At 43.8% G+C, this 922,746-nt stretch carries 755 protein-coding genes, 36 tRNA genes, 1 other RNA gene, 1 pseudogene and 1 riboswitch (2 of these 794 cut by a window edge); of the genes and pseudogenes, 453 read left to right on the top strand and 340 right to left on the bottom strand.

Translation table 11 applies throughout. From position 1 onward, the window contains the following. From flgG to flgL, 6 genes are all read left to right on the top strand, one after another. Nucleotides 1-73 carry the final stretch of a flagellar basal-body rod protein FlgG gene (gene flgG / locus ACYTPF_RS04980; RefSeq protein WP_015066437.1) on the top strand. Its footprint begins 716 nt before the window's first position, so the window shows 73 of its 789 coding nt (coding positions 717-789); its start codon lies off the left edge, out of view; the stop codon is at nucleotides 71-73. Between the two features lie 11 nt (nucleotides 74-84). Further along, nucleotides 85-765 carry a flagellar basal body L-ring protein FlgH gene (gene flgH, locus ACYTPF_RS04975; protein ID WP_179982631.1) on the top strand — a complete coding sequence of 227 codons (681 nt, stop codon included), beginning with the start codon at nucleotides 85-87 and terminating at the stop codon, nucleotides 763-765. 20 nt (nucleotides 766-785) lie between these two features. Further along, complete coding sequence (locus ACYTPF_RS04970; RefSeq protein WP_179982632.1) at nucleotides 786-1,898, top strand: flagellar basal body P-ring protein FlgI; 1,113 nt, start codon at nucleotides 786-788, stop codon at nucleotides 1,896-1,898. Between the two features lie 64 nt (nucleotides 1,899-1,962). Then, entirely contained in the window at nucleotides 1,963-2,913 is a 951-nt protein-coding gene (flgJ, locus tag ACYTPF_RS04965) for a flagellar assembly peptidoglycan hydrolase FlgJ (RefSeq protein ID WP_461851396.1), read from the top strand. Nucleotides 2,914-2,941: 28 nt separating this feature from the next. Continuing rightward, the gene (gene flgK, locus ACYTPF_RS04960) at nucleotides 2,942-4,984 is read left to right on the top strand and encodes a flagellar hook-associated protein FlgK (RefSeq protein ID WP_461851395.1); all 2,043 of its coding nucleotides are present in this window, start codon (nucleotides 2,942-2,944) and stop codon (nucleotides 4,982-4,984) included. Nucleotides 4,985-4,991: 7 nt separating this feature from the next. Continuing rightward, on the top strand, nucleotides 4,992-6,215 hold the full coding sequence (gene flgL / locus ACYTPF_RS04955) for a flagellar hook-associated protein FlgL (protein WP_269915943.1): 1,224 nt from the start codon (nucleotides 4,992-4,994) through the stop codon (nucleotides 6,213-6,215). A 6-nt stretch (nucleotides 6,216-6,221) separates the two neighbouring features. On the opposite strand, the gene ACYTPF_RS04950 is transcribed toward flgL, so the two are convergent. After that, a complete protein-coding gene (locus ACYTPF_RS04950; protein WP_461851394.1) occupies nucleotides 6,222-7,196 on the bottom strand; it encodes a hypothetical protein in 975 nt (324 codons plus the stop codon). A gap of 239 nt (nucleotides 7,197-7,435) precedes the next feature. Between ACYTPF_RS04950 and ACYTPF_RS04945 the strand changes: the two genes are divergently transcribed. The 15 genes from ACYTPF_RS04945 (at nucleotide 7,436) to pseI (ending at nucleotide 22,922) form a co-directional block, all read left to right on the top strand. Then, nucleotides 7,436-8,281, top strand: a complete 846-nt coding sequence (locus tag ACYTPF_RS04945; protein ID WP_461851393.1) for a flagellin N-terminal helical domain-containing protein — start codon at nucleotides 7,436-7,438, stop codon at nucleotides 8,279-8,281. Nucleotides 8,282-8,986: 705 nt separating this feature from the next. Beyond that, complete coding sequence (locus tag ACYTPF_RS04940) at nucleotides 8,987-9,835, top strand: flagellin N-terminal helical domain-containing protein (RefSeq protein ID WP_118490019.1); 849 nt, start codon at nucleotides 8,987-8,989, stop codon at nucleotides 9,833-9,835. A 762-nt stretch (nucleotides 9,836-10,597) separates the two neighbouring features. After that, nucleotides 10,598-11,437 carry a flagellin N-terminal helical domain-containing protein gene (locus ACYTPF_RS04935; RefSeq protein WP_269915947.1) on the top strand — a complete coding sequence of 280 codons (840 nt, stop codon included), beginning with the start codon at nucleotides 10,598-10,600 and terminating at the stop codon, nucleotides 11,435-11,437. An 88-nt stretch (nucleotides 11,438-11,525) separates the two neighbouring features. Further along, entirely contained in the window at nucleotides 11,526-12,026 is a 501-nt protein-coding gene (locus tag ACYTPF_RS04930; RefSeq protein WP_461851392.1) for a flagellar protein FlaG, read from the top strand. A gap of 11 nt (nucleotides 12,027-12,037) precedes the next feature. Continuing rightward, nucleotides 12,038-13,468 carry a flagellar filament capping protein FliD gene (fliD, locus tag ACYTPF_RS04925; RefSeq protein ID WP_179982640.1) on the top strand — a complete coding sequence of 477 codons (1,431 nt, stop codon included), beginning with the start codon at nucleotides 12,038-12,040 and terminating at the stop codon, nucleotides 13,466-13,468. 21 nt (nucleotides 13,469-13,489) lie between these two features. Then, the gene (fliS, locus tag ACYTPF_RS04920; RefSeq protein ID WP_269915949.1) at nucleotides 13,490-13,918 is read left to right on the top strand and encodes a flagellar export chaperone FliS; all 429 of its coding nucleotides are present in this window, start codon (nucleotides 13,490-13,492) and stop codon (nucleotides 13,916-13,918) included. After that, complete coding sequence (locus ACYTPF_RS04915) at nucleotides 13,915-14,232, top strand: hypothetical protein (RefSeq protein WP_461851391.1); 318 nt, start codon at nucleotides 13,915-13,917, stop codon at nucleotides 14,230-14,232. The genes fliS and ACYTPF_RS04915 overlap by 4 nt, the downstream gene beginning before the upstream one ends. Then, entirely contained in the window at nucleotides 14,232-17,594 is a 3,363-nt protein-coding gene (locus ACYTPF_RS04910) for a motility associated factor glycosyltransferase family protein (protein WP_461851390.1), read from the top strand. The genes ACYTPF_RS04915 and ACYTPF_RS04910 overlap by 1 nt, the downstream gene beginning before the upstream one ends. A gap of 78 nt (nucleotides 17,595-17,672) precedes the next feature. Further along, nucleotides 17,673-18,368: a pseudaminic acid cytidylyltransferase gene (gene pseF / locus ACYTPF_RS04905; protein WP_461851389.1), complete on the top strand. Its 696-nt coding sequence runs from the start codon at nucleotides 17,673-17,675 to the stop codon at nucleotides 18,366-18,368. A gap of 2 nt (nucleotides 18,369-18,370) precedes the next feature. After that, a complete protein-coding gene (pseG, locus tag ACYTPF_RS04900; protein ID WP_461851388.1) occupies nucleotides 18,371-19,492 on the top strand; it encodes a UDP-2,4-diacetamido-2,4,6-trideoxy-beta-L-altropyranose hydrolase in 1,122 nt (373 codons plus the stop codon). A 12-nt stretch (nucleotides 19,493-19,504) separates the two neighbouring features. Continuing rightward, nucleotides 19,505-20,146, top strand: a complete 642-nt coding sequence (locus ACYTPF_RS04895; protein WP_136780740.1) for an acetyltransferase — start codon at nucleotides 19,505-19,507, stop codon at nucleotides 20,144-20,146. Beyond that, nucleotides 20,146-20,736 (top strand): hypothetical protein, encoded by a 591-nt coding sequence (locus tag ACYTPF_RS04890; RefSeq protein ID WP_461851387.1) that lies wholly within the window; start codon nucleotides 20,146-20,148, stop codon nucleotides 20,734-20,736. Before ACYTPF_RS04895 ends, ACYTPF_RS04890 begins: the two co-directional genes overlap by 1 nt. 1 nt (nucleotide 20,737) lies before the next feature. Beyond that, a complete protein-coding gene (locus ACYTPF_RS04885) occupies nucleotides 20,738-21,676 on the top strand; it encodes a ketoacyl-ACP synthase III (protein WP_461851386.1) in 939 nt (312 codons plus the stop codon). Then, a complete protein-coding gene (locus ACYTPF_RS04880; protein WP_161569370.1) occupies nucleotides 21,666-21,893 on the top strand; it encodes an acyl carrier protein in 228 nt (75 codons plus the stop codon). The genes ACYTPF_RS04885 and ACYTPF_RS04880 overlap by 11 nt, the downstream gene beginning before the upstream one ends. Nucleotides 21,894-21,896: 3 nt before the next feature. Continuing rightward, nucleotides 21,897-22,922 carry a pseudaminic acid synthase gene (pseI, locus tag ACYTPF_RS04875; RefSeq protein WP_461851385.1) on the top strand — a complete coding sequence of 342 codons (1,026 nt, stop codon included), beginning with the start codon at nucleotides 21,897-21,899 and terminating at the stop codon, nucleotides 22,920-22,922. On the opposite strand, the gene pseC is transcribed toward pseI, so the two are convergent. Then, nucleotides 22,903-24,072 (bottom strand): UDP-4-amino-4,6-dideoxy-N-acetyl-beta-L-altrosamine transaminase, encoded by a 1,170-nt coding sequence (pseC, locus tag ACYTPF_RS04870; RefSeq protein WP_461851384.1) that lies wholly within the window; start codon nucleotides 24,070-24,072, stop codon nucleotides 22,903-22,905. The genes pseI and pseC overlap by 20 nt on opposite strands. Beyond that, a complete protein-coding gene (gene pseB, locus ACYTPF_RS04865) occupies nucleotides 24,069-25,070 on the bottom strand; it encodes a UDP-N-acetylglucosamine 4,6-dehydratase (inverting) (protein WP_461851383.1) in 1,002 nt (333 codons plus the stop codon). The genes pseC and pseB overlap by 4 nt, the downstream gene beginning before the upstream one ends. A gap of 281 nt (nucleotides 25,071-25,351) precedes the next feature. Here pseB and ACYTPF_RS04860 point away from each other — a divergent pair, with 281 nt between their 5' ends. The 4 genes from ACYTPF_RS04860 (at nucleotide 25,352) to ACYTPF_RS04845 (ending at nucleotide 30,406) form a co-directional block, all read left to right on the top strand. Continuing rightward, nucleotides 25,352-26,149 carry a flagellin gene (locus ACYTPF_RS04860; RefSeq protein WP_461851382.1) on the top strand — a complete coding sequence of 266 codons (798 nt, stop codon included), beginning with the start codon at nucleotides 25,352-25,354 and terminating at the stop codon, nucleotides 26,147-26,149. 163 nt (nucleotides 26,150-26,312) lie between these two features. Then, on the top strand, nucleotides 26,313-27,776 hold the full coding sequence (locus ACYTPF_RS04855; RefSeq protein ID WP_461851381.1) for a sigma-54 dependent transcriptional regulator: 1,464 nt from the start codon (nucleotides 26,313-26,315) through the stop codon (nucleotides 27,774-27,776). Nucleotides 27,777-27,912: 136 nt separating this feature from the next. Continuing rightward, entirely contained in the window at nucleotides 27,913-29,052 is a 1,140-nt protein-coding gene (locus ACYTPF_RS04850; RefSeq protein WP_461851380.1) for a sensor histidine kinase, read from the top strand. A 16-nt stretch (nucleotides 29,053-29,068) separates the two neighbouring features. Further along, nucleotides 29,069-30,406 (top strand): sigma-54-dependent transcriptional regulator, encoded by a 1,338-nt coding sequence (locus tag ACYTPF_RS04845; protein ID WP_461851379.1) that lies wholly within the window; start codon nucleotides 29,069-29,071, stop codon nucleotides 30,404-30,406. Nucleotides 30,407-30,438: 32 nt separating this feature from the next. Here the strand turns inward: ACYTPF_RS04845 and ACYTPF_RS04840 are convergent, their stop codons facing one another. After that, on the bottom strand, nucleotides 30,439-30,591 hold the full coding sequence (locus ACYTPF_RS04840) for a hypothetical protein (protein ID WP_461851378.1): 153 nt from the start codon (nucleotides 30,589-30,591) through the stop codon (nucleotides 30,439-30,441). Nucleotides 30,592-30,647: 56 nt separating this feature from the next. Here ACYTPF_RS04840 and fliE point away from each other — a divergent pair, with 56 nt between their 5' ends. The 34 genes from fliE (at nucleotide 30,648) to ACYTPF_RS04670 (ending at nucleotide 65,420) form a co-directional block, all read left to right on the top strand. Then, complete coding sequence (fliE, locus tag ACYTPF_RS04835; protein ID WP_179982657.1) at nucleotides 30,648-30,983, top strand: flagellar hook-basal body complex protein FliE; 336 nt, start codon at nucleotides 30,648-30,650, stop codon at nucleotides 30,981-30,983. A gap of 12 nt (nucleotides 30,984-30,995) precedes the next feature. Beyond that, nucleotides 30,996-32,690, top strand: coding sequence for a flagellar basal-body MS-ring/collar protein FliF (fliF, locus tag ACYTPF_RS04830; protein ID WP_461851377.1), 1,695 nt, complete (start codon nucleotides 30,996-30,998; stop codon nucleotides 32,688-32,690). 12 nt (nucleotides 32,691-32,702) lie between these two features. Continuing rightward, complete coding sequence (gene fliG, locus ACYTPF_RS04825) at nucleotides 32,703-33,743, top strand: flagellar motor switch protein FliG (RefSeq protein WP_025254367.1); 1,041 nt, start codon at nucleotides 32,703-32,705, stop codon at nucleotides 33,741-33,743. A gap of 103 nt (nucleotides 33,744-33,846) precedes the next feature. Beyond that, nucleotides 33,847-34,629, top strand: coding sequence for a flagellar assembly protein FliH (gene fliH, locus ACYTPF_RS04820; protein WP_179982659.1), 783 nt, complete (start codon nucleotides 33,847-33,849; stop codon nucleotides 34,627-34,629). Next, nucleotides 34,622-35,956 (top strand): flagellar protein export ATPase FliI, encoded by a 1,335-nt coding sequence (gene fliI / locus ACYTPF_RS04815; RefSeq protein ID WP_461851376.1) that lies wholly within the window; start codon nucleotides 34,622-34,624, stop codon nucleotides 35,954-35,956. The genes fliH and fliI overlap by 8 nt, the downstream gene beginning before the upstream one ends. A 72-nt stretch (nucleotides 35,957-36,028) precedes the next feature. Next, on the top strand, nucleotides 36,029-36,475 hold the full coding sequence (gene fliJ / locus ACYTPF_RS04810; protein ID WP_461851375.1) for a flagellar export protein FliJ: 447 nt from the start codon (nucleotides 36,029-36,031) through the stop codon (nucleotides 36,473-36,475). A gap of 350 nt (nucleotides 36,476-36,825) precedes the next feature. Beyond that, nucleotides 36,826-39,075, top strand: coding sequence for a flagellar hook-length control protein FliK (locus ACYTPF_RS04805; RefSeq protein WP_461851374.1), 2,250 nt, complete (start codon nucleotides 36,826-36,828; stop codon nucleotides 39,073-39,075). Between the two features lie 227 nt (nucleotides 39,076-39,302). Beyond that, nucleotides 39,303-39,842: a flagellar basal body-associated protein FliL gene (gene fliL, locus ACYTPF_RS04800; RefSeq protein ID WP_461851373.1), complete on the top strand. Its 540-nt coding sequence runs from the start codon at nucleotides 39,303-39,305 to the stop codon at nucleotides 39,840-39,842. Between the two features lie 27 nt (nucleotides 39,843-39,869). Beyond that, nucleotides 39,870-40,928 (top strand): flagellar motor switch protein FliM, encoded by a 1,059-nt coding sequence (gene fliM, locus ACYTPF_RS04795; RefSeq protein ID WP_179982662.1) that lies wholly within the window; start codon nucleotides 39,870-39,872, stop codon nucleotides 40,926-40,928. Between the two features lie 17 nt (nucleotides 40,929-40,945). Further along, nucleotides 40,946-41,353: a flagellar motor switch protein FliN gene (gene fliN, locus ACYTPF_RS04790; protein WP_014948639.1), complete on the top strand. Its 408-nt coding sequence runs from the start codon at nucleotides 40,946-40,948 to the stop codon at nucleotides 41,351-41,353. A 28-nt stretch (nucleotides 41,354-41,381) separates the two neighbouring features. After that, nucleotides 41,382-41,831: a flagellar biosynthetic protein FliO gene (gene fliO / locus ACYTPF_RS04785; protein WP_461851372.1), complete on the top strand. Its 450-nt coding sequence runs from the start codon at nucleotides 41,382-41,384 to the stop codon at nucleotides 41,829-41,831. Then, nucleotides 41,824-42,579, top strand: a complete 756-nt coding sequence (gene fliP / locus ACYTPF_RS04780) for a flagellar type III secretion system pore protein FliP (RefSeq protein WP_179982664.1) — start codon at nucleotides 41,824-41,826, stop codon at nucleotides 42,577-42,579. The genes fliO and fliP overlap by 8 nt, the downstream gene beginning before the upstream one ends. 8 nt (nucleotides 42,580-42,587) lie before the next feature. Then, nucleotides 42,588-42,857: a flagellar biosynthesis protein FliQ gene (fliQ, locus tag ACYTPF_RS04775; protein ID WP_012517675.1), complete on the top strand. Its 270-nt coding sequence runs from the start codon at nucleotides 42,588-42,590 to the stop codon at nucleotides 42,855-42,857. A gap of 12 nt (nucleotides 42,858-42,869) precedes the next feature. After that, nucleotides 42,870-43,649: a flagellar biosynthetic protein FliR gene (gene fliR / locus ACYTPF_RS04770; protein WP_179982665.1), complete on the top strand. Its 780-nt coding sequence runs from the start codon at nucleotides 42,870-42,872 to the stop codon at nucleotides 43,647-43,649. Nucleotides 43,650-43,655: 6 nt separating this feature from the next. Beyond that, a complete protein-coding gene (gene flhB, locus ACYTPF_RS04765; protein ID WP_179982666.1) occupies nucleotides 43,656-44,780 on the top strand; it encodes a flagellar biosynthesis protein FlhB in 1,125 nt (374 codons plus the stop codon). A 166-nt stretch (nucleotides 44,781-44,946) separates the two neighbouring features. Then, nucleotides 44,947-47,046, top strand: a complete 2,100-nt coding sequence (flhA, locus tag ACYTPF_RS04760) for a flagellar biosynthesis protein FlhA (RefSeq protein ID WP_179982667.1) — start codon at nucleotides 44,947-44,949, stop codon at nucleotides 47,044-47,046. Nucleotides 47,047-47,075: 29 nt separating this feature from the next. Beyond that, nucleotides 47,076-48,485, top strand: a complete 1,410-nt coding sequence (flhF, locus tag ACYTPF_RS04755) for a flagellar biosynthesis protein FlhF (RefSeq protein ID WP_461851371.1) — start codon at nucleotides 47,076-47,078, stop codon at nucleotides 48,483-48,485. A gap of 5 nt (nucleotides 48,486-48,490) precedes the next feature. Continuing rightward, on the top strand, nucleotides 48,491-49,357 hold the full coding sequence (locus tag ACYTPF_RS04750) for a MinD/ParA family protein (protein ID WP_118489983.1): 867 nt from the start codon (nucleotides 48,491-48,493) through the stop codon (nucleotides 49,355-49,357). Next, on the top strand, nucleotides 49,354-50,085 hold the full coding sequence (locus ACYTPF_RS04745; RefSeq protein WP_118489982.1) for an RNA polymerase sigma factor FliA: 732 nt from the start codon (nucleotides 49,354-49,356) through the stop codon (nucleotides 50,083-50,085). Before ACYTPF_RS04750 ends, ACYTPF_RS04745 begins: the two co-directional genes overlap by 4 nt. Nucleotides 50,086-50,121: 36 nt before the next feature. After that, nucleotides 50,122-50,505, top strand: a complete 384-nt coding sequence (cheY, locus tag ACYTPF_RS04740) for a chemotaxis response regulator CheY (protein ID WP_025254383.1) — start codon at nucleotides 50,122-50,124, stop codon at nucleotides 50,503-50,505. Nucleotides 50,506-50,539: 34 nt separating this feature from the next. Next, nucleotides 50,540-51,295: a protein phosphatase CheZ gene (locus tag ACYTPF_RS04735; protein WP_269915977.1), complete on the top strand. Its 756-nt coding sequence runs from the start codon at nucleotides 50,540-50,542 to the stop codon at nucleotides 51,293-51,295. 12 nt (nucleotides 51,296-51,307) lie between these two features. Next, complete coding sequence (locus ACYTPF_RS04730) at nucleotides 51,308-53,581, top strand: chemotaxis protein CheA (protein ID WP_461851370.1); 2,274 nt, start codon at nucleotides 51,308-51,310, stop codon at nucleotides 53,579-53,581. Between the two features lie 28 nt (nucleotides 53,582-53,609). Continuing rightward, entirely contained in the window at nucleotides 53,610-54,740 is a 1,131-nt protein-coding gene (locus ACYTPF_RS04725) for a protein-glutamate methylesterase/protein-glutamine glutaminase (RefSeq protein WP_179982671.1), read from the top strand. A 28-nt stretch (nucleotides 54,741-54,768) separates the two neighbouring features. Then, entirely contained in the window at nucleotides 54,769-55,533 is a 765-nt protein-coding gene (locus tag ACYTPF_RS04720; protein WP_179982672.1) for a ParA family protein, read from the top strand. A 7-nt stretch (nucleotides 55,534-55,540) separates the two neighbouring features. Further along, a complete protein-coding gene (locus ACYTPF_RS04715; protein WP_179982673.1) occupies nucleotides 55,541-56,344 on the top strand; it encodes a chemotaxis protein CheW in 804 nt (267 codons plus the stop codon). A 17-nt stretch (nucleotides 56,345-56,361) separates the two neighbouring features. Then, nucleotides 56,362-56,853, top strand: coding sequence for a chemotaxis protein CheW (locus ACYTPF_RS04710; protein WP_136780770.1), 492 nt, complete (start codon nucleotides 56,362-56,364; stop codon nucleotides 56,851-56,853). Nucleotides 56,854-56,912: 59 nt separating this feature from the next. Further along, nucleotides 56,913-57,347, top strand: coding sequence for a DUF2802 domain-containing protein (locus tag ACYTPF_RS04705; RefSeq protein ID WP_461851369.1), 435 nt, complete (start codon nucleotides 56,913-56,915; stop codon nucleotides 57,345-57,347). A gap of 121 nt (nucleotides 57,348-57,468) precedes the next feature. Continuing rightward, nucleotides 57,469-58,407 (top strand): homoserine O-succinyltransferase MetA, encoded by a 939-nt coding sequence (gene metA, locus ACYTPF_RS04700; RefSeq protein ID WP_461851368.1) that lies wholly within the window; start codon nucleotides 57,469-57,471, stop codon nucleotides 58,405-58,407. Between the two features lie 3 nt (nucleotides 58,408-58,410). Continuing rightward, nucleotides 58,411-59,478, top strand: coding sequence for a homocysteine S-methyltransferase family protein (locus tag ACYTPF_RS04695; RefSeq protein WP_461851367.1), 1,068 nt, complete (start codon nucleotides 58,411-58,413; stop codon nucleotides 59,476-59,478). Nucleotides 59,479-59,487: 9 nt separating this feature from the next. Next, on the top strand, nucleotides 59,488-62,112 hold the full coding sequence (gene metH, locus ACYTPF_RS04690) for a methionine synthase (protein ID WP_461851366.1): 2,625 nt from the start codon (nucleotides 59,488-59,490) through the stop codon (nucleotides 62,110-62,112). Between the two features lie 23 nt (nucleotides 62,113-62,135). Next, on the top strand, nucleotides 62,136-62,726 hold the full coding sequence (locus ACYTPF_RS04685; RefSeq protein WP_461851365.1) for a DUF938 domain-containing protein: 591 nt from the start codon (nucleotides 62,136-62,138) through the stop codon (nucleotides 62,724-62,726). Between the two features lie 79 nt (nucleotides 62,727-62,805). Further along, the gene (gene ppnP, locus ACYTPF_RS04680) at nucleotides 62,806-63,090 is read left to right on the top strand and encodes a pyrimidine/purine nucleoside phosphorylase (protein ID WP_014948660.1); all 285 of its coding nucleotides are present in this window, start codon (nucleotides 62,806-62,808) and stop codon (nucleotides 63,088-63,090) included. A 90-nt stretch (nucleotides 63,091-63,180) separates the two neighbouring features. Next, a complete protein-coding gene (locus tag ACYTPF_RS04675; RefSeq protein ID WP_461851364.1) occupies nucleotides 63,181-64,404 on the top strand; it encodes a YjgN family protein in 1,224 nt (407 codons plus the stop codon). Between the two features lie 5 nt (nucleotides 64,405-64,409). Next, nucleotides 64,410-65,420: a M48 family metallopeptidase gene (locus ACYTPF_RS04670; protein WP_461851363.1), complete on the top strand. Its 1,011-nt coding sequence runs from the start codon at nucleotides 64,410-64,412 to the stop codon at nucleotides 65,418-65,420. Nucleotide 65,421: 1 nt separating this feature from the next. Here the strand turns inward: ACYTPF_RS04670 and ACYTPF_RS04665 are convergent, their stop codons facing one another. Both ACYTPF_RS04665 and ACYTPF_RS04660 read right to left on the bottom strand, forming a co-directional pair. Continuing rightward, nucleotides 65,422-66,318: a LysR family transcriptional regulator gene (locus ACYTPF_RS04665; protein ID WP_461851362.1), complete on the bottom strand. Its 897-nt coding sequence runs from the start codon at nucleotides 66,316-66,318 to the stop codon at nucleotides 65,422-65,424. A gap of 16 nt (nucleotides 66,319-66,334) precedes the next feature. Next, nucleotides 66,335-67,303: a hydrogen peroxide-inducible genes activator gene (locus ACYTPF_RS04660; protein ID WP_179982680.1), complete on the bottom strand. Its 969-nt coding sequence runs from the start codon at nucleotides 67,301-67,303 to the stop codon at nucleotides 66,335-66,337. 159 nt (nucleotides 67,304-67,462) lie between these two features. Between ACYTPF_RS04660 and ACYTPF_RS04655 the strand changes: the two genes are divergently transcribed. From ACYTPF_RS04655 to betI, 4 genes are all read left to right on the top strand, one after another. Beyond that, nucleotides 67,463-68,116, top strand: coding sequence for a carbonic anhydrase (locus ACYTPF_RS04655; RefSeq protein ID WP_179982681.1), 654 nt, complete (start codon nucleotides 67,463-67,465; stop codon nucleotides 68,114-68,116). A gap of 11 nt (nucleotides 68,117-68,127) precedes the next feature. Continuing rightward, nucleotides 68,128-69,762, top strand: a complete 1,635-nt coding sequence (locus tag ACYTPF_RS04650; protein ID WP_179982682.1) for a SulP family inorganic anion transporter — start codon at nucleotides 68,128-68,130, stop codon at nucleotides 69,760-69,762. A gap of 256 nt (nucleotides 69,763-70,018) precedes the next feature. Further along, nucleotides 70,019-72,442 (top strand): TonB-dependent receptor domain-containing protein, encoded by a 2,424-nt coding sequence (locus tag ACYTPF_RS04645; protein ID WP_461851361.1) that lies wholly within the window; start codon nucleotides 70,019-70,021, stop codon nucleotides 72,440-72,442. 73 nt (nucleotides 72,443-72,515) lie between these two features. Next, nucleotides 72,516-73,091 (top strand): transcriptional regulator BetI, encoded by a 576-nt coding sequence (gene betI, locus ACYTPF_RS04640; protein ID WP_269475055.1) that lies wholly within the window; start codon nucleotides 72,516-72,518, stop codon nucleotides 73,089-73,091. 192 nt (nucleotides 73,092-73,283) lie between these two features. Here betI and ACYTPF_RS04635 read toward each other — a convergent pair whose 3' ends face one another. Then, a complete protein-coding gene (locus tag ACYTPF_RS04635) occupies nucleotides 73,284-75,356 on the bottom strand; it encodes a M13 family metallopeptidase (RefSeq protein ID WP_461851540.1) in 2,073 nt (690 codons plus the stop codon). After that, a complete protein-coding gene (locus ACYTPF_RS04630; protein WP_461851360.1) occupies nucleotides 75,346-76,635 on the bottom strand; it encodes a GNAT family N-acetyltransferase in 1,290 nt (429 codons plus the stop codon). Before ACYTPF_RS04630 ends, ACYTPF_RS04635 begins: the two co-directional genes overlap by 11 nt. Before the next feature lie 119 nt (nucleotides 76,636-76,754). Between ACYTPF_RS04630 and ACYTPF_RS04625 the strand changes: the two genes are divergently transcribed. The 9 genes from ACYTPF_RS04625 to ACYTPF_RS04585 all read left to right on the top strand — a co-directional run bounded on the left by ACYTPF_RS04625 (nucleotide 76,755) and on the right by ACYTPF_RS04585 (nucleotide 84,644). Further along, nucleotides 76,755-77,204, top strand: coding sequence for a regulatory protein RecX (locus ACYTPF_RS04625; RefSeq protein WP_461851359.1), 450 nt, complete (start codon nucleotides 76,755-76,757; stop codon nucleotides 77,202-77,204). A gap of 300 nt (nucleotides 77,205-77,504) precedes the next feature. Then, nucleotides 77,505-80,102, top strand: a complete 2,598-nt coding sequence (alaS, locus tag ACYTPF_RS04620) for an alanine--tRNA ligase (protein ID WP_461851358.1) — start codon at nucleotides 77,505-77,507, stop codon at nucleotides 80,100-80,102. Between the two features lie 134 nt (nucleotides 80,103-80,236). After that, entirely contained in the window at nucleotides 80,237-80,428 is a 192-nt protein-coding gene (csrA, locus tag ACYTPF_RS04615) for a carbon storage regulator CsrA (RefSeq protein WP_032094439.1), read from the top strand. A 365-nt stretch (nucleotides 80,429-80,793) separates the two neighbouring features. Further along, nucleotides 80,794-80,885, top strand: a tRNA-Ser gene (locus ACYTPF_RS04610). 37 nt (nucleotides 80,886-80,922) lie between these two features. After that, nucleotides 80,923-80,999: transfer RNA gene (locus ACYTPF_RS04605), tRNA-Arg, on the top strand. Nucleotides 81,000-81,052: 53 nt separating this feature from the next. Further along, nucleotides 81,053-81,129: transfer RNA gene (locus tag ACYTPF_RS04600), tRNA-Arg, on the top strand. Between the two features lie 260 nt (nucleotides 81,130-81,389). Then, nucleotides 81,390-81,677 (top strand): OadG family protein, encoded by a 288-nt coding sequence (locus ACYTPF_RS04595; RefSeq protein ID WP_179982687.1) that lies wholly within the window; start codon nucleotides 81,390-81,392, stop codon nucleotides 81,675-81,677. Between the two features lie 18 nt (nucleotides 81,678-81,695). After that, a complete protein-coding gene (gene oadA, locus ACYTPF_RS04590) occupies nucleotides 81,696-83,510 on the top strand; it encodes a sodium-extruding oxaloacetate decarboxylase subunit alpha (protein ID WP_461851357.1) in 1,815 nt (604 codons plus the stop codon). 3 nt (nucleotides 83,511-83,513) lie between these two features. Further along, nucleotides 83,514-84,644, top strand: a complete 1,131-nt coding sequence (locus tag ACYTPF_RS04585) for a sodium ion-translocating decarboxylase subunit beta (RefSeq protein WP_014948675.1) — start codon at nucleotides 83,514-83,516, stop codon at nucleotides 84,642-84,644. Nucleotides 84,645-84,695: 51 nt separating this feature from the next. Here ACYTPF_RS04585 and ACYTPF_RS04580 read toward each other — a convergent pair whose 3' ends face one another. The 6 genes from ACYTPF_RS04580 to pspF are packed head-to-tail and all read right to left on the bottom strand — an operon-like array spanning nucleotide 84,696 to nucleotide 91,217. After that, nucleotides 84,696-85,499: an ATP-binding cassette domain-containing protein gene (locus ACYTPF_RS04580; RefSeq protein WP_118489956.1), complete on the bottom strand. Its 804-nt coding sequence runs from the start codon at nucleotides 85,497-85,499 to the stop codon at nucleotides 84,696-84,698. Then, nucleotides 85,499-86,494 (bottom strand): peptide ABC transporter ATP-binding protein, encoded by a 996-nt coding sequence (locus ACYTPF_RS04575; RefSeq protein WP_179982689.1) that lies wholly within the window; start codon nucleotides 86,492-86,494, stop codon nucleotides 85,499-85,501. The genes ACYTPF_RS04580 and ACYTPF_RS04575 overlap by 1 nt, the downstream gene beginning before the upstream one ends. A gap of 1 nt (nucleotide 86,495) precedes the next feature. Beyond that, complete coding sequence (locus ACYTPF_RS04570) at nucleotides 86,496-87,389, bottom strand: ABC transporter permease subunit (RefSeq protein ID WP_179982690.1); 894 nt, start codon at nucleotides 87,387-87,389, stop codon at nucleotides 86,496-86,498. Then, a complete protein-coding gene (locus ACYTPF_RS04565; RefSeq protein WP_179982691.1) occupies nucleotides 87,376-88,407 on the bottom strand; it encodes an ABC transporter permease in 1,032 nt (343 codons plus the stop codon). Before ACYTPF_RS04565 ends, ACYTPF_RS04570 begins: the two co-directional genes overlap by 14 nt. Then, on the bottom strand, nucleotides 88,404-90,092 hold the full coding sequence (locus ACYTPF_RS04560; protein WP_461851356.1) for an ABC transporter substrate-binding protein: 1,689 nt from the start codon (nucleotides 90,090-90,092) through the stop codon (nucleotides 88,404-88,406). Before ACYTPF_RS04560 ends, ACYTPF_RS04565 begins: the two co-directional genes overlap by 4 nt. A 3-nt stretch (nucleotides 90,093-90,095) precedes the next feature. Continuing rightward, nucleotides 90,096-91,217, bottom strand: coding sequence for a phage shock protein operon transcriptional activator (pspF, locus tag ACYTPF_RS04555; RefSeq protein WP_461851355.1), 1,122 nt, complete (start codon nucleotides 91,215-91,217; stop codon nucleotides 90,096-90,098). A gap of 221 nt (nucleotides 91,218-91,438) precedes the next feature. On the opposite strand from pspF, the gene pspA reads away from it, so the two are divergent. The 7 genes from pspA to maiA all read left to right on the top strand — a co-directional run bounded on the left by pspA (nucleotide 91,439) and on the right by maiA (nucleotide 97,847). Next, nucleotides 91,439-92,122: a phage shock protein PspA gene (gene pspA, locus ACYTPF_RS04550; protein WP_461851354.1), complete on the top strand. Its 684-nt coding sequence runs from the start codon at nucleotides 91,439-91,441 to the stop codon at nucleotides 92,120-92,122. Nucleotides 92,123-92,197: 75 nt separating this feature from the next. Continuing rightward, nucleotides 92,198-92,437 (top strand): envelope stress response membrane protein PspB, encoded by a 240-nt coding sequence (gene pspB, locus ACYTPF_RS04545; protein WP_039222985.1) that lies wholly within the window; start codon nucleotides 92,198-92,200, stop codon nucleotides 92,435-92,437. After that, nucleotides 92,434-92,880 (top strand): envelope stress response membrane protein PspC, encoded by a 447-nt coding sequence (gene pspC, locus ACYTPF_RS04540; protein ID WP_461851353.1) that lies wholly within the window; start codon nucleotides 92,434-92,436, stop codon nucleotides 92,878-92,880. The genes pspB and pspC overlap by 4 nt, the downstream gene beginning before the upstream one ends. A 202-nt stretch (nucleotides 92,881-93,082) precedes the next feature. Next, nucleotides 93,083-93,883, top strand: coding sequence for a phenylalanine 4-monooxygenase (gene phhA, locus ACYTPF_RS04535; RefSeq protein WP_461851352.1), 801 nt, complete (start codon nucleotides 93,083-93,085; stop codon nucleotides 93,881-93,883). A gap of 213 nt (nucleotides 93,884-94,096) precedes the next feature. Then, complete coding sequence (tyrR, locus tag ACYTPF_RS04530) at nucleotides 94,097-95,653, top strand: transcriptional regulator TyrR (protein WP_179982697.1); 1,557 nt, start codon at nucleotides 94,097-94,099, stop codon at nucleotides 95,651-95,653. A gap of 352 nt (nucleotides 95,654-96,005) precedes the next feature. Next, nucleotides 96,006-97,016 (top strand): fumarylacetoacetate hydrolase family protein, encoded by a 1,011-nt coding sequence (locus ACYTPF_RS04525; protein ID WP_461851351.1) that lies wholly within the window; start codon nucleotides 96,006-96,008, stop codon nucleotides 97,014-97,016. 177 nt (nucleotides 97,017-97,193) lie between these two features. Next, on the top strand, nucleotides 97,194-97,847 hold the full coding sequence (gene maiA, locus ACYTPF_RS04520) for a maleylacetoacetate isomerase (protein ID WP_461851350.1): 654 nt from the start codon (nucleotides 97,194-97,196) through the stop codon (nucleotides 97,845-97,847). Nucleotides 97,848-97,904: 57 nt separating this feature from the next. Here the strand turns inward: maiA and ACYTPF_RS04515 are convergent, their stop codons facing one another. After that, complete coding sequence (locus tag ACYTPF_RS04515; protein WP_014948689.1) at nucleotides 97,905-98,372, bottom strand: Lrp/AsnC family transcriptional regulator; 468 nt, start codon at nucleotides 98,370-98,372, stop codon at nucleotides 97,905-97,907. A gap of 319 nt (nucleotides 98,373-98,691) precedes the next feature. Here ACYTPF_RS04515 and ACYTPF_RS04510 point away from each other — a divergent pair, with 319 nt between their 5' ends. After that, nucleotides 98,692-99,750, top strand: coding sequence for a Glu/Leu/Phe/Val dehydrogenase (locus tag ACYTPF_RS04510; RefSeq protein WP_179982699.1), 1,059 nt, complete (start codon nucleotides 98,692-98,694; stop codon nucleotides 99,748-99,750). 86 nt (nucleotides 99,751-99,836) lie between these two features. Continuing rightward, nucleotides 99,837-99,933: signal recognition particle sRNA small type (ffs, locus tag ACYTPF_RS04505), an RNA gene on the top strand. A 15-nt stretch (nucleotides 99,934-99,948) separates the two neighbouring features. On the opposite strand, the gene ACYTPF_RS04500 is transcribed toward ffs, so the two are convergent. Next, nucleotides 99,949-100,254 (bottom strand): late competence development ComFB family protein, encoded by a 306-nt coding sequence (locus ACYTPF_RS04500; protein WP_179982700.1) that lies wholly within the window; start codon nucleotides 100,252-100,254, stop codon nucleotides 99,949-99,951. 323 nt (nucleotides 100,255-100,577) lie between these two features. Between ACYTPF_RS04500 and ACYTPF_RS04495 the strand changes: the two genes are divergently transcribed. The 8 genes from ACYTPF_RS04495 to ACYTPF_RS04460 all read left to right on the top strand — a co-directional run bounded on the left by ACYTPF_RS04495 (nucleotide 100,578) and on the right by ACYTPF_RS04460 (nucleotide 111,336). Further along, nucleotides 100,578-101,669, top strand: coding sequence for a tryptophan 2,3-dioxygenase family protein (locus ACYTPF_RS04495; protein ID WP_461851349.1), 1,092 nt, complete (start codon nucleotides 100,578-100,580; stop codon nucleotides 101,667-101,669). 500 nt (nucleotides 101,670-102,169) lie between these two features. Then, a complete protein-coding gene (locus ACYTPF_RS04490) occupies nucleotides 102,170-104,986 on the top strand; it encodes a TonB-dependent receptor plug domain-containing protein (protein WP_461851348.1) in 2,817 nt (938 codons plus the stop codon). A gap of 1,406 nt (nucleotides 104,987-106,392) precedes the next feature. Beyond that, nucleotides 106,393-107,154, top strand: a complete 762-nt coding sequence (locus tag ACYTPF_RS04485; RefSeq protein WP_179982703.1) for a DUF3450 domain-containing protein — start codon at nucleotides 106,393-106,395, stop codon at nucleotides 107,152-107,154. Between the two features lie 6 nt (nucleotides 107,155-107,160). Then, nucleotides 107,161-108,519: a MotA/TolQ/ExbB proton channel family protein gene (locus ACYTPF_RS04480; RefSeq protein WP_461851347.1), complete on the top strand. Its 1,359-nt coding sequence runs from the start codon at nucleotides 107,161-107,163 to the stop codon at nucleotides 108,517-108,519. 1 nt (nucleotide 108,520) lies between these two features. Continuing rightward, complete coding sequence (locus ACYTPF_RS04475; protein ID WP_012517736.1) at nucleotides 108,521-109,045, top strand: MotA/TolQ/ExbB proton channel family protein; 525 nt, start codon at nucleotides 108,521-108,523, stop codon at nucleotides 109,043-109,045. An 11-nt stretch (nucleotides 109,046-109,056) separates the two neighbouring features. Next, nucleotides 109,057-109,455 (top strand): ExbD/TolR family protein, encoded by a 399-nt coding sequence (locus ACYTPF_RS04470; RefSeq protein WP_039222950.1) that lies wholly within the window; start codon nucleotides 109,057-109,059, stop codon nucleotides 109,453-109,455. Nucleotide 109,456: 1 nt separating this feature from the next. Continuing rightward, nucleotides 109,457-110,068, top strand: a complete 612-nt coding sequence (locus ACYTPF_RS04465; RefSeq protein WP_118489932.1) for an energy transducer TonB — start codon at nucleotides 109,457-109,459, stop codon at nucleotides 110,066-110,068. A gap of 2 nt (nucleotides 110,069-110,070) precedes the next feature. After that, nucleotides 110,071-111,336, top strand: a complete 1,266-nt coding sequence (locus tag ACYTPF_RS04460) for a tetratricopeptide repeat protein (protein ID WP_179982705.1) — start codon at nucleotides 110,071-110,073, stop codon at nucleotides 111,334-111,336. 179 nt (nucleotides 111,337-111,515) lie between these two features. Here ACYTPF_RS04460 and ACYTPF_RS04455 read toward each other — a convergent pair whose 3' ends face one another. Continuing rightward, on the bottom strand, nucleotides 111,516-113,780 hold the full coding sequence (locus ACYTPF_RS04455) for a GNAT family N-acetyltransferase (protein WP_461851346.1): 2,265 nt from the start codon (nucleotides 113,778-113,780) through the stop codon (nucleotides 111,516-111,518). Between the two features lie 59 nt (nucleotides 113,781-113,839). On the opposite strand from ACYTPF_RS04455, the gene ACYTPF_RS04450 reads away from it, so the two are divergent. The 10 genes from ACYTPF_RS04450 (at nucleotide 113,840) to ACYTPF_RS04405 (ending at nucleotide 121,767) form a co-directional block, all read left to right on the top strand. Further along, on the top strand, nucleotides 113,840-114,265 hold the full coding sequence (locus ACYTPF_RS04450) for an acyl-CoA thioesterase (protein WP_025254437.1): 426 nt from the start codon (nucleotides 113,840-113,842) through the stop codon (nucleotides 114,263-114,265). Between the two features lie 129 nt (nucleotides 114,266-114,394). Further along, nucleotides 114,395-114,498: riboswitch (TPP riboswitch) on the top strand. Nucleotides 114,499-114,553: 55 nt separating this feature from the next. After that, on the top strand, nucleotides 114,554-116,644 hold the full coding sequence (locus tag ACYTPF_RS04445) for a TonB-dependent receptor (protein WP_461851345.1): 2,091 nt from the start codon (nucleotides 114,554-114,556) through the stop codon (nucleotides 116,642-116,644). Between the two features lie 15 nt (nucleotides 116,645-116,659). Beyond that, complete coding sequence (locus tag ACYTPF_RS04440; protein ID WP_461851344.1) at nucleotides 116,660-116,923, top strand: YkoF family thiamine/hydroxymethylpyrimidine-binding protein; 264 nt, start codon at nucleotides 116,660-116,662, stop codon at nucleotides 116,921-116,923. Then, nucleotides 116,923-117,567: a nicotinamide riboside transporter PnuC gene (gene pnuC / locus ACYTPF_RS04435; protein ID WP_461851343.1), complete on the top strand. Its 645-nt coding sequence runs from the start codon at nucleotides 116,923-116,925 to the stop codon at nucleotides 117,565-117,567. Before ACYTPF_RS04440 ends, pnuC begins: the two co-directional genes overlap by 1 nt. Continuing rightward, a complete protein-coding gene (locus ACYTPF_RS04430) occupies nucleotides 117,533-118,393 on the top strand; it encodes a phosphotransferase (protein ID WP_461851342.1) in 861 nt (286 codons plus the stop codon). The genes pnuC and ACYTPF_RS04430 overlap by 35 nt, the downstream gene beginning before the upstream one ends. Before the next feature lie 187 nt (nucleotides 118,394-118,580). Continuing rightward, nucleotides 118,581-118,657: transfer RNA gene (locus ACYTPF_RS04425), tRNA-Trp, on the top strand. A gap of 343 nt (nucleotides 118,658-119,000) precedes the next feature. Then, nucleotides 119,001-119,669 carry an alanine acetyltransferase gene (locus ACYTPF_RS04420; protein ID WP_461851341.1) on the top strand — a complete coding sequence of 223 codons (669 nt, stop codon included), beginning with the start codon at nucleotides 119,001-119,003 and terminating at the stop codon, nucleotides 119,667-119,669. A gap of 9 nt (nucleotides 119,670-119,678) precedes the next feature. Further along, the gene (gene rimI / locus ACYTPF_RS04415) at nucleotides 119,679-120,179 is read left to right on the top strand and encodes a ribosomal protein S18-alanine N-acetyltransferase (RefSeq protein ID WP_461851340.1); all 501 of its coding nucleotides are present in this window, start codon (nucleotides 119,679-119,681) and stop codon (nucleotides 120,177-120,179) included. Nucleotides 120,180-120,312: 133 nt separating this feature from the next. After that, the gene (locus tag ACYTPF_RS04410; protein WP_179982712.1) at nucleotides 120,313-120,609 is read left to right on the top strand and encodes a 2OG-Fe(II) oxygenase; all 297 of its coding nucleotides are present in this window, start codon (nucleotides 120,313-120,315) and stop codon (nucleotides 120,607-120,609) included. Between the two features lie 228 nt (nucleotides 120,610-120,837). Then, nucleotides 120,838-121,767, top strand: a complete 930-nt coding sequence (locus ACYTPF_RS04405; protein ID WP_461851339.1) for a DMT family transporter — start codon at nucleotides 120,838-120,840, stop codon at nucleotides 121,765-121,767. Between the two features lie 7 nt (nucleotides 121,768-121,774). Here the strand turns inward: ACYTPF_RS04405 and ACYTPF_RS04400 are convergent, their stop codons facing one another. Next, nucleotides 121,775-122,671 (bottom strand): LysR family transcriptional regulator, encoded by an 897-nt coding sequence (locus tag ACYTPF_RS04400; protein WP_461851338.1) that lies wholly within the window; start codon nucleotides 122,669-122,671, stop codon nucleotides 121,775-121,777. Between the two features lie 192 nt (nucleotides 122,672-122,863). Between ACYTPF_RS04400 and ACYTPF_RS04395 the strand changes: the two genes are divergently transcribed. From ACYTPF_RS04395 to ACYTPF_RS04380, 4 genes are read left to right on the top strand one after another with little or no spacing between them, the layout of a single operon-like run. Further along, nucleotides 122,864-124,063, top strand: coding sequence for an MFS transporter (locus tag ACYTPF_RS04395; protein WP_461851337.1), 1,200 nt, complete (start codon nucleotides 122,864-122,866; stop codon nucleotides 124,061-124,063). Nucleotides 124,064-124,073: 10 nt separating this feature from the next. Continuing rightward, complete coding sequence (locus ACYTPF_RS04390) at nucleotides 124,074-124,982, top strand: TIGR03571 family LLM class oxidoreductase (RefSeq protein ID WP_461851336.1); 909 nt, start codon at nucleotides 124,074-124,076, stop codon at nucleotides 124,980-124,982. A gap of 21 nt (nucleotides 124,983-125,003) precedes the next feature. Beyond that, nucleotides 125,004-125,840, top strand: coding sequence for a 2,5-didehydrogluconate reductase DkgB (dkgB, locus tag ACYTPF_RS04385; RefSeq protein ID WP_461851335.1), 837 nt, complete (start codon nucleotides 125,004-125,006; stop codon nucleotides 125,838-125,840). A 30-nt stretch (nucleotides 125,841-125,870) separates the two neighbouring features. After that, nucleotides 125,871-126,806 carry an alcohol dehydrogenase catalytic domain-containing protein gene (locus ACYTPF_RS04380; protein WP_461851334.1) on the top strand — a complete coding sequence of 312 codons (936 nt, stop codon included), beginning with the start codon at nucleotides 125,871-125,873 and terminating at the stop codon, nucleotides 126,804-126,806. On the opposite strand, the gene ACYTPF_RS04375 is transcribed toward ACYTPF_RS04380, so the two are convergent. The 8 genes from ACYTPF_RS04375 to ACYTPF_RS04340 all read right to left on the bottom strand — a co-directional run bounded on the left by ACYTPF_RS04375 (nucleotide 126,801) and on the right by ACYTPF_RS04340 (nucleotide 139,142). Then, on the bottom strand, nucleotides 126,801-128,558 hold the full coding sequence (locus ACYTPF_RS04375; RefSeq protein ID WP_461851333.1) for a diguanylate cyclase: 1,758 nt from the start codon (nucleotides 128,556-128,558) through the stop codon (nucleotides 126,801-126,803). The two genes, ACYTPF_RS04380 and ACYTPF_RS04375, sit on opposite strands and share 6 nt — an antisense overlap. A 162-nt stretch (nucleotides 128,559-128,720) precedes the next feature. Continuing rightward, complete coding sequence (locus ACYTPF_RS04370; RefSeq protein ID WP_461851332.1) at nucleotides 128,721-129,752, bottom strand: DUF2955 domain-containing protein; 1,032 nt, start codon at nucleotides 129,750-129,752, stop codon at nucleotides 128,721-128,723. A gap of 30 nt (nucleotides 129,753-129,782) precedes the next feature. Further along, on the bottom strand, nucleotides 129,783-130,856 hold the full coding sequence (locus tag ACYTPF_RS04365; RefSeq protein WP_461851331.1) for an HlyD family secretion protein: 1,074 nt from the start codon (nucleotides 130,854-130,856) through the stop codon (nucleotides 129,783-129,785). Further along, nucleotides 130,853-131,308 (bottom strand): MarR family winged helix-turn-helix transcriptional regulator, encoded by a 456-nt coding sequence (locus ACYTPF_RS04360; RefSeq protein ID WP_461851330.1) that lies wholly within the window; start codon nucleotides 131,306-131,308, stop codon nucleotides 130,853-130,855. Before ACYTPF_RS04360 ends, ACYTPF_RS04365 begins: the two co-directional genes overlap by 4 nt. Nucleotides 131,309-131,593: 285 nt before the next feature. Then, the gene (locus tag ACYTPF_RS04355) at nucleotides 131,594-134,578 is read right to left on the bottom strand and encodes a TonB-dependent receptor plug domain-containing protein (RefSeq protein WP_461851329.1); all 2,985 of its coding nucleotides are present in this window, start codon (nucleotides 134,576-134,578) and stop codon (nucleotides 131,594-131,596) included. A gap of 528 nt (nucleotides 134,579-135,106) precedes the next feature. After that, nucleotides 135,107-135,835, bottom strand: coding sequence for a two-component system response regulator BtsR (gene btsR, locus ACYTPF_RS04350; RefSeq protein ID WP_461851328.1), 729 nt, complete (start codon nucleotides 135,833-135,835; stop codon nucleotides 135,107-135,109). Between the two features lie 2 nt (nucleotides 135,836-135,837). Continuing rightward, nucleotides 135,838-137,526 carry a LytS/YhcK type 5TM receptor domain-containing protein gene (locus ACYTPF_RS04345; RefSeq protein WP_461851327.1) on the bottom strand — a complete coding sequence of 563 codons (1,689 nt, stop codon included), beginning with the start codon at nucleotides 137,524-137,526 and terminating at the stop codon, nucleotides 135,838-135,840. Nucleotides 137,527-137,648: 122 nt separating this feature from the next. After that, nucleotides 137,649-139,142, bottom strand: a complete 1,494-nt coding sequence (locus ACYTPF_RS04340) for a carbon starvation CstA family protein (RefSeq protein WP_179982725.1) — start codon at nucleotides 139,140-139,142, stop codon at nucleotides 137,649-137,651. Nucleotides 139,143-139,488: 346 nt separating this feature from the next. Here ACYTPF_RS04340 and prfC point away from each other — a divergent pair, with 346 nt between their 5' ends. The 3 genes from prfC (at nucleotide 139,489) to ACYTPF_RS04325 (ending at nucleotide 143,617) form a co-directional block, all read left to right on the top strand. Beyond that, entirely contained in the window at nucleotides 139,489-141,078 is a 1,590-nt protein-coding gene (prfC, locus tag ACYTPF_RS04335; RefSeq protein WP_461851326.1) for a peptide chain release factor 3, read from the top strand. A gap of 33 nt (nucleotides 141,079-141,111) precedes the next feature. Further along, nucleotides 141,112-142,842, top strand: a complete 1,731-nt coding sequence (gene argS / locus ACYTPF_RS04330; RefSeq protein ID WP_461851325.1) for an arginine--tRNA ligase — start codon at nucleotides 141,112-141,114, stop codon at nucleotides 142,840-142,842. Between the two features lie 205 nt (nucleotides 142,843-143,047). Continuing rightward, nucleotides 143,048-143,617 (top strand): NADPH-dependent FMN reductase, encoded by a 570-nt coding sequence (locus ACYTPF_RS04325; RefSeq protein WP_461851324.1) that lies wholly within the window; start codon nucleotides 143,048-143,050, stop codon nucleotides 143,615-143,617. Between the two features lie 70 nt (nucleotides 143,618-143,687). Here the strand turns inward: ACYTPF_RS04325 and ACYTPF_RS04320 are convergent, their stop codons facing one another. Next, entirely contained in the window at nucleotides 143,688-144,863 is a 1,176-nt protein-coding gene (locus ACYTPF_RS04320) for a DUF2891 domain-containing protein (protein ID WP_461851323.1), read from the bottom strand. Between the two features lie 125 nt (nucleotides 144,864-144,988). After that, the gene (locus tag ACYTPF_RS04315; RefSeq protein WP_461851322.1) at nucleotides 144,989-146,038 is read right to left on the bottom strand and encodes a PLP-dependent cysteine synthase family protein; all 1,050 of its coding nucleotides are present in this window, start codon (nucleotides 146,036-146,038) and stop codon (nucleotides 144,989-144,991) included. Between the two features lie 406 nt (nucleotides 146,039-146,444). Between ACYTPF_RS04315 and ACYTPF_RS04310 the strand changes: the two genes are divergently transcribed. Beyond that, on the top strand, nucleotides 146,445-147,659 hold the full coding sequence (locus ACYTPF_RS04310; RefSeq protein ID WP_461851321.1) for an endonuclease/exonuclease/phosphatase family protein: 1,215 nt from the start codon (nucleotides 146,445-146,447) through the stop codon (nucleotides 147,657-147,659). Nucleotides 147,660-147,763: 104 nt separating this feature from the next. Here the strand turns inward: ACYTPF_RS04310 and ACYTPF_RS04305 are convergent, their stop codons facing one another. Next, the gene (locus ACYTPF_RS04305; RefSeq protein WP_461851320.1) at nucleotides 147,764-148,630 is read right to left on the bottom strand and encodes a DUF417 family protein; all 867 of its coding nucleotides are present in this window, start codon (nucleotides 148,628-148,630) and stop codon (nucleotides 147,764-147,766) included. Nucleotides 148,631-148,861: 231 nt separating this feature from the next. On the opposite strand from ACYTPF_RS04305, the gene ACYTPF_RS04300 reads away from it, so the two are divergent. Beyond that, complete coding sequence (locus tag ACYTPF_RS04300; RefSeq protein WP_461851319.1) at nucleotides 148,862-149,320, top strand: hypothetical protein; 459 nt, start codon at nucleotides 148,862-148,864, stop codon at nucleotides 149,318-149,320. Between the two features lie 53 nt (nucleotides 149,321-149,373). Here the strand turns inward: ACYTPF_RS04300 and ACYTPF_RS04295 are convergent, their stop codons facing one another. Next, a complete protein-coding gene (locus ACYTPF_RS04295) occupies nucleotides 149,374-149,751 on the bottom strand; it encodes a hypothetical protein (protein ID WP_461851318.1) in 378 nt (125 codons plus the stop codon). A gap of 270 nt (nucleotides 149,752-150,021) precedes the next feature. Between ACYTPF_RS04295 and ACYTPF_RS04290 the strand changes: the two genes are divergently transcribed. Further along, nucleotides 150,022-150,459 (top strand): DUF2177 family protein, encoded by a 438-nt coding sequence (locus ACYTPF_RS04290; protein WP_461851317.1) that lies wholly within the window; start codon nucleotides 150,022-150,024, stop codon nucleotides 150,457-150,459. Here the strand turns inward: ACYTPF_RS04290 and ACYTPF_RS04285 are convergent. Both ACYTPF_RS04285 and ACYTPF_RS04280 read right to left on the bottom strand, forming a co-directional pair. Beyond that, nucleotides 150,437-151,600, bottom strand: coding sequence for a fatty acid desaturase family protein (locus ACYTPF_RS04285; RefSeq protein WP_461851316.1), 1,164 nt, complete (start codon nucleotides 151,598-151,600; stop codon nucleotides 150,437-150,439). The two genes, ACYTPF_RS04290 and ACYTPF_RS04285, sit on opposite strands and share 23 nt — an antisense overlap. Further along, complete coding sequence (locus tag ACYTPF_RS04280; RefSeq protein ID WP_461851315.1) at nucleotides 151,597-152,655, bottom strand: flavin reductase family protein; 1,059 nt, start codon at nucleotides 152,653-152,655, stop codon at nucleotides 151,597-151,599. The genes ACYTPF_RS04285 and ACYTPF_RS04280 overlap by 4 nt, the downstream gene beginning before the upstream one ends. 289 nt (nucleotides 152,656-152,944) lie before the next feature. Between ACYTPF_RS04280 and ACYTPF_RS04275 the strand changes: the two genes are divergently transcribed. Continuing rightward, entirely contained in the window at nucleotides 152,945-154,030 is a 1,086-nt protein-coding gene (locus tag ACYTPF_RS04275; protein WP_461851314.1) for an alkene reductase, read from the top strand. 166 nt (nucleotides 154,031-154,196) lie between these two features. Here the strand turns inward: ACYTPF_RS04275 and ACYTPF_RS04270 are convergent, their stop codons facing one another. Next, complete coding sequence (locus tag ACYTPF_RS04270) at nucleotides 154,197-154,415, bottom strand: hypothetical protein (RefSeq protein ID WP_071951054.1); 219 nt, start codon at nucleotides 154,413-154,415, stop codon at nucleotides 154,197-154,199. Between the two features lie 335 nt (nucleotides 154,416-154,750). Between ACYTPF_RS04270 and prfB the strand changes: the two genes are divergently transcribed. Both prfB and lysS read left to right on the top strand, forming a co-directional pair. Continuing rightward, a protein-coding gene (prfB, locus tag ACYTPF_RS04265) for a peptide chain release factor 2 (protein WP_179982739.1) occupies nucleotides 154,751-155,849 on the top strand; the annotation gives its coding sequence in 2 pieces (ribosomal slippage) (nucleotides 154,751-154,825 and nucleotides 154,827-155,849; 1,098 coding nt in all). Between the two features lie 23 nt (nucleotides 155,850-155,872). Beyond that, entirely contained in the window at nucleotides 155,873-157,441 is a 1,569-nt protein-coding gene (gene lysS / locus ACYTPF_RS04260) for a lysine--tRNA ligase (RefSeq protein ID WP_461851313.1), read from the top strand. Between the two features lie 23 nt (nucleotides 157,442-157,464). On the opposite strand, the gene ACYTPF_RS04255 is transcribed toward lysS, so the two are convergent. The 3 genes from ACYTPF_RS04255 to ACYTPF_RS04245 all read right to left on the bottom strand — a co-directional run bounded on the left by ACYTPF_RS04255 (nucleotide 157,465) and on the right by ACYTPF_RS04245 (nucleotide 159,792). Continuing rightward, a complete protein-coding gene (locus tag ACYTPF_RS04255) occupies nucleotides 157,465-158,406 on the bottom strand; it encodes a ketopantoate reductase family protein (RefSeq protein ID WP_461851312.1) in 942 nt (313 codons plus the stop codon). A gap of 70 nt (nucleotides 158,407-158,476) precedes the next feature. Next, entirely contained in the window at nucleotides 158,477-159,232 is a 756-nt protein-coding gene (locus tag ACYTPF_RS04250; RefSeq protein ID WP_461851311.1) for a pseudouridine synthase, read from the bottom strand. Further along, nucleotides 159,232-159,792 carry an Hpt domain-containing protein gene (locus ACYTPF_RS04245; protein ID WP_461851310.1) on the bottom strand — a complete coding sequence of 187 codons (561 nt, stop codon included), beginning with the start codon at nucleotides 159,790-159,792 and terminating at the stop codon, nucleotides 159,232-159,234. Before ACYTPF_RS04245 ends, ACYTPF_RS04250 begins: the two co-directional genes overlap by 1 nt. A 336-nt stretch (nucleotides 159,793-160,128) precedes the next feature. On the opposite strand from ACYTPF_RS04245, the gene ACYTPF_RS04240 reads away from it, so the two are divergent. From ACYTPF_RS04240 to ACYTPF_RS04215, 6 genes are all read left to right on the top strand, one after another. After that, nucleotides 160,129-162,999, top strand: a complete 2,871-nt coding sequence (locus ACYTPF_RS04240; protein WP_461851309.1) for a M16 family metallopeptidase — start codon at nucleotides 160,129-160,131, stop codon at nucleotides 162,997-162,999. Nucleotides 163,000-163,073: 74 nt separating this feature from the next. Then, nucleotides 163,074-164,672: a glutamate--cysteine ligase gene (gene gshA, locus ACYTPF_RS04235; RefSeq protein ID WP_461851308.1), complete on the top strand. Its 1,599-nt coding sequence runs from the start codon at nucleotides 163,074-163,076 to the stop codon at nucleotides 164,670-164,672. Nucleotides 164,673-164,739: 67 nt separating this feature from the next. After that, nucleotides 164,740-165,378 carry a transglycosylase SLT domain-containing protein gene (locus ACYTPF_RS04230; RefSeq protein WP_269916053.1) on the top strand — a complete coding sequence of 213 codons (639 nt, stop codon included), beginning with the start codon at nucleotides 164,740-164,742 and terminating at the stop codon, nucleotides 165,376-165,378. A gap of 338 nt (nucleotides 165,379-165,716) precedes the next feature. Further along, entirely contained in the window at nucleotides 165,717-166,175 is a 459-nt protein-coding gene (locus ACYTPF_RS04225; RefSeq protein ID WP_461851307.1) for a hypothetical protein, read from the top strand. A 135-nt stretch (nucleotides 166,176-166,310) separates the two neighbouring features. Continuing rightward, on the top strand, nucleotides 166,311-166,727 hold the full coding sequence (locus tag ACYTPF_RS04220; protein WP_461851306.1) for a hypothetical protein: 417 nt from the start codon (nucleotides 166,311-166,313) through the stop codon (nucleotides 166,725-166,727). 187 nt (nucleotides 166,728-166,914) lie between these two features. Continuing rightward, on the top strand, nucleotides 166,915-167,040 hold the full coding sequence (locus ACYTPF_RS04215) for a hypothetical protein (protein WP_259462646.1): 126 nt from the start codon (nucleotides 166,915-166,917) through the stop codon (nucleotides 167,038-167,040). A gap of 21 nt (nucleotides 167,041-167,061) precedes the next feature. Here the strand turns inward: ACYTPF_RS04215 and smrB are convergent, their stop codons facing one another. After that, nucleotides 167,062-167,712 (bottom strand): endonuclease SmrB, encoded by a 651-nt coding sequence (smrB, locus tag ACYTPF_RS04210; protein WP_461851305.1) that lies wholly within the window; start codon nucleotides 167,710-167,712, stop codon nucleotides 167,062-167,064. A gap of 152 nt (nucleotides 167,713-167,864) precedes the next feature. Between smrB and prmB the strand changes: the two genes are divergently transcribed. From prmB to ACYTPF_RS04195, 3 genes are all read left to right on the top strand, one after another. Beyond that, nucleotides 167,865-168,800: a 50S ribosomal protein L3 N(5)-glutamine methyltransferase gene (gene prmB / locus ACYTPF_RS04205; RefSeq protein ID WP_461851539.1), complete on the top strand. Its 936-nt coding sequence runs from the start codon at nucleotides 167,865-167,867 to the stop codon at nucleotides 168,798-168,800. 9 nt (nucleotides 168,801-168,809) lie between these two features. Beyond that, on the top strand, nucleotides 168,810-169,907 hold the full coding sequence (gene aroC / locus ACYTPF_RS04200; protein WP_020745585.1) for a chorismate synthase: 1,098 nt from the start codon (nucleotides 168,810-168,812) through the stop codon (nucleotides 169,905-169,907). 146 nt (nucleotides 169,908-170,053) lie between these two features. Beyond that, nucleotides 170,054-171,271 carry an MFS transporter gene (locus ACYTPF_RS04195; protein WP_461851304.1) on the top strand — a complete coding sequence of 406 codons (1,218 nt, stop codon included), beginning with the start codon at nucleotides 170,054-170,056 and terminating at the stop codon, nucleotides 171,269-171,271. 28 nt (nucleotides 171,272-171,299) lie between these two features. Here ACYTPF_RS04195 and ACYTPF_RS04190 read toward each other — a convergent pair whose 3' ends face one another. From ACYTPF_RS04190 to sodB, 4 genes are all read right to left on the bottom strand, one after another. Beyond that, entirely contained in the window at nucleotides 171,300-172,847 is a 1,548-nt protein-coding gene (locus tag ACYTPF_RS04190) for a SpoVR family protein (protein WP_461851303.1), read from the bottom strand. 1 nt (nucleotide 172,848) lies between these two features. Next, nucleotides 172,849-174,135, bottom strand: coding sequence for a YeaH/YhbH family protein (locus ACYTPF_RS04185; RefSeq protein WP_461851302.1), 1,287 nt, complete (start codon nucleotides 174,133-174,135; stop codon nucleotides 172,849-172,851). Between the two features lie 102 nt (nucleotides 174,136-174,237). Further along, nucleotides 174,238-176,160, bottom strand: a complete 1,923-nt coding sequence (locus ACYTPF_RS04180) for a PrkA family serine protein kinase (protein ID WP_461851301.1) — start codon at nucleotides 176,158-176,160, stop codon at nucleotides 174,238-174,240. 243 nt (nucleotides 176,161-176,403) lie between these two features. Beyond that, nucleotides 176,404-176,985 (bottom strand): superoxide dismutase [Fe], encoded by a 582-nt coding sequence (gene sodB, locus ACYTPF_RS04175; RefSeq protein ID WP_025254504.1) that lies wholly within the window; start codon nucleotides 176,983-176,985, stop codon nucleotides 176,404-176,406. A 349-nt stretch (nucleotides 176,986-177,334) separates the two neighbouring features. On the opposite strand from sodB, the gene ACYTPF_RS04170 reads away from it, so the two are divergent. The 5 genes from ACYTPF_RS04170 (at nucleotide 177,335) to ACYTPF_RS04150 (ending at nucleotide 185,542) form a co-directional block, all read left to right on the top strand. Beyond that, nucleotides 177,335-177,685, top strand: coding sequence for a Grx4 family monothiol glutaredoxin (locus tag ACYTPF_RS04170; protein ID WP_461851300.1), 351 nt, complete (start codon nucleotides 177,335-177,337; stop codon nucleotides 177,683-177,685). Nucleotides 177,686-178,019: 334 nt separating this feature from the next. Then, nucleotides 178,020-180,590 carry a TonB-dependent receptor plug domain-containing protein gene (locus ACYTPF_RS04165; protein WP_461851299.1) on the top strand — a complete coding sequence of 857 codons (2,571 nt, stop codon included), beginning with the start codon at nucleotides 178,020-178,022 and terminating at the stop codon, nucleotides 180,588-180,590. A 165-nt stretch (nucleotides 180,591-180,755) separates the two neighbouring features. Next, nucleotides 180,756-181,313, top strand: a complete 558-nt coding sequence (locus ACYTPF_RS04160) for an RNA polymerase sigma factor (RefSeq protein ID WP_409049197.1) — start codon at nucleotides 180,756-180,758, stop codon at nucleotides 181,311-181,313. Nucleotide 181,314: 1 nt separating this feature from the next. Beyond that, the gene (locus ACYTPF_RS04155) at nucleotides 181,315-182,370 is read left to right on the top strand and encodes a FecR family protein (RefSeq protein WP_461851298.1); all 1,056 of its coding nucleotides are present in this window, start codon (nucleotides 181,315-181,317) and stop codon (nucleotides 182,368-182,370) included. 100 nt (nucleotides 182,371-182,470) lie between these two features. Then, entirely contained in the window at nucleotides 182,471-185,542 is a 3,072-nt protein-coding gene (locus ACYTPF_RS04150; RefSeq protein ID WP_461851297.1) for a TonB-dependent receptor domain-containing protein, read from the top strand. Between the two features lie 141 nt (nucleotides 185,543-185,683). Here ACYTPF_RS04150 and ACYTPF_RS04145 read toward each other — a convergent pair whose 3' ends face one another. Beyond that, nucleotides 185,684-185,878 (bottom strand): bacterioferritin-associated ferredoxin, encoded by a 195-nt coding sequence (locus ACYTPF_RS04145; protein WP_179982758.1) that lies wholly within the window; start codon nucleotides 185,876-185,878, stop codon nucleotides 185,684-185,686. A gap of 296 nt (nucleotides 185,879-186,174) precedes the next feature. Here ACYTPF_RS04145 and ACYTPF_RS04140 point away from each other — a divergent pair, with 296 nt between their 5' ends. Next, entirely contained in the window at nucleotides 186,175-186,780 is a 606-nt protein-coding gene (locus tag ACYTPF_RS04140) for a peroxiredoxin (RefSeq protein WP_118489876.1), read from the top strand. A 76-nt stretch (nucleotides 186,781-186,856) separates the two neighbouring features. Here ACYTPF_RS04140 and rnt read toward each other — a convergent pair whose 3' ends face one another. After that, nucleotides 186,857-187,492, bottom strand: a complete 636-nt coding sequence (gene rnt / locus ACYTPF_RS04135) for a ribonuclease T (protein WP_179982759.1) — start codon at nucleotides 187,490-187,492, stop codon at nucleotides 186,857-186,859. 341 nt (nucleotides 187,493-187,833) lie between these two features. Between rnt and ACYTPF_RS04130 the strand changes: the two genes are divergently transcribed. After that, nucleotides 187,834-188,706 (top strand): flagellar protein MotY, encoded by an 873-nt coding sequence (locus tag ACYTPF_RS04130; protein WP_461851296.1) that lies wholly within the window; start codon nucleotides 187,834-187,836, stop codon nucleotides 188,704-188,706. 37 nt (nucleotides 188,707-188,743) lie between these two features. Here the strand turns inward: ACYTPF_RS04130 and glpQ are convergent, their stop codons facing one another. The 3 genes from glpQ to ACYTPF_RS04115 form a co-directional block, all read right to left on the bottom strand. After that, complete coding sequence (glpQ, locus tag ACYTPF_RS04125) at nucleotides 188,744-189,817, bottom strand: glycerophosphodiester phosphodiesterase (RefSeq protein WP_461851295.1); 1,074 nt, start codon at nucleotides 189,815-189,817, stop codon at nucleotides 188,744-188,746. A gap of 231 nt (nucleotides 189,818-190,048) precedes the next feature. Beyond that, entirely contained in the window at nucleotides 190,049-190,444 is a 396-nt protein-coding gene (gene gloA, locus ACYTPF_RS04120) for a lactoylglutathione lyase (RefSeq protein ID WP_179982761.1), read from the bottom strand. A 216-nt stretch (nucleotides 190,445-190,660) separates the two neighbouring features. Continuing rightward, nucleotides 190,661-191,371 (bottom strand): SDR family oxidoreductase, encoded by a 711-nt coding sequence (locus ACYTPF_RS04115; protein WP_461851294.1) that lies wholly within the window; start codon nucleotides 191,369-191,371, stop codon nucleotides 190,661-190,663. A 329-nt stretch (nucleotides 191,372-191,700) separates the two neighbouring features. Here ACYTPF_RS04115 and cspE point away from each other — a divergent pair, with 329 nt between their 5' ends. Both cspE and ACYTPF_RS04105 read left to right on the top strand, forming a co-directional pair. Then, on the top strand, nucleotides 191,701-191,913 hold the full coding sequence (gene cspE, locus ACYTPF_RS04110) for a transcription antiterminator/RNA stability regulator CspE (protein ID WP_025254517.1): 213 nt from the start codon (nucleotides 191,701-191,703) through the stop codon (nucleotides 191,911-191,913). A gap of 164 nt (nucleotides 191,914-192,077) precedes the next feature. Continuing rightward, nucleotides 192,078-192,257 (top strand): hypothetical protein, encoded by a 180-nt coding sequence (locus tag ACYTPF_RS04105; protein ID WP_461851293.1) that lies wholly within the window; start codon nucleotides 192,078-192,080, stop codon nucleotides 192,255-192,257. Nucleotides 192,258-192,455: 198 nt separating this feature from the next. Here ACYTPF_RS04105 and ACYTPF_RS04100 read toward each other — a convergent pair whose 3' ends face one another. The 10 genes from ACYTPF_RS04100 to ACYTPF_RS04055 form a co-directional block, all read right to left on the bottom strand. After that, nucleotides 192,456-193,871: a M20/M25/M40 family metallo-hydrolase gene (locus ACYTPF_RS04100; RefSeq protein ID WP_461851292.1), complete on the bottom strand. Its 1,416-nt coding sequence runs from the start codon at nucleotides 193,869-193,871 to the stop codon at nucleotides 192,456-192,458. A 32-nt stretch (nucleotides 193,872-193,903) separates the two neighbouring features. After that, complete coding sequence (locus tag ACYTPF_RS04095; protein ID WP_461851291.1) at nucleotides 193,904-194,626, bottom strand: endonuclease III domain-containing protein; 723 nt, start codon at nucleotides 194,624-194,626, stop codon at nucleotides 193,904-193,906. Nucleotides 194,627-194,748: 122 nt separating this feature from the next. Next, nucleotides 194,749-195,441 (bottom strand): electron transport complex subunit E, encoded by a 693-nt coding sequence (locus ACYTPF_RS04090; RefSeq protein ID WP_179982766.1) that lies wholly within the window; start codon nucleotides 195,439-195,441, stop codon nucleotides 194,749-194,751. Between the two features lies 1 nt (nucleotide 195,442). Beyond that, on the bottom strand, nucleotides 195,443-196,297 hold the full coding sequence (locus tag ACYTPF_RS04085; protein WP_461851290.1) for an RnfABCDGE type electron transport complex subunit G: 855 nt from the start codon (nucleotides 196,295-196,297) through the stop codon (nucleotides 195,443-195,445). Further along, nucleotides 196,297-197,382: an electron transport complex subunit RsxD gene (rsxD, locus tag ACYTPF_RS04080; protein WP_461851289.1), complete on the bottom strand. Its 1,086-nt coding sequence runs from the start codon at nucleotides 197,380-197,382 to the stop codon at nucleotides 196,297-196,299. The genes ACYTPF_RS04085 and rsxD overlap by 1 nt, the downstream gene beginning before the upstream one ends. Continuing rightward, nucleotides 197,379-200,261, bottom strand: a complete 2,883-nt coding sequence (gene rsxC / locus ACYTPF_RS04075; RefSeq protein ID WP_461851538.1) for an electron transport complex subunit RsxC — start codon at nucleotides 200,259-200,261, stop codon at nucleotides 197,379-197,381. Before rsxC ends, rsxD begins: the two co-directional genes overlap by 4 nt. Nucleotides 200,262-200,266: 5 nt before the next feature. Continuing rightward, nucleotides 200,267-200,848, bottom strand: a complete 582-nt coding sequence (gene rsxB, locus ACYTPF_RS04070; protein WP_179982769.1) for an electron transport complex subunit RsxB — start codon at nucleotides 200,846-200,848, stop codon at nucleotides 200,267-200,269. Then, nucleotides 200,848-201,429 (bottom strand): electron transport complex subunit RsxA, encoded by a 582-nt coding sequence (gene rsxA / locus ACYTPF_RS04065; protein ID WP_179982770.1) that lies wholly within the window; start codon nucleotides 201,427-201,429, stop codon nucleotides 200,848-200,850. Before rsxA ends, rsxB begins: the two co-directional genes overlap by 1 nt. 193 nt (nucleotides 201,430-201,622) lie before the next feature. Next, a tRNA-Asn gene (locus ACYTPF_RS04060) sits at nucleotides 201,623-201,699 on the bottom strand. 27 nt (nucleotides 201,700-201,726) lie between these two features. Then, a tRNA-Asn gene (locus tag ACYTPF_RS04055) sits at nucleotides 201,727-201,803 on the bottom strand. Between the two features lie 998 nt (nucleotides 201,804-202,801). Here ACYTPF_RS04055 and ACYTPF_RS04050 point away from each other — a divergent pair. From ACYTPF_RS04050 to ACYTPF_RS04040, 3 genes are all read left to right on the top strand, one after another. Beyond that, nucleotides 202,802-204,184: an MATE family efflux transporter gene (locus tag ACYTPF_RS04050; RefSeq protein WP_442864410.1), complete on the top strand. Its 1,383-nt coding sequence runs from the start codon at nucleotides 202,802-202,804 to the stop codon at nucleotides 204,182-204,184. A gap of 84 nt (nucleotides 204,185-204,268) precedes the next feature. Next, nucleotides 204,269-206,284 carry an excinuclease ABC subunit UvrB gene (uvrB, locus tag ACYTPF_RS04045; RefSeq protein ID WP_179982772.1) on the top strand — a complete coding sequence of 672 codons (2,016 nt, stop codon included), beginning with the start codon at nucleotides 204,269-204,271 and terminating at the stop codon, nucleotides 206,282-206,284. 330 nt (nucleotides 206,285-206,614) lie between these two features. Further along, entirely contained in the window at nucleotides 206,615-207,541 is a 927-nt protein-coding gene (locus ACYTPF_RS04040; RefSeq protein WP_118489862.1) for a LysR family transcriptional regulator, read from the top strand. A gap of 107 nt (nucleotides 207,542-207,648) precedes the next feature. On the opposite strand, the gene queC is transcribed toward ACYTPF_RS04040, so the two are convergent. Further along, complete coding sequence (gene queC, locus ACYTPF_RS04035; RefSeq protein WP_179982773.1) at nucleotides 207,649-208,308, bottom strand: 7-cyano-7-deazaguanine synthase QueC; 660 nt, start codon at nucleotides 208,306-208,308, stop codon at nucleotides 207,649-207,651. 95 nt (nucleotides 208,309-208,403) lie between these two features. On the opposite strand from queC, the gene queE reads away from it, so the two are divergent. Together queE and ACYTPF_RS04025 are read left to right on the top strand one after the other, a co-directional pair. Then, nucleotides 208,404-209,078 carry a 7-carboxy-7-deazaguanine synthase QueE gene (queE, locus tag ACYTPF_RS04030; protein ID WP_461851537.1) on the top strand — a complete coding sequence of 225 codons (675 nt, stop codon included), beginning with the start codon at nucleotides 208,404-208,406 and terminating at the stop codon, nucleotides 209,076-209,078. A 100-nt stretch (nucleotides 209,079-209,178) separates the two neighbouring features. Beyond that, on the top strand, nucleotides 209,179-210,081 hold the full coding sequence (locus ACYTPF_RS04025; protein ID WP_179982775.1) for a type 2 periplasmic-binding domain-containing protein: 903 nt from the start codon (nucleotides 209,179-209,181) through the stop codon (nucleotides 210,079-210,081). 220 nt (nucleotides 210,082-210,301) lie between these two features. On the opposite strand, the gene asnB is transcribed toward ACYTPF_RS04025, so the two are convergent. Both asnB and ACYTPF_RS04015 read right to left on the bottom strand, forming a co-directional pair. After that, nucleotides 210,302-211,972 (bottom strand): asparagine synthase B, encoded by a 1,671-nt coding sequence (asnB, locus tag ACYTPF_RS04020; RefSeq protein WP_179982776.1) that lies wholly within the window; start codon nucleotides 211,970-211,972, stop codon nucleotides 210,302-210,304. Between the two features lie 399 nt (nucleotides 211,973-212,371). Next, a complete protein-coding gene (locus tag ACYTPF_RS04015) occupies nucleotides 212,372-214,039 on the bottom strand; it encodes a M28 family metallopeptidase (RefSeq protein WP_461851288.1) in 1,668 nt (555 codons plus the stop codon). 70 nt (nucleotides 214,040-214,109) lie between these two features. Between ACYTPF_RS04015 and ACYTPF_RS04010 the strand changes: the two genes are divergently transcribed. Then, nucleotides 214,110-215,063 carry a DUF3025 domain-containing protein gene (locus tag ACYTPF_RS04010; protein ID WP_461851287.1) on the top strand — a complete coding sequence of 318 codons (954 nt, stop codon included), beginning with the start codon at nucleotides 214,110-214,112 and terminating at the stop codon, nucleotides 215,061-215,063. 80 nt (nucleotides 215,064-215,143) lie between these two features. Here ACYTPF_RS04010 and ACYTPF_RS04005 read toward each other — a convergent pair whose 3' ends face one another. The 17 genes from ACYTPF_RS04005 to ACYTPF_RS03925 all read right to left on the bottom strand — a co-directional run bounded on the left by ACYTPF_RS04005 (nucleotide 215,144) and on the right by ACYTPF_RS03925 (nucleotide 236,489). Further along, nucleotides 215,144-215,848, bottom strand: a complete 705-nt coding sequence (locus tag ACYTPF_RS04005; RefSeq protein ID WP_179982779.1) for a YIP1 family protein — start codon at nucleotides 215,846-215,848, stop codon at nucleotides 215,144-215,146. A 255-nt stretch (nucleotides 215,849-216,103) separates the two neighbouring features. Further along, the gene (locus tag ACYTPF_RS04000) at nucleotides 216,104-217,828 is read right to left on the bottom strand and encodes an SLC13 family permease (protein ID WP_461851286.1); all 1,725 of its coding nucleotides are present in this window, start codon (nucleotides 217,826-217,828) and stop codon (nucleotides 216,104-216,106) included. A 16-nt stretch (nucleotides 217,829-217,844) separates the two neighbouring features. Continuing rightward, nucleotides 217,845-219,260 carry a sulfate adenylyltransferase subunit CysN gene (gene cysN / locus ACYTPF_RS03995; RefSeq protein WP_179982781.1) on the bottom strand — a complete coding sequence of 472 codons (1,416 nt, stop codon included), beginning with the start codon at nucleotides 219,258-219,260 and terminating at the stop codon, nucleotides 217,845-217,847. 1 nt (nucleotide 219,261) lies between these two features. Then, nucleotides 219,262-220,053 carry a 3'(2'),5'-bisphosphate nucleotidase CysQ gene (gene cysQ / locus ACYTPF_RS03990; RefSeq protein ID WP_461851285.1) on the bottom strand — a complete coding sequence of 264 codons (792 nt, stop codon included), beginning with the start codon at nucleotides 220,051-220,053 and terminating at the stop codon, nucleotides 219,262-219,264. Further along, nucleotides 220,053-220,649, bottom strand: coding sequence for an adenylyl-sulfate kinase (cysC, locus tag ACYTPF_RS03985; RefSeq protein WP_179982783.1), 597 nt, complete (start codon nucleotides 220,647-220,649; stop codon nucleotides 220,053-220,055). Before cysC ends, cysQ begins: the two co-directional genes overlap by 1 nt. Next, nucleotides 220,649-221,563, bottom strand: a complete 915-nt coding sequence (gene cysD / locus ACYTPF_RS03980; RefSeq protein ID WP_179982784.1) for a sulfate adenylyltransferase subunit CysD — start codon at nucleotides 221,561-221,563, stop codon at nucleotides 220,649-220,651. Before cysD ends, cysC begins: the two co-directional genes overlap by 1 nt. 253 nt (nucleotides 221,564-221,816) lie before the next feature. Next, entirely contained in the window at nucleotides 221,817-223,322 is a 1,506-nt protein-coding gene (gene putP / locus ACYTPF_RS03975; RefSeq protein ID WP_269916087.1) for a sodium/proline symporter PutP, read from the bottom strand. Nucleotides 223,323-223,439: 117 nt separating this feature from the next. Beyond that, the gene (locus tag ACYTPF_RS03970) at nucleotides 223,440-225,401 is read right to left on the bottom strand and encodes a GGDEF domain-containing protein (protein ID WP_461851284.1); all 1,962 of its coding nucleotides are present in this window, start codon (nucleotides 225,399-225,401) and stop codon (nucleotides 223,440-223,442) included. Nucleotides 225,402-225,597: 196 nt separating this feature from the next. Continuing rightward, the gene (locus tag ACYTPF_RS03965) at nucleotides 225,598-226,302 is read right to left on the bottom strand and encodes a DUF3379 family protein (RefSeq protein WP_461851283.1); all 705 of its coding nucleotides are present in this window, start codon (nucleotides 226,300-226,302) and stop codon (nucleotides 225,598-225,600) included. Continuing rightward, entirely contained in the window at nucleotides 226,295-226,852 is a 558-nt protein-coding gene (locus ACYTPF_RS03960; RefSeq protein WP_179982788.1) for a sigma-70 family RNA polymerase sigma factor, read from the bottom strand. Before ACYTPF_RS03960 ends, ACYTPF_RS03965 begins: the two co-directional genes overlap by 8 nt. Nucleotides 226,853-226,969: 117 nt before the next feature. After that, nucleotides 226,970-228,823: a DUF885 domain-containing protein gene (locus tag ACYTPF_RS03955; RefSeq protein WP_461851282.1), complete on the bottom strand. Its 1,854-nt coding sequence runs from the start codon at nucleotides 228,821-228,823 to the stop codon at nucleotides 226,970-226,972. A gap of 203 nt (nucleotides 228,824-229,026) precedes the next feature. Continuing rightward, nucleotides 229,027-230,820 carry a BatD family protein gene (locus ACYTPF_RS03950; protein WP_461851281.1) on the bottom strand — a complete coding sequence of 598 codons (1,794 nt, stop codon included), beginning with the start codon at nucleotides 230,818-230,820 and terminating at the stop codon, nucleotides 229,027-229,029. Then, nucleotides 230,821-232,866 (bottom strand): vWA domain-containing protein, encoded by a 2,046-nt coding sequence (locus ACYTPF_RS03945; RefSeq protein WP_461851280.1) that lies wholly within the window; start codon nucleotides 232,864-232,866, stop codon nucleotides 230,821-230,823. Continuing rightward, nucleotides 232,866-233,942 carry a vWA domain-containing protein gene (locus ACYTPF_RS03940; protein ID WP_179982792.1) on the bottom strand — a complete coding sequence of 359 codons (1,077 nt, stop codon included), beginning with the start codon at nucleotides 233,940-233,942 and terminating at the stop codon, nucleotides 232,866-232,868. The genes ACYTPF_RS03945 and ACYTPF_RS03940 overlap by 1 nt, the downstream gene beginning before the upstream one ends. Further along, a complete protein-coding gene (locus ACYTPF_RS03935; protein WP_461851279.1) occupies nucleotides 233,935-234,555 on the bottom strand; it encodes a DUF4381 domain-containing protein in 621 nt (206 codons plus the stop codon). Before ACYTPF_RS03935 ends, ACYTPF_RS03940 begins: the two co-directional genes overlap by 8 nt. Next, a complete protein-coding gene (locus ACYTPF_RS03930; RefSeq protein WP_461851278.1) occupies nucleotides 234,555-235,529 on the bottom strand; it encodes a DUF58 domain-containing protein in 975 nt (324 codons plus the stop codon). The genes ACYTPF_RS03935 and ACYTPF_RS03930 overlap by 1 nt, the downstream gene beginning before the upstream one ends. A gap of 3 nt (nucleotides 235,530-235,532) precedes the next feature. After that, a complete protein-coding gene (locus ACYTPF_RS03925) occupies nucleotides 235,533-236,489 on the bottom strand; it encodes an AAA family ATPase (RefSeq protein ID WP_179982795.1) in 957 nt (318 codons plus the stop codon). A gap of 472 nt (nucleotides 236,490-236,961) precedes the next feature. On the opposite strand from ACYTPF_RS03925, the gene fadI reads away from it, so the two are divergent. The 3 genes from fadI to ACYTPF_RS03910 all read left to right on the top strand — a co-directional run bounded on the left by fadI (nucleotide 236,962) and on the right by ACYTPF_RS03910 (nucleotide 240,839). Further along, a complete protein-coding gene (fadI, locus tag ACYTPF_RS03920) occupies nucleotides 236,962-238,272 on the top strand; it encodes an acetyl-CoA C-acyltransferase FadI (protein WP_461851277.1) in 1,311 nt (436 codons plus the stop codon). Between the two features lie 19 nt (nucleotides 238,273-238,291). Next, complete coding sequence (gene fadJ / locus ACYTPF_RS03915) at nucleotides 238,292-240,433, top strand: fatty acid oxidation complex subunit alpha FadJ (RefSeq protein WP_461851536.1); 2,142 nt, start codon at nucleotides 238,292-238,294, stop codon at nucleotides 240,431-240,433. A 208-nt stretch (nucleotides 240,434-240,641) separates the two neighbouring features. Beyond that, entirely contained in the window at nucleotides 240,642-240,839 is a 198-nt protein-coding gene (locus ACYTPF_RS03910; protein WP_461851276.1) for a hypothetical protein, read from the top strand. A gap of 100 nt (nucleotides 240,840-240,939) precedes the next feature. On the opposite strand, the gene ACYTPF_RS03905 is transcribed toward ACYTPF_RS03910, so the two are convergent. The 3 genes from ACYTPF_RS03905 to ACYTPF_RS03895 form a co-directional block, all read right to left on the bottom strand. After that, the gene (locus tag ACYTPF_RS03905) at nucleotides 240,940-241,104 is read right to left on the bottom strand and encodes a hypothetical protein (RefSeq protein ID WP_461851275.1); all 165 of its coding nucleotides are present in this window, start codon (nucleotides 241,102-241,104) and stop codon (nucleotides 240,940-240,942) included. 298 nt (nucleotides 241,105-241,402) lie between these two features. After that, nucleotides 241,403-245,959: an EAL domain-containing protein gene (locus ACYTPF_RS03900; RefSeq protein WP_461851274.1), complete on the bottom strand. Its 4,557-nt coding sequence runs from the start codon at nucleotides 245,957-245,959 to the stop codon at nucleotides 241,403-241,405. A gap of 399 nt (nucleotides 245,960-246,358) precedes the next feature. Further along, nucleotides 246,359-249,106, bottom strand: a complete 2,748-nt coding sequence (locus tag ACYTPF_RS03895) for an insulinase family protein (RefSeq protein WP_461851273.1) — start codon at nucleotides 249,104-249,106, stop codon at nucleotides 246,359-246,361. Between the two features lie 171 nt (nucleotides 249,107-249,277). On the opposite strand from ACYTPF_RS03895, the gene sixA reads away from it, so the two are divergent. Beyond that, nucleotides 249,278-249,793 carry a phosphohistidine phosphatase SixA gene (gene sixA, locus ACYTPF_RS03890; RefSeq protein WP_232091126.1) on the top strand — a complete coding sequence of 172 codons (516 nt, stop codon included), beginning with the start codon at nucleotides 249,278-249,280 and terminating at the stop codon, nucleotides 249,791-249,793. A 121-nt stretch (nucleotides 249,794-249,914) separates the two neighbouring features. Beyond that, nucleotides 249,915-250,109 carry a hypothetical protein gene (locus ACYTPF_RS03885; RefSeq protein ID WP_118489834.1) on the top strand — a complete coding sequence of 65 codons (195 nt, stop codon included), beginning with the start codon at nucleotides 249,915-249,917 and terminating at the stop codon, nucleotides 250,107-250,109. A 33-nt stretch (nucleotides 250,110-250,142) separates the two neighbouring features. Here ACYTPF_RS03885 and ACYTPF_RS03880 read toward each other — a convergent pair whose 3' ends face one another. Together ACYTPF_RS03880 and ACYTPF_RS03875 are read right to left on the bottom strand one after the other, a co-directional pair. Then, nucleotides 250,143-251,438 (bottom strand): HlyC/CorC family transporter, encoded by a 1,296-nt coding sequence (locus ACYTPF_RS03880; RefSeq protein ID WP_118489833.1) that lies wholly within the window; start codon nucleotides 251,436-251,438, stop codon nucleotides 250,143-250,145. A 164-nt stretch (nucleotides 251,439-251,602) separates the two neighbouring features. Continuing rightward, nucleotides 251,603-252,394, bottom strand: a complete 792-nt coding sequence (locus tag ACYTPF_RS03875; RefSeq protein ID WP_461851272.1) for a cytochrome C assembly family protein — start codon at nucleotides 252,392-252,394, stop codon at nucleotides 251,603-251,605. A gap of 309 nt (nucleotides 252,395-252,703) precedes the next feature. On the opposite strand from ACYTPF_RS03875, the gene ffh reads away from it, so the two are divergent. Both ffh and ACYTPF_RS03865 read left to right on the top strand, forming a co-directional pair. Then, nucleotides 252,704-254,143, top strand: a complete 1,440-nt coding sequence (gene ffh, locus ACYTPF_RS03870) for a signal recognition particle protein (RefSeq protein ID WP_461851271.1) — start codon at nucleotides 252,704-252,706, stop codon at nucleotides 254,141-254,143. 187 nt (nucleotides 254,144-254,330) lie between these two features. Continuing rightward, a complete protein-coding gene (locus tag ACYTPF_RS03865; protein WP_461851270.1) occupies nucleotides 254,331-256,388 on the top strand; it encodes a YncE family protein in 2,058 nt (685 codons plus the stop codon). Nucleotides 256,389-256,586: 198 nt separating this feature from the next. Here ACYTPF_RS03865 and ACYTPF_RS03860 read toward each other — a convergent pair whose 3' ends face one another. Next, nucleotides 256,587-257,606, bottom strand: coding sequence for a heparin lyase I family protein (locus ACYTPF_RS03860; RefSeq protein WP_461851269.1), 1,020 nt, complete (start codon nucleotides 257,604-257,606; stop codon nucleotides 256,587-256,589). 351 nt (nucleotides 257,607-257,957) lie between these two features. Between ACYTPF_RS03860 and ACYTPF_RS03855 the strand changes: the two genes are divergently transcribed. From ACYTPF_RS03855 to ACYTPF_RS03835, 5 genes are all read left to right on the top strand, one after another. Next, nucleotides 257,958-261,680, top strand: coding sequence for an ATP-binding protein (locus ACYTPF_RS03855; RefSeq protein WP_461851268.1), 3,723 nt, complete (start codon nucleotides 257,958-257,960; stop codon nucleotides 261,678-261,680). Beyond that, nucleotides 261,677-262,312: a hypothetical protein gene (locus ACYTPF_RS03850; RefSeq protein WP_461851267.1), complete on the top strand. Its 636-nt coding sequence runs from the start codon at nucleotides 261,677-261,679 to the stop codon at nucleotides 262,310-262,312. Before ACYTPF_RS03855 ends, ACYTPF_RS03850 begins: the two co-directional genes overlap by 4 nt. Further along, on the top strand, nucleotides 262,309-263,526 hold the full coding sequence (locus tag ACYTPF_RS03845; protein WP_461851266.1) for a phosphoenolpyruvate carboxylase: 1,218 nt from the start codon (nucleotides 262,309-262,311) through the stop codon (nucleotides 263,524-263,526). Before ACYTPF_RS03850 ends, ACYTPF_RS03845 begins: the two co-directional genes overlap by 4 nt. 461 nt (nucleotides 263,527-263,987) lie before the next feature. Continuing rightward, on the top strand, nucleotides 263,988-264,380 hold the full coding sequence (locus ACYTPF_RS03840) for a TerB family tellurite resistance protein (protein ID WP_025254566.1): 393 nt from the start codon (nucleotides 263,988-263,990) through the stop codon (nucleotides 264,378-264,380). Between the two features lie 34 nt (nucleotides 264,381-264,414). Further along, the gene (locus ACYTPF_RS03835) at nucleotides 264,415-265,743 is read left to right on the top strand and encodes an alpha/beta hydrolase (protein WP_461851265.1); all 1,329 of its coding nucleotides are present in this window, start codon (nucleotides 264,415-264,417) and stop codon (nucleotides 265,741-265,743) included. Between the two features lie 265 nt (nucleotides 265,744-266,008). Here ACYTPF_RS03835 and ACYTPF_RS03830 read toward each other — a convergent pair whose 3' ends face one another. The 3 genes from ACYTPF_RS03830 to ACYTPF_RS03820 all read right to left on the bottom strand — a co-directional run bounded on the left by ACYTPF_RS03830 (nucleotide 266,009) and on the right by ACYTPF_RS03820 (nucleotide 272,133). Continuing rightward, nucleotides 266,009-269,125 (bottom strand): efflux RND transporter permease subunit, encoded by a 3,117-nt coding sequence (locus ACYTPF_RS03830; RefSeq protein WP_461851264.1) that lies wholly within the window; start codon nucleotides 269,123-269,125, stop codon nucleotides 266,009-266,011. Further along, complete coding sequence (locus ACYTPF_RS03825) at nucleotides 269,118-270,176, bottom strand: efflux RND transporter periplasmic adaptor subunit (RefSeq protein WP_461851263.1); 1,059 nt, start codon at nucleotides 270,174-270,176, stop codon at nucleotides 269,118-269,120. The genes ACYTPF_RS03830 and ACYTPF_RS03825 overlap by 8 nt, the downstream gene beginning before the upstream one ends. A 142-nt stretch (nucleotides 270,177-270,318) precedes the next feature. Beyond that, complete coding sequence (locus tag ACYTPF_RS03820; RefSeq protein WP_461851262.1) at nucleotides 270,319-272,133, bottom strand: ABC transporter transmembrane domain-containing protein; 1,815 nt, start codon at nucleotides 272,131-272,133, stop codon at nucleotides 270,319-270,321. A gap of 260 nt (nucleotides 272,134-272,393) precedes the next feature. On the opposite strand from ACYTPF_RS03820, the gene ACYTPF_RS03815 reads away from it, so the two are divergent. From ACYTPF_RS03815 to ACYTPF_RS03790, 6 genes are all read left to right on the top strand, one after another. Further along, complete coding sequence (locus ACYTPF_RS03815; protein ID WP_461851261.1) at nucleotides 272,394-273,068, top strand: DsbA family protein; 675 nt, start codon at nucleotides 272,394-272,396, stop codon at nucleotides 273,066-273,068. Nucleotides 273,069-273,282: 214 nt separating this feature from the next. After that, a complete protein-coding gene (gene rpsP, locus ACYTPF_RS03810; RefSeq protein ID WP_163084733.1) occupies nucleotides 273,283-273,534 on the top strand; it encodes a 30S ribosomal protein S16 in 252 nt (83 codons plus the stop codon). Between the two features lie 23 nt (nucleotides 273,535-273,557). Continuing rightward, the gene (gene rimM, locus ACYTPF_RS03805; protein ID WP_179982811.1) at nucleotides 273,558-274,079 is read left to right on the top strand and encodes a ribosome maturation factor RimM; all 522 of its coding nucleotides are present in this window, start codon (nucleotides 273,558-273,560) and stop codon (nucleotides 274,077-274,079) included. Beyond that, on the top strand, nucleotides 274,080-274,841 hold the full coding sequence (gene trmD / locus ACYTPF_RS03800; RefSeq protein ID WP_179982812.1) for a tRNA (guanosine(37)-N1)-methyltransferase TrmD: 762 nt from the start codon (nucleotides 274,080-274,082) through the stop codon (nucleotides 274,839-274,841). Nucleotides 274,842-274,859: 18 nt separating this feature from the next. After that, nucleotides 274,860-275,219 carry a 50S ribosomal protein L19 gene (rplS, locus tag ACYTPF_RS03795; RefSeq protein ID WP_024015986.1) on the top strand — a complete coding sequence of 120 codons (360 nt, stop codon included), beginning with the start codon at nucleotides 274,860-274,862 and terminating at the stop codon, nucleotides 275,217-275,219. A 129-nt stretch (nucleotides 275,220-275,348) separates the two neighbouring features. Continuing rightward, a complete protein-coding gene (locus ACYTPF_RS03790) occupies nucleotides 275,349-275,999 on the top strand; it encodes a trimeric intracellular cation channel family protein (RefSeq protein ID WP_461851260.1) in 651 nt (216 codons plus the stop codon). A gap of 90 nt (nucleotides 276,000-276,089) precedes the next feature. On the opposite strand, the gene ACYTPF_RS03785 is transcribed toward ACYTPF_RS03790, so the two are convergent. Further along, nucleotides 276,090-276,806, bottom strand: coding sequence for an enoyl-CoA hydratase/isomerase family protein (locus tag ACYTPF_RS03785; RefSeq protein WP_179982814.1), 717 nt, complete (start codon nucleotides 276,804-276,806; stop codon nucleotides 276,090-276,092). A gap of 194 nt (nucleotides 276,807-277,000) precedes the next feature. On the opposite strand from ACYTPF_RS03785, the gene ACYTPF_RS03780 reads away from it, so the two are divergent. The 3 genes from ACYTPF_RS03780 to tyrA all read left to right on the top strand — a co-directional run bounded on the left by ACYTPF_RS03780 (nucleotide 277,001) and on the right by tyrA (nucleotide 279,774). Then, entirely contained in the window at nucleotides 277,001-277,198 is a 198-nt protein-coding gene (locus ACYTPF_RS03780) for a hypothetical protein (RefSeq protein ID WP_461851259.1), read from the top strand. A gap of 258 nt (nucleotides 277,199-277,456) precedes the next feature. Then, the gene (locus ACYTPF_RS03775) at nucleotides 277,457-278,545 is read left to right on the top strand and encodes a 3-deoxy-7-phosphoheptulonate synthase (RefSeq protein WP_118489815.1); all 1,089 of its coding nucleotides are present in this window, start codon (nucleotides 277,457-277,459) and stop codon (nucleotides 278,543-278,545) included. Nucleotides 278,546-278,619: 74 nt separating this feature from the next. Next, a complete protein-coding gene (tyrA, locus tag ACYTPF_RS03770) occupies nucleotides 278,620-279,774 on the top strand; it encodes a bifunctional chorismate mutase/prephenate dehydrogenase (protein ID WP_461851258.1) in 1,155 nt (384 codons plus the stop codon). 49 nt (nucleotides 279,775-279,823) lie between these two features. Here the strand turns inward: tyrA and pheA are convergent, their stop codons facing one another. The 3 genes from pheA to yciH form a co-directional block, all read right to left on the bottom strand. Continuing rightward, nucleotides 279,824-281,005, bottom strand: a complete 1,182-nt coding sequence (pheA, locus tag ACYTPF_RS03765; RefSeq protein WP_269916117.1) for a prephenate dehydratase — start codon at nucleotides 281,003-281,005, stop codon at nucleotides 279,824-279,826. 307 nt (nucleotides 281,006-281,312) lie between these two features. Then, the gene (locus tag ACYTPF_RS03760; protein WP_269916118.1) at nucleotides 281,313-282,113 is read right to left on the bottom strand and encodes a response regulator; all 801 of its coding nucleotides are present in this window, start codon (nucleotides 282,111-282,113) and stop codon (nucleotides 281,313-281,315) included. Nucleotides 282,114-282,174: 61 nt separating this feature from the next. Then, the gene (yciH, locus tag ACYTPF_RS03755) at nucleotides 282,175-282,507 is read right to left on the bottom strand and encodes a stress response translation initiation inhibitor YciH (protein WP_269916119.1); all 333 of its coding nucleotides are present in this window, start codon (nucleotides 282,505-282,507) and stop codon (nucleotides 282,175-282,177) included. 170 nt (nucleotides 282,508-282,677) lie between these two features. On the opposite strand from yciH, the gene ACYTPF_RS03750 reads away from it, so the two are divergent. The 9 genes from ACYTPF_RS03750 to ACYTPF_RS03710 all read left to right on the top strand — a co-directional run bounded on the left by ACYTPF_RS03750 (nucleotide 282,678) and on the right by ACYTPF_RS03710 (nucleotide 292,823). After that, nucleotides 282,678-282,983: an STAS domain-containing protein gene (locus ACYTPF_RS03750; protein ID WP_179982820.1), complete on the top strand. Its 306-nt coding sequence runs from the start codon at nucleotides 282,678-282,680 to the stop codon at nucleotides 282,981-282,983. A 20-nt stretch (nucleotides 282,984-283,003) separates the two neighbouring features. Further along, nucleotides 283,004-284,680 (top strand): SpoIIE family protein phosphatase, encoded by a 1,677-nt coding sequence (locus ACYTPF_RS03745; RefSeq protein WP_461851257.1) that lies wholly within the window; start codon nucleotides 283,004-283,006, stop codon nucleotides 284,678-284,680. Nucleotides 284,681-284,843: 163 nt separating this feature from the next. Then, entirely contained in the window at nucleotides 284,844-285,287 is a 444-nt protein-coding gene (locus ACYTPF_RS03740) for a tellurite resistance TerB family protein (RefSeq protein WP_179982822.1), read from the top strand. Nucleotides 285,288-285,447: 160 nt separating this feature from the next. Further along, nucleotides 285,448-287,517, top strand: coding sequence for a putative bifunctional diguanylate cyclase/phosphodiesterase (locus tag ACYTPF_RS03735; RefSeq protein WP_461851256.1), 2,070 nt, complete (start codon nucleotides 285,448-285,450; stop codon nucleotides 287,515-287,517). 301 nt (nucleotides 287,518-287,818) lie between these two features. Beyond that, the gene (locus ACYTPF_RS03730) at nucleotides 287,819-288,100 is read left to right on the top strand and encodes an EF-hand domain-containing protein (protein WP_232091130.1); all 282 of its coding nucleotides are present in this window, start codon (nucleotides 287,819-287,821) and stop codon (nucleotides 288,098-288,100) included. Between the two features lie 62 nt (nucleotides 288,101-288,162). Continuing rightward, nucleotides 288,163-289,560: a sensor histidine kinase gene (locus ACYTPF_RS03725; protein ID WP_269916124.1), complete on the top strand. Its 1,398-nt coding sequence runs from the start codon at nucleotides 288,163-288,165 to the stop codon at nucleotides 289,558-289,560. Nucleotide 289,561: 1 nt separating this feature from the next. Further along, nucleotides 289,562-290,146: a hypothetical protein gene (locus ACYTPF_RS03720; RefSeq protein WP_461851255.1), complete on the top strand. Its 585-nt coding sequence runs from the start codon at nucleotides 289,562-289,564 to the stop codon at nucleotides 290,144-290,146. Beyond that, nucleotides 290,143-291,483, top strand: coding sequence for a sigma 54-interacting transcriptional regulator (locus tag ACYTPF_RS03715; RefSeq protein WP_461851254.1), 1,341 nt, complete (start codon nucleotides 290,143-290,145; stop codon nucleotides 291,481-291,483). Before ACYTPF_RS03720 ends, ACYTPF_RS03715 begins: the two co-directional genes overlap by 4 nt. A 152-nt stretch (nucleotides 291,484-291,635) precedes the next feature. After that, nucleotides 291,636-292,823, top strand: coding sequence for a flagellin N-terminal helical domain-containing protein (locus tag ACYTPF_RS03710; protein ID WP_461851253.1), 1,188 nt, complete (start codon nucleotides 291,636-291,638; stop codon nucleotides 292,821-292,823). A gap of 34 nt (nucleotides 292,824-292,857) precedes the next feature. Here ACYTPF_RS03710 and ACYTPF_RS03705 read toward each other — a convergent pair whose 3' ends face one another. Together ACYTPF_RS03705 and ACYTPF_RS03700 are read right to left on the bottom strand one after the other, a co-directional pair. Then, on the bottom strand, nucleotides 292,858-293,334 hold the full coding sequence (locus ACYTPF_RS03705; protein ID WP_461851252.1) for a GAF domain-containing protein: 477 nt from the start codon (nucleotides 293,332-293,334) through the stop codon (nucleotides 292,858-292,860). A 98-nt stretch (nucleotides 293,335-293,432) separates the two neighbouring features. Continuing rightward, nucleotides 293,433-294,332, bottom strand: a complete 900-nt coding sequence (locus tag ACYTPF_RS03700) for a DUF72 domain-containing protein (protein WP_461851251.1) — start codon at nucleotides 294,330-294,332, stop codon at nucleotides 293,433-293,435. Nucleotides 294,333-294,532: 200 nt separating this feature from the next. On the opposite strand from ACYTPF_RS03700, the gene aspS reads away from it, so the two are divergent. The 20 genes from aspS to ACYTPF_RS03600 all read left to right on the top strand — a co-directional run bounded on the left by aspS (nucleotide 294,533) and on the right by ACYTPF_RS03600 (nucleotide 311,920). Next, entirely contained in the window at nucleotides 294,533-296,293 is a 1,761-nt protein-coding gene (gene aspS, locus ACYTPF_RS03695; RefSeq protein WP_461851250.1) for an aspartate--tRNA ligase, read from the top strand. A 3-nt stretch (nucleotides 296,294-296,296) separates the two neighbouring features. After that, nucleotides 296,297-296,737, top strand: a complete 441-nt coding sequence (nudB, locus tag ACYTPF_RS03690) for a dihydroneopterin triphosphate diphosphatase (RefSeq protein WP_461851249.1) — start codon at nucleotides 296,297-296,299, stop codon at nucleotides 296,735-296,737. Next, a complete protein-coding gene (gene ruvC / locus ACYTPF_RS03685) occupies nucleotides 296,737-297,255 on the top strand; it encodes a crossover junction endodeoxyribonuclease RuvC (protein WP_461851248.1) in 519 nt (172 codons plus the stop codon). Before nudB ends, ruvC begins: the two co-directional genes overlap by 1 nt. A gap of 36 nt (nucleotides 297,256-297,291) precedes the next feature. Continuing rightward, nucleotides 297,292-297,912: a Holliday junction branch migration protein RuvA gene (gene ruvA, locus ACYTPF_RS03680; RefSeq protein ID WP_461851247.1), complete on the top strand. Its 621-nt coding sequence runs from the start codon at nucleotides 297,292-297,294 to the stop codon at nucleotides 297,910-297,912. A 69-nt stretch (nucleotides 297,913-297,981) separates the two neighbouring features. Beyond that, nucleotides 297,982-298,986, top strand: coding sequence for a Holliday junction branch migration DNA helicase RuvB (gene ruvB / locus ACYTPF_RS03675; RefSeq protein ID WP_179982833.1), 1,005 nt, complete (start codon nucleotides 297,982-297,984; stop codon nucleotides 298,984-298,986). 565 nt (nucleotides 298,987-299,551) lie between these two features. Further along, a complete protein-coding gene (gene ybgC, locus ACYTPF_RS03670; protein WP_024015995.1) occupies nucleotides 299,552-299,950 on the top strand; it encodes a tol-pal system-associated acyl-CoA thioesterase in 399 nt (132 codons plus the stop codon). Then, nucleotides 299,940-300,629, top strand: coding sequence for a protein TolQ (gene tolQ, locus ACYTPF_RS03665; RefSeq protein WP_461851246.1), 690 nt, complete (start codon nucleotides 299,940-299,942; stop codon nucleotides 300,627-300,629). The genes ybgC and tolQ overlap by 11 nt, the downstream gene beginning before the upstream one ends. Nucleotides 300,630-300,658: 29 nt before the next feature. Further along, nucleotides 300,659-301,078 (top strand): protein TolR, encoded by a 420-nt coding sequence (tolR, locus tag ACYTPF_RS03660; protein ID WP_025254601.1) that lies wholly within the window; start codon nucleotides 300,659-300,661, stop codon nucleotides 301,076-301,078. 109 nt (nucleotides 301,079-301,187) lie between these two features. Beyond that, nucleotides 301,188-301,967: a cell envelope integrity protein TolA gene (tolA, locus tag ACYTPF_RS03655; RefSeq protein WP_420000788.1), complete on the top strand. Its 780-nt coding sequence runs from the start codon at nucleotides 301,188-301,190 to the stop codon at nucleotides 301,965-301,967. A gap of 4 nt (nucleotides 301,968-301,971) precedes the next feature. Then, on the top strand, nucleotides 301,972-303,327 hold the full coding sequence (gene tolB, locus ACYTPF_RS03650; RefSeq protein WP_461851245.1) for a Tol-Pal system beta propeller repeat protein TolB: 1,356 nt from the start codon (nucleotides 301,972-301,974) through the stop codon (nucleotides 303,325-303,327). A gap of 40 nt (nucleotides 303,328-303,367) precedes the next feature. Continuing rightward, nucleotides 303,368-303,934 carry a peptidoglycan-associated lipoprotein Pal gene (pal, locus tag ACYTPF_RS03645; protein WP_014948870.1) on the top strand — a complete coding sequence of 189 codons (567 nt, stop codon included), beginning with the start codon at nucleotides 303,368-303,370 and terminating at the stop codon, nucleotides 303,932-303,934. After that, nucleotides 303,934-304,734, top strand: a complete 801-nt coding sequence (gene ybgF / locus ACYTPF_RS03640; RefSeq protein ID WP_179982836.1) for a tol-pal system protein YbgF — start codon at nucleotides 303,934-303,936, stop codon at nucleotides 304,732-304,734. The genes pal and ybgF overlap by 1 nt, the downstream gene beginning before the upstream one ends. Nucleotides 304,735-305,025: 291 nt before the next feature. After that, a tRNA-Lys gene (locus tag ACYTPF_RS03635) sits at nucleotides 305,026-305,101 on the top strand. Nucleotides 305,102-305,125: 24 nt separating this feature from the next. Beyond that, nucleotides 305,126-305,201, top strand: a tRNA-Lys gene (locus ACYTPF_RS03630). Between the two features lie 38 nt (nucleotides 305,202-305,239). Beyond that, nucleotides 305,240-305,315: transfer RNA gene (locus ACYTPF_RS03625), tRNA-Lys, on the top strand. Between the two features lie 243 nt (nucleotides 305,316-305,558). Further along, nucleotides 305,559-306,614 carry a quinolinate synthase NadA gene (gene nadA, locus ACYTPF_RS03620; RefSeq protein WP_461851244.1) on the top strand — a complete coding sequence of 352 codons (1,056 nt, stop codon included), beginning with the start codon at nucleotides 305,559-305,561 and terminating at the stop codon, nucleotides 306,612-306,614. 122 nt (nucleotides 306,615-306,736) lie between these two features. After that, nucleotides 306,737-306,827, top strand: a tRNA-Ser gene (locus ACYTPF_RS03615). Nucleotides 306,828-307,894: 1,067 nt separating this feature from the next. Beyond that, the gene (locus ACYTPF_RS03610; RefSeq protein WP_461851243.1) at nucleotides 307,895-309,619 is read left to right on the top strand and encodes an amidase; all 1,725 of its coding nucleotides are present in this window, start codon (nucleotides 307,895-307,897) and stop codon (nucleotides 309,617-309,619) included. Between the two features lie 218 nt (nucleotides 309,620-309,837). Further along, on the top strand, nucleotides 309,838-311,007 hold the full coding sequence (locus ACYTPF_RS03605) for an aldo/keto reductase (RefSeq protein ID WP_461851242.1): 1,170 nt from the start codon (nucleotides 309,838-309,840) through the stop codon (nucleotides 311,005-311,007). A 175-nt stretch (nucleotides 311,008-311,182) separates the two neighbouring features. Next, nucleotides 311,183-311,920, top strand: a complete 738-nt coding sequence (locus ACYTPF_RS03600; protein WP_461851241.1) for an SDR family oxidoreductase — start codon at nucleotides 311,183-311,185, stop codon at nucleotides 311,918-311,920. A 125-nt stretch (nucleotides 311,921-312,045) separates the two neighbouring features. On the opposite strand, the gene ACYTPF_RS03595 is transcribed toward ACYTPF_RS03600, so the two are convergent. Further along, nucleotides 312,046-312,480 (bottom strand): hypothetical protein, encoded by a 435-nt coding sequence (locus tag ACYTPF_RS03595; RefSeq protein WP_461851240.1) that lies wholly within the window; start codon nucleotides 312,478-312,480, stop codon nucleotides 312,046-312,048. A 192-nt stretch (nucleotides 312,481-312,672) separates the two neighbouring features. Between ACYTPF_RS03595 and ACYTPF_RS03590 the strand changes: the two genes are divergently transcribed. Next, complete coding sequence (locus ACYTPF_RS03590) at nucleotides 312,673-313,320, top strand: HAD family hydrolase (RefSeq protein WP_461851239.1); 648 nt, start codon at nucleotides 312,673-312,675, stop codon at nucleotides 313,318-313,320. Between the two features lie 65 nt (nucleotides 313,321-313,385). Here ACYTPF_RS03590 and ACYTPF_RS03585 read toward each other — a convergent pair whose 3' ends face one another. After that, a complete protein-coding gene (locus ACYTPF_RS03585) occupies nucleotides 313,386-314,540 on the bottom strand; it encodes a patatin-like phospholipase family protein (protein ID WP_461851238.1) in 1,155 nt (384 codons plus the stop codon). A gap of 218 nt (nucleotides 314,541-314,758) precedes the next feature. Here ACYTPF_RS03585 and ACYTPF_RS03580 point away from each other — a divergent pair, with 218 nt between their 5' ends. The 3 genes from ACYTPF_RS03580 to ACYTPF_RS03570 all read left to right on the top strand — a co-directional run bounded on the left by ACYTPF_RS03580 (nucleotide 314,759) and on the right by ACYTPF_RS03570 (nucleotide 317,653). Continuing rightward, nucleotides 314,759-315,775: a 2-dehydropantoate 2-reductase gene (locus ACYTPF_RS03580; protein WP_461851237.1), complete on the top strand. Its 1,017-nt coding sequence runs from the start codon at nucleotides 314,759-314,761 to the stop codon at nucleotides 315,773-315,775. A 149-nt stretch (nucleotides 315,776-315,924) separates the two neighbouring features. Further along, the gene (locus tag ACYTPF_RS03575; RefSeq protein WP_461851236.1) at nucleotides 315,925-317,151 is read left to right on the top strand and encodes a porin; all 1,227 of its coding nucleotides are present in this window, start codon (nucleotides 315,925-315,927) and stop codon (nucleotides 317,149-317,151) included. Between the two features lie 142 nt (nucleotides 317,152-317,293). Continuing rightward, a complete protein-coding gene (locus tag ACYTPF_RS03570; protein ID WP_179982845.1) occupies nucleotides 317,294-317,653 on the top strand; it encodes a VOC family protein in 360 nt (119 codons plus the stop codon). A 111-nt stretch (nucleotides 317,654-317,764) separates the two neighbouring features. Here the strand turns inward: ACYTPF_RS03570 and asd are convergent, their stop codons facing one another. Continuing rightward, nucleotides 317,765-318,889, bottom strand: a complete 1,125-nt coding sequence (gene asd, locus ACYTPF_RS03565; RefSeq protein ID WP_179982846.1) for an aspartate-semialdehyde dehydrogenase — start codon at nucleotides 318,887-318,889, stop codon at nucleotides 317,765-317,767. A 415-nt stretch (nucleotides 318,890-319,304) separates the two neighbouring features. Here asd and ACYTPF_RS03560 point away from each other — a divergent pair, with 415 nt between their 5' ends. After that, on the top strand, nucleotides 319,305-320,105 hold the full coding sequence (locus tag ACYTPF_RS03560; protein WP_461851235.1) for an SDR family NAD(P)-dependent oxidoreductase: 801 nt from the start codon (nucleotides 319,305-319,307) through the stop codon (nucleotides 320,103-320,105). A 266-nt stretch (nucleotides 320,106-320,371) separates the two neighbouring features. Continuing rightward, entirely contained in the window at nucleotides 320,372-320,938 is a 567-nt protein-coding gene (locus tag ACYTPF_RS03555; RefSeq protein WP_461851234.1) for a cytochrome b, read from the top strand. Nucleotides 320,939-321,039: 101 nt separating this feature from the next. On the opposite strand, the gene ACYTPF_RS03550 is transcribed toward ACYTPF_RS03555, so the two are convergent. Further along, on the bottom strand, nucleotides 321,040-321,996 hold the full coding sequence (locus ACYTPF_RS03550) for a 2OG-Fe(II) oxygenase family protein (protein ID WP_461851233.1): 957 nt from the start codon (nucleotides 321,994-321,996) through the stop codon (nucleotides 321,040-321,042). Between the two features lie 399 nt (nucleotides 321,997-322,395). Here ACYTPF_RS03550 and ACYTPF_RS03545 point away from each other — a divergent pair, with 399 nt between their 5' ends. Beyond that, entirely contained in the window at nucleotides 322,396-323,169 is a 774-nt protein-coding gene (locus ACYTPF_RS03545; protein WP_461851232.1) for a CmcJ/NvfI family oxidoreductase, read from the top strand. Nucleotides 323,170-323,185: 16 nt separating this feature from the next. On the opposite strand, the gene ACYTPF_RS03540 is transcribed toward ACYTPF_RS03545, so the two are convergent. The 4 genes from ACYTPF_RS03540 to ACYTPF_RS03525 all read right to left on the bottom strand — a co-directional run bounded on the left by ACYTPF_RS03540 (nucleotide 323,186) and on the right by ACYTPF_RS03525 (nucleotide 327,530). Next, entirely contained in the window at nucleotides 323,186-324,781 is a 1,596-nt protein-coding gene (locus ACYTPF_RS03540) for a sensor domain-containing diguanylate cyclase (RefSeq protein ID WP_461851535.1), read from the bottom strand. Nucleotide 324,782: 1 nt separating this feature from the next. Continuing rightward, a complete protein-coding gene (locus tag ACYTPF_RS03535) occupies nucleotides 324,783-325,226 on the bottom strand; it encodes a hypothetical protein (protein WP_461851231.1) in 444 nt (147 codons plus the stop codon). A 10-nt stretch (nucleotides 325,227-325,236) separates the two neighbouring features. Beyond that, entirely contained in the window at nucleotides 325,237-326,481 is a 1,245-nt protein-coding gene (locus ACYTPF_RS03530; RefSeq protein WP_461851230.1) for a porin, read from the bottom strand. 134 nt (nucleotides 326,482-326,615) lie between these two features. Beyond that, nucleotides 326,616-327,530 (bottom strand): LysR family transcriptional regulator, encoded by a 915-nt coding sequence (locus ACYTPF_RS03525; protein ID WP_179982854.1) that lies wholly within the window; start codon nucleotides 327,528-327,530, stop codon nucleotides 326,616-326,618. A 116-nt stretch (nucleotides 327,531-327,646) separates the two neighbouring features. On the opposite strand from ACYTPF_RS03525, the gene ACYTPF_RS03520 reads away from it, so the two are divergent. Together ACYTPF_RS03520 and ACYTPF_RS03515 are read left to right on the top strand one after the other, a co-directional pair. Then, complete coding sequence (locus ACYTPF_RS03520) at nucleotides 327,647-328,639, top strand: zinc-dependent alcohol dehydrogenase family protein (RefSeq protein ID WP_461851229.1); 993 nt, start codon at nucleotides 327,647-327,649, stop codon at nucleotides 328,637-328,639. 187 nt (nucleotides 328,640-328,826) lie between these two features. Beyond that, the gene (locus tag ACYTPF_RS03515; protein WP_269916154.1) at nucleotides 328,827-329,324 is read left to right on the top strand and encodes a M48 metallopeptidase family protein; all 498 of its coding nucleotides are present in this window, start codon (nucleotides 328,827-328,829) and stop codon (nucleotides 329,322-329,324) included. Between the two features lie 108 nt (nucleotides 329,325-329,432). On the opposite strand, the gene ACYTPF_RS03510 is transcribed toward ACYTPF_RS03515, so the two are convergent. Then, nucleotides 329,433-332,474, bottom strand: coding sequence for an efflux RND transporter permease subunit (locus ACYTPF_RS03510; protein WP_461851228.1), 3,042 nt, complete (start codon nucleotides 332,472-332,474; stop codon nucleotides 329,433-329,435). Between the two features lie 3 nt (nucleotides 332,475-332,477). Next, nucleotides 332,478-333,566, bottom strand: a complete 1,089-nt coding sequence (locus ACYTPF_RS03505) for an efflux RND transporter periplasmic adaptor subunit (RefSeq protein ID WP_461851227.1) — start codon at nucleotides 333,564-333,566, stop codon at nucleotides 332,478-332,480. Nucleotides 333,567-333,780: 214 nt separating this feature from the next. Here ACYTPF_RS03505 and ACYTPF_RS03500 point away from each other — a divergent pair, with 214 nt between their 5' ends. Beyond that, nucleotides 333,781-334,395: a TetR/AcrR family transcriptional regulator gene (locus ACYTPF_RS03500; protein WP_461851534.1), complete on the top strand. Its 615-nt coding sequence runs from the start codon at nucleotides 333,781-333,783 to the stop codon at nucleotides 334,393-334,395. A 724-nt stretch (nucleotides 334,396-335,119) separates the two neighbouring features. Then, the gene (locus ACYTPF_RS03495; RefSeq protein WP_461851226.1) at nucleotides 335,120-337,195 is read left to right on the top strand and encodes a TonB-dependent receptor; all 2,076 of its coding nucleotides are present in this window, start codon (nucleotides 335,120-335,122) and stop codon (nucleotides 337,193-337,195) included. A gap of 191 nt (nucleotides 337,196-337,386) precedes the next feature. Here ACYTPF_RS03495 and ACYTPF_RS03490 read toward each other — a convergent pair whose 3' ends face one another. The 7 genes from ACYTPF_RS03490 to ACYTPF_RS03460 form a co-directional block, all read right to left on the bottom strand. Continuing rightward, nucleotides 337,387-337,875: a GNAT family N-acetyltransferase gene (locus ACYTPF_RS03490; protein WP_461851225.1), complete on the bottom strand. Its 489-nt coding sequence runs from the start codon at nucleotides 337,873-337,875 to the stop codon at nucleotides 337,387-337,389. Nucleotides 337,876-338,010: 135 nt separating this feature from the next. Beyond that, entirely contained in the window at nucleotides 338,011-341,190 is a 3,180-nt protein-coding gene (locus ACYTPF_RS03485) for an efflux RND transporter permease subunit (RefSeq protein WP_461851224.1), read from the bottom strand. Nucleotides 341,191-341,199: 9 nt separating this feature from the next. Next, nucleotides 341,200-342,348, bottom strand: a complete 1,149-nt coding sequence (locus ACYTPF_RS03480; protein WP_461851223.1) for an efflux RND transporter periplasmic adaptor subunit — start codon at nucleotides 342,346-342,348, stop codon at nucleotides 341,200-341,202. A gap of 119 nt (nucleotides 342,349-342,467) precedes the next feature. Further along, complete coding sequence (locus tag ACYTPF_RS03475) at nucleotides 342,468-343,601, bottom strand: GGDEF domain-containing protein (protein ID WP_461851222.1); 1,134 nt, start codon at nucleotides 343,599-343,601, stop codon at nucleotides 342,468-342,470. Between the two features lie 2 nt (nucleotides 343,602-343,603). Next, a complete protein-coding gene (locus ACYTPF_RS03470; protein ID WP_461851221.1) occupies nucleotides 343,604-344,215 on the bottom strand; it encodes a PqiC family protein in 612 nt (203 codons plus the stop codon). A 231-nt stretch (nucleotides 344,216-344,446) separates the two neighbouring features. Then, nucleotides 344,447-346,099 (bottom strand): intermembrane transport protein PqiB, encoded by a 1,653-nt coding sequence (gene pqiB / locus ACYTPF_RS03465; protein ID WP_461851220.1) that lies wholly within the window; start codon nucleotides 346,097-346,099, stop codon nucleotides 344,447-344,449. After that, entirely contained in the window at nucleotides 346,096-347,238 is a 1,143-nt protein-coding gene (locus ACYTPF_RS03460) for a paraquat-inducible protein A (RefSeq protein WP_179982867.1), read from the bottom strand. The genes pqiB and ACYTPF_RS03460 overlap by 4 nt, the downstream gene beginning before the upstream one ends. A gap of 162 nt (nucleotides 347,239-347,400) precedes the next feature. On the opposite strand from ACYTPF_RS03460, the gene ACYTPF_RS03455 reads away from it, so the two are divergent. Further along, complete coding sequence (locus ACYTPF_RS03455) at nucleotides 347,401-348,417, top strand: hypothetical protein (RefSeq protein WP_461851219.1); 1,017 nt, start codon at nucleotides 347,401-347,403, stop codon at nucleotides 348,415-348,417. A gap of 111 nt (nucleotides 348,418-348,528) precedes the next feature. Here the strand turns inward: ACYTPF_RS03455 and ACYTPF_RS03450 are convergent, their stop codons facing one another. Beyond that, entirely contained in the window at nucleotides 348,529-349,206 is a 678-nt protein-coding gene (locus ACYTPF_RS03450) for a fibrobacter succinogenes major paralogous domain-containing protein (RefSeq protein ID WP_461851218.1), read from the bottom strand. 56 nt (nucleotides 349,207-349,262) lie between these two features. After that, a complete protein-coding gene (locus ACYTPF_RS03445; protein ID WP_461851217.1) occupies nucleotides 349,263-350,213 on the bottom strand; it encodes an SDR family oxidoreductase in 951 nt (316 codons plus the stop codon). Between the two features lie 204 nt (nucleotides 350,214-350,417). Between ACYTPF_RS03445 and ACYTPF_RS03440 the strand changes: the two genes are divergently transcribed. Beyond that, a complete protein-coding gene (locus ACYTPF_RS03440; protein ID WP_461851216.1) occupies nucleotides 350,418-351,317 on the top strand; it encodes an AraC family transcriptional regulator in 900 nt (299 codons plus the stop codon). 109 nt (nucleotides 351,318-351,426) lie between these two features. Here ACYTPF_RS03440 and asnS read toward each other — a convergent pair whose 3' ends face one another. Continuing rightward, complete coding sequence (asnS, locus tag ACYTPF_RS03435) at nucleotides 351,427-352,824, bottom strand: asparagine--tRNA ligase (protein WP_461851215.1); 1,398 nt, start codon at nucleotides 352,822-352,824, stop codon at nucleotides 351,427-351,429. A 456-nt stretch (nucleotides 352,825-353,280) separates the two neighbouring features. Here asnS and ACYTPF_RS03430 point away from each other — a divergent pair, with 456 nt between their 5' ends. Beyond that, entirely contained in the window at nucleotides 353,281-353,658 is a 378-nt protein-coding gene (locus tag ACYTPF_RS03430; RefSeq protein ID WP_442864420.1) for a hypothetical protein, read from the top strand. A 123-nt stretch (nucleotides 353,659-353,781) separates the two neighbouring features. On the opposite strand, the gene ACYTPF_RS03425 is transcribed toward ACYTPF_RS03430, so the two are convergent. Then, nucleotides 353,782-354,750, bottom strand: coding sequence for a calcium/sodium antiporter (locus tag ACYTPF_RS03425; RefSeq protein WP_179982873.1), 969 nt, complete (start codon nucleotides 354,748-354,750; stop codon nucleotides 353,782-353,784). Nucleotides 354,751-355,001: 251 nt separating this feature from the next. Here ACYTPF_RS03425 and ACYTPF_RS03420 point away from each other — a divergent pair, with 251 nt between their 5' ends. Continuing rightward, on the top strand, nucleotides 355,002-356,489 hold the full coding sequence (locus ACYTPF_RS03420; RefSeq protein WP_461851214.1) for a RimK family protein: 1,488 nt from the start codon (nucleotides 355,002-355,004) through the stop codon (nucleotides 356,487-356,489). Next, nucleotides 356,486-357,760: a GNAT family N-acetyltransferase/peptidase C39 family protein gene (locus tag ACYTPF_RS03415; RefSeq protein WP_461851213.1), complete on the top strand. Its 1,275-nt coding sequence runs from the start codon at nucleotides 356,486-356,488 to the stop codon at nucleotides 357,758-357,760. Before ACYTPF_RS03420 ends, ACYTPF_RS03415 begins: the two co-directional genes overlap by 4 nt. A 45-nt stretch (nucleotides 357,761-357,805) precedes the next feature. On the opposite strand, the gene ACYTPF_RS03410 is transcribed toward ACYTPF_RS03415, so the two are convergent. The 4 genes from ACYTPF_RS03410 to bioA all read right to left on the bottom strand — a co-directional run bounded on the left by ACYTPF_RS03410 (nucleotide 357,806) and on the right by bioA (nucleotide 360,621). Beyond that, nucleotides 357,806-358,087, bottom strand: coding sequence for a hypothetical protein (locus tag ACYTPF_RS03410; RefSeq protein ID WP_179982876.1), 282 nt, complete (start codon nucleotides 358,085-358,087; stop codon nucleotides 357,806-357,808). A gap of 328 nt (nucleotides 358,088-358,415) precedes the next feature. Then, on the bottom strand, nucleotides 358,416-358,619 hold the full coding sequence (locus ACYTPF_RS03405) for a hypothetical protein (RefSeq protein WP_461851212.1): 204 nt from the start codon (nucleotides 358,617-358,619) through the stop codon (nucleotides 358,416-358,418). A gap of 51 nt (nucleotides 358,620-358,670) precedes the next feature. Further along, nucleotides 358,671-359,192 carry a DUF2937 family protein gene (locus ACYTPF_RS03400; RefSeq protein ID WP_179982877.1) on the bottom strand — a complete coding sequence of 174 codons (522 nt, stop codon included), beginning with the start codon at nucleotides 359,190-359,192 and terminating at the stop codon, nucleotides 358,671-358,673. A gap of 163 nt (nucleotides 359,193-359,355) precedes the next feature. Continuing rightward, nucleotides 359,356-360,621: an adenosylmethionine--8-amino-7-oxononanoate transaminase gene (gene bioA / locus ACYTPF_RS03395; protein ID WP_269916172.1), complete on the bottom strand. Its 1,266-nt coding sequence runs from the start codon at nucleotides 360,619-360,621 to the stop codon at nucleotides 359,356-359,358. A gap of 98 nt (nucleotides 360,622-360,719) precedes the next feature. On the opposite strand from bioA, the gene bioB reads away from it, so the two are divergent. The 4 genes from bioB to bioD are packed head-to-tail and all read left to right on the top strand — an operon-like array spanning nucleotide 360,720 to nucleotide 364,982. Further along, nucleotides 360,720-361,841, top strand: coding sequence for a biotin synthase BioB (gene bioB / locus ACYTPF_RS03390; RefSeq protein ID WP_461851211.1), 1,122 nt, complete (start codon nucleotides 360,720-360,722; stop codon nucleotides 361,839-361,841). Next, complete coding sequence (locus tag ACYTPF_RS03385) at nucleotides 361,841-363,214, top strand: aminotransferase class I/II-fold pyridoxal phosphate-dependent enzyme (RefSeq protein ID WP_461851210.1); 1,374 nt, start codon at nucleotides 361,841-361,843, stop codon at nucleotides 363,212-363,214. Before bioB ends, ACYTPF_RS03385 begins: the two co-directional genes overlap by 1 nt. 56 nt (nucleotides 363,215-363,270) lie before the next feature. Further along, nucleotides 363,271-364,224: a methyltransferase domain-containing protein gene (locus ACYTPF_RS03380; protein WP_461851209.1), complete on the top strand. Its 954-nt coding sequence runs from the start codon at nucleotides 363,271-363,273 to the stop codon at nucleotides 364,222-364,224. Next, entirely contained in the window at nucleotides 364,221-364,982 is a 762-nt protein-coding gene (bioD, locus tag ACYTPF_RS03375; RefSeq protein ID WP_461851208.1) for a dethiobiotin synthase, read from the top strand. Before ACYTPF_RS03380 ends, bioD begins: the two co-directional genes overlap by 4 nt. On the opposite strand, the gene pepE is transcribed toward bioD, so the two are convergent. Beyond that, nucleotides 364,953-365,675, bottom strand: coding sequence for a dipeptidase PepE (gene pepE, locus ACYTPF_RS03370; protein ID WP_179982883.1), 723 nt, complete (start codon nucleotides 365,673-365,675; stop codon nucleotides 364,953-364,955). The two genes, bioD and pepE, sit on opposite strands and share 30 nt — an antisense overlap. Before the next feature lie 93 nt (nucleotides 365,676-365,768). On the opposite strand from pepE, the gene ACYTPF_RS03365 reads away from it, so the two are divergent. The 4 genes from ACYTPF_RS03365 to ACYTPF_RS03350 all read left to right on the top strand — a co-directional run bounded on the left by ACYTPF_RS03365 (nucleotide 365,769) and on the right by ACYTPF_RS03350 (nucleotide 369,735). Then, nucleotides 365,769-366,245: a low molecular weight protein-tyrosine-phosphatase gene (locus tag ACYTPF_RS03365; RefSeq protein ID WP_461851207.1), complete on the top strand. Its 477-nt coding sequence runs from the start codon at nucleotides 365,769-365,771 to the stop codon at nucleotides 366,243-366,245. Between the two features lie 92 nt (nucleotides 366,246-366,337). Continuing rightward, a complete protein-coding gene (locus tag ACYTPF_RS03360; protein WP_461851206.1) occupies nucleotides 366,338-367,312 on the top strand; it encodes a FecCD family ABC transporter permease in 975 nt (324 codons plus the stop codon). 4 nt (nucleotides 367,313-367,316) lie between these two features. Further along, entirely contained in the window at nucleotides 367,317-368,216 is a 900-nt protein-coding gene (locus ACYTPF_RS03355; RefSeq protein ID WP_461851205.1) for an ATP-binding cassette domain-containing protein, read from the top strand. Between the two features lie 175 nt (nucleotides 368,217-368,391). Beyond that, nucleotides 368,392-369,735 (top strand): class II 3-deoxy-7-phosphoheptulonate synthase, encoded by a 1,344-nt coding sequence (locus ACYTPF_RS03350; protein WP_461851204.1) that lies wholly within the window; start codon nucleotides 368,392-368,394, stop codon nucleotides 369,733-369,735. A gap of 72 nt (nucleotides 369,736-369,807) precedes the next feature. Here ACYTPF_RS03350 and ACYTPF_RS03345 read toward each other — a convergent pair whose 3' ends face one another. The 3 genes from ACYTPF_RS03345 to ACYTPF_RS03335 form a co-directional block, all read right to left on the bottom strand. Then, nucleotides 369,808-370,125 carry a hypothetical protein gene (locus ACYTPF_RS03345; RefSeq protein WP_179982888.1) on the bottom strand — a complete coding sequence of 106 codons (318 nt, stop codon included), beginning with the start codon at nucleotides 370,123-370,125 and terminating at the stop codon, nucleotides 369,808-369,810. Nucleotides 370,126-370,231: 106 nt separating this feature from the next. Next, complete coding sequence (locus ACYTPF_RS03340) at nucleotides 370,232-370,447, bottom strand: DUF3820 family protein (RefSeq protein ID WP_025254677.1); 216 nt, start codon at nucleotides 370,445-370,447, stop codon at nucleotides 370,232-370,234. 3 nt (nucleotides 370,448-370,450) lie between these two features. Continuing rightward, on the bottom strand, nucleotides 370,451-372,268 hold the full coding sequence (locus ACYTPF_RS03335) for an ABCB family ABC transporter ATP-binding protein/permease (RefSeq protein WP_461851203.1): 1,818 nt from the start codon (nucleotides 372,266-372,268) through the stop codon (nucleotides 370,451-370,453). A 322-nt stretch (nucleotides 372,269-372,590) separates the two neighbouring features. Here ACYTPF_RS03335 and moaA point away from each other — a divergent pair, with 322 nt between their 5' ends. Together moaA and ACYTPF_RS03325 are read left to right on the top strand one after the other, a co-directional pair. Further along, complete coding sequence (gene moaA / locus ACYTPF_RS03330) at nucleotides 372,591-373,559, top strand: GTP 3',8-cyclase MoaA (protein WP_461851202.1); 969 nt, start codon at nucleotides 372,591-372,593, stop codon at nucleotides 373,557-373,559. 129 nt (nucleotides 373,560-373,688) lie between these two features. Then, a complete protein-coding gene (locus ACYTPF_RS03325) occupies nucleotides 373,689-374,216 on the top strand; it encodes a GNAT family N-acetyltransferase (RefSeq protein ID WP_179982892.1) in 528 nt (175 codons plus the stop codon). A gap of 38 nt (nucleotides 374,217-374,254) precedes the next feature. Here the strand turns inward: ACYTPF_RS03325 and ACYTPF_RS03320 are convergent, their stop codons facing one another. The 5 genes from ACYTPF_RS03320 to ACYTPF_RS03300 form a co-directional block, all read right to left on the bottom strand. Continuing rightward, on the bottom strand, nucleotides 374,255-375,877 hold the full coding sequence (locus ACYTPF_RS03320) for a response regulator (RefSeq protein ID WP_461851201.1): 1,623 nt from the start codon (nucleotides 375,875-375,877) through the stop codon (nucleotides 374,255-374,257). A 358-nt stretch (nucleotides 375,878-376,235) separates the two neighbouring features. Continuing rightward, a tRNA-Val gene (locus tag ACYTPF_RS03315) sits at nucleotides 376,236-376,311 on the bottom strand. Between the two features lie 36 nt (nucleotides 376,312-376,347). Beyond that, nucleotides 376,348-376,423: transfer RNA gene (locus tag ACYTPF_RS03310), tRNA-Val, on the bottom strand. Between the two features lie 37 nt (nucleotides 376,424-376,460). Then, nucleotides 376,461-376,536 (bottom strand) — tRNA-Val (locus ACYTPF_RS03305). Nucleotides 376,537-376,572: 36 nt separating this feature from the next. Continuing rightward, nucleotides 376,573-376,648: transfer RNA gene (locus tag ACYTPF_RS03300), tRNA-Val, on the bottom strand. Between the two features lie 737 nt (nucleotides 376,649-377,385). Here ACYTPF_RS03300 and gltX point away from each other — a divergent pair. The 10 genes from gltX (at nucleotide 377,386) to dusC (ending at nucleotide 382,772) form a co-directional block, all read left to right on the top strand. Continuing rightward, nucleotides 377,386-378,795, top strand: coding sequence for a glutamate--tRNA ligase (gene gltX / locus ACYTPF_RS03295; RefSeq protein WP_461851200.1), 1,410 nt, complete (start codon nucleotides 377,386-377,388; stop codon nucleotides 378,793-378,795). Nucleotides 378,796-378,880: 85 nt separating this feature from the next. Next, nucleotides 378,881-378,956, top strand: a tRNA-Ala gene (locus tag ACYTPF_RS03290). A 91-nt stretch (nucleotides 378,957-379,047) separates the two neighbouring features. Next, a tRNA-Glu gene (locus ACYTPF_RS03285) sits at nucleotides 379,048-379,123 on the top strand. Nucleotides 379,124-379,280: 157 nt separating this feature from the next. Continuing rightward, nucleotides 379,281-379,356 (top strand) — tRNA-Glu (locus ACYTPF_RS03280). Between the two features lie 157 nt (nucleotides 379,357-379,513). Further along, nucleotides 379,514-379,589 (top strand) — tRNA-Glu (locus ACYTPF_RS03275). A 151-nt stretch (nucleotides 379,590-379,740) separates the two neighbouring features. Beyond that, a tRNA-Glu gene (locus ACYTPF_RS03270) sits at nucleotides 379,741-379,816 on the top strand. 414 nt (nucleotides 379,817-380,230) lie between these two features. Further along, nucleotides 380,231-381,160 (top strand): M14 family metallopeptidase, encoded by a 930-nt coding sequence (locus ACYTPF_RS03265; RefSeq protein ID WP_461851199.1) that lies wholly within the window; start codon nucleotides 380,231-380,233, stop codon nucleotides 381,158-381,160. 35 nt (nucleotides 381,161-381,195) lie between these two features. Further along, nucleotides 381,196-381,417: a hypothetical protein gene (locus ACYTPF_RS03260; RefSeq protein ID WP_025254684.1), complete on the top strand. Its 222-nt coding sequence runs from the start codon at nucleotides 381,196-381,198 to the stop codon at nucleotides 381,415-381,417. Next, nucleotides 381,414-381,578: a DUF1289 domain-containing protein gene (locus ACYTPF_RS03255; RefSeq protein WP_179982897.1), complete on the top strand. Its 165-nt coding sequence runs from the start codon at nucleotides 381,414-381,416 to the stop codon at nucleotides 381,576-381,578. Before ACYTPF_RS03260 ends, ACYTPF_RS03255 begins: the two co-directional genes overlap by 4 nt. A 255-nt stretch (nucleotides 381,579-381,833) precedes the next feature. Next, nucleotides 381,834-382,772: a tRNA dihydrouridine(16) synthase DusC gene (dusC, locus tag ACYTPF_RS03250; protein ID WP_461851198.1), complete on the top strand. Its 939-nt coding sequence runs from the start codon at nucleotides 381,834-381,836 to the stop codon at nucleotides 382,770-382,772. Nucleotides 382,773-382,797: 25 nt separating this feature from the next. Here the strand turns inward: dusC and ACYTPF_RS03245 are convergent, their stop codons facing one another. The 3 genes from ACYTPF_RS03245 to ACYTPF_RS03235 form a co-directional block, all read right to left on the bottom strand. Beyond that, nucleotides 382,798-383,772 (bottom strand): transposase, encoded by a 975-nt coding sequence (locus tag ACYTPF_RS03245; RefSeq protein ID WP_461851197.1) that lies wholly within the window; start codon nucleotides 383,770-383,772, stop codon nucleotides 382,798-382,800. A 290-nt stretch (nucleotides 383,773-384,062) separates the two neighbouring features. Next, nucleotides 384,063-384,245 (bottom strand): hypothetical protein, encoded by a 183-nt coding sequence (locus ACYTPF_RS03240; RefSeq protein WP_461851196.1) that lies wholly within the window; start codon nucleotides 384,243-384,245, stop codon nucleotides 384,063-384,065. 46 nt (nucleotides 384,246-384,291) lie between these two features. After that, nucleotides 384,292-384,948 carry an arylesterase gene (locus tag ACYTPF_RS03235; RefSeq protein WP_461851195.1) on the bottom strand — a complete coding sequence of 219 codons (657 nt, stop codon included), beginning with the start codon at nucleotides 384,946-384,948 and terminating at the stop codon, nucleotides 384,292-384,294. 16 nt (nucleotides 384,949-384,964) lie between these two features. Between ACYTPF_RS03235 and ACYTPF_RS03230 the strand changes: the two genes are divergently transcribed. Together ACYTPF_RS03230 and ACYTPF_RS03225 are read left to right on the top strand one after the other, a co-directional pair. Continuing rightward, on the top strand, nucleotides 384,965-385,663 hold the full coding sequence (locus ACYTPF_RS03230) for an ABC transporter ATP-binding protein (RefSeq protein ID WP_179982902.1): 699 nt from the start codon (nucleotides 384,965-384,967) through the stop codon (nucleotides 385,661-385,663). Next, on the top strand, nucleotides 385,664-388,186 hold the full coding sequence (locus ACYTPF_RS03225; protein WP_461851194.1) for an ABC transporter permease: 2,523 nt from the start codon (nucleotides 385,664-385,666) through the stop codon (nucleotides 388,184-388,186). A gap of 284 nt (nucleotides 388,187-388,470) precedes the next feature. Here the strand turns inward: ACYTPF_RS03225 and ACYTPF_RS03220 are convergent, their stop codons facing one another. Then, nucleotides 388,471-389,367, bottom strand: a complete 897-nt coding sequence (locus ACYTPF_RS03220) for a TIGR01777 family oxidoreductase (RefSeq protein WP_461851193.1) — start codon at nucleotides 389,365-389,367, stop codon at nucleotides 388,471-388,473. 22 nt (nucleotides 389,368-389,389) lie between these two features. Continuing rightward, a complete protein-coding gene (gene folX, locus ACYTPF_RS03215; protein WP_118489729.1) occupies nucleotides 389,390-389,758 on the bottom strand; it encodes a dihydroneopterin triphosphate 2'-epimerase in 369 nt (122 codons plus the stop codon). A 73-nt stretch (nucleotides 389,759-389,831) separates the two neighbouring features. Here folX and ACYTPF_RS03210 point away from each other — a divergent pair, with 73 nt between their 5' ends. Then, a complete protein-coding gene (locus tag ACYTPF_RS03210; protein WP_461851192.1) occupies nucleotides 389,832-390,872 on the top strand; it encodes an AI-2E family transporter in 1,041 nt (346 codons plus the stop codon). 211 nt (nucleotides 390,873-391,083) lie between these two features. Here the strand turns inward: ACYTPF_RS03210 and ACYTPF_RS03205 are convergent, their stop codons facing one another. Genes ACYTPF_RS03205 through ACYTPF_RS03195 form a run of 3 tightly spaced genes read right to left on the bottom strand, consistent with a single transcriptional unit; the run spans nucleotide 391,084 to nucleotide 393,357 of the window. Continuing rightward, nucleotides 391,084-392,415: an ATP-binding protein gene (locus tag ACYTPF_RS03205; protein WP_461851191.1), complete on the bottom strand. Its 1,332-nt coding sequence runs from the start codon at nucleotides 392,413-392,415 to the stop codon at nucleotides 391,084-391,086. After that, nucleotides 392,412-393,086 carry a response regulator transcription factor gene (locus ACYTPF_RS03200; RefSeq protein WP_118489726.1) on the bottom strand — a complete coding sequence of 225 codons (675 nt, stop codon included), beginning with the start codon at nucleotides 393,084-393,086 and terminating at the stop codon, nucleotides 392,412-392,414. The genes ACYTPF_RS03205 and ACYTPF_RS03200 overlap by 4 nt, the downstream gene beginning before the upstream one ends. Nucleotide 393,087: 1 nt before the next feature. After that, the gene (locus ACYTPF_RS03195; protein WP_461851190.1) at nucleotides 393,088-393,357 is read right to left on the bottom strand and encodes a PepSY domain-containing protein; all 270 of its coding nucleotides are present in this window, start codon (nucleotides 393,355-393,357) and stop codon (nucleotides 393,088-393,090) included. A gap of 737 nt (nucleotides 393,358-394,094) precedes the next feature. Between ACYTPF_RS03195 and ACYTPF_RS03190 the strand changes: the two genes are divergently transcribed. Then, nucleotides 394,095-394,559: a pyridoxamine 5'-phosphate oxidase family protein gene (locus ACYTPF_RS03190; protein ID WP_461851189.1), complete on the top strand. Its 465-nt coding sequence runs from the start codon at nucleotides 394,095-394,097 to the stop codon at nucleotides 394,557-394,559. 323 nt (nucleotides 394,560-394,882) lie between these two features. Here ACYTPF_RS03190 and ACYTPF_RS03185 read toward each other — a convergent pair whose 3' ends face one another. Genes ACYTPF_RS03185 through ACYTPF_RS03155 form a run of 7 tightly spaced genes read right to left on the bottom strand, consistent with a single transcriptional unit; the run spans nucleotide 394,883 to nucleotide 401,989 of the window. Beyond that, complete coding sequence (locus ACYTPF_RS03185) at nucleotides 394,883-395,182, bottom strand: YciI family protein (protein ID WP_461851188.1); 300 nt, start codon at nucleotides 395,180-395,182, stop codon at nucleotides 394,883-394,885. A 4-nt stretch (nucleotides 395,183-395,186) separates the two neighbouring features. Next, complete coding sequence (trpA, locus tag ACYTPF_RS03180) at nucleotides 395,187-395,996, bottom strand: tryptophan synthase subunit alpha (protein WP_461851187.1); 810 nt, start codon at nucleotides 395,994-395,996, stop codon at nucleotides 395,187-395,189. Continuing rightward, nucleotides 395,996-397,177 carry a tryptophan synthase subunit beta gene (trpB, locus tag ACYTPF_RS03175; RefSeq protein ID WP_461851186.1) on the bottom strand — a complete coding sequence of 394 codons (1,182 nt, stop codon included), beginning with the start codon at nucleotides 397,175-397,177 and terminating at the stop codon, nucleotides 395,996-395,998. The genes trpA and trpB overlap by 1 nt, the downstream gene beginning before the upstream one ends. A gap of 20 nt (nucleotides 397,178-397,197) precedes the next feature. Beyond that, entirely contained in the window at nucleotides 397,198-398,607 is a 1,410-nt protein-coding gene (trpCF, locus tag ACYTPF_RS03170; protein ID WP_461851185.1) for a bifunctional indole-3-glycerol-phosphate synthase TrpC/phosphoribosylanthranilate isomerase TrpF, read from the bottom strand. Then, nucleotides 398,600-399,631 carry an anthranilate phosphoribosyltransferase gene (gene trpD, locus ACYTPF_RS03165; protein WP_461851184.1) on the bottom strand — a complete coding sequence of 344 codons (1,032 nt, stop codon included), beginning with the start codon at nucleotides 399,629-399,631 and terminating at the stop codon, nucleotides 398,600-398,602. The genes trpCF and trpD overlap by 8 nt, the downstream gene beginning before the upstream one ends. After that, entirely contained in the window at nucleotides 399,624-400,256 is a 633-nt protein-coding gene (locus ACYTPF_RS03160; protein WP_101563971.1) for an aminodeoxychorismate/anthranilate synthase component II, read from the bottom strand. The genes trpD and ACYTPF_RS03160 overlap by 8 nt, the downstream gene beginning before the upstream one ends. After that, the gene (locus ACYTPF_RS03155) at nucleotides 400,253-401,989 is read right to left on the bottom strand and encodes an anthranilate synthase component 1 (protein WP_461851183.1); all 1,737 of its coding nucleotides are present in this window, start codon (nucleotides 401,987-401,989) and stop codon (nucleotides 400,253-400,255) included. The genes ACYTPF_RS03160 and ACYTPF_RS03155 overlap by 4 nt, the downstream gene beginning before the upstream one ends. Before the next feature lie 278 nt (nucleotides 401,990-402,267). Between ACYTPF_RS03155 and ACYTPF_RS03150 the strand changes: the two genes are divergently transcribed. From ACYTPF_RS03150 to dkgB (ACYTPF_RS03125), 6 genes are all read left to right on the top strand, one after another. Beyond that, nucleotides 402,268-403,125: a PHP domain-containing protein gene (locus tag ACYTPF_RS03150; protein WP_461851182.1), complete on the top strand. Its 858-nt coding sequence runs from the start codon at nucleotides 402,268-402,270 to the stop codon at nucleotides 403,123-403,125. A gap of 255 nt (nucleotides 403,126-403,380) precedes the next feature. After that, entirely contained in the window at nucleotides 403,381-404,001 is a 621-nt protein-coding gene (locus ACYTPF_RS03145; RefSeq protein WP_014948946.1) for an L-threonylcarbamoyladenylate synthase, read from the top strand. Between the two features lie 223 nt (nucleotides 404,002-404,224). After that, complete coding sequence (locus tag ACYTPF_RS03140; RefSeq protein WP_014978837.1) at nucleotides 404,225-405,088, top strand: segregation and condensation protein A; 864 nt, start codon at nucleotides 404,225-404,227, stop codon at nucleotides 405,086-405,088. Further along, nucleotides 405,075-405,668: an SMC-Scp complex subunit ScpB gene (gene scpB / locus ACYTPF_RS03135; RefSeq protein ID WP_014948948.1), complete on the top strand. Its 594-nt coding sequence runs from the start codon at nucleotides 405,075-405,077 to the stop codon at nucleotides 405,666-405,668. The genes ACYTPF_RS03140 and scpB overlap by 14 nt, the downstream gene beginning before the upstream one ends. A 40-nt stretch (nucleotides 405,669-405,708) precedes the next feature. Continuing rightward, nucleotides 405,709-406,605, top strand: coding sequence for a 23S rRNA pseudouridine(2605) synthase RluB (rluB, locus tag ACYTPF_RS03130; RefSeq protein WP_136781075.1), 897 nt, complete (start codon nucleotides 405,709-405,711; stop codon nucleotides 406,603-406,605). Between the two features lie 216 nt (nucleotides 406,606-406,821). Next, nucleotides 406,822-407,625, top strand: a complete 804-nt coding sequence (gene dkgB / locus ACYTPF_RS03125) for a 2,5-didehydrogluconate reductase DkgB (RefSeq protein ID WP_461851181.1) — start codon at nucleotides 406,822-406,824, stop codon at nucleotides 407,623-407,625. A gap of 228 nt (nucleotides 407,626-407,853) precedes the next feature. On the opposite strand, the gene ACYTPF_RS03120 is transcribed toward dkgB (ACYTPF_RS03125), so the two are convergent. Both ACYTPF_RS03120 and ACYTPF_RS03115 read right to left on the bottom strand, forming a co-directional pair. Further along, on the bottom strand, nucleotides 407,854-408,426 hold the full coding sequence (locus ACYTPF_RS03120; protein WP_461851180.1) for a sugar O-acetyltransferase: 573 nt from the start codon (nucleotides 408,424-408,426) through the stop codon (nucleotides 407,854-407,856). A gap of 41 nt (nucleotides 408,427-408,467) precedes the next feature. After that, nucleotides 408,468-409,139, bottom strand: a complete 672-nt coding sequence (locus tag ACYTPF_RS03115; RefSeq protein WP_461851179.1) for a hypothetical protein — start codon at nucleotides 409,137-409,139, stop codon at nucleotides 408,468-408,470. Between the two features lie 566 nt (nucleotides 409,140-409,705). Here ACYTPF_RS03115 and ACYTPF_RS03110 point away from each other — a divergent pair. Both ACYTPF_RS03110 and ACYTPF_RS03105 read left to right on the top strand, forming a co-directional pair. Continuing rightward, nucleotides 409,706-410,200: an arsenate reductase family protein gene (locus tag ACYTPF_RS03110; protein ID WP_461851178.1), complete on the top strand. Its 495-nt coding sequence runs from the start codon at nucleotides 409,706-409,708 to the stop codon at nucleotides 410,198-410,200. Nucleotides 410,201-410,212: 12 nt separating this feature from the next. Further along, nucleotides 410,213-411,499, top strand: a complete 1,287-nt coding sequence (locus ACYTPF_RS03105; protein ID WP_461851177.1) for a DUF445 domain-containing protein — start codon at nucleotides 410,213-410,215, stop codon at nucleotides 411,497-411,499. Nucleotides 411,500-411,624: 125 nt separating this feature from the next. Here the strand turns inward: ACYTPF_RS03105 and tmpT are convergent, their stop codons facing one another. The 6 genes from tmpT to ACYTPF_RS03075 all read right to left on the bottom strand — a co-directional run bounded on the left by tmpT (nucleotide 411,625) and on the right by ACYTPF_RS03075 (nucleotide 419,057). Beyond that, the gene (gene tmpT / locus ACYTPF_RS03100) at nucleotides 411,625-412,278 is read right to left on the bottom strand and encodes a thiopurine S-methyltransferase (protein ID WP_461851176.1); all 654 of its coding nucleotides are present in this window, start codon (nucleotides 412,276-412,278) and stop codon (nucleotides 411,625-411,627) included. A 104-nt stretch (nucleotides 412,279-412,382) separates the two neighbouring features. Next, complete coding sequence (locus tag ACYTPF_RS03095) at nucleotides 412,383-412,739, bottom strand: outer membrane protein assembly factor BamE (RefSeq protein WP_179982924.1); 357 nt, start codon at nucleotides 412,737-412,739, stop codon at nucleotides 412,383-412,385. Nucleotides 412,740-412,863: 124 nt separating this feature from the next. Then, nucleotides 412,864-414,549, bottom strand: a complete 1,686-nt coding sequence (gene recN / locus ACYTPF_RS03090; RefSeq protein ID WP_461851175.1) for a DNA repair protein RecN — start codon at nucleotides 414,547-414,549, stop codon at nucleotides 412,864-412,866. Between the two features lie 415 nt (nucleotides 414,550-414,964). Next, nucleotides 414,965-415,474, bottom strand: a complete 510-nt coding sequence (gene dps, locus ACYTPF_RS03085; protein WP_110287868.1) for a DNA starvation/stationary phase protection protein Dps — start codon at nucleotides 415,472-415,474, stop codon at nucleotides 414,965-414,967. Nucleotides 415,475-415,733: 259 nt separating this feature from the next. Continuing rightward, a complete protein-coding gene (nadK, locus tag ACYTPF_RS03080) occupies nucleotides 415,734-416,609 on the bottom strand; it encodes an NAD(+) kinase (protein WP_014948959.1) in 876 nt (291 codons plus the stop codon). A 90-nt stretch (nucleotides 416,610-416,699) separates the two neighbouring features. Further along, nucleotides 416,700-419,057: a fatty acid cis/trans isomerase gene (locus ACYTPF_RS03075; RefSeq protein ID WP_461851174.1), complete on the bottom strand. Its 2,358-nt coding sequence runs from the start codon at nucleotides 419,055-419,057 to the stop codon at nucleotides 416,700-416,702. Nucleotides 419,058-419,337: 280 nt separating this feature from the next. Between ACYTPF_RS03075 and ACYTPF_RS03070 the strand changes: the two genes are divergently transcribed. Then, nucleotides 419,338-420,498, top strand: coding sequence for an iron-containing alcohol dehydrogenase (locus ACYTPF_RS03070; RefSeq protein ID WP_461851173.1), 1,161 nt, complete (start codon nucleotides 419,338-419,340; stop codon nucleotides 420,496-420,498). A gap of 108 nt (nucleotides 420,499-420,606) precedes the next feature. Here ACYTPF_RS03070 and ACYTPF_RS03065 read toward each other — a convergent pair whose 3' ends face one another. The 4 genes from ACYTPF_RS03065 to ACYTPF_RS03050 form a co-directional block, all read right to left on the bottom strand. Continuing rightward, a complete protein-coding gene (locus tag ACYTPF_RS03065) occupies nucleotides 420,607-421,374 on the bottom strand; it encodes a 3-hydroxybutyrate dehydrogenase (protein WP_461851172.1) in 768 nt (255 codons plus the stop codon). Continuing rightward, nucleotides 421,367-422,443, bottom strand: coding sequence for an extracellular catalytic domain type 2 short-chain-length polyhydroxyalkanoate depolymerase (locus ACYTPF_RS03060; RefSeq protein ID WP_461851171.1), 1,077 nt, complete (start codon nucleotides 422,441-422,443; stop codon nucleotides 421,367-421,369). The genes ACYTPF_RS03065 and ACYTPF_RS03060 overlap by 8 nt, the downstream gene beginning before the upstream one ends. Beyond that, nucleotides 422,443-423,801: an E22 family MetX-like putative esterase gene (locus ACYTPF_RS03055; protein ID WP_461851170.1), complete on the bottom strand. Its 1,359-nt coding sequence runs from the start codon at nucleotides 423,799-423,801 to the stop codon at nucleotides 422,443-422,445. Before ACYTPF_RS03055 ends, ACYTPF_RS03060 begins: the two co-directional genes overlap by 1 nt. Before the next feature lie 130 nt (nucleotides 423,802-423,931). Then, nucleotides 423,932-425,227 (bottom strand): GntP family permease, encoded by a 1,296-nt coding sequence (locus ACYTPF_RS03050; RefSeq protein WP_461851169.1) that lies wholly within the window; start codon nucleotides 425,225-425,227, stop codon nucleotides 423,932-423,934. Between the two features lie 315 nt (nucleotides 425,228-425,542). Between ACYTPF_RS03050 and ACYTPF_RS03045 the strand changes: the two genes are divergently transcribed. From ACYTPF_RS03045 to ACYTPF_RS03035, 3 genes are all read left to right on the top strand, one after another. Next, the gene (locus ACYTPF_RS03045) at nucleotides 425,543-427,921 is read left to right on the top strand and encodes a TonB-dependent receptor (RefSeq protein WP_461851168.1); all 2,379 of its coding nucleotides are present in this window, start codon (nucleotides 425,543-425,545) and stop codon (nucleotides 427,919-427,921) included. Between the two features lie 201 nt (nucleotides 427,922-428,122). Then, a complete protein-coding gene (locus ACYTPF_RS03040; RefSeq protein ID WP_461851167.1) occupies nucleotides 428,123-428,791 on the top strand; it encodes a response regulator transcription factor in 669 nt (222 codons plus the stop codon). A 113-nt stretch (nucleotides 428,792-428,904) separates the two neighbouring features. Next, nucleotides 428,905-429,798, top strand: coding sequence for an aspartyl protease family protein (locus tag ACYTPF_RS03035; RefSeq protein ID WP_461851166.1), 894 nt, complete (start codon nucleotides 428,905-428,907; stop codon nucleotides 429,796-429,798). Between the two features lie 92 nt (nucleotides 429,799-429,890). On the opposite strand, the gene ACYTPF_RS03030 is transcribed toward ACYTPF_RS03035, so the two are convergent. Beyond that, entirely contained in the window at nucleotides 429,891-433,301 is a 3,411-nt protein-coding gene (locus ACYTPF_RS03030; RefSeq protein WP_461851165.1) for a PAS domain-containing hybrid sensor histidine kinase/response regulator, read from the bottom strand. A 259-nt stretch (nucleotides 433,302-433,560) separates the two neighbouring features. Here ACYTPF_RS03030 and grpE point away from each other — a divergent pair, with 259 nt between their 5' ends. The 6 genes from grpE to ACYTPF_RS03000 all read left to right on the top strand — a co-directional run bounded on the left by grpE (nucleotide 433,561) and on the right by ACYTPF_RS03000 (nucleotide 443,665). Continuing rightward, a complete protein-coding gene (gene grpE / locus ACYTPF_RS03025; RefSeq protein ID WP_461851164.1) occupies nucleotides 433,561-434,184 on the top strand; it encodes a nucleotide exchange factor GrpE in 624 nt (207 codons plus the stop codon). A 118-nt stretch (nucleotides 434,185-434,302) separates the two neighbouring features. After that, nucleotides 434,303-436,231, top strand: coding sequence for a molecular chaperone DnaK (gene dnaK, locus ACYTPF_RS03020; RefSeq protein ID WP_461851163.1), 1,929 nt, complete (start codon nucleotides 434,303-434,305; stop codon nucleotides 436,229-436,231). Nucleotides 436,232-436,458: 227 nt separating this feature from the next. Further along, nucleotides 436,459-437,592 (top strand): molecular chaperone DnaJ, encoded by a 1,134-nt coding sequence (dnaJ, locus tag ACYTPF_RS03015; RefSeq protein WP_015066791.1) that lies wholly within the window; start codon nucleotides 436,459-436,461, stop codon nucleotides 437,590-437,592. A gap of 446 nt (nucleotides 437,593-438,038) precedes the next feature. Then, nucleotides 438,039-438,521: a c-type cytochrome gene (locus tag ACYTPF_RS03010; protein ID WP_461851162.1), complete on the top strand. Its 483-nt coding sequence runs from the start codon at nucleotides 438,039-438,041 to the stop codon at nucleotides 438,519-438,521. Between the two features lie 455 nt (nucleotides 438,522-438,976). Continuing rightward, the gene (locus ACYTPF_RS03005; RefSeq protein WP_461851161.1) at nucleotides 438,977-441,553 is read left to right on the top strand and encodes a GGDEF domain-containing phosphodiesterase; all 2,577 of its coding nucleotides are present in this window, start codon (nucleotides 438,977-438,979) and stop codon (nucleotides 441,551-441,553) included. Between the two features lie 207 nt (nucleotides 441,554-441,760). Continuing rightward, nucleotides 441,761-443,665 (top strand): propionyl-CoA synthetase, encoded by a 1,905-nt coding sequence (locus ACYTPF_RS03000; RefSeq protein WP_461851160.1) that lies wholly within the window; start codon nucleotides 441,761-441,763, stop codon nucleotides 443,663-443,665. A gap of 172 nt (nucleotides 443,666-443,837) precedes the next feature. On the opposite strand, the gene ACYTPF_RS02995 is transcribed toward ACYTPF_RS03000, so the two are convergent. After that, entirely contained in the window at nucleotides 443,838-444,533 is a 696-nt protein-coding gene (locus ACYTPF_RS02995; RefSeq protein WP_461851533.1) for a cytochrome b/b6 domain-containing protein, read from the bottom strand. Between the two features lie 392 nt (nucleotides 444,534-444,925). On the opposite strand from ACYTPF_RS02995, the gene dapB reads away from it, so the two are divergent. The 7 genes from dapB to ACYTPF_RS02960 all read left to right on the top strand — a co-directional run bounded on the left by dapB (nucleotide 444,926) and on the right by ACYTPF_RS02960 (nucleotide 454,443). After that, complete coding sequence (gene dapB, locus ACYTPF_RS02990; protein ID WP_461851159.1) at nucleotides 444,926-445,729, top strand: 4-hydroxy-tetrahydrodipicolinate reductase; 804 nt, start codon at nucleotides 444,926-444,928, stop codon at nucleotides 445,727-445,729. A 372-nt stretch (nucleotides 445,730-446,101) separates the two neighbouring features. Continuing rightward, nucleotides 446,102-447,232: a glutamine-hydrolyzing carbamoyl-phosphate synthase small subunit gene (gene carA, locus ACYTPF_RS02985; protein WP_179982941.1), complete on the top strand. Its 1,131-nt coding sequence runs from the start codon at nucleotides 446,102-446,104 to the stop codon at nucleotides 447,230-447,232. Between the two features lie 13 nt (nucleotides 447,233-447,245). Further along, nucleotides 447,246-450,467 carry a carbamoyl-phosphate synthase large subunit gene (carB, locus tag ACYTPF_RS02980; protein WP_461851158.1) on the top strand — a complete coding sequence of 1,074 codons (3,222 nt, stop codon included), beginning with the start codon at nucleotides 447,246-447,248 and terminating at the stop codon, nucleotides 450,465-450,467. Nucleotides 450,468-450,584: 117 nt separating this feature from the next. After that, nucleotides 450,585-451,061, top strand: coding sequence for a transcription elongation factor GreA (greA, locus tag ACYTPF_RS02975; protein ID WP_461851157.1), 477 nt, complete (start codon nucleotides 450,585-450,587; stop codon nucleotides 451,059-451,061). 296 nt (nucleotides 451,062-451,357) lie between these two features. Next, a complete protein-coding gene (locus ACYTPF_RS02970; protein ID WP_461851156.1) occupies nucleotides 451,358-453,343 on the top strand; it encodes a methyl-accepting chemotaxis protein in 1,986 nt (661 codons plus the stop codon). Nucleotides 453,344-453,404: 61 nt separating this feature from the next. Next, nucleotides 453,405-453,944, top strand: coding sequence for an NUDIX domain-containing protein (locus ACYTPF_RS02965; RefSeq protein ID WP_461851155.1), 540 nt, complete (start codon nucleotides 453,405-453,407; stop codon nucleotides 453,942-453,944). A 91-nt stretch (nucleotides 453,945-454,035) separates the two neighbouring features. Then, nucleotides 454,036-454,443, top strand: coding sequence for a DUF3224 domain-containing protein (locus ACYTPF_RS02960; protein WP_461851154.1), 408 nt, complete (start codon nucleotides 454,036-454,038; stop codon nucleotides 454,441-454,443). A 110-nt stretch (nucleotides 454,444-454,553) separates the two neighbouring features. Here the strand turns inward: ACYTPF_RS02960 and ACYTPF_RS02955 are convergent, their stop codons facing one another. Continuing rightward, nucleotides 454,554-455,003 (bottom strand): Hsp20 family protein, encoded by a 450-nt coding sequence (locus ACYTPF_RS02955; RefSeq protein WP_461851153.1) that lies wholly within the window; start codon nucleotides 455,001-455,003, stop codon nucleotides 454,554-454,556. Nucleotides 455,004-455,391: 388 nt separating this feature from the next. On the opposite strand from ACYTPF_RS02955, the gene ACYTPF_RS02950 reads away from it, so the two are divergent. Together ACYTPF_RS02950 and pta are read left to right on the top strand one after the other, a co-directional pair. Continuing rightward, the gene (locus ACYTPF_RS02950) at nucleotides 455,392-456,573 is read left to right on the top strand and encodes an acetate kinase (protein ID WP_461851152.1); all 1,182 of its coding nucleotides are present in this window, start codon (nucleotides 455,392-455,394) and stop codon (nucleotides 456,571-456,573) included. A 51-nt stretch (nucleotides 456,574-456,624) separates the two neighbouring features. Further along, nucleotides 456,625-458,766 carry a phosphate acetyltransferase gene (gene pta / locus ACYTPF_RS02945; RefSeq protein ID WP_461851151.1) on the top strand — a complete coding sequence of 714 codons (2,142 nt, stop codon included), beginning with the start codon at nucleotides 456,625-456,627 and terminating at the stop codon, nucleotides 458,764-458,766. A gap of 111 nt (nucleotides 458,767-458,877) precedes the next feature. Here pta and ACYTPF_RS02940 read toward each other — a convergent pair whose 3' ends face one another. From ACYTPF_RS02940 to miaB, 6 genes are all read right to left on the bottom strand, one after another. Next, nucleotides 458,878-459,669 carry a hypothetical protein gene (locus ACYTPF_RS02940; protein WP_461851150.1) on the bottom strand — a complete coding sequence of 264 codons (792 nt, stop codon included), beginning with the start codon at nucleotides 459,667-459,669 and terminating at the stop codon, nucleotides 458,878-458,880. 168 nt (nucleotides 459,670-459,837) lie between these two features. Beyond that, entirely contained in the window at nucleotides 459,838-461,343 is a 1,506-nt protein-coding gene (gene lnt / locus ACYTPF_RS02935) for an apolipoprotein N-acyltransferase (protein ID WP_461851532.1), read from the bottom strand. A gap of 103 nt (nucleotides 461,344-461,446) precedes the next feature. Further along, complete coding sequence (corC, locus tag ACYTPF_RS02930; protein WP_269916243.1) at nucleotides 461,447-462,304, bottom strand: CNNM family magnesium/cobalt transport protein CorC; 858 nt, start codon at nucleotides 462,302-462,304, stop codon at nucleotides 461,447-461,449. Between the two features lie 116 nt (nucleotides 462,305-462,420). After that, on the bottom strand, nucleotides 462,421-462,897 hold the full coding sequence (gene ybeY, locus ACYTPF_RS02925) for an rRNA maturation RNase YbeY (protein WP_179982952.1): 477 nt from the start codon (nucleotides 462,895-462,897) through the stop codon (nucleotides 462,421-462,423). Beyond that, nucleotides 462,894-464,033 (bottom strand): PhoH family protein, encoded by a 1,140-nt coding sequence (locus ACYTPF_RS02920; RefSeq protein WP_461851149.1) that lies wholly within the window; start codon nucleotides 464,031-464,033, stop codon nucleotides 462,894-462,896. The genes ybeY and ACYTPF_RS02920 overlap by 4 nt, the downstream gene beginning before the upstream one ends. Before the next feature lie 30 nt (nucleotides 464,034-464,063). Then, entirely contained in the window at nucleotides 464,064-465,497 is a 1,434-nt protein-coding gene (miaB, locus tag ACYTPF_RS02915) for a tRNA (N6-isopentenyl adenosine(37)-C2)-methylthiotransferase MiaB (RefSeq protein WP_461851148.1), read from the bottom strand. A 306-nt stretch (nucleotides 465,498-465,803) separates the two neighbouring features. Here miaB and ACYTPF_RS02910 point away from each other — a divergent pair, with 306 nt between their 5' ends. The 3 genes from ACYTPF_RS02910 (at nucleotide 465,804) to ACYTPF_RS02900 (ending at nucleotide 467,747) form a co-directional block, all read left to right on the top strand. Then, nucleotides 465,804-467,003: an FAD-dependent monooxygenase gene (locus ACYTPF_RS02910; protein WP_461851147.1), complete on the top strand. Its 1,200-nt coding sequence runs from the start codon at nucleotides 465,804-465,806 to the stop codon at nucleotides 467,001-467,003. Beyond that, nucleotides 467,003-467,179 carry a hypothetical protein gene (locus ACYTPF_RS02905; RefSeq protein WP_162889809.1) on the top strand — a complete coding sequence of 59 codons (177 nt, stop codon included), beginning with the start codon at nucleotides 467,003-467,005 and terminating at the stop codon, nucleotides 467,177-467,179. Before ACYTPF_RS02910 ends, ACYTPF_RS02905 begins: the two co-directional genes overlap by 1 nt. Nucleotides 467,180-467,264: 85 nt before the next feature. Continuing rightward, a complete protein-coding gene (locus ACYTPF_RS02900; protein ID WP_461851146.1) occupies nucleotides 467,265-467,747 on the top strand; it encodes a hypothetical protein in 483 nt (160 codons plus the stop codon). A gap of 77 nt (nucleotides 467,748-467,824) precedes the next feature. On the opposite strand, the gene ACYTPF_RS02895 is transcribed toward ACYTPF_RS02900, so the two are convergent. After that, nucleotides 467,825-468,415: a TetR/AcrR family transcriptional regulator gene (locus ACYTPF_RS02895; protein WP_461851145.1), complete on the bottom strand. Its 591-nt coding sequence runs from the start codon at nucleotides 468,413-468,415 to the stop codon at nucleotides 467,825-467,827. A 152-nt stretch (nucleotides 468,416-468,567) separates the two neighbouring features. On the opposite strand from ACYTPF_RS02895, the gene ACYTPF_RS02890 reads away from it, so the two are divergent. After that, the gene (locus tag ACYTPF_RS02890) at nucleotides 468,568-469,119 is read left to right on the top strand and encodes a carboxymuconolactone decarboxylase family protein (RefSeq protein WP_461851144.1); all 552 of its coding nucleotides are present in this window, start codon (nucleotides 468,568-468,570) and stop codon (nucleotides 469,117-469,119) included. A 159-nt stretch (nucleotides 469,120-469,278) separates the two neighbouring features. Here ACYTPF_RS02890 and ACYTPF_RS02885 read toward each other — a convergent pair whose 3' ends face one another. After that, nucleotides 469,279-469,488 (bottom strand): hypothetical protein, encoded by a 210-nt coding sequence (locus tag ACYTPF_RS02885; protein ID WP_461851143.1) that lies wholly within the window; start codon nucleotides 469,486-469,488, stop codon nucleotides 469,279-469,281. A 177-nt stretch (nucleotides 469,489-469,665) separates the two neighbouring features. Here ACYTPF_RS02885 and ACYTPF_RS02880 point away from each other — a divergent pair, with 177 nt between their 5' ends. Further along, a complete protein-coding gene (locus ACYTPF_RS02880) occupies nucleotides 469,666-469,836 on the top strand; it encodes a hypothetical protein (RefSeq protein ID WP_179982958.1) in 171 nt (56 codons plus the stop codon). Between the two features lie 582 nt (nucleotides 469,837-470,418). Then, entirely contained in the window at nucleotides 470,419-472,980 is a 2,562-nt protein-coding gene (locus ACYTPF_RS02875) for a TonB-dependent receptor plug domain-containing protein (protein WP_179982959.1), read from the top strand. A gap of 184 nt (nucleotides 472,981-473,164) precedes the next feature. Here ACYTPF_RS02875 and ACYTPF_RS02870 read toward each other — a convergent pair whose 3' ends face one another. Further along, on the bottom strand, nucleotides 473,165-473,749 hold the full coding sequence (locus ACYTPF_RS02870; protein ID WP_461851142.1) for an acyl-CoA thioesterase: 585 nt from the start codon (nucleotides 473,747-473,749) through the stop codon (nucleotides 473,165-473,167). A gap of 92 nt (nucleotides 473,750-473,841) precedes the next feature. On the opposite strand from ACYTPF_RS02870, the gene ACYTPF_RS02865 reads away from it, so the two are divergent. Then, nucleotides 473,842-474,462: a flavin reductase family protein gene (locus tag ACYTPF_RS02865; protein WP_461851141.1), complete on the top strand. Its 621-nt coding sequence runs from the start codon at nucleotides 473,842-473,844 to the stop codon at nucleotides 474,460-474,462. Nucleotides 474,463-474,512: 50 nt separating this feature from the next. Beyond that, complete coding sequence (locus ACYTPF_RS02860; RefSeq protein WP_461851140.1) at nucleotides 474,513-475,169, top strand: cupin domain-containing protein; 657 nt, start codon at nucleotides 474,513-474,515, stop codon at nucleotides 475,167-475,169. A 181-nt stretch (nucleotides 475,170-475,350) separates the two neighbouring features. On the opposite strand, the gene ACYTPF_RS02855 is transcribed toward ACYTPF_RS02860, so the two are convergent. The 14 genes from ACYTPF_RS02855 to ACYTPF_RS02790 form a co-directional block, all read right to left on the bottom strand. After that, on the bottom strand, nucleotides 475,351-476,757 hold the full coding sequence (locus tag ACYTPF_RS02855; RefSeq protein WP_461851139.1) for an alanine/glycine:cation symporter family protein: 1,407 nt from the start codon (nucleotides 476,755-476,757) through the stop codon (nucleotides 475,351-475,353). 343 nt (nucleotides 476,758-477,100) lie between these two features. Next, nucleotides 477,101-477,176 (bottom strand) — tRNA-Gln (locus tag ACYTPF_RS02850). 4 nt (nucleotides 477,177-477,180) lie between these two features. Then, nucleotides 477,181-477,265 (bottom strand) — tRNA-Leu (locus tag ACYTPF_RS02845). Nucleotides 477,266-477,297: 32 nt separating this feature from the next. Further along, nucleotides 477,298-477,374, bottom strand: a tRNA-Met gene (locus tag ACYTPF_RS02840). Between the two features lie 52 nt (nucleotides 477,375-477,426). Then, nucleotides 477,427-477,502, bottom strand: a tRNA-Gln gene (locus ACYTPF_RS02835). A 2-nt stretch (nucleotides 477,503-477,504) separates the two neighbouring features. Beyond that, a tRNA-Leu gene (locus ACYTPF_RS02830) sits at nucleotides 477,505-477,589 on the bottom strand. A 35-nt stretch (nucleotides 477,590-477,624) separates the two neighbouring features. Continuing rightward, nucleotides 477,625-477,700: transfer RNA gene (locus ACYTPF_RS02825), tRNA-Gln, on the bottom strand. A gap of 4 nt (nucleotides 477,701-477,704) precedes the next feature. Continuing rightward, a tRNA-Leu gene (locus ACYTPF_RS02820) sits at nucleotides 477,705-477,789 on the bottom strand. 35 nt (nucleotides 477,790-477,824) lie between these two features. Continuing rightward, nucleotides 477,825-477,901: transfer RNA gene (locus tag ACYTPF_RS02815), tRNA-Met, on the bottom strand. A gap of 171 nt (nucleotides 477,902-478,072) precedes the next feature. Continuing rightward, on the bottom strand, nucleotides 478,073-478,882 hold the full coding sequence (locus tag ACYTPF_RS02810; protein WP_461851138.1) for a peptidylprolyl isomerase: 810 nt from the start codon (nucleotides 478,880-478,882) through the stop codon (nucleotides 478,073-478,075). A 328-nt stretch (nucleotides 478,883-479,210) separates the two neighbouring features. Next, nucleotides 479,211-480,302, bottom strand: a complete 1,092-nt coding sequence (gene ychF / locus ACYTPF_RS02805) for a redox-regulated ATPase YchF (RefSeq protein ID WP_179982965.1) — start codon at nucleotides 480,300-480,302, stop codon at nucleotides 479,211-479,213. A gap of 41 nt (nucleotides 480,303-480,343) precedes the next feature. Continuing rightward, nucleotides 480,344-480,925 (bottom strand): aminoacyl-tRNA hydrolase, encoded by a 582-nt coding sequence (gene pth / locus ACYTPF_RS02800; RefSeq protein WP_025254772.1) that lies wholly within the window; start codon nucleotides 480,923-480,925, stop codon nucleotides 480,344-480,346. A 5-nt stretch (nucleotides 480,926-480,930) separates the two neighbouring features. Further along, a complete protein-coding gene (locus ACYTPF_RS02795) occupies nucleotides 480,931-481,563 on the bottom strand; it encodes a 50S ribosomal protein L25/general stress protein Ctc (protein WP_179982966.1) in 633 nt (210 codons plus the stop codon). Between the two features lie 325 nt (nucleotides 481,564-481,888). Further along, nucleotides 481,889-482,344 (bottom strand): ribose-phosphate pyrophosphokinase, encoded by a 456-nt coding sequence (locus ACYTPF_RS02790; RefSeq protein WP_461851137.1) that lies wholly within the window; start codon nucleotides 482,342-482,344, stop codon nucleotides 481,889-481,891. Nucleotides 482,345-482,966: 622 nt separating this feature from the next. Between ACYTPF_RS02790 and ACYTPF_RS02785 the strand changes: the two genes are divergently transcribed. Beyond that, nucleotides 482,967-483,275: a hypothetical protein gene (locus ACYTPF_RS02785; RefSeq protein ID WP_179982968.1), complete on the top strand. Its 309-nt coding sequence runs from the start codon at nucleotides 482,967-482,969 to the stop codon at nucleotides 483,273-483,275. A gap of 75 nt (nucleotides 483,276-483,350) precedes the next feature. Here ACYTPF_RS02785 and ACYTPF_RS02780 read toward each other — a convergent pair whose 3' ends face one another. The 4 genes from ACYTPF_RS02780 to lolB form a co-directional block, all read right to left on the bottom strand. Next, a complete protein-coding gene (locus tag ACYTPF_RS02780; protein ID WP_012517998.1) occupies nucleotides 483,351-484,298 on the bottom strand; it encodes a ribose-phosphate pyrophosphokinase in 948 nt (315 codons plus the stop codon). A 33-nt stretch (nucleotides 484,299-484,331) separates the two neighbouring features. Further along, nucleotides 484,332-484,407, bottom strand: a tRNA-Gln gene (locus ACYTPF_RS02775). A 33-nt stretch (nucleotides 484,408-484,440) separates the two neighbouring features. Next, entirely contained in the window at nucleotides 484,441-485,325 is an 885-nt protein-coding gene (gene ispE / locus ACYTPF_RS02770; protein ID WP_461851136.1) for a 4-(cytidine 5'-diphospho)-2-C-methyl-D-erythritol kinase, read from the bottom strand. Further along, nucleotides 485,325-485,951, bottom strand: coding sequence for a lipoprotein insertase outer membrane protein LolB (lolB, locus tag ACYTPF_RS02765; RefSeq protein ID WP_461851135.1), 627 nt, complete (start codon nucleotides 485,949-485,951; stop codon nucleotides 485,325-485,327). Before lolB ends, ispE begins: the two co-directional genes overlap by 1 nt. A gap of 131 nt (nucleotides 485,952-486,082) precedes the next feature. Here lolB and hemA point away from each other — a divergent pair, with 131 nt between their 5' ends. The 6 genes from hemA (at nucleotide 486,083) to kdsA (ending at nucleotide 492,601) form a co-directional block, all read left to right on the top strand. Further along, nucleotides 486,083-487,357: a glutamyl-tRNA reductase gene (gene hemA / locus ACYTPF_RS02760; RefSeq protein ID WP_461851134.1), complete on the top strand. Its 1,275-nt coding sequence runs from the start codon at nucleotides 486,083-486,085 to the stop codon at nucleotides 487,355-487,357. 15 nt (nucleotides 487,358-487,372) lie between these two features. Further along, on the top strand, nucleotides 487,373-488,458 hold the full coding sequence (gene prfA / locus ACYTPF_RS02755) for a peptide chain release factor 1 (protein ID WP_179982972.1): 1,086 nt from the start codon (nucleotides 487,373-487,375) through the stop codon (nucleotides 488,456-488,458). Between the two features lie 36 nt (nucleotides 488,459-488,494). After that, entirely contained in the window at nucleotides 488,495-489,334 is an 840-nt protein-coding gene (gene prmC, locus ACYTPF_RS02750) for a peptide chain release factor N(5)-glutamine methyltransferase (RefSeq protein WP_461851133.1), read from the top strand. A 157-nt stretch (nucleotides 489,335-489,491) separates the two neighbouring features. After that, the gene (locus tag ACYTPF_RS02745) at nucleotides 489,492-491,057 is read left to right on the top strand and encodes a DUF3369 domain-containing protein (RefSeq protein ID WP_461851132.1); all 1,566 of its coding nucleotides are present in this window, start codon (nucleotides 489,492-489,494) and stop codon (nucleotides 491,055-491,057) included. 297 nt (nucleotides 491,058-491,354) lie between these two features. Then, nucleotides 491,355-491,726: a SirB2 family protein gene (locus ACYTPF_RS02740; protein WP_461851131.1), complete on the top strand. Its 372-nt coding sequence runs from the start codon at nucleotides 491,355-491,357 to the stop codon at nucleotides 491,724-491,726. A gap of 20 nt (nucleotides 491,727-491,746) precedes the next feature. Beyond that, nucleotides 491,747-492,601 carry a 3-deoxy-8-phosphooctulonate synthase gene (gene kdsA, locus ACYTPF_RS02735; RefSeq protein WP_179982976.1) on the top strand — a complete coding sequence of 285 codons (855 nt, stop codon included), beginning with the start codon at nucleotides 491,747-491,749 and terminating at the stop codon, nucleotides 492,599-492,601. A 61-nt stretch (nucleotides 492,602-492,662) separates the two neighbouring features. On the opposite strand, the gene ACYTPF_RS02730 is transcribed toward kdsA, so the two are convergent. Then, entirely contained in the window at nucleotides 492,663-492,941 is a 279-nt protein-coding gene (locus ACYTPF_RS02730) for a hypothetical protein (protein ID WP_179982977.1), read from the bottom strand. A gap of 217 nt (nucleotides 492,942-493,158) precedes the next feature. Between ACYTPF_RS02730 and ACYTPF_RS02725 the strand changes: the two genes are divergently transcribed. From ACYTPF_RS02725 to fusA, 5 genes are all read left to right on the top strand, one after another. Further along, nucleotides 493,159-494,061, top strand: a complete 903-nt coding sequence (locus ACYTPF_RS02725; RefSeq protein ID WP_179982978.1) for a transcriptional regulator GcvA — start codon at nucleotides 493,159-493,161, stop codon at nucleotides 494,059-494,061. 70 nt (nucleotides 494,062-494,131) lie between these two features. Beyond that, nucleotides 494,132-494,782 (top strand): alpha/beta family hydrolase, encoded by a 651-nt coding sequence (locus tag ACYTPF_RS02720; protein ID WP_461851531.1) that lies wholly within the window; start codon nucleotides 494,132-494,134, stop codon nucleotides 494,780-494,782. Nucleotides 494,783-494,824: 42 nt separating this feature from the next. Then, nucleotides 494,825-495,337 carry a DUF423 domain-containing protein gene (locus ACYTPF_RS02715; protein WP_461851130.1) on the top strand — a complete coding sequence of 171 codons (513 nt, stop codon included), beginning with the start codon at nucleotides 494,825-494,827 and terminating at the stop codon, nucleotides 495,335-495,337. Beyond that, a complete protein-coding gene (gene rlmM, locus ACYTPF_RS02710; protein ID WP_461851129.1) occupies nucleotides 495,330-496,427 on the top strand; it encodes a 23S rRNA (cytidine(2498)-2'-O)-methyltransferase RlmM in 1,098 nt (365 codons plus the stop codon). The genes ACYTPF_RS02715 and rlmM overlap by 8 nt, the downstream gene beginning before the upstream one ends. Nucleotides 496,428-496,610: 183 nt before the next feature. Next, the gene (fusA, locus tag ACYTPF_RS02705; protein WP_461851128.1) at nucleotides 496,611-498,698 is read left to right on the top strand and encodes an elongation factor G; all 2,088 of its coding nucleotides are present in this window, start codon (nucleotides 496,611-496,613) and stop codon (nucleotides 498,696-498,698) included. A 102-nt stretch (nucleotides 498,699-498,800) separates the two neighbouring features. Here the strand turns inward: fusA and cynS are convergent, their stop codons facing one another. The 6 genes from cynS to ACYTPF_RS02675 all read right to left on the bottom strand — a co-directional run bounded on the left by cynS (nucleotide 498,801) and on the right by ACYTPF_RS02675 (nucleotide 506,865). Then, entirely contained in the window at nucleotides 498,801-499,250 is a 450-nt protein-coding gene (gene cynS / locus ACYTPF_RS02700) for a cyanase (protein ID WP_039216226.1), read from the bottom strand. An 18-nt stretch (nucleotides 499,251-499,268) separates the two neighbouring features. Then, on the bottom strand, nucleotides 499,269-501,152 hold the full coding sequence (locus tag ACYTPF_RS02695; protein WP_461851127.1) for a protein kinase domain-containing protein: 1,884 nt from the start codon (nucleotides 501,150-501,152) through the stop codon (nucleotides 499,269-499,271). A gap of 129 nt (nucleotides 501,153-501,281) precedes the next feature. After that, nucleotides 501,282-502,130, bottom strand: coding sequence for a formate/nitrite transporter family protein (locus ACYTPF_RS02690; protein WP_179982984.1), 849 nt, complete (start codon nucleotides 502,128-502,130; stop codon nucleotides 501,282-501,284). Nucleotides 502,131-502,624: 494 nt separating this feature from the next. Further along, complete coding sequence (locus ACYTPF_RS02685) at nucleotides 502,625-504,691, bottom strand: transglutaminase family protein (protein ID WP_461851126.1); 2,067 nt, start codon at nucleotides 504,689-504,691, stop codon at nucleotides 502,625-502,627. Next, nucleotides 504,688-505,890 (bottom strand): DUF58 domain-containing protein, encoded by a 1,203-nt coding sequence (locus ACYTPF_RS02680; protein ID WP_461851125.1) that lies wholly within the window; start codon nucleotides 505,888-505,890, stop codon nucleotides 504,688-504,690. Before ACYTPF_RS02680 ends, ACYTPF_RS02685 begins: the two co-directional genes overlap by 4 nt. A 27-nt stretch (nucleotides 505,891-505,917) precedes the next feature. Next, nucleotides 505,918-506,865 carry an AAA family ATPase gene (locus ACYTPF_RS02675; RefSeq protein WP_461851124.1) on the bottom strand — a complete coding sequence of 316 codons (948 nt, stop codon included), beginning with the start codon at nucleotides 506,863-506,865 and terminating at the stop codon, nucleotides 505,918-505,920. 233 nt (nucleotides 506,866-507,098) lie between these two features. Here ACYTPF_RS02675 and seqA point away from each other — a divergent pair, with 233 nt between their 5' ends. The 8 genes from seqA to ACYTPF_RS02635 all read left to right on the top strand — a co-directional run bounded on the left by seqA (nucleotide 507,099) and on the right by ACYTPF_RS02635 (nucleotide 518,585). Next, nucleotides 507,099-507,908: a replication initiation negative regulator SeqA gene (gene seqA / locus ACYTPF_RS02670; protein WP_461851123.1), complete on the top strand. Its 810-nt coding sequence runs from the start codon at nucleotides 507,099-507,101 to the stop codon at nucleotides 507,906-507,908. 46 nt (nucleotides 507,909-507,954) lie between these two features. Next, on the top strand, nucleotides 507,955-509,607 hold the full coding sequence (pgm, locus tag ACYTPF_RS02665; protein ID WP_461851122.1) for a phosphoglucomutase (alpha-D-glucose-1,6-bisphosphate-dependent): 1,653 nt from the start codon (nucleotides 507,955-507,957) through the stop codon (nucleotides 509,605-509,607). A 219-nt stretch (nucleotides 509,608-509,826) separates the two neighbouring features. Continuing rightward, a complete protein-coding gene (locus ACYTPF_RS02660) occupies nucleotides 509,827-512,304 on the top strand; it encodes a glycogen/starch/alpha-glucan phosphorylase (protein WP_179982989.1) in 2,478 nt (825 codons plus the stop codon). A 318-nt stretch (nucleotides 512,305-512,622) separates the two neighbouring features. Further along, nucleotides 512,623-513,927, top strand: a complete 1,305-nt coding sequence (locus ACYTPF_RS02655) for a putative bifunctional diguanylate cyclase/phosphodiesterase (RefSeq protein WP_461851121.1) — start codon at nucleotides 512,623-512,625, stop codon at nucleotides 513,925-513,927. A gap of 286 nt (nucleotides 513,928-514,213) precedes the next feature. After that, nucleotides 514,214-515,245 (top strand): succinylglutamate desuccinylase, encoded by a 1,032-nt coding sequence (astE, locus tag ACYTPF_RS02650; RefSeq protein WP_461851120.1) that lies wholly within the window; start codon nucleotides 514,214-514,216, stop codon nucleotides 515,243-515,245. Then, nucleotides 515,238-515,648, top strand: a complete 411-nt coding sequence (locus tag ACYTPF_RS02645; protein WP_461851119.1) for an HIT domain-containing protein — start codon at nucleotides 515,238-515,240, stop codon at nucleotides 515,646-515,648. The genes astE and ACYTPF_RS02645 overlap by 8 nt, the downstream gene beginning before the upstream one ends. Before the next feature lie 54 nt (nucleotides 515,649-515,702). Continuing rightward, nucleotides 515,703-516,029, top strand: coding sequence for a heavy metal-binding domain-containing protein (locus ACYTPF_RS02640; RefSeq protein WP_461851118.1), 327 nt, complete (start codon nucleotides 515,703-515,705; stop codon nucleotides 516,027-516,029). 138 nt (nucleotides 516,030-516,167) lie between these two features. Beyond that, nucleotides 516,168-518,585, top strand: a complete 2,418-nt coding sequence (locus tag ACYTPF_RS02635; protein WP_461851117.1) for an alpha/beta hydrolase family protein — start codon at nucleotides 516,168-516,170, stop codon at nucleotides 518,583-518,585. A 126-nt stretch (nucleotides 518,586-518,711) separates the two neighbouring features. Here the strand turns inward: ACYTPF_RS02635 and ACYTPF_RS02630 are convergent, their stop codons facing one another. The 7 genes from ACYTPF_RS02630 to ACYTPF_RS02600 form a co-directional block, all read right to left on the bottom strand. After that, on the bottom strand, nucleotides 518,712-519,995 hold the full coding sequence (locus ACYTPF_RS02630; protein WP_461851116.1) for a dicarboxylate/amino acid:cation symporter: 1,284 nt from the start codon (nucleotides 519,993-519,995) through the stop codon (nucleotides 518,712-518,714). Nucleotides 519,996-520,190: 195 nt separating this feature from the next. Then, the gene (locus ACYTPF_RS02625; RefSeq protein ID WP_461851115.1) at nucleotides 520,191-520,460 is read right to left on the bottom strand and encodes a DUF2897 family protein; all 270 of its coding nucleotides are present in this window, start codon (nucleotides 520,458-520,460) and stop codon (nucleotides 520,191-520,193) included. A gap of 14 nt (nucleotides 520,461-520,474) precedes the next feature. Then, complete coding sequence (locus ACYTPF_RS02620) at nucleotides 520,475-521,155, bottom strand: M15 family metallopeptidase (protein ID WP_461851114.1); 681 nt, start codon at nucleotides 521,153-521,155, stop codon at nucleotides 520,475-520,477. Nucleotides 521,156-521,169: 14 nt separating this feature from the next. After that, nucleotides 521,170-522,306 (bottom strand): succinyl-diaminopimelate desuccinylase, encoded by a 1,137-nt coding sequence (gene dapE / locus ACYTPF_RS02615; RefSeq protein WP_461851113.1) that lies wholly within the window; start codon nucleotides 522,304-522,306, stop codon nucleotides 521,170-521,172. Next, nucleotides 522,300-522,647 carry an ArsC family reductase gene (locus ACYTPF_RS02610; protein ID WP_461851112.1) on the bottom strand — a complete coding sequence of 116 codons (348 nt, stop codon included), beginning with the start codon at nucleotides 522,645-522,647 and terminating at the stop codon, nucleotides 522,300-522,302. Before ACYTPF_RS02610 ends, dapE begins: the two co-directional genes overlap by 7 nt. 233 nt (nucleotides 522,648-522,880) lie before the next feature. Beyond that, the gene (locus ACYTPF_RS02605) at nucleotides 522,881-523,381 is read right to left on the bottom strand and encodes a PTS sugar transporter subunit IIA (protein ID WP_179982997.1); all 501 of its coding nucleotides are present in this window, start codon (nucleotides 523,379-523,381) and stop codon (nucleotides 522,881-522,883) included. Between the two features lie 4 nt (nucleotides 523,382-523,385). Further along, complete coding sequence (locus ACYTPF_RS02600) at nucleotides 523,386-523,775, bottom strand: ACT domain-containing protein (RefSeq protein WP_179982998.1); 390 nt, start codon at nucleotides 523,773-523,775, stop codon at nucleotides 523,386-523,388. Between the two features lie 610 nt (nucleotides 523,776-524,385). On the opposite strand from ACYTPF_RS02600, the gene ACYTPF_RS02595 reads away from it, so the two are divergent. Further along, on the top strand, nucleotides 524,386-524,751 hold the full coding sequence (locus ACYTPF_RS02595; protein ID WP_461851111.1) for a VOC family protein: 366 nt from the start codon (nucleotides 524,386-524,388) through the stop codon (nucleotides 524,749-524,751). A 160-nt stretch (nucleotides 524,752-524,911) separates the two neighbouring features. Here ACYTPF_RS02595 and hppD read toward each other — a convergent pair whose 3' ends face one another. Together hppD and hmgA are read right to left on the bottom strand one after the other, a co-directional pair. Next, nucleotides 524,912-525,985: a 4-hydroxyphenylpyruvate dioxygenase gene (gene hppD / locus ACYTPF_RS02590; RefSeq protein WP_269916287.1), complete on the bottom strand. Its 1,074-nt coding sequence runs from the start codon at nucleotides 525,983-525,985 to the stop codon at nucleotides 524,912-524,914. A gap of 299 nt (nucleotides 525,986-526,284) precedes the next feature. Continuing rightward, the gene (hmgA, locus tag ACYTPF_RS02585) at nucleotides 526,285-527,580 is read right to left on the bottom strand and encodes a homogentisate 1,2-dioxygenase (RefSeq protein ID WP_461851110.1); all 1,296 of its coding nucleotides are present in this window, start codon (nucleotides 527,578-527,580) and stop codon (nucleotides 526,285-526,287) included. Nucleotides 527,581-527,799: 219 nt separating this feature from the next. Here hmgA and ACYTPF_RS02580 point away from each other — a divergent pair, with 219 nt between their 5' ends. The 3 genes from ACYTPF_RS02580 to ACYTPF_RS02570 all read left to right on the top strand — a co-directional run bounded on the left by ACYTPF_RS02580 (nucleotide 527,800) and on the right by ACYTPF_RS02570 (nucleotide 529,773). Further along, nucleotides 527,800-528,228 (top strand): MarR family winged helix-turn-helix transcriptional regulator, encoded by a 429-nt coding sequence (locus ACYTPF_RS02580; protein WP_461851109.1) that lies wholly within the window; start codon nucleotides 527,800-527,802, stop codon nucleotides 528,226-528,228. Between the two features lie 234 nt (nucleotides 528,229-528,462). Then, a complete protein-coding gene (locus ACYTPF_RS02575) occupies nucleotides 528,463-529,536 on the top strand; it encodes a patatin-like phospholipase family protein (protein WP_179983003.1) in 1,074 nt (357 codons plus the stop codon). A 160-nt stretch (nucleotides 529,537-529,696) separates the two neighbouring features. Further along, nucleotides 529,697-529,773, top strand: a tRNA-Val gene (locus ACYTPF_RS02570). Nucleotides 529,774-530,024: 251 nt separating this feature from the next. Here the strand turns inward: ACYTPF_RS02570 and ACYTPF_RS02565 are convergent. Together ACYTPF_RS02565 and ACYTPF_RS02560 are read right to left on the bottom strand one after the other, a co-directional pair. Next, nucleotides 530,025-530,846 (bottom strand): hypothetical protein, encoded by an 822-nt coding sequence (locus ACYTPF_RS02565; RefSeq protein ID WP_461851108.1) that lies wholly within the window; start codon nucleotides 530,844-530,846, stop codon nucleotides 530,025-530,027. Between the two features lie 216 nt (nucleotides 530,847-531,062). Then, on the bottom strand, nucleotides 531,063-531,641 hold the full coding sequence (locus tag ACYTPF_RS02560; protein ID WP_461851107.1) for a pYEATS domain-containing protein: 579 nt from the start codon (nucleotides 531,639-531,641) through the stop codon (nucleotides 531,063-531,065). A 630-nt stretch (nucleotides 531,642-532,271) separates the two neighbouring features. Here ACYTPF_RS02560 and ACYTPF_RS02555 point away from each other — a divergent pair. Further along, entirely contained in the window at nucleotides 532,272-533,477 is a 1,206-nt protein-coding gene (locus tag ACYTPF_RS02555) for a hypothetical protein (RefSeq protein WP_461851106.1), read from the top strand. 69 nt (nucleotides 533,478-533,546) lie between these two features. Here ACYTPF_RS02555 and ACYTPF_RS02550 read toward each other — a convergent pair whose 3' ends face one another. Then, a complete protein-coding gene (locus ACYTPF_RS02550) occupies nucleotides 533,547-533,768 on the bottom strand; it encodes a helix-turn-helix domain-containing protein (protein ID WP_083638399.1) in 222 nt (73 codons plus the stop codon). A 99-nt stretch (nucleotides 533,769-533,867) separates the two neighbouring features. Here ACYTPF_RS02550 and ACYTPF_RS02545 point away from each other — a divergent pair, with 99 nt between their 5' ends. From ACYTPF_RS02545 to ACYTPF_RS02515, 7 genes and pseudogenes are all read left to right on the top strand, one after another. After that, on the top strand, nucleotides 533,868-534,104 hold the full coding sequence (locus ACYTPF_RS02545) for a hypothetical protein (RefSeq protein WP_061485455.1): 237 nt from the start codon (nucleotides 533,868-533,870) through the stop codon (nucleotides 534,102-534,104). Then, a complete protein-coding gene (locus ACYTPF_RS02540; RefSeq protein ID WP_461851105.1) occupies nucleotides 534,097-535,317 on the top strand; it encodes an Arm DNA-binding domain-containing protein in 1,221 nt (406 codons plus the stop codon). Before ACYTPF_RS02545 ends, ACYTPF_RS02540 begins: the two co-directional genes overlap by 8 nt. 73 nt (nucleotides 535,318-535,390) lie before the next feature. After that, complete coding sequence (locus tag ACYTPF_RS02535) at nucleotides 535,391-536,242, top strand: HD domain-containing protein (RefSeq protein ID WP_461851104.1); 852 nt, start codon at nucleotides 535,391-535,393, stop codon at nucleotides 536,240-536,242. A gap of 75 nt (nucleotides 536,243-536,317) precedes the next feature. Then, nucleotides 536,318-536,485, top strand: coding sequence for a hypothetical protein (locus ACYTPF_RS02530; protein ID WP_461851103.1), 168 nt, complete (start codon nucleotides 536,318-536,320; stop codon nucleotides 536,483-536,485). A 41-nt stretch (nucleotides 536,486-536,526) separates the two neighbouring features. Beyond that, on the top strand, nucleotides 536,527-536,691 hold the full coding sequence (locus ACYTPF_RS02525) for a hypothetical protein (RefSeq protein WP_461851102.1): 165 nt from the start codon (nucleotides 536,527-536,529) through the stop codon (nucleotides 536,689-536,691). A gap of 118 nt (nucleotides 536,692-536,809) precedes the next feature. Next, a pseudogene (locus ACYTPF_RS02520) lies at nucleotides 536,810-537,307 on the top strand (FtsZ/tubulin family protein); the annotation flags it as partial. Beyond that, entirely contained in the window at nucleotides 537,293-537,889 is a 597-nt protein-coding gene (locus tag ACYTPF_RS02515) for a hypothetical protein (RefSeq protein ID WP_461851530.1), read from the top strand. The pseudogene ACYTPF_RS02520 and the gene ACYTPF_RS02515, both read left to right, overlap by 15 nt. Before the next feature lie 69 nt (nucleotides 537,890-537,958). On the opposite strand, the gene ACYTPF_RS02510 is transcribed toward ACYTPF_RS02515, so the two are convergent. The 6 genes from ACYTPF_RS02510 to ACYTPF_RS02485 form a co-directional block, all read right to left on the bottom strand. Continuing rightward, on the bottom strand, nucleotides 537,959-539,296 hold the full coding sequence (locus tag ACYTPF_RS02510) for a hypothetical protein (RefSeq protein ID WP_461851101.1): 1,338 nt from the start codon (nucleotides 539,294-539,296) through the stop codon (nucleotides 537,959-537,961). 42 nt (nucleotides 539,297-539,338) lie between these two features. Further along, a complete protein-coding gene (locus ACYTPF_RS02505; RefSeq protein ID WP_461851100.1) occupies nucleotides 539,339-540,391 on the bottom strand; it encodes a helix-turn-helix transcriptional regulator in 1,053 nt (350 codons plus the stop codon). A gap of 148 nt (nucleotides 540,392-540,539) precedes the next feature. Then, nucleotides 540,540-541,043 carry a hypothetical protein gene (locus ACYTPF_RS02500; protein WP_461851099.1) on the bottom strand — a complete coding sequence of 168 codons (504 nt, stop codon included), beginning with the start codon at nucleotides 541,041-541,043 and terminating at the stop codon, nucleotides 540,540-540,542. 88 nt (nucleotides 541,044-541,131) lie between these two features. Then, nucleotides 541,132-541,833, bottom strand: a complete 702-nt coding sequence (locus tag ACYTPF_RS02495) for a hypothetical protein (RefSeq protein ID WP_461851098.1) — start codon at nucleotides 541,831-541,833, stop codon at nucleotides 541,132-541,134. Between the two features lie 17 nt (nucleotides 541,834-541,850). Further along, nucleotides 541,851-542,501 (bottom strand): hypothetical protein, encoded by a 651-nt coding sequence (locus ACYTPF_RS02490; RefSeq protein WP_461851097.1) that lies wholly within the window; start codon nucleotides 542,499-542,501, stop codon nucleotides 541,851-541,853. Nucleotides 542,502-542,738: 237 nt separating this feature from the next. Beyond that, a complete protein-coding gene (locus tag ACYTPF_RS02485; RefSeq protein ID WP_461851096.1) occupies nucleotides 542,739-543,344 on the bottom strand; it encodes a hypothetical protein in 606 nt (201 codons plus the stop codon). 263 nt (nucleotides 543,345-543,607) lie between these two features. Between ACYTPF_RS02485 and ACYTPF_RS02480 the strand changes: the two genes are divergently transcribed. The 5 genes from ACYTPF_RS02480 to ACYTPF_RS02460 are packed head-to-tail and all read left to right on the top strand — an operon-like array spanning nucleotide 543,608 to nucleotide 552,988. Then, complete coding sequence (locus tag ACYTPF_RS02480) at nucleotides 543,608-546,832, top strand: helicase-related protein (protein WP_461851095.1); 3,225 nt, start codon at nucleotides 543,608-543,610, stop codon at nucleotides 546,830-546,832. After that, the gene (gene drmB / locus ACYTPF_RS02475) at nucleotides 546,829-548,673 is read left to right on the top strand and encodes a DrmB family protein (protein WP_461851094.1); all 1,845 of its coding nucleotides are present in this window, start codon (nucleotides 546,829-546,831) and stop codon (nucleotides 548,671-548,673) included. Before ACYTPF_RS02480 ends, drmB begins: the two co-directional genes overlap by 4 nt. Continuing rightward, a complete protein-coding gene (locus ACYTPF_RS02470; protein WP_461851093.1) occupies nucleotides 548,673-549,878 on the top strand; it encodes a DEAD/DEAH box helicase in 1,206 nt (401 codons plus the stop codon). The genes drmB and ACYTPF_RS02470 overlap by 1 nt, the downstream gene beginning before the upstream one ends. Then, a complete protein-coding gene (locus ACYTPF_RS02465) occupies nucleotides 549,875-551,413 on the top strand; it encodes a hypothetical protein (RefSeq protein WP_461851092.1) in 1,539 nt (512 codons plus the stop codon). Before ACYTPF_RS02470 ends, ACYTPF_RS02465 begins: the two co-directional genes overlap by 4 nt. 3 nt (nucleotides 551,414-551,416) lie before the next feature. After that, nucleotides 551,417-552,988 carry a nuclease-related domain-containing DEAD/DEAH box helicase gene (locus tag ACYTPF_RS02460; protein ID WP_461851091.1) on the top strand — a complete coding sequence of 524 codons (1,572 nt, stop codon included), beginning with the start codon at nucleotides 551,417-551,419 and terminating at the stop codon, nucleotides 552,986-552,988. A 42-nt stretch (nucleotides 552,989-553,030) separates the two neighbouring features. Here the strand turns inward: ACYTPF_RS02460 and brxL are convergent, their stop codons facing one another. The 8 genes from brxL to ACYTPF_RS02420 are packed head-to-tail and all read right to left on the bottom strand — an operon-like array spanning nucleotide 553,031 to nucleotide 567,175. Beyond that, a complete protein-coding gene (brxL, locus tag ACYTPF_RS02455) occupies nucleotides 553,031-555,097 on the bottom strand; it encodes a BREX system Lon protease-like protein BrxL (protein WP_461851090.1) in 2,067 nt (688 codons plus the stop codon). Between the two features lie 9 nt (nucleotides 555,098-555,106). Then, complete coding sequence (locus ACYTPF_RS02450; protein WP_461851089.1) at nucleotides 555,107-557,656, bottom strand: PglZ domain-containing protein; 2,550 nt, start codon at nucleotides 557,654-557,656, stop codon at nucleotides 555,107-555,109. Next, nucleotides 557,653-559,599, bottom strand: a complete 1,947-nt coding sequence (locus ACYTPF_RS02445) for a BREX-1 system adenine-specific DNA-methyltransferase PglX (protein ID WP_461851088.1) — start codon at nucleotides 559,597-559,599, stop codon at nucleotides 557,653-557,655. Before ACYTPF_RS02445 ends, ACYTPF_RS02450 begins: the two co-directional genes overlap by 4 nt. Further along, nucleotides 559,599-561,662, bottom strand: coding sequence for an Eco57I restriction-modification methylase domain-containing protein (locus ACYTPF_RS02440; protein ID WP_461851087.1), 2,064 nt, complete (start codon nucleotides 561,660-561,662; stop codon nucleotides 559,599-559,601). Before ACYTPF_RS02440 ends, ACYTPF_RS02445 begins: the two co-directional genes overlap by 1 nt. Nucleotides 561,663-561,673: 11 nt before the next feature. Next, complete coding sequence (gene brxC / locus ACYTPF_RS02435; RefSeq protein WP_461851086.1) at nucleotides 561,674-565,306, bottom strand: BREX system P-loop protein BrxC; 3,633 nt, start codon at nucleotides 565,304-565,306, stop codon at nucleotides 561,674-561,676. A 12-nt stretch (nucleotides 565,307-565,318) separates the two neighbouring features. Next, entirely contained in the window at nucleotides 565,319-565,903 is a 585-nt protein-coding gene (locus ACYTPF_RS02430; protein ID WP_461851085.1) for a BREX protein BrxB domain-containing protein, read from the bottom strand. Next, nucleotides 565,890-566,666, bottom strand: coding sequence for a BrxA family protein (locus ACYTPF_RS02425; protein WP_461851084.1), 777 nt, complete (start codon nucleotides 566,664-566,666; stop codon nucleotides 565,890-565,892). Before ACYTPF_RS02425 ends, ACYTPF_RS02430 begins: the two co-directional genes overlap by 14 nt. Before the next feature lie 2 nt (nucleotides 566,667-566,668). Further along, on the bottom strand, nucleotides 566,669-567,175 hold the full coding sequence (locus ACYTPF_RS02420; RefSeq protein ID WP_461851083.1) for a BrxE family protein: 507 nt from the start codon (nucleotides 567,173-567,175) through the stop codon (nucleotides 566,669-566,671). A gap of 439 nt (nucleotides 567,176-567,614) precedes the next feature. Between ACYTPF_RS02420 and ACYTPF_RS02415 the strand changes: the two genes are divergently transcribed. The 7 genes from ACYTPF_RS02415 to ACYTPF_RS02385 all read left to right on the top strand — a co-directional run bounded on the left by ACYTPF_RS02415 (nucleotide 567,615) and on the right by ACYTPF_RS02385 (nucleotide 577,992). Continuing rightward, nucleotides 567,615-570,701 carry an SNF2-related protein gene (locus ACYTPF_RS02415; RefSeq protein ID WP_461851082.1) on the top strand — a complete coding sequence of 1,029 codons (3,087 nt, stop codon included), beginning with the start codon at nucleotides 567,615-567,617 and terminating at the stop codon, nucleotides 570,699-570,701. A gap of 33 nt (nucleotides 570,702-570,734) precedes the next feature. Further along, complete coding sequence (locus ACYTPF_RS02410) at nucleotides 570,735-572,384, top strand: hypothetical protein (RefSeq protein ID WP_461851081.1); 1,650 nt, start codon at nucleotides 570,735-570,737, stop codon at nucleotides 572,382-572,384. Between the two features lie 7 nt (nucleotides 572,385-572,391). Continuing rightward, nucleotides 572,392-572,670, top strand: a complete 279-nt coding sequence (locus ACYTPF_RS02405) for a hypothetical protein (RefSeq protein ID WP_461851080.1) — start codon at nucleotides 572,392-572,394, stop codon at nucleotides 572,668-572,670. A 77-nt stretch (nucleotides 572,671-572,747) separates the two neighbouring features. Continuing rightward, a complete protein-coding gene (locus ACYTPF_RS02400; protein ID WP_461851079.1) occupies nucleotides 572,748-573,743 on the top strand; it encodes a competence protein CoiA family protein in 996 nt (331 codons plus the stop codon). 227 nt (nucleotides 573,744-573,970) lie between these two features. Beyond that, on the top strand, nucleotides 573,971-574,237 hold the full coding sequence (locus ACYTPF_RS02395) for a hypothetical protein (protein WP_461851078.1): 267 nt from the start codon (nucleotides 573,971-573,973) through the stop codon (nucleotides 574,235-574,237). A 154-nt stretch (nucleotides 574,238-574,391) separates the two neighbouring features. After that, entirely contained in the window at nucleotides 574,392-575,957 is a 1,566-nt protein-coding gene (locus ACYTPF_RS02390; protein ID WP_461851077.1) for a DUF262 domain-containing protein, read from the top strand. Continuing rightward, nucleotides 575,950-577,992: a DUF262 domain-containing protein gene (locus ACYTPF_RS02385; RefSeq protein ID WP_461851076.1), complete on the top strand. Its 2,043-nt coding sequence runs from the start codon at nucleotides 575,950-575,952 to the stop codon at nucleotides 577,990-577,992. The genes ACYTPF_RS02390 and ACYTPF_RS02385 overlap by 8 nt, the downstream gene beginning before the upstream one ends. Before the next feature lie 158 nt (nucleotides 577,993-578,150). Here ACYTPF_RS02385 and ACYTPF_RS02380 read toward each other — a convergent pair whose 3' ends face one another. The 4 genes from ACYTPF_RS02380 to ACYTPF_RS02365 are packed head-to-tail and all read right to left on the bottom strand — an operon-like array spanning nucleotide 578,151 to nucleotide 584,678. Beyond that, nucleotides 578,151-578,807, bottom strand: a complete 657-nt coding sequence (locus ACYTPF_RS02380; protein WP_461851075.1) for an arylamine N-acetyltransferase — start codon at nucleotides 578,805-578,807, stop codon at nucleotides 578,151-578,153. Then, a complete protein-coding gene (locus ACYTPF_RS02375; RefSeq protein WP_461851074.1) occupies nucleotides 578,804-580,240 on the bottom strand; it encodes an asparagine synthetase B family protein in 1,437 nt (478 codons plus the stop codon). Before ACYTPF_RS02375 ends, ACYTPF_RS02380 begins: the two co-directional genes overlap by 4 nt. Then, nucleotides 580,241-581,314: a GTP cyclohydrolase II RibA gene (gene ribA / locus ACYTPF_RS02370; protein WP_461851073.1), complete on the bottom strand. Its 1,074-nt coding sequence runs from the start codon at nucleotides 581,312-581,314 to the stop codon at nucleotides 580,241-580,243. Then, a complete protein-coding gene (locus ACYTPF_RS02365) occupies nucleotides 581,298-584,678 on the bottom strand; it encodes a glycosyltransferase family 2 protein (RefSeq protein WP_461851072.1) in 3,381 nt (1,126 codons plus the stop codon). Before ACYTPF_RS02365 ends, ribA begins: the two co-directional genes overlap by 17 nt. A gap of 873 nt (nucleotides 584,679-585,551) precedes the next feature. Here ACYTPF_RS02365 and ACYTPF_RS02360 point away from each other — a divergent pair. Continuing rightward, the gene (locus ACYTPF_RS02360; protein ID WP_461851071.1) at nucleotides 585,552-586,643 is read left to right on the top strand and encodes a hypothetical protein; all 1,092 of its coding nucleotides are present in this window, start codon (nucleotides 585,552-585,554) and stop codon (nucleotides 586,641-586,643) included. 13 nt (nucleotides 586,644-586,656) lie between these two features. After that, the gene (locus ACYTPF_RS02355) at nucleotides 586,657-587,703 is read left to right on the top strand and encodes a hypothetical protein (RefSeq protein WP_461851070.1); all 1,047 of its coding nucleotides are present in this window, start codon (nucleotides 586,657-586,659) and stop codon (nucleotides 587,701-587,703) included. A 363-nt stretch (nucleotides 587,704-588,066) separates the two neighbouring features. Here ACYTPF_RS02355 and ACYTPF_RS02350 read toward each other — a convergent pair whose 3' ends face one another. The 3 genes from ACYTPF_RS02350 to ACYTPF_RS02340 are packed head-to-tail and all read right to left on the bottom strand — an operon-like array spanning nucleotide 588,067 to nucleotide 594,294. Continuing rightward, nucleotides 588,067-591,216 (bottom strand): tyrosine-type recombinase/integrase, encoded by a 3,150-nt coding sequence (locus ACYTPF_RS02350; protein ID WP_461851069.1) that lies wholly within the window; start codon nucleotides 591,214-591,216, stop codon nucleotides 588,067-588,069. Nucleotides 591,217-591,220: 4 nt separating this feature from the next. Continuing rightward, on the bottom strand, nucleotides 591,221-593,707 hold the full coding sequence (locus ACYTPF_RS02345; RefSeq protein WP_461851068.1) for a hypothetical protein: 2,487 nt from the start codon (nucleotides 593,705-593,707) through the stop codon (nucleotides 591,221-591,223). Between the two features lie 5 nt (nucleotides 593,708-593,712). After that, complete coding sequence (locus ACYTPF_RS02340) at nucleotides 593,713-594,294, bottom strand: hypothetical protein (RefSeq protein ID WP_461851067.1); 582 nt, start codon at nucleotides 594,292-594,294, stop codon at nucleotides 593,713-593,715. Between the two features lie 674 nt (nucleotides 594,295-594,968). Between ACYTPF_RS02340 and ACYTPF_RS02335 the strand changes: the two genes are divergently transcribed. Beyond that, nucleotides 594,969-596,696, top strand: a complete 1,728-nt coding sequence (locus ACYTPF_RS02335; protein ID WP_461851066.1) for a sensor domain-containing protein — start codon at nucleotides 594,969-594,971, stop codon at nucleotides 596,694-596,696. Between the two features lie 110 nt (nucleotides 596,697-596,806). On the opposite strand, the gene ACYTPF_RS02330 is transcribed toward ACYTPF_RS02335, so the two are convergent. The 6 genes from ACYTPF_RS02330 to ACYTPF_RS02305 form a co-directional block, all read right to left on the bottom strand. Further along, a complete protein-coding gene (locus ACYTPF_RS02330) occupies nucleotides 596,807-598,741 on the bottom strand; it encodes an EAL domain-containing protein (RefSeq protein WP_461851065.1) in 1,935 nt (644 codons plus the stop codon). A gap of 210 nt (nucleotides 598,742-598,951) precedes the next feature. Then, the gene (locus ACYTPF_RS02325; RefSeq protein ID WP_461851064.1) at nucleotides 598,952-600,019 is read right to left on the bottom strand and encodes an MBL fold metallo-hydrolase; all 1,068 of its coding nucleotides are present in this window, start codon (nucleotides 600,017-600,019) and stop codon (nucleotides 598,952-598,954) included. Between the two features lie 255 nt (nucleotides 600,020-600,274). Continuing rightward, complete coding sequence (locus ACYTPF_RS02320; protein WP_461851063.1) at nucleotides 600,275-603,322, bottom strand: efflux RND transporter permease subunit; 3,048 nt, start codon at nucleotides 603,320-603,322, stop codon at nucleotides 600,275-600,277. Between the two features lie 3 nt (nucleotides 603,323-603,325). Further along, entirely contained in the window at nucleotides 603,326-604,459 is a 1,134-nt protein-coding gene (locus ACYTPF_RS02315; protein ID WP_179983012.1) for an efflux RND transporter periplasmic adaptor subunit, read from the bottom strand. A gap of 266 nt (nucleotides 604,460-604,725) precedes the next feature. Beyond that, complete coding sequence (locus ACYTPF_RS02310) at nucleotides 604,726-606,663, bottom strand: monovalent cation:proton antiporter-2 (CPA2) family protein (RefSeq protein ID WP_461851062.1); 1,938 nt, start codon at nucleotides 606,661-606,663, stop codon at nucleotides 604,726-604,728. Nucleotide 606,664: 1 nt separating this feature from the next. Beyond that, a complete protein-coding gene (locus ACYTPF_RS02305) occupies nucleotides 606,665-607,315 on the bottom strand; it encodes an NAD(P)H-dependent oxidoreductase (RefSeq protein WP_461851061.1) in 651 nt (216 codons plus the stop codon). A gap of 291 nt (nucleotides 607,316-607,606) precedes the next feature. Here ACYTPF_RS02305 and ACYTPF_RS02300 point away from each other — a divergent pair, with 291 nt between their 5' ends. Beyond that, nucleotides 607,607-608,101 carry an acyloxyacyl hydrolase gene (locus ACYTPF_RS02300; RefSeq protein WP_179983015.1) on the top strand — a complete coding sequence of 165 codons (495 nt, stop codon included), beginning with the start codon at nucleotides 607,607-607,609 and terminating at the stop codon, nucleotides 608,099-608,101. A gap of 144 nt (nucleotides 608,102-608,245) precedes the next feature. Here ACYTPF_RS02300 and ACYTPF_RS02295 read toward each other — a convergent pair whose 3' ends face one another. Both ACYTPF_RS02295 and ACYTPF_RS02290 read right to left on the bottom strand, forming a co-directional pair. Further along, nucleotides 608,246-610,543 (bottom strand): xanthine dehydrogenase family protein molybdopterin-binding subunit, encoded by a 2,298-nt coding sequence (locus tag ACYTPF_RS02295; RefSeq protein ID WP_461851060.1) that lies wholly within the window; start codon nucleotides 610,541-610,543, stop codon nucleotides 608,246-608,248. Further along, a complete protein-coding gene (locus tag ACYTPF_RS02290) occupies nucleotides 610,540-611,031 on the bottom strand; it encodes a (2Fe-2S)-binding protein (protein WP_269916298.1) in 492 nt (163 codons plus the stop codon). Before ACYTPF_RS02290 ends, ACYTPF_RS02295 begins: the two co-directional genes overlap by 4 nt. A 285-nt stretch (nucleotides 611,032-611,316) precedes the next feature. Between ACYTPF_RS02290 and ACYTPF_RS02285 the strand changes: the two genes are divergently transcribed. Then, a complete protein-coding gene (locus tag ACYTPF_RS02285; RefSeq protein ID WP_025254827.1) occupies nucleotides 611,317-611,676 on the top strand; it encodes a winged helix-turn-helix transcriptional regulator in 360 nt (119 codons plus the stop codon). Between the two features lie 104 nt (nucleotides 611,677-611,780). On the opposite strand, the gene ACYTPF_RS02280 is transcribed toward ACYTPF_RS02285, so the two are convergent. Continuing rightward, nucleotides 611,781-612,056, bottom strand: a complete 276-nt coding sequence (locus ACYTPF_RS02280) for a putative quinol monooxygenase (RefSeq protein WP_461851059.1) — start codon at nucleotides 612,054-612,056, stop codon at nucleotides 611,781-611,783. A 242-nt stretch (nucleotides 612,057-612,298) separates the two neighbouring features. On the opposite strand from ACYTPF_RS02280, the gene ACYTPF_RS02275 reads away from it, so the two are divergent. After that, complete coding sequence (locus ACYTPF_RS02275) at nucleotides 612,299-613,645, top strand: diguanylate cyclase domain-containing protein (RefSeq protein WP_461851058.1); 1,347 nt, start codon at nucleotides 612,299-612,301, stop codon at nucleotides 613,643-613,645. A 27-nt stretch (nucleotides 613,646-613,672) separates the two neighbouring features. Here the strand turns inward: ACYTPF_RS02275 and ACYTPF_RS02270 are convergent, their stop codons facing one another. From ACYTPF_RS02270 to xdhA, 7 genes are all read right to left on the bottom strand, one after another. After that, nucleotides 613,673-614,953: a urate hydroxylase PuuD gene (locus tag ACYTPF_RS02270; RefSeq protein WP_461851057.1), complete on the bottom strand. Its 1,281-nt coding sequence runs from the start codon at nucleotides 614,951-614,953 to the stop codon at nucleotides 613,673-613,675. Between the two features lie 44 nt (nucleotides 614,954-614,997). Beyond that, on the bottom strand, nucleotides 614,998-616,293 hold the full coding sequence (guaD, locus tag ACYTPF_RS02265) for a guanine deaminase (protein ID WP_461851056.1): 1,296 nt from the start codon (nucleotides 616,291-616,293) through the stop codon (nucleotides 614,998-615,000). 5 nt (nucleotides 616,294-616,298) lie between these two features. Beyond that, nucleotides 616,299-616,625: a hydroxyisourate hydrolase gene (gene uraH / locus ACYTPF_RS02260; RefSeq protein ID WP_269916303.1), complete on the bottom strand. Its 327-nt coding sequence runs from the start codon at nucleotides 616,623-616,625 to the stop codon at nucleotides 616,299-616,301. Between the two features lie 81 nt (nucleotides 616,626-616,706). Then, nucleotides 616,707-617,210: a 2-oxo-4-hydroxy-4-carboxy-5-ureidoimidazoline decarboxylase gene (gene uraD / locus ACYTPF_RS02255; protein ID WP_461851055.1), complete on the bottom strand. Its 504-nt coding sequence runs from the start codon at nucleotides 617,208-617,210 to the stop codon at nucleotides 616,707-616,709. Nucleotides 617,211-617,229: 19 nt separating this feature from the next. Further along, nucleotides 617,230-618,132: a xanthine dehydrogenase accessory protein XdhC gene (gene xdhC, locus ACYTPF_RS02250; protein ID WP_461851054.1), complete on the bottom strand. Its 903-nt coding sequence runs from the start codon at nucleotides 618,130-618,132 to the stop codon at nucleotides 617,230-617,232. Continuing rightward, nucleotides 618,129-620,519 (bottom strand): xanthine dehydrogenase molybdopterin binding subunit, encoded by a 2,391-nt coding sequence (gene xdhB / locus ACYTPF_RS02245; RefSeq protein ID WP_461851053.1) that lies wholly within the window; start codon nucleotides 620,517-620,519, stop codon nucleotides 618,129-618,131. Before xdhB ends, xdhC begins: the two co-directional genes overlap by 4 nt. Next, on the bottom strand, nucleotides 620,512-621,957 hold the full coding sequence (gene xdhA, locus ACYTPF_RS02240; RefSeq protein WP_461851052.1) for a xanthine dehydrogenase small subunit: 1,446 nt from the start codon (nucleotides 621,955-621,957) through the stop codon (nucleotides 620,512-620,514). The genes xdhB and xdhA overlap by 8 nt, the downstream gene beginning before the upstream one ends. Nucleotides 621,958-622,374: 417 nt before the next feature. Between xdhA and ACYTPF_RS02235 the strand changes: the two genes are divergently transcribed. The 3 genes from ACYTPF_RS02235 (at nucleotide 622,375) to ACYTPF_RS02225 (ending at nucleotide 624,305) form a co-directional block, all read left to right on the top strand. Next, nucleotides 622,375-623,019 carry a TetR/AcrR family transcriptional regulator gene (locus ACYTPF_RS02235; RefSeq protein WP_179983025.1) on the top strand — a complete coding sequence of 215 codons (645 nt, stop codon included), beginning with the start codon at nucleotides 622,375-622,377 and terminating at the stop codon, nucleotides 623,017-623,019. 1 nt (nucleotide 623,020) lies between these two features. After that, the gene (gene puuE, locus ACYTPF_RS02230) at nucleotides 623,021-623,950 is read left to right on the top strand and encodes an allantoinase PuuE (RefSeq protein ID WP_461851051.1); all 930 of its coding nucleotides are present in this window, start codon (nucleotides 623,021-623,023) and stop codon (nucleotides 623,948-623,950) included. Between the two features lie 97 nt (nucleotides 623,951-624,047). After that, the gene (locus ACYTPF_RS02225; RefSeq protein WP_461851050.1) at nucleotides 624,048-624,305 is read left to right on the top strand and encodes a DUF3862 domain-containing protein; all 258 of its coding nucleotides are present in this window, start codon (nucleotides 624,048-624,050) and stop codon (nucleotides 624,303-624,305) included. Nucleotides 624,306-624,416: 111 nt separating this feature from the next. On the opposite strand, the gene ACYTPF_RS02220 is transcribed toward ACYTPF_RS02225, so the two are convergent. Beyond that, entirely contained in the window at nucleotides 624,417-625,748 is a 1,332-nt protein-coding gene (locus tag ACYTPF_RS02220; protein WP_179983028.1) for an NCS2 family permease, read from the bottom strand. A gap of 324 nt (nucleotides 625,749-626,072) precedes the next feature. Between ACYTPF_RS02220 and ACYTPF_RS02215 the strand changes: the two genes are divergently transcribed. After that, a complete protein-coding gene (locus ACYTPF_RS02215; protein WP_461851049.1) occupies nucleotides 626,073-627,074 on the top strand; it encodes an adenosine deaminase in 1,002 nt (333 codons plus the stop codon). A 72-nt stretch (nucleotides 627,075-627,146) separates the two neighbouring features. On the opposite strand, the gene ACYTPF_RS02210 is transcribed toward ACYTPF_RS02215, so the two are convergent. Then, a complete protein-coding gene (locus tag ACYTPF_RS02210) occupies nucleotides 627,147-627,509 on the bottom strand; it encodes an Hpt domain-containing protein (RefSeq protein WP_461851048.1) in 363 nt (120 codons plus the stop codon). A 187-nt stretch (nucleotides 627,510-627,696) separates the two neighbouring features. Between ACYTPF_RS02210 and ACYTPF_RS02205 the strand changes: the two genes are divergently transcribed. The 3 genes from ACYTPF_RS02205 to ACYTPF_RS02195 all read left to right on the top strand — a co-directional run bounded on the left by ACYTPF_RS02205 (nucleotide 627,697) and on the right by ACYTPF_RS02195 (nucleotide 633,081). After that, entirely contained in the window at nucleotides 627,697-629,802 is a 2,106-nt protein-coding gene (locus ACYTPF_RS02205) for a two-component system response regulator (RefSeq protein WP_461851047.1), read from the top strand. Nucleotides 629,803-630,005: 203 nt separating this feature from the next. Then, nucleotides 630,006-630,926: a diguanylate cyclase gene (locus tag ACYTPF_RS02200; RefSeq protein ID WP_461851046.1), complete on the top strand. Its 921-nt coding sequence runs from the start codon at nucleotides 630,006-630,008 to the stop codon at nucleotides 630,924-630,926. A 151-nt stretch (nucleotides 630,927-631,077) separates the two neighbouring features. After that, nucleotides 631,078-633,081: a hybrid sensor histidine kinase/response regulator gene (locus tag ACYTPF_RS02195; protein ID WP_461851045.1), complete on the top strand. Its 2,004-nt coding sequence runs from the start codon at nucleotides 631,078-631,080 to the stop codon at nucleotides 633,079-633,081. A gap of 188 nt (nucleotides 633,082-633,269) precedes the next feature. Here the strand turns inward: ACYTPF_RS02195 and ACYTPF_RS02190 are convergent, their stop codons facing one another. From ACYTPF_RS02190 to ACYTPF_RS02145, 10 genes are all read right to left on the bottom strand, one after another. Further along, a complete protein-coding gene (locus ACYTPF_RS02190) occupies nucleotides 633,270-635,660 on the bottom strand; it encodes a TonB-dependent siderophore receptor (RefSeq protein ID WP_179983034.1) in 2,391 nt (796 codons plus the stop codon). Nucleotides 635,661-635,903: 243 nt separating this feature from the next. Beyond that, nucleotides 635,904-637,457: a uracil-xanthine permease family protein gene (locus tag ACYTPF_RS02185; protein WP_461851044.1), complete on the bottom strand. Its 1,554-nt coding sequence runs from the start codon at nucleotides 637,455-637,457 to the stop codon at nucleotides 635,904-635,906. A 218-nt stretch (nucleotides 637,458-637,675) separates the two neighbouring features. Then, a complete protein-coding gene (locus ACYTPF_RS02180) occupies nucleotides 637,676-638,041 on the bottom strand; it encodes an AraC family ligand binding domain-containing protein (protein WP_179983035.1) in 366 nt (121 codons plus the stop codon). Between the two features lie 36 nt (nucleotides 638,042-638,077). Then, on the bottom strand, nucleotides 638,078-639,322 hold the full coding sequence (locus ACYTPF_RS02175) for an allantoate amidohydrolase (protein ID WP_269916317.1): 1,245 nt from the start codon (nucleotides 639,320-639,322) through the stop codon (nucleotides 638,078-638,080). Further along, nucleotides 639,315-640,583: a pyridoxal-phosphate-dependent aminotransferase family protein gene (locus tag ACYTPF_RS02170; protein ID WP_461851043.1), complete on the bottom strand. Its 1,269-nt coding sequence runs from the start codon at nucleotides 640,581-640,583 to the stop codon at nucleotides 639,315-639,317. Before ACYTPF_RS02170 ends, ACYTPF_RS02175 begins: the two co-directional genes overlap by 8 nt. Before the next feature lie 10 nt (nucleotides 640,584-640,593). Next, complete coding sequence (locus ACYTPF_RS02165; RefSeq protein ID WP_179983038.1) at nucleotides 640,594-641,412, bottom strand: sulfite exporter TauE/SafE family protein; 819 nt, start codon at nucleotides 641,410-641,412, stop codon at nucleotides 640,594-640,596. 124 nt (nucleotides 641,413-641,536) lie between these two features. Beyond that, nucleotides 641,537-643,114 (bottom strand): gamma-glutamyltransferase family protein, encoded by a 1,578-nt coding sequence (locus ACYTPF_RS02160; RefSeq protein ID WP_461851042.1) that lies wholly within the window; start codon nucleotides 643,112-643,114, stop codon nucleotides 641,537-641,539. A 203-nt stretch (nucleotides 643,115-643,317) separates the two neighbouring features. Next, nucleotides 643,318-644,601, bottom strand: coding sequence for an amidase (locus tag ACYTPF_RS02155; RefSeq protein ID WP_461851041.1), 1,284 nt, complete (start codon nucleotides 644,599-644,601; stop codon nucleotides 643,318-643,320). Nucleotides 644,602-644,885: 284 nt separating this feature from the next. Beyond that, a complete protein-coding gene (locus ACYTPF_RS02150; protein WP_461851040.1) occupies nucleotides 644,886-645,449 on the bottom strand; it encodes a DUF924 family protein in 564 nt (187 codons plus the stop codon). Nucleotides 645,450-645,603: 154 nt separating this feature from the next. After that, nucleotides 645,604-646,437: a MurR/RpiR family transcriptional regulator gene (locus ACYTPF_RS02145; RefSeq protein WP_269916321.1), complete on the bottom strand. Its 834-nt coding sequence runs from the start codon at nucleotides 646,435-646,437 to the stop codon at nucleotides 645,604-645,606. Between the two features lie 435 nt (nucleotides 646,438-646,872). Here ACYTPF_RS02145 and ACYTPF_RS02140 point away from each other — a divergent pair, with 435 nt between their 5' ends. Together ACYTPF_RS02140 and ACYTPF_RS02135 are read left to right on the top strand one after the other, a co-directional pair. Next, on the top strand, nucleotides 646,873-647,499 hold the full coding sequence (locus ACYTPF_RS02140) for a CPBP family intramembrane glutamic endopeptidase (RefSeq protein ID WP_461851039.1): 627 nt from the start codon (nucleotides 646,873-646,875) through the stop codon (nucleotides 647,497-647,499). A 47-nt stretch (nucleotides 647,500-647,546) separates the two neighbouring features. Continuing rightward, nucleotides 647,547-649,112 (top strand): mechanosensitive ion channel family protein, encoded by a 1,566-nt coding sequence (locus ACYTPF_RS02135; RefSeq protein ID WP_461851038.1) that lies wholly within the window; start codon nucleotides 647,547-647,549, stop codon nucleotides 649,110-649,112. Nucleotides 649,113-649,122: 10 nt separating this feature from the next. On the opposite strand, the gene ACYTPF_RS02130 is transcribed toward ACYTPF_RS02135, so the two are convergent. The 3 genes from ACYTPF_RS02130 to ACYTPF_RS02120 all read right to left on the bottom strand — a co-directional run bounded on the left by ACYTPF_RS02130 (nucleotide 649,123) and on the right by ACYTPF_RS02120 (nucleotide 652,232). After that, the gene (locus ACYTPF_RS02130) at nucleotides 649,123-650,346 is read right to left on the bottom strand and encodes a DUF3080 family protein (RefSeq protein WP_461851529.1); all 1,224 of its coding nucleotides are present in this window, start codon (nucleotides 650,344-650,346) and stop codon (nucleotides 649,123-649,125) included. Nucleotides 650,347-650,522: 176 nt separating this feature from the next. Continuing rightward, the gene (locus ACYTPF_RS02125) at nucleotides 650,523-651,284 is read right to left on the bottom strand and encodes a pteridine reductase (RefSeq protein WP_461851037.1); all 762 of its coding nucleotides are present in this window, start codon (nucleotides 651,282-651,284) and stop codon (nucleotides 650,523-650,525) included. A 63-nt stretch (nucleotides 651,285-651,347) separates the two neighbouring features. Beyond that, the gene (locus ACYTPF_RS02120; RefSeq protein ID WP_461851036.1) at nucleotides 651,348-652,232 is read right to left on the bottom strand and encodes a fructosamine kinase family protein; all 885 of its coding nucleotides are present in this window, start codon (nucleotides 652,230-652,232) and stop codon (nucleotides 651,348-651,350) included. Nucleotides 652,233-652,703: 471 nt separating this feature from the next. Here ACYTPF_RS02120 and thrS point away from each other — a divergent pair, with 471 nt between their 5' ends. From thrS to rplT, 4 genes are all read left to right on the top strand, one after another. Further along, entirely contained in the window at nucleotides 652,704-654,620 is a 1,917-nt protein-coding gene (gene thrS, locus ACYTPF_RS02115; protein WP_118489586.1) for a threonine--tRNA ligase, read from the top strand. A 112-nt stretch (nucleotides 654,621-654,732) separates the two neighbouring features. After that, entirely contained in the window at nucleotides 654,733-655,272 is a 540-nt protein-coding gene (infC, locus tag ACYTPF_RS02110; protein WP_179985174.1) for a translation initiation factor IF-3, read from the top strand. A gap of 118 nt (nucleotides 655,273-655,390) precedes the next feature. After that, entirely contained in the window at nucleotides 655,391-655,588 is a 198-nt protein-coding gene (rpmI, locus tag ACYTPF_RS02105) for a 50S ribosomal protein L35 (protein ID WP_012518091.1), read from the top strand. Between the two features lie 18 nt (nucleotides 655,589-655,606). Further along, nucleotides 655,607-655,963: a 50S ribosomal protein L20 gene (gene rplT / locus ACYTPF_RS02100; RefSeq protein ID WP_012518092.1), complete on the top strand. Its 357-nt coding sequence runs from the start codon at nucleotides 655,607-655,609 to the stop codon at nucleotides 655,961-655,963. A 140-nt stretch (nucleotides 655,964-656,103) separates the two neighbouring features. On the opposite strand, the gene ACYTPF_RS02095 is transcribed toward rplT, so the two are convergent. Continuing rightward, on the bottom strand, nucleotides 656,104-657,513 hold the full coding sequence (locus ACYTPF_RS02095) for a mannose-1-phosphate guanylyltransferase/mannose-6-phosphate isomerase (protein WP_461851035.1): 1,410 nt from the start codon (nucleotides 657,511-657,513) through the stop codon (nucleotides 656,104-656,106). Nucleotides 657,514-657,542: 29 nt separating this feature from the next. Further along, nucleotides 657,543-658,997, bottom strand: a complete 1,455-nt coding sequence (locus ACYTPF_RS02090; protein WP_118489581.1) for an undecaprenyl-phosphate glucose phosphotransferase — start codon at nucleotides 658,995-658,997, stop codon at nucleotides 657,543-657,545. A 668-nt stretch (nucleotides 658,998-659,665) separates the two neighbouring features. Here ACYTPF_RS02090 and ACYTPF_RS02085 point away from each other — a divergent pair. From ACYTPF_RS02085 to ACYTPF_RS02065, 5 genes are read left to right on the top strand one after another with little or no spacing between them, the layout of a single operon-like run. Continuing rightward, the gene (locus tag ACYTPF_RS02085; protein WP_461851034.1) at nucleotides 659,666-660,871 is read left to right on the top strand and encodes an outer membrane beta-barrel protein; all 1,206 of its coding nucleotides are present in this window, start codon (nucleotides 659,666-659,668) and stop codon (nucleotides 660,869-660,871) included. Nucleotides 660,872-660,930: 59 nt separating this feature from the next. After that, nucleotides 660,931-661,416: a polysaccharide biosynthesis/export family protein gene (locus ACYTPF_RS02080; RefSeq protein WP_162889845.1), complete on the top strand. Its 486-nt coding sequence runs from the start codon at nucleotides 660,931-660,933 to the stop codon at nucleotides 661,414-661,416. 26 nt (nucleotides 661,417-661,442) lie between these two features. Then, a complete protein-coding gene (locus ACYTPF_RS02075) occupies nucleotides 661,443-663,659 on the top strand; it encodes a GumC family protein (RefSeq protein ID WP_461851033.1) in 2,217 nt (738 codons plus the stop codon). Nucleotides 663,660-663,668: 9 nt separating this feature from the next. Next, on the top strand, nucleotides 663,669-664,409 hold the full coding sequence (locus tag ACYTPF_RS02070) for a tyrosine-protein phosphatase (protein ID WP_461851032.1): 741 nt from the start codon (nucleotides 663,669-663,671) through the stop codon (nucleotides 664,407-664,409). Next, nucleotides 664,402-665,157 carry a VpsP family polysaccharide biosynthesis protein gene (locus tag ACYTPF_RS02065; RefSeq protein ID WP_461851031.1) on the top strand — a complete coding sequence of 252 codons (756 nt, stop codon included), beginning with the start codon at nucleotides 664,402-664,404 and terminating at the stop codon, nucleotides 665,155-665,157. Before ACYTPF_RS02070 ends, ACYTPF_RS02065 begins: the two co-directional genes overlap by 8 nt. Here ACYTPF_RS02065 and ACYTPF_RS02060 read toward each other — a convergent pair whose 3' ends face one another. From ACYTPF_RS02060 to ACYTPF_RS02040, 5 genes are all read right to left on the bottom strand, one after another. Continuing rightward, the gene (locus ACYTPF_RS02060) at nucleotides 665,158-665,568 is read right to left on the bottom strand and encodes a 3-phosphoshikimate 1-carboxyvinyltransferase (RefSeq protein ID WP_461851030.1); all 411 of its coding nucleotides are present in this window, start codon (nucleotides 665,566-665,568) and stop codon (nucleotides 665,158-665,160) included. Between the two features lie 33 nt (nucleotides 665,569-665,601). Continuing rightward, nucleotides 665,602-667,008, bottom strand: coding sequence for an O-antigen ligase family protein (locus ACYTPF_RS02055; RefSeq protein WP_461851528.1), 1,407 nt, complete (start codon nucleotides 667,006-667,008; stop codon nucleotides 665,602-665,604). Nucleotides 667,009-667,052: 44 nt separating this feature from the next. Continuing rightward, nucleotides 667,053-667,622 carry a hypothetical protein gene (locus ACYTPF_RS02050; protein ID WP_461851029.1) on the bottom strand — a complete coding sequence of 190 codons (570 nt, stop codon included), beginning with the start codon at nucleotides 667,620-667,622 and terminating at the stop codon, nucleotides 667,053-667,055. Nucleotides 667,623-667,754: 132 nt separating this feature from the next. After that, nucleotides 667,755-669,692 carry a bifunctional diguanylate cyclase/phosphodiesterase gene (locus tag ACYTPF_RS02045; RefSeq protein WP_461851028.1) on the bottom strand — a complete coding sequence of 646 codons (1,938 nt, stop codon included), beginning with the start codon at nucleotides 669,690-669,692 and terminating at the stop codon, nucleotides 667,755-667,757. After that, entirely contained in the window at nucleotides 669,692-670,420 is a 729-nt protein-coding gene (locus ACYTPF_RS02040) for a transglutaminase-like cysteine peptidase (RefSeq protein ID WP_461851027.1), read from the bottom strand. Before ACYTPF_RS02040 ends, ACYTPF_RS02045 begins: the two co-directional genes overlap by 1 nt. Nucleotides 670,421-670,717: 297 nt before the next feature. Here ACYTPF_RS02040 and ACYTPF_RS02035 point away from each other — a divergent pair, with 297 nt between their 5' ends. The 9 genes from ACYTPF_RS02035 (at nucleotide 670,718) to ACYTPF_RS01995 (ending at nucleotide 680,841) form a co-directional block, all read left to right on the top strand. Beyond that, the gene (locus tag ACYTPF_RS02035) at nucleotides 670,718-671,857 is read left to right on the top strand and encodes a glycosyltransferase (protein WP_461851026.1); all 1,140 of its coding nucleotides are present in this window, start codon (nucleotides 670,718-670,720) and stop codon (nucleotides 671,855-671,857) included. Nucleotides 671,858-671,859: 2 nt separating this feature from the next. Next, nucleotides 671,860-673,182, top strand: a complete 1,323-nt coding sequence (locus tag ACYTPF_RS02030) for an O-antigen ligase family protein (protein WP_461851025.1) — start codon at nucleotides 671,860-671,862, stop codon at nucleotides 673,180-673,182. Between the two features lie 4 nt (nucleotides 673,183-673,186). Continuing rightward, the gene (locus tag ACYTPF_RS02025; RefSeq protein WP_461851024.1) at nucleotides 673,187-674,284 is read left to right on the top strand and encodes a glycosyltransferase family 4 protein; all 1,098 of its coding nucleotides are present in this window, start codon (nucleotides 673,187-673,189) and stop codon (nucleotides 674,282-674,284) included. A 44-nt stretch (nucleotides 674,285-674,328) separates the two neighbouring features. Further along, on the top strand, nucleotides 674,329-675,189 hold the full coding sequence (locus ACYTPF_RS02020; protein WP_461851023.1) for a glycosyltransferase family 2 protein: 861 nt from the start codon (nucleotides 674,329-674,331) through the stop codon (nucleotides 675,187-675,189). A gap of 52 nt (nucleotides 675,190-675,241) precedes the next feature. Then, nucleotides 675,242-676,225 (top strand): hypothetical protein, encoded by a 984-nt coding sequence (locus ACYTPF_RS02015; protein WP_461851022.1) that lies wholly within the window; start codon nucleotides 675,242-675,244, stop codon nucleotides 676,223-676,225. A gap of 19 nt (nucleotides 676,226-676,244) precedes the next feature. Next, nucleotides 676,245-677,174 (top strand): glycosyltransferase family 2 protein, encoded by a 930-nt coding sequence (locus ACYTPF_RS02010; RefSeq protein ID WP_461851021.1) that lies wholly within the window; start codon nucleotides 676,245-676,247, stop codon nucleotides 677,172-677,174. A gap of 46 nt (nucleotides 677,175-677,220) precedes the next feature. After that, nucleotides 677,221-678,684 carry an oligosaccharide flippase family protein gene (locus ACYTPF_RS02005; RefSeq protein ID WP_461851020.1) on the top strand — a complete coding sequence of 488 codons (1,464 nt, stop codon included), beginning with the start codon at nucleotides 677,221-677,223 and terminating at the stop codon, nucleotides 678,682-678,684. 140 nt (nucleotides 678,685-678,824) lie between these two features. After that, nucleotides 678,825-679,487: a hypothetical protein gene (locus ACYTPF_RS02000; RefSeq protein ID WP_461851019.1), complete on the top strand. Its 663-nt coding sequence runs from the start codon at nucleotides 678,825-678,827 to the stop codon at nucleotides 679,485-679,487. 241 nt (nucleotides 679,488-679,728) lie between these two features. Continuing rightward, nucleotides 679,729-680,841 carry a sulfotransferase family protein gene (locus tag ACYTPF_RS01995; RefSeq protein WP_461851018.1) on the top strand — a complete coding sequence of 371 codons (1,113 nt, stop codon included), beginning with the start codon at nucleotides 679,729-679,731 and terminating at the stop codon, nucleotides 680,839-680,841. 89 nt (nucleotides 680,842-680,930) lie between these two features. Here ACYTPF_RS01995 and ACYTPF_RS01990 read toward each other — a convergent pair whose 3' ends face one another. After that, nucleotides 680,931-683,414: a right-handed parallel beta-helix repeat-containing protein gene (locus tag ACYTPF_RS01990; RefSeq protein WP_461851017.1), complete on the bottom strand. Its 2,484-nt coding sequence runs from the start codon at nucleotides 683,412-683,414 to the stop codon at nucleotides 680,931-680,933. A gap of 330 nt (nucleotides 683,415-683,744) precedes the next feature. Here ACYTPF_RS01990 and ACYTPF_RS01985 point away from each other — a divergent pair, with 330 nt between their 5' ends. From ACYTPF_RS01985 to opgC, 3 genes are all read left to right on the top strand, one after another. After that, the gene (locus ACYTPF_RS01985; RefSeq protein WP_461851016.1) at nucleotides 683,745-684,854 is read left to right on the top strand and encodes a glycosyltransferase; all 1,110 of its coding nucleotides are present in this window, start codon (nucleotides 683,745-683,747) and stop codon (nucleotides 684,852-684,854) included. A gap of 64 nt (nucleotides 684,855-684,918) precedes the next feature. Further along, the gene (locus ACYTPF_RS01980) at nucleotides 684,919-686,910 is read left to right on the top strand and encodes an acyltransferase family protein (RefSeq protein ID WP_461851015.1); all 1,992 of its coding nucleotides are present in this window, start codon (nucleotides 684,919-684,921) and stop codon (nucleotides 686,908-686,910) included. Nucleotides 686,911-686,991: 81 nt separating this feature from the next. Beyond that, a complete protein-coding gene (gene opgC, locus ACYTPF_RS01975) occupies nucleotides 686,992-688,095 on the top strand; it encodes an OpgC domain-containing protein (protein WP_461851014.1) in 1,104 nt (367 codons plus the stop codon). 30 nt (nucleotides 688,096-688,125) lie between these two features. Here the strand turns inward: opgC and ACYTPF_RS01970 are convergent, their stop codons facing one another. From ACYTPF_RS01970 to ACYTPF_RS01955, 4 genes are all read right to left on the bottom strand, one after another. Beyond that, entirely contained in the window at nucleotides 688,126-688,995 is an 870-nt protein-coding gene (locus tag ACYTPF_RS01970) for a glycosyltransferase family 2 protein (protein WP_461851013.1), read from the bottom strand. A 171-nt stretch (nucleotides 688,996-689,166) separates the two neighbouring features. Then, nucleotides 689,167-689,304 (bottom strand): hypothetical protein, encoded by a 138-nt coding sequence (locus tag ACYTPF_RS01965; protein WP_461851012.1) that lies wholly within the window; start codon nucleotides 689,302-689,304, stop codon nucleotides 689,167-689,169. Nucleotides 689,305-689,451: 147 nt separating this feature from the next. After that, nucleotides 689,452-691,296, bottom strand: a complete 1,845-nt coding sequence (locus tag ACYTPF_RS01960) for an acyltransferase family protein (protein WP_461851011.1) — start codon at nucleotides 691,294-691,296, stop codon at nucleotides 689,452-689,454. Nucleotides 691,297-691,464: 168 nt separating this feature from the next. Further along, complete coding sequence (locus tag ACYTPF_RS01955) at nucleotides 691,465-692,277, bottom strand: hypothetical protein (protein WP_461851010.1); 813 nt, start codon at nucleotides 692,275-692,277, stop codon at nucleotides 691,465-691,467. Nucleotides 692,278-692,554: 277 nt separating this feature from the next. Between ACYTPF_RS01955 and pheS the strand changes: the two genes are divergently transcribed. The 5 genes from pheS (at nucleotide 692,555) to ACYTPF_RS01930 (ending at nucleotide 697,981) form a co-directional block, all read left to right on the top strand. After that, nucleotides 692,555-693,535, top strand: coding sequence for a phenylalanine--tRNA ligase subunit alpha (pheS, locus tag ACYTPF_RS01950; protein WP_015066912.1), 981 nt, complete (start codon nucleotides 692,555-692,557; stop codon nucleotides 693,533-693,535). 14 nt (nucleotides 693,536-693,549) lie between these two features. Continuing rightward, nucleotides 693,550-695,937 (top strand): phenylalanine--tRNA ligase subunit beta, encoded by a 2,388-nt coding sequence (gene pheT, locus ACYTPF_RS01945; RefSeq protein WP_461851009.1) that lies wholly within the window; start codon nucleotides 693,550-693,552, stop codon nucleotides 695,935-695,937. Between the two features lie 3 nt (nucleotides 695,938-695,940). Then, complete coding sequence (gene ihfA, locus ACYTPF_RS01940; RefSeq protein ID WP_012518129.1) at nucleotides 695,941-696,240, top strand: integration host factor subunit alpha; 300 nt, start codon at nucleotides 695,941-695,943, stop codon at nucleotides 696,238-696,240. Between the two features lie 116 nt (nucleotides 696,241-696,356). Then, the gene (locus ACYTPF_RS01935; RefSeq protein ID WP_461851008.1) at nucleotides 696,357-696,902 is read left to right on the top strand and encodes a hypothetical protein; all 546 of its coding nucleotides are present in this window, start codon (nucleotides 696,357-696,359) and stop codon (nucleotides 696,900-696,902) included. 485 nt (nucleotides 696,903-697,387) lie between these two features. Further along, nucleotides 697,388-697,981, top strand: a complete 594-nt coding sequence (locus tag ACYTPF_RS01930) for a hypothetical protein (protein WP_461851007.1) — start codon at nucleotides 697,388-697,390, stop codon at nucleotides 697,979-697,981. A 60-nt stretch (nucleotides 697,982-698,041) separates the two neighbouring features. Here the strand turns inward: ACYTPF_RS01930 and ybaK are convergent, their stop codons facing one another. Together ybaK and ACYTPF_RS01920 are read right to left on the bottom strand one after the other, a co-directional pair. Next, nucleotides 698,042-698,512: a Cys-tRNA(Pro) deacylase gene (ybaK, locus tag ACYTPF_RS01925; protein WP_179983078.1), complete on the bottom strand. Its 471-nt coding sequence runs from the start codon at nucleotides 698,510-698,512 to the stop codon at nucleotides 698,042-698,044. After that, nucleotides 698,509-700,977, bottom strand: a complete 2,469-nt coding sequence (locus ACYTPF_RS01920; protein WP_461851006.1) for a penicillin acylase family protein — start codon at nucleotides 700,975-700,977, stop codon at nucleotides 698,509-698,511. The genes ybaK and ACYTPF_RS01920 overlap by 4 nt, the downstream gene beginning before the upstream one ends. Nucleotides 700,978-701,075: 98 nt before the next feature. On the opposite strand from ACYTPF_RS01920, the gene nagZ reads away from it, so the two are divergent. Next, nucleotides 701,076-702,086, top strand: a complete 1,011-nt coding sequence (nagZ, locus tag ACYTPF_RS01915; protein ID WP_461851527.1) for a beta-N-acetylhexosaminidase — start codon at nucleotides 701,076-701,078, stop codon at nucleotides 702,084-702,086. 123 nt (nucleotides 702,087-702,209) lie between these two features. Here nagZ and ACYTPF_RS01910 read toward each other — a convergent pair whose 3' ends face one another. From ACYTPF_RS01910 to ACYTPF_RS01895, 4 genes are all read right to left on the bottom strand, one after another. Then, nucleotides 702,210-702,725, bottom strand: a complete 516-nt coding sequence (locus ACYTPF_RS01910) for a cob(I)yrinic acid a,c-diamide adenosyltransferase (protein ID WP_179983080.1) — start codon at nucleotides 702,723-702,725, stop codon at nucleotides 702,210-702,212. A 231-nt stretch (nucleotides 702,726-702,956) separates the two neighbouring features. Then, nucleotides 702,957-704,696 (bottom strand): CsiV family protein, encoded by a 1,740-nt coding sequence (locus ACYTPF_RS01905; RefSeq protein WP_461851005.1) that lies wholly within the window; start codon nucleotides 704,694-704,696, stop codon nucleotides 702,957-702,959. A gap of 1 nt (nucleotide 704,697) precedes the next feature. After that, complete coding sequence (mfd, locus tag ACYTPF_RS01900) at nucleotides 704,698-708,195, bottom strand: transcription-repair coupling factor (protein WP_461851004.1); 3,498 nt, start codon at nucleotides 708,193-708,195, stop codon at nucleotides 704,698-704,700. Nucleotides 708,196-708,253: 58 nt separating this feature from the next. Next, nucleotides 708,254-708,856: a PilZ domain-containing protein gene (locus ACYTPF_RS01895; RefSeq protein WP_461851003.1), complete on the bottom strand. Its 603-nt coding sequence runs from the start codon at nucleotides 708,854-708,856 to the stop codon at nucleotides 708,254-708,256. A 190-nt stretch (nucleotides 708,857-709,046) separates the two neighbouring features. Between ACYTPF_RS01895 and ACYTPF_RS01890 the strand changes: the two genes are divergently transcribed. After that, nucleotides 709,047-710,432, top strand: a complete 1,386-nt coding sequence (locus ACYTPF_RS01890; protein ID WP_461851002.1) for an FtsX-like permease family protein — start codon at nucleotides 709,047-709,049, stop codon at nucleotides 710,430-710,432. A 77-nt stretch (nucleotides 710,433-710,509) separates the two neighbouring features. After that, nucleotides 710,510-711,073: a phosphoribosyltransferase gene (locus ACYTPF_RS01885; protein ID WP_118489551.1), complete on the top strand. Its 564-nt coding sequence runs from the start codon at nucleotides 710,510-710,512 to the stop codon at nucleotides 711,071-711,073. A gap of 23 nt (nucleotides 711,074-711,096) precedes the next feature. Here the strand turns inward: ACYTPF_RS01885 and ACYTPF_RS01880 are convergent, their stop codons facing one another. From ACYTPF_RS01880 to ACYTPF_RS01860, 5 genes are all read right to left on the bottom strand, one after another. Beyond that, the gene (locus ACYTPF_RS01880) at nucleotides 711,097-712,539 is read right to left on the bottom strand and encodes an ATP-binding protein (protein WP_461851001.1); all 1,443 of its coding nucleotides are present in this window, start codon (nucleotides 712,537-712,539) and stop codon (nucleotides 711,097-711,099) included. Beyond that, nucleotides 712,536-713,711, bottom strand: a complete 1,176-nt coding sequence (locus ACYTPF_RS01875; RefSeq protein WP_461851000.1) for an FIST signal transduction protein — start codon at nucleotides 713,709-713,711, stop codon at nucleotides 712,536-712,538. The genes ACYTPF_RS01880 and ACYTPF_RS01875 overlap by 4 nt, the downstream gene beginning before the upstream one ends. Nucleotides 713,712-713,823: 112 nt before the next feature. Beyond that, entirely contained in the window at nucleotides 713,824-714,465 is a 642-nt protein-coding gene (locus ACYTPF_RS01870) for an energy-coupling factor ABC transporter permease (protein WP_461850999.1), read from the bottom strand. A gap of 42 nt (nucleotides 714,466-714,507) precedes the next feature. Then, complete coding sequence (gene xthA / locus ACYTPF_RS01865; RefSeq protein ID WP_461850998.1) at nucleotides 714,508-715,317, bottom strand: exodeoxyribonuclease III; 810 nt, start codon at nucleotides 715,315-715,317, stop codon at nucleotides 714,508-714,510. Between the two features lie 229 nt (nucleotides 715,318-715,546). Next, the gene (locus ACYTPF_RS01860) at nucleotides 715,547-716,233 is read right to left on the bottom strand and encodes a heme oxygenase-like domain-containing protein (protein WP_461850997.1); all 687 of its coding nucleotides are present in this window, start codon (nucleotides 716,231-716,233) and stop codon (nucleotides 715,547-715,549) included. 235 nt (nucleotides 716,234-716,468) lie between these two features. Here ACYTPF_RS01860 and ACYTPF_RS01855 point away from each other — a divergent pair, with 235 nt between their 5' ends. Next, nucleotides 716,469-716,864 (top strand): DUF2750 domain-containing protein, encoded by a 396-nt coding sequence (locus ACYTPF_RS01855; RefSeq protein ID WP_461850996.1) that lies wholly within the window; start codon nucleotides 716,469-716,471, stop codon nucleotides 716,862-716,864. A gap of 16 nt (nucleotides 716,865-716,880) precedes the next feature. After that, entirely contained in the window at nucleotides 716,881-717,273 is a 393-nt protein-coding gene (locus tag ACYTPF_RS01850; protein ID WP_461850995.1) for a SufE family protein, read from the top strand. A gap of 19 nt (nucleotides 717,274-717,292) precedes the next feature. On the opposite strand, the gene ACYTPF_RS01845 is transcribed toward ACYTPF_RS01850, so the two are convergent. Further along, nucleotides 717,293-718,591, bottom strand: coding sequence for a glycosyltransferase (locus ACYTPF_RS01845; RefSeq protein ID WP_461850994.1), 1,299 nt, complete (start codon nucleotides 718,589-718,591; stop codon nucleotides 717,293-717,295). A 491-nt stretch (nucleotides 718,592-719,082) separates the two neighbouring features. On the opposite strand from ACYTPF_RS01845, the gene ACYTPF_RS01840 reads away from it, so the two are divergent. After that, a complete protein-coding gene (locus ACYTPF_RS01840; RefSeq protein ID WP_461850993.1) occupies nucleotides 719,083-719,928 on the top strand; it encodes an HDOD domain-containing protein in 846 nt (281 codons plus the stop codon). Nucleotides 719,929-719,965: 37 nt separating this feature from the next. On the opposite strand, the gene ACYTPF_RS01835 is transcribed toward ACYTPF_RS01840, so the two are convergent. Next, nucleotides 719,966-720,781 (bottom strand): acyl-CoA thioesterase, encoded by an 816-nt coding sequence (locus ACYTPF_RS01835; RefSeq protein ID WP_269916576.1) that lies wholly within the window; start codon nucleotides 720,779-720,781, stop codon nucleotides 719,966-719,968. Nucleotides 720,782-720,950: 169 nt separating this feature from the next. Between ACYTPF_RS01835 and ACYTPF_RS01830 the strand changes: the two genes are divergently transcribed. Beyond that, complete coding sequence (locus tag ACYTPF_RS01830; protein WP_179983095.1) at nucleotides 720,951-722,273, top strand: spinster family MFS transporter; 1,323 nt, start codon at nucleotides 720,951-720,953, stop codon at nucleotides 722,271-722,273. Between the two features lie 71 nt (nucleotides 722,274-722,344). Beyond that, complete coding sequence (locus tag ACYTPF_RS01825) at nucleotides 722,345-723,157, top strand: alpha/beta fold hydrolase (RefSeq protein WP_461850992.1); 813 nt, start codon at nucleotides 722,345-722,347, stop codon at nucleotides 723,155-723,157. A gap of 119 nt (nucleotides 723,158-723,276) precedes the next feature. On the opposite strand, the gene glgC is transcribed toward ACYTPF_RS01825, so the two are convergent. Beyond that, nucleotides 723,277-724,563, bottom strand: coding sequence for a glucose-1-phosphate adenylyltransferase (gene glgC / locus ACYTPF_RS01820; RefSeq protein ID WP_461850991.1), 1,287 nt, complete (start codon nucleotides 724,561-724,563; stop codon nucleotides 723,277-723,279). A gap of 637 nt (nucleotides 724,564-725,200) precedes the next feature. Here glgC and ACYTPF_RS01815 point away from each other — a divergent pair. Both ACYTPF_RS01815 and ACYTPF_RS01810 read left to right on the top strand, forming a co-directional pair. Continuing rightward, a complete protein-coding gene (locus ACYTPF_RS01815; RefSeq protein ID WP_179983098.1) occupies nucleotides 725,201-725,734 on the top strand; it encodes an SRPBCC family protein in 534 nt (177 codons plus the stop codon). A gap of 75 nt (nucleotides 725,735-725,809) precedes the next feature. Further along, the gene (locus ACYTPF_RS01810; protein ID WP_461850990.1) at nucleotides 725,810-726,964 is read left to right on the top strand and encodes an MFS transporter; all 1,155 of its coding nucleotides are present in this window, start codon (nucleotides 725,810-725,812) and stop codon (nucleotides 726,962-726,964) included. Here the strand turns inward: ACYTPF_RS01810 and ACYTPF_RS01805 are convergent. The 7 genes from ACYTPF_RS01805 to ACYTPF_RS01775 form a co-directional block, all read right to left on the bottom strand. Next, nucleotides 726,933-727,946, bottom strand: coding sequence for a transposase (locus tag ACYTPF_RS01805; protein WP_461851526.1), 1,014 nt, complete (start codon nucleotides 727,944-727,946; stop codon nucleotides 726,933-726,935). The two genes, ACYTPF_RS01810 and ACYTPF_RS01805, sit on opposite strands and share 32 nt — an antisense overlap. Before the next feature lie 284 nt (nucleotides 727,947-728,230). Beyond that, complete coding sequence (locus tag ACYTPF_RS01800) at nucleotides 728,231-729,184, bottom strand: hydroxymethylglutaryl-CoA lyase (RefSeq protein ID WP_461850989.1); 954 nt, start codon at nucleotides 729,182-729,184, stop codon at nucleotides 728,231-728,233. After that, nucleotides 729,132-731,138, bottom strand: a complete 2,007-nt coding sequence (locus tag ACYTPF_RS01795; RefSeq protein WP_461850988.1) for an acetyl/propionyl/methylcrotonyl-CoA carboxylase subunit alpha — start codon at nucleotides 731,136-731,138, stop codon at nucleotides 729,132-729,134. The genes ACYTPF_RS01800 and ACYTPF_RS01795 overlap by 53 nt, the downstream gene beginning before the upstream one ends. Further along, nucleotides 731,128-731,928, bottom strand: coding sequence for an enoyl-CoA hydratase/isomerase family protein (locus ACYTPF_RS01790; protein ID WP_461850987.1), 801 nt, complete (start codon nucleotides 731,926-731,928; stop codon nucleotides 731,128-731,130). Before ACYTPF_RS01790 ends, ACYTPF_RS01795 begins: the two co-directional genes overlap by 11 nt. Before the next feature lie 11 nt (nucleotides 731,929-731,939). Continuing rightward, complete coding sequence (locus ACYTPF_RS01785; RefSeq protein ID WP_461850986.1) at nucleotides 731,940-733,547, bottom strand: carboxyl transferase domain-containing protein; 1,608 nt, start codon at nucleotides 733,545-733,547, stop codon at nucleotides 731,940-731,942. Nucleotides 733,548-733,802: 255 nt separating this feature from the next. Further along, on the bottom strand, nucleotides 733,803-734,972 hold the full coding sequence (locus tag ACYTPF_RS01780) for an isovaleryl-CoA dehydrogenase (protein WP_179983105.1): 1,170 nt from the start codon (nucleotides 734,970-734,972) through the stop codon (nucleotides 733,803-733,805). Continuing rightward, the gene (locus tag ACYTPF_RS01775) at nucleotides 734,969-735,376 is read right to left on the bottom strand and encodes a MerR family transcriptional regulator (RefSeq protein WP_179983106.1); all 408 of its coding nucleotides are present in this window, start codon (nucleotides 735,374-735,376) and stop codon (nucleotides 734,969-734,971) included. Before ACYTPF_RS01775 ends, ACYTPF_RS01780 begins: the two co-directional genes overlap by 4 nt. A 351-nt stretch (nucleotides 735,377-735,727) precedes the next feature. Here ACYTPF_RS01775 and ACYTPF_RS01770 point away from each other — a divergent pair, with 351 nt between their 5' ends. The 4 genes from ACYTPF_RS01770 (at nucleotide 735,728) to ACYTPF_RS01755 (ending at nucleotide 741,119) form a co-directional block, all read left to right on the top strand. Next, nucleotides 735,728-736,903 (top strand): thiolase family protein, encoded by a 1,176-nt coding sequence (locus ACYTPF_RS01770; RefSeq protein WP_461850985.1) that lies wholly within the window; start codon nucleotides 735,728-735,730, stop codon nucleotides 736,901-736,903. Between the two features lie 93 nt (nucleotides 736,904-736,996). After that, nucleotides 736,997-738,346 (top strand): alpha/beta hydrolase family protein, encoded by a 1,350-nt coding sequence (locus tag ACYTPF_RS01765; RefSeq protein WP_461850984.1) that lies wholly within the window; start codon nucleotides 736,997-736,999, stop codon nucleotides 738,344-738,346. Next, on the top strand, nucleotides 738,336-739,571 hold the full coding sequence (gene kynU, locus ACYTPF_RS01760) for a kynureninase (protein WP_461850983.1): 1,236 nt from the start codon (nucleotides 738,336-738,338) through the stop codon (nucleotides 739,569-739,571). The genes ACYTPF_RS01765 and kynU overlap by 11 nt, the downstream gene beginning before the upstream one ends. 114 nt (nucleotides 739,572-739,685) lie before the next feature. Beyond that, nucleotides 739,686-741,119, top strand: coding sequence for a diguanylate cyclase (locus ACYTPF_RS01755; RefSeq protein ID WP_461850982.1), 1,434 nt, complete (start codon nucleotides 739,686-739,688; stop codon nucleotides 741,117-741,119). Nucleotides 741,120-741,197: 78 nt separating this feature from the next. Here ACYTPF_RS01755 and ACYTPF_RS01750 read toward each other — a convergent pair whose 3' ends face one another. After that, a complete protein-coding gene (locus ACYTPF_RS01750; protein WP_461850981.1) occupies nucleotides 741,198-742,853 on the bottom strand; it encodes a FapA family protein in 1,656 nt (551 codons plus the stop codon). A 125-nt stretch (nucleotides 742,854-742,978) separates the two neighbouring features. Then, nucleotides 742,979-744,409 (bottom strand): exodeoxyribonuclease I, encoded by a 1,431-nt coding sequence (sbcB, locus tag ACYTPF_RS01745; RefSeq protein ID WP_461850980.1) that lies wholly within the window; start codon nucleotides 744,407-744,409, stop codon nucleotides 742,979-742,981. A gap of 232 nt (nucleotides 744,410-744,641) precedes the next feature. Between sbcB and ACYTPF_RS01740 the strand changes: the two genes are divergently transcribed. From ACYTPF_RS01740 to ACYTPF_RS01730, 3 genes are all read left to right on the top strand, one after another. Beyond that, entirely contained in the window at nucleotides 744,642-748,400 is a 3,759-nt protein-coding gene (locus ACYTPF_RS01740) for an ATP-binding protein (RefSeq protein ID WP_461850979.1), read from the top strand. 124 nt (nucleotides 748,401-748,524) lie between these two features. Continuing rightward, a complete protein-coding gene (locus ACYTPF_RS01735) occupies nucleotides 748,525-749,589 on the top strand; it encodes an isoaspartyl peptidase/L-asparaginase family protein (protein ID WP_461850978.1) in 1,065 nt (354 codons plus the stop codon). Between the two features lie 179 nt (nucleotides 749,590-749,768). Then, complete coding sequence (locus tag ACYTPF_RS01730) at nucleotides 749,769-750,188, top strand: CBS domain-containing protein (RefSeq protein WP_025254932.1); 420 nt, start codon at nucleotides 749,769-749,771, stop codon at nucleotides 750,186-750,188. Nucleotides 750,189-750,354: 166 nt separating this feature from the next. Here the strand turns inward: ACYTPF_RS01730 and ACYTPF_RS01725 are convergent, their stop codons facing one another. Beyond that, a complete protein-coding gene (locus tag ACYTPF_RS01725; protein ID WP_461850977.1) occupies nucleotides 750,355-752,754 on the bottom strand; it encodes a phytase in 2,400 nt (799 codons plus the stop codon). Nucleotides 752,755-752,895: 141 nt separating this feature from the next. Then, entirely contained in the window at nucleotides 752,896-755,601 is a 2,706-nt protein-coding gene (locus ACYTPF_RS01720; protein WP_461850976.1) for a TonB-dependent receptor, read from the bottom strand. 364 nt (nucleotides 755,602-755,965) lie between these two features. On the opposite strand from ACYTPF_RS01720, the gene ACYTPF_RS01715 reads away from it, so the two are divergent. The 6 genes from ACYTPF_RS01715 (at nucleotide 755,966) to ACYTPF_RS01690 (ending at nucleotide 765,075) form a co-directional block, all read left to right on the top strand. Continuing rightward, nucleotides 755,966-756,877, top strand: coding sequence for a diguanylate cyclase domain-containing protein (locus tag ACYTPF_RS01715; RefSeq protein WP_461850975.1), 912 nt, complete (start codon nucleotides 755,966-755,968; stop codon nucleotides 756,875-756,877). A gap of 48 nt (nucleotides 756,878-756,925) precedes the next feature. After that, entirely contained in the window at nucleotides 756,926-758,212 is a 1,287-nt protein-coding gene (locus tag ACYTPF_RS01710) for an AraC family transcriptional regulator ligand-binding domain-containing protein (protein WP_461850974.1), read from the top strand. Between the two features lie 257 nt (nucleotides 758,213-758,469). Beyond that, nucleotides 758,470-759,816 carry a Na+/H+ antiporter NhaC family protein gene (locus ACYTPF_RS01705; protein WP_461850973.1) on the top strand — a complete coding sequence of 449 codons (1,347 nt, stop codon included), beginning with the start codon at nucleotides 758,470-758,472 and terminating at the stop codon, nucleotides 759,814-759,816. 100 nt (nucleotides 759,817-759,916) lie between these two features. Continuing rightward, nucleotides 759,917-763,888: an ATP-dependent RNA helicase HrpA gene (gene hrpA / locus ACYTPF_RS01700; protein WP_461850972.1), complete on the top strand. Its 3,972-nt coding sequence runs from the start codon at nucleotides 759,917-759,919 to the stop codon at nucleotides 763,886-763,888. A 313-nt stretch (nucleotides 763,889-764,201) separates the two neighbouring features. After that, nucleotides 764,202-764,504 (top strand): PilZ domain-containing protein, encoded by a 303-nt coding sequence (locus tag ACYTPF_RS01695; protein WP_118495239.1) that lies wholly within the window; start codon nucleotides 764,202-764,204, stop codon nucleotides 764,502-764,504. A 295-nt stretch (nucleotides 764,505-764,799) separates the two neighbouring features. Next, entirely contained in the window at nucleotides 764,800-765,075 is a 276-nt protein-coding gene (locus ACYTPF_RS01690) for a DUF2061 domain-containing protein (RefSeq protein WP_461850971.1), read from the top strand. Nucleotides 765,076-765,183: 108 nt separating this feature from the next. Here ACYTPF_RS01690 and ACYTPF_RS01685 read toward each other — a convergent pair whose 3' ends face one another. Beyond that, on the bottom strand, nucleotides 765,184-766,377 hold the full coding sequence (locus ACYTPF_RS01685; RefSeq protein ID WP_461850970.1) for a class I SAM-dependent rRNA methyltransferase: 1,194 nt from the start codon (nucleotides 766,375-766,377) through the stop codon (nucleotides 765,184-765,186). 214 nt (nucleotides 766,378-766,591) lie between these two features. Here ACYTPF_RS01685 and ACYTPF_RS01680 point away from each other — a divergent pair, with 214 nt between their 5' ends. Then, on the top strand, nucleotides 766,592-767,569 hold the full coding sequence (locus ACYTPF_RS01680; RefSeq protein ID WP_461851525.1) for an NAD(P)H-quinone oxidoreductase: 978 nt from the start codon (nucleotides 766,592-766,594) through the stop codon (nucleotides 767,567-767,569). A gap of 124 nt (nucleotides 767,570-767,693) precedes the next feature. Here ACYTPF_RS01680 and rnhA read toward each other — a convergent pair whose 3' ends face one another. Continuing rightward, on the bottom strand, nucleotides 767,694-768,164 hold the full coding sequence (gene rnhA / locus ACYTPF_RS01675) for a ribonuclease HI (RefSeq protein ID WP_461850969.1): 471 nt from the start codon (nucleotides 768,162-768,164) through the stop codon (nucleotides 767,694-767,696). A gap of 111 nt (nucleotides 768,165-768,275) precedes the next feature. Here rnhA and dnaQ point away from each other — a divergent pair, with 111 nt between their 5' ends. The 9 genes from dnaQ (at nucleotide 768,276) to ACYTPF_RS01630 (ending at nucleotide 775,079) form a co-directional block, all read left to right on the top strand. Beyond that, nucleotides 768,276-768,995: a DNA polymerase III subunit epsilon gene (dnaQ, locus tag ACYTPF_RS01670; protein WP_179983121.1), complete on the top strand. Its 720-nt coding sequence runs from the start codon at nucleotides 768,276-768,278 to the stop codon at nucleotides 768,993-768,995. Between the two features lie 54 nt (nucleotides 768,996-769,049). Further along, entirely contained in the window at nucleotides 769,050-770,555 is a 1,506-nt protein-coding gene (locus tag ACYTPF_RS01665) for a TIGR03503 family protein (RefSeq protein WP_461850968.1), read from the top strand. Between the two features lie 216 nt (nucleotides 770,556-770,771). Continuing rightward, a tRNA-Asp gene (locus tag ACYTPF_RS01660) sits at nucleotides 770,772-770,848 on the top strand. 30 nt (nucleotides 770,849-770,878) lie between these two features. Beyond that, a tRNA-Asp gene (locus ACYTPF_RS01655) sits at nucleotides 770,879-770,955 on the top strand. Between the two features lie 30 nt (nucleotides 770,956-770,985). Beyond that, a tRNA-Asp gene (locus tag ACYTPF_RS01650) sits at nucleotides 770,986-771,062 on the top strand. Between the two features lie 32 nt (nucleotides 771,063-771,094). After that, nucleotides 771,095-771,171 (top strand) — tRNA-Asp (locus ACYTPF_RS01645). Between the two features lie 343 nt (nucleotides 771,172-771,514). Then, nucleotides 771,515-773,068, top strand: coding sequence for an EAL domain-containing protein (locus ACYTPF_RS01640; protein WP_179983123.1), 1,554 nt, complete (start codon nucleotides 771,515-771,517; stop codon nucleotides 773,066-773,068). Between the two features lie 87 nt (nucleotides 773,069-773,155). Continuing rightward, nucleotides 773,156-773,866, top strand: a complete 711-nt coding sequence (gene lolD / locus ACYTPF_RS01635) for a lipoprotein-releasing ABC transporter ATP-binding protein LolD (RefSeq protein ID WP_461850967.1) — start codon at nucleotides 773,156-773,158, stop codon at nucleotides 773,864-773,866. After that, on the top strand, nucleotides 773,853-775,079 hold the full coding sequence (locus tag ACYTPF_RS01630; RefSeq protein ID WP_461850966.1) for a lipoprotein-releasing ABC transporter permease subunit: 1,227 nt from the start codon (nucleotides 773,853-773,855) through the stop codon (nucleotides 775,077-775,079). Before lolD ends, ACYTPF_RS01630 begins: the two co-directional genes overlap by 14 nt. 280 nt (nucleotides 775,080-775,359) lie before the next feature. Here ACYTPF_RS01630 and ACYTPF_RS01625 read toward each other — a convergent pair whose 3' ends face one another. Beyond that, nucleotides 775,360-776,706 carry a dicarboxylate/amino acid:cation symporter gene (locus ACYTPF_RS01625; RefSeq protein WP_461850965.1) on the bottom strand — a complete coding sequence of 449 codons (1,347 nt, stop codon included), beginning with the start codon at nucleotides 776,704-776,706 and terminating at the stop codon, nucleotides 775,360-775,362. A gap of 114 nt (nucleotides 776,707-776,820) precedes the next feature. Here ACYTPF_RS01625 and ACYTPF_RS01620 point away from each other — a divergent pair, with 114 nt between their 5' ends. Next, nucleotides 776,821-779,376 (top strand): Ig-like domain-containing protein, encoded by a 2,556-nt coding sequence (locus tag ACYTPF_RS01620; protein WP_461850964.1) that lies wholly within the window; start codon nucleotides 776,821-776,823, stop codon nucleotides 779,374-779,376. Nucleotides 779,377-779,489: 113 nt separating this feature from the next. Here ACYTPF_RS01620 and astB read toward each other — a convergent pair whose 3' ends face one another. After that, nucleotides 779,490-780,830, bottom strand: coding sequence for an N-succinylarginine dihydrolase (gene astB / locus ACYTPF_RS01615; protein ID WP_461850963.1), 1,341 nt, complete (start codon nucleotides 780,828-780,830; stop codon nucleotides 779,490-779,492). A 394-nt stretch (nucleotides 780,831-781,224) separates the two neighbouring features. On the opposite strand from astB, the gene topA reads away from it, so the two are divergent. The 5 genes from topA to fdhD all read left to right on the top strand — a co-directional run bounded on the left by topA (nucleotide 781,225) and on the right by fdhD (nucleotide 787,266). Next, complete coding sequence (gene topA / locus ACYTPF_RS01610) at nucleotides 781,225-783,885, top strand: type I DNA topoisomerase (protein ID WP_461850962.1); 2,661 nt, start codon at nucleotides 781,225-781,227, stop codon at nucleotides 783,883-783,885. Between the two features lie 137 nt (nucleotides 783,886-784,022). Then, on the top strand, nucleotides 784,023-784,574 hold the full coding sequence (locus ACYTPF_RS01605) for a DUF2058 domain-containing protein (protein ID WP_179983130.1): 552 nt from the start codon (nucleotides 784,023-784,025) through the stop codon (nucleotides 784,572-784,574). 380 nt (nucleotides 784,575-784,954) lie between these two features. Beyond that, nucleotides 784,955-785,770 (top strand): leishmanolysin-related zinc metalloendopeptidase, encoded by an 816-nt coding sequence (locus ACYTPF_RS01600; protein WP_461850961.1) that lies wholly within the window; start codon nucleotides 784,955-784,957, stop codon nucleotides 785,768-785,770. Between the two features lie 100 nt (nucleotides 785,771-785,870). Next, complete coding sequence (gene mobA, locus ACYTPF_RS01595) at nucleotides 785,871-786,497, top strand: molybdenum cofactor guanylyltransferase (RefSeq protein WP_461850960.1); 627 nt, start codon at nucleotides 785,871-785,873, stop codon at nucleotides 786,495-786,497. Then, nucleotides 786,487-787,266: a formate dehydrogenase accessory sulfurtransferase FdhD gene (gene fdhD, locus ACYTPF_RS01590; RefSeq protein WP_461850959.1), complete on the top strand. Its 780-nt coding sequence runs from the start codon at nucleotides 786,487-786,489 to the stop codon at nucleotides 787,264-787,266. Before mobA ends, fdhD begins: the two co-directional genes overlap by 11 nt. 67 nt (nucleotides 787,267-787,333) lie before the next feature. Here the strand turns inward: fdhD and ACYTPF_RS01585 are convergent, their stop codons facing one another. The 4 genes from ACYTPF_RS01585 to ACYTPF_RS01570 form a co-directional block, all read right to left on the bottom strand. Further along, nucleotides 787,334-789,658, bottom strand: a complete 2,325-nt coding sequence (locus tag ACYTPF_RS01585; RefSeq protein WP_461850958.1) for an FdhF/YdeP family oxidoreductase — start codon at nucleotides 789,656-789,658, stop codon at nucleotides 787,334-787,336. 130 nt (nucleotides 789,659-789,788) lie between these two features. After that, nucleotides 789,789-790,811: a pyridoxamine 5'-phosphate oxidase family protein gene (locus ACYTPF_RS01580; RefSeq protein WP_461850957.1), complete on the bottom strand. Its 1,023-nt coding sequence runs from the start codon at nucleotides 790,809-790,811 to the stop codon at nucleotides 789,789-789,791. Between the two features lie 9 nt (nucleotides 790,812-790,820). Further along, nucleotides 790,821-791,483 (bottom strand): glutathione binding-like protein, encoded by a 663-nt coding sequence (locus tag ACYTPF_RS01575; protein ID WP_461850956.1) that lies wholly within the window; start codon nucleotides 791,481-791,483, stop codon nucleotides 790,821-790,823. 52 nt (nucleotides 791,484-791,535) lie between these two features. Continuing rightward, nucleotides 791,536-791,997 (bottom strand): nuclear transport factor 2 family protein, encoded by a 462-nt coding sequence (locus ACYTPF_RS01570; RefSeq protein ID WP_461850955.1) that lies wholly within the window; start codon nucleotides 791,995-791,997, stop codon nucleotides 791,536-791,538. Nucleotides 791,998-792,141: 144 nt separating this feature from the next. Here ACYTPF_RS01570 and ACYTPF_RS01565 point away from each other — a divergent pair, with 144 nt between their 5' ends. Together ACYTPF_RS01565 and ACYTPF_RS01560 are read left to right on the top strand one after the other, a co-directional pair. Beyond that, on the top strand, nucleotides 792,142-793,047 hold the full coding sequence (locus ACYTPF_RS01565; RefSeq protein WP_461850954.1) for a LysR family transcriptional regulator: 906 nt from the start codon (nucleotides 792,142-792,144) through the stop codon (nucleotides 793,045-793,047). 235 nt (nucleotides 793,048-793,282) lie between these two features. Continuing rightward, nucleotides 793,283-793,747: a GNAT family N-acetyltransferase gene (locus ACYTPF_RS01560; RefSeq protein WP_461850953.1), complete on the top strand. Its 465-nt coding sequence runs from the start codon at nucleotides 793,283-793,285 to the stop codon at nucleotides 793,745-793,747. A gap of 151 nt (nucleotides 793,748-793,898) precedes the next feature. On the opposite strand, the gene ACYTPF_RS01555 is transcribed toward ACYTPF_RS01560, so the two are convergent. The 5 genes from ACYTPF_RS01555 to rne form a co-directional block, all read right to left on the bottom strand. Continuing rightward, complete coding sequence (locus tag ACYTPF_RS01555) at nucleotides 793,899-794,708, bottom strand: haloacid dehalogenase type II (protein ID WP_461850952.1); 810 nt, start codon at nucleotides 794,706-794,708, stop codon at nucleotides 793,899-793,901. A gap of 82 nt (nucleotides 794,709-794,790) precedes the next feature. Next, nucleotides 794,791-795,468 (bottom strand): response regulator transcription factor, encoded by a 678-nt coding sequence (locus ACYTPF_RS01550; RefSeq protein ID WP_179983183.1) that lies wholly within the window; start codon nucleotides 795,466-795,468, stop codon nucleotides 794,791-794,793. 27 nt (nucleotides 795,469-795,495) lie between these two features. Continuing rightward, entirely contained in the window at nucleotides 795,496-797,082 is a 1,587-nt protein-coding gene (locus tag ACYTPF_RS01545; RefSeq protein WP_461851524.1) for a sensor histidine kinase, read from the bottom strand. Between the two features lie 97 nt (nucleotides 797,083-797,179). Next, on the bottom strand, nucleotides 797,180-798,310 hold the full coding sequence (locus ACYTPF_RS01540; protein ID WP_461850951.1) for a phosphotransferase: 1,131 nt from the start codon (nucleotides 798,308-798,310) through the stop codon (nucleotides 797,180-797,182). Nucleotides 798,311-798,414: 104 nt separating this feature from the next. Next, nucleotides 798,415-801,897 (bottom strand): ribonuclease E, encoded by a 3,483-nt coding sequence (gene rne / locus ACYTPF_RS01535; protein WP_461850950.1) that lies wholly within the window; start codon nucleotides 801,895-801,897, stop codon nucleotides 798,415-798,417. Between the two features lie 812 nt (nucleotides 801,898-802,709). On the opposite strand from rne, the gene rluC reads away from it, so the two are divergent. After that, complete coding sequence (rluC, locus tag ACYTPF_RS01530; RefSeq protein WP_461851523.1) at nucleotides 802,710-803,651, top strand: 23S rRNA pseudouridine(955/2504/2580) synthase RluC; 942 nt, start codon at nucleotides 802,710-802,712, stop codon at nucleotides 803,649-803,651. A gap of 3 nt (nucleotides 803,652-803,654) precedes the next feature. After that, complete coding sequence (locus tag ACYTPF_RS01525) at nucleotides 803,655-804,362, top strand: HAD-IA family hydrolase (RefSeq protein ID WP_461850949.1); 708 nt, start codon at nucleotides 803,655-803,657, stop codon at nucleotides 804,360-804,362. 52 nt (nucleotides 804,363-804,414) lie between these two features. On the opposite strand, the gene ACYTPF_RS01520 is transcribed toward ACYTPF_RS01525, so the two are convergent. Continuing rightward, entirely contained in the window at nucleotides 804,415-805,035 is a 621-nt protein-coding gene (locus ACYTPF_RS01520; protein WP_461850948.1) for a Maf family protein, read from the bottom strand. A 153-nt stretch (nucleotides 805,036-805,188) separates the two neighbouring features. On the opposite strand from ACYTPF_RS01520, the gene yceD reads away from it, so the two are divergent. The 14 genes from yceD to ACYTPF_RS01450 all read left to right on the top strand — a co-directional run bounded on the left by yceD (nucleotide 805,189) and on the right by ACYTPF_RS01450 (nucleotide 816,831). Continuing rightward, the gene (gene yceD / locus ACYTPF_RS01515; RefSeq protein ID WP_014976324.1) at nucleotides 805,189-805,722 is read left to right on the top strand and encodes a 23S rRNA accumulation protein YceD; all 534 of its coding nucleotides are present in this window, start codon (nucleotides 805,189-805,191) and stop codon (nucleotides 805,720-805,722) included. A 3-nt stretch (nucleotides 805,723-805,725) separates the two neighbouring features. Further along, nucleotides 805,726-805,896 (top strand): 50S ribosomal protein L32, encoded by a 171-nt coding sequence (gene rpmF / locus ACYTPF_RS01510; protein WP_012518206.1) that lies wholly within the window; start codon nucleotides 805,726-805,728, stop codon nucleotides 805,894-805,896. A gap of 15 nt (nucleotides 805,897-805,911) precedes the next feature. Then, nucleotides 805,912-806,937 carry a phosphate acyltransferase PlsX gene (gene plsX, locus ACYTPF_RS01505; protein WP_136781267.1) on the top strand — a complete coding sequence of 342 codons (1,026 nt, stop codon included), beginning with the start codon at nucleotides 805,912-805,914 and terminating at the stop codon, nucleotides 806,935-806,937. After that, a complete protein-coding gene (locus ACYTPF_RS01500; protein WP_071814538.1) occupies nucleotides 806,934-807,899 on the top strand; it encodes a beta-ketoacyl-ACP synthase III in 966 nt (321 codons plus the stop codon). Before plsX ends, ACYTPF_RS01500 begins: the two co-directional genes overlap by 4 nt. Before the next feature lie 85 nt (nucleotides 807,900-807,984). After that, nucleotides 807,985-808,914: an ACP S-malonyltransferase gene (gene fabD, locus ACYTPF_RS01495; protein WP_014949213.1), complete on the top strand. Its 930-nt coding sequence runs from the start codon at nucleotides 807,985-807,987 to the stop codon at nucleotides 808,912-808,914. Between the two features lie 9 nt (nucleotides 808,915-808,923). Next, nucleotides 808,924-809,664 (top strand): 3-oxoacyl-ACP reductase FabG, encoded by a 741-nt coding sequence (fabG, locus tag ACYTPF_RS01490; protein WP_461850947.1) that lies wholly within the window; start codon nucleotides 808,924-808,926, stop codon nucleotides 809,662-809,664. Between the two features lie 199 nt (nucleotides 809,665-809,863). Further along, a complete protein-coding gene (gene acpP, locus ACYTPF_RS01485) occupies nucleotides 809,864-810,103 on the top strand; it encodes an acyl carrier protein (protein ID WP_012518211.1) in 240 nt (79 codons plus the stop codon). Nucleotides 810,104-810,183: 80 nt separating this feature from the next. Continuing rightward, a complete protein-coding gene (gene fabF / locus ACYTPF_RS01480; protein ID WP_461850946.1) occupies nucleotides 810,184-811,422 on the top strand; it encodes a beta-ketoacyl-ACP synthase II in 1,239 nt (412 codons plus the stop codon). Between the two features lie 233 nt (nucleotides 811,423-811,655). Further along, nucleotides 811,656-812,513 (top strand): aminodeoxychorismate lyase, encoded by an 858-nt coding sequence (gene pabC, locus ACYTPF_RS01475; RefSeq protein ID WP_461850945.1) that lies wholly within the window; start codon nucleotides 811,656-811,658, stop codon nucleotides 812,511-812,513. Nucleotides 812,514-812,722: 209 nt separating this feature from the next. After that, nucleotides 812,723-813,742 (top strand): endolytic transglycosylase MltG, encoded by a 1,020-nt coding sequence (mltG, locus tag ACYTPF_RS01470; RefSeq protein ID WP_461850944.1) that lies wholly within the window; start codon nucleotides 812,723-812,725, stop codon nucleotides 813,740-813,742. Nucleotides 813,743-813,823: 81 nt separating this feature from the next. Beyond that, nucleotides 813,824-814,513 (top strand): dTMP kinase, encoded by a 690-nt coding sequence (gene tmk / locus ACYTPF_RS01465; protein ID WP_461850943.1) that lies wholly within the window; start codon nucleotides 813,824-813,826, stop codon nucleotides 814,511-814,513. Beyond that, complete coding sequence (gene holB, locus ACYTPF_RS01460; RefSeq protein ID WP_461850942.1) at nucleotides 814,513-815,400, top strand: DNA polymerase III subunit delta'; 888 nt, start codon at nucleotides 814,513-814,515, stop codon at nucleotides 815,398-815,400. The genes tmk and holB overlap by 1 nt, the downstream gene beginning before the upstream one ends. Before the next feature lie 59 nt (nucleotides 815,401-815,459). After that, complete coding sequence (locus ACYTPF_RS01455; protein WP_179983194.1) at nucleotides 815,460-816,239, top strand: TatD family hydrolase; 780 nt, start codon at nucleotides 815,460-815,462, stop codon at nucleotides 816,237-816,239. A gap of 34 nt (nucleotides 816,240-816,273) precedes the next feature. Next, nucleotides 816,274-816,831: a pyridoxamine 5'-phosphate oxidase family protein gene (locus tag ACYTPF_RS01450; protein WP_461850941.1), complete on the top strand. Its 558-nt coding sequence runs from the start codon at nucleotides 816,274-816,276 to the stop codon at nucleotides 816,829-816,831. Between the two features lie 68 nt (nucleotides 816,832-816,899). Here the strand turns inward: ACYTPF_RS01450 and ACYTPF_RS01445 are convergent, their stop codons facing one another. The 3 genes from ACYTPF_RS01445 to ACYTPF_RS01435 form a co-directional block, all read right to left on the bottom strand. Next, nucleotides 816,900-817,532, bottom strand: coding sequence for an SDR family oxidoreductase (locus tag ACYTPF_RS01445; RefSeq protein WP_461850940.1), 633 nt, complete (start codon nucleotides 817,530-817,532; stop codon nucleotides 816,900-816,902). 185 nt (nucleotides 817,533-817,717) lie between these two features. Continuing rightward, entirely contained in the window at nucleotides 817,718-820,672 is a 2,955-nt protein-coding gene (locus ACYTPF_RS01440) for a ligand-binding sensor domain-containing diguanylate cyclase (RefSeq protein ID WP_461850939.1), read from the bottom strand. 162 nt (nucleotides 820,673-820,834) lie between these two features. Then, on the bottom strand, nucleotides 820,835-822,655 hold the full coding sequence (locus ACYTPF_RS01435; protein ID WP_461850938.1) for a M2 family metallopeptidase: 1,821 nt from the start codon (nucleotides 822,653-822,655) through the stop codon (nucleotides 820,835-820,837). Nucleotides 822,656-822,873: 218 nt separating this feature from the next. Here ACYTPF_RS01435 and ACYTPF_RS01430 point away from each other — a divergent pair, with 218 nt between their 5' ends. From ACYTPF_RS01430 to ACYTPF_RS01420, 3 genes are all read left to right on the top strand, one after another. After that, the gene (locus tag ACYTPF_RS01430) at nucleotides 822,874-823,257 is read left to right on the top strand and encodes a gamma-glutamylcyclotransferase family protein (RefSeq protein WP_461850937.1); all 384 of its coding nucleotides are present in this window, start codon (nucleotides 822,874-822,876) and stop codon (nucleotides 823,255-823,257) included. 13 nt (nucleotides 823,258-823,270) lie between these two features. Then, nucleotides 823,271-823,636 (top strand): DUF4870 domain-containing protein, encoded by a 366-nt coding sequence (locus tag ACYTPF_RS01425; protein WP_179983200.1) that lies wholly within the window; start codon nucleotides 823,271-823,273, stop codon nucleotides 823,634-823,636. A 77-nt stretch (nucleotides 823,637-823,713) separates the two neighbouring features. Beyond that, nucleotides 823,714-824,055 carry a CCC motif membrane protein gene (locus tag ACYTPF_RS01420; RefSeq protein ID WP_461850936.1) on the top strand — a complete coding sequence of 114 codons (342 nt, stop codon included), beginning with the start codon at nucleotides 823,714-823,716 and terminating at the stop codon, nucleotides 824,053-824,055. Between the two features lie 17 nt (nucleotides 824,056-824,072). Here ACYTPF_RS01420 and ACYTPF_RS01415 read toward each other — a convergent pair whose 3' ends face one another. The 3 genes from ACYTPF_RS01415 to ACYTPF_RS01405 all read right to left on the bottom strand — a co-directional run bounded on the left by ACYTPF_RS01415 (nucleotide 824,073) and on the right by ACYTPF_RS01405 (nucleotide 826,270). Then, on the bottom strand, nucleotides 824,073-824,354 hold the full coding sequence (locus ACYTPF_RS01415) for a hypothetical protein (RefSeq protein WP_461850935.1): 282 nt from the start codon (nucleotides 824,352-824,354) through the stop codon (nucleotides 824,073-824,075). A 175-nt stretch (nucleotides 824,355-824,529) separates the two neighbouring features. Continuing rightward, nucleotides 824,530-825,294 carry an SDR family NAD(P)-dependent oxidoreductase gene (locus ACYTPF_RS01410; protein ID WP_461850934.1) on the bottom strand — a complete coding sequence of 255 codons (765 nt, stop codon included), beginning with the start codon at nucleotides 825,292-825,294 and terminating at the stop codon, nucleotides 824,530-824,532. Between the two features lie 61 nt (nucleotides 825,295-825,355). Continuing rightward, on the bottom strand, nucleotides 825,356-826,270 hold the full coding sequence (locus tag ACYTPF_RS01405; RefSeq protein WP_461850933.1) for a haloalkane dehalogenase: 915 nt from the start codon (nucleotides 826,268-826,270) through the stop codon (nucleotides 825,356-825,358). 244 nt (nucleotides 826,271-826,514) lie between these two features. Between ACYTPF_RS01405 and ACYTPF_RS01400 the strand changes: the two genes are divergently transcribed. From ACYTPF_RS01400 to ACYTPF_RS01390, 3 genes are all read left to right on the top strand, one after another. After that, the gene (locus ACYTPF_RS01400; protein WP_461850932.1) at nucleotides 826,515-828,638 is read left to right on the top strand and encodes a 3-hydroxyacyl-CoA dehydrogenase NAD-binding domain-containing protein; all 2,124 of its coding nucleotides are present in this window, start codon (nucleotides 826,515-826,517) and stop codon (nucleotides 828,636-828,638) included. A gap of 183 nt (nucleotides 828,639-828,821) precedes the next feature. Next, on the top strand, nucleotides 828,822-830,003 hold the full coding sequence (locus ACYTPF_RS01395) for an acetyl-CoA C-acyltransferase (protein WP_179983205.1): 1,182 nt from the start codon (nucleotides 828,822-828,824) through the stop codon (nucleotides 830,001-830,003). A gap of 9 nt (nucleotides 830,004-830,012) precedes the next feature. After that, nucleotides 830,013-831,812 carry an acyl-CoA dehydrogenase C-terminal domain-containing protein gene (locus ACYTPF_RS01390; protein WP_179983206.1) on the top strand — a complete coding sequence of 600 codons (1,800 nt, stop codon included), beginning with the start codon at nucleotides 830,013-830,015 and terminating at the stop codon, nucleotides 831,810-831,812. Between the two features lie 459 nt (nucleotides 831,813-832,271). On the opposite strand, the gene ACYTPF_RS01385 is transcribed toward ACYTPF_RS01390, so the two are convergent. From ACYTPF_RS01385 to ACYTPF_RS01370, 4 genes are all read right to left on the bottom strand, one after another. Then, nucleotides 832,272-832,670 (bottom strand): DUF3718 domain-containing protein, encoded by a 399-nt coding sequence (locus ACYTPF_RS01385; protein ID WP_461850931.1) that lies wholly within the window; start codon nucleotides 832,668-832,670, stop codon nucleotides 832,272-832,274. A gap of 311 nt (nucleotides 832,671-832,981) precedes the next feature. After that, nucleotides 832,982-833,380: a DUF3718 domain-containing protein gene (locus ACYTPF_RS01380; protein WP_461850930.1), complete on the bottom strand. Its 399-nt coding sequence runs from the start codon at nucleotides 833,378-833,380 to the stop codon at nucleotides 832,982-832,984. Between the two features lie 355 nt (nucleotides 833,381-833,735). Next, nucleotides 833,736-834,692, bottom strand: a complete 957-nt coding sequence (locus ACYTPF_RS01375) for a sugar-binding transcriptional regulator (protein WP_461850929.1) — start codon at nucleotides 834,690-834,692, stop codon at nucleotides 833,736-833,738. Beyond that, a complete protein-coding gene (locus tag ACYTPF_RS01370; RefSeq protein WP_461850928.1) occupies nucleotides 834,685-835,380 on the bottom strand; it encodes an HAD family hydrolase in 696 nt (231 codons plus the stop codon). The genes ACYTPF_RS01375 and ACYTPF_RS01370 overlap by 8 nt, the downstream gene beginning before the upstream one ends. A 458-nt stretch (nucleotides 835,381-835,838) precedes the next feature. Here ACYTPF_RS01370 and ACYTPF_RS01365 point away from each other — a divergent pair, with 458 nt between their 5' ends. Next, nucleotides 835,839-837,554, top strand: a complete 1,716-nt coding sequence (locus ACYTPF_RS01365) for a purine-cytosine permease family protein (RefSeq protein ID WP_179983210.1) — start codon at nucleotides 835,839-835,841, stop codon at nucleotides 837,552-837,554. Nucleotides 837,555-837,564: 10 nt separating this feature from the next. Continuing rightward, nucleotides 837,565-839,082, top strand: a complete 1,518-nt coding sequence (locus tag ACYTPF_RS01360; RefSeq protein WP_461850927.1) for a mannitol dehydrogenase family protein — start codon at nucleotides 837,565-837,567, stop codon at nucleotides 839,080-839,082. Between the two features lie 151 nt (nucleotides 839,083-839,233). Here the strand turns inward: ACYTPF_RS01360 and ACYTPF_RS01355 are convergent, their stop codons facing one another. The 3 genes from ACYTPF_RS01355 to ACYTPF_RS01345 all read right to left on the bottom strand — a co-directional run bounded on the left by ACYTPF_RS01355 (nucleotide 839,234) and on the right by ACYTPF_RS01345 (nucleotide 842,156). Next, nucleotides 839,234-839,626, bottom strand: a complete 393-nt coding sequence (locus tag ACYTPF_RS01355; protein WP_179983212.1) for a DUF3718 domain-containing protein — start codon at nucleotides 839,624-839,626, stop codon at nucleotides 839,234-839,236. Nucleotides 839,627-839,879: 253 nt separating this feature from the next. Continuing rightward, entirely contained in the window at nucleotides 839,880-840,899 is a 1,020-nt protein-coding gene (locus ACYTPF_RS01350; protein WP_461850926.1) for a CobW family GTP-binding protein, read from the bottom strand. A 354-nt stretch (nucleotides 840,900-841,253) separates the two neighbouring features. Next, nucleotides 841,254-842,156, bottom strand: coding sequence for a LysR family transcriptional regulator (locus ACYTPF_RS01345; RefSeq protein WP_118495179.1), 903 nt, complete (start codon nucleotides 842,154-842,156; stop codon nucleotides 841,254-841,256). Between the two features lie 232 nt (nucleotides 842,157-842,388). Between ACYTPF_RS01345 and ACYTPF_RS01340 the strand changes: the two genes are divergently transcribed. Further along, nucleotides 842,389-842,841, top strand: a complete 453-nt coding sequence (locus ACYTPF_RS01340; protein WP_461850925.1) for a MaoC family dehydratase — start codon at nucleotides 842,389-842,391, stop codon at nucleotides 842,839-842,841. Nucleotides 842,842-843,012: 171 nt separating this feature from the next. Here ACYTPF_RS01340 and ACYTPF_RS01335 read toward each other — a convergent pair whose 3' ends face one another. Then, nucleotides 843,013-843,177 (bottom strand): entericidin A/B family lipoprotein, encoded by a 165-nt coding sequence (locus ACYTPF_RS01335; protein ID WP_081765829.1) that lies wholly within the window; start codon nucleotides 843,175-843,177, stop codon nucleotides 843,013-843,015. 18 nt (nucleotides 843,178-843,195) lie between these two features. Then, entirely contained in the window at nucleotides 843,196-844,179 is a 984-nt protein-coding gene (locus tag ACYTPF_RS01330; protein ID WP_269916445.1) for a mechanosensitive ion channel family protein, read from the bottom strand. Nucleotides 844,180-844,599: 420 nt separating this feature from the next. Here ACYTPF_RS01330 and ACYTPF_RS01325 point away from each other — a divergent pair, with 420 nt between their 5' ends. The 13 genes from ACYTPF_RS01325 (at nucleotide 844,600) to rpsO (ending at nucleotide 859,686) form a co-directional block, all read left to right on the top strand. After that, nucleotides 844,600-847,305, top strand: coding sequence for a TonB-dependent receptor (locus ACYTPF_RS01325; protein WP_461850924.1), 2,706 nt, complete (start codon nucleotides 844,600-844,602; stop codon nucleotides 847,303-847,305). A gap of 193 nt (nucleotides 847,306-847,498) precedes the next feature. Beyond that, the gene (locus ACYTPF_RS01320) at nucleotides 847,499-847,801 is read left to right on the top strand and encodes a 4a-hydroxytetrahydrobiopterin dehydratase (protein WP_461850923.1); all 303 of its coding nucleotides are present in this window, start codon (nucleotides 847,499-847,501) and stop codon (nucleotides 847,799-847,801) included. A gap of 203 nt (nucleotides 847,802-848,004) precedes the next feature. Then, nucleotides 848,005-848,081, top strand: a tRNA-Met gene (locus tag ACYTPF_RS01315). 53 nt (nucleotides 848,082-848,134) lie between these two features. Next, a tRNA-Met gene (locus tag ACYTPF_RS01310) sits at nucleotides 848,135-848,211 on the top strand. A gap of 54 nt (nucleotides 848,212-848,265) precedes the next feature. Next, nucleotides 848,266-848,342, top strand: a tRNA-Met gene (locus ACYTPF_RS01305). Between the two features lie 188 nt (nucleotides 848,343-848,530). Beyond that, nucleotides 848,531-851,857 carry an MHYT domain-containing protein gene (locus ACYTPF_RS01300; protein WP_461850922.1) on the top strand — a complete coding sequence of 1,109 codons (3,327 nt, stop codon included), beginning with the start codon at nucleotides 848,531-848,533 and terminating at the stop codon, nucleotides 851,855-851,857. Between the two features lie 14 nt (nucleotides 851,858-851,871). Further along, nucleotides 851,872-852,873: a response regulator gene (locus ACYTPF_RS01295; RefSeq protein ID WP_461850921.1), complete on the top strand. Its 1,002-nt coding sequence runs from the start codon at nucleotides 851,872-851,874 to the stop codon at nucleotides 852,871-852,873. A gap of 301 nt (nucleotides 852,874-853,174) precedes the next feature. Further along, nucleotides 853,175-853,633 carry a ribosome maturation factor RimP gene (rimP, locus tag ACYTPF_RS01290; protein ID WP_179983224.1) on the top strand — a complete coding sequence of 153 codons (459 nt, stop codon included), beginning with the start codon at nucleotides 853,175-853,177 and terminating at the stop codon, nucleotides 853,631-853,633. A gap of 45 nt (nucleotides 853,634-853,678) precedes the next feature. Further along, a complete protein-coding gene (gene nusA / locus ACYTPF_RS01285; RefSeq protein WP_179983225.1) occupies nucleotides 853,679-855,175 on the top strand; it encodes a transcription termination factor NusA in 1,497 nt (498 codons plus the stop codon). A gap of 24 nt (nucleotides 855,176-855,199) precedes the next feature. Beyond that, the gene (infB, locus tag ACYTPF_RS01280; RefSeq protein WP_461850920.1) at nucleotides 855,200-857,806 is read left to right on the top strand and encodes a translation initiation factor IF-2; all 2,607 of its coding nucleotides are present in this window, start codon (nucleotides 855,200-855,202) and stop codon (nucleotides 857,804-857,806) included. Nucleotides 857,807-857,919: 113 nt separating this feature from the next. Further along, nucleotides 857,920-858,321 carry a 30S ribosome-binding factor RbfA gene (gene rbfA, locus ACYTPF_RS01275; RefSeq protein ID WP_118495169.1) on the top strand — a complete coding sequence of 134 codons (402 nt, stop codon included), beginning with the start codon at nucleotides 857,920-857,922 and terminating at the stop codon, nucleotides 858,319-858,321. Continuing rightward, on the top strand, nucleotides 858,322-859,293 hold the full coding sequence (truB, locus tag ACYTPF_RS01270; protein ID WP_461850919.1) for a tRNA pseudouridine(55) synthase TruB: 972 nt from the start codon (nucleotides 858,322-858,324) through the stop codon (nucleotides 859,291-859,293). Nucleotides 859,294-859,416: 123 nt separating this feature from the next. Beyond that, nucleotides 859,417-859,686, top strand: a complete 270-nt coding sequence (gene rpsO, locus ACYTPF_RS01265) for a 30S ribosomal protein S15 (RefSeq protein WP_012518257.1) — start codon at nucleotides 859,417-859,419, stop codon at nucleotides 859,684-859,686. A 95-nt stretch (nucleotides 859,687-859,781) separates the two neighbouring features. On the opposite strand, the gene ACYTPF_RS01260 is transcribed toward rpsO, so the two are convergent. The 5 genes from ACYTPF_RS01260 to ACYTPF_RS01240 form a co-directional block, all read right to left on the bottom strand. Next, nucleotides 859,782-861,809, bottom strand: coding sequence for a sensor domain-containing diguanylate cyclase (locus ACYTPF_RS01260; RefSeq protein WP_461850918.1), 2,028 nt, complete (start codon nucleotides 861,807-861,809; stop codon nucleotides 859,782-859,784). Then, the gene (locus ACYTPF_RS01255; RefSeq protein WP_461850917.1) at nucleotides 861,743-862,129 is read right to left on the bottom strand and encodes an MHYT domain-containing protein; all 387 of its coding nucleotides are present in this window, start codon (nucleotides 862,127-862,129) and stop codon (nucleotides 861,743-861,745) included. The genes ACYTPF_RS01260 and ACYTPF_RS01255 overlap by 67 nt, the downstream gene beginning before the upstream one ends. Before the next feature lie 49 nt (nucleotides 862,130-862,178). Further along, nucleotides 862,179-862,937, bottom strand: coding sequence for a 23S rRNA pseudouridine(2604) synthase RluF (gene rluF, locus ACYTPF_RS01250; protein ID WP_179983228.1), 759 nt, complete (start codon nucleotides 862,935-862,937; stop codon nucleotides 862,179-862,181). A gap of 157 nt (nucleotides 862,938-863,094) precedes the next feature. Next, nucleotides 863,095-863,901, bottom strand: coding sequence for a hypothetical protein (locus tag ACYTPF_RS01245; RefSeq protein ID WP_461850916.1), 807 nt, complete (start codon nucleotides 863,899-863,901; stop codon nucleotides 863,095-863,097). Between the two features lie 206 nt (nucleotides 863,902-864,107). After that, on the bottom strand, nucleotides 864,108-865,664 hold the full coding sequence (locus tag ACYTPF_RS01240) for a carbon-nitrogen hydrolase family protein (RefSeq protein ID WP_118495164.1): 1,557 nt from the start codon (nucleotides 865,662-865,664) through the stop codon (nucleotides 864,108-864,110). A 518-nt stretch (nucleotides 865,665-866,182) separates the two neighbouring features. Between ACYTPF_RS01240 and ACYTPF_RS01235 the strand changes: the two genes are divergently transcribed. Both ACYTPF_RS01235 and ACYTPF_RS01230 read left to right on the top strand, forming a co-directional pair. Continuing rightward, nucleotides 866,183-866,854: a 2OG-Fe(II) oxygenase gene (locus ACYTPF_RS01235; protein ID WP_461850915.1), complete on the top strand. Its 672-nt coding sequence runs from the start codon at nucleotides 866,183-866,185 to the stop codon at nucleotides 866,852-866,854. 216 nt (nucleotides 866,855-867,070) lie between these two features. Continuing rightward, nucleotides 867,071-868,756, top strand: coding sequence for a response regulator (locus ACYTPF_RS01230; RefSeq protein WP_461850914.1), 1,686 nt, complete (start codon nucleotides 867,071-867,073; stop codon nucleotides 868,754-868,756). Between the two features lie 170 nt (nucleotides 868,757-868,926). On the opposite strand, the gene ACYTPF_RS01225 is transcribed toward ACYTPF_RS01230, so the two are convergent. Both ACYTPF_RS01225 and ACYTPF_RS01220 read right to left on the bottom strand, forming a co-directional pair. Further along, nucleotides 868,927-871,512 (bottom strand): ExeM/NucH family extracellular endonuclease, encoded by a 2,586-nt coding sequence (locus ACYTPF_RS01225; protein ID WP_461850913.1) that lies wholly within the window; start codon nucleotides 871,510-871,512, stop codon nucleotides 868,927-868,929. Between the two features lie 319 nt (nucleotides 871,513-871,831). Beyond that, nucleotides 871,832-873,160 (bottom strand): DUF2252 family protein, encoded by a 1,329-nt coding sequence (locus tag ACYTPF_RS01220; protein ID WP_461850912.1) that lies wholly within the window; start codon nucleotides 873,158-873,160, stop codon nucleotides 871,832-871,834. Between the two features lie 300 nt (nucleotides 873,161-873,460). On the opposite strand from ACYTPF_RS01220, the gene ahpC reads away from it, so the two are divergent. The 5 genes from ahpC (at nucleotide 873,461) to ACYTPF_RS01195 (ending at nucleotide 880,296) form a co-directional block, all read left to right on the top strand. Next, nucleotides 873,461-874,018 (top strand): alkyl hydroperoxide reductase subunit C, encoded by a 558-nt coding sequence (ahpC, locus tag ACYTPF_RS01215; RefSeq protein WP_461851522.1) that lies wholly within the window; start codon nucleotides 873,461-873,463, stop codon nucleotides 874,016-874,018. A gap of 175 nt (nucleotides 874,019-874,193) precedes the next feature. Then, complete coding sequence (gene ahpF, locus ACYTPF_RS01210) at nucleotides 874,194-875,783, top strand: alkyl hydroperoxide reductase subunit F (protein WP_461850911.1); 1,590 nt, start codon at nucleotides 874,194-874,196, stop codon at nucleotides 875,781-875,783. A gap of 279 nt (nucleotides 875,784-876,062) precedes the next feature. Beyond that, nucleotides 876,063-878,225: a TonB-dependent siderophore receptor gene (locus ACYTPF_RS01205; protein ID WP_461850910.1), complete on the top strand. Its 2,163-nt coding sequence runs from the start codon at nucleotides 876,063-876,065 to the stop codon at nucleotides 878,223-878,225. Nucleotides 878,226-878,234: 9 nt separating this feature from the next. After that, nucleotides 878,235-878,771: a hypothetical protein gene (locus tag ACYTPF_RS01200; RefSeq protein ID WP_461850909.1), complete on the top strand. Its 537-nt coding sequence runs from the start codon at nucleotides 878,235-878,237 to the stop codon at nucleotides 878,769-878,771. 10 nt (nucleotides 878,772-878,781) lie between these two features. Continuing rightward, on the top strand, nucleotides 878,782-880,296 hold the full coding sequence (locus tag ACYTPF_RS01195) for a PepSY-associated TM helix domain-containing protein (protein ID WP_461850908.1): 1,515 nt from the start codon (nucleotides 878,782-878,784) through the stop codon (nucleotides 880,294-880,296). Nucleotides 880,297-880,630: 334 nt separating this feature from the next. Here ACYTPF_RS01195 and ACYTPF_RS01190 read toward each other — a convergent pair whose 3' ends face one another. Next, nucleotides 880,631-881,209 (bottom strand): demethoxyubiquinone hydroxylase family protein, encoded by a 579-nt coding sequence (locus ACYTPF_RS01190; RefSeq protein ID WP_461850907.1) that lies wholly within the window; start codon nucleotides 881,207-881,209, stop codon nucleotides 880,631-880,633. A gap of 210 nt (nucleotides 881,210-881,419) precedes the next feature. Here ACYTPF_RS01190 and ACYTPF_RS01185 point away from each other — a divergent pair, with 210 nt between their 5' ends. The 3 genes from ACYTPF_RS01185 (at nucleotide 881,420) to ACYTPF_RS01175 (ending at nucleotide 884,844) form a co-directional block, all read left to right on the top strand. Next, the gene (locus tag ACYTPF_RS01185; RefSeq protein WP_461850906.1) at nucleotides 881,420-882,547 is read left to right on the top strand and encodes a strictosidine synthase family protein; all 1,128 of its coding nucleotides are present in this window, start codon (nucleotides 881,420-881,422) and stop codon (nucleotides 882,545-882,547) included. 228 nt (nucleotides 882,548-882,775) lie between these two features. After that, entirely contained in the window at nucleotides 882,776-884,431 is a 1,656-nt protein-coding gene (locus ACYTPF_RS01180; protein WP_461850905.1) for a S41 family peptidase, read from the top strand. Continuing rightward, nucleotides 884,428-884,844 carry a hypothetical protein gene (locus ACYTPF_RS01175; protein WP_461850904.1) on the top strand — a complete coding sequence of 139 codons (417 nt, stop codon included), beginning with the start codon at nucleotides 884,428-884,430 and terminating at the stop codon, nucleotides 884,842-884,844. Before ACYTPF_RS01180 ends, ACYTPF_RS01175 begins: the two co-directional genes overlap by 4 nt. A gap of 139 nt (nucleotides 884,845-884,983) precedes the next feature. Here the strand turns inward: ACYTPF_RS01175 and ACYTPF_RS01170 are convergent, their stop codons facing one another. Next, complete coding sequence (locus ACYTPF_RS01170; protein WP_461850903.1) at nucleotides 884,984-887,338, bottom strand: YgiQ family radical SAM protein; 2,355 nt, start codon at nucleotides 887,336-887,338, stop codon at nucleotides 884,984-884,986. A gap of 228 nt (nucleotides 887,339-887,566) precedes the next feature. Here ACYTPF_RS01170 and ACYTPF_RS01165 point away from each other — a divergent pair, with 228 nt between their 5' ends. Then, the gene (locus tag ACYTPF_RS01165; RefSeq protein WP_461851521.1) at nucleotides 887,567-888,031 is read left to right on the top strand and encodes an EVE domain-containing protein; all 465 of its coding nucleotides are present in this window, start codon (nucleotides 887,567-887,569) and stop codon (nucleotides 888,029-888,031) included. Nucleotides 888,032-888,116: 85 nt separating this feature from the next. Here ACYTPF_RS01165 and ACYTPF_RS01160 read toward each other — a convergent pair whose 3' ends face one another. Next, complete coding sequence (locus ACYTPF_RS01160; RefSeq protein ID WP_179983246.1) at nucleotides 888,117-888,527, bottom strand: hypothetical protein; 411 nt, start codon at nucleotides 888,525-888,527, stop codon at nucleotides 888,117-888,119. A 167-nt stretch (nucleotides 888,528-888,694) separates the two neighbouring features. Here ACYTPF_RS01160 and ACYTPF_RS01155 point away from each other — a divergent pair, with 167 nt between their 5' ends. The 8 genes from ACYTPF_RS01155 to ACYTPF_RS01120 all read left to right on the top strand — a co-directional run bounded on the left by ACYTPF_RS01155 (nucleotide 888,695) and on the right by ACYTPF_RS01120 (nucleotide 899,391). Continuing rightward, on the top strand, nucleotides 888,695-891,034 hold the full coding sequence (locus ACYTPF_RS01155; RefSeq protein WP_461850902.1) for a TonB-dependent receptor: 2,340 nt from the start codon (nucleotides 888,695-888,697) through the stop codon (nucleotides 891,032-891,034). Nucleotides 891,035-891,049: 15 nt separating this feature from the next. Then, nucleotides 891,050-893,203: an FAD-dependent oxidoreductase gene (locus ACYTPF_RS01150; protein WP_461850901.1), complete on the top strand. Its 2,154-nt coding sequence runs from the start codon at nucleotides 891,050-891,052 to the stop codon at nucleotides 893,201-893,203. 29 nt (nucleotides 893,204-893,232) lie between these two features. Further along, on the top strand, nucleotides 893,233-894,096 hold the full coding sequence (locus tag ACYTPF_RS01145; protein WP_461851520.1) for a DUF547 domain-containing protein: 864 nt from the start codon (nucleotides 893,233-893,235) through the stop codon (nucleotides 894,094-894,096). Continuing rightward, nucleotides 894,083-895,411, top strand: coding sequence for an ABC transporter substrate-binding protein (locus ACYTPF_RS01140; RefSeq protein WP_461850900.1), 1,329 nt, complete (start codon nucleotides 894,083-894,085; stop codon nucleotides 895,409-895,411). The genes ACYTPF_RS01145 and ACYTPF_RS01140 overlap by 14 nt, the downstream gene beginning before the upstream one ends. Then, nucleotides 895,411-897,156 carry an ABC transporter permease gene (locus ACYTPF_RS01135; RefSeq protein ID WP_461850899.1) on the top strand — a complete coding sequence of 582 codons (1,746 nt, stop codon included), beginning with the start codon at nucleotides 895,411-895,413 and terminating at the stop codon, nucleotides 897,154-897,156. The genes ACYTPF_RS01140 and ACYTPF_RS01135 overlap by 1 nt, the downstream gene beginning before the upstream one ends. Then, nucleotides 897,146-897,784, top strand: a complete 639-nt coding sequence (locus tag ACYTPF_RS01130) for an ATP-binding cassette domain-containing protein (RefSeq protein WP_461850898.1) — start codon at nucleotides 897,146-897,148, stop codon at nucleotides 897,782-897,784. Before ACYTPF_RS01135 ends, ACYTPF_RS01130 begins: the two co-directional genes overlap by 11 nt. Beyond that, nucleotides 897,778-898,431, top strand: coding sequence for a CDP-alcohol phosphatidyltransferase family protein (locus tag ACYTPF_RS01125; protein WP_461850897.1), 654 nt, complete (start codon nucleotides 897,778-897,780; stop codon nucleotides 898,429-898,431). The genes ACYTPF_RS01130 and ACYTPF_RS01125 overlap by 7 nt, the downstream gene beginning before the upstream one ends. A gap of 108 nt (nucleotides 898,432-898,539) precedes the next feature. Further along, entirely contained in the window at nucleotides 898,540-899,391 is an 852-nt protein-coding gene (locus tag ACYTPF_RS01120) for a sterol desaturase family protein (protein WP_461850896.1), read from the top strand. A gap of 66 nt (nucleotides 899,392-899,457) precedes the next feature. Here the strand turns inward: ACYTPF_RS01120 and ACYTPF_RS01115 are convergent, their stop codons facing one another. Both ACYTPF_RS01115 and ACYTPF_RS01110 read right to left on the bottom strand, forming a co-directional pair. After that, complete coding sequence (locus ACYTPF_RS01115; protein WP_461850895.1) at nucleotides 899,458-900,219, bottom strand: DNA/RNA non-specific endonuclease; 762 nt, start codon at nucleotides 900,217-900,219, stop codon at nucleotides 899,458-899,460. 220 nt (nucleotides 900,220-900,439) lie between these two features. Beyond that, a complete protein-coding gene (locus ACYTPF_RS01110; RefSeq protein WP_461850894.1) occupies nucleotides 900,440-901,015 on the bottom strand; it encodes an exopolysaccharide biosynthesis protein in 576 nt (191 codons plus the stop codon). 166 nt (nucleotides 901,016-901,181) lie between these two features. On the opposite strand from ACYTPF_RS01110, the gene ACYTPF_RS01105 reads away from it, so the two are divergent. Continuing rightward, nucleotides 901,182-902,672 carry a sensor domain-containing diguanylate cyclase gene (locus tag ACYTPF_RS01105; protein WP_461850893.1) on the top strand — a complete coding sequence of 497 codons (1,491 nt, stop codon included), beginning with the start codon at nucleotides 901,182-901,184 and terminating at the stop codon, nucleotides 902,670-902,672. 122 nt (nucleotides 902,673-902,794) lie between these two features. Here the strand turns inward: ACYTPF_RS01105 and ACYTPF_RS01100 are convergent, their stop codons facing one another. Together ACYTPF_RS01100 and ACYTPF_RS01095 are read right to left on the bottom strand one after the other, a co-directional pair. Continuing rightward, nucleotides 902,795-903,844 carry an alcohol dehydrogenase family protein gene (locus ACYTPF_RS01100; RefSeq protein ID WP_179983257.1) on the bottom strand — a complete coding sequence of 350 codons (1,050 nt, stop codon included), beginning with the start codon at nucleotides 903,842-903,844 and terminating at the stop codon, nucleotides 902,795-902,797. A gap of 63 nt (nucleotides 903,845-903,907) precedes the next feature. Further along, nucleotides 903,908-904,423 (bottom strand): TetR/AcrR family transcriptional regulator, encoded by a 516-nt coding sequence (locus ACYTPF_RS01095; protein ID WP_461850892.1) that lies wholly within the window; start codon nucleotides 904,421-904,423, stop codon nucleotides 903,908-903,910. A gap of 325 nt (nucleotides 904,424-904,748) precedes the next feature. Between ACYTPF_RS01095 and ACYTPF_RS01090 the strand changes: the two genes are divergently transcribed. The 6 genes from ACYTPF_RS01090 (at nucleotide 904,749) to ACYTPF_RS01065 (ending at nucleotide 911,172) form a co-directional block, all read left to right on the top strand. Beyond that, on the top strand, nucleotides 904,749-905,423 hold the full coding sequence (locus tag ACYTPF_RS01090; RefSeq protein WP_461850891.1) for a hypothetical protein: 675 nt from the start codon (nucleotides 904,749-904,751) through the stop codon (nucleotides 905,421-905,423). Next, nucleotides 905,413-906,264 carry a DUF3307 domain-containing protein gene (locus tag ACYTPF_RS01085; RefSeq protein ID WP_461850890.1) on the top strand — a complete coding sequence of 284 codons (852 nt, stop codon included), beginning with the start codon at nucleotides 905,413-905,415 and terminating at the stop codon, nucleotides 906,262-906,264. The genes ACYTPF_RS01090 and ACYTPF_RS01085 overlap by 11 nt, the downstream gene beginning before the upstream one ends. Before the next feature lie 269 nt (nucleotides 906,265-906,533). Continuing rightward, on the top strand, nucleotides 906,534-908,981 hold the full coding sequence (locus ACYTPF_RS01080) for a TonB-dependent receptor (protein ID WP_461850889.1): 2,448 nt from the start codon (nucleotides 906,534-906,536) through the stop codon (nucleotides 908,979-908,981). Nucleotides 908,982-908,996: 15 nt separating this feature from the next. Next, nucleotides 908,997-909,290 carry a hypothetical protein gene (locus ACYTPF_RS01075; protein ID WP_461850888.1) on the top strand — a complete coding sequence of 98 codons (294 nt, stop codon included), beginning with the start codon at nucleotides 908,997-908,999 and terminating at the stop codon, nucleotides 909,288-909,290. Next, nucleotides 909,287-910,885 (top strand): PepSY-associated TM helix domain-containing protein, encoded by a 1,599-nt coding sequence (locus ACYTPF_RS01070; protein ID WP_461850887.1) that lies wholly within the window; start codon nucleotides 909,287-909,289, stop codon nucleotides 910,883-910,885. The genes ACYTPF_RS01075 and ACYTPF_RS01070 overlap by 4 nt, the downstream gene beginning before the upstream one ends. After that, nucleotides 910,882-911,172: a DUF3325 family protein gene (locus tag ACYTPF_RS01065; RefSeq protein WP_461850886.1), complete on the top strand. Its 291-nt coding sequence runs from the start codon at nucleotides 910,882-910,884 to the stop codon at nucleotides 911,170-911,172. The genes ACYTPF_RS01070 and ACYTPF_RS01065 overlap by 4 nt, the downstream gene beginning before the upstream one ends. On the opposite strand, the gene ACYTPF_RS01060 is transcribed toward ACYTPF_RS01065, so the two are convergent. Further along, complete coding sequence (locus tag ACYTPF_RS01060; protein ID WP_179983270.1) at nucleotides 911,150-911,980, bottom strand: DUF4437 domain-containing protein; 831 nt, start codon at nucleotides 911,978-911,980, stop codon at nucleotides 911,150-911,152. The genes ACYTPF_RS01065 and ACYTPF_RS01060 overlap by 23 nt on opposite strands. A 190-nt stretch (nucleotides 911,981-912,170) precedes the next feature. Here ACYTPF_RS01060 and ACYTPF_RS01055 point away from each other — a divergent pair, with 190 nt between their 5' ends. Next, nucleotides 912,171-913,139 carry a LysR family transcriptional regulator gene (locus tag ACYTPF_RS01055; protein WP_461850885.1) on the top strand — a complete coding sequence of 323 codons (969 nt, stop codon included), beginning with the start codon at nucleotides 912,171-912,173 and terminating at the stop codon, nucleotides 913,137-913,139. 246 nt (nucleotides 913,140-913,385) lie between these two features. Beyond that, nucleotides 913,386-914,612, top strand: coding sequence for a hypothetical protein (locus ACYTPF_RS01050; RefSeq protein WP_461850884.1), 1,227 nt, complete (start codon nucleotides 913,386-913,388; stop codon nucleotides 914,610-914,612). A gap of 173 nt (nucleotides 914,613-914,785) precedes the next feature. Here ACYTPF_RS01050 and ACYTPF_RS01045 read toward each other — a convergent pair whose 3' ends face one another. From ACYTPF_RS01045 to ACYTPF_RS01020, 6 genes are all read right to left on the bottom strand, one after another. Further along, a complete protein-coding gene (locus ACYTPF_RS01045; RefSeq protein ID WP_461850883.1) occupies nucleotides 914,786-916,828 on the bottom strand; it encodes a putative bifunctional diguanylate cyclase/phosphodiesterase in 2,043 nt (680 codons plus the stop codon). Continuing rightward, nucleotides 916,825-917,331: a YfiR family protein gene (locus ACYTPF_RS01040; RefSeq protein WP_461850882.1), complete on the bottom strand. Its 507-nt coding sequence runs from the start codon at nucleotides 917,329-917,331 to the stop codon at nucleotides 916,825-916,827. Before ACYTPF_RS01040 ends, ACYTPF_RS01045 begins: the two co-directional genes overlap by 4 nt. Before the next feature lie 9 nt (nucleotides 917,332-917,340). Beyond that, nucleotides 917,341-918,306 carry a hypothetical protein gene (locus ACYTPF_RS01035; protein ID WP_461850881.1) on the bottom strand — a complete coding sequence of 322 codons (966 nt, stop codon included), beginning with the start codon at nucleotides 918,304-918,306 and terminating at the stop codon, nucleotides 917,341-917,343. Between the two features lie 294 nt (nucleotides 918,307-918,600). Beyond that, on the bottom strand, nucleotides 918,601-920,796 hold the full coding sequence (locus ACYTPF_RS01030; RefSeq protein WP_461850880.1) for a TonB-dependent siderophore receptor: 2,196 nt from the start codon (nucleotides 920,794-920,796) through the stop codon (nucleotides 918,601-918,603). Further along, the gene (locus tag ACYTPF_RS01025; RefSeq protein WP_461850879.1) at nucleotides 920,793-922,109 is read right to left on the bottom strand and encodes a DUF3526 domain-containing protein; all 1,317 of its coding nucleotides are present in this window, start codon (nucleotides 922,107-922,109) and stop codon (nucleotides 920,793-920,795) included. The genes ACYTPF_RS01030 and ACYTPF_RS01025 overlap by 4 nt, the downstream gene beginning before the upstream one ends. Further along, nucleotides 922,106-922,746, bottom strand: the 3' portion of a protein-coding gene (locus ACYTPF_RS01020; RefSeq protein ID WP_461850878.1) for an ABC transporter permease. It continues 802 nt past the right edge of the window; the window shows 641 of its 1,443 coding nt (coding positions 803-1,443); its start codon lies beyond the right edge, outside the window; its stop codon occupies nucleotides 922,106-922,108. Before ACYTPF_RS01020 ends, ACYTPF_RS01025 begins: the two co-directional genes overlap by 4 nt.

The raw sequence follows: 922,746 nt of genomic DNA, 5'->3' as shown, positions 1-922,746 counted from the left end.
CTTGTACGAAATGAACTCGAAAGTCATTTCGTCGGTCGACCAAATGCTTGGTCAAGTTATCCAGCAACTTTAATAGGTAGCGTCATGCGTATTTTAGGTTTATCTGCTGCTCTACTGCTACTAGGCGGTTGCGCCAGTACAACTGAACCACCTGTACAGGCTAACGACCCCTCGTTTGCACCAGTAGTGCCAGATTACCCGCGTGAAACGGTAGTAGAAGATGGGTCTTTGTTTCGTTCACACATGGCAAACAGTTTGTACTCAGATGTTACCGCTAGGCGAGTTGGCGACATCATTACGGTTACCCTTAACGAAAGCACTTCTGCGAGTAAATCTGCAGATACTTCTACAGCCAAAGATACCAATGTAAACCTAGATACGATTACGGGTCTTGGCGGTCAGGCTGTGAATATTGGTGGTCAATCTATTCAATTAGGTATCGGCTCTTCCCGTGATTTTACCGGTGATGCAGAAGCAAACCAAAGTAATAGCCTGGACGGTGCTATTTCGGTAACCGTTGTAGACGTATTGCCAAACAATAATTTGGTTATTCGCGGTGAGAAGTGGCTAACGTTGAACCACGGCGATGAGTATATCCGTCTAACTGGCATTATTCGCCCTGCAGATATCAGCCCTGAGAATGAGATAGTGTCTACGAAGGTAGCCAATGCTCGCATTCAATATTCAGGCACGGGTACTTTTGCAAGAGCACAGGAAAAGGGCTGGTTAACTAAGTTCTTTGATTCAACTTGGTGGCCTCTTTAGGCTTTGGTAGGAGAGTGGACATGCGTTTATTTTCAGTCGTATTAGCCGTATTTGCACTGCTTTTATCTTCACAAGCAGCGGCGCAGCGCATTAAAGATTTAGCGAGCATACAGGGCGTTCGTAGTAACCAATTAGTGGGATATGGTCTTGTTGTTGGTTTACCTGGTACAGGGGAGCAAAGCCCATTCACCGAGCAGAGCTTTAGAACGATGCTGAGTAATTTTGGTATTAGTTTAGATGCCAACACTAAGCCCAAAATTAAGAATGTTGCAGCGGTGGCTGTACATGCTGAATTGCCTGCTTTCGCAAAGCCTGGTCAAACCATAGATATTACGGTTTCTTCTGTAGGCGAGGCGTCGAGCCTTCAAGGTGGAACACTTCTTCAAACGTTTCTTCGTGGGGTTGATGGCAAAGTTTATGCGGTAGCACAAGGTAGCTTAGTGGTAAGTGGCTTTGGTGCACAGGGCGGCGACGGTTCTCGCATTGTTGTGAATACACCTACTGTTGGCAGAATTCCAAACGGCGCCATGGTTGAACAATCGGTTCCAAGCGGTTTTGCCAATGGCGACACGCTGACCCTTAATCTTCATTACCCAGACTTTTCGACTGCAAAAGCTCTTGCAGACACTATTAACGAACGCTTAGGTGCGCAGCCTGAAAATGGCTACATCATTGCAAAACCCATTGACGCTGCATCGGTCCGAGTTACTGCTCCACGTGATGTGGGCCAGCGAGTCGGCTTCTTGGCTACTCTGGAAAACTTTGAATTCACGCCAGCAGATGCACCAGCACGCGTTGTGATAAACAGCCGTACCGGCACAATCGTAATAGGCAGCGATGTTCGCTTATTGCCCGCGGCAATTACCCACGGCGGTTTAACGGTAACGATTTCTGAAAACCAGCAGGTTGCTCAACCCAATGCATTTGCTGACGGTGAGACCGTGGTAACAACGCAGTCAATTGTTGATGTGGACTTGGCTGATAGCAGAATGTTCAAGTTTGAGCCAGGCGTTACGCTTGATCAACTTGTGCGTGCGGTTAATGAAGTGGGCGCTGCTCCGGGTGACTTAATGGCCATCTTAGAGGCGCTGCGTCAAGCGGGCGCTTTACGCGGTGAGCTTGTGATTATCTAAAGCAAGCGAGTAGTTTTTAAGAGTACCTGATAGGAACACTGAAGGTTAGAGCGGAAAAAATACGATGGAAGCACTAAGCACAAAAAATCAGCTTGATATGGCACGTAATGTCCATGATATGGGCAGCATTAACAAAATGCGTGAAGCCATTGCGTCAGGCGATGAAACGGTATTGCAAGAAGCTGCTCAGCAGTTTGAGGCAATATTTGTGCAAATGATGTTGAAGTCTATGCGTAAAGCACAAGATGCCCTTGCCGATGAAAATAGTCCGTTCAATTCTCAACAAGTGAAGTTTTACCGTGACATGCACGACCAACAGCTGGCTACAGATTTAACATCAGGCGGAGGCCTGGGGTTAGCTGATGTCATTGTGAAACAGCTGGGTCAGACCGAAGATAGCTATACGCCAGCGAGTGTCATAAGAAGTGACGGTGATATTTCATCGTTAAATAGAAACCGTGAGTACAAGGTTGCTGAGGCACAAAATTTAGCACTTTCCTCTAATTCGATCAAAAGCCAGTCGGCGCAAAAAGATGCCATGTTCAAAAGTCCCGAAGACTTTGTTGAGAGCCTTATGCCTATTGCTGAGAAAATAGCGGCAAAATACGGCATGGATCCGAAAGCAATCATTTCTCAGGCTGCGGTAGAAACAGGCTGGGGAAAATTCGTTATCCATAAAGCTGACGGAAGTAGTTCACACAATTTGTTTGGTATCAAAGCGAACAAAGGATGGCAGGGCGACCAGGCCGTAGTCGACACACTGGAATTCAACAGCGGGCTGCCACAGAAACAAAAAGCTGCATTTAGATCCTATTCATCTGTAGAAGAGGCAATGGAAGACTACGGGCGCTTTATTACCTCACAGCCTCGCTATAGCCATGCTGTGGAAAATGCTTCAGATGCTGCGCGTTACACAAGTGCGCTTCAAGACGCGGGTTACGCTACTGACCCTGAATATGCCAGCAAGATAATGGCCGTTTACAACAGCGAACGTCTTAGTGCGCTGATGCCATAGTTTAGAAGCTATAGGTGAGGAGAATACAGTGAGTTCTGTTGATTTATATTCATTAGCTACAAGTGGCGTAAACGCTAGCAACAAGTTACTTCAAACTACGAGTAACAATATTGCTAATGTGAATACACCTGGTTATGTCCGCGAGCGCACCGAGCTTCAAAACAGCCAAGTATTCGGCGTGGAGATTGGTAATACTGAGCGCGTTATCAACGTATTTGCACAAAACCAACTGCGTCGTGATATTACATCGGTAGGTGAACTCGAAGCCTTTTCTAGTAAAACTACGGCAATTGACAATCTTCTGGCCAGCGAAGCCAACTCTATTTCTCAGGGGTTAAGTGAATACTTTTCTGCCCTACAAACCGCCGCCGACGATCCAACAAACCTCGCATCTCGTGAACAGGTACTTAGTAAATCTGAATCCCTCTATAACCGAATGAGAACCTTGTCGGATTATATGTTGGAAAAAGAAGAAGAGCTCAATTTAGAGTTCACTTCAATGGTTAACAGAGCGAATACCCTAATAGGCAATATTGGTGATTTAAATCGCAATATCGTTATTGCAAATGGCAACAATACGAGTGACCAGCCCAGTGCTCTTCTTAACGAACGAGATCAGGCGATAGACGAGCTTGCCTCAATAATGGGAATTACTGTAAAAGAGAGCACCACTCAAAACGGCGCTGTTACTATTAACCTAACTTCCGGCGAGTCACTCGTACTTGAAAACGGTGCATTTAACCTTTTTGAGTTAAGTTCTAACGCTGATCTAACAACCAAAGAGATCAAACTAGAAACTAATTTTGGCTCGCAAACTAAAAACGATGCTTCAATACGTGTCGTCGAAGAAGACTTAGGCGGAGCTTTAGGAGGCTTGTTTAGGTATCGCAATGAAGTTTTAGGACCAACAATGCGCGACGTAGGTCAGCTCTCCGTCGCTTTTGCCGATGCGATGAATACGCAGAATAAACTGGGTATGGACTTAGACGGGCAAATAGGCGGTAACATTTTCGACATTCCTTCTTTTAGAGGGCTAGCCTATGAAGACTCCAATGGCGACTACGTAGTTACAGCACAAATCACCGAAGGCAAGGGCGCTGAATTAACCGACGCCGATTACAAAATTGAAGTGACGGCCGTTGCCGCTGGTGTACCCAGTGAAATAGAAATCACATTTCTAAATCCAGACGGCACGCCTAAAAAAGACGGTTCAGGGAATGATATCATTTTTTCAAACTTTGCTGTTACGTCAGGTTTTAATGAGCTACCTGGGGGCATTGAAATAGACTTTGCAGGGAGCGATCCCTACACCGTGGGTAACGAGTTTTTGATTCAGCCAACAAAGGATGTGGCTTCAAATATAAGTTTAGATACAAATCGCCCAGAGGATTTAGCTTTCGCCAATCCGGTACGAGCTGGGGCTGACAGTACAAACTTAGGCAGCGCTAACGTAATAGATGTAACTGTTTCAAATACGGAAGTGGGAACCTCTGCTTTTGATGGAGCGGGTGGCCTTTTAAATTCAGCACCCGCTCAAATTAGCTTTACGGCTGCCGATACCTATGAAGTGTTAGATGGAAGCGGGACGGTTTTAGCTACTGTAACGGGTACAACGGATTTAACGAACCTTATCACTCAAGCGGGAATAAGTCCTGATCCAGGTTTTGATCTGAGCTTAGATGGTGTGCCAAAAGCAGGTGATAGCTTTTCAATTAGCTATAATACAGATGGGTTCAACGATAACAGCAATGCGCTTAATTTAGCTGCTCTTCAGAATGAAAATAAAGTTCAGGTGAGTAGTGAAGCAACCAATACGCCAAGAACGTTTCAAGATGCCTATGCGTCTATGGTAGGGCGTATTGGTGAAGATGCATCAATGGCTAGTGTCTCATTGGCTTCGGCTGAAGCGATGAAAGTTCAATCGCAAAACTGGTTTGAGTCTGTGTCGGGCGTAAGCTTGGACGAAGAAGCTGCTAACTTGATAAAATACCAGCAGAGCTATGCAGCCGCAGCACGTATTTTATCTACGGCCCAAGAATTATTTAATACCATTTTGCAATCAGCAAGGTAGGTGAGCTATGCGTATATCAACGAATCAAATTTATGATCAAAACATGCGCTCGATTATGCAAAATCAGGGCGACTTGGCGAAAACCCAAGAACAGCTAGCTTCAGGTAAACGCATAATCACGCCCAGCGATGACCCTGTTGGAGCAGCGAAAGTACTGCGCTTAACCGAAGAAATCGATGAGCTTACTCAGTTTCAACGCAATAATGATTTGGTAACGGGGTCGCTTGAACAGCAAGAGGCTGTGCTGACAAATATTACCAACTCAATAAATCGTGCGAGAACGCTTATCGTTCAAGCTGGAAATGGGATTTTAGACGATCCTGACAAACGTGCTATTGGTTCAGAGTTAGAGCAAATAAAGCTTGAGGTGTTCGATCTGATGAATACCCAAGATGCAGACGGAAATTATTTGTATGCGGGCTTTCAGTCTGGAAACCAGGCGTTTACTTACAACCCCGCGTCTGGGGGTAATGCCATCTCTTTCTCTGGAGATGCTGGTGTTAATTTTATCCAACTTTCTAACAGTTCAAAAATTCAATCAACCAGTAACGGTTATGAAGTTTTTGAAAATGTATTATCTCGTTTTAACTTCTCGGTTACTGGTAGTACGGTGGGATCGTTAGACGGAGCCACCATTTCAGAACAAGGCACCTTTGATACCTTTTTTAACAATAACTACGACGCGGTGAATAGCTCGAATAACGACTTTCGCATAGACTTTTTGGGCACAGGTCAGGCACAACTTGTTAATCAAAACAGCGGTGCAGTTATTGACACAGTGGGCTACACGTCTGGCGAACCGTTCACAATAAAAGGAATGCAGTTTGATGCCGTAGCAGCTCCGGGTACGAGCATTGATTTTTCTCTCGATCAGCCAGAGAAAAAGAGCATGGCGCAAACCATTCACGAAGTGCAAACATTGCTATCGGATAGCACCATTAATCATGGCGCATTACAAGACGCTATTGCCGATGCGTTGGTCGGTTTAGATAACGGGTTAGAGAAAATATCGCTTGAGCGGGCCTCTATAGGTAGTCGCCTAAACATTGCTGAAAGTACTTACGAAAGTAACTTGGATATGGAAATTGCAGCCAAAGCGCAACGCTCTTCTATTCAAGACGTTGACTATGCTGAAGCGTCTACTGAATTCGCAAAGCAAGAAACTGCGCTAAATGCTGCGCTTACAACTTTTCCTCAGGTATCTAACTTATCTTTGTTCAACTACATTTAACAGACGCTAACATAGCGAATTGATGCCCTTGATCTTGGCCAGGTAAACTCTGGCCTCATTATCGATGTGACTTGAGTAATAAGACATATAAAGGACGTCATCTTTTAATACTATTCCTGGATAACTCGTATCACCGCTGCTGGGCAATGTTAGTACTTCGGTAAGCTGTTTGCTATTTGCATCGAAATGCCAAATACGCGTTGAAAACTTCCGATTTTCCCAATCTACGTGCCGGCCAGCGACCAAAAATGTGGTTTCGCTTAAGGCTACGGCACAAGGTCCACCAATATAGATACCTAAATCACACCAGTTCCACTTTGTATAAGGTGGTTTGGAAATGCCAAAGTGAGCAGAAAATGTATCGGAGTCACGTCTCACAAAAACAGCGGCGTGCCCCTCAGAGTTAAACAGAAGTGCACTTTCATTCGGAAAACCTTTGTTGTTTTTTGCTAGTCCAAAAACGTTTGATTTGTGAATGCGCATGGCTCGTGTTGGGTCGCCTTCATACAGCGAAATGTGTTCAGCTGGACGATGATAAGCAAAACCGAACGCTTTATTGTTTATCCATTGTGGCCTCCATATCCACCATCCATCATCCCCAAACCAGTGTTTACTAGACCAAGATTTTCCAGTGGTAGTGAAAACGCTGAGCATTTTTGTGTGGGCTTGATCATTTTCATCAATAGTCTTTGCAAAGGCCGTTAATATTACCCTATGCCCGTCAAACATCAGTTTAGGATCTCTTAAATCTGTGCCAGGTTCACTAATCAGAACCTTACTGACAACCTGAAACGTTTTTTCGCAAACAGTGAGGATAACTATTACCCCATCTTTGCTCACATGATTAGTTGCTTGGCGATAACAACACAACAATGAATTACTACTTTTGGCGTAGGGATTTTCCATCAAATCAGTAAAGGCTGCATGTATAGCGGGCGGTGAGATACGACAAATTTCAATTAATTTGAGTTTTTTATTCAATTGAAATCTCCTTTAAAAATCTGATGTTTAGTGAAGGATTCTAGCTCTTTAAGCGGCAATATATTACCGCTAATCGGCAAATATCGTAATTTTTTCTAAAGAGAATTTGCATGTTGTCGATACAGTTTCTGAGAGAGCCAGTTCATCAATTACCCCTCAGGTCTTGATGACTACTAAAACAAAACGTCGGAAATTCCGACAGCCAGCGCACGCTGGACTGAGAGTGTAGGAGAGACTTTATGTCTATGTTCGTTAATACCAATGTATCCTCATTGAATGCCCAGCGTCAGCTTTTTGATGTAAGCAATTCTTTGAGCACGTCTTTTGAGCGTCTGTCTTCAGGCTTCCGTATCAACAGCGCTGCTGATGATGCCGCGGGTCTACAGATCACTGACCGTATGACTTCACAAATTGAAGGTCTAAACCAAGCTGTACGTAACGCTAATGATGCGATTTCACTGTCGCAGACTGCTGAAGGTGCGTTATCTGAAACAACTACAGCACTTCAACGTATTCGTACTCTAGCGATTCAATCACAAAACGGTATCAACAGCTCTGCTGACCGTGCTGCGCTTCAAAAAGAAGTGTCTGCATTACGTACAGAAATCTCACGTATCGCTACAACAACTGAGTTTGCCGGTGTAAGTATTCTTTCTGGTGCGTTCTCTGCTTCGTTCCTAGTAGGTGCGAACGCAGGTCAGACAATTTCAGTTAACTTGTCCTCACCTACGCTAACTGCTGCGGGTGTTTCAGGTTTTGGACCGTCAGGCCTAGGAATTGGTTCAGGCGATGTTCTTACTGCAGAAAATGCTTCAACAATTCTTGATAATGTAGATAGCGCAATTTCTGCGATTGGTAGCTTACGTGCCGATTTAGGTGCCTTACAGAACCGCTTCCAGTCAACTATCCGTAACTTAAGCAACATCTCTGAGAACGTATCGGCTGCACGTTCACAGATTAAGGATACCGATTTCGCGACTGAAACAGCTAACCTAACCCGTAACCAGATCATTCAGCAGGCAAGTACTACTGTATTATCACAGGCTAACCAGCGCCCGCAGGCTGCATTACAGCTTCTAGGTTAATCGTAATTAGCGTGAAGCCAGGAGGTAGTGCTCTAGTTCACGTGCGTTTAAAGCTGGTCTTTTCAAGGCCAGCTTTTTTATATCTCAGCCACTTAATTGTTATAAAGCCCGCCTACACACATATTTGTGCTTTCAGTCCATAGCCCTAACACTATGAAGTTAAGAGGTTTTTTTATTTATTCTCTTTTTTATCTAAAAATTTGAAAAAACATCTAAAGTAAAAATCGATCTTTGACGATAACTAATACAAAGGGGAGATAAACGATGTTTTTATCCTCTACGCTTCTAAAGTTTATGTTTAAAAGCGTTAATAGCACCGTTTAAATTCAGGTTTACTTTAAGATTCTGAGTTTAAAAGTTAGGAAATACAGTGCTTTAAATCGACAAAAAGTTTTGAAAAAAATACTAAAGTAATTTCAAGCAAAGGTCGATAAAAGATGGAGTTTGCTGATAGATGGTTAGAGCTGCTGACCGGCGAGAATAGAGCCAGGAGGTAGTGAGAGGTTTGAGGTTCTGGAACACCAAACCCACCGACCAGCAAAGAGAAGAAACTTCTCTATTTAGCAAGTTCCATTGGTAGTGTGCCAATGAAACGTCAGAATAAACTGACAGAGTTTTCAAAGCACAGGTTATGCCAAATATTTAAATTAATTGCGCAAATAATAAAACCAATAGCGCCATACTCGAAACTGTTAGGAGAGACCCATGAGTCTATTTGTTAATACCAATGTGTCATCATTAAATGCACAACGTCAATTGTTCACTACAGGTAATAATCTGAGCACTGCTTTTGAGCGCCTTTCTTCAGGCTTCAGAATTAACAGCGCGGCAGATGATGCGGCTGGACTGCAAATTACTGACCGTATGACTTCACAAATTCAAGGTTTAGACCAGGCGGTTCGAAACGCTAACGACGGTATCTCATTAGCGCAAACAGCTGAAGGCGCAATGGCCGAAACAACCACAGCTTTGCAGCGTATTCGTACCTTGGCGATTCAATCTCAAAACGGTATTAACAGCTCTGCAGACCGAGCAGCGCTGCAGAAAGAAGTGTCTGCACTAAGAACGGAAATCTCAAGAATTGCAACGACTACCGAATTTGCCGGTGTAAGTATCCTTTCTGGTGTGTTTTCAGCATCGTTCCTAGTTGGCGCGAACTCAGGTCAGACGATTTCAGTTAATCTATCGTCTCAAGCACTAACTGCAGCAGGTGTAACCGGCTTTAGCGCTACTGGCTTGGGAATTATTTCAGCTGACGTTTTAACCGCGGCTGGCGCATCGGCTTTGCTTGATGATGTTGATACAGCTATATCGGCAATTGGTGGCCTTCGTGCAGATTTGGGTGCTATCCAAAATAGATTCCAGTCTACAATTAGAAACTTAAGTAACATCTCAGAGAACGTATCAGCGGCAAGATCGCGAATTAAAGATGCGGACTTTGCCACCGAGACGGCAGAACTAAGCCGCAACCAGATTTTACAGCAGGCAAGTACAACTATCCTGGCGCAGGCAAACCAGCGTCCACAGGCTGCACTTTCACTGCTAGGTGGTTAATAGATAAGGCGCTTGATTTGGGAAGGAGTTGAGAGGCCATCCCCAAGAAGGTAAACGGCCATAAAGGCCGCTCCTTTAAGAAAGCGTCGACTAACAGGACTGAGAGTGTAGAAGTGTTGGTTGAGAGGCCAGTTTATCCTACTAAATACCTGCCAGCCGACAGAAACTGAATTTGCTCAATCTCCTAACGTGAGCAAATTGGCCGAGATTAAATTGTCTCGGCCTTTTTTTTAGTATTACCGAAACATCCCGCCAATTTCAAACAAATTGTAGAGCAAGACAATCTGTTCAAACTCTTACTTGCAGCTTCGATGCCAATTTTGAAGAGTATTTAAAAAATCTGACTTTTATCGCGTGCCGATATGCATTAATCACTTACTTCTATTTTCTATGCACTTAAATTGAATGTGCAAACCTTTATTGGGTTGCCTTTTGACGACTGCAATGAAGTACCCTCATTGAACAACTTTCATACTTGCACCTACATTTATCTAAAAAATAACGAAGAATTCGCGTAGTTAGATTATTTTTATTAAATTTCTTTTTTATATAAATCATTGCTTTAGGGTAATTCTGAATAATTTTTTCAAAAAAAATAAAAATAAGACTAAAGAATCTAAAGGGTTGGCCGATACCTATAGTTGAGGGGTAATTTACTTTACTTTTAACAGAGGCGTTAGCTCGGAGTAGTGACCAAGCTAATATGAACTGGAAGGATTTGATCGTACCACATTGGTCGACGAGTCCCTAGGAGGTATTCCAATGAGTTTATTCGTTAACACAAATGTGTCTTCGATCAACGCACAACGTCAGCTTTTTGACGTAAATGATCGTTTATCTACGTCGTTCGAAAGATTGTCTTCAGGCTTTAGAATTAACAGTGCAGCAGATGACGCTGCAGGCCTTCAAATTTCTGACAGACTTACATCGCAGGTTGAAGGTTTGAACCAAGCTGTACGTAACGCAAATGATGCTATTTCGTTAGCGCAAACAGCCGAAGGTGCGATCAGCGAGATCACAACAAGCCTACAGCGTATTCGCCAGTTATCTATCCAATCGCAAAACGGTATCAATTCTTCTGCAGACCGTTTAGCTCTGCAAAAAGAAGTATCAGCGCTAAGAACTGAAATTTCTCGTATCGCAACGGATACTCAGTTTGGTAACGTTAACATCTTAGACGGTAACTTTTCTGCTTCATTCCTAGTGGGTGCTAACGCAGGACAAACGATTTCAGTAAACCTTTCAACCGGTAACCTAGGTTCTATCACTGGTTTCAGTACTGCAGGCCTTGGTATTGATGGTGATAGTGTTGAAACTGCTTCAGGTGCTGCTGCGCTATTAAGTGCTGTCGATGCTGCAATTTCTGGTGTTGGGGGCGTTCGTGCTGATTTAGGTGCGCTTCAAAACAGATTCCAGTCGACTATTCGTAACCTGAGTAACATCAGTGAGAACTTGTCTGCGGCACGCTCTCAAATCAGAGACACAGATTTCGCGGCGGAAACGGCTGAACTAACACGTAACCAGATTATTCAACAAGCATCTGTTTCAGTTCTGAGCCAGGCTAATCAGCGTCCACAGACTGCGCTATCGTTGCTTGGATAAGCTATAATACAATTTAGCCTTAGTTGAGATGTAACGGGTGCTTGCTTAGGCAGGCTCCCGTTTTGTCGTTTCAGAAGGGGGTAGAAACGTGGAAATACCGAATATTCAAAATGGTCAGCCTTTTGCATCAAGTACAGGAATAGGGGCATCGCCGAATAGTGCTGCTAATACTGCACCGTCTGTAAAGGAGAATCTAAGTTCACCTAAAGAGGGGCAAAATGGCGTTATCAATACAGATGAGCTTGCAAAGGCGCCTTTAACTCAGCAAGTTAATGCTGAATTAGAAAAGGAAAATTTGTCTCAAGGTTTATCCCAAGACGCCGATAACCAAGGTGGAGAGAGGAATGCTGCTAAACTCGAAGAGGCAGTGGCAAAAGTTGAATCATTCTTAACTGTTCAAAACAGGGACTTAACTTTTTCGATCGACGAAAATACTAACCGTTCAGTAGTAACGGTTAAAGACGGTCAATCTGGAGATGTTATTCGGCAAATACCTTCCGAGGAGCTTTTAAAGCTTGCCGAAAGAATCCAAGAACTACAGCAGGATGTAGGGAATAGTGTAGGGGTGTTTATCAACAATCAGGTTTAATGAGGTAGGTTATGACTATTCAGTCGCTAGGTGTAGGTTCAGGTTTAGCCCTTGACGATCTCGTTCAGCAGCTTTTAGACGCTGAGAGATTGCCTAAAGAGGAAAGACTAAACGCTAAAGAAGAGCAGATCGAAGCTGAAATATCTGGTCTTGGTCAAATAAAGTCAAAGCTGTCAGATTTTAAAGATGCAGTAGACGATTTGCGTAGCGATACTGATATCAATGGTCGAGAGCCTACAGTCGTTAACCCCTCTGAAGATGACGATGTTCTATCGGCTGATGCGTCGAGTTCAGCCCTGCGCGGAAGTTACGATATCACCGTACAACAGCTTGCTTCAGGAAGCCGAATTACCACTGACGCAGGTGCGTTTACTTCAAGTACAGATCCTGTTTTAACTTCTGGTACAGGCTCGTTAACCTTTAGCATTCCTGGTGGCGATTCGTTTACTATCAACGTTGATTCTGGCACTTCTCTTGTTGACCTGAGAGAAGCGATTAACAGTGCCGACGATAACTTTGGTGTAACCGCAAATATCATAGATACAGGTACTGCCGAAGGGCCTCGCTTGGTGTTTTTGTCTGAAGAGACTGGTGAAGGCAATGATCTAGTTATCAACAACGATACGGGCGCTGCTGAACTTGACAGACTTTCAACTGCTGGCGGTACTAATAATATTAGTGCAGCTAATATTGAGTCGGCGAAAAACGCCATAGCATTTGTGGATGGTATTGAAGTTCAAAGCGAATCGAACAAGTTTGAAAATACAATTCAAAACGTTACCTTTGACGTAAACGAAATTTCACCAAAAGACAATGCAGGCAATTTTTTGTCAACAACGCTGAAAATAGGTTTTGACAAAGAAGGGCTAGAACAAAAAATTAGAGATTTCGTTGATAATTACAATGCTATAATTGACGAGATAGGTACATTAACACGCTACGGTGAATCCGAGTTGGAAGAAGATGGGGCACTAGCTGGAGACTCATTACTAAGAGGTGTTCAGTCAGGGCTTTCTTCAATTATCGGGGACAATGTTTCTTCATCAGAACTTGGTGGCTTATTCAGACTTGGCATAGAGCTAGATCAAGATGGAAAGCTTGAAATTAGTTCTTCAGACTTCGGAATCGGGTCTGGTGAAGACAGATTAAAAGATGCGTTGGAAGATAATTTTGACGATATCGCTACATTGTTTACTGATGAAAACGAAGGTATAGCTGTTCGTTTATACGATTTCGTTGATGAGTTCACATCATCTGGTGGCCTTATTTCTCTACGTGAAAAAACGGCGAAAGAAAATAGGGAAGATGTTTATGCTGATAGGGAAACCCTAGAGCTTCGTATGTTTAGCTATGAACAAATTTTACGAGACAAATACCTAAACTTAGATCAGACCGTGGCCCAATTGAACCAGACAAGCTCGGCATTATTAGCCGCACTATAACGTACGAGTTTCGGAGAAAGTATGTCCCTTAAAGGTATAAATGCCTACAAAAAAGGCAATTTGAAGCAAGATGTTGCCAATGCAGATCCACATAAATTAACCTTGATGTTGCTTCAGGGCGCGTTAGATAGAATTGCCTACGCAAAAGGTGCAATGGAAAGAAGAGAGCTTCAAGAAAAGGCGACTTTCATTTCTAAAGCCACAGCTATTATTATTCATTTACGTGATACGTTAGACGTAAAAGTGGGCGGAGAAGTTGCTGAAAATATGTTCGCCCTATATGAATTTATGATTGAAAAGCTAAATGAAGCTCATGTAAACAATGACGTAGCTTTGTTAGATGAAGTGTCTTCACTTTTAGCACCGATTAGAGATGCATGGGTGCAAATCCCTCAGGAAGCCAAAGAAGAGGCATTTCGGGCGCAACGAGAAAGTAAGCAAGCCATTTGAACCTTGATAAATTAAACCATTCCTTAACACCACTTTTTCTAGGTAAAGTTAACGCAGCAATTGCGGTTTGCGTGGCGGCAGAGCCTGCCGCGCTCTCGACTGAACAATTCCATCACCTTATTAGCCTTCGACATTCTATAGTGCTGCGCGAGTTGCGCCGACTTTCAGACGATGCCCGCTCAGCTTTTGCTGAAAATGAATTAACTATTAACCGAGAACTCGAAGCGCTAGCGCTTGAGTTGAAGTTAGCAGCAAAAGAGGAGATAGTTGGCTTTTCAAGAGCGCAAAAAGCGGCAAAGAGATATAAAAAATAATGCTTAAAGCCATTAAATTCTACCTTTTAGATGATGAAGAACAGCAAACATCACTAGAAGTCGAATCTGCATATGCGATAAAAAAGAACAAAGAAAAAAGTCTAATAGCCTTCAAACGTGTGATGCCTGTTATCTGTGCTCAGTTAATGCAATCGCGAAGCACGTCTACGTCTGTGTTTATCAACAAAGATAAAGAGCTCGATATTGTCGATTTTAATAGCGGCAAGGTATTGTATGGCGACCAGGTAACAGCCAATATCCACAAACATGTGGATGCTTTTTTACGTTCACCATCGGTTTTAGATAAAAACGGTTTTTCACGGCAAGCATATCCTCTTGAAGGTGATGCTGACGTATTGGTGGTGCTGGGATTGGGATTAGGCATTCACCTTTTAAAGCTAGTGAGAGAAACTAACTTTAAAAGTATTATTCTTTACGAACCAAATTTTGAATACACACACTGCTCTTTGCACACAGGTGTGTGGCCGGAAATTTTTAAGGTTGCCGCTGGGAAAGGGACGGCGATTTACTTTCAAAGCCAGCGTGATGGAAGTTCGGTCTTAGAGGACTTAAGTGAATTAAAGCAAGTTAGCCCTTTTACTAGTGTTTATTTTTATCAGCACTATCACAGTGTGAGCTTCGACTCAGTAATGAGAAGTCTGTCAGAGCTAACCATCGATAACGTACAAAAACGTTTGTTTTCTTTCCCTTCAGTGCAACCATTCGACGATTATTTAGTCCCATGGAGCCCTATAGTCACGAGAAGTAATTGGGATAAAAGCCACCTTAGTCGCGACACCTTTGATAAAAATATAGCGGCGTTCTCAAAGTACTACCCAGACATTGCACACGAATTCAAAGATTATGTTCCGCTCAAGTGGGAGCCCCAAGCGAACCAGTGTGGAGAAGTAAACCTTTTTCATATAGAGACCTGTACGCCACTTTATGGTGATAGTCCAAAACGCGAATCTGAACTGGCTTATGAGGCGTTTGTTAGACAGCCCAACCGAGATAACTTAATTTTAGGTTATGCAGGTGGGAAGCTAATTCATTACTCGCACCATAAAATGGTCAGAAGAATTCAAGAACATTTGGCAGGGATGGAAGAGGAAGAAGGCGAATTACCTGAAACTGTTAAGTCGATGCTTCTTTTTGGAATGGGAGTGGGCTATCAGCTTGAAGCTTTAAGTGAGTCTCGAGATATTGAAAAGCTTTTTGTTTGTGAGCCTAATCGAGATTACTTTTTTGCTTCCCTGTATGCGATAGATTGGGCAGCAATACTTAACAAGGTTGAAGAAAAGCGGCACCGAATTTATCTCAACATAGGCGATGATGGTAGCAACTTAGTTCGCGACCTGTTAAGTCAGTTCCATTCCATTGGTACTCATATTATTGCAAACACCTACCTCTCCCTTGGTTACGATAACGAGGTGCTACTGCCTGCTGTCGATAAACTCAGAGAAGACCTGCGTTTGATAGTTGCTATGGGAGAATATTTCGAACATTCTCGCTTTGGGACAACACATACCAAGTGGGCGGTAGAAAACAATATAGGGTTTTATCGCAAAGCTGGTGTGCAGCCCTTGGGTAAAGACCTAAGTGATGTTGCCGTATTTATTGTAGGAAATGGCCCCTCTCTTGATAGTCTAATGCCGCTTTTAAAAGAAGAAAGAGAACATGCAATTGTCATTTCGTGCGGTACGGCTCTTCAAGCAATGTATAGCAATGGCATTGTTCCTGATTTTCACGCTGAAGTGGAATCAAACCGGGCGTCTTTTGACTGGGCATCTCGAATTGGTGACAAAGCGTATTTAAAGCAAATTAATTTTATCAGCTGTAATGGCGTGCACCCTGATACGGCAGAGCTTTATAAGAATACTTATCTCGCTTTCAAAGAGGGGGAGTCATCGACGGTATTCATGAAAGAACTCTTTCCTGAGTTAGATTTGCCTTTCCTTCATTTTTCCTATCCCACCGTTTCTAATTTCGTTATCAATTACGTGTTAGAACTGGGTTTCAAACAAGTTTATTTGTTTGGGGTAGATCTCGGTATGGTTGATGTTAACCATCATCACTCTAAGTCTTCAGGCTATTATAAAAAAGACGGTGGCGAACTGTTCAATCACGCCGAACGGATAGACACTTCATTGGTAGTGCCGGGGAATTTAAGACCCTATGTAAATACCAAATTTGAATTCAATATGTCTAAATCTGTGATTGAGAAAACCCTTGCAGCGTTTAAAGATGCCGACGTATATAACTTAAACGATGGCGCCAAAATTGCCGGCAGTCCTCCTTTAGAGCAAGACGCGTTAATTATCACTAATTCATTGGAAGACAAACAGGCGGCGATGAACTGGATTCAAACTCAGGCTCATGTTCCTATCCCAGCGGCAGAATTCAAACAGCGATTTGCTAAACGTTTTAACCATGAAGCGTTAATTGAGGATATCACCAATTTCAAAGCGTTATCTGAAAGAGAATTCAACGGGCGCGAAGATATTGATAAGCTTGTGTTCGACCAGCGAAAATTTTTGGTCGAAGCGTATTTGCGTAAATGCTCTATTCTGTTTTTCTACTTCAATGGTACATCGAACTATATAAACAGTATTTTTAGTAAACTAACGCATTTCAAGAACGACGAACTTGTGATGGAAAAGTTTGAGGCTATAAGAGAGTGTTGGCACAACTTTCTCGATAATGCGTTAACGAGTATTTCTATGTACCCAGATGCCTTTGACACTGTCTCAAGTTTTACAAGAGAAAGACAAGAAATCGCCCTGCAAGAGTTTACAGAAAGAGAACGCGTAGCCTTCGTCAGTGAATCTGTTAGCGACGTGCTAAGTGCACTAGGAATTAACCAAAACGCTGACGATACCCAATGCCATTATCAGATTGAAGTTATTTCAGGTGTCCCTGGTTTGAAAGAGCGAAAGGCTGGTGTAAGCCGAATGGCGTATATCGTAAGTGACCCAGAACTTCTAGTGGCATTACATAAACAACTCAAACCTGAAGAAAGCAATATGCTTGTATTTTGTCCATTCGAAGGTTTTGATAATAAAAGGCTCGAAAAAGCCGTTTTTACCGCGGTACTTGCGCTAACTTCGAGCGATAAATTGCAATTGGTGTTTCCTAAGCTTGAGCAAGAAGATTGGGGAAGCTTCTTTGAGAATTACTTCTCTATACTATCCTGCGGTATGACATCATTTGAAACCTATAACATGTTTGCTTTAGCTTCTGAACCTCTGGCCGATAAAGAAATGACTAATGAAGGCGGTGATAGATTTTGGTTGTGTCCAAGACCGTTAGAAACATCACTTTGTGAGACAAAGCTCATTTTCAGTAAAAAGAAGTCGTCTTAGCGTGATCAAATTGATGAGTCATCGTGCCATTAGCGTCAAACGTTATTAAACCAGAATACGCTAACAGCAGAGACATATATGAATGTAGCAATAATTCCAGCGCGAGGTGGAAGCAAACGTATTTTGCGAAAAAACCTTCGTTCTTTTTGCAATAAACCTATTATTGCCTGGTCTATTGAAGCGGCTTTAAACTCTGCGCAATTTGATAAAGTTATTGTAAGTACAGATGACGATGAAATTGCTCAGTTTGCTATTGAAAAAGGGGCAGATGTTCCCTTTGTTCGTCCGGCCGAGTTATCTGATGATCACGCGATAACCCGCGATGTAGTTAATCACGCACTCACATGGTTAGCTGAGAACGAGCAACCGGCAGAATACTGTTGTGTGTTATATGCTACGGCCCCTTTTGTCACATCTAATGATTTGGCTAGCGCCTTTGCACAGTTAAAAAGTTCAAAGAGAGACTTTTGCTTTGCAGCTACCAGTTTTCCTTTCCCGATTCAGCGTGCTTTTTACTTTACGCCGCAAGGCGACATTGAAATGTTCGACAAAAAGCAAATGAAAACACGTTCTCAAGATCTACAAGAAGCCTACCATGATGCGGGGCAATTTTACTGGGGAAAAGCTGACGCTTTTTTAAAAAACTTGCCTATGTACTCTCAGCACGCCAGCGCGTTTTTGATGCCAAGATATCGCGTACAAGATATTGATACCGAAGAAGATTGGGAAACCGCAGAACTCTTGTTTAGCGCGATACAGTCGCGAGGGCTGTAAGGGTGAACAACACAGTTACAGCACTATTTCGAGTAGATAGTGCACAGCACATAGGAACGGGCCACGTCATGCGTTGCCTGACGCTAGCTACGCTATTGAGAGAGCGGGGCGTATCGATAATCTTTGTTTCAAAGCCGCATAAAGGGCATTGCTTATATGAAGTGAGGCGAGCAGGTTTTAAGGTTATCGAGCTACCTGTAGCTGAGTCTGCCAAATATGAAGGGAGTTGGTGCCCTCATGCTAGTTGGTTAGGCGGCACAGAATCGTTCGACGCAGAGCAAACTTTGGTGTCGTTACAAAATGTGACGTTAACAGAGCATGTAATTGTTATAGTCGACCATTTTTCGCTTACGTCTAAGTGGCACACTACGCTAAAAGAAGCCCTTGATGCCAAAATCGTCGTAATTGATGGTTTAGCCGATCGGCTCCTGCAATGTGATGTATTAATTGATCCTAATCTCGTGCTCAATCCTCAAGAAAAATGGGGCGGGAAAATACAAAACGATACTAGGCTCATGATTGGGCCTCAGTACTTTCCATTGCGAGAAGAGTTTTCCTGTGTCTCTTCAACATTGCGCCAATCAATTAAGCGCCTTTTTGTTTGCTTTGGTGGTATGGACAAAGATAATGCCACCTTGTTTGTATGCGAACTGCTCGCCAAATGGAATGAAAAGTTAGATGACCCTGTCAGCGTAGATGTTGTTATAGGCAAGCATCATCCACATAAGCAAGAAATAATAACGTTCTGTGAACAACATGGCATCGAATTACATGTACAGGCGTCGAATATTTCATCCTTAATGTCACAAGCTGATTTAGCTATTGGCGGAGGGGGGACCATATCTTGGGAGCGCTGTATGATGGCCTTACCAACAGTTATCCTCACCATTGCTCAAAATCAGGTTGCACAGGCAATTGCATTAGAAGCAAAGGGGGCGGCGGTTTATGTTGGCGACTTCAGTAAAGACTGCGAAAGATTAAAAGAGATTAAGCAACGCGTTATAAACGTGCTTGATGACTTTAAGGGCTCTTCGAGTAAATTAAACGTCATGTCCGCGAGGGCGCTATCTGTTATGGATGCATACAGCCACAGTCAATTGTGGGTAGATGAAATTATCAGTTAAAGGCAGAGTGTATTGAAAAAGGTAGTGATCATAGGTGGTGGCGGGAATGGCTTAGTTGTCGCGCAAATTGTGCTTGATTTAATTAAGACAGGCGAGCCTATCGAGCTTGTAGGTTTTTTAAATGACAATATTCCTGTAGGTGAGCACATAGAATGCTGGCCAGTATTAGGAGCGCCCCATGAATGGGACAGGCTAGACGGCAATATCTCTTTCGTTTACGCACTTCTGTCTGTTGGAAAAATGAAAGTTCGCGCTGAAAAGTTTAAACAGCTCAATATTCCGCAAAGCCGAATGGCAACAGTGGTTCACCCATCTGCGAGCATTGGTTTTAATGTAAAACTGGGTAGTGGTGTCGTCGTCGCTGCCAACGCTGTACTTCAACCTGGCGCAAAGGTAGGAGATAACTGTTTTATTCGCGCGAATGCTAATCTTGGGCACGATGTAGCGCTTGATGACTTAGTTGATATAGGCCCTAATTCAACGCTATGCGGTTATGCACACGTTGAAGAGGGGGTTCAAATAGCGCCCAACTCAGTGGTTAGAGACAGCGTGCGTGTAGGAGCGTACAGCACGGTGGCTGCTGGCGCTGCTATTTTCAAAGATGTTGCCCCTGGCGCCACTATGTTAGGAAATCCGGCTAAAAGGATTCGATAATGAAAACAGAACTTAAGTTTAAAGGCTCGCGAAAGTACTTACACAGTACGGACTTCTACACCTGGTTTAGTACTGCAGTATGTAATACGAATCAAATTGTTACCAAACTGGTGTTTAAGCAATTGATTCATCGCCAATGTCAGGTTTTGTTAGGGCAGGTCCAGGATGTGGCTGAAAAAGACATTGTTGGTACCGTTGAGCTTTTCGATAAAAACACTCAAGAAAAAACTCGAGGGTTGATTGTCGAGACCAATACATCAGTAGATGAGTCCTACCCATTTGATGAGGATAAGCTGGTAAAAGACGCCGAGATAATTTCCTCGCAGCAACAGGCCACTGCTTTTTATCGCAATGACTGCACAACCGTTGAGCTTGTAGTGGCATTAACGAAAAAGCTTCATAACACACTCTTTAGTCTAAATAAGGGAAAGTGGTTGGTGGGACAGCTTAACTTTTGCGATGAGCTGCCGATAGTTTATGAAAGTCTTTCTATTAAAACTACGCGAATGATGCAAAACAAGTTTTCGATTAACGACGTCATAATCGATGGTAAACGTTTTGGAACCGTGCAGTTTATTGTTGGAGAATAGCATGATAGGCATTAAGGCTATTTCAAGCTACATACCTAAAGACGGTGTAGACAACTTCAAGCAAGCGGAAGCTTTTGAGGAAACAGCATCATTTGTTGAGACCAAACTCGGGGCTCGGTTTTTGCCGAGATTAGAAGAGGGTGATGATACCTCTGATATGGCAGTAAAGGCGGTGGAAACTTTACTTTCTGAATCGGACCTCGCTAAAGAAGATATAGATGCACTAATTGTTGTAACTCAAAACCCAGACGGTCACGGTTTGCCACACTGCGCCGCCCTTGTTCACCAAAAACTAGCGTTACCTACCCACGTGGCGGCCTTTGACGTTTCATTGGGGTGCTCAGGGTATGTTTATGGTTTATCAATTCTACAAGGCTTCTTGGCTACATCTGGTAAAAAAAATGGCGTCTTGGTTACCGCTGATCCGTATTCAAAAGTGATCACAACGCCTAATAGAACAACCTCTATGCTGTTCGGCGACGCTGCTTCTGCAACATGGATGGGAGAAAATCCACAATTTTTAGTTTCAGATTGTACCTTTGGTACGGATGGAAAAGGCGCTGAACATCTAAAGGTAGAGCAAGGCGAGCTTTATATGAATGGAAGGCAGGTCTTTAACTTTGCTTCGTTGAATGTTGCCCCTGCTATAAAATCATTATTAGAAAAGAATGATTGGTCCGAAGACAGTGTAGATGCGTTCATTTTGCACCAGGGAAGTTTGGCTATCGTTGACGCAATAGCAAGGCGTTTCAAAGGCAGCGAAGATAAGTTTATTAAAGCTTTAGAAGAGACGGGGAACACTGTCTCTTCATCCATCCCGCTCATATTGAAAAACTTTTTGAATAGTGGCAACTCAACGCGACTCGTATTGAGCGGGTTTGGCGTAGGGTTTTCGTGGGCCACCTGCCTATTAAAGAGGAATGAAGAACATGTTAACTGAAGCAGACGTAAAACAAGCAATGACAGATTCTGGTGTGACAGCAGATGTGAGCAACCTAGGTAGCGAACAGGCATTTTCTGAGTATGGATTAGACAGCTTAGATTTATTCAATTTGTTTGTAGAGCTTGAAGGCAAGACAGGCGTCACTGTACCAGATGAAGATCTCGATAAGTTAAAGTCTATTGATGACGTACTTGTATACTTTAATAAGTCTTAATAGATGTACCCATTTACCGACCAAGTATTCATCATTGCCGAGTTGTCTGCCAATCACAATAACGATTTTGATTTGGCGGTTAATACGATAAAAGCAATGGCGAAAGCGGGAGCTAACGCGGTTAAAGTACAAACTTACACCGCTGATTCGTTGGCCATAAATATTGACAATGACATTTTTGGAAAACGCAAAGATGGCCTATGGAAAGGCCGTACTTTATGGGATCTATATAAAGAAGCCTCCATGCCATATGAATGGCATGAGCCTCTTCAAAAAGTAGCTCAAGAACTAGGGCTAGTGTTTTTTTCCAGCCCGTTTGATTTGGATGGTGTGGCACTTTTAGAAGAGCTTAACGTCCCCCTCTATAAAATCGCGTCCTTCGAAATTACTGATATTCCCTTGATTAGAGCGGTAGCGAAAACAGGCAAACCTATTATTATTTCAACAGGGGTAGCGGAAGAAGCGGACATCGCCTTAGCGTTAGAAACCTGTCACAAAGAGAATAATCATCAAATAACGCTATTGAAGTGCACGTCGAATTACCCTTCTACTCTTGCTGATGCCAATCTTAAAACCATGGTAGACATGCGTGACAGGTTCAATTCTACTGTAGGTGTTTCTGACCATACTATGGGCTCTGTGGTACCCATAACGGCTACAGCGATGGGAGCCAGAGTCATAGAAAAGCACTTTATTTTAGACAGAGCATTAGGTGGTCCGGATTCCGCGTTTTCAATGGAGCCGGACGAGTTTGCTGGTATGGTAGAAAGTGTCCGTCAAGTAGAACTAACCTTAGGTAACGTTACCTATAAGGTGAGCGAAAAAGATAAGTTAAGACGCCGCTCACTTTACGCTAGTGCACCCATTCAAAAAGGGCAGCCCTTCACCCGTAACAACGTTAAGTCGCTTAGAACAGGTTTTGGCTTGGCACCGCAACATTTAGACGCACTTCTAAGTCAAAATGCATCAAGGGCTTACAATATTGGCGACCCAATATTAGCTGAAGAGGTTAGCGCGATAGTTGATTAACAATATCAACCGTTGTATCAACTACATATTGCGCTTCTTCTCTGGTAAGTGAAGGATATAGAGGAAGCGTAATCGCGTGTTCGTAGTATTGTTCTGCTTGAGGGTAATCACCCTTTTTAAAGCCTAATTTTTGATAATATGGCTGAAAGTGAATAGGAATGTAGTGAACGTGAGCAAAAACTCCTTTTTCCCTTAAGGCTTCGATTGCCGCTTTGTGTGAATCTGAGTTTAAACCTGTGCATCTAATCACGTACAAGTGATAGCTACTGTAGCATTCGGTTATAACCTCAAGCGGCGAAATCTTATCGTGTTGTCTGAATGCATCATTGTAAAAAAACGCGCATTCGTTCCTTTGCTCAACAAATTGCTCTAGCTTTGCTAGCTGGCTTGTACCTAAAGCCGCTTCCACATCATTCATGCGGTAGTTAAACCCTAGTTGTATTTGCTGATAATACCAAGGTCCGTGTGGTTCTTCAGTCATTTCATCTTTATTAGCAGTCACACCATGGCTACGCATCAATTGCATTTGACGCGCTAACTTACCGTTGTTCGTTAACGCCGCGCCTCCTTCCATGGTTGTTATTATTTTAACAGGGTGGAAACTGAAAACCGTAATATCTGAATACTGACAGCTACCTACGGGGCGTTCGCAGTATTTCCCTCCAATTGCATGAGAAGCGTCTTCAATGACACAAAAGTTATATTTCTTAGCAAGTGTGGCAATCGCTTTCATATCGCATGACTGACCTGCGAAATGCACTGGGATCACAGCTTTAGGGAGGGTCCCTTGCTCTTTGGCCTGTGCTAACTTAGCCTCTAATGCATTAACAGATATATTGCCAGTGTTAGGCTCTATATCAACAAAGTCGACTGTCGCACCACAATAAACAGCACAGTTTGCTGAAGCTACGAAAGAGTTGGGACTTGTCCATACAATATCGTCTTGTTGTACCCCAAGAGCGAGGCAAGCAAGGTGCAGCGCAGACGTAGCGCTATTTACTGTGACCGCATGCTCGGCGCCACAAAATTGAGTCAAGGCCTTTTCAAAAGCGGGAACAGCAGGCCCCTGTGTCAGCCAGCTTGATTTTAGTGTGTCGACAACAGCGTTAATGTCATCTTCATCAATTGACTGGCGTCCGTAAGGGATCACTTAGCAGCGTCCTTATTACAAGAAATAATTTCTTCAACTGTAAGAAAATGGGGGTTAGTGTCAGAAACATATTCGAAGCCATCAGATACAGGTTTACCCTGTTCTTCTAGCCCGTTTACGGTGAAGTCGTTACTTCTATTGAAAAATTTAATAGCTGGCGCAATCACGAAGTGGTCATCATACTCAAAAGTATGAAAAGCCATGTCGCCGGGGCACATCATTTCGTGAAGCTTTTCACCTGGTCGAATGCCCACAATTTTTATTGGCACACCTGGTGCCATAGCTTCGGCCAAATCGGTGATTCTAATTGATGGTATTTTAGGAACGAATATTTCGCCGCCAAGCATCCGCTCGAAATTCTTTAGAACAAAGTCTACGCCCTGTTGAAGGGTTATCCAAAAGCGGGTCATATCTGTATGCGTAACAGGAATATGGTCTGTACCTTCTGCAATGAGCTTTTCGAAAAAAGGAACAACCGAGCCACGAGAGCCTACTACATTTCCATATCTCACTACCGAAAATCGAGGTTTTCCTGAGCCCACCATATTATTTGCCGCTACAAATAGCTTGTCGGAGGCAAGTTTAGTAGCGCCGTATAGGTTTACAGGATTAGCCGCTTTGTCTGTCGACAAGGCAATGACTTTGCTTACCGAATTATCAATAGCTGCGTTAATAACATTCTCAGCACCATCAATATTAGTGCGGATACATTCAGTGGGATTATATTCAGCAGCGGGGACTTGTTTCATAGCGGCTGCATGAATAACGTAATCCACACCCTGCATTGCTCGGGTAAGGCGGTCTTTGTCTCGCACATCGCCTATGAAATAGCGCATGCATGGAGCGTTAAACTTTTGCTGCATTTCGAACTGTTTGAGTTCATCTCGCGAATAAATGATTAAGCGCTTGGGGTTGTAGCGTGACAGCAAGTTTTCGGTGTATTTATGACCGAATGAACCTGTACCACCTGTTATCAATATAGACTTACCGTCAAACATAGATCGCCCACGATTTTTATGATTATCGTTTAAATATATCATGTGTCGGCAACAATGCCATAAACCATTAGGCCACAACGATTATTCATCAAAAATAATTACAAAATAAAGGTATTCAACTACCAGTATGTTTATTTAAAAAGTGCCAAAGGCTTAGGCTCAAAAGCGCCTCTCGTTTATAGTTTTACCTTAGAGAGTATGAACTTTTATACTTTGTGTTGATTAGAAGTTATACAGCGTTGTGCTATATTTGGATGAAGTGTTAATGAGAGGGCGCAATTATGCAAATCAATAACAGCAGCTCAACATCGCTAATTGGTCAAATCCAAGAAAAGCAGGACAACTTGTTTGAGAAGCTGGCTTCTGGAAAAAAGGTAAACAATGCCTTAGATGATGCGTCGGCCCAACAAATCATCGACCGATTAACATCAGAAGTCGAAGGTAATCGCCAGTCATTAAACAACGTTTATGATGGCATCTCTGTCGCGCAGGTTGCAGAAGGTGGTCTAGGCAGCATTAATGATGATGTAAACCGTATTCGCGAGCTTACTTTGCAGTCTGGTAATGGTGTGCTTAGCAGTGGCGATCGCCGTGCTATTCAATCTGAAATAACTCAGCTACAAGAAAACATCTCGCAAACTATTGAGCAAACAAATTTTGCTGGCAAGCCGTTATTATCTGAAAATGGCTCATTAGAATTCCAGTCAGGTTCTAGCCCTGGTCAATCGATTAGCGTTAACACGCAGGATGTTGCGGCGCAGCTTAACGATGTTCTATCTATCGATATTACGTCAGGCACTAGTATTGAAGATGCACTAGGTGCAGCAGATGCGGCTATAGAAACCCTCGGCAGCGCGCGGGGCGATTTAGGCGCTACACAAAATCGTTTAGAAAGTGCTGCGCGTTCACTCACTCAAGCTAACGTAAATACTGCAGAGGCTCGAAGTCGTATTCAAGATTTAGATTTTGCGCAAGCGACTTCGCAACAAGCTTCAAACGACGTATTAGGCCAAGCTGCACTTACTGTTCAAGCGCAGGCGAACCAGCAGCAAAGCCAAGTTTTATCGCTATTAAGCTAGACTAAATGGTGTAGGTTAGGCTAAATTTAATCGAAAGAAGCAGGGTAACCTGCTTTTTTTATTGATATATTTCCCAAAACAGCGGTTGCGCTCCGATCTTTTGTCGTTACAATTTAGAAATGCGCTAAACTGTAAATAATAACAAAGCGTTCTCGGGGAATTAATGAAGAACATTTTGCTGATTAGTGATAATCAGGAACTTATTCAAAACTTGGAAACTATCGTTACCTTCATGGGAGAGTCGTGCCAGTCACGAGGCTTCAGTGAATGCGAGCGATACCTCCACGAAAGTGGTGCAGACGCCGTGCTTATCGAGTACCGCTCGCCCACCGCCGTAAGTAATTTGGTAGAAAAGTTTCCACACATACCGTTTGTCGCTTTAGTTGAAAGCAATACACAGGCGTCTGCAAGCTGTAACCTGGTTAGTGTCATTGCAACACCATTAACGTACCCTGTTTTGACGCAGGCTATACACCGTTGCCAAGAATACTCTCGACGCAAACCCGGTTTATCTCGTGCGGCAGGCACAAAAACCCGGTTGTTTAGAAGCCTTGTGGGCAAAAGTGAGCAAATCCAAATTGTGCGGCGCTTAGTTGAGCAAGTCGCACCCACCGACGCTACCGTGTTGATTTTAGGTGAGTCTGGTACGGGTAAAGAGGTGGTTGCGCGCAATGTTCACTTTTTATCTGAACGTAAAGATGGTCCATTTATTCCGGTAAACTGCGGCGCTATTCCCGGCGAGCTTTTAGAGAGCGAATTGTTTGGTCACGAGAAAGGTGCTTTCACAGGCGCTATCAGTGCACGTAAAGGGCGCTTCGAGTTAGCCGAAGGCGGCACATTATTCCTTGATGAAATTGGCGATATGCCGCTTCAAATGCAGGTTAAGTTATTACGTGTGTTGCAAGAACGTATGTTTGAACGCGTAGGGGGGAATAAGCCCCTTCAATGCAACGTACGTATTATTGCGGCAACGCACCGCAACTTGGAAACCATGATCAGCGAAGACAAGTTTCGAGAAGACTTGTATTACCGACTCAACGTTTTTCCAATCGACAGCCCTGCGCTTCGACAAAGAAAAGACGATATCCCCTTATTACTTCAGGAATTGAATAGCCGAATTCAAGGGGATGGCGTTGAGAGCGTACGTTTTACCGAGCAAGCGATTGCGTCGCTTATGGAGCATGAGTGGGCGGGGAACGTTCGTGAGCTTTCAAATTTAGTTGAGCGATTAACAATCCTTTATCCTGGGCAGATTGTTGATATTGCTGATTTACCGGAAAAGTACCAGTACGGTGATGTTCAGGCTTACGAGCCAGACTATCCAGAAGAAATGCTTGAGCGTGAAGCCTTTAATGAACTATTTGCTGAGGCTGCAGCGCAAGAGCCAGAAGAAGACGTTAGCGAGCAGAATCACGACGGCCTAAACGGCATGGTGTCGTCCTCGTTACCTGCAGAAGGTGTTAACCTTAAAGAGTACCTTTCTGAGCTTGAAGTGAATCTCATAAAACAAGCCCTAGAAAACCAAGATTGGGTGGTCGCACGTGCCGCCGACAAGCTTGGAATGCGCAGAACTACCCTCGTTGAAAAAATGCGAAAATACGATATTCAGCGTACCGAAGAAGCGTAATGTCAGCTAATTGACGTTACGCTTTCTCTCAAAAATACCATCTATCTTACTGATAAATAAGCCAATGTTAAGTTGGCATATCTTCTGCTTTATCTAAGCCATAGTTAAACAGCGTCTGCAATTTGACGAGGATGATATGGCTTTCGATAGCACACAACAATCTACAGAGTATTTCGCATCTGCCTATGCACTTAATGGCGGCTCTGCGGTATCTCAAGATGATTATCAAACGTCGCAAAATGATGATATTGAATCCCTGAGATTGCAGGCGAGTCGACTCGAACATTTACTTCAAGTAATGCCAGCGGGTGTTATTGTTATTGATGGCAAGGGTATTGTTCGCCAAGCCAACGAGCAGGCAAAAGCATTGTTAGGCGAACCGCTGGAAGAGGAAGTGTGGCGCAGTATTATTACTCGCTCTTTCAAGCCTCGCGCAGATGATGGTCATGAAGTATCGCTTGTTGATGGTAGACGAGTGAAGCTTTCCATTACCCCATTAGACAATGAGCCAGGTCAGCTAATTGTTATCACAGACTTAACTGAAACCCGTCAACTGCAAGCGCGCGTTAGCCACATGCAACGGTTGTCTTCTCTTGGAAAAATGGTGGCATCACTAGCCCATCAAATCAGAACTCCACTTTCTGCAGCCATGCTTTATGCGTCAAACTTAACGCGTAAAGGGTTAGGGGAAGAAGCACAAACACAATTTGCGAACAAATTAACAGACAGGCTTAAAGAGCTGGAAAGCCAGGTTAATGACATGCTGCTTTTTGCTAAATCTGGCGAAGAGCAAGTGGTAAGCAAAATTAGTCTCGCTGAATTATTCGGCGCCATTGAGGGGAATGCACAAAGCATGACAGCTCAAGCGCAGCAAAAGCTAACGTTTTCAGGTTTTGAGCAAAACGTAGCAATAACTGGGAATTTAACTGCTCTTCAGGGGGCGTTGTTAAACCTCATACATAATGCAAGCCAAGTCACCCCGAAAGGCGAGTGTGTGCATGTTCAGGCATCAGTAAGCAATCAGCGTTTACATGTTTCAGTTATTGATAAAGGCCCTGGTGTACCAGAACGGTTAAAAACCAAAATCTTTGAACCCTTCTTTACAACTAAAACTCACGGTACCGGTTTGGGTCTTGCTGTGGTGAAGTCGGTGGTAAATGCGCATAGCGGCGCACTCAATGTAATTGACGTACCCGAGGGCGGAGCCTGCTTTAGCGTGTCATTACCGTGCTCGGCGAATGCTAAAACCTCACAAACATTGACTCATGTTGCATAAGTCATAGGAGAGAATAATGTCTAAAACTACCATACTAATTGTTGAAGATGACGCGGGTTTACGCGAAGCGCTCCTAGATACCCTGTTATTAGGTAACTACAACGTGATTGCCGCTGATTGTGCAGAAGAAGCGTTAATGATGCTGTCGTCTCAGAGTGTAGATTTAGTGGTTAGCGATATACAAATGGGCGAAATGAGTGGCTTAACACTGCTAAAAAGCATTAAAGCTAAATACCCTAATATGCCTGTGCTTTTAATGACGGCCTACGCCACCATTGATGATGCGGTTCAAGCGATGCGCGATGGCGCAACGGACTATCTATCAAAGCCTTTTGCGCCAGAAGTATTGCTTAACTTGGTGGGGCGCTACGCCCCTGCACAAAAAATTGAATCTCGGACGCCAATAGTAGCCGATCCTTCAAGCTTAAAATTACTTGAGCTTTCACGCAAAGTCGCTAAGTCTGAAGCTACCGTTATGGTCATGGGTCCAAGCGGGTCGGGTAAAGAAGTATTGTCTCGCTATATTCACGACCAGTCACCGCGAAGCGAAGCGCCTTTTGTTGCCATCAACTGTGCTGCCATTCCAGAAAATATGTTGGAAGCGACCTTGTTTGGTTACGAAAAAGGGGCCTTTACTGGCGCTATTCAGGCCTGTCCGGGTAAGTTCGAACAAGCTCAAGACGGCACCTTGTTACTTGATGAAATAACTGAGATGGATTTGGCACTGCAGGCTAAATTACTGCGCGTGTTACAAGAGCGTGAAGTAGAACGCCTTGGCGGCCGAAAAACCGTTAAACTTAACGTACGAGTTATTGCTACGAGTAACCGAGATTTAAGAAAAGCAGTAGATGCAGGTGAATTCAGAGAAGACTTATACTACCGCTTAAACGTATTTCCTATTGAATGGCGTCCTCTATCGGAACGCCCTGGAGACATTGTGCCACTTGCGGAGCACCTTGTTCAGCGTCACGCAAGTTCACAGGGCCTAGGCACAATCAGGTTAAGTGCTGCAGCGCGCAATAAGTTATCCCAGTACAGTTGGCCCGGTAATGTTCGTGAGCTGGAAAATGTAGTTCAGCGAGCACTTATTCTTTGTGAAAACAATGAAATAGATGCAAGCGATCTAATGATTGACGAAGACATGTCGGCCCCGCTTGAAGTTACACAAGAGCAGGTTGAAGACAACAAATTGGGCTCAGAACTTCGCTATCAGGAGCACCAAATTATTCTTGATACATTAGTCTCGTGCAATGGTAAACGTAAGGACGTTGCGGAAAAACTTGGGATTAGCCCTAGAACCCTTCGTTATAAACTAGCGCGCATGCGTGAAGACGGCATTGAAGTACCGGCTTAATACTGCTGTTTTGAACCTCTCGTTTAACCCCGTTATCCGTCGCCTCTGTAGTAAAGAAGGCGGCGGTTTTTTGTTGCTCCCATCAAATCAAACGCCATAAATTTGGCTTCTTTCCTTTTTTTGCTCTTATCATATTGATATCTATGGGGTTTTAAAGTTGGCAAGCCCCTTGCTAAATCACTCATATAATTAGTTATTCGCCGTTGTTCAGGCGGTTTTTAAAGAAACGCTAGGAGTGGGTATGGACGTTAAAGCCAATAGTTTGTATCAAGAAATGCAAAACATGATAGGGCAAACTCGTCTTCAAGTTAACGAGCCTCAGCAGCAATCGCTTACTGAAATAAACAGCTCTGCAAGCGATTTCTCGACCATGCTTAAGAACGCGGTTGACGGTGTAAACGGTATGCAGCTTGAATCAAAAGATGCACAGCAACGTTTTGAAATGGGTGACCCTAGTTTGAGCTTAGCCCAAGTCATGTTGACAAAAGAAAAGGCAGGCATTGCTTTCGAAGCTACTGTTCAAGTACGTAACAAAGTACTTGAAGCCTATAAAACAATAATGAATATGCCGGTATAGGTGGAGTAGGTTATGGCTGAAGCAACAGGTACAAACCTTACGGTTCCTGATCAAAATCAAGCAGCGGACAATGAGCCAGAAAACAAATCTGGTTTCATGGATACGTTAGGTAGCGCAGATATGATGCGCCAGATGGCCCTTGTGGTTGTTTTGGTCATTTGTGTGGCCATCGCTATTTTCATCCTTATTTGGTCACAAGAGCCTGATTATCGTCCCCTTGCTAAGATGGAAACCCAAGAGCTTATCGAAACTCTCGATTATATGGATGCGAATCAAATCGATTATAAGCTTGAAGGCAATACTGTTTATGTAAGAAGTGACGAATTCCAAAATATCCGCCTGGGTATGACACGCCAAGGGTTAACTAAAAGCTCAGATGCTGGTACCGATATCATCATGCAGGACATGGGTTTTGGTGTAAGTCAGCGTGTTGAGATGGAACGTCTTAAACATGCGCGTGAACAGCAAATTGCCTCGACCATCGAAGATATCGCAAGTATTCAAAAAGCTCGAGTACTGCTGGCGATGCCAAAAGAAAACGTGTTTGCCCGTAGAGAGAAGAAAGCGTCCGCAACAGTGGTATTAACTGCCAAACGCGGTGCCGTCATTGCTGGTGAAGAGGTTGATGCGGTCGTTGATATCGTGGCTTCTGCCGTACAAAACATGGAGCCGTCTAAAGTAACGGTAACTGACAGCAATGGTCGTCTGCTTAACTCAGGCTCGCAAGATTCAATGAGTGCTCGTGCCAGAAAAGAGTATGAAATTGAACGTCAGCGCGAGCAAGAGTATCTAGAAAAAATTGACGCTATATTGATTCCAGTTTTGGGCATAGGTAACTACACGGCGCAAGCTGACGTTACAATGGACTTCACGGCGATGGAGCAAACCCAGCGTAGCTACAACCCAGACTTGCCTGCGGTTCGCAGTGAAATGATAGTCGAAGAGAACAGCGTGGGTGGCGGCGTTGGGGGTATTCCTGGCGCACTATCAAACCAGCCTCCGCTTGATTCTAATATTCCAGAAAATGCTGTGGGCGGCAGTCAACAAACCATGCCAGGGCGCACGGCAAAAGAGTCAACGCGCAACTATGAGCTTGATACCACCATTAGTCATACTAAAAAACAGACAGGTGTAATCCGCAGACTAAGTGTGTCGGTGGCAGTGGACTATACCCAAGTTGCAGGCGAAGACGGTGCTATGACGCCAACGCCACGCAAACAAGAAGAAATTCTTAATATTCGCAGACTATTACAAGGCGGGATTGGCTTTGACGTAACCCGCGGCGACTCGCTAGAAGTGGTTAGCGTACCCTTTACTCGTATGGATGCAGGTGAAATTGAAGATGCGCCTTTGTGGGAACAGCCTGGTTTTCTGCCAATTCTTAAGCTAGTTGTTGGTGGCTTGGTTATAATAGTACTTATCATCTTTGTGATTCGACCTATGCTACGTCGTCTTATCAACCCAGATGAGTCTAACGAGGCAGATGAATTTGATGCCGATGAAGGCTTAGACTTAGGCGATGACACAATTAGCATGTTAACGTCTGACTTTGACGAAGGACAGGTAGGCTTTGCGCCAGATGGTTCACTTATGCTACCTGACTTGCACAAAGACGAAGATGTACTTAAAGCCGTACGCGCGCTAGTGGCCAATGAACCAGAATTATCAGCCCAGGTAGTTAAGGGCTGGTTAATGCAAGACGAGTAGTGAGATAAGATTATGGCTGAAGAACTTGCCAATGTTGAAGAACCGTCATACGACGTCAGTAAATTAGAAGGCGTAGAAAAAGCTGCCATCTTACTACTTAGCTTATCTGAAGAAGATGCGGCGCAGATATTAAAGCACCTTGAACCAAAACAAGTGCAGAAGCTGGGTTCTGAAATGGCGAAAGTGGACGATATGACGCAAACTAAAATTACGTCAGTTCACAAACATTTCATTGAAGAGATTCAGAACTACAGCACTATTGGCTTCCAGAGCCAAGACTTTGTTAAGCGAGCACTAACTGCAGCCTTAGGTGAAGACAAGGCGGCAAACCTTATCGATCAGATCCTAATGGGCAGTGGCGCAAAAGGTCTAGATTCACTGAAATGGATGGACTCTAAGCAGGTGGCGAGCATTATTCGCAACGAACACCCGCAGATCCAAACCATTGTACTGTCTTATCTAGAGCCTGAGCAAAGCGCTGAAATTTTGGCGCAATTCCCAGAAAAAGTACGACTTGATCTGTTGATGCGTATTGCGAATCTAGAAGAAGTTCAGCCAGCAGCATTGCAAGAACTAAACGAAATTATGGAGAAGCAGTTCGCTGGTCAAGCGGGAACGCAAGCGGCGAAAATGGGTGGCTTGAAGTCTGCAGCGAACATCATGAACTACTTGGATACCGCGATAGAAGGTCAGCTGATGGACGCTATTCGCGAACAAGACGAAGAGATGAGTCAGCAAATTCAGGATCTTATGTTTGTCTTCGACAATTTGGTCGATGTAGACGACAAAGGCATTCAGGCAATATTGCGCGAAGTGCAGCAAGATGCGCTGCTTAAGGCAATTAAAGGTGCTGACGAAGAGCTTAAGGATAAGATTATGCGCAATATGTCTAAGCGTGCTGCTGAAATGCTTGGCGATGACTTGGAAGCTCTCGGCCCTGTTCGTATCAGTGAAGTGGAAACTGCACAAAAAGAAATTCTTTCTGTTGCCCGTCGACTTTCTGACTCAGGTGAAATCATGCTTGGCGGCGGTGGCGGTGAAGAGTTCTTGTAAGCACTCTGATGCCCTTAGAGCTGTAGCTGAGGTAGAAACAAGTCTCGTAATAAAGAACTTTGTAATAAACAGCCTCGAAATAAAAAGTCTTTGGTAATAAAAAATGTCTGGTAATAAAAATTTCAGTGAAAACGAAATAAACGAAGCTAAAGCATGGGATCTACCGTTTGTCGATGATCCAAGGGCAGCTAGAAAAGACGAGACAACCAATGCACTGAATAAACGCTCAGATTGGAAGTATGAGCCCCCTGAAGTTGAAGAAGAAATCAAGCCTCCTACCGCTGAAGAGATAGAAGCTATTCGCCAGGCTGCCTATGATGAAGGTTTTCAGGAAGGCAAGGAAAAAGGTTTTGAAGAAGGTAAAGCTAAAGGTTTTGAAACTGGCTTGGCCGAAGGTAAGGAACAAGGTCATAACGAAGGTCTTGAGCAAGGCTTAGAAGAAGGTCGCCAGCAGATGGCTGAACAAGCCGAAGTGTGGCAAATGCTTGCTGAAAAATTCCACGACCCACTTTCTCAGGCTAACGATGAAACCCGTGACCAGCTGGTTAAACTTGCTGTAACACTTGCAAAAGCAGTTATTAAAACAGAGGTCAGCACTAACCAACAAGTGATACTTCAAGCGTTAAGTGAAGGCATTAAGGCGTTACCCATTAATCAAGCAGATTATCAAATTCACATGAACCCAGACGATATTGAATTGGTAAAAGCGCATTTCGGCGACGAAGAAATTGCTAAAAAAGGATGGAGTCTGGTTGAAGCCCCGGCGATGGAACGCGGAGGTTGCGATATTACCACTGCACAAAACGCCGTAGATGTGTCTATTGAGCGCCGGTGCCGTAACGTTATAGATAAATTTTTACTAAACCAAGGTTTGTCAGATGACTAGCCCTTGGCATTCGCATTTTGAATCCCTCACAAAACAGATCTCTTCTCCGCCGGTAGTCGCTGCCGGCAAGTTAGTTCGTGGTATCGGTTTAACTCTCGAAGCGGTGGGGTGTCAGCTACCCGTTGGCAGTCAATGTTTAGTACAGACCATTGAAGGTGAGATAGAAGCCGAAGTGGTTGGTTTTGGCGATGATATAACTTATTTAATGCCCACCGAAGCGGTACGCGGTATTGTACCCGGAAGTCGCGTGATGCCGTTAAACCGACAAAGTGGTTTACCGGTAGGTATGGGGCTTTTAGGGCGCGTGGTAGATGGTAATGGTCAGCCCCTTGACGGTTTAGGTGAAATAAATGCCGAAGCCCGCGCGCCAACAACTAGACCGCCAATGAACCCGCTTATCCGCCGTCCCATAAATACTCCGATGGATGTAGGCGTACGCGCCATTAACGCACTCAATACGGTGGGTGTAGGTCAGCGTATGGGGCTATTCGCAGGAAGTGGCGTGGGTAAAAGTGTGTTATTAGGCATGATGACCCGGGGCTGTGAAGCCGACGTGGTTGTTGTAGGGCTTGTCGGAGAGCGTGGCCGAGAAGTAAAAGAATTTATTCACGAAATCCTAACAGAAGAAGAACGCAAACGTGCGGTTGTAGTTGCTGCACCTGCTGATACTTCACCGCTTATGCGCTTAAAGGGCTGCGAAACTGCGGTAACTATTGCGGAATATTTTCGTGACAAAGGCATGAAAGTGCTGTTGCTTATTGATTCGTTAACCCGTTATGCCATGGCGCAGCGTGAAATTGCGCTGGCTGTGGGTGAGCCTCCAGCAACAAAAGGCTATCCGCCATCGGTCTTTGCTCGGCTACCTGCATTAGTTGAACGAGCTGGTAATGGCAGCGAGCGCCAAGGCTCTATTACGGCCTTTTATACGGTACTTACCGAAGGGGACGATTTGCAAGACCCCATAGCTGATGCTGCTCGTGCCATTTTGGATGGTCACGTGGTCTTATCAAGAGCCCTTGCCGATAGCGGTCATTACCCCGCAATTGATATTGAAGCGTCGATAAGCCGTGTAATGCCAATGGTGGTGAGTGAAGAGCATCAACTTATGGCTCGTCGCATTCGCCAGGTTTACTCCAACTACAAACAAAACCAAGACCTTATTTCTATTGGTGCTTATGCCAAAGGGTCAGACCCACGTATTGATTTAGCGATTCGTGCAGAGCCTGCAATCAACGCTTTGTTACAGCAAGGAATGAAGCAAGTCATTCCTTACGATGAAAGTTTGGAAGGCATGGCTGCCCTAGCCAAAGGGTTGGGACAAGGATAATGTCTTTTTCAGTAGCGGGTGCATGGGCTTTAACGAACAGTCAACTAGGCTCCGTGAGTAAGGAAGCCAAAAATGTCTAAACAACTAGAGCGCCTAGCCGAGTTTGAGCAAGAAAAAGAGCAGCGAGAAGCCCGGTATTATCAGCAGGCTCAGCAAAACGTTAATCAGCAAAAGCAAAAACTAACTAGCCTTGAGCAGTACCGTATTGATTATATCAAAGGTATCCAACAAACAGGTCAAGCCGGCGTTACGGCGACTTATTATCAACAACACCTATCTTTTGTCGGAAAATTAGATAAAGCGTGTGAGCAACAGATGCAAGTGATTGCTCGTGCACAAATGGCAGCGGACCAGCGCAAGCAAATATGGCTAAAGCAGCAGCAGAAAGTTAAAGCTGTTACCTTGTTGCTTGATAAGAAGAAGTTGGCTGAACAGAAAAAAGAAGCTAAAGCCGAGCAGGCCATGATGGATGAATTTGCCACACAACGATTTTTCAGAGCTAAGCGCTCTCCTTTCTAATAAATAGTATGTTCTCAAGCCACTTTGGCTCAACCCTTGCAAAATCAATATGAAATGTAACAGCGCGCTTTAGTTTTAATGCAATGGTTATTACGCTCTAACAGTGTTTGTTTGAAGTTCTACACTTATTACAAAGTAAGAAATTCAACGATAGCGAGCATAAAACCTAATGCCAAACGATAGCCATAAAGGCTATCTGAGTAGAGCTAAGTGATTGAAATTTAGATAAGCGTTTGTGGGTTTGCGATTTACTTCTCTCGGTCTGTTTAAAAATAACGCCCAGTGATTGATTCGCATCACATTAGGTCTTCTTGGTGAAAGACGAGATAAATGTAGGACGGTAGGACAATATGCAACAAGTTGCCGCACATAAAACAGACATTGCCGCATTACCTTTCTCTGCTTCTAGCACAGCTAAAGCGGTTGAAACAGGTATTGGTACGCAACAGCAAGCGAATAGCGAAAACAACCAAGCATTTAATCGACTTTATCAGGAAGCAAAATCGAGCAAATCAGATTTTGTTTTAAATGACAAAGATGCAATACGCGCTCAGTCCGGGGAGACAACCCGTTCGGCAGGCTCATCTGCTAACAATTCAGTTTCTGATGAAACAGTGAAGAAGGGTAAAGACCGCGATGCCGGACATACTAATCTTCCTGTTGAAAAGAAAGTAACAGACAATCCTGCAGAGTCAGCGCCAGGTACAAAAGAAGAAAACGCTGCCTTTGCTCGAAAAGAGACAGAAGCACAGCTCAACTCGGGCGATAAAGAAAAGGCCAGTTTGACGGTAGATGACACTGAAGGTGGTGTTGAACAAAAAGGCGTAACCGAAGCAGAGTTTGTTATTGGAGAAGGCGGCAAAAAAGATGCTGAGGCAGGCGTTATTACCACACCTGGTAGGCCTGATGGAAAGCCGGATAAGGCTTATGAAGAGCCCGACTGGATTGCCTATGTTGAAACCCTAGCCGAACGCTTTGGTAAGACTGATAACAAAGAGCAAACTAACAACAGAACAACCAATGGTATTTCTGAGTTTTCAGATGAGACGGTTAATGTTCTTTCTGTAAAAGAAAACGGAAAGCTTTGGAAGATCCCAGACGGTGTAGATGCCAGCGACGCACCCTCGGAAATGGCGCATTTACTTTCTCAGCTTAATAGTGGCAGCAGTGAGGGGGAAATCGCTATCGAATCCCTTTCTACCGAAGCACAACAAACACTGAGTGCTTTGACCGCACTATTGCTTGACGCTGAAAGCGAACAAAGTGGTGCTAACGGCAAAGCAAACGCTGAGCTGTCACAAATCCTCGCCAACGATAAATTAGATTCAAATGCCAGTGAACTTTCTGCACTAATTGCACAACTCATGCAGCAAAAAGAAAGCGATATCGATGCAGATCAAAGTGTAAGCAATACAGATGAGGAAACGCTGACAAATAGTATAAACGCATCAGATGAATCTCTTGTGTTGAGTCTGTTATCTGATGAGCTCAAAGCGATGCAACAATTATCTTCAGATGAAGCCAGCTCTCAGTTAGAAGCATTGTATTCTGACGCAACCATTGACATAGCCGCTGAAGTAGCCATTGGCGGAGCTGTCTTAGAAAATGGTGATGTAAATACTAACGGTGCAGACAAAAATAAGGTAACTGACACAGCGTCAGTAATGAATACTCAGAGTACGTTATCTCAAAATAATAGTTTTGAAATGACCGATGATTCACAAAGTGACTTATTAAATGCATTAAGTGAACTGTCCCCACAGACTTCTCAAAAAGCTACCGAGGCATTTGCTGAACGTGTAGTTACAGTAATGCCAAGTGGTGCCCAACAACAAGCTGTGAAGGCAAATATCATTGCTGGTATTAATGAATTTCAGCAACAAGTTCAGCAAGGTAGAGAGCCTGGTATTGATTTGACGGCTATTGTGAGTGATGCCGCCAACGAGGCAGCAGTAAATACCGAAGTAATTGCTTCAATGACTGCAAGGGTCGATAGCCAGGCGAGTCAGTTCCTTAACTTGATGACGCAAACACAGGCCAGCGCCCAACAAGCTTTCGCAAGTATGGTAGGTCAAACCGATACGGTAATACAAGAAAACACCCAGCTTCGCGCTGAAGCGTCAAAATCTCAGCAGCAGTTTGAAGGCTTTGATAAGGCGGTCAACATTCATAAGCCAGAGGGCCAGCAGCAGCTAAATGAAAAAATTCGCTGGATGGTGAACGCGCGCAACACCATGGCTGAAATACGACTCGATCCCCCGGAAATGGGCAGCATGCAAGTTAGGGTAAATGTTGCAGGTGACGCAGCAAGCGTAAGCTTTGTTGTTCAATCTCAACAAGCAAAGGAAGCGCTAGCCGATGCCATGCCTAAATTAAGAGATATGCTTTCTGAACAAGGCATTGAGTTAGGTGATGCTGAAGTAAGAAAAGATAATTCTTCGGGTAACGAAAATGGCCAGCAACTTGCAAACGATAATAGCAGAGGAAATGGCACCGAAAACCGTGGAGAAAATGACGGTTTAGACGATATGGGCGAAACGCGGATTATCGAGCAATCAGTGACGCGGGCAGCCAAGGGTGGGATTGATTTCTACGCTTAAAATTAAGCAAAACTATTATCAATAGGTAGCATGGTGAGATTATTTTAAGACTGCTATGTTTGATGTATTCAATTGAATACGATTAAACAGGTCGATGTAGCGCCGCTCAATAGCAATTGATGGCTGCTGTTACCGTATCAAGTAGATGTAGATACAAATAATGGCATTGCCATTTGCGATGGAACATTGATAATACGTTTTTTCTTAATATTACTGATGAGTTACACATGGCTGATGAAGAGTTACAGGTAGAAGAAGGCGGTAAAAAGAAAGGCAAAATGATGTTGATCATCATTATAGCTGTGGTTCTTGTAGGTGGTGGAGCTGCCGCTTATTTCTTACTGTTTGCAGGAGGCGATGAACCTGCGGCCGAACAACTGGCTGAAGCCGATGCTGCGGCGGCCGCTGAGAGTGCACCGGCAGCGAGTTCGGGTAATGCTGAAATAGGTACGGCGCTCTACGTTGCTATGCCAAGACCCTTCGTCTTCAATGTGCCCGGATCAGGACGAGACAGACTCGTCCAAATTAAAGTACAGCTATTAGTACGTGGTTCAGATAACGAAGAATTAGCAAAAACGCATATACCGCTTATTGAAGGTACGCTTTTGCAAGCCTTTAGTACGTCAAATGCAGACGATCTTGTCACAGAGGCAGGTAAAATTGAGCTTCGTGAGCAAGCGGTAACTGAAGTACAAAAAGCATTGAAAGACATTACGGGCAGCGATGTTGTAGAGCGCGTATTGTTTACAGGTTTTGTCATGCAGTAATGCATCGACTAAGTAAGGTAGAAGACGGTGAGTGATTTATTATCTCAAGATGAAATCGATGCCCTGTTACACGGGGTAGATGATGTAGAAGAGGAAGAGGTCGGCAGTAGCGACTCTGATGCTTCTACGCTCGAGTACGACTTCTCCTCGCAAGATAGAATTGTGCGTGGGCGTATGCCTACGCTCGAAATTGTGAATGAACGTTTTGCCCGTCACATGCGTGTAAGTTTGTTTAACATGATGCGACGTTCAGCTGAAGTATCGATTAACGGTATTCAGATGATTAAGTTTGGCGAATATATTCATACGTTGTTCGTTCCAACGAGTCTGAACATGGTGCGTTTCCGCCCACTTAAAGGCACGGGGCTTATCACTATGGAAGCCCGTTTGGTATTTATTCTGGTAGACAACTTCTTTGGTGGCGATGGTCGCTATCATGCGAAAATCGAAGGCCGTGAATTCACGCCCACGGAACGTCGTATTATTCAGATGCTGCTTAAAATAATCTTTGAAGATTATAAAGAAGCCTGGGCACCGGTCATGGATGTGTCGTTTGAATATTTGGACTCAGAAGTAAACCCTGCGATGGCGAACATTGTGAGCCCGACCGAGGTGGTGGTCATCAGCTCGTTCCATATCGAACTAGATGGCGGCGGTGGCGACTTCCACGTGTCATTGCCATACTCAATGTTAGAGCCTATTCGCGAACTCCTAGATGCAGGTGTTCAAAGCGATAAAGAAGATACGGACTTACGTTGGAGTAAGGCACTTCGCGATGAAATTATGGATGTGAAAGTAGCATTAACTACGCATATGTTAGATGTTGATGTACCACTTCGCGATGTGATGGAGTTTAAGCCTGGCGATATCATTCCTGTGGAAATGCCGGAAACCATCACAGTATTAATTGAAGATTTACCGACTTTCAGAGCTAAATTAGGTCGCAGCCGCGATAACTTGGCGCTGAAAATAGTAGAGAAAATTGCAAGACCGACTTCAGTGAAGTCTGAGCTACAGTTATTAACCCGCGGTGGGCGCATTATTGATAATGACGCAGAACTGCAAGTACTCGAAGAAGACCTGTAAGGTAGAGGGGAGTTCCCATGAGTGAAGACGGTATGGACGATTGGGCAGCGGCGATGGCCGAGCAAGCCGAATCTGAAGCGGAACAAGAGGCTGGCGATAACGAAGACGTACAAGTTGCCGAACTTGACGAATTAACTGACGACGCGCCTATCACGCAAGAAGAAAAGAAAAAGCTAGATACTATTCTAGATATTCCAGTGACTATTTCGATGGAAGTCGGCCGTAGTCAAATAAGTATCCGAAATCTGCTACAGTTGAACCAGGGTTCTGTGGTGGAGCTGGATCGTGTTGCCGGTGAGCCACTAGATGTATTAGTTAATGGCACGTTGATTGCTCATGGTGAAGTAGTAGTGGTCAACGACAAATTCGGTATTCGATTAACGGATGTTATTAGTCAAATTGAGAGAATCAAGAAGCTCAGATAAAACTTCTTATAAACTAAGGGGTTGCGCAATGCTGCCCCTTTTAATCTGTGAATTGGCCTTTGCGCAGTCAACCCAGTCAATCACCAATCCCACGTCGATACTGTCAATTTTCCTTTCTTTACTTGTCGTTGTTGGCGTCATTTTCGCTCTCGCTTATGTGATGCGTCGATTTAATGTCACTGCGATGGGTGGAAATCAAATGAAAGTGGCCGCCAGCATGGTTGTTGGCACAAAAGAAAAAATAATGGTAATTCAGGTGGGCGATGAGCAGCACCTTATTGGTGTTACTAGCCACAATATTTCACATCTAAGCAAGTTAGACAAAAACCTTGATGTGCCTGTGAAAGGATTAAACAAAGCCACAGGCGAGCAACAAAATGGAGCTGAGGTGTTTAAACAAAAGCTTGTTGCTGCGATGGCGGGGAAGCTTAACCCCAGCTTAGAAAAAGAAAAAAAGGAAGAGTCGAAAGATGCGTAAGTTTGCCTGGCTACTTTTAACCCTACCGTTATTGCTGCTCGTGGAGCCTGCTTATGCTCAGCAGGGGATTTCTGCAGTGACGGTTACGACCAATCAAGATGGTTCGCAAGATTACACTATGACGCTTCAAGCGCTGTTTATTATGACAGCGTTAAGCCTTATCCCTGCGTTTATCATGATGATGACATCGTTTACGCGTATCATCGTGGTACTGTCTATTCTGCGACAGGCAATTGGCCTTCAACAATCACCTTCGAACCAGATATTAATTGGCGTAAGTTTGTTTTTATCTATGTTCATTATGGCGCCGGTATTTGAAGAGGTGAACGAGCGCGCCTTGCAGCCCTATCTTAACGAGCAACTCACCAGCCTAGATGCCCTAGAACAAGCCAAAGGGCCCATGCGCGCGTTTATGCTTTCTCAAACACGGGTAAAGGACTTAGAAACGTTTGTACGAATAGCCGGAGACGAAGGAAAATACGCTGATACCAATGAAGTACCGCTAACCATCCTTATCCCCGCATTTGTAACCAGTGAACTTAAAACGGCGTTTCAAATCGGTTTTATGCTATTTATTCCCTTTCTTATTATTGACTTGGTGGTAGCGTCTATATTGATGGCCATGGGTATGATGATGCTCTCGCCTATGATTGTATCTTTGCCGTTTAAGCTCATGCTTTTTGTATTGGTCGATGGCTGGAACCTTATTTTCGGAACGTTGGCGACCAGTTTTGGTATGGGCGTCTAGGAGGGCTTATGTCACCAGAAGTCTTTGTAGAAATACTGCGAGAAGCCATGTTCATGGTTATTGTCTTGGTGTCCGCGGTGATTGTTCCAAGCCTCATCGTGGGCTTAGTAGTGGCTGTATTCCAGGCTGCTACCAGTATCAACGAACAAACCATGAGTTTCTTACCGCGCTTGCTTGTCACGCTTCTCGCACTGAGCTGGGGAGGAAACTGGCTGGTACAACAGCTTATGGATTTTACTTTCAGAATGGTTGATATGATCCCTCAGGTTGTGGGATAGAAGGCTAAAGCTGTGGAAGTAGAACTCGCCACCATCAATCAATTTCTTGCGGACATGCTGCTGCCCTTTATGCGCATTAGCGGCTTGTTCGTAGCCATGATTGGCTTGAGTGCTAAATCCATTCCGCCGCAGGTAAGAGCCTTGTTGGGTATAATGCTCACGCTCATTATAATGCCGGTAGTGCCCCCGTCACCCATAGAAAATTTGGTGGATGTGGGCACATTTTTAATCGTTATTCAGCAGTTGCTTATTGGTATTGCTATTGGATTTATTTCAATGATGGTGCTCAATACCTTCGTGCTTGCAGGCCAAATCATAGCCATGCAAACCGGTTTGGGGTTCGCGTCTATTGTTGACCCCGTAAACGGTATAAACGTACCTGCGGTTGGTCAGTTTTATCTAATATTGGCGACCTTATTGTTTTGGACGTTGGATGGACATTTGTCCATGATCCAAATGATAGTAATGAGCTTCGAGGCGTTTCCCATCGGCGAAGCATGGTGGACAGGTGAACAGTTCCGAGATATTGCCCATTGGGGCGGTTGGATGTTTATATCCGCAGTAACCTTATCTCTAGCGCCCATTGTGTCACTACTTATTGTGAATTTAGCGTTTGGTGTAATGACCAAGGCTGCACCCCAGCTAAACATTTTTAGTATTGGCTTTTCTATTGCTCAGGTAATGGGATTACTGATTATTTGGATAACACTTGATAACTTTACTGCGCACTTTGAAACCCAATGGTTTAGAGCCGAACAGTTTATGTGTGAACTATTGAATATTTGTTCGTAGGAAAACATGGCAGATTCAAGCGAAAAAACAGAAGACCCCACGGGGAAAAAACTCGAAGATGCCCGAAAAAAAGGGCAGCTGGCCCGTTCCCGTGAACTATCTACAACTTTAGTGCTTATTGTCAGCGCCTTTATGTTTTTATTTGTGGGTGAATGGGTTGCTGAATCTGTTTTCAAGCTTACCCAGCGAATGTTTATTCTCTCTCGCGACGAAACTTATGATACTACCCACATGTTCGGCGCTTGGGGCGAAGCTTTCTCGGCGGTAGGTCCAGCCGTGTTGCTTTATATGGTGGTTGCCATGATAGCCGGCATCTATGGCTCTATTGCACTTGGTGGTTTTAATTTTACCTGGGAAGGTGCAAAGCCTAAGGGCTCCAAAATGAGTCCAATTCAAGGCTTCAAGCGAATGTTCGGTATGAACGGCTTGGTTGAGCTATTAAAATCTATCGCTAAAGTTGTGGTTATCATCAGTATGGCCATAGGGGCGCTGTTGTTCTTCGAAGATGAAGCGCTGCATTTAGATATGGAGCTCTATCCGGGCAACCTGTTTCACGCTATGGACATACTTAAATGGGCATTTCTCATTCTAGTATGTGGCATGATCCCCATCGCGCTCATCGATGTGCCTTATCAAATGTATAAGCACAACAAAGAAATGAAAATGACCAAGCAAGAGGTTAAAGACGAGCGCAAAAATGCAGAGGGCGACCCTATGGTTAAAGGCCGTATTCGCCGTTTGCAGTATCAAGCAGCAACCAAGCGCATGATGCAGGAAGTACCTCAGGCAGACGTGGTAGTAACCAACCCGACTCACTTTTCAGTAGCGATTAAGTATGATGAACAGGGCGTAAGAGCACCTGTTGTGGTGGCAAAAGGGGCTGATGAATTGGCCATGCATATCAGAAAAATTGCTACCGCCAATGACGTACCCTTAATACCTTCTCCTGTACTTGCTCGTGCTATCTTTTATTCGACAGAAGTCGACGATGAAATCCCCAACGCCTTATTTATGGCGGTAGCGCAGGTGCTAGCACACGTCTATCAGCTTAAAGCACATAGGGCAGGAAAGGGTAAGCGTCCTAAACCACTTAAACGAGATTTGCCTATTCCTCCAGAATACCGTCGCTAAGTGACTATTTTACTGCGGTTTTTTTTGGCCTTTTTATACTTGTCGCATACTTTTGGGGTCTATTGGTATATGTAAATGCCGCTTTGTATAAAGCTGGCACGTTAGTTGAAAACTCTATTGAAGATTTACATAAAGCGTCAATTTTCTGATAGAGAGACACCCAGCCATGCAGTTATCCGGTTATCTTCAGCGATTCGATAAAAATCAGCTGCAAAATTTTACCAGTGGTTTAGGCGCGCCTATTGTCCTTTTGGCAATCATGGGAATGGTAATACTACCCATGCCGCCGTTTTTACTCGACGTATTGTTTAGCTTTAATATTGCGCTCTCTCTCGTCATCATTTTGGTGGCGGTACTCACTCAACGGCCTGTAGATTTTGGTATTTTCCCACTTGTGCTCCTAATTGCGACAGTTCTGCGTCTGGCACTAAACGTTGCATCTACGCGGGTTGTATTACTTTACGGTCACGAAGGGGGAGATGCAGCAGGGAAGGTGATTGAAGCCTTCGGTGCGGTTGTTATCGGCGGTAACTATGCTGTGGGTATTGTTGTCTTCGCTATCCTTCTTATTATTAACTTCAAGGTAGTAACCGCAGGTGCGGGACGTATTTCAGAAGTAAGTGCTCGCTTTACCTTGGATGCTATGCCAGGTAAGCAAATGGCAATTGACGCTGATCTGAACGCAGGCTATATCGATCAAGACCAAGCGCGTCAGCGTCGCGAAGAAATAACCGCAGAGGCTGACTTTTACGGGTCGATGGACGGTGCATCGAAGTTTGTAAAAGGTGATGCGGTTGCCGGTCTTTTTATCATGCTTATCAATATCGTTGGCGGGTTATTTATAGGCATGATTCAGCACGATCTCTCATTTGGAAATGCCATAGAGATCTACACCATCTTGACAATTGGTGATGGTTTGGTGGCGCAGATACCTTCATTACTACTTTCGGTAGCAACGGCGATTATCGTTACTCGTGAAAACGAAACCCAGGAAATGGGTAAAGAAATCCGTGGCCAGCTAGGCAATAATCAAGCGCTTTATATTGCATCAGGCGTGCTTTTTGTCATGGGTATCATCCCGGGTATGCCTCATATCGCATTCTTGGGTTTTTCATTTTTGATTGCAGGGTTTGCATATTGGCAGACAGTTCAAGCTAAGAAGAAAGCTGCAGAACCTCAATTACCAGAGAACATTGCAAAAGACGAAACTGTTGCACCTGAAGTTAAAGAGCTGGGATGGGACGACGTTCAGCAGGTGGATACCATTGGTTTAGAAGTGGGCTATCGCTTAATTCCTCTTGTTGATAAATCTCAAGGTGGCGAGTTGTTGACACGAATTAAAGGCGTGCGTAAAAAACTTTCCCAAGAACTCGGCTTCCTTATTCCACCTGTTCATATACGCGACAACTTAGACTTAGAGCCTAACACTTACACCATCGCTATGCTCGGCGTCACTATTGGCGATTCCGTTATAAGTCACGACGAAGAACTTGCCATTAACCCCGGACAAGTGTTCGGAAAACTAGAAGGGCGCGCTACTAAAGACCCTGCTTTCGGGTTAGATGCGGTGTGGATTAAGCCTAATAAGCGCGAGCACGCGCAAACTCTTGGATACACGGTTGTTGATGCCGCCACTGTTGTTGCGACTCATCTTAGTCAGTTACTTTCCAATAACGCCTATCAGTTACTTGGGCATGAAGAAGCGCAGCAGCTTTTAGATATGCTCGCCAAACAGCACCCTAAATTAGTTGAAGGTTTAGTACCCGATATTCTGCCGCTTAGTACAGTTGTGAAAGTGCTGCAAACCTTGCTATTTGAAGGTGTGCCTATTCGCGATATGCGCACCATTGTTCAGACTCTTAGTGAATACGGTACACGAAGCCAAGACCCAGATGTACTGGTGTCTGCAGTGCGTATAGCACTCAAGCGTCTAATCGTTCAAGAAATTACCCAAGGGGCGAAAGAGATACCTGTCATAACCTTGGCGCCAGAGTTGGAACAGATGTTGCACCAGTCCCTTCAAGCAGGTGGTGAAGACGGTGCTGGTATCGAACCAGGTCTGGCAGACAAGCTGCAAAAATCATTGCAGCAAGCCAGTCAGCAGCAAGAGTTAGAAGGAGAACCTGCAGTACTCCTTACCTCAGGCATGCTACGACCCGTTCTGTCTCGCTTCTTAAAGTATTCTGTTGTTGGGCTGCATGTTCTTTCATACCAAGAAGTGCCTGACGACAAACAAATAAAAATAGTCAGTTCGGTCGGTCAATAATCTGACACTGGGTGATTGGAGAGGTTGCAATGAAAATTAGACGTTTCTTCGGCAAAGATATGCGTGAGGCGCTAAGCCAAGTTAAAGCTGAGTTGGGCAGTGATGCTGTGATCATGTCAAATCGCAAAGTCGCTGACGGCATCGAGCTTGTAGCAGCCTACGACAAAGAGCCTGAAGCTAAGCTTTTCACGCCTAAGGCGGCACCACAAGCCGCGGCAAAAACACCTGGCCAAAAGGCTGTGCCTAGCTTAAGTGAAATTATTGGCGATGACGGTCCTGACAGCTTAAAAGCGTTGCTGGAAAAGCAGCATGGTGGAAACCCAGTTGCAAGCAGTTCTGCACAACCAACACAGCCAATGTCAGCGAACGCTAAGCACGCCAACGAAATTGCCTCTCACTTAGATTTTTCAGAAGCGTTTATCGACGACCTTGGAACACAATCGCCAGCTCAAGATGTTGTCGAGCAAGAGACTTTTCCTGAGCACCAAGCGTCAAGTATCGGTGAAACACCTGTATCCCAGTCAGCTGAACTAGCTCAAATCAAAGAAGAGTTAGCTTCACTTCGCGACGTATTGCAGTATCAAGTTGCTGACTTAATGGAAGCGAAGAACAAGCGTCAAAAACCTGTTCATCAATATCTGGTCACGCGATTAACTGATATGGGGCTGAGTAGTGCACTAGCAACACAGCTGATTAGCTATACACCGGCTCATTACAACGAACGTGACGCGTGGGTATATCTTCTTAACCTATTGGCTAATCGCATAAATGTTACCGGAAACGATATACTTAGCTCACAAGGTGCCGTTGCATTAGTTGGGCCTACTGGTACAGGTAAAACAACCACAGTTGCAAAGTTGGCCGCCCGCTACGCGCAGAAATATGGTGCAGAGTCGGTGGCTATGATTACTATTGATACGTATAGAATTGCAGCCTATGAGCAACTAGCGACATACGGAAAAATTATTGGCTGTACTGTGCGAAAAGCGCAAACTAGTGAAGAACTTGCAGATTTATTGTTCCAACTTCGTCATAAGCGACTAGTATTGATTGATACAGCAGGTTTTAGTCAGCGTGATAGTCGATTAATTAAGCAAATTAAGCAGTTCGACAATGGCCAAATGCCAAAAGTTAAAAAATATTTGGTAGCGCAAGCCAATACGCAATATCCGGCTTTGCAGAGAATCATTCAAGCCTATGACGATATTGAACTAAGTGGCTGTATTTTCACAAAGTTAGATGAGTGCTACTCTTTAGGAGAGGTACTTAGTGCAGCGGTTGAATACCAACTACCGGTTAGTTATGTCACCGATGGTCAAAAAGTGCCTGAAGACATTAAGATTGCAGAAGCGAAATCTTTGGTTTCCGCTGCTGCAAAGCTTTATAAAAAGTACGGTTTGAATCATACTAGTGGTAACAACGCAATTAAAACAGCATAAGCAGTATGATTGACGATCAAGCGAGTAGCTTAAGAAAAATGAAGCAATCACGGTTAATCAAAGTAATCGCCGTCACTGGTGGTAAAGGTGGCGTAGGTAAAACAAACATTACACTTAACACTGCTATCGCCATGGCGAAGCAGGGCAAGCGGGTAATGGTTCTTGACGCGGACCTTGGTCTTGCAAACGTAGATGTGATGTTAGGCCTGCGAGTTGAGAAAAACTTATCTCACGTACTCTCTGGCGAGTGCACGTTGGACGAGGTTTTAGTAACCGGCCCACACGGTATTAAGATTGCTCCCGCCACATCTGGTACGCAGTCAATGGCGGAACTCTCACCCACACAGCACGCTGGCTTAATAAGAGCGTTTAGCGAGCTGCGTTCTCAAATAGACGTATTAATAGTCGACACCGCTGCTGGCATTTCAGATATGGTATTAAGCTTTTCTAAAGCCTCCCAAGATATCATGGTGGTGGTTTGCGATGAGCCAACATCACTAACTGATGCGTATGCGCTGATAAAAATCCTTAACCGTGAGCACGGTGTTTTTCGCTTTAAAGTTGTGGCCAATATGGTTCGCGATGTGCGAGAAGGTCAGGAATTATTTAGCAAATTAAGTAAAGTGACAGGGCGTTTTCTTGATGTTGCACTAGAATTAGTGGCGACGGTGCCATTTGACGAAAATATTCGCAAAGCAGTGCGTAAGCAAACAGCTATTGTAGATGCTTTTCCGGGCTCTCCTGCAGCCGTAGCGATAACCAAGCTAGCAAACAGGGCGCTTACTTGGCCTATTCCGGCGCAGCCTGGTGGCCACTTAGAATTTTTCATTGAACAATTAGTTGCAGAAAAAGCCGTAGGAAGTCAACGTTGAACAGCAAGGCAGCCGCTTATCAACAGCAAACAGATAAATCGCAGTTAGTCGAAAGACATGCGCCTCTGGTTAAGCGTATTGCGCACCATTTGATGGCGCGCCTGCCTGCGAGTGTTCTTGTTGATGACCTTATCCAATCAGGCATGATTGGTTTGTTAGAGGCCGCTCGAAACTTTGATGGGTCAAAAGGCGCAAGCTTCGAAACCTTCGCAGGTATCCGCATTCGCGGTGCCATGCTGGATGAAATACGCAAAGGTGATTGGACGCCACGTTCTGTTCACCGAAATGGTCGCGCAATAACAGAAGCGATATCTCAGGTAGAAAGTGAAACTGGGCGCGACGCACGAGATTCCGATATTGCTGACAAGCTTAATGTGAGCTTGCAGGATTATCACCAGATGCTCAATGAAGTAAATGCCGGGAAGCTGGTGGGCATTGAAGATTTAGGTGTGTCGGAAGATGTGATCACTACCGAGCAAAGTCGAGGCAGTGATGCACCGTTAGAAGATTTAATGCAGGGCGCATTTCAAAAAGCGCTGGCCCATGCAATAACGACATTACCCGAGCGAGAAGCGATTGTTCTTTCACTTTACTATGATGAAGAACTAAACTTAAGAGAAATAGGCGAGGTTCTCGACGTAAGTGAGTCGAGAGTCAGTCAAATTCATAGTCAAGCCATGTTAAAACTCAAATCACGAATGAAGTCGTGGCAAGCTGACGAAGAATAGAAATTAAAAACAATTAACCCCTCAGTGGAGGCTATTTTGGACAAAAGCATGAAAATTCTCGTGGTCGATGACTTTTCAACCATGAGACGAATCATCAAAAACCTGCTTAAAGATTTGGGTTTTGCCAATATCCAGGAAGCGGATGACGGAAGCACCGCATTACCTATGTTACAACAAGGCGATTTCGACTTTGTTGTTACTGATTGGAACATGCCTGGTATGCAGGGTATAGATCTGCTCCGAGCAATTAGAGCCGATGACAAACTTAAGCATCTGCCAGTACTTATGGTGACCGCCGAAGCGAAGAAGGAACAGATCGTTGCTGCCGCCCAAGCGGGTGTAAATGGTTACGTTGTTAAACCTTTTACCGCGGCAACGCTTAAAGAAAAATTAGATAAAATATTCGAACGTTTAGGTTGATCCAGACGCTCACCAGATAAATGAGGTTTACTGGATGTCAACGAATGTAAACGTTCCAATATCGTTAGAAGAAGCAAAGCAGCTTGTCACTTTTCTTGAAGAAGGTGACAAGGCTTCAGCTAATGCACTACTTGAAGCCGTCTCAATGAAAGAAAACGTTGAGCTATTCGCTGAAGTAGGCAAGTTGACGCGTCAACTCCACGACGCATTAAACAACTTTCAAATAGACGACCGCATCAAAAATTTAGCTACAGACGATATCCCTGATGCTCAGTCCCGCCTTACCTACGTAATTGAAGAAACCGAAAAAGCTGCTAATACTACTATGGATGCCGTAGAGGCGAGTATGCCCATCGCTGAACTGCTCGCAGAGCGAATCGAAAAGGTTATGCCAGAGTGGAAAAAGCTGATGAACCGCCAAATCGAGCTGGGTGAGTTTAAGGTTTTATGTGCAGACTTAGACGAATTGTTGGAAGACGGTTCGAATCAGTCGGCTAAACTTACACAGTTACTTACTGAAGTTTTGATGGCACAAGGTTATCAAGACTTGACTGGACAGGTTATTCGTCGCGTTATCGACTTGGTTAAAGAAGTCGAAGATAGTCTTGTAAACATGCTTACTATGTTTGGCGAACGGGACGGTGCAGAACAAACTAAACCTTCCAGCGTTAAGGCCGATAAGGTTGATGGTGTAGAGGCAGAAGGCCCAATTATTGATGCTGACAAACGAGATGACGTCGTTTCAGGTCAAGATGATGTAGATGATCTTCTGTCTAGCTTAGGTTTTTAGGGGAGCGGGTGCATGTCGTTTGATGTTGACGAGGAAATATTACAGGACTTTCTGGTTGAGGCTGGAGAGATACTTGAACAATTACAAGAACAGCTCGTTGATCTTGAGAACAATCCTGAAGACGCGGATTTGCTTAACGCAATTTTTCGCGGCTATCACACAGTAAAAGGGGGAGCGGGCTTCCTTTCTCTTACTGAGTTAGTTGAAATTTGTCACGGTGCTGAAAACGTCTTTGACGTTATGCGCAATGGCCAACGAACGCTAACGCCTGAGTTAATGGATATCATTTTGCAAGCCACTGATGTGGTAGTTGAAATGTTTGAACGAGTAAAAGCACAAGAGCCGCTAGAGCCGGCCGATGCACACCTCGTCGACCTGTTACACAAACTCAGTCGCCCAGAATCTCCAGATGAAAACATTTTCGACAGTGCAAGTGCGCCTGCCGCCGAGCCAGAAGTTGTCGCGGCTGAGCCCGAGGTCGTTGCAGAAGAGCCGGAACTAGTTATAGATGAACCAGTGCCAGCAGCGTCAGATACCAGTGAAAGTAGCGGTGGTATAGAAGAAATTACCGAAGATGAGTTTGAGGCTCTCCTTGATGAGCTTCATGGAGGTGGTGCTCCAGGACAAGCTGCATCAACCAATACAAAACCCGCCAAAACGGAGCCTGCGCAAACGTCAGCACCAGCGGCGAGCACTGACAGTGATGACATTACTGATGAAGAGTTCGAAGCACTGTTAGATGATCTGCACGGAAAAGGTCAGTTTGGTGGAGACGAAAAAAGTGCTGCAGAACCAGCATCAGCAGCTGCTCCGGCAAGTAGTGCCGGTGATGAAGAAATTACCGACGATGAATTTGAAGCTCTGCTTGATCAGCTTCACGGCTCAGGTCAAGGGCCAACTAAACAAGGCTCTGCTCCAGCGGCACCTGAACCTCCTGTAGACAAAGCGGCTACCGAGGCTGTTCAAAAAGCAAAGCAAGCTTCGAGTGCCCCGGCTGCGCCTAAGGCGAAGCCCGCACCTAGTGCAGCAAGCCCAGCTAAAACGAGTAAAGCAGCTGCACCTAAAGCACCTGCCAAGAAAGATGATAAGAAAGGGGCTCCTGCTCCACCACCTGCTGAGACAACGGTACGTGTAGACACAAAGCGTTTAGACCAAATTATGAATATGGTCGGTGAACTCGTACTCGTTAGAAACCGACTGATAAGTTTGGGGATCAACAGCAACGACGAGAGCATGTCAAAGGCCATTGCTAACCTAGATGTAGTGACGGGAGACTTGCAAGGTGCGGTAATGAAAACCCGCATGCAGCCTATCAAGAAAGTGTTTGGCCGCTTTCCTCGCGTTGTACGTGACCTAGCTAGAAGCTTAAAGAAAGAAATTACCTTAGAGCTTGTAGGTGAAGAGACAGACTTAGATAAAAACTTGGTTGAAGCATTGGCCGACCCGCTAGTGCATTTGGTGAGAAACTCTGTCGACCACGGGATAGAAATGCCGGATGATCGTGCTGCGGCAGGTAAGCCTCGCATGGGTACAGTTCAGCTATCAGCATCTCAAGAAGGCGACCATATTCTTCTTACTATCGAAGACGACGGTAAAGGTATGGACGCCGAGAAGCTAAAAGAGATCGCAATTAGCCGTGGCGTATTGGATGTAGATGCAGCAGCACGCATGTCTGATGTTGAAGCGTTCAACCTTATCTTTGCACCTGGCTTTTCTACTAAAACCGAAATCAGCGATATTTCAGGTCGTGGTGTGGGCATGGACGTGGTTAAAACCAAAATTAACCAGCTCAACGGTACCATCAATATTGACTCGCAATTAGGAAAAGGTACACGATTAGATATCAAGGTGCCGTTAACGCTCGCGATTCTACCTACGTTAATGATTGTTGTAGGAAAACAGACCTTTGCGTTACCATTAGGTGCGGTGAACGAAATAATAAATATGGACATCAAGAAGACCAATACGGTCGATGGTCAATTAACAATGATAGTTCGTTCAAAAGCAATCCCTCTGTTTTTCCTTGGCGAATGGTTAATCCGAGGCCCTAAAAATATAAATAAAGAAAAGGGGCATGTTGTTGTAGTGCAAATTGGTACACAGCAAGTCGGGTTTGTCGTAGACGCGCTAATAGGCCAGGAAGAAGTGGTTATCAAACCGCTGGATGCATTGTTGCAAGGAACGCCTGGTATGGCGGGAGCTACAATTACCTCAGACGGTGGTATTGCATTAATTTTAGATATTCCGAGCCTGCTAAAACGGTACGCGCGTAAACCCATTAAGTAAGGCGATGAATTAACAGGAATGATAATCCATGGTCTTTAAAGTCCTAGTCGTGGACGACTCGACCTTTTATCGCCGTCGCGTAAGAGAAATACTCGACGGTGATAGAGAACTTGAAGTTGTTGGGGAAGCGAGAAACGGGCGTGATGCACTGGATAAAACAGAAGCACTAAAACCCGATGTAATAACCATGGACGTTGAAATGCCTGTCATGGATGGTATTTCGGCGGTGAAGGCTATTATGGATAAACGTCCTACGCCTATTTTGATGTTTTCTTCATTGACGCATCATGGCGCTCAGGCAACGCTTGATGCGTTAGAAGCCGGCGCGCTAGATTTTTTACCCAAAAAATTCGAAGACATTGCTCAAGATAGAAAAGATGCTTCGCGACTGCTTTGTACTAAAGTTAGGTTGATAGCGCGAAGAGGATTGGGCTTGAAGCGCCCATCTCTTCGCACAGCGGAGACGAGAAAACTTCCTGATAATGCGCCCAAACAGGCTTTTTTCAAAACATCGGGTTTACTTTCAGGCCATAAAGGCGCCGACAAGCAACCTACCGTTTCCTCAGTTAGGGCAACGGGTAAGCAGTACAGATGTTTAGCTATTGGGGCGTCCACAGGTGGACCTGTTGCACTTCAAAAAGTGCTTTCTCCACTACCTGCAGATTTTCCTCATCCTATTTTACTTGTGCAGCATATGCCTGGAACTTTCACTACTGCATTTGCACAGCGTTTAGATAGTAACTGTAAAATTAAAGTGAAAGAAGCAGAGCATGGCGATGTTTTAGCACCTGGGCACGCTTATCTTGCCCCGGGAGGAAAGCAAATGTTGCTCGAATCTATCGGTAGCAATAAGCGAATTTCCATCGTTGATGCAAGCCAGTCTGATAAGGTGAATTATAAGCCAAGCGTAGATCTAACCTTTAGCTCGTTGGCTAAAGTTTATGGTGGCGACGTGCTGGGAATCATCTTAACGGGTATGGGGGCAGACGGTCGAGAGGGCTGTCGAATACTCAAGGATAAGGGAGCGACTATTTGGGCGCAAGACCAAGACTCCTGTGTGGTTTACGGTATGCCTCAAGCTGTCGCTGTGGCTAATATATCGAGTAAAAATATTAATATCGATGATATAAGCAGTTGCGTTCAAACCGAAATGCGATAGCAGTTTGAACAGTAATGGAACAGTGATTATGAAAGTGTGGACTGTGGCAAATCAAAAAGGCGGGGTAGGTAAAACTACCACAACCGTAAGCCTTGGCGGCTTGCTAGCTCAAAAGGGCAAGCGAGTGCTCATGATAGATACCGATCCCCACGCATCGCTTAGTTACTATTTTGGTATTGATGCAGAAGCGACAAGCCATTCTGTTTACGACATTTTTATTAAGTCTAACGAGATTACTGCCGATAATGTTATGGACTGTCTCAGTCCTACAAAACTCGACAATTTATATGTGTTACCCGCAACCATGGCATTGGCGACGTTAGACCGAACCATGGGAAGCGAGCAGGGGATGGGCTTAGTGCTAAAAAAAGCACTAGCTAAAATATCCAGTGAGTTCGACTTTGCTATCATCGACTGCCCGCCTGTATTGGGCGTGTTAATGGTTAATGCCTTAGCGGCATGCGATAAGGTTATTGTTCCGACTCAGACAGAATATTTGGCGCTTAAAGGCTTAGATAGAATGATACGCACTATGGAAATAATGGGGCGTTCATTAGATAAGTCTTTTGATACTCTGATCATCCCTACTTTATTCGATAAGCGAACAAACGCCGCACTAGCGTCGAGAAAACGCTTAATGAGTGATTACGGTGAACGTGTATGGGAAGGTGTCATCCCGGTGGATACTCATTTTAGGGATGCGAGTTTGGTGCAGCTTCCTATCTCTGCTGCGTATCCAAAGACAAGAGGTGTAAATGCCTACGATAAACTGTTAGCCGTATTGGAGAAATAACAAGACCATGAGCAAGCAATCGCCATTTGCCCGTGAAGAAGTGATGGAGGCATACCTAGACAGTCTTCTGAAAGAGCCTGAAACTCCTGAAGATGTCACTGCGCGCACGGCAAAATTGCTTGAGCAGGCCTCTCAGCAAATGGCTGAGTCAGCCCTTGTATCAACGGCTAGCGATAGCGAAGCGCACGTCAACAAAGAAGAAGCGTTAGCTGAAGAGGTTTCTTCGTTAATTGAAAGTCAAAATTTAAAGACGATTGATAGCGAAAAGCAGCATTCATCCGTTGAGGTACCTGTACAGGCAGAAGAAAGTGAGGTAAGTGTTCCTGAGAGTTTAAAAACTCCACTAAAGGATACTCTCGGTTTCCGCTTTCAGGCGCTATTCTTTGAGGTTGCAGGGCTAACACTTGCGGTTCCCTTAACTTCGCTAGGGGGTATCCACCAAATTGAAAAAATTGGCCCTTTATTTGGAAAACCTGACTGGTTTATGGGTGTAATGTTGCACAGAGAGTCTAAACTAAGTGTTGTTGACTCTGCAAAATGGGTAATGCCAGAAAAATACGACGAAAATCTCGCACAATCGCTCAACTACCGATATCTTATAATGTTAGGAGAGAGTGCGTGGGGACTAGCAAGCGAAAAGCTTGTAAACACGGTCAATTTGACTACCGATGACGTAAAATGGCGCGAGTCCACAGGTAAACGTCCCTGGTTAGCAGGGATGGTTAAAGAAAAAATGTGTGCGTTAATTGACGTTGAAGAATTAATATCTATGCTTAACAAAGGCTTAGGCAGTAACGACCAGACGCCATAGTATTGGGAGCCAGGTTCATGAGCGATGAAAGAATGAATAATAACGCTAGCGACAGTAACGATGAAGTCCTTCAATGGGTGACGTATCGCTTAGGTGAAGAAACGTACGGTATTAACGTAATGCAAGTACAAGAAGTATTGCGTTATACCGAAATAGCCCCTGTACCCGGTGCGCCTGATTATGTGCTTGGTATTATTAACTTGCGTGGTAACGTGGTAACTGTCATCGATACCCGTGCGCGTTTTGGGCTACCACCAACGGAAATCACAGACAACACTCGTATAGTGATCATAGAGTCTGACGAACAGGTTGTCGGTATCTTAGTGGATAGTGTCGCCGAAGTGGTGTACTTAAAATCTTCAGAAATCGACAGCGCCCCTAACGTTGGTACTGAAGAAAGTGCTAAATTTATCCAAGGCGTTAGCAATCGTGATGGCGAACTGCTTATTCTCGTCGATTTGAATAAATTGCTCAGCGACGAAGAGTGGGATGAGCTCAGCAATATCTAAATAATGAATAGGCGGCATGTATTGTCTATGTCGCCACCATTTCCCCAAGGGTTATGTCCATGGAATGGCAGCTTGCTGCACCTACCTTAATTGAACTTATCTTGTGCGGTTTTATCATTGTGCTTGCTGTTACTGTAAGTATTCTGTATTCGCACATTAAGCAGTTACGTACAGCTTTAAGCGATAGCGAGCAAAATAGTGCATCGGCCATTGCGCGAATTGAGGCGCTCGCTAACAACGCAAATAATCAACAAACCGAGGCGCAAGCACGCACTCTGGTTATCACTCGCCACCTTCAAGAACTAGACGAAAAGCAAACTGATATAGAAAATCAGCTTCGCGAACTCAAAATGCAAGACCCTTCACTACGTTTATATCAGCGTGCTGCAGACTTAGTTAAGCAAGGCGCCAGTATTGACGAAATTATTGAGGCCTGTGACATTCCTCGCGCTGAAGCTGAGATGTTAATGATGGTGCATAAGCAAAATAGCTAGTTGTTTGTATCGATAGGCTCGTCTTAAAAAAGAAACGTTTAGACGTCTAGACGTAAAGATGTTGACATATCGCCAGTTATAGACACAATACAGGTATTGTAATTTATCACTGGAGTCCTCTATGCCAATTCGTATTCCTGAGCAATTACCCGCGCAGAATGTACTACTAGGTGAAAATATTTTTACCATGGACATGGACAGGGCTGCCAATCAGGATATTCGTCCTCTTGAAGTCGGCATTCTTAATTTGATGCCGAACAAGATAGAAACGGAAGTGCAGTTGCTTCGCCTGTTGTCAAATACGCCGCTGCAAATAAATGTAGACTTGATTCGAATTGATAATCAAGCACCAAAAAATACTCCCCAATCACATATGGATGCCTTCTACCACGACTTTTCAGCAGTCGCGAACAAAAAATACGATGGCCTTATTGTTACTGGCGCACCCCTAGCGCTTATCGACTATGAAGAAGTGAAGTATTGGGAAACCATGACCAAAATATTGGAATGGGCACAGCGGCACGTTAACTCTACTTTATACCTGTGCTGGGCTGCTCACGCTGCTATGTATCACTTTTATGGTATTACTCGAAAGATTAGAGACGAAAAGTTTTCAGGAGTTTTTCAACATAAAGTGAACGACCCGAACAATGAGCTTTTAAGAGGCTTCGACCCAACTTTTCATGCCCCTCACTCTCGTTACGGGCATATCGATACTTCTCTGTATAACAGTGTCGAAGGCCTTAGCGTTGTGGCAGAATCTGAGGACGTGGGTGCCTATATCGTAGCATCAGAAGACAAGCGAATGGTGTTTGTAACAGGCCATCCAGAATATGACCCTGATACGCTTAAAGACGAGTACTTACGGGATATTGCCGCGGGTCAAACCCCAGCAATGCCAAAAAATTATTTTGAAGGGGATGATCCAGCCAAGTCTCCTATTGTACAGTGGCGCTCGCACGGCAGCCTATTGTTTACAAACTGGCTGAATTATTATGTCTATCAGACCACGCCTTACGATTTAAATCAGCTTGCTGAAAAGTCACAGCCAAAGAGGTAGCACGTGAGCCAAAGAGAAATTTCTAGTGCGCAGGCATCGCTTACAGAAGCCGCTCAAAAACGCATTCTTATACTAGACGGTGCAATGGGCACCATGATCCAGCGCCACAAGTTGGAAGAAGAAGATTACCGCGGGACACAGTTTGCAGACTGGCATTGCGACGTAAAGGGTAATAACGACCTATTAGTGCTTACCCAGCCCGATATTATTTACCAAATTCACTGTGATTACTTTGAAGCTGGTGCGGACATTATTGAAACGAATACGTTTAATGCTACGACTATTGCTATGGCTGATTATGATATGCAGGCCCAATCACGTGATATCAATTTAGCAGCGGCTAAATTGGCGCGTAAAGCAGCAGACGAATTCACAGCAAAAACACCAGAGAAACCCCGTTTTGTTGCCGGCGTATTAGGGCCAACAAACCGCACGGCGTCTATTTCTCCTGACGTGAACGACCCAGGTAAGCGCAATGTCACTTTTGACGAATTAGTACAGGCCTATAGTGAGTCTACCGAAGCCCTTATTGAAGGCGGCGTTGACCTAATCATGCTTGAAACTATTTTCGACACGTTAAATGCCAAGGCAGCAGCGTTTGCCGTAGAGTCGGTATTTGAAAAACTGGGTAGATTTTTGCCAGTAATGGTATCAGGCACTATCACCGATGCATCTGGGCGTACGCTATCTGGGCAAACCGCAGAAGCATTTTACTACTCAATGCGACATATTAACCCGTTTTCCTTCGGCTTAAACTGCGCACTTGGGCCGGATCTTTTGCGCCAATACGTCGATGAAGTAGCCAATGTGAGTGAGTGCTTCATATCTGCACACCCTAACGCTGGCTTACCTAACGAATTTGGTGAATACGATATGGAAGGGCCAGAAATGGCCGAGCACATCAAAGAATGGGCGCAGTCAGGGCTAGTGAATATCGTAGGGGGCTGTTGTGGCAGTACCCCAGAGCATATTCGCGATATTGCTAACGCGGTTAAAGGTATCGCGCCACGCCAGCTTCCCGAATTTGAACCTAAAATGCGTTTGTCAGGCCTAGAGCCGTTTGTACACTAGGAGGGCATAATGAGCGCAGAATTTTCTACATTTATTAATATCGGTGAGCGCACCAACGTTACAGGCTCTGCTCGCTTTAAACGTCTTATTCTTGAAGGTGATTATGAAACCGCACTTGATGTCGCAAGACAGCAGGTAGAAAACGGTGCTCAAATCATAGATATCAATATGGATGAGGCCATGCTTGATTCAAAGCAGGCCATGATCACCTTTTTAAACCTGATTGCCTCTGAGCCAGATATTAGCCGAGTTCCCATTATGATCGACTCGTCTAAATGGGAGATTATCGAAGCTGGGCTTAAGTGTGTGCAGGGCAAAGCGATTGTTAACTCTATTAGCTTAAAAGAAGGGGAAGAGATCTTCTTAAACCAAGCCAAGCTAATAAAGCGCTATGGTGCTGCAACCGTAGTTATGGCCTTTGACGAGACCGGCCAGGCCGATACACAAGCCCGCAAAGTTGAGATTTGTCAGCGTAGCTACAAGTTGCTGACAGAAGAAGTTGGCTTTCCGCCCGAAGATATTATCTTTGACCCCAATATTTTTGCTGTAGCGACAGGTATTGAAGAGCACGATAACTACGCGGTTGATTTTATTGAAGCGACCCGCGAGATACGTAAAACCTGTCCGTACTCACATATTTCTGGTGGCCTTTCTAATATTTCTTTCTCGTTCAGGGGGAACAACCCAGTTCGAGAGGCCATGCACTCTGTGTTTCTTTACCACGCAATTCGCGCAGGTATGGATATGGCTATTGTTAATGCCGGTCAGTTAGAGGTATACGACGAGATACCAGCAGAGCTTCGCGATGCAGTGGAAGACGTTATTTTAAACCGCAGAAACGATGCCACCGAGCGTCTGCTTGATATAGCCCCTAATTATCAAGGTGATGGTAAGGCTGCCGCGAAAGAAGATTTAAGCTGGCGCGAGCAAGAAGTGAATAAGCGCTTAGAGCATGCGCTTGTTAAAGGCATCACCGATTATATTATTGAAGATACCGAAGAAGCGCGTCAGCAAGCTGAGCGTCCATTACACGTTATCGAAGGGCCATTAATGGATGGCATGAACGTAGTAGGGGATTTATTCGGTGAAGGTAAGATGTTCCTTCCACAGGTGGTAAAGTCGGCTCGCGTTATGAAAAAAGCGGTTGCCCATTTACAGCCATACATTGAAGAAGAAAAGTCAGACGACGCTAAAAGCAACGGTAAAATTCTTCTCGCTACGGTAAAAGGTGACGTTCACGATATCGGTAAAAATATCGTAGGCGTGGTACTTCAGTGTAATAATTTTGAAGTGATTGATCTTGGTGTAATGGTGCCAGCGGCAACAATCTTACAAACTGCCAAAGATGAAAACGTCGATATGATTGGTTTGTCGGGTCTAATTACACCATCACTTGATGAGATGGTTCACGTAGCTAAAGAAATGGAGCGTCAGGGTTTTGATATTCCACTTCTTATTGGCGGGGCGACGACGTCAAAAGCGCATACCGCAGTAAAAATAGAACAAAATTATCATGCACCTGTGGCTTATGTTCCAAACGCAAGTAGAGCAGTAGGCGTGTGCCAGCGTCTTTTAAACAAAGCGTCTCGCGATATTTACGCGCAGGAACTGGCAAAAGAATACGATACGGTACGCGAACAGCACGCCCGTAAGAAGCCGCGCAGCAAGCCGGTGACGTTAGCTCAGGCCAGAGAAAACGCTTTTAAGCCAGATTTTACGACTTTGCCAGTAAAACCTGCGAGCCTGGGTGTAACACCGGTAACCGCCGATTTAGCTACCCTGCGTAACTACATCGACTGGACACCTTTCTTCTTAACCTGGTCGTTAGCGGGCAAGTACCCCCGTATACTTGAAGATGAGGTGGTGGGGGAGCAGGCACAGTCACTGTTTAAAGACGCCAACGCTATGCTGGATAAAGTTATTGAAGAGAACAGCCTTGAGGCAAAAGGTGTTATCGGCCTGTTTCCCGCTAACCGCGTCGATGACGATGTTGAGATTTATACCGATGAATCTAGAAGTGAGGTTCAAGGCGTTGCTCATCATCTGCGTCAGCAAACGCTAAAAGACAAATTCGCTAACTATTGTCTGGCAGACTTTGTTGCCGAGAAATCCAGCGGCATAAACGACTATGTAGGTGCTTTTGCCGTCACCGGTGGTATAGGTGAAGACGAGCTTGCTGATAGTTATATTCAGGCTGGCGACGACTACAACGGTATTATGGTCAAAGCGGTGGCAGACAGATTAGCCGAAGCGTTTGCAGAATATCTACACGAACAAGTACGTAAGCATTACTGGGGCTACGCCGCTGACGAATCACTAAGTAACGAAGAACTTATTCGCGAAAAATATCAGGGTATACGACCGGCACCAGGCTACGCCGCGTGTCCAGAACACACTGAAAAGCAGCTTATCTGGGATTTATTGTCAGCAGAGCAGCACACAGGTATGAAGCTTACTGAAAGCTATGCCATGTGGCCGGGGGCATCGGTATCGGGTTGGTATTTCGCTCATCCTGATTCGAAATATTTCGCTGTTGCCAAAATTCAAGCCGACCAAGTAGAAGATTACGCTACACGCAAAGGGTGGACGCTAGAAGAAGCTGAAAAGTGGTTGGGTCCTAACTTAAGTGATTAATGCTGATGAGGCAGGGAAAGTAAATGCAAATCGAAAAGCCTTTTAGTCAGGCCTGTGAGAACAACAAGCGCGCTATTTTGAGCGTGCTTGAACGTACATTTTCCAATTGCCAACAGGTATTAGAAATAGGGAGCGGAACAGGTCAACATGCCGTGTTTTTGGCTGAGCACTTACCGCATCTTATATGGCACACAAGCGATCAATTGCACTACCACGAGGGTATTGCCGCTTGGCTGAGTGATGCAAAGCTGGATAATGTGAAGCATCCCATTGCATTCACTGTGGGACAAGATGAATTTCCCAACCTCGACGTAGACGGCATTTTTACGGCAAACACCGCACATATCATGCAGAAAGAAGAGGCGAAGCTACTAATTGAATCAGTAGCGTTGCACTTACCTAAAGGGGGCATATTCTGTCAGTATGGCCCTTTTACACACAGCGGTAAGTTTACTTCTGAAAGTAACCAAGCCTTCCATACATCGCTGTTAGCGCGTGGCTATGGTGGTTACCGCGATATCAATGAGCTTACTGCTTGGGCAGGCGAGTTAAGCTTGCAAGACATTATCGATATGCCCGCCAACAACCATATGCTTATTTGGCAAAAACGCTAAAGAAGTATCAAGGCTGCAGCACTTTGCTTTAAAAACAGTTAAAGCAAAGAAAGTCAGCACTCACATCAAAGGAGTAACTATGAGCTTTAAAGTAAACCATTATTTCGACAACAAAGTGAGCTCAATTGGGTTTGAATCTGCAAACGGCCCTTGTACCTCGGGCGTAATGTCGCCGGGTGAATACACATTTTCTACATCACAAAAAGAGCTAATGAAAGTGGTTGAAGGTGAGCTAGTTGTGAAGCTTCCGGGAAGTGACGAATGGCAATCTTTTGCTACAGGCACCAGCTTTAATGTACCCGCCGATGCTTCTTTTGACGTAAAAGTGTCTACGCCTACCGCTTACCTTTGCTTTTACAGCTAGACGTTAATGATTAACTAGCTACGCGATCTTGCCATCTACGTCATTATTGCGTAGCTTTATAAAAAAACAAATCAAGGATGAAACGTTGCCATGACGGATGACAATGCATATACCCCCATGCCCGACTACGAAAGTTATAGTCTAGAAGAACTTGCCCAAGCGTTAAATTCCGTAGACGCTACTGAGTATTCAGAACGCGCTGCCAAGATTTCAGCCTTGCTCGCTGAAAGAAAAAGTAAGTTGCACGCATCGCATGAAACAATTAGTAAAGCGAATGATAAAATAATCCGTACCGAGCAGGTTAAGTTTCATGGTAAAGCGGGTGAGTTTTTTTCTATATGGATAGTTAATTTACTTCTAAGTATTGTTACCTTAGGTATTTATTCTGCATGGGCGACGGTGCGTACCAAACGCTATTTCTATAGCAATACAGAGCTTGATGGTCATCGCTTTTCTTACCTTGCTGAACCGCTACAAATTTTAAAGGGGCGGATAATTGCCGTAATTTTATTCGGTGGTTATTTTTTTCTAACTACGATAAACCCCGCTGCTGCGCTTATTTTCGCACTTGTTCTTATGGCATTAACGCCTGCTTTAATTATTATGAGTATGCGTTTTAGGCTTCGTATGACGGCATATAGAAACGTTAGATTTTCTTTTAAAGGCCGGTGGGGAGAAGCCTTTGCGTTATTTGTACTCTTGCCTATTGCAAGCGTATTCACTCTGTACTTGCTTATGCCTTGGGTATTAAAAAAGATTGATGCGTTTTTAGTAAACGAATCATGTTTTGGCAATAAATCCTTTTCCACCACGCTGGATACGGGCAAATACTATCGAACATCAGTTGGTGTGCTGTTTATCACTCTTTGCTTAATGCTAATTTCGTCTTTTGTGTTAGGTATTGGCGCTGTGGCAATGTCTAACGGTGGACCGTCGTCTGTTTCAGCTCTAGTTACAATACTGTTAGTTTTGTTTTACTTAGTAGCCTACGCTGTAGTATCAGGTTACTACAATGCTCGAATTAGGAATCACATTTTCCAAAACACACAACTTGAAAACGTTGCTCAGTTTAATTCATCGCTAGCAGCAGGTGCACTCATCAAACTGCGCTTAGTCAATGCGCTAGCGATTGTTTTAACTTTAGGAATGGCGCTTCCTTGGGCAAAAGTGAGAAGTGCAAAATTATTCGCCGACGCCACTGAAGTAAAAGTGCTTGAAGGTTTTGAACAGGTACTTGTTGGCAGTTCTGGTTCTGCTGGTGCGGTGGCAGAGGAAGCTGCGACTTTATTTGATGTAGACGTTGCTTTAGGTTAAATGCCGTGTCGGTATCACATTACTATTACGCAAGCGGCGTTAGTTCAGATATTGTGACCTGTAATATTGAGGGCGACGAGCTGGTTATTTTCTTTGACCAAAATGGCACTTCTAAACGGGTACACAGGTCAGAGATGACTACTCGCACAAAACTTGCGGGGTTACCACGAGAAGTGTCTCTGGATGGCGGTGATTTACTTATGTGGTCATCTAGTCCAGAGGAAGATGCTTGGCTTGACAAAAATCAATTGGTAGGAGTGAGTAAATTAGAGTCGAAAAAGTCGTACTTAATGGCAAGTATAATACTTGTGCCTTTGCTTCTTTATGGACTATTCACCCAAGCACTTCCTCGAATTGCCGTGTCGTTTTCTCAATATGTTCCCTACGGCATAAAAGAAATCGGTTCTCAACATACCTTGGCCGCGCTCGATAGCACTTTACTTAAGCCATCTGAACTTAGTACCGAATCAAAGGAATTGCACGCTAACAGTTTTTATTCACTATTAGCTAAAATAGAGACGGAAAATAAAAATTACCGCGTGCACTTTCGCCACTCTAACGTACTAGGTCCCAATGCTTTTGCCTTACCTGATGGCACTATTGTGTTTACCGACCAACTCATCGCTTTGGTTGAGGAAAATCAAGACGTATTAAACGCTATTTTTCTGCATGAAGTAGGGCATGTAGAAAACAATCATTCCATGCAGCTTATTGCAGAGTCACTATTCGCAACTCTTGCGATAAGTTATATTTTTGGCGACTTAAGTGGCGTTTTAGATGGTGTTTTAGGCGTAGGAACAAGTGTAGTTCAAAATCAATTTAGCAAAGCTCACGAATGGGAAGCGGACAACTACGCCATTGGTCAATTAAAAGCATTGGGTAAAGATCCCGCTGACTTCGCGGCTGCTATGGAAGCATTCCAAACGTTAGCCACAGAGCAGTCAGACCTTGATAGCTGGTTTAGTTCCCATCCACTTGTACAAGACCGTATTGATAATGCACGAAGGACGAAATAACCTATGAGGTGCTAAGCGAAAGAGTTTGAGACATCGTGATAAAGTCATCTACGAACCCCAACACGTCAGTAGCTTTTCGATGACCTAAATAAAGGGTTTTAGTCACGCCAGCTTCTCCCATAGATTTCGTGCATAGCAGTTCACTTTCCTTTGCTTCTTCCACAAGCCACTTAGGCAAAGCAGTAACACCACGTCCCGCAGCAACCATTTGCAAAATAATTTCAGTAGTTTCAATGGTTTTGTGCTGTTTGACCGTGCAGTTGGCGGGAGTAAGGAAATGCGTGAATATGTCTAGGCGACTATGCTCCACCGGATAAGTTATAAGGGTTTCATTACTTAAGTCTTTTGGCGTTACAAATGATTTTTCTGCTAAGTTATGATGTTTATCCATAACCAGTACTTGCTCGTATTCAAATACGGGGGTGTAGGTAATAGTGTCTAGATGCAGTGGGTCTGGCGTAAGTAAAATGTCTATATCGTACCCGTGTAGTGCTTGTAATCCACCAAACGAAAATGCACGGCGTACATCAACATCAACATCGGGGAAGGCCTTTAAAAACGGCGCGACAACTTTTAACAGCCATTCGAAGCATGGGTAGCATTCCATACCAATACGCAATATGCCCTGTTTTCCGTCGGCAAACTTTTGAAGCTGGGCTTCGGTGTGTTCAAACTGTGGTAAAACTCTGTGGGCAAGACCTAAAACACTTTGACCTGCTTGGGTGAGCGTTAGCCTTCTCCCTTCTTTTTTCCACAGCGGTACGTCAAAATGCGCTTCTAATTTTTTCATTGCGTGACTCAACGCTGACTGGGTAAGGAAAAGCGATTTTGCTGCTTCCGTCATAGTACCTTCAGCATCAATTGCTCGTACTATTTTTAGATGTTGTCTATCAATCATAGTGGGCACACTTGGATTAACGTTTCTGATAAGAGCTAGATGCAGAACTAACAATAGTGACTGCGTCAGAAAGACGAGATTCAATGATCTCCTTTATGATAATAGAGATCTCTCTAAAGGTCTTCCTACCAGGCGCAGTGTTTCTCCAAGCCAAAGAGTGCTGACGCTCTATGGGCATATCTGCTATTTCACACACGTGCAAAGCTTCAGGTTTGTGTAGCTCAGAATGAATATAAAGGCCGGGTAGAAAGGCTACGCCCATACCCATTACTACCATCTGGCGCAGCGTGTCTAGGCTAGTACCCTCATAGTCCCGCTGTAAGTCGGCACCAATTTCATCGCAAATACGCTGTACTTGATGGTGAAAATGATGTCGGTCTTCTAGCGTTAGTACTTTTTCACCACTTATTTCCTCCGGCTTAACATAGGCTTTACCCGCTAATTTATGATCGGAAGGTGTGACAAATTTTAATGGCTCTTTGAAAAGTGGCTGGGTAATCAATTGTGAGTTTTCGCCCGAAAGTGGCGATAAAATTAAGTCATACTCGCCCCGTAAAAGACCATGCTGTAGGGCATTAGGCGCGCCTTCACGTACGTAAAAACGCAAGCCAGGTTTGCGTTTGTGTAAATCGGGCAAAACAAAGGGGAGTAAATAGGGCCCCAACGTTGGAGGAATACCCAATCTAAATGTCACCATCTCACCTTGAGACAAATCGCGAGCGATTTCGCCAAACCTCTGAGACGCCTGTAATACTTCTTCAGCCGCATCTAGCAGTGCTTTTCCTTGCGGAGATAAAAGCGTGCCGGTGCGTGAGCGCTCAAATAAAGTTAAGCCTAAAAGGTTTTCCAGTGCACTAATTTGACTGGTCAGAGTAGGCTGACTAATTCCTAATATTCCCGCAGCCTGTCTGAAGCTCAAGTACTTAGCCACAGCTACAAAATAGCGGATTTGGTTTATTGACGGGGTCTTTCCGTTAAATTGCATGGTGAAAATAGCCTTCTCTTACTAGACTTATAGGTGATGATGTTTTGGTTGTGATAGTATTTAGCTATCGCGAGTTAGTATATTAAACTATTAATCTATCAGGTGAAACTGGCGTAATTACATAATCATTACAATTATTAAAAAAATTGGGAGTTATATATGGATCACGTTATCTCTGGTGTGGCTAAATTTCAGAAAGAAGTTTATCCGAATAAAAAAGCTACGTTTCAAAAGCTAGCGAACGGTCAAAACCCAGAAGTGCTTTTCATCACGTGTTCAGACTCACGTATCGACCCTAACCTCGTAACGCAAACTGACCCAGGCGAGCTTTTTATCTGCCGTAATGCGGGCAATATTGTACCTCCTCACAGTAATCAAACCGGTGGCATGACAGCGTCTATTGAATTTGCTGTTGCTGCGTTGGGTGTTTCTCATATCGTTATCTGTGGTCACACAGACTGTGGTGCAATGAAAGGTGCAATCAACCCAGAAGGTTTGAGTTCACTTCCGCATGTTAAAGAATGGTTAGGCCATTGTCGTGTGGCAACTGACGTAGTTAAAGAGCGCTGCGGTCATTCAGACTTGTCGCTAGAAGACTTGGAAGCGGTAACGAAAGAAAACGTTGTTCAACAAATTCAGCATCTTCGTACTCACCCGTCTGTTGCTGCGAAAATCGCTACAGGCCAGGTTAAGCTGCACGGCTGGGTTTATAACATCGGCGAAGGTGATGTACTTTGCTACAACGCTGAAAGCGGTGAATTTGAAGCCATGGACCAAAGCGCAGCTGAAGCACAGCTAACGCGTGGCGAATAAGGTCAAACACTATGGTTAAAATTAATCTCTCTAATTTACGAGGCGATTTTACCGGCGGTTTAACTGCCGGTATCGTTGCTTTACCACTAGCGCTCGCGCTGGGTGTGGCGTCAGGCCTTGGCCCAATGGCTGGCCTTTACGGTGCTATCGCCGTTGGCTTTTTTGCTGCGCTGTTTGGTGGAACGCCTGCGCAAATTTCAGGTCCTACAGGGCCAATGGTGGTGGTACTTGCCGGCTTATTCGCAAGTCTTTCTGGCGACGCCAGCCTGATATTCACAGCAGTGATATTGGCGGGTATATTCCAGATTGTATTTGGTGTACTTGGCGTCGGTCAGTACATTCGATTAGTGCCATACCCGGTAATTTCTGGCTTTATGTCGGGCATCGGTGCCATTATTATTATCCTTCAATTAGGAAGGCTATTGGGTCATGAGCCTCCAGGTGGAACAATTGGCGCACTGTCTTACCTACCTACAGCGCTTGCTGATATTGACTTTGCTACCCTTGCATTAGGTTTAGGTACATTAGTCATTGCCTACAAATGGCCACCTCAATTAGGCAAGTATGTGCCAGGTGCACTTGCTGCGCTAATCATTGGTACGCTAGTAAGTTTAGCGCTTTCAGTACCCATTCTTGGCGATATCCCTACTGGTTTACCAAGTCTACACCTACCTGTTTTCGACCAAAGTAAGGCACTGCTAATCCTTGAAGCAGCGTTCATTCTTGCTGTATTGGGCGCTATCGATAGTCTATTGACGTCACTGGTTGCTGATAACATGACGCGTACTCGTCATGACAGTAATAAAGAGCTTATCGGACAAGGTATCGGTAACACATTTGCTGGCCTTATTGGCGGTATCGCGGGTGCGGGCGCGACAATGCGTACGGTTGTTAACATTCGCAGCGGTGGTAAGTACAACATTTCAGGTATGGTTCACGCGCTAGTACTTCTTGCTATTGTGTTGGGTCTTAGCCCACTAGCCGCGCAAATTCCTCACGCAGTGCTTGCAGGTATTCTGGTTAAAGTTGGTTTAGACATCATCGACTGGAGCTACCTGAAACGTGCACACAAAGGCCCCCGTTGGGACTTCGGCCTAATGATTATGGTGCTTGCACTTACGGTATTTGTAGACTTGATCACAGCGGTTGGTGTGGGCGTTGTATTTGCAGCACTTGCATACGTTAAGCAAATCGCACAGCTTCAAATTGAAGAGCTTAAGAAGATCCCTGAGTCGCTAAACGATCCTAAAGAAAATGACCTACTAGAGTCGCTTAAAGACAAAGTATCAATCTTTAGTTTTGGTGGTCCACTTAGCTTTGGCGCGGCAGCCGATTTAGGTCACCACGTACGCGAGCGAGTAAGACCTGGTGCGAAAGTCACTATACTAGACTTCTCTCGAGTACCTTTGATGGATGTATCGGCGGCTATGGCAGTTGATACGGTAACATCAGACGCTCTAGCGGCTGGTCGACAGCTTGTTATTTGCGGTGCTAACGCAGAAGTCAATAAGGTACTTGAAGGCGTAAATGAAGCCCATCCAGGTATACCTAACTTCGAAACGCTTCACGACGCTTTGCTTTATGCAAAAAAGCAAGTAGCCGGGACTGAAAGCAACACGAGCTTTCAAGCCGCAACGCAATCGTAATAAGAGTTTGACGTAAACAAAACCTTTCCCTTTTTTAGCCCTCCTCTGGAGGGCTTTTTTATACCCATAGCTTAATTTTTCCTGTAGTACGGCGATTTATTGAGGAAGGTTTACAACTTCTAAGTCGAATTAAACACACCCTCCCAGGAAAAACTTAGCACTTAAATTAATTGATTGTTCAATTAAACTTAACCTAAGTGTAACAATACCCTACTAAAGTAGTGTGCAAACAATACACAACTACTTTGGGAAACACATGAAATCACACAATAAATTGTCTATAGCAATACTTGCTGCCCTTTCATCTATGGCTGCATCGTCACAAGTTTTGGCGGAAGAGGCTGAACGCGCGGAGGAAGAGCGCATAGAAGAAATCACCGTTGTAGGGCGCAGCGTTTCTTACGCAAATAACGCAACCAGCGACGACATGTTTAAACAGCAGGCAAATCTTAGCAGTGTTTTAGCCGCGGTAGACAATTTACCCGGCGTACTCATTAACGAAGGCGATACCTTTGGCGCTGATGATTGGTCAACGTCTATCGTTATTCGTGGGTTTCAGGTAAACCTAAACGAACAGCAAATAGGTATGACGGTAGATGGCATTGCCAACGGTAATTCAAACTACGGTGGTGGCGCAAAAGCAAATCGCTATATCGATACTGAAAACGTAAATGGTGTAGAGGTGTCACAGGGTACTGCAGATATCGCTTCTCGCTCTCATGAAGCATTAGGCGGCACACTAAACTTCACCACCATAGACCCGTCGATGGAGCAAGGCTTAGTCACCAGCGTAACCGCAGGCTCGTTCGATGCATCTAAATACTATGTTCGTTATGAAACGGGTGAAATATTCGAAGACACTTACGCTTGGATAAGCCTTTCGAGTCAAGAAAGCTCTGACTTTATGCAGCAGGCGGCGGAAAATACCCGCGACCATTTAGCTATGAAGTTTATCTCTACTGTTAACGATGCATCACTTACTGGTTATCTGTCTTACGACGATGCACACGAAGACAACTACCAGCGTATTTACGGTTTAGCGCAATATGAGCAAAACCCAGACTGGGACCAGCTAACTGACGAATGGACAGGTGTACCGTATCAGGATCAGGCATATCGCAGAGGTTGGTCTACATTACGGGAAAACCTTTTTGCCTATCTTCAGGCTGAATTCACCATTGGCCAAGTCGATTTTATGACTAACGTGTACTATCACGATAACGAAGGTCGCGGTGAATGGGTTCCACCTTATATAGTTGATATCACTGATGACGGCGCACAAGGACACTCTGAACTTGTGGTCGGCAATACGGTTTACGGCGGGCAAGAACTCGAACAAATTTACTTTGTGGATAGACAAGGCAATCAGCTAAGCCCTATTGAAGGGTGTCAAAGCTCATTGACTTTCCCTTATGGTGGCGCAGGCGCTGAGTATGATCCGGGGTGTCACGAGCAAGGCGCAATTCCTGTGGGTTCATATCGTCATACTCATTATGATAAAGAACGTATTGGTATTAATGCTGATGCAGTCTGGTACACCAAAATTGGTGATTTTGACAATACGGTTCGTTTCGGAATTTGGTGGGAAGACTATGAGCGAGGCGAGTCTCGTGATTGGCACAAGATTACTAATTCGTCTATCAGCGTCGATTATGACAACGTGCCTTACTGGGTGCAGTACGATAGAACCTTCCCAGTTGATACCTTAATGTATTATGTGGAAGATGAGCTTGATCTAGGCTTTGCCCGAATTCGTGCTGGTGCGAAGAAGTTTAATGTCGATATTGAAAAAACGGACAACTTTGATTCAGCCAACAACTTAGCGGTAAATACTGATTCAGATACGCTATTCTCAGCGGGTATTGTTGCACCATTGCCATTTGAAGGGCTAGAGGTCTTTGCAGGTTACGGTGAAAACTTTGCGGCAATTAAAGATGCGCAACTAGAGCGTAACGATACTGACCTTCGCTTTATAAAGCCAGAAACTGCTGACAACATAGACGTGGGTTTGCGCTACGCATCACCGGGCTTTAATGCCAGCGTGACTTACTACAATATTGAGTTTAACGACCGTATTCAATTTACCAGTAACGAAACTTCAGAGGGTATAGACTTTCTTGAAGCGGCCGCTGGTGGTTACAAAAACGTGGGCGGTATAGAGTCCAGTGGTTTTGAAATTTCAGCAGACGTCATGTTAACCGAAGAGTTCTCGTTGTTTACTTCGATTACCCTAAGTGATTCTGAGTACGTTGCGACGGTAGGCAGTTCAGGTACGCAATACGATACACTTGCTGATGCCCAAGCTGCTATTGCAGACGCTGAAAACTCTGAGGTATCGCTGGTAGCTATTGAAGGTAATACGGTTATCGGTACACCTGATACTATGGCAGTTGTGAGCCTAGACTGGGCACGCGACAACTACTTTGCTGGCTTATCGACTAAGTACGTTGATAGCCGCTACCTAGATATCGAAAATGCGGCGCAAGTAGATGACTACATTGTTAGCGACTTCTATGTGGGAGGTTTTATTGAAAACATAGGGCCGGGTGTTGAAGAACTCGAAGTGCGTCTAACCGTCAATAACTTGTTCGATGAAGATTACGCTTCAACCATAGCGCCGGGGGCATTTTGGATTGGTGCACCACGGGCGGTAGCAGTCAACGCACGCTTAACCTTTTAATCGTGATATCATACCTGCGACAGCATAGCGCTGTTGCAGGTTATTTTTTAGATTTAAGGTTTGGAGTTGTAGCATGCCCAAGGTGGGAATGGAGCCAGTTCGCAAGAAGCAATTAATTGAAGCAACGCTGGAAGTGATGGCAGAGGTTGGCTATCACGGCACAACGATTAGCTTAATTAGCAAAAAAGCTGGGCTTTCTTCAGGGATAATCAGTCACTATTTCGGTGATAAGCAAGGGTTAATTGAAGCAACTATGCGCCATCTTCTCGATGCGCTGAAAATTACGCAGCGTATTGACGATCCGCTTCAGCGTATCGACTTCATTATCGAAAACAACTTTTCGCAAACGCAAGGGGCAAGTTCAGCCACCAATACTTGGTTTAACTTTTGGGCGCTATCGCTACACAATGAAGGGCTGCACCGTTTGCAAACTATCAACCATAAGCGCTTAGAGCGGAATTTAGCTTTTAGCTACCGCAAGCTGCTTCAACCTGCACAGGTCAAAAACGCCGCTGCGTCCACCGCTGCCCTAATTGATGGTTATTGGCTGCGCTATTCAATGGGGAGCGTAGGAAACGGTGATTTCTCGGAAGCTGTAGCGCGCTGTAAGCAATACGTTCGCGATTTAGTTGCCCAATACGGAAAATAAACAAGCTCACGAAAAATAAGCGCTGCTTTTAGGTGCGATTAAACACCCAAGATATTGATTTAAAAATATAAAAAGGCGGTAGGACATAAGTCGTACCGCCTTTCTTATATGTTAAGCAGTTGGTGCCCAATGCACCATGCTATCCGGCGCGGTGAGCCAATATATGGCTCACAAAACTGCTCAATCAACACGTTACCATATTCTCACGCGCTCTTCTGGCGCAAGATATAGTGCATCACCTGGCTTCACATCAAATGCCTCATACCAAGCATCATGGTTTCTTGGTGCTTGAGCACGATAACGACCCGGTGCGTGGGTACCTGCACGTAGCTGGTTAAGCATACTCTCTTCCGTACGCTTTTCTTTCCACACTTGTGCCCAAGCTAGGAAGAAACGTTGATCGCCTGTCAGACCGTCAATTACCGGCGCTTCCTTGCCGTTAAGGCTAAGTTTATAGGCGTGGTAAGCCATGGCTAGACCACCTACGTCGCCAATGTTTTCACCCAAGCTGTTGCGACCGTTTACGAAATTACCTTCAATAGGCTCGTACTGGCTGTATTGCTCGGCTAGCATATCTGCTTTTTCTTCAAACGCTGCGCGGTCTGCATCGGTCCACCAGTTGCGCTGAATACCGTTTGCATCTGACTTCGAGCCTTGGTCGTCAAAGCCGTGACCCATCTCGTGCCCAATAACCGCACCTATTGCACCGTAGTTCACAGCTGCATCGGCATTTGGATCAAAGAATGGCGGTTGTAAAATAGCCGCTGGGAATACAATCTCATTGAACGAGCTATTGTAATAGGCGTTAACGCGCTGTGGTGTCATGCCCCAGCGATTGCGATCCGTTTTCTCTAGCTCACGTTCTACCGACTGGTCTTGGAAGAATGTGCGTAAGTTGCGAATATTACCCACTAGGTTTTTGTCGCTGATGGTTACGCCATCGAAAGACTGCCATTCATCTGGGTAACCAATTTTGGGGTTAAACGCCATTAGCTTTTCTTTCGCGTTAACCTTGGTTTCTTCACTCATCCAGTCTAGGTTTTCAATACGCTCGCCTAGTGCTGTACGTAAGTTCTCAACCAATTCCGCCATCTGTTCTTTTGAACTTTCTGGGAAGTATTCGTTAACGTAAATCTTACCGATAGCAAAGCCCAGTGACTCGGTGCCAGACATTTGGCTAACTGCGCGCTTCCAGCGAGGGCGTGGCTCTTGCTGGCCGCTAAGTGTACGACCGAAGAAGTCAAAATTAGCTAGGTAGATATCTTCAGAAAGGAAGCCCGCATTGTTTGAAATAGTGTGATACTTCAAGTACGACTTCCAATCGGCTAAGTCAGCTTCGTTAATAATTTTAATAACGTCTTTTACAGGGTCAGGCTGTGAAATATTCAGCTCAGGCACCTTATAACCGGTTTGAGCAAAATACGTATCCCAATCAAAGCCCGGGTATGCGTCAGACAGTTTGCTGCGCTCAATTTGATTTAGCGTAAGGTCGCGGTCACGGCGTTTTTCGCGGGGCCATTGAATATCTGCAATTTGTGTTTCAAGAGCAAGAATGTTCGCTGCTTTTTCTGCTGCGTTTTCTTCGCCTGCAAAATTAAGCATTTCCTCAATATGCGCTACATAAGCTTCGCGGATCTTAACAAAACGTTCGCTATCGCTTAGGTAGTAATCGCGATCAGGAAGGCCTAAACCACCTACACCAACACTTAGCTGGTATTCATTCGGGTCAAGGCGGTTGTACCACATACCACCATAAATAGGTGTGCTAGACCCTACCAGCCAGCTATTGCCAAACGCTTTGGTTAAGTCAGTTCTATTTTCAATGCTTTCTATCGAAGTAAGTACGTCCTGAATTGGCTCAATACCTTTTTCATTAATGGTATCGGTGTCCATGTAGGCAACAAAGAAGTCATGAACAAGCTGCTCTTCTTCATTTAAAGACGATTTTTCCATAAGCCCATCAATGATGTTTTTAACCTGCTCTTCACTGCGTTCAGCTAGACCAGTAAACGCGCCATAGCGGGTTTTATCTGCAGGAAGTTCATAGTTGTCGTACCATGTTCCGCTGGCGTACATAAAGAAGTCATCACCAGGTTTTACTGCTTCGTTGCGGGCGCTTAAGTCAACGCCGAAAGAACCTAGCTCTGCTTCACCTTTCGCCTCAACAGCGGTTTTCTGAGTTTGTTCTTTTGCTTGCTCAGGCTGACTACAGCCTGCAATGCCTAAAGATGCCGCAATCGCTACGGCTAAAAGTTTATGTTTCATCATTTTTCTCGTTGTGATTATAAGTGTCGTCGTTAGGTGCAGTGACACTCATTGTTTTTAAAGTAGGCACAAATTCCTTGTTAAACGGTAAAGCATTCCGTGCCTGATTAAAATAGCTGGCGATATGCGGTGTTTCGCGCTGTAAAAAGTCTGCTACAGCACTGTGAAACGATGCATGTCTTAACTTGTGGTGTGAACGACAATAAATAGGCTCGAAACCTCGAAGTATTTTATGCTCACCTTGGGTGCCGGGGTTAAATAGCTTTAGCTTTTTCGAAATGGCAAATTCGATGCCTTTAAAATAACAGCAGGCAAAGTGTAACCCGTCTATTTCTTTAAGTGCTCCCCAGTATCTGCCATACAGCCCTGTTTCATCATAGAAAAATAGGGCGCTGGCTACCGCAACTTCATTTTCCATTGCAGTTATAACAAGCATGTTGTCGCTCATGGTGTCGACAAGTTGCTCAAAGAACGCATCATTTAAATATCCCACGTGGCCGCTGCGTTTTAAATAGGTTGCTTTGTAACATTTTGTGAAAAACTGCAGAGTTTCTGGGCTAATTTCACTTCCCGTATAGTGGGTAAAACGAACGCCTTGCTCACTGAGTCTACGGCGGCTTTTCTTGATATCTTTTCTTTTGCGGGATGTCAGTGCATTAAGAAAATCGTCGAAGTCACCATACCCGTAGTTATGCCACTGAAACTGAACGGCGTAACGGGTTAAATATCGCCTTGCAGCGTGGGTCAAATCCGAAGCTTGCGTTTCGCTGCTAACTGAAAGTTGTGCCGACGTTCTCTCATTGGGAAACAGGTAATGAAAAGAAGAAAGCTCTTCCCCAAACACTGATGCTACATACTCTGTCAAAGTATGCTCCAGTTTCTCCATAAGAGTGTGCGTTAGGGTTACGCTATCATCGCAAAGTATCCTTGGGCCTGTAACAGGGGTGAAAGGAATTGCTGATATCCATTTAGGAAAATAGTCGAGCCCGTGCTGCGCGTATGCGTTGGCCCATGCATGGTCAAACACATACTCGCCATAGCTATGCGTTTTTAGAAAGCCAGGAATGAGGATGCTGACTTTTTCTTGCTGGTCATGGCTTATAGCAATATGACAAGGTTGCCAGCCCGATTCATTTTTACACGAACCACTGCTTTCTAACGCATGCAAAAACTCATAAGAAAGAAAAGGGCCTGCATTTTTTGCAAGTTGTTGCCAACGCTCCTTCGAAAGCTGTTCGATAGAATCAATTATTTTTATGCGATAGTCAGGTGCTGTCATGCAGTTAACATCATGTAGAAGGTTTATGCGTAAAACGCTTAGATAGTCGCAATATACGAGTATTTAGCGCTAAAATAACGCGGTTTCTACGTTTAATACAGAAGAGTAAGTTTACAAAAATGTCAGAGTTCGATCGAAAAATCATTACCGACGCGATTACTCGCATGCTGGCACGACGAGAGCATAGCTTTAACGAGGTAGTGCGCAAGTTACAGCAGAAAGGAATAGCGAGTGAGGCTTTTATGCCTATTCTGGAGGAGTTTAAAGACGCTGATATTCAAAGTGACGCCAGGTTTGCTGAAAGCCGAGCGCGCGCACTGCATCTGAAAGGGAAGGGACCTCGTGCAATAAAACTAGACTTACAGCAATATGGCGTAGATGAGAGTACTGCTGAGCATGCAATGGCAGAGATTGATGCTGACTGGTTTGAAAGCGCGAAAAAAGTAAAAGAAAAGAAGTTCGGTGAGTTTTATGAAACAGAATTCGCCTTAAGGCAAAAGCAAAAACAATTTTTGCAGTACCGTGGTTTTTACCAAGAACACATCGATTACGCGGTTAGTGCTAATTAAACTAAACGTTTCTTTTCGGCCAGTTTTGCCAAGCTCCGTACCTTATTACTAATCACCTAAATGAATATCCGCTATTTTTTACTAAATTAAGGTAAAATTTGGCGGTATCTCGTGCCCTTGCCACTTAACAAAATTGCGCTTTCCGTGGTATTGTTGCGCAAATTTGTGCGCATTTTTACTATTCAAAGAATGGTAATAGGGTATGGCACATTGAGTAATGACGAAATGTCCCGATTATAAGTCTTATCAAATAGGCAATTCGCACGTTTCAAAAATAGAATAAAGGAAGTTAGGTTTTCAATGACATTATCAACTGCTGACTTACGTAACAAGTTTATCGATTATTTTAAAAGCCATGGCCATCAGGCGGTGGCAAGCTCGTCACTGGTGCCGGCAGATGATCCCACGCTTCTTTTTACTAATGCGGGCATGAACCAGTTTAAAGACTGCTTCTTAGGTGCAGAAAAGCGTAGTTATACCCGAGCAGTCTCTTCGCAGCGCTGCGTGCGTGCTGGTGGTAAACACAACGACCTTGAAAACGTAGGCTATACCGCCCGTCACCATACTTTTTTCGAAATGATGGGTAACTTTAGCTTCGGCGATTATTTCAAAAAAGAAGCGATTGAGTTTGCATGGAACTTTCTAACTAAAGAAGTAGGTTTACCAAAAGAAAAGTTACTCGTTACCGTTTACTCTGACGACGATGAAGCGTTCGATATTTGGGAAAACCACATCGGTGTGCCTAAAGAAAAAATCATCCGTATCAGCACATCAGATAACTTCTGGTCAATGGGGGATACTGGCCCCTGTGGTCCTTGCTCTGAAATCTTTTATGACCACGGTGCACACATCTGGGGTGGTCCTCCGGGAACACCAGAAGAAGACGGCGACCGTTTCATTGAGATTTGGAATTTGGTATTTATGCAGTTTAATAAGCAAGCTGACGGTACCATGGAGCCGCTGCCAAAACCGTCGATCGATACGGGAATGGGCCTTGAGCGTATTTCAGCTATCTTGCAAAACGTGCACAGTAACTACGAGATTGACCTGTTCCAAAACTTGATCAAGTCAGCTGCATCAATTGTTGGTACTGACGACCTAGAAAACAAATCTCTGCGTGTTATTGCCGATCATATCCGTTCGTGCAGCTTCTTAATTTGTGATGGCGTAATGCCTACCAATGAAGGGCGTGGTTATGTGTTGCGCCGTATTATTCGTCGTGCGGTTCGACATGGCTACCAGCTAGGCGCAAACGATATTTTCTTCTATAAGCTAGTGGCATCACTGGCTAAAGAAATGGGCGAGGCGTATCCAGAGCTTGTTGATCAGCTGCCTGTTATTGAAAAAGTACTGCGTGTTGAAGAAGAGCAATTTAGCAAAACCCTAGCTCGTGGTATGGCTATTCTAAACGACACTCTGGAAACCCTAGAAGGCGATACAGTACCAGGTGATGTAGTGTTTAAGCTTTACGACACTTACGGCTTCCCTACAGATTTAACTAATGATGTGGCTCGTGAGCACGACCTTAAGATTGACGAAGAAGGTTTTGAAGCTGCAATGCAAGCACAGCGTGCCCGTGCTCAGCAGGCTAGTAACTTTGGTGCAGACTACAACAGCAAGCTTGCCATTGACCACACAACCTCATTCACAGGTTATACCGATGTGGAAGGACAGGCTAATGTGGTTGAACTTATTGCCGACAATGCGTTTGTAGAAAAGCTAGAAGACGGTCAGGAAGGCGTGGTTGTACTAGACAGTACGCCGTTCTACGCTGAGAGCGGCGGTCAGGCTGGTGACAAAGGTGTACTTCGCGTTGCTAACGGTGAGTTCATTGTGACAGACACACAAAAAATGGGTAATGCATTTGCACACAAAGGTATTGCTAAAGGCTCGGTGTCTAAAGGTGATACGGCAACGGCTGCGATTGATTCTGCAAATCGTGAAGCCATCAAAAAGAACCACAGTGCTACCCACTTACTGCACGCGGCGCTGCGTGAAATTCTTGGCGAGCACGTAACGCAAAAAGGCTCACTGGTTGAAGCGTCTCGTATGCGTTTTGACTTTTCGCATTTTGAGGCAGTTACCGCTGAGCAACTTACAGAGATTGAAAAACGCGTTAACCAAGAGATACGCGCAAACCATACGCTAGCCACTGAACTTATGGACCTAGAAGAAGCCAAAGCATCAGGTGCTATGGCGCTATTTGGCGAAAAGTACGATGAAAAAGTTCGCGTTGTAACCATGGGCCCATTCTCTGTTGAGCTATGTGGCGGTACGCACGTTGCGCGCACAGGTGACATTGGGTTATTTAAAATTACCAGTGAGGCGGGTATTGCATCAGGCGTTCGACGCATTGAAGCGGTTACAGGTGAGCAAGCCCTTGAAGTTGTGCAAGCACAGCAGGCTACTTTAGCTTCGTTATCTGGTTTACTGAAAACTGACAGCCAAAATGTACTCGATCGCGTAGTTTCTCTGCAAAATCAGACTAAAGAACTAGAAAAAGCACTCAATTCTGCTAAACAAAAACTGGCGAGTCAGCAAGGTGCTGATATGCTTAGTAATGCAGTAGAGATAAATGGCGTTAAAGTTCTTGTTGCGAATTTGGAAGGTGTTGAAGCGAAGTCATTGCGTTCAATGATGGATGACATTAAAAACCGAATTGGCGAAGGGATCGTAGTACTAGGTGTGGCCAACGATGCGAAAGTGAATCTTATTGCTGGCGTTACTAAAAACCTCACAGGTAAAGTAAAGGCAGGCGAGCTGGTTAACTTTGTTGCATCTCAAGTAGGTGGCAAAGGAGGCGGTCGTCCTGACATGGCACAGGCAGGTGGAGACCAGCCTGAAAACTTGAACCAGGCACTAGATTCGGTTAACGCTTGGTTACAAGATAAGCTATAATTATTTTTGTGTATAACAGTGAGTTTTTGAAGTGACACAGAAACAGGGAATCACTGTCGCTACCATCGGGTCGTGCCGTTGGGTTGGCAAATCTTAATGGATGATGTTCAGTATTAAGGAACAGGAGCAAGCGAATGCTTATTTTGACTCGTCGAGTTGGTGAAACGCTTATGGTAGGTGACGATGTAACCGTTACCGTACTAGGCGTAAAAGGGAATCAGGTACGTATAGGTGTTAATGCACCAAAAGAAGTTTCTGTGCACCGTGAAGAAATATATATGCGCATTCAGGCAGAAAAAGGCGGTCAGCCAGATTCTGCAGAATAATTGCATTGTACGCTTCATTGGAAAGGTCAGCTTTAGCTGACCTTTTTTGTTTTGGGCCAGAAATTCTTTCTTGGCTTTTTACGTTAAATCAAAATCGAAACGGCGTAGTGAAGAGGTAAACTCAAAAATTAATCACGTTATTTCTGAATAATTGACTAAAATTCAGTTATGAGTATTAAGTGGCGGACTGAATTCAAACGTAAACTGATAGCAAGCAATTAATAACTTTCCATTTAATTGTTTGTATTGCGAACAAATTACTGGTTTTTTGTTCGAATCGTTTAAAATGGCAGCGGGTGAACAATTTCTTTATAAAAAAGGTTTGACTCAGGCCAATGAATCCGTAAAATGCACCCCGCAGTCAAGGAGAGGTGGGTGAGTGGCTGAAACCAGTTCCCTGCTAAGGAACCATACGCATATACGCGTATCGAGGGTTCGAATCCCTCCCTCTCCGCCATTATTAGTTGGCAGTGGCGGTCAACAACAAGTTTTGCGCGTGTGTAGCTCAGCTGGATAGAGTACCTGGCTACGAACCAGGCGGTCGGAGGTTCGAATCCTTCCACACGCGCCACTTATTTTAAAGCGTCACCTTTTGAAGTAAAATTCAAAAGTAAACAAGTTAACGCGTGTGTAGCTCAGCTGGATAGAGTACCTGGCTACGAACCAGGCGGTCGGAGGTTCGAATCCTTCCACACGCGCCATATTGAAGAGCCCACCCTTTTAGGTGGGCTTTTTCATTTCTTGCATCCTTCAATTCTTCTTTTCTTTTTACGCTACTTTCGCATAAAGCCCCAACTTCATATAAATACAATGTATATGTTGCAAATTTATTAAGTAATAATGCATTAAGTTTCATATTGTGGGGTTTTATTCAATTTTTAGTGGTTTTTTATGCTGTTTTGTTGTGTTTTGAAAAACCTCGTGATACTTATTCAGGTACAAAATAACAACAGGATTGAATATGAATTCGGAATCCGTCGCTAGTTTGCTCATTGAAGCAGGCTCTCTTATGCTCATAGGAATGGTATTTGTCTTTTCGTTCTTGGGACTGCTTATTGTCGGCATTCATTTGATTGCACGTTTTTGTGAAGCATTTCCAGGTGAAACATCAGACCCTTTAGCCAATGTGACCCGGCCTTCAGCCAATTTGGCTCGAAATAATCAAGCGGTACAACCGGGAATAGACGGTAATGTCATCGCTGCTATTTCTGCCGCAATTCATACCCATCGCCAAAATTCTAAAAAATAATCCATATCAGGAGTTACCATGTCTAAGCCTCTGGCCCTTACCGAGCTGGTCCTGCGTGATGCCCATCAATCGCTTCTTGCTACGCGTATGCGTATTGAGGACATGCTTCCCATTGCTGAAAAGTTAGATAAGGCAGGCTTTTGGTCTGTTGAATCTTGGGGCGGTGCGACCTTTGACGCCTGTATCCGTTATTTGGGAGAAGACCCATGGGAGCGCATTCGTAAGTTAAAGGCAGCCATGCCCAATACCAAACAGCAAATGTTATTGCGTGGTCAAAACCTATTGGGTTATCGCCACTATGCTGACGATGTCGTTACTCGCTTCGTAGAGCGCGCTCACGAAAGCGGTGTAGACGTATTTAGGATTTTTGATGCCATGAATGACATCAGAAATTTAAAAACTGCCATTAAAGCTACCATAGATAGCGGCGCTCATGCGCAAGGCACGATTTCTTACACTGTAAGTCCAGTGCATAATCTAGAGCTATGGCTAGATATGGCTAAACAACTTGAAGACCTTGGCGTGCACTCTATTTGTGTTAAAGATATGGCAGGGCTTTTAAAACCTTATGAATGCGAAGCGTTAATTACAGGGTTAAAAGAAACCGTCGATGTACCTATCGCCATGCAGTGCCACGCCACAACAGGGTTGAGCACCGCAACTTACCAAAAAGCCATTGATGCCGGTATTGATATGCTCGATACAGCTATCTCATCAATGAGCATGACCTACGGTCACAGCGCAACTGAGACTATGGTTTCAATCGTTGAAGGCACAGAACGCGACACAGGTATTGCGCTACCTGAATTGGAAGAAATTGCGAGTTATTTTAGAGAAGTCAGAAAGAAATACAGCAAATTTGAAGGAAGCCTTAAAGGTGTAGATGCACGTATTCTGCTGGCCCAAGTGCCAGGAGGCATGCTAACCAACATGGAAAGTCAGCTAAAAGAGCAGGGTGCTGAAGATAAGTTTGAAGAGGTATTAAAAGAAATCCCTCGGGTACGTGAAGATCTTGGGTTTATCCCTCTTGTAACACCCACCTCGCAAATTGTCGGCACGCAGTCGGTACTCAATGTGCTAACAGGCGAGCGCTATAAGAGTATCACTAAAGAAACGGCTGGTGTACTCAAAGGCGAGTACGGTGCTACTGCAGCGCCAGTAAACAATGAGCTACAAGAGCGTGTGCTAGATGGTGCAGAGCCTGTAACATGCAGACCTGCTGATAATATTGCGCCTGAGCTTGATGCGCTGAGCAAAGAGCTAGATGAACTGGCTGAGAAAAAACAACTTTCGCTGTCAGACGACAAAATTGATGATGTACTGACTTATGCGCTATTTCCGCAGATAGGCCTTAAGTTTATCGAAAATCGTGGCAATCCTGATGCGTTTGAACCTGCACCGGGCGCTCAAGAGTCGCAAGGCACCCATGCGCCTAGTCCTGCTGAAGCTAAGTCAAACTCACAAGGGGCTACTGCGAGTGAAACTTACGACGTGAACGTAGAAGGGAAAGTGTATCGCGTAGAAGTGGCACCCTCAGGTACGCTAACGAGCGTTACGCCTGCCGATACGGCTCAACCCCAGCCACAAACTGTTAGCACAGCTTCACCTGCCGCTGCGTCGTCGCAGTCAATTGATGCGCCACTAGCGGGTAACGTATTTAAAGTATTAGTACGAACTGGCGATAGCGTATCCGAAGGTGATGTAGTGATGATCCTTGAAGCCATGAAAATGGAAACCGAGATCCGCTCTGCGTTTTCCGGTACGGTCACTGACATTACCGTGGGTGAAGGCGATGCTGTAACTAGCGGCCAACCGTTAATCTTATTGGGGTAATACATGGATAAGTTAATGGTACTTTGGGATAGTACCGCGCTTGCGCATTTTGAAGCGGGCCAGCTCATAATGATGGCGGTAGGCTTCGGGTTACTCTATTTAGCAATTGTTAAAAAGTTTGAGCCGCTACTCTTGCTACCCATTGGTTTTGGCGCACTGCTGACGAATATTCCAATTGCTGGTTTTTCAGAAGCGGGTGGCTTATTGCACTACATCTATAAAATTGGCATTGATACAGGTGTATTCCCATTGCTCATTTTTATGGGGGTCGGGGCAATGACAGACTTCAGCGCGCTTATTGCAAACCCCAAAATGTTGCTGCTTGGCGCTGCCGCACAGTTCGGTATTTTTGCTACCTTATTTGGCGCAATAGCGTTAAATCTTATTCCGGGTTTTGAATTTACGTTAAAAGATGCCAGTGCCATTGCCATAATAGGGGGCGCAGATGGGCCGACGGCTATCTTTCTTGCTTCACGTTTAGCACCTGACTTGCTAGGTGCTATTGCGGTCGCTGCATATTCTTATATGGCGCTGGTGCCTATTATCCAGCCGCCCATTATGAAAGCACTGACCACAAAAGAGGAACGCGAAATTAAAATGGGTCAACTTCGGCCTGTATCAAAGCGTGAAAAAATTATCTTTCCACTCGCCGTGTTATTTATGACCATCTTGTTTTTACCAGCTGCCACGCCGCTAGTAGGCATGTTCTGCTTTGGTAATTTGATGAAAGAATGTGGCGTTGTCGACAGGTTAAGTAAAACAGCCCAAAACGAGCTAATCAACACAGTGACCATTTTCCTTGGTTTAGCTGTAGGCTCTAAGCTATCAGCTGAGGCATTCCTTACGGTGGAAACTTTGGGTATTTTGGGCCTAGGCGCAATTGCCTTTGGTATAGGTACTGCTGCTGGCGTGTTGATGGCTAAGTTAATGAGTAAGCTATCCGGTGGTAGTATAAACCCGCTTATTGGTGCTGCGGGCGTCTCTGCAGTGCCTATGGCGGCGAGGGTCGTAAATAAGGTTGGCCTAGAAGCAAACCCTCACAACTTCCTGCTGATGCATGCAATGGGGCCTAATGTAGCTGGTGTGTTAGGTAGTGCAGTCGCTGCAGGTATTTTGCTAGCGCTGGTTGGCTAACAAGCGTATACATATTTAATATGGAAGGGGCAGTTTACTGCCCCCAGCGCTTTAACGAATTGTATTTTGCGGCACTAGCGACTGGTAAGCGGTGACCAGTTTCTTAGTGCGAGTGTGCTGCGGCCATCTGAAAATAGTTTCAGTTTTACCTTCCTCTACAATTTCGCCGCCTTCCATTACCACAACTCTATCTGCAATATGCCGGACAATCCCTAAATTATGGCTTATGAAGATAAACGCCAAACCTAGCTCTTGCTGTAGTTGCAGTATTAAATTCACCGTCTGCGAGCGAATAGTAGGGTCTAATGCAGCAAAGGGTTCATCTGCAACGAGCACTTTGGGTTTTAGTACTATAGCTCTAGCCAAGGCTACGCGCTGTTGTTGGCCGTCAGAAAGCATGTGCCGGTAAAAGTAATAGTGTTCGCGAAGTAACCCTACCTTTACCAACATATCTTCGATAATAGGCTTGCGCTCGGCTTCGCTAAGACCCGTATTCAAACGCAAGGGTTCGTCTAGGATTTTGCCCACCGGAACCGATGGGTTCATCGATTCCGCACTGTGTTGCAGAATCATACGAATGTCGTGGGTCCGCTTGCGTTGGCCGTCTTTTGACTGGTACTTGGCTAAATACTTGTGAGTGTTTATTTCAATTTCACCCGCATCGGCAGGTAGGGCGCCGACTAATAATTTAGCAAGAAGGGATTTACCCGAACGGTTTTCCCCTATGATGGCAATAGTTTCACCCCGTTTCACGCTCATGTTAACCGGACCAAGTTGAAATACCTCAGGCCGCTTTAACCAGCGCTTCTTTTCGTTATGTATAAACGTAAGGTCTTTTACCTGCAAAATGTCCATCACAGCTTCTCCATATGTAGCGGGTAATGACAGCTGTAGCTATGATCGTGAATTTTGCGTACGGCGGGCGTTTGCACACAGGCGCGTTGTGCCCGAGGACAGCGGGGGCCTAAACGACAACCAATAGGCAAATGTTGTAGCGTTGGTATAGAGCCGCTTAACGTAGGTAACGCAGACTTAGGCGGTAAGTCCTTTCTGAAGCTTGGTGCACTGTCTAATAGCGCTTTAGTGTAAGGGTGAAGAGGGCGCTTTTTAATGTGCTTCATCTTTCCCGATTCTACCGTTTGCCCCGCGTAGAGGACGGTCATTGAATGTGACATACTTGCAATGGCAAGCAAATCATGGCTGACAAACAAAATCGATAGAGAGCGAGTTTGATTAAGGCGCGTAAAGAGTTTTAGGATCTGCGTCTTAGTTGTGGGCTCCATGCCTCGAGTGGGATCATCTGCGATAAGTAATTTGGGTTGAGACACTAGCGCCATGGCTATCATGAACTTTTGCCCAATATCAGCGGGAATTTGGTGAGGGAATGCACTTAAGTAATGCTTGTGATGCTTTATTCCCACCTTGTGTACAGTACTTATTGCTATCTTTTTTCTGTGCTGCGCACGTTGCCAAAACCAGCTACCTTCAACGAATTCGTCAGGAATGCTTTCTTCAAGTTGCTCACCAAGCGTGGCCGACGGGTCAAGCGCCGCTTGCGGGTTTTGAAAAACCACCGCAATTTCACGACGCATCACTTCGCGGCGTTGTTGAACCGACATACCTAATAGGTTTTCTCCATTCCAGCTCATGCGGTCGGCGGTTAAATTCCACTGGTTTGGAAGCGCTCCGCAAATTGCCGACACAATAAGGCTTTTACCAGAACCCGATTCGCCCACCAAAGCACGAATCTCTCCTGAACTCACTGACAAATTTACCTTATCCAGAGCCTTTATGGTGCTATCACCGTTCTGCATTTCTAGGGTGAGGTTTTTGATATCAAGCATTGGCATGTTAGTGACTCACCCTTTTTCTCAATGAAGAACGCAAGCCGTCACCCACGATATTGATGGACAGCACAATAAAAAATATCGCCATACCGGGTACCGCTACATTCCAAGGTGCTAGGTAAGTAACGTCTAGCCCGTCGGCTAGAATTACACCTAATTCAGGTAACGGTGATTGAGCGCCCAAGTTTAAGAAACCAAGAGCCGAGATATCAATCACTGCAATTGAAAGAGCCAGCGTTCCTTGAACAACAAGCATTTCCGTCATATTAGGTAAAATAGAGTGAACAAAAAGCTGCCACTTGCTAGCACCATCAAGCGTTGACGCAACAATGTAGTCTTTCTTCATTTCTGCGCGCACGAAACTGCGCGTGTGGTGCACAAACTGGGGAATAAGGGCTAGGGTAATAGCCCACATACTGTTGACCAAACCCGTACCAAGTATTGCAACTATGATAATAGCAATCAGTAGTGTAGGGATCGCCATAAGCGCATCAAGTAAGTGATTCGCAACACTTGAGCGAACGCCACGTAACATACCAGCAAGCGTACCTAAACTTACACCAACTAGCATCGCAAGTACTACGGTCAAGAAGGCCGAGCCCAGTGTTGTTCGGCAGCCGTAAATAATACGGGTAAATAAGTCTCTTCCTAGTGCATCTGTACCGAACAAATGGGTAATTGAACCATTCGCTAACCAGCTAGGCGGAATTAACAATCCGTCAATGTTCTGCTCCACCGCGTCATAAGGGGTAATGAGAGGGGCGAATACCGCGCATACCACAAATAGCGCTAGCATAATTAACCCCAGCATAGAAATGTGGCTGTTCTTGAACGAAGCCCAGGTCCGTTGCCAAGGTGATGGGTGAAACTCTTCTTCGTACAAACTAAACTGTGGCACGCTCGTATTTCTCTCTACTTGGGTCAATCATACGGTTTAATACATCGACCAGAATCGTCAGGGTAATTACTACCGTAGATACCGCCATCATACCAATACGTAAAGCAGGGTAATCCCGTTGATAGATGGCTTGAATTAGCCAGTTGCCAATTCCTGGCCATGAAAACAAGGTTTCAACAATCATTGCATTGGTTATAAGCGTAGTAATTTGAATCGCCATTAGCGGCAAAATGGGAAGTAGTGCATTACGTAGTATATGGCGAAAGAATATTTGCCAACTAGAAAGCCCGCGCGACACGGCTGCAGCAATATAGGGGCGATGTTTTACATCTATAACTGAGCGCCGAGTTATGCGTATCATTGATGCCGTGGTTATGGCGCCAATAGCAAATGTGGGTAGCGCTAAGTGTGATAGTGCATCTTTAAATGCTAAGGATTTGTTTTCGATATCCGACAGCAAAACGTCAAATAGAATAAAGCCGGTTACTGGCTCTATGTCGTAAATTAAACTTATTCGACCAGACAGTGGGGCCAAGTCCAATTCCAAACTAAATACCAGAATAAGCAGCAGAGCGAACCAAAAGACAGGGAAAGAATAGGTAGTAATACTTGCACTATTTATTAAGTGGTCAGACGTTGAATAACAGCGAATGCCGGCGTAATAGCCTAAGGGGATGCCAATAAACAAGGCCATCAGCATTGCGTACGTTGCCAGTTCTATAGTTGCTGGCATCGCTATACCTACTTCCTCTCTTAAGGGCAGACCAGACGTGAAACTATAGCCCCAATCACCGGTCAGCAAATTACCTACATAGTAAATAAACTGAAAAATATAAGACTGGTCTAGCTTAAACTGCTTCTCTAACGCGGCGCGCTGCATCTCATTTTGTGGCACAAGTCCGGTCAGGTTTTCCAACGTATCGCCTGGAAAAAGGTAGGCCAGCGAGAACGAAATAATCGTTAACACTAAAAGCGTTAATATGAATAATGTGCAATATCTAAGGAGAATTTGGATCACAGTGCTTTCTCTACCCCGCCAAAACGCACACCGCCAAAGGGATTAATAGTCATGCCTTCTAACTCATTTCTATATGCTTGATAACGATAGGCATGTGCAATGGGGACCACAGGGAGACGTTCGTACAATAGCCTATTTACTTGCTTGTAAATAGCCGTTCTCTCGTCAATGTCTTCGGTTTGAAGGGCCTCGTTAAGTAGCTTGTCATAACTGTCGTTGCACCACATTGCCCGGTTTGTTCCAGATGGGATTGCTCCGCAGCTCAACAAGGGGCGATAAAAGTTGTCAGGGTCGCCGTTATCGGCAGACCAGCCGATTAATACGGAGTCGTGCAGGCCTTCTTGTAGATGACGTCTAAATGTCGCCCAATCGTAACTAACGATAGTTGCATCTACACCTACATCGCGAAGGTATCGCTGAATCAGCTCGGCCATCTTCGTTGCATTGGGGTTATAAGCGCGCTCGACCGGCATGGCCCATATTGTCATTGAAAACCCAGGAGCTATTCCTGCATCGGCCAATAACTTACGCGCTAGAACAGGGTTGTAAGCTGTGTCATCGGCATCGTTTTGAAATGCCCAGCTAGCCGCAGGCAACAGGGTCTTAGCCCGTGTTGCACTGTCGAAATAAACCGCTTCTAATAAGGTGTTTTTATCAATAGCCGCGGCGAGCGCTCGCCTTACATCGGGGTTATCAAACGGCGGGCGCTGAGTATTAAAGGCCCAAAAGCCCACATTTAGCCCTGGTTTTTCCGCTAATGTCAGATCATCCTCTGTTCGAATCACTTCAAGTTCAGTTTGTGCTGGGAATGCAGTTGCATCACATTCCCCTGTCATCAGCTTAGCCAAGCGTAACGAACTCCGAGGTGTTATATCGAAAATAAGTTGTTCAACGTCGGGCTTGATTTGGGCTTCGCTCACATCTTGTGGCGCTGAAGCCATATTACTTCCATTTTCTTCAAGGGCTTGTGTGCGCCAATAGTTGTCGTGGCGAAGATACTTAATAAAGTGGTCCTTTCGGTAACTTTCAAATTTGAAGGGCCCAGTGCCAATTGGGAGCTGGTCAATTTTGCTGGGCGTACCAGCCTGTGCAAGCTTATTGGCATATTCTTCTGACAGAATAACAGCGAAATCGGTCGCTAAATTTGCCAAAAATGAGCTGTCACGGCGTTTAAGCGTGATTTCAACACGATAACCATTTACCCGTTCAACAGACGCGATATTTTGGGCAAGGCCAATACTTTCAAAATAAGGGTAGCTTCCGCCCGACACGTAGTGATAGGGATGTGAGTTTAAGCGCCAGCGGTCGATACTAAAAATAACATCGTCGGCATTGAAGTTTCTGCTTGGTTCAAAATAACGGGTAGTGTGAAACCATACGTCTCTACGTAGCTGAAAGGCGTAGGTGAGTCCGTCATCACTGACTAACCAGCTACTAGCTAGACTTGGTACTATGCGACCAGAATCGGGGTCGAAGTCGAGAAGTCTGTCGTACAGTTGGTGAGATGAGGCATCAGAGGTTGTGCTCGATGTATCAAGCTGCGGATTAAAAGTTACTGGGTTGCTTTCAGAACAATAAATAATACCCGTATTATAAAACGCTTGTTTATTCTGCTTCGCACAGGATGCAACAAGAAGCGCTGTACATAAACATAATGGCAAACGCTTCATCAAACCATGAGACATGCTCTACGCCTCGACGTTTTCAGCGGAAGAATCTAGTAAGTTATATTTTTTGAGATAGCCTCGCAGCTGATGATAAGTCAGGCTCAATTTTTCAGCGGTTTTCTTTTGATTAAACTGACTGTCAGCAAGTGCCTGTTTTATCATATCTATCTCATGTTGTTGAGAGCGCTCTTTCAAATCTATGGGGTATTCGACAATTTCCTGCTTTTTGGCAGGGATAAGTGGTGTAACGTCAGCACCTTCAATATGTTCATTTACCATTGGCGTGTCTGTTTGTGCAACCACGTTAGGCGAATCTGGGGAGCTCACTCTATCATTTGTTTTTACTCTGCCTTTCGGACGGAAGGCTGACTCGAAGGGGTCTAACACTATTTCATGGACTGGGAGGTGAGGGTTATTCGTTCTGTAAACTGCACGTTCGACCACATTCTTAAGTTCACGGATATTACCAGGCCAATCATAATCAAGCAGAGTACGCTTCGCTTTTTCAGTAAAGCCGCTAAACAGTTCCATTTCCATTTCACGGGCCATATTGATGGCGAAGTTTTCAGCTAACATCATGATATCTTCTCGACGCTCGCGAAGTGGAGGGATGGTAATAACATCAAAAGCAAGACGGTCGAGAAGGTCTGCGCGAAATTCACCGGCATCGGCAAGCGCTGGCAAATCTTCGTTGGTAGCTGCGATAAGGCGTACATCGGTTTTTACTGACTTACTGCCACCTACGCGCTCAAATTCACCATATTCCACTACCCGCAGTAGCTTTTCCTGAATAAGACCCGATGTATTAGCAAGTTCGTCAAGAAATAGGGTACCGTTGTGCGCCACTTCAAAGCGACCTTCACGACGTTTCGAAGCGCCGGTAAAGGCGCCGGCTTCATAACCGAAAAGCTCACTTTCTAATAGGCTTTCACTTAGTGCCGCGCAATTCAGCTTAATATAGTTTTGATCCCAGCGCTTTGATAAGAAGTGCAGACGGGCAGCGATCAGCTCTTTACCAGTACCTCGTTCGCCAATGACGAGAACGGGTTTGTCTAGTGGGGCAATCTGTGAAATTTGCTCTAAAACTTCTAGAAAACTATTCGCTTGGCCAAGTAAATTGTCTTGCTGTCGATACCTACTCATTAAATCCCTCAAAAATTAGTCATTTCGACCAATTAATAGTGTAGAACAAAAAATATTGATAAACGAGCATTATTTGACCTCATGAAAAATGTATAGAAAATAATAGGTTAGCATATAAACAAAGTTGGCAAGTATATTGAATGCTGCCTATACCAAGAGTAACCTATTTATCAAGTGTGGTGTTTTCTAACACTTACCATTTTTAGCAAGAGGTAATTATTATGGGTATCTTCTCGCGTTTTACAGATATTGTGAATTCGAATATTAATGCGATTTTAGACAAAGCCGAAGATCCTGAGAAAATGGTTAGATTAATCATTCAGGAAATGGAAGACACATTGGTTGAGGTGCGCTCTGCATCTGCAAAGACGCTAGCCAATAAAAAGGAAATAGTTAATCAAATTGCAAAGTATGAAAGCGATGCAAATGATTGGGAAGCAAAAGCAGAACTTGCGTTAAGCAAAGATAGAGAAGACTTAGCCCGAGCTGCGCTGCAAGAAAAGAAAAAGTCTGCAGAAGCTGCAGAAGCGCTAAGTAAAGAATTGGCCGTTGTTGAAGAACAAATCAGCAAGCTTCAGGATGAAATTGGCCAGCTTCAAGAAAAGCTTGCAGATGCTAAGAGCCGTCAAAAAGCAATTATTATGCGTCAGAAAACTGCAAGCTCTCGTCTAGAAGTCAAGAAGACACTAGATAGTACGAGAGTAGATAATGCAATGGGGCGCTTTGAGCAATACGAGCGTAAAATCGATGACCTTGAATCACAGGTAGAAGCTTATGATTTGGGTAAAAAGACGCTGCAAGATGAGTTTGCAGAGCTAGAAGCCAGCGACAAGGTCGAAGACGAACTAGCTGCACTTAAAGCCAAGGTAAAAGGTGCAAATAAAAGCACTGAAAAATCAGAATAATAAAAATAAGGTATGCCCTCTTGATGGAAAACCGTGAAGAGGGTAGTTACATCAGAGTTTGTAGGAGACATTGAGATGGATGAAGGTACAATTGCAGTGTTGGTTATGCCCCTTGTGGTGTTCTCAATATTTGTCGCTCCCATTTGGCTAATTTTACACTATCGAAGCAAAAAGCAGGTCAATCAAGGGTTGAGTGCAGAGGAACACGCATCTTTACAAGATCTTGCTGAAAAAGCAGAGAAAATGAGTGAGCGCATTGAGACACTAGAAGCCATTCTAGATAGTGAGGCGCCAGAGTGGAGGAATAGAGCATGAGAAATGGTAAGCAGCTCTATCGCAACCCCGAAAATGCGCGCATTGCAGGTGTGTGTTCAGGCATAGCAGACTACTTTGGACTAGAAACCTGGCTTGTAAGAATTCTCGTTGTTACTGGTTTCTTTTTACTTGCAGGACCCTTTATCTTTGTTGCCTACATTGCTGCATGGTTTATCTTAGACAAGAAGCCAGCCGGTCTAGAAAATGCAGCTACTCCACCGGTTTTTTCAAAAGGTAAAGGTTGGACGAATTCAAACGCTGGACAGGTGAAAAGTCCTAAAGTTGAGGTTAAAACTAAAGTTTGGCAGGCTGGAGAGCCACCAAAACAGGCGTTTCACGATATTCGCAATCGTTTTGAAAAAGCAGAAGTTCGTCTACGTAAAATGGAAACGTATGTAACGTCTCGTGAATATCAGCTAAATAAAGAAATTAGTCGTCTATAACTGGCCTTACATCTCAAAAAATCTAAAAAGAAGCCGCTCGCAATGAGCGGCTTTTTATTATCTAAATCAAAAGCTTTAGTTACCTATGTAAAATTCCTGTTACAGCAAATATGAAGGTGCCATGAGGTCATCCACTTTTCGGCATCGTGAAATTCATTAGACTAAAAGGTAAGTTATTTCACACCTATTGGTCACAGAAGTTATGCCAAAATCAACACAATACCAGTCGAGACAATCTGATGAGAATGGCATTATCCATTGGTCAGATGAAGAAAACCAAATTTGGTCAGAGTTGTATGCGAGACAAATTCCACTGGTAAAAGAAAGAGCGTGCCAAGAATACTTGGACGGGCTTGGTTTGTTGAAATTAAACGAAAAAGAAATCCCCCAGTTGCCGGACATTAATAAAGTTCTGATGGAAAAAACAGGGTGGCAAACCGCTGAGGTGCCTGCATTAATAAACTTCGGAGAGTTTTTTAGGTTGCTGGCAAACAAGCAATTTCCTGTTGCTACTTTTATTCGTACGCGAGAAGAATTCGATTACCTTCAAGAGCCCGATATCTTTCATGAGGTATTTGGACACTGCCCGTTGTTAACAAACCCAGCTTTTGCTCATTTTACCCACACATATGGAAAGTTGGGTTTAGCGGCAAGTAAGGAAGACCGAGTTTACTTAGCGCGCCTTTATTGGTTCACCGTAGAATTCGGACTAGTGCGAGCTAAGGATGAATTAAAAATATATGGCGGGGGTATCCTGTCTTCACCAGGCGAAACTATTTACGCGTTAGATAGCGACACACCATTACGCAATCCACTAACTGCTATCGACGCTCTGCGAACGCCTTATCGTATCGATATTATGCAGCCTCTTTATTATATCTTGCCGGAATTCGACCATTTGTTCGAATTAGCAGAAATGGACATCATGGCACTAGTGGAAAAGGCAAAATCGTTAGGGTTGTTTTCCCCACTTTTCCCACCGAAAGAGAAAAAAGCCAGCTAACGCTATTGTTAATTAAATGTGTTTTATATAGGATGCCGCTCATCGAAGCGGCATTTTTTGTTTCTGGGGTTTAGTCCTTTGTCCTTGCGCAATTTACGTCTTAAAATAAGCAGCTCATCGCAATTTTAAAGTTCTGTAACATTTATCTTGTTATCTTTTTGTAAAAGTATGATATCCTGTACATATATGTTTACAATAAAGCTATAACACCCTATGCGTCTAGAAATAAGCTGTCAGGACCGTCTTGGAATCACTCAAGATGTTTTAGATATCCTCGTTACCAAAGAAATAGATTTGCGTGGTATTGAAATTGATCCCGCAGGTAAAATTTTCCTAAATTTTCCCAATATCGAGTTTGCTGATTTTCAGCACTTAATGCCTCAAATACGCCGCATCGATGGTATTGATGATGTAAAAACAACTTTATTCATGCCGGGAGAGCGAGAGAAAAACCAACTCTCCGCCATTTTACGAACATTACCTGATCCCGTTTTCTCTATAGATGCAAAAGGCAATATTTTATTGTGTAACGAAGCGGTAAGCGCAGGGCTTGAAATGCCAAGCAGTGAAATCATAGGAACAGAAATTAGTGAGATTGTTAAGGGGTTCAACTTCACTAAATGGATGGATGGAAAGTCTCCGGGCCCACAGTCTTCAAAAGTGAAGTTTATTCAGCAGGATTATCTTGCTGATATGCTGCCAATCACCGTACCCGATGGTGAGCAAAATATGATTATGGCAGGTGCCGTTGTTATATTGAAATCGGAAATGCGCCTAGGACAACAATTTACTGCTTTTCACCAATCGCCTACTGACAGTTTCGATCGCTTTATCACTCAGTCGCCGTTTATGAAGCGCGTGGTTCACGAAGCTAAGCGCATAGCAGACCTAGACGCGCCAGTACTAATTTTTGGCGAGACAGGCACGGGTAAAGAGATGATTGCGAGGGCATGTCATCAGTCTAGCCGCCGCAGCGAAGGTGCATTTTTAGCACTTAATTGCGCATCACTACCCGACAGCGTGGCTGAAACTGAGCTATTTGGCTACGCTGCAGGTGCGTTTAACCAGCCAAGCGCAAAGGTGGGGCTCTTAGAGCAGGCGAAAGGTGGTACGCTTTTACTTGATGAAATAGCCGATATGTCTTCACAGCTTCAGGCCAAACTGCTTCGAGTTTTAGAGGATGGTGAATTTAGACGCGTGGGAGACTCGGAACCGGTTAAAGTCGATGTGCGATTTATTTGTACTACGTGCCGTGACTTAGGTCAGTTAGTGGAAGAGGGGCGATTTAGAAAAGAGTTGTATTATCGCCTAAACGTGTTGAGCTTGGTTATGCCGTCTTTAAAAGATAGAAGGCAAGATATAGTACCTCTCGCCGAATCTTTTATTGTGCAGCACAGTACTAAACTGGGCCGCCGTCCAGCAAAACTAAGCAAGTCTTGTGTAGATTTTCTTCAGCAATATCCATGGCCAGGCAATGTAAGGCAGCTTCAAAATGCCCTTTACCGCGCATTATCATTGCTAGATGGAAAGGAAATTACCAAAGAAGATATTCAACTGCCAAGCTGCGCTCCTAGTGTTACCTATATAGATGAGAACTTCGACGGAACATTAGATGAGGAAGTGAAGAAGTTTGAGAAAGACCTGCTCAAGCGCTTATACCCTTCCTATCCAAGTACACGCCAATTAGCTAAAAAGCTAGGCTTGAGCCATACTGCTATTGCCAATAAGTTGCGAGAGTATGGCATCAACAAAGCGACCGTTAAGCTCTAACCAACTAAAAAAGTATTGCCCTTTGTTTCACTCACAATAGCAAAGGGCAATACTGCTTGGGGGCTTTCTGGTAAGGCTACGTCCCCCGTTACGATAAATTTACATCACCTAAGAAGCAGACACCCAGCGCCTTTCGTGCACGATTGACAATATTGCGCGTACACCCTTTCTTACAGCCAAACAAAACTTCGTAACCCCAACACTTCTCAATGTATACCAACTAGTGGCATAACTATATTCACATAATGCTTACAATCTGCTGGCGCAATAAGGCTACTCTCATTTGACAATTCTACAAATTGAGAGGTTAGGCACATGGCCGAAGCAAAAGAGATATGTCGAGGAACGAATAATGAAACTAGCTACCTATAAAAATGAAACTCGCGATGGCTGCCTGATGGTAGTGTCAAAAGATCTTTCTCGCGCTTGCAGTGCAAAGGACATTGCAAAAACAATGCAGCACGCGCTGGATAACTGGAAAGAGATAGCGCCTCAGCTTCAAATGAAGTACCAAGCACTTAATGACGACACCTGCGAAAGCGTTCCGTTCGATGCTTCTCGCTGCGAGTCTCCTTTACCGCGTGCGTATCAATGGGCTGACGGTAGCGCTTATGTGAACCACGTTGAATTGGTGAGAAAGGCACGAAATGCAGAAATGCCCGAAAGTTTTTGGACCGATCCGCTAATGTATCAAGGTGGTTCAGATGACTTTATAGGGCCTCTTGATGACATTATCTTGCCAAGTGACGATTGGGGCATAGATTTTGAGGGAGAAGTTGCCGTTGTTACCGATGATGTGCCAATGGCATGTTCACCAGAACAAGCGTCAGAGCGTATCCGCCTTATAATGCTGGTTAACGATGTATCCCTCCGTGGATTGATTCCTGGTGAACTAGCCAAAGGGTTCGGTTTCTTTCAGTCTAAACCGGCTTCTAGCTTCTCGCCGGTTGCAGTAACACCAGACGAGTTAGGCGATGCTTGGAAAGACAATAAAGTTCATCTGCCGTTACGTTCAACCTATAACGGAGAATTGTTCGGCAAGCCCGAAGCGGGACAAGATATGACCTTTGATTTTGGTCAGCTAGTTGCACACGCTGCAAAAAGCAGAAATTTAGGCGCAGGTGCAATTATTGGCTCTGGTACGGTGTCAAATAAGCAAGGTACCGATTATGGTTCAGCTATTTCTGAAGGTGGGGTAGGTTACTCATGCATTGCAGAAGTGCGCATGATTGAAACAATACGCGATGGCAAACCTTCTACGCCTTTCATGCAGTTTGGTGACCGTATTCGCATTGAAATGCTAGATACAGAGGGTAACTCAGTGTTCGGTGCTATCGAACAGCAAGTGAAACCACTGAACTAGAGATTTAGTAGCGATTTAGTGGTAAAAGCGGCAACGATCTTTTTGTTCACAGTGCTGGCCTTTATTAACCGTGCTGGCCATTGTTTCCCACACTATTATTTATAGTAGAGAAAGCGCTAATGCGTAACGACAACCAGCGCTTTCTTTGACTATATGTTTGACCAATGGAGTACTCCCATGAGCATCAAGCTTTACGGTTATTGGCGTTCAACCGCTTCGTATCGAACGCGTATTGCACTTAACTTAAAGGGCGTTGACTACGAGTATGTGCCGGTGCACCTTGTCAATAACGGCGGTGAGCAACATAGCAGTGAATATTCACGATTAAATCCAGCACACCTCGTCCCCACATTTGTTGATGAAGACGAAGATATCATTCTCAATCAATCTTTAGCCATTATTGAGTATCTTGACGAGCGGTATGAAAGTGAGTACAAGCTAGTGCCAGAGCACAGAACAGAGCGTGCAAGAGTAAGAGCGTTAGCGCAAGATATCGCCTGTGATATTCAGCCCATAGGTAACCTTCGTGTGTTGAATGCGCTTAAAGGTAATTTTGAGGCCTCTCAAGATGATGTGGCCAAGTGGGCTGCGCTTTGGATCACATTGGGGTTTGATGGAATTGAACAACGCCTACAAACCCAAGCTGGCAAGTATTGTTTCGACTTTGACGTTACCCTTGCTGATATCTGTTTAGTACCGCAAGTGTACAACGCACAGCGCTTTGATGTGGATATGACTCGCTATCCGCTAATCAGTAAAATAGCGAGCAACTGTAATGAGTTGAATGCATTTGAGCAGGCGAGACCTGAGAATCAATCCGACGCACTTTAATATGTAGAGTCATGAACGATGGGGTCAGAGTCATGACTCTGACCCCATCATTTTTTGTTATTGACGTTTAATGGGAAGCTCGGTGGTGTTTTTCACTTGCTTCAATGCAAATGTTGAGCTTAAGTGGTCCACAAGGGGAAGATGCGTCAATTTCGTTTTAAGTAAAAATTCATATTCTTCAATACTTTCCACTATCACTTTCAGCAAATAGTCTTTTTCACCGCTTGTGGTGTGGCACTCTACTATTTCATCGATATTTTGAACCGCATTTTCAAAGTCGGTCAGCGAGTCACCGTCATGGTTTTTGAGCGTAACGTAGATAAAAACTGATACGCCCAAATTGAGTTTTTTGCTATTTAGCAAAGTAACTTTACCTAGGATGATTCCATCGGCTTCCATTCTCTTTACGCGACGCCAACATGGTGTATGTGACAATCCAACACGTTGACTTAAATCTGCCATTGATACCGTGGCGTCTTGCTGAAGTACGCGTAAAATCTCACGGTCAAACTTATCCAATTTCATTAACACTGTTTCCGTCGTCTTTATGATGTTTATTATATATCAAAATAAATTCTAGGATAGCTGTCCTAGAAAAATAGTATTCAATTCTATTGTGTTTCAGTTTGTAAAATTCATTAACAAACTTTGCAAGGCATGTCCTCAGAATTATCAGATACACTTTTCAAAATGTTGATGATCTTTGCGATGCCGACGCTAAGCCAATAAGTGTATCGCAAATTGTTATCAGACTCTCACATCATTCCAAATGAGCACCGTCTAGAATTCGTGACAGCTCAGACTTGGATAGGCTTTAACTCATCACAGTATTAATAGGGAAAATATGTCAGTTTTTGATCACCCAGAGTTCGATAATCACGAACACGTTGCGTTTTATCACGACGAGAAGGCGGGCCTGAGTGCCATTATTGCTGTACACAACACTAACCTCGGCCCAGCGCTTGGCGGCTGTAGGATGTGGCCCTATGTTAACAGTAGTGAGGCGTTGACCGACGTATTGAGACTATCTAAAGGGATGACATATAAAGCTGCGATGGCCAATTTAGAGCTTGGCGGCGGCAAGTCGGTAATAATTGGTGACCCTCGTAAAGCAAAATCGCCGGAAATGATGAAAGCGATGGGTAAATTCGTAGAATCATTGGGGGGAAAATACTTCACCGCTGAAGATTCAGGCATTTCAGTAACTGATTTACAAACCATGGCAACTGAGTCTGATTACATAGCGGGTGTTAAAGCTCAGTATCACTATGCGGGCGAAGTCCCCGATGGAAACCCCGCACCGTCAACGGCATATGGTGTTTTTGTTGGTTTAAAGGCTACCGTAGAGTATGGATTGAAGCGCAGCTTGGATGGAGTCAGTGTGGCCATTCAAGGAATGGGGCACGTTGGCTATCGTCTTGCTAAGCATTTACATGAACATGGCGCTAAACTTTACGTTGCTGATATTTACCCAGAAGGTGTTGAGAAAGCGGTGAGTGAGTTCGGTGCAACTGCGGTAGCGCCTGAAGAGATTTTGAGTTTAGATGTGGATGTACTTGCACCTTGTGCATTAGGTGCTGCAATAAATGACCAAACGCTACCGGCGATTAAAGCCACAGTGATTGCAGGTGCAGCAAACAACCAGCTTGCTCGTGAAGACATTGGTGAGTTACTTCAACAGCGGGGCATATTGTATGCGCCAGATTATGTGATCAATGCAGGCGGTGTTATTGATATCTTCCATCAGCGTATGGAATCGAGTTCTAACGAAGCATTACGCGCACATATTGAACAAATTGGCGAAACGCTAAAAGAAATTTATACCCGCGCTGAGCAGGAGGGGGCGGCGACTAACCGTGTCGCAAATGTAATTGCTGAAGAGAGATTTTCTATAAAGGGTTGAAAACTCTTGGCCAAATAGTCATAATGCGCCCCGCACTCAGGCAGGGGCGAATGACTTTGCTTTGAATGCGGTTTTCTATGGTGGGCTTTTGGTCCTCCCGCAATGATACTCTGTGAACCCGGTCAGGCCTGGAAGGGAGCAGCCGCAGCAGACGACTCATGTGCCGGGATGTGGCTGAAGGCCTGCCACCCAAATCTCTTATTCTACTTCTTCTATACCTTCTTCCGTATTTTCTTTCTTACTTTTATCTGCTTCGTCTAAATATTTCAGTGCTTTGCTAATCGCGTGCTCTACATTCATTTCCATTTGGTTGCGTTCACTTTGCGGCAGGTAAAATGCCATATCAACTTCATATCGAATGTAACGCGGCGGAACCTGATTGAGCGCAAGGCAGCACAAATCTGCCAAATAATCGGGGCTTTTCGTCGTATCAAGACCCAGTTTACTAATTCTTTCTAAGACCAAGTGTTCATAATAATTGTGAATATCGTCGTCTAATTTCACCTTCGTTCCCCTTATAGTTTTTGTAAGCATCGTGCTTTAGCGTTTTGAATAGTATGCAAGCAATACGTTACACAAGTAGCCTCAAGCTTAAAAGAGCCCTAAATCAAGAAAGCCTTTGAGCTTTTAAGAAACTCTTAGCTTAGTTAAAACCTCTAGTTCAGATTACGCCTTTACACTTGTAATGGATACATTCGTTTACGCCCACCGCGATACGACATTACCCTTAGCTATGTAACCTTATAATGTATAGCTTGTATTCTGGGGATGTCGAGGTGACGGTGTTAGTATTACACGGTTCAAATCAGTAATAAGGCAATAATAAAATGAAGAAAAATATAGAGCCCTGCTACTACGGCGATTACTTGCATCTAGATAAGGTACTAGGCGCGCAAGAATTGCAAAGCGAGAAATACGGCGACGCGGCCCACGAAGAGATGTTGTTCATTATCGTACATCAGGTTTACGAACTCTGGTTTAAACAGATCCTTCACGAACTCAATGCCGTTATTGATACGTTTAACCAAGAAACGGTGAAAGACCAGCAGTTAACGTTAGTTGTACACAGACTGCAGCGAATCATACAAATTCAAAAACTTATGAACGACCAAATTGCCATCATGGAAACCATGACACCGCAGCAATTTCTGTCGTTTCGAGATTATCTTGTGCCCGCATCGGGCTTTCAGAGTATCCAGTTCAAACGTTTAGAAATTTCTCTTGGCTTAAAACGTGATTTTAGGATCGATTTTGACAAGCAAAGCTTTTATAACCGGCTTACTGACAAGGACCGAGCATTGCTCGAAAGTTTAGAAAGCAAGCCGAGCTTGTTTGAATTGGTCGATGATTGGCTTTCTCGCATGCCCCTTTTAAAAACTGAAGGCTTCGACTTTTGGCAATACTATAAAAATGCTGCTGACGAAATGTTGAAAGATGACCATAGCACCATTTCTACTAGTGATATGTTGTCGGAGACAGAAAAGCGTCAGGAGCTGAAGGATCTAAAAGCCACTAGAGAAAACTTCGATGCCTTATTTGATGAAACTAGATTTGAAAAACTTCGAGGTGAAGATAAGTTCCGTTTAAGCCATAAGGCCATGCTCTCAGCTTTATTTATAAAGCAATACTCGGAAGAGCCAATATTCAATCTTCCTTTTCAACTTATCACAGCACTTACTGAAGTGGATGAGCAATTAACGATATGGCGCTATCGTCATGCAATGATGGTTCAGCGTATGCTAGGTACTAAAATAGGGACGGGCGGCTCTTCTGGTCACCACTATCTAAAGAAAACCACCGAGTCCAATCGCATTTTTCTAGACTTTTTCAATATGGCAACTTTTTTATTGCCTAAAAGTGTGTTGCCTGAATTGCCCGAAGCAGTGCGTAAATACTTGGGGTTTTATCTACAACAGTGAGTAATCTTAATTTATTAACTTTATCTTATAATTGCTTCAACATTTTTTCTGTTCGTATAGAGGCTAAGTAAAAAGAAGTATATAGGGTTGTTTAGCCTCATAAATTTAAATTTAGAACGTTTAAGTGAATATAAAGTGTCCTTTTAAATTGTCTTTTAATTTTAGATTTCGGTATAAAATTCAACCTGCGCAAGGTTAAATAACAACCAGTTTAAGTGGTCGGTATGAAAAATAATCAGAAATAAATTGGGTGCTTTTTTTACATTTTATCTAATTGTAATAAAAGACTTTATTTCGTTTTTGTAGCTATTTTGTTACAATTTTTATAGAGGTGTAGAAAAAAAAATTGAACTTTCCAGAACCGTTTATCTGATCCTTGTTGACCCTGAATTGAGCTTGTGTTTATTATCATTATGAGGTCCAAACCTTACTAATAATAAATCGTTATAAAGACGATGCTGAAATGCTAAAACGTATTTTCAAGTCCAGGGAGACAATACATGTTTACAAATTCTAAGCTGGCTAAATCAGTCAAACTAGCGTGCGCGTTTGGTGCTGCGTCCGCTTTATCATTCTCAGGTGCTGTTAATGCACAAGAAGAGCAATCTGCTGAAACAGTCGAAAAAATTCAGATAACTGGTTCTCGTATTCAGCGTACCGATATCGAATCACCAGTTCCAATTACGGTAATTGGACGTAATGAAATTTTATCAATCGGTGCAATCAACGCGGCAGATGTACTTAATCAATCACCTGTTTCAATTGCGTCAAGCGATCAATCAAATAGTTCTTTTTCAACTACTGCAGTTGGTCTTAATACAACGGCTTTGCGCAACCTAGGTGAATCAAGAACTCTTGTTTTGGTCAACGGTCGTCGTTTCGTTTCTGGTGTATCTCCTTCTAGTGGTTACGCAGTTGATCTTAACTCTATTCCTGCATCAATGATTGAGCGCATTGAGATTCTTAAAAGCGCTTCGTCTGCAATTTATGGTTCAGACGCGGTTGCAGGGGTAGTTAATATCATTACTCGCTCAGATTTTGAAGGTGTTGAAGTAAATGTAACTAGCGGCATCTCAGGAGAGTCTGACAGAGAGAAAAATGCAGTAAACATCACTGCAGGTAACTCTTGGGACTCTGGAAGCGTTACTATCGCGATGGGGTATGATGACGACAAAGGTTTAAAAGCTTCTGATAGAGATTTTTCTCGTTATGATCAAGCAGTTTTCCTAGATGAAAACGGTGATGAATACGTAGATATTCAGAATTCCTCTTATCCTCCACAAGGTCGAGTTGGGGGTTACAATGCTGACGGTACACCGTATGTTGGATCTGAAAATTCATTTAACCGTGCGTCTTTTCGTCAGTTAGTGACGCCTCTTGAGCGTAAATATGTTGCATTTAATTTTACACAAGAGTTAAACGATGACGTTCGATATTTTGCTGAAGCGAACTGGAACTCTTCAGAAACTTATGATTCTACAATTGAGCCTACACCTTTTAATGTAGAAGACGTTTTCAAACCATCTCGTGGTGGTACAGGTGGCATTAGTATGTCAAATCCTATGCTTCCAGATTTGTTGGTACAAAACTTGATGAACGACGGCCTCACAATGGATGACAACATTCCATGGACTGTAAGACGTATGGTTGAGTTTGGAGCTCGTTCAACCAATATGGAGCGCGACACAGTACGTATAGCAACTGGACTTGATTGGAACATCGACGATAACTGGGCACTTAATACTTTTGTTAGTTGGGGTAAAACCGACCAATGGCAAGAGAATGGTGGCCAAGTAAATTTAGAGCGAGCTTATCAAGCATTTAATGTAGTAGAAGATCCTGACACTGGCGAAATCGTATGTGCGGATGAAACTGCGCGTTTATATGGATGTGTGCCTCTAAATATCTGGGGTGAAGGAACTATTTCTGAAGAAGCTGTTCGATATGTTAGTACTCCAGCGAAAGCAACAGGTGAAGCAGAACAGTTTATTTTCGGCGCCACTGTTGTTGGAGAGACCCCTTTAGAACTTCCGGGCGGTTTTGTTAACGTGGCCCTTGGTGTTGAGCACCGTTTAGAGAAAGGTCAATTCCAACCTGGCGATTTTGCTCAAGTAGGTGCTTCGAGTACTAACCAGGCAGATGCTACAGACGGTAGTTTTTACACAAACGATGTATTTATAGAAACAAGCATTCCGGTTTTAGAGAACTTGATTGTAGACGCTGCAGCTCGCTATGCTGACCATGAAATCGTGGGCGGTGAAACTACGTGGAATCTAGGTGTTGAATATTCACCTATTGATACGCTTAAGCTTCGTGCTTCAGCAGCAACAGCAATACGTACTCCTAACATTGCTGACTTATTTGGCGGTCGAGGAGAAACTTTCGCAGGGGTTTCAGACCCTTGTTCTGGTATCACTGCAGACAGCACAGGTACGATAGCAGAAAATTGTTTATCTATTCCCGAGATTTCGGCACGAGTTGCCCGTGACGGAGAGTTTGTTCTAACACAAGTCGAGTCACAAAGTACTGGCGGTACTGTTGGTGGTAACCCCGATGTTGAACCAGAAACTTCAGATAACTGGAGTGCTGGTGCTGTATGGCAAGTCATGGATGGTTTATCTCTAACCGTAGATTACTATGATATTTCGATTGAGGACGCGATAAGCACAACTTCACGCTCTACGGTGGTTAGACGTTGCTTCGAGAGCACAAACTTCGATCCAAACTGTGGTGGTAACGTTGTTCGCGATGCGAATGGTGCACTAGCTGAAGTTCATAGTGGTACGAGTAATGAAAACGACATCGACACCAAGGGTTTCGACGTAGAAGTGGCGTACACCACTGACCTAGTAGGCGGCCAGTTTGGTGTAAACTTTATCTGGAATCATACTTCTGAATACATAGTAACCGGTATTGAATCAGGTGACTCTGTAGATTTTGCTGGTGAAGTCCTATATCCAGATGACCGCGCTAATCTTAACCTGTCTTATGGTTATGAAGACTGGAACTTCACATGGAGAATGCGCTATTGGGCATCTTCAGTTGACTCTGTTGAAGGTAATAACTATAACTTCACTAACTTCGCGCCACTGGAAGAGTATAACGAATTCCCATCAGTTATTTATCATGATGTTTCGGCTTCTTATGCGATCAGCGACAATATGGACATATCTCTGGTAGTAAGAAACGCTTTTGATAAACAACCTCCTGTAGCTAACCAAAGCTCAGTCAACGGCGGTACTGGTATCAACACAGTATCAGAAGCTTATGATGTAACAGGTCGTTATATGCAAGCTAGCTTTACTGCTCGTTTCTAATTAAAGCGTTACGTTCTTGAGTGAAAGCAAGTCAGGTAATAATAGCTGGCTTGCTTTTTTATTTGCGAATCACTATTAAAAAGCTTTTTTGAATCTATATTTAATGGCTACCGTTAATCATGTTTTAACCTCCTCATCAAATAAAGTTACGAAGTAAATTAACTTTACACTTTCCATGTCGCATCTTTATTCCTTAAATCTTCTCTTGGTTCGCACTTAAATGACATTGTAAAAAATACCATTTCACTATTATTAAAGCTTTCCCCACATCTTTCGCTTGTTTAATAGAAAGGTAGGCTGTGACGAAGTCATCGCATAGTATGGTAGATTGGTAGATCAATCTGTAACATCAAATCAGCTTACTTACACTAGACGTAGACTTTTCTTGCTCCTGGACCTTTCAACGAACTTACACTGATATCTGCTCAGAATAGGCTTAAACGATCAAAAGCAATCTTCCAAAACAAAAAGTTAGATTTCTTCAGTTAGCTTATAATGAAGACACCACTGCAGTTTCGCATAGAAGAAGAGTAAATTTTTATTTTTGTGTATTAACGCCTGACATGAGCGGGTTTTATTGATAAAGAACTAATATTTGGCATTCAAGAGCAGGAATGGAGAGGGCGAATGTTGCATTTGTTTATAAATCTAAGTGCTGTCCGAGTACTTCGAAAAAGCTAAATACATATTAGTATCAAGCGGGTTAGAAAGCGTTTTTGAATAGCGCGAAAAGATTACTCAGGGTAGAGAGAACATTCGATTGAAGCTAAATGGTGAAGTCGAATACTTTGTCAGTGAAAACCAATGTGCCCTTTACGATACTAATTTCCCCTAACTCTTGAAGACGGTTATGAATTAAAAATCGTTCGAAAGAAAAGAGGCTATCGTTGAAATATACGATAAAGAATTAGAATCTCATGGCGTAAGATTAACGGATTTAATCGACGCTGCGAGCGATTCTGAAGAAATTACGTTACTCAAAAGTAAATTAATGTGTAACGGTTTTGTTGATATTAGTGTGTCAGATATATCCGATAAAAGAGGTTTAATAGGCACCACAATTAGTGCTACAAAAAGGCAGTAACTTGTCGTATTTTTAACCACTAACTGTGAATGTTAACGTGCAATATGTCCTTCAGGTTAATTTATTAACAAACAGATTGCATAAAAGGTGATTAATTGGACGCTGAGTGACCAATTAATCTCCACTTCTCGGCTGCAAGTACTTTGCTAGCTTGACTCTACCGAGCAATCCATGTGAATATAATACGTTCGTAGTACTGACTATTAATGTCAGAGCTACATTCCTGAAACAAAATTGTGAAAGTTTTATACGCCCCTTGCCCGAATATTTTCCTTATCGGCGAGGATTCAAATAAGAAATTTGGTTGGGAACTATGTCCAAAATGAGCAAGAGAACTCTTATTGCTTCTACTGTTATGGGTGCATTCGCACTAACAGGTAGTGCAGTCTCTGCAGACACGCTTGAAGATCTTCATAAAGAAGAAGCAAAAATCCACGCGGCTGCGGCGAAATCTCAAGAAAAAATCAACACGTTGTTTGAGCAATCTCAAGAACTACTTGTTGAGTATCGTCAAACAGTAGATGAGACAGAAAACCTTAAAATCTACAATGATTATATCGCAAGTCTAGTTGCTGACCAGCAACGCGGTATCGACTCTCTACAACGTCAAATCGACAGCATCGAAGAAACTAAGCAGGGCATCGTTCCTCTTATGTTCCGCATGATTGACAGCCTAGAGCAATTCATCAAGCTAGACCGTCCAATTCGTTTGGAAGAGCGTCTGCAGCGCGTTGAGCGTCTTCGCGACCTAATGGCTAACTCTAACGTTACTGTTTCTGAACAGTTCCGTCAGGTACTAGAAGCTTATCTGGTTGAAGTTGAGTACGGTACTAAGATCAATTCTTACCAAGGAACTATCGACGACGCAGGTACAGAAGTTACTGTTGACTTCTTTAACCTAGGTCGTACGGCTCTACTAGCACTTTCACTTGACCAAACTCACGCATGGGTTTGGAACAATGAAAGCCGCACTTGGGAGAAGCTAGGTGATGAGTACCTTTCTTCAACTATTGACGCAGTAAAAATGGCTAACGGCACCATTCCTGCGGCTCTTGTTAAACTACCAATTAGCGCAGCGGAGTAATTGTTAATGAAACCAGTATTCAAATCTCTTTTAGCCGCTGCGACAGTTGCAGTTGCGGCAACCGGAGCGCAAGCTCAGGAAGCAAAGAGCCTGAAAGACCTTCTAGAGCAGGTTCAACAGAACCGTGTTTCTGAAGCACGTCTAGACAAGCAACGCGAAGCTGAATTCCAATCAGCACGTGCTGACAAGCAAGCGCTTCTTCGTAAAGCTCAAGCAGGCCTTAAAGCTGAGCAAGATCGTGGCGACCGTCTACAGAAGCAATTCTCAGACAACGAAGTAACACTAAACGAAAAAGCCGCTGAGCTAGATCAGGCAACTGGTACACTTGGCGAAATGTTTGGTGTAGTACGTCAAGCATCTTCTGAAGCTTATGGTCGTATCTCTACATCAATCGTTAGTGCACAGTTCCCTGGCCGCAGCCAGTTCCTAGCTGAGATGTCTGAAGATTCTAAAGGTCTTCCTAACATCAAAGAACTAGAAGACCTATGGTTTGCACTTCAAAAAGAAATGACTGAAGGTGGTGAAGTAGTTAGGTTTACTACTGAAGTAGTTAACCTAGACGGCGGTTCTTCAGAGCAAGAAGTTGTTCGTATCGGTACTTTCAACCTTGTTGGCCAAGATGGTTACCTAGCTTACGATGCAGAGTCTGAAGTTGTTCAGCCTCTAGGTCGTCAACCAGACGGTCACTTCGTAGCGTCTGCTGAAGACCTAATCGACGCGACTTCAGGTTTCACTCCTTTCTACGCTGACCCTTCTCAAGGCGGTATCCTTGGTCTATTGAAGCAGAAAGCGACTATGGCTGAGCGTTATCACGCGGGTGGTCCAGTAGGTTACACAATCACGCTAATGCTAGCTGTCGGTCTACTTATCGGTCTTTACAAAATGATTACGCTAACCATCACTGGTGGTAAAATGCGTTCACAGCTTAAGAACGTAAACAGTCCATCTGAAGGTAACCCTCTAGGTCGTATTCTTAAAGTTTACCAAGAGAACAAAACTGCTGATGCAGAAAACCTTGAACTTAAACTTGATGAAGCGATTCTTCGCGAGCTTCCAAAAATTGAAAGCGGCATCAACGTAATCAAGATTTTCGCAGCGATTGCACCTCTACTAGGTCTACTAGGTACAGTACTTGGTATGATCGAGACGTTCCAAACCATCACACTATTCGGTACTGGTGACCCACGTATGATGGCAGGAAGTATCTCAATGGCTCTTGTAACTACTGCTCAAGGTATTATCGCGGCTCTGCCTCTAATCCTTACTCACAGCATCGTAGCTTCTCGTAGCAAGTCAATCATCCACATTCTTGATGAGCAAACTGCGGGTATCGTAGCTGCTCACTCAGAGTCGGAGAAAGCGTAATATGAATTACCTGATTGGATTATTCGAATCGGTCAGGGACTTTATCGCTACCGGCGGTGACGTACTTTACTTCGTTGCTGCCGCGCTCTTTCTCATGTGGGTTTTAATGATTGAGCGTTACTGGTATTTAACCTCGGTCTTCCCAAAGGTGAAGAAAAACATCATCGCGAATTGGGATGCCCGAGCAGATACCACATCATGGTATGCGCATAGAATCCGTGACGCGTGGATTTCTCAAGCGTCAGACGATCTAAACGCTAGAATGCTGATTATCAGAACCATTATTGCAATGTGTCCGTTAATCGGTCTACTTGGAACAGTGACCGGTATGATCAGCGTTTTCGAGACAATGGCAACACAGGGCACCAGCAACGCACGTCTAATGGCGGCTGGTATCTCTATGGCAACTATCCCGACAATGGCGGGAATGGTAGCCGCGCTATCTGGACTGTTCATCAGTTCTCGTCTTGAAGCGAAAGTGAAGCTGGCAAGAGAAGGGCTAGTTGATAGCCTGCCACATCATTAGAGAGAGAGATTATGGCTCGAAAAGTCAGAACCGAGGAAGAAGATGCACAGATCGACATGACACCCATGTTGGATATCGTGTTTATCATGCTGATCTTCTTTATCGTTACCACTGTTTTCGTTAAGGAAGCAGGGATCGAAGTCAACAAGCCAGATGCGAGCCAGGCGATTCTTCACAAAAATGCAAACATTTTCATCGCCGTAACGGAAGACGGAAATGTATGGCTAGATAAGCGTGAAGTAGCGCCGGACAGCGTAAGAGCGAATATTGAAAGACTGCTTACCGAGCAGCCAACTGACTACGTAATCATTCAAGCTGATATTAAAGCGAAGCATGGTTTAGTAGTTGAAATTATGGATCAGGTTAAAGCCGCTGGCGTTAACCGAGTCTCGGTAGCGGCAAGGGGATAAGATGTTACGTATACTTGTATCTATTGTATTAGGTGCTGCGGTCGCATTTGCCCTGTTCGTTCTAATGGCCAAGTTGATTGAAAATTCATCTAGACCAGCAGACGAAGTACCGCCTGCACCGGTTATCGATATTGTAATGCAGGAACCAGATGACCAGACGCAAACGCGTACTCGTGTTCCACCACCACCGCCACCTCCGCCTCCACAGCCTCCGAAAATGGAGCAGGTAGAGCCGGAAACAGCGGAACCTGATGCAGATGGCTTTAGCTTAGCTATTCCAGCTATTGACACAGGTGGTGTTGGTGTAAACATCGGTGGTGTTGGTGCAATGCAACGTGACGGTGAAGCTACACCTATCGTTCGTATCGACCCGAAATATCCACCTGATGCAGCCCGTGACGGCCGCGAAGGTTGGGTAAGACTGTCTTTCACTATCAACGAAGTTGGTGGTGTTGAAGATATCGAAGTTATCGAAGCTGAACCTAAGCGCGTATTCGACCGTGAAGCACGTCGTGCTCTACGTAAGTGGAAATACAAGCCTAAGATCGTTGATGGCAAGCCAGTTAGACAAACAGGCATGTTCGTACAGCTAGACTTTAAACTGGAGCAATGATCATGATGAAACGTACATTCAAAATGTCAGCCGTTGCTTTAGTGCTAGGCGCAGGTGCGGTGCTTTCTGCACCCGCTGCTCTAGCGCAGTCGGCACCTGTTGTTTGCCCTGGATATGAGAAGGGTAAAACAACGCTAGTAGGTGAGCGTACCGGTAAGAAGGTTCAAAAAGCTTTTGAATTCTATAATGAAGACCAGCTTACCGAAGCGTTAAACGTACTTTATGAAATCGACCCATCGGACGATTTTGACAAAGCCTACGTTAAACGTTTCATCGGTAACTTATTGGCTTCACAAGAAGGTCAGGGCGGTAAAGCGTTAAACTACTTGGTCGACTCAGTTGAACCAAAAGTACTTAACGACACAGAGCACTCTCAGACACTTAAATTAATAGGTGATTTGAGCATGCAGGAAGAGAAGTACACTGATGCCATCAAATGGTATAACAAGTGGATGGAATTTACCTGTAAGGAAGATGCTGATGTGTATACTCGCCTAGCGCAAGCTTACTTCGAGTCTAAGCAGTTAGCTAAAATGATTGAGCCAGCAGACAAGGCCATTGCTTTGTATGAAGAGCCAAACAAGAACCCTTATGTTCTTAAGCTAACTTCTTACTACGAGCGTAAGATGTACCCTGAAACGGTTTCTGTAGCGGAAGACCTCGTTAGTACCTTCCCTCAGGAGAAGACTTGGTGGTCGCGTCTTGGCTTTTTCTACATCTTAGTTGAAGACTACAAAAAAGGTCTTTCAACACTAGAACTTGCTTACATGCAAGGCTATCTAGAAAAAGATTCAGAAATTAAAACGCTTGCTCAGCTTTATCAAAGTAATGGTATGCCTTACAAGGCTGCTAAACTGCTTGAAAAGCACATGAAAGAAGGCTTGTTAAAGAATGATGCTGATATGATTGCGAATATCGCTAATGCATATCACCAGGCTAAAAACTTTAAAACAGCGGCAAACTTGTATGCACAAGCTGCAGCTAAGAGTTCAGACCCTGAGCATTATCGTAAACAAGGTACGCTTTTACTTGTAGCAGAAGATTATAAAGGTGCTATCAAAGCTCTAGAAAATGCTCTAGAACGTGGCGCTGAAAACCCAGAGAAGATTCACTTCACTCTTATGGAAGCGAACTTCTACGCGGGTAACTTCAGATCTGCATACAAGCATGTACAAGAAGCTAAGAAAGATCGCTCACTACGTCGTAACGCGGCTGCGTGGGAACCTTACATCAAGGAAAAAGCGAAAAACCGTGGTATTAATATCTAATATTCGGATTTAGCCAAAAGCCTCCTTCGGGAGGCTTTTTTTATGCCTTAAACTTTTGTTTTAGTAAGAAGGAAAGCTAAGAAAGAAAGCTAAGAAGGAAAGTAAGATCAAGGCTATTATCAAAGGCTACAGGATAGTAAAAATTAAGCTTCAGTATTTAATGAGGAGACTTACGGGTTTTATTGAAATTGGTCAAAAGCGGCACACAACTCAGTTCTTATTATTGATGTGGTTTCTTTCAAGCCATTTACGCCAATTCCACTATTACTTAAAACGCCCTTGATACGCTTTATATCTATGTTTGAATGACTGAATAGCGCTGTTAAGTAACTCTTTTTGTTTATCACATTTATCAGTAGAGCTACCTTTTCCTGCGTATCCCCAGCTATTCCAGGCATATTGCTGCAATCTCTGGCATGACTTTGCGTTTCTATTTGAGAGACAGATTGCGCCTCTTTCGACAACTTATGCAAAATAGGCCAAACATCATCTAACGTTCTATAACCTTGAATAAACTGAGCGAGCTTTGTCACATAGATATCAAGCACGGTTTTAGACAGTTCATTTACATTAGCGCCGTCAAAGCTGGCCTCTAATGATTTGAGGTTGGTTACAAGTTCAGTTGTTTTGGGGGAAAGGGGCAGCACGGCTAACGCGCTCGTTTCACCACTGGCCTTGTTAGGTTTTCTGCCATAATCAACTATGTCAAAACCATTTTGAGTCCAAAAGTTATCTAGCTTCAATGTGGTGCCGTAGGACGTGCAAGTTGCATCTATTAATTGTTCCCGGGCTTCGTCAACGACTTTATTTACTACATAACTACCGACGCCTCTTCCTTGAAGCTTTGGATGTACAGCGATACGGTTAATTCTCCAATACTTGTGTGTGGCCGCTTTAGGATCGGTAGAAAGCAGGGTAAGCCTTTGCGCAGCTAGATGGCCTTTAGGTCGGCGGCGCCCCGATGCAATACCTGTTGATACATGGGTTAACTTAATACCACCTTCAATATTTATAATTGCGGCTGCTACCACAAGGGGGCCTAACTTTAGTGTGGCAATCATAACGTCAGGGCTATCCAGTAACCGCATAAAATCGTCAGGCGTGGTTTGGTAGTGCGCCAGCGCAAGCAGAGACATAATTTGCTGAAGCGTGCTTTCATTAACGTCTTCAAAAGAACGTAAACAGAAATTACTCTTCTCTAGTAGTTCGACGCTATTTTCTGATTCAATATTTGTGACGTTATCGTTTGCAGTTTTGCTCTCAAACAAGCATGTGCTTTGAAAGAATGCTTCGATAGGGTCATTTTCGAACCATCGCAGTGGGGTCGACAGCGTTAAATGAATGCTACCATTGGGCAAGTTAGGAATGAGTTTATGAATAAATCCGTTTCCCGAGCCTTCATAGCCTTGCAGCGTGGTGCTCAAAATCCATTGAGGGTTAGTCGCTATTATTCGGTTTACGACTTGCAGGGGCATTGAGGCGGCTTCATCAACCACAACAAGGTCAAATGTTGTATTTCTTTTGCTGTAAAGTAGTTCGCTGTCAGGAGGTACCCATTTTACAGAGCCTAAACACGCCCTTCGTGCGTCTACGGAACGCTGCTCTTTATTGATGGAGTCGGTATGATGAAACTGGTAATCTGTTTTGTTGGTGACGTCAAATTGATGAAGCTGAGACATTACGTTAACAACGTTTTCATGCTGCTCGCTAGTGAGCAGCACGTTTTTCCCTTTCCTTACTAAGCTGTCAATAAATATGCCTAACAAAGAAGATTTACCTCTTCCTCGCGGAGCAGTGACCAAAGCGTTCAACTTATTTAGCGAATAAGACTGGTACAATCGGCCATACGCGCATTCTTGCTCTTTAGAGAGGAATAACGAACCTCTATAAGAATTTTCTAATGAGGGCTTCGCAACTCGATAGGCTGCTAAATCCGGTAGCCTAGCTGTAGATTCAGTCAGTATCGCTATGTCAGCATTTGTACGCAGGCATTTAATAAAACGTGCCAGGTATCGGCTATGGGTGAGCGTAAAGCCTTCTGAGAGAAAAGAAACTGAAGCATTGCTGCTCCACTGTTCCAACGCAGGACAGATAAGCACTAAACACCCCTGGTGTTTTACTATGCCTGCCACTGCCATTGCATCACCAGGCTTAAAGGAATCCCTACAATCCAATGTCGCAATATCGTACTCGCTGCCTAGCACTTTTTTCCGTCTTTTTCCCTTCAACTCAGTACTAGTAAAGGTCGCTAGGCTCAAAGATTCAGTTTCATCAGCTGAAGTTTGAATTATGGATAATGCCGCTTCACAAAACGTATCATTACCTGAAATTACCAGCATTCTTCGGTGAACTAGGTAATTTATATCTGATAGGTGTGAGCTATCTTCGCAGTTATTTTTACTGTAGGGGGCAAGAAGCCATTCACGTAATTGATTTAGCGCCATGAATCAGTTTTTTCGGTATAATCTTACGCTATAGTAGCGATTTATTGTGAGGAATTCGAATGCGCTTTCTTTCTCGGCGTTTAGTTATGCCAAATGATCTTAATTACGCCAATTCTTTGTTCGGTGGCCGCGCGTTAGAATGGATAGACGAAGAGGCTGCCATTTGGGCAATCTGTCAGTTAGAGACCAATTGTTTAGTGACTAAGCATATTGGCGAAATTAGTTTTGAATCTCCGGCGATGCAAGGGGATATCGTAGAGTTTGGTCTGGAAACCAAGGCGGTAGGCCGGTCATCTATTACCGTAAGTTGTCTAGTGCGTAATAAGGCCACTAAAAAAACTATCTGCTTTGCAGATGACATCGTTTTCGTAAAGGTTGACCCAGATACTCGCCAACCAACAGCACACGGCAAAACGCTAGAAGGGTTAAAAGCACAGACTGACGATGAAGTTCGTCGTCTTAATATGAATATTAACGCTGAATAGCCTTAGGCTCTGCATGTCTTATATCATATAAAAATTATGACCTTAGCTTAATGTCTTATCTGCTTGACGGCGTGTATTGAACTGGTAGACTCCGTCGCAGATGTTGAGGTTACTATTTGAGTGGCTCAACACTATACCAAGGGGTGTCCGTTTTCGGTCTGAGATCCACGTAAGTGGGAACCCTTAAACCTGATCCGGATAATACCGGCGTAGGGATGGTTCACAGCATAGCCTTATCACCTGCCGTTAGACCCGGATCTTTTTTCTTCAATAAGAACAAGAGATCCCATGTATAAAACACTTTTCACACTATCATTGATAGCAAGTTCTGTTGCTGCCTATGCACAAGAATCTGCAGCGAACGACACGTCAAAAAACACGCCTTCTGATATTGAACGAGTCGTTGTATCTGGTGACTTTCGACAAACTACACTTGACCAGCTAAGTGCTAGCGCGACTATTTTAGACCAAGAGCGACTTCGCAGCAGGCAGCCAAGTCACATCGACAGTGTGTTAAACAGTATTCCAAACGTTAATTTTGCAGCGGGTGCTTCTCGTGGTCGCTTCGTGCAGATTCGCGGTATTGGCGAGCGTAGCCAGTTTGCTGAACCAATCAACCCTTCTGTAAGCTTTATTGTCGATGAGTTTGATTTTTCAGGCCTAGCTGCAGCAGGTATCATTTTTGATACCAAGCAACTAGAAGTCTATCGCGGACCTCAGGCTACGCTTTACGGCACAGGGGCACTCGCCGGAGCTGTTAAGCTTTCTAGTAATAACGTAGGTAGCGACGCGCCAGACTATGTAGAAGCGCGTATTGGTAACAAAGAAAGTTATCGTGTTGAAGGGGCAACGGGCGACGATATCAATTCCGATTGGGGATATCGCGTAGCGCTAGTTCATAACCGTAGCGATGGCTTTGTAGAAAATACATTCCTGGATAGAAGCGATACTAATAATATCGATGAGACCGCGTTGCGCTTTGCTGTTGAAGGCAACGTAGACGAACGAACCACACTTGCACTTACCTACCGCTGGTATGATATTGACAACGGCTACGATGCGTTTTCGCTTGATAACGACAACAAAACACTGTCTGACGAGCCAGGTTTTGACGAACACCAAACGCACGCTGTAAGTGCACGTTCTACAACAAATACTGCGGCGGGCGACTTCATCCTTATTGCCACTCATGCGTCTCATAACATCGCGTATGGCTACGATGAAGATTGGACATTCGATGGCTTCCACCCGTGGGGTTATACGTCTTTTGATGCGTACTACCGAGACGTTGAAACGCAAACCGGTGAGGTGCGTTTTGTGTCGTCTGACAGTGCCGCACTTTTCGACGGTATGACAGACTGGACCTTAGGCATATTTTATAAAAACACAGAAGAAAAGTTACTTCGTCAGTACACATACCTTGATAGTGACTTTGCCAGTGAATATACCCCAACGACTACTGCTATCTATGCTCAGACGGAAAGCCGTTTGAAGGACACCCTAGTGCTTGTAGCCGGGTTGAGAGTAGAAAACTATGACTTCGATTACGCCGATAACAACCAGCTTACACGCGCGTTTGACACCACCATGGTTGGCGGAAAAGTAGCGCTTCAGTATACGCAGGGTGATCACTTCTACTACGGTAGCATTTCACGCGGTTTTAAAGGCGCAGGCTTTAATCCCGACAGCCGAGTAAACGATAATCAACGTTTCTTTGACGAAGAATACAACTGGAACTATGAAGTGGGTGTAAAAGGCCCGTTGCTTACGCCTGATCTTGTTGCTCGTGCGGCAATTTTCTACATGGACAGGACAGATACGCAGGTAAGTGATTTTGACGTTATCACCCGTGATGACGGCACGGCAGGTTTTGTAGATATTATCGATAATGCTGATTTGGGTACAAACAAAGGGGCAGAGATTGAACTGAGTTGGTTTGCAAGCGATGCATGGCAGTTAGATGCAAGTGTTGGTTACCTAAGCGCTACATTTGAAGGGTATACACTAGCAGACGGTACTGAAGTATCTGAGCAAAGACAGGCTCAGTCACCTAAGTGGACCGCAAACCTTTACAGCGAGTACGCACTTACAGACACTATGATATGGCGCGTAGATGTAGACTATAAAAGCGAATACCGTTTTTCCGACGGCCATGATGTAACTGCACCAAGCACGACGCTGGTTAATTCAGAAATCGTAGTTTTACACGGTGAATGGCAGACCTCGCTGTGGATCCAAAATGCGTTTGACCGCGAGTATTACACTCGAGGTTTTGGTGGTTTCAGCAACGACCCTCGCGATGAGTATGCGTTTAACGAACCATATTACCAAATAGGTAACGGTCGCCAGTTTGGTATCACTGTTAAATACGCGTTCTAAAAAAAGGAAAAAGACATGCAAGTTATGGTTGAACTGTCGTTGTACCCTTTGGTAAACGAATATATACCTCCTATTCAAGACTTCATTGATAGGTTAAATAGTTATAGCGATATCACGGTGACAACATGTTCTACTAGTACCCAGATAACAGGGGATTACGCTGCAGTAATGAAAGTACTCGGCGATGAAATGCAGAGAACTCACGAAGAAGTGGGGCAGGCCATTTTCGTTGCTAAGTTTTTAAACTTCGATGCTATGCAAGCAAGAAAGTCATCTTAATGACGAACTTCTTTTCTGAGTTCACTTCACAAATTGCCGCTACTTCACTGTTAGAGTGGGTAGCGGTTGTACTCGCCATCGCCTATGTATTATTAGCAGCTAAACAAAATAGCTGGTGCTGGCTCTGTGCCTTTGTAAGCACAGCTATTTATACTTGGTTATTCTGGCAAGTGACCTTGCCATTTCAATCTGCGCTTAATTTCTTTTACATGATAATGGCAGGGTACGGGTATTATCAGTGGTCGAAAGGGGCGGAAGATGGCGAGGTTAAGCCCGTGCTTCATTGGCCGCTGTGGTTGCACACGCTCATTGTCCCAAGCATGTTATTACTCGCATGGGGTCTCTCTGAAGTGGCTGGTTCGCAATTTAATAGTGAGTACCTACTATTAGATGCAAGCATTAACTTATTGAGTGTGGTTACCACATTTATGGTGGCGCATAAAATTCTGCAAAACTGGGTTTACTGGTTTTTCATAAATTTAGCTTCGGCATATTTATACCTGCAGGTGGGCTACGCACTGTCTGCCTGCCTGTTCCTAGGTTACGTGGGCTTTACAGTATTTGGTTATTATCAATGGCTTGTGCAATATAAGAAACAAGGTGAACAGGTTGGATATCATAGCCACGCTGCAAAAGGCGCTTAATCTTAGCGAGAGTGCAGATGTTTCGGTACATCCTGCTGGCGCGGTAAACCGTGTTTATCGCGTTCAGGACCCAGCAAATAGCCTATTGAGTTTAAGTGAAGGTAACCCTCACATTACTGCCCATCAAAAGCTTGAAGATGTCCCTATCGATTTAGCGGTTAAGTGGCTGGGCGATGATGATTTCAGTGGTGTGGAACGCAAACATCAGTTTACTTTACAGCAACAATTATATGGCGTGGGGATAGCGCCGCAGCCAATCTGGCTAAGCGATGACGAAACCATCTGGGTAGAACAGTGGGAAAGTCATAGTGTAAGCGCAGGGCTTTCTTCAACTAGACCTCCTTCACACACGTTGGCTGAAACCCTCGCGCGTATTCATTCGTTGTCTATTACCGCAAGGCCATTAAACCTAGTTGCGAGATGGCAGCATTATTGTAACGCTGCAAAGCTTGATACGAGCAGTGACCTTTACTTGAGGGCGCGAGCATTTCAAAACAACGTAATCAAAAGTGAGCAAGACGATGAAGACTGCGTGTTGTGCCACAACGACTTGTTGATTAATCACCTATTGCTTGGTACCAACAGCACGATAAAAATCATTGATTGGGAGTATGCCGCAATGGGAAATCGTTACTTCGACTTAGCAAGCTGTTGCCTTATCAATAAACTTAACAAGAATGAAAGCGAAGAATTAGTTGCCCACTATGCAAATATCATGAATATTGACGAAGGCGATGCATTGGACAAGTTCAAGCTACATTCAGACATTGTTCATATAACAAACGACCTGTGGTTTGCCGCGCTTAATGCGAATAAAAGTAATTAGACGCAAAGCGTGAAGCGCTTTAGGCTTGCCTTTGCGTAAGGCTAGTTCAATGGTCAGCTTAAACAGGCATATTTGACGTTATTCGATTGAAAAAACAGCGTATTGCGTGTTAATTAAGCATGCAGTGCATGGTAGTGATAAAAAGGCTTTACCTTTTTAATGTCATCCGTATAATGCACAGCGCGCTAGGGGTGTAGTTCGAATTGGTAGAACAGCGGTCTCCAAAACCGATGGTTGGGGGTTCGAGTCCCTCCACCCCTGCCACTTTCTCTTCTTATGAAAAATCTAGCTCAAACATAAAAAATATCTCCTTATAAACTTCTCATTCAGTTTTTTCCACAAAATTATTCATCATACTTTTGATTCGCAATGCTTACCTTTAGTGTTTTATAACCTGGGTTTAAATACTCAAGAGCCTATGCGCCAGCTAATACCTGTAAAGTAAAAGGTGCCGGTGTTTGACGGACTTACGGTAGGTTTTCTTAAACTTTGTGTGCTTACTACATAGCGCACTTTAGGTAAAAGAATGCGATAGTTATTCATTCAGCTCAGCAACTTTAGTAAACTTGGGCAAATAACGGTTTATTTACTTTAGGTCTTTTACGCAATGTCTCTTACTTCATATCAGCAGGCGGTATTACAGGAAATGGGGATCCCAGTGTGGATCACTAAAGACGCCCATGCGAAGATGAAAAAGCAGGAAGGCTTAAAAGAAGGCAACGTCTCAGCACCAATGCATGGCACGGCTTCTAGTACATCGCCACAAACACCTTTTAGTCAAAACGGTCAAGAAAATAAGCCGCCATCAACGCCAATCTCTCAAGAAGAAAAACAGTCACGCCTTGCCCAATTAAGGGCAAATGTAGGCAGTGGAGCAAAAGATAAATCTAAGCTTAAAGTTGCTGTTTCAGACGTAACGCCTACTCGTCGTGCGCTAACAAATGAGGCAGCTGATAAAAATGTCGCTAATAAATTAGAAGTTGCGCAAAGCGAAGTAAAAGGGCCCGCATCGCCAGAAGGTATTCCGTTAAGTGCTGAGCAGAGAGCGAAGTCACAACAATGGCTAAAAGACTTACAGCTAGCCTGTGTTCAGTTAGGTATTCCTTCTTATTGGTCTAGCACAGTTATGATTGGTCGTACGCTATCTGTAAACGAATCAGCCATTGTATTGCCAGCCGCACCGCTTAAACTCACCACCGAGCAAAAAAGGGCGCTTTGGGCACAGCTTGTTAGCGCGGGGAAAGCGTTAAACAACGCTTCCGTTTCGCCCCAATAGTCTAAACCTATGAAGTTAGTCATCGTAACGCCTGAAAGCTTTGATAAGCATATTGAAAGTGCACATGTTATCCATCAGCACTCACAAGTCGTACCTTGGAAGTTAAGCACCTTTGCGGATTGCTTTACTAAACCCTATTACGGAGTGTTTGCCTTTGAAGGTGACGAGGTAATCGGCTATGCCATTATGCTTGAAGTTGTTGATGAAGCAACGCTAATGGATATTGCTGTAGATAAAAAAGCTAGAGGCAATGGAGTAGGGCGGGCTTTAGTTGATTTTGTCGTTGAAATGTCGGTGAAAAATGGCATGGGTGAAATCTGGCTAGAAGTACGTGAAAGCAATTACGCAGCTATTTCTCTGTACGAAAGTTCAGGTTTTGAACATATCGAAACTCGTAAAAACTATTACACCGTAGAAAGTAGCGATAACGACAAAAGCGGTATTAATGGAAATATCGCACAAAAAGAAAACGCTAAAATCATGAAGTGGGCAAACCCAAACCTTATCTAGTCTATGGCTCCACCGGTAGCCATATACGTTTCACGCATATTAAAGCACTATCCGAACTCAGCATGCGCTTTCCAGCGCATAGCCATGCGTGTTTAAATTGCATCATGTTCTCTTCACCCAAGGTAGAATTAGCATGGCCAAAGTGCTCAACAAGGCAATAGTCTCGTCTAAACGATTTGCCATAAATGTGGTTACCTATAAAGAAGGGCATCGTGTGTTAGAGCATAACGACCCTATGGGAAGCGGGCGTTATTTCAAATTTAACGTGGTGCTAAAAAAGCCAAAGCTGGGGGGGCAGTTTTGGGCGGAGAAAGTCATTTTTAGTCTATTCAACCGTATTTACTTCTTTCGACCTGACAAATATATGCACAGTGTCAGTAAAATAGAGAAGGGAGAGCGTAAGCTACTCTCCATTGCCTTATACCTGTGAGGCAAATTTATATACCGTGACGAAAGCCCCGTATAGCAAAGTTTCCATAGGTGTTTAAAAAGTTGACCATTTGGTCGATAAATTGTCGTCATTCTACGGTAGGCAAGGTTTCAATTCGCCGCCAATTCACTTATATTTGCGCCCTTACAATTCCCTGCCCACATTCATCTTACTCGGCGGTGGATACTTCTCTTAAAGCAGTTCGTGTAATTGGATTTTTTAAAACGCATGTCTTCAATATCGTTGGCGGAAAAAGAGCAATCAAAAGGTATTAAAATGCTTTTGGTTGCGGTGTTGTGTTTAGGACTTAACTGGCCAGGTATGAAGTTAGGGCTAGAGATTGTAGGGCCTGTCTGGATGGTGTGCCTGCGTTTTTTGTTAAGTCTTCCTGTACTTGCGTTGTTTGTATTAATCACCAAAAAGCGTCTTCCTGTGCTAAACCGTAAAGATCGCTCGGTGGTGTTTGTTGTCGCGTTTTTCCAGTTTATCCTATCGATGGGGCTTATTACCGTTTCCCTGCAGTTTATCCCTGCAGGCACGGCCAGTATTCTCATTTACACCACACCACTTTGGATGCTGCTTATCGACACGCTATGGTATCGACAGCGCCCGCCCTCTAAACGATTAATTCTTACCGGCATTTCTACTATTGGTTGCGCAATGATCCTATTCGCCTCGGGGCAACCGGGAGCATGGCTCCCCCTGTTTGGGATGCTGTTAGCGTCTGCATTGTGGGCGATCGCTATTCGTCGGGTGTCTTTTCATAAATGGAAAGGTAGCGTTATTGAAGCTGTCTTCTGGCAATTCACCATTGCTGGTTTTGCCATGCTTGCTATTGCTCTCATAGTAGAGCCAACACCTAACTTTGGGGCTTACGATATAAGCGATTGGTTACTACTGGCGTACATTGGTCCAGTGGCAACGGGTCTCGGCTTTGGTCTTATGGTAGCGGCAGGGCCTAAATTACCCCCGGATAAAATCGTGCTTATTAGTACACTTACGCCGATAGTGGGCTATGTAAGCTCTGTGATATTGCTTAAAGAAACGCTGCTGCCTATGGTTATGGCCGGTGCAATATTGATGATAGCCGCGCTAATCGTAAACGGCCTTTCACCAAGTATGCTTAAGAAAATACTAGGCAAAGGACGCACAAAGTAATCGCTGTTTAAAGAGTTAAGCGAGGTTGTATAAAGTCTAAAAATGCAGAGATGCGAGACGATACGGCGCTATTTTTGTAGTACACCGCTTGCACCGATTCTCTGCGATTTGGGCTGATTATATCGTCGTTAAATAGCGCTATGAGTCTTCCCTCGCTAATATCCCTGTGAACCATAAAGTGTGAAAGTAAAGCTATACCTTGCCCTGCAATGCATAGTTGTCGAATGGTTTCACCGCTTGACGCATGAAGGCTGTATTGCAAGTTGATATCTTGCTTAAGTGGCCACTTATTCAAATTTGGTGAGTCGCTAAAACCAATCAGTTTGTGGTTACTCAATGAACTCGCGTTACCGCCACCTTCAGGTAAAGGATACTTTTCAAGGTACTGCGGACTTGCCACAATATGCAGCTTACTTTTTCCTAAACGTCTGGCATGTAAGTTAGAGTCGCTTAAATCACCAATACGTATTGCGATATCGGTTTTGTGTTCTAACAGGTCGATAATGCTGTCGTGACTGGTGATATCGAGCGTTATGTCAGGAAATGCTTCTCGAAATTCACCCACTAACGGCGCTAGCTGATGGAATACAAACGGGCTCGCAGCATCAACCCGAAGTTTTCCAGAAGGGGCGCGCTTTAATAGCCGTAATGCTTCTTCACCTTTTTCTAATATATTTAGCCCGTCTCTGGCATATTGCAGGAAAAGCTCACCTTCTTCTGTTAGTTCCAACCGTCTGGTAGTGCGATTCAATAAGGTTACATCTAAGCCATCTTCAAGGCGGGTAACCGCTCTACTCACTTTTGCAACCTGCTGATTGAGTAGATTGGCAGCACTGGAAAAACTACCTGTATCCACAACGGTTAGGAACGCTTCTAAATCTTCAGTTTTTGATGAGACTGGCATCGCACACCTTATATTTTCAAATATCGCAAAAGTATTTTGTCATTAGTGCTGTTTTTTGCAAATAAATTTATCGTCAAACTGTACGCACTTTATTAATGGCTTTCAAAAAACGGTGTAGTTGTTCGTTCTAGAAGCCAATGGTGGCGTTGTTAATCAAGCCATCTCGTTAATTACTTTTTGAGGATAATTGAAATGCCTATTGCATTATTTGCGTTAACGTTAAGTGCGTTTGCTATTGGCACAACAGAGTTCGTGATAGTGGGGCTTGTGCCCACCATTGCTACTGATCTTGGCGTTACGTTACCAAGCGCAGGCTTACTGGTAAGCTTGTACGCCGTTGGTGTTGCCGTTGGCGCACCGGTTCTTACCGCCCTTACGGGAAAGTGGAATAGAAAGCATGTTCTGCTTAGCTTAATGGCGCTATTTGTGGCTGGTAATATTCTTGCCTGGCAAGCGCCTAGCTACGAGAGCTTAATTTTAGCTCGCATTTTGACAGGCTTAGCGCACGGTGTGTTCTTTTCCATAGGGTCAACTATTGCTACAGGGCTAGTGGCGAAAGAAAAAGAAGCCAGTGCTATTGCCATTATGTTTACGGGCTTAACCGTAGCTTTGGTTACTGGCGTACCATTGGGTACCTGGATTGGTCAAAACTTCGGTTGGAGAGCAACTTTCCTTGTGGTGTCTGCCCTTGGCACGCTTGCGCTAATTGGCAGTGCGTTGCTGGTACCGAACAATCTTAAACAAAGTAAACCGGCCACCTTGAGTGAACAAATGAAGGTGTTGGTTCAGCCTCGTCTGGTATTAGTGTATCTAATGACGATATTGGGCTATGGCGGCACATTTACGGCATTCACCTATCTAGCTCCTATATTGCAGGAAGAGGCGGGGTTTGCGCCCTCAGCCATCAGCTTAATTATGCTGGTTTACGGTGTATCTGTCGCGGTGGGCAATATTTATGGCGGCAAGCTTGCTGACAAAAAAGGCCCAATCCGCGCGCTAACAATCATCTTTTCAGCCCTTGCAGTTATCTTGTTTGCCCTGACGTTTACCATGGGCAGTAAAATTGCCGCAGTGATTACTGTTTTGGTGTGGGGTGCCTTTGCCTTTGGCAATGTTCCAGGACTTCAGGTTTACGTTGTTCAATTAGCAGAGAAGTTTACCCCTAATGCTGTTGATGTCGCTTCAGGTTTAAATATCGCGGCATTTAACATTGGCATAGCAGTGGGTTCAATTCTGGGCGGTGCAATTGTAGACGGCATGCAGCTATCTGATACCGCATGGATTGGCGCAATTATTTCTGTTGCAGCGTTACTTGTTACACGTTACAGCGGCTACTTAGACAAGCGCGCACTCAGTACTGCGAATACGGCGAATAACACAACGAGCGCGTAGGGAGGTCATAATGACGACAAATACCTTTGATAAGCTTGCACAACATAAATTTTCTGTAGGTGTAGAGCTTCCGCTAGATAACGACTGGGCGCATTTCGACGCCACCAAAGGTACGCCATTCGGCGTACCTGATATGACCGAGCATCACAGCCGTATTCAACTAGCCGACAAACTAGGGTTTAAAGCAGCGTGGGTACGAGATGTACCAGTTTATGACCCTAGCTTTGGTGATGCGGCTCAGGTTTTCGAAACCTTCACTTACTTGGGCTATTTAGCAGGTATCACAGACAATATTCTATTAGGCACAGCCGCTGTTGTTTTACCTCTTAGGCAGCCATGGCTTGTTAAAAAGGCGGCAGCAACGGTGCAGCAGCTAAGTAACGACCGTCTAATACTCGGTGTCGCTAGTGGAGATAGGCCGGTTGAGTATCCGTTGTTCGATGTTGATTTTGACAGTCGCGGCGAGCATTTCAGGCAGTCACTTGAAATTGTAAAGCACGGTGAGCATTCCCTTAAGCCTGGTATGTCCCTGTTACCGCGCTCAACCACGCCGCCTTTGTACGTTGCAGGACTTGCTCAGCAAAGCCCTCAGTGGGTTGGAGAAAGTATGGACGGTTGGCTGGCGTATCCAGGTACACCGAACGAGCATGTAAAGCGCGTAGAACTATGGCGAAATGTCGCGGGCAATAAGCCTTACGTTAGTTTTATTCATCTTAATTTGGTTGAAGACGATGAAGCGCCCATAAAACGCCACCGATTCGGGGTTGAAACTGGTGTAAATGGGCTTATCAAAGAACTCAATGTAATGAAAGATGCGGGGGTTGATCATATTGGCCTGCACTTCAGACGTAATACGCAACCAGTAGAAGTCGCTATGCAGCGCATAGCTGACAATGTATTACCTCACTTTCATAAATAACGGAACCAACAAGGAGGCATCATGCCGAATGTAAATCAGTCACAATCTAAAATTCCTTCGCTAGGTGTAGGCACGTTTCGCTTAAAAGATGAAGAAGCCTATAACAGCGTGACAATGGCACTTGAAGTGGGTTTCCGTCATATTGATACGGCGCAAATTTACGGCAATGAAGAAGCGGTAGGTCACGCTGTTAAAGACGCTATTGCAAACAATCTTGTTGCACGCGAAGACCTTTACGTCACCACCAAGGTGTGGAATGACAAGCTGAATAAAGCAAGCTTTGTGGATAGCGTAAAAGAGAGTTTGGAAAAGCTTCAACTGTCGTACGTTGACCTACTACTTATTCATTGGCCGTCACCGGAAAACGGTGAAAGCATGGAAGAGTACCTAGGTGAATTGCTGCGCGTTAAGGAACTGGGCCTGACAAAAGAAATTGGTATTTCTAACTTTACCGTGGCACAAATTGAAGAAGCGGTGAGTATCTTGGGCGAGGGCGTTATTTCCACGAATCAAGTAGAGGTGCACCCATATCTTACTAATGAAAAAGTGCGTGCAGCGTGTGAGAAACACGGTATCACAGTGACAGGATATATGCCGTTTGCTGTTGGTAAAGTGCTAAAAGACGAGACCATCATTGCAATTGCAGATAAGCACGGCGTGAGCACTGCTGAGGTAGTGGTAGCCTGGGAGCTGGCCCATGGTTTAGTCACTATTCCATCGTCGACTAAGCGCAAGAATCTGGAAAACAATTTCAAAGCCCTTGAACTTACCTTAGACGCTGACGATATCGCAAAAATTGATGCGCTAGATTGCGGTGACCGTCAAGCTAACCCAGATTTTTCACCTGAGTGGGATTAATCGAAAAAATTACCTTGTTAAGGAGCTTTTATGCAAGCTAACGTTTGGCAATTTGAACAGGCCGGCGCTGCGCTGGTACAAAACGTTCACGAGTTTTCTGAACCGGGAGCTGGTCGTATCGTTGTGCGCAACTACGCCATAGGCATCAACCCAGTAGACTGGAAGTTCATCGATGATAATCCGCGCGACTGGGAAAAAGGGCATATTCCTGGTGTAGACGGCGCAGGTGTTATTGTTGCTGTAGGAGAGGGCGTGGATAACAGCCTATTGGGTAAGCGGGTGGCTTACCATCATAGCTTAGGTGAAAATGGTAGCTTTGCCGACCATAGTGAAGTGTACGCAAGTCGCGTAATGGTTGTGCCAGAAAGCGTTGATTTTGCACTAGCTGCTGCGTTGCCATGCCCAATGCTTACTGCTTGGCAAGCTTTCAGCAAAGTACCGGTAAGAAAGGGCGCTGACGTGCTAGTTAGCGGTATGGGAGCGGTAAACAAACTGCTAGCACAAATGCTTTCACAAGCAGGTTTTAGTGTGCACGTAATCTCAGGAAGCTTTACGCAAGAGCAAGCCGATGAGATGGGTGTAAAAGCCATCCATCGCGGTAAACCTGAAGGACAAACCTTTTACGCGCTTTTTGACGCGAATGGTCCAGACTATGCGGCGTCATTGGTGCCGCTTCTTGAAGCTAACGGCCACGTAGTGAGTATTCTAGGTCGTATTGAAGTACCTGTAGACGCACCTTTTACACGTACTATTTCTTATCATGAGATAGCCTTAGGCGCGCTTCATGATTATGGCGATTTATCACAGTGGCAGCGCTTGGTGAAAGACGGTGAGGCTCTACTTGAGCAAGTTGCTGCGCAAACGTTGGTTGTCGAAATACCTAGCGTGTTTGAATTCGATAATTTGAACAACGCGCTGCAATTTTCAAAAGAAGACAAGCGAAAGGCGGTGGTTACGGTGTCATAAAGCCGGAATGATTAAGTTTCTTCCCTTATCTTTGGCTACGTAAAGGGCTTTATCAGCTCGTCTGAAGGCTTCGACAATATCGTCGGAGCCTTTACATAAAGTCCAACCTATACATGCCCCTAACTTTCTATCGTCAATCGATGCAATGGCTAACTGGTTGATGGCACTGTGGACAGTTTCCAGTTGCTTTGCAAACTCGTCGGCTTGGGTGGTCTTGCTTGTATTGAGCGCTTTTACGCGCTTTGCAATGGCAAATTCTTCTCCACCATAGCGCGCTGCAACTTGCCACTCATCATTAAGCGGCGCAAGAATCTTAGCAATGCCTTTTAGTACTTCATCACCGGCATCGTGACCAAATGTATCGTTGATACTTTTGAAGTGATCTAAGTCGATTAGTGCAATGGCTAGCGCATCATGATCGTGTAAGGTTTTATCAAACGTATTGTCTACGAACATATCCAACGTACGTCGATTGGGCAATTCGGTTAAACTATCTTTGGAAGCTAGTTCGGCCAACGTGCTATTCGTTTGTTCAAGTGCAAGGGTGCGCTCTCTTACCAGCGCTTCTAATTTTGATGCCTGCTCACTTTTTAACTTAGCAGCTTCTTTTTGGGCGTCTCTTTCCCTTTGGACAACTTTCACCATATAGCTTGCGGTAAGTGCAACCATAAATAGGCATGTCATAACTAGCCCAGTCATAAAGGTGGCAACGGGTTCGAGGTAAAGGTCTACTTCAAAAAGTGCAATAATGGTAAGGATTAGCGTGCTAAAGGTTACAGGAAGCATAGCGGCGGCAAGCCATTTGGCTCTATCAGAGCCCCGTCTATGCTCTACAAAGATAACGATACCCGCTATCAGTATATAAGGGAAAAAGAGGAGTACAGGCAGTTTTAAGGCAATATCTAACCCCACTGTTTGCCACAGTAAAATACCCAGCAGCGGAAGCACTATGCAAAAAGCTTTAATTGTTTTTGCCCCGTAAACCTCATGGTCGCCTCGCGCGAGTGTCTGAAACAATACCCAAAATGCAGTAATCAATACCGAATAAATGCTTATGGCGTAGCTAATATCGTTCAAACCCGGCGTATTTGGCCACAGTAGTTCAAATGCGTAACCGAACACGCGGAAAAACCAAAATGTTGTCGCAAAAATAAATGATGCAAAACTCAAAAAAACTAAGTTACGGCTGGCAATATAGCCTAATACACAAAGTAGGGTAAGCAGCCCCATTGCGCCGAAAAATGCCATATCCCGCTGCAAGGTTTTCATATACAGGTTGCTGTAATACTCAGGTGTGGCGACCGAGAAACTGTATCTTAAAATCTCACCAGACATAGTGCCGGTAAACTCAGTATAAGAAGACGGCTGCAATACAGAGGGGAAATGATAGTTGGGCGTATTCACCGCTCGAGTACTGTAAGGTGTACTGTCGCCGGTTTCCCATTGGTAATTGCCATCGGTGACAACTAACGTTTTCATTGCAGGGAAACTTATTGAAAACCAGACGGGAACTTGCGTATCTAACTGATTGTAAATACGAACTTTGAAATGCAAATACTGTGACGGCGACCTATCAATAACATCAGCGCTATAAAACCATTCTTCTTCGCCGGTTATAGTTGCTGAGTTACTTACCGCAAAAACTACATCGTTATCTAAAGACAACATAGTTTGTGAGTTATTGAAATTAGCTGCGTTGGCCGTTTGGCAACAGCATGCTATTACAAGCCATGCGAGCAATATTCGCAGCATTCATCGTCCTTGTTTTATTGGTTTTTTTATCTACAACTCAATATAGCACATAGTTTCAAAAATTTAGTACGCATTAAATAAAACATAAGTATAGGTAAATCGCCTATTTCTTGTAGCGTTTTTAGCGTGGATAACTAACTAAGGTCGTGAGAGAACGCGAAGCTAATAAAATGTGTGATGTCGTGTCGCTTGATAGGCATTGAGAGCGCGATGTACAACGTAAATAACACACAGGCTAAGTGCAATGGCAACCACTACCGATGAAAAGCGATACAGCGCACTATAAATAATATCCTGCTGAGGTGAGAGTGACTGGCCGTACAAAATGCCAAAGGTCGTTAGCACACCGAAGCCAGTACCAGCACCACCTCCGCCTAAGACATGTTGGCGGCTGATGAAAAACACCAATATCCATAAGCTAAAGCTAGCAAAAAATAACGTATCACTGTAATTGAGCAAAATGAGCTGGGCGAGCAGGGCAAGATTACAACCAATGAGAGTACCCAGTGCCCGTTGCCATCCACTCATCGTTGCGCCTTTCCAACAAAGTGGAAATAGTATTAAGACGCTCGCAGCTTGTGCTGATATCGAATCTACTAAGTCAAAGGTTTGAAACACAGCAAAGGATAATGTGGCGACTGTCGTACATAAGATAACTTCGTGACGAATACTCGCTTTATCTTTTGTCGCTTTGGGCAAAGGCGTGCGCGGCGCTTCATCGGGAAAAACAATATGTAAGGCGAATGCAATTATCAATGCCAACAGAATTGCACCTATATTGGATATGACCAATGCATAGATATCTATTCCATCATTACTGTAGCTGGCAAAATGAAGTTGCAGCGATAGTCCTACAAGGGAAAAGGCCCCGAATAAATACAGCGTACCTTTACTCATCTGCCAAAACAAAAAAGCAAAAGTGGCGGCAATTAGCGGTGTGATCAGCAATGTGTGGCTGCCGAACAAGCCGTAGATCACTAAAACAGTAGCCGCAGGAAAGATGGTTGCGGCAAGAAATTGTCGAACAATGTGACCGTTTAAAACGGCCACCAGTCCAAGCAATAGAATGGGATACAAAGTGAAAAATATCGGATTAGGCCAATCCAACGCTTTCGATATAGCAAACCCTAACGTGGCACCTGACGCAATCCGAAGCATCTGCTGAACATCATTTTTACTTAGCTGTGATTCCATATTTTATGTCTGGTAAACCATAATTTAAGTTTAATAAATAAAGTGCAGCAGGCTTATAAAGTGGATTTGAATATTCGCTGCCGCCCTTTCAATAGGATTGTCTGGCACTATTTGTACGGTAGCGCGAGCACCACTGGTGAGATGTTTTAACGATATTTTTTGTTCATCAAGCTTAATATGGACACGTTGGCGCTGCGCATCGCGTACCCATCGGTTCGACTTTTCAACGCTTGCAAGGGTGCCGTTGGCAGCAAGTTGACCGTCACTTACACCAGCTTCAAACTCAGCTACTTTCGCTTTGAACACTTTGCCAGGTAGCGCATCGAAAACCACGTTAGCTTGAATGCCTTTCTTTACATTGGTTAGCGATTTCTCTCGAAAGTCTGCAACCACATCTAACGTGTTATCGACCACCGAGGCAAGCGGCGTACTTTGTTTAGCATAAGTACCCTGAGTTACCTGCATGTTTGCCATGACGCCGTTATGCGGTGCTTTGATTTTTGTATAGGCTAAGTTTAATTCTGCCCGTTTGACCGCATTTACCGCGCCTGAATATTTCAGGTTTTTGTCACCTTGCTTACCTCTAGCAACAACTTGCTGGTTTAGTTCGGCTTCAAGCGTACTAATTGCAGCTTCGGCGCTTTTAAGCTGAGCGTAGGCTTTATCTACGTTTTGTTGAGATACCACTTTGGTCTGCTTTAGGGAACGCAGCCGTTGAAATTCACTGTTACGCTCGTCGTAAACTGCGGATGCTGCCTCTAATTTGGCTTTTATCGCTTCTGCTTTGGCATCAATTTGAGCATTTTCTAGTTCCACATTTGCCAAAGCAATCTGCGCCTTCTCAAGCGCAATTAGGTAAGGTGTTTCGTCAATAGTGAACAAAACCTGTCCTTCTTTTACGGTTTGATTATTTTTGACAAGCACCTCATTTATTGGCCCATTTATTTGGGGTGAGATTTGTGTGACCTGATGATAAACCCTCGCCTGTGGCGTCATAGGCATGCGTATATCTGCAATAATGAAGTAGACAAAACAGATGGCGAAACCGACCAAAGACAGTTTTATATACCTAGCAAACTCCTGATCTGGTGTTCGTTGACTCACTTAAATGACTCCAACAATTTTGCTGCACTGGCTTCAATTTTCTGAACACATCTAGCCATAGTGCGTAATTCCTCGTCCGATACTCCTGCGTACACTTCATCTCGAAGTGCCATTAACGTACTTTCGATATCATTCATTCGGCCTTTGCCCATATCTGTGAAATAAAGCAAGCGACTTCGTTTGTCGTTATCATCTGTAACGCGTTTGATTAAACCCGTAGTTTCAAGCTGCTTGATGGTGCGCGTTAAACTAGGCATTTCTATTTCCAAGCTTTCTGCCACCATCTGCTGTGTACAGCCTTCACCAAGTAACGACATATGAATCATTACGCGCCATCTAGACTCTGTAAGGTCGAGGTGTGCGACAGATTCAGTGACAGCTCTTCTGCACTTTTGCGCTGTACGGGCGAAAAGCGCAACAAGATGAAGTGGCATGGGTTCTGAAAATGACATATCGGCATCCTTGATTTTACTTAGCATGCTAACTAGTTTAATTGTTTAGCATGCTAAGTAAATAATATTGAGATGAGGATGATATTTTGTAAGCTGAGCGTTTATTAGGAAAAGCATAAATGGATACTTATATAAAGCTGTGTTTGTAACAGATATATAGGCTTTAACTAAGCGCTGTTGAGCACTGAGCAAGTACGGGGTGAAGTGAAATATTCATAAAAAAATAAAAAAGCCGTTTATTAAGAATAAACGGCTTTTTGCTTAGGTCCAAAGGGAGATTTGGATTTAAAATTTACCTCTAAACGAAGCAAACCAGTTCGTGCTAGTGTCGTAAACTGTTGGATACGTGTTACCGTTACCAAGAGCTGGGCCGGCACCAGAATAAACTGGAGGTTGCTCGCCAAGAAGGTTAAGAACACCCATAGTTAGTTCTATGTTATCGCTGACGTAGTAAGTACCAGAAAGGTCTAAGTAGCTCATAGCTCTAAAGCCAGTTTCAAGGGTATCACCCTCATCATCGTTCTGTGCAGAGCCGAAGTATCTCCAAGTTGCAGTAATATCAACGTCTAGGTTGGTATTCCACGTTGCCATAAATCTATGACGATACTCTGGACTAGGGGCGTCACATGCGTTACCAAAGAAACCAGCACATTCAACAGGGTCTCCACCTGGGAATGGTACAGTGCTGTTTTCGTCTAGTATCGTAGATGCATAGTCGAAACGTACGTCACCCATCTCTGTTTGTAGGCTGTAGTTTATTTGTAAGTCAACACCAGATGTTGCAAGTGATGCAATATTAAGGTTAGTTTGTTGGAAGCCCACGCCAAACGTACCAGCAGCAAGAGAGCCTGCTGAAGAACGTGTGATAAGGCTACAGAATGTAGGGTCACCACTATCTAGACAGTTGTCGAAGATGGTTTGTGCTGGGATACCAGAAGCAATTGCATCGTCTACTTCGATATCGAAGTAATCTACGCTAACTGACAGGCCTTCGATACTTGCTGGAGTAATAACAACACCGAACGTGACGGTATCTGCAGTCTCTGGATCTAGGTTCGGGTTACCACCTGTTAGAGACTGTGTTTGACCCGAGATTACGTCAAGGATATTGCCGTATTGATCTGCAGTTACACCAGTGCGTGCACAAGTTTCAAGTGAAGCAATTGGGTTGGCACCTGCGCACGGATCATACAACTGTTCGCCGCTAGCATCGGTACCCGCTGGGCTTAGGTTAGGTAGTCCTGTATTTTGACCAGTGTATAGGTCAATTACGTTAGGAGCACGAACCGCGCGCTGATATTGCGCACGAAGTTTCACGTCTTCAACTGGCGTCCATGATAACTGATAGCCGTAGGCATTAGTGTCAAAACTGTTAGACGTGCCGTTACCTGCTGTGTCGTAGTCAGAAAAACGATACTGTGCGCTAAACACTAACTCTTCAGCTAACTCTGCGCCAGAAATAAGAGGTATTTGAACCTCGGTGAAAAATTCACGAACTTCAATTTTACCTGCTACTGCAAGCGTTGCACCACCAACACCAGTAAAACCACCGCCTTGAACTTGGCTAATTTCATCAGGTGATGACGCTAGTTCGTCTTTACGGTATTCAATACCGAATAAGATGCCGATACCGTCATCAGCTGTAGGAAGCTTAATGCCGTAGTCACCTAAGTTAGCTTGGATATCCGCGCCGAATACTTTTTGTGAAGTTTCCCCGTTTACAATACCAATACCTTGAATGAAATCTAATTGATCTTGCGTTACTGAGCTTTCACCACCAGGGCGTTGGAAGATGTTATAAGGAACACAGCCACCAGACTGGTCAATACATACAACATTACCATCTTCGTCAGTGGTTGCTAATAACGCTTGCTGTAGGTTAGCAACGACGAAATCGTTAGTTGCTGAGCTCTGATCCCGAGTTTCTGAAATTTGTCCAAATATGTTCCAAGCCCACGTATCATCGATGAAACCATTCAGGCCACCAACAACTCTCCATGCGCTGTTCTCAAGACGAGAGTTACGCGAGCCACCTTCAACGTTACGGTGAGATGCTGTGATCCCGCTAACAATTACATCGTTCGCAATATCATCAGCCGAACAACCAAAAATGTCAGTGAACGCTAAACCGCTATTACCTTGAATTAGTGGGTTTCCACAGTTAATGTCGTATGCACCGATACCAAACGAAGCACTTGGAGCAATCTGTGCGTCACTGGTGTTGTTAATATAACCAAAGTCAAGATACGCTTCTAGATTTTCGCTAATCTCATAGTCGCCTTTAGCGTACATGTGATAACGCTCAGAAGGACGTTGGAAGAAGTTAGTTGCACCAAAGTTATAGGTTTGACTTGGGCCACCAGCGTAAGAAATGAGATTTCCATCTTCCTCTTGGAATGCGAAACCTCCTGGACCACCAAACAGACGGAAGTTAGCTGAACCTACACAACCAAACCCTTCAAAGCTTGATGCGCCATTACTTTGGCCTAATGTACACGCTGAGAAAATTCTATCAGACTGGACTATTTCCTGACGGTCTTCATATGAAGCATAAACAGTTACATTGCCTTTACCATCAGAAGATGATGATCCAAACATAGCGTAGATTAGGGTTTCGTCGCCGTCCATGGTTGAACCTGGAACAGGCTGCTCGGCTGCGTTAAGCACGCCTTCATACAAACCATTATCGTTGTCAGCATAGTTTGTGCTGAACTGACCACCAAATTCCACACCTTCAAAATCATCGCGAAGAATAAAGTTTGCAACACCACCAACAGCATCAGAGCCGTATACCGCCGATGCACCACCGGTTAGGATGTCAACACGTTCTAGCATTTGCGTTGGAACTAAGTCAACGTTAGCAGCACTGGTTCCAGAAGAGCCGTATGGAAGACGTTTGCCGTCGATAAGTACTAGCGTCCTGTTTGCACCTAGACCACGAAGGTTAAGTGTTGCAGTACCTGTTGAACCGTTTGAAACTTCTGAAGCTTGACCCGCAAATACTTGCGGAAGCACGTTAACGAAATCTTCTACACGTAAGTTACCGCGAGCGGCCGCTTCAGCACCTGAAACGCTCAGTACAGGAGTGGCAGCTGCAACGTTTGGGTTAGAAAGTAGACGCGAACCAGTGACTTCAATTTTCTCAACTGGTTCTTCCTCTGACTCAACGTCTTCTTGGGCGTAGACACTACCAGAAAATGCCAACGATGCGGCAGCGCCAAAGGCGCAGGCAAGTCTCACCGACTTTGCCAGTTTGTGGTTTGTAAACATTGTAGTCTCCCTAGACTTTAATTTTTTGCTTTAATTATTTTTAGTGTGCTTTTTAGACACTTATTATGTATTGCACAACTTTTGAATATTATCAATAGCATATATTCGTAAAATCTAAGAAGCGTCTCTTTTTAATAAATATTTATTGTTATTTTACAAAAAGTTAAACTTTCAGTAATATTTTGCGCCTTTTTGTACAGCAATGTGATTGAGGTAAGTCTAAGATATCCAGACAAATAATTGGATTAGGCAGTCAGAAAAGAGCAGTAGAAATCTGATTCTTTATACTTTAGTTTAATTTTTTTCACTGTTTTGCGTACCAGGGGCAAAGATAAATTAAGCGCAAATTTAGAGATGATGGCGAATAAATTAAGACAAATGGCGTCAGAAATCGGAATGTTCAAAAATTCGTTTTGGGTGTTGCTTTGGGAGGAAAAGTCAGACCCATTGCCCCGACAATTGTAGTTTCATGGTTTTAAAGCATCTGGTAATAGCTTAACTAACTTTTGGAAGCGCTGTTTACAGATATTATAGTTCTAACAACGATTTGAGCTGTTTAAGGTATCGACGGCTAACGGGTATCGAATCTCCCGTCGCCATTAGAAGCGTAGCAAGGCCATTATCCAAGAGTTTAATTTCCCCAACACATGATAACCTTACTAAATATTGCCGGTGACATCGAACGAGCGCGGTTCTCTCTTCTAAGGTTTTTAATGTGAGTTGGGTGTCTGCTTGTTTCTCTAAAGTTCTTACATGTACGCCCGCCACATCGCTATATGCAAAATGAATATCTGATTCAGGTAATAGCAAAATACGCTGATGGCCCACGCAGGGAATATGCATCAACGTAGGTGAGGCGATTGTGTCGATACCATTCTGGGGGAAGCTTCTCTTTTTCAGCCTTGTAAGTGTTTTACTGAGCCGCTCTGGTTCTACTGGTTTTAGTAGGTAATCAAACGCATTATCTTCAAATGCCTGAAGGGCATATTGTTCAAATGCCGTAACCAATACAACATAGGGCATGGTGTCTACGTCAAGCATAGCTAACATATCTAGCCCCGAGAGTTGGGGCATTTCTATATCCAGAAAAATAACATCTGGATTGTATTGTTTTATTAATGCCAACCCTTCTATTGCGTTTGCAGCCTCGGCTAGAACTTGAACCTCATTGGTTTCGTTTAGCAACTGACAAAGCTCATCTCTGGCGAGGGGTTCGTCGTCAATAACAAGTGCCCGGAATACTGAATTCTTAGTCATGGTTAGCTCTGATAAGAATGATGGGTATGTGGGATAGAGAAAGACATACGGGTGAAGTGGTTAGCCCGACACTCGATTACCAGACCTGCTTGTTGGCCAAACTGATGAATAAGCCGTTTATCTACAATATCCATTCCTAAACCCGCGTCTTGCTTTTTCTTGGATTTGTACAAGCCAGCATTATCTTCTACAAGAATGTGAATATGGTCATCCGCCGTACAGCGTACATTTAGAGATAGATGCCCCCCCTCTATGCACTGAGCGATGCCGTGCTTGACCGCATTTTCAACTAATGGCTGTAGCGTAAAACTAGGTAAAAGTGCTGACATTGCTGCTTCGTCGTATTTTACCGTGATCTGTAGGCGCTCCGCAAAACGCGCTTTTTCAATCGCCAAATAAGCATTAACGTGGTCCATCTCTTCTTTGAGGGTAACAATTGCTGTATTTTGCTTGAGATTTATTCTAAAAAAGCGCGACAAGCTTAGCACGAGCTCTCTGGCCTTTTTGGGGTCGCGGCGGATAATAGCGCTAATGGTATTGAGCGCGTTAAAAAGAAAATGCGGGTTTACCTGTGCATGTAACAGCTTTATCTCTGATTGTGAGAGTAAATCTTTTTGTTGTTGATATTCGCCGTAAACTATCTGACTAGACAGTAATTGAGCGATGCCTTCTGCCATAGATAGTGTAACCGTCGACATAAACTTTCGTTTGGGTTCATATAGCTTGATGGTACCCACAACTTCTGAACCAGAGTGAAGCGGTATAATTAACACGGAGCCCAGCGGACAGTTTTTGTCTAGGGTGCATTGATAAGGAAGTTCAGCGCCGTCTAAATGCACTATTTTGTTATTGTTTAGAGACTCCATGGTACTTGCTGAGGAGATGGGCGTATTTGGCAGGTGATGATCCGCTCCCGTTCCTATAAACGCTAAAATCTTTTCTTTATCGGTAATTGCTACGGCGCCCACATTGGTTTCTTCATACACAATGCGTGCAACTTTTTCTGCGTTTACTGGAGTAAATCCAGACGTAAGTATGCCCACCGAGCGGTCAGCTATGGACAGTGCCCTACGTGAAAAAGTAGCAGAATACTTTTCAAATATCGTTTTCTTGTCAGATAAGATACTGATAAAAAGTGCGGCCCCCACAGTATTTGCAATTATCATAGGTGCGGCAATAGCACTAACCAGTGCGTAAGACTTTTCAAAAGGTTCTGCAACAGTAAGTAGAATAGCCATTTGAAATAGCTCTGCTACAAAGGTAACAACGCCCACTTTCCATGGATTAAACAGATCCAAGCTCTTATTCTTTTTAACGTAGTAAACGTGCACCAGGCCACCAATCAAACCTTCCAGCGTGGTGGAAATAGCGCAGGCAACATCAGTAAAACCACCCAATGAATAACGATGGAGACCGCCGGTCAATCCTACGGCAAACCCAACTACTGGACCGCCTAGTAATCCTCCTATAACTGCCCCAATGGCTCTGGTATTGGCAATGGCATCGTCTATTTGCAGACCAAAATACGTGCCCAGAATACAAAAGGAAGAAAAAACTACATACACCAAGTAGCGGTGTTTGCGATGAGAAGAGATGCTGAGAATAGGAAGAAAAAGCGGTGTTTTACTCAGCATATATGCGAGTACAAGATACACACACATTTGTTGAAGTAGTGAGAGTATGAGTTCCATGCTTGCCAATATTACCGCCAGTTAAAAGTGAGCCTCATTATAACTCATTTAAAACGTACAAAATAAATAGCCGCCCTATATAAAGGGCGGCTCATCATATTACACGTGTTTACTGTAGGTAGTTACGCGTCTACTGGTTGAGTGGGCTTTTCAGCACTTACAGATATAGGTTCGAGTGGGGCTTCGCCTTTCCCTTTAGAAATTCGAATGACATAAACTGTGGTAATCAAAGATGCAACAAGCCCGATGATTGTTGATATATTCATCGCCATACCGAAACCCAAGGTGTCGTTATTTAAAATAAAAGTTACACAAACGGCAGTCATAAACATAGCCGGCACCGTGGTGATCCAATGCAATTTATTGTGTCTAAGTAAGTACGCAGAGGCAGTCCACAACATCATGACGGCAGTTGTCTGATTGGCAAACCCGAAGTAGCGCCAGATAACACCGAAATCGACTTGGGTGAGGATGCCGCCCAGAACAAACAAAGGGGCAGCCATAAATAACCGGTTACGTATACCTTTTTGTTCAACGTTAAAGTACTCAGCCATAATTAGGCGGCTTGAACGAAAGGCGGTGTCGCCAGACGTGATAGGCAGAATCACCACACCAAGAAACGCGAGTACGCCACCCACAACACCCAAAAGGCCGAATGATGAAGCGTAAACAACGTTACCAGGGCCACCGTCAGTAATGGCTGCAGACAGCGCTTCTAAATTGTCGAAGTATGAAAGGGCAATCGCACACCAGATAAGGGCAATCACGCCTTCACCTATCATTGCACCAAAAAACACGAAGCGTCCGTTTTTCTCGTTTTCCATGCAACGGGCCATTAGTGGTGATTGGGTTGCATGAAACCCAGATATAGCGCCACAAGCGATAGTAATGAAGAGCGCAGGCCATAACGGCATATCGTTAGGGTTAAGGTTAGTCAGCATATCGCTTGCTGAAAACTGACTCAAAATAGAGTGCTGGTCTGAATAGCTGGCTGCGGCTAATAAACCTACTGACATGAAGATAAGAAGTGCACCGAAAAACGGATAGAAGCGGCCAATAATCTTATCTACTGGAACTATGGTTGCCAGTATGTAATAGGCGAAAATAATAGCTACCATGGTGCCAACTTCAACCTGCAATGATGTTTGGTCATTGACTAAATTGGTAATCATACCCGCAGGCGCTGAGACAAAAACCACACCTACCAGTAGAAGCAGCACAATAGCGAACAAGTTCATAAAGTGCTTAGCGCCTCGACCCAAGTAACGGCCAGACAAACTAGGTACAGATTCCCCGTTATTACGAACTGACAGCATACCCGAAAAATAATCGTGCACGGCACCGGCAAAAATGCAGCCCAATACAATCCAAAGCATTGCTGCTGGGCCATATAGTGCACCCATAATAGGACCAAATATAGGGCCTACGCCAGCAATGTTCAGAAGCTGAACGAGATACACCTTCGGTGTAGACATGGGAACAAAGTCTACGCCGTCTTTTTGGCTATGTGCAGGAGTGGGGCGTGCTGGTGTGACGCCAAATACCTTCTCAACAAAGGCGCCATATATAAAGTAGCCAGCAATAAGCGCGGCTACGCAAATTAGAAACAATATCACAGGGCGTTGTCCTTATTTTTATAAATAGAGTTTATAAAAAGGGTCTGTCACTTGTGTTGTAAACGGTGTGTACAACAATGTTTGAAATAGGTTAACGATGTGGAAGTGTGTATGCATGAAAAAAAGCAGTGAGTGGTCGCATAGCAAATTAAGCGGTAGGGAGTATGTAATTTCGCTCTACTGTTACGTGCAGTAAAATGCTAAAATCCGCGCAATTAATTACCAAGCCGTATCAAGCGTTTTATCGCAATACTAAATTTGCGCGGAAAAGCATTGCTTATCCGTTACAAAACGCGCCTGTAAGTAATTGGTTTACAGGGATAATAGATAACGAAGATAAGTATTGATGTCAGATAAGAAGCTTCTAGAAGAGATTAAAAAGCGACGCACGTTCGCAATCATATCGCACCCGGATGCGGGTAAAACCACGATTACTGAAAAAGTATTGTTATTCGGTCGTGCCCTACAAACTGCAGGTACCGTAAAAGGTAAAAAGTCAGGTCAGCATGCTAAGTCTGACTGGATGGAAATGGAAAAAGAGCGTGGTATCTCGGTAACCACCTCGGTCATGCAGTTTCCATATAGCGATCACTTAGTAAACCTGCTTGATACTCCTGGGCACGAAGACTTCTCTGAAGATACCTATCGTACACTGACGGCCGTTGACTCATGCCTTATGGTTATCGACGCCGCAAAAGGTGTAGAAGACAGAACCCGTAAACTTATGGAAGTTACCCGTCTGCGCGATACGCCGATTGTAACTTTCATGAACAAGCTAGACCGGGATATTCGCGACCCTATGGAACTGCTCGATGAAGTAGAAACCGAGCTTGATATCTTGTGTGCACCAATCACGTGGCCAATTGGCTGTGGTAAAAGCTTTAAAGGTGTATATCACCTTCACCGCGACGAAACTATTTTGTATCAAAGCGGCCAGGGTCACACTATTCAAGACGTGCGTATCATTAAAGGGTTAGATAATCCTGAGTTAGATACGGCAGTAGGAAGTGACCTCGCTGAAACCTTGCGTGACGAGCTTGAGCTTGTACGCGGTGCATCTAACGAATTTGAACAAGAGCTTTTCTTGGAAGGCCAGTTAACGCCAGTATTCTTCGGTACAGCATTGGGTAACTTCGGCGTTGACCACATGCTTGACGGATTGGTTGAGTGGGCGCCTGCGCCACTTGGCCGTGAAACCGAAGAAGGGACTATCGAAAGTACCGACGGTAAGTTCAGTGGCTTTGTCTTTAAGATTCAGGCCAACATGGACCCGAAACACCGTGACCGTATCGCATTTTGTCGTATTGTGTCTGGTAAGTACGAGAAAGGTATGAAAATGCGCAACAGCCGCTTGGGCAAAGATGTGCGTATCTCTGATGCACTGACTTTCTTAGCGGGTGATCGCGCTTTACTAGAAGAAGCTTATGCCGGCGATATCATCGGTTTGCACAACCACGGTACTATCCGAATTGGTGACACCTTTACTTCGGGCGATAACTACCGCTTTACTGGCATTCCAAACTTTGCGCCAGAGCTATTTAAGCGTATTCGTTTGAAAGATCCACTTAAGCAAAAACAACTGCTGAAAGGGCTTATTCAGCTTTCTGAAGAAGGCGCAGTTCAGGTGTTTCGACCCCTTGCAAACAACGATTTGATCGTAGGCGCGGTTGGTGTGCTTCAGTTTGATGTGGTAGTGGCACGACTTAAAGCCGAATACAATGTAGATGCACTTTACGAGCACGTGAACGTTGCAACAGCCCGTTGGGTTTACTCGAATGATGAGAAGAAACTAGACGAGTTCCGCCGTAAAGGTGAGCAGAACCTTGCCCTTGATGGAGGCGACAACCTGACGTACATCGCGCCAACAATGGTGAACCTGCAGCTATCGCAAGAGCGTTACCCAGATATTCAGTTTACGAATACGCGCGAAAATTAAGCTAGAAAAAATTAATTAAAGACAATATACATTATGAACATACATGCACTATTAGTTAACCGTTTCACTGAAGCGCTACAAGAAATGGGCGTAGAAAATGCGCCAGTGCCAGTTTCACGCAGTGCACGCCCTGAGTTTGGTGAATACCAGTTTAACGGCGCTATGGCCCTTGCCAAGCAGCTTAAGCAAAAGCCGCGAGATATTGCAGAGAAGATTGTTGATATCGTTAAACTTGACGATATTGCCAGTAAATTAGAAGTGGCTGGTCCTGGCTTTATTAACATACATTTAAACGACGATTGGCTGTCTAATCAGTGTGAGCTATCGCTAACCGATCCGCGCTTGGGCATTGCTAAGTCAAAAGAACAAAACATTGTTGTTGACTATTCATCGCCTAACCTGGCCAAAGAAATGCACGTGGGCCATCTGCGTACTACCATCATCGGCGACGCTGTGGTTAAAGTACTTGAGTTCTTGGGTCACAACGTAATTCGTCAAAATCACATGGGCGACTGGGGCACCCAGTTCGGCATGTTGCTTGCGCACCTTTCAGACAAGCTTCAAGAGGAAGTGGCGGAAACTGCGCTTTCTGATCTTGAAGACTTTTATCGCGAAGCCAAAGTACGTTTCGATGAAGAAGAAGGCTTCGCCGACCGTGCTCGTGAATACGTAGTTAAGCTGCAGGGCGGTGACGCTCAGTGTTTGGCGCTGTGGGAAAAGTTCATTGATGTGTCTATCGCTCACTCTGAAGAAGTTTACGACAAGCTAAACGTAAGCCTTACCCGTAAAGATATTATGGGGGAGTCTGCGTACAACCACGACCTAGCTAATGTGATAAGCGACCTGAGAGAAAAAGGTATTGCGGTTGAAGACCAAGGCGCGCAGGTGGTGTTTATTCCTGAGCTTGCCGATAAGGAAGGTAACCCAGCTGTTTATATCGTTCAAAAGTCGGGTGGTGGCTATCTTTACGCAACTACTGACCTTGCGGCAATGCGCTATCGCAGTGGCAAGCTAAACGCCGACCGTACGCTTATTCTTACCGATGCTCGCCAAGCCCTGCACTTCAAGCAAACTGAAATTGTAGGCCGCAAAGCAGGCTTCATGAAAGAAGAGCAAACTTACGAGCATTGTCCATTTGGCATGATGCTAGGAAACGATGGCAAGCCATTTAAAACCCGTACTGGCGGTACAGTTAAATTGGTTGAATTACTTGATGAAGCCGTTGAACGTGCAGGTAAGTTAATAGCAGAGCGCGACAACGATTTAAGTGAAGACGAGCTTAAAGAAGTTGCTCGCAAGGTAGGTATTGGCGCTGTGAAATACGCTGACCTATCTAAAAACCGCACAACCGATTACATGTTCAACTGGGACTCAATGCTAAGTTTTGAAGGTAACACGGCGCCTTATCTTCAATACGCCTATACCCGTGTGAAAAGCTTGTTCAGAAAAGCGGGTGTTGATATGGCAACTATGCCGGTAGATATCAATATAGTTGAGAAACAAGAGCATGCGCTAGCTGTGTTACTGATGCAGTTTGAAGAAGTAATTGGCATGGTATCTCGTGAAGCGACACCTCACGTGTTGTGTACATATCTATACGATGTGGCTTCAGCGTTCATGACGTTCTACGAAGCTTGCCCAATGCTAAAAGACGGCATTGAGCCAACTGTACGTGATAGTCGTTTAGCGCTGTCAGCTTTAGTTGCCAAAACCCTAGAGCAGGGTTTAACCCTACTTGGCATCGAGACACTAGAAAAAATGTAGCGTTCGCGGTACAACATAGGTAGTGATATTGAAAAGGCTGACATTGATTGTCAGCCTTTTTTTATGCTTACCGCAAACGGCTAAAGATACAGTTCATCGGTGCAAACATTTTCTTTTACCGTTTGTTTAGAACCGGAAAAGGCGCTGAATACTTAAAAGTCGAAAACTACAAAAATACAACTCGAAATAAAGACAGGAAAATCCAATGACTAAGATCCTTGCATTTGCAGGTAGTACCCGCAAAGGTTCGTTTAACCAAGCTATTGTTAACATCGCTGCTGAAGGCGCCCGCGAGGCTGGCGCAGAGGTTACCGTTATAGACCTGGCCGACTTTCAAATGCCACTGTTTAATGAAGATGAGGAGGCCGAGTTTGGCATGCCTGAAAAAGCACAGGCGTTCAAAGAATTGCTAATGAGTCATGATGGTTTTCTTATTGCCTCACCAGAATACAACTCAGGCTACCCAGCACTGCTCAAAAACGCCATTGACTGGGCATCACGCATGAGCGAAGGCGAAAAGCCACTGCAAGCGTATCGCGGTAAAGTAGCTGGTATTCTGGCCGCATCGGCAGGCGGGCTGGGCGGTATGCGTGTGCTGGTGGTACTAAGAATGTTACTTGAGAACCTAGGTACTATGGTGCTGCCAAATCAAAAAGCTATAGCAAAAGTAAATACGCTTATGGAAGAGGGCGTAATTACGGATGAGAAGACGATTAAGCAGCTTAAAAATTTGGGTAAAGAAACGGCTGAGTTGGCTGGTAAGCTAGCGAAATAATAGTCGTTGGTACAACATCTTATAGACACACAGAAAGCTCGGCTGCAAATTATTACAGCCAAGCTTGAATTTAGTCTATGCCACGCTGTGTTTCCAAATAGCTAGCAAAACTGCCAAGCCAGTGGCTTCCCATGTAGTGCATATCACCAAACACCGCGTTTAGTCCTGCATCACGGTGTGCTTTTAGCGTTTTCTTCAGTACAGGTAAGCGTGCGTCATCGTCTGGTAAAGCGCTTATAATGCCTTCAATCATCCACGCACGGCTGATATTAAGCCCGTCTAGGTGAGCGAGCTTACCATCCGTTTTGTCTGTAACAGTCGCAGGTGCTAGCCAACTTGAAGTTTCAGCGGTTAGGTCTGGAAAGAATGCTGAAAGCCATTGGCTGTAGTCTTTTTTAGCCATTACTCGGCGCATTAGGTCGGCTTCAGCCAAGCACGGTGATAGGAAATCCTGCCCTGAAGGCTCGTAAGCTAGGGGGCATTGCTTATCAGCCTGGTAATATTCTTTTACTCTAGATGTAAGTAGTGCTTCAAAGTCCCTGTTATCTGCTACCTTCGCCCAGTCTAACATTAGGCCAAAAGCAAAGGCGGTTTGGCTGTGTTCACCGGTTCGGATTGGGTAAGCCAATTTAGGTAACCACGCGCTTACTCTAGACACAATTTCTTTCTCAAGCGGAAGTAGTGTGCTTAGCCATACCTTTGCTTCTGGAACAGTCGATTGACGCAGTTCAGCGGTTAACTGTAAGAACCAAGCAAGACCATAGGGACGTTCAAACGACGCATTATTTTCACGGTTGAGGCTTACCAATTCACCCTGAATATTCGCTGCTGTAAAGCTGATATTTAGCTTTTCAATAATCTCATCTTTATTCACCCCGTCTTGAGCAGTATTTAGCATTCTTACTAGGAGCCAATGGCCATGAACTGATGAGTGCCAGTCTAAACATCCGTAAAATGCGGGGTAGAGTTGACTTGGTGCCTTTACGTCATCGCCATCATTCATCATGTGTTTTACAACATTGGGAAACTCTTGATGAATACAATGGAGCGCGAGGTTAGCAAAAACGCTTTCGTAATTGCTGTTAGAAACGCCAGTGGGAGCATTTGCTACTAAAGCTTGATTGGCACCGGCACTGCCCTTGTTGTTGGCTTCAATTGTCGGTGAACTACTAGCAAAGGCGTTGTGGGTGGCAAACGCTGTGGCAAATGCAAGGGTACAGCGAACAAGTTTTTTTATTTTGAACATAGTGTTGCGCACTTAATCAATGAGAAGTATATCGCCAATGTATAGTGATAAATGCTTTGAATAAAGTGCTGCGCGATACATAACGCCCCAGCACTTTAAACAGCAGCAACAGGCTTTTTTGAACCCTACGCACTAGCTCCGATGGCTTCTAGTTTGGCGGTGTATTCATCGAAAGAACCAATGGTCCTTTCTACCCAGCCAGCATTGTAATAGGTTTCACTATATCGCTCTCCGCTGTCGCACATAAGCGTTACAATTGAGCCCGCTTCACCTCGCTGCTTCATTTGTTCAGCAATACTTAGTGCACCCCATAAGTTTGTGCCAGTAGAAGGGCCGGCTTTAATTCCCATGGTGTTGTTTAGCCAATGCATGGTTGCAATACTAGCCGTATCGGGAACAGCAATCATGTCGTCTATAACATCATGCTGAAAAGAGGCTTCAACTTTAGGACGTCCTATCCCTTCTATGCGGCTTCCTCGGGTAGCCGTAAGTGTATGATCCTTGTATTTAAAGCTATCAAAGAATACGCTGAATTCAGGATCTACTACCACTAGCTGAGAAGAAAGACCTTTGTAGCGAATGTAGCGGCCTATGGTTGCTGATGTTCCGCCAGTACCAGCACTCATAACCACAGTGTGTGGAACAGGGTGGGGCTCGGCTTTCATTTGCTCAAAGATACTCTCAGCAATATTGTTATTTCCGCGCCAGTCTGTAGCGCGCTCAGCGTAAAGGAACTGGTCCATAAAGTAGCCATTAAGTTCTTTTGCTACCTTGGTGGCTTCGCTGTGCATTTGTGTAGGGCAGTCAACGAAATGACACTGTCCACCGTAGCGTTCAATAAGCGCTATTTTACTTTGGGCGGTAGATTTAGGCATGACGGCAACAAACGGAACGCCAATCATTTTAGCGAAGTAAGCTTCAGACACCGCTGTACTGCCTGATGAGGCTTCAACGACCGTGGTCCCTTCTACAATTTTTCCATTACACAGGGCGTATAGAAAAAGAGACCGGGCTAGACGGTGCTTTAGGCTCCCTGTCGGATGAGTGCTTTCATCTTTCAGATAGATATCAACATCTTTAAAGGCGATTTGCTCTAGCTTGATTAAGTGCGTATCAGCCGAGCGTTGATAATCTGCATTGATAATATTTATCGCTTTTGAAACCCAGCTTTTCATAACACTTCTCTCTTTCTATTAACCTATTGGCCATTATTTAAAAATGCGCTGCAGTTAGAGTTCAGGGAGCTGTACTCTCTAAACGCCAGAAAAAGAATATCAGTACAATACGAGTAATAGATTCTATTATTCCACTGTACAGCAATTTTAATGCAATTTAATTGCGTTAAATGATTTAATAGTGCAGTTATTTTTTAAAATGATCGTGCGCGAAAGTTTGAGAGATTAAAACTAATCCAAGGTTATAACGACAAGGGCAAAAAGATAGCCGAAAGGAAGGTAATTTTAGGAAAGGTTCATTGCACCTAACGCCAAACAGACCCTAGCTATTCTTCAGTACAAAAAAGTTCAGAATCCTCTTCTATATTGGTATCGTTAGCAAACGACTTTATTAAAAGGTAACAACATGAAAATTAGGGCGCTTTTCTTTGCCACAGCTCTTTTACCCGCATTATGTGTATCTCCGTTGGCTTATTCGAAAGAAGAGCAAATGCTAAAAGTTGCTACATTTAACGTAAGTATGGAAGCCACTAACTATAAAGCGTTGGGCATGAAGCCGAGCGACAAAGTACTTCAGCATGTTCTGTCTACGGGCGAGCACCCTCAAGTTAAAAATATTGCTGAAATTATTCAGCGTGTTAACCCTGATATTCTGATGCTGAATGAGTTTGACTACATTGCAGATAAGCGTAAAGGGGTGGGAGCGTTTATTAAGAATTACCTAAATGTTTCACAGCGTGGGCTCAAGCCAGTGGATTACCCTTATACCTATGTGGCGACAGTTAATACGGGCGAGCCCACCACCTTCGACTTAGACAACAATGGTAAGGCAGAAGGTTTTGGTGGGGATGCTTACGGCTTTGGGCTTTATCCTGGACAATACGGTATGGCGCTACTGTCAAAATACCCTATTGATGTGGATAGTATCCGTACCTTTCAGAAATTCAAATGGCACCATATGCCTCATCCCCAAGTACCTATTATTCCTGATGAAAATGGCAATGTGGGCAGCGGCACCCCTTGGTACGATGTAAATGAGTGGGAGGCATTAAGGTTAAGCTCGAAGTCTCACTGGGACGTGCCAATTAATGTGGGTGATAAGACTGTACATGTGTTAGCCATGCACCCAACCCCACCGAATTTTGATGGAAACGAAGACAGAAACGGAAAGCGTAATTTCGATGAAATAAGGTTAATGGCAGATTACCTTTCTCCTGACAAAGGTACATATATCTATGATGACACGGGTGAGAAAGTTAACCTATCAAACAATACGCGCTTTGTGCTTGTAGGCGATTTTAATGCTGCCGATATCGGGGACAAACACAGAGAAGGTGTAATAGAACAGCTTACTGAACACCCGCTTGTCAATAACGACACAATTCCAACAAGCGCAGGTGGTGCAGGCGCGTCAGGCGCTGCGTTTAGCAATCGTTTTACCGCCTATTGGGGCGCCAGAGCCGACTATGTTCTACCATCTCGATATGGATTCGATGTACATGATGCAGGCGTTTTTTGGCCAGCTAAAACGAGTGACCTGTATCGATTGGTTAAAGATCGTGCCGCCAGCTCAGATCATAGGCTAGTCTGGGTAAGCTTGTCGCTAGAACAAGATAAATAAAGCTCATTAACCGATTTCCCATTATTTACTTATTGTTTCATATCACTAGTAATGGCCGCGGCAAGCGGCCTTATGTAGCCTTATATAGCGTAATTTAGCCCAATTTAGTCTAGCTGCGTTTTTCGGTTTTGATCTGACACCGAATTAAATATTGTGAAGTAGGCAACTACCACTAAGTTAGCGACAAACCAAAGGTCTTTAATAACGAACTGCCCTAGACGGTTAACGATGGTGGCACTATTAAAGGTATCAGGCACGCTAAATAAAAACGTTTGAGTCATCAAAAATACGGATAAACAAGCGACTCCACTCGTAATGATCATTGGCTTGTTCTTAATGTAAATACCTACGCCCAAAACAAGCGCAAAGAAGACGTCAAACCCACCAATTACATTCGATGCTCCCTGTACACTGAACACGTCATAAAGCCACGACATAAACGGCGAGGTTTCTACTAACCCAACAATTGCATTGGCTTCAAATTCGAAAAACTTCATGCTTCCTATCCATAGTAAAACCATGGCTACAGGTGCAAAGTTAAGGTAAGTCAGCTGTTTATGCGAAAGTTTGTCGCGATAAAACAAGAACAGAAAAAGCGGTAATACTGCGAAGTACTTGATGATGCCTTGACCACTTCCGATAATCGGGAAGCCGCCTAAATCGGCCATCCATCGCCCGGAAGATAACAAGGTGAGTAGGGGGATTGCGGTAACCAATGCAGCGAATAGCGTAACCGGTTTTGGTGACACTAGCTTAAATCGTGCAGCAAATGTCATTAAGGCTAGCAGCAATAATGTAATCCCAGTGATAGCACCAAGTGCATTTTCGCTAACCATTGCACCTAACGAGTAGAAGTTAAAAGTCGTTATTAGTGCATTAGGGTTTGCACCCAGTAAAAATGTTAGGCCAAGAACAGAGAAGCTGAAAGCTATTAAGGCGGTTACCAGGTTTTCGGTTTGTTGTAGTGTCATAAAGCATCCGTAAATACTGCAAGTTTTGCGAAGTGTATGTAGAGACCTGCCTAGGTATCACTAAAATTTCAATGGTTTGATAATTTATTGAGCATAGCGCAGCGCACGAATAAAGATTTATTGAAAAAATAAGAACTTATCTAATAGCCGTGGTCATAAGTATCGCAGGTTTAAAAAAGCGTGGCTTTTGAGTAGTCGTTGTTTAAAAAGTAAAACAAATAGAGGGAAAGAATGAAACAGGCAGGCGTTAAGATACAGCATCGGTTTGGGGCCTGGTTGGCAGTGGGCTTGGGTGCAACTTTAACGGCTTGCGGTGCGCAGCCCCCAGAAGTCATTGAGCAGCCTATAGCAAGTGTTGAAGAAATTGAAAAATTAGAGCAAGTTGTTGATACCTCTTTGCCGTTAGTACAGCAGGCCTATTCCATAAAGTCTGAAAAAGTGTGTGATAAACAGGGGGGGAACTGGAAGAAAGTAGGCCGACAGCAGGCGTATGCTTGTGTTTTACCGGCGAATGATGCTGGCAATGCGTGTAATGACAGCAGCGAGTGCGAAGTAGCCTGTGTCACAGAAAATAATCAGGTGGATGCTGGGCAAAAAGCAAGTGGGGTGTGTTTAGAAACTACCGACCTATTTGGCTGCAGAGCTTATGTGTCTAATGGTGTGGTGGAGCATACTCTGTGTGTTGATTGAGGAAGCCTTGAATGAAGCGCTCGCCACTGGCGATGCGCTTCATAAATCACTAGTTAATTAATGTTCGGGAAGTCGAGCCTGTCTAATTCGCTCGCCGTCTCATTACATTCACCTAATAGATGCAGTCTATCTTCGGTTTGATGCGTATCGATTTCGATATAGCCAGTTTGGCAGTAACCGGTCTCTTCCAGTTTTTTATCAAGAGATGCGTAGAGTTGCTCGGTCATTCTCTCACTGCTACCAGAAGATTTTTGTGCTGAGCCTCCTCGGCTTTCTTGCCCACCACGGCCGCCACGACCACCACCTTCACCCCCACGGCCGCCTCTGCTACCACCTTTAGCGCCTTCTCGCGGTTTCATTAATGGAATGCTAAACGCGAAGAGCTTAGTACCATCTTGCTTAATTTGAGTTTCAAAGAATATTTCATCCATGTCTAAAGGTGGTGGCCTATGAGCGCACGCACTGACAATCAAAGAGGTAGTTATTACTAATAGTGTTTTATTCATTTTATTTAATGCTTATTTGAACCACGTCACTTTGAGATTCGAACGCCTCTTTAGTTGCAGCGCCCAGTGTAAGTTTTAAGTAAAGTAATCATGCGCCCTAAAAAGGTTTACCGATGCGCTAATTGTGCAACACTTGCGTATTCATATTTTAAATCACTTGCATCCGCAATTTGCTTATTTACAGGGATAGGTTCCATGCTTTCCAACATCATTCGTTTCGCGAAAAACATCGTCGTGTCGTTAGTTGCAATCTTTGTGTGTTTTGGTGTGCTCGACTTCTTGTGGCTTGGCGTTATTGCGGATGGCTGGTATCAAAGTGAAATGGCTCCTCTGCTTAGATGTCAATTTATTACGTGGCCTTGGGTAGTGTTTTATTTAATGTATGGATGCGTAGTGTTTGTACTTGCCGTGGTAGCGAACAGAGAGAAGTCGCTACTTTATGCTGGAATAGATGGCGCGCTTTTAGGGTTAGCCAGTTATGGCGCCTACAACTTAACGGCATACAGCATCATTGAGGGTTTTACTTTGTTTATTATGCTGATTGATTGGGCGTGGGGTACTTGCCTAACCAGCGCTAGCGCCATGGCCGGCTGGTTAGGGTTTCAAATGGTTAAGGGAAAGAGTAGCGAATAATGCGTTTTAAAACGCTGGCGTATTGTTTTAAAAAGCCTCCAGTGTTGTAGTGCATGCCGTGTTCTTTGAATACGGCCTCTACCTTTGGGGCCATTTCTCTATAGCGTCTGGCAGGGATATCCGGGAACAAGTGATGCTCAATCTGAAAGCTTAAATGCCCAGTAAGCACGTGAAACAGGTTTCCGCCTTTTATGTTCGACGAGCCCAGCGCCTGTCGGTAGTACCATTGCCCTCGGGTTTCATTAACACAATCTTCTTGTTTAAACGTTTCCACGTCACCAGTGAAATGGCCGCAAAAGATAATAGTAGATGTCCATAAATTGCGTAGCAAATTGGCGATAAGGTTGCCGGTAAACACCCATAAAAATAACGGTCCAGCTAACAGAGGAAATAGCACGTAATCTTTTACTAACTGACGTGCGCCTTTACTAAAAAAGCGTTTCTTAAGCTCGCTATGAGTAACCTGATTCTTACGGTTGTCTTTCTTCTTTCCAAAGAAGACCCGTTCTGCAGCCATCTCGTGATACGACACACCCCACTGAAACATCACGCTAAGTACGATGTAAGTGGCGAACTGCCATAGGTTTTTTACACGCCATCTGAAATCGTTAGACAGGCGAAGCAAGCCGTAGCCAAAGTCTCTGTCTTTGCCAATAATGTTGGTATAGGTGTGATGCTCGTAATTATGAACGCGATTCCAACTCGCACCATCACAGGCAATATCCCACTCATAGCTTTTCGAATTGATATGTTTGTCGTTCATCCAATCGTACTGGCCGTGCATCACGTTGTGGCCTATTTCCATGTTATCGAGAATTTTAGCTGTGGCTAAACTCAATACACCGGCAACCCAGAGCAGCGGTTGAATGAACCCCAACATCAGTAGTATCCGGCCGCTCCATTCGCAAATACGCTGAATGAGAATAATGCGTCGAATATAGGCCGCATCTTCAGCACCTACTTTCTGTTTGATATCAGCTTTGATTTCATCAAGTTGGGCGGCAAGTCGCTCGTAGTTCGGTTTCTTTTCGGTGCTCGTAGCCCCAATTACTTGAGTATTATGAGTTTCACACTCCGGTAAGTGCGCTTGTTCAATCGCTGCTTCACGGTGTTGTTTGTCTATTGCAACGCTAGTGTTCATAATTGAATCTCCACATCGGTAACGGCTTGTGATACACACAACTGAATAAGTTGCTCTGCGCTATCTGAAAGTTCGCCAGTACGGGTATCTCTTACCACGCCCCTTTTCTTAACACATTGGCACTGGTGACAAATCCCCATTCCACATCCGTAGGTCACGGGTTGCTCTGCTTGTTGAAGCTGTGAAAGCAGGGTTTGCTGATTGTCGATAGCCAAAGATTGGCCGTTGTGTACCAAAGAGAAGGTTTCGTTTTCGGAAAGGCTGGTGTTGCTCACCACAGGCAGCGCAGCGAAATGTTCGCTTGAAACAGGCACGTTAATTGTTTTTGCGTAAGTTTCAACTTGCTCGAACATGGCATGTGGGCCACACACCAACCAGTGCGCATCAGCAAAGTAAGACAAATGGGCTTCTACATCCCCATCTTTTTGCTTAGTTAAAACATCATAGGTGAAGCTTTCACAGCGTTTACTGAAGGCAGATAGCTCGTTTAGCAATACGTGTTCATTGGGCTTGGCAAAATAAAGCAAATGCACTGCTTTTTGTTTTACCTTCGCATCGTTAATAGCATCGTCAAGCATGGCAATGAAAGGTGTAATACCTGAGCCGCCCGCAATCATGAGAAGAGGCTTTTGCGTCTCAGGCCATACAAACTCTCCCATAGGGGCTGAGATATTTACCCATTGATTAGGCACACAGGTATGTAGGTAAGGGGTTAGCGCGCCTCGGGCTTTTACCTTTGTGACCAAGCGGATCTGCTTGTCTCTTTGGTGGCTATTAGCACCACTCGCTATGGTAAACACGCGAGTGGTGAGCCTGCCGTTAAGTTCTATGGTTAATGCGATATGCTGCCCTGCAATATGCGTAGGCCAAGAGCTCTCCGGTCTAAGTAAAACCTCCAGCATATCTGCACTTAGTTTTTTTACTGCCACTACCTTGGCTCTGAAATACCCATCGCGCCACGCGGGTTTAATTTGCTGCATCAATACCTCCCAGTAGCCCTTCCAAGAGCCGTGGTGGAATATGCGATCAGTGAATTTATCGAGTAATAGTTTCAATGTAGAAATCACACCTGTATTTCGTCGGAATATCTTAAATACAAAAAGGATAAAAATGTTTTAGCTTACACTTGTACGCTAATTCGGCGAACAAGTGTAAGCTTAATTTTTTCTGCGTCAAGAGGGGAGGCGGGAAATTTAGGATAACGTCGTCGAAATGCACCGCTACCTTTGTGAAAAATGCAAAAGTACTTTGTTAAAAGTACGGGTTCTAACCTTGCTTATGGACCTTATATTTACCGTTATCTAAACGTGTAAATTGCAAGACTCAAGTTTAAAGGACTGTATTATGAAACTATTTGAAAGCATATCGCTGGCTGGGAAAACGCTGAATAATCGAATTGTTATGCCGCCAATGACCCGCTCCCGCTCAACACAGCCAGGAGATGTGCCCAACGCATTAATGGCTGAATATTACGCACAGCGCGCAAGCGCTGGTCTAATTGTCAGCGAAGGCACACAAATTTCGGCACTCGGTAAGGGGTATGCGTGGACACCAGGTATTTATACCAAAGCGCAAATCAAAGGCTGGAAGTTGGTAACAGACAAAGTCCATAAAGCGGGTGGTGTAATGTTTGCGCAACTTTGGCATGTGGGCCGCGTATCCCACCCTTCAAATACAGAAGGGCAGCAGCCAATTAGCGCATCGGCAATTCAAGCAAAAGGCGTAAAGGTGTTCGTTGATGAAGGCGGCAACCCTGGCTTTGTTGAGTCGGTCATGCCACGCGAAATGAGCATTGAAGATATAAAGGACGTGGTAGAAGAGTATCGCGTTGCGGCGCGCAATGCCGTAGATGCCGGATTTGATGGCATTGAGTTGCATTCGGCTAATGGTTACTTGCTTAACCAGTTTATTGATTCTCAAAGTAATACAAGAACTGATGAATACGGCGGAAGTGTACAGAACCGTATTCGATTCTTGAAAGAAGTGGTGCAGGCTGTGTCTGAGGAAATTGGCGCTGATAAAGTAGGTGTACGTTTAGCTCCACTAACAACGTTAAACGGGACCGTCGACGACAATCCCGAAGAGACCTATCTTGCGATTGCTTCCATGCTAAATAGCTTCAACACCGGCTATATACACATAGCCGAAGCTGACTGGGATGACGCGCCGCAAATGCCAATATCATTTAAACAGGCGATTCGTGAAGCCTTTAGCGGTCTGCTCATTTATGCCGGAAAGTACGATGCAGCGCGTGCGGAAAAAGCGCTGTCAGAAGGGTGGGCAGATATGATTGGTTTTGGTCGACCTTTTGTGGCAAACCCCGATTTGCCCTATCGATTAGAGAACAAGTTACCGTTAAATACGCACAACCCTGATACCTTGTTTGGTGGCGGTGAGAAAGGCTATACAGATTATACATTTGCTAAATAGCCGTAAATGTTATGGGGTGCACACTGCTGCGCATAAAGGAGCTGCGCTTCTTTATGCGCTTTTTAAACTATCTATACGCGCTGCAGTTTATAATTAAGAAAACGTTAGTGTTTTTAGTTAATTTACGTTCGGCCAATTGCAATGCGATTGAAATATCACATCTCGCCTAGAAGTTGCGGTTTCGAAATAGCCAAGCGGCGATACCACTTCCAGCTATCAACATTGAGGTGACCAACCATAGTTTTGAAATAGGCGTACCATTGGGGCACTGAAGCGCCATGGTCGCGCCGGCTAAATTTTGACAGTCAAAAAGTTGGCCCAATGCCAATACTAAGAGACCAAGCAGTACTCCGATAACAGCATAAGACAAATTATTTAACGACATACTTTTCCTATTACTTTTCCATTTATCGCTTATAACGACTTTATGGTTTACCCTGCACACTTGTGGGAAGCGAGAATGTGCTAAACCAGTGCACGAATTAAGATGCCAAGAAGCGTTTAATGCTTTATAAGTTTTATCTTATGGGCTTTAAGCGTATTACCAATGCTTACTGTAAGCCGTTTAACGGTAATATTATTCAATTCACCTCAAGCGACTAACAAAAGTTCGCTAGCGTGTGCAAAAACTGGGTCGCAATATTTGCGCCAACCCCTATCAAAATTCCTTCAAATTCGGTACTATCCGCGGTCTTAATTTTTTAACGAAATAAGCGGACTATGTTTGAAATAAACCCCGTTACTAATGCGATAAAAGATATCCGCGAGCGCACCGAAGCGCTTAGGGGGTATCTTTGACTTTGATGCAAAGTCAGAGCGTTTAGAGGAAGTTAGCCGAGAGTTAGAAAGTCCTGATGTTTGGAACGAGCCAGACAGAGCGCAGGCACTTGGCAAAGAAAAAGTGGCCCTTGAGCAAATCGTTGAAACGATCCATAAGCTCGATCAGGGTACAGAAGATGTTGAAGGTCTTGTTGAATTGGCGGTTGAAGCCGAGGATGAAGACACCTTTGTTGAGGCTCAAAGTGAACTAGAAGGCTTAATTGAACAACTAGAGGTGCTTGAGTTTCGCCGTATGTTCTCTGGTCCAAATGATGAGAACGACTGCTACATTGATATTCAGTCGGGCTCTGGTGGCACAGAGGCGCAAGATTGGGCCAATATGTTGCTTCGCATGTATTTGCGTTGGGGTGAAGCCCACGGTTTTAAAACTGAACTCATTGAAGTATCAGACGGTGATGTAGCCGGGATTAAAAGCGCAACTTTGCGTATTCAGGGCGAATATGCATTTGGTTGGCTACGCACAGAAACTGGCGTGCACCGCTTGGTTCGTAAGTCACCGTTTGATTCGGGTAACCGCCGTCACACGTCATTTTCATCTGCGTTTGTATACCCAGAAATTGACGACGACATTGATATAGATATCAACCCGTCTGACTTACGTATAGATACCTATCGCGCATCGGGCGCAGGTGGACAGCACGTAAACAGAACGGACTCTGCGGTACGTATTACCCACGAACCAACGGGCATAGTGGTGCAGTGTCAAAATGATCGCTCGCAGCACAAAAACAAAGATCAAGCGATGAAGCAGTTAAAAGCCAAACTTTATGAGTTTGAACTGCAAAAACAAAACGCTGAAAAACAAGCGATGGAAGACAGCAAATCTGATATCGGCTGGGGAAGCCAAATACGCTCTTACGTTTTGGACGACTCTCGCATTAAAGACTTGCGTACTGGCGTGGAAACACGTAACACTCAAGCCGTGCTAGATGGCGACTTGGACAAATTTATTGAAGCCAGCCTGAAATCTGGGCTGTAAACCGAACAACGAAGTGAAAGGTTATGACTGACCAACAAACAGACGATAACAAATTGATTGCAGAGCGCCGTGCTAAGCTAAGCGCTATTCGCGAGCAGTGCCGTGCGAACGGTTTCCCAAACAGCTTCCGTCGCGAAAACTATGCGGATGAGCTTCAAGCTAAGTTCGGTGAATTCGACAAGGAAACGCTGCAAGAGCAGGGAAACAAGGTAAGCATTGCTGGCCGTATTATGGCAAAGCGTGGTCCTTTCATGCTGCTTCAAGATATGACAGGCCGTATTCAAGCTTACGCTGATAAAGACACCCAAAAGGCCCTTAAAGCAAAATACGGTGCACTGGATATTGGTGACATCATTGGCGTAGCGGGCGACTTGCACAAGTCAGGTAAAGGCGACCTATACGTAAACATGGAGCAATACGAGCTGCTTACTAAAGCACTGCGTCCATTGCCAGAAAAGTTCCATGGTTTGAGCGACCAGGAAACTAAGTATCGCCAGCGTTACGTTGACCTAATTACAAGTGAGCAAACCCGCAAAACCTTTATGATCCGCAGTAAGATTGTAAACGGCATTCGTAACTACCTTACTGAACGTGACTACCTAGAAGTAGAAACGCCGATGCTACAGGTTATTCCAGGTGGTGCGACTGCGAAGCCGTTTGTAACTCACCACAATGCGCTAGACATTGATATGTACCTGCGTATTGCACCAGAGTTATACCTTAAGCGCTTAGTCGTTGGTGGTTTTGAGCGTGTGTTCGAAATCAACCGTAACTTCCGTAACGAAGGTTTATCAACGCGCCATAACCCAGAGTTCACTATGCTTGAGTTCTATCAAGCGTATGCAGACTACAATGACCTGATGAACCTTACAGAAGATATGCTTCGTACGTTGGCGGAAGATATCCTTGGTACAAGTATCATCAAAAACACAACTAAAGACGCTGAAGGTAACGTAACGTCTGAAGTTGAATACGATTTTGGTAAGCCGTTTGACCGCTTAAGCATGGGCGAAGCTATTCTTAAGTACTGGCCAGAAGCTAATGAAGAAGCTATTCGCGACCCAGAGGCGAACCTTGACGCGCTTAAAGCAATGGCAAAACAGCTTCACATTAAAGAGCCTGAAGTTGATGGCATTTGGGGTGCGGGTAAGTACCTTTGCGAAATCTTCGAAGCAACAGCAGAAGAGAAGCTTATCCAACCTACGTTTATTACAGAATATCCGTGGGAAGTATCGCCGCTTGCGCGCCGTAACGACAACAACCCATTCATTACAGACCGCTTCGAGTTCTTTGTAGGTGGACGTGAATTAGCGAATGGCTTTAGCGAGTTGAACGACCCAGAAGATCAGGCGGAACGTTTTGCGAAGCAGGTTGAAGAGAAAGACGCTGGCGACGATGAAGCCATGCACTTTGACGATGACTACATCCGCGCCCTTGAATATGGCTTGCCGCCAACAGCGGGTGAAGGTATTGGTATCGACCGTCTAGCGATGTTGTTTACCGATAGCTCTACCATTAAAGATGTTATCTTGTTTCCACACATGAAGCCTCAAGCACCAAAAGATGGCCAAGAAGCGGGTGAGCAAGAGTAAAAACGGTTATAAACGCTAAGGTTTTAAACACTTAGCGCTTTAACACGCTCTACCAAAAGGGTGTTCTCGGGAACGGGGATACCCTTTTTCTTTGCCATTTCCACAATGTAACCGTTAATGGCGTCTATTTCTGTTTGCCTGCCGTGAGCAATATCTTGATGCATGCTGGAGTAGTTTTCACCTGTTGCTTTAGCTACCGACAACACGTTTTTTAGTACCTCATCTTCATTGAAGTTAAACCCATATGCGTTAGCCACTAGCGTGAACTCATGGCATATCTTGCGGCGAGTTTGCTCAAATTCAGCATCAGCAATGTGCTTATTTTGAATATCGTGAAGTGCCGTTAGTGGATTAATTACGGCATTAACGGAAAGCTTGGCCCACAGTGCTGTTAAAATATCACTTCGGTATTGCACAGGCGGAAGCGAACTATCTAAAGTAGCAATTGCATTTGCAAGCTGTGGTGCTACTTGTAAAAGGTCTGCAAGCTTTTGAGGTATTGGCTTAGCTAAATTAGACGCGCCGATTTGCGTTGCTCCTAGCCCTGTATACTTCACGTGAAAATCGCCGCTTGATGTGCTTTCTTTTAACGCGCCATGGCTCGTTGTAGCAAGAAGCAGCGGATAATCGCCGCCTAACAAATCTCGTGCAACCTCTAGCCCGCCCATACCATTGTGCATCAGCACAACCGTCGGTTTTTGATTGAGGTAGGGAAGCCATTGTATTAGAGCAGCGTTAAGTTGATACACTTTAAGTGGAAGTATTAACACGTCATCTTTTTCAAGAATGACAGGCGCTGGCATAGCAGCTTTTAGTTCAATACTTTGGCCATCTCGCCATTTTGCGCGAGCAGGCATGGTCCTAATATTTCTGGGGTAGCAATCATAGGGCACGCCATTTTTATGAGCGCTCGCTGCAATTAAACTCCCGATGGCACCGCCACCGACTATATGTAGTTTTCCCATTAATATCTGTCAAATGTTGTATTAGGTTACTGTTTTACTTGTACGGAACGGGTTTACCTTGATGACGCTCTTATAAAGATTCAGACAAGAAGCGCGCTGGAATTGCCGGCCATGGATAAGCGTCTGGTGCATTAAGCGCCTCAACCCAAGCGTGCATGTCTTCTTGGCTAATTACTTCGCCCGCATCAAAAGGTGCGGTTACTGATAATTCACCTTTCGATAGAGGAAGGCGCAAGTGCCAAGCATGAAGGTAGAGCCTATCTGACGCCGCACCGCCGTAAAGTGTATCACCTAAAATAGGGGCCCCGACGCTTTTAAGCGCGACTCGAATTTGATGGGTTTTCCCTGAATGAGGTTTAACAACGAAACCACGAGTTCCCGGTCTAGCTGCGCTACTGAAAAACTGAGTTATCGCTGGGTTTTCCTGAGTTTTAAGCAAAATACGCTGGCCACCGCGACGATTTTTCATATCGCCGATTATCATGCCCTGTTTCTTTTTAGGTTTGTTACTGCTTAAGGCTAGGTAGTATTTGCTGACGCGTCTTGATGAAAAAAGTTCGCCGATTTCTGCCGCCACCGTGGCATTTTTAGCTAAGCATAAGCATCCTGAGGTACCGGTATCTAGGCGGTGACAAAGGTGCAATTCTTTAACGGCGAGCTGCTTTTTTAAAACAGTAACAATACCGTCTACCTTTCCTGCTTTAATACCTTTCGTTGGATCTTGTTTTACGCCAGTTTCGTCGACAGCGTCGTGCATGGCAACGCCAACAGGCTTATTAACGACGATAAGATCAGCGTTTTCAACGAGGATAGGAATGTGTAGCACTAGCTATTTTCTAACTCTTCGATAGCTTCTTCATAATCTAGCTCGTCAACCGCATCGATAATAGCCGTGCGTTTTTCTTGAGGTAAGGCAAGGGCGTCTAGCCACTCGTCTAGTTTATCCTGTGCAATAAACTCACTGGCTTTAAGTGCGGCCAATAACTGCTTTCGAGCTTGCTCAGCGGCAGCGCCATTTGCAGGGACAGAAGCGGTAACTTCTGGCTCTTTGATTAATGCATCTACCGTGGTAATTGTCTCATTTAGCACGGCGACAAACGCAGGGTATTCATCAGCGACTTGTCCGTCGTTTCGAAAGCTACTTTCAACAGGCTTGCTTGCATTGTGAAGCGCAAACATACCTAGATTTCCTGTTACGCCCTTGAGGGTATGAACAAGTGAATAAGCCTCAGTGAAGTCACCCTTTGCAATATGTGCTTGTAAGTCAGCATCTAGAGAACGATATTCGTCCGTGAACTTACCTAGTAGGGTGAACAACAGTTTTTTGTTACCACTTAACTGTGACATTCCGAAATCTATATCGAGTACTGTTGTTGACTGATCCATACATCTATCCTTTTATTTCGCAACTTCTTTTCGGACAATTTCTAGTCCAAACGCAAACCATTTGTCAGTTCATTCGTACCACTTAACGAATTCAACTGGCTAAAGCCTTTATTACTAAAGACTATGAAGTGTAAGTGTATTTCAGAAATACACAAATTAATACATCCATAGCAAAGTCGAAGCAAGTAAAGCGTTAAAAAGTCTGGTAGTCTTCAAAAATTCGCTCGCGCTTTTGAAATCGCAACTTCATTCTTGACCGCCAAGTTAAGTGGTTACGGCAAAATGTAGTTAGAGTGAAGGCGAGTGAAAACATGTAGTAATTGAAAAGGAATCATCATGTCAGGAAAACTGACCCTTCGTACCCTCTTAATGGCTATAGGCGTTATAGCAGTATCAGCGTGTCAGCACGTGCAAGAAGAACAGGCGACTAGTAAATCAGATACCGCCGCAACGACATCAAATAGCGTTTCTATTCCTTATGAAAAATATACGCTTGCTAACGGGCTGACTGTCATCCTTCACGAAGACCATTCTGACCCTCTGGTGCACGTCGATGTAACTTATCACGTTGGTTCGGCACGAGAAGAAATTGGCAAATCTGGCTTTGCCCACTTCTTCGAGCACATGATGTTTCAAGGGTCAAAACACGTTGCTGATGAACAGCATTTTAAAGTTATTACAGAATCTGGCGGCAATTTAAACGGTACGACTAATACCGATCGCACTAACTACTTTGAAACTGTGCCGGCAAACCAGTTAGAAAAAGTGTTATGGCTTGAGTCTGATCGAATGGGCTACCTGCTAGAAGCCGTAGACCAAACCAAGTTTGAAAATCAAAGAGAGACAGTTAAGAACGAACGAGCACAACGGGTGGACAATCAGCCTTACGGGTTGCGTTTTGAGCTTAATGGCGAAGCGCTTTATCCTGAAGGGCACCCGTATTCGTGGATGACTATTGGTTATGTAGAAGACTTAGATCGGGTAGACGTAAACGACCTGAAAGCCTTCTTTAAGCGCTGGTATGGCCCCAATAATGCTGTGCTAACCATAGGTGGCGATATCGATGTAGCTAAAACTAAAGCCTGGGTGAAGAAGTACTTCGGCGAAATACCAGCTGGCCCTGCAGTAGAAGAGCCTGAGCCACAGCAGGTGACGTTAAACGAAACCCGTTATGTCACCCTTGAAGATAAGGTTCACCTTCCACTTCTTCAAATAACCTATCCAACGGTATACGGTCGCCACGAAGATGAAGCGCCGCTTGATGTTTTAGCCGATATTTTAGGTGGTGGTAAAACTTCATTGTTTTATAAAAACTTAGTAAAAGAGGGCATGGCAGTGCAGGCCGTGGTGTCTCACCCTTGCCGTGAACTCGCCTGTGAATTTCAGCTACTCGCCTTGGCTAACCCTGCAAAAATCACTTCACTCTCAACACTTCAAAATGTGCTAAATGAAACACTTAAAGAGTTTGAAACAAGAGGTGTCACCACCGATGATTTAGCGCGAACAAAAGGTAAAATTGAAGCGCGTACGGTGTTTGGCTTACAAAGTGTGTCTGGCAAAGTGTCAGCCCTTGCTGCTAACGAAACCTTTTATCAAACGCCCGATTTAATAGCCGAAGATATTGAACGCTATAACGCGGTAACGGCTGAAGACATCATGCGCGTTTACAACAAGTATATTAAAGATGCTAACAGTGTAGTGCTGAGTGTTGTGCCGAAAGGGCAGGTGCAACTAGCTGCGGCGGAGCAAAACTTTGAGCGCCCGGTAAGAAATATTGAGATAGAAACCGCCGAAATTACAGATGACGATGCTTTTGCCAGCGCAGTATCAAGTTTCGATAGAAGCGAAATGCCAAAGGCTGGCGAGGCACCGGTTGTAGAAGTCCCCGATTATTGGGAAGCTGAACTTGCTAACGGTATAGAAATGCTTGGCGTTACCAGTACTGAAACTCCAACGGTAACGTTTACCCTAGGCATGGACGGTGGCATGTTGCTAGACCCTGAAGGTAAAGCTGGAACGGCTTATCTGACCGCTTTGCTTATGAATGAAACTACAAAAAATTACAGTAACGAAGCATTGGCTAACGAGCTTGCTAAGCTGGGAAGTGCTATCCGTTTCAGCACTGCTGGTAGGTATTCGCAAGTCTATGTATCAACATTAACTAAGCATCTAGATGAAACCTTAGCACTGTTAAAAGAAAAGTTGTTCAACCCTGCGTTTACGCAAGAAGACTTCAACCGTATGAAAGAGCGGGTTGTACAGGGGCTACAGCAGCAAGCGAAAACGCCTTCAAGCCTGGCGCGTCGTGCACGAGATCTCATCTTGTTTGGGGAAGAGAATCGCGTAAGCCTGCCTGACGAAGGTACATTAGAATCAGTACAAAACATCACGTTAGAAGACGTTAAAGCGTTTTACACCAATTATTACTCACCTGATAAAGCGAGTATTGTGGTTGTCGGTAACTTACCGAAAGAGGCTATGGTAGATACTTTAGACTTCATCGGTCAGTGGAAAGGTCAAACCTATGAGTTCGCTGATTACAGTGACTTCCCTAAGTATGAAAAAAATCAGATATTCCTGGTAGACAGCCCAGAAGCGGTACAGTCAGTGGTATACCTAGTTGATCGAAGCCTGCCTTTTGATGCAACAGGCGATCACTTTAAGTCCCGTCTTATGAACTTTCCGTTAGGTGGGGCATTTAATAGCCGTATAAATCTTAACTTGCGAGAAGATAAAGGTTTCACCTATGGAGCAAATAGCGGTTTTGTGGGTGGTAAAACCCTTGGATGGTTTGAAGCAAGTACCGACCTAACCGCTGCCAATACAGGTGAAGGAATTTCTGAAGTTCTAAAAGAGATTAATCGCTACCGCACTGAGGGCGTGACTGAGGAAGAAATAGCCTTTATGCGCAATGCCTTTACGCTAAGCGATGCGTTAGAATTTGAAACGCCTGCTAGTAAAGCGCGCTTCTTAAGACAGCTGCTCAGTTACGACTTGGAGAAAGGCTATCGTGAAGAGCAGCTTACTATTATTAACAATATTGATAAGGAAACGATGGATGCGTTAGCAAAGCAATATTTGAATCTCGATAAGATGCAAATTATTGTAGTAGGTGATAAAGCTAAAATTTTGCCTCAGTTAAACGCGCTATCGATGCCAATTATCGAGTTATCAGTAGAGAGTAACACCCGAGAAACGTTAAACTGATAGATTGATTTTTGTTGAATTTACACTATTGCCCCCCATAACAGGGGGCAATATTGACATAACGGACCACAATTTTGACTGTAGACTCATCCCGTTTTGAAGCGCGCATCGCTGCGCTTAAGTCACCCGAATTCCTAGCTGCGCTAAAAGACATTAAGCGTGGCGTAGAGCGCGAAGCCCTTCGTATAAACCCAAATGGTACATTGGCGCAAACGCCTCATCCTAAATCACTTGGGTCAGCGCTAACTCACGACTCAATAACCACTGATTTTTCTGAATCTCTGCTTGAGTTTATTACACCGCCAGAAAACAGTTCTGCCAAAACGATTTCTCAGTTAAAAGATATCCATAGGTTTGTTATTGATAACATTGGCGACGAGCAAATATGGCCGCTAAGCATGCCGTGTTTCATCGAAGATGATGCCGATATTCCAATTGCTTACTTTGGTGAGTCAAATGTAGGGAAAATGAAACGGGTGTACCGCATAGGTCTTAAAAACCGTTACGGCAGTATGATGCAAGCTATCGCAGGCGTTCATTTTAACTTTTCCTTACCAGACAGCTTTTGGAAACTTTGGGCTGAATTGAACGGCAAAGAATATTCGCAAGACCAGGTTTCAGCGGATTACTTTGGGTTAATTCGCAACTATCGCCGCCTTTGCTGGCTAATACCTTATCTTTATGGCGCATCTCCCGCACTTTGTGGTTCATTCCTAAAAGGTAAAAAGCACGCTTTGCCATTTAAGAAAGTGGGTAAAGGTACGGTGTACATGCCTCATGCCACATGCCTTAGAATGAGTGACTTAGGCTATACCAGCGCAGAGCAGTCGTCGCTTAAAATTTGTTACAACCAGCTCGACAACTACGTCAAGCTGTTGCGGGATGCTATGAATACACCGTCTTCGCGCTTCAGCCAATTTGCTGCTGGGGACGAAGGCAATTATCAACAGCTTAGCCGCAATATCATTCAGATTGAAAATGAGCTGTACTCGCCTATACGACCAAAGCAGCCTACCAAATCAATGGAAAAGCCAACAGATGCCTTGGTTCGCCGCGGTATCAATTACATTGAAGTACGTGCGCTAGACGTTAATCCGTTTTCCGCAGTGGGTATTTCACAGACCCAGTTTGATTTCTTAGATGTATTTTTGGTTGCATGTTTGCTAATGCCAAGTGCTGAGCTCGATGAAACTCAACTTAACGAAGCGAAAGAAAACATGAATCGAGTAGTACTAGAGGGGAGAAACCCAGACCTAGTGCTACAAAATGATGGGGTGGATATAACGTTACCTCAGTGGTGTACTTCGCTGTTTAAATCATTCGAACAGGCCGCTGAATTACTCGATATGGCTAACGATACTTCTCGCTACAGTGAAGCGGTGAAAACTGAGTTTGCCAAAGTACAAGACCCCGATTTAACGCCGTCAGGTAAACTGCTTTCTATGCTTTTAGAAGACGACAAAGATAATGGAGTACTAGGATTAGAACTCGCGCAGGCCTATCAATCTGAGATGAAGTCTTTTGAGTATACGGATACCGACGCCGCAGGATTTGCTGCCCAAGCTGAAGTATCGTTTGCTGCACAAAAAGAAATTGAAGCGGCTGATGAGAAAGACTTCGATACATTTATACGTGATTATTTCGCTGAAGCCCCAGCAAAAAAAAATGCCTGACATAGGTCAGGCATTAAAAGGTTCCAGGGAAACACACATTTTACTAGAACATTAGTTAAGACAAGCTATGAACCAAAAGTTCAAAAAACTGGTTGTTTTTTTATCAACTCTCATCGTACTTTTTCCACTGTTTATCGCTGGGTGTGCAACTACGCCTCCTAAAGACATCAGTAATTTGTGTGAAATATTCTACGAAAAGGACGATTGGTATGATGCAGCTGCTGACGCAAGAGATAAGTGGGGCGTGCCGATTCATGTGCCTATGGCCATGATGTACCAGGAAAGCTCTTTCCGTCACGATGCGCTACCACCTCGCGATTATGTGTTCTTCGGGCTTATTCCTTGGGGGCGTGTCAGTTCGGCGTATGGTTACTCACAGGCTAAAACGCCTACGTGGGCAGACTACATGCGCGAGACTGATAATAGTGGTGCGGATAGGGATGATTTTGAAGATGCCATCGATTTTATGGGGTGGTTTATCTATAAATCGCAAAAAGTAAACGGTATTTCTAAATGGGACGCCTATGCACAATACCTTAACTATCACGAAGGGTGGGGCGGCTATAAACGCAGAAGCTATGACAGAAAACCTTGGCTTAAGAAAGTGGCGTCAAAAGTAAAAGCCCGCTCGCTACGTTACGCGACACAACTTAAAACCTGCGAAGAAGACCTGCAAAAAGGTTGGTTTATGAAGTTGTTTAGCTAGCTTTAAAAAGCGAATATTTATTTTGTGTTTAAGACGCGGCTTGTAAGTCGCGTTTTTTATGTCAGTAAGAGAATGAGTAGTAAAAGAAAAAATGAGGGATAGACGGGCGTCTACCCCTCAGCGACGCTAAGCCAAGACCGTTTTTTACCCAACGTCGAACAGGCATTTACAAGATAGTGCAAATGATAATGATTTGCAATAACTTTATGGCGTTATTTTTACTTTCTTTAAATTACGCAGTTTTCTTGGTTAGTTTGCAGGCGCAATCCTAGATCCTACTTTATACTTTACTCACAACTAGCAATACTGCATTAGGTAGAAAGTAGCGACAGCAATGTATGGACAATGAAAAGTTTAGCGCACATGGCGAGGTTAGAGCTCTCTTCGTAGAAGATAAGAGAATATTAACCATCGATCTTAGCGGCCCTTTCAATTTAGAATTTATCCGTAAGTATCAACGTGTGGTGGGCGCAGAAAGAAGAAAGATTAATGTTCCTTGTTGGGCAAGCCTAGTTAATGTTTACGGCTTAGCGCTCGCGCCCATGGAAGCTACAGACGATGCACAACTAATAGTAGATGAAGCCGTTGATTCAGGGCTTGTTGCCACTGCTGTGGTTCTTCATGAACCAGAGGGACTCGCACTGCAGCAAAAGTTCTGGTCAAGAATTTACGATGCGTCCACGTTGCCTTTCCAATTTTTTAGCGAAACACCTAAAGCCTCAGAGTGGTTGAGCGAGAAAATTACTTCTGGCATGAGCTCGAAGGGCGTTTATCAAAACAACAACATTATAAGGTAAGGGATAAAAGGTACGAACAGTGCGAACTCATTCGTTTTCTCGGTTGCTATCTTTGCAATCACTTCCTTTGTATTAAATGATCTAAGCATCACCACACTTCCTATCAATTCTATAAAGGCATAACAGGAGGTAGCCATGGTAGGAAGTCAGCATCAATATCGTTTTTTCAACGTCAATAACGTGCTATTTGATATCCCAAGCAGCGTATACGACGACAGAACGGTAGACGAATGGTTTGCGGCGATTGTTAAAGAAGGAAGAAAGAGAGAACATTGGGTAATATTCTCTATTCCGGATAAAAGTTTAACTGTCACCCATACAGCAGCAAAACAACTCTGTAGTCGATTACCCTATTTAAAATCTTACGGTTGTCTTGGATTTTTGCTTTTAGCGACCCACACTAACGCAAAGATATTTCAGCACAGTTTAAAAGCTACGCCCTCTAACTTTGACGTGAAAGTGAGTGAGTCGATGGAAACACTTTGTAGGTCTGCTGAGTTAATGTTAGGAAGTGAAAACGAGCTTAATATCTTTAACCGTTTTAGACCGTAATAACCTTGTAATCTACGTCAGCCAAAAAAGCTTGATGACTTTTAAAAACGGTTTGAAGCACACCATAATTTGACCTGGATCAAGCATACTAGACGCAGCTATATGGCTAATTTTTACTATTGATCTAGATCATAATCTTCAAGGCAAGTCTTCTCTATTATTCACTTAGTTAAAGAGGAGACTTATTATGATGTGGACTATGATGAAAGACCCAGTGGTGTGGGGCTCACTATTAGGTATAGGCATTATTGTTGCGATGATGATGTACTACACCTATTTATTTATGCACAACAGCGCAGACGAAGATAAATAGACCGCACTACGCAGCATTGCCCTATCGTTTGTTGTTTTGAAGCGGTATGTCAATAAGCACCAGTAATGCAGCTTGCCCGCCGTATTCAAGAGGGGCTTGATGGAAAGCACGTACGTGTGGGTGCTGGACTAAGTAATGGGGTAGGGCAGCTTTTAACACGCCTTGCCCAAAACCGTGCATCACGCAAACACAATCAATCAGTTCTTTTCTCGCAGTGTGAATAAGCGCCGCAAGCTCTGCTTTTGCCATTTCTCGGGTTAACCCATGCAAATCCAGTGTCATTTCTGGCGAGTAGTCGCCGCGACGTAACTGTTTCAAAATATGCGTAGACTCACCTTCCTGGCAAAAGCGCATAGGGCCTTCTTGAGGTAGTGCCGCTTGATACATGTCAGAAAAGTTGAAACTAGCTGCAAGTTGCTTGCTGTGTTTTAGATGTTTACCTTTTATTTGCTGTGACTTTTTAAATAACTCAACCTGTTTATCAGGCTCTACCTTATCTTGCGATATAGGTGTGACGCCCTGCATAACATCAGCAAACGAAAAAGTCTCTTCTTCAGCGCTTGAGGACGTATCGCGCTTATTTGCGCCCTCTAGCCCAGCTCGCCCCGTAGGACGCTTTGGTTCAGCCAGTTGCTTTTTTAATGCTTTGAGTTCTTTTTTAAAGGTTTTCATCAAATATAGCTTTGGTAAATAAACATAAGTTCAATAATTCAAAACGCCTAAATTATAACGAATAGAAAGATTCGGTACGTAGTTAATTATGTGAATCGGTATGAAGTTTGGGTATGATACCAGCTTTGAAATTTTTGATGTACCAAAACGCCATGACCGATAAGTTTTACCTCGAAGAAGCCATTGAAGATCTGCATACCCTGTTAGATATGACACGATGGGCAACCAGCCGTTTTAACGACGCGGCTTTGTACTTTGGTCATGGTACTGATAATGCGTGGGACGAAGCTACTAGCCTCGTTATGCAGGCACTGCATTTACCTCACCCTATCTTAGAGCAGGCTGGCGAGAACATTCTTAGCTCACGCTTGACCAAAAGTGAACGTGAAAAAATTGCCGAGCTCGTTTTAAAGCGCGTACAAACTCGTATGCCGTTGCCTTATATTACAAACGAGGCCTGGTTTTGCGGTATGCCATTTTACGTGGATGAACGTGTGCTTATTCCACGTTCGCCATTTGCCGAACTCATTCAAAATGAATTTACGCCTTTTGTAGAATCGACGCCAAACAGCATTCTCGACATGTGCACAGGCGGTGCGTGTATCGCTATTGCACTTGCTCATGCATACCCTGAAGCCCAGGTGGATGCCGTTGATATTAGCACGGATGCACTAGAAGTGGCCGACATTAATATTCAGGAACACGGTCTTAATCATCGTGTTTATCCCATTCAGTCAGATTTGTTTTCTAGCCTAGAAGGTCAGAAATACGACTTGATCGTTTCTAATCCACCGTATGTGGACGCGGAAGATATGGCCGACTTACCTGAAGAGTATCATCACGAGCCTGAACTTGCGCTCGCCGCAGGCGACGACGGCTTAGACCTCGTGGATATTATGCTTAAAGATGCGCCCAATTACCTCAATGATGGCGGCTGGCTGTTCGTAGAAGTAGGCAACAGTGAAGTGCACATGAATGAAAGGTTTCCTGGCTTAGAAGTCATTTGGTTAGAATTTGAAAATGGTGGTTCAGGTATTTTTGCCGTGCGCAAAGACACACTAGTACAGTATTTTAGTAGTAAGGATTAATAGTTAATTATGTCAGGTAACAGCTTCGGAAAACTTTTCACTGTAACCACGTTTGGTGAAAGCCACGGCATTGCAATTGGCGGTGTAGTAGACGGTTGTCCTCCAGGTCTTGAGATCACCGAAGAAGATCTTCAGGTGGATTTAGACAGACGCAAACCAGGCACTTCGCGCTATACCACAGCGCGAAGAGAAGACGACGAAGTACAAATTCTATCTGGCGTATTTGAAGGCAAAACAACAGGCACTAGTATTGGTTTGTTGATTAAAAATAAAGATCAGCGAAGCCAAGATTACGGCAATATTAAAGACCGCTTCCGCCCAGGTCATGCTGACTATACCTATGATCAAAAATACGGTAGCCGTGACTATCGCGGTGGTGGACGTTCATCAGCCCGCGAAACAGCTATTCGCGTAGCCGCTGGCGGTATTGCGAAGAAGTACTTAAAAGAAGTGCACGGTATCGAGGTGTTGGGTTATTTGTCTCAGCTTGGCCCTGTTACCGTTGATAAGGTAGACCACAGCGTCACCAACACCAACCCATTTTTCTGTCCAGATGAGTCTAAGTTAGATGCACTGGATGAATACATGCGTGACCTTAAAAAATCTGGCGATAGCATCGGCGCGAAAGTGTCGGTTGTAGCTAAAAATGTTCCCGTGGGCCTAGGCGAGCCAGTCTTTGATAGGCTGGATGCGGAAATCGCCCACGCTATGATGGGAATTAACGCAGTGAAAGGCGTTGAAATTGGCGATGGCTTTGACGTTATAAACCAAAAAGGTAGTGAACATCGCGATACGCTAACGCCAGAAGGTTTCTCTTCAAACCACGCAGGTGGTGTATTAGGCGGCATTTCTACCGGTCAGGATATAGAAGTGCATATGGCACTTAAGCCGACCTCGAGCATTTCGGTACCGGGTAAAACTATCAATAAAGACAATGAAGAGATTGATATAGTCACCAAAGGACGTCACGACCCGTGCGTAGGTATTCGTGCTGTACCCATTGCTGAAGCCATGCTGGCGCTTGTATTGATGGACCACTTGCTGCGTCACCGTGCGCAAAATGCGGGCGTGCTATCGACCACTAAGCCGATTGCGGGTCAGGCATAGCGCTTTTTAATTACAACTAAGCTTAATCGTATCATCTACGCGATGGAGTAAAACACGCAATAACAAGGTTGTATTGCGCTAAATGTTCTCACTATTCGCCACTACCCGTTTTGCGCTAGTGGCGTTTTTGCATATGGAGATGTGAATTGTCATCTAATGGTCTAAACCATGCCAAAAGCGCTGAGCCAGGCGAAAAAAGTAGCAAAGCTGCGCTCTTTATCCTTGCTGTTACCTACTGGCTTTACTTCGGACAACTTGGCGTACTTGTTCCATACTTGGGGATCTTTCTTGATGGGCGGGGCTTTTCTTCTGCCGAAATTGGTGAGCTTTTTGCCGTCATTACCCTAGCGCGTATTTTAGGTCCTGGCTTGTGGGCAGGCGTTGCTGATAAAACAGGAAACGCTATAGGCGTTATGCGTTTAGGCTGCTTTCTTACAGTGCTGACTTTTAGTTCCGTCTTTTACTTCACCAGTTTCTGGGGGCTTACGCTGGCGTTCGGCCTTATGATGATGTTTTGGACAGCGGTATTGCCTCAGCTTGAAGTCATCACTATGAACACAGTGGCGAAAACCAAGGCTACCTATGGGCAAATAAGGCTATGGGGAAGTGTTGGATTTATCTGTTTAACGGTAGGTGTGGGTAAGGCCCTAGATATTTTTTCTACTGATACTCCTGTGCATGCCAGTGTTGGTGTACTTGCACTTTTATTTATTAGTACCTTGTTTATACGCGCACCGAAAGAAGCAGCGCCTGAATCGTCTACGGCGGGCAGTATTTGGAAGTACGCTAAGCAAAAACCTTTTGCTATTTTTATCTTCGCTTCTGCCTGTCTGCAAATTAGCTTCGGCGCGTATTACGGCTTTTTTGCCCTTTACATGCGAGACCTTGACTACAGCGGACAACAGACCGGCATCTTTATAGCGCTAGGGGTACTTGCCGAAGTGGGGATATTTTTAGTTGCCCGCAGGCTTATTAGTCAATTTGGTGTGTGGAATTTATTATTCTTAAGTATCGCGCTCACAGGGTTACGTTGGTATGTGATGGCGGCATTTGCTGATAGCTTTATGGTGATAGTATTAAGCCAGCTTATTCATGCATTAAGCTTTGGGTTAACCCATGCGGTATCGGTGCACTTTATCCACCAGTTTTTACCTAAGGCGTATCACAGCCGAGGGCAAGCAGTGTACATTAGTGTAGCGTTTGGACTGGGTGGCGCATTGGGTAATTACATGGCGGGACAGCAATGGCAGCAGGGCACTAACGCTTATGAGACTTTCGTCACTGCAGCGGTGTTTGCCGCAATTGGCGCGCTGTCATTACTATTGTGTTCACGAAAAGAAATGGAACGCGCGCAAGCAGCTTAATGCCTTTTTCTGAGGGCGTACCGCAGGCTTATCCCTGCGGTGCGCGTTTACACTCCGATATCACTTCAACGCCACTATCCCCATTGTCTTGCTCTAAGCGTACGTCGAATTTCCATAGCCTGTGCAAGTGACGCATGACCTCATCTTTAGATTCACCAAGTGGAATACCCCGCTGAGGAATGTAGCGAAGGGTCAGTGAGCGATCCCCACGCACATCCACGTTATGTACCTGAATGTTGGGCTCTAAATTACTCAGATTGTATTGGGCGGAAAGCTTCTCTTTAATAATTTGGTAACCCCTTTCATCATGGATAGCACTGACTGCGATAAAGGGTTTAGCGGTGTCATCTTCAAGAGCGAATAATTTAAAATCTCGAATCACTTTTGGCGATAAAAACTGACTGATAAAGCTCTCGTCTTTAAAATTTTGCATAGCGAAATGCACGGTTTCCAGCCAGTCCTTACCCGCAATACTGGGCAAATATTTATAGTCTTCCTCAGTTGGCGACTGACATACCCGTTTAATATCCATGAACATGGAAAAGCCAAGTGCATACGGGTTTATGCCAGAATAATAAGGGCTGTTGTATTCAGGCTGCATTACTACACTTGAATGACTGTGCAAGAACTCCATCATAAAGCGGTCGCTAACTAAGCCCTCGTCATACATTTCATTGAGAATATGGTAATGCCAGAAACAGGCCCACCCTTCGTTCATCACCTGGGTTTGTTTCTGCGGATAAAAATACTGTGAGACTTTGCGTACAATACGCACAATTTCCCGCTGCCACGGTTCAAGTAATGGGGCGTTTTTCTCAATAAAATAGAGCAGGTTTTCTTGTGGCTCTTGGGGAAAGCGAACTTTTTCTTTGTGTTTGCTGTGCGGGCTATCGGGTAAGGTGCGCCACAGCTCGTTCACCTGGGATTGAAGGTAGGCTTCGCGTTCTTCTTGTCTGTTCTTCTCTTCTTGTAGCGAAATTTTCTGTGGCCGTTTGTATCGGTCAACGCCATAATTCATAAGCGCGTGACACGAATCGAGCATATTTTCGACCTCGTCATAGCCGTACTTCTGTTCACATTTAGCAATGTAATTTTTAGCAAAGACAAGATAATCGATTATAGAGCTAGCGTCAGTCCAGGTTTTAAATAAGTAATTACCTTTGAAAAACGAATTGTGCCCGTAGCACGCATGAGCCATCACCAGCGCCTGCATAGTAATGGTGTTCTCTTCCATTAAATATGCAATGCAAGGGTCAGAATTAATAACAATTTCGTAAGCCAAGCCCATTTGTCCGCGACGGTATTGTTGCTCGGTTTGAATAAATTTTTTGCCAAAGCTCCAATGGGTATAGTTGAGCGGCATGCCTATGCTGGCGTAGGCATCCATCATTTGCTCGGCGGTAATGACCTCAATTTGATTAGGGTAGGTGTCTAGCTTAAAGTTTTTAGCGATGCGATCGATATGTTGCTCATACTCTTCGATAAGCGGAAATGTCCAGTCGGGCCCATCGCTTAGCAAATGTCGTTTCGGTGATGCAGGCTTGCTGTTTTCTGTTGCGATAGCGTCGGTTGTCATATTAGGCTCCTTGCTGCGCATCTTGCTCAGAGCGTTTGAACAGCTCTCTGAACACAGGATAGATGTCGGCCTGGGTTTGTATGTGCTTACATACAAAATTGTCGTGAGTGGCGGCAACTTTCTCGTATTCACGCCACAAGCTTTGGTGCTGTCTTTCGGTTATTTCGATATAGGCATAATAGCGGGTGGTCGGCAGCAGTTTAGTGGTAAGCAAATCGCGGCATTGCGGCGAATCGTCAGCCCAGTTATCGCCGTCAGACGCTTGTGCTGCATAGATATTCCAGTTTCCGTCGCTATAGCGCTCACGAACCACTTCGTCCATTAGTTTTAAAGCACTGGAAACAATGGTGCCGCCAGTTTCTTGAGAGTAGAAAAACTCCTGCTCGTCCACTTCTTTAGCCTGTGTGTGATGGCGAATGTATACCACGTCTACGTTTTCGTAAGTACGACTTAAAAATAGATAAAGCAAAATATAGAAGCGTTTTGCCATTTCTTTAGTAGCCTGGTCCATAGAGCCAGACACATCCATTAAACAAAACATCACGGCTTTACTTGAGGGAAGGGGACGCTTGTCATAGTTTTTAAAGCGCAAATCAAAGGTGTCGATAAAAGGCACTCGAGCAATTTTTGCTTTAAGGGCGTCTATTTCTTCTTTTAGTGCATTAATAGCCAGCGTATTGTCGTGCTTGTCTTCTACAAGCAGTACCAGTTTTTCTTCAAGCTCTTTGAGTTTCTTTCTATCACTTCCGCTTAGGGCAATACGCCTTGCTACAGAACCTTTGAGTGAGCGAACAATATCAAGGTTACTCGGTACGCCGTCGGTCTGATAACCCGCGCGGTAGGTTTCAAATTGGGTGACTTTATCGAACTGATTTTTCTTTAAATTCGGAAGCGCCAAGTCTTCAAATAGTAAGTCTAGATATTCGTCTTTGGATATTGAAAATACGAACTCGTCTTGCCCTTCACCTTCATTGCTTGCATCACCTTCACCTGCGCCTTTACCACCGCCACCTGGCGGTCTGTCAATTTTATCTCCTGCGGTGAATTGGTCGTTACCTGGGTGGACAATATCTCTACTGCCACCTCGCCCGGTATGAAAAATAGGTTCAGAAATATCTCTGGCTGGAATGCTAATTTGCTCGCCAGAATCTAAGTCGGTAACAGAACGTTTGCCCACTGCATCAGAAACAGCGCGCTTTATCTGCTGTTTGTAACGCTTGATAAAGCGCTGGCGGTTTACCGTACTCTTGCCTTTACTGTTTAACCTTCGGTCAATAAAATGCGCCATACACACCTGCTTAAGTTGTTGTGAACCACAAGTACCGGTACTAAAGCGCGCTTAGCGCACGCTTTAGTACCCTATACGTTCTAGAAGCTTCTAGCCTTTCGGCTATGACGCTTTTCGTACGCGTAGGTACCATTCACAAAGCAAGCGAACTTGTTTCTGCGTATAGCCTTTTTCGGTCATACGATTTACAAAGTCGTCGTGCTTTTTCTGCTCTTCTGCTGAGCCTTTGGTGTTAAAGGAAATAACGGGCAGCAAATCTTCCGTGTTAGAGAACATCTTCTTCTCAATGACGGTGCGAAGCTTCTCATAACTTGTCCACGATGGGTTTTTACCGCCGTTATTCGCACGGGCACGCAAAACAAAATTAACGATTTCGTTACGGAAGTCTTTCGGGTTGCTGATGCCAGCGGGCTTTTCTGTTTTCTCTAGCTCAGCATTAAGCGATGCTCTGTCAAACAGCTGCCCGGTTTCTGGGTCGCGATACTCCTGGTCTTGGATCCAAAAATCAGCATAGGTCACATAGCGGTCAAATAGGTTCTGCCCATACTCTGAATACGATTCTAGATAAGCCGTTTGAATTTCTTTTCCAATGAACTCAACATAGCGAGGGATAAGGTAGCCCTTCAAGAATTCCAAATACTTATCAGCAGTTTCTTGAGGAAACTGTTCCCGCTCAATCTGACGTTCCAACACGTAGAATAAATGAACTGGATTCGCTGCCACTTCTTGATGATCGAAATTAAACACGCGAGAAAGGATCTTAAAAGCAAAGCGGGTGGATAAACCCTCCATGCCTTCGTCGACACCGGCGTAATCTCTGTATTCCTGATAAGACTTCGCTTTCGGGTCGGTGTCTTTTAAGCTTTCTCCGTCATAGACCCGCATTTTCGAAAACATGCTGGAGTTTTCAGGCTCTTTTAAACGGGATAGCACGGTAAACTGCGCTAAGCACTCCAAAGTGTCAGGTGCACAGGGAGCGCCACTAAGCTCACTGCTATCGAGTAATTTTTTATAAATGCGAATTTCTTCGCTTACTCTTGAGCAGTACGGCACTTTCACAATATAAACACGGTCTAAAAATGCTTCGTTGTTTTTATTGTTTCTAAACGATTGCCACTCAGATTCGTTCGAGTGCGCCAGTATCAGCCCGTCGAAGGGAAGGGCAGAGAAGCCTTCAGTTGGATTATAGTTGCCTTCTTGGGTGGCAGTTAATAGTGGATGTAGCACCTTAATTGGCGCTTTAAACATTTCAACAAATTCCATCAAGCCTTGGTTGGCTTTACACAGAGACCCTGAATAGCTGTAAGCGTCTGGGTCATTTTGTGCATATTGCTCTAGGCGACGAATATCCACCTTACCCACAAGAGCCGAAATATCCTGGTTGTTCTCATCTCCCGGTTCGGTTTTAGCTATGCCCACTTGGTCAAGCACTGATGGATAAACCCGAACCACTTTGAACTGGGTAATATCACCATTGAACTCATGAAGGCGTTTACGAGCCCATGGTGACATGATTGTTTTCAGATAGCGCTTAGGAATGCCATATTCTTTTTCTAATATGTCGCCATCTTCTTTGACATCGAATAGGCAAAATGGATGATCATTTACTGGTGAGCCTTTAAGCATATATATAGGGACATGCTGCATGAGCTCTTTAAGTCTTTCGGCCAGTGACGATTTACCGCCGCCAACTGGGCCGAGTAAATAAAGAATTTGTTTCTTCTCCTCGAGACCCTGTGCGGCATGCTTGAGGTAAGAGACGATTTGTTCAATGGCCTCTTCCATGCCATAGAATTCTGAAAAAGCTGGATAACGAGAAATGACGCGGTTAGAGAAAATGCGGCTTAGCGCCGGGTCGTTGGCAGTGTCGATTAGTTCTGGCTCACCGATGGCTTGTAACAAACGTTCTGCTGCATTTGCATAAGCGGTTTGATCCTCTTTACAAATTTCAAGGAACTCCCCAATGGTGAACTCTTCCTGTTTTCGCTCTTCATAGCGACTTTGATAGTGTTCAAAAATACCCATGAATACCCCTTAAATACGGAACCCCGTAATTTCAGCTTAGTAGGTATTTGGGAAAAGGATAGTAATTATTGTGTATAGTTTTTAATCTTTTCGTCTAATGAAAAATGCAACTTTAATAAGAATTTAGTGTCTCTAGATGAACATTTTCGTACAAACAAAAGCCCCGCTCGAAAGCGGGGCTTTTTAAATCACAAAGGCAAAAACTGTCGTGCACAATAGGCACACAGCTTTTAAAGGTTTCGCTTACGCAAAGTTTTTGCTTGCGAATTCCCAGTTAACTAGAGCCCAGAAGTTTTCTAGGTACTTTGGACGCGCGTTACGGTAATCGATATAGTAAGCGTGTTCCCAAAGGTCAACAGTAAGTACTGGTGTCAGATCATCGCCAGAAATAGGAGTTTCTGCATTGCTAGTGTTGACGATATCTAGGCTACCGTCTGCAGTTTTAACTAGCCATGTCCAGCTAGAACCGAAGTTGTTAACTGCTTTGTCGTTAAACGCTGCTTGGAAGTCTGCAAATGAACCCCATTTTGCGTTAATCGCATCAGCTAGTGCGCCAGTAGGCTCGCCGCCGCCATTCGGGCTAAGGCAGTGCCAGTAGAACGTGTGGTTCCAAACTTGCGCTGCGTTATTGAAAACACCGCCTTCAGAAGATTTGATGATTTCTTCTAGGCTTTTGTTTTCCATGTCAGTACCTTCAACTAGGCCGTTAAGCTTAGTTACATAAGTAGCGTGGTGCTTGCCATAGTGGTACTCAAGCGTTTCAGCAGAAATATGCGGTTCTAGTGCATTTTGTTCGTATGGTAATGCTGGTAGTTCAAAAGCCATGACGGTCTCCATGTTGGTTTAGTATTGTAGTCTAAAGCACACTTATCTTCGCCTGTTCGATAAGTGCCAGTCAACGCTTAGCTGACTATATCACTTTAGACGCTAAAGCATATCCCAAATGTGGGGATAAAGTCTTATAACTCAATGACAAAATTGTGAATTTTTTTTCAAAATCTATTTTGTGAAAATATAGAGTTGGTAGATGTACAAGTAGATAGCGATGGAGCCTACTAAAAGATCAATTCAGTGATGGGTAAATAAAAGGGATTTTATGATACCCTTTACCTTGATAAATCATTCATGCATTCCCATCTTAGAGGGAATACACTTTTGTGCTCAGAGGAATCAAATGGATAATACTGAAAATCAATCAACGCTAGATAGAATCAAGCAGCAAATCGAAGAAAACCCAATTTTGTTGTATATGAAAGGTTCTCCTAAACTACCTAGCTGTGGCTTTTCTTCACAAGCATCACAAGCGTTGATGTCATGTGGCGAACCATTTGCTTATGTAGATATTCTACAAAACCCTGATATTCGTGCTGAACTGCCTAAATACGCAAACTGGCCTACATTCCCACAGCTATGGGTAGAAGGTGAGCTTGTTGGTGGTTGCGATATTATTATTGAAATGTTCCAACAAAACGAACTTCAGTCGCTTATCAAAGAGACAGCTGAAAAATACAAAGAAGAAGAGTAAATCTTTCGATTTGTAGCAGATTTCTGATATTTTAAATATCGATTAAAAAGCTGGCTTTATGTCAGCTTTTTTCATTAAAAGCCGCCAAAAACTTCTCACTTTTATTCCCGTAAAAACTATATAGACAGGTCAGAAATAAAGATCCTCTATGGTCTAAAAAAATATTTTTATTTTGTCGAAAAAGGTTTGTTTTTTAATATCTTGCGTTCTATAAAAACATGCAGCTGGCCGCAAATGAGTCAGTGTTGAAGGTATAAAACAACAACCTCTCGAAACACTTTTTTATTGTGTGAATAACGCTAAAAGTGTTTTAGAGAAAATCCGGGAAACCACCATGAATACATCCTTGTCTTTATTGACTAAAAACGTGCGCGGCGTATTAGCTGCATCTGCGGCGTTTTCAGTAATGGCTACAGCACCTGTTTATGCGCAAGAAGCAGAAGAGAGTGCTAAAGCTGAAGATTATGAACAAATCGCCGTCGTTGGTTCGCGCGCAGCGCCTCGCTCTGTAGCAGACTCAGCGGTTCCAATTGATATTATTTCTGACGAAGAGTTCAAGCAGCAGGGTGCCACAGATATGGTATCTATGATGCAAACTGTCGTTCCGTCTTTTAACGTAAACGACCAGCCAATTAACGATGCATCGACGTTAGTTCGCCCTGCAAACCTTCGCGGCATGGCATCTGACCATACGCTAGTGCTTGTAAATGGTAAACGTCGTCACCGCTCTGCGGTTATCACTTTCTTAGGTGGCGGTCTTTCAGATGGTGCACAAGGTCCTGACATCTCTGTAATTCCTGCAGCGGCACTTAAGCAGGTGGAAGTACTGCGTGACGGTGCAGCGGCGCAATATGGTTCAGATGCTATTGCCGGTGTAATTAACTTCGTACTTAATGATGCGTCGGAAGGCGGTACATTTGAAGCCCGCTATGGCTCTTACTACGAAGGTGATGGCGACATGATTCAGCTGTCGGGTAACGTGGGTTTACCACTTTCTGACAAGGGCTTTCTTAACCTTTCAGCAGAATACCGTACTGCTGACGATACGTCTCGCAGCGTTCAGCGTGACGATGCAGCGGCGCTTATTGCGGCAGGCAACACTTTTGTAGCAGACCCTGCCCAGATTTGGGGTTCGCCTGAGATTAAGCATGACATCAAGCTTTTCGCTAACGCGGGACTAGAGCTTTCCGATACGTCAGAAGCTTATATATTTGGTAACTTTGCCGAGCGTGAGGTAGAAGGTGGCTTCTATTTCCGTAACCCGCACAATCGTGGTGGTGTAAACGACGGTGGTACAAATGAAGACGGTGAGCAGCTACTTCTTGTTGGCGACTTAACTGGTGATATGTCAGGTAATTGTCCAACAGATATCGTGGTTGGCGATAACGTACTCACAAATCAGCGCTATATTGACGAAGTAGCGAACAACCCAGATTGTTTCGCGTTCAACGAAATGCTTCCAGGTGGCTTCACACCTCGCTTTGGCGGTACGGTAACCGATATGTCTCTTGTTTTTGGTACTAGAGGCGAGTTAGACAACGACATTACCTATGACGTAAGTTTAAACCTAGGTCAAAACGAAGTTGATTTTGCTATTAGTAACACTATCAACCCGTCGCTTGGCCCAGAAACGCCAACGTCATTCAGCCCAGGCCGTTACACACAGTCTGAGCAAACACTTGATATTGATTTTACAAAACCTTTCGATGTTGGTTTGTATGAGCCGCTATTCGTAGCGACTGGTTTCCAATACCGCAACGAAAGTTATGAGAGCGTTGCAGGTGATACTGCCTCTTATGAAATAGGTCCGCTGGCGACACAAGGCTTTGGCATTGGCTCAAATGGTTTCCCTGGCTTGGCGGCCAATAGCCAAGGTCGTGTGTCCCGCAACAACATCGCGCTTTACATTGATGCAGAAGCCTATATCACTGAAAACTTCATGCTAGCTGGTGCGCTACGTTACGAAGACTTCTCTGATTTTGGCGATACCACGAAAGGTAAAATTGCTTTCCGTTGGCAAGCGCTAGAGAACATTGCGTTCCGTGGTGCATTCTCAACAGGCTTTAAAGCGCCTACGCTTGGTCAAAGTAACGTTCGTAACGTAACCACAGCGTTCGGTACAGGTGGTGAGCTTATTGACCGTGCAACGTTACCGCCAACGGATCCGGTATCACAGCTTAAAGGTGGCGAGCAGCTAACACCTGAAGAGTCAGAAAGCATTACATTTGGTGTAGTAGCAGACTTTGAAAATGGTTTATTCATTACTGCTGACTACTACAACATTGAGCTGACTGACCGTATTAGTACGGCGTCTGGTATTGAGTTAACTGACGATGATATCGCTGCGCTTCTTGCGCAAGGCATTAATGATGCCTCTAGCTTCCAAGAGATCAGTTTCTTTACGAATGACTTCGATACAACGACAGAAGGTGTAGACGTTGTAGCGAACTACGCAATGGAAATGATGGGCGGTGAAACTAAGTTCTCACTTGCTTACAACTGGACGTCGACAGAAGTAGACCGCGCGTCAGAGAACATCTCTGACTTCCGTATTCGCATGCTAGAAGATAACCTTCCAGCAGTGCGCTACAGTGCAACAGCAAATCACACCAACGGTGACTGGCGCTTCCTTGCACGCTTGAACTATTACGGTAGCATCTTTGAAGATCACTTAGATTCTGCATTGCCTATTGATAAAGTAGGTTCAGAGTTTACTGTGGACTTAGAAGTGGCTTACAACTTCACTGAAGAGTTTACTGTAACGGTAGGCGCGAAAAACGCCTTTGATGAATACCCAGATGAGAATACACAGTATGCCGGTATCGCAGGTTCGTTGTATCCAACTACCTCACCAATCGGTATTAACGGTGGTTTCTATTATCTAAGAGGTGTTTACACGTTCTAATCGCTAATACTAGCGAAAACAACTTTCACAATTGTTTCGACGTGGAGGGGAGCGTTAGCTCCCCTTTTATTTTAAATATCGAAGAACATTTGCGTGAAAAGTCATGAAGAAACAGGCATTATTGATGCCATTGTAAGCAATTCGAAACACACAACTTTTATTATTATGACAAGAAAGTCGACAGTAGCTGAAACCTTTTTAAAATACCGCTCGAAGTTAATGCGCGCGGTAGGTTCTATTGTTGGCGCCGACGACATCGAAGATATCGTGCAAGAAGCTTTTATAAAAAGCTACGAAGCAGAATTAAAACAAGAAATACAATATGAGCGGACATATATGCTCAAGACAGCGCGTAACTTAGCGCTGAACCATGTTGCAAAAGCAGAAAACAAAAACAAGCAGCTAGACGACATGGATATTTTGCCTTACGAACTAGTGGGGCACAGTTTAGAAAAAAATGTAGAAAGTAAAGAGCGCTTTATTCATTTTTGCCGAGCGACAGACACGCTGTCTGCTGATGTAAAACGCGTATTTTTACTTAAAAAAGTATATGGCATGCGACAAAAAGAGATTGCAGAGCTTGTGGGGCTAAGCGAAAGCACCGTCGAAAAGCATGTCGCCAAAGGTTTAATGATGTGCTCTAGGTATTTAGCAGAGCTTTCAAATGACAGTGCATCTCCCCGTGCAACTGCTACCGCGACTCAGGACATAAGCAGTAGTTAACATGAATAATATTCGCCAGTTTTCAAGCAAAGAAGATATCCAAGAGCAAGCGTGCCTTTGGGTGAGCCGTCTCGATCGCGGTTTAAAAAGTGACGAAAAGGTAGAGTTAGACACATGGCTGGCAGAGAGCAATGCCCATCGCCAAGCTCTATTAGATGCCGCAAGCTTGTGGGATGATATGTCGGTGCTTAATGAATTAAGCGGCTTATTCCCACAACCGACAGCAAGACACACTGCTAAAAAACGCGCCCTACCGAAAAACGCTGTATGGGGTATTGCTGCCACTTTCTTGGTCATGGCAATTGCAATTGGTGTCATTGTTCAGCGCACATGGTTAAATAGCACGCCAGAATTTGCAGCTGTTAGCCAAAAAGTTCAGACGGGTGTCGGCGAACAGAAAAATGTAACCTTATCCGATGGTTCGCAGCTCCATCTAAACACCAACTCTTTAGTAACGGTAGATTTCACATCAAGTGCACGTAATATTGTGCTTTTGAAAGGCGAAGCTCATTTTGAAGTGGCTCATGATAAAACCCGTCCATTTTCTGTTACCGCTGGAAACAATACTGTAACGGCAGTAGGTACCGCGTTTAATATGCAGTATGTTGACGACAACGCATTCGAACTTGTTGTTACCGATGGCAAAGTATTAGTTAAAGACCGCTTTAAGGCATCATCTTCAAATGAATCACTTTTTGGTAAGCGCCCTGTTACAGAGGAAGGTTTGCTAATGTTTGCAGGGGAGAAAGCGACTGTTTTGGGCAAAGTAGAAACCCGTGAAAGTATGTCGCAAGATGAGATTGATGATGATTTAGCATGGCAGCAGGGTATGATAGTTTTTAAAGGCGAGCCCCTTGAATTCGTGCTACTAGAAATTGGGCGTTATACGCCAGTTCGTTTTCACATTTCTGACAATAGTTTACGTAAGCGCAGAGTGGCGGGCTATTTCAAAGTGGGCGACATAGACGGCTTGTTGTCGGCACTAGAAAGCAGCTTCAATATAACTTACGAGAAAGTTACAGAAACCAGTATTGAGCTTAAGCTAGCGAAAAGTTAAATATTGTTTGATAGGTAGGTGCTATTAGTTATTCCCTATTGGCATCAATTTATTTAATGTGACAATATAACTAAAATAATAAGTACATCGATTATATATCTTGCATTACGGCAATTTAGCGATAAGCAGGCAAACGAAAAAGGCAATAGAGAAGCTGCATGCCCTTGCGTGTTCGGCTGGTTGCCTTTCGCACAAAACAACGGCGTGGTTTTCCAACTCTGCGTTCGCAGCGCCCTTACATATTGCCTCGAGTGTATGTTTATTCTTATTCGTAACACCGTCACTTTATGCGCAAGACCAGGGCGGTTCAACGTTAAAAAATTCTCAACCTTCTAAAACTCTTCCGGCATCAGCGCCCGATGCTTTTAGTTTCTCTATTCCAGCACAAAACGCTAACGAAGCCTTAACTGAATTAGCTAAACAGGCCAACACTACGCTTTTGTTTCCTTTTGATTTGGCGAAGAAAGTAACGACCAATGCGCTTAAAGGAACCTTTACCTTAAGTGAGGCATTAGCTCAGCTACTTGAAGGCACTGAATTAGCGGTGGTAGCCGATGAAAATGGGGCATTGAGTATTCGTTCCCGTGCATCGCTAGCAGCGCAAAGTAAACAGACTGATGATGATGAACAGCAAGATGACAATAGCGCAAACGGGCTTGAGAAAATCGCTATCGTTGGTTCTCGTAACGCGCCTCGAAGTGCCGTCGACTCTGCGGTTCCTCTTGATGTTATTGGAGCAGATAAACTTAGTTCACAAGGCAATAGCGACGTCCTTTCCATGCTAAGCGTTATGGTGCCTTCACTTAACGTGAACGACCAGCCGATCAATGACGCTAGCAGCTTGGTGAGACCCGCTAACCTAAGAGGTATGTCGTCAGATCACACTTTGCTGTTGTTAAATGGCAAGCGACGCCACCGTTCAGCGGTTATTACGTTTTTAGGCGGCGGGTTATCTGATGGTGCTCAAGGTCCCGATATATCCGTTATACCTGCTTATGCGTTAAAACAAGTGGAAGTACTGCGAGACGGGGCGTCTGCCCAGTATGGCTCAGATGCTATCGCTGGCGTGATCAATTTTGTGCTAAAAGATGACCGCGAGGGTGGAAGCGTTGCGCTTAAAGTCGGAGGATACAGCGAGGGCGATGGCGAACTGTTTCAAATACAGCTTAATAAAGGCTTTGGGTTAGGAGAATCGGGGTTTTTGAACGCTACGGCGGAATACCGACAGCAAAACGGCACGTCGCGCTCGGTGCAGCGAGGCGATGCTCAAATGCTAATTGACCAAGGAAATAGCTTTATTGCTTCGCCATCTCAAATTTGGGGAGCACTTGATGTTAGCGAGGATATTAAGCTCGCACTCAATACTGGTGCTGATCTTTCGGCAACCTCCCATTTTTATAGCTTTGCAACCACTGCGAGAAGAGAAATAAACGGAGGTTTTTATTTTCGAAACCCGCAAACTCGTGAAGGTGTTTTTAGCCGAACGGATGCAAATACCGGCGAAAGCCGTCTTATCGTTGCCGATTTAGATGGACTAAACAGCGGTATAGCATGCCCTTCAATCTCTTTATCGAATGACAATGTACTAGAAGACCCCGACTACCAACTTATCGCAGATAACACGACAGTACTTGGAGCAAACTGCTTTGCCTTCAATGAGTGGTTCCCTGGTGGTTTTACTCCTCGGTTCGGTGGAACGATTAGCGATGCTTCTATTGCAATGGGCATAAAGCAAGAATTGTCTTACGGGTGGGCGATGGATATCAGTGCCACCTTGGGCTATAGCGATATTGAGTACACCATATCAAATACGGTCAATCCTTCGCTTGGCCCGCAAAGTCCAACGACCTTTTCGCCAGGTGGGGTATCGCAAGTTGAGCGCACGCTAAACCTAGACTTTACGAAACTAATTCAGACCATTTTTGACGACCCCGTGAGCATTGCTGCTGGGGTTGAATGGCGAAAAGAAACCTATTTCCAGAAAGCGGGAGATGAAGCCTCGTATATTGCTGGTCCTTTCGCTTTAGAGCCACCGGTAGGCTTAAGTGAAGGCTTTTCAATTGGTTCAAATGGCTTTCCTGGTTATCAGCCGCAATCTGCAGGGCACTGGAGTCGTAGCAACTGGGCGGCGTATGCTGATGTGGAGTTTTATGCAACCGAAGCATGGCAGTTTGGTCTAGCAACGAGGGTCGAGCATTTCAGTGATTTCGGCTCAACTTTCGATGGAAAGCTAAGTACGCGCTACACACTAAACGAAGAGTTTGCACTGCGAGGTTCTGTCAATACGGGCTTTAAAGCACCGACGGTGGGGCAAAGCAACGTTATAAACGTAACCACTGCCTATGGCGTTAACGGTTTAGAAGACCAAGCAACCTTGCCTCCAACCGACCTTATCTCGCAGCAGCTTGGCGCCACGCCGCTGACGCCAGAAGAATCTGTAAACTTTAGCTTGGGTGTAGTTATGCAAGCAAGTGAAAATTTCTTTGCTACGCTAGACTATTTTAATATTCGCCTTATCGATCGTATTAGTACCACATCGGCCATTCCTTTAACCGACAATGACGTTAATGCGCTTATTGCGCAAGGGCGCCCCGATGCGGCTCGATATAATTCAGCTAAGTATTTTACTAATGATTTTGATACTAAAACTCAGGGTGTCGATTTAGTTGTTAACTACAATTTCGCATTAGGTGACTGGTCAAACTCAGTGTTAGTTGCTTATAACTGGACAGACACGCAAGTGGAGCGTGTCTCTCTGTACCCGGTGTTGAGCGATGGGGAAATAACGCTTCTGCCCAACTTAACCGATGCTCGAATACGTATGCTAGAAGACAATCTTCCGGCTCATAGGGGGAGCATTACGTTAGAGCAATCAAAAGATAAATGGGCAATGACATGGCGTTTAAATTACTACGGTAAATTTTATGAAGACCATCTTGATGCTTCGGCAGGTTTAGATATTTACGGCAGTGCACTAACCACTTTCGACGCTCAACTTGCTTGGAACGTTTTGCCTGATACTCAAGTTACTTTCGGTGCGCAAAATATATTTGATGCATTGCCAGATGAAAACCCGTTTAAAGAGGAAGTGGGAGCGCTTTACCCACCAACATCTCCGGGCGGTATTAATGGCGCGTTTTACTATGCAGGTGTTGAATACCGCTTTAAATAGCTAATAGTATTGACGGAGCTAATTTGGGAAAAGGTGAGGGAGTTAGTCCGAGCTTTCCTAAATGGATAAAGCTTTAGTTTAAATAGATAGGGGAAGCGTGTTTGGCAATAAGGCTGTGCTATCTAGCCTTGGACTTTAATATTAGCCGACGTCTTTGAAAAGCGACTCATCAATGATGGTTTGATCGATAATTTGTTGCGCCATGTTGATGCACTTACCGCACTGTGAGCCTAGCTCTAAATGTTGACGTAACTCACGCACGTTCCCCACGCCGTTTTCTTCAACCGCCGCGCGAATGCTTTTATCTGTTACCCCATAGCACATGCAAACAAACATTAAACGTACTCCAAATGAATCTGTAAATGATAATAATTGTTATTCTTCGTTTTGGCAAGCAGATAATGGCAAGTTTAATAAACCGCAATCTGGTAAATACTGGGTAATGATTGGGCAATATCTGGATAACTATTTATGCGGACTATCATTATTGGTACAAGCAGTAAAAAAACTCATCGTTTAATATTGTTATTTCCGTATTCGTACCTATTTTCTGGGAAGGAAATTTCCCATCAAAGTGGTTACGCAATGTAATCACTTCTATTATTACAATCCAAATATAAATGGAGAGACTCATGAGTGTATTAGTTGGCCGTCCTGCGCCTGATTTTACTGCTGCAGCGGTACTTGGTAGCGGTGAAATCGTAGATTCTTTCACACTAAGTGAAGCAATTAAGGGCAAAAAAGCGGTTGTATTCTTCTACCCGCTAGATTTTACTTTTGTATGCCCGTCAGAGCTTATCGCTTTCGACAAGCGTTTTGACGAGTTTAAAAAGCGCGGTGTTGAAGTAATTGGTGTTTCAATCGACTCTCAGTTTTCACACAATGCGTGGAGAAATACCCCAGTAAATCAAGGTGGCATTGGTCCAGTTAAGTACACTCTTGTTGCTGACGTAAAACACGACATCTGCCAAGCGTATGATGTCGAGCACCCAGAAGATGGTGTTGCTTTCCGCGGTTCATTCCTAATCGATGCCGAAGGTATGGTTCGTCACCAAGTAGTAAACGATCTTCCACTTGGTCGTAACGTTGACGAAATGCTTCGCATGGTCGACGCTCTAGCGTTCCACGAAGAGCATGGCGAAGTTTGCCCAGCAGGTTGGACTGAAGGTAAATCAGGTATGGACGCATCACCTGAAGGTGTAGCTAAATACCTATCTGAAGAAGCAGATAAGCTATAAGCTAACCTGTTTAAAGATAATAAAGAAACAGCGCCTTTGGGCGCTGTTTTTATTTATGGCATTTATCGAACAAAAACTATTCTTGATTTTCTACTGGCCAGCCACCTAACGCCTTATAACGATTTACCATGTAGCAAAATAGTTCGGTGGTTTTCTGTGCATCGTAAAGGGCGCTATGCGCTTCATTTTGGTCAAACGATATACCCGCCGCTCGGCATGCTTTTACTAGCACAGTTTGACCAAGAGCAAGGCCTGCTAGGCTGGTGGTATCGAAGGAAACAAATGGATGAAAGGGCGTGCGCTTTATATTGCAGCGCTCAATAGCAGCATTAACGAAGCTTTGGTCAAACGTTGCGTTATGAGCAACGATAACAGAACGCTGACAGTCCGCATTTTTCTGTGCTTTGCGAATACCTTTACATAAATCCTTCATGGCTTCGCTTTCCTCTATAGCACCTCGTAATGCGCAATTCGGATCAATGCCATTAAATTCTAATGCCGCAGGCTCAAGGTTAGCGCCCTCGAACGGATCTATATGATAGTGAAAGGTTTGGTCAGGATGCAGTACTCCGTCTTCATCCATTTTCACCGTAACCGCTGCTAACTCTAATAAGGCGTCAGTGCCTGCATTAAATCCGGCCGTTTCAACGTCGATGACAACGGGAAAATAACCTCGAAAGCGCTGGGAAAGAAGGGGCGGGTTGGCAGACATAAACACTCTTGTAAGACTAGATTGCAGAAACTGGTTGGTTGCTTTTTATGCAAACCTACCTGCGAAACTTATTAGCAAAAAGAATTATCGCAAGGATATCTTCGAGTTGCCAGTTTCAATTTGAAAACCGCGAAGATGAGAAGCAACTAGTAGTACGAAACGCTAATGGTATTAAACGCTAAACTTTTCTACACTTTGGACGATAATCATATTAACCATGAATTTTCAAAACTCACTATTCGCGACTTAAAGCGAATGGTTACAATTTATGGCTCTTAAAGGTTGGTGGGCGGTTAAAAGGCCTACGCTCGTGTTAGTCAGACTTTCGTTATGGTGTCGAAATGGTGTTGAAATTAAAATATATCGCTTTATTGGGGATGGTGGGGTCGCTGTCGTCCCATGCTGCCATGCGGCAATATTCTGCAACCATTGAAAGTTCCAACTGGCGTATTGATACGGACACGCGCCTGCAGTGTAGGCTTAACCACGAATTGCCTGGTTACGGCGAAGCCATGTTTACGAGTTCCGCGTCGAAGCAGCTAAACATGGAATTTGAATTAGACATGTATATGCTGCCAAACAAGTTTGATGTGGCTGCGGTCTACTCTGTTCCGCCAAAGTGGATGCCGGGTGTGGCGCCAAAGACCATCGCGGATATGTCTATTCGAAAGCAATACAATGGCGACCTGCCACAAGATGCTGCATGGACTATGTTGTCTGAGTTAGAGAAAGGCTTTTGGCCCACGATTTACTATCAAGACTGGTATAACAAATATGACCAAGTGAGTGTGGCATTAAACGCAAGCAACTTCTCAGGCGTGTATCGCGACTTTGTTAAGTGCGTGTCGAACTTGCTTCCCTTTAGTTTTGATGACATCGCCTACACTGTGTTGTCTTATCAGAACAACAGCACAGAGCTTACTAAGTATTCGCAAAAGCGTTTAACTATGATTGGCGAATATTTAAAAGAAGACAGCGAATTGGAGCTTGTGCTTCTCGATGGTTACACGGACAGTTACGGTGGCCGTTATAACAACGAACAGTTGTCTATTCGACGGGCCAATGAAGTAAAAAGCTATCTAACTACGCTAGGTGTACCTGAAGATAGAATCCAGCTAACAGGCCATGGTGAAAAACGCCATATCGCGCCAAACGATACGCGGGAAAGCCGTGCGCAAAACAGACGCGTAGTGGTACGACTATCCAAGTCGTAGGCGCTTGCTCAAGCGCCTCAAACCCGTTTAACTTGTGTTAATTTGTTTTGTCTCGCCAGGTTAATACAGGCACTAAATGGTCGGTGAAAACGCCATCAGCTCGCACTACCTTGTGCAATGCATCTAAAATTTGTTTTCCAGACATGCCCGCCGGAAGCGCATCCTGACGATAAGTGTAGGTATGAATGGTAAGTTCGTTATCGTGAGCGTACTTAACCCAACTCGCTGCTTCTACTTTCCCTTTAGCCATTGCCTGAGTATCCATTAAATGGCCTAACCAAGGGCCTATGCCATTCGCATACTTCGCGACTTGCTTCATGCCTTCTTGTGTACGCAGCCATTCGTAGTCGGTGTCGCTCTCTCCCCAATCGTTCTCGCCAATCAGCATAACTACTTTGCCCTTATAGCCAAGGGTTTCACGAATGCGTTTGATCTCATTGAAGTCAAAGCACTGCAGGTAGCTATTGCCGTTTTCTCCCGCAAACCCGTAGTTTTTTAATGTGTCGATAACCATCTTACTGGCATCAATACCTTCAGCGATGTGAAAGGCAGGGGACTTTACTTCTGGGTATACGCCTACAGATGTGCCGAATTGGCGGTTAAGTTCGCTGATTAGTTCAAAGTGTTCACTTAACGTGGCCACTTTAAAATTAGCCTGGGTGCCGCGGTACCTACTTTTAAAAACTTGCTTCCCGTCACTGTTAGCACGCTCATGTACCCGCAACGCTCGAAGCTCTTCGAGAGTGAAGTCACGGGCGTAATAGCGTCCGTCCTTTCGGTGACGTGCTGGAAAAATATCTTCTACATTAGTGACTGTCTCTAAGTGAATGTCGTGCAATACAACGGGGATGTCATCTTTGGTTATAACAACATCCTGCTCTATAAAGTCAGGACGCAGCGAGAACGCTAGCGTGGCTGCTTCAAGGGTATGTTCCGGCAAATAGCCAGAAGCACCTCGATGGGCGATAACGGTAAAATGCAGTCTTTCACTAGTGGTATGTTCTGCTTCAGCGTGCGAAGTTTTACTATTCGTAGCATCAGCTGCAAGCGTACTCTCAGAGGCAAGGACACCTGTAAATAGCACAACCAAAGCAGGTAGTAACGATGTCAATCTAGTTGTGTATCTATTGCGCAACCTAGCATTGCCCTTTAATCTCAGCTTGAGCTGGTTCGACGAACCCGCTATACCCTTGTTTACCCGGTTTAAAGAAAATAATAAGCGGTTACCTAGCATGTGACTGCCACTCCATGTGTTTACTTTTATCGCCATCTTATTTGTGCCTTACATTTCACAGAAAGCTTATGTTACGAGCGCTTAGAAGATATTGGCGACGCCGTGCTGCTATAGTGAAATAGACTTATTTTGAATAAGTTCTATGGCATACCCATCTGGATCGCGTACAAAAGCGATGACGGTAGAGCCACCTTTTACGGGGCCGGGTTTACGGTACACCTCAGCGCCATTTGCTTCTAAGTTTTCACAAAACTGATAGATGTCGTCTACTTCAATGGCGATGTGGCCATACGCGTTACCCTTATCATAGGTGTTGTCACCCCAGTTATAGGTAAGCTCTAACACAGTGCTATCGGTCTCTTCTCCGTATCCTACAAAAGCGAGGGTGTACTCATACTCTTTGTTTTCTGATTGTCGAAGAAGGCGCATGCCCATCAATGAGGTGTAGAAGTGAAGTGAAGCCTCTAAGTTTTCAACTCGAAGCATGGTGTGAAGCATTCGCATAACTATTTCCTATTTGAACCATCAGAATTACCCGATGGTACACTGCATTGTAAGTGCGCGTTTGCAGTTGTCACATGTATCCAGAACTCTAGCTACACAGAACTCCATCCAGACAAAGCCCCGCAGAGTACTTTCGTTGGTAAACGCAAACGACACGCTATGATAATGGGGAAATGTTAACGCTTTAAGACAGTTTTACAATTCCACTTAAACGTATTAAAAACCCCACATGCCGATATTATCAATTTTAAGCCGACGAGGCTGGCTTAACAGGTAGACCACCATTTCGCCTAAGTCTTCGTTTTGAATCAGACCCTTGTCTATCTCCTCAGATCCTATTTTCTGTGACTGAATTAGCGCAGGGTTGAGTGAATGAACGTGAATGCCATAAGGTCGCACTTCCTCTTGAAGAGCTTTCCCAAGCCCCACCAATGCGAATTTCGACGCGCAGTAAACGCCCGCATTGGCATATCCATTTAGTGCTGCCTGAGAGGCAATATTGATAATGTAACCTTCTCGATTTTCAATCATATGGGGCACTACTTGCTTACACATAAGGAAGGAACCTTTTACATTGGTATCCATCACTTCGTCCCAATCGTCTTCACTGGTTTCCCAGATGAGCGTTTCTTTACCAAAACCACTGTTATTGATAAGAACGTGAAGTTCGCCAAATGTATTTTTAACTTCTTTTACGAAACTTGCGACTTCATCACTTTTTGATACATCACATTTTGCCCCAATGACTTTACCGGGGAATAGCGCATCTAATTGTTTAACTGTCTTGGTTATCGTTTCCTCAGTGCGTCCGCAGATAGCTACTTTCATTCCTGCTTCTAATAGAAAGTGAGTTATAGTTTTTCCCAGCCCCTTGCCGCCACCTGTCACAATGGCGGTTTTACCCGATAACAAATACATATCTGTCATAATTAAAACCTAGCGAAAAAAGAATAAGATTAACTTAGCTGGTATTGGCGTTATACAAACATACGTATTCATTGTGGGCCCAATTGATAAGGTCGCATTGCAATGCTTAAAAAATAATCCCGAAATAATTGGACATGGCGACCAATTACCTGTACTGTCTCGCTCGCTCTAGATATGTTTTATGCTTTACCTAATACTGCGCTGTACCTTTCTTTATACCTTCAAATTGAAGTGCTAGATAGATATACAACTGCTTTACTAGCTTAGTTATGTCTATTGCTATTCGGTGGCTTCCACCATTACATCAATTTTTTTAAAAGGTTATTATTATGTCTAATTCTGTAAACGGTACAGTTAAGTGGTTTAACGAAGAAAAAGGTTTCGGTTTCATTACTCCTGAAGCTGGTGGCAAAGACGTATTCGTACACTTCCGTTCAATCACTTCTGACGGCTTCAAGACTCTTGCTGAAGGTCAAGCGGTTAGCTTTGAAGTTGAACAAGGCCAAAAAGGCCCACAAGCTGCTAACGTAACAGTTCTTTAAGACCTGTTAGCCAGCTTAGGGTTATTTCTCTTATCTGAAGTAACCCGCAAAGATGGGCTCTTTTACACAAAAAATGTGAAAAGAGCCTAATTTTCGTTTTTAGATTTCTTAACCCAACCTGCGAGGAATTCAAAACAAACTATATCAATAAAGAAGTATCTAATATGCAACTTCAAAACTCTATCTCTACCATTAACAGCCTTATTCCAGGTGCGTTAATTTCAAATATCTCCATAAATAAAACAGCTGTTGCCTTCAAACATGCGAATACCTACCGACATGTTCAGTTATCATCAAGACAAGAAGCAAAGCGATTCATTGCTCAGCTTATTCAAAAGAGCTAATTAAGCTCGCTCTACCCTTATCGCTGTATAGTCAATAATAATGCTAAAAAGTTAAAAGGTTATAGCTCTTGCCTTTTTAGTAGTGCAACTGCGTGGTATGTATAAAGCGCTGTAAATAAAGGGGTGCTGTTGCAAGAGAAGCATTGGCTAGTACGGGTGTGTACTAACCAATGTCATTATAGAAATAACCTGCCGCTATTATTTGGCTTTTAAGTCGACGTCTGAATCTGCTAACAGATATATGCTTGCTGCATAAGCTGCAATGTTTTGAGCCAGTTCATCAGGGTTAATTTTGTCTAATGTGTCATCAGGCGTGTGATGAAGATCGAAATAATCTCGACCGTTCTGGTTCAACCGGATAGTCGGTACGCCTTTCGCTGCGAGCGGTATAATATCGGGGCCACCACCGGCAACGTCTGAGCCACCGCGAATTATACCCAGAGGTGACAAGATCTTTGCGATTTCATCTACCAGTACTGTTGCTTCAGGGTTCACATTAGACACAAGTTGCCAAATTGTTTGTGCGCCAAAATCAGACTCAGTAGCAAGAACGTGGTTAGCAAGGTTCTTTTCATGCTGTTTTGCATAAGCAAACGCGCCTAATAAGCCCACTTCTTCAGCGCCAAACATAACTACACGAATGGTGCGCTTAGGGCGTTCAGGCAGTGATGCAATTAAAGCGGCTGCGGCTGTGGTAATAGCAACGCCCGCACCGTCATCAACAGCGCCGGTGCCTAAGTCCCAGCTATCTAAGTGACCACCAATGAGCACAATCTCTTCGGGCTTTTCACTACCGACTAAATCTAGAATTACGTTGCCGCTGCTTACTTCGCCTTTCCACTTTGACTCAGAATGAAGCGATAACGACAGTGGCTTGCCTAAATTGTGTAGGCGTCGTAAATGATCAGCGTCGGGGTTAGAAATAGCAACAACCGGAATATCGGCCCACTCATCGCCGTCTGAGCTCATCATGCCAGAGTGAGGGAAGCGATGAGAGTCTGAGCCTACCGAACGTACAACTAGCGCTTCAGCGCCACCGCGCTGCGCATGTTGCCAACCAATACGGCGACGTTGATTCGCTTGGCCATAGCCCGCACCCGTTTGACTTTTTACCATGGCATCGCCATCGACAAACGCAATTTTGCCTTTAAGCGCGCCGTCTTTAACTGAGGTTAGTGCGTGAATATCTCTGAAATACACGATGTCAGCGTTTATCTCGCTATCTGAAGGAGCCGCTCCACCTAGCGCTGTGCCATAAAGCGGTTGGGCATAAGGCGCAGTAAGTGAAATATGTAAATGACCCCTGTCCCAGAAGGGCATGGTAAACTCTTCAATACTCACTTTATCAAATCCGAGGCGCTCTCCTACCTTAACGCCCCAATCCCTGGCTCGCTTTTCAGCTTCCGAACCGCCAAGGCGTGGGCCTATCTCTGTAGTTAGTGATTCTACGATGCTATAGCCTAAGTCACTTTTCAGCGCTTTTTGAATTAGCGTTTCCGCATTTTTCTTTTGCTCGTCTGTAATGGGTGAAGTTTCAGCAAAAACACCGAAACTGCATGCACTTACTAATGCACCAAACGCTAGATTCCTAGCGATATTATTCAATCGGGACATGTGTTCTCCGTGGATTATTTTTATATTTTTTTCTATTTACGCTTCTTCTTAAGCGACAATTTTTGCTTTTTCTCTTGTTCTTTCAGCACTTCGTTTATAAAGCTCTTTCTACCAAATTCACGGGTAATAGTGCACTTATTTAAATCAAAACCGCGAGCAGGGCAGTATTCTCTGCCGTACAAGATAATCTGTAGATGCAGGTCGTTCCATCTTTCTTTAGGAAACAGGCGTTTTGCATCGCGTTCTGTTTGCTCTACGCTTTTTCCGTTCGATAAACCCCAGCGGTACATTAAACGATGAATATGTGTATCTACCGGGAAAGCAGGAATGCCAAAGCCTTGAGACATAACCACCGCGGCTGTTTTGTGGCCAACAGCAGGCATGGCCTCCAGCGCTTCAAAGTTTGCTGGGACTTCACCATTGTGTTGTTTAATGATCATATCGGACAAATGCCAAATGCCCTTCGACTTCATAGGCGATAATCCACAAGGGCGGATAATGTCTTGTATTTCTTCAATACTCATCAACACCATGTCGTAGGGGTTATCTGCGCGAGCGAATAGCTTTGGCGTAATTTGATTAACGCGCTCGTCGGTACATTGTGCCGATAATAGAACTGCAATCAGTAAAGTATATGGGTCTTTGTGATCTAGAAAGATAGGAATTTCTGGATAAAGGTCATCCAAAATTCGCATTATTTCTTTTACTTTTTCCTGCTTAGATAGCGGCTTTGCCGGCTTAACTACATCATTCATTTCTATATACTTTTTTAATATGGACGCTAAACAAGGTGTAAATTTTTTAAGTTAAAACGTTTGCACCATCTGCTGAAGTTTTCACTTACTCCGTCAAGCTACGCTAACAATTACGGTATGATTTAACTCTCTGCAGTGACGCGCACGCGCTCAGCTTTCACCGCAGGCGATGTTTGCTTAGCGGCTAACTTGGCATCTATGCTGTTTTTAATAGCAATAAGAAGTCCCATGCCTAAAAACGCACCCGGCGGTAATATCGCAAGTAGAAATGGGTTTTCTGTGTTGAACAGTGTAATAGTCCAGTTCGCAGCAATGGGGCCAAATAGTCTATCTGCACCCGCTAATAACGTCCCCGCACCCAATATTTCTCGCATGCCGCCTAGTACAACCAACACAGCGGTAAATCCTAAGCCCATCATGAACCCATCGTATGCGGACGCAAGGGGCCCGTTTTTCGATGCAAAGGCCTCGGCGCGTCCTATAATGGCGCAGTTAGTTACAATCAGTGGAATAAAAATACCTAACGCTAAGTAAAGGTCGTAGGTATAGGCATTCATTAGAAGCTGAACAATGGTTACAAATGCTGCAATAATCATAACGAAAACAGGAATGCGGATCTCGTTTCTTACCACATTTCGAACGAGTGAAACGGTAATGTTACTGCCAATTAAAACCAACATGGTAGCAAGGCCAAGTCCTAAACCGTTAATGAAGGTAGCAGTAACGGCTAGTAGGGGGCACAATCCTAACAGCTGTACTAGCGCAGGGTTGTTCTTCCAAAGTCCTTGCAAGGACAGGTCGCGAAAGTCAGTCACGTTATAACTCCTCTACACTATGAGGTTGGGTTTCATCCACGTTAACGTCATCTATCGTTTCAACCGAATCTGTTGTTGCACAGGTGTCGGGGGCTGAGAATAACGCGCTTTGGTTAGCCTGAGCGTAAAGTAAAGCTTCACGTACGGCTGTGACTACCGCTCTTGGCGTTATAGTAGCGCCTGTGAATTGGTCAAATTCGCCGCCATCTTTTTTGACTTGCCATGGAGCTAAGTTATCTGGTGAGAAAGACTTACCGCTGAAGCTTGTGATCCAATTGCTTACTGCAAGCTCTATCTTATCACCAAGCCCAGGGGTTTCTTTATGTTCGATAACGCGTACGCCAAGTACTCTCATATTGGTTGTTTTTATTTCAGCCGTATCCATTTCGGGAGAACTCTCGTCGAGTTTTGCCATATCGGTTAGCGGTAGTGCAGAAGTATTGAGGTTTTCACTCTCACTGCTACGGGAGTCATTTGGCATACCCTGTTGTTTACCGTTGGCAATATGTGTTTCTACTTTTACACCGACAACAATATCTATATCACCGCTATAGCCATCGGGGGCAGTGGCTTCCAACACAAGCGCGCTAGGTTGGCCGTTTAGCGTGGCACGGTATATCTTATGGGCTTTTTTTATGCCCAGTGCGGGGGCGTCGACTTCTGTGCAGTTGGCGTACAGGGCATTGTCGTGGAATTCACTCGGCACAACTTCATTAAGTACGCTTAGAAGCTTTTGCTGCTTTTGTTGCTCAATTTTGTCTTGGGTGCCGAAAAAGGTTAACGCTATTAACGCAGTGGTGACAACGGCAAACGCACCTAACATAAGGCCGTTCTTGGCCAAGCTTTCTTTCATCATTACTGCTTACCTCGGCCTTTGCCCACATTTTTACCGTAAACACGAGGGCGGGTGTAATAGTCAATAAGCGGTACCGCCATATTCATAATGATCACTGCAAACGCCACAGCATCGGGGTAACCACCAAATGTGCGTATTATAACTACCCAAAATCCAATCGCAGCCCCAAATATAATTCGGCCTTTTGGGGTTGTTGACGCGGAAACCGGATCGGTTGCGATAAAGAAAGCACCAACCATTACTGCCCCATTAAACAGGTGGAATAGCGGTGAAGCATAGTAATCGGCGTTAACCAAATGAAGCAGTGATGCACAAACAAATACGCTCAGCAGCATGCCACCTGGGATGTGCCAGTTAATAACACGGGTTTTCCATAGGTAAAGACCGCCAAGTAAATAGGCAAGGCTCACCATACCCCATCCTGCACCAGCGGCATCAAATACGCCGCCATCAAAAATTGGTTTAGCTAAAGACTCTGAGTAAGTCATACCTTGCGTTAAGTCAGTTTTTAACGTGTCTAGAGGTGTAGCCATGGTTACGCCGTCGGCAATAGTTTTAAGCTGAGTAACATCGTAGCCGCTGGTAGTGAAGCCTGTAAATATCAATGACAGCGAGTCAAAGAAGCTTGGCGTAACCCCAGCATGGGTTGCAGGCGGTAGCCATAAACTCATGGCTGCCGGGAATGAAATAAGCAAAACCACATAGGCTATCATTGCGGGGTTAAAAATGTTGAAACCAAGCCCGCCATAGACTTGTTTAGCAACCGCGATCGCAAAAAATACTCCAATGACCGTCATCCACCACGGCAGAGTAGGCGGAATACTAATAGCGATTAACAAGCCTGTTAAAACGGCGCTGTAATCAGTAAGTGTGCGTTCGATAGGACGCTTTCTTAAAAATAAAATAACCCCTTCAATTACCAGTGCACTTACTACTGCAATAACCGCTTGAATAAGCATGCCCCAACCAAAGAAAAAAGATTGGGCTATCATGCCTGGGATCATGGCGTAAATAACCATGCGCATGACCTGTCCGGTATCGCGTTTAACCCGTTGGTGTGGTGAACTCGATAAACTTAACTTCATTCTGATTCTTTCTCTTGTTCAGCCGCCGCTTTTTTCGCTTTTGCTTTTGCAATGGCTGCCGCTATACGTGCTTTCTTTTCATCTTGAGCAGTGGGTTGAGAAGTTGATTGCACGCTTGGTACTTGTTCTGCTTCACTAGACGACTCGCTCTGCTCATATTCCTTGTGACTTTCTTGTTCAGCAGTATCTTGTGAGGCTGCTAAATCGTCATTAGTGCTTTGAGCAAGTTTCTTTGCTTTGGCCTTTGCCACAGCGGCAGCTATACGCGCTTTTTTCTCGTCAGCGTCACTTTTAGATGGAGCGTCGTTAGTATTCTCATTAGGCGCGCTAGATACATCCTGCGCTTTTCGCGTTGAAGTAGCCTCCATGCTGAGGTCACTATCGCCAGCATCTTCTTGCTCGCCTTTAATTTTATCTTCTAGATTACCTTCCTGTTTAGCCGCTTTTTTGGCTTTTGCTTTCGCCACGGCGGCAGCAATGCGGGCCTTTTTTTGTTCCGCTTCGCTCAAGTTGCTAGATGAATCTAGAGCCTTGTTATTCTGAGCACTATTATCTTGGCCGCTGACGCTTTGAGGATCTGCTTCTTTTTGTAAGCTAGCGTCTTGGCTGTCTGTGTCAGCTTCGCCAACAGGGGTAGATGCTTGTGCTTTTTGCGACGCGGCCTTTTTGGCTTTAGCTTTGGCAACGGCAGCAGCTATCCTAGCCTTCTTTTCATCCTTAGCATCTGTTTCACCTAGCGGCTCTCTAGACTGGTTGTCTTGCTGCTCGTTTAATTGAGTGGGTGTAGACTGCTCAGATTGTCCGCTTGCGTTATTTTTAGCGGCTTTTTGCGCTTTTGCTCTAGCAACGGCCGCTGCAATTCGCGCTTTTTTCTGCGCTTCAGCTGTTAGATCTGAATTAGTTTCGGTATTGGATGGCTCAGTATTTGAAGGTTCAGTATTTAAAAGCTCAGCAGTTTTTTCGTCTTGAGAACCCGCTTGGTTTTCTGTTGACGCATCTGAATACTGGCCAGCTTGGGCTGCTTTCTTGGCTTTCGCTCTGGCGATAGCAGCGGCAACTTTGGCCTTTTTATCATCTTCTGGCGAAGGTGCCTGAGCCGCTGGCTCAGTGGCGTTTTCAGCTTGCTCTGAACCTTGAGCTCGGGCTGCTTTCTTCGCTTTTGCTCTGGCAATTGCCGCGGCTACCTGAGCTTTTTTATCGTCCGCCGCTGGGTTAGGCTCGTCAGCGTTTACTGGTGTATTTTCGTCCTCAGCCTTAGCCTTGGCCTGCATTGCCGCTTTTTTCGCTTTCGCACGCGCAAGCGCCGCCGCTACTTTGTCCTTTGCTTCAGTTGCGGTAGCGTCAGCCGAGTTATTTGCATTATCTACGGCTGCAGCATTTTGTTCTTTGGCTTTGTTGGCGGCTAATCGTGCTTCTTTTGCTTTTCTATGTTTTTCTTCGCGCTCAAGTTTTTCGCGCTCTAAACGCTCTTTACGAGCTTCAAAACGCTGTTTAGCTTTTTCAGCTTTATTCTTTTCATCACGCTGAATGCGTATTTCAGACTTAGCCTGGCGATAGTAATGCACCAGCGGTATCTCGCTGGGGCAAACGTAAGCGCATGCGCCACACTCTATACAGTCGAAAAGGTCGTATTCTTCGGCTTTGTCGTATTCTTTTGCTTTAGCGTGCCAAAAAATTTGTTGTGGGAGCAGTGATGCCGGGCAAGCATCGGCGCACGCACTACAGCGTATACACGGGCGTTCTGCATTATCATCTACAAGCTCTTTCTTGGCCGGGACTAATAAGCAGTTTGTGGTCTTTACAACAGGAATAGTTGCGTCTGATAAGGTAAAGCCCATCATAGGCCCACCCATAATGACTTTGGGCGCTTTCTGTTTTTTCGGGTTGTAACTTGCTTCTTCTAACAAATGAGAAACAGGTGTACCTAATAGCGCTCTGAAGTTGCTAGGGGACTTAACTGCTTCACCGGTTACGGTAACAATACGCTCTATAAGCGGCTTACCATGCAAAATAGCGTCTGCAATGGCATAGCAGGTTCCTACGTTAAACATCATCACGCCTACATCGGCAGGCAAACCATTTCTTGGCACTTCTCGGCCAGTAACAACCTGAATTAGCTGCTTTTCACCGCCAGCAGGATATTTAGTTTCAACGCTAACCACGCGGTAGTCTTTCTTATCCTGACAGGCAATATTGAGTGCCTCGAACGCTTCGGGTTTGTTGTCTTCAACCGCAACAATAATTGCCTTAGGTTCGATAAGGTGAGTAAGAATGTCTAGACCCTGGCGTATTTGCCATGCGTGCTCACGCATTAATCGGTCATCAGATGTGATATAAGGTTCACACTCAATCCCGTTTAGGATAAGAAACTCAACAGGTTTAGATGTTGAGGTTTTTATATGGGTAGGGAAGCCGGCACCACCCATTCCAGAAATACCAGCTTGGCAGATAGCTTCAATAAGTGTGTTTTTATCAAGCTCGCTATAGTTAGCGATGGGGGACAGGTCGCCCCATGTGTCTTTACCATCCGGGCGTATTGATATACACATTTCGGTTAAGCCACTAGGATGAGCAACAACATGCGGCGCTATTGCAACAACTTCGCCCGAGGTGGGGGCGTGTACAGGTACCGAAAAAGGCGAGGAGCTTTGCGAAAGAATTTGGCCTTTTACCACGGTATCGCCAACTTCTACGCAACATATGCCGTCTGAACCAATGTGCTGGCGCAGTGGTACTATCAATAACTCTGGCATCGATGGCTTTTTAATTACCGACGTATTAGAAAGTGATTTTTTATCGTCAGGATGCACACCACCTGGAAATGAGTACAGCTTCCCCGCTTCAAGAGCTTCTATAATTGAATCAAAACTTGGATACATCACAATTACGATACCATTTTGATAGGGATATCACCTTTAGGTGATGATTCGAAATCCCACTTCCACGTAGAAGTAGTTTGAACGATTGGCACCATGTCAATGCAGTCGACAGGGCAGGGGTCTACACATAAGTCACATCCTGTACACTCATCAGTAATAACGGTATGCATATGTTTTGCGGCACCTAATATGGCATCCACAGGGCAGGCTTGGATACATTTGGTACAGCCGATGCACTCATCTTCTCGAATGAAAGCAACTTTTTTGACGTCTTCTTCGCCATGCGCTGCGTCAAGGGGTTTGGGTTCAACCCCCATTAAGTCTGCAAGTTTTTTGATCGTTGCTTCGCCGCCTGGAGGACATTTATTAATGTCATCGCCGTCTGCAATAGCTTCAGCATAAGGTTTACAACCTGGATAACCACACTGGCCGCATTGGGTTTGTGGTAACACGGCGTCGATTTGTTCGACAAGGGGGTCGCCCTCTACTTTAAAGCGAATGCTTGCATAGCCCAAGACTAGGCCAAAAATAAGAGCAAGGACGCCAATTGCAATGACTGCAAGTATGATCGTAGTAGACATCGACATTACACCTTCACCAATCCACTAAATCCCATAAATGCGAGGGACATAAGGCCTGCGGTAATCATGGCAATTGACGCACCCTTGAAAGAGACTGGTACGTCAGCAGCAGCTAAGCGCTCACGCATGGCTGCAAATAACACTAATACCAAGGAGAAACCTACCGCAGCCCCGAACCCATAGATAAGGCTCTGCATGAAATTATGCTGCTCGGTAAGATTTAACAAAGCTACACCAAGAACTGCACAGTTGGTTGTGATAAGAGGGAGAAATATACCTAACAGCCTATATAAGGTAGGACTTGTTTTGTTCACGACCATTTCGGTGAACTGAACAACCACCGCAATAACAAGGATAAAGGCTAACGTTCTGAGGTAGCCAATACCTAATGGCGCAAGTAAATAGGTTTCAACCAGGTAACTTGAAGCCGAGGCAAGGGTGAGTACAAATGTGGTGGCCATAGACATGCCCATGGCGGTTTCTAGTTTTCCAGATACACCCATAAACGGACATAAACCGAGAAACTTAACCAACACAAAGTTGTTAACCAGTACTGTACCAATCAATAGCAGTAAAAATTCAGTCATGAATAACGCAATTCCTTCGAGGAATCTTGACGGACAACGCCCGCGAATTAAAAAGAAAAACAGATTAGGTCTATTATCCCTTTTTAGAACGGGTTTAACAACTTGATTGAATTAGGGTTATTTAATGTCTAAACGCGTTGTTTTAGGAATTAAAATAGAATGAAGTGGGTAAGACGATTAAGAGCCAACTAAGTGGCTCCCCCTCCCCGACTCGAACGGGGGACCTGCGGATTAACAGTCCGTCGCTCTAACCAACTGAGCTAAGGGGGAATCGACACCTAAGTTGTTTGCTGAAGTTGGCTCCCCCTCCCCGACTCGAACGGGGGACCTGCGGATTAACAGTCCGTCGCTCTAACCAACTGAGCTAAGGGGGACCTGTGCTTCAACGGGGGCGAATATTAAAGACGTACTTAGGAACTGTCAACAACATAAATGAAATATTTGTGCTGACTGCGCAAAAAATAGCTTTTTACGGCTTTTATGTTCATTTTGTCGTCAATGCTGAGAAAATGATGGTTAATAACTGCACATTATTGCTTGTTTACATATAAACACGTGTGCTTTTAGCTTTTAAAGAAATGATTTTTTCTTTTTTCTGATATATCTCAGTAAAGTTAAAGGCTATAACTAAAAAGAATAAAAAATCGCTTCCATACTGTTATTATGTACAGGCTTTAATAAATCTGTAACCTGTACCTGAGGATTAAAAGGTTAGTCACCACTTACGTGATGAGAAATTAATCGAGCACGAAATCCCGCCGAATATGGTCTGGCGGTAGTTATCCACTAAATCTGTGGATAACTATGTTGATAGCTTATATTCGTCTACTGCTTTTGTAAGATCAGGTATTAATTGATCCGATTGAATAGGCCTGAATGTGGGGTTATATTCTATATACTACAAAGGGTTAGCACTGTTTTTGTGATCGCAACCTTCGATCTAAATTGATCGGTTGAACAAAAAGTAGCTTGTGTGTTAATTCAACGAATGACTAAATGCTATTCAACAAAATCCATGTTATTTCTCAGTCTCTTACAAGTTATTAACATTTTTGTTGGTCTTTCAACCGCTGAGTTGTAAAAATCTAATATGGATGAACTTTGATAGTCACTATATTAAAAGTGAAATGGAATAGAAACTAAACTGTCACGAATTCACTGACATATTAATCGTGTAAAAATACTGACAAAGTAGTGCTTTTAGCGAATAGCGAACAAATTCGCAAAGTGCATGTATTTTCATTAAAAACATTATATTTCTTCTCTCCCTCTTACGCTTTGCTTTGTTTATCGAAACAGCATGGCTAAATAGCGTTCACCGTTTTACACTAGCGCGCAGTTAATGAGGGGAATTTAATTAGCCGGAGCTCTAGTGATAAAAACTAACGCTAAACAACGTACTTCCGACTTATTGGGAGGAGATATAGGTACTACGTTAAAGCGTATGACTATTCCTATGATATTGGGGATGGTAATGATGATGAGCTTTGGGCTTATCGATACCTTTTTCGTCAGTTTGTTGGGCACAGACCCATTAGCTGCTATCAGTTTTACCTTTCCAGTAACCTTTACCGTAATTAGTCTGAACATTGGTTTAGGTATAGGAACCTCGGCAATTATAGGGAAGTTGCAGGGTAGTAAGGAAATAACCAAGTCCCAACACTATGCTACAGGCTCGCTAATGCTGTCTGTTTTGCTGGTAGGGACATTAGCAATAATTGGCTTTTTTACCATAGAGCCTGTATTTAAACTGCTTAATGCCACAGATAACTTAATGCCATATATATCTGACTATATGGGCCTATGGTATTTATCGAGCATTTTTTTAGCTATGCCTATGGTGGGCAATAGTGTACTTCGCGCATGTGGTGATACCCGAACACCTAGCATAGTGATGGCAGCCGGGGGCGGTCTAAATGCGTTGCTTGACCCTATTTTTATATTCGGACTTGGGCCTATTCCGGCAATGGGAATAAAAGGTGCGGCATTGGCTACCTTTATCGCGTGGATAGTTGGCGCCATATGGATACTTTATATTTTATCTGTACGTCGAAAGTTAATGTTACCTCGACTTCTAACACTCGCCGAGCTACGTGACAGCAGCCGGGAAATTCTCAAAATAGGGCTGCCTGCGGCAGGAGCAAATATGCTAACCCCTGTTGCAGGTGGTGTGATGACAGCTGTAGTTGCTGGTTACGGCGCCGAAGCGGTGGCAGCGTGGGGGGTAGGTAATAGAATGGAGTCTATTGCTAGCATTGTTGTGCTAGCGCTATCTATGACGCTGCCTCCATTTATCAGCCAAAACGTAGGAGCAGGGCAGGTAGAACGGGTAAAAAAAGCATATTCACTTACTTTGAAGTTTGTTCTTGTTTGGCAGTTCGGCATTTTTCTTGTCATGTGGGCAATGTCTAGCTGGATAGCCGTTGCCTTTGCCCATGAAGCAGAGGTAAGCGTATTGATACAGCTATTTTTGATGATTGTGCCGCTAGGTTATGGCATGCAAGGCATTATCATTCTGACTAACTCATCGTTAAACGCAATGCACCGCCCCATGACGGCATTAGTTCTAAGTGTCATCCGCTTGTTTATTTTCTTCGTACCAATAAGCGTTGCGGGCAGTTTTTTCTTCGACTTGAAAGGGCTATTTGCCGGTACTGTCATTGCCAATATTGCAATGGCATGTGTCTCACTTGTTGTTTTCAAGAGTGCGCTAGCTAAGTTCGAAACAGACACTGTAGATGCTCAACGAGGCTAACGGTAAGTGTGCTTCGCTGTATTTTTCAGAAAATATGCCCGCAAATAATATGTTAAGCATTAGGCTAAAGGAAAGGTTAAATAAATGAGTAGAGGGTTTGAGCTTCATTCTAAATACAAACCAGCGGGCGATCAGCCTAAGGCCATCGAAGCCCTAGTCGATGGCTTGGAAAGTGGTTTGGCCGGCCAGACACTGCTAGGTGTTACGGGGTCAGGTAAAACCTTTACTATGGCCAACGTCATTAAAGAAGTGCAGCGACCCACGCTTATACTGGCACACAATAAAACACTTGCGGCTCAACTTTACGGTGAAATGAAAGAGTTTTTCCCCAATAACGCCGTAGAGTACTTTGTTTCATATTATGATTATTACCAGCCAGAAGCCTACGTTCCTAGTACCGATACCTTTATCGAAAAAGACGCGTCTATAAATGATCACATTGAACAAATGCGATTGTCAGCTACTAAGGCACTGATGGAGCGCCGTGACGTAGTGATAGTGGCCAGTGTGTCGGCTATTTATGGCTTGGGTGACCCCGAATCCTATATGAAAATGCTGCTGCATCTTCGTCAGGGCGACACCATGGATCAGCGTGATATTTTACGTCGCCTTGCTGAACTGCAGTATAAGCGTAACGATTTGGCCTTTGAGCGGGGTACATTCCGTGTGCGTGGGGATGTTATTGATATTTTCCCCGCTGACTCTGAAAAGCAAGCTGTAAGGGTTGAGCTGTTCGACGATGAAATAGATAAAATCAGTTTATTCGACCCGTTAACCGGCGCAGTGGATAAGTCTGTTATTCGCGCGACGGTTTTCCCAAAAACGCACTATGTTACACCGCGAGAGAAAATTCTGAATGCTATTGAGCATATAAAGGATGAATTAGGCGAGCGCAAAAAGCAGCTTCAGGAAACGAATAAGCTTATTGAAGAACAACGCATTTCACAACGTACCCAGTTTGATATCGAAATGATGATGGAGCTTGGATATTGTTCGGGCATTGAAAACTATTCCCGCTACTTGTCGGGTCGAGCCCCGGGCGAGCCGCCTCCAACTTTATTAGATTACTTCCCGGCAGATGGCTTGATGTTTATCGACGAGTCTCACGTTACGGTTTCCCAAGTAGGGGCTATGTATCGTGGGGATCGCTCTAGAAAAGAAACGCTAGTGGAGTTTGGTTTCAGATTGCCATCTGCGTTGGACAATCGCCCTCTGAAGTTTGAAGAATTTGAGCAAATCTGCCCTCAGACCATTTATGTTTCTGCTACGCCGGGTGACTATGAGTTGAAGAAAACTGACGGCGAGATAGTTGAACAAGTTGTGCGGCCCACTGGGCTATTAGATCCGGTTATTGAAGTGCGCCCCGTAGCCACTCAAGTCGATGATGTGCTCTCTGAAATTCAAAAGCGAGTAGAGCTCGACGAACGTGTGCTCATTACTACGTTAACAAAGCGTATGGCCGAAGACTTAAGCGAGTACTTAAACGAGCACGGCGTAAAGGTGCGCTATCTACATTCTGATATTGATACTGTTGAGCGTATTGAGATTATTCGCGACTTGCGGTTAGGTAAATTTGACGTGTTGGTTGGTATCAACCTTTTACGTGAAGGGTTAGACATGCCTGAAGTCTCGCTCGTTGCTATTTTAGATGCGGATAAAGAAGGGTTCTTACGTGCTGAGCGTTCGCTTATTCAAACTATTGGTCGTGCTGCACGCCACGTAAATGGAAAAGCTATCTTGTATGGAGATAGTATTACGAAGTCGATGAAAAAAGCGATAGACGAAACGGACCGTCGTCGTGAAAAGCAGATGGCGCATAATGAGGCCAACGGCATAACACCGATGCGACTCAATAAGCCTATTACCGATATTATGGACCTAGGTGATAGTGCACATCCTGCCTCTGGCAAAGTAAGACTGCGCAAAGTTGAAGAAAAGAAAAAGCAACAGAAGACAGCAAGTGCAACTGAGTTGATGGATCAAATCACTGAACTTGAGAAGCAAATGTTTGAATATGCCCGAGAGCTTGAGTTCGAAAAAGCGGCTTCACTTCGTGACGATATTGAATCACTTAGAAAACAGGTGGTTGCGCTTTCTTAAGCATTTTACACAGTCAAAGCCCTCAATGCGTTTTGAGGGCACTTCACTCGCCAGACCTTCCCGAAGGGCGAGGTTAAAATGTTACAAAGCCTTATGCGCACGTGTTCCGTATAAATCTGAATAACACATCACTATTTTCTCCCCACCTTTGCTTATGTTCTTTTTACTTATGTAAAAATATTCCTGTAGATAACTATTTACCAAACAGAAAAGTTGCTTTTTTATTATTAAATGAGACGAAAAGCAGCAAAATGTCGTTGTAATAGCACGATTAGTTACATATAGTTCTCGTAAGAGTATCTATAACTATACCTAAAAACAGGTGCTAATATGCTTAATCGTCTTCAGGAGTCAGATATCAAGCTACTGCGTGTGTTTTATGCTGTAGCAAGCTGCAACGGATTTACTGCGGCTGAACCCGTGTTGCGAATGCAACGTCCAAATATCAGTGCCGCTATTAAAAAGCTGGAAGAACGTTTGGATTTGGTGCTATGCCATCGTGGGCGTGGTGGTTTTCAAATGACAAAAGAAGGTGAGGTGGTTTTTCAAGAAACCAAGCGCATCTTCAACGCATTCGATAACTTTGTATTTAACCTAAAATCGCTACACGATGACTACTCTGGCCATATCACGCTCGTGTTGATGGCAGGTCTTCCGCTATCAATGCACATGGCTGTAAGTAAAGCGGTCAAAAGTACAATGAAAAAGTTTGATGATATCCATGTGAATATCCAAACTCGCTTATATAACGAAGTAGAACACGTAGCGCTTTCGGGTGAGTGTCACCTTGTAGTTTCAACCTATGACATGGTAAAACCCGAATCAGTGACTTTTCACCCCGTGGGAATTGAAACTGAAGGGCGATTATATTGTGCGCCAACCCATCCGTTGGCAAAGTATCGCGATACTGAGTTGCCAGAGAATGTGAAAATTGGTGATTATCCTGCGATTGGTATCGCTGGCCTGTCATCGGCTAATTACATTGAAGATGAGACCAGGCTATCTATTCAAACCTTTTCTGATTCTTTTGACGCCGCAATGTCCGCAATTATGACGGGCGAATATATTGGCTTGTTACCTGATTACATGGCAAAAGAGCAGGGTGCGGCGTTAGGACTCGTGCCTATTGCACAAGGTAGCCTTTTTAACTTTAGCCACGAGTTGTTTGTGATGAATGGTAAAAACACGCGGCTAAACCCAGTATTGCGCCACTGTATTAAAGAGTTGAGCTATTTTATTTCTGAAAGTCAGAAGTAGCTTTATCAATACAGCGAATATAAAAACACCTCTTGTTTCAAAGCGCTTATAAATGCGCGTGGAACAAGAGGTGTTTTTTTGAGTCTATCTATTTTTATACCCAGTGCTTATTCGTACTCTAGAGGGTCGGTAGCGTTGTTTTCTTTAAACGCTTCTAAACGTTCTTCACATGCACCGCACTTCCCGCAGGCTTTTTCTCTGCCGTTGTAGCATGTCCATGTTTGCCCATAGTCCAAACCCATTGACAAACCGTCAGTCAAAATAGCTGTTTTGCTGTCGTCGATATAAGGCGTCATAATGGTAACAGGGGTATAGTTTGCAATACCGCATACGTCATTCATCTTATGCACGAATTCTGGTCGGCAGTCGGGGTAAATGGCGTGATCGCCTGAGTGTGCACCATAATAAACTTCATTGGCGTCCAAACTCACAGCATAGCCAACCGCCAATGAAAGCAATATCATGTTACGGTTAGGCACTACCGTTTGTTTCATGCTTGGTTCTTCATAATGGCCTTCAGGCACATCTATATCTGACGTTAGGGCAGAGCCTCCAATAAGTGTGTTAATAGCGCTAATATCAACAATTTTATGTGGCACGTTAAGTGATTTACATACGTTCGCCGCATAGTCGAGTTCTTTTTTGTGACGTTGACCGTAGTTAAAACTTAATGCGTGGACTTTTTTGCCTGCATTTAGTGCTTTGTGCAGTACCGTGAAAGAGTCCATGCCTCCTGAATAAATAACAACAACATTTTCTGATGACATAGTTTTTTGAAGATTTAAGAAATTATCCCCGAATTTTATGTGATCCTTGGTAAAATCCCAACATACAATCGTTAAAGGGTGTCAATTTGTCTGTAATGTCCACATTAAACATCAATGAGATGTTTGAAACTATCCAGGGTGAAGGAGCTCACACAGGTATTCCTTCTATCTTTGTTCGTCTGCAGGGCTGTCCTGTAGGCTGCCCGTGGTGTGATACCAAACATACATGGGAAATCAAGCCTGATTTAAGTGTATCGCCACAGGCGGTAATAACCAAAGGTGAAGAGTCAGAAAGCTATTTCACCTCAAGCGAAGACGCCTTACTGGCCGAATTTAGTGAACAAGGATACGTGGCAAAGCACGTGGTTATTACCGGTGGTGAGCCTTGTATGTATGATTTACGTCCGTTGACAACCTTGCTACACGATAACGGGTATACCACACAAATTGAGACCAGCGGCACCTTTGAAGTTCTGTGTGACGAACGCACTTACGTAACCGTTTCACCTAAAATAAATATGAAAGGTGGATACGATGTTTTAGTCAGCGCATTAGAAAGGGCAAACGAAATTAAGCATCCTATTGCTATGCAAAAGCATATTGATGAACTTGATGCGCTGTTGAGCAATGTATCATCGCTAGAAGGAAAACAGGTTTGTTTACAACCAATTAGCCAGCAGAAGAGAGCGACTGAACTGGCTGTGCGTACTTGTATTGAGCGCAACTGGCGGCTATCTTTACAAACACACAAATACATTGGCATTGAATAAATGTTTAATACATATCGGCCGCTTAAAAGAATAATTAGCGATGATGAGCACTCAGCTTACTCTTTAACTCACTCTTTAATTCATCATGGGCATAAAGAAAATGCACAGCTTCAACACGCTTAAACAAGCCGTTACTACGGCTATTGCTTTATGTCTTTTGGCTATTGTACCAACGGCTGATGGCGCTACGTGGACGATTACCTACCCCCGTCCTATCGACGACTCTGACGCGCGAGCTCAATATCCTATCGCTTTACTTAAACTTGCTCTCGATAAAACAGGTGTCAATTATGAGCTTCGTCCTTCGGATCGCATATTACTGACGAGTAAGGCTATGCGCCAGCTTCGTGAGAATAGAGAAGTGAACGTTGTGTGGAGCATGACAGATAACCAGCGTGAAAAAGAACTGACTCCCATTCGAATACCTATCGCCAAAGGTCTGATTGGCTTTCGCGTCTTTGTTATAAACGAAGATAAAAAGTCAAAATTTAGTGATGTATTATCGCTGAACGATATGCGCAAACTTGTTCCTATTCAAGGTGAGGAGTGGCCAGATACCAAAATTCTCCAAGCCAACGGGTTCAATGTTTTCACCGTGCCTGAATTTCGCGAAGCGTATGACATGATTAAACAGGGGAAAGGTGACTTTTTTCCCCGCTCAGTGATGGAAGTGAGCGCAGAACTTGAGGAAGAAGGCCGTCGCTCTAACCTCTACCTTGAACCTTCAATGGCCCTCTATTACCCCACAGCAATGTATTACTTCGTAAATGTAAATAATAAAACATTAGAAAACCTCATTCACACTGGGTTAAATAGAGCCATAAAAGACGGGTCGTTTGACGCCTTGTTTGAGTCTACCTATGCGCCTATCTTAGAGTCTCTAGATGTTAGTGAGCGCAAAATATTTACTCTGGAAAACCCATTGCTTCCTATTGAAACCCCTCTCACTAATTCTGCACTCTGGTATAAACCAACGATGACTAATACCAATCCGCATAGATAAGCGCCTTCTGAGTGGGCGAGTTTAAAATGTCCGTACTCTTTGTTGTGTCACCTTGATGTAGAACCACTATACCTGTGGTAACACGCCGTGATTACGAACATTTTAACTCTCGCTGAGTGGGTAATTATTTATGCGGACTGGTATAAAGTAAAACAGCAATAAAAAACGCAGCCTAAGCTGCGTTTTCTACATTTTACATATTGCTGTTTCGTTGCGTCTATTAAGACTCGCCAGCGTGAACGTCTTTCATTGAGCGACCAGAAGGGTCGGCATTGTTCTTAAAGCTCTCGTCCCATTCAAGAGCTTCTGCAGTACTACAGGCGATTGACTTGCCGCCAGGTACACAGCGCGCAGCACTTTCTTGAGGGAAGTAGCTCTCAAAGATAGTACGGTAGTAATAGCCTTCTTTTGTGTCAGGCGTATTCACTGGGAAGCGGAACTCCGCAGTAGCCAGTTGTTGGTCGGTTACTTCGTTTTCAACGAAATCGCGAATGGAGTCGATCCACGAATAACCTACACCGTCACCGAATTGCTCTTTTTGACGCCACAATACTTCTGCAGGCAGTGTATCGCCGTTATCAAACGCTTTACGAAGGATCCACTTCTCCATTTTCCCATCAAGGCACATCTTGTCTTGTGGGTTTAGGCGCATGGCTACGTCAATAAAGTTCTTATCTAAGAAAGGAACGCGTGCTTCAACACCCCATGCTGACGTGGCCTTGTTAGCACGCGCACAGTCAAACATGTGAAGACGATCTAGCTTACGTACCGTTTCTTCGTGGAATTCTTTAGCATTTGGCGCTTTATGGAAATACAGGTAACCACCAAAAATTTCATCAGAACCTTCACCCGAAAGCACCATTTTAATGCCCATTGCTTTAATTTTGCGGGTCATGAGGTACATAGGGGTAGCAGCGCGGATAGTGGTTGTATCGTACGTTTCTAGATGGAAGATAACATCACGGATGGCATCTAAACCTTCTTGAATGGTGAAATGGATTTCATGGTGAACTGTACCAATCATATCCGCCACTTTCTTCGCAGCTTTAAGATCAGGAGCGCCTTCAAGTCCTACAGCAAAACTGTGTAGGCGTGGCCACCAAGCGTCGGTCTTATCTTCGTCTTCAACACGTTTGGCTACGTACTGTGCAGCCACAGCAGAAACCAGTGATGAGTCTAGGCCACCAGACAGCAGCACTGCGTAAGGCACGTCAGACATCATGTGTGACTTCACTGCTTTTTCAAACGCTACGCGAAGCTCGTCTAAATCGCTTGTGTTGTCTTTTACGTTGTCGTATTCCATCCAATCGCGTTTGTAGTACTTAGTGATTTTTCCTTCTTTGCTCCAAAGGTAGTGACCAGGAGGGAACTCACTAATTGTCTTACATACGCCCGCTAGTGCTTTCATTTCTGACGAAACATAAAAGTTACCGTGTTCGTCATAGCCCGTATAAAGCGGAATAATTCCAATATGGTCACGGGCAATCAGGTAAGCGTCTTGTTCTTCATCGTAAAGAATAAACGCGAACATGCCTTCTAGGTCATCAATAAAGTCGATGCCTTTTTGCTGAAAAAGCGGAAGGATAACTTCACAATCTGAACGGGTTTTAAATGGATACGGTTCATCCAAGTCAGCGGCTAGCTGCTTGTGATTATAAATCTCGCCGTTAACAGCAAGAATTTGCTTATCGTTTTGGCTGATAAGAGGCTGTGCCCCTGTATCTACGTCGACAATCGCCAGTCTTTCGTGACAAAGAATGGTATTGTCATTATTCCAGATACCCGACCAGTCAGGGCCACGGTGGCGCAATAGTTTTGATAAATCGAGGGCTTGGGTTCTGAGTTCAGACACATCGGTTTTGATATCAAGGATACCGAAAATACCACACATATAACGGATTCTCTCTGTTCACTTGTTGAAAAAAATAATAGAAGTTTTTTCTGTCGGTACTCGCGTACGAGTGAGCGAAGGATTGTTTTTATTCTTTTTTCGCGTGCCTTGAATGTGCCAGTCTGACAGGAAATTGCAAGTACATTATGATGAGAAAATGGAAATACTTATTCCTTTTATCTCAAAATAGCCGTTTATTAACATTTTTATCCTATTTGGGGTGCATAATTATTATATCAATTAAATAGTGAGTGAGTTTACTGAATAGTAAAAAGTATCAATTCGAAGCCGCTTGGAGCAGTGCTTTAGGAATGAGGAATAAGAAAGGGCCTATAAAAAGGCCCTTTTAGTTTTATTGCATAAGTAAGCAATTTTAACGCTTAGAAGTCAGTGCGGATATTAATTTTTGCGCTGAAACTCACTTGCTTCATTCCATTTAGGCCAATCATCTGCATTCGCAACGCCGACACCTACGTCAAACAACATCTGAGTGTCTTGTACAATGCCGCTTAGGTCCCAGTCATCGCGATATTGGTCGCACACTTGATGGTAGCAGCCTGTCACGATAACGTTCATACGTTTTCTATACTTAGCCGTTTCTTCATCTGCTGGCTCATTGCCGCCCTCTGCATAAAGTGCCGGTACACCTTGTTTAGCAAAGCTGAAGTGGTCAGAACGGTAGTAGTAACCTGCTTCAGGTCGGTCTTCTTGGGTAAGTGTTCGACCTTGTTTAGCTGCGGCGGCTTCAAGGTAATCTTCCATTTCTGATTTACCCATGCCTACAACAGCAACGTTTTTAGTTTTCCCCAGCACGTTCATTGCATCCATATTGATGTTCGCGACGGTATTCTCAATAGGAATAACAGGGTTGCTGGCATAAAATTTACTGCCCAATAGGCCTTGCTCTTCAGCCGTAACTACTAAAAACGACACTGAACGCTTAGGTGCAGGCGTAAGTTCTGAATAGGCTTTAGCCATAGCAAGCATTGCTGCAGTACCTGTAGCGTTGTCGTGCGCGCCGTTATAGATTTGGTCACCTTCTTTGCTTTCGTCTTTACCTAAATGATCCCAATGGGCTGTGTAGATAATATGCTCATCAGGAAACTCGGTACCCGGTAACGTGGCGATTACGTTGTTGCTTTCTGACTTTTCGAAAGTGTTTTTCACGGTAACCGACGCTTTAATATCCATCGCTTTGCTATATGGACCCTGCATGGCGTTAGCTTTCTCTGTGTCGAAATCAAGACCGGCATCGGCAAACACTTTTTTCGCTGCATCTAACGTAAGCCAGCCTTCAACGGCAACACGGCTCGCACCTTTATCGGCACTTACCAAACCGTACTGCGGACCACTCCAGCTGTTTGCAACAACCGACCAGCCGTAAGACGCTGGCGCGGTTTCGTGAACAATAATGGCACCCGCCGCCCCTTGTCGGCTCGCTTCTTCGTATTTGTAACTCCAACGGCCATAATAGGTCATGGTAGTACCTTGAAACTTACCGCTTTCTGGGTTTTCAAAACCAGGGTCGTTAATTAGCATAACTACCGTTTTGCCCTTAACATCTAACCCTTCGTAATCGTTCCAGTCGTATTCTGGCGCATTTACGCCATAACCAACAAACACCAGTTCAGAGTCTTCAAGAGATACCGAGCTTTGCTCGCGCTTAGAAGAGGCTACCATTTGCTCTTTGTAGGCAAAGGTATTGTCGCCGATCGTCATGGTCATATCAGGATCAGCTGTGATCTCCATAAGTGCTACTTTTTGAAGGAAGCTATCGCCATTACCCGGCTTAAGACCTGCTTTTGTAAATTCACTGACTAAGTAATCAATGGTTTTCTTTTCACCTTCAGTCGTTGGTAAACGACCTTCAAACTCATCAGAAGACAAAATTTTTAGCGGCTCGCGAATATCAGCATCAGAAATGTTGTTATAAACACTGTCGAAGTTAGAAGCCACAGGCATAGTTTTCTGCGCTGTCTCGTTGGTTGTGGTGCTCTCGTTGTTAGGTGTGCAAGCACTTACGCCTAAAAGGGTAGGTACAAGCAATGGCAAAAACATTTTTTTCATTGTTAGTCTCTGTTTGCTCTACAATACGCAACCAGTATAGAGAAAACCCTAAAGCGAACCAATAGTTGATATGCAATCAAACTCAATCCCCTTCTGTAAAGACTACTTACTAAAACACGCCAGTAAACCGGTTACGGCGCTTCTTGAAGAGGTTGGCTTGGTAAGTAACGACGAATTTCCTACCCCTGAAAAGCTGAATGAATTAACGGCCCGGTATTATGAACAATGGCAAGGGCCACTGTTCAAAGGGCAAAGCCAGTTTTCACATGATGACCAGCGTTATTACGAGACCATCATTAGTGAAGACGGTGTAGTTCCTACCAGAGAGCATAGCTGGCACGACTTGTTTAATGCACTTATTTGGCTGCAGTTCCCCAAAACAAAATCTCTGTTAAATGCGCTACATATTAGTGATATTAGTGCATACGGTGTAAACCCCAGAACACCGCGACGCAATCGCATTACGCACTTCGATGAGTGCGGTGTAGTGCTTGCCATTGAAGCCCATGATAGCACTGCTTCAAATAAGCCTAAGCGCACAGCAACACTTATTGACTCAAATAGCGGAACTACAGATAAGGCCACGCTAGGTGCGCTATATGACAGAGGCACTCTTGAAACGTTTTTAGCGGAATTAGCGTCCCATGAGTGGGAGCGTGTCTTTGTTGAAAAACGAGCACTGTGGCACAAACAGGTCAGCCCTTTTATCTTTGGACACGCGAATTTAGAAATGATGCTAAATCCATTTGTAGGCCTCACGGGCAAGTGGTTAGCAGTGGCTGTACCAAAAGGCTTTAGCCATCTTGATAAATGGCAGCAGCGCTTGGTGCTAGACGATGCGATGACAGCACGCATCAAAACGTTAAATTATTTTGAGAGTACACCGCTTTTAAAACCATTGCCTTTGCTTGGCGTACCTTTGTGGCAAGGTCAACAAGATGAAGTGTTTTATCAGAATAAAGACTATTTTAGACCGCTCCGGAAGGGAAGTAAGCCGACAATTCAGCTACCTTTGTGGTCTTAAAGAGCTTGACGCTGCCCCAGTTTTTTTCGGAGCAGCGCCAACAAATAGCCAAATGGAAGGCGGCTATTAAGTGTATTTTTTTAAAATAGCGCTAAAGCAATCAGCCAAATACCGTAGATAACCACATACGGAGCGCTTGCAATGAGTGCCGCTTTCTTAAGAGGAAAAGACGTCCACTGCGAGATGCCTACGGTGGCCAAATAAATTCCCCAAAAAAGCTCTAACCTTAAAGCTTGGCCGAACGCGTACCAAGGTGAGTCCATAGGAATACTTGCGATAAAGCCTAAGGATGCTGGTGATAAGATTGATGGTGCCACCTGGTGGTCGCCAGTGAACAATAGCAGTGCAACGCCAACTAAACCGGTAAGTACGTAAGGCATTGAAAGCCACCATGCAAAACCGTACCAATCTGTGAAACCGAAAACATGGCTATCGTCTGAACGAGTCATAAGGTTTACGTAAACTGCATAAACAGCGTTAACGATAATAGGAATGAAAAAAGCGCCGATAATAGAAGACCAAAGCAGCGCATCTCTGGTGAAGAAAGCCTTCATCTGCTCTTCTTCAGCCGGGCTCATATCGCCCTGTGCGGCAATGTTCATTTCTGCAAACCACTCAATATCAACAAAGTTCACGTAGAGATATTGTGATACCAGTGTAATAGCCATAACCAAGATAAACGGCATCCAGCTCCAGTTGTTGTGCTCGCCAACTGCTTTGAATACACCATTCGGTTTAAAAAAGATATCATTACACGCTTGGAAAGGATTCGTCACAGTGTGCATCCCTTGCTCCTCTTTCTTAGTTTTTATTTGCTGCTTAGGTTGTGTGTAAAACAATGACTGCAAATTATTGTTCATTAGTTTGGGTATAAGATTACTGGCGGGCACACATTATGTACAGCACAAGATTCTGATAAAGCGACATTTTTTGTAAGGGAAAATGTATAAGGTTAATTGAGTGCAAGCTTGGTTAAAGAGCAGTAAAAAGGGAAGCATGGCTTCCCTTTTGTTTTTTATGCTGGCAAGACCGTATACAGCCTATAGATAAGTTATATTCAGCAGTGTAAGCACTATTGTGCTGTACATCACAGATATAGGTAGCCCTATCTTTATAAAATGTGCAAATTTGTAGTTGGCAGCGTTGTAAACCAAGAGGTTGGTTTGGTAACCAAATGGCGAAATAAAGCTTGCGCTCGCGGCAAATGCTACAGCTAAAGCGAATGGCATTAGCGGAGCTCCGATAATTTGCACTAGCCCATAAGCAAAAGGAAACATTAAAGCCGCAGCTGCATTGTTGGTAACGAACTCAGTTAAAAGTAAGGTTAGCAAGTAGATAACCACGAGCGCCACAAACCAATCAGTGCCCGCCAAAAGAGGCATGAGCGCTTCGGTTGTAGTGGTAATGACCCCAGAGTTTTCGAGCGCAGTGGCTAAACTTAGCGCACCGACTATTACAACAATCAAGTTTAGCGGCAGGTTTCGCTTCATTTCTCCGTTTGACGTAACCCTAACCCCGACAAGAACAGCAGCTAAGAACAGTAAACCAATAGCTAATGAAATGACATTAGTCGCGGCTAATAACACTGTCGTAAGGAAACCACCAAGAGTGATCCACTCTTGCTTATTGGTTAATGGGCGGGCAATTTTTTGCTCAGATAAAATGAAAAAGTTCTTATTCAAATTTTGACGTGTTGCAAAATCAGGCCCTGTTGCTAGCAGCAAAAAGTCACCGGCTTGAAGCTTTATTTCACCTAGTTTTCCTGATAGTTGCTCTCCATCGCGGCGAATAGCTACAACGGCGGCATCGAACAGGGCTCTGAATCCCAGATTTTTAATGGTTTGCCCAATTATTTGAGCGCGGTTGGCCACTACAACCTCAGTTAAGCTTTCACGCAATACCCCATCGGTTTCTGCGAACATGCTTAATCCTTTTATATGGCTTAAGTTATCTAGTTTTTGGACATTGCCAGAGAAGATCAGCTTGTCGTTTTCCAGAATAACTAAGTCAGGGCCAACAGGCGAGATTAGGTTGCCATTGCGCACTACTTCTACCAAAAAAAGCTCAGGCAGGTTACGTAAGTGGTTTTGCTCCACAGTTTTGCCAATTAGCTCTGAACCTGCTTCTACTTCTGCTTCAACCATATACTCATGATAGTTATTGTTCTTGTTGCCAATATTGGGCAGCAAAGGTAATAACATGAACATGAGAAGGCCACAGCTTAGCCCAGCAATGGAGCCATAAAGTGTGAAGTCGAAAAAGTTGAAACCAGGGTGCCCGTGCTCTTGTAGAAAGCTATCTACAATAAGGTTAGTTGAGGTACCAATTAAAGTAACCGTGCCACCGAGTATTGCGGCGTAGGAAAGCGGGATCAGTAATCGGGAAGCGGGGTGGTATTGATTTTGTTTTATAGGGCCAATAAGACTGGCCACAATTGCTGTGTTATTGAGCAGTGCTGACGACACAAAAGTAAGTGAAAACAGTCGCCAGTAGGACTGGGTAAAGTTAGCACTAACGAGCTTTCTACCAATACGTTTTATTAACGCGGTTTTATCAATAGCACTGCTTACTAAAAGCAACAAAACAAGGGTGATTAGGCCCTTGTTTGTTAAGTTTAGCAAGATGTCATCAAGAGATAACTGCTGGGTAACCAGTAAAGCTAACACTGCACCAGAAAACACAGTGGAAGGGCGCTGACTGGTAAAAATCAGCGCGCATATCGTACTGACAAAAATTGCCAGTACGATGAACTGGGTCACATCCATATTGCTCCAGTCCTGCTTATAGTTTACTGATATCCACAGAGTTCCAATGCGGGAAGTGCTTGCGAACTAATGCATTGAATTCAAGTTCAAACTCAGAGAAATTAGGCGAAGTATGCTGTGCATCACCGGCAATTTCGTCGATGATCATACCTGCACCTACGGTACCATTGGTTAAACGGTCGATAACAATGAATGAACCTGTAGGACGGTTGCGCTTGTACGGGTCACAGGCTACTGGCTGGGTGAACTTGACGTCAACTACACCAATCTCGTTAAGATTTAGGTGCATGGCATCTGCTTCTTCCAGCGTGTTCACATCAATTTGATTATCGATATGAGCAACAACCCCTGGCGTTGACTTAGTCGCGAACTTAAACAAGTATTGCTTGTTTGGCATTAGCGGCTCTTCAGACATCCAGACTAAATGTGTTTTGAACTGGGTGTTAAGTAGTGGCAAGTTGTCTGATTTAACAATCATATCGCCACGAGAGATATCAATTTCGTCTTCGAGTGTTAGCGTAACCGCTTGAGGTACATAAGCGCGTTCTTGATCGCCTTCAAATGTAACCACTTGCTTAACTTTTGATTTCTTACCTGATGGAAGTGCAGTCACTTCATCACCTGGCGCAACCTGACCTGATACTACCGTACCGGCAAAGCCACGGAAATCTAGGTTAGGGCGATTAACATATTGTACTGGGAAGCGGAAATCTTCCTGATTGTCATCTTCACCAATTTCAATATTTTCTAGCATTTCCATTAGTGGTGTGCCGTTGAACCAAGGTGTTTTCTCACTGACACCTACAACGTTATCGCCTTCCAATGCTGAGATAGGAACAAACTGAATATCAGGAATATCAAGCTGCTCAGCAAACTTCAGGTAATCTTCCTGAATCTGCTTATAGACCTCTTCTGAATAGTCCATTAAGTCCATTTTGTTGATAGCAACAATAACGTGTTTGATACCTAGAAGAGATACAAGGAATGAGTGACGCTTGGTTTGCACCTTAACGCCGCCACGAGCATCAACAAGAATAATAGCAAGGTCACAAGTAGATGCGCCTGTTACCATGTTGCGGGTGTACTGCTCGTGCCCTGGGGTATCAGCGATAATAAATTTACGCTTGTCGGTAGAGAAGTAGCGGTAAGCTACATCAATGGTAATACCTTGTTCACGCTCAGACTGAAGCCCGTCTACAAGAAGGGCAAGGTCAACTTTCTCTCCCGTAGTACCTACTTTTTTGCTGTCTTTTGTAATGGCAGCAAGTTGGTCTTCATAAATCATTTTTGAATCGTGAAGTAAGCGACCAATAAGGGTACTCTTACCATCGTCTACGCTACCGCAGGTAAGGAAACGTAGCATGTCTTTCTTTTCGTGTTGTTCAAGGTAAGACAGAACGTCCTGTCTTAATAATTCGTTTTCGTTGTTCATGTTATGCGCTCACAAGGAAAAAGGGGTTTAACACAGACTCTTTTTGGTTATAGGTAAGAGCGTCGGCGTTGTCATCTAGTGGATTTTCTGGGTCTAAAACAGTTACATTTGCCCCAGCAGCCAGTGCAACTGCATGTGCAGCGCCTGTATCCCATTCAGATGTTGGGCCCAAACGAGGGTAAAGATGTGCTTCGCCCTCTGCCACTAAGCAAAGTTTTAGTGAGCTGCCCATCGCCACAAGCTCGGTTTCACCTTCAAGCTGTGCCAATAAATTTTGAATTTCAGGACTTTGGTGAGAACGACTGCCCACCACTTTCCACACTTCTGCACCATCGTGCTTACGCGCAGAAATGGCAGTGAATTCACCATCTACTTCGGTCCATGCACCTTCACCCACAATACCAACATAGCTCTTGTTTAGCGCAGGCGCGTAAACCACACCCATAGTCGGTTTGCCATTTTCGATAAGTGCAATGTTTACCGTAAATTCACCGTTTTTCTTAATAAACTCTTTGGTGCCGTCTAGCGGATCAACCAGCCAGTATGACGACCACGTTTTACGTTCATCCCACGAAATATCAGCTGACTCTTCAGAAAGAATAGGCAGGTCAGATTCCGCTTCAAGGGCCTTTACAATAACGTTATGGGCGGCAAGGTCAGCTTCGGTTAGTGGGCTGGTATCTTGCTTCTCATAAATAGCGAAATCTTTTTCGTAAATCGCCATAATTTTATCGCCAGCTTCTTTGGCAATAGCTAGCACTTTTTGTGCGAGATTATTTAAAGGCTGTGTCATTACACCAATCCCTTTTCTTGTAGCAAAGCATATAAACGCTCAGCGGTCTGCTCTGCCGGTTCATCCTGATAGGTTAAGTGTACTTCCGGTGATTCAGGTGCTTCATAGGCTGAATCGATACCTGTAAAGTCCTTGATCTCGCCACTGCGGGCCTTTTTGTACAAGCCTTTGGGGTCGCGCTTTTCACACACCTCAAGTGGTGTATCAACAAACACTTCCACAAATTCACCGTCTGCCATTAGGCTACGGCAGTAATCGCGGTCAGCCTTAAACGGAGAGATGAAAGCGGTAAGTACAAGAGTACCAGCGTCAACGAATAGCTTCGCAACTTCACTGATGCGGCGAATATTTTCAACGCGATCTTTATCGCTAAAACCCAAGTCGCCGCATAAGCCGTGACGTACGTTGTCGCCATCTAGCAGATAGGTGTGCTTGTTTTGCTCGTGAAGCTTCTTCTCAAGCAAGTTGGCTAATGTTGATTTACCAGAACCACTTAAACCAGTAAGCCAAAAAACGCGAGGCGTTTGTCCTAGCTTTTCAGAACGGGTGGTTTTATTGACTTCGTGTTTATGCCAAACAACGTTGTCTGTGGCCATTAGAAGTACCCTTCCATTTTCTTCTTCTCCATTGAGCCTGCGCTGTCATGGTCAATCACGCGACCTTGACGCTCAGAGGTCTTGGTCAGCAGCATTTCCTGAATAACTTCAGGTAAGGTTGCGGCTTCTGACTCTACCGCACCGGTCAATGGATAACAGCCTAGGGTACGGAAACGTACAGAGCGCATCTCTGGTACTTCACCTTCTTCAAGCGGCATACGGTCGTCATCAACCATAATGAGCACGCCATCACGCTCTACCACAGGACGAGGCTTAGAAAGGTACAGTTGTGGAATATCAATGTTTTCTAAGTAGATGTATTGCCAGATATCTAGCTCAGTCCAGTTAGACATTGGGAAAACACGAATGCTTTCGCCTTTGTTAACTTGTGAGTTATAGATATTCCAAAGCTCTGGGCGCTGGTTTTTAGGGTCCCAGCGGTGGTTGCTGTCGCGGAATGAGTAAACGCGCTCTTTAGCACGAGATTTTTCTTCGTCTCGTCGTGCTCCACCAAACGCTGCGTCAAACTTATATTTGTTTAACGCCTGCTTGAGCGCTTGGGTCTTCATGATATCAGTGTGTTTCGATGAGCCATGGCTAAATGGACCAACGCCAGCTTCAACACCTTCTTCATTGATGTGAACAAGCAAATCAAAACCGTGTTTCTCTGCTTGCTCGTCGCGGAATTTGATCATTTCGCCAAACTTCCACGTGGTGTCTACGTGTAGAAGTGGAAAAGGAATTTTGCCTGGCGCGAACGCTTTACGGGCAAGGTGAAGCAGCACTGAAGAGTCTTTTCCTACAGAGTAAAGCATTACTGGGTTTTCAAACTCAGCAGCGACCTCACGGAAAATTTGAATACTCTCGGCTTCGAGTTGTTTCAAATGCGTTACAGACGGGATACTAGCAGTCATTTTGAAGTCCGAATTTATGTTATATACAAAAAAGTTATATGCGGGTTATTTTTCTGCATAGAACGATAACATATTTAAATTCAAAAGTAGTATGCGATTTTGCTATTTAAAATAGCAATCTTATTCCAATAAATAAAACTGTCATACAATTGAAGCATAAGGCCCTATTTTGAGGGGCTAGAAAAAGATTAGGCCCTGCTTAGAAAACTAAACAGGGCCTTACTTTTGCTCTTATTTACGCGTTATTTTTAAATTACTTTTCATTCAGCTTGGTCTGGAATGCATCGAATGTGTCTAGCACGCCTTCTCTTGGTGTACCTGATTTACTCAAAATCATTATGGTTAAGCTCGATAAAATGAACCCGGGTACAATCTCGTACATCCACGCACCAAGCTTCTGGCCTCCGATTTCTATCGGAAGATAAATCCATAGTAGTACAGTCACAGCACCAACTATCATGCCTCCCAATGCTGCGCGGCGGGTCATTTCTCGTTTAAATAAGCTAAACAGTACTAGCGGTCCAAATGCTGCGCCAAAGCCAGCCCATGCATTACTTACTAAGGTCAATATAGTGCTGTCTCTGTCATACGCTAGATAGATAGCCACTAGCGCTACAGCAACAACGCTTACGCGCCCCGCTATTACTAATTCACCATCAGAGGCATCTCTGCGAAGGAAGGCTTGGTAAAAGTCACTGGTAAGTGAACTAGACGTTACCAGTAGCTGAGACGAAATGGTACTCATAATAGCCGCTAAGATCGCAGCTAATAAGAAGCCACCAATAAGCGGATGGAATAAAATTTGAGAGAGGTAGATAAATACTGTTTCTGGGTCAATGTCATTGCCGTTACCGGTGATATAAGCCAACCCGAACAAACCCGTCATTAGCGCGCCGATGATAGAAACAATCATCCAGCTCATGCCAATGTTTCTAGCAGTAGGAATATCTTTTACTGAACGTATAGCCATGAAACGAACGATAATATGTGGCTGGCCAAAGTAGCCTAAACCCCATGACATTAATGAAACAATACCAATTACGCTTAGTGCTTCATTAGTAGAGGCGTCCATAAATGCATCAAATAGAGCAGGGTTAATGGTATCTAGTGCGTCAATTGAAGCCCCAATGCCGCCTAGTTCACTGATGACCACAGCAGGTACCATAATGAGTGATACGAACATTATGCAGCCTTGCACAAAGTCGGTCATGCTCACTGCCATAAATCCACCCACGAGGGTATAGGCAACGACAACACCAGCAGTAACATATAAACCTGTCTCATATGTTAAACCAAAGGATGTTTCAAAGAGCTTTCCACCGGCAACAACACCTGATGACGTATAAAGCGTGAAGAAAACTACAATGACCACAGAAGCGATCACTCTTAGTAGACGAGAGTTATCGGCAAAACGGTTCTCGAAATAGTCGGGTAGGGTAATGGAGTTGTTAGCCACTTCGGTATAAACGCGAAGGCGCGGAGCGACCAACATATAATTTGCGAGCGCACCTAGAACTAATCCAACGGCAATCCAGCCTGCAGATAAGCCCGATACGTACATTGCACCAGGTAAACCCATGAGCATCCAGCCACTCATATCTGATGCGCCTGCTGAAAGTGCGGTTACAGCGGGGCCTAATTGCCGGCCTCCAAGCATATAGCCTTCTACGTTGGTGTCTGTTTGCCGATAGGCGAAAAGGCCTATACCCAACATTACAACAAAATACAAACCCAACGAGATTATCGTGCCAGTAGCCATATAAATTCCCTATGTTTTTTATTTCATGCTAACACCTATGACCTAGAGTCTCTACGTCAGTCAGCGACCTTGCTTGTTTTCTATACGGCTAGAGGTAAATAAAGTTTGGCAAAATTTTTAATACGCGAAAGATTCTACTCGCGCGCGCCCAGACCTTTTTGCTTTGTAGAGAAGCTCATCACAGGCTTTAATAATAGTATCCAAATTGGTTTCTCCGCGGACATTCAGCAGACCCGAAGAAAAGCTAACTGAAAACTTCTTATTGGTATGCGTCCAGTTTTTTTGGTGAGAAAGCGCAACATTTAACTCATCGAGTATGCGCTTGGCCGATTGTTCATCGGAGTCAGAAAAGTAGATCAAAAATTCTTCACCACCATATCGGCAAAGCTTATCCGATTTTCTAATTCTATTTTGGATGATTCGGGTGAGCGTAGTTAACACTTCGTCGCCTACTGTGTGACCATATCTATCGTTAATTTTTTTAAAGTTATCAACATCAAGCAGCGCTATGCATGATGTATTGTCGCCTTTAAGTGACTTCTTAAGGCTATTCAACATCGCGCGACGAGTGAGGGCTCCGGTGAGTGAGTCTCGCTCTGCGAGTAATTCACTTTGCCGTTTAGAAATCCAAAGCCACATAGCGAGTATAAGAAGAATAGTGACAATAAGCGCAAAAATGGTGGTTTTCATTGCCTCTTTATCGGTGGATAGCCCTTCTTTTTCGTCTCGTAGGGCGTTGATCTCTTTTTGTCTATAATAGACAAGCTCAATATCCTTCGCGATGCTATTTGAGAAGTCAGGCGAAGAAAACTGAAATTGCTCTGTGTTCTTTTCGAAGAGAAGTTGGTTGTATACTTTTGAATGCTCATAGGCTTTTTCGTAATTGCCTGCAGTATCGTAAATTCTTATAAGTTCGAGCTCTTTTCGTAACAGATATTGTTTCTTAAACTCAGTTGTAGTTAGCTTCTTTAGAACCACATCTTCGAATTTGTTAACTGACCAAGAGAGCTGTCTTTCATTATTTTTAACAATGGCTTTATAAGACTGATAAAGGTAAACAAGCTCTTCTGGATTTATTTTAGTTTTATCAATATCTAATGTATCTATCTTGTTTACGACGGACAATATTTCGCTATCATGAGTTTGCCGAAAACCCATCATGAGTACCCGTAGTCGTTGATAGAGGGTTAGAAACATTTCAAGTTCGGAATTTCTAGTTTTTACGAACTCCAGAGCCCTATCCGAGATAAGAAGCGCATTTTCATATTTACTTTGAAGAAGAAGAGAGTCAACCGCAGTAAAGTACGCCCATGTAATGAATACATCATTCAACTTGCTTTGCTCGATTATCTTCATTGAGTGAGAATAAGCTCTACTCGGTACCGATAGCTCTGTAAAAGCGATACGAAGCCACTCGTGTGCAGTAGCGCTACTTAACGCATTCTCAAGAGTTCGTGAAGAAGCTCGCGCAGGCAAATGGGGGAGCGCATATTCTAATTCATTAATTGCTTGAATAGGATTGGCTAGCGTGAGCTCCATTGACAGCCATATGCTAGCTATAGCAGTTGCTGTTTTGCTGCCCGTTTCCAGAACTTCGCGCTTTAAGCGCTTGAGCGCTGGCACTGTAACATTGATTCGCAGTGAAGATCGGTCAAAGTCGTTAACTGCTCTGGCATAGATATAATACGCTCTTGCGGCAGCATACAAATCTGTATTGAGCGACTTTAGCTCGTTCCAATGGTTCTCAAGCAAAGGTGACTTAACGTATATTGGAACTCGAGGACCTTCCGTTTCGTTAGCTGTCCCCGTAGCCAATAAATGTCTAAAGATTATGCCTTCACTACTATCATCAGATTGAATTTGTAAGTTTTCGATTTTGGCTTTTATCTGGTCATTATCAATATCAGATTGATTGTTCCAGTTATAGATAGTTAATGCTGCTAACCGACTATAAGCATCTAGCTTTTTAAGCCTCAACTTCTCAGAACTGTTGTCTAACTGTGCATGAAGTGAGTGACTGATGAAAATGATGAAAAGTAGACAAAACTTCCCCCTTGTAAAACGACACCAAGCGGCCATTGAATTTGCTACCTCTACACTGTGGATAAGCTGAAATGTTTGCTGAAAATTAAAACGGTTGTTTTAATTCTAAAGTATAAATTTTATTGCGCATGTTTTCACCTTAAATTTAGGCAAAAAAAATCGGCCACAGTGGGCCGACGAAGGGAAGTGCGTAAAGTCAGCACTTTTTTGGAACGGGGAGTAGGCTTTTTTTCTAGGCCGAAAATTGAATCCTTTCGGATACGGCTTTTTTCATTTCACTCAGGTCAGCATCTTTGTCGCCCACTATCATGACATTGGCGTGTCTCATTTTGATACTTTCGCCGTGGTACTGGTCGTCAGAAAATTCGCTAGGTACAGTGACATCACCGCGTTCAGGTACAACAAATACCGACATTTTCCCTTGTGGCGTATCAACGATAAGGTGCAGGCTTCTCACTGTACTTAAGTGACAATAGTTCACCACTTCAACACCATCAAGCATCTCACTAAAACTACCGCCAAAGCTTGCCAATTTTGCATTTACCATATTCAAATCAGCTGGAAGTAGCGAATGTGCAGTTTCCATTTCGGCGTACTGCATATGCGCTAGCGCTTGACCACCAATACTAAGCGGTTGGTGATACCACATGGTAAGTCCTATGCCTATAGTAAAAGCAACGGATGCGGCCATCGCCAAATACCAACGACTTCGGCGTTTGTAGCGATTGAACTCGTCAGTCGACTGTTGCCAAATGAGCTTACTAGCTAGGTCCTCTGGCACATCGACTTTTAAGGCTTTCTTTAATTGCTTATCTAACTGCTTTTGTTCATTCCAGAAACTGCGTTTGCTTTCATCCGCTTTCGCTGCTTCTACAACATCACTGTCAGTCGTTTCTGGATCGGCGTAGATTCGACGCCTAAATTCTAACTCATCCATTTATACGACCTCTCTGTTCATTTTGTTTCTCTAATGCCTCTTTCAGCTGGTTTCTCGCTCTAAATAAACGCGTCATTACTGTGTTTTTATTGAGCCCTAATTGGTTGGCAATCTCTTCACCACTGAACCCGAAAATCAATTGAAGGATTAAGGGTTCGCGGTATTCAACACTTAGCCCACCTAACAGTCGCTGAAGCTCTCTGTCTTTCAGGTCGCCGTCTGCATGTTGGGTGTCATCTTGTATATGACAATCGTCAATATCGACCGTGTCGAATTGCTTGCGCTCAAACCTGCGGGCATTCTCACGACGAAGAATGGTTATTAACCACGACTTTGCCGCCTTTTCATCATTTAGGGCGTCTAACGATCGCCACGCACGTAGAAACGTTTCCTGTACAACATCTTCAGCAATGCTCTGGTCTTTAATAAGCCAGAATGCATAGCGGTAAATGTCGGCGTGGAATGCCTTTACCAGTGCTTCATATCTTTGGTGTTTTGCTTTCATATCCGATAAGACCTGACCACTGTCGGATTTATTTCGCCCAAACATAAAAAAATCCAAAAACTTAAAGAATTTTCACTATGGCACAAAAAACGCGCCATTTCGTTATCCGAAAGGCGCGTTTTTATTTTTAGTTCCAGTGATCAGAGCACTTATTAAGGAATACTAAGCACCTTTTTGAGTGGCAATCCAGGCGTTGATATTTTCTTCTAAAATAGAAAGTGGTACTGGACCGTATTTTAACACCTCATCATGGAAGCCTTTCCAATCAAACTTATCACCAAGTTCAGTTTGAGCATGCGCTCTAAGCTCCATGATTTTTAGTTTGCCAATCATATAGGCAGTGGCTTGTCCTGGCATGGCAATATAGCGTTCAATAGCTTTTTGCGCGTCATATTCAGGGTTTGGCGTATTTTCGATGAGGTAATCTACAGCCTCTTCACGGGTCCACTTCTTCGCGTGAATACCCGTATCAACTACAAGCCTGCAAGCTCGCCATAGTTCCATGGCTAGGCGACCGAAATCAGAATACGGGTCTTCATAAAAGCCCATGTCTTTTGCGAGTTCCTCGGTATACAGCCCCCAGCCTTCTGTGTACGCGGTAAAGCTCAAGAATTTTTGGAATTGTGGTACACCTTCAAGCTCTTGCGCAATGGCACGCTGCATGTGGTGACCAGGAATGCCTTCGTGATAGGCCAGCGCCTCTAGCTGATACGTCGGCATCGCTTTCATATCATATAGGTTTGCATAGTAAATGCCTGGGCGGCTGCCGTCTTGCGCTGGACTTTGGTAAAATGCTTTGCCCGCAGACTGTTCGCGGAATGCTTCGACGCGTTTAACAATCATTGGCGCTTCTGGGAGAATACCAAAGTACTCAGGAATAGCTTCTCGCATTTCGTCTATGGCGGTTTTGGCCATATCAAGATATTGCTGTCTGCCTTCATCTGTTGAAGGTAAATAGAATTGTTCGTCTTCACGCATGAAAACAAAAAACTCTTGCAGCGTACCCTCAAATTTCACCTGTTTCATAATATCACGCATTGCGTTGTGTATACGCTCTACATTGTCTAGGCCAATTTGATGGACTTCTTCAGCAGTAAGGTCCGTAGTAGTAAACCAGTTAAGGCGATTTTGATACCACTTATCGCCGTTAGGTAAGCGCCATACACCATCGCCTTCAGGGGTTACTTCACGCTGGTGGGCTAGTTCTTCAATAAACTTTTCGTACGATGGCATGACCGACGTTACCAAAGCGGCTTTTGCTTCACCTAGCAGCGTGGTTTTTTCAGCTTCTGTAATATCAAGGTTGTTTACTTTGTTTTGAAAATCTTCCCAAATCGTTGAAGGTGTCTCGCTAGAGTCGAACGGTGCGCCGGTAATCACGTTTTTAGACGCATCAATCATTTGATCATAAGCCCAGGCCGGTGGGAAGACACCAGCTTTTTCACGCACCTTCATCTGTTCTATGACTTGGTCAAAGTAGGTGCGTACATTGTCTAAACGACCAATATATGCCTGGGCATCTTCTTTGCTTTTCACGCTGTGAATATTAATAAGAAAGCTAGGTACTTGTGTATGCGCAGCGCGGAACTGATGCACAATGTAGCGGTGATGTCTAAATTCGTCGTTGGCTAAATCACGTTCAATGCCAAGCTTATAAAGGCGCAAGCTTAACTTTTCTTGTTCGCTTAACTTGCTGGTGTCGAAACTATTAAGCTTTTCTAAACGGTTTTTGGCGATAGCTACACGAGCATCGGCTTCTTCATCACTAATGTCATCCCACTTGTCGTAATCCCACTTTTTTCCGAGGTAACTTTGGAATAGGGGCGAGCGTTTAAGGTCTTCTTCAAAAGTACGTTCAAAAAAAGCACTTAAACGCTCGGACTCTGATTGGCCTGCTGGCTGTTCTGTTTTAATAGGCTCTGGCGCTGTTTGCGCGGTTTCACTTGCTGGCGAACAAGCTGTTAATGTGGTAACTGCCAACGCAATTGGCGTTAGCTTTAATAGTGTTTTCTTCATTCTATTCCCCGTCGCGTTTAATTGATTATTTTTATAGGCTACAAGTATTTTGGACTTTTGAGCCTTTAAAAGGTATTAAATACCAAGACTCATGCTGAATATTAACCAGAGATAATGCTATCAAAACCCTTGCGGCTGTCATACAGCTCTATACAAGGGCTTTAATTACGCAGGTTTCCGTGTATTAGCAAATGAAATGCGTTTTATGAAGCAGGATACAAGTTAGATAGCGTGTGGCTATTTTTTGCTCCTGTTTGTTGCCATTTGCTGCGAGCCTGCTTTATTTCATTGGTAAGTTTTTCTAATGTCTTAGATATTTGTTCCGATTGAGCACCTTTATCAGTTTGACTAGCTGAGAAGCGCAGTGCGTAAAGCTCATCAACAGCGGTGTTGACACCATCAAACTGTGAAAGATGTGCTTTACCGGCAGTTAGTGCGTTTATCCATTGTTTAAGAGTAAGTGGTACTGAGCTAGTATCTTTTGCTTTTATCACTGCCATCAGCCTTTGATATTGGGCTTTCTCATCTAGTGCCGCTGTAACATTGAAGCGCGGTTTAGTACTGTCAGTAAGCCCAGCCAACTGAGTCTGTTTGAGCTTTCTATAGGTGAGGAACCACCCGATAAGCGCGACCAGCAAAAGTGCAAGTAGTACAACGCTCACAACCCAATCAAGCTGTGTTCTTTCGTTAATACTAGCGTCATCAGCAGTGCTATCAGACGGTTTGCCTTCTTTACTCGAATCTACATCGGGCTCAATCGCTTTTGACGGTAAACCACTTTGAGTATCGCCTACGGTCTCATTGCTTGTAGGTGCAGTGTTACTTGGGTTACTGCTGCTCGTTGCCGGTACTACTGTAATAGAGCGAGCTGGAATTGTGGCATACTCAGTTTTTTGAGTAAGCGTATTAAACCAAGGAATAGTAATTTCAGGCAAAACAAAGTCGCCAGGCTGTGTTGGAATAATTGCCAAAGACGTTTGGCGCTGTGAAATTAAACTCTGGTCTTTTTCAACAGTGGTTGTATTTGATTGATCTGGATATAACTTAAAGTTCGGCGGATAAAACTCAGGAATATCAGGAAGCTGTTCTTCTACTACGCCCAATGCGGTTAGCGTAACTATGCGTGTTACCGGTTCGCCTGCGACAAAGTTATCTCCTTGCGGCCACTCTTCGTCAACTCGAACCATTTCAGAAGGCAACCAAGGATAGTCAATTCCCTGAGGGATAGGCTTAATGTTTACCGTAATGTCAGGACCAACACGATTAATTTGCTGGGTACGATTAAAGAAGCCAAAACGCTGGTTTGTATTAGCCGCCATAACTTCACCGGTAAAGATGGGGCCCCTTAGCGTGAACTCTCCTGAAGCTTGAGGGACAACAGCAAATTGACGCTCAATAATCTGATACCGTCTGCCGTTTACTATATCGGTATACTGTTTATCTTCACCTAGCTGAGTAATTTCCGCATTCTGCATTTCTGGCGCTTGCAGACTGCCCCGCTCAATATTACTAGAGAGAAAAAGCTTAACGGTGTACAGCAGTTGTTGATTTAAATAGGCCTCGTTTAAATCGATATCTGTAGTAACAAAATAGTCTCGGGCCACGTTGCTCTGTTCTTGAACAGGAATAACTTCAACTTGAATAGGCTTTGTTGATTTCCCTTCAATAGTTAACGAAGGAATAGTGAACGTACCTTCTTTTCGAGGGAATAACGTGGTCGTCCAAACCGTAGTGCGCTTAGTGTCGAAATTGACGATAGACGTTTGGCTACTTACCGATGTCCTGCCCACTACAAAGTCTTTTAATAGGGGAGAGCTGTCAAATGCGTCTCTATCGGCGCTTCCATCGGCGGTAATGGTTAAACGAATAGCTTCATCAAGCATAACCGGATTTCGGTCGATGGTTGCTTCAACTGAATTTACATCGGCATAGGCAGCCGCGCTAACGAGTAGGGTTAGTAAAAAAATTATTCCTGTAGATTGTAATAAGGCTCTCATCTACCAATCACTCCGGTTTGAAGGCATACGTTGACGCTGACGTTTTTGTGCTTCTAATTGCATTTTTCGTTTTAATAAGAATGCCGGATCGTCTGGCACGCGACGCATTAAACCTTCCATTCGCTGTAGTTCTTCTTTTTCCGCATCGGTAAGCTCAGCTTCTTGACTTTGTATGGCTTGAGCTTCCCGCTGTGCTTCTTGTTCGTCTTCTTGCGTCTGCGCATTATTTTGCTGCATATTATCATTCTGTTCTGACTCTTCGTTTTGTTGCTGTGAGTCTGATGGCTCGTTCTGGTCGCTCATCTCTGGCTGATTTTGCTGTTGAGAATTGTCCCCATCATTTTGTTGTTCATCATTAGAAGGCTGCTGGTTTTGGTCAGACTGTTGGCGCTCACTTTCATTTTGCTGGCCATTTTGGTCGCTTAAACCATCCTGATTATTCTGATCTTCTGACTGCTGCTGGTCGTTATTAGCGCTATCTTGACCATTATCTTGAGCGTTGTCTTGTTGGTCATCGTTACTATTTTCGCTCTGATTCTGCTGCTGATCTTGTTGTTGCTGCTGTTTCAGTAAATCCTCAACAACTTTTTTATTGATTTTCGCGTCCTCGAACTCAGGTGCTTCGTCCAAAGCCTGCTCGTACTTCTCTATCGCTTCTTCAAGCTTTCCGAGTTTGGCCAACGCATTGCCCTGATTGTAAAGGCTTTCAGCACCTGGAATATTTTTGTAAGCCTTTAAAGCACCTTCATAGTCACCTGACTTAAAAAGGGATGATGCCTTCCACGCTTCGCTATTGAACTGGCTAACGGCGTCTTTGTATTTACCTCTCTGGTATTTATTCAAAGCTTCCTGATTATCATTCATAAATGGCTTTTGCCACCATGCAAACGGTTCAGGTTTATTTACTGTTGCTGGCGTAGACTCTTCCACCATTTTCGAGCTTGGAATAGACTGAGCGGCCTGAGATGTACCTATACTTTGTGCAGCGTGGGCGTTTTTAACTATTGAAGGGCTTAGCAGGCCAACCAATACGATAAATACTAATCCGCGTTTAAACGCAAAGGCCGCAAATGGTAGAAGTAGCAGCAATAAGTAAGGGCCAACTTCTTTCCATTGATCTCCCTGCAAATTACTCTCTTCCTCGTCCTCTTCACTGCTGCCTTTATCTAGCAGTGATACCGCGGCTAGAGCGTCAATATCATTGTCGTTAGAAGTAAAGGACTCAAAGCGACCGCCGCTAGTTTTTACTACGCCTTTCACCGCGCTTTCATTTAGCTTGGGTATAACAATGCTGCCAGTGACGTCTTTTAATAGTTCACCGCTTTGCTGCCTAATAGGCGCGCCTTCACTTGTGCCAACGGTAAGTGCATTTACCGTAAAAGGAACAGATGCTACATATTCTTGAAGTTCTTGTTGTTGCTCTAACTCTATACCGTCAGTAATCCAGTAGATCATGCCTGAGTTATAACCCGCATTTGTTAGCAGTTCAGCAGCACTTTCAATCCCTAACAATGGGTCGCTTCCGGGTACGGGCATGATCTCGGGGGAAAGGCTGGGTATTAGCGTGGTAATATTCCCAGCATCTTCGGTCAAAGGGCTTATAACAAACGCATCGCCGGCATAAGCAACCAAGCCCATTTCACCCTCGCCGATGGCGTTAACTAAGTCTATGGCTTTGTATTTAGCCCTTGTCAGTCTGTCTGGCGTCATATCGGTTGCACGCATCGAAAGCGACATATCTATTACTATAACGTGCCCCATTTTTAGCTGATATACCGGCTGGGGGAGACGCTCCCACGTTGGGCCGGCGAGAGCTGTAACACTCACAACCCATACAAAAGCCAGCATCCACATAGGCGGCTTTACGCCCATTTCGGTCTTTCCTATCACCATATGTTGATAAAGGTGAGAAGGGATCACCGATTGCCAGCCAGACTGTTTAGCTGTGGTTTTTCTAATTAAAACCACAAGCAGCATCAGGGGCACAAGTGCCATAAACCATTCGGGGCGTAGAAAGTGAAATTGATTTAAGAAGTCGAAATCCATTATTTCGTCTCCCTATTTGTTTGAGTTGCTTGTGCTGCGTTAGCCGAATTTAGCTGTTGCGTTGACGTGTTATTTCGCTTTTGTATGAACCAACGATATAAAGACATAGAAATAATGATAAAAGCCCACAGCGCTGACAATAAAATCGCAGCCGCTAGGGGGTAGTAAAACAGTGCGCTTAATGGGCGCATTTTACGAGTTTCACCTTCGATAGGTTCAAGCGCATCAAGCTGTTGATAAATAGCTTGAAGCTCTTGGGCATTTCTAGCCCTAAAGTATTGGCCGCCGGTGGCGGTAGCAATATCAGTTAACATGCCTTCATCAAGTTCTTGCGACGGGTTTATCTGTCGGCTGCCGAAAAAGCTTTGGATCAGCATTTTGTCGGCGCCCACGCCAATAGTGTAAACCTTCACACCTTTACTTATAGCCAATTCTTTAGCTTGCTCAGGCGTAATATTTCCTGCGGTGTTTTGTCCATCGGTGAGTAGAATCAACACATTATTAGATTCTTCCCGTTCGTCAAAGCGCTTCACTGCTAAACCGATGGCGTCACCTATGGCAGTTTGTTCTCCAACTAAGCCAATCACAGCTTCACTGAGAAGTGTTGAAACGGTGTCTCTGTCATAGGTAAGCGGCGCTTGGACATATGCGGTATCGGCAAATAAAATCAATCCAATCCTGTCGCCCACGCGGCGCTGAATAAAGTCATACACGACTGATTTGGTCATGGTTAAACGGTTAACTTGCCTTCCATTTAGCTGCATGTCGTCTATCTTCATACTGCCAGATAAATCCACCGCTAACATCATTTCCCGGCCTTCATTAGGTATGCTCACAGGTTCACCTAACCATTGAGGCCGTGCGGCAGCTGTTACCAGCAAAAGCCATATCAAGCTACTTGCTACTAGCGGTATTTTGGTTTGTTTTAATTGGGTTTGTTCCGATACATCGCCAGGTCGCAAACTAGGAACCCGCAGCGCGGCCATAGGCATGTCTTGGGCTTTTTTAGACAGTAGGCGTACCAAAATTGGTAAAGGGAGCGCAAAGAAGACCCACCACCAAGCAAAATTAAGCATGATGCGGCTCCTTTACACTTTCAGAGGAAAGGCCATTCACCGTCCGCTTATTTTTCGGGAGCTTCGCTTTCGAAAGCCAACTTTTTACCGCCCCTTTGCAGGTTTCAAAGTCATTTGGGTTAGGGCTAGCTTGGTAAACATTGCTTATCAATAATGCTAAGTCAGCTTCAAGTTTGTTATCACGACTTTTTAGAGCAGATGTTAAGAACGCTTGCCATTGTTTGCCGTATAGCCCAGCAACCTGTTGAGTAGAGTAATAGCTTATAGCGGTGCGCTTCAAAATAGAGTTTAGGGCTACCGGCCAATTACTTTGTTGTGCTGAAATTGATTCAAGCAATGCTAATGCTTGCTTACGAGGCTTGTTATGCCGTACGTGAGCAGAAATAGCTTTATAGAGACCAAATAACACTAATAAAACCACAGCGATAAGTACCCACCATCCCCAATCTAATGGCCAAATACTGACCTCATTAGGCACGTGTATATCGCGCAGCTGGGCGAGGGGGTCTTGCTGCTGAGGTGCTGCCGGCATTTGATTTGCAGGCGGCATTGACTGTACTGACTTAGGTAAAAGGTTTGATAAAAAATGAGTAGAAAGGTTATTGCTTTGCATTAATTAAGCTCCAACCGTTGTTCTTGTTGCATACTTTGAAGCTGTTCATCTAACGGAAGGCCGGCACTCACACTGAATCTGGCGATGTTAGTTTTGCGCAACGTATCGTAAATTGCGCTGTTGTGTTCATTTCGCCATTTTAAATATTGCTGCTGTTCGGTATTGTCACCTAATACCCAGCGCTGTTGATTGTGACCATCTGAAACACTAACGGTTTGCAGTGAACTAGTTTGTGGCAAGGCATGCTCTATCGGATCGTTAATTACGATAGCCCTTACTTCACAATGGCGCGTTAAGTGGCTTAAATGCTGAATAGCCTGGGCGCTTAAATGCTGAAAATCTGATACCAGATAAACTAAGCTTCCTGGTCTAGCTAAACGCCTTGCACGGGCACAAGCATCAGCAAAAGCTTGTTCGTCTTTTGCTTTGTCAGCTTTAAACGGTGTGCTTTGTTCATGTAATGCCATGAGCTCATGACAAACGTGAAGTACGGCTTTTTTCCGAGTAAGGGGTTTAATTTCTTTGTGCTGTTGTTGGTTAAATACTAATGCGCCAACCTTATCGCCGCGAGCCGCAGCAGACCAGCTAATCAATGAGGATACATGGGCAGCCTGAACGGCTTTGGTAAGCAGTTGCGTACCAAAGGCCATTGAGGGCAGATAATCACAAAAAAGAAAAACCGGGCGCTCCCGCTCTTCCCGATATACTTTGGTGTGGGTTTTACCCGTGCGCGCAGTAACGCGCCAATCAATAGCGCGAATATCGTCACCGGGTTGGTAGTGACGGGCCTCATCAAACTCCATGCCTCGGCCTTTGTGCTTGGTGAGATAACTCCCAGCAAGTTTAGCTTGTGGCATGCGTTTTGGCGCCAAGCTAAAAAGCTTGGCCAACTGCTGGTAGCGAAGTAACTCTGCACTAGACAAAGAGACACCGTTACATTGCAGCTTACTCAGCTGCGCTTGTACATTCACCATAGCTTAAGGAACTGCGACAGTAGCAACAATCTTATCGAGTACGTCGTTAATCGTTATACCTTCTGCTTCAGCTTGATAAGACAAGATAATACGGTGGCGAAGTACGTTATGAACGACGGCTTGGATGTCGTCAGGGCCGACGAAATCTCTACCGCTAAGCCAAGCGTGGGCCCGTGCACAGCGGTCTAAGCTAATGGTGGCGCGAGGACTTGTTCCCATCGCTATCCACTGGCCTAATTCTGCATCAAAGCTCGCTGGCTGACGGGTCGCCATTATCAATTGTACCAAGTATTGCTCTAACTCTGGCGCCATGTATAAGGACAAGGCTTCTTTACGAGATGTGAAAATATCATCTTGAGTTAGCGTAGGCGGTGTAATAGGCGGCTCTGAAAGCGCTTCGCCTCGAGTTAAACGCAGTATTTCTAATTCAGTCTCTGCACCTGGATAATCTATGTCCACGTGCATTAAGAAACGGTCAAGCTGCGCTTCAGGTAGCGGATACGTTCCTTCTTGCTCTAATGGGTTTTGCGTGGCCATAACTAAAAATAGCGGGGGCAGGGGATAAGTTTTACTGCCCACTGTAATTTGGCGTTCAGCCATAGCTTCCAGCAGCGCAGATTGCACTTTGGCTGGAGCACGGTTAATTTCGTCTGCTAACACTAGGTTATGAAAGAGCGGCCCTTTCTGGAAAACAAACTCACCGGTTTCGGGGCGATAAATGTCTGTTCCGGTTAAGTCGGCCGGTAAAAGGTCTGGCGTGAACTGCACACGATGGAAATCACCGTCAATACCGTTAGCTAACGCATTAATTGCACGTGTTTTTGCAAGTCCTGGTGGGCCTTCCACTAGAAGGTGGCCATCGGCCAAAAGAGCGATTAGAAGGCTTTTGGTTAACGCACTCTGACCAATGATCTGCTGGTCTAAATAAGCGTGTAACTGTTGAAATTGCGCTGCTGCCATAATGCAAAATTTCCGTTTGAGTTCTCGTTATCAGGAAGTGTCAGTTGGACAATGGGGTTAACTAATCTATTAAAAAGTGATCGCCTTAGTAAAAAGTGAATTAAACAACTTTGTGCTAGTCACACTTTACCTTAGGCACTCTTTACCGTAGCCACAATGACACAAAACAGACTTTAATTTCCATATATGGTTCATTCTATCTTTCTTCAAGTCGTTAAATAGTAATAAAAATGCGATATTTGGAAGGACATTAACAAGTTACTTGGGCCATCAGAGTGTATTTATAGAAGGCAAGTGGAAGTTTTAACGATGATTTGAACTGCTCAGGTAAACTTTAGTTTCATTTATATTGCCCTTAGCTCTGCATTATTTGCTATTTTGTTCATTGTTTGTAAAAATCAGGTTTATTACAGGTCAGACCACTTTGCGGCTATTAGCTAATAATAAAGTTGGTCATCAATTTAGGTGCATTATGGCAACAAAACAATCAGTTACTACCCGAGAGGGTGATCGCATCGCCATTGTCGCGGGGTTGCGTACTCCGTTTGCGAAAATGGCTACATATTTCCACGGCGTACCGGCTGTTGATTTAGGTAAAATGGTCGTAAACGAACTCCTCATTCGCCATGGTGTTCAGAAAGAATGGGTTGACCAGGTAGTTTACGGTCAGGTAGTACAAATGCCTGAGGCGCCAAACATTGCCCGCGAAATCGTGCTTGGTACAGGCATGAATGTTCACACTGATGCTTACAGCGTATCTCGCGCTTGTGCCACGAGTTTCCAGTCTACGGTCAACATCGCTGAGAGCATGATGGCTGGTACGGTTCAGGTGGGTATCGCAGGTGGTGCAGACTCAACATCAGTATCACCTATCGGTGTGTCTAAAAACCTTGCACGTGCTTTGGTAGATTTGCAGAAAACTAAAACCCTGGGTCAAAAGCTAAATATCTTTAAGCGCTTAAGCTTAAAAGACTTAGCGCCAGTACCTCCTGCAGTCGCTGAGTATTCTACCGGTTTGTCGATGGGGCAAACAGCAGAGCAAATGGCAAAAACACATCAAATCTCTCGCGAAGAGCAGGATAAACTAGCTCATCGCTCGCATAGCCTAGCCGCTGAAAGCTGGGAAGCAGGTAAACTGTCTAGCGAAGTCATGACTGCCTATGCAGAACCGTACAAAGGCGCGCTTGAGCGCGATAACAACGTACGTTTCGATTCAAAGCTTGAAGGTTACGCGAAACTTCGCCCAGTATTTGATAAGAAATACGGCTCTGTAACAGCAGCGAACGCAACACCGCTAACAGACGGTGCCTCTGCGGTGATCATGATGACAGAAAGCCGTGCCAAAGAATTAGGCTACACACCGCTAGGCTACATTAAAAGCTACGCGTTCTCGGCCATTGACGTATGGGAAGACATGCTAATGGGTCCGTCATACGCGACACCTATCGCGCTAGACCGCGCAGGTATGACGCTAAACGACCTAACCTTGATTGAAATGCACGAAGCGTTCGCAGCGCAAACCTTGGCAAACGTTAAAATGTTCGCAAGTGACAAGTTCGCTAAAGAGAAACTTGGCCGCGACAAAGCGACGGGCGAAATTGATATGGACAAATTCAACGTAATGGGTAGTTCAATTGCTTATGGTCACCCGTTTGCTGCAACCGGTACACGTATGATCACGCAAATGCTTAACGAACTAAATCGTCGTGGCGGTGGTACAGGTCTATTGACTGCATGTGCTGCGGGTGGTCTTGGTGCCGCAATGATTGTGGAGACAGAATAATATGAGTCAGGAACAAGATATGACAAATGAAGTTCAGCCAACATCAGGTGCATTTACGTTAACCAAGCAAGATAATGGCGTTGCTATTCTTAGTATGGATGTACCTGGCGAGAGCATGAATACGCTTAAAGCTGAATTTGGCGATGAAATATCTGCCATGCTTGACGACATTGAGCGTGATAGCAGCATTAAAGGTGTTGTATTAACGAGTGGTAAGCCAAGTTCTTTTGTCGCGGGCGCTGATATTACCATGCTAGCAGCGTGTAAAACTGCTGAGGATGCAACGACTATAGCAGCCGGTGGACAAGCTATTTTCGATAGAATCGAGAACATGAAGGCTACTTTCGTTGCAGCGATTCACGGCCCAGCGTTAGGTGGTGGTTTGGAGCTTGCGCTTGCGTGTCACTATCGCGTATGTACCGATTCATCTAGTACTCAGTTAGGTCTACCTGAAGTACAGCTTGGACTATTGCCAGGCAGTGGCGGTACTCAGCGTCTTCCACGTCTTATTGGCATTCAACAAGCAATGAAAATGATGCTAACTGGCTCACCTGCACGGGCCAAGCAAGCCAAAAAATACGGCATTGTTGATGAAGTTGTTCCGCATAGCGTACTTTTGAAAGTGGCAGAGCAGTTTGCCCTTAAACGCAAGCCAGAACGTGACGCACCGCAAAAAAGCGCTATGGACAAAATGTTAGAAAAAACGGGCCCAGGCCGTAACATGCTGTTCAAAAAAGCCCGTGAAGCGACGTTTGCTAAAACCAAAGGTAACTATCCTGCGCCGGGTTACATTATCGACGTTATTGAAACAGGCATGAACGAAGGCATGAAAGCGGGGCTTAGAGCCGAAGCAGAAGCCTTTGGTAAGCTAGTGATGACGCCAGAATCTTTCCAACTTCGTCAGATTTTCTTTGCTACAACTGAAATGAAGAAAGAAAACGGCGTTGAAGGTGTTAAGCCTGAAAAGATGAAGAAAGTAGGTGTGCTTGGTGGCGGCTTGATGGGCGGTGGTATCGCTTATGTAACCTCGACTAAAGCCGGTGTACCTGTGCGTATTAAAGACGTACGTGCCGATGGCATTGCGAACGCAATGAAATACAGCTACGACATCTTAAACAAAAAGGTGAAGAAGCGTTTCATGCGCAACAGCGAAATGCAGAAGCAGTTAGCGCTTCTTACCGGTACACTGGATTACAGCGGCTACCAAGACGCGGATATCGTGGTTGAAGCAGTATTTGAAGACCTAGATCTTAAACAGAAGATGGTGGCGGACATTGAAGAGAACTGCAAAGAAAGCACGATCTTCGCATCGAATACTTCGTCTATTCCAATTACACAAATTGCAGCGAAAGCGGCACGCCCTGAAAACGTGATTGGTCTTCACTACTTTTCGCCTGTAGACAAAATGCCGTTGGCTGAAGTTATCGCTCACGACCAAACGTCGGACCAAGTCATTTCATCAACGGTAGAGTTTGCTAAGAAGCAAGGCAAAACGCCAGTTGTTGTTAAAGACGGTGCGGGTTTCTACGTGAATCGTATTCTAGCGCCTTACATGAACGAGGCGGCAAACTTGATTCTTGATGGTGAGCCAATTGAACACATCGACAAGTCTTTGGTTAAGTTTGGCTTCCCTGTGGGCCCTGTGAAACTACTTGATGAAGTGGGCATTGATGTTGGTACTAAGATTATTCCATTCCTTGTAGAGGCATTCGGCGAGCGCTTCACTGCGCCAAGTGCTTTCGATAAAGTGCTGGCAGATGGCAGAAAAGGTAAAAAGAACCAGAAAGGGTTTTATTCTTACGAAGGCAAAAAGCCAGGTAAAGAAGTGGATGAGTCAATCTACGAACTACTGGGCCTTTCACCTTCTGCCAAGCTAAGCGAAAAAGAAGTTGCTGAACGCTGCGTATTAATGATGCTTAACGAAGCGGCACGCTGTTTAGACGAAGGCGTTATCCGCAATGCTCGCGACGGTGATATTGGCGCTATCTTCGGTATAGGCTTCCCTCCATTCTTAGGCGGCCCATTCCGCTATATGGATACACTGGGTATCAAACACCTTGTTGCTCGTTTAAATCATTATGCTACTGCTGTAGGTGACAAATTCGCACCTGCTGATGTGTTAGTAAAAATGGCGGAAAACGATCAAAAGTTTTATAGCTAAGTTTACAAAATGTTAAAAAGCCGGGCTTTGCCCGGTTTTTTTATGTCTAATGGGTATTTCTGCTGGTTTATTGTTCTATTTTGGGTAAAATTCCTGCGTTCAAAAAATGAACGTGTCAAATTGTTGGCGTCAATTATCAGTAAGTTAAATTGAATATTTGATGGGAACAAGTAACTCCACGTAATTATGTTAAACAGGCGGAGGCAGTGTGATTTCACTCGTGGTACTAAGCGTTATCTTTTCTCTGTACTTTTATGTAGAAGCGTTTAAATGGGGAATGAACGCGAAGAAGTGGGCAATAGCGGGTTTTGCGTTAGGTCCAATCTTGTTACCTATGTTCTCTATCTCTCGCCACATGCATTGGCGCAATGCTGTCGGGTTTAATAATCTTTATATAGCAGCGTAGACTTGCCGATTACGTTATCCACTAACGACGAGTCTCGTCTTTCAGGTATAAAAAAAGAGAGTAAGCACTCTCTTTTTTTGAAAATCGTTTCAACTTTAAATTATAAGCCTACGCCATAGCCGCCACCCGATTGTGGCTTAACGTATTCTAGCTGAGTAGTAGCCTCTTTTTGCGACTCAGGAGCCTGTTTAGCGCCTTCTTGCTTGTCGGCAGCGACCGGGGTAGCGGTAGAAAGTACTAGTGCAACTGCGTACTCTTTTAACATGTTGATTTCCTCTGATTATTATTTTGAACGAACAAACAAAGCCGATTTTTTATATTTGTTACCGGCATTCTGTTACTTGCTAGTTACGTGCCAATATGTTTGTTTTTAGATTTAATCCTTTTTGATCAGTGGTTTATGTTAATTTTTTTATTTTTGTGAAAGAAGAGAAAGGGCTAGCGCCATTATAATGACACTAAAGTCTAATATACGAAGGTTTATGGGGCGGGTTTTTGCCATAGTTTGCCGTTTAAAAGGAAGCTAAAAGGCAATTAATGCCTTCACAAAGAGAGAAGACGTTTTAAAACTGGCTATTGCCTAAAAGCGTGTGCAGCTTTTGATTTTCTGTAAGCAGCTTTTCAAAACGTTCTGCATTTAATGGTCGGCTGTATAGAAAGCCCTGCAACATTTCGCAGTCGTAACGTCGCAGTATGTCTAGTTGAGACTCTTCTTCTACACCTTCGGCTACAACTTTGAGGCCTAAGTTGTGGGCAATGTTGATGATGGCCGCAGCCATATGTCGGTCTACATTGCTTTTTGCAATGTCATCAATAAAGGCTTTGTCAATTTTTAGAGTATTTAAAGGAAAGCGTTTTAAGTACGCAAGCGATGAGTAGCCGGTACCAAAATCATCTAGCGCTAAGTGAATACCTCGCTCGCGCAGTCGCGTCATCATTTGAAGGCCGTTTTCAGGGCTTTCCATCAGCGTACCTTCAGTAATTTCGCACTCAAGGTGCAGCGGTGACAGTCCTACATCGCTTAAAATTCTATTTATTCTGTCGTCTAAATCTGGCAGTTCGAACTGTTTTGCCGAAATATTGACGGCAACACGCCCGCTAAATAAACCTTGCTTAACCCAGCGTTTAGTATCCGCACAGGCCTTGCGTAGTACCTGCTCGCCAATTTCAATGATTTGGCCAGTCTGCTCTGCTAACGGAATAAATTGGCCCGGGCTTACTATGCCTTTTTGCGGGTGTTCAAAACGCACCAGGGCTTCCATGCTAACCAGTTTCCCCGAGGCTATATCCACTTTAGGCTGGTAATAAACAGTGAACAAGTCGTCTTTGATACCTTGACGGATCAAATTTTCAATTTGCAGCTGCCTAACCGCGTTTTGATTCATTTCACCACTGAAGAACTGATAGCTGTTGCCGCCATTATTTTTGGCAAAATACATGGCCGTATCTGCATTTTTCAGCATTTCCTGGGGGGATTCACCATCGTCAGGGTAGAAGGCGATACCAATACTCGCGCCTAGCACAAACTCTTGTTTATTGATAATGAAGGGGCGCGACAAGGTATCTAACAAGCTTTGTGCGTAATGAGTCACCGTATGAATATCGGCGTTATCTTCCATTAAAATACTAAATTCATCACCACCCAATCGATAACAGGTCGCATTTTTACCAGTAATACGCTGTAGCCGCTTGGCAATTTGTTTAATTAAAATATCGCCGGTTTGATGGCCCAACGAGTCGTTAATCTTTTTAAAATTATCCATGTCCAAGCAAAGCAAGGAGTGGGCGCTAGATTTACGCACTAAGTTCTGATGACTTGCTTGGAAAAACGAACGGTTAGGTAGCTCGGTCAACGGGTCAACATTAGCAAGTTTTAAAAGCTCTTTTTCAGTACTCTTACGAGACGTAATGTCGCTGAACACCCCGACAAAGTGACTTATTTTGCCGTCTTCATCATGCACAGCATCAATATTGAGCTCCATTTCGTAGCGCTCGCCGTTTACTCGTACGCTCTCTACTTCACCAGACCAGTTGCCTTTAGACTTGAGGGTTTTCTTAATTTCTTCGGTAAAGGCATCTGGGTATAAATGAAAATGCATAAAGCTGGCAAGTGCTTGGTCACGTGTTTCACCGGTATAGCTGCAATATGCATTATTAACACTAATAAACTTGAATTGGGTATTAGTAATAAATACCCCTTCTGAAATGTTCTCAATTGAGCGCTTAAACAGGTTAAGCTGCTCTTCAGCTTCTTTTAAGTGATGAATATTTTTGAGCGTACCTGTCATTCGCACCGGCTGCTCGTTGTGGTCGCGCTCTACCACTTTTCCGCGATCCAGTATCCAAATCCACTGGTTTTTAAATGTCTTAGCGCGATAGGCGAGTTCGTAAAAGTCACTATCGCCTTCTAAATGTGCTCTTAGCGCAGATTTAACGCGAGTAATATCGTTAGGATGAATATTGGCATCATAGGCGCCAGAAGTACGAATATCGTCTTGAGGAAAGTCTAAGGTCCCCCAGGTGTTTGCACGGTATACCTGACCTCGATACACATCCCAGTCCCATAATTCATCGCCAGAGCTCCACAGTGTTAGCTTTAAACGCTCTTCCGACTCTTTTATGGCCAGCTGGTTTGCTTTTCTTATTTGGTATTGTCGTAAAATGAAGGCAAAAATAGCCAATGCTACTAAACCGTAGAAAACAAGGGCTACAGTGTGAAGCCAAGGAGGGCGCTCTATGGTAATTTTTAAATTTCTGCTTTCAGACCACGCTTTACCCGGCTCTTTAGCTTGTACGGAAAATGTATAGTTACCAAAAGAAATATTGTTGAACTGAGCAGTACGTTCTTTGTCTACGTAAATCCAGTCATTCTCAAAACCTATCAGTTTATAGCGATAAGTAACTTGATTAGGATAAATTGGATTAATTAAGCTAAATGAAATACTAAATCTAGTTTCGTCATGATTTAACGTGACAACATCGTCGTAAGTAATTATCTCTTTTGAGGTAAATGAACGAGAAGATTCATCACCTTGGTAAAATTTTCTCTTTGAATGGGCTATAGAACCAAAAATGTTTATAAGATACAACTGCGGTGAAAAAGCCTGTTCAGCATCCTCACTATTTGATTTTAGGTTTTTTGATATTTTTATATAGCCTTTGTTACCTCCAAAGTATATAACTCCGTCTTGAGTGGATATAACTGCTCCTTCTCCAAGGGAATTAAACCTTAATTGTTCGTTTGGTATACTGTCAGCTTCTCTTAATGAAGGAAGAAGTACTTTGTGTACGCCTTTCGCGTCCGAAAACCAGATACTATCACCTACCGCTGTTGTAGAAGTAATAAACCCACTCTGATTATCTCTTTTTTGTTTTTTGATTAACGCTAAACTCTCTTCATCAACCTGTAGTACACCGTCTGAGCGGGTGGTTAGCCAAAGACCATCATCTGTTTTGTGAATTCCGTATACCAAGGAGTTAATTCCATTGGACGAGTCTAATATCTTTACAATTCGACGTTCGGCAACAGAATATATGACTAGTTTTTCCCCTGCTCTAAACCAGATTCTTCCTTCGGTATCAGAATAGATAGCAAACATTTTTCCGAAGTTTTTCGGTATATCTTCATGAAGTAAAGAAGCTTCTTCATGACGGCGCTCGACACTGTCAAAATCGATCGAGTAGATTTCGCCACTTGGCAATTGAAACCATATAGCATTTTCGCTTTTGAATATGTGATCAATAAATGAGCCTTTAAAAAATTGGTTCAACAAACGAAATCCATTTATTGTTTGCTCTAAGACTAGCAATCCGTCAGAGGTAGCAATCCAAACATTGTCATTCTTACCAATTTCTACATCCCAAAAAGAACTAGCTTCGGCGAGCTTTTCAAAAAGGTCGTAATAAGATACTTCGCCGGTATCCTTCGAAATTTTTCCCAAACCTTTTTGCTGAGAAATAAGAAATAGCTCTTTGGAACTATTTTCTGCGAAGCCCCATATAGTTGTGTAATTGTCTTCAGTTTGTCGTTCAGAATTGTAAACGGGCTGAAAGTGAACAGTTGCAAATTCGGGATGATATTTGAACGCACCGCGATGAAAAGTTGCTGCCCATACCACGCCCGTACGGTCCTCAATTACTCGAAATACGATTGCCGATGGAATGCCAGTAGAACTATAAATATCTGAATTCAGATGCAAATAATCAGGGCGGTAATCGGGTGAAATGGTACTTTCAGCAGCATCTGACAATAAAAACAGCCCAATATAAGTGCCCACCCAAATATCTTTATCTACCACAGATATTGAAAAAGAGTTAACCTCTTCGGTGACACCCAAGTCATCGCTTTTAATCCGTTTTAGAATGCGGCCGTTAGAGGCTAAAACGATAAGGCCCTCATTGGTTGCTAACCAATAATTACCGTTAATCACAGTGATATCGTGAAGTGCTCTTATATCTAAAGAAATTCCCCAAGGGTTAACTTTGCTTGCGTTGTGAACTTCCAACGTTTCAGAGTCTATTATGGCAGCGCCGAATTGGTTAGAACCAACCCATATACGATTAGCCTCTTCGAAAATCACTTTTATAAAACTTTCTTCTTTAAAGGCTTGCGTTAATACAATTATTTGGGATTTTTCTTTGGAGAAGCGGTAGATAAATTTACGGTCAGCAAAAAGAATGTCGCCATTTTTTGATTCTGAAATGGCTGAGATAAGATCTGTCTTTATTACAGAGTTGTCTTTATCAAAGACTTTGAAGCTATCTGTCTCTGGCTGATAAAGCGCCAGCCCTGAATGAGTTCCAACCCATAGTTGTCCTTCGGAATCGACAAATAGTGTTTGAATGTATCCGGAAGGTAAGGAATTTGGGTCAACGTCTGAGGGGTGGTATTGCTTTACATCATATCCCGAATAGCGGTTAAGGCCGTTTGACGTCGCCAGCCAAATAAAGCCCATATGATCTTCCACAATATCTAAAACTGCGGTGTCTGATAGGCCGTGTTGCTTATTTAACTCTGTGAAATGAAGATCAGAAACTTCTATCGCCTTCGCAGGATTAAAACACATTCCTGACAAAGCCAACAAAAGAAGCAGCATTGAATAAATTAGGGTTGAGCGCACCTATACACCTTTGGCATACGCCATTTATTATTTTTTTATTTTTGACTGGCAGCATCCCTAACGACCAGAATAATAAATATGCCGAATTAACTGAGTCTCCACAAGCACTTTTTAGGGTTAGCAGGGATGATGGGTTACTTATTGAGCAACCTTAGATAAATTCAGCGTCTATTTATCGACACCTTGGTCAAAAACTTGACGTTTATATCTTTTTTAAATCGCTGGTTAGTATGTTTTTTCTGTAACGCACTGATGAAAAAGAGGATATTGTTAAGAGGTTTAACCGCGTTATTGAAGAAAAAGCAATGAAATTACCGCTTAACTAATGCATAAGATGGTCCTTACACAAAAAGCAGAGTAGTTGTAAGCGTATAACAGTGTAATAATTGAAAACTGTGCTCAGTAGTAGGGTATTTCTTGTTTGAAGTGGGAAATACTGTTTATTGTACGCTTCTCTTGGGTTGGAATAGCTTCGAATTTTCCTTTAGAAAACAGGACAAGCTCCCCACAGCGTTCACGCTTAGCGAGTTGCTGCGCAAAATCTTGAATTTCTTCAAAGCTTAGTTCTTTAACTCGCTCTGCCAGTTTAACGTTTCTATTAAACCCTAAGTCTTGCGTACCCAAACTCACCCATAGTCGCTGAGATTTCATAGAAAGCGTTAAGTCTCGTTCCTCTAACTGTTTAATTAAATTTTGCTGAATTGTTGGCCAGTAAAAACGATAGAACTCAATTTCATTTAACTGCTGAAACAAAAACTCTGTCATAGCATCTAACAAATGTTTCGGGCTACATTGTGGGCTTTGAATATAGAACGCCATGCCAGGGTGCTGATTGTGCGGAACATAGCCGGTTCCTACGATATAGCCTAATTGTTGTTCTGTTCTTAATGCATTGAAAAATGGGGCGGCCAGCATTTGTTCTAAAATCATGCAAAGCGCCGTGTCGGTAAAGTCTGGGGAGGGCGCTTGAAGATACAGCACTACCGCCGAGTCATCGTGGTTACAAAGCACTTCATGGTAAAGCGTTCCCCCCACAGGAAGTTTAGATACCGCCCGTGAAAGCGGGCCGCCACCAGCATTAACACACTGTTCTTGAAGCGCCTTTGAAAATACTCTTGCCTCTTCGCTAGACCAGTTTCCGTGCATAAATGCTTCAATGAAATAATGTTCAAAAGCACGCTTTCTGCAGTTATGCATTTGCTCATAGGTGATGCTATCTATTACATCTAACAGCTCCACTGGAGCTTGGGTGTTGCGCTGGATAAGCACGCTCAACCGCGAAAATAAGCGGTTAGTAGGCTTATTTAATAGGGAATTATGAAGGCTCTGAATTTGCAGCGCTTTGTGATGTTCAAAGGCTTTCTCATTAGGTATGAAATTCAGTACCGCAGCAAGAAGCTGGTTGGCTAATAAGGTTTGTTGATTAGTGAAGCCTCGAGTGTGCAGCGTAAACCCAGCCTGATGTCCGTATATACGGTAATGCAGACCCGCAATCTCGGCTCTGTAATATTTAGCTTGCAGGTAATCATTTAATGCGCCCAGCCAAATGCGTTTAGCAGCAACCGCGAGTAAAGAGTCAGAAAATTTAGCGGCGTCAAAAGAGATATAAATATCGCCTTTAGGGCTATGGAACTGCTGGTCTTGGGCAAACCAAAACCGATAACCACCATTGTCCACCAATTTATTAGGAATATTAAAGCCAGTCTCAGGCAATATAAGGCTGTACTCGCTTGCTAAATAAGGGTTGGGTGGAGGTAGCTGTAATTCACTAATTGTCTCTGGTGACCTAAGTTCCTGCAATAACTTAGGAGCAATGTTCTCTACACTGTATTCGGCTTCGTAGAACGCACAAACTTGCGTGGTTTTAACGTCTTTAGAAATAACTTTCAGGCGAATGTTATCTGGGGTGAAAAAGGATAAAGCATGTTCAATAACGCCTTTATCATAGCTGCCTATAGTAGAGCGCAGTTTACCTAATTCGTCTGGCCCAAAAATAAACTGGTGTTGTGCGTATTCGGTTACCAGGCTAAGTGGCTTGATATTTTCTTCGTACTCTAGGGCTAAAGTATTTAACTTCGATTTTTCGTGAAAGCGCCAATCTTCATGGGATGCTTTTCGAATTATTGAGATGTAGCTAAATAGTGCTTCCAGTACACGGTTTTTGTTTTCCAGCCCGTTTTGAGTAAGCTGGAAACTCACGTTGAAGTCTTTAAATCTGTCTCCCTCAATACCCGAACCAGCAATGAGGTTAAGCGCCCAGTCCTTTTCTTTAAGGTAGGCAAGCAAACTACCTTCGCCCTCATCGCCAATTAAATGGCTAATGTAATTCAGCGGTTTTGTTTCATAGTCATTTTGTAAAGCGGGTAGGGCGAATGTCACTATCATCCGCTTTGCTGACTGAAGCGGATTTATGTTTATTTGTATACCCAATTCATTTTCGGTGTAAAGGGCTGGCCAGTCATCTGACGCTAACTGTCCTGAGGGCATACTGGCAAAACATTGATGCACTAATGCTTCAAGTTGAGGTAAGGGCATGGTGCTGGCAATACACAGGCACATGTTTTTTGCGCAGTAATAAGTATGGTGAAGTGCTTTAAGTTGTTGTTTCAGCGCAGCGCACCCATGTTTGGAAAAGGTATCGCTGTTACCCACTGAAAACTTAGCGAAAGGGTGCTTTGGATTACAGGTTTCTTTGTGAATCTGGTAAAGACGACGAAGGTCATCTTTTTTCTTAAACTCAAATTCGGCATGAATATTTTTTATTTCGTTGGTAAGCGCTTCTTCTTCGAATAAAGGCTGCCTAAGCATATCTGCAAAAGCAGGTAAAGTTTGCGCAATCGCGTTCCCACTACAATTAAAATGATAGTTTGCGTATTCGGTTCCAGTCCAAGCGTTTATGGTGCCCCCATGCTGTTCAATAAAGCCATTTATCGCATTAGGTTTGGGTAAGTGCCGGCTCCCCATGAAAAGCATGTGTTCTAGAAGGTGAGCTAACCCCTGACAATCGTGAGGGTCGTAGAAGTGTCCTGCTCGTACTGCCATAGAAACAAAGGATTCACTTGCCTCGGGCGTATGACACAGCATAACACGCAAGCCATTAGGCAAAGTTATGTGGTGCGCGTTTTCTAAGTTGATCGTGTTATTCACATTTTCTCATATATGGTCAAAGGCACCTTACTGCTGGAGCATCTATTAAGATAATCTTCACAAAACATTAAATAATAGTCGAAAATTCACATTATTCACGGTTTTGAGCTAGGCGTAGATTCAGCTCTCTGATATCGTTAGCATACTTTCATTAATACTATGCGCAATGTTATGTCAGGTCAAAGTAGCAACGACGACATTTATCTTTTCATTATGCGTCACGGTGAAGCAGAAGCACCTCGACTCGATGACAAAAGTAGACAACTCACGTCAGTAGGCCGAGAACAAGCCAAGTCGGCTACGCTATGGTTAAAAGACCATTACTGTACCGAAGGTGTTGTTGATTTAGCGCTTGTAAGCCCCTATCGCAGAGCAAAACAAACTTTTGATATGGTGTCGTTAGATGTAGAAGCGGGCAAGGTTGAAAGTAATGAAGACATCGTTCCAGAAGGCTCACCACGATTAGTGAGTGACTATATTGACGGACTTCTCCACGCTGCCATCAATTCTAAAAAGCCTATCAAGAAGCTTCTTGTAGTTAGTCATATGCCCTTAGTTAGCTATTTGGTTGATGAGCTTTGTCAGTCCTACACCACCAGCTTGTTTTCTACAGCGTCAATTGCGGTAATTAAGTACTCTTTGAATGAGCACAAGGGCACCTTGGTTACGCACTATCAAGGTCTTTAACACAGTTCACTCATTCTTACGTGAATTAATAAAAATTGAACAAATAATTGTTAAGTATATCTCTATCCGGTCGATAGTCTCTTTGAGAGTGTCAAAGTTTATTCTATTGAAGGGTTGGGAAATGGACAGCAAATCTATTCCTGAGCTCCTTAAACGTTCATTGCAATCGCATATGGCGGAGGCTGATTTACGTGAAGATGAGGAGACGCAGGATATTATTGCCAGATTATCTGAATTATCAGATAAGGTCGCTGCTGCGAAAGCAAGAGCGTTGGCAAATCGTGCACAGCGTCTCGCTGACGAAACAAAAGGCTAGCAGATAAAGTCAAAGGTATAACCACTACATTGCTTAGTGGTCATTATTTGATTCGTTAGGTGCGACATAATATTCCGGCATAATCCTGACGGTTTTTATCATGCTTTCTGAAATATCTACTATTTCAAGTGGATAACCCGCCAAACGTACACTAACTTTGTTTTCCGGAATATCTTCAAGGTATTCAAGCAATAGGCCGTTAAGGGTTTTAGGTCCTTCAGTTGGTAATTTCCAGTCCATCTCTCGGTTCAATTCACGCACGTTAGCACTACCGTCAACCAGTACAGAACCATCTTGCTGCACATGGGCTTCTTTACTGTGATCGGGAACCATACTGGTGGTAAAGTCACCAATAATTTCTTCTAAAATATCTTCTAGGGTCACTAGGCCCATGATATCGCCATATTCGTCTACCACTAGGGCGATGCGCTCTTTTTCTGCTTGAAACTTATACATTAGCGTATGCAGTGGCGTAGATTCGGGCGTGTAGTAAATTTCCCGTACCGCGCGAAGCAGGCTTGATTTTGTGAACTGATCTTTTGATAAAAGCCGCAGAGCATCACGAACATGTACAAAACCTACTGCATCATCGACACTATCACGGTATAACAACACTCGGGTGTGCTGCGCATGTGTCAGGGCTTTCTGAATTTTCTTCCAGTCGTCATTGATATCTATGGCAAAAATCTCAGCGCGAGGAACCATGATGTCTTCGGCAGTGACGCTTTCTAAATCCAGAATGCTAACCAACATGTCTTGGTGACGTTTAGGGATCATAGCGCCAGCTTCAAACACTACGGTTCTTAATTCTTCTCTACTCAATGAATCGTCATTGCCATTTGCTGGGCTAATTTTGAGCAGCGCGAGAATACCATTGGTAATACCGTTGATAGCTGCGACAAAAGGGTAAAGCAAAGTGAGTAATGGAAGCAGAATAATAGAACTAGGGAAGGCTATCTTTTCAGGATAAAGTGCCGCCAAGGTTTTAGGTGTAACCTCCGCAAAAATCAGAAGAACTAGCGTTAGGCCAAAGGTTGCTGCGAACAGCCCCCAATAATCACCAAATAGGCGAATACAGAGTATGGTGGCAAGCGAAGAAGCCGCTATGTTAACAAGGTTGTTACCGATAAGGATGAGGCCGATTAGGCGGTCTGGTCGTTCAAGAAGCTTTGCAACACGCATAGCCGAGCGGTTGCCTTCTCCTTGCAAGTGCTTGAGTCGATAGCGGTTTATCGACATCATGCCTGTTTCTGAACTAGAGAAATACGCAGATAGTAATATGAGTACGCCGAGCGCGATAAACAGCGTACTCGTTGATATGTCGTCCAATTAAGGGTTTCCTGTACAAACTAAGGCTTCAAATGTATTGATTTGAGAGATGAGTTTCAAGGGAAAATTGTTGATATAACCCTAAATACTTAGAAAGTTTAGCGCAAAGTGGGGAGCCGCCTAGCAATGTGGTTGATAGACTCGGCGGCTTTAAATACGTTTATTTAAAGAAGGAACTCGCGCACCAATTTGCTACCAAAATAAGCAAGAGATAACAGCGTAACCCCCAATACTGTCATCACAATGACCTGTCGCCCTCGCCAACCTCGAAGTTTTTGGCCTATTAAAAGAATAAGAAAAATCACAAGCGCAGCAGCGGAAAGCACTGTTTTATGTGCATAGGTTTTGTTAAACATGTCTTCTAAAAAAACAAACCCGCTGATAAGCGATACCGTTAATAGGCAGGTGCCTGCAAGCAACAGTTTAAACAAGATGTTTTCCACCAACATTAGAGGAGGCAGGGATGAATGGAGTAGCGCTGCACCTTTCTGTTTAAGTCTATAGGTGATGTAAGACATTTGAAGTGCATACAAAAATGCAATGACCAAGGTACAGTATGCAAACAAGGATAGGCTAATATGAATCACCAAGCCGGGCTGCAGTTCAATGTGCATGATGTACGATACGGGAATAAACTGTGATGCAAGCACTGTGAGGCTAGCAAAGCCGAATACAACAGGAAGTAAAATTAGATTCGGAATAGCCCGGGCAAAAATGAGCATGGAGATGGTGATTATCCACGACACTAGAGAAAGTACGTTGGTTACACTCATATCCTGACCTGGCGCAACCATAATGGCGCTGGTAAGAAACGCGATATGTGCGATTGCCCCTACACTAGCGATAGATAGACCTAAACGTTTGTTTGGGCCGTCTTGATGTACGAATTTGCCAATAAGCACTGCTGCAGCCAACGCGTAGAGTACAGCAGCAGAAATGGCGAAAAGGGTGTTCATGATGCATCCTGTAATAGGTAGGTGATGTCTTCACCGACTGAGTCGGTATTGATACTGCAACTTGCAAGTAAATTCAACCATCTCCTTGATTTTGTTTGTTTCACACCCACTCTTAGTGTGGGTATAGGGAGCTCGCATATCTGTGGTCTATTCACCTTTGCAGCGTATCCGAGTGCGAGAACGACAACAAAAAAACAATAGATACCTGCGCAAAAGTTTAAAAATTTAACCGCAATTGTGGGTACGTTACGCTTCGCTTTTACGTTACAATGCGGGCATTACGTCTGAAATAAAAAGAAGTTTCATACTATGTTTGAGAATTTATCAGAACGCTTAGGCCAGACATTACGAAATGTCAGCGGTAAAGGGCGTCTTACTGAAGACAATATTAAAGAAACGCTACGCGAAGTGCGAATGGCACTTCTTGAAGCCGACGTAGCGCTTCCAGTGGTAAAGTCGTTTGTTGCACAGGTAAAAGAGCGTGCTGTTGGCACAGAAGTGACCAAGAGTCTTAAACCTGGCCAAGTATTCATTAAAATCGTTCAGTCTGAACTAGAGTCTGTAATGGGGGAGGCGAATGAAAAGCTGAACCTAGCAACTCAGCCTCCAGCTGTTGTGCTAATGGCTGGCCTACAAGGTGCGGGTAAAACCACCTCTGTAGGTAAACTTGCCAAATACTTAACAGAGCGCGAGAAAAAGAAAGTAATGGTAGTGAGTGCCGACGTATACCGTCCTGCCGCTATCAAGCAGCTTGAAACCCTTGCTGGTGAAGTAAATGTTGCTTTCCATCCGTCTACGATTTTACAAAAGCCGATTGATATCGTTAACGATGCCATTGTTGAAGCTAAGAAGAATTTCTTTGATGTACTACTAGTGGATACCGCTGGTCGTTTGCACGTCGATAACGACATGATGGACGAAATTAAAGAGCTTCACGCTGCCGTTAAACCTATTGAGACCCTGTTTGTGGTTGACGCCATGACGGGGCAAGATGCAGCGAATACGGCAAAAGCCTTTAACGATGCGCTTCCGCTAACTGGTGTAATCCTTACCAAAGCGGATGGTGACGCTAGAGGTGGTGCTGCGCTGTCGGTTCGACACATTACTGGTAAGCCAATTAAGTTTATCGGTATGGGCGAAAAGGTTGATGCACTTGAGCCTTTCCACCCTGAGCGTATTGCATCTCGTATCTTGGGTATGGGCGACGTACTTAGCCTTATCGAAGAGGTTGAGCGTAAGGTTGATAAGTCGAAAGCGGAAAAGCTGGCCAAAAAGGTACAGAAAGGAAAAGGCTTCGACCTGCAAGACTTTAAAGATCAGCTTGAGCAAATGAAGAACATGGGCGGCATGATGGGAATGCTTGATAAACTGCCTGGCATGGGCGGTATGTCTGATAAAATCAAAGATCAGGCGAACGACAAGCAGTTCAATCAAATGGAAGCCATCATTAATTCAATGACACCAGCTGAACGTGCGCGCCCAGATATGATCAAAGGTTCACGAAAACGTCGTATTGCAGCAGGCTCAGGTACGCAAATTCAAGACGTAAACCGTTTGCTTAAACAGTTTACGCAAATGCAGAAAATGATGAAGAAGATGTCTGGTGGTGGCATGAAGAAAATGATGCGCCAAATGAAAGGCATGATGCCACCGGGTGGTGGCGGCTTTGGAGGCCCTGGCGGCCCGGGCGGCCCAGGTGGATTTGGCGGGGGCGGCTTCGGCGGAGGCGGTGGCTTCCCACCACGTTAAAAGACTGTCGCATTACTTAACAATGCTTAAAAACCTCAATTGCAGCAATGCATTGAGGTTTTTTTATTTTTTTGCATCCATTATCACTCATCAGTCGTTTGGCTTGTTGAACAGGACGTGAGCAGTACTTATCGCATTATGCGTTTAAGAAACGTCTCTTCGCGAATCAACAAGTACGGAGATGAAGATGGAATTCAATAAAACATCACAGCAAAAATTAAAATTGTCACTGTTGGCGACGGCAATGGTTCTCGCGCTAAGTGCCTGCGATGGTGACGATGGGACAGACGGCCTAAATGGTGTTGATGGAACAGATGGCGCACCGGGTCAAGATGGAACCCCAGGCTTTGCGTCTGCGACATTCTTGGTCGCAAATAATGGCGATGACAACCGCAATACGGTTACTTCGATTGACCAAAACGCAAATGTTTTATCTACGGTAACTACAGGAGCCAATGAGGGAATTGTATTCACGCAAAGCGGAAGTCTGGTACAAGCGGGCGACAGTGACTTACCGCTTTTAAGAACGCAGTGTAATTTTGATGCACAAACAGATTACATGACGAATAAAGGGCACGAAATAACGGGTACAGCTACCGGATTAGTCAACCCTAAAGGTATAGCATTTGCTGAAAGTGCAGGCCTAGTAATGGTGGCAGACTTTAACGGGCAAAAAATAAGTGTGTTTGGTAGTCAAGTGGCAGGGGACGTTGCGCCTATTGCTGAGATAATGTTATCTGCAAAACCATGGGATTTGGCCTACGACGAGCAAAGCGATAGGTTATTCGTAGCACTTACCGATGGCACACTAGCGGTGTACGACAATGTGGCAAGCTCAAATTTTGCCCCTACTGTGATGCGTTCAGTTGTGCCTTCTGATACCGACGGAAACCAAGTTTCGATTAATTTACACGGCATTGTGTACGAGCCTAAATCTAACCGTATGGTGCTGTCAGATGTGGGTGATGCTTCTGTGGCCGACGACGGTCAAATATTTGTGATTGAAAATGTCTCTTCAGCAGATGGGGCGGTTGTACCAACCAGAGTAATAGGCGGAGCATCGACCCAGCTTGGCAATCCAGTAGACATTATTCTCACCGGGTCTGACCTACGCGTGGCGGAAAAATCAAACGACGCCATTCTAGTTTTCTCAAATATCTTCAACGGAGAGAGCGGCGATATTGCACCTACGTTATCAACGCCGTCGGTGAAGCCGGAGTCTTTAGCCGAGTTTACAGAATTAGACGAAATGAAAGACGCTTCGGACGACGGCATAACAACTATGCCTATTTTGGGACTTTCGGTATCAAGTAACCCTTCAACTGAAAGCGAAACAACAGGGCAGGTGGCTCAATATAGCGCAGTATTATCCAGCGAGTTGAGTTCTTTTGATGCAGGTATGAGTATTGAAAGTGCCGCGTTTACGGCAATGGGGGATAGTGTTATCACCTTTGATGATGTGGATACTTCGACGGGAGGCTTACTAGTAATTAATCGCTTGAAAACCATGCGCGATGGGATGACGTACAGCGATAGTTACGACCACATGATTATGGGTAGCGAAACCGGGCTGGTTGCGCCGAAAGGGCTAGACATTGCTTCTGAAGCCGGTGTGGTATTTGTTGCTGATGTCAATGAAAGCACGCCTGCTGTAAGAGTATTCTCGCCATGTGCATCGGGTAATGTTGCGCCTTTATTGACCCTTGAAGCCGCTGATAGTGCACGCCCCTGGGATGTGGATTACGACCCTTCAACTGACAGTGCGTATTTAGCATTAACCAACGGTACTGTCGCAGTTTTTGAAGAAGTAATGCGCAGATTGCAAAGTGGCGAGACCGTAATTACAGGTGAAGATAGGCTAATCGTACCAGCGAGCGAGGGCGCTGCATTTGCGGCGCCAACGAACATCCATGGTATAGACTACGATAGCCAGAGCGATAGCCTTGTTATTTCTGACGTTGGTAGCGCTGCAGATGCAACAGACGGCAAACTTTATGTCATTGCTGGTGCTGGCAACGCAGATGGCTTAACCGATGTGTCGGTTAATATTGCAGGTCCTAGTTCAATGTTGGGGAATCCAGTAGATCTAATGCTTAGCAACGGTCATGTTTACGTAGCGGAAAAATCAAACGGCATGATCCTTCGCTTCGATAATATTTTAAATTCGGCCTCGGGTGACATTGCGCCGACTTTTAGCATGATGTACCCCGCGCCAGAGTCTGTGAATGTACTAGCTGTTGAATAGGTAAAGCAGTGGTTGGAAGGCGCATAATAGCGCTTTCCAACATGATAGTTTAAAAACACACTGTCAAAGCTAAATGAGTGCGGTAAGTAAATCTGAGTATTGGTTACCGCCTTTATAAAAGAACCTGCAAAAACGTTTTTCGACTACTCCCAGTATCCCCCAAAGTGAAAACATCGATTGAGTGGCTTTGATAGCAAATCAAAGCGTACCTTTTCTAATAACGAAGTCAGCAAACTTCACTCGTTCTTCCTGCAGGCGTAATTTATCTATTTCAGCGGTAGAGCGGTAGATACCCCACTTAGGGCGGATAAAATCCTCGTCAGATACACCTCGCCACATATCTATATCTATTTCGTTGATATCTACGATAGTCGCGTCGTCACGAACACGGGTTATTTGCATAATGAAGTTGCCTTCTTCTGCAAAGGTTGCTTGCACAAATACCTTAACCCACTCATCGGCGATATCGCTCCAGTTGGCTCGGACTAAATAAACATCACTGGTGCGAGAACCGTCAGAGTTAAACCCTACACTGTGTCTTACTTGCAGTTCCTTACCGGAGCTGTCTTTTTCGACAGCAGAAAGGGTAATGACGGGCTGATCGTCGTTACCATTACTATTGTCCTCAGTGTCGTTTCGCGCTTTAAGCTGGAAAAAGTGGCTAAACTTACTCGTTAACGACATATCGCTGGCGACATGGAAATACCATTCAAACTGCATGGTTTCCCCTTCGAACCCGAGTACTTCGTCATCGCTTTTATCATAAGTTTTTATTTCGTTGCGCTGACGGTCAGATTGAACACCTTTGTTGAAGTCGTCATCTCGGTGGGCTAAAAACACAAAGTGGGGGCCTATAACGCTATCGGTTTCCTCTAAGATATGCGGCGTAGAAGTATGATCGCCAGCGAATAAGTCGGGGGCTTCTACGCTGCCTCCTCCAAACACGCTTTCTATTGATGCGTAGGTTTCGCTTGCGCTTGCAGCGCCCGTGGCGCTCAACATGACTTCAGACTCTAGGGTAAACTCTGCTTGTTCTTCAGTGGGCGTTTCTCCACCACCTTGAGAATCAGGTACAGCTACAGATTGAGAAGTTGTATCACTTTTAGAGCTACTTCCACAGGCCGATACCGCTGTTATCACCAACGCAATTAAAAAGAAGTAGAAAAGTACTTTTAGAGTTTCTTGTAGAGCGTTTTCTTTTTTATTTTTTGTAGACACGATTTTTACCAAATGTTTCTTATTGGTTAATAAGTTGTTCTAAAATTGGTTAACCAGCAAGTGTAAACGTTATTCTATTTAGGAAAATCATAGAAATTTTATTTTTAATTCGAAGCGGGCCAAACTTCGAAAAAGAGAAACATCTAATAATTCTGGCGCCATAGCGTGCTTTGTAACCAACAAATCATTGCGCATCTGTGCAAATTCGTGAATTCATAATACACTGACGGGCTACATCGTGCGCACGTGCTCGGCTTCTATTCGATATAACGCTTTTTTGTATATCAAAGCAGGCACAAATTTTGTGCCGTGTGAGGATTCACGCGGCAGAGTTATTGATACAGGAACACTATGGCAGGCTTAAAACGTATTATTCTTATCGACACGCATTTACCAGGCGTGGTCGAGCTAAAGCTTGATGGACACACCAATATTTGTGGTACCAATGCGTCTGGTAAAACTACGCTTCAACGACTTATTCCCGTGTTTTACGGCGAATACCCTAGTCGAGTGGTACCCGCGACCCGTGACAGCTTTGAACGCTGGTATTTACCGCGTCTATCTAGCTTTATTATCTATGAATATACACGCGCTGAAGGTGACCTATGCCAAGCTGTTTTAAGCTCAAATGGGACCGGTGTAAATTACCGTTTAATCGGCAAGCCGTTTGAAATTAGTGATTATTTAATAGAACAAAAGAACGGCAAGCACGCCAGTGTAAGTAGCGCCGAGCTTGCACGTGCCATGAAGCGCAATAATATACTGGTAACAAGCTTACTCAATACCAAAGACTTCCGTGCAATCATTCAAAACGATCACGGGGTGCTCAACCAAAGTAACAATGCACGCGAATTATTAGGTTACGCCAAAATCTTTAGTTTGTGCGAACCTTCAAAGCATATGCGCCATATCGAAAAGTTGGCAAAAGCGGTGCACTCTAAAGAAGGCAAAATGGAAACCATCAAAGCCATGATTGCCGCTATTTTAGAAGAAGATGGCGTTACGCCACCTACTTCAGGTCTTAGCCGTCATCGTGTTGATGACTGGATTAAAGAATGTCACTTAATTAAACAGTTCGACAAAATTCGCCCTGAATTTTCTAAACTCGAACAAGCCGACATGGCGCTAACAAGCACAGAGCAAGTGCTTGCTAACCTAAAGCATAGCTTTGAGCTTGATAAGACCTATTTAGCCGCGCGTGTAGAAACCACAAAAAACGAGCTCGATGAAAACAGTTTTCAGCGCAAGCAAACTGATAGCGAATGGGGCGATACGAGGGATCACTTAAACCAAGTAATTTCCTCTGCCCGTGCTGATGTTGAGAAGTTTACTAGCGAACTAGATACGGTAGAGCGTGAATTCGATAAGTGGCAAGACGAAAATATTGAGCAGCTTAAAGAAGATGTTGCAAACCTAGCGCAATGGCAGAATGAAAAAGCCATGGCCGACAGCCGTTACGTTTTGCTGACGGAAAAGCATCAGGACATTGAGTCGGCCTACAACAAGCGCTTAGCTGAGCTAGGCGAAAAGCTTTCAATTACCTTAGAAGAAATGTCAGCTGCTCGACAAGAAGCTGCAGAGAATAAAGCTGAGCAACAGCAGAGCGAACGTGAAGCGTTAAGTCGCATCCAAAGCGATTACAACGGCCAGCTAAGCACGCTGCAGCAGAATTACCAGAATAGTTTAAATGATCTGAAAGTAGCGGAGGCTGAGCTTAAAGCCTCGCTCAGTAACGCTGGCTATAACGAGTTTGAGCAGTCTCAGCTAGACATTCTAGACGCAGCAATAAAAGAGGCGTCTATTAATGAAGATTCAGCCCGTGGCGAATTGCGACAAGCTCAACAGGCACACGCTAAATCAGTAGAATTTCGCAAAGGATGTTCAAATGCGTTAGACAAAGCACGCAACGCCTTTCAACAAGAAGAAAAAGCGGTTAATAAAATTAACGCGCTGCTGTACCCAGGGGAAGGTTCGTTACTTGAGTTCTTGCGTGCCAATGTGGACGACTGGGAGTTATCCTTAGGTAAAGTTATTCGCCCTGAGCTACTCGAGCGCGCAGATTTAGCCCCTGTTATGGCAAAGAATACCGACAGCGCCAGCGATACCTTCATGGGTGTTAAGTTAGCGCTCACTGAACTTGATACCCCTGACTACGCCTTCACTGAACAAGCACTTAAACAGCAGTTGCAAGAAGCTGAAATACGTCAGGCTGCCGCCCTTGCCGCGCAAAACGAATGTGAGCAGCGTTTAGCAAAAGCTAACGAGGACGTGCGCAATGCAGAACTCGTGGTTACTCAGAAAGACAACGCAGTTAAAAGCGCGGAAGCCAGTCGTAAGCGGGCACAGCAAGACCGCGATACGGTGCTTAGTGAATACCAACAAGCGCTTTCTGCACGCAAGCAAAAAGCTAAGACAAAGCTTGAAGCGAATCAGCAGTCTCAAAAGCAAGCAAAAGCTCAGTTCGAGCTTAGCCGAGACGAAATCAAAGATCAGCAGCGAGAAGCAGAAACCGAGCACAAATTTCACTGGCAGCAGCTTATTGCTGATAGCGAAGCGCGTATTTCTCAGCTTGATAGCGATATGCGAAAAGCAAAGGACAGTGCTGCTCAAGACCGCAAAGATATGCAAGATTGGCTAGAGAGCGAATTGAGCAATCGCGGTGTGGATGTTGATGAGATAGGTCAGCTTAAAAAGCAAATTAATAAGCTCAAAGAAGATATTACACGCACTGAAACTCATCGTCACAAAGTAGCTGACTACGAACGTTGGTACACTAACGTATTTACTAAGCAAAAAGTGATATGGCAGGAAGGGCTGTCGAAGTCACGTAAGCTCTTGGGTGAGTCGGAGCGTGACTTGGCAAGTAAACAGGCAAGTTATAAAGCTAATCGTGAGCAGCTTCAAGAACAGCACGCGCAGCTTGAAAGTACCCTTAAAACTGCCAGTGAACATTTAGAGCAAGTTAAAACGTTAAGTAAGTCGTTAGCTAAGCTGACTCTTCAGGCTGGAGACGAAACAGCAGAGATTAAGCATGATGATGTCAGTATTGGTCAACGCATCTCAGAGGTACAAAGTCAGCTTCAGGAACGCGAAAACTTATTGAGCGATGTACGAGCTTATGTAGAAAGGTTTGATCAGCTTATAGCAGCGCAAGCAGGTACAGGTCTATCTGACACCTGGGAGCGCGCCCGTGAAGAGTGCGCAACGTTGAACGCTCACGGCGTGAAGAGCTTTGATCACCGCCGTATGGTGTCGCATTTGGCACAGCTTCTGAACGTGATTGTTCCGCAGAAGCTACAGGGCTTGCGTGAGCAAGGCCGTATCTTTGGTGCCGATCTTTCGCAATACTATTTTGTTCTTGCCGATATCGACAAACGCATTGTGTCGCAAAGCCGCCGTATTACCCAAGAGGTCGACGGCGACCTTTCTCTTGATGGTGTATCAGACTCGGCTGTTAAAATTCGCTCACGTATTAGTGAACTTGAATTTTGGCCTGAACTTGAGCAATTTAGAAAGCTCTATGAGCACTGGATGGAAGAGGGGGCTAACGAGTTACCGGAAGAAGAATACGGTCAAAGTATGCGTCGGGTTCTTGATATTCTTGGCCGTGCAGCGCTTACGGGCGGCATTAGCAAGCTACTTGATATCGAGCTACACCTACGTGAGGGTAAAAGTGACCTTGTTATTCGTACCGACCGTCAGCTTAACGAGTCATCAAGCCACGGTATGGCCTACCTAATTTTGTGTAAATTCTTACTCGCTTTCACCCGTCTTCTGCGGGGCGATGCTGACGCTACAGTGCATTGGCCTATCGATGAACTAGGTACACTTCACCAAAACAACGTGAAGAAAATCTTTGAAGCGTGTCAAAACAATAACATTAGTGTAGTCGGCGCATTCCCTAACCCAGAGTCAGAAGTATTGACGTTGTTTGAAAACCGCTACTTGATAGATAAGGTAACCCGCCAACTGCAGGTGGTTCAGCCAAAAGCAAGCTCTATAGGGGCGCGCATTAAACAGAAAAAAGAAGCAGAAAAGAACAGTGAAGTAGCAGGTGAGGAGACATCAGCATGATGACAGAACAAGGCCGTGTACTGAGTGCACTTTTACAAGGCGCGTTTATTTGTCAGGTGACCGATGAAGAGGCATGGCGTTTTCTTAAATCGAGAGACAACGCTGCAAAGCTAGAACCTCACTTAGCGTTGCTGAACCGAGCACTCTCAACGACCGCTGAAGGTGATGTTTTCTTTGCTAGCTTTCTCACCATAGGTGAAAACGAGCGCAAAGTGCTAACCCAGCAGTTCCAAGATACGGCGTCTAACCTAGTCCCTTTGGTCGAGTGGTTATTGCTGGTTCAACAAGCCAATGAGTCTGACATGCCAATAACCATGGGCAGCGCTATTCGTTTAAACGAGCTGCAAACAACCATTGAAGACACGCCGGCTTATGCAGAGCAACTTGAGAAAATTTCGCGCTATCGTATGTTTGGCTCTACCAGCGTGAATTTAGATGGACAGCTAAAGCAGGTTTTTAAACGCTTAACAGAAATGGGTTACCTGATTAAACCTAACCCGGATAAACAAATCTATTTGGGCACAGGTAAAATAGAGCACCTTTACGAAATGCTGCGTTTTATCGACGAAACCGAAGCGCTGAGTTTATCTGAGCAGGCGGAGGCCGCTATTTCGCAAGGTAGCTTGATATGAGCCAGGTTTTAATTCAGGCGGGGACCAAACTATTAAATGCACTGGGTCGTCACAGCGACCTTATTATGCAGGCGTATGTTAATGGTTCAGTGAAAGAGCGCGACCACAGCTCAAAGGTATTGGAGCAACTCGTTCAATTGGGAGTCTTATGGCGTCCCGAAGCGCAAAGTGAATTGCGCTTAAAGAGCGCGGTAAGAACGCTTCTAGAAGGAAGCTTGCAAGACGAACGTAACCGTACAATTAATGCGAATATTGGTGCGTCGCTGGCTAGTCTTAAAACGTTAACCGAGCATTATAAAGAAGCGCTTCACTACAACAAGTACAATGAAGCGGCAGCCCACATGGGTGATTTAACAGAGCACGTCTATCAGCTTTCTGAATCACTAAGTAACAGTGTGCGTGTGATGTTCGGCCGTATTAACAATGAATTCGGTTATGTGTCGTCGGTGGAAGCTAAAATTCGCGAAAACGAGTTAGCGCAGGGGCAGGTAACGGATTTGCTCGCTCAGCTTGAATGTTTCCGTTTCGATGAGTTAAGTGAACTGGCTGGGTCTAACCGAGAACTACGCCATTTATTGGTGGTGTCGCTACAGCAGCGCTTTGCCAAGGCCGCACAGGAGTTGTCAGTAGTACAAGCACGCTTATTAGACTTGTTGGGTCGGTTCAGAGAGTTCCAAGGTAGAACACGCTTGCTTAAAGGCTTCTTGCTACACATGGAGCAGCAGCCTGATTTTGCGCCAGGCAACTACGCTAACCTGACTAACGTACCTGTGTTGTTTAACCAATCGGACGCGATTATTGCTAACGCTGCTCCAGACGTGAACAACGTTGAGCATGAAGCCGATTACCAAAATATAGTGGCGTCGTTAACCCACGTACACAAACGTCAGACTAAGCACGAAGACACGAAACCAGTCGACATTGATGTGACTGAGCAATCGACCTTGTCACTTGAAAAAGATCCATTGCAGCAAGCGGTAGAAGCGTATTTCTGTGAAGTCATCGATTCCGGTCAGCCTAAAACGGCGCTGGATTACTTTGAAGAACAGGCTTTAGACTTTGACCCCGAAGTGTGGATTTATCAGGTGATCGGGGGGTATCAAGCCCTAAACGATGAAGATAAGCAGTTTTTTGCATTAGAATCCCACGGTAATAACGATAAAGTCTATACCGGTAATTTCTACATCAACGACATCACGTTGGGCTTGCGTTAACGTCATTTCTTAATTTTACCCATCGCCTGTAAAAGTAAGTCTGGCCCACGTTTATTAAGGGTGTGCCAGGCTTTCATACAACGTCAACGGTTCAAATTTAAACGTAAGTTAACAATGTTGATTAACTTCGTTCTTTTCTTTTTCACGCCAATTTTTGCGATGTGTGACACTTGGAACCTGTCAAAAAACACCTATAATGCAATAGGCGTTTACACTTGTTTAACATTGTGAACTAAAAGCTTCATCGCTGCGTAATGTTACCGTCAATCGAGCGGTCTATATTGTTAGTCCTGTAGCCTTTGGAACCAAAGTAAAGGTGGACAGGTCTTAAAAGCAGTCAATAAGCGCTTCAATGCTTTCGATGTTTAATAGCTCGATGTAGGCACAGAAAATTTTCGCTACTGCTAGGATGCAGAGCATGTTGTGGTACTGGTGCGTACAGTACGAAGAGGAAGAGAGTTATGCAATTATCAGAACAACAAAGTTTTAACCAAGCCCTTATCAAGCTTTCAGTTTTACTTTATCAAGTCGATGGAATGGTAACATTGACTGAACAAGACTACCTGAATGCTATGGTTGAATCGTTAGATTGGCAAAGCCCAATCTGTCGCGAAGCATTTCTAAACGACACTATTTATCAAGCCCGAAAGGCCATTGATACTGGCGATACTGTCACTTTCTTAAAAAGCCTCAAAAATGACCTATCGTTTGACGCAGACAAAACGTTAGAGGTGGCTATGGCGATTACCGGTGTAGATGGTGAGCGAAGTGAAGAAGAAACCGAGCTTCTATCATTACTTACTCATAAATTACTCGCCAAGGCATTAGTTTCTGGTAAAGATACATTACAATAATTGCTTTACAGCATCGTAGGTGTCTTTCTAACTAATGCGAAAAAAGTTGCGCGAGCTAACGCGCCCCAAAGTGCGTCCAGAAATACAAGAACACTCAATGAAAGCAGCATATTTGTGTGCTGCTTCTCTCTCGCTATTCATGTTAAACGGGTGCTATACATCACCCAGCTCTCAAGTAAGTGCGTCTCAATTTAGCGCGTTTCAATTTAAGGCAAGTACACAAGCGTTCCCAGTTGGTGTGCAACCCTTTGATGATTATTTAAAAGACGTAGAGGGCTACCTTTTAAAACACAGGGCATTTATATCCGACAACAAAACGCAAGAAATTACCATGAACATGCCTTTTGAATGTGGCACACAATACCGCGACATCGGTGTGTTGTTAGTTCATGGCCTTGGCGATTCACCTTATTTCTTTCGCGATGTAGCAAACGCCATGTGTAATGAAGGCATTCATGTAAGAACCATCTTGTTACCTGGGCATGGCTCAAAGCCAGGGGACATGCTAAACGTTAACTATGAACAATGGCAGGCAGAAACCAACCACCACATAAAGCTGTTTTCTGAAGAAGTAGATAACCTCTACATTGGGGGCTTCTCAACGGGGGCAAATTTAACCACTATTGCAAGTTTCTCTATGGCTGAAAAGCTCGATATTAAGGGTCTAATGCATTTTTCACCGGCCTTTAAGTCACGCTTTTTTGTGTCCCGTTTGGCCCCTTATATCGATTCATTGTTTCCTTGGCCGAATGTAGAAGAGGAGGATAATCCAAGTCGCTATAATTCTACCGCTATGCCAGGGTTCGCTGCCTATCAGGAAAGCGTAAACGTGCTTCAAGAGTTGTTTTCTCAATCAGAAGGAAAGCGAACTTTGAACCTTCCTGTGCTAATGGTGGTGGCCGAAAAAGACAGCGTGGTTGATACCAAAAATATTGCTGAAAAATTCGGAGACAATTTCACTCACCCGCGTAAGTGTATATTGTGGCAGGGCGAGAATAAGCCTGAAGTGCCTGATAATACAATCATTATGCAAACCATGAACTTACCCGAGAAACGAATTAGTGCAGCTTCTCATATGAGTACACTTTTTTCTGAACATAACACCTTGTATGGAACGGAAAGTAGGTTTCGCATTTGTGACAACGGACAAGGAAGTGATGCTGAAGCCCGCTGCAAAGCAGGGGAGGAAGTATGGTATGGCCCCTGGGGCTTTGAACCAGAGATAGAGAACACTAAGCTTATCAGTGATCAAGAAGAAAGAGTATATGCAAGGCTCACGTATAACCCTTACTTCGATAGGATGGTAGATCAGCTGCTAGCCTTTACTGGCAAGACTAAGGTTGAAGCCTTTTGTAAGACCTAGTAAGAAGTTTAGTCCTCATAAAGCGATTATTTGTCTTTCGTATTTCTGCAGCATTTCAGCTAAAAACGCCTAAGCCAGTGCGTAATAACAATTGTGTTTGTTACTACGCCTGTGGCTTAGGCGTCTCTTTTATTTCTTAACGCTCTCTGACTGGCAAAGCGTCTATCTATTCTCGGTCTGAAAAGGGGGTATGCTCAGAGTGAGCTAGTATAAACGTCTCAAACATCGCTTAGATAGGCACTGAGCCTACCTAAGCGGGAATTTTCTAAGAGTGCTGTGCGTTAGCTTCTTCCATCTCTCTTTCAAGCTTAGCGCTTTCATCTGCACGAGGTTTGGTGAAGCGTGCTAGTGCTAGGTAAAGTACAGGCGTAAGGTAAAGAGTAAATACTACCGCGATACCCAGCCCGCCGAAGACTACCCAACCAATTGCATTACGTGCTTCAGCACCTGCACCCGTAGATAGAATCAAGGGCAGGCCACCTAGAATTGTAGATACCAAGGTCATCATAATGGGGCGTAAGCGCACTTTGCCTGCTTCAACAATAGCATCATAGATATCATAACCTTTATCGCGAAGCTGATCGGCAAACTCAATCAATAGAATAGCATTTTTGGCAAGTAGGCCAATTAACATAACTAATCCAATTTGCGAGTAAATGTTAATACTAGTGCCGGTTAAAAACAGCGCATAAACAGCGGCAGCAATACCAAAGGGCACGGTAAGCATAACTACAACAGCGCTATTAACACTTTCAAATTGGGCAGCTAGTACAAGCAATACAATAACAAAGGCTAAGATATAGGTTAGGGCAACCTGCTTAGAGGTTTCTTCAAAGGTTTGTGCTTCACCTAAAAAGACCAATCCAACGCCATCGGGCAGAGTATCTAGCGCTAGCGTGCGTATTTGTTCTACCACCTCACTAAGTGCCACATCTTCTGGCAGTTCCATTTCCACTTTGATGGCCCGTCGCTGGGCTTGACGTTCTAGTTCAGCGGCAACGCCTTCTTCGCTAATAAATGCCACACTAGAAAGCGGTACTAAATTTCCATCAACGCTTTTTACATACAGGCTGGTTAGCTCGGACGGGTCTAGCGTACTGCGATTATTCGTTTGCAGCATAATAGGAATAGCTTGGTCGCCTACGTTTAAATCGGCAATGTCATCGCCATTAACGGCAGCACGCAGCGTACTGGCGATGTCGGTAAGCGGCACGCCTAATTCCTCTGCACGACGGCGGTCTATATTTACGCGCATCTGTGGTTGAGTAGGGTCATAGCTAATTCTGGGTCTGCCAAGGTCGGGCAGTTTTTCTTCAAGCTGACGGGAAAAGTTTTGCGCTGCTAGAAAAATGTTTTCATAGGTATCACCGGTAAGCGCAATTTCTAAACCGCCACCTTGACCGCGCAAATTAAGGCTATTGCCACCAAAGGCGTTACCAGGAGCACCGGGTATTTGCTGTAGTTTAGGGCGAATTTCGTTTACGACATCTTGAAGTGATTTATCCCGTTCATCCCAATGCTTAAGCGGAGCGGTAATAAATACAATGTTCGGATCCCAAGAGCCAACAACGGTGTAAATCGAATCTATGGTGCCGTTTTCAACATAAGGTAGCAGCAGCTCTTCCATCTTTTCAGCTTGTCTATCCATAAAGTTCAGCCCTGCGCCATCAGGGCCGCGGGCAAATATACGAATTGTGCCTCTATCTTCGCTTGGCAAAAGCTCATTATCGATATTTTGTGACAATATATAAGCACCACCGCCAGCGGCTAGACTAAGTATGCCCACTACCCATCCATACTTAAGGGCTTTTAGCAGTGAAGCTTGATATACACCAAGGCAGGCATTACCAAAGCGTCCAAAGGTTTTACTAAACAAGCCATCGCTTTTTGTCTCTTTCACCTTAAGGCGCGCGGTAAGCGCAGGTACCAAGGAAAGTGCAACAAAAGAGGAGATAACAACTGCACCAGCTAATACGCCACCAAACTCTCTAAACAAACGCCCTGCGGTAGAGGGAAGGAAAGCGATAGGTATAAATACAGAAGCAAGCACAGCGGTGGTTGCCACTACGGCAAAAAACACTTCACGTGTGCCAATTACGGCAGCAGCACGAGCACCTAACCCCATACTTCTGCGACGCTGAATATTTTCAGAAACAACAATCGCATCGTCCACAATCATACCCGTGGCCAAAACAAGGGCGAGCAGGGTAAGAATGTTAATTGAAAATCCCATGCCCCAAATAATTGCCAAGGCACCTGCTAGCGATACAGGAATAGAAAGCGCTGGAACAATGGTCGCACGCCAAGAACCAATAAATACCAGTAACGTCACTACTACTAAAGCAACGGTAAGGCTAAGCGATATCACAACTTCTTTCACAGAATCTCTAATAAACTCCGCGTCGTCAGCCGTTACGGTGATGTGCATGTCGGTGAAGCGCTTGTCTAGGTCTTTGACCATAGCTAGCACTTCGTCAGAAATTTCTATGGTGTTTGAGCTAGCTTGTCGAATGACACCTACACCGATAACTGGTGTGCCGTCTAAGCGAACCACGCTGGTGGTATCGGCGGGGCCAAAATAAACACTGGCGACATCATTAATGCGAATATCGCCACTTACAACAATGTTGCCAACATCTTCTGCGCTGACTGACGTTGCATCAGCGCGCACAATAAGCGCCTGTTCTGCCGACTGTATACTGCCTGCCGGAACATCAAAAGGCGCGAGCGATAAGGCGTCGGCTATATCACTCATGGAAAGACTAAAGCTCGTGAGGCGAAGCGGGTCAACGGATACGCGCAAGACACGTTCTCTATCTCCGTTTAGGGTAACGTCCGCAACACCGGGAATGCTGAGAAACAAAGGCGCTACGTCTGTATCAACTCGCTCAGTGAGTGTTTCCATATCCAGGGTATCACTAGAGATAGCAAGGCTTACAACCGCTTGAGCATCGCTGTCTGCGCGAATGATTGCCACTTGCTCTACGTCCTCAGGAAGTTGACGCTGTACGCGACTTACTGATTCACGCACTTCATTGGCTGCATCTTCTAAGTTGACGCCAGGGCGAAACTCTACACGTACGCGTGCAGAGTTTTCTTCGCTTTGCGCGTATATGTTTTTCACACCGCTAACGCGGGCAACTGCACCTTCCAGTCGACCCGTAACTTCTGCATCTACGGTTTCAGGGGAAGCGCCGGGAAATTGCGCTGTAACTGTAACGCGAGGGGTATCAACATCGGGGAGTTCTCGAACCTCAAGCCCGCTTAAAGCGGCAAGGCCTGCAATGGCAATAAGCAGGTTTAGAACAACAATTAAAACTGGGCGTCGTATTGAGAGTGAGGGAAGATCACTGACTGAAGACGATAGATTTGGATCACTCACCTTGAGGCCCTCCGGCCAATTCAGTAGTAATTTCTTGGCCTGTACGTAAGCGCTGTACACCTTCTGAAATTAATGCGTCGCCTTCTTCAATATCGCCGGATACTAAGATAGTTCCTCTTAAACGCTGATGGACACTTACATCCACACGTTTGGCTTTCCCATCTTCAGCAAGCCAAATATACGCACCGGTTGCTCCCCACAGTAACGCGGCTTCAGGCACGGCAGCGTAGCGCTCACCTTCAATGCTCAAATTAACCCTAAAACTCATACCCGGACGGAATTTATCAGATGAGTTATCTAATAGTGCGCGTGCACGAAGGGTGCGATCAGCTTCATTAATACGAGAATCGACTTGCGCTATTTCGGCTTTCACCAGTTGTTCTTTATCGCTCCAAGGTTCAAGTGTGACGGTCGGTGCATTTAGCAAAACAGGAAGGGCGGCTTCAGGAGCTTTGAAATTGATAAAAAGCTTGCTTCTATTATCGAGGGTGGTGATAACCGTCTGTTCGTTAATCCGGTCTCCAACCTCTACGTCAGTAATACCAACAATGCCGTCAAAAGGCGCGACAATATGTCTGTCTTCTAAATCTGCTTTCGCTTCTTCTAATGCGACCTCAGCAAGGTCGCGCTGAGTGCGTGCTAGGTCTAGTTCGCTAACGGGCACTGCACCTTGTTTATAGCTTGAGGCTAAGCGCTCTACCGTACGCTGGGCATCTTCTAAAGTAAGCTTAGCGCGCTTCAAGGCAGTTTGTTGTCGTCTATCGTCAAGGCGAACCAGAACCTTACCTTTCTCCACCGATTGGCCCGGTACGAAGTTGATTTCTGTTACTTCATCAGAAACGGCAGGGTATAACACAATAGAGCGCACGGCTTCAGCACTGCCAACAGCTTCTACTTTTCGTGTTTCGTTCATAAATTGAATGGGCTTGGTCACAACAAGCTTCGCTTGTCTATCTCCCATAAACTGCGCGTTCGCAGTTGGTACCATCACTAAAAAAAGAGCACAAAGACGTGTCCATGTCTTTAATGCATCATAGACTGAATATTTCATTTTAAACCCGTAGCGTTAGTTAAGTTTACTCTGCTCGTCACTGTAGAGAGCGGTAAACCCTTTATTTTTGTATGACCAAAACGGATGTTTAATAGCCGATTGGTTAACCTAATTGTTTGTACCGTATAGCACCACAGGCGGTTCAGCTAAGCAATTGCAGTTCAGCGTATTCCCTGTACAGGGTATCGCTTTTCATCAAAGTAGCGTGATTGCCACTTCCCACAACTTGACCTTTATCCATGACCAGAATACGGTCTGCATGCTGTACCGTGGCTAAACGATGGGCAATGACAATGCTTGTTTTACCTACCATTAATCTATCAATGGCTTGCTGAACCATACGCTCACTCATAGCATCAAGGGCACTTGTTGCTTCATCAAGAAGTAAGATTGGTCGGTCGGCTAAAATAGCGCGCGCTATAGCGATACGCTGTTTTTGCCCACCAGAAAGCTTTACGCCCCTTTCGCCCAACTGAGTGCTATAACGTTCATCAAGGCTATCAATAAATTCGTGAGCAAAGGCTTGCTTTGCCGCATTTACAACGGCTTCATCGGAGGCTTCAGGACTGCCATAACGAATGTTCTCCATCACAGTATCTGCAAACACCACGGGCTCTTGAGTGACTATCGCAATATGTCGCCTTAAAACATCAACGGGCATTTTATTAATCGGCATCCCGTTAAACAGAATTTGCCCGCTGTTTGGGTCGTAAAAACGCATTAGCAATTGAAAGAGGGTGGTTTTGCCTGCGCCACTCGCGCCAACTAAAGCAAGGCGTTCTCCAGCTTTTATATCAATGTTCAAGTTATCAAACAAAGGTTTACTATCTGGATATGCAAAGGAAACTTTGTCCAACTGAATTCGAGGGGCAGCCTTGGAAATTGAAACCTTATTTTCAACCTCTTTGACGTTAGATTCCACTGTGTGCTTAGGCTCGGTAATTTTGTTCGCCTCATCTGATACAGGTTTAATAGCTGACTCAGTAGTAAATAGTTCGTATAAACGCTCGCTCGCCCCCACACCGCGCTGCACTTCGCCTATGACTTCACTAATAGTAGCCACACTGCCGCCAGCCATAACGGCATAGAAAAGAAAGGCAGAAAGTTCGCCTACTGTCATGGTTCCGTCGAGTACTTGCCTTGCGCCTACCCACGCAATAAAAATAATAGCTGTCATGCTGATACACATAATGCAGCCAATCAGCAATGAACGGTAATGAATACGCTTTTTGGCTACGTCCATGGCAAGCTCAACTTTTCTCGAAAAATGCAGGCGCTCAGCATTTTCAGCGGTGTAAGCTTGTACGGTCATTATTTCATGTAAACTTTCATCAATACGCGCGCCTAGGTCTGCCACTTTATCTTGGCTTGCTTTTGCATAACGACGAACTTGGGGCGCGAGTACTTTAATTGGAACGAGTACTGCCGGCACGGCAACAATTACACAAAACGTCAGCAGTGGGCTGGAAAAGGTCATTAACGCCAATGCACCTACAAAGGTAACAATAGAACGCAACGTCATGGATAAGCTCATTCCCACTACGGTTTGGATGATTGTCGTATCGCTGGTAAAGCGAGATATTACTTCTCCTGTTCGAAGCTCTGCGAAAAATGACGGCGGAAGCGAGAGAAGATGCGCATATACTTGGTTTCTAATGTCAGCGCTAACTCGTTCGCCAAGCCAAGTCATTAAGTAAAAGCGCGCATAAGTTGCCAAACAGGCGATGAAAGTTATTGCAAGCACCATAACCGTCGCTTTGTTTAAGGTGTCGGCAGCATTTTCGATAAAGCCGCTATCTATTGCGTATTTAATGCCTTGTCCAAGCAGAAGCCATGCGATAGCTGCGGTAAAAAGGGCAATGACAGCGCCTACAACTCGCGTTTTATATTGAAGTAAATGTGAGCCAATCCACTGTAAGACTTGCTTTGTTGATACGGTTGGTAGCGGTGTCGTCAAAATTACCTCGTTGCGTGCATTACTTCTTTATAGCGCTGTTTTTAAAGCGCCATTTGACATCGATGATTGGATTATACGGTAAAGTGTGTACATTGGACGTAACCAATGCGACTACAGCGACAGTATTTACGCTGGGATGAGAATTGAGTGAAGCAATAAGCGAGTAACGCAGCTAATTAATAAAGCTAAATATAGTTAGCGTTAACTTGAGTGAAAAACTAAGTGTTTTCGTTAGGCAGCGGCCGGCAAAGGTAACAATAATGGAAGAGAAGCGAACTTTATATTACGTGCACGACCCAATGTGCAGCTGGTGTTGGGCGTTTGTTCCCACTTGGGAAAAAATACAAAGTGACTTGCCCAATGATATTGAGGTTGTCTATTTGCTTGGCGGTCTTGCACCAGATAGTGATGTACCGATGCCTGAACAAATGAAGCTTACTATTGCTGGGTATTGGAAAACTATTCAAGAACGAGTGCCAGGCACCCAGTTTAATTACGACTTTTGGACACAATGTCAGCCTCGCCGTTCTACCTATCCTTCGTGTCGAGCAGTTATTGCGGCAAAAGCTCAGGCTAAAGATAGTGGAGAAGCTAAAATATTAGAGAAGGCAATGATCAAGGCAATTCAAGAAGGGTACTACTTGAACGCAAGAAACCCCTCGGATTTTGATACCTTGATAGCATTTGCTGAAGAAATAGGGCTTGATGTCGAGCGCTTTAGATTAGCGCTTAACAGTGCAAGTACAGTTGAGAAACTTAACGAAGAAATGCATATAGCTCGTAGTATCGGCGCTCAAGGGTTCCCCAGTTTAATACTCAAATCCAACAAACTCTTTGAGGCAGAAGAGACAGAGTCACAAGAGCTTAAAAACGCACAGTGGCAAAACGTTCCCTACGACTATAATGACGCAAGTGTAACCTTGCGCCACCTATAACCGTCGTTTAAAAATGGGATAGGTTTAAACGGTGCCTTCTTTGCATTGTTCTAATCGCGTATTACCAACAAAATATTATAAGTTAAACAAGACTTTTACTTGCATTGAACGGTGATATCCGTATAATTCGGCGGCCTTCCAATTGGCGTCTAATTTTTGGTCGTTAAATGAAGGCTTAAGTTAACGGTAACGCTACAACGAGTTTGAGGCATTTATGGTTACTATTCGTTTACAGCGTGGTGGCGCGAAAAAGCGTCCATTTTATCAACTAGTGGTGGCTGATAGCCGTCGTGCAAGAAACGGTCGTTTCATTGAAAACATCGGTTTCTTCAACCCAACTGCACAAGGTCAAGCGGAACGTCTTCGCGTAGATCTAGAGCGTGTAGATTACTGGGTTGGCGTAGGCGCGAGCTTATCAGAGCGCGTTTCTAGCTTGGTAAAAGAAGCGAAAAAATCTGCAGCGTAAGCTGTTATTAACTGGTGGTATAGATGAGTCTAGCGTCTGACAAAGTGATTGTTGGCAAAATTGGCGCACCGTACGGTGTTAAAGGTTGGGTCAAAATCAACAGCTATACAGAAACGCCAGAAGGTATTTTCGAGTACACGCCATGGTTTCTTGGCGAAGAAAAAGAATACCAAATTGACCAGTGGCGACCGCACGGTAAAAGCCTCGTTGCAAAAATTGTGGGCGTTGATAGTCGAGATGATGCCGAGCGCATCAAAAACTTGGATATCAACATAAATGCTTCACAGCTGCCTGATTTAGGCGACGAAGGGGTTTATTGGCGTGAGCTCACCGGCATGAAAGTAGTAACAACGCAAGGTTACGACTTAGGTGTGGTGAAAGAAGTGTTTAATACAGGTGCTAACGACGTGATCCACGTTAAAGCGAATGTAGGCGATGCTTTTGGTCAAAAAGAAAGACTATTACCTTTTGTGTTCGACGAAGTCGTACAAGAGGTAGATAAAGAAGCGAAGGTCATTAAAGTTGACTGGGACCCGGGGTTTTAAGTGACACCGGAAAAGTGGTTTGGCGTTGTTAGCCTGTTTCCAGATATGTTTGCCCCTTTTACCCAACAGGGTGTGATAGGACGAGCTGTTAAGTCTGGAACGGTATCGGTTGACACCTTCAACCCCCGTGACTTTACACATGACCGCCATCGTACAGTAGACGATCGCCCCTACGGAGGCGGCCCCGGTATGCTTATGATGGTAAAACCGCTAACTGACGCGATACAAGCCGCCAAAAAAGTGGGCGGTGAAAAAAGTAAGGTGATCTACTTATCACCCCAAGGGAAAACCCTTGACCAAGCGGGCGTACAACGCCTTGCTAATATTGACCGCACAATTTTAATTTGCGGGAGATATGAAGGCATCGACGAGCGGGTAATCGAAAGCCATGTAGATGAAGAAGTGTCTATTGGTGATTACGTGTTAAGCGGCGGTGAACTACCTGCAATGGTCCTTATGGACGCGGTTGCTAGGCTTGTTCCCGGTGTGTTGGGGCATAAAGCTTCAGCAGTTGAAGATTCTTTCACTGACGGTCTTTTGGATTGTCCGCATTATACGCGGCCCGAAATACTTGATGGTCAAAAGGTACCTGAGGTGTTGTTAAGTGGGGACCATGAAAAAATTAGGCAGTGGCGATTGATGCAGTCATTAGGTAGAACCTGGCAGCGTCGCCCTGAATTGTTAAATCACCTAGCTCTGACTGAGGAGCAGCAGCGTTTGCTTGAATTATTCCAAGCGCAACTGCAGCAAGATGACAGTTAACTAGGACGAGAGGATATGATGAGCAAAGTCAGTCAAGATATCATCAAAAAAATCGAAGAAGCACAGCTAAAGACTGATGTTCCTGCGTTTGGTCCAGGTGACACAGTAGTTGTTAAAGTTCGCGTTACCGAAGGTGACAAAGAGCGTCTTCAGGCATATGAAGGTGTTGTTATCGCTAAGCGTAACCGTGGTCTGCACTCGTCTTTTACCGTGCGTAAAATTTCTAGCGGCGAAGGCGTTGAGCGTGTGTTCCAAACACACAGCCCGGCAGTTTCTTCAATTGAAGTTAAACGTCGCGGTGCGGTTCGTCGTGCTAAGCTTTACTATCTACGTGAGCGTTCAGGTAAATCTGCACGTATCAAAGAGAAGCTTAACTAAGATTACTAATCCTTGCGTTATTGTTAACTTCGAAAAAGCCCGCTTTAAGCGGGCTTTTTTGTGCCTGAAATTCGATCTTTTTCTTGTTCCGTCCATTACATACATTAAGGTTTTTTAATAGAGAGCAGAATGACTTCCGAATATTTTATTGTGCTAGGCATTATGGGGGTCGCCTTCTTCGCTATATCAGGCGCACTGTTGGGGCATGAGAAAAATATTAACGGCTTCGGAATAGTGGTTGTTGGCGTTATGACGGCGCTCGGCGGAGGAACGCTAAGAGATTTACTTTTGGGAAAACCGATATTTTGGGTAGAAACCTCAGAATACCTTTTAGCAACTTACAGTGCGATCATCGCTACAGTGTTATTAATACGCTACTTCCCATCCCCTTCAAACTTTTACTTCATTCTGATTGATACAATAGGGCTCGCTATATTTAATGTAATAGGTATCGAAAAAGCCTTAATCAGCGGTACAGGGATGATTGTTGCTTTAACCATGGGAATGACAACAGGTATCTTCGGTGGTTTGATGAGGGACGTGGTGTGCAGAGAAGTGCCTTATGTTATGCGTGGCGATGTCTATGCGAGCGCTTGTTTTGCGGGGGGACTGACCTATGCTGCGCTATTTGCAGTGGATATACCCTACATTTGGTGTATTTTAGGCTCTGTTGGCGTAACAGTTTTATTGCGGATAGCATCACTTCATTGGGGAGTGAATGTAGACTTGTTCAGAAAACGGACGTCGAAGTTTTCAGAAAAAAACACTAGCGATAAATAAATCTATTTATTAAAAATATACAATATAAGGCTGTGTTACCCCTTCGGTTTACACAGCCTTGCTATATGTAATACCCGCCCTCAAAGCTAATTAAGCCATAAGAGATAGGGCCTCAATTAGTGGCTTATTTTCGCTGTCTATAGTGTGAATGATATGTTTGTGCAGTCGTTTTTTGTGTTCACCAAATATACCTCGCTTTTTATCAAAGGTTTTTGCGTAGTTCAGTGCACCTTCAAGCAAGCTTTCTTGAGTGTCGTACGCTTTCTCTACCACATGATCTTGCTCTAATTCTTTGCCGGAAACACGTCTTCCTGAAAGCTTCATTTCGTTGAACCGATAATAAGGCATCGCCTTTTTAACAAACTCAATCATTCCCGGCAAAAAGGGAATAGACAAATCTACCTCAGGGAAACAGAAAAAGCCTTTGTCTGAGCGCATGAACCTAAAATCGCAAGCACACGCTAAAATTGCTCCATTACCAAAGGCGTGGCCATTGATGGCAGCGATAACAGGAAGCGGGTAAAGGAGCAGGGTTTTAAATACATCATCCATATCATGCATAAATTGCTTTATTTCTTCTGTGCGACTCGCTTTCATAGCCGGCATCAGCCAATCGGTATCAATGCCTAAGCTAAAGCATTTCTCATCGTTTGATGTGATCACCAGTGCTTTACAGCTTTCATTGCTTTTAATAGCATCTAAAGCTGAAAGCATCTCTTTTGCAAATATAGGGTTATGGCGGTTTTCACCATTTGTCATGGTTAATGTAGCTACGTCGCCAGTATAAGTGATACTTAAATGTTGCATTGTGTTCTCGTTATAATTCCTTTGTGGCAATCATACAAAACCTAGACAATAAATGAGAAATTTAGCTTATTTATGCCCGTTAATAACCTGAGATAAATAAATCTAAGATACATAAATTAAAGATACATAAATTTAAAGTGCACGGAGGTGTGCATCAGTAACGTAAGCTTGCTTGGCTTCTTCGGGGATCAAAAGTGAAGAAAATATATATTAAATTCATTGCTAATCTATTGGGATTATCGGTGTTGATGTTTGCTGCCTGGAGCTTTTTTGCTGGTATCGAGAATGCCAGAAAGATGTTATTTGTAATAGCAGTATTATCGAGTGCGATGGCTGGTGAAGTACTTATGGGTGACGCTTACAAATTAGGGAAGCAAAGTAAAAAGGATTAAACCTCACTGCCGATTAAAATTTGAGCTTTAAATATAGAGCATTGCCATTTAGTCATGCTCATTGGCTTCGAATCTACCCTAGATTAAAGTATTATTCGTTATTGCTTGCGCTATTATGCTTAAGTTGTTAAAAAGTCAATGACGTTAAAGAAATATAGAAAAAGCTGGTTGTACAATAAAGTTTACATGCAGATTGCACACTCTTTTGGCGTTTAATTTTCCGTTTTTATTTGTAGTTAAGAGAGTAAGAGAACTCCCATGATCAAGGACACCGTAAATAATGTTCACGTAAGTACAGAAGATGTACTTATTACCCCTGAAGCGCTTAGTGCTGAATTGCCTGTGTCAGACAAAGCGTTAGCGGCGATATCAGAGTCGAGAAAAATTGTATCAGATATCATTCATCGCCGTGACCACAGACTACTTGTTGTATGTGGCCCCTGTTCTATACACGATATTGAAGCAGCCAAAGAGTATGCGCTTAAGCTTAAAGAGCTTCATGAATCATGCAAAGATACGCTGTTTATCGTTATGCGTGTGTACTTCGAGAAGCCGCGTACTACAACAGGTTGGAAAGGCTTAATTAACGACCCTCATATTGATGGTACGTTTGATATTGAAACAGGTCTTCGCAAAGCAAGAGAGCTTCTAATTTGGTTAGCTGAGTTGGAATTGCCTGTTGCGACAGAAGCATTAGATCCAATAAGCCCTCAATACCTTGCTGAGCTATTTAGCTGGGCGGCTATTGGTGCGCGCACTTCTGAGTCACAAACTCACCGAGAAATGGCCAGTGGCCTGTCAATGCCTGTGGGCTTTAAAAATGGTACAGATGGAAGCCTAGATATTGCAATTAATGCGCTTAAATCTGCCGCCTCAGGCCATCGCTTTATGGGAATTAACAAGCAGGGGCAGGTAAGTATTATCGGTACCAGTGGTAACCCAGACGGCCATATCATTTTGCGCGGCGGTAAGCAGCCAAATTACGATTCGGTATGTGTATCAGAATGCGAAATCGAGCTTCAGGATGCTGGGTTGACTGCAGGACTAGTGGTTGACTGTAGTCATGCAAACTCTTCAAAAGATTACCGCCGCCAGCCGTTAGTTGCGCAGAACGTGGTAAATCAAATCCTTGAAGGTAATCAATCTATCATTGGCGTTATGCTGGAAAGTCATTTGAAGCCCGGTAACCAAAAAGCGGAAGGTAAGAAGCCCGAAGAACTAGAGTACGGAGTTTCAATTACAGACGGTTGTATCGATTGGGAAACAACAGAAAACTTAATCTCTCAAACCAGAGATAAATTAATAACTGTGTTACCCTTACGCCAAAATAAGCGCACGGTGGCCTAATAAGAAGTGACGCCTAACGGGCAATATAAAATTGCCCATAAGCCCCGTGCCATTTGATTCAAGGATAAGACAGAATGGCCGATTTATCGCAGCACTTAAAACAGTTAGATACGCTGCGAGAAGGTATCGACGAGCTGGATTCCCAGCTTGTCGAGTTACTCGCAAAACGCAACCAAATCACAACCCAAGTCGGCCAGATTAAGGCTGAAGCAGGCATGCCTGTTTATGTACCTGAACGTGAAAAAGCGCTGATCGCGTCTCGCCGCGCTCAGGCCGAGGCACTAGGGGTTTCTCCCGAGCTCACAGAAGACCTATTACGACGCGTAATGCGTGAGTCTTACCACACGCAAAACAACAAGTATCGATGCGTAAAACCCGATACTGACAACGTCGTAGTAATTGGTGGTGCAGGTGCTCTTGGTCGCGTTTTCGTCAGTTTATTTGAACGAAGTAACTATAAAGTTTCGGTGGTTGAAAAAGACGACTGGGAAAGTGGTAGAGCAGCATCGCTGCTTAGCAGTGCTTCACTAGTTGTTGTTGCCGTACCTATAAACTTAACAGAAGCCGTGATTAGCAAGCTAACTATGCTGCCAAAAGATTGCGTGCTTGCGGATATAACCAGTATTAAAGCTAAGCCTTTAGAGGCAATGCTTGCTGTGCATAGCGGCCCTGTCGTTGGGTTGCACCCTATGTTTGGTCCTGATGCGCCAGGCATGATCAAACAAGTCGTAGTAGTGTGTGACGGACGCCATAGTGAAAAGTACAGTTGGCTGATTGAGCAAATGCGAATTTGGGGAGCCACAATTCATGACTCAAGCGCACAAGAGCACGATCAAGCTATGGCGTATATTCAGGTCATGCGCCACTTCAACACCTTTGTGTATGGGCAACATTTGAAAGGTGAAGGTCCTAACCTTGAATCCCTGACCATGTTTAGCTCGCCTATTTATCGGTTAGAGCTAGCAATGGTTGGAAGACTGTTTGCCCAGTCTCCACAACTCTATGCTGATATTATCTTTAATAATCCTGACAATTTTGCACTGCTACGCCGTTTTTACGAGCGCTTTGGTATCGCTTTATCGTTACTTGAAAACGGAGACAAAAAAGGGTTTGTCGAGCAGTTTATGAGAATCGGTGCTTGGTTTGGAGACTACGCGAAGAAGTGTTTAGTAGATAGTAAACAGATGTTGCTAAAGGCTGATGACGGACAGCTTCTAAGAGATAAATAAACTAAAAGAATGAATAAGAAGGCGAGCAATTGAGCTCGCCTTTTTGGTACTAGTTTGTCAACGCGCTTGCCGCTGCCACTTTAGTTGGGCTAATTTCCTCACTTGGGTAACATCCCAGCACTTTGATGTAGCGCGTAATACCTCGCAATGCATCAAGGGCATTTTGTACAGGGCCGTCTTCTACGTTGCCTTCCACATCAATGTAAAACATCTCTTCCCACGGGTTACCAGGCATTGGGCGGGACTCGAGCTTAGTCATATTTATGCTGTTTTCTCGAAGCACGAGAAGTGCTTCAACAAGCGCTCCCGGCTTTTGAACGGTAGACATAACAAGCGTAGTTTTAGCCGGTACCTGTAAAGGCACCACAACCGGATTACGTGCCACAACAATAAAGCGACTGTGGTTTTCTTTTTGGTTGGCCAAATTACTTTTAATTGCCATAAGGCCGTAAAGATTTCCGCCAGCTTCACTTCCAATAGCTGCTACGTCGTCGCGCTGAAGTTCGCTAACTGTCAACATAGCTGAGCTAGTGCTGTCCATGGTTTTTACTTCAACGTTACCAAGTTCCGCTAAGAAGTGGCTGCATTGGGTGAATACCTGTGGATGTGCATAAAGCGTTTTAATCTTATCTATACTGGTGTTAGTTCCCACCAACAAGGTATGGCGAATTGGGTGGGTAAGCTCGCCAATAATACTTAGCTGAGTATGCTGCAGCTGGTCGTACACTTCGTTAATACTGCCCGAGGTCGTATTTTCAATAGGCAAAACTGCGTAATCGGCTTCTGTACTTTCAACTTTGTTAATAATTTCAGCAAAGCTTTGGCAGCCAATTTCAAGTAACTCGCCAGGTCTCCGTGAAAAATACTTCTGTGTAGCCAAATAAGAGTATGAGCCCTTATCGCCTAAAAACGCCACGCGGTTCAATGGCAGCGTGCTACCAGGGTTGGCGCGCTCTGCAAGCATAGCTTGTTGATTCAAAACTGAGTCTTCGATAATGACGTGAAAAATCTGTGTTACATAATGAGGGTCTAAACCGATATCTTGCCCTTCTTTTATTAGGCGAACCAACAGCTGTTCTTCGCGCTTTTGATCTCTCACAGGGATATGATGCTTTATTTTCGTCTCAGCAACTTCGTTGGTTAATTTTCTGCGTTCCGAGAGTAGTGTAAGTAATTCACTGTCTAGAGCGGTAATGCGCTCTCTAACAGTATCTAGTGCATTGTCTGACATAAGGTTCCCGTGTGAGTCGTGTAAAAATGTTGCTAAAAAAAAACCTCCCTAGAGGGAGGTTTTCATGCATGTAGCTGCGCCTCCCTAATTAAAGGATGTAAACGCAAAAAAGAAAAATGCTACGTGCTTTATATTCTGTTTCATAACCATGAATGTATGTTGAAGCCCTATTTGTGTCAACTCATTTTTACAAAATGTATAGTCGTTTTTGATATGAGGGGCTTGAAAAAGAGCTAAAAATAAGCTTGCCGCAAATCCCTAACCTTTTGCGACATGCGGCCATAGCTAATAGATGCTTCAGCGAAATTTAATTACCTAGAAGTGCAGAGAGCATTTGGCGTACTTCATTTGGTTCAAACGGCTTGTCGCATAACGCGTTTACTCCAGTTTGCTGAATGTTTGCCATGTGTGCGCTATCTGCCGATTCAGACGTCACCATAATAATAGGAATGTGGGTAGTTTCTGGGTTAAAACGAATGAACTCAGACAACTCTCGACCATCCATTTCTGGCATATTGTAGTCAGTCACAACAAGATCGAAAGCTTGGTCTTTTATCAAAGTAAGCGCTGCGGCACCATTTTCCGCCTCTTGAATTCGCTGTAGCCCCATTCCTTCAAGTACGCGTCTAATGTGATTTCTTGCAAGCTTGCTGTCATCGACTAGCAGTACTCGAACATCGTGTACGTCGAATAAATCGAGTTCTAATTCATCGTGGTTTATAAGGTCAAGGCTAGCATTTAGCGCTCGAGACAAGTGCAGAGTCTCAAACGGTTTTGGAAGAATAGCGGCGACACCTGCTTGTTTAAACTCTTCTAACTTGCTCAATCGGTTTTCACTAGACACCAGCATGAATGGAATACTCTTAAATTCATCATCTTCTTTGATGAATTTGAGAAGTTCTAGTGCGGTTCCATCTTCATAGTACATCGCACTTACAATTAAGTCGGCGCCATGGGCTTTAACCGCAGAACGGGCTTCGGAAAGGGTACTGACAGGGTCAATTTCCTTAACGTTTTCCTTCAACAGCAACGTAGTAATAATTTTTCGTTGTGTATCAGAAGGTTCAACCAAAATAATGTGTAAATCAGAAATTGACAGCTTTTCCATTTCAGACTCTTTTTGTTATATGTTTATGAAAAAGTGAGAGCGAACCGGTAGTTTTTTATCGCTAACCACCAGCGAGCTTAACTTTGTACCCTTTGTCGGTAAGTAGCGAGCGCAGTTTTTCTCTATCATCAGTTTGCACCTCAATGACACCTTCTTTCACTGCACCGCCGCAACCGCATTTCTTTTTTAGTTCTGAGCCTAATTTCTTTAGTTCATCTGAAGGGAGATCCAACCCCTTAATTAACGACACGCCTTTCCCTTTGCGACCTTTTGTTTCTCGATGAATACGAACTACGCCGTCAGTAGACACTGACCGTTGCTCAGCTTTTTGCTCAGGCTTTATTTTGCCGCTCTGTGTGCTGTAAACCAAAAGAGCGTCTTGCCAATCTTGCATAAATACCTCAATAAATTCTGTAAAACCATCTTTAATACACTAAACAAAGTGTAATCATACGAAAGTTTAATTAGCCTTCGATGGCGATGTAGAAAAGTTCAACTAGAATAAGGATAGCAAAGATAAAAGCATGTATTGAAGCATTTCTGCTGACATTTTAAGGAAAGCATATGGAAATAACCTCAAGCTATCAAAATCAAGGGAAAGTGTTAGTTATAGATGTGGGTACAAAGTTCGACTTCAGCAAAGTAGAAGACTTTAGAAACGCCTACAGTGAGCTTAACAATGATGTGAGTCATATCACTGTGGATCTATCTCGTACAGAGTACATGGATAGCTCAGCCTTAGGCATGTTGTTGAATATGCAAAAAACACTAGCCGAAAGAACGCTTACGTACAGCATCGAAAATGCCAGACCCCAAGTGGCTAAGATCCTCAAAATATCCCGGTTCGATAAGAAGTTCGACATTAAATAGCCTGTAGAAAGGACCCTCTTTTGAAAATCCTTATTGTTGATGATGAGGCTATCAACCGTACTTTATTGACTAACATGCTTTACAACGCAGGCTATAAAAAATGCGTAGAAGCCGTTAATGGCGTAGAGGCGATTGAAAAGTTTATTGAAGAGCAGCCAGATCTTGTGCTGCTTGATGTGGTAATGCCTGGCCTGTCAGGCTTTGATGTTGCGCCTAAAATTAGACAACTCGCAAAAGGCCCTTATCTCCCCATTCTTTTTATCACTGCTTTAGAAGATAAAGACAGTCTAGTACGCTGTTTGGAAGTAGGAGGCAATGATTTTGCAACTAAACCTTTCGACCGTCATATTTTAATAGCAAAAATTCGAGCGCATTTAAAAATACGCGCGCTAAGTGAATACGTTGATGAACAAAACAAAACACTACGAGTTTTTAACCAACGGGTGGCCCGCGAACATTCCATCGTAGAACATATATTCAGTCATGCTATTGTTAATCGGCCAGAAGTGCAGGCTCACTTCGACTGTTTCCTTAAACCTGCTGAAACTTTTAACGGCGACTTATTTCTGTGTGAAGCAAGCCCAAGTGGTGGCATCTATTTCATTGTAGGAGATTTTACCGGTCATGGCCTTGCCTCGGCCATTGGAGCGCTGCCTGTAACCCGTGCGTTTCAGGAGTTAAGTCAGCAAGGTGTATCTGTATCTGAAATTGTTAGTGAACTAAATCAAATACTCATCAGGTTTTTACCCAGTGACATGTTTATGGCGGCAGTAATTGGTGAAATTAATGCGCAAGGGAATCGTGTAAATTTATGGCAAGGCGGGATGCCTGCAGTGATTATTCCCGCTAAAACAAATATGGCGTTGCGTAAGTTTTCTTCTCGCCATATGGCCTTGGGTATTTTGGAAGAACACGAGCTAAATACGGATACTGACACTATTAACTTGGGGCATAACGAGCAATTGGTTGTATGCAGTGACGGGCTTATAGAAATTGCCAGCGGCAATGGGGATATGTTGTTAGAAGACGGGTTAATCGACATAGTAAAAGAGCAAATGACAGAGGACGGTGCTATTAAGGCAAGGTCTTTGTTTGACCGGGCCAAAGCGCACTGCGCGACATCTACTTTTCATGATGATGTGACCTTGGTTGTATTTACTTCAAAACCAATAAAGATGCCGGTACAAAGCCAAGTCGAAAGTAGTTTTCCCTCAGTACATGAAGTTGTTCTTGAGGCAAAACACCTCAAGGAACCCGATGTTCTGCCTCGTGTACTTCAATTAACCGGGCAATGTGAGGGGATTCAGGGTATTCGTTCAATTGTGTACACGGTATTATCAGAATTATTTAATAATGCACTTGAGCACGGGATCCTGAAGTTAGACTCAAAGCTGAAGCGTGATAGCAGGGGCTTTCAACAGTATTACGAAAAACGTGAAGCGTCATTAAAAGTGATGGAACATGGGCGAATTATCATCAGAGTTGAGTCCTTACCCATGAAAGGCGAAGTGCTGATCTCGGTTGAGGATAGTGGGCAAGGGTTTCAATGGGAAGATAAAACCTATTTAGCAGAACCTCGCTCATCTAATGATGAGTGTTACGGTCGAGGCATTCCCCTCATCACCGCACTCTGCGAGAGAGTGTGGTTTGAAAATAACGGAAGCAAAGTCCTTTGTCTGCTAAGCACTCGAAATTAGCCAAAAGATGCCTTTTTAGCTTGGACTATATAGCCTTTCCCCCTAGAGTTATCCAAGGAATTAAGCAACTAATCGAAATCTCCTTCCACTCAGTATGAATTAGCTAAATACTCAGTTTCCTTTAGTAAAAACTGCGTCACCATAACTTTAAACCTGAGGGCTTATGCTGAAATCATTTCTCAAACTCTTTGAAGAGTCTCACAAAAAAGCGGAACCTGCCTACACCATCGAACTTGCCACCGCTGCTTTACTTAGCGAATTGGTCAATGCAGATAATCAGGTAACCGATACGGAAAAGGAAGAATATGAAAAGCAGCTTAAACGTCTGGTAAATGTCGATGATGAGGCTATGGAGCTTTTGCTACAGCGAGGGCACCAAACAGCGGATGATGCAGTGGACCTTGTTCACTTTACTCAGGTTCTCAATAATCATTATTCCGCAGAGGAAAAAGTTAGCGTAATTAAAAGCCTTTGGGTTATTGCGTACGCCGATAATTCCCTAGCGCCGCTGGAAGAAAGTACAATACGACAAATCGCCGATTTGTTGTATGTCCCTCACAGCCAGTTCATCAAAACAAAGCTCGAAGTTGTTGAAGGTACGAAATAATTAACGCTTAATGGGGGGGAAATACCTTCAAAAATCCATTTTTAATTTTTGAGTCCGTGACATACTATTGCAGCCAGAATAATAAAAAAGTGGCTGTGTTAGGGGGATTGTTAACCTTGCATGTACCGCTTTAATCAAAGTAGTAAGCAAGGACACACGTGTGTTGAAAACATTGAAAGTTCCCATTGGGATTGCTGTTGCCTTATCCTCGGCAGTTTTAATTATCTCAATCGCTATGGTTTATAAATTAGATAATAGCAAGTCTGTAGTTGAGTTAGTAAAAAACAACACCGCCGCTTTAAGTAATTCTCTTGCGCTACAATTATCAGAGATGATGGAAAGGAGCCCTGGGAACGACGCGTTACTCTCTATGTTGTTCCAACCCGTAAAAGAACATCAACAGCTTTTATCAGCAGCTTTTTACGACAATAACTACCGCGTTATCTCTGCTATTCAGCTTGAAAAAGTGCTCGAAATAAGCGACCCCACGGTCCCCAAAACACCTCAAAGCGTTCCTTATGGTATAAACCAATACGAAGGTGTCATTGTTTCCCATCAAATTGTTGGTAGTAGCCTTTACCCCATGGGGCACATTGTTATTTACGCTGACACCACCAACGTTCAGACGACAAATAGTGCTCGGCAGTTTTTAGAACAAATACCAGTTTTTATAGCACTTTGGCTATTGTGTACTGGCGTATGTATTTTCATAGTATCCAGATTAATTTCACCTTTGGCCTCGTTAGGGCGGTTTACACAAGAAGTGTTTGAAACCAAAGATTACGCACTACGAAGCTCAATAAACTCATCTAATGAAATAGGCAGCATAGCCACCAACATTAACAGCTTATTAGATGCTATCGAAGTTGAGTTACTGGTGAACTTTGAACAAAAACAAACCTTGGTCGACCAGCAAGAGACAATGTCTCGCCTTGCGAATTTCGATAGTTTGACAGGGTTACCTAACAGACAGTTTGTTCTTGATAATTTAAGACTGGAGTTAGCCCGAGCCAAAAGAAATGACGAAGATCTATTGTTACTATTTTTCGATCTTGATGGCTTTAAAGGGATAAATGATTCGCTAGGACACGAAACCGGCGACCTTATTTTGATAGAAGTTGCAGATAGGGTGCAGTGTTTGCTCAGAGACGGTGACTTGTTTGCTCGTTTAGGCGGCGACGAGTTTTTAGTCCTCCCAGATAGAGATGCGACGGCAGATCAAGCAAAGAGTTTAGCAACGCGGCTAATTACAGCGTTCGACGAGCCCTTTGAACTCAGAGGGCTATCGCTTACCGTAGGGTTGAGTGTCGGCGTGGCCACAGCGTCTGATGCAGGGTACGATTTAAGTGAGCTTATGAGTAACGCTGATTTAGCCATGTATCGTTCAAAGGCAAGGGGGAGGGGAAGCTACACATTATTTACGCCGGATATGGTGGAATCTCACAAGCGTAAACTGCATCTAGCCAATGGTATAGAACAAGGTATAACCAACGATGAGTTTGTCGTTTACTACCAAGTTAAAGTAAACAACACTGGCAACGTAATTGGTGCTGAAGCATTGATTCGTTGGCAGCATCCTGAGTTCGGCCTTGTCATGCCAAACGAGTTTATTCCTATCGCGGAACAAGGCGGGAAGATCACCGCTATTACGCGTTGGGTCATCAACAGAGTGTGTATGGATATGCCTAACCTCACACGCTGGGCAAAGGGGCCTTTCAGGGCCTCTATTAATTTATCCGGTCATGATTTGAGAAGTAATCAACTGTTCGATCATATCTACAATACTTTTACGCTTTATGACGTGAACCCAGAGAACATTGAATTTGAAGTTACCGAAAGTGCTTATCTTGAAAATTTCTCGCTTTCTAATAAGTTTTTCAGGCGCATTAGTAATATGGGATGTGCTATCGCGCTTGACGATTTTGGTACGGGTTATTCATCTTTGAGTTATCTCACTCAAATCAATATAGATACCCTCAAAGTAGACAGGCAGTTTGTGACTGAACTCCAATCTTCAGAACGAAGCCGACTAGTAACAGGCGCTATTATCGATTTGGCAAAACGCCTATCACTTTCAGTTTGCGCTGAAGGGATAGAAAACCTTGACCAATGGCATTATCTGATAGAGCACGGCTGTGACAACGTTCAGGGGTTCATGTTTAGCAAACCTGTCCCCATCAATGACCTTGTCGCTTCTCCCTACCAGTATAAAGCTGAACAATTTGCTTAAAGCTACAAAAGTATGTCGACAATGTTGGCGGCATACGTTCACGCCTAGTGTTTCTTTATTGCAACACCCGCCCTTTAATTACAGGCGAGGGACTAACGGTGCAGCTCTTAAGTTGTTGTATATATTGTTAATATTTCTTTTGGTCTGAAAATAGCATAGGTAGTTTGAATGCATTAAACATAGTGGTTAATTGAAGACTAATGGTAATATCCACATAACTGATTGCGAAATGGCGGAAACCATCAGAGATTAGCAATTGGCGAATTGAGAAGGATTTTAAAAAGCGTTTAGCGGAGGATTCATGATGAAACGTCTCGAAAAAGTTTTATTAGCGCTTTGTGCAGTTGCTGCGGTACAAGCTGTTTCAGTAGCCGATGCGCATGCTACACCAGCGCGCACGCTTATGCAGAAATTAGATACAAACAAAGATGGTCTTATTTCACTTAAAGAAGCAGTAAGACATACAGAATTACTGCGAAACTTTGGGCTGATTGACGACAACGAAGACGGTAAGCTCTCTGAAGCCGAGTTGGCGAAGAGCAAGCTTACGCCAGGTAACAAAAAGCTCACCGCGAGTGAGTAGGAAAGAACATCAACATCAATGAGGGTAGGGTTCTGATAAACAAGGTATCGTTTGGTGAGCGCTTGGTACAACTTGGTTCACTAAGGCAGTTAACGTTAGGAAGTTTTGTACTGGCCCTTATTCCCCTTATTGCGCTTCTTTGGCAAAGCCAAAGCGATTTAGCAAAGGTAGGTCAAATGACTACCCTTGAAACGCGCTTTGTGGTGGATGTCGTAAGTGATATGCAACGTCTGGATAATGCAGTGGTCGATGTAGAGCGCAGTATCAGACAGTTTGCCGTTTTACGTAACGACAGGGTGGCGCAGCTCTCTGATAATGCCATAGACCAGTTTGCTGTGGCAGCCGATAACTTATGTCAGGCGCTTTCCGTACCAGCAACCTGTTCCCGTTTATCTGAGCAACTTAATCAACTCGCTGAATATCGTGCCATCGAAGATCAGCTGCTGCTCAATGCGTATCTAGCATCGGTAGGAGATAGTGTTGACCAACTGCGTGACGATGTAGAAGCGGCCATAACAGAGCGGGTTAAGGTACAACAAGACGACTTAAACGCCATGCAGGCAAAACAGGCATGGTCTACTGCAATGCTGGTTAGCGTGTCGTTACTTCTGATATTGATGGGCAGCCAACTAATTGTAAATCCCGTTAATAACCTCAAAAAAATTATTCGTATCATGGCACATAGTGACGGTCAGCTTCCGCCACTGTCTAAGCAGGCACCTAGAGAACTTATTGATGTAGAGAAAGATTTGCACTGGCTTTATGATCGTCTGCAGCAGCTAGAGCACATTAGAACCGCACTATTGAGGCATGCCGCGCACGAACTAAAAACACCCTTAGCAAGCATTAAAGAGGGCTGCAGTTTATTATCAGAAAACGTGGTAGGCGAATTAAACAACGCTCAACGAGAAGTTTTGTCTTTACTTACTGCAAGTACCCAGCGGCTCAATACTTTGGTTGAGAAACTACTCGACTACAATCTGCTACTACAACAAGCGCAGCCTAAAATTGTTGAAAGTAATGCAAATAAATTAGTCGAAGCCTGTTTAGAGGACTACGCCCTTGCCATTCAAGATAGAGAGGTAGACGTGAATATCTCCTCATCTTCAGTACATGTAGACGAGGAATTATTTAGAAGAATACTTGATAACCTAGTGTCCAATGCTGTAGCACATGGAGCAGTTGGACGGCCGATAAATATTAGCCTTTATAACGAAAATGATAGCCTTGTACTGGATGTCGCCAACCGAGGAAAACGCATAGCGCCAGAATCAGTACACACGCTGTTTGAACCTTTTATCCGCGGGACCGAGCCAAGAAACGACAATGTTATCGGAACGGGGTTAGGATTATCAATTGTTGCCGATTGCGCTCGACTAATGCATGGTGATGTAAAAGTGGTAGATGTAGACTATGCCGATGTTTGCTTTAGAGTGACCATTCCGCAACAGGAAAAATAAAATGAGAATAAGTGGTTTAATTGTTGCCTTGCTGGTACTGACAGGATGTCAGAGTTTAACCAGAAACAGCAGCAACACGGGTGAGCCAGAAAAAGTGACACCTGTAGCAAAAATAGAACGTGGTATCTGTTTGTTTAACGAGCCGCCACCTGTTTTTGAACACAATTGCGATGCAGCCTATTGGCTTAATACGTGGATTGCAGCAGCTAATCAACCTTGGGTAGAGCGTAAGCAGGCTTTAAAAGCATTGGGGGATTCAGCGTTTGACACCATCCATGCTTATATTTTAACGCTACCTATTGATACCCCTTATCAAGACAGGTTGCGCGCACAATTAGCATTAAATGATATCGCGGGCACATTCACAGCAGAAGCCCAAGAAGTAGTTAATGTTATTGCTGCTTCGCAAAACAACCAGATAATGCAGCTTGAGTCCGCAATGGTCGTGTTGGAACAAGAAAATACATCTCGTGGAGAGAAGGTTAAGGCGCTAGAACAAGAAGCCGTTAATCTGCGTAAAAAATTAGAAGAACTGTTGCAAATAGAAGCAACACTGATGGACAAAAACAGGAGTACACCACAGTGAGCGAGAAGGCGAGTAGTAACCCTAACTTATTGTTGGTTGATGATGATAAAAGCTTATTGCGCTTGTTGACCATTCGCCTTGAAGGCGAGGGGTACAATGTGACCGCAGTGGAAGACGGTCAGTCAGCGCTGAGAAAACTTCAGAACGATAACTATGATGTTGTATTAAGCGATCTTCGCATGCCAGGCTTAGACGGTTTAAGCCTATTTGAAGAGATAATGGGAATCAGAAAAGACATCCCTGTTATTTTAATGACGGCCCATGGCACTATTGCAGATGCGGTTGCTGCCACTCAGCGCGGTGTCTTTGGTTTCTTACCTAAACCCGTTGATCACGATGAATTGCGCGCATTATTGCAAAAAGCGTTGAGTCAATCTCAGGCTGCACAGCCTGGAGATTGGGCAAAGGACATCATTACCCGTTCCCCGGAAATGCTAAACGTGTTAGACCAAGCGTTTCGTATTGCCCAGCGCGAAGTATCTGTTCTTATCAGTGGCGCCAGCGGCACAGGTAAAGAACTGTTGGCGAACGCTATCCATAAAGCCAGTAACCGCAGCGATAAACCATTTATAGCGATTAACTGTGGTGCGCTACCTGAAAACTTACTTGAATCTGAATTGTTTGGTCACGCAAAGGGCGCGTTTACCGGCGCCGTAGCAGCCCATCCTGGCTTATTTAGGGAAGCCGACGGTGGTACGCTGTTTTTAGACGAAATTGGCGATATGCCAATGACACTTCAAGTTAAACTTCTTCGTGCATTACAAGAACGCCAGATTCGTCCGGTTGGCAGCAGTAAACACGTAGATATTGATGTACGTATTATTTCTGCCACGCACAAAGATTTGCATAAAGAAATGGAAGAGGGCACCTTCCGCGAAGACTTGTACTACCGCTTGAATGTAGTCAATCTTAAGCTTCCATCGCTGAAATCGCGTAGTGAGGACATTCCACTATTGGCTCGCTCGCTGCTTCAGCAAAGTGCACAGCGTCATGGTGTGAATGTGAGCCAGTTCTCTGACGATGCAATGCAACAGTTAGTGACTTCATCTTGGCCGGGTAACGTACGTCAGCTTGTAAACGTGGTTGAGCAATGCGTAGCTTTAACGCAAACACCTGTCATCCCTCTACATTTAGTAGAACAAGCTCTTTCAGCTACTAAGCAGAGCTGGCCAACGCTCACAGAGGCTCGCGACGCCTTTGAACAGCAATATCTTCATAAGCTTCTTAAAATGACCGATGGCAATGTAACACGCGCTGCTGAGCTTGCAGGTAGAAACCGAACGGACATGCACAAACTTATGAAAAAGCATGATTTAGATGCCGCCGATTTCAGATAAGTCAGTTGTAAATTGTGACTGAACTAACAGGGGCTAAAAGCCCCTGTTTTTATTTCTGCATTATTCTTTAGTTTATTTTATAAACGGAAACGGTGTAAGCCACTTACATTCTACTATCTTTATATTAGGTGTTATGTATATGGTGATTCACTATGTTTTTGCATACCAATGTAGCCACACAACAGGCTACACACACCCTGTTCGGTGTAAACAAAGGCCTGAGTCGTTCCTTCGAGCAACTCAGTTCAGGGCTTCGTATCAACAAAGCGAGTGATGATGCGTCGGGCCTCCAAATCTCTGAGCGCCTTAGCAGTCAAACAATCGGACTCAATCAAGCCGTCGAAAACGCTAATAGCGGGCAAGCGCTGTTACAAGTAGTTGATGGTAGCCTAAGCGAAGTCACTCGCCACTTGAATGACATTCGCACACTGTCTATAGCTTCACAAAACGGCATCTACGGTAAAAGCGACCTAGCTTCTATAAATCAAGAAGTTCAGGCGCACCTCAACGAAATAGCACGTATTGCTGATTCTACTACTTATGCAGGTGAGAAACTTTTTGACGGTAACTTTATCCGCGATTTTGCGATAAGCGCGAACGGCAGCAGCAACATTCGCGTCGATTTAACGCAAGATGGTGATGGGATTGGTCTTGCCGGACTGGGTTTGACGGGGTTTTCAGTATCAGCGTCTGGTCAACAACCTCAAAGCTTGTCAGGGCAGAGTGTATCCGGATCGAGCGCACTAAATGCCGGCGAAGTGATACTTCAAGCGCAGGATAACCCCGGAGAAAAAAGATTGAGCGTTTCAACCGATAGCGGGTTAACGTTTGTAGAGCGGGCTGTTCAGTTAGTGGAAAATCAAGGCGTTAATGCGGCGCTAATTAGCACTACGGCCAACGAAATTTTAGGGCTCAATGCAACAAGCACTAATTTGGTAACAGGCGATGTAATCCTTAATCAGACCAATGCCGATATCCGCGTGGCTACCCCGACAGGTGAGTTTCAAATATCGTCGAGTTTGAACAGCAAAGTTGGACAGTACGATGCGCAAAGTGCACAGCAAAATGGAAGCGCATTAGACATGGTCAATAACGCCATAGAAATTATAGGTGATTTGCGAACAGATATGGGGGCAACGTCAAACCGCTTTTCTTCAGCGCTCAAAAGTATGTCGAGCACGAGCGTAAATTTACAGCGTGCCAGTGCTCAAATAACTCAGTCGGATTTTGCTAGCATTACTGCCCAAGAAACGCGTTTTTCTATTCTACAGAAGGCCAATATCAGTGTCTTAGCAATGGCCAATCAAATGCCACAAAATGTTCTGTTCCTGTTAAATTGAACCTACACTCGAAGTAGTGTGCGGAACGACGACCTTAATGTTCTGAAAAAATGATCATTTCCGCTGTGCGAGCATAGTTTTTTAAGCTCACTATCTCAGTTTCTGTAAAGTCTCTTGGTTCATCAAACAGAAGGCATAAGGTACCTAGTTCATAGCCGTCTTTATTACGTAAAATTGCACCCGCATACGCCCGAATATATGGCTTGCCAGTCACCAACGGGTTATTAGCGAATACTTTGTCAGCTTTTGCATCTGGTACTATTAAATATTCCTCTTCTGCAATGGCATAAGTGCAAAAAGAGATGTTACGGGGGGTTTCTGTAGCGTCCATGCATTGACGCGACTTAAACCATTGACGGTCTTCAGCAACCAGGCTTACCAAGCAGGTTTTAGCACTAAATTCTTCTTGGACTTTTTTAGTAAGCGCATCAAGTTGTTCGCTGGGGGGAGTGTCTAATATATCTAACGATTCCAAAGCAGCAAGACGTGCTTTTTCGTATTCATGATTCATTGTGGGGGTCACGATAAAAAGTGGTTTAACACAAAAACTAATAACCGTCGTAGTTTACCTTTAAATCAGAAAAATACTATCTATTAAGCAGTTATTGTCTAAAACAAGGCATTTTGAGCTGGCTGATTTCTAATTGAAAGGTTGTCTAACCGGTGGGCTATCTCTTCAGCGTTGTACAAATCAATAAACTGTTGCGCCAGCCATGGTGCGTCTTTGTTGTCAGGGCGGTGACAAAAAAAGTACACGTCTTTTCCTTCGCTTTGCCAAAGCTTCACTTTCTTCACCCAGGGCAATAAACAGCGCTGGTTGTCGTCATCAATATCATTACCCACGAAGCGCACAATGGGAGTCTGGCCTGTAGCGATAACGTTAACGGGAACCCGCGGCTTTTTCTGCCTGACTTCTTCTAGCATATCACGCTTATCTGCTCCGCCTGCATCTAAAGACCCGCTAAATAAAGCTCGGGTGTCCATAATAATTCTATTTACACCGTGGCGGATCAAAAGTTGGTTAAGCGCTTTTTCCTCATTACCTTTAGCGAAAAACGCCAGGTGGCGCACTTCAACTGCAATGTTTAATTTTTTAGGTAAGTTTGCTAAAAACGTGTCTAGAACGGGCAGTTTCTCTGGCCCGAAAGAAGCGGGCAGTTGCAGCATCACCACCCCTAACTTGTCTTTTAGTGGGCTCAATAAAGCAAGTTGTTGAGCCACCTCTTCTTCACAATGCTGTAATTGATGAACATGAGTAATGTTCTGATGAAACTTAAAGGTAAATCTAAAATGGTCGGGGACTGAGTCGCACCATCTCGCTACCGCGTCTTCGTGAGGAAGTGAGTAAAACGTGGTATTCCCCTCCACCGTATTACACTCTTTGGCATACAGCGACAGTCCATTATCAGACTTGGGATAATTAGCAAACCAGGTGCTTGGCCAATGGCTGTGTTGCCACATTGGCAAACCAATGTAGAGATTTCCTCGGGATATGGCTGATTTGTGCATATTTGTCATTGGGCTTTATCAAGCATTTGTTTATACTATGCGGCCTTTAAATCATTACATTATGCATGTTGTGGGCGGGCCGGTTAATTGGCCAGCAAGTTTACGCGAATTTTGGCAAAGTCTTAAGCTCAAAAGTAAACGGTTTTGAACGCCAATTCATTGCATGCGAAGCAAGAAGAAAACATCAGGGGTCAAGGACCATGCGCACAGATTACTGTGGGAATATCGATTCATCATACATTGGACAAGAAGTTACCCTTTGCGGGTGGGTTAATAAGCGTCGCGATTTAGGCGGTGTAATTTTCATCGACTTACGCGACCGCGAAGGTATCGTACAAGTGGTGTTCGACCCAGATTTACCAGACGTGCTATCGGTTGCTAACACATTGCGTAGCGAATTCTGCGTAAAGCTAACGGGTAAAGTGCGTGCGCGCCCTGAAGGTCAAGTAAATAAAGACATGCGCACTGGCGAGATTGAGATCCTAGGCACAGGCCTTGAAGTGATCAACAAGTCTGACGTGCTTCCACTGGACTGGAACCAAGAAAACTCCGAAGAACAGCGCCTTCGCTATCGTTATCTAGATCTTCGCCGTCCTGTAATGAGCCAGCGTTTACAATTCCGTGCAAAAGTAACCGGTGCTGTACGTCGCTTCCTAGAAGAAGAAGGTTTCCTTGATATTGAAACCCCTATTCTTACTAAGGCAACGCCAGAAGGTGCACGTGACTACCTAGTGCCAAGCCGCACGCACAAAGGTGAGTTCTTTGCACTTCCGCAATCGCCACAGCTTTTCAAACAGCTTCTGATGATGTCGGGCATGGACCGTTACTATCAAATCGTTAAGTGCTTCCGCGACGAAGACTTACGTGCCGACCGTCAGCCAGAATTTACCCAAATCGATATTGAGACCACGTTCTTAGATGCCGATGGCGTAATGTCTATTACCGAGCGCATGATCCGCGACTTGTTCAACAAAATGCTGGATGTTGATCTTGGCGACTTCCCGCGTATGACTTATGCAGAAGCAATGAAGCGCTTTGGTAGCGACAAGCCCGACTTGCGCAACCCGCTAGAGTTAACAGACGTTGCAGACTTGCTTGCTAACGTTGACTTTAAAGTATTCAGCGGCCCAGCCAACGACCCGAAAGGTCGCGTTGCGGCTATTCGCGTACCTGGCGGCGCGTCACTTTCGCGCAAGCAAATTGACGAATACACCAAGTTCGTAGGTATTTACGGCGCGAAAGGCCTAGCATGGATTAAAGTTAACGATGCTGGCGCAGGTCTTGAAGGACTACAGTCGCCAATCCTTAAATTCCTAACGGAAGACATTACTAACGCAATCATTGAGCGCTCTGGCGCACAAAGTGGCGATATTCTATTGTTCGGTGCAGACAGCTACACCGTGGTTACCGAAGCGATGGGCGCACTTCGTCTTAAGCTTGGTGAAGACTTTGAGCTTCTTGAAGGCGAGTGGAAGCCACTTTGGGTTGTTGACTTCCCAATGTTTGAAGAGTTCGACGGTCAGCTTCACGCTATCCATCATCCGTTTACTGCACCACGTGGTCTAACGCCAGAAGAACTTAAAGCTAACCCAGCTGAAGCCTTATCTGATGCGTACGACATGGTATTGAACGGTGTTGAGTTAGGTGGCGGTTCTGTACGTATTCACAATGAAGACATGCAGTCTACAGTATTCAACATTCTTGGCATTGACGATGAAGAAGCGAAGAACAAATTCGGCTTCTTGCTTGATGCACTTCGCTTTGGTGCGCCACCGCATGCAGGTCTTGCGTTTGGTCTAGACCGTTTGGTAATGCTAATGACGGGCGCAACCTCTATTCGCGATGTAATGGCGTTCCCGAAAACGACCACAGCGGCATGCCCGTTAACATCGGCGCCTAGCCCTGCGAACCCACAGCAGCTTGAAGAGCTCGCTATTGCAACGGTGAAAAAGCAATCGTAATTTATGGCGTATAAGAAGCCTGAATCTGCACTGGTAGTGTTGTATGACCAACACTACCGAGTGCTGCTTTTGCAACGACAAGACGACCCCACCTTCTGGCAGTCGGTAACCGGCGCTTTAGAAGAGGGGGAGTTACCCTTAGAAACGGCATACCGTGAAGTGTGTGAAGAAATTGGTATCGATGCCAAAGCACACGGCTTTGTGGTTAACGACCACGGTAAGCAAAATAAATATGTTATTCGTAGCCGCTGGCTGCACCGTTATCCCCCAGGTACTGTGCACAATACAGAGCACGTATTTTCCCTTCAAATAAACAGTGATTTACCCCTTGTCTTAACAGAACACTTGCAGTACGAATGGGTGTCGAAAGACGAAGCACTGGCGCGTTTATGGTCTCCCTCTAATAAAGAAGCGGTATCTTTGTTTGTACCGAGTGTGCCTTAATGGTTATACTGGGTATAGATCCAGGTTCTCGGATTACAGGCTACGGCATAATAGCGCGAAAGCAAGGTAAGGTAGTGTATGTGGCGAGCGGATGTATTCGCGTTGGCACAACCGATTTGCCTTCGCGTCTTGCTAATATTTTTACTGGCGTTGGCGATATTATTCGCCAATATAAGCCTGAACAGTTTGCTATTGAGCAAGTATTCATGGCGAAAAACCCTGATTCAGCGTTAAAGCTTGGTCAAGCGAGAGGTGCAGCTATCGTTGCAGCCACTCAAGCGCAGCTTCCAGTAGCTGAATACAGCGCAAGGCAAATTAAGCAGTCGGTAGTTGGAAAAGGTGGCGCAGATAAAACGCAAGTTCAGCACATGGTTAAACACCTGTTGAATTTAAGCGGTACACCGCAAGCCGATGCTGCTGACGCCTTAGCCGTTGCCTTATGTCATGCACACACCGAACAGAGCCTAATAAATATGGCAGGACAAGCTCGCAAAACTGTACGCGGACGCTTGCGCTAATCCTGCTCGAAGCTAACGCTTTTACAGAGATTATTCATGATAGGACGAATTCGCGGTACGTTGGCTGAAAAGCAGCCACCAGAAATTCTTGTAGACGTAGCTGGTGTTGGTTACGAAATTCATATGCCCATGACCAGTTTTTACCAGCTGCCAGCAGTTGGTGAGGAAGTGTTGGTATATACACACTTTGTGGTACGTGAAGATGCCCAGCTACTTTTCGGCTTTGCCGATAAAATGGAAAGAGGCTTATTTCGCGAGTTAATAAAAGCTAATGGTGTAGGCCCTAAACTGGGCTTAGCTATTTTATCAGGTATGTCGGCTGGGCAGTTTTTGGCAAGTGTGCAAAATGAAGACGTTTCAGCATTGGTAAGTTTACCGGGCATTGGTAAGAAAACTGCCGAACGTTTAGTGGTCGAACTCAAAGACAGGCTCGCTAAGTTTGGTAAAGCGCAAAGCATTGTGATGCCACCGCCTAGCAGTGACCTGTTATCGAATAACACAATTGTTGAAGTAAACGACGCCCGTGAAGAGGCACAAAGCGCACTTATCGCATTAGGCTATAAGCCAGCGCAGGCCAGTAAGCTGGTTGAAAGTGTATACACTGAAGGTATGGAAAGCGAAGCGGTAATTCGCGATGCCTTAAAAGCCGCTATATAATAGCCCGTAGTGAAGGCAGCGATAATGTCGTTATGCTGTCTTCGTGTTATTCCTTAAAGTAGAACTATCATGATTGAAGCAGACAGACTGATTACGCCTGACGCCAGTACCGAAGACGAGGTGATTGACCGTGCCATTCGCCCTAAAATGTTGGAAGACTACACAGGGCAGCCTCACGTTTGTGAGCAAATGGAAATATTTATTCAGGCGGCACGTAATCGCGATGATGCGCTCGACCATCTACTTATCTTTGGCCCGCCTGGTTTAGGTAAAACAACCTTGGCGAATATTGTGGCTAACGAGATGGGCGTAAACATCAAAACCACTTCAGGGCCTGTGCTAGAGAAAGCTGGGGATCTTGCCGCGCTGCTTACCAACCTAGAGCGCAACGATGTATTGTTCATTGATGAAATACACAGGTTAAGCCCAGTAGTGGAAGAGATTCTTTATCCAGCAATGGAAGACTATCAGCTTGATATTATGATAGGGGAAGGGCCAGCGGCGCGCTCTATTAAGCTCGACCTTCCTCCCTTTACTTTGGTGGGGGCCACCACACGCGCAGGCTCATTAACATCGCCATTACGGGACCGTTTCGGGATTGTACAACGGCTGGAATTTTACAATGTAAAAGACCTTACTAGCATCGTTGCGAGAAGTGCAAGCTATCTTAATTTAGAAATGAATGAGGAAGGCGCTCAAGAAGTGGCACGTCGCTCTAGAGGTACACCGCGTATCGCTAATCGCTTACTTCGCCGTGTTCGAGATTATGCCGAGATTAAATCTGATGGTAGCGTAGGCGCTGATGTCGCTGCTAAAGCCCTCGATATGCTTGATGTAGACAAAGAAGGCTTTGATTACATGGACCGCAAATTGCTTACGGCTATTATTGAAAAGTTTGATGGTGGGCCAGTAGGCTTAGATAATTTGGCCGCTGCCATAGGCGAAGAGAAAGAAACCATAGAAGATGTAATTGAGCCCTTCCTTATTCAACAGGGCTTCTTACAGCGCACGCCACGGGGTCGCATCGTATCACAGCGCGCCTATCTGCACTTTGGCTTTACTCCGTCAGAATAATTCATCGCTTTGTTTAACAGGTAACAGGGTATAGATTTGTATTAATGGCCTAGCTGGATAGCTGGGCTTTTTTAGGCTTAGTAAATAGCGCAAGTCAAACAAATTTATGCTGGAGTAGAAACAAAGTCGGTCGTGGGAGAACAGGAGTATAGAGCGAGTGGCTGGTATAGGTATTGATTCTTTCATTAGAAACAGTCTCAAACTATAGGCAAAAAAAAGCCCGCTCAGAGAGCGGGCTAAAACAACAAGTGTTGAAGGAAATAAATCCAGGGAACTCATGTCTAACAGGAGAAAAAACTCTTGCATGACCGTGCTATGCACCATCACGCTCTGTACGACTGATGCTGTGCATTATAGGGAGAGCAGAAAAAACTACAATTGAGTAAAATTGTTGTTTTGGATTAGAAAAACTAATGTGTTAACTGGGTGTTTCATATTGGTTTATTTTTAATTAAATGTTAGCTTTGGTGGGGCTTGTGGAGTGTTTTTGTTCTGCATTTTGTCGCGCTAATTAGTTATTTTAACTCCGTTTTGGATTATTAAATTTTTGGGTAAGGGAATAGTTATGCATTTACATCAGGTAAGAGTGTATTACGAAGACACCGACGCAGGCGGTATCGTCTATTATGCGAATTACCTTAAGTTTATGGAGCGAGCGCGCACAGAGTGGCTTCGCGAGCTAGGTTTTGAACAAGACACGCTGATGGAACAATCCATCGCTTTTGTCGTCAAACACGTTGAAATGCATAACTATGCGCCAGCGCGGTTTAATCAGCTGTTGAGTATTGAAACTCGCGTTGTAGAATTGAAAGGCGCTAGTATGACGTTTCAACAAAATATTAAAAATGAACAAGGCGTTACCTTAGTATCAGGAAATATTAAGGTTGCCTGCGTCGATTTGGCTGTAATGAAGCCAAAAAGATTACCACGTACTTTGTTAGGGGAAATTTCGCGTGTCATCTGATCTCACTTTTATTGGCTTGTTCTTACAAGCAAGCTTTATTGTTCAACTTGTTATGCTTTTACTTTTTAGCGTTTCAGTTGCGTCTTGGACTTTCATATTTCAACGCAGCAAAGCGTTGTCGGCGGCACGCAACGAAATGCGTCAGTTTGAAGATAAGTTCTGGTCAGGCGCTGACCTGAATCGTCTTTATCAAGAGCTTTCGGCAAGAACTAACCTAACCGGTATGGGCAGCATTTTCTGTTCAGGTTTTAAAGAGTTTGTTCGCCTGCGCAAGTCAAACACGGCAACTAATGGCATTGTTGACGGTACTTACCGTGCTATGCGTGTTTCTATGTCACGTCAAGTTGAAGAACTAGAAAGTCGTCTACCTTTTTTAGCTACTGCAGGCTCTATCAGTCCTTACATCGGTCTTTTCGGAACAGTGTGGGGAATAATGAATGCCTTCATCGCGTTAGGTGAAGTACAGCAAGCTACCCTTGCAATGGTAGCGCCTGGTATTGCAGAGGCGCTTATTGCAACTGCCATTGGTCTATTTGCAGCTATTCCAGCTGTAATTGCATACAACCGTTTTAGTCACCAAGTTGAGAAGCTAGAAAATAGCTATGGCAACTTCATGGAAGAGTTCTCGGCAATTCTTCATCGCCAAGCGGTTGCTGCGCAAGCACAACAACAAGCCTAAGCGTTTACATTCCAAACGGAGGACTTGTTATGTATGTAAGAAAACGCCGCAGACCGGTATCAGAGATAAACGTTGTACCCTACATCGATGTGATGTTAGTGCTACTTATTATCTTCATGGTAACGGCGCCACTTATTTCGCAAGGGGTAAAAGTTGACTTGCCTAAAGCAAGTGCTAACCCAATCGAGCAAGAAGATAACCCACCCATTATTGCGTCAGTAGATGTTAAAGGCCGTTACTTTTTAAATGTTGGTGAAGACCAAGAATCACCAATCAGTGAAGATGAGCTGGGTGCCATAGTGAAAGCGCAGTTAACCAAAGAGCCTAACACGCCTGTTGTTGTGAAAGGTGATGGGCAGGTGGCGTACAACGAAGTGATACAGTTAATGGTATTGTTGCAACAAGCTGGTGTGCCTTCAGTAGGGTTAATGACGGATCCGGTTGAGTAAAATAGATATGTCGAAACCTGAAGTGTCCAACAGCACTGAGCACAAAAATGCTTCTTCGAAAGAAGGAGAGCGCCTGGGGGCGAAACAAAAAGGTAACAAGAAAAGTAAAATGACGCCTGAACAACTTGGTTTATACAAGTCGTTAGGTTTGCATGCCATTATTGCTGCACTGTTACTTATTAGCGTCAGTTTCTCGCCCGAGCCGCTGCCTAACGCTCCCTCTAATGCGCCGGTAATTGAAGCAACCTTCATTGATGCGCAAGCTATAGCCGACCAGAAGAAGGCCCAGGCACAAGCCGAGGCGCAGGCGCGAGCCCAAGAGCGAGAGAAGCAAAGAAAAGCACAAGCGGCAGCTGAGAAAAAGCGTCAACAGCAGCTAGCAGCTAAGCGTGCGAAAGAAAAGCGTGAGGCTGAGGCTGCCGAGGCAAAAAGACAAAAAGAGTTAGAACGCCTTGCTGCGCAGAAGGAACAAGAGCGCAAGGAACGTGAAGCAAAAGCGAAAGCTGAAGCCGAGCGGAAGAAGAAAGAAGCGGCTGAACGTGCAGAGATGGAAAGAATCATGCAAGAGCAGTTAGCGCAAGAGCAAGCGGCTCAGCGAGAGCGTAGACGAAAGCAAGTGTTAACTGAAGTTGAGCGCTACACTGCGCTAATTCAGCAAACTATCAAGCGCAACTTGTATTCTGACGACAGCTATAGCGGTAAAACTTGCCGCTTGAATATACGGCTGGCTACCACAGGTTTTGTAACCAGTATTCGTGTACTTGGCGGTAACGACGCGCTATGCCGCGCAGCAGAGAGTGCAGTACGCCGTGCAGAAAAGCTACCTGTGTCAGATGCACCCGATGTTTACGAGCAGCTAAAAGACATAACTTTAAAAGTGGAATTATAGTGGTATGAAAAAACTAGGTTTATGGATAGCGCTTATTTCGATGGCCTTTAGTGTCAAAGTATTTGCATCCTTAGAAATTGTAATAACCGAGGGCGTAGATAGCGCCCGGCCAATCGGTGTTGTGCCATTTAAGTGGAAAGGGCAAGGCAGTATGCCAGGCGACATTTCTAAAGTGGTGATGGCTGATTTGATGCGAAGCGGTAAGTTTAACCCGGTCTCTGTAGATAAAATGCCACAGTATCCAGAAACCGCTGAGCAAGTGTCTTTCACCGCATGGGCAACGCTTGGTGTTGATACCGTATTAGTGGGAAGCATTGAGCCTCAAGGCGGCGATCGCTTTCTTGTATCGTATGAGCTGATTGATGTCCTCAAAGGGCAAGTTGACAATGGCCAAGCTAAGGTACTTAAAGACGGCAACTTAGTATCGAGTAACAATCATGTTCTTGCTTCCCGTCAGGCCGTAATCAACGGACGAGATTTTCGCCAGTATGCGCATCGAATTAGCGACATCGTCTATGAAAAATTAACCGGCGTTCGCGGTGCATTTTTAACGAAAATTGCTTATGTCATTGTTCGCGACCGCGATACCGTGGACAAGCCCTATCAATTAGTGATTGCAGATTATGATGGCGAGAACGAAACCCGTTTGTTGTCGTCACCTGAGCCACTTATGTCGCCGGTATGGTCACCTGACGGCGAGAAGTTAGCTTATGTAAGCTTTGAAAACCGAAGACCACAAATATTCATTCAAGATATTTACACCAGTGAGCGTACACGCATTACTGATTTTCCTGGAATAAACAGTAGTCCTACATTTTCGCCAGATGGCAAGCAACTTGCTATGGTTTTATCGAAAGATGGAAACCCTGAACTCTATGTGATGGACTTAGCGACGAAAAACCTTCGCCGAGTCACGCGCAATAGAGCGATTGATACGGAGCCTGCGTGGCTACCCGATGGCAGCGGTTTAATATTTAGCTCGGAACGGGGTGGTAAACCCCAGATATATAGCGTAAATTTAAATTCTGGGAAAGTAAGGCGCGTTACCTTCGTAGGTGAGCAGAACCTTGGCGGTACGCTAACCCCTGACGGCAAGCAAATGATCATGGTTAACCAAACTAATGGGAACTATCACATTGCTAAGCAGTCTTTGGATGGTGGTTCACCTCAAGTACTGACACGGACGTACTTAGATGAATCACCAAGTGTAGCGCCGAATGGAAGCATGATTATTTACAGCACCCTTCACGAGGGGACTCAAGTACTATCACTGGTCTCTTTAGATGGGCGTTTTAAAGCTAGGTTACCAGCAGCCAATGGGCAAGTTAAATCGCCAAGTTGGTCACCATTTTTGTTCTAACAATTTAACGACTAAACAATAAAATTTAAGGATTAGTAGGATGCAAATGAATAAAGTGATGAAGAGCTTCATTATCGCATTGCCAGTAGTGACAATGATGGCATGTTCTTCAGGCCCTAGCGAAGAAGAATTGGCAGCTGAACGTAACCGTCTTGCACAAGAACAAGCGGCTGCAGAAGCAGAAGCACGTGAAGCAGAAGCGCAGCGCGTTAAAGCCGAAGCGGCTCAGCGCATGAAGCGTCAAGAAGAAATGGTTCAGCAAGAAATGGAAGCGCTGAAAAACGAGCAAACCGTTTACTTTGACTTTGACCGCTCAAGCATCAAGCCAGAGTTCCAGCGTATTCTAGACAAACATGCGGCGTTCTTGGTTAAAAACCCAAGCACTAAAGTGACTATCGAAGGTCACACTGACAGCCGTGGTACACCTGAGTACAACATCGCACTTGGCGAGCGTCGTGCACAGTCTGTTGAGACTTATCTACTTAATGCTGGTGTAAGCAGCAGCCAAGTAACAGTGGTTTCATACGGTGAAGAAAAACCAGCAGTGATGGGTTCTACTGAGTATGCATTTGCTCAAAACCGTCGCGGAGTGGTTGTTTACCGCTAATGACTATTCTAGCGAATAAGACATTAAAAATGGGCGTCACTTTATGTGCCGCCCTTGCTGTTTCTACCGCATTTGCGCAAGCGCCCGTGGTAGACGCTAATGGCGGCAGTGAATTAGAGCAGCGTATCGTTGTACTAGAGCGCATTGTGAAAAGCCGAACTGAAATGCAGCACAGGCTTCAAACGCAGCTAGACAACATGCAAATGGAAGTCGACCAGCTACGCGGTGCGGTTGAAGTGAATACCAACGAGCTTCAAAAAGTACTTGAGCGTCAGCGTGAGCTTTACCTTGAAATAGATAAGCGCGTAGAAGCCCTTAAGCAAAGTGGTGCGCTTCAAGGTAGTGCTATGCCTAGTGCAGGTGTTGACCCAGGCTCGGTAAGTTCAACGTCTTCACCAACGCCAGCACAAGCGCTTACGCCACAGGCTGGTGAAGATGAAGCGTATGAAAATGCAGTGAACCTCATCCTCAAGTCTAAAGAGTACGATAAGGCCATTCCTGCGTTTCAGTCGTTCATTTCGCGCTTTCCAAACAGTGGTTACGCGCCAAATGCGCATTACTGGTTAGGGCAGTTGTTGTTTAATAAGCAGCAATGGAGTGAGGCAAGTGAGCAATTCAATATTGTTGCTAATCGCTTTACCGACTCTACTAAGCGCCCTGACGCTCTGTTGAAGCTTGGTGTGATTGCCGAACGTACGGGAGACAGTGCAACGGCTCGACAGCTATTTCAACAAGTCGTAAATGAATATCCAGATTCTTCAGCAAAACGCCTAGCTGAACCTAGATTAAATAACTTGTAATGAACAAAGCCTCTTTTAAAGAGGCTTTTTTATACATTAAACAAAAAAATTTTCAAAATATTCCGCTTTAGCGACCTAAAATTAATGCTCCAATTTTTACTGAGTTTCGTAGAAAAGTGACTAAACTCATTTAGCGCTGGTATAAATACCCAGCGATTTGTTTTCATTTTGACCGTTTAGTCGTAATTTGACAGAAAAATGAAAATAAAAGGACGTTATGGGTTGCGTCGAATAAAAATCTGAGTATTATATGCCGCCGTTGCCAAGACACAGGCAACAACAGGAAAGAAAGGGTCGTTAGCTCAGTTGGTAGAGCAGTTGACTTTTAATCAATTGGTCGCTGGTTCGAATCCAGCACGACCCACCACTTTCTCTCCTAGCATCAAATGATGGGTCGTTAGCTCAGTTGGTAGAGCAGTTGACTTTTAATCAATTGGTCGCTGGTTCGAATCCAGCACGACCCACCATCATTTGAATTGCTAAACTTATCTGTGTGTCACTTGATGGGTCGTTAGCTCAGTTGGTAGAGCAGTTGACTTTTAATCAATTGGTCGCTGGTTCGAATCCAGCACGACCCACCATCAAGTCCCAAACTCAAATATTCCTTTTTTAAATAATCTCCTCAGTACAAAACGCTAATGCTTATTGCGTTTAAAACGCTACTCATCTCATTTTTACTTTGATCTGGTTTACCTAACCCCATGTAGTAGAACAGGTAAGCACAAATACGACTATTTAATTACGCTTATGTTGAATAGGTAGTATGTAATTTTTATGACAGTTGGGTATAATCCGCACCCTTGTCGCAACAGAGATGTAGGTTAATGTCAGTAGCATTTCGAGTGGATCAGGTAGAGTACCCGTTCCCAGCAAAACCACAGCCATTATCAGAAGCACGTAAAGCTGAGTTAAAGGCAGAGATCAAAGCCTTACTTAAGGCTCGTAACGCTGTGCTTGTCGCACACTATTACACCGACCACGAAATTCAGGCGCTTGCTGAAGAAACTGGCGGTTGTGTAGCTGACTCGTTAGAAATGGCGCGATTTGGTAGAGATGTAGAAGAGCAAACGTTAATTGTTGCTGGCGTTCGTTTTATGGGCGAAACGGCGAAAATTCTTAGCCCGGAAAAAACCGTACTAATGCCTACCCTTGAAGCGACCTGTTCCCTTGATATTGGTTGCCCGGTAAAAGAGTTCAGCGAGTTTTGTGATCAACATCCTGATCACACCGTTGTGGTTTACGCGAATACTTCGGCCGCTGTGAAAGCACGCGCTGATTGGGTAGTAACGTCAAGCATTGCCCTTGAAATCGTTGAGCATTTAGACAGCCAGGGCAAAAAGATCATTTGGGGCCCTGACAGACACCTAGGCTCTTACATTGCTAAGCAAACCGGTGCTGACATGTTAATGTGGCAGGGCGAATGTATTGTCCATGATGAATTCTCTGCACAGAAGCTTGCCGATATGAAGGCGCTATATCCAAACGCAGCGGTTCTGGTTCACCCTGAATCACCCGCAAGTGTGGTAGAGATGGCAGATGCAGTTGGCTCAACCAGTCAGCTAATAAAAGCTTCGCAAACCATGGAAAACGACACCTTTATTGTTGCTACCGATAAAGGCATCTTTTACAAGATGCAACAACTTACTCCAGAGAAGACGTTTATAGAGGCTCCAACGGGCGGTAACGGCGCTACCTGTAAAAGTTGTGCTCACTGCCCTTGGATGGCAATGAACGGCTTAGAAGCGATTAAGGCGTCTTTAACGGGCGAAACTGATGGGCATGAAATCTTTGTTGATGATGAATTGCGTAAAGGCGCACTGATTCCACTTGATCGCATGCTTAACTTTTCAGCCGAGCTAAAAGCGAAAGGCGGACTTTAACCGCACGTTTTATAAGCACTTGCTGAATATTTTCCAGCAAGTTCTTGATTAAGCGCGCGGCTTTACCTACTATACGCGCGCTCAAGGGTTTTCGTCGTTGAAATCTTCTTGATACAAAATTTGGAGAGATGGCTGAGTGGCTGAAGGCGCACGCCTGGAAAGTGTGTATACGTTTATAGCGTATCGAGGGTTCGAATCCCTCTCTCTCCGCCAAATACTAAGAACCGGCTTTACGCCGGTTTTTTTGTGCCTAAATCAACGATCCCTGAAATGAGGTGTTTGCTATCTTTCATGTCTGCCAACCCAACTCTATTACATGGATTCCGAAATGTTTATCAACGGTGGATTGGTTCTTGGGTTCGTACAGACAACAGGCTCTACCACGCTAGCATACAAACTTAAACTTTAGTCAACTTCTGGCACGGTTTGTCCTACCCGTGCCCAATATAATCCGCCAAAATGTTAATCATTAATAGTCCTAGCGAATGCAATAGTAATTGCTCTCTATAACAACTTAAGGCTCAATTTGCCAATAGCGTTTTTTTTCGAAACCTCAACACTTACTAGTTAATTGAGAGTTTTATCAATATTGAGGTGCTTTTTTAAAGAAGAGAATGGGATATTAACAAGCAGGTCATTGTCTTGTTACCTTTTGACATGAGAAATTAACTTGTTATCTGGATTTTCAATCATACGTTTGAAAGGCTATACGCTAAGGAAGATATCGTTGAATGGTTTTCAAAGATAGTTTGTTTTTTATAATTTGCTGTAGTTTTTCTTATGGTGTTAATTTTAGATTGTATAAATCAACTTTTATTTCACTTATTTTTCTTTAAATAATGTTTTAATAAGGTGTTTTTGATAAATATTGCGTGAGATTTTCTTGCGCTGCCCAATTTTTTCTAAGGCAAAATGGTTATAAGTGAGTTAGCAAATTTACTATAATGTATTTACGGATGAATATAACATTTTTTTTAGTAATATACTGATTTATATTAGTTAAATGGCATATTGGTTCTCTCGTCTGTTTCCCTTTTTAAGTGACTTCTTCCCAAGTTTTGAACCAATATGGTGCGCTCTTTTTAAGTGATATTTAATATTGTTTTTATTTAGTTCTGTTTATATGTTGTTCGCCGAAAATTATCGATGATTTAAAGTGTAATCGCGTATTTTAGAAAATATGGTTCTTATCGTGCAATTGTAATTGGCGAGGCGATTAAACTAGCTATTAACTGTAGCGGTATTCGTTTCCAAATTTATTTTTGTTAATAGGGACTTTTATGAAAAAAACTTTAATATTTCTGGCTATCGTTTTAACAGGTTGTAATGACGGCGGTAAAGCTACTTCAGATGACGACGAAAACGCTTTTAACATAGTCGGAGCTTCGATTTCGGACATTCACAGCGCTATATCAAAAAAAGAGACAACCTGCGAAGAAATTATTGAGGCGCAGATGGACAGAATAAATGCTCTGGATAGAATGGGACCTGAACTAAATTCCCTACTATATATCAACGAAAATGCACTTGAAGAAGCAATTGCTCTTGACGAGTCCTTCGAAGAAACTAAGGAATTGCGACCATTGCACTGTATCGCAGTTACTTTAAAAGATAATGTTAACACAAACGATATGCCAACAACGGGCGGGGCACTAGCTAATAATCAGCCAGTAGAAAATGCGTATATTGCAAAAAAAATAATTGAAGCTGGCGGGATTATCATTGGTAAGGCAAACCTTCATGAATATGCGTTTGGTTATACAGGTGGAAGCCTCTTAGGCGGCATCCCTAGAAATGCCTATGATTTGTCAAAGGGACCAGGAGGTTCTTCTTCTGGAACAGGAACATCAGTAGCTGCAAGTTTAGCAGTTATGGGAATTGGGACTGATACAGGGGGCTCAATTCGTGTACCGTCAAGCGTACAAGGGTTAATCGGCTTACGTCCGTCCATGAGACTAGTATCGCAAGATGGGATTATGCCTTTGGCTCCTTTTCAAGACACCGCTGGACCCATGTGTAAGCACGTAGAAGATTGTGCAATCTTTTTGAGTGTTATTACGGGGTTTGATGATAGCCAATATAGCGGGCAGAGAGAAGACTATTCAATTGATGCTCCATTGATGACTAACCCAGCACAGTATGAAGTTGAAACTGGAGTTACTAACTATGGCAAATCCCTAGATATAAATGCTTTTGAAGGGGCGAGAGTTGGTGTTATTCGCGACTTATTTGGAGATGGTGATAGTCCTGAAAACTTAGAAGTACAACGAATTATGAACATTGCAATAGACAATATGAGGTTACTAGGCGCTGTTGTAGAAGATGTAACGGTTCCCGAGCTTGAAGATTCACTGACAAGTTATGTTAGTTTGTCGCGTTATGAATTTTCATATAGCCTTACAGACTATCTATCTTCTTGGCCATCTAATGAAGACCTACACTATCGTAGTTTTGATGAGGTATATTCTAGTGGAGAATATTTAGAGCGAAGCGAAGGCAGCTTTTCGTTTTATGCACTACTAGGCGAAGATCGATGGAATGATGACGTCTACTTAAAAAACGTATATGAACGACCTGCAGTAGTAAGAGAGAGATTTTCACGAGCCTTAAATAATACTGACCAATACGGGGATAGATTAGGTGTAGCATACGATATTCTAATTTATCCTTCGATAACTGGTTTAGCTGGTATCTATGGAAGTAGTCCGACATCGACTGGCTCTGCTAACCGAATAAGCCCCTTTACTGGTTTTCCTGCTCTGACTATGCCAGTAGGCTACTCGGAAATAGACTCGGAAGCACCATTACCGGTAGGCTTAGAAATGCTAGGTCGAGAATTTAGTGAAGCTGAACTATTGTCTTTTGCTTTTGCATATGAACAAGCATATCACCCTAGACAGGAACCAGTAATAACACCTGATATGTCACCACCAATTTTAAATGAAGAGGCGTCGTATAATAGTGGGTCTATGATTGGAGTGTTAAGTGGAAGCAATTCCAATTAAAATTTTCTAAACTGATCGAAAGCACAACCTTGTTCTCAAGGGGGTGCTTCCGTCAGAAGTAACTTCTGTATTTAACTAGACTTAAGCAATTATAAATAAAGCTTTTAAAATAAGTCGTCACCCATATCCGCCTACTCTTGATCTTCCACGTACAGGTTTAGGTATCTCTACTACGTAGTATTCGCAATTTTTTATTGTTTTCTACGGAGCACATTTCCATGGTATCTCGAAGGAGTTTCATCAAAGCTGGGGCTGCGCTAGGCCTCACATCAGCAGTAAGTTCTACCGCACTCGCGGACAAACTCAAAGTCAAAGCGTCATCTGGTGAGGTTATGCCGACCAGAGGGCTCTACAATAGTCACGAAATGTTACCCGTAAACAGGCCAGGGGACAGTAAAAGGTACCGCCCTCTATCGCGTATGGGGCTGGGAGGCTTGGCCGCTGGCAATGGTTTCAATACCATATCGCCAGATGAGGAAATACTGAGTATGCTTCACGCAGCTTGGGATTCAGGAATACGTTACTTCGATACCTCACCGTTTTATGGCTTAAGCCTAAGTGAACGCAGGTTTGGTGACTTATTACGTAACAAAAGTCGCGACGACTATGTCTTATCATCTAAGGTTGGTCGACTACTTACGCCTTCTTCAGAGCCTCTTGAGAAAAAGTGGCATTGGGCAGACCATTCACCCTTTCACTACAAATATGACTACACAGCATCAGGTACCCGACGTTCGATAGAAGACACCTTACATCGTATTGGCGTGTCGTCTTTAGATATAGTCTATATCCACGACCTTTCTCCACAAAACAGCGATATGGGCGAGGACTGGGTAAAGTATTACGACGAAGCTGTTAAAGGCGCAATGCCAGAGCTTTCAAAAATGCGTGACGAAGGCATCATAAAAGCATGGGGGTTTGGTATAAATACACCTGAGGCTGTTTATAAATCACTTGAAGATTCAGACCCTGACATATTTTTACTCGCACTGCAGTATTCATTGCTCGACCATGAAGTTGCGTTACAGAAAACCTTTCCTATGATTGAAAAGCGCGACATGTCAGTGGTAGTGGGGGCTCCACTTAACGGTGGTTACCTGGCTGGACGTGATAGATTCAACTACGACAGCGCAATACCTGAAAAAATGAAGCAAAAATATGCTGCAATCAGCAATATTGCTTATAAGTATGGTATCGACATGAAGACGGCGGCGTTACAGTTCGCAGAAGCGCCAGAAGTTGTTTCAGCAATTATTCCTGGTGCAAGAACGGCAGAGCAAATACACGAAAATGTAGCTGCAATGAAGGTCAAAATACCCAACGATTTTTGGAGTGAGCTCAAGGGAGAGGGTCTTATCGCGCAAGCGGCACCAGTTCCTAACGCTTAAAAACATTAAAGGGCCATATTGGCCCTTTAAATTATGTGCTACTTATTGGACTACGTATTCGTGTTCTTACACTTCACCCAGCTACACCAGCCAATTGTCGCTTGTTAAAAACGTTTCCTGAGCAAGTGCGTAAATACACTTAACAATAGGGTTTGCATATACACGGAGAAAGGTTATGAAAGAAGATGTTCGCACTGCCATTGTCACAGGCTCATCACGAGGCATCGGTGCCGAAATCGCTAAACGATTAAGCCAAGAAAACACCCAGGTTGTTGTTAATTACTCAGGGAGTGAAGAGCAAGCGCTAAGTGTGGTGCATGATATCAAGAAGGATGGCGGTATAGCTTGTCCCATTCAAGCGGACGTATCTGATATTACAAGTGTAAAACGTCTATTCGATGAGACTGAAAAGCAGTTTGGTTCGGTCGACATACTCGTTAATAATGCTGGTGTTCTTTCTATGGATGCATTAGCAGATGTGAGTGAAGATACCATTCATCAACATGTGGATATCAATCTTAAAGGCGTCATGTTCACCACGCAGCAAGCAGTTAATCGGCTAAACCAAGGTGGCCGAATTGTGAATATATCTACCTCTATTGTTGGCCTCAAACTAGAGAAATATGGCGTTTACGCGGCGACAAAAGCTGGTGTTGAAACCTTAACTGCCATTACGTCTAAAGAGTTACGGGGAAAAGACATTACAGTAAATGCTGTTGCACCCGGCCCAACTGATACCGAACTGTTTATGAAAGGCAAGTCAGAAGACTTTGTTGAGAAGTTAAAAAACATGGCGCCGTTAGAACGTTTGGGTACGCCAAAGGATATTGCTAATGTCGTTGCCTTTTTATGCAGCGAAGACGGTATATGGATAAATGGTCAAGTCATACGGGCTAATGGTGGAATTGTTTAAGGTCTAAAAAGCATATTGATTTAGTCAAAAAGAAACCCGCGATTAAGCGGGTTTCAATAAAAATTATATGACGCGATATTAAACTAACGTTTTTTAACAACGCAGAATCGTTCGCTTAATTTATATTACTTAGCCACCTGCTGGTGAAGCTTGATCAGATCAGGTAGCTTTTTCGCGTAAATTGCTTTCTTTGTACCCGGGTGAAGTAGTTGGCTTACGAAAGTGCGTAGGAAGCCAAGTACAAAGGTTTGAACGCGGTCAGCATCGGCTTCACTTGGGTTAGCGATAAGCGCTTCTGTTTCCGCTTGTACTTTATGTACAATTGGGTCCATGGTGTCTTTGCCCGCAACAAGGTCGTTACCTGTAACTACACCTTTGCCAAGTAAGTCGCGTACGGCATCGTAAAGGTCGGCAGACACAGCATTAGTTTGCCCCCAATTTGCGATATTGTACTCTTCAGAAATTTTATCTAGCTCGGCAGTTGGATCGCTAGATTTCAATAGGCCTTCAATAAGTTTGTGTGCTTCGGTTTGTTTTACAGGTGTTGATAATTCTGACATGATTTACTTGATGAAATAGTGAAAAGGCGTTTTATAAATACTTTTCCATTTGCTGTCAAGGTGGTTAGTTTTTGGCCGCATTTATTTTCTATATCTATCAATCGGTTACACTTTATCGTGCAGTGAAAGCCGTTTACACATATTCACTAGGTTATTTTCCATGTCATTTGAGTTAGTTTTACGGTGTGTACCGTGAAAGCCATTTTCTTCGACCACGACGGTACGTTAATCGACTCAGAAACGACGCATTTTGAGTTATGGAAAACCATGCTTGCGGATATGGGCAAAGAATTAACATTCGATTATTACCACACGCGTATGGCTGGTATCTCAGTAATGAACAATGCTAGCGATATCATTCGAGACTTTTCGCTTGCTTTAACGCCCAATGAGCTATTTAAGAAGAGAAGGGCGCTCACACTACAGTTTCTACAGTGCCAAGCATTTCCGTTAATGCGTGGCGCAAAAGAAGCCCTTGTGTTCTGTAAATCTCATGGCTTGCGCGTAGCTATAGTAACGGGAGGCGCCCGTTTAGCGGTTGAGAAGACAGTGTCTTTCTATGGTGTAGAAGATATTGTTGAGTGTGTCGTTTCTTCTGATGACGTAGTTAAAGGTAAACCGTCACCTGATTGCTATTTAGCAGCCCTATCCCAAATGCAATTGGCACCACATGAAGTTATGGCAGTTGAAGATACCGAATTTGGTCTGCAAGCTGCCGTTAGTGCGGGAATTAAAACAGTGGCTATACCCACACCCTTGTCGGCTAATCATGATTTTTCTAAAGCAGCGGGCGTGTATGAAAATCTTGAGGACTGGGCAGCATCGCTGCCCCAGAGGTAAGGAGAGCATCGCTGTCAGATATATAAATGGAAGCCTCGCTGCTCTAACAGTAAATAGAGCAGCGATTATGCCGTCATTCGCTTATCTTCTTTCTGCGCATTCATATTCTGTTTCAAACGAGCAGGGAAGGGCAATGTAAGTAAAGGTCGTTTTGCTTTCGCCTCTTTATCTTTAACCTCTTCAATATTCTTCGCAACACGAATATTATCGCTGCCTAACGTTTCGGCTTCGTTCTCTTTGGTAAGTACCGCAGCAGCTTCGCTTTCAAATTGAACTTCTGATGCGCTTTCTGCTTCTAGAAAAGCAATACCTGCCTTTTTGCCTAAGTTGTAATCGTGACGAAGCTGCGCATCAGTGCTGCCTAACAGCTTACTTTGAAGTTTGTTAGGTGCAAAAATTTGAATGACCTCAACCCCTTCTGGTGGATTTTCGATAAACGCTAATTCTTTTTGATACGCATGTTCGTGTTGCAGCAAATAGTCGATAGTTTTTGGGCAGGTACCCGTTGCACACATCACTGCACTTAGCTTTTGTAGCCAAGGTGATTGTGCTTGAAAACTTTTATCAACGGTTCTTATCACCACGATTTTTGTAGCACCGCGGTTATAGGCCTCAGTTACAGGTAAAGGTGCGGCTAAACCACCATCTAAGTAAAAATCGGTATTGGCAGCTTGCTTGGCCTCAATTTCAGTGTGAAGCGGAACACCTTGTTTGTATAACAAGGGCAGTGCGCTTGATGCTTTAATCAATTCAACCCAGTTGTTTTGGCTTTTCATAGGGTTTAGAAAATATGCTTTTCTATCTCTAGCGTTCGTAGCCGTAAACAGTATTTCTCTATCTGCCACGTTGCTTTTAGCAGTATCTAAATCTAGCAAACGGTTCGCTTCTTGGGTTTTATCAAAGTACCAGTCTAAATCGACGATATGTTTGCCCATTAAACCGCGGCCCATCTGAAAGAAACGCTTGTGTCGAGTTAAGCCGCGAATAAGGCGTTTTGCATAGCCTTTTTGACGTGCAACAAAGCTTGTTAAGTTTTGCGAGCCTGCCGATGTGCCAATGAGGATATCGAAGGGGTCGTGACCTGCATCTAACCATGTATCAAGTACACCTGCTGTGAAAATACCGCGTTGACCGCCACCTTCTGCGACTAAAGCAACTTTGCTATTAGCAGAATTTTCAGCGTTACGAGCATTAGTTGACGCAAGTTCTTGACCGAACATGATGACCCTCTATTTGACCATATATAAGTTGACTACTTGGTCTTATTGTAGGGAGATCATTTGTCAGGGGAAAATTGAAAGATTGAATCAAACTAATAGGAAATAACTGATACAAAACGCTTTTTGTTACTAGTGTGTGATTTTTATGTTTACATTTTGATTGTTGCGAAGCAGTCTAACTAAATAGCAGAAAGTTAGGCATTATAGGAAAAACATCAATGGATATCGTGGTGTTAGGCGCGGGTAGTATTGGTTGTTACGTTGCGGGTTGTTTGTTGGCGTCCGGCCCTGCATTCAACAGTTCAAATACGCTTACGCTGGTTGGGCGACAGCGATTATACGACGACATCGTAGCAAATGGCTTGAAAGTTACAGATTGGCAGGGCCGCAATCAAATGATCGATGCTCATCACGTCAATTTTACATTAAATAACGATAGCTTAGCTAATGCAGATATCATTCTACTATGTGTTAAAAGCCAAGATACTAAAAGTGCTGCCAACATAATTAATCAAAGTGCGAAGCCTAACGCGCTTATAATCAGTCTGCAAAACGGTGTGGGCAATGCTGACTTATTACGCCAACATTTAATACACGCAGTCGTTGCAGGCATGGTGCCATTTAACGTTTTTTACAAAGGAAAGGGGCACTTTCATTGTGGTACAGAGGGGAATTTAGCTTTAGAAGATCCCTATAATCACTGTGAAGAGTTGGTGAAGGCGCTTGAAAACGCTTCCCTGCCTGTGACTGTTTACAGTGACATGGCCGCTGTACAGTATGGCAAGCTTATTATGAATTTAAATAACGCGGTCAATGCATTGTCAGGTATACCGCTTAAATCTCAGCTAGGGAACCGTCAATACAGGTTGGTAATGGCAAAAGTATTGTCCGAGGCGCTGACAGTGCTAAATGCCGAAGGAATAAAACCTGCACGTACTGGGAAGGTTATTCCCAAACTTATGCCGACAATCATGAAACTGCCTAACTTTTTGTTTAAGGCGGTTGCTGCTTCGACGCTTAAAATCGACCCCGAAGCACGCTCTTCCATGTATGAAGATTTGATACTAGGAAGGCGTACTGAAATAGATTACTTGAACGGTGAGATAGTTAGGTTAGGCAAAAAACATCACATTGCTACACCAGTAAATAGCCATATTGTTGCACTAATTAAACAAAGTGAGATAGCACAAAAAGGAAGTCCTCACTTACCAGCAAACGCGCTATTGAAAGACTAGAGAGTACAGATGGCCTTTACATAGAAGAGCGCTATATTGCTAAAGAATCATTAAATATTTCATTTTTATGTCACTTTTGTGTCGGCGCTCTTGATTCTTATACTAAAGTATATATCCTGCGCACAAATTTCCGTGATACGTAGTGTGTTTTGCTTTACCAATATCGTTTTTCTTTGTGCCTTATATCAAGTGTTTTTTTAGCGTCATTTTTTTCCTCGGCCGCTTTAGCGATTGAGGTAGACGCCGAGCAAGAGTCTTACGAGACCTCGCCCGCTTACAATGGCGACGGTCTAGTGTTTCAAAGTGACAACAACGGCTTTTCGTTGCGCGCTCGAGGGCGAGTGCAGTTTCGCTATGCCAACCCTGGCATTGGCCAACCAACTGAACTTGCCGACTTTGACTACAACGCTGGAAATCAATTCGGTATTAACAGGGCGCGAGTTAAATTAGACGGTCACATTGCTATGCCGTGGATTAACTACGCTGTGGAATACGATGCCGTCGATCAGCGTACGCTAAGTGCAACCCTCGCCTTTGAAAAGTATGACGCGCTTCGGTTTAAGTTTGGTCAGTGGAAAGTTGAATATTCCAGAGAGCGAAGCGTAAGCAGCGGCGGTCAACAAATGATGGATCGCTCTATCATCAATAGAATATTTACACTAGACAGGCAAATGGGCGCATCTATTTACGGTCATATCGATAACGGCGGCGCTGCTAATTTCAATTACTGGGCAGGTGTGTTTAATGGTTCAGGTCGTGGGGACTATAGTAATCATGATGGTGAGGCCATGTATTCGGGTCGTCTGCAGTGGAATTTTTTAGGTAAAGAAGTCGGTTTTAAAAATAGCGACATTGCACGTTCATCTACTCCGAAAGCCGCGATAGCTATCGCAGGGGCTAAATTTAAAAGTCAATTCACGCGTTTCTCTTCTTCTGGTGCAGGAAATCTAACCAACTTTGATGAAGGTGAAATTGAAGGGCAGTACGATATTCAGCAGTTTTTGATTGACGGCGCATACTTTTATCAAGGCTTTAACGCGCAGGCAGAATATCACGAAAAGGAAATCGTGGACGTAGCGAATGACAACATCAAAACAACATTGCGCGGATATTACGTTCAAGCAGGTTACTTTTTAAATGAGTCATTAAGCTGGTGGCCGAAGCCTTTAGAAATTGCTGTGCGCTATGCTACTTATTCACCTAATACTAGCGAGAAAGACGAAGAGTTTTACGAAAAGTCACTGGCGCTTAATTGGTTTTTTAAAGGTCACGACAACAAACTTACTGCGCAGGTAAGCAGAATTTCTCTTGATCAGTTCGACAATGAAGTCGGCGATAGCACAATCTATTCACTTCAGTGGGATATAAGTTTCTAGCCTTGCACACGGCAAAAACGGCCGTGCTTTGCATTTTCCGTAACGGCTTAACCCAGCGAACAGAGTTATGTCTGTATGGTCGACTCGATAATGATTAGTGCTATGATACTGTCAAATTCGCTTATCGCTAGGCATAACACTCATGCAGGAAAGTACCAAACTTAACTATGTTGAATTTGCATCCCTTGATCTAGAACGTTCAAAAGCCTTTTTCGAAAATGCTTTTAACTGGAGCTTTACTGACTACGGTAGTGAGTATAGTGCCTTTAGTAATTCAGGGTTAGAGGGTGGCATATTCGCAGCGGAACGAGTTTCAAAAGCAGAGAGCGGGGCGCCCTTGTTGGTACTTTATGCCGTTAACATTGCTAAAGCACAACATAATGTAGAAAGCGCGGGCGGAACAATTACTAAACCCTTATTTGACTTTCCCGGTGGGTGCCGTTTTCATTTTGTAGAGCCTGGCGGCAATGAACTTGCTGTTTGGTCTGAGTCGGCTAACTAGAATCATACTCTTTTCTATTGTTTTACGTACATTACGAAGAATACTAGAAATAAAAAACGCCTTACCAGTCACTGGTAAGGCGTTTTATGATTTACTAAGTAAAACTAAGTATTAGTTTTGCTCAAGTACAATGCGCAACATTCTGCGAAGTGGCTCTGCAGCACCCCACAAAAGCTGATCGCCAACGGTGAACGCTGAGATATACTCAGGGCCCATATTAAGCTTGCGAATTCGACCTACTGGGATAGACAGGGTACCGGTAACCTTGGCTGGCGTGAGTTCCTGCATAGTTACTTCACGATCATCAGACACGACTTTTACCCAATCATTGTGTTTCGCTAAGATTTCTTCAATCTCGCTAACTGGTAAGTCTTTTTTAAGCTTAAGCGTAATCGCTTGGCTGTGACATCGCATGGCACCAACGCGTACACAAATACCGTCGATAGGCACTTCACTGCCATTAATACCCAAAATCTTGTTAGCTTCGGCTTGGGCTTTCCACTCTTCGCGGCTTTGTCCAGATGGAAGCTGGGAATCGATATACGGAATTAAGCTTCCTGCAAGAGGAACGCCGAACTGCTCACTAGGGTATTCTGAGCTACGAATAAATTCAGCAACTTGCTGATCGATATCCAATATAGCGGTAGCCGGATCTTCCACTTTGTCTTTAACATTGCTATGAATAGCGCCCATTTGGCTAATAAGTTCACGCATATGCTTAGCGCCAGACCCTGAAGCGGCTTGGTAGGTCATCGGTGATGCCCATTCAACGAGGTCTTGTTCAAATAAGCCGCCTAGAGCCAACAGCATAAGTGAGACTGTGCAGTTTCCGCCGACGTATGTACGAATACCTTTTTCAATGCCACTATCAATTTCTTTACGGTTCACTGGGTCTAGTACAATAATCGCATCGTCTTTCATGCGAAGGGCCGACGCTGCGTCAATCCAATAGCCATTCCAGCCAGACGCGCGAAGATCATCATAAACGGCTTTCGTGTAATCACCGCCCTGACAAGTAATAATAATATCTTGTTTTGATAGCGCCTCGATGTCGTGCGCATCTTCTAAAACACCTGCATCTTTGCCAGCAAAGTTTGGCGCTGCAATACCCTTTTGAGAGGTGGTAAAAAAGGTGGGCTCAATGTGCGCGAAATCTTGCTCTTCTTGCATGCGCTGCATTAATACTGAGCCAACCATACCGCGCCAGCCCACTAAACCTACTTTTTGTTGTGACATTAAATTGAGAACCCTTGTTACTAAAATGAAAAGTACCTCATCATATGTATGTTGAAACCACGCGCAGTACACCACAATTCGAAAATGGATAAGGCTACCTGCATAGCATACATAGGATGGCGAACGCCTCGCTCGAAAGCCGGCGTAATACCTGTCGTTTTTTATTTTTGTTCCCGCAGTCTAAGTGTTATTGAAGTCGCTGGCTAGATGGTTTTTATAAATTATCTATCGCTGATATAAGCATTTTAAACAGTAATAAAACGAAAGCTGTTGATTATATAGATTACATTGAAACTGCTTTAAGCAATGACATCATTATCAGTCTTCTACTTCACTGATAATGTAAACTAAAGCAGGTTGATTGGTATAAGTCGCTTGCATTGAGTTTTGGGCTTTATTTACGGCAGAGTATGAGATGAAGACGATATTGATAACTGGGGCGACTGACGGCATCGGTCTAGAAACTGCAAAAATGTTAGCCAAAGAAGGACATAACCTTTTTTTACACGGCAGAAGCCAAGGTAAATTAGATAATGTTAAAGGCGCATTAGAAGCGCAATTTCCCGAAAGCAGCATCACTGTTCTTCAGGCTGATTTATCGTTGTTCGACGACGTTAAAAAGCTTGCCGTAGAGTTAAAAGCAAATACCGACCGCTTAGACATACTTATCAATAACGCGGGGGTCTTTTCCATAGAAAACCCTATCACTGCTGCAGGATTAGATGCTCGGTTCATGGTTAACACTATCGCGCCCTATATGCTTACGCTGTCGCTTGTAGATGTTATGGATGAGCACAGTCGTGTGATAAACGTCTCTTCTGCTGCACAAGCGCCGGTGAACTTTGCTGCCCTAAGAGGTGAAACTCAACTTTCGGATGGCGCAGCTTATGCGCAGAGTAAGTTGGGTATTACTATGTGGACAGCTTATCTTGGAGAAAAGTATCAGTTAAACGGTCCTAAAATGGTTTCGGTGAACCCCAAGTCTTTATTAGGTAGTAAAATGGTTAAAGATGCCTATGGTATTGCAGGTGGCGATTTAAAAGAGGGAGCTAAGATATTTATTGAAGCAGCACTTTCTGAACGTTTTGCTAACGTCGCTGGCGATTACTTTGACAATGACCATGATACTTTTGCATCTCCACATCCTTTTGCTGGTTACTCAACAAATAGACAAGCATTGATATCGGAGCTTGAAGCAATTATTTCTGCTAATTAGCTATGTTTTTTGGCAGCGCTAAACGCGCGCCACCGACAAATTAGACGCGGTAAGGGGAGTTCCGGCCCCCCTTATACTCATATCCATTATAATGAATCTTCACTTGCTTCAAAAGCGCTCTCGAAATTGTTGGCCTCGAATTTGCTGCTCGAATTTACTTTAGTGCCTTTAGATAATTCCTTACAATGTGTAAGGAATTATAAAGTGCCAATATACGCTTTATGGAAAACGTAGTTCTTGGTATGAACAATTAGAGTGAGAAAAGCATGCAGTACGATAGTCATAACAAATTTGCTACCACTACGGTAATTCTTCATTGGCTGGTGGGATTAACCATTATAGGGTTACTTGCCACAGGCATTTATATGACAGAGAACAATGTCTACGAGCTATTTAGTTGGCATAAGGCATTTGGGTTTCTTGTGCTAATAGTCGCGATAGTCCGCGTTATATGGCGAATGAAAAATGGTTGGCCCAGCCCTGCATCGAACTACAAGCCAATTGAGCACAAGCTTGCATCTATCGTTCATTGGGTTTTGATCATAGCTACCTTATTAATGCCTATTTCAGGGTTGATGACCTCAGTATTGGGTGGTCACGGCCTATCCGTGTTCGGATTAGAAGTATTTGCTCAAAACTTTAGCGTAGATGACCCAGAAAAAACCTTACCGATTAATTATGAGTTATCGAAGTTAGGAGGCACTATTCACTTCTATCTCGGCTATACCGTCATTGTTGCTTTATTGCTACACATTGCTGGCGCACTTAAGCACCACATTATTGACAAAGACGGTACGTTAAAGCGTATGCTGGGCAAAACAATTAATGAATAAAGTGTGAAACACTTAAATTCTTCTTTATAGCGCAGCATTGAGTTAGAAACTCAAAGCTGAAAGGAAAGCCGAGTTAATAAATAACTCGGCTTTTTTTCGTATTAGAAAGGTGCAAAACTATCTTTTAGCGTGTTGGGAACTGTCCACCTCGATTTAGCATCCGCTTTCGACGTCGGCAAAACGCCTCGTGGTATTTGCATACTATCGCCATATAGCCATAGCACCATATTGGTTCTGCTGCCGCCAGTAATTGGCTGCGCGGCGTGAGGTACGCTTCCCCTGTGCAGCATCGCAACACCAGGAGCAAACACTGTACGTGTTACCTTACCCGTTTCCTGATTAAAGAAATCGACTTCCGACCCTTTGAAGGTTTCTCCAGGCACGTTTAGATTTACGTTCATTGTCGCGGCGGACGCATCAGTATGCGGGCGAAGCGACGTATCCATACCTTCTTGGTACTGAATTGAAAAGCCAAAGGTTTGGCTATCAAACCCCATGACCTCAGGGAACAACAAGCGAGATACTGGACGCATGTATTTTTCAATAAGCACGTTATAAAAGTCTTGGAAGGTTGGCGCTGCTAAATACCCTTCAGAGCGTGCATCTAGCATACCGCCGTTGCGATTCAAAGCAATACCGTATGGAGGGCGAAGGGGGATACCGGCATCAGCAACACCGTCTAAGTAATTGCGCAATAATTGCAGCTTTTCAACATCGAATAGCTGGGCCTGGTATACACCTGGTAATACTTCCTCCCACAAATTTGCCACCGCTTGTTCTTTAGCGGGGTCTTCCCACGCTAGCGTGACGGCATTGCGAAGCGGTTCGCTTATCAAATTTTCGTTTACCCACTCAGCTAATTGCTCGTTTTGCACATCCCATTCTTTCCATGCGGCTTCCAATAGTGAGCGGTTTTTATCCCAAAATTGCTGTACAGATGGTGCTCGTTTAAGCATTTCATCTCTTGACGGAAGGGTAAGTGCACGCGCTTTTTGCAGCGCTCCCACTGATTCTGTTCCTGCATGTGTGGCTTCTACATTACTTTTTACATCAGACATATTTGCTCTCCAATTTACGGTGTCACGACCAACCTTTATTAGTTCGTTTGGTAGCGTGCCATTCGTTAATTGAAGAATATTTCACTTTTAAAACTAGAAAAATACGTTATTTATTGAGTCAGTATTTAGTTTATTTTGATAATGGTGTGTTCTCAGCTTTAATCGCGCTTGTCATTGCAGAAAACTAACGGTCAGTTTATCGGTCACTTATTTATTAACTGCTTTCAGCGTGCGTTGAGTGTTAGCAGTATTTAGATTATCAAGATAATCTAAATACTGCTTCAGTCTGTAAGTGGTTTTTCATATTTTTTGCTACGGGTATAGTTCGCCCGCTAAACGGGTTGGGTAGGTTTCAGAACCCAGTATTCCGGTGATTTTTACTATTTCGAGGGGAGCAATATGAATGCATCTGTAAATTATCATGTCAAAAAACCTTTTATTCAGGCTTTTGAATTTGATGTAGATGGCATAGACGGCAATTTAGTTTCGCCCGAGCTATTTACAACGGATGTTAGCGTTTATGACCTTAGAGAAAGCCAAACAAATACGGTCTTTAATGTTCATGGAATAACCTTTTTAGAAAACCTGAGCCCAGTGGCTTATCCGTTCACGGCTGAACAAGAACAAGTGTACAACAAAGAAATTCAAACATTGCTGTCTACACATGTCAGTGCAAAAGACGTACTCGTGTTTGACCATACCATTCGTAAAGACGATGAAAGCGCATCTCGGCGTCCAGCCAGAAATGTTCACAACGATTACAGCGAAAAAGGAATTCAGCAACGCCTTATTGACTTAGTGGGCGAACAAAAAGCGGCTGAATACAACGAGGGGCATTTTGGCTTTGTAAATATTTGGCGACCGGTAGAAGACACTATAATGTCATCGCCGTTAGGCTTTATTTGCCCAGACTCTATGAACGATGAAGACTGGATGACTATTGCTCTAAAATACCCAGATCGTCAGGGAGAGATTTTGGGCGTGGCGGCAAACCGTCAACATCGTTGGTTCTACAAGTCAAAAATGCAGGTGGATGAAGCTATTATTTTTAATATATACGACAATAAAGGCTTACCTCATTTGGCCCACAGTGCTTTAGATATGAAGGAAGAGGGCGCTCCCGGCAATATCGTACGCAAGAGTATTGAAAGTAGGATGTTGGTTAAGTATTAGGTGGGCTTGCGGCTCGCTAACTCATATCTTCATCGTCTAGTCTGCATTGGTTAGCAAAGATAAGGTAGTCATCAGGTGAGGATATCTTATTTTGTTTCGCTTTATACATGGCGATATCAGCTAGCTTTATCAGAGCATGCAAATTGCGACTTGTTTGAGGGTAAAAAGCCACGCCTACACTCATTGAAACCACAGTAGGCTCGCTTTCGTCATTAAAATAAAAAGGCTGTTTAATGCCAGCATTTACTTTTTCCATAACCCTTTTAACAGACGCTTCATCATCAGCTTGCAGTAACAACATAAACTCATCGCCGCCCCAACGTATGGCAACATCATTTTTGCGTATTTTTTCTTTTAATTGCTCAGCAACAAAAATGAGCACTTCGTCGCCTGCATCATGGCCATAAATATCGTTTACCGCTTTAAAACCGTTAAGGTCAATAAGAGCTAAAGCAAACTGATGTTCTTTTCTGATGAGTTTAGCAACAAGCTTTTCACCACCATTGCGATTGTAGATCCCTGTTAACGCGTCGAAGTCCGCTTGTAGCGCAAGCTTTTGTAGCTCTTGTCTACGACTCGAAATATCGTTTAACGTAAGCTGGTAATAACGTTCATCTTCTTCGGTCAGTAATGGGCTAGCAATAAGTTGAACCCATATAGCACTGTCGCTTGCACTACTTTTTAGCTTGTACTCTCCTGTAGCAAACTCGTTTCGCGCAAAGGCCTCTTTAAGTGCAGATTTCATTGCCACGGGTGTTTCGAACAGTTCGTCTAGCAACTCGCCGTAGCCTTGCTTCATGCCAAGTCCCGTCTTCTCTACTAAATCGTTAAAGGCATCATTTCGAAGCTCTATAGTGCCATTTTCAGCCATTAACACAGTTGCAGTTTTGGCATTCTCGAACAACATTCTAAATCGCTTTTCAAGAAATTCTATTTCTTCTCTTAGCTGACGCTCTTGTGTGAACTGCTCTTCAACCTTGGTCAACAATTGGTTGGTGTCGTAAACGAGTTTACCTATTTCACTGCGCGAGTGATATTTCGGGATTGGGATCCTCTGCGATGTTCCAGGCGTGATTTGGTGTAAAGAGTGGCCTACTCGTAGCATCGGGGAGATAATGATGTAATAGGTGATGAACAAAGCCACAATGCCCACAACCAGTGCTTCAGCGTACAAGGAGTAACTATTGTCGGTACTTATTTTTTCTGCCTGACTGATAATGTATTCAAAGTTTGGATATACGTTAACTTCAGCAAGTGACTCCTCTGGCATAAAGGGGTGTCTAACCACAAATACTCGAGGTTTGGTGTTTTTATTAATCGCTTCACTTACATTTGCCTGATAGTAGAGAGCTTCGCTTTTTATAGAGGCTGCTAAAATTTTGTCAGTTTTAACTAAGCCATTAATAGCCTCTGTGGCCAAGTCCTCATCTTCTAAGAATGCGGCGATGGATGCGGTTGCACTTACGGTTTGATAAAGCTCTTCTATATCATTATTGGCTTCGCTTATTTCGTTTTCATAAGTTGCACGATAAAAGAACTCAGCGGTAGTAAATACCACTATCATTGCCGCTGCGATTAGAAACAGCGAAAAACGAAACCCCAGACCTTGCACGTTAATCAAAACGGTATACTACCTTCATACTGTCGGTCACGGTCGACTCATATACATAGGCTAGCGCCGATTCGTCTTGCTCAAGCCGTTGCTTGATGTCGTCGAGGGTTTGCTCTACCGCAGGAGGTTTGACGCGGCCTGAAAATTTTAGTCGTGACCAATAGGCATTAACCCTTGCAAGAGGAAGGCCCACTAAAGACTTGTAAAACTGACTTTTCAATTCGGAATCGAGTTCTACATCAATAGGCGTGGCTTCTTTTCCATTTGGAAACGCCGAGTATTTACCCATAAATAAATCAATTAAGCCTTTTTTATCCAATACCTGTACATCGCTATTAAAGTTAGTGACAACGACAATTTTTTCTTGCGCTTGCGCCATAAATGCAATGCTTTGCGTTAGAATTGCTAAGGCAATAATTACGGGGAAGCGTTTAAACAGTTTCATGTTCCTCCCCCTAAAAGCTAAAGCTTAACGCGAGGAATAAGGTGTGCGCGACACCGTCTTCATCGTCAACAATCAACCCATCACGTGCACGAAGTCCGGTACCTCTTGCTTTAACGTCAGTGCGTTCAATTTGTGCTTTAAAGGCTAAGTTTTCTCGTAAGTCCCATCTCCAGCCCAATGAAAATGATTGTTGATTATGAGCCAGCGAACTAGCCACCTCTTCAACAAAAAGAACTATCTCTGCAGTGTTCTGGTTGATGGGGAAACCGGGTTGTTCTTCATTTAGAAAGTAAGTGTCGGTATCAGCAAAGGAGTAGAGAGCGTAAAATGTGTGAGGTCCATAAAGGTAACTTAAGTTCAAAAAACCATTAGTTGAAGGTCTTAGCGCAATCGAGTCTGAATCTATATGGGATAGCTCGCCTGATAGTTCCCAATCGCCCAAGAAGCGATTAAAATACACAGAAGTATAATGAATTGAAGCATCCCGTAGGCTTACTTCATCTGAAAATTTAAGTGCGCCCGCCCAAAAAGGTTGTAATTGAGCGACTGCCGCTGCCACTACCGCAACGTCATCGTTGTCGTTTTTAGCTTCAGTCTGAGTGTGCTTTAGCGCTACGCTCCAGTCAAAAGCAACAAATTCAATGCCTAGTGAGCGTAAGTCGTTAAATGTTATTGGGTTATAGTCGTTACTGGTAAAGTCACTTTCGCCGCTACCCCAAAAGCCCTTCACTGACAAATTGAAGTCGCTAAAGGGAGTGGTGTAACTTATGTCGGCACCATCGAAACTCCTAGCAGGCACAATACCGTAAACTTCGGTAGGTACTTTTACCCAAGGGTAAGCGATAGAAACGTCTCTGGTATCACTAAAGTGGAAAATATCCGCGGCTAATCTACCCGCTCTTACCTGCCATGCTGGCGAAATGTCGTAACGCAAAAAGGCCATTTGGGTGATGGAGCCAATATTTTGTTCGTCTTGCTCTCGATAAACAAATTGCCCTACGAAGTCTAGGTTGTCTGATAATGTGTAATCAAGTTGGACGCCAATCAAACTTAAAGGCTTAAACGCAAAGCCGTCTTTTTTCGCAAATTCTGCTTGCGAACGGTCGGTACGAAACTGATAAGTGCGGGTGTCAGCGGTGGCAGTGGCAAGTGTACCAAAGCCGCTAATATCTAACTTATTTTGTTCTGCCGACGTGCAGTTAGCCAACAGCAAGTTGAAGATGGCCGCGAAGAACAAGTACGGCTTTTTCATCATTTTTTACCTAATTTAAAGTCTGTGATAAATGTTGCCTAAAACAATGTGTCGTGACAATTTTACTTTAGTACAAGCATAGTAGAGAAACTAAGAAGTGACTGAAAAATTGTGTTTTTTGTTTAATTGATACCATTTTACACGACTACACCGTTTAGCTTTTGATCCCAATAAGGCGTGCCGCTAAAGCGGTCGGCTAAGAAATCAATAAATGCGCGAACTTTAGGGGCTAATAAACGGTTGCTAGGATACACTGCCCATAGTGCACAGTCGGTAGCAAGCGGGTAATCTTGTAGTATTTGTACTAGCTGGCCTTTCTCTAAATATGGTGAGCTGCACCAGGTAGCAGTAAGGGTTATACCGCAGCCTTGAATACAGGCATCGCGAACCGCTTCACCATTATCCATACGCAAATGATTAGGCGTTTTCACCGATGTAACCCCATGGGCTCCCTTAAAGTCCCACACCTCTAGCCCAGTTAGATTTACTATCTTGTGGTTTTTTAAGTCGGATGGTGTTTCAGGCACACCATATTTATCTATATAGCTTTTGGCGGCGACAATAATACGTTTGTCATCAGCAAGTTTTTTCGCGTGTAAATTACTGTCTTTCAATTCTGCATCGCGAATGGCAACATCAAAGCCACCTTCTACCACATCCAAAATACTGTCGCTGAATCGGAAGTCGATATTTAGCTTTGGGTATTGCTCTAAAAACTCAGGGATCGCAGGTACTAAGTGCATTCGACCAAATGACGCAGGCGCGGTAACGCGTAATGTACCTTGCGGCGTTTGAGCGCCGCTGCCAACAGCTGCTTGTGCCGTTTCGATACTGTCTAGCACTTCTTGAGCATGGGGAAGAAAAAGCTTTCCATCGTCGGTAAGCGATACTTTTCGGGTAGTCCTGTGAATTAAGCGAACACCTAGCGTTTCTTCAAGTTTACCAATGTGCGCACTCGCCACGGCAGGTGAAATGTTTAGCTCACGCCCCGCTAAGCTGATGTTCGCTGTGCTTGCAATACGCACAAAAAGCTTTAGGTGTTCTATGTTCATTTGGATTATCAATAAAATCTAAAAACTGTTTGCCTTTATACACTAATTATCATTTGGAATTCTAGTGTTTATGATTACTTCCGTACTCATACAACAGGCTTTAAAGGAGCTTAATCATGAAAGCGATGGTAATAAACGAATTTGGCGGTTCTGAACAATTTACACAAAACGATATTGCAGAGCCAACCGTAAAGGGCGGGCATGTAGTTGTGCGTATTGCAGCAAGCAGCGTTAATACAATCGACATGATGATTCGTCAGTCGGGAGCTGATTTACCTTTTGCTCCACAGTTACCCAATGGTGTCCTGGGTATGGACTTTGCCGGCACCATCGAAGCTGTTGGTGAGGGCGTAACAGAATACAAAGTAGGCGATGAGGTATACGGCTGTGCTGGTGGCCTTGGCGATTTAAAAGGTTCACTTGCAGAAAAAATGCTTGCCGATGTTCGCCTTATCGCTCACAAGCCTTCGTCTCTTTCTATGAAAGAAGCCGCAGCAATACCTCTTGTTGGTATTACAGCGTTTGAAGGGTTAACTCGTGCATTAACCAGTGAAGGCCAAAACGTATTAATTCACGGCGGCGCGGGTGGAGTAGGGCATATAGCAGTACAACTTGCCAAACATATGAAGGCAAACGTATTTGCTACAGGCGGCTCTGATGAGCAAAAAGATATTATTGAATCTTTAGGTGCCACTTACATCGATTTTCGTAGTGAATCAGTTGAAGATTATGTGAATAAGTATACAAGCGGTAACGGCTTTGACGTGATCTTCGATACGGTAGGCGGCAATAACCTTCAAAACTCATTCGCAGCAGCCAAGTTTAATGGACAGGTGTCCACTACGCTATCTTTATTAGAGACCGACTTGTCACCCGTTCACTTTAGCGGTTTAAGCTTAAATGTTGTGTTTATGCTACTTCCTATGATCCACAACGTGGGCCGAGAAGCCCATGGCGAAATACTTAAACAGCTAGCGAGTATTGTAGATGCTGGTGCGCTTAAACCAATTATAGATGCAGAAAATTTTACTCTTGAGCAGATAGCACAGGCACATAACCGTCTGGCAAGTGGTAACGCTGTGGGTAAAGTCGTGGTTACCGTAGAATAGCTTTAACCTCTGGAGTTTAGGTAAACAAACTTCCCGTAGTGCTTCCCTTAGCACACCCTTCGCCGCAGTAACTTCTACTGCGGCTTTTTTGCTTTTGGGTTTTATATAAAAGTAATGCCTTAGGAATACGAGACCTGTCCACTACGTTCAAATGCTTTATAATTCTTCCGGTAAAGGAGAAACAAACGTGAATGAATATGCTCGGTATTTTAATGGTTACCCCCCAGCTATCGTGGAGCAAGCGCTTCAGCTAATTTCAAACAATCGGTTAAAGACTTATCTGCTAAAAAAGTACCCAGAAGCCCATGACGTAACCACAGACAAGTTGCTGTATCAGTATGCGACTGAATTAAAGAAGCAGTTTTTAAAAAATGCTCCGCCATTTGGGCGCGCCGCGTTTAAAAAGCAAGGGGATATGATAACCAACGCTTTAGGTACGCATACCTACCGTATGCAAGGTAAAACGCGCAAGCACGATTTAGCCATTAATAACGATTTGCTCTATGCGCCAGAGCCACTCTTAAAAGCACTAGTAGTTCATGAGCTGGCGCACTTTAAAGAAAAGGACCACAACAAAGCTTTTTATAAACTTTGCTGTTATATGGAGCCTGATTACCATCAGCTGGAGCTAGATTTGAGGTTATTCTGCGTAGCCGTTGCTATGGGGGATAATCCATACGTTTGACGTAAATACACGAACAGTATTTAGTTAAATATAGACGCAAATAAGGGTATAGGTCTCTCTACTAGACTTCGTCAGATGTCCGATAGAGAGACCACTACCAAATAAGTATTAGCTCTTGCGATAGCTAACTTTAAACAGCAGGCTATAAAGCACGGGTACAGCGATAAGCGTAAGCACTGTGGCAAACGCTAATCCGCCCATAATGGTCACTGCCATATCCGCAAAAAAGGCGTCAAATAGCAGCGGTGCCATCCCTAAAATAGTCGTTACCGCGGCTAATGATACCGGGCGTACACGGCTGATAGTAGCGTCAACAATGGCTTGCCTGATAGCTAAACCTTCCTCTATTTGAAGGTCAATTTCTTCAATAAGCACAATGGCATTCTTAATAAGCATTCCAAACAAGCTTAAGAAGCCGAGTAGTGACATAAAGCCAAAGGGCATATCAGTACTAAGAAGTCCTGTCACAACACCGACCACGGCCATAGGTACCACAAGCCAAATGATAAGTGGCTGGCGCGCATGACCAAATAGCAATACCGAGATAATAAACATGACTAAAAAGCCGGCGGGCAATCCGGCGCCAAGTGCTTTTTGTGCATCGCTAGAGCTTTCAAACTCGCCGCCCCATTCCAGTGAATACCCTGCCGGTAGTTCAATATCTTCAATAAGAGGGCGAATTCTAGCCAAGGCTTTAGCCGCGGTTTCATGATCGCCTGGTTCAGCTTCTACGGTAATGGTGCGCACACGGTCGCGGCGATGAATACGCATTTCTTCGGTCATTAGATCTAGGCCTTGCGACACTTGTGTAAAAGGCACGTACTGTCGCTGCTGTGTAGACCATACTTGCGATTCGCGTATTGACTGAAGTTCGGTATCTTCTGCCTTGCCCATTTTCGCAATAATGTTGTAGGCATAGTCGCCATCTTGCACTGTACCTAGCTGAACGCCGCTACTTGCATACTGTATGGTTTGGCTAAAGTCACTATGTGAAACTCCAGCAATGCCAGCATTGTAATTGTCAAACTGCGTATTAATGGCGAAGCCTTTTTCTCGCCAGTTGTGACGTACGTCTTTCACTTGTCCGTCGGCAAACAGTAAGGCTTTAGCCTCTTCAGCCAAAGTGCGAAGCACTTCGGTATCAGGGCCCGAGAAACGGGCTTCTAATTTTGCCCCCGAACCGGGCCCAAACTGCATGCGCTCCATGTAAAAGCTTGCGTCGAAATCTAGGTCGGTGAGTTTGTCGGCCAGCGCCGACTGAATGGCCGGAATATTGTCCAGTTCATTGGCGCGAACCATGAAAAAGGCATAGTTCTCGTTAGCACTTTTAGGCGCATAAGTGAGGGTGAAACGATCTGCGCCTTGCCCGATAAAGGTGGTGACAGCCGTTACATTTTCCATTTCTAAAATACGCGCTTCTGCTTCTTTGGCAATGACTTCAGTAGCGCGTATATCTCTATCTTGCGGCCCCCAGTAATGCACAAAGAATAGCGGCGCATTTGATGGTGGGAAGAAGCCCTGTTTAACCATTCCAAAGCTTCCATAAGCCACAATGGTGATGACAAATAGCACACCAATAGTGACCCACCGAAGTTTAAGCGCGCCAAGTAACGTGCGTTTGAACCAGCGCTGTGATGCCGAGAGTTCTTTGCCAGTAGTTTGACCAATACCTTTGCGGTAAAAGTATGCGCCCAACACTGGTACTAAGGTAACGGCCAATACCCAACTTATCATCAGTGAAACCAAGACAACGGCAAACAAAGAGTAGAGGAACTCCCCGGTGGCATCGTTGGAAAGGCCGATGCCTGAGAATGCCGCAATACCAATAACGGTTGCGCCTAGCAGCGGCCACTGAGTGCGTTTAACAATAAAGCTGGCAGATTCTTTAGCTGTAGAGCCTGTGGCCATGCGCAGCATCATACCTTCGGCAACAACAATAGCGTTATCAACCAGCATGCCCATAGCGATAACCATAGCACCAAGAGATATTCGCTGAAGCTGAATATCCATTAGCCACATAACCAGGATTGTACCTAGCACGGTTACAAGCAGTACTGAGCCAACAACCACACCAGAGCGCCAGCCCATAAATAAACATAGGGTTAACGTAACAACGGCTACCGACATCACTAGGTTATTAATAAAACCTGTTACAGATTCATCGACCACAGAAGCCTGGTCATAAATTGGGGTGAGCGTAATACCAACAGGTAGCTCTTGAAGTAGCTTTTCCACCTTTGCATTCACTCGTTCGCCCACATCAACAATATTTACGTCAGTGAGGGCTGAGACAGAAAGTGTTAACGCTTCTTCACCGTTGTAGCGCACATGAACAGGCTGTATGTCAGCAGGCTCTAATTTCAATGTGGCAATATCGGCAACTCTAAGTGAACGGTTAGTGCCCGGCACTACTACTGAAAGGTTTGAGATTTCTTCAAGCCTGTCTGGTGCGCGTTCTACAATTAAACGCACATTCTTTTCGTCTACTTTAATCCGGCCGCCGTTAAAAGGCCGTAAGTTATCTTCAAAAAGGGCGGCGAGATCAGGAAAGGAAATGCCCAAGCCTGCCAGCTGATAGGGGTTGATATACGCCACTATCTGCTCTTTTTGAACACCAGTTACATTTACTTTGGCGACCCCTTCTGTAGTAAGTAAGTCACGTCGGATAACCCGTGCAAATTCGCGAAGTTCACGAGTGTCAAAATCTGGTGCACTCAAGGCGTAGTAAAGACCATACACATCACCAAAATCATCGTAGACAATGGGGTCTTGTGCGCCGGTGGGAAGTGAACTAGCTGTGTCGCGAAGCCGCTTTCTTAGCTCATCCCAAATCTGCGGCAATAGATTACTGTCGTAAGTACTTTTAACTTCAACCGTAATTTCTGAAAGGCCGGGTGATGAAATTGACGTCACTTCTTTTAACTGCGGCATTTGCTGAATGGCAATTTCTAAGCGTTCGGTGACTTCGCGCTCTACTTTTTCAGCACTGGCACCAGGGTAGCTGGTGTATACCTTTACTTGTTTAATAGTAAAGGCAGGGTCTTCTAAACGGCCTATCTTACTCATAGCTAAAATGCCGCCTAGAAGCAGAATGACCACCATCAGCCAAATGTTGACGGGCTTATCAATTGAATAACGTGCTATATCCATAAATTACTTCTCTCCTTGGTAAGGAAGTACTTTCATGTCTGCACGCATTTTTGTTGCTCCAGCAGCAACGACTTGAAGGCCCAGTGATATATCGCCTTGGCCTTTACCCTTAATAATCGCGAGTTCGTTTTCTATATGCTTTACGTCAACAGGTGTTTTTACCACCGAACTTGTTTCGTCGTTGTACACCCAAACTGCAAAGCCTGAGTTTTCGTCACCTACAAGGGATCTTACCGGCACAATGAAGCCTTCAGGATATAGGCTACCTTGAAGGCTTACTTTTACTACCGCTCGGGCACCTGGAGTTAGTGGCAACTCTTCACGAGGTTCCATCGCAAATACCACTTCATAGGTTTGCGACACAGGATCAGGCTGTGTTGAGTGCTCTACATAATTTACGGGGTACCACTGGTTGCGATTGGTGGCTAAGGTCGCACTAGCTTGTTTGATCCCACGACCAATATTGGCCGTTAGCAGGCGTTCAGGAACATTGATATTAAAGTAGATTTTTGACACATCTTGAAGGCGAGCAATAGGAGTGCCCGCAGCAACAAAGCTGTTGTTTTCAACAAGGCGTTGTGACACCTTTGCGTCGAACGGGGCATAGAGCTGAGTGTAACTTAAATCTTGCTCTGCATTTTTTAGGTCGATAACCGCAAGCTCATAAGATGTTTTCGCAGTATCGAGCGCGCTTTGTGCAAGAAGCTTTCGTGCAAACATTTTTTCAATTCTATCTAGTTCGCGTTTTGCTTGGTCTAAACGTGTCTTCGACTCTTCCACGCGGCGTTCAAACGGTTTACGGTCGATAGTGGCCAGCAACTTTCCTTTTTCAATATCGCTACCTGTCACTAAGTCGGTTTGAATAAGTCGACCTGAAACTTCAAAGCTTAAATCCACGGTTTTAACCGCCGAAACAACGGCGGGGAAAGTAAACTCATCAAAATCTGGAATGTTGCTAACGGTAGCCAATTTGACATAACGAGGCGCAGATTTTGATTGTTGCTCCACAGGTTCTTCTGAAGAGCATGCACTTAAGGTTGAAACCAATAAAACGCTTAAAAATAGAATGTGAGAGAATCGCATTACGGACATAGGTGTGTGTAATCCATTGTCAGGGTAAATGAAGTATAGACATGAGAACGTTAAGTAGTGACGCTTAAACACAAGCGCGAATAAGCAGTTATTACCCAAAGTAAACTAGTGAGTGCATTTTAGTGCGGTCGCATTGAAAAGTAAACTGTTCGGTGTAAAATGGTTAATCGCAATAACTGGCAAGGCAAAGGGGATTTATTTTGAGAGTTTCGATATGGTAGGCAATACGAGAACGCGTAGCGATATAAAACGCGAAGCCATCATTCAGGCTGCTACTCAGGCCTTTCAAGAGTTTGGCGTAAACGGCACCAGCATGGATAAGCTGGCTGAACTGGCGAATGTGTCAAAGCGCACTGTGTATAACCATTTCTCTACCAAAGAAGAGTTGGTGATGCACTTGGTTACAGAGCAGTGGCAATCAGCAATTCTCAATATAAATCAAGAATACGATAGCGCGCTTCCGATAGGCGAGCAGCTTGAAGACCTTATTTTGCAAGACATTGATTTTATGGTGAGCGAATCCCACTTAGATTTAGCGCGGGTGGCTATTGGCCATTTCTTTTACGAGCCAGATAAGCTAAAAGATGAAGTCGCACAGCTAAAAGCCCAAGAAACGGCAATGCATCGTTTCTTGAAAGATGCTAAAGCAGATAACAGACTCGCTTTTGATGATTTAGACCGGGTTGTTGAGGAAATTGACAGCTTAGTTAAAGGAAAGTGCTTTTGGCCTCAGCTTTTTAAAATTGAAGATACCTTGACCGATAATGACAAAAAAGATGTAGCGAAAAATACCGTCGCGCTCATCCTGAGCCGTTATGCTACGGCGTAGCGGCTGGCTTTTTCAAACGCTTTAAAGCCTACACGGGTTCTGAATACATTACCCTAATGTGCCTCCAACCTAAGATCCATGCAATTTAATACCATTACGACCTAATCCCCTTATAGCGTCGTAACCGACCAGACCGTGCATGAAAAACGCCGATATCGTTATTCTTTTGCGTGCCAAACGGCATTCACCCATCACTTCATCGCTTAACACTTACACAGCACTATAAGTTCATTGTGCTCGACAGATTTTGAGTGAGTTATTTGGCAGGCAAGCCAAACAGTGTTGAAACACAACAGCTGCTTTTAGATTTAAACGCTTAAAAATAGTGAAGCTCAAATCGCCGGTGCTAATGCGGCAAAGCCTGATAAATAAGGCACGTTTTCAAAAAGCCCCTTAATTAACCTTTTCTTAATCTTTCTGAGACAAAATCGATAGTCTTCGAACTTTTTTGCTTAAAAAGCGTGCTGTTTAGCGTTTTTTTAGACTAAAGATTAAGAAAATTTATAAAGAGTTTTTAAATTTTGATGTATTTGCTCTCGTCATTTAGACATTTTTTCTATATTATCCAGACCACAAATAGCAACTATTATTATTTGCAATTGCAAAAGGAATGAAAAGTTAAGCGGTTTGGAAGAGCTAGCGACTTAAAAAAGTTTTGCCGAATAATAAGGTTCTTGGTTGCCAACAAACACACAACACTTTGAAGAACACTTGGAGAGTAATTTTGAAATTCAAACTTACGAGTATTGCCACTGCGATAATGTTAAGCCCAGCTGTATTTGCTGCTGATATGGAAGACATTGAAAGACTGACGGTAGAAGGTAAGTACCTTTCAGTTAACCAGTCTAACTCTATTAAGAGCCCAACGCCTATCCTTGACGTGCCGCAAAGCTTGTCAATTATTACCGCGGAAGAAATTACGGCTCGCGGTATTACTAGCGTTGGTCAAATTATTGATTACACGCCAGGTGTTAATACTTCTCAAGGTGAAGGTCACCGTGATGCAGTGGTATTTCGTGGCGTACGTTCAACAGCCGACTTCTACTTAGATGGTAATCGCGATGACGTTCAATACTACCGTGCGCTTTACAACGTTGAACAAGTAGAAATTCTTCGTGGACCGAATGCATTGCTATTCGGCCGAGGCGGTACAGGCGGTATTTTAAATCGTGTATCTAAAAAGGCGAAAACGGGCGAAAAATTCGTAAACTATAACGTTTCTGCTAATACCTTTGGTGCTTACAATCTTCAATTAGATACCAACGTAGATACAGGCGAGAAATCTGCACTTCGTATCAATGCTATGTACGAAAGCTTAGATAATCATCGTGACTTCTACTATGGCGATCGCTACGGCTTTAACCCAACTGCACGTTTTGAAGTGAGCGACGATACCATTGTTGATGTGTCATACGAATATATCGATCATGAGCGCTTCATTGACCGTGGTGTGCCAACGGCAAACGGCGAACCTGTAGAAGCATTTGAAGAAATCGTATTTGGCGACCCAGAAAATAACTACCAAACTCTAGGTGCCGACGTATTTCGCGCAAACGTTGAACACACGTTTTCTGACAGCTTAAAAGGTAACTTCAACGCCTTTTACGGTGACTACGACAAAGTTTACTCAAACTTTTACGCTGCGGCTTATGACGCTGACGCTGAAGTGGTAACCCTAGACGGTTATGTAGATACTACTCAGCGTGAAAACCTTATCTTGTCTTCAAACTTAGTAGGCGAGTTCGCTACGGGCAGCATTGAGCATACGGTTATCTTTGGTGGCGAGGTTATTAATACCAAGTCGAATCAAGACCGTTATAACCCTGTTTTTGATTCTACAGATGGCGATAGAGAAGCGTTTAATGTAACACGCCCACTTAGTTTCAGAGGCCTAACTGGTACTAACTCAGTTGGCGAAACAGTTACTGCTACTTTTAGTGATGTAAACGACGATACACACGTAGACCTTGATGTTTACTCTTTTTACGTGCAAGACGAAATTGCACTATCAGAAAACTTCGACCTAGTGCTAGGCGCACGCTTTGATAGCTTCGATATTGAAGTGTTTAATGTTGTTGCAGCTGAAACGCGCAGCAGAAAAGACGAAGAAGTATCACCACGTGCGGGCCTTGTTTACAAGCCACAAGAGAATATCTCTATCTATGCAAGCTACAGCGAGTCATTCTTACCACGCAGTGGCGAGCAGTATGCGAATATCAACGGTGATGCAGACGCACTTGACCCAGATACTTTCACTAACCAAGAAATTGGTATTAAGTGGGACTTCAGTGAGAGCATGAGCTTTACCGCAGCTATCTTTGAAAATGAGCAAACGTCTCTTGATAACGACCCTAACGATGCAGAGAGCTTCATAGAAGTTGATTCAGATGTATCAGGTTTTGAGCTTCAGCTTCAAGGTTATATCACTGATAAGTGGTACGTTACTGCTAACTACAGCAACCTAGACGGCGAGAATGCAAGTGGCGTGGAGCTTCGTGAGCTACCTGAAAATACCATGTCGGTATGGACGACTTATGAAGTAAATGACGTATTTGGCTTCGGCATTGGCGCAACATACCAAGATGAAAGCAAGGTATCGACAAGCGCTACGTCACCTGTACTGCCAAGCTATACCCGTGTTGATGCATCGGCGTACTACACACTTAGCGACAAAACACGTCTTCAGCTGAACGTTGAAAACCTAACTGATACGCTTTACTTCCCTAATGCACACTCTACGCATCAGGTTACAGTTGGCGCACCAATCAACGCGCGTTTATCTCTGATTGGTTCTTTCTAAGTAAAACTGAAAGATTACCTATTGAACTTAAAAGCCATTCGTGAAAGCGAATGGCTTTTTTATTTTGCAGAAAAGTCGTTCCAAGCGCCCTTGGTGTTATAAACGTATTTGCCGCTAATAGTGTTTTACCTTCATACTGACTAAGTCAGCAAGTCAGCAAGTCAGCAAGTCAGCAAGTCAGCAAGTCAGCGTTAACCCTGTTTTGCGAAGTCGATAAGTGTCTGTCCATCCATGCGATAGCCTAACCATTCACTCTTAGGTTTAGCGCCAAGAGACTCATAAAAATCGATAGCAGGTTTATTCCAATCTAAAACACTCCACTCAAAACGGCCGCAGTCGTTTTCTACCGCTGTTTTTGCTAAATGTTGCAGCAGCGCTTTACCCGCACCTAGGCCACGGGATTTCGGTGAAACATAAAGATCTTCAAGATAAAGTCCGTTGCGACCTTGCCAGGTGGAATAATTAAAAAAGTACACGGCAAAGCCAATAGGAATGCTGTTATTCTCGCAAACAACGCAATGAGCAGTGGCACCTTCGCCAAATAGTGTCTTAAGAAGCGCCGCTTCAGAGGCTTCTACTTCATGCTCAGCTTTTTCATAAATGGCAAGTTCCAGAATAAACTGGCGAATTTGTGAAATATCGCTAGGCGTCGCTGGTCTTATTGAAATTGCATTGTTCATAGTGTTTTCCTTTCAATAGGCTTGAAAAAAAATGAGCCTCGAAGGCTCATTTTTAAAAGTTAAGTGCGTTTCTAACACTAACTAGTGAACGGCTATATAGTGAGTGCTATCCGCTAGTCAGTTGTTAGTTAACTGCTAGTCAAGTGGGCCAGCAGGCTGAGGTGTATGTGCTTGATCCGTGCTATTGTTTTCGACTTCGCTACTAGCCTTTCTGCGTAATACTTTTCTTTTTATGAACGAAAAAGGACCACGTAAATCTAGCAGAATTAAGTACAAACAAGGTACCAAGATGAGTGTTACTAAAGTCGCATAAAGCACCGCAAAGCCAAGCGCAGCCGCCATAGGTACCACAAATGCTGCCTGTAGGCTGGTTTCAAACATAATTGGCAATACGCCCGCAAATGTAGTGATTGAGGTCAACGTAATTGCCCTAAAGCGCGCGGTACCGGCCTCAGTTACCGCTTCTTTTATACTGTAGCCTTGTGCACGGCGCTGATTCACAAAGTCCGTCATAACCAGCGAGTCGTTGATAACAACCCCCGCTGCTGCAATAAGGCCAAAGTTAGACATCATAGATAGGTCTAGGCCTAGTACAAAGTGGCCGAACACTGCACCTGTAAAGCTAAATGGAATAACCGACATAATGATAAGCGGTTGCCCATAACTTTTTAGCGGAACAGCTAAAAGGATATACACCATGATCATGGCCGCTAAGAAGAAGAGTATTTGCTCGTTTTGCTGTGCCTGCTGCTCTTCAATATCACCGCCAAGTTCAGTCATGACCGATGGGAACGACTCTTTAAGCTGAGGCAGTAGTTTGTCTTGAATTTCAGTGACAACCTCGTTAGGTTCAACTTTTTCCTCATCAATGTTGCCCCAGATATAAACGCTGCGATAACCACCTTCACGACGAATGTAGCTAATCCCAGGCTTTTCTTCTAAAGCAACCACGTCACCAAGCATTACTTCTTGGCCGTTAGGCGTTTTAATTAAAGAGTACTTCAAGTCAGCAAAACGTTCGCGGGTAAGTTCAGGATAGCGAACCATAACCCTAACTTCTTCACCGTTGCGGATAACACGCTGTGCTTCGCCGCCGTAAAAGCCCGCACCAACCTGAGAGGCGATATTAGAAAGGGTAAGCCCCAAATCGTAGGCAACCGGAAGTAGGGTCATTTGTACTTCTTTGCTCGGTGGGTCGATAGTTGAGCTTACGTCAAACAGGCCTTCTTGCTGCTGCAGCATTTCAATGAACTTAAGGCCTGCCGCATTTAAGGTGTCAATGTCTGGGCCAAATAGTAGATAACCGAATTCACCGTCGTCACCGTCACCGTTTACATCATCAACTACGGTAAAAGACTTCATACCGGTAATTTCAGGAATGGCTTCGCGCCAACGTCGGGCAAGCTCAAAGGTGTCGATAGGGCGGTCTTCTTCATTAACCAGTGGTGTAAGTATGCGCCCTTCATTGCTGTCTTCGTTAAAGGCGAGTCGGTCGCGAATCATGCCTTGGCCAAATTCATCAATGATCTGCTCTTCAACATCAAGAATGGTTTGCTCAACAATTTTAAGCGCATTGATAGTGGCTAGATCAGAAACGTTTTCGTTCATCTCTATTTTTACGCTAGGGAAGTCGTGAGGCACTTTAGGGTTTGGCACCATGCGCACATAGTTCGCGCCAATCAGGCCCATGCTAAGCATTAACATAGCCACGAACATCATAAGTACTGCCCAGCGCCACTCAATGGCTTTCGTAACAGTACGCTTGTATGGGCCATTAACAAAAGCAAAGAAGCCTTTGTTAAAGCGTGCACGCCAGCTATCTTGCCTTACGGGTGAGAATTTCGTGTGGGCTAAATGCGCGGGCAAGATTAGTTTTGACTCAATTAAACTAAATACCAAACACAAAATAACTACCACAGCGATGTTATAGAAGAACGCACCTTCAGGGCCACTGCTTAGTGTAAATGGAGCAAATACCGCGATGGTAGTTAACACACCAAAGGTAGCTGGGGTAGCCACGCGTTTAGCGCCGCGAACCACGTTATCAACGCCGCCACCCTTGCTTTCAATTTCGGTGTAGGCACTTTCCCCAATAACAATGGCGTCATCAACGACAATGCCCAGCACCATAATGAACGCAAAGAGCGAAAGAATATTAATGCTTACACCGAAAACCGGCATAAGCATCATTGCACCTAAGAAACACACCGGTAGGCCGACCATAACCCATAGCGCTAAACGAAAGCGCAAGAAAAGGGTAAGCATAAACGCGACGAGTACAGACCCTTGAACAAGGTTCGATAACATCATGTCTAAGCGTGCGTTAAGGTAGTAGGTCATATCCACTAAAACTTCCAGGCTGACGCCCTGAGGAAGGGTCTCATTTCTCTGGTCGATATAGGCTTTAACCGTTTCAGCTACAGGGATAGTATTTTGGGTTTTAGTGGCTTTAACGGCGATGTAGATGGCGTTCATGCCGTTGTACTTAAAGTAACGTTCACCCTCAACAAATCCATCATTGATATAGGCAACATCGCCTAAGGTTACTTTTGCGCCACCAGTGCCAATTTTAATTGGGATTTGTTTGAACTCGTCGCCGCTGTAGTATTGATTTTCAACGCGAACTGACACTATTCCTGAATTAGTTCTTAGCTGGCCTGCAGAGATATTTGCTGAATAACTATTAATGGCTTGGGTAACATCGGCAATGGTTAAGCCGTACTTTCTTAGCGTATCGGGCTTAATTTCAATAGCAATTTCATCATCGGGCGTATTGGCTTCCACCAAGGAAATAGAGCCAAGCTGAAGTAGTTCATCTTCTACTTCTTTAGCTAGCACTTTTAGCTCCGACAGCGGCAAGTCGCCAACAATCGGCATTTCGATAACTTGCTGCTGGAACTCTACTTGCGAAACGTTAACAGGCTCCATGCCGGCTGGAAAGGTAGCAATACTGTCTACACGAAGCTTGACCTTGTCTAAAACGTCAGTCAGTTCAGCTTTAGTATCAATTTCCAAGGTGACTGCGCCGCCACCCCGAAATGCTCTAGATACAGTACGCTTAATTTCAGTGATGTCTTTTACCGCTTCCTCAACTTTGATGAAGATACTTTCTTCAATTTCTTGCGGAGAAGCGCCAGGGTAGTTGGCTTCAACGGTAATATAATTAATTTCGATGTTAGGAAACATCTGACGCTGAATAGTAAAGTAGCTGGCTATACCCATGACAATAATGAAGAACATCAGAAGGTTGGCCGCTACAGAGTTTCTTGCAAACCAAGAAATAATGCCGCTTTGCGTATTGTTATGATTTTCCATGACAGCTCCTTAGTTAGCTTGTGCTGTCACAATTTCAGTCGTAGTCTCAATAACCTTAACCGGCATGCCGTTTTGCGGGTATTCAGGCAGACTCATTACCACTTTTTTCGCGTCGAAATCACCTTGTATGAGGAAGTCGCCATTTTCTTCACGGACAACCACAACTTTATGAGATTTCAATCGGTCTTCATCGTCAAGAGTCCACAGCATGCGATTGGTTACCAATTCCTGTGGTACACGGTATACGTCACTCAACGTTTTACCTTCAAAAGCTATGGTGCTGTATGAACCAAATTTAACAATAGGTTTGGTTGAGTTAATTGAGTAAGGGTCTTCGATACGCGCTACGAAATAGCTCATACGTGTGGTGTTATCTACCACACCAGTATCTCTGTGAATGGTGCCTTTAACAGTAGCGCCCTGAACATCGTCAACTTCTATCGCAATTTCACTACCTATTGTGCTTTCTGAAAGAAAAACACGGTCAAAACCAGCAATAGGGAAAGTGACTTCGGCGTACTCTATATTATTGAGAACCGCAACTGGGGAGCCTTGTGTAACATAGTCACCGGTGCTGATGTCTCTTGATACGATAAGTGCATCGTAAGGCGCTTTCACCTTGCAGTTATCTAAATCACGTTTTGCTATTTTGAGCTGGGCTTCGGCTGATTTAACGCCAGCTTTCGCGCTCATAACTTGCGGTTTGCGAAGGTATAGGTCGGTTACCCGTGCGTTCGGCATTGTTTTCGCTTCTTTGGCGGCCACTTCTGCCTGTGCTTCTTCTTGAATAAGTTGTGCTTGGGCGCTTGCAAGGTTTGCTTCTGCTAATAATAGGGCCGCTTCATAGGCATCGGCTTCTATTTCAAACAGGGTTTCGCCACGCCTGACTAAACCACCGCTTACAAACTTGGGGTTCCACCTCTGGACTTCACCCGATACTTGCGCAGCAAGATTCGTGCTCTCAAGTGGCATGATTTCGCCATAAGAAGTCAGTTGAACGCGCACATCCTCTGGCGATAACGCTTCAATAGTGACGGTTGGGCGAGTATCAACCTCTTCGGTAATCGCACTGTCGGAAGCAGAAGCTTCGATTCCTTTCATACCTAAATAGCCTACTAGTAAGACACCAATAGGTAACGCAACTTTCATCCATTTCATGGCTAAATCTACTTTTATAGCGAATACTTTACATAGTGTAGCGCTAAAGTGTTTCAGGAATACAGCGCAAATGTAACGAAACATGAGTCAATTTTGTGTAAAGGACACAAAATTATTGATTACTGTACTTTTAAAGGCGATGAGCTAGATAAAGGTGACGAGCTTATAGAGGAAGAGGCACATACACGATTGCGACCGTTGTCTTTTGCATAATAAAGCGCTTGGTCTGCACAACGTATAGCACTTGATATATCTGTATCAATTGTGACTTCACTTACGCCAAAGCTACTGGTGACGTGGATCTTACTGCTATCTATATTCAATGGGGCCTTGCTAAGTACTTCTTTTATACTTTCTAATGCGTTCACCGCACCGGCTTCGTCGGTATCGGCAAAGATGAACATAAATTCTTCACCACCCCATCGCGCGAGTATATCTTGCCCACGAAGCCGAGATTTAAATACCTTAGCGATTTGCCGAAGCACTTCGTCACCTTGTTCGTGACCAAGGGTATCGTTTATGCTTTTGAATCTATCTACATCGGCAATGGCAACAGAGAAAGGACGTTTACTGCGTAGCATTCTTGCGTATTCTCTGTCTAAGCACTGCTGGGCACCACGTCGATTCAACAAATTCGTTAAATGGTCGTGTTTCGCTTGTCTCTCAAATTGTTCACTGAGGTAGAGTGCGGTGTCGTAACTTTTTTGTCTGCTGTATTCGTAAAAAGCAGATAAAAAAGACACGGTTAGAAAGGAGTAGAGTAGGCGAGTTTTAAACGCATAGGTGTAGTTGGCAACAAAGGCTGCATCGTTAAACCCAAATAGAAGGATTGCGCACGTAATTGTAAAGGCGATAAGAGCCAGTAGGCCGCGAACAAAACCAGCGAAAAACATAGTAACCGGTGGAACCAAGTACATCCAAAGTGGGCCGGTGTTGTCTTTACCACCAGTAATGATCAAAAGTAACGTTAGTACCATCAAACAGCTTATTAGTAGCGTAATAGACCATGTGCGAGCGCTAGCTGAAGAAAAGCGTACCTGTAACTGCTGCGAGACGGCAAAAACAACACTCGCAATATAAAGCGTTGTAGATAGCGAATACTCCGCGTCGATTAAGGCACGAGTTCCAAGCAAAAACGTAATAGACATACCAACGGCGGCAAACAAGTTGACCACAATAATGCGCCTGTTTGTTTCGTCTTTATGGTGGCTTTTTACGCCACTGAATACGTATTGCTTTAACCGGCTGAGCATAATTAGCTTTGTTGGTTAATCGTTGTATTCATATCTACCGCCAGCTTTTCTATCGCTGACCTCATTGCTTTTATGCTGGATGCAAAGCCATCGTTGCTAAGCGGAGCCTTGAACGTAAATGAGTGAATGCTGGCTGCTTCTGAAGCACGCGAAATTGAGTATTGCCCGGAAAATATTACTTCGCCTTCGTATGTGCTGACAAAATCATTGATGTATAAAGATATATGCGGTGCTTCTTCACTTGCATAAGGGTCGGGGCGAACAAGCGCTACATTATTCGCTTTTAAAGCACTAGCGAGGGCTTTAGTAAGCCCTTCATCTACGGGCTCTGCCCATAAATGACTGGTAGAAATGTGAAGATTAGTGTCGCTGGTTTGATACACCAAGCCTCTATGCTTTAGATACTCTGGCAATGTTACTTTATCTAAAACGATACTTTGTTTCACCTCGCGTTCTAAAACAGAAGCACCGTTCGTTGCGTGAAGTAAGTAATAAGTCAGTGCATTAGGGGCGCTACTGCATGCAGATAAAAAAGAAAACAATACAGCTAAAATAATGATTTTTAGCGATTTGTTATCCTTATTGAAAGAAAAAGTCTTAACCTGCATTATCATATAATTTAATCCTTTCTTCCCTGTTTACGGGTACGCTACCTTGAGTATCGGGTAGGTTTTGCAATCTTTCCAAAAATAAAGTGTAGGGTATATGCCCAATTAGTAGAATTAGGGCATATCTTGTCTATCTTCAGACTTATTTATTTACACTATTCATTTTACTATTCATTTTTTGCGCCAGGCTGAATGTTTTGTGTACAGTTTTGTGAGGCAGCATCTTAAATAGTCACATCAATTCTTTGCCTTGGGCTGAATATCTGCCTCGTCATCTTTGGAAAATATCAAGCTGTTCGGAGACTGATTTAATTGCAAAAGCAACGGCTGAATATTGCGCATGGTTTCTTGCAAGGCATCGACGGTTTCTTTAATTTCAGATTGATTAAAGCCACCCTCACTGTAATTCTTCAGCAAGCTATCGAGGCTAACAAGAACCTGATTAAGGTTGCTGTTAAGGGCTTTGGCATCAATATCTGCAATAAGTAAATCGAAGTCGTCACTCGCGGTTTCTACTGATTCTGCCGCTAGGCGCATATCTTCAACGGCTAACTGTACGTTCTCAACCATTTCTTTAAGGGGGAGCTGGTTAATTTTATCTAAGATCGCATCAGCTTTTTGCGTTAACTGAGTAAACTCGTTACTTACGGTAGGAATTACTTCATAACCGTTAATGACGGCGATTTCATTGCCTGCGTCGGCGTCAGGAATATGCTGTAAGTCTACGTAAAGACCACCGGTCAAAACATTACCCATGCGAAGTGAAGCCCTTAGATCTCGATGCAGCCAATTTCTAATCGTCTGCTTTATAGCACTTAGCCCTTCTTCGGTGTCAGGTTGTCGCGCCTTCCCTGGGTAGATGTTGATGAGCACTGGAATAGGGTAGTCCCTTTCCAGAATGTTTCCTTCAACAGCAGGGAACGAGTTAATTGCTGTGACGTTACCAATCTCAATGCCTCGATATTCAACGGGGGCTCCGACAGTGAGCCCTCTCACACTTTCATCGATGAGCAAAAGATATTCAGCTGCCACTTTAAAACGAGCATCTGAGGCAGAGGTACTGTCGCCATAAATAGTAAAAAAGGCGTTGTCTAATACCTGTTCACCCTTTGGTACGCCTTCAGGAATGCCAAAGGTAATGCCATTGGCTAATAAGGTTTCTAAACTTCCGGTTTCTACACTGACCCCATTTGATTCAAGTAGAAGTTTTACGCCACTGACATCCCAAAAGCGGGTCGTGTTAGTAATTAGCTTGTGGTAGGGCGCTTCAATGAATGCGTCGTAATATACGACACGCTCTTCAATGTTAAATGTGGCATCTTCAAACTCGCCAACTTTAAAACCCTTGTAGATGATGGGGTCGCCGGGTTTATAGGCAAACTCGTCGTCGCTTTTTAGCATAACGTGAAGGCCAGGGGTACCAGGCGGCGTAACGGGTGGGCGCTCAAGCGCAGTGAAATGCAGCTGCTCTTTGCCCTTGTCGTCAGCCGACATCGCAATATAACTACCAGATAAAAGGGTATTGAGCCCAGATACTTCCGAAAAACTAATACGAGGAGCTACCACCCAGAATTTTGCATTTTCATTGAGCAGGTGGGTCGCACTAGCATCAATTCTAGCCGTAACAAGTACACCGTTTAAGTCGGGGTTCAGTGTTATTTTCTTTACCTGACCAATGTCTAAGTCGCGCACTTTTATTGGGGTTTTGTTTACTTCAATACCCGAAGCTGATTGAAGTTCAATGGTTATAAGTGGGCCTTGGTTTTTCCATTGGTAATAAACCATCCAGCCACCAATAACGATAACAAGAATTGGAATAATCCAAATGCGAGAGACTGATGAAGTGGGCTTAACTTTTGCCTCGTTAATGTTGGGATCGTTTGTGGTCATGGTAATTGTTTCCACTGCTGCCAAATAAGCCTCGAATCAAATGTCATCGCGGCTATCATTGTTACAAATACTACGGCGCAAAAGGCGAGTGCCGCTTGGCCCGGATAAATAGACATAGTGTTTCCCATCTGTATGAGAGACACCAGTACTGCTACCACAAAAACGTCTATCATCGACCAGCGACCTATTGCCTCGGTAATGCGGTAGTAACGTATACGTAATTGTTTTGAAGTGGTTTTCTCTCGCTGTACGGAAAAATTAAGCCAAGCAAGAATTAATATTTTCGCAACCGGAACAACCACGCTGGCAATTAAGATGATTATCGCAACCGGATACGAGCCAGATTCCCAAAGTGAAATAACACCGCCAATAATGGTATTTGGTGTTTCTTGACCAAAAAATTCAGTATACATAATTGGCAGCATATTAGCAGGAATATATAAAATACAAGCGGTTAACAATAATGCCCATGTGCGCTGAATACTCACTTGCGCTTGTTTTTCGCATAGGGGTTTGGGTTGTGGAGGCTGACCTTGTGACATCCACAAGGCATAACTTGTCGTGTCGAACTGATATATACAAAGGGCAGTAAATGCTGAAAAGCCGACAAACGCATAAAACGACAGCCCTATAGATACATCGGCTAACTCGGTTATTTTAATTAGACTGACCAAGGTTCCTACTAGAAATATCTCAGCCATGCTCCATGGCAAAAGCGCTTTAACCAGCTTATACAGTCTAGCCAAGTAAAAGGGGCGACGGTTTTGTATTTGAGCTAAAGAAAGCAGTAACAAGCCAGCGAGGACCATTCCGGGTAGTAATAGCGTGGCTAAACTGGTTATTATCGCAAGGGATAAGTAGTCATTTTCAATAAGCACGGTAATGCCCGTTGGCAAGTCGATACTATGCTTCTGCCCGCTCGCTTTAAATGTCAAAAAGTTAAAGGGTAACGAGAGCAATAAAAAAATAAGCGCGCTGAAAGCATAAGCGAGTAGCTTTTCGCTGGCACCGACGCGATACGAAACTAACGTGTGGCTGCAAACAGGGCAAACTGCTCTTTGTCTGTGCGCTAGCGCGGGTATGTGAACCTTAGTATGGCATTGCTCACAAACTATAGATAACGTATTAGATTCAGCCATAAAGTTTTATTGCGCCACTTTTTATACACTGGATGTATGATAGAGAGTAGCTTGATGAAATAACTCGTTGTTTTTTGAATTCAACAGAATAGCGTATTGCGGCCACATCGGGAAGTAAAGTCATCCGTGTTCAGAAACATAACAACAATAATTGACGATTAAATGATGGAAACAACAAACGAAATTCGTGGTACCTACAGAAAAGTTAAAAAACAAGGAAATCGCTTATTGCTAAAAAGGCGCATTGGCTTTTTGCGCTTTTGGGGAAGTATCACTTTTGCTCAGCGTTGCTACTTTCTGGCAACTGCAATGCTTTTATTACAGCTTTTTTTTGATGTTAAAAGTGGCTTATTTGAAACGGTCATGTTTGGCTTTGCCCTTAGTGGTATTGTAAGTGAAACTTGGCCAAGGTTTATGGCGCTTTGGAATAGTTTACCGGGTAAAGCGGTAATTTTGTTTGTCTATGCCGTTATCGCAAATTTTGCCCTCGCTTCTGCTAGCGGGTTAGTAAATAGTATAACCGGTGTTTCCGCAGGTGCGCTGCCCTACAGCCACAATTTCGCGCTTATACTTATGGTGCCAAGTTGGTTCTTTGTCACCACGTTAATGGCACTTGTTGGCGGAATGCTAGTTATTTTTATTTATCTGTTTTTTCTACTACTACTCAAGCCCTTTGGTGTGCAAAAACTGTGGCATAAGCCTGGTTATCGCTATGTTTTGTCTACCGCTGTGGCGCGGTTTGTTTGGACATTAGGTGTAGCGCTTCAGCTTAGCGTGTTAGCAGGGCAAGTAGGGCTACTTTCCGAGTTTAGTGCTGAAAGCACAAGCCAGCTGATCACAATCGAAAACGAGACAGAAACGTCGATTGAGGACAGTGAGGTTCCACCCACTGACAAACAAGCAGAAGATACTTCTGAACTGGAAGACGATTTAACCGCGCTTCTCACCGACGCCAAGGAAAAAAGTATTCGCTATAAAAAAGCACAACGCCAAGCGTTGGCTAGTTTTATTTATGAGTTTGAAGCGGATTCACGTTCGCGCTGTGCTCACCCTGAAGGAACGCGCGTCATCGAGCTTAATGATTACGAGATATTACAAATAACGCAAACGCCCGAAGATGAAATTGGCTACACGTATACAGTAGAGCCTTGTCGTTCAGCTGCTATTGGGCTCGATTAAAACGCTCCGCTTTTTTCGTTCATAGTTTGCAGGGCCATCGCAGATCTAGATTAAATGTACAAATGGCGATACCTTGATTACGCTTTAAGAGTATCTGCCGTGAGTATATAGCTACTTGGCATCTCGTACACACCTAACGCTAAACATATAGTCTTTGTTAAGCTTTGCCCTTCTAATTTCGCCCTTATGTGAGTTCCACCACGAATAGGCGAGGGTGCGGGCGTACGCCTCTTTATCAGTGGCGCTAGTACTTGTCCAAAACTCGGTGTACATGCCTTGCGTGATATACCAGTTGCCTATTTTTACACCTGCTGGCATAGCGCCAAAGTGGAATTGATTAACTTTAGCCTGATCAAACTTTTTAAATAGGGTATCGGGCTGTTCTGCTTTTAAAGTAATAGCAATATCGTTATTTCCGCGCCAGCCCTCTTTCGAAAGCTCGCGTTGTGCTATACCAATAGCGAGTTCCATACTTTGCCAATCTTCATCGGTAGCTATACGCCATCCACTAGGACACAGCTTTCGCTGGTCATTTACGTCTTGCCAATGATAAAGCCTTCCATATTTAAGTAGGTTCTTTTTGTCATCTTTTGGAATAAACCCTGATGCAACAGGGCTTCCATCTTGAAATTGGGTAGCTCTTAGGTTCTCTGCAAACCATTCAAGTTTACCTATTTTAACGGTTTTATAGCGATTACCTTCTAAATCTTGAAAAGTACTCACAGTGTTTTCAATTTCTTTGCTTGTGACATTAATCGAAGCAGGCTCTGCGGGCGTAGATGTCATCATAAAAAATCCTAAGAATGAGGCAGCACTTATCATGTTGTGAAAACTCAATTTAGCAGCTAAAACGACCAGGCAAAGCCTGTTGCTTCTTCTGACACGGCCCAAAGCTTTGTTAGCACTTTTTTGTCTACGACAAAATCCTCTAATTTACATTCTCCAACGGGACCGCCAAAATTCATTAGACCCGTTGGACCATAATAGGCACGCTGTTTAATGTTATCTTCGGTGGCACACATCACTTCAGGGTAGGCGCCTTTCTCTGCAGATTGAGCCAAGCCTATTTTCACCATAAAAGACCAAGAAATGCGTGTTAAAAAGCTAGCGCTTTCTCGTATAAGAGTAGTGTTCGAAGCGCCGGGGTGACACACAAATACCTTCGCTTGCTTGTTATGTGCTTTTACTTTGTCTTGAAGCTCGTATGCAAACATCATTTGCGCCAGTTTACTCTGACTGTATACCTTATTGGGGTTGTAATTTTTGTCCCAGTTCATGTCGTCAAACTGCATGGTTCTTAGCCCCATTTTGTGTCCTTCACTGGCAACGACTACAATGCGTCCCTTCGATTCATTAATACGATCGAATAACAAACCGCACAGTAAAAAGTGCCCGTAGTGGTTAACGCCTAATTGACTTTCAAAGCCATCTTCAGTGAATTGTTGCGTTGAAATCTGCGCAATAGCAGCATTACAAATCAGCGCGTCAATCACTGGAACGCGCGTTAGAATTTCTTTAGCTGATTGTCTCACAGCATTAAGGCTGCTTAGGTCAAGGCGTATATAGCTGACATTGGCATCGTCGCCAAACTCTTGTTTTAGCGTAGCGATAGCGTCATGGGATTTGCTCGGGCTTCGGTTCAGCATGACTACATTCGCACCTTTTGAAAGCAAAATTCGTGTTGCTTCATACCCCGCGCCCGTATTTGCGCCTGTTATTAAAAATGTCTTATCTTTTGCGTTTTCAATACGCGAAGGCGTCCACCCGCCTTTTCCAAATTGATTGCTCATTGCCATCTGCTTAGCACCTTCTGTCACTAAAATTTGTATATTTGTAATATAATGACTATTGCTCCGCTTAAGTAGGCGAAAAACTCTTGAAAACTTGCCTAATCGTATCGCTTTGTTGTTTTGAGTGAAGTTTTTTGCTAGATTCGCAAAACGAAAAGCAGAGCAAAGCACGTGACGTAAATAAATGACGAGATAGTGGTTTAAAACGCTATGAACAAAGCACTAATAAAGCAATTAATTGAAGATAAAGTGGAAAGCAGCGGTTTATACGAAACAGGGATCGACGGTGTTCAATTATTTAAGATAACACAGCCCATCGAATGTGCCCCTGTGGTGTACGAACCGTCACTAACCGCTATTGTTTACGGTGGAAAGGAAGCTATTTTAAATGGAGAAAAGCATACGTTTAATACCAGTAAATACACGTGCTGCACTATGTCTATGCCTGTAGAAGCGGGTATTCCCGACGCTTCGGAAGATAGTCCTCTATTGGGTGTATATATTTCATTAAATAGCAGAATGATGACTGATTTAGCCATAGAGTTTGAAAGTGTAGGCGGTAATTTTCGTCAATCGTCAGCTTCGTCTGTACCCTCGGGTATTGCTTCTGCACATTGGGATGCTGATTTCACCGAAGCTTTATACCGCTTACTTCTGCTCACCGATAACGCTACCGATATAGCTATGTTATCGAGTGCACGCTTACGTGAACTGTATTACTCGGTATTGAAAGGGGAGGCTGGTAACACAGTAAGAGGTAGCTTTGGGTTAGGTAACGCCATAGGGCGCGCTATTGAATACCTGGCCTCCCATGTGGCTGAGAATGTCACTATTGACGATATGGCGAGCAAGGTTGGAATGAGTAAGGCTGTATTTCATCGTAAGTTTAAGCAAGCCACCAATATGTCGCCTATCCAGTTTGTAAAGTCGATGAGATTAAACAACGCGGCAAAACGTATAGCTGACGGCACAAATGTAAGTGTTGCAGCGATGGATGTCGGCTATGTAAGCTCATCGCAATTTAGCCGAGATTTTAAGCGAATGTATGGCTTGTCGCCGAAGCAATGGGAAAAAGAGAATAAAGCTAGAGCCGCGACTATGTTGCAGTAGTTTAGTCAAAATGAGTTTCTGAATTAAAGCACATAGGCGATGGAGTAATAAAAAAGCTCGCGACAGTAGACTGTAGCGAGCTTTCGTTTCATTAGTACAGCAACACTGCTTAGAAGCTAGCGTTACCTGGTGTACGTGGGAATGGGATAACGTCACGTACGTTTTGCATGCCGGTTACGTATGCAACAAGACGTTCGAAACCTAGACCGAAACCTGAGTGAGGTACAGTGCCGTAGCGGCGAAGGTCGCGATACCATGCGTAATCTTCTTTAGATAGTCCCATTTCATCAAGACGAGCGTCGAATACATCTAAACGTTCTTCACGCTGTGAACCACCGATGATTTCACCGATACCTGGCGCTAGTACGTCCATTGCTGCAACGGTTTTGCCGTCGTCGTTAATGCGCATGTAGAAGGCTTTAATATCTTTTGGATAGTTCTGCATGATGATTGGTGCGCCAACATGCTCTTCTGCAAGATAGCGCTCATGCTCAGAAGATAAATCAATACCCCATTCAACAGGAAATTCGAATTTCTTGCCGCAATTTTGAAGAATTTCAATAGCGTCGGTGTAATCCATGCGAACGAAGTCAGAGCTAACTAGCTTTTCTAAACGCTCAACCGCATCTTTTTTGATGCGCTGGGCGAAGAATGCCATATCATCAGGCAATTCTTCTAGTACCGCTTTACACACATACTTCAGCATGTCTTCAGCAAGCTGTGCTACGTCTTTCAATTCAGCAAATGCCACTTCAGGTTCAATCATCCAGAACTCGGCAAGGTGGCGAGATGTGTTTGAGTTCTCTGCACGGAACGTAGGTCCGAAGGTGTATACCTTAGACATAGCCGTACAGTATGTTTCAACGTTAAGTTGACCTGATACTGTCAGGTAAGTTTCTTTACCGAAGAAATCTTCTGAGTAATCAACGTTGCCTTTATCGTCTAGTGGAAGGTTCATCATATCAAGGGTTGATACGCGGAACATTTCACCTGCGCCTTCTGTATCGCTAGCCGTAAGAATTGGGGTAGAGATCCAGTAGTAGCCCTTTTCGTGGAAGAAGCGATGGATAGCCTGCGACAAACAGTTGCGCACGCGTGTTACCGCGCCGATAACGTTCGTGCGTGGGCGAAGGTGTGCATATTCGCGAAGATACTCAATGCTGTGGCGTTTAGCAGCCATTGGGTAGGTATCAGGGTTTTCAACCAAACCTACAATTTCTACCTCGGTAGCATCAATTTCTAGTGATTGCCCTTGGCCTTGCGATTCTTTCACTGTACCGGTTACCGACAATGAGCAACCAGCAGTAAGGCGCTGGATATCGGCGTAATTTGACAGAGAATTTAGCGCAATAACTTGTACAGGATCGAAGCAACTACCATCGTGTAGTGCAATAAATGATAACCCCGCTTTAGAGTCGCGGCGTGTTCTTACCCAACCCTTAACGGTTACCGAATCGCCAACGGCGTACTTACCTTTAAGCACGTCAACTACGGGCGCATGCGTCATGTTAATTTCTCCGTCTTACTGATCTTATGTTGTTGCTCGAATACGCATCGAGTGTATCAACCCAGTGCAATAAACTATGTATGAAAAATTGCACTAAAATTTGCTTTATGGTCAATGTTTTGGATTGCTGTGCCGATAAGTCTTTAATGTCGGTAAAATGCACTTTGAAGTTATGGTTAACTTCTTCATGTCATTTATGTATCGCGAATTATAAAAATAAGTATAAATAACGAGATACACCGAACGGAATTCGCTTCGGCGATGTAAAAATAACCAATGAAATACAATCCAATAGCACGCTAGTATACCCAACATAAAGCGGGATGCCAGAGAACAGAGTGACAAATGGGAAATAAAAATGATTCAGGCACGTCGGTACGTAACCAGCAGCAAACGCAGGGGGAATCGCAACGGGCGTCACAATCCTCTGCAACTGGCGATATTGATAGGCGTTCTATGACCTATGAGCAACTAGCTGAACGGCGTTCGACACCGCGCTCACAAACCCCCTTTTATAAGGTAATGCTTGGCCTCAACGTGTTCGGTTGGGTGGGAATGGTGGTGGTTCTTATATTGTTTCACTACGCTAGGCCCGACTTCATCAGTGGCGTTCAGCAGTATTGGGGAATAGAAGGGGATTCGTCTTGGTCTGAAGGTCATTTGTCTGCCATGACTATTATGCTGCAGATATGCTTAATAGTAAGCCTTGTTAGCATTGTCATGCGTGCAAGACGCAATCGTCGACGCACAGACTCCTTCGGCGTAAACCTTATAATTTTGTTTGCTATTGCGGCAATTAGTTTGATTACTCTTGCTACTACGCTGGGGTTATAGGGCAGGTTAACTAACGAAGTTAATAGCGATAAAATCAAAAAAGCTTGGCACTTTACGTCAGTAGAGCAGCCAAGCTTTTTGTTGTCAGTTAACTATTTTTACTTACGTTCTACAACTCGCGGCTTATATAAATGCTGCCTGAACTAACCAGTAGGTATAAGCAATGTAGGCAAGCACAAATGCGCCACCTTCTAGACGATTAAGACGACCTTGACGTTTAATACCGATACAGAAAATGAAAAGTGCCACGGTAGAGACAAACATAACCATAGCGTCACGGTATAAGAACTCAGCCCCTACTGTCATAGGTTGTATCGTCCCTGCAATACCCACAACGGTTAGGGTATTAAACATATTAGAGCCAATCACATTACCAATCGCTAAATCATGCTCGCCTTTTTTAACTGCCATTAATGATGAGGCGAGTTCGGGTAGTGATGTACCAATGGCTATCACCGTAAGCCCGATAATCGTATCACTTACGCCAAAGAAGGTTGCGTATTCCACTGCGCCCCACACAAGCATGCGAGAGCTTGCAACAAGTAGTAACAAACCGGCAATCAGCCATATAACATGGGTTTTAACGGTGCCTTCGTTGCTGTTGATTTCTTCGTCGTATTCTTCTGCGAGGGCGTCTTTATCGCCTTTCATTGCATGATAGATACTCCATGAAATCAGCAGTACAAATAGTCCTAGCAAAGAAAACGCATCATCTTTGGAAACCGTTAAATCCCATACCTGCCACACAGCAAAAAAAGTGATACCCAGTAATACGGGCAATTCTTTTTTGATAATTTCTGATCTGACCGCAATAGGGCTAATGACGGCGGTTAAGCCTAAAATTAGCAAAATGTTTGCGATATTCGAGCCGTAGGCATTTCCCAACGCAATGCCCGAGTTGCCCTGATACGCAGCGAAGATGGAGACGATGATTTCAGGAGCCGACGTACCAAACCCAATAATAAGCATACCTATTAAGAGGGGGGAAACACCAAAATGATTAGCGACTGATGCGGCGCCACCCACAAATTTTCCTGCACTCCAAAGCAGTACTGGTAAACCGATTAGAATAGCCAGACTGGCTAGTAACATACTTACTCCTCAAACCATTTGTATCGTTCCGCCCATTTCTATTTATAGGCAAAATTAATAAACAAAAGCTGTATCAATAGATTTAATTGTACATCAGTTTTAATTGTCATTTCGATGAAAAAAAGGCGTGCAGATTGTGCTATGCAAAATGAAAGTTAGGCGTAAACTTCGCGCCTAAATAACTGTGTACGCTATTTGAACAGCGCAGTTTAGTTGTTAACCGTCTTACCATTTTTTTAGAAGCGACATTAATGCACAACACCTTGATTGTTACTGATGATGTTACCCCTTTTCGTAACTCTTCATTAACCGTACTTACTTTTCAAGAATATCTTGCTGAGTTCCCAAAGTTAAACGAACCCAAAACCCGGGTTATCAATATTTGCGATACCACGCGATATTTGAGCGAGGGCTATTACTGTTCGCTGCTGGCTCAGGCGCGTAACCATTCGGTATTGCCATCAGTAAATACCGTTAATGATTTACGTATGGCCGAAGAGAAAAGTGTCGATCGCATCGCTTTTTCCTTACAGGTATCTCAAGACAACACTGAAATTAAAAATGAACCTATATTAGTACTTTTCGGTGAAGTGAAAGATCAGCGCTTTAAACGTTTGGCCCGCCAAGCGTTCGAAAAATATCCGTATCCGATATTGATGTTAAGCCTTGTGGTTACCGATAAAAGTGTTTTGCCCAAAACGAAGGGTAAAGCGCAAATTGAAGGCTTTGCCACGTTGCAGGCTAGAGCATTTAAAGATTTAGATGCAGTGCAGCAAGAACACTTCATTCAGCAGCTTGAAGTACACACAAAAATACAGTGGAAAGCAGGTAAAGCAAGTAAGCGCACGCGTTGGGATATGGCCATTTTGGTTAACCCTGAAGAGAGCACGCCGCCTAGTGATGAACGCGCCATTAAAAATTTTGTGAAAGCAGCTGAAAAAGTGGGTTTTCGCGCAGATGTGGTGAGTCGCCTGTCGCAAGAAGAATTGGGGCACTATGATGCATTGTTCATTCGTGAAACCACGGCGATTGACCATCATACTTACCGTTTAGCGCGTGCCGCAGAGCGAGAAGGCATAGTGGTTATGGACGATACGCAGTCAATTCTGCGCTGCTGTAACAAAGTGTACCTGCAGGACGCGTTTGCTTATCAGAAAGTACCGGCGCCGAAAGCCACGTTTGTATCGAGCGCTACCGATGAAGTATGCGAAAAACTCATGGCTGACTTTGGTTTGCCGCTTGTTTTAAAACTGCCAGAGAGCTCGTTTTCACGCGGCGTGCACAAGGCTGAAAATAAAGATGCGCTAAAGACGCATTTAGAACAAATGCTGGCTGAATCGGCGCTTGTTTTGGTTCAGGAATATATATTCACTGAATTCGACTGGCGAATTGGTGTTTTAGGTGGCAAACCTATCTACGCTTGCCAGTATTTTATGGTGCGCAACCATTGGCAGATATACAACCATCAGGGAGATAGATTCTCTTCGGGCGGTTTTACTACAATGCCCACATTTGAAGTTCCCAAGCCGGTACTACAAGCCGCTATAAAGGCCGCGAAAGCCGTGGGTAATGGTCTGTACGGTGTCGATATTAAGCAGACCGGAAATGCTGTTTATGTTATTGAAGTAAACGACAACCCAAGTATCGACTCGGGAGTCGAAGATAAATATTTAGGCAAAGAGCTGTACGAATTGATTATGCAGGAATTTGCTAACAGGCTGGAGCAAAGAGGGCGATGATTACATCGGCTGAGCGAGTAACTGAAGTAAATAGTGGAAGTCCATCGAAAAGCGTAAATAGCGCACCTGATCTTTCAGAGAATGCGATGATGAGTGAACCTACAAAAGATGTCGGTGTGTGTTCAACGCAGTCGAATGTAGTGCTACGTGTGGCGACATTACAAGATCTTGCTTTACTTCAGCATATCGAGCAAACCTGTTTTACCACCGACAGGTTAAGTAAAAGCCGTTTCAAATTTTACATTGATGCCCAGCACGCAGAGCTTATTGTGGCCGAACGTGCACCCTCGAGTTTAGGCTCAAACCTTGACCAAAATAATCAAGGTTTAAATAGCATAGTAGGTTATGGACTGTTGCTGCTGCGACGCGGGACACAACTTACTAGGCTGTATTCTATTGCGGTTCTTCCGGAAGCGCGAGGGCTTGGCGTTGCTGAAAAGCTTATACATAGCTTGGGGGAGCGGGCGCTTTTGCGGGGAAAGCGATTTATGCGCTTGGAAGTGGCAGTAGGTAATGCTGGCGCCATTGCTCTGTATAAAAAATTAGGGTTTAGTCAATTTGGTATGTATACCGATTACTACGACGATCACACTGACGCATTACGTATGCAAAAAGTATTGGTGCCGAGTAAGTCAGTTAAGCCAGAGGTTTATCCGTGGTACCAACAGACGACTGATTTTACCTGCGGTCCGTCAGCATTAATGATGGCAATGTGTGCATTGAACAATCGCTATGAAATGACCCAAGAGAAAGAACTATCGTTGTGGCGTACTGCTACCACTATATTTATGATGTCAGGTCATGGCGGTTGCCACCCGGTAGGATTAGCGCTCGCCGCGGTAAACGAAGGTTATGCAGCGAAAGTGCTCATTAATCAGGATGTCCCGCTTTTTGTTGATGGCGTTAGAAATACTGACAAGAAAGCGATAGTCGAAAATGTTGAATCGCAGTTTATGGCAGAGGCACGTAAGAAAGGCATATCAGTTGCAATATCAGACTGGCCTATGGATGTTATTGACCAAACTCTTAAAGCTGGCGGAGCAGTATTATGCCTAATCAGTACATACGCATTTGATAAGAAAAAGGTGCCCCATTGGGTAGCAATAACTAGCTGCGATCCTCACTGTTACTATCTGCACGATCCAGATGCGAGCGACGGGCAGCCTGTTGAATATCAACACATTCCGGTTGCCCGCGAAGACTTTCTAAGACTTGCCAGCTATGGCACGCGTAAAGTAAGAACATTGGTGCTCCTTAAAAAGAAAAAGTAACACGATTCTTGTTATGGCCTCAGGCATGAAAAAGTGCCAGGGGCCTTAGTGATGCACTCGTGTAACATTAACCTTTTTATTCAATGTTTTGAGCTGCTTTACTAACTGAGATAGCTCTTTCACCGAACCTGAATAATCAATGTGTTTATTCATTTCCTGGCCTTTTACTGCACTCTTATATAGCGCTTCACTTTCAAAGCATGCAGTTTGTTTGTTTAGCGTGTTCCATTCCGCTTCTAGATCGCTTGGGATGCAATGACGTTTAGCAATAATTTTGTCTTTTATTTGCAACACTTTTCCGATCAATAATTGAGCATCTGTAGGCATAATGGTATCTCCTTTGCAATTTATTTAGGTAAGTCGCTGATTTTTGGTTTTTTACCTTTCGCTAGAAGAAATAAACCAATTGTTTGCATCTTACTGTTGAATAAAGAGTTGCATTATTGATGCCACGTTCAATAAGAAGGTGAGAATCCTTTTTCTGCGCGCTTGTAAGTTTGGAAATACCGTCTCAGCTCTTAAACTGCGCTCTTAAAAGACATGAGCAAAGCATCTTTATAATTTCAAAATGCTGAATAAATAGATTTCGACAGAGAGCTAAAACAAGGGATTTATTCTCTTAACCGAATTTAAGAAGAAATGTTTACCCGTAAAATTATCGGGACTTCGAAGAAAAATGTTTTTGCCGAAGCTGCTCTAGTTTTAAGCTGGTGGTGTGGCTGGCGCCATTTATCAAAAACTTATCGATAATTCGCATTATTTCTAAAGCGAATGTTTTCTTAGCACCACGATCGAAAAATTGTGAAAAGCCGTTTTTTTCAGAAAGTACTGAATAAGCTTCTTTAGTAAGTTTGTCCATGCGCCTATTCGACTTTGGTCGTTTTACCAAAGTACAGTTCTGATTGGCTCGCTATTTATAAGAATAGCGTTTGGGTTTGTCCTTGATTTTCTTAACCTGACAATAGCAAAAATGCGGTGTCCAAATTAATAAATTAAGCAAAATAGCGGTAATAAGGCTAAAGACGATTGAGGAGGGGGTTAGCGGTACGGATGGACTAAAATTGTCGAGTACTCGATTTAGCGTGCTGTATTGAGAAGGCGAGGCCATAAACACTAGTTTTTCGAAATAGTGGCCGTGCTCAAGTTTTCTCATACCCTGCTCCAATGTGGTGATCTGGGCAAAGCGACTTGCTTTCATAGACGCATTCTCACGCACTACCGGCTCGCTATTTTTCTGTAAGCTGTCGAGCATAGCTTCCACAGAAGAAAATCCATGTTGTTTAGCGAGTACAGAAGAACTGGATACTTCATCTCTTAGTGCATCGTAGTAGCCATTCAAATATTGGCGATAGTGATCAGCTAAAATAGGTACCTGCAATGTAATAATGAATAAAACTGCAAAGACCACTTTATCAAGAACACGCACTACCATTAAAAACTCGCTATAAAATAATCAGTATTGTCGACTCATTAGTGACCCGCCTAATCGTTGACTTCTAACATCCGTTTATAGAAGCCTTTTAACGCTAGGGGCTCTCGACATTAATTCATCTCATATGACAAAAAGTAAGTGCTAAGCGTAACAACCTCTCACGCTATTTCAAGGCTGTATAAATCGCATGGGTTAACTTACTTAATTGCTCAGAAGATATGATATAGGGAGGCATAATGTATACCAGTTTACCAAAGGGCCTTATCCACACGCCTTCTTCGACGAAATGACGCTGAATTTCGGCAACATTGACTGGGTTTACTGTCTCAACCACCCCAATAGCGCCCAACACCCTAACATCAGCAACGCGGGGTAAGTCTGCACATTTTGCCAACTCGGTTTGTAATTGTTTCTCAATGGCGGGAACTTGTTGCTGCCAATGGTTCTCATTAATGAGTGATAAGCTAGCGTTTGCCACAGCACAAGCTAACGGATTACCCATATAAGTTGGGCCGTGCATAAAAACACCAGGCTCACCTTGGCAAACCCCTAAAGCCACGTCTTCGGTACACAAAGTAGCGGCTAACGTCATATAGCCGCCAGTAATCGCCTTGCCCAAGCACAAAATATCAGGCGAGATACCGGCATGTTCACAAGCGAAGAGCTTACCTGTACGGCCAAATCCAGTAGCAATCTCATCGCAAATTAAAAGAACATCATAGGTGTCACACAGTTGGCGACAACGTTTTAAGTATTCAGGATGGTAAATACGCATGCCACCTGCACCTTGAACGATAGGCTCTAGAATTAACGCCGCCATGGTGTGGTGATGCTTTTCAAAAATCTCTTCAAGTGGAAGAATGTCATCTTCGCTAAACGTTTGACCAAAGCGAGTTTGAGGTGCGGGCGCGAAAATCTGCTTGCTTAATACACCTTCAAACAAACTGTGCATGCCGTTTACTGGGTCGCACACACTCATAGCGGCGAACGTATCGCCATGATAACCATTGCGCGGCGCGACAATGCGCGACTTCTCTGAGCGCCCTTGGCATGCCCAATACTGAATCGCCATTTTTATCGCTACTTCAACAGATACTGAGCCAGAGTCTGCCAAAAATACACGCTCCAAACCTGCCGGCACCATGTTAAGTAACGATTTACACACATCCACCGCCGGCTGGTGGGTAATACCGCCAAACATAACGTGAGAAAATGCGTCAATTTGCTTGTGCGCAGCATCGTTGAGTACAGGGTGGTTGTAGCCGTGAATTGCTGCCCACCAGCTAGACATGCCGTCTACTAGCACTTCACCGGTGGCCAAGGTAAGTTCGGCACCTTTTGCACCAACTACTTCATAGCATGGAAGGGGATTAACCGCCGAGGTATAGGGGTGCCAAATGTGTTGTTTATCAAATTCTATATTGTTCACAAATTAACCGTTGGTAAAGGTTTGAAAATGGTCAGAGTTGACAACTCGATATTGGGGCATAGACTAAGCCAGCAATAATAATTAGTAAAGGACAGTCAATGACGCTGGCTAGTGCGCCTTCTGCGCAAACGACAACTATTCGAAACGATTGGACCAAAGCCGAAGTCGAAGCTTTGTTTGCCATGCCATTTAACGATTTACTGTTTAATGCCCAAGTAGTGCATAGACAGCATTTTAATCCGAATGAAGTGCAGGTTAGCACGCTTTTGTCGATTAAAACCGGTGCATGCCCTGAAGACTGTAAGTACTGCCCACAAAGTGCCCGCTATGATACGGGCCTTGAGAAAGAGCGCCTGCTAGAAATTGAAAAAGTTATCCAGCGTGCGAAAGAGGCAAAGCAAGTAGGCTCAACCCGTTTTTGTATGGGGGCCGCTTGGCGAAATCCACGTGACAGAGACATGCCTTACATATTAAAAATGGTTGAAGAAGTGAAAAGCTTAGGGCTGGAAACCTGTATGACGTTGGGTATGCTAACCCGTGACCAAGCAGTTGCACTTAAACAAGCGGGTTTAGATTATTATAACCATAACTTAGACACCTCACCGGAATACTACGGCGATATTATTACCACTCGTACCTATCAAGACCGCTTAAATACGTTGGAAAATGTGCGGGCAGCGGGTATGAATGTTTGCTCAGGTGGCATTGTGGGCATGGGAGAAACGGTGAGCGACCGCGCCAGTATGCTGGTGCAGCTAGCAAACCTTCCCGAACAGCCGCAAAGTGTGCCTATTAATATGTTGGTAAAAGTTAAAGGTACGCCGCTAGATAGTGTAGAAGACCTAGACTATTTTGAGTTTATTCGCACCATTGCGGTTGCCCGCATCATGATGCCTAAGTCACACGTACGATTGTCGGCAGGCCGCGAAGCCATGAACGAGCAAATGCAGGCGCTATGCTTTATGGCGGGAGCCAATTCAATATTCTATGGTTGCAAGCTGCTAACTACCTCTAACCCTGATACCCACGAAGATGTCATGCTGTTTAAAAAGCTTGGAATCAATACTGAGCGTACGCGAGATTACTCTGATGAAGCGCATCAACAGGTATTAGAAGAGGAGATTGCACAGCAAGAACAGGCCGGCGACAGTAACGACTTGTTTATTGATGCAACCAAGCCTAAGGTAGCGGCAAAGAAACAGCAATTAACGGAGGCGTAATGGCCTTTAATTGGTTAGGCGATTCATTGAGCGCGCGTGCTCAAGAAGGCTTGCTGCGCCAGCGTCACTGTCAGCAGTACGAAAAAGACAGCATTATTTGCATTAATGGTGAGCACTACCTTAATTTTTCGAGCAATGACTACCTAGGCATGCGACAGCATGAAGGCGTATTGCAAAGTTGGGTTGAAGGATTGGCGCAATTTGGTGGGGGCAGCGGCGCATCGCCCTTGGTCACGGGGCATACGCAGGCTCATTTAGCGCTTGAAGCTTATATTGCCGATGGTTTAAACCGTGAATCAGCACTGCTGTTTAACTCTGGCTTTGCCGCCAATCAAGCGTTGTGTATGGCTCTTTTTCCTCATATGTCTCACGCTAGCAGTAGCGGGGCGCTTGGGCACATTATTGCTGACAAGCTCATGCATGCATCGTTTTTAGAAGGTGCACAGTGTGTATCCGAGCGCGCGAAGCTTCGCCGCTTTAAGCATAACGATCTTAACCACTTAGAAAGCGTGCTTTCAGGTGTTTGCTATACCCCAATGCTTGCTGCGGATGCGCATAGCGAAATTGGTGCTGACGCTAATTTTAAATCAAGCCAACAAGATATTCTTATTGCCAGCGAAGGCGTGTTTAGCATGGACGGTGATGCTGCGCCTTGCAAAGATATGGCCGATATCGCCGCGAAATATAATGCATGGTTTATGTTAGACGATGCACATGGCATGGGAGTTTTAGGCGAAAATGGTTTTGGTACTGTAGAAGCACTTAGCTTAAGCCAGCAACAGGTTCCAGTTGTTATGGGAACATTCGGGAAAGCGGTAGGCACAGCAGGCGCATTTATTGCCGGAAGCCAAACCCTTATCGATTATCTAGTGAATTTTTCTAAGCACTATGTGTATTCAACTGCCATGCCCCCAGCGCAAGCGGTGGCAACCTTATATTCACTCACCCATATTGCCAGTGATACCGCTCGTCGCGAATTGCTTACCAACAATATTTCCTATTTCAGAGAGTCGTTCCACAAACGTTTTGGACAGACACTCGATGCGAACAAGGAAAGTGATAATTCAGACCATATCACCTTAGGAACTATCACCTTAGGAACCTCGCAAAGCGCTATTCAGCCGGTTATTGTCGGCAGCCCAGAGCGTGCCGTTGCGTTAAGTGAAGGTCTAAAACAACGGGGGATTTGGGCAACCGCTATCCGGCAACCAACCGTACCGAAAAACCAAGACAGGCTGCGTATAACCTTAACCGCAAATCATACCACTCAGGATATCGATGTGTTAATTGATGCGCTTGAATTGTCAGTCAATGGTTTAAACGAGCTATCGTGTGGCGTTGGAAGTGAGCCTTCTGCTAAAAGGGAAGCATAAAGTACGATGAATGCCGTAACCGCCCGAAATTCTGTAAATTAGAAAGAGATGTAAAGATGTCGGCAAGCCCAGCTGAAAAATCAGCGACATTGAGAGAGCCATTGGAACCTTTTGTAGGTCAATCATTAAATGATACGGCAAGAGTGCTTCCTCAAAATGAAGACGCTTTCGTAGCAGAGTTTTGTAATTCCACGGTTGCCGAATCAGCTGACGGTACCGGCAAAGCTAGCAAAGCGGTTAGTACGCAAACTATCAACGAGCAGAGCATTGCACACCGTTTCTCAAAAGCGGCAGTAAAGTACGACAGTATTGCGTGTATTCAGCGTAATATAGCCGAGCAGGGGTTAGCAAACTTACCAAAGGCTTTGCAGGGCGATGCCCTCGATATAGGCTGTGGAACCGGTATTCACACACAGGAAATTCTTAAAAAAGGGGCTGTTGCAACTGGAGTAGACATTGCTGAGGGTATGTTGGCGCAGGCACGAAAAAAGTACTCTGACCCCATTTTCGTAGAAGGTAGTGCCGTTGATTTACCATTCTCTGAAAACACGTTTTCAACGGTGTTTTCGTCCATGGCGCTGCAGTGGGCGAGTGACACAAACCTTGTTGCTAGCGAGATAGCGCGAGTGCTTAAACAGGGAGGTATCGCTGAGCTTGCTATTATGGTGTCGGGCTCTTTTGATGAGCTTAAAACTGCACGTAAAGTGGCGCAGCTTTCGCAAGCCGAAACTCACCTGCCGACTACCGCACAGTGGGTGAGTGGGTTTAAGCAATCAGGGCTTCGCTTACAACGAGTTATTACCAAAGATTATGTTGATACTCACCAAGATATTATGTCGCTACTGCACTCGGTGAAAGGTGTAGGAGCGGGTGAGACTGGCCGAAAGCAACCTCCGCTTACCCGTCGAGATATTAAAAAATTAGCAATGGCTTACAGCAATATAAGTGGTGTAGAAAGTAAGTTACCGCTTACCTACCGCGTGAGTCATTTTAGATTGGAAAAACGATGAAGCAGTATTTCATTACCGGTACCGACACAGAGGTCGGGAAAACCTATGTCACCTGCCAATTACTAAAAGCTGCGCAAAAAGCATCGCTTACCAGCATCGGCTATAAACCTATTGCAGCTGGTTGTGAGCAGGTTAACGGTGAGTGGGTTAACGATGATGCGCTAAATATTCAAAAAGCGTGCTCTAAAATACGCGAAAACAAAGCCATTAAAGCTATAGATAATACCGAGCTAAAAAGCGCAAGCGAAGAAAATGGACAGACACTTCCTTTACATCAAATAAACCCTATCGCATTAAGACCGCCCATTGCGCCACATATTGCAGCACTTGAAGAAGGTGTGGCGTTAAGCTTTGAAAAAATTGCGCAAGGCCTTGATAAACTGCTTGCTTATCAGCCAGATCTCTTGTTGATGGAAGGCGCTGGCGGGTGGCGCTTACCCTTAATCGTGGGCGATGAGTATACGCCTACGTATTATCTATCCGATGTTGTGAAAGCGCTCAACATGGAGGTGATTTTCGTTGTGGGTATGCGTCTAGGCTGCTTAAATCATGCGCTATTAACCGCAGAAGCGATACGCGCAGATGGGCTAAACATTAAAGGGTGGGTGGCTAACGACATCACAGGTAACATGACGCGATACCAGGAAAACCTGCATTCTCTAAAAGCCATGTTACCCGAGCCACTGCTGGCAGAAATTCCCTACCAGCGTGAGCCTGATGAAGAAGCGCTATTCGCCGCTATCAAGCAAATAAGTTAAATCATCACCTGAATTAATTAGCGTTTTTTCTTCACCTAAGAAGATGAATCCGTCTTTTTCACCGACTAAAGTAAGTTGGTTATTACAAAGACGTAACGCAGTGCCTTCACGGATAGCCACTACCGGCGTGGTTGGGTTTAGCGTAGTAAACTCGGCCAATCGCTGATCGCGGGTTTCACCATTATGGCCAGGAGGCTGATAATCGGTGTAGTGCGGGTTCAACTGGAACGGCACGATATCTAGCGCATCAAAACTAGGCGGCTCAATAATAGGCATGTCATTAGTGGTTCTAATCGATTCGCCACAGATATTCGAGCCCGCGCTCCATCCAATATAAGGCGTGCAATCGGCGATGGCGTGCTTTATTGGTACAATAAGCGCGTTTGCATAAAGTGTTGAAAGCAGGTGAAAGGTGTTTCCACCACCTACCACAATGGCTTGGCCATTTTTCTTCGCATTGTTTACGGCGGCCACAGGGTCTTCTACTGTATGTAGCCCAGTAACATTACATTCTGGCAGGGCAGTAGCAACAGCATCTACATAACTGTCGTACGTTTGGGTTACAGCTGCGTAAGGAACAAATAGGAGGTCGCGAATTTCGCCTAAGTGTGCAAAAATAAGTCCTCTAGCGTGCTCTAGGTAAGCCTCGTCGCCTTGACGAGAGCTACTTAGCATAAGTACATGTGCGGTCATACTAACTCCACAATTTTTCTGACGGCGTATCATACGCGAAACTGGGCACAAAGTTTAGTCGCGCTCCGTCACTGCGTTTAAATAGGATTTTGAATGAAACAATCTACATCGGTGTTGTTCGTGTGTTTGGGTAATATTTGCCGCTCTCCAACCGCAGAGGCCGTGTTCAAGCACAAAGCTCAAAAAGCCGGGTTAAATATTGAAATCGATTCTGCGGGGACGCATGGTTACCACATTGGGAAACCAGCAGATAAGCGTTCACAGGCGGCTGGGGTCGACAGAGGTTACAGCTTTAAGGGGCTTAAATGTCGCCGTGTTGATGAAAGTGATTTTGAGCGCTTCGACTATATTTTAGCTATGGATAATAGCAACTTGGCAAATTTACATGGCATGTCGCCAAGCCAGTACCAGGAAAAAATTAAGCTCTTTCTGGACTTCGCAAATGTGGAAGACAAAGAAGTGCCTGACCCATACTACGGAGGAAAGCGAGGCTTTGAGTTGGTGTTAGACTTAATTGAAGAAGCATCGGACGGTTTGATTGAGCACATTAAGCAAACCCAACAACTATAATCAGAAGCAGAAGCCTTATTCACAAGCCAAAACTGAGAAGCGGCCTTGCGAGTCAAATTTAGAACGCATACTGAGAAGCGATTTTGAGAGCCATGGAAACTAAAAGCACAGCCCTTTCTCTGGTTGTAATAACGCTACTTTGTTTGTTAGTCGTTGGAGTGGTGGGTGTTATTGGCGTGACAGGGTTTGCTAACGCGGCTGACGGCTTAAAGCAGCATATTATCGTTCAGCTTCAAATACCGCTTATACTTACCGCATGCTTAGTAGGGGCGGCGCTTTCCGTAAGTGGCGCAACCTTACAGGTGGTACTTCGAAACCCGCTAGCCGACCCAGGAATCATAGGCATAACCAGCGGAGCGAGTTTAGTTGCCGCACTATTGCTACTGTTAACACCGCAATGGGCTACAGCCTACCTGCATTACTTACTGCCTTTGGGGTGCTTTGTGGGTGCCTTGTTATCTACTTTTGTTATTTACCGTCTAGCTAGAAAATTGCTGGGCTCCTCCACTGCTGTAATTCTTGCTGGTATTGCCATATCGACGCTTAGTGGGGCTGTTATTGCCTGGCTTTATATGTTCAGCGACGCTAATGCCCTTCGCAACCTCACTTTTTGGCTAATGGGCAGCTTATATCAAACTAATTGGTTAATTTTATCGGTAGGAGGCCCGCTGATAGTTATAGCTGTAGGTTTACAGCTTTTTTTCGCAGGTGATTTGAACAAGCTATATGCCGGCGAACTTGCGGCAAAAAGTAGCGGTGTGGATGTGGAAAGACTTACTGAACGTGCCCTCATCGTTTGCGCTATCGCGGTGGGTACGGCGGTGTCGATGGCTGGGTCTATTGCGTTTGTAGGCTTACTCGTTCCTCATATTTTGCGTTTGATCATCGGGCATAACAATCGCTATTTATTGCCCTTAAGTGCGCTAAGTGGTGCAAGTCTTTTAATGCTGGTAGCGCTAAGCTCTGAAATGACTCGCGCCATTACACTTCCTGTCTCTATGGTTACAGCAACGCTAGGTGGCCCGTTACTTATTTGGGCGCTGGCAAAAGGCCAGCTTAAAGGCTGATGAAATGACGACACCGAATCCTTTTACGCTAAAGCAACCTGATCCTTATAGTGAAGTAGATTCAAGTACAAATGGATGTCATGCGGTTAGTTACAACAAAACGCCTTGCATCAATAGTAGCGAAAGTGCTTCGGATGCTTCAATGATTTTAAGCCTACAAAACGTAAGCATTGGGTCACGGCTGAGGGTGGAAGGATTAAGCGCGAAAAAGGGCGAATGTATTCATATCATAGGGCCAAACGGGGCAGGGAAGTCGACGCTGCTACTTACCCTTGCAGGGCTGATTGAAGCTGATGACGGTAAAGTAATGCTGCATGGCAAGCCAATGGGTAGTTGGTCACTTGCCACGCTTGCTAGCGTACGTACTTTGTTAGCTCAGCAGAGTGAAAGTGGGTTTCACCTTTCAGTTAAGGAATACTTAAGTTTTTATACAGCAGAAAACCAGTCTTCGCTTATCCCCCCGGTTTTAGAAAAGGCCCTTGAAGTGTCAGGCTTTTCAAACAAAATCCTTACCCAGCTTTCTGGCGGCGAACGTCAGCGTGTAGAAATTTGTCGAGCACTTTTACAAATATGGCCCCAGTTAGAGCGGGGAGAGGGTTTAGCGTTTTTAGATGAGCCACTACAAGGGCTTGATATTAGGCATCAGTATGCGCTGGCCAGCTTAGTAAAATTCCTTTGTAGTAAAGGAAATACAATACTCATGACGTCTCATGATATCGCACTTAGCGCAAACTACTGCGATAGTCTATGGTTAATGCACAAAGGTAGTATGGTAGCGCAGGGAGAGCCACAAGACGTAGCGACGCAAGTAAACCTTGAGAAGGTGTTTGAATGCCATTTTGCTATAAGCAAGCACGATAACTTTCTAGAAATTCAAGTTTGCGCACCTATTTCCTTAGGATAAATGTGGTAAAGTGCCACCACATTTTTAGATTCATAATTTCATATTAGGCTGATTATAAAAATGCGTTACAGGCATACTGTGAAGCGCGCTACAGTCTTATTATTCGAAGCAATAAGTTTCAATAACTATTTTCAGTAAAACGTTTGCCCTACGTTTTTTATTCAGGAGAACACCGTTGAGTAATTGGCAAGTAGACAGTTGGAGAAATAAACCTATTCTTCAGCAACCACAGTACGATGACAAAGTACGTTTAAATGAAGTAGAGCAAACACTAAGTTCTTATCCTCCGCTTGTATTCGCTGCCGAAGCCCGTGAACTTAGACGTCAGCTAGGTGAAGTGAGCTTGGGTAAAGGCTTTCTTTTGCAAGGCGGTGACTGCGCTGAGTCGTTTGACGAGTTTAATGCGCCTAAAATTCGCGATACCTTTAAAGTTATTCTGCAAATGGCGATTGTGCTTACCTTTGCTGGGCGCTGCCCGGTAACCAAGGTTGCACGCATGGCAGGCCAGTATGCTAAGCCGCGTTCATCAGACTTTGAAACCCGTGGTGACGTGACCTTGCCAAGCTATCGTGGCGATATCATCAATAACTTTGAGTTTACTGAAGCGGCCCGTCGACCAGACCCTGATCGCTTATTAGAAGCGTACCATCGCAGTGCTTCAACCTTGAACCTTCTTCGCGCATTTGCCCAGGGAGGTTTGGCCGACCTTCACGAAGTGAACCGGTGGAACATGGCGTTTGTTGAAAACAACCCGCTTAAAGAACGTTATTCGGATATGGCTAACCGTATTCAAGATACGCTTGAGTTTATGGATGTAATTGGCATTAACGCACAAACTAGCTCAACGCTACATGAAACCTCGCTGTTTACGTCGCACGAAGCTTTGCTATTAAACTACGAACAGGCGCTTACGCGCATTGATACGCTAACCGGCAAGCCTTACGACTGTTCTGCGCATATGGTGTGGATTGGTGAGCGTACCCGTCAACTTGATCATGCTCACGTTGAGTTTTTCCGTGGTATTCACAATCCAATTGGTGTGAAAGTTGGGCCAAGCATGCAGGAAGACGAGCTTATTCGTCTAATTGATGCGCTTAATCCGCTAAATGACCCTGGGCGTTTAACGCTTATTACTCGCATGGGAGCTGATAACTTAGCCGACAACCTGCCACGACTACTGCGTAAAGTAAAAGCGGAAGGCAGACATGTTGTGTGGAGTTCGGACCCAATGCACGGCAACACGTTCTCAGCGTCAAGCGGCTACAAAACCCGTAACTTCGATGCAATTTTGAAAGAAATTAAACAGTTCTTCCAAGCGCATGAAGCAGAAGGAACTCATGCCGGTGGTATTCACCTTGAAATGACCGGTCAGCACGTAACGGAATGTACTGGTGGTGCTTATCAAATTAGCGATGATGATTTAGCCCAGGCATATAAAACACAATGTGATCCGCGCCTGAATGCGGACCAAGTGCTTGAGATGGCATTCTTGGTAGCTGATCATTTGCGTAATGCGTAATGCGTAATGCGTAATGCGTGAATCGCAATAAGACTTACAAACGGGCAGCGAAACAAGCGCTGCCCGTTTTTTTCATAGCAGTTGTTCTCTTTCTTCTTCACTTAAAATTCCGGTGAAGATAGTTTCTCTTCTCAAATTGGCTGTTCGCTCGTCATCGGCCAACAATAAAGCTTTAAATACATCGGGTTCATGGCGGGCTTCTATAATGCCCTTCCATAGCAGGTAGCTACCATAACGCATCATTTTGTTTTGATATCGGGTTTCTAAAGTGTGTTCAGCTTGTTCAAAAAGTTCTGGATAAGATAGCAACTTGTCAGCTATCGCGTTGTGAATCTTTTTGATGCGCTCGTTTACGTCACTTCGACGTTGTTTTCTGGGTCTTGCAAACATAAATCTTCTTGCTGTTTTGGTGTGCCTAACATGGGGGAGTAGGTAAAAATACGGCAACCAGAATAAAAACTACGGAAATAAGGCAATGTTCGTCATAAAGCAGTTGCTAGTCATCATCTAGCAGGGGCTCTACTACAGATTCTAAGCCGTTTAACTTTATTTCATACATTAAAGCGAGCTGTTCACCTAACTTGTTTTCGGGAAAGCCTTGTTTGTGAAACCAAACTAGGTAAGGCTCAGGTAAATGGAAGAGGCGTCTCCCCGCATATTTTCCGAACGGCATTACTTGATTAATGGCGGCTTTTATAAGCGTCGGGTCCATCTATTAACTACCTTCTACATCTTTATCTGAACTAGTTTCGTCATCTTCACGCTGTTGGGTTTGCCACAAGGTTGCGTATTCACCCCCTTGTTCAAGCAAATGAGTGTGTGTCCCTTCCTCTACTATGGTACCGTTTTTTAGTACGAGGATCTTGTCAGCATCGACAATAGTGGACAGTCTATGGGCTATGACCAAGCTAGTATGCCCCTTGGCTGCATCGCGAAGGGCTGACAAAATTGCCCTTTCTGATGTGCTATCTAATGAGCTGGTGGCCTCGTCGAAAATCATAATGGGCGCACCTTTAAGTAACGCTCGTGCGATAGATACGCGCTGTTTTTCACCGCCAGAAAGCTTTAGTCCTCGCTCACCTACGGTTGTTCCTAATTTTTCAGGCAAGCTTTCTACAAAGGTTTCAAGGTTTGCAAGCTTAATCACTTGTTTAATATCTTCATCGCTGGCATCGGGGTTACCGTAGCGAATATTTTCTAGCAATGTGGTGTTAAACAGTACCGTGTCCTGGGGGACGATACCGATATGTGAGCGTAGACTTTGTTGCGTAAGCGAGGCAATATTATTTCCGTCTATGGTAATGCTGCCTTGTTGAGGGTCGTAAAAACGGAAAAGCAACTTCATTAGCGTAGATTTTCCCGCGCCGCTTTCACCGACTACGGCTACTTTGGCGCCAGGTGGGACGTCTAAGCTCAACCCGTTTAATATTTTTCTATTTTCGTTATAGGCGAAATGCACATTATCAAAGCGTAGTGCTGGGTTGGCGCAGGTTAAGTCGGTGGCGTTGTCTGCATCTTTGATAGCTGGAGTTTGGGATAGAAGGTCGAATAACTTATCGATATTGGCAAGGCTGCCACGAATTTCACGGTACACAAAACCCAAAAAGTTCAAGGGCATGAAAATCTGCATAGTGAAGGCGTTGATAAGTACAAAGTCGCCAATGGTCATTTCGCCATTCATAACCCCAAAGGCAGCGTTAGCCATCATTGAAGTCATGGCGACGGCGATAATAGCGGCTTGTCCACCGTTTAGTGCAAATAGCGATAAGCGGTTCTTACGTCGCGCCTTTTCCCAAGCGGCCAAGTCGGTATCGTACCGGTTGGCTTCAAAGGATTCGTTATTGAAATATTTTACAGTTTCAAAATTAAGCAGGCTGTCTACCGCCCTTGAGTTAGTGGTTGAGTCTGCTTCATTCATTTGTGTGACAAAACGGGTGCGCCAGTCGGTAGCCTTCATCGAAAAACCAATATAGGCCACAACGCTGAGCACAATTATCAGCGCGAAAGATACGCCGAACTGAAATAAGAGCAAGCCAACTACTAAGGCGATCTCTAACAGAGTAGGGACAATATTAAACACCATAAAGCGCATTAAAAAGCTGACGCCGTTGGTGCCACGCTCGATATCTCGCGACAATCCGCCTGTACGTCGATTCAGATGAAAGCCTAAGTCTAGATTGTGTAGGTGCTTGAAAACCTTAAGCCCTAGACGGCGCATGGCGCGCTCAGTAACGCGACCAAATAGCGTATCTCGCACTTCGCCGAGTAAGACATTCAATAAGCGCAGCGTTCCATAGGCAACGATTAAGCTAATAGGAACCGCCAAAGCTAGCGTGGTTAAATCTCCATTTAAGCTGTCAACGGTGTACTTCAGCACGTAGGGCAGGCCAATACTGGCAAGCTTCGCTGCAACTAAGCACATTAGGGCTAAAAATACGCGTTGCTTAAACTCAAGAAGATAAGGCCAAAGCTGTGATAGAACGTGCCATTTAACAGGTTCATCGGCATTCGTAGGAAAACGGTTTTTTCTCATTTTATAGTGTGCTTTATTGTTTGGTTTACTGTACTAAGAGCGGGAAGATTTAGAAAATAATTTGGTGTAAACCCTTTATTAGGAATTGAACAAGCTTGCCCATATATAATTATTCTCGCCTTTTGTAATACGTTTTGAAATAGGCTAGAGATTAAAATGGTCTTATTTATAGCAACGAATGTGTTTAATTTTAATTTTACCCCGCGTACACTAGGGTAGTTTAATTTAGTGACCTTGTTATTTACTCAATGATTTGCTGGGTTTTGCAACGTAAAAAATCTCAGTAGCGATTCATAAAGTAGCAAAGGATTAAGGAGTTGGTTTGTTAGAAGATAGTTTCGGTAGACAGTTTCACTATTTGCGTTTGTCAGTGACCGAAGCGTGCAACTTTCGCTGTCAGTACTGTTTGCCAGATGGGTATGAAGGCCCAACGAGCGATCAATTTATGACATTAAGCGAAATTGATACCTTACTAAAAGCGTTTGCTCAGCTAGGTACTTCAAAAGTGCGCCTAACAGGTGGTGAGCCAACGCTGCGAAGAGACTTCATTGATATCTTACAACTAACCAGTAATACACCGGGTATAGAGCGTGTTGCGATGACGACACACGGTGCGCGAATGGAAAAATTTGCCCACCAGTGGAAAGATGCAGGTTTAGATCAGGTAAACGTCAGTATCGACAGTTTAGACCCCCGGCAATTCGCCGCTATAACAGGGCAAGACAAGCTTAAGGCTGTACTACGAGGGTTGGATGCAGCCATTGATGCTGACCTTGATGTAAAAGTTAACTCTGTTTTACTCAATGATTTTTCCGATAGCCGTCTACATCGATTCCTTGTTTGGCTTAAAGATATGCCGGTGACGCTCCGTTTTATCGAGTTAATGGAAACAGGCGATTTAAACCAATTTTTCAATAAACAACATCAAAGCGGTTCACCATTAAAAACTACCCTGTTAGATATGGGGTGGCAGCCCTTATTGCGTAGGAAAGATGCAGGGCCAGCGCAAGAGTTCTATCACCCGGATTATGCGGGCAAGATTGGTTTAATTATGCCGTACAGCAAGGACTTTTGTAAAACGTGTAACCGTCTTCGTGTCTCTGCGCCAGGCAAGTTACACCTGTGCTTGTTCAGTGAAAACGGTATAGATATGAGGCATCTACTTGCAAATGGTAATGTAGATGAAGTGGTAGCTTTTCTACAAGATGTACTAGGACAAAAGCACGAAACTCATTATTTACATGAAGGAAAAACAGGGGCCACAAAACACCTGGCTATGCTAGGAGGCTAGAAAACTATTCCTACGTTAAGGGAAAATGTAGGCCAGAATAAAAAGCATCGAATAAGTTTGGTTTGTTGTAAAAATAAGCTATATTCAGCGGTGTAAGTATATTAAAAATAATAATGATAAAGGAAGTATATGCATATCAAGGACAGTGCGCGTCTCTCCTACCACTATATCACCGATAAAGACGCCGACTTTTTATGGGAGCTCGACCAAGACGAGCTTGTCATGAAGTATATCAACGGTGGTAAAAAATCCTCCAAAGAAGATGTTCGCGATATTTTCGTTCCTCGCTTCCAAGCTTATTCCAACCCTGCTTTGGGGTGGGGGCTTTGGCGCGTAGAGACGCTGGCTGAAAAAGAAAGCATAGGGTGGATTTTGGTTCGTCCGTTTGGCTTTTTTACCCAACATCCTGAAAGTGACAATATGGAATTAGGCTGGCGCTTTAAACGTCACACGTGGGGCAAGGGGTACGCCACTGAGGCTGCACAAGCTGTGAAAGAAGCCTTGTATGATATTGGTGTAGAAAAGTTTTCGGCAATTGCTAACCCTGAAAACAGTGCGTCTATCAATATTATGAAAAAGCTAGGCATGACATTCAGTCATGAGCTTGAATACAAAGACAAACTGTATCACGAAACAGTGGTAGTATATTCAAACTAGTCTAGTGCCTTATTAAACCAAAGAGCGAATTGGTGAAATTACTTGTTCTTCAATATGTTCTTCACGCTCTGGTAGCGTGCGTGTTGGTCTTCAGATAGGGCTGTTGTTTCAAGAGTCTCTCTGCATTTGTTAATTGCAGCTACTGTGTCAGGAAGCATAGGCGCGTTTGCTTTTCTCGCTCTAATAATGGCTTGAAGATAGTTCAGTGCAATTGAGGGGTTTTTAGGCATAACGCGAAATGCCTGAGCGAAGGTGGTATATGATTGCTCCAAATTACCTCGCTTATACTGGGCGACAGCCGTGTTATTGAGTGTTTTAGGGCTCAATGTAATCGCTTCTTTTTCTTCTTTTTCCTGCTTTAAATACGTCGCCATTAGGTTTAATTCATCAGCGCTTTCTTCCTGTCTTGATGAAATCGCATCTAAAATTGCAATCGACTCTTTTTTAAGTCCAACCTCATGCAGCGCTTTGGCTCTATCGAGTAATGCTTCAGTAGAGTGATGTTGAGCGTGGTCTGTGTGAAAGTCCGACAGCAGTGTCTGGGCTTTTACAGTGTCATCCTTTAAGTAGTGAAGACGGGCATCGATCACTGTCAGTTCATCATTGACCGCTGCTTTTGGGTGAGCTTTTTTTAACTGACGTAAATATTCATTGGTTTGTTTAACAATGCTGTTTACGTGTTCCGGCTCCGACGTCATCGCAAAATCAACACCAGCTCTTGCTGCAGTTAGATAAATATCTGGTTTATCGTAGATAGAGTTTTTTGCGTAGCGTACAACTTTTTTCGCACTGTTAAACTGGCTTTCGTAATCGTGTGTGATGCGAGCAAGGTTTATCGCCATTTGATGCCGAGGAATATTCTGAGGAGAAATGTTGCATGCTAGCGCTGTACACTCAAGTGCGTCGTCAAACGCTGACTGTTTGATTTGTAGTTTGGCGAGTAAGTCGTATGCTTCTAATGCAGAATCAGGGCGCATCGCCAGTTGAATGATTTCTCTTTCTGCATCATCAAGCTCATTGAGTGCCAGAAGGCTTTTCGCAATTCCCATTTGAGCCCAGCTAAAATCTTGGATGTTTATTATTGACTCAAAGAAGGCCAAAGCTTCCTGGAATCTCTCTGTGATCATAAACAGATCGCCTTTAATCTTCATTGCTAGAGGAAAGTGCTCGGCATGCTCGGGTTGTAACAAGAAATGCTCGACTTCGGCTAGCGCCTTTTCATAATCCTGTTTATCCATAAATGAATAAACATTTTCAAGGGCCTTTTTCCTTGCTAGAACGCGAGAAAGCCGACGGTCTAATTCGTTCACAGAAAATGGCTTAGCAATAAATTCATCTGGTTGCAATTCGATAATTGCGTGGACGACTTCTGCTGATGTGTCTGCACTAGTGAAAATAAATGCGCTGGTGAGGGGCAGTGAGTGAGACTCGTTGAGTTGCTCAAGTAAAAAGTAACCGCCTTGTTCGGAACGTAAGTTATAGGAACAAATGATGGCGTCATAAGTGTGTTCTTGTAGTGCTGACAGTGCATGAGAGGGCCTATCAACATAGTCCATATTGCGGAAACCTAGCTGCTCAAGGGCATAGTGCATGTGGCTTTTTGCCAGCACCTGATCTTCGGCAATTAACAACTTAGTATTTCTAGCTAAGTGTAGCTTCATTAAAGGGTAGCCTTTAGGACGTTATGGGTTTCACCATACCACGATAATTATTTTTAAAGTATAGCTCGTCAGTGAGACTATCGCATAGTTGAGGTGATTCGTAGTGAATATAGGCAGTAGAAATCTTGTGGTGAATAGGGTGGTTAAATGATTGTTATGATTTTTTGGGGCAATCTTTGGCTTTAGAGGTGCAATATTTGGCAGAGCTAAGTGACAGCATTGCTGACGTAGTGTTTTTTAGAAGTGACTGATTTTGTTTAGAATGTATATTGCTTTTGCAATATCTAGGTGAAGATAAACTGGTACTGTCAGTTTTTAAGGCTTTGATACGTTGATTGTGCAGAATATTAAAAGAAGATGGTGGACGCTACTGGGCTTGAACCAGTGACCCTCGCCTTGTAAGGGCGATGCTCTCCCAACTGAGCTAAGCGTCCGTATTTTTATTTCACTGTTTAGCCACTGTGAGGAAGTGGTGGACGCTACTGGGCTTGAACCAGTGACCCTCGCCTTGTAAGGGCGATGCTCTCCCAACTGAGCTAAGCGTCCGTATTTTGATTGTCACTGTTTAGCCACTGTGAGGAAGTGGTGGACGCTACTGGGCTTGAACCAGTGACCCTCGCCTTGTAAGGGCGATGCTCTCCCAACTGAGCTAAGCGTCCGTATTTTGATTTCACTGTTTATCCACTGTGAAGAAGTGGTGGACGCTACTGGGCTTGAACCAGTGACCCTCGCCTTGTAAGGGCGATGCTCTCCCAACTGAGCTAAGCGTCCATATTTTTTAAAACCTTGCCTAAGCAAGTGGGGCGGTATTATAGAGTCGGTTCCGTTAGTGTCAACAATAAAATTAAAGAAAAATGACCGTGTGCCCGAAATTTAGCCACTCTGACTGTATCTTAACTAAATTGATGAAAAGAACAGCGTTTTTAAGTGCCAAAATGGACAGACACTTATTCGTGAAAGTGCGTGAAAATGGACAGACACTTATTCGGAGATAGTGCGCACACGTATCCTTATTTCGTTCAACTCTTTAGAGTGGAAGTTAAATCGAATAAATTTAAATCGGACACACACTCTTTGTTTAGCAAAGTTCAAAGTGAATAGGCACTCGCTTGGCTAATGCAAGGAAGCGCAAAAAAACAGAAAAGAAACCAGTAAAAGGCTGTAAAGGGACAGACACTTCTATAAAGAAATTCAAATCGGACACACACTAATTAAACTAGGACTAAATGCGTCCGTGTCCTAAAACACACCTATTTCACTCATTGGACACCCACCTATTCAGCCAGAAGAGTGTCAATAAAAAGTGTCTGTCCCTTTTCTGCTTTTTTAGCAGTAAAAGGTTATTAGTTGTTCCTAGAACAGCTGAAAAAGCTGTTAAAGAATTAATAAAGGAAAATAAGTGTCTGTCCACTTTCTTATCCATCTATTCTCAACTTACTTTTGAAGTCGTGCGGAGACTGGTAGAATGCGCCCATCTTTAGAAACACTATTAACAATAGAGAGTGACCATGTCGGTTGTTACACGATTTGCACCCAGCCCAACAGGCTATCTTCACGTTGGTGGCGCACGAACTGCGCTTTATTCTTGGCTTCTTGCGAAAAGCAAAGGCGGTGAGTTTGTTCTTCGTATTGAAGATACGGATATCGAGCGTTCAACTGAAGAAGCTAAGCAGGCTATTTTAGATGGTATGCAATGGTTAGGTTTAACTTGGGACACAGGCCCTATCTATCAAACTGAGCGTTTTGATAGATATAAAGAACTTATCCAGCAGCTTTTGGATGAAGGTAAAGCGTATAAATGCTTTATGAGCTCTGAAGAGCTAGATGCAATTCGTGAAGCGCAAAAAGAGCGCGGTGAAAAGCCTCGCTATCCTGGCACATGGAGAGACAGAACTGATCACCCTGAAGGTGAGCCGTTTGTTATTCGCTTCAAAAACCCTCTAGAAGGCAAGGTTGTTATTAACGATCATGTCCGTGGAAAAATTGAGATTAGTAATACAGAACTCGACGATCTCATTATTCAGCGCACTGATGGCACGCCTACCTATAACTTCTGTGTAGTTGTAGATGATTGGGACATGGGGATTACCCATGTAGTGCGTGGTGAAGACCATATAAACAACACGCCACGCCAAATCAATATACTTGAAGCCCTTAATGCACCTGTTCCGGAGTACGCTCACGTTTCGATGATCTTGGGTGATGACGGAAAGAAACTGTCAAAACGACATGGTGCAGTAAGTGTAATGCAGTATCGTGATGACGGCTTCCTACCACAAGCTGTGCTTAACTATCTTGTTAGGTTGGGCTGGTCTCACGGCGACCAAGAAGTTTTCTCTGTAGACGAGATGATTGAGAAATTTAGCTTGGATGCAATAGGGCAGTCTGCGTCGGCATTTAATACAGAAAAGCTAATCTGGTTAAATCAGCATTACATAAAGACATTGCCAGCAAGCGAGGTTGCTTCACATGCTAAATGGCATTTCGAACAGTTAAATGTTGATTTAACAACAGGTCCAGCGCTTGAATCTATTATTGCTATTCAAGCGGATAGGGTTAAAACTCTTAAAGAGTTAGCAGAGATTTCTATATACTTTTATCAAGACTATGAAGATTTTGATGCGAATGCAGCGAAAAAACACCTTCGCCCAGTCGCTCGAGGTCCATTAGAGCTTGCTAAAGATAAATTAATGGCAATTGAAGACTGGAACCCAGAAAATATTCAAGCAGCTATTAATAGTACGGCTGAAGAACTGGAAGTAGGTATGGGTAAAGTAGGCATGCCGCTGCGTGTAGCTGTAACAGGTGGGGGTAATTCACCGTCTCTAGATATCACGTTGAATCTTATCTCAAAAGAGAAAATTGGCGAGAGAATCGACAAAGCGCTTACTTTTATAGCAAACAGAGAAAATTCATAAAAAAAGCGTTGACATGACAGAGGGGGATGCCTAGAATGCGCCCCGCTGTCACGGAACAGTCACACAAAATGACTGGTACCATGATGGGGCCATAGCTCAGCTGGGAGAGCGCCTGCATGGCATGCAGGAGGTCGGCGGTTCGATCCCGCCTGGCTCCACCAAGTCACATTGAGTTGTGGTTTGATATAGGCTGAAGTTGTTAAGGCAACTTCGGACTGAAAGTTCGAAACTTTAGTTTTGAAAAAGAATTCAGTCCCCTTCGTCTAGAGGCCTAGGACACCGCCCTTTCACGGCGGTAACAGGGGTTCGAATCCCCTAGGGGACGCCATATTATCGCGTCACAGTCGATTAAAACTGTGAAATAGGCTGGAGTTGATTATTCAACTTCTGACTGAAAGTTTCGGTAGGGAAAGGTCGCTCAGTTCGCTGGCTCACTTCGCCTTACTGAAAATCTCGAAAGCGGAACTTTCGAAAGAAGATTTTCAGTCCCCTTCGTCTAGAGGCCTAGGACACCGCCCTTTCACGGCGGTAACAGGGGTTCGAATCCCCTAGGGGACGCCATTTTATCGCGTCGCAGTCGATTAAAACTGTGAATTAGGCTGGAGTTGATTATTCAACTTCTGACTGAAAGTTTCGGTAGGGAAAGGTCGCTCAGTTCGCTGACTAACTTCGACTTACTGAAAAATTCGGAAGCGGAGCTTTCGAAAGAAGATTTTCAGTCCCCTTCGTCTAGAGGCCTAGGACACCGCCCTTTCACGGCGGTAACAGGGGTTCGAATCCCCTAGGGGACGCCATTTTATCGCGTCACAGTCGATTAAAACTGTGAAATAGGCTGGAGTTGATTATTCAACTTCTGACTGAAAGTTTCGGTAGGAATAAGATTGTTCATTGCATTCTTGAGCTTACAGAAATTTAGTGAAGTGTATCTTCACTAGCAAAGTTTCAGTCCCCTTCGTCTAGAGGCCTAGGACACCGCCCTTTCACGGCGGTAACAGGGGTTCGAATCCCCTAGGGGACGCCATATCGAAAAAACCAGCCATCCGGCTGGTTTTTTTGTTTTTGTCTCCGGAAACTTTGTGGACAGACACTTTCACACTTCCTCAACCACAAGTCGTTTTTAATTGCTAGTGAATTGCCAGTGGACAGTCACTTTTATACTTCCTCAACCATCAACCCCTTTTAGCTGTAGGTGGATAGTCACTTACATTTTCTTTCTGAACAAATGGCTACCCAAGTATTACTAACTCGACCTTTCATGCTTATTCTAGAGTGAACTAATCCTTTGCAAAGCTACGTCAACATACCATTGAGCAACTAACTTTTTAGGATATGAAGCGTAAAGATCTAATGTCACAACCATCGACTAATCTCTTGTAAAGTAGATACGTAAGCTTACTGAGCTGTTATGATCTCTTAAATACAAAAGAGGTGTTATATGCAGAATTATCCAATTGGGACCCCGGGTGAGCCATGGAGCGAGAAAGACATATCGCAGTGGAAATCTAAACAGACTGTGAAAAGAAGTTATCAAGAAGAAGTACTCGATAAACTTTTTAATATTATTCCTGAAGGCTTTGAACTAAAGCAGTATGGTTCTCTCCCATACGATTCTGAGCGCTATCCGTTATATGCAGTAGTGCCAAATAACTTTGATACTAAAAAGCCTACAGCGCTTGTTACGGGGGGAGTTCACGGTTATGAAACAAGTGGAGTGCAAGGCGCGCTTCAGTTTATTAACACAAAGTTGTCACAGTATGCAGGGCAAGTAAACATTGTAGTTGTGCCATGTGTGAGCCCTTGGGGTTACGAGACGATAAACCGGTGGAATCCAATGGCACTCGATCCAAATCGTTCATTTTACAGCGACTCCCCGGCACCAGAATCCGCTCAGCTTATGCAGTTAGTGTCTGACCTAACGTTGTCGCTAACACTACATATTGATTTACATGAGACGACCGATACAGATAACACTGAATTCAGACCGGCGCTGGCCGCACGGGATGGCGTAACCCATGATAATTGGAATATACCTGACGGTTTCTATACGGTCGCAAACACGCCAAATCCACAAATAGAGTTTCAAAAAGCTGTAATCGATTCGGTGAAAAAAGTAACGCACATCGCTCCTGCAGACGAAAACGGCAAGATTATTGGAGCAGATGTGGTGAGTGAAGGTGTTATCTGCTATGACAAGAAGGCTTTGTATCTTTGTGGCGGTATGACAGATGCCAAATATGTTACAACAACGGAAGTTTATCCCGATAGTGATAATGCGACACCTGAAAATTGTAACGACGCTCAAGTAGCCGCAATCTGCGCAGCACTTGATTACTCGAAATGGACGCTTGAACGTTTAGACGTCTAGATGTATATTTGAGCCTCTTTCAAAGGAGGCTTTTTGTGTTTACTTATTCTGCGGTTATTTACGACGGTAAAAAACAAAATTTAGTGCGATATGAATGTGGGACAGACACTGAGTTTGCTTCATATCTTGAATCGCGTTTTGGTTGCCATGTTTGTTTATGGTCAAATAAAGAACTGTCGGAAAACACAATGGCGGCTATTGCTGCTTCGCATGCACAAAGTAAAAATGAAGGTTTAGATAAAACAGAAGCTTTATGAACTCAACATCACCGTGTATAGCCTTGTGTAAATTGAATGAAGATGAAATATGCGTTGGATGCAAACGTACTATTGATGAGATAGTAAATTGGAGGACATACACTGATAACCAAAAGCTCTCCGTTCTCGCTCGTCTAGAGAAGGATACTACTTCCCAATAATGTGATAATGATAAGCTAAAATTTTACGTTGTAATCCTAGCAATAAACCACTTTATAACAACCTCTTGTTTAAGTGGACAGACACTTACTCATCATTAGTACAATTCCTTTCAGTAGCGCCGGTAGTCTGTTTAAGCGCAACTAAAGTGGACAGTCACAAAGTTTATAAACTGAGCCCCAAGTCCTGGCTGAAATTAACTCTTTTTGCTACACTCCCGCGCCAATTTTATGTTCTATTAACGTGAGACGTTTATAATGAAAGTAATGCTTGCCCCTATGGAAGGCGTTGTCGATCACTTAATGAGAGATATGCTCACTCGTGTGGGTGGTTTAGACCAGTGTGTTACTGAGTTTGTAAGGGTTGTTGATCAAAAACTACCCAAGAAAACGTTTTATAGACTTTGCCCAGAGCTACACAACGGCGGCAAAACCCCCTCAGGCGTACCAGTAAGAGTCCAATTGCTAGGGCAACATCCACAATGGCTTGCAGAGAATGCGCAAACTGCAATAGAACTGGGCTCTCCAGGTGTTGATCTGAACTTTGGTTGCCCTGCTAAGACAGTCAACAAAAATAAGGGCGGCGCAGTATTGTTGAAGGAGACGCAAACCCTTTACGAAATTGTAAAAGCGGTTAGGGATGCCGTACCTGCTGAAATCCCGGTTTCAGCCAAAATCAGGCTGGGCTTTGAGGACAAGTCTTTAGCTATTGATAATGCTATTGCAATTACTGAAGCAGGGGCCTCTGAGCTTGTTGTTCATGCAAGAACAAAAACAGAAGGCTACAAGCCACCGGCTTACTGGGAGTGGATAGCGAAAATTAAGCAGCACACTAATATCCCCATAGTAGCTAATGGCGAAATTTGGAACGCTGAAGATGCTAAGCGGTGTCAAAGCCAATCAGAGTGTACCAACCTAATGATTGGAAGAGGTGCTTTAGCAATGCCTAATTTGGCGTTGAGTATCAAAGAAGGCGTAGCACCTATGCCATGGTCTGAACTGGCCGCGTTGTTGATACAGTACTCTGGCTACGAAATTTTTGGTGATAAAGGAAAATATTACCCTAATCGCATAAAACAGTGGTGCGGCTACCTAAAAAGACAATACCCAGAAGCTGAAACACTATTCAATGACATTAGACGTCTAACGAACTCTCAAGACATCGTTGACGTACTGGCTCGCCAAGCTGATATTTAACAGATAACGTCGTTGCTTTACCGACTCAAGATAAATATTTCTGAGCATTAGAAACGTTAGGGCGACATGCTCTCTGGCAGCACCTAGCAAAATTTTCCATCATTTCTGGACAGCCAACAGGGCCGGTAAATAGGGTTTCAAAGTTACTGGTCACTAAATGCCAGTTTTCTTTTGTCATTCCAAGTATATTGAGCAATTTGTTAGGAAGATTTGGTATTCTGCAGGCGTTGCTACTGCGCTCTGCGTTCAACGTATCAGTAATAAGTTGCAAGTAATCTGAAAATGCGAAGGGCAAACTCTCAGCTAGCTTTTTCTTGCAGTCGTCAAAGGGCATCAAAAACTTAGGTACTTTGTTTGAGCGCTTAGCATTTAAGCGGTATTGGATACTGGTGTAATGGGAATTGCTGAGTGTCTTTGCTATTTTTGCCCTAATGGGGTTCAAATCAACGTACGCCATTACGCTTGCTAGCGCTTTTTCATCTAATATTGCTTGAGATCTAAACCTTCTTTCCCAGAAATAGCCTTTACACTCGTCTTCTTTATTAGCTTTGCGAGCTATGTATTCATTTAACATGCGCATAAACCAGCTTATGCTTTGAAGCCGCTCGCGATATATGGCGGATAGTGACTTCAATTCTTCTCGCTCTTCTGCTGTTACTGAATCAAAGTTTTCTAGATAACGCTGTACTAGGGGAGGGCATTTGTAAAACATTCTCCACCTGAGCAATACTTCATCCATAGTCCAGCCATCAGCTCTACCCTTAGCTATATGGAGCACAACATGAATATGGTTGTGCATTACAGCGTAAGCGCATAAATCAATGGCAAATGCTTGCGATAGCTTGTGAAGCCTATCTTGAATCCATTTTCTTCTATGCTCGTAGTTTATGCCTGTGCGTGAATCACGACCACACAAATAAGATTGCCTTACGCAGCGCGAAATACAATGGTAGTAAGGCGTGACATCGGTGTTAATTTGTTTGTAACGAGGTAAAGGCATATCCGTATCCCATAGCTATTTAAATGTATTATGAGATTTACAGCGCTAATTTTAAGTGGTCTTTGGAACAGTTTTGTTGGTGTTAGCTATTAGCTGATTCCAAAAAGGACATCTTGGATTCTTTTCGAACGGAAGTTATGTAATCGTTGAGAAGGGTGATTATGGACAGACACTTAATTTTAATAGTGTGCGTGAGAAAAAGGACAGACACTCATTGGCTATCAAGTGTCTGTCCTTTATAAGCCTTGACAAAAACAAGTGTCTGTCCTTTATAAGCCTTTTTAAGAGAGCTATACAAATACATCTACTATTGAACCCACTCGTCCATCACTAGTATTTGATGTCTGCTGCGTACTTTGAGGCTGAGTTTCGCGACTTTCTTGCACACTGCGCGACTCTGCTTGCTGAGCAGGTCGTTGAGGCGATTCTAGGACAGTAGAAACGGGCGTCGAATTAACATATGAAACATCCATAAACAAACCTCATGTTTGAGCAAATTATCTTATAAAGGTAGCACAATTATTGAGCATCAAGAATTAAACTTCTTAAGTGTCTGTCCATAAAGTTAGCGATCAACGGTTGTGCCTCAGCATTTGGGTGAATGCCATCGTTTTGCATTAAGTTTTTATTTAGCGCTATGTCTGCAAGAAAAAAGGGAATCTTTTGAACGTCCTGAGATTCCGCTACTTTATTGTAGTTCTGAGTAAACATTTGCATGTAGCGTTTGCCGTAATTAGAAGGAATTTGCATTTCTTGTAGAAATACTACGGCATTACTCTCCTTTGCAACGCTTACCAGAGAATTTAAATTATCCCTAATCTTACCGATATTGTGCCCCTGAAGGCCGTCATTACCGCCCAGTTCAATCAATACATGGGTAGGGTTGTGTTGCTCCAACAAACGGGGAAATCGCGCTAAACCACCATCAGTGGTTTCTCCGCTTACCGCAGCATTTACAATATCAATCGGAATATTGTCGTTATGCCACATCTTTTGTAACAAACTGACCCATCCCTCATGTTGCTGTAATCCATAAGCCGCGGATAAACTGTCTCCTAAGATGAGTAAAACCGCATTTTCGCTTGTGTCGCTCTGCTCGGCTTGATCTGATAGCGCTTGAAAGGGTATTAAAAGAATAAGTAAAAAAGCGAACAAATAACGAAATTTAACAAACACGAATTGATGACCTCTTATGATAAAAGCTAATGCTGTAACCAAAGTAGTGGATACGAGTGAAGGTTCACTCCAGATCCTTCGTCCTATTTCTTTTGAAGTCAAGTCTGGTGAGTCCGTTGCCATCATTGGCGCGTCCGGTTCTGGTAAATCAACCCTTTTGGGGTTATTGGCAGGGCTCGATCAAGTTACAGAAGGAGAAATTCTTCTAGATAACGAAGCACTTCATAGCATGAACGAAGAAGAGCGCGCTATTTTAAGAGGGAAAAAAGTGGGCTTTATCTTTCAAAGCTTTATGTTAGTTCAAAGCTTAACAGCGCTTGAAAACGTTATGTTGCCAGCAGAAATTGCAGGCCTTGATAACCCTAAAGCGCTTGCTCTTGATATTCTTGAGCAGGTCGGTTTAAAGCATCGCGCGCATCACTTCCCTAATCAGTTGTCGGGAGGCGAGCAGCAGCGTGTTGCCATAGCACGTGCCTTTATCACTTCACCTAAAATACTTTTCGCCGATGAGCCTACCGGCAACCTAGACGCTAAAAATAGTGAAAAAATAGAAGCACTTCTTTTTAAAATGAACAGAGAAAAAGGCACGACTCTCGTCCTTGTTACCCACGATAATGAGCTTGCAGAACATTGTGATAGGCAACTCACCATGAATGCGGGAGAGCTTGTTGAAACAACCGGCGCGAACACAGTAGACAAAAGAGAGGCGGTGTAGATGTCGACGTCTTTTAATTTAGGTTGGCGGCTTTTTAAGCATGAGGCTAGACGCGGCGAACTTACCATTATATTGCTGGCAATTGTGTTATCTGTAGCGGCCGTGTTGTCGCTGTCGCTTTTTAGTGAGCGCTTGCAAGGTGCACTGAAGTCTCGCTCTGCTGCGTTTATTGCAGCAGACGCGCAGCTTCGCTCAGACGACCCCATAAACGAAGATTGGTTAGCTCGAGCACGAGAAGAAGGGCTCGCGACTGCAAAGCAAGTGGCGACACGCTCTATGGTATTTAATGGCGATGAAATGTCGCTTGTCGATTTGCGAGCGGTGAATAACGCTTATCCCCTTAAAGGGACAGTCAATATTACCAATCAACCTTTCGGAGAAAAACGCGCAACCGCAGAATTACCACAGCCGGGTGAAGCCTGGGTACAGTCTCGGCTTTTCCAGAGCTTAGGACTTTCCATTGGCGATAATATTGAAATTGGCGATGGCACTTTTACCGTAACGCATGTCTTGGTAGACATTCCAGATGCTGGCTTCAGCGTGTTTAACACAGATCCAATCGCTCTGATCAACTTAGATGACTTGGAAAAAACCGCGATAACCGGGCCAGGAAGTCGCGCCCGCTATGTTGGCTTTTTTGCGGGCGACACAGATGATATAGAAAGTTTTAACAATTGGTTGCTGCCTCAACTGAATGACGATTTACATTCGTGGCGGACAGTCGAAGATGATGAGTCAGCAATAGGGCGTTCTGTCGCAAGTGCCGAGCGTTATTTTTTACTGGCAAGTTTGTTGGCAATAGTACTAGCGGCGGTTTCCATAGCAGTTGCTGCTCAGCGTTATGCCCAGCGTCACTTTGACCCTGTAGCAATAATGAAGACCCTTGGTGCAACAGGCAACACAATCCGAAAAGTCTACTTGTTCCAAATTTTATTTATTACCGCACTTGGTATTTTCATTGGTCTTATTATTGGTTTTATCGGCCAGCAAATTGTAGTTTCTCTAGTAGCGGATAGAGTGGATGTATCTCTTGACGTTTGGCACTGGCGCCCGCTTTTGATTGCCGTTGCTACAGGTGCCACCTGCGCTTTGCTCTTTTCTTTGTACCCTTTATTACAGTTATTTTCAGTGCCCCCACTTCGCGTATTGAGAAAAGATATTTCGGCGAATCTCCGCTCCAGAAGCATTCAGTTTGTGGCTTCTGGCGGCGCGATATTTTTATTGATGTGGATGTACAGCCGCGACCTGAAAATTAGTGCAATTTTATTTGTGTCTGGTGCAGCGCTCGTTCTGGGGCTACTTGGAGCAACGTATATCTTGATTGCTATTGGCCGCAAACTGGGCAGTGGCAGAATGGGCCCATGGCAGTTAGCTTGGGCTCGTATCAAGCGCCGTGCGATGGACAACAGTGTGCAGCTTATTAGCTTCTCAGTCACGATAATGCTGCTTCTAGTAGTGCTAGTAATGCGAAATGACATGGTTTCGCAATGGCGTTCGCAATTACCCGAAGGTACACCAAACTACTTCTTAATAAATATCACACCGGACATACAGCCAGAGTTGGACAGACACTTCGCTGACAATGGCATAAGTATCGAAGAGTTTTATCCTGTTATCCGAGGGCGATTCGTTTCGGTAAATGGGGAAGGAGTAAACACTGAAGTCTCTAAAGAAGACGAGCCAAATCGTGAAGGTCGAAGAGGCCTAGGCAGAGAAGCGAACCTAACTTGGAGTAACTCGTTACAAAAAGAAAACGAGATTATTGAAGGGAATTGGCATGGAAATGTGGAAACACAATACAGCGAAGGATGGTTCCCAGTTTCTGTTGAAGAAGGTGTTGCTGAAAGATTAAATATTGAAATGGGCGATAGGCTTACTTTTAATGTGGGAAGCGAAATTGTTGAAACGAAAGTAACAAGTATTCGTACCGTTAACTGGCAGACAATGCAGCCTAATTTCTTTTTTGTTATTCATCCAGATGCGATGGCAGCGTTCAGCCCAACCTATATCACTAGTTTCTATCTGCCCACCGATAGGAAGGCTGAGTTAACGAACCTCTTAAAGCCGTTTGCTTCAATCACAATGTTTGATGTAGATGCACGGATAAACCAGCTTCGAGAGATTGTGGACCAGGTTTCTGTCGCCGTTGAGTTCATTTTGGTGCTGGTTTTAATGGCGGGAAGTTTAGTATTGATTGCTCAGGTACAGGCGAGTATGGATGAGCGTAAGCAGGAAATAGCCATACTTCGCACACTTGGCGCTAAGGGTGGTTTAATAAGGAAAAGCGTGATTTTCGAGTTTGTTATCATCGGTGTAGTCGCAGGCTTCATGGCTGCTATGGCCAACGAGTTAAGTTTGTACTTACTGCAAACCACAGTTTTTCAAATGGAAGCGAGCTTGCATCCTGAGTACTGGGCTATAGCACCAAGCGTCGGCGCCATTGTTGTAGGCATATTAGGAGCGTTTGGTTGCTATCGACTGCTTACACTTAATACCGGTCAGATGCTAAGGAATATGGTCTGAGTCTACATTTATGGTTTGGACAGGCACTTAGTTAAGTAAAGTCGAAAGTAAAACGAGTGGACAGACACTCGAAAGTGTAGTGGACAGTCACTCAACTACGTGGGGTGACTGTCCACTTCTGCTTACGCAAGCACTAAAATTCGTAATACAGTCTTAATATTGTGTAATCTGAGGGTAAGTGGAAGCTGGATGAGGAAGTCAGCTTAGCCTAGAAATAATCAATTGTGGACAGACACACTCTTTTCAAGTTGAGTGTCTGTCCACGATCCTTGAGGGCTATAAAATCAGTCGCTGTATATCTCGTTCAACGCCTCTTCAACAGAAGGAAGCTCAAATTTGAAGCCAGCAGCGGTAAGCTTTTGAGGAATGACCCGCTGTCCTTCTAATATCATCTTTGATGACTCGCCCATTGCTATTTTCATAACGAAGCTAGGTACGTTAAAGAAGCAAGGGCGACCCATCGCTTTCGCAAGCGTTTTAGAAAACACCTTGTTTGTAACAGGCTCCGGAGCAGTTAAATTGAACGCACCGGTACAAGCGCTATCTTCTAACAAAAAAGAGATAGCACGAACCATGTCTCGTAGGTGGATCCAAGCCAAGTACTGAGTTCCGCTACCTAGTGTTCCTCCGGCCCCTAATTTGAATGGTAGTGCCATTTTACCAAGTGCTCCGCCTTTCTCGGTAAGCACCACGCCAGTACGAAGCGTAACCACACGAGTTTTCGTTTGATCTGCGCCTTGAGCAATAGCTTCCCATTTTGCACATAAATCATGGGTGAACTCATCGCGAGGAGAAGTCTCTTCGGTTACAAGTCTGTCACCCTGGCTGCCGTAGTAACCAATTGCAGAACCCGATAGGAAAACTGACGGTGGTGTTTCACAGCTGTTTATTTTAGATACTAATTCAGCAGTAATATCCCAACGGCTATCGCAAATCCTTTTCTTTTGAGTGTCTGTCCAACGTTTGTCGGCGATAGGTTCACCGGCTAAATTTATAATAGCATCGAAGTTCTCGAAGGTTTTTATCGAAGCAATGTTTTCTATAACATCAACGCTATCACCTAATTTATCCTTTGCCTTTGCATTATCGCGAGAAATCACAGTGAATGAATGTTTATCTGAAAATTGGCGAATAAATTCACTGCCAATCAGCCCCGTACCACCAGTCAAAAGAATATTCACAGTTGGCTCCTTGAAGTATTACCTATCCCGACTTATTACAAGACAGCGTCAGCGACACTGAATCAGAAAATCTAAGAGCGTGGGGTTTATCAACTTCAACCTCGGCGTAACGTACCGAAGAATGTTCCGACGCAATACTGAGCACATCTGCGGTTAGCTTTTCTAAAAGGGAGAAACGGTTGTCCTCGACGAGTTTGATAATTGCCTTTGTAATCGTTTTATAGTTTAGCGCGTCACTCATATCGTCAGTGTTTGTCGCCTTTTCAGCGTCATAATCAATTTTCACGTTAACAACAACGTCCTGCTTGTTTTTTATCTCATCTTCATTGATGCCAATGTATGTGCGTAGTCTTAAGTTTTTAATTTTAATAGTGGCAAGATTAAAGTTCATTGCAGTCTCTTGTTTGTAGTTGTTTATAAGTCGTTGTAAAGTATTGTCGTTTCAGTTAGGAATGTAGCACACAATGTCAATGGAACTACGCTCGCCAACAGCAAAGATTCTTATCGTTTTAGCGTGTTTAGTGGTAGTGATGGCCGGTATTAAAGCCGCCAGCACAATCATGGTACCGTTTTTTCTTTCTATTTTTATAGCGATCGCGTGTAGTCCAATCATACGCTGGACTTCTAAATTCGGCGTCCCCAAATGGCTCTCAATCACCTTTGTTATACTGCTTATTGTTGTTTTTGGTTTTCTTTTAGCTGGCTTAGTAGGCCAGTCTATGACCGAGTTTAGAGAAAACTTGCCAGAATATAGAAGTAAGCTTGATACAGAGTTTGCCTGGGTTGTATCCAAATTGGCTGAGTTCAACATTCATATAAATAGGGAGCTGATCGCTTCTCACCTTGATCCAGGAACGGCCATGTCTGTGGCTACAAATTTTATAAGCGGAATGGGCGGCGTGCTCTCTAACTTATTCCTGATACTTTTAACTGTCATTTTCATGCTTTTTGAGGCAGATAGTATTCCTCGCCGTTTCCATATTGCACTTGCAGATCCTGGTATGAAGCTTAAGCACATTGATAAATTTATACGTTCTGTAAATAACTATTTAGCAATAAAAACGGTGGTTAGTTTGGGCACAGGCTTGATAATTGGCGTTTGGCTTTACGTGCTCGGGGTAGATCATTTCATGTTATGGGCCGTCTTGGCTTTCATGCTCAACTTCATTCCAAACATCGGTTCTATTATTGCGGCAGTGCCAGCAGTTTTAATCGCATTTGTTCAACTTGGCCCTGCCTCAGCAGGCTTCGCTGCACTCGGTTTTGTGCTTGTAAATACCATCATGGGTAATATGGTCGAGCCTAGATTAATGGGTAAGGGCATGGGACTCTCTACACTAGTGGTATTCCTATCATTGATATTTTGGGGTTGGTTACTGGGAACTGTTGGAATGCTTCTATCGGTACCATTAACCATGGTAGTAAAAATAGCGCTTGAATCTCGCGAAGAAAGTAAGTGGCTTGCGGTGTTGTTATCAAGTGAAGGTGAAAAACCTACTTCGTAAAACAGGGTTAATTCAGCGCATCAATAGATAGTGGACAGATACTCAAATAATTTTAGCAACCTTAATGCCGCATAGCTAAACGGTAAATTTAAAAAGTGTCTGTCCGATATCAGGCTTTTTGAGAAAAATTAAGTGTGTGTCCGCTTTTAGGCCCGCTTTCAACCATTAAAGGTTCACTGGTTTATTAGTTAGCCTGTAGGCTTTTACACCACTAATCGTGATTTGGAAATTGAATAACGATACGAGCGCCGCCAAGCGCGCTTTCTTTGATAAGCATTCTACCTTCGTAGATTGAGACTAGGTCTGTGGCTAAGGCCATTCCAATTCCGTGGCCTTCGGTGTAGGTGTCAAGACGAGTTCCTCGCTCTAGTAAAAGTACTTTTTTGTCGTCAGGAATACCTGGCCCGTCGTCTTCAACATTGATTGTGAGCCAACCCTCGCTCGTTTCTGCAGATATAACAATTCTATCCTGAGCCGCTTTGCATGCGTTGTCTAACAGATTACCGCAAAGCTCCATAAAATCTGTTTCGTCCCCTTTGAACTGGATATTGTCATCCATTTCGAATTCAATGGTTAAGCCTTTGTCTTGATAAACTTTGTCCATAGCATCAGCAAGTTTGTGCAATACTGGTAAAACATCAATAGCTTGTTGCCAACCAGATTTTCCTGCACTCGCTCTTTTCAGTTGGCGTTTAATAATTCTGTCAATTTGCTGAAGTGATTCCTTTACTTCGGTTGGTAAATTACTATTCCCCGAAGCTACTGCAAGTGGAGTTTTCAAGCTATGTGCTAGGTCACCTAAGCTGTTTTTGTATCTTGCTCTTTGCGCTGCTTCAGTTTGGAGCAATCCATTAATAGATTCTTTTAACGAGTCGAATTCAACAGGGTATCGCAATTCTAACTCACGCTTGTTACCGCTAGACGTTTGTGAAATTTCGTCAATTAGCTTTCTAACAGGTAGAAGAACTAAGCTTATGCCTATGATAATAAAGACTAAAAGCGCAATGCAGAGCGTGACTATCCATTGCCACGTTGTACTCAAAAAAGTATTCCGCTCAGCTTCAAAAAGTGCTTTGTTGTTAAATATATAAAACCTTACAGGCTCGAAATCTCTGCTTGATGCAAACTCGGCAGTAAAGGCATATACAAAAAATTGGGACTCTTCCTCAAATGTGGGTGTGTAGGATTCCAAGAACAGTTCGTTGCCTACGGCGACGTCTATTGCGGGAGGAGAGAAGGTATACTCAAGGGCAGAAGCTGATTGCCAAATCACTTCATCTCGAAATACGATAACGCCAAGATAGCCAGAGCCAGGCAGATTAAGCTGCTCTTCGTATAAAATTTCAGGCATATAAGGCATGTCGCCATCTAACTCAAAAGCAGATAACAGCCCTAAGTTCATCAACCTAAGTTCGCTCATTTTAGCTTGTGTAAGGCTATCGGTATAAGCTTCGTCCAAAATGACAACAGTGAAGGGTGCAAAAAGTGCAAGTAGAACTATCGCTAGAAAAATACTTCGCAAACGAAGCGACAATTGCCTCATAGACTTCTATTTATCCTGTAACCTCTACCCCGAAGTGTTTCGATTGGCTTCAATTCACCTGATGGGTCTAATTTTTTACGCAGTCTTCCTACAAAAACTTCAATGACATTGCTGTCCAAATCGAAATCTTGATCGTAAATATGTTCGGTTAACTCCGTTTTAGAGATGACCTTTTGCGGATTAAGCATAAGGTACTCCATCACTTTGTATTCGTACGCGGTTAAATCTAGGGCCTCACCGTTTAGCGATAGCTCTTCGCTTACTGTATCTAGCGAAATAGGGCCGAACTGAATGGTAGGGTTTGCTTGACCTGAAGCTCGTCGAATGAGGGCTTTTGTCCGAGCAAGTAGTTCTTCGTTGTGAAAAGGCTTAGTAAGATAGTCATCAGCCCCTGCATCAAGCCCTTCCACCTTTTCTTGCCAACGATCTCTCGCTGTTAGAATGAGTATGGGACATGCAATGTCAGCTTGGCGAGCTTTTCTTATAACCTCAAAGCCGTCAAGTTTTGGCATACCAATGTCGACGATAGCCAAGTCATAGCTATATTCTTTAATAAGAAAAAGCGCGTGTTCGCCGTTATCAGCTAAATCTACGCTGTAACCGTTTTGTTGAAGCAGTGCATCAAGTTGAGTTAATAATCTGCTGTCGTCTTCCGCTACCAAAATGCGCATGTTAGTCCTTATCTTTGCTTGTTTTTACCTTGCCGGAACGTTTGTCTACATCTACCGATACTACTCGTCCCGACTTTTTGAGGACTTTAACACGGTAGTTTTTTGAGGTTTTTTCAACTTTTAAAACGCGTCCATTTGCGGCAGTGCGAGCTCGCTCTGCAGCTTCGCTTTTTGATATATCGCTCCCAGAGCCTTGCAGCGCCATAGCAGGCGCTATGCTAGACGTGGCTAACACCAAACAAACTACTGCTACACGAAGCGATAATGTCATACAACCTCACAATTATTATCCCACTAAGGCCAAACTAAAGATAAGTATAAACTTGGTTAACTGAACCCATTCTGAACTAAGTTTAGTCTACCTCGCGGATTGATAACTGTATATAAGCCTTAAGTAAATTGCATTTACAAAATAGGGTGAAGAGTAGGGCATATAGTGCATGTTTTGGACAGACACGGAGAAAGTTAATTAGCAGCGTAAACAGGAGGCCAAAATTAGGAAGTAAAGTACAGGTATGGACAGACACTTTAATTGCGAATGTGCATAAGTGGCAGATTTGTAATTAAAGTGACTGTCCATAGTTGGTTAAAAAGCTTCTTGTAGGGACCACCATTGCCAAAGTTTAGGAGGTTATTTGCGTTTAAGGATATTGAGTAATCTTTACTTTGGCTTTGAAAAAGTGTCTGTCCACTGTATTTGTTTTTTGATAGAGCAGACGCGGTCATTGTACTTTTTGGGCGACTGTCCATCATCTTTATTCAAACATTTTAGAAATGAAATTGACTAGTGAGTGTCTGTCCGAACCCGTACTTACCTGAAGTCAGGTGGAAGCGACCATATCTCCTAGTTGTGTTTTTAGTAAAAAAATATCTTAGCTTCTATTTCTTTGGCATGCCATGTGCGAGACATAGACTTCAGGTAAACCAAAAGCTTGAAATAATGTGTTTGTTCACCTGCTCAAATAGTAGGGAACTGGACAGACATTTTATATTTAACAAGGAGGAACAATGTCTAGCGATATTAAGAAAACGATGTGGAAAGCGATGTCAGATAGTCCAAAGGTAATGGTAAGTCTGGTCGGTGAGGATATGCATGCTGAGCCAATGTATGCTCAACTTGACAAAGAAGCTGATAGCGAGTTTTGGTTCTACACGAGTCGCGACAACCGTATTGCTAAAGGTGGGAAAGCAATGGTTCATTTTGCATCTAAGGGGCACGATGTGTTTGCGTGCATTCGAGGCAATCTCACCGTTGAATCACGTAAAGAGGTGATTGATAAATATTGGTCTAATCCTGTAGAAGCATGGTTTGAAAAAGGTAAAGAGGACCCTTCACTATTAATGCTTCGTTTTGAGCTTATAGATGCGGAAGTGTGGGATGCCGATCCTTCACTCAAAGGGATGTTCAAAATGATGACGGGAAAAACGGTGAAGCCGAGAGAAATGGGTGAACATGAAAAGGTAGACCTGTAACCCCCATGTTTAGAGCCAGTGGCATGACGCAGCTTTGAAAAGCTAAGAAAACTGCTCAGTCAAACAAATGTCTGTCCACAATTTACTATTAGATTTAAGCTAGTTGGTGGCTAACTACTAAGTGACTGTCCACTATCGAGCGTGGCATAGCTACGAGTGACTGTCCAAAGTTAGCTTTCAAAGTAAGCAAAGTAAGTGCCTGTCCACTATTGCCACTATTGGCTATATCAAAGTAAATAAAAAAAGCCCCTGAAAACACAGAGTAACCCGGTTATCAGGGGCTTTCGCTATTTGTTTTTTACGACATAGCGTTTAGCTAAAAACTAAGGCAAAACTTTTTTGTAAGGTTTAACAACAACGTTTTCATAAACACCAGCCTCAATGTAGGGGTCGGCGTCTGCCCATGCTTGGGCGTCCTCTAATGAATCAAACTCTGCTACCACTAGCGAACCCGTGAAGCCAGCCGGACCTGGATCTGGGCTATCTACAGCAGGGAAGGGGCCTGCCATAACTAAACGGCCCGCATCTTTTAATGCATTCAGGCGTTCAAGGTGAGCAGGTCGCGCCGCTAGTCGTTTTTCTAGACTATCCACTACATCGGTTGCGCAAATCATATATAGCATACGTTTATCCTTTTGCCGTAGCTGCTTTCATGCTTTCAACAAAGCTGCCGAGCTCGCTTAGCATTTTGTGACTGTCCGATAAATTGGCAGCGATAATATTCACTGTCGCCGAGCCTGAAATTGCGCCAGCGGCACCTGCGTCAATAGCAGATTTAACCTGTTCCGGTGTAGAAATACCAAAGCCTAACAATGCTGGCGCTGCTTTGTGTTTGTTCAAGCGCTCAATAAGCTCTGAAGCAGGCACGTTTGCGGCAGTTTCTGCGCCAGTAACGCCCGCACGACCCAGCAAATACGTGTAACCTTTCGAGTATTCCCCGATTTTTTCCATGGTTTCGTCAGTAGCATTAGGTGGTGCAATCAGAATTTGTGAAATGCCAGTGGCTTCGGCTACTTTTTGAAAAGGTGCCGCTTCGCGAATAGGAACGTCAGCGACCAAGATTGAGTCAACGCCTGCCTCTTGCGCTTTATTGTAAAAATTTTCGATGCCTTGGGCCACTACTAAGTTGCTGTAAAGTAGTAAGCCGATAGGCACGTCTGGATATTTTGCGCGAACACGTGAAATAACACCCAAGCAATCTGCCACCGTCACTTTATTACTTAATGCGCGGATGGCCGAAGCTTGGATAGTAGGGCCGTCAGCGATGGGGTCAGAGTAAGGTATACCTAACTCAAGTGCGTCAGCACCGCTTTCTACCAGCTGACAAATAATGGCTTCAGATTGCGCTAAATCGGGGTCACCTACCATTACAAAAGGTACGAAAGCGCCTTGGTTCTTTTCATCAAGACCGGCGAACATTTGTGCATATCTATCCATTATAAATCGTCCCCTAAAATGTTGATAACGTGCGCTAAATCTTTGTCGCCACGACCTGATAAGTTAACTACGATGATGGTTTCTTCTTTCGCTTCATCTGCCATATTAAGTGCGTGCGCTAAGGCATGCGACGATTCAAGGGCAGGAATAATACCTTCTTTTCTTGCAAGCAATTGGAATGCGTTCAGCGCTTCTTCGTCTGTAGCGGCAACGTATTCCGCTCGGCCAATATCGTGAAGGTAAGCGTGCTGAGGGCCAACAGCAGGGTAGTCCAGACCAGCAGATACTGAGTAGCTCTCTTCAATCTGGCCTTCTTTGTCTTGCATGATGAAGGTGTAAGCGCCGTGAAGAATGCCTTTTGTACCCGTCACGATAGTTGCGCCGTGCTCTTTGGTGTGCACACCTTTACCCGCAGGCTCAACGCCAACTAGGCGCACAGAAGGCTCATCAATAAAGTCTGCAAACATACCGATAGCATTTGAGCCTCCGCCCACACATGCTACTACGGCGTCAGGTAAGCGACCTTCTTTTTCCATAATTTGTGCGCGAGTCTCTTCGCCAATCATGCGGTGATATTCACGAACAATAGTCGGGAACGGATGTGGGCCCGCGGCTGTGCCTAACAAATAGTGCGCTTTATCATAGTTTGCTGACCAGTCGCGCATTGCTTCGTTTACGGCATCTTTAAGGGTACCTGAGCCTGCGTTTACAGGAATAACCTCTGCGCCCATAAGCTTCATTCGGAACACGTTTGGCGCTTGACGCTCAACATCTTTCGCACCCATATAAATACGTGCCTTTAGCCCCAACAATGCACATGCTAACGCGGTGGCAACACCGTGTTGGCCTGCGCCAGTTTCGGCGATAACTTCTTTTTTACCCATTCGCTTAGTCAGCAGCGCTTGGCCTAACACCTGGTTAGTTTTGTGTGCACCACCGTGTAGTAGGTCTTCACGCTTTAGGTATAACTTCACCTTTGGGTTGCTTACCAGATTGCGAGTTAACGTCATTGACGTTGGGCGACCGGCGTAGTCTTTTAACAGAGATAAAAACTCTTCGTTAAATGTCGGGTCGTCCTTGGCATCCAAAAATGCTTTTTCCAGTTGGTCTAGTGCTGGAATAAGTAGTTCGGGCACGTACATGCCACCAAATTCACCAAATTTTGTATCTAACTGGTTCATTACGTTGTCCTGTATTTAAATTAGTAACGGCGGCAAATGGCAAAAAGCGCGTCGAGTTTTTCTTCGCTTTTCACGCCGGGTGCGGTTTCTACGCCTGAATTCACATCAATAGCACCACAGCCGGTTGCAATAGCTTCTGCAACATTCTGGGCGTTAATACCGCCAGCAAGCACTAACTTATGCTTCGCTTCGATATCGTTTAATAGCTGCCAATTGAACGCTTCGCCTGTACCGCCTTTGGCATCACCCACTTGGCAATCCAGAAGAACACGGCTTACAAGGCTATTATTTAAGTGTCTGTCCACCGCGTCTGGTAGTGCGCCAGAAGAGGTTGCTTTAACACCTTCTACTTTCCAAATTTCACAACCTTCTGGAATCTTGCCTGCAAGCGCTGAAATGTAGGTGTCATCTTCGCTGCCGTGAAGCTGCACGGCAAAAAGGTTAAGCGAGGCAGCGAGTGATGCCACTTTATCAATGTCGTGATTAACGAACACCCCAACAAAAGCACCGTCAACGCTCTGCGTTATGGTCAAAGCCTGTGCTTCGCTCACACAGCGTGGCGATTTTTCAGCGAAGATAAGCCCGCCAAAGCTTGCGCCTTTATCAAACGCCGTTTGTGCTTGTTCGGGGCTGGTAAGCCCACACACTTTAACTGCACCATTCACTAACGTTTTTACTGCGCGCGGTAGGTCAGACTCTGCCATTAACGCACTGCCCACCAAAAAACCTTGAGATACAGGCGCTAAACGAAGCACGTCTTGGTGTGTGTATATGCCCGACTCTGAAATAACCACGTAGTCGTGCGTGGCTGTTTCAAGCATGGGCACAAGGCGTTCGGTGGTCGCTAAATCGGTAGAAAGGTCGCGTAAGTTGCGATTATTGATACCAATGATGTTGGCTTCAAGGGCAATAGCACGCTCCATTTCTTCTTCATTACTTACTTCGGTAAGAATGTCTAATGACAGAGCATTGGCAACGCTTGCCAACTCGCGATATTCGTCATCATTCAGCACACTAAGCATTAATAGCACTGCGTCGGCATTATAGTGACGGGCTAGATACACTTGATAGGTATCAACGAAGAAATCTTTGTTAAGCACAGGCTGAGCAACACGCTCAGTAACATAAGCTAAGTACTCAAATTTACCTTGGAAGTACTTCTCGTCTGTCAGCACAGAAATACCGGCAGCATAAGGCGTGTAAGCCGCTAAGATCTCGTCTAAATCGAAATGCTCTCGAATAAGGCCTTTCGAAGGCGATGCTTTTTTGCATTCGAAGATAAAGCCTGCGTTTGGTTCACTAAGTGCGGCAAATAAACTCTTTTCGGAAGGAACTAGATTCGCCTTGAAGCTTTCTAGCGGCAGAGCTTCTTTGCGTGCGGCCACTTCTTCTCGTTTGTCTGCAACAATTTTCTCAAGCACATTAGCCATTCGTGCTTACCTCCTGAGTAATTTTGGCAACCTTCGTTAATAACTGCATGGGTAACCCTTCGGCCATAGCGTTCATCGCCATTTCAGCCCCTTCTTTGAAGGTTGAGGCTTTGCCGGTTACTTTCAACAGTGCCCCGCAGTTCATAGCGATAGCGGCACGGTGCGCCTCTTTACCTTCGCCGTTTAGCGCTGCTTCAACAAATTGTCTGTTTTCTTCAGGTTCACCGCCTTCAATCGCAGAAAGAGGATAATGAGGTAAACCGAAGTCTTCGGCGGTAACGGTAAGCTTGCGAATGTCGCCATGCTCAAGGTCGTAAATCATTGATTCGCCGTGAAGCGCCAGTTCATCCAAGCCATCGCCATGCACAATCATTGCGCGGTGTTGGCCAAGCAGCATAAGGGTTTTTGCGTAAGGTTCAAGCAGTTCAGGAGAGTATACGCCGAAAACGCCATGAGTTGGACCCGCCGGGTTTGCCAGCGGCCCCAATATATTAAACAAGGTTCTGGTCTTCATCGCAGCGCGCACGGGGGCTGCGTGGCGCATGCCTGCGTGATAAACCGGTGCAAAAAGAAATGTGAAATTTGCTTCATCTAAGCATTTACGGGATGTTTCTGGGCTTATTTCTAACTTCAGTCCAAACTGGCGAAACAAATCAGCAGAGCCAGACTTACTCGATACACTGCGATTACCGTGTTTCGCCACCTTCACGCCACAAGATGCGGCAACTACACCGGCTGCACTGGAAATATTAATGGTGTTGTGGCCATCTCCGCCTGTACCAACGATATCTGCAAACTCATAAGACGGTGTGGGAAAGGGCAGTGCATTTGCAACCATGGCACTCGCCGCACCCGCAATTTCACCGGGAGATTCTTTTTTCATTTTCAGCGCAGTCAGCACTGAAGCAATCATCACTTCGCTTTGCTCACCGTGCATGATGCTGTTAAACAAGCTGTATGCTTCGGTTTGCGACAGCGATTCGCGCAACATAATTTGTTCTAGTAGAGGGCCTGCGTTAAGCATGGTTCGCTCCCTGTAACGTTAAATAATCAATACTTTGCTTTAACAGCAAACTGCCGTGGGCTGTTAAAATAGATTCTGGGTGAAATTGGAAGCCCAACATGCGATCTTCGCTGTTGTAAACTGCCATTACGGCCTCACTGCCATCATCGTTTATTGTAGATGCGCACACAGTAAGGTTTTCAGGCAATGAATGTGCCACTAAAGAGTGGTAGCGTGCGACATGTAAGGGCTGCTGTAAGCCTTTGAACATGGCGTCTTCAGAATGGGTAATGGCAGAAGACTTGCCGTGCATAACTTGGCTAGCGCGACCTACGGTGCCGCCGTAATGCTCAACAATAGCTTGATGGCCTAAACAAATACCAATTACGGGGAACACGCCGTGTACTTTTTTAAGTAGCTCAGGCATACAGCCAGCTTCACTTGGTGCGCCTGGGCCTGGCGACAGCATAAGAAGCACTGGGCCTTTCGTTGCTTGTTCCTGCATTCTTTCAAACAAAGCATTTGCTGAAACCGTGTTGCGATAGACCTTAATGTCTAGATTTAAGGTGCGCAGTTCATCCACAAGGTTGTAGGTAAATGAATCTACATTGTCGAGCAAAAATAGGGTGGTCACTTGCTGATTCATGCGTTGCCTCCTTCATTTAATGCAACGTTGATACTTTCAGCTTCTTCCTGTAGCGCTGCTTTTACTGCACCAATTACCGCTTGCGCCTTAGCGCGGGTTTCATCAGCTTCAGCTTGTGGAACCGAGTCATATACTACACCTGCACCCGCTTGAATATAAGCCGTGCCGTTTTTCACAAACGCTGAGCGAATGACTATACAAGTGTCCATATCGCCTTGACCATTCAAGTAGCCAACCGCGCCGCCATAACTGCCGCGGCGTTTTTTCTCTACTTCGCGAATTAACGTCGCTGCGCTTACTTTTGGTGCGCCAACCAGGGTGCCCATGTTCATGCAGGCTTGATAAGCGTGCAGCGGATCTAAGTCGTCACGTAGCTGGCCAACCACGCGCGATACCAAGTGCATCACGTGTGAGTAACGGTCAACTTTTAGCAAGTCTTTCACATAGCGCGTACCTGGGCGACTCACTTTTGCCACATCGTTTCGGGCAAGGTCAACCAGCATAATGTGCTCAGACTTTTCTTTGGTGTCTTCGCGAAGGTTAAGCTCAATACGGCTGTCTAAATCTCTGTCGATACTGCCATCAGGGCGCTTGCCGCGTGGACGGGTACCGGCAATCGGGTAGATTTCTACCTGATTGCTTTCTCTTTCGTATTTAAGCGCTGATTCGGGAGAGGCGCCAAATATGCTGAAAGCGGCATCTTGCATGTAAAACATGTAAGGGCTTGGGTTTGATTCTTTAAGTTTAGCGTAAGCAAGTAGCGGCGACGGGCAGGGGAGAGAGAATGTGCGCGAGGGCACAACCTGAAAAATGTCACCGGCTAAAATGTGCTGTTTTAAGTCCAGCACATGGTTGCAAAACTGTTCATCACTTAAATTAACACTAACTTCAACGCTTGGGTCAAAAGAAGAAAGTGACTGTCCGTTTTCGGTTTCGTTTGAGTTTTCTGAGTCGGAAACGAGTGACTGTCCACTTTGTGCTTCACTTTCTACATCATTAATCTTTGCTGTATTTACACCTACTAACACAGGCTTGGCAGGCATATCGTGTAGCTGCTGATGAATGGCTTCTAAGCGCTGAGCAATGGCAAAGTATTGCTGTGCAACGTCTTGTCCGCTAAAAACACTGCCGATTAAATGTGTCTCGCGGGTTTGGTGGTCAACGGTAATTAAAGTTTCTGCCAGGTAAAACACAAAGTCTGGACAGTCATTTTCACCTTCTGCAACATCAGGTAGCTTTTCAAAGCCTGCTAGCATGTCGTAGGCAAATACCCCGCCTAAAAATATAGCGTGTGGATGTTGGCGAATAGGCGTTATTTTATTAATAACAATGCGAAGTGCGTCCATCACGCTTGCGGCCTTTAAACGACTATCTTCATCAAGCTCGCCGTCAGCTTCATCGCATAGCAAAGTAATTGAAGTGTCTGTCCTTTCTTTAACATGCAAGCCGTCGGGGGCATGATTGGCAAATAAAGGCAGTACTGAAGCACCGTTGCCGGTCAGTGCTTTCACTTCAACGCGGTTGCCCCGACATTCCATGCGCAGCGCTGCGTCAACCATTAATAAGCTTTGTAAGTCGTCTTTAGAATCAATTTCTGCCGACTCTAAAAGCAGTGCGTTATTTTTATTTCCACAAAGGTGGGCAAACGCGGCAAGTGGGTCATCTACGTAGTGCCCGACTTGCTCAATTGTCTCTACCTTACCTGGGGAAATCCCCAGTTCCGCTAAACTCATTTTTGCTACTCTCCAACTGCAAAAAGATAAAAAAAAGGCCCGTATAAACGGGCCTTTATGTGTATTCATTCACGCACCACAGTGCACACCGCCCGTTAAGTTAGGGAGTGCCACCACCAAGCTGCAACTGTCATTGCTGTTGAAATATTGTATGAATGCATGAATTACTCGTTGTTTTTCCAAACTTCAATAGGATTTGAAGCGGTTAGTACGTATACTTTGTGTATATAGAAGAAAACAAATTGCCCTTTGTGTCAACCTAAAATTTGCATAAGACATTGAAAATAGATCTACATAGCCACACAAAATTTTCTGATGGTCATTTAACGCCAGAAGAATTAATCCTTCGCGCGCACACTATGCAGGTGGATGCGCTTGCCGTTACCGACCACGATACCGTAGCCGGTTTGGAAGAAGCACACGCTACTCAATCAAAGCAAAAACGTGCATTAACTATTATTGATGGTGTTGAAATTTCCACCACTTGGCACAGTTTCGATATCCATATAGTTGGATTAAATGTGGACAGACACTGCCCAACGTTTCTTGAAAGGCTGCAAGGTCAATCGGAAACTCGTGAAGCCCGGGCTGAAAAAATTGCTGATAAGCTCGAAAAGTGTGGGTTTGAAGGTGTTCTAACGCGAGCAAAAGCGCTAGCGGGCGTTGGCCAGGTGACACGGGCGCACTTTGCGCGCGTATTAGTAAACAACTACGGTGTGCCCAGTATGGACGCCGCGTTTAAAAAGTATTTAGGAAAAGGGAAACGAGCTGCAGTTAAAGCAGAGTGGCCAAGTATCGAAACGGCTATCGAGTGGATCCACGATGCAGGTGGACAAGCTGTACTGGCTCATCCTGCTCATTATGATATGACAGCGAAGTGGCTACGGCGCTTGGTGGCCTTGTTCGAACAAGCCGGTGGCGACGCCATTGAAACTGCATTCCCAGGTATTAATAAAACCAAACAAGAGCTTATTAATGAGCTTGCGCAAACCCATCAGTTACTAGCATCGGCGGGCTCTGATTTTCACTTTCCGTCTCGTTGGACTGAGCTGGGTAAGAATTTAGGCATTAGCACTAAGCTCACACCCGTTTGGCATAATTGGAAACAATTTGAAGGGCTGACGGCTGAAAGCTAAGAAAATCTAATTTGCCAAGCTCTGGGTATAAATCGGTGATGTAACGCAAATGGTTTACGGACGGTTGAAGAGCGCTATTGCTTATTAAAATGCCGAGAGTTGGCTAGTAAAAAGCCTAAAAGCGATTTTTACCAACAAGTTTAATCAACGAGTGTAACCAACGAGCTTAACCAGCAAGCTCAACAAGTGGACAGTCACTTAACCTATTGGCAAAGTAGTATCATCGACCTGTGCTAGCAAGAAAAGGAAGTATTTATGAGTCAATTTTTCTACGTTCACCCAGATAACCCGCAAAAACGCCTTATTAGCCAGGCTTGTGAGTTAATTCGAGAGGGTGCAGTGGTGGTGTATCCGACAGACTCAGGCTATGCCATAGGCTGCCAAATGGAAGATAAAAAGGCGCTTGAGCAGTTGTGTCGTATTCGTCAAATCGATAAAGATCACAACTTTACATTAATGTGCCGAGACATGTCTGAGCTATCAATTTACGCAAAGGTAGACAACACGGCGTTCAGACAAATTAAGAACAACACGCCAGGGCGTTACACCTTCGTGTTGAAAGCGACCCGCGAAGTACCAAAGCGTTTGCAAAACCCTAAACGTAAAACCATTGGAATTCGCGTGCCCGATAACGCCATTGCACTTGCATTATTGGAGGAGCTGGGCGAGCCATTGATGTCTACGTCTTTGATTTTGCCAGGCAATACCATGGCTGAATCAGACCCGGATGTCATTCGTGACAACTTAGAAAAGCAAGTTGGGCTTATTATTCACGGTGGTTACATTGGTGAGCAGCCCACTACCGTGGTTGATTTGTCGGAAGACACGCCAGTAATTGTGCGACATGGCACGGGCGATCCGTCTCCCTTTGAGTAACTTTCGTTTTCCTGTTTTTTGAACAGGTTGTTGTAAATAGCCTATTTTAACTAGCTTCTTTTGCTTGTTGTGGGTGAAAGTTATAGTAGGAAACCGTAAGCTATGTTGCGAGGGCCTGTAGCGCTTCGATGTACAGCGAAGCGCTGCAAGTTTCCGCGTGAACGCGTAAATAATAATATCAATAATCGCCGCTTTGTTAGCGCGTAAAAACGGTTGTGGAACTGTGTCAGAGTTTGTTGAAGACAATAATAACGATAATGATGCCTCTGTTGAGAAGGGGCTTTCGACACCTGTTCAGCAGCCGTTGCCACTTGCGTTTATTAATGGCGAAGCGCTAATTGAAAAGCCTGAAGATCTCTTCATTCCCCCCGATGCCCTAGAGGTCATATTAGAAACCTTCGAAGGGCCGCTCGACTTACTACTTTATCTGATTAGAAAACAAAAGTTTGATATCACCACACTGCCCATCGCTGATGTTACCAAGCAGTATATGGAGTATGTGGATGCCATGATGTCGCTAAAATTAGAGCTGGCGGCAGAGTACTTGCTGATGGCAGCCATATTGGCAGAAATTAAGTCCAGGCTTCTGCTACCTAAACGCAGTGACGATTCTGACGAAGAAGAAGACCCTCGCGCAGAGCTTATTCGCCGGCTAAAAGAATACGAGCTAGTAAAGCAAGCGGCAGAAGATTTAGATATTCAGCCTAGACTTGAACGGGATATTTTCACCACTCACGTTGAACTAAGTGAGAATGTGGCGCCAATTCGCATTGAGCCCGATGTGTCTTTAGCTGAAATTGTATTGGCGTTCAGTGCGGCCATGAAGCGCGCTGAAGCGTTTGAACACCATACCATTGCACGGGAAGCACTGAGCACGCGAGAGCGCATGTCGCTCATCTTGTCGTTACTCACAACAACAGAATATACGCCACTTGAACGCCTATTTACGGTTGAAGAAGGTAAAGCTGGGGTAGTGGTTTGCTTCTTAGCAATTTTAGAATTAGTAAAAGAACAGCTAATTTTATGCATTCAGGCAGGTCCTTATGCAAAAATTCATGTAAAATTAGGTGCCCATGAAGAAAATTAACACGGCGCAGCTTAAACAATTGGTAGAGGCAGCAATATTTGTTGCTGATAAACCTATTTCAAAGCAGCATTTAAAAGAAACGGTACTCAATGAGTTTACCGTCGCTGATAGAACCTTGAGTAAGGTGATTAACGAGCTAAAGTTAGACTATCAGCCAAGAGGCATTCAATTGGTGGAAGTAGCAAGTGGCTATCGCTTTCAATCGTTAGATGCGTTAAGCCCCTGGTTAAGCAAATTGTGGCAGGAAAATGCGCCAAAGTATTCTAGAGCAATGCTCGAAACCTTGGCACTCATTGCCTATCGTCAACCTATAACCCGCGGAGAAATAGAGCAGGTCAGGGGCGTGGCGGTAAGCAGTAATATTATAAAGACACTCACAGAACGAGACTGGGTAAAGGTAGTAGGTCACAAAGAAGTGCCTGGGCGACCAGCGCTTTATGCAACTACCAAAGGCTTCTTAGACTATTTTTCGATGACGTCGTTGAGCGATTTGCCCAATGCTGATGCTTTCGAAAACATGGCTGAAAGCGTTGCGTCAGACTCGCCGCTTAAGGTGTTAAATGAGGCACCGTCCGAATAGACCGTGCGACCGTAAACAAGCAATTAAAGAGTGAAAACCCATGACTGAAAAGTTGCAAAAAGTACTGGCTAACCAAGGGCTAGGCTCGCGACGAGAAATGGAACGTTGGATTGAAGAAGGCCGAGTATCGGTCGATGGCACCAAAGCAACATTAGGAGATAGAGTCGATCACACCGCACAAATTCGTGTTGATGGTCATTTGCTATCTCGTCAAACAGAACAGCCAATTTGCCGTGTGTTGATGTACAATAAGCCTGAAGGTGAATTGTGCAGCCGTCACGACCCTGAAGGTCGCGATACAGTGTTTGACCGTCTTCCCGCTATTCGATTAGGACGCTGGATCACGGTTGGTCGTCTAGACATGAATACCAGTGGCCTGCTGTTATTCACTAACGATGGTGAATTAGCTAACCGCCTAATGCACCCTAAGTGCGAAGTGGAACGTGAATATGCCGTTCGCGTATTCGGTGAAGTTACCGGAAAAACGCTTCACACCCTGCAAAAAGGGGTCGAGCTGGAAGATGGCGAAGCAAAGTTCCTGACAATTTCAGGTGCGCCTACGCCACAGCATGCTGAAGATGAAAGCATGAACCGTTGGTACAACGTGACCTTGAAAGAAGGGCGTAACCGCGAAGTGCGTCGTCTTTGGGAGTCGCAAGGCGTTCAGGTAAGCCGTTTGATACGTGTTAAATATGGCCCAATCGAACTACAAAAGCGCCTACCGCAAGGTGCGTGGGTAGAATTAGGGTTAGAAGACGTGAACGCGCTTCGTAGCCATGTTCAATTGCCGGATGAAACGCAAACTATGGTTAATGTACGCCAGGGTAAACTTGACCACGCTCGTTTAAGCCGCATGCGTCGCTCGGTTAAAAAGCACAAAGTACGCAAGCAACAAGGCTTGAATAAACGTGCTGGACGTCCAGGCAAACGTAAATAGTATCTAACTATATCTATGTAAATACTCAAGGCCGCGAGCAAATGCTAGCGGCCTTTTTTATGCTGGCATCAAACACAAGCTTAATAACGACCAGAGTTGGTAAATTAACCCTACTAATCCACAAGCGTATTGCGATCTTCTTATCAAACGAAAGCGTAGGAAATTACTAATCAGCTATATCAGGTAGTTAAAAGTCACACGGAATAGGAGATTGTTATGAAAGACATGCCTCAACTAGGAATGGGAACGTTTCGATTAAAAGGTGAAGAGGCCCGTGAATCAGTAAGTAAAGCCCTAAAAGTAGGGTTTAGGCACATTGATACCGCGCAAATCTATGATAACGAAGCTGAAGTTGGCGATGCCATAAAGACAAGTGGGCTAGATAGAAGCGAATTATTCGTCACCACTAAAGTGTGGTACGAATCTTTAGGCGACGATCACTTTATACCCAGCGTTCACGAAAGCTTAGAAAAGCTGAAGCTAGAGTATGTTGATTTGCTTCTTATCCATTGGCCATATCCAGGTAATGACATTTCACTAGAAAGTTATTTAGGCAATCTTGCCAAAGCGAAAGAGCTTGGGCTGACGCGTCATATAGGTGTATCTAATTTCACTATTGATTTGCTAAACAAGGCTGAAGAAATTTTAGGTGAAGGCGAGATTTACACGAACCAAATTGAAATTCATCCTTTCATGCAAAATAAAAAAGTTGTAGAAGCTGGCAAGGAAAAAGGCGTCAGAGCCACTGCATACATGCCGTTTGCTGTCGGGACAGTAATGAAGGATGAAACTCTGTTGAGTATCGCTCAAAACCATAATGCGACGCCGGCGCAAGTGGTATTGGCGTGGATGGAAAAACGCCACATTTATGCCATTCCTTCATCAACCAGTAAAGTACACTTAGCAGAGAATTTAGCTTACGGTGGTGTACATTTAACTGATTCAGAGCTCGCGCTAATTGATGATCTTGATAACGGCGAGCGTATTGTTAACCCTGACTTTGCGCCCAATTGGGATTAACGCAAAGCAATACACATTCATTTTTTAAGTAGCGGGGCTAGCGCTAGATGCTCCCCCGCTTTGTAAACTATGTCAATTGCGATAGGCCGCCTAAGGGTTTAACAGGCGGCATTTGGATATTCTTGAAATTTACCTGCTGAGCTATACGACTCAAAGTAACATTGATGAACGAGAATAGCTGGGTCTCACGTGAAGACGTATGCGTTAGTATGTGCTTGTGATAACGGGTCACACGTTCTGTTCGGCTTGCACTATTTCTTTAATTACTTTGGCGGGGCTCCCACCTATAACCACGTTGTCGCCAAACGACTTAGTTACCACAGCGCCAGAGGCCACCACCACATTGTCTCCCAAGGTTACACCAGGATTTATGACCGCCATGCCACCAATCCAGCAGTTGTCGCCAATAGTTATAGGCTTGGCGAACTCAATACCGGTTGCCCTTTGTACGGGATCCAATGGATGCGTAGCGGTGTACAGACCGACTTGAGGCGCAATCATGCAGTTATCACCTATCGTGACCTTTGCTGCATCCAAAATCACACAGTTGAAGTTAGCGAAGAAATTTTCGCCTACATGGATATTTTCGCCGTAATCGCATTTGAATGAAGACTCGATGTAAAGCCTCTTTCCGGTGCTGCCAAACAGCTGTTTTAGAAGTCTAGTACGCTTTTTGTGGTCGCTTTGACAAGTCGCGTTAAGCTCGTCTAATTGAATACGGCATTGCTTTCGCAACGCCGTTAACACTTTGTCTGACGGGAAGTATAAATCGCCAGCAAGCATCTTTTCATGTTCAGTCATGTCATTCCGAAACGTTGGGCTTAGATATTCGAGCCGATACGTTACTGCGCACCACCGTAGCTTACAACGACTTTTTGCTTTAACTCGTCACTTTCAATGTCTAAGTTAACAGGGCGGTGCAATATAATGCTACCGTCTATAGTCACCGAAGCACTGATCGACAGGGTAGGTTTGTTATCTGATTTATTACCCCAAGAGCTCTCACTTTCTTTATATACGATATCGCCTAAAACATGAGATGAGCCAGATAAAGTAATGTCGCCGTTAAGTGTTTTAATGTGTTTTTCAATAGTTGTATCAACAGCAGTTATGTCACCGTTGACGGTTTCGACACTACCGCCAATTGTACTTTGTGTGGGAAGCGTCACATTTCCATTCACAGTCTCTAGGCTCTTAAGTACATTAAGGTGTGAAGTTGCGGTTACATCGCCATTTACAATGTCGATATTTCGGACAGACACATGGCTGCCCATTTCAAGGTTGCCATTGACGATACTAACTTCATCCGCACCAGCGTGATCGCTTATTTCCACGTTCCCATTAACAGAGGAAATATCGCCAGCGTGCTTCCCTTCAGCTATGTCAATATTGCCTAGAATAGAACTAAAATCACTGCCTTCCAAAGCATTTGCATTGCCAACATGGATAACGCAGCCCGAAAGTAAAGAGGCTGAAAGCAACATAGCAGCACTAGCAATAATAGACTTTTTCATATTCTTATATCCTTAATGGTTTTTATATACTTTAGATAGCACGCTTTAATGATGTTGGTACTAAACACAAATTTTGATATGTCGTGTTATGTGTTTATAACCTTTGCTTCATACTTATCACGTATCGTGCCACTCTTAAAAAGTCATTTAAATCATGGAGTTAGTGTTTTTTTGTTAAAAAGGTTAGCAAGCGTAGTGGCGCGATGAAACGTTTTGTAGTTTTAAGCGCCAATATATAGCGAATTTGACCATACGAATTAACATGCACTTAAGCATAGAAGTGGACAGACACTTATTTAGCTTTAAGCAACGAGTTGGACACTCTAATTTAATGGTAAAGCTCCAACAAGGCTGTTTATCTAAATACTCTTCTTCTAAGTATCAAGTTAGAGATATTGTGAGTGTGTGTCCGCCCAGTACAGGTGCGAAGTGATTAATTCTTAGAAAAGCGAGTGTGTGTCCACGAAGTACAGGCTGGGTATCTAGGCTGATTAGGGGGGGCTGTCCTCGATCTTAAACAGTATGTTGGTATTTATAGTTTTCCTTTTTTGTTGAGGCGAGTAACGATGATAAAGGTTTATCATAATCCAGAATGTGGAACGTCTAGAAATGTACTTGCAGTAATTAGAGCGGCGGGATATGACGTGGAAGTTATTGAGTATTTGAGTGTAGGGTGGGAGCGTGAACAGCTGAGCTATTTATTGCATGCAGCAGGTTTGAGGCCTCGACAGGCGCTTAGGACAACAAAGTCGCCAGCGGCTGAGTTAGGGTTGCTTGATGAGTCGGTCAGCAACGAAGCTATCTTCGAACTTATGTTGAAGCATCCTATCCTGGTAAATAGGCCTATTGTTTGCATTCCTAAACATGAATATGAAAAAACAGCTTCATTATCTTCCGACCCAAATGAAGATAATGCTGTTGCTGATAACGCGAAAGAAACAGTAAAACTATGTCGGCCTAGTGAAGCTGTATTGGATATTTTACCGGTATGGCCAAAAGGCCCTTTTGCTAAAGAAGACGGTACACCATTAATTGACCAAGACGGTGAACGAGTAATTTAAACGGAGTAGTTTATGACGGACAAATATGCACAGCTAAACAGAGCCAAAAGGCTCGCATTGGCCTGTTTAGTTTTTGCCGCAGGTGTATTTGTCTTTACGGTATTACTACCCAAGTTTTACCCAAACTTACAGGGTGCATGGTGGTTAGGGCTTATAAAGATGGCGAGCGAGGCGGCACTCATAGGTGGCCTTGCTGACTGGTTTGCTGTAACTGCGCTGTTTAAACCAATACCAGCCCAGTACCCTATTCCCCATACCAATATCGTGGCAAGTAATAAGTCGGTTATTGCTAATAACTTGTCTTTATTCGTTAAAGAGAAATTCTTTCACCCCGAGGCGATAGAAAAACTGATTCGAGACAGCGACCCTGCGAAGGGCGCTGGAAGATGGTTGTCACAGGAAAGAAACGCTACTCGTTTAAGTCGCTTTATTTGTGACGCCTTTGCCGGCGTGTTACGTGTACTTGATGACAAACCCGTCAAAGCGTTTATAGCTAAAACAGCGCAGAAGGGTATTAACCAACTTGATCTTAGGCAGCTAATGGCAACTTCGCTAGGCGCCGTGACGAAAGAACGCCAGCACCAAGTCGTGCTCGATAGGGTATTAGGGAAACTAGCTAAGCTGCTCGCAGAGCCCGAAACTCAAATTTATATAGCAGATACGCTGGTCGTCTGGTTAAAAACTGAGTACAGCCGCATCGAAAAGCTCTTGCCGTCCAGCTGGCTAAGCGAGCAGGGTGCGCTGATTGCTGTTAAAGCCGTTTCAAGTATTTTAGAGGATATATACGAGGATGAGCACCATCCTATTCGCCATGCTTTCGACGAACAGGTGCATGAGTTTTTATATGAGCTACAACACAGCCCGTTAATGGAGAAAAAGGTAAACAGCTATCGCGAAAAAATCGTTAATGACCCAGCATTAAATACCTATGTTCAGCAGTCATGGGCCAAATTTCATCAATGGCTCTTAACGTCGCTTGAAGAACAAAATGGCAAAGCAGAAACTAAAGTGTCGGATCTGCTAAAAGACCTGGGCACAACGTTAACGCAAGACAGTGAGTTGGCCAAAGCGTTTAATAAGCATATTGGTGAAGCAGCGAAATATATGGCACCAGAATTGGCTGAATTTTTAACCCGCCATATCCGCGACACCATCAATAGCTGGGACGAACGCGAGATGGCAGAGCAGGTAGAACTAAATATTGGTCGCGACCTACAAAAAGTGCGTATTAACGGCACTATTGTCGGTGGTCTAATAGGTGCAGTATTGTTTGGAGTCGAGGCGCTGTTAGGGCTATAGACGCAGACCTTTGCAACACTACTGGCAATGCATGGAGTAGGGCGATACTGAATTAGCCATTCAAATTCGAAGTAGTGGTATTGGCTCAAACACTATATGCATGTAACAAAAGGCTGCGATAAAACCTACTTAGCTGTTAAGGCAAATACCAAATTATCAGCGTCTACTTTGCCTTTTAAGCCGCCTTCAAGCACTGAGCGCTCTAACCTATTAATGTCGTAGGCGCCAGCGTAAAGTGAATCAACGGTTTTTTCGTTTACGCTAAATGGAGGGCCGGCCATTTCATTCTGGTCATACTCGAACGAAATGATTAGCTGAGGCGCGCATTGAGTAATAGCAATTAGGTGTGCAGCGTATTGCTCGCGAAGGGGGCTAGGCAGCGCTACTAAAGCTGCTCTGTCGTAAACACCAGTAACGTCACCTATGTCGCTTGACGTAAGTTTAAAAATATCGCCCACGTGTATAGTTAAGCCGTCTTTGGTGTAAACCTTACCCTTTGCAGTGGTAGTAACGGTAGGCTCGGCTTCCAGCTCTTCAAATAGCTGTATGATAGCCACTTCGCTCAGTTCAGCACCTACCACCTCACAACCTTGGGAAAGTAGCCAGCCGATGTCGCGGGTCTTACCACATAGTGGAACAAATATGCGTTTCAAAGCAGCGCTCGAGTTCTCGCTACCAAGCAGAAAAGAGGAATACTTTACAAGAAGCGCATTGCCTTCGGGCTCATGAAATCCGATTTCGTTATTTAGCCATTTACTGTGCCAAAAACTGTGTTCCATGTATGCCTCAATCAGGTAAATGATGTAACTCGAAAAACAGGTGTTGTTATTTAGGGTACTAGAAACTAAAAAGGTAGCGTGAAACGCTACCTTTATAAATATAATTAGTTATCAAGCGGTGTGTTGAAGTCTTCAGATAACTCGAAGTCGCCTTCAACCGTGGTGACTTTGTCATCTACAAAGTTTATTACCATTTGCTTCTGAAAATCTTTTCCGCGCTTTTCCATACCGCGTTTCATATCGTAAACGTAGTACCAAGTGTCATCATCGAACGAGTCTTGAACAACAGGGTTGCCTAATACATAAATAACTTGTTCTTTTGTCATTCCAACACGCAGCTTTTCAACGTCTCTTTGATCAAGAAAGTTTCCCTGGGGAACGTCGATACGATATATCCAGTTCGAGCAAGCGGTTGATGTAAGTGTGATACCAAGAATTACTAATAGGTGTTGCAACTTCATGCGTTAATTTGTCCAGTATTGCCTTTGTTAGTGCCAGCGAATTTCGCGAAGGCGAATTTCGAGGCTGTTTTATTGCAAGCGCGAAGGCATGCTACATTGACAACTATGACCAATCAACTGCATTTTAGTTCGATGCTGCGCTTTTTAGCAGTTCTTTTGCGTTTGCTAAGGCCGATTTGGTTACTTTGTCACCGGCTAGCAATCTCGCTAACTCATCAATACGGTCTTGCTTGGTAAGCGGTAGCATTTGAGTTTCTGTGCTTTCCCTATCGGTGAGCTTAGTTACGAACAGCTGGTTATGCGCCTGCGCAGCTACTTGTGGTAAATGCGTTACACACATTACTTGCGATTGCTTGCCCAGTTTGCGCAACAGACCGCCAACGATAGATGCAGTTGGCCCACTAATACCTGTATCGACCTCATCGAAAATCATGGTAGGAGTTGCGTGATTGTCACTCGCAATTACCTGGATAGCTAGCCCTATCCTTGATAATTCACCACCTGACACCACTTTTTCTAACTTGTCTGCATCCTGACCAGGGTTGGTAGACACTTTGAACTCGACAGTATCAAGACCTGTGCTAACAGGCTTCTTAAGCTCATCGTACTGAATTTGAATATCGACTTTTGCATGAGGCATATTCATTTGACGAATCTGAAGCTCAATATCTTTACTTAATTTACCTGCAGCACGTTGTCTGCTTTCAGACAACCCTTTGGTCGCGATTAGGTATGTTGCTCGCGCTTCTTCTACTTCGCCTTCAAGTGTGCCTAACAGCGTTTCTTGTTCAGATAGTGAATTGAATTCGGCGGCGAGTTCCTGATGGTGTTGATATAGCCCTTCTGGCATAACGCTGTGTTTGCGTGCCAGATCCATCGCTTTAGCATAGCGCGCTTCAACTTGCTGTAGACGAAGCGGGTCAATCTCTAACTGATCGCAGTAGCTACGTAGCTCTCCCGCAGCTTCTTCTACTTGAATTGCTGCGTCATTTAGTAACGCTATCATAGGCGTTAGGCTTGCGTCATGGGCTTCCAATTCGCCCAAGCGCTCAATGCTACTTTGAATCACTGATAAAGCGTTGCCCTCATCATTTTCATATAAGTTGTACACGCTAGTCTGCGCTTGTTCTAAAAGACTTTGACCATTGCTCAAGCGCTTGTGTTCTATTTCCAACTCTTCGAACTCGCCCTCTTCAATAGCGAACTCATCAAGCTCTTGAACCTGATAGGTTAACAGCTGAATTCTATCTTCTCGTTGCTGTGCTTGCTCTTGAAGTGTCTTTAGTGTGCGTTGCTTATCACGCCAAATTGAATGAGTTTCCGTAACTTGCGCTAACAATTCATCATGTTTAGCGTAACCGTCAACTAGGTCTCTTTGATGATCTTCTTTCAACAGTTGCAGGTGTGTGTTTTGACCGTGAATGGCTAACAAATACTGGCCTAAGCCTTTTAACTGCTGAAGCGAAGCGGGAATACCATTGATAAACGCTTTTGAACGACCTTCTTTAGAAATAACTCTGCGAATAAAGCAGCTGTTTTCATCCTCGTCTGAGGTAAGTTCATGTTCATCGAGAAAAGCTTTAGCTAATGCGTTACTGCTCAAAGAAAAGTGTGCGATGATTTCAGCTTTCGTACTTCCTTTACGCACAGCATTTGCGTCGGCACGTTCACCCAAGCACAAGCTTAACGCATCAATAGCAATTGATTTACCTGCACCGGTTTCACCGGTTATTGCAGTAAGCCCGTTTTCCAGTTGAACCGATAATTGTTTTACAACAGCAAAATTAGAAATAGAAAGATGCGCTAACATAACCACACTCGAATAAGTTGAACATGATGATATATACAGTAACTGATAATATATACAGTATTTTGCCTGTGTAAAGTTAAGTCGTGAAAAAATTACGCTAAAATTAAGAAGGAAGCTAATAAAGTTTGAGAAATCAATGTTATAACTTCGAATGGTTATTTGAGGTTATAAGTAACCAGCATAAACGAAATTAATGAGAACGCGTGTTTTACAAAAATTTATACAGTACTAATCTACTTAAAATTCGATAGCCTAAAGCCTGTCTGTAAAGAAGGTTTGTAAGCCAATACGTTGACTGCTGTAACGGTTTTTTAAAACCAAACAGCAAAAAGGAGAGCCAAAGCTCTCCTTTAAAATTCCAATTTTAGTTGAATTATAAATCGTCAGATAACTATCTAAAATTCAGTAAAAAAGCTTATTGCTGCAACTCACCGCTTCCAGATTCAATGTGTGCGCGCACGAACCACTGAAACTGTTCTAAGTCTGCCAGCTGACCAGTGATCATATCTTCCGATACTGGGTCAATTTCACCAAGAAGCTCTAGCGCTTTTCTATGGTCACCATTTACGCCGTCATAAACAGCGTCTAGTGCCTTAAGGTGGTCAAGTACTAAACCTTTCCCTAGTTCATAATCGCTCCAGCTGCGACCTTCAACAATGGCTTTCGGTGTGCCTTTCGGTACGCCGCCTAACGTTGCAATTCGTTCGGCAATGGTGTCGGTCATTTCGCGTACTGCATCTACCTGAGGGTCTAGCATTTCATGCACGCCAATAAAATTTGGGCCTACCACGTTCCAGTGAATGTGCTTTAAGGTTAACTGTAAATCTAATAGTGCAACCAATCGCTGATCCAATACCTTAATTGTTTTGGCAGCAGCATCGTTATCCATTCCTGGGGCTGTAAATTTGATATTGGTGTTACTCATGATATCTCCTATTGAATGTAAATAAATCAGCACGATGTAAAACATCATAAGGGGCAAAATCTTACTAGCCCTGTGCCAACAACTTACTTTGATAGGTGCAACGGGTATGCCGAATTCTGAGAGTTTTATAAGTACACGTTTTTAATAGAGAAATATGGGAAGATTAAAAAATCTTTATTTTTCAAGCCTGTAGCAATTAAGAAAATGCTACAGGCTAATGTAATAAATGCACATTAGAAAAGATGAATAGTGAATGAGGCTAGTAAAGCTTACTGCCCCAACCTAGCTTTTTGCGAAGTACGTTGAAATAGCTGTAACCCTTGGGATGAACAAGATGAAGCTTGTCTACGCTCTTGTTAATGCGGATTTCATCGCCGGGCAGTACGGGTAGTACAATGTGACTATCGCAACTTACCTGCAAGGAATCACTGTTTACTTTTGATACTTTCATCGATACCTGACTGTCTGCATCAACAACAATGGGGCGACTGCTCAGTGTGTGAGGAAACATAGGCACCAGCGTTAGTGCATCAAGCTTTGGCATTATAATAGGGCCGCCGGCAGATAGGGAGTATGCAGTCGAGCCTGTAGGTGTGGCGACAATCAACCCGTCGCTACGCTGACTGAATACGAATTGCTCATCGATATAAATTTCAAATTCCATCATATGAGCAACTTTGCCGTGGTGCAGCACCACTTCGTTTACAGCAGAGTTGTTACTTTTAAGCTTTTCGTGCCGGTAAACTTCGACTTCAAGTAAGAAGCGCTCTTCAACCACGCACTCACCATTGAAGATAAGGTCAAGCTGTTGAACGATATCATCAGGGTGGATATCTGTTAAAAAGCCAAGATTACCGCGGTTTACGCCTACGACATGGATGTCAAAACGCGCCAGTACACGCGCGGCACCAAGCATGCTGCCGTCACCACCTACTACAACGGCAAGATCAGCCTCTTTACCAATAGTAACAAGGTTACAGCTTTTGAAGTTTTCAGTTTCAAGCTCTTCAGCAATACTTTCCTCAACTAGTAGTTTGCAGCCTTTGGCTAATAAATATTCGGCAAGAATATTTAAGCTGTCATGGGTTGCAGCGTGCTGAGGTTTTCCAATTAAAGCAACGGTTTGATAGGGCATGGAATGCTAATGTCCTTTCATTTCCAATGGTCGGACATTAGCACAGGTATTTTGCAAAAGAAAAGCGTAAAACGTTGCAGAGTGTCAGGTTTAGCGATCTTCTAATCGATTATAATCGAGCAGGCCGCCTTCAATAGGGTAGTGCTCGCTAGACCACTGAATCAATTTGTCGCTAAAAGCCCAAAAATTAGGGTTTGTTCGGCGCATAGCGACATTGTCGAGCAAGGCTTGGTAATCAGCTTCATTTTTAATAGTCTTCAGCTTTTCTATCGACGCAGTGACGTCAGAAGCGTTGATATACCAAAACGCATCAGGATAGCTACCCAAAAGTCCATGCACCAGAGTAATTGAGTCTTTAGATGGCTCGCGATTTTCCTCTTCTTCGAACAGACTGTTCACATTGTAGTGGGCACTGTTCCTAAGGGCAGTAAATACATCAATGTTATCTGAGTTTTGGTCATCTTTTACCACAATTATGGTCGTTTCAGGCATCAGTGTGGCTTGCTGGGCAGGGAGCGAGTTTAAACTCGCTAGCACTTCGTACTGCTCGGTGGATAACAAGCGTTTATTATATGTTGAGACTTGCGGCTGAACTTTAGCTAAGTGCTTCGATAGCAACTGGTAGAGTTCTTTTTGCGGGCGTTCTGTTTCAAATGTTATGCCCGTAGGCTGTTCGAAACTATTAAAATCGCCCTCTAGATAGTCAGTGAGTTCAGGGCTAGCCTTCTGATACCATTTGTCTAAGAGTTCCTGACGAGATGGCGGGGGGAGCAGGTTGAGGAAGTTCGACTCGCCTTCCATACGCAAGAAGTCCATATATAAACGGGTCATTAGCTGGTGCCCATAGTTACCGTAAACATCAAAGCCGGCTACCAGTAAGTAGTGAATACGTTCTAATAAGGCGTAGTCAATAATCCAAGCTGTTTTAGTAGGCTTCCCCACCATTCCTTTCGCTACAGTGGCATTATCGAAGTGGCGGAATACGGTTAAACTGGCATTGGTATTGTTGCCGTCACCATCCCAAATACTTGATACGTTTAGGTGCTCTCCGTTTTCAAACTCGCTATTTAGAAAAGCCGCTCTTGCACGCATATAGTCGCCTTGGCGTTTTGCATACTTTGCCCAATTTATCGCTAACGCAGAGCTGTCTTTTTCAGCAGGAAGGTGAAGGTTTTTCTTTTGCGAAGCGTAAAACGCATTCACTTTTTCAGAAGCTGCAATGTCTGGGTCGACAAAGAACACCCAAAATCGGTCATTAATTACGTTTAGCGCGACTTGTCCTCGGCAAACCGGCCCTTTGATATAACCCATAATGGTGTTTTGAGCGCGCTCAAGCATAAATCGGTAACGGCTTTTTACAGGCAGCAAAGTAAAAGCCGTTAATGGATTGGCTGCTATTTCGGGTTCGTACGAAGGCAAGATTTCAACAGAAAATTCAGCTTCGACAAACCAAGATTGCCATTTATCTAAAAGGTCCTGATTAATAGCGTATGCTTGGTGGGTTTTGCTCACGATCGTGGAATGCACAGGCTGCAAGCGATAATAAACGCGCTCAATCTTGGGGTCGTCGAAGGGTCTGCGAGTGGCAATAACATCTAACGCTTGCCCTGGAGGGGTTCGCGAGCGCACTAGGTTAAAAAACTGAGGCGTTTTTCCTTTTTCTGAGATACCTTCGAAGTGGAGATGAGAGGTAAACAAGTGCTCGTAAATATAACGTGCGGAAAGCTGCATTTTGTTACTATCGCCATTTAGCCACGCCTCTAAGTCAGTTGCTTTCTCATTAAGTTCTTGTGAGAGCATTTTGGGCGAAGGTAAAGGTGCACCATGGGTTAACCATTGAATAAGCGTAGTATGTTCAGAATCTGACAGCGCAGGTAGGGCGTAGGGCATGCCCCCTAGAGGCTGGTCAGCTATATATTCCCTCATTTCATCTATGGTTGGGCACTGGTTTTGTCTGCTCAAACTTATATCCAAGCTCTCATCTAAATGGGTAGTATTGGGCAGAGGGTGCTGTTTTTTTAGCAAAAGCATTTGCGTTAGCACCGAGGATTGGGTTGGCGAGGCGTTAGTATCGTCTTTTGTTGGCAATACATCGAAAAAGCCACGCTCGCGCCATCCATTAACGCCGTGAGCGTCGAGAAACATTCTATTTGGTTGTGCAGCAGTGAGTCGCGTGCCTTCATACACCTTTTCTTTATTAGCACCTCTTGCTATACCTTCTGGGGAAGACATTTTTAGTTGGCATGGCGCATCGTAACAGGCGTGGCACACCACGCAGCGTTGCGTTAAAACGGGGTTTACTTGTCTAGTAAAGAAATCGTCGGGCAAACTTTCCATGACGGGCATGGCATCACTTGAGGAAAGTAAAGGAGCATCAGGTTTCGGCCATTGCCAGACCGCTAAAGCGATAATCGCGATAAGCAATGAAGTAATACCGAATTTTTTCATAGTGTTAGTCCAGAAGAGAGTCTCGACCAGTCTATCACCCATTTCATTTAAGGTGATGGTATAAATGCTGAAAGCTCGTCACTTCGCTCTAGTATTTACCCTCACTCAATCCTTCTTCGGCGAAGTAGTTACCCATTAATAAGTTGCGCAGGAAGCACTGCGCTCTCGATTTACACCTTAAGATGAAATATAGAGTGAAAAAATAACATTATTTTTACACATTCATTGCTTTAGGCATGTCGGAAGGTATGCTGGAGAAAAGCAATCAAAGGAGGGAAGCATGTCTTATCAAATTATTTTGCCTAGAGTGATGCATATAGGGAAGGGCGCGAGTCGTCGGGTGGCTGAAACGCTTAAAGGCCTTAACTGTCGCAAACCGTTATTGGTTACCGATAAGATGATGGTTGAATTGGGATACAGCGCTGCCATAGTGCAAGCGCTAAAAGAGGCTGAAATTAACGCAGATGTGTTTTCAGATACAGTGCCAGAGCCAACAGTAAATTCGATTAACCGAGGTGTGGATGCATTTAAAGCCAACGATTATGACAGCATTATCGCCTTAGGTGGCGGAAGCCCTATCGATAGCGCAAAAGCCATAGCCATTTTGGGTAAATACGGCGGCGAAATGCGAGACTACAAATTCCCTCGAGTTGTCGATGAGCCGGGGGTGCCTATTATCGCTATCCCCACAACGGCGGGCACAGGCTCAGAAGCAACGCGATTCACTATTATTACTGACGAAAACACCACAGAGAAAATGTTGTGTGTTGGTCTAGGGTTTATGCCAACGGCAGCACTGGTCGATTATTCGTTAACCCAAAGCTTGCCTGCACGCGTTACCGCCGATACTGGCATTGATGCACTCACCCACGCTATTGAAGCGTTTGTAAGCCGCAAAGCCAATCTATACAGCGATGCCCAGGCACTATCGGCTATGGCGTTAATTGCGCCTAATCTACGTACTGTATTTGCAGATCCAACAAATGAAACGGCTAGAGAATCAATGATGCTGGGCTCAACGCTTGCGGGTATTGCTTTTTCAAACGCATCAGTGGCCCTTGTTCATGGAATGAGTCGACCTATCGGCGCTGCGTTTCATGTCCCTCACGGTTTATCGAATGCCATGTTATTGCCTGCGGTTGCCGCCTTTTCAATTCCAAGTTCACCAGTGCGCTATGCACAATGTGCCCGCGCGATGGGGGTCGCTACGCAAAGTGACTCAGATGATGTGGCGAATCAAAAGCTTATCAATGAGTTAAAAGCACTTAATGCCGATTTACAAGTGCCCACGCCAGCCGAGTTCGGAATTGATAAAGAAACGTTTTTTGCTTCGACCTCAACAATGGCTGAACAAGCTTTGGCATCTGGCTCTCCCGGCAATAACCCCCGCGTACCCACTATTGAAGAAATGGTCGCCATCTATGTCTCACTTTGGGAATAGTCTTTTTGCTAGATGATAAAACGAAAAAAGACTGCGCCATGCAGTCTTTTCAACACGGAGAGAAACACACTACAACCACCAATAGTAAAGTGTTATAACCACAATCAACTACCTGGCCGTCCAACCCCCGTCGAGCACCATGGTTTGCCCAGTAATATTGCGAGCACTAGGCGACATTAAGAAACTCGCGGTATCTGCAAGTTCTTTAACGCTTACGAATTGCTTTTTGGGCATGGGTTCTAACATGATTTTTGTTATTACCTCTTCCTCGGTGAGGTTATTCTCTCTCGCCTGTGCTGTAATTTGTTGTTCTACCAAAGGGGTTTTAACATACGCGGGGCAGAGGGTGTTAATTGTCACATCACAGTCACCCGTTTCAAGCGCGATGGTTTTTGCAAAACCCAATAGTCCATGCTTTGCTGCTACATAAGCAGACTTATATGGCGAGGCAACCAACGAGTGAATAGAGCCTACATTAATAATGCGCCCGTAGTTTTGCTGTCGCATTGCCGGCAAAAACGCTTGGGTTAACAGAGCAGGGCCAACCAGCATGATATTTATAAGCTGCTGCCACTTATCTGCAGGGAAGTCCTCTATACGAGAAACGTGCTGTATTCCTGCGTTGTTGATTAATACATCGACGGTAAGATTTCCTAATGCCTCTGGCAGTGCGGCGACTTGCTCTGCATTGCAGACATCTACAGCAACGGCACTCGCCGAACCGTCCAAGTGCGCAAGCTTGGTCACGGCGTCTTTCGCTGCTTGTTCGTTTATATCGGCTATGATCACGTGATGGCCTTGTTTCATCATTGACTCGGCTATGCCAAAGCCAATGCCGCTTGCGCCGCCCGTGATAAATACTGTGCGCTTACTCATTGGTGCTCCCTGCGGCTCTATTCGATGAAGGTGCACTATTTAATGAAAACAACAGCTTTTTCACCGCCCTTATTTGCGCGCCGTCACTGTTCGCATAATCGCTAGACGCATACCCCCACCAATCCCAGCAGCCCTGTGGATTTAACGGCATAAACAGCGACTTTTTCGTTTGTGGGTACAGCACAACAATATTGTTGTCATCAGCCCATTCATTTAGCCCTGTTTCGGTGGTGTAGGCATCGCCTACGGCATCGGCATACTGATTACAGCCATGAAAGCTAATATGGGCTCTGCAGGGCTCGCCCTGTGCGCAGCTTGCCGGAACATAAACAAAGCCCTCGCTTGCTAGTGTTTTGGCGTCGCTACCGGCCGCGTTTTGCTGATCTACTGAATGCAGTTTTCCTGACAGTTCCTCGTCAGGAGTTGAAAGCTCTTCAAAAAGGTGGGAAAGCATGGCGCCTGCCGCATCGTAGTCGCAGTTTCCAATGAAGGGGCTTTCTGATTTCATGCAGTTCACGCCGTTATTTTCTGTGGGAAACAGGTGCGCCATGGGTTTATCGTTAATGTAGGTAATATTTGGCGTGTCTGTCCACAATTTGTATTGCTCAAATAATAAATCGCTCACTTTTGCAAATACTCTGGTGTCTTGCGTTCCGTGGAAGAGCCAGACTTTTGCGTCTTTCATATTAGAAAGCGAGGCGATTTTTCCTTCAGCTTCATACTGCGCGGCTTTTTTGTTTAACGCTTCAAGGTCTATCTCTCCCTCTACCTTGTTCACGCATTGTGCGAGGGCGGTGGTTATATCACCTTTTGCACAAAAGTAGGGGCCGCCAGCAATGACACCAACGCCTTTCACCCAGTCGCTATGTGCTAGTTGAAATTGTGTTGCCATGTAACCGCCTGAGGACAAGCCAGAAACGGTGACATTCTCTAAATCGAGGGTAAGCGAAGGAACATCACCCTGCGCTGATGCATCTGCGCTGAAACTTGGCGAACTAAAGCTAAGCGCGCTAACGCTTAATAAAGAAAACCACATTGCGCGGCGTAAAAAGGGTTTAGGTTTCATCATTACATTGCTGCCTTATCATTTTCTAAAAATTGGCGAATGGCCTCGGCTTGAGCGGATATGTTAGTTACTCCTTCTAAATGCCCTAATTTGCCATCTAGCGTAACTAATGTGCTGTCGATATCAGTTGAAATAAGCGCTTGGTGTGCACCTTGCGATAGGTAAGGCATAAGAAGCAAATCAGTTTTAGCTGGAATAAACAGTGTTTCTGCTTCGATAGACGCCAATCCTTGTTTTAGGCTGTCTTTATGCCCGGCAACAAAAAGCTGGCAAGCGCGTACTAGGTATAAAAGGTGGTTGGCATCCATTTTTTGAGCGCGAGCTTTTGCTCGTTCGCGAAGCCAACTTACAATACTGTGTGAATGGCGTATGTCATTAAGCGGCGCCGATTCAACATTTTTAAAATCCAATGTGTTGCCCTGTTCATTAAAAAACGAGGGTGTAAGAGCGTTTTGCGTAATGAGCATAAGCGATGCCGCTAGGCCATCAAGGGGCGCTTTCTGTTTTGTGTAATTACCATTGTTCCAGTTTTTATCAAGCGTTATTGGCGTTGCCCAGTGCTCTAGTGCTGCGGTGGTCCAGGCGTCGCTTTGACCTGCTCCGATAACTGAAATCATACGTTCAACCCAGTCGGGGTAAGCGCTCGCCCAATCTATAGCCTGCATAGAGCCCATAGAAGGTCCAATAACCGCGTACAGTTTGCTAATACCTAAGCTTTCAAGAAGTGCTTTTTGAACATTTACAAAGTCACGTATGGTGACAACGGGAAAGTCCAGTCCATAAGGTTTTCCCGTGTCTGGATTAATTGATGCTGGGCCTGTGGTTATTATCTTTGGGTCGTAAGCATTCAAGTTGACCAGTGTGTCAACGCTAATTACATAAAAGCGATCTGTATCAATGGCTTTCTCGGGGCCTATAATACTATCCCAGTATCCTGGCGCTGAATCATTTTCGTTATATTTTCCCGCCGCATGAGAAGAGCCTGAAAAATAATGAGTTATAAGAATTACATTACTTTTGGTGTCGTCTAGAGTTCCGTATGCCTCCCAACCTACTTTTACATTTTTAATCTGTTTGCCACCAAAGGTTGTAAAGTAAGGCATTTCAAATATCTGCTTTTCTACTATCAGCGATTCTTTTTGCTCAATCTCACTCGCCGTTACCTGACAATGAAACGTTACGAGAAGCGACGCAAGCAACCCGAGCAGGGCGCGTGACTTCCTAGCAAAGTGTAGGGCTACCAGCTTAAGTGAAGTCATATATTTTTGTACCGCCAATACGCATGGCTCTTTTAACCGCCAGTTATTATGCTCGCTTCCTATCATCATTAGTTTTGGAGTACACCTAATTTTCCAGTTCATTTTCTTTAACCCTCAATCCTTTTTAACAGCGCTGACTTCCTTCAACAGAGCCTGTATGTAAAGTGGCTTTGGCTCTGGCTCTATTAGCGCTTACCCTTGCGCAGTTTCGTTTTTAGAAGCTAAGCCCATGCTACATAAAGCTAAACAAACTAATTGCCATTGCTAATCCAATCATAGGTACCACTACAGTCAGTGCACCCACGGCCCAATATGCTGCCTGATGGGTTTCGTTGCAGATGGCCCGTATGGTGGTCACTACGTAGCCATTATGGGGTAAGGAATCCAGTGCACCTGAAGATATAGATACAATTCTGTGTAGCTGTTCTGGTTCAACGCCTTGGTCAAGATAATGCGGCCCAACTAAGGGTAATGCGATAGCTTGTCCGCCTGATGCGCTGCCAGTTAACCCTGCAATTACGCTTACTGCAATGGCGGCGCCAATCAGTTCGTTACCGGGAATTTGGGTCATAAGCGCTACCGTTGTTTGAAACGCTTCGGTGTTTTTTGCAATAGACCCAAACCCTACAACAGCGGCAGTGTTACCTATGGCAATTAACGCACCAGTCGTGCCCGCATTTATGGCAACTGGCAAACTGTGAAAATGCTTGTAATTAATAGCCAGCAAACACAGCACGCCGCCGCCTAACGCAAGAATAAGGGCAAGTTGAGCAAGCTCTTCATGGAATAAAAATGAAATGACTAGTACAACCACCAAGGGCACAATGCCGGTAAGCGGGTGGGGTAACGCTCGGTCTCGCACTTCAGGGTCGCTTGCTCTGGCCTCAAACTTCTCGCCGTTGTTTACCGCTTTTTTAATCATTTTGGCCAGCCACCAGTAGCCAAAACATGCCATGAAAATGGCGACGATAAGGCTGACTTCCCATGCGGCAAAAGGTGAGGTGCCTAAATACTTTATAGGTATCCAGTTTTGAATTTCAGGAGAGCCCGCCGACGTCATAGTAAATGTTACCGACCCAAACGCCATGGCTGCCGGAATAAAACGGCGTGGCAAGTTGGCATCTTTAAACAAGCTTACCGCCATTGGATAGACGGAAAACGCCACAACGAACACGCTGACACCGCCGTAGGTCAAAATAGCGCAAGCTAGCACAACAGCTAACACAGCGCGCTTATAACCAATTTTGGTAATGATCCAGCGAGAAACAGCGTCTGCAGCTCCAGTGTCTTCCATGAATTTACCGAATAATGCGCCAAGTAAAAACATAAAGAACCAAGAAGCAATGAAGCCTGAGAAACCGCTCATATAGGTTTGAACAAAATTCACGTCACCAGTAAAAACGCCGATATTATTGGTGATGGCAACTACAAGCGCACACAAAGGTGCAGCAATAAAGAGGTTCATCCCGCGTATTGTCAAAACAATAAGCAACAACAGACCGCCTACTAAGCCAATCATACTTAACATAGTTAATATTCCTTAAAAAATCTGTGACCGCAGATGATCCGAAACAGTTAAGTCGATTAAAGACTTGCCCACACCTAAAACCACAAAGTGTATGCAAATCAGATAAAAAGCATTCATAACAGACCTAGAGTTTGACGTTACTTTTATCAAAATCCCATAGTACGATGGTACTACATACTATTAACAATTAATTAACTAAAGTGATTTTGACCGTAGGCAATACATCCGACAGTGACGTGAGCCTATTGATCTTTGAAGTTTTGAAGTACAGCGAAGACCAACAGGCCCTAGAACTTAGAACAACAAGGACTCACTATGTCTAAATCAACACACATTAATAGCTTGGTATTACCTTACCAACCATATTCAGCCGCAGTTAAAACAGAACAAGACGAAAGAGCTTCAGTAAAACGCCCTATGCATAGCTTATGTGCCCTTGCGGTGGCTAGCGTATTGAGTACAGCGCCAGTATTCGCTCAGGATGAACAGGCCAATGCTGACGCACAAGAGCAAAAAGGAAAGCTAGAACGCATTGAAGTAACAGCACGAAGAACTGTCGAGTCGCTTCAGGAAACGCCCGTTGCTATTACATCTGTTGGCGCTGCTGAGCTAGGCGAAAAAGGGATTAGTGTACTTACCGAAGTACAGCAATTTTCACCGAATACAACGTTGCAAACCAGTCGTGGAACTAACTCAACCTTAACGGCATTTATTCGCGGACTTGGCCAGCAAGACCCGCTTTGGGGCTATGAACCAGGCGTAGGTATTTATGTGGATGATGTCTATATTGCTCGCCCACAAGGAGCCGTACTTGACTTGTTAGACGTACAGCGCATTGAAGTGTTGCGAGGACCACAGGGAACGCTTTACGGAAAGAACACTATTGGTGGGGCGGTTAAATACGTCACTAAGGAAATGACTGGTGATACGCAAATGAACGTTGAGGCGACCGTAGGTAGCTATAGCCAGCGAGATATCAAAATTACCGGTCAAATTCCACTTATTGAAGACACCGTATACCTTGGCGTGGGTTATGCCAATTTAAACCGCGACGGCTTCGGTGAGTACCTAGTAAGCGCGTTGCCTAACCAAGACAAAGAAAACTATAACAAAGATCTTTGGGCAGCCCGCGTGACACTTGAAGTTCACCCAAGTGAAGATTTGTTTTTCCGCATTGGCTGGGATAAAACCGAAGATACATCAAATGCTAAGGGCGGCTATCGTTTAATTCCCAGTATTTTGACGGATGCGCCCGTACCTGATTCGGTTTACGATTCTTACACCAGCTTACCTACCTGGAATAAAGTCGAGCTAGAAGGCTATAACTGGTTGGCAAGATACCAAGTGAATGATGATTTAGAGCTTAAATATATTGGTTCGCACAGAGAGAGTTATTCACCTACCAACATTGATTTCGATAATACACCGTTGCCTATTTTCGATGTACCGGCAGAGTATGACGACAGTAACAATACTCACGAGATTCAAGCGAACTATACCGGGAACGCATTTAGTTTAGTATCAGGGCTTTATTTTTACGATGGTGAGAGCTGCGGTAATTTTGATGCAATTTTGGGTGTGTTAGGGCAAGCGCTTGGAGCTTCTGGATTGACGCGAGAAGTGACAGGCTGCAATAACTCAGAAAGCTGGGCTGCTTATGCGCAAATGAACTACGACGTTACCGATAAGCTATCGCTTTCCCTTGGTGCCCGTTACACCGACGAAGAGAAGACGGCTTATGTAAACAACGGTTTGGTCTTCGCTAATGTTTATCCTTACACCGACTGGATAGAAGGCTATGTGCGCCCTGACGGACAGTTAGTGCCTCAAGTACTTGGGACAGACACTGATGGTGATGATGTGTTAGATGCGCCAGCGGTAGAAAGTTGGTCTCGCTTTACCCCGCGAGTGGGTGTGGAATATCAAATGAACCGCGATACCATGTTCTTCGCTAGCTATTCACAAGGCTTCAAATCAGGCACCTTTAACCCTCGAGCTCAAACTAATGAGCCTGGTGTAGAACCTGAAGTTGTAGATAGCTTCGAAGTGGGTGTAAAAAGCGATTTAAGCGACGCGCTTCGCATGAATGTCACTTTGTTTTCATATGATCACAAAGATCGTCAATACATTGGTGTAGAGGGTGATTTATCTGACCCTACCGCACTTGATCAGCGTCTGCGCAACGCAGCGGAAACTGCCGCAAAAGGTGCAGAGTTAGAAATGACGTGGGTAGCAACCGATAACCTACAATTTGATGTTGCTTATGGCTTTATTGATTTTGAAATTAAGAAAAACAATGCTATTCCTCCATTGATTGGCTTAGCGAGTACACCTGAGAATACCTTTAATTTTAATGCTAACTACTTGCTAGAGACGAGCTTTGGGGATATTACCTTCAACGCCAACTACTACTATCGTGATGATTACCTTATTTTTGAAACCAGCGATCTTATTAAACAAGATGCTTATGGTATGGTGAATTTAAGCGCGCGCTGGGAAAGCGTTGAAGGCGACTGGTATGCCGGGTTACACGTGAAAAACTTAACCGATGAAGAATATCTGGTTGGCGGATATGACTTTGTCACACAAGACGGTGAGGGTAACTTTGGGCCAGGTCTTGGTGGCGATACAACACTTATTGGTTATTACGGTGACCCGCGTACTGTTCACCTTACGGTGGGTTATCGATTCTAAACAGTATAGCTTAGATAAAATAAACGCTGTTCATCACGCCTAAGCTTTTATGCTTAGGCGTACTCAATTTTGACCTAGTCTTTTCAAGGGGAACGTTGGCCAGTACGTGTGTTTTGTGAATAGTTCCATTAACAACATTAACCTTTATTAGCCGACGTGATATGATTATTATTAACAAGGTAGTTACAAGTTGATAGCATTATGTCCGTAAAAATTTTGATTGCTGACGATCATCCGCTTTTTAGGGCCGCTATGTGTCACGCGCTAAAAAGTGTAGAGCACATTGAGCTTGTAGAAACCTCGACCTTCCCCGATACCCTTGCTTGTCTCAAATCAAATGACGACATAGACCTGCTTTTTTTAGACCTCACCATGCCAGGCAATGAAGGGTTAAATGGTTTGGCTGAAGTGCATGCGTTATACCCTGATGTACTTGTAGTCGTCATTACCGCACAAGAAGAAGCAGACGTCATGGCAAAATCGTTTGCACTAGGTGCTAGTGGCTTCATACCCAAATCGGCCTCGGTTGAATGTATTATTGATGCGGTATATACGGTACTTGATGGGGAAACTTGGATACCGCCTTCAGTTCAAATGCCCACAGAGCCGTCACAAAATTCTGCAGCCTCTAACACAGATAGCGTATCAGACTCCAATGACTTTACGGTTAGATTAAAACAACTTACCCCCCACCAACTAAAAGTGCTACGAATGGTATCAGATGGCTTGCTTAATAAGCAGATTGCTTACGAACTCGCTATTTCAGAATCTACCGTTAAGCAACATGTCTCGGCGGTGTTAAGAAAACTTGGCGTTATCAATAGAACCAAGGCTGGCATAGCGTTTAAAAATGCAATGCACTTGAGCTAGTAAAAGCTTATATGTTGTTTGGGCTGCTTTTGGCCCCCTAGCATCGAACTGCATCTAAAATTGTGCTAGCGTAAAGGACTAGGAGTAACAATGCTAAAACAAAAGGAATATTGATGAAGCGCTTTTCACTTTTTATTTTTCTTCTACTTTCTTCTTGCCAGGTTTTTGGAGCAGCCACACAGTGGGTTGATTTCACATTAGATAACGGTCATGTATTTCTTCCCGTTACAATTGACGGCATTGAATCGCGGGTAATGCTGGATTCAGGCGCCCAGATAAACAGTATCAACCGCGCCTTTGTAAGAAAGCATGATTTAGCGTTCGATAAAGGCAGACCAGTAAACGTGAAGGGGGTTTATGGCGTTGAAAAAAGAAAAGCCTATAACAATGTGGACGTTAAAATTTTTGGAACCACATTTAAGTTAGATTCGCTGGTTGAAACCAACCTTGGTCATCATTCTAACGGTATGTTACTAGGAGCAGGTTTTTTCAACAGTTTTGTTGTTCAATTAGACTACCCGCACAGAAAAATTCGCCTTGTAACGCGAGACTCGGTCAATATGAAGGAGGTGGCTAACGTACCGGCTACTACTCAGCAAGGCACGGGTATGCCCATTGCACAAGTTGAAATTAACGGCGTACCGCTATGGCTTCGTATAGATACTGGTAATGCTGGCACAATATTAGTTAACCGCCGCGCTGCATCTAAAGCAGACTTGCTAGAGAAAGTGGAGGGCACAAGTACCTCATTTGGGGCCAATAGTTCAGGCGTAAACGAGTTCGCCACTTCAGACATGGTAAAGTTTGGACCGTTTGAAATTAGCAACGTTAAAGTAAGCTTCCCTGCAGAAGGGCAAACCACTAACTTAGAAAGTCAGTACAAAAGAACCGGCAGCCGTATAGGTGGGAAACGCGTGGTAGGACTTATTGGTTACGACTTGCTTAAAGACTTTGTTGTTACGTTGGATTATCGCTACGGTCGGCTCCATATTAATGTACCTCAATAGCGAGGTTTACGCATGTGGCTACGCAATAAAAGCAAAATCAATAAGTCATTTATCAACTTATTTTTTTGAAGTAGTTATTGAAGAAGTCAAAATTAGCCTAAGCGCTTTGCATTGTAATTTCTCGGACTATCGGAGTCTTCATGTCGGTGAGAGAGTGACTGTTTAAGCAGTCGCTTTAGCGCCGCTGGCTTTAAGGGCTTAGGTAGGTAGCTAAATTGTAATGCTGCCGCTTCTTCTCTTATTTCGTTGCTTCTATTAGCGGTGACCAATACTTTCAGCGCGAAACTCACGTTTTCTTCAGATAATATCGCCGCTACATCAAAACCGCTTTCTCCATAGTTTAAATGGTAGTCAGCAATTAGTACGTCAAACTGCTGGTGAGAAACATTAGAGGCTTCGGCGCCACTGGTTATTAGGGTTGTATTTGCTCCCCAATCGGCAAGGAGTGCACACATTGCATCCGCCACTTGCTCATCGTTCTCGACAAGTAGAAAATGCGTGTTTTCCAAAAACAATTCTTTGCTATAGCGCTTTGTTTCCAGCGCTTGTTTTGAATTACCACTAGCGTGTGCTGTGCGGGTTGCTGTAACACTAAAACAGCTACCTTTGCCGGGTAATGAGGTTAGCCCTACTTGATGGCCGAGTAATCGGCAAATCTTCTCTACAATAGTTAAGCCTAATCCAATCCCTTCACTTTTGTTGTTGTCCAGCTGGTGGAACTCACTAAAAATTTCATGCTGTTGGTGTGCGGCAATACCTAAACCGGTATCGTAAACACAAAGCCTTATTGCCTTTTCGGAATTTGCTGTTTGTATGCGCCTAACACCCACTAAAATACTGCCCTTAGGTGTGTAACGAACCGCGTTGGACAATAAGTTTTGCAGCACACGACGCAGCAAGTTTTTATCTGAATACACCATGACACTTGTTTTTACATACCTCAGCGTAACCCCTTTTTGCTTTGCGATAACACTGAACTCTTGTACCAGCGACGACAGAATTTCATCAATCGGAAATACAGCGTTTTGAGGTGTAAGTACGCCAGCATCTAATTTTGTCATATCCAGCAACATAGAAAGTAGGCTCTGAGCGTTATCTAGTGAGTTAACCACACCCTCAGACAGTGCGGCCAGTTCGCTGCCTTGTGTTTTTTTACTTAGCATACTGGCAAATAATGTGGCGGCGTTAAAAGGCTGCATCAGATCATGTCCTGCGGCTGCCAAAAACTTAGTCTTGCTTTCATTGGCCTTATCAGCATGAAGTTTTGCTTCTTCTAATTCTGCGGTGCGTTGAACAACCCTTGCCTCTAAATCCTCCTTTGCACTTTCTAACTCTTTTTGAATTGCTATGTATTGTGTAATGTCGCTATAAGTCGTTACATAGCCTCCGCCAGGAAGGGGCGCACCGTTAAGCTCTATAACTTTTCCATCAGGCTGTTTGCGAATATGCTTATGGCGCGTACCTTCAAGCATGTAGCTCACTCGTTTATCAATCGAGGAGGGGCTAAACAAACCTCGCTTTGCGTTGTAACTCAGTATGTCGGTAATTGGCATACCTGCTTTCAAAAAGCCTTTTGGGTAAGCAAAAAGCTCTACGTATCTGTCATTCCATGCCAGTAACTGCAATTTGTCATCAAGAACACTAATGCCCTGTTCGATATTTTGTACCGAAGATTGAAGTACTTCGTGATTGAACTGAAAAGACTGAGAGGCTTCTTCTACCCAGTCGACTAATTCCGGTAGGGTATCACTGCCTGTATCTGCTATCGCGCCTAATAATATTCGAGCGCTCGGTGCTCCCACCTGAGCTGCGAGCAATTTATTGACTCTGTTGATAAGTGCTTGGCTGGCATAACCACTGCTGGAAGCACGCTCAACATCAATCGTGAGTTGCGTTACAAGCTGGGAATGAGTGGCGCTCTCGAGTACCCGTTCGGTAAGCGCTATTAAGTCACGCACTTTGACGAGTAAATTGGGCGCCGAATTATTTTGCAGTGTGGCATCGGTTTGGTTTGACTCGTGCTGCGAAGAAATGAACGCGACAACAACAAATGTCATGCAGTTAGCCAATAACGAAAAAGCAAACCCCAGCCCTAGCACTTGGTCGGTTGGAGCAGGATTAAAATAGTAGCTAGAAAGCAGGCTAGGGTAGAGTAGAAATATCGCCCAGCACGTAGAGCCCACTAGCAAAGCGGATATAGCGGCGGCTTTACTGCTACGCCGCCAATAGATTCCGAACATCAACACGGGCATGCACTGTGCTAACAGCGCAATGGCAATTACGCCACTTTTAACTAAGGGCGCGGCCTGACTTATATTAAGGTGGTACCAGAGTGCAATGCTTAAAACGACTACTACAGTAATACGGCGTATAGACAGTATTTTGTTTGACTGCATTGAACGATTGGGCGAAGTCTTAAGCTGCGCTTTAAGCCACAGCGGTGTTACAACATTGTTTGATATCATTATGCCCAAGGCTAGCGTTGCAACAATTACCATACTTGTGGTGGCTGAAAGACCGCCTATAAAAGCAAAGGACGACAGGGCAATATTTTCAGCATGTAGAGGTAGTGCTAGCACATAAGCATCTGAGCTTGTGGCCTCTGGCAACAATATTTTTCCTGCAAGTGCAATTGGTATTAGAAAAATAGTCATACCAAATAAATAAAGTGGAAATAGCCACCTTGCGGTTTTGAGTTCACCCTCACCGTTTTGTTCAACAAAGTTCATGTGAAATTGGCGTGGCAATACAAACATAGAGCAAACGCCAAGGGCTACATGTGATAAATAAACCCAAGGCGCGCTATCGGCATAAATGACGTTTCTGGCACTGTCATTTGATGCGGCATTAGATATTAAATCTAACGCGCCATCGAATAGAAAGAAGCAAACAAAAATACCCACAACCCACAGCGCGACCAGCTTGATAATTGATTCAAAAGCTATGGTAAGCAGCAAGCCAGGGTGCTTATCAGTTAAATTTAGCGTGCGCGTGCCGAAGGTTATAGCAAATATGGCAAGCAGTCCGGCCACGTAAATGCTTAACCAAGGCGTGGTGGTTTGGGGTTCGCCAGTGAGTAGGTTAATAGACTTTGTAATAGCGTCTAATTGAAGGGCTATATAGGGCACAACACCAAAAAAACACAGTAAAGTGATAAGTGCGGCAATTAAATGAGAGTGCTGGTATTTAAGCGAGATGAGGTCAGCTAAGGAGCTGATATTATGCTGCTGGCACATTCTACTTATACGAAGCACCACAGGAAACGCAAATGCCATAGTCAGCATGATCCCTAAGTAAGTAGGGATGATTGCCCAGCCGTATTGTGCAGCCTGAGAGGTGGTACCGAAAAATGCCCAAGATGTACAGTGCACGCCCAGTCCAAGACTGTACAGTACAGGGTGTTGTCGGTTATCGCGTAAACGCTTGTCGCCCCAAAACGCCAAAGCGAAAAGGGCGATAAGGTAAATGCCAACAATAGTGCCAACCGTCCAGATACTTAACATTGGTAGCCTGTGTGATAGTTCGTCCGTGTAATTCCACGCATTTTCAAAACTCGCGACTATGCAGTTTATACGAACTTACAATAACATGTTCTTTACATATGGCGCATCTCCCACAATTTTTTAAAAATCGTCCACAAAAATATTGTGGATACCCTTGATCACCCTAAATCTAGCCCCATAACTAAGCGCAACAGACTCATTCCCACTAAATTAATTTGGTTGGGTGATGCCTAATTTAGAAAAACGTTTGGAGGTAGGCATGAGCGATAATCGCGACGTGCAGGCAGAACAAGAAAATTCAGTTGATGAAACTGTACTAGGCGCAGAAGAAGCGCAGGTAGAAACGCCAGAAGCAGAAGGCGTAGAGCTAGATGAAAATGCACAGCGCATTTATGAACTAGAAACTGCACTTTCTGAAGCTCAAGCAACGATCAAAGAACAGCAAGATGGTGTGCTTCGTGCGCGTGCAGACGCTGACAACGCGCGTCGCCGTGCTGAAGGTGAAGTAGAGAAGGCACGTAAATTTGCCCTTGAGCGCTTCGCGGGTGAATTGCTTCCGGTTATCGACAACCTAGAACGTGCAATCGAAATGACCGATGGCGACAATGAAGCCGTTAAGCCGCTTCTTGAAGGTGTGGAAATGACCCACAAAACTTTCTTAAGCACTATTGAGAAATTCGGATTAAGCCTTATTGATCCGCAGGGTGAGACCTTCAACCCAGATTTGCATCAGGCGATGTCGATGCAAGAAAGTGCAGACCACGAGCCAAATACAGTAATGGCAGTGATGCAAAAAGGTTATCAAATTAACGGCCGTTTGTTACGCCCTGCCATGGTAATGGTATCGCGCGCGCCAAGCGACGGTGTGGATACGCAAGCCTAATACGCTTTTTTTGCGACAAACACACGAAAATGTCAGTTTTTTTACTGGCATCTATTGAAAAGCCGGGGAATAACCCCACTAAAAGTACAGCATTAAGAAACTTATTCGGAGACACGAAATGGGTAGAATCATTGGTATCGACTTAGGTACAACGAATTCATGTGTCGCAGTTCTAGACGGCGACAAACCTCGCGTAATTGAAAACGCGGAAGGCGATCGTACAACCCCTTCAATCATCGCTTACACAAACGATGGTGAAACGCTTGTAGGTCAATCAGCGAAGCGTCAGGCGGTAACCAACCCTGAAAACACCTTATTCGCTATTAAGCGTCTAATTGGTCGTCGCTTCCAAGATAAAGAAGTTCAGCGCGATATCGACATCATGCCTTTCAAAATTGTAGGTGCTGATAACGGTGACGCATGGGTAGAAGCTAAAGGCGAAAAAATGGCGCCTCCTCAGGTTTCTGCTGAAGTACTTAAGAAAATGAAGAAGACCGCTGAAGACTATCTTGGCGAAGAAGTAACTGGTGCAGTAATTACTGTTCCTGCTTACTTTAACGATTCTCAGCGTCAAGCAACTAAAGATGCCGGTCGTATCGCGGGTCTTGAAGTTAAGCGTATTATCAACGAGCCAACTGCTGCTGCTCTTGCTTACGGCATGGACAAGAAGCAGGGCGATAACGTTGTTGCGGTATACGACTTAGGTGGTGGTACCTTCGATATCTCTATCATCGAAATTGACGAAGTAGATGGCGAGCACACGTTTGAAGTACTAGCAACTAACGGTGACACGCACCTTGGTGGTGAAGACTTCGATAACCGTGTTATCAACTACCTAGTTGAAGAGTTCAAGAAAGATCAAGGCATCGACCTTCGTAAAGACCCGCTAGCTATGCAGCGTCTTAAAGAAGCAGGCGAAAAAGCGAAAATCGAACTTTCTTCTTCACAACAGACTGAAGTTAACCTGCCTTACATCACGGCTGATGCGACAGGTCCTAAGCACTTAGCTATTAAGCTGACTCGTGCAAAACTTGAGTCTTTGGTTGAAGACCTAGTGAAAAACTCGCTTAACCCACTTAAGCAAGCACTAGCTGATTCAGACCTTTCTGTAGGCGACATCAACGACATCATTCTTGTTGGTGGTCAAACGCGTATGCCGCTAGTACAGAAGTATGTAACTGAGTTCTTCGGCAAAGAGCCACGTAAAGACGTTAACCCTGATGAAGCAGTTGCAGTAGGTGCAGCAATTCAAGGTGGTGTACTTTCTGGTGACGTTAAAGACGTACTACTGCTAGACGTTACGCCTCTGTCTCTAGGTATTGAGACAATGGGTGGTGTAATGACTGCGCTTATCGAGAAGAACACGACTATCCCAACTAAGAAGTCACAAACCTTCTCAACAGCGGAAGACAATCAGTCTGCGGTAACAGTACACGTACTACAGGGTGAGCGTAAGCAGTCAAGCGGCAACAAGTCTCTTGGTCAGTTCAACCTTGAAGGTATTCGTCCAGCAGCGCGCGGTGTACCGCAAATCGAAGTTACCTTCGACCTAGATGCTGACGGTATCCTACACGTGTCTGCGAAAGATAAAGACACTGGTAAAGAGCAGAAGATCACTATCAAAGCTTCTTCAGGTCTAAGCGATGAAGAAGTAGAAAAAATGGTAGCAGACGCAGAAGCGAACAAAGAAGCCGATGCGAAGTTTGAAGAGCTAATTCAAGCGCGTAACCAAGCTGACGGTATGATCCACGCTACACGTAAGCAGCTTGAAGAAGTTGGCGATGCACTAAGTGCTGAAGACAAAGCGCCAATTGAAGAAGCCCTTACTGCTCTTGAGACAGCGTCTAAAGGCGAAGACAAAGCAGAAATCGAAGCGAAAACGCAAGAACTTATTCAAGCGTCTAGCAAGCTGATGGAAGCGGCGCAAGCTCAACAAGCAGCAGCTGGTGGCGCAGAAGGCGCTGAGCAGCAAGCTTCTTCTGGTCAAGCAAACGACGACGTTGTTGACGCAGAATTTGAAGAAGTGAAAGACGACGACAAGAAGTAAACTGTTGTGTCAGGCCCGTTAGTCCAAAGTAACGGGCCGTTTAAGCAGTTCAGGCGCATCAGGAATTTCTTGTTGCGCCTTTGTTGTGTAAATAACTTGGTGTAAATAGCTTGGTTTAAATGACTTAGCGTTATTAAAAACCTAAACAGGTTATTTTCACAACAGTCAGTTGTAGATTCGACGAGCATTACAAGCTTGTCGACAAAAAAGTAGGATATGTAAACGATATGTCGAAACGAGACTACTACGAAGTACTCGGGGTAGATAAAAGCGCGGGCGAACGTGAAATTAAAAAAGCGTACAAAAAGCTTGCGATGAAGTATCACCCTGACCGTACGCAAGGCGATAAAGGCCTGGAAGATAAGTTTAAAGAAATCCAGGAAGCCTACGAAATTCTGTCAGATTCGCAGAAGCGTGCAGCATACGACCAATACGGCCACGCAGGTGTTGATCCAAACCGTGGTGGCGGCGGCTTCGGTGGTGGTGCCGACTTCGGCGATATCTTTGGCGATGTTTTTGGTGATATCTTTGGCGGCGGTGGTCGCGGTGGACGTCAGTCTCGCGCGCGCCAAGGTTCAGACCTTCGCTATAACTTAGAGCTAAGTCTTGAAGAAGCGGTTCGCGGCAAGAGCGTTGATATTCGCGTACCTACGCTGGTCGAGTGTGACGTGTGCGACGGTTCAGGTGCGAAAAAAGGTTCTTCACCTAAAACCTGTCCAACCTGTCACGGCAACGGTCAGGTTCAAATGCGCCAAGGTTTCTTCGCTGTACAGCAAACGTGTCCGACATGTTCAGGCAAGGGCAAGATTATTGAAGATCCTTGTAACAGCTGTCACGGTCATGGTCGTAAAGAGAAGACCAAGACCCTTAACGTTAAGATTCCTGCAGGCGTAGACACAGGAGACCGTATTCGTCTTTCTGGTGAAGGTGAAGCGGGCGAGAATGGTGCACCAGCAGGTGACTTGTACGTTCAAGTACACGTTCGTGAACACGATATCTTCCAGCGCGACGGCAACAACCTGTACTGCGAAGTACCGCTTAGCTTTACAACAGCAGCCCTTGGTGGCGAACTTGAAGTCCCTACCTTGGACGGCAAGGTTAAGCTGAAAATTAGTGCTGAAACGCAGACTGGCCGTATGTTCCGTTTACGTGGTAAAGGCGTTAAGTCAGTGCGAAGCGGCGCTATGGGCGACTTAATGTGTAAGGTTGTGGTTGAAACACCAGTTAACCTATCATCACGTCAAAAAGAGCTACTGCAAGAGCTAGAAGAGTCGATGGGCAAGGCGTCAAGCAAGCACAGTCCAAAGGCGCAAGGTTTCTTCGATGGCGTGAAGAAATTCTTTGACGACTTAACTAACTAGTTTGTCACTTATTTAAGTATCAAAGCCCTCCTTGAGAGGGCTTTTTTGTATCTGAGTATATATTTACTACCTCTGCAACTTGTTACGCCAGTTTCACTTGTAAACGAAATAACTTTGAGTGACTGTCCGAAACTGTACTTTATGAGAGTAGGGTGAGTGTGTGTCCGAAACTGCGAAACTGTACTTTATAAGAGTAGGGCGAGTGTCTGTCCAAACCTGTACTTTGTAAAGGTGAAGTAAGTGGGTGTCCCTTTATCATTCGTGCCTCTGTTAGGCGAATATTTGTTAAAACCAAGGTTACGCGCGGCTAATCCCTTGAAAGCGTTTGTTCACCGTTAAATTTCTTGCGCTAAAACGAACTATTCGTCACGATAGGCTTATAAGTAAAAGGTAAAATATCTGCATACGCAAAAGTAGATAACCGGTAATTAAAAAAGGGAACAGGCATGAAACTATTCAATAAAGCGATGATCGTAGCAGCTACCGTTGGCGCAGTGATTTCAGGTTCAGCGTTAGCTGAGGTAACAGAAGCTTCTTCTGAAAAACACGCTAAAGCAGCAACTCAGTACCGCCAAGCGGTTTTTCAATTAGTTCGCAGTAACATGGGCCCGTTGGGTGGTATGGCAAAAGGCGCGCTTCCATTCGATGAAAGCGTAATGCAAACCAACGCTGTACGTCTTGAGCACCTTGCTGACATGATGGGCGACTATTTAGCTGTCGATACGCGTGAATTTGACGTAGAGACTGGTGCGAAAGATGAAATTTGGGAAAACTTCTCAGATGTAGAAAAGAAAGTGATGGCACTTAAAACGGCCGCACAAGGTCTACAGGCTGCAGTAGATGCAGGTGATGAGAGCGCGTATCGCGGAGCTATCGGTAAAATCGGTGCAAGCTGTAAGTCTTGCCACGATGACTATAAAAAAGACTAAATTTTAGGTGCTGTTGAGGTAAGTGTTCCATCACTACTTAACAGCACTGCCTCTTCCAGCCCCCCAATCTTTCAATAGTCGTGCTCATACTTGCTAATATTCTAATTATTGTTTTACAAAACTGTGACAAGTAACAGACGCCAGTTATCACACTATTCCCTTCCGTCTCATCAGTTTAATCGAATTTACATATGCACTGTTTATAATTTGCTGGAAATTTGAACAGATTTTGTCTATGTTATGTAAATAAAATATGGACGTAATAATAACCTATATTCACAATAAGTATCTTACCTACGAATGCACTTAAAAAAGCATTTTTGAAAAAAGGTAACGTGTCACTGTTGGAAAATAACGCAGCGTTAAAGCGTAAGACAACACTCCACCTACCGGTTTAAAGCAATGGAGGAGGCGCTTTTGTATGCGAGTTTTATTGTTTTCGAGGAACTGATTAGATGGATTTACGCAGTGAGCGTATGCTTTCCACAATGCGCACAACGCAAAATAGTATTTCTGCGTTATTGACTGAAAGCAGGAGTAAAATAGATTCACCGTGTATATTGTTGGTTTCAGTAAACCCGAATAGTGGTCGCGCCACCGTTATTGCAAGCGATAGTGAACACTCAGAAATCGAGTCACATCACATCGTTTTCCCGCCCCATACACTACTCATGCTGCCTTTAACACCGATGAGCGCGCCATTACCTGTAAGAGAATTTACCTTACCCCAATCACTTGAGCATTTTCGTGAACAGTATGTCGTTGTGGCATCGGTGAAAGACATGCAAAATAACGTGTTGGGGGTTGTGCTTACGTTCGTGAGAAATAGCAACTTAATGGGACATCAACATACCTACGTGGATATTCTGCGCCAGAAGGTGGAATTAAACTACCTGTATGAGCTTGCCCGGCATCCCTATTCAGATAAGTTATCAGAGCAGTTGTCACTCCTTGAAGAGGTGAGTGCTATTTCAAAAGTGGGGGCGTGGCAAATAGACAGGTTCACCGGCGCGTTTTCTTCAACTCAAGTCATGAAAAGTCTGCTGGGACTGCTACATTCCAAAAGCGTTAACCTACAAGATGTGCTCGAAGTTATTTCATTTGAAGACAGAGATAACCTTAAGCAACGAATTCTCAAAGCGATTAAAAAACAAAGACATTTTGCAAAGCATCTTACTATTACCGATAAACAAGGGCGAACTAAAAATATAAAGCTAACCGTATTTTTACAAGTTGAGCATCAAGCTAATTTGGGTTTAAAACTCACTCGCTTATATGGTGTTGTGCAGGACGAAACGGAAACTCAGAGACTATCTGATTCGCAACACAATTATACAGACTATCTAGCAAGTATTTTAAACGGTGTTGATAGCGTGGTTCTCAGCATTGATAAGAATGGCACCATACTGTCGGCAAACGAACAAGTTGTTTCTGTATTGGGGTTTCAGCCGGAAGAGTTAATAGGGCAAGATATTAAACTTCTAGCGACAAAGGTTCAAAATAGTGATGTGCCATCCTACTTGTTAAATTTAGACGAAGGCGTTGCACGTTGCTGTGAGGTCGAGACCATAAACGAATGCATACGTCATAAAAATGGCAAGAGAATAGCGTGCGATGTAAGCTTAAAAGCATCCAAGGTACATAACCAAGACTTGGTCATTATAAGCATACGAAGCGTTTCAAACTTGCATTTTGAAGTAGACCGCTTTAAACAGTTAGCGCTAACTGACGCTTTGACTGGTTTATCGAACCTTTATCATTTCGAGCAATACCTTTTAGATAAAGCTGCATTGGCAACGTCTGAGAAGACGCTTTCTGTTTTTCTCCGAGTTAGCATAGTCAATGTTAAAGAGTATGAAGGCGCATTTGGAGAACCCACGGTTGACTATATCCTTCGTATATTAGCTAGTCGCTTTGTTCGTACTTTTGAGGTTAATAGGCAACTTGACGTGAGGGTATTTAAATACGACCGCGGCAATTTTATTCTTCACTTAAACGATTTCTTTAAGGATGACCATTCGGCGAAAAATGCTGCCCAGCAATGTGTTCACTATCTCAGAGATAACGTGTTGGTTCCTATCACTTTACACAATAGTTCACTGGTTATCGAAACCAAGACAGTTAGCTGTGCTATCCCACCAAAGCACTTTTCATATAAAAAAATAAAAGCGCTAATGTCTAGAAAGGCAATAAATGACGATATTGTTTATTTAAACGATGAGAGAGAGCACGTCTATTCACATATTAATGGCAGCGATATAGACCGCTATAACTATATAAAACATTCTTTAAATAGAGCTATTGGTAACAATGAGTTATTCGTAGAGCTTCAACCTCAATATTGTAATAGAGGAAACCTAGTAAGCTCTGAAGTGTTGCTTAGATGGAACCATCCTCACCTTGGCGTCGTTACGCCAGCAGAGTTCATTCCTATTGCCGAGCAGAACGATTTCATTGCGGATATTGGGTTATGGGTTTGTAATGAAGCCTGTAAATTATTAAGCGAATGCCGCGCGAAGAGTATAGACACTAAGCTATCAATTAATATTAGTGCGAAGCATTTAGCGCGCGCTGACTTTGTCAGCAAATTTGTAGGAATAGTGAATAGGTGGAGGGTGGCACACACGTGTCTAAAGCTTGAATTGACAGAAGGCGCATTGATAAAAGGCGTCAACATAATACAGCGTCGAGTTAAGGATTTAGCCCAGCAAGGTTTTAGTTTATCTATTGATGATTTTGGTATTGGTGATTCAAACCTTAACTCTTTGCAAGCGCTTCCAATTAATGAGCTCAAAGTCGATAAAGTTTTTATTGAAGCAATAGAAGATTCAAAAGAAAAAAACGTGTTTGTTACAAATATTTGCAACATGGCAAGGGCGTTGAAGCTCGATACCGTGGCAGAAGGCATAGAAACCACAGGGCAATTAAACGAAGCAAAGGCTTGTGGATGTAGCGCATTCCAAGGCTATTATTTAGATAAGCCAATGAGCGTAACTGATTGGCGCAATAAGGTTGGCCACGCTCAGAACTAGTTATCAGTGAGGGATATTAAACAGCAAATACTTTCAACTCGATACGTATTTGGTTGCTCACTCAAAATATTATACTGCACTTGAAAGTGTAACTGTAATTTTAAATTAATGTAAATCAAGTTGTTAACTGGTCTACGCCATAAGTCTTATAAGCAGGTCTGATTGAACTGAAGTAGGGTAGAGTTAAACCCTAATCAGGACATGGATATGACTTATAAAAATGAATACATTGCCTCTACTCAACATCCAGATGATTTTTGGTTGGAACAAGCTCGCAATATAGCGTGGTTTCAGAGCCCAGAGAAGGGATGCCAAAAAACAGATAGTGGCTACTATGACTGGTTTAGAGGAGGGCAGCTCAACACCAGTTACCTAGCGCTGGACCATCACGTTAACAATGGCCGTGGTGAAAAAAACGCACTTATCTACGACTCACCTGTTACGCAAACTACCCAGCATTTTACCTACAACGAACTACTTACTGATGTGGCACAGTTTGCTGGAGGCTTGTCTCGCCTAGGTGTTGAGAAAGGCGATCGCGTTATTATCTATATGCCAATGATCCCTCAGGCGGCAATCGCAATGCTTGCATGTGCTCGATTAGGAGCGGTGCACTCGGTGGTATTTGGCGGTTTTGCAGCGAATGAGCTTGCTGTAAGAATAGATGATGCGAAGCCAGTGGCTATTGTTACAGCGTCCTGCGGCATAGAGGGCAGTAAAGTTTTGCCCTATAAGCCCCTTGTAGATGAGGCGCTAAATATATCAGAGCACAAGCCTAAGGCATGCATATTGTTTCAACGAGAACAATTAACTGCTGAATTAAATAAAGATACTGATTACGACTGGCATACTTTAGCTGAAAATAGCGAGCCTGCCTCTCCCGTCGCCGTCGATGCAACTGACCCTCTTTATATTCTTTATACTTCAGGTACAACTGGAAAGCCCAAAGGCGTTGTTCGAGATAACGGCGGTCATGCAGTCGCTTTACACTACTCAATGGGCGCCGTATACGATACCAGTAAAGACGACGTATTCTGGGCTGCATCGGATGTCGGCTGGGTCGTCGGTCACTCTTATATTGTCTATGCACCGCTTATAAAAGGTGCAACCACTGTATTATACGAAGGTAAGCCCGTTGGTACGCCAGATGCCGGCGCGTTTTGGCGGATGATAGAAACTCACAAGGTAAATGTACTTTTTGCTGCACCCACCGCGTTTCGAGCAATTAGAAAAGCCGACCCCGAAGGGACGTTTTTATCAAAGTACGACACATCGAGTTTACGTACTTTGTTTATGGCGGGTGAACGGCTCGACCCGCCCACGTACTATTGGACAAGTGAGAAGGTGGGCGTACCCGTTATCGATCATTGGTGGCAAACCGAGACTGGCTGGCCTATTTGCTCGAATCCAATGGGGCTTGAACCAATGAAGACAAAACCGGGTTCGTCCAGTGTGCCAACACCAGGCTTTAACGTTAAGGTGTTAAAAGGGCCCGATGCACCTCAAGCAATAGGCGATAAGGGCGCTATTGCCATTCAATTACCACTTCCCCCAGGCTGCTTAACTACTATATGGCAAGATCATCAACGGTTTGTCGATGGCTACTTACGCGAATTTGAGGGGTATTATAGTACTGGAGATAACGGATATGTAGATGAAGACGGGTACGTATTTATTATGGGGCGTACCGATGATGTTATTAATGTTGCCGGTCACCGTTTGTCTACCGGTGAAATGGAAGAAGTGCTTGCGGCGCACCCAGATATTGCCGAGTGCAGTGTGATAGGAATTAATGATGCGTTGAAAGGACAACTACCGGTTGGGCTTGTCCTTCTAAAAGATGGTGTGAGTGTGGATGAAAAAGCGTTAGAGCAGGACTTAATTCAGCGAGTTCGCGATAAAATTGGCCCAGTAGCCTGTTTTAAGCGAGCAATAGTCGTGAATCGTTTACCGAAAACCCGGTCTGGTAAAATACTTCGAAAACTACTGCGTCAGATCGCCGCCAACGAAACTGTCGCCGTCCCTTCAACTATTGATGATCCGTCAAGCGTAGAAGAAATAGAATCGATAATGCGAGATAAAGGATTAGTTCGTGAACCAGCTGCCATATGATGAAAAAGTAAGCGGGAAATAGGTAAAAGCGACAACGCTAAGCGTACTTTCTAACGATTTTTTCTTTAGACAATAAAGGGGCTTCTCGCCCCTTTATTATTGAAATAATGCGCCTGTTATAGCGCTACCATTCGTTAAGCTGTTAGTGCGTGACAAAAGGTTGTCGTGCAGCTCAATAGTAAAATTCGTTTACTTGTGGTTCTGGTGGATAGACTTCAATTGCTACATAAACGAACGCCGCAGCGATAAGCGCCACAATAAGTGCGCGTAACAGACGAGAGTCCGCGATACCTGCGGTTTTGGGCTCTTTCAGCGAATCTTTACTACCGTGCACCATAGCGGGAACCAATTTTTGTTTTTTATATATGCTGTAAAAAATAACTGCGCCTATGTGCAATGCGATGACATAAAGTAACGCATCAAATGCAAGGTGGTGCAGAGTGTTCATCAAATCTAATGTTTCTTCACTGGCTAACTGTCGATAGGGGCCGTCTAAGAAAATATCGTCTGTCATGAATAGCCCAGAGATGGCTTGTACGGCCAACAGCGCAAGCATAACAATAACAAACCAGCCGCCTAGCGGGTTATGTCCAATAGCGGGCTCTGACTGTCTGTTAAAAAGCGTCTTTACATAGCTAAAAACCTTTTTAGGGCCAGTAACAAAGTTACTGAATCTAGCGTGTCGGGTACCAACTACTCCCCAAATTAGGCGGAAAACGATAAGAAATAAGGTGAAATACCCTATATAGAAGTGCCACTGGACTTTGTTTTCTAGCCATTCAACCGTGGCATATTGGGCTAATAGGCTCGCGACAATAAGCCAATGAAAAAGGCGGGTGGGTAGGTCCCAAACAAGGGTTTTCTGCATCTTCATTTTATTTCACGCTTTGTGTAGGTCTGTTTAGCTTAAGTACACGTCGAAAAGTGTTTAGAAAGTTGAATAGACCTAGGTCATTAAATCTAAGCCATAGCGTCGCCCAATTTGCCGGTTAACACAAGAAAGCCCAACTACATAATATTAGGTTTTATCTTAAAAGCTATCGAGCAATGTCTCGCAACTAATTAGCCTATTGCTGACCAGATGAAGTTTGAACCAATACTTTTGTACATTGTATTTAGAGTAAATTAGTTAAGCGAAAGGGGAGCGGGGGCGATTGGTTTCTAATTATGCGTATTTAATATGAATCTCACATTGCAATAGTACCTGCATTTGGCAAAATGCCTGATAGTTGAAGGTTAATAAAAGTGTAAAGTTATAAAATGAAAGTAGGATTATTTGGCGCCAATGGGCGTATGGGGCGCGTATTAGTCGAAGCGTTGGATTTAAGTGACAATGCTGAGCTTAGCGTTGCTACAGTACGCGATGATTCGCCTTGGGTTGGCTTAAACGTAGGTGAGCTGGCCGGTATTGGTAAAAAAGACATCGATTGCACTGCGCTTTCGAATTTGGGCGGCAACGACGCCGATGTGATGATCGACTTTACTTTGCCGTCGGTGATTGAAAGTAACCTAGCATGGTGTGTAGAAAACAATATGCCTGTCGTAATCGGTACTACCGGTTTGAACGATGCACAGTTAGCAGCGTTAGATGAAGCGGCAAAGCACATTCCTATTGTTTTCGCTGCTAATTATAGTGTGGGCGTAAACTTAATGCTTTCGCTAGTTCGTCAAGCGGCCAGCGTATTAGGAGAAACGGCAGATATCGAAATTACCGAAGCTCACCACAGGTTTAAACAAGATGCGCCTTCAGGCACCGCCATGGCTATTGGTGAAGCTATTGCCGACGAATTAGGTCGTGACCTCAAAACATGTGCTGTATACGGCAGAGAAGGAAAAGAGCCTGAACGTGATCAAGGCACAATCGGCTTTGCAACAGTACGGGCCGGAGATATCGTCGGCGAGCATACCGCATTATTCGCGGATATTGGTGAACGTTTAGAAATTACGCATAAAGCATCAAGCCGCCTTACTTTCGCCAAAGGTGCTGTGCATGCTGCAAAGTGGTTGTATGGAAAGCAACCTGGTCTATACTCCATGGTTGATGTTCTAGATTTGAAGCTATAAGCGTTTATTAGGGTTGGTGAGAAACCGTTTGGGTTTACGCAAACTTTAAGACGTGATTAAAGTGTTAAACTAAAGTTGCACTTTTAATGAGCAATAAGCCGCACTTTCGGTGGTTCTGCGCAAAAAAGGTGGTAAAAGCGTTATTTTAGTAAATTATTACAAATAAATTTGCCATTTTCGGTCAGTGATGTATACTCGCCGGAATTTGCCAGAATTTCGTATTTTGAAGCCGTCAAAACGGCTGAAGAGTGCGGTTTTATTAGCTGCAAAGATCGTAAAACGGGATGTATTGTTATCAATAACTCCCGTTTTTTGTGGGGTTTGTGCAAAAAACTGCACAAACACATAGTTATCCTTAATCTGGAGGTTGACTTGGCTAATTCTGCCCTTTTGGTGTTAGAGGATGGTTCTGTTTTTAAAGGTACGGCGATAGGCGCTACAGGCTCCGCCGTTGGGGAAGTTGTTTTTAATACTTCCATGACCGGCTATCAAGAAATTCTCACCGACCCATCCTACGCTGAACAACTCATCACCCTTACTTATCCACACATTGGCAACACCGGCACTAACGAAGAAGACGTCGAAGCAGATACAATCTGGTCGAAAGGTCTAATCATCCGTGACCTACCTCTTGTTGCTAGTAACTTTCGTCAACAGCAAACTTTGTCTGAATACCTTAAAGCGAAAGGCGTTGTGGGTATTGCTGATATAGATACTCGCCGTTTAACGCGTATCTTGCGAGACAAAGGTGCACAGAATGGCTGCATTATTTGCTCTGATGAATTAGACGAGTCTAGCGCACTAGCGCAAGCAAAAGATTTCCCTGGCCTTAAAGGCATGGATTTGGCAAAAGTAGTGAGCATCACTGAGCCAAAAACATGGACCGAAGGCAGTTGGGTACTTGGCAAAGGCTACGTAACACCAAATGAGTTCAAATATCATGTTGTAGCTTATGACTACGGTGTTAAAAACAACATTCTTCGCATGCTAGCTGACCGTGGTTGTAAAGTAACCCTGGTTCCGGCGCAAACGCCTGCAGAAGATGTGCTTGCTATGAATCCTGACGGTGTATTTTTGTCAAATGGCCCGGGCGACCCAGAGCCATGCGATTATGCAGTAACCGCTATTAAAACTATCGTCGAAACCGGTACGCCAGTATTTGGTATTTGTCTTGGTCATCAGCTACTTGCTATTGCAAGTGGTGCAAAGACAGTGAAGATGAAGTTTGGTCACCACGGTGCAAACCACCCGGTTAAAGACCTTAAGCGCAATGTAGTTATGATCACCAGCCAAAACCATGGTTTTGCTGTTGACGAGTCTAGCTTGCCAGATAACCTAGAAGTAACTCACATTTCGTTGTTCGACAAGTCGTTGCAGGGTATTCACCGCACCGACAAGCCTGCGTTCAGCTTCCAGGGTCACCCTGAAGCCAGTCCAGGTCCTCATGAAGCGGCGCCGTTATTCGACCACTTCATTGAACTTATTGAACAACACAAGCAGTAGGAATTAGCCAACTATGCCAAAACGTACCGACATACAAAGTATTCTTATCATTGGTGCTGGCCCTATTGTGATTGGCCAGGCTTGTGAATTCGATTATTCAGGCGCGCAAGCGTGTAAAGCCCTTCGTGAAGAAGGTTACCGTGTTATTTTGGTTAACTCTAACCCAGCAACCATTATGACCGACCCAGAAATGGCAGATGCAACTTACATCGAGCCTATTCACTGGGAAGTGGTTCGCAAGATCATCGAAAAAGAACGTCCAGATGCCATCTTACCTACAATGGGTGGGCAAACTGCACTTAACTGTGCGCTTGAGCTAGACAAGCACGGCGTACTAGAAGAGTTCGGTTGTGAGCTCATCGGTGCTACGGCAGATGCAATCGATAAAGCAGAAAACCGCGAGCGCTTTGACAAAGCAATGAAAAACATCGGCCTTGAATGTCCTCGTGCGGAAATCGCGCACAGCATGGATGAAGCGCACGATGTACTAAGCCGCATCGGCTTCCCTTGTATCATTCGTCCGTCTTTCACCATGGGTGGAACCGGCGGCGGTATAGCGTACAACATTGATGAATTTAATGAAATTTGTCACCGTGGCTTAGACCTTTCTCCTACCAACGAGCTTCTTATCGATGAATCCTTGCTAGGTTGGAAAGAGTACGAAATGGAAGTAGTACGCGATAAAGCAGATAACTGCATTATTGTATGTACTATCGAAAACTTCGACCCTATGGGCGTGCATACCGGCGACTCAATCACAGTTGCTCCAGCACAAACCCTGACTGACAAAGAATTCCAGCTAATGCGTAATGCCGCTATGGCTGTATTGCGCGAGATTGGTGTTGAAACCGGTGGTTCAAACGTACAGTTCGGTGTAGATCCGAAAACTGGTCGTGTGGTTATCATCGAAATGAATCCTCGCGTATCGCGTTCATCTGCGCTTGCTTCTAAAGCAACGGGCTTCCCGATTGCGAAAGTAGCTGCAAAACTTGCGGTAGGCTATACGTTAGACGAACTGGCTAACGACATTACCGGCGGTCTAACGCCAGCGTCGTTTGAGCCGTCTATCGACTACGTAGTAACTAAGATCCCACGCTTCAACTTTGAGAAGTTTGCCGGTGCTAACGACCGTCTAACTACCCAGATGAAGTCTGTAGGTGAAGTGATGGCCATTGGCCGTAACCAGCAAGAATCACTACAAAAAGCCCTTCGCGGTCTTGAAGTAGGTGCGACAGGCCTTAATCCAATGGTTGACCTTGAAGACCCTGAATCACGCAACAAAGTGGTTTACGAACTTCGTCAACCTGGCGCAGAGCGTATTTGGTACATCGGTGATGCATTCCGCATGGGTATGACGGTTGAAGAGGTATTTAACCTTACTAATATCGACCGCTGGTACCTTGTACAGCTTGAAGATTTGATTCTTCTTGAAGCTAAAGTATCTGAGCTTGGTTTACCAGGTATTGACGCTGACTTTATGCGCGCACTTAAGCGTAAAGGCTTCTCTGACGCACGTCTTGCTGAACTTACCAAAGTGGCAGAAAGCGATATTCGTGAGACTCGTCGCGGTTTTGGTATTTCTCCTGTCTACAAGCGTGTAGATACTTGTGCAGCAGAATTCTCTACCAGCACGGCTTACATGTACTCAACGTATGACGAAGAGTGTGAAGCAGCGCCGACTGACAAAGAAAAGATTATGGTATTGGGCGGCGGTCCAAACCGGATTGGTCAAGGTATCGAGTTCGACTACTGCTGTGTTCACGCGGCGCTTTCAATGCGCGAAGACGGTTACGAGACTATTATGGTTAACTGTAACCCTGAAACGGTTTCAACTGACTACGACACGTCTGATCGCTTGTATTTCGAACCAGTAACATTGGAAGATGTACTTGAAATCGTTGCTAAAGAGCAGCCAAAAGGCGTAATCGTGCAGTATGGCGGTCAAACGCCACTTAAGCTTGCTCGTGCCCTAGAAGCAGCTGGCGTACCGGTAATCGGTACCTCACCAGAAGCCATTGACCGTGCTGAAGACCGTGAGCGTTTCCAGCAAATGGTGAACAAGCTTAATCTTAAGCAGCCTGCAAATGCCACCGTAACAAACGTTGAGCAAGCGCTAACTATGGCTGAAGAGATTGGCTTCCCACTGGTTGTTCGCCCAAGCTACGTGCTAGGTGGTCGTGCAATGGAAATTGTGTATGACATCAAAGACCTTAAGCGTTACCTAAACGAAGCGGTTAAAGTGTCTAACGACGCGCCAGTATTGCTAGACCGCTTCCTAGACGACGCTATTGAAGTTGATATCGACGCTATCTGCGATGGCAAAGAGGTTGTAATTGGCGGCATCATGGAACACATCGAGCAGGCCGGGGTCCACTCAGGTGACTCAGCGTGTTCACTGCCACCGCACTCGCTACCAAAAGACATTCAGGACGTTATGCGCGAGCAGGTAAAAGCGATGGCGCTTGAGCTTGGCGTAGTCGGTTTGATGAATACCCAGTTTGCGATTAAAGATGGTGAAGTGTACCTTATCGAGGTTAATCCTCGTGCAGCGCGTACTGTTCCATTCGTGTCAAAGGCAACGGGTGTACCTCTCGCTAAAGTTGCAGCACGAGCAATGGCAGGTGTTAGCCTAGCCGAGCAGGGCGTAACAGAAGAAGTGATTCCACCTTTCTACTCTGTGAAAGAAGTGGTTCTGCCATTTGCTAAGTTCCAAGGTGTTGACCCACTGCTAGGTCCAGAAATGCGTTCTACGGGTGAAGTAATGGGCGTTGGCGATACCTTCGAAGAAGCCTATGCTAAAGCTAACTTAGGTGCGGGTGCGCCACTACCAAAGCAAGGTAAAGCGCTTATTTCAGTCCGTGATACCGACAAGCCTCGTATGATTGCACTGGCAAAAGCGTTGGTAGAAGCCGGCTTTAGCATTGAAGCTACCCGCGGTACCGCTACTGAGCTTTACGATGCAGGCATCATGAGCACTGTAGTGAACAAAATGTCGGAAGGTCGTCCTAACATTGTTGATGCTATCAAGAACGGCGAATACGCTTACTTGATCAACACAACAGAAGGTCGTCAAGCCATCACAGATTCAGTATACATTCGTCGTGAAGCCTTGGTGAATAAGGTGACTTACACCACGACAATGAACGCTGCGTTTGCAACTATCCGTGCTAAGTCTGCAGATGACCGCAATAAAGTGGCATCAGTTCAAGAACTACACGCTAGACTCAAACACTAATGACATACGCTAGGATACGAGGTATCCTAGCAATATTACATTTGTGTGAACCAATTAAAAGTGCGCCTTCGCGGCGCACTTTTCTGTTTAAATTACTAGCTAAGTGAGACGGTATTCATGAGTCAGTATCCAATGACAGCGCGCGGCGCTCAAATGCTGCGTGACGAATTAAATGAGCTTAAAACAAAAACACGCCCACGTATTATCGAGTCTATTGCCGAAGCACGTGAGCACGGTGATTTGAAAGAAAACGCTGAATATCACGCTGCCCGTGAACAGCAAAGCTTCTGTGAAGGTCGTATTCAAGATATCGAAGGTAAGCTTTCAAATGCACAGATTATTGACGTAACTAAAATGGAAAATACCGGTAAAGTTATTTTCGGCACTACGGTTACCATTTTAAACGTTGATACCGATGAAGAAACAACTTACCGCATTGTTGGCGATGATGAAGCTGATATTAAGAACAACTTAATTTCAGTTAATTCGCCTATCGCTCGCGGTCTTATCGGTAAAGATCTTGATGATACGGTAACTATTCAAACGCCGGCTGGTGCTGTTGAAGTTGAAATCATCGAAGTTGAGTATATTTAATTACTATCGGTCAGTGGCGCAAGGCTGCTGACCTTTATTCAAGCCATACTTTTTTATAATCATCTGCTTATCACAAATATTCCACCTCTGTCATTTACGTCATTTTTAATAGCCTTGTCTTGGCAATTACTATCCTAATTTAGACTAATTTATTAGAACAAAAAATCTCCATTTCCTATTTGATGCCTATACTTTAAACGTATTAGTTCTTATTAACGGGATCTTTTTACGCGCTCGCTAAGCGAAATCTATGTATGAGGTTCAGTATTTAAACGCTCGGAATGGAGGCCAAAGCCTTGACCATTTTCAATAGATTGTCCGTCGTACAGCTTACACTGTTAGGAACAGGCACCCTTTTCCTTTCTATAGCGTTTCTTGCATATAAAGATATTAGTCAACTTGTGAATAATATGTCAGCGGCAGAGCAAGACGAACGTATCGTCACAATGATAAGTGCTGTAGAACGAGTTGCCCATCATCATGCCGTCGAGCGTGGGCTCACCGCTGGTTATTTAGGCAACCCAAATGCAGATTCGAAACAAAAGGTCGTAAGTCAACGAAAGAAGGCGGATGAAGCTTTTCAAAACTTAAGAACAATTTCCAATGAAAAGTGGCCAGAAGACTTAGGAATAGGCGTTATATTGCAGCCGCTTGTCGACGTCGAAACCAATAAAACTGCAATGCGGGAAGCGGTCGACTCGTTAAATGGCGCCAAAGCGTTTAGCTATTACAGTGATTTGAACAAGAGAGCCTTAAACGCCGCTAATGCCTTCACGATTTTACTCAGCGATAAAAATGCTAAACAGTATTTACTTCAGGGGCTTACATTAGCTGGTCTAAAAGAAAGACTCGGACAACGCAGGGGAAAGATAAACGCTGTACTAGCCAAGCGAAGTATTAACCCTAATACGAAAATAGAGATTAACAGTTATACCGGCGATATTACTTATTTAACTGAAAAGCTAACTCTCGGTTTAAACGGCGATTTCAAAACCGAATTCGCGAACGCCATGTCGTCTTCCACATCGACGCAGGTTGAGTCAATTGCTGCTAACGTAGTCGCGACAGATGTAAATTTTTCTTCCCTGCCAGCCAATAGCGAATGGTTCAAACTAGCAACAGCGCAAATAGGTCAAGTGGCAACGGTGCTTAGTAAGGTTTTTGATACTGCCAAACAAGAATCTTACAGTAATGTTGCCAGTGCTCAGTCTTCGTTAACGGCAATTATTATTATAATTGTCGTTGTGGCCTTATTTATCGCACTTATTTACAAAGTATTGATAGGCATTATCACCCAGCAACTAACCATATTGGTTTCTAGCTTGGATAAGATTGCGCAAAAAGGTGATCTTACTATTGATGTATCGATGAGTACGAGTAACGAGTTAGGGGAAATTTCTCGTTCTGTTAACACTACTATTTTGGCACTTCGTGACCTTATCAGAGGGTTAGGGCAGTCAATTGGCACCAGCACAAGGCTTTCCGGAAAATTAGAGTCGGCATGTGCAGAAATGTTAAGCGACGCGGGAAATACACAACAGCTTACAGCCAATATAGCGTCTGCGATTGAAGAGGTAGCGGTAACAAGTCGAGAAATTGCTAGCTCATCTTTGGATACCTTAAACGCAAGTAAAAAACTTGATGAACTAGCAGACCAATCACTAGCAGCGAATGACAATATACGAAATAGCATGACTGTGCTGTCAGAAGACATTCGGGGCGTTCAAACTAACGCGGCGCAGATGGAGCTAAAAGTAACCGAAATAAGCTCTATATTAGAGACCATTAACACCCTTTCAGATCAGACTAACTTACTGGCATTGAATGCAGCAATTGAGGCTGCGAGAGCGGGTGATCACGGAAGAGGATTTGCCGTTGTTGCTGACGAAGTGAGAAAGTTAGCGCAAAGCAGCCGAGAATCTTCAGATAAAATATCATCACTCTTAGTTAGCTTAAAAGAGGCGAGTGTTGTTGTCGTAAATGACATTAATAAAAACGTAAGCTCAATATCTACATCAATGGATACTACCGTTGAGGGGCGAGCTACCGCTGAAAAGGTAAAAGAAGCAGCAAGTGAACTTGAAGGTATGGCAAACAGCATGTCTTCTGCTGCTGAACAACAATCTGTCACTACCGAAGAGGTGGCTAAAGATGTTGTCTCTGTGGAAGAAGCTGCTCGACATGAACTCTACATTGCGGAGCAGTTGTCAGAACTCTCTAATGAAATGCAGCAAAATAATGACTTACTGCAGCGCACCATTGATGGTTTCAAAGCAGATTAAGCATTTCCAACTGAATATTCTTTGCGTTATAAATAACTAAACGCAGAGATAAGGAAGGGTTTTGGAAGAAATTAAGACGTTGGATTCAAAAGTAGTTTATGAAAACAAATGGCTTCGCCTAAGAGAAGACAAAATACGTCGCAACAGCGGAAACGAAGGTATATATGGTGTGGTGGAAAAGCCGGACTTTGCCATTATTTTACCGATTGAAGGCGATACCGTGTATATGGTTGAGCAATACCGCTATACCATCAAAGAGCGACAGCTTGAGCTCCCCCAGGGTGCATGGGAGAGCAACCCCGACGCTGATCCAGTTCAGCTTGCAAAAGGTGAGCTTAAAGAAGAGACAGGCTTAACCGCTGAGTCAATGGAGTATGTCGGCTTCCAATATCTTGCATACGGCTTTTGTAATCAGGGGTACCATATTTACGTGGCTAAAGGGTTGACCCAAGGCGAACAAAAACTAGATGTTGAAGAAGAAGATTTGCAGGTTGTTCCGCTTTCGTTAACTGTCTTGAAGGAAAAAATCATCAACGGAGAGATAAAGGATGCAAGTACCTGTAACGCAGTAGGTTTAGCCATGCTTAAAGGATTTATTTAAACGCGCTGTTACAATTCTTAGGCTGTCTTTTTTCTGCATTAGAGGTTAGGGTAGGTAAATCTACTATAACGCTAATATAAAAGAGATATTCATGACAATCGTAGGAAACTTCTCCATTACGCAATGGGATGAAGACACGCTGAGTGAAAGAGCAGAAGGAATTAAGGTATCTCAAGCCAGCATCAAACAGGTCTATTCAGGTGATATGAGTGGTGAATCGAGTGTTGAGTTTTTGATGTCTTATCAATCGCAAATGTCAGCTCAATTTACGGGTTTTGAAACTTTTGTCGGTGTAATTAACGGGTTGCGTGGTACGGTTACTTTTCAGCATAAAGGCAAGTTTGAAAACGGTGTTGCTAGTAGTGATTTCGAATCTATCAAAGATTCTGCAACCGGAGAGCTCACCGGCAAGGCCTTACAAGGCAGCTTTAAGTCTGGCGAGTCAGGTAAAGCTGATTACACGCTTGAAGTAAACGATGTCGAAACTGTTAATGGTTGAAGCTAAAACAAAATAAGCTAGCATTAGGCTTATCTGCAGCTTACAAAAGCAAAAAAAACGGCGCCGTAAGGCGCCGCTAAAAGTTGGGAAACAAACCAAGAAACTATTTATTAACTCTCAAGTAAGCGAGAACCAATTTCTATTTGGCGAGGCTTCTTGGCTTCGGGAATGACTCGCTCCATATCGATGTGTAATAGACCATTTTCCATATCTGCAGCTAACACCTTCACATGGTCGCCAAGTTGGAATTTACGCTCAAAGTTACGCTCTGAGATACCTTTATGTAAGAACTTACGTTCTTTACTGTCTTTGTTTTCCGCTTCCGTTTTCTTGGTTCCAGTAATAGTTAATGTATTCTCTTCAACCTGAATTGATACATCGTCTTTACTAAAACCAGCAATCGCCATGGTTACTCTGTACTTGTCGTCGCCAAGCAGCTCGATATTGTACGGCGGATAGGTGCTCTGTTTCTCTGCACGAGAAGCTGCATCAATAAGCGATGCTAGGTGGTCAGAACCAATGAATGAACGGTAAAGTGGAGATAGATCGATAGTACGCATAGTCATATCCTCAAAATTAAGCAATATGTTTAAAATTTAAATGCCCCGACTTTGCGGCGGCGGTTTTGTCGACCTGACTGTTCAGCGCCGACAAATTATATATAGGAATGGCCCAAATACTTTTCAAGAAAGAAAGTTGAATTTTTTCAAAAATAGTTTTAATAAATCTCAAAGTTATTGAAATTTAATGATTATTTTAATGATAAAAATTTCAAAACAAGTGTGGATAGGCGTAATTAAGCGAAAGCTTGCCATAAAACCCTATATAAAATAGGTGTATGCGATAATTTTTATAAAACATTTAGCAATTGTTTAACCCCTCTAATTGTTTAGAAATGCTACAATTGGTTAAACAGAATGTCTTACCACTTTAATTGAAATTACAAAAATGAAAAAAGAAGTTATTGTTTTAAACTGTGGCAGCTCTTCAGTAAAGTTTGCCATTATCGACGCCGATACTGGCGAAGCTGGTCTTTCTGGCATTGCAGAAGCGTTGGGAAATAGTGATGCGAGTTTATCCTTTAAGCTAAATGGTAAAAAAGAGAAGCAGGCATTGCCAGCAAAAGCAGGGCATACCGAGGCACTTAACGCTATCTCTGAAATTATTGCAAGCACAGGCGTACAGCCTATTGCCATTGGCCACCGTGTTGTACACGGGGGTGAAAAGTTTAAAGGTGCAGCCCTTGTAGATGATAGCGTGCTCGAAGCAATAGAAGATTATGCGAGCATGGCACCGCTTCACAATATGGCTAATCTAAAAGGCATTGTGACCGCTCAAGCTGCGTACCCAGATTTGCCTCATGTCGTGGTATTTGATACTTCATTTTTTCAAACACTTCCTAAAAAAGCCTTTATCTATGCTTTACCGATGTCGCTTTATCGTGAGCATGGCATTAGACGTTATGGCTTCCATGGAACCAGCCATAAATTCATTCTCGATAGCATGGCGAAAATTCTTGAAAAACCAGTTTCAGACACAAGCATAATCAGTGCGCATTTAGGCAACGGTTGTAGCGTGTCCGCCATTGAAAAAGGGCAGGCGGTAGACACCAGCCTTGGCTTCATTCCTTTAGAAGGCTTGGTTATGGGCACGCGCTGTGGTGATTTAGATCCTAGCTTGCCAGGTACACTACAGAAAAAGCTTGGTAAAACCGCAGACGAAATTAGCGACCTGTTAAACAAACAGTCAGGTCTGCTAGGTATTTCAGAACTTAGCAACGACTGCAGAACTCTAGAAGATGCTGCCCTAGAAGGTCATGAAGGCGCCCTGTTGGCAATCGAAATTTTTTGTTACCGCTTGGCTAAATACATAGCGGGCTACATGGTAGCCGTGCCGACGCTAGATGCTATTGTCTTTACAGGTGGTATTGGAGAAAACTCGTCGCTTATTCGAGAGACTACAATGGGATATTTCGCTCACTTTGGTATTAGCCTTGATGAGCAGAGAAATACTGATGCGCGATTTGGGCAAGGCGGAAAAATTTCTACCGATACAGCATCAACCTCTGTTTATGTCGTACCTACTAATGAAGAATGGGTAATTGCAGCTGAAGCTGCGACCTTCGCGTAAAATCAAACTAGCAAGGCCAACGCTCGGGCGTTGGCAATAGCAGGAGTAACTATGTCTCGCAGAATTATGTTGATCCCCGTGGGCACTAGTGTGGGCCTAACAACGGTCAGCATGGGTCTTGTTCGCGCAATAGAAGAACAAGGTATAAAGCTTAATTTTTTCAAGCCGGTGGCACAGCCTAGAAAGGGCGACAATGGGGAAGAGCGCTCTACAGCGATCATTGCTCACCACGCCAGTGTCTCGCCGATTGAGCCTTTCGAGCTTGATTACGTTGAGCGTATGATCAGTACCGACAATACTGATGAGCTATTAGAAGAAATTATTGAACGGTTTGAAGAAAAGAGCGTTCAAGAAGCGGTAACCGTCATAGAAGGGCTAGTGACCACGCGTCATCATCCCTATGCGGAGCGTTTAAACCTTGAAATTAGTCGTGCTCTTGATGCCGATATTGTTTTTGTGGCCGTGCCTGGCAACGAGTCGACGACAGATATTAATCATCGCCTTGAAATTGTTGTAGACACCTATGGCGGTCATAAAAGTCAAAAAGTGGTTGGCTGCATCTTTAACAAGGTTAACGCGCCGTTTGATGAACATGGTCGACTTCGTGCCGATATCGGTGCAATAGAAGCGCCAGAGCACGACGAAGAGCGTACACAGGCATTACGTGACTTGCCTATTTTCAAAAAAGGTTTAAGCCTTCTTGGTACGGTTGATTGGAGCGCAGATTTAGTGTCTCCCCGAGCTACCGACGTAGCAAAGCACCTTAACGCAACCTTGCTTAACGAGGGCGAGCTAGCAGAACGCAGATTAAGCAGCGTTACTTTCTGCGCGCGCGAAATTCACAACATGACGCATACCCTTAAACCGGGTGCGCTACTTGTGATGTCAGGCGATCGGGGTGATGTGTTTGTATCGTGCTGTTTGGCAGCGTTAAACGGTACTAAGCTGGGCGCGCTATTACTTACGGGTGGCTACCAGCCCGATGAAAATATCATGGCATTATGCAGTCAAGCTATGGAAACCGGCCTGCCGGTCATGCTAGTAAATTCGAATACATGGCAAACAGCTCAAGCACTTCACGCATTTAACCAAGAAGTACCGGTTGATGACAGCCAGCGTATCGAAAAAGTGATGGTGCATACAGCGGAAAGCTTAGATGCAAGCTGGGTTAACTCACTAACGCAAAAAGTGTCTCGCCAGAAGAAGCTGTCTCCATCGGCGTTCCGTTTCTACCTTACTAACCGCGCAAGACAGGTTAACAAGCGCGTTGTGCTGCCAGAAGGTAATGAGCCTAGAACCGTTGTGGCTGCATCAATCTGTGCAAAACGTGGTTTAGCACGACCTGTTCTTATTGGTGATGAAACAGAAATTCGCCGAGTAGCAGAACAACAGGGTGTAGTATTGAGCGATGGCGTAGAAATTGTTTCTCCGAGTGAAATAAAAGATAACTATGTTGAAGGTTTAGTGGCTCTTCGCGGCCACAAAGGCGTTACTGAAGTGGTTGCAAAAGAGTTACTGGAAGATAACGTGACTTTAGGCACAATGATGCTTCAGCAAGATGACGTAGATGGCCTAGTCTCTGGCGCAGTAAATACCACTGCAAACACTATTCGCCCAGCGCTTCAGTTAATTAAAACAGCTGAAAACGCCTCGTTAGTATCGTCAGTATTTTTTATGCTGTTGCCTGACCAAGTTTTAGTTTACGGCGACTGTGCCATTAACCCTGACCCCAATGCTCAGCAACTAGCTGACATAGCTATTCAGTCTGCGGAATCGGCGCAAATGTTTGGCATTGAACCACGGGTAGCTATGATAAGTTACAGTACTGGCTCGTCAGGTGCAGGTAGCGATGTAGAGAAAGTGCGTGAGGCAACTAAGATTGCACAAGAGCTACGCCCTGATTTACTTATTGATGGTCCACTTCAGTACGACGCTGCGGCCATTGAAAGTGTGGGCAAGAGCAAGGCACCAAATAGCCCTGTTGCTGGTAAGGCAAACGTGTTTGTTTTTCCTGACCTCAATACCGGAAATACCACTTATAAAGCGGTACAGCGTAGCTTCGATCTAGTGTGTATTGGCCCAATGCTGCAAGGCATGCGAAAGCCCGTTAACGATTTAAGTCGCGGTGCATTGGTTGACGATATTGTATTTACAATTGCGCTTACTGCAATACAAGCTGCAGGCAATGTATAACGTGCAATTTAACGGGGTAAACTACCTGTCAGTGGTAAGGTAGTTACTGCTAATAAAAACGGCGCTACTTCAAATGAAGTTAGCGCCGTTTTTTGCGCTTTTGGTTGTATTTTACTCACCCATCAGCTTGTCATTTTTGAGGGGGATACTGTTATTATTTGTATCTCTGGCATTTATGATTACAAAAGCCTCATTGATAAAATCTAAAGTAATCTTGATCCTTCCGTTTTGATTTCCATTTTTTAGTGCTTCTGGAGATGTGTAAAAGATTGCGTTTAAGTCTAGGTCTAAATCTTTACCATTTGGTAATTCAACGGCTTGTAGAGATGAGTCCAAAATCGCTAAAACATCTTTTTTCGCTCCACCAATAAACCAGTCATAGACATCGTTTCGTTGGTAGCTAGCTGACAAAAATTCGTAGGGAGAACCTTTGACCAAAATGACGCCCTTAGAGACATAGCCAGATTTATTGTCGAAAGTATTAAGAGAATATTGTGGGTGAGTCGGAGATATTATGTGTGTTTTACTATCTAAAGATGAGTCGTATAGCTGGTAAGAAAAGTTAGCGCTATAGGCACCGAGTGCATCTCTGAAGCGAAAGTAGAGATCTATGTCGCGTTGTTCATTAGTTGAAAAACTAACAGGGGTGGAGTTTGTAACTGGTTCTCCATCGCCATCAATTTCTAAACTAGTGCGAAATTTATGTGCGGTCGCATTCCTGAAGTTTACAACGGCTATATTGCTTGAGCCGACTCTTTTCTGGCTCAGTTCTGCTGTCCGTTTCATATCGTCATAGGTACACCCATTACATGGGGTAAGTTTAATAGTAGCACTGGCTTCATAGCTGACGAGTGTAGCCCCAATAACTACAATTACTGTAAATAATATAGCCTTAAGATTCATAGCGTCTCCTTCAATTCCTTGGATAGACGAATTCTTTGAGGTTAAAACGATTCTTTCGCGAAATTAGTATCGCAAGCTCGCTCCTACTGATTTTTTAAGTAATACAAGTTGGATAGGTCCTACATTGGCATAGCATAAACATTGTTTCAACCCGCTGCTATTGAGCAATCAGCGCTCCCTGTGTTTAATTAAGACCGCGCAAACAAACAGCAGAATAACAATAAACCAAACGCCTAGCTCTTGAAGATGGTAGTACGGTGTAAACCCTCTGGTTGCGACCACTGGCGCCGAAATATTACCTGCCATGAATTGAGGTAGCCGAGCAGTTATTTCGCCTCTGTGGTCTATAAAAGCCGTAATACCATTATTTGTTGCCCTAACCACAGGGCGTCCCAACTCAAGAGCACGCATTTGCGCTATCTGCAGATGCTGCGCAGGGCCGTGAGAATGTCCAAACCACGCATCGTTACTTACTGTAATGATCATGTCGGTATCTTCATAAACGTTTGCCATAACTTGATGAGGAAACGCAATTTCAAAACATATAGCGGGGGCTAGGTGAATGCCGTTAGCTTCAAGGTTTGCCTGTTGATAGTCACCTCGAGAGAATGATGACATAGGTAAATCGAATAGGGGAGCGAGCGGGCGAAGCCAGTCTTCAAAAGGTACGAATTCGCCTACGGGCAATAGATGATGTTTCGAAAATCGGTTGTTGTGGAAATATTGATAGTCGGGATAAGCTGCATCTGGCGTACGTTTACCTAGCACAATTAGGTTGTTCCACGCTTCATCAGTTTCCCAGTTGTAATTAACAATACCCGTAATTAGTGCCGTGTTCTCTTGAAAGGCTCTTTCGTTAACTTTAGCAAGATAAGGTTGGGCTAATGGTTCTAACTTAGGGACCGCGGCTTCAGGCCAAATGATGAGGTCGTTATCCCATAAGCTTTCAGTTAGCTTCCAGTAGGTGTCCATAGTAGGGCCATCTTGCTCTGGCACCCATCGCAAGCTTTGGGCAATATTGCCCTGCGCCATGCCAACAGAATAGGTTTTGTCTGGGGTAACCCAAGTATGCTGTTTGAGCAGATAGCCACTGGTAAACAAGCATAGTGCAACCAGCACTGCGTTGGCGAAAGTTCGCTTATTGTGAATCAGTGCAAATAGGGTAGCGCTAATAACGATAAGCGCGCTTATACCCGTTTCCCCAATTATAGGCGCAAAACCAGACAGTGGACTTTCTAGCTGGCTATAGCCTAATGATAACCACGGAAAGCCACTTAGCATCCAGCTTCGCAACCACTCGGCCACAACCCAGAAAAAAGGCAGTGCCATGGGCCACAATTGGGGAGAGAAATACTTGGCGGTGAATTTGGTAGCAAGCGCTGGGTATAGCGCCAAATATCCACAAAGCAATGCCATTAAGGCAATGGAGCCGATAAGAGGTAGCCCACCAAAGTCGGCGATACTTACGTGTACCCAGCTTATGCCAGCGCCAAACCAGCCTGCACCAAATAACCACCCAGCTATAAACGGTCGATGTTTCAGCTTGATAACTTGACGTATAGCAAGTGCGAGAGCAGGTATAGTTAAAAGCCACATATTAAATGGGGCAAAAGCCAGCGTTAAACTTGCGCCGCTTAACGCAAGAAGAAAATGGGGGATAAACCGTTTCAGTATAGAAGTCATCTGATGGTGGTTGATAGGTTTTGTTTTACATTGGGGAAGCGCTTAAAAATTCGCGCTACCCTGTGCTGAAATAAACGTTATTGTGACGACGTCTCTATTCCAATGAAGGCACTGAAACCTTAAGTTGAATAAGTCGGCGCTTATCAGAGTTAGTCACTTTAAACTGAACATCTCCAATGGTGATTTCATCATTGGTTTCAGGCATATGACCAAACGCTTTAAGCACAATACCACCAATGGTATCGGCTTCTTCTTCGCTAAATTTGGTTTCAAAAAACTCGTTAAAGTCATCCACTGGAGTTAACGCTTTAACCGAGTATGTCGATTTATTTAATGGGCGAATATCATCGGTACCGTCTTCTTCGGTATCGTACTCATCTTCAATTTCACCCACGATAATCTCTAGAATATCTTCGATAGTTACCAAGCCAGATACACCGCCGTATTCGTCTACAACAATGGCCATGTGGTAGCGTTGCTGACGGAACTCTTTAAGTAGAACGTCTACCCGTTTACTTTCTGGAACGATAACCGCTGGGCGAAGAATATCGCGAAGGTTGAATTCTTTTTCTGCATTGAAGGCAAAGGAAAGCAGGTCTTTTGCAAGCAAAATACCTTCGATATGGTCTTTATCTTCACTTATAACAGGAAAACGTGAGTGGGCTGATTCAAGCATCACCGGTAGAAATTCTTCTACTTTTTGCTCTACATCTATGGTGGTCATTTGAGCGCGAGGGATCATGATATCCCTCACTCGCATTTCATTTACCCCAATTACCCCTTCAATCATTTCGCGGGTTTGTGGGTCTATGATGTCGTTTTGTTCAGCATCAGTAATAACCGATACTAACTCTTCTTTACTTTTCGGCTCGCCAGAAATCGAATTTTTTAGTTTATCTAACCAACTCTTGCCTGATGAGCCGTTGGTAGAGTGAGGATTATCGTCGCTCATAATGTCCGTTTAATTGTTAGGTCAACGCCAACGTTAAAATGGTTCGTGCTGGTCGTCAATGTTTTATTGTTATTAAGTGTTAATTTACTTATATAACAAATGGTTATGGTTATTTGTTAATCGTTGACTTCATAAGGGTTATCTATGCCAAGGCTAGCTAGAATATCAATTTCTTTGCTTTCCATTTCCTCGGCATCTGCATCGTCAATATGGTCATAACCCATTAAATGCAATAGCCCGTGAACCGTCATGTGCGTGTAGTGATCGCTCACTCTCTTTTGCTGCTCTTCAGCTTCACGGCTAATAACAGGGGCACAAATAACTAAGTCGCCTAATAAGTTGATTTCAATACCGGGCGGCGCTTCGAAGGGAAACGATAACACGTTTGTCGGTTTATCTTTGCCTCGGTATTCATGGTTGAGGCTTTGGCTTTCTGCTTCGTCGGTAAAGCGAATGGTGACTTCTTGCTCGTTCAAACCTTCATACTTGAGAACAGCATTAGCCCAAAGTTCAAGTTCTGAAGATGACGGAATGGCTGATAAGATAGCCTCGTCACCTTCGAATGCTTGTTGTACATCAATAATGGCTGTCACGATGTGCTGTCGTCTTTTGTTCGAGCATCGTTTGATTGCTCATGATTGTTGCCGTCAGTTAGCTCAGGGCTATTATTGCTAGTTGGCTCAAGGCTGTGCGCTGATTGTTCACGCTGAACACGCAACGCTTCTTCTTTTTTCGCTTTGCGAATACGCTCTTGCTCAGCGTCATGCACTTCGTAAGCTCTTACAATACGCGCAACCACAGGGTGGCGAACCACGTCTTCAGCATGGAAGAAGTTAAAAGAAATGTCATTTACTTCGCTCAATACTTCGATGGCGTGGCGAAGGCCTGATTTTGCACCGCGAGGTAAGTCTACCTGTGTGATATCACCAGTAATCACCGCTTTCGAATTAAAGCCAATACGGGTTAAGAACATTTTCATTTGCTCTACCGTGGTATTCTGGCTTTCATCCAAAATGATAAACGCGTCGTTTAGCGTACGACCACGCATATAGGCTAACGGCGCAACTTCAATAACATTGCGCTCCATAAGCTTTTCAACTTTCTCGAACCCAAGCATTTCAAATAGGGCGTCGTAAAGCGGTCGCAAGTAAGGGTCTACTTTTTGCGAAAGATCGCCAGGCAAGAAACCAAGCTTTTCACCTGCTTCAACCGCGGGGCGGGTAAGCAAGATTCGGCGAATTTCTTGGCGCTCAAGCGCATCGACAGCAGCGGCTACAGCAAGATAAGTTTTACCTGTTCCGGCAGGCCCAATACCAAAAGCAATATCGTGGTTAACAATGTTTGCCACATACTGCGCTTGGTTTGGGTTACGCGGCTTTATAACACCGCGCTTAGTTTTAATATTGATCTCTTTGCCATAACCGCCAGTTGCGTCTTTTTCAATAACGCGGGCTTCTTGAATGGCAAGATGAACTTGCTCTGCTTCTAGCTCAGGAATACGGCCCTCAATAGGTTGTGTTTCTATATAAAGAAGCTTAAGTAATTCGCTAGCACTTTTTATTTGCTGCGGTTCACCCAACACTTTGAACGCGTTATTTCGGTAGGTAATTTCTACACCCAACCTGCGCTCAATTTGTTTAATGTTGTCATCAAAGGGGCCACATAAACTCGACAAACGTTTGCTATCTGCCGGTTCTAAATCAAATTCGTTACTAACCAATGTACTCAAGCTACTCTTTTCCTCGCTATAAAATTGTTTTTAGGCTGGGTTAAATTGACCCACGCCAAGCTCATTAGGCAAATCTGCCTGATGCTTTGCCATGATAGATTGGGGCGAAACTGCAACACGCAAGCCCATTTCACGTTCTCTGCGCACAACTTCACCACGTAGTGAGTTGGTAAATACGTCTGTGATGTTTACATCAACGAATTCGCCAATCATATCTGGTGTGCCTTCAAAGTTTACTACGCGGTTGTTTTCAGTACGTCCAGAAAGCTCCATTGGGTTTTTCTTTGACGGGCCTTCAACCAAAATTCGCTGCTCAGTGCCAACCATGTGACGCGCAATACGAAGTGCTTGCTGCGTAATACGCTGCTGTAGTAAGTGAAGACGTTGCTTCTTAGTTTCTTCACTTACATCATCCACTGCATCGGCAGCAGGTGTACCTGGGCGAGCACTGTAAATAAAGCTGAAGCTAAGGTCATAATCCACGGCCTGAATTAAATCCATAGTAGCTTCAAAGTCGGCATCGGTCTCACCGGGGAAGCCAATGATGAAGTCGCTAGACAAACTAATGTTAGGGCGAATTTTTTTCAGCTTACGCATTTTCGACTTATATTCAATTGCCGTATGGCCACGCTTCATCAGGTTCAAAATACGGTCAGAACCGCTTTGAACAGGCAAGTGCAGGTGGTCTACTAACTCAGGGATAGACGCGTATGCTTCAATGATATCGTCAGTAAACTCAACCGGGTGAGATGTGGTGTAACGAATACGGTCGATGCCATCGATAGCAGCTACTAGCTCTAGTAACTCAGAGAAACGACAAATTGTGCCGTCGTAATTGTCACCGCGATACGCGTTAACGTTTTGACCTAGAAGATTTACTTCACGTACGCCTTGGCCTGCAAGCTGTGCAATTTCGAGCAATACGTCGTCCACTGGGCGGCTTACTTCTTCACCACGGGTGTAAGGTACTACGCAGAACGTACAATATTTTGAACAGCCTTCCATAATTGAAACGAACGCCGTTGGGCCTTCTGCACGTGGCTCAGGCAGGCGATCAAACTTTTCAATTTCAGGGAAGCTCACGTCAATCACTGACTTTGCGCCGCCTTGAAGTTCGTTGATCATTTCAGGCAAACGGTGCAGCGTTTGAGGGCCAAATACCAAGTCTACGAACGGCGCACGCTGGCGTATGGTGTCACCTTCTTGAGAAGCCACACAGCCGCCTACACCAATAATAAGTTCAGGCTTGTCTTGCTTCAACGTCTTCCAGCGACCAAGTTGATGGAAAACCTTCTCTTGCGCTTTTTCGCGAATAGAGCACGTGTTTAGCAAGATTACATCGGCTTCTTCAGCACTTTGTGCAGCGCTAAAGCCATGCGTTGAGTCTAGTAAGTCTGCCATTTTTTCCGAGTCGTACTCGTTCATTTGGCAGCCCCAGGTTTTGATATACAGCTTTTTAGTCATAACAACTATTCGATAACCTGTTAGTGTTCCTGTAAGTGAATGCAGTATCACCTTGGTTCAGTTAAGGTGTCTGCCAGAATGTTATTCTGCATAGGGCGTTGAAAGCGCCCATGCAAAATGCATCGGAAATGTCAGTTACAGGAAGATGTTCAAAATAGCCGCATATTTTACCTGTTATGCAGGCATATTCCCAGTGTCTTACGACGATTCGTGAAGAATTGATCTAAGCCAAGCCTGTTGTACGTTTTACTTCACAGCGCTTTGTGTTTTAAGACATAATGCAAGTGCGTGTTTTAAGGAGAGTAAATGGTCGATTTTTGTATAAATGGCGGTGGTATGGTGGGGGCAGCACTCGCCCTAGGTCTGGCCCAACAGCAGTTTAAAGTAGCGGTAATCGAGCCTTATTTACCTGCAACATATAAAGCTGAAGATGGCCCGGACTTGCGGGTCTCAGCTATAAGCGAGGCGTCGGTTACCCTATTAAAAGCATTGGGAGCGTGGGACCATATTGCTGCCATGCGCGTGAAACCCTACACAGGTTTAAGTGTATGGGACCACCCGTCTCATCGAACAGATTTTACCGCACAAAGTATCGACATGCCTCAGCTGGGTTTCTTTGTTGAAAACCGATTGTTGCAACTAGGTTGCCATGAAGCACTAAAACAGTATGACAATGTTGAGCTTATTAGTGGCCACACAGTGCAAGACATTCAGTTAGCCAATACTGCTACCATTAAACTATCTAATGGCAGAACCATTGAAGCCAAATGGCTTGTTGGCGCAGACGGTGCAAACTCTCAGGTAAGAAAGGCGGCCGGTATTGGCACCACAGGTTGGCAGTATGCCCAACAGGCAATGGGTATAACAATCAAAATGGAAAAGCCTGTAGAGCCTGTGACTTGGCAGCAATTTACCTCAAGTGGCCCAAAAGCGTTTTTGCCCATGTTCGACAATTATGCCTCGCTTGTGTGGTACGACTCGCCCGACGAACTAAAACGTATAAAAAGTTTAAAAGCGAGCCAACTTGAAAGCGAAGTCCTTGAAACGTTTCCTGATGAACTCACTAAAAATGACAACAGCTTTTCTGTTGTAGATAAAGCGGTTTTTCCGCTTACCCGTTCTCATGCGAATCACTATGTTAAGGACTGCTGTGTGTTAATTGGCGATGCAGCGCACACCATTAATCCATTGGCGGGGCAGGGTGTGAACTTAGGCTTTAAAGATATAGAGGCGTTTTTATCTGTTACCGCTAAGGTTAATTCTTGCCACAGCACTGGAGAATTGTCGCTTACGGATAAACGATTCTTGCAAATGCTCGCTAACGACTATGAAAAGCCACGAAAGCGAGATAACTTGGTAATGATGAGCGCAATGGATGGGTTCTATACCTTGTTTAGTAACGATATTGCCCCCATTAAATGGGTAAGAAACCAGCTGCTTTCTGTGGCGCAGCGCATGGAGCCTGCTAAACAACAAGTGCTTAAATATGCGATAGGGTTACGATAATGGAAGTATTAATTTTACTGGCTGTATTGTTTGGTGCATTGGCATTGATTATACCGCTAATAGAGCGCTCTAAAATGCGCATTAGTAATGAAGATGCGGCTAAATGGGCGAAGTGGATTTGGCCTTTAATGGGAATATTGCTTGTCGCGCAATTACTGCGTTTGCTCTTCTCCTAAAAGCTTTTGCTTAGGTTTTGAAAAGTCGCAAAATATTGCCATTTGTTTAAGCTAACTCTATTCATAATTAAAAAGGTTCAAAGGAATGACCATACAGTTTTCGCAGGGGTTCTCTAATCAATGTCCGTTAGTTAGTTTAAAAGGCTATAGCCTCTACTATATTTGGCAAGGGCACCCATCAGAAGAAGGCGAAAAACATTTTTATCAGTTAAAAAGTAAACCTGACCCCGAGAAGGTTGAGGTGATGTCTGCTTGCTGGGATGGATACACAGGGAGTTACCAGTTGAGTGCGGAAGGAAAACTTATTCTCACTAAGTTTTATTATTTTTTTCCAGACGGTTTGGGGGAGTCGGATGCCTTACTTGAGGAGCTGCAAGGCGACTTTTACTTAGAGTTTAGAACCCACTTTGAAGGTGACCAGTTATACGTGCCTTTTACTGATGGTAAAGTAATTGTTGACCAAGAACAGTGGGTTGAAATAAAGCGAACCCGTCTTGACTCAAAAGCTAGCAAGAATAACTTTTTCGCTTGGATAAAGAGAGTTATACCGAGGCGTTTGTTTAATTAAGCCATATTCTATGCAACTGCCTTTAAAGCACTCATTGAGAAAATACGCTGTTTCAGCCCTTTCAGCCGTAATCCACATTAATGCGTTTTTTGAGGCCATTGCCCTTTTAAATCGATCATTACTTTGTCGATCATCTGAATAGTTGCTGTGTTTTCATCTTGCACAATGGCGAACGCACGTAAACCTACGAATTGATTCTGAAGCCACTCTGCGGCCAGTTTCGTTGGCGTATATTCGGGCAGTTCACCGTTTTCTATACAGGCTTCTATAATATCTCTGAAACCAGCCTTAAGGGTTTGCATGCTTTCAAGTACGGCTTTTTTTGCCACCTCACCAATGATATCTAGTTCTGCAATAGACTTTACTAGCAAGCACTGGCGCATATAGCGCTGTTCATCAGGGCCAGTTAGTGCCGTTTCAAAAAAGCTATAAAGCGCATTTAAAGGCGATTCGGCCTGTGCTACTTGCTTTAACCGCGCTGCGCTATTTTGCGCATATTGTTCAACAACAAGCTTGAATAAACCTTCTTTACTTTGAAAGCGAGCGTAGATACTGCCGGGGCGCATATCTAACGCTTGTTGAATATCGCGCATACCCGCAGCATGAAAGCCTCGTTGCCAAAAAAGCGTAGTGGCTTTTTCAATAATGTCATCGTGATCATATTTCATAGCTGCATACCTTATGCGTGAATATTTTGAACATGTGTTCAATTATCGCTTGAACGATCGTTCAAGTAAACATATTATTGATCTCACATCAAAGAGGTAAGGGTAATCAAAAGGGTTACTTTAATTTCTAGTCACATCAATAGGAGAGTGATATGAGCGATTTTAAATTACATACAAAAGACACAGCGCCAGAGGCGGCAAAGCCACTAATCGATAATTCGGTTAGCGCATTCGGTATGCTTCCTAACCTACATGCAGTAATGGCAGAAGCGCCAACGTTGCTTGAAGGTTATCAAGTACTACACAAGCTAGCCCAAGAAACCTCGTTTAACGCTGAAGAACTAACAGTAGTTTGGCAGGCAGTAAACGTAGAACATGCATGTCATTACTGTGTACCTGCGCATACTGGCATTGCTAAAAGCATGAAAGTAAGTGATGACTTAATAGAAGAGCTACGCAGCGATGAAACATTGTCTGATAGCAAATTAAATACGCTAAAAGAGACCGTACTTGCCGTAACTCGCGGTCGCGGCAATGTTGATAGTGCGCAGCTAGATGCGTTTTACAGTGCAGGCTACGAGCACCAGCAACTACTTGAAATTATTCTTATTTTGGCGCAAAAAGTGATGAGTAACTATACAAACCACTTAGCCGAAACACCGGTTGATGAGCCGTTCAAGCAATTCGAATGGTCACCTAAATAAGCGTAGTACGCGAACGATTGAAAACGGAAGCCTAGCTTCCGTTTTTCGTTTTTGGCGATGAACAGATGAGCTAGCGGAAACGCTCAATTATCTGCGCACTTAATAATGGTTCAGACTCATACCGTAAACAGGAATGCTAAGTGCATCGAAAACAATGGTTTAAGACGCCAAGGGTAGCTGGGGGCTCAACTCTTCTACAGTTTCACTCGCGATTAACGTTTCATAACCTTTCTGCTGTAACAGTGCTTTCAGGTCATCACAGTTATTACATTTGTTTTGCTTTGCAATAGCAACCGCTTCAATGAAACAAGATAGGTGAGTTATCGATTGTGCTTGTGTCATGTCTACTTCACTTCTGATTTTTTGCATTAGTTGACGTCACTTTCATAACAGAACTATGTCCTAGCCTAAAGTCACTATTGTGACAACGTTATGACGCTTTTATGAAAAATCTAACGAAAAAGTTCAAAACCTCTTGAAATGTATATACATAGGCTATACATTTTTAATTCGGATAATGTAGTTTACTTTTAGCGCAGGTCGTAAATGTCTGAGAAAAATAACAAAAAGAAGAAAAAGAATAGTCAGATGATTATTCGTATTAACGACGAAGAGCGGGCGCAATTTATCGCGTTATGCGACGAGATGGACACGTCAGCTGCTCGCGAAGTTAGGCATTTTATTCGAGAATTTATCGCTAAGCATGGCGATAAATAACGGCGTTACTAAATGACATTTGTGTAAGGTCAACACTACAAAAAATTATGATAAGGAACTAAATCATGGCTAAGAAAAAAGAACTTAAAAAAGAAATAAAGGTAACTAAAGCTAAAATTGCTAAACAAGAAGGGAAGCTCAAAAAACTTAAGAAGAAGCTTAAAAAGGCGTAAGTGCTAACCCCACCCAATATGATAGAGAGCGCTCTTAACAGAGCGCTTTTTTGTATCCCAATTAGTCTGGCAACAATGGCTCCCGAAAGTTACAACCCCTTATTATTGGCTCGTTTAGTCTAAAAAAAGATAATTCCGTCGCTTCACCTTTAAAAATCTACTTGTCGTCGATATTACGCTTTTATTACTACTTTAGTATTGTGCGAGCGAATCTATTTGTGATTTACTCAGTTCGAAAGTACCCGGTGCTTTTCATCTCTAATAATAATAAGTCTACCCAGACAATCTGACGTTTAGCAGTACCCCAACAACAGAATGAAGTTATTGTATTTAAACCCAAATCAACGCGGTTAAGTACAAGACAGCACACTTCAATAAGTAAAATTTAAAAGAATTCAGGAACAACACCATGCAACAGGCAAAATTTAACGCTTCTGCTTTTAAGCTTTCCCTTATTGCTTCTGCAATAGCTGGAATGCCTTTTTCCACGTCGGTTCTTGCACAAGACCAAGCTTCTGTTGATGAGCAAGATGTTGAGCAAATTCAAATTGTAGGTTCACGACGAGTTGGCCGCACTGTCAATGACTCTCCTGTTCCAATCGATATCATCGACGCTTCTTCGATAGAAGCGACGGGCTTAACTGAAACCAATATGATTTTGAATCAGTTGCTGCCAAGCTTTAACTTTCCTCAACCCTCTGTTACCGATGGTACAGATCACGTGCGTCCAGCCCAGCTGCGAGGCTTAGCACCTGACCATACCCTGGTATTGGTAAATGGAAAACGCCGTCATACTTCAGCGCTGCTTAATCTTAATGGATCGGTAGGGCGAGGCTCGTCGGCAGTAGATTTAAACGCTATTCCTGCTAACGCTATCAAACGAATTGAAGTGTTGCGCGACGGAGCGGCAGCGCAATATGGTTCAGACGCTATCGCTGGCGTAATCAATATTGTATTGAAAGATGCCGCTGAAGGTGGCGAAGTATCGGCGACTTACGGTGCTAACGTAACGACTATGGACGGCGTACCTAACCTTGAAGGGGTAAGTATTGGCGCTGACGGTAATTTAGCATTTGAAGAAGGCAGTGACCGAGAGGTAACCGACGGTCAAACCTTTACCCTTCGCGGTAACATGGGCTTTGAGTGGGGGGACGATGGCTTTGTAAACGTTTCTGCAGAATATCGCGACCGCGGCCAAGCAAATCGCGCAGACTACGATCAGCGAGAAAACTATGCCCGCGATGCAGAGGGTAATTTAGACCCTCGTGAGCTTACGGTTAATCGCTACAACCACGTTTATGGAAACGGCGAGGTAGAAGACTACGCACTGTTCATCAATGCGGGTAAAGCACTCACCGATAGCATTGAGTTTTACACTACAGCCGGTTATAGCACTCGTGACTCTCTTGGTAGTGGCTTTTATCGCCGAGCTCAAGACTCACGTAACATTGTTGAGATATACCCAGATGGTTTCTTACCTTCTATCCAAACCGATATTACCGATATGTCGTTTATCGCTGGAATTAAAGGCTATGGGGATGTCTGGAACTACGACCTATCGTTAACTCACGGTGGTAACGAGCTAGAATACGGCGTGGTAAACACACTAAATACATCACTTGGCCCAACAAGCCAAACTGAGTTTGATGCCGGTACGCTAGAGTACGATACCACTATCATTAATGCAGACGCGTCTCGATTGGTGGATACTGGCTTGTTTTATAGCGAGATGAACTTCGCAATGGGCGCAGAATACCGTCACGAAGGTTACGATATCACAGCCGGTGAAGAAAACTCTTACATTCAAGGTACCTTTGGCCCCGGTGGTGCGGTAACTGACCCAGTAGATGGGCCGTTTGGCGCGGCTGGCGCGCAAGTATTCCCTGGCTTCACTCCAGAGTCTGCAGGTGATAATAGCCGTCACAACTACAGCTTTTACGTTGATGTAGAAGCCGATGTTGTAGAAAACTGGAATGTAGCAGTGGCAGGGCGCTATGAGGATTATTCTGATTTTGGCAGCACCTTTAACTGGAAAATGTCGCACCGTGTAACGGTCAGTGATGCATTTGCTCTTCGTGCGTCGGTATCAACAGGCTTCAGAGCACCGTCTCTTCAGCAGCAGTATTTTACCTCTATTGCCACCGTATTTGTTGATGGCGAGCCAACTGAAACTGGCACCTTTGCGCCATCAAGTGAGGTTGCACAAGCGCTTGGTAGCCCAGGCTTAGATGCAGAAGAGTCGAATAACTACAGTGCAGGTTTTACCTACTCGCCCACAGCCGATTTCAACTTAACCGTAGACTTCTATCGCATTGATATTGATGATCGTATTGTGCTGTCTAACAACCTTTCGGGTGAAGCAATTGAAGCATTACTAGAGGGAACGGGCGCTAACCAGGCAAGATTCTTCTTAAACGCGATTGATTCACGTACAGAGGGCGTAGATATTGTTTCTACCTATACACTTAATACGGCAGACTACGGTGCATTCAACTTTAACGCAGGCGCTAACTTTAATGATAATGAAGTAACCAGTGTAATCGATGCACCTGATGTACTTCAAAATGCAGGGTTTGATCAGGATAACTTGTTTGATGATGTAGAGCTTCGTCGTTTCGAAACTGCTTCACCTGACAGCAAGCTGAACTTAGGTGTGACGTGGAATTACGACCGTTACACCACTACGCTTCGTACTACACGCTATGGTGAAGTAGAAGATCCATCATCAGTTGAAGCAAGAAATGAAATCATTCCCTCAGAATGGATTACAGATTTAGATATTCGCATTGCGCTAACGGAAGGGCTAACCGTTTCTGTAGGTGCTAATAATGTCTTTGATGTATACCCAGAGCCAACGCGAGATCTTGTTGATGAAGTAACGACTTTCTCTCGCCTGTTTTCCTATTCAGGCTTCTCGCCGTACGGCTTTACCGGCCGTTTTGTTTACGGAAAAGTTGCATATCGTTTTTAATTAAGTGCTTAAGATAAACGTAGAAATACTAGAGTCGTAATTTGAAAGCCCCTAAGGTTAGATGTACAACCTTAGGGGGCTTTTTATTTGCTGGGCAAGATGCTATTGGCGGACAGCGAAACATAGTCAAAATTAAATGTATATTGCGGTACTACTATAAGTCCTTTGCTTTCAGATTTAACCTCTAATCTTCATCGTTTTGTTTTGCAGGCACATCATCCCGGTCAAAAGTAACGGTGCATCTATGCGCATTGAGAAGCGCAAAGTCTTCTTTAGGAATAAATGCATCGTAATCACGTTGAAGCTTAACTTGCGCTTCTTTACGAATTTTACTGCGGCGAATAGCGGTGACAAAGTTTCGCATTTCATAGTGAGTAGATAGTTCAAGTTCAGGAACGGCCACAGGTTTACCGCTGTCATCTTTGGCTACCATGGTAAAGAAACTATTATTAGTATGCTTAACCTCGTTCGTTTTTATGTTCTCTGTGGTTACCTTTATCCCCACAACTAACGATGTGTTCCCAACATAATGCACAGTTGCATCTAGGTGAAGAAGATCGCCAACCTCAACGGGCTGTAGAAATTCAACGCCGTCGACAGTTACCGTAACGCAGTAGGCGCCTGCATGCTTACTTGCACATGCGTAAGCGACCTTATCCATTAAAGATAAGATAACGCCACCATGTACTTTTCCGCCAAAATTAGCGAATGACGGTACCATTAATTCAGTAAGTCTTGTTCTCGAAAATGCGACACTTCGTGCAGTCATAAACAACCTTTAATCCAAAGCCCTTGAAAAACGCCGTGTAAGCGTTCATATCAGTAGTAGTTTTACACTACCACACATTTTAAGGAATGGTTTTGTCACAAACGCATTTTTATAAACCAAAAGAAGGTCATGGCTTAGCTCACGACCCCTTTAACGCGATTATTGCACCGCGCCCCATAGGGTGGATTTCTACAAAATCAAAAGCGGGTGTGCTAAACCTTGCCCCTTACAGTTTTTTCAATGCCCTTAATTATACGCCGCCAATTATCGGCTTTTCTGTAGTAGGCAGTAAGAAAGACTCATTGATAAACGTGCAGGAAACAGGCGAGTTTTGCTGGAATCTCGTATCACAAGATTTAGTTGATGCGATGAATACAACAAGCAAACCTTTAGCGCCTGAGGAAAGCGAGTTCGACCATGCTGGACTTCAAACCGTAGAAAGCGAAATAGTGCAGGTTCCTCGCGTGAAAGCCAGTAAGGTGAGCATGGAATGTAAGCTTACCGATGTGGTGCAGCTTAAGACGGCTTCAGGTGATGCGGTGAATAGTTGGTTCATTATGGGCGAAGTCGTGGGCGTACACATTGATAAGTCGCTAATTGAAAACGGTGTTTACAGTACGCTAAAAAGCGCGCCAGTGAGTCGTGGCGGCGGACGAGGTGATTACTACACTATATCCCAAGATAATTTTTTCGAAATGCTAAGACCTGAGTAACGGTCTTTAAGAAAATAGCGACAACGCGCCAATACCAATCGGTGACCTAAATGTTAAATATGAACTTTGATGAACGCTTAGCTATCAATACACAAAAGCAAGAGTGGCAGCCGTCACCGTCTTCCACTGTTTGGCGTAAGCCGTTAGAGCGTGAAGCAAAAGAGTCTGGCCATACAACCAGCGTGGTGAAATACGAGCCTGGCGCTAGCTTCAAACAGCATAGCCATCCGTACGGAGAAGAAATTTTAGTGCTTGAAGGCGTGTTTTCCGATGAGCATGGAGACTACCCTGCAGGCACATACCTGCGCAATCCTCCAGGCAGTAAACACAGCCCGTTTAGTAAAGAAGGCTGCGTGATCTTGGTTAAACTGAATCAATTCGATAAGCGCGATTTAGCTGAGGTTAGAGTGAACACGAATACGGCAGAATGGCTGCAAGGGCAGGGCGGTTTAGAGGTGATGCCGCTTCACAACTTTGAGCATGAACATGTTGCGCTGGTTAAGTGGCCTGTTGGCGAGGTATTTAAGCCCCACAAGCATTTCGGTGGTGAAGAAATATTTGTACTGTCTGGGACGTTTAAAGACGAGCATGGTGAATACCCCAAAGGTACATGGATAAGAAGCCCGCATATGAGTCAGCATCACCCATACGTTGATGAAGAAACAATCATCTGGGTCAAGACAGGGCATTTGCCAGTGGCGTTGTAAGACATCATGACTTTTACATTCTGATAGTAAATGAATATGACGTGATGAATTGTTTTTGCCAACTCATGGCTAGACATAAAAAAGGCTAACCTTAGGTTAGCCTTTCTTGCTGTAGCTGACTTATTTAGAGCTACTTAGTTATAGTTACGGGAATAACATCTAACTTAATTTAAAGTCGAAATTAATCCCACACGCCATCTTCTGATTTACCCTGTATTTCACAGTCACCCGCTTTGTATTCCATGTTTGCGCCAGTGTCTTTTTTCTTAAAGTAGTCTTTGCTGATAGAAACAATGGTTGGGGTCATCCATACAATAGCGATGATGTTGATTACCGTCATTAAACCTAGCGCCATGTCGGCCATGGCCCATACCTGAGGTAGCGCTGCTTGTGCACCCCAATAAATCATGCCTAAATAGCCAATAGTGTAGACCAAACGGCCTATTTTGTTATCTAGCTTGAACATGTGCAGGTTACTTTCGCCATAGGCGTAGTTTGCTACTACAGATGTGAATGCAAATAAGCTGATGGCGGCTGCCACAAAGTCGGTACCGCCTTCACCTAAGTGACTACTCATCGCGTCTTGGGTTAAGCGTATGCCTTCCATTTGATCAGAGCTTGAGCCGCCAGCAAGTAGAATGATAAAGGCAGTAGACGTACACAGTACTAGTGTATCTAAGAAAACGCCAAGCATCTGAATGTAACCTTGAGATACTGGGTGATTAGGGTTTGGAACAGCACTTGCTGCTGCGTGCGGTACCGAGCCGCTACCCGCTTCATTTGAATAGAGACCACGCTGAATTCCATTTTTAATGGCAGCACCTAGTGCGCCAGTGCCAGCTTCCTGCAAGCCAAAAGCTGACTTTATAATATCAAGCAGCATAGCGGGCAGTTCGGAAATATTAATGAAGGTGATGGTGAGCGCTACTAGTACGTAGCCAATCCCCATGAAAGGAACCACAAACTCGGCAAAACGGGCAATGCTTTTAAGCCCTCCCACTACAATTAAAGCGGCTAGGGCAATAATGGCTAGGCCAACATATTCAGCAGGGAAAGAGTACGCATTGTTTAATGCATCGGTAATAGTGTTAGCTTGTACGGCACTGAAAACAAAACCGTAGCCAAAGAACAAACACAGCGAGAAAGCGACAGCTAACCACGTTTTATTCAAACCCTGCTTAATGTAGTAGGCTGGGCCGCCACGAAATTCGCCGTTTTCGTCACGTACTTTGTAAAGCTGACCCAAAACACTTTCAGCAAAGCCGGTGGCCATACCTAATAGGGCAATCATCCACATCCAAAAGATAGCGCCAGCGCCACCTAGTGATATAGCAACCGCAACGCCAGCTAAGTTACCAGTACCCACGCGGGCAGATAAACTGGTACATAAAGCTTGAAATGAACTGATCCCATCTTTAGAAGAGGTGTTACTGCCTTTAAGCAGGCTGAACATATGGCCGAAGTGCCTAAGCTGTACACCACCAAGTTTTACGGTAAACCAGATACCACATGCAAGCAGCATAATGATAAGTACCTGGCCGTCTCCCCAAAGAATATTGTTAACTAATGAAACGAATTCGTTTATCACGCACTTTCCTTCGTTATTGTTTTAATTGATGCTCGGCGTGTAAAGATGAACTGAACATGACAGGAGCGTTGTCAGAACAAACGCTTCGGCATAAGCAAACACATATTTGCTAAACCTTGGAATAAGCCGAGCTATATCGATAAAGAACCAATACTAGCACGACAGTTAAATGATTGGACAATGAAAACGTACTGAAATTATGACGTTTTATGCTCGCATATAGCAAATTTATTCATTTAGAAGGGAAGGGCGTAGGTTTTTTTAACTAGAATCTACCAGCACTTTTTAGAAAGGGTAAACACAAACAAAAAAGCCGCTCAAAAGAGCGGCTTTTTCAAGAATATGGCTGGGGTAACAGGACTCGAACCTATGAATGGCGGGATCAAAACCCGCTGCCTTACCAACTTGGCTATACCCCAATATTGGTGCGGAAGGAGAGACTTGAACTCTCACGCCGTGAAGCACTGGAACCTAAATCCAGCGTGTCTACCAATTCCACCACTTCCGCAATGTAGACTTCCAATTAAGGAATGTAAAAGTTGGTGGCTACGGCGAGATTCGAACTTGCGACCCCATCATTATGAGTGATGTGCTCTAACCAACTGAGCTACGTAGCCTAAACTTTTATCTTCAATAAAAAGCCGCTCGATGAGCGGCTTCTCAAGAATTTGGCTGGGGTAACAGGACTCGAACCTATGAATGGCGGGATCAAAACCCGCTGCCTTACCAACTTGGCTATACCCCAAATGGTGCGGAAGGAGAGACTTGAACTCTCACGCCGTGAAGCACTGGAACCTAAATCCAGCGTGTCTACCAATTCCACCACTTCCGCGTAGACGCTAGCTATAATAGTCATTCAAAAAAGAATGGCTGGGGTAACAGGACTCGAACCTATGAATGGCGGGATCAAAACCCGCTGCCTTACCAACTTGGCTATACCCCAGTCGTGGTGCGGAAGGAGAGACTTGAACTCTCACGCCGTGAAGCACTGGAACCTAAATCCAGCGTGTCTACCAATTCCACCACTTCCGCGTAGCTAGACTTTCCTAAAAGAGATAACAGAGAATTGGTGGCTACGGCGAGATTCGAACTTGCGACCCCATCATTATGAGTGATGTGCTCTAACCAACTGAGCTACGTAGCCTTGCTATTCTCTTCCCTCTCAGGAAGTGGCGCGTATTATGCGTATATGACTGGCAACCGTCAACCCCTTTTTTACTAACTTTTTTTAAATGCTCATTAAGTGTGCGCATTAGGGCGAAATACGCACAAAAAGCCGTGAATTTGAACAACTTGCAAGGGGTTAAGTACCCATTTACCAAGTTTTGTCACTGGCTTTTGTCTGGTAATAACACACGTCAATAGGGCGCGGGCCATAGGTATTGTCATGAAAAAACGGGTTATCTAGGTTTTTTCCTGTATTCACTCGTTTTTTATATTCTTCATGGTGTGGTGTTTGTAAAAAGTAAGGCGTTGAGTTGCTAGTATGCACAAAAGCCTGCTTTATTTTACTCTCTTGGGTTATCTCATCTAGTACACCACCTGTGTCCATATTGCCTCTAGGTAATTTTTGAAGTAGTTCCATACCTCTCACTACACGGCCTACCACCGACATATTTCTATCTAAGTGTCGTGGTGCTTGACCAATTACAATATAAAACTCGGTGCTGGCGGTATCTTTTTCGCTATTGCGAGCAAACGCCACAACACCAGGGCAGTGAAGCCCCCACATTTCTTTTCGATTTTTATCTATACCCACTGGGAATCCGTCTAAAAATCCAGTATTAGGTGCAAACATATCCTTAGATTCGACCAATTTTACATTGCTATTAAGTGGCTGAGTAAATTCAGCGCTTATTGGCTTCAGCAGATTTGCTGCAAATTGAAATGTGTCGTGGGTGTCATTGCTGCCCGCTTGTGCCACAAAGCCATCTACTACACGATAAAACGCTTGCTCGTTGTAAAAGCCTGCGTCTATGAGGGCTTTGAACCTAGCCACATGCTTTGGCGCAAGTGTTGGGTGAAGTGCAATAACTACATCGCCATGTGCGGTTTTAAAAGTCACCGTATTAGCTTGGGGTACCTGATACCAACTATCGGCATTGCTCACCAATGTTGGTGCCATTTCACCGCCGCTGATGTCAGATTGTATGTTTACCGCTTTAACTTGAGTTTCACTCGCAATGGAAAAACTAACAAAGCCTAGTAAACATAATGTTCTAACTGAGGCCCTAAATAGAGATTGTCGTTTTTTTAGTTGTGTGTATCGTTGCGACGTGCCTTTCGATACTGCGAACGAGTGTAAATTGCAGAACTGTTTAAAAATCATTGTAAAAGTCGGTAGTTTTTTATTAGTTATATCAGCCCTATGTATACTTCACAATTGGTTACGGCAAACAAAAAAGCCACCTTGCGGTGGCTTTTGTAAACAGCACTAATTTCTACTTTAGAAATTACACGTTAAAGCGGAAATGGATAACGTCACCATCTTTAACAATGTAGTCTTTACCTTCAAGACGCCATTTACCTGCATCTTTAGCACCTTGTTCGCCGTTAAACTCGACAAAGTGATCGTAGCTCACTATTTCGGCACGAATAAAGCCTTTCTCGAAGTCGGTGTGAATTTTACCCGCTGCTTGTGGTGCAGTTGAACCTTCAGGGAAAGTCCAAGCGCGCACTTCTTTAACACCTGCGGTAAAGTAAGTTTGAAGCGTTAGCAAGTTATAACCGGCACGAATTACGCGGTTAAGCCCCGGCTCTTCTAATCCCATGTCTTGCATAAACTCTTCGCGCTCGTCATCTTCAAGCTCCGCGATATCAGACTCGATAGATGCGCAAACGGCTACTACAGTCGCATTCTCGCCAGATGCTATCTCTTTTACCTGGTCAAGGTACGGGTTGTTTTCAAAGCCGTCTTCATTTACGTTAGCAATGTACATAGTTGGCTTAAGAGTAAGCATGTTCATGTAGCTGATTGCCGCAAGTTCTTCTTTGCTAAGCTCAAGTGAACGAAGTAATAAGCCTTCATCTAGGTGCGGCTTAATCTTTTCAAGTACTTTCATTTCGTACTTAGCGTCAGCGTCGCCGCCTTTAGCGCGCTTTGCTACACGGTGAAGTGCTTTTTCTGTGGTTTCTAAATCAGATAGCGCAAGCTCGGTATTAATAACATCGATGTCATCTTTAGGGCTAACGCGACCTGCAACGTGAACAATGTTTTCATCATCGAAGCAGCGTACTACGTGACCGATAGCGTCGGTTTCACGAATGTTCGCTAGGAATTTATTACCTAAGCCTTCACCTTTAGATGCGCCTTCTACCAAACCCGCAATATCAACGAATTCCATAGTAGTAGGAATAACGCGCTGTGGATTTACGATTTCAGCCAACTTGTCCAAACGAAGATCTGGCACAGGTACTACGCCTGTGTTTGGCTCGATGGTACAGAAAGGGAAGTTGGCCGCTTCGATACCTGCTTTTGTTAATGCATTGAAAAGTGTTGATTTACCTACGTTTGGTAGGCCAACAATACCGCATTTAAAACCCATGGTATGGATCCTTAGTTTGGAAAAGTGAAAACTGGCTAGGTTTACCCTTTGTGAGAGTGCAACCTGTTCTGTGCTTGCTTAAGGTCTTCTTTCAGCAAAATTTCGGTACAGCGTACCGCTTCATCAACGGCGCTTTCAATAGCTGCCTTTTCATCCGCTGGTGGCTTACCAAGAACATGGCCGGTTACTCGGCTTTTATGACCTGGATGACCAATACCTATGCGCAAACGCAAAAAATTCTTGTTGTTACCCATTTTAGCCACAATGTCACGTACGCCGTTTTGACTAGAACTTCCACCCACTTTGTATTTTGCTACGCCGGGAGGCAAATCTAATTCGTCAAATGCTACTAATATTTGTTCTGGTTCTATGCGGTAAAAATTAGCCAGTGCTGCTACGGCTTGTCCACTTTTATTCATAAACGTAGTGGGGTAGAGCAAACGGACATCTTTGCCAGCAATAGTAATGCGAGCAGTCTTACCGAAGAATTTGGTTTCTGGTTTTAGCGGGGCGTTATAGGTGTCGGCAAGTTGGTTGAGAAACCATTCACCGGCATTGTGTCGGGTATTTTCATATTCGGGGCCTGGATTACCCAGGCCCACGATTAGGCGGATATCAGCCAAGAGGATTATTCCTCTGAAGCTTCTTCTTCGCCGTCTTCTTCTGCGTCAGCCGCTTTAGGAGCAGGCTTAACAGTCACAACTGCTAGGTCGTGAGCTTCGTCGTTCTTAGCAAGTTCTACTGAAGAAACGCCAGCTGGAAGTGTTAGGTCAGAAAGGTGTAGCGTTTGACCCATTTCAACAGCAGCCATATCTACTTCGATGAACTCTGGAAGGTTCTTAGGCAGACAAGTAACTTCAATTTCAGTTACGTGGTGCTCAGCGATACCGCCAGCTTTAACAGCAGCAGACTTCTCTTCGTTTACGAAGTGAAGTGGTACGTTAGTGTGAACGTCTTCGCCAGCGATTACACGTTGGAAGTCAATGTGCATGATCTTTGGCTTGTACGGGTGACGCTGCATGTCTTTAACTAGAACTTCAACAACTTTACCGTCTAGGTTTAGTTCAAGAACGTGAGAGTAAAACGCTTCAAAGTCAGCAGAGTTGTTAACTTTGTTGTGATCTAGTGTGATAGAAACTGGTGCTTCTTCACCACCGTAGATGATACCAGGAAGCTTATCTTCGCGACGTAGGCGGCGGCTCGCACCTTTCCCTAGGTCTGTACGAACAGAAGCATCTAGTTTGAAATTTGCTTCAGACATTGTCTGTCTCCAAAAAATATAAGTCTAATGATGTGGATTTTTGCGACCAAAACCCACTGTAATTTGATGTTTGTCACGTTTGAAAATACATTCTTACGCACAATAAATCATCAGCCCAAAATTCAAGGGCGGCGAATTCTAACACCACCCACTACAACATACAATTGCCAACACAGATAAAAATAGAAGCGGGTAAGTATAAAATTGACGATACTAATAATAAAAACGCGCCGAGGCGCGCTTTTATTATAACAAGAACAGTAAAGACAGATTTCTAACCGTGCTATATTACAATAACAGGCTACTTGCCTCGCACAGAATACGGCTATTTCGTTTGCAGGTTATCAATGACCTTGCTGGTATCAAGAACTTTAACGCTTGATACTTGAAGTACAGTACCAAATTGGGTGAACGTCATCATATCAGGCTTAGGTGTACCTTTGACTTCAACAACGAGGCCATTCTTTTGATAAGTTTCGTCGAGGCCATGTAACGTATAACGGTCGCCGTTTTCGGCAATAAACGCATAAAAACCGCCCTCTAAGTCTTTATATATAATGCTGCCTTTCATAGATACTTCACCTTTCACGTTCTCTTCAATGGCTTCAGCTTGTGTAACAGGCTCAGCAACCAGTTCTTTAGGCATAGACTCAACCTTTGTGTCCATTTGTTTTTCTTTATCTACCATGTTGATGTCCTTATTGGCTTCTTCTTGAGAGCAAGCTACAAGCGTAAGTACTGAAGTAAAAATAAGTGCAAGTTTAAGGCGATGTGTTGTCATTCTTATATTCCTCTATTAGATAAGAGTAGGGCTTTATCGTTAGCGTTCAGCTAGCACCCAGTTAGAGTAAAGCGCACTGCAGTGCATAACTTTTGGGGTCTACCAAATAAATTTGTTCTTTGTTTTACAGTTTTCCATGGTGTTTAAGTAATTTCTACAAAAAACGCAGAAACCTATACATCTTTTTCACCTTTTAAAAAGTAGAGCTCATTTTTTTGAACGAGAGAGAGATTTTTAATTTTTACAAAAACGAAGAATTTTTAAGGGAAGATTATAAATGCTTTTATTTCACAGTAACTGGCGAAGAAAAAGTTTTATAAATTTGCTTAAACCGCTGTTCATAGGGCGATGGCAACAACTTTTTATACTAAGTGATGCAGCAAAAAAACATAGAACTTTCTTTATCGAAAAGGGAAGAATAGGCTGAAATGGAATTTCGTCCTCCGCGCTTCCCCCTATATTGTAAAGTGATTGGCATAGAGCCTGCTTCATAACCATTGACTTATGTAATGACAGCCCCGAGACCTACTTATCTAGTCAAAAGGCAATGTATTACGCAGTTAGCATAATCTCCATAACTTTATTTGGGGATTATCAAAAGCAACGTTTTTAAGGAGAGAAAATGAAGCACTTAACTAAAATTTTTGCAGTATCGAGTTTGGCACTAGCGGCAAGTGCGTGCGACGTGAACAAAACTGAAGATGGCGAAATGCCCGATGTTGACGTTGAATCTGGCGAGCTTCCTGAATATGAAGTAAAGAAAACCGATGATGGACAAATGCCAGACGTTGATGTTGAAGGTGGCGAAATGCCTGAGTATGACGTCGATACGATGGACGTTGACGTAAAAACAAAGACTAAAGAAGTTGAAGTACCTGTTGTTGACGTAGATATGCCAGAAGACGACGAAGAAGACGAAACGGGTAACTAAATAAAACTTCCCGTAAAAGAAGCGAGTGAAACAGTGCTATTTATCATCACTGTTTCACTCGTTTTTTAGTTTGAATTAGTATTCAAACATTGCTGAAATAGATTCTTCGTTGCTAATGCGTCGAATGGTTTCAGCAAGCATCTCAGAAAGAGTAAGCTGTTTTACCTTTCCGATTTGCTTCATATCCGCACTTAATGGAATCGAGTCGGTAACGATAATCTCGTCAATAACAGACTCTTTAAGGTTGTTTGCAGCGTTACCCGAAAAAATAGCGTGAGTAGCGTAAGCATAAACACGGCGAGCACCATGTGCTTTAAGTGCTTCTGCTGCTTTTGCAAGCGTACCGCCTGTATCAATCATGTCATCAACGATGATGCAGTCTCTATCTTTAACATCACCAATAATATTCATTACCTGAGCCACGTTCGCTTTAGGGCGACGTTTATCGATAATGGCAAGGTCGGTGTCGTTAAGTAGTTTCGCAGTAGCACGTGCACGAACAACACCGCCAATGTCAGGAGAAACGACAACAGGGTCGGCAAAGTCACGTCTTACCATGTCAGCAAGAAGGATAGGAGTACCGAATGCGTTATCCACCGGAACATCAAAGAAACCTTGAATCTGTTCGGCGTGTAGGTCGATGGTAAGTACGCGGTCAACACCAACGTTAGACAGGAAGTCAGCCACTACTTTCGCAGTAATTGGCACCCTAGCTGAACGAACACGACGGTCTTGGCGTGCATAACCAAAGTAAGGAATTACTGCTGTAATACGACCAGCGGATGCGCGACGTAGTGCGTCGATCATCACAATAAGTTCCATAAGGTTATCGTTAGTAGGTGCACACGTAGACTGGATAATAAAAACGTCCGAGCCACGGACGTTTTCATGAATTTCTACGCTGATTTCACCGTCACTGAAACGGCCAACTTTGGCATTTCCAAGTTTGGTGTAGAGGCGATCGGCAACTTTCTGGGCAAGTTCTGGTACGGCATTACCTGCAAAGAGCTTCATATCTGGCACAAGTGGTTCCTCAGTGCGTTGATAAAAGAGGTTTGGCTGGGGTAGCAGGACTCGAACCTACGAATGGCGGGATCAAAACCCGCTGCCTTACCAACTTGGCTATACCCCAATTTTTAAGTTCTTGTCCGATGTGGCGTACACGCTATTTTTGTTGTTCTAATTTGTCTAATAGTGGTGAGCGATTCACACCTTTTGCGACAAAACTCTGCCAGGCTTCAGGCATTTTAGCCCTAACCTGTTCGGCTAAAGTGTAGTCAGAAAAAGTGGCAAATACGCAAGCACCTGTGCCCGTCATTCGCGACGGTGCGTAGTGTACCAACCACTGTAATAATTTTGCAACTTCAGGATAGCGATTCGCGACTAATTGCTGACAATCATTCCAAGTTTTTTCAAATTTATAGTCTTCCCATCGTATCGCAGGTGTATTTCTGGGCAAATCGGGAGAAGTAAACACCTCAGCCGTACTTACATGAACATTAGGGTTTGCGACAAGAAAATACATTTCTTTTTGTGGTGCGGGCGTTATCTCTTCACCCACACCTCCTGCAAATGCTGTAAGGCCTCGTACGAAGATAGGTACATCGGCACCTAAACTTAATCCTAACTCGGCTAGTTCGTTTTCGCTTAGCCCTGTATTCCATAAATGATTAAGCGCGACAAGGGTTGTTGCTGCATTCGATGAGCCACCCCCAATGCCGCCACCCATGGGTAGCCGTTTATCAAGTGAAATAACAGCACCTTTATTGCACTTGGTTTTTGCTGCCAGCAATCGCGCGGCTTTTATGATTAAATTATCATCATCGGGTACACCATCTAGTGGCACTTCCATTCGGATATTTGAATTATCTATGCCTTCTTTGTTGGCATTATCTATATCAAAGGCGAGGGCATCGCCGTAATCCAGCATTTGAAATAAACTTTGAAGCTGATGATAGCCGTTGTCGTATCGGCCTAAAATGTGTAAGAACAGGTTTAGTTTGGCGGGGGAAGGCCACCAATCTTTTTGCGTTGATTCAGATGCGTTCACTACAGAGTCCACTGATAAATTTTAATTTTAAGCTGAGTTTTAGGCATATTTGGGGTTTCATCTTGGGTAAGCGTGATGCTGTGCGGTAGCCATACAGATGTTTCATCTTCTAAATCAACACTACCGTAGTTGCCGTAAGTCACCTGCCAATTACGGCAACCTTGGCAATAGCTTTCAAGGGTATTCACAAGCCCTTTTTCGGTTAAGGTGTATTTATCGCCTTCAAGGGGCAGACCTTTTACCCAAGACAGAAGAGGCTTTACCGGTATTACCATTTTGGTGATTTGATAAATAAGTGGTTCTGGTAAAGCATCTACATAGGTTTCGCCGTCAGCCTCTAATACTGACTGGTTTTTGTTCACGTTTAGGTTAACTAGACTTACTCCTAAGAAATTAGTTAATCGAAAATCGAAATCGCCGGAATCGTTTTTCCAGACTAAATTAAGACTTGCCGCTTCTTTTCCTTGGCGAAAAGCAATTTTTCCGCGCATTTGCCATTGGTGGACTTCAGCCACTTTTTCGAGTTGCGCAGTAAGGTTTACCGCATTTTCTGGGCCTTTCGGAGCGGTCGTACATGCACTTAATAAAAAGCAAAGGGCAAATAATAAGGAAAATAAGCGAATCATTAAGGCAACATACCCGTATAAAAATAAAACACATTTAGTTGTGACATTATGGGAACACAGTTTCACCAACACTTTCAATCATTTTGCGTTTTTCGTACAATGCCGCTCCGACGTTGCCAGCACAGATTTTAATGACTTTACTCGCCCTCGGTATAAACCACAAAACAGCACCAGTAGCACTTCGCGAAAAAGTGGCTTTTACACCAGATTCTCTGGTGGAAGCGCTTGCGAGTTTAAAAAAGCTGGATGGCATAGATGAGTCTGTCATTGTATCCACCTGCAACCGCACCGAACTTTACGTCAATACCCAGGACGATACGGGTCAAAAGCTCTTACAATGGTTAAGTGACTTTCATCACTTAGACGTAGAAGAGATTGCCAGCAATAGCTATGTTCTAGCGCAAGATGAAGCAGTAAAGCACATTATGCGCGTAGCCAGCGGCCTTGATTCACTCATCTTAGGTGAGCCTCAGATATTAGGGCAGGTAAAACAGGCGTTTGGTGATGCAAAGCATTCAGGTATGGTGAACAGTGAGTTTGATAAGCTGTTTCAACACACATTTTCAGTGGCCAAGCGCGTTCGCAGTGAAACTGATATAGGGGCGAACGCGGTTAGCGTGGCCTATGCAGCAGTGCAACTTGCCAAGCATATCTTCGCTGAATTACCAAAGCGTTCAGTGCTACTAGTAGGCGCTGGTGAAACTATTGAATTGGTTGCACAGCATTTGAAAGAGCAGGGCGTAAGCTGCTTAGCCGTTGCAAACAGAACGGTGGCCAGAGCAGAAGCCTTAGCCGAAACACTGGATGCAAGCGTGTTTACCTTGTCGCAAGTACCAGAGCACTTAAAAGATTTTGATATCGTGATAAGCTCTACAGCTAGCCAACTGCCCTTAATTGGCAAAGGCATGGTGGAAAAAGCGCTTAAACAGCGTAGAAACATGCCTATGTTTTTGGTCGACCTGGCAGTACCGCGAGATATAGAGTCAGAAGTAAACGAGCTAGGTGATGCCTATCTTTATACTGTCGATGACTTACAGCACATTGTTCAAAAGAATTTAGAAAACCGCGAGCAAGCTGCAAAAGAAGCTGAAAAGCTTATCGACAAACAAGCTGGCGACTATATGACATGGAAACAGTCGCAGCAATCTATAGATTTAGTAAGACAGTATCGCCAGAAAGGCATGGCGCAGCGTGACGATATTGTGGAAAAAGCCAAAGCGCAATTAGCGGAAGGTAAAAATGCCGAAGCGGTATTAGAAGAAATGGCGTATAAACTAACCAATACGCTGTTGCATTCAACAACCCTGGCGTTACGCGAAGCTGCCATGCACGATGACCCGGCGTTAAGCCGTTGGATGGGACAGGCATTAGATTTATCTGACTATTCGTCAGACAATAATAAATAAGGTAATAAGAAGCATATGAAAGAGTCGGTAGTTAGGAAACTCGAACACTTAGTCGAGCGTTTCGAAGAAGTTCAGGCGTTACTCGGCGACCCTGAAGTTATCGGCGATCAGGATAAGTTTCGCAACTTGTCAAAAGAGTTCAGTCAGCTAGAAGATGTAGTCGCTGGCTTTAATGCCTATCAGCAAGCACAAGAAAACTTAAGCTCAGCACAGGAAATGCTGAACGAAGACGATGCTGAAATGCGTGAAATGGCACAAGAAGAGATGAAAGAAGCTAAGGCTGAAATTGAGCGCCTTGAAACTGAGCTTCAGGTTTTACTTCTGCCTAAAGATCCAAACGATGATAACAACTGTTTCTTAGAAATTCGCGCAGGTGCGGGTGGCGACGAAGCGGCGATATTTGCAGGTGATTTATTCCGTATGTATAGCCGTTATGCAGAAAGCCGCGGTTGGCGTGTTGAGTTGGTGAATGCCAACGAAAGTGAACACGGTGGCTATAAAGAGGTGGTTGCTAACGTTAGTGGCGATGGCGTTTACGGCGTGCTCAAGTTCGAGTCGGGCGGTCACCGCGTACAGCGTGTACCAGAAACCGAATCACAAGGTCGTATTCACACCTCTGCATGTACTGTTGCTGTTTTGCCTGAAATCCCTGAGTCAGAAGCCATCGAAATCAACCCGGCTGAGCTTCGTATCGATACCTTCCGTGCATCGGGCGCGGGTGGTCAGCACGTTAACAAAACTGACTCTGCTATTCGTATTACTCACTTGCCAACAGGCTTGGTTGTAGAGTGTCAGGATGAGCGTTCACAGCATAAAAACCGTGCGAAAGCTATGTCAGTACTTCAAGCGCGTTTAAATCAAATTGAAGAAGAAAAGCGCGCGGCAGAAGAAGCTTCTACCCGTAAGAGCTTAGTAGGTAGTGGTGACCGCTCAGAGCGTATTCGTACTTATAACTTCCCGCAAGGTCGCGTTACCGATCACCGTATCAACCTGACTATTTACCGCTTAGATGAAGTAGTAGAAGGAGATCTAAAACAGCTCGTCGATCCGATTTTGCAAGAACATCAGGCTGACTTGTTAGCCTCGCTTTCTGACGAATAATTTCGTATTGCAGCAAAAATAGCGTTAAAAAAGATAATGCGCATAGATAACGCCCTAGCGTGGGCTGTTAAACAACTAGAGGGTGGCGAGTCACCCTCTGTTGATGCCAAAGTTATATTGGCCAATATTCTGGGTAAGTCTCAAACTTACCTTTTCACATGGCCAGATAAAACCTTGGATGACACTGAGCAGGCGCAATTTGAAGCTGCAGTGGCAAAAAGAAAACGGGGTGAGCCTGTTGCTTATATTATCGGCAAGCGCGATTTCTGGACCCTATCACTATTTACCTCGCCGGATACCTTAATACCGCGTCCTGACACTGAAGTGCTGGTCGAGCAAGTGCTCAACTGGGCCAATGAACATCTAGCTCATCCTTTATCAATCTGCGACTTAGGAACGGGCACGGGCGCTATTGCTCTGGCGTTAGCAAGCGAATTACCTAAAGCATCAGTTACTGGTGTGGACTTCCAGCAGGGAGCGGTAAAACTTGCTACTCGTAATGCACAAGCTAACAACTTACTTAATGCCCGCTTCGTGCAAAGTGACTGGTTTAGTGCACTCGATGGCCAGACCTTCGACATTATTGTTTCAAACCCGCCTTATATCGAAGAAACCAGCCCATACCTTGATGAAGGCGACGTGCGTTTTGAACCGAAAACAGCGTTAACCTCGGGCCACGATGGCTTAGACGATATAAAGCACATTATTAAGAATGCGCCTGAATACCTCAATAAAGGGGCTTTGTTAGCCTTCGAACACGGCTTCGATCAAGGAAGTGCGGTTAATACACTGCTCACTGATGCAGGCTTTGTTAAGGTTAAGACTGTCAAAGATTTCGGTAACAACGACCGCGTGACGCTAGGTCAGTGGCGTTAGCGCTTTCATTATTTTCATCACGCATAGAATTGGCAGTAACCATTGCTGTTTAATTGCAAACTTGCTTATATCTGGTTTTGCATTAGTATTTGTTTAGCGTCAAAGAAAACTAAAAAGCGCCAAGTTAAACAATCTCTTACAGGACAGGACGTACCAGATGAATGATGACTTTCTTTTCGCAGAAGACGACGATGAAAATGAAGCGGATGATCTGGGTAGCTGGAAAGTACTTATCGTTGATGATGAACCTGAAGTGCACGCCGTTACCAAGCTGGCGCTAAATGACTTTAGCTTAAATGGTAAAACACTAGAGTTTGTAAGTGCCTATAGCGGTGAGGAAGCTAAATCTATTTTCGAAACCCACGATGATATAGCAGTTGTGTTACTCGACGTGGTCATGGAAACCGATGATGCCGGCCTTCAAGTGGCAGACTACATTCGCAACGAACTCGATAATCACTTCACTCGCATAATTTTACGCACCGGCCAGCCCGGCCAAGCACCAGAAAAAGATGTCATCATTAACTACGACATCAATGACTATAAATCTAAAACCGAACTAACTGCACAAAAACTATTTACTGTTATTATTGCAGCACTGCGCTCTTATCGCGATATTATTGTTATTGAAGAAAACAGGCGCGGCCTTGAAAAGATCATTGATGCCTCTGTTGATTTGTTTTCTTCACGTTCTCTCGAAAAATTCATGCAGGGCATCATTCAACAGTTGGCCTCTATTTTGGGTTGTTCGAAAGATGCCGCCTATATCACTACTGCGGTTGCCACTACATCGCGAACAATCAATACAAACAATAGTCAGTTGGGCAAAGACGAACTTTATGTGTTTGCAGGAAATGGCGAATATGCCAGCAAAGAAGGCGTGCCGCTAAAAGATGCGATTAGTGCAGAAGAATATGCACTATGTGCACAGGCAATGCGCGATAAGCAGATTGTATATGCAGAAGATCACGTTGTGGCTTACTGTAACAGTAAAACTCACGACGGTGCACTTTTGTATTTGTCGGGTTTGCCCAGAAGAATTGGTGATAATGATCGGCATTTGGTGAAACGCTTTTCTGATAGTGTGCAGCTGGCGTTCGATAACGTACTAAAAAGCGTTGATGTTGAAGCAACGCAGAAAGAAATTATTGAGCGCTTAGGGCGCGCTTTAGAGCATGAATCAAATGCGTCAAATCACCTAACGAGAATGGTTGAAATGGCCCAACTATTGGCAGAAAAAGCAGGGCTTAGTGAACAGGACCTTGATACTCTGCGCCTTGCTATACCGCTGCATGATATTGGTACTTCTATTGTACCAAAAGCTATTTTGAAAAAAACAACGCCTTTAACCGAAGAAGAAGTTTTCAACATACGTCAGCATGCAGAGTTTGGGTATCAAATTTTGCAAGACTCAAACCGCCCAACGGTTCAGCTTGCCGCCATGTTAGCAAAACAACATCACGAGCGTTGGGATGGAACAGGTTATCCCGATGGGCTTAAGGGCGAAGAAATAGATATTAAAAGCCGTATTGCCACATTGGTAGATGTGTTTGATGCGCTAATAAACTCACGACCCTACAAGCCCGCGTGGACAGTTGATAAGGTTGAAGCTGTATTAAAAGAGGAAAGCGGTAAACACTTCGACCCACACTTGGTAGAATGTATGCTAAACGATCTTCCCGCTTTTATAGCAATACAAGCTCAATATCCTGATGCGAAGTGATGCATTTCCCCGTTATTTACGTACTGTGATACGTTACAATAACAGTGTTTAAACGCGCGCTATAAAAATAAGACAGGTGTAACCAAATGCACCTGCCTTTAAGATGACTGCTCGCACTTTAAAATGTGACGCTAGGGCAATCGGATATTGCCAAAGCCCTTATAAAGAAAGGCCTAACCATAGTTGTCTTCTAGAGGGCACTTGCTTTTCGCTTCAAAGATCAAGCAATGCCCAATTAGCACATGTGTTAGAGTAACGAGCAGCAGGCTCATCATCTAATAAAAACAGGAACACACTATGTACATGATGGCAAAACACCTTCATTTAACCGCTGTTGGCTTAAGTATTTTATTCTTTGTCTTTCGGTTTATTTGGAGCCAATTCGACGCCACAGCGTTGAACAAAAAGTGGGTGAAAATTCTCCCTCATATCATTGATACCGTGCTTTTAGCTAGTGCAATTTGGCTGTGTTTTATTCTGTCTCAATATCCGTTCGTTAACGCATGGCTCACATTTAAGGTGCTCGGCGTAGTGCTGTACATTGTGTTTGGGTTGTTTGCGCTTAAAAAGGCTAAGACAACGTTAAGCAAGTGGGGCTTCTTCGTTGCCGCACTGGTGGTCCTAATGGCAACAGCTATGGTTGCAGTGACCAAACAACCTCTTTTTTAAGATTTAATTGGAAATAGATAATGTCTGAATCTCAACAGATTATTAATGTAGGTAACGTCGAGGTTGCCAATCATTTGCCCTTCGTACTGTTCGGAGGAATGAACGTACTTGAGTCACGCGACCTTGCGATGCGAATTGCTGAACATTATGTTGAAGTAACGCAAAAGCTCAATATACCTTACGTTTTTAAAGCTTCCTTTGATAAAGCCAACCGTTCATCAGTAACGTCTTACCGCGGCCCAGGTATGGAAGAGGGCTTACGTATTTTTGAAGAAATCAAGTCGACTTTTAACGTACCTCTTATCACTGATGTACACGAACCCCATCAAGCGGCACCTGTTGCCGAAGTAGTTGACGTTATTCAACTACCTGCCTTTCTAGCACGTCAGACCGACCTCGTAGTTGCTATGGCAAAAACGGGTAGTGTAATAAACGTAAAGAAACCTCAATTTTTAGCACCACACGAAATGCGCCATATAATTGGTAAGCTTGGCGAAGCGGGCAACGATAAGGTTATTCTTTGTGAACGCGGCAGCTGTTTTGGCTACAACAACCTTGTTGTAGATATGCTTGGTATGGACGCAATGAAAGAATATGCGCCAGTGATATTTGATGCGACTCACGCACTACAGATGCCAGGTGGTCGTGCTACCTCTGCAGATGGTCGACGAGCACAAGCTGCTCAACTAGCAAGAAGCGGTATGGCGTTGGGCTTAGCGGGCTTGTTCATTGAAGCACACCCTAATCCTGATGAAGCACTATGTGACGGGCCTTGTGCATTGCCGCTGGCAAAATTAGAGCCATATTTGCAGCAAATGAAAGCGTTAGATGAATTAGTGAAAGGTTTTGACGCGTTAGATACAAGTAATACCTAAGCTTATGTTGATGGCGTATGCCGGTGCAAGCACCGGCATGCGTATCAGGTGTGTGAGTTGCTTATTCCGCTTCAGAAACGGTTACGCGCTCTTCACCTTTCGCCATTGCCAATAGATTTTTGTGAAGCTGAACTTGGATCTCTTCAGCTAAAATTGCCTTTGATTGCTTCTTAACAACGATGTGAGCATCGTTTTCTGGCAAGACTTCAGCCATTTTTACACTGGTCATTGCCGTGTTGATTAACGATTGTAGATTGATCTTTTCTGGTTGTGCGTTAGCATTTGCAGCAGCGCTTGCGAAAGCCATTACAGAAACGCTAGCTAAAAGTAGTTTTTTCATTTTCACACCTAATAAAAATAATTAAAAATTTGTTGATCAATGTTAAAATGTTTAACATTTGTTCGACATAATTGATTGAAATTAAATGCTCTTCCTTAATTTCGGGTAAATTATAATCAGTGGGTGGCGAAAAATAAAACGAGTAAAAGTATGGGCTGTCATTAGAAAAACTAATGGATTTGTCATGCTTCGGTCACACTGGATTTGAATACAATATATGCACCGACGTTTACCTCCTCTTAATGCCTTAAAGTCGTTCGAAGCGGCAGCACGCCATTTGAGCTTTACCAAGGCAGCGGACGAATTGTTTGTTACTCAAGCAGCAGTAAGTCATCAAATAAAAGCCCTTGAAGATTTCTTATCTATGAAGCTGTTTCTAAGAAGAAACAGAACCTTGCTTCTGACCGAGGAGGGACAGGCCTATTTCTTAGAGTTAAAAGATATCTTTAAAAACTTACAGGACGCGACAGAAAGGTTGCTTGCGAAGGGCAGTAAAGGTGCCATAACAGTCGCCATGCCGCCAAGCTTTGCAAGCCAATGGTTGGTGCCCCGTATTCACAAATTTAGTTTAGCTCACCCTGATATTGACGTGCGCATAAAAGCGGTAGACTTCGATGAGGGTTTCTTAGAAGACGATGTGGACGTTGGAATATATTACGGTAAGGGGCGTTGGGCTGGTCTGCAGGCTGATCAGCTGCACAGAGAGTTTCTAACGCCGCTATGTTCACCCATGCTTTTTCAAGGGCCTAAGCCACTTTCTAGCTTGTCTGACTTAAGACACCATGTGTTACTTCACGATTTAAGCCGAACCGCGTGGAAAAACTGGCTAAAACACGTTGGCGTTGTTGGCGTGAATGTAAATCATGGCCCGGTTTTTAGCCATTCTATGTTGGTATTGCAAGCGGCAGCACTAGGCCAAGGTATCGCGTTGGGCAACACCATACTCGCTAGACCTGAAATTGAAGCAGGTCGTCTTGTGATGCCGTTTGAAGAACGAGTAGAGAGTCGCGATGCATTTTATTTGGTTTGTGAGGAATCACAGGCCGAATTAGGAAAGATTGCAGCGTTTAGAGACTGGATCTTAGCGCTGGTTGAAGCTGAACAAGAGGATTTGTTGTAGTATGGCTAAAATAGAAGGAGCCAATTTACAAACCAATACAGAAGCTAACACAAAGGATTTTGCTTTTGATATGGAAGTGCACGTAGCCAAAGCGCCTGTCGCATGCTTAATACTTGGGCACGGCGCTGGTGCGGGTAAAGAGCATGAGTTCATGCAAGACATGGCAAACGAACTTGTTGCAAAGGGCATATCTACGGTGCTTTTCAATTTTCCTTATATGCAAACCATTAAGTCTACTGGTAAGCGCAGACCTCCTGATAAAGCCGATAAACTCATGTCACACTTTACTGCGGTAATTGAGTCCTGCAGCAAAGATAACAAAGCCCTCCATAACTTACCCGTGTTTATCGGCGGGAAGTCGATGGGCGGGCGTATGGCCACCATGGTGTATGAAGGTATAAGCAATGTAAAAGGCGCGATAGCGCTGGGCTATCCATTTCACCCGCCGGGTAAGCCGGAGAAAACCCGCACAGAACACTTGCTAACAGCGGCAAAACCTCTGCTTATCATCCAAGGGGAAAGAGATACCTTTGGTACTAAAAATGAGATTGAAAGTGGTGAAGAGAACTACGCGCTATCCTCAATTATTGAATGCGTTTTTTTAGAAGACGGTGACCACAGCTTCAAACCTCGAAAGGCTAGCGGGAAAACCCAACAAGAGCATATTGTTAAAGCTGCTAATTTGACCGCGGCGTTTATAACCCGCAATCTGTCTAGTTGATATTCAAAACAACATTTGAAATAAAAGCGAACGATTAAATTAATGAGTAACGAAAAACTTAGGTTGGCTAGCCTTGCTAAACCTTATCTTGTCATTGGAGCTGCACTTGCAGGCTTAGCGGTTGTGCTAGGGGCGTTTGGCGCACATGGTTTAAAAAGTGTATTAAGTACACAGCAACTCAACACATTCGAAATAGGTGTGCGCTATCAAATGTATCATTCAATAGCCTTGTTGCTATTGCCCGCTTTGTCTGCTTACGTTTCATCGAAGTGGGTCAACCGTGCGGCATTTTGTTTTGTTACCGGTACGGTATTGTTTAGCGGAAGTTTATACGCGCTCGCCATCAGTGGTATTAAATGGTTTGGTCCAGTTACCCCATTGGGCGGCCTATTCTTTATCGCTGGGTGGACTTTATTAATGATTGGTTTGCTTGTGGGAAGGTCTAAAGAGAACGAAAGGGTACAGCAAAACTTATCTGAATTAGACCGGACAAATGCTAAACACATGGCGCAAACCGAAATAACGGACAAAAACAGAGGAGCAGGTAATGTCTAATGCTAGTATTTTAGGCTATTGCCGACCGGGGTATGAAAATGACACGGCTAACGAACTTACATCTCGATACGGTGAAGCTCAGTGTTACGGCTACCCAGTGTCAAAGAAAAATAGTGGCTTTGTGCACTACCATTTATATGATGCCGCGCAATTAAAGCAAACCATTACCCAGTTTGCTGTTCACGACAGTATCTTTCCTCGCCAGCTAGTGGCTGTTTTTGTCACGTTAACTGAAGTGGAAAAAGAAGATAGAGTGGGGCAGGTACTGGAAGCACTAAAAGAAGTAGAAAAACCGTTTTCTATTTTTGGTGCCATCGACGTGGAGTACCCTGATACCGAGGATGGGAAAACCCTCGCTAAGTTTTGCCGTAAGTTTACCGTACCTCTTCGCCAAGCGTTAAGAAAGGCGGGGTGGCTCACTGCAAAAGAAAATTTAGGTAAACCTAAGCTGCATATTTTTTTTGAGTCGTTTGAAATTTGTCATATTGGCTATACATTATCTAGCCACGCAAGTCGTGATCATCTCGGTATCTGCCGATTGAAATTTCCGAGTGATGCGCCTAGCCGCTCAACGCTTAAACTTGAAGATGCACTAGTAAATATGCTGAGTAACACTCAGCAAACGAAAGTACTTCGAAGCGGTGGGCGTGCGGTTGACTTAGGGGCGTGCCCTGGCGGCTGGACCTATCAATTGGTGAAGCGCGGCATGTATGTGGAAGCTATCGACAATGGACTTGTAGCCGATAGTTTAATGAGTACCGGGTTGGTTGAACATCACGCAGCAGATGGTTTTACGTATCGACCACAATTTGGTCGCGTCGATCTGCTTGTCTGTGATATGATAGAGCAACCCGATAGAGTAGCGAAATTGATGGGGGATTGGCTGGTCAAGCACTGGGCGACCCACGCCATTTTTAACTTAAAGCTACCTATGAAACAACGCTATGAAACTGTAGTCGAAGCCATGGCGTTGCTAAATAGCCGTTTAAATGCCTTAGATGATGCATTCGCGGTTAAGGTTAGGCATCTCTACCACGACAGAGATGAAGTTACAGTAACAATTGTTCGCACTTCAGCTGATGAGGTGTGATTTTGTTATTTTTCAAAAAAGTGTCATAACATATTAAGTTGTTGATACTTATAGAAAAGAATTGATGCTGGCGCGGATTTTGGCAAGCGAATTTTAGGTTTATGCTAAAAAAGGTGTAAATCTGGTATAGAAATCCTTTATAATCCAGCCGTTTTTTTACTCTGAACCAATGAAAGTGAACTAATGTCAGACTTATCTTTATACAGAAACATTGGTATTTTCGCCCACGTAGACGCGGGTAAAACTACCACAACAGAACGTATCTTGAAGCTTACTGGTAAAATCCATAAAACTGGTGAGGTTCACGATGGTGAATCAACAACTGACTTCATGGAGCAGGAAGCTGAGCGTGGTATTACCATCCAGTCAGCGGCAACAACCTGTTTCTGGAAAGATCATCGCATGAACATCATCGATACTCCGGGACACGTTGACTTTACAGTTGAAGTATATCGTTCACTTAAAGTACTAGACGGCGGTATCGGTGTATTCTGTGGTTCTGGCGGTGTTGAGCCTCAGTCAGAAACTAACTGGCGTTATGCTAACGAATCTGGCGTTGCTCGCTGTATTTTCGTTAACAAGCTAGACCGTATGGGTGCAGACTTCTACCGTGTTGTTGGCCAAGTTAAGAAAGTACTTGCTGCTAACCCACTAGTAATGACACTTCCAATCGGTATCGAAGACGAGTTTACAGGTGTTGTAAACCTTCTAGACATGAAAGCGTACATCTGGGACGACTCAGGCCTACCTGAGAACTACGAAGTAGTAGATATCCCAGAAGATATGGTTGAGAAAGCTAACGAATACCGTGAGCAACTAATCGAGACTGCTGTTGAGCAAGACGACGACCTAATGATGGCTTACATGGATGGCGAAGAGCCGTCTCTAGAAGACATCAAGCGTTGTATCCGTAAGGGTACTCGTGACCTAGCGTTCTTCCCAACATACTGTGGTTCTGCATTTAAGAACAAAGGTATTCAGCTAGTTCTTGACGCGGTTATCGATTTCCTACCTTCTCCAACAGAAGTAGACCCACAGCCTCTTACAGACGAAGAGACTGGTGAACCTACTGGTGAAGTAGCAACAGTATCTGTTGACGAGCCGTTCCGTGCGCTTGCGTTCAAAATCATGGACGACCGTTTTGGTGCGCTTACGTTTATCCGTATTTACTCTGGTGTACTTAACAAGGGTGACACTATCCTTAACAGTGCTACAGGTAAAACAGAGCGTATCGGCCGTATGGTTGAGATGCACGCTGACGAACGTACTGAACTTACTTCTGCACAAGCAGGTGACATCCTAGCTGTTGTTGGTATGAAGAACGTTCAAACTGGTCACACTCTTTGTGATCCTAAAAACGCTTGTACACTAGAGCCAATGATCTTCCCTGAGCCAGTAATCTCGATTGCTGTTAAGCCAAAAGACAAAGGCGCTAACGAAAAGATGTCTATCGCTATCGGTAAACTAGTAGCCGAAGATCCATCTTTCCAAGTTGAAACTGACGAAGATTCAGGCGAAACCATCCTTAAAGGTATGGGTGAACTTCACCTTGATATCAAAGTAGACATCTTGAAGCGTACTTACGGCGTTGAGCTAGAAGTTGGTCAGCCACAGGTTGCATACCGTGAAACTATCACGCAAGCAGTTGAAGACAGCTACACGCACAAGAAGCAGTCTGGTGGTTCTGGTCAGTTCGGTAAAATTGATTACCGCATCAAGCCAGGCGAAACTAACTCTGGCTTCAAGTTCACATCTACTGTTGTGGGCGGTAACGTACCTAAAGAATTCTTCCCTGCAATCGAAAAAGGTTTCGCAGGTATGATGGAAGTAGGTCCTCTAGCTGGTTACCCAGTACTAGACGTTGAAGTTGAGCTATACGACGGTGGTTTCCACGCAGTTGACTCATCAGCAATCGCGTTCGAAATTGCAGCTAAAGGTGCATTCCGTCAGTCAATGCCAAAAGCAGGTCCTCAAATTCTTGAGCCTGTGATGAAAGTTGACGTATTCAGCCCAGAAGACAACGTTGGTGACGTAATCGGTGACCTTAACCGTCGTCGTGGTATGATCAAAGACCAAGAAGCTGGCGCTACTGGCGTTCGCATCAAGGCAGACGTACCTCTATCTGAGATGTTTGGTTACATCGGTCACCTACGTACTATTACATCTGGTCGTGGTCAGTTCTCTATGGAATTCAGCCACTACTCAGCATGTCCTCAGAACGTAGCTGACAAAGTAATTGAAGAAGCGAAAGCACGTAAAGACGCTAAGTAATTAGCCTTTGCGAACGTTAGCTAGCTTGAGTTAGCTAACGCTTCAAAAAATACAAAAAAGCCGGTCATTCGACCGGCTTTTTTATGCCTAAAGTACTGGGCTTTAGTACATTTTGTATGGTAAAAACTTCCCTGACATAACTACGCTCACGCGGTCGCCTTTAGGGTCGTTCTCACGCTGTAAATCCATTGAGAAATCAATCGCGCTCATAATACCGTCGCCAAACTCTTCATGGATAAGTTCTTTTAAGGTAGTGCCATATACATTTACGAGTTCATACCAGCGATAAATAAGCGGGTCGGTAGGCACTTCTGTGGGTAATGAGCCTTTATAAGGTACGATTTGAAGCCAAGCAATGGCTTCGTCGGTAAGTTCAAGTAGTTCGCCTACCGCTTCTGCTTGTTGCTTTGTCATGGCCATCTGGCCTAAGCAAGCGGCAGTACTCCACTCTTTAGACTGACCTACAACCTCAGCAATTTGGCTCCACTTTATGCCTTTTAGAATTTTGGCTGATTGGATCATGTCGGTAACTTGTGTTCTTGATGTAATCATTAGTATTTCCTCAACAGGTTAATTAAACAAAATGAGCGTTACTAGGTTGCAAACAATAAGGGCCAGTATTAGTGCTTTGTAGACAAAAAGCGGATGGCGCTTTACTAAGGGCTGATACGTTGTGTGCTCAGAAGGATTTGGGTAGCGCAGCGAGTGAATAAACTCTGAAAGCGAAGAGTAGCGTTTGTCAGGGTTTATGTGTAAGGCACGCTTAAGCGCACTATCAACCCAAGTAGGTATTCGCCTTTTAGGATCTAACGCCGTCTCGTATTTTAGTTTTTTCTGTTCAGCAAAAGTGCGACAGTGGGCAAGCTTGGTATGGTAAGGATAACGACCACATAAAAGGTAATAAGTGAGTACGGCTAAGGAAAATAAATCAGAGCGCTCGGTGCCTACATTTCCTAAAAAGTATTCTGGTGCAGCAAAGAGTGCTGCGCCAGGAATAGGCGCATCACTATAAAGACTGGGGGCATTTTGTAAGGCAGCTGATCCAAGGTCAATAAGGGTACAGTGACCGTGTTCGCTGATGATAATATTGTCGGGACGTATATCCCTGTGAAGAATGCCCTGGCGATGCATTGCCTGTAATCCATTACAGACTTGCTCAACAATATTCCGAACTTGTTCTAATGAAGGTGTAGGGTTATCAATAGACCACTGTGCCAAGGTCTGCCCTTGTACATAGCTACTCACGCTATAAAAGGCTGTGGGTGTGTTTTTATAACCCAAGTCCGTAAACGTGGGGCTTTTTACAATATGGGGTGAATCGACCCGCCTTAAAAACCAATTCTCTATTAGAAAACCGTTTAGCATTTCAGGTGATTGGGAAAAGTCAGTGGCTGGTGTTTTTACAACTACAGTATCATACGGGTTTGCAACGGGTGACGTGCGTCGCGTGGCGATAAATACATGACTGCGCGCAGAAGTATAAAGCTGTCGCTCTAAGTTAAAGCCATCTATTTCATCGCCTGTTTTAAGTTCGGTAAACGCTAACTCGCCGGTAGTCTTTGGTGGTAATTTATCATCGTTATAGCCGGCTGCATTAGATACACCGTGACAGTTGGTATCTATCTCTCCAGTAGCCGTAATCAAGCTTTTTTCACCATCAATATCACCACTACTACCAACATCAATATTACCGAACTCGACTTTTATAAGCAGAAGGGTGAGGTTATCATCGCTTCCATTGTTAAACGCTTCGTGTACCACTAAAGCAGCTTGGTTTTCAGATAGTGTATAAGCATTATTTATTTTATTGAGTATGCTCGGCAGCGCTACAAATTCATAAACGCCGTCGGTACTTATAGCAATGGTACTTGGTGAGGTTAATGTTAATGAAGTATGGTCAATATCGATACTTGCTGTAACGCCCAACGCATTAGCAAGGTAAGTTTGTGAAGGTTCACTATCTGATGCTTGTCGATGAGGGCGAGTCAGCAATATAGGGTCTTTAGCATTACTTGTAACAACCTGAATTTGGCTATCTCCAACGTGAAATACGTCAAGGCGATTTCCGGTTACGATTGCTACCGAAAATGTGCACACATAGCCTTTTTCTGGGGTGTAGCAAAAAGCGCTTTTCTGCGTTCGGGTATAAAGCAGTGCATTAATTTCTTTAATAATGGTTTCGGCGCGGGTTTTGACCGTCCATTGTTCGGGCGCTATGTTAAACAGCTTAGTAAACTGGCGTGCGGCAAAATCGCTAGCAACTTGGCTTACCGTGCTACTGCTGACACCGTCAGCAACTATAAAAATGCTACTTTGATTTAGCTCGTCAGAGGATACGTGGTAGGTGTAAGCATCCTGGTTTATGTCTTTGACGCCAGGTGTTGAAAAAGCACTTACTGAAAGTGTGCAAGGTAGCGAGGAGTTCGATGTTTCTAGCGCTGCTTGCTTATTCATATTCAATTGCTTGTTTCCTAGTTACCTGGACATAGGTCTGTCGACTTACTTTTAAATAGGAAAGAATGTTGCCATCACGACTTAATATAAAGGTTTATGTCGTGATGGCGGTTTGGCTAATTAGCTTTATTAGATAGGTAGCGTTTGAGATGCCGCTGCTTTATCAACAGGGATTGTACGCTTTGGCAATGTCTTCACGTGGGTGGTATAAAGCGTTAGGCCAGTAAAAGCTAAACCGCCTACCAGGTTGCCTAGTGCTGTTGGAATTTCATTCCAAATGAAGTAATCCATTACAGAGAAATCACCGCCCATGATAAGACCAAATGGGAAAAGGAACATATTTACCACAGAGTGTTCAAAACCCATGAAGAAGAACAGCATGATGGGCATCCACATAGCCAACACCTTACCGCTTACGTGGGTTGAGATCATCGCTCCTACAACGCCTAGAGACACCATCCAGTTACATAGCATGCCGCGGATGAAAATGGTGAACCAGCCAGCTGCGCCATGCTCCGCATAGCCTAACGTTCGGGCTTCGCCAATACTGGCAACCTTGGTCGCAATAGCGCCGCCATCTACGTTGTAGCCCATGGTAAAAATAAACGACATCATAAAGGCAACGGTTAATGCGCCGCCGAAGTTACCTAAGAAGACTAAGCCCCAGTTTCGTAATATCTGTTTCGGCGTAACCCCTGGGCGCTGGGCAAGCCATGCTAGCGGCGTTAATACAAACACGCCGGTTAAAAGGTCGAAACCCATAAGGTAAAGCATACAAAAGCCAACCGGGAACAGCACGGCTCCTAGTAGGAAAATACCAGTTTGAACGGCTATGGTAATTGCAAAAACGGCAGCGAGTGCCAAGATTGCGCCTGCCATATAAGCGCGTATTAAAGTATCTCGTGTAGACATATAAATCTTCGCTTCGCCTGCATCTACCATTTTGGTCGCAAACTCAGCGGGGAGAAGATAAGCCATGGTTTCACCTCACGTTGTCGTTATTAATAAGTTGCCAGTTGTGTTCCGAAAGTTAGCTATCTACATGCGCTCTTGCAGATCAAAAAAAGGCGTCCGCAGCACTCTCGTTAGAAAGAACTGGGGACGCCTTTGTCCAAAAATTGTGCATTGTAGTAGCTATCAGTTGTAATTTTTTAAACGCTTTATATGTGTACGCCTTTGTACACCAAAGTTCCTAAGCAATATTACATAGCAGCCATCGCTTCGAACTTTAATAACTATGGTTTTAAAACACCAAAGGAGTAGCCAAAAAAGTGCCAATAGATGAAAAATAAGCGTTGGTTTTAAAAAAATCTATTTAAAACATTATATTAAGCTTATTTTTTTTAGGCGGAAGTAAAAAGTAGTCCTGATAGAAATTCAGCCATTTGCACTAAAAAGGTGGGGGCGTGAATGTTTAAGGTGCAATGAAGATATCTATTTCACAAGCGCACTTACGCTTTTAGATAGGATCTTTATTTGAGTGACTGTTTGAGTGTTTTTAATTGAAGCTTCATGACTTCATGTCTATCAGAGCTTCGATCCCTCTTTGCATAATGCTCACGCTCAAATATCTCGCAAAGTTTTTTAAATGACCTGGCTGCATGCGGGGGTAAATAAGCGCTGGTCTGATTTATATAGGCTGATAAGGTTTTGTTATCTCTACGTACCCCTGTCTTTGTTTCAACAAGCTTTATCGCTTTTAGCAATATGCGATACGAAGGCGACAAGTGGACCTTTTGTTTTTTGGGTAAAAAGTATAGCGCCAATATGAGCCCGATTAACCCAAGCGCCGATAAAAATACTGCACGCATTTTCTGCGGAGTCAGCGCGCCTAATAGTTCCTCGAGCATGTTGGTCTGGGCTGCATTATCAAAGCCCAGCACCCACTTACTCCACGAATAGTCGAGTTGCTGAAACCAGCCTTGCAAGGTCGCAAAAAATGCAGAATTGCCAAATTCACTTAGTATGGTTGTTTCGCGTGACTCTCCTAATTCTTCTAATGCGTGTTCAAGCCCAAAAGATAATCGAGACGGCGCGACCATGCTGGTGGGGTCGAAACGTATCCACTTACTGTCTATTAAGGCTTCTACCCATGCGTGGGCATCGTACTGCCTTACTTGAAGGACGTTATCACTTAGCGCGCTACCACCCTGGTAGCCTGTTACCATTCTAGCCGGTACGCCAGCTGCGCGAAGCACGTATACCATAGCGCCAGCATAGTGAGCGCAAAAGCCGGCCCGTTGCTCAAATAAAAAGCTGTCTATAGGGTCCACGGGCATAGCATTTGGGGAAAGGGTATAGCGGAACCCCCCTTGATTGAATTCTCGCATTACCGCATTGACGAGCTCAATAGTATTGCTGTATTGATTGGCTAGTGCTTGTCCCCAAGCCCTGGCTTCGGGGTTGCCATTTGTTGAAACTTGCAAATTTAGTTGCGCTTCAAAGTTTCCTATACCGTTTATGATCGGTGCGTTTGAAAAGTAGCGTAAATAAAAGGCTTTTTTGCTGGATATAGGCGTGTCGGCACGCAAGGTATAATCAAATAGCGTGCTGACAGTAATACTGTTCTTAAGGTTATTAGGCGATGAAGGTTCTAGCGCGAATAGCCACCTTTGTTGAGTCGGCTCTACAATTAATTCATAGTCGGTTACAAGGGATAATTCTTTTACTGCTAGGATGGATAGAGGCGTTGATCTACCCATGGAAGCTAACTGTTGCTCGGCTTGTTTGCGTTTGTTACTGATAGACCAGGTTTTTCCATCAAAATGCTCGAGCGTCATTGCACGCCAGTATCTCAAAGGCGCATCGGGAACCTCTTCTTCACTATTGAATGTAGCACTAAAAGCAAGTTCAGATGAGCTAGCAAGTGATGCTATATCACCAGGCGTCACTGTATCGGAAAGCCCGGTTTCCGTGGATTTTGACGTGGGCATTTGCCAAAGGGGCGGAAGCTGAGGCAATAATAGGAATAAAAGTAGCGCAATGGGAAAAGCTTGAACGATAAGTATACTGACGAATTTAAAGCTTCTCGCTATAGAAACACCAGCACCGTGATAAATGGCCGTTGCGACAAGCAGTAATGCTAATATAGCTGTATAGCCTATCCATGCAAATACACTCAGTGACGAAATAAAACCGCAGCCGATTAAGAATAAGCTGGTACATATTAGCAGGTGAAAATCTCGCTTATTTTTAACAAGCATGATTTTTAAGGCGCACGCTACCGTCAACAAATTAATCATGCTATCAAGAAGACCTACTGAGAAACCAAACCAAGACAAAGCAAATACGGCAAGTACAGCAAGTAAATTCACCGTACGTGAAGTAGGTAAGTTGTGCAGTGTGCTAAGGCCTGCAACCCTCACCACCACAGCACACCCGCTAAGCATCAATACCCATATCATTAAAGGTGAGGTAAGCGTAGAGAGTATTAGGGAAAAGGCTGCGCAAAGTAGAAGAACAGCCACAGATTGGGGTTGGCTAAATACGTTTTTTAAAACAGCTAATTGTGAAAACTGCCTAGAAGTAAGGATACTCACTTTAAAGGCCTCATCTTCTTCTTTTGCTTGGAAGCTAAAGATACGGGCCTGTTTGTTGTTGAGGTGAACGATGACGTATTATGGTTTGTGTTACTTGCAGACGCTAAACAAGCAAGTGCGCTAAGGCATTCATGTATGTGCTCAGTTCCATGGTCAGGCGCAATATTTAGTCCTTTGAACTGTACACCGAACCCGCGTTCCGCATCTGCCCAAGATCCCGCTTTTGTCCAAGAGCCCGCTTTTGTCAAAGAAAGTACGGCATGAGTAAGCGCCGAAACCGCAGTTTCTAAATCCGTATTAGAGGGTATCGAAAGTATATAGCTGTCGCTTTGCAGAGAAGTAAAAGATTTAGAAACCCAGTTTCCATTTTTAGCCACATGCTTCCACGATACCCGGTTAAGTGGCTGTCCAACTTCGTAGTCCTTCAATGCGTAAAAGTCTTCGCTACTGGTTGGGTCGCTCAATTCACTAACATTTTTTGACTCATCTGTATTGGCAATCCTATTGATAGTGATAGGGCCTTCCTGAGGCTTGGCATACACAATAACTTGCTGGTCAAAATCAAGGTGAGTCCAGCATTTATAAAGCCCAAGAGGAAAGTCACAGGCGATGGTCATTCGACCCAAAGTAAACAGCCCTCGCTTTGGTATTTGCAAAGGTACCCTGATGCTTTGTCGCTGGCCTTTGTTTGAGCCTGGATGTGTATTTAACGCAAAGCTAAAGTTTCGCTCTAAAAATGCTGATGTGTCGCCATCAGTTGTTTTTTGAGTGTGAGTATCTGCTGTGCGCACTACATTCAGCCACTTTACCGACAGTACGCCACTGCAGGGTTTCGTTGGAGTGTTCTTATGAGGGATGATCTGAAGGTGTATTTCACCGTCTAAGTTGCAATGAAATGAGTCGGGCGGAAGAGCTTTAAGAGCTAGACGGGCAAAGTTTTGATGAGTGTAAAACAACGTGAGTAGCATAATGCTTAAGCACAAATAGCTAAGCAGTAACATCAAGTTGTTTTGATAGTTGGTCCCGAGTAAAAACAAGCACAGTGACAAAATAATAAACGACCAGCCAAACCCACTTGGTAGTATAAAAATACTGTTCAAGTTTAGGTGATGTTCGGGGGAAGCCGGAACACGTTTATCTAGCCACTTCAGTAGTCGCTGCTTGAAGTAATTTGATAAGGAGGCAGGCACTTTACGCACGTGTAATACTCCAACAATCCATAAATACTACGCTGCTAATGGGTCGATACTATTAAGTAATTTTTGGCTCAGTTTCTCTCCATCAAAAGTTTGGTTATGTTGTCCCTGAGCACCTTGGTGGGAAGATAAACTTAATCGGTGTGCGGTAATTGCCACAAATACAGCCTGAACATCATCGGGCGTCACATAATCTCTACCACACACATATGCCCATGCCTTAGCACCTTGAAGTATTGCTCGGCTTGCTCTCGGTGAAAGCGGGTTAGGGTAGTCGCCGCTCTCTCTGCTTTCGCTTACCAGTCGCAAAATATAGTGAAGAATGGCATCGCTCGTATGAATAGCAGACACTTCACTTTGCATTTGGTGTAAATTTGCTTCAGTTAGAATTTGGCTGAGAGGCGCTGAAGCGTCTTGCTGCAAAAGCATAGCTTTTTCGGCTTCCCAAGCAGGATAGCCCAGTGAAATACGCATAAAGAAGCGGTCTAGCTGCGACTCTGGTAAAGGGTAAGTGCCAGATTGATAGCTAGGGTTTTGCGTAGCAATCACAAAAAAAGGCGAGGGAAGTGCGTGGGTCACACCATCAATACTCACTTGGCGCTCTTCCATTGCCTCTAATAGGGCACTTTGAGTTTTAGGGCTTGCTCTATTTAATTCGTCGGCCAGAACTACTTGGCTGAAAATAGGGCCGTGTTTAAAAGAGAAGCGTTTTTGCTCATCGCTTTCGTGACTGTGAAAAATGTTTACGCCCAACATGTCGGAAGGAAGTAAGTCTGACGTAAACTGAATACGCGCATATTGAAGACCAAAAACTTGTGAGAGGGCATGTGAAAGGGTGGTTTTCCCCATTCCAGGTAAGTCTTCAATTAACAAGTGACCATTGGCCAGTAAACACGTAATGGCAAGTTTCAACTGGTGCTCTTTACCAATAATTTTTTGACTAAGAGCTTGCTGAATACGAATAATATCTTGGCGCATAGTTTTGTCACTTTTATTTAAAAATACTCTGTCATGCTAATGACGATAGTTTTAATCATAGTAGCAACGATAGGGTATCGCTTTCTATTCTTATACCTTTGTAAATCTATACGTTGGTATGCAATGGGTCTGTTCAACCTTTAATATTCACGATTCCTCAAAACATCTGCTATTAAGTGCTGCGTACTTTAATTGTGTTGTCTATAATGGTGCCTCTTAAAAAGGAAGTAGTTATGAAAAGCATTGAAATAGATGACGATTTATATGCCTTCATCGCCAGCCAGACTAAGCATATTGGTGAGAGTGCATCGCAAATTTTAAGACGTTTACTTTTACCTGAAGACGGAGCTGTATCGCAGGGCTCAAAGCCTAGTGAAGCTTCATCTACGCCTGCAAAAACAAGCGAAACAAAAAGTGCAGACGTTACAGAGTCGACAAGTAAACCAAGCTCGGCGGTAGAAGCAGAAGTGGAGCCTAAAGTACCATCAGCCAAAACTGCTACAAAAGCGTCTAACGCTTCGGTAAGGTCAACAGCGAAAAAAGCCTCGGTTAATAGAACTGCGGCGAAGAAAGCGCCAGCAAAGGCCACGCCTGCAAAAACTGCTGCAGCGAAAACATCCACTGGCACCAAAGCAGTGAAAAAGCCAGCGGCGGCTACTGAAACATCGCTTTCAAACGACGCCCACACCAAGCGAGACATTTTGGATGCCGTGTCAAAAGATGCATTGAGCACCTTTACTAAACGGGTTGATCAGTTCTTGTTTGTTTTAAGTGCAGCGCACAAGCTTAATGCAGAAAATTTTGCGCGTGTTGAAAGCATTAAGGGTAAAAACCGTACTTACTTTGCGACAAGTAAGGAAGCGTTACTTGAAAATGGCAGCAGTACAAATCCCAAAGCTATCCCAGATAGCCCGTTCTGGGTGGTGACAAATAATAACACTGCCAAGAAAACGAACATGCTGGAACAAGTTTTGCGTAACCTAGGTTATCAACCTGATGTAATTGAAACCGTCGTCGCGCGTTTCTCTTCAGAAGGTAAATAGCAAGCCAAGCAACAAATAACGAAACTTCTAAATAAGGACTTTTTTCATGGCATTACATCCGCAGGCTGGAGAGCATGCAGCAAAGGAACAACTCATTAACGTACCACAGTTGGTGAGTCAGTATTACAGCTACAAACCGGATATGAATGACCCGGGCCAAGCGGTTTCCTTCGGTACCTCAGGCCACAGAGGTACCGCTTCAAACGCTACCTTTACCGATACTCACATCAGTGCAATTTGCCAAGCTTTGGTAGAATACCGCAAGCAAGAAGGCATTGACGGCCCGCTATACGTTGGTAAAGATACCCACGCGTTATCTGAACCGGCCATGATCACTGCCATAGAAGTTTTATGTGCCAACGGCGTAGATGTTGTGGTGCAACGTGCAGATAATGAAAGCATGGGTTACACACCAACGCCTGTTATTTCCCGCACTATCATTCGTTATAATCGTGCTGATAATAAAGACAAGGCGGACGGGATCGTTATTACACCTTCTCATAACCCTCCTTCAGACGGCGGCTTTAAATACAATCCCCCACACGGTGGCCCTGCCGATAGCGATGTAACTAAGCAAATTCAAGATCGCGCAAACACGTTAATTGCTGATGGCAACAAAGATGTTCAGCGTATTGATATTCGCCAAGCTACCGAGCGCAAACTGGTTCGTGAAGAAGACTTTATGGAGCCTTACATCGAGGACTTAGCCAAAGTCATCGACATGGAAGCGATTGCAAAAGCGAACTTAAAGCTAGGCACAGACCCATTGGGTGGCGCCGGAGTAGGATATTGGTCGCGTATTTCTGAAAAATACGGGTTAGACATTACGGTGGTTAATGATGCTGTCGACCCTCAGTTTGGTTTTATGCGTCGTGACAAAGACGGCAAGCTTCGCATGGATTGTTCATCTGCTTACGCCATGGCAGGGTTAATTGAGCTAAAAGACAACTTTGACTTAGCATGGGGCAACGATCCAGATTTCGACCGTCATGGTATCGTGTGCAAAAGCGCAGGGCTGATGAACCCTAACCACTATTTGGCCGTGGCGATTAATTATCTTTATACCCACCGTCCAGACTGGCCAAGTGACTTGAATATCGGCAAGACACTCGTATCTAGCAGCATGATTGACCGCGTAGCGAATAGTCTAGGTAAGCCGCTGGCTGAAATGCCTGTTGGCTTCAAATGGTTTGTAGAGGGTCTATCTAACAGCACTATTGGTTTCGCTGGTGAAGAAAGTGCGGGTGGTATTTTTCTAGAGCGTAATGGAAGCACGTGGGCAACAGATAAAGATGGCTTTATTCTTTGTTTGTTGGCAGCAGAAATTCTAGCCGTTACAGGCAAAGATCCTGGCGAGCACTACGAAGCGCTAACGGAAAAATTTGCAGCACCGGTATACAGCCGTGTAGACGTAGCAGCGACCCTTGAGCAAAAGCAGAAACTTTCAGCGATGGATGCGTCTGTAGTCACTAGCGATACCTTAGCAGGAGAGTCTATAACTTCTGTGCAAACTCACGCTTCGGGTAATAATGCAGCCATTGGTGGTGTTAAAGTATCAACAGAAAACGGCTGGTTTGCAGCTCGCCCATCTGGCACCGAGCAGATCTACAAAATTTACGCAGAAAGCTTCAATGGTGAAAGCCACTTACAAGAGTTAATTGGCGAAGCTGAAACGCTGGTAGGTAAAATTATTAAATAAGTACAAAAATAAATCGCTTTGGCGGATTATTTGTAACTAAATTGTAAATGGCCGCATGAATGCATACGAATTCATGCGGCTTTCTTGTAATTTTAACAAAATTATTACAACATTACGTGTGAGTCACTGCTATATTGCTGTCATATTCTGAAGTTATTCTGTAATTAAATTACGCTTTCGGTGTGTGAACACCGCTTTTACTTAAGAGTGAGACGCAAAATGAACGCAAAAGCGACCAAGACGCAACCCTCTCCAGTGATCGATAAGGCTGCATTCAAAGCAGCGGTTATCAAACACTTACACTGCACGCTAGGCACCGACGAAAACAAAGCAAACAACCACGCCTGGTGGAAAGCAACTTGTGCGGCTATTCAAGAGCAAGTGCTTGAAGGATTGCGCAAAACGCAGAAGAGTCACTATTTGAACGACACCCGCGCCGTTCATTACTTCTCGGCCGAATTCCTTATGGGTCGTTTACTTTCAAACAACCTGCAAAACTTTGGCTTGTTCGACGTTGCTGGCGGCGCACTGAAAGAGCTAGGCGTTGAGATTTCAGATATTCTTGAAGAAGAGCCTGACATGGCGCTTGGTAACGGCGGCCTTGGCAGACTAGCAGCGTGTTTTATTGACTCCCTAGCTACCATGGAATTGCCTGCTATTGGGTATGGTATTCACTACGAACACGGTCTGTTCCGTCAGGAAATTAAGAGCGGTGCGCAAATCGAGCGCCCAGATAGCTGGCGTGATTACGGTAACCCTTGGGAAATTTGCCGTCCAGAATCTATACAAGAAGTCTCTCTTTATGGTTACGTAGAAACAAAGTACGGCGAAAATGGTCGCGTGCTTAAAGAGTGGCACCCTGGTTCTATTGTAAAAGGTGTACCATGGGATATTCCGGTTGTAGGCTACGAAGGTAAAACCGTAAACGTACTGCGTTTGTGGCAGTCAGAAGCGTCTGATTACTTTAATTGGGACGTGTTTAATGCGGGTGGCTACGTTGATGCACAGCGTGAAAACGTGCAGGCAGAAACCATCTCAAAAGTGCTTTATCCAAATGATGAAACCGAAGCGGGTAAAGAGCTACGCCTTATTCAGCAATACTTCTTCTGCTCGTGCTCGCTAAAAGATATTATTCGTCGTTACAAGCGCGCCCACGGTGACGATTGGAGCCGTTTCGCAGACCAGGTTGTTATTCAGCTAAACGACACTCACCCAGCTATTTCAATACCAGAGCTAATGCGTATTCTTGTAGATCGCGCAGAGTTAGGTTGGGACGAAGCTTGGGGTATCTGTACCAAAGTATTCGCCTATACCAACCATACCTTGCTGCCAGAAGCGCTTGAAAAGTGGCCTGCCCGCATGATTGAGAAAATTCTTCCTCGTCATTTGGAAATCATCTACGAAATCAACCACCGCTTTATGGCAGAGGTTGATAAGAAGTGGCCTGGCGACAATGCAATGAAGGCTAAGCTTTCAATCATTGAGGAAGGTAACGAAAAGATGGTGCGAATGGGTCACCTTTCGGTAATTGGCTCGTTTGCGGTTAACGGCGTGGCAGAAATGCACTCTCGCCTAGTTAAATCATCGCTTTTCCCTGAATTTGACGAACTCTACCCGGGTAAGCTTACTAACGTGACCAACGGTATTACGCCGCGTCGCTGGCTGAAAGCATGTAACCCTGGGCTATCTAAGCTTATTGATAAGAAAATAGGTGATGATTGGCCAAGAGATTTAGACAAGCTACAGGGCTTGGCAAAATTCGCAAGCAACAAAACGTTCCAAAAGCAATTTATGAAAGTGAAGCTTGAGAATAAAGAGTTGCTAGCAGAAGAGATTCGCAAGTCATTGGATATAGAAGTAGACGTAAACGCTATTTTCGATGTGCAAATTAAGCGCTTGCACGAGTATAAACGTCAGCACTTAGCACTACTTAATATTATGGCGTTGTACCGTCGTATTCTTGAAAATCCAGATTACGATATGCACCCGCGTGTATTTGTATTCGGTGCAAAAGCAGCGCCGGGCTACAAGCTTGCAAAAGACATTATTTACGCGATTAACAAAGTTGCTGACAAGATTAATAACGACCCGCGCGTCAACAACAAGATCAAAGTGGCATTCTTACCAAACTACCGCGTGTCGCTAGCAGAGAAAATGATCCCTGCAGCAGACGTGTCTGAGCAAATCAGTACGGCAGGTAAAGAGGCATCAGGTACAGGTAATATGAAGCTTGCACTCAATGGTGCGGTTACTATTGGTACACTTGACGGGGCCAACGTTGAAATTGCTGAAGAAGTAGGTGATGACAACATCTTTATCTTCGGTCTGACTGTAGAAGAAGTGAACGAGCTTAAAGCTAGCGGCTACAACCCGCACGATTACTACTACAAAGACCCTGAGATTAAAGCGGTGCTGGATTGGTTAGAAACCGATTATTTCACGCCGGGTAAACCAGGTGCTCTGGTATCTATCAAGCAAAGCCTGCTAGATAACGGCGACCCCTACATGGTGCTAGCGGATTTCCGCGCCTATTCTGACGCGCAAATAGCCGTTGATGCTGCGTATCGCGACAAAGAGCGCTGGGCGGAAATGGCTATTATCAACACAGCGAAGATGGGTAAGTTCACTTCAGATCGCTCAATTCGTGACTACGTTGAGCGCGTTTGGAAGCTTTCACCGTGTAAGATTGAAAGCTAATCGCAGAAGCGTATAGAAAGAACCCGGCAGTGTTAAACTAGCCGGGTTTTTTTATTACCTCTTTAAAAAGCGTCTATATTGTTAAATCAGTGCACCCTCACGAGGTATTGCCTTACTTGAAAGGTTTCTTTGGTATTTTATTAACGATAGTTAAGTAGCTATTGGCCAAACAGGGGCACAGAATTAAACAATGTTGTACAAAAGTATAAGAAGGTATGCAAAATTATACGCACGTGTCGTTGCGCCATTTGTATCGGCATGGTCTTATATAAGTAGTTGTTTTTAGTACCTAGAAGCGTAAAGCTCAAGGAAAACATCATGAGCCAACATAGATCACTGGCAACCATACCCAATCGCTATGCGTTTATCGATAGCGTTTTAAAGCAGGCGTCTCAAAGTACCTCTATTTCTTTGATGCTGGTTGATGTTGTGCGTTTTTCAGATGTAACAACGAGTTTAGGTATTCACGTTGGCGACCGTTTCTTGCTTGAAATTGCTAACCGTATTCAACACCTTTTTGGGCAACATGTGCTTATTGGTCGAATTAGCGGCGATGTATTTGGAATTGTTTTTCCCAACGAAAATAAAGAAACTGTAATGCGGCAAATGTTCGAGCGCCTTGTAGAGCATTTCAAAACACCTATGCATTATGACGGCACGGCATTTATTGCTGATTTTAATGTTGGCGTGGTATGCGGCGAAAACGATGGGTTTGAGATTACCGCTTTTGTATCTCGCGCAGAATCTGCATTAAAGCAGGCCAAAGAGAATAAATACGAAAACTACTTTGCACTGACCAAGACAGACAAATCTGATACGGGCAGAAGCTTGGCGCTAAAAGCGGACCTAAAGCGAGCACTTTCCCAAAATGAACTTGAGCTTTATTATCAACCCAAAGTTGACCTGGATACCCTTGAAGTTGTGGGGGCTGAGTGCCTGTTGCGTTGGAACCATCCTCTTGACGGTGTATTGTTTCCCGGGCCGTTAATTGAAGCCGCAGAGTCATACAACATGATGAATGAACTGGGCTACTGGACGTTGGAGCAAGCGTTTAGAGCACTCGCTGAACTGGATGGGCTACGAATGCCGATTGTTCTGTCGGTAAACATTTCACCTACTCAGCTCTACGACAATCAGTTAATACCTACACTGAGAATGTTAAGTGATACCTATGGTTTGCCGCTATCCCTCATTGAATTAGAACTCACCGAAGACGTGGCGCTATCCAATTCACTAATGGTGAAAAAACAGCTAGATGAGCTAAGAAGTCTTGGTGTGGCTATATCGGTAGATGACTTCGGCAAAGGATATTCTAACCTTGCCTATATTCGCGACCTAGATATTGATGCGCTTAAAATAGACAAATCTTTTGTCATGGAATTAGAAACACATCCGGTCAACAGGGCGATTATTGAAGCTGCAAAAGTTATAGGTCACGCTAAGGGGTGTTGTGTAGTCGCTGAGGGTATTGAAACCGTAGAGCAGCTTCATATTCTACGAGAAGTCGGGGTTTCCCAAGGGCAGGGGTATTTATTCTCTCGTGCCGTACCTTTTACTGAATTTGTTCAACTTACTCAGCAAGAGATTATTATCGGTAGTTCGCCAAGAAGGGCACAGGCCTAACTACTGCCAACGCTAGTCAATCGCAATAAACCTAAGTGGCTTTGCACTTTATTGCATCTTGGTTTCTAGACTTTTCAATTTTGGTCACCGATTTAAGTTAAATATTGCTATGCCCTGGTTATTAAAGCGCGGCCTGGGCATGCAAAATATCGCTACCATTACGTGAAAACGTTATTTATTAGTTACAGCCTAGCGCAATAAAACCTTGAGATTAGGTGATTTTGATAGACTGTCTCGGTACACTTAAGTCATTCGAGATTAGACAAAGTCAACAAAGCTCACACTTATGCAAGAACTTATCGAAAGCGGCCAATTTTTAACACTTTCTCGCCGTCAACCCGAGTTATTCGAACGTGCTCACCAATTTACGCTAGCCAATGGTACCGGCGTTAGTATCACTGCGCCTGGCATCATTAGTTTCTCCGTACAGCCTACCTCTACGCCAAGTAAACGCATTGTTTTGTCCTGTGGTGTTCATGGTAATGAAACTGCACCTATCGAAATTTGTGATGAGTTGGTTAAAGGTATCCTCACAGGGGCAATGACGTTAGCACATGATGTGCTGTTTTTATTCGGTAATTTACCGGCCATGGATATTGCTGAGCGCTTTGTCGAAGAGAACATGAACCGATTGTTTAGCGGCGCGCACTCAAAAGGTGAGGGTTTAGTGAACGCCGAACGTGTGCGTGCTAAGCAGTTAGAAGAGGCGGTAGCGTCTTTCTTTGAAGCGGCTGAAGGCACCCGTTATCACTACGATCTGCACACGGCAATACGCGCTTCTAAAAATGAAAAGTTTGCGGTATATCCTTATCTCCACGACAGAGTTCACAGTAAAGGGCAGCTTGCCTTCCTTGCGGCGTGTGGGGTAAAAACCATTCTACTTTCTGAAAGTTCAACCACCACATTTAGTTATTTTTCTTCTTATCAATATAACGCCCATGCGTTTACCGTTGAACTTGGAAAAGTACGTCCGTTTGGGCAGAACGACATGAGCCGGTTTGCTGATGCTAAAAACGCACTCATGCAGCTTATAACGGAACAAGACTTTTCACCTTCGGTAAATATGGACGACCTTGATATCTACCGCGTGAACCAAGTAATAAACCGCCAGGAAGAAGAGTTTACACTCCATTTTGACGACGATACCCCAAACTTCACTGACTACCCTAAAGGCACAGTGTTGGCGTCTGAACCAGGCAAAGAATACGTTGCTGAGCAAGACGGTGAAGCTATTGTTTTTCCTAACGCAAAGGTGGCCATTGGGCAACGCGCCTTATTAACCGTAGTGCCTACCACACTGGATAAGCTAGATGTTTAAACTTGATAGCCGTTTACACAATGATACATTTTTTGTCTGTGATCTCTCGCTGTGTCGTGTACTGTTGATGAACGACAGCCAGTTTCCGTGGCTCATACTGGTGCCTATGAAAAATGATATCGCCGAAATTATCGATTTATCAGAAGATGACCAGGTGGTCTTACTAAGAGAATCTGCGCTGGCTTCAAAGGCGATGCAAGCCATATTTTCACCATTAAAACTAAATGTAGCCGCATTAGGTAACGTGGTAAGACAGCTTCATGTACACCACGTCGCGCGTTTTGAAAACGACTGTGCTTGGCCAAAACCTGTATGGGGTAATCAGCCTACAGTGGCCTATGACACTAATAAAGCGCAAGCACTTGTTGAGACCATTAAGCAATGGTTTGAAGACAACAGCTAGGCAGGTATGCCTAAATAGCGGTAAATTAACGGTTCACAATAAAAGGAGTTACGCATGATTGTTTCAACTACCCCAACTTTGGAAGGTCACAAAATTGAAGCCTATTACGGTATTGTTGTGGGCGAGGCCGTAATGGGCGCAAATGTGTTTAAAGATCTTTTCGCATCTATTCGCGATATTGTAGGCGGACGCTCGGGGTCTTATGAAGAAGAGCTTACCACTGCGCGAAAACTAGCGTTTACCGAACTAGAGCATGAAGCAAGAAGCATGGGCGCAAACGCTGTGGTTGGTATAGATTTAGACTATCAAGTAATTGGAGATAAAGGCAGCATGCTAATGGTGAGCATTAGTAGTACTGCAGTAAAAACGACGCCGATATAAATACAAAAAGTGTATAGTTTTTAAAGTATGCGCTTATCAATTAATTAGAGCGAGGCTAGAGCCCGTTGTTTGTCAACGGGCGCAATGTCTCGCTTTTTTTGTTTATTACCCTCAAAAAAACTTATTAAGGAAATAGAAATGCTACGAAAATGGATGTTTGTCCTATTTGCCGCATGCTCCTGTCAGCTATTTGCGCAGGATGGCCTTCAGTATCAAAAACCGTCTAAAGAAATTCTAGATTTAGTAGATGTTACGCTAGCGCCAGCGACCCTCGTAGATGACGCACAAAAAAATATGGTGCTGTTGTTTCGCGATAACTATAAGTCGATAGAAGACTTATCGAAAGAAGAGCTTCGCTTAGCAGGCCTTAGAATTGACCCTGTCACCAACATTGGAAGTCGTGTCACTTATTATAATAAATTAGAGGTTCAGCGCGTAGGGAGTAAGGATAGCATTGCTGTTAAAGGCATGCCTGAAACCCCGCGTCTTACCAACTTTTCTTGGTCACCGAATCAGCGCTATATGGCGTTTACTCACACTACAAGTAAAGGTGTTGAACTATGGGTGCTTGATATCAAAGCGGCAGCGGCGAGAAAGCTTTTTGATAAACCAATTAATGCGAATATGGGCGATACCTTAAATTGGAATGCAGATAGTCTTTCACTTTTGGTAAAAGTCGTACCCAAAGATAGAAAAGACTTGATCGACACCAGCGTAGCGGTGCCAACGGGACCAACGATTTCAGTAAGCGACGGTAAAAAAGCGCAAAACCGCACATATCAAGACTTGCTGAAAAACAAAAACGACGAGTTTAATTTTGAGCAATTAGCCCGTTCTGAAATTTATAAAGTTCCACTAAAAGGGGAGCCTTCACCTTGGTTAGCATCAGGGATGTATGGCAATGTTAGCGTTTCTCCTGCCGGCGACTATGTAATGGTAGAGGAATATAAGGCACCGTTTTCTTATTTAGTGACCTACCGCCGCTTTCCTCACGCTATTAGCTTGCATAATAAAAATGGAACGCTGGCTAAAACACTTGTCGACGTTCCGCTTATCGAAGACTTACCACAAGGCTTCATGGCTGTTCGTACCGGGCCTCGCGACGTACAGTGGCGCAACGATAAACCAAATACAATTGTATACGCTGAAGCGCTAGACGGGGGAGACCCTGAGACAGAGGTAACGCACCGTGACAAGCTAATGCAGCTTGAAGCGCCATTTAGTGGCGAAGCTGAGCAAATCCTTAAAACAGAAGACAGGTTTTATCGCTTTATTTGGAGCGACGACAGTACTGCAGTAGCCATGGATTATTGGTGGAATACCCGCAATCTCAAAACATATCTGTTTAGCCCTGACCAAAGTAAACCTGCAAAAATTATTTCAAACAGAAGCTATCAAGATAAATACAGCGACCCAGGCAGCTTTGTTACCCGCAAAAATGAATACTTCAAAGATGTACTGGCGCTAGATGGCGAGAATGCGTTTTTGCTGGGAGATGGGTTTACGCCTGAAGGGCAGTTTCCGTTCTTAGATAAGTTCAATCTTAAAACCCTTGAAACATCGCGGGTTTATTTAAGTGAATACACAGATAAATTTGAAGACTTGCGCGATTTCAATATGGAAAACGACCGCTTGTTGGTAAGAATTGAGTCTAAGCGAGACTACCCGAACTACTATTTCCGTAGTTTAAAAGATAAGACGCTGACTCAGTTAACCCACTTTGAAAACCCTTTCGAAAGTATTCAAAACGTTAAGAAAGAGGTGATTACGTACAAGCGTAACGACGGTTTAGATTTGACAGGTACCTTATATTTGCCAACAGATTACGAAGAAGGCAAACGCTACCCTATGATCCTATGGGCTTACCCAGAAGAATTTAAGGATAAATCTAGCGCAGGTCAAAATACACAAAACCCTAATCGTTTTATCTATCCATGGTACGGCTCGCCTATCTATTGGGTAACCAAAGGCTATGTTGTGCTAGACGATGCTTCTTTCCCTATTGTAGGGGAGGGGGACGAAGAGCCTAACGACACCTTTAGGCCTCAGCTAGTTGCCAACGCAAAGGCAGCAATTGATGCGCTAGACGAAAAAGGGCTTATTGACCCTGAGCGTGTCGCGGTAGGCGGGCATAGCTATGGTGCCTTCATGGTGGCAAATCTGTTGTCCCATTCGGATTTGTTCGCTGCCGGTATTGCCCGTTCTGGTGCCTACAATCGTACACTGACCCCGTTTGGTTTTCAGTCGGAAGAGCGCCATTACTGGGATGCGCCAGACGTGTATTACACTATGTCGCCATTTATGCATGCTGAGAAAATGAAGACGCCACTTTTACTCATACATGGCGAAGCAGACAATAATTCGGGAACCTACCCTATGCAAAGTGAACGTTATTTTAACGCTCTGAAAGGCTTAGGCGCAGTGACACGGTTAGTTATGCTGCCAAAAGAAAGTCATGGATACCGTGCAAAAGAAAGCGTATTGCACACCCTTTGGGAACAAGACCAGTGGCTTGAAAAGTATGTGAAAAACAAAGGCGCTAAACAAGCACAATAACCCAAACTAACTTAAGCTATATATTGCTAGCGCATTAAAAAAAGGTGGCACTGTGAAGTGACCACCTTTTTTCTGTATAACTCATTTCTTTTTGTCGGTTTCACTGCCAATTGAATGTACATTTATCTAGCTTTTATCTGTGCCCAGCTTTTCTTTAAAGGTCGCATCGCTAGCACTATCATCATTGTTAGTTTTATCAATAGCTATAGTATCAATAATTAGGGCACAAGCCGCGTCACCGGTAATGTTCAAGGCGGTACGGATCATGTCGAAAATTCTGTCGAGGGCAAACAACAAAGGTAACCCTTCAATAGGAATGCCTGCAGCAAGTAATACGGCAACGACCAAGAATGACGGGCCAGGTACTCCTGCTTGTCCAACGGCGCCAAGGGTAGAAGTTAGGATAATAGCGACATAGGCGCCCATGGATAAATCGATATTGAAAAGCTGCGCAAAAAACACCGCCACTAAGCCGTAATAGATAGCGTTTCCGCTCATATTAATGGTGGCACCTAACGGCAGTACAAACGACGCCGTTGCATTTCTTACACCCAGTTCGTTTTCTACAGTGTTCATAGTAACTGGCAGCGTGGCCATAGATGATGCCGTTGACAACGCCACTGCTTGCGGCTTTTTCATCGCAACAAGAAAAGACTTAGCCGAGGTCTTTGTAAATAGTTGAACCAGTAGGGGGTAGACCACAAAACCAAACACTAAAATAGCAGCAGTAAACACTAAGAAAAGTTTGAACACTACCATGAGCGCGGCAAAGCCGAATGTGCCTACTGCTTCTGCCATCAAGCCAAAAACGCCGATAGGGGCAATTTTCATTACGCAGTTAATCATCCACACCATGGCATCAACAATGGTGTTTACCCCATTTAAAATAGGCTCACGGCTCTTTTTCGGCTGTTTGGAAAGGGCAATGCCGAAGAATAAGCAAAACACTAAAATTTGTAGAATGTTAGCGTTAGTTAATGATGCAAACACATTAGTTGGGATCATGCCTGTCACAGTTGCCCAAAAAGAGGGTAGCTCACCTTTAGAGGCATATTCGCCAGAGAACATGCCTTGCACCGATGATACATCAATACCAATACCAGGCTTAAACACTTCGCCCATTATTAGCGCAAGCGCTACAGCTAGGGCTGAGGTTAAGCCAAAGTAGGCTAGGGTTGATAGCCCCACTTTTCCTGCGTTGGTGCTGTTACCTAGCCCCGCTGCACCTGAGATAAGCGCCACGGCGACCAGTGGAATAACCAGCATTTTTATCAAGTTGATAAAAATAGCTCCCAAAGGTGCGAACATTTCAGCGCTTTCGCCCATAAAAGCACCAACGGCAGTACCAATGATCATAGCAATGACAACTTGAACGCCGATATTGCTAAGTAAGGATTGTTTATTAGACACGTCTAGAACCTCGTAGAGTGTATTTATGTGATGGAAAGATAGTGAGCGGTTTGTGCTTGCAACTAGCCTAAACGGCATACTTTGATGCACACAATGACTAAAAGCACCTAACTAAAAAATTGGATTAGGTGCTCGCTTCAAGCGTCACTATCGATAAAGGGCGGTAATGAGCGATAATAGAGTTGAATGAAAAAGCTATTTCACGGATTTCTTGGCGTTGTCGCCACTACCATTATTTGTTTGTGTCAACGAAGCATGGTCGCCCGCCGTTTCATTCTCGGCATGTGGGCGGCTAGCGTCTTTATTTGGATTGTCGTACTCGTCATCATATTCATCACCTTCATCATCAAAAGGCTTAGAGGGGGTAGGGAATTTAAACTTAGCGCTGTATTTAAGTAACGTAATATTTCCAATAACTACGCCTAATACCAAAACAATAACGATAATGACCCAAGTAGTACTCATAAAAATTCCGTAGGCTAGCGCCCTTTGTTCAAAACGTAGCGATTATACAAGTTAGGCAGCTGGGGCAAAATACACGATTTACCTTCTATACCGCTTTGTTCGATGGCTTGAGTAAAACCGTCTAGGTTTCTGGCACCTTCAAAGGTACTTGCTGTACTTTTAAAGCTCAAATGCCAAGGTTCAACGGCCACACCACCAGTATTGACAGAGAATGGACGGTAGAAACCGAACTGATCCATATTATCAGCTAACCAACAAGAAAGGTTATGGCAGGGGCCGCCACTAAGGTATTCGCTTTCTACAAGGTTAAAGTCGCCGCCCCAATTGTGCACAGCAGCTCTATCGTAAACGTCAATGTCGGTACCCCAATGATGACGACTGCCGCCAGGTAGCGCAGACCAGGTCAAAATTGCATGGAGTTTTTCATTGTCACTTAGCGTTTCGAAAGGAAGTTCTTCGCCGTTAACATCAAGAAGCTGCGCCTGCCCCGTCCACTTGCGGTTAAAAATGGCGGTTTGCCTATCAAAATCACGAAAGCTACTGACTAACTGTAAGTCTATACCGTCATTGTGCGCAGCATCTTGCATAGCAAGAAAGGGCGAAATGACGTCTTGATGAAGCCTATGGCCACTGCCAGCATCAACAAGGTAGTCGTTGTGCTGGCCGAGCCATGCTTGTTGAGGTATCTGATTCATGTACGACAAAAAAACTATTTAGCCAGCAAGCGTTCTAAAATACCGAAATACATATCGGCAAGTTGCTCTAGGTCAGCCATTTTTACGCACTCGTCAATTTTGTGAATAGTGGCGTTGACCGGGCCTAGCTCAATAACTTGTGCTCCCGTGGGCGCAATAAAGCGTCCATCAGATGTGCCGCCAGCAGTAGAGAGTACTGTAGGTGTACCTTTAACTGCAGCAATCGCACCTTGGGTTGCTTCTAATAGCGCGCCTGTATCGGTCAAAAATGGTTGTCCATTAAAGGTCCAGTTTATCTCGTACTCAAAATCGTGGGCGTCTAAAATAGCAGTGACACGTTCAATAAGAAGTTGGTCGGTCACTTCTGTTGAAAAGCGGAAGTTGAAGCAAACGTGAAGTTCGCCTGGTATTACATTACCTGCCCCTGTACCTGCGTGAATATTTGAAATCTGAAAGCTGGTGGGCGGAAAGAAGTCGTTACCGTTATCCCAGTGTGATTTTGCTAATTCATCAAGCGCTGCCATGGCGCTGTGCACAGGGTTGTTAGCTAGATGAGGATAGGCAACATGGCCTTGCACTCCCTTAACAACTAAATCACCCGTTAATGAGCCCCTACGACCATTTTTGACAATATCACCGACTTCGTCTGTTGAAGAGGGTTCACCAACAATACACCAGTCAATCTTTTCATTTCGCGCTTCTAGGGTGTCGATAACGCGTGTAGTACCGTTAATAAATGGGCCTTCTTCGTCGCTCGTAATAAGGTAAGCAATGCTCCCCTTATGATCTGGGTACTTGTTCACAAATTCACGAGTGGCGACTAGCATAGCAGCAAGGCTACCCTTCATGTCGGCAGCGCCGCGGCCGTGCAAATAGCCATCAACTTCTGTCGCGGTAAAAGGTGGTGTTTTCCAAGCCGATTCTGGGCCGCTTGGTACCACATCGGTATGGCCAGCAAAACAAAATACGGGGCCTTCTTTACCTCGGCGAGACCAAAGGTTAGTGGTGTCTTCAAACACCATAGTTTCATTATCAAACCCCAGAGCGCCTAGAAACTCGCCCATGGCCTCTTGGCAGCCCGCATCTTCTGGCGTTACTGAGCGGCGGTTTATGAGTTGCTTAGCAATTTCAATAACAGAGTCGTTTAACAAAATATTTCCTCATACTGTGCAGGCTTAAAACCAATGTAAAAAGCATTGTTGTGATAAAGAATAGGGCGTTTAACCATAGCTGGATGAAGCTCTAACAAAGCGAGCGCTTTGTCTTTATCTAAGCTTGCTTTTTCTTGCTCTTCTAGCTGGCGATAGGTTGTTCCACGTTTGTTTAACATGGTTTCCCAGCCAAGCTCAGACTCAGCGCGTACAAGGAAATCGTTGTCGATACCGTCTTTGCGGTAGTCGTGAAAGGTGAACGGGATATCGTTATCTGCTAACCATTTCTTCGCTTTTTTGATGGTGTCACAGTTAGGGATCCCATAAAGGATTGTGCTCATGGTGATTTATTCCGTACTACTTTGTTGATAGAGGCACAGTTACTAGCGTGCCATTAAGTCCAGTATTTATGCCGGTGCATAAGAAGAAAACGCGAAGCGCGTCTTGAGCACCAACAGGATTTCAGCTGTCGACTTTTCTTATTTGCTACATCATACAAGCAGTTGATACGTTGTTAAACTCACTCGCGATGGTTTTTGGAAGGTTAAAGCCTATATTTAGGTTAAGAATGAAGTTATAGATAGAGTGTTAGAAGTGTGTCTTCACCGGCTTCTACAAATTTTTGGTGAGTGGGCAATACACCGATAAGCGCCTGGGCATTAAGTAAAGTTAACGCACAAGTGTTGCTTACACCACGCTGTTTCAGCCATGCGGCATTTACGGTAAAAAGTACCTGTTTTGGTTTAATTTGCTCTCCGCGCTTTAACGCGCAAACGAATTGTGCGCCATGCAGAGAAGTTGTGTCACCGCCGTATTTAATTTTGCATTTAAGACCAGCAGTAGACTGTATATCTATAGCGTAGTCTAAGGGCGAAATATTAATTACTTTGCCAGCGAAAGGCGAAATCACGGTATTTGAGTTAGAACTTATAGCGGCACCTGGCCCCATAAGCCCATTTTTATAGAAAGGGTCATCAATATCTGAGAGCGATACTACCTGCCCCGAAAACGGACTTAAGGTGACGAATTGCTTGGCAAAACTTTCTGGCGGGCACTGTAATTGCTTAGCTTTCACTATTTTAAATGTCCTGATTTACGGTATAGCCCGCGCCTTTAAGAGCGCTGATAGCATCTTTTAGTTTGTTATCTTTTACTAAGAAGAAATCGGTATCAAAGGTTGAAACGACAAAAATTGCGACTTTAGCTGATGCTAATACTTCGCCTATTTGTGCCATGATCCCTACCATAGACAAGTGTAAAGGTCCTAGCAACTCAAGGGCACGCCAACCTTCATCGCTATCAAGGGAGGGAACATTGATAGAATCTGGCACAACGATAGACAACTCATCTTCTGTTTTACCTAGAAAAAATAATGGGCTATTGAGTACAGAAGCTGGGATATCACTTTCTGGATCCAAGCTATGAATTGTAAACAAAGATTCTCTAACTAGCAGTGTTTGTTTTGGCATGAAAAACCGGAAAAAAGATAACTTCGAAGATATTCACATTAAACCACTAACTGTGATTAAGTGCTACGTGTTATCCACTTAATCTGTGGATAAGTTTGTTGAGTAGTTTGGGGTCTTATTGTAAGTTACTGATATTAAATGATTAAATAAACTGTACAAACAATGGTCAGTGGATAACATTCTCAAATTAACAAGCATTTTCCACAGGCCATGTCTACAACTAAAATAAAAAATGTTTGGTCATTTTGCAATTTCTTAGCTTGACAAGCGTCACTTTTTTAAAAAATTTAGAACATTAAGAAGCGGCGGCTAACCGGGGATCTGCCGCTTAAAAACTGTTGTTTGAAACCGTGAGTAAGTTAAATCGATCTTTTATTTAACAAATATTTCGGAACGTACTAGAGTCAGAAACAAGGCGGAGGGTTTACTCCAATGTGCAGGAACAAGATTTAAGTTAAGTTTTGGGTCAATGTTTGGATCAAGGCACAGCAAAAGCATGATTCTGTTATAACAAAACAGCTATAGCAAAACAGTTATATTGCACGTTTAGCGCAAGCTTTGACCAAAGCGATTGACCTTATTCCTAACTCTAACAAAAGAGAAAAAGACAATGTCAGATTCTTCATGGTGCGATATTACTGTAGAAAATGCAGATGAACTCGTCAGTTTTTATGAAGCTGTGATGAAATGGAAGAAAGAACCTATTGATATGGGGGGCTACAATGATTACGTCATGCTGAAGCCTGACGGCACGCCAGTAGGCGGTATTTGTCATAAGCAAGGTGTTAATGCGCAGTATCCCGGCGGGTGGATTAATTATTTTACGGTGGAAAATCTTGAGTCAGCGTTAAATGCGGTCACTGAAAAGGGCGGTAAGCAGGTGGGTGACATACGTCACCATGGCAAAGACAGCTTCTGTGTGATCCTTGACCCAAGTGGTGCTGCTTGTGCGCTTTATGAAAAAGGGCAAAGTTAAACAGGGGTTTAATACCACCACAATTAGAAATAGCGCACTAAGAGAGCAAAACGAAAAATAAAAAAGGCAGCGTGTAGAGCTACTCGCTGCCTTTCTAGATAGCCTATTAAGCGATTTTACTCGCCTAGCGCGAAGAGATTACTCATTCAGTTCGAGGCGTTTACTTGTTCAGCACACCGCGGTTAACTTGATCCCGTTCAATAGATTCAAACAGGGCTTTGAAGTTACCCTCTCCGAAACCTTCATCTTGCTTGCGCTGAATAAATTCAAAGAACACCGGGCCAAATACGGTTTCAGAAAAAATCTGAAGTAACAAGCGTGGTTCACCATTCTCGGTAGTACCATCAAGCAAAATACCGCGTTTTTGAAGTTCGTCTACGTTTTCACCGTGACCAGGTAGGCGCTCTTCTAGCATTTCATAATAGGTATTGGGCGGAGGGGTCATAAACTTCATGCCTCTTGCTTTCAGCTTATCTAAGCACGCTACCAAATCGTCACAAGCGAAAGCGATATGCTGTATACCTTCACCGTTATACTTCATTAAAAATTCTTCGATTTGGCCGCCACCGCCAACCGCTTCTTCGTTTAGCGGTATACGAATTTTACCGTCTGGCGCTGTCATAGCTTTCGACAGCAGGCCAGTATATTCGCCTTTAATGTCGAAGTAGCGAATTTCTCTGAAATTAAATAGCTTTTCGTAAAACCCTGCCCAGAAATCCATGCGACCGCGATATACATTATGGGTAAGGTGGTCAAGGGTGTGGAATCCACATCCCTCAGGATGGCGATCTACCCCTTCAACCCAGTTGAAGTCGATATCATAGATAGTGTTCTCGCCTTCATAACGGTCAATAAGGTACAGCATAGCGCCACCAATACCTTTTATTGCGGGTAGTTTCAATTCCATTGGGCCTGTGTGTGTGTCCATAGGCTGGGCACCGCGAGAAAGTACTTCTTTATAAGCGTGCTGGGAATCTTTAACGCGAAAAGCCATGCCACACGCTGAAGGACCGTGCTCTTCAGCATAGTAGCCTGCATGGCAGTTTTTTTCGTAGTTACTCAACAGGTTGATGTCGCCCTGACGCCATAGCTCAACGTCTTTTGATTTGTGGCGTGCAACAAGGGTAAAGCCCATTGCTTCAAAGATAGGCTCTAGTATGCCTTTTTCTGGCGCAGTGAACTCTAGAAATTCGAACCCATCCAATCCAATTGGGTTTTCAAACAAATCAGCCATAGCAATACATCCTCAACGTAAATCATATTTTATAATTGTTACTCGATTGTAAGGCTGCAGTGAAAAATCAGGCAATAGGTGGTGCGCATGACCGTTTTAATGATGGAAAGCGAGGCTGTAACGTTTAGTTTTCACCTGCGGTTGTAACGCTAGGTTAAAGCAAATGATTTTGCTCTAACCTGTTGAACATAATGCAAATATAACAAGTTTTGCGGCTGATGCCTGTGTTCATAAATTGATACAGGTAATAAAACGAGTAAACCTTTTAATACTAGCTAAGATAAGGGGAAGTAGCTCGCTTACTTCTGCCCATCATAATATTTCTTAAGACCTTTCCAACACGCCAAATAGTCTTGTTGGCGGATGTCATTATTTAAAGCAAATTCCGTCGGAGCAATGGCATAGCGAGACTCAAACATAAACGCCAATGTGTTTTCGTAGCGTTCGGGTGCTAACTCAGCGTTAGATGCTTTTTCGAAAACTTCAGCTTCAGGTCCATGTGGCGTCATGCAGTTGTGAAGGCTCATACCACCCGGCACGAAGCCATGTTCTTTTGCATCGTACGTCCCTTCAATAAGCCCCATAAATTCACTCATGATATTTCTGTGGTAATAAGGTGGGCGAAAGGTATTTTCCGCTACCATCCACCTGGGTGGAAAAATAACGAAGTCTACGTTCGCTGTACCCTCTAGCTCAGACGGTGAGGTTAGCACGGTGAAAATAGACGGGTCAGGATGATCGAAACTTACGGTATTTATTACGTTAAAACGAGAAAGATCGTATTTGTAAGGCGCAGAATTACCTACCCAAGCCACTACATCAAAAGGGGAATGATCAAGTTTGGCTTCAAATAGGTTACCGCAGAACTTGTTGACCATGGTATGAGGCGTATCGTTATCTTCAAACCAAGCCGTGGGGTAAAAAAAGTCTCGTTGGTTAGCATAGCCATTTGCGCCAACCGGGCCGCGTTCGGGCAATACAAAAGGGTGGCCGTAGTTTTCGCATACATACCCACGAATTGTTCCATTAGTTGGGTCAACAGCGAAACGAACACCTCGAGGGATAACCGCAATTTCACCCACAGACAAATTGAGCTTGCCGAATTCGGTGGTAATGAGCATATCGCCAAGCTGAGGGACAATAAGCATTTCACCATCAGATGAATAGAAAACACGGTTTTGCATATTAGCATTAGCACTGTAGCAGTGTATGCCCATACCCACTTGCGTCTTAGCATCCCCGTTAGTGGCAATGGTGATGAGCGAATCTACAAAATCAATCTCTTGTTCAGGAAGAGGCACCGGACTCCATCTCAATACATTAGGTGGACAATGCACGTCAGTCTCTGGCGCAGTTCTCACCAGGCCATTATCAACTCTTTTAAAGTCACCCATTGCGATAGATGGACGTAGGCGATACATCCAGCTGCGGCGATTCTCAGCCCTAGGGGCGGTAAATGCAGTGCTGCTAAACTGTTCAGCATAGAGCTTATAGTTCACCTTCTGCGGGCTGAACTGACCTTTAGGAAGTGCGCCTGGCAGCGCTTCAGTTTCATGTTCGTTGTTAAAGCCCGTTAAATAAGACAAGTTATCCATATACGCTCCAATAGGCAGGGCCAGTGTTAGTCTCTGCTCCCAGACCAATAATAAAGTAGTTGCAAATGAAACTATGTGATTTAGGCTAGAGGTAAATGAAATGTAAATCAATAATGCGTGTCTGGTTGGCGTGATAAAGGTAAAGCAGGTTTCGGTACGCTAGCTTTACACACATTGTATTAAGCGTTAACAGGCTTGCTTTTACAAAGGAAGTAGCACATGAAGCTAGACGATATGCTTGCCTATAAGGTGGCCATGCTAGCAAGCGATTTAAGTGAGTCCCTCGCAAAGGAATACGCTGAATATAAGCTCACCAATCCACAGTGGCGTATCATTGCCACGTTAGGCGCTACGAATGATAGTGCGCCAGAGGCTTCGCTAACAGCAAAAGAACTCGCTATGGCAACGCGTCTCGATAAGGTTCAAGTTTCACGAGCGTTGGAGCGACTGGTGAAACGAGACGCTATCCATAAACGTGCCTGTGCAGATGATAAGCGTGCCACGCTTATTTCACTGTCCATAAAAGGAGAACAAATTTATCAAACCTTGTTACCAAAAATCACTCGCTGGCAAAATAAGCGCTTAGAAAATATCACTGACGATGAGTACCAAATATTTCTAAAAGTGATAGATGCACTCAGGCCTTAAAATTCGGGTGAAATCCCTGTTAAGTCTGGTCTGAGCAGATGTGAGGCTATCGCCATAAAGGTTACTTTTACCCCTCTAACTGTTAAATTCCCCTGAACTTATTAAATGGTGCAGCTTAGGCGTTTACTAATTGCGGCTTGTTGCCCTAGAGGTATGTAAAAAATCGCTATTAATTAGCGCTTGTAGTAAAGCTTGTATTGAAGCTTCATCTAAAAAACTTAGCAAGGAAATTGAGTGGCACCCTTAGACATATATGCAGGTAAGAAAGCACGTGAAACTATAATGAAAAACGGGTTTACGCCCGAGTTGTTTAGTTACTTCCTGGGGGCTTCTGGCGGCCCTAAATGGTTTTCACTAGCGGGCCTAGACCGCGTGCTATTTCCTGAATGGTTTGCCAATATTGACCATCAAATACATGTTATAGGCTCATCAGCAGGTGCGTTTCGAGCAATTTGCGCTGTCCAAGACGACCCCTTGGCTGCCATAAACCGTCTAGCGACGTCTTACTCGACAACAACGTACAGCGAAAAACCAACACCGAGAGAAATTACCGCTAAAGCTGAAGAATTGTTGAAAGAAATGGTAAACGAAGTAGGCAAGCAAGAGGTGCTGTCTAACTCTCGCTTCAAAGCCCACCTTATTGTTGCTAAGTGTTTAGGCGCTACCCGCTTTGAAAGTAAATTCAGACAGCTTTCGGGCTTAGCTATGAGCGCAGCGGCTAACACGGTTAATCGCAAAAATTTGTCGCGCTTATACACACGTTATGTCTTTTCTACTCCGAATACGGACTTTGCTATTAACGACCCATACCAGCTGCCTACAAAGTACCATGAGCTGACACAGGGAAACATACACACAGCATTACTAGCATCGGGTTCAATTCCTGTTGTGATCGAAGGTGTACCGGAAATTGAAGGTGCGCCTGTAGGTATGTATCGCGATGGCGGTATTATCGACTACCATTTTGATCTGTCGTTTGGACCGGATGAAGGTTTAGTGCTGTATCCGCACTTTTACAATAAACCTATCCCGGGATGGTTCGATAAGGGCTTAAAGGGTAGGGTGCCCCATAGTTCGAGCTACGATAATGTGGTGATGTTAGTCCCTTCAGCTTCTTTTGTAGCAAATTTACCTTACAGCAAAATTCCGGACAGGAAAGATTTTGAAGTGCTCGATGCTGACACGCGCATTAAATACTGGCAAACGGTACTAAAGGAGACCGACAGGCTGGGTGAATACTTTATGCGTGCTGTAAACGACGGAACCTTAGTGGACGCTATCAAGCCGCTTCCATTTAATATGATATAAAACGGACTGGTTAATTGTTAGGTAAATGGCTAATTGCTGTCAAATTAGTCACTTGAACCTTCTTTTAATAAGTTTTTCTTGCAGGTGGCGCCTATGCTAAGTATTATACGCGCCGTTGTCCGGCATTCGCCCACCTTACAGGTGCAACACAATTCTATATGCGTCTATAGCTCAGTTGGTTAGAGCGCTACCTTGACATGGTAGAGGTCCCCTGTTCGAATCAGGGTAGACGCACCATCTATTTTTCTTCCAAAAGTTTTTTCCGTCGTTATTTTAAAAATATTTGAATTTCTTAACTGATTGACGACATTGAATTAATCGGAATTAAGCAGCTTTTTCAGAATTTCTGTTTCTTTTCGTTTTTTCCTCTGAAAACAGATGAATACTGTCAGGATGGTCACGCGTGGTCACAATTCGTGACCATCCGTGACCAAATCTAGACTTCACTCCCTAGCTATTTGCCGTTAAAAAGTCATACAGATTTCCTATTACGGCATTTTGTATTTAACAAAGTCACCCAAGAATATTTCCCAATTCTGCTTCGCACAACCACGCATTAAATTGTGCAATGCTGTTTTTTCATGAGGTTTTTGTGAAGTGGCGTTACGAAATAATATGCTGTTTGAAAATATGCCGTAACCGTTTGTCGCGCAGTTAACATTAAACAACGTGACCCCATCAATCGATGCAAATGCAATATATTCATTATCTCCAGTATTTCTGAAGAATAAATGCAGGCGCACTTGATTATCTAAAAGCAAGAAGTGGCCATCAGAAGAGAATAAGTCGTCTTTTAACCGTAAATTTGGATGAGCGCACAAAAGTAATATGGATTCTGCGGAAATAGACATTTCTGATTCAAAGGCGTATTTCTTCACTTTTACGAGCTTTAAGCAGCCGCTTTTTAATGTCGAGCGATGCATGCCTTTTTCAGCAGAAGCTTTTTTTAAGCTGCTAAATGTGCGCCCTTCTGAATCTGTGACGATTAAGGCATTGCTATGTCGAGTAGGGGAGTGACTGGGAAAATCAAGCCACTCTCTAATGCGTCTTCGCCTTAAAGATAAACATTTACCTACGCTACCTGCTTTAATTTTCTCCTGAGCCGCAAATTGTTCTATACGGTCTTGATAGTTCATCGTTGGCAGTTTTCGCTCTACAATTTCAAGCGCTTCATAAATATTCCATCCGCAGCGGACTCGTTCGAGCACTTTATCGCTATTTAATCCAAAGGCTCTGGCTGCAGCAGACAAGCTGTCATAAACCTGACCTTGTACTTCAACTTGCTTATTATTAGATACATGAGATGTCATGGAATTACTCCTTTCAGTTAAATTCCACAACTGTGTGTTAATTTTTGAGCTTTTCAAAAACTATCGAACCGAGAAACTAAAAGTGGGCCTATAGAAAGAATAAGTGAAGTGAGAAAAATTAAACGCCCCCGGCACTGTTAAAAAAACTCGAAGGCACTCGAAGATGAACGAATAGTGGGCATCGGCGCGTAACTGAGGCCCGACGCGAGTGTGTTCTTAAGTTCTGATATAGTTTTTATCTAGTGACAAAGTAATATATCTCTGTAATAGGAAAGGCTCTTGTCTGTCTCGTAAGTATACCTTAGCTTGAAGTACATACTCACCGTTTGCCAATTCTTTTAAAAGGAATCTATTTTGTTTTCGCGATCTAGTTTGTATGGGTTCTTCGTAACTTTTATGCAAGAAATACTCAACGTATTTGACTCTATCCAATGCTCCTTTGTAGTAAGAATCTACAACAACTCTAATATCGTAATGCGGGATTCCGGTTAAACCAGTTCTTGCTTGAAATTCTGCTTGCTTCTCCTCTCGCAGAAAAGAAATGTGGTTCAGAAAGACGTAGTCTGCAGGAATTTTTTCTGCTTCAACTAGCTCAGTCTGCGCTGGCTGCCCTGCTCCTATGGCAACACTTGCTGGCTCGACAGATAGCTCTACATACTCACTAACTTTTAGAGAAAAACCACCCCCTGAATTTTTTGAGTGCATAAAAAGGTTCCATGCGAAGAAAAGCGCAAACCCTATTAAGCAAAATTCAATGATCTTAAAAACGACTTCAATCACCTGGCTAATTTCCATTGTTTACCCTCCGTCCGTGACATAAATGGTCTTACTTATTAAATGTGGACATCCATGTTGAACGTATGCCACTTCGTATTTATATGGCTTGCATAGCACAGTGTTTTTTTACAGGGGGGCGTTACAACAAAATTTTATTTCTTAAAGTGAGTTGAATTTCTCCCCGAAAATCAGTTTGATTTCTATGAGATTAGTCAATTATTCCACCACGATATTGTCTCAGCAATTGGATCTTCTATCCATGCTGAAAGTTTCACCGATACTTATTGCTAGGTTGTGGTATTGTATGAAACTAAATTACATAGATCTGTTATTATGAACTATTAACTCAAGTTATACACTCCGATGATTAAACGCGCTATTGAGATATCGCACGAGTAGGCTACTTAATCATATGTGGCAATGAAATCCCTGTTCACAATAGTTATTGAGTATAAACCCGTGACCGTGGTCAAATAATATCCAATCAGTTTCACTTACGTTTCAGCTCCCACAGAGACCCCCTCAGACAACGTCGATCTGTCTTATAAATTAGTTAGTAATAATTGTAATTAGCAATTGTAATTATTATGTATTTGAGGTTACTTTGCGATAACAATAGTTGAAATTAAGTTAGTACAAGGATGTTAAATGAAATTAACGACAATCGAACAATCAGCAAAACGCCTATTTGATGCTCGTGTTAGGCACGTTAAATATCGTGGTCTCGAAGAATTGAACAACATTCTTGAAGAGTCTTATAAACTTCACGAAAGGCTAAAAATTGTTCCGGGAAAAAAGGAAGGGCTTCAAAATATAGATGAATTTTTATTGCTTAAAGCGCTACGTAACTACTCAGTTCATACAGGAGATTTCTTCGGTGGTGTTTATACATATGATCTCGAAAAGCTTGCTCCGGAGTTTTTGCGTTTCCATATAAGTCTTTACCAACTATGTCTAATAAATAAAAACGAAGTGAAGCGAGCGATCAATTCTGAGAAGCCGCTGCTAAACTACGCACAGGAGCAGGCTAAACTTGAAGCTATTAATCGTCAGTTAATACCTTATGGAGATTACTATGATCTAGAGCCAGTTGTTTTTAATTTCATTGCAAAACTCTATGAAGAGCTACTTCCGTTGAGACTATCTATATCAGGGGAAGGTTATTCCACCATACAAGATTCCTACAATGAAGAAACCCGTGCTGGCATGAGCCATTATGTACCAGTAGAGCCTATCCCTTTTCCTTTTGAAAAGGACAAATTTATGGAGAATCTAGTTCCACTTGGTAGTGGAAAACTGGAAACCAGGGATGAATTCGAAAATATAACTACAACCGGCCTAAACTACTTAGGCTACACGTTGCTTCAAACTGAAGTTCCCCCAGGTTTTGAGTATCTGGTAGATGCGCATAAAACAATGGCTATGGAGCTTATCGGCAGTAAAAATGAATTTATAGAACTCGCTGCCTCTTTGCCGCACTATATGGGTGCTGCAGTCATCCTTGATGATGAAATGAAAGATATTAATGTACGGCAATTCAACATTAAGCAAGAGTTGGCGGCCTTACAGCAGCACGCCATCCAAATAAATGAAAAGCTATTACCTACACACGATGGAGAATTATTTATACTTGTTTGCGTATCAGGTAAAGCACGCCAGATCACTCCAAACCTTGTTTATAAGGACGAGCTATTCTCATTTTGTGAAGAATTGTCATCTCACCAGAATGAGAAAAAAAACAATCAAAAAAATATAAAATTACGCGAATCAACTTCAACCAAAGAAAATCACAAGAAAGCGCAAAGCAGGAAAAGAAAAGCTGCTTCAAATGCTAGAAAAAGAAATCGAAAATAGCAAGGTTGTACACCTTCTTACCGAATAATAGTGAGACACCTATATAGCTTTCAATTAAAAGAGGAAAGTCTAATCCGGCACATACTCAATCACATCCTCAATTTTACAATCGAAGAATTTACACAAAGCTTCTAGCGTGGTGATGCTGGTGTGATAGCCAGTGTTATTGGCTATTTTACTCATAGCTGAGCTTTGAATACCCACCTCATTTGCTAGAAACGACAGTGTTATTTTTCTGCCTTCTTGCTCGGATTTCTGTTTTACCAGCTCTCTTATCTTGTACTTGATCAAAATACGTTTACCAAAAAATACACAAAATTGTCTTGATAAGACGAAAAATGACTTGTATATTTGTCTTGTGAAGACGAAAACAGGTCAAAGGAGGCCTTTATGAAACAAACGTTACTCACAGCAAAAGAACTCTCAGCCCGAATTAAATTTAGCGCCAACTATATCAATGCGGAGCTGCGAGACTCAATTTTCATCGAAGGTAAGCATTACATTCGACCGTTCAATGGTAGAAAAATTCTATACATTTGGGAAGAGGTAGAAGCGTATTTGTATGAAAGTGCGGTCCGCAACGCTACATACATTCCCATGGCATCGGGGAGAGTGTGTCATGGGTAGTATCAATGTTCGTGAATCTAAGCTTTATCTTGATTTCAGGTATTTAAATGCACGATGTAGAGAGCAAACTGCATTGCCAGATACGCGGGCTAATAGGAAGAAGTTAGAAAAGCTACTTAAGCAAATTGAGTCAGATATCCGCTTAAAATGCTTTGTGTACAGCGATTATTTTCCTGACTCTAAAAAGGCTCAGAATTTTGTCAAAGAAGACGAACAGGCAAGCCGCATAAAGCGAGCGATGCTGGCTACGTATCAAAAAGCGTCCAACGCTCTTCAAGGACACAATAATAGGGCGTTTGAGGACTTCGCTCAAGAATGGTTTTCTGAAAACGAAGTACGTTGGAAACAAAGCTACGTCAACAGCATGAGAATTTATGTGTTTTCGTATCTCACTAAAGAGTTTGCGGGTTTTGATGTTAGCGAAATAGATCGCCCGACTATTTTGAAGTACCGAGCCAAACTGATGCAGCCAAAAGCTGATGGTACTCAACTTTCGACCGACTTTGTAAATCACATCATGACACCCCTTCGAATGATTTTACGCGAGGCTGCTGACAGGTTTGGTTTCCGCTGCCAATTTGAAAATATTGCGCCGCTTCGCGTAGACCGTCGAGATGTTAATCCATTTTCACTAGAACAAGTGCTAACGTTTTTGAAAACAGTGCGTGTCGACTTTCGGAATTACTACACAGTGCGCTTTTTTACTGGCATGAGGACAGCTGAAATTGATGGCTTGATGTGGAAGTACGTTGACTTTGACTTGGGCACGATAAGTATCAGAGAGACATTTGTGCAAGGTCGAATGGATTCAACCAAAACTCGCGGCTCTATGCGCGACATTCAAATGTCGACATTAGTGAAAGAAGCGCTTCAAAATCAGTTGGACGTTTCTGGTGATGGGAAGTTTGTTTTTCCGAACTCCCAAGGTAACCCTCTAGATCATGGCAATGTAAGAGACCGGATTTGGAAACCAACATTGAAAAAAATCGGAATGGAATACCGTAGGCCTTATGAAACTCGTCATACCGCTGCAACCTTGTGGCTAGCATCAGGCGAGGCGCCCGAGTGGATAGCACGTCAAATGGGGCACGCAAATACAAAAATGCTATTTGAGATTTACAGCCGCTACGTACCAAACCTCACTCGAAGAGATGGTTCTGCGTTCGAGCAACTACTTTCAAACGTTCTATGTGAGAACAGCCAACACTTATAGTTTTAGCACTTAATACACTGTAAAGGTTAATTAGTTCGGGGCTTATACTGGTATCAACAAAGAGGGCAGAACGATGAAAATTGATTCATTGCAGCCGGAGCTTTCAGAAGCGAAAAAGCTTTCTCGCTTTAAAGGTTTTTACTGCATGGCTGGTTTCGTAGTTAGGTTTAACCAGCATGGTAAACCGTATTGGGTGATTACGTTAATGGATGCATTTACCCAGTTTGAGATAATAGCCACGCAGATTGATTGCGATACAAAACGCCTTTTTCACTTTGGGTTTGTTCACGTTGAAGCAACGAAAGTAAAAACAACCGTTAGCGAGATATATGTAGCTGACTTTATCTATGCTGTTGATGAAATTCCAGAAAAGTACAGGCATATACGTTTAATTCCTAGAGATGCATCGGCGAATCATGAAGATGTAGCGCGCTTGGTTAAAATAGTAGAGTGCGTTGAGTGTGAAGCGCTCAGACGCTTCGTTGCGCACACTTTAATTCAAAGCCGAATAATGGTGCCATTTCTTCGAAATCCAGCAAGCTTGAATTATCATCATAACTATATTGGTGGCTTGTTAAGACACAGCATACGAGTGGCTGAGTTATTTGCGAAAAACATGGTTGGTAGAAAAGAAGAAAAGGCTTTAGGTATTGTTGGGGCGCTCCTTCACGATATAGGCAAAACCGTTACATTATCTGAATCTATGATCTACACCGCTACAGGAACCATTGTAAACCATGATTCGTTAACGTTAGAGCTTTGTGCTTCAGCGCTCAAACTACTTTCTAAAACAAACCCTAGGTATGCTGATATATTGCGCCATATCTGGACTTGTGAGAAAGAACAGTTTAGGTATTCCACCAAGCTAAATATCGCTTCTCAGATACAACGATTTGATAGAGAAGACTCAAAGGAACATTCATAAAGTAGCGAGTTTATGAAGTAGCATTATCGTAGCTCTAAAAGAGGCTAATAGGGCCTTCCATCAGGAGTAACAGTTATGACAGACAAAGATAAAGAGCATGCTGTCGACTTGCAGCATATTGAGTTTGATAGAGACGGCATTGTGCGATTTGCTCTGCACCGCAAAGAAACTCAGAGGGCGTTGTGGAAATCTATGCAGCAATTTAAAGACATCAAACACACCGTGCCCAAAGATAAGAAATAGCTTCGTAAGCAAACCTCAATCCACCGGGAGCGAGAATATCGATGAAGCTTGTAGCTCAATCAAAACTTACTATCAGAGGTTCTATTATGGACTATCTTACTCAAATTCTTGAATCTGGATTGGCAGTGCCTTTCGCCCTCCTTACCGCGGTTATCATTTTAGGTATTGGCTTTTTATTCAAAAAAGACTCTGATGATGAGGAGTAGTTTTGGTGTCTAAAACGCCTATGGAACTTATCGAATAGGCAGTCATCAATCCAATGCGTCATTTTTTGCCGCATAGTTGTTTCATGCTTACCTGCCATTAGTTTTTAAAAGTAAGCACATGCAAAACATTAGAACTGAACAAATTAATATTCACGTTATTGGTGTGGGAGGCTGTGGTGGCAATGCGGTAAGCAACATGGCCAGTCTTTGTTCACATGAAAATATCAGGTTTAGCTCTGTTAATACTGATATCGCTGCTTTGCATAGGTGTACAAATCATGAAGTGGTATTGATAGGTGAGGCGACAACAAAGGGATATGGAGCCGGTGCTGACCCGGATGTAGCTAGTAACGCCGCCATTCAGAGTTAAGATGCCTTAGTCACATTAATAAAAGATGCTGACCTTATTATCATTATCGCTGGCCTGGGAGGTGGCACTGGAAGCGGTGCAACGCCAATCTTGATTGATTTAGCCAAAGAGAGTGATATCGATGTGATGTGCTTTGTTACGCTTCCTTTCAAAGCTGAGGGAGGCAAGCGAAGCGACATTGCTAGAAACGCGCTTGAGACAATACAAAGCAAAGCTAACGCAACACTCGTTATGTCTAACGATTCATTGCTTTCTGCACTAGATGAAACCGTAGGGCTTCTCTCTGCATTTCGTCACTGTGACACTCAAATGCACAGAATTGTCGAAGCCATTATCGTAATGCTCACGAACACGGGTTATATCAACGTCGACATTAATGATTTCAGTCACATTCTCTCTCTAGAAGGGGATACTGCGCTAGGTGTGGGTATAGCTGAAGATGACAGTTCATTAAGCTCAGCATTAAAACATGCCCTAGAGAACCCATTAGTCGACAAACAAAATATAATTGGGGCGCAAGGTGTTATTACGCAGCTTACGTGTAGAGAAGAGCCCAGCTTAGCAATGTATGAAGAAATGTTAGCGACACTCCAATCTTTAGTTGATGGCCTTCAAACTCTTATTATCACAGGCGTGACCTTATCTCCAGAACTACCCCATTTTGGTGAAGTCTTGGTTATCGCTACGGGTGTGCCTTCTGAGGCTCAAAACTTCGAACAAGAGAAAAATGTTATACCCATGAAGCAAGCAACTGCTTCAACATCATCCAAAAATGCCGCCGCATACTTGGATATACCTGCCTTTGTTAGGTTGCAGGGTAGGGAATAGCATTGCTCTAGGTATCCAATGAGCAAAAGTTACTGGTCATTGATATATTTGAGTTGCGTTAGTGTGTGGTTAGTTTTCGTATTTTATACGTTGTCTAATAGCACCAACTGTCGCCACTATAGGCATTAGCTTTGACATAGAAGGCTTTCCTAGACTAAAGACTGCGTAGCTACCTAAAGCTATCCAGCCAACAGGACCAATAGCAATGCTGAGCAAAGAGGTAGCTGCTGTATAAGCTCCAAAACCGAGGGTTCCAAAGGAGACAGCGCTCATAAAAGATGTAAGAAGCGTATATGTGGCAAAACCTCCCAAGTTGGCGATAGCCATTAGTCCAGCCGTGCCAACTAATCCTGAGTGGTTTTTATCTCCAAACTCATTCACAACTTGATTTATTGAGTTATCGAATTCCTCTAGTTGTCTCTTCAGCTTATTTAACTCTAAAAGTAAAGACTCCTGTCGCTCATTTTCGTGAATGATTTTTTTCGAATAGAAATACTTCGTTTTTATGGTGTCGGTAATTTCTCTATATAACGTGTTACACCTCCTCTCTAACTCATTAAATTCATTTTCAATATCGTTATCTTGCAATGTTTGTTGAAAAACTGTACTGAAAAAGTCTTTGAAGTAAGACTGTGTAGGTTTAGTATTTTTTAACGCAAAATTGTAACGCTTGTCAGCTTCGATCACTGAATAAATTGTTCCTATCATGCTTTTAGCTTTTAGTATACGAGGTTCATTATTGTTTACCATTTCTTGTGTCAAGCAAGGATTTTGCGATACTAATTCGAGATAAGGCCAAACCCAGTCGTCTTGGTGCATACAAATCCATATCAATGTGAAATATTCTGAAGACTGATAAAGTTCTCTAAACAAATCCTTTGCTTCGTCATACCTTTTGTATAGCTCTTCAAGTATTTTTTCACGTTTTGCAATCAATTCATTATTTGTGTCAATTGAATCACGGTAAGCCTGCTCTACTTTATTTTTTTGTTTTTGTAAATACTCATAAGAGCGTTTAATTAGCTCTTGTATAACTTTGAGTTCTGCTTGCTCGCAATAGCTTAAGCCTTCCTGGATCGCTGTAGCTTCGTTGTATTTTGAACCCTCAGAATTTAATTGTTCAACTTCGTCAATAAACTGCAATTTCGACTGATAACTAGGAAGTCCTTTAATGTCTAATTCACTAACAACATCGTCGAGTATATCTAAGTATCCTGTGCCCTGGTTTCTGAAAAAGTTAACCAGACCATGGCCGCCTTCTCGACAAATCTTATTTTGGAGCTTTGCCGAACTCAGGGCTCTATTCGCGTTACTGTCCAGTATTTTGGTTATTGCTAACCTTTCGTCTTCTGTTGCTTCAGAAAGGAGCTTTTTTAGCTGTATATTTGATAGAAATTTTTCTTTCATGCGATTCATCCCTGACTATAAAATCTTTTCTTAGATGCGTGATTAATTGCTCAATTTGCTACTAACACGTTGATTCAATGTATCAACTTCCTTCAAATAAGTCATATATAACCTTTCAGAAAGCTCAACAAAATACTGCCGCAGTTTTTGAGGGGCGATGACCTCTATGTTGTCGCCCAAGCCCCTCAAAAACGCTCGTAATTTATTAGTATCTTTAACTGTCGCAGTCAGCAGAGATTTATCTGCCTGAATAGATTGCGTAATGACTTGGTCGTTACTTAGTCTGTAGCCGTGAAGTAGAAATAAAGAATTATTTTTAACCAATAGCTGAAGCTTAATGTCTTCTTTGTTGTTAGCTGACAAGGTTTGAATATTTTCTTGTTCACCGAATTCTTGTTGGCAGTCTTCATCGGTGACGGTAACGTTTCTAATAAACTGTAACGGCAATGCATAGCGTCTTTTGTGCAGCGAACCAAAAGTGCAGACAAAGAGTTGGCGGCCATCTTGTTTAACCAGCCCCATAGGGTTAACTCTGTCGTAGTGCTTCCAAACAGTTTTGTTGCCGCCACTAAAAATACGCTTAATATCGGCAGAGATTTGTTTTTTAAAAAAAATTGCGCTTTTTAATCGTTCAAACGAAGCAGCATCGATTTCGGGTGGAATGAGCGGCTGGGAAACTTGCGAATCGGCTACAGATCTTAGCCAGTTTGTCAGTAAAGAATCATTATCTTGCGCTAAGACCTGGCTCGCTTTTGCAAAGTAAGGCTGCATTTCTTTAAGCGTAGAATTTGGTAGTGTGGCACCGGACTGTTCAAGCACCTTGAATGCAAGAGCGGTATTGCCGTCCATCAAGCTTAAATTGAGCTTCTTAAAATTAGCGTTTATAAACCAGCCGTAGGGTTTGGAACGCTTATCAACGTCTAACCCAAATAGGCCAATGTTTTCTAGACTCACTAAGTCCCGCTGTACTGTGCGCATATCGATATTGTGATGTCCACAGTTTTGTAAATTTTCAAAAATTTGGCGGCTTGAAACTTTTCTAGGAGCAGAAGGCACAAATTGAAGAATGTCGAGCTTGCGTTGAAATGCACTCATTAGGGAGAACTGGCTTTTACAATTAAGGCTTCACTGTAGCATAGAGATGTCATGCGACAAGAATTGTCGCATGCTGAAACGCTTTTTGATTTATCGACGATGTTAAAAACCAAGATTTAGCTTCTAAACGTTGGTTGATAGGAAAGGCTCAATCATCATTTTTAAGAGCGGATAAGATGGACGCTGGGAACTGTGAGCCAAGCGCGTCACTAAGATAAAAAGCCGCAGCAATGGGCATTTCATACAGGTATGACTGTGTGACGTTATTTTCTTTGTTAAATAGCAGTGGCATGCATTGCTTATTGTAATTGAGAATAAAGTCGTCTTTAAAGTCTTCCGTGCTTACAGGCGTCTGCAATAAACGAATAGTTATATCAATCTTGTTGCCCAAATAATTAGGGTTGGTTGGTTTACGCGTTCCTGGGATTTCACTGCCATACATCGCGGATGTCGCAGTTGCTAAGCCTACAATGTGCTGTTTGCGGTGCATAAAGACAATATCGCCAGGAGAGACTTTTTTCAGCTGCTCCCATCCTGGTCTTTTAAAAGTAATCCCATCTTTACGCACACCGAGTTTTGGTGCCCATAAAAAACTTCCGTCTACGACTTCCCTGAAGCTGCTGTTTACGTTAACCCAAAACACTCTTTTCATCACATTACCTGTTTACTTAAAATCAAAGTTCGATTAGCCGACACACGCGGCGATTAATGACAGTTAGTCGGTTCTTTACTGTCTGTTTTTAAAAGCCGTCAAAGTCGCTAACGCGGGCCAGACTATGGCAAAAGCTTGACAATCTGGATGATTCAGATTGAGTCAAATCTGCGGGCAATGCAATGTCAATGGGTGTTTGCGCGTCTAAATAAAACGTTAAATCAATTTCGTCTGCGCTCAATTCATCTGGTTCATCGTCTTCAGACATAACCGCAGAGTTTATTAAGTCAGAAAGTCTTCTTGCTTGCGATTCGGTAAATTTAAAAGGCAACTCGATATTGAAATCATAGTGACGCCTTAAAAGGAGAGAATGGCTGTACCAGTCGTTGTCATGCACATCGTCGGTTTCAACAGTCGGCTCTGGTGATGTTTCGGCTTGCACGTCACGATACGAATCTTCGTGGCTTTGGTTGTCGGGGTAAAGTGCTATCTCAGCTAAATCCAGCATGTCGTAAAAAAACTTAAATCTTGCTACATTGCTCCGTGAGCCTTTAATGCGTTTACCACAGTTGCATCCTTCTAGCTTGCCAAGTGCTTTCCAAAGTAAGCGGTTGGTGGGCTCATTGTAAAGTCCTCTGGCATTCATGTACTTGGCAATATTTTTTAGCGTGATTTCAGATCGATTCGTTTGGTATTGCTCTGATAGCGTTGTAAAAAAGTTATGCAAAATAGATTCTTCTGCGACGATACACTGTAAAAGTTCTTTGTTTAGATTCGGATAATCTGACATGGTTGTCTCCAACTTGATTAATCTTCAGCGCTAACGAAATTTCTTAATGCATCTAAGCCATCGTCGTTATTTTCATCAACGGTGAGTTCATCGGTAATTAACTTAACATCGTAGATCTCGCATAAGAATTGGTGCCAAGTACTTGCTGTGTAAGCTTCGAACTTCTCGGGTACATCTTCATCTGCATTTATTTCATTAGCATAGGCATTAATAACCTCATCTACCCAAAGTGGAACACGTACAATAGTCTCAAAGCTATCTTTGAAAATCGTGGCCATCGGAGCAATCTCTAACTTGCTTGTTTGCTTGTTGAGTGCGCCAACTCGATTGGATATTTGACGTTCGTTGATTTTGAGTTTCTTTTCCTCATACCAGTGTTTGATATCTGAAAAGCTTGCATAGGAATACACATCCTCACGTTGAGCGTACTCTTTGGCTGTACTCAAAACCGCGACAATTAGCAAAATTCCATGCTGATTAAATTGTTTCATCGCGTTCACGATTTTTTGCTTTTTCTTATCGTCATCAATATTGAGACTCACTGAAGTAGCTTGCGATCCAGAGTTCTCTGCTGGTAAAGCCGATGTATTGAAAACTTTCTGATAAAAGAGGGCGACCTCATCAGCATTGCCAGTGACTTCGATAGTCATTTTTGCGGTTATTGCCACGTAATTAGACTCCTTTGTTCCACGTATTTGTTTAACGAAGTTTACGTAGGTGAATATACACCAAAAGCACAATAATTGATACATATTTGAATTCAATTTTGTATTTTTATTGTGTTTGGTTTCGCTGTGTGAAATTATAAATCAACCTGGTAGATGGGTTGAAACCTTTAAACTGGTGGTTACACAAAGGTGTGTCAATTGAGTTGGTAATTGAATTGTATTTTGAAAGCGGCTGTTCTATAAAACTCTAAACTCACCAAGCCATTTTTTTCTGATTACAAAAATATCTTCTGACGTAAAGTTATACGGTTTCGATGGGCCAGGGTTTCTAGAACTGTCAATAGTAAGCTCATCAAGTGGAATGATACTTTTTTCGTTATCGGAATCGAGCATATGTAAGCCTTTGTCAGAAACCTTCTTAACAACTGACCAATGGCCTCCCGTCTGATGGTCGTAGCCAACAATGCACACACAGTTTTTTGCATTATCCGCTTGAGCTATCTGCTCAAGTACTTGTTTTCTATTGCGCGACGTGTCGTTTAACCAATATGGAATAGAAAAGTCAAATTCATAGAGTTCTTGAGTTTTATCGTGGTAAATATCGAAATGGGAATTAAGGTAGTCTAGCACTCGGCTTAGCGTATTCTTTATGGTCCCCCGTCTTGTACCATTAAAATAACTCATATAGTCGCCATCTCTTAGGAATGCGGCCAATACTTGACTAAAAAGTTCAGGCTTATCAAGGCTGGGCTCAAGTGCGTGGATAGCGTTAACAATGGCATAAAAGCCGCAGGCACCATCTAGCTCTCCTTGCTTGGCTGGCCTTATTCTTTGTAAGCTCATAAGTACACATCCTTATTTCGATAGAAAACTGACTTTAACTGTATAGGCCTCTGCAAGGCTTTAGGCAGAACCATCATTGCCATATTGCACTTTTATATATAGCTCAGAGACTTAACGCTTTAATGCTATACTTTAGTCTAGTATATAAATGGCTGTTAAATTATAATTTAGTTAAATCAAAGAAATTGAACTCATAATTTTTCTATAATATTCAAATTTTATCGAGTCATTCTACAAGTGCGTGAAACCAGGGATGGAGTTGTATGACGGAGTATAGCAAAGCGAGACAGAGCTTAGTTAGCTGGGTAAAAGATACACTAACGGGCAATGTTTTGAGGAAAAACACCCTATGGGAGTCTAATCCTTTTAATTGCTATACAACCGGAATTCTCTACCCAGTGGGTACAGTTTATGAATCAGATGACGATGAGCATTCTGAAGATGATGACAGTGAAGCCTCAATGGCAAGCGGTGCTAAAAGAGTCCGCTATCAACCCCCATCTTCTATGGGCTTTTCTTTTTATGTAGATCAATCAACTCAATCAATCCGTGTTTTTTATAGCGGTTTCTCCTTTACTAAAGCTGGAAAACAAAACAACCGTCAGACGTGGAAGCGAAATGCTCTGGTTGATGATGGTGGAGAAGAAATAGAGATAGTCCTAGCTGAATCTTCACGCTTCACTGTAATGAACTCCAGAGCCCTTGTGGATGTGAAGATAAGACCTCACGGAACAGGAAAAATAGTCACTGTTTCATTAAGTAATATCAGCTCCCAACCAAAGGAAGAAAAAGAATCGGAAAGAGATGCGACAGCGAAAAATTCGATTTTTCAAGCTGAGCTTAAGTGTTTCATAAGTAGTGATTCTCTCAAAGATTACCCTAGGGTTAGCCACGCATTACTGAGTGAAGAAGAGCAAGAGTTAGAGCTACGTTATAAAGATGAACGCGTATATGCAATTGGTCATGGTGTTTCAGTAGATTGGCGAGTAGGGGAGAAAACGACAGAGTTTTTTAGTGACTTCATGCCAACCGTCGAAGTTCCGCAGGTTACTGCCAACGCAGGTAAGGCTAACGAAGTATTAAGCTTTTCATTCTTAAAGTCTATCGAGTCTGATATGTCGGTTTTTAACCAGATGAGCGACTTTATCGATAACTACGAAGACTGGATAGATAGTCAAATTGAATTAGCCGAAAGAGGAACAAGTGAAGAGGTAAAGGTCGCTAAGCGCATTGTTGAGCGTATGGAAGAAGCTAAACAGCGTATGAGAAGCGGTGTGTCGAGATTACGTAACGATGACTACGCTCAAAAAGCATTTGCGCAAGCAAATAAAGCAATGCTTATGCAAATGGAGCTAAATGGCCCACCAAAGAATGGCGAACCTTATTCGTGGCGGCCATTCCAGTTAGCATTTGTTTTGTTAGCGCTTGAGTCCTCCATTGATGAAGATAATGACTTTAGAGACTGTGTTGACTTGATATGGTTTCCAACCGGTGGGGGAAAGACTGAAGCATACTTAGGCGTCATGGCGTTGGTTTTTGTTTACCGTCGACTCAGGTACAAAAATAGCGGTGGAGGCACTGCCGCTATTATGCGCTATACGTTGCGATTACTAACATCACAACAATTCATTCGCGCATGTAAAGTAGTATCTGCTTTAGAAATTATGCGAGCAGAGTCAGGTGAGTTAGGCGAAGAGCCTTTTAGTGTAGGTCTTTGGCTTGGCAGTGCTTCATCACCGAATACCTTCAAGCAATCTTTAGAAGTTCTAGATAATCGGAACTATAGCAAGTTTGTTCTACAGGAATGCCCGTGGTGCTCTACACCATTCTCACATGATAATTTCAGCATTTCAGAAAGCAGCTTCTCATTTAAGTGTCACCACAAAGGTTGCGAATTAGCCAACGCTACAGGAAATACTCTTCCTTTCAATGTGGTCGATGAAGCGCTGTATGCTTCACCGCCAACCCTCCTTATTGCAACGGTAGACAAGTTTGCTCGACTACCTTGGGAAGACAGAGCTGTTTCCTTTTTTGGCGGAGCAATAAATAGGCCGCCAGAATTAGTAATTCAGGATGAGCTACATCTTATTTCTGGGGCGCTCGGGTCTATAGTAGGTTTATATGAAGTTGGTTTTGAAACCATCTTGGTATCGCGAGGTGTTTATCCAAAATTCATAGCCTCTACAGCGACAATCAGACAAGCCAAAGAACAGGTGCAAGCCTTATTCGGAAGGGAGAAGTCGGCTGTGTTTCCTCCTGTAGGAATTAGGCAGAAGGATTCTTATTTTGCAAAAGAAGTTCCCATAGCAGAAAAGCCTGGAAGGCTTTACGTGGGGTATATGGCATTCGGGCAAACACGCACTAGCTGTCTTGAGCATCTGGCTGCTGCACTTGTATCAGCACCTAACGCCTGCTTTGAAGATCCTGAACTTAAAGACGCATGGTGGACCCAAATGGTCTATCACGGCAGCTTAAAAGGCGTGGGAAACAGCAGGACGAACTTTCAAAGTGGTGTACCAAAAGTTCAGAGCAGCATGTTGTTTAACGAATTTATTAAGCAACTTGAGCAAACAGATCTCTCTGCTGCGAATAGCTTAAGACATGATAAGGGCGCCAGAAGTAGCGCGTTTTTTAACGGTGTAGTTCCAAAAACTTTGCTAGGCAATAAAGACAATGTGGAGCTCTTTCAACGATTCTTTCCCGCTAGGCAGTTGAGGGTGAAGTCGTTGACTAGCAACCAAACAGCAGAAGAGAATGCTCAAGTTTTCCAAGATCTCAAAGCAAGTTGTGAAAACAAAGCACATTCTATAGATTCTGTATTAGCTACAAATATGGTGTCGGTAGGCTTAGATGAACCAAGGCTAGCGTTAATGGTAATAAATGGCCAGCCTTTGACGACAGCCGAATATATTCAGGCCAGCAGTCGCGTAGGTAGAGGCAATACACCAGGAATTGTTTTCACAAACTATTATAAAACCCAAGCGCGAAGTCTCTCTCATTATGAAAATTTTAGGGCTTACCATAAGTCGTTTTATCGTTATGTAGAGCCATCAAGCATTACTCCTTTTACACATCAAGTTAGAAAAAGAGCACTCCATGCAGCTTTAGTATCGGCATTTCGACATGCCGAAGGTGGCTTGCTAAAAAACTCTGATGCGCAAGAACTTACTTATGATAACCCCTTAACACAAAAAATTATTCGATTGATGAAAACTAGAATTAAAAGTGCATTAGTGGGGGATAAAACCGAAACAAAACTATTGTTGGAAGAGTGCGAGGAGCACATCGCTCGTCTTATTCGCGAATGGGATAAAGAGGCATCTTCAGCAACGAACTTAAGATACCTCGCTAAGGACAAGTCTGCTGAAAGTTTATTGGTGTCTTTTGATGATGCTAAAACCAAAACTGGGCTTTGGGAGACGTTAAACTCCATGAGAAATGTAGAAAAAACAGGTCTCTTTGAGGTGGATGGGGGGCTTGATTTTTGAAAAGCAAACAATGGTTTACGCCTGTAAGGTTTTCTCACCTGACAGGGCACGCTGGTGTAGGTTCAATTGTAAGAGATCAAAATGACTATCTACTGTTTGTTAAAGACACATCGACTTGGCCTATAAAAAATTTAACCAAACTTCACGCGGTTGAAAGAGTAAAACGACATCTTGAGGTATCCAGCAATTTAGTGTTGCCGCCTGAGGCATCGATTGATGAGGCCGCCAACCTGAGGATCTCTGGTGGCGCGATTCCTACAGTACGCTTTCCTAACTGGGCTTTATGTAATTTATGCAACACATTGCATCTCGCACCTTGGAAGAACAGCAGTGTTGAAATAAGCCAAAAGCTGAAATGCCCGACGTGTAACAAAGGAACACTGAGTCAGGTGACATGGTGTGCTGTAAGTAGTTATGGCGATTTAATTGATGTTCCTTGGCATAAACTCAGTCACCGTAATCCAAAAAACGATGCTCAAACACATTGTCGTTCCAGCTCGAACGAGAGTTACCTAAAGCTAGAGCTTAATGAAAGAGGGCGATGGGAAGTTCAGTGCAAGAAGTGTGGTGCCAAGGATTCGTTAGAGATGACGGATTTTCAAAGGAAAGTGCACAAACAGCCTGGTTATCGTGAACGAAAATCGTTAAATGGCGAGGTGGTTACGTATACCGTTATGGAAGTAAACGATCCACGAGTATTTTCGTCAGTTAGCGAAAGGGCGTTAGTAATACCGCCAGAGTCAAATATTGACAAAACGTCGTTATTTTTTAGATTAACTCAGCAATCACAGCTGGTTGCTGGCATTAAAGACGCAAAAAGGCCATTGCAGAAAAAACGAGAAGTTAAGAAAGCGATGAGGGAGCTTAAGTGTTCGGAGGAAGAGCTATTTAGTGCATTGGAAGAAATCGACAGAAGTGATTTAAAAGATGAAGTAGATTTTAGCAGCGTTACACCTGATGACATGATGTTTGATGAATTCGAGGCGCTAACTATAATCCAAAAATTCAATAGTAACGCTGACTTTATAACCTCTCATTTAACTAGCGAATGGTCTGACTATCTAGGTTCACTGAGTGAAAGCGGTGATATCAGGCCAGAGGTTAACGTTATCGACAAGTTAATTGCCGTAAACCGCCTTAGGGTTATTGAGGTTTATAAAGGTTTTCAACGAGCAGCTAGCGACGCAGAAGATTTTGACCCCACACCAATAGTAGCTCCAGATTTTACCGGTAATCTTGACTGGTTACCGGCGATAGAGCTTTTTGGCGAGGGTATGTTTTTCACGCTTAATAATGAAATTATTGAAAAGTGGGAGCATCACCCTCTCATCAGACAGCGGGCTTCAGAAATAGAAACAAGATATCAAGATTCTGAAATAATATTGCCGGATGAGGCTATCCCCACCCCTAGGTTCATTCTTCTGCATACGCTAGCACATGCACTGGTAAGAGAGCTAGAGTCCATAGCGGGCTACCCTGCAGCGTCTTTACAAGAACGAATTTATAGTTCTGCAGAGAAAAAAATGGCCGGAGTTCTTATCTACACTGCCGTACCTGACATTGCCGGCTCGCTTGGAGGCATTATTGAGCAGGCAAAACCACGTCGATTTATCAAATTATTGGATTCTGCATTCAAGCAGCTTGAATGGTGCTCGATGGACCCTGTGTGTGGAGACATGGAAGGGCAAGGGCCTTCTTGGTTAAATCGTGCAGCCTGTCATGGCTGTGTCCTTTTACCCGACACTTCATGTAGTTACAACAATGTGTTTCTAGATAGAGTTTTCATTAAAGGTAAGCCAGATGAAGGTATACCGTCACTGAAGGAGTTTGTGAAAAAATAATGGCAGCACGTGTTTTTGAGTTACCCAAAGAGCATGAATTAACAAAAGACCAGAGAATGGCTATTCGACTACCTGCAGATGGGCAATACTTGGTTGTTGGTGCTCCTGGAACAGGAAAGTCTGTTGTCGCACTCATGCGCCTTAGAAAATATGCGGCAACAAACGAAACGCTATTCTTGTCGTACAACCATGTACTCAATCATGCAAATAAAGTATTAGCTGGGCCTGATGAAAACTTTCATATGAATACTGCGATGTCTTGGCTTTATGATTTTCAATATAAAGCAGCGGGCGGCTCGCAGGCAAATTTTGAACAAGCGAAGATGCCTGAAGTTGAAAAACACAAACCAGACTATGAAGCGTTGATTAATCGTTTTGAAGAGCTAGGCGCATCGTGTACATCAACGAACTTTATTATTGATGAAGGTCAGGATTTACCGCCAGAATGGTACGAAGCGGTCGAGGCACTTAATGTCGAAAATTTCTTTATCGTTGCTGATCAAAATCAGCAGATTACCGAAGAGAACTCATCGCAGTCAGATTTAATGGATGCACTGGGTCTAGAAAAAGATGACGTAATTCACCTAAAAGAAAACTGGCGAAACACCACGCCGATTTCTGCCTTTGCTAATTATTTCTATACTGACAAGTCAAGTGAAAAGCCAGCGCTTCCGAAAAAACCATCGGCACACGTTCCTATTTTATATGAATATAAGTTGCTAGAAAGTGCAAAGGAACTCATTTTAAGTTCTTATGATAACGACCCCTCAAAGTTGATAGGTTTGTTTGTTGCGAATGAAAATAAAAGAGGGTATTGGGCGAAATACTTAAAAAATGACAATAAGCAAAGGCGAGAAGCTCCTCCTATTGTTAGTACTTACTACTCAGATCAAAAAGGTTTAGTAAACATCAACTTCTCTCAGGGCGGTATTGTTGTTTTAAATGATAAGTCTGTGAAAGGTATAGAGTTTGATGAAGTGTTTATTATCATTGACGGTTTTAAAGCAATAGGTAGTGACGAAGAATCATTAAAGAAGCGAATGTATGTCATGGCGTCGCGTGCGCGAGACCGACTGTTTTTGTTAAAAAGTGAAGTACAAAAAAGTATATTTGAAGAAATTCTTCCGCCTGTAGGCGAAACGATTGAAATTGAGCGAAATGGCCACGTTGAAAAACATGAACTCCTCAAGAGAATTAAAATATGAGTGCTAGCAAATGGTTTTTGGTAACCAATACAGAAAATCTTAAATATCACTTCGACTGCAACATGATAGTCGAGACACAGGCGTTTGAAGGTAATGCTTATCTTCGAGATATTCAGGCAGAAAGGCCTAAAGGATACATTACCCTAAATGAGCAAACTAATTTGAATGATGCGCTTGAGCTCTCTATTTCGGAAGATCCTAATCTTGAAAGTTGTATAGTTGAAGCAGACCTTAGTGGGCTAGAGTCAGCGAGCGTCTATGGTAGGGTTTCTGAAAAGCAATATGAGTTCGGTAGCCTTGACCAGATATTACGTTCTGATGTTGACGAAATTTTAATACCAGCGCCTTTACCTATTGGCATAATAAAAACTATTTTTCTGAAAAATGCTAAAGCAAGCGATTTATTAAAAAGCGAGCTTACGCGCCTATATGGCGTACTTCCTCCTAAATACATTACGCAAAATGCAAAACTATTTAAATCTGGGAAGCAAGGTAGTTTGCCTTCTGAACTAGCCATAGACTCATCAGTAAGCTGCATTAATTTGAGTGAAATTGCTGACATTGCACTAGGTTATAAAAAAGCTGAGGCGCTTGGTGGTGCTTTAGCACTGGCATATTACCAAACGAAGAACGGTAGCCTTTCATGTGAACTATTCAAGAAATTTGTAGAACGTTCTGATGAGACTACCAGTGACACTATCATCGCTTTTCAGAACTGGCTAGTAGATGCCAATCATGCAAGCGAACTCGATTCTTTCTATAAGAGAGTGCTAGACATTGCCTCTAGTGAATCTGACTTTGGCACTATTCAGCACGATTTGCTTAATTCATTTGAAAATAAAGATGGCATACCAGACGCTTACACGAAAGTCGCTGGCCTTGCTAAGCGGTTAAGGCAACTCGTGGACAGAACATATGAAGGTGACCTAGACACTTACTTCTCCAAGCTTATAAATCATTATGAGAGTGAAGAAGAGGGAGGCTCAAAACCCTTTTTATTGATATCAATGATTTTTGTACGTGACCACACAGAAACTGCTTTAAAGTTCTACCATGAAAGCTTTACTGAAGAAGATTACTTTCTGGTAGCCGCTTTTTATGGCCTTTTCCAAGGTATAAAGCGAGTGCCTGAACGCGTTCGTAGTGTAAGTGGTCTTCGAAATTGGGTGTCGCATCACATGGTCGCTCTGTTACAAAAAACGACGGGGGCTCGCGTTACTATTCAGAAAGCGCCAGTTCAACCGCCCCTGATTTACCAAAAATACATTAAGGATACACCCAACTCTAAGTTACAAGATAATTTACAGAAGTTTATTTCATATATGGAAATGGAAGAACAAGAGGTACTTTCTTGGGAGCTAAACACTAAAGATGAGTATCGGGTAAAAGGAAGCGCCATTACTTTTTCTACTCGCCCTAAGCTTGTAGCAAAGGTATTGTCTTCAAACTTTGAAAAGTCGATGCGCCATAGAACAATAAAAGACGCTGATGAATTGTTCGATATGAACGAAGCGCTAGATATATTCAAGGCGTAAGATGTGAAGTTAATACCAGGAAAGCCTCATAGCACCACAAGCAAAGCCGAGTTGAAAGTTTTTGAAAAACTTGCAAACTCTGAATTTGCGGATCATCATCCAATAGGCTTCCATTCACTATTACTCACTAAACACGATTACAAAAGGGTTGGCGAGGCTGACTTTGTAATTGTTTCTATTTACGGACTATTTGTCTTAGAAGTTAAAGGCGGCAGAATCTCCTATGTAGATGGTAAGTGGACTACAGAGGGACGAAATGGTATCGACCAAATTCAAGACCCTTTCCATCAGGCAAATACTGCCGTGCATGCCATAGTTAAGAAAATTGATGACTATTTAGGGGCGCACAAAGTTCGATTTCCTATTGGGTATGGGGTGGTTTGCCCAGATACGCACTGGCCTTGTGAGGGTGGAGAGTGGGATAGAGAAATGGTATGCGACAGCCGTGATTTTAGAAATTTCAATCATTGGCTTAAAGCGTTATTTGACTATTGGACACTAGAAAGACCCAATAACGATCAATTACTCAGCCAAGCTGATGTTGACGCAATTGCCGCCTACCTGCGCCCCGATTTTGAAACTATTCAACCGCTTTTTGACCATGTAAAACAAGTAGAGCAGTCATCGGTAAGATTAACCGAAGAACAGTATAAATTTGTCGACATTGCTGAGATTAATAAACGCGTAATTTGCCATGGCGGGGCAGGTACGGGTAAAACATTCCTAGCCGCTGAACTATCCAGAAGGTTTATCGCAAAGGGGCTTAATACGCTTTTCGTCTGCAAATCTTCATGGCTTAGGCATTACTTAACAACGCGAATTCAAAACGACCGTCTAGTTATAGCAACCATATCATCCGTGGGCAACGCATTACGCCGCTCGGGTCTCGATGTTTTCGACGCACTCATCGTTGATGAGGGGCAAGATTTGCTGAATTTTCAAGACTTGCAGCTTCTAGACTCATTAATAGCTGGTGGTCTTGACAATGGACAGTGGTATTTTTTTCACGACGCTAATAACCAATCTAATTTGTTAGATAAATTAGACGCAGAAGCCTTCAGCTGGCTAAAAAACAGGAACAACCCAACCCTTCTTCCACTTAGCGTAAATTGTAGAAACACTTCTAATATTTTGAAGTCGGTTCAAAAAGAGCTCACTTGTGATGTGGGTATGCCAACCCTAGCAGATGGCCCCGAAGTTACTGAATATCACGGTAATGAAAGTGAGCTGGTGGGCAGTCTAGAAAAACTCATTACTGAACTAGCAAATTCAGAGCTGATGCCTGGCTCGGTCACAATACTCTCACCAATAAGCAAACGTAAGTCGATTATCAAAAAGCTACCTGCCTCAACACTAGAGCTCATATCAGAACTTGATGACTATGTAGTAAGGAAGTTGCCGTTTGACGGAGTCACCTTTTCGAAAATTCAAGACTTTAAAGGGTTAGAGAATGATGTGATTATTTTGGTAGATTTAGTACATCCCTCAAAATTAAGTGATGACGAAAGTAAAGCATTGCACTATGTGGGTATGACCAGAGCTAGGGCAATGCTCTACTGCTTTTGGAGTGAGTGACAACAGCAATTTAATTTTAAATCGCACTCGAACGGTTTGACGTTAGTCTTGTTTGAATATATCTACATTCGTTTCTAAACACTTACGTAAGCTTAAATCATTTACACCTACACCGAACCAGCTATCTGGTTTTTGATAAAAATCTAAGCCTCTCCCAATCTTAATTGTCCAGCCATTATCTATACGGATTTCACGGTCATGGAGGTTTTCATTGACTTTGACATCCAAATTAACATCCATTTCCAACAAACTCTGTTTTAGCCCATCAAGTGCTTCTGCCATTTCTTGAATATTGGTATTGTCATCATAAGACGTTATCAAAGTAATACTTTCAACAGAGGGCTGCTTAATTACGGCTTCACAAAACCGAACAAAATTAGTGAGTTGATGTTTTGCTCTTATGTAAGGGTCTTCAATAACGAGAGATTTAGCTTCTAGCAAATATGGTAGGACGATACTTTCGTAACTATAGCCAGTTGCGCCGTAATTAATTTTAAAGTGCTGTTCCTTTAAGTTTTGGTTGTCGTCAACGGAAACGTCATCCTGATTTGCTATCACTTTCTCAGCTGGTGTAACTACTTTGGTAATAGGCTTCTCTGTATCAGCTTCGCCATCATCAGTAATGCTTGGTTTTGATGGTTCTAATGTGGCTAAAGCGCCTATAGATTCCGGGCAGCGGACAATAATCTCTTCACCTGCTGCATTGATGTACGACAAATCAATATTGGCAAATTCATCATCAGGTTTACGCTTATTCATCTGTTCTTTTACACGGCGACGACATTCAACCGCATACTCAACATATTGGTCAAACTCGTCATTTGAACACTCACCATGTGGGTGAAGCATTTTAATGAAAGCACAAACTGTTTTCTTTATTCCTTTCTCGTCACGCCCCTCAATTGCCATACCAAGTTTTATGCGCTTATTCACCATTTCATAAACGTTTACCGATTTTAATTGATGGTGGAAAGCTTCAGCCAAATAGTCAGTGATGAATCCATAGTTGTCAGTCAGGTAGTCACTTGAGTTTTTGGGCATTTCCCAACCCGGCAAATATGCATAAAACCGGTCCATAATTGCTAAATCAAACTCTTTTGGGAGGGGTTGAAATAGGTCGTATTCAGTAGAGTTGACAACTTGGCGAACAGAAAGATCTAAGTTTCCAACAAATGCTGTACTTGCATCCGCGATAACTTCTTTCCCTCGTGAAAAGCGGCCGTTTGCCATAAAGTCTTTTAAAATCTGAATAACATCTGGATCTTTCACCTTCATGTTACCGACTTCATCAAAAGCAATGGTGTCCCAATGTCCAACAAGCCCCGTCTCTTTTCGGTTCTTGTTGTAGAACAAAGTAGCGACTGTGGCTTGACCGCCAGATATTAGCGTGGAGTAAGGCGAGAACTCACTGTAAAAGTAAGATTTACCTGTCCCGCGCGGGCCCAGCTCAACAAAATTGAAGTTAGCTTCAACAAGCGGCGCTAATCTAAGTAGAAAATGAAACTTTACTCGTTGTTCAAGCTTAGTCGGCTCAAGTCCGACAGAACGAAGGATGATGTCCATCCATTCGTCTCGTGTCATCTTGCTACGACCAGACTTGTAATCTTCAAAACTAAATCGACTTAGTTGAATAGGGCGTAGTTCTTCGATGTAGAAAGCATAGTCATCTTCTTCTACTTCATTGTATGCAAGTTTCACCTCTGCCCAAATACCGCCTTCAAGTAGTCTCTTATTCTCTTTGTAGAATTTGTCGCCAACCGCTATTTTTTGCGAATTGAAGTTTTCTAAAGAGGCCCAGTGACGCTTTTTGGTTTCAACATAACGAACATGAACTTTATCTATAAATTTGTGACGTCCTTTTGTGGCAACCTTTGATTGGGCAATATTGGATTCGTCAGGACGAACGTAATTGTCTGAAAGCGTTTCAAGCACAGCTTCTAAACCGGCTTGAATTTCATCTTCGTCGTCACTGGCACAATACCGAGCAAGCAAAAACTCCAGCACAAACGTAGGAACATTTGTGCCTTTCTTAATTCGCTGAAGGAGGTCTTTTCTAACTAGTTTGCCGTCGAAGATTTCTATTAACTTATCATCTAGCTTGTCCATCATATCGCTTCCTTAAACGGCGTAGTCTGTTTCTAATTCAAGTGCATCGCCTAGTGTTGTGCTAGTTACTGGGTCGATAGCTTTTACCTTAAATTTTCCTTCAAACTCTGGGTCCATTTTCAGTGTAACTTTAATAGTCTTGTTTGGCTCAAGCGTTACCGTACCTGTGGCTGCGTTAACGTGCTCTCCGGGGCGAGCTTCACCAACTACTTTGAGATTTTTACCTGTTCCCGTATGTGCTTCGAGTAACACTTCCGTCGCCTCTAAATCGTCAGAATCACCGAACAAGTCTGCACTTAACGACTCTAATTTCAGTTCGATTACTGCAAATCGAGTGGTAATACGCGTTGCGCCTTTTTTGTAATCTAAGATAACAGATGCTGTTTGGCCCGCTCTCACGGCATTTGGTTTTAACGTTATTTCGATAACAGGTACCAGGCATTCTTGCAGTGAAAGACCGCCATGATAATACAGCATACCTTTGCGGTAAGGTGCTAGAGAGCGAGGGCCTGCAAACATTTTTATGTCAGAGTTTATACCTAACTTATCACTTGAAAGGCAGTAGTGGTGGTCGTCAATATTTCCTGAGCCAAGCAATATTCTTTGATGCTCTATCTTCCAGTTACTATCTGGTGATACCACTTTATCGCCAGCTTCTTGAGCATTGTTCATATAAAAGCCGTGATCAGTCACTATAAATACTTTCTGAAAGCCTTGCTCTTGAAGTTTGTTTACTGCTTGGCGAATCTGCTTTAATTCCCTTTGCATCATTGCTGGCGCATCTTCGGGGTGGTTCTCAAAAAAGCTATCTATTTCAGTACTTCGTAGAACTAATAAGTCTATGGTACTGGCAACAGGTTTTGTCTTAGTTAGCTTTATAAAATCTTTTAAGGGCATTTCAATGAAGCGATCGCCATACAAGGTTTTGAAAACACCCATGCGCTGTTCTACTGAACCAACAGGCTTTCCGTTATAAAGTGCTTTTGTCTTACCATCATCCAAACTTACCGAAAGGTTTGTGTGGGCGCCGGGTAGCAAGCTGGCCATGCCAACAGGCGTAATGGACGGTAGCGTTGAAAAGGCTACGGATAGCTGAGAGTCAACATCTTCTTTAATCTGTTTATTAAGCTCAAACCCAAGCTCATAACGCAATGCGTCAATCATAAGGTAAGCAATGCGGTTAGTTCCACTTTTCAAAAGCGGTGCAACTTTGCTATCAAATAGTTGCGTGTTAGCTAAAACTTCAGCTGGAGGCCACCCTGATTCGTTGACGAAATGCGTGAAAGGTAGTTGGACAGATTCAACTAACTTCCGGTAATTTTTACGAACCAAGTCGACAACACCAGGCATTAAATTATCAGCCTCTGGGCAGTCATTAACTGCTTGCTCAAACTCACGATGAAGCTGATCAGCTCTGCGAAGTGAAGACTGATAAAACTCAATCAAATCGCTTTGCTTCTTAATAAAATTTGGCAGTTCTCTGGCTAAGTCTTCACATGTTTCCAAAAGGCGTTGTGACGATTTAACCAGCTCCCAATTTACCTGACTGTCACTATTAGAGGACCAAACAGAGTTTGAGTGTTCCGCAACTATCTGGCGAGTTATATGTCCTTCGTCATTAAGAAGGGCAGTGATAGCTTGTTTGAGGTAACACTTCTCTTCAAATGGGAAAGTATCGCGATGACCCAGTTTCGTGATATTGGCACACACGCTACTAAGGTTAAGTTCTTGCTCAATGCCCGTTGCACGTTCAATGTAAAGGTTTTGGTAGTCGGTGTGCTTTCTTAAGCTATCTCCAAGTTCTTCAACAATAGGTTGAGCTGAAGCTTTAGCAATGGGAACGTCAGATAAGCTACTGGGAATGGGCTCATTCAAGTCGAATGCAAACTCACTGAATAAAACAAATCGCCATAGTTCATCTGAAATGGCAGTCCAACTCGATTGTTTGGTGCGTAAGCTTAAACTAAGCGTTGAACTAAAGAGACTTTGCACTTCGTTGTACCAACTGGTTTCTGCCGCTAACTTATTTTGGACGGCTTTATTTGCAGTCATAAACTTAAATAGTAGGTTAGCCGCTCCTTCGGTATTCAATGCTGCTTGTAGGGTAGGCCAATTAACCCCCCCTCCAATCGCATTTATTACTTCAAAGCTCGGGTTGTTATTCTTCTCAAACAGCTCACGTATTGCCGTCGATTGGTCTGGTTTAGCTTTTAAGCATATGTCTATATATTTATCACCAGAGCGTTCAGGGTCTGGGAAAATACCACCTGCGGCAGCGTACAGCGCAAACGGGTCCTTTTGCTTATCCTCATCTTCTATGGGAGCGTACTTGGGCACGTATACAAGCAACTGCTTAGTAGACTTTATCTTAGAAAGGATGTTAATTGCCTCCAGGCGAGTAGCTAAACTGCCTTCACTAACGTCGATGACAACACAGTTTTCGCTTGCCATTTCTTTAGCCAGCTGGTGATAGCGCCTTTCGCCGTCGTATACAATTAACACGCTGTTATCAGATAGACGACTTTGAAGAATATCCGTTTTTATATACTGCTCAATACTCACCAAGCATCTCCTTTTGCAGTGTTAGATTGATTCGAGCGATACAATTTCAACCTATCATCCGTGGCTATTTTTTCTTTGATATATGCGCGTAAATCTGATTCAGAAAGAAGTTTAGGTTGCCATTCCCAAACAGGCTCTTTTTTCTTACCTTTAATCACCTCTACTTCATGCCACAAATCGTCTTCAACATCGTGAGCGATTGCTAAGCTTCTATCTGCATGGCATTTTTTTAGTACTCTTTCTGGCCAAGTAGAAAAAGCTAGGTGCGCCCAGTCATATTCGCCTTCTTGAAGCTTCTCCCAAGTTTGTTTAAGCTTCTTTTGCCATGGTCTGTTCTTAAAAAGCCGCCAAAAGGGTGATGCATTTAATTGTATTCCATCGGCATTATTAGGGGTCCAAAACTTATTGATGGTTAAAAGCTGTTGCTTGAAATCTTCTAACTCGCTGCTTAAGTTAATTAAAGTATCTAATGTCTTCTCATCTTTAACAGACCGACTCCTATTTGATTTCAGGTTCGAGAGCTCTAAGTTCAATTGTTCCTGTAGAGGTTCTATTTTGTCGTTTACACAGCTTACTAGTGATTGATTATCGAGGCCGTGAAAGTATAGCCAAAATGAAAAGTTATTATCATAAGAGCTCAACTGCCAATACAAAGGGGCTTGTCTTCTGCTGTCCGTGTACTTTTTAAGGTGAAGGGAAAAAAAATCATTCCTCAAGAATTTGGCTATATCAAGTCTAATATCTAGGTTTCTCTCTTCAACCTTCTGAGAAATTAATTCGGAAAGTTTATTCTCAGATATAAAAGAAACTAAATTTTTGCTTGAAATCTCTGTAGGGGCGATAGTACTAAATGGATCAACATCCTTACTACTGAACGCTCTTGACTCAACAAACCGACCAAATGAAACACCCACAAGCCAACTCAATACGTCTCTTTGCTTTTGTTCGTCATTTGTTTTTCCATGCTTCATCGCTGTTGCTTTTTGAGCTTTAATGACCTTTCTGTCTGATTCGGTCACCTCAAACAATTCAAAGCAATAATCATCAATCTCCTGCTGTATATGGTTTAATTCTTCTAATATTTTCTCTTTACAGTAGTCACCATTCTGTTTCAATAATAAATCGGGAAGTATAAATTGTCCTGAAGTCTCATCTGTCATATCTAAAAGCTTTACATTGTTGTAAGCTTGTGTTGCAAGGTGAGATAATTTAGTTTTGGCGTCATTACTGAGAGCTGGAATAGGTATTTTTTGAATTATGCCAACTTCATAATGTTTGCGAGTATCAGCTAATCCGAGTGACATCGAAATAAGAAATTTGAAAACTCTTGAATTCATTATTGCTAGGAATGGTGACAAATCCTCCCATGAGTCATTTTCGATAAAGAGTGTTGGTGCCATGTGGCTTATGATGCAGTTGCTGGGCAATACTCGTGCAGATAAATCACTGGTTGTTGCGTTTGGCCAAGTTAATCCAGGTTTTTTATAAAAATCTATTGCATTTATCCATCTGCTCCATTGATTTGGTTTACCGATTTTGTGATCAAGAAATGCTTTTAATTCCTTCCCATCATTAAACCAATTAATCTTTAGCTTTAGGTCTGCATAATAAGGCGAAAAGTCTCCTCCTTTTGCTAATGGGAGCCATTCTTCTGAAAGAGTTTCCCACTTCGTTCTGATAAACCGAAAATCGTCTGTAGTAGCTAGCCCTTTAGTGGCGGTTAACATAGAGTTTTCATGAGTAAGTTTTTTATAATGCGTAAACTTATTTCGTATGTGATCACTTACCCAATATGAAAAAGGAGCACTCGGCACAACTTCGAACATCGTTGGGTTAACCAGAAATGTCGACGGATTATTTTTACCGTTTCGAACGCTTTTTATACTATCTTTTAAGGTTTGCTGTTTGTCGCTTTCAAATATCAGTCGGAAAAATGTAGCCACTATTTCTTCTCCATTATATATGCAGCGGCTTCTACCATTGCATCATCCATTACTCCTAAACCCAAGTCCACGAAGTTTTCTGTCTTTGCTTGTTTCAGGACAACTTCTTCTCGCCATCCTTTAAAGCTAGCAAGAAAAAAGCAAGTTCTTGAGGTAATGGCTCCTAATTTGGCTTTTGGATTGGTTAAATCTAAGCCTCTTTCTACAAATGCGGCCAAGATGTCATTGTAGCTTAAAGGATAATTTCGTTTAGCCTCGTCTTTCCAGGTAATCGAAAACTCACCAAAAGGAGGGTTCATCAGCACAACGTCAAACCACTTTTTGCATAAGTCTATAAATGCAAAACCTTTAGCAGCATCCGAGGCAAAGAGACGCCTCTGCTCACTCATACCTGAAGAGCTATAGTTAGCATATGAAGCCAGTGCATCGAGGATTTTTTGCTCTGCTTGTAACCAAAAACCTTCTTCATCAATATCGGATACATCGAAGTCATCTTCACCACGTTGTTTAGCTATTACAACAAGATCTGGGAATTGGCTTAATGCTTGGTTTTGTCGTTGCCAAACAGCTTTCGCACTAGCAATGGCGTCTTCAATTTCTTTTTCTATTTTAAGTAGAGTCCCAGCTTCACCTGCTAACTGCATTTTTTCAAAAATCACTTCGACCAGTTGACCAAGTACCTTAGGCTTCAATTGTGATGTGAATTCTCGCAGAAGCTCTTTTTCTCCCGGCATCGGCTCTGCACAAACAATATTTGATTTAGTGATTTGAGGGCGGAGTTGAGGTTTTACGCTTGCTTTTTGCCAACTGTTGTGGGCACGTTGCCATAATGACATACCCGCGACTTGTGCGGCGCGCGGGTCAATATCAACGCCATGGATATTGTTCTCAATAATCAACCTAGGAACATGCTTCAAGAACTCCGCTTTATCTGAATATGTTTGAGTTAGTGGCGCATGGTCGTTCTCACGCTCAAATGCCTCTGCTCCTTGTGTTAATTCAATGTCCCAAGCTTCACTATATATAAGTTCGAATAAGTCAAAACAATATAAGCCAAAGTGCATTGAGCCGCAGGCAGGGTCGAGCATTTTTATATCACGAGGGTCTTTTAAATTTCGATGATCAATATAGACCGTTTGTTGTAACAGTTCTTCTTGGCTTAACCCTTCAATTGGCTCCTGTTCAGGTGCTAGTTCACCTTCATTTAAGAATATTTCATTAGGGCGTTTTACTAAATATTCGCATTCATCAACTAACTTAGTTTGGCCCTTGGTCATTTCATACCAAATTCGGCCTAGTGTATTATCTGTTAAAAACTCAACTACATAGCGGGGTGTAAAGAACTGGTTGCGCACAGCGAGTTCACGGCTGTTACGTGGTGCTTGTGAAGCATCACGCATTTTCTTACGTTCTTCTTGCGAGTTAAAGTATTGATATATCCAGCCAATGGTTTCATCTTCAGCCCATAGTGATGCGATTTCTTCATTGTTGATGAGGTCTAGTAACTCTTGCAGTACGGGCGAAGAGGGGAACAAGCGACCTTGAGCTGAGAAACGATCAAAAAGAACAGAAAGGTCTAGCGCGAATTCGTCAAATATACTGAATAAGTAATGAACATAAGACTCGCCTGTTTCACCTAGGCTGTTGCCCGCTAAGCGATGAAACAGTTGAAAACCCTTTGAGTCGTAGCCTTTGCTCAGTGACTCGGTTAAAAAACCTCTAGCCTCGCTCATTCTAAGAGCAGCTAACCGATTTAATACCGTAAAAGCTTGTTCACGAACAATTCTGTCGAGTGCTGCGATGCGGTTTTGCTTTTCCTTACTCTTAACTTTGTCATGATCGTTCGCTGCCAGATAATGTTCAAAAGTCTCACGTAATAATCGAGCAGTTTCTTGCTGATGTGGTGTCAGCCCAGATAAAGCGTCTAAATCAGCCACCTCGCCGCTAACAGGGTTCATCCCATATATTGATTGCAGCTGGCGAGTAAACTCGCCTGATAAGAGGGCTCTTGAATCAGCAACAAAGCGGTTCAGCATGTTCCGTGTAGTTTGGTCAAATGCCATGTTCTATCCTTTTAACTCTCAAAATTAAGGTTAATTTCAATTTCACTATTAAGCTCTAGATCACCCTTAAGCTGCTGCAATTTTTGAATTAACTGCTCTAGTTCCGCTTTTTGAGTTACTCGTTTGGGAATAGTTACATTGCGTTCAATCTTTTGGTTAGCTTTGCCTTCAGCCTCGTATTTTGCCTTTTCTTCAGCGATGCGCTGAACTCGCTTTTCCTGCGCTTTGCGAGCAACTGATGCATTTACATCTTTTAGTTTCTGACCGATGTTAAATTCTTGCGCAACTAACGAGTTCAAGCCAGAGATGTCGCTACTAACGGTTAATGCCATTGAATCAAATTGACATAGTTCTTGGTCTTTTTCTTCAACTGTCAGTTCGTTCCAGTCAATATGGTTTGTTACTTCTATTTGAGCTTGCTTTATACTTTTTTCTTGTTGCAATTGTAGTTCTTTAACGCTGTTTGAAATTAGCGTTTGAAGACTCGTTAGTGATGAGTTGAAGTCAGCGCTATATTGGTAGAAGTCTTGCCTTTGTAGTTTTTCCTGATATGTTGATATTTCCTCATCGGCGTTTTGGCGTAATAGGCCTGGAATTCCAGAAGCTGGCAGGGACTCTATCGAGGCAATTAAGTCATCCAAACATTTTAACGTTTTATCTAACCCTTGCTTAAAGGCTAGTTGGACCGCCGATGCCCACTGCAATGAGCTAAATACCTGAGACTCCTCTGCACCCAGTCTTTGTGATGCATCAGAACAGTCTGACAACAGCATGTTCGCAAGATCATTACTTAAGCTTTTTGCCTTATCTTCACCAGGAATTTTTAAATTTTTTAGGTCTGAAGCTAATGACCCAAACTCATGCTGCGCTTTATTGAAATATTTAACAGCTGCTTTACTGATGTCATCTTCTAGCGGGAACACAGTATCACCGGTTAGCTCGGTAAGTCGCTCAGAAGCCAACAAACACATCTCTTGTGAAGGTCTGTCGTCGCGTAAATTTACACCAACGGTTTTAAATGTATTGTTGGTTTTTATTGCTTCTATAGCTTTTTGACCAGAGCTGGTTAATTCTTGCCCTGCGACCTTGAATTTCACTAAACCACCAACAAACATCGCAGAGACTAAATAGCGAAGCGTATCTTGCGACCAACCAAAGCGAGGGCGAGAAAAATAGTCTGAAAGTGTTTTACCGTCGATGCCACCGCGGCTGTCGATGTAGTCTTTTATGCTAATAATTGCTTGGTGGCTTTCATTTATTGAATAGCTACCTCCGTCTTTTACTACAAGCGATAGTGGATCAACTTCAGACGTGATGAGAGACAAGTTATCAGCTCTCATAAATTTTTCAGCAATATTAGTGTTAACTTGCACGGGGGCTTCTTGATAGCGGTCGAATACTTTTTTGGCGGCACCAGCAAGGTGTTTCTTACACGCTTCTAATAGTTTTTGGTCGTAGCTTTCAACTGCTGTAGCATTGCCCGCAAAAATAAATTCTCCGTTAACAAGGCTACGTGCAAGCTTGGTTTCTATTTGTCCAATAAGGTTTGCGGCTCTATCTTGTTGCGTTTTACAGTAATCTTTAATTTCCTTTTCTGTCTCTTGACGATACCTGTGTGCTATTTCATCACAGCGATATGCTTCGTTAACTAATTCATCGATATCCTGTGACGTTCTAGCAATCAAGTAAATCTCGTTAGGATTGTGGCGAGATGCGTCAACTAAACGTGTTCTTGCAACATCAAATTCAGTAGCAGCTACAAATTCGATGACTGTCTGAATAGGATTTTTATCACCATTTAGCAATGATGTGTGCCCAGACTCATTCGTATACTTTATACCCGTTTGAACAGCTCTAGAGCCATTAAGGCTAACGCTTGGAAGTGGGCTCATTACTTCTTTTATAGCGTTACTCATAATTTTACGAAGTTCTATGGAAGGCAAGCGTAATTGATGACGTTCTTGTTCAATATCGTTCAACTTTTCGCTAAAGAAGGTAAGTTCTCCGTCTTTTTCTGCCAAGGGAACTTTCGGATCGTTAATAAGATCTTCTATTGCCTGGTTTATGGCATCTTTTCGAGATTGTGCAGTCACTTCTCCATGCATTAGTGCTGCAACGTTGTGTCGTGTTATAGGCAAGTTGTTAAGTATCTCAAGCAGAGCCACCGTTTTTGCGACGCCTTGATGGTCTTTCGAGTCATACCAATTTGATTGATACAACCTGCCAACCGCTTTATGTTTAGTGGCAAAAGCTGCGCCGATGTCTTTTTCCAACGCATCGTAAAGAGTAACTGATGTGGCCAACCAACCTACGTTTTGATCGGCAATGGGAGCCTGGTCTTCATTTCCTTCCACTAAAACATCATGAATAACTTTAATTGCCGAGCGAAGACCTATACCACCAGTAGATTTGGCTAGAACGCCCAGTAAGTTCAGCAGCAACTCAAAGTGCGCAGGTAAAAATGGATACAAATTAACAAAAGACTTTTCGTCTACATCAGCTTCGTAGAACTTATTGCCCTCAAGCTTGGTAGCGTGACGTAAAGATTGTCCGTTGCTTTCAAAAAGTGCGCGTAAATTATTTTCACCTTCTGAAGATTTACCGAGCAACCTGAGATAACAAATCTCTTTGATGTCGCTTGACTTTAAGCGGATATCAATTGGGAACCTGTCGATCAGTTTATATAGCTCTGGCGAATTCAGCGCAGCGCTCTTGTCATCTTCCGCAAGTGTTTGCTGCGCTGTACCGAAAATCCAGACTTTGCCTTTACCCAACTGTTTAATAATTTGCGCAAATCCTTGCAGCTTAAAAATAAGCTTTTCACGAGGGCCAACATAGTTACCAATCTCATCAAAGATGAAAATACAGTACTCTTTGCTGCTGGTTTCACGCACTATGTCTATTATTTCTTGTGCTTGTTGTTCTACGGTAAAGACGATTTCTTCATGGTCTGTCTTGAAGCTGTCAGAATGTGGCCAGAATTTAGGGTACATCTGATGAGCAAGCTCGGGAATGATAAAATCTACAACAGAGGGATCGTCTTGATATGATTGCCAGGTTTCTCCCTCTAACATTTCTGAGAAGAGCTTTTCAAATTCTTCGTAACGTCCGTCTTTTTTAAGCCTTCTTTCGAAAGACGCAACTTTTAAATTACGAGAATAGCCTGCCCACTTTAGAACCTTGTTGTACAGTACAGTAGCGACATCTTCCATGGATGCCCCAGCCGATTGTTCACTGGCTAAATCGACCATGACGACAGAAGCAGGAAATTTTTTTGCCACCGTGTTAAGCAGTGTCTTTGTTCTGATATCGCGAATTCGATCAGAGAAGTGTTGTAGAAATGGTGTGCCATCAATTGTGATGCGGTCGTCTAATGCCATTCCTATGTATTTCGAAAGCGATGATTTACCTGAGCCATAGAAACCAGAAACCCAAACACCAATTTCATTTTCATCGTTTGAGTTCATTGCTGTTTGCATTCGCTCCAGCAATTCGTGCATGCTTTCACAAAGATGGTCAGTAACTACATATTCTGATATCTCTGCCTTTAGGTTTTTTTCTTCATTACTGCCGTAGGTAATAACTTTTTCAATTCGGCGATCTAACCCTTTTGTTCCGTCAAATAGTGATCTAATGTTTGTCATGATTTACTCCTGTTAACCGCCTACATGCAATGAACGGTAATTTCCATCTTCTGGATAAAAACCTAAAAACTTTAATCTGGTTTTCCCGGTTCTTACGCCAGGATATAAAAATACGGTAGGTACATTGAATTTACCTTGAAGGCCTGATTCGATTGAACCTATTCTCATATAAGGGTGAAGTGCTTCTAAGTCAGTGACTAGTATAAGAGCGTTAGCGTCGGCTTCTGTTTCTAATAGAAAGTTCTCGAATACTTCTTTTAAGCCAGCGCCGTCTTTTGTCAGGTTGTTGGTTATTGACTGCGTGACCTTGTTAAAGTTAAGAGGGTCTTTTTTGTCAGCTGCTTCCCACATTTTTCTCACAGCCGGATTTATTTTGTTTAAAAGCGTTTCTATTTGCTCTGCTACTGAGAATTCTCTAACGTTCCAGCCTTCAGTCTTTAATTTAGCTAACCATGCTTTTTTCTGTCTCTTAACAGCAACTATTTCGTCCGGCGAAAATACCAAGTAGTAAATAGGCTCAAAGCTTGCGTGAGTAAACTCTCTTCCTTGTTTAATCTTTGCTACTAATTCGTCGAAATTTGACTTAAGCAATGACATTTATAACTTCCTCCATATCCTTATAGGCCCAGCTAATTTGAACCACATCACCAGCAGCTTGAATTATCCAGTATCTGTTTACGGCTAAAGCCTTTAGCTCTTCTCTTACATCATCATTTGTTAAACCAAATAACTGCCAATCTGGGTGATTTATAACTGCATTGTCACCTAATCCCGAAAAATGTAGTTCGTAGGCTAGGTAAACTTTTATTCTGTCAGAAATTCGTGGTGGCGTTAATTTTCTCTCGTTTCTTGATGTGCCTTCCAAAAAGCCATAGTCGGCTAAGCACCCAAGAATGTAAGAAGACACTCTTTTAATAGTGGTTTCAGACCAAGGCTTTTTCATCTTACCTTCTTGTAAACCTTGCTCTATAAACTCCCTAGTGTTTTCAAGTTCAATACTTTGGTAACCAGAAGCGTATTTTTGCCAATAAACTGCTTTCACAAATTCCGACAATATATAGTTAGAGCGTGAGGTATAGAGGTAAAATATTTGGCTAAGTTCTGCTGATGAAAGTACGGTAAGCAATGACTTCACCCGATGGGCTACTTCTTCATTTCTTAAGTATCTTGGATAGAAGCATTCTGCGACGATATTTCTAAGTCTACGCGCTGTTACGTTAGGAAATGAGCCTGATTCAAGTGCGACATCGCACAGTTGCTGTGTGTTCATACCTGGAGCCCATAGCTCGAATAAACCTTTGGTTTCTTCTTTTAAGCCAAGTCCAGCCGATAGTTGGGTAGTATAATACTGCTCGGGCATTGTTAGATATTACTCTGGAAGTATGGAAATGCTTTGTTGTTTTTACTGAAAGCTTGCGAATAGGCACATGCTAGTTTTGTTGCGACGCGGTCAAGTTTGTCAATTTGTGTTTCACCAATGCTGATAGGACCTTCCCCTGATATGCTTGCGCCACCTGAAAGTTCTGTTAGTCGGTCTGTTGCGTTAGCCTTGGAGGATAAATATGTTTCAATTATATCTTTACCAAGCATTTTGAATTCTTCGAGCATCGCTTTTTCAATGTGCTCTGGTAATCGAAATAAATGAAACGACTTGCCTATACCTATGGCTTCGTCATGAACTTTTGCCGCAGCCGCTGAGAGCGCCATATACTGTGAGATTTGCGCAGTTCTCGGAAAAGTAAACTCAAGCATTTTTTGGGTTGTAGGTGCTAGAAAATTGGATGGCCACCAGTTGTTTTGCGATTTTTCACCTAGGTAGCCAACTATGACTCGCAGTTCGACAAGTGTTTTTATAATTAGTTTGTCCATTAACATAACGTCCTGTTTGAATTTGCTCGAAGTTGCCTAGCATTCTGTTGAATCTTTACTATCAATCGACTTTTATTTCAATAAGCTTGCGCTTAAATGCTTAGTAACAAAGAGTATCGGTTTAAAGCTTTAATGCCGGGCGGGCGAAACCGATTTTGTAAGTCGTGTCTTTTTTAGCCTTGTTCATTGAAGCCTTTGATAACAAGAAGATGAATGTTTAGCGTATTGTTTTTATAACACGATAATATATCACGCCCTCACATGAACTACTAAAAAGTGTGAATGATTGGCTAGCGATTAACCATAAACTCGTTTCTTTAAATTTCTTATCGAAAAATACGTAAATAGAATTATAAGGTGCTTGCAAAGTTGACCGCACGGTATAATCTTGTTTACTGTGCAAGAATATCTAATAGGTTAAGTAAATCTGAGGTTTAGCATGTCAAATGGATTTGAAGCCGGCGTCCAGGTTCGATTAATTAGCGATCCTGGACGGGAGGGTATTCTCTCTGGTCAAACGCGTGATAGGCGTGGTGTTAAGATGCACTTTGTGCACTTTCCCGACTCACCGACGTGGTTACGCGAAGAAGCGCTTGAACTACTGGATAGTGCTACTAATAATACCGTGTCCATGCTTGAAAAAAAGCAATTTGGCAGGTTAGCTGATTACCGCAGAAACCTTACCTCTATTCAATTGTCAGGCAAGCTGGCAAATCTTATCTATTCCATGAATACAACAAATACGGAGTTTTATGCTTACCAGTATAAACCTGTTTTGTCGTTTCTAGACTCTCCATCAAAAGGTATTCTAATTGCTGACGAAGTCGGGTTAGGTAAGACCATAGAGGCTGGATTGATATGGACCGAGCTTAGGGCAAGGTATGACACACGGCGACTTCTGATTGTTTGCCCTGCCATGCTACGCGAAAAGTGGAAAGATGAGCTAGCGTACCGTTTCGGCATAGAGGCTAAACTATTAAACGCTGATGAATTAGCAAAAGAACTCTCAAGAGACAGACATTCAATACCACCTGGCCAGGCGATTGTGTGTAGCTACGATGGTATTCGACCTCCTCGCGCAAGTGGTAAAGAACAGGGCGTTGAAAGGGGCGCAAACAAGCTTTCGACATTACTGGAAACAATGAGCGGTGAAGAGCCTCTTATCGACTTAGTCATATTTGATGAAGCCCATAAAATGCGAAACCCAGAAAGCGCGACGGCCAAGCTAGGGCGGCTACTCCGGGATGTGAGTGACAAATTAATTTTGCTTTCCGCTACGCCCATAAATTTGCATAGCAACGATCTTTATCATCTTCTAAACATCGCAGATGAAGACACCTTTAGCGATGAAAATATATTCCCAGCAGTGTTAGACGCTAATGAGCCTCTTATTCGTGCTCGTAATACAATATTAGACAGGCGTAAGCCATGGCGCGAGACACAAAAAATTCTGATGGGCGCGCAATTTGATCCGTTGCTAAGTGAAAGTCAGCAGTTAGCAAATTTGGTGAGTGAAAAGATTAATGAAGATTCATTGGACGATGCTGAGCGTATTAGAATTGCTGACAAGATTGAGCGTTGTAATCTCTTATCAAAGGTAGTGACTAGAACAAGAAAAAGAGATGTAAAAGAACTTAGGGTTATTCGCGAAGCCGTAGCCCCACAAATTGACATGACCGAGCAGGAACAAGACCTGTATTTAAAAGTGACTAATGTTGTAAGGCAGCACGCGCAAGATTTAGATATCAGTGAAGGCTTCTTGCTTGCCACACCTCAACGACAATTATCCAGCTCAATGTATGCTGCTGTAAGATCTTGGCAGAAACGTTCGATGTCTTTTACAGAGTCTGCGTACGAAGACTTAGGTATTGAGGTAGAGGAAGAAGAACGTGGCACCTTGTTAGAAACGATTATTGAAGAAGTGTTGCCAGAGGTGGATTCAAAGTTACTTCGTGATAATGACAGTAAATTTGATGCCTTTTTGAATGTGGTTTCGCAATACTTTAATGATTTTCCATCCGAAAAAATTATCGTTTTTTCTTATTTCCGAGAAACTCTTAGGTATCTTTCAGATCGATTGAGCGAGTTAGGTTTTTGCAATGAAGTTTTGATGGGGGGAATGAAGGAATCGAAGCAAAGCATTCTAAATCGCTTTAAAGAGAACCCTGCGTGTAAAATTTTGCTCGCCTCCGAGGTTGCCAGTGAAGGTGTCGATCTTCAGTTTTGCCAAATGTTGATCAACTACGATTTACCTTGGAACCCCATGAAGATAGAGCAGCGAATTGGTCGTATTGACCGTCATGGGCAAAAAGCAGAAAAGATAAAGATATTCAACTTTTGCTACGACAATACCATTGACCAAAGAATATATGAGCGGCTGTTTCAGCGACTCGATATCTTTCAACGAGCCCTTGGTGATATGGAAGCCATACTGGGTGAACAAATATCACAGTTAACCAGAGAACTATTTTCATTTAAGTTAACGCCTGAGCAAGAAGAGGCGAGGATAGAGCAGACCTCTCAAGCTATTGAAAGGCTTCGCGCAGAAGAAAATGCATTGGAAGAACAGGCTTCGAATCTTATTGCACATAGTGGTCATATATTAAATACGGTGAAGGCAGCACATGAATTTAGTAAGCGGATCACCGAGGCAGACCTTGTCATTTACGTTAAGGACTACTTGGAAAAGCATGTAAAGGGCTTTCAGTTTATCTGCGAAGACGAGAACACCAACGAATACAAAATTAAATTACCTGGTGATGTAAGTGCAGAATTAGAGCAGTTTATTCAAAAACGCAAATTACATGGTTTAACAAACTTGAGTAGCGGCCATGTGGTCACCTGCGTTTTTAATAATAACGTTGTAGCACCTACGGGCAAAAAAGAAGGTATTAACCAAACTCACCCCTTTATTCAATTTATTAGCTTCAAACTTAAAGAGCTCAAAGAGTCGTTTGTGCCTTTAGTTGCGCTTCGTGTTGATGCTGAAGAATTACCTGGAGTACCGGTAGGTGAGTATGTTGCTTCGATAAAGCGTTTCAATTTTGAAGGGTTGCGAATTGAAGAGTCTTTAGTTTCTCTAATAGTTAGGGTTGAAGACGAAAAGCTGCTTAATTCAGAACAATCACAAGAAATTACTAACTTACTGCGTTTTAAAGGTAAAGACTGGCTGGAAGCAAGAGCTGAAATTGATGTTGCGCATTTCCAACAGGCTTTTGACTTATGCGATGAGTTGCTAGACGACGACTTTGAACGCGAAGAAAAGGCTAAAACCGCAGAGAACGAAGACAGGGTGAACTTACAGATAACCACCGCTAAAAAACACTTTGAAAGACAAATTGCCAGTTTAAAAGAAGTGCTATCGCGGCATGAATACAATAACCGTATAGGTCTAGTTAAAGCGACCGAGGGGCGTATTAAAAAGGCGCAGGAGAGGTACGACAAACGACTCTCTGAATTAAGGGCGAATAAGTCATTGAAAAAATACCATGAAGACGTATGCCACATAGCTTTGAGTGTGATTTAGAAAATTAGTTTTACAGTTATACAAGGAAGTAACATGAAAAAGACATGGCAAGATAACCTCGAAGAGTGGAAAAAAAGCGGTGTGTTTCCAAGTGCCAAAAAAGATAGCGTAGAGGTTAGAGTTAAGAAGCGGAAAACGTTGGGTTCTTCAAATGAAACTAACGTAGTTAAAAACAAAGGTAAAGTTAGCCCCATCAGCACTAAAGAGCCTAATACACAAGCACGACGCAGGAAGCAGCATGCAAAAAGGAAAAAGCAAAAGGCTAAATTCCAAAACGAGCCCCTTGACCTTATTGGCCCGGCTGTGTCTGCAGTAGAGTCTGATACCGTTTTAAAGGTCACACCTAAGAAGATTGAAGTAGCTGAATTTAGCGAACAACATAAGCCCGATAGAAATGGTTTAGAGCGTTTTGAAATAAATGAAGCGAGCATGGAATCGATGAATTGGGTCGCTGACGACAATATTAAAGGAAGAGATGCTGACTTCTTTATTGGGCTAGACTTTGGTACCGCTTTCACAAAAGTTGTGATAGGCGTTGAAGGCACATCTTATGTATTAAAGCTATCTCCTAACGACGGGTTACAGCCCTCATCTATTTTCATCGCTTCTGATGGAAGGTGTTCACTTCGTCAGAAGACTGGGTACACTTTATACACAGATTTAAAGCTACCCATTCTTACCAAAAACGCAGCAGAAGAAGACTATGGTTTGGTAATAGCATTTCTTGCGTTGATCTTTATTGAATGCAGGCAGTGGTATTCAACATCCCACCTTACAGACTTAATTCCTGACTGGTTTGTAAATGCGGGACTACCTACACAATCTTATGAAGATGAGCGATTGAAGGCTGAATATTGCAGACTCATCAAGGCTGCATGGGCGCTGAGTTATTGCGAAGTTGTTTCGTATCAGGCGGCTATAATTCTTTTCCGTTCGATAAGTGGAAAGTATGTTCCTGAATATGCGTATTTCCATGATGAACGAATCAACTGTTTTCCCGAGTTCGTAGCTCAAATTACCGGGTATGTGCGCTCACCGAGGCGCCGCATGCATTCACACCTTATTGCAGATGTTGGAGCAGGTACATTAGATGTTTCCTTATTTACTGTTAAAGAGAATTCTGGTGAATGGCTTTTCAGAGTGCATGACAGAAGTGTTAAAACCCTAGGTGCTGATTTCTTAAATAAGCACCGTGGCGCACACATTAAAGCAGCGAAAAATGCTGAAACCTACAAATTTACGACGTCAGATACATTAGCCAACTTGCTAAAAATCCCTCTAGAAAAGTTAATTAGCGTTGATGAACCTTTTGAAGCAAAAGTAAATAATTCCTATGCAACAAGGATTGATGCACTTGGCGTACCAGCAAGCAAAATAGCAGAGAATATCGTTATTTTTGTTTGCGGGGGGGGAATTTCAGATTACCTTTACAGCAAAGCGATGGAGCCAATACAGAGACACTATAAAACTGAAGTCGTCCAAATTCCTAAACCAGACAGGTTGATGAGCGACTTTAACTTAGATGAAGATTACCATCGCTACTCCGTTGCTTATGGTTTATCTCATGATCACTTTGATATTGGTGCGTGCATTCAACAACATATTGAATCACTAGAACCTGCCAATATTAGCAAAATCGAAACACAAGGTAGAAAAAATAGGGAGGAGCTCTATAAGAGCTAATTACGTTATGGAAAGTAATTCAAAAAACACAAGACAAGCGGTTATTAAAGAGTGCATGGATATTCTTCCTCAACTGAGGGAGCGGTTTGGGCAAAATTCTGTTTATGCGTGGAGTAATCGTATCCCTCAAGAGCTAGCCGAAAAAATGAAAAGCGTTGGCATAAAGAGTGTAAGCCAATCAGCTAGTACCGGCAGCTGGTTTATCCATGATGATTCTGAGTATTCAAAACAAAAATCAAAAAATTTTGTTTACGATACGATTGATGAGTCGGAGAGCCTTCTTTGAGTTTTTTGCCGTTATTTCTCACTTTTTCACGAATGGCGTGAACATAAAACTCAATTGTAGAAAATGCTGAGCGAAAAATGGAAAGCTTAAAAGTCCCCTATGGACTGGAAGATTCTGGCCAGTTAGTTACTGCAGCCAAAGCACAGAAGAATAAAACCTACTTTTGCCCTAACTGTAATTCGCAGTTAGTACGACGAGCCGGTGAAGTAAAAGTAAAGCACTTTGCGCATCCGTCGACAGCAAATTGTAGCCAAGAATCTATATTACATATTACGGCTAAGAAGCTTATAGAGTTTGCCATACGCTCAAATTCATTATCGCAGATAGAAATTACTCTTCAAAGCGACTGTTATCAGTGTAGTATTGAATTCAATACTACTCTGCCTTTTGGAACCTTCACCAGTGCCGCACAGGAAGTTGCGGTTGCAAACTATGTTTGTGATGTTGTTGGATATCGAAGTGGAGGCACTTCGCTTGGTATAGAAATTTTTCATACCCATGAAGTTGATGTTGAGAAGGCTGCTAACTTGCCTATACCTTGGATAGAATTAAAAGCAGAAGACGTTATTAACGACCCTCATCATTGGAAACCGACGCAAAGTAAGCTCAAACCGTTATTTTGTTCGGGATGTAAAAATCATATAAAGCATGTTCAATCTGTAGCTAATAGGTGGAATATCGATAGCACTCTCTATACTCCTATAAAAAACGCATTTTTAGCAAACTACGTCGCCGACGTTGAAACTTGTTTCAGGTGCAAAGAAGTTGTGCCGGTATTTTGGTGGAAGGGCGTACCTTTTTGCGAACAAGAACCACTGCACCCTAGGCCTAAAACTATCAAGTATCGCAACTCTAAAAAGTACGGCGGCTCATACTGGGCAAATACGTGTGCAAACTGCAATATGATTCAGGGCGACAATTATCTCTTTTTGTTTGACAATGCGCCTTTCAAAAATATGCCGGTATCGGAGAGTGAGAGAGAACAGGACGGTGGGCTTATTAAAGTTGCTACTGGAGATGAAGCGATATCAGAGATGATGAAGGTTATTAAGCGTAACTTTCCGCGACCATAAAAAGCTGAATGTAAGCTTTCTTTGTTGGCCGTTAATCCGACAGTTGAGATATTGATATTATACTTTATGTGGCTAACGATATTAACGGATCGTGTTAGAAGACCTTTTTTTGATATTTAAATCTGACTGCGCTTAATAGATTGTAGAGTATGGTCTAGGCGGGGAAGTGTCATGTTGTCTCAATAGTAAATTTGAAACATGTGTAACTATTTATAGGGTAGAGGACAATGGAAGATAAGAACCAAAAAATCATTAAGTACTTAAACACAGTCAAAACCCGTTGTACTTATGGTGTTGTAGCCGAGATTCTTGGCGTAAACTCGCGTTCTGTGGGCATTTATTTGGGAAAGCGTCGCCCTGAGGTATCTTGGGTTGTGAACGCAAAAACAGGTGACCCTACGGACTACGAGGAATCAGAAAAGCATCCAGAGTTATATCGGACTGAGCGTATTATCAAGTCAGCTGAGGTAATTCGAAGAAATATTGGTGTTTGAGCGTTTCAGGATGATTGTATGACTTATTTTCTTTTTTAATCTTGAACCGACAAAGTTAGTAAGATTTTTTAAAAAATAATCACAAACATAACGGAAGCGGTCAAAACTAACATGCTAGATTTTAGATGCGGATTTTATATGGCAAGGAAGGTGTATGTCGGTTGAAGTTGCGAGTTGTACCTTAGCGCAGTTGTTCAGTAGTCAACGTATCGTTTGTGCTAATAATACGGAAATTGTTGGAGAGTTAGCAATACCTGAATACCAGCGCCCTTATTGTTGGGGCGAAGTGCAAATTAAAAAACTGTTGAGTGATTATCAGCTTTTCTTGGATGATTTGTTACAAAGCCAAACTCTTTACGAGTATTACCTAGGCAGCGTGATTTTGCATCAGTCAGCGGAGAACGGTCAGTTAAATATTATTGATGGTCAGCAGCGCTTAACCACATTAGCATTAATTATTTTTGTACAGCATTTATCTCGTATTACTAAAGCTACAAACACTTCTGATGATAATAAATTTAATTGTAGCGCTTTCGAATTGTCGCTTAGTTATGATTCGCCGGAGTCACAACAACAAATCGTCAAAAACCTTGCTTGGTTAAACGAGCAAATAAAAGGTGATTATGCCAGCCAAATTGCTACATTTGATGCCCATAAAATCAATTTAACATTGGTTGTTACTCGCTCAGAAGATGATGCATACCGTTTTTTTGAAACCCAAAATACAGGAGGCGTTAGACTAAGTGGGCCAGACATTATTAAAGCGCACCATCTTAGGGCTGTTGAAAGACAAAGCCAGAATGAGTTTGCCTCTAAATGGGAAGCTTTAGGCGATCTAAACCCCGTTGTTGGCTCCATAATTAAGGGGCGCTACTGGCAAAAATTGTACAATAGAATTGTACCTTCCCATCGGCAACCTCATCTGGTGAGAAGTGCTGTAGTAAATGAGCTTGGAGAAAGTACGGGGAGAGGTGAAGATATAGCGTTTGGCCGCTTTGAACGTGCTTATTTGCTTGACGGTAGTCAAATAGATAAACAAGCACAGCAGGGTTATGAGCTAAGGCAGCCATTGAACAGTGGTGTTAATACCATTCATTATTTGAGCTATTTTGAACAGTTAAGAGACAAATATTTAAAGAGTGGATTAAAACAAAAAAAGATAAATGTTAATACTTCTGATATTAGTGGGAGTACACTTTCGCGCTTTTTCCATTTTTATCGAAACCTCATCTGCCAGCTTGATGGCTGCAGCTATTTGAAAGGGCTATATGATACGGCTTTGCTTATTTATATTAGCCAATTTGGTGAGCAACAATTAGACATTGCGGCGAAGAAATTGTTTCGCGTTATTTACTCGCCTCGCGTAAGCAATCAAAAAGCGGTGAGAGAGAGTTCTATCTCCGCATTTGTTCGCGATACCCCTGTATTGGATTGGATTACAGCCAGCTACACTCCAAAAATGTGCTTCGATTACCTTGATCGCTTTAGCTTTAGGGCAGACCCCGCCAATTTAGCAGTTGATAAAAACAGCGTTAAAAAACGTTTTGTATTTAACGTATTGCAGCACTTAGGTATAGAGCTTGTTAAAGACGACTCAGCCCAAGCAATTGCTGACAATTATACAGCACAGTTGGATGCTTATATTCTTCCTTTAAGTTCTGAAGCAGAGCCTTCGAATCAGGTGCTTACGCGAAAAAGTAGTGGAGGACTGCATGGTTAATATAGTTACGAGTGAAGCCAATGGAAAAGGAAAACTATTGATACAGCATCAAGTTGAAACGCAAGTGCTAACGTTAAGTTACATTCAAATGAATGAATATCAATTTAGCATACCTAGTTATCAGCGCCCTTATATTTGGCCTGATGAAGCCGTGCTAAAGCTGTTTAAAGATATTAACGATGCGCGCGTGGCGAAAGAGCCCAATTATTTTATTGGTACGGTGCTAACGTCTCTAGAGCAAGACGAAGATGGAAATGGTATTTATGAGCTGATTGATGGACAGCAACGCACCACCACATTAATGCTTATTGCACTTGCTTTTAAAATGGCAAAAGTTGATTCAGCTATTGCTGATATCGCCGCTTTCAGCAAGCAACCTAGACTGCAATTTAAAATTCGTGACCAAGTGCAGCACTTGTTGGGTAGTTTAGCAGGCCTAGATGATTATGTATTTCCTGGATTGGAAGCTATCGATGAAAATCCCTATTTGAATCGCATATACGCAGCATTGCAAGTATTAGAGCAACAAGTAAATGCGCTGGAAAATCAAGACCGTATTTTGCTAGGCGATTACATTTTCAAAAATGTGCAATGGGTGAATAATATTGTAGCTCCACAAATGGATTTAAATCGTTTATTCGCAACAATGAATACTGCCGGCATACAGCTTGAGCAGTCCGATATATTGAAGTCAAAGTTGCTTAAACAAATCTCTACTGATAAGCCATTATTCGATGCTATGTGGTTAGCTTGCGAACATATGGAAAACTACTTCGAACGTAACGTACGCAAAGTTTTTCCTAATGCCCCGTGGAACGATATTGAGCCTGAGCATTTAGCCTCCTTTAATGAAACGTTATTTGTAAAGAGCTATGGTGGGAATACGCCCAAGCAGGGCTTGACCATTATGCAATTGGCAGAGCAGTTAGAAGCAGCTGCAGAGAGTGATAACAAAAATAGTGAAGATAACAAATTGGACAATGAACAGGATGCTGGCTCCTACGACTTAGAAACCGAAACAGTATACTGTCGTCCTATAATTGGTTTCCCACTACTACTCATCCACGCTTACCGAATATATTTAGCCAACCGTGCTGTTGAGTTTGATGATACAGACGATGTAGTCCCTCGTGTGCATGCAGATAAACTACTGGAAACCTTTGATCCGCTGACAAAGGCCAGCGAAGAAGAAGTAAAAGACTTCATCAAAACCTTGTGGCAAGTACGTTATCAGTTTGATCGTTGGGTAGTTAAGTGGGTAGAGCGAGACGATAGTGATGATGAACAACTACGATTAACTTATCTAACAAAAAACGAATCAGGTGGTAATCGGTACATTAATCGTACCCAAAAAGAACTAAATGAATTAGTGATGCTTCAAAGCGTGCGAAACTTTACCGGTGAGCGCAGCGCTCAGTATTGGCTCACGCCCTTTATCGCGGGTTTGATAAGAGAAAATATTACCAAAGATGCACAAGCCATAGCGTTGCTTGAGAAAATCGATAACGACTTGTCATTAGCTGCTGAGTCAGAGACTCAAAAAACGGCCAGTTTCAAGCAAGCTAAACAACAGCAACCTGAAATCGACTCTTGGCAAAAAATCATTGATTACTTTGCAGAGCCTCGAGGAACCAGCTTTGAACATTATTGGTTCCAAAAGCTGGAATACATATTGTGGAAAAAAGAAACAAATAAGCATGTCAAACAATTTAGCAATTACCGTATCACGGCGAAAAACTCGGTCGAGCATGTATATCCTCAGCGTGAAGAATACCAAAATATAATGGAGCGTGACTTTTTGGATGCTTTTGGAAATCTAGTTTTATTGAGTCCAGGTGAAAATTCGTCATATAGCAATCAAGCGGTTAAGAAGAAACTAGTTGATTTTGAAGCAAAGCCTCAATATGAGTCGTTAAAGTTAAAAGCCATGTTCAAGATATTGAAAGAACAGGGTGACTGGCAGAAAACGCAAATACAATTTCATCAAAAAGAGATGTTAAATGCGTTAGCAGCCCACTATGGGGTAACAGTATGATCGCAATCAAGCAAACGGATATCAGAAGCAGCGAATAAACATAGCTTAGATAAGACGCGTTAAAAAGACTCAAAAAACCAGAAGTTAAACAAGAGGTTTTGATTTAAATATCATCAATATCCGGACTGAAGATGTTTTACGCGGTACAAAATTTGGCACTAAAGAAAATAACTACTTACATCAAAACCGAACTCACTATTTATAGCGGAGGGAATTTCTTTCTCTCGCAGCTCCAATGTGGAGAAACTGTCCATAGAATATCGTTCTAAACGATTACCCCTTAAAAACAAAAACGCGTTTCCAACTATTAGCGAAAAACGAAGGCTTGTTGAAAAGGGGTATTCAATGCCGGACGTGTAGCGGGAATTTATTTGCTCTTGAATCTCAGTTTCAGATTTAGGTGTGACGTTTATTTCCATCTGAAGACTTTCTTTACCTTGCCTTTGGTGAAATATGCGAACCCAATTTTCCGTAACAACGGAGCGATATGTCATACCAAAACACTCGAAATAAACCCCTTCATCAGCAGGAAATAGATTTAGTGCAGGCCAACCGTTTCCCACGTCTGCGAAAAATACACGTCCTTCAATATCAAGACGGACTAGACGATGGATCTCTTGTCCACCAATAAAAGCACTGTGAAGTTGAGCATTCACATTATGCTTTTTCAAATCATTTAGAAACGCGAGTGTTTTGTCTGAGCAAGTACCTCCGGGAACCCCTCCTTGAATTGGACGACCATATAGTAGATCTAAGTTATGAAACGGAATAGTATCGAAATGCTTGTACATAAGCTGTTGGATGTCGCTAATCATCGATGTGTTTCCCCTCTGGCATTAATTGCCGAGTCGAAAACGGGGTACGAATGAAAATAGTCATCGGAGTGGTCAAATTGAAAATGCCGCTTCCAAATGTCGAGAAGTTCATCTCTCTCACTGCGATCATTGCGTTTTAGGTAGTTAACCACCATTCCTCTGATACCCGAGCCTACGTCACATGAGACCTTTTTTCTTAGCAGAACTTTAGTAGGGAGAAAGCCGTCAAATACTCTTCGCAATGTAACTTTATTCATCCCGTCACTGTAGAGTTCGTCATATTCTAACGTATCACTAAACGCTCTAACGTCTTTATCCAGAAATGGACATCGAGGCTCAACACTATTGGCCATACATGCCATATCAAGTCGACGTAACTCAGTAAATGTCATATCGTTTATTAGTTGCTCTCGTGTTGCTTTCCAAGGATCGACTTCAGAAAAACTATGATACCCACCAAAAAGCTCATCAGCGCCTTCGCCGGTAAGTACTACCTTAATGCCTGCTTGGTTGGCTGCCTTTGCTAGAAGAAAAGTAGCTAAACCATTGCTTACTACTGAGGGGTTATAGCTTTCAGTAGCGTAAACGACTTGACTGATGAGGCGTGGTAGTTCGGCAATTTTAGGAAGTGGAATTTCAACTACGTTTTTCAGCCCTAAATATTGTACAACTGTATGAGCTGCACTAAGATCATCTCCGTCGCAATTGCCTAGCGTAAAGTAAACTACATCGTCTCGAAGTTTCGATGCAATACTCGCAACAAGTGAGCTATCCAACCCGCCACTCAAGAAAATTGCTACCTTTTGGTTATGATTTGGCAGTCGCTTGCGAACTCCCTCAATTAAAGCTTGTTCAATACTCAAGGTGCTCTGAAAACGCCTAAAGCTTTTAACTAAGGTCACTGCACCCGTTTTCAAACAAACTTTTGAAACACCTTTGGGGAGCGCGTCAAACCACTCAATTGATTTTAACGCTTTTAGCTCGCTGGATATGAATATCTGGCCTTGGGAGCTTCCAACGTAAAGCGGTTTCTTTCCCATAGCGTCGCGAAGACAAATAGCGTGGATTCTGTTTGGTTCGATTAAAACAGCAGAATAGAAGCCATCTAATTCTTCAATCACGTTTTCATTTAGCCGTAAATAAAGCGGTAAGACAACGCTGGTATCACATCCATGACTTTCTAATTGATATTGATAAGCTAAATCGCTGAAGTTATATACCTCACCGTTTATAACACCAAGCCAGCCCTCAACTTTGAAGGGCTGTCGACCAACCTGAACGTCACCATTAATCGCAAGACGTTGAAAACCAACGGCGAATTCATTCTCTGTTAATACAACTTGTTCGTCAGGTCCACGATGCTTAATTCGCTTAATACATGCGGGAATTAATGTTTCGGCTTGTTTACCCGCTAATATAACTATACCGCACATTTAATTTACTTCTGCCAGAGCGGATGAAACAACGCTTTTACTATTAAGCTCGGACCTTACCTGCATTAAGAGTTGACCCAGTCGGTTTTGGCCAGAGCCATCACCAGGATCGCCCCAATATTCATCGTTATCTGTCAATTCAATTAGCAAGCGATTGCCAGAGGATAGGAGCTTTTCTGCTAAATCAGGGTGTTGTTTAAATTTCGCCCTCAAAGCTTCGAGCATAAAATGCTCCCGAACATCGATCCAATCTGCTCGTCCATACTCTTCTAGGTGTTGATTAGCTTCAGACTTGGCTAACATTGGGGTAGCAGCACACCTAATCTGTTCCTTAAGCTGTTGAGATTCAAATTTCTGTGCTTGGTAATAATGCTCTGTCGTAGGCCAAATCTTACCGTCAAGGAAAACTGAATGTCTTGAGAAATTTGAGAGTTCTCCCCATGGTTGGTCAGAGTGGTAAAAATGAATAGGTATGTCTTTATTGCTTTCAAATGCTAGAGGCAAGTTGTGGCCTAATTTTTCATTCTTGGTGTGCAGGTACTCTTTGTTTTCAGGTCGAATATTCGGGTTTGTGTGCACAACCGAGGTTTGGATACCATGATTATTCAAAAATTGGCGTTTACGAGGGTTATTTGACACCAATCGTACTTTTTCAATGCCCAGTTGCTTTAATACAGACACCGCCTCCGCATAGCTACGAATGTCTTGCTCAATACCAAGCTGCTCAAAAGCTTCCGCAGTGTCGACTTGTTTATCTTCCATCACTCGAACAGCATTTATTTTCACAGATAAGCCGTGTCCACGGCCCTCTTGCTGTTGATAAACAACAATACCACGTCCCTCTGACGCGATTTTTTTCATTGTTTCAGTCAGTTGATCAGCGCAGTCACAATCCAACGCGCCAAATACTTCAGACGCACGGCAGGAAGAGTGCACTCGAAATAGGGGCCATTCTCCTTGCGCAGAGATATCACCCATGCAGACAATGCTGTAATTTTCGTCCAAACTATCATACATCCGGAACTTACCCATTGGCGTAGGAAGAGTACACCAATTATCAATTTGTAGTTTCAAAATATTTCTCCGTTACTTCATCGCTCTCACAGATTTTAGTGTTGTGACTTTTGCACGCGTATTCACCACTTGTTGATGTCGTGTATGCTTCGGTTGAAGTTGTCATCTGCGTTAAAAAGCTGGATATTTCATTTTTATCTAAGTCGTGAATTGCTGATTTAATTTCTTCAAAAGCGTTTAGTGAAAACTCTTGCTGAAGGCAATCTGTTAAAGCTTTTAACTCTTTGCAAAAAGGGCCGTTCGCAATCGCTTTTGCTAACCCCGAAATACGGTAAAAGCTTTGCTCTAAGAGTCGTAGTCTAGAGTTCATATGACTCATCGAACGCGAATAAATATCTGCTACCTCATCTGTTGAAAACTTCAATCTGTGTTCAGAGTTTTCTCCCAAAAACTCTACGAGCCCGGCGTAGACTGCAGAACCAACTATTTCGCCTTGTACTTTTTCCGAATTTATTGTTGGTTCTGAATAACTTCGTCCGACGTGATGCACAGGAAACGAAACTGACTTAAGCGTCATTCTTTGGTAGTGCTTATTGATGATTGCCCAGATCATGTCTGAACGGCGGGCTTCTTTACCATTCAATAGTGGGGATAAATTAGGCGTTTTTAAAAGTGCTTCGGGGTTGAGTATGAATGTACAGCCCCCTCGATTTACAGAATCCTTTGCTTCGCTAATTGGGTTTCGGCATGGCGCTGCGATAATAGAACGAGTCAGTGGAGTGCCATCAAGGATACCCAAAGCGCCCGAGAATAATCGAGCTCTAGCCTCTCTGACTGTTTCAAATGGATAACTAGGCTCAAGCCAAAGCGGTGTTTCCAAATGAGCGCTATGCTTTCGAGAAAGGTCATAATAATAGTCCGAGAACGTTTTACGAACTGCTCTATTTTCTTCAGTGCGATCGGGTAATAACGCATCTTCTGGCAGCTTTGCCAACCAAATAGCGTTATGCATTAAGTCCATCAATTGAACTCTTAATCCGTTCAACGGGGGGTTAGGGGATGAACCTTCATAAGCGCCGAAAAGTACATCTACGTTATGCTCTCGAAACGCGGGTAGCCACTCAATGTATTCACGCGCTCGCACATCAATGCGCATATCATCATCAAGTAACCAGCCAATCGCGCCTGATGATTTTTCAAGTTCGTTACCTATGTAACGTTGAAGCATGGTTCGCGCAAATGCTATACCCACTTGACCTGGAGGTCGGCTTTTAATTTCAGACCCAAATAATCCTGATTTTGCATTTTTAAGCTGAACTTCTTCTGAAATAAAATTAACTGATAACCGATCGTCAAATGATTCGCCTTTAAATTTGATAAAGTCAGATGCGGTACAGCCATTACACAAAACAAAAACTGATAATGAAGTTATGCTTTCATGGTCGTGCAATACTCTAAGACTATTGAGTAGAGGCATTAACATCAGTGGGTCTGCAGAAATAACGCCTATTACAAGCTTGAAAGCTTTATGACTAGGGGCATTTTCAAACACAGTTTCGACTGGCTTAACTCGATCAATAGGGTAGTCTAGCTTCGCACGGAAAGCTGCATAACCGGATAGCTCAGGCATGGCTAAATGATTAAGAGATTTGCGCATAAGTTGTTTTAAATCATCGCGATGCGCATGGTGACATGATAAATATGCACGCCTAGCCATATGCTCGAAGCCTAGCTCGTTCCATGGACGGATATCCGATCCATAATCAATTAGCTTAACTTCTGTTTCTGTTGTTATCAGGTTTTTAGGGTGGATGTTATTGCAGACAATTCCGGCGCGAGTACAACCGTTTATGAGCTCAATTACGTGCTTTTCGAAACCACCGTTATAGGCCAAGCTTTCGTCATATGGATACGTGATGAGTACCCAAGCACCGTCCCTAATAACGTGATGGAGAGGATAGATACCAGGAACGTTCGTCCATTTGGCTCCACAATCGCGCAAGAATTCGAACTGCGCTTTGGGTGTACGGGTTTTCCAATAGTCAATGCATTTGTAAACAGTTAAGCCATCGGTAAATACAATTGCTTCTGAACCAGAGCCTAATAGGCGTAAGTTATGTGTATTGAAGTGGTAGTTAACTCGATGTTCTGCGGTAACCAAACGTTGAGCGTAAATTTCTTCTTCAAGGTTTTCTGATTCACCTTTTGAAAACATCTTATCTGAGTACTTTTCCGTATTGAGTACTTTTGCGCCGTTAGAGATCAGGTATGATTCTGAATCATCAAAAAGTTCTAAGTGGGGTTTTGCAAGGCTATCTATTACCCACACAGTACTGCCTGGTCGAAGTTTTGAAACATTAACTGCGTAGCTTTCTAGATGCTCAAGTTTCTTTACTAGAAAGCATCCTATTCCTAAATCTCTCAAAGTTTTTGCTACGTAATCACCGAGTGAGTCGTGAGGTTCAGTGTGGAACACAACATCTAAGCCTACGAGATCGATTGTTCGGTAAAAATGGAAAAACACGACAATTTTATCGAGTAACTCCCGTGTCACCGTTTTGGAACAGCAAAGAACAAGCGCTTTATTCTCAGGGCAGCACTCTTGTGAAACTTTTTTCGTAGGTGGTTTCCAACCGAAGAGTTCGTGAGCGCGTTGTTTGAAGCTTGTGGCCTCTGATGCATTCATTCGACTTTGGTACTTTGTCCAAAAAGAAGAAAGGCCGTTAAGTTTTGATTTGCCACCGCTATTGCTTAGTCGCGTTCTATTAGCTTCAGCGTAGTGAACAATTAAAAACTTGGGTAGCGCTCGATAACGCACAGTGCTCAGCTCACTTAATCTAATACAAAGATCGCGGTCGGTAGAGCTAGCTAGAGACTCATCAAACCCTCCGGTTTGCAGGAAAGTACTCATTCGAAGAAACAGGTTGGAGCCTTGAATTCCAGGGTTGCCTGTTAAAAATAATGAGGCTTCTAGTTTAGCCGGAGCGGGAGTTTGGATAGGGCTCTGACAGTCACTTTCGATTCGATTAAATCCGCTGGCTACCATATCTAACTTATAAGACTGCAACGTTTTCATGCACTCTTCTAGATACTTGGGATGCCATGAGTCATCATCATCTAAAAACGCTAATATTACATTTTCTGCAGCGTCAACTTGAGATGCGAGGTATTGAACCGCACTATTCCAACAACCACTTGCTCCATCAGTGCGTGTGTTTAATCTGTAAGTCACATTGCAGTTGGGTATTTCGATTCCTAGAACAGTGTTTCGATTCAGGCTACGAATTTCTAAATCAGAGTCATCACATACTATTAGAAAGTCGGGGGGCGTAGATTGATGAGCTATTGATGGAAGCGAGCGCTTAGCCAGTAACTTGTGACGATTTTTAGTGGCCACGATTACCGCTAGCTTAATTTGTGACATCAAACTTTATTAGTCCTTTATCAATTGATGGTGCTTTCGCGAGTTATCTAGAGTATTAAGTAGGGCACTGAGTTCACGAGTAATGTTTAAACACTTATTTTTATTCGAGAGTGTTTGTGCTCAATGCAAAAGCTGAGGAATAACAGTTACAGGGGGAAATAAAAAAGGAGTCAAATTAATATCCTTATTAATTATGATTTTTGCATACAGTAAAATTTTGAACAGGTCAGATGTTATGATATGTGTGCCGATTTGGCAATAAAGAGCCCGATTACGGCGACATATATTTTAGTGTAAGTTGCGAAGAAAGCTCGCCCGCTTGTATTGTAGAGCTTTTCGTGAATGTGCCGCCTTAGCTTCGAGTTTAAAAGTTATTACTTAACGTTGGTCAAAGCCATCGACTTTATAAGCTTTTATATCCTGAATTTATAATTATACATTTTGAATATAAAACTCGCGGATCGCTTTATTTTCAAAGTGCTAGCCACATTGATTTTAATTACCCCTCTAGCAATACTTGCATTGACTGTGCTCGCGAAGTGCTCATGCCTTGCTGAAAGTCCCTGCGTTTTTGTTCATCATTAATGGTGCAAATTCACCAAAGAAAACAATAGTTTTAGTAAGCAACTATACGCTCTATTTCGTCTTGATAGGGCTGGTTCTTTCCGAACATAATCATTGACGCCGTAATTTTTAGGTTTGTAGCTTTCTTTGTGGCTTCGTTCGAACTCTACGGCCAACAGCCGTAATAATATAAGCCAGTTTGTCAGTGTTAGCATTAATGAGTCCGCATTTGAGAATTGAAAATTAATTGGATGTTTTTTGTGCAATCAGCTAATTTAATATAAGGATTACATTAAACAAGGATTAGTTATGCCTCCTGCTACGCCAAAACCCATCGTACTATTAATCCATGGCATGGGAACACATCACCAAGAAGAGAACGCCCAAGAGGGTTTAACATCGACTCAAAAAGAGGTCTGCGACGGCGTAAATGAAACGGCCGCACACTTTGGTTTCGAGGATTACAAGTTTCAGGAAAAAGTCGAACTCCATGAATTTAATTATTCTAAGTCTCTTGAAGAAATATTGCTAAGAGATGCAGAAAATGCTCAAGCACTCATTGACCATATCACCCTGTTGCAGGGCAGGGGACTAGTCCAAGATGTCGCCGCTAAGCTTGTGGAGGAGTTCTCAGAGGCTGATTCTGGTAAATTTTTCTACACGCACTGGATGGATGTCATTTATTACGGGCTAATGTTCTGGGGGGAGATGATACGCAACGAGCTTGCGGCCAAAATAAATGAACTATACATACAAGCCAACCGAACAGGGCAAACCGTAAATGTTATTGCTCATAGCTTAGGTACAGCTGTTCTCCACGATACTCTGGTGAAGTTGTATCGCAAAGATGCTGATATTAGAGCGAAAGCCCCTGAATTAGACGTGGACACATTTAAGTTTGACGCCATCATTCAAATTGCCAACGTCAGCCGTTTAGTAAATGTTCTTAATGGTATTGGCGACCCACATACGTCTGTAGTTAACTCTGGCCCTCATAAGTGCTCCAAACGCTTTTTTAACTTTTTCAATGAATTCGACCCCTTCACTTGGTTCAAGCGATGGGATGCGCCTATCGATACAGGCTATTCAGGTAGGATCACGACAGTTCGGAATATTAATACCCATGACTTGACCGAATATGCAGCTGCGCCGACTGTTTGTTACGCCATAATGAGAAATATTGTCGGTGAATCAATCAGTAATACCACCTATCGATTAGGTGAGCAGGCCCACTATGATGATGAGCGCAACCTTAAAAAGCCACTAGAAACCATCGAGAATGAGTTTAATAAAGTTCGAAACAGCCAAGACACTAACGAACAAGGTCTAGCACTAATTCGACTTTTCCGAGCTGTTCAGGACGCAATAGAAACTGCTAAGCGGTTACGTGAAGAATTTTAAAAAAGGACTAGTTATGAAATGGAATATACTGCTTTTATTAATGACCTTCAGTGCTGGAGTTTTCGCTGACGGTGACGACCTCACCACTATCAGTTGTGAACCAAATGACATAACTTTAAACAGCACTAGCTTTGAAGAATTGCAAAAGGATGCGTTAGAGCTCGCTACAGAGCTCTGCTTACATTCGCTGCACATTACCGATGAAGATATAGGTAATGTAAAAGCAGAATTAAAAATGTTCACCGACAAAGCTAGAAAAGCCTACATTGAAGCATTTCCAGAGACATCATTTCCAGGGATAAAGAAAATTGTCGGACAATGGCATGATCAAACGAATCGTTTTGACGAGAATACCGACTTTACCAGCCTCATAAATATAATTGATAGTTACGAACCTGGGAACGATCGACTTAAATTCCAACTACCTCCTTTCCACGAGCATGACTTAGATTTCGCCCTTGACGACACACTAGAGAGCGTATGTGCAAAGGTAGAAGGAGCTGAGAGTTGTCGTGGTGCTGCTGAACAATTTAGGTTCGCTCTTTCTCCTGCTTTTTACTCTTATCGGAACGTCTTATTGGAAACTAACCAAGAAAAGCATAATGGGTTGGTTAAAAGCTGGAACTCGTTTATGGATGAAAGTCGGTACCAGTGGCCTTGGGAGGTATGGGCGACTACCCAATATTACAGTAATGAATTTCATGGTCCTTCATTGGTGGCGCCGCCTAAACTCCAAATTATTCTTCTCCATCCAACACTGGTTGTTGAAAGAATTGACAATTTAGAACGCGGTTCACGAGATTCGGTAGCAATCGCTTTAGAATGGGCCGGTTTGAATTGGTGGGAGAAGGGTATAGGGTTCTCTCTAACCTCTCTTTATTGGGATAGAGAAGAGGCGGACTCTATAGGACATGGTTTGACGCTTCATATTAAATCTAAATACTCAATCGGCTTCGTACATCGCGGAAATGGTAATAACGGCGTTTTTTTTAATGTAGACCTTACTGAGTGGTTCACAGACAAGAAAGAGAAATACAAAAAATATCAAAAATATTTTTAAGTTTGGTTATTTATATACTTAGCTTGGGTTTCAAGAATTGGATCAAATTTAAAAAACAGTATTTCTTGAATTCGAATTTTGGATTGTCTGTTCACTGCCTGTAACTCCCGCTTAAATCTGTCAACCGTGGTGGCAGTTTAGTATCTTGGAGCCTCGAGATTTTAATGGCGCGAATTAGCTAACAGTGATAGCTAGTTTAAAAGATACACCCTGCCATTACTTTGGATTCTATAAAAGGTTAGCTACATACTCATATTATGGATGTGAATTTAAAGCCCTTAAAACGTGACGTTATCCATTTAACTTACTTCTAGCGAGCACCATTCACACGATAAGTGCTGAAAGTCCCTGCGTTTTTATTCATCATTCATGGTGCAAATTCACCCAAGTAAACAATAGTCTTAGAAAGCAAACATAAGCTCTACTTCGTCTTGATAGAGGTGGAGTACTTGGTTCAGACTTATCAGCTACTAAAGGGCTTTCAAGCAAATGTACACTAACGGTGCCATGCTTTTCATAACTGAGAAAACGGCCTTCGTCACTTGTTATTGTTTTAACGCTGGGGACGTGTTTAATATTTTGCGCGTAGTTGTGAGGTACTATCACTTCTATCATAAGTTCAGGAAAAAGTTTCATAACGACATTTTGTATCCAAAAACGAAGGTCCGCTCGATACTCTTGCCTTTTACTGCTATCAAATTGCGAAGGAGAGGGGAAATACCATCGAAGGCGCAACTGTTCTTCTGTAAAACCGAGTAGTTTTAAGAGTACCAGCAGAGAAAGTATGGCTTCACAATCATATGAGCGGATCAGAAAGTCTTTCGCTTTAACGAGGTTTTTCTCTAAGTTCTTGATTCTATGTAAGTCGACACGGTTCTCGATTTCATCAAATGTGCCGAGGGCATCGAGTTGTTCGGCTAGTTCGCTTGTTATTTCATGCTGACGGGCCGTCATGTTTTTGTATAGGGCATGTATACGGCTGCTGTTGCTCGGTTGATTGTGAACTCGTTCATTAGATACTGGTTCTAACTCAATGATTTCTGCAACTTGTTGTCGGGTGATAGGCAACACTCGGGCAATTTCTTCTGGAGAATGGCTCTCAGAGTGCATCTCAAAGCATGTGCGTATCATCGAGAGTGTAATTTCGCTCGTTTCTTCTTTTTTAACGAGCTTGCTCTCAAGCCACTGCGTTATATTTTTTTCCTGTTGCTTCTCGCCTATTACTTTATGCGTTATCTGTTTGGGAAGCGCCGTTAAAAGGTGAGCTTTGGATGCAGGGTAATTGTCTATTCTACCGTAGTCATCTATCGAGATATTTTGCCCCCAAAACTTACGAAGTAAACGAGGGGAGGGACCGTGGTTTGCAAATTTTAGGCGGTGTAAAAATTCGCTGGTATGTATGTAAGACGCCATGGTGACTGCGGGCGAACTGTGACCAAGAAGAATAGATACCGCCCACATTTTCTTCCGCGAATACTCTACCAGTGCCAAGCGCTTCATTATTCTTTGCCTATTGGAAACGTCGAAATAGTCGTGACGAGTAAACGGGTAAAAGTTTGCCTGACGTTTCTCTGGTAGTGAAATTAGCAAGTATAGCCAGTTGGCAAATGAATGGCGGCAATGATGAAAGCGTATTGTGGGTTCGGCTGTGATTAATTTCATCGCCTCGGTAGCAAGTAAAAATGCTTCATTTAAGCGCGCTTCATCGTTAAATATTTTGGACTTCTTTTTCTTAAACTTGGTTTTTGAGGTGCGTAAATACTGCTTAAGCTTTACAAGCTCCTCTTCTGGCCAAAGCACATCCAGCGGAATATTTCTGGCGCTTTGAGGCGATTTTAGTTCACGGTATTTGTTTGGCCTTACGTGTAAATTAATATAGTCATCACCCATTGAGTTTAAATCCGCGTATTGCAAACCAGCAATTTCACCTCGTCGTAAACCGCTGTAAAAGCTAAGGCAAAAGCATAACTGTGCCAAGTGCGAGGCTTTGTTATCTAGCCGGTTAAGCGTACTAATGACGGACTTCGCTTCGTGTTGCGTAAGAATGTTGGCATTTACACTGCCACGGGAAGAAGAGATATCAAGGTCAGACAAACACAGGTCGGGTACTAAATCGTTCATTACAACAAAGTCAGCAAAGTACAATATATAGTCTCGGTTTTTTGAGTCTATATTCTCTGCTGCCAAGTTTAGTTTTTCAGCCCATGTAAGCCCATCCAATTTGTCAGCTTTGCAATCAACAAACTCTTGAAGCACAGGTGCTGCCACACTATTTATGTACTTTTTTATCGTTCTTGGCCTTAAACGTTTTTTTCGCATGCCTCCGTGAGCTAGTAAGTGATAAAGCCAAGACAATAAAAGCCAACAAAAGGGCGTTGCCTTTGCATTTTCTCTTTCTTGAAGCCACAGCCTAAGACGTTCTTTTACCTTCGTATAATTTCGGGCGCTTTCTTGTCGAGCCAGTATTTTTACTTGGTCGGAAAACCGCTTGACGATTTCGACTTGCTCTAAAGTGGTTAGCCCGTCCTTATTGTTCCTTGCTTCTGTAGTCTCGGTCTTATCGTTTCTAAGGCTAGATAGCCAAAGTCCACGTTGGTTTTGGGTTATAGATGCTATTTGGTGAGCCGTTGACGCATGGATTACGCTCATGCCCGTCATGATCCTATACAGTGTTTTACTAGACAGAGATGACGACGGCATTAATCGCTTTTGTTGGGCATAATTAGAGGCGCTAGTTTTAAATATATATTCGGTGCGAAGCATAGCGCGCAATGTACCTATTTGAACGCGAGTGGATGAAGGAATGATGCGTTCAGCAATCAGGGTATTGTTTATTTCCGTAAGGCAATTTTTTGGTTTGCCAACATAGCTGTTCCAAAACGCCCGCAAAAGCAGTTCTGCAGTCGAAGATAGCCATATTCTTTCCTTCCCCTGATAAAACCAATGTCGAGATAGGGTTTTGACATTATTGGGCTGATATACAATAGCCGTTAACGCGGCGGTACTATCAATACCTTCTTTAAGAAATAACCACAGAAGGAGAAAGCCAGTCTGTGTTTCCGGTGAGCCTAAATAGCTTAGCTGTTTTGCTTCTCTTTCTAGTAGGTCATATAACTCTGTTTGCAGCCTTGATGTTAAGAAGTCATCAGGTTTAAGAAGTGGAGCGTCCTGCTTTATTTGATAGTTTCGTTCTATTTGAACCGATTTAATACCAAAACTCTGTTGTGCCATTCTTAACAGTAAATGAAGCAGCATGAGCTGAAAATTGTGTAGCTGAAAGTCCTTGCTTAGTTTTTTTATTACGGCAGACACACTGTTTGAAGCAATCTTTTCATTGTTTAACGTAACAAGCTGTTGGGTAAGGGTTAGGACCTTATCAATATTATTATTAATTTCGTTCGATGCGAGCTGTAGGTTTTCAGCAATAACTAAATAAGCGCCAGACTCTTCTAACGCTTTAGTTCTGTATTGGCTCAGGAAGTCAGGTGTAAAAATGGCTTTTATTGCTGTCAAACGATTACGCCCTTTTCCGCGTGAGCAGTGAAGGGATATCACGCCAACCAAGTTCATCCATCATGCTATTTAATGTCGGGAGCAGTGCTTGAATTGCCTCCGCATGATTTAATTCTGAAAATTTTTCTAACGCCGTCTCACCTGTCATCCAATGCCCAAGTTGAAACTTTATAAGCTCTTGGTGAATGTTGCTCTTTTGTAGGTAACGGCGCATATAGTGTCGGCCGAAGTTTAGGGGAAATGGAAAATACGTGTTCAAAAATGTGGGTGAGCTGTTTTGTACTACTTTTTTGATATGACTGGCATGCTCGTCACTTTCGGTAAAAAATAAAAACATACCGTCAGTACCGCTAGAATTCTTAATCGCCAAGAATTGCTCTAGCCGCTCAGTTTTTGAAGTGAGCTTGAGGTGCTGTAAGTGAGATGAATGGGTGAAATATTGTTGCGCAAAGTAAGAGAAATTCACGGCTATTAAATTAGCAAACGCTTCGATATGTGCTTGGTAATGCAAAATCTGTGATTTTAATATGTCGGGGCAGGCAACAACCCTTGTATGATTGAAAAGTGTTTTGGAGTCCTTGTCAGATATACAAATACTTTGATATCGCAAAAGCGCTAAGTCTAGGCTTGGTAAGGGGTTATATACGGCGCGATAGCCTGTGCCGCTCTTGAGCATGATAATGGTATAAAGCGTGTAGGCATTGTGATAATTCACGAGCCCTTCCAAAGTAGATGACACCGCAAAAGGTTTATTTGAAAGGAGTATTGAAGCCTTTTCACTTATCCATGTTGATAGCGCATCGGCTTTTGGTGTAAACGCAGAGCCAACACCTCGTTCCATTTTTAATTCGCTGCTAATAGTTGGCGTTAAAGAATCACTATTTTCAGCTTGTTGATGAGCAGCCCCAGTGAATAATGCATTCCATAGCGCGTGAAGTTCATCATTTATTTCGGTTTCTGTGTAGTAGGCATAGTGCTTTGCCGAACGACTTTGATAGCGTGTTTTTTCTGCGAGTATGTCGATTAAAACAGGGTCGTAACTTTCATGTGCTGAAACCCAATTTATTAAATGGTGCTCAACCCTGGTAAGACTTATTTGAATACTGAATTTTCGATTCAGATCTTTCAAATAGCGTTGGATTGCATCCTGCCATTCGACAGGTTTCTTTTGTTGTATGGGCTCAATAAACGTATCAGAAAAGTAGGGTGATACGTGCGTAACTAAGTGTTCGGGCAGCGTGATAGAAATAACGCTCGAAACAGGCAGCAATAATTCATTATTGACAGGGGACAACGTTGTAGGTTCTGGTGCAACATTCAATAAAATATCATTACCATCAAAATGAAAGCCGACTTCTTTTGGTGTCGACGCTTGTTTGATGCTGAGGACCGATTGTAAGTCTCGCGCTGTTATTAACATTATCAGTAATACCGCTCTGATTAGCTTTTTATCGATTCCCCCGATAGCGCCGGTTGACGTGTTTGTTAATGAACGCATTAAGAGTTTTAGTTCATGAGGTTGCAGAATAGTACGGCTGGTAGGAAGTAGGTTGTGACAGCGTCTAATGTCTATATTAACTTTCTTTGTATTGAACCAGTGAAGAGCACTATCTTTTACAACTGATGTTGATGCCTGCTCATATGGCTGGAGTAGTGGAGGAGGCGACGACGATTTGATGATCGTAACGTCGGGTAAATCCTCGCTTTTTGTTACACCCGCTTCTTCGTAAATACGTGGTAGCTTTTGCGTATTTAACGATGGCGTCATTAAGTCATCGGAACCCGTTATTCGCTCGTATCTTTTTCTTGAGTAGTGACCACGTATTTGTTTGGCTGTTTTTCTGGCATGGCTTCCTCTTGTAACCCAGTCTAACCTGTAAAAATGTTCAAGTTGATAGAGGTAGCCCAACTGAGCTCGAGGTAGATAATTATCGTCATCGTCACTCTTTAAACGCTCCCTCATGGCAAAAATGTTATTTACAGTTCTATCGAGACTGCTCTCCCGGAAGCATTCATCTCTGGTTGACTCATCGGTATATAACATCCTGAACGCACGGACTGACTCTTCAGCTCTATTTTGGCCGACAATTTTAGTTTCGTTGTTTAAGTAGTGCTCTAGAAATAGAAGAAGCGCTGCTGCAGCGTGGGAGGTTCTATTATCACTGAAAATAAATAGCAGAGAGTAAATTGGTCGTTCACTCTTCCATCCCCGACCGTGCGACTCTTTCCAAAATGCTGAAGAGTTTTTATGTTGATAAGAGTGAATGATTAATAATGAAGCCTTAAATGAATGATGGTCTATGCCAAACAAAGTCGTCACGCGAGAAGGGTAAATAGAGAATAGATATTCGACAGTGGCTATCGCTTTGCGCAACCCTCTTATATCGGACGGGCAATCAATCATTTCAAGCAACTTCGCCATTGTGTTCAATTGCTCTTCATCAATGAGATTAAAAATATCAGAAAGTGTTTGTTCAGATAAATCTGCCATGTTCTTTATTGACGCCTAAACAGTTCAGTTTTGCTAATTGATAAATGGCTCGCTAATTTTTCTGCGGTATCTATATGTGGGAATAGTGCGCTCCACTCAGCAGATTGAAACAGACTTTTTTTGCCTTCGTCTTTAGAAAACCATGCTCGAAGATAAAATCCGATTTTCTTAGCATCGCTAATAAAACACTTTGATAGTAAGTCGTTGGTGAGTGAAAAAAGGGCGATAGCTTTCTTAACTGACTCGTTAGGTTTCTTTTCTAGAATAAACACAGGGATCTTGGCATCTTCTTTTAACCGAAGTTTAGCTTGAGCGTGGTGCAATGAGGCGAGTGTAAAGGTACCAGTTAGCGCGCGATAATTTTTTCTGAAGCGGTAACAAATTATAGGTGATTGCAACGCGAGCAGATTATAAAGCGTTGCATCTTTGTCGTGACTGTCGGATGTCGTTCGTATACCTGCAACAGGATTGGCTGAAGCGAAAAGCGAATGGATGACGTCATCAAAAACGATTTCAGAAATTAAAATTTTTCTGAACTCTAAGCCTTCCAAAACTTTTTCGTTGAACTTCTCCAATTCAGTGTCCATTCCGTGGTCCTCATTTGTGTCAAATTTGCGCGACTTTTGCGTAATCTTTGAGTAATTTTGTGATCAAAGTTGAGCCGATTTTGTGACAATTCTGCGTCACTTTTGCACCGAACATGTATACTTTCTAGCGACTTATATGCGCTATATTGAGTACTTTTCGACGTTTTTTCTGCGACCTAAATGCCATGAGATGAGTTCTCTTTGAGCGCATATAGCCGGTATTCGAGTGCCAAAGTTCTCTTTATATAACGAAAGTTTGATTATTTTTTATGCGTTTTAAGTACTTTTAGATTGTGGCTAATTTGTGACCAAATTCAAGTGAAATGTAGGCTAAATAGATTGGGGTAAAGGTCTTTTAGTTGATTTTGTTGGGAATTATGTGATAGGAAGATGTTGCACCCTTGTGATTCATGTCTTGACATGGTAGAGGTCCCCTGTTCGAATCAGGGTAGACGCACCATTTATTTCTCCATCACAAAGATTACAACCTTTGTCGTATCCTACTTGTGCTATTGACACGGTATGGTGTATTGGCAGTTACAGTATTCATTTATTTTCTGTGTTCGTTATTGCGTCTTATAAGACCATCTAACTATTGGTTTTAGACTACACTGAAATAGTGCTGAAAATTTTTTTCGAACGCTGAGTACTTAAAAAGTAGTTACGGGAGTACGATGAGCTTGCAGAGATACGAAGAGCCCTTGTTGTTTGGACAACATGGTGCTGCTGAGAGGCGGTTCCTTGAGCTCATTAGTGCCCTACCAAAAGTATCTGTGCAAGGGTACGACAAGTACCGAAATGTAATCTACTGGAATAAATCAAGCGAAGATATCTATGGCTACAGCGAAACCGAGGCGCTGGGTAAAAAGCTTGAAGACCTCATTATCCCTAACTTTATGCGCGATGACGTTATTAAATTTCATCAGCGCTGGATAGAGTTTAACGAGCCTATTCCTTCCGATGAATTGGTATTAAAGAAAAAGGGCGGTCGGCCCATTCACGTTTTTTCTTCTCACGTAATGTTAAAGCAGGGCACTGACTCGCCAGAGATGTATTGTGTTGATATTGACTTAACTGAACAGCACGAGATACGCCAAGAACTTGAGCGAATGGCATGCACTGACTTACTTACAAATTTACCCAACAGACGCGCATTAGAACAATGTTTAACCTCTGTTATTGACGATGCACGGTCATCTAACACAGGTTTTGGGCTGTTTTTTATCGACCTAGATATGTTCAAAGAGGTTAACGATACCTTGGGGCATTCCTGGGGTGATGAATTGCTAAAGTCAGTGGCCAAACGCTTGTCAGGCTGCATTGATAACGCTAATGGCGTACTGGCGCGATTTGGCGGCGACGAGTTTGTTTACTTGGCTAATAACGTAAGTTGCGAAAATAGGTGTGAGGAAATCGCGAAAACCCTGTCCGCGTGTTTTCGGGAGAGTTTTGCGCTAAGTACTGAAAACGTCCATATTACCTCTAGCATTGGCATCAGCCTGTACCCCCGTGATGGCGATGTGATTGACGACATTTTAAAACACGCAGACGCAGCTATGTACCAGGCGAAGGCTGAAGGCCGCAACAGATATCATTTTTTTACAGATGCGCTAAGCCAGCGTCTTCGCGAGCAAAGAAATGTAGCTGCTAATTTAAGAGAATCGCTGCACAATGATGAATTTGAGCTTGTATATCAACCTCAGGTCGACTGCAAAACAGGTGGGTTTACTTCATGTGAAGCGCTGCTTAGATGGTGTCCTGTAGATAAAACCAAAGCTGTACCTCCTGATGTCTTTATACCTATCGCTGAGCGCGGTGAGCTTATAGGCGATATAGGAACCTGGGTGCTTAAAAAAGCGTGCCAACAGGCGAAAGAATGGAAGCAAAAAGGCATCGAAATTCGTATCGATATTAACGTTTCAGGCAAAGAGCTAGAAAAAAGCTCTTATTTTAAATGCCTTACTGCTTGTCGCGACGAATACAACTTGCAGCCTAAAGATATTGGTTTAGAGCTTACTGAAAACGTACTAATTAAATCAGACAGTACCATTTTAGAAGATTTACAAGCACAGCGGGATTTAGGCGTAGAAATCTCAATTGACGATTTTGGGACTGGCTATTCCTCACTAAGTTATTTGAAGCATTTTCCGGTTACACATTTAAAAATTGATCGTTCTTTTCTAGAGGGCGCACCGGAAAATGAGTATGACAGCGCATTAATGGAAGCCATTGTAAATGTAGGACATAAACTAAATTTGAAGATCGTTGTGGAAGGGGTGGAAACAGAAAGCCAGTCTGACTACTGTAAATCACTAAACGTTGAATTTGTACAAGGCTATCTGTACTCGAGGCCGGTAAGCGCTGACACCATTGAAAGCTTATATTCAGGTCAAAGCTGGTAGGTCTAAAAAACGTTTAAGGCGCTCACTATTATGTCTTAACCTTTTCACATGCATCCGCGCACGACTTAAAGCGCGGTAATCATCTATGAGTATTAATAACAACCGGCGTATTAATACACATTCCACAGAGCAGGTTTAGCAAAATAATAACCTTGCTGATGGTCAACGCCAAGCTTATTCAAAGCCACGGATTCAGCTTCGTTTTCTACCATTTCTGCTATTACTTTTATGTTCAAGCCTTTAGCTATGCTTACAAGACTTGAAATAAATAGCTGGTTGTCTTTATTTGTATGAATGCCTTGGGTCAACCTACCAGAGAGCTTTACAAACTGCGGTTGTATTGCCCTTAGGCCAGAAAGTGAAGCAAAATTATCACCAAAGCGCTCAATGGTAATTCCACAGCCTATGTTAATTAACTGGCGGCAAAGCGATTCTGTAACCTCTCTATACTGAATTAAGGCGGCATCTTCTACTTCAAAATTCAGTCTATGGCTTAAGGGCTTACGCTTAGCGATTTCCTTTACTAACCAGTCTCTAAACTCGGCATTCGCAATTGAGGCTATGCTTAAATTTACAGCGACATGTTGAGAAGTTACTTCTAACTTTTTCAGTACGATAGTAGTGACAAGCTTGTCCACCTGTGGAATAAGATCTAATCGCTCTGAGGCTGGAATCAGCTGCCCCATAGGGATTACGTCATTTGTATCCTTATCCTTAAAACGTCCTGATGCTTCGTAATAAGCGGGAACGTTTTGGTCTGTGTTCATTACGGGCTGGATCATAATATCGGCGTACTGTTGAGACACAATGTAGTTCAATCGCTCACGCCACTGAGTATTACTGTGTACTTTTGATATCTCTGATGCCAACTGCCAGCCGTTTTGGGTTTTCATTGCAGTAATGAGAGCGCTATCCACACTTTCCATAATTTGCGGCATTGTCATTGTACCGACAAATCGAGTGATCCCCATGTATGTCGCTTTGGTTCCATCTCGAAGCGGCGATGCGCTTGCACATTGCTTTGCAAGATTAGTAAGCATAAGTTCTCGGGCCGCGCTTTCCATAGCTTCGCTGATTAGTGCGAAATCACCGCCCGACAATCGAAACACAAAGCGGATATTGTGGTTGTTCTTGGTTTCTTCTACCAAAATATTTGCCACCGCTTTTATGTAATTATCGCCCGGAACCATACCCATTTTCGTATTTATACTGCCTAAGTGAGCTAGTCTGACAATGATAAGCTCTTTCTCTTGAGCAGAAGCATTTTCATTTAGAAGAGCGCGCATATGACGCTCAAAAGCACCTCTATTGGCTAGCATTGTGAGCGAGTCTTTACTGGCTTCTTTTTTAAATAGTTCTGCTTGACGCTTTAGCTCATCAAATTTAGTAGATAATGTGCCTGCAAGTGAGTTAGCCGCTTCGGTTAATGGCTTAAAATCTTCACTCGACGCTGTTATTTCAGGCGATGTAAAGTTATGGCTGCCAATCTCATTGAGCTTTTTAACGGTGTCATCAACGGGGCGCTTTATGCGTCGGTTAGCGAGTACAACGAAAAGTGAAAGAAGCACTGCAAGAGCGAGAAACGCAGCAATATTTTTAACTAGTCCGGTGATAAACCCAGTAGCAAGCGTACTCTTACTTGCCGTAAGTACGAGGTTATTCTCACTATTGTATAAAGCGATGCGCTTCACAAAAGCAGGGCTTGGGTCAACGAATGAATACCACGGTGGCACGGTGTTTTCGCTTGCGGCCTTTGCGCTCAACGCTTCTTTACCGTCTGAGTCAACAACTGATGCAGCAGATACGTAGGGCTGTGCCACGGCACTTTCTAGTAACGTTTCTAGTGCTAGACGCTCAGCTTGAGGGGAAAGAGGAACCTGTTGAGTAACACCCTTTTTATATACCAACGCACTTTTTTCAGCCTGCAGCGTTACCGCCTCAGACGTGTTTGATTGTAGCTCACGTAATTCAGCGACGGACAATGCAGTAAATGCTAAAAACAAAAGGGTTACAATACCCAAATTAGTTTGGCTAGATAGCTTCATTACTAGCAGTTATCTCCTTCAACTGAAAAATTGATTTTCGCTATAGCGGTCGCGCAGCTTCTCTGTGCGCTTAGACTTTAATCGCACAGCATTGTATCTAATTGTAGCTTACTCAAGGGATGAGTGCGAATTATACAATGTAACCATAAATGTACAGTAAAACAAAATGTTAAGCGAGTAGTAATAAAGCCTTCTCTTTGTCTATATGTTTTATCTGTTTTCCATCCACCAGGTCTTATTCGGGGCTTCACCAGCACGCTTTATAGGCACTATTTCGCCAAAGATAGGAATGCTGGTAGGGACACCTTTTGCACCAGCAAGATCTGTGATTTTTATTAAGGGTTCGTTCCAGTTATGTAGTGCTAAATCAAAAGTACTGTTATGCACTGGCATCATAACACTGGCTTGAACATCAATATGCGCTTGCAGGCTCTCTTCAGGCAGCATGTGAATGTCAGACCATAATTCGTTATAAGCACCCGTTTCAATCATCGACAAATCAAACGGGCCATACTTATCACCAATCGCTTTAAAGCCCTCAAAATAGCCCGAGTCGCCGCTGTAAAAAATGCTTGTAGTTGAAGATTTGATAACCCAGCTAGCCCAAAGGGTTTCATCTCTATCAAATAATCCTCGCCCAGAGAAATGCTGAGAAGGGGTTGCAACAATTTCAAGATTGCCAATTTCAGTGTTTTGCCACCAATCTAACTCTACAATCTTGTCTGCATTTACTCCCCAGTTGCGTAGATGATTACCTACTTTTAACGGCGTGATAAATACGCCAACCTTGCTTTGAAGTATTTCAATACTGCTCTTATCTAAATGATCGTAATGATCATGACTAATTATCACTGCATCGATGTCAGGTAAGTCTTGAAGTGATATTGGTGCATCGTGAAACCGCTTGGGTCCTATCCATTGCACAGGAGACGCTCGTTCACTAAATACCGGATCGATTAATATAAAACGCTCGGCAAGTTTCAATAGGGTAGTAGAGTGGCCCAGCTTTATCACGCTATCTTCTGCAACTGCGTCAAGCATTTGAGGTGTCAGTGCCGAGACGGGTATGTCAAACGTTGGCGTTGCTGCATCTCTGTTGTCACGAAAATACGCTTTGGTCACTTTCCACATGTCTCGCCACGTCGTTTTATATTCAATATGGGTATTCGCAAATTTTTCAGATTGTGATGCGCTTGCAGCAAGGCTGTTTGAAGAACCACAGAAAGATGTCATAAATAAAGCTCCAACAAGAAAGCGTGTGCGATTAGATGCGGGCATGCTCTCACCTTAAATTAAAAGTATACTGCACAGTGTAGTTTACCCATAATAAACAACTTATTGGAAAAGTAAACTGAATAGTGTAGTTTTTATGAGAGGGAAAAGTTGTAGGCTTTGAAAAAATAAAGCCAGCATCAGAAGCTATCTCGACACTGGCTGTTAGCGTTATTTTATCTACATTGTAAGATCGTAGCTGCAGTTGCGATTAGCACTACAAAAAAGCGTACAACTAACTAAATTAGTTGTACGCTCTTTTTATTCAGACTTAATGCCGTGGAACGTACAGTGAAGCACAGGCAATATCAGCAATGTGAGCACGGTAGCAACGGTCAGACCGAATACAATAACTACCGCCATTGATGCGAAGAACGCGTCAGAAAATAGCGGGATCATACCCAATATTGTTGTGATAGCAGCCATAGAAACAGGCCGTACACGAGATACCGATGCTTTAACTACGGCATTAAACGCATCGCTATTACCTTTCGCCTGCACGTTTATCTCTTCCATCAACACAATGCCGTTTTTAAGCACCATACCAATAAGGCTCAAGCTGCCAAGCAGCGCCATGAAGGTAAATGGGGCGCCTACTAGTACTAAGCCACCAATAATGCCGATAGTGGTAAGTGGTATTACGCCCCATATGGCTAACGCTTGGCGCAATCGACCAAACAATAATACGGTAATGATAAACATACCCAAAATTCCAATGGGCATACTCGCAAACAGTGCGCTTTGTGCATCTGTTGATGTTTCGTATTCTCCGCCCCATTCAATACGGTAGCCATCGGGCAGTTCAAGTTCTTCTACAAGTGGTCGAACTTTAGCCTGCACACTAGCGGCTGTTTCCCCAGAAAGTGGAAGTGGTTCAGCATAGACAGCTAACATGCGCACTCTGTCTCGGCGTTTTATAATGGGATTGTTCAAGGTCACATCAACATTGCTTATAACGTCAGCCATGCTGATATATTTACCTTGCTCCTGACTCCACACGTTAAGCGAGGCAAGGTTATCTATATCATAGCGCTGGTTCGGGTCGTTGCGCATTACAATCGGAATTAAATCGCTGCCTTCGCGGTATAACCCGACAGTTTCACCTTCATTATTAAGGAGAAACGCGGTGTGAACAGCATCTCGGGTTACCCCAATACGTCTGGCTTGTTCTTCCAAGAATACAGGCTCAATAAATGGGACTTTATTACTCCATGATAAGCGCACGCTATCCATGGTTTGTTCTGCTTGGAATATAGCTTCAACGTCACTACTTATTTCACGCAAAACCTCAGGCTCAGGCCCATATATTCTGGCCTCAATGGCCGCTTTTGCAGAAGGCCCTACTTGTAGAGCTTGTACTTTGTATTGCACGTTGGGGAAGGTTTCGCGCAGTAACTCAATAATTTCTCGCATTCTGGCATCGCGAGCTTCCACTGTACTGGTCTCTACGATAAGTTGCCCATAGCTCGCGTAGCGGTCTTCAGGCGAGTAAGTTAGTGTAAGACGCTGTGCTCCGCCGCCTATTACGCTGGTAATGTTGGCGATCTCAGGCATATCCATCACTTTTTCTTCTAAACGACGTATCGATTGTTCAGTCGTTAAAATATCGCTACCTTCTGGCAGACGTAAGTCTACAAAAAACAGTGGAGTAGATGAGTTAGGAAAGAACGCGTTTTTCACATATTTACCCGACGCGACGCTGCCTACTAGGGCAAGTACGACAAGTACAATAGTGATATATCGATGATTAATGGCAGCAGTAAGTAGTCGCTTATAAATGGTGAAGATAATACCTTTATAAGGGTCGTCATCCTCGCTATCTGATTGACGTTCTTTCTCTGTGTTAAACAGTAAGTCGAAAAAGAATGGGGTAATGGTCAGCGCTGTGATCCAACTTAAGAATAGCGAGAAGCACAGAACCCAGAAAAGGGAGCCAACAAATTCTCCCGTGGCATCAGGGGAAAGCCCAATAGGTGCGAAAGCGGTAATGGCGATAACGGTCGCGCCAAGAAGCGGTAATCCGTTTTGAGAGACTACGTCCTTGGCCGCCTGAAGCTTAGTTTGTCCTTTTCTCACACCAATTAACATGCCTTCGGTTACCACAATGGCGTTGTCGACCAGCATACCTAAGGCAATAATAAGGGCACCTAAGGATATTTTTTGAAGTTCAATGCCTTTTATCGACATTAAAATAAAGGTGCCAAGAATAGTAAGAACAAGAATAAGCCCCATCAGTACGCCGCTACGCCAGCCCATAAATAGCAGCAGTACAAAAATAACGATGGCTACCGCTTCAGCAAGATTGATGAGGAAGCCGGTTACAGAATCGTCGACTACCGAAGGCTGGTTGTAAACAGTATTCAGGCTCATACCAAGTGGCATACGCTGTTCTAGCTCGGAAATTTTGGTATCAAGTCGCTTGCCTACATCAACTACATTTACTGCCGACGCGAACGACACGCCAATAGACAGGGCAGGGGTGCCAGAGCTATGGTACAGAAGCGAAGGAGTATCGTTAAGCTTGCGCTCAATGGTGGCAATATCAGTTAAGCGAATAAGGCCGCTAGCCGGTGAGCCAATGACCACCTGGCCTAATGCCTCCAAATTATCAAACTCACCCGTGGGCTGAATAGAAAGACGCTTACCTTGAACTTTAATTGAACCTGCGTTGCCTACCACGTTTTGAGCAGTTAACAGACCGGCAATAGATTCTGCAGAAACATTAAGGGCTTTCATTTTATCGTGATCTAAAGACACGATAATTTGCTCGGAAACGGTGCCTGCAATGGATACTTTTTTAACGCCATCGACAAGCTGAATTTCTCGCTGCATAAGGTCAGCAAAATCTTCTAACTGTTTTAATGAATAGTCTTCGCTTTGTAAGGTCATCAAAAGCCCATACACATCGCCGAAGTCATCATTAACTATCGATGTACCGGTTCCAGGTGGCAGTGAAGCTTGTGCGTCACCCACTTTACGGCGTAAATTGTCCCAGTATTGCTCTAAATCCTTAGCTTGAACGCTGCTCTTTAATTCAACGGTAATTTGCGACAGCCCTACCATGTTTACAGAACTAATGCGCTTTACGTTGGGTATACGCTGAATGGCCTTTTCAAGCTGAAGCGTGACCTCTTCTTCCACTTGTTCAGGGGTTGCCCCCGGGTATTGCGTTATGACAAGAGCGTTTCTAATCGTAAACTCAGGAAACTCTAGCTGACCAAGACCTAAGAAAGACACAATGCCACCAACACCTAAAATGATGGCGACCATCCAGCTTATAACTTTTTGACGAAAAAAATACTCGACCATGATTTACAGGCCTCCTTCTTTCGTCCACTCAGTAACCGCCTGGCCTTCTTTTACAAGGTGAGCACCAGCAGCGACAATTTTATCTTCGTCGTTTAGCGGTCCCTCAACTAACAAGCCGTTTGAAATAGCGCGTGTGATCATGACCTCTACCGCTTCGACAGTGCCTTTTTTAGTGTCGTCACTATCAGGTTTGAAGCGCCAGACAATGGCCTTTTCTGGCTCTTCATTGTCGGTAACTACAGCACCAAAGGGAACTAACCAAAGTTTAGCATCAGACTCAATGAGCTTGGTCATATCAAGCAATACAGTAGCGCTCATACCAGATAGTACATTGATGTCGTCTGGCTCTGGCAGCGTAATGGTCACTTCATAGCTAAGCTCGCCTTGTCGTGTAGTGCTTTCGTGATCCTTATACATGGCAGCATAACGTTTTTCTGGCATGCCAGAAAAAGTGACCCACGCCATTTCTGAGGTACGGTTTTTGCGGGCTCTAGATCGGTCAATCATGCGCATTTTTTGCTCTGGTAACTGAAACGTTACGTCAATAGCGCCTGGCATATGAAGCTCGGCAATGGTTTGCTGAGGCACAATTACTTGATAGTTTTCAACGGGCACAGAGGCAATAAGCCCAGCAAAAGGTGCACGAAGTTCAGTATAACTTAGCTGGTCTTGTGCATTGGTCAGGCTGGCTTTAGCGGCTAAAAAATTGGCTTTCGCTTCATCAAAGGTAGAGCGGCTTACCGCGCCTTTTTCAACCGATGCTTCCATACGTTCAAACATAGCGGAAGTTACATCGAACTGAGACTGAGCGGTGGCGAGCTGCGCTTTTGCGTCTCTGTCATCAAGCCGTGCGATAAGTTGATTCTCTTTAACTTCCTCGCCCGCTTTTACATTGAGTTCTTGCAGTTTGCCGCCAATGCGAAACGAAAGGTTAGAATACTCTGCTGCTTCCACTTGCCCTGGGAATTTAGCGATGGTCTCGTCTGAATGCTGAACTTTATAAAGTGTTACCGGTGTTGATGAGACTGGTTTTGGTGGAGTGGGGGCGTCTTCACACGCACTTAAGCCAGCAAGTGCAGCAAATGCAACTACAGCGCGCATAGCTACACTGTTAAAGAGACTCTTTTTAGACAACATGGTAACTCTCCATTTAAATAAACCACTTTTTATTCCCATTTTGGCAATGGGTTATCTTTTATTACGCGTATATCCATTCTTTTTAAGAAGGACGTTGTAAAAATCTAATATACGCTTACTTCTTTGTACTTAAAGGTTATAGCGTTATTTGTCGTTTTCGATCAGAATTTTTGTTCACAATTACAAGCGTTAATCGGCAAATACCAATTAACACCTCGACCCGCAGTTCAAAAGCGCAAATTAAGTTCCGCAGAGTTACACACTCATCATTCATTTGTTTTACTTGGTTTTTCATCAGGCGCAAGCTTTTCAGCATACCCTTTTGGTGGTGGCGTCCAGCCACGCATCTTCGAATGTTTGTCATGTAAATCTGCTTTCAGTGCATCTTCAATTAGCGATTCTAGTTCGCTGAACAGTTTAAGGTAGTTGTTGTCTATCCTTTCGCCACTCGCGACATCTACCCACGCGTGATACAGCACATCGTTTTGTTGAGACTCAATGTTCTTGTAAGCCATTTTCTGTCGCTCAACGTGAAAGGGGTGGATATTGAGTGAGCGTAATGCTTCTGCGCCCATCTCTAGCGCACTATGGTAGGTTTCTGATACCACAAAATCTGCGCCCAACTGGCGCAACCGATAGCCATGCCCACGGTCAAAGGCACGGGCAAGCACTTTTACATTGGGAAAGGCGTGCTTAGCATATTTCACCATCTCTGCAGCTGTACTTCTGTCGTCGATGGCGATAACCAATAAAGAGGCTTCCTGTGCCCCAGCGGTATGCAATATGTCAGGTTTAGATGCATCGCCGAAATAAGCTTTATTACCGAAGCGTCTGAAAAGGTCTATTTGCTCAGAGCGAATATCGAGCACAACCGTTTTTACGTCGTTGGCCACTAAGAGGCGATTTACTATCTGCCCAAAACGGCCAATGCCGGCAATGACGACAGTGCCTTTCTCGTCGATAACATCTTCATCACGTTGAGATTTAGCATTTTTATAGTGAGGAATTATGGCTTTGTCGAATAAAATGAAAAGCCCCGGCGTTAAAAACATAGAAATGGCCACGACTAAAGAAAGTATAGAAATGATGTCGCTAGGCAATACATAGTTTTGCGAGGCGAAACTTAACAGTACAAAACCAAACTCACCGGCCTGTGCGAGGCTTAGTGTGAATAGCCATTTATTCTTACCTTTTATTTTAAATAATAAGGCAATAACAAACAGAACTAGGGCCTTAATTAACATAACAGCAAGGGTTAACCCTGCAATTAACACAGGGTTTTCTGAAAGCACAGAAAAGTTAATGCCAGCGCCTACCGTAATAAAAAAGAGGCCCAGCAATAATCCCTTGAACGGTTCGATATTGGCTTCAAGCTCATGCCTGAATTCACTGTTAGCTAGAACTACACCCGCTAAAAATGCGCCAAGGGCAGGAGAGAGCCCGACCAGCCCCATTAAAGCTGCAATTCCGATAATGAGCATAAGCGCGGTTGCGGTAAAAATTTCTCGTAATCCAGATGCGGCCACAAACTTAAATAATGGGCGACTTAAGTAGTGTCCTCCGATGGTTAAAAAGGCAATTGAGCTAATGATCACGAGACCTGAAGCCCAAGGGGCAAGCCCTTCAACAAGGTTTAGACTATCGTGCGATCCTGTATCGCCGCCATGTGCATTTCCTGCTTCGACCAGCTCGGGTATGGCAAGAAGAGGTATAAGCGCAAGCATGGGAATAACGGCGATATCCTGAAACAGCAAAACGGAGAAGGCGCTTTTGCCCCCCTCAGTTTTCTGAAGGCCTTTTTCTTGTAGTGTTTGCAAAACAATAGCGGTTGAAGAAAGAGCAAAAATAAGGCCTATTGTAAGAGCAATGCCAAAAGGCTGGTCAAGAAATAAGGCGACGCCGGTGATAAGAGCGGTGGTGAGTGCTAATTGTAGCCCGCCTAAGCCTATTAGTTTGGACTTCATTGCCCATAGTGACCGAGGCTCTAGCTCCAACCCCACTAAAAACAGCATCATTACTACGCCGAATTCAGCAAAGTGTTGAATGGCAACCGTCTCATCGCCAACGAGCCCGAAAACTGGCCCGATAACAAGGCCTGCAATTAAATAACCAAGTACAGATCCTAACCCAAGGCGCTTTGCTATTGGCACTGCTATTACTGCGGCAATAAGGTAAATAAATGCATATAGAAAATAGCCAGTCACGTTAATCTCCTTGAGATGTACAAAGGTCTGCGAGATTCTCGATATACTTTGCTTTTTCTAAATCGAGGGTATTGGAGGTTAATTTGTTAAGCAGAGTTGTCCACTTACCCCTATGTTCGGCTACCCGATGCTCTTCTTGGGCGGTACGGGAACCGAATATTGCAAACGGAGCGATGTAGGTCATATGCGTGATTTGCGCCATTTGCTCTAATGGCTGAAGTAGTTGTCTAATGGTGTAATGATTGAAACCGTCAGTTTGGTAGGCTTCTTCTTTACCGCCTGCACTCAACGCACAAAGAAACAATTTATCTTTAAGTGCAGTGCCTTCATGACCGTAGGCGAACCCATATTCCAACACCAAGTCTTGCCATTCTTTTAAAATTGAAGGGGTCGAATACCAGTAAAGAGGGAACAAAAACACAACGACATCGTGATCGATCAAACGCTGCTGTTCCCGTTCAATATCAATATTGAAATCGGGGTACTCTGCGTATAAATCTACTGCGGTAACGTGTTTATTTAGCTGGGCTTCATGGAAGAGCGGCACGTTTACTTCAGAGTGCGTTTGTGCGGGGTGGGCAAACAAAACCAGTACCTTTTTACTTCTCTTGGTGTTTTCAATAGCATGTTTAATGGAGTTTTCGTCTGTCATACATCTCTACTCAGTTTTACAGCCAATATTTCTGACGCTGTTTGGGTCTTATTGATGTTAAGCGCACACCAAAGGTCAGCAGTCACCCGTCTAATCCTTTATTCAAACTTTACGTTTAGAGCAATTCGTAATGTCTGTTTCCGCAAAGTTATAAGGTAACTAATATTTAGTAGGTTGAAAAAAGTAACCTAATTACCATTATGAACTCACAAATGGAAATACCCTCGAAGACGACTTCGAAAAAAGCTTAGACGGAACGCTACTTTTAATTTTGCTTAAAACAGTATAAACATGAAAACACCAGTAAAAACACTCGCACTTGCATTATCTTTACTTTCACCTTTTGCATCGCTTTCCACTTATGCTCTACCTCAAGGTACAGAACTCAAAGCTGGGGCTGCGGTTTGGAATCTGTTTGATGACGCAGACCGTTACGCATTGCATGTGGCCTATGTTCACAAACCGCTTGAATCATTTTACGGAGTTCGACCAACAGTTCTCTTGGTAAACGCAGATCAAGGTCAACACTATTTCGCTGCGGGATTGGCAAAAGACGTCTACAAATACAATGACTTTTCCCTACGTGTTGCTTTTCATGCCGGTATTGTTGATGAGTCTGAAAATCTAGGCGACACCATTGAGTTTTACTCATCGCTCTCTGGTTTATACAACGTCTCTGAAACTTTTTCGCTAGAAGCTGAAGTTGGTCATATTTCTAACGGTGGGCTAGGGGACACAAACCCGGGTTCAGAGTCGTTCGTATTAAGTGCTCACTATCTTTTTTAGCAACAAGCTAGTGCCCCCAACAGGTTAAATAAGCGCTTCCTTTTAATATAAAACAACCCGCAAAAGTGCGGGTTGTTTTTTACTTTGCTCAACTATTCCATGTTTAGTGTCAGCGCTCTAGCTTTAATACTCAATAGCTAGACCCTAAGCCTTAAGCGCCTTTTTGACGTCGCTTGATAACATGGGGAGGTGTCGCAACCTTACACCTACCGCATTATAAACCGCATTACCTACAGCTGGTGCTACGCCAATAACTCCTGGCTCGCCAAGTCCCACTGGAAATTCATTACTTTCAATGAACTCAATGTCCATATCAGGGACATCATTCATTCTAAGTGGCTGGTAAGTGGTTAAGTTTTTCTTTGCCACGTAGCCGTCTTTTATCTCATTGTGTTCGAATAACGCAAGGCTAGTTCCCCATAGCAAAGACCCTTCCATTTGTGCCATAGCGCCATCTGGATGAACAACAATACCCGCGTCAGCTACTACCCATAATTTTTTAAGCGTGATCTTACCGCTACTTTTATCTACATGAACATGCGCTGCAGTAGCAAGCCATGCAGGCATGGTGCGTTCTTGTCCTGCAGTTACACTAAACCCAATACCTTCGTTCTCACCAAGTGCAACATTAGCCGTCTTGTCTTTAAGCTTTTTCAAAGCGTGAGCTAGGCGCGTTGCTCCGCCAACACTTTCCGGCGCTTTACCCGCTTGTTTGCCTTTGCCGTCTAGCATAGACAGCCTAAAGTCTACGGGGTTTTGGTTTGCTTTATGTGCTACTTCGTCAATAAAGCTTTCAAGTCCCCACACTATCCACCCTTGACCTACAGAGCGAAGCCATCCTGGAGTAAAGGTTTCTTGCGCGACTTTGTTGTTTATCACTCGTGCGCGGTGATGTTGCATGGTATACCAATGATCTGCACCCGAGGCGGAAAACGGATCGAATTTGCCTTTACCATCAACACCGTCTGGCATAAACCCTGGAGCCATTGCCAATGTTGGCCAGCCGGCAGCAAGTGCGTGCTCCATCCCTGTGAAATTCCCAGCGTCGTCGAAATAGGCGTTAAATAACGAGGTCGATGCTGAACGAGGTTGGTCAAACATGGTATCGTCTGGGCGCATGAAAAGCATTTTTACAGGTTGCCCAGCGGCTTTCGCGGTAAGTAGAGCAGGAATTATCCAATCACCAAAAAGGCGTCGTCCGAAGCCTCCGCCAAGGTAGTATTGGTGTATGACTACATCAGAGTCGGGTACGCCTGCGGCTTTTGCTACTGCTGGCAGTGTAAGCCCTTGCCACTGGTTACCCGTGTGGACATGCCATTTGCCTTCTTTAAATTCAGCGATTGCGTTTAGCGGCTCAAGTTGAAAGTGACTCGCTGTTGCTGTGGTATACATGGCCTCGATTGATTCAGCTGCCTGCTTTCCAGCATTCTCGATATTCCCCTCATCGACAAACAGCGTACCTTCACTTCTGTCACGGCAGATTCGTTCCCCCTCTTTTTGAATGTCAGCTTCGCTCACATTTCCTGTTTTACCCGCGTTATAGCTGACCTTCACTTTATCGATAGCTTTGATTGCCGTCGGATAGTCAGAAGCGAGTACCGCAACCCATCCTTCAACGGTACCTGATGGGTCGTTGAGAATTTTGTACCCTTTGTAACCGGGCAATGATTTCGCTTGGCTGTCATCCACCTTAGTGACTTTACTGCCATAACGAGTAGGCGGAAGTATGGGGCGAGCGTACAGCATGTTGTCTACTTCAACATCAATGCCGTAAACTGCTGTACCATCTGTTTTTGGTGGTATATCGAGTGCTTTATATTGGTTACCCAAGCCGATAAGGTGTTTCTTATTTCCCGGCTTAATCGGTAAGCTTTCTAATTCGTCTGCCGAATAAACCTTATCTATATTACCGTTCGCAACAATATCGCCGTAGCTTATTTTCTTACTGCCAGATACTACGAAGCCCGCGTTAGCTTCACAACCTGATACTGGTACGCCTAATAATTTAGCACCGGCACTAAGTAGTACTTGGCGACCAGCAGCCCCTGCTTGCGACATAGGTTTGTAAGTTTGGAAAACAGACCATGAACCGCCTGTCACCATGTAACCCCACTTAGGGTCGGTATCAACGTGCACAATGGAAACTTTGTCCCATTCGCACTCTAGTTCGTCTGCTAAGATACGCGCTAAAGCAGTGCCAACATGCTGTCCCATTTCAGCTTTAGCGATATTTACCGTCACGTGACCCTGGGTGTCCATCTCAAACCAGACGTTAGGTGAAAATGTTTTGTTTTCTATGGCTTCTTTAGCTGATAACACGGATGGTATTGCCGAGGCACCAAACGCCATGAAAAGTGATGTCTTAAGTGAGCCCGCCATAAATGAGCGACGAGACAAGTTTATTGTGTCTTTTTTCTCTTTAGATAGGTCTTTAATGCTCATGCGTTTTCACCTTCTGATGAAGCCTTAGGGTCGTAATGCTGCACCGTAGAAGTTGCGGCGCGCTTGATCGCTTTTTTTATTCTTGTGTAAGCCATACAACGACAATAATTACCATTCATGTGATTAACGATGTCTTGGTCACTAGGATTAGGGTTGCTATCCAGTAGTGTCGCTGCCTGCATAATTTGACCAGACTGGCAGTAGCCACACTGTGGTACTTGTTCCTCGACCCAAGCCGACTGCAAAGGATGCTCACCGTTTAAACTTTCGATTGTATTGACCTTCTTTCCATTAACGAGAGAGACAGGGTAAGAGCATGAACGAATAGCATTGCCATCGATATGAACGGTGCATACGCCGCACATGGCCACACCACATCCGAATTTAGTACCTTTTAATCCAAATTCATCGCGAATCACCCAAACAAGGGGCGTATCTGAGGCAGCATCCGTCTGCACTGTTTTTCCATTTAATGTAAATTCAATCATGGTAATCATCACCGTGAAGTTAGAGTCTAAATGCTCTCGCCAAAGTAAGCCTTGGTTTGAACGGTCTGTTTTGCCTGTATTTTTTGCCCAACAATATTGTATATCGGTATTAGTCTTATGCTTTGGGCGTGAGTACTTTGTGAACCTTTTATTTATAAAGTAGACTAATTGACAAGAGATATACGACTGTCAGCCAAAATGGTTTATGTGGTATAGTTTAGTTACCTTGTTCAACTAAGCAATTAGTTTACTTTTAGTTACTAGGTGCTTTTTTAAAGGACGTTAATGAAAACTGAAATAAAAACAGACGCTAAGGGTAGAAAAACCGTTTTAAATACGTGTACAGAGCCGTGCGCCATTGAACGCGGCATGCGTTTGATAGGTGGTAAATGGACAGGCTCTATTATTTATCATTTAAAAGACGAGCCTGTTAGGTTTAACGACTTATGTAGAATGCTAGGTGGCGCAAGCCGCAAGATGGTAGACCAGCGCTTAAAAGAGCTTGAAAACAACGGTATGGTTATACGCAATGTTATCGACTCTCGCCCTATAGCCGTTGCTTATAGCCTGACGGATTTTGGCCGTTCTGCCCTAGATATCCTCGAACAACTGCGAGTCTGGTCTGAAAGCCATACGAACGATTAACGAATGCTGATAAACATGCAGATTGATTAAGGCAATGAACGCATCTGTTCACTGCCTTTAAATGGCGCGCTAGAACAGCGCTTAAGTTCTCAAACATCTTAAAATTAGACTGGCACTATCGGTAATCTAAGAACCTTTTCAACAAGGTCACTCGCTTTTTCTTGAAAATTGGTAAAGTGCTTAGTAGCTTCATGGGCATCAAGTGCTGCTTGCGATTGCCATTTTTCCGTAATAACAAACACACCCTCCTCACTTGAATGTAGGTCATACATTACAGCCCCTTTTTCCTCGCGGCTAGCCCTAACCAAAGGTATTAAAACATTTAACAGGGCTTCATTTTGATTAGGCTTAGAAAAAATAATAACTGAGAACTCGATCATTAAATTTGTCCTTAGTAAAAAACTCTAAACATATGCACGCTATAAATTTTGTGTAGTGTTTAAAGATGATTTGCCACTTTTTTAAGGTGAGAGACTGGCAACTTACCTTAATACTTTTTATGTGTTTGCAAGCGCGAGTATTAGTGATATCTAAGCCATTTTCTTAGTTATTCGCGTTAGCTAAGAAAAAAAACTAATCTATACTTGTTTATACTAAAGTATAAGATAGCTAAGTGCTTAACGTGAGCACTATTTTTATTGAGGCGACGGAATGCAATTACCTAGCGGGGCGATGCCCTATGTTTGAAGAAACCTTTTACTCTTGTCCAGTAGGACTTGCCCATGTCAGTGTGGATGGAAGCTTCATCCGTGTGAACAAACCACTGTGTGATTTTTTAGGTTATTCAAATGAGGAACTTACTAAACTTACTTTTCAAGAATTAACCTCTCCAGAATATTTAGACCGAGATCTGGGTTATTTAGAAAGCCTTTTAAAAGGCGAGGTTGATAACTACACGCTGGAAAAGCGCTATTTAAGGCGAGACGGAGAACAGGTATGGGCTCAGCTAACCGTTTCCATGGTCAGAGACCAGCGGGGTAACCCAGACTACTTTATTTCTGTGGTCGAGGACATTGATGAAAAAAAGCGTATTCAATCTGAGCTTTTTCAAGTTGATGCACTGTTCAGTAAAATTGTTAGTGCGTTTTCGAACAGAACCTTTATATGGGTAGCGACGCCTGATTTAAAAAAGCTGCAATATGTCAATGATGGGTATGAAAAGATTTTCGGGCGCAATGAATTTGAGCTTTACTGTAACCCCATTGGATTTATTGACCATGTTCACGAAGATGATAGAGCGCGGGTTTTAAAAGTGTTCAGTCAGCGGCCTTTGCAAAATTGGGATATTCAATATCGTATTTATGATTCAAAAGGCGAGGTAAAGTACCTTCACGACCGAGGCAGTCTGATCTATGACGACAGCGAGATGCATTCGCTTATTTTAGGTACCGCAGACGATGTAACGAGAGAGAAGTCGCAGCAGCAGGCTTTGATGAGTGCTGTTACTAAATTAGAGCACCTCTCTAAAACCGATGCACTTACAGGGCTTGCCAATAGAAGAGAGATTTTTAGTCAGTTAAGCGATGAGATTGCTCGAATGGGACGAGGTCAAAAAGCGTCTACTCTTGTTTATGTTGACCTCAATAAATTTAAAGAAATCAATGATAAATACGGTCACAAAATTGGTGACAAAGCGTTAGTCGAATTTTCACAAAGAATGGGCGCACTTTTGCGCGATAGCGACAGGTTTGGTCGTATCGGCGGTGATGAGTTTGTAATTTTGCTTTACGGCACGGACGAATTCGAAACAGCGGCATTCTTCGACAGAATTCAAGACAGTAGATTTGAACTACATACTGAGGAAAACAATGCCATCGCTATCAACTTCAGCGCAGGCTGGGTGCAGTGGAACGAAGGTATCGATTCTGTGCAGGCGTGGTTAGACCGAGCTGATGAGGTAATGTATGAAAAAAAGCAACGTGGGCAAGTTGTAGCAGCGATTAATAGCAAATGGGGTAAAGCGATGTAGCCAAGCAGCTACATCGCACATCGTATTTTACTGCTGTCGCTGTGCAAACCAGCGCGCTATAATTTGCCTTTCTTCTTCGGTCATCTTTGTTTTGTTCAAAAACGGCATGTCTTTGGTCACTGTGGTTCTTCGAACCACTTGTGGTGCGAACCTTTCAACATCTTCCCATGAATCTAAGACCACGCCTAAAGGCGCCACTTTGAAAATCTCATCGGTTGGTGTGCGCGAGTGGCAGCTTACACAGTGAGTGGTAATTAGACTCGCGACGGTATCGTTACTAACCACTGTCGATGTTTCGTTTTCTATTTCGCTTGTAGGCGCGCTTAAATCAGGTTGAGCCGCTGTGTTTGCGCTCATGGCTGAAGAAGGTAGCGCGTCATTATGACTCAACGGTTGAATTGAAGATGCTTGTGGCCAAGATACCCACAGTGCTATAGCGAGCATGGCGACAGCGCCAGAGACTAATATACTTGGTTTAGTGGTACCCACGTGGCGCAAGTTAAAGAAATGGCGTATCCACGCTGCAGCGGCCATTATGGCAATGAGTACCAGCCAATTTTGAGGATGCTGATAGGTCATTGGGTAGTGATTTGAAATCATAATAAACAGTAGGGGTAGCGTGAAGTAATTATTGTGCACCGAGCGAAGTTTGGCACTTGCGCCCCACGCAGGGTCTATATCTTTTTTGTCAGCTACCGCAGCTACCATTTTGCGCTGGTTAGGCATAATATTGAAAAATACGTTACCTGCCATGATGGTGCCAATAAGGGCTCCTACATGAATATAAGCGCCTCGACCGCTAAACCATTGGGTAGACAGATAGCTAACGACACACACTAGAGCAACTAACCCAATACCAAAAGCAAGAGGGTATTTGGCCAATGGACTACGACATGCGAATTCGTATATGGCAAGCCCACCAAAGATTAATCCAAGTCCTAGTGATATTGCCGTAGCTGGCGACATGGCGTTGACAGATGGATCAATAAGGTAAGCGCTGGCACCGAAGTAATAAACGATAATCAAAAGGGCAAAGCCTGATAACCAAGTCGTATAGGCTTCCCATTTGAACCAGTGTAATGTTTCGGGCATTTTCTCTGGTCCATAGGCGTATTTTGCTACCTCGTAGAAGCCACCGCCATGAATGGCCCATAAATCCCCTTTAATCCCTTTGTCTTGTTTCCACTTAGGTGGCGTTCGCAAGTTGTTGTCTAGCCATATGAAGTAGAACGACGCACCAATCCAAGCTACACCGGCCACAACGTGAAACCAACGTACAAATAAACTTATCCAATCTAGCCACGGCATTATTATTCTCCTTATTTAGGGCCGGCTGGCCCTATAGTAGCTTGTTACTCTTTATCTTCTTTGGTGTAGCGGCAGGTACCGCTTATCCACGTCTGCTCGATAGCGCGGTCATCACCTAAAATACTAAGCGCGAAAAATACATCATCGAACTGTGCATCTTCTTTTATACGCAATCGTGTTAATTCATCGAACCTTGGCTCTACAACAATAAAATCAGCGGTAGAACCTGGGTTTAAGTTACCAATTTCATGATCAAGCGCATGGGCCACTGCTGCGCCTTGGGTCATAAGATAAAACCCTTCCAGCGGGCTAATGGGCTCGTTGCGCAACTGACTGACCTTGTATGCATCGCCATAGGTCTTAAACATGTTGAATGTGGTACCTGCGCCCACATCGGTAGCCATGGCAACATGTACTTTATTAGCACGCGCTGCGGTCATATCAAAAAGCCCGCTGCCTAAAAACAAGTTAGATGTAGGGCAAAACGCAACCGTAGCGCCGCTGTCGCCAAGGCGCGCCCATTCGTTAGGCGTAAGGTGAATACCGTGGCCAAACACTGCGCGCTCGCGCACCAAGTTGTAGCTGTCGTAAACATCTAGATAGCCGTCAACGTTAGGGAATAAGCTTTTAACCCATGCAATCTCGTCTAAATTTTCAGACAAGTGGGTTTGGATGAATACGTCGGGATACTGCTGGGCAAGTTCGCCTAATGCGGCAAGCTGGGCTTCTGTGCTTGTAGGGGCAAAACGAGGCGTTAACGCATAGCGGTTACGCCCCTTGTTGTGCCAAGTTTCAATTAACTCTGCACTATCAGCTTGTGCTGTGTCAGGGCAATCGTTCAGCGCACTTGGACAGTTTCTGTCCATACACACTTTACCTGCCACTATCGCCATATCAATTTCACTGGCGGCGCTAAATAGTGCTTGGCTACTGCTTTTATGAACGGTAGTAAATACAAACCCTGTGGTGGTACCGTTCTTTAGTAGCTGGTTTAAAAATACTTTTGCGATGGTGTCGGCGTGTTCGCTATCGGCAAACTGCATTTCAGTGGGAAACGTGTAGTTTTCAAGCCAGCTCAATAGCTGCTCACCGTAGTGGGCAATACTTTGGGTTTGCGGGTAATGCAGGTGGCTGTCTATTACGCCCGGTAAAATCCACTTACCCGAAAAATCTGTGACAGTGGCCGCAGGGTAACGTTCAGCAATGTCGCTAAACGGGCCAATGTCTTTTATTTCTTTGTTATCTACTAGCAAGCCACCATCTTTAAAAATGGCAATGTCATTATCAAATTGTGTGGTTTGTTTAGGAAAGTGCGCAATGCTTGCACGAAAAAGCTGCATGTTTATTAGCTGCCCCTGTAGCTGCTGAAACCGAATGGAGAAATAAGAAGTGGTACGTGATAGTGACCACCATTCTCAACAAGTTCAAACGTAATATCAATGTGTGGATAGAAACTGCTGCCATGAGTTTGTGTTAAGTACTCCTTGCAGTGAAAGCGCAAGTTATAAACCCCTGCAGCAAAACCATCATCAACGCCCCAATTTTTAAAGCGGCCGTCACTGTCGGTTTCTCCAGAGAGGGTGCTGCCGTCAGGTAATGTAAGAGTAAGTGCAATGCCTTGCGCTGGCTTACCCAATGTGGTGTCGAGTACGTGGCTTGAAAGCGTATTCATACTATAGTCCTAAAAATTTTTTAAATTCGTATTACTGTTCTATATGGCATAAGCGCCTAGGCTGACGATTAAGGCTTCACACTAATTAAGCGCTTTATTAAGACGTAACAGGGTTATCTTTATTTGCTGTGCACCAGCATTAGATATTTCTTGCTGCGTGGTATTCGGCAGCCTTTCTTGTAGTGCTGCTAGCATGGTTTGCGCAGAAAGCCCGGTAGCGCAGATGATAAAAATAAACCCATGCTTGTCTAAATAGGCGTGATTAGCTTCTTTTAGTTGATGCAAGACGGCCTCAGACGCACTAGCAGTACCTGATTGTTCTCCGGCAGCAATAGCTTTAGTGTTGGCAAACTTTTTACGCAATGAGTCTACGTCACCAATCATTGGGTGCGCGGTAAAGGCTTCTAAATAGTCATCATCGCTACATTTTGCCCAAGCATCTTTTGCTTGATTAACCAGGGCGTCTTGATTGCTGTAAGGGCGGGCTTCTACCATTTGGTAGATCCATGCTTTCGCCGCGCAGCATTGCTCAAACCAAGAAAATGCTTCGTCAGCGCTTAGTGTATTTAATTCAGTAAGTGTCACTGCTGGTATCCTTTTATATTTACACCACTTTAGCAGGGTGCTTGGTATGTTCACCCGTACATGCGTCAGTATTTGTTTCAGCGCTTTTTACTGAAGCCGCTACTGCGTGGTTTGCATGAAGACGTTCAATGATTTGCGCTGATATAGAAACAGCAACTTCAATAGGGCGCTTTCCAGGAATATCTCGATTGCCAATAGGCGTGAACAGCCTTGCTAGCGCAGTGTCGTCAAACCCGCGCTGGGTAAGTTTAGTAATAAAACGCTTTGCTTTAGTGTCTGAACCTATTAATCCAACAAAAGGCAGGGAAGGCTGCTTTAATGCTTGCTCGGTAATACGGTAGTCCAATTGGTGGTCGTGAGTGAGTATTATCAACCAGCTGTTCTCATCGAGGTGTCTTACCTCACTCTCAGGCGCTTCTTCCACCACCTTTTGTACATTGGCAGGTAGCGATGATGGGAACAAATCTTCTCGATTGTCTATCCACGAAATTCGCACTGGCATTTGAGCCAAAATTGGCACCAGCGCTTTTGCTACATGGCCTGCGCCGAAGATAGCAATGTGCTGCTGATGAACATTACACACATCAAACAATACCTTTACTGCACCGCCGCAGCATTGCCCTAAAGAACTGCTTAACGGGTAGCTGTGTAGTTCAGTGCATACTTCGCCTTTAGCAAGGTATGCTCGGGCGCGGGCAATAGCATCAAATTCAAGGTGTCCGCCACCAATGGTATCAATACTGTGTGAAGCGGTGACCACCATTTTACTGCCCGGCTCACGGGGAGTGGAGCCCGCGGTTCCTACAACGGTAACTAAAACATAGCCCTCATTACGCTCTTGGCACTCGGCTATTGCCTCGTGCCAATGCGTCGCGCGAAATGATGGGGCTGCGCGTAATGATTGCCCTGCTACGCGAGTCATACAGCAGCACCCCGGATATCGGCTTGTTGGTCTGCTTGCTGAGCTGCTTGTTGGATTGCAGCGACAGCATTTAAAACGCGTTCGGGGGTGGCTGGCGTATCTAGCTGCGGATCAGCAGTGTAGCCAGATAGGCTAGATATTGCGTCTTTTAAAGCACACCATACTGAAATCGCTAGCATAAACGGTGGCTCACCCACGGCTTTTGAATGGTAGATGCTGTCTTCAGCGTTTTCTCTACCAAAAAGCTTCACGTTAAACTCCTTAGGCGTATCGCCAATGGCAGGAATTTTATAGGTCGCCATGTTTTCACTTATCAGCTTGCCTGCCTCATTCCATTTTAAGTCTTCTGTGGTAAGCCAGCCCATACCTTGGATAAAGGCGCCTTCAATTTGGCCAATATCAATTGCAGGGTTAAGGCTATTGCCCACATCATGAATAACGTTAACTTTATCTACCGTGTATTCGCCAGTCAGCGTATCTACCGAGACTTCGCTCATTGAGACGCCGTAAGCAAAGTAGAAAAACGGGCGGCCTTCACCTGTATCACGGTTGTACTGTAATTTAGGCGTTTTATAAAAACCGCTTGAAGACAGCGACACACGATCAAAATAGGCTTGTTGAACCAGCTCTGTAAAAGCAATGCTGTTTTCGTCTAGTACAACATGTTGATTGATAAACTTCACATCACCAGCGCGGCCCTCTAGACCTAAACTTTTAGCGTAGCATTCAGCCAAACGGGTTTTTAAAGTAATACACGCGTTTTGTACGGCTTTTCCGTTCAAGTCAGTACCACTTGATGCCGCTGTCGGCGAAGTGTTTGGCACTTTATCCGTACGCGTAGCGGTGACTTCAATCATATCCAAATCTAGCCCAAACTCATTGGCTGCGATCTGGCCTATTTTAGTGTGTAGGCCCTGGCCCATTTCTGTGCCACCGTGGTTTACCTGAATACTACCATCGGTATAAATGTGCACTAAAGCGCCAGCTTGATTTAAGTGCTTTGCGGTAAATGAAATACCAAATTTAACCGGCGTTAGCGCCAGACCCTTCTTGATAACCGGGCTTTCGCGGTTAAACGCTGCGATCGCGTCCCGGCGCTGCCAATACTGCGCACTTTCTTCTAACTCGGCAATCATATCAGGTAATAGGTTGTGCTCTACCTTCATGCCATATGGAGTAAAACTACCGGTTGTCGGGCCGTATAAATTACGCTTCCTCACCGATAGCGGGTCGCTGCCGATAGCCCGTGCAATTTTGTCAATCATGGCTTCGGCCATAATCATGCCTTGCGGGCCGCCAAATCCACGGTAAGCGGTGTGCGATACCATATTGGTCTGCAGTCTGTGACCAACAATATCGCTATCGCCTAGGAAGTAGCCGTTATCGGCGTGGAACATGGCCCTATCTACAATAGCATCTGACAAGTCAGGAGAGTGCCCACAAATGCCATTAATGGTCATGCGAGTCGCTTCAATTTTACCTGTTTCGTCAAATGCCACATCAAATTCATTTTCAAACGGGTGGCGTTTACCCGTAACGTGCATATCGGTGAAGCGCGGCAAACGAAGCTTAACGGCGCACTGATTGCGTGAAGCGAGCAGGGCAGCGATACAAGCCCATTGTGCGGCTTGGGTTTCTTTACCGCCAAAACCGCCGCCCATACGCCTCATGTCTACCATTACGCGGTGCAATTTAACATCTAGCACTTCTGCAACTAGCTTTTGCACTTCACTTGGATGCTGACTAGAGGTGTAGATTTTCATGCGATCTTCTTCATCGGGGATCGCAAGGCTCACTTGGCCTTCTAGGTACATGTGCTCCTGACCGCCAATGCTTAGCGAACCATGTGCTTGGTACTTAGCTTTTTCAATAGTGCTGTCGACGCGGGCTGCATGTTGGCCAAATCTATGTAATGGACGAACGAATGTTTGCTGCTGGTGGGCGGCTTCAGCATCAAGTACAGGTGTAACTGCGTCTACTTCTATTTTACCCTTTAGCGCAGCTTGTCGGGCAAGATTTACTGAAGTGGCAAGTACCGCAAACACCGGTTGACCGAAGAACTTGATTTGGCCGTTTGCAAGTAGTGGGTCGCCTTCAAACACAGGGCCAATATCTTTATGGCCAGGTACGTCATCAATGGTGATGACATCAACGACGCCTTCGCTTTGGCGCACGGCGTCAAGATCTACAGAGCTGATAGTACCTTTGGCGCACTGGCTTACACCGACTGCCCCATAAAGCGTACCTTGAGGTTCAACAACGTCATCAACGTAGTTGGCGCTACCTTGTACCTGACGTGTCGCACTTTCGTGCTTTTTAGAAACGTGAACAACACCTTGTTCGCCGTTTGTTTCTAAAGGATTTGGAGCATCAATTAATTTACGCATGCTGCACCACCCGAGTTTCAATATGGTTAACTGTTTGGTTTTCTAACCAGAAGCGGTGCCACAAGTTAGCTAACACGGTTTTGCGATATTGTGCTGTTGCGCGTACGTCATCAATAGGCGCAAACGCATCAAATAAGATTTGCTTGCCTAGGGTTAAGCATTCTTTGCTCGCGAACTGTTTACCTTTCAGAGCATTTTCCAATGCTTCGCAGGTTGACGGCACAGCAGCCACACCACCAAAGCCACTGGTAATCGCCTGAACCTTGCCTTTTTCTAAGGTAACGTTAAACACTGCACATACCGCCGATATGTCATCTTCAAAACGTTTTGATATTTTATATGCGGCCAGTGCTTGATTAGGCTGTTTAAGCGGTATTTCTATTGCGCTTATCCATTCATCATTAGCGAGTGTCGTTTCGCGATAACCCGTGAAGAAAGTGCTAATTGGGATAGTGCGAACATGCTCTCCATTATCCAAATGCAGCATGGCGTTCAGCGCAAGTAGTAAAGGAGGCATATCACCAATAGGTGATGCGTTGGCGACATTCCCACCAATTGTGGCCTGGTTGCGAATAGGCAAAGACGCAAAGCGCGTTACCAGTTCAGCTACTTGTGGAAATGCGTTTAGTAAAAGCGGTGCTGCATCATTGAGCGGTACAGCTGCACCAATAATAAGAGAATGCTCGTTTTTGGTGCATTGTTTTAGTGCATCGATATGCGTAACGCTGATTAGTGTTTCTACGTTCTTTAACTGTTGGGTGAACTGCAAACTTAGATCAGTGCTGCCTGCTACTAACTGTGCGTTAGGGTTCGCCTTAATAAGCGCTTTTAATTCTTCTCGCGAGGTTGGCGTATGTATATTGCCGGTACCAGAAGGCTTCTCACCTGACAAAGAAAGCAATGTCGCAAGAGTCTGATCTTGGCGCTTGGAAAACTTATCATCAGGTGCTTGCTCGCATACCGCAAGCGTGGCATCGATTATAGGGCGGTATCCAGTACAGCGGCACAGGTTACCAGATAAAGCATTCAACACATGGTCGCGATTAGGCTTTGAATTGCTATGGTACAAAGCGAACATCGACATGATAAACCCTGGTGTACAAAAACCGCATTGTGAACCATGGTGTTCGACTAGCGCCTGCTGCACGGGATGTAAGTGTTTACCATCGCTTAAATGTTCTACGAACAATAGCTGCTTACCGTGAACTGCGCTCATCAGCGTGATACAACTATTCACGGTTCGGTAGTTAAGTTTTGTGGCGCTATTAGATGATGCGGGTTCCACGAGTACAACCGTGCAAGCACCACAGTCGCCTGCCGCACAGCCTTCTTTAGTGCCTGTTTTCTTGCGATGTTCCCGGATAAACTGTAGAAGGGTGAGGTCGGCTCGCGCTTCATTCAACTCAACAACATCGTTATTTATTAGAAAGCGAATCATACTCACACCTTCTTGTTATATTCATTCTTGTATTCATTAATATAGCTGTATTTTTCTAAGAAAAGTAGACCATTTGGTCAATTTATTGCTTATAAAAAATGGCCGCGTTATAAAAGGCCATGATTTTGTGCAGATTTATTGGAAAGTTATGTAACGCCTTTCCACGTTTTCTTTAACAAGCAATGCATCATTGTGTAAAAAGAATAAGGCAAGATTCGTGCTAGGTTTTAAGTTAAATGCACAATAAATACTTTCTGAATAGCTCATTTCATTAGTGAGGGGCGCAGATAGTGGGTAACTCTGAACTTTAAGAGCATAGCAACACCTTGGCAATAAATGCTAACCTATCGAAAAGGCATGCAGCATTTATCCTGCCTGTACGCTTGCAAAGTAGATTGCAAAGGAATTTAGATAATAATGATGAAGGTAAAAAGTGCTGACGCAGGTGTTGGCGCTATGAATAGAAGAAAAATACTCCAAGCCGCAGAAAAGTGTTTTGCGCAGTTTGGTTTTAAAGGTACGGCGGTACAGAAGATTGCTGATGAAGCAGGGCTTCCAAAAACCAACGTTTTGTATTATTTCAAAACGAAACAAGAACTTTACGTAGCAGTATTAGAAGAGACGCTTTCACTATGGAATTCGCGTTTTGACAAAGCAACGGTAGAAGATGACCCCGCCGAAGTGCTCGCCAATTATATAGCAGAAAAAATGGAAGTCTCACGCACTCACCCGATGGCTTCAAAGATTTTTGCCATGGAAATTATTAACGGGGCGCAGAATCTAAGCGGATACTTCGATGAAGAGCACGCACTATGGATGAAAGGTCGTCTCGCGGTTATCGAAGCGTGGATAAATGCGGGTAAGCTGCCCCCCGTTGAAGGCGAATACTTGCTTTATACCATTTGGGCCAGCACCCAACACTATGCAGATTTTTCAGCGCAAATTACCCGACTACGGGGTAAGAAAATGACAAAAGCAGATTTTGAAGACGCTACAAAACAAGTGGTTAAGCTTGTGCTAGGCGGCTGCGGTCTTGCGGTACCCGAAAGTTTCGAGGTGTAGTATGACAGAATCTGTTTATCCTCGTGATCTTATTGGCTACGGTGAACATGTTCCCCATGCGAACTGGCCGAACAACGCTAAAATAGCCATTCAGTTCGTCTTGAACTACGAAGAGGGTGGCGAGAACTGTGTACTACATGGTGATGAAGCATCCGAAATATTCTTATCTGAGATTATCGGCGCGCAGGCTTACAAAGATCGCCACCTGAGTATGGAGTCAATTTACGAATATGGCAGTCGCGCAGGCTTTTGGCGTTTACACCGCTTACTCAATAAGTACGACATCCCCGTGACTGTATTTGGCGTTACCATGGCCATGCAGCGGCATCCTGACGCTGTTAAAGCCATGATGGATTCAGGCTGGGAAATAGCCAGCCACGCCATGCGCTGGGTGCACTATCAAGATATGAGTGAAGATGATGAGCGCAAACAAATCGACGAGGCGATTATTCTTCACGAGCAGTTAACGGGTAAGAAGCCCGTAGGATGGTACACAGGAAGAACGAGTCCTAATACGCTTAAACTAATAGCAGAGCGTGACGATATTTTATATTGTGCCGATTCTTACGCTGACGATTTGCCATATTACGACTGCCATTACAGCAAGCCGCTACTTATGGTGCCTTACACGTTAGACACGAACGATATGCGCTTTGCTACGCCGCAAGGTTTTAACAGTGGTGAACAGTTCTTTACCTATTTAAAAGACGCGTTTGACGTACTGTACGAGGAAGGGGAAGAGGCGCCTAAAATGCTTTCAATTGGTCTACACAATCGCATTATAGGTCGACCTGCAAGGCTTGCTGCGCTTAAGCGTTTTATCGAGTACGTGAAATCACATGACAAAGTGTGGTTAGCCACGCGAGAACAGATTGCGCGTCACTGGGTAGCCACTCATCCTAAAGACGGTAGTGACAAGGTGCGTTCATAGCGTTTACAGTACGCCCATTGTAATAGACATAAAGTAAGGTGGAAGATAAGGGGGCCAATAGGTTGCTTTTACTTCTATTTGGATAAAGGATAACACCATGAAATCAAAATTAGCCATCATTGCTTTAGGTGCACTAGCACTGACCGCATGTTCAAAACTAACCAAAGAAAACTATGACAAGTTAGAGATGGGCATGTCTCAAGACGAAGTTGAAGCTATTTTAGGTTCCGCTGACAATTGCGCTAAAACAATGGGCACTATGGCGTGTACATGGGGCGCTGAAGACAGTAAACATGTGAAAATCGTGTTTATGGGTGATAAAGCAGTTACCTTCACATACGACGGTTTAAAGTAAACCAATAGCTTGTTTACATTGCTCAATAAAAAAGAAAGGTGGCATTTAAGCCACCTTTTTTGTATCTAACGCAAGTCGTTGCGCACAAGATCACTCGCACGCACCGCTAGATTATTTTAAATCTAGTAAGTATCTAAGTAAGAAAACGATAGCTAATGCATAAGTAAGTGGGGTCACTTCCTTAAATTTACCGGTACCCACCTTAATACCCACATAGGTAATGAAACCAAGGGCAATGCCTTCACTAATACTGAAGGTAAGTGGCATAGCGATAAGTGCAACAGACGCAGTAGCCAAAGCCCCTAAGTCATCGAAATCTACATGTCGAATCGAATCCATCATTAAAATGCCTACCATTAGCAGTGCTGGGGTAGTGGCCATTAGCGGAATGACTTTCATTAACGGTGTGAGGAAAAGCGACAATAAAAAGCATACAGACACTACCACAGCGGTGAGGCCGGTTCTCCCTCCAGACGATACGCCAGTGGCGGACTCAACATAGCTTGTTACTGGCGATGTGCCTACCATTGCGCCAGCAATACTTGCAGATGCGTCGGCAGTCATAGCTGACCCTATTTTAGGTAGCTTACCTTCAGGGGTTAGTAAATTAGCCTTGCGAGATACGCCTATCAATGTGCCTATAGTGTCGAACATGTTCACGAACATAAGCGCGAAAATAAGGTCCCATGTCTCGGCGATATGGTCGATAGGGTACCAGAAGTCCATTGCCATAAACGTGTTCGACATAGATTCAGGCATACCTACAACAGCAGATGGTGTGGCAGTTAACGTTCCGCTTTCGGTAGGGATAAAAGCACCGATTAAAGTAAGGGTAACAATTGAAATTAATATAGCGCCGGTAACGCGTTTAACCATAAGAACTATAGTAAAAATAATACCAACAAGAGCAAGCATGACTGCCGGCTCAGAAAGGTCACCTAGCTGAACAAAGGTCGCAGGGTTATCAACAATAAGACCTGCATTTTTAAGTCCGATAAAGGCAATAAATAAGCCTATACCGCACTGAACACCAATCTTGAGGGAGGGCGGGATAGATTCAGCTATTTTGGTTCGCACGCCGGTGAGAGAGAGTATTAAGAAGAGAATGCCGTTCCAAAACACAATGCCTAGAGCAGCTTCCCATGGAATTTCACGGCCAAGACAGATAGTAAAAGCAAAAAAAGCGTTTAAACCCATACCCGGTGCCAGTGCAATAGGGTAGTTGGTCATCAGGGCCATCATTAATGTGCCAATGCAGGCCGCGACTGCTGTCACTGTAATTAGACCTTCCACCGGCATACCGCTAAGACCCAAAATACCTGGGTTTACCACAAGGATATAAGACATAGCCGCAAACGTAGTAAGACCTGCAATGATCTCAGTTCTTACAGTTGTACCGTGCTCCTGCAGCTTAAATAGCCGTTCAATAACGTTGTTGGACATTTAGAGTTCTCTGTTTGTGTTTTATGTAGTGTTTTGTGCGTTTGAAAGCAATAAACTGACCAATTAGTCAACTTGTTGGTGTGTTTTGTGCTAACTTACATTTCAGTACAATGATTAAATAACAATCATTGCGTGACTCAAGGTCACTAGCTAGGCAGCACAAAGCCAGCCAAACGGTTAGTAAACAACATAGATGATGTTAAGAAAACCGCAAACAAAAACCTAAATGAGCAATAGAACTCGTTTACAGATAGCATTAAAGATAAACTATTACGCACCAATTAAATGCTATTGCATTATTATGGTGCAAATAAGTGAGGGGCCATGTCGCTGTCATCAATAATTAAAAACATACCAAAGGCCGAACTGCATCTGCATATAGAAGGTAGCTTAACGCCTGAACTAATGTGGCGCCTAGCTGAAAAGCACAGTGTATCACTTCCTTACGCAAGCGTGGAAGAGATTGAAGCCGCTTATAATTTCAAAGATTTACAAAGCTTTCTTGACCTCTATTACGCTGGGGCAGGAGTATTAAGAGATGAAGATGATTTCTTTACGCTGATGTGGGAATACTTATCTCGGTGCGCTGAAGAAAATATCGTTCATACAGAAATCATGTTTGACCCTCAAACCCATACTGAGCGGGGTATAGGTTTTGATGTGTTTATGCCTGGCTTTTTACGTGCTATACAAAAAGCAGAAAGCGAATTTGGCATCAGTAGCTACCTAATCATGTCTTTCCTAAGACATTTGCCGGAAAGCGAAGCTTTCGAAACACTAGAAGCAGCAAAGCCTTACTATCAGCACATTACGGCAGTGGGCCTCGATAGTTCTGAACTAGGGCACCCCCCGTCTAAATTCGAGCGGGTTTTCAAAAAAGCGAAGTCTCTAGGCTTTAAGATTGTTGCTCATGCAGGGGAAGAAGGGCCGGCATCTTATATTTGGGAAGCGATTGAATTACTTGACGTAGACCGCATTGATCATGGCGTACGCTGTCAGGAAGATCAGGCGCTAATGGCGCTTCTAAAAGAAAAGCAAATACCGCTTACCGTATGTCCTTTGAGTAATTTAAAGCTATGTGTGATTGACGATATGAAAGAGCACAATATCGTGCAGCTGCTAGATGCAGGCTTATTAGTAACGGTTAATTCAGACGATCCCACTTATTTTGGTGGTTTTTTGAATGAAAACTTTGAAGCGCTTCATACGTCGCTAAACATAGATGAGGATACGATTCGCATGCTGGCCGCAAACAGTTTTAAGGCAAGTTTCTTACCCGAAGAAAAGAAAAACGCATTTATTAAGCAAGTAACTGGGGCTATGTAAGCGACTTGCAAAAGCAAGACTTAAAAACTAGCGCGAGCTTATCAATGGAAGTCTCAATAAGCTCGCTTCGCCTTAAGATTGCATAATGGTAAGCGTTTGTTGGACTAAGACATCTAGTTCTTCTATATCTGTAGCTATCTCAGTTAAATCACCTTGCTTGGCTTTATTTTCAATAGATGACGCTTTTTCTCGAATGGCATCAGCCCCTACATCCCCTGATACCCCCTTCATTGCATGACTTGAAAATTTAACTGCATCCACGTCTAACTCAGTTGCGGCCTTTTTTAGGGCTTCTTGTTTCTGTGTTATTTGAGCTAAAAACATTTCCACAATGCGGTTTAGTAATCCTTCGTTACCCCCGAGCCTGCTTAACGCAGCATCTTTATTCCATAATTGTTCTTTTGGAAGCGCCTTATGCGTATGTAACGTATCCATTCTTATCACCAAGCAATTAGTACAGGGTTTAATAGTATATTAATTGTGCGTCACCTAAAGTATTGCAGTCAATGAGTTATCCTTTTTGATGCGCTTTTAGTATCTGAATTAGACTAAAGGTTAATGTTTTTTTGCGTATGTCGGACGATACTACATAAGGAGTTTATAATGTAGTGTGGTATTTCTCATGGAATATGAGACACAGAAAGTAGTCATCATTGACGATGAACCAACAACCCTGACGTTATTGCGAAATGCAGTAGAGTCTTTAGCAGAAGTGGTTACGGTCTCTCAAAGCGCGACAGCATTCTCTATCATACAGTCACATCAGCCTGACTTGATAGTCTTAGATATAAGCATGCCTGAACTCTCTGGCTTTGATGTGTGTAAGCAACTCAAAGCATGTTCAAGTACCGCTTCAATTCCTGTTATCTTCGTTACCTCTCATAGCGACGCTGAAAACGAACACAGCGCTTTGTCGCTCGGTGCGATAGACTTTATCTCAAAGCCTATCGATATAGAAATGTGTCGAATGAGGGTCAGGAACCATCTCACGCTTCAATCTCAAAAAGACTTATTGAAGAAAGTTAACCAAGAGCTCGAGGCGGAAAAAAAACAACTAGCCATAACGCTGAAATCTATAGCTGACGGCGTAGTTTCAATTAACGCTGCGGGGGATATAACATTTATAAACCCCGTGGCACAAAGGCTTACCGGGTATAGTGTGCAGGATGCTTTAGGCAAGCCTATTGATGAAGTAATGAATCTGCGCGATGCATCAAGCCGTGAACCACTGTTAAACCCCGCTCTTTACGCGCTAGAGGTGAAACGCCCAGTGGCAATGTCGTATAACGCAACCCTTGTCAGTAAGCACAAGCAAATTTTTAGGGTTGAAGATACTGCATCTCCAATTGTGGACGATGAAGGTAATATTAACGGGGCAGTTATGGTTTTTCAGGATGTCTCTGAAGCCGTAGAAATGGCGGTGAAGATGACGCACTTAACCAACCATGATCAGCTTACAGGTTTGCCTAACCGTGTGTTACTTCACGACCGCATCGTCCAAGCTATAGCGCGAAGCTTTACGAGTAAGCAAAGCGTCGCGCTACTGCTAATAGACATCGATAACTTTAAATATCTCAACGATAGCCTAGGGCATCAGGTCGGTGATTTTGTCATATCGACGGTAGCAAAGCGGCTTGCAGACACGCTAGGGCACAGCGCGACCCTGGCACGTGTAGGCGGTGACGAGTTTGCTTGTCTTTTATCAGATATAGGCTCTGGGTTTAGTGCAGATAGTATTGCCATGGCTTGTTTGCAGGCAGGTAGAGTACCTATAGAGATAGATGGAAAGTCTCATAGATTGAGCCTAAGCATAGGAATAAGCCTGTACCCACAGGATGCAGTGAACGCAGAGGAAATGATGCGCCATGCTGACTCCGCAATGTATCGGTCGAAATCAAAAGGCAAAGACACGTTCAGCTTTTTCTCAAAAGACTTACAGCATGCTATGCATCACAGGGTCGAAATGGAGATTAAGCTTAGACAGGCAATTGAAAACAACAGTTTAGCGATCTATCTTCAGCCAAAATACGACTTTAATAGCGATGAAGTATTCAGCGCTGAAAGTTTAGTTAGAATGTTCGATGAAAACGGTAATGTAATAGGACCAGATGAATTCATTCCCCTCGCCGAAGAGACAGGTCTGATACACCAACTCGGTAAACAGGTGCTTCAGAAAAGCTGTGAGTTCATTGCTCGTTGTAATGAACAAGGTAAGCAATTCAAAGTGGCGGTTAACGTTGCGGCCAAACAGCTAGCAAACCCAGGATTTGCGGATGAAGTAGCAGAAATTATTCATGTAACGGGCATTGAGGCCAGTTCAATAGAGCTTGAAGTGACAGAGTCGGCGCTCATGCACGACTTTGAGCAAACACGTGATATCCTCAATAAGCTAACGTCGTTGGGTGTTACTTTAGCTCTTGATGATTTTGGAACGGGTTATTCAAGTTTATCTTATCTGCGTCAGTTCCCTCTGAACGTACTAAAAATAGACCGGTCCTTTGTTATTGATATGGATAAGGAGCAGCAAGCTCACGATATTGTCACTGCTATCGTACATTTAGCTTTAAGCTTGGAGCTAACCATTGTAGCCGAGGGCATTGAAACCCAATCACACTTCAATGGATTAAAAGCACTGGGCTGTCATCAGGGGCAAGGCTATTTTATGTGTCGTCCCATAGCCATTAACGATTTTTTGGCACAATTTATTGGCAATGAAGAAGTCGCCTGATTGAAGGCGTCTATCTTATCTCTTTCCATTCATCGCTTGTTAGGTGTTTTTCCTAATACCTATAGCGTATCTAAAGTTAACCTTTTCAATATACATCTCCCTTTTAGATGTTAGACTGTATAGCATTGCTATAGTTAATAAAAAAGCCATATATTACAATGCTAAAGCGCTTCTAGCGCTTGCAGCTCGCATTAGAAAAAACAATGGACAAAAAAGAAATTAAACCCTACTCACAGTGCAATGTACTTATTGTCGACGACGAGCCAATGAGTCGAATGCTATTACAGTCAATACTTGAAGCCGAGTTTCATTGCACAACGGTCGAATCAGGCAGCGCTGCTATTTCCTACTGTGCCGAATCGCTACCCGATCTGGTTTTACTCGACATGAACATGCCTGATATAAGTGGTCTTGAGGTGTGTGCAACACTAAAAGCGACTCCTGAAACCAAAGATATTCCAGTTATATTCGTCACGTCTACCATGGATATTGAAAGTGAAAACGCGTGCTGGGAAGTAGGTGCATCTGATTTTGTTATGAAACCAGTAAACGCGTCAACGCTAACTCACCGAGTAAAAACACACCTTCAAAACAAGCTGCGCACCGAGTTTCTTGAAATGATGACGTTTCACGACCAGCTTACTGGCCTTTACAATAGAATGTACCTGACCAAGGAAATTCCTTTATTGATTAAGCAAGTAGCCAGAGACAAGGGCTCGGTAGGGGCAATAATGCTCGACATCGATTACTTCAAACTCTTTAACGATACCTATGGACACCTTGAAGGTGACTTGTGTCTTCAAAAAGTGGCGGAGATAGTCTCTGATACAGTGAAACGACCCAAAGATGCTGTGATACGTTTTGGCGGTGAAGAGTTTTTAGTTGTTCTTCCTTACAACGACCATAATGGCACCAAGCTTGTGGCAAACCAATTAGTAGATGCGGTAGCCGAAGCGAAAATTCCTCACGGCAAAGGCATTGAAAACCGGGTCTCTATCAGCGCAGGTTTTGCGGTTTGGAAAGCCGCGGAAGTTGCACAGGACAACCTTGCGGCCCTAATTGAAGACGCTGACGTGTCCTTGTTTGAAGCTAAAGAATTAGGTCGAAATCAAGCAAAAGGTTAAGCATAGGTAAGGCTGTAAACTATCCTATTGTTTAATGTCGCAAGTGTTGCTTGCACGCTATCATCAAATGTAATGGCGTACTATTCCCAAATTTTGTGATAGCAGCGGATAGTACCACTCTGGTACACGTTTGAGGCTTAGGTAAAGAGCAATGGTTTATTTCGACGAGCAATCGAGTTTGAATGTGAAGCTGGAAGAGCAGCTAAAAGCATCGCTTACTCGGTTATTACAGCGTGGTTGTGACTCACTTGGGATATTCCAAGCACTGCTTTTGCATCTCGAAGAGGACACCGTCAACATACTAGTCAAAGCGTCATCCGCTTACCCTCCCAGTTTTAAATCTATTCCCTCCTTCGCAAGCTGCACGTCATTGGACAATTTTTTTCCCATAAGCAGTGCTAAGAGTTCTCTGGCATTTAAGCAGTGGTTTACGACCTATTTCAGCGCGGAAAAATACATTAGGGGCCAGGTACACAAGCTTGATGGAGGACACGTTTGTTTAGTGTTCATTAATGCATGTCCTGACCAACCAGGTAACTTGGATAAAGTGGCGTTGCTCGACGAGTGGTTGGCCGTTACTTTGGACAAATTTCATATAGAAAAGGCTGAATCAACGCAAAACACGCTGTACGAAAAACTACAAAACGTTGCTAATGTTGGTACGTGGGAAGTCGACCTTATTACCAACGAGTTAACCTGGTCATCTCAAACTCGCTGTATTCATGAAGTGGACGATAGCTACATGCCTACGCTAGATACGGCAATCAGCTTCTATAAAGAAGGGTTTGATAGAAATGAAATAAGCCGTATCGTTTCTCACACAATCGAGACCGGTGAGCCATGGAGCGCAACCCTCGAACTTATCACTGCAAAAGGTAATTCGGTGTGGATAGAAACCCACGGTATGGCAGAGATGAAGCATGGGAAGTGCATTCGTTTGTTTGGGACGTGTCAAAACGTGAATAAATCGGTTCAGCTTAGGTTAGAGTTGGATGCGAGACGCAAAGAGGCAGAAGCCGCGTCTAAAGAGCGTGGGATGTTGCTATCTAGAATTAGCCACGAGCTAAAAACGCCCTTGAACGGCATCACCGGCATGCTTCAGGCTATAAAGTTTGAAACAAAAGACAACGTAAGAATTAGAAAAGCTGACATTGCGCTACACAGCGCCGATCGTTTGTTATCGCTTATAAACGATGTGCTTGATTATACATCAATTATCAACGGGGAATTTAGCCTAAAACACAGCGATTTTTGCGTTCGCTCCTTGTGCGAAGACATTGTAGATGTGTTTAAAACTAAATGTGCTGAAAAAGGCGTGCGGCTTTACGCTGTGCTGTCTTTTGACGAAAAGACCTATGTACATGGCGACGCCGCAAGAATAAGTCAGGTAATAACCAATTTATTGTCGAATGCCGTAAAGTTCACTGCTAAAGGCTATATTTCAGTGCATGTTACGCTAAAACATCAAGGCGAGGTCCCCATTCTACTTGCTTCAGTTGAAGACACTGGCGTGGGCATGAGCAATGATATCCTGTCACGGATATTTACACCGTTTCAGAATGATACCGGCAGTGCGTCAGAAGAGCTAAACGGCAACGGGTTAGGCCTATCTATAGTAAACCAACTCGTTGACAAGATGGGTGGTGAGCTTGAAGTGCGCTCAAATGTGGGTAAGGGAACCTGTTTTGACGTGGCTATTCCCATTGAAATGGCGTCGTTAGATGAAAAAGTCACTGGCGATGTAGAATTGTCCTCTGAGCTTTTGAGTGTACCTTTAAACATATTAGTAGTTGACGATAACGACATAAACCGCCTTGTCTTAGGGTCTATGCTAGAGAAGTTTAATTACTTACCTGATGAAGCGGAAAACGGAGAAGTCGCAGTACAAATGGCTAGAGCCAAAAAGTACGATATCATCTTTATGGATTGTGCTATGCCGGTATTAGATGGCGTAAGTGCAACGAAAATAATACTGCAAGAAAATCTAATGCCTAAACATGGCCGAATTATTGCGGTTACCGCCAACACGACAGCCGAGGATAAAGCTAGCTGCAGTGAGGCGGGCATGCAGGACTTTCTGGCCAAGCCCGTAGTGCAAAATGATGTAACGTTACAGCTTAAGATAGCGCTAGACGCAAAATCAGTAGCAGCTTAAGGGCTTTTGGCTATATAAGCTGCATTTTGACGGCGAATAGTCTTCTCCATCGGTAAAAACATAAGATACTCCTAAAAAAAGAGCCCAGGTTTCAAAAAAAACTGAGCTCTTTAGTGAATGTGATGCAGTGAATTAAAGTCGCACTTCTATCTTGGATAGAAGTGCGACAACACCACAACTAAGCATACTTAGAATGAATAAGTAAATTTAGCATTCCAGTGACGCGGTAGTTCAGGTAGAACGATTTGGCTACCGAACAGATCAGGGAAGTTAGAACGGAAGTAATCTTCATCAGTTAAGTTCTTAACTGTTAGATTAACGCTCCAATCTTCTGCCTGATAAGAAAGGCCAGCATTAACCAAAGTGTAAGAAGGTAGTGTAACTGCGCCTGAGAAGCCAGAAGCCACTTCGTCAGCATTTACAACACTTACACTAGCCGCATAGCCATTTAGGAAATCGTAAGTAGCGGTTAAACCATACGTATTTTCTGGTATGCCCGCTTTGATTGCCCCTTCATTACTATATGCAGTGTTACCAACAGGTGTTCCGCCAAAGAAAATAGATGGGTCGTCAATGTTTGCAAAATCCTCAGCACCGAAGAAACCAAATTGGAAACCAGCGCCATCAAGCACGGTTAAGTTAGTTACTTCAATGTTGGTGTAAACAGCAGTAAGTACCAATTGCTCGTTTACTACCCAGCGAAGTTCAAATTCAGTACCTTCATTTAATGTTGTGTTATTCGTAACGGTAGACTGTGCATTAATATCGGTACGCTCTTGCTCGTAGATTGATAAAGCTACATATAGGCTATCGTCCAAAAATGAGCCTTTAACACCGTATTCGAAAAGCTCAGAGGTATCAAAGTATCCACCAGGGATGTTTTCCACATCGATGTTCGCGCCTTGACCCGCAACAATAGTCGCTTGTTCAGCAACGGTAATGTAGGGGATTAAACCGAAATCTGTTTTGTATGAAACACTCGCATTCCACGAAATACCATCTTCTTTATCTTCAGCGGTCACATCTTCATCGCCACCAAACAGCGTAATGCCTCCTGGTGTTGTACTTTCAACATCTACCGAGTCGTAGCGCAGCCCTAATACAATATTTAATCCATTTTCCCAAGTAAGGTCGGTCATTGCGGCTATACCTAAGTTAAGGTAATTACCTACATCATAGTTCGAGTAGCCGAAGCCTGCGCGGGTGGCAAGTAAACGTCTATCTAAAGCCGTTGAAGGGCCGGTTAGGTCGCGACGATCGAAATACTCATTTATGAAGTCGTCACCACTTTCAAAGTCTGTGTATCGAATTGATGGAGAGAACTGGAACTGAGCAAGTAGGCTATCGTTTTCATATTCGGTAGCAAATACGACCTTGTCTTCTATCACATAAGCATCGTGAAACTGCGAGAAACCATAGGCATTTTCGTTAAGATTTTCATAACTTTCATAGAAGAACTGATTCTTTACTTCCCAGTCATCTGCAAAATAAATCATATCGAAATAAAACGTTGTGACTTCATTTTCTAGCACGTCGTCTGCAGCAATTAGGGTTTGATCACGACCTAGCTGAGCAGTACCCACATCGACCAAAGCCATGGAATCGCCGAAGCTCGAACCGTCTTCTGTCAAAGGGTCAATACCGTCGACAAAAAGATTGCCAGCGAAGTATTCGAAGTGACTAATGCTACCATCGCCATCAGCGTCTAGTGGTTTTGCGTTACCAGTGATGTAGGTGCCATTATCAATTAAATCCTGTGTAACGCGGTTCCAGCCAGCGTTTTGGTTACCATCGTACTTGTGATACATACCGCCAAATTCGATACTCAAATTATCAGTCAAGTCCATATCAAATGCGGCTTGAACTACGGTTTGGTCAGTTTCACTATTGCGATAGTAAGAGTCAGAGTTCTCTTGCTCAGCATAGATATAATAGCCAAGATCTTTACCGGCTAGCTTGCCCGGCCCACCGACTTCGGCGGTAAGGATATTCTTATCCCAAGAGCCTGTGGTATAAGAAAATTGACCGGTAGGGTTATCTAGATATTGGCCTCTACCTACTTTTGCTGATTTAGGGTTGAAGTTAAGGTATCCGCCTATTTTAGCTGGGCCATAAATAGGAGAGGCGGGTCCACGAACAATATCTACACTACTAGAGGCGCCAATTGGCGTTGGGTAGTTGCCAGGGTTATCTAAACGGCGAACCCCTCTAAAGTAAACTTCACCCGGGGTACCACGTACGTCAAGTGAGCCTGCAACACCAAAGAAAGACTGGGTGAACGTACCTGGCGCAAATGCTACTAATTCATCAATATCAGAAACGTTAAAACGCTCCATTTGCTCTTGAGAAATAGTGGATGCTGAGCGCGGTGTTTCAAGAATAGATTTACCAAAGCCAAATACCGACTCGACGTCTTGACCGGGCAAGCTGCCTAGCGACCCAGTTACCTGAATCTTTTCGACATCTTTTTCTTGTACCTCTGTCTCTTCTTGAGCAAATGCTTGAGATGACAATGCTACCGCCGTTGTCATCGCTAAGGCTTTTGCTAGAGGAGATAATGCGAATGTAGTGTTTTTCATGGTTTCCTCATTATTTTTAGTTGCCCTTTTTTAGGGCTTTATCAACGCACTATTTCTATTGCGCCTTGCTGTATGCAAGAGGTTTAGCAGGATGAGTGCCAACTTCCTAACCAGTTGGTCAACTTTTAACCTGCTCTTAAGTTGCTGAATTATATGGATTTAAAAATATAATGTTGTTCTTATATTGTTATCATTGTGTTAACGAATAAGGTTTTTCTTATTTTTGCACCTTCGCAGTGATTTCTACCGTGGTTTTGCACTATAAAGAGCAGGGCGCAGCACTTGGCGCTGCTTTATACCTAATATCGCTTTATGGGGTGAAGTTGCTGAGTTGCTGCGATTCTCTTTAGTACGCTTTTTTACCTCAGGGGGAGCGGTTTTGACCGAGTCGTCCAAAGCTTCACTCGCATTACTTTCTGTAAGTTGATTGACGGTGGTTGCCAAAGCTTCTGACTTATCACTAGCGCCTTTTTTCCCGGGTAACGTTAAATCTAAAATAACCGCCGTAAGTCCTGCTGACGTAACAGGGGAAAGAAGAATATTTTCAAGCCAGTTAGGTAGTTCGGCCAAGGCTTCGGGTACCATCATCACCCCAATTGCCATACCAAGGGCACAAGCCGTAACTAAACTGCTGCGTCTATCCAACGCATAGCTGGCAAGAAGTTTAAGGCCGCCTACTGCAACCATGGCAAACATCACTAATGTTGCGCCGCCCAAAACAGGCTTAGGGATAGCCTGCAACACACCACCAACAATTGGAAAGCAGCCAATAAGAACAAACAGAGCAGCAACAAAGAAGCCCACTTTGCGACTTGCGATACCAGTTAGCTGAATAACTCCATTATTTTGACCAAAGGTAGTGTTCGGAAACGTGTTAAACATACCGGCCAGTAGCGAATTTACGCCGTCGCCTAAAATACCGCCCTTTACTCGGGCTAAGTAAACCGGGCCGCTCACCGGTTGCTTGCAGAAAAGGCTATTGGCCGTTAGATCGCCCGCGGTTTCTATAGCACTGAATAAGTAAATTAGCGCAATAGGTAAAAACAGATTGATATCAAATGAGATGCCAAATGCAAACGGCGTAGGAATAGCGACAATAGATAAAGAGGCAAGGCCGCTAAAATCAAGACCTTTTGTAAACCCAACATAAGTTGCACCAATGGCCATGCCAATAAAAATAGCACTCAAGCGTAGCCAGTGATTGTGAGATGCGTTTAAAAATACAATAACAAGCAACACGCCAAGACCTACCGCTAGGTTGTCAGTACTCGCAAAGTCCGCAGCATGAAAACCGCCTGCAAGGTCGGTCATGCCCACGTTAATTAAGCTAAGCCCTATGGCCGTGATCACAATGCCCGTAGTTAAAGGGGTAATGATGCGTTTAAGTTTATCTACAAATAGACTGAACACTACCTCAACAAGCGCACCTGCCATGGTGAGGCCAAACAACAGTGCTAAGATATCTTCGGGCGTACCGCCATTTGCTTTAACTTGGTTTCCCGCCAGAATTAGCGCACTAATAAACGCAAAGCTGGTACCTTGAATGGCTACCAACCCGCTACCTACCGGCCCAATACGCTTTGTTTGTATTGCAGTACCTAGGCCACTAACAAACAGTGCCATGCTGATAAGGTAAGGTGTATATTCGGTAAGACCTAGTGTTGATGTGACAATGAGTGTTGGTGTAATAACGCCAACAAAGCTGGCTAATAAGTGCTGGAACGCCGCGGTAAGAGAAGGAAGAAATGCCGGGCTATCGTGAAGGTCGTAAAGTAATTCGCTGTGATTTGAAGACATGAGCAATATTTCTTAATAACAGTTGCTCAATGACTGCAAGATATTGACCAATTGGTCTGCTCGTGATGGCTGTTGTATCACACTGTTTTTAATAGTTAATTTTTGATTCTTATATCTTGATGGATAAGAGGGATGAATGGATAAGCCCCAATTTGGTGCTTAAACAAAAAAATGCGCTAAATTAGCGCATTTTTTCAAGAAAGATTTGAAGGTTTAATTTAAAGCGTAACGCCTTCATCTAGCGTGACAAAAATTGAGTGACGTACTTCATTGTACATCGCGCGAGAGCAGTGACCTTCACCCTCGGTATCTTCTAACAGTAGTACATCGCCCGCACCAAATACATGGCGCTCTCCGTTTGATACTGTAAATTCGGCACGACCTTTTATAATGAAAAGAAGTTGTCGTGCAGGGGCAGGGTGCCATTTGAAGTCATAGTCGGCAGGTGTCTCGCGAAAGATAATTTTATCTGCACCAAATTTCTCTGAAAGCATACCGATAGGACCGCCGTCTTTTAGCGCTATTTCGACCTCGCCAAAGTGGCTTTTGCCCGCTTCATCGTTGTAAATCCTTGTTATTTTCATTATCGACCCTTGTTTAAGACTGTACTGATTTGAACATTACGCGTGCTTAAGTTTGCTTATGGTTTTGTAAAGCACCGACAAACTGGCAGCCACATCCTCATGGGTAATAGACTCAGCTGGGTGATGGCTTATGCCACCCTTACAGCGTGTGAATAGCATGGCTACAGGGCAAATATCTGCAATAGCCATAGCATCATGACCCGCTCCTGAAGCAAGAATTCGTGGTGCTATACCGCTTTCTTGAACACCGCGAACAAGTGCTTGCTTTAACTGACTATCGCAATGTACCGCAGGCGCACTATGGGTTTGCTCGCGGGTGAGAGTTAACTGCCTAGCTTGCGCAATGTCATCAAATTTTTGCAATATTTCTGCCAATACTGAATCGCGTAAATCATCATCCTCGCTTCTAATATCAAGGGAGAATCGCGTGCGCCCAGATATTACGTTTACGCCGTTCGGCGCATTCTCAATTTTACCTACGGTGGCCACAACCCCCGGGCGTTGTAAGCTTATGCTTTCTACCGCTAGTAACATTTCTGCACTTGCGCATAGGGCGTCACGACGCATAGACATAGGCACAGTACCGGCGTGTCCAGCCATTCCTTCTACGGTAAAGTTAAAACGCTTGGCACCTGCAATAGCACTTACGACACCTACAGGCAGGTTTTCTTGTTCTAAAACAGGGCCTTGTTCAATATGAAGCTCTAAATAGCCCAGAATGTCAGTGGGGGAAATAGCCGCGCTGTTAACCGCATCGAAACTAAGCCCAAAGTTAGCCATGGCTTGTTCTAGGCTTACACCGTTTTCATCTTTTAAGTGACGCCACTGCTCTTGCCATTTGCCGGTTAGTGCACGGCTACCTAATAGCGTGGTGCCAAAACGCGTGCCTTCTTCATCACAAAAGCCCACAATATCGATGTGGAACGGGAACTTAGTTTGTGTGCCGTCAAACATAGCAACCATTGAGATAGCAGCAACTACGCCCAGCATTCCGTCGTACTTTCCGCCGTTGGGCACGGTGTCGAGATGACTTCCTAGAATTAATCGCGGCGCATTGGGCACACTGGAGGTATAGCGCCCCCAAATGTTGCCAACGGCATCTTGCCATGTAGTCATGCCCGCCTCAATCATCCAGCCAGAGGCCAGTTGGTTGGCAAGCTTGTGCTGCTCGGTTAAATAGCGTCTGTCTAGGCAAGTGGGGTCTTGGCTTAAGGTGCCTAACGTTTCGCACCTTGCCATAACCTGGGTCGCTAGTTCAGTAAATTCTACGAATTCACCCATTCGCAACTCCCGTTGCTTTAGCCTCAGCATAAACGCTAAGCGCAGCGTCTACCCCTTTACCCGAAGGCAGCGCAACCCCTTGCATGCGAAGTACGGTTTCAAGCGACTGGAGTGTATGCAGTACGGCATCTTCTCTGGCGTTGTACCCCATTGTACCAATGCGCCAAATCTTACCTTTTAAAGGCCCAAAGCTGGTGCCGATTTCAATATTGAATCGCAGCAGTAGGGTTTCGCGTACTTCTTCACCGTGAACACCATCGGGAATATGAACACCAACCACGTTGTACATTTTGTGCTTAAGATTGCCGAATGGTTTAAGCCCCATTGCCTGTATACCGGCAAGCATGGCGTCACCAGCCACTTTATGACGCGCAATAACGTTTTGCTGACCTTCCTCTAAATGCACACGCGCACATTCCCGAGCGCAATAAAGCATAGTGGCCGCTTCGGTATGGTGGTTTAAGCGCTCTTCGCCCCAATAATCCATGATCATAGGTAAATCGAAGTAGTTAGAGCGAATTTTAGGGCCGCGCGCCGCCTCGTGATGGGCATCGCGAATACCGGCTTCAACGTGATGACGAGTACGTACGGTTTTAACAAACTTGTCGCTAAGGGTAATAGGCGCACTGCCTGACGGACCACCCAAACACTTTTGAAGGCCAACCGATACCGCGTCTAATTTCCATGCATCAACATCCAGTGGGTTTCCACCTACTGACGCGGTTGCATCGCAGTAAAACAAGACGTCATTCGCCTCACAAATGGCGCCAATATGCTCAAGCGGTTGAAGCATTGTGGTAGAGGTATCGCCTTGTACAATGGCAAGAAGCTTGGGCTTCACCTCTTTTACCGCCGCTTCTATTTGCTCAGGCGTAAATACTTCACCCCAAGGCACTTCAATGGTGTGTACTTCAGCGTCGGCACGCTCTGCAATTTCAGCAAGTAAATGGCCGAAGCGCCCGAAGATAGGCACAAGGACTTTGTCGCCTGGCTCTATTGCCGAGACCAAAACCGCTTCGATACCCGCGCGCGATGTACCGTCGACCAAAAAGGTTTGCTGGTTTTGGGTATTAAACACATCGCGATAAAGCTGCATTGTCTCATTCATATAGCCTGTCATTACCGGGTCGTACTGGCCTACTAATTGAGTAGACATCGCGCTTAACACACGTGGGTAGCAGTTAATAGGGCCAGGGCCCATTAACAAACGAGGTGGAGGATTAAGTGGCGCGAAAGTTCCTGTAGACGCTTCTTTAGACATGTGGGCACTCCTAGATAAGCACTTGCGCTAGCATGCGCAAGCCAGTGATGATGAGAACAACGGCGAAGATTTTTTTAAGTAAACCAGCGTCTAGCTTGTTGGCAATGGTCGCGCCGACTGGTGCAAATAAAACCGTTAGCGGAACAATGCACGCAAAACCTAGCAAGTTTACATAGCCGTATGTTGCGAAGGGGGCGTCAGCAGGTGTGGTTCCTACGAATAACAACGTAAGTGCTGCGGGTAGCGAAATAATTAAGCCTACCGCCGCAGCAGTTCCAACCGCTTTGTGCGCTGGGTAATTACAAAAAGTGAGTGTGGGCACGGTTAGCGTACCGCCGCCAATACCCACCATAGAGCTAAATAAACCAATACACGTTGCCATCACTGATTGACCTGCACGGCCCGGTAGCCCTTTAAATAGCGCATCTTTTTTGCCAATAAGCATATTGATGGCAGATAAGGTTGCGATAACGCCGAACAACAGGGTCAAGAACGTTGGGTTAACCACGGTTACCGCATAGCTTCCCGCAAGTACTCCAATTAAAATAAATACTGCCCATGCTTTTAGCAGCGCAAAGTCAACGTTGCCTTTACTGTGGTGAGCGCGAATAGAGCTAACTGAAGTAGGGACGATAGTCGCAAGCGACGTGGCCGTGGCAATAACCATGGCACTTTCAGGCGACACGCCAAGTGCTTGGAAAAGAAAAAATAGTACCGGCACAATAACAATACCGCCACCTACGCCAAGCATACCTGCTAGTATGCCGGCAAATACGCCCGTTCCCGCGAGCGATAATATAACCGTGAGGTTATCCATTAAAAACTGCATGTGATTTCTATCTCTTTAACAATTGCTATTTAAATACTTTGTATGCGTTAAGCTGTTTGAGAAGCGCCTTTGCAGACGCTTTCCAAAAAAACGGGGTTGTGGAAGCGAAGGGTTAAAAACAAACCTAGCGATGACCGAAGTAAGCTTTACCGTCACTTCGCGGGTCGCTCGCGCCGCTAACCGAGCCCTCTGTGTCGCGAATAATGGCACCCGCGTGGCCCATAAGTTCGTTGCAAGGGTCTACCGTAACCATATCGTGCCCCCTTGCCAGTAAGCTTTCGCCCACGTATTCAACTAAATCACGTTCTGCTTTTAAGTTGTGGCTTTGATCGCCCCAGGTTCTGCCAAGTAACCATCGACCAAGGGAGATAGCTTTACCAATAGGCTGTCCGTGGTAAATATGGCGGGCAAATAGCGCGGCTTGGGTTTGAGGTTGACCCTCACCACCCATGGTGCCGTAACTCATACGGCGTCCGTCGATAAGCTCGGCAAACGCAGGGTTTAACGTATGGAAAGGCTTTAAGCCAGGCGCTAAATACTGGTTACTGTTTGAGTCTAGCGAGAACGAAGTGCCTCGGTTATTCCATACAATGCCAGTTTGAGGGCTAACTACGCCTGAACCGAACTCCCAATAAAGAGATTGAATGTAGCTCACCATACGACCTTCTGAGTCGCAGCAGCCCATCCATATGGTATCGCCATGCTTGGCTTCGTGTGGCCACGGCAATGCTTTATCTAGTGAAATGTTTTTCACCATTTCATCAAGTGCGTCGTCACTTAACAGGCTTTGTAAATTTACCGGGGTACGAGACGGGTCGGTTACATTCGCGTTACGGGCAATGAAAGCTTGTTTGGTACATTCAATAAGTAAATGCACCATGTCTGCATCGGTATTGCCTAAATGCTGAACCTTGTCATAAAGTGCCAAGATAATAAGCGAGGCTACACCTTGCGTTGGTGCAGGTAGGTTATAAAGCTTGCCTTTGCTGGTAGATACTGACAATGGCTCAACAATCGTTGCTTTGTAATTGTTGAAATCTTCAAGGCGAATAGGCGAGCCAGCCGCTTCTAAGTCTTCAGCCAGTTTTGCCGCTAATTCACCATGGTAAAAATCATCAAGCCCTTTATCTGCCAAATGCTTTAAGGTTTCTGACAGCTTTGTTAGTTTTAAAATTTTGCCTTTTTTAAGCGCCTTGCCTTTAATTAAAAATTGCGCGAAGTTTTCGTCAGCGCTTAGTTCGTCGAAGGTCTTGTTACTGGCATCAACTAAACTTTGAGTAACTTCAATACCCCAGTTAGCTTGGCTTATCGCCGTATCAAACAATGTGGTTAGTGGTAAACCGCTTTGCCATTCATGGCTTATATCTAGGGCAGCTTTCCAACCTGCCACTGCGCCGGCCATGGTCAACGCAGACTTGCCGCCTCGGCTTGGTATGGCATCGCTACCTTCGTAAAATGCGGGTGTTGCGCCTTTTGCTGCCACGCCTGATGCATCGATACCAATAGGCTTTTTGCCCGGCTCACTGATGAGCCAAAATCCGTCACCGCCCATGCCGTTCATATGTGGGTATTCAACGGCAATAGAGGCTGCAGCGGCTACCATAGCTTCAATAGCGGTGCCGCCTTTTTCTAGTATGTTTAAGCCCACTTGTGATGCTGCAAAGTGAGGGGCTGTAAACGCAATATTAGGTTTTTCACTCATAATTATTTCCTTCAAAAACTCAGCAACCACGCCATCGTGTTTAGCCCTAGTTAGTCAAGAGCTAGGTAAACAGACGCGTTGTCTCGTCTTACTTCCGTTTCTTCTTTCAACTTAAATGCGATAGGGCGCTCTGTGCTTTACTTCAGTGCGGAATAACCGGCACTTAAATGAAGTTAAACAGATACTTTGCGCGCTTTACACCTTTAGCGAGTGGTTAGCGTTTTAGCTAACGCGAGAAGTGCAAGATCGTTGCCTTTTTTGCCCACAAGCGATAATCCGCACGGGGCATTGTGTAGGGTAAACAACGGTAAATGAAGCTGGGGTAAACCCGCAAGCCCTGCTACTGCCGTAAGGGCGAGCAGAGCGTTTCTATCATTTGCCAGAGTCGTATCATCGGCGTCACATCGAGGTGCAACACCAGGTGTTGTGGGAATAACCAAAACGTCTATTTCTTCAAATAGCCTAATTAAATGGTTTATTACCACGATTTGCTGCGCTTTAGCTTGTTCTACATCTCGTGTTGTTATGGTTTTACACCAATCCAAGCGCAACATAATATCGTTAGCGATGTCGGGTTGAGTATTTTCAATCCATTCACCATGCTGCTGCCAAATTTCACTGCCTTGTAAAGTGCGAAATGTAGCGGCGGTTTGTAACTTGTTTAAATCAAGCTGTGCTTCTGATAGCGCAATACAATTATTGCTGTCTTCAAGAGCGTTAAGCCAAGTTTGGCAAAGCGATGTATGAGCGGTTTGCTCAAACAAGTGTGCCGCTATACCCAAGCGAGGTTCGTTAGGTATGTCACTTTGCGTAGCACTATCAAGACAAACATTGGCTACCTTTGACAGTGTATCTAAATCCCTCGTCATCCATCCCACGGTATCGAACGATGGTGCAAGGGCTACCATGTTGTCGCAAGCCACAGCGCCATGGGTGGTGCGAAGCCCCCATAAACCCTGATAGCTAGACGGTACGCGTATAGAGCCACCTGTATCTGTGCCAAGACCAATGTCGGCAAGGTGTGCGCTAACGGCAACCGCAGAACCCGACGACGAACCGCCAGGAATATGAGCTGGCGCTACCGGGTTCACAAGCGTTTCATAATGCTTATTTTGCCCGTGTAAGCTGTAGGCAAGTTCGTCAGTAATGGTTTTACCTTTAAACGCGGCGCCTGCTGTAAGCATATTCGCCACACAGCTATTTGTACTTTTTGGTACGGGGTGCGTTGCCAACCAATCCGGGTTGCCCGCGGCTGTCGGTAAACCTTCAATATCGAATAAATCTTTTACCGCAAGCCCTAAACCGCTTAGCGGTTTGTTTACATTGCACGCTTTTGTTGTGCCTTCAGTTAACCCTTGGCTTGCTTGGTTATTTAAAGACGACGTTTCGCCCTCACCGTTATAAATGCCATTAAAGGTTGTTTCTAAATTTTCAATCGCCTGCGTGAACTTTGCATCACAGGGCTTTAGTACAAAAGGAGAGCTCACAGCGCGTTACTTATTAATTATTGTTTCTTTATTAGTCTTTCCATCATGAAACAACTGTTTCACTATAAAGTCAAGAGAAACGATCGTTGCTTTTCGCTTCAATAGAAATAAATGTCTAATTGGGAATAAATGAAGACGTGAGCAAGAACGCAAAGCGAGGCTCAGTTACAGCGGGTTACGGTTAAGCAGGCTTACCGAGCTGTGTGCTTTTCTCTGCGTTTTCTCTGGGGCTATTTGGATGGGGTAAATAGCTTGGGAATATGCCTAGTTGTGCCAGTTAGTAGCTAAAAGCCTTGAGGGTTTTCTTTCAGAAAGGCAGCTTCTTCGGCTGTAGATTCACGGCCTAACACTGAATTTCGGTGAGGGTAGCGTCCAAACCTTTCAATGACCGCCTGATGGCGTTTCTCAAAAGTGTATTCTTTCTCAAGCCCTTCCTGAGAGAAGAGTTCCAGCGCTACATCGTGAATAGCTAACGACTCGCTGTGCATAAAAGGCATGTACAGAAACGCCCGTTGTTGCGGGGTAAGCATTTTGTCAGCTTCTACACTTACCGCTTCTTGAGCCAATATTAACGCTATATTGTCAGCACTAAACGCATCTGGCTGATTGCGATAAATATTTCGGGAAAATTGATCAAGAAGAATAATTTCGGCAAGCCTACCTGTGGCCGTAGCGCGCCAAGGCCAAAGTTCACCACGCGCAGCCGCTGCACGCAACGAAGAAAACCGTGAAGCAATGGTTTTATCTAGCGCTGAATCTTCTTTAAACCATTGTTCAGGTGACAGTTCACCAAACCAAAAGTCTAGTACACCGTTAGCCTCTTCCATGACTACTCGCGTTTTATCCATATTCACCTCAACTACACGCTTTCTGCAGTAAAATAAAAGTCATTAAGACTTATACTTCTTTTTATCGAAAAAGTTCCATTTTCGCTTGCGAAATCGTAATTGTGTGCTACGACCGCCTATATAGTATTGCTCAAAAAGCGTGCTATGGGAAGGGTTAACGTTTAGGACTTTCTAGTTCATCCATCTGAATGTAAATATCAGTAATGGCATCAACACGGTCTGCGGCCTTGCTACCTAATGCGTCGTAGGTAAGGTTACACAGGGATGCGACTAAGCTCATAGGCGCGGCGTAGCTGTCGAAAGGAGAGTCGCTACCAATGTGGGTTACAAGCAGGTGGTCTACATCATTGCGATAACCTTGGCCTGTAGGGTCGGTTATTAGCACCGTTTTGCAGTGTTTAATGCTGTTTAAAACAAACTTGAATTGGCGGGTCCTACGACGGAAGCCGAAAAGTACCACTAGATCATTTTCTGTGAGGTCAATAAGATCTTCGCTAAGGGTCTGCCCAGGTTGTGGAAGTACGCGAACCGATGTCCTAATTTGCTTAAGCTGCTGTCTAAAATGAAGGGCGATAGGGTAAGCGTTGCGAAACCCAATTAACGTAACCTGACCTGCTGAAGCAAGCAATGTAGCTATATCTTTTAGTGCATCGGACGATGTACCGTCGAATGTATTAGCTAAATTTTTACTATCACTTTCATGCTGTAGAACGCTGCTTGAAGGATTTACTACAGGCACGCCCTGCTCACGTAGTTGCACTAATGCGTCTTTGGCTTGTTGGTGCGACTCGAAGCCCAGCTGGCGAAAGAACCGACTTACCGTGGCTTTCGAAGTTCCTGTTTTTTCTGCAATGAATGAGGTGGACTGGCTAAGCACAGCGATAGGGTTTTGCTGAATGTAATGCGCGATAGATTTGCCCGAAGGCGACAACGCGGCATAGTGTTTTTCAATCTGTTGTAAAACGTCGCTAGGGCTATTTTTTGTCATTGGTATCGCCTTATACATCTTGTGCAATTATTTCACGACTTTTGTTCGATATACAAACACAACGTGAAATTCACCAATCAATTCCACTGAAAATTGCCAAGGGTTACGAAGATAAGAGTGAGAATAACGAATAAGTAGGTTATTAAATGCCGGTCTTCAAATTATATTTATCGAGAACAAATCTAAAAAGTTTAAAGCCAGTAATGGCTTACCTAAACTAACACCTGTTTTGGGCTAAAGTTGCATCTAATTACTTCTTCAATTCATACATTTTGGCACTACACTTTCATACTTACTAACGGTAAAAATTCACGAAAGTGTCATCAGTTGGTAATTATTTTGTTGGTTTAGCTGTTTTGCTGTTTTTCTAGGCACACCCGATTTACTGAAAAGGTCTACAGCGAGTTCAGCGTGATTTAAAGAAAGAGGTGAGTTGTGGCAAAGCTGTGGTCTGAATTGATCTTGCTATTTGTAGCAGTTCCTTTTGCCGTTCTTTACTGGATTAAGCATTTTGCAGATTATCTCATGCCTATTTTAGGGGTAATGGGGCTTTGCTGTTTGGCTGTCTTGTTAGCAGATAAACAATTTAAACGTATTAAATTGTGGCATTGGGAAGATTATCGAATACATTTTAAAAGTACGCTCAGGCTATTTTTGCCGTGGGCGAGTCTACTAGCGCTTGTGGTTTACTTTTTAAAACCCGAGCTGTTTTTGCACTGGCCTATGAATCAACCATGGATGTGGGTAGCTACTTTGCTGATTTACCCCATAGTGTCGGTTATCCCACAAGAGATTATTTTCCGTACCTATTTCTTTCATCGTTACAAGCGTATTTTGCCTTCCAAATACGCAAGATGGGGGCTAAGTACTTTTCTATTTGGTCTTGCTCATTTGGTATATGGAAACTGGATTGCAGTAGTAGTTTCTTGGATTGGCGGTGCTATTTTTGGCTACAGGTATATGCAAACAAACTCAACGCCTGTTGTGGTTATTGAACATGCCATATGGGGAAGCTTTTTGTTCACCATTGGGTTGGGATCTTATTTAGTTATTACTTCGTAACAACTTTTGTTAATAACAATCACACATGAACACCAAGGAGTAGGGTTATGTTCAGTGCTTTGCAAACTTTGCTATCAACAATCGCTGATAAGTGCTTAGAGAATAGTTTTTTTTCCAGCGGCCTAGCCGAAAGTTTAAGCGGCGTAGCCACAAACTTAAACGGCATAGCCCTGAATTTAAACGGCATAACGCTGAAATTAAAAGAATTAGCTTTCAACCCCTTCACACAAACTCTGCTTCAGCAAGATGATGACGCTGGTGCGATAACTAGCTTGTCGAGCGCTCAGTCGTTGCTTTCGCAGCTGTGGGATAGCTTTATATATCGTTTGCCAGGCATGGCGCTAGGCATAGTTATTATGGTGGCGTTTATTCTTTTGGCGCCACACGTCGCAAAGGTTTTAGTTAAGCCGTTAACGCGGACAACCACGTCTCCGCTTTTGCGCTCGGTCATTCAACGAAGCGTTAGCTTACTTTTAATACTCCTTGGTATTTATCTTTTTCTGTTCTTAGCTGGGCTTACCGGGTTTGCCATTGCGGTAGTAAGTGGTACTGGTGTAGTTGGGCTTATTCTTGGTTTCGCATTTCGCGATATTGCAGAGAATTTTATTTCAAGCCTTTTACTTACCATTCAACGCCCGTTTCGAATAGGCGATATCGTACAAATTAATGACTTCACCGGCATTATTCAGAAAGTGACGGCACGCGCCACAACGCTGGTGGATTTTGACGGTAACCACATACAAATACCCAACGCGACCATTTACAAAGGCGTGATTAAGAATTTAACCGCTAACCCGCTTATGCGAGGCCATTTTGTTATTGGGGTAGGTTACGACGCCGATATACAAGATGCGCAGCGAATAGCCCGAGAAGTTACCGCAGAGCAAGGCAATGTTTTAAGTGACCCTGAACCGCAAATTCTTATTGATGAACTGGGCGCTTCTACCTACAACGTAAAGGTCTATTTTTGGGTGGATGTAGAGAAAACTAGCGTACTAAAAATGTCATCCGTACTTATGCGTAATATCACCCAAGCGTTCTTAGATGCGAATATTAGTATGCCGGATGATGCTCGAGAGCGGATATTCCCAGAGGGTATGCACCTTAGTATTGAAAAAAGCGAACCGGTAGGCTCGCAACGTCACGAAGACAATACAGAAGACAGCCAAGAGCTAAAACCAGAACTTAGCTCGGAACTAAACCCAAAACTAGACCCAGATGGCAAGGAAAGCGTATCAACAGGGTTCTCTGGTGGAAAAGAATCGGCCCAAGAAGTTGCGGCTGAACATTCAAGTGATAAAAGTGATAGAGCTAAAAGCAGTGAAAGTGCTGATAACTTGAAGAGCAAGAGCCAGAATAAGAACAAGAGCAAGAACCCGTTAGGTCATAGTCCGGCCGGTGATTATACCGTTGAGCCTTCAGGTACTTCAGCGCACAGCAACGAGCAGCAACAAACTAATAGCCACAAAAACGATAACCATAAAGGCAATAAGCAAACAGAGAATCGCCAACAGCCAACATCTAATGAAGATGACGTATCATCAGAAGCCCATGAAATAAGAGAGCAGGCCCGCAAGTCGAGAGACCCAGAGGCCGGTGAGAATATTCTCTAATACCGCGGCGTTAAACCGGTGGTACCGGTGAAAGGTTACACCTGCCAAGAAAACCTTGCCACAGGTTAACATGAGCTTTCATAGCGCGACTGTATTCGTCAAAACCGTCTTGAGATTGCTGTTTGATATAGTGTTTGAACTCTTCATGTAATGAAGGCTGTTTAAGCCAGTCTTCCCACAAGGGAGCTAGCTTGTAATGGTATTGATTTACCAAGCTTCCCACGGGCTGTATTTCTTCAATAAAAAATAAGTAAAACACGTTTCGCAGTATCTTGGCTTTATCACTAGCGCGGCCTTCCGGGCAGCTCACTGCATCGAGTTCAGTGGTTAGCATGTTTGTAAGCAAAGAAAGGTTTTGCGTTAACGTTTGTTGTGTATGCCACAGCGTAGCGGGTAATCGAGCTGAACGTATAATTTGTAGCTGTTGTTCTAACTCGCTGCTGTCGATAAGGCTTTCTTCACTATCAATTGGGCTTTTATCAATGACCTCGTCACTGGCGCTACCTGTATCACCTTCAGAAGCATTGCCAACGAGGTTCTGTTCAGCTGTTAACGTTTTAGCGCTTTGCTTTGGTGCCGTCTCGCCATAAGAAAATGACATGTTATTCAAGCTGCTTAGGTAAAACAGCGCATTAACGCTTGAAAGGGCGTCTTTATTATTTTCAACGGAAAAAAGACGTTCAGGCGTGTTTAGCGCCAACCTTAATTCTTGGCTCCCTTGAATAAGGTTTGCCCATGTTTTGCTGTAATCTTGTGACTTTTGTTCACGCCACGAAGCAATGGTTTCGGCCAGCGCCTTATTTTTTTTAAGCGCGTTTTTATCTGCGCTTTCACTATCACTAACCCTGCCACTTGCTACTAATGCTGCTTCACAGCTTTTCAAAACACTAAGCAACTTGCTTTCATAAGCTAGTCTTTGGGACGGCAGCTGGCTTTTTCCCAACGATGTATTGCGCTCGGCAACCACAGTGCCTAACTCACAATCTTGCAGTGCATAAAACTCGCGCAAGTTAATGCTAACACCCTCTATAGTGTGTTTTAGCGTTGCTGAGTCGGCCAGTTTAGGAAGTGGGGTAGTGATCTTGTCGTTGAATGTATCGGGTAGGGGCGTGTCTAGTACTCTAGAAAGACGTTCTGCATAATCTTCAATGCTCTGCTTTACCGTATTGCCCCCAAAGCACCCGAATAAGGTAACTATGCCTGCGCTGACAATGCTGATGCGGCAGAGTTTTATGAATCTACCGCCGCTGTATATATTTGTATCTTGGACGCCGCAAAAGCTTTTTTTCTGATAGCCGCGTGCGCTGTTATTCCCATAGCCGCAATCGCTACTATTCTCATAGCCGCAGAGGCTTTTATTCTTACAGCCGCGGGCGCTTTTCAATTGAAAAGTCAGGTTGCGTAAAGCCTTCACGCTGATGCACCAGTGTGAAGGCCGCGACCTCCGTCAACATAGATAATTTGCCCGGTGATATAGGGCGCCGACACTAAAAACGACAGCGTATTAGCAATGTCTTCAGGTGTACCTAGCTCGCCCAGCGGAATGCTTGATAGCAGTTTGTCTTTTTCTGCATCATCCATTTCCCGCTCTGGCCACAAAATAGCGCCAGGGGCGATACCATTTACACGTACCTTAGGCGCTAAATCTATAGCTAACGATTGGGTAAGCGAGGCAAGCCCCGACTTAGCAATTAAATATACGCTGTGGCTGGGCAGGGGCCGGTCGATATGCATGTCGACCATGTTGATAATGCAACCCTTGTTCGCTTCTAAAGCGGGGGCTAGCGCTTGCGATAAAAACAGCGGCCCTTTTACGTTGCTTCCTACTAGAGAATCCCAGTCATCTTCTGAAATATTACCCACGGGCGTAGGGTAAAAGCTTGAAGCATTGTTTACTAACACGTCTAGCTGACCCCATATATTTAGCGCCTTTTTGCCTAGCGCCTTTACTTCGTCTGAATTGCAAAGGTTGGCTTGTAAGCAGGCGGCAGAATCCGGTCGTTGACTATTTAGCTTTTCAGCCAGCGCAAAAGCATCGTCTTTAGAGTGCCCATAATGAATGATAATGCGATAGCCTTCATTGTGTAGCTTACACGCCATGGCGGCGCCTATTCGTTTAGCTGCCCCAGTAATCATTGCTACAGGAAATGCAACAGGGCCTGAATTTGTCATAATAAAAGCTACTCTCTATTTTAAATCGTTTGGCGGTTGTAAGGCTTGTGTACTGCGCTTTTTTTAATGCCTATAGATGTCTTCTAATATTTGTTCGGCTTGCGCAATATAATGCGCGCCGAATAATAACCCGTGATTTAAAATATGGTAAAGCTGGTAAATTGGTTTTCTTAAAGCGTAATTTTTTTCAATTGGCGTGTACTGGTGGTAGCCATCAAAAAAGGTATCAGGGAAACCACCAAACAGTTCAGCCATAGCAAGGTCTGTTTCACCGTCGCCAACATACACGGCAGGGTCGAACAAAACAGGCCCCTTTTTGTTGAAGCCTGCGTTACCCGCCCATAAATCGCCGTGAAGCAGCGAAGGGTGGGGTTGATGTAAGCTTAGAAGGTGTTTTACTTTCGTAACAATATTATCAATATCGCCGTTTTGTTTTGTCCATAGCCCATTCAATGCCAAGCGTTCTAACATACTGCCAATGCGTTTCTCGGCAAAAAAGTCGGCCCACGATGCCATACGCCCGTTGGTTTGCACGCTGGCCCCAATATAGTTGTCGTGGGGCCACCCATAGCTGGTGTAGGCGTTAACGCTATGTAGCGCAGCAAGCTGCTGCCCTAGCGTAAAATAATCGCTTACAGCAGGCTCAACAAATCGTATATGAGAAAGTACTAAATACTCCATATTGGGCGATTCGTTTGCCGTAATACCGTGACAAATAACCTGGGGCGTACAAATGGTTTGTGTATTGGCAATAGCAGTCAGCCCTTCAGCTTCATGGGAAAGTTGCTGGGTGTCGTCGTAGCGCCTTGTTTTTACAAAATACCTGTGGGTCTCATCTTTTATGATGTAGCTTTCGTGAGTATCGCCACCGCTTACGCGCTCGGCCCTTTGGCAGCTAAAAAATTGCTGGGTCTCATCTGAAATATGCTCGCTAATAAAATGCCACATATTACACACTCTGCTTGGTTTAACGCTTAATTTCAAAGCGGCAAGGGTGTTTTGCAACTATTGGCCTAATGCAATTTAATGTGCACATAAGGGGCTCGCTTATTCACCGTTATCGCCTTCAACTAAAGTATGGGATAAAAATGGTGAAATGCATAAGTTGCGACATCAAATCTAATTAAAAACCTATTTGATATAAACAATGACACACTAATTAGTGAATAAAGGCTTTTCAATATTGAAGTTGACCATACACTGGTTATAATCCACCACTTGCTTTAACACGGCTTGATTTATAAAAGCTTATTAAACAAGCGCAGCGCGTGTGTTCTACTGTTACGCCAACTTGGATAACTGACGTAGACCGTTAACGTGGATTAGTGAAGCAAGTTTCGAGTGCTAAAAAGCACGATTAAATTTATCAAATAAATGCATGTGGCGCAGAGTAGGCGTCACCACTGTAAAGGAATTAAAATGCCTGTAATTACCCTTCCTGATGGAAGCCAACGCGCTTTCGATAACGCTGTTTCTGTACTAGACGTTGCAAACGATATTGGCCCTGGTTTAGCCAAAGCAACCATTGCAGGAAAAGTAAACGGTGAGCTAGTTGACGCCGTTGATATGATTGACGCGGACGCACAACTTCAAATTATTACTGCAAAAGACGATGAAGGGTTAGAAATTCTTCGTCACAGTTGCGCGCACTTGTTAGGTCACGCTATTAAACAGCTTTGGCCTAACACCAAAATGGCTATCGGCCCAGTTATCGACAACGGTTTTTATTACGATGTTGATATGGAAGAAAGCCTAACCCAGGAAGATTTAGCCAAACTAGAAAAGCGTATGCTTGAACTGGCTAAAACCAATTACAACGTGGTTAAAAATAAAGTGAGCTGGCAAGAAGCTCGCGATGCATTTGAAGCACGCGGTGAAAGCTACAAAATGGAAATTCTTGATGAAAACATCAGCAAGGACGACCGCCCAGCACTTTATCACCACGAAGAATACACAGACATGTGTCGTGGTCCTCACGTGCCAAACATGAAGTTCTGTCACCACTTCAAACTAATGAAAGTGGCAGGCGCTTACTGGCGTGGCGACAGCGACAACAAAATGCTTCAGCGTATTTACGGTACTGCATGGGCAGACAAAAAGCAGCTTAAGTCTTACCTACAGCGTCTAGAAGAAGCGGAAAAGCGCGACCACCGTAAAATTGGTAAAGCACTTAACCTATTCCATTGGCAAGAAGAAGCCCCAGGTATGGTGTTCTGGCACAACGATGGTTGGTCAATTTATACCGAACTAGAAAGCTTTGTGCGTAAGAAGCTGCGCGAATACGGCTACGACGAAGTAAAAGGCCCGTTAATGATGGACCGTACGCTTTGGGAAAAATCGGGTCACTGGGACAAGTACGCTGAAAACATGTTCACTACAGAATCTGAAAAGCGTGAATATGCTGTTAAGCCGATGAACTGCCCAGGTCACGTACAAATTTTCAACCAAGGTTTGAAATCGTACCGCGACTTACCGCTTAAAATGGCGGAATTTGGCTGCTGTCACCGTAACGAACCTTCGGGCGCACTACACGGTCTAATGCGTGTTCGTGGCTTTACGCAGGACGATGCTCATATTTTTTGTACAGAAGAACAGATCCTACAAGAGGTAAGTGACTGTATTAAAATGGTGTATGAGACATACGCAGCGTTTGGTTTTGAAGATATCAAAGTTAAGCTGTCTACTCGCCCTGAAAAGCGTGTAGGTGCTGACGAGATTTGGGATAAATCTGAAGCTGCGCTTGCGGAAGCACTTAAAGCTAACGATATCGAATTCGATTATCAGCCAGGCGAAGGTGCGTTCTACGGGCCAAAAATTGAGTTTACGCTGCACGATTGCTTAGACCGTGCATGGCAGTGCGGAACCGTACAGCTAGATTTCTCAATGCCAGGCCGTTTAGGCTCTACATATGTAGCTGAAGATGGCGAGCGCAAAGTACCGGTAATGATTCACCGCGCTATTTTGGGTTCACTAGAACGCTTCATCGGTATTTTGACCGAAGAATTTGCAGGTTTCTTCCCACTTTGGTTAGCACCTCAGCAAGTTGTAGTAATGAACATTACTGACAAACAAGCTGATTACGCATCAAATTGTGTAAAAAAACTGCAAGATTTAGGGTTTAGAGCAAAGTCTGACTTGCGAAATGAGAAGATCGGCTTTAAAATCCGCGAGCACACGTTAAAGCGTATTCCATATATGCTAGTTGTGGGCGATAAAGAAATGGAAGCGGGCGAAGTAGCAGTGCGCTCTCGTCGCGGCGACGACCTAGGCAAAATGAGCCTGGAAGACTTTATTGCCATGGCTCAACAAGAAGTTGTAGAAAAGACAATTAAATAGTTGAGCAATTTGTGTATAATGCACAAGTAAGGTGTCTGCTTTTGGTTTTACTTTAGGTCAATCGACCATCCCAAAAGCAGACAAAAGAATTAAATGTTTGGAGGAATAGCACATTAAAGGCGCTAACAACAAGGCTCAGGGCGACAAAGCCCGCATTAACGATGAGATTAAAGCCAGAGAAGTAAGATTAATTGGCAAAGACGGTGAACAGGTTGGTGTGGTTTCGCTAGCAGATGCTACGCGTGCCGCTGAAGAAGCGAGCCTAGATCTAGTAGAAATCAGTCCGAATGCCGAGCCGCCAGTCTGTAAAGTTATGGACTATGGCAAATTCCTCTTCGAAAAAAGTAAAGCTCAAAAAGAGCAGAAGAAAAAACAGAAGCAAATTCAGGTCAAGGAGATTAAATTTCGCCCTGGCACTGATGAAGGCGATTACCAGGTAAAACTGCGCAACCTGCGTCGCTTTCTTGAAGGTGGTGATAAAGCCAAAGTTACGATCCGCTTCCGCGGTCGTGAAATGGCGCACCAAGACATCGGTATCGATCTGCTAAATCGCGTTAAAGGTGATTTGGAAGATATCGCTACATGCGAGTCTTTCCCACGTCGTGTGGAAGGCCGTCAGATGATCATGGTGCTAGCCCCAAATAAGAAGTAGTAACGGTCTAAAGTTTTAAGGAATCTGCACCCTTAAACACCTTGCTGCTAAACATTAGCCGGTATGAAGTGACTGCAACACGAAAAATACCGATATTAAACAATGCGGAGTTTTAGCAATGCCTAAAATGAAAACTGTAAGCGGTGCCGCCAAACGTTTCAAGAAAACGGGTTCTGGCCGCTTTAAAAGCAAACAGTCTCACTTACGTCACATTCTGACTAAGAAGAGCTCTAAGCGTAAACGTCACCTTCGTGGCAAAAAACTGGTTCATGACTCTGATACCAAATTGGTTCAGCGCATGTTGCCTTACGTATAAGACTTAGGAGACTGATTAATGGCTAGAGTAAAACGCGGCACTATCGCACGTGCTCGTCACAAAAAAGTCCTCAAGCAGGCAAAAGGTTATTACGGCGCACGTTCACGTGTATATCGCGTAGCGGTACAAGCTGTAACTAAAGCTGGTCAATATGCTTACCGTGACCGTCGTCAGCGCAAGCGTCAATTCCGTCAACTATGGATTGCACGTATCAACGCTGCTGCTCGTCAAAATGGTATGTCATACAGCCGTTTCATTAACGGTTTGAAGAAAGCGTCTGTTGAAATCGATCGTAAGATCCTTGCCGACATCGCAGTACATGACAAAGCAGCTTTCAGCGCACTAGTCGAAGCGGCTAAAGGCGCATTAGCTTAATTATTAACTAATTAAGTTTAAGTTCTTTCGGAAAAAGGCGAGCAGGATGCTCGCCTTTTTTTCGTTTCTGGGGTTTAGATACAAAAAAGCAGAGCCAAAGCTCTGCTTATATCTATCACACTAGCGTGTAGCGCTCTCTGTTATTTTTTCTCTACGCGCCCATAACGGTCTGAAAACCTAACAATATCGTCTTCACCAAGGTAAGCCCCCGACTGCACCTCTATAAGCTCTAGAGGGATTTTTCCAGGGTTTTCTAAAGCGTGTACTGCACCGATTGGGATATAGACAGATTCGTTTTCTGTTACTAATTGAGTATTGTCATCAATAGTCACATTGGCACTGCCCGATACTACAATCCAATGCTCAGCGCGGTGGTGGTGCATTTGCACAGATAGTTTTTCACCAGGTTTTACCGTAATACGTTTAACTTGAAAGCGTGCACCGCTGTCAATTGAATCATAGCTACCCCACGGGCGGAAAACTTCACGATGGAATTCAAATTCGGGGCGTTTTTCAGCTTTTAATTTATTAACTACGTTCTTAATACTTTGGGCGTCGTCTTTGTGCGCGACCATTACGGCGTCTTTCGTTTCAACTACAATAACGTCTTCTAAACCAATTACCGAAACCAAACGCTGCTCTGCGTTTACATAACTATTTTTGGTATTTTCTAAAATAGTATCGCCTACACAAACGTTCCCGTTGACATCTTTATCTGCTGTTTCCCAAAGTGACGTCCAGCTGCCTACGTCACTCCATCCAGCATCTAAAGGAACCATTGCAGCGCTGTCAGTTTTCTCCATAACTGCATAGTCAATAGAGTCGTCAGGGCAGGTAGCAAAGATTTCAGCGTCAACACGAATAAAGTCTAAATCAGGTGCTTCAGTTTCAATGGCCCGACGACAGATTTCTAGCATCTCAGGGTGATACTTACCTAACTCTTCAATATAACGACTAGCTTTAAACATAAACATGCCGCTATTCCAGAAAAAGTCACCAGACTCAACATACTGTTTTGCAGTTTCAAGTTTTGGCTTTTCAACAAACTCAGCTACTTCAAACCCGACATTAAGTACATTTCCAGCCTTGATGTAACCGTATCCCGTATGCGGTTGGTCTGGAACTATACCGAAAGTTACAAGCTTACCTTCGTTTGCTAAAGCTTCTGCTTTAGTAATCGCACTATGAAATGTACTTTGGTCTTTAATTAGGTGGTCTGCTGCAAGTACAAGAAGTATAGGATCTTCGCCATTCTTGGTGGCGTGTAATGCTGCGAGTGCTATCGCGGGGGCAGTGTTACGACCAACAGGCTCTAATAGAATACCACCGTGCTTAATATTCTTTTTACGAAGCTGCTCTGCAACTAAAAAGCGATGCGCGTCATTACATATGAATACGGGCTCTTCGGCATCAGTGCCGCTTAAGCGTGTGATGGTATCTTGCAGCATTGTGCTGTCAGAAGTTAGTGCCAAAAATTGTTTAGGTAGAGCTGCTCGTGATTTCGGCCACAGGCGGCTACCTGTGCCGCCAGCTAATACTACAGGTTTCATTACTGATTTCCCTTTCTTATAAATTCTGTCTAGTAAGCGTTCTTGTTTATAAAACCATTAAAAACGGTCATGAACACTATCTTGATATCAAACCAAATAGACCAGCGGTGTATGTAATCTAAATCATATTCTACGCGCTGAACCATTTTGTTAGTGGTTTCAGTTTCACCACGCAGGCCATTTACCTGTGCCCAGCCTGTAATTCCTGGTTTAACCTTGTGGCGTAACATGTAGCCTGTAATGATCTTACGATATTCCTCGTTGTGCGCCACAGCGTGAGGGCGAGGGCCTACAATCGACATACGGCCTTGCAGAACATTAATAAACTGCGGAAGTTCATCTAAAGAGGTTCTTCTTAAGAAACCACCAATCTTAGTTAAGCGCGCGTCATTTTTAGTGGCTTGTTTTACAACTGCACCATTATCTTGCGTAGTCATAGACCGGAACTTGTACACTGTAATTTGTTTACCATCTAATCCGTAACGCTTTTGTTTAAAAATTACGGGCCCTTTAGACGTAAGTTTAACAGCTGCTGCAATCGCCAACATGGGTATAGAAATCAGCATAAGAATTAACGAACTTAAAACTACATCTTCAAAACGCTTAAGTACGTCGCTTGCACCTTGGAACGGTGTGTCGTAAACACTTAGCGCCTGGACGTTACCTACCGTCTGCCAGCGAGCGTTTAGTAGGTTGTACATGAAGAAGTTCGGAATAACATAAACGTTTGCCGTAGTATCACTACACTGCTCTAGTATGCTGCGAATCCGGTTTTCTGCACTCATCGGAAGGGCAATGTAGATGTAATCAACTTCATTACGTTTTGCCATCTCTATGGCTGCCTCTATATTCCCTAACACCGCACCCTGCATTTCGTGAGGCAGTCTTTCTGCTTCTCTATCGTCAAATAAGCCATTGAACTTAATACCTAAATGCTCATTTTGCTGTATCTGAAGTGCGACATTTGCGCCAAGTTGAGTAGCGCCAATAATGATTGAACGACGTGAGTTAAGGCCACTTTTACGAATGCGAAACAAAAATTTACGCATTACAAATCGCCACATTATCAACACAACAAATGATGATGCGAACCATAATAAAATTGCAGGCGGTGGGGTCTTAATTTCTTGAACAAAGAAATACCCCATCGTCATAGTACCCAAAATACTCAATGCCCAAGTGATAGCCGCTGCTCTAAGCATCTCTTGGGTTCCGTGCCCACGCCAAGACCTATAAAGCTCTACACCTTCCGCCGAAATTTGAAAGCAAATTACATTAACAAATAAAAGGATAAGGCTTGTAGTGTCTATCTGATTTCCGTAATACGCAGCAGATGAATAATAAAGAATAGTGACAAGGGAAAGGTCAATAAGTCTGTAAACAGTAGAAAAACCACTTTGGTTTCTAACAACTAAACCACCGTTGGTGTTGGGTTCAACCGGATGAGCTTTAATCGCTTTGTTAGAATCTACTCTATTGTCCATTTAGGTAATCTCTAGGTGAAAAGTGAAGGCCGCCGTGAATGGATTGGTTATCTTACTAACTTGATCCAAATATTACGTAAACAGTAAAAACAGCTAATACATTTGTCTAAATCTAAGCAAGAGTCATGCCTGATGGTGTAGTCACCTCTGCCACTCACTCAACTATACGTGATTAACTTAGTTATTTTAGATTCATCGTTTGCCATTGTAACAATATTGGACCGTTATTGTAATTTTATTACAGCAAGCGACTTTATTTCGTACTAATTTGGTGCAGAAAGAGTAGAATGACGCCCTCGCACTTTCCATTAGTTATATAAATACGATAGCATACTAAGCAGAATGGCGTGACGACATATAGCTGAAACAATACCTAAGTATTTTAGTGCATACTTTCATTTTGGCTGATGTGTTAGTAAGTGAGAGAGTTTAACTTAGATGTGAACGAACCAACTTCTTACACATCAAAGCACGATCCCGCAAAAACGGCACGTCTATTGCTCACGGTAAGATATAGTTTAGGAAAATCGGTAAAAAAACACCAAAAGTTGTAAAAGATGCAATTTTTCTCTTTATAGAATTATTTGCTTGTGCAATGTGTGAAACCGAAACGAAGTTACAGTTTATAGTTTGTCATTATAGATAGGTCATCGAAGGAAGGAAAAAATATGTTTAAAAGGACCAAAAGCATTATAGCAATGTCGGTAATTTGCGCCACCCCGACACTATATGCCCAAGAGGCCGGTCGAATTCAAGCAGGGCAGTTCGATTTGATTCCATCATTTACTTCGTCGATGGCTTATGTCGATAACGTAGCGAATGCCAGAGACAATCAAAGTAAAATTTACAGCTGGCGAACAACGCTTTCACCAGAGCTTATCGCTGCTACAGAGGTGGACGGAAACCCAATTCAAGTTGGTTATAGATTAGAGAAAGGTATTTATTTCTCTAGCGAAAATGATGATTACATTGACCATTTCGTAGAAGCGTCGGGTGACTTTGAATTAAACAGCCGTCATCGCATAAGTGCACTTGCTCAATATGAAGACGGACACGAAGACCGAGGTACTGGTTTTTCAATTGGATCAGGCTTAGATATATCGACGCCAGATACTTATAAAAGCAGTAATTTATATGGTGAATATAGCTACGGCGCCGCTACTACTGATGGCATGATAACGTTAAAGGCGCGGCGTCAAACCCTTGATTACGATAGAACCGAAGATGCATACATTATTCGTGACCGCGCAAAAAACATGGTCGGCGCTGAATTTGGTTACCAGATTGGCTCCGCAACAAGTATGGTTGTTGATGTTACAAAGACTTTCGTAAAATATGACGAACAACTTGGTTTAGTTACTCGTGACAATGATGAAACCCGTATACTTGTTGGTGTTGTATGGGAGAGTACTGCTGCAACTACCGGTTTTGCGAAAGTAGGTTATAAAGAAAAAGACTTTGATGATGAATCTCGTGGCACTTTCTATGGTACCGACTGGGAGGTTGGTATTGATTGGCAACCTGTTAGCTATTCAACTGTAAGAATCTCTACCAGCGCAGATACGTTTGAAACTAACGGTGAGGGTGACTTCATTCGAGGTCAAAATTATAGTGTGCGATGGAACCATGATTGGTTAGAGAGAGTCAGCACGTCTTTTAGTGTTACGCAGCAAAATGACGAATATGTATTCAATGAAATAGATATTGTTAATAGGGATGACGAATTGATGAACTACTCTGCAGCGCTAAATTATCAAGCACGTAGATGGTTAAAATTCAGCACGTTTTATCAGTACACAGATAGAGATAGTAACAGAGATACTATCGGCTACGACAAAAGCGAAATTGGTGTAACAGTAGAGGTAACACTGTGAAGCAAAAAGCGGTTAGCTTATTTTCATTAATATTCTTACTTTTTGGCTCGTTACAAATAATGGCCCAAGAGGGCAATTTAAGTATGAGCCAATATCAGTTGGGCTCTGGCGATAGAATTCAAATAAGCGTTTTTGGGCAAGAAGACCTTTCAATGGAAGTTCGCCTGCCAGATGTTGGTACTATCAACTATCCATTTCTTGGTGAAATAAAGCTTGTAGGTTTAACTGCAGCACAAGTAGAGCAGCTTATATACGACGGTTTACTAGGTGACTACCTTGTTAACCCATCTGTTTCTGTAGCTATCGTGGAATATCGCCCGTTCTTTATTGATGGCGAAGTTAAGCGCCCTGGCGGCTATGCTTATCAACCAGGGTTGTCAGTAAACAAAGCGGCCGCGTTAGCAGGCGGGTATACCGAACGCGCAGCGCGAGACAAAATTACCATCATTCGCGAAAAAGACGGCAGAACTAACGAGTTCACTGTAACGGTTAGCGACATGATCCAACCTGGTGACATTATCACCATTAATCAGCGTTTCTTCTAAATTATACGTAGCGTTCAGGAATAAAAATGGCAGTAAATAGCAGGGAAGAGTTAAACGCCGGTGTGTTTGAAAATGAAACCATCGACATTGCTCACTATTTAGGAATTATAAAGCGTTACGCATTTCGTATTATTTCGCTAGCAATTGCGTTCACAATACTTGTGGCGCTTTTGGTAATGCGCATGACGCCTATGTATACTTCTACCACCACTATATTGGTTGAAGCAGACAAAGCAAATGTTGTTTCAATTGAAGAAGTCTATGGCTTAGATACCAAGCGTAAAGACTACATGCAAACTCAGTTTGAAATATTACAGTCGCGTCAAATTGCAGAGCGTACGGTGGAAAGCTTGTCATTATGGAATAATGAAGAGTTTATGCCAGCCAAAGAAGAGCCAGGCCTGGTAGACGGGCTTAAAGCGAAGCTTTTGGAAGCACTGCCATTTTTGCCGCAAGAAGACCCAAAAGAGCTTACCGAAGAGCAAATTTTAGCGGGTAAAAAGCGTAAAGCAACGTCGTTATTAATGAGAGCATTGTCAGTAGAGATGGTAGATAACACGCAAGTAATGCGTATTACCGTTACTACTGAATCTCCGCGACTGTCGGCTGAATTAGCCAACGCTGTTGCTGACGTGTACATCGAAAACTACCTTCAAGCTAAGTTGGATATGACAGCAAAAGCGACGTCTTTTCTTACAGAAAGCTTAGAAGGTTTGAAGCAAAAGCTAGATGTTGCAGAACGTAACTTGGCGAAGTTCTATGAAGAAAACCAAGTGGTAAACATTGACGGTGTAGTAGGTTTAGCGTCTGAAGAACTAGAGCAGCTAAGTAAGCAGTTATTAGATGCGCAAACGGCGCTTAAATTAAACGCGGTTATTTACAAACAAACACGTAATGATGTTTCATTAGATGATATTGCGCGTTTACCAGAAGTGCTTAATCATCCAACCATAAGAGACGTTCGTCGCGACGAAGCTAAGGCTATGACGCGAGTAAGTGAGCTTAGCAATGTATACGGCCCGAAACACCCGCGTATGATTGCGGCAAACGCTGAGCTTTCATCAATTAGGGAAACACTGAACGGTCAAATACGCGACCTTATTAGAAGTATTACAACGCAATACGAAGTATCTGAAGATAGGGTAGCGCAATTAGAGCGTGAAGTGTCTCGGGCAAAAGCCGAATTCCGCGACCTATCCGCATTGGATAATCAGCGCAAAGCCCTTCAGCGCGAAGTTGATATTAATCAGCAGCTATACAATTCATTTTTCACACGCTTAAAAGAAACAGACGAGCTAGGTGGTTTTGAATCTGCAAACGCAAGAGTGTTGGATGAAGCGCTTCCAAATTACGCGCCTTCAAAACCAAACAAGAAATTGTTAATTGGCGCAGCTTTCGTATTCAGTGTTGGCTTTGGTGTGTTCCTAGCTATTGCGATGGAAACGCTTAACAGTGGTATACGTTCAGTGGAAGATGTAGAGCGCAAGCTTGGTCAACGTATGTTGGGCCTTATTCCTTGGCTACCACACAAGAAAAAGACTGATTTGCCCGTTCGTTCATTCTTCGACGGTAAAAAGCATCAGTTTGCCGAGTCTGTTCGCACATTGCGTACTAGCTTGTCTTTATTGAATTTAGACAAAGAGCAACAAGCCATAATGGTAACCTCAAGTGTACCTAAAGAAGGTAAAACGACGGTTTCTATAAACTTGGCGTTCGCCTTAGGCCAGCTAGATAAAACGATACTTATCGATGCCGACTTACGTCGCCCTAGTGTAGGTAAGCAATTTAACATTCCGAACTATCAGCCGGGCGTAGCAAACCTTATCTTGAAGTCACATACTTTAGATGAGTGTTTGGTGAGGGATGAAGAGTCTAATATCGACATCTTATCAGCAGGTACTATACCTTCTAACCCGCAGGAACTATTGTCGGATAAAGGTTTCAACGAGCTTATAGCGCTGTTAAAAACACAGTATAAGTATGTTGTAATTGATACTGCACCTACTCAAGCGGTAAGCGATTCTATGCTAATTGCTAACTCTTGTGACTCGGTAATTTACGTAGTACGTGCCGATAGTACCAGTGAAAAGCTTATTAATAATGGGCTGTCTCGGTTCTTACAAGTAGGTCATCGCCTTGATGGTGTAGTACTAAATCAAGTAGACTTACGCAAATCAGGAGCAGCACAAAGGTACGCTGGGTTTTATGACCAATATGGGTATACTAGTCATAAAAACAGCTAACAGCATTTATTGATAGACTTACATAGCCACATATTGCCTGGCATCGACGATGGTGCCAGGTCTTTAGACATTGCCTTGGAGATGGCACAGCAAGCTATAGATGGCGGTGTTCGCCATATGGTTTGTACACCACATATCCACAAGGGCTACTTTGACAATACGTTTAAGTCTATCGAACATACTTTCCTAGAATTTAAAAAAGAAATAAACCGCGCGTCTATTCCTCTTTCTCTTTCTTTTGCCGCAGAAGTGCGCGTCAACGAGCTAATTCCTATTTGGTACAAACAAAAGGAACTGCCTTTTTTGGGCGAATATAACGGCAAGCATATCCTGCTACTAGAAATGCCACATAGTCACATACCGCAAGGCTTGGAAGTACTTATAAAATGGCTTTTGAAAAATAACGTACAGCCACTTATTGCGCACCCAGAGCGGAATCGCGAGCTGTTAGCCGAGCAGCACAAATTCAGTTGGCTGCAGCGTCAAGGCTGTATGTTTCAAGTTACCGCAGGTGCGTTAACAGGCCGCTTTGGCGACAAGGTAGAAGACTTTGCATTAGCTATGATGCGAAACAAAGCATTTCATGTAGTGGCGTCAGACGCCCATGACCTTGTACGCCGCCCTAACGATATGAGCGCCGCCTACGAAGTTGTATCGACATTCAGTGATGAGTTCGCACAAGAAGTTTTTGTAACGCGACCTGGTGCGATAGTGTCGTTTGAACAAAAAAATGAACCAATCAATGACTAGCCGTTCACTTAATATCTTCAAAGATAACAGCCTAATACTGAAGTGGACAATGGTGCTACTTGCTGGCTTCTGTTTTTTGTGGAGCTTCCAGCTTTTCATTGCGGGTAACGCGTATTACAGTGTGAAAAACGATATTGAGGGGTGGCAACTAAGCCCTGACATGGCTTCAATAAACAGAATTGACAGGGGCCTCGGTAAAATTGGAAACGCTATAGAGTATTTCCCAGATAACGCTTTGTATTATCAAATACAAGGGCAGCTATTCGAGTGGAAAGCCGTTGTTGAAAAGAGAAATGAAGAGTCGAGCGATGCTGAATTAGGCTTAAAGAGCCATAGTGATAACTTAAACAATGCGGCACAAAGCTATGAAAAAAGCCTGTTATTAAGGCCTACTTGGAGCGGCAGTTGGATTGGCTTGGCATCGGTAAAGCTGCTGCGTGATGAGTTAGATGATGAGTTTTATCATTATCTAAAAAACGCGAGGCAAGCCGGCCCACAAGATGCCATAGTGCACAAGTTTATTGTGGAATTCGGCTTAGAAATGTTTAGTGCAAGGTCTATTCACTACGTAAAAATTAAAGAGCAATTGAAACAGCATTTGAATTTAGGCCTTCAAAACCCGCTAAGCAGAGATTTTGTATTAAAGGCAATACAAAAGCACAATGCGAGTGAAACCGTTTGTAGATGGTTGCGCGATGCCAGTTACCCAGTTCGAAAACGCATTCCTAACTGTATAACATATAATTAGCTAGCCTTTTCCGTTTAGCCAATCCCACAAGCCTAAAGAAAACCCTTCGAAAAGGTTTATACCCAGCCAGCTCTTTAAAATATACAGTAGCACTAGGCCTAACACTAAAGATACGCATAAGAATAAAGCAATAAGCCCAGCCATGACCAGTTTGCCTATACGGCTTTCGGTACGCGATAGGTCGCGCTTATCTCGGCCTGCCAATAAAACAAAGTAATATCGGCTTTGTAGTAAACCTATAGTGCCTCTTACATCAACTTTATGGCTACCCCATCGCCGACCGGCCAGGGCTGTGTTTAAGTGAAACAGTTGGTCGTCAGTAAAAGAATCGGCAACATTTTTAGGCATACGTTCCAGCATATGTTGAACGTTTGGCTCTTCTTTTATCGGTCGCTTTATCTTTAATACCACACAAATCCCCTTGTGTTATAAAACCAATGCTGGTTATTTATCTTGTCTTCCCATAGGTATATCGCGGCTTAACGCACCTAGCGCTAACAGTATAATAAATATAGCGGTATTTGCTGGTGCTTGTAGAGGAAAGTCTACTGTACTGTGTAATGCCATCCCTATAACCGCCATAACAGTTGCAAAGGCTGTTCCTCTTGGCAGTGGATGTCTTCGGTGTCGTATTGCGCTTAAGGCGCTTTTCGCGCACAGCAATACAAGCACGGCTATAATGGCTGCGCCTACTATGCCAAACTCAATAACAAACTGAAGGTATTCATTGTGAGCATGATCGTAAAAGTGCTGAATAGATTCACTTTGTACCTGAGGGTATACCGTATAAAAGGTGCCTCCGCCTGTACCGATAATTCCATATTGAGAAAGAAGGGGCAGGGCATCAGTTACAACTTCATCTCTGCTTTCTTGGGTTAAGTTTGTTTGTTCTAAGCGTTGCTGTACCTGCTTAAGTCCAAAAAGGCTACTAACAATAAGAATGTCGATTACCAGCATACTGATAAATAGCACTACATAGCTTTTTTGACGGGGTTTAAAGTAAATTAAGCCTAGTGTGGCGGTAATAGTCATAGCTATGAAAAAGGCGCTGTTACCCATTCTAGAGCGCGACATAACTAACGCGATAACCATAATGATAATACCAATACGAAACAGCACTTTATTGCTTAACCAAAAACGCACTATTCTACGTAAACGCTCTCTAGGGCTAGAACCGCTTCGAACACGCAAGCTAGCTATCATGTAACCAATGGCAGCGCTTAAACATAGCAAAAGAAAGTTAGCGTAGTGGTTCTTATACACAAAACTTCCCGTGGCAATATGCGAAACAGGTAACTTAAACACCAAGCTATACTGCAGACCAGACAATACTTCTAACGAACCATATATAGCCTGAAACACGCCGGCAGCACTTATCACAATCAATATATATCTAAGTCGCTTGCCTGTATTAACCAATGTCAGCGTTATAAAAAATAAGAAGCAATAGGCGAGGGACTTAAAAAATATTACGTCGCTTTGGCCCACATCGAAGCTAAGAGGTAGCCATTGCGAGCTTATACTTTCCATGCCCTGAACATTTTCATTAAGTAAAAAATTAACGCGTTCGGGGCGTAAAGCTTCAACCAAAGAAAAGGGCAGAGGGACTATATTGATAAGCTGCCAGGTTAAAAATACTAACCATACAATTACCAGCAGTTTGTATTGTGTGTATAGCTTTGTAAGTAGAGATTTGTGCGTAAGTAATAAGATGCCGCCAAGAAAGAAAACTGACATTTGCATTAGTGCCCACGCCCACGGGCGATTGGCACCTAGTGATAAAGGCAACCAAAACAAGGTAAACAAAAGAAAACCGAAAAGAAACTTTTCGGTTTTCTGGGTATTAGAAATAGGCACTTACAACGTACTAGCGCGAAATTTAAATGTAATGGACTTTAGTTCGCTGAAATAGTGGTGTCGCCGCCGCCAGCGCCAGCAGCTCCCGTACCTACACCTAGCGGAGAGAACGTATTTCCAGCCGCGCCTGCAGCAGTTGCAGTTAGGGTACTAGGGTCTACACCCGCATTAATAACTGCTAATAGCGCGTCTTCTTCGCTAATAACCTGCATCTGAAGGGCAATGTTATAAATCTCGTTAGCATCTTCTGGGAACATCAAAATAGCAATAGTAACAACCTGCGAAGCCTGTTCTGGCAGTGCTGTAAAACCTGCTATGGCAAGTTCAAAGCCGGTGGCGTTATCATTCAAAAGGCCCACCAATGATTCGAAAGCATTCTGATTTTCGCCTAAATAAGCCATAGCTGATGCATCAAAAAATAGTGCTTCATCAAGCACGGTCTGGCTTACTTCACTAGCTGCTTGCTCAACCGCGGAACCTTCTTCAATCTCAGTAACCAAAAGGTTTCTAACTTGTAGGCCTGGTACGCTACCTTCTTGTGCAAAAGAAACTGTCGAAAAAGCGATTAAAGCGCTTAAGAGCACAGATAAAAAAACGTTGCTACGCATAACTTATCCTTAGATTAAAAACGTCGGGTTAGCTTCTTGCTAACGCCATATGGCCATATTGTACAACAAGTGAACGTACAAGATCTCGCTTTTGTTGTACATCTATTCACTTATGCTCATTTTACGCGTGTATTAATACTGCCACAGCGAAGGTTTCGCAAAATAGAAACCTTGCTGATATGAAACATCTAACTTTGATAAAGCGACACATTCCGCTTCATTCTCAACAAGTTCAGCAATAATATTAATACTTAACCCACGAGCGATACTCAATAAACTACTTACAAACAGCTGACTGTCTTTGTCTGAGTGAATATCTTTCGTAAGTTTGCCGGAAATTTTTACAAAATGAGGCTGAATAGCCCTCAATCCAACTAATGATGCAAGATTGTCACCAAAATGTTCAATAGTTATCTTGCAGCCTAAATTAACCAGCGACTTGCAAAATGATACCGCATCGTTTTTATGATGTATTAACGCAGAATCTTCTAATTCGAAGATCAAATAAGTGCATAGCGCTTCATTTTGGTTCAGCAAACCTAATAACCACTGTCTAAACGAAGCATTAGCTAGCGACGCGTTCGCAATGTTAATGGCAACATTACGTTTATCTTTTGCTAGCTTATTAAGCACTAGGCTTACCACCAACTTATCTACCTCAGGAATTAAGTTCAAACGCTCTGACGCCGGAATTAATTGAGCCATTGGTATAGGGTTGCCAGTATCTCTGTCTTTAAATCGCGCAAACGCTTCATAATAAGCGGGCGAGTTTTGTTCAACGTTCATCACAGGCTGAATAAGTATATCGGCGTACTGCTGGTGCAAAATTTGGTTTAACCGTTCTTTCCACGCCGTATTGCTGTGAATGTGAGAAAGCTCAGACGCAAATTGCCAGCCATTGGGTTGCTTTGTGGCTGCCATAAGCGCGCTATCAGCGTTTTCCATAATTTCAGAAAAAGATTGCTGGTCATTGAATTGCGCTGCACCTATCCATACTGCCTTACTGCCATCTTTAAGCGGGTTGTAGTGAGACAAGGTGGTATTAAGTACCTGAAGGTGCGCTTCACATTCTTGCTTTGTCATAGCCTCTGTAACTAACACAAAATCAGCGCCCGATATCCTAAACAAAAATGATGTTTCTTGAATACTAGATGAGAAGTTTTTAAGCTCTTCGGCCACACCAGTAACATACTTATCACCATCTTGTGCGCCTAATGTCATGTTAATAGCGTTTAGTTGTGCAAGACGTATTAAAATTACGTAGCCTTCATCCGAGGTGGCAGTTTTACTTAGTAGCGCGTTCATATGACGGGTGAAAGCGTTTCTATTTTGCACACCGGTAAGACTGTCTTCAAAAGCTTGAATTCTGAACTGCTCGGCCTTTTGGGTTAATTCTTTAAACATTACCTCAACAGACGAAGAAAGTCTGTTTACCGCCTGAGTTATAAAAGAAAGTTCTTTCGTGAAAGGTTTGTAGTTAATGTGGGAAAACTTTTGATTTTGAATATCTTCAATTTTGTTTACCACGATGCGAAGGGGTTTTGTAATGGCAGTGATGATAAACAGCAGGGCAATATAGGCGAACACGAAGGCTGCAAAAAACATAAACGCGCTTTGTTTAACGCTTTCCCACAAGGTTTCATTGGCAAGCCCTGGGTGACTTTGAACCGCAAGCTCACCCGCCATCGTCCAACCATTATTCAATTCAGTTTTCTCTACCGGTGGTGTAACTTCCACAATGTTAGTAAACCAGTCTGGCACTGAATCAATGGTATTAGGGTTGCGCCTTTCAATTAGTAAATTCCCTTCCATATCGGTAATGGTTATATATTGGTAAAACCCTCTATCGAAAATAGCATTGACCATGGTTTCGGCTACCGCTATACCGTTGTCTTCACTCAAGTATGGGGTAATAGATAGCCCCAGCGAAGTCGCGGTATCTTGCGCGTGGGTAGCAAGCTGCTCGTTTACATACTCTCTGGTTAACTTAACGTTAATTATGAAAGAACCAGCAAAAACCAGTATCAAAAAAACGAGTAAGCTTGTACTTAGTTGGGTAGATAGTCTCATTATTCTTCTTTATCTCCGTACATAACGCGGTCTAGCCGCTCTACCATATCGTCCCACATCTTCATCGGGCCGCTTCCCCTCAGCTTACGGCCCGTTCCCATAGCTTTTGCAGCCCACAAGCCATTACCATTAAAGCTATAAATGGGTGACAAATCTCTTCTTTTATTAGCAGGCAATATACGCCTATTTATATTATCCAAAACAAGTGGAATAGAGGTTGGGGTTTCATAATACGCCAAAACCATATGGGGTTGGCGTAATTCTAAGGCGGTTACATACATTAATCGCAACTGTTGTTCAGGAACGCCAAGTTCAATTAAAGAGAAGTATTTGGCAATAGTGTAGTCTTCACAGTCGCCAGCACCGGTAGAAATGAACTCAATTGGCGTTGCCCAATAGTCTTTTTGTTGCCAGTGAACAAGGTCGTCTACAAAATCAAAACGGTTAAAAAAGCGGTTTATCTGATAAAGCTTTTCATCTAAGTCTTCGCTCTGTAACTCAGTAACTAATTGTCGCCATTTAGCAACGTCTTCGCTAGCTTCAGTTCCATAAATTGAGCCTATACGGTCATAAACTTGCGGTGTGAAAACGGTTTTTTGTTGGGCGATTGGCGATGTAACCGCAAGTAAAGTAAGACCTACAACAACAGCCGAGCGAACAGCGGTTAGCATGCTGCGCACAGTTGAATGGGTAAGAAAAGGAAAGCAAAAACGTTTCTTTTGGTGCAAACCGTGGGTACTTTGTGCAATAGATTAAGGCAAGTGTAAAAAATCTTTCACTACCATGCGATAGCATAGCTTGCCTACCAATAAGACAATGATGGCAAACTTATTAAGAACTTGAAAGGCATTTTGGAAGCCATAAAGTTTTTTTGTTCGTTATTGATCTTTTTGGCACATTTTATGTTTAACCTATCTTCGAATAGAATTTTAAACATATAAGTACAGGGTGTGGGTTATGAACTTGCACACCTTCTGGTATCATTACCAAGCTTTGTAGTAAATTTACAACGAAAAGGAACTTTCATGGAGTACTCAGCGCGTCCAGCGGTGTTTATCATTAATTCACTTGAAGGCGGTGGCGCTGAACGAGTAATGGTTAAACTGTTAACCATAATGCAATCTTATTTCGTTGCTAAAAACATTCCTGTACATCTGATTCTGCTAGACGATTTGCCCGAATCTCAAGTTTGCCCCCAGTACGTTAATAAAATAGTGCTTAATTCCCAAGGCAGTTTAGTTTCAGGTTATCAAAAGCTTAAGCCTGTTTTAGCAGAACTAAACCCAGAATATTGCTTTAGCTTTTTAACGCGAAGTAACTTCTTGAACGTTACGTTAGCCAAGCGCTTAAAGTTTAAAGCTATAATAAGCGAGCGCGTTAATACAACAAGCCATCTTTCTGGCGGCCTAAAGGATAGTGTAAGCCGTTTGTTAGTTCGTTTGCTATACAATAAAGCCGACAGCGTAGTAGCTGTATCTGAAGGTGTAAGAGCTGACCTTATCGATAACTATTCAGTATCAAGAGATAAGGTATCGGTATTGTACAACCCCTACGATATCGACCAGCTTCAGGCCCAGGCTTCAGAAAGTGTGTCGGACCTACCAACTAAACCTTACATTATTGGAGTAGGGCGCTTAGTTAAGAATAAAAACTTCTCTCTGCTTATTGATGCTTACGCCAAAGCAAACATAGCAGAAAGCTTGGTGATTTTGGGCGTAGGCGATGAAGAAGCAAACCTTAAAGCGCAAGCTAAAGAACTAGGAATTTATAGCAAGGTTCAGTTTCTTGGCTTTAAAGCAAACCCATACCCTTATTTAAGTAATGCCGAATACTTTGTAAGTACGTCGAATGCTGAAGGGTTTCCTAACGCCATTGTTGAAGCTATGTGTTTAGAAAAAGCAGTAATAGCAACAAACTGTGAGTCGGGCCCTGCGGAAATTATTGCCGAACAATATCCTTACAGAGTAACTGGCGCTAGTGAGGAAAAAAACGGTATTCTGTGTGAGTTAAATAACGCTGAAGGTGTTGCAAGCGCGTTAAGCTCATTCAGTGATGAAACTGTTCGGGTATCTTACGCTGCTAAGAGCAAAAGCTGTGCAAAGCAATTTTCTTACAATGCCTTTCAAGAAAAAGTAATAGCCATTATTGAAAAGGTTTGTAAATAAACATGTTCGAAGGGTTAAAGGTAGTTGTTGGCCTAATAAGCTTCATTATGGTGTATCGCACCATAACGGGGAACTGCAATAAATATTTAGCGTTTGCTATTTGCGCTATATGGCTAAGATTCTTTTTGTCAGCGTTTCATAGTATTACTTACCCTTCTTTGGTAGCGGGTTTTTCGATTAATGCGCTTTCAAGTATATCGGTTGCAGGGCTTGGGCTTTTCTTTCTGCCGTTTGCAGTATTTACCTTACGTAAACTACTTCCTTTCTACTTTCTGTTTCTTGCCATTGCAATAAGTGGCTTTGTCAACATGTTGATTCCAGGCACTATAAACGTCTTAGTTAAATGGTGTTATTTCTTGGTGTTAACTGGGGCTATATTTTTATCTGTAAGGGCTCAAGGTCACAGTGTTACTTTCAAAAAGCTATTAGTGTGCTTTTTTATGCCTGTAGCAATGCAAGTGCTGTCTATAGTGCTTGGGGAAGTGAAAGCTACAGAGAATGACGGCTCGGCTAGCTATATTGGCGGGTACAACCACGAAGCAGCTTTCTCTATGATAATAGTTAGCTTCATCTTTGTACTTGGGTTAACAGAAAGACATGCTATTAGGTTTCGAACTACACTTTTTACGGTAGCAGTCTTTCTTCTTATACTCGTTAATTACAGAACCGCAGTGTTAACAATTTTACCCATCGCTGCAATATTCTATTACTCGTTAGTAGAACAGCGTTTAAAGCCATCTCAAAAAGCCCCTGTTTTAACAGTGGTTTCTATGTTTCTGATTTTTGTTTTCGTTGCACTTTCTTTTACGATGAGGGAAAGGTTTGCCGACGTTGGAACGTTAGCATCGAACTTAGACCTAATATTTAAAGCACCTGCTTATTTTACTGAAGCTGAGAAAGACATAATGTCTTCAAGAGTATATTTGTGGAGCCAATATATAGATGCGCTGACAAATTCAGACTTGCTTCAACAATTGCTTGGTTATGGACCAGAGGCGTGGAATGGTGTTTTTAAGCATTACGCACATAACACTTATGTTTCTTACTTTTATGAATACGGATACATAGGGCTGTTCTCGTTTCTTTTCCTATGCTCGTATTCTTTGATTATTACCGCTGGTGTAAAAGACAAACGCTTGTCAAAAATCTTACCACTATCTTTAATTGGCTTTTTAACAATGAATTTAGCAACAATGCCACTATGGAATATAGAAGGACTAATATTCTTCGCAATTTTGATAGGCGTTTCTTTAGGTAATACTGCCCCAGCAAAAGCGCGGTATAGTTTTAGAAACCAGTTAGCACTATTAACTACAACGGATTAGTTTTATGAAGATTTGCGCAATAGGTCTACGCGGTATTCCAGATGTTATGGGAGGGATAGAGTCTCATTGCCAACAGCTTTACCCTAAAATGGTAAGGCAAGGCGCAGATGTTACGGTTCTGGCGCGCTCGCCGTACGTAAGTCAGAAGCGATATGAATATGAAGGTGTAGAAGTTATTAGTGTTTGGGCGCTAAGGCACAAATTGCTAGAAACCTTCTTGCATACCTTTATTGCTATTATTTATGCCAGACTTTTTGTAAAACCAGATATTGTGCATTTGCATGCTATAGGACCGGCACTATTTACGCCATTAGCACGGTTACTTGGTATGAAGGTTATGGTTACTCACCATGGGGCAGACTACGACAGGCAAAAGTGGAGTCCATTCGCTAAAAAGGTACTAAAGTTTGGTGAAAAGATGGGGATCACCTACGGAAATAGAGTATTAGTAGTAGGGCGAAGCTTAAGTGAATTGCTTAAACATAGCTTTCCTAAACATTCAGATAAAATTAGCTTTGTTCCCAATGGTATGTTGCCTACACTTACAGGAAAGATAACGCCCGACTATCTACCAAAAGATTTAGGTATCAGCGCGGATAGTTATATTTTAACTGTTGGTAGGCTAGTTCCCGAAAAGGGTTTTCACGACCTTGTAGAAGCTTATAAACAATCTAACGTTTCACCAAAATTAGTAATTGTTGGTGATGCAGATCATGAAGATGACTATTCGAAAAGTTTAAAACGTTCTGCAAGTGCAAGCATTATATTTGCCGGAAGGCGCTCGGGAGACGAGTTGAAAGCATTGTATCAGCATGCTTCAGTTTTTGTTTTACCATCGTATCATGAAGGTCTTCCAATTGTAGCATTAGAGGCGATAAGTGCTGGTAGTAAAGTGTTACTGAGCGATATTTCACCCAATATTGATATAGAAGCACCTGCCGATAGCTATTTTCAAGTGGGGAACGTTGAAGAGCTTTCTGTAAAATTATCTACCTTATCGAGTCTAAACCTAAGTCTTGATAGAGAGGAATTTTTAAATAAGTATGACTGGGAAAGTATAGCCACAACAACCTTCGGTCATGCTAAAAATTTGGTATCATAGCTTGAGCTAATATGTTTATTCCATGATGTTAGAAGGGAATCTATTTGGACATTTCAGTTGTAATCACTACGTGTAATCGACCGGCTTTCTTAAAAGAAGCATTAATTGGTATATCAAAGCAAATATTGAAGCCAAAAGAAGTCATTATCGTCAATGACTGCTCTGATATTTCATACGAATGTGTTTTAGATGCTATTAACAAAGTAAATGCGAAACACATTCTCTTGAAAGAGAGAAGTGGCGCTAACAGAGCCAGAAATATCGGTATCGAAGAATGTTCTGGCGAAATTATAGCTTTTTTAGATGATGATGACATTTGGCTACCAGAATATTTGAATGAAATTTCGGCTCAATACCAAAGCGGAGCCGATGCGGTAGTTGCTGGATTTAAGCAACTGGGAAAAGAAAATGTTGTTGTTATTAACAGTGATGTAGAAGTAACGAAAACATCATTGTTACGTGGGAATACATATTGTGGAATGTCTGGGTTTAGTTGCCGCAAGGAAGTTTTAGAAAAGCTGCAATTCGACGAAACCCTACCCAACGGACAAGATTGGGATATGTTTGTGAGGTTATTCACGAAAGGAATGGATTTTAGGAACATTCCAGAGGCATTGTTTTTATATCGCTTTCAAAATGAAGATGGAATTGGAGCTAAAGTGCGTAAATTAGCCCCTGAAGATATTTACCCTAGGCTAGCTTCAGCATACAAGCACAAGGAATTTTTAGGCGATTACTGGTTTAAAAAGCGTGTTAGTGAGCAAATACTCTTTTCGTTAAAACATAAGGAAGATAAAAAGGGGTGGATTTCTCTATCAATAAAGCTTGTCGGTTTCAAAGCTACGGTAGACTTTTTCTTTAGAGCTTTGCGTAGAAAAGTAATGAAAAAACCTATGGCGATATAGTGTATTTAGTTGGAATAAAAGCGAAGGAAATAACTAAGTTGGGATTAGCGTAATGAAGCAGGAAAGTATGCAAAAAGCTTTTATGTATCCACCAAGAAGTCAAAATGAGTTTCTAGACTTAAATAAAAAAGCACTCCATAAGTTAGGTTACGATGTTCAGCCTACAGATTTAACTTTTATTAGATATTTATTATCCCGCCCTAAGAAAGCCATTGTGATTTTGAACTGGGTTGAAGATAGAGTATATGGCAGGTCATATAAAACTACTGTTCAGTATTTTTTTAAAATGGTTTTATTAGTCATCTTTTCAAAAATATGTGCGAAAAAAGTGATTTGGATAAAGCATAACTTTAGGCCCCATAATAGCAGAGGAAGCACTAAGCGCTTCGATTTTTTATGCAAGTTATATTCATTGCTAAACATTCCTCCAATATCACTAGAGAGTTACTTTTCTTCTCCGTCTCTTATTCATCCGTTGTATAAATCTAACAATGAACTTATTGAGGACGAAGAAGAAACAGAGCAGGAAAATACGATAGATGTGTTGTTTTTTGGTGGGATAAAGCCTTATAAAAATTTGGATAAAGTTCTTCTCGACTGGCCTTCGTCACTTTCCTTGAAAATAGCGGGGAAGTGCTCTGATTTATCTTACACTCGGAAGTTAGAAAAGATAATTAAAGAACGAGGCCTAAACGTTGATTGGGATAATCGCTTTCTTTCAAGTGATGAGTTGAATGAAATGTTGAAGGCATCAAAGTTTGTCCTATTACCTCATTCGGATAACACTATGATAAGTTCAGGGTCTTTTTATCATGCTATTGGTGAAGGGTGTAACGTTCTAGTGAATTCAAGTCAGTTTGGAAGAGTCAAAAGTGAGCAGCATTCATTTGTTCATCTAGTAGATATTGGGAAAATTTCAAAGGATTTGCTGCAAACTATTTTTGTATCTAAAAGAGAAGTTCGCAAAGAGGTGTTAGCTTGTTACGGTGAAAACCGAGTAGTCGAAGCTTGGAATACGGTTATAAATAATGCCTAGAGTATTGGACGAAAATAGAATGAATTCAGATAACAGTGCTTCCCTATATCCCCCACAAGTAAGCGTTTTAATTCCAGTTTATAACGATATTGATAGAGTGGGCCTTTGTATAGAAAAGCTAAGTGCCATGGCTTTTCCTAAAGATGAATATGAGGTGATTATTATTGATAATGGTTCATCTGACGGTACCTATGAATTTCTTCAAAAATTAGTTTCTGAATTAGATGATAAAGCGTTTCGCCTTATTCAATGCCTAACACCTGGATCTTATGCAGCCCGAAACGAAGGGTTAAAATTGGCTAGCGGCGAATTTGTGGCATTTACAGATTCCGATTGTCTAGTGTCTGAAAATTGGCTTCATAGCCTACTTGATTGTTGGAAAGCGCAAAGTGGAAGGACTGTGGTCGCAGGAAAAGTATCGTTTTTCTCAGATAGCGCAAAAAATACTGAACAATGTGCTCTAGACTTTGAAAACATGTTTTCTATGAAACAAGATCAGAACGCTAAAAACGGCAAGTGCATAACTGCAAATTTGTTTTGTACAAAGCAATTACTTGAAACACACGGCGGGTTTAACGAAAAGTTAAAATCTGGCGGGGACGTTGAGTTTAGTCAGCGAGTAGTAAGCTCCGGTGGCAAAATTGTATATTCAGAAAAAGCCGAAGTTTTTCACCCATCGCGCAATAAAGAAGAGTTGTTAATCAAACGAAAGCGTGTAGTAGGAGGGACTTGGGACGCAGAACTTTCAAAGGCTAGCATAGGACGTAAACTACGATTTTGTGTTGGTTTAGTTAAAATGTTTTTAGGGCGAACAAAGAAGACTTTTATGAATGCTAGTTTTCCTTTCAAACGTAAGGTAAGTCTTACTTGGCTACTTTTTTTAATCTTTCTCACCAGCATGAGCGAGTTCCTCCAGCTTCAATTAGGAAAAGAAGCAAATAGAACTTAATTAATAGTTTCGTAAACCCCCTTCCAGTTAAATTATTGAGAAATAAATGTCGCTTAAGAAAAAAGCTACAAAAGGTAGCATTTGGACGTCTTTAACAAGAACAGGGATCAACGTCGTTGATTTTCTTGTATATGCCTATCTGGCACGAGTTCTAACTTTAGAAGAATTCGGTTTGGCTGGTTTCTGTTTTCTGTTCATTGAATTCGCCAATACGCTTGTAAATGCGGGGGTTAATCAGAATCTAGTTCAAAGAGACAAGTGGGAAGACAGATACGCTGCCAGCACAATGACGTTCGTTGCTGGTATGGGAATGATAGTTGTATTAGGAATTCTGGGTATAGGTGCGCCTATTGCTTATTACTCTTATTCAGAATTAGCTGCTTGGGTTGTTGCCAGCCTCGCCCCAATTACCCTAGTCACAAGCTTACAGGTTGTGGTAAGTGGTAAACTACTTCGCGAATTTAAAAACAAACAAATGGGCGTAGCAAAGTTCTGTGCAACCCTAATCTCTGCTGTGACGATTATAGTATTGGCCGAAAATGGTTATGGGCTTTGGGCGCTAATTATCGGAAAATTGGTTAACGCAATAGTCCAATATTTTCTTCTGCTTTATGTAGCTAAATTCAAACCTTATTTTCACTTTAACAAAAGTGACAATAAGGAGTTAATCAGCTTTTGCCTGCCCCTTTTCGGAATGACAATAATGAACTTTCTTCATCGCAAGGCGAGTAATATGTTTACAGGTATTGTATTAGGCCCTGCAAGTTTTGCGCTTTTAGCGGCAGCCCATAAAGGAGAATTAGTTGTAAGCCAAGTTACGATGAGCTCTATTAATACAATGGTTGTTCCTAGCTTTTCTAGAGTTAAAGAACAAGACAAGCTGGGTAGCCTATACACAAAAATGGTCGCTGTAACAGCGATTATTGTATTACCTATATTTATGGGGTTAGCCGCAATTGCCGATCCATTCGTTACCGTGGCCTTCGGAGATAAATTTGCTCCCAGTGCCGAATATATGACGATTTCTATATTTGGTATGATTCCAGGAGTAGTTGCGTGGTTCTTACCAAATCTGCTGATTGCTAATGGTAAAACAAAAGATGCCTTTAATTTAACTCTACTTAACATAGTAAGTAGCGTAATCGTCGCTGGTGCGACTATATGGTTCGGCATCAAGATTATGCTTATAAGTATAGTGATTAGTGCGTTTATTCTATTGCCCATCCGTCTCTATATTGTGCGTAGGCATATTCCTATAGACGTAGTTGCTTTATCTAAAGAGGTATTTCCACCTGTAAGTGCATCACTGCTTATGTTCATAATTCTTATGGAAGTAAAGAGTTATTTAAACAATTTCTTCCCGAATGATCTCTTCGTGCTATTGGGTCTAGTTGCCGCGGGGGGAGTACTCTTTCCGATGATAATGCTTACGCTATTCAATCGTTACACAATGTCATACTCAAGTGAACTAAAATTTATGCTCTCTAAAGACCGGAAAAAGGTGTCGTAATATTTTACAGTTCAATAAACTGTCTTTTTAAGTTGTTGAAATTATAGGTTATTATATTTGGCATGGTTTTTGTATTGATTTGTTTAGTTAAGTTAGTCCCCTAATTCAAATTTTATAGTGCAAATATTTTTGAGGTCAAAATGAAAAATATGCTAGTAAAAGCCGGAGCAGCTTTATTAATGCTTTGTAGCAGCGTTGGTGCAAGCGCTTCGATAATCACTCTTAATGGCTCTGAAGAAGTTCAAGCTCTAGAATTGACAGAGACTTTTGAGTCTTTTTACAATTTTACAGATTGGAGTGCTAACACAGGTTTTGAACAAGCAAACGAACTTGTTGCTTTCTTCGCCTTAGACAATTCTGACGCTTTGGGCCTCTACATGATATTTGGTGGTCCAGGTGGTGATGCTGGTAGCATCGTTTTCGATATCAATGGTAACGATGGCGAGGTGATATTTGTTGACGATCCGGGTAACAGAGACCCAGTAGTTTCTACAGCAACGGGTACTAACGTAACTTTTTCGTATGCTGCTGACAAAACAGATGGCTTGGTTTATTCAAATTTTTCGAGTGACTTTTGGGGTTTAGATATTATCTTTGATTCGTTCTCTGGAATCGACGGCTTCACATTTTTAACTTTTGATGATAACGGACAAAGCAGTATCGCTCTTTCAGGAACTAGCTTAGACGATATTTCTATTTTGTCCGTGCCTGGGTCAAACGTGGTTAGTGCGAACGCACCTTCTACAGTGATGATCTTCGCATTAGCAATAATCGGTTTAGCTGGTATTCGTCGCAAAGCTTAATCTATTGTCATAAACAATACCAAAGCCAATCAGAAACGATTGGCTTTTTTTATGTTTGCAACATCATACAGGACTAAACCACCTAGATAAGTGTTACTAAATAGATACTTTTCACACAATTGGATAGATCTCACATTTCCTCTTTCTCCATAAAATTAGGGGGGATTACTGAAGTGGCTCATAGAATTCTTTCTGGCGCCATATTTGCTTAGGTAGTGTAAATTTTTCAGTAGGAAACGTTATGAATGACATAGGTGGGAAGGCGCCCTTGTTCGTAGTAGGGACACCAAGATCTGGTTCAACATTACTCACGTCTTTTTTAGCTTCACACCCGAACATTTATTCTGGCGCAGAAACGCAATTTTTCAATAAAATTGGATTGAACAGTTCTAGCTTAAGTGAGGCGTTGAAGTCTGAAAATTGGCCCCACCAAGCCGCACTACTTATGAAGAATAGGTTGACGCTTTCAGATCAGAGTGTGTTAGAACTTTACGGAAAAAATACTAGTGACATCGAAGCCGCACTGTCAAAGAAAGAGCCTTCTCTAAAAGCCATGTTAGAATCTATCGTAGAGCGGAAAAGCACTAGTTCGCAAAGTAGGTGGCTTGAGAAAACACCCAATCATTTAAAACATCTCAAAGAAATAAGAAATGAGTTTCCTTCAGCGAAGATTATACTGATACATAGAGATCTTCGTGATAGCTCTGTTTCGATACCTAAACTCCCCTGGGCTTCAAACTCTGTTATTGATAATGCAGCTCTTATTTCGTCATGGTTTATACAAATCGATAATGAATTTAACAGCCCCAATTTTTTAACTGTTAGTTACGAAAAATTAGTGACTGAAAGTGAAACAACATTGAAAAAAGTGTTCGAATTTATTGGAGAAGAATTTGATAGAGCGGTTCTATCGAGAAGTAATGCTACCGATATAACTTCGGAAGGTGAGCCTTGGAAAAAAGACATATTTGGTAAAATAGATACTTCTAGCGTTGGGCGTTGGAAAAAGTCCATGCCATCAAACCTATTAAAACAGGTTGAAGAAATAACTGGTGATGTGCTGATAAAGCTAGGTTATGAGGCTACAAGCCAATTAGATTTCGAATGTATACAAATTAAAAAACTTCGCGGTCAAAAATTAGATACCCTCGACGATTATATTGACCTATTAAATAGCAACAACTTGGCACTAACATATTCTAAGCAAACCCGATCTCTAATTCTCGTAGAGCGAAATAGAATTATTAGAGCGTTTGCAGCTGCAATCAAGCTGAGGCTTTTGGACAAAAAGAGCATTTATTTTTTAGGTGAAAGTTCCTTTATATTAAAGATGATAGGAAGATATCTAACGTAAACTATTAAGTGGGTTATGACACCTTTTCACTGTGTACAGTATTGCTACGTTGCTAACCCACTTTATATTCTTACAAAACACAGAACTGTTTATTCTTGAGATTCCGTAATTTTTATCGTGTGAAAAACTGCTTTATCTCTATTGCGCCAGCTCTCAATATCATCATTATCTAGTACTAGTATCAAATAGTTCACTTTACCTTTCACATATTGCCCAATAGGAAAAGTTATAGCACTAGATTTGGGTGCAAAGGAGTCTTCACCTCTAATCCCCCAAGCCTGTTTGCCATAAAATTTAACCACTCTAGAGCTATTTAACTTAGTATCTGTCTCAAATCCAATACCAACTACCTCTGGGTTACCTTCTACTTCAAGCTCCAATTCTAATACAGAGTCTTCGGTTAGTACGTAGCTAATAGGAAACATCTGCCAGTTGTTACCGGTTAAAATGACTGTATTGTCGTCAGTAATTGTTGTAGTTCCGTAGCGATACTGTTTAGGAAAACCCGTGTACTCAATCTCGCTCGCTTTAAATTCCCACACTGTTGGTGGCTGCACTACGACTGCTTGTAACGCTACTTCCGTAGAAAAGTTAGGTATTTTAAATTCTTCGGGTACATATAGAGTAGGTTCAGACGTGCTTTGCAGTGACTCTATGTAAGCAAAATCATCGGAGTAGGGGTGTTCAACAACGTTATCTAAATTAAATTCGTATCTTGCGTCACCAGAGTTCTCATTAAAACAAAGGTCGTTAGTGCTTGTACTGCCTACATATTTTTCTTTATCAAAAATACAGTAGCCAACTGAATAGCCCGTATTCTTAGTCAATATAATATTGTTCTGGGTGGTAACCCAAAATGTCGTGTCATTATTTACTTTTGATGCAGCTATGCCGTTACGCTCTACATCAATGACATTTTCGAATATGAATGTTCTACCAGCTGGTTTAGAAATTAACCCGCCAGCTTTTATTGCAGTCCACTCTTTGCCTGTTTCATCACCTAAATTATGTATGTAGTTGTGAAATATATAGCTAGGTCCCAAAGTATTCGGCGCTATGCTAATACCAGCATAGCCTTGCTCCATTTCGTTATCGTATACCAACACATTTTGTTGGCCGCCATCTATTTCTATTAAGTCATCATTTGCATAGGCTAGGTAGTTGCCGTAGATTGCCGAGTTCTTAACGAAGCCACCACGTCTTTCGAAGTTTTTTCTGCCCTCAATAACATCATTGAACCTATGCTCTGGCGCGCCGTAAAAGCGATTATTTCGAACAATGAATTCGCCCCTGTAGGCATCACTGTCGTGGTATGCCCAAACTTGAAGCGCATTTGCACCTTTAGGGTGACCAACTGCCCAGCTATTCGCACCTAAGTTAGGGCTATGGACTTCACACTCTTCAATAACAGCAATACCACTTCGCTCTAGGTAAATACCTGAATCGTAATTGATAGGTGAATTATTAGTCGTACTTGAATAGGCTACACCGTTTCTAATATCTACGGCCTCTCTACCATACTCCGATACGTTGCATCCTTTAATCCAGATATGGTGTGCTTTCTTTGCAAATATACCGTAACGTTGCCCGCCCTTAACTGTAAGGTTTTCTAGCATAACATACGAGTTGTTACCAATATTCACAGCAGCAAGTACATCGTTGCCAGCTTCAATAACGGGGCCGTCGCCTATAATTTTTGCATAGCCATCTTCGCTGCCTTCTATATTTAGCGCTTCTAAGTCCAATTGACCGCCAGAGTAAATTTCAGAAAGGTAATAAATTTTATTTGGGTCGATAGGGGGCGTATTTGGTTTCGTGGTTGTTTGAAAGGAATGTTCAACGATATCGCCATAAGCATTCGTGACTGTCACTTCAATATGGTATGTAGTGTCTGCTTCTAGGTACACTATGCTTCCAGCGAACGACCCGTAAATGGGCTCCCAAGATAAATCTAGCCCTTCACGCCAATAAGTATCATCTTCGGTTCTAAATTTAACGGCGGCAGTACTTTCTTCATCCTGGCCGTAAATAACTAACCCTATCGAGTTAATGAGTGGTGTAGCAGTATCTTCAAAGCCAGAAGCCGAAGCTGCAAAAACTATCGAAGGGTCTAAGCCCGCTGTAATAGCCGACTCATAAATATCGTTCTTACTTAAGCCCGAGTACGTTGAAATTGTTTTCATCCACTTTGCTGTATCGATTGGATACAAAGCAAAAAGCGCAGAGGCTTGGTTAGAGGTTAAATTGGCGAACAGCGTTTTCTTTGCTTCTTCACTAAGTGATGGCTTACGTGATAACACTTTTTGCTTATACAGTTGAGCTATTTCGTCGTCGTACTTTTCAACAACGGTTGATAGGTTTTTCGGGCCTTTGTAATTAGCTAGTAATGAGTTCACGGTATTATTATCACTAATATTCGCGTGAACATAGTTATACAAAATATCACCGGGTTGGCCGCCCTTTGTATACTCTTTATTATTCTTGTTCACAGTGGCACAAGAAAGCATTAGAAACGACAGTAAACCAATAAAAGTGAAGCGAAAAATAGATGGCTTTGAGTTAGCAGAGTGCATGGTATATCCCTATAGATAGAAAAGCATTAAAAGAAAGCTAGGGCTGTATTGAAAGGGTAGTGCTAACGTTGGTACGTAGCAAGGCGGTGGCCAGGATCTTTACAATTTTAGTTTGCTTCTGCTGGTAAAACAGCCCGCTTTATTGTGGTTCTTTGAAGTTTTAGAAAAAACGGAATCTAAATTGCTTAATCTAAATATTTGAAAATGGACTATTAATAATAGCTTGTTACTAACTCACCTATTTCAAGAATAATCTTTAAAGACAATTTGGTATACTTAACAAGGTTACCGGACAAAGCAATTGCTTCTATGCACTAAAATGGACATTTTATGAAGAAAAAAGTAGCCGTTATTCACCCTGAGGCAGGGTTTTCATCAAGCGGCGGATCTCAACTCAGTGCGTATGAAATGGCGGAACACCTAGCCACATTTTTTGACGTAAAGCTTTTAAGTTCATCTAAATGTAGTGAACACAGTGTAGTTATTCCCTGTATTCCCAGAGGGAAAGTGAAAAAAGCCCAGCGCAATAAAACCATTGACTGGTTGCTAACGCGCTTTGTTTCTAACCCATCTTTGCTTATCGAGTCGCTAACTAGCTTCTTAACTTACACGCCATATCTAATGTTTAAGCGGTGCGATGTCATCTACCCCAATAACGATTATGGTGGCTTGGCAGTAGCAGCGGTAATTAGAAAGCTATTTAAAACGCCCATTCTTTATACCGAAAGGGCAGGGATGGTATCGAACGGTAAAGTATTACGTCGCAATTTAAAATTTAAGCCCGACTGCTTGGTTGTGTTTAACCAAGAAACCAAAGAGTATGTTCATTCTATAGCACCAGAACAACGGGTTGAGATTATCCCTAACGGTGTAAACTTAGCTAAATTTAGCCCGCAGGGCGAAAAATATGAGCATGGTTTACAGGGCAAAGTGTTATTAACTGTTGGTGCGTTAAATAGGCAAAATCACAAGCGTATACATTTAGCGATTGAGGCAGTAAGCCAGTTAACCGATGTGTCGTTACTTATTTGTGGTGACGGCCCGGATGTACAGTACTTTAATGACCTTTGTACACAAAAGTTAGGTGCGCAACGTTTTAAAATCGTTAAAGTCGACTTCGCTGATATTCCTAATGTTTATCGTTCAGTTGATGCATTTACATTGCCATCTGAAGACGAGCCTTTTGGGCGAGTATATCTAGAAGCGATGGCTAGCGGGTTACCTGTTGTAGCTACCGATGACTCCATGCGCAGAACACTAATAGGTAAAGCCGGGGTGGTTTGTGACGTTGAAAATACTGAAGAATACGCTTCTGCCATAGCCACTACACTATCAACCGACTGGGCCAATGCGCCAATAGAGCAAGCGGCTGATTTTAGTTGGGAGAGTGTGGCCGAGCGCTATGCGGACGTAATTAACACATTAAGCTTACAAAATTAATTTTTCGTGAGTGAAAGTTCCGCTATTGAGAAGCGGACAAAATTTTTGAGGGTTAGGCAGTTTTATGACGCAGTATATTCGAGGGATAGATGGGCTTAGAGCATTCGCTGTCCTTATGGTGATAGTCTTTCACCTAGATGCCACTTGGCTGCCAGGCGGCTTTAGTGGTGTAGATGTATTTTTTGTTATTTCTGGATATGTAGTGACCCTTTCACTTCTCAGTAGACCTCCAAAAAAACTTAATGAATTTTTGTGGGACTTCTACAAGCGTCGGTTTGTTCGTATTTATCCCGCATTATTGTTTCTTTTGATAACCACATCAATAATAGTGACATTCTTTCTGCCAAAATTTTTTGTCAGTAGAGACATTGACCTTACAGCGACATTCGCATTTTTTGGTTTAAGTAACTTTTTTCTAGCTTTTAATGGTTCATCCTATTTTTCACCGTCCACAGACTTTAATCCATTTGTTCATACATGGAGTCTTGGCGTAGAGGAACAATTTTATCTCATTTTTCCGTTAGTTCTTTTCAGTTACCTTTTAAGGCGCAGCAAACTTTTAATTCTTCTACTTTTCTCCGCCTCACTTTTGTATTCGATTTATATAAGTAACTCGAATGCGAGTATGTCTTACTATTTGCTGCCGAGCCGCTTTTGGGAATTATCTGCAGGTTGTATTCTAAGTTTTATCCATTTTGAGAGTAGGAAAAACACCCTGGTTAAAAAGAATGTGCTCAACAACTTTTTAGTAGGCGGTATTCTCGTTTTATTAGGTGCATTTTTTTCAGATAAGTCACACTTCCCTTTCCCTTGGGCGCTTTTGTCTGTAAGTGGTACTTTGATCCTCATAAATGCAATTGTCTTACGAGAGAAAGGTTTAGGACATTGCATACTTTCTTCAATACCACTAGTCCACATTGGCAAGTTATCTTATTCAATGTACCTATGGCATTGGCCAGTTTTCGTTTTTTACCGCTGGACCGTTGGCCTTGACAGTCTATTTGAAATCCTTACTGCATTGGCCCTTACATATTTATTGAGCCTGTTTTCTTATGAGGTCATTGAAAAGCGAACTTCTAAGGTTCATTTCATAAGGGCAATGAAAGCAAAACACACTGTAATGGCTAGCTGTCTAACTATTTGTATTATGGCTGCTATAACTTTCAAAGGATTGTCGCTTCAGCCAACGTTGAGTGTCAGCAATACAGCAGATAAAAATATATGGTCACCCTATACACGCCACGAAAGTATTTCTAGCCACGCTCAAGATTTTAAACCGCAGAGTAAACCAACTATATACGTAATTGGAGATTCTCACGCAGGAGCTTACGGTAAGCTTCTAAAGAACTTTTCTGAGGAAACAAAATACAAAGTAGTATTAAGCTCTGAGGGTGGATGTGGGGTTACAAATTTAAAAGAGCCGATATTATCGAATGATGGCCCCTGTGCAGAGAAAATGAAGAGGTGGCTGGACGAGTTGGAAAATTTAATTCAACCACATGATATTATTTTCTTTGCAACTCTTAAATCCTATCGGTTTGTTAATCAAAATGCGATGAGTCCTGCAGATCTTCAGAGTTCATTAGAACAGCAATATACAACTAAAAAAACGCAATTAAGAGAGCAAGCGTTCAATGAGTCTTTAGTTGTATTAGAGCAAATATCTCGGTTGACTAAGAATATAGTTTTAGATAGTGCTAAGCCTGTATTTAACTATGTAGCGTTTAGATGCGCTGACTGGTATACAGTCAACAACCCCATTTGTAGTTTTGGTGGAAAAATTTCAAGGCCATTTTTTGAAGAATATAGAAAAAGTACAATGAATAGCCTCGTTAAGATAAAGGAAAATTTTCCACACATCGTTATTTGGGACCCTATCGATGATTTGTGTACTGTTGAATCATGTGACGTATATAAAGATGGCAAGCCTCTTTTCTTTGATGCCGACCATTTATCTGGTTACGGTAATGAAGTTCTTAAACTTTCATTCAGTAATATGATTTTTCAAAACTTCTACAGTAGTGAATATGCAGCGAAATCAATTGCTGGTAATTAGGTCTTGCGGTTTGAAGGAACTGAACACTAATTGCTGGATAAAACTTTTTAGACATGTCATTTTCAATAGTAGGGCACAACTTTGAGAGATAACAGAATCGATTTGATTCGTGGTTTTGCAATGGTAACTATTTGCGTAAATCACATAACTTGGATGTTGGGTAAAGTAGAAAGTGTTGGTCAAAAAATACCAACACTGACCCATTATGGGTACTCTTCAGCGGCTGAAATATTCTTTTTTATGTCAGGCTATATGGTTGGGATGGTTTATTTAAACAAGCCTGATATGCGAGCTAAACTATTGGGCAGAGCGTTTCACCTTTATAGGATAAATATTGCATTATTTCTGCTACTAGCCGCTTTGAGCTTCGTTTCGCCAAATATGCAGTTTTTGCAGCTGACTGGTTTGGACCATTTATCGAATAACTTCCCTCTAGCCCTAGTTCAATACTTGCTCTTTTTCTACTGTCCAATGTTTACAGACCTTCTACTCACCTATGTAATTCTGTTAACCGTCTCAGTTCCTTTCAGTAAACTTCTTAAAATGAATGCTATGGCATTTATTGTAGTGATTACTGGGCTTTACATCTTTTCGCAATATTTTCCTACGTTGAAACTAAGCAACGTAGCTACATTTGATGGAAAGTGGAGCTTTAATCTTTTCTCTTATCAATTTTTATTCATGCTGGGGGTCTTTGCTGGACACCAAAAATTAATTAACCAAATATTTGAAAAAGTAGATAAAAACACTGTACTCTGGAGTGCGTTATCAATGGCATCCCTAGTTGGGTTCTACGCTATAAAACGCTATGATTTGCTTGGGTTAAAAGGACAGTTGTGGCTCGCTAAGGAGTCTTTAGGACCTATTAGGATTTTACATTTTTTTGTCGTTATAACTGCACTGATGAGTATGTTGTCGCTATTTAAAAAGGTGTTAAACATATGGCCCCTTACAGTTCTTGCCTTGATCGGAAGACAATCGTTGACTGCTTTTTGCGTAAGTGTTGTGTCCTGCTACATCGCACTTGCTATATGGACTACAAACTCCAGATCCCAAGTACTTTATTTTACACTTGCTCTACTTGCTGTTGCTGCAATAGCACTGTGCTCGTATTTAGTTGAATTGAAAAAGAAAAGCGGTAGAAAGTGGCATAGTTTACTTATTAGGACAAAGGAAGCTTTATAAAAGAGGGCGGGCGAAAGCCAGCCCAATGAATTACTTATTCATAAAAAGCTTTCTTTTGATTCTATCCTTACCTAAAACTACCTTTAAAGTTGCAAAGACACCCGCCTCTCGCACAGATAAACTAATCCAATCTAGCTTGTTATTTTTTTTACCAATCTGACTTAGAATTTGATTGGCAACACGGTCGTTATAAGCTTCTTTGCCTAATAGCGCTTCATGTTTTTTAAATGCCTTAAGCCTTGGGAAGACTTTTTCTAAGGGCATATTGGCTACTTCGGTAGAAATGCTAACGTGACCTCTGCGATAGAAATAAATATCTTTAGGTATGTTTCTGAAAATAGCATCTTCTAACGTAATACGAACAAAGAAGTCCCAATCTTGGCTGTTCTTTAGTTCTTCATCAAACATCAGCTTTTTAGCTAATGATGCTTTGCACGTAACACCACTCATTCCGCAGAATTTATTACCTTTTTTGATTACATCAGTGGTGATAACTTCAGTTTCGTTAATGTGAATTTTATCGGGTGTTTCAAGAAATCGATAGCCACAGGTCACAGCATCTGCTTGTTGATGCGCTGCAATGTGCTGTTCTAGATAATCATTGTCCCATACATCGTCGTCATCTAAAAACGCAATAATATCTGATGTTGACTTAGTTATACCTAAGTTACGTGCTGCGTTAGCACCTGATGCTACTGGAACTTTAACGTAAGTAAATTGTTCACTTGGAAAGAGAGATAATACTTCTTCATAGCTTACTGACGAGCCATCATCAATAACGAACACTTCTTTTGGCATAACAGTTTGTTTTAATACTGCAGCGAGTGACTCCTTTAAGTAGTCAGGGCGATTGTGTGTCGTGATTATAACGGAAACTGATGGTAGCACTTGTACTTCCATATTTTTAATATCCTTTTGCCGAACTAAAACTATTTACCGGGAAGCAATATAAATGCCGTTGCCTAACATATCGCGCTGTAGTGTACTATTTTAGCTCTTCTAGAAAAACATTGAAGTGGTATTTTAAAGCCTTGAAAACAAGTACGGGCAAATATCGCCTTCAGTATAAAGTTAATAGCTAATTTCTGTTCGTTTATTTTTTAAAATTTCCAGCGGCCCTTTATCTGCGATAACTTTTGCAGGTATGCCACCGACAGTACAGTTACTGACAAAGGATTTATTAACTACGGCTTTAACACTGATAGCCACATTATCTCCATTATTTCTAATTAGCTTTCTTTTATTTTAAGCATTATTTTTTCGTCAATCTTATTAAATGAACAAGATCACTGAGTGTTAAACCTATTCTTGGTTAGCAATTTTTTAGTTTGGCGTTCAACAAGCGCAATTACTCTTCTATAATAAAAAAATACTATTTAGATAAGAGTTCGCCTTAATTGAGTACCATGGCCGCATATGGTTATTGTCACGGTAATAGAAGCCACGCTTTTCATCTCTTGTTTTGCACTCATTGTTTTGACAGAGATAGTCAATAGGGTCAATGATGTTTATGTCATCAATATTTCTTAGCTTACTTAGAGCTTCTTCATGCTCTGAATAATTTATACGGACTTTTGTTTCTGTAATACTATCAGGTAGCTTGTTACGGACTGCGAAAACGGGATCGAACTCTATGCCTTTAGGCTCGCCCGTTAATAGGAAAATGTCACGCACTTTACTTTTCAAAACAAGTAAAAAATTATCGTACTCTTTTATCCGGATAAGTTTTTCGCTGTCTCTCTGGGAATTTGAGGTTGGTAGATAAGAGTTAAAACTGTAAAACGATGTCAGTACTTTTTCAAACTTGACTTTATCGAGTAACGTTTTGTAGTTTTGAAGGTTACTGCATCCCCACTTAGGGTTTTTCATTGAAGGCGTAACAAAGCAGCCGCTCTGTGTCAGAAAATAAACATTGTATTTGTTTTTTAAACTTTTGACATAAGGGTAAAGTTGTTCAATATGACTTGCTCCCATAACCAACAAATTTTTATCTGAACTACCTTTTATGAACCTTATTTCTAAACCTTCTATATCCATATGAGGTTTAGGATAACTCCAGTCGTCTTTAGCTTCTAAAGCAGATTTAACTAACAATTGATCACTTTGTGACAAACGGTGCAAAAACCCGTTAGTATAAAAAATGGCTATGCCACTTAGAGCAATTACAATTGCGAATGGTAAAGGGCGTAAAAGCACTTTAAATTTGTTCAAGTGGTAATCTTTTAGCGTTTTAGATTCGATATAAGTAAAACTCAAAGCACCGAGTAAAACGGATAGTGGTATACCCACTGCCCACCAATACGGACCCAGCTCGAAATAATACCCAGCTACAACTATGGGCCAATGCCATAAATAAATAGAATAAGACCATTTCCCAAGTGAATGGGTAATGCTGTTGCTTACAAGTTTAGAGTTATTACTAGCAACTAAAACCATGCACGCTCCAACTATTGGCAATAGCGAAGCATATCCCGGCCAAGGTGTAGACGAAGAGAATAAGAAGAAAGAACTTATTATTAGAACGAGGCCGGTTAATTGTAATGGATGTCTAAAACTATCTTTAATGTTAAAAGGGTAGAGAAACACTAACCCCCCAGCCAACATTTGCCAGGCTCTAGTCGGTAGCAAAAAGTATGCTGCGCTGCTCGACTTAACGGTAACGAAAACAGAAAACAAGAAAGCTAGAATAGTTCCGCAAAGTATAGTGAGCTTCAACTGTCGAAGCGAAAGAACTTTAGTTAAGAAAACTAAAAACAAAGGGTAGATGAGATAAAACTGCCACTCTACAGAAAGGCTCCAAGTATGTAATAGCCATTTTTCATTTGATGAAGGGTTGAAATAGTTAGATTCCGACCAATAAACCATGTTTGATACGAAAGATAAACTTGCTGCCGCGTGTTTGCCTAAGTTCAAATAGTCTATCGGAGGAATGAAAAATAAACCGAACACCAAGAGAGCAAAGCAGAGAACAGACAAGGCTGGTATGATTCTTCTTACTCTAGCATTGTAAAATGATAGGATTGAGAAATTTTCTTTTTCCAAGCCTTTTACAACAATCATTGTCATAAGAAAGCCTGAAATAACAAAAAAGACATCTACACCTGCAAAGCCGCCAGGCAACCAACTGTGATTGAAGTGAAAAACGACTACTGAAGCTACTGCGATGGCTCGCAGTGCATTGATATCTTCCCTGAATTTCATTTTAACTGTTTCTTGTGCTGTTCAATACCGTTAAAGCTAGGTACGTAAGGTGCTTTCGAATCACAATATTATCTTATAAGAAACTTTTTTAGTCGAGCATTTTAGATAGCATTATGGTTAGCATCTTCTAGCAGAATGGAGTATCAAAATCGTCTTGACAGTAAAGAATCAAATTAAAAAGTTTTGCCTATATACTTTTCTCCATAAGAGAAAGCCGACAAACAAATAAAAGCTAAAGTTCATTGTTGGCAAACTTACCTTAACCGTTTCCACACTAGTTAGAGTAAATCTAACGGTAGAATCTACAGGATAAGTAACCCCAGCATTCACATCATCAATCCTTTCAACAAGTCTAAGTAAGCCGCCACCGGCTTGGGTATCTGTAGTTAGGTCGTTATCGAACCATGAAACTGGCGAAGTGAAATCAGGCACTTCGTCTCGTAATAAGGTGTTTTCATCAAATTGCAGAAAATCATTGACCAAGTCACGAAAGCCGAAGCTTAAATCTAGTATTCTGTCTAAACTACCATCCGAAAAAAGGGTAGTTTTTCTAGCGTAATCTTTAAGCGATATACCATCGCCGATGTGACCATCGTCATAAGTTGGCCCATCGTACATTTCTAACACTTCTTCGGGGTAATATTCATCATATTCTTCTATGTAAACCCCTTCGTTGTTTAGTTTAAAGAACATATCACCGAAACTAATGTTAGATGTTAGTGCAGGGCGGTCGTTATCATGTACAGACCACCAGTAATAGCCTGTTTCAAGTCTGCCTCGGATGGGCGCTGAAGTGTCTAACGTGAAAGAACCCGTTACCTGTTCTCCCAGTAAATCAAACGGCTCGAAAAACTCCTGCGCTGAGTTTTCTACTTCTGATATAAACCCGTTGAAGTTATAAGTTACAATTGCACTGTTTACCGAAAAGCTTGCGAAGATGAAAGCAATACTACTTAGCAGTTGACGATAGGAGGTATTCATAAAGCAGCCTAAATAATTGCTCAAAAAATATACTTTAGTCTACTGGCGAATACGTTGCTAGAACTTCTTTGTTATATCGCACGTGTTTCAAATAAAGTTATAAGTTCTACCGTCGCCAGTTCAAAACTCACAAAATTTCGCCATTATCAGCTATATAGGGTAGCGGTAATGTCTGTCACTCGTGTAAACTACCGCTTTTATTTCAGGCAAGCCTTAGCGCACAGAATAATTCTTCCTATGCTTTGGCCATGCAGTCATCATGTAAATTGAGGAAAACATGGAGCTTGACGCTATTATCAATCAGGCACAAAGCCAGATTGACGCTGCACAAGATGCAGCCACATTAGACCAAGTTAGGGTCGAATTCATGGGTAAGAAAGGTAAACTTACCGACTTACTTAAAGGGCTTGGAAAGTTATCGAACGAAGAACGTCCTGCCGCGGGCCAAAAGATTAACCAAGCTAAGCAGGTTATTCAGCAAGCTATCTCTGCAAAAGGTGAGTTTTTACGCACAGAAGAGCTAAACAAAAAGCTAGCCGAAGAAGCCATTGATGTCACTTTGCCTGGTCGCACTGAAAAGCCAGGTAACTTGCATCCGGTTAGCCGCACGATTGCGCGTATTGAATCTTTCTTTGGCGAGCTTGGCTTTTCAGTTAAGACTGGCCCTGAAATTGAAGATGGTTTCCACAACTTCGACGCGCTGAACATTCCTGCGAATCACCCAGCGCGTGCCGACCACGATACCTTTTATTTCAACCCAGACATGATGCTTCGTACGCAAACCTCTGGTGTTCAAATTCGTACTATGGAAGCGGAAAAGCCGCCATTGCGCATTATCTCGCCAGGGCGCGTGTATCGTAACGACTACGATCAAACTCACACGCCAATGTTCCACCAGGTGGAAGGTTTGATGGTTGATAAGAACGTTAGCTTTACCGACCTTAAAGGTATTTTGCACGACTTCTTACATCACTTCTTTGAAGAGTCGCTAGAAATTCGCTTCCGTCCGTCTTACTTCCCGTTTACTGAGCCTTCAGCTGAAGTAGACGTTATGGGTAAAAACGGTCAGTGGCTTGAAGTATTGGGCTGCGGCATGGTGCACCCAAATGTACTTAAAGCTGTGGGTATCGACCCAGAAGAGTACACAGGTTTTGCCTTTGGTATGGGCGTAGAGCGCTTAACTATGCTTCGTTACGGTGTTAACGATTTGCGCGCGTTCTTTGAAAACGATCTTCGTTTCCTTAAGCAGTTCAACTAAGGCAGAGAGTACACATGAAATTCAGTGAAAAATGGTTAAGAGAGTGGGTTAACCCGTCGCTGTCGGCACATGAGCTGTCTGAACAGTTGAGCATGGCTGGCCTAGAAGTAGACGGTGTTGAGCCAGTAGCAGGCGATTTTAAAGGCGTGCTAGTAGGTGAAGTAGTTGAGTGCGGTCAGCACCCGAACGCCGATAAACTGCGCGTAACTAAAATTAACATAGGTGGCGATGAGCTACTAGATATCGTTTGTGGTGCGCCTAACTGTCGTCAGGGCATAAAAGTAGCGGTAGCGGTTGTTGGCGCTGTATTACCTGGCGACTTTAAAATTAAAAAAGCGAAGCTTCGCGGCGAGCCGTCATTCGGCATGCTTTGTAGTTTCTCTGAGCTAGGTATTAGCGACGACCACGACGGTATTATCGAGCTTCCAGCCGATGCACCTATTGGCGAAGACATTCGCGATTACCTTGGTCTTGATGACAACGCTATTGAAGTAGACCTAACACCAAACCGCGCAGACTGTTTGGGTATTCGCGGTATTGCCCGTGAAGTTGGCGTACTTAATAACCTTGACGTGTGCGAGCCTGAAGTAGCTGCGGTAGACGCAACTATTGAAGATAAATTATCAATTACGTTAAGCGCGGATGACGCATGCCCACGTTATTTAGGCCGTGTGGTTAAAGGCGTAAACGTAAAAGCAGCATCGCCACTGTGGTTAGTTGAAAAGCTACGTCGTTGCGGTATTCGCAGCATCGACCCCATTGTAGATGTGACTAACTTTGTATTGCTAGAGCTTGGCCAGCCAATGCACGCGTTTAACCTTGCCAGCATTGAAGGCAACATTAACGTGCGTATGGCGAACGAAGGTGAAGCCCTTACGCTACTTGACGAAACCGAAGCTAAGCTGCAAAGCAATACTTTGGTTATTGCTGACGACAACAAAGCGCTAGCAATGGCAGGTATTTTCGGCGGCCTACACTCTGGTGTAACCACTGAAACACAAGATATCTTGCTTGAAAGTGCGTTCTTTGGCCGTGATGCGATTATGGGCCGTGCCCGTCAGTACGGTTTGCATACCGATGCGTCGCACCGTTACGAGCGTGGTGTAGACCCACAGCTTCAGCGTAAAGCCATGGAGCGCGCTACTGCACTAGTACTAGAAATTTGTGGTGGTGAAGCTGGCCCTGTTGTTGAAGCAGTCGCTGAAGACAAGCTACCTAAGCAAGCTACGGTTACGCTTCGTCGTGAACGTTTGTCTCGCGTATTAGGCATTAGCATTGACGATGCAAAAGTAACGGAAATGCTAAACCGCCTTGGTTTAGACGTAACGCAAACTGAAGCCGGCTGGGAAGCAGTTGCGCCAAGCTATCGTTTCGATATTTCAATTGAAGAAGATTTGATTGAAGAAATTGCGCGCGTATACGGCTACAACAACATTCCAAACGTGGCACCAAAAGCGACGTTGGCAATGCTACCTTCGCAAGAAGCTAAGCTTCCGCTAAACACAATGAAGTCGTTGCTACTTAGTCGCGGCTACAATGAAGCGATTACTTACTCGTTTGTAGATCCTAAAATTCAAAACGCATTATTCCCAGACGTGAAAGGCATGGTGTTACCACACCCAATCTCTTCTGATATGTCGGTAATGCGCGTAAGTTTATGGCCGGGTTTGCTAGGTGCTACTGCTTATAATCAGAAGCGTCAGCAACAACGTGTTCGCATGTTTGAAACCGGATTACGCTTTATTCCTCAACAAGATGCGCCAAATGGTGTATTGCAACAACAAGTAATTGGTGGTGTAGTAGCAGGGCGTCGTAATGAAGAACATTGGGACTTGGGCGACAGCCCGGTTGATTTCTTTGATGCGAAAGCAGACGTTGAGGCGTTGTTGGCACTTACGGGTAAAACCGGTGAGTTCCAGTTCGTTACAGGGCAGCATAGTGCGTTACACCCTGGTATGACGGCAAAAATTTTGCTTAATGATGAAGAAGTTGGCTATATTGGTGCTATACACCCGCAGTTTACTAAATTGCTTGGTGTTAACGGCCGCGTATTTGTGTTCGAACTAGTGGTAGATGCCATTACCGATCGTAAATTACCGTCAGCCGTACCAGTATCGCGCTTCCCATCGAATCGCCGTGATATTGCTATTACGGTTAAAGATGAAGTGCGTGTAGGGAATGTTCTTTCTTACATAGAAAATATTGGCGTAAATCAACTAGTTGCTCTAAACTTGTTCGATGAGTACAAAGGCAAGGGAATTGAGCCTGGCTATAAGAGCCTTGCTTTGTCACTTCATTTACAAGATCCGGATAAAACCTTAGAAGAAGCTGAGATTCAGCAAGCTGTAGATACTGTGGTTAAAGGTCTGGAATCTGAGTTTGGGGCCGCGTTAAGAGAGTAAACTATGGCATTGACCAAAGCCGAGATGGCTGAACACCTATTCGAGAAACTAGGCATTAACAAGCGTGATGCGAAGGATCTGGTAGAGCTTTTTTTCGAAGAGATTAAAGGCGCTCTGGAATCTGGTGAGCAAGTAAAACTGTCGGGTTTTGGTAACTTTGACTTGCGTGATAAAAACGAACGTCCTGGCCGTAATCCTAAAACCGGTGAAGACATTCCGATTAAAGCGCGCCGCGTGGTTACATTCCGCCCGGGTCAAAAACTAAAAAGCCGAGTTGAAAACTCAGAGCCTGTCGACCAATAATCTTTAGGTCGTTACAATACTGAAAAAGAGCGGGGCCTCTCGCTCTTTTTGTATTGCCTCTTTTTTTTTGCAGTGCATTCGCACTGATTTCTATATGCATGTCTTTGGAGGAAAGTGTGAAAAAAGCACTTGTCGTTCTTGCTATTATTATTGCCGCTACCTTTTCATGGTTTGCCTATTTGTCGCTAGATGCAGATAAACGAGATCTGGACGCAGCACAAGTTCCACTCATTACGGTGATGGAAATTCTTCACGCCAGCGATTTGCAGCAAGGCGTAAAGCAAGCTGTTAAAAATGGGAATGTTGAAGCTGTAGATTCGTGGATGGCAGAAGCCCGCGAAGTAGGGCAGGCTGCTAATTTAGCGTCAGAAGATATGGATTACCTCAATTCAGAGACCGCCAAAGACTACGTAATTTTTAATGCCAAACGACAGCTGTATAACGAAGCCTTTGAAGCGCGCTATTACGCGCTAGAAGATGTAGAAGCGCTTAAAGAACAGTATCCTGAAGCTAAAGATCTATTCCCTCGCACTGATGCGCTGATTAAAAAGCGCGATGACATTATTCAGCAGATTGCCGTAGCTATTTCGGGCAACGAACAGCCTGATGAAGCAGCGCTTGAAGAAGCACGCAAGCAATGGTTAGCGCAGGCGGCCAATTAGGCAATGTCTAAGGCTATAACTTAGGCTATTGCTCGCACTGCACTTACACACTCACCTGAAACCCATACCACAGCCCAGCTTCATACCCCTTCCTACTTTTCATACCATAAACTGATTGAAAGCTTAATTTGAAAATGTACGCAGTTTGGCGTACATTTTACGTGCATGCGGAGTGCTAGGTGGGTTACAAGGAAATAAAGCGGCAGGTCATTGACTGTCTAAATTGAGGATACGTGTCCCATGAGCAGAGAAACGATATTGATGTTAAAAATCTATTGGCAATTGGGCAAGTGTCGCTTGAGGAAGTTGCCGAAATTATAGGTCGAAGTCGTGGAAGCGATTATTCTTCCAGCCCTCATCATTTTGATAGCAGCATTACAGTACACGTAATTAAGACAAGACTAGCCGGCCATAATTGGTATGTTAAATGGTATTTCGTAGAGCCAAATAGCGTTTTTATTAGCGTCCATCGTTGAGGAAAAGATATGAAAATTTTCAAAGTAGGCGAGTCGCAGAAAGCGGCATGCAGCAATTGCCATTCATTTGAAAATGCGACATTTCAACTTAGAGATGTTCCTTTCAGTGATGGTACGGGTGTAGTTAAAAAGGTTTTGGTGGGGGTATGTGATAAGTGTGAAAACGTGACTGTATTACCTCATCAATCAACACCTGCGGTTAAACGTCAATATGAAGCAAAGCGAAAGCCAGTGGAAGGGCGTTTACCAGCGCATTTAATCGATATTCTAAATTTAGCGACAATGGAAATTGGTGCAACTACAGACTTTGTTCCAAGCATGATGAAGTACTACATTCACTCATTGTCTGAAGATGAAAAATCAGCAAAAAAGATAGCGAGTTACCTTCAAAGTGACTTGGCAAAAGGTAGATCAGAAAAGCGCCTGTCGCTAAAAGGGCGTAAGATTTTCGAAGACATAGAGCACCTTAAATCACTCTCGCACATAGAAAATACTACTGATTTACTTAAAGGTATTATCCTTAAGATAAACGACGATGTGCTAATTAAAAAAAGGCTTAAACCAATCGAAAACCTTAAGAATATAATGGCGGCAGTCGCATAACCAAAAGCTGCATTGCGAGTTTTTACTAATTTAGCTAACGATATATTGGATTGCGCTAAGTTAACTTACCGAAATATCTGCAAATTTAGCGCTTGTCAGCAAAGCCAAATCCGCCGGAGAAAGGGCCACTTCTAACCCTCGCTTTCCTGCGCTTACGTGCATAGTAGCAAGGCTTTCGGCGCTTTTGTGAATTACGCTGGCTAACCGCTTTTTCTGGCCCAACGGGCTTACTCCACCTAATACGTAGCCTGTGGCAACCATTACCGCGTTTGCCTGAGCCATTTCTACCTTTTTTACACCTAAGGCTTTTGCCATTTTCTTTTCGCTTAGCTTGGTATTAACGGGTACTACAGCAACAGCCAGTTTATTGTTGTCTGTACTAACCACTAAGGTTTTAAATACGGTATCGGCGTTAAGGTTTAGCTTTTCAACCGCCTCTAGCCCATAGGATGCCGCGCTTGCATCGTGGTCATACTTTAGTACCTTATGCGCTATACGCTTTTTGGTAAGTAGTGTGATTGCAGGTGTCATTCAACCTCTTTTTTATAGAATGTTCGACTGTGAATAGGTTCGCCGGGTAGCAGGGGCGTGGCCGCATGGGTGGCATAGTCGTTAAAGCCTGCTGTAAAAAAATCTGACAGCGGGTGTCCGCTCTGACCACCAGGTAAGGTGAGAATGGCATCTTCCAAATGACCAGGGCTTACAAAAAACCGCTCCGATGCACCAAAGCTAGGCGCTTGAACTGCAGGCATGTAGGTATCGCCGAAGCCTTCTACTTGCTGCATATTTAACATGCTTCCTACTAAGGGAATTTGACTAGCGAAAGGGTGCTCTACTGATAAAGCATTGACCTTACCCCAGGCTAAGGTTTCCATGTCAGCTTCTACCGGAGAATACTTATCTAGTAATTTGTGTTTAGCGCGTCTGTAAGCGTCTACCAATAACTCGTCGAAACTTTCAGTGTCGGCAGGTAACCACGAGTCTGGCTGGCTATGAATAAGCTGCCAGGTGGCAGGCTCTATACCTCTAAGCAAAGTACGGCTGTTTACACCTTGTTGATCTAAGTGTGAAAGTATGCCACCAAACAGTGTTTGTATTACCTCGCGCCTAAAGTGCTTAACTAGGGTGTAGCCAACCGAGTCTTCACACGCGCATTCTTTCCACGCGTTTAAATAAGCAAGGTCTGGTTTGAACTCAATATCTTGCATATTAAGCAGGCCGTACAAAAGGTGCTGCCATGGAATTAAAAAGCGGGCGTGATTATCTAGCTGAATAGCGTAAAAGTCGGTTTCACTGAAGGTGTCTTTTTCAAAGAGTCTGTCTCTTATTTGTTGCCCGCGGGCACCTAGGGCATAGCCACCGTCGCCCCAAATTTTAAAGTCGTCAGCTGAAATTACTCTGGCATTGGCTGTCCATATTCTTCCCATTTCAGGGTTCAACAACATAGGCAGTTTTGCAGCACGCTCAGGTACCGTCGCGTCTTGCTGTTTTATAGCGGTGAACGACGCCGTTTGCCTATCCATAACCGCGCCGCCTGGAAGCCACGCGGCATTGCCGGTTTCATCTACAATAACTAAGTTCTGTGTTGGAATGGCAATGCGCTTGCCTATATTAATAGCTTTTTGAACGTCCTTCGCGGCGCCGAAATTTATGATACCCAAATTAGCAGCAAATGGATGGTGTGCTACCCAGTTCAGCGCGTAACGGTTGCCGTTAAGTTCTTTTACAGGGCCGTACTCGCTTACTTCAAATGTGAATTCATGCTCACCGTCGGGTAGGGGTATACGCTCTGTTACCGTGTTAGTGGGCGTTGTATTATCTAGCGCTATCCAATCTACGTTGTCTAAGTTTGCGTTAGTGAACCCCCACGCAATATGACCGTTGGTACCCACCACTATTCCAGGTATGCCTGGTAAGGAAACACCCGTTACTTGCACATTGCTACCCGACTCTTGGTAGTTAAGCTGGGCGCGATACCAAATAATAGGTACCCGCAAGCCTAAGTGCATGTCGTTCGCTAAAAGGCCTGCACCTGTTGCTGTGTGACTTCCTGTAACCGCCCAATTGTTACTGCCAATATCAGGTAACTCTGTGCCGTTGTATTGGGCACGAGCAATAGCTGTGTTGTTGTTTTTACTATTGCTTGTAGTTTTCGCGGTTAAAGTAGTCGAGGTTGAAGTAGCAGAGACAGAAGCACCTGAGCCTTGTCCTGTGCTTTGTTCGCTGCTCTTTTGAGTGCTGGGCTCCGCGCTTTGTTCGCTTTCACTGTTCTGCTGATTGGTAAGGGTATGAAGGGAAGCAGGGTAGTCTGGTATTTCAGCTTCAAGTAACGGGATTTCGCTGGCGTCTAACGCTGCTTGATAATTACTTGGCTGGGTAATAAAGCTATATATATCATTTCCGAAAGTTGAAAGCAGTGCCTCTCTTGCTAAATCTAGTTCTACCTGGGTGCCTTGTAAGTCTAAATACATACTGTAAATAACGAGAATGCTGTCGGTGGGCCGCCATTGTTTTATGTCAACGCCTGCTGCGAGGTACTCAAACGGCGGCAAGGTGTATTCATCTAGTGCGTCATTTACTCCATGAGCGTAGCGTACTAACAACTCTTGCTGTGTTGGAGGCAGGCTTTTGAAAACGGCTTTTGAGCGTTTTTCAAATTGGTGAAAGCGGGCTTTCTTATCAATGTCTAGAGCTACATCGCCCACCCATTGCGACAAACTCCCCGAAGCGGCGCGACGTTGTAAATCCATTTGAAAAAAACGGTCTTGTGCGTGAGCAAAGCCTAAAGCATAGGCAGCATCGAAAATATCATCGGCGTTAACGACGGCATGACCTAAGCCGTCGCGGCTTAACTCGGTGGGGGCGTTTACGTGATAGGTAGCACTATTGCCATCAAGCGCGGGTAAGCTTAGCCGAAGCGATATATAAAGCCCCAAAGCCACCATTAGAAGCAGTGTTAAAACACTTAAAACCAACCACTTGAACCAATTTATCACGTGTAAAATTCCTTGTTTTTCTCTATCCTAACCACAGAACTAGCAAAATTGAAGTGATGTTTTATGACACATACAAAGGCGGTGCTGTGGGACCATTAATGTTGGATTGTCAGGCTGAAGAACTTGCGCCTGAAGAAAAGGAAAAGTTAGCCCATCCAGTGGTAGGGGGCGTAATTTTATTTAGCCGTAATTATCATGATAAGCGCCAGCTTTCTGCGCTTGTTCAAGATATAAGACGCTATGCCAAACGCCCCGTACTGATAGCAGTTGATCACGAAGGCGGCCGCGTTCAGCGCTTCCGTGAAGGTTTCACTGCAATACCTGCTATGGGAAATATTTTAAAGCAGTCAGAACATCAGGATGAAAGTGCAGCGTATGCTAAGGCGTGTGGACTTGTGTTGGCACATGAGCTTAAAACCCTAGATCTCGATTTTAGTTTTGCGCCTGTGCTTGATATTAACGGTGTATCTAAGGTTATTGGCGATAGAGCATTTGCTGATAATGCAAAAGAGGTGATACGCCTTGCTACCCACCTTATACAAGGGTTGAAAACCGTCAATATGCCCGCTATTGGAAAGCATTTTCCTGGGCATGGCAGTGTTGCCCCCGACTCACATATCGCATTACCGGTAGATGAGCGTGATTTCGATGCTATACGAAGTACTGATATGGTGGTGTTTGAACGCTTAGTTGAGCGCGCTATGCTTGATGGCGTTATGCCTGCCCATGTTATTTATAACCAGGTGTGCGATAAGCCAGCAGGGTTTTCACCGAAATGGCTACAAGATGTGCTTAAGCGTGACTTGGGCTTTAGTGGCGCTGTATTTTCTGACGATTTATCCATGCATGGCGCGAGCGTTGCCGGAAGCTATGTGGAGCGCGCTGAAGCTGCGCTAGATGCTGGCTGCGACATGGTCCTTGCTTGCAATAATCCAAAAGGGGCAGAGAGCATTCTGGATGGATTAGAAGCACGTTTTTCTAACTTAAGTGAGGGCGATTCACAGAAGCAAGAGCGGGTTATGGCGCTTTACGGGCGGGTTATGCCTGCAGGGCTGAATGATAAGTACGACAGTGCCGTTGAGTTAGTACAGCAATTAAGTGAACGGTAGGTTTTTTTAATCCTACCGTTTTTTGCTTGTTTATTTTATTTGCTTAGATTTTGCCAGTTTGGGCGCTGGCTACGTAACTGAATCTATAACTAGTTTCGCCGCCGGCTAATTGATAGCGGCCCTTTATACCGCGGTTTCCTTTATACCTGCTTCTACATTCATAAAGCGCGCAAAGGTGAAAAGGAAGTCGCTTAAGCGGTTTAAATATGCATGTACTACTTCGGGTACGTCGTAATGTTTAGAAAGGCTGATAACTGCCCGTTCAGCACGGCGGCATACAGCACGACATACATGGGCCTGCGCAGCAGCCTTACAGCCGCCGGGCAGTACAAATGAGGTATTGGGCGGCATTTTACTTGTAATGGTGTCTATCAGGCTTTCTAAGCTCTCAACGTCGGCTTGCTTCAATGTAGAGCTTGCAGAGATGGCAAAACCAGCTTGGAACAGGTTACGCTGAATATCGTGCAGCATAGGCTGATGTTCGTCAGCAACATGAGCGGCTAGCAAACCAATATGGCTATTAAGTTCGTCCATGTCACCGTAGCTTTGAACTACCAAATCGTCTTTATCAACACGTACGGCTTTGTCGGCATAAATCTGCGTGCTGCCTTTATCGCCAGTGCGAGTGTAAATTTTCATAAAAACCTTATTCTCTCAACTCAATTATTGTATTGCTTTTACACGCTAGCCATTAAATGCTGCAAAACTAGCAACTAGCAACTAGCAACTAGCAACTAGCAACTAGCAACTAGCAACTAGCAACTAGCAACTAGCAACTAGCAACTAGCAACTAGCAACTAGCAACTAGCAACTAGCAACTAGCAACTAGCAAAGCTAGACGCGCCAATGCTGTAGCGGGCGCAAAAAAAGCTACTCGCTAATGTTAGGGCGGTTGTAACGACGCACCTGAACCACAAACCCAAAAAGCGGGTGGTCGAAATAGTGCAGCTGAGTACTGATCACCCGTCGTTGTTCGGCTAACGGAATTGACACCAATTTGTATTCGGTTGGTGTTGCTTGGTCAGCTGATGCGGCGTTACTTTCTTCACTACTAAAGTAACTTAACGGCACTGGCTGGCGGTAGAACATCTCACCATCTACGTGAAGATACGGCACGCGGTTGATGTGTTTAAGAAATACTTTTATTGTGCCGTCAATTTCCCAAATAGGTGTTCTAAGTGATGGGTCTAGTGCGTTGTCGTCACCTTGCTCCACAATTATGGCGGTATCTAGCGCTTTAAACGCTTCATACTTTATCGCTTGTGGGTTCGATAGCCGGCGTTCGATATCAGCAAAAATATCTGAAGTGGTGGCTATTTCGGTTACGCTTTGAGTGGTTGCACTCTTTGCGCTTAACGAAAACTCGTTGGCGGCTGCGCTGTCTGTAAGAGGGGATGCAGCCTGACTGGTGCCAAGCGAGTTTGCATTACTCTCGTCACTATTTAAATTTGCGGTTGCGTCATAGCCAAATTCTGTCTCAGTGTTGGCAGACCCAACAAGTGCTGTGTGGCTTTCTTGCTCTAGCATGTCGCCATTTAAATCGAACTGCTGCGCATAGTTTTGACCCCCGTAGAGTCGAACATCAAAAGCATTGTTTTTGCCGAACATAACGGGTTGACGCCAGGTAGCATGAAATAAGCGTTCTAACTGTCGGTTCGAGCGAATTTGGCGCGAGATAGATGATAGCGCTTGTTGCTCACTGGTAAGCAGGTGAGCTTTTGAGGCTAGTGGCCAGTCGTGCCCTTCAACCACTATGGGTAGGCTTGCAGGGGCGGGCATTCTGTTGTCTGGCTTGTTGACCTTCCAAACAATAGCCGGCTTCAGTGCAGACTTAATTGCCCCCGATTTATCTGAAATAGCGCTTGTCATTGCCTCGTTGTTAACGTCGCTCTCTGTCGAGGCTACAACGTTTAGTACAGTGGTAATTTCTGCGCTAAGCCAAGGCTTTGCTTCTTCGCAATATTTAAACTTGGGAACAGTAACGGGCGTAGTTTGTTTTACCCCAAAAAACGATGTCCAGTAGCTAGCGATAGTTGTTGCATCTGGTGCGTTACCTGCAACTTCTTCATTTACATAGCCAAGGTTTTCGGTATAACCCGTTGATGAATAAGCCAGGTTACCTTGGTTTGAAGTATACGCGTCGTTTGCTTGCTTATTAGCATTTGCAGCGTGGCCAGTGGTGTTGTTATAGGCACTGCCAGCGTCGTTAGTGTTCGAGCTTGATGGCACATCAGTGTACGAATTTGCGCTTTGCTCGCTTTCTTGGGTTGATAGCGACAAAAAGTCCACATCTTTTGACGGAATATCAAATAGGGTTTCGTTTGGCCATTTTATTGTAGAGGCTTTACCGCAAACGGCTAAGCCCTGTTTTAAATAGCTGATATCGGGTGCAATTACATCGCTGATGATGTCTGCCTGAGCGCGAGGGGCGTTTAAGTTGTCGGCTAGCGAAAACTGCTCTTCTAACTCAGTCAGTGCCACGTTGCGCTTAAACGCAATCACTTCCACATCGAACCACCAGTTATCGTTGGCGTAAGCTGTGGTTGAAATTGTTGTTAAAAATACGGCGCTTATTGATGCGACTAACGGGCACCAGCGAGATAACTTCATGTTATCGCGACTCCTTTGCAAAATCGGCAATAATATCGCTAATAAACGCGATGCGTTCTTTAGCTGTTTCGGTCTTTTTCACCAAACGCAGTTTTTGGCTACCTTCAAATTTGAAAGTATTAGGTTTGGTTTGCACCAAGCTGATAATAAAGCCTGGGTCGACCTTAGTGTTTTCTTTAAACTCTATGGTACCGCCTTGCGCCGACAAGTCTACTTTTAGAATGCCTAACTCTTGGGCTTTTAGTTTAATTTCAGCTACTTCTATCAAGTTTTTAGCAGGCTCTGGTAAAAGACCGAAACGGTCAATGCACTCTACCTGGAATTCGTCAATATCGTCTTGGTTAGTACAGCTTGCCAAACGTTTGTATAGCGATAGGCGGGTGTTAACGTCGGCAATATAATCTTCAGGCAATAGGGCAGGTATACGCAGTTCTACCTCAGTGTGCCCTGATGTTGCATCGTCTAGTGATGGCTCACGACCATCTTTAAGGGCATTAACCGCTTTATCGAGCATATCCATATACAGGCTAAATCCAATGCTGGCGATTTGCCCTGATTGGTCGTCACCTAAAAGCTCACCCGCACCACGAATTTCCAAATCGTGGGTAGCAAGGGCGAAACCTGCACCTAAATCTTCAAGTTGAGATATGGCTTCTAAGCGCTTCACTGCATCTTTGGTCATGCGCTTTGGATGCGGTGTTAACAGGTAAGCGTAGGCTTGGTGGTGTGAACGCCCCACGCGGCCACGAAGCTGGTGCAGTTGCGCTAAGCCTAAATGATCGGCTCTGTCCATAATAATGGTGTTTGCGCTTGGTACGTCGATACCGGTTTCAATGATAGTGGTACATACGAGCACGTTGTAGCGCTGGTGGTAGAAGTCGCTCATTACGCCTTCTAGTTCGCGCTCGCGCATTTGACCGTGCCCCATTGCAATACGTGCTTCGGGAACAATTTCGGCAATCTCTTCCACCGTTCGCGCAATGCTTTCTACTTCATTGTGAAGGAAGTAAACCTGACCACCACGTAATATTTCACGCATGATGGCTTCGCGAATAACAGCTTTATTGCGCTGCTGCACAAAGGTTTTAATTGATAAACGACGGGCCGGCGCTGTAGCAATAATAGATAAGTCGCGCATGCCAGATAACGCCATATTCAGCGTACGAGGAATAGGCGTAGCGGTAAGGGTTAGAATATCAACATCGGCACGTAAAGATTTTAGCTTCTCTTTTTGACGCACGCCAAAGCGGTGTTCTTCGTCGATGATCACAAGGCCTAAGTCTTTGTACTTAATATCGCTAGATAGCAACTTATGTGTGCCTACCACGATATCGACCTTACCTTCACCAATACGCTCCACCACAGACTTTTGCGCTTTACCGCTTACAAATCGGCTCATTACTTCAATTTCAAACGGCCAAGCAGCGAAGCGGTCTTTGAAGTTCTCAAAGTGCTGCTGCGCAAGCAGGGTAGTAGGCACTAATATAGCTACCTGTTTACCTGCATTTGCTGCAAGGAATGCCGCGCGCATGGCAACTTCAGTTTTACCGAAGCCTACGTCGCCACATACCAATCGGTCCATGGCCGATGGGCTTCCCATATCGTGCATAACGGCAGCGATGGCTTGTGCTTGGTCTGGCGTTTCTTCAAAGGGGAAGCTGTCTGAGAATGCTTGGTAGTCGTCCCAGTTTATATTGTAAGAGAAGCCTGGTTTAGCAGCGCGGCGGGCGTATACATCTAATAGTTCTGCGGCAACGTCACGTACTTTTTCAGCGGCTTTTTGTTTGGCTTTCGTCCAGGCGTCAGAACCTAGTGCACTTACTGGTGCGCTATCGGCATCTCCGCCAGTGTAGCGAGAAATTAAGTGAAGTGATGCGACAGGCACATAAAGTTTAGATTGCTTGGCGTACTCAATACACAAGTATTCGGTTGCTACACCGCCTGCATCTAGTGTTTGTAGCCCTAGATAACGGCCAACGCCGTGATCTAAATGCACTACAGGTTGACCAATAGAAAGTTCGGCCAAGTTGCGAATAATAGCACTTTCATCGGTGGCGGTGCGCTTATCGCGTAAACGGCGCTGGCTTACTTTTTGGCCTAATAATTCCGTTTCCGTAATAAATAACAGTTCACCTTCCTGGGTTTGCCAGCGAAAACTGTTATCAACCATACCCACCGTGATACCAATAGTATCGTGGCTTGCGATGAAGTCGCTAAAGCTATCAACAATTTTGGGTTTTATGCCTGCTTTGGCAAGCACAGTAATCAAACCCTCTCGGCGACCTTGGGTTTCAGCACAAAACAGTACTTTAGCCCCGTTGTCAGTGGCGTGATTTACGGTTTTAATAAGTCGTTCAGCAGGTACTTTTTTCTGCGAGTTAATCGCAATGTCATCAAGTTTTTCGCACTGAAGGTTGGTAGAACCATGTTTTTCTTCAAGTACCTTGCTGGAAAGTGACGCACGAGGCCACTGTTTAATAGCACCGAATAGCTCGTTAATGGGCAAAAACAGTTCATCTGGCGCAAGTAGAGGACGGGCTAAGTTATAGCGATACTGCTCGTAACGTTCTTGCACGTCGGCCCAGAAGAACTCGCTGGCGTCTTGCACGTCGCCGTGAAGTAACAGCAGGCTTTTCGGGTGTAGGTAGTCGAACAAAGTCGCGGTCTGTTTGAAAAATAAGGGCAAGTAATATTCCACACCACTTGGCATGGTGCCTTTACTTACTTGCGAAAAGACGCTTTCAGAGGCGTTGTTGGCGTCGAATTTTTCTAAAAATTGCTGGCGAAAAAGGGTTATCGCTTCTTTATCTGTTGGGAACTCACGAGCCGGTAGTAAGCGAATTTTATTTACCGCTTCGCCAGAGCGCTGGGTTTCTGTATCGAAATAGCGAATAGAGTCGATTTCATCGTCGAATAAGTCTATTCGAAACGGCTGGTCGCTACCCATTGGGAACAGGTCGATAATGCTGCCGCGTACCGAGAATTCGCTATGGCTCATCACCTGGCTTACGTGAAGATAGCCAGCTTGCTCTAGGTTGCGCCTGAATTGGTCTCTGTCTAATGTATCGCCTTTATTTAGCATTAGTAGATACTTTGCTAGATAGTCGGTAGGCGCAAGGCGCTGCATTAGCGTGTTAACAGGAACAATAAAAACGCCTTCGACTTGTTGGGTAAAGCGAAACAGAGTTTCTAATCTTTGCGAAACAATATCTTGGTGAGGCGAAAAGGAATCGTATGGCAATGTTTCCCAATCTGGAAACAGGGTAATGGGCGTATTTTTTTGATTATCGTTTAGAAAAAATGCTATTTCTTTTTCAAGCTTCATTGCCGATGGCGTATCGGCGGTGATTAATACAATAGGGCCTTTGTATTGGTTTAGCGTTTGGCTAATACATAGCGCGGCGCTGCTACCTTGAAGCTGGCCCCAGTGTTTGTGATCTTGTGATGAGGCTTCTTTTTTAGGCGCAGGTAATGGAAGCGATAATAAAGTGGCTGTCATGACGTCCTGTTTTTTAAGTGCAAGATAAGTTTTACGGCTTATATACTGTTGTTAGGGGCTATTCAGATCCCGCCTTTTTTTCTTTCGCCCGTTTTCTTAGTTGCTGTGTTTGAATATGCAAACTAGCGCGAACTAAAAGCTCTTGGTCTTGCTCTCGAATGGTATTAAAAATAAAGGCGATATGGTAACTATCTTCAACTTGCTCGCAAGTAATTACTTCACCAAAACAAAAAATTGCTGCAGCTTCGGCATCAAGAAAAAGCTTTAGTTCTGCTCTAGTACCTACGTCTAGCGAATCGGATGATTCGATAATTACGCCACCACCACCAAGCTTTACGGTTTTGAAACGGTATTCGGGCTCATCTTGTTGATGCAATACAAAAGACATCATCAGGTCAATTTTTCGCGACTGATGATTCAAGTATTCGGCCAAGGTTTCAGCGTGATCACCCAAGTTTCTTAAAGGGCGAATTGCTTGAGCTTCTAACGCGGACATTTCGCTGGCAATCCGAAATGCATAGGGCATCGAGTCTTCAAGATTTTCCTCATCAGGGACTTTTTCGTCTTCACCTAACGGGCGCACATTCGCATTTATGCTGTGCGCAATAGAAAAATACTCATCGAATTGGGCTTTTTTTTGTTCTAGGCTAAGTTCGCTCACATCATTCCTCTGCCACTATTTCTTGTGCCGCTAGTAACTTATAAGTAGTATACCGACCACGTAGTATACCCACTTTACTATTTTGGGGTTAACCCGTCATCTCGCCTTTGGGCTACTTATCTGAATTATTTATTCATTAAGCATAGCTAAATGTGAGGCAGATTACCGTATTACTGAAAAGCAAGGCGCTATGTTTTATCCTCTTTCTGCATTCATTGCTTATCGTTATGCCAAGTCTAACAAAGCAAGCCAAACCAGTTTTGTCTCATTTATCAATCGATTTTCAGTGGCCGGCATCGCGCTAGGCTTGATGGCGCTTATTATCGTAGTATCCGTTATGAACGGCCTAGAAGGGCAGTTAAAACAGCGCATACTAGGCATAGTCCCGCATATCGAAATTACAAAGACACCCATTGCAAGCAACAGCCTAAGCAAGACACCCAACCAAAAACAAGTTACAGAGACACCCACGCCAAACGAACAAAAGTCGGGCAACCTAAGCAAGACACCCACGTTAAAGATGCAAAACAGCCTTAGCAAGACACCCACGCAAAAAGAAGTTACAAAGACACCCACCCAAAATGAAATTAGCATGACACCCATCGAAGGCGTGGTTGCCAGTATGGATTACAGAGAAGCTGAAGCCGTAGTGCAGTCGCGCTCAGATTTACGTGGCGTGCAGGTTCACGGTGTTCAGCCAGATGTGATGCTTGAACACACCTTAGTTGCAAACCACATGGAGCAAGGCCGATTCAGTGACCTTACTAAAGGTAGTTTCGCCGCTATTATTGGGCGTTCGTTGGCTATAAAGCTTGAAGCGCGTGTGGGCGACAGGCTTCGAGTTATGGTTGCAGGGGCCAGTGTTTATACTCCGTTTGGGAGAATGCCAAGTCAGAGACTTGTGACTGTAGTGGGTGTCTTCGATATGGGCTCGCAAATGGATGACAAGGTGATGTACATGAACCTTGATGATGTGAATCGCTTAATGAGAGACCCCAAAGGCAGTAAACAATCATTGCGTCTCTTTCTGGATGATGCGTTCAACTACCAAGCGGTGGTTAATGAGTTAACAGATAGGGTGGGTGTCTCTGTAAATAATATTAGAACGTGGCGGGAGCGCCAAGGGCCGCTGTTTGATGCTGTAAAAATGGAAAAGAACATGATGACACTCATGTTGCTTCTTATTATTGCTGTCGCTGCATTTAACATAGTGTCTGCACTGGTAATGGTGGTCACCGAAAAGCAGGGCGATATTGCGGTACTTCAAACTCAAGGCATGTTGCCCAGTACGGTAATGTGGATTTTTGTATTGAATGGCTTATTTAATGGCATAAAAGGAGCAGGTTTTGGGCTTATCTTGGGTGTCTTTATAACCCTTCAGCTAAATAATATTCTGGAAACAATAGGTTCACCGTTAGCGCTAGCGGCTGACGGAAGAGGGCTGCCCATTGAAATGGACGTAGTGCAAATTATCAGCATTACTTTGCTGTCGTTATTGTTATGCGTTTTAGCCAGCGTTTATCCTGCGCGCAAAGCGATGAAAATTGCACCATCTCAGGCCCTTCAAAACGAATAAATAGTTGAATTTACCGTGCAAAAGAGCGTGAAATTCACTATACTCGCGGTCTTTTAAAATTTGCTCAGTGAGACGTCATGAACAAGAATTTTATCACCTCGCAATCGCTTCTACAGGATTCCTTTCGCTTAGCGGCAAAGGTGTATGAAGACGGCTTCCGCCCTGACTTTATTATTGGTATTTGGCGTGGTGGTGCTCCAATTGGTATCGCAGTTCAAGAATTCTTTGAATTTAAAGATACGTCAACCGACCATATCGCGGTACGTACTTCGTCTTACTATGGAATCAATAAACAGTCGAAAGAAATCCGTGTGCACGGGTTACACTACTTGGTTGAAAATGCCAACGCTGACGACAAGTTATTGATTGTTGATGATGTTTTTGATTCTGGCCGAAGTGTTGACGCGCTTATCAAGCAAATTAACAAGCTTATGCGCTTGAACATGCCAAAAGACATTCGCATTGCGTGCCCTTGGTATAAGCCTCAAAACAACACTACTGATATCGTGCCAGATTACTACGTAAACGAAAGTGATGAATGGCTAGTGTTTCCTCACGAAATCGCAGGTCTATCTGAAGAAGAGATCCGCGAAGGAAAGGGCGAGTTAGCTGACGTTATGGACATCTTATTCCAAAAATAACAGCTATATAGCTTTTGTAGCGATTACGAATCGCTGTCGAACGTATCTAAACCGCACGATTGTGCGGTTTTTTTATTGGCTAAATTCGTTGGAAACGAGAGCGTAAACGTAGTGCCCACGTTAACCTCGCTATCTACGGCAATAGTGCCGCCCATGGCCTCAACGATAGAAAAAGAAATATAAAGACCTAATCCAGTTCCCTTACCTGTAGGCTTTGTGGTGTAAAACGGCTCGAAAAGTTTCTGCAATGCGTGTTTTTCAATACCACAGCCTGTGTCTTTAATGGTGATAACAGTGTGCTTATCTTCTTCAAAGGAAGAGATGGTTAGCTTGTCTCCATCATCCATCGCTTGCGCAGCATTGACAAAAAGGTTCACCAACACCTGATTCAACTTTCCGGTTTTACCTTTAATTAGCGGGACTTCGGTCAAGCGCTGGTGTATTTTGATGCGGTGCTTTAATTCGCTATTAACTAACCTTAAGGCATGCGCAATACAGTCATTTACATTAATAGTTTCGTCATCAGGAATGTCGGCGTCATGAGAAAAAGAACGAAGGCTGGTGATTATGTCAGTGACTCTGTTTAAACCTTCTTCGGACTCCCCACAAATATCCGCAATTTCATCACTTAGTGAATCAATCTTATTGCGCGATTGCCACAGTATTGCTTTTTGCGCTATTTCTAACCTTTCTTTATCGCTAGCACTTGATGCCAACTGCAGCACTATGTCCTGCATCTGAGATAAAGCGGGCAATACGTTTCTTAAAAAGTGAATGTTACTATTGATAAACGCTATCGGATTATTTATTTCGTGGGCTACACCTGCTGCTAATAACCCTAAAGAAGCCATTTTTTCAGAATCGATAAGGCTTTTTTCAACTTTGGCTTTTTCTTCTTTCAGCCTTACGGTTTCCAGCGTCATTAATTTGGCCTGCATCCCCATCGCCATTTGCTCGGTAAAGGTGCGGTATCTATTGGCCATATCTACGTATTCTTGGGTGTAGTAACCCAGAGATTGATGGCAAAACACGATAACGGCCTGCTGCTGATGTACTTTAAACGGGCAATAGAGTACCGATGTGACTGGAGTTTCAAATAATGGCAGGTGTTGTTGCCAAGTAGGCTGTTGTTGAACATTAAACAATGCAACGGGTTCACTTTTGACCGCCCTTGAAAGGGTGTCGTCTATCTCCCAAACCGTATTGAGTAAAGCGTCATGCGTACTATTGATACATTTCATTTTTCCCGCGCTTTCATTCTCTAGCACAAAGCATACTTCGTAGTTGTAAAGCCCCTTAAAGACGCTAAACATCTTTTTGTAAAGGTCTGCTTCATCCTCAGCGGTAAGCAGTACTCGCGTGCCCTCTAGCAAGGCATCGCTTTCTTTTTTATGAGCCTCAGCTTGTTGTTTCAAGCGGTAAACAAGGGCTAGATCTTCTAAAACGTTTTCGTAATCTTTATTCATTGAGAAAACACTACCGCTGATATCATAAGGTTACCGTGCCTATTCTTGCCGTCTAAAAAGCGCCCTTGTTCGCCAAACGTAAATGGGCCACAAATAGGTAACGAAGGAAACGTTTTTTGTAATGAGTTCAACATAGCATTTATCTCATCGCCAACCATTAACCGGCATCCGGCGCAATAAATCATCAATACGCCAACGGGCGTTTTGTTTTCCGGAAGCAGCATGATTGCATTATTGATAACACGCTCTGCACGAGAGGTGAGGCTTGTAATATTTCCTTCCATTAAAACCAACTCTTCGCCTTCTTGTACTTCGGAAAAAACATTCAGAGTACCATCTTCGTCTACCGAGTCGGGATGACAGAGAAGATAGTTAACCGCACCATTGTCCAACGCAACTGGCTTGCCCAACGGGGCTGATGAAGTAAGTCCTAATATTTGCCCGCCGTTGAGCTGGTCCGCAATTAGGCCATTAGTCGCATTATTGTAGATAGTGCTGGCTTTACCATTATCGAGTTGTTGAAGTTGTCGGCCTTGAGCTGTAGTGGCTTTAAATACCGTCTCAGTTGGTTTGTAACCAGAGCTATAGCTTAAGCCCAAAGGTGTTGAGGGGTACAAGACGGCTACGGCAACGGTTTGAGGCCCCGAGGACGTTTCTGTTGCTGTGCACCAATTGCCTGAAACAGTATTATCTGCCATTGAGCCCCCGAAGATAGGGACCTTTGTTCCTACGACGCTGGCAAAACCTTCGAGTATTCTCTCTTCATTGCCAGGGGGGAGCGAGCACCAGATAAGGGCTGGACTTTCGTATGGCCTCTCTGCGTTTGCTAATGCTTTCTGCAAAGATGTTGCTCCCGCTTTAAATGGGCTGCAATCAGTTATATCTGCGCTGCCTACACCGAAGGCCCCATTCTCATCGTTAATGCAGAACAAAGCTAAGTCACAAGTGGGCGAGGCTATGTTGTTATCGCAAAGCAACGCGCCTAAGCAAGAACTAGAGATAAAAAATGGTAGCGCTGTATCGTTAATGGTCGATGCAAGCGTTTCAAGAGGTAAGTCGGTGTTACCGTAACCAATGAGTAATGAAGGCCTTGTATCGGACAAAATATTTTCCAGTTGCGATGTTACGCTCGCAGTACTGCCGCATTGTAAGGCGAATGTTTGAATATTCATCTAGCTCTACCACTCAACTTCACACTGTAATGATAGATTGAAATCAAGAAAAGCTTATTAACTTTTAGTTTAATAAGTTAAATAAGTGAAGTGACGAAAGAAGGTAAAAAGATCAGTTGTCGAGATAGAACTTGTCGTGGAAGGTGTACACCCACGTTGGCTGGTAAATAACGAGTAGGGTGATCGCCATTCCGTTCAAAAGCGCTTCTGGAAACACCAATAGCGGAATGAGTAAAATATAGTTATCGAAAACGATGTCCCATGTGTATATACCTTCATAAAAGTAAAAGGCACCCAATGATAATGTTTTCAAAGCAATTGACAGTGCGGCAGGAAAAAAGGCACACACAAAAATATATACAAACAGCTGTCTGGGTATACGGTGGAAAGACAGCATGTAGAAAAGGTAAGTTGTTCCAATTGGTAAAATAGTTCCAAGCAGACCATTAACACCGAAGTTTTCCCACGTGCCGTAACCTATCAGGTTTGCCCCCAGAAGCGCGATAAAAGAGGCAATAATTGCATTTCTAAAGCCCAACATGAGGGTGAGTACAGAAAGGCCTAGAAAATGAACATCTAAGCCTTCAAATATCCCTGCTTTAAACAACCAAAGCACAAATAGAGAGGCAGCAGTGCCGAACATAAGGTGTTGCTGCTGTTTATTGCGAGCAAAGTGAGTAAAGTCGATGTGCTTAGCCGCGCCTAACAAAAACACGCCATAGATTAGCAATGCCAACAACTGTAATGAACTCACTGGTACTCCTTATATGGGGCTACTTTATACGCTAACGGCCAACTACTTTTTGTATTCAGCCCAAATTGGAGCGTGGTCGGACGGCTTTTCAATGCCTCTTAATTCATAATCAATACCAGCATCGTGCAGACGTGAATGCAGAGTTTTTGTAGCCAGTATCAGGTCAATACGAAGGCCGCGGTTGTCATTAAAACCTTTTGAGCGATAATCAAACCACGAAAACTTGTCATTAGCCTCAGGGTTGAGAGTTCTAAAGCTGTCCTCAAAACCCCAATCGATAAGTGTGTTCAACCATTCACGCTCTTCCGGTAAAAAGCTACACTTGCCTGTCCTCAACCAGCGCTTTTTGTTTTCTTCACCAATGCCAATGTCTAAATCTGTATGAGAGATGTTCACATCGCCCATCACAATGACGTTTTCATCAGGGGTGTGATTCTCGTTTAAATACGTCATTAAATCTTTATAAAACTTGCGCTTAGCAGGGTATTTCGTTTCGTGTTTTTCGTTTTCACCTTGAGGAAAATAGCCGTTAAGGATAGTGACAGGTTCGCCAGCTTCATCAGTGGTTTTCAAGATGATCATTCTACGCTGGGCATCTTCCTCGTCGCTAGGGAAACCCATAGAAACAGAAAGGGCTTCTTTCCTTGCTAAAAACGCTACGCCGTAGTGACTTTTTTGCCCGTGAAAATAAACGTGGTAGCCCATGGCTTCCACTGCTTCTACTGGAAACTGCTCGTTGTGAACTTTAATTTCTTGCAAACCAATAATGTCTGGTTGGTGAGCGTCAATAACCGCTTGTAGTTGGTGCAAGCGGGCGCGTATGCCGTTTATATTAAATGAGATTACTTTCATATTTATATTTTTGTTGTTTCGAGGTTACGTTGATTCTATCAGAAACTCAGCAAGCGCTTAACGAAGAACTACCGATATATTAATGCATTCAGTCGATTGGCTGGATTAAGTTTATTTATAGCTAGGAAGCTTGATCGTCGCCAGGTGATGGCGGGGAATGTGATTAAGGCGAATTACCGCGGGATTTCTGCCTATGGCGGAAATCGCCTTTGTTCTTAACAGCGCTATGCTAGCTAATCTCAACCGCCTGACTAGTGTTGTTGTGTATTTCAGCATCAGCTAATGAAATCAAATATTCAAACCATGCATTCGCATCTTTAACTGTATCCGCAACAAAGCTTTCATTTTCTAAATCGAGTTCAGGGAGTAGCCTATCGACTTCTTGTTTGAATGACACCCATGCTTTCGCACATCCAGCCATTGCTTGGTAATAGTTTGTAGGAATATCGCGCTCCATGGCATTTAGCCTACGAACAATGATATTCGCTCCCATCGATGACCCTAGCCATACGTATATAGCTGAAATAGCTTGGCTGGTGGGCGAGCTGCTGTATGGCATAGATGGTTTGTTGTGGTGGGTGTCTTTGTAAGCCTGGTCTGTGTATGTACCTGTAGCGTGGGTGTCTTCGGTAAGTGAATCTCTGGTAAGCGCAATAATGTCTCGATTTAGCGCATCTTGAATTACGCCACTGTTTATCATCGAAGCAACTGCTGCAAGATCAGGAACTTTGAATTCCGCTTGTTGCACAGCGTTTGCTGTGGCTTGGTGGAACTTACTCATGATCTTTAAAATAGCGAGGTATGCCTTTTCATCAAACAAACTGTCTTTGTGATAGATAGAAAATGGGAAGGTGTTTTCCAAAATATCGTGGTTTGCATGGGTGTCTTGTTTAAGAGCAGTGAAAAGGTTGCGCATGGTTTAAGTATCTTGGCGTTGTTGCTTTGTAGTCATTGTCGGTGGGCTTTACTTTAGCATGGGTGTCTCTGTAACTGGTAGTGAATTGAAGGAAAGCTAGATAATTTAAAATGAGCGAGATTGCTTGCAGCTTTTAGCATGGGTGTCTTTGTAAGAAAGGTTTTGGTGACTATTGCATTGCGCCTTTTGCTGGTGCGGGTATACTTGCCCCAAATTTTGAGATAGGTGAATAAACGTGTTTCCAGAAACAATTGCAGACAAGTTGAGCGATGCGGTCATTGAGCAAGCGATGAAGCTAAGCGCTGAAGAGCGACAAGAGCTTTTTGTTAGCTATGTAGCGAAAGCAAAAGAAATATGGATGATACAGGGCAGTGAAGGCTTTGTAATGTTCGAAGGCGGCGAGAGCGTTCAATTACCCGTATTCCCACATCGCGACTTGGCGCAAAAGTTCGTAGACATAAATGAAATAGAAGGCCAATGCGTAAGTGTTGAATTGTCTGAATTTACAGAAACTTGGTTACCTGGTCTTACAAAAAATGGTGTGGAACTGGTTATGTTTCCAACAACAAGTGACGTTGAAAACTTAGTTATGACCGCAGAAGATTTAGCTGCCGAACTAAACGGCAATTAAACTGGGCTTATAGCAGATGAATTCGGATGAAACTTTGCTTCCTTTAGCTTCATCGCTTGCCGCTTCGAAAGGGTGGGATGATTTCACTCGCACACTTATGTTAGCGGGTAAATCTTTAACGCCACTCCCTCTAGATGAACGCACATCAGACACAGCAGTTGAAGGGTGTGAGAGCCCTGTGTGGATGGCATATTTAAAGGAGCAAGGCAGCATAATGGCGTACTCGCCAAGTAAGGTAATTCGGGGAGTACTTGCTGTATTACTTGAAAAAGCCAATACCTTGTCCGAAGCACAGCGTGAAAATTTTGACTTCGAAAGTTACTTGTCTCGATGCCAGTTAGAGCGATATCTAAGTCAGTCGCGAGGCAACGGAATAAAGTCAGTGATAGCAAAGTTGAAGGGCGTATAGGCGCTTTCCTCTCGCCCCTCTACTTGTTCTTTGCTTCAATCCACTGGCTCATATATTTACTTGCCGCAAGCGTTTGATGCCACAACAAACTTTGCATAAACAGCGCATCTCTATGTTTGTTCAGCCCTTGTTTTAACTCACTTATTCTTTCAATAAGCGGCACCTCTGGCTGCTGCCGTTTAAATTCGCTTAGCAGACTAGCCGTGTGTTTATTGGCTAAACTCCATACCTTCTCATCTTCATGCAGTGCTACGGCCCTTTCGACGTATTCCTTAATAACGGCCGCATTAGAAGTATCAGCATCGCATAGAGCACCAGGCCATTGTGCAAACTGCAAATTTTCACCCTCGTTTTCTACTTTTGCGCTAATGTCGCTGTTTACATCAAGGCTATCTTCAGCAATACCTTCTGCGCCAATCCAAGTCGTGATACTAGGCGTGCCGCAGCGCATCGCATCAAGCAATTTTCCTTTTATCCCCGCGCCGAATCGTAAGGGAGCAATAAGGGCTCTAGCATTCATCATTACAGATTCAACATCGTTCGCCCAGCCTTTCACTAGAAAGCCTTGTTTTTCGTTGTAAAGTTGCGTTGCTTTCTTAGGTGGGTAAGCGCCGTAAATATGCAATTCAGCATGGGGTAAGGCTTTTTTTATAGAAGGCCACAGATGCTGCTTTAACTGCAAAACCGCATCCCAATTCGGCGCATGGCGAAAGTTACCAATATGGATAAAATGCGAGCGCTGCTCAAAAGGTGGGGGAGAAATAATAGAACGGCCAACTACAAGAGGATGATACTGAAGTTGCGCTGAAGGTACACCGTAGTGTTCAGTCAATAAGGCCATTTCTTTTTTTGAGATAATCAAGGTTAGATCGCTTCGAATAATTGAAGCAATTTCTCTTTGGGCCAGTTCGCTATGTAAATGTGCTAGGCTTGCGTCGCCATGCTTTTTTACAGCTTCATGTCTTGCTTGGCGAAGGCTGTGTAAATCTTCGGTATTAAGTACTCTAAGTGCATTCGGGCAAACATCTTTTACTCGCCAGGAAAACTGTTCTTCAGTCATGTAGCGATCAAAAATAACCACGTCTGGGGCAATCTCTGCAATAAGAGCATTAAATGAACTGCAGTTTAGCGCCACGGGCTGAACGTTTACCCCCATTGTTAAAAGATCGGCTTTGTGCTCGCTATCGGTGGCAGCTGTTAAAAATGTCACGTTGAAGTTAGCGGCTAAGCAACGCTCGATAATAGAGAGCATATTCTGCCCCGCTGCTGAGGAATTTGGCTCGGGCCACACATAGCCGACTACAACAACATTTAACATGGTATGGGTTACAACTCTTATTTAAAAATGTGCCTGAACTGCACGGTTATTTTGCGGCAAATGCTATCACAAAACTACTCACGTCATTAATTAAAGGGGCTCTGCCTTAGAAATTCTAATTCTTATAGGTAATTACCCTAAGTTTTTCTTTGAAAAAGAATTTTAGGTTTGTAAAAACAAGCGGCCCGTTATAATACGCGACGTTCCGGCATGTTCGAGGAACTACAGAGGTGTCTTGTAGTCTAGGGTATTACCAAAATTGATAATGCTCAGGGTTGGAAAAACAGCCTATACTTATATAGGAACATCAATTAATAATTACTCTTCTAAGAGTTTTTTAACTTTCTGATTAATAAAGAAATCATACTTTTTTACTAGGTGATGTTAATTGACCTCTTTAGTTTTAACGCCTATACCTTAATGAAGCTCATGGCGAATGGAGGTGCCTTGAACACAACAATGTCAAAGATTGCATTGAAGAGAGTGCACGAATGAATTTAGATGAATTAGTTTCGAAAGCGGAAGACCTCTTTGTTTTACCAGACTCGGTAACGAGACTTAAAGCTTGTATGGATGATGAAGCTTCAAGCATTGACGATATTGGCGATATCATTGCTTTCGACCCGTCCTTGGCTACCCAGCTACTCAGAGTGGCAAACTCAGCACTCTATCGTTTTCCCAATAAAATTGACACGATAACACGTGCTATCCAGGTTGTGGGGACCCGCTCGACCTACGACTTAGCATTGGCCTATGGTGTAAGTCAGGCATTTAGTGAAGTAAATGGACAAGCAATAGACTTAGACAAGTTCTGGGAACAAAGCGTTTCTTGCGGGTTATTAGCCAAGTATTTTGCCGATATGCGTAATATCAGAGAGCCCGAAAGACTTTTCGTTTCTGGGCTACTTCACAATATTGGAGAGCTAGTTACCGTTTCGCTTTTGCCTGAGTCGGCAACCCGCTGTCAGGCATTTAATGCACGGGTAAGTCCCGCAGAGCTTCAATTTGGCGTATTAGGGTTTACTTACGCAGACTTGTCGGCAAGACTGATCGAAAAATGGGATATCCCTAGTTCAATTTACTCGCCAATTGCCACTATTCATAAAGGCGAAGACGTGGAGACAAATGTAGAAGATAAAATCCTACAGCTCTCTTACGTGCTGGCGCTAGATAACGTAAATCCAGAAATTTATCCAAGCTATCACAACTTAAAACCTGAAATGCACGAGGCGTTATCGCTTAATCGCGACGATTTGGAAGACGCGCTAGATATAACTAACCTCCAATGTATTTCGGTTATTTCCTTGTTTAATCCTAACGCGTTTATGCTCTATTAAAGCTACACGCCTTTATTCATAGCTAATGCCGTAGCGGTTAATCAAAAACCGCTACGGTTTGTCTGCTAATTGCTATGACTTCGTTATCTTTATCCCAAATTGTCGCTTCCGTATGACCGTAACCGTCAGCTGCCTGCCTAGTATGGGCTTTATAGCCGAACCAATCAGTTGGGCTTACCGGCTTATGCGGGTGGATAAATTCTAAATTCCAGCTAACCGTGCTAGCCGGTGCCGGCAATTTCATCATTTGCAATAGCGTAGGCGGCCAGGCATCAATCATGGTAATAATGTGCGCATCAGTTATCGCCGCAGGTGCTTGTTTAAAACGCATGAAACCGTGGTAGTGGCTTGTTTTTCTGCGCGTAAAAGGGATGCCGCCATCTTCAATGGCTAAGTCAAAGTAACGTAAAAACTTTGGCGTAACCTTAGGTATTTGTGGGATAAATTTCGCCTTATTAGGCAAAGGCATATCATGTTTTTCGGTATTCTCTACCTTAATACCAGATTCTCTAGCAACCCCAAAGCAAGCTTGGGAAAAAACGCAGCTTTTGCCGTCTTGAATGGCATGCGCAGTATATTGGGATACATTTTTTCCCGTTCTCAATAGGGTAACTTCGATAGAAAAGGGGGCTTCGAGGGATAAAGGGCCAACAAAGTTAGTAGTAAAAGAGCGTAATACGCGATTATCAGTTACCTGCTGCTTCACAGCGGTATATAGCATGCCGGCAGAGATGCCGCCAAACGCCGTTCGTCCTTGACCCCAGGTTTTCGGAATGACTAGCCCGTCAACTTTCCAGGTATTTTCCGATGTTTGTGATAATTGGGGAATATTGAGCAATTCATCTACTGTCATATTGGCTTGTCTGGTCTGATGAGTTAAGTGGGTGTCATCGTACATTAAGCGCTGTGGAACGAAAAGCCTGAGTTAGAAATTTTCGTTATGTTAACAAATAAGTAACAATTAGTTGTTTATTTTTTTACCAGATGCGTAGACTGGGTTATCGTCACTCAAAAGGACTGTTATGGCCCATACGCACGTTGAAGGTATTCCCGCTAACCAAGCTGGAACATCTAGAAGTTACCGCAATTACGTTCTGTTCATATTAACCTTAGTGTATGCCTTTAACTTTATAGATAGGCAAATTATCGGAATATTATCGCCCTTTATCAAAGCCGATCTGGGGTTAGATGACGCCCAGTTGGGATGGCTTAAAGGCATCTACTTTGCGCTACTTTATACCGTAATGGGTATCCCAATTGCGTGGCTTGCAGACCGTTATAGCCGAGTAAATATCATCGCAATATCATTAACGCTCTGGAGTGGCTTTACTGCAGCATCTGGCCTGGCAGCTAACTATATGCAACTTGCTATTGCTCGCATTGGTGTAGGTATTGGAGAGGCTGGGGGCAGCCCACCATCGCACAGTATTATTTCTGACCTTTTCCCTAAAGAAAAACGCGCTGGAGCTCTGGCCATTTATTCTTTAGGCATTCCATTTGGTGTAATGCTGGCGTTTTTTGCATCAGCATTCTTTCTACAAGGCGGATCAGCTGACTGGCGTACGGTAATGTACAGCGTGGGTATACCAGGAGTAATACTGGCTATTCTGCTGAAGTTGACGGTAAAAGAGCCCGCTAGAACAGTTTCTACGCCAAGTGCAGATGACGCGAATAAGCCAAGTGTTAAATCTTCACTGAAAATGCTGCTAAAAATACCTACGTGGTGGGGAATGGCGTTAGGTATTTCATTTGGATCGTTCGGCAACTATGCAATATCGACATGGGTCATTGATTACTACGTGCGAGCATTTGCAGGGCTAGATATTACACAACTTCTTATTGTGTTTGGCATCATCAACGGTACTGCATACGCATTGGGCGTGTGGTTAGGTGGCTATATAGCTGACAGATGGGGCAAGCACAATAAGAAAGCTTATGCATTGTTGCCAGCTATCGCGCTTATTATCGGTGTACCTGCCTTCTATGCATCTTTACAAGTTCAAGATTTGTGGTTGTCGGTTGGGCTTATGGCGCTGCTGTTATTTACAAGTGGCTCTTACTTAGGACCTAGTTTTGCAATGGCACAAACCCTTGCGCCAATAAACGTAAGGGCGATGTCGACGGCACTCTTCTTCTTTGTTTTAAATATAATCGCATTAGGCGGTGGACCTACACTTACCGGCATTATAAGCCAAGCGCTGGTGCCGTCCTTAGGCGAGACTGAAGCGCTAAGGCAAGCTTTGATTTACCTAGTAGTTCCTTACGCCATTTCAATTGCAGTGTTCTTATGGACAAGCACTAAAATTGTAAAAGACTGGGAAATGGCAGAAGCTAGGGGCTTGTAGTATTATCGACCTTTCATGGTAAGGGGCTGATTATAGGCCCCTTTATTGTTTGAATGTGAAGGAGTGTATAGGTGTCCTCGTCAGAGTTGAGTTTTCATTTTGCCCATGCGAACGGGTTTCCTGCAGGAAGCTATAACGCAATGTTTTCGGCGTTACCCAGCCACTTTAACCGTTTGCACGTTGAGCGATTCGGGCACGACCCTCAGCTTCCCGTAAATGGCAACTGGCGCAATCAGGTTCACGAACTCATTAAACATATTAAGAAAGAAAACAAAGATCCGCGCGGTGTTTACGGTATAGGGCATTCGTTTGGAGCCGTAATTACCTACATGGCGGCGTGTGAGGCGCCTGAGCTATTTAGGGGCGTTATTTTATTCGACCCACCGCTAGTAGTTGGCCCACTGAGTTACTTCTTTAAGTTTGCGAAACATACACCTTTAATTAATAAACTAACGCCTGCAAAACTTGCGCAAACGCGTAATACACGTTGGCCAAGCAATACTGATATGGTTGCGTACTTTCATGGCAAAGCACTGTTTAGAGATATGGATAAACGATGCGTACGTGACTACGTGAAGTCTGTTACAGAGAGTAAGGGAGACAATATCTCACTAACATTTCGGGCTGACGTGGAAGCTGATTTATTTCGCAACGTGCCTCATAACCTCGGGAAATACAAAGGAAAGCTAAAGTGCCCTGCAGTATTGGCGACGGGTAGCAGCAGCAATGTATGTAAGCCCGAAATGTACTCGCGACTGATGAAGCATAATGCAATTGAACATGCGGTATTAGATGGGGGGCATATGTTCCCGTTAGAGCATCCTGAAGCAGTAGCGAGCTTCATTGAGCAAACCCTTACAAGGTGGAACAATGAGGCGGATTGAACGGCAGGGTTGGCTTGTTGAACAAATAGATTTGGCTAAGTAATTTTAAGGCTAGCTGGCTTGAGATTGGTTTTGGCGTGCAACGCCAAAACCAATCTTGTAGGCTTTTAAAACCTTTATTAATTCTGTTTGTTCGAGGCGCTTAACCCACCCACTGGCTGTCCAAGCATTTCACGTGTTACAAGTACCACACCTTTTTCTGATACACGGAAGCCTCGTGCTTTATCCTGTTCGTGATCGTAACCAATGGTCGTTCCTTCCGGTACAACGCAGCCGCGATCAATAATCACCTTTTTCAACTTACAATGGCGTTTAATTTCAACGTCTGGAAGGATGACGGCATCTTCAATAAGACCGTATGAATGCACCCTTACGTTAGAAAAACAAATTGAAGAACGAAGGGTAGAGCCAGAGATTATACAGCCACCGGATACAACAGAGTTAATAGCTTCACCTCGTCTGTCGTGGTCTTCCCATACAAACTTAGCTGGCGGTAGTTGTTCTTGGTAAGTCCAAATAGGCCATTTTCTATCGTATAGATTAAGCTGAGGTACAGGTGCAACCATCTCCATGTTGGCTTCCCAAAATGAATCGATAGTACCTACGTCACGCCAATAAGCGTTGTCACCGCCACTTTGTTCAAATGGGTAGGCATATACTGGATGATCAGCGATTATCGATGGAATAATGTCTTTACCAAAATCACGCTGAGAACCCATATTTTCAGAGTCTACTCGCAGTTGTTCAAACAAAAACTCGGTGTCGAATACATAGTTGCCCATAGAGGCTAGGCAGCGCGTGGGGTCGTTCGGAAGCGGGGTAGGGTTGGCAGGTTTTTCTTCAAAACCATTGATACGGTAGTTTTCATCTACGGACATTACACCAAAAGCACCTGCTGCTTCTTCTAGAGGCACTGACATACATGACACGGTCATTTTCGCACCAGACTCTTTGTGCTTAGCGAGCAAATCACCATAGTCCATACGATAGATATGGTCACCTGATAGGATCATAACGTATTTGGGCAGCTCATCACGAATGATGTCGATATTTTGAAAAACAGCATCGGCGGTGCCTTCATACCAACTGTCGGAAAACCGTTGAGACGCGGGAAGAATTTCAACTGATTCGCCAAGTTCTTTCTTGAAGTGCCCCCATCCTCTGACCAAGTGGCGTATTAAGGAGTGAGACTTGTACTGAGTGACGACGCCAATTCTTCGAATGCCTGAGTTAACACAATTTGATAGGGGAAAGTCGATGATTCTAAATTTACCGCCGAAATAAAGCGCCGGTTTGGCTCGCCAAGTAGTGAGCTCGTGTAGTCTTGAACCTTTCCCCCCAGCTAAAATAAGCGCATATGTATCGCGGGTAAGGTTACTGATGTAACGAGAACTTTGATCTGCCATTTCCTAAAAACTCCTGTAAAAAAGCGACAACTGTGTATCAATAGAAATATAAAAAGAAAACGAGGTGTTGCGATTGATTGCGCTATGCATGAAAGGCCTGACAGAACAGGCTTTACTGATAACCTAAACCCATATTACACAAGATAATTTATAATAACAGCGTGATTTTCTTGCTTTGTGATGAAATGGTTAAATTTTTAAATATTTTGTTGCTTGACGATGGTTCTAAGCAAGACACCCATCGTAAAATTCATACTTATAAAGCATAGTTGAGGTATTCACTATCACAAGGTGAAAGACGGGGGGTTTAGCAAGACACCCATCGTAAGATTCATACTCATAAAGCATAGTTGAGGTATCCACTATCACAAGGTGAAAGACGGGGTAGGAGAGTGTTAGAAGGAGCTAGAAAGACACCCATCTAAAACTACGAATATCTACATATTTAATGAGTCATCCAACTAAAATTACGAACACATAAAAGGTACCTGTACGCCGAAGCGCCTTTAACTTCGTTAAAAATAGCTGGTTGGGTGTCTATATAACGGCTATTTCGGAAAAGCGTTTAATACGACTTAAAGTGACAATTGTTAATTAGATGTTATATTTGAATAGCTGTTTTTTTATGGAGTCTCAGATGGGAGCATTGAAGAAAGTTTTAGTGGTGGTTGGTGTTGTAATTCTATTGTTTGTAATTACAAGCTTTTTTATTCCAAATGAGTACAGTGTGGAAAGGAAAGTTAGCATAGACGCCGAACCTTCTGAGATATACCCGTATGTCGTTGATCTAAAAGAATGGCAGAAGTGGGGAGTGTGGTTTAAACGCGATCCAAACATGAAGCTTGATTATTCTGGTCCAGATAGGGCTATTGGGATGCGTTCGGAATGGATAAGTGAAACGGAAGGGAATGGCGAGATGGAAATCACGCAATTAGAACACAACAAACGAGTTCTCTATCGTTTATATTTTCCTGATTTCGACATGGGCTCATCGGGTGTGGTCGAAATAAAATCTACAGTCGACGGTTCTATAGTAACCTGGAGGGATGAAGGTTCTGTCGACAATAATCCAGTAAACAAATACTTCGCGTTGATGATGGATAGTATGATTGGCCCAGATTTCGAAATGGGCCTTGAAAACCTTAAGGTGCTGGTCGAAAACAACAGTTGATATGCCCAACGTTTTGATCTGAAAATATAAAAGTGCCGTAAACATCAGATTGGTTTACGGTACGTGGCATCGTCCATGAAAGAAAAAAATCTCCTTATTGCCGGCCTTTCACTTAATAAGTTAGCCGACCTTTTAATATCAGCTAAGACCACCTTGACGGCGGTACTTCTAAGCGTTGGTGCCCCACTTTGGATGGTGGGGTGGTTAGTTCCTATCAGAGAATCAGGGGCGCTTCTTCCCCAAGTTCTTATCAGCGTCTATCTTCGAAAACACACGCAACGGCATATCGTTTGGCGCATTGGTATGGCAATACAGGCATTTGCTGTAGTCGGTATGCTATTTTCGGTCATATTCTTTTCTAGCTTCACAGCAGGCGCTTTGCTCCTAGCCTCTCTTATATTTCTAAGTTTAGGTCGTTCGGCGTGCTCGTTAACTGTGAAAGATATGGAAGCAGATGTCGCTGAAAAAGGAAAACGCGGCAATCTGATAGGGACGGCCTCTACTATTTCTGGGGTGGTTACGCTCGTAATTTCAATACCTTTGGTTATTTTAAATGACAACCTTTCTTCAAACGTACTTCTGCTAATTTTAGGTGGAAGTTTACTCTCCTTTGTTTTGACCTTGGTATGTGTGTGGCCCATCAAGACAAGTGTGGACACCGGTAGCGACGAAGAGAAAACGTTTAGTATCAACTTTGATTCTACTGTTTATAAATTTATTCTGGTAAGGGGGCTTTTCGTGCATTCGGCGCTCGTTGCTCCCTATTTCATGATCGAAAAAAATGGTAACGCGCAAGAGTTGCTACCAATTTATATAGGTGCTGAGGCTGCGGCTGCGCTTTTATCTTCGATTATTTGGGGTAGGCTTGCTGATAAAAGTGCAAAATTAACGCTACGGTTATCTGGTTTGCTGGCACTGTGTTCATGTGGAGGGCTTCTTTACTTGCAGTCCACCTCTGTTGTCACATCGGCATTTCTATTCTTTTTGCTTTCAATTGCTCATACAGGAGTACGGACGGGGAGAAAAACATATAGTTTAGACGTTAAAGATGGGCATGAGCGAACTGAATTAGTCGGTTTTTCTAACACTGCGATAGGAGTAATTTTATTAGCATTTGGTGCTCTCTACGCTGCGCTAACCCCTGTTTTACCATTTTCAGTAGTTTATATTATGGCATTAGTACTTTTGGTGGCAGTTGTTATGACTGTAATTCTACCTTCTGAGAAGTAGATTTAAGGTCGAAGCAGAGCGATGCTGCTTTCTGTTTGGCCATTCGCTTTCTATGAGTACGTTCTTTGAATTTCTGCATGGATGCTGTGTCTCCAGCAGCAAAAGAAAAAGTGCTCTCAAAATTATTGATGACTTTGAGCCAATGAGGTTTGCCGAGGCCGATTAGCTTTATGTCGTCATCACTTTCGTGTGTTGCGGTTTCTTTATTATTATCAGTGAGTAACTTAATAGAGTCATCGAGAAGCTCACAATAGTTATTGAGGGTGAAATTTAAGCAGCGGTGGTTCTTACTTAACCTTTGACTTTTAAAAGGCATTAGCCCTTTAATCGGTTTGTTATTCAATGCGTTTGAAGCTAGCCTGGTATGTATACTAGTGTGATACGAGTTCTGTATGTTTGTTGCAGCCTTTGCACGAATTGGGTTTAAATCGACATAAGCCATACAGGAAAGTAGAGCCTTTTCAGTCAATAAAGCCTGTGAACGAAAGCGCCCCTCCCAAAATCTGCCGGTACAGTTATCCTCTTCGTTAGCTTTTCTTGCAATAAACTCATTTAAGTTCCTCATAAACCAACTGATATCAAAGAGACGTTTTCTATAAACTTCAGCTGTAGCTTTAACTGCATCTAATTCACTATCTCTAAGTAATTCGCCCTTCATATATTTTTGAGTGAGGAGGGTGCCTTTGTGCATTTTATGCCACTGCTGTAAGACAGTTTCTGTCGGCCACGAAAGCGCAGCGCTTTTATTTACGCATAGAACAACATGAACGTGGTTGCTCATTACCGCATAAGCACAAATATCTATAGAGAAAATTTTACTTAAGAATAGAAGCCTTTTCTCTACCCATGATTTTCTATGTTCATAACTAACGTTATTGTTTCGATCGTATCCACACAGATAACTGCGCCTTACACAGCGAGATATGCAGTGATAGTAAGGAGTGTCTTGAAGGCTAATGAGAGATTTTCTGCTTTGCGCCACTTTTTTCATCCAGCAAGGTCATATTACTTGAGCAGACCTTACCATCGGAGGCGCTGCTCTGTGACCTGAACAAAAGAGTGGTTTTTATCGTCACACGTCGATAACGGGGGATAGCTTACAAAGACACCCATCCTAAAGGGGCTGCAGCTACTAGAGACATCCATTCTTCAGAGCTTGGTATAGAACGAAAGCTTGTGGAGACACCCATCTTAAAAATATTCTAAATATTTAGGGTGGGTGTCTTCATAAAACGGATACATGAATTCATGGCCCGTAAATAAAAGCTATTTACCCAAAAGCGCGTTGGCTGATTTCGATACAGGCGAGCGACCCAATACGTCAGAAATATACGATGAGGCTACAAGCAGCTTATTCATGTTCACTCCTGTGGAAATGTCCATGCCATTCAACATATACAGGACATCTTCAGTTGCGACGTTACCGCTGGCCCCTTTGGCATAAGGGCAACCTCCTAGTCCTGCAACAGCCGAATCTATGGTAGAAACACCATATCCTAGAGCCGTATATAAATTAACTAATGCCTGCCCATAAGTATCATGAAAGTGAGCTGCAATTTTGCTGACATCGATCTCTTTTAGTACATCATCAAGCATTACACTAGTCGCTTTTGGAGTGCCCACCCCAATAGTATCGCCTAGTGAAACCTCGTAACATCCCATATCAATCAGCTCTTTACTGACCTGTGTTACAGCTTTAGGTAAGATATCACCTTCATAGGGACAGCCCATTACGCACGAGACATAACCTCTGACTTTTATATTATTGTGATTGGCTAGTTCAAACAGCGCTTCGAAACGCTTTAAGCTTTCGCTTATTGAGCAGTTGATATTCTTTTGTGAAAAAGACTCAGATGCTGCACCAAATACTGCAACCTCTTTCACTCCCGATTCTATAGCCGCTTCTAGCCCCTTAAGGTTGGGGGTCAACGCAGAATAACGAATATTCGCCTTCGAATTTAGCGCTTTAATAACCTCACCTGAATTCGCCATTTGAGGCACCCATTTGGGCGAAACAAAGCTACCAGCCTCAATGCGGTTTAGGCCAGTTTCTGATAGAAGCTTTATAAGCTCTACCTTTTGCTCAACCCTTAAAGTCTGCTTTTCATTTTGAAGGCCGTCTCGAGGGCCCACTTCGACAATGCTTACTTCTTTAGGAAACGTCACATTAAACCTCGGCAGCTTCTTTGTTCGAAAATGCCAATAGCGTGGCCCCGCCATCAACTAGTTCACCAGGTTTGAAGAAGAACTCTTCTACTGAGCCGTCGTGTGGGGCAATGATACTATGCTCCATCTTCATCGCTTCCATGACTAAAATTGGATCACCTTTCTTAACCTGCTGATCTTTTTCAACTAAATGCGCAACTATTGTTCCATTCATAGGAGCACTTAAATTGGCATCATCACCATCACTGTTATGATCACCTAACGAGGGTGAAACTACACTAAATTTAGCATGGGTGTCTTTGTTAAAAAGAGTAAAAACGCCATTATTTTCTGAAAACGAAAACGTCGATTTGTATCCATTGATTGTCGCTTTCAGCGTGTTTTCTATGATTTTTCCTTTTACTTCGAAGCTTTCGTTAGCTACCGTTAGCTCCCAGATAGGCTGACTCCCGTGTAGTAGATGTTTCACATCAACGCGGACCTCTTCTTGGCCGCAAATCAACGTAAGGGTTTCTTGGTGATTTCCATTAGGCCGCCACGCACCTGCAGTGGACCATACTTCAGGTGTGCGATTACTCAAGGTAATTTTTCTATTTAATAGGGAAAGTAACGCCATCGCTGGAATATTAGAATGGGTGTCTTCGCTAGCTATATGGTTAAACAACGAATCGTTATGCTTTTCAACAAATGTAGTTGTCAACTCAGCAGCACCGAATGCCGGGTGGGTAGCGACGCGCTTTAGGAAGTCAATATTTGTGCTTACACCGTCAATATAGTAATCGCCCAACGCACTAATTAGGCGCTTAAGGGCTATCTCACGGTTCTCTCCCCAAACTACAAGCTTGGCAATCATAGGGTCATAGAAAACGCTTACCTCATCGCCTTCCACAACGCCAGTATCAACACGGACTACGTCATTTTCTTGTGGTGTGCGTAACAGGCACAGCGTGCCGGTGGAAGGTAGAAACTCGTTGTTCGGATTTTCAGCATAAATACGTGCTTCGAATGCGTGTCCTGTTAGAGTAAGTTCCTTTTGTTGCTTAGGTAGGGGCTTACCTTCAGCAATAGTTAATTGCCAGTGAACCAAATCTTCCCGGGTAATCATTTCTGTAACAGGGTGTTCTACCTGCAAGCGCGTATTCATTTCCATAAAGTAAAATGAATCGTCTTCATCAAGTAAGAACTCTACAGTTCCTGCACCTACGTAATTAATTGCTTTCGCCGCCAGTATCGCCGCTTCGCCCATTTTTTCTCTCACTGACTGAGACATATTAGGCGCTGGCGCTTCTTCAATAATTTTTTGGTGACGGCGTTGCACCGAACAATCACGCTCGAAAAGATATACACCGTTACCATGGGTGTCACAGAAGACTTGTATTTCAACATGGCGAGGGCGGGTTAGGTACTTTTCAACCAGCATATGATCGTCACCAAAGCTGGCCATAGATTCACGTTTAGCGGCGTTTAAAGCCTGAGAAAATTCTTTCTCGCTCCACACTTGGCGCATGCCTTTACCGCCGCCACCAGCTGCGGCTTTTAAAAGCACGGGATAGCCCATCTCATCGGCAGCGCCTTTCAACACTGCTTCACTTTGTTCGTCGCCATGATAGCCTGGAACCAATGGAACGCCTGCTTTTTCCATGATGTGCTTCGCGGCAGATTTGGAACCCATCGCTTCTATTGCAGATGCGGGGGGACCTACAAAGATAATATTGTTTTCTGCACACAGATTTGCAAATTCGGCATTTTCAGAGAGAAAGCCATAACCTGGATGGATTGCATCTACACCAAGTTCTTTCGACTTCTCAATAATGAGTTCACCACGTAAGTAACTTTCTTTTGACGGAGATGGCCCTAAATAAACTGCTTCGTCAGCCATTTGTACATGAAGCGCATTCTCATCAGCATCTGAATAAACAGCTACGGTTTTGATGCCCTGTGCGTTGGCTGTCTTTATAACGCGGCAGGCTATTTCGCCACGGTTTGCGATTAGTAATTTATTTATCATTTTGTACCTCCACCCATGACGCACTGCGCTTTTCTAAAAAGGCTGACAAACCTTCTTGACCTTCATCAGAAGTCCTAACTTGTGCAATAAGCTTGCTCGTTTTTGTGAGAAGGGCATCGTTAATCTCTTGCGTAGACACCCATTGCACCAAGTCTTTTGCTTTCGCCACTGCTTGAGGGCCGTTTTTCAGTATGTTTGATACAATGTCATCTATAGTGCTATCTAGCTCATCTTCGGTAACTGATTCGCTTAATAAACCTAGTCGTCGTGCTCTACGCGCAGAAAACACTTCAGCGGTCTGGAAGTATCGTCGGCACACTCGTGCGCCCATTGCTTCAACAACGTAAGGGCTGATAGTCGCTGGGATAAGGCCTATTTTAACTTCGCTTAAGCAAAATTTGCTGAGCTTGCTTCCAATAGCAATATCGCAACAGGCAATTAAACCAACTGCGCCTCCAAAAGCTGCACCTTGTACTCTCGCTATTGTGGGCTTTGGCATTTTATAAAGCGTCTGCAGCATGGTTGCTAATCCAAGAGCGTCACTTTCATTTTGCGCTTCGGTATAACTGGCCATTTTCTTCATCCAGTTAAGATCGGCGCCTGCGCTAAAACTTTTACCTTCCGCTCTTAAAATAAGCGCACGCACGTTTTCGTCTTCGCCCGCTTTTTTAAACACACGAGTCAGCTCGATTATCATTTCATCGTTGAAAGCATTGTGTTTTTCAGCTCTGTTTAAAGTAACAGTGGCAATATTTCTATCATCTACGCTGTAAATAACTGATTGTTCCATAACCCGAACTCCTACATTCTAAATATGCCAAATTGGGTGTCTTCGATAGGCTTGTTGAGAGTCGTTGACAGCGATAGCCCAAGCACTAATCGCGTATCCGCCGGGTCAATAACGCCATCGTCCCAAAGCCTTGCAGATGCATAGTATGGATGTCCTTGCTTTTCGTAGGTATCAACAACGGGTTGTTTGAATGCTTTCTCTTCTTCTGCGCTCCAAGATTCGCCAGAACGCTCTTTTTGGTCGCGTTTTACCTGTGCGAGAACACCTGCTGCTTGCTCACCGCCCATCACAGAGATGCGAGCATTTGGCCACATGAAAAGAAAGCGTGGGTCATAGGCTCTGCCGCACATGCCGTAGTTACCTGCACCAAAACTTCCGCCGATAAGCACAGTGAGTTTTGGTACATTCGCGCACGCTACAGCGGTTACCATTTTGGCACCGTGTTTTGCGATCCCGCCATGTTCGTATTGCTTACCAACCATAAATCCGGTGATGTTTTGCAAAAACACGAGGGGTATTTTTCGCATTGCGCAAAGCTCGACGAAATGAGCACCTTTGAGCGCACTTTCACCGAAAAGTATGCCGTTGTTCGCAACAATGCCGACAGGAAAACCGAATATGCGTGCAAATCCACAAACAAGAGTAGTGCCATAAAGGGGTTTGAATTCATCGAAATCTGAATCATCAACGATTCGAGCAATAATTTCCCTCACGTCATAAGTCTGACGACTATCGGCAGGCACGATGCCATATATCTCTTTTGTGTCGTAGCGTGGAGGTTTCACCGCAGCAACGTCTAAGTCTTGAGGTTTCTTTCGGTTTAACCTTGATATAGCATTTCGGGCTAGAGAAAGTGCATGATGGTCATTGTTGGCTAACTGATCAGCAACCCCCGAAATACGAGTGTGGACGTCTCCGCCACCAAGTTCTTCTGCAGTTACCACTTCACCTGTTGCTGCTTTAACAAGAGGTGGCCCACCTAAGAAAATAGTCGCCTGCTCTTTAACGATAATACTTTCATCAGCCATAGCAGGAACATAAGCGCCACCTGCTGTACAGGAGCCCATAACTACCGCAATTTGTGGGATATTCTTTGCAGACATATTCGCCTGATTGAAGAATATGCGGCCGAAGTGATCTCTGTCGGGGAATACATCATCTTGGCGCGGTAAGTTAGCACCACCTGAATCCACAAGATAAATACAAGGTAAGTTATTTTGCTCTGCGATGGTTTGAGCTCGAAGGTGCTTTTTAACGGTTAGAGGGTAGTAAGTCCCGCCTTTGACAGTGGCATCATTAGCTACAATCATGCACTCGATGCCAGCAACAATACCGATACCGGCAACAACCCCTGCACAGGGCACATAGTCTTCATATACTTCCCAGGCTGCTAACTGGCCTATTTCGAGAAATGGAGTATCCGGATCGATGAGGGCGTTTATTCTGTCACGTGGTAGTAGTTTCCCTCGCGAAATGTGGCGTTCGGCTGCTTTTTCTCCACCACCTTGACAAATTTGTTCTATTTTTTCGACTAAATCATTTACCTGAGCCTGCATGTGCTCGGCGTTTGCGATAAATGTTTCGGACTTCGTATTTATACTTGAGCGAAGAACGGGCATAACCCCTCCTTGTGTTAGGCGTATGCGACGGCTGTCGCATTAACCACTAGTTAGCAATATGATTAGCGAGACACCCATGCTAAGTACTTTCGCTGCGGTGGGTGTCTTTGTAATTCATTGGCCTATAAATAAAGTTCAGCTTTCGTGAATGTACCTAATAAGATTTAGGGTGGGTGTCTTGCTAATTTCTATAAAGCAAAGAGCGTTTAATCTTTCTTTGTTCAATAGAATTTGCCTTCCACCCGTAAAACCGATCTACTTAGATTCGTTGAAAAGCTCGCGGCCGATAAGCATGCGGCGGATTTCCGATGTACCTGCACCTATTTCATAAAGCTTGGCGTCACGTAATAGGCGGCCAGTAGGATATTCATTGATATAGCCATTACCCCCTAGTAACTGAATAGCGTCTAATGCCATTTTTGTGGCCAGTTCTGCTGAGTAGAGAATCGCGCCAGCCGCATCTTTGCGTGTTGTTTCACCGCGATCGCAAGACTGTGCAACGGTGTATACATAGGCTCGAGCCGCATTCATCTGTGTATACATATCAGCGACTTTGCCCTGTACCAGTTGGAATTGACCGATTGACTGACCAAACTGCTGGCGGTCGTGAATATAAGGAACAACAATATCCATGCACGATTGCATAATGCCGAGTGGGCCGCCGGATAAAACAAGACGCTCGTAATCTAAGCCGCTCATTAGTACACGAACGCCTTCGCCTTCTTTGCCAAGAATATTTTCGGCTGGTACTTCACAATCTTCGAACACTAACTCGCAAGTGTTAGACGAGCGCATGCCAAGTTTGTCGAGCTTTTGCGCGCGACTAAAGCCCGGAAAGTCACGCTCCACAATAAATGCTGTGATACCTTTTGGGCCGGCATCAGGGTTGGTTTTTGCATAGATAACAAAAGTATGTGCATCAGGGCCATTCGTTATCCACATTTTATTACCGTTGAGAATGTACTTGTCGCCGCGCTTTTCAGCTTTTAATTTCATGCTAACGACGTCAGAACCTGCGTTAGGTTCACTCATTGCTAACGCACCGATGTGTTCACCGCTTACTAGCTTAGGAAGGTACCTTTCACGCTGAGCGTCGTTACCATTTTTAAAAATTTGATTAACGCATAGGTTTGAATGTGCGCCGTAGCTCAATCCGATACCACCTGATGCGCGGCTAACCTCTTCCATCGCAATAGTGTGGGCGAGATAGCCCATGTCAGAGCCACCGTATTGCTCTGAAACAGTTACACCCAATAAACCCATATCGCCTAGCTTAGTCCACAGTTGATTTGGGAATTGGTTATCTGCGTCTGCTTGCTCAGCCAGAGGGGCAATCTCATTTTGTGCAAATTGGTAGACCTGGTCACGTAACATCTCGATGTCTTCACCAAGTCCAAAATTCAAAGTAGGGTAGGAGGTGTTCATGCGATATTTCCTCGTTTTAATTCTGCGAGTTCTTCACGGCAGCGTGCTTCAACATCATCCAGTTCTGTCATTAGCATCTGAATATCTTCTAATTGTTGTTTAAGCACTGCTCTTTTTTGCTCAGTCATTTCAAGCATGGCCTCTAGCTGAATGGCCGAGTTGGGGTTAGTGTCGTACATGTCGAACAGTGTTTTGACTTCAGCGAGGGAAAAACCTAAGCGTTTTCCGCGCAAGATAAGCTTTAAGCGCACTCTGTCCTTGTTTAAATAAACGCGATTCTGGCCAGTTCTGGACGGCGACATTAGCCCTTGCTCTTCATAAAAACGAATTGAACGAGGAGTGATGTCAAACTCTCGCGCGAGTTCACCTATTGCATATGTTGTTTCGTCTTCGTACTTGCTCATTACACGTACCTTGTTTTTAGCGCTGTTTAACACCCTTATCTTTGCGTGGGTGTCTTTGTAATTAATTTTTCTGTAGTAGGTTGGGTGTCTTCGCAATCGCACTATTGTTTTAAAGCAGCATCTTTTTCATACCACTATATTAAAACGTAGTGTTTGGTTGACACATACCTGGTACAGGTTTACGTTAACGTTAATTACATTTTACGTTAAGGTAAAGTAACATTTTGCTAACGTCAATTTTTCATGGTGAAGGCAAAGCATAGCCGCTATTAGAGGTGTTTACTTTTGTATACATCTATGCGGCCTTCTTCACTTAACTCTATAATTTAAATGAATTTTAAGGGCACGGTTATGAGTAAAGATTCAGTAGTTATTGTCGCGGCTAAACGCACACCAATGGGTGGTTTTAACGGTTATTTGTCTTCGCTTACTGCGACCAAACTTGGAGAAGTTGCGATTAAAGCAGCCTGTGAAGGTATGGATGTCTCTGCAATTGATGAAGTCATTATGGGGTGTGTATTACCCGCAGGCCTTGGCCAATCACCTGCACGACAAGCATCACTGGGGGCGGGGCTTCCGTTAAGCGCCGGTGTTACAACCATTAATAAAGTATGTGGCTCGGGCTTAAAAGCGGTAATGATGGCGCATGACCTAATCAAAGCGGGTAGTGCAACATCAGTTGTAGCGGGTGGAATGGAAAGCATGAGTAATGCGCCCTACATGCTGCCTAAAGCAAGAACGGGTTATCGCATGGGACATGGCAAAGTGCTAGATCACATGATGCTCGATGGGCTAGAAAATGCTTATGATGGCAAAGCAATGGGATGTTTTGCGCAAGATACGGCCGATGAAGAAAACATATCTCGCGGAGAAATGGATGAATTTGCACTAAGCTCGCTTTCAAAAGCACATGAAGCAATAAATAGCGGTACATTCGTTGATGAAATAGTGCCGGTAACAATCTCGTCTAGAAAGGGCGACACCGTGGTTGATACCGATGAAGGCCCGGGTTCAGCACGTCCTGAAAAAATACCAACTTTACGACCTGCTTTTAAAAAAGACGGTACGGTCACTGCGGCAAACTCAAGCTCAATCTCCGATGGTGCTGCAGCACTGGTTGTTATGAGTGAGAGTAAAGCGAAAGAGCTTGGTTTAGCGCCACTGGCACGTGTAGTTGCTCACGCTACAAATTCTATTGAACCTGAAAACTTTACTGTGGCACCTGTTGGAGCAATGGAAAAGGTGTTGGATAAAGCGGGCTGGACAAAAGAAGAAGTTGATTTGTTTGAGATTAACGAAGCTTTTGCAATGGTGACTATGCTGGCAGTCAAGAAACTTGGGCTTGATGAAAATAAAGTGAACGTGAAAGGTGGTGCATGTGCATTGGGCCACCCAATCGGTGCATCAGGCGCACGTATTTTGGTAACTCTGCTGCACGCGCTTAAGCAACGTCGCGGGAAAAAAGGTATTGCTTCCTTATGTATTGGTGGTGGTGAAGGCGTAGCACTGGCTGTTGAAATGATCTAATCAAAGACCGGCGATAAGATGTTAAAAAATTAATCATAGAGTGCCACCATTTACTTGGTACTCTATGATTTAATTGAAATAAAAACTATCAATATGAAATCTTATATCAAAGCTATCTCTCCAATCACATTAGCTGTATTAGCGTCGCTATTGCCGGCCGTAAATACTGATGCGACTCCACTTCTGAATGAGCTGGGTGTAACTAACAATGACACCCACGCAAGTGAACGAAATTTAGTATCTGGTGGCGCTTCGAGTGCTCCTTCTAATGACACCCATGCTAATGACCCGAACTTATCTTCGAACAACGTTTCGAATGACACCCACGCAAATATTGATGTAAATGCCCATTCGCATGAAATACCTCGTGTAACTAACAATGACACCCACGCAAGTGACCGTGTAACTTACGATAACACCCACGCAAGTGAACGAAGTTTAGTATCTAGTGGCGCTTCGAGTGCTCCTTCTAATGACACCCATGCAAACTCGAAGTTGCATGCAGGCCCGCAAGAGTTAACTTTTACGTTGGGTGTCACCCAAACAACGCCGAATTACAAAGACACCCATGCTAATGACGCGAACTTATCCCCGATAAACGCTTTGGATGACACCCATCCAAATATTGATGTAAACGCCCATTCGCATGAAATACCTCGCACACTGACCCAAGTGCCATATTCTGCGTTGGGTGTCTTGCCAACATCAGAGCATGACAGCCAATTCAGCTATGGGGATGACCCGCTACAGACTGTGTATGTATGGCATGGCCGCGGTGGGGATGAAAATGAGTTTGCTGGGTACGCCGTCATCTTCGTTCATGGCGGGTGTTGGCTTAATGCATACGGCTATGACCATGCTAAAGGGTTTTATCATGCCTTGGCAGAGCTTGGGATGGGTGTCTATGCAATGGAGTATCGGCGCGTAGGCGATGTAGGCGGTGGTTGGCCTGGTAGTTTGGAAGATGTTACAAGTGCTGTGAAGGCATCGATTGAGAATATTGAAGCTACAGGCGTTAGTGGCAACATATATTTGGTAGGGCACTCTGCTGGCGGGCATCTTGGCTTACTTGCCGCACAGCAACTATCGAGTAGCGAAGTAAGTAAAAGTATTAAAAAAGTAATAGGCCTTGCCGCTATAACGAATGTGCAAAGTTATGCACTTGGCGAAAATAATTGTCAGACAGCCACGCAGCAGTTTATGGGGGGAATGCCCACTGAAAACAAACGTGAATATCAAACGGCTACGCCTGATGCAGCGGCAATCAAGCCTCCGGTAATATTATTGCAAGGCAACGAAGATAGTATTGTACCCGAACACCACGCTACAATGCCCGGTGCAAAAAAAAGAATAATAACGAACAGTGGTCATTTTGATTGGCTACATCCAGAATCAACGTCCTTTGATGCTTTACTTGAGGTTATGAGCCAACATGATGAATAAGGTTTTTTCTGCTGAGCAGCTTGACGAAAAAGATCCGCTTTTTAGCAAGGCGGGCGAATTCTCGTTGCCAAACAATACTATCTATCTTGACGGTAACTCTCTTGGCCCCTTACCCAAGAAAGCGGAAGAGCGCGCCGGTGAGGTGGTAAAAAATCAGTGGGGTGAGGGCCTAATCACAAGCTGGAACAAGCATCAGTGGATTTCACTACCTCAGCAGGTGGGTGACAAAATTGGTACAATTATTGGCGCCAAGCAACGCCAAGTAATATGCTGCGACTCGATATCAATTAATTTGTTTAAGGTGCTTAGTGCTGCCTTAAAAATGCACCCTGAAAGAAAAGTCATCGCCACAACAAGGAACAATTTCCCCACCGATATTTATATGGTTCAAGGTTTGCTCGATTTACTGGGCGCTGAATACAGTATTCGGTACGTGGATGAAAACAGTGTTGGTGCCCAGCTTGACGAAGATATCGCAGTGCTGATGTTGACTCAGGTAAACTTCAGAAGTGGTTTGAAGCTTGATATGAAGGGTATTACTGAGCAAGCGCATAATAAAGGAATACTTACGCTGTGGGATTTGGCACACAGCGCGGGCGCGTTTCCTGTAGCCCTAGATGAATGCAATGTAGATTTCGCCGTGGGTTGTACCTATAAATATTTGAATGGCGGTCCAGGTGCACCTGCATTTATTTATGTTGCTCGACGACATCAGGACGCTTATAAACAGCCTCTATCAGGTTGGATGGGCCATAGCTCGCCATTTTCATTTTCTCCCGACTACACCCCTGATACTTCAATCAAACAGAACTTGTGTGGTACGCCAGGCATTATTGGCATGAGCATTTTAGATGCTGCCCTTGATGTGTTTGAAGACGTTTCGATTAAAGCCATTGATGAAAAATCTAAAAAGCTTCAAGCCTATTTTATCGCTGAAGCTAAAAGAGCAGGGTTATTAGACGAGCTTAAGGTGGTAAGCCCGTCGCTAGATAATCGAGGTAGCCAAATTGCGTTTGCCCACGATGATGCTTATGCCATTTGCCAAGCGTGGATAGCTGAAGGTGTCATTGCTGATTTTCGTGCTCCAAATATACTTCGTGTTGGCTTTGCGCCGCTGTATTTAAGTTTTGCCGATGTTGAAAAAGCGGTAACGGCTTTGGCTGCTATCATTAGTGAAAAGCGCTATGATCGGGAAGAGTTCAAGCAACAGCAGCGTGTCACATAACTAAATAATGACTAAATAATGACTAAATAATCGAATTTATTGCATTTTTTGCATTTAACCTTAATACTTCGCGGTTGACTTGTTATTGATGTAATTATTCTTTTGGGTGTGCAGTTGAGAAAAATAAGAAAAGGCCTGCTTTGCACAGTGTTGTTTGTAGGATCCGCTTTTAGCGCGTTTTTGCAAGCTGCACCTGAGCAACCATTAGCATCTCAAAATTCAATTGAAGTAACCTATTGTATCGACCCCAATTGGGCGCCTTATGAAGCGATAAGAAATGGCATCCATGTGGGTATCTCAGCCCAGTATATGCAGCTTATTGCTGAGCTAAGCGAGCTTAAGTTCAAGCTTGTTTCTACACAGAGTTGGCAGGAAAGCCTAGAGTTCGTTCAACAAGGTAAGTGCCAAGTCATTCCTATGATGAACACGTCTGATTATCGCAAGCAGTTTTTAGATTTTAGTGTGCCTTATTTTGAGGCGCCAAATGTCTTGGTGGCCCGCACGGGAACGCCTATGCTGCAGGGCTATTCAGGAATCGGAAATCGTACGGTAGGTATTGTGCAGGGTTACCGCCAAGTCGAGTATATTTCTCGTCATTACCCGGGATTACGTCTAAAACTCATCCCATCTGAGGAGGAAGGCCTTAAGCAACTCGCAAACGGTGAATTTGACGTAATGGTAGGTTCATTAATGAGTGTGAATATGCACATTAATAACCTTGAACTCGAAGATTTGCACATTGTCGGTTACGCCGAACCCTTTGACTCTCTCGCATTTGGCGTTAATAAGTCGTTCAGTCATTTAGTCAATAAACTTAATCTCGCAATAGAGCGCATTCCAGAGACAAAGAAAGTAGAAATTTACAAACAATGGAACAACGTGCAAATCCGTTACAGCCGCAACTATGCTGTGATGATATTAAGTTCAGCAATTGTATTGTTGGGCTTGTTGTGGCTAATTTCGAGAAACCGTCATGTGGGCGGCTACAAGCGTATAATTCAACAAAAAAATGAAGAGATAAGTGCGCTTCAAGCCACGTTGTTAGAGAAAAACAAAACATTAGGTTTTCTTTCAGCTTACGATGCGATCACCGGTCTTTATAACCGTAACCACATGATACAGCGGGCTGAAGAAGAGATATCACGCTTCCATCGGTTTCATACTACCGCTACATTAATCGCCATTGATTTAACGCCTGTTGATGAAGATCTATTTTCTCACGACCCTTCTATTCGAGAAGACATGTTGAAGACCGCAGCTCAGAACTGCCTTAATACTGTAAGAGACGTTGATATTGTTTCAAGGTTTAATGGTGAGCAGTTCGTCGTGCTTTGTCCACAGACCCATTTAGACTCAGCAAAAACGCTTGCAGATAGGCTGTTGGAGTGCATGGATACCCACTATCTTTTGAATGATAAATACAAAATTGCGATTGGTATGGCTGAATTGCGAGACTCAGAAGAGTTCCCAGATTGGCTTGAACGCACTATAAAAGCGCTTTATCAGTCTAAGCGGCAGGGCTACGGTAATGTGACCATTGCTCAGTAAAAGTGGATTACTCTACGGCTAAATAGAAAGGTAGAGGTGCGAAGCCTAAAAAGCCGGCTTCGCTAGCCTAAACATCATCTAAATAATTGGCTCGTAATGCCATTGGTGCGAGTCGTAGTGAATTTGGGCGCGGTCGTATTCCCTCTCAGAACGCCAATTTCTGTTATTTAATTTGGCTGAAACACCTGGGTAGAGTCTTTTATTGGCAATAAGTTTAATATCTGTTTGATAGTTTTCTTTTGCGGCTTTTACGTCGTTAACTTTGTTCTCTAACCATTCAAGAAGCGCGCTTTCGTTGTTAAAAAGCTCGAGCGCTTCCGCTGCCTTGCGCTGTAGCTCTCTAGGAATCTTTTTACCTTGTATAAGGTCGATTTTTTCTTTGTGCTTTAGGTTATTTTCGCGAATTTGCCTTAATAACTCATCAAGGGAATCTTTGCGCTCTAGCAGCTGATTAAAACCAGGGCTAAAATCAACTTTTAACGTACTTCCAGAAACAGCGCCGAGTGTTCCTGCTTCAACCCTATCTTGACTAATAATGTCACAAGCAAACAAATTGCCCATGGGTTTATCAATTTGCCCCACAATTACCGCACCACCGCAGCGCAGACGACTGTAAGCAAGCTGTCTACCAACAGTTATATTCCCAGCGCACTGAATATCGATGCCTTGACCATGCTGAACGTGAATGCTTCCCGCGGCAACGAGTTTGCATTGGTAGTCACCTTGCTTATCGTTCACCTTGCCCATAGCACCTTCGGTGATAATAATGTCGCCGCCCGACTCAATGTAAGCCGACTCTACGAAACCGTTGATAGTAACGTCACCGGCCGCTTTAATTTGCATTTTCTCGGTGACATCGCCATTAACTAATACAGCACCTTCATAATTTACATGCCCTGACCCAACGTTAACGCCATTACAAATAAAGGTATCATCTATATTCATAACTTGGTCACGGTATTTAGGCATCCCTGAAATGGATGACATTAATAGGTTTGCGTCGCTATCAGACACCACCGTTCCTGTTCCCATTTTAAAGTCTACCCATTCACCAGGAGTGGCTGATATTGTGTTTCCTTTCACGTCAAAGCCAGAACGACCTTTTGTAGGTGGGGTACGGCGCAGAACAGGCGTGTTTATTTTCACGCATATCACTTCGCCTAAGTTGCGCATGTCAACTCGTTCACCTTCGTTCGTTTGCGGTCTTAGTATTCGTTCAAGTGCGTTCGGAACAAGGGGAATAAATTTGGAGTTTTTGCCATTTCGAGCAGGAAGCCCTTTAGCTATGGTTTCCTCTAGTACAGTGCCAGGCGCCGCATTTCTTGCGGCTTTTAGCATGGCGTCTATTTTTTTAGTGCTAACACCTCGAATCACTCTATTTTTGACCGCTAATGATTTAACTGTCGCAAGGGATGGGAGTTTACCGCCATAGGGGGTAGTGAGGACCAAATTCGCAATCATGCCGTCTTCAGGCACCCGAAATTCAACTTCGGCGTTTTTGCGCTCACCAATGCGTTCTTGAACCACAGTACCATCACCTGTTTTAAAGTAATGGTTGGCCGTTTCACAGGCTGATTTCAACGCTTTTTCTGACACATACAGACGTTTGGTTTCGCCACTTTCCAACTGCTGTCTAACATCACGGATATTCACTTCTGATGTAAATTCAGAAGGATCGAGCATAATGTTTATATAGGTTCTTGATTTGTCGAAGCTTATTGTAACGCCATTCATGACTACTTATTCCCTTACGCGCGTGTATTGTTATTATCGGCGGAAGTCATCAATTCCTTGACTACGTTTTATCCTTTACCGCCTTTGTTCAACTATCATTAATTTATGATGTTATAAAACCTCCGTCAAAGGTTTTTAGCATACTGATACAGGGCGCGCAGTATGGCCTGCTTGTCAGGGTTGTCACTGTGCTCGTGGGCTAACGCCTCAAGCCTCATCATATAGTTTTCTAATGTAATTGAGCCGTCAAACGCGGGATCTGTTAGCCGAGCCTGACGGTGATACTGCCACTTCGTCATCTCATCAGCGGTAAGTGTATTAGGGTAGTTGCGCGCACGATAACGAAACAACTGTTTGCGCAAGCCTTCATGCTGGGTTTCATCGCTTAAGGTGGCAAGGTCGTCAGGGGCTGCATCAATAACACGCTCGCACCAACGTCTATCTTCGTCATTTAAGAAACCACCGCTGTACAGGGCATGGTCTACGTCATGCTCTGTACTGTCGCGTTCTTCGTCATACACATCCACAAGCTTAGCAGCAAGATCCTTGGTGTTTGCGAGTGTTTTATAATTGTCTAGGCAGCGCTCTCTATCAAGACCTAATCTAGCGGCATTTTCCTCAGTCATCGCTTTGGCTGTGGTAATAAAAGGAGAGCGATTAATGTGGATAAGTTTAAGACCAGGTCGTTCTTTAGTATCTGAATACGTATCCGCTGGCGCGTAAAGTGCCTGTCTTATCTCTTCGGCTGTGTCGTTTAACACGCTGTCTATATCATGGGATAAATCTATCGCTATAAACGCATTAGAATTGGTTGGGTGTTTAGCAATCGGCATTACCCACGTGCAACATCCCTGAGAGGCCGGTAATTTAGAGGATATATGCAAGAGTACCGATGGTTTGCTTAAGTCAATTTGCTGCATAACCGTATGTTTATTGCGAAGCGACAATGCATACTCAAATAAACGAGGCTGCTTTTCTTTTATAAGCTTTGCCAAAGCAATGGTTGCGTAGACATCGCTTAGCGCATCGTGTGCATTTTCGTGGCCAATGTTATTAGCTGCAGTGAGCGATTCTAATTTGAAGCTAGGCGTACCATCTTCTCGTTCTGGCCAATTGATTCCTTCCGGTCTAAGCGCATAACACGCTCTTGCTAAATCAATAATATCCCAGCGGCTATTCCCGTTTCTCCATTCCCGAGAATAGGGATCGTAAAAATTGCGGTAAAACAGATAGCGCGACACTTCATCGTCAAAGCGAATGCTGTTAAATCCTACACTGCAGGTGTTTGGTGTAGACATCTCTTGGTAAATTCGCGCTGCAAAATCCGCTTCGTTTGACCCATCTCTTATGGTTTGCTGTGGCGTAATGCCAGTAACCAAACATGCCTCTGGGTGAGGTAGATAATCATTAGCAATGGCGCTCATAATGTTGATGGGCTTTCCAACAACATTTAAATCCATATCTGTTCTGACTGCGGCAAATTGGCAGGGAAGATCTTTTTGTGGGCTGGTGCCAAATGTTTCAAAATCGTGCCACAAAAATGTAGGTGCGTGCATAACCACCATTGCTTATTAGTAAAACCTTGCACGCAGTGTACACCGCGACAATTTTAATACCAAATGCTGTTGGTTTTGTGCCCAATAATTAAGACATTCGAAATGCTATAGTGGCGTTGTAACTAACGGTTTTGTCGTTTGTTTTTATATAAGATTTTTAGACTATAAACTTGCGCAACAAAACATCTCTGACTAGCTTTAGGTTATTACAAGTTATACGGAAATTATTGGCTTGTCGGTCCTACCATCTAAACCTGCGTTTAACGAAGCTAAAAGTACTTTTATATTGGCTGTTGTGCTTGCTACCTTGCTGATTGTGTTGGTTGTTAGTTTGTTTGAAAGCAACATAAAAGCGACGGCGGAAAGTCAGGCCTATCAGGCTTTAGAGAAAAGCGCCTTAAGCGTGGAAAATGTCGCCGAAACGCAGCTAATTAAATATCTCAACGCCCTTAACTTTTTGCACCAAACGCCGCCCATAAGCGGAATAGTTAGAGCCACGCAGAACAATAAGTTAGATCCTAAAGATGGCACTACGCTTGACCAGTGGAAGCATCGCTTAGAAACTATATTTGTTGCTTTTATCGAAAATAACACAGAAATCGATCAGTTGAGGGTCATTAAGGCAGACGAAGAGGGGAAAGAATTCTTAAGGGTCGAGCGCAAAGGTGGGAGTGTTTTAATAGCCAGCAGTACTGATCTACAGGCGAAAGCAACACGAAATTATTTCATTGAAAGCGTTAAAAGTAATAAAGGTCAATTTTACATTTCCGATATCAACTTGAATCGGGAATATGGGAAACTAGAATACCCCTACAAGAGCGTCATTCGGCTTTCTTTACCCATCTTCAGTGAAAGTGGCGAGCGCTACGGATTTCTAATCATGAACGTCAACGCACAATATCTGCTTTCTCAGATGACCAAAACTTTAACTAGCAACCAGTCGCTCTACGTTACTGACCGAGATGGATATTTTGTAGTACATCCCGATAGCCAAAAATCTTTTTCAAAAGACTTAAACCCTTCTGTAACATGGCAAAGCGAATTCTCAGTATCTCAATTCAACGGTCGGAACAAGATTACGCCTAGAAATGAAAATCAGAGCGTACATTACGCTGTTTCTAGGGCGTTCACACTAGGTGCCAAAGAACAGGGCACAGGCTTTTACCTACACATACTTCTACCGCAAACCCAAGTGAGTGCGTTGATAAACGAAAAACGTCTGAGCGTTTACAGCGTGATTAGCGTCATCTCGATTATCTTTGTAAGCATTCTGCTTTTTGTATATCGCAGTAATAAAAAGAATATTGAATTAGCCAAAGTGCGCGGTGAATCAGTCGCTATTGTCGATATTTCAAAAGATACCATTTTTAGTGTGGACTCCACCGGAATTGTCAAAAGCTGGAACAAAGCGGCGGAGTCACTTTTTGGGATCCCTTCCCAAATAATCATCAATCATCATTATTCGTCTTTTGCGCCATTATCACTGCTGGGGCTAGAGGATGTGCTCGTTGAAGGTGGTAAGCAAGTCACCTTTACCAAGCCTTATGTAGATGATGATAAAAAAGAGCATTCGCTGTTGATTACCGCGTCAACAATATGGGGAGAGCATTCACAGTTTTCTGGTGTTGCCGTAGTAATTAGAGACGTTACAGAGGAACAAAAAGCAAAAGACGCTATTGAACGAGTTAACTTAAAGCTTGAAGAAAAAGTGGTAAGCAGAACAAAAGAGTTGGTAGAGGCCACGCAAGAAGCGCGTAAAGCAAGCAAGGTAAAGAGTTCGTTTATTTCTAATATTAGTCATGAAATGCGCACCCCCCTCAATGGGGTAGTTGGTTCTTTAGCTTTATTAAAACGCCAACCGCTTAACGAAAAGGCAGAGCAGTTAGTTTCCATGATGGAAATCAGCTGTAATAACTTAAACGTGCTTATAAACGATGTACTAGACCTTTCAAAGATAGAGGCGGGCAAGCTGGATATTAACCAGCAAAATTTCGAACTACTCTCTCTTATTGAGTCTATTGCTAAAGTGTTCGCTATAAAGGCGGCAGGTAAAGGGCTAGAGTTACTGGTTGATACCTCAGAGATACCATCGATAGAAGTTAACTCAGATCCTCACAGAATTAACCAAGTATTAAGTAATCTACTAAACAATGCGATAAAGTTTACTAAAACAGGGCACGTCAAATTAAAACTGTTTTTAAGCGAACCGGTGTCCGACGTTCAAAAGTTACATTTTAGTGTTGAAGATACAGGTGTTGGTATATCAAAAGAAAATCAGCCCAAGCTTTTTTCTGCCTTCACGCAGGCTGACGCCTCTGTGGCAACAAAATACGGCGGTACAGGACTGGGATTATCTATCTGCAAGCAGTTGTGCCAATTATTAGGTGGGGACATTACCTTCGAGTCGGAATTAGGAAAGGGAAGTAAGTTTTCGTTTTACATTTCACTTCCCGATACTAGATCGGGCAAGTCAGCAGATTCCGACCAAATTAATGAAGACGAGAAGGCACTTCTTAGTAAGGTTAACGTTGGCGTTTCATCTGCTTATTTACCGCTGCAAGCGCACATATGTAAACTTGCTGAGTATGTAGGGGCTACTCCACAAGTCTTAAATGGCCCTGCTAGCGCTATTCAATGGAAAGATTACGACGTTCTTTTACTTGATGAATCCAGCACATTAATTGGTGAAATTGACAGAGAGTGGGAACGAAGTGAAAAAGGCGGAAAGGCTAGCACAATGCCCGTTGTCTATATTCTGCAAAAGCTAGAAGGGGCACCCTATGAGTTTACGCATTTAACGCCCTTGTATTTACCCAAACCCCTTTTCCGCTCTACGTTTGAAACGGTAAAGCAAGGTGTAGATGCTGTTAAATACAGTGGTTTGATTAAAAAAGTCACTACTGAAGACAGCCATAGTAGTACACCAGAAGTCGAAAATAAGGCAGAAGAGCAAGTTAAATCACATTTTTCAATTGAAAATACGCATCTGCTTATCGTTGACGACAACATGATAAACAGGGAAGTGGCTAAGGGCGTTCTAGAGTGCTTACCTTGTAAATTATATACCTGCGCAGACGGCGAAGAAGTGGTTGCTTTTCTGCGTAAATGCGATGAGAAAGGTCGTCGAATTCACAGTATCTTAATGGATTGCCAAATGCCTAAAATGAATGGTTACGAGGCAACCCGTGCTATTCGAGAGGGAAAAGCTGGTGCAATGCATGCCGATGTTCCCATTATAGCGATGACGGCAAACGCTATGCTAGGCGAAAAAGAAAAGTGCCTAGAAGCAGGTATGGACGACTTTGCTACTAAACCGATTATTGCAGATGTGCTTATTCCTAAAGTCAGGCAGTGGTTGGTAAATCAAGTTACCAAATTAGCAGGTACCGCGCTTGAAATTTCAGAAGTTGGTACTCAAAGCGCTGAGGGCACCAACACTTCTCTTTCAGAACCTGTAAATAAAACGAGTAATAGTGCGTCGGCGCCTCCCTTAGTAGACAGCCTGCTTGGTGCTATTGATAGAGACCTTGGACAAAGTGCTGAGTCTATGAACGTTACAAACGAATCACAGGAAAGCACTGATGCTCCTGTTCGTTCTGAGCCTAGTGACGAATTAGGTACGCCGGAAAGTATTTCTAACGAGCAAACGGATACAATAAGTAATGACTGTTGGGAAAAAGAGGATGCTATAGCTCGCATTATGGGAGATAAAGCGTTGTTCTCGCGGGTTTGTGAGCTTTATTCTCAAAGCGCACCAGAAAAATTTAAACTTTTAGAAAGGGCCGCTGAAGAACAAGACTTTTCACAGGTACAAGTCCTTTCTCTTAAACTCAAAGGGATGTCTGCAGATATAGGTGCCGTTCAATTGCAAAAAGATTTTGAAACACTTTGGGAGTTATCAAAGGTAGCCGATTGGGTGAAAGTAAAGGCGTTGCTTCCATCTATCGGCGACGATCTCAATACATTCTTAGAACTTCTTGAAGTAGCCTAGATTATCATCTTTTAGTGTGTCATCTTAATTCGCTATAAATACGATAATCACATCGCTCGTTTGTGTTGGTTTCATCTGCCACGAAAACAAGCGGTGTTTTATAACTTTTTAAGGAGTGAACCGTTTGAACCTTTCTCGCATTTTTCGCCAGTCCAATAAAGTTCGACATACGCTATGTGTAATCAGCGCTTTAGCAGCTTCGCTAGCGATTGTTAGTACTAACGCATCAGCGGCTGATGCTCACCAAGAAAGTACACAGGTTGCCATCGCCATTCACGGCGGAGCTGGCACTATTTTAAAGTCTTCGATGACGGCTGAAAAAGAGGCCGCTTATAAAAAGGTATTAACCCAAGCAGTAAAGCACGGTTATGCCTTGCTGCAAGACGGCGCAAAAGGTGAAGTGGCGGTGGTTGAAACCATTAAAATTCTTGAAAGCTCACCTTTGTTCAACGCTGGCATTGGTGCCGTGTATACCTTTGACGGAGAGCATGAACTCGACGCGTCTATCATGCATGGCGGAAGTAAAAACGCAGGTGCTGTTGCAGGTGTTAAGACAATCAGAAGTCCAATAGAGGCGGCACTACTTGTAATGAACGAATCCCCCCATGTCATGCTTTCTGGCACAGGCGCCGAACAATACGCAAAACAAAACGGTCTTGAGCAAGTGGATAACTCGGTTTTTGATACTGAGTTTCGCAAGCAGGCTTTAGATAAAGCGAAAGCCCGTATGGAACAAGCTTCAAATGGGTATGGTACACAGCAGGGTAACGAGCGCTTTGGAACCGTAGGCGCGGTGGTATTAGATGGCGAGGGCAACATTGTCGCCGGAACATCAACGGGTGGAATGACGGCGAAACGATTTGGGCGCATCGGCGACTCCCCCGTTATTGGTGCAGGTACCTATGCCGATAATGCAAGCTGCGCCGTATCGGCTACCGGACATGGCGAATACTTTATCCGATACAATGTAGCAGCAGATATTTGTGCGCGAATGAGGTATCAAGGGTTAACACTAAACGACGCAGCTAATACCGTGGTTAATGATGTACTCGTAAAGGCTGGTGGTGATGGTGGCGTAATAGCCATCGACGGGAAAGGCAATATCGCGATGCCTTTTAATTCAGCGGGTATGTACCGTGCGAGCATCGACATAAATGGCGAAGTAACCGTGGCTATTTATAAAGACTAAATACCAGAAAATGGTTGTTATTTTAATGTTAATTTTGCTGGCTTGTCTCCTATGAAACGTCTAATCTTTAAGTGTGAGGGAAAATTGCTTTCACAAGTGGTTAATAATAATTGAAGTGCCGTAACGCCCAATAAGTCGCAGTATCGGTCACATTAGGCGCCACGGCTGGAGAATCGAAAATGGAATCGTTGCAAGTCAGTGATTATATGAATACTCACCCAGTCAAACTTAATGTCGATATGCCAGTAGCGCAGGCTGTTGAAGTGCTATTGGCCAGTGGGCAAAGTGGTGGGCCTGTGCTCGATGTAAAGGGAAAAGTGGTGGGCTTTTTATCGGAGCAGGATTGTATCGCTCAAATGATTGCTTCTAGCTACTATCGCGAGCAAATTTGTAGGGTAGGGGAAATCATGAAAACGCCGGTGGTTTCAGTTAAGCCTTACATGTCAGTGATAGAGTTAGCGCAATTACTGCTTAAGGAGAAGCCGCGGGTTTACCCGGTAGTAGATGATGATGGTGTGCTTCTAGGCTCAATTAACCGAACGGCCGTGCTTCGCGCTATTGACGTTCAATTAAATGATGGGTATCAGCGAGCGGGTTAGTTGATTTTAAAGCGCTGGAACTTATTATTGCGCTGCTTTATAACGGTTGCTGCAAATTCACTTTTGTTAGAAAAGCAGTGTATTGTAAAAAGAGGCGTTAACGTGCTTAACGCCTTTTTTTGATTTCTGTATTTACGAATCTTATTTGTTATATAACTACGCAAATCTAATGGTTTCTTTTAACCAGTTTTCTTATTGAATATTTTAGCGATGTGCCAGTCACTAACTTGAAGTTTTGTGTTTGGCTTGGCATAACGTTTCGGCCATCTTGTACTACCCAAAGTCCCTCAGAGAACGTTCCTCCAAGATTAGCATTGGTTACATCAAGCCCGTCTGTTTCCGATGCGCCGTCTATTCTTTTCATCTTGTTTGCAACGATCTGAATGAGACCAATAAGTTTAAGTGCGCTAGGTTTGTTGTTGTGAATTTGATAGATAGCGTAACTGTCATTGCCTTGACTTGAGGCAATAAGATAGGTTTGGCTGTCCATTTCGAAAAGTGCCAGCCCTTCAACATCTGCTTCTACAGGCGCGGCTATTTCAACTATAAAGCGAGGCTCTTCATTGTTTTTGCTTACATTCAAGGCCCAGATCCCAGCACCTTCTTCCCCCAGGTAGGCAGTGTTTGTCTTGGTATTTACCACACACCCTTCAGGTTGAGAAGGTAGCGAAAAAGACTGTGTTAAGCGCCCATTGATGGTTTTGGCTGTATCAAAAGATAGGTGATATCGTTCAAAGCGTCCGCTGGTATCGTTTGCAAATACTTGAGCTTTGCCATCTGAAACAAACATACACAGGCCATAGATATCACCAAGCGTAGTGCTAATATCACCAAGGTGAGCCATGTCTCCAAGTTTATCAATCTCAAATACTGACAAACTGTTGTTTGAACGGTTTGATGCTACTGCTATGTCAATCGTCGGCGCATCGCTTTTGCGAGCTTGGCTTTGTTCGACAAATACATTGTACCCCACGTCAACGTTATTCACTCTGCCAACAGGTAAGCTTTGCAAAAGCTTACCTGATAGGTCGTAGCTATTGAGTGCCCCTTTTTTGTCGGTACCGAGAACGCGACTTTGTTGCGGTGCGAGTGAATTAACCCAAATGGCAGGGTCGTCAGCGGCATCACCATAATTTTCTACCGAGTCAGTTTCTATTTCAGGCTTAACACTGACTGTCCCGTATTTACTTTTCGACGTTACCGCTGCTGTGCTGCTACCTTTTGTAATGGTGCTTTTGGTGTGGGTGTCTTTGGTAGTGTCTCCGGTACTAGCTTCTGCCTGGCCAGAATCGCACTGACTATTCAGTAATGCGTGGCTTAATGCTGGTGATAGTTCCGTGTGAAAAAAGTCCCCTGATTGGTCATCATCAACAATAAGAGAAATGCTTCTTGCACTGCTATCTAGCGATAAATGAACGTATTCGGGCTGAATAAAGGTAGCTTTACCGTCTGCATTATCTACTTCAAATGCTGGGTTGCCATCTCCTGCATCATAAACAAGCGAGACAAACTGCGTCAGGCAAGGGGTTTGTAACCATACACCACTAGCATCTGGGCTAACCCAAGCAGAGACACCCACGCTATCTCGCGTCGATATTGAGGGTAGAGCCCTTACAGAGACACCCACGTTATCTTGTATTGAGATTGGGGGCATTGGGGGGAGGGTGGCTACACCTTCAACAGCAACATCTCGCTCATGGAAGATTAGATCTTTCGCTAGCCCACTTTCAATATTGGTATCTAGCTGCCATACGCCGGCATATTCGTCGGCTAGATATAAGGTTTCAGTATGGGTATTCAGGGCGCAGCTTTTAATGCCCGGCCCTATCGCAAAGTCACGAAGCGACAAAAAACTTCCGTTATGAACTTCATACTGATTTAGTGTGCCAGTAGCATCAATGTTGATGACTTGTAGTTCACCATTAGCCGATGTTGCAGCGCAAATAGCTTCAGAGCCCTTGGTTGGTTGGCTTATTTGTTGACGAATTTCAAGGGCCTCTGGAGCGATGCGATACACTTCAATGTGTTGAGTGTCGTTGTTAAACATTACCAAAGACACCCATTGCTTCGTTTTATGCAATACAACTTCAGCATTTACTAGGCTGTAATTTCCCGCAATGAATTTTTCCTTTCCCGCCGAATTGCTTAACGAGACACCCTTGTATTCATTCACGTTGATATAGATAACGTGGGTGTCTTCGTTAGTGTTTTTAGGTTGGGTGTCTTTGCTGTTGTTTACATGGGTGTCATCGTAAGCATCCTTGCTCTTGTTTGCATGGGTGTCTGCGTAAGCAAACTGCTGGGTATTAGCATGGGTGTCTTTACTAATGTTGCTTTTGTAGGGAAGTGTGACACTAAAACCGCTTTCGAGTTTTGTAAGCGGTAATACTATTTCTTGGGCATCGGTTTTTTTTGACTGTTGGTTATCATCCGTAGATTTATTCGCTGTGGTGCTAGTTGCAGTGTTAGCGGCTGCGCAACTAAATAACGCTAAACATGCGCTTGAAATCGCCGCTGCTCTACCTAAAGCCATAAAAGAGTGTTGAGTGTGACGCTTTTGGGTCATTGTTGTTATTGTCCTGAAACTTTCTGAGTGTAAGCACATGCTTAGCCGAAGGAGTAAAGCATGGCCTGGAAGAACTAAATGGGGAGGTCACAAACAAATGGACCTTCCCCTTACTATTAGACTGGCTATCGATAAACGTACTTAGTTAAGCTGCCAAGTAAAGCCAAGCTCAAAGGTGCGCCCGTACTCTTCATACTGTGCATTTTGGCTGCGCGTATCAAAATAGTTGTAGAAGGGTTCGTCACCCAAGTTGATGCCATTGAAATAGACCTGCATGCTATTGTTAATGTAGTAGCGTGCCATGAAATCAACCTGAATGTGGTCGTCTTCGAATCTCAACATGTCGCCATCAATTTCTTCGAAATTGTCACTCTTATAGGTGGTAGCTAAACGCACGCTGAAGTCATTGGCTTCGTATCCAATGGTTAAGTTGCCAATGCGGTCTGACTGGTTCGGTAATTGAGTTTCAAATTTCTCGCCGTCTAAGAAAGTTGTCGCTTCTGAGTTGGTAAAGGTAGCGTTGGCAGAAACAATAAAGCCGTTATTGAAAGCTTTTACCCAAGAAAGTTCTAAGCCGGTCAAATCAGCAGAATCACCATTTATTGGCTGTATGACCTCTTCAAAACCTTCCCAGCCGGTGGTGCCAGCTACGTCAGCGTACACAACAAAGTTGTCGATATTCTTGTAGAACAGCCCAGCTGACATTACACCAATATCGCCTGGATAGTATTCAATCGATAAGTCGAGGTTTTGTGCTTCATACGGCTGAAGCTTAGGGTTGCCAACTTCGGCTGCGCGTTCAGTGACAAATACGCCATCGTCTTCTTCTGTTTTGCTCTCAATGATTTGGAATGCCGCTACGTCTTCAAACTTAGGTCTTGAAATAGTTTGCGTGTAAGCGGCGCGAAGCTGGAGTTTTTCTGAAAATGTATACCTAGCGTTCACGCTGGGTAACCAATGGTCATAGTCGCGCTCCGCATTCCATGGTGTATTAACCACTTCTTCAACGTCGGTTTCTTCGTTTTCTACTAGCTCTACTCGCATACCTGATGTAGAAAAGTCAGTGCGCTCATAGCGAACACCCGCAACTAGGTGGAGTTTATCAATGTCTACGCTACCCATGACATAGGCGGCAAAAATATCCTCTTCATTAATATAAGTGGCGCCGCGAGACTCCACTTCAGAATTTAGACTGTCTAATTCTAGGCTACTGCGGTTGTCGTTAAAGTAACTGCGCATTTCACTGCGATTAAGCCCTGGCCCAAAGTCATCGAGTGAATAATCTGGACTTACAGCGCCAAACTGAGAAGCATCTAACTCGTCAAAATCACCGTCGAAAATCGCTATGCTGCTGTCTCGGTCTTTTTCTCGGCTACGATATTTAGAGCCCATTTTTAATTCGCCAATATAACCACCAAGATTAAGAGGGCGTGCTACATCAAATTTAATACTGGTTTCAGTGTCTTTGGTATAGTTGTCTTCAAAGCTTATCTCATCTACCTCGTAGGTTGATAAGTCCATGGCATCAGCGTTCTGTGAAACAGTAGGGCGCATTGTATTTAGGTCGGCGTCAATACTGTCATTTTCAGTTTTAAAAACGTAATACAGGGCATCAGGTTCATCTTCATCAGATTTCGCATAGCCAAGTTGCCAGTTAGCTGTCCAGGTTTTTAATTGATGTTCACCACCTAAGGCCACGGTGAATATACTTTGGCTCTCAAAACGGTCTTTACTTTCTCTTTCTATTTCCGAATCTTCGCCGTCGAACGTAAATATGTTGCCCTGGCGAAATTCATCGTCAGAAAACTCGCTGTAGAGTGTGCGAAGAAAATACTGGTTGTTAAAGTCTGGGCGAAAATCAATATTTAATGCACTACCTAAACGTTCGCGGGTGATGGTGTAATGACGCTGCTCAAGTTCATCTTCACCGTTACTTTCCACGTTGTCTGAACCAAAGTCTCTGTCAAAATACGAGATAGCGCCAGCCACTCCCCATTCTGGTGACAGTTTTTTAGTGAAAGTGCCAGAAAGCTTAGGGCTGGTTTCATCACGCAAATCGTTTTGACTTGCCTGTACCGTCACGCTTGCGGTATCACGCGCTTTATCAAAGGCGCTCACGCTTTTAACGGCTACCGAGCCACCAATAGCGTCGCCATCCATATCCGGGGTTACAGATTTAGAAACTTCCAAGGTTTGAATAAGCTCAGATGGAATTACGTCTAGTGCTACTGAACGTACGCCTGACTCCGGTGAAGGGATATTTAAACCGTTGATAGTCACGTTATTCAGGTTAGGGTCGATACCTCGTATTCCAACGAAACGGCCTTCACCTTGATCTCGCTCGATAGATAAACCGGGTAAGCGTTGCAAAGACTCTGCAGCATTCTGATCTGGAAACTGACCAATGGCATCAGCTGAAACAATGGAAGAAATGCGGTCTGATGCTCTTTGCTGATTAATTGCACTAGCTTGTCCGCTTCGTTGTCCGCGTACCAGTATTTCGTCAATTGTATCGCCGTTTCCAAGCTCAACGGCCGCGCGGGCAATGCCGTTATCAGTCACCTGGATATCTTGTGTGACGGTTTGTTCACCTAGGTAAGAAACCTCTAGTGTGTAAGTACCCTCGGGAATAGATGGAAAGCGAAACGTACCGTCTCTGCCTGCTTCGGTGCTAAGCCCTAATTCGACAATCTTTATTTGTGCGCCGGCATAGCTGCGTGCCTTTGCGGCGTCTTTTACAGAACCGATTATTACGCCATCAGCAGCTGAAACAGGAGAAGCAATGGTGAGACCCAATGCTGTTATACAAGCAAGGGTAAGAGATGAGTACGCGGTTTTAATTTTCATTTATTTTCCAAACAATTAAGCAGTCAAAAGATGTGATAAGCAAGTGGGTAAGTACACTAAAAAGTCTGCGTGACAGTTATATGACGATGTGATGGAAGGGGAGTCTCGATAAACGAAATCGAGACAAAATTTTAGTTTGTTGAGCTAAAATGACCCTGAATTAACCTTCTGAATTAACTTGTTTTATTTTCGCTGTTTATCGTTATCTGCGCACTTTGCCATCAAGGTGTCACATTGATGAGCCAAACTGACCCTCGACAGTTTCAGCAGAATTGGGCAAGACTCTCGTTTTATTTTTAACGCTTTCGCACATAGACATGGTGCGTGAGGTAATTCACCACGAGATATTCTCAAAGAGAGCATTATGTTTACCTTTTCAAACGCAACACAATTTAGACACCACAAGCTTTGGCTGGTATTTACTGCGGGCATAGTGACGCTGGCGGTTTGCTTGGCTTCTATGTTCGGTGATGTCAAAGAAAGCGCTGTAATATCAAACCTAGATATTTTGGGGGAGGGCAGTATCGCTTTTTTAACCTTGGCATGGATGCTTGCTGCCCTTGCCAGTCGTCCTCCTGGAACAGTAACTAGCCTTTTGACGATAGGGCTAGGTTTATTTTTGTTTTCCGTCAGCTTGGACTTTTTAGATGAGTTTTTTCACTACCCCGAAGAGGCTTACTGGATAAGTATGATTGAGTCTTATCCAGCAGCCGTGGGGATGGTGGTGATGACTGCGGCGCTTTATCAATGGCACTTAGAGCAGCGCGCCTTAAATTTGCAATTGCGGCGTAGGGAGTGGGATTTTCGCGATCACGACGCCATCGACCCTATAACACAACTTTACAGAGCAGAGTATTGGAAAGAACAGATTCACAAGCAACAGCGCTCAGGTAAATCAGCCGTTCTAGCCATCATTGATATTAATAATTTCTCTTTGTTTAACCAGAAGCATGGGTACACGGAAGGCGATAGATATCTGCATGACATTGCGCAATTAATAATTATGAATTTACGGCAACAAGATTTAGCTTGTCGTTATGCTGGTGATCGTTTTGCCATTCTAATGCCGGATATTTCGCCCATGCAGGCTGATATTATTCTCAATGATATTAAAGCTAGTATCCAACACCTTGCTTTTAGGCACAGCCAAAATGCGAATGCGATTTACACCACTGCACGTAGCACTCAAGTAACTTTGCTGCCCAACCAGCGACTAGCAACGGTGATTAATAACATGCTCTTGGAACTTGAACGGCCACATGATAGCGCAGCCTAATAAAGGCGTTTTGTGCAAAGTAAAAAAGACGCCTACGGTAAGTAATTTATGGATTTAACACTACCATTAGAAGCACTGCGTGCAGCTGAGGGCAGAGATGCTCACATTGCAGAGGCTGAGCATAACCACCCCCAAAACTCATGTGCTATGGGTGTCTTTGCAACAGGAAATGCTGATGACCTTGGTATGGGTGTCTCTGTAAAAGGAGGTGTCGATGAGATTAGCATGGGTGTCTTTGCTAGTGCTAGTGCTAGTGTGGTGATGTCTGTTCAAGACAAAGCGATTCGTGGGTATTGGTTGGTGCGGGCTGCATTAAATGTGGCGCTATCTAGAGGGGCCAATAAAAATAAGGTGCTGCGAGGCACCGGTATTTTTGATGATGCCTTACAAAGTGATTCGCTACTAAGCATAAAACAGTATTCATTGCTGTTAGGGAATGTGCATGCTCAAACAAAAGGTAGCGATGTTAGCTTTATGCTCGGTGGTGCTTTAGCTTCACAGTGGCAGCACAGTCCTTTGCATGTGTTAGCAGCATGCGAAAATGTCGAAGCACTACTTTTTCACCTCACTCACCATCATATATTCAGGTGGTGTAGCTTACCGCTATGTCAATTTCAGCGTTTTGAAAACGCAAATAACATAGTATTGGTACCGCAGTTAACTGGAGGTAGCAGCAAGCTATCTTTATTCACTATTGAAATGGCATTCGCAAGTATCGTTTCACTGTTAAGAAATGTTACTAATAAGCGAATACGTCTGTCTTTTACTTTTACGGGTAGTCGGCCGAAAAACATCGCTGATTATGAAACCCACCTTGGTCTTAAGTTATCGTTTAACAGTCCCTTTAATAGTATTTGTATTGAAAAAGACGCATTGCTTCAGCCCCTAAACCTGATAAGTAAAGCGGCAGATGTTTGTGAACCACGGGTCCCATCAAGCTATTTAGTAGATAACAGTTTATTACGAAGCAGTGGCACTTCATCAAAAGCAGCGTCTCTGACTACGCTGCAACCATGTCTGTCTTTGCCAGATTTTGTCAGACATTACATCTTCGCATTTAGCGCAGAAAGTGCAAATACTGGGTTACCCGAATTATCACAAAAGTTGGACGTTAGCGTGGCTACCTTGAAGCGAAAATTGAAGGAGTTTGGCGTTAGCTTTCGCACGTTGTCTGAAGAAGTCCAGCGTAATCATGCGGTAATGCTTTTGTCAGTAAATAAAGTTAGCAACGAAGTTGCTGCAAATGCAATGGGCATTAACGACCTAACTAATTTTCGCCGTACCGTAAAACGGCTTACCGGCAAAACTCCCAGCGAACTGCGTGACTCCCAGTGAACTGCAAGACTAGCCCAAAGCTTAAAAACTAAAATAGTAGCTGTAACCATTCAGAAGGGTTAGCTGTTGAGAGGTAAACTTCTTTTCAACGCACTTAAAACCTTTTATCCTTTGCTGCTTTAGCTTCGCACCGCCAAAGACCATGAAGATATGGTCTTGTTGAAGCTTGTTTTACGCATTCGCACCCTTAAGGTGGCTGTTCAGCGTAGCCTTTAAACTGTTGCTGTTACGCAATAAAACCCAAAAGAGAGTTTTCTGTGCACGAAAATAACGACATTGCACCAAATTCTATTATTCCAAACCCACTAGGTTTAACGCCTATTTTGCTTTTTGTGATCCTTGTTGTGGTAACAGGCATCACCACAAATGACATTACCGCAATGCCTATTCTGGTGGCGTTTTTCATTAGTGCCGGGTATGGCTTATGTTTGAACCCCAAAGGCAGGAAAGTTAGCTTTTCCGAAAAGGTGCAAACTTTTTGTAAAGGCGGTGGCGACAAGAACATTATTCTCTTAGTGCTGATATTCCTGCTGGCAGGTGCGTTTTACGCGGTGACCATCGATATTGGTGCACGAGACGCCACGGTCAACATGGCGCTGCAATTTGTGCCTTCTGCACTGATATTGCCGGGCCTGTTTTTAATTTGCTGCTTCATATCATTTTCCATGGGCACGTCAATGGGCACTATTACCGCACTTTCGCCAATCGGAGCCGGTCTTGCCACAAGCTTAGGGCTGCCGGTGGAAATGGCGCTGGGTATTGTCGTGGGGGGCGCTATGTTTGGTGACAACCTTTCGTTTGTTTCAGATACCACCATTGCCGCAACACGAACGCAGGGCGTACAGCTAAAGGACAAATTCAAAGCAAACTTAATGGTTGCTGTGCCAGCATGCATCGTCACTATGGCGTTACTGCTTATGGTTGATGTTGATACTTCAGGAATTGTAGAAGGCGGCAGCTATGATTTTTGGCGCATAGTGCCTTACTTATGCATTATTGCATTTGCGCTAACTGGGTTTAACGTTATCAGCGTACTTGCAGTGGGTATAGCCAGCGCCTGCGTGGTGGGTTTGGTTCAAGGTAGCTTTACGCCACTTTCGATGATGCAGAGCATTCAAAAAGGGATGGGCTGGATGCAGGATTTAGCCATGATTGCCATAACCATAGGCGGCATTGTGGCGCTTATGCACGCAAATGGCGGTATAACATGGTTGATTGAGCGTTTAACTCGCAAAGTTACGTCTAAAAAAGGCGCGGAGTTTAGTATTGCTGGTTTAGTCAGCTTTTTAGATATTACAACGGCCAACAATACTATTGCCATTGTTACCGCAGGCCCTATTGCGAAAGATTTAAACGAAAAATATGGCGTAGACCCACGCCGTACTGCGTCATTACTAGATATCTTTTCGTGTAGCTTCCAGGGCTTGGTCCCCTATGGAGCACAGCTTTTAAGCGCAGCAGCCGTAGTGGGCATTTCGCCATTGGCTATTACACCTTATTGCTGGTACCCCATGCTTATATTCGTATTTGGAGTAGCGGCCATTTGGTTTGGTTTTCCTCGTTTTACAACCCCGCAGGACGATGAATTAACCCAAAGCACTTAAATTCTCGTAACGCTAAACACACTGGCTTTTTAGGGCGGTATCTTCTAGGATCACCGCCCGAATTTTATTGATGATTAGAAACTCGCTTTAGGATGTCACTTTGTCTTCACCACTTGCAATAAAACCTCTTTACAACAAACTTGATGATTGTTTAAGCGCAGATAAATTTCGTTTGAAGCGCAGGATCACGCAGCTTGCGCAAAAAGCTAATGACGCATCTGGCGGTAAAGAAAATGGAAAAAAAGAAGAGACAAATAATTCAGTAAGCGAAGAAAATCTAAAAAAGCAGTTTGAAAAACTAGAAAGCGACATCAATACATCAATAGAAAAGCGTAATTGGCGTAAAGACAACCTACCCAAAGTTGAATACCCACCGCTGCCGGTTAGCGATAAAAAAGAAGACATCAAAGAAGCGATTGCGAATAACCAAGTGGTTATCGTTGCGGGTGAAACCGGCTCGGGTAAAACCACACAGCTACCTAAAATATGTTTAGAACTAGGTCGGGGTGTGAATGGCATGATTGCTCATACCCAGCCAAGACGATTAGCAGCAAGAAGCGTGGCCACGCGTATCGCTGAAGAGCTAAACACGCCACTTGGCGAAAAGGTAGGTTTTAAGATTCGCTTTAGCGATCAGGTGAGCGAGCGAAGCTACGTTAAACTTATGACCGACGGTATGCTGCTTGCTGAAATGCAGCAAGACCGTTTCTTAAATCAGTACGATACTATCATCATCGATGAAGCTCACGAACGAAGCCTTAATATTGATTTCTTGTTGGGCTATTTGCGTCAGCTTTTAGACAAGCGCCCTGATTTAAAACTCATCATTACCTCTGCCACAATCGACCCAGAGCGATTCTCAAAGCATTTTGATAATGCGCCTATTATCGAAGTGAGCGGACGTACTTATCCGGTAGAAATCCGTTACCACGCGCCAGAAGACAATGATGACGATATTGATCAAAGCGATGCCATCGTAAATGCTGTCGACGAGCTAATGCGTGAAGCACCGGGCGATATTCTGGTTTTTCTAAGTGGTGAACGCGAGATACGCGACACCCAAGATGCCCTAAGCAAACAGCATTATCGCAATACTGAAATTGTACCGCTTTATGCTAGGCTATCGGCGGCAGAGCAAAACCGCATTTTTCAGTCTCACAGCGGTAGACGCATTGTGCTAGCCACAAACGTTGCCGAGACCTCGTTAACCGTACCCGGTATCAAATACGTAATAGACCCGGGGTTTGCCCGTATTTCACGCTATAGCGCTAGAAGTAAAGTGCAGCGACTGCCTATTGAACCAATATCACAAGCCTCAGCGAATCAGCGGGCAGGGCGATGCGGCCGTGTGTCTGATGGTATTTGTATTCGCCTATACAGCGAAGACGACTATTTAGGGCGCCCAGAATTTACTGACCCAGAGATACTTCGCACTAACTTAGCGTCGGTTATTTTACAAATGCTTGCGTTAGGGTTAGGCGACATCGCTGCTTTTCCGTTTGTTCAGCCACCGGATAACCGCAACATCAACGACGGTTTTCGCTTACTTGAAGAAATCCAAGCTATCGCGAAAGGCAAAGATAACCGGAAAACCAAGCAAAGCGGCAAGATGCAGCTTACTCCGTTAGGTCGTCAAGTAGCACGTTTGCCTATCGACCCTCGCTATGCTCGTATGGTGATTGAAGCCGAGCGCACTAATGCGCTAAGCGAAGTCATGGTGATTGCGGCAGGACTTTCTATTCAGGACCCACGAGAGCGACCTCAGGAAAAACGCCAGCAAGCAGACGAGAAGCACAGTGAATATCACGACAAAGATTCAGATTTCATAAGCCTTTACAACTTGTGGGTGGCGTTTAGAGAGCAGCAAAACGCATTAAGCCAAAACCAGCTACGCAAATGGTGTAAGCAGAATTTCATCAACTATTTGCGTATGCGCGAGTGGCAAGACATTGTAAGCCAGCTCAAAAAGTCTATTGCTGAACTGGGCTTCGGTATTTCAAATCAAGAAGCCGACTATCAGGCCATTCACCAAGCTATCGCCAGCGGTTTGTTATCACACATGGGCTTTAAAGATAAAGACCGTGAGTATATGGGGTCACGCAATTCACGCTTTTTAATTTTCCCAGGCTCAGGGTTATCAAAGTCTCAGCCAAAATGGGTAATGGCAGCCGAGCTGGTAGAAACGTCTAAACTTTTTGCCCGTATGGTGGCAAAAATAGACCCCGCGTGGGTAGAGCCTTTAGCTGAACACGTTGTGCAAAGAAGCTATTCAGAGCCCCATTGGTCTAAAAAGCGCGGCGCGGTTATTGCGTTTGAAAAGGTTACTCTGTTCGGGCTGCCTATTGTGATGAAGCGCGCAAAGGTTTATAGCCTAATCGACCCGCCAATTTGCCATGAATTGTTTATTCGCGAAGCGTTAGTAGAAGGTAACACCAAGCTCAACTACAGCTTTTTACAGGAAAATCAGGCACTGCTTGAACAAGCGGATGAATTTGAGCAAAAGACTCGACGTCGCGATTTGATAGTCGATGATGAAGAACTGGTAAGCTTTTACGCTAAACGTATTCCGGTTGAAGCAAATAATGATGCAGCGTTTAAAAAGTGGTTTAGACAGCACGGAAGCAACGACAGTTTAACGTTTAAAGAAGAAGACGTATATCGTCAGCAGCCTGGGCAGTCGGTAGCGAACGTGTTCCCTGATGTATGGCGCCAGGGCAATATTACGCTGCCGCTACGCTATAACTTCGAGCCCAACGCTGAAGATGACGGTGTAACGGTAGTGATCCCCCTACCAGTGCTTAACCAAGTGGACGATGTAGGTTTTGATTGGTTAGTACCTGGGCTAAGGCACGACCTCATTGTCGGCTTAATTAAAACCTTACCTAAACGTTTGCGACGCAATTTTGTGCCTGCGCCTAACTTTGCCGATGCCTGCCTTGCTGATATCAGTGAAACAGACAAAAACAATCGCCCTGTGCCTTTGCTGGAAGCGGTTAGTGATAAGCTTCGTAAAATGACTGGCGTTGTTATTGAAAGCGAAGAATGGAATCTAGCTCAGCTTGATAAGCATTTAAAAATGCACTTTGCGGTAGTGAAGGACAACGGTGATGATATTGCCAAAGGTGATGACCTACATGCGCTTAAGCAACAGTGCTCAGGACAGGTTAAGCAAACCTTTGAAAAAGCCGTGACACCAGAATTAGAGCGCAACAATATTGAACAGTGGGATTTTGAAAGCCTACCGGAAACCTTCGTGCAAAAGGTAGGCGGTTTTGAAGTACAGGCGTTCCCAGCTTTAGTGCAAAAAGGCGATAAGGTGGATATCGCGTTAATAGAAGAGGCCGATAAAGCGCAGGCGTTACATAAGCAGGGTGTTAATGTATTGATTAAAAACGCCATGCCGTCGCCGCTTAACTATTTGCAAAGTAAACTACCCAATAAAGCTAAACTGGGCCTGTATTTCAATCCATTCGGGCAAGTTAAAGCGCTGATAGATGATTGCATTTTTGCCGGTATCGACGCCATCGTCAGTGATTACAGTAAATCGAACGACACTGACATTCGAAATAAAGCTGATTTTGTGGCCTGTTTAGAGATTGCTCGAGCCAATATCAATGACAGAGTGTTAGAAATCGCCAAGCAGGTAGAGCAGGGGCTTACCCTTGCTCATCAATGCCAAAAGCAGATGAAAGGCAACGTACCGCTAACTATGATTAACGCGTTAGGTGACTGTAAAGCACATCTTGCGTCATTGGTGTTCCCTGGCTTTGTCTCTCAAATTGGCGAAAGTAGGCTGGACGATTGGAACCGGTATATTAAAGGCTTGGCCCGTCGTCTTGAGAAACTACCCATTGACCCCAACAAAGACAGAATGCATCAGGTAACGGTAGAAAAGTCGATTAAAGAATGGGAAAAAGCGTGCAGTAAATACCCCAAAGGTAAAGTGCCTCAAGCTCTTGATGATGTGCGCTGGATGATAGAAGAGTTGCGTGTTTCTCTGTTTGCACAGCAGCTTGGTACGGCATACCCCATATCAGCCAAGCGTATAACCCTCTATTTAGCAGACTTCTAATGAAGTTATCGATATGATAATGTGTAACGCCTAGCTTACTAAGCGCTAAGCGCTTCTACATAGGCTGGTTAATTATATTAAAGCCCCACAGTACAGCGTATTGTGGGGCTTAATTATTTGTATCTAATAAGCATACATATATGCTGTTTTATCGATAGTAAAAGATAAGCGTTGACTCAATGAGGTAAGACCAATACGACATTTGCAATATTGTTGAATAAAAAATAGACAGTTCGATTGACAAGTTATCGCCATCAACCTATAACAACATTTGTAGTCGTCAGCGTAATGCTAAAAATCAGGAGAAGTAGACATGTTGGGATACGACGATAAGCGAAATTTTTTCAGGATGATGGTAAATTCGCCGTGTCAGTTGCAAATTACTGACGATGAGTCGAGCCGCACCATGCAGGCAATGTGCAAAGATATAAGCGCCACAGGAATGTCGTTAGAAGTTGACGAGCCCTCAATTGAAGTGGGAACACAGGTGAGTGTTGCTATAGAATCGTCTAGCTCGCAAATCCCTTCTTTGGCAGCGTTAGCTACGGTCGTACGCTGTGAACCAGAATCTGATTCAAGCTGTATTATAGGCGTTGAAATTTCTCAAATGAAATAGATTTATCTCAGATAAAAAGGCGAAATTAACTTCGCCTTTTCTTAAGCATACAAGCGTCATACAACGTCGTTGTATGGGTCGTATTACCTTAAAAACGGCTTTTTTCCCACGTTTTAATAGTTGCTCGCCTAATTTATTTACTTCAAGCTTGGATTATTCGTTCTAGTCTGTCTCTTATCATTTATTAAACCGAATAAGCGGTTCAGTTTTTTCGATTTTAATCTTTTCTCTTAATTGATAATAATTCTCATTAATGCGAAAGCAAACAGATTTAACTTTTGAGAGAGCGATTATTATGAAAAAGACAATTACCTTTGCCGTTATGCACTTTTCAGTAGCCTTTACTGTAGCCTACCTACTTACGGGTAGCTTGGTAGTAGGCGGTGCGGTAGCATTAGTTGAGCCAGCAATTAATACTGTGGCCTTCTATTTCCACGAAATGGTGTGGAAAAAGTTAGAGGACAAAGAGGCGGTTACTGAAGGGCAAACAAGTGAGTCTTCACAGCAACTATCGAATAGCTTTTCAGATAGTGGTGGCTTTTCAAATAATGCTGCAACCTTCGCTTCTTAAGATATAAGGTTTATTGCTTGCTTTAAGGCGATTTGCATAACCTATCGTTAATTCAATAAGTGAAATCAGCGCCCCAGTCTTTATAAGAACGAGGGCGCTTTTTTATTTCTAATCGTCGGTGACTTCGCAGACTAAACCTTTCAGGTAATAGCCTTCGGGGTAGCTACCAATGATAGGGTGGTCAGACGCTTGATTTAGCCTTGCAATGATTTTTATAGTGCGGCCCGCATCAAGGGCAGCGTCGGCAACGACTTTTTGAAATAAATCGGCAGGCATAAGACCTGAACAGCTGAAAGTCAGCAGTAATCCGCCAGATTTAACTGTATGAATGCCGTACATATTAATGTCTTTATAGCCACGAGCAGCGCGGTTTAGTGTAGCTTTGCTGTCAACAAATTTTGGTGGGTCGAGTATAACCATATCGAACTGTTTGCCCTGCTCGTGATACTCCCTAAGCGCTTTGAATACATCTTTGTTGACGAAATGCGCTTTGTCCTCACCTAATCCATTAATGGCCACATGATGTTTAGCCAAATCTAACGCTGGTTGAGATACATCTACGTTAGTCACTGACTTAGCGCCGCCTGAAAGGGCATAGCAAGAGAATGTGCCTGTGTAGCTGAAACAGTTTAGTACGTCAGCATCTTTCGCGTAGTGTGCAGCGGCGGCACGGCTATCGCGCTGGTCGAGATAAAAACCGGTTTTATGACCATGTTCTATATCAACAACGATACTAATGCCGTTTTCTTTTACTGTAACCTGCATGGGTGGCTCGCCGTGAAGCACGCCTGTTACAGGCTCTAGCCCCTCTTTTTTGCGTACATCAACGTCACTGCGCTCATAGACGTGAACATCAGGCATTAGCTTGGTGATTGCCCATACTATCTTATCTCGGTGCTTTTCACCGCCAGCGCTAAGAAGCTGCACCACAGCAACGTTGTCGTAGAGATCAATCGTAATACCGGGAAGACCATCGCTTTCAGACGCTATCCAACGAAACGCATTTGTTTTGGTTGGGTCGAACAAGCGCTTACGCAGTGTTAGCGCAGTTTCTAAACGGCGCAAGAAAAAGCCGTTATCAATGCTTTCATCTTTTTTAAACGTCCACATGCGAACGCGAATTTTAGAATTTGGAGAATAAGCGCCTCGCCCTAACCAATCGCCTTCAGAATCGAAAACATCTACCGTATCGCCAACCCGTGCACGGCCTTTTAACTCAGCCACGGCGCTCTCGAAAACCCAAGGGTGTTTACGGCGAAGTGATTTATCTCTGGACGGTTGTAATATGACCTGTGCTGACATGTAGGCTCTCGTGGTAATTTAAACAATATATATTTGATGTAAGCCATATTAGATGCTTACGGTAATGGCCGCGATTATACGCATTTTCAGAGGTTCTGTGTTGAATATTATCTATGCCGACTGGTATAAACTTAGAAGAAACCCAAACTGATTGATGCTGAAGTACGTAGACAAATTACGATTAAAATTTTAAGACTAGGATTGGATGCAAAGTATGCGCTATGTGGATTTTGAAAAGGGATGCGGCCCAAGCGAACTGACTGTTAAGGAATGTGTCGGAATATCGCTAACATCGGGAAAAGTAAAAGTAGAGGTAAAAGCATTCGGTGTAAATCGAGCAGATACCTTGCAGCGTCAAGGTAACTATCCACCTCCGCCAGGGGAAAGTGAAATCCTCGGGTTAGAGGTAGCAGGCGTTGTAACAGAAGTTGCCAGTGATGTTAGTACCTTTAAAGAAGGTGACGAAGTATTTGGTTTGGTCGCAGGTGGTGGCTATGCCACAGAAGTCATTGTTAATCCTGCTCACTTAATGATTATCCCTAAGGGCATGCCATTTTTTGAAGCGGCAGGTCTTGCCGAAGTTTTTCTTACCGCATTTCAGTGTTTACGCACCATAGCTCACATTAAACCCGCTGAAAGAGCCTTAATACATGGGGGCGCAAGTGGTGTGGGGATGGCCGCCACTCAGCTATGTCGATATTGGGGTGTTCATAGTGCAGTAACAGCGTCAAGCCAAGACAAGCTGAACCTTTGTGAGAACAATGGCGCCGAGCATCTAATTAACTACAAACGGCAGCAGTTTGATGACGTTTTAAAAAAAGTATGGCCTGAAGGCGTTGATATGGTACTTGATATGGTCGGTGGCGATTACCTTAACCGAAATCTTAAAGTGCTGAAGCAAGACGGCAAAGTGGTTTACCTGGCCATGCTAGCAGGGCGGTATGCTGATAACCTTGATATGGCTTTGCTTTTAGGAAAGAGAGCCTCGATTATTGGGACAACACTGAGAAATCGAAGCGACGACTATAAAGCAGACTTGATACGTGATTTCTCTCACGTATGTTTGCCCGCTTTTGAAAATAAAGAGCTAAATGTAAATATCGATACTCACTATAGTATTGATGATATCGATAAGCCTCATGCGCGATTGGAAAACAACGACACGCAGGGCAAGTTGGTCATTTCATGGTAAAAGCGCGTGGTAAAAAGCTCAGGGTAAAGCTTATGTTTAAAGCTAGTGGTAAACGTCCTTAGTAAAAGCTATGGGTGAGAGCTTGTAATAATGGCTCTCACTAAAGAGGCTTTGCTAGGGTATTTTACTTTCCAACAAAGCCTTCATCTGGCTTTGTTGGGTTTGCTTCTGCAGCACCGCGTGCAAGGTCATCACAACGCTCGTTTTCTGGGTGCCCTGAATGGCCTTTCACCCAATGCCAGTTTATTTTGTGCTTTTTCACCGCTTCATCTAGCCGTTGCCACAAATCTGCGTTTTTAACCGGCTTTTTATCAGTAGTGCGCCAACCGTTTTTACGCCAATTATGGATCCACTGATTAATACCATTTTTTACATACTGACTGTCGGTAGTTAACTCAACATTGCACGGCTCGTTTAAGCTATTGAGCGCTTCAATCGGGGCAAGCAGTTCCATACGATTATTCGTGGTGTGGGCAAAGCCATCGCTCAACTCTTTTCTATGCTGTTTATAAATTAGTACAGCACCGTACCCGCCCGGGCCAGGGTTACCTAGACACGAGCCGTCGGTATAAATGTGAATGGTCTTTTGAGCCACAGCGTTTCCTTTAGTTTAACTCGCTTAATTTATCTTGTGTTTTCCCTTAGCGGATTGCAAAGGGGTTGATATACTATCAAAAAATGAAAGTGTAATTATAGTAGAGGTTCCATGCGCCAAATTGTTCTCGATACTGAAACCACAGGTATTGACCCCAAAGAAGGCCACCGCATTATCGAAATAGGGTGTGTTGAAGTTGTTAACCGCCGTTTGACGGGGAATCACTTTCACGTTTACATCAACCCGGGCCGCCATATTGAACAAGAAGCAATTGAAGTTCACGGCATAACCAATGAATTTCTTGCCGACAAGCCTACGTTTTCTCAAGTTGCCCAAGAGTTTGTGAGCTTTATCAAAGGGGCGCAACTTGTTATTCACAACGCTCCCTTCGACGTGGGCTTCATGGATCACGAGTTTGGAATGGAAGCCTCAACAAAAGGCGTTATCACCAGCCAGATATGTGATGTACTTGATACGCTGACCCTTGCTCGCCAAATGCACCCGGGGCAGAAAAACAACCTCGATGCATTGTGTAAACGCTACGGTATAGACAACAGCCACCGTACGCTTCACGGAGCTTTGCTGGATGCTGAAATTCTTGCCGATGTCTATTTATTAATGACCGGTGGGCAGACCAAGCTTAAGTTGGCATCGAGCTCGGGCAATGACACAGACTCAACCGCTATTCGCAGGGTTAAGCGTGGCGCAAATAAATTAAAGGTTATTAAAGCTACCGCCGATGAAGTAACACAGCACGAGGCTCGCTTAGACATTGTAGAAAAAGCGGGTGGAAAATGCTTGTGGCGTCCTCAGCCTGAAGAGGTGTCTTAGCCAAAAATATGTAAATAGAAGTAAAACAACCAAACAGTGCAGGAGCAGCGTAGCGTGAGAGTGTGGTTTTATTGGGTAATTATTTTATCGCTTTTTATACACTTAAGCGCTGGCGCTCAGTCGCAAGAAGACGAGCGCGATGCCGCTAGGCAGCTCGCAGATAGTGCAATTCAAAGCCCTCAGTCAAATAATCAAGATGTTGATACCTCGCCGCTTACTAAGTTAGGCGACAGCTATACAAACTCAATAAAGCTTCTACAAAACCGATTTCGAGTAGATTACAACGTCGAAGAAATCACTATGGTCTTTTTCAGAGAGTATGGCTCTGCACCGGTTGTACTTGTGAGACCTGATGGCTCTAAACTGTTTCAGGGGCGAGTGGACGAAGACAAAGTAGAGTGGTTCGATGCCGACACCTTCGACATGATAACCATTAAAAATCCTGTCCCAGGGCCTTGGCAAGCTGTGGGCCAAGTACTGCCAGAAAGCCGCGTGATGGTTATATCAAATATAGAGTTACACGCCGACCCTTTACCTGATGTCTTATTTGCCGGTGAAATTCTAAAATCTACGGCCTACCTTACGAATAATGGCAAGCCAATTGACAACAAGCAGTTCAGGGATGTAGTCGAGCTTGATATTGAATTTAAGAGCACAAACAACCCTAACTTCGGAAACTTTGGTACAGGCGATCAGGACGTTGCTACGTTTCAAGACGATGGCCGGGGAATGGACGAGCGCCCTGGTGATGGTGTCTTTACTGGTCAATTTAATTTAAAAATAGCGGCGGGGGAGTGGAAGCCGGTTTTTCGCGTTATCACCCCTATGTATACCCGTGAGCAAGAAAGCCAACCTATTGTCTTACATAACAACCCCGTTTCTATTGACGTAGAAATGAATGGCGGCGGTGACGGCTACCATAAGATCATAATTGATGTTGATAGGGATCTAGTGGATATCGAATCCTTGCTTGTGGACGGAAAGGTAAAGTTCCCTAATGCAGACATGCAGAACTTTTCTTTGACCGAAGGGGGCAGTGAGCCTCGCGAGCATTTAATTGTAGCCTATGAAGAAGGCATCTTTAGAGTAAAGATTACGGCATATGGAACAACAATGAATGGCAGGGATTTTATTTTAGATGTGCCTGAATTTAGTTTTGTTGCTGAGGGGCCGCAAGAGCCTGAAGTTGAAGACCCATTAATAGATGGAAAAGACCCGATTGTCGATGGAAGTGCACCATTAGTTGCGACACCTGAGCTAAATCCTGCCGCTATGACGCAAAATGAAGAATTTTCGCTAGATGGGCAAGAAGAAATGGATAATGGAACTTTGACCATTATCTTGATAGCAGTTAATGGGTCAATTGTACTTATCGGAGTTATTGCTGCGGCGGTTATCATTTTTATGCGTAAAAAGCGTACGTCTCCCAAACCGTCGTCTTCACCGGCAAAGCAACCTACAGCTACGACTGATGCCGAACTTTCTATGGAAGAAAAGCCGAAAGGTTTGAAAAAGTTATTCGGGATGTTTAAAAAAGGAAGCAAACCGGAAAAATCCTAATGTTTGTTTTATCACAGTTGTGATTATGCGATGTTAAATTGTTCACTTTGAATTTTATTTCGACATAATGTCTATTTAACAGGCAAACAAACCGCAGATGACAATTTTATTAATAAAAAGCGTTGACTCCACATGGGGGAATACGTATTATCTGCGCCGCAGTCAGGGGACAGGGCAACAACAGCCAAGTCAACTCACTGATAACATTGAAGATGTGGAGCGGTAGTTCAGTTGGTTAGAATACCGGCCTGTCACGCCGGGGGTCGCGGGTTCGAGTCCCGTCCGCTCCGCCACTCTTTCAATGGTATAACTAAAAGGTTTTCGGAGCGGTAGTTCAGTTGGTTAGAATACCGGCCTGTCACGCCGGGGGTCGCGGGTTCGAGTCCCGTCCGCTCCGCCATTTAGTTATACAGTGCAATCTCGATTATGTGGAGCGGTAGTTCAGTTGGTTAGAATACCGGCCTGTCACGCCGGGGGTCGCGGGTTCGAGTCCCGTCCGCTCCGCCATTAATCGAATAATGCACGCTTTTCATTATTGCGGAGCGGTAGTTCAGTTGGTTAGAATACCGGCCTGTCACGCCGGGGGTCGCGGGTTCGAGTCCCGTCCGCTCCGCCATTAATGATAAAGAGTCATATCAAATTTTCATTTAAGCTAGTTTCTCTCCCCCCCAAAAAAAATAAAAAAAAACAAAGCTCTAATTCTTATTAGCATCCTCTTTAGTTATTTTTACCCGCAAAAGCACTTTTCGCACCTCGCATAATAGCCGTTATTAAAACGCGCCAGACAAATTTCATATCTGTATTTCCTTAGTTTTTAAACCTTTCATTTTTATTTTCAAGAGCCACACATTAAGCATTAAAACTATCTAACAAACAGTAACATGTGCCCTAAAGTCGTAGTGTGTTTTTTTGAATCTGTACTACAGTTAGGACGTTAGAGTTTTACAACAACGGAAATTATGAATAAAAGCGATCAAAAACGGTATTTTTTGGCTGATAATTTAAAAGCGATTGGCGTCTCTTTGTTGAGCGTGGCATTGGTTACATTTGTTCTTGCCATAATTATGTTTGTGTTTGTTAGAGAACAAGAAGAGAGCCGTGCTAAAGAGATTTTAGATAACGTCCGCATTGTCTTTAGAGATGCAGAAATTACCCTCGATTATCTCAACGCACTGCCTTATCAGTCTTGTGAACTCGAAAACTTGGCAGAAATGCGCAAAACTCTTTTTCGCTCCCGTTTTGTAAAAGAAATTGGTTTCTATGAAAACGGCGAATTGTTGTGTAGTACCTATCTGGGTATTCTTGAAGAGCCCATACAAGAAGCAACCCCAGATTTTTACACCCAGCTTGGGGATGCATTCTGGATAAACACACCCCTGCAGTTATTTGACAAACAGGCAACAGGCACCATTGTTAAACGTGGTCGCTATAATGCTGTGCTTGATATGGATAGCGTTATTGGCTACAGCTTTACTCAAGATTGGCAGCTTTTTTACAATGGCGATCATTTTTATCATATGGCGGGCAACCCAGGGCTTGTAGATACCACGCTTAGCCAAGATGATATGGAAGCACGTACAGGGTATTTCTCATTGCAATTCATTTTGTGCGATGAGCGCTACAATAACACCTGTTTAAAAGTTAAATCTGACCACGGAAGGGTATTAGATTTACACACGGGCAAGATTGTCTTGTTTGTTTTCGCTATGCTGTTGACGGCCGCGCTCACGCACATGCTGGTGTTTAATTATTTACGTCGCCGTCGTTCTCTCGAGTCCAGAGTTAGCAAAGGGTTAAAAGAGCATAAGTTTTATAGTCTTTATCAGCCATTTGTTGATTTGGAAACGGGCAAAGTCATCGGTTGTGAAGTGCTTAGTCGCTTTGAAGACGAGTTTGGGCCTATTTATCCTGACGAGTTTATTCCGCAAGTTAAAGAGCAAGAAATGACCTGGGAATTTACTATCGATATGATTACGACTGCGATGAAGGAGCTTAATGAAAACCCTGATATTCCAAATGGGTTTAAAGTATCCTTCAACTTATTTCCCTTCGACTTTACAAGAGAAGACTGTTTAGACTTAGATTTTGCTTTGGAAATGAATGTTAAAAACTTCAAGTTAGTACTGGAAATTACTGAAGACGAACAGATAGCAACTCATAGTGCGGTTAAGCATATTAAATCGTTAAAAAGTAAAGGGTTCTTATTTGCTATTGATGACTTCGGCGTTGGGTATTCTAACCTAAGCCAGCTAAAAACCTTGAACTGTGACTATCTCAAAATTGATCGAAGCTTTGTTATGGATATGGAAGACAACAGTATTCGCTCTTCGCTTATTCCACATATTGTTAGTATTGCCGAAGGGCTTAACGTCGACTTGATCGCAGAAGGCGTCGAAAATACCGAACAGTGTAATGAACTGAAGGGGTTAACTATCGGGTTTGGTCAAGGGTGGTTGTTTGGCAAGCCTCAGTCTGCCGATGCGCTAGCTAAAAGCGTCCAAGACACACAATAACGCGTTTTAGCACTGTTATTTTTCAGTTGGTGTTGGTAGTGTTTAGCGCTACCATTCACCGTCTGGAAACTATAGAAGAACAGTCGCATGCAGGACGTGCTAAATTGCAGCAATATAAATAAAACTTATCAAGATGGCATTAACGCCACCCCCGTATTACACGATGTTTCTCTTTCTATAAAAGCTGGTGAACACGTAGCCATTTTAGGCAGTTCTGGCTCGGGTAAAAGTACGCTTCTACATATACTCGGGGGATTAGATAAACCCTCCAGCGGCGACGTCGAATTTAATGGCAAATCTCTTGGCAAACTATCTGGTAATGCGCTAGCTAAACTTCGCAATGACGAAATGGGGTTTATTTACCAGTTTCATCACCTGCTTGGTGAGTTCACGGCCTTAGAGAACGTTGCGATGCCGCTTAGAATAAGAGGGCTATCCACAAAAGCGGCCCATACTAAAGCCCAAGCTATGTTAGAAGAAGTAGGGCTCTCCCATCGATTAGATCATTTACCTTCAACTATGTCGGGAGGCGAGCGACAGCGTGTGGCAATAGCCCGTGCGTTGGTTACCGAACCTTCTGTGGTGCTTGCCGATGAACCTACAGGGAATTTGGATGATTCTACGGGACAACAAATCTATAAGCTTTTAAAAAGCTTAAGCGAGAAAAAGGGGACAGCTTTTGTCGTGGTTACCCACGACATTACTCTTGCTGCGAAAATGGATAGGGTACTTAAGATTAAAGACGGCCGGTTAGCTAGCGAAGCATTGCCTGTGGAGGGTCAAGATGCTCGCCCTTGAATTGGCCAAGAGATTTAGAAAAACACGTTCCGAACAGCGCTTTATTTCGTTTATATCAATGTCGTCGACTATTGGTATTGGGCTGGGGTGTTTTGTTCTTATCGTGCTGTTAAGTGTTATGAACGGTTTTGAAAGAGAGTTAACGAGTCGCATTTTAAGCGTGGTTCCACACGGTGAGCTATACAGTAAAAGCGAAAGTGGAATAGAAAATTTAGATGCTCAGCTTTACCGTTTTTCACAAGACAGCCGTATTGCATCAGTAACCCCTTACACGGGGTTAACAGGAATGCTGCAGTCAAAAGGCGAGTTAAAGGCTATTAGCGTTACCGGTATCCCGGTAAATCAGGTTGGTGATAAATACGCTGAAAGAGTAGCTAGTCAAGATTGGCTAAACTTTTCCAAGCAATCTAATGGATTACTTGTTGGTAAAGGTATTATGTCTTCGATGGCGTTAAACGTAGGTGACACGGTTCAACTATTGATACCTCAAACCACCCATGATCTAACTTTTAAGGCGCCACGTTCTATTACGCTGACTATCGCAGGCGTGCTATCTGTTGGTGGAGAGTTAGACAATCAGCTTGGGTTAATGCATTTAGCAACTGCGTCGGAAGCTATTGGTATTACCTCTAAAGCCCAAGGGATTCAGTTTACCCTTAACGATCCTTTTTCAGCATACGATACCATGCGAGATATTGGCTATAGCTACCCTCAAGCTGTTTATATGTCTGACTGGACACGTACTCAAGGGCATTTATATAACGACATTCAGCTAGTGAGGTCCGTTGTTTATATAGCGCTTACGTTAGTGATTGCCGTAGCTTGCTTTAATATAGTGTCATCATTAGTTATGGCGGTAAGGGACAAACAGGCTGCTATTGCGATATTAAAAACAATGGGAGCTACTGACCGTCTAATCCGCAATACTTTCGTACTTCAGGGCGTTATTAACGGGTTTATCGGCATAACCGTTGGCGTTGCGCTTGCTTTACTAGTAGCACCAAATTTGTCAGATATTGTCCGCTTTATTGAAACTTTGTTAGGTGTAGAAATTCTCTCTGGCGATATCTATTTTATTGATTTTCTACCTTCAAGCTTACATTGGGAGGATGTGGTAGTAACAATTGTTGTAGCCATGTTTTTAAGTGTCGGGGCTACGTTATATCCAGCGCAAAAAGCTGCGAAAGTGTCGCCATCTTCTGCGCTTCACTAGCTAATTACAAAATTAACTATTACGGGGCGATGATTGTTAATTTAAGCATCACCGACCAGTAACCCTCGGCAACCTCGTTGTTTTAGCAACATAGGTGAAGCGTAAGAAAGGTACAAATGTTGGCCTGATATATTCTAGACTAATGTTCACAGGGCTAATAACACGACTTTAACCAATAAAAAGGCCAGCAAATTATGCTGGCCTTGTTCGTATTTAACGGCTGTTCTTGTACGACACTCACATGATGTGCAAAGCGCACTCAGGAGATTTGAACACTATACTATTTGTTCTTTTCGAAGTGCTCGAAATCCACATCTTCTTGTTTCAAACCTGCTCTAGGGTCGTTGTAAACACTCTCGTCCAACGCGCCTTCGCTCTTAGCAACAACGCATGACACCATACAGTCACCAGTAATATTTACCGCAGTACGGGTCATATCGAGCAGTCTGTCTACGCCGATAATAAGTGCAATACCCTCAACGGGTAAGTTTACCTGCTGTAAAACCATCGCTAGCATAATAAGGCCAACGCCGGGTACACCAGCGGTTCCGATAGAAGCAAGCGTGGCGGTTAACACTACCATCATATAGTCGCCAAGGCTCAAGTCGACAGCGTAAACTTGTGCGATAAACACCGTCGCCACACCCTGCATGATGGCGGTACCGTCCATGTTAATTGTTGCGCCTAAAGGCAGGGTGAATGATGAAACTGAATTACCTACGCCAAGTTTGTTTTTTGCTGTTTCCATGGTAACAGGCAACGTTGCACTGCTACTTGACGTACTAAAAGCAAAAAGGGCTGCGTCACGCATTTTTTTCAACAGAATGAACGGGTTTAAGCCTGCCAAAACTTTAAGTAAAACAGAGTAAGTAACTAGGCCGTGAAGGATTAGAACGCCAAATACTAAAAAGAAATACTTCGCCAAACTCAATATGGTTTCGCCGCCAATGGTTGAGAAGAGCTTCGCCATTAGTACGTAAACACCGTATGGCGCTAGGTTCATGATGATTGTCACTAAGCGCATGATTACTGTATTGATATCTTCAAAGATAGCAGTAAGACGTTTGCCCGCATCACCTGTCATCGCCATTGCTATACCGAACAGTACAGCAAAAACGATGATTTGAAGCATGTTGCCTTGTGCCATAGAGTTTATGGGGTTGCTAGGGAACATATTTACAATAACGTCTGAGAGGCTAGGCGCTTCCTTTGCTTGGAACGAGGTTTCCGTGGTTAAATTAAGTCCGTCACCGGGAGAAACCACCAAAGCTATACTCATGGCTAGTGTTATGGCGATTGCGGTTGTGACAACATATAACCCTACCGATTTTGCACCCAGTCTTCCCAACTTACTCGGGTCTGATAAGGTACTAGTTCCACAAATAAGAGAAACAAAAACGAGGGGAACCACCAGCATCTTTAAGCTAGCAATAAATATTTGGCCGAGAGTTGAAAATATACCTTCAACAAGAATGTTATACGTTGAGAGCTCAAAACCGAATATCGAAAAAGTAAAATCTCCGCTATCATCAAACAATAATTGGAGAAAGACACCAGTCAAGATACCGGCAGCCATGCCGATAAATATGCGGGCGGTTAAACTATACTTATGTGCAGATGAAGACATTAATGTTTCCTGTGCATTGTTATATTTTTAATCTTTCGTAGTGTGCCAGATTCAGTTGATTTTTAAACATAAAAAACGACGCAATTGTCAATAAAAGAGGTTCAGGAACGAATTATGTCGACATTAGCGAGAGCGCTAAGCCTAATTAGCGCAATATTTATGCTAACAGCATGTGGTGGAGGCGGTTCTGCAGTCTCTCGGGATAACACGGATAATGGAAGCGGAGACGACGGTACTACCACACCTACCTATTCGATAGCTTTAACATTAGAAAATGAAAGTGGGACAAGCGACAACAACTTATCAGAAAACAATAGCTTGTTTGCAGTAGCAACGGTGACAGATGACGAAGGAAACCCGTACTCAGATGCACTGTTAACTTTCACGTTGAGCAACGAGGAACTTGCAGAGTTTGGCAACGACACCGGTACTGCGCGCACCAATTCAAGCGGTGTTGCCAGAATCCGCTTGAACGCCAGTACGGCTTCGGGTGATGGTGAAATCACCGCGGCATTAAGCAGTGGCGAAACAGGGACGACAACGTTCTCTGCCACAGCGGTAAGTGCCACAGAACCTACTACTATTAGTGTTGCATTATCGCTTCAAAATGAAAGTGGAGAGGCCGATAATAACCTTTCATCTAGCAATGCCTTAACAGCAGTGGCAACAGTAACTAATTCATTGGGTGAGCCTCAGGCCGATCTACTGCTTACCTTTTCATTAAGTAATGATGAGCTTGCTACCTTCTCAAACGATACGGCGACGGCATTAACAAATGCCGAAGGTGTTGCGACAATAGGCATGTCGGTTGGAAGCGCCTCTGGCGACGGCGAAGTAACGGCGACTCTACCTACTGGTGAGACAGACTCTACGACCTTTAGTTCTGAAGGTAGTACCACGGTAAGTGAAGAGCCTGCGTCTCTTGAGCTTTTCGCTGACAGTATCCAACTGGCATCAAGCGGTAGTGATGAAGTTGATCTCATAGCTTTGGTTAAAAATGAACAGAGTGTGTTAATGGAAGGGGTCGAAGTGAGCTTTTCGGCACAGACAGGCGATGGCGTTGAACTTCAGTTAACACAGCCTGAAACCCTTGCCGATGGTACAGCCCGTGCAGTATTGACATCACAAAATGATAAATCAAACCGCACTATCACCGTTACAGCAGAAGCGGGCAGTCTTACTGAAACTGTTGATATCACCATTATTGGGACAGAAGTGACTATTAATGGAGCATCGTCGGTCATTTTAAATGATACCGTTGAATACACGATTCGTCTTCAAGACTCCGATGGCCAGTCTATCAATAACGAGGATGTTGTTTTGAGCGCCACTAGCGGTACCCTTAGTAGCACTATAGTGAATACAGGAACCAACGGTCAGGCGACGGTGTCATATACTGCAACGTCATCAGGGGAAGATACTATCACGGCATCTGCCTTAAATGCTGAAACAAGCTTTACAGTGCAGGTTCAGCAAGATGAATTTAATTTTGTTAACCTGCCAAAAGAGGAGGTGCCGCTGGGGCAAGCGCAAACTATTACTGTTCAGTGGCGCCAAGACAACGAGCCAGTAGTGGGTCAAGAGGTTACCTTCAGTGCCTCGCGCGGCGAAATTGCTGGAGAGCCAATAGTCGTTACTGATGCTGATGGCCAAGCGAGTATTGAAATTAGTGCAGACAACGCAGGCATCTCATCTATTAGCGCATCAGCAAGTGATGCTAATGGTAACGCATTAGTGTCTGCATTGACGCAAATTGAGTTTATAGCAACTACACCGGCTACCCTTATCGCCGATGCTTCCCCTGATATCCTGGGACCAGACGGACAAACGAGCACCATTAGTGCCGTTGTGCGTGACGTCGACGGTAACTTAGTGAAAAACAGCGTGGTTAATTTCTCCGTATCTGATGTCTCTACTGGTTTTGTATCACCGTCTCAGGCAACGACAGATAGCAAAGGTATAGCGACCACTGTATTTACCTCAGGTTCTGTTACCTCTGAAGACGATGTCGTTATAACCGCCACCGTAGCGGACGATGAAACAGTCTATGACGAGATAATGCTGACAGTAGGTGCTAGGGCATTCGACATTGTTATCGGCACGGGTAATGTCATCGAAACACCTACTACTACTTCTTACCTTAAACGTTTCGCAATCTTTGTTTCGGATTCAGTGGGGCGCCCAGTTAGTGGCGTAAATTTAACGGCATCGATCACCCCTGTTAAATTTGGTGATACTAGCGGACGTGGCGTTTATCTTAGAGGTGAGTGGGAATATAATACGGTTAATTCGATTTGGGAGACCGTTAATGTTACCGCCTGTGACAATGAAGATAAAAACTCCAACGGTATTTTAGAAGCAGTCGAAGACCTCAATAACGATGAACAATTAACACCGGGTATAGTGGGTACTGTAACGCTTACCAACGATGGTGTTACTGATGAAAATGGATATGCAGAACTAGAATATCGTTACCCCGAAAGTTACGCAGTATGGTATTTCGCAGAAGTAACGGTATTTGGGCAGTCAACCGGAAGTGAATCGCAAGCATCCATGAAGTATCGACTAGAAATACTGTCAGATGATATTACTGACGAGGGGATAACTCCTCCGGAAAATCCATTCGGGGTTGGAATATGCCCTGAGGATGAGGATTCTTTAGCAGATTAACCAGTTATAAGCATTAAGGCCTGATATTTATCAGGCCTTATTTTAGTATCTATGCTGGTAATACTTTATTAGTCAGTACTCCCTAATTGGTTTGCTAAAGACCGTCTCTTTAACTACCCCTGCTGGAACGGATAAACCGAACCAATCTTCAGAATCTGCGTAAGCTCATCTAGAGCAGTGCGCGACTCAATCAGTAGCTGAGGATCGCGCAAGTCATCTTCGCTTAGTTCATCGCGATAATGCTTATCGACCCACGCGTTTAAGCGCGTAAACTGTGTATCGTTGATTAAGGTGTTTTGATTTACTGCTTCAAGCTCTTGGTCGTTCATAGCAACACGCAGGCGTAAGCAAGCAGGGCCGCCGCCATTGCGCATACTTTGTTTAACATCGAAATAGTTAACCGACTTAATTGGCGTACCTAGTGTAACTAGCTTGTCTAAATAACGTTTAACCGCTTCGTTTTCCTGACATTCAGTTGGCGCGATAATGGTCATGTCGCCACTAGGAAGCGTTATAATTTGCGTGTTAAACAAGTAGGTTCTAACCGCATCCTGAACAGACACTTCCGAGGTTGGAACTTCAATAAAGTGAAGTGGTTCGCTGCCAAATTTTGCTTGCAGCTCTTTAAAGCCCGCTTCTTTTTTATAAAACGCTTGCTCGTGGAAAAACAACACGTTTTGGTTACCTACGGCAATCACGTCGTTGTGAAATACACCTTGGTCGATAACATCAGGGTTTTGTTGCATGTAAACCACACCATCGTCGTCTAAGCCATGCAAACGCGCTACGGCTTGGCACGCTTCCAGTGTTTGGCGAGCCGGGTATTTGGTTGGAGCAGGTTTGCTGGTATCAAATGCATGGCGACCATAAACAAACAGCTCCACACCAGCCTGCCCGTAATTGCTGCAAAGCCGCGTATGGTTTGCTGCACCTTCGTCACCAAAATGCTCGTTATCTGGCAGGTGTTGGTGATGGGCGAAGTGTTTTTCATTGGCGAATGTGCCGCGCAAAATATTGCCTGTTACCTGAGGCTCTAATGAGCGATGAAACTTGTTTGTTAGGTTTGCAGGGGTAAAGTGCACGCGACCGTCGGCAGTATCGGCGCTAGGAGACACAGTGGCGGCATTTGCAGTCCACATGCTACTAGCAGAGCAACACGCTAGGAAAATCTCGCGAGACTGCTTTGCAGCGCTTTCTAGCACACGAGCATCAGAGCCGGTAAAACCTAACCGACGGAGTGCAGCGATATCAGGGCGTTCTTGCGGCGCTAACACACCTTGAACCATTCCCATATCGGCCAACGCTTTTGCTTTTGCAAGACCCTGCTTTGCAGCCTGCTTAGGGCTGCTTTTTGCATTCGCATTGTTCAGGGAAGCGACATTGCCAAACGATAAGCCGGCATAGTTATGTGTAGGTCCAACAAGACCATCAAAGTTAACTTCAAACTGCTTCATACTTTCCCTCATTCTTGTAGTTTTTGCTGTTGACCCCATATGCTACATTCTTACAGACACTGTTATTAAATTGATTGCAGTGGTAGCGCTTTCGCTTTGTACAGGGGCAAACGCAGCACTTCTTTAAACCTGAGCGCGTCGTTAGGTCAGGTTGGAATGGCTGGCATTATACGGCTTTTAAGACCGATGCCAATCGCGCTGCTTATTTAATGTACAGTTTTTGTGCGCGTTTAGAGCGGTGGGAAGAATAAGTATGAAGAAGATCTTGTTTTCCATTCACTTTGTAGATATATGTTAAAAAAGAGCGAGTACCCTATATATAGTGTCGGGCTGCTCCAATTTTCAGAATTTGACGTAAATAGTCATTAAAAATCAATAGGTTTAGTTCAATTATATGGCAAAATCACTGGTCATAGTCGAGTCACCAGCCAAAGCAAAAACGATAAATAAATATCTTGGCAAAGATTTTATCGTAAAAAGTTCGGTTGGCCATGTGCGAGATCTTCCAACGAAGGCGTTAGGCAAAGTAGAGCCTAAAAAACCGGCTAAAGAACTCAAAACTTTAGGCGAAGAAGAGCGTCAAGAATATCTTCGTCGTCACGAATACTTAAAACTTGTAGACAGAATGGGGGTTGATCCAGAAAAAGACTGGAAGGCTCACTATCAAGTGCTGCAGGGCAAAGAAAAGGTAGTCAACGAACTTAAAAAGCTCGCAAAAGACGCCGACACTATCTATCTCGCAACGGATTTGGACCGTGAGGGAGAGGCGATTGCGTGGCACTTACAAGAACTGTTAGGCAAAAAAGATAAGACGTATCAGCGGGTAGTCTTCAACGAAATTACTAAAAATGCGATTCAAGACGCGTTTTCAGCCCCGGGTGAGCTAAATATTTCTCGTGTTAATGCACAGCAAGCACGCCGTTTCCTAGACCGAGTTGTAGGCTTCATGGTGTCGCCACTGCTATGGAAAAAGATTGCGCGCGGACTTTCAGCAGGGCGTGTTCAATCGGTAGCGGTTAGGCTTGTTGTCGAGCGAGAGCGCGAAATTAAAGCCTTCGTACCAGAAGAGTTCTGGGACGTTCACGCAGATTTGACCAGCCAGCAAAAAGCGGCGCTTCGCATGTTGGTTGCCAAGCATCAGGGCAGTGCGTTTAAGCCGAAAAACAAAGCGGAAACAGATAAAGCACTTGCTGACCTTGAAGGTGCGAACTATACGGTGGAAAGCCGTGAGTCGAAGCCAACGCAGAGTCGTCCTTCTGCGCCATTTATTACCTCTACGCTGCAACAAGCAGCGAGTACGCGTTTGGGTTTCGGTGTTAAGAAAACCATGATGATGGCCCAGCGTCTTTATGAAGCGGGTTACATCACCTATATGCGTACTGACTCGACCAATTTGAGTCAAGAAGCAGTAGAAAGTGCGCGCGCATATATCTCAGACAATTTCGGTGGCAAATACCTACCAGATTCGCCAAATCGCTATGGAAGTAAAGAAGGTGCGCAAGAAGCGCACGAAGCGATTCGACCTTCAAATGTGAATGTTAGTGCGGCGAGCTTAGGTGATATGGAGCGCGATGCACAGCGCCTTTATGAGCTTATTTGGCGCCAGTTTTTAGCGTGTCAAATGACACCGGCTAAGTACGATGCAACTACAATTAAAGTGGCAGCAGGGGACTACGAACTTACAGCAAAAGGTCGTGTACTTAAGTTTGACGGTTGGACGCGCGTGCAGCCACAACTTCGCAAAAAAGGCGATGAAGAGCTTATGTTGCCTGATGTGCAAAAAGGCGATGTGCTTGACTTAAAAGCCCTTGATCCTAAGCAGCACTTCACTAAGCCTGTGGCGCGATTTAATGAAGCGTCTCTGGTAAAAGAGCTAGAAAAACGCGGCATTGGTCGTCCTTCAACCTATGCTAGCATCATTTCAACCATACAAGACCGCGGCTATGTGCGTTTAGAAAATAAACGTTTTTACGCCGAGAAAATGGGTGAGATAGTAAACGATCGCCTGATGGAAAACTTCGACGATCTAATGAGCTATGACTTCACGGCTAACATGGAGCAACATCTAGATGATATTGCTGAAGGCAATAAAGATTGGAAAGATGTTCTTAATGAGTTCTACAGTGGCTTCTATGGAAAACTGCTAAACGCCGAAAAAGACCCTGAAGAAGGCGGTATGCGCTTAAATCAGGCAATACCTGCGGGTATTGAATGCGACAAGTGCGGCCGCGAAATGAATGTAAGAACCGCTTCAACCGGTGTATTCTTGGGATGTTCAGGTTATAACTTACCGCCTAAAGAGCGCTGCACCAACACCATGAACCTAACGCCTGGTGACGAAGTGGTGAAGGTGGATGACGAAGAAGAGCTTGAAACAGAAGCGCTTCGCTCTAAAAAGCGTTGTCCTAAGTGCGGCACTGCCATGGACAGCTACTTGGTAGACGAGACCCGTAAGCTTCACGTCTGTGGTAATACACCTACCTGTGATGGCACCTTGGTTGAGGCGGGCACATTTAAAATTAAAGGCTACGATGGTCCTATTATCGAATGCGATAAATGTGGCAGCGATATGGAGCTTAAGAACGGTCGCTTTGGTAAATACTTCGGCTGTACCAATGAAGAATGTAAAAATACCCGTAAGCTGCTAAGAAACGGGGAAGCCGCACCACCGAAAGAAGACCCGGTCGATCTGCCGGAACTTCCATGTGAAAAGTCAGACGCGCACTTCATGCTACGCGATGGGGCGTCGGGCATCTTCTTGGCAGCGCATAATTTCCCTAAATCTCGTGAGACTCGTGCGCCGAAAGTGGAAGAACTTGCCCGCTTTAGAGATAGAATTTCGCCGAAATTCTATTATCTTGCTGATGCGCCAAAAACAGACCCTGATGGTAATTCTGCGATAGTTCGCTACAGTAGAAAGACCAAACAGCAGTATGTGATGTCCGAAAATGAAAACGGAAAAGCTACGGGTTGGTCGGCATGGTACGACAACGGTAAATGGCAGGAGCAAGCAGCGAAAAAGCCTGCGGCCAAGTCAAAAGCCAAGAAAAAGTAATTCAAAGCTAATATAATACTTTGAAGCCTAAACAATAAGCCCGATTTTATTCGGGCTTATTACGTTTTAAGAAACCCAATGAAGACTTGCAACACGCTTCATGCAAGGTTTATTACTATATTAATAGAGAGTGAGTTATGGCCTCTTTACAGGATCAACTTTTAAAAGCCGGACTGGCTGACAAAGCAACTGCAAAACAAGCGCGCGCTGACAAACGTAAAAAGCAGAAACAGAAAAATAAGCAAAAACAGCCAGTGGTAGATGAGGCTACGTTAGCGGCTCAAAAAGCGGCGGAAGAGAAAAAAGCTCGCTCTCGTGAGCTAAACCAATTGCAGCAGGAAGAACGAGAAAAACGTTCAATTGCGGCTCAAGTAAGGCAGCTTATTAACGTTAATAAACAGCCTCGTAAGGGTGAAACGTTACTTAATTTTACTCACGATAACGTGGTAAAACGCATGTATGTGAGTGAAGAAATGCACAAGCAAGTGACAAAAGGTCGTTTGACTGTGGTATTGCTTGACGATGCTTACGAACTGGTTCCAACGCCTGTGGCTGACAAGATTGCTCAGCGTGATGAATCTTCAATTATATATCGCGCTGATCTAGATAAAAGTGGCAGCGACGGAAAAGACGAGGATGAAGACGACTGGTATGCCGACTACGAAATTCCAGACGATTTAACCTGGTAAACTTTTCAAACTCACCACCTTGAGGCTTTAAAAAATGCTCGGTGGTGAGTAAATGCTTTCAACTATAGCTGTATTTATTCACGTTTTATCAACCTTCTCCTAATACCCGTACTCTATTTGCATGTTCTGATTGCAATTGAACTTCAAAGTCCCTTCATAGCTATCGCTTGCGCTACCCTAAGGTACTGTATTTATTACGACTTTTTAGAATTTGTTCTCTTTAGAAAATCTTATCTCGGCCGTTAAGAACAAAATAGTTAAGGAGAGGTGTTACCTCTGCTTTCTAGTCTATAGTTATTAAAACGCATAAGTATCGTTACCCCAAATGATTTGCGTTAGATTTTGCGTTAGATGTTGTTTATTAATTTAGGAGGGAAGCCATGAACGGTTTACCGAAGTTGGTTCTAGGTGTCGTAATATCATTGTGCATGTCACTACCTGTAAATGCTGGGCTATTCAACATCTCTATCAATAATCTTGGAGGGTTAACACCCACACAATCTAGCGCATTTGATGATGCAATTGCGTATTGGGAATCATATTTAATAGGTGTTCAAAGCTCTTTTGACCATAGTATTGTTATAGAGGCGAGTGGAGCGCCAATTGATGGTACAGGCGGGGTGCTGGGTAGTGCCGGGCCTTCTAGTATTACTCAGCTTTCCGACAGTACTTATATTTATGCGAATAAAGGTCGCATGCGCTTTGATACGGCAGATCTAAATAATATGGAAACTAACGGTACACTTTTCGATGTTATCGTGCACGAAATGGCTCATGTTATCGGGTTTGGCACTTTGTGGACGACTGATTTTTTTATCGCAGGGAGCCAGTCTAATTACGTTAATGGCACAGGGCGCTATACCGGAGAATACGCTTTGGAAATTTACCGCCGTGAGTTTGTCGAAGACGCCACCTTTATTCCTGTTGAACTTGGCGGAGGCGCAGGTACTGCCAATAGTCATTGGGACGAGCCTTGGCCTGGTGGTTCATCTGACTTAATGACTGGCTATTTAGGGCCCTATCCAATTACGTTAAGCGATACCACTGTCGCATCGTTTGCTGATATTGGTTATTTGACAACTGTAACTCATGCGGTTGATGGGGCTGCTACTGTATGGCTATTTATACTTTCATTCGGGTTAGTACTAAGAAAAAAGCCTCTACGAACTAGTGCGCGCCTTCTGCAAACTGTGTAACCTAGCCAAGGCTTAGCTTTCTATTGTTAAGCAGTGTTTTGAATTTTTAGAATAAATAATGAGGAAAAGCTTGATAAGAGAGAAACATAAAGTGGATAAAGTGAATAAAACTCTTATCGGACTCGTGTTAGCGGGTGGTCAATCGCGCAGAATGGGACAAGATAAAGCCCTTATGCGTTATCAGGGAAGCACGCTTATAGAGCATGCGTCATCGCTATTGAAGGCTGCAGGGTGTGATAAGGTACTGATCAGCCGTAACGCGCCAAAATTTTTAAATGATAAAATTGCCGATGCAGGTCCACTGGGTGGTGTACATGCGGCGCTGGATGTTTTATGTAGTTCAAATGAGGGCAATGACAGCCCTATTGAATTGCTTGTTCTTCCCGTGGATATGCCCCAGATGACGCCTCAGCTTTTAAAAACGTTAGTAACAGCAGGGCGAGAAGCCCAGCGGTCGGTTTATGTGCAAAAACGCTTTTTGCCTTTTTACTTATCTGTTAAGCACAATACTAACGCCATGCTAACTCACTACTTGGTCGAACAAAACAAGCGACGTGTAGTAGGATTCTTAGAAAGCCTAGAAGCCATTGCTCTTGAAGAAGCTAATCTGATGCGCCCCAAAAGGGTAAATGGCGAGCAAGGAAAACAGCGCGAAAAAATAACCCGTATGGATGAGGCACAATGGCTTAATGTTAATACGCCAGGTGATTGGCCTGATGACAAATAACGCCGAACACCACGCATTAGTTTTAGATGGAACGCCTGAAACTCAATATTTTATTCTTGCTGAAGAGGTCGCATTAAGCATTAGTTACAACGGTATCAACTATGCAGTAATGCTTGTTACGCCCAAAGACATTGAAGACTTTATAGTTGGCTTTAGTTTAAGTAACGACATTATTGAACACCCCCGCCAGCTCTATAACATTGAATTGACGCACCATAGTGAACACATTAATGCTGAAGTCGAAATTGCCAATCAAGCGTTTTGGAAGTTAAAAGAAAATAAACGGCGATTGGCGGGTGCATCGGGCTGTGGGCTTTGTGGTGTCGAAGCGCTGGATAATGCTTTGCCTCAACTCCAACCTGTAGAACCATTGCCTTTACCAGAAGCGAGCTGGTTTGAAGGGTTGCGAGACCTAATTTCGCAAGCGCAAGCATTAGCGCAGCAAAGTGGGGCAGTGCACGGCGCGCTCTATATTGATGCCAAGCGCAATGTACTGGCGTGTCGTGAAGATATAGGAAGGCATAACGCTTTTGATAAGTTAATTGGGGCAATTGCGGCTAATAAACTTTATCAGAAGAATTGCCTGGTAGTGCTAACCAGTCGCTGCAGCTTAGAACTAGTACAAAAAGCGATAAGAGCAAAATTACCTTTGCTTGTAACCCTTTCAGCACCAACGGCTTTATCCGTTAAGTGGGCTAAGCGCTATGGTGTTACCCTTATTCACGTGCCTAAATATGACTCACCGAGAGCGTACTCACCACAAATTTAAAGGGGTGCGAGGCTAAATATTATAGAACATTTAAAAGGCCCCGTGGTCGGGGCCAAATTCGATATGCTTAAACTGCAGAAACTGCAATTCGTCCATCCGATTCGGACTTTGAAAGTTTGATCGCAATAAATTTTGACGTTGGTGTGAAGGTTCCATCGCCATAACTTTCTAATGGTACCAGTGGGTTCGTTTCTGGGTAGTAGGCCGCGGCTTGACCCTTTGGAATGTCGTAAGCCACTAACATAAATTGTTTTATTTGGCGTATTTTGCCGTCGTTCCACATAGAGGTAATATCGACTTTATCGCCGTCTTTAAAACCCAGTTTTTCGATATCACTTTCGTTAGCAAAAAGGACATCACGGGCGCCAAACACGTTTCTATAACGGTCATCCATACCATAGATAGTGGTGTTGTATTGGTCGTGAGAGCGTAGCGTTTGCAAAATCAGGTCGGGCTTTTCCCCTTGAGTAACTAGGTCCGCATTTAACAGCGAATTTGGCAGCGAGTTAACGGCAAATTCAGCCTTGCCTGAAGGTGTTAACCAGTTCCGTTCGCTAGCTGCGTTACCTAGGTGAAAGCCACCTGGCTGTGCAAGTTTGGTATTAAAGTCTTTAAAACCGTCTATTGTATCGGCAATAAGTTCACGAATATTATCGTAGTCGCTAATTAAGGCATCCCAGTCTACCGGTGTGTTGCCCAGCGTCGCTTTTGCGATACCCGCGATTATGGCTGGCTCTGAGCGAAGTTCGGGCGAGCTCGGCGGTAGTTGACCATAGGAGATATGAACCATAGAAAACGTATCTTCAACGGTTACACCTTGTTGTCCGTTTGCCTGCACGTCCACTTCAGTTCTACCTAGGCAAGGTAAAATAAGTGCATCCTTGCCTGTGGTCAGGTGAGAGCGGTTAAGTTTGGTAGCGATATGTACCGTTAGATCGCATTTTGATAACGCAGCGTGAGTACGCGGTGTATCCGGTGTTGCCTGCGCAAAATTACCGCCTAAGCCGATAAATACTTTAGCCTCGCCGCGCTCCATAGCTTGAATCGCTTGAATAGTATTGTGACCCTGTTCTCGGGGTACTGCGAAGTTAAACTTGCGTTCCAATGCATCGAGTAAGGTTTTAGGCGGAGCTTCATTAATACCCACCGTCCTATCACCTTGGACATTACTATGTCCTCTAACGGGTGAAAGGCCGGCACCTGGCTTGCCAACGTTTCCTCGCAATAGCTGTACATTTACAATTTCTTGAACCGTAGCAACAGAGTGTTTGTGCTGTGTAATTCCCATAGCCCAGCACATGATTACCCGTTCGCCGCGCTTGTACATAGTTGCCGCGTGGCGGATGTCGTCTTTCGATAAACCGCTTTGTGCTTCAATATGATCCCAACTTGTATTGTCGACTATAGCTAAATAGTCGTCCATGCCGTTGGTATGCGTATTGATAAAATCGTGGTCAAACACAGGAGGAGCGTTATCCGCCTTTGCTTCTTGCTCCCAGGTTAGTAACCATTTCGCAATACCGCGCATTACTGCCATATCGCCGCCAAGGGCAGGCCTGAAGTATGCGGTATTGGTTGGCGTTGAGCCATTAGTTAGCATTTCTATGGGGTGTTGAGGATGCTGAAACTTTTCAAGCCCGCGCTCTTTTAGCGGGTTTAAGCAAATTACTTGAGCGCCTCTACGTACAGCGTCGCGCAGTGGCTCTAACATGCGCGGGTGGTTAGTGCCCGGGTTTTGCCCGATAACAAATATAGTATCCGCTTTTTCAAAATCGTTGAACGTAACCGTGCCTTTACCTACACCAATGGTAGGCTTCATGCCTTGTCCCGAGGCTTCGTGACACATATTCGAGCAATCGGGAAAATTATTAGTACCAAACGCGCGTACAAAAAGTTGATACAGGTAAGCGGCTTCGTTACTTGCCCGCCCTGAGGTATAAAATTCGGCTTGATGTGGTGAGCTTAGAGCATTCAAATGCTTGGCGATAAGTGCGAACGCGTTGTCCCATGAAACGGGTTCGTAGAAGTCAGTTTTAGCGTTGTAGCGCATAGGATGGGTAAGTCTGCCTTGTGACTCGAGCCAGTAGTCTGTGTGCTTTTTGAGTGAACTCACAGAATGATTTGAGAAAAATGCAGGGTCAGCATGTCGACCAGTAGACTCCCAATTCACTGCTTTAGCTCCGTTCTCGCAAAACTTAACTAGTCCGCCTTCTGGAGATTCTCCCCATGCGCAGCCCGGGCAGTCAAAACCCTTATCTTGATTGGTTTTAAGCATCGCCCGTAAATTTTTTAGCGGCTTCTCGCTTTGGATCCAGCTTTGGGTTACGCTTTTCAGAGCGCCCCATCCGCCAGCGGGTTTGTCGTAAGTTTTGATGTTGCGCTTATCACTCATATTCTGCCCCTGTGCCCGCGCGGGTGTTTGCTCATGTATACAAGACCTAATAGCAAATCACCTTAACTATTTTTAAATGGTGTTCCAATTAATTACGCCGACTAAATTATAGGGTTCATCAATTAACCGCTTATTTCCAGTCGCCAGTCTGAAGTGCATAGGGAGACATGTCCGTTATTTCATGAGAATAGGGGTATATTCCCACAATGTGTGTAACCGACATTACCGATAAGGACACAAAACGCTCCGCGCCTTTAAACACAGCCCCTTTAAACACAGAAGCATTAGATTCAATAGGTTCGACCTTAGCTTTTGCTTTTACGAAAAAAAGGTCACCTGTCTCATTGTCCCAAAAACACAAACCTACGCGTGGGTCTAGTAGGATATTGCCCAAAGTATTAAAGAACTTATTTCCGCTAAAATCAGGGAAGGTTATTGTATTTCCTTTCACGTTAACAAAGCCTGCTTTGCCCCCTCTGTGAGATACGTCCAAGCCTTCGTTTGCTTCTTGTCCCAGGGAACTATGCCGTGAAGCAATAAAAAATGTCTCAGCACTTTCTATTATTGTGCGAGCCCTGGTGTCGATTACGTTTGTTGTGGTAGTGGTCATATTAACGTTGTAAGGCGCGTTACTCTCTGACTGCACACCTATGGCAAGACGTCGCCTTTTTGTCGTGTTTCGTTTATGAATATACTGAGGGCAGTTACCGAAACTTTGATCTACCAATATCGTAAGGTTGCCGTTATTCGCGTGGTTTATCGTACCGTTTAGTCGATTTCTTCGCCTTGTCGCATATTCAATGCCGACTATGCCCACTTTGCTTCCTGCCATCACATCTAAGTTCAGTGTGTTTTGTATCATGTTTAAAACTTCATCGGGCAGGTGTAACCTCAATTGAGTGGGCGAGGGACTTTCTATGAAATCTCCTTCTCCCCACACAGGAACGGCTACAGGGTAGCCTTCGTCATTTACCAAGGCTAAAACGGTGAACGGGCTAGAAGTAAAGAAAAGCCTATGCTGCTCTGGCATGTAGCTACGGATGAATCCCTTGGTTCGCTCGCCTATTTCCTTATCAATACCGAGTTTCTTTTGCAGAGCAATTTCACCATGGTGAAACGCAGGGTTTATTGACGATAGCCTTGGTAGTGACATAGCAACCTCCTAATTTCGAGCTGGAGCAATATCAGATGATGGCATTGGAACAAAGCCGTTTAAGCTCTCGATAGCCTTTAGCCATTCAGTTATGCGAGGGTGCTTTTCCAGCGATATGCCACCTTCAGGGGCGTGAGCCATGTAAGAATACATAGCGATATCTGCGGCGGTGACGTGATGACCTACTAGAAAAACACTTTTCGAAATTGATAGATGCGCTTCCATGTTTTCAAGTAATGTAGCGCTGGTGGCAAGTACAGTGGGAACATGAACTGTTGCGCCAAACACGTATTCTAATCGCGCGGCAGCGGGCCCTTTAGCAAGTTCACCTGCTGAAACCGAGAGCCAACGTTGAATAAGCGCTTTTTCTTTGGCACTTTTTCCTAACCAATAATCGCTGTCTGCATATGCGTTGATCAAATAAACCAAGATGGCATTAGAGTCAGCCAAAGTGATATCGCCGTCCGTTATCACGGGGACTTGTTTGAAAACGTTAAGTACACTAAAACGCTCACTTTTGTGCTCGCCACTGGCCATGTCAGGTTCAACGGTTATAAAAGGAATGGCGTTGAGCGCCATAAATAGCGACACTTTATGACAGTGGCCAGACTTAGGGTTTTGAATCAAAGTAATAGGTTGTTGGGGCTTAACTTTATTTATTTGGTGCGTCATGGGATATTTCTCACAATAGGCATAGTTAGATTAATGTCGTCACTGAACTTGTTTATAGTTCAAGCTCCGACAGTGAAGGAAAGTCATCGGGGCGTCGGTCACCATTCCAGGTAAATTTTCTATCATCCTCAGCAATAGGATGTTCGTTAATACTGGCTATACGCTTTTCCATTAGCCCTTCCGGGTTAAACTGCCAATTTTCGTTGCCGTAAGCTCTGAACCATTGTCTAGAATCGTTTTTGTACTCATAGGCAAAGCGCACCGCAATGCGGTTTGAGCCATATGTCCATAGCTCTTTTACCAGTTTATAATTGAGCTCTTTGTTCCACTTTCGCGTTAAAAAACTTACTATTTGAGCTCGCCCTTCAATGAACTCTGCGCGGTTACGCCAGCTACAGTCAAAGGTATAAGCACCCGCAACTTTTACCGGGTCTTTACTGTTCCAAGCGTCTTCAGCAAGGCGCACTTTTTGCGCTGCGGTTTCAAGTGAAAATGGTGGTGTTGGCGCTCTCATAAATGTCTCCTCGTGTTATCGGTCTGTGGTTTATCAATATTGTTTGAATTGAAAGTGCGAATTAGCTTATGGAAATACTAATGCTTTCTTTTTGTTTAATAATTGGCTATTTTTAAAATTCATAATTTCAAACAGTGAAATAATATGGATAAGCTTTTGTGCATGAGAGTGTTTGTCGAGGCGGCTAAATCGGGTAGCTTTGTAGGGGCTGCAGATGCATTGTCAATGTCAGCGCCTGCAGTTACTCGCTGTATTGCACATTTGGAATCTCAGTTAAATACAAGGCTTTTTCATCGCACAACACGGCAAATAAAGCTGAGCGAAGTGGGAGAGCATTACTTAAGTCATGCCTCACGTATTTTGACCGACATTGAACAAAGTGAAGCTGCGGTATCTGGCTTAGATCTCGCGCCACGAGGTGAACTCAATATAACTGCGCCTATATTATTCGGAGAGCGTTACATAACGCCGATTATTTCTCAGTTCCTGAAGGATTACCCTAATATTTCAATTAACGGTCATTTTCACGATGATGTCGTGAATTTGATTGATAATAATATTGATGTAGCAATTCGAATTGGTAAGCCGAAAGATTCATCGCTTTATGGTGTTACTGTTGGGTATGTAAGGCGCGTAACCTGCGCAGCACCTGCTTACTTAGAAAGCAGCGGGCCCATCAAGAAACCGGAAGATTTAAAACAGCATAGCATTTTGTTTCCTACGAGATTCAACGAACCTGTCGTATGGACCTACCACAAAGGCGGCAAAGCTATACCCATTAAGCTTACACCTCGCTTCCAGTCTAACCAAAATAGAGCGGCAATTAATGCAGCAAAAGATGGCGTAGGTATTGTACGGCTTATGTCTTACCAGGTTGCTGATGCGCTTAAAAATGGTGAATTGGTTAGCTTGTTAGAAGATGTGGAAGATAACAAGTTGCCTATTCAAGTGGTGAGTGTTGAAGGACGAAAAAACCTCACCAAAATTAAAACCTTCATCGACTATGTAAAGGCCGGATTAGCAAACAATGAATATATTAACCCTAAGTGAGCATTCAAAAAGTTAGGGGAATTGCGATAGGGGATGTTGCTTATCATTACAAAATAAAACTGTTGTGCTAATCCAAAACAATTCTGTTTAATGTGAGCTTGATACGCTTTGTGAGTAAATAGCAATGGGTTACACTACGGCAGGTCATAGCTTTAGTCATTTACTATCGCGCTTTTAACACCACAAGTTAATGTGCGCCATAAAAACGTTAATAATAGAAATTCATCGGGGTAACATGGTTTCTTGGCAATCACTTACATTTAATGAACTTACAAACCATCAACTTTTCGACCTGCTTAAGCTGCGAGTCGATGTCTTTGTTGTTGAACAAAACTGCCCCTATCCGGAATTAGATGAAAAAGACCGCCATTCGCAAACCCATCACTTAATGGGTTTTGAAAATAATCAACTTGTGGCATGTGCACGATTACTTGGTAAAGGGGTTAGTTATCCATCGGTAAGCATAGGCCGTGTGGCGACCAGTGAAGCCTTTCGAGGGAAAGGAGCGGGTAAAGCCCTTATGTGTGAAGCCATTAAGCACTGTGAGTCGCTGTGGCCGGGGTGTGATATTGAAATTGGTGCGCAAGAGTATTTAAAACGCTTTTATGAAAGTTTTGGTTTTGAAGCCACATCAACGATGTACTTGGAAGATGACATTCCTCACATAGATATGAAAAGACTAGGCACAGCAAAAGCTTAGCTCTATAACTAGCTCAAAAAATCGGTTGGCATAACCTTATAGCTTTGGAACAGACGTATAGCCAAAGTATTAAGCAATATTATTCACCCATGCCAACCGATAAGCGGTGCTTTTAAGTGCACCTAGAATTCATCAATCAAGACCCGAATGCTTACTTCGCCTTCGGTAATTGAGATACCAGCTCATCTAGCCCGCTCACTACAGTGTCAGGCGATAGCGCTAAAGGATAGAGTACTTTGCCCGGTCGAGCGATAAACGCAGCTTGCCAGCCGGCCTGTTTAGCCCCAGCAATGTCCCAGCCGTGAGCCGCAACTAACATAGCGTCTTCTGCTGCTATGCCCATTTTTTCAATAGCCCATTCATAAGTGCGTGTATCTGGCTTGTACAAGTTAATATCTTCAACGCTAAGTCTTTCATCGAAATAAGAAAGTAGGTCTGCATTTTTAAACTGTGTATACACGCCTTTATTAGAGGAATTGGTAAGGCTCACCAGTTTATAGCCCTTGTCTTTTAACGCCTGCAAGCCATCACGTACGTCTGGGTGTGGGGGAAGGCTTCGCAAAGGCGTGACAATTGCCGTTTTAGCCTGCTCTTTAGTTAATTCAATACCTTCAATTTCAGCGACCATCAATAGTGAGGCAACGCCAATCTCTCCAAAGGTATGGAAGCGACCAGTGGTTGAGTCGACCAGCGAGTGATGCAGCATGGTAGAGAACCAAAGCGGTAACAAATCGTCTCGCCCTCCTAATGCTTCACCCACCGAGCTGCGCATGGCGGTAAGGTCAAGAAGGGTCTCGTTTACATCAAAAAAGATAACTTTGGGCGCGCGCAGTTCTTTCTTTTCAACCTGCATTGCATCGGTATCTCCTGTTTGCGCAAAAACAGGTGATGACAGCAGACCTAGGCCTAAAGCGGTTGTACAGCATATCCGTGATAGTAATGATGAAGGTGAACGAGCCATGATTATCCTTAATTAAGATTTGAACGAGTGTTCAAAATAGGATGAATAGGGTCTTAATGCAATAGTTGATGAGACGAAATGACTATTTTCTGGTGGTTAATCGATACCCATTCCCGCGCAAGGTTTCAATAAATATGGCATCACTGCTATGAAGCTTTTGACGTAGCCTACTGATGTACACGTCAACCACATTGGTCAGCGGGTCACTGTGGCTTCGCCATACTCGACTTAATATGCGCTCTCGAGAGAGGACTTTTTCAGTATTTTCCGCAAAATAATAGAGCATGTCGTATTCTAGTTTAGTGAGTGTAATTTCTTCTCCTGACAGTGTTGCAATGCGAGATTCATCATCGATGTTTAACGGTCCGACGGTTAAGCCTGATTGAGTAACAGGTGTGTTGGTCACTCTTCGGCTCAAGGCCGTTATACGCGCTAGCAGTTCGTCAAAGTCAAAAGGCTTACATAGATAATCGTCTGCGCCTTGTTTTAAACCATTCACGCGCTCCCGTACCTCATCTACAGCTGTAAGTAGCAAAACCATAGGAGCATGAGGGAGAGATTTAATGGCGGGCAACAGTTCTACGCTATCTTCGTCGCCAAACATGCGATCAAGTACGATGATGGCAGGGGACTCGTGTCGAATGCGCGTGACTAAATTGTGCAATGCCGACTCTTCAACACATTCAAAACCTTCCGCGCTTAAGCCTCGCGATAAAAATCGTAGTAAGGGAGCTTCGTCATCAGCAATAAGAATCTTCATTGTTGGTATAATCCTAAATCGTCTATGTCATTCAGCGCTTGTTGTATCTGATTGACTTGCTTGGCTTTCTATCAAAGGAAGTGTCAAGTTAAACTGAGAGCCTTTACCTAATGTAGAGTGTGCAGTTAGTGCGCCGTGGTGGGCTTCCGCAATGGCTTTTGCGATAGACAAACCTAACCCCATTCCATTGCCTTTGCGTTTTAACCTAACAAAGCGTTCAAACACGTGCTGCAAATCACTTGAAGAAATGCCTTCACCGCAATCAATGACTGATACATTGATATTCTGGTCTTCGCTTTCAACACGCAGCGAAATGGGTGTATCTGGATAGGAGTATTTGTGCGCGTTCTCAATAAGAATGGTTAGTGCCTGCGAAATTCTGTCACTGTCGATAAGCACTTGCGCTTTTTCTTTAGCAAGCCATTTAATATCTAGGTTTCTGGGCTTTGTAAGTTTTTGCCACGATGGCATGTTTTGAGTAAGCAGGCTGTGTAAGTCCGATTTTACCAAATCCACCGTAAATTCGTGCATCTCGGCCCGCGCCAGTAGCAGTAAGTCATCCACTAATTTACTTAAGTTAACCGCTTGCTCTAGTATGGTCTCCAGCGTTTCTTTGTAAATCTCATTGCTCGCTGCTGCTTGTCTGAGGGTTACCTGCGCTTCGCCGCGTATAATAGTTAGCGGCGTACGCAATTCGTGGCTAACATCGGCCATAAACTGACGACGCTTTGCGTCTTGCTTAGTTAGCTTGTCATTTGCTTCTTTTAGCGCGCGAGTACGGCTCTCCACTTCAAACTCTAAATGCTTGCGATGGGCATCTGCCTGATCTTCATGCTCCTGTAGTCGCGCAATCATAGAGTTAAGCGCTTTCACCAAGTCAGTAAATTCGCTGTCTAGGGTTTCAGGCAAGCGATAGTGATAATTTCCTGATGCGATAGCATCAGTACCAGTACGAATGACTGTAAGGGGTGAATAAAGGGCATTGAATAGCCAGTAGCAACCCAGCAAAATGAAGGGGCAGGTGATAAGGCCCAAACTAATCGTAAACCATACAATGCTGGTGTTAAGTGTTTCGATGCTAGCGTTAATACGCGATACCACACCTGTTTGTCTATTTACAGCAGAGTTAATGGCTTCTCTAAACTGATTGTCGATGGTGACTTCTAATAATGTTTGAAGGCGCTGCTGCTGGTTGAGTGGGGTGCTATCGTTAGAAAGCGCAATAGCCCTAAATTCTGCCACTATGCTTTGAATGAGTGCTTCGAGTTCATCAGTGTCCTCTACGCTGCCAAGCGTTGCTTCAACTCCTAAGGCTTCACGCTGCGCGAGTTCTAGCGATGTTATCCGATTTAATGCGTTTTCTATTTGCTGTTGCTTGTTTCTAACTTTGGCTTGGTTCGCATTTTTTCCAAATATAAGCTCGTCTGTCAGCTGTTTAAAAAGCCTGTAGGAAACACTCGATAGCTGTTGATGCTCTGACAGTAACGACTGGGCAAGCTGTGCCTGGGTTAGATTAGTACGGGTTAAATGTGCCGAGATTGCGGCACTTGCCAAGGCTATTAACAAGATAAATGTAGATAACAACCCAAAAAGATAAAGTTTGCGTTTGTACATGGCAACGACATTGTATTTGTTTGCCACTATATACGCTTAATATAATGTATTGGTGCAGTTTTATTGGTTTTAAAGGCGGCTGGCAGGCGTGTGAACTTTATAAGGCGGCTAAGGCGATATCAGTTTGGTACTTAAGCTCAGCATCTATTTTCCAGTGCTCTGGGCTCCAACCTGATAAGAACCGATAAAAGTCAGCGCAGGCAAAAGGGTACAGCTTTTTCCATTCGGTAATAACGTGCTCAATATCACTGCTTTTGAAGTAAAAAGGGGGAGCATGATTTGACGAGCGAGCTTGTAGTGCGTCTTCTAGTGCAAGGAAATACGTATTAAGTAAAGCGTCCCGATGGGCAATATGGGTCTCAGTGGGTAATGCACTTCCCAAAAAGTAAGCCACATCTTTTATGCCGACACCAAAACCTACATACTGAAAGTCGACGGCGGCACAGGCGGAAAAATCTTCAGTAAAACAAAAGTTAGCCACTTTAGCATCGCCATGTACTAACGTTTGATAGTTAGCACTATCTAAAGTTCTAGCAATGGCCAAGGCGTTTTGTTTTAACAGACCCTCTGGCATGGCTTGAAACTCATCTTCACGTGTAGCTAAGTGCCAATAAGTACCCTCGCTCCACAACTGTATATTTCGGTTTTCAAATTCACTTCTTACATTAAGAAAGCGCGCGTGAAAGTGAGCTAACCATTTTAGAACGGTTTCGCATTGTACTGAAGTAAGTGAAGAGGCTGTGCGTGAGTAGCCAGTGTGCGCTAAATCTTCCATAACCAGAAGGGAGGCTTCGCCCTGCTGGCTGTGTGCTATGTATCTAGCTGTTGGAAAGCAGGCATCAGTTTGCTTTTGAACTCGGCTATAAAAACAGTTCTCTACCGCAAAAGATTGGCATTTTCGGTTGTGGCTTGCCTCGCCGTTCCAACCTTTGGGGTGTGAAAGGGTGTTTGGCGGTGTGGCGCATTTTACTACAACCTTAGTAACTGGTTGGTAGTTGGCTTTGGGTAGGGTAGTTGAGCTATTTTGTACGTGCTGGATTTCATCTCTACAAGTAGCGCTAACATTGTTATTGGCTTTTGCGGTGCCGTCACTAGAATAGCTTAGTGTGGCACGAAAACACGCACCATAGCCACTCCAAAGAGGCTGGATTAGTTGCGTATTTAATACCCTGGCATTACACACTTGGCTTAACCAATCTATATATTGCTGGTCTACCGTGTCTGACATTTCATTCTCAATTCGAACTAAATTTCAAAAGTACACTAACAAACAAAAAAGCCGCTCGAAAGCGGCTTTTATTCATGGGCTAGTCAACCACTAGCAACTGAGATTTATTCAGCCGCTGCTGGCGCTTCAGCAACGTCACTTACTGCTTGAGGAAGTGTTGTAGTTGCTGATGCTCGCGAGTTGGCGTACGACATGGCCGCAGTTTTTCCTGATACTATTAGTGCAGGACGTGCATCGTCAGCTTTTGCAGTAAGCACAACATCAACAAACGTGTCGTTCACTTGCGCTGGCAATGCCATAGGATGAGATGCGCCACGCTTACCCTTACCGCTAGCTGCTAGGCTATTTAAAGCGGGTGCTGCCTTTACAGTACGTTGCTCTTTAGCCGTCGTATCAGCTGCTTTTGCTTCTTGCGCTGGTGCTTCCGGTTTTGATGGCGCATCTGCCAAGTTAATTTCAACTTGTTCTGGAGATGCTGCTTCACCTTTAGCTTCTGACACTGCGCTTGAAGTCTCAGTATCAGCAGTCTCATCCGTAGCTTCAGTGTCTGCTGCAGACGTGGTGTCTTCAGATGCACTTGCTTGCTCAGTACTTTGAGCTTCTTTGGGCTGCTCGGCTTCAGTGGTAGCGTTTTCTTCTGCTGAAGTTTCTTCAGTAGTAGAAGGTTTATCTTCTGAAGGCTCTTCACCCGCTGAAGCTTTATCACTCGCTGAAGCTTTATCATCCGCTGAAGCTTTATCACCCGCTGAAGCTTTATCACCCGCTGAAGCTTTATCACCCGCTGAAGGCTCTGCATCAAACTGAAGTTCGTCCTGAACGGCTTCAACATCAAGCTTGGCTTTTTCTTGCTTGCCTTGGTTAGAAACAGGCTGTTCGTCAGCTGGCGCTAGTTGACCAGGCTCCTGTGCTTGCGTTTCTTCAACAACAGGGGCGTCAGCTTTAGCTGTCGCTTCAACTTCAGCCTCTGGAGCTTGCGGTGAAAGCTCGCCAGGTTGCTTAGCTTGAGTGTCTGCATCGTCAACTTGCTGCGCTTCTTTCTTACGACGTTGACCTGCAGCACGAACATGGCGAGGTGAACGGCGCGAACGACCACGACCTTCACGTTTTTGACCTTGTTCTTCACTATTGGCTTCACTGCTCGCATCAGTAGTCGCTTCAACAGCTTCATTAGCTACAGAAGTTTGACTATCACTCTTCGTCGCCTCCGATTGAGCCACTACTGGTTTAGCGTCTACAGGCTTTTCAGCTACTTGTTGTTCCGCTTGCGGCGCTGGTTTGTTAGCGTCCTGCTTTGACTCAACATTATTTTCAGCTGGCGCCTGCGTTTTTTCTACTTTAGATGACTTAGGTTTTGCATCAGCTTTTGGCTTCTGCTGTACCTGTGCTTCTTTCGGCGCAGGGGCTGTTTGAGCGTCATTTTGTTCTGTAGTATTTACGGCAGTGTCATCTTTTTTCACACGAACGCTACGGCGCTTGTCACGACGTTTTCTGCGTTCAGCCACTTCACGCTTCTTCTGCGCTTGGTTTTCTTGCTGTTCGCCATCTTGCTTCTCGTGCTTAGGCTTTTGCTGTTCATCGCGAGGCTGTTGCGCTTTACGCGGCTTACGGCCTTTGTTATTGCGTTTTTCGTCTTGGTCCTGACGCTGATCTTTTCGCTGGTCTTGATTCTGATCTCTTCGCTGATCGCCGCGAGCTTTGCGATTATCTTTCTGCTCGCCATCACGGTTTTGATCTTTATCTTGGTCTCGGCCTCTAGACTGGCTGCCACGACGGTTGTTTTTATTACGCGGCTTGCGACGACGGTCGTCGTTATTGCGAGTGCGGTTGTTTCTATTTTGGTTACCAGACTTTGCTTTCTTGTCTTTATTGGTTTCTTCTTCGCTTTCGCTACCAAATAAGTCACTAATCCATTTGCCGAAACGTGCGAACAACGAAGGCACATCGTCAGCTTTCTTCGCTGGCTCTTCTTTCGGCGCCACAACAGGTGCAGCCGTTGGCGCAACAAGGCCTTTAAGCGCTGGTTCTTCGCGTTTAACTGGTGCCGTAGTCGTCGTTTCTGTTTCAGCTTCTACTGCAGGCATTAACTCTACGTTGTAGCTTGAGTCAGACACAACGTCATCCGGACGTCTACGCAACACCTGGTAATGAGGTGTATCCAAGTTTGCATTAGGAATAAGCAATAAATCTACGCCGTGACGCTTTTCAAGAAGCTGAATTGACTTACGCTTTTCGTTAAGTAGATAGGTCGCAACTGGAACAGGCAACTGTGCCTCAATTTGCCCTGTATTTTCTTTGATGCTTTCTTCTTCCAAAATACGAAGAATAGACAATGCTAAAGATTCGGTTCCGCGAATAGTGCCGTGACCAGAGCAGCGTGGACACACATGGTGCGCTGATTCACCTAGAGAAGGGCGTAAACGCTGGCGAGACATTTCTAAAAGACCAAAGCGAGAAATGCGACCAAGTTGTACACGGGCTCTGTCGCTTCTTACCGCGTCTTTCATGCGGTTTTCAACTTCACGTTGGTGACGTACTGGTGTCATGTCGATGAAGTCAATAACTACCAAACCACCTAAATCGCGAAGACGCAACTGACGAGCAATTTCGTCTGCCGCTTCTAAGTTAGTATTAAGCGCAGTCTCTTCAATATCACCGCCCTTAGTTGCGCGGGCAGAGTTGATATCAATAGATGTTAGTGCTTCAGTAGGGTCGATAACAATTGAGCCGCCAGATGGTAAACGCACTTCGCGTTGGAACGCAGACTCAATTTGGCTTTCGATTTGATAGTGGCTGAATAGTGGTACTTCACCACGATAAAGCTTTACACGATTTGCAAAGTCAGGGCGCACTAGCTGAATGTGCTGTAGCGCTTGCTCATAAATGCTGGTTTTATCGATAAGGATTTCGCCGATATCGCGACGTAGATAGTCACGAATAGCGCGCACAATAACGTTACTTTCTTGGTGAATTAAGAAAGGAGCTTCGCGCTCTTCAGCTACCTCTGAAATCGCTTCCCAGTGTTTAAGCAGAACTTTTAAATCCCACTCTAATTCTTCGAACGACTTACCTACACCGGCAGTACGCACAATTAGGCCCATACCTTCAGGAAGGTCTAATTTACTTAGTGATTCTTTAAGCTCAGTACGCTCGTCGCCTTCAATACGACGAGAGATGCCGCCAGCGCGTGGATTATTCGGCATAAGCACCAAATAGCTACCCGCAAGCGATAGGAATGTAGTTAAAGCCGCGCCTTTTTGGCCGCGCTCTTCTTTGTCGATTTGAATAATAACTTCTTGGCCTTCCTTAATCACATCTTTGATGTTTGGACGGCCTTCGAATTTGTAACCTTTAGGGAAATAAGTGCGGGCAATTTCTTTTAGAGGGAGGAAACCGTGACGCTCTGCGCCGTAGTCGACAAAAGCAGCTTCTAAGCTTGGTTCAACGCGGGTAATTTTACCCTTGTAGATGTTCGCTTTTTTCTGCTCGTGCCCTGGGCTTTCAATATCTAAATCGTACAACCGTTGCCCATCAACAAGGGCAACGCGCAACTCTTCTTGCTGAGTTGCATTAATTAACATTCTTTTCATTGTATCTAACTCTGTTTTAGTACAGCCGTTAAGACACAAAATTAAAGTGACATGTGCAAACCCTCACCGCGCAACCTCACGGCTGGACGGGGACCTTGTTGTTGCGTCGCATTATCCCTGGTGGTTGGCCATGTTAGCACCTTTTTTAGCGCTTAATTTTAACTGTTTTCACTTGTGTCTTATTTTCAGACAAAATCGCAAGCGAATTGCAATGGCCACACTGCTTTAAGGATGTCGGGAGCGACTAGCCCTTATTACTGTATTCTTTTTTACGAGCATTTTTATATGCTCGCTAGTCATTTAATTCTGTTAGTTAACGGCAAACTTATTTTATGTTCGCAAGCAATGGCGGTTGCTTTATCACGGCAGTGTAGTCGTTGCCTCTCTAGCTTGGTTGGTCTGAAAAATATTTTTTCATTGCGGATGCTACCAACGCGAACGCCATACTTTTTCGTTTTACAAGTGTGAGTAGCATCGTCGTTCTTTATAGATTGCTATCTCGTTCTCGTTTGTTGTTTTTATAACGCTGAGTTTCACGTTTCTGAAAGGGCGTTTTTTTACCACTTACTATCAAAAACTAAATTGTGAATATTACCGTTCAAAAAACGTCGTTAATTATCGCACCAAAACTGCAAATTTAGCAAGGAAAGCAAGTGAATAAATTGTGTATATCTCAATAAGTAGGCTGTGTACTGAGCACAGACGAATGACAAAAAATTGCCTTTGGTTAAAATTGCGACGATAAATGCTTTTTTCAAATATTTATCACTTTCAATTAGCCCAGAGAAATACCAATGAGGTATACTCTGGGCATGAAAGAAGAAGCCCCCAAAAAAGTACGTTTTGTAACGGTTGAAGCCGATTTGGCTGGTCAACGTATCGATAACTTTTTGCGTACGCAGTTAAAAGGCGTGCCTAAAAGTATGATCTATCGCATTTTACGCAAAGGTGAAGTGCGGGTGAATAAAGGTCGTGTTAAGCCTGAATACAAGTTACAAGCCGACGATTTAATCAGAATTCCACCGGTTCGCGTGTCGGAAGGTGCACCTGCGCCATCACCTAAGCTCGATAAAATTGCAGCGCTTGAGTCGCACATTCTTTTCGAAGACGATCGTATACTTGTTATCAACAAGCCATCGGGAATGGCAGTTCACGGAGGAAGTGGCTTGAGTTTTGGTTTAATCGAAGGCTTAAGAGCCTTGCGTCCCGATGCCAAATTTATGGAATTGGTACACCGATTAGACCGTGACACGTCGGGCTGCATTTTAATCGCTAAGAAGCGTTCTGCCCTTCGACACATGCACGAGCAACTTCGCACGGGTAAAATGGACAAGCGTTATAATGCGCTGGTTGCAGGCGAATGGCCTAAAAGCCGATTTAAAGTAAAAGTACCACTTCGTAAGAATGTACTCCAATCGGGCGAGCGCATGGTAAGTGTAAGTGATGATGGTAAGCCGTCTGAAACGCGCTATCGCATATTAGAAGAGTACGCAGGAGCTACCCTAGTTGAGGCATCGCCTATTACAGGCAGAACTCACCAAATTCGCGTTCACTGCTTACATGCGGGTCATCCCATTGCTTGTGACCCTAAGTACGGAGATGCAGATTTTGACGCGGCAATGCGCCAGAAAGGGCTGAATAGACTTTTCCTTCACGCTCGCAGTATTTCACTTATACATCCTGCGACAGAAGAGCGGGTGACTTTTACTGCACCCTTGGACGACACTCTCTCAAATACACTTAAAGCGCTGTAATTTATGCATTCAAAGAACCAGGCTGTGGAAACACAGCCTTTCACTTCGTTAGATGAAAAACTACCTAAGTACAAACTTGTTATCTTTGATTGGGATGGCACGCTCATGGATTCGGCGGCAAAAATTGTTAGCTGCATGCAGCTTGCCGCAAAGCAGTGTGATATGCCTGTTCCTACCTACGATGAAGTAGGCCACATTATTGGCATAAGTTTAAAGCCCGCCATCAAGCAACTTTTTAAAATTGAAGAAGATGAATTAGCTGAACGTTTAGTCGCTGCATATAAAGAAGCGTTTGTTACTCGAGATATAACACCGTGCCCATTATTTAACGGCGTGGAACAGTTACTCGCTAATTTGAAAAAAGCAGGATGTACACTGGCCGTGGCGACGGGAAAAGCGCGCCGCGGACTTGACCGAGCTTGGTTACAAACTGAAACGGGCAGGTTTTTCAGTGCGTCACGCACCGCCGACGAGGCAGAATCAAAGCCTTCGCCCGACATGCTGCTGCAGTTACTTGATGAACTGGGCTTTGAAATCGAAGATGCAGTGATGATTGGCGACACAACCTACGACATGCAAATGGCGAAAACGATTGGTATGGATAGAATAGGGGTGTCATACGGTGTGCATGCGCAGGTTCATTTAGAAGCGTTGTTACCTGTGGCACTTGTGCACTCTATAAGTGAACTAGAAACAGCGCTACTTAAATAGCGCTGTTTTTATAGAACTACTTTGATAGTGCTGCTCTTACAGAATTAGTGGCTTACTGTGCAGCCATTGCTAATAAATCCACATCGAAGTGTACGCCCAGTAATTCATTTAGCAGCATTATCGGAAGACCTATTAAACTGTTAGGGTCACGGCTTTGTATTTTATCGAACAGTAATACGCCCAAACCTTCGCTTTTAAAACTGCCGGCGCAATCAAGTGGTTGCTCTTTATCTACATAGGCGCGAATGGCAGCTTCACTGTTATGGCGAAAGAAAACGCGTGTTTCATCTACCTGTGTTATCGTTTTATTGGAGCTAGGCTGATAAAGGCAAAGTGCAGTATAAAATGACACTTGCTTACCTTGGCATGCCAGTAGCTGGTTTACTGCATTTTCGACCGTACCTGGTTTGCCGAGTAGCTGCGGGCCCGCATCGGTTTGTACCAAAGCCACTTGGTCGCTACCAATAATAATGGTGTCGCTATTTACTCTTTCTAATTCAGCGGCAACCTTGTGCGCCTTTTGTTCGGCCAAACGTAAACTCAATGCCGTAGGACTTTCGTTTGCAAAGGGCGTTTCGTCAATATCTGGTGCGTGGGTGTCTACCTGAATACCAATGTTGGCAAGTAACATTTTTCGGTATTGGGATGATGAGGCGAGAACAAGGGAGGCCACAATTACTCCTTTTATAAAATCAACATGTTGCGTACTTTCAGTTAATAGCGCAATGTTACATTATCACAGCGTGCGACATACAGTGTTTTATTATAGGTTAAAACGCAATTTTGCTTTGACAGGAAGGGGTTGACCCTATATCATGCGCGCCCTATGCAGAAAGTGAAACTCCCTCATTCGGTTGAACCGACTAAAAGTGCCATGAAACGTTCCGATTACCGGGGCGTGATTGCGTCTAAAGATATGGAACGATTGAGTGAAGCAGTTGTCCGATGCAATGACTATGTGGACGCAGAAGTACAGTTCGAAAAAGACGCGCAGGGTCTTACTGTCTTTCACGGCCATCTAGCCACGCAGGTAACACTTATCTGTCAAAGGTGTAATGGTGAACTCGATTATCCCGTGGAAGCGGAATTCTGTTTTACTCCAGTGCAGGGAGAAGAACAGGAAAGCGATGACATCATTCCCGAGGCTTACGAACCGGTAGAGGTCAACGACCACGGAGAAGTTAATCTGCTTCAAATTTTTGAAGACGAGCTACTGTTATCTTTGCCAATTGTGCCCCTTCATGCAGAGTCGGAGTGTACAGTGAAGCAAGACGATATGTCGTTTGGAAAGATTGAACCGGAACAAGAGCGACAAAACCCTTTCGCGGTTTTGAAAGAACTTAAGCGAGACCAGGAGTAAGTTATGGCAGTACAACAAAATCGTAAAACGCGTTCTAAGCGCGGTATGCGTCGCTCACACGATGCATTGACAGGCGCGACTTTGTCTGTCGATTCAACGTCGGGCGAAACTCACCGTCGTCACCACGTGACCGCTGACGGTTATTACAAAGGCAAGAAAGTAATCGGCGCGTAATACGGCGACTACATTTTGTCTAAACTAACCATCGCGTTAGATATCATGGGGGGCGATCATGGTCCCCCTGTTATCCTTCCCGCAGCCGTAAAGGCTATTCAACTTCACCCAGACGTGCACTTCACGCTATGCGGTGATGAAGATACCATCAAAGCAGGTATACAGCCCCTTACCAACACTGAACGCAACCGCGTTACTATTGTGCATTGCTCACAAGTGGTTGAGATGGGCGAAGCGCCAACGTCAGCGCTACGAAACAAAAAAGATTCTTCTATGCGTCGCGTTATTGAACTTGTCGAAAGTGGCGAGGCAAACGCGTGCGTAAGCGCAGGTAATACCGGTGCACTGCTTACCTTATCATTCTATTTGCTTAAAACCTTATCAGGTATTGATAGGCCCGCACTCATTAATATGATGCCTACAACAGGGCACCATAACGTATTTCTTTTAGATTTAGGCGCTAACGTGAACTGTACGCCTGAAATTCTTTTCCAGTACGGTGTTATGGGTTCAGTGCTTGCACAAGAAGTCGCGGGCATAGCATCGCCACGGGTTGCCTTATTGAACGTTGGCGAAGAAGATATTAAAGGTAACGCTCAGGTAAAATCTGCCGACCAGCTTTTTAAAGACGCGCCAGGCATAAACTATATTGGCTACGTTGAAGGTGACGACATTTTCACCGATCATGCCGATGTGGTGGTTACAGACGGTTTTACCGGAAACGTGGCGCTTAAATCGAGCGAAGGGCTGGCTAAGTTAGTGATAAACGAAGTAAAACGCCAGTCTCAGAAAAACTTTTATACCCGATTATTAGCAAAAATTGCCTTCCCATTACTGAAATCTATCTATAACAGCGTGAACCCCGACCAGTATAACGGTGCGAGTCTGATAGGATTGCGCGGCATTGTTATCAAGAGTCACGGAAATGCACAAAAAGACGCCTTTTATTACGCCATCGTGCAAGCAATGAAAGAAGCAAAAATGCATTTGCCTGAAAAGATAAAGACAAAGATAGAAACGGTATTGTTGGAGCAGCTTTGAGCAAATATTCACGCTTTATAGGAACAGGTAGCTATTATCCCAGCGACGTGCGTACAAACGCAGATTTAGAGCAAATGGTGGACACCAGTGACGAATGGATCACTGACCGTACCGGGATAAAAGAGCGACGCATTATTGGAGCAGATGAAACCGCTGCTACCATGGGGGCAGAAGCCAGTAAAAAAGCCATCGAAATGGCTGGCATTGACCCGAAATCTATCGACATGATTGTGTGCGCTACCACGAGTGGTCGCTATGCGCTTCCAAGCACAGCATGTGAAATTCAACGCATTCTTGATTTAGACGGTATTCCAGCATTTGACGTGGCTGCTGCATGCGCAGGCTATTGTTATGCGTTAAGCGTAGCCGACCAGTACATCAAATCGGGAATGGCTAAACGCATTCTTGTGATCGGAACCGACTGCCTAAGCCGTCTAATAGACCCAGAAGACAGAACTATGGTCATTCTGTTTGGTGATGCAGCAGGTGCGACCATTATAGAAGCCAGTGATGAACCTGGTATTTTATCTACACATATTCATGCCGCAGGTTCATACGGCGACTTGTTGTACGTAGGTAATCCAACCCGTGGTGATGAGCAGTCAGTTCACGAAAACTGGGGTGTAATGCGCGGTAACGAAGTCTTTAAAGTTGCGGTAACCAAGCTTTCAGAAGTGGTTGAACAAACACTTGCTGCGAACGGTATGCAAAAATCTGATCTTGACTGGTTAGTACCTCACCAAGCAAACTTTAGAATTATTAAAGCGACAGCTAAAAAGCTAAATATGTCTCTTGATCAAGTTGTGCTTACGTTAGAGCAGTATGGCAATACCTCTGCTGCTACCGTGCCAACAGCGCTTGATACCGCTATCAGAGACGGCCGCATTCAACGCGGACAGCATTTATTACTAGAAGCATTCGGAGGCGGATTTGCTTGGGCGTCAGCGCTTGTTCGCTATTAGCCCTTCTGAGATTTGCCCTGTTATAGGGCATTCCAACTTCGACGTTTTCTCGTTTCTAGTAAATTAAAAATAATAAGGAATCGACATGACAAAGACAGCCTGTGTATTTCCAGGACAAGGTTCTCAAAGCGTAGGTATGCTAAAGGAACTTGCTGAAACTTCTCCGATTATCGAAGCAACGTTTAAAGAAGCCTCTGACGCGCTCGGCTACGACCTGTGGGATTTAGTCCAAAATGATACAGACGGTAAACTTAACGAAACCCATATTACGCAGCCAGCGTTGCTTGCTGCTAGCGTAGCAATTTGGCGTGTTATTCGCGAGCAGGGCATCGATGTAGATTACCTAGCGGGTCACAGCCTTGGTGAGTACTCAGCATTAGTATGTGGCGGCGCCATGGATTTTGCTGATGCTATCAAGCTTGTGGAAGCCCGTGGTAAATATATGCAAGAAGCTGTACCAGCAGGTGCAGGTGCCATGTATGCCATTATCGGATTAGACGATGCCGCCATTGCTGATATTTGTCAGCAAACTGCTATTGCTACAGGCGATGTGGTTGCACCAGTTAACTTTAACTCTCCAGGCCAAGTGGTTATTGCAGGGGAAAAGAACGCCGCCGAGCAAGCTGCTAATGCGTGTAAAGAAGCGGGCGCTAAGCGCGCACTTCCTCTTGCGGTGAGCGTTCCTTCACACTGTGAGTTAATGCGTCCTGCAGCAGACAAGTTAGAAGACGCGTTATCGTCATTGAACGTTAATGAGCCTGCAATCAATATCGTGAATAATGTTGATGTCACTATTGAAACCCAAGGTGATGCAATCAAGAACGCGTTAGTGAGACAGCTTTATTGCCCCGTTCAATGGACGCGTACTGTTGAATACTTGGCGGCAGCGGGTGTTGAGCGCGTTATTGAAGTAGGTCCTGGTAAAGTACTTACCGGATTGAACAAACGTATCGACAAGAGCCTAGAATCTCTTGCAGTTAATACACCTGATGGTGTTGAAGCATTAAAACAATAAGGAAACGCAATGAGTCAATTAGACGGTAAAATTGCGCTTGTTACCGGCGCAAGCCGAGGTATAGGCAAAGCGATTGCCACGCAGCTTGCTCAGCAAGGTGCTACGGTTATCGGTACTGCAACTAGTGAAAACGGTGCGCAAACAATCAGCGACTATCTTTCTGAGTTTGGCGGCAAGGGCTTTGCGCTAAATGTCACCGACAAAGAAAGCGTTGATACAACATTAAAAGCAATTAACGAAGCTTTTGGTAGCATTGATATCTTGGTCAATAATGCAGGTATTACACGTGATAATCTGCTAATGCGCATGAAAGATGACGAGTGGCAGGATATTATCGACACTAACTTAACCTCTATTTTTACAATGTCAAAAGCGGTACTTCGCGGTATGATGAAGAAGCGTTGTGGTCGCATTGTAAATATCGGTTCTGTAGTGGGTAGTGTGGGCAATGCTGGCCAAGCAAACTATGCTGCAGCGAAAGCAGGGGTTATTGGTTTTTCTAAATCGATGGCTCGTGAAGTAGCTTCTCGTGGTATTACAATCAACGTTGTGGCACCTGGTTTTATCGATACCGATATGACAAAAGCACTGACCGATGACCAAAAAGAAGCCATTTTCAAAGACATTCCGGCGAACCGCTTAGGTGCGCCTGATGAAATTGCAGCCACTGTTGCCTTTTTAGTGAGCGATGGTGCAGCCTATATTACAGGCGAAACCATCCACGTAAATGGTGGTATGTATATGGGGTAAATTCGCAAAAATTGCGAATTTTCCCTAGTTTGGGGTGGTATTTACCCGAACTTGGATGTAAAAATAGTATTTTACGAATTTCGAATGTCGCTGGTTTGACCAGAAAATTTGTTTAAACTGGTGCTTGCAAGGATGCACCTTGCAAAATAAACTAGCGGCACTTTTATTATCTAGTGACGTTTAAGGGAAACCTAGAATTATGAGTAACATTGAAGAACGCGTTAAGAAAATCATCGTTGAACAACTTGGCGTGAAAGAAGAAGAAGTAAAAGCAGAAGCTTCATTCGTTGACGATTTAGGCGCTGATTCACTTGACACTGTTGAGCTAGTGATGGCTTTGGAAGAAGAATTCGACACTGAAATTCCTGACGAAGAAGCAGAAAAAATTACTACTGTTCAGTCTGCAATTGACTACATCAACGCTAACAAAGACGCTTAAGTCTTAAGTAGCGACAAAGCGGCTCTTCTTACAGAGCCGTTTTTGTATCTCCTACCTTAGTTCCAAAGCGAGGGCTTTTTGTGACAAAACGTCGCGTAGTGGTTACTGGTCTTGGAATGCTTTCACCATTAGGTCTTAATAGCGAAGACACATGGCGCAAACTGCTCGCGGGCGAAAGCGGCATTGGTGAAATCACCCATTTCGATTGTAGTAACTATTCAACCCGTTTCGCAGGTCAAATTAACGATTTTGATCCGCAGGAATACATTGAAAAGAAAGAAACCAAGAAGATGGACCGCTTTATCCAATTGGGTATTGCAGCAGGCAAACAAGCTTTGGTCGATTCTGGTTTAACTGTTTCACAAGATAATGCGCATCGCGTAGGTGTGGCTATTGGTTCAGGTATTGGTGGTTTAGAGCAAATTGAACAAAACCATTTAAAACTGACAAATAGTGGACCTAAACGCGTATCGCCGTTCTTTGTACCTTCAACTATAACCAACATGATTTCAGGCTTTTTGTCTATCATGGAAGGGTTGAAAGGACCGAATTTAAACGTTGTGACTGCGTGTACGACAGGCGTTCACAACATAGGTATTGCCGCAAGAACCATTGCTTATGGTGATGCTGACGCCATGTTGGCCGGTGGCGCCGAAGCGTCTATCACGCCGTTAGGGATGGCAGGCTTTGCCGCAGCTCGTGCGTTGTCGTCTCGTAATGACGATCCACAGGCAGCAAGCCGCCCATGGGATAAAGACCGTGATGGTTTTGTCATGGGTGAGGGCGCTGGCGTGGTAATGCTGGAAGAATACGAAGCTGCTAAGGCTCGTGGCGCTACTATCTATGCTGAGCTCGTTGGTTTTGGCATGAGCGGTGATGCATACCATATGACTTCACCACCTGAAGATGGTGAAGGTGCTGCCGCGTCTATGCAAAACGCAATAAACGATGCCAAGATGGACGCAAGCGACATCGGCTATGTTAATGCCCATGGTACGTCTACGCCTGCAGGTGACATCGCTGAAGTGGCTGCGGTAAAACGTGTATTTAACGACCACGCTCACAAATTACTTGTTAGCTCTACCAAGTCAATGACAGGTCACTTACTGGGTGCTGCCGGTTCGGTTGAGGCAATTTTCACTATTTTGGCACTACGTGACAAAATGGCGCCGCCAACCATTAACTTGGATGAACCAGGTGAAGGCTGCGACTTAGACTTTGTTGCACACAAAGCCAAAGCATTCAATGAAGACTACGCGCTGTGTAACTCATTCGGGTTTGGCGGTACGAACGGCTCATTGATATTTAAGCGTATCTAATATAGCGTAACTAATATAGCGTAAGCATCACTGATTAAGTGAACTTCACGTAAAGTCAAAAGGCAGCTTCGGCTGCCTTTTGTTGTTTATATGAACAAATGTAACATCGAAGATTGTTCATGTCTGGCTTTCTTTATTGGGGAGTCAAACAATTGGTCACAGCTATAAGTTGTTTGACCAATGCAAGTTGGTATACTTCCCTCAAAGATAGTAACGGCGAACAAGAGTAGGCAGTGATAATTATTCCCAGCGCTACGCCTATTTCATCAAGTGATAGGGCGTTTAATTACGGAGATGGTGTGTTTACCACCTTAATGGTCAACGAACACAAAGTAGAATTACTGCCTTACCATTTATCACGTTTAGAGCACGATACCGCTGCCATCAAACTGGATATCGATATTGATACTCTCGAAGCCGCAATCGCTGAACAGGTTGAAGAAATAAAGAAAGCCTCAGAAGGGAACGCATCGACAAAGTATGTGTTAAAAGTTCACGTTTCTGGTGGTCAAGCGGGTAGAGGCTACGCGCGTAGTGAAGACAGTGAACCATTAATAAGATTTAGTCAGCACGCGTACCCGAGTCATTACGATAGTCTTGCTGATGACGGGGTTACGGCTATATGTGCTCAAACCAGGCTAGCTATCCAGCCACTGCTTGCTGGCGTTAAGCATATGAATAGGCTCGAGCAAGTACTTGTAAAACATGAAGTAGATGAAGCTGGAGCTCACGACGCTATCGTTTGCGACACCCAGGATAGCATTATAGAGGCTAGTGCAGGTAATCTGTTTTTTTATCTTGATGACGAATGGTATACCCCCTCTCTAAAGGGTAGCGGGGTAAATGGTGTTGTAAGGCAGTGTCTTATTGATTCGCTGTTAAACGATAACAGTGTACTTCACGTTGGGAATTACGACCTTTCTTTTTTACGAAAAGCCAGCGCAGTGGTAATTACCAATGCGTTGATGGGAGTAATGCCGGTGAAACAAGTAAGAATGACTGATTTTTCTGTGGTTAATTTTGACGTTAAAAGCGATGCAGTTGCTTGCCTAAAGGCACGTCTTACTAGTGCAATGAAAAGTGGGCAGTAAAAAGTGCACAGTGAAAAGCTGGCAGTAAAAAGTGCACGGTAAAAAAGCGAGTGATAATAAGTAAAGGTAGCCAGCGAAACTAGCTAGCGCTCAAATTGACATTATAGATGCATACAAAAGGGCGAATGCATTCTTAAGTGATTTGAAGAATTAGTCGTAGAACGAAGTAGAATGGAAAATAAAACAATGTACAAAAGGGAAGCCCAAGTATGAAGCGGGCTGTTATTACTTTACTGTCCCTTATTATGGTTGCAGTGATTGGTGCTGCATGTGGCGTTATGTACGTGTCTGGAAAGGTCACTTCTGAATTAACGCTAGAAAATGAAACTTTATTTACCATAAAAAGCGGTAGTAATGCTTATCGCACGGTGAAGTTTTTGCGCGAAGCAGAAATAACTGATGTGCCACCGTTTGTGGCAAAAGTGTGGCTTAAATTTTTTGCAGGCAGCACGTCGGTTAAATCGGGTACATACATGTTACGCCCTGGTCAGTCATTAGTGGATGTATTTACGCTTTTTACTCAAGGTGACGAGCATTTCTTTGCAGTAAGCTTAGTTGAAGGGCTAACCCTCTCTCAATGGATTGAAACTCTTAAGCAAAATCCCAATCTTGTTTTCGATTTAGACGACGACAAATTAGGACAGTTAACCCAAGGTAACGGTGTTGATTGGTGCTGCGAACAGGTATCTCAGACCGAAGGGGTGTATTTGGCTGATACTTACTTTTTTACTAAAGGTACAACAGCCAGTGAATTATTGAAGCGTGCTCACCATGCGCTTATTGAGTTTGTCTCTCTTGAGTGGGAAAAACGGGAAACGGATCTTCCATTAACTACACCTTATGAAGCACTTATTTTGGCGAGTATAATCGAAAAAGAAACGGCAGTACCTGAAGAACGGGACATGATTTCCGGGGTTTTTGTTAATAGACTCAACAAAAACATGCGCCTTCAAACCGACCCGACGGTGATTTATGGTATTGGCCCCACATTCGACGGAAATATTACGCGTAAACACCTTCGAACGGCTACGCCTTATAACACTTACGTTATTAAGGGGTTACCGCCAACGCCAATATCCATGGCTGGCAAGGCGGCGATTCATGCGGCGTTACACCCGCTATCCACAGATGCTTTATATTTTGTAGCGAAAGGTGACGGAAGCCATCAATTCTCTACCTCGCTAGCTGAACACAATGCAGCTGTGCGAAAATACCAGTTAAAACGATAACCCTGCTGTTACAGCTACATAGTGCGTAGCAGTTACCTAGCCAGTAGGTTATAGCTAAATGAAAACAGAGTTTGAAAAGTAATGCGCGGAAAATTTATTGTAGTTGAAGGCCTTGAAGGGGCAGGAAAAAGCTCTGTAATAGGGCTAATTGTTCAAGCATTAAAAGATGCTGGAAAGCGCGTTGAGCAGACTCGTGAACCAGGTGGTACACCTATGGCGGAAGCCATACGAGAATGTGTAAAGCACGACTGGGATGAAGCCGTTAGTGAAGAAACTGAGCTGCTTCTTATGTACGCCGCTCGCGTGCAACTGCTTACTAATAAAATATTTCCATCACTCGACGCAGGAGCATGGGTAGTAGGAGATAGACACGATTTATCCTCACAAGCCTATCAAGGAGGGGGGCGAGGTGTAAGTGAAGCAACCATGTCCGCCATTAGCAATATTGCACTAAAAGGGTTTAAGCCAGATTTAACCCTATACCTAGACGTTGAGCCAGCGGTAGGGCTAGAGCGGGCTCGCGGACGTGGCGAACTTGACCGCATTGAGCAAGCCGGGCTCGCCTTTTTCGAGCGTACCCGTGCTAAATACTTGGCGTTAGCCGAGCAAGATGAATCGATAGTAGTAATTAGCGCAATGCAGCCTATGGAAAAGGTTCACCAAGATGTTATTGCCACTATCACCGATTATGTGGCCAGCAATGAATACACTGGTACTGTAAGTGAAAGTAGCCGCTCAGTGCAAAACGATAGCCAGCAGGAGAGAGGGTAATGCAAATGCTGCCCTGGTTCGTTGCAACTTTTTCGACTTTGCTTAACCGATATATGGCTAAAAAACTGCACCATGGTCTACTGCTGACAGGGCCAAAGGGCATCGGTAAAAATCAACTCGCAGTGGGCTTAAGCTACGCGTTATTGTGCAAGCAACCTGGCACCGATGGACCGTGCGAACAATGTCAAAGCTGTCACCTAAGACTGGCGGGTAATCACCCAGACTTTCATGTTTTAGAAAGTGAAAAGCAGCTTGGCGTTGACAAAATTCGCGAAGGCATTGCCAAGCTCTCTGGTACTGCGCAAATGGGGGGAAACAAAGTGTTGCTGATCCCCCGAGCCGACACCATGACAGAGGCGGCGGCTAATGCGCTATTGAAAACCTTAGAAGAGCCCACAGATAATACTTTCTTACTGCTGATTACTGACAGTATCAACAAGATCATGCCAACCATATTGAGCCGGTGTGAACGACAGATACTTGCGCTTCCGTCTGTACCAGAAAGTTTGAACTACCTTAAGGCTAAAGGCGTAGAAGATGCTAGCGAAGCATTACTGGCGGCCTATGGTTATGCACCACTTCGCGTGGAAGAAGCGCTATCTGGTGACGAAGATATTAGTTATCGCAATTTCAGTGATGGTATACAAGCGCTTTTAGCAGGTGATGCCAACACGCAGGTGCAAGCACTTGCAAATAAGTGGCAGAGCAATGCGCAGCAAATCGCATTGTGGTGCCAACAAATGGCCCATGACGAATACATAAAACGTCAACAGGCCGTCGACTTTGAACGCTATATAGCGTGTGTAGAGGCAGTAAAAACGCTTGAACATGCTGGGGTGAATAAGTCGATGGTACTCTTTGGGTTGTTAAAACAGTTTCAACGTTAACAGACAAAAAAGGTTTGAGTTCCTTTTGTCTGAAAGCAATTTATTAATACAGGTGTAGTTTGTTCGTAGATTCTCATTGTCACTTAGACCGACTGAAGCAAGGGCCAGAAGAGCTGGCTGAAACGTTAAATTTTGCTAGAACACGAGGTGTAGAGCACTTTCTTTGCGTGTGCGTATCGGTCGGCGATTACGACAGCATGTTAGACGCAGTTAGCCAGTTTGATGACGTTTCAGTATCTTGTGGTGTGCACCCGCTGCATCAAGACGAAGCGTGTAGTTATGAGGAACTTCTAGAAAAGGCGCAGCGTGAAGAAGTCGTCGCGATAGGAGAAACAGGGCTGGACTATTTTTACAGCCCGGAAAGCAAAGATATTCAGCTTACCTCTTTTGTAGATCACATTAAAGTTGCTAACGAAACCAGAAAGCCACTTATTATTCACACGCGGGATGCGAGAGAAGACACCATTAACTTGCTCCGTGAACACAAAGCTGCGCATACCAAAGGCGTTTTACATTGTTTTACTGAGTCATTAGAGATGGCACAGGCCGCTATAGAAATGGACTTCTACATCTCTATTTCTGGCATTGTGACTTTCAACTCTGCTGATGAACTACGCAACGTGGTGAAAGCTATACCTTTAGAGCGGTTGTTAATTGAGACTGACTCTCCCTGGCTTGCACCTGTACCTCATCGCGGTAAGCAAAACCAACCAGGCTATGTAGTAGAAGTAGCTGAGTTTATCGCAGAACTCAAAGGTGTATCGGTAAAAGAGCTTGCCGATATCACTACGCGCAACTTTTACACATTGTTTTCTTTAGCTGATAAGAAAGCAGCGTAACAAAAAAGCAGTTGGCTTACATGAGGAGGTGGGTATGCCCCAATGGCGACAGGGATTGACAAAAAGTCTACACCAAACCCGCAGTATGCCCGAAAGTCGATATTTTCAGTTAGCCACGGTCGATGGCAGCGGTACTCCGTTTTGCCGAACTGTAGTATTTAGAGGGATGACCGACGAAAATCAGCTAGTTGTTATCTCTGATACCCGAACAGAAAAGTACAGCCAGCTAGAGCAAAACGCTCAAGCACAGGTATGTTGGTATTTTTCTAAAAGCAGAGAGCAATACCGTTTCTCTTGCCTCGCTACAATAATCACTGCGAGTCAGGATGTTGACTTAGTTGAACAGCACTGGAATAAGTTGTCGGACGCGGGGAAAAAGCAATTTCTATGGGGCGTGCCGGGTACGCCTCGTAATGATGGCACAGCGCTTCAAATAGAAGGCGATTTCGATGAAGTGCCGCCTCATTTCTGTGTGATATTACTGGCTATTGAGAGCGTAGATTACCTAAATTTAAGAGGCAACCCACAAAGCCGAGAATGGCATCAAAAAGACGCCAATGGTAACTGGGTGAGCCAAGCTCTAATCCCCTAAGATGCTTTTGCATAATAGTATCCCTCCCGCTGTAGTGATCACACAAAACAGGGGAGGGGATTTAAGTGCTATAAAACTTGCGAGATAGGCGTGTCGCCTTTAAACAGGTAAGTAATCGTATTCTCACTCCCTTCTTTTGCAACACTCTCAACAATAGCTGTTGCCACATCCTCTCTAGGGATTACCGCATCATCTTTATTGCTTGGCATGTCAGTGCGCACTAAATGAGTACCTGGTTCATTCTGTAAAGTACCCGGGCGTAAAATAATATGATGCAAACCACTGTTAATTAAGTGCTCGTCAGCCATATGCTTGGCAACTAAGTAAGGCTTAATTGCTGAATCTACGCTATCAGGGTCGCCTGCGCCGATGGAACTTACCATAATGAATTTAGATGTACCTGCCGCTTTAGCATAATTTACCGCGTTCCGTGCGGCCCATAGGTCAATCATAAGGGTTTTGTCAGCGCCTGTATTGCCCCCTGAGCCAGCGGTGAATACCGCCACATCAATTCCTTCAAAGTGCGAAGAAAAATCCTTCTCGAGATCTTGCTCTACAACACTAAGATTATCATTTTGTATGTCAGATAGTTTGTCAGGACTTCTCACCGGTGCTAAAACCTTATGTCCCGCATCTAAAAGTTTGACGGTAGCTTGTTTGCCAATTTGTCCTGAAGCGCCAATCACTAATACATTAGCCATAATGCTATACTCCTTGTAATTGAAAAATATTTATCGATACAAGGTTGCATAGTAAGCAATCGCAAAATGCGATCATTAACTGCGATGGAATGCCATGCTAAAGAGGTTGGCTGCATAAATTGGTAAGTGAGGGCAATTACCGTTATGAGTCAGATGTAAGGTGTTGAGCCGACGCAAGGCTACCGCTATTTCACAACGGCGTTTCGACCAGACTCTTTACCTACGTAGAGTTTTTTATCTACAGCGTGAATACAGGCATCTACACTGTCATAGTCTTTTATATCTGCGACACCGCATGTGATGGTAACACTGACCGAATGCGGCGGTGCCTCGACAACTTGTTCCGCTACACTTTTACGTAACTTTTCAGCGACCCAATACGCCTCTTGTATATTTAGTGAAGGCAACAATATCAAAAACTCTTCTCCACCCCAGCGAGCAATAACATCACTTTCCCGTAGGTTATTCTCCAGGGTGTTAGCTATTTTAACCAAAACGGCATCGCCTACGTGGTGGCCATACTCGTCGTTAATTTTTTTAAAAAAGTCGATATCAACGATTAGTAATGAAAAAGCTCGGTTGTGCCGTTTAAATTCGTGCCATTGTGCTTTGGCTCGTTCGGTAAAATAGCGTCTGTTTTTAAGCCCAGTTAACGAGTCTTGAGAAGATAAAAGCGTCAACTTCTCAACCATGGCTTCAAGATCTCGCGTTTTTTCTTCTACTTTCAGTGAGAGCTCTGCTGAACGTGCTTTTAGAGCCGAAATTCTCAGCCAAACTACCGAAGTAATGAACAATAAGATAGAGAGTAACAGTACACCACGCCAAACAGGCTTATCCCACCATGGCGGTATGACAATAATTTCGAGTTGGGCCTCATCGCTGCTCCAGACGTTTTCTTGGTTTATCGCTTTTACTGTAAAACGGTAGTGTCCGGGCTCTAAATTCGTATAGGTCGCCACTCGTGCTTTGTAATCGGTAAATCGCCAGCTATTTTCGAAATCTACCAGCTTGTAAGCGTAGCGCAGTTCATTGGCATTCATGTAATCAGTTGCTGCAAACTCAATGGAAAGGGCAATATTATTATGGGTAAGTTCTATCTTTTCCCCTAAATTGAGGCGCTGTTGAACGCTAGTGCCATTGTTCTGATCTCGATTTACTGTTTCTACTTTAGTAAGGTGTACGTCAGGAGACCATTTAACGTTGGTAACGTCAGAGGGGTTAAACTGAGTGAGCCCTTCAGCGCCGCCAAAAAGAATAGTGTTATTTTCCGTAGTGGCTACAGAGCCAATGTAGTACCCAGTAGAGAGGGCACCATTCTCTGCGCCATAGTAATAAAGTGTATCGAGATCGGGCGCTAAATAAGAAATGCCTACTATTGTTGAAATCCACAAGCCATATTCATCATCTTCGACAATGGCACCAATTGAAACCTTACTCAGTCTACTCTCTGGCTTTATTTGGTTAACGTTGATAGAAGATAAATCATCGTTATTTTTTGTGACAAAAAATAAGCCATCCGCTTGTGTTCCTACCCAATAGCCACCGCGTTTCGAACGCGAAATCCACGTCACCACTGTGCTGTCTGTCATTTTGTCTGTGTAGTCACTAATGCTCGTCAGCTCACCAGTAAGTTTATTAGCAAAGTGTAAGCCTGTAACCGTGCTCAGCCATGCACTTTCGTTATTTTCAAAAAGGATGCGAGTAGTGAGGGAGAGGGGCCACTGCTTGATAACACGCCCCTCAGACGGGCGATAAACAAATACACCGTCGCTATAACCCCCGAACCAGATATCACCCTGAGCATCCATGTTTACGCTGTAGCCAGATTTACCCTGTAACGCCACAATTTCAAGCTGTTTTGTTTCATTATTTAATTTTGCCAGCCCACTGCGTGTGGAAACCCAGAGCGTATCGCTATGTTTATCGTAATAAACACTCGTTAGTTTATCGCTTGCACTATCGTCGGTTGTTCGAGCGCTATCTGACGTAAATGGCCCCTGGTAAGCTTTATTGACGGTATCGTAAATCCATAGCCCTTTTTCGTTGGTTAGCCATACTTTATTACCCTTGTATTCGGTCATCGAGCCTACAATACGGCCATTTCCCACTTCGGTAGTGTAAAAGTTGCTTAGCTCAGGGTTGCTTATCGCAAAGCCGTCGTCTTTGGTTCCGACGACCACTAGGCCGGAGTTTGTTTGATATAGACTTGAAACGCGCTCGTCTCCTGAATCTTTGTCACTTATAGGAAAGCGTAACACTGTGTATGGGCTATGCGCTGTTAAAAGGTTTAAGCCTCGTTCAGTTGCTACCCAAACGTCACCATTGCGTTGAAGTAAAATATCCGTAACCGAGTTATCCGACAGTCCCTGTGCTTCACTGGTACACTGTTTGGTAATGACCTCAGGTTCTGCATTGGGGTTAAACAAGCAAATACCATAAGTAGAAGTCCCTAACCAAAATCTTGAACGCTCGGCAGCGACAAGGCGAGTGAAGTTCACACCCTTGTAAGCAACTAATTCTAGCGAGCCTTTAAAAGGGTCGAGCTTATAGAGACCTGAAGTAGAGGTTACATAAAGCGTATTGCCAATGAGCTCTACATCGGTAAGTGTACTCGTGGTATCAGGAAGATAGCTGACTAACTCTATGCTGTCGGTTTTCTCGTGGTATCGATACAAATTTCGTTCAGATATTATCCACAGCATGCCGTCATAGGTGGTTTTCAGCCTATTGATAATCTGCTTGTCGAATGACGAAGAAACGGGAAGGGCGTAATGAATAAATTTTTCAGTGTCGACATTCAAGCGACTCAAGCCACTAAACGTACCAACCCAAATAAACTGACCGTCTAAGCTTGCTTCTAATTGCAGAACACTAAGTGTTTGAAGGCCTGAAGATTCATCATTGCCCCACATTCCAAAATTTCTAAAGGTATAACCATCAAATTTATCTATACCTGACTGGGATGCTAACCACAAAAAACCGTATTTATCTTCTGCGACGTCAGAAACGGTGACGTGGGTAATGCCGCTTTCCATGTCGAATGTATTAAAAGCGGGGGCCCCAATTTGAGCGTGTGCAGAAAGGTTCCAGCTAACCAATAAAGCGAGGATAAAGAAGAGGCAGGCTGAAGGGCGGCGCATATCATTGCAACATTAAGGATTGTTCATAGGTGTAAGTTACGCTAATGCCGAGGACTTTCAATAGAACAAAAGTTTAAATCGTACAAAAAAGCCCCATTTTAACGGGGCTTAATTACTTAGAAATGTTAGCAATAGTGCTGCGATTTAATTTTTATAGAAGCATTACCAACCGCACTGGCGTGTTGCGTTTTGCTCATCCAGCCAGTTTTTGAGTGGTGCAAAGTAATCGGCAATGGTGCTGGCATCCATTTGGGGTGAGCCTGTTAGTGCCTCTAGGGCATGCTGCCAAGGTTGGCTCATTCCCATTTCTAACATCTCGTTAAGCGCTTTACCTGCTTCTTCACTGCCGTAAATAGAGCAGCGGTTCAACGGGCCTTCATCACCGGCAATATCACACAGTGCTTTGTGGAATTGGAACTGAAGAATATGTGCAAGGAAGTAGCGCGTATAAGGTACATTAGCTGGAACATGATATTTTGCTCCAGGGTCGAAGGCATCAGCACTGCGTTCAACAGGCGCCATTACACCCTGATACTTTTCTCTTAATTCCCACCAAAGCTGATTATATTGTTCAGGTGTAACCTCACCAGACATGACCTTCCAACGCCATTGGTCAACCATCAAACCAAAAGGAATAAAGGCAATTTTATCAAGCGCTACCTGCATCAGCATACCGATATCATTTGATTCGTCAGGGATTTCATCTATCAAATCAATTTGCTTAAGGTACTTAGGCGTAATTGACAGGGCTATTGTATCGCCAATGGCTTCATGAAAACCGTCGTTTGCTGAGCCACGGTAAAGCAGAGGCTGATCTTTATAGGCACGTTGATAATAGTTATGGCCCAATTCATGGTGAATGACGTTAAATTCTTCACCAGTCTTTTGAATACACATTTTTATGCGAAGATCGTCTTTGTCATCCAAATCCCATGCGGAAGCGTGACACTGCACGTCACGACCTTCAGGCTTTTGAAACATTGAACGTTCCCAAAAAGTCTCTGGCAGTTCTTCAAAGCCAAGTGAAGAAAAGAATGACTCAGCCTGCTTAACCATGGCTACTTCGTCATACCCTTGTGCGGCGAGTGCACTCGTTACGTCAGGAACCTTCATTTCTTGTTGAGGCTTAACGATGTCGTAGATGTTTCCCCATGACTGCGCCCACATGTTACCCAAAAGATGGGCCGGAATAGGCTGGTCTTGCGGTACTACATCTTCACCGTAATGCTCACCAAGTTTAGCACGGACATGGCAATGAAGAGATTCGTAGAAAGGCTCAACCTGTGTCCACAAACGGTCCAATTCTTTTGGGAAGTCGTCTGCTGGCATGTCATATTTACCACGCCATAGTGCACTCACATTTTCAAACCCAAGTTCCGCCGCACCTTCGTTAGCAAGAGATACTTGTTCAGCATAAAGCGGTGCCATGGGTTTAGAAACTTCGCGCCAGCCCGTCCAATACTCCAGCAGTTTATCAGCGTCGCGCAGCGTGGCCATTTCTGCACTCATTTCAACTAAGCTCTTACAGTTACCTTCATCGCTGCAGTATTCACCCGACCCATACATGGCGCTAAGTTCTGACCCTATTTTGGCTAAACGCTCTGCCTTTTGAGTATCTGCCGGTGGAGGCATAGTTAAGCTGTTTTTGAGCAAATCAAGTTGTCTGCGGGTATTTGCATCAACGTCTACGTCATTAAATTTAGCCGCTTCTTTTGCTAACTTTGCCACTTTTGTTGATAGCACTTCACTAAAATAGGCGCTAACCGCAGCGGTATCAAAATTGATATTGGTAGCATAGCTCCACTGTGCATGAGCAGCCGGCACCTGCATTTTCGCAATATCATCCTGCGCTTGCTGTAAGAATTGTTTCGCGTCTTGCGCAGTAAGTTCGGGTTTAGTTTCTGTCTGAGTAGTACTCTCGCCACATCCCATAAGCGATACGCTTACCAATGCGGCTATTAGAGTACGTTTATGATTAAGCATACTTTGTCCTTTAATTATTGTGTTTTTAAAGTGAATCGACGTTCACATAGACATGGGGTAGCATTGTGTATCGCTATGCAGCTTTTGTAAAACAAATTTAAGTTGCTCACATGCACGGAAGCCAGTAATGGCAAGCAAAAAGAGTACTAAGAAGTGCTCTTGGAAAGAAATCGATAAGCTTTTAAACTCAAACGGTTTCCAATGAAGTGAATAACCTAATGAAGTACGAAAATGATGATTTTGAAGTTACTAACCCAGCTTTAGAAAGGCTATTTATTTATGGCAGCCTTGCACCCGATTGTCCAAACCACCATATTGTTTCTCACATTAGAGGCCGGTGGTTACCTGGCACAGTAAAAGGCCATCTTGTTGAACAAGGGTGGGGCGCAGCAATGGGTTTTCCAGGTATTATCATCTCCGACTCTTCAGTGCCCAAACAGCTAGTAAAAGGAATGGTGCTTGAATCTGGCCAACTCGGCGACAATTGGCCCATGCTAGATGATTTTGAAGGTGAGCAATATGAAAGAGTAATTGTTCCAGTTAAGCTAGACTGCGGCGAAACAATAGACGCTTATATTTATCAAATAAAACCAACTAACTAATAAGGAAAAATTTATGTCAACGGAAGAACCGGTTTATTGGGGGCTTAACGCCCGTAGCTATTGCACACTTATACACGTGTCTCAATTATCTAGCTTTGTCATACCTGGCTTAGGCATTGTTTTGCCAATTGTGCTTTGGATAGCGCATAAAGATCAAAATGAAGATATTAATCAGCACGGTCGAGTAACAGCTAATTGGTTGCTGAGCCTGCTCGTTTATTCGGTTATTTGTTTTATTCTTACTTTTATCATTATCGGCGCCCTAGGGTTTGTCGTACTTGGTTTGATGAACATCATTTTCGCGATAATAGCAGCGGTAAAAGCTAATAAAGGCGAGCTGTGGGTTTATCCACTAAGCTTTCAGTTTATTAAACGCTAGCAATAACGGTGAGTTGTCTGTAATTTAAACAATTAATAGGCTGAACATCTAATTATTCATCAAGGAAGAGAAGCACAATGCAAAATCAAACAGATAATAAAATTTCTGGCGCTGGTACTGTTTATTGGTCTGCGGTACTGAGCTGTACCTTATTTATCTTTGGTGGGTTTGCGATTGTGTTCTCTTTGCTGTCACTATTTTGGGCTCGCAACGCTAAGAAAAGCCTATCCCTTCCTTACGAGCAATATGCAAACTCATCGACGCTTACTAAAGGGAAAATTATTGCTTACATAGGTTTAGTATTAAACGTTGCTATTTTAGGTGTCACAATTTGGACTCTGACTACCATTGGCTGGGACGCATGGTCTGATGAATTCGTTCGCAGGTGGAATGAAGGGCTCGAGAAGCATAGCCGTTAATGACTAGTTATTGAAGTTTATTGCTTGCCGTTGAAGCTACCGCTAGGTAAAGCGTCGTGGACTAGATATTGACCTTTCTTTTTGGCGGAAGTTGGCAACGGCAAAATATCACTACGTTTAAAGGTGTTTAGCGCTAGCGATTTGCTTTGGCGAATTTTCTTATAACTCTGAGAAGCGTTCGTTACCTTAAGAGCTGATATTGAAGGCGTCGTTTCTTGTGCGATGCTGAAATTTGAAGCGCTTATTACGACAAGTAGCCCCAAAGTAGAAGAAATGTTTTTAGTTAGGTTTTTCATCACATTTTCTCTTTCACACTAAGAAAAGATCTTGGAGGCGGTTGCACTCGCCTCCTTAATCGACTTTGTTTGTTCCCCTTCATTACATCTGAAGTAGAGAAAAACCTAAAGGCACTGTGTTATACCAAGGTATAGTTTCTTATACTCAGGGCTAAGACATTGATTAGCTATTTTGTTATCACCATGCGGTTACACCGCCGTCTACGGCTATTGTTTGCCCATTCATATAGCTATTGCCTGGTGACAACATTAGCATCATTGTGTTTACGATTTCTTGCGGCTCGCCCAAACGTTTCATTGGGCTGCCCATGCCAAGCTGTTCCCTTGCCTCCGGGGTATTGTAACCATCCACGTTTAAAATATTAGTTGGGCTATAAAAGGGGCATATGGCATTAACGCGAACATTTTTACGGCCATATTCCACAGCTGCTGTACGGGTTATTCCCGACACTGCGTGTTTTGCCGCAGCGTAGGCACCGCCTTTAGGCGCGCCGCCTAACCCCGCTAGTGAGCTAACATTGAGAACGTGGCCCTGCTTTTGTGCGAGCATTACCGGAATTTGAAATTTCATTCCAAACATCACCCCCTTCACGTTTACAGCAAACTGTGAATCTATAATCTCTTCAGTCATCTGGTGCACAGGCGCTGGATTGTGTGCAATGCCAGCATTATTTACGGCGATATCTAGTCTACCGAAGGTTTCCATAGCTTTTTCAACTAATGCTTTATTGAGTGATTCACTTGCTATGTTGCCTGCTAGCACCACCACATCTGTGAGCGCTTTTACATCGTTCTGTGTTTCTTCAAGGGCGGTTTGGTTAATATCAGAAAGTACTAGTTTCGCGCCTCTGTTAGCAAGTCCTAAAGATAATAAACGGCCAAAACCGCTGCCCGCACCTGTAATCAATACAACTTGCCCGGTAAAGTCGAGTAGAGCGTCCATGGTAAACTCCTAGTGTCTAATGTTTATGGAAGTTAAGTCTGTTTATAGTTTGTCGTTGAAACTATTTAAGCTGTGTTTGTTTAATAAACTGAATAAGTAGATTAGCTAGCTCTTCGCCTTTATCTTCTTGAATAAAGTGCCCGGCGTTTTTCACTGTGGTATGGGGCATGCCTTTACAGCCCGGCACCAGCTTTTGAAATATCTTATCGCCACCTTTAGTAACGGGGTCACTATCACCAAAAGCGGTAACAAAAGGTTTCTCGTAGTGCTTAAGTTTTTCCCAAGCATCTCTGTTCGCCTGCGCCTCTGCATTGTCTGAGCTTGTAGGAACAAGTAGGGGGAACATGCGCGCTCCAGCCTTATAACTCTCATCAGGGAAAGGGGCATCGTAGGCAGCAAGTGTCGCTGGGTTTAATTCGGTTGTCGTTGCATTTTGTATAATACTTGAGGTTGGGAAAACCGGTACGTCTTGCGAAAAGCGGCGCCATTTGATAAAGGCCTCGCTCGGTGAGTGGTCACCGGTCGGGAGTCCGCTGTTAGACACCATTACGCCGGAAAAGCGTTCTGGCATATCAGCAACGAGTCGCAGCCCTAACAGTCCCCCCCAATCTTGGCAAAATAAGGTCACCGGGCCTTTGGTGACCTGTGTAAACCAGTCTTTTGTCCATATCACATGGCGTGCGTAGGAATAGTCTTCTTTTCTTACGGGCTTGTCAGAACGTCCAAAACCAATTAAATCCGGTGCTATCACATTAAACCCTGCGTCAGCTAGCAGTGGCATCATTTTACGATAAAGATAGGCCCATGTAGGTTCGCCATGCATTAACAGAATTGTATGTCCATCTTGAGGGCCGCACTGATAGTACGCCATCGAAATCACACTACTGATAGTATCAGTAACTTCTGCAATCTTAGGGGGGTAAGGAAAATCATTAATATTGTCAAAAGCACTTTCTGGCGTTTTACGAACCTGCATAGATAAACATCCCTTGTAAATTAAATGTAATTATCGATCTGTCGCTGTTAACAAAAGCATTGGGAAGTGAAGCTGTCAATTAAAGCTTAAGTAAGCTATGTCAAGGGCTTCACGGGAAGGTGAGCTTATAAAAGGGGTAGCGGTCATTATTAAAAATTATGATAAATGTCTATAACACCAATAAACTTGGATGATTAACAACACTGCAATAACATCCAGTTAACGTGATAAACAGGACATGGTGATGACTGAGATGGAAAATAAAGCCGTAGAATATGCAGTACAACAAAGCGTTGCTACACTGACAATGCAGAGCGCGCCGGTAAATGCACTATCCCGTGCTATTAGAGTAGGGCTAATCGAAGGTATAGATAGCGCACTTAATGACGACAGTGTCAGTGCAATTGTTATTACTTCTTCTCTCCCTATTTTTTCGGGTGGCGCTGATATCAGTGAATTCTCTGGCGGCGATCTATCTCCCATGTTGCCTGAAGTGTTAGACAAAATAGAGAATGCATCTAAACCGGTAATCGCTGTGCTTCCAGGGCCAGCGTTTGGTGGTGGTCTTGAGGTGGCACTGGCGTGTCACCACCGTATTACTTTTGCCGACAACAAGGTCGGTCTGCCAGAAGTTAACCTTGGCATTCTTCCCGGTGCCGGTGGTACACAGCGTTTGCCACGCCTAGCTGACGCGCAAACCTCACTGCAAATGATTGTCACAGGTAAACCAACTTCTGTCGTTAAATTACCCGGTGTATTCGACAAGATTTCTGATAAGCCTGAGCATTTACTTGAAGATACCAAAGCGTATTTACAAGGCTTAACACCTGATAAAGCCATAAAGCGTACCAGTGACATTACGTTGACTATGTCAGATGAGACGCAAGCGGTGTTCGATGCAGTTACCGCACAAACTAAAAAAGCGGCTCGCGGCTTCTTCGCGCCATTAAAATGTATTGAAGCTGTACGCGGCGCATACACCCTAGCGTTTGAAGACGGTCTTAAAAATGAAGGCAAGTTGTTCATGGAATGTATGAACACGCCACAGGCGCGAGCTCAACAGCATTTCTTCTTCGCTGAGCGTGCAGCTGGTCACGTAAGTGATTTTGATAAAAACACCCCAGAGCGCAGCATTGAAAAAGTCGCCATTATCGGTGCTGGCACTATGGGCGGTGGCATTGCTATGAACTTTGCCAACGCGGGTATTCCAGTCACTATGCTAGAGCTTAAAGAAGAAGCACTAGAGAAAGGTCTGGCCCTTATCCGTAAGAATTACGAAAATTCAGCCAAAAAAGGTAAGTTGACCCAAGAACAAGTAGAAAGTCGAATGGCGCTTCTTTCTGGTACAACGTCTTACGACGATCTAGCTGATGTTGACCTGGTAATCGAAGCCGTTTTTGAAAAGATGGAAGTAAAGAAAACGGTATTCTCAACCCTTGATAAAGTGTGCAAGCCAGGGGCTATACTCGCCTCTAACACATCTACTCTCGATATTGACGAAATCGCGACAGCCACCTCTCGCCCTGAAGATGTCATTGGGCTTCACTTCTTCTCGCCAGCCAATGTAATGAAGCTACTCGAAGTGGTTAAAGCTGAGAAGACGTCTGCTGAAGTTATTAAAACTTGTATGAAGATGGCTAAGAAAATCAGGAAGGTTGCTGTTTTAGTAGGTGTATGCTTCGGATTTGTAGGCAATCGTATGATTGAACCATACGGCCGGGAAGCGAACCGATTATTACTTGAAGGGGCAACGCCTGAGCAAGTCGACCGCGTGCTTACCGAGTTTGGCATGCCAATGGGCCCGTTCACCATGGGAGATATGGCAGGCTTAGATATTGGTTATTATGTGCGCCAGTCTCGCCAAGAGCACATTTCTCACGACCCTGCGTATGGCGCTGTAGCAGATCGCCTCGTTGAAATGGGGCGCAACGGTCTAAAAACGGGTCGTGGTGCCTACAACTATGAGCCCGGCAGTCGGGTACCCATCCCAGACCCTGAGGTATTGGACATTGCTAAGCACGAAGCTGAACGTTTAGGCGTGGTCCAGCGCTCAGATATTAGCGATGAAGAAATTCTAGTTCGTGTTATGTATTCATTAATAAACGAAGGTGCCGCCATCTTGGAAGAGGGTATAGCGGCTAAATCTAGTGATATTGACGTGATTTATGTTTACGGCTATGGCTTCCCAGTATATCGCGGTGGTCCTATGCAGTATGCAGACGAAGTAGGGCTTGGCACTATTTTAGATAAGCTAACGACTTATCGCGACCAACTTGGTGAGTACGGAAAAATGTGGCTTGAGCCGAGTGACTTACTTGTTAAGTTGGCGCAGGAAGGCGGCACGTTTAAAAGTTACCAACCTAAGTAGGCATAGGTAACAAGTCGGCGGCGCAAACATTGAGTGTTTACGCCGTCGAAGAAAATTTTAAGTAAAGCAAAGCGCCTGCTCTAAGAGCCGATTCTAAGAACTGATTCTGAGAAATTGGTCTTAGATAAAAAGCGCTAGCGAAATTCAGGCTGAACATTCAGCCCAACTGAAAGGAACAATACAATGCGCGATGCAGTTATTGTAAGTACAGCACGTACGCCAATAGGCCGCGCCTATAAAGGTGCGCTAAACAATTTACCAGCCCCTTCATTAGGTGGTCATGCCATTCAAAATGCCGTAGAACGCGCAGGTATCGACCCTGCCAGCGTAGACGATGTAGTGATGGGCGCGGCACTTACTCAGGGCAGCGGCGGCATGAATATAGGTCGCTTAGCTGGTCTTGCTGGTGGATTGCCCGTGACGGTAGCTGGCATGACGCTAGACCGACAATGTAGCTCTGGTATGTATGCAATTGCTACTGCTGCGAACTCAATTCGTACTGGCGACACCAATATTATGGTTGCAGGTGGCCTAGACTCAATTTCACTTGTGCAAAATAAGAACATGAATATGTTCCGCGCCGTAGACCCTGCACTTGTTGCCAAACACAAAGACATTTACATGCCTATGTTGCAAACCGCTGAAGTAGTGGGTAAGCGCTACAACATCAGCAGAGATGTACAAGATGAGTACGGTTATCAAAGTCAAATGCGCACCGCGGCAGCCCAAGAAGCAGGTAAATTTGACGACGAAATTGTTCCTATCACTGCAGTTCAAGCGGTATTCAATAAAGAAACAGGCGAAACCTCTGAGCGAGAAGTGACCTTGTCAAAAGACGAAGGCAATCGCCCAGAAACAACGTTAGAAGGGCTTAAATCGCTAAACCCTGTTATTGAAGGCGGTTGTATTACTGCAGGTAACGCAAGTCAGCTCTCTGATGGCGCAAGCGCAACAGTAATTATGGATGAACAGTCGGCAGCAAAAGGCAATGCCCAGCCTCTTGGTATTTATAGAGGCATTGCCGTGGCAGGCTGTGAGCCAGATGAAATGGGAATTGGCCCAGTATTCGCCATTCCTAAGCTATTAAAGCAGCATGGATTAACCATGGACGATATCGGTCTATGGGAGCTTAACGAAGCGTTTGCAGTACAGGTTCTGTATTGTCGCGATAAGTTAGGCATTCCAGACGAATTATTAAATGTTAACGGTGGTGCCATTTCTATTGGTCACCCGTACGGCATGAGCGGTGCTCGCATGGTGGGTCACGCACTCATCGAAGGTAAACGACGCGGTGCGAAATATGTTGTTTGCACCATGTGTATCGGTGGCGGCATGGGCGCCGCTGGTCTATTTGAAGTTATATAGGTATTGGGTATGGAAGGTTATAAAGCTCCACAACGTGACGCCATGTTTGTAACGCATGAGTTGCTAGATTATCAAAATCACTATCAAAAGCTGGGTTTCGATGAAGCGTCTGAAGACTTAGTGTCTGCAATTTTTGCTGAAGCAGCCAAGTTTTCTGAAAACACCCTTGCACCAATTAATGCATCAGGCGATGAAGAAGGGTGTAAGTGGGTTGACGGTGAAGTAACAACGCCAAAAGGGTTTAAAGAAGCTTACCAGACCTACGTTGAGGGTGGTTGGCCAAGTATGTCTCACCCAGAAGAGTTCGGTGGTCAAGCGCTACCTTATTCGTTGTCTTCTATTATCGCTGAGTGGTTCTCTGGTGCTAACCACTCGTGGGCTATGTACCCAGGCCTAAGTCAGGGCTGTATGGAAACGCTAAAAGCTCACGGCACAGAACTTCAGCAAAAAATGTTTCTTGAAAAACTGGTTAGCGGTGAGTGGACAGGCACAATGTGCCTAACTGAAGCACACTGTGGCTCAGACTTAGGTATGCTTAAATGCCGTGCCGAACCTCAAGAAGATGGCAGCTACAGCTTAACAGGCACGAAAATCTTTATCTCTGCCGGTGAGCACGATATGTCTGAGAATATCGTACACATTGTGTTGGCGCGCTTACCTGATGCGCCAGAGGGTACAAAAGGTATTTCGCTGTTTGTTGTACCAAAATTTAACGTATCTGAAGATGGTGAAAAGCAAGACCGAAACGCGGTAGCCTGTGGCAGTATTGAACATAAGATGGGTATTAAAGCTAGTGCTACCTGTGTTATCAACTTTGATGGTGCTAAGGGCTTCTTAATTGGCCCACCTAACCGTGGCCTAAACTGCATGTTCACCTTCATGAATACCGCGCGTATTGGTACTGGACTAGAAGGTCTTGCTGCATCTGAAGCTTCTTTCCAAGGTGCATTGCGCTACGCGAAAGACCGCATTCAGTTTCGCTCATTAACGGGGCGTAAAAACCCTGATGGCCCTGCTGACCCAATAATTGTGCACCCTGATGTGCGCCGTATGCTACTAACACAAAAAGCGTTTGCTGAAGGCAACCGAGCGTTAGCGGCGTACTGCATGCAAATGGTTGATGTCACGCTCTACGGCGATGATGCAGCAGAAAAGCAGGTCGCAGAAGCTAAACTTGCTTTCTTAACGCCTATTGTTAAAGCGTTTTTGACCGAAACGGCTCAAGAAGCAACTAGCTATGGCATGCAGGTTTACGGCGGTCATGGCTTTATTAAAGAATGGGGTATGGAGCAGCTGGCGCGGGATACACGCATTTGCACCATGTACGAAGGGACCACTGGTATTCAAGCAGTAGACCTGCTGGGACGTAAAGTGATGGGGTCTAACGGTGAGCTGCTTAATGTATTTGTACAAGAAGTACGCGACTACTGTAACTCACTTCGCGACAACGCGCAGTTTAGCGCTTGGACGAATGCTCTGAACTCTCACCTTGATGAGTGGCAACAAATTACCATGGATATTGGTAAAGCTGCGGCGTCAAACCCTGATGAGATTGGTGCAGCATCTGTTGACTACCTAATGTACTCGGGCTACGTAACCGTGGCTTACTTCTGGCTTAAAATGGCGGTGAAAGCGCAAGAGCAACTTGATGCGGGTAGTACAGAAACTGAGTTCTACAAAAGCAAGATCCTAACAACAGGGTTCTATTTTGACCGCTTGTTGACACGCACTCGCTCACTGGTTTCTGCAATGCAGTCAGGCGCTGACAACCTAATGTCTATGCCAGAGAGTATGTTTGCCATAGAGTAACCACATAAAGTTGAAAAAAGTGCGCTAATATAAAACGTACTAAAGGCCGAGAAAATAACGTAGCCGGCAAAATGATCGAACCATTAATCATTGGCTATGTTCTTTCACTCGGCCTTTTTGTTTTTTAAAGTAACTTAGAGAAAGAGAGCACATTGGTTTTCTCTCAATACTCAAAGGTTGATCATTGCCCAACGCTATTATTATGGGGAGAGCAGGATGATGCGTTTGATATAAGTGTGTGAGATAGAAATGAACACCATGTACCGCTCATTACAACGTGGTTTAGTTCCAGCGCGTCGCATTGGTTACACGGGGCAAAGCCTGAATGGTTACAAAAAGAAGTGATCGCTTTTATAGAGGCTTAGAAAGGGGTGAGGCCCCTAAAAGGGGCCTCCAGTGCGGCGTCCTGCCGCTACCATGTTGAACTGCTGTATCACATGGTGTGATTAATTTGTTGTATTAAATTCTGCCGTCAAGTTCAGCTGAAATAGGTGAGCTTTGTAGACCTTGCTCTGCAATCCAAGCTTGTAGCGTTTTGCCGTCTGACTCTGGCTGAGCTAAGTCTTTACTCGGCATTTTCTTTACAAGCAGAGTACCTACTTCAACTGCATTGTTTGTGATCGCTGTGCGAATAAGGCTTTGACCATTGCATGAAATACCCGAGTAGTAGTCGCGAAGTTTAAGTTTGTAGTCTGACTGAACGCTACGCATTTTTTTACGAAGTTCACCCTTGTCATCTGCCTGAACAATAGTACAGATGTTCGCAAGTGCTTCGTTGATGTCATTAGCCTGAGCTGCGTTAGAAAAAGCTAAAGTAGATGCCGTAATTACTAGAGAAGTTTTAACGATTTTCAACATGGTTAAATTCCTTCGTTTGTTGTTATTAAGATTATGTTTGTTCGTTGAGATGTATTAAACCTGAATCTAAGTTGCTGAAAAACATATTGTAAAATAACAGGGTATACCAAAGTATACCTTTCAAATATACGCTTGCTCCTTCGCTACTTATCTCGGTCGACGTTTTTGCTACCAAAGCATTCGCAATAAACATCAAAGAATAAGCTTTGGAGTAAAAAGCAATAAAAAAGGCCCCGTAGCAGTGGGGCCTTAAGCGCAGCATGTGCTGCTACCATGTTGAATTGGTTCACATGGCGTTGTGAAAATGGTATCTAAATTCTGTCGTTAAGCTCCGCCGAAATTGGCGAGCTTTGTAAGCCTTGTTCTGCAATCCACGCTTGTAAGGTTTTACCGTCAGACTCTGGCTGCGTTAGGTCTTTGCTAGGCATCTTTTTCACAAGCAATGTGCCTACTTCCACAGCGTTACTAGTAAGTGCTGTTCGGATAAGGCTTTGTCCACCGCAAGAAACACCTGCGTAATAATCGCGTAGTTTCAATTTGAAGTCAGACTGAACGCGACGCATTTTTTTACGCAGTTCGCTCTTATCGTCAGCTTGTACAATAGTACAGATATTTGCCAAAGCCTCGTTTACATCGTCAGCATGAGCTGTGTTAGAAAAAGCTAGAGTAGAGGCTGCAATTACTAGAGAGGTTTTAACGATTTTCAACATGGTTAAATTCCTTCGTTTGTTTTATTAATCGGTTGGTTTGTTCGGGATTAATTAAAAGACAACCAAAGCGTTTAAAAAATACTCACTGAAATAACTAAGTATGTCGGCAAATACCTTATACTAAAGGTGTAAGTGGGTAGGGGAGCGCTATAGCCTTTAGTATTAAAGGCGTTGGCGAGATAGAGGGATTTTGAGTATCAATTGTTAAAGCACAAAATAAAGTGCAAAAAAACAGCGTTTGATGCCGTTTTTTGCATTTTAACTATGTCGAAAAGCGAATTAGCGTACAGTTAGTCTTAGTAGGTTGGCACTAATAGTACATCAAATTTGTTTGTTTACTCGGTGAGAGGTAGTGTTAAATTTCGAGTAATGCTGATGCTGTTCGCTCCGTTGTGATAAGGCCATTTAAAAATTTAGAGCGAAGTGCGCCCCTAATAGCTTTAAATTTACTATCGCCCGCCGCCACGCCAATAACAGGCTTTTCTGGCGTAGCTTTCAATTTAAAGCTCGTCACTCTTTCATTAATATCGCATTTTATGAGTGCACCTTCTTCATTAAAGACCCAACTTATTATTTCGCCACATGCGCCAGAGTCAGACAATACGCCTAATTCGTCATCGCCGATAAAGCCGTCTTTGTAAAGCGGTGACACGCTACCTAAATTTCCGATACCGACGAAACTAATATCCGCCTGCTCAGCAAGCGCGTGAATGCGTGAAATATGCTGTTGTTGCTGCCACACTTCGCGTTCTGACTTACTTGAGGCTATAACTGGTGTGGGCATGGGGTAATGCTGCGCTTTTACTCTATCTGCAACGTGAACGGCAACATCATATCGTGTTGCTTCGCCGTTATCTGCAATATTACCTACTAACGACACTATTTTATGCTGGGGACAATGAAGAATAGATAGTTCATCTGCACATGCTCGAAGAACGCGCCCTGTGCCAAAAGCAATAGTTTGTGGCGTATCAAATTTAAGGGCTCGCTCTATGGCGGCAGCGCCTGCTTGGCCGAGTCCCTGTGTGGAATTAGGATCGTCGTCGACGTTGGGTACCACTTCGCAAAATGACAGCCCGAACTTTTCTTTAATGCCTTGCGCCAACTCCATGCATCTGGCTATGGGATGTTCCAAACGCACCTTCACCAAGCCTTCTGACATAGATAACGCCACAAGGCGCTGAGCGCTCTGGCGTGACGTGTTAAGGGTTTTTGCAATTTCATCTTGTGTTTTGCCCCCAACGTAATACATCCATCCTGCTCTTGCGGCTTCGTCTAGTTTGTTAAGTTCGTTTTGTGCTTTCTTACTCATTTATTTTTCTCGCGTCGAAAATGTCAGGGAGAAGAGAATGAATTTCGTCCCATGAATTGAGAGATTTGCTGTCATTTGGAATATCAGCTTTTATATCGTTATGTAAATGTGCACCACCGGTAAAATGAAGGCAGGACATCTTGGCGGCTACTGCTGCGGCTAAACCGGGCTGAGAGTCTTCAATAACTAAGCAGTTTTCAGGTTTTATACCCATCGTTGCCGCAGCATGTAAAAACAAATCTGGTGCTGGTTTACCTTTCTCTACCATAGAGCGCGTGAAAATACGTCCCTCAAAATAAGAGAAAAGGCCGGTGCTTTTTAACGCTTTAGTCGTTCTTTCGGGAGAACTGCTTGTGGCAACACAATAGGGAATGTGGCGGGCATCAAGGTTTGTTAATACGTTCTTGATGCCTGGTGTCCTTCGCAATGAGTGCTCAAACTTTTCATAGAGCAGAGCGTGAAAGTCCTCTTTAACCACGTCAGTTAACTCAAAGCAAAAGTCCGTTTTTAGTATCTTCTCTACGTGTTCTACGCTTTTACCAAGAAAGTGAGTGATAAAGAACTGCTTCGATAAAGAAATGTTATAGTCCGCTAGAATTTCCTGCCAAGCTTCCATAGACAGCACTTCGCTATCAATGAGTACACCGTCACAATCAAAGATCACTAACTTTACGGTGGTTGTTTGCAAAGGTTACTTTTCCTCATATTAAAAACACCAGTTATACGAAGACTCCACTACCAAAAGGAAAAGAACATACCATCAAGTTGGTAATGACATAATAAAACGGCGTGTACAATTGCCTAAGTGTAAAGTAATTGGTGCTTTGCTTTCTACCTTTTAAAACACTTTAGTAAAGAGCATATCGAAAGCGTATCTTTAATATCCAATTTATTAACAATTGCTGCTTAGCCAATATCCCGTAAGTTCAAAGGATTAGCGTCTTAATAGCGCTATATTGGCGAAAAAATAGCAAATAATATTGTGTTAAATTTGTACTCACATCGCACTTTGTTTTGTTAATAGGTATTTACAATTCCACTTCCATGTGCAAATATCTACCGAAATGAGATATGTCCCATATAGTGAGCGAATGCTCAAAAGTGATTTTTAATAAGGGACGGCCACCTACAACAAGAGATTTGAAGATGAAGTCAACGTCGAGCGATATTGATATTTCACAGGTAAGCGATGAGCAACTTCCTGTCGCTAAACATAAATTAAAGGGATGGAAGCATTTCATGGGCTTGTATGCCGGTGAACATGTTGCCGCAACAGAATTTGTTTTCGGTGCAACGTTTGTCGCCCTAGGCGCCACCATGACCGACATTTTGTTAGGCTTACTTATTGGTAACCTACTGGCGGTTTTAAGCTGGACACTTATCACTACACCTATAGCTGTTGAAACCCGTCTAAGCTTGTACTCCTATCTTCAGAAGATCGCGGGCGATTCGATGACAAAGCTCTATAACTGGGCGAATGTGATCATATTCACTGTAATATCTGCTGCGATGATCACAGTATCGGCAACGGCTGTGCGCTTTGCATTAAATATTCCTGCGCAGTTGAATTGGTATCCGACTAACTTAGCCTTTGTTGCTGTAGTGCTAGCAGTAGGGGTTATCGTTGTGTTTGTAGCCATGTACGGGTTTAACGCCGTATCTGACTTCTCCCGTATTTGTGCACCTTGGCTGTTCACTATGTTCATCTGTGGTCCACTTATTCTTATGCCTGCACTAGCAGAATCTGTAATAGGGCAAACGTTTCTAACATCGTGGAACGACTTTATGCACATTGGCAGTACGTCGGTGTGGACGGGGTTAACACAAAGCGGTGAGCCAGGGATTGGTTTATTAGAAGTTATTGGCTTCTCTTGGGCAGCGAATACCATTACGCATTTTGGTCTTATTGATATGGCGCTACTTCGATTTGCAAAGCGTAAGCGCTACGGCCTTTGCACATCAGCAGGTATGTTGTTCGGTCATTATATCGCATGGATTTCAGCGGGTATTATGGGCGCTGGAACCGCGGTTATCGTTCAAAAATCTATTGTTGAACTCGACCCTGGCGATGTTGCTTTCCACGCGCTAGGTCTATCAGGTCTTGTTATTGTTATCGTTGCAGGTTGGACTACCGCAAATGCTAACCTTTATCGTGCCGGGCTTGCTGCACAAGCTATTTTCAAAGATAAGTCACGTACCAAAACCACTGCCGTTGTTGGTATGGTCACGGTGGCCATTGCTTGCTTCCCATTTGTATTTACCAAGTTACTACCGCTGCTAACTTATGCTGGGCTACTTGTTGTTCCAGTGGGTGCAATAGTATTCGCTGAGCATATGATTTTCCCTCGAATTGGGTATACACGCTACTGGGCACATTATCAAAGTCTTACTCATAGCACGCCAGCTGTTGCAAGCTGGGGCTTAGGACTTGTGTTCGGCTTTGGTTTAAATGCTTTAGATGTAATTTCATTCTATTACCTGTTTATACCAACCTGGTTCTTTACTATTGCGGTATATACTGCGCTTGCAGCCAAGTACGGCGCAAAACAGTCATACCCAGAGCAGGAAGCGCAAGTAGAGGCTTTCGATGCACGCGTTGAAGCGCATCAACAACAAGAAGCTGCGTTAGAAAACGACCACGTTGAAGATATTAGCGCTGTAACCAAGCTATTGCGCCTTACTTCTGTAGCTAGCCTACTTGTGTCCATCGCGCTAGCAATTAAAACTTTTTCTCTTAGTGACACGCTTGCCGTGTACGAATCGAACCGAGATCTATTTTTCAATATTGGGTTCGCGTGCACCGTTATCTATTTCGTTACTGCGTATTGGGCGATGCGTCGCCAAAAAGCGCTTCAAAGCTAATAAGGTTTTTATGCAATCTCAAACGTCTATTTTATTAAACAAAGCTAATTTACCGTCGTTGCCGGCAGGTATTCAGCGCCCAGCCTACGATGTGGAGAATGTTCAAACAGGTATCGTTCACATTGGGGTAGGCGGCTTTCATCGTGCACATGAAGCTATGTACGTAGACAGGCTGATGGCAAAAACCGGCGATTTGTCTTGGGGCATTTGTGGCGTGGGTCTTCGCGAGAACGACCGCGCAATGAAAAAAGTGTTCGATGAGCAAGATAACTTGTACACCTTAGTTGAAAAACATAATGACGGCTCACGCGTTGCGTCAGTTATAGGTGCAATGACAGGGTTTATGATGGCAACGGATAACCCTCAAGCTGTCATTGATAAAATGTCTGAGCCTGAAGTGCGCATTGTTTCTTTAACTATCACAGAAGGTGGTTATAACTTTGATGCGTCTACAGGGGAGTTTATTACCACTAACCCAGACGTTATACATGACATTGAAAACCCCAAAAATCCAAAACTAGTGTTTGGTTATTTGGTTGCTGCTATTAAAAAGCGTAAAGAAAACAATGTTCAGCCATTTACTGTTATGTCGTGCGACAACATTCAGCACAACGGTCATGTGCTGAAAAAAATGTTGCTAGCTTACATCGAACTATTCGACCAAGCGTTAGCCCAATGGGTTAACGAGAATGTTAGCTTCCCTAACTCTATGGTGGACAGAATTACGCCTGCTACGACAAACGAAGATATTGTTTCGTTAAAAGCGCAGGGTATTGAAGATAGCTGGCCGGTAGTATGTGAGCCTTTCGATCAGTGGGTAATTGAAGATGATTTTTGCAACACTAAGCCACAGTTTGACGAAGTGGGCGCACAGTTCGTTAGCGATGTAGCCCCTTATGAAAAGTTGAAGCTACGCATGCTAAACGCCGGGCATTCAGTACTAGGACTAGTGGGTTCAGTTGCCGGTCTTGATACTATCCATGAGAGTGTAGAAGCTGCGCAGTTAAAGCAGCTATTGTCTATCTTTATGGAAAAAGAGGTGATGCCAACCCTAGACCAGGTTGAAGGCATTGATGTATTTGATTATCGCGACACGTTAATCTCTCGCTTTTCAAATCCGTTTATCAAGGATACCTTGGCACGTATTTGCTTAGAAAGTTCAGCCAAACTGCCAGTATTCTTGTTGCCTACGGTACGCGACAACGTAGTAGCTGGTCGCGATGTAAGTATTAGTGCCTTCGTCGTTGCGTGTTGGTCGTATTATTCTGATAAACACACGTCTCAAGACGGAAAGCCGCTAGAAATCAACGATGTATTGTCTGATACACTTCATCAAGCTGCCCAGCAAAACGACACGGACAGGTTAAGCTTCTTGAAGGTAGAAGAAGTATTTGGTGAGCTTGCCCAGCAAGAAAAATTTGCTGATGTATATAAGGCATTCCTTGAGCGAATTTATCAAAATGAGCCTGTACTTTCGATAAGCGAAGCAATTTCTGAAGAAAAACTAGCGGTGGCTAAGGCCAGTTAAGTATTAGTTACTCGTAAATAAACAAAGGGAGAGTAAATATTAACTCTCCTTTTTTTAAGATTAAAAAGAAAAAAGCGACCCGGAGGTCGCTTCTTAAAGTGCAGATTTCTCTGCAACCATGTTGAACTGGTTCACATGGCGTGAAATTGTCTTACAGTCGCTCTTGAAGCACCGCTGCGATTGGGCTGTCTTGCAAGCCGTTCTCCGCAACCCAAGCTTGTAAGGTTTTGCCGTCTGCTTCGGGGGCTTTTAAGTCGCTTTTCGGCATCTTTTTAACCAACAATTCTCCGGCTTCCACAGCATTATTAAGCATCGCAGTACGGATAAGGCTGTTACCACTGCAGCTAACACCCGAATAGTAATCTTTTAGTTTCATTCGATAGTCAGACTGAACGGCGCGCATCTTCTTTCTTAATTCGCCTTTATCGTCCGCCTGCACAATGGTGCATATATTTGCTAATGCCTCGCTAACGTCAGCGTGTGCTACTGATGACACACCGAAAGTACCAGCGATAACAAGAGAAGCTTTAACTATTTTCAACATGGCTAATTCCTCAAGTAAATTTAATAGTTGTTTTCGTTGGGATGATTAAACGATAAAGCTGAATTAAGAAAAATACATTAGCTAATACTTTTGTATATATCTTTATATCAAAAGGGGGCGAAAGTTTTATTTATTAGCCCTAAGCTAGCGCGAATTACCACGACAAAAGCATCTGGGTAGTCGTTAGCCTAAATATGGACAAATTTGATAAGATTTATTTTATACCATTATGTTACGCCTATTGAGCGCAGGATTAGCCGGCTTGTACACAGGCGGCTAATTCATCATCCCAGTCAGTATTAACGTTAGCAGCAATAATTTCAATTTTACTTTCAGCACACTCACTTAGCTCACTTTCAACTAAGTCGCCGTCTGCAAGGTTATAGCTAAATATGCCTGTGCTTGTGATCATTACCGCTTTTAAGCGTTCTACTTCTTGCTTATTTATCCAGGCTAATAGGGCATCTCTATCGAATTCTATGGAGGGGGAAAAGCGCCATCCCACAGCTTTAAAACCTTCCCCTTCATTTTCGATTTTTAAAAAGCCTGAATCGGGAAAAGGTCGTTCGTTAATTGAAGGTGTAGGCTCGCTATTGTGGTGATGGTGGGCATGTGCATTCATTTCTACAAGCGCATCCGATTTTCCCTGTAATACAGTAAAAGGTATTTCTCCATGTTCGCATAGTACGATTGGTATGTTCTGCTTGCCTCTATTAACCGCATAGTGCGTTAAGTTTTCTTCTTCATTTTGCCCGTACAAATCGCATTTATTTCCTACAATGACATCGGCAATATCAATTTGCTGATTAAACGTGGCATGCGTGGTATAGCGAGGATCTGTTAGCTTTCTTGCATCAACTAACGTGATAGTACGTTGAATATCCAGCACGTCTTGATAGTGTTCAGCGCTTAAGGTTTGCATAACTTCTACAGGGTGTCCTAACCCAGTAGGTTCAATCAGTAAACGGTCGGGTTTAGACTGGGCGAGCAATTGATTTAATGCTATTTGCATAGGTAAGCCTGCAGCGCAGCACATGCAGCCGCCGGGCACCTCTTTAATAAATACTTTCTGCGCATTTTCTGTGATGGAAGTAGACTTTCCAGTTTGCGTACCTTGCACAAGCGCACCATCAATACCTATCTCGCCAAACTCGTTAATTAGAATGGCCCAACGCTCGTTTGAAGGTTTTTGCTTTAACAAGTGTAGTAGAGCGGATGTTTTTCCCACACCTAGAAAGCCTGTGATGATGTTGGTAGGTACTGCTTTAATCATATCTATAGTTGCTCTTACTATGCGACAAGTTACTAAGAAGTAAAGCTGTAGGCTATCACAACGATAGGCTTAGCCCTAAGATACGCAATGAATTTGGTATATTATTGCGGCTAAGGGCTGCGCTTGCCCAGTTTTCTATGCGCTAAGTCGAGCTCCTGTTTTTGCCCCCGCGCCAAATGAAAAACCTAATGAAGTACTTGTGACTGGTTTTTCCTGCCGCAATCATGTAGCGCGTTTTGAAGGAAGAAAGGCGCGACTTACTATAGAAGTGGTAAATGAATTAATCTAACAACAAAACGCCCCGCATACTCTTATGGTAGCAGGGCGTTTTTTCCGTGTCAGAAATATATACTTTTATTGAGGCTTGAAGTTACTTGCCACTTCCATAATTTGCTCACGCATCCACATATGTGCATAGTCGTGGTCTGCACTGACGTGCCAATACAAGTAGTATTCTACCGGTGGCAGGTCAAAAGGAAGTTCGTAAATAGCTAAATCATAGTGCTTCGCCAAATGAAACGGTAAGCAGGCGATTAAATCAGTTTTTACGATAGTACTAGGCACGGTCAAGAAGTGCTGCCCACGCATAACCTCTTTTCTTCGTTTGCCCATCTTGTCGAGAGCAACATCAATAGGACCCGCACCAGATTTGCGCTGAGATACGTTAATATGCCCCAAACGCAAAAATGTATCTAAATCCAAACCGTTTTTAAGAGCAGGGTGGTTTTTGCGAGCAAGTACCACAAATCGGTCTTGCGCTATTTTCTCTTTACACAGATGTGGATCAGTAAACGTAGATGCATCGGCGAAGAAATCTAGCGTACCTGCCGCCATTGCTGAAACTACTTGGCTTCGAGGAATCTCATAATTCGTTAGGGCAATATTAGGCGCTAAATTCTGTAAACGAGACACTAGGCGAGGCATGATACTGGCCTCTAACAAATCTCGACTGGCAAAATTAAAAGACTTCTCGGCAGTGAGTGGGTCAAACGTGTGGCTTTCCTGGACGCTCTTGCGTAACAATGCAAGCGCCTGCCGGGCTGGTACAATAATGTTCTGTGCTACGGGTGTAGGGGTCATACTGTGACCTGTGCGCACGAAAAGTGGGTCGTTCAACATTTCTCTTAATCTGGCTAACGAGTTACTAACCGCTGGTTGGGTGATACACAAGACATCAGCAGCCTTGGTTAAACTACCAGCCGTATAAATAGCGTCGAATACGGCAAACAGGTTTAAATCAATTCTATTGAGATTCATAACTAGTCCTTTACGGGCGACTACCCTAATAAAAAAGCCAAAAAATGAAGAACCACTGTTGTTTTCACAGCGAAAAACGAGCAACTATAGAGACTGTTGCTACATAGCATCTACGAATAATTTACGTTAGTGTAACAAGAATATTTATAAATACCTATTATTAAAAGTTAATTGAAACATTCAACTGAATAATAGTAGTTTCGTCGTTAATAAACGGAGATTGGACTTAGATATGAAGACGCTTTTAGATTTATCGGTTGGGGATGTGCTTGAACAAGCTGATTTTTTAACTGTAACTCAAGACATGATTAATCAATTTGCTGATGCCACTGGCGATCATCAGTGGATTCATCTAGACACAACTCGCTGTGAAAAAGAGAGTCCATTTAAAACAACTATTGCACACGGTTTTTTGAGTGCCAGTCTTATGCCCAAAGCTTTTGGTGAGGTACTTGCTCCAAGTGACAACATTGCCTCAATGATAAACTATGGCATAGATAAACTTCGATTCCTTGAGCCGGTCAAATGCGATGACGCGTTAAAGTACCAATTTAAACTTGTTGATGTAAGCGATAAGCCTCAAGGTAAGCTTTTTAAGGTAGAGGCTAGCTGCATTTTGAAGTCGAGCGGGAACCCAGCACTAGTAGGAAGCTTTTTAATGTTGGCGGTCATTAAACCACAATAGTAACTGAACTATGGCGTAGGTTTACATAAGCTTGATTTTACGCAGTCTGCGCTCGTATACGGCGTTCAGTTAACAAACCAAAGTTTGTTTATTACGAATAAAGGTCAGATGGAAAAAAGGTCAGAAAAGGCAACCCCTTATCTGACCTTATCAACTAGCACAACTATCGTCTTAATTTGACGCTTCTTGTGCACCTTCTTCAACTGCTTCGCCTGCACTTTGAATATCTTCACCAGCGCCTTCGATAGTCGCGCAACCGCCCAAGCTTCCAATACTCGCTGCAAAAATAAGTGCTAAAAACGTATGTTTACGTGTTGTTGAATTTAACATTTCCATTTTGTTTCTCCTTAGGGTTTACTCATCATCGGCTTGACTTGAATTATCAGCCGCTTTTTCGTCACCGTTTGTTTGTGACGATGAATTATTATCAGATGAACTCCTCTCATCGCGCTGCTTAAGCATAGCATTGAGCTTATCGCCACCTTTTGCATTAAAATCTAATGTTCTGATAGGGAACGGGATTAGAATGTCGTTGTCTTCTAGCACGGTCTTGACTGTGTTAATGGCATCGTGACGCACAACCATGAACCCAGGTTCTCCGGGATAGCGGATCCAAAACCACAATAGTAAATTGATACTCGAGTCACCGAATGATTCTGCATAAACGGCGGTCTCGTCCTTTTTAATTACATAGTCTTTATCATTCATCGCATCGGTGATAACTTGCGCGGCTTTTTCAATATCGTCAGCGTATGAAATGCCAACCGGAACCTCTATCCTCCGGTAGCCTAGATAGGAGTAGTTGGTCAAAATATTGCGAAATAGGATCTTGTTTGGGATAACTTCAAGTTGGCCATAAAAGGTTTCAACAAGCGTATTGCGTAGGTTTATTTCTTTGACGTTTCCAAAGACCCCTTCAGCCTCAATCACATCACCAATATCGAAAGGCTTTCTGATGCCCATTGCTACACCGGCAATGAAGTTTTCCGTCATATCTTGAAACGCAAAACCAATGGCTAGGCCAACGATACCCGCACCAGCAAGAAGAGATGTTACCGTGCCTTTTAGGCCGACAAAATCTAGGGCGATAAATATACCGGCGACAAGAACTAGGGCTTTAATAATAGACGTAAGAAGACCGGCTATCTGACGAGACTCAAAGGTCCGTCGCATCAACTTGCCTGCAACATTTCCTACCATTTTGGCGATAAGACCAAAAACAATCGCAATGACAAATGCAACAACAATGTTTGGTAGTAAGGTGATTGCGCCCTCCATCCAGCCTTCAAGCTTTTCACTTAGAAGCTTGTATACTTCATCTATCTTAGGGAACTCCATAGACTCCATTACCTTTTTCGATTGATGCCACAAAAAGGTTCAAAAATTGTTCCGCTTTCATAACTATGGTAAGCCTCTGAATTTGCACTATTTATTAGTTTTCTGGTTTTCCCTTTAAAACCCTGTAGTGAATAAATTACGCAGTTAGAGCAAGTTCTTCTCACTATATTTTCATCCCCGCTGTCACGTGATTTTTGCTTGTTAGCCTTAAGTATATCTGGTCTGACCATGTGTAAAATTAATGTAAACATATTATTCACAATAAATTTACAAAGCTAAAATTCGGGCATAGTATCAGTGATGTAGGTCAACATTCTGTAGGCCTCTAACAATAACAAACACGAAATCGAACAGCCTGTTGCTAGCGGAAAGTGTGGGTAGTAGTGCCGGTAGTGATAAGCCCAGATTTGGAATCACACTATGAAATTTAAAACGCGTAAGACAGCAGTATCCGCAATGGTCGGCACTGCGTTATTTTGCTCTCCCTATATCGCATCAGCCCAAGAATCTGACGTCGAATCCGAGCAAGAAGCTAAGAAAGACGTAGAACTAATCCTTGTTACCGGAAGCTTTGTTCGCAGAAGCGAAAACTTTGAATCTCCATCACCGCTCGCTGTTGTTGGCAGTGTTGCAATAGACGCCATTGGTGCCAAAAATATCGCCGATATCACTCAGACGTTGACCATCAACACTGGTGCAGAGAACAACCCAGACGCTTTCACCCAAAATGCCACCGCAGGCACCTCTAACATCAACCTTCGCGGTTTAGGTGTAGCATCTACTTTGGTACTGCTTAATAACAAGCGCCAAGTTGTTACCGCTCAGCCTACAAACGAAGGGCTCAACTTTGTAGACACAAGCTCGCTTGTACCTATGATTGCCATTGACAGAATGGAAGTAGTTAAAGATGGCGCATCTGCTTTGTACGGTTCAGATGCTGTTGCAGGCGTGGTTAACTTTATTACTAAGCGTAACTATGACGGTGCCATGGTGACTGCTGACTACCAAGACGGTGCGCACGGCGACAATAAAGAATATATTTTGCAAGGTTTGTGGGGGGCAACGGGCGATAACGGGAGCGTATTAGCGGCAATCAGTTACACAAATCGTTCACCACTGTTTTTAAGCGACCGACGCTTGAGCCGACCACAAGATGATACAAGTGCATTGGGTAATCCTGGCTCTTTCTTTTTAAATATTCCTGGTGCAGGCCCTCTACCTATTATTGACCCTTACGGATGTGAAGAATTTGGCGGCGCACCAAACCTGCTTGCGCCTAGTGGCACCATCCCAGGGTTAGAGGTTGGTTTTTGTGGTTTTGACTTTGGTAAGTTTTATTCTTATGTAGCGGATGAAAGCAGAACTAACGCCTACGTTCGCGCTGACTATGTATTTGATAACGACATTACGTGGACAGCTGAATTCAGTACCGCTAGAAACCGTGCTGAACGGGGTGGGGCACCGAGCTTCCCTATATTAACGTCGCCTATCGTTCCAGACTATCATCCGCAAAACCCATTTGGTCAGCCAGTGGCGTTTTTTGGGCGAGCTGAAGGCAATGGTTTTCCTGGTGATTCAGCCAACACTGAATCGGATACTTTGCGCTTTAGTACTAGCTTGCAGGGCGTAACAGATACTGGTTTCTGGGAGGTCAGCTACACCCGTGCAGTGAACGATTTTGTATTTAGAGTACCCGATGTGCTCAATACTGAGTTTCAACTTGCACTATACGGACTAGGTGGGTCAAATTGTGACCCAATTGCTGGCTCGCCGGGAGTGGGTGACTGTGAATTCTTCAATCCGTTTGCGAGTTCATATACGAGTGCTCCGAATTCTGACTATGTAGTGAGTTCATTTACCGGAACAGAGGTTATTGATTCGAAAGCAGATCTTGAAGTATTCGAAGCGTTTACCTCGTTTGATGTGTTCGAAATGGGCGGCGGCTTTGCAGCATTAGCCCTAGGCGTCCAATACCGTGAAAATCAGCTTAGCCAAGACTACGATGACTTGGCTAATCAAGACAGCTTTACCTTTGTAATCGGCAACCCCGATATTGACGGTAGTCAAGACGTATGGGCAGCCTTTGGTGAGCTTGCGTTGCCTATCAATGATGAATTAGATGTGCAATTAGCAGTGCGTTATGAAGATTACGGCGGCTCTATTGGCAGCACAGTCGACCCTAAACTGGCTATATCATGGCGCGCCACTGATGAGTTTTCATTACGGGGTTCAATATCCACGTCGTTCAGAGCGCCAACGGTATTCCTAGCGCAGGGGGGCGCTACATCTTTGCAGCAGCTTATCGACCCTGTGCAAGGTGCAACTGCTTTCGTGGCAGTTAGAACATCAGGTAATGAAGATTTAAAACCAGAAGAGTCGACTGCTTACAATATTGGTTTCTCTTATGAGCCTTTCAGAGACCTTTCTGTTGAGGTTGATTATTGGAACTTTGAGTTTGAAGACCTGATCATTCAGGAAAATGCGCAAGCTGTGCTAAATGAAGATCCGACCAATACAGAGAGAGTAATTCGCGCGGGTGACCCGCTAACAGGGCCTGTACTTCAAGTAAATAACACCTACGTTAATGCAAGTTCGCTAGAAACGTCAGGTCTCGATTTCGTTACAAGTTATAAAATTGAAACGGATTTTGGTAACTTTACGCCAACGTTAAATGCAACTTACATTACTAAATACGATTTGATGGACCCTCAGGCTGGTAACATTGATGGCGCTGGACGTCGTAATTTCAATAACATAGGTGTGTCTTCACCTGAGTTGCGTGCTAACTTAGGTTTAGCATGGCAGAGCGATATTCATGCTGCCAATATCTTTCTACGTTATATTTCGTCTTATGATGACGATCAAAACTGTGCAGACGGGACGGCTAACGTAGGTGGTTGCTCAAATGGCTTTTATGAAGTTGATAGCCACCTAACGGTTGATGCCCAATACAATATTGATTTGGGCGGGTTGTACGATACCGAGCAAAGCTATGTATTAACTTTAGGTGCCATTAACTTGTTCGATGAAGAGCCGCCTCAATTATTTACCAACAGCGGTTTTGACTCTAAGGTTCATGATCCAAGAGGGCGCCAAATTTATGCTCGCTTAGCAATTGAGTTTTAATTAATAAAATAACACAGTGAAAACCTGCCTTTATTGTTAATGGTTAAAGGCAGGTTCTTTTGTAAACCATTGTCTCCACTACGCCCTCCCTTTTTCGTCTACGATATTTTCCATTTATAAACCGATTGATTACATTATGACGCACCTACGGCATAGGGTTACCTATGAACAACGTGAAGCGAAGGAGAGAAGAATGGCGACTAAGCTGTCAGAGAAAGAAATCACTGCAAAGTTAGATGTGTTGAACGAACTGGTATCAGATGACACACCTTGGGAACAAAGTGGAGATACAATTAAGAAGACGTTCAAGTTTAAAAGTTTTATACGTGCATTTGGGTGGATGTCGCAAATCGCGATTTGGGCGGAAAAACTAAAACATCACCCCGAATGGTTCAACGTATATAACAAAGTGGAAGTGACATTGACTACTCATGATGCTGATGGACTAACGGAACTCGATTTTTCACTTGCAGAAAAAATGGAAAAATTTAGATAGTTAGGGGAGTCATCTGGTTAAAATGGGCTTGTTTCGGCGGCGATTTGTATTAACTTTGCACATGTTGGTCAATTAAACCGCTAACAGTCAGAAAAATGAAATATTTCTCGGCTTGGCTCTTGTGTTGAATAAGTCTCTATGTATAATACGCCCCACGTTGAAGCGAGGCATGAAACGCAGCGGTTACAACGTTAATTTTCTGGCGCGGGATGGAGCAGTCTGGTAGCTCGTCGGGCTCATAACCCGAAGGTCGTAGGTTCAAATCCTGCTCCCGCAACCACAGAAAATAACCAGAATTTCAAAGCGCTGCAAATGCAGGCTTTACCGTACAGTCGCGGGATGGAGCAGTCTGGTAGCTCGTCGGGCTCATAACCCGAAGGTCGTAGGTTCAAATCCTGCTCCCGCAACCAAATTTGTAAAATCAGAACTAAATAATATTGCTTAAGCAATATTTACCGTACAGTCGCGGGATGGAGCAGTCTGGTAGCTCGTCGGGCTCATAACCCGAAGGTCGTAGGTTCAAATCCTGCTCCCGCAACCACTTTAAAAACCCAGCTTTTGCTGGGTTTTTTCTTTTCTGATTGCGCAATCCGTAAATATCTTCTCGATTTAACTAGCGGACATTAAGGTCGTTTTTAAGAAATAATTGCCGCACATGCTAGTCTAGTATGCTAAGTTAAACTCATGCCACCATTGAACAATTAAACTTACAGGTAGTTTGGCCGCGCCATGATTGCTCGCTTTTTCACGTACGAAGGACACGCCACATTAATTGAAGGCGCTTATCATTTCCCCCTTGTTGCTCTGTCTTTATTAGTCGCTGTTTTCGCTTCATTTATGGCGTTTAACGTTGCAGGGCAAGCAGCTGTCACTCAAGACAAATTAAGACGAAATACTTTATTAATTACCGGTAGCATAGCGCTAGGGGGCGGTATTTGGTCAATGCATTTTCTAGGCATGACCGCCTTTGATTTGTGTTTACCTGTCAATTACGACCCCTTGATAACTGCACTTTCTGCTATTCCTGGTGTGGCTGCTGCTTGGGTAGCTCTGAACCTTTTGATTAAAACCCGTATTAGCGTTACCGAGGTAGTCTTAGGTGGCGTGTTGATGGGAGCTGGGATAGGCACCATGCATTATAGTGGTATGGCCGCAATGGAAATGGCGCCGCTTCTTCGCTATGACCTTAGTGTATTCGCTCTTTCCATCGTCGTTGCTGTTTGTTTGGCAATGCTATCGCTATGGATAAAGTTTGGTATTACTGCCGCGGCTAAAAGCAGAAAAATGCTGGGTAAGCATGCATTACTTGCGAGTATTGTTATGGGGCTGGCCATTGCGGGTATGCACTATACTGGCATGGCTGCGGCAAGATTTGTTTTACCACCGGGTATGGAAACGTCCGGCCAGTCGTCAAATATCGCCGTCTATCTAGCTATTTCTATTGCTATCGTAACACTAGTGCTAATTACCATGGTGTTGGGAATTAGCCTTTTATTTAAATACCGCGATGTGATGTTGCGCGCGATAGAAAGTGAACGAATTCAAAGCGCGATTACTGATACTGCCGTCGACGCTATTCTCACCGTGGATGATAAGGGCATCATTAAAACCGCTAACCCCGCTGTAGAGCAGATTTATGGTTACACGCAGCAAGAAATAGTGGGTATGCACGCTGCTGAAATTATCCCCCATGAAAGACGATATTTGTATGGCGACGACTTTTTTAGCCAGCGCGTTGTACCAACTGAACAAATAATTGGTACCGGGAGAGAAGTAGAAGTTCTGAGGAAAGGTGGTGAGCGAATACCAGTGCGCTTGGGCGTAGGCTATACAAAAATAGACGGTAAGCCAGTATTTGTTTCCTTTGCTTCCGACCTTAGAAAACGCAAAGAAATCGAAGATGCGTTGCGTGAAAGTGAGGCTAAGTTTAGAAGTTTAATTTCGAATATCCCGGGTATGGCCTATCGATGCTTAAATATGCCAGGCTGGCCTATGGTTTTTGTAAGTGACGCTGTGTTTGACATTACTGGTTATTCACCCAGCGATTTCGTATTACCCGATCCAAAACGTTCGTTTACCGACCTTTACCATCCAGATGATATTGAGCGGCTTTCTAATGTTAGTACTGAACACAATGCCTTTTCTTATGAATATCGCATTATAGCTAAATCAGGTGAAGTAAAGTGGGTAACAGAGCATGGCACTCATGTAAAAGACAATGATGGCAATATCCTATATGTCGATGGTTTTATATCAGACATAACCCAAAGGCGGGTTATGGAGGATGAGTTAAAAGCTGCGAAAGACAAAGCTGAACACGCAGCTGCAGCACGTACTGCATTTCTTGCCAATATGAGTCACGAAATTCGTACACCTATGAACGCGATCATTGGTTTTAGCGACTTGATGTTAGGGGAGTCATTGCGTGAAGAACAGAAATCCCATCTCACCACGATAAACCGTTCAGCCCGTTCACTACTGCACCTTCTTAACGACATACTGGATAGCGCAAAGTTAGATAAGGGGAAGCTTGACTTAGATTACCGCGACTTTCTTATTCGAGAAGAATTAGATTTGGTTGTTTCTACATTTTGGTTAGAAGCTAAGCGTAAAAAGGTGGGGCTAGTCCTAAATGTGGATTCTTCGGTGGCAACTGGTTACAGAGGTGTGCCAGAGCGCATGCGTCAAGTGCTCAATAACCTTATCGGTAATGCCGTTAAATTCACTCATGAAGGTGAAGTGTCGATTAACGTAAGAGGTGACGATAAGTTTGTCTATTTTAGCGTGTCAGATACCGGCATTGGTATGACGCAAGAACAAGTGGATCGCGTTTTCGACCCGTTCTCGCAAGCGGACGCGTCGATGAGCAGAAAATATGGCGGAACTGGCCTGGGAACCACAATTTCTAAACAGCTTGTTGAACTTATGGGCGGAAACATCTGTGTTACCAGTGAAAAAGGCAAAGGAAGCACCTTTACCTTTAGGTTGCCGCTAGAAGCGGTTGAAGTCAGTGACTATACACCTGACACTTTAGAATCGACTTCAACCCAACTTCAATCAACGTTAAATGTATTAGTGGTTGATGATGTACAACAAAATGTAGAGCTTTTGTCATTGCTCCTCACGCGAGCAGGGCATCAGGTAGATACTGCTACTGATGGTGTCCAAGCGTTAGAAAAAATGGAGTTGGCTTCATTTGATGTCGTTCTAATGGACTTGCAAATGCCCAACTTAGACGGATTAGAGGCCGCAAAGCAACGACGTAAATTTGAGCGAGAACACCAGCTACCCCCAACACCTATTATTGCGTTGACTGCAAGTGTTTTAGTGCAGGATAAGCATGCGGCGCAACAAGCCGGCATGGAAGGGTTTGCTAACAAGCCTGTGGATTTTGGTTTACTTATGGAAGAAGTTGCGCGGGTGCTGAAACTCGATACTGTTGTTGCCGCAGACACGCCGATAGAAAATGACTCAAAATCAGCGTTTAAAGCCGATAAAGCTACCTTAGATTTGAAGAAAGCGGTTGGTCTGTGGGGAAGCGTTGAGACGATATTGCAAGAAGTGGACAAATTCACTTCAACAAGTAGAGAAAAGGTCGACGAGTTGATGAACGCAGCTATTAGAGAAGACTATAAAGCGGTAGCATCGCTTTCTCATGGCTTAAAAGGAACGTCGGGTAACCTATGTTTAACTACCTTCTTCCGTATCACTAAAGAGATAGAGGCGCAGGCGCTGAAATCAATTATTGATATTGAACAAGTCAATCAGCTCCGCGACGCTCTAGAGAAGATAGAACTGATGCTAAGTGAATCGCCCTTATATGCAGAAAATGCAATCAATGAAAGTATAGACAATGCTTTGCTCCTCAGTCACCTGAAAGCTATGCTCAATAGTGTAGAGCAAAATATGGTGGATGAAGAGGAACTGTCATTTTTAAAAGAAATAGGGTGCTCCAATCATAGTGAGCAAATCGGTCAAATTCTCTTAGATATAGATGACTTTGAGTTTGAATTGGCGCACGAGCACATTTCTTCATTAATACAAGAGTTAAAGTAGCTCAGAGACACGGCATGTTAGAGATTGAAATTGAAAAACCTACTTTATTAGTTGTTGATGATGAGCCTGTAAATTTACGGGTTTTGAAGCAACTTTTAGCATCGGACTACCAGCTTGTTTTTGCAAGAAATGGTGAAGAAGCGTTAAAGCTTACTGAGGCTAGACAGCCAAGTTTAATATTACTCGATGTCATGATGCCTGGGCTTACGGGGTTTGAAGTCTGTCGTCAACTTAAGCAGCAGTCGAGTACCAAGCATATCCCCGTTATCTTTGTCACGGCGTTAAACGATGAGCATGAAGAAACTGAGGGCTTCGAAGCTGGTGCCGTGGATTACATTACTAAACCCATATCACCGGCAATCGTCAAAGCACGGGTGAAAACCCATTTGAGTTTAGTACAGGCTGATGAGCTTTTAGATAGCCGATTACAGGTCGTTCAACGGTTAGGAAGAGCTGCAGAGTACAAGGATAATGAAACAGGCATGCATGTTATGCGCATGAGTCATTATGCTAAAGAGTTGGCGTTAGCTTATGGCATGACAGAAAAACAAGCAGAAACCTTGCTACATGCCGCACCTATGCACGACATTGGTAAAATTGGTATTGCTGATAGCATCATGCTTAAGCCTGGTAAGCTTACCGATGAAGAATTTGCCACCATGAAGCAACATCCAGAAATTGGCGCAGAGATCATCGGTGATTGCGGCGATTCTTTACTGCTCAAAGTGGCAAAGTCTGTTTCATTAACCCACCATGAGAAATGGGATGGAACGGGTTACCCTAACGGACTTGCCGGAGAGGATATTCCTATTGAGGGACGCATTTGTGCTATTGCTGATGTGTTTGATGCACTTACCAGTAAACGGCCTTATAAAGACGCATGGAGTATCGAAAAAACTGTCGAATTTATGGAGAGCCAGAAAGGGAAGCATTTCGAACCAAAACTGGTCGAATTAATGATAGAAATTATGCCTAAAATACTCGACATAAAAGCCAAGTTTAAAGATGAGGACTAACCGCTAAGTCTTTTCGCTGTTGCTTAATGCGCCGCCTATACGTATAATGTGCGCATTAAGTGATGAGAGCGGGCTCCCTCATTAAAGGAAAGTAACGCACTTATCATTAGCAAGCTATCACCTATCGGTGGTTTTACCCATAAGTTTGCAACTGCCTACATTGGCAGGTATGGGTTCAGAATTTTAATAAAAGCCCCGCTAGTCCGGGGCTTTTTGTTGTATTAAAACCTGGAGTCAGCCTCGCTGAGCCGGGTGATGACAGGTGGGCTTTAGGCCCTTTTTTCGTTTTTGGAGGTTTGCATTGGCAAAACTTGAAGAGAAACTAACCGAAATGCTAGAGCCAGGCGTAGAAGCACTGGGCTTTGAACTGGTTGGTATCGAGTTTGTACGAGCGGGGAAGCATTCAATTCTTCGCGTTTTTATTGATCATGAGAACGGTATTACCGTAGATGATTGTGCAGATGTAAGTCATCAGGTTAGCGCAATTTTGGACGTTGAAGATCCAATTAGCACTGAATATAACCTTGAAGTGTCATCACCAGGTATGGACCGACCGCTTTTCAAAGAAAAGCATTATATCGAAGCTGTAGGTGAAGTGGTTCAGGTTCGATTGTCTATGCCAATGGACGACCGACGTAATTTTAAAGGCAAAGTACTTACGTGTGAAAACGGCATTGTAAGTATTGAAGTGGATGGCCAGCAGTTCCAGTTAGCTGTGGCGAATATCGAAAAAGGTAACGTTGTTCCCACGTTCGATTAACGGAACAGCTCTGCTTTCATCGACGAAAGCATAAGAGAGGCGAAAATGAATAAAGAAATTTTGTTAGTGGCGGAAGCCGTTTCAAATGAAAAACAAGTGCCTAGAGAGAAGATTTTTGAAGCGCTAGAGTATGCAATCGCTAGTGCAACCAAAAAGAAAAACGAAGGCGAAATCGAAGTTCGTGTAAGTATCGACAGAACGTCTGGTGACTTTGACACATTCCGTCGCTGGTTGGTTATCCCAGATGATCAAGAGCAAGAAAATCCATTTGCTGAAATTACGTTTTCTGCGGCGCAAATCGACGAACCAGAGATACAACTTGGCGATTATGTGGAAGAACAGATTGAATCTATCAAATTCGACCGCATAACTACGCAAACCGCTAAGCAAGTCATCGTACAAAAAGTACGCGAAGCTGAGCGTCAGCAAATGATTGCTGAGTACGAAGACAAAGTGGGTGAACTGGTTACGGGTACGGTTAAGAAAGTAAACCGCGACAATATCATTATTGATTTGGGTAATAACGCAGAAGGCGTTATCTACCGCGATGATATGCTTCCTCGTGAAACTTTCCGTCCAGGTGACCGTGTACGTGGTCTTCTTTACGTTATCCGTCCGGAAGCACGCGGTGCACAGCTATTTATTAGCCGTACTCACCCAGACATGCTGGTTGAACTATTCCGCTTGGAAGTGCCTGAAATTGCAGAAGAGACGCTAGAAATCAAATCTGCGGCTCGCGATCCAGGTTCACGTGCAAAGATTGCCGTTAAAACTAACGACAAGCGCTTAGACCCAGTAGGCGCGTGTGTGGGTATGCGTGGTTCGCGCGTACAAGCTGTATCGGGCGAACTTGGCGGTGAACGTGTTGATATCGTGCTTTGGGACGAGAACCCAGCGCAATTCGTTATCAATGCAATGGCTCCCGCTGAAGTTGCGTCAATTGTTGTTGACGAAGACAGCAACAGCATGGACGTAGCGGTTGAAGCGGACAACTTAGCTCAGGCAATTGGCCGTAGTGGCCAAAACGTTCGCCTAGCTAGCCAGCTTACAGGCTGGGAACTTAACGTGATGACGGTTGAAGATCTCAACAAGAAGCACGAAGAAGAAAACGCGAAGGTACTTGATCTATTTACTGCTGGTTTGGACATTGACGAAGAGTTTGCGTCTGTCTTGGTAGATGAAGGCTTTACAACACTAGAAGAAGTGGCATACGTGCCAGCTAGCGAGCTTCTAGCGGTTGAAGGGTTAGATGAAGAAATGGTTGAAGAGCTGCGCAACAGAGCGCGTGCTTTCTTAACCACGCGTGCACTAGCGAATGAAGAATCGCTTGAAGGTGCAGAGCCTACAGAAGCCTTATTAAATCTTGAAGGTATGAGTAAACACGTGGCTTATGTGTTGGCCAGCCGCGGTGTTACTGACCTAGAAGAATTAGCAGAACAAGGTACCGATGATATCAGTGATATCGATGAACTAGACGAAGAGAAAGCTGGTGAGTTAATCATGGCGGCTCGTAATATCGTATGGTTCAGTGAAGAAGAGTAAGGTCAACAGGGGGAAAATTACGTAATGGCAGATGTATCTATTGAAAAGCTCGCCAGCGACATTGGTACGACCGTTGACCGATTGGTTGGCCAGTTTAAAGACGCGGGTATCTCTAAGAGTGCCGGCGATCAGGTAAACGAAGACGAGAAACAGAAACTATTGGATCATTTAAGTAAGCAACACGGTAGCGCAGCTGAACCAACGCGCATGACACTTAAGCGTAAGACAACTAGCACATTAAGTGTTGGTAAGTCTAAAGAAGTGAAAGTGGAAGTACGCAAGAAGCGCACATACGTTAAGCGCAGCGACATTGAAGAACAGCAGCGTCAAGCGGAAGAAGAAGCGAAGCGTCTTGAAGAAGAAGCACGTCTGAAGCGCGAAGCAGAAGAGAAAGCAGCTGCTGAAGCGAAGAAAGCCGCTGAAGAAAAAGCGCGTAAAGCAGAAGAAGCTAAGAAAGCTGCTGATGAAGAGCGTGCACGTCGTGCGGAACAAGCTAAGAAAGAAGCTGAAGCCCGTAAAGCAGACGAGCCTGAACTAACTGAAGCTGAAAAAGCAGAAGCAGAAGCAGCGCGTCAGGAAGAAGAGCGTCTTCGCAAAGCACAGGAAGAAGAAGCGCAGAAGAAACTTGAAGAAGACGCGAAGAAGGCGGCTGACGAAGCGCGTAAACTTGCTGAAGAAAACGAGCGTCGCTGGAAAGAAGAAGAAGAGCGTCGTAAGAAAGCAGAAGCTGAAGAAGTTCACTTGCACTCTAACCGCTACGCTCAAGAAGCAGAAGACGAAGAAGACATGCAAGTTGAGCGTTCTTCACGTCGTCGTCGCAAGTCTAAGAAAAACGCGGGTGAGCACCTTAAGCAAGGCTTTAACAAGCCAGCAGCGCCAGTAGAGCGCGTTGTTAAGCTTGGTGCAACTATCACAGTTGGTGAGCTGGCAAGTAAACTTGCTATTAAGTCTAACGAAGTTATCAAAACGATGATGAAGATGGGCGAGATGGCTACTATCAACCAAGTGCTAGACCAGGACACTGCGGTACTAGTTATCGAAGAGATGGGTCATAAGTACGAGCTTGTAAATGACAATGCGCTTGAAGATGAGTTGCTAGCAGACAGCACAGATGGCGAGAAATCGACACGTGCTCCTGTTGTTACCATCATGGGTCACGTTGACCACGGTAAAACATCACTGCTTGACTACATTCGCCGTGCGAAAGTTGCAGACGGTGAAGCGGGTGGTATTACCCAGCATATTGGTGCTTACAAAGTACAAACAGATAACGGTGAAATCACCTTCCTAGATACCCCTGGACACGCCGCGTTTACTGCAATGCGTGCTCGTGGTGCTACGGCGACGGATATCGTTATTCTTGTTGTTGCTGCAGATGACGGCGTAATGCCGCAAACGAAAGAAGCTGTACAGCACGCCCGTGCTGCGGGTGTACCTCTTATCGTTGCAGTGAACAAAATGGATAAAGAAACAGCTGATCCAGACCGCGTTAAAACTGAGCTATCTCAACTAGAAGTTATCTCAGAAGAGTGGGGCGGTGAGCACCAGTTCTGTAACGTTTCTGCGAAAACGGGTATGGGCGTCGATGAACTTCTTGATGCTATCGTTCTTCAGGCAGAACTACTTGACCTTAAAGCAGTAGCTGAAGGCTCTGGTCGCGGTATTGTTATCGAATCTCGTCTTGATAAAGGCCGTGGTCCGGTAGCGTCAGTACTCGTTCAGGAAGGTCAACTACTTGCTGGTGACATTCTACTTTGTGGTGAAGAGTACGGCCGTGTTCGAGCAATGCGCGACGAAAACGGCAAAGAGATTAAGGTTGCAGGACCTTCAACGCCGGTAGAAGTACTTGGCCTTTCAGGTGTTCCAGTAGCTGGTGAAGATGCCGCAGTTGTTAAAGACGAACGTAAAGCTCGTGAAGTAGCAGCGAAGCGCCATCAGAAGAAACGCGAACTTAAACTTGCTCGTCAGCAAAAAGCGAAACTTGAAAACATGTTTGCGAACATGGAATCAGGTGACGTTAGCGAACTTAACATCGTACTTAAGGCTGACGTACAGGGCTCGGTAGAAGCGATTTCTGAGTCACTGGTTAAGCTTTCTACTTCTGAAGTTAAAGTTAATATTGTAGGTAGTGGTGTAGGTGGAATCACCGAAACTGACGCGACCCTTGCGGCTGCATCAGGCGCTATCGTACTAGGCTTTAACGTTCGTGCCGATGCAACAGCACGTCGCGTACTAGAGGCTGAAGAAATTGACCTACGTTACTACAGCGTTATCTACCACCTAATTGACGAAGTGAAAGCGGCCATGAGCGGTATGCTTGCACCAGAGTTCAAGCAGGAAATCATTGGTCTTGCCGAAGTACGTGACGTATTTAAGTCACCGAAATTGGGCGCAATTGCAGGCTGTATGGTTACAGAAGGTAATGTTAAGCGTAGCAACCCAATCCGTGTACTTCGCGAAAACGTAGTAATTTACGAAGGCGAATTAGAATCACTACGTCGCTTTAAAGACGACGTACAAGAAGTACGTAACGGTATGGAATGTGGTATCGGCGTTAAGAACTATAACGATGTGAAAGTAGGCGACCAAATTGAGGTCTTCGAAATCGTTGAGGTTAAACGCGAAATTTAATTGCCTTAGTTAATTCGGCATGTGAAAAACGGGGGCCGAGTGCTCCCGTTTTTGTCTGTATAAAGTAAACAGACTCAAGCATGCCCTACGTTAAATAAGGAAAGGAGAGTACAATGGCTCGTGAATTTTCACGTACCGACAGAGTCGCTCAGCAAGTTCATAAAGAAGTAGCGAGCATTCTGCAAAATGAATACAAACACCGTGTAGGCGATATGCCTTTAATTACGGTTTCTGATGTAGATGTATCGCGCGACCTAGCTCACGCGAAAATCTTTGTGACTATTTACAACAGCACTGAAGAAGAAGGCAAAGCCCAAATCAAGCAGCTAGCTGAATACAAAAAGTTTATTCGCAGTATTCTTGCCAAACGTATTCGCATGCGTTCAGTACCTGATCTTCACTTCTTTGAAGATAAATCGATTGTTGAAGGGATGCGCATTTCTAATCTTGTGTCACAGACCATCGCTAAAGATGAGTCGAAGCGCGATGAAGACGATTCACAAGAGCAGGAGTAGATGGCAAGACGTCGTAAGGGCCGTGACATCAACGGCATAGTATTGCTCGATAAACCACTGGGTGGCTCATCAAACCAACTATTACAGAAAGTACGCTGGCTGTATAAGGCGGCCAAAGCGGGCCACACTGGCGCGCTTGACCCGCTAGCTAGCGGTATGCTGCCGCTGTGTTTAGGTGAAGCTACCAAGTTCTCACAGTTTCTTTTGGATGCGGAAAAGACCTACGAGGTTACGGCACAACTTGGCGTGCGCACAACCACGTCTGACGCCGACGGTGAAGTGGTAGAAGAGAAGCCCGTTGAAGTCACTGAAGAGCAAGTACGTAAAGCGTGTTTAGCTTTTTTAGGTAAAAGTAAACAGATTCCGTCTATGTTCTCTGCGCTGAAACACCAAGGTAAGCCACTTTATCACTATGCCCGTCAAGGCATAGAGATTGAGCGTGAACCACGTGATATTGAAGTGTATGAACTGGACGTACTGCGAATCGAACTGCCTTATGTCGATATGCGCATCAAGTGCAGTAAAGGTACTTATATTCGCTCTATTGTGGATGACTTAGGTCAGAACCTGGGGTGTGGTGCTTATGTGACCCGCTTACATCGCACCGAAGTTGCTGACTATCCTACCGATAAAATGGTGTCGCTGGATAAGTTAATTGAAATTCAGGAGTCGCTAGAAGACGGTGACTTCAAAGCCCTTGATGACTTGCTTATTCCTATGGATACAGCGGTAAGTCGTCTACCGTTTGTGACAATTAACGACGCCGAAAGAAATCGTTTTGACAATGGCCAATCGGTTAAAGGCATGTGCAGTGAAGCACTTTGTGAAGGGACATCCTACCGGGTCTACAACGGCGTTGATACTAATGGTATTTTCCTTGGCGTTGGGGAAGGAGTGCTTGACCCAAAAGACCAAGGCATACCTAAACTAGAAGTATTTGTTAACCCTAAGCGCCGGGTTGTTTATCCATAAACGTAGCGCCTGTAAATAAAGATGGTTTATGGCTTGCTAAGTGTGTAAACGTCATTATAATACTGCGCTCATTCCGCTTTGCTGAATTAGTGATCGGCGAAGCATAAATTTTAGGAGAATGATATGTCACTAACTAAAGCAGAAACCGCGAAAATCATTGCTGAGTACGGCGTAAAAGAAGGCGACACTGGTTCACCAGAAGTTCAAGTAGCTTTGCTTACTCACAACATCAACAAGCTTCAAGGTCACTTTGCTGATCATAAGAAAGATCACCACTCTCGTCGTGGTCTTCTACGCATGGTTAGCCAACGTCGTAAGCTTCTAGACTACCTTAAAGGCAAGAACGCTGAGCGTTACCTTGACCTAATCAAGCGTCTAGGTCTACGTCGATAAGACTAGGTTTCAAGAAAAGCGCCCATTGGGCGCTTTTTTTTCATCCGTTTTTTACTTAAGAGATACTCTCCTTCGAACTAGGCTAATCTGCAATTTCAACTTTCCTTTGAATGTTGCTTCTTATCTTCATACATCCTTTCATCGGCAATATGAATAAGTTCTTCTAACGTCTTTCCCTCCGATGGATAACTTGCATGCCCAATACTTACCCCTATGTTGAATGTCCCTTGAGTGGTAGTGATAGGCTGAGTCAGTGTTTTAAATAGCCGCATCGTTATCCGCTGTATGTCGTATTCTTTACTAAGTTCAGTGACGACGACAATAAACTCATCACCACCGACACGCGCAGCAATGTCGTATGAGCGGCATAAAGCTTTTAGTCTTTGTGCAAGCTCTACAAGTACCTCATCACCAAGGGCATGACCATATTCATCGTTGATTGGTTTGAAACGGTTTAGATCGAGATAAAATAGGGTACAAAATTTTGCGTTCCTTTCTAGCCTGGGAAGTTCATTGCGCATATAAGTAGATAGCGCCAATCTATTGGCAAGCCCCGTTAAGGTGTCGCTATTAGCAAGCTTTTTAATTTTTTGCTCGGCTTCTATTTGCTCAGTAATATCAACGTTAATACCGAACATCTTACTACCTTCAACGCGGCCGTATGCTTTGACGTGACGATACTGCTCATTTAAGGTTTTAATTCTATACGTTGCTTCGAAAGAGGATTTTTCTAATACCGCCTTCTCAATTTTTTTCTTTACGCCATCGATATCACTAGTATGGACGGTGTCTTCCCAATCACTAAAAAGGCCACTAAAACGATTTTGGGATATATTGTAAATTTTGTGCATCCACTCGTCCCAAATAAGAAGGTTAGCTCGGATGTCCCATTCCCATACTCCAATACGAGCAGCGTCCGCAGCCATAGACATTCTGCGATTAAGCGTCTTAAGTTCGTACTGGGTTTCACGCCATTTAGTTACATCTTCAGAAAGGGATAAAATAAACTGTGCGTCACCGTAACTATCACCTATGACTATTTTTTTTGTGTGCAAGTAGTGCACTTTGCCGCCAATATTAAGTCTGTATTCATGCGCGTTTTGCTTCTTGGAACTTAACAGTAATTGCTTATCATCACTAACAAACGCCTTAGCTTCTTTTTCTTCAAATATATCAAAATCTGACAGCCCAATTAACGATGCTTTATCAATTCCCAATAGCTCACTTCCCGCATCGTTAACATGCGTAATAGAAAGCGTCTTAGCGTTTTTTACTAGCAACATATTGGGCAGGGCGTCAAACACGGTTTGCGCGAAGACTTCTTGGTTTTTTACATCCGATAGGTCTTTGATTGTACACATATAAGCGACATGGTTTCCCGGCAACTGTTTAACTTTCAGAGAAAGAGGAAACACTTTGCCATTTTTTCTTATGCCGTCCAACGTAAATGGGGCGCTATGCGCAACGCTGTTATTTGCCCCTTTCTTTAAACTAACAATTAGTGATTCAGTGGTATGTTCAGAAGGGCTAATAAGTTCTCTTATATGCACCGACTGCGTGGTAAGGGTAAAGTCACTCAAGCCGAACATGTTTAACGCCACAGGATTTGCAAACTCGACCAAGCCCGAATTATCGAAGGTGATAACGCCATCTTGTACGGTGTTTAATACGGCGTTGTATCGCTCAAGTAATAAAGTTCGTGTGCGAAGTTCAATAAATACCAAGATAGCGAATGCGAATAACATGACCATTAGCATGACTAGATAAACTAGATTCTTGGTTTCAGGCTCTTGCAGTATTTTAGTCTCTGGAAGGGCGTAGACGTGCATAGACAGCATTCCGGTATAGTGCATGCCGGAAATAGCGGACCCCATGATGATTGCTGGTACTATTTGCTTTGTAATGCGAAGCTGCGCTGTAGTCACATACTCATGGGTTTTTAATGCAATGCCGGCCAATCCCACAGCAACCACAATCGAAAGGGAGAAATACCAGCTATCGTAAGCCATTGCGGCGTCCATCTGCGCCGCCATCATGCCGATGTAGTGCATACTGCCTATGCCGACCCCCATATAAATACTGCGAAGCCATAGCGCGTTTGCCTTGTAAGGCAATTTGCCCATAACAACAATGCTTGCGAGGATAGCAGAGTAATAAAAGGGTCGTAAGAGACCACAAGCGGAAGTTGATAAGCAAGCATGCCAACAAAGTGCATGGACCAAATTCCAAAGCCCAAAAAGCATGCTGATGCCAGTGACCAATAAGTCCGCTCGTTTTGCATCTCCGTTTGCGCCATCTTAGCGGCAAGCACGAAAGAAATTAGTGATGCTGATATGGCAATAAGAACGGAAACCAGTACGAAAAATACATCGTAGGTAGCTAGAATTTCAGTATTAGGAGGAAAATCTGCTACTGAAAAAAAATGATAATGTCCGTGTTTCAAGGCGTAATAAAGCTAAATTAGATACTACTATTAAATGTAGTAGTTCCACCTATTTACGCAACTCTACTTTCTCTGCTGTCTTGGTTGATGAACGAACGGCGTTTTGCATCGTCTTTAATTCTTGAGCTGTTAAGTTTCGCCATTGACCTGGTTTTAGTGACCCGAGTTCTAAATGCATAATGCGTGTGCGTTTAAGTTTAGTCACCTCATAGCCTAAGAATTCACACATTCTGCGTATTTGGCGATTAAGCCCCTGGGTAAGAATAATAGTAAACTTGTTTTTGCCGGTCGGTTTAACAACACATGGCTTTGTCACTGTACCTAAGATGGGCACGCCGCGCGCCATACGCTTCACAAACCGTTCACTAATAGGCTGGTTAACCGTTACTTCATACTCTTTGTCGTGCGCATTTTCAGCGCGCAATATTTTATTTACGATATCACCATCGCTGGTGAGTATGATGAGCCCTTCAGAAGGCTTATCAAGCCTACCTACGGGAAATATACGTGCTTTATGACTGATAGCGTCAATAATATTGCCTTTAACATGGCGCTCGGTAGTACAGGTTATGCCTATAGGTTTGTTATATACAATATAGACCCTATCTGATTTGTCCTTCGCTACCGCACCTACCACCTTGCCATCAACTTTAACAATATCGCCGGCACCAATTTTAGTGCCAAGTTCTGGTGGTTTGTTATTTACCGTAACGCGCTTTTGCTCAATGAGTTTATCCGCTTCTCGGCGTGAACATAGGCCTGTGTCACTAATATATTTATTTAAACGTTTAGGCGCTTGGTCACTCATTGCGCAGTATGTCCTTTCTTATTTCGTCGAAGGCGGTAATGGTATCACGACAAAAAAGAAAGGGGCGATTAACCCCTTTCTTTTTTCTGTATTTATCTGGCGTAGCCATATATTGCTGTTCGTTTTGAAAACAACAAGCCAGCCGGTGGTAGATAATTTAACTGCCAGCAGGTGAGGGAGGTGAACCCGCACCACCACTCGCACTGCCACTTGATACTACTTTTGTGGCGATGTCGCGGATCTCGTTTTCTAAACTGGTAATGCGTCCAGATAACGTTGTGTTGCGCTGCTCCAATACTGATAGTTTATCGGTAAGATTACGCACACGTTGCTGGGCGCTTTGTTTATCGCTTGTGGCTTGTTCTAGTTGAACATTTACAGCAAGTAGTTCATCGGCTAGTGATGCCAATTGATTTTTAACAGAACCGATTGCAGCAGCTTGGCTTTTTACGTCGTCAGAAACGGCGCTGACATTTTTATTCAATGCAGTTTGAACATTGCCAACACGATCACCAAGGTCAGCGATTTCTTTTTGATTACGACGCCATGCCGAAGCCCAAAGTTTGTCCATTTGCTCCCAAAGTTCATTGGTTTTATTAGACAACTCAGTAACTTTGACTTGTAAAGCAACCGTAGATTCACCAATTTCCTCGCCTGTCGCAGAAAGCTTGCTTTCTAGCTGCATAATGCGCTTTTCAGCTTGCTCAGCCACAGCCTTTTGTTGCTCAAGCATAGTGTACAAGTAGTAACAACCACCACACGCCGCTAAGGCGATCAAGGCAACTAAAACAACCCAGACTCCGTTTCCGCTACCACTATTTGAAGGCTGACGGTTGGCTGAAGGGGAAGGTGAGGGCGTGGTCGCCTTTGTTGGGGCCGCTTGCCTATTAGTCTGATAATCTCGACGGTCTTCTTCATCCAATCTAATGGTTGGAAACTCATCGTTTTTCGAATTATTTGCCATAGTAAATTAATAATCTCTTTATGTAGCGCTCTCTATCTGACGTTAAAACGTTTTATCTAAACGAGAGCCCATTATTCTTTGCGCGCAGTTTCATGTTATCGCTAAATCGAAGGAAATTCTATGGCTTATGTAGAATGCTAACTTTCCATAAGACAAAGAAGCTGGAATTTGTATAAACCCAGCATTTTTCAATGGCATAAACCTGATTAGTTTTTATCGCCAATCCATTCGACGCGATAAAGGTCGCGGCGTCGGTCCAAGTAATTTCGCACCGAGCCCTCATTTTGCAGCTTAGTGAGTTTGTCGAGGTCTAAATCCACGATAAGCGTCATCTCTGTATTTGGTGTCGTTTCAGACACAATAGCATCGTGAGGAAACGCGAAATCACTGGGTGAAAACACCGCGGTTTGACCATACTGAATATCCACGTTATCAACCTTAGGCAGATTACCGACGCTACCAGCAATAGCTACATAACATTCATTTTCGATAGCCCTTGCTTGTGCACAGCGGCGAACGCGTAAATAACCATTTTTCGTGTCTGTCCAAAACGGCACAAATAAAATCTGCATCTCTTGGTCGGAAAGAATGCGCGCCAGTTCTGGAAATTCCACGTCGTAACAAATTAGCACGCCGATTTTCCCGAAATCGGTATCAAAAGTCTTAAGACTATTTCCGCCCTTCATAATCCAGTCCTCTTTCTCGTGAGGTGTTGGATGAAGTTTGTATTGGCTTTCAATCGTTCCGTCTCGCTTGCATATGTAGCTTACGTTATACAGCTGTTCCTCTTCCACGACAGGCATTGAACCCGCGATAATTGTAATATTGTACGAAACAGCTAAATGAGATACGGCAGTTAAAATTTCATCGGTATAAGTAGCTAAATGCCAAATAGCGTCAATTGATGAATCCGATGGGCTAAGACCCATAAGCGGCGCATTGAAAAACTCTGGGAATAAGGCCACATCGCATGAGTAGTCAGATAGCGCGTCAACAAAGTACTCAACTTGCTGAAGCAGTTCTTCTACATTGTTGAAATAGCGCATTTGCCACTGAATGCATCCTATGCGCGCACTCGATTTTCTGCTGGCGATTAACGAAGGCGTGCCCGGTTCGTAGTAAATGTTGTGCCATTGAAGTAATGTGGCATAACCCTTTGATGCTTCATCTTCTGGGAGGTATGCGGTCATTACTTGCTTTACTTCAAAGCCGTTTGATAGTTGAAACGTTAAAATCGGGTCGTAAATATCCTTTAGTTTTACTTGCTCGATGTACTCATAAGGCGACAATTCATTCGCATAGTTTCTATAATTGGGTATGCGCCCCCCAGCCATGATTGATTTTAAATTTAAGTTTCTACATAGCTCTTTTCGCGCTTCGTATAACCGTCTACCTAAACGAAGACCGCGGTATTCTGGGCAAACAATAACTTCTACGCCGTAAAGCACATCACCATTTGGATCGTGAGTCGTAAGATAGGCATCGCCGGTTATTTCATCGTAACTATGCTTATCACCAAACTGGTCGTAATCAACAATGACTGAAATGGCGAAGGCAACCACTTTGCCTTTATCTTCAATACATATTTGTCCTTCAGGAAACGTGGTGACTTGTGCTTTGTAGTTAGAGTAAGGCCAGGCGCCGCCAACGTTTGCGTATACCTTGTCCATCAACCCTTTTACATCGTTATAGTCGTCCAGTCTTAAGTTTCTTAAGTCTAGATGGTGTTCCGTTTCTTCTATTTGTGTTTGGTCTTGACTCATGGGTTACTCTTTTTGCTAATGCTTTTGATAAATACTTCTGATAAATACTTCTGATACGTACAGCGTTTATGTTTCTACTTAAATGCCTTGTAATGGTTTTTTCAACTGTTAAATGTAGTCCTCGTGTTCTTACCGTAAAGGCGAAGATAACAAGTAAAAAGGGGCTTGGTTTCAAGCAACACCATTAAAATACATACCTTGGCTTACTAATTAATCTTATTTGTTAGAATTTCTCTTTAGTGATTGTTTTAGTTTCTGTCTAGCGGAGCTAGCTCACGCACTGATTAAATACTAATTAAAGAATAGTTCGCAAAAAAACTAGCAAGAAACGTGCGAATTCTTTAGCCGTCAAAGCGATAAATAATTTTTCTTTTATCGATAAAAAAATAGCGCGAAAAATGTGTGGTCATGCAATTGCCACAACGCTCAACGCCGCGTATAAGTTCGCTACTTTTTTACGCCCTTAACCCCCTAATAACTACACAATTAGTTAACTGCCTACAGGTAAAAAGACTTAGATGAATAGAGAACAACTTGCGTCGTATCAACCTCTACATGTTTTCGATGAAGCCATATTTGAAAAAATCGTAGATGACTTAGTCACTTCAGGCTTTTCTATTCAGGAGAATGGGTTACCCGATTTCATTACACAAGCACTGTTAACCTGTCAGCGTTCAATCTCCGAAGCTGAATATAAAAAAGCGGGTATTGGTCGCGCAAAGAATTATCAGAAAGCTGAAAAAGTGAGAGGTGACGAGATTTGCTGGATTACCGGTTCCTCTGAGGAAGGCGCCCTGTGGTTGTCTTGGTGTGAAGCCATGCAGCATTATATAAACCGTTCGCTTTTTGTGGGGCTCTTTTCTTTTGAGAGTCATTTTGCTTGCTATGAACCAGGTAAATTTTACAAGCGCCATGTAGATGCGTTTAAAGGTCAGGGCAACAGGGTACTATCGCTTGTAGCCTATCTCAACGATAGCTGGGAAGAGGCAGATGGCGGAGAATTAGTGCTGTATTTTGATGAAAATGATCAAATAGGAACAAAAGTCTTACCGGCAAAAGGAACATTTGTAGTATTTCTTAGCGAAGCTTTTCCCCACGAAGTTTTGCCTTCGGTAAGAACGCGCCATTCTGTTGCAGGATGGTTTAGAGTAAACGGTACTGTTAATGACAGTATCGACCCTCCGCGCTAGTATCCAAAAACTCATACTTATGTATAATATGAATTTGCTATATATCTGTTGTGATAAAACCGTACTTGAAATTCGAGTAGTCCGTGAAGCTTAGTGGTAAGTAAACAGGCTTTGTATTTGATGGTTACTTCACAACGATAGCATAGTGTTGTCCACAATAGGCCGTCTTGACGCTATTGTGTCGCTTAGGGAAAAGATGTAAGAAGTGATTGGTTAATGCTGGAAAAAATACCTGCCCCCACCCCAAGAGAAGAGCTGCATGTGCTGGTTATCGATAACCAGGGGCTAGTTCACGATGTTGTTGCTTCAGCATTACACGAAATAGGGATTAAAAACGTTAGTAGTGCATTCAACGCGTTCCATGCCAAGAGATTATGCGAGGCAAGGCAGTATGACTTTGTATTACTAGCGTTTAACGTAAGTCACGATAAAGATGGCTTTCATCTTTTTGAAGAACTTAAGCACCTCAACCACATTAACGATACGACAACGGTCATTTTCCTTAGTGCCGAAACATCACCTGAACTTGTTAACTGTATTGTAGAACTGCAGCCGGATGATTTCTGGGTTAAACCGTTACAGCGCAATAAGATCGAAGCGCGCTTAGAATACCTAATACAAGTTCGCTTGAAACTGCATAAAATGCTGCATTGCATGCATGCTGGCGACTATTCAACGGCGATGTATTATGCTGAGCGACAACTAAAAGATCCCTCGCTTTCAGAGTACCACACCAGAATAAAACGCCTTATTGGTGATTGTCTTCTGCAGTTACGGGACTATGAAACGGCAGAAAATTACTTTAGAACGCTACTACAGAGTATGGACCATGCCTGGGTTCATATTGGTCTCACGCGTTCCTTATTGCGACAAGATGAACTAGAAGAAGCACAGTTACTGGTTGATGATCTACTCCAGCGGCCCGATACTCGGTTTTTAACCTTCGATTTGCTCGCACAATACTTCATTGAAAAAGAGCAGTTTGATATTGCTTACGAGCAAATGAAAGAGGCAAGCCGGCTTGCGCCCCGTAATATCGAGCGAAACAAGCGCTTGTGGGACCTAGCCAGGCTCAATCATGATAAAGCTGGCCAGCTTTCTGCCGTGCAGAATATGGCAAAGTTTGCTAAAAATTCTATTCATGACTCCCCTCAACTTACACTCAATGTTATTCGCTCTACCATTGATTTGGCTACAAGCTTAGGAAACACTGAAGGTGACAAGTACCTTAAACGCGCCGAAAGTGAGCTTGAAGAGCTTAGGCAGCAGAAAGGCATGCAGAGTCAGCTTGCTGAGCAAATGGATGTGGTTAAATCCCGAGTACTATGTCTTAGAGACGAGAAACGTGAGGCTGAAAAGTTAATGAAGGATCGCTCAGCGTCTACTGATGGACTGTCAATGGAAGATAGTTTAGATAAAATGAAAGCCTTCCATGAGTTAGGCATGCGTGAACACTGTGTCAGCATTTTAGATAAACTGAGAAAGCAAATAGAAGGTGATACTTTTACCTCACAAGTGGTTAATGAGTATTTGAATCAAGAGTCTATTGAGCGTACGGAAATTCAGTTTACTACTAAAGAGCTTAAGCAGATGGCGGCTGTAAACTACAAAGAAAATCGCCTTATTCCCGCTTATAACAATTTAAGACAGGCCTTGACCTTGTCACCCAAAGACAAACAGATCGCGTTAAGCTTGCTTAAAGTCATTACTCAAATGCATCTAGATAGTGGACTAAGTGAAGAACAAATACATTCGGCGCAGCGTGCTGCCAAATTGCTTTGTTCTGAAGAGTTATCGGCGACCCAAGCGGAAAAAAGGGATCAGTATATCGCGCGAATTGGCATTGAAGTGGATGATACCAATGCGGCTGATTTAGTCGGCGTGGTTGTCGCTAAAGCGTAGTTTGGAATGTTGTCTTTTTTAAAGCTTGCGAAGCTATTATAAAGGGCTAGATAAAAGTTTAAACGCCGCTAATCATGTACACACAACGGCAAAATGAAAACCTAAAAAAAAGCTGCTTTGAATTTCAAGGCAGCTTTTTTAATTTAAGAAGGATTTAATCCTTTCTTCTGTTATTTTTTAGCAACAGTAGCACGACGGCGAAAGCCAATTGCTGCGGCTAACAGAGCAAGAATTCCTCCCATTGAGCCACCTGAGCTGTCGTCATCGTCTTCTTCATCGTCAACTACATCCGCTTGCAGATCGAAAGTTGCAACAAACGGGTCATGGTCTGAACTTCTGAATGGACCCACATCAGTGAACGCGTAGCCGTCTTCATCAGCATAATAACGAAGCGCTTGGTCGTACTGTAGCTGGTAGGCTTCAACTGAGTTGATATTCCAGTGTGCACCATCAATAGCGTCTTCAAGCATGGCTTCACTTGCTAAAACATGGTCCAAACTACCTACTTGTTCGGTACCGTAGAACCAATATGAGAAGCCTTCTGCGTCGAACTCTTCAGCTAAATTGTGATAGCCAAAGCTAGATTCAACTTCCACAGATGCACCGTCATCCATACCTGTATTTACTGCAGTGGTAATAGTGTAACCGCGATCTTCAGGTGTATAGTCGGTAAGTACAGCCACAGGATCTTCAGCACTGTACGCGTTTAAGTCGCCTAAGATTATCTTACGCTCAGGCAGATTTTCATCGCTCAAAGCATTACCTAATGTAATGGCTGCCGATACGCGAAACGCGTTACAGCTACCCTGAATTGTAGTAATTTCAGACGGCGCTTCGGCAATGTCTTCAGCGCACTGCGAACCCTTAGACTTAAAGTGGTTCACTGAAACTAGGAACGACTTGCCACTTTCTGTGTGAACAAAAGATTGAAGAAGGCTAGGGCGCATTTGTGCAAGACTATCTTCATCAATTTGTTGTACTGGCATATCAACAATAATAGCGTCGCCCTCTGGCGTTACTACAGAAGCCTTGTATAAAAGGCCTACAGTGATAGCATCTGTGCCAATTTCGCTACTATCGCTTGTAGCAACAAATGAATATTGCTCAGTTTCACCTAGTTCTGCGTTAATAGCATCAACTAGAGCCTGTATCGCGCTGTCTTCACCGAAACCATCATTTTCGATTTCCATTAACCCAACAACGTCAGCGTTTAAGTTAACAATGGCTTCTACAATACGACCTTGCTGCAGTTCAAATGCCACAGCATCGTCCGCACCGCGATTTTCATCATAATCGAAGGTTACATCGCCGTTAGCGTCCACCTCACCGTTGAAGTAGTTAAGCACGTTGAAAGTAGCAATTGATAAGTTGCCTTCTGTAACAACAGGGTTTGCTTCACGTGTTGAAGTGACTTCAATAATGTCGCTAGGGTTAATTCTGTAAGTACCAAAGCTGTAGTTTAGTGGACCTGCAGCAGAAACCGAATCACCAATGCGAATAGCATTAGCGTAGCTGAAAGTAGGGAAGAAACTCAGTGCATCTGGGTACTGAGAACTGCTGTTATCTTCAATAGTAAGCAGGCTTGTTTCGCTTGCTTCAACAGCGGCTGTGTAAGCATCTGACAATGGCGCTGCCACATCACTTGGTTGGCGTTTAATCGAGTCACTAACAACGATTTCGCCGAAGCGCCAAAGGTTGTTTGTGCTTGTTACTGTCGCATCAGTCACGCTAACGACCATACCTTCAACCGATTCAAGGTCAAGTTCGTACGGCATAGCGATCTCTACTGCCGCAACAGCATCTGCGGTGCCGCAATCAAGTGCAGCAACATCGCTATCCATGGCAAGGGTTGTCATGCCGTAGTTTTCTTCCACTTCACCATAAAGACGAACGATATTACCGGTGGCAATATCAACACTGCCGTCTACGAACAAACCTTCAGAGGTTGCATCGTCAGCGTCGTAATCAGACGCCTCTTCCTGTACAAAGAAGCCGTCAGCGCGGGTGCCAGTAACTATAGCTTCGATAATAACGCTATTGCCTACTTCAGAAGAACTGCTTTCGCTGCCTTGAATAGCACTGATAAGTGTTGCGTCTGCGCCACAAATGCCGAGCTCAACAGCAGGTTCTTCTGGTACGTCTACAACGTCGTCACCGCCACCTTCGGTGGTGAATGTACCGGCCGGAAAGGGAGTCGCCGCATCTGTGTTTGTAGTTGAACCGTCAAGTGCGTCGACGCCACTGTAAGTCCAGTTAGATGCTTCAAAACTGCCGCCATTAGCCGATTGACCAGACGAACGGTATGCCCAACCATCTAAGTATTCCCATGCGGTGCCGGTGCCGTCGGTGTTAATATCACCAAACGTATCGATAACGCTACCATCTTTGAAAAGCTCAATAGCATCGTCACCATTAATTCCTAACTCCGATGTATCGTAGTCTGGTGCAGAACCGAAAAACGCGGTAAATCCATCAATTTCTGATGCTACGTAGATATAAGTGCCAGCACTTGCAGACGTGCCAGCTGGGAAAGTGAATTCCTCTCCATCTGTACCACCGCCGTTGTTCGCTGCACCAATACCATAGGTAGATAAGTCTGCAATATCGTTGACCACGAAAAGTTCTACAGCTTTTGGAACACCGCCACTTAGTGGCCCGTCAATAACACCACTTATAACTAAATCGTTGGCTTGAATAGCGGTAGAAGAAAGTGCAGAGATTATTCCTGCAGATAGTAAAGTTAATGATGTTCTCACGTCATTTTCCCTTTGTAGTTTCATTATTTTTTAAATCACAGGTACTAGTATTTTTGTTGTAAAGTCTGCTTGAGCAGAGCACCCTGTGACGAGCAATTTTCGTATTGCTTGTTCTACCGTAGGGAAGTTTATGATTAATAGAAATAACTTAATCTTATTCAAGCTGTTTTTAAAATAACTTAATTAAAACAACAGTATAGGAAGTATGAGTAAACTTACTTAAACTGTTAAATCGCTTTTGTAGCCTTACCTAACCATTAAATAACGCTATAGACATTTTATGAGCGCGTATTACTTTTTTATTACAGCCAGCATTGTTTTAGTTTGATTCGAGGTGACGGGAAAATAAAGCGTGATCATCAACGACTTGATCTGCATAAAGATTTGCTATTTTCACAAGCAAATCTCTTGATTGAGAAAAGGCATTTGAGGCTGATTGGGCAAACCGCGTGCTTCTTCTATCTCCACGACAATGAGCCAGTGCCAAGCTATAACCGCATAATTGTGCAAAATATTCAAAGCCCCCGTTAAGGGCCTTCTTGCCCATTGCAATATCTTGAGGGTCCACACCCACTTTAGCGTGATGTCTTGAGCGAATCAGATAATTAGCGTCTTTGAATTTTACCTCATCAAGAACAAGGTCAGGCTTTCTTTGCATTCGTCGTTGGCAACGTGCGGTGAGGTGGGCAGCGTTCAGACGGTTGACAGGGTTAACGGTAGGGAAGTAATGAAGAGGTGCAGCATTACGCTGTTGTTTAACTTCTACAATATGGCAATGCGCAAAACTCTTTTCATTGTGTGGTTTAGACGGCCCGACTAAAAAGTAATAGCGCGCCATATTTACGGAGCCGGTTCCTGCGTTCAGGCGTTTAACAATATCTACGATAGAATCGTCCATGTAAGGAGCAAACGCTTCGTGTAATGTTTTATATTCCCCCTCGCTTAGGGTTTCGAATTTATCACTGTTGGGTTTAAAGCCCAGCCTCGTGCCGTTAAAACTCACCGCTTTGGCAAGCGCACTTTTAATTATAAACTCCTCGCCGCCCGCACTACGGGCTTTTGCCTTTTTATAAAGCTTTGTTAGCTTACTTGGCACAGCATTAGGGCAATAGTCTATTGCCTCGTTCATCACCTTAGCATTATTTACTACACGGTCGCAGGTTTCCACATAGTGCTTAATAAAAGCGTGTTGCGCGTTAATAACTTGCTGATGAGTGACTACGGGTTTAGTGGTATCTATGCCTTCCCCTGAATATCTACCTTCCACTATACCGCTACAGTGCAGTTGAGCAAGACGCAATGAGGTGAGGTAGCGAAGTATGTCCCAGTGTGCTTTGCCTACGCATGCATCATCAAAATCATTGGGAGAAAAGATTACTGTATCTCCGTGAGAGCCTTCTTCGGTAAGGAAACCAAAATTGGAAGTATGACAGTCGCCCATCACGCTGGTTAGTGGTATAGAATCACACTCTTTGGGGAAATTAATCAGACCCGCTTTGATATCTGCGTAGAATAATTGAGCGCTGCCTCGATAAAATACAAACGGGCTGGTAGCCATTTTTATATGTTTTGGCAAGCTTCGCGAAGGTTTGTAATTATCAATACGCTCTATTTCTTCTGAAATAAGGTGAATTCGGGTATTTGTCATATGTTCCTCACGCTGCTTGTACTAAGGCTATAAACAGGATTGTATCGCGTGCCGATTGGCTAATTGATTTTATTTTCATCGTTCAATTCAATAACCTGATTAAGCGATTCATATTTACCAATTAGTTTTTTTAAGTGATGCGCGCTATTCTTTTCACCAGTTTCGAGAGACATGGATTTCGCAACAAGTGAATATCTTCACAAAACTGCAAAACCATGTCGACAAAATAAACGTAAAGTTTGTATCCGTATGCATTAAGCATCCGGAAAATTTAAACCAAATGGAGAATTAAACATGGCATTGATTAATACTGCTATCAAACCTTTTAAAGCGACTGCATTTAAAGACGGCGAATTCGTAGACGTAAGCAGCGAAGACATCAAAGGTAAATGGGCAGTTTTCGTATTTTACCCAGCTGACTTCACATTTGTTTGTCCAACTGAGCTTGGCGACATCGCTGATAAGTACGAAGAGCTTCAGTCTCGTGGCGTAGAAGTATTCTCAGTATCTACTGACACACACTTCACGCACAAAGCATGGCACGATTCTTCAGACACGATCAACAAGATCAAGTTTGCAATGATTGGCGACCCTACTGGCGAAATCACGCGTAACTTCGATTGTATGCGCGAAACTATGGGTCTTGCTGACCGTGCAACATTCGTTGTTGACCCAGAAGGTATCGTACAAGCAATGGAAATCACTTCTGAAGGTATTGGCCGTGACGCAGACGACCTAGTACGTAAAGTTAAAGCTGCTCAATACGTAGCAAACAACCCAGGTGAAGTTTGCCCAGCGAAATGGAAAGAAGGTGAAGAAACACTTGCTCCTTCTCTTGACCTAGTAGGCAAAATCTAAGCAGCACCGCTTAATTCCTAGCACAGCAGGATAAACTGTAAGTTAAAGTGTTAGGACGATAGTTTGTAGGGAGTGGGTCTCCACTCCCTGATGTTAATTTCCAATTTCCGCTTATGTTGTTGACCTATCAAAGGGTTGGCGGGGATCGGCGTGTCGAAAATAAGGCAGAATAACCGTGTTAACTAAAGAAATTTTACAAGCATTGAAATCATATGCTGAGTCAATGCAAAAAAACGTAACCTTTGTCGTACAGACCGGTGAACATAGCAAGCGCGAAGAGCTTGTGAAGTTTCTGTCCGACATTGCTTCAGTAAGCGAAAAACTAAACGTAGAAGAACGTGAAACTAATGGTGAACTACGCAGCGCTATCAGCTTTTTATTAGAAGCTGACGGTGAAGATACTGGAATTCGTTTTTCAGGTATTCCGGGTGGCCATGAGTTTAACTCACTTGTACTTGCTATGCTGCACGCAGCAGGCACTGAACTTAAGCTAGATGATAGTGTTCAAACATTGGTTAAAGCCGTTAAAGAACCACTTAACTTTGAAGTATTTATCAGCTTAAGCTGTCACAACTGCCCAGAGGTCGTACAGGCACTTAATCAATTCGCTTTGATTAACCCTAACATCAAGACCGAAATGATCGACGGTGGGCTATATCAAAATCTAATTCAAGAGCGCGACATTCAAGGTGTACCTAGCGTTTACCTTAATGGCGAGCTATTCGCGAACGGTAAAGTTGATGGTTCAGTACTTATCAATAAACTTATCGAGCGCGACCCTAGCCTTAAAGAGGCAAATAAAGGCGACGCGTTGCCGCTTCAAGACGTTACTGTTATTGGCGGCGGCCCAGCGGGTGTTGCGTCTGCAATTTACAGTGCACGTAAAGGCCTTAAAGTAGCCATTGTTGCTGAAACTTTTGGTGGTCAGGTTAAAGACACTATGGGTATAGAAAATTTAATCTCTGTACCCAAAACGACAGGGCCTGAACTTGTAGGCAACCTAATGGAGCACGTTCGCGATTACGACATTACGCTTAAAGAGCACGTACGCGTCGATAGCATTGAAAAAGGTAATATTAAAACTATTACGCTTTCTTCAGGCGAGCAAATTCGCACCCGTACGGTTATTGTCGCAACCGGCGCACGTTGGAGAGAACTGGGTGTCCCCGGTGAAAGAGAGAACGTAGGTAACGGCGTAGCATATTGCCCGCACTGCGATGGTCCTTTCTTTAAAGGTAAAGATGTTGCAGTTATTGGTGGTGGTAACTCTGGTATTGAAGCGGCACTAGATTTGGCAGGTATCGTAAAATCAGTAACGGTATTTGAATTTATGCCGGAACTTAAAGCGGACCAGGTACTTATCGACCAAGCTGAAAAGCGCGACAACATTACCATTATTAAAAATGCGGCTACACGTCAAATCACGGCCGAGAATGGCAAAGTGAACGCGATTGAATACCAAGACCGTTCAACTAATGAAGTTCATACACGCGAACTCGCCGGTGTATTTGTTCAAATTGGCCTTGTACCGAACAGCCAGTTTATGAAGGACACGGTAGAGATGACGCAGTATGGTGAAATCATTGTTGATACTAAATGTCATACTTCTGAGCCTGGTATCTTTGCTGCGGGTGACGTAACAACAGTGCCTTATAAGCAAATCGTTATTTCGATGGGCGAGGGGGCTAAAGCGTCACTAGCCGCCTTTGAATACCTGCTTAGCCATGAAGTGGTTGAAACTGAAGACGAGAGCGAAGCTGCTTAATACGTTTAGTATCTAGCGCTTAACTCAAATATGTAAAAAAGCCGAACTAACTCAGTTAGTTCGGCTTTTTTGTGTGCGCTAACTTTACCTTATATCAAAGGGTGTTTTGCGATTTTCATTTTTGACCATTTGCATTCAATATTGGTAATAAAAATGGTTATCATTTGTATGATATTTTGTTAAATTATACCAAAGTACAAGTTAGCCACTCAGCACTCGTTATTTTCAGATTGGTGAGAGGGCGAGACATAACAAAATAATTAGAAGACAGCACTCGACATGAACAAAAAATTACTTAGTTTAGCGGTAACAGCTGTATTGGTGTCTTATGCCAATGCCCAGGAAGGCGACATTAACGCTGCACATGCTTTGCAGGAAAGTGGCAACGAGGCATCAACGACAGAGCAAATTGCGGTTGAAAAGATAGAGGTACTCGGCACGCGCTCCCCCTTTGGTGCGACTAAGTCTAATACGCCCATCGTTGAACTCGCCCGTACAATTTCCATTGAAACGGCATTAGACTTAAAGCAAAAAGGCGTTTTAAATCTATCCCAATCAGCGACTTATATGGCGGGCGTTACCGGTGAATCTTACGGATACGCCACCCGGGTTGATTCAATATCTTCTAGAGGGTTAAGTATTCCTCGCTATCGCGACTCTATTCAAGAGTTGTTCGGCAGCTACAATTCAACGCGCGCTGAAATTTACACAATGGAACAGGTTGAACTACTTAAAGGGCCAGCTTCTGTGCTTTATGGACAAGGCTCACCTGGCGGCATCATGAACTATGTGTCAAAGACACCCACGTTAGGTAAGGGAAGTGAAGTTGTATTGTCTTACGGAAGTTTCGACCGGGCGCAAATTGGCTTAGATGTAAACGGTAGCCTATCTGAGGATGATAAGTGGGTAGGGCGCTTTGTCGGTATTTATAGAAATGCCGACTCTCAGGTTGATTATGTCAGTGATGACACGCAAGTGCTTATGCCTTCACTTTCTTTTATGCCGTCAGATGATACAACGCTCACCTTAATTGGCTTATTTCAGGATACCGATAGCGATACGGCGGCACAGTTTATTCCTGTTGAAGGCACACTATTACCTTTGGCAGATGGTACCTATCTGCCAGATCAAGACGTTTACGCAGGCGAGCCAGGGTTTAATAAATTCGATACTACGTCAAATCAGGTTACCTTACTTGGCGAGCATTTAATTGACGATACCACATCACTTTCATTTACCGCCTTATGGCGAGATGGCGAGGCAGACTATCACCAGGCCTGGCCTACTTTTACCGGTGGTACTCGCTACCTAAACGCCTTTGTAGGAGCACCTGTTGCGCCCACTGATACCTTTGTTCCAAGAACCTTTTACCAGGCGGACAACACGTTTAATCAACACGCTTTTGATATTCGAGTAAACAAGCGCTTTGCAACGGGTTCTTTTGAGCACGAATTATTAGCGGGTGTGCAATACCAAAATGTTAAAACAGACGCTAACTCAGCTTATTACGCTGGTGGAGGGGTATTACAAGGTGACTTTAGATACATTCTAGATTTAGCCAACCCTGTGTATACAGGTGCGCCAGAGCAAGCAGTTTTTGATTCAATTTATAACGATGCGCCGGAACAAACTGTTACAGATACAGGGCTGTATTTATCAGACCAGGTTACTTATAAAAACTGGCGGATGACGTTGGGGCTACGTCACGACCGCGTTGACAACGATACCGGCGTGACAGAACAAGATGATACGCAAACCTCTTACTCGGCTGGCGTGTTATACCGCTTCGATAACGGCATCTCTCCCTACCTTAGCTATGCTGAGTCATTCGAAACTGTGGTGGGACTGGATAACGACAACAATCAGCTTAAGCCTGAAGAAGGTCGACAATACGAGGCCGGTATTAAGTATGAATTATCTGCTATTCCGGGTTTTATAACGCTGGCGTATTACGATATTGAAGTGTCTAACCTTCCTAATCCAAATGGTTTACCAGATGAAGCCGCGCAGCAGCAGGGCGTCACGTCCATCGAAGGTGTAGAGCTGGAAGGGCGTTTAGACTTTGGCGAAGTAACCGCGCAATTTGCTGCGTCTGTTATGGATGCAGAAGACCCTAACGGTTTCTCGTTATCAGCACAGCCAGACAGCAATGCGTCGCTTTGGATTAATTACTCTCCCCTTGAGCTTGAGGCGTTAACCATAGGAGCAGGTGTTCGCTATGTCGGCGAATCGGTCTCTGAAAATGGCACAATTCGTTATGAAACACCTAGCTATACATTGGGCGATTTAATGGTGGCGTACGAGCTATCGAGTAACGTGAATTTGCAGCTGAATGTTAGAAACGTTACGGACAAGAAATACCTAACGTCGTGTTTGTTCAGAGGGGATTGTTTCCCAGGTGTACGTAGAACAGTGAACGCGTCGCTTACCTATTCGTTTTAAGGAATGATCATGCTTACAGTTGCAGCAGGTGGCTTAACACTCGCGGCCTTAGGGGTTGTTTATAAAAGTTGGCGTGAGCAAGCCTCAATTTATCTTTATTTAGGCTTAGTCGTATGGCTAGCGTCAGCAGTGTGTTGGTCTAAAGCGCAGGGTTGGGAGTTTGGCGTGTTATATGCGTTGTGTATTCCTGCAATGCTAGTCTGGCCATTCATCGCATTAAATCAAACGTTTTTGCCACAGCCCAAAAACGTACCTCAGCCGAGAAGCTTTGACTTCGCACGAGGTACAGTATTGACAAATGTTGCAAACTATTTCGTGGTACTGGTTGTTCTCTTGGTTGTTAGCGTTCTAATAACGCTAGGCGTATGCGCGCTGCTTCCGTTTTCCATCGCAGGCCAGTTGGCTACGGGTACAGTTCTACTGCCAGTGTTGTGGGGGCTTTTCGTTTATCACTATCTTGCCACCTCTCACAAATTTAAAGTCATTGGTGCTTACGCAGCATTGTCTGCGGCTTGTGTACCAATACTTATCTTCTTACCCATGTAGGTGAATATCAATGGATAAAGTTACAAAACAAAATGCATTAAATGCACATACTTGGGTTGGTGTGTTTTTGAGTGTACTGCTTTTTTTAGTATGCCTTTCAGGTACGATTGCCGTATTCCATCTAGAATTTGAAAGATGGGAACAGCCTCATATTGAAGAGATGGAAAATGTTTCTCCACAGGCGATTGAAAAGGCGATGGATAGCTTCCTAGCCGAACATACCGAAGAGTCTCACCACCTCTTTGTTGTATTTCCTACATCCGATATTCCACGGTTGGTGGTTGAAAACGACCACGTAGCGTATTTTGCTGATAGCGAAGGTAACCTGCTGGAAGAAGAAAGCGTGTCTTTTACGCAAATGCTGGTGGACTTACATTTATACTTAAATTTGCCGCATAGCTGGGGAATGATTTTAGTCAGTGCCCTAGGCGCCATTATTTGTACCTTAGTTATTACAGGGATTATTGCCCATAAACGAATTGGGAAAGATGCGTTCAAACTGAGAAGAGGCGGTAATGGTCAGCAGGCCCAGATAGACTTGCACAATCGCTTTGGCCTGTGGGCTGCGCCGTTTCATTTAATTATAGGGATTACGGGTGCCTATTTCGGCATGGCGGGCATTATTTTAGTAGTCGTTGCTTCACTCAACTATGGCGGCGACAGGGATGCAGTTGTTGATCAAATATTCACACCGGACCCCGTATTAACACCCCAAGAAGGTAAACCCGCTATTGGAAAAGCCTTCGCGCAAATGGAAACGCTTGCGCCTGAAAAGTCGCCGATATTCTTAACCGTACATGAAGTCGGTGAGCCAGATCAATTTATTGAAATTTATGCCAAAGCACCAAACCGCATGATTTACGCTGAAGGCTATCGTTTCGATACTGCCGGAAACTATATCGGTGATGCTGGCTACGAAGATGGAGAATGGGGCAAGCAGCTTGTATGGGCCATGTATCGACTGCATTTTGGTGATTTTGCTGGCTTAACCAGCAAGTGGTTCTATTTAGTGTTAGGTATTATGCTAACCATGCTTTGTGTTTCTGGTATGGAAATTTGGCTGTCTAAAAAAGCCCACCCACCTTTAGCGAGCAGGCTTTGGTACGCCATAGTCTGGGGCAGTGTTAGCGCTCTGGCCTTAACCGCAGCCGTTGATATGTTTTTTGCCGGTTCTCTTATCGCCGTATTTTGGTGCCTAATGTTATTCAATACGGCTGTGACCGTGGCAGTAAAGTCGCTGACAAAGCCAGTGTGGTTGATGATATCTGGGTTAAGTGTACTTGTACTTTTAGCCACTTATACTGCCGTACATCAAGGTGCTGCGCTTTCTATTGCATCACTTCAGCTAAATATTCCAATGGCTGTGTACGTGATCTGGAGCTTATACCGCGCTACTGTGCTATTTAAACGTGCGGAAAACGTTCGCGGCTATTATGTTGGCGGTGGCCTTAGCGAGGTAAATCGAGGCGACAGAAATAAAGAAGACACAAATGAAGAAGCTCAAGCAACGAGTGTTAACGCATAAACCTTAAAGTAATTATCAAGGGGCGAAAGTACAGCTAACTCGCCCCTTGATGTATTCACCCTAGTTACGCTTTTTTCTTTTCCACGTCCCGCCGTACATGTAGCCATCCTTTGTTTTCGCAAGCTGTTGGCAAGGCTTACACACTATGCGCCATTCGTCTGTCTCACTTTGGCGAATACGAAATTGCGTGTCAGCTTCCACACCGCAATTCTCACATGGCTTTGATGGTTTTAACCTGCTTTTCTTTCCCATGTTGAAGCGTTCTTTCCTAATTTTATCCGCAAGGCTGTTTTTGTTGTTTTCTCAGGTCAGTTGCAGAGTATCAAGTATCAATCTAAATTAATTTGGCGACAGCGACTGCAAACGCAGACCCTTTTTCTACTGCGCGCCCCCACAGCCTCATTGGTAAAGATGGTTGCTGTGTCATCATTGCTAACGCTTCGTCTCTATGGTACTGCTCTTCTTCCTGACAGTGTTTAAACCTTTCTATCACGTTCGATGGCGGGATAGATAATGCCGACATGTTTTTACATTGCTCGTCGTAATGCAAGTCAACAAATTCCTCTACACAATAAATGGTATAAAAAAACCAGTTTTTACCCAAAAGTCGTGGCAGAAAACCGGTTATAAATCCCGCGGCTATCCATAGTGGCAGTATGAAGCTACCCCTAAACAGCGGCATTTCACTTTCAAAAATAGCAAGGTGCGCACGCTCTGTTTCAAGGTGCTCTCTTATAAAGCGTTCTGAGTCGTCTTTGCTTTTGCTAATGCGAAATAGGCTAGAGATAAATTCAGCAACCATGGCCCCTCGGTATATCCAGACGGCACCTGTTTCACCAGCATGACTTGCTCGTAGTTCCTTATCTACCTGCTTAGTATATTTAGCCCCCAGTAGCTTTGTATAAAATGGCATGACGTACTCCAACAGCGTTTTACTAAAAACGCGCGAAATGCTTATATGGATGCCGCCTTACGTATTTGTAATGCGCGTACTAATACGCGAATTTAGCCTAACTTTTTGAAGCGCTTAAAGCTTTGGTGAATAGTGTTCTATTTAAAAATGAAAGCAGTGTAGGTCAACTGCGCTTGCTAAGGTAGGTAAAAGTATAAAAGGAGTGAGTGAATGAAAATGCTATGGGGTTCTCTTATTTTAGCTCTTGCCTATTTACTGTTATGGCCGGTACCTATCGATCCCGTCAGTTGGCAAGCACCGAAAAACGGTGGCTTTACAAACGCGTTTACAGAAAATTCGCGGTTGGCAGAGCTTTCGTACATTGACATAGAAGGAGAAGAGGGACCGGAGGATTTTGCGATAAACAAAGCGGGAACCATTGCCACCGCGACGCACTCTGGAGCAGTATTGTTGATGAAACAGGGGCAAACGTCATTTACATCATGGATAAATACCAATGGCCGCCCACTTGGTCTTGAATACGATAACAAAGGAAATTTACTAATCGCTGATGCCCATCGAGGGTTACTAATTGCAAACGCAAAAGGCGAACTAAAAACGCTGGTCAATCAGGTAGAGAATACCCCCGTGGTATACGTCGATGATGTTGATATAGCTAAAAATGGAAAGGTTTATTTTACCGACGCGACCATCAAGTTTGCCGCAAAAGACCACGGCGGAACGCTTTCGGCAAGCCTGCTAGAAATTCTAGAGCACAAAGGGAATGGCAGACTAATCGAATACGATTCATTAACTGCTTCGAGCAAAGTATTGATAGACGGTTTAGTTTTCGCAAATGGCGTAACAATGAGTCATGACCAAGACTCTGTGTTAGTTAACGAGACAGGAAAATACCGGGTTTTACGCTACTGGTTAAAGGGGCCTAAACAGGGAAGCGTGGATGTGGTGATAGATAACTTACCCGGTTTTCCTGACAACATAAGTCAGGCTGCCGGTGGCGGCTATTATCTAGGCCTAGCTTCACCCCGTTCAGCGCCAGTGGATGGGTTATCAGACAAACCCTTTGTTCGTAAAATAATTCAACGTTTACCACAGTTTCTGAGACCACAGGGTGAACCATACGGGCACCTTTTAAAAATTAGCGACAGTGGGAAGGTACTTAAATCTCTTCAAGACCCAAGCGGCGCTTACCCTTTTGTAACTGGCGCTATAGAAACAGAATATGGTTTGTTTATTAGTAGCCTGATAGCGCCTACCGTGGGTGTTCTTCCCCATAATAAAACGCGTTCGTTAACGGACGTGACTGATATGGAGGGCGACGCTTACAGTGGAAATTAATAGTGGCAACAACTAGTGGCGAAATATAGTGCTGATAATACGACTAGTACGTAGAAATAAATAAAATTTAGTTACATTTAATCAATGTTTAAACTTTTGTTACCTAGTTATTCTTACAATCCTATAGCACTATAAATTATGCTAACGTAAGACATAGTCTTATCGAGCGCATAAAAGCCGGTGAACTTTAAAATTCGGCACCTATACATAAAGGATATATAGTTAATCATGAAAGCGTATACGTATTCTTCAGTTGCACTTGCAGTCACGATTTCACTTCTCACAGGATGTGGGGGAGGTGGCGGTTCATCCAGTAACACGCCAGTAGCAACAACACCTACTACTCCCGTTACGTCTGAACCCGAGTGGGAAGCCGGTGTCTATGAGCCGCAATCTGACTTCATCGCCAAATGTGAAACGCCAAGAACTGGTATCGACCCTTTTACGGGAAATGCTTATCCAGATACCCAAGGTACCGCAATGGATGAAAAGCTCTGGCTGCGTTCCTGGACCAATGACACCTATTTATGGTACGACGAAGTAGACGATAACGACCCAGAAAACTTTTCAGTATTGGCATACTTTAACCAGTTAAAAACCAATGAATTAACGCCAAGCGGCACGCCAAAAGATAATTTTCATTTTTCACAAGACACTGCTGAATACAACGAGCTATCTCAATCTGGCATATCGTCAGGTTTTGGTTTTGATTGGGAATTTGGTTCAAATACAGTGCCAAGGGAGCTAACAGTGCGGTTCACAGAGCCTGGTTCACCTGCTGCTGTAGCGAATGTGCCGCGAGGCGCTAAGGTTGTGAGTATTAACGGCGTTGATTTCGTTAATGACAATACCCAACAAGGTGTAAACGCTTTAAACGATGGACTGTTTCCTGATGAAGCGGGAACTACTACGAGCTTTGAGTTTGAGCTGATTGACGGTACGACTATGTCTGTAGATATAACTTCTGCTGATGTAAGCATAACGCCGGTGCAAAACGTTAAGGTGTTCGATACCGAAAACGGTAAAACAGGTTACTTCCAGTTCAATACCTTTATTACTACTGCGCAAGAAGGGCTGATAGACGCGTTCGATACATTTGTTGAGCAGAATGTAACCGAATTAGTTATGGATTTACGTTACAACGGTGGGGGGCGTTTGGCGTTAGCTTCACAGCTTTCTTATATGGTAGCGGGCCCAAATCAAACGAACAATGCTACGTTTGAAACCTTAAGATTTAACGACAAGAACCCAACGACCGACCCCATTACTGGTGAGACCATTCGTCCTACGCCTTTTTACAGTAATGTTATCGATTACAACGCCGGACGGCTTACCGATACTCTACTGCCGAGCCTTTCACTGACTCGTGTTTACGTAATTTCGACAGATGCAACCTGTTCAGCGAGCGAAGCGGTAATGAACGCGCTTCGCGGCATAGATGTAGAGGTGGTACAAATTGGCTCTACAACGTGCGGTAAACCTTATGGCTTCTATCCAACAGACAACTGTGGTGAAACTTACTTCACTATTCAGTTCCAAGGGGTCAATAATAAAGGCTTTGGTGATTATGCCGATGGCTTTATGCCAACCAATACCCCGAACTTTGATTTTGAACTGCCAGGATGTGAAGTTGAAGATGATTTTACTGCTAGTTTAGGCGACCCGAATGAAGGTATGTTGTCTGCAGCACTAGAATTTGCAGCTACGGGCGCATGCCCCGAAGTGGTATCAGGCAATGGCGTGGCTGATGTAAATGCACTGCGCAGTAATCAAAGCGCGCTAGTAGGTGAAAAGCTTATTCCTATCGACACACCCGAAACGCGCAGGGAAAACTTTATTTTACATAACAAGATTAATCAGCCCGTTATCAAGGAACAAGAATGATGGCTCTATTCGGTAGAGGCAAAGCTAAAAGCACCGGGCTGCCAGCTGCAGCCCTCGCTATAGCGCTATCATCGGCAATCGGTTGTGCTGCAAGCAAGGAGACTGAGTTGCATAAAGCAATCACTAACAGCACGAGTGCAAGCCAAAAGCAAACTATTGAAAATACCATCAGCAACTGGTTTGGCGGTATACCCATCACTGTTGCTGATAATGTGTTTAGCAAAGCGTCAAACATTACAATTGAACGAAAAGCGAAGATAGATAGCAGGGGGTTACCCATTGATGGAAGGCATAATAACCCTGTGTACAGCTATACGCTATTAAGTGATGGCGAGCAGTGCTTTCTGCAAAATGATCAAACTGGTGAGCTTGCTAAACTTGAAAATGTTAAGTGCTACCCAAATCACGACTGAATGTAAGCGTATAGCTTGGGTACATAAAGGTTGGATACATAAATAGCTAGCTGTAATACCGCAGTGCTATTGCTAAAAGTCACAAAAAAAGCCCGATGTTGAAAAGCATCGGGCTTTTTTATTTTTAGCGTTTGTTATCTTAACGTTTATGCATGCTTGGCTGTTTTTGAGAGCGGCCACGATTGTTTCCGCCGCCATTATTCGCCTTAGATGCTTTACCGGAATTTCGATTGGCGGTATTTCCGTTGGCTTGATCTTGCCTATTACCGCTACCTTGCTTATTGCCGTTTGTATTACGACGGTTTTTATTTACAGCGCTACCGTCTCGGCTTTTGCCTTTTCCGTTTTTACCCTGAAACGTGGGTGGAAGCCCAGTATGCTTAGTAAGCGCACGTTCACCGCGACGGCCTTTTTGTACTTTCTGGCGTTTTTCGTCAGCGGTCTCTGGCGGCACAAGGTGCTGAGGACCGCGGCCAATTAAGTCTTCGCGCCCCATACGCTTAAGCGCTTCACGAATTTGAGCGAAGTTCTTCGGGTCGTGATAACGCAGCATGGCCTTATGTAGTCTACGGTGAATCTCACCTTTAGCAGAAGGTACTTCTTCACTTTCTTTAGTAACTTTACGAAGGGAATTCACTTCGGTGTGGTACATAGTTGTAGCCGTTGCCATTGGCGACGGATAAAAGTTTTGTACCTGATCAAGCTTAAACTTATTTTCTTTTAGCCAAATCGCAAGGCTTAACATGTCTTCGTCGGTGGTACCCGGGTGCGATGCGATAAAGTAAGGAATAAGGTACTGCTTTTTACCCGCTTCCTGTGAGTATTTATCAAACAGTTCTTTAAAGCGGTAATAGCTGCCCATACCCGGCTTCATCATCTTTGAAAGCGGGCCCTCTTCTGTGTGTTCTGGTGCTATTTTCAAATAGCCGCCTACGTGGTGAAGGGCTAGCTCTTTCACGTATTCTGGGTCTTCTACCGCTAAGTCATAACGCACGCCTGAAGCAATCAAAATCTTTTTAATTCCAGGCAATTCGCGAGCACGCCGGTATAAGTCGATGGTGGGCTTATGGTCCGTATCCATATGTGCACATATGCTTGGGTACACGCAAGAAGGGCGACGACAAGTCGCTTCTGCCTTCGGGCTCTTACAACGAAGGCGATACATGTTCGCCGTCGGACCGCCTAAGTCTGAAATTACGCCAGTAAAGCCAGGTACCGTATCGCGTATTTGTTCAATTTCACGAATAATCGAATCTTCAGAGCGACTTTGAATGATACGGCCTTCGTGTTCGGTAATAGAACAGAAGGTACAGCCGCCATAGCATCCGCGCATAATGTTAATGCTGAAGCGGATCATATCGTACGCAGGAATTTTTGCATCGCCATACACAGGGTGAGGCACACGCTGATATGGAAGATCAAATACCGCATCCATCTCTTCTGTTTCAAGAGGCATGGCGGGTGGGTTAATCCAAATGTGTCTGTCGCCGTGACGCTGCATAAGTGCACGGGCGCAACCTGGATTGGTCTCTTGGTGCAAAATACGCGATGTATGCGCGTATAATACCTTGTTGTCTTTTACTGTTTCGTACGCTGGCAGCTTAACGTACACCTTCTCCCAAGGCTTACGCTTTTCTTTCTCTTTTTGTGCAGGTTGAATTACGATAGGCGCAGCCTCTGGCGCTTCACTGCTTTTCGCGTCTTTATCTTGTGAATCGCACTCGGGCTCCATTTGATAGGGGCTTGGAATGGCGTCAATTTTACCGGGTCTATCAAGAGAGGTAGAGTCAACACCTTGCCATTCTGGTAAGGCTTCTTTAACGATGATTGCGGTACCGCGAATGTCGCGTAAATCGGCAATATCTTCACCTGCCGCTAAGCGGTGGGTTACTTCAACAAGGGGGCGCTCGGCGTTACCGAAAAACAGCATGTCGGCTTTAGAGTCGAACAGTACAGAGCGGCGCACTTTTTCGCTCCAGTAATCGTAGTGCGCAATACGACGCAAGCTGGCTTCAATACCGCCCGCAATCACAGGTACACCTTTAAAGGCTTCGCGGCAGCGCTGTGCATATACGGTTACGGCACGGTCAGGACGCTTACCGCCTACATTGCCTGGCGTATAGGCATCGTCGTGACGAAGCTTTTTGTCAGACGTATAGCGGTTGATCATGGAGTCCATGTTTCCGGCTGTTACGCCAAAATACAGGTTGGGCTTACCCAACTTCATAAAGTCGTCTTTACTCTTCCAATCTGGCTGAGAAATAATGCCAACGCGAAAGCCATGGGCTTCCAGAACACGACCAATAACTGCCATACCGAAACTAGGGTGATCGACATACGCATCGCCGGTTACCAAAATAACGTCACAGCTGTCCCAGCCAAGGGCATCCATTTCCTCTTTTGACATAGGAAGAAAAGGCGCAGTACCCAGGCAGTGTGGCCAATATTTAGGGTAAGAAAACAGACCGCGGTCGGCCTTAATGGTGGCTTGCATAGTAATCACATCTAGAAAAATCAGGGAATTGCTGAACTCAAAATAGGGATAAGCTCAGATTAAGTGCGTAATTATAGCAGTCTTAGCCAAGCTAAGGTATAGCACTGTCATTAAATAAAAGCGCTTTGTATACTGGTGTTAGTTAAAAAGATAATAGCGCACGTAAAGCGTATGTTTATTTATATACGCTTTGGTAAGTGTGCAAACATTGAGAGAATGAATAAGAACATGGCGTATTGGCTATTTAAAACAGAACCTGATGCATTTTCTATCGAAGACTTGGCAAACCGTCCTGATCAAACTGAGCCTTGGGATGGCGTTAGAAATTACCAAGCCCGCAACTTTTTACGGGACGGCGTCAAACTAGGCGACAAGATTTTTATTTACCACTCCAGCTGCAAACTAGTCGGTATTGCAGGCGTTGCAGAAGTGGTGAAAGAAGGTTATCCAGACACTACACAGTTTAACCCAGAGTCAAAATACTACGATCCTAAATCAAGCCAAGAAAACCCGCGTTGGTATCGTGTGGATGTAAAGTTTGTAGAAAAGTTTTCCAGCGTACTTCCACTTTCTGTCATTAAAAGTATGGAAGGTATTACTGAACTACCTTTAGTTAAAAAAGGCGGAAGGTTATCAATAATGCCGGTACAAGAGGGCGAATGGCAGCAACTGTATGATGCTGCCAAAGGTTAAAAAGCCCAGTATTAGCGCCATGAGGTGTGCCGTAGCAAGGGCAACTGCTATCACTATCTAGTGCCGTCGCCCCAACAAATGTTGACTACTTGCCTAACGCAAATTTGGTGTCTGCGTCGCGCAATAAGAAAAGTGCGAAGCACGCACCCCACATAGGCCATGCGGCAAAGAACAGCAGGTGATTAAAGGCGTCTAGATATTGCGGGAAAGACGAAAGGGTAGAGCCGCCGTGAAGAATAAAAATAAGGCCGTAGGTGTATTTTTTCGCAAGGCCCGCTAAAAATGCTAGCACCAATGCAAGCTGCAATGCACCCATAATGTACACGGCCATTTCAGGTACGCCGCCTATGCCGTAAAATTTTTCGAAAATCGCCATGCCGTGGGCAGGGTTGACAAACTTATCTAGGGTCCAAACGAACATAACGATAAAAATAGTTACGCGAAGAGAAAGTAACGACCACTCAAGTCGCTTTTGAATATCTGTGTTGTTTTGCATACATGCTCCAAAAGTATAATAGTGCAAGCATACTAGAACGATCGTTCAAAATAAAAATTTCATTTAATTTTGTGTTTTTTAATATTTTTTCGAAAATTAAATGTACTGAAATTTTTTGTGACACGTATCGGTCTAGTCGAATAATAAATAAAAATACGGAATCGTTAATGAAAAGAATAATCGGCCTAGCCGTTAGCACACTCGCGCTTGCCATCAGTCAGTCGTTAGCTGCCCAGCAAGCATCAGATATTGAAGTAGTCGAAGTAACAGGCAGTCAACAGAGCTTAAACACGCTAAACCCAGGCGACAATACGTTAAAAGGGTTATTTGGTAGCGGTTTAAGTGCAGCAGAAACCCCTCGTGCAGTAACGTCATTGTCGGCAGAAGCGATAGAAGCGCTTAACATTAATGATTTACACGATATCGTAAAGGCAGCCCCTAATGCCTATGCTTCAAGCGGCTTCGGTACACCCAGCTTGCCAAGTATTCGGGGGCAGTTAGGCGAACTTTTTCAAGACGGCGTGCGTCGTCAGGCTGGTAATAATGGTTTTGGGTTACCATTGTCTTTTAATAGCGTTGAACAAATTGACGTTGTGAAAGGGCCTTCTCCCGTACTGTTTGGTAGTACGCAGCGTAATGGTGGCTTTGTTAACCTTCAAACCAAGGTCGCGCCTACCACAGAAAGCAAGGGTAAAGTTACCCTTCGCGCCGGGCGTTGGGATCAGTATTCAGCCCAAGTAGATTACGGCACAGCAATAGAAGAAGGTAAAAGCGGCATTCGCTTTAGTGCTGAGTACCTAGATCACGGCAGCTTCTATGATTTTGCTGAGCGCGATAGTACAAACCTATTTGTTGCATATCGCTATACACCGAGCGACGCACTCACTTGGGATATCAGCGCTGAATATTACAACACAGACTATCCAGACAATGCGGGTATAAATCGCCCTACGCAAGACCTTATCGACAATGGTATTTATATTACTGGGCAAGGCACTCAGCCTAATGGCAGTTCAGTTCCGGGCGCTGGAGCCATTATTTCACCTACCGGTGAAGTGGTTATTCCTCGCAACCGCGTATTCACTAATCCTGATGACATTAACGGTGCAGAAACCACGGTTATTCGAAGCAGCTTTGAATATAAGGTTGCTGACAACATTGCGCTTCGCAACATTACCTACTATCAATACCTTGAACGGGAAGAAATTGCGCAAAATAGTTTTGTTGAGATCATTGATGGCGCTGACACGTTTGAAAACCGTACCGAGCTAGATTACAAATGGAACGACAGCCAAACCATGACCGTAGGGTTAGCGCTTCGTTACAATGACGTGCTGGGCTATAGCCAATTTACCACTGAGGCCGACAATCCGATTGATTTAACCGGGCCTATCTCAAACCGCGTTATTCCCCTTACCGACGCGCAAAAAGTGCGTTTGGTTGAGCTGCGTCCAGGCGTATATGTTTCACCAGGAGCGCAATACGACTTAGATGGTGATGGTAACGGCGATTTTAACTTGTCAGACACCACTGACTCCACATCGTGGCAAACTGGGTTGGCGCTACAGCAACGCTCTACATGGACAGACAAGTTCTCAACCATTGCCGGCGTTAGAGTAGATTATTACGATGTTGAAGCCCGCGACCCTTTAGCGCCTAAGGGAGTAACTGCAGCGTCTGATACCTATAGCGATACATTAACAAGCTATCAGTTAAGCGCGGTTTACAAACTCACCGGTGACATAAACGTATATGCTGCGTTTTCCGAAAACGATGCTACATCAAACAGCATGGCGGGGGGCACAGTGTTAGGCGCAGATAATGAAATTAACCCGCTTAACTTTGCCACCGAAAATACCCTGTACGAAGTGGGTGTAAAATATGCGCCAAACAGCAGCTGGTACGCAGAGGCCGCTGTGTTTGACCAAACCCGAAGCTTACGTAACCGTGACGGCAGTAACAGTGGTGTGAAAACACAAGGTTTCGAACTACAAATGTTCTATCAAGCGGACGATGTTTGGATTAATGCCGCGTATAGCTACTTAGACGCGCGTTTTGATGGTTCAGCGGCGTTTCAAGGTACAGCGCAGGTTATTGATGCGTTTGATAATAGCCGCCCTGATATTATTGAAGGTACAGGAGTAGGTTCGCCATCGTTTGCTGCGTTCCCTGCATCGAACAGCCGAGTGCAAGGTATTCCTCCACAAATAGCATCCATTAATGCTGGCTGGCAGGTGACTGATAATGTTCAGCTTGGTGCGAGTGCTTTATACACCAAGTCTTTCCCGTTAGACTTTTTACAAACCGTGCATATTCGCGACCAGTACACTATAGACTTAAATGCTGATTACCAAGTGAGCGATGATCTTCGTTTACGCTTAGATGTTATTAACGTTACTGATGAAGAAAATTGGCAGCCGCTTTTTGAAGGTGGATATTTTGGCGCGACTCTGGTTATGCCAAACGTGCCTCGTCACGCTCAAGTTACCATGCAATACGCGTTTTAAGCGCTAAGGATTTTTATGTTTAAGAAAATAGCGCTTTTAGGGGTTATTGCCGCCGCTATATTTAGCTTTTTCTATTTTGATTTGAATAGCTATCTAACCCTTCAGGGGATGAAGGACTCACTTGATACGTTTCAAGCGCAAATAGAACAAAACCCTGTATTAAGCATTGGGGTGTTCTTCGCTATTTATGTGGCGGTTACCGCACTGTCGCTCCCAGGTGCGGCAATTTTGACCCTAGCTGCAGGCGCACTGTTTGGGCTGGCGCAGGGCTTAATTATTGTTTCGTTCGCATCGAGCATGGGCGCTACGTTAGCTTTTTTAGTCGCGCGCTTCATCCTAAGAGATACCGTACGCAACAAGTTTAAAGAAAAGCTTAAAAAAATTGATGAGGGCGTGGAAAAGCAAGGTGCGTTTTACTTGTTTACTCTGCGCCTAGTGCCAGTATTTCCGTTTTTCCTAATCAACCTGTTAATGGGGCTGACATCACTTAAAACTTGGACATTTTACTGGGTAAGCCAGATAGGCATGCTTGCCGGCACCGCGGTATATGTTAATGCGGGTACGCAACTGGCGCAAATAGACAGTTTGTCTGGCATTGTCTCACCTGGGCTTATCTTTTCATTTGTACTTTTAGGCATATTCCCTTGGATAGCTAAAGCTATCGTAGCAGTGGTCAATCGCCGTCGCGTCTACAAAGGCTATAACAAACCAAAGAAATTTGACCGTAATTTAGTGGTTATTGGAGCGGGTGCAGGTGGTTTGGTTACCAGCTATATTGCTGCTGCGGTGAAAGCAAAGGTGACGCTGGTAGAAGCAGGAGAAATGGGGGGCGATTGCCTTAACTATGGCTGCGTGCCTAGTAAAGCCATTATAAAAACGGCCAAAGTAGCTAACCAAATGCGCTATGCCGATAACTATGGTTTAGAGCCAGTAACACCAGCGATGTCGTTTAAAAAAGTGATGGCCCGTGTGCATGAAGTCATTGCGGCAATTGCACCTAATGACAGCGTAGAGCGTTACACCAGTTTAGGTGTTGATGTTGTAAAAGGCTATGCGAAAATTATCGACCCTTGGACGGTGGAAATCAAAAAGAACGATGGCGGCACCCAAACACTAACCACAAAAAATATTGTGGTTGCTACAGGTGCTGCGCCCTTTGTTCCGGACCTACCTGGTATCGAACAAAGCGGTTATGTCACTTCTGACACCTTATGGTCTAAATTTGCAGACCTTGAAGAATCGCCAAAGCGCTTAATTGTGTTGGGTGGTGGGCCTATTGGCTGTGAACTGGCGCAGGCATTTTCTCGCCTTGCCAGTGAGGTTACGCAAGTTGAACGTGCGCCACGTTTAATGGGTAAGGAAGATGCTGACGTAGCTGAATATTCTGAATCTGTACTTCGTGAAAGCGGAGTGAATGTTTTGACATCTCATGACGCACTACGCTTTGAGACGAAAGACGGTGAAAAAGTATTAGTGGTTGCTAAAGAAGGTGTTGAGTCTACTATCGCCTATGACGAAGTGATTGTGGCTGTTGGTCGAAAAGCGCGCCTTAATGGGTTTGGTCTTGAAGATTTGGGAATTCAGTTCGATAGAACCATAGAAACCGATGAATACTTGCAAACCCTTTTGCCAAACATCTTTGCAGCAGGTGATGTGGTAGGCCCTTATCAGTTTACCCACGTAGCCTCGCATCAGGCATGGTATGCGGCGGTTAACGCACTTTTCGGCACATTTAAGAAGTTTAAAGTGGATTATCGCGTTATTCCTTGGACAACCTTTATCGACCCGGAAGTGGCGAGGGTAGGGCTGAGTGAACGAGACGCTGCCGAGCAAGACATTGACGTTGAAGTAACGCGATACGAATTTGCAGAGTTAGATCGTGCTGTTGCGGAAAGTGCCAGAAAAGGGTTTATAAAAGTACTTACGCCGCCGGGTAAAGACAAAATATTGGGTGTAACCATTGTCTCTGAGCACGCTGGTGATTTGCTGTCTGAATTTGTTATTGCCATGAAACACGACTTAGGTCTTAACAAAATTCTTGGCACTATTCACGCTTACCCTACGTGGGCAGAAGGTGCGAAATACGCAGCGGGGAACTGGAAGCGCGCTAATGCTCCTGAAAAACTTTTAAGCTACGTTGAGAAATTCCACACATGGCGCAGAGGGTGATAGAGGTGAAAACTACTCTAACGACTTTTATGTGTAAAATCGCCCGTTTATCACGTGGTAGAGCAGTGGTACGTGGTATTGCAGTAGGCAGCATAGCGCTGCTTGCTGCAAGCGCAAGTTTCTATGCTAACGCTGAAGATGGCCTACATAGCACGTTTGATGATTTGTTAGGTAAGTACGTCACGCCAATTTCTAACGGCGCAAGTACACAGGTTAATTACGACGGCTTTAAAAAAGAGCGGAATACGCTTAACGAGTATTTAGCGCGCTTATCTAAGGTTGAGCAAAGAACATTCGACTCATGGGGTAAAGATAAACAGCTCGCTTTTCTTATTAATGCTTACAACGCCTATACCATTGAGCTTATTCTAACTGAGTACCCAGCTATTGACTCTATCCGAGATTTAGGAAGTTTCTTTTCTTCGCCTTGGAAAAAAGAGATAGCCCCGCTGCTTGGTGAAACTCGCACATTAGATGAAATTGAACACGAACTTATTCGCGGTACAAACCAAACCAAAAAAACCTATAACGAGCCTCGCATTCATTTTGCGGTGAATTGCGCAAGCGTAGGCTGCCCAGCGCTTCGTGAAGAAGCATACACAGCAGACAAACTAGATTCGCAGTTAGAGGCACAAACTAAGCGGTTTTTGGCTGACACCTCTCGCAACAAAATGAGCGATAACACACTCTATCTATCAAAAATATTTGATTGGTACAGTGAGGATTTTGAAGGTGAAAACGGCGAGTGGCGAGATACGTCGACGCTCAATGAGTTTATCTTGCTGTACAAAGACGCGATGCAATTAACTGAAGCGCAAGTGACTGCGTTAAAAAATGGCACTGCGGATATCGAATATCTAAACTATGACTGGGCGCTTAATGCGGCACAGTAGCGCTAACGCTAACGCTAGCACTTTGAATGCTTCCCAAATGAATTCAGAGTGGCAAGCTGCGGGACAGTTAATTACAAATAGACTCTTGTTTACTCCCATGCAGGTACTTTTTTTTACCTGTATGGTCATTTTTTCGGTATTTGTTGTAGCCCAGCCTGCGTTGGGCCAAACCAGCGATGAAGCAGCCAGCGAAAAACCGCCTCTTGTTCGATTTCATGCCTGGGGGGGGAGCGCCCAGGTCAATGGCTACCTTCAGTGGGTAGCCGAGCAAGTTAAAACACGTTTTAACATAGAACTTCAACATGTGAAGCTGGCCGACACTAGTGATGCGGTTTCTCGGGTACTTGCTGAAAAGGCGGCAGGAAACCACAAAAACGGGAGTGTTGACCTTATATGGATAAACGGCGAAAACTTCGCTGCGATGAAAAAGCACGATTTGCTAAGTAGTTCGTGGGTAGGAGAAGTTGACAACTTTAGCCTAACTAACCCAGATCAAAACCCCGCTGTAACAACAGACTTTGGTGAGCCTACTTTAGGAATGGAGGCGCCTTGGGGCAAAGCATCTATGGTTTTTTACTACCGTAGCGCACATTTAAATACGCTAGGGCTTATGGCGCCGAAAACCATTGAAGAGCTTCTACGATTTAGCCAAAAATCCCCAGGTAGATTTACCTACCCAGTACCGAGCGATTATTTAGGTATTAGTTTTATTAAGTATGCAGCGCTTGCACTTAATAAAGATAAGCGAAGTCTTTTTTATCAGCCAGCGAATGATAAATCCCTCAATGCGGTTTTACCTAGTTTGTGGACGTATCTTGATGCGCTGCATCCTACCATGTGGCAACAGGGTAAGCACATGTTACGTCGAGCCTCCCAATTACAACGTTTGGTGGGTACAGGTGAGCTTTCAATGGCCTTCTCTTTTACCGCTTCAGAAATTCCTTCGGCGGTAACTCGTTTCGATTTACCTGACGATGTTCGTACCTATGTTATGCAAGACGGCAGCCTGGCGAATGTCCATTTTGTGGGCCTTACTTATAACTCAAAAAACAAAGCGGCGGCCAAAACGGTGGTTAACTTTCTACTTTCACCGCAGGCGCAAGCTAAAAAACAGGCAGTAGAGGTGTGGGGAGACGACACAGTGCTTGATATTGAAAGCCTTTCAGCGCCAAACCAAGCACTGTTTGTTGAAAGTAACACTCACCCATCAGCGTTAGATAAATCGCAAGCTACTATACTGCTGGCCGAGCCTCATTCAAGCTGGACCGATGCGCTGCGAGAGGCATGGTACGAACGCTATGGAGCGCGTTATTGATGTTCGCTCAATTTACGCAAGTTGCACGCTGGTGCTTATTACTTTTACTGTGCATTCCTGTTTTGGCTGGGTTGGTTGGCGTAGCGTTTCCGGCTTTAGGCTATTTTCCTGCCATAGGCGCAAACAGCTTTTCACTAGACGTTTTTAGAACGCTACTTGCTCTTGATGATATTTGGCAAATGGTGTGGCTTTCACTTTTTACTGGGGTGGGGTCTACATTACTGGCGATGGCTGGTGCGTTTTTATTATTAGCTTCGTTTTATCAATCGAATTGGCTTAACAAAATTCAAGGTTTATTAAGTCCGTTTCTTGTTTTTCCTCACGCTGCTGCAGCCATTGCTTTGCTATTTGTATTCAGCCCGTCAGGCATATTTGCTCGAATAACCGCGCTAGGAACAAATACGGTTATTCCCGGTAGCGGCGAGGCGCTTTTTCCATACGACTCTGGGGGGCTAAGCGTACTACTGGCATTAAGTTTAAAAGAACTGCCGTTCATTCTTTTAATGGCGTTAAGCGTGATGTCGCAGCCATTAGTGAAAAGTAAACTTTCTGGCTATATCAAAGTGGGCACGGCGCTTGGCTATTCCCCCGTGGCAACCTTTTTTAAGCTTGTAATGCCCACTGTCTTCACACAAATCCGATTACCTATATTAGCAGTCTTAGTCTTTGCCACCTCTAACGTGGAAATTCCGCTTATATTAGGAGGGAATAACCCCAGCACTTTGGCCGTAGCCATTATGCATTGGTTTAATCATATCGATTTATCTATGCGCCTATTGGCAAGCAGTGCAGCCGTGCTTCAGGTTGCCGTTAGTGGTTTGGCGTTACTGCTGTTATTAGGTGTTGAGCGTATAGTGATATATGCGGGAAGAAAAAGGCTTGTGAAAGGGAACAGGCGCTTTTTTGATCGCCTTGTGCAATGCGCCGCTTATAGCATTGTAGCGCTATACATTGCGCTGATTGGCGCGGTGGTTTATTCGGTACTTATGTACTCAATCGCTAAGCAGTGGTACTACCCTGATTTATTGCCAGAAGGTGCCACGCTATTGCATTGGCGAACAGCACTTGAAACGCTTGCAACGCCACTTTCTAACAGTTTATTACTGGGCATATTGGTAAGCACCTCAGCATTGGGGTTAGTACTATTCACACTTGAAAGTGAGCTGCTTAAACCTGCAGGTATAAATGCTAACAGGGCGTTTTCTATCTCGTTGTTTTTACCACTATTGGTCCCTGGTGTGGCTTTTTTATATGGACTGGTTTGGTTCCAGCAGCTCGTGCTGCAAGACGCTGTTTGGTTTCATACCTACATCGCCCATATGGTTTATGTCGTGCCCTACGTGTTTTTGTCTATGGCGGTAGCCTATCGCAAATTCGATATACGATACGCAATGGTTGCACAAAGCCTAGGCAAAACGCCCTGGCAAGTGTTCTACCATATTAAATTACCATCCCTGTTTTCAGCCATTATGGTGGCGTGGGCGCTGGGGCTTGCTATAAGCTTCAGCCAGTACTTACCTACACTATTGGCCTCGGGGGGCACCATTGCCACTATCACAACAGAAGCCGTGGCTTCAGTGTCGGGAAGCAGTACGCGCTTAACGGCGGTATTCGTTATTATCCAAGCGATTATGCCTTTAGTTGGCTTTGTGATGGCGTGGTATCTACCTGCCGCGTTAGTAAAACCAAGCAACAAGTTACGTACATCAGAGAAAAAGAGTAGAGCAGTATTACATGGCGCTTAGTTTAGAAAACCTAGTGGTTTCTCATGCACAAAACACACTATTTAAAGTGAATGTATGTGTGAAAGACGGAGAAATTTTAACGGTAATGGGGCCAAGTGGGGCTGGAAAGTCTACTTTGCTGCAGGCAATTACCGGCCAACTTCATGGGCCGTTTAGTTTTAGCGGTATCATTAAAATTAACGGTGTTGTAGTAAACGATAAAGCGGCTCATTTACGTAAAGTAGGCGTTATGTTTCAAGACGCCTTATTATTTGAGCACATGACGGTTGCAGAAAATATTGCCTTTGCCATGCCTAAAGACAGTCACACAAATCGAAAGGCTAAAATGGAGGCTATTGAAGAAATGCTTAGCGCTGTCGACTTAACAGGCATAGGGGAGCGCGCAGTCACTTCATTATCAGGTGGGCAGCAATCCCGTGTTTCTCTACTAAGAACGCTCGCTTCGCAACCTGACGTCGTATTGTTAGATGAGCCATTTAGTAAGCTAGATTTTGCCCTTCGTGAGCAAATTCGAAGCTGGACCTTTAAGCAGCTTAAAGCGCGAAATATTCCCGCAGTACTTGTAACACACGATAAAGAGGACGCCTTTGCTGCTGGCGGTCAAATAATAGAGTTATCATCATGCTAGATGCGAAAATCACCCCTTTTATTAAACCGCTATTAAAACCTTTGATCACGGCACTGAATGCAAGAGGCATCACTCCGAATCAAGTTACCGTAGCAGGCTTTGTTTTAGGTATTCTTGCCGTCCCCTTTATTATTCTTAACTGGTGGGGAATGGCACTTAGCTGCATTATACTTAACAGAGTATTTGACGGTATTGACGGTGAGTTAGCACGCTATCAACAAAGTAGCAGCAGTGCAGGTGGGTTTCTTGATATATGCCTAGACTTTTTGTTTTATGCATCTATTCCCTTGGCATTTGGTATTTCAGATCCCAACAATTGGGGAATACCAGCAATGGTGCTACTTGCCACGTTTATCGGTACGGGCAGTAGCTTTTTGGCTTTTGCCATTGCAGCTGAAAAATTTAAAATCGACAGACCACAGTTTGCTAATAAGAGCTTTTATTATATGCAGGGGTTAACAGAAGGAACAGAAACAATCATTGTGTTCCTTGGTTTTTGCATTTGGCCCCAGCATTTCGCGGTACTTGCTTATATTTTTTCCGCTGCTTGCGCGGTAACGGTTGTCACTCGAATTGCGGGTGGGTTCAGCACCTTAAATAAAGTAGAAGTAGAACAAAGACAATGTTCGCAAAATGATGAGGTATAAAGAGTTACAACTGATAAGGGGAAGGCTAAAAACTGCGCCTTCTCTGTGCACAAAGCGTAATTAGTCGTTAAGAAGTAAACATGAAATTGAATCGAAAAGAGAACTGTAGTGGATAATGCGTCTATTATTCGCCTAAGTGTATTTCTTGGTATCTTTGCCTTTATGGCGATACTGGAAGCCTTGTTTCCAGCGCGTAATGCTGTGCTAAATAGAAAAACACGCTGGGTAGGTAACCTTTCCATGGTGGTGTTAGGGGCACTAGTATCTAGAGTTTTACTTCCAGCAACATTAGTTGGCGTATCGATATGGGCTCAGCAAGAGGGCGTTGGGCTGTTTAACCTAGTAACAGCTAAAACAGACAGCACTTTGCCGTCCACTGAGCAAATGAATAATGCCCAATACGGCAACGCTCTATTTGTCGGTATAGTGGTAGTAAGCGTACTGCTGCTGGATATGCTTATTTACTGGCAGCATCGATTGTTTCACACGGTGCCTTTTTTATGGCGTTTCCACAAAATGCATCACGCCGACAGCCACGTCGATACCACTACAGGGCTTAGGTTTCACCCCGTTGAAATTGCTATTAGTCTAGGCGTTAAAGCTTTGGCAGTAGCGATACTAGGCATACCAGTCATTGCTATTGTTATTTTTGAAGTAGCGCTCAACGGGTTTGCGCTGTTCAACCACGCAAACATTCGAATAGCGCAAGAGTGGGATGACAGAATTGGATGGGTGCTTATTACCCAACGCTTGCACCGTATACATCATAGCCAAGCTAAAACAGAATCAAATTCTAACTATGGTTTCAGCGTATCTTGGTGGGACAGGCTTTTTAAAAGCTTTACCCCTAGAGCGAAGCAAAGCGATGAAACACTTTCCATAGGCCAACAGGATGTACCTGCGATAAAAGAGAACGCTTCAATTCGCGCCTTGCTATTGCAGCCTTTTAAAAGCAACTAGTTAGCAAAGGAAAAGGCTGCTTATTAGCGTGTCAAAATAACGTGTTCTGTCAGCTACACATAGAGCTTAGCCACAGCCAAGTCGCAAAGCTAGCCTGCCAAGTTTGCCTTCAATGGTTTGCTCACTTTCATCGGGTAAAACTGGCATAATATCTAACCCGGTTCTTGCTTCTACTTCATCAATGGTGACTTGTGTTGTGCAGTAATCATCACGGCGAGAGGCGTTTTGCTGCATGATAAACGCGGACGCTTCCACTAAACCGTTAACTTCACTTACGACCACTTTAAAGTAACCGCTAGGGATACTATGCAGTTCATCGGCACCGGGTAAAGCTGCGAAAAATGTTTCGTAAAGTGGGCCTGAAACCACATACACATCTTGCCCTGTTCTCACTAAACTACGTACAGCATTCTCTAATTTAACCCATGGTCCTTGGTTTAAATCAGAGTCTTGGGGTGTAATGTTTGAAAGATAATTGAGTTCCCGCCAGTTTGGTGAGTTGCTAAAAGAGGCAAGCGGGACTTGATGTCCTCTATCTGTGCCTATCTCTCGCCACGCTCCCTTATAATCGTTAGGCTCAAGCGTGCTTTCATCTTGAAGTTCGGGATCCGCCTTCCAGTTTCTGCTTCGCGAGGGGCCGTCGATGGTGTCGGGCGTTACGTGATACGCCACCCAATTGGCAAATTTGGTCTGCGGGTTGTTGTTTAAAGTGTAAATAGAGCGAGTGATAGTTTGCCCGCCTAAGCCAATAGGGCAGCTAAATACACAGTTTTCAGCAAAAGTAGCAAACGAAAATAACGCAAGAGATACTGCTAACATTCTCTTCATATAGTTTTACAGCCTATTTCTTCGTAGGTAATGACTTGTCACAAAATAACTGTACCAAAGTACAGGCTTTTAAACGAAGAATAGTACGTAAATATCAAACTAAAAAAAAGAATGGCAGTAAAAAACGCTTGAGAAGAGCGTCTTTATCTTTCTAAACGACAGTATTTGGGGTTGGCATATTAGTTTTTGAGAAAAGCGAGCAAAAGACAGTTAGGGTATATTAAATTACGCTGAGCGCTTTCATCACTAAATACCCAGTACCTAGCTGCATTAAAATGCCAATAGACAAAAACACACCATCCCGGTTAGTCATACCTAAAGCAGTAATACAAAGGGCGAAAGCAGGAAGGGCTACGGCAAAAGGAAGTGCTTCTAACGGGATCATGCAAAGTGCCGCAAGCGCACAATATCCAGCGATAATATTCTTTACCGGTGTATCTGATAAAAATGTGAGACGGGGTTTAAGTAGCTTTTCGAACTTTTTAGCGTAAGGCTTAGCTGTGTCTATGGCGCTTTCAAGTTTATTTGAACTCACTTCTTTTCGTTTAAGTGCCTTTGGTAGCCAAGGGCTTTTCTTACCTAAAGCCGCCTGAATACAAATAAAAAACAACGTCAAACCACATAAGGTAGGTACGCCTGGTATCGCTCCGGTAGGAAGTAGAGCAATAAGAGCGGGTACTAAGAGAAGCGGACCAAATCCACGGTCTTCAAAGCGATCGACAATTTCACCTAGTGACGTCTTTTCGCTTTCCTCATCATACATTTCATCTAAAAGTTCTACGATAGAGTCGCTCATAATTAACGTTAGATCCTGTTGGGTAGCACTCGTCAGTTGGTACGGATAATTCTTAAATAAGTTTAATAATCAAATTGAAAGAAATTTGACCTTAATAGGTGCTCCATAGCTTTACTGTTGTTGAAGTACTGCTACTTTTAAAGAGAGCACCCTACCGAGAAAAACGTTGAATAAAAAAGAAGTTATATCCATTTTTCGCCAAATGCCATCCAGCATATTGTTTAAATGTGCTGGTAGCCCAGATATTTATGCGAGTGAATATTTCGAAAAATGTTTTGGAATAATTGACTTAGAAACATCAGAAAGAAGTTTATTTACGTTCTTTGACCAGAATTCGAAAGAAGAAGTAGCAGTAGGAGATGACCCTTTCTCTCTTATCGAATCTGGCTTGGAGGTCAACGGTTACTTTCGACTTCAAACAAGTTCTAGAACCATGAATTGTTTCGTTGATGGAAATGTTGTTACTACCACTACCGATGATTGGATTGTTCTTTATATAAAAACTGATATCACAGGGCTGTTAGACCTTAGCCAAAAAGAATCTAAAATTAATCAGCACATTACGTTCAACCAGCTGCTTACTAACTTCTCTTCAAAATTAATCAATGCCAACGTTAATGAGCTAGATAGTATTATTGATCAGGCGCTAGCCGCATTTGGTGCGTTTTGCGATGTAGATAGGTGTTACTTATTTGAATTTAACGATGACGGCGTATTGATGTCAAATACCCATGAATGGGTGGCTGCGGGAGTTATTCCCTACATAAATAAGCTACAAAACATTCCAATTGATACGATGCCTTTTTTTATGAGCCATATCACTAACGGGCTGTTTAAGGTCGATGACGTTTCAGCGCTCCCAGAATCAGCGTCTTTGGAAAAGACGAGTTTTGAAGAACAACGAATTTTCTCGCTTCTTTGTGTTCGCATTATGGTCGACGGCACAATGTATGGCTTTATCGGGTGCGATATCATTGGCGCGCCTTACTCATGGAAAGCGTTCGATATTGAATACTTACGTCGTATAGGTGAAATGCTTGGCAATACGCTTCAAAACTTGCATAACCGAAAAGCGTTACAAAAAATGCAGATAGAGCTGCTTGACGCGAATAAGCAGTTAGAGCGCTTAGCTAATATCGACGGACTTACGGGGCTTGCGAATAGGCGCTTATTTGATGCAACGATAAAATCCGATATGGAGCGTTCTAAACAGAATGATATTCCCATTAGTTTATTGTTAATTGATGTGGATTATTTTAAACAATATAACGACTACTACGGGCACGTAGCTGGCGACAACGTACTTAAGAGAGTGGCTGAAACGCTTTCTAATAGTTGTTTGGGTAACGACGACTTAGTAGCAAGATACGGTGGGGAAGAGTTCGCTATTATCCTGCCAAACACCGATAGTAATGCCTTAGAGTGTATCGCCGCTAGAATTCTACGCAATGTATCACAGCTGTCGATAGCTCATGAAAAATCAAAAATTAAAGACATCCTTACGGTCAGTATTGGTATGGCTTGTTTTAATAGTCGTCAATCAACAAAACACAATAGTGTAGAAAAAGCACACTATAATACTACCTCATTCATCGAAGACGTTGATTCTGCGCTTTATCGCGCCAAAAATTCTGGTAGGAATTGCGCAACGTTTTAATTGCAACGTTGCGCATATATTAAAGTCTGGAGGCTTTAAATAAAGCTAACTAAACTTATGAAGCTTGGTACTTTAACCCAAGATAATCTAACCCAAGATAATCTAACCAAAAATACGTTAACCTATGATACTTGCAATACTAACTTACCAACGTGGTTTTTCTTTTCAAAGTCTATTTGTGCCTGCTTAATATCTGTTAAGGGGTAGGTGTTAGATACCAGAGGTTTAATGTTACCCTTTTCGATGTGGTTAACTAAGTTTTCAAACACGCCTTCATTCAATATGGTGCAGCCTAGTAAGGTTAGATCTTTTAAGTACAGGGTTCGCACATCTAAATTAACGTTAGGGCCAGCTATTGCACCAGACGTAGCGTAGCGTCCAAAAGGTTTTAAAATTTCAAGTAATTCGGGCCAGCGGGGTCCAGCTACAAGGTCAACGACAACATCAAACGGTGCTTTTTTAGCATACTTAGCCCAATCGTCATCACGTAAAATGGTTTCATCAGCGCCTAAATCCTGCAATGTTGCTTTCTTTTCTTCACTGGTTACTGCCACCACGTAAGCGCCGCGGGCTTTTGCAAGTTGAACTGCTGCAGAGCCAACACCACCCGATGCACCTGTAATGAAAACACGCTCGTTAGCTTGAACATTAGCGCGGTACAAAAGATTCTCGGCTGTCGAATATGAACAAGGAAAAGATGCGAGTTCAACGTCAGACATAGCTGTATTTACGGCGTGTGCGTGACGGGCGGCCACTTTGGTATATTGAGCGAAACCACCGTTACACTCCGAACCATAGTACCAAGGAGATTCAAGCTCTTTGCTATCGGCTTCAATCAGGCACGGCTCTATGATTACTCTTTCACCAATACGATTTGGATCTACACTTTTTCCTACAGCAACAATATAACCACAAACATCAGCCCCTTGAATTAGAGGTAAATTTAAAGCGTTACCTCCCCAACTGGCGTCTTCTGCATCATTGTCACCTTTTGAATACCAGCCTTTTCGTGTATTCAGGTCCGTATTGTTAACACCCGCTGCGCGCACTTCTATAAGCACATCATTGTCTGTTAGCGCGGGCATGGGAATATTGTCATTAAAGGTAAGTGCATCGAGGTCGCCGTGCTTTGTTAACTGTACGCCATACATTTTGCTGGGTAAGGTTCTCATAATGTCCACCTAGGATGTAAATTGAAATAAGTAAATGTTAAGAATGAAGCCAATAAAAAGGTGCTAATCAAGCAGTGTATTTAACGTAGATTTCGCTGCAGTGAGCGCTTTATCCCCAAGAGTAGGCCATGCTGATGACATACCTTCATGCAGCAAAAACACGCTATTAGATAGTACTTCGTCTTGTAGCTTTTCATTTAGCCACAACCAAACCGCTTGCTTATGTTCATTAACGGCCGCTTCAATTTGCTGGTTGTCAGGGTAACTCGCCAACGCTTGGAGCGACATACAGCCTCGCGGGGCAAAGCTACTAAGCCATAGCGCTAAACGTTCAAATATGTGGTGAAGTGCCTCTTTTCGAGAAGAAGGGCAGTGTTCCTCTAAAAATGAAATATAGCGGCTGTGCCTATAGTTAAGCGCACCTATAATCATATATTCTTTTGACGGGAAGTACTTGTATAGGGTTTTAAGCGTTGTACCTGTGTAGTCTTTTAGTTTTGCCACATTAGGTTCTGCGAAACCATAGAGTGCAAAGGCCTTTTCTAATTTTGAGGCTAGTTCAATTTGTTTGGGCGTCATTACCTTTACCTCTTTTAAAAATTATCTAATGATTCTGTAAGCGGCCCTAGCAGTTGCTCGGGTATAGCGCTTGATTCCATACATGATAAAGTAGAGCAATCATTCTACTTTCTATGGTAGAATGATTGTTCTACATTGTCAATGTGCGCGTTTAAACTACATAAACGTTTACGCTAACGTTGCAGATATTAGTCACTTCTTTGTTTGTGATTATTTTTAATCACATTTTAAAGTGTGATTGTTTTTGAATTTGATGGATAGGCGTGTCATAGTGATAACAAGTCAAAGCGTTTCTTGTAATGAAAAAAGATCACGGCGGCGCAAAGTGAACACGAACAAAAACAACGCAATAAATAATAAACTAAAGAGCTGTGCTGGCGTGCTGACCGGCGATATCACAGACTCCCAGTCTTATACAGACGAAGACTTCAGAGATATCCTCACTGCGCTAAAACAGCACTTATCGAGTTACGCTAAGCAGTATGACGGTCATTTTGACATTTATCGCGGCGACGCATTTCAGCTGGCGGTGAACCAACCCCAGTACAGTATGCACATTGCATTAGGTTTACGTTTAGCGCTAAAAGCACGCATGCCAAGCGTTGATGTAAGAATAAGCGTAGCAGTGGGTGAAGCACATTTTCGTCCTAAAGAAGTGAAAACAGGCACGGGGGAAGCCTTTGTTTTATCAGGGCGCGGACTTGATTCGATTAAACCCAATTACCTTGCTTTTTCCAGCAGCAATACCGAGCTAGAAAACAAAACTCAGTTACTTACACGCTTTGCGGATACTCATGCAAGCGGCTTAACGCAAACCCAATCAGAAACCTTACTGACCTACCTTGAAGCCTCGGACAAAAGTCATGACAATATAGCGGTATTACTTAATAAAAATAGAAGCAATGTGAGTCGAATTCTTAACGCGAGTAATTACAAGCTTGTTGCTGAATACCTTGAATATATGAAGTACGCCATAACTGGAGCGTTAAATGATAGCTGAAACATCAAAAGGCGCTATCGTTAACGCCGTTCCTGATTTTGCACAGCCTGAACTGTTGGTGGGGTTACTACTTGCACACTTGCTTGCCGACTTTTATTTTCAACCTTATTCATGGGTAAAGCAAAGAAACGAGCGACACGCGCTGGCGTTACCTTTGTATTTACATGCACTACTACATGGTGCACTTGCTTTTATCGCATTAGTGCTTTTATCCGGCAACGGCAGCATGGCTACAATAGGCATCGCAACGCTTATAATAGCGGTTTCTCATTTTAAAATTGACGTGATTAAGTCTTATTGCTCCCAAAGTACTACCGCGTTTGTCATCGATCAACTTGCTCACGTGGCTGTGATCTTGGGCGTGTTTTTATATGCCACAAACCAATGGCACAGCGCACTAGCGCTACTGAAGATACTAGGTGCACAACATTTAGCGGTGCTTCTTGCCTATTTAGCCGTGCTTAAACCCAGCTCAATTATTATAAAGCAACTGCTGTCCCCTTGGAGCAGTGAAGTTTTAACTAACAAACCCCCATCAGCCCATCCTAATGATCCGCCTACGATAACCACTGAAGCACAACAAACCTTGTCGATGGCAGGGCAGCGTATTGGCTACTTAGAACGTGTACTCATGTTAACTTTTGTATTGTTAAATCAGTTTTCCGCTATAGGGTTTCTTATTGCAGCTAAATCTATTTTCCGTTTCGGTGATTTAACTAAGCACCAGGATAGAAAACTTACCGAGTATGTACTGCTCGGCACTTTTACTAGCGTGGCGATAACATTGGCAATTGGCCTGGCGTGCTCGGCGGTGTTAGGGCACCTACCTAATAAATCTTAGTAATCCCTGATTATCCTTGCAAAATAAATTAAAAGCGCTTAGCTATAACGTCATCCAGCTGCAGTGCAAAAGGCCGTTCAACTTAAATCAACTTTGTTTAATTATTAAAAAGCAATTGTGTATAAAACGTAAAAATGTGCAGAATTTAAGTATTTTTTGAGAAAAATTGAACTAATGGCTATTTTTATATTGATTTAACTGTGCGCTCATCCTAATATTCGCCGCCTTATCAAAAGCGATAACTATTATCATTTAGATTTAGGCGAAAAATGAACCACACTTCACACAAAAAAAGTAAAGTTGCTAATGCAATTCTTCTCTCTCTTTTATCTGTAACGTCTACAGTCACTGCCACGTCGGCACTGGCGCAAGACAACGATGTTGAGACACCCGTAGATTCTCAAGTACAAAGTGCGGAAGAAAACTTAGACGTCATTACCGTTTACGGTCGCCACAATCGACTTATTCTGGAGTCGGGTACGGCCACTAAATCAAATATGAGCCTAATGGAAACGCCAGCGGCTATCGTGGTTGTTGACGGTACTTTGTTAAGAGAGCAGGGTGTAGATACGCTGCAAGAGAGTATTCGCAACATCAGTGGTCTAAGCCAAGATGGAAACAATTACGGTGTAGGTGATAATTTAGCGATTCGCGGCCTTGGTGTTAACTACACCTTTGACGGTATTTATGCTGGTGCAGATTTGGGCAACAGTTATAACCCAACACGTTCAATGACTAATATTGAAAGTATTGAAGTGCTCAAAGGCCCTGCAACCGGTCTATATGGCATGGGTGAAGCGGGCGGTATTATCAACCTTATTGAGAAGAAGCCGCAGTTTCAAGAAGCCTATGAAGTTAAAGCCTCAGTAGGCAGTTGGGATAGCTATTCAATAATGGCTGACGCAACAGGCGCGATTAACAAGGACCTTGCTTATCGCGTAGTAGCAAACCGTGAGCAGTCTGACGGTTATCGTGGACTTAGCGATGAGCGAAGCGAGCTTTACACATCACTTAAATATGTTGCATCAAGCGATAACCAGTTCCTATTGTCTGCTGCTTATATTGATGATGCTGTACAAATTGATTCGGTAGGTCATCCCGATCGACTAATCGACCTAACCATGTTCGATACTGACGCAGGTAGCTTAACTGGCGCTGACTTGGTTAACGATACTGCAGAATCAGGTGGTTTACAGCTTACCGACGCTCAGCGCGACGAATTAGCTGCTTCGCTAGTTTCTACTGATGGGGTTCAGCCTTTTGACTTGGGTGATACTAGCCTTATATCACCAATTTCTCGCCCGAATGAAGGTGAAGAGTTCCGCGTGAAGCTTCGTCAAGACTTGGTCATTAGCGACGATTGGTCTTTAACTCAGCAACTACAATACCGTACCTACGAAACAGAGTATATTCGTCAAACCAGCGCGTTTAACTATGTTTACGTGGACAGAAACGGAACGACTAACCTAGAGCCGCGAGCGCCGCTTGTTATTGACGATGTATTGTACCCATATGCAGCACGTCGACAGGAATACCGTAAAGTTGAAGCACAAGAAAGTGTGTGGCAATACTTTATCGACCTTACAAATACTTGGTCGCTAGGCGATATTCGTGGTGAGCACCTATTTAGTGCTAACTATGAAAATATGGACATAGAATACACGCAATGGTCTATTTGGGACGCAGACGACACACGAAGCGATGCTGTGCCTTACATCTTAGATATTCGTAACCCAAATTGGCCCACCGGCACGTTTGAAGACTATAACCCAGCGCTTCGTAGCAAGTACGACAAAGAGGTATCTAGCTGGGGCGTTAGCTTCCAAGAAGTTCTGTATCTAAATGATAACTTTACTGCACGTATTGGTGGTGCATACGGTGGCGTAAAGCAAACCTATCAGAACCAATTTAGCGATGGTAACCCAGAGTACGATGCAAATGATGATGGTTTCACCTACAACCTAGGCTTAACATACATGTATAGCGACAGCCTAAGTACTTTCATTAACCACTCAAAAGGTCGCACTGCGTACAGCACACTAGGTTCTCTATCAGAAGAAAACAACCGACCTGACTCTGAATCAGAGTCGTGGGATTTAGGCGTACGTTTTACCGCGCTAAATGAACAGGTCATTGGCTCGGTGGTAGTATTTGATACGGCGCGTACAAACCTTCAGTACACCAACCCACTGTATGAAGATAATATTGAAGATCCGTCTTACAACATTGATGTACCAGAGTTCTATTACGACGAGCAAGACCGCACTACGGGTGTTGAAGTAGATATTAACTTCGATATTAATGAGCAGTGGTCGCTTAATGCAAACGGTACTTATCAAGAGCCGCGTACTGAACCTGGCGCATATGCATCGAGCACTGATGAAGAACAGACAAAGGGAATTGCTGAAAAGTTCGCAAGTACTTGGTTAACCTATAGCCATAGCTTTGAAGCGCTACCTGCGCCGGTTAAGTTCAGCGTTGGTGTAACCTATGAAGACGAGCGTACCATCTCAGCATCGGCATTTGGCGTAGACTACGCATTCGTAGACTCATACACAGTATGGGATGCGGCAGTTAGTTATGTATCGGACGACTGGGACGTACAGCTCAACCTACGTAACCTAGACAACAAAGACTACTACAGCAGTGCTATGTACCTAGGTGGTTTACCAGGCGAAGAGCGTAATGCGAAACTTTCTGTGGCGTATCGCTTCTAAAAAAGAGTAAGCACATTGAATAACAACGTAGACGTTGCGCTGCGTAGCATAGCCGCCATTCTAGGCGGCTATGCCGTTTCTGCGCTAATAAGCTTTTACTTCGCTTATATATTTTTCCACATGTTTAAGCAGCAAGAGGGAGTGGCAATACTAAGTGGCAGTATGGCAAGCTACTTCGTATTTTTTGCTGTATTTATCGCAAGCTTTGCTATCAAGCACACGAAGAAGTGGTGCGCGTCTTTAATTGCTTTTATTAGCATACTCGCCGCGGCGCTTCCGTTAGTTTCACCTTTAAGCGCCCCATTATGAAAGCTACATTCAGAAAGAGTATGATTTGGTTGCACACCTATTTAGGTGTGATACTCGGCTGGTTGCTTTTCGCCATATTTTTCACTGGCACGTTAAGCTATTTTACACCGGAAATAACGCGCTACCTGATGCCTGAACGAGGAAGCATTTCTCAAAGTCAGCAATCGATGCTCGCCCACTCTTTTACTTATTTAAATGAACATGCAGGTGAAGCTGAGCAGTGGCGGATAGCCTTGCCTTCAGAGCGTTCTGCACTTTGGAGTGTGCAATGGCGTGAGGGTAAGCAAAGACAAACCGTGACCTTCAACGATCAACTCGCTGCAAGAGAAAATGAAACAGAAACAAAAGGCGGCTTGTTTTTTAGAAATTTTCACTACACGTTGCAACTTCGAGGCTATGGTGGGCGATACATTGCCGGCATTGCTGCAATGGCAATGTTGCTCGCTATTTTTACCGGTATTTATACACACCGCAGGTTTTTTAAAGACTTCTTCACGCTTCGCCCGCAAAAGCTAAAAAAGTGGACCACCGACTTTCATGCCTTAGCCGGTATTCTCACTATTCCATTTTGTATTATGATCTGCCTAAGCGGCATTTTCATCTACGCGATTATGTATTTGCCCTATACCGCTAACGCTAATTTCGAGCGGGGAGAACGAGGCGTAAACAGCCAGATTATTCCTTCACTGCCGAGCCTGCAGCTAGGTGAAAAAGTTATTGGTAGCGAGCACTTGTTAAACCTGCCGTCCTCAAAGTCGCTCCCTACGCTTAATTTTGCCCCTATACAAGAAAAAATTGCTAATCAGTGGCGCGAGCACAACCCAATAGCAAGAATTACCGTTGAAGGCGTAGGGTATAAAAATAGCCGAATGATTGTAGAGCGTAGCAAGGCCACAACAGTATCAAACCGTGCAGATCGTTTAGTTTTTGAAACCTATACAGGTGAATCTCTTAAAGGTTACGATGATGAAACGGTTCCAGCTCAAATACGACGTATTCTATACGGACTCCATCAGGCAAACTTTGCCCCTATTGGCATGCGATGGTTGCTATTTGGGTTAGGTATTTTAGGCTGCGCGCTTATTGCCACTGGCAATATCATTTGGGTCACTCAGCGTAAAAAAAGCGCTAAGCAAAACCCGTTCACTTTAGCGCTTGTGGAAAAAGGTAATGTGGCCGCTGTTGCTGGCTTAATATTGGCTAGCGTTTCGTTTTTTATTGCTAACAAGTTGATAGCGCACGATGTTGCAGGCCGCGCCCAATTAGAAGTAAACACATTTTTTACTGTGTGGGCATTAAGTGCTGTTCATGCATTTTGGCGTGCAAAAGCTGCTGTTGCTTGGAAAGAACAGTTCGCGCTAGCTAGTGGGCTTTGTTTTGCCACCGTTGCTATAGAACTCGTGTTATTTAGAGACCGAATAGCAAACAGTATCGAATATTTAGATAGCGTCTATTTAAGCTTTATTCCCGCTTTTTTGGCTTCAGGTATTATTTTGTATTGGGCTACAAAGAAGATAGGTTTACGTATTGCCAGTGCGGAAATAGCCTCAAAAGGTACAAAAGCTAGCACTTGTGTGAAAAAGGAGCAGGAATGATAACACTAGTTTTTATACTACAACTGTTAGGCTTCTTATGCTTAATGTTAGCAATGAGCAAACACGCGAAGCAGGCAGGTAATAGTAGGGTATTAACGAAGGTGTTACGTCTATTACCCTCGCCACCCTTTACCAAGTTAATAGGCTGGTTGCTACTCACTGCATCTTTGTGTTTAGCGTTAACGCGTATTGAAATTATCAGTATCGCAATAGTGTGGTGGTGCTGCACATTAAGTGCAGCCCTCCTAATTATTGCCGTGTACTTCAGTTCTTTACTTGATACTTAGATGAGCTTCTAACATAAACGATAGCGTCAGCATCACTTACGTTGCGGACTTTGTGTGTTGCTGGTGTGGATGATTCAATATAGCTTCCCGCATCAAGAGCTAGTGCTTCAGCGTTGCTATCTTGCTTATAGTTTAGGCTGCCCTTTATCACTACGGCCTTAAATTCATCACCGTTAGATGTTATTGAACCTTCAAAGCCGCTTGGCAGTTTAACTAAAGTACCGTAAACACTATTGGTATCGCCCCATAGATAAGTGGCGGATACGCCGTCAGCCGCAATGTTGACCAAGTCACTCTTTTGCAGCCATACCATGTTATCGATATGCAAATTAACGGGGCGTTCTCCATTGTCGAAATGTTCTTTTGACGGTTTAACTAAATACGGACCCTCGTCAATTTCTAGGTAAATCAGGTTGGTTTTGTCGTTTGCTGCTGTAGTGTGATCTTCACCGGCAGGCTGAGTCCAAAACGAACCCGTTGGCATCCACATTTTAGCGGCACTTGGGTCGTCATTGTGCATTTCACCTTCAATAACAATACCGCGATAGGTAATGTTGTGGATGTGTGGTGGCGATTCAAAGCCCTTATTAAAACGAACTAGCATACCTGTGGCTGTGTCTTTTGTTCTATCACCCCATAGGTCGGCTGCGCCTGGGCTTTTGTCACCGCGTGCAGGGTTTAAGTAACCCCATTTAACATCTTCTGCACTTACTACCTTTGTTTCAGCATAGGCACTGGGTAAAAAAGCAGCACAAGCGCCTACAACTAGCGACGCCATGGTTAGTTTTCGCCACGCGATATGTTTCATATAAAGCTCCTGTTTATCCTTGCTACTAATGTCATTAACGAATGAATGACAGTTTATTCGTTGGTTAACGGATAATAAACGACCAAAATCGATAAGAACTTTCCCGAAAACGTGGATAATGAAAGTGATCCATTTGCTTTTCCTTTATATGCTTTAAAGGGCGTATGTGGACTAAACCTGTGAGGGAAAAATGAAAACCGAAGACCTTTCTGTGTTTGTGAAAGTCGCTGAAGTCAATTCGATAACGGCAGCGGCTAAGAAGCTTGATATCAGTTCATCCGCTGCAAGCATGGCCATTAAACGTTTAGAAGAGCAGCTTGGCGTAGCGCTTTTTGTGAGAAGTACACGCAAAATTAGGCTGTCCCATGAAGGGGAACAATACTTACCTATGGCTCAACAGGCGCTAAATACACTCCAGCAAGGTTTATCTCTCATTACGGAGGAAAGGCAAAGTATTAATGGTGAGCTTCGCATGGCAATGTCATCGGAGATGGGACGGAATCTAATGCGCGAACTGCTTAATAAAGTACAAGGTAAAAACCCCGAACTCTCGTTGCGACTACATGTAAGCGATAGCCGAGTAGATTTTTATCGCGACGGTGTTGATGTTGCTCTTCGTGCAATGACTAAAGAAGCAGTAAAAGAGTCACAAATGTATGGTTTTAAAGTGTGCAATATTCCACATGTTATTTGTGCATCGCCCGCATACATTGAAAAGTACGGTGAACCACTAACAACAAACGACCTGATTCAGCATAATGCCTTACTTTATAAACTTTACGATCAAACTCATAACACATGGGAATTGGTGAAAGAGAACGAAAAAATTAAGGTAAAAGTGCGCAGCAATCGCGCCGTTAATGACGGAGACATTGTTAGACGATGGTGCATTGACGGTATGGGTATTGCCAAGAAGTCAGCCATTGACGTGGCTGAAGATTTATTGAGCGGTAAATTAAAGCGGGTGTTGCATCAGTTTCAGGTGCCATTAACTGAAATGTGGATAATGTTACCCAGCCGACATCTGATCACCCCAGCAGTAAGATTAGTTAGAGATGAATTGAAATTGGCCATTGAGGAACGTCGACACAAGCTTATAGAAAAAGGCTTACTTAATGAAAATGAATGGCCAGCTTTAAATGATATTGCAGACCTGTAAAACCAGGGCGCAATGGATATTGTTGATGCTAAGTGGTTAAAATATAGGCGTTTTGCGTAATTTCTAGATTGAATTTATAGTCTAGATATTTTCTAATAGTCTCAGCAAAGGAATGCGAGACAAAAAGTTCGAACATGTACAGTGCAGGGTAGCACTGGCACTGCATCACTTCCTCTACATTCCTTTGTTTTCATAAAAAAGCTTCAGTACAAAATAATTGGCTAGAAGCACAAGTAGAGAATAAACATGAAAGCAAAACTATTAGTTCCATCATTAGTCGCCGCCGCGCTTATCAGTGCTTGTGGAAGCACACCTCCCACCCCTGAACAACAAGCTATGGCTAATCAAATGCAAAAAGCGTTTTTAGCTAAGCTGCAGGGTATGCCAATTCAAGCTCCTGCGCAGCAACAAGCAGCACCAGTGGCTCAGCCAGTAGTCGTACTAAGCTCGGCCGAACTTTCTGAACAAAAGCAGAAAGTAGATGCTACGGGCGGCCCTGCTATTTTTTACCGCAAAAAAGATGGCATCATGATAGATGGTCAGATGTTTAACGACTTCGAAGGGCAGGTTGCGAACTTTGGTGGAAATAGGTTTACCGGCGAATTCACCTATGCAGTAGAGAATTTTGACGGGTCTTTTACGCTTAAGTATCACAAAGCCCACTCTGAGGAAGCGCCTATAAAAATAGGTACTGTGTGGAAGCGTGGCGGCCAGTTTGAAGTGCGAACGGTGACAGGGAAAAAAGCGACAGGCAATAGCGTTATACCTACGTCAGATGGTTTTATTGTAGGGCGTCCTGGCTCAGCTTTCCGTTATTTTATTGATGGGGATAGTGTTAAAAATATCACTCTGCTAGATAACTACCACATTGCCGAGCATCAAAAAGGCGACGCTGCATCTACCGGTTTTATTCTTCTAGAAAAAGACCCTCGTAACGAAAACGATAAAGTAGGTGGTTTGTTTGACTCATTTAAAGAGTTGGGCAATACCTTCGGACTAAATAAGTTCGACGACTATGTACTCGTAAGTATCGATGGCAATACTACTGTACCTATGGACGTAGGGTTAGGCGGCAAAGAAATCGCAGAGCACTCTAACTGCAGACGCCAAAATGCAGCTATCAATAAGTGTGAAAATGTTGATTTTAAAGAGTCTCTTTACACTAAGTTAGGTTTGCCAAACTACAGCCACTATTATTGGTCAATCAACTGGGTTCAAACTCAGTCTGGTCCAATGGCAATTTACAGAACGTCGACCAAAGTTAAGATCGTAGATATCAACAACAAGCAAGTTCACACCGTGTTTTCGCGTACGCTTGGCGTTAACGACTTTGTTGTAATTGAAAATGCTGACGGAACAACGGGTATCAGAGCGCGCCTAGGCTTTAGTAAAGAAGAAGTAAAAGATATTGAGTCGTTTATCAAAAACAACACAACCGATATCGAACCTATGCAAACGCTTCAACCTTCATAGGGTTAGCGTGAATAAGCTTTAAAAGCGATTAAGAGGCTTACTACCTGTAAGCCTCCATTTTATAGCCTGTAATTTTGCAATTAACAGAATATTGCATTTCTGAAAGCTTTTTAGGCAATAGTCGAGGATAGCTTCGACAACTATTACTCAGGTACGGATAGTATCTACAGGCTTTATCGCATCAAGGGCGCTATCTCACTGCTTTTAAGCGGTTTATGGTGCAAATAACCTTGGACAGAGTCACAGCCCATTTCTGCAAGGGCCAGCTGCTGCTCTTTAGTTTCTACGCACTCGCCTAGAGTGGTCAACTCTAAGCTCTTTGCAAGCATTATAATGGTGTTAACAATACCGTCGTTAGAGCTTGATTTCCCTAATTGAGAAACGAAACTGCCATCAATTTTAAGCTTGTTGATGGGAAGTGTGCCTATGTAACTAAGGCAAGAGTAGCCAGTACCAAAGTCATCGATGGAAATGTTGAGGCCAATTTTTTTCAGCTTTTTAAGCGACGTTAGTGCAAAGTCTGTAGAACTAATAAAGGTGTTTTCAGTTAGCTCAACTTCCAGTAGATGTGGTGGGACCTGATACTTACTTAATACTTCTTTGATTTGCTCTGCACAGTCTAGCTGTATCAAAAAGCTTGCAGGCAAATTGACTGCTACTGGCACTAAATTTAGCCCTTCATCTAGCCACTTTCGAATTTGCTGGCATACATTTGAAAGTACCCAGGAAGTAAGAGGGTTAATTAAGCCTGCTTCCTCAGCAACTGGGATAAACTGAGACGGCGGTATATCAGTGCCTTCGTCATTCCAGCGTATCAGCGACTCTAGACCGATAATTTTATCGCTGCGTATACAGACCTGAGGCTGATACACTAGTGAGAATGCCCCCTCAAGCTTAATAGCTTGCCGAATTCTACTTTCCAAAGATAGGCGTACCAAAGACTCTTCAAGCATTTCAATATTAAAAAAACTATAGTGCCCAGGGCCTTTCTCTTTAGCGTGATACATGCTGGTATCGGCGTGCTTTAATATTTCTATTCCCGTTTCTAGATTTTTTTGATGGAGTGCAATGCCAATGCTGGTTGAAATGTGAAGCTGGTTGCTACCTATCGCCATAGGCTGGCTAAGACTTTCGATAATTTCAGAAGATAAAGCAACAAGTTCATCATGTTCGGCAACACCCTCTAGCATTATTACAAATTCATCACCACCCCAGCGACAAACACAATCTTCTTCGGTAACTATTGCCGTTAGCTTTTTGGCTACAATAATTAGGACTTCGTCGCCAATATCATGGCCTAGCGTGTCGTTAATCAGTTTAAATCTATCTAGGTCGAGAAATAAAATAGAAAGGGCAGTGTTTTGAAAATTAGCTTTGTTTACGGCTTCGTCTAACTTTTCTACAAACAAATGTCTGTTTGGAAGCTGGGTAAGGGCATCGTAGTTCGCTTTTTGATACAGCTGCCTAGTGCGCAGTTCTACTACTCGCTCTAATTCTGTGTTCTGGGCTTTTAGCTGAGCCTGGTGACTTTCAACCGTGGCTAGTATGTGGTTAACGCCTTCAAAAAGTTCTCCGAGTTCATCATCTCTTTTGTCTGGTAGACGTTTAGAGTACTCACGTTTGCTTCCTACAAACTTAACAAGTGAAATAAGCTGTTGAATGGGTTTTGATAGAAAACTCTGAAGCCGCCAGTGAAAGAGGTAAGTAAACAGCATGCTGACTATGAGCACGCCTAATACGACATACATAGCATGCTGCTGTTGTTCCTCCAGCGAAGTGGTGCTTGCAGTAAGTATGAGATAACCAATAACTTCATCGTTGAATTCTATTGGCTTCAGGTAATGGATAAGGTGTTTACCGAAAGTTGCGCCTTCTTTAACTGTTGAAGGAGATATATCTTCCTCAAAGTCACCCATTGTGTAACTTGCAATGACCGTATAGGCGTCGTCATAAACTTTTGCACTCTTTATTGCGGGGAGTTTAGACGCGGCATCAAGCAATTCTTGTGTGGTGTCGACATCGCTAAATAGAACTGATGTACTTGCTGCAGACGCAAGAAGGGTAGATTGGTTGTCTAGTACATCTACCAAATTACTTTTGTAATCGGCGACGAAGTTGTTGTAAAGCAAACCCGCTACCAAACACAACGAGAAGAAATTAACGACTAGGACAGCTAGAAGTTGTTTGGTAAAGAACGAGGAACGTCGAAACATCATTTAATCCTCGCCACTTGTAAGAGCTTAGCGCTAATCTTAATGTTTAATTCGTCCGCACGTGCTACGTCGATCTCAAACCTGAGTTTTTGGTTTTCAGTATAAAAGCGGAAAACGGGCGCAACGCCTATCATTTCATTGTTTTCAGTGATCAAAACACTGTTGCGTAATTGGCTGTCGGCTAACTCATCACTTGCCGATAAATAAGTCATATGACAGTAGCCTGCATCTTTACTATCAGATACTACAAGGCTTATTTTGTCTTTGTCTCGGCTTTTTACTAACGCATCGAAAAACGACAAAAGCTCATCATTTTTGTGTATACAAAAAACGATAGGGACAGACTCATTGCTCTGCCACGTAATAAACTTGGTGAAGTTGTACATGTAAGCGGCTTTAAGCTTATCAATTTTAGGTAGCTCGGCAAACGCCTGAGAACAGAGTAAGCAATATACAACTGTTATCCATGCTATCTTGACGGCGTAAGCGTTTGGTAGTTTTATCACACAGTTTACTTAAAATAGAGTCGACAATTGAAAGCCAAATCGCCACAATTCTTTAGGTTGAGGGCCATTTAGATTTTGGTATACCGGCTTACTGCCACTAAGTTGCAGTTGCAGCCAATCCGTAGCGAAGTAATTTACGCCCCCGAACAATCTCACTTTGCTCCCGCCATATAATTCTGGGTTAGTTATACCCGCAGGGTAGGGAAAATCACCATCCACCGTTATTTCTTCGTCTCGTCCGTGTATTGAATCGGCATAGCTAAGTTCTGCCCCCGCAAATAGGGTCGTTTCTTGTGAAATAACAAAATTGTATTTGCCGTTAAGTTCATAGTTATTGCCTAAACGATAGTTTCTATCGTTATCACCGGTGCGAACTCTTGCTGAAAACATAATAGAAAACGGATAACGCCCCTTATTTTGATAGCCTATTTCGAAAGGGAAATCATAGGTGCCAGAGCCGAGTTGCATAGTATAGGGGAGTTGTTGGTCACCCGCAGCGCGCGGCGTGTCTCCCTCTTCGTCTATCGACCCTGTGGGCAAGCTAATTCCGCCACTTAACCAAATGCTGTAGTTTTCATTTGATGCAAATTCATAATGGCCAGTAACGACAACATCACCTAAACCTTCAGATGAAATCAAAAACTCGTCATACCCGGGCACTACACTAATATGATCAGTTTCTTGCCGAATAAGTGGTATCTGAACACCAATTTTGACGTCGCTTCTAATTTGATAGCCTATTTGTACAACTTTAACGTATTGATTAATAACGGTGGGGACAACCGGGAAGTTTTCCTCGGTTCGGCTTTCTTCCCCCGGGCTGAATAAAACCTCATCCAGTGAGATATCACTATCATCAATCATGTAACCGTCAAACTCGGCGGCTTTAAACTGCAAGGATAGCGACCACTTTCTTTGTTCAACGCTATCAATATTGTCATTGACATTGACGTTGAGTAAATCTTGAAAGCTCATCTCAGCAAATTCTGAGGGCGTGCTTTGTGAGTAAGCGAAACCGCTGGAAAAGAAAAGAGCGCAGGGAACTAAATAGCGAAGCAACATGTAAAAAACCACTGAAAAAAAGATGACAGCTTAAGTATAGGTTATTATAGGGGAGTTGAGGAATCTTACTTATTAGTCTTTAGTATTCTTTATACTTTTAGTAATTTGATTAATAAAGAAAAATTACAGCTTAATTGGCAATAAAAAAGAGGCCAATTCAATATCGGCCCCTTCTTAATTTCTCTTAAAATTCTATATTTTTAACAATTAGAAACGATAGGCAGCCGTTAGCCTAAAACGCTGCGGTGCACCGGGTTCAACCCACACATCTGCGAAAGAGTTAGTATACAATTCTCTATCAAATAGGTTGTCTACTGCTACTTTAACCGATAGATTTTCGACAGGCTCTATCTCAGCAAACGCACGAACTGTAGTGTAGCCTGGTAAGTAGAAGTCGGTGGCAGTTTGACCTAAGCGTTCGTCTACATACAATATTCCAGAACCTATGCGCACTGGCATATCAGCTAAAATAAGATCTTTACTTAGTTGAATACTTAACTGGTTTTCTGGAACGTTAATTAGCGGGTCGCCAGACTCAATTGCGGCAACGAAGTTAGCATCTGCCGCATCATTTGTACTTTCTGCATCCACAAAGGTGTAAGACACCCATAGCGAAATATCATTTTCAAATTCGGCATTTATGTCTAGCTCTATACCGCGGCTTCGCGCTTCGCCTGCTGGTGTTAAGAAAAAGCCGTCTGATGCTTCTTCACTGTCATCAAACACCAGAATATTGCTTTGCTCGATATTAAATAGTGAAAGCGTGATATCGCCTCGCACGTTATCGAACATAGACGTTAAATCGGTTTTAAGGCCAATTTCAGCAGATTCTGATTCGTTCGGCTCGAAAGGGTTACCTGCAAAATCAGAACCCGTTAACTGACGGAAGCCTTCGCCGTAGGTGGCATAAACGCTGGTGCTGTCGTTAAACACATAAACGGCGCCCACTTGCGGCGAGAAACGGGTATCATCTTGCGACGTAGTGCTTACCGGGCTTGCTAATCGATTATCTATTTCTTGTTCAAACTTATCGAAACGACCGCCTAAACGAATTTGAAGGTTGTCGGTAAGGTTAATTTGGTCTTGAATGTAAACGCCCCAAGCTTTTTGTACTTCTAGACGGTTTAGATTGTCAGAAAGCTCAACATCGGGAAGGGGTGAATAATCGGGGTTGAATATATCGACCACAAGGTACTGATCTAAGTCTAAATCGTTAATGTCGGTATCGGCCGAGAAAAAGGGCGGGCGATAGCGCAGAATCACCTGATCGTTTTCAAATTTGTCGTAGTCAGCACCAATAATAACGCGATGGGTTAGTGAGCCTGTTTCAAATTCACCCGCAATTTCGCCTCGTAATACGAGATAATCAGTTTCAAAATTACGATAACGCTTAAAGCGCGATAACAATGCTTGATTAGGGTCGATAAATAGCGTTTGACGGCCGCCAAAATTGTTCTCTAATGCATTGCCTTCAAACGTGGTATCACGCAGACCTGCACCTAACAACAAGTTCCAATCATCAGCAAGCTTGTGAGAAACTTCAATTTGATGACCAACAACTTCGGTATCGATTGTGTCGCCATTCGGATCGCCAGTAAAGGTTTCAATGGGTTGATGGCCTAATTCGCCGTCAATAGCCACTACACCGCGATCAAAAGGAATCTTTTGTTCTGTGTATTCTAGTTCGTAAGTCACGGTAGTATCTGCCGACGCTTCCCAGGTTACCGATGGATAAAACCCAAAGCGCTCGGTTTCTACTGTATCGCGAAAACTTTCAGCGTCTTCATAAAAACCAACTAGGCGAACACCGACATTCTCAGACGCGCCTGCAACGGTTTGAACATCAGCCTCAACTCGCATTTGCTCCCAGCTCCCGTAAGTGGCTTTAACTTCACCACCTTCACGAAACTGAGGACGTTTAGTTACCAGGTTAATTGCGCCACCTGGTTCACCTCGTCCGAAAAGGGCAGCTTTCGGGCCTTTCAATACTTCAACATGATCGATACCAGATAGATCACGAGGGCCACCAAAACCACGACCTGCATTAAAGCCGTTTACCAGAAAGCCACTGGGTAAGTTTTCATCACCAGAAAAGCCACGAATTGCAAAGCTATTCCAAAGACCGCCAAAATTATTTTGACGTGCTACAGATGCCGACAGATCTAGTGCGTCATTCAAATTAATGGCACCAGCATCGCTAAGTAAGCCTAAGTCTATATCTTGAGCTGCTGCAGGTACCTCTTTGTATTCAAAAGCCCCTCGATACGCGCGGTGCATACCGTGCACGGTTATTTTTTCAACATCAGCTTCATTTTGGCTGTTATCGCTTTGTGCTAAAGCCGACGTGCTTAATAAAGCTGATATAGTGGCTGCAAGTGATGATTTAACCCAACTCGTTTTCATTCTTCTTTTCCTGTGCGGTTCTCGTGTGAGCTTTTAGTGTTTGGTGTAAATTGTGGTAGTGCCTCAAAGCTCTCCTGAGAAAATTCAGGGTCTTTGAAAAGGTGGTAATAATAGAATTTTCGTAGCGCCTTATGAAAAGCGCGTACATCATTTTCATAGCCCACCATCGCACTTACACTAGTATCTGCAGCGCTTGATAATAAACGTTGCGTAAGCAAGGAAGGAGAAAGCAAGGCTATGTAGCTTGCAATGGTGTCTTTTTGAAGCGTGGCAGCCTGGTAGCCCTTCAATAGCTCACTAGCCGTTTGGTCGCCCACTTGTTGAAATGCGTAGTACCATTTCCAATTAAATGAGCTGTCTCGTTCAGGGTCAAACTCTGTGTAGTCGGCCCACTGCGGGTGAGTGGCAATGAATGCACGCCATGTGTCTTCAACGGGCTTATCCCACGCACTATTTACCGCTTCACGTTGGGTAAGCACAATGTCGCCGCCTTCAGGTGTGTCAACCACCGCATTAATTACCGTGTGTGCAGTCACCGGCACAATAACAGTGGTAACAAGCCAAACGCCTAACATAATAGAAGCAAGGTGCGTTGCACTGAAATTTGCAAAACGTTTTGCTGCGCCAATCACAAGAACAATGGCACTCCATAACGCAATGTTACCTATTACTATTGCGCAAACGGTTAATATGGAGAGTAAAGATGCACCGTTGATTAACGCGAATACAACAAACGGAGTAAGCGTCACAAGTGCTAAAGGCACTAAGGTGACTAATACTCGTGATGTCCATATCGCATGGGCATTGCGTGCTGTTACATTGAGTAAATCGAAGCGGCGGGCTTCCCGTTCTTTTGCTTTTAAATCGTAAAGTAGCAATATAATAAATAATGGCAGCAATACGCTGGTCACAAAGGCAAAATCGAAACGCCCTAAAAACGCAAGCTCTGGGTTATCTGTATCGCTTTCATAAATTTGCCCTTCTAATGCAAGCATGCGTATACGGTGCTTCCAAGGAAATACATCTCTTTCGCCTACGGCTGCAAAAGCCAGTGGGGAAGGGGGCGCATAAGTCAGGTGAAACGCGTAATAAGCAACCATACCGAAGTTAGACTGGTGAGTGATAACGGCTTCACGCTCTACTTGGTCTTTTTCTAATAAACGTTCAATAGTGGCTTGTTGTTCCTGCATTTCTGCATGACCTGACCACAAAGACACTGCGCTTAGAAGAAATACGACTAATAACGTAAGTTTTATTTGGCGGTGACCAAAAACAAAATTAGCTTCACGCTTAAGATCGGTAAAACGCATCATGGGTTTAACCTCCTAACAGCCGCTTTTAAAAGCAAGGCGGTAATGCATACCCAAACAAACAGTTGTAGAAAATAGATAAGCGCGTTTGAAATGCGTGTGTTTGCTGCCTCTGGCTTAAAATTAAATTCCGAAAGCAATGCCCAATTGTCTGCACCCACAACAGCTTTATCCGCCGCTTCTTCGCTTGCGTTGCGGTTCATGTCGAGTTTGTAATCCAGCTTTTCAACATGCACTTTATTTAGCCCTTGCACGAATTCAAGGCGCAGAGCTTCTGCTTCTCGTAAAAAACGATGATGGGTTTCGAGGCTGGTACCCGCTAATATTGTAGAGATTGCGCGAACGGCAACGGTAGGCGATAGCCAACCAAACTGACGTGCAATATGGGCTTGTTCTAATTCTTCACCCATTCTGTTTTCGGCAAATTCATTAAGCACTTTTGCCTGTCTGCCTTCTGAGTACTGAGCAACAACACCGCGGAAATTAACAGGAAGGTCGTCTACGGAATCCACATTGTATTTTGCTAATAATTCTTCTTTTAGCTTTTTAAACGCAGGGTCGTTAACGTCGTGACCGTCGCCCAAACTTCTAAGCTTTTCTTCTACTTTAAAGTCCGCTTCAAGCTTGCCCATTGACGGGG

The sequence above is a fragment of the Alteromonas sp. HB246098 genome, assembly GCF_054890645.1.
Note: the sequence above shows the minus strand (reverse complement) of the source record. Positions and strands in the feature narration are given on the sequence as shown.

Coding starts and splice junctions, on each gene's coding strand:
- brxL (WP_461851090.1), bottom strand. CDS start 555,097: ATGATGGACAAGCTAGATGATAAGTTAATAGAAATCTTCGACGGCAAA.
- dnaJ (WP_015066791.1), top strand. CDS start 436,459: ATGTCGAAACGAGACTACTACGAAGTACTCGGGGTAGATAAAAGCGCG.
- fadI (WP_461851277.1), top strand. CDS start 236,962: ATGGCAACAAAACAATCAGTTACTACCCGAGAGGGTGATCGCATCGCC.
- truB (WP_461850919.1), top strand. CDS start 858,322: ATGGCAAGACGTCGTAAGGGCCGTGACATCAACGGCATAGTATTGCTC.
- ACYTPF_RS02185 (WP_461851044.1), bottom strand. CDS start 637,457: ATGTCTTCAAATCACAGCGAATTACTTTACGACCTTCACGATAGCCCG.
- nudB (WP_461851249.1), top strand. CDS start 296,297: ATGGCGTATAAGAAGCCTGAATCTGCACTGGTAGTGTTGTATGACCAA.
- ACYTPF_RS02405 (WP_461851080.1), top strand. CDS start 572,392: ATGGAAAGTAATTCAAAAAACACAAGACAAGCGGTTATTAAAGAGTGC.
- fliH (WP_179982659.1), top strand. CDS start 33,847: ATGTCTGGTAATAAAAATTTCAGTGAAAACGAAATAAACGAAGCTAAA.
- ACYTPF_RS01325 (WP_461850924.1), top strand. CDS start 844,600: ATGAAATTTAAAACGCGTAAGACAGCAGTATCCGCAATGGTCGGCACT.
- trpCF (WP_461851185.1), bottom strand. CDS start 398,607: ATGGCTAATGTGCTTGAGAAAATTGTTGCAGACAAACGAGAAGAAGTG.
- pheT (WP_461851009.1), top strand. CDS start 693,550: ATGAAATTCAGTGAAAAATGGTTAAGAGAGTGGGTTAACCCGTCGCTG.
- pspC (WP_461851353.1), top strand. CDS start 92,434: ATGAGAAATGGTAAGCAGCTCTATCGCAACCCCGAAAATGCGCGCATT.
- ACYTPF_RS01810 (WP_461850990.1), top strand. CDS start 725,810: ATGAAAGAAAAAAATCTCCTTATTGCCGGCCTTTCACTTAATAAGTTA.
- alaS (WP_461851358.1), top strand. CDS start 77,505: ATGACATTATCAACTGCTGACTTACGTAACAAGTTTATCGATTATTTT.
- ACYTPF_RS03750 (WP_179982820.1), top strand. CDS start 282,678: ATGGAAATAACCTCAAGCTATCAAAATCAAGGGAAAGTGTTAGTTATA.
- rplS (WP_024015986.1), top strand. CDS start 274,860: ATGAGCAAAGTCAGTCAAGATATCATCAAAAAAATCGAAGAAGCACAG.
- ACYTPF_RS04485 (WP_179982703.1), top strand. CDS start 106,393: ATGAGCAAGAGAACTCTTATTGCTTCTACTGTTATGGGTGCATTCGCA.
- rpmI (WP_012518091.1), top strand. CDS start 655,391: ATGCCTAAAATGAAAACTGTAAGCGGTGCCGCCAAACGTTTCAAGAAA.
- ACYTPF_RS01525 (WP_461850949.1), top strand. CDS start 803,655: ATGCATTCAAAGAACCAGGCTGTGGAAACACAGCCTTTCACTTCGTTA.
- ACYTPF_RS03970 (WP_461851284.1), bottom strand. CDS start 225,401: ATGGCCGCTTGGTGTCGTTTTACAAGGGGGAAGTTTTGTCTACTTTTC.
- ACYTPF_RS04010 (WP_461851287.1), top strand. CDS start 214,110: ATGCAATCAAACTCAATCCCCTTCTGTAAAGACTACTTACTAAAACAC.
- mltG (WP_461850944.1), top strand. CDS start 812,723: ATGAAGCGGGCTGTTATTACTTTACTGTCCCTTATTATGGTTGCAGTG.
- ACYTPF_RS02880 (WP_179982958.1), top strand. CDS start 469,666: ATGTCTGAGAAAAATAACAAAAAGAAGAAAAAGAATAGTCAGATGATT.
- ACYTPF_RS01170 (WP_461850903.1), bottom strand. CDS start 887,338: ATGCAAGCCACCATTAAGGCCGACCGCGGTCTGTTTTCTTACCCTAAA.
- sbcB (WP_461850980.1), bottom strand. CDS start 744,409: ATGCACGCACCTACATTTTTGTGGCACGATTTTGAAACATTTGGCACC.
- uvrB (WP_179982772.1), top strand. CDS start 204,269: ATGAGTAGAGGGTTTGAGCTTCATTCTAAATACAAACCAGCGGGCGAT.
- nadK (WP_014948959.1), bottom strand. CDS start 416,609: ATGCCCTATCAAACCGTTGCTTTAATTGGAAAACCTCAGCACGCTGCA.
- ACYTPF_RS01685 (WP_461850970.1), bottom strand. CDS start 766,377: ATGTCAGCACAGGTCATATTACAACCGTCCAGAGATAAATCACTTCGC.
- ruvC (WP_461851248.1), top strand. CDS start 296,737: ATGGTTATACTGGGTATAGATCCAGGTTCTCGGATTACAGGCTACGGC.
- ACYTPF_RS03760 (WP_269916118.1), bottom strand. CDS start 282,113: ATGGAAAAGCTGTCAATTTCTGATTTACACATTATTTTGGTTGAACCT.
- csrA (WP_032094439.1), top strand. CDS start 80,237: ATGCTTATTTTGACTCGTCGAGTTGGTGAAACGCTTATGGTAGGTGAC.
- grpE (WP_461851164.1), top strand. CDS start 433,561: ATGAGCGATAATCGCGACGTGCAGGCAGAACAAGAAAATTCAGTTGAT.
- miaB (WP_461851148.1), bottom strand. CDS start 465,497: ATGACTAAAAAGCTGTATATCAAAACCTGGGGCTGCCAAATGAACGAG.
- guaD (WP_461851056.1), bottom strand. CDS start 616,293: ATGCAGCTTTTTCGTGCAAGCATTGCGCACTTTCCTAAACAAACCACA.
- rnt (WP_179982759.1), bottom strand. CDS start 187,492: ATGTCTGCCAACCCGCCCCTTCTTTCCCAGCGCTTTCGAGGTTATTTT.
- ACYTPF_RS03935 (WP_461851279.1), bottom strand. CDS start 234,555: ATGCAAAGCAATAACCTTTCTACTCATTTTTTATCAAACCTTTTACCT.
- ACYTPF_RS02810 (WP_461851138.1), bottom strand. CDS start 478,882: ATGGCACCAACATTGGTGAGCAATGCCGATAGTTGGTATCAGGTACCC.
- rbfA (WP_118495169.1), top strand. CDS start 857,920: ATGGCTCGTGAATTTTCACGTACCGACAGAGTCGCTCAGCAAGTTCAT.
- ACYTPF_RS04360 (WP_461851330.1), bottom strand. CDS start 131,308: ATGTCATTTTCAGAACCCATGCCACTTCATCTTGTTGCGCTTTTCGCC.
- ACYTPF_RS02175 (WP_269916317.1), bottom strand. CDS start 639,322: ATGGGTGAATTCGTAGAATTTACTGAACTAGCGACCCAGGTTATGGCA.
- ACYTPF_RS01710 (WP_461850974.1), top strand. CDS start 756,926: ATGGATTTAACACTACCATTAGAAGCACTGCGTGCAGCTGAGGGCAGA.
- ACYTPF_RS02375 (WP_461851074.1), bottom strand. CDS start 580,240: ATGTGCGGTATAGTTATATTAGCGGGTAAACAAGCCGAAACATTAATT.
- ACYTPF_RS02955 (WP_461851153.1), bottom strand. CDS start 455,003: ATGCGTACTATCGATCTATCTCCACTTTACCGTTCATTCATTGGTTCT.
- ACYTPF_RS01985 (WP_461851016.1), top strand. CDS start 683,745: ATGAAGAAAAAAGTAGCCGTTATTCACCCTGAGGCAGGGTTTTCATCA.
- ACYTPF_RS04405 (WP_461851339.1), top strand. CDS start 120,838: ATGTCTTCAATATCGTTGGCGGAAAAAGAGCAATCAAAAGGTATTAAA.
- glgC (WP_461850991.1), bottom strand. CDS start 724,563: ATGGCAGATCAAAGTTCTCGTTACATCAGTAACCTTACCCGCGATACA.
- ACYTPF_RS01205 (WP_461850910.1), top strand. CDS start 876,063: ATGAACAAAAAATTACTTAGTTTAGCGGTAACAGCTGTATTGGTGTCT.
- ACYTPF_RS04750 (WP_118489983.1), top strand. CDS start 48,491: ATGATTGACGATCAAGCGAGTAGCTTAAGAAAAATGAAGCAATCACGG.
- ACYTPF_RS01130 (WP_461850898.1), top strand. CDS start 897,146: ATGGCGCTTAGTTTAGAAAACCTAGTGGTTTCTCATGCACAAAACACA.
- ACYTPF_RS04445 (WP_461851345.1), top strand. CDS start 114,554: ATGTATAAAACACTTTTCACACTATCATTGATAGCAAGTTCTGTTGCT.
- ACYTPF_RS04465 (WP_118489932.1), top strand. CDS start 109,457: ATGTTACGTATACTTGTATCTATTGTATTAGGTGCTGCGGTCGCATTT.
- ACYTPF_RS02215 (WP_461851049.1), top strand. CDS start 626,073: ATGTCGCTGTCATCAATAATTAAAAACATACCAAAGGCCGAACTGCAT.
- rpmF (WP_012518206.1), top strand. CDS start 805,726: ATGGCAGTACAACAAAATCGTAAAACGCGTTCTAAGCGCGGTATGCGT.
- ACYTPF_RS02080 (WP_162889845.1), top strand. CDS start 660,931: ATGGCCCAAGAGGGCAATTTAAGTATGAGCCAATATCAGTTGGGCTCT.
- ACYTPF_RS03740 (WP_179982822.1), top strand. CDS start 284,844: ATGCTGAAATCATTTCTCAAACTCTTTGAAGAGTCTCACAAAAAAGCG.
- ACYTPF_RS04665 (WP_461851362.1), bottom strand. CDS start 66,318: ATGATTGATAGACAACATCTAAAAATAGTACGAGCAATTGATGCTGAA.
- gltX (WP_461851200.1), top strand. CDS start 377,386: ATGTCGGTTGTTACACGATTTGCACCCAGCCCAACAGGCTATCTTCAC.
- ACYTPF_RS02440 (WP_461851087.1), bottom strand. CDS start 561,662: ATGGCATTTGACCAAACTACACGGAACATGCTGAACCGCTTTGTTGCT.
- ACYTPF_RS03905 (WP_461851275.1), bottom strand. CDS start 241,104: ATGTTAAAAGAGTACGCAGTTGCACTAGTACTTTCTACCGCTACCCCG.
- ACYTPF_RS01340 (WP_461850925.1), top strand. CDS start 842,389: ATGAAGACGCTTTTAGATTTATCGGTTGGGGATGTGCTTGAACAAGCT.
- ACYTPF_RS04805 (WP_461851374.1), top strand. CDS start 36,826: ATGCAACAAGTTGCCGCACATAAAACAGACATTGCCGCATTACCTTTC.
- ACYTPF_RS03340 (WP_025254677.1), bottom strand. CDS start 370,447: ATGGACCCGACGCTTATAAAAGCCGCCATTAATCAAGTAATGCCGTTC.
- ACYTPF_RS04380 (WP_461851334.1), top strand. CDS start 125,871: ATGCAAGCTAACGTTTGGCAATTTGAACAGGCCGGCGCTGCGCTGGTA.
- ACYTPF_RS02335 (WP_461851066.1), top strand. CDS start 594,969: ATGAGCTTGCAGAGATACGAAGAGCCCTTGTTGTTTGGACAACATGGT.
- ACYTPF_RS03470 (WP_461851221.1), bottom strand. CDS start 344,215: ATGATAATGCAGGTTAAGACTTTTTCTTTCAATAAGGATAACAAATCG.
- pspA (WP_461851354.1), top strand. CDS start 91,439: ATGGGTATCTTCTCGCGTTTTACAGATATTGTGAATTCGAATATTAAT.
- ACYTPF_RS02785 (WP_179982968.1), top strand. CDS start 482,967: ATGAAGCACTTAACTAAAATTTTTGCAGTATCGAGTTTGGCACTAGCG.
- ACYTPF_RS04495 (WP_461851349.1), top strand. CDS start 100,578: ATGAAGAAAAATATAGAGCCCTGCTACTACGGCGATTACTTGCATCTA.
- ACYTPF_RS02860 (WP_461851140.1), top strand. CDS start 474,513: ATGTTAAATATGAACTTTGATGAACGCTTAGCTATCAATACACAAAAG.
- ihfA (WP_012518129.1), top strand. CDS start 695,941: ATGGCATTGACCAAAGCCGAGATGGCTGAACACCTATTCGAGAAACTA.
- nusA (WP_179983225.1), top strand. CDS start 853,679: ATGAATAAAGAAATTTTGTTAGTGGCGGAAGCCGTTTCAAATGAAAAA.
- ACYTPF_RS01600 (WP_461850961.1), top strand. CDS start 784,955: ATGAACGGTTTACCGAAGTTGGTTCTAGGTGTCGTAATATCATTGTGC.
- ACYTPF_RS01785 (WP_461850986.1), bottom strand. CDS start 733,547: ATGCCCGTTCTTCGCTCAAGTATAAATACGAAGTCCGAAACATTTATC.
- xdhC (WP_461851054.1), bottom strand. CDS start 618,132: ATGACTCGCGTAGCAGGGCAATCATTACGCGCAGCCCCATCATTTCGC.
- ACYTPF_RS03430 (WP_442864420.1), top strand. CDS start 353,281: ATGACCTATGAGCAACTAGCTGAACGGCGTTCGACACCGCGCTCACAA.
- ACYTPF_RS02895 (WP_461851145.1), bottom strand. CDS start 468,415: ATGAAATATGATCACGATGACATTATTGAAAAAGCCACTACGCTTTTT.
- ACYTPF_RS03055 (WP_461851170.1), bottom strand. CDS start 423,801: ATGAACTGGAAAATTAGGTGTACTCCAAAACTAATGATGATAGGAAGC.
- fliP (WP_179982664.1), top strand. CDS start 41,824: ATGCGTAAGTTTGCCTGGCTACTTTTAACCCTACCGTTATTGCTGCTC.
- ACYTPF_RS01385 (WP_461850931.1), bottom strand. CDS start 832,670: ATGTTGAAAATCGTTAAAACTTCTCTAGTAATTACGGCATCTACTTTA.
- ACYTPF_RS03040 (WP_461851167.1), top strand. CDS start 428,123: ATGTCCGTAAAAATTTTGATTGCTGACGATCATCCGCTTTTTAGGGCC.
- ACYTPF_RS01790 (WP_461850987.1), bottom strand. CDS start 731,928: ATGGAACAATCAGTTATTTACAGCGTAGATGATAGAAATATTGCCACT.
- ACYTPF_RS03490 (WP_461851225.1), bottom strand. CDS start 337,875: ATGAACAATGCAATTTCAATAAGACCAGCGACGCCTAGCGATATTTCA.
- ACYTPF_RS01880 (WP_461851001.1), bottom strand. CDS start 712,539: ATGAATAAAGATTACGAAAACGTTTTAGAAGATCTAGCCCTTGTTTAC.
- xthA (WP_461850998.1), bottom strand. CDS start 715,317: ATGAAAGTAATCTCATTTAATATAAACGGCATACGCGCCCGCTTGCAC.
- ACYTPF_RS02090 (WP_118489581.1), bottom strand. CDS start 658,997: ATGGACAATAGAGTAGATTCTAACAAAGCGATTAAAGCTCATCCGGTT.
- ACYTPF_RS04140 (WP_118489876.1), top strand. CDS start 186,175: ATGAGTGTATTAGTTGGCCGTCCTGCGCCTGATTTTACTGCTGCAGCG.
- ACYTPF_RS02120 (WP_461851036.1), bottom strand. CDS start 652,232: ATGTGGCATTTTATTAGCGAGCATATTTCAGATGAGACCCAGCAATTT.
- fusA (WP_461851128.1), top strand. CDS start 496,611: ATGTCAGACTTATCTTTATACAGAAACATTGGTATTTTCGCCCACGTA.
- ACYTPF_RS03190 (WP_461851189.1), top strand. CDS start 394,095: ATGTCTAGCGATATTAAGAAAACGATGTGGAAAGCGATGTCAGATAGT.
- holB (WP_461850942.1), top strand. CDS start 814,513: ATGCAAATGCTGCCCTGGTTCGTTGCAACTTTTTCGACTTTGCTTAAC.
- ACYTPF_RS01030 (WP_461850880.1), bottom strand. CDS start 920,796: ATGAAAACGAGTTGGGTTAAATCATCACTTGCAGCCACTATATCAGCT.
- fliO (WP_461851372.1), top strand. CDS start 41,382: ATGCTGCCCCTTTTAATCTGTGAATTGGCCTTTGCGCAGTCAACCCAG.
- ACYTPF_RS03525 (WP_179982854.1), bottom strand. CDS start 327,530: ATGAACATAGAACACCTAAAGCTTTTTGTGCGTATTGCAAGCACAGCG.
- flhB (WP_179982666.1), top strand. CDS start 43,656: ATGGCAGATTCAAGCGAAAAAACAGAAGACCCCACGGGGAAAAAACTC.
- ACYTPF_RS04625 (WP_461851359.1), top strand. CDS start 76,755: ATGTCAGAGTTCGATCGAAAAATCATTACCGACGCGATTACTCGCATG.
- ACYTPF_RS02290 (WP_269916298.1), bottom strand. CDS start 611,031: ATGATTGAATTTACATTAAATGGAAAAACAGTGCAGACGGATGCTGCC.
- ACYTPF_RS04300 (WP_461851319.1), top strand. CDS start 148,862: ATGAAACAGGCAGGCGTTAAGATACAGCATCGGTTTGGGGCCTGGTTG.
- ACYTPF_RS03160 (WP_101563971.1), bottom strand. CDS start 400,256: ATGAATCAGCAAGTGACCACCCTATTTTTGCTCGACAATGTAGATTCA.
- ACYTPF_RS03320 (WP_461851201.1), bottom strand. CDS start 375,877: ATGAAGCTACACTTAGCTAGAAATACTAAGTTGTTAATTGCCGAAGAT.
- ACYTPF_RS02525 (WP_461851102.1), top strand. CDS start 536,527: ATGAAGCTTGTAGCTCAATCAAAACTTACTATCAGAGGTTCTATTATG.
- ACYTPF_RS02545 (WP_061485455.1), top strand. CDS start 533,868: ATGAAACAAACGTTACTCACAGCAAAAGAACTCTCAGCCCGAATTAAA.
- ACYTPF_RS02655 (WP_461851121.1), top strand. CDS start 512,623: ATGAGCCAACATAGATCACTGGCAACCATACCCAATCGCTATGCGTTT.
- ACYTPF_RS02235 (WP_179983025.1), top strand. CDS start 622,375: ATGATGAAGGTAAAAAGTGCTGACGCAGGTGTTGGCGCTATGAATAGA.
- ACYTPF_RS04295 (WP_461851318.1), bottom strand. CDS start 149,751: ATGGATGAAATATTCTTTGAAACTCAAATTAAGCAAGATGGTACTAAG.
- ACYTPF_RS01720 (WP_461850976.1), bottom strand. CDS start 755,601: ATGAAAATTAAAACCGCGTACTCATCTCTTACCCTTGCTTGTATAACA.
- ACYTPF_RS03000 (WP_461851160.1), top strand. CDS start 441,761: ATGACTTATAAAAATGAATACATTGCCTCTACTCAACATCCAGATGAT.
- ACYTPF_RS02395 (WP_461851078.1), top strand. CDS start 573,971: ATGGAAGATAAGAACCAAAAAATCATTAAGTACTTAAACACAGTCAAA.
- ACYTPF_RS01410 (WP_461850934.1), bottom strand. CDS start 825,294: ATGGACGCTCTACTCGACTTTACCGGGCAAGTTGTATTGATTACAGGT.
- ACYTPF_RS04935 (WP_269915947.1), top strand. CDS start 10,598: ATGAGTTTATTCGTTAACACAAATGTGTCTTCGATCAACGCACAACGT.
- hppD (WP_269916287.1), bottom strand. CDS start 525,985: ATGGCTGATTTGTTTGAAAACCCAATTGGATTGGATGGGTTCGAATTT.
- pgm (WP_461851122.1), top strand. CDS start 507,955: ATGGCATTACATCCGCAGGCTGGAGAGCATGCAGCAAAGGAACAACTC.
- pqiB (WP_461851220.1), bottom strand. CDS start 346,099: ATGACCACAAACGATCCCAACATTAACGAGGCAAAAGTTAAGCCCACT.
- rsxD (WP_461851289.1), bottom strand. CDS start 197,382: ATGAAGTTAAGTTTATCGAGTTCACCACACCAACGGGTTAAACGCGAT.
- kdsA (WP_179982976.1), top strand. CDS start 491,747: ATGTCTGAATCTCAACAGATTATTAATGTAGGTAACGTCGAGGTTGCC.
- fabG (WP_461850947.1), top strand. CDS start 808,924: ATGAGTCAATTAGACGGTAAAATTGCGCTTGTTACCGGCGCAAGCCGA.
- ACYTPF_RS01395 (WP_179983205.1), top strand. CDS start 828,822: ATGCGCGATGCAGTTATTGTAAGTACAGCACGTACGCCAATAGGCCGC.
- pta (WP_461851151.1), top strand. CDS start 456,625: ATGTCTCGCAGAATTATGTTGATCCCCGTGGGCACTAGTGTGGGCCTA.
- ACYTPF_RS02025 (WP_461851024.1), top strand. CDS start 673,187: ATGAAGATTTGCGCAATAGGTCTACGCGGTATTCCAGATGTTATGGGA.
- corC (WP_269916243.1), bottom strand. CDS start 462,304: ATGAGCGACGATAATCCTCACTCTACCAACGGCTCATCAGGCAAGAGT.
- ACYTPF_RS03115 (WP_461851179.1), bottom strand. CDS start 409,139: ATGAAAAAGTCTATTATTGCTAGTGCTGCTATGTTGCTTTCAGCCTCT.
- ACYTPF_RS01260 (WP_461850918.1), bottom strand. CDS start 861,809: ATGGGCAAATTGCCTTACAAGGCAAACGCGCTATGGCTTCGCAGTATT.
- ACYTPF_RS03940 (WP_179982792.1), bottom strand. CDS start 233,942: ATGCTTAATTTTGCTTGGTGGTGGGTCTTCTTTGCGCTCCCTTTACCA.
- ACYTPF_RS04510 (WP_179982699.1), top strand. CDS start 98,692: ATGTCAGTTTTTGATCACCCAGAGTTCGATAATCACGAACACGTTGCG.
- ACYTPF_RS04100 (WP_461851292.1), bottom strand. CDS start 193,871: ATGTCCCGATTGAATAATATCGCTAGGAATCTAGCGTTTGGTGCATTA.
- ACYTPF_RS04850 (WP_461851380.1), top strand. CDS start 27,913: ATGGCTTTCGATAGCACACAACAATCTACAGAGTATTTCGCATCTGCC.
- ACYTPF_RS01360 (WP_461850927.1), top strand. CDS start 837,565: ATGCAATCTCAAACGTCTATTTTATTAAACAAAGCTAATTTACCGTCG.
- ACYTPF_RS02380 (WP_461851075.1), bottom strand. CDS start 578,807: ATGATTAGCGACATCCAACAGCTTATGTACAAGCATTTCGATACTATT.
- queE (WP_461851537.1), top strand. CDS start 208,404: ATGTCCACATTAAACATCAATGAGATGTTTGAAACTATCCAGGGTGAA.
- ACYTPF_RS01220 (WP_461850912.1), bottom strand. CDS start 873,160: ATGACAAATACCCGAATTCACCTTATTTCAGAAGAAATAGAGCGTATT.
- sodB (WP_025254504.1), bottom strand. CDS start 176,985: ATGGCTTTTGAACTACCAGCATTACCATACGAACAAAATGCACTAGAA.
- ACYTPF_RS01695 (WP_118495239.1), top strand. CDS start 764,202: ATGTTGGGATACGACGATAAGCGAAATTTTTTCAGGATGATGGTAAAT.
- ACYTPF_RS02045 (WP_461851028.1), bottom strand. CDS start 669,692: ATGAGACTATCTACCCAACTAAGTACAAGCTTACTCGTTTTTTTGATA.
- tyrR (WP_179982697.1), top strand. CDS start 94,097: ATGCGTCTAGAAATAAGCTGTCAGGACCGTCTTGGAATCACTCAAGAT.
- nagZ (WP_461851527.1), top strand. CDS start 701,076: ATGTTGGATTGTCAGGCTGAAGAACTTGCGCCTGAAGAAAAGGAAAAG.
- ACYTPF_RS04720 (WP_179982672.1), top strand. CDS start 54,769: ATGAAAGTGTGGACTGTGGCAAATCAAAAAGGCGGGGTAGGTAAAACT.
- ACYTPF_RS01715 (WP_461850975.1), top strand. CDS start 755,966: ATGTTTACCTTTTCAAACGCAACACAATTTAGACACCACAAGCTTTGG.
- uraH (WP_269916303.1), bottom strand. CDS start 616,625: ATGAATACGCTTTCAAGCCACGTACTCGACACCACATTGGGTAAGCCA.
- ACYTPF_RS02715 (WP_461851130.1), top strand. CDS start 494,825: ATGAGTAACGAAAAACTTAGGTTGGCTAGCCTTGCTAAACCTTATCTT.
- ACYTPF_RS02580 (WP_461851109.1), top strand. CDS start 527,800: ATGAAGCTAGACGATATGCTTGCCTATAAGGTGGCCATGCTAGCAAGC.
- lolD (WP_461850967.1), top strand. CDS start 773,156: ATGCAGGACGTGCTAAATTGCAGCAATATAAATAAAACTTATCAAGAT.
- ACYTPF_RS02180 (WP_179983035.1), bottom strand. CDS start 638,041: ATGAAAATAACAAGGATTTACAACGATGAAGCGGGCAAAAGCCACTTT.
- ACYTPF_RS04525 (WP_461851351.1), top strand. CDS start 96,006: ATGAAACTAGCTACCTATAAAAATGAAACTCGCGATGGCTGCCTGATG.
- ybaK (WP_179983078.1), bottom strand. CDS start 698,512: ATGACACCTGCAATCACACTACTTACCAAAAAGCGTATAGCGCATAAG.
- ACYTPF_RS02000 (WP_461851019.1), top strand. CDS start 678,825: ATGAAAAATATGCTAGTAAAAGCCGGAGCAGCTTTATTAATGCTTTGT.
- seqA (WP_461851123.1), top strand. CDS start 507,099: ATGAAAAGCATTGAAATAGATGACGATTTATATGCCTTCATCGCCAGC.
- ACYTPF_RS01795 (WP_461850988.1), bottom strand. CDS start 731,138: ATGATAAATAAATTACTAATCGCAAACCGTGGCGAAATAGCCTGCCGC.
- prmB (WP_461851539.1), top strand. CDS start 167,865: ATGACCGATAAGTTTTACCTCGAAGAAGCCATTGAAGATCTGCATACC.
- ACYTPF_RS01845 (WP_461850994.1), bottom strand. CDS start 718,591: ATGTTAAATGTTGTTGTAGTCGGCTATGTGTGGCCCGAGCCAAATTCC.
- ACYTPF_RS03205 (WP_461851191.1), bottom strand. CDS start 392,415: ATGAGGCAATTGTCGCTTCGTTTGCGAAGTATTTTTCTAGCGATAGTT.
- ACYTPF_RS02620 (WP_461851114.1), bottom strand. CDS start 521,155: ATGAATCAGATACCTCAACAAGCATGGCTCGGCCAGCACAACGACTAC.
- ACYTPF_RS02485 (WP_461851096.1), bottom strand. CDS start 543,344: ATGAGCTTACAAAGAATAAGGCCAGCCAAGCAAGGAGAGCTAGATGGT.
- ACYTPF_RS04085 (WP_461851290.1), bottom strand. CDS start 196,297: ATGATGAAAGAAAGCTTGGCCAAGAACGGCCTTATGTTAGGTGCGTTT.
- ACYTPF_RS04725 (WP_179982671.1), top strand. CDS start 53,610: ATGGTCTTTAAAGTCCTAGTCGTGGACGACTCGACCTTTTATCGCCGT.
- mfd (WP_461851004.1), bottom strand. CDS start 708,195: ATGACAGCCACTTTATTATCGCTTCCATTACCTGCGCCTAAAAAAGAA.
- ACYTPF_RS03535 (WP_461851231.1), bottom strand. CDS start 325,226: ATGAAACTGTTTAAACGCTTCCCCGTAATTATTGCCTTAGCAATTCTA.
- ACYTPF_RS04575 (WP_179982689.1), bottom strand. CDS start 86,494: ATGCCAATGCTTGATATCAAAAACCTCACCCTAGAAATGCAGAACGGT.
- ACYTPF_RS03425 (WP_179982873.1), bottom strand. CDS start 354,750: ATGTTACTAGCCAGTCTGGCTATTCTAATCGGTTTACCAGTACTGCTT.
- ACYTPF_RS04420 (WP_461851341.1), top strand. CDS start 119,001: ATGTCTCTTACTTCATATCAGCAGGCGGTATTACAGGAAATGGGGATC.
- ACYTPF_RS02385 (WP_461851076.1), top strand. CDS start 575,950: ATGGTTAATATAGTTACGAGTGAAGCCAATGGAAAAGGAAAACTATTG.
- rplT (WP_012518092.1), top strand. CDS start 655,607: ATGGCTAGAGTAAAACGCGGCACTATCGCACGTGCTCGTCACAAAAAA.
- ACYTPF_RS01245 (WP_461850916.1), bottom strand. CDS start 863,901: ATGGCAAATAATTCGAAAAACGATGAGTTTCCAACCATTAGATTGGAT.
- ACYTPF_RS01440 (WP_461850939.1), bottom strand. CDS start 820,672: ATGCGCCGCCCTTCAGCCTGCCTCTTCTTTATCCTCGCTTTATTGGTT.
- ACYTPF_RS03355 (WP_461851205.1), top strand. CDS start 367,317: ATGACGACACCGAATCCTTTTACGCTAAAGCAACCTGATCCTTATAGT.
- flhF (WP_461851371.1), top strand. CDS start 47,076: ATGAAAATTAGACGTTTCTTCGGCAAAGATATGCGTGAGGCGCTAAGC.
- asnB (WP_179982776.1), bottom strand. CDS start 211,972: ATGTGTGGTATTTTCGGTATCCTTGATATCAAAACCGATGTGTCTGAA.
- ACYTPF_RS04710 (WP_136780770.1), top strand. CDS start 56,362: ATGAGCGATGAAAGAATGAATAATAACGCTAGCGACAGTAACGATGAA.
- ACYTPF_RS04730 (WP_461851370.1), top strand. CDS start 51,308: ATGTCGTTTGATGTTGACGAGGAAATATTACAGGACTTTCTGGTTGAG.
- pnuC (WP_461851343.1), top strand. CDS start 116,923: ATGACGAACTTCTTTTCTGAGTTCACTTCACAAATTGCCGCTACTTCA.
- ACYTPF_RS04315 (WP_461851322.1), bottom strand. CDS start 146,038: ATGAAAAGCTGGGTTTCAAAAGCGATAAATATTATCAATGCAGATTAT.
- ACYTPF_RS01960 (WP_461851011.1), bottom strand. CDS start 691,296: ATGAAATTCAGGGAAGATATCAATGCACTGCGAGCCATCGCAGTAGCT.
- flgH (WP_179982631.1), top strand. CDS start 85: ATGCGTATTTTAGGTTTATCTGCTGCTCTACTGCTACTAGGCGGTTGC.
- ACYTPF_RS01190 (WP_461850907.1), bottom strand. CDS start 881,209: ATGCCATTTTATACAAAGCTACTGGGGGCTAAATATACTAAGCAGGTA.
- queC (WP_179982773.1), bottom strand. CDS start 208,308: ATGTCATCAGAAAATGTTGTTGTTATTTATTCAGGAGGCATGGACTCT.
- ACYTPF_RS01230 (WP_461850914.1), top strand. CDS start 867,071: ATGCTGGAAAAAATACCTGCCCCCACCCCAAGAGAAGAGCTGCATGTG.
- ACYTPF_RS02595 (WP_461851111.1), top strand. CDS start 524,386: ATGTCAGATTCTTCATGGTGCGATATTACTGTAGAAAATGCAGATGAA.
- ACYTPF_RS03600 (WP_461851241.1), top strand. CDS start 311,183: ATGAAAGAAGATGTTCGCACTGCCATTGTCACAGGCTCATCACGAGGC.
- ACYTPF_RS03550 (WP_461851233.1), bottom strand. CDS start 321,996: ATGTCTGATGTAAAAAGTAATGTAGAAGCCACACATGCAGGAACAGAA.
- ACYTPF_RS03335 (WP_461851203.1), bottom strand. CDS start 372,268: ATGAGAAAAAACCGTTTTCCTACGAATGCCGATGAACCTGTTAAATGG.
- ACYTPF_RS01335 (WP_081765829.1), bottom strand. CDS start 843,177: ATGGAAATGTTAAATTCAACAACACGTAAACATACGTTTTTAGCACTT.
- ACYTPF_RS02555 (WP_461851106.1), top strand. CDS start 532,272: ATGAAATTAACGACAATCGAACAATCAGCAAAACGCCTATTTGATGCT.
- ACYTPF_RS04440 (WP_461851344.1), top strand. CDS start 116,660: ATGCAAGTTATGGTTGAACTGTCGTTGTACCCTTTGGTAAACGAATAT.
- ACYTPF_RS03185 (WP_461851188.1), bottom strand. CDS start 395,182: ATGCTATATATGATTTGCGCAACCGATGTAGTGGATAGTCTAGAAAAA.
- prfC (WP_461851326.1), top strand. CDS start 139,489: ATGTCAGATAAGAAGCTTCTAGAAGAGATTAAAAAGCGACGCACGTTC.
- ACYTPF_RS04370 (WP_461851332.1), bottom strand. CDS start 129,752: ATGGAATCACAGCTAAGTAAAAATGATGTTCAGCAGATGCTTCGGATT.
- ACYTPF_RS04660 (WP_179982680.1), bottom strand. CDS start 67,303: ATGCAATTTAACGGAAAGACCCCGTCAATAAACCAAATCCGCTATTTT.
- ACYTPF_RS02885 (WP_461851143.1), bottom strand. CDS start 469,488: ATGCAAAAAATCAGAAGTGAAGTAGACATGACACAAGCACAATCGATA.
- ACYTPF_RS02190 (WP_179983034.1), bottom strand. CDS start 635,660: ATGAAAAACACTACATTCGCATTATCTCCTCTAGCAAAAGCCTTAGCG.
- flhA (WP_179982667.1), top strand. CDS start 44,947: ATGCAGTTATCCGGTTATCTTCAGCGATTCGATAAAAATCAGCTGCAA.
- ACYTPF_RS04655 (WP_179982681.1), top strand. CDS start 67,463: ATGGATCACGTTATCTCTGGTGTGGCTAAATTTCAGAAAGAAGTTTAT.
- ACYTPF_RS03545 (WP_461851232.1), top strand. CDS start 322,396: ATGAATGCATCTGTAAATTATCATGTCAAAAAACCTTTTATTCAGGCT.
- ybgF (WP_179982836.1), top strand. CDS start 303,934: ATGACTATTCTAGCGAATAAGACATTAAAAATGGGCGTCACTTTATGT.
- ACYTPF_RS01885 (WP_118489551.1), top strand. CDS start 710,510: ATGAACAAGAATTTTATCACCTCGCAATCGCTTCTACAGGATTCCTTT.
- fliQ (WP_012517675.1), top strand. CDS start 42,588: ATGTCACCAGAAGTCTTTGTAGAAATACTGCGAGAAGCCATGTTCATG.
- tmk (WP_461850943.1), top strand. CDS start 813,824: ATGCGCGGAAAATTTATTGTAGTTGAAGGCCTTGAAGGGGCAGGAAAA.
- ACYTPF_RS02050 (WP_461851029.1), bottom strand. CDS start 667,622: ATGCGTAGCAACGTTTTTTTATCTGTGCTCTTAAGCGCTTTAATCGCT.
- ACYTPF_RS04155 (WP_461851298.1), top strand. CDS start 181,315: ATGAATAATATTCGCCAGTTTTCAAGCAAAGAAGATATCCAAGAGCAA.
- gloA (WP_179982761.1), bottom strand. CDS start 190,444: ATGCGAATGCTTCACACCATGCTTCGAGTTGAAAACTTAGAGGCTTCA.
- ACYTPF_RS04685 (WP_461851365.1), top strand. CDS start 62,136: ATGCAAATCGAAAAGCCTTTTAGTCAGGCCTGTGAGAACAACAAGCGC.
- ACYTPF_RS04240 (WP_461851309.1), top strand. CDS start 160,129: ATGTCAGGAAAACTGACCCTTCGTACCCTCTTAATGGCTATAGGCGTT.
- ACYTPF_RS01580 (WP_461850957.1), bottom strand. CDS start 790,811: ATGTCACTACCAAGGCTATCGTCAATAAACCCTGCGTTTCACCATGGT.
- ACYTPF_RS02085 (WP_461851034.1), top strand. CDS start 659,666: ATGTTTAAAAGGACCAAAAGCATTATAGCAATGTCGGTAATTTGCGCC.
- ACYTPF_RS03035 (WP_461851166.1), top strand. CDS start 428,905: ATGAAGCGCTTTTCACTTTTTATTTTTCTTCTACTTTCTTCTTGCCAG.
- ACYTPF_RS01995 (WP_461851018.1), top strand. CDS start 679,729: ATGAATGACATAGGTGGGAAGGCGCCCTTGTTCGTAGTAGGGACACCA.
- ACYTPF_RS01835 (WP_269916576.1), bottom strand. CDS start 720,781: ATGACAGTAGATGAATTGCTCAATATTCCCCAATTATCACAAACATCG.
- ACYTPF_RS03405 (WP_461851212.1), bottom strand. CDS start 358,619: ATGGACAAACTTACTAAAGAAGCTTATTCAGTACTTTCTGAAAAAAAC.
- ruvB (WP_179982833.1), top strand. CDS start 297,982: ATGATTGAAGCAGACAGACTGATTACGCCTGACGCCAGTACCGAAGAC.
- lysS (WP_461851313.1), top strand. CDS start 155,873: ATGACTGACCAACAAACAGACGATAACAAATTGATTGCAGAGCGCCGT.
- ACYTPF_RS04000 (WP_461851286.1), bottom strand. CDS start 217,828: ATGGATGTGACCCAGTTCATCGTACTGGCAATTTTTGTCAGTACGATA.
- ACYTPF_RS01355 (WP_179983212.1), bottom strand. CDS start 839,626: ATGTTGAAAATAGTTAAAGCTTCTCTTGTTATCGCTGGTACTTTCGGT.
- ACYTPF_RS02095 (WP_461851035.1), bottom strand. CDS start 657,513: ATGAAACCTGTAGTATTAGCTGGCGGCACAGGTAGCCGCCTGTGGCCG.
- ACYTPF_RS03410 (WP_179982876.1), bottom strand. CDS start 358,087: ATGCCTACAGATGCTCAATTATTGATCGGAAAAGTGTTGCAAATAAAA.
- astE (WP_461851120.1), top strand. CDS start 514,214: ATGCAAGAACTTATCGAAAGCGGCCAATTTTTAACACTTTCTCGCCGT.
- ACYTPF_RS01585 (WP_461850958.1), bottom strand. CDS start 789,658: ATGAGTGATAAGCGCAACATCAAAACTTACGACAAACCCGCTGGCGGA.
- betI (WP_269475055.1), top strand. CDS start 72,516: ATGCCCAAGGTGGGAATGGAGCCAGTTCGCAAGAAGCAATTAATTGAA.
- ACYTPF_RS02320 (WP_461851063.1), bottom strand. CDS start 603,322: ATGGTCGAGTATTTTTTTCGTCAAAAAGTTATAAGCTGGATGGTCGCC.
- ACYTPF_RS02065 (WP_461851031.1), top strand. CDS start 664,402: ATGACTAGCCGTTCACTTAATATCTTCAAAGATAACAGCCTAATACTG.
- ruvA (WP_461851247.1), top strand. CDS start 297,292: ATGATAGGACGAATTCGCGGTACGTTGGCTGAAAAGCAGCCACCAGAA.
- ACYTPF_RS01625 (WP_461850965.1), bottom strand. CDS start 776,706: ATGTCTTCATCTGCACATAAGTATAGTTTAACCGCCCGCATATTTATC.
- ACYTPF_RS03450 (WP_461851218.1), bottom strand. CDS start 349,206: ATGATGACATCTACGCCCGCAGAGCCTGCTTCGATTAATGTCACAAGC.
- ACYTPF_RS01830 (WP_179983095.1), top strand. CDS start 720,951: ATGGCCCATACGCACGTTGAAGGTATTCCCGCTAACCAAGCTGGAACA.
- ACYTPF_RS04245 (WP_461851310.1), bottom strand. CDS start 159,792: ATGGATCAGTCAACAACAGTACTCGATATAGATTTCGGAATGTCACAG.
- ACYTPF_RS04890 (WP_461851387.1), top strand. CDS start 20,146: ATGAAAACAGAACTTAAGTTTAAAGGCTCGCGAAAGTACTTACACAGT.
- flgL (WP_269915943.1), top strand. CDS start 4,992: ATGCGTATATCAACGAATCAAATTTATGATCAAAACATGCGCTCGATT.
- ACYTPF_RS01085 (WP_461850890.1), top strand. CDS start 905,413: ATGATAGCTGAAACATCAAAAGGCGCTATCGTTAACGCCGTTCCTGAT.
- ACYTPF_RS04735 (WP_269915977.1), top strand. CDS start 50,540: ATGTCAACGAATGTAAACGTTCCAATATCGTTAGAAGAAGCAAAGCAG.
- rsxA (WP_179982770.1), bottom strand. CDS start 201,429: ATGACTGAATTTTTACTGCTATTGATTGGTACAGTACTGGTTAACAAC.
- ACYTPF_RS01765 (WP_461850984.1), top strand. CDS start 736,997: ATGAAATCTTATATCAAAGCTATCTCTCCAATCACATTAGCTGTATTA.
- ACYTPF_RS01630 (WP_461850966.1), top strand. CDS start 773,853: ATGCTCGCCCTTGAATTGGCCAAGAGATTTAGAAAAACACGTTCCGAA.
- xdhB (WP_461851053.1), bottom strand. CDS start 620,519: ATGCGTAAATTAATTGATGCTCCAAATCCTTTAGAAACAAACGGCGAA.
- ACYTPF_RS04025 (WP_179982775.1), top strand. CDS start 209,179: ATGCACAGCTTCAACACGCTTAAACAAGCCGTTACTACGGCTATTGCT.
- ACYTPF_RS02535 (WP_461851104.1), top strand. CDS start 535,391: ATGAAAATTGATTCATTGCAGCCGGAGCTTTCAGAAGCGAAAAAGCTT.
- ACYTPF_RS04595 (WP_179982687.1), top strand. CDS start 81,390: ATGAATTCGGAATCCGTCGCTAGTTTGCTCATTGAAGCAGGCTCTCTT.
- ACYTPF_RS04470 (WP_039222950.1), top strand. CDS start 109,057: ATGGCTCGAAAAGTCAGAACCGAGGAAGAAGATGCACAGATCGACATG.
- ACYTPF_RS01115 (WP_461850895.1), bottom strand. CDS start 900,219: ATGAAGAGAATGTTAGCAGTATCTCTTGCGTTATTTTCGTTTGCTACT.
- ACYTPF_RS02720 (WP_461851531.1), top strand. CDS start 494,132: ATGGAAGTGCACGTAGCCAAAGCGCCTGTCGCATGCTTAATACTTGGG.
- dapB (WP_461851159.1), top strand. CDS start 444,926: ATGAAAGTAGGATTATTTGGCGCCAATGGGCGTATGGGGCGCGTATTA.
- ACYTPF_RS03775 (WP_118489815.1), top strand. CDS start 277,457: ATGATCAAGGACACCGTAAATAATGTTCACGTAAGTACAGAAGATGTA.
- ACYTPF_RS02160 (WP_461851042.1), bottom strand. CDS start 643,114: ATGAGTGAAAAACCTAATATTGCGTTTACAGCCCCTCACTTTGCAGCA.
- ACYTPF_RS04645 (WP_461851361.1), top strand. CDS start 70,019: ATGAAATCACACAATAAATTGTCTATAGCAATACTTGCTGCCCTTTCA.
- ACYTPF_RS04585 (WP_014948675.1), top strand. CDS start 83,514: ATGGATAAGTTAATGGTACTTTGGGATAGTACCGCGCTTGCGCATTTT.
- ACYTPF_RS04460 (WP_179982705.1), top strand. CDS start 110,071: ATGATGAAACGTACATTCAAAATGTCAGCCGTTGCTTTAGTGCTAGGC.
- ACYTPF_RS03460 (WP_179982867.1), bottom strand. CDS start 347,238: ATGGCTGAATCTAATACGTTATCTATAGTTTGTGAGCAATGCCATACT.
- fliJ (WP_461851375.1), top strand. CDS start 36,029: ATGTCTAAACAACTAGAGCGCCTAGCCGAGTTTGAGCAAGAAAAAGAG.
- ACYTPF_RS02030 (WP_461851025.1), top strand. CDS start 671,860: ATGTTCGAAGGGTTAAAGGTAGTTGTTGGCCTAATAAGCTTCATTATG.
- ACYTPF_RS01815 (WP_179983098.1), top strand. CDS start 725,201: ATGGGAGCATTGAAGAAAGTTTTAGTGGTGGTTGGTGTTGTAATTCTA.
- ACYTPF_RS03070 (WP_461851173.1), top strand. CDS start 419,338: ATGTCTTATCAAATTATTTTGCCTAGAGTGATGCATATAGGGAAGGGC.
- ACYTPF_RS03570 (WP_179982845.1), top strand. CDS start 317,294: ATGCAGGAAAGTACCAAACTTAACTATGTTGAATTTGCATCCCTTGAT.
- ACYTPF_RS04630 (WP_461851360.1), bottom strand. CDS start 76,635: ATGACAGCACCTGACTATCGCATAAAAATAATTGATTCTATCGAACAG.
- xdhA (WP_461851052.1), bottom strand. CDS start 621,957: ATGATTCGCTTTCTAATAAATAACGATGTTGTTGAGTTGAATGAAGCG.
- ACYTPF_RS03530 (WP_461851230.1), bottom strand. CDS start 326,481: ATGATGAAAAAGCCGTACTTGTTCTTCGCGGCCATCTTCAACTTGCTG.
- ACYTPF_RS02360 (WP_461851071.1), top strand. CDS start 585,552: ATGCCTCCTGCTACGCCAAAACCCATCGTACTATTAATCCATGGCATG.
- ACYTPF_RS01050 (WP_461850884.1), top strand. CDS start 913,386: ATGAAAGCAAAACTATTAGTTCCATCATTAGTCGCCGCCGCGCTTATC.
- cspE (WP_025254517.1), top strand. CDS start 191,701: ATGTCTAATTCTGTAAACGGTACAGTTAAGTGGTTTAACGAAGAAAAA.
- ACYTPF_RS02515 (WP_461851530.1), top strand. CDS start 537,293: ATGTCTAACGATTCATTGCTTTCTGCACTAGATGAAACCGTAGGGCTT.
- rimM (WP_179982811.1), top strand. CDS start 273,558: ATGAGTCTAGCGTCTGACAAAGTGATTGTTGGCAAAATTGGCGCACCG.
- ACYTPF_RS01905 (WP_461851005.1), bottom strand. CDS start 704,696: ATGAAGTTATCTCGCTGGTGCCCGTTAGTCGCATCAATAAGCGCCGTA.
- fliL (WP_461851373.1), top strand. CDS start 39,303: ATGGCTGATGAAGAGTTACAGGTAGAAGAAGGCGGTAAAAAGAAAGGC.
- ACYTPF_RS02345 (WP_461851068.1), bottom strand. CDS start 593,707: ATGGCAGATTTATCTGAACAAACACTTTCTGATATTTTTAATCTCATT.
- ACYTPF_RS03240 (WP_461851196.1), bottom strand. CDS start 384,245: ATGGATGTTTCATATGTTAATTCGACGCCCGTTTCTACTGTCCTAGAA.
- thrS (WP_118489586.1), top strand. CDS start 652,704: ATGCCTGTAATTACCCTTCCTGATGGAAGCCAACGCGCTTTCGATAAC.
- metH (WP_461851366.1), top strand. CDS start 59,488: ATGAGCGCAGAATTTTCTACATTTATTAATATCGGTGAGCGCACCAAC.
- ACYTPF_RS03210 (WP_461851192.1), top strand. CDS start 389,832: ATGTCAATGGAACTACGCTCGCCAACAGCAAAGATTCTTATCGTTTTA.
- ACYTPF_RS01070 (WP_461850887.1), top strand. CDS start 909,287: ATGAAAGCTACATTCAGAAAGAGTATGATTTGGTTGCACACCTATTTA.
- rimI (WP_461851340.1), top strand. CDS start 119,679: ATGAAGTTAGTCATCGTAACGCCTGAAAGCTTTGATAAGCATATTGAA.
- ACYTPF_RS02900 (WP_461851146.1), top strand. CDS start 467,265: ATGACCATACAGTTTTCGCAGGGGTTCTCTAATCAATGTCCGTTAGTT.
- ACYTPF_RS01910 (WP_179983080.1), bottom strand. CDS start 702,725: ATGAAAATTTACACTCGCACTGGCGATAAAGGCAGCACGCAGATTTAT.
- pspF (WP_461851355.1), bottom strand. CDS start 91,217: ATGAGTAGGTATCGACAGCAAGACAATTTACTTGGCCAAGCGAATAGT.
- ACYTPF_RS04940 (WP_118490019.1), top strand. CDS start 8,987: ATGAGTCTATTTGTTAATACCAATGTGTCATCATTAAATGCACAACGT.
- bioD (WP_461851208.1), top strand. CDS start 364,221: ATGAAGCAGTATTTCATTACCGGTACCGACACAGAGGTCGGGAAAACC.
- ACYTPF_RS03385 (WP_461851210.1), top strand. CDS start 361,841: ATGGCCTTTAATTGGTTAGGCGATTCATTGAGCGCGCGTGCTCAAGAA.
- yciH (WP_269916119.1), bottom strand. CDS start 282,507: ATGCAAGATTGGCAAGACGCTCTTTTGGTTTACAGCACACAGAGCGGC.
- ACYTPF_RS01065 (WP_461850886.1), top strand. CDS start 910,882: ATGATAACACTAGTTTTTATACTACAACTGTTAGGCTTCTTATGCTTA.
- folX (WP_118489729.1), bottom strand. CDS start 389,758: ATGAACTTTAATCTTGCCACTATTAAAATTAAAAACTTAAGACTACGC.
- dkgB (WP_461851181.1), top strand. CDS start 406,822: ATGAAAGACATGCCTCAACTAGGAATGGGAACGTTTCGATTAAAAGGT.
- nadA (WP_461851244.1), top strand. CDS start 305,559: ATGTCAGTAGCATTTCGAGTGGATCAGGTAGAGTACCCGTTCCCAGCA.
- ACYTPF_RS02125 (WP_461851037.1), bottom strand. CDS start 651,284: ATGACAAATTCAGGCCCTGTTGCATTTCCTGTAGCAATGATTACTGGG.
- ACYTPF_RS02675 (WP_461851124.1), bottom strand. CDS start 506,865: ATGCGCCAAGATATTATTCGTATTCAGCAAGCTCTTAGTCAAAAAATT.
- ACYTPF_RS01770 (WP_461850985.1), top strand. CDS start 735,728: ATGAGTAAAGATTCAGTAGTTATTGTCGCGGCTAAACGCACACCAATG.
- ACYTPF_RS02295 (WP_461851060.1), bottom strand. CDS start 610,543: ATGAGCATTAAAGACCTATCTAAAGAGAAAAAAGACACAATAAACTTG.
- ACYTPF_RS02745 (WP_461851132.1), top strand. CDS start 489,492: ATGAATGATGACTTTCTTTTCGCAGAAGACGACGATGAAAATGAAGCG.
- ACYTPF_RS01640 (WP_179983123.1), top strand. CDS start 771,515: ATGAATAAAAGCGATCAAAAACGGTATTTTTTGGCTGATAATTTAAAA.
- ACYTPF_RS04490 (WP_461851348.1), top strand. CDS start 102,170: ATGTTTACAAATTCTAAGCTGGCTAAATCAGTCAAACTAGCGTGCGCG.
- oadA (WP_461851357.1), top strand. CDS start 81,696: ATGTCTAAGCCTCTGGCCCTTACCGAGCTGGTCCTGCGTGATGCCCAT.
- ACYTPF_RS02390 (WP_461851077.1), top strand. CDS start 574,392: ATGTCGGTTGAAGTTGCGAGTTGTACCTTAGCGCAGTTGTTCAGTAGT.
- pseB (WP_461851383.1), bottom strand. CDS start 25,070: ATGTTTGACGGTAAGTCTATATTGATAACAGGTGGTACAGGTTCATTC.
- ACYTPF_RS03415 (WP_461851213.1), top strand. CDS start 356,486: ATGATTACATCGGCTGAGCGAGTAACTGAAGTAAATAGTGGAAGTCCA.
- ACYTPF_RS03420 (WP_461851214.1), top strand. CDS start 355,002: ATGCACAACACCTTGATTGTTACTGATGATGTTACCCCTTTTCGTAAC.
- ACYTPF_RS02695 (WP_461851127.1), bottom strand. CDS start 501,152: ATGAATAAGCAAGCAGCGCTAGAAACATCGAACTCCTCGCTACCTTGC.
- ACYTPF_RS03885 (WP_118489834.1), top strand. CDS start 249,915: ATGGACAGCAAATCTATTCCTGAGCTCCTTAAACGTTCATTGCAATCG.
- tmpT (WP_461851176.1), bottom strand. CDS start 412,278: ATGGAACACAGTTTTTGGCACAGTAAATGGCTAAATAACGAAATCGGA.
- ACYTPF_RS01195 (WP_461850908.1), top strand. CDS start 878,782: ATGGATAAAGTTACAAAACAAAATGCATTAAATGCACATACTTGGGTT.
- yceD (WP_014976324.1), top strand. CDS start 805,189: ATGCAGAAAGTGAAACTCCCTCATTCGGTTGAACCGACTAAAAGTGCC.
- rluC (WP_461851523.1), top strand. CDS start 802,710: ATGAAAGAAGAAGCCCCCAAAAAAGTACGTTTTGTAACGGTTGAAGCC.
- scpB (WP_014948948.1), top strand. CDS start 405,075: ATGAAGAAAATTAACACGGCGCAGCTTAAACAATTGGTAGAGGCAGCA.
- ACYTPF_RS04390 (WP_461851336.1), top strand. CDS start 124,074: ATGACGACAAATACCTTTGATAAGCTTGCACAACATAAATTTTCTGTA.
- metA (WP_461851368.1), top strand. CDS start 57,469: ATGCCAATTCGTATTCCTGAGCAATTACCCGCGCAGAATGTACTACTA.
- ACYTPF_RS01840 (WP_461850993.1), top strand. CDS start 719,083: ATGAATTTAGATGAATTAGTTTCGAAAGCGGAAGACCTCTTTGTTTTA.
- rlmM (WP_461851129.1), top strand. CDS start 495,330: ATGTCTAATGCTAGTATTTTAGGCTATTGCCGACCGGGGTATGAAAAT.
- ACYTPF_RS03475 (WP_461851222.1), bottom strand. CDS start 343,601: ATGCTCAGCCGGTTAAAGCAATACGTATTCAGTGGCGTAAAAAGCCAC.
- ACYTPF_RS02645 (WP_461851119.1), top strand. CDS start 515,238: ATGTTTAAACTTGATAGCCGTTTACACAATGATACATTTTTTGTCTGT.
- ACYTPF_RS01875 (WP_461851000.1), bottom strand. CDS start 713,711: ATGAATATTCAAACATTCGCCTTACAATGCGGCAGTACTGCGAGCGTA.
- ACYTPF_RS01775 (WP_179983106.1), bottom strand. CDS start 735,376: ATGAGCAAGTACGAAGACGAAACAACATATGCAATAGGTGAACTCGCG.
- ACYTPF_RS04475 (WP_012517736.1), top strand. CDS start 108,521: ATGAATTACCTGATTGGATTATTCGAATCGGTCAGGGACTTTATCGCT.
- ACYTPF_RS01045 (WP_461850883.1), bottom strand. CDS start 916,828: ATGATGTTTCGACGTTCCTCGTTCTTTACCAAACAACTTCTAGCTGTC.
- ACYTPF_RS03585 (WP_461851238.1), bottom strand. CDS start 314,540: ATGTTCGGTCAAGAACTTGCGTCAACTAATGCTCGTAACGCTGAAAAT.
- ACYTPF_RS03245 (WP_461851197.1), bottom strand. CDS start 383,772: ATGCCTTTACCTCGTTACAAACAAATTAACACCGATGTCACGCCTTAC.
- ACYTPF_RS04400 (WP_461851338.1), bottom strand. CDS start 122,671: ATGCCAGTCTCATCAAAAACTGAAGATTTAGAAGCGTTCCTAACCGTT.
- ACYTPF_RS03075 (WP_461851174.1), bottom strand. CDS start 419,057: ATGAAAAAATTCGGTATTACTTCATTGCTTATCGCGATTATCGCTTTA.
- ACYTPF_RS02740 (WP_461851131.1), top strand. CDS start 491,355: ATGTACATGATGGCAAAACACCTTCATTTAACCGCTGTTGGCTTAAGT.
- ACYTPF_RS03255 (WP_179982897.1), top strand. CDS start 381,414: ATGAACTCAACATCACCGTGTATAGCCTTGTGTAAATTGAATGAAGAT.
- ACYTPF_RS03595 (WP_461851240.1), bottom strand. CDS start 312,480: ATGTCAGAATTATCAACACCTGTAAAACAAACCGAAGCACACAAACTT.
- ACYTPF_RS01365 (WP_179983210.1), top strand. CDS start 835,839: ATGAAGTCAACGTCGAGCGATATTGATATTTCACAGGTAAGCGATGAG.
- ACYTPF_RS03095 (WP_179982924.1), bottom strand. CDS start 412,739: ATGAAGTTGCAACACCTATTAGTAATTCTTGGTATCACACTTACATCA.
- ACYTPF_RS04230 (WP_269916053.1), top strand. CDS start 164,740: ATGAACCAAAAGTTCAAAAAACTGGTTGTTTTTTTATCAACTCTCATC.
- ACYTPF_RS01540 (WP_461850951.1), bottom strand. CDS start 798,310: ATGTCAGACACGGTAGACCAGCAATATATAGATTGGTTAAGCCAAGTG.
- ACYTPF_RS03480 (WP_461851223.1), bottom strand. CDS start 342,348: ATGAAATGGATGAAAGTTGCGTTACCTATTGGTGTCTTACTAGTAGGC.
- ACYTPF_RS02480 (WP_461851095.1), top strand. CDS start 543,608: ATGACGGAGTATAGCAAAGCGAGACAGAGCTTAGTTAGCTGGGTAAAA.
- ACYTPF_RS01390 (WP_179983206.1), top strand. CDS start 830,013: ATGGAAGGTTATAAAGCTCCACAACGTGACGCCATGTTTGTAACGCAT.
- ACYTPF_RS01550 (WP_179983183.1), bottom strand. CDS start 795,468: ATGAAGATTCTTATTGCTGATGACGAAGCTCCCTTACTACGATTTTTA.
- ACYTPF_RS03155 (WP_461851183.1), bottom strand. CDS start 401,989: ATGAGTTTAGCGGAACTGGGGATTTCCCCAGGTAAGGTAGAGACAATT.
- ACYTPF_RS02660 (WP_179982989.1), top strand. CDS start 509,827: ATGAACGCAAAAGCGACCAAGACGCAACCCTCTCCAGTGATCGATAAG.
- ACYTPF_RS02540 (WP_461851105.1), top strand. CDS start 534,097: ATGGGTAGTATCAATGTTCGTGAATCTAAGCTTTATCTTGATTTCAGG.
- dnaQ (WP_179983121.1), top strand. CDS start 768,276: ATGCGCCAAATTGTTCTCGATACTGAAACCACAGGTATTGACCCCAAA.
- ACYTPF_RS04945 (WP_461851393.1), top strand. CDS start 7,436: ATGTCTATGTTCGTTAATACCAATGTATCCTCATTGAATGCCCAGCGT.
- ACYTPF_RS01400 (WP_461850932.1), top strand. CDS start 826,515: ATGACTGAGATGGAAAATAAAGCCGTAGAATATGCAGTACAACAAAGC.
- ACYTPF_RS03875 (WP_461851272.1), bottom strand. CDS start 252,394: ATGAACACCCTTTTCGCCATTTCTGCTGCTGTACTCTACGCGTTGGCT.
- ACYTPF_RS03790 (WP_461851260.1), top strand. CDS start 275,349: ATGACTTCCGAATATTTTATTGTGCTAGGCATTATGGGGGTCGCCTTC.
- ACYTPF_RS03145 (WP_014948946.1), top strand. CDS start 403,381: ATGAGTCAATTTTTCTACGTTCACCCAGATAACCCGCAAAAACGCCTT.
- ACYTPF_RS01435 (WP_461850938.1), bottom strand. CDS start 822,655: ATGCTTAATCATAAACGTACTCTAATAGCCGCATTGGTAAGCGTATCG.
- cysN (WP_179982781.1), bottom strand. CDS start 219,260: ATGAACAACGAAAACGAATTATTAAGACAGGACGTTCTGTCTTACCTT.
- hemA (WP_461851134.1), top strand. CDS start 486,083: ATGACTTTACTCGCCCTCGGTATAAACCACAAAACAGCACCAGTAGCA.
- ACYTPF_RS01860 (WP_461850997.1), bottom strand. CDS start 716,233: ATGCGCAACCTTTTCACTGCTCTTAAACAAGACACCCATGCAAACCAC.
- flgJ (WP_461851396.1), top strand. CDS start 1,963: ATGGAAGCACTAAGCACAAAAAATCAGCTTGATATGGCACGTAATGTC.
- prmC (WP_461851133.1), top strand. CDS start 488,495: ATGCGCATAGATAACGCCCTAGCGTGGGCTGTTAAACAACTAGAGGGT.
- ACYTPF_RS01570 (WP_461850955.1), bottom strand. CDS start 791,997: ATGAGAGCGCCAACACCACCATTTTCACTTGAAACCGCAGCGCAAAAA.
- ACYTPF_RS02960 (WP_461851154.1), top strand. CDS start 454,036: ATGACAATCGTAGGAAACTTCTCCATTACGCAATGGGATGAAGACACG.
- ACYTPF_RS01620 (WP_461850964.1), top strand. CDS start 776,821: ATGTCGACATTAGCGAGAGCGCTAAGCCTAATTAGCGCAATATTTATG.
- ACYTPF_RS02870 (WP_461851142.1), bottom strand. CDS start 473,749: ATGACTGCACGAAGTGTCGCATTTTCGAGAACAAGACTTACTGAATTA.
- ACYTPF_RS02365 (WP_461851072.1), bottom strand. CDS start 584,678: ATGTCACAAATTAAGCTAGCGGTAATCGTGGCCACTAAAAATCGTCAC.
- ACYTPF_RS01145 (WP_461851520.1), top strand. CDS start 893,233: ATGTGTAAAATCGCCCGTTTATCACGTGGTAGAGCAGTGGTACGTGGT.
- ACYTPF_RS03720 (WP_461851255.1), top strand. CDS start 289,562: ATGAGAATAAGTGGTTTAATTGTTGCCTTGCTGGTACTGACAGGATGT.
- ACYTPF_RS02410 (WP_461851081.1), top strand. CDS start 570,735: ATGAAAAAGACATGGCAAGATAACCTCGAAGAGTGGAAAAAAAGCGGT.
- ACYTPF_RS01035 (WP_461850881.1), bottom strand. CDS start 918,306: ATGAGCTTTCAAGATTTACTCAACGTCAATGTCAATGACAATATTGAT.
- ACYTPF_RS04860 (WP_461851382.1), top strand. CDS start 25,352: ATGCAAATCAATAACAGCAGCTCAACATCGCTAATTGGTCAAATCCAA.
- ACYTPF_RS01450 (WP_461850941.1), top strand. CDS start 816,274: ATGCCCCAATGGCGACAGGGATTGACAAAAAGTCTACACCAAACCCGC.
- ACYTPF_RS02315 (WP_179983012.1), bottom strand. CDS start 604,459: ATGTTGTCTAAAAAGAGTCTCTTTAACAGTGTAGCTATGCGCGCTGTA.
- ACYTPF_RS03265 (WP_461851199.1), top strand. CDS start 380,231: ATGCAGAATTATCCAATTGGGACCCCGGGTGAGCCATGGAGCGAGAAA.
- ACYTPF_RS02610 (WP_461851112.1), bottom strand. CDS start 522,647: ATGAGCACAATCCTTTATGGGATCCCTAACTGTGACACCATCAAAAAA.
- ACYTPF_RS01320 (WP_461850923.1), top strand. CDS start 847,499: ATGGCGACTAAGCTGTCAGAGAAAGAAATCACTGCAAAGTTAGATGTG.
- ACYTPF_RS02205 (WP_461851047.1), top strand. CDS start 627,697: ATGGAATATGAGACACAGAAAGTAGTCATCATTGACGATGAACCAACA.
- ACYTPF_RS04145 (WP_179982758.1), bottom strand. CDS start 185,878: ATGTTTGTTTGCATGTGCTATGGGGTAACAGATAAAAGCATTCGCGCG.
- ACYTPF_RS04855 (WP_461851381.1), top strand. CDS start 26,313: ATGAAGAACATTTTGCTGATTAGTGATAATCAGGAACTTATTCAAAAC.
- ACYTPF_RS01955 (WP_461851010.1), bottom strand. CDS start 692,277: ATGAATACCTCCTATCGTCAACTGCTAAGTAGTATTGCTTTCATCTTC.
- ACYTPF_RS03950 (WP_461851281.1), bottom strand. CDS start 230,820: ATGAGAGCCTTATTACAATCTACAGGAATAATTTTTTTACTAACCCTA.
- ACYTPF_RS03400 (WP_179982877.1), bottom strand. CDS start 359,192: ATGGTAGTGCGTGTTCTTGATAAAGTGGTCTTTGCAGTTTTATTCATT.
- ACYTPF_RS03710 (WP_461851253.1), top strand. CDS start 291,636: ATGTTTTTGCATACCAATGTAGCCACACAACAGGCTACACACACCCTG.
- dnaK (WP_461851163.1), top strand. CDS start 434,303: ATGGGTAGAATCATTGGTATCGACTTAGGTACAACGAATTCATGTGTC.
- ACYTPF_RS04270 (WP_071951054.1), bottom strand. CDS start 154,415: ATGTCGTTAAATAATTTGTCTTATGCTGTTATCGGAGTACTGCTTGGT.
- ACYTPF_RS01575 (WP_461850956.1), bottom strand. CDS start 791,483: ATGACGCACCAAATAAATAAAGTTAAGCCCCAACAACCTATTACTTTG.
- ACYTPF_RS03825 (WP_461851263.1), bottom strand. CDS start 270,176: ATGAAATATTCAGTCTATGATGCATTAAAGACATGGACACGTCTTTGT.
- ACYTPF_RS01135 (WP_461850899.1), top strand. CDS start 895,411: ATGTTCGCTCAATTTACGCAAGTTGCACGCTGGTGCTTATTACTTTTA.
- ACYTPF_RS02790 (WP_461851137.1), bottom strand. CDS start 482,344: ATGACAACACATCGCCTTAAACTTGCACTTATTTTTACTTCAGTACTT.
- ACYTPF_RS02905 (WP_162889809.1), top strand. CDS start 467,003: ATGGAAGTATTAATTTTACTGGCTGTATTGTTTGGTGCATTGGCATTG.
- recN (WP_461851175.1), bottom strand. CDS start 414,549: ATGTTAGCGCATCTTTCTATTTCTAATTTTGCTGTTGTAAAACAATTA.
- ACYTPF_RS02635 (WP_461851117.1), top strand. CDS start 516,168: ATGCTACGAAAATGGATGTTTGTCCTATTTGCCGCATGCTCCTGTCAG.
- cysQ (WP_461851285.1), bottom strand. CDS start 220,053: ATGACACAGCCTTTAAATAATCTCGCACAAAAAGTGCTAGCTATTGCC.
- ACYTPF_RS04290 (WP_461851317.1), top strand. CDS start 150,022: ATGCTTTCCAACATCATTCGTTTCGCGAAAAACATCGTCGTGTCGTTA.
- ACYTPF_RS03120 (WP_461851180.1), bottom strand. CDS start 408,426: ATGACTGAACATGAAAAGATGCTTGCTGGCGATTTATACTTCCCGTCA.
- tyrA (WP_461851258.1), top strand. CDS start 278,620: ATGGCCGATTTATCGCAGCACTTAAAACAGTTAGATACGCTGCGAGAA.
- ACYTPF_RS04845 (WP_461851379.1), top strand. CDS start 29,069: ATGTCTAAAACTACCATACTAATTGTTGAAGATGACGCGGGTTTACGC.
- ACYTPF_RS03065 (WP_461851172.1), bottom strand. CDS start 421,374: ATGAGTAAGCGCACAGTATTTATCACGGGCGGCGCAAGCGGCATTGGC.
- ACYTPF_RS03455 (WP_461851219.1), top strand. CDS start 347,401: ATGATGGAAACAACAAACGAAATTCGTGGTACCTACAGAAAAGTTAAA.
- ACYTPF_RS04015 (WP_461851288.1), bottom strand. CDS start 214,039: ATGAAAAAAATGTTTTTGCCATTGCTTGTACCTACCCTTTTAGGCGTA.
- ACYTPF_RS01565 (WP_461850954.1), top strand. CDS start 792,142: ATGGATAAGCTTTTGTGCATGAGAGTGTTTGTCGAGGCGGCTAAATCG.
- ACYTPF_RS01445 (WP_461850940.1), bottom strand. CDS start 817,532: ATGGCTAATGTATTAGTGATTGGCGCTTCAGGACAAATTGGCAAACAA.
- ACYTPF_RS01380 (WP_461850930.1), bottom strand. CDS start 833,380: ATGTTGAAAATCGTTAAAACCTCTCTAGTAATTGCAGCCTCTACTCTA.
- ACYTPF_RS03060 (WP_461851171.1), bottom strand. CDS start 422,443: ATGATGAAACCTAAACCCTTTTTACGCCGCGCAATGTGGTTTTCTTTA.
- argS (WP_461851325.1), top strand. CDS start 141,112: ATGAACATACATGCACTATTAGTTAACCGTTTCACTGAAGCGCTACAA.
- ACYTPF_RS03960 (WP_179982788.1), bottom strand. CDS start 226,852: ATGTTTGGGCGAAATAAATCCGACAGTGGTCAGGTCTTATCGGATATG.
- ACYTPF_RS01345 (WP_118495179.1), bottom strand. CDS start 842,156: ATGAATCTCAATAGAATTGATTTAAACCTGTTTGCCGTATTCGACGCT.
- ACYTPF_RS04305 (WP_461851320.1), bottom strand. CDS start 148,630: ATGACACTACAACAAACCGAAAACCTGGTAACCGCCTTAATAGCTTTC.
- ACYTPF_RS04160 (WP_409049197.1), top strand. CDS start 180,756: ATGACAAGAAAGTCGACAGTAGCTGAAACCTTTTTAAAATACCGCTCG.
- ACYTPF_RS02625 (WP_461851115.1), bottom strand. CDS start 520,460: ATGAGTACTACTTGGGTCATTATCGTTATTGTTTTGGTATTAGGCGTA.
- ACYTPF_RS01725 (WP_461850977.1), bottom strand. CDS start 752,754: ATGACCCAAAAGCGTCACACTCAACACTCTTTTATGGCTTTAGGTAGA.
- ACYTPF_RS01405 (WP_461850933.1), bottom strand. CDS start 826,270: ATGCAGGTTCGTAAAACGCCAGAAAGTGCTTTTGACAATATTAATGAT.
- ACYTPF_RS01095 (WP_461850892.1), bottom strand. CDS start 904,423: ATGACGCCCAAACAAATTGAACTAGCCTCAAAATTAGAAAAGGCCTTT.
- ACYTPF_RS04480 (WP_461851347.1), top strand. CDS start 107,161: ATGAAACCAGTATTCAAATCTCTTTTAGCCGCTGCGACAGTTGCAGTT.
- ACYTPF_RS02430 (WP_461851085.1), bottom strand. CDS start 565,903: ATGTCATTGCTTAAGTCAAATTTCGACGAATTAGTAGCAAAGATTAAA.
- ACYTPF_RS03105 (WP_461851177.1), top strand. CDS start 410,213: ATGACGGACAAATATGCACAGCTAAACAGAGCCAAAAGGCTCGCATTG.
- ACYTPF_RS04455 (WP_461851346.1), bottom strand. CDS start 113,780: ATGGCGCTAAATCAATTACGTGAATGGCTTCTTGCCCCCTACAGTAAA.
- topA (WP_461850962.1), top strand. CDS start 781,225: ATGGCAAAATCACTGGTCATAGTCGAGTCACCAGCCAAAGCAAAAACG.
- ACYTPF_RS03855 (WP_461851268.1), top strand. CDS start 257,958: ATGGCAGGCTTAAAACGTATTATTCTTATCGACACGCATTTACCAGGC.
- ACYTPF_RS02465 (WP_461851092.1), top strand. CDS start 549,875: ATGAGTGCTAGCAAATGGTTTTTGGTAACCAATACAGAAAATCTTAAA.
- ybgC (WP_024015995.1), top strand. CDS start 299,552: ATGCATTTACATCAGGTAAGAGTGTATTACGAAGACACCGACGCAGGC.
- ACYTPF_RS02400 (WP_461851079.1), top strand. CDS start 572,748: ATGGAAAGCTTAAAAGTCCCCTATGGACTGGAAGATTCTGGCCAGTTA.
- ACYTPF_RS01545 (WP_461851524.1), bottom strand. CDS start 797,082: ATGTACAAACGCAAACTTTATCTTTTTGGGTTGTTATCTACATTTATC.
- ACYTPF_RS04255 (WP_461851312.1), bottom strand. CDS start 158,406: ATGGGAAAACTACATATAGTCGGTGGCGGTGCCATCGGGAGTTTAATT.
- ACYTPF_RS02015 (WP_461851022.1), top strand. CDS start 675,242: ATGAAGCAGGAAAGTATGCAAAAAGCTTTTATGTATCCACCAAGAAGT.
- ACYTPF_RS02565 (WP_461851108.1), bottom strand. CDS start 530,846: ATGACATCTCATGTATCTAATAATAAGCAAGTTGAAGTACAAGGTCAG.
- ACYTPF_RS01110 (WP_461850894.1), bottom strand. CDS start 901,015: ATGAGCGACTCTATCGTAGAACTTTTAGATGAAATGTATGATGAGGAA.
- ACYTPF_RS01780 (WP_179983105.1), bottom strand. CDS start 734,972: ATGAACACCTCCTACCCTACTTTGAATTTTGGACTTGGTGAAGACATC.
- ACYTPF_RS03380 (WP_461851209.1), top strand. CDS start 363,271: ATGTCGGCAAGCCCAGCTGAAAAATCAGCGACATTGAGAGAGCCATTG.
- fliF (WP_461851377.1), top strand. CDS start 30,996: ATGGCTGAAGCAACAGGTACAAACCTTACGGTTCCTGATCAAAATCAA.
- fliD (WP_179982640.1), top strand. CDS start 12,038: ATGACTATTCAGTCGCTAGGTGTAGGTTCAGGTTTAGCCCTTGACGAT.
- ACYTPF_RS02415 (WP_461851082.1), top strand. CDS start 567,615: ATGTCAAATGGATTTGAAGCCGGCGTCCAGGTTCGATTAATTAGCGAT.
- ACYTPF_RS03030 (WP_461851165.1), bottom strand. CDS start 433,301: ATGTTAAGTATCTGGACGGTTGGCACTATTGTTGGCATTTACCTTATC.
- asd (WP_179982846.1), bottom strand. CDS start 318,889: ATGTCACAACAAAAAGTAGGTTTAGTGGGCTGGCGCGGTATGGTTGGC.
- ACYTPF_RS01970 (WP_461851013.1), bottom strand. CDS start 688,995: ATGGAAGTACAAGTGCTACCATCAGTTTCCGTTATAATCACGACACAC.
- ACYTPF_RS02325 (WP_461851064.1), bottom strand. CDS start 600,019: ATGCCCGCATCTAATCGCACACGCTTTCTTGTTGGAGCTTTATTTATG.
- ACYTPF_RS04355 (WP_461851329.1), bottom strand. CDS start 134,578: ATGTTTACAAACCACAAACTGGCAAAGTCGGTGAGACTTGCCTGCGCC.
- ACYTPF_RS03845 (WP_461851266.1), top strand. CDS start 262,309: ATGAGCCAGGTTTTAATTCAGGCGGGGACCAAACTATTAAATGCACTG.
- ACYTPF_RS03700 (WP_461851251.1), bottom strand. CDS start 294,332: ATGCACAAATCAGCCATATCCCGAGGAAATCTCTACATTGGTTTGCCA.
- trpB (WP_461851186.1), bottom strand. CDS start 397,177: ATGAACCAGTTAGATACAAAATTTGGTGAATTTGGTGGCATGTACGTG.
- ACYTPF_RS02285 (WP_025254827.1), top strand. CDS start 611,317: ATGAAAACTGAAATAAAAACAGACGCTAAGGGTAGAAAAACCGTTTTA.
- ACYTPF_RS01055 (WP_461850885.1), top strand. CDS start 912,171: ATGAAAACCGAAGACCTTTCTGTGTTTGTGAAAGTCGCTGAAGTCAAT.
- ACYTPF_RS03730 (WP_232091130.1), top strand. CDS start 287,819: ATGATGAAACGTCTCGAAAAAGTTTTATTAGCGCTTTGTGCAGTTGCT.
- ACYTPF_RS03365 (WP_461851207.1), top strand. CDS start 365,769: ATGAAACAATCTACATCGGTGTTGTTCGTGTGTTTGGGTAATATTTGC.
- ACYTPF_RS03955 (WP_461851282.1), bottom strand. CDS start 228,823: ATGAAGAAAACACTATTAAAGCTAACGCCAATTGCGTTGGCAGTTACC.
- ACYTPF_RS04705 (WP_461851369.1), top strand. CDS start 56,913: ATGGAATGGCAGCTTGCTGCACCTACCTTAATTGAACTTATCTTGTGC.
- ACYTPF_RS01240 (WP_118495164.1), bottom strand. CDS start 865,664: ATGAGTCAAGACCAAACACAAATAGAAGAAACGGAACACCATCTAGAC.
- ACYTPF_RS02220 (WP_179983028.1), bottom strand. CDS start 625,748: ATGTCCAACAACGTTATTGAACGGCTATTTAAGCTGCAGGAGCACGGT.
- ACYTPF_RS03440 (WP_461851216.1), top strand. CDS start 350,418: ATGAACAAAGCACTAATAAAGCAATTAATTGAAGATAAAGTGGAAAGC.
- ACYTPF_RS03705 (WP_461851252.1), bottom strand. CDS start 293,334: ATGAATCATGAATACGAAAAAGCACGTCTTGCTGCTTTGGAATCGTTA.
- ACYTPF_RS04190 (WP_461851303.1), bottom strand. CDS start 172,847: ATGACAACCGACGCTATCGCAACAGAAAACAGCAAGCCTGCATCACCG.
- ACYTPF_RS04970 (WP_179982632.1), top strand. CDS start 786: ATGCGTTTATTTTCAGTCGTATTAGCCGTATTTGCACTGCTTTTATCT.
- ACYTPF_RS03195 (WP_461851190.1), bottom strand. CDS start 393,357: ATGACATTATCGCTTCGTGTAGCAGTAGTTTGTTTGGTGTTAGCCACG.
- ACYTPF_RS01300 (WP_461850922.1), top strand. CDS start 848,531: ATGATTGCTCGCTTTTTCACGTACGAAGGACACGCCACATTAATTGAA.
- ACYTPF_RS02280 (WP_461851059.1), bottom strand. CDS start 612,056: ATGATCGAGTTCTCAGTTATTATTTTTTCTAAGCCTAATCAAAATGAA.
- ACYTPF_RS03225 (WP_461851194.1), top strand. CDS start 385,664: ATGTCGACGTCTTTTAATTTAGGTTGGCGGCTTTTTAAGCATGAGGCT.
- ACYTPF_RS02950 (WP_461851152.1), top strand. CDS start 455,392: ATGAAAAAAGAAGTTATTGTTTTAAACTGTGGCAGCTCTTCAGTAAAG.
- ACYTPF_RS01200 (WP_461850909.1), top strand. CDS start 878,235: ATGCTTACAGTTGCAGCAGGTGGCTTAACACTCGCGGCCTTAGGGGTT.
- putP (WP_269916087.1), bottom strand. CDS start 223,322: ATGGCTACTGGCACGATAATCTCGTTGGGTTTGTATTTTGTTGTAATG.
- ACYTPF_RS02150 (WP_461851040.1), bottom strand. CDS start 645,449: ATGGATAAAACGCGAGTAGTCATGGAAGAGGCTAACGGTGTACTAGAC.
- ACYTPF_RS04130 (WP_461851296.1), top strand. CDS start 187,834: ATGGTGTTGAAATTAAAATATATCGCTTTATTGGGGATGGTGGGGTCG.
- aroC (WP_020745585.1), top strand. CDS start 168,810: ATGTCAGGTAACAGCTTCGGAAAACTTTTCACTGTAACCACGTTTGGT.
- ACYTPF_RS04185 (WP_461851302.1), bottom strand. CDS start 174,135: ATGGCGCATTTTATTGACCGAAGGTTAAACAGTAAAGGCAAGAGTACG.
- ACYTPF_RS02725 (WP_179982978.1), top strand. CDS start 493,159: ATGCACCGACGTTTACCTCCTCTTAATGCCTTAAAGTCGTTCGAAGCG.
- lolB (WP_461851135.1), bottom strand. CDS start 485,951: ATGATTCGCTTATTTTCCTTATTATTTGCCCTTTGCTTTTTATTAAGT.
- ACYTPF_RS01295 (WP_461850921.1), top strand. CDS start 851,872: ATGTTAGAGATTGAAATTGAAAAACCTACTTTATTAGTTGTTGATGAT.
- kynU (WP_461850983.1), top strand. CDS start 738,336: ATGATGAATAAGGTTTTTTCTGCTGAGCAGCTTGACGAAAAAGATCCG.
- ffh (WP_461851271.1), top strand. CDS start 252,704: ATGTTTGAGAATTTATCAGAACGCTTAGGCCAGACATTACGAAATGTC.
- phhA (WP_461851352.1), top strand. CDS start 93,083: ATGCCAAAATCAACACAATACCAGTCGAGACAATCTGATGAGAATGGC.
- rpsP (WP_163084733.1), top strand. CDS start 273,283: ATGGTTACTATTCGTTTACAGCGTGGTGGCGCGAAAAAGCGTCCATTT.
- ACYTPF_RS01425 (WP_179983200.1), top strand. CDS start 823,271: ATGTCAACGGAAGAACCGGTTTATTGGGGGCTTAACGCCCGTAGCTAT.
- ACYTPF_RS03510 (WP_461851228.1), bottom strand. CDS start 332,474: ATGGATATAGCACGTTATTCAATTGATAAGCCCGTCAACATTTGGCTG.
- pspB (WP_039222985.1), top strand. CDS start 92,198: ATGGATGAAGGTACAATTGCAGTGTTGGTTATGCCCCTTGTGGTGTTC.
- ACYTPF_RS04840 (WP_461851378.1), bottom strand. CDS start 30,591: ATGAGTGATTTAGCAAGGGGCTTGCCAACTTTAAAACCCCATAGATAT.
- ACYTPF_RS02560 (WP_461851107.1), bottom strand. CDS start 531,641: ATGGAAATTAGCCAGGTGATTGAAGTCGTTTTTAAGATCATTGAATTT.
- ACYTPF_RS02500 (WP_461851099.1), bottom strand. CDS start 541,043: ATGAAAAGAGTGTTTTGGGTTAACGTAAACAGCAGCTTCAGGGAAGTC.
- ACYTPF_RS02470 (WP_461851093.1), top strand. CDS start 548,673: ATGGCAGCACGTGTTTTTGAGTTACCCAAAGAGCATGAATTAACAAAA.
- ACYTPF_RS02505 (WP_461851100.1), bottom strand. CDS start 540,391: ATGAGTGCATTTCAACGCAAGCTCGACATTCTTCAATTTGTGCCTTCT.
- ACYTPF_RS04310 (WP_461851321.1), top strand. CDS start 146,445: ATGAAAATTAGGGCGCTTTTCTTTGCCACAGCTCTTTTACCCGCATTA.
- carB (WP_461851158.1), top strand. CDS start 447,246: ATGCCAAAACGTACCGACATACAAAGTATTCTTATCATTGGTGCTGGC.
- fdhD (WP_461850959.1), top strand. CDS start 786,487: ATGACAAATAACGCCGAACACCACGCATTAGTTTTAGATGGAACGCCT.
- pheA (WP_269916117.1), bottom strand. CDS start 281,005: ATGTCAGACAATGCACTAGATACTGTTAGAGAGCGCATTACCGCTCTA.
- tolR (WP_025254601.1), top strand. CDS start 300,659: ATGTATGTAAGAAAACGCCGCAGACCGGTATCAGAGATAAACGTTGTA.
- fliN (WP_014948639.1), top strand. CDS start 40,946: ATGAGTGAAGACGGTATGGACGATTGGGCAGCGGCGATGGCCGAGCAA.
- ACYTPF_RS03580 (WP_461851237.1), top strand. CDS start 314,759: ATGGATATCGTGGTGTTAGGCGCGGGTAGTATTGGTTGTTACGTTGCG.
- pal (WP_014948870.1), top strand. CDS start 303,368: ATGCAAATGAATAAAGTGATGAAGAGCTTCATTATCGCATTGCCAGTA.
- fabD (WP_014949213.1), top strand. CDS start 807,985: ATGACAAAGACAGCCTGTGTATTTCCAGGACAAGGTTCTCAAAGCGTA.
- ACYTPF_RS02145 (WP_269916321.1), bottom strand. CDS start 646,437: ATGACAAAAAATAGCCCTAGCGACGTTTTACAACAGATTGAAAAACAC.
- ACYTPF_RS02075 (WP_461851033.1), top strand. CDS start 661,443: ATGGCAGTAAATAGCAGGGAAGAGTTAAACGCCGGTGTGTTTGAAAAT.
- astB (WP_461850963.1), bottom strand. CDS start 780,830: ATGAAGCAGTTTGAAGTTAACTTTGATGGTCTTGTTGGACCTACACAT.
- ACYTPF_RS03815 (WP_461851261.1), top strand. CDS start 272,394: ATGGAAGAGAAGCGAACTTTATATTACGTGCACGACCCAATGTGCAGC.
- ACYTPF_RS04215 (WP_259462646.1), top strand. CDS start 166,915: ATGATGTGGACTATGATGAAAGACCCAGTGGTGTGGGGCTCACTATTA.
- ppnP (WP_014948660.1), top strand. CDS start 62,806: ATGAGCTTTAAAGTAAACCATTATTTCGACAACAAAGTGAGCTCAATT.
- ACYTPF_RS02495 (WP_461851098.1), bottom strand. CDS start 541,833: ATGTCAGATTATCCGAATCTAAACAAAGAACTTTTACAGTGTATCGTC.
- ACYTPF_RS03485 (WP_461851224.1), bottom strand. CDS start 341,190: ATGGAAAATCATAACAATACGCAAAGCGGCATTATTTCTTGGTTTGCA.
- ACYTPF_RS01890 (WP_461851002.1), top strand. CDS start 709,047: ATGTTTTATCCTCTTTCTGCATTCATTGCTTATCGTTATGCCAAGTCT.
- ACYTPF_RS01165 (WP_461851521.1), top strand. CDS start 887,567: ATGGCGTATTGGCTATTTAAAACAGAACCTGATGCATTTTCTATCGAA.
- dusC (WP_461851198.1), top strand. CDS start 381,834: ATGAAAGTAATGCTTGCCCCTATGGAAGGCGTTGTCGATCACTTAATG.
- ACYTPF_RS03345 (WP_179982888.1), bottom strand. CDS start 370,125: ATGTTTGCAAGACCCAGAAAACAACGTCGAAGTGACGTAAACGAGCGC.
- fliS (WP_269915949.1), top strand. CDS start 13,490: ATGTCCCTTAAAGGTATAAATGCCTACAAAAAAGGCAATTTGAAGCAA.
- ACYTPF_RS01375 (WP_461850929.1), bottom strand. CDS start 834,692: ATGAGTAAGAAAGCACAAAACGAACTTAACAAACTAGACGAAGCCGCA.
- ACYTPF_RS02355 (WP_461851070.1), top strand. CDS start 586,657: ATGAAATGGAATATACTGCTTTTATTAATGACCTTCAGTGCTGGAGTT.
- puuE (WP_461851051.1), top strand. CDS start 623,021: ATGACAGAATCTGTTTATCCTCGTGATCTTATTGGCTACGGTGAACAT.
- pseF (WP_461851389.1), top strand. CDS start 17,673: ATGAATGTAGCAATAATTCCAGCGCGAGGTGGAAGCAAACGTATTTTG.
- ACYTPF_RS03230 (WP_179982902.1), top strand. CDS start 384,965: ATGATAAAAGCTAATGCTGTAACCAAAGTAGTGGATACGAGTGAAGGT.
- ACYTPF_RS02195 (WP_461851045.1), top strand. CDS start 631,078: ATGGTTTATTTCGACGAGCAATCGAGTTTGAATGTGAAGCTGGAAGAG.
- ACYTPF_RS03360 (WP_461851206.1), top strand. CDS start 366,338: ATGGAAACTAAAAGCACAGCCCTTTCTCTGGTTGTAATAACGCTACTT.
- prfA (WP_179982972.1), top strand. CDS start 487,373: ATGAAAGAGTCGGTAGTTAGGAAACTCGAACACTTAGTCGAGCGTTTC.
- ACYTPF_RS01420 (WP_461850936.1), top strand. CDS start 823,714: ATGCAAAATCAAACAGATAATAAAATTTCTGGCGCTGGTACTGTTTAT.
- ACYTPF_RS04225 (WP_461851307.1), top strand. CDS start 165,717: ATGGACAATGAAAAGTTTAGCGCACATGGCGAGGTTAGAGCTCTCTTC.
- ACYTPF_RS04715 (WP_179982673.1), top strand. CDS start 55,541: ATGAGCAAGCAATCGCCATTTGCCCGTGAAGAAGTGATGGAGGCATAC.
- ACYTPF_RS02690 (WP_179982984.1), bottom strand. CDS start 502,130: ATGGCTTATCTTCTCCCCGCTGAGTTTGCGACCAAAATGGTAGATGCA.
- ACYTPF_RS04095 (WP_461851291.1), bottom strand. CDS start 194,626: ATGAATGATGTAGTTAAGCCGGCAAAGCCGCTATCTAAGCAGGAAAAA.
- ACYTPF_RS04885 (WP_461851386.1), top strand. CDS start 20,738: ATGATAGGCATTAAGGCTATTTCAAGCTACATACCTAAAGACGGTGTA.
- ACYTPF_RS02420 (WP_461851083.1), bottom strand. CDS start 567,175: ATGGACAAACTAATTATAAAAACACTTGTCGAACTGCGAGTCATAGTT.
- maiA (WP_461851350.1), top strand. CDS start 97,194: ATGAGCATCAAGCTTTACGGTTATTGGCGTTCAACCGCTTCGTATCGA.
- ACYTPF_RS03835 (WP_461851265.1), top strand. CDS start 264,415: ATGCGAAAAAAGTTGCGCGAGCTAACGCGCCCCAAAGTGCGTCCAGAA.
- dps (WP_110287868.1), bottom strand. CDS start 415,474: ATGAGTAACACCAATATCAAATTTACAGCCCCAGGAATGGATAACGAT.
- ACYTPF_RS03010 (WP_461851162.1), top strand. CDS start 438,039: ATGAAACTATTCAATAAAGCGATGATCGTAGCAGCTACCGTTGGCGCA.
- ACYTPF_RS04180 (WP_461851301.1), bottom strand. CDS start 176,160: ATGGGTATTTTTGAACACTATCAAAGTCGCTATGAAGAGCGAAAACAG.
- ACYTPF_RS03505 (WP_461851227.1), bottom strand. CDS start 333,566: ATGTCCGTAATGCGATTCTCTCACATTCTATTTTTAAGCGTTTTATTG.
- ACYTPF_RS03050 (WP_461851169.1), bottom strand. CDS start 425,227: ATGTTAAGTATGATTGGCTTAGTAGGCGGTCTGTTGTTGCTTATTGTT.
- ACYTPF_RS01125 (WP_461850897.1), top strand. CDS start 897,778: ATGCTAGATGCGAAAATCACCCCTTTTATTAAACCGCTATTAAAACCT.
- dkgB (WP_461851335.1), top strand. CDS start 125,004: ATGCCGAATGTAAATCAGTCACAATCTAAAATTCCTTCGCTAGGTGTA.
- ACYTPF_RS04910 (WP_461851390.1), top strand. CDS start 14,232: ATGCTTAAAGCCATTAAATTCTACCTTTTAGATGATGAAGAACAGCAA.
- ACYTPF_RS03930 (WP_461851278.1), bottom strand. CDS start 235,529: ATGGTGAATGTACAAGCGCAGCTGAGTAAGCTGCAATGTAACGGTGTC.
- ACYTPF_RS01555 (WP_461850952.1), bottom strand. CDS start 794,708: ATGGCTCGTTCACCTTCATCATTACTATCACGGATATGCTGTACAACC.
- ACYTPF_RS02995 (WP_461851533.1), bottom strand. CDS start 444,533: ATGCAGAAAACCCTTGTTTGGGACCTACCCACCCGCCTTTTTCATTGG.
- ACYTPF_RS02510 (WP_461851101.1), bottom strand. CDS start 539,296: ATGAAAGAAAAATTTCTATCAAATATACAGCTAAAAAAGCTCCTTTCT.
- ACYTPF_RS02640 (WP_461851118.1), top strand. CDS start 515,703: ATGATTGTTTCAACTACCCCAACTTTGGAAGGTCACAAAATTGAAGCC.
- rsxB (WP_179982769.1), bottom strand. CDS start 200,848: ATGTCGATGTCTACTACGATCATACTTGCAGTCATTGCAATTGGCGTC.
- ACYTPF_RS04165 (WP_461851299.1), top strand. CDS start 178,020: ATGAATACATCCTTGTCTTTATTGACTAAAAACGTGCGCGGCGTATTA.
- sixA (WP_232091126.1), top strand. CDS start 249,278: ATGTCAGGTCAAAGTAGCAACGACGACATTTATCTTTTCATTATGCGT.
- ACYTPF_RS02225 (WP_461851050.1), top strand. CDS start 624,048: ATGAAATCAAAATTAGCCATCATTGCTTTAGGTGCACTAGCACTGACC.
- ACYTPF_RS04115 (WP_461851294.1), bottom strand. CDS start 191,371: ATGACAGATATGTATTTGTTATCGGGTAAAACCGCCATTGTGACAGGT.
- ACYTPF_RS02730 (WP_179982977.1), bottom strand. CDS start 492,941: ATGAAAAAACTACTTTTAGCTAGCGTTTCTGTAATGGCTTTCGCAAGC.
- ACYTPF_RS04345 (WP_461851327.1), bottom strand. CDS start 137,526: ATGGAACTCATACTCTCACTACTTCAACAAATGTGTGTGTATCTTGTA.
- ACYTPF_RS01800 (WP_461850989.1), bottom strand. CDS start 729,184: ATGGCGGGGCCACGCTATTGGCATTTTCGAACAAAGAAGCTGCCGAGG.
- ACYTPF_RS01175 (WP_461850904.1), top strand. CDS start 884,428: ATGATGGCTCTATTCGGTAGAGGCAAAGCTAAAAGCACCGGGCTGCCA.
- ACYTPF_RS02165 (WP_179983038.1), bottom strand. CDS start 641,412: ATGCAGTTTTTAATGGATAACCTCACGGTTATATTATCGCTCGCGGGA.
- ACYTPF_RS04325 (WP_461851324.1), top strand. CDS start 143,048: ATGACTAAGATCCTTGCATTTGCAGGTAGTACCCGCAAAGGTTCGTTT.
- ACYTPF_RS01080 (WP_461850889.1), top strand. CDS start 906,534: ATGAACCACACTTCACACAAAAAAAGTAAAGTTGCTAATGCAATTCTT.
- acpP (WP_012518211.1), top strand. CDS start 809,864: ATGAGTAACATTGAAGAACGCGTTAAGAAAATCATCGTTGAACAACTT.
- btsR (WP_461851328.1), bottom strand. CDS start 135,835: ATGACTAAGAATTCAGTATTCCGGGCACTTGTTATTGACGACGAACCC.
- ACYTPF_RS03605 (WP_461851242.1), top strand. CDS start 309,838: ATGGTATCTCGAAGGAGTTTCATCAAAGCTGGGGCTGCGCTAGGCCTC.
- ACYTPF_RS02305 (WP_461851061.1), bottom strand. CDS start 607,315: ATGACAGACGAAAACTCCATTAAACATGCTATTGAAAACACCAAGAGA.
- greA (WP_461851157.1), top strand. CDS start 450,585: ATGAGTCAGTATCCAATGACAGCGCGCGGCGCTCAAATGCTGCGTGAC.
- ACYTPF_RS02010 (WP_461851021.1), top strand. CDS start 676,245: ATGAATTCAGATAACAGTGCTTCCCTATATCCCCCACAAGTAAGCGTT.
- ACYTPF_RS03850 (WP_461851267.1), top strand. CDS start 261,677: ATGATGACAGAACAAGGCCGTGTACTGAGTGCACTTTTACAAGGCGCG.
- ACYTPF_RS01430 (WP_461850937.1), top strand. CDS start 822,874: ATGAAGTACGAAAATGATGATTTTGAAGTTACTAACCCAGCTTTAGAA.
- ACYTPF_RS02300 (WP_179983015.1), top strand. CDS start 607,607: ATGAAAACACCAGTAAAAACACTCGCACTTGCATTATCTTTACTTTCA.
- cysD (WP_179982784.1), bottom strand. CDS start 221,563: ATGACTGCTAGTATCCCGTCTGTAACGCATTTGAAACAACTCGAAGCC.
- trpA (WP_461851187.1), bottom strand. CDS start 395,996: ATGGATAGATATGCACAAATGTTCGCCGGTCTTGATGAAAAGAACCAA.
- rluB (WP_136781075.1), top strand. CDS start 405,709: ATGACTGAAAAGTTGCAAAAAGTACTGGCTAACCAAGGGCTAGGCTCG.
- ACYTPF_RS01750 (WP_461850981.1), bottom strand. CDS start 742,853: ATGAATGGCGTTACAATAAGCTTCGACAAATCAAGAACCTATATAAAC.
- ACYTPF_RS04275 (WP_461851314.1), top strand. CDS start 152,945: ATGAAACTATTTGAAAGCATATCGCTGGCTGGGAAAACGCTGAATAAT.
- ACYTPF_RS03865 (WP_461851270.1), top strand. CDS start 254,331: ATGGAATTCAATAAAACATCACAGCAAAAATTAAAATTGTCACTGTTG.
- smrB (WP_461851305.1), bottom strand. CDS start 167,712: ATGAAAACCTTTAAAAAAGAACTCAAAGCATTAAAAAAGCAACTGGCT.
- ychF (WP_179982965.1), bottom strand. CDS start 480,302: ATGGGTTTTAAATGCGGTATTGTTGGCCTACCAAACGTAGGTAAATCA.
- ACYTPF_RS03555 (WP_461851234.1), top strand. CDS start 320,372: ATGCAGTACGATAGTCATAACAAATTTGCTACCACTACGGTAATTCTT.
- ACYTPF_RS02600 (WP_179982998.1), bottom strand. CDS start 523,775: ATGCCAAAACAAACACTGCTAGTTAGAGAATCTTTGTTTACAATTCAT.
- cysC (WP_179982783.1), bottom strand. CDS start 220,649: ATGGCCACAGACAACGTTGTTTGGCATAAACACGAAGTCAATAAAACC.
- ACYTPF_RS01060 (WP_179983270.1), bottom strand. CDS start 911,980: ATGAAACATATCGCGTGGCGAAAACTAACCATGGCGTCGCTAGTTGTA.
- ACYTPF_RS03045 (WP_461851168.1), top strand. CDS start 425,543: ATGTCTAAATCAACACACATTAATAGCTTGGTATTACCTTACCAACCA.
- ACYTPF_RS03110 (WP_461851178.1), top strand. CDS start 409,706: ATGATAAAGGTTTATCATAATCCAGAATGTGGAACGTCTAGAAATGTA.
- ACYTPF_RS04395 (WP_461851337.1), top strand. CDS start 122,864: ATGCCTATTGCATTATTTGCGTTAACGTTAAGTGCGTTTGCTATTGGC.
- rsxC (WP_461851538.1), bottom strand. CDS start 200,261: ATGTATCCAAGTTTTGATTCAATTATAGAAGCTCTTGAAGCGGGGAAG.
- fliI (WP_461851376.1), top strand. CDS start 34,622: ATGACTAGCCCTTGGCATTCGCATTTTGAATCCCTCACAAAACAGATC.
- ACYTPF_RS04675 (WP_461851364.1), top strand. CDS start 63,181: ATGACGGATGACAATGCATATACCCCCATGCCCGACTACGAAAGTTAT.
- infB (WP_461850920.1), top strand. CDS start 855,200: ATGGCAGATGTATCTATTGAAAAGCTCGCCAGCGACATTGGTACGACC.
- ACYTPF_RS01160 (WP_179983246.1), bottom strand. CDS start 888,527: ATGCAAAACAACACAGATATTCAAAAGCGACTTGAGTGGTCGTTACTT.
- ACYTPF_RS04880 (WP_161569370.1), top strand. CDS start 21,666: ATGTTAACTGAAGCAGACGTAAAACAAGCAATGACAGATTCTGGTGTG.
- ACYTPF_RS03560 (WP_461851235.1), top strand. CDS start 319,305: ATGAAGACGATATTGATAACTGGGGCGACTGACGGCATCGGTCTAGAA.
- ACYTPF_RS04410 (WP_179982712.1), top strand. CDS start 120,313: ATGGCCAAAGTGCTCAACAAGGCAATAGTCTCGTCTAAACGATTTGCC.
- ACYTPF_RS01350 (WP_461850926.1), bottom strand. CDS start 840,899: ATGATTAAAGCAGTACCTACCAACATCATCACAGGCTTTCTAGGTGTG.
- ACYTPF_RS01680 (WP_461851525.1), top strand. CDS start 766,592: ATGCGCTATGTGGATTTTGAAAAGGGATGCGGCCCAAGCGAACTGACT.
- rne (WP_461850950.1), bottom strand. CDS start 801,897: ATGAAAAGAATGTTAATTAATGCAACTCAGCAAGAAGAGTTGCGCGTT.
- ACYTPF_RS02425 (WP_461851084.1), bottom strand. CDS start 566,666: ATGCCCGAGCAGTATTATACTACCCAACTATCGGCTGGACTTGGCTTA.
- ACYTPF_RS03520 (WP_461851229.1), top strand. CDS start 327,647: ATGAAAGCGATGGTAATAAACGAATTTGGCGGTTCTGAACAATTTACA.
- ACYTPF_RS02795 (WP_179982966.1), bottom strand. CDS start 481,563: ATGTCTGAAGCAAATTTCAAACTAGATGCTTCTGTTCGTACAGACCTA.
- ACYTPF_RS03445 (WP_461851217.1), bottom strand. CDS start 350,213: ATGGCAATGAGCAATCAATTTGGAAAAGGCGGGTGGACGCCTTCGCGT.
- ACYTPF_RS04650 (WP_179982682.1), top strand. CDS start 68,128: ATGGTTAAAATTAATCTCTCTAATTTACGAGGCGATTTTACCGGCGGT.
- tolA (WP_420000788.1), top strand. CDS start 301,188: ATGACGCCTGAACAACTTGGTTTATACAAGTCGTTAGGTTTGCATGCC.
- ACYTPF_RS04005 (WP_179982779.1), bottom strand. CDS start 215,848: ATGCACACTGTGACGAATCCTTTCCAAGCGTGTAATGATATCTTTTTT.
- ACYTPF_RS01140 (WP_461850900.1), top strand. CDS start 894,083: ATGCGGCACAGTAGCGCTAACGCTAACGCTAGCACTTTGAATGCTTCC.
- fliE (WP_179982657.1), top strand. CDS start 30,648: ATGGACGTTAAAGCCAATAGTTTGTATCAAGAAATGCAAAACATGATA.
- pheS (WP_015066912.1), top strand. CDS start 692,555: ATGGAGCTTGACGCTATTATCAATCAGGCACAAAGCCAGATTGACGCT.
- ACYTPF_RS03945 (WP_461851280.1), bottom strand. CDS start 232,866: ATGGATTTCGACTTCTTAAATCAATTTCACTTTCTACGCCCCGAATGG.
- ACYTPF_RS03200 (WP_118489726.1), bottom strand. CDS start 393,086: ATGCGCATTTTGGTAGCGGAAGACGACAGCAGATTATTAACTCAACTT.
- ACYTPF_RS02910 (WP_461851147.1), top strand. CDS start 465,804: ATGGTCGATTTTTGTATAAATGGCGGTGGTATGGTGGGGGCAGCACTC.
- ACYTPF_RS02270 (WP_461851057.1), bottom strand. CDS start 614,953: ATGCCGTGGCTAGATTGGATAAGTTTATTTGTACGTTGGTTTCACGTT.
- ACYTPF_RS02330 (WP_461851065.1), bottom strand. CDS start 598,741: ATGAAGCTATCTAGCCAAACTAATTTGGGTATTGTAACCCTTTTGTTT.
- ACYTPF_RS02210 (WP_461851048.1), bottom strand. CDS start 627,509: ATGGATACGTTACATACGCATAAGGCGCTTCCAAAAGAACAATTATGG.
- ACYTPF_RS04220 (WP_461851306.1), top strand. CDS start 166,311: ATGGTAGGAAGTCAGCATCAATATCGTTTTTTCAACGTCAATAACGTG.
- ACYTPF_RS02005 (WP_461851020.1), top strand. CDS start 677,221: ATGTCGCTTAAGAAAAAAGCTACAAAAGGTAGCATTTGGACGTCTTTA.
- ACYTPF_RS01990 (WP_461851017.1), bottom strand. CDS start 683,414: ATGCACTCTGCTAACTCAAAGCCATCTATTTTTCGCTTCACTTTTATT.
- rluF (WP_179983228.1), bottom strand. CDS start 862,937: ATGAGTGACCAAGCGCCTAAACGTTTAAATAAATATATTAGTGACACA.
- ACYTPF_RS03610 (WP_461851243.1), top strand. CDS start 307,895: ATGAAAAAAACTTTAATATTTCTGGCTATCGTTTTAACAGGTTGTAAT.
- ACYTPF_RS01930 (WP_461851007.1), top strand. CDS start 697,388: ATGAAAATTTTCAAAGTAGGCGAGTCGCAGAAAGCGGCATGCAGCAAT.
- tolB (WP_461851245.1), top strand. CDS start 301,972: ATGAAAAAACTAGGTTTATGGATAGCGCTTATTTCGATGGCCTTTAGT.
- ACYTPF_RS04040 (WP_118489862.1), top strand. CDS start 206,615: ATGCTTAATCGTCTTCAGGAGTCAGATATCAAGCTACTGCGTGTGTTT.
- aspS (WP_461851250.1), top strand. CDS start 294,533: ATGCGCACAGATTACTGTGGGAATATCGATTCATCATACATTGGACAA.
- ACYTPF_RS01690 (WP_461850971.1), top strand. CDS start 764,800: ATGAAAAAGACAATTACCTTTGCCGTTATGCACTTTTCAGTAGCCTTT.
- brxC (WP_461851086.1), bottom strand. CDS start 565,306: ATGACAAACATTAGATCACTATTTGACGGAACAAAAGGGTTAGATCGC.
- ACYTPF_RS04450 (WP_025254437.1), top strand. CDS start 113,840: ATGCGCTTTCTTTCTCGGCGTTTAGTTATGCCAAATGATCTTAATTAC.
- bioB (WP_461851211.1), top strand. CDS start 360,720: ATGACGCTGGCTAGTGCGCCTTCTGCGCAAACGACAACTATTCGAAAC.
- ACYTPF_RS02875 (WP_179982959.1), top strand. CDS start 470,419: ATGCAACAGGCAAAATTTAACGCTTCTGCTTTTAAGCTTTCCCTTATT.
- ACYTPF_RS04515 (WP_014948689.1), bottom strand. CDS start 98,372: ATGAAATTGGATAAGTTTGACCGTGAGATTTTACGCGTACTTCAGCAA.
- cynS (WP_039216226.1), bottom strand. CDS start 499,250: ATGATTACATCAAGAACACAAGTTACCGACATGATCCAATCAGCCAAA.
- ACYTPF_RS01330 (WP_269916445.1), bottom strand. CDS start 844,179: ATGGAGTTCCCTAAGATAGATGAAGTATACAAGCTTCTAAGTGAAAAG.
- pseI (WP_461851385.1), top strand. CDS start 21,897: ATGTACCCATTTACCGACCAAGTATTCATCATTGCCGAGTTGTCTGCC.
- ACYTPF_RS01155 (WP_461850902.1), top strand. CDS start 888,695: ATGAAAAGAATAATCGGCCTAGCCGTTAGCACACTCGCGCTTGCCATC.
- ACYTPF_RS03925 (WP_179982795.1), bottom strand. CDS start 236,489: ATGGCAGCAGCGCAATTTCAACAGTTACACGCTTATTTAGACCAGCAG.
- ACYTPF_RS02340 (WP_461851067.1), bottom strand. CDS start 594,294: ATGGACACTGAATTGGAGAAGTTCAACGAAAAAGTTTTGGAAGGCTTA.
- ACYTPF_RS02170 (WP_461851043.1), bottom strand. CDS start 640,583: ATGTCTAAAGAAGCGTCTACAGGAACTTTCGCGCCACTTAATCCTCCA.
- ACYTPF_RS04105 (WP_461851293.1), top strand. CDS start 192,078: ATGCAACTTCAAAACTCTATCTCTACCATTAACAGCCTTATTCCAGGT.
- ACYTPF_RS02135 (WP_461851038.1), top strand. CDS start 647,547: ATGTTCAGTGCTTTGCAAACTTTGCTATCAACAATCGCTGATAAGTGC.
- ACYTPF_RS04320 (WP_461851323.1), bottom strand. CDS start 144,863: ATGTTCAAAATAAAAAAACTTGTTCGCTGTACCCTTGCATTTGCCACA.
- ACYTPF_RS02035 (WP_461851026.1), top strand. CDS start 670,718: ATGGAGTACTCAGCGCGTCCAGCGGTGTTTATCATTAATTCACTTGAA.
- ACYTPF_RS02530 (WP_461851103.1), top strand. CDS start 536,318: ATGACAGACAAAGATAAAGAGCATGCTGTCGACTTGCAGCATATTGAG.
- ACYTPF_RS01605 (WP_179983130.1), top strand. CDS start 784,023: ATGGCCTCTTTACAGGATCAACTTTTAAAAGCCGGACTGGCTGACAAA.
- ACYTPF_RS01150 (WP_461850901.1), top strand. CDS start 891,050: ATGTTTAAGAAAATAGCGCTTTTAGGGGTTATTGCCGCCGCTATATTT.
- ACYTPF_RS01850 (WP_461850995.1), top strand. CDS start 716,881: ATGAATTCGGATGAAACTTTGCTTCCTTTAGCTTCATCGCTTGCCGCT.
- hmgA (WP_461851110.1), bottom strand. CDS start 527,580: ATGGATAACTTGTCTTATTTAACGGGCTTTAACAACGAACATGAAACT.
- ACYTPF_RS02940 (WP_461851150.1), bottom strand. CDS start 459,669: ATGAATCTTAAGGCTATATTATTTACAGTAATTGTAGTTATTGGGGCT.
- ACYTPF_RS04285 (WP_461851316.1), bottom strand. CDS start 151,600: ATGAACACTAGCGTTGCAATAGACAAACAACACCGTGAAGCAGCGATT.
- ACYTPF_RS03785 (WP_179982814.1), bottom strand. CDS start 276,806: ATGCAACATTTAAGTATCACTTATACTGGCGACGTAGCTACATTAACC.
- ACYTPF_RS04580 (WP_118489956.1), bottom strand. CDS start 85,499: ATGGACATTTTGCAGGTAAAAGACCTTACGTTTATACATAACGAAAAG.
- ACYTPF_RS01100 (WP_179983257.1), bottom strand. CDS start 903,844: ATGAGAACCTTACCCAGCAAAATGTATGGCGTACAGTTAACAAAGCAC.
- ACYTPF_RS03840 (WP_025254566.1), top strand. CDS start 263,988: ATGCAATTATCAGAACAACAAAGTTTTAACCAAGCCCTTATCAAGCTT.
- asnS (WP_461851215.1), bottom strand. CDS start 352,824: ATGACGCATGCGCCCGTAGTTGACGTGCTTAAAGGTAAGTACGCCGTT.
- ACYTPF_RS01235 (WP_461850915.1), top strand. CDS start 866,183: ATGAATAGAGAACAACTTGCGTCGTATCAACCTCTACATGTTTTCGAT.
- ACYTPF_RS03005 (WP_461851161.1), top strand. CDS start 438,977: ATGGATTTACGCAGTGAGCGTATGCTTTCCACAATGCGCACAACGCAA.
- trpD (WP_461851184.1), bottom strand. CDS start 399,631: ATGCTTAACGCAGGCCCTCTACTAGAACAAATTATGTTGCGCGAATCG.
- ACYTPF_RS03500 (WP_461851534.1), top strand. CDS start 333,781: ATGGTAGGCAATACGAGAACGCGTAGCGATATAAAACGCGAAGCCATC.
- ACYTPF_RS04560 (WP_461851356.1), bottom strand. CDS start 90,092: ATGTCTCATGGTTTGATGAAGCGTTTGCCATTATGTTTATGTACAGCG.
- ACYTPF_RS03325 (WP_179982892.1), top strand. CDS start 373,689: ATGCATATCAAGGACAGTGCGCGTCTCTCCTACCACTATATCACCGAT.
- ACYTPF_RS04170 (WP_461851300.1), top strand. CDS start 177,335: ATGGATAATACTGAAAATCAATCAACGCTAGATAGAATCAAGCAGCAA.
- ACYTPF_RS01025 (WP_461850879.1), bottom strand. CDS start 922,109: ATGATGCGTTTTACCGATCTTAAGCGTGAAGCTAATTTTGTTTTTGGT.
- pepE (WP_179982883.1), bottom strand. CDS start 365,675: ATGACCGCACATGTACTTATGCTAAGTAGCTCTCGTCAAGGCGACGAG.
- ACYTPF_RS01560 (WP_461850953.1), top strand. CDS start 793,283: ATGGTTTCTTGGCAATCACTTACATTTAATGAACTTACAAACCATCAA.
- ACYTPF_RS01180 (WP_461850905.1), top strand. CDS start 882,776: ATGAAAGCGTATACGTATTCTTCAGTTGCACTTGCAGTCACGATTTCA.
- ACYTPF_RS02890 (WP_461851144.1), top strand. CDS start 468,568: ATGAGCGATTTTAAATTACATACAAAAGACACAGCGCCAGAGGCGGCA.
- ACYTPF_RS01980 (WP_461851015.1), top strand. CDS start 684,919: ATGACGCAGTATATTCGAGGGATAGATGGGCTTAGAGCATTCGCTGTC.
- ACYTPF_RS03965 (WP_461851283.1), bottom strand. CDS start 226,302: ATGGATGAGTTAGAATTTAGGCGTCGAATCTACGCCGATCCAGAAACG.
- fadJ (WP_461851536.1), top strand. CDS start 238,292: ATGACAAATGAAGTTCAGCCAACATCAGGTGCATTTACGTTAACCAAG.
- ACYTPF_RS04375 (WP_461851333.1), bottom strand. CDS start 128,558: ATGCTGCGAATATTGCTCGCATGGCTTGTAATAGCATGCTGTTGCCAA.
- ACYTPF_RS04635 (WP_461851540.1), bottom strand. CDS start 75,356: ATGAAACATAAACTTTTAGCCGTAGCGATTGCGGCATCTTTAGGCATT.
- rpsO (WP_012518257.1), top strand. CDS start 859,417: ATGTCACTAACTAAAGCAGAAACCGCGAAAATCATTGCTGAGTACGGC.
- ACYTPF_RS01185 (WP_461850906.1), top strand. CDS start 881,420: ATGAAAATGCTATGGGGTTCTCTTATTTTAGCTCTTGCCTATTTACTG.
- fliG (WP_025254367.1), top strand. CDS start 32,703: ATGGCTGAAGAACTTGCCAATGTTGAAGAACCGTCATACGACGTCAGT.
- ACYTPF_RS02200 (WP_461851046.1), top strand. CDS start 630,006: ATGGACAAAAAAGAAATTAAACCCTACTCACAGTGCAATGTACTTATT.
- ACYTPF_RS01730 (WP_025254932.1), top strand. CDS start 749,769: ATGGAATCGTTGCAAGTCAGTGATTATATGAATACTCACCCAGTCAAA.